Annotated in this window: 830 protein-coding genes, 10 tRNA genes, 3 rRNA genes, 4 pseudogenes and 1 riboswitch (2 of these 848 cut by a window edge); of the genes and pseudogenes, 398 read left to right on the top strand and 449 right to left on the bottom strand. The window is 64.0% G+C overall.

Translation table 11 applies throughout. The annotated features are described in order from the left end of the window. Positions 1 to 347, bottom strand: partial view of a CopD family protein gene (locus OUY36_RS04485; protein WP_014821457.1) — the 5' portion only. Its footprint begins 88 nt before the window's first position; 347 of the gene's 435 nt are visible here — the first part of the coding sequence; the start codon lies at positions 345 to 347; the stop codon falls past the left edge of the window. 116 nt (positions 348 to 463) lie between these two features. On the opposite strand from OUY36_RS04485, the gene radA reads away from it, so the two are divergent. Then, on the top strand, positions 464 to 1825 hold the full coding sequence (gene radA / locus OUY36_RS04480) for a DNA repair protein RadA (protein WP_063544254.1): 1362 nt from the start codon (positions 464 to 466) through the stop codon (positions 1823 to 1825). 5 nt (positions 1826 to 1830) lie between these two features. On the opposite strand, the gene OUY36_RS04475 is transcribed toward radA, so the two are convergent. The 3 genes from OUY36_RS04475 to glyA all read right to left on the bottom strand — a co-directional run bounded on the left by OUY36_RS04475 (position 1831) and on the right by glyA (position 4114). Next, positions 1831 to 2199, bottom strand: a complete 369-nt coding sequence (locus OUY36_RS04475; RefSeq protein ID WP_063544252.1) for a PilZ domain-containing protein — start codon at positions 2197 to 2199, stop codon at positions 1831 to 1833. 56 nt (positions 2200 to 2255) lie between these two features. Further along, positions 2256 to 2717 carry a methyltransferase family protein gene (locus OUY36_RS04470; RefSeq protein WP_063544250.1) on the bottom strand — a complete coding sequence of 154 codons (462 nt, stop codon included), beginning with the start codon at positions 2715 to 2717 and terminating at the stop codon, positions 2256 to 2258. Positions 2718 to 2860: 143 nt separating this feature from the next. Continuing rightward, positions 2861 to 4114: a serine hydroxymethyltransferase gene (gene glyA, locus OUY36_RS04465; RefSeq protein ID WP_267936947.1), complete on the bottom strand. Its 1254-nt coding sequence runs from the start codon at positions 4112 to 4114 to the stop codon at positions 2861 to 2863. A gap of 265 nt (positions 4115 to 4379) precedes the next feature. On the opposite strand from glyA, the gene ettA reads away from it, so the two are divergent. The 6 genes from ettA (at position 4380) to gdhA (ending at position 11559) form a co-directional block, all read left to right on the top strand. Further along, positions 4380 to 6047 (top strand): energy-dependent translational throttle protein EttA, encoded by a 1668-nt coding sequence (gene ettA, locus OUY36_RS04460; RefSeq protein ID WP_267936946.1) that lies wholly within the window; start codon positions 4380 to 4382, stop codon positions 6045 to 6047. A gap of 164 nt (positions 6048 to 6211) precedes the next feature. Next, a complete protein-coding gene (gene siaA, locus OUY36_RS04455; RefSeq protein WP_267936945.1) occupies positions 6212 to 8203 on the top strand; it encodes a biofilm regulation protein phosphatase SiaA in 1992 nt (663 codons plus the stop codon). A gap of 15 nt (positions 8204 to 8218) precedes the next feature. After that, complete coding sequence (gene siaB / locus OUY36_RS04450; protein WP_267936944.1) at positions 8219 to 8761, top strand: biofilm regulation protein kinase SiaB; 543 nt, start codon at positions 8219 to 8221, stop codon at positions 8759 to 8761. A gap of 17 nt (positions 8762 to 8778) precedes the next feature. After that, a complete protein-coding gene (gene siaC, locus OUY36_RS04445; protein ID WP_110778059.1) occupies positions 8779 to 9156 on the top strand; it encodes a biofilm regulation phosphoprotein SiaC in 378 nt (125 codons plus the stop codon). A gap of 12 nt (positions 9157 to 9168) precedes the next feature. Beyond that, on the top strand, positions 9169 to 9954 hold the full coding sequence (siaD, locus tag OUY36_RS04440; protein WP_267936943.1) for a biofilm regulation diguanylate cyclase SiaD: 786 nt from the start codon (positions 9169 to 9171) through the stop codon (positions 9952 to 9954). Between the two features lie 267 nt (positions 9955 to 10221). Continuing rightward, positions 10222 to 11559 carry an NADP-specific glutamate dehydrogenase gene (gdhA, locus tag OUY36_RS04435; RefSeq protein ID WP_063544239.1) on the top strand — a complete coding sequence of 446 codons (1338 nt, stop codon included), beginning with the start codon at positions 10222 to 10224 and terminating at the stop codon, positions 11557 to 11559. 98 nt (positions 11560 to 11657) lie between these two features. Here gdhA and OUY36_RS04430 read toward each other — a convergent pair whose 3' ends face one another. After that, on the bottom strand, positions 11658 to 12434 hold the full coding sequence (locus tag OUY36_RS04430) for a ferredoxin--NADP reductase (protein ID WP_200595746.1): 777 nt from the start codon (positions 12432 to 12434) through the stop codon (positions 11658 to 11660). A 96-nt stretch (positions 12435 to 12530) separates the two neighbouring features. Between OUY36_RS04430 and OUY36_RS04425 the strand changes: the two genes are divergently transcribed. Genes OUY36_RS04425 through OUY36_RS04415 form a run of 3 tightly spaced genes read left to right on the top strand, consistent with a single transcriptional unit; the run spans position 12531 to position 14493 of the window. Next, positions 12531 to 13658 carry a methyltransferase gene (locus OUY36_RS04425; RefSeq protein WP_267936942.1) on the top strand — a complete coding sequence of 376 codons (1128 nt, stop codon included), beginning with the start codon at positions 12531 to 12533 and terminating at the stop codon, positions 13656 to 13658. Continuing rightward, the gene (locus OUY36_RS04420; protein ID WP_079328904.1) at positions 13655 to 14032 is read left to right on the top strand and encodes a MerR family transcriptional regulator; all 378 of its coding nucleotides are present in this window, start codon (positions 13655 to 13657) and stop codon (positions 14030 to 14032) included. Before OUY36_RS04425 ends, OUY36_RS04420 begins: the two co-directional genes overlap by 4 nt. Before the next feature lie 56 nt (positions 14033 to 14088). Next, complete coding sequence (locus tag OUY36_RS04415; RefSeq protein ID WP_230725314.1) at positions 14089 to 14493, top strand: carboxymuconolactone decarboxylase family protein; 405 nt, start codon at positions 14089 to 14091, stop codon at positions 14491 to 14493. A gap of 35 nt (positions 14494 to 14528) precedes the next feature. Here the strand turns inward: OUY36_RS04415 and OUY36_RS04410 are convergent, their stop codons facing one another. Continuing rightward, positions 14529 to 15584 (bottom strand): serine hydrolase, encoded by a 1056-nt coding sequence (locus OUY36_RS04410; protein WP_267936941.1) that lies wholly within the window; start codon positions 15582 to 15584, stop codon positions 14529 to 14531. Further along, positions 15581 to 16660: a serine hydrolase gene (locus OUY36_RS04405; RefSeq protein ID WP_267936940.1), complete on the bottom strand. Its 1080-nt coding sequence runs from the start codon at positions 16658 to 16660 to the stop codon at positions 15581 to 15583. Before OUY36_RS04405 ends, OUY36_RS04410 begins: the two co-directional genes overlap by 4 nt. Positions 16661 to 16801: 141 nt before the next feature. Here OUY36_RS04405 and OUY36_RS04400 point away from each other — a divergent pair, with 141 nt between their 5' ends. Beyond that, complete coding sequence (locus tag OUY36_RS04400) at positions 16802 to 18040, top strand: acyltransferase family protein (RefSeq protein WP_267936939.1); 1239 nt, start codon at positions 16802 to 16804, stop codon at positions 18038 to 18040. A gap of 211 nt (positions 18041 to 18251) precedes the next feature. On the opposite strand, the gene OUY36_RS04395 is transcribed toward OUY36_RS04400, so the two are convergent. The 6 genes from OUY36_RS04395 to OUY36_RS04370 all read right to left on the bottom strand — a co-directional run bounded on the left by OUY36_RS04395 (position 18252) and on the right by OUY36_RS04370 (position 24278). Then, positions 18252 to 20453, bottom strand: a complete 2202-nt coding sequence (locus OUY36_RS04395; RefSeq protein ID WP_267936938.1) for a xanthine dehydrogenase family protein molybdopterin-binding subunit — start codon at positions 20451 to 20453, stop codon at positions 18252 to 18254. Continuing rightward, complete coding sequence (locus tag OUY36_RS04390; RefSeq protein ID WP_230725319.1) at positions 20450 to 21436, bottom strand: FAD binding domain-containing protein; 987 nt, start codon at positions 21434 to 21436, stop codon at positions 20450 to 20452. The genes OUY36_RS04395 and OUY36_RS04390 overlap by 4 nt, the downstream gene beginning before the upstream one ends. After that, complete coding sequence (locus OUY36_RS04385) at positions 21433 to 21945, bottom strand: (2Fe-2S)-binding protein (RefSeq protein ID WP_230725320.1); 513 nt, start codon at positions 21943 to 21945, stop codon at positions 21433 to 21435. Before OUY36_RS04385 ends, OUY36_RS04390 begins: the two co-directional genes overlap by 4 nt. Positions 21946 to 22069: 124 nt before the next feature. Next, on the bottom strand, positions 22070 to 22660 hold the full coding sequence (locus tag OUY36_RS04380; RefSeq protein ID WP_267938085.1) for a nucleotidyltransferase family protein: 591 nt from the start codon (positions 22658 to 22660) through the stop codon (positions 22070 to 22072). 7 nt (positions 22661 to 22667) lie between these two features. Further along, positions 22668 to 23642 carry an XdhC family protein gene (locus OUY36_RS04375; RefSeq protein ID WP_267936937.1) on the bottom strand — a complete coding sequence of 325 codons (975 nt, stop codon included), beginning with the start codon at positions 23640 to 23642 and terminating at the stop codon, positions 22668 to 22670. A 72-nt stretch (positions 23643 to 23714) separates the two neighbouring features. After that, complete coding sequence (locus tag OUY36_RS04370) at positions 23715 to 24278, bottom strand: DJ-1 family glyoxalase III (protein ID WP_267936936.1); 564 nt, start codon at positions 24276 to 24278, stop codon at positions 23715 to 23717. A 130-nt stretch (positions 24279 to 24408) separates the two neighbouring features. Here OUY36_RS04370 and OUY36_RS04365 point away from each other — a divergent pair, with 130 nt between their 5' ends. The 3 genes from OUY36_RS04365 to OUY36_RS04355 all read left to right on the top strand — a co-directional run bounded on the left by OUY36_RS04365 (position 24409) and on the right by OUY36_RS04355 (position 28393). Further along, positions 24409 to 25704 carry an NCS2 family permease gene (locus OUY36_RS04365; protein ID WP_063544223.1) on the top strand — a complete coding sequence of 432 codons (1296 nt, stop codon included), beginning with the start codon at positions 24409 to 24411 and terminating at the stop codon, positions 25702 to 25704. 121 nt (positions 25705 to 25825) lie between these two features. Then, positions 25826 to 26914, top strand: a complete 1089-nt coding sequence (gene trmA, locus OUY36_RS04360; protein WP_267936934.1) for a tRNA (uridine(54)-C5)-methyltransferase TrmA — start codon at positions 25826 to 25828, stop codon at positions 26912 to 26914. A gap of 72 nt (positions 26915 to 26986) precedes the next feature. Further along, on the top strand, positions 26987 to 28393 hold the full coding sequence (locus tag OUY36_RS04355; protein ID WP_267936933.1) for an MBL fold metallo-hydrolase: 1407 nt from the start codon (positions 26987 to 26989) through the stop codon (positions 28391 to 28393). Between the two features lie 98 nt (positions 28394 to 28491). Here the strand turns inward: OUY36_RS04355 and OUY36_RS04350 are convergent, their stop codons facing one another. Then, positions 28492 to 30048 (bottom strand): 2Fe-2S iron-sulfur cluster-binding protein, encoded by a 1557-nt coding sequence (locus tag OUY36_RS04350; protein WP_267936932.1) that lies wholly within the window; start codon positions 30046 to 30048, stop codon positions 28492 to 28494. 140 nt (positions 30049 to 30188) lie between these two features. Here OUY36_RS04350 and OUY36_RS04345 point away from each other — a divergent pair, with 140 nt between their 5' ends. Beyond that, a complete protein-coding gene (locus tag OUY36_RS04345; protein ID WP_267936931.1) occupies positions 30189 to 30593 on the top strand; it encodes a DUF1924 domain-containing protein in 405 nt (134 codons plus the stop codon). A 10-nt stretch (positions 30594 to 30603) separates the two neighbouring features. Further along, positions 30604 to 31128: a hypothetical protein gene (locus OUY36_RS04340; RefSeq protein WP_267936930.1), complete on the top strand. Its 525-nt coding sequence runs from the start codon at positions 30604 to 30606 to the stop codon at positions 31126 to 31128. A gap of 70 nt (positions 31129 to 31198) precedes the next feature. Here OUY36_RS04340 and OUY36_RS04335 read toward each other — a convergent pair whose 3' ends face one another. The 13 genes from OUY36_RS04335 to OUY36_RS04275 form a co-directional block, all read right to left on the bottom strand. Further along, positions 31199 to 33352, bottom strand: a complete 2154-nt coding sequence (locus OUY36_RS04335) for an LTA synthase family protein (RefSeq protein ID WP_267936929.1) — start codon at positions 33350 to 33352, stop codon at positions 31199 to 31201. Between the two features lie 28 nt (positions 33353 to 33380). Further along, positions 33381 to 33788: a diacylglycerol kinase gene (locus OUY36_RS04330; RefSeq protein ID WP_063544212.1), complete on the bottom strand. Its 408-nt coding sequence runs from the start codon at positions 33786 to 33788 to the stop codon at positions 33381 to 33383. A 511-nt stretch (positions 33789 to 34299) separates the two neighbouring features. Further along, a complete protein-coding gene (locus OUY36_RS04325) occupies positions 34300 to 35532 on the bottom strand; it encodes a molybdopterin molybdotransferase MoeA (RefSeq protein ID WP_267936928.1) in 1233 nt (410 codons plus the stop codon). Beyond that, complete coding sequence (gene moaB / locus OUY36_RS04320) at positions 35529 to 36074, bottom strand: molybdenum cofactor biosynthesis protein B (protein ID WP_267936927.1); 546 nt, start codon at positions 36072 to 36074, stop codon at positions 35529 to 35531. The genes OUY36_RS04325 and moaB overlap by 4 nt, the downstream gene beginning before the upstream one ends. A gap of 240 nt (positions 36075 to 36314) precedes the next feature. Next, complete coding sequence (gene moaA / locus OUY36_RS04315) at positions 36315 to 37304, bottom strand: GTP 3',8-cyclase MoaA (RefSeq protein ID WP_267936926.1); 990 nt, start codon at positions 37302 to 37304, stop codon at positions 36315 to 36317. Between the two features lie 108 nt (positions 37305 to 37412). Further along, entirely contained in the window at positions 37413 to 38369 is a 957-nt protein-coding gene (locus OUY36_RS04310) for a peptidylprolyl isomerase (protein WP_267936925.1), read from the bottom strand. Positions 38370 to 38450: 81 nt separating this feature from the next. After that, a complete protein-coding gene (gene narI, locus OUY36_RS04305) occupies positions 38451 to 39242 on the bottom strand; it encodes a respiratory nitrate reductase subunit gamma (protein ID WP_267936924.1) in 792 nt (263 codons plus the stop codon). After that, the gene (narJ, locus tag OUY36_RS04300) at positions 39235 to 39990 is read right to left on the bottom strand and encodes a nitrate reductase molybdenum cofactor assembly chaperone (RefSeq protein ID WP_267936923.1); all 756 of its coding nucleotides are present in this window, start codon (positions 39988 to 39990) and stop codon (positions 39235 to 39237) included. The genes narI and narJ overlap by 8 nt, the downstream gene beginning before the upstream one ends. Before the next feature lie 3 nt (positions 39991 to 39993). Beyond that, the gene (narH, locus tag OUY36_RS04295; protein ID WP_013981798.1) at positions 39994 to 41532 is read right to left on the bottom strand and encodes a nitrate reductase subunit beta; all 1539 of its coding nucleotides are present in this window, start codon (positions 41530 to 41532) and stop codon (positions 39994 to 39996) included. Positions 41533 to 41543: 11 nt separating this feature from the next. Beyond that, positions 41544 to 45299, bottom strand: a complete 3756-nt coding sequence (locus OUY36_RS04290) for a nitrate reductase subunit alpha (RefSeq protein ID WP_267936922.1) — start codon at positions 45297 to 45299, stop codon at positions 41544 to 41546. A gap of 105 nt (positions 45300 to 45404) precedes the next feature. Further along, positions 45405 to 46892: an MFS transporter gene (locus tag OUY36_RS04285; RefSeq protein ID WP_267936921.1), complete on the bottom strand. Its 1488-nt coding sequence runs from the start codon at positions 46890 to 46892 to the stop codon at positions 45405 to 45407. Between the two features lie 14 nt (positions 46893 to 46906). Then, entirely contained in the window at positions 46907 to 47365 is a 459-nt protein-coding gene (locus OUY36_RS04280) for a universal stress protein (protein ID WP_110778083.1), read from the bottom strand. A 15-nt stretch (positions 47366 to 47380) separates the two neighbouring features. Next, positions 47381 to 48982 carry a NarK/NasA family nitrate transporter gene (locus OUY36_RS04275; RefSeq protein WP_110778084.1) on the bottom strand — a complete coding sequence of 534 codons (1602 nt, stop codon included), beginning with the start codon at positions 48980 to 48982 and terminating at the stop codon, positions 47381 to 47383. A gap of 267 nt (positions 48983 to 49249) precedes the next feature. Here OUY36_RS04275 and OUY36_RS04270 point away from each other — a divergent pair, with 267 nt between their 5' ends. From OUY36_RS04270 to OUY36_RS04255, 4 genes are all read left to right on the top strand, one after another. Next, positions 49250 to 51226, top strand: coding sequence for a histidine kinase (locus OUY36_RS04270; protein ID WP_267936918.1), 1977 nt, complete (start codon positions 49250 to 49252; stop codon positions 51224 to 51226). Then, the gene (gene narL / locus OUY36_RS04265) at positions 51204 to 51812 is read left to right on the top strand and encodes a two-component system response regulator NarL (protein WP_230725413.1); all 609 of its coding nucleotides are present in this window, start codon (positions 51204 to 51206) and stop codon (positions 51810 to 51812) included. The genes OUY36_RS04270 and narL overlap by 23 nt, the downstream gene beginning before the upstream one ends. Before the next feature lie 162 nt (positions 51813 to 51974). Continuing rightward, complete coding sequence (locus tag OUY36_RS04260; RefSeq protein ID WP_200630132.1) at positions 51975 to 52760, top strand: type IV pili methyl-accepting chemotaxis transducer N-terminal domain-containing protein; 786 nt, start codon at positions 51975 to 51977, stop codon at positions 52758 to 52760. 98 nt (positions 52761 to 52858) lie between these two features. Continuing rightward, positions 52859 to 53554, top strand: a complete 696-nt coding sequence (locus OUY36_RS04255) for a Crp/Fnr family transcriptional regulator (RefSeq protein ID WP_267936916.1) — start codon at positions 52859 to 52861, stop codon at positions 53552 to 53554. Between the two features lie 6 nt (positions 53555 to 53560). Here OUY36_RS04255 and OUY36_RS04250 read toward each other — a convergent pair whose 3' ends face one another. After that, positions 53561 to 54100: a DUF4345 domain-containing protein gene (locus OUY36_RS04250; RefSeq protein ID WP_110778088.1), complete on the bottom strand. Its 540-nt coding sequence runs from the start codon at positions 54098 to 54100 to the stop codon at positions 53561 to 53563. 193 nt (positions 54101 to 54293) lie between these two features. Between OUY36_RS04250 and OUY36_RS04245 the strand changes: the two genes are divergently transcribed. Continuing rightward, positions 54294 to 54728, top strand: coding sequence for a DUF411 domain-containing protein (locus tag OUY36_RS04245; protein WP_125869424.1), 435 nt, complete (start codon positions 54294 to 54296; stop codon positions 54726 to 54728). Positions 54729 to 54855: 127 nt separating this feature from the next. Then, positions 54856 to 55710, top strand: coding sequence for a KPN_02809 family neutral zinc metallopeptidase (gene ypfJ, locus OUY36_RS04240; protein WP_267936914.1), 855 nt, complete (start codon positions 54856 to 54858; stop codon positions 55708 to 55710). A 208-nt stretch (positions 55711 to 55918) separates the two neighbouring features. Here ypfJ and OUY36_RS04235 read toward each other — a convergent pair whose 3' ends face one another. The 3 genes from OUY36_RS04235 to OUY36_RS04225 form a co-directional block, all read right to left on the bottom strand. Continuing rightward, positions 55919 to 56509: an HAD family hydrolase gene (locus OUY36_RS04235; RefSeq protein WP_152480846.1), complete on the bottom strand. Its 591-nt coding sequence runs from the start codon at positions 56507 to 56509 to the stop codon at positions 55919 to 55921. Continuing rightward, positions 56506 to 57375 (bottom strand): acyl-CoA thioesterase II, encoded by an 870-nt coding sequence (tesB, locus tag OUY36_RS04230; RefSeq protein ID WP_102840480.1) that lies wholly within the window; start codon positions 57373 to 57375, stop codon positions 56506 to 56508. The genes OUY36_RS04235 and tesB overlap by 4 nt, the downstream gene beginning before the upstream one ends. Before the next feature lie 77 nt (positions 57376 to 57452). After that, positions 57453 to 58007, bottom strand: coding sequence for a GNAT family N-acetyltransferase (locus OUY36_RS04225; protein WP_152480845.1), 555 nt, complete (start codon positions 58005 to 58007; stop codon positions 57453 to 57455). Positions 58008 to 58077: 70 nt separating this feature from the next. Between OUY36_RS04225 and OUY36_RS04220 the strand changes: the two genes are divergently transcribed. After that, positions 58078 to 58998: a histone deacetylase family protein gene (locus OUY36_RS04220; RefSeq protein WP_152480844.1), complete on the top strand. Its 921-nt coding sequence runs from the start codon at positions 58078 to 58080 to the stop codon at positions 58996 to 58998. A 52-nt stretch (positions 58999 to 59050) separates the two neighbouring features. Then, positions 59051 to 60301, top strand: coding sequence for a TIGR03862 family flavoprotein (locus tag OUY36_RS04215; RefSeq protein ID WP_267936910.1), 1251 nt, complete (start codon positions 59051 to 59053; stop codon positions 60299 to 60301). A 28-nt stretch (positions 60302 to 60329) separates the two neighbouring features. Here the strand turns inward: OUY36_RS04215 and adhP are convergent, their stop codons facing one another. Next, complete coding sequence (gene adhP, locus OUY36_RS04210) at positions 60330 to 61352, bottom strand: alcohol dehydrogenase AdhP (RefSeq protein ID WP_267936908.1); 1023 nt, start codon at positions 61350 to 61352, stop codon at positions 60330 to 60332. A 216-nt stretch (positions 61353 to 61568) separates the two neighbouring features. On the opposite strand from adhP, the gene OUY36_RS04205 reads away from it, so the two are divergent. Together OUY36_RS04205 and OUY36_RS04200 are read left to right on the top strand one after the other, a co-directional pair. Then, positions 61569 to 62408 (top strand): AraC family transcriptional regulator, encoded by an 840-nt coding sequence (locus OUY36_RS04205; RefSeq protein WP_267936906.1) that lies wholly within the window; start codon positions 61569 to 61571, stop codon positions 62406 to 62408. A 108-nt stretch (positions 62409 to 62516) separates the two neighbouring features. After that, complete coding sequence (locus tag OUY36_RS04200) at positions 62517 to 63104, top strand: LysE family translocator (RefSeq protein WP_267936904.1); 588 nt, start codon at positions 62517 to 62519, stop codon at positions 63102 to 63104. Positions 63105 to 63153: 49 nt separating this feature from the next. Here OUY36_RS04200 and OUY36_RS04195 read toward each other — a convergent pair whose 3' ends face one another. Next, positions 63154 to 64479: a DEAD/DEAH box helicase gene (locus OUY36_RS04195; protein ID WP_267936903.1), complete on the bottom strand. Its 1326-nt coding sequence runs from the start codon at positions 64477 to 64479 to the stop codon at positions 63154 to 63156. A gap of 210 nt (positions 64480 to 64689) precedes the next feature. Between OUY36_RS04195 and OUY36_RS04190 the strand changes: the two genes are divergently transcribed. Both OUY36_RS04190 and rimA read left to right on the top strand, forming a co-directional pair. Beyond that, positions 64690 to 66369 carry a cation:proton antiporter gene (locus OUY36_RS04190; RefSeq protein ID WP_267936901.1) on the top strand — a complete coding sequence of 560 codons (1680 nt, stop codon included), beginning with the start codon at positions 64690 to 64692 and terminating at the stop codon, positions 66367 to 66369. A gap of 92 nt (positions 66370 to 66461) precedes the next feature. Beyond that, positions 66462 to 67274 carry a S6 modification regulatory phosphodiesterase RimA gene (gene rimA, locus OUY36_RS04185; RefSeq protein ID WP_152480837.1) on the top strand — a complete coding sequence of 271 codons (813 nt, stop codon included), beginning with the start codon at positions 66462 to 66464 and terminating at the stop codon, positions 67272 to 67274. Between the two features lie 3 nt (positions 67275 to 67277). Here rimA and OUY36_RS04180 read toward each other — a convergent pair whose 3' ends face one another. The 10 genes from OUY36_RS04180 to OUY36_RS04135 all read right to left on the bottom strand — a co-directional run bounded on the left by OUY36_RS04180 (position 67278) and on the right by OUY36_RS04135 (position 82516). Further along, the gene (locus tag OUY36_RS04180) at positions 67278 to 67961 is read right to left on the bottom strand and encodes a type 1 glutamine amidotransferase domain-containing protein (protein ID WP_230725355.1); all 684 of its coding nucleotides are present in this window, start codon (positions 67959 to 67961) and stop codon (positions 67278 to 67280) included. Between the two features lie 121 nt (positions 67962 to 68082). Further along, positions 68083 to 69972, bottom strand: coding sequence for a methyl-accepting chemotaxis protein (locus OUY36_RS04175; RefSeq protein ID WP_152480835.1), 1890 nt, complete (start codon positions 69970 to 69972; stop codon positions 68083 to 68085). Positions 69973 to 70165: 193 nt separating this feature from the next. Next, positions 70166 to 71626 carry a sodium-dependent transporter gene (locus OUY36_RS04170; RefSeq protein WP_152480834.1) on the bottom strand — a complete coding sequence of 487 codons (1461 nt, stop codon included), beginning with the start codon at positions 71624 to 71626 and terminating at the stop codon, positions 70166 to 70168. Positions 71627 to 71707: 81 nt separating this feature from the next. Next, positions 71708 to 72367, bottom strand: a complete 660-nt coding sequence (maiA, locus tag OUY36_RS04165; protein ID WP_017244862.1) for a maleylacetoacetate isomerase — start codon at positions 72365 to 72367, stop codon at positions 71708 to 71710. Beyond that, positions 72357 to 73340: a fumarylacetoacetate hydrolase family protein gene (locus tag OUY36_RS04160; RefSeq protein ID WP_152480833.1), complete on the bottom strand. Its 984-nt coding sequence runs from the start codon at positions 73338 to 73340 to the stop codon at positions 72357 to 72359. The genes maiA and OUY36_RS04160 overlap by 11 nt, the downstream gene beginning before the upstream one ends. Continuing rightward, entirely contained in the window at positions 73340 to 74479 is a 1140-nt protein-coding gene (locus OUY36_RS04155) for a homogentisate 1,2-dioxygenase (RefSeq protein WP_152480832.1), read from the bottom strand. The genes OUY36_RS04160 and OUY36_RS04155 overlap by 1 nt, the downstream gene beginning before the upstream one ends. A 183-nt stretch (positions 74480 to 74662) precedes the next feature. Beyond that, entirely contained in the window at positions 74663 to 75748 is a 1086-nt protein-coding gene (hppD, locus tag OUY36_RS04150; protein WP_102840466.1) for a 4-hydroxyphenylpyruvate dioxygenase, read from the bottom strand. Positions 75749 to 76158: 410 nt separating this feature from the next. Beyond that, positions 76159 to 77568: a sodium-dependent transporter gene (locus OUY36_RS04145; protein ID WP_267936897.1), complete on the bottom strand. Its 1410-nt coding sequence runs from the start codon at positions 77566 to 77568 to the stop codon at positions 76159 to 76161. Positions 77569 to 77696: 128 nt separating this feature from the next. Beyond that, positions 77697 to 78791 carry a Glu/Leu/Phe/Val dehydrogenase dimerization domain-containing protein gene (locus OUY36_RS04140; RefSeq protein WP_152480830.1) on the bottom strand — a complete coding sequence of 365 codons (1095 nt, stop codon included), beginning with the start codon at positions 78789 to 78791 and terminating at the stop codon, positions 77697 to 77699. Between the two features lie 254 nt (positions 78792 to 79045). After that, entirely contained in the window at positions 79046 to 82516 is a 3471-nt protein-coding gene (locus tag OUY36_RS04135) for an indolepyruvate ferredoxin oxidoreductase family protein (RefSeq protein ID WP_267936895.1), read from the bottom strand. Between the two features lie 241 nt (positions 82517 to 82757). On the opposite strand from OUY36_RS04135, the gene OUY36_RS04130 reads away from it, so the two are divergent. After that, the gene (locus OUY36_RS04130) at positions 82758 to 83228 is read left to right on the top strand and encodes an Lrp/AsnC family transcriptional regulator (protein ID WP_125869407.1); all 471 of its coding nucleotides are present in this window, start codon (positions 82758 to 82760) and stop codon (positions 83226 to 83228) included. A gap of 238 nt (positions 83229 to 83466) precedes the next feature. On the opposite strand, the gene OUY36_RS04125 is transcribed toward OUY36_RS04130, so the two are convergent. Further along, positions 83467 to 83883 carry a DUF192 domain-containing protein gene (locus OUY36_RS04125; RefSeq protein ID WP_156244225.1) on the bottom strand — a complete coding sequence of 139 codons (417 nt, stop codon included), beginning with the start codon at positions 83881 to 83883 and terminating at the stop codon, positions 83467 to 83469. Between the two features lie 107 nt (positions 83884 to 83990). On the opposite strand from OUY36_RS04125, the gene OUY36_RS04120 reads away from it, so the two are divergent. The 5 genes from OUY36_RS04120 (at position 83991) to OUY36_RS04100 (ending at position 90460) form a co-directional block, all read left to right on the top strand. Further along, the gene (locus OUY36_RS04120) at positions 83991 to 85331 is read left to right on the top strand and encodes a short-chain fatty acid transporter (RefSeq protein WP_267936892.1); all 1341 of its coding nucleotides are present in this window, start codon (positions 83991 to 83993) and stop codon (positions 85329 to 85331) included. A 271-nt stretch (positions 85332 to 85602) separates the two neighbouring features. Next, complete coding sequence (locus tag OUY36_RS04115) at positions 85603 to 86994, top strand: GntP family permease (protein ID WP_267936890.1); 1392 nt, start codon at positions 85603 to 85605, stop codon at positions 86992 to 86994. A gap of 110 nt (positions 86995 to 87104) precedes the next feature. After that, positions 87105 to 87875 (top strand): 3-hydroxybutyrate dehydrogenase, encoded by a 771-nt coding sequence (locus OUY36_RS04110; RefSeq protein WP_003301975.1) that lies wholly within the window; start codon positions 87105 to 87107, stop codon positions 87873 to 87875. Positions 87876 to 87983: 108 nt separating this feature from the next. Beyond that, complete coding sequence (locus OUY36_RS04105; RefSeq protein ID WP_267936888.1) at positions 87984 to 89564, top strand: thymidine phosphorylase family protein; 1581 nt, start codon at positions 87984 to 87986, stop codon at positions 89562 to 89564. Further along, positions 89564 to 90460, top strand: coding sequence for a ribose-phosphate pyrophosphokinase (locus tag OUY36_RS04100; RefSeq protein ID WP_267936886.1), 897 nt, complete (start codon positions 89564 to 89566; stop codon positions 90458 to 90460). Before OUY36_RS04105 ends, OUY36_RS04100 begins: the two co-directional genes overlap by 1 nt. 314 nt (positions 90461 to 90774) lie before the next feature. Here OUY36_RS04100 and OUY36_RS04095 read toward each other — a convergent pair whose 3' ends face one another. The 3 genes from OUY36_RS04095 to OUY36_RS04085 form a co-directional block, all read right to left on the bottom strand. Next, the gene (locus tag OUY36_RS04095) at positions 90775 to 91554 is read right to left on the bottom strand and encodes a DNA-formamidopyrimidine glycosylase family protein (RefSeq protein WP_267936884.1); all 780 of its coding nucleotides are present in this window, start codon (positions 91552 to 91554) and stop codon (positions 90775 to 90777) included. 64 nt (positions 91555 to 91618) lie between these two features. After that, the gene (locus tag OUY36_RS04090) at positions 91619 to 92503 is read right to left on the bottom strand and encodes an RluA family pseudouridine synthase (RefSeq protein WP_267936882.1); all 885 of its coding nucleotides are present in this window, start codon (positions 92501 to 92503) and stop codon (positions 91619 to 91621) included. A 149-nt stretch (positions 92504 to 92652) separates the two neighbouring features. Further along, entirely contained in the window at positions 92653 to 92916 is a 264-nt protein-coding gene (locus OUY36_RS04085; RefSeq protein ID WP_063544136.1) for a PepSY domain-containing protein, read from the bottom strand. Positions 92917 to 93133: 217 nt separating this feature from the next. Between OUY36_RS04085 and OUY36_RS04080 the strand changes: the two genes are divergently transcribed. Further along, positions 93134 to 93913 carry a DUF899 domain-containing protein gene (locus OUY36_RS04080; RefSeq protein ID WP_267936880.1) on the top strand — a complete coding sequence of 260 codons (780 nt, stop codon included), beginning with the start codon at positions 93134 to 93136 and terminating at the stop codon, positions 93911 to 93913. Position 93914: 1 nt separating this feature from the next. Here OUY36_RS04080 and OUY36_RS04075 read toward each other — a convergent pair whose 3' ends face one another. Next, entirely contained in the window at positions 93915 to 94274 is a 360-nt protein-coding gene (locus OUY36_RS04075; protein ID WP_063544131.1) for a copper-binding protein, read from the bottom strand. A gap of 174 nt (positions 94275 to 94448) precedes the next feature. Between OUY36_RS04075 and OUY36_RS04070 the strand changes: the two genes are divergently transcribed. The 4 genes from OUY36_RS04070 to OUY36_RS04055 are packed head-to-tail and all read left to right on the top strand — an operon-like array spanning position 94449 to position 97050. Further along, entirely contained in the window at positions 94449 to 94757 is a 309-nt protein-coding gene (locus OUY36_RS04070; protein ID WP_063544129.1) for a PepSY domain-containing protein, read from the top strand. Positions 94758 to 94766: 9 nt separating this feature from the next. Next, the gene (locus tag OUY36_RS04065) at positions 94767 to 95072 is read left to right on the top strand and encodes a PepSY domain-containing protein (protein WP_267936876.1); all 306 of its coding nucleotides are present in this window, start codon (positions 94767 to 94769) and stop codon (positions 95070 to 95072) included. Beyond that, entirely contained in the window at positions 95072 to 95737 is a 666-nt protein-coding gene (locus OUY36_RS04060) for a response regulator transcription factor (RefSeq protein WP_267936873.1), read from the top strand. The genes OUY36_RS04065 and OUY36_RS04060 overlap by 1 nt, the downstream gene beginning before the upstream one ends. Further along, positions 95734 to 97050 (top strand): ATP-binding protein, encoded by a 1317-nt coding sequence (locus OUY36_RS04055; RefSeq protein ID WP_267936870.1) that lies wholly within the window; start codon positions 95734 to 95736, stop codon positions 97048 to 97050. The genes OUY36_RS04060 and OUY36_RS04055 overlap by 4 nt, the downstream gene beginning before the upstream one ends. A 6-nt stretch (positions 97051 to 97056) precedes the next feature. Here OUY36_RS04055 and OUY36_RS04050 read toward each other — a convergent pair whose 3' ends face one another. Beyond that, complete coding sequence (locus tag OUY36_RS04050) at positions 97057 to 97272, bottom strand: hypothetical protein (RefSeq protein ID WP_014595808.1); 216 nt, start codon at positions 97270 to 97272, stop codon at positions 97057 to 97059. Between the two features lie 315 nt (positions 97273 to 97587). On the opposite strand from OUY36_RS04050, the gene OUY36_RS04045 reads away from it, so the two are divergent. From OUY36_RS04045 to OUY36_RS04030, 4 genes are all read left to right on the top strand, one after another. Further along, positions 97588 to 98460: a helix-turn-helix transcriptional regulator gene (locus OUY36_RS04045; RefSeq protein WP_267932186.1), complete on the top strand. Its 873-nt coding sequence runs from the start codon at positions 97588 to 97590 to the stop codon at positions 98458 to 98460. Positions 98461 to 99357: 897 nt separating this feature from the next. Then, complete coding sequence (locus OUY36_RS04040) at positions 99358 to 100593, top strand: exonuclease SbcCD subunit D C-terminal domain-containing protein (protein WP_267936863.1); 1236 nt, start codon at positions 99358 to 99360, stop codon at positions 100591 to 100593. Beyond that, entirely contained in the window at positions 100590 to 104243 is a 3654-nt protein-coding gene (locus OUY36_RS04035) for an AAA family ATPase (protein WP_267936859.1), read from the top strand. Before OUY36_RS04040 ends, OUY36_RS04035 begins: the two co-directional genes overlap by 4 nt. A gap of 72 nt (positions 104244 to 104315) precedes the next feature. Continuing rightward, a riboswitch (cobalamin riboswitch) is annotated at positions 104316 to 104532 on the top strand. A 96-nt stretch (positions 104533 to 104628) separates the two neighbouring features. Next, positions 104629 to 106485, top strand: a complete 1857-nt coding sequence (locus tag OUY36_RS04030) for a TonB-dependent receptor domain-containing protein (protein WP_267936856.1) — start codon at positions 104629 to 104631, stop codon at positions 106483 to 106485. Positions 106486 to 106507: 22 nt separating this feature from the next. Here the strand turns inward: OUY36_RS04030 and OUY36_RS04025 are convergent, their stop codons facing one another. The 12 genes from OUY36_RS04025 to nrdR form a co-directional block, all read right to left on the bottom strand. After that, positions 106508 to 107308, bottom strand: a complete 801-nt coding sequence (locus OUY36_RS04025; protein WP_267936853.1) for a cobalamin-binding protein — start codon at positions 107306 to 107308, stop codon at positions 106508 to 106510. Further along, on the bottom strand, positions 107308 to 107715 hold the full coding sequence (locus tag OUY36_RS04020; RefSeq protein ID WP_267936850.1) for a hypothetical protein: 408 nt from the start codon (positions 107713 to 107715) through the stop codon (positions 107308 to 107310). The genes OUY36_RS04025 and OUY36_RS04020 overlap by 1 nt, the downstream gene beginning before the upstream one ends. After that, a complete protein-coding gene (ribA, locus tag OUY36_RS04015) occupies positions 107712 to 108329 on the bottom strand; it encodes a GTP cyclohydrolase II (RefSeq protein WP_063544111.1) in 618 nt (205 codons plus the stop codon). The genes OUY36_RS04020 and ribA overlap by 4 nt, the downstream gene beginning before the upstream one ends. Before the next feature lie 118 nt (positions 108330 to 108447). Beyond that, on the bottom strand, positions 108448 to 109095 hold the full coding sequence (locus OUY36_RS04010) for a retropepsin-like aspartic protease family protein (protein ID WP_095460581.1): 648 nt from the start codon (positions 109093 to 109095) through the stop codon (positions 108448 to 108450). A gap of 84 nt (positions 109096 to 109179) precedes the next feature. Then, positions 109180 to 109677 (bottom strand): phosphatidylglycerophosphatase A family protein, encoded by a 498-nt coding sequence (locus OUY36_RS04005; protein WP_102840442.1) that lies wholly within the window; start codon positions 109675 to 109677, stop codon positions 109180 to 109182. A gap of 51 nt (positions 109678 to 109728) precedes the next feature. Further along, a complete protein-coding gene (gene thiL, locus OUY36_RS04000) occupies positions 109729 to 110691 on the bottom strand; it encodes a thiamine-phosphate kinase (RefSeq protein WP_102840441.1) in 963 nt (320 codons plus the stop codon). A gap of 12 nt (positions 110692 to 110703) precedes the next feature. Continuing rightward, on the bottom strand, positions 110704 to 111189 hold the full coding sequence (gene nusB / locus OUY36_RS03995) for a transcription antitermination factor NusB (RefSeq protein WP_011912029.1): 486 nt from the start codon (positions 111187 to 111189) through the stop codon (positions 110704 to 110706). Next, the gene (gene ribH / locus OUY36_RS03990; RefSeq protein WP_011912028.1) at positions 111186 to 111662 is read right to left on the bottom strand and encodes a 6,7-dimethyl-8-ribityllumazine synthase; all 477 of its coding nucleotides are present in this window, start codon (positions 111660 to 111662) and stop codon (positions 111186 to 111188) included. The genes nusB and ribH overlap by 4 nt, the downstream gene beginning before the upstream one ends. 183 nt (positions 111663 to 111845) lie before the next feature. Further along, positions 111846 to 112925: a bifunctional 3,4-dihydroxy-2-butanone-4-phosphate synthase/GTP cyclohydrolase II gene (gene ribBA, locus OUY36_RS03985; RefSeq protein ID WP_011912027.1), complete on the bottom strand. Its 1080-nt coding sequence runs from the start codon at positions 112923 to 112925 to the stop codon at positions 111846 to 111848. Between the two features lie 11 nt (positions 112926 to 112936). Continuing rightward, positions 112937 to 113599 (bottom strand): riboflavin synthase, encoded by a 663-nt coding sequence (locus OUY36_RS03980; RefSeq protein ID WP_181119586.1) that lies wholly within the window; start codon positions 113597 to 113599, stop codon positions 112937 to 112939. Positions 113600 to 114136: 537 nt separating this feature from the next. Continuing rightward, positions 114137 to 115237 carry a bifunctional diaminohydroxyphosphoribosylaminopyrimidine deaminase/5-amino-6-(5-phosphoribosylamino)uracil reductase RibD gene (gene ribD / locus OUY36_RS03975; protein ID WP_267936837.1) on the bottom strand — a complete coding sequence of 367 codons (1101 nt, stop codon included), beginning with the start codon at positions 115235 to 115237 and terminating at the stop codon, positions 114137 to 114139. Next, positions 115234 to 115701, bottom strand: a complete 468-nt coding sequence (nrdR, locus tag OUY36_RS03970) for a transcriptional regulator NrdR (protein ID WP_003304016.1) — start codon at positions 115699 to 115701, stop codon at positions 115234 to 115236. The genes ribD and nrdR overlap by 4 nt, the downstream gene beginning before the upstream one ends. A gap of 113 nt (positions 115702 to 115814) precedes the next feature. On the opposite strand from nrdR, the gene OUY36_RS03965 reads away from it, so the two are divergent. From OUY36_RS03965 to thpR, 3 genes are read left to right on the top strand one after another with little or no spacing between them, the layout of a single operon-like run. Then, entirely contained in the window at positions 115815 to 116240 is a 426-nt protein-coding gene (locus tag OUY36_RS03965; RefSeq protein WP_267936833.1) for a YbaY family lipoprotein, read from the top strand. Further along, positions 116237 to 116890, top strand: a complete 654-nt coding sequence (locus OUY36_RS03960) for a class I SAM-dependent methyltransferase (RefSeq protein ID WP_267936831.1) — start codon at positions 116237 to 116239, stop codon at positions 116888 to 116890. The genes OUY36_RS03965 and OUY36_RS03960 overlap by 4 nt, the downstream gene beginning before the upstream one ends. A 15-nt stretch (positions 116891 to 116905) precedes the next feature. Beyond that, positions 116906 to 117427, top strand: coding sequence for an RNA 2',3'-cyclic phosphodiesterase (gene thpR / locus OUY36_RS03955; protein WP_125842092.1), 522 nt, complete (start codon positions 116906 to 116908; stop codon positions 117425 to 117427). A 19-nt stretch (positions 117428 to 117446) separates the two neighbouring features. On the opposite strand, the gene yedF is transcribed toward thpR, so the two are convergent. Next, positions 117447 to 117686: a sulfurtransferase-like selenium metabolism protein YedF gene (gene yedF / locus OUY36_RS03950; protein WP_013981735.1), complete on the bottom strand. Its 240-nt coding sequence runs from the start codon at positions 117684 to 117686 to the stop codon at positions 117447 to 117449. Then, positions 117655 to 118881 carry a selenium metabolism membrane protein YedE/FdhT gene (yedE, locus tag OUY36_RS03945; RefSeq protein WP_267936828.1) on the bottom strand — a complete coding sequence of 409 codons (1227 nt, stop codon included), beginning with the start codon at positions 118879 to 118881 and terminating at the stop codon, positions 117655 to 117657. The genes yedF and yedE overlap by 32 nt, the downstream gene beginning before the upstream one ends. A gap of 207 nt (positions 118882 to 119088) precedes the next feature. On the opposite strand from yedE, the gene trxA (OUY36_RS03940) reads away from it, so the two are divergent. After that, a complete protein-coding gene (gene trxA / locus OUY36_RS03940) occupies positions 119089 to 119958 on the top strand; it encodes a thioredoxin (protein ID WP_267936826.1) in 870 nt (289 codons plus the stop codon). Between the two features lie 27 nt (positions 119959 to 119985). On the opposite strand, the gene OUY36_RS03935 is transcribed toward trxA (OUY36_RS03940), so the two are convergent. After that, the gene (locus OUY36_RS03935) at positions 119986 to 120339 is read right to left on the bottom strand and encodes a hypothetical protein (RefSeq protein WP_267936824.1); all 354 of its coding nucleotides are present in this window, start codon (positions 120337 to 120339) and stop codon (positions 119986 to 119988) included. Positions 120340 to 120433: 94 nt separating this feature from the next. On the opposite strand from OUY36_RS03935, the gene OUY36_RS03930 reads away from it, so the two are divergent. From OUY36_RS03930 to OUY36_RS03915, 4 genes are read left to right on the top strand one after another with little or no spacing between them, the layout of a single operon-like run. Further along, a complete protein-coding gene (locus tag OUY36_RS03930; RefSeq protein ID WP_267936822.1) occupies positions 120434 to 121060 on the top strand; it encodes a DUF2796 domain-containing protein in 627 nt (208 codons plus the stop codon). A 17-nt stretch (positions 121061 to 121077) separates the two neighbouring features. Further along, entirely contained in the window at positions 121078 to 121785 is a 708-nt protein-coding gene (locus OUY36_RS03925; RefSeq protein ID WP_014595789.1) for an ABC transporter ATP-binding protein, read from the top strand. Positions 121786 to 121788: 3 nt separating this feature from the next. Then, the gene (locus OUY36_RS03920; protein WP_267936820.1) at positions 121789 to 123054 is read left to right on the top strand and encodes an ABC transporter permease; all 1266 of its coding nucleotides are present in this window, start codon (positions 121789 to 121791) and stop codon (positions 123052 to 123054) included. 8 nt (positions 123055 to 123062) lie between these two features. Next, positions 123063 to 123575, top strand: a complete 513-nt coding sequence (locus OUY36_RS03915; protein ID WP_013981728.1) for a DUF3299 domain-containing protein — start codon at positions 123063 to 123065, stop codon at positions 123573 to 123575. A gap of 43 nt (positions 123576 to 123618) precedes the next feature. Here the strand turns inward: OUY36_RS03915 and OUY36_RS03910 are convergent, their stop codons facing one another. Genes OUY36_RS03910 through OUY36_RS03885 form a run of 6 tightly spaced genes read right to left on the bottom strand, consistent with a single transcriptional unit; the run spans position 123619 to position 128516 of the window. After that, the gene (locus tag OUY36_RS03910; RefSeq protein ID WP_267936817.1) at positions 123619 to 124710 is read right to left on the bottom strand and encodes a tetratricopeptide repeat protein; all 1092 of its coding nucleotides are present in this window, start codon (positions 124708 to 124710) and stop codon (positions 123619 to 123621) included. A gap of 1 nt (position 124711) precedes the next feature. Then, complete coding sequence (locus OUY36_RS03905; RefSeq protein ID WP_267936815.1) at positions 124712 to 125425, bottom strand: energy transducer TonB; 714 nt, start codon at positions 125423 to 125425, stop codon at positions 124712 to 124714. Beyond that, the gene (locus OUY36_RS03900) at positions 125425 to 125838 is read right to left on the bottom strand and encodes an ExbD/TolR family protein (protein ID WP_102840429.1); all 414 of its coding nucleotides are present in this window, start codon (positions 125836 to 125838) and stop codon (positions 125425 to 125427) included. Before OUY36_RS03900 ends, OUY36_RS03905 begins: the two co-directional genes overlap by 1 nt. Positions 125839 to 125849: 11 nt before the next feature. Then, positions 125850 to 126395: a MotA/TolQ/ExbB proton channel family protein gene (locus tag OUY36_RS03895; RefSeq protein ID WP_011912010.1), complete on the bottom strand. Its 546-nt coding sequence runs from the start codon at positions 126393 to 126395 to the stop codon at positions 125850 to 125852. Beyond that, entirely contained in the window at positions 126388 to 127734 is a 1347-nt protein-coding gene (locus tag OUY36_RS03890; RefSeq protein WP_267936812.1) for a MotA/TolQ/ExbB proton channel family protein, read from the bottom strand. Before OUY36_RS03890 ends, OUY36_RS03895 begins: the two co-directional genes overlap by 8 nt. Then, positions 127731 to 128516, bottom strand: a complete 786-nt coding sequence (locus tag OUY36_RS03885; protein WP_156244172.1) for a DUF3450 domain-containing protein — start codon at positions 128514 to 128516, stop codon at positions 127731 to 127733. Before OUY36_RS03885 ends, OUY36_RS03890 begins: the two co-directional genes overlap by 4 nt. A 184-nt stretch (positions 128517 to 128700) precedes the next feature. Between OUY36_RS03885 and OUY36_RS03880 the strand changes: the two genes are divergently transcribed. Beyond that, complete coding sequence (locus OUY36_RS03880; RefSeq protein WP_267936809.1) at positions 128701 to 129375, top strand: OmpW family outer membrane protein; 675 nt, start codon at positions 128701 to 128703, stop codon at positions 129373 to 129375. A gap of 70 nt (positions 129376 to 129445) precedes the next feature. On the opposite strand, the gene OUY36_RS03875 is transcribed toward OUY36_RS03880, so the two are convergent. The 4 genes from OUY36_RS03875 to OUY36_RS03860 all read right to left on the bottom strand — a co-directional run bounded on the left by OUY36_RS03875 (position 129446) and on the right by OUY36_RS03860 (position 133285). Beyond that, complete coding sequence (locus OUY36_RS03875; RefSeq protein WP_267936807.1) at positions 129446 to 130375, bottom strand: NAD-dependent epimerase/dehydratase family protein; 930 nt, start codon at positions 130373 to 130375, stop codon at positions 129446 to 129448. Next, on the bottom strand, positions 130368 to 131252 hold the full coding sequence (locus tag OUY36_RS03870; protein ID WP_102840424.1) for a sugar nucleotide-binding protein: 885 nt from the start codon (positions 131250 to 131252) through the stop codon (positions 130368 to 130370). Before OUY36_RS03870 ends, OUY36_RS03875 begins: the two co-directional genes overlap by 8 nt. An 11-nt stretch (positions 131253 to 131263) precedes the next feature. Next, entirely contained in the window at positions 131264 to 131755 is a 492-nt protein-coding gene (locus OUY36_RS03865; protein ID WP_063544073.1) for a single-stranded DNA-binding protein, read from the bottom strand. A gap of 162 nt (positions 131756 to 131917) precedes the next feature. Continuing rightward, on the bottom strand, positions 131918 to 133285 hold the full coding sequence (locus OUY36_RS03860) for an MFS transporter (protein ID WP_267936804.1): 1368 nt from the start codon (positions 133283 to 133285) through the stop codon (positions 131918 to 131920). A 131-nt stretch (positions 133286 to 133416) separates the two neighbouring features. Between OUY36_RS03860 and uvrA the strand changes: the two genes are divergently transcribed. Further along, complete coding sequence (gene uvrA / locus OUY36_RS03855) at positions 133417 to 136254, top strand: excinuclease ABC subunit UvrA (protein WP_267936802.1); 2838 nt, start codon at positions 133417 to 133419, stop codon at positions 136252 to 136254. Between the two features lie 66 nt (positions 136255 to 136320). Here the strand turns inward: uvrA and OUY36_RS03850 are convergent, their stop codons facing one another. From OUY36_RS03850 to tyrS, 55 genes are all read right to left on the bottom strand, one after another. Further along, on the bottom strand, positions 136321 to 137778 hold the full coding sequence (locus tag OUY36_RS03850) for a catalase (protein ID WP_267936799.1): 1458 nt from the start codon (positions 137776 to 137778) through the stop codon (positions 136321 to 136323). 161 nt (positions 137779 to 137939) lie between these two features. Further along, the gene (rplQ, locus tag OUY36_RS03845; RefSeq protein WP_011912000.1) at positions 137940 to 138329 is read right to left on the bottom strand and encodes a 50S ribosomal protein L17; all 390 of its coding nucleotides are present in this window, start codon (positions 138327 to 138329) and stop codon (positions 137940 to 137942) included. 45 nt (positions 138330 to 138374) lie between these two features. After that, the gene (locus OUY36_RS03840; RefSeq protein WP_003293045.1) at positions 138375 to 139376 is read right to left on the bottom strand and encodes a DNA-directed RNA polymerase subunit alpha; all 1002 of its coding nucleotides are present in this window, start codon (positions 139374 to 139376) and stop codon (positions 138375 to 138377) included. Positions 139377 to 139398: 22 nt separating this feature from the next. Next, positions 139399 to 140019 carry a 30S ribosomal protein S4 gene (rpsD, locus tag OUY36_RS03835; RefSeq protein ID WP_011911999.1) on the bottom strand — a complete coding sequence of 207 codons (621 nt, stop codon included), beginning with the start codon at positions 140017 to 140019 and terminating at the stop codon, positions 139399 to 139401. Positions 140020 to 140036: 17 nt separating this feature from the next. Beyond that, the gene (rpsK, locus tag OUY36_RS03830; RefSeq protein ID WP_003281811.1) at positions 140037 to 140426 is read right to left on the bottom strand and encodes a 30S ribosomal protein S11; all 390 of its coding nucleotides are present in this window, start codon (positions 140424 to 140426) and stop codon (positions 140037 to 140039) included. Between the two features lie 30 nt (positions 140427 to 140456). After that, the gene (gene rpsM, locus OUY36_RS03825) at positions 140457 to 140813 is read right to left on the bottom strand and encodes a 30S ribosomal protein S13 (protein ID WP_003289190.1); all 357 of its coding nucleotides are present in this window, start codon (positions 140811 to 140813) and stop codon (positions 140457 to 140459) included. A 129-nt stretch (positions 140814 to 140942) separates the two neighbouring features. After that, a complete protein-coding gene (rpmJ, locus tag OUY36_RS03820) occupies positions 140943 to 141059 on the bottom strand; it encodes a 50S ribosomal protein L36 (RefSeq protein WP_043217073.1) in 117 nt (38 codons plus the stop codon). A 29-nt stretch (positions 141060 to 141088) separates the two neighbouring features. Next, positions 141089 to 142417, bottom strand: a complete 1329-nt coding sequence (gene secY, locus OUY36_RS03815) for a preprotein translocase subunit SecY (RefSeq protein WP_063544065.1) — start codon at positions 142415 to 142417, stop codon at positions 141089 to 141091. Beyond that, positions 142418 to 142852 (bottom strand): 50S ribosomal protein L15, encoded by a 435-nt coding sequence (gene rplO, locus OUY36_RS03810; protein WP_003293041.1) that lies wholly within the window; start codon positions 142850 to 142852, stop codon positions 142418 to 142420. Between the two features lie 2 nt (positions 142853 to 142854). Continuing rightward, complete coding sequence (gene rpmD / locus OUY36_RS03805; RefSeq protein ID WP_003289195.1) at positions 142855 to 143037, bottom strand: 50S ribosomal protein L30; 183 nt, start codon at positions 143035 to 143037, stop codon at positions 142855 to 142857. Positions 143038 to 143039: 2 nt separating this feature from the next. After that, the gene (rpsE, locus tag OUY36_RS03800) at positions 143040 to 143540 is read right to left on the bottom strand and encodes a 30S ribosomal protein S5 (protein WP_003293040.1); all 501 of its coding nucleotides are present in this window, start codon (positions 143538 to 143540) and stop codon (positions 143040 to 143042) included. A 3-nt stretch (positions 143541 to 143543) separates the two neighbouring features. Continuing rightward, positions 143544 to 143894 carry a 50S ribosomal protein L18 gene (rplR, locus tag OUY36_RS03795; RefSeq protein WP_003293038.1) on the bottom strand — a complete coding sequence of 117 codons (351 nt, stop codon included), beginning with the start codon at positions 143892 to 143894 and terminating at the stop codon, positions 143544 to 143546. 10 nt (positions 143895 to 143904) lie between these two features. Further along, positions 143905 to 144438: a 50S ribosomal protein L6 gene (rplF, locus tag OUY36_RS03790; RefSeq protein ID WP_063544063.1), complete on the bottom strand. Its 534-nt coding sequence runs from the start codon at positions 144436 to 144438 to the stop codon at positions 143905 to 143907. Between the two features lie 12 nt (positions 144439 to 144450). After that, the gene (gene rpsH / locus OUY36_RS03785) at positions 144451 to 144843 is read right to left on the bottom strand and encodes a 30S ribosomal protein S8 (protein ID WP_003293036.1); all 393 of its coding nucleotides are present in this window, start codon (positions 144841 to 144843) and stop codon (positions 144451 to 144453) included. Between the two features lie 179 nt (positions 144844 to 145022). Further along, the gene (gene rpsN / locus OUY36_RS03780; RefSeq protein WP_063544061.1) at positions 145023 to 145328 is read right to left on the bottom strand and encodes a 30S ribosomal protein S14; all 306 of its coding nucleotides are present in this window, start codon (positions 145326 to 145328) and stop codon (positions 145023 to 145025) included. Between the two features lie 13 nt (positions 145329 to 145341). Further along, the gene (gene rplE, locus OUY36_RS03775) at positions 145342 to 145881 is read right to left on the bottom strand and encodes a 50S ribosomal protein L5 (RefSeq protein ID WP_102840420.1); all 540 of its coding nucleotides are present in this window, start codon (positions 145879 to 145881) and stop codon (positions 145342 to 145344) included. 19 nt (positions 145882 to 145900) lie between these two features. Continuing rightward, positions 145901 to 146215: a 50S ribosomal protein L24 gene (rplX, locus tag OUY36_RS03770; protein ID WP_003304067.1), complete on the bottom strand. Its 315-nt coding sequence runs from the start codon at positions 146213 to 146215 to the stop codon at positions 145901 to 145903. A gap of 11 nt (positions 146216 to 146226) precedes the next feature. Next, positions 146227 to 146595 carry a 50S ribosomal protein L14 gene (gene rplN, locus OUY36_RS03765; RefSeq protein ID WP_003281831.1) on the bottom strand — a complete coding sequence of 123 codons (369 nt, stop codon included), beginning with the start codon at positions 146593 to 146595 and terminating at the stop codon, positions 146227 to 146229. Positions 146596 to 146618: 23 nt separating this feature from the next. Then, the gene (gene rpsQ / locus OUY36_RS03760) at positions 146619 to 146885 is read right to left on the bottom strand and encodes a 30S ribosomal protein S17 (RefSeq protein WP_003281832.1); all 267 of its coding nucleotides are present in this window, start codon (positions 146883 to 146885) and stop codon (positions 146619 to 146621) included. Between the two features lie 2 nt (positions 146886 to 146887). Then, positions 146888 to 147079 carry a 50S ribosomal protein L29 gene (rpmC, locus tag OUY36_RS03755; protein WP_003281834.1) on the bottom strand — a complete coding sequence of 64 codons (192 nt, stop codon included), beginning with the start codon at positions 147077 to 147079 and terminating at the stop codon, positions 146888 to 146890. Next, positions 147079 to 147492 carry a 50S ribosomal protein L16 gene (rplP, locus tag OUY36_RS03750; RefSeq protein ID WP_003281836.1) on the bottom strand — a complete coding sequence of 138 codons (414 nt, stop codon included), beginning with the start codon at positions 147490 to 147492 and terminating at the stop codon, positions 147079 to 147081. The genes rpmC and rplP overlap by 1 nt, the downstream gene beginning before the upstream one ends. A 12-nt stretch (positions 147493 to 147504) precedes the next feature. Continuing rightward, positions 147505 to 148191, bottom strand: coding sequence for a 30S ribosomal protein S3 (rpsC, locus tag OUY36_RS03745; RefSeq protein ID WP_003289210.1), 687 nt, complete (start codon positions 148189 to 148191; stop codon positions 147505 to 147507). A 13-nt stretch (positions 148192 to 148204) separates the two neighbouring features. Continuing rightward, positions 148205 to 148537, bottom strand: coding sequence for a 50S ribosomal protein L22 (gene rplV / locus OUY36_RS03740; RefSeq protein WP_003304070.1), 333 nt, complete (start codon positions 148535 to 148537; stop codon positions 148205 to 148207). Positions 148538 to 148550: 13 nt separating this feature from the next. Continuing rightward, entirely contained in the window at positions 148551 to 148826 is a 276-nt protein-coding gene (rpsS, locus tag OUY36_RS03735) for a 30S ribosomal protein S19 (RefSeq protein ID WP_003293029.1), read from the bottom strand. A gap of 16 nt (positions 148827 to 148842) precedes the next feature. Then, on the bottom strand, positions 148843 to 149664 hold the full coding sequence (rplB, locus tag OUY36_RS03730) for a 50S ribosomal protein L2 (protein ID WP_063544057.1): 822 nt from the start codon (positions 149662 to 149664) through the stop codon (positions 148843 to 148845). A gap of 14 nt (positions 149665 to 149678) precedes the next feature. Continuing rightward, positions 149679 to 149978: a 50S ribosomal protein L23 gene (gene rplW, locus OUY36_RS03725; protein WP_003281842.1), complete on the bottom strand. Its 300-nt coding sequence runs from the start codon at positions 149976 to 149978 to the stop codon at positions 149679 to 149681. Continuing rightward, positions 149975 to 150577 (bottom strand): 50S ribosomal protein L4, encoded by a 603-nt coding sequence (gene rplD, locus OUY36_RS03720; protein WP_049326038.1) that lies wholly within the window; start codon positions 150575 to 150577, stop codon positions 149975 to 149977. The genes rplW and rplD overlap by 4 nt, the downstream gene beginning before the upstream one ends. 12 nt (positions 150578 to 150589) lie before the next feature. Beyond that, complete coding sequence (rplC, locus tag OUY36_RS03715) at positions 150590 to 151225, bottom strand: 50S ribosomal protein L3 (RefSeq protein WP_063544055.1); 636 nt, start codon at positions 151223 to 151225, stop codon at positions 150590 to 150592. A gap of 82 nt (positions 151226 to 151307) precedes the next feature. Further along, on the bottom strand, positions 151308 to 151619 hold the full coding sequence (rpsJ, locus tag OUY36_RS03710) for a 30S ribosomal protein S10 (RefSeq protein ID WP_003186070.1): 312 nt from the start codon (positions 151617 to 151619) through the stop codon (positions 151308 to 151310). A 150-nt stretch (positions 151620 to 151769) separates the two neighbouring features. After that, positions 151770 to 152963: an elongation factor Tu gene (gene tuf / locus OUY36_RS03705; RefSeq protein WP_063544037.1), complete on the bottom strand. Its 1194-nt coding sequence runs from the start codon at positions 152961 to 152963 to the stop codon at positions 151770 to 151772. A 30-nt stretch (positions 152964 to 152993) separates the two neighbouring features. Continuing rightward, entirely contained in the window at positions 152994 to 155114 is a 2121-nt protein-coding gene (fusA, locus tag OUY36_RS03700; RefSeq protein WP_063544051.1) for an elongation factor G, read from the bottom strand. A 30-nt stretch (positions 155115 to 155144) separates the two neighbouring features. After that, on the bottom strand, positions 155145 to 155615 hold the full coding sequence (rpsG, locus tag OUY36_RS03695; protein WP_041110229.1) for a 30S ribosomal protein S7: 471 nt from the start codon (positions 155613 to 155615) through the stop codon (positions 155145 to 155147). A gap of 98 nt (positions 155616 to 155713) precedes the next feature. Continuing rightward, positions 155714 to 156085, bottom strand: a complete 372-nt coding sequence (gene rpsL, locus OUY36_RS03690; RefSeq protein WP_003280832.1) for a 30S ribosomal protein S12 — start codon at positions 156083 to 156085, stop codon at positions 155714 to 155716. Between the two features lie 140 nt (positions 156086 to 156225). Further along, a complete protein-coding gene (rpoC, locus tag OUY36_RS03685) occupies positions 156226 to 160425 on the bottom strand; it encodes a DNA-directed RNA polymerase subunit beta' (protein ID WP_102840419.1) in 4200 nt (1399 codons plus the stop codon). Between the two features lie 64 nt (positions 160426 to 160489). Beyond that, complete coding sequence (gene rpoB, locus OUY36_RS03680) at positions 160490 to 164560, bottom strand: DNA-directed RNA polymerase subunit beta (protein WP_161612701.1); 4071 nt, start codon at positions 164558 to 164560, stop codon at positions 160490 to 160492. A gap of 212 nt (positions 164561 to 164772) precedes the next feature. Further along, on the bottom strand, positions 164773 to 165141 hold the full coding sequence (gene rplL, locus OUY36_RS03675; RefSeq protein ID WP_063544045.1) for a 50S ribosomal protein L7/L12: 369 nt from the start codon (positions 165139 to 165141) through the stop codon (positions 164773 to 164775). Positions 165142 to 165221: 80 nt separating this feature from the next. Beyond that, positions 165222 to 165722, bottom strand: coding sequence for a 50S ribosomal protein L10 (gene rplJ, locus OUY36_RS03670; RefSeq protein WP_011911979.1), 501 nt, complete (start codon positions 165720 to 165722; stop codon positions 165222 to 165224). 208 nt (positions 165723 to 165930) lie between these two features. Continuing rightward, entirely contained in the window at positions 165931 to 166626 is a 696-nt protein-coding gene (rplA, locus tag OUY36_RS03665; RefSeq protein ID WP_063544043.1) for a 50S ribosomal protein L1, read from the bottom strand. Continuing rightward, the gene (rplK, locus tag OUY36_RS03660; RefSeq protein WP_063544041.1) at positions 166626 to 167057 is read right to left on the bottom strand and encodes a 50S ribosomal protein L11; all 432 of its coding nucleotides are present in this window, start codon (positions 167055 to 167057) and stop codon (positions 166626 to 166628) included. Before rplK ends, rplA begins: the two co-directional genes overlap by 1 nt. Positions 167058 to 167167: 110 nt before the next feature. Then, the gene (gene nusG / locus OUY36_RS03655; protein WP_011911976.1) at positions 167168 to 167701 is read right to left on the bottom strand and encodes a transcription termination/antitermination protein NusG; all 534 of its coding nucleotides are present in this window, start codon (positions 167699 to 167701) and stop codon (positions 167168 to 167170) included. Positions 167702 to 167710: 9 nt separating this feature from the next. After that, positions 167711 to 168079 carry a preprotein translocase subunit SecE gene (gene secE, locus OUY36_RS03650; protein WP_152480820.1) on the bottom strand — a complete coding sequence of 123 codons (369 nt, stop codon included), beginning with the start codon at positions 168077 to 168079 and terminating at the stop codon, positions 167711 to 167713. A gap of 42 nt (positions 168080 to 168121) precedes the next feature. Then, positions 168122 to 168197, bottom strand: a tRNA-Trp gene (locus OUY36_RS03645). 51 nt (positions 168198 to 168248) lie between these two features. Further along, on the bottom strand, positions 168249 to 169442 hold the full coding sequence (gene tuf / locus OUY36_RS03640) for an elongation factor Tu (protein ID WP_063544037.1): 1194 nt from the start codon (positions 169440 to 169442) through the stop codon (positions 168249 to 168251). Between the two features lie 84 nt (positions 169443 to 169526). Then, positions 169527 to 169602 (bottom strand) — tRNA-Thr (locus OUY36_RS03635). Positions 169603 to 169628: 26 nt separating this feature from the next. After that, a tRNA-Gly gene (locus tag OUY36_RS03630) sits at positions 169629 to 169702 on the bottom strand. Between the two features lie 25 nt (positions 169703 to 169727). Then, positions 169728 to 169812, bottom strand: a tRNA-Tyr gene (locus tag OUY36_RS03625). A gap of 141 nt (positions 169813 to 169953) precedes the next feature. Continuing rightward, a complete protein-coding gene (locus tag OUY36_RS03620; protein WP_063544035.1) occupies positions 169954 to 170625 on the bottom strand; it encodes an SPOR domain-containing protein in 672 nt (223 codons plus the stop codon). Positions 170626 to 170649: 24 nt separating this feature from the next. Beyond that, complete coding sequence (locus tag OUY36_RS03615; protein WP_063544033.1) at positions 170650 to 171390, bottom strand: pantothenate kinase; 741 nt, start codon at positions 171388 to 171390, stop codon at positions 170650 to 170652. Next, entirely contained in the window at positions 171387 to 172334 is a 948-nt protein-coding gene (gene birA, locus OUY36_RS03610) for a bifunctional biotin--[acetyl-CoA-carboxylase] ligase/biotin operon repressor BirA (RefSeq protein ID WP_063544031.1), read from the bottom strand. Before birA ends, OUY36_RS03615 begins: the two co-directional genes overlap by 4 nt. 120 nt (positions 172335 to 172454) lie before the next feature. Beyond that, positions 172455 to 172570 (bottom strand): 5S ribosomal RNA (gene rrf / locus OUY36_RS03605). Between the two features lie 134 nt (positions 172571 to 172704). Then, positions 172705 to 175595: ribosomal RNA gene (locus tag OUY36_RS03600) — 23S ribosomal RNA — on the bottom strand. Between the two features lie 255 nt (positions 175596 to 175850). Then, positions 175851 to 175926: transfer RNA gene (locus tag OUY36_RS03595), tRNA-Ala, on the bottom strand. Positions 175927 to 175932: 6 nt separating this feature from the next. Then, positions 175933 to 176009 (bottom strand) — tRNA-Ile (locus OUY36_RS03590). A gap of 91 nt (positions 176010 to 176100) precedes the next feature. Continuing rightward, positions 176101 to 177637 (bottom strand): 16S ribosomal RNA (locus OUY36_RS03585). Together the 16S, 23S and 5S rRNA genes with 2 tRNA genes alongside form the textbook arrangement of a ribosomal RNA operon. Positions 177638 to 178202: 565 nt before the next feature. Further along, the gene (gene tyrS / locus OUY36_RS03580; protein ID WP_063539682.1) at positions 178203 to 179402 is read right to left on the bottom strand and encodes a tyrosine--tRNA ligase; all 1200 of its coding nucleotides are present in this window, start codon (positions 179400 to 179402) and stop codon (positions 178203 to 178205) included. 169 nt (positions 179403 to 179571) lie between these two features. Between tyrS and OUY36_RS03575 the strand changes: the two genes are divergently transcribed. Both OUY36_RS03575 and OUY36_RS03570 read left to right on the top strand, forming a co-directional pair. Then, a complete protein-coding gene (locus tag OUY36_RS03575; RefSeq protein ID WP_081253718.1) occupies positions 179572 to 180984 on the top strand; it encodes a peptidoglycan DD-metalloendopeptidase family protein in 1413 nt (470 codons plus the stop codon). Positions 180985 to 180986: 2 nt separating this feature from the next. Continuing rightward, positions 180987 to 182078, top strand: a complete 1092-nt coding sequence (locus OUY36_RS03570) for an anhydro-N-acetylmuramic acid kinase (protein ID WP_063539681.1) — start codon at positions 180987 to 180989, stop codon at positions 182076 to 182078. A gap of 53 nt (positions 182079 to 182131) precedes the next feature. Here the strand turns inward: OUY36_RS03570 and erpA are convergent, their stop codons facing one another. Together erpA and argC are read right to left on the bottom strand one after the other, a co-directional pair. Then, complete coding sequence (gene erpA, locus OUY36_RS03565; protein WP_003296689.1) at positions 182132 to 182482, bottom strand: iron-sulfur cluster insertion protein ErpA; 351 nt, start codon at positions 182480 to 182482, stop codon at positions 182132 to 182134. A 110-nt stretch (positions 182483 to 182592) separates the two neighbouring features. Continuing rightward, positions 182593 to 183627, bottom strand: a complete 1035-nt coding sequence (gene argC, locus OUY36_RS03560; RefSeq protein ID WP_063539680.1) for an N-acetyl-gamma-glutamyl-phosphate reductase — start codon at positions 183625 to 183627, stop codon at positions 182593 to 182595. A 129-nt stretch (positions 183628 to 183756) separates the two neighbouring features. Here argC and hemJ point away from each other — a divergent pair, with 129 nt between their 5' ends. After that, on the top strand, positions 183757 to 184185 hold the full coding sequence (gene hemJ / locus OUY36_RS03555; RefSeq protein WP_063539679.1) for a protoporphyrinogen oxidase HemJ: 429 nt from the start codon (positions 183757 to 183759) through the stop codon (positions 184183 to 184185). Between the two features lie 110 nt (positions 184186 to 184295). Next, on the top strand, positions 184296 to 185234 hold the full coding sequence (locus OUY36_RS03550) for a DUF805 domain-containing protein (protein WP_063539678.1): 939 nt from the start codon (positions 184296 to 184298) through the stop codon (positions 185232 to 185234). Between the two features lie 13 nt (positions 185235 to 185247). Here the strand turns inward: OUY36_RS03550 and OUY36_RS03545 are convergent, their stop codons facing one another. Then, positions 185248 to 186723, bottom strand: a complete 1476-nt coding sequence (locus OUY36_RS03545) for an AAA family ATPase (RefSeq protein ID WP_063539677.1) — start codon at positions 186721 to 186723, stop codon at positions 185248 to 185250. A 78-nt stretch (positions 186724 to 186801) separates the two neighbouring features. On the opposite strand from OUY36_RS03545, the gene OUY36_RS03540 reads away from it, so the two are divergent. Both OUY36_RS03540 and coq7 read left to right on the top strand, forming a co-directional pair. Then, a complete protein-coding gene (locus OUY36_RS03540; protein ID WP_063539676.1) occupies positions 186802 to 187143 on the top strand; it encodes a histidine triad nucleotide-binding protein in 342 nt (113 codons plus the stop codon). Positions 187144 to 187205: 62 nt separating this feature from the next. Beyond that, positions 187206 to 187853, top strand: coding sequence for a 2-polyprenyl-3-methyl-6-methoxy-1,4-benzoquinone monooxygenase (gene coq7 / locus OUY36_RS03535; RefSeq protein WP_063539675.1), 648 nt, complete (start codon positions 187206 to 187208; stop codon positions 187851 to 187853). A gap of 77 nt (positions 187854 to 187930) precedes the next feature. On the opposite strand, the gene OUY36_RS03530 is transcribed toward coq7, so the two are convergent. Next, positions 187931 to 188353, bottom strand: a complete 423-nt coding sequence (locus tag OUY36_RS03530; protein WP_063539674.1) for an OsmC family protein — start codon at positions 188351 to 188353, stop codon at positions 187931 to 187933. A gap of 212 nt (positions 188354 to 188565) precedes the next feature. Here OUY36_RS03530 and crp point away from each other — a divergent pair, with 212 nt between their 5' ends. Continuing rightward, positions 188566 to 189210, top strand: a complete 645-nt coding sequence (gene crp, locus OUY36_RS03525; RefSeq protein WP_037037793.1) for a cAMP-activated global transcriptional regulator CRP — start codon at positions 188566 to 188568, stop codon at positions 189208 to 189210. Between the two features lie 47 nt (positions 189211 to 189257). Here crp and trpC read toward each other — a convergent pair whose 3' ends face one another. The 8 genes from trpC to gabT all read right to left on the bottom strand — a co-directional run bounded on the left by trpC (position 189258) and on the right by gabT (position 198749). Further along, entirely contained in the window at positions 189258 to 190094 is an 837-nt protein-coding gene (trpC, locus tag OUY36_RS03520; protein WP_156245577.1) for an indole-3-glycerol phosphate synthase TrpC, read from the bottom strand. Continuing rightward, positions 190091 to 191137: an anthranilate phosphoribosyltransferase gene (gene trpD / locus OUY36_RS03515; RefSeq protein WP_156245576.1), complete on the bottom strand. Its 1047-nt coding sequence runs from the start codon at positions 191135 to 191137 to the stop codon at positions 190091 to 190093. The genes trpC and trpD overlap by 4 nt, the downstream gene beginning before the upstream one ends. After that, positions 191137 to 191730, bottom strand: a complete 594-nt coding sequence (locus OUY36_RS03510; RefSeq protein ID WP_063539671.1) for an aminodeoxychorismate/anthranilate synthase component II — start codon at positions 191728 to 191730, stop codon at positions 191137 to 191139. The genes trpD and OUY36_RS03510 overlap by 1 nt, the downstream gene beginning before the upstream one ends. Before the next feature lie 303 nt (positions 191731 to 192033). Then, positions 192034 to 194187 carry a putative bifunctional diguanylate cyclase/phosphodiesterase gene (locus OUY36_RS03505; protein ID WP_267936784.1) on the bottom strand — a complete coding sequence of 718 codons (2154 nt, stop codon included), beginning with the start codon at positions 194185 to 194187 and terminating at the stop codon, positions 192034 to 192036. 146 nt (positions 194188 to 194333) lie between these two features. After that, positions 194334 to 195812, bottom strand: a complete 1479-nt coding sequence (gene trpE / locus OUY36_RS03500; protein ID WP_267936783.1) for an anthranilate synthase component I — start codon at positions 195810 to 195812, stop codon at positions 194334 to 194336. A 180-nt stretch (positions 195813 to 195992) separates the two neighbouring features. Beyond that, positions 195993 to 196694, bottom strand: a complete 702-nt coding sequence (locus tag OUY36_RS03495) for a phosphoglycolate phosphatase (RefSeq protein WP_152480819.1) — start codon at positions 196692 to 196694, stop codon at positions 195993 to 195995. Continuing rightward, the gene (gene rpe / locus OUY36_RS03490; protein ID WP_013981691.1) at positions 196691 to 197365 is read right to left on the bottom strand and encodes a ribulose-phosphate 3-epimerase; all 675 of its coding nucleotides are present in this window, start codon (positions 197363 to 197365) and stop codon (positions 196691 to 196693) included. The genes OUY36_RS03495 and rpe overlap by 4 nt, the downstream gene beginning before the upstream one ends. A gap of 103 nt (positions 197366 to 197468) precedes the next feature. Next, on the bottom strand, positions 197469 to 198749 hold the full coding sequence (gabT, locus tag OUY36_RS03485; RefSeq protein ID WP_063539667.1) for a 4-aminobutyrate--2-oxoglutarate transaminase: 1281 nt from the start codon (positions 198747 to 198749) through the stop codon (positions 197469 to 197471). Positions 198750 to 199003: 254 nt separating this feature from the next. Here gabT and OUY36_RS03480 point away from each other — a divergent pair, with 254 nt between their 5' ends. After that, positions 199004 to 200026, top strand: a complete 1023-nt coding sequence (locus OUY36_RS03480; RefSeq protein WP_267936782.1) for an alpha/beta hydrolase family protein — start codon at positions 199004 to 199006, stop codon at positions 200024 to 200026. A gap of 5 nt (positions 200027 to 200031) precedes the next feature. On the opposite strand, the gene OUY36_RS03475 is transcribed toward OUY36_RS03480, so the two are convergent. Genes OUY36_RS03475 through OUY36_RS03465 form a run of 3 tightly spaced genes read right to left on the bottom strand, consistent with a single transcriptional unit; the run spans position 200032 to position 202488 of the window. Next, a complete protein-coding gene (locus OUY36_RS03475; protein WP_125866311.1) occupies positions 200032 to 200799 on the bottom strand; it encodes a TerB family tellurite resistance protein in 768 nt (255 codons plus the stop codon). A gap of 1 nt (position 200800) precedes the next feature. Next, the gene (gene murU, locus OUY36_RS03470; protein WP_264884339.1) at positions 200801 to 201472 is read right to left on the bottom strand and encodes an N-acetylmuramate alpha-1-phosphate uridylyltransferase MurU; all 672 of its coding nucleotides are present in this window, start codon (positions 201470 to 201472) and stop codon (positions 200801 to 200803) included. Continuing rightward, positions 201469 to 202488, bottom strand: coding sequence for an aminoglycoside phosphotransferase family protein (locus tag OUY36_RS03465; protein ID WP_063539659.1), 1020 nt, complete (start codon positions 202486 to 202488; stop codon positions 201469 to 201471). Before OUY36_RS03465 ends, murU begins: the two co-directional genes overlap by 4 nt. A gap of 128 nt (positions 202489 to 202616) precedes the next feature. Between OUY36_RS03465 and OUY36_RS03460 the strand changes: the two genes are divergently transcribed. The 11 genes from OUY36_RS03460 (at position 202617) to OUY36_RS03410 (ending at position 216669) form a co-directional block, all read left to right on the top strand. After that, complete coding sequence (locus OUY36_RS03460; protein WP_267936781.1) at positions 202617 to 205406, top strand: LPS-assembly protein LptD; 2790 nt, start codon at positions 202617 to 202619, stop codon at positions 205404 to 205406. Continuing rightward, positions 205387 to 206694, top strand: coding sequence for a peptidylprolyl isomerase (locus tag OUY36_RS03455; protein WP_267936780.1), 1308 nt, complete (start codon positions 205387 to 205389; stop codon positions 206692 to 206694). Before OUY36_RS03460 ends, OUY36_RS03455 begins: the two co-directional genes overlap by 20 nt. A gap of 109 nt (positions 206695 to 206803) precedes the next feature. Next, positions 206804 to 207793 carry a 4-hydroxythreonine-4-phosphate dehydrogenase PdxA gene (gene pdxA / locus OUY36_RS03450; protein WP_267936779.1) on the top strand — a complete coding sequence of 330 codons (990 nt, stop codon included), beginning with the start codon at positions 206804 to 206806 and terminating at the stop codon, positions 207791 to 207793. A 137-nt stretch (positions 207794 to 207930) separates the two neighbouring features. Beyond that, on the top strand, positions 207931 to 208725 hold the full coding sequence (gene rsmA, locus OUY36_RS03445; protein ID WP_013981677.1) for a 16S rRNA (adenine(1518)-N(6)/adenine(1519)-N(6))-dimethyltransferase RsmA: 795 nt from the start codon (positions 207931 to 207933) through the stop codon (positions 208723 to 208725). Positions 208726 to 208758: 33 nt separating this feature from the next. Further along, the gene (gene apaG / locus OUY36_RS03440) at positions 208759 to 209142 is read left to right on the top strand and encodes a Co2+/Mg2+ efflux protein ApaG (RefSeq protein WP_267936777.1); all 384 of its coding nucleotides are present in this window, start codon (positions 208759 to 208761) and stop codon (positions 209140 to 209142) included. Next, positions 209139 to 209966, top strand: coding sequence for a symmetrical bis(5'-nucleosyl)-tetraphosphatase (locus OUY36_RS03435; protein WP_063539656.1), 828 nt, complete (start codon positions 209139 to 209141; stop codon positions 209964 to 209966). The genes apaG and OUY36_RS03435 overlap by 4 nt, the downstream gene beginning before the upstream one ends. Then, entirely contained in the window at positions 209963 to 210292 is a 330-nt protein-coding gene (gene glpE, locus OUY36_RS03430) for a thiosulfate sulfurtransferase GlpE (protein ID WP_102839618.1), read from the top strand. The genes OUY36_RS03435 and glpE overlap by 4 nt, the downstream gene beginning before the upstream one ends. A 271-nt stretch (positions 210293 to 210563) precedes the next feature. Further along, positions 210564 to 212486: a PrkA family serine protein kinase gene (locus OUY36_RS03425; protein WP_013981674.1), complete on the top strand. Its 1923-nt coding sequence runs from the start codon at positions 210564 to 210566 to the stop codon at positions 212484 to 212486. Between the two features lie 82 nt (positions 212487 to 212568). Beyond that, the gene (locus OUY36_RS03420; protein ID WP_063539654.1) at positions 212569 to 213840 is read left to right on the top strand and encodes a YeaH/YhbH family protein; all 1272 of its coding nucleotides are present in this window, start codon (positions 212569 to 212571) and stop codon (positions 213838 to 213840) included. 10 nt (positions 213841 to 213850) lie between these two features. After that, positions 213851 to 215398, top strand: coding sequence for a SpoVR family protein (locus OUY36_RS03415; RefSeq protein ID WP_019405650.1), 1548 nt, complete (start codon positions 213851 to 213853; stop codon positions 215396 to 215398). 95 nt (positions 215399 to 215493) lie between these two features. After that, a complete protein-coding gene (locus OUY36_RS03410; protein WP_152480810.1) occupies positions 215494 to 216669 on the top strand; it encodes a multifunctional CCA addition/repair protein in 1176 nt (391 codons plus the stop codon). On the opposite strand, the gene folK is transcribed toward OUY36_RS03410, so the two are convergent. Beyond that, on the bottom strand, positions 216670 to 217212 hold the full coding sequence (gene folK / locus OUY36_RS03405) for a 2-amino-4-hydroxy-6-hydroxymethyldihydropteridine diphosphokinase (protein WP_152480809.1): 543 nt from the start codon (positions 217210 to 217212) through the stop codon (positions 216670 to 216672). Continuing rightward, entirely contained in the window at positions 217203 to 217556 is a 354-nt protein-coding gene (gene folB, locus OUY36_RS03400; protein WP_125868817.1) for a dihydroneopterin aldolase, read from the bottom strand. The genes folK and folB overlap by 10 nt, the downstream gene beginning before the upstream one ends. 75 nt (positions 217557 to 217631) lie before the next feature. Here folB and plsY point away from each other — a divergent pair, with 75 nt between their 5' ends. Then, positions 217632 to 218201, top strand: a complete 570-nt coding sequence (gene plsY, locus OUY36_RS03395) for a glycerol-3-phosphate 1-O-acyltransferase PlsY (protein ID WP_063539649.1) — start codon at positions 217632 to 217634, stop codon at positions 218199 to 218201. Between the two features lie 11 nt (positions 218202 to 218212). On the opposite strand, the gene tsaD is transcribed toward plsY, so the two are convergent. Beyond that, complete coding sequence (tsaD, locus tag OUY36_RS03390; protein ID WP_152480808.1) at positions 218213 to 219238, bottom strand: tRNA (adenosine(37)-N6)-threonylcarbamoyltransferase complex transferase subunit TsaD; 1026 nt, start codon at positions 219236 to 219238, stop codon at positions 218213 to 218215. Between the two features lie 195 nt (positions 219239 to 219433). Here tsaD and rpsU point away from each other — a divergent pair, with 195 nt between their 5' ends. From rpsU to OUY36_RS03255, 27 genes are all read left to right on the top strand, one after another. Further along, positions 219434 to 219649, top strand: a complete 216-nt coding sequence (rpsU, locus tag OUY36_RS03385) for a 30S ribosomal protein S21 (protein WP_003290642.1) — start codon at positions 219434 to 219436, stop codon at positions 219647 to 219649. A 138-nt stretch (positions 219650 to 219787) separates the two neighbouring features. Beyond that, positions 219788 to 221740 (top strand): DNA primase, encoded by a 1953-nt coding sequence (dnaG, locus tag OUY36_RS03380; protein ID WP_152480807.1) that lies wholly within the window; start codon positions 219788 to 219790, stop codon positions 221738 to 221740. Positions 221741 to 221807: 67 nt separating this feature from the next. Then, positions 221808 to 223661 (top strand): RNA polymerase sigma factor RpoD, encoded by a 1854-nt coding sequence (gene rpoD / locus OUY36_RS03375; protein ID WP_063539646.1) that lies wholly within the window; start codon positions 221808 to 221810, stop codon positions 223659 to 223661. A gap of 109 nt (positions 223662 to 223770) precedes the next feature. Next, a tRNA-Ile gene (locus OUY36_RS03370) sits at positions 223771 to 223847 on the top strand. A gap of 232 nt (positions 223848 to 224079) precedes the next feature. After that, on the top strand, positions 224080 to 225870 hold the full coding sequence (locus tag OUY36_RS03365) for an SLC13 family permease (protein WP_063539645.1): 1791 nt from the start codon (positions 224080 to 224082) through the stop codon (positions 225868 to 225870). Between the two features lie 93 nt (positions 225871 to 225963). Then, complete coding sequence (locus OUY36_RS03360; RefSeq protein WP_267936775.1) at positions 225964 to 227241, top strand: bifunctional O-acetylhomoserine aminocarboxypropyltransferase/cysteine synthase; 1278 nt, start codon at positions 225964 to 225966, stop codon at positions 227239 to 227241. A gap of 69 nt (positions 227242 to 227310) precedes the next feature. Beyond that, entirely contained in the window at positions 227311 to 227748 is a 438-nt protein-coding gene (gene trxC / locus OUY36_RS03355; RefSeq protein ID WP_200595960.1) for a thioredoxin TrxC, read from the top strand. A 193-nt stretch (positions 227749 to 227941) separates the two neighbouring features. Next, positions 227942 to 228667 carry a beta-ketoacyl synthase chain length factor gene (locus OUY36_RS03350; RefSeq protein WP_267936774.1) on the top strand — a complete coding sequence of 242 codons (726 nt, stop codon included), beginning with the start codon at positions 227942 to 227944 and terminating at the stop codon, positions 228665 to 228667. Further along, positions 228643 to 229449 (top strand): lysophospholipid acyltransferase family protein, encoded by an 807-nt coding sequence (locus tag OUY36_RS03345; protein ID WP_230726049.1) that lies wholly within the window; start codon positions 228643 to 228645, stop codon positions 229447 to 229449. The genes OUY36_RS03350 and OUY36_RS03345 overlap by 25 nt, the downstream gene beginning before the upstream one ends. Continuing rightward, entirely contained in the window at positions 229430 to 229693 is a 264-nt protein-coding gene (locus OUY36_RS03340; protein ID WP_063539640.1) for a phosphopantetheine-binding protein, read from the top strand. Before OUY36_RS03345 ends, OUY36_RS03340 begins: the two co-directional genes overlap by 20 nt. Before the next feature lie 12 nt (positions 229694 to 229705). Beyond that, positions 229706 to 229963 (top strand): acyl carrier protein, encoded by a 258-nt coding sequence (locus OUY36_RS03335; RefSeq protein WP_003301004.1) that lies wholly within the window; start codon positions 229706 to 229708, stop codon positions 229961 to 229963. Between the two features lie 86 nt (positions 229964 to 230049). After that, positions 230050 to 230625 (top strand): hypothetical protein, encoded by a 576-nt coding sequence (locus OUY36_RS03330; RefSeq protein WP_267936773.1) that lies wholly within the window; start codon positions 230050 to 230052, stop codon positions 230623 to 230625. Continuing rightward, on the top strand, positions 230622 to 232130 hold the full coding sequence (locus OUY36_RS03325) for an AMP-binding protein (RefSeq protein WP_267936771.1): 1509 nt from the start codon (positions 230622 to 230624) through the stop codon (positions 232128 to 232130). The genes OUY36_RS03330 and OUY36_RS03325 overlap by 4 nt, the downstream gene beginning before the upstream one ends. A 56-nt stretch (positions 232131 to 232186) precedes the next feature. Then, positions 232187 to 232903, top strand: a complete 717-nt coding sequence (locus OUY36_RS03320; RefSeq protein WP_267936770.1) for a glycosyltransferase family 2 protein — start codon at positions 232187 to 232189, stop codon at positions 232901 to 232903. Next, on the top strand, positions 232900 to 233844 hold the full coding sequence (locus OUY36_RS03315) for an LpxL/LpxP family acyltransferase (protein ID WP_267936769.1): 945 nt from the start codon (positions 232900 to 232902) through the stop codon (positions 233842 to 233844). Before OUY36_RS03320 ends, OUY36_RS03315 begins: the two co-directional genes overlap by 4 nt. After that, complete coding sequence (locus tag OUY36_RS03310; RefSeq protein ID WP_267936768.1) at positions 233837 to 235369, top strand: HAL/PAL/TAL family ammonia-lyase; 1533 nt, start codon at positions 233837 to 233839, stop codon at positions 235367 to 235369. Before OUY36_RS03315 ends, OUY36_RS03310 begins: the two co-directional genes overlap by 8 nt. Continuing rightward, complete coding sequence (locus OUY36_RS03305; RefSeq protein WP_267936767.1) at positions 235362 to 235787, top strand: acyl-CoA thioesterase; 426 nt, start codon at positions 235362 to 235364, stop codon at positions 235785 to 235787. Before OUY36_RS03310 ends, OUY36_RS03305 begins: the two co-directional genes overlap by 8 nt. Next, a complete protein-coding gene (locus OUY36_RS03300; RefSeq protein ID WP_267936766.1) occupies positions 235784 to 236395 on the top strand; it encodes a LolA family protein in 612 nt (203 codons plus the stop codon). Before OUY36_RS03305 ends, OUY36_RS03300 begins: the two co-directional genes overlap by 4 nt. Continuing rightward, a complete protein-coding gene (locus OUY36_RS03295; protein ID WP_267936764.1) occupies positions 236385 to 238733 on the top strand; it encodes an MMPL family transporter in 2349 nt (782 codons plus the stop codon). The genes OUY36_RS03300 and OUY36_RS03295 overlap by 11 nt, the downstream gene beginning before the upstream one ends. Continuing rightward, a complete protein-coding gene (locus OUY36_RS03290) occupies positions 238720 to 239970 on the top strand; it encodes an NAD(P)/FAD-dependent oxidoreductase (protein WP_267936762.1) in 1251 nt (416 codons plus the stop codon). The genes OUY36_RS03295 and OUY36_RS03290 overlap by 14 nt, the downstream gene beginning before the upstream one ends. 10 nt (positions 239971 to 239980) lie before the next feature. Then, entirely contained in the window at positions 239981 to 240484 is a 504-nt protein-coding gene (locus OUY36_RS03285) for a DUF3261 domain-containing protein (RefSeq protein WP_267936760.1), read from the top strand. Then, on the top strand, positions 240484 to 241677 hold the full coding sequence (locus tag OUY36_RS03280) for a beta-ketoacyl-[acyl-carrier-protein] synthase family protein (protein WP_267936757.1): 1194 nt from the start codon (positions 240484 to 240486) through the stop codon (positions 241675 to 241677). The genes OUY36_RS03285 and OUY36_RS03280 overlap by 1 nt, the downstream gene beginning before the upstream one ends. After that, positions 241674 to 242126, top strand: coding sequence for an ApeP family dehydratase (locus OUY36_RS03275; RefSeq protein WP_019405670.1), 453 nt, complete (start codon positions 241674 to 241676; stop codon positions 242124 to 242126). The genes OUY36_RS03280 and OUY36_RS03275 overlap by 4 nt, the downstream gene beginning before the upstream one ends. Further along, positions 242123 to 242851: a 3-oxoacyl-ACP reductase FabG gene (gene fabG, locus OUY36_RS03270; protein WP_267936755.1), complete on the top strand. Its 729-nt coding sequence runs from the start codon at positions 242123 to 242125 to the stop codon at positions 242849 to 242851. The genes OUY36_RS03275 and fabG overlap by 4 nt, the downstream gene beginning before the upstream one ends. Beyond that, positions 242851 to 244083, top strand: coding sequence for a beta-ketoacyl-ACP synthase (locus OUY36_RS03265; RefSeq protein ID WP_200600424.1), 1233 nt, complete (start codon positions 242851 to 242853; stop codon positions 244081 to 244083). Before fabG ends, OUY36_RS03265 begins: the two co-directional genes overlap by 1 nt. A 30-nt stretch (positions 244084 to 244113) precedes the next feature. Further along, on the top strand, positions 244114 to 244554 hold the full coding sequence (locus OUY36_RS03260; protein ID WP_045159379.1) for a hypothetical protein: 441 nt from the start codon (positions 244114 to 244116) through the stop codon (positions 244552 to 244554). Positions 244555 to 244671: 117 nt separating this feature from the next. After that, a complete protein-coding gene (locus tag OUY36_RS03255; RefSeq protein WP_013981662.1) occupies positions 244672 to 244962 on the top strand; it encodes a hypothetical protein in 291 nt (96 codons plus the stop codon). 8 nt (positions 244963 to 244970) lie between these two features. Here the strand turns inward: OUY36_RS03255 and OUY36_RS03250 are convergent, their stop codons facing one another. Continuing rightward, positions 244971 to 245870 carry a LysR family transcriptional regulator gene (locus OUY36_RS03250; RefSeq protein WP_267936753.1) on the bottom strand — a complete coding sequence of 300 codons (900 nt, stop codon included), beginning with the start codon at positions 245868 to 245870 and terminating at the stop codon, positions 244971 to 244973. Between the two features lie 229 nt (positions 245871 to 246099). Between OUY36_RS03250 and OUY36_RS03245 the strand changes: the two genes are divergently transcribed. Then, positions 246100 to 247326, top strand: a complete 1227-nt coding sequence (locus tag OUY36_RS03245; protein ID WP_442807072.1) for an MFS transporter — start codon at positions 246100 to 246102, stop codon at positions 247324 to 247326. A 58-nt stretch (positions 247327 to 247384) separates the two neighbouring features. Here OUY36_RS03245 and hemE read toward each other — a convergent pair whose 3' ends face one another. The 11 genes from hemE to OUY36_RS03190 all read right to left on the bottom strand — a co-directional run bounded on the left by hemE (position 247385) and on the right by OUY36_RS03190 (position 262957). Next, positions 247385 to 248449 (bottom strand): uroporphyrinogen decarboxylase, encoded by a 1065-nt coding sequence (hemE, locus tag OUY36_RS03240; RefSeq protein WP_013981660.1) that lies wholly within the window; start codon positions 248447 to 248449, stop codon positions 247385 to 247387. 139 nt (positions 248450 to 248588) lie between these two features. Next, positions 248589 to 250007 carry an FAD-dependent oxidoreductase gene (locus OUY36_RS03235; RefSeq protein WP_063539621.1) on the bottom strand — a complete coding sequence of 473 codons (1419 nt, stop codon included), beginning with the start codon at positions 250005 to 250007 and terminating at the stop codon, positions 248589 to 248591. A gap of 107 nt (positions 250008 to 250114) precedes the next feature. After that, a complete protein-coding gene (gene gltB / locus OUY36_RS03230; protein ID WP_267936747.1) occupies positions 250115 to 254563 on the bottom strand; it encodes a glutamate synthase large subunit in 4449 nt (1482 codons plus the stop codon). A 177-nt stretch (positions 254564 to 254740) separates the two neighbouring features. After that, entirely contained in the window at positions 254741 to 256318 is a 1578-nt protein-coding gene (locus OUY36_RS03225) for an AAA family ATPase (protein WP_267936746.1), read from the bottom strand. A gap of 10 nt (positions 256319 to 256328) precedes the next feature. After that, the gene (gene aroB / locus OUY36_RS03220; RefSeq protein WP_161611795.1) at positions 256329 to 257432 is read right to left on the bottom strand and encodes a 3-dehydroquinate synthase; all 1104 of its coding nucleotides are present in this window, start codon (positions 257430 to 257432) and stop codon (positions 256329 to 256331) included. 22 nt (positions 257433 to 257454) lie between these two features. Next, positions 257455 to 258000 carry a shikimate kinase AroK gene (gene aroK, locus OUY36_RS03215; protein WP_161611796.1) on the bottom strand — a complete coding sequence of 182 codons (546 nt, stop codon included), beginning with the start codon at positions 257998 to 258000 and terminating at the stop codon, positions 257455 to 257457. Between the two features lie 5 nt (positions 258001 to 258005). Further along, positions 258006 to 260123 carry a type IV pilus secretin PilQ gene (gene pilQ / locus OUY36_RS03210; protein ID WP_156245536.1) on the bottom strand — a complete coding sequence of 706 codons (2118 nt, stop codon included), beginning with the start codon at positions 260121 to 260123 and terminating at the stop codon, positions 258006 to 258008. A gap of 53 nt (positions 260124 to 260176) precedes the next feature. Further along, the gene (pilP, locus tag OUY36_RS03205) at positions 260177 to 260704 is read right to left on the bottom strand and encodes a type 4a pilus biogenesis lipoprotein PilP (RefSeq protein WP_156245535.1); all 528 of its coding nucleotides are present in this window, start codon (positions 260702 to 260704) and stop codon (positions 260177 to 260179) included. Continuing rightward, positions 260701 to 261324 (bottom strand): type 4a pilus biogenesis protein PilO, encoded by a 624-nt coding sequence (gene pilO / locus OUY36_RS03200; protein ID WP_110778197.1) that lies wholly within the window; start codon positions 261322 to 261324, stop codon positions 260701 to 260703. Before pilO ends, pilP begins: the two co-directional genes overlap by 4 nt. Continuing rightward, positions 261321 to 261893 carry a PilN domain-containing protein gene (locus OUY36_RS03195; RefSeq protein ID WP_063539613.1) on the bottom strand — a complete coding sequence of 191 codons (573 nt, stop codon included), beginning with the start codon at positions 261891 to 261893 and terminating at the stop codon, positions 261321 to 261323. The genes pilO and OUY36_RS03195 overlap by 4 nt, the downstream gene beginning before the upstream one ends. Then, entirely contained in the window at positions 261893 to 262957 is a 1065-nt protein-coding gene (locus OUY36_RS03190; RefSeq protein WP_161611797.1) for a pilus assembly protein PilM, read from the bottom strand. The genes OUY36_RS03195 and OUY36_RS03190 overlap by 1 nt, the downstream gene beginning before the upstream one ends. Before the next feature lie 181 nt (positions 262958 to 263138). Here OUY36_RS03190 and OUY36_RS03185 point away from each other — a divergent pair, with 181 nt between their 5' ends. Next, positions 263139 to 265559 carry a penicillin-binding protein 1A gene (locus OUY36_RS03185; protein WP_267938270.1) on the top strand — a complete coding sequence of 807 codons (2421 nt, stop codon included), beginning with the start codon at positions 263139 to 263141 and terminating at the stop codon, positions 265557 to 265559. A gap of 67 nt (positions 265560 to 265626) precedes the next feature. Here OUY36_RS03185 and OUY36_RS03180 read toward each other — a convergent pair whose 3' ends face one another. From OUY36_RS03180 to rpmE, 3 genes are all read right to left on the bottom strand, one after another. Beyond that, on the bottom strand, positions 265627 to 266895 hold the full coding sequence (locus OUY36_RS03180) for a malic enzyme-like NAD(P)-binding protein (RefSeq protein WP_102839582.1): 1269 nt from the start codon (positions 266893 to 266895) through the stop codon (positions 265627 to 265629). 143 nt (positions 266896 to 267038) lie between these two features. Then, positions 267039 to 267833, bottom strand: a complete 795-nt coding sequence (locus tag OUY36_RS03175; protein ID WP_161611798.1) for a thermonuclease family protein — start codon at positions 267831 to 267833, stop codon at positions 267039 to 267041. Positions 267834 to 267853: 20 nt separating this feature from the next. Then, a complete protein-coding gene (gene rpmE / locus OUY36_RS03170) occupies positions 267854 to 268066 on the bottom strand; it encodes a 50S ribosomal protein L31 (RefSeq protein ID WP_003301052.1) in 213 nt (70 codons plus the stop codon). A gap of 196 nt (positions 268067 to 268262) precedes the next feature. Between rpmE and OUY36_RS03165 the strand changes: the two genes are divergently transcribed. The 3 genes from OUY36_RS03165 to OUY36_RS03155 all read left to right on the top strand — a co-directional run bounded on the left by OUY36_RS03165 (position 268263) and on the right by OUY36_RS03155 (position 273006). Beyond that, positions 268263 to 270485: a primosomal protein N' gene (locus OUY36_RS03165; RefSeq protein WP_161611799.1), complete on the top strand. Its 2223-nt coding sequence runs from the start codon at positions 268263 to 268265 to the stop codon at positions 270483 to 270485. A 115-nt stretch (positions 270486 to 270600) separates the two neighbouring features. After that, complete coding sequence (gene argS, locus OUY36_RS03160) at positions 270601 to 272340, top strand: arginine--tRNA ligase (protein WP_161611800.1); 1740 nt, start codon at positions 270601 to 270603, stop codon at positions 272338 to 272340. Continuing rightward, the gene (locus tag OUY36_RS03155) at positions 272341 to 273006 is read left to right on the top strand and encodes an SPOR domain-containing protein (RefSeq protein ID WP_161611801.1); all 666 of its coding nucleotides are present in this window, start codon (positions 272341 to 272343) and stop codon (positions 273004 to 273006) included. A 52-nt stretch (positions 273007 to 273058) separates the two neighbouring features. On the opposite strand, the gene OUY36_RS03150 is transcribed toward OUY36_RS03155, so the two are convergent. The 4 genes from OUY36_RS03150 to trxA (OUY36_RS03135) form a co-directional block, all read right to left on the bottom strand. Further along, positions 273059 to 274030: a CDP-6-deoxy-delta-3,4-glucoseen reductase gene (locus tag OUY36_RS03150; protein ID WP_063539606.1), complete on the bottom strand. Its 972-nt coding sequence runs from the start codon at positions 274028 to 274030 to the stop codon at positions 273059 to 273061. Positions 274031 to 274103: 73 nt separating this feature from the next. Next, positions 274104 to 275570 carry a 4-hydroxy-3-polyprenylbenzoate decarboxylase gene (ubiD, locus tag OUY36_RS03145; protein ID WP_161611802.1) on the bottom strand — a complete coding sequence of 489 codons (1467 nt, stop codon included), beginning with the start codon at positions 275568 to 275570 and terminating at the stop codon, positions 274104 to 274106. Between the two features lie 123 nt (positions 275571 to 275693). After that, positions 275694 to 276953: a transcription termination factor Rho gene (gene rho / locus OUY36_RS03140; RefSeq protein ID WP_003295563.1), complete on the bottom strand. Its 1260-nt coding sequence runs from the start codon at positions 276951 to 276953 to the stop codon at positions 275694 to 275696. A gap of 233 nt (positions 276954 to 277186) precedes the next feature. Next, positions 277187 to 277513, bottom strand: a complete 327-nt coding sequence (gene trxA / locus OUY36_RS03135; RefSeq protein ID WP_003283463.1) for a thioredoxin TrxA — start codon at positions 277511 to 277513, stop codon at positions 277187 to 277189. A 181-nt stretch (positions 277514 to 277694) separates the two neighbouring features. Here trxA (OUY36_RS03135) and ppx point away from each other — a divergent pair, with 181 nt between their 5' ends. Then, positions 277695 to 279197 carry an exopolyphosphatase gene (gene ppx / locus OUY36_RS03130; protein WP_110778205.1) on the top strand — a complete coding sequence of 501 codons (1503 nt, stop codon included), beginning with the start codon at positions 277695 to 277697 and terminating at the stop codon, positions 279195 to 279197. Positions 279198 to 279285: 88 nt separating this feature from the next. On the opposite strand, the gene ppk1 is transcribed toward ppx, so the two are convergent. Both ppk1 and hemB read right to left on the bottom strand, forming a co-directional pair. After that, positions 279286 to 281496 carry a polyphosphate kinase 1 gene (gene ppk1, locus OUY36_RS03125; protein ID WP_267936745.1) on the bottom strand — a complete coding sequence of 737 codons (2211 nt, stop codon included), beginning with the start codon at positions 281494 to 281496 and terminating at the stop codon, positions 279286 to 279288. A 20-nt stretch (positions 281497 to 281516) separates the two neighbouring features. Beyond that, positions 281517 to 282530 carry a porphobilinogen synthase gene (hemB, locus tag OUY36_RS03120; protein WP_267936743.1) on the bottom strand — a complete coding sequence of 338 codons (1014 nt, stop codon included), beginning with the start codon at positions 282528 to 282530 and terminating at the stop codon, positions 281517 to 281519. Positions 282531 to 282833: 303 nt separating this feature from the next. Here hemB and elbB point away from each other — a divergent pair, with 303 nt between their 5' ends. The 3 genes from elbB (at position 282834) to OUY36_RS03105 (ending at position 286355) form a co-directional block, all read left to right on the top strand. Continuing rightward, on the top strand, positions 282834 to 283499 hold the full coding sequence (gene elbB, locus OUY36_RS03115) for an isoprenoid biosynthesis glyoxalase ElbB (protein ID WP_011911772.1): 666 nt from the start codon (positions 282834 to 282836) through the stop codon (positions 283497 to 283499). Positions 283500 to 283643: 144 nt separating this feature from the next. Further along, complete coding sequence (locus OUY36_RS03110) at positions 283644 to 284111, top strand: thioesterase family protein (protein WP_013981640.1); 468 nt, start codon at positions 283644 to 283646, stop codon at positions 284109 to 284111. Between the two features lie 111 nt (positions 284112 to 284222). Then, on the top strand, positions 284223 to 286355 hold the full coding sequence (locus tag OUY36_RS03105) for a putative bifunctional diguanylate cyclase/phosphodiesterase (protein ID WP_267936742.1): 2133 nt from the start codon (positions 284223 to 284225) through the stop codon (positions 286353 to 286355). Here OUY36_RS03105 and OUY36_RS03100 read toward each other — a convergent pair. Genes OUY36_RS03100 through OUY36_RS03080 form a run of 5 tightly spaced genes read right to left on the bottom strand, consistent with a single transcriptional unit; the run spans position 286330 to position 290728 of the window. Further along, positions 286330 to 286785: a YaiI/YqxD family protein gene (locus OUY36_RS03100; protein WP_102839573.1), complete on the bottom strand. Its 456-nt coding sequence runs from the start codon at positions 286783 to 286785 to the stop codon at positions 286330 to 286332. The two genes, OUY36_RS03105 and OUY36_RS03100, sit on opposite strands and share 26 nt — an antisense overlap. A gap of 14 nt (positions 286786 to 286799) precedes the next feature. After that, positions 286800 to 287432 carry a LysE family transporter gene (locus tag OUY36_RS03095; protein ID WP_011911768.1) on the bottom strand — a complete coding sequence of 211 codons (633 nt, stop codon included), beginning with the start codon at positions 287430 to 287432 and terminating at the stop codon, positions 286800 to 286802. A gap of 42 nt (positions 287433 to 287474) precedes the next feature. Beyond that, positions 287475 to 288233: a TerC family protein gene (locus OUY36_RS03090; RefSeq protein ID WP_125868785.1), complete on the bottom strand. Its 759-nt coding sequence runs from the start codon at positions 288231 to 288233 to the stop codon at positions 287475 to 287477. Positions 288234 to 288236: 3 nt separating this feature from the next. Further along, complete coding sequence (locus OUY36_RS03085; protein ID WP_020306698.1) at positions 288237 to 288821, bottom strand: mechanosensitive ion channel domain-containing protein; 585 nt, start codon at positions 288819 to 288821, stop codon at positions 288237 to 288239. Next, on the bottom strand, positions 288818 to 290728 hold the full coding sequence (locus OUY36_RS03080) for an ATP-binding cassette domain-containing protein (protein ID WP_267936741.1): 1911 nt from the start codon (positions 290726 to 290728) through the stop codon (positions 288818 to 288820). The genes OUY36_RS03085 and OUY36_RS03080 overlap by 4 nt, the downstream gene beginning before the upstream one ends. Positions 290729 to 290796: 68 nt before the next feature. Here OUY36_RS03080 and OUY36_RS03075 point away from each other — a divergent pair, with 68 nt between their 5' ends. After that, complete coding sequence (locus tag OUY36_RS03075) at positions 290797 to 291273, top strand: TIGR02444 family protein (protein ID WP_230726093.1); 477 nt, start codon at positions 290797 to 290799, stop codon at positions 291271 to 291273. Here the strand turns inward: OUY36_RS03075 and OUY36_RS03070 are convergent. The 9 genes from OUY36_RS03070 to OUY36_RS03030 form a co-directional block, all read right to left on the bottom strand. Continuing rightward, on the bottom strand, positions 291249 to 292088 hold the full coding sequence (locus OUY36_RS03070; protein ID WP_267936740.1) for an AlgP family protein: 840 nt from the start codon (positions 292086 to 292088) through the stop codon (positions 291249 to 291251). The two genes, OUY36_RS03075 and OUY36_RS03070, sit on opposite strands and share 25 nt — an antisense overlap. Before the next feature lie 104 nt (positions 292089 to 292192). Next, the gene (locus OUY36_RS03065) at positions 292193 to 292660 is read right to left on the bottom strand and encodes an Rsd/AlgQ family anti-sigma factor (RefSeq protein WP_063539596.1); all 468 of its coding nucleotides are present in this window, start codon (positions 292658 to 292660) and stop codon (positions 292193 to 292195) included. Positions 292661 to 292912: 252 nt separating this feature from the next. Beyond that, complete coding sequence (locus tag OUY36_RS03060; protein WP_063539595.1) at positions 292913 to 293404, bottom strand: disulfide bond formation protein B; 492 nt, start codon at positions 293402 to 293404, stop codon at positions 292913 to 292915. Positions 293405 to 293523: 119 nt separating this feature from the next. Further along, positions 293524 to 294744 carry a heme biosynthesis HemY N-terminal domain-containing protein gene (locus OUY36_RS03055; RefSeq protein WP_102839567.1) on the bottom strand — a complete coding sequence of 407 codons (1221 nt, stop codon included), beginning with the start codon at positions 294742 to 294744 and terminating at the stop codon, positions 293524 to 293526. After that, positions 294741 to 295916 (bottom strand): uroporphyrinogen-III C-methyltransferase, encoded by a 1176-nt coding sequence (locus OUY36_RS03050; RefSeq protein WP_267936738.1) that lies wholly within the window; start codon positions 295914 to 295916, stop codon positions 294741 to 294743. The genes OUY36_RS03055 and OUY36_RS03050 overlap by 4 nt, the downstream gene beginning before the upstream one ends. A 16-nt stretch (positions 295917 to 295932) precedes the next feature. Further along, positions 295933 to 296703, bottom strand: coding sequence for a uroporphyrinogen-III synthase (locus OUY36_RS03045; RefSeq protein ID WP_267932032.1), 771 nt, complete (start codon positions 296701 to 296703; stop codon positions 295933 to 295935). Beyond that, the gene (hemC, locus tag OUY36_RS03040; protein ID WP_267932031.1) at positions 296700 to 297638 is read right to left on the bottom strand and encodes a hydroxymethylbilane synthase; all 939 of its coding nucleotides are present in this window, start codon (positions 297636 to 297638) and stop codon (positions 296700 to 296702) included. Before hemC ends, OUY36_RS03045 begins: the two co-directional genes overlap by 4 nt. A gap of 155 nt (positions 297639 to 297793) precedes the next feature. Next, positions 297794 to 298540, bottom strand: coding sequence for a LytR/AlgR family response regulator transcription factor (locus tag OUY36_RS03035; RefSeq protein ID WP_102839563.1), 747 nt, complete (start codon positions 298538 to 298540; stop codon positions 297794 to 297796). Further along, the gene (locus tag OUY36_RS03030) at positions 298537 to 299595 is read right to left on the bottom strand and encodes a sensor histidine kinase (RefSeq protein ID WP_267932030.1); all 1059 of its coding nucleotides are present in this window, start codon (positions 299593 to 299595) and stop codon (positions 298537 to 298539) included. Before OUY36_RS03030 ends, OUY36_RS03035 begins: the two co-directional genes overlap by 4 nt. A 207-nt stretch (positions 299596 to 299802) precedes the next feature. On the opposite strand from OUY36_RS03030, the gene argH reads away from it, so the two are divergent. The 7 genes from argH (at position 299803) to OUY36_RS02995 (ending at position 307480) form a co-directional block, all read left to right on the top strand. Next, entirely contained in the window at positions 299803 to 301197 is a 1395-nt protein-coding gene (gene argH, locus OUY36_RS03025) for an argininosuccinate lyase (RefSeq protein ID WP_267932029.1), read from the top strand. A 192-nt stretch (positions 301198 to 301389) separates the two neighbouring features. Next, positions 301390 to 301869 carry a GNAT family N-acetyltransferase gene (locus OUY36_RS03020; protein ID WP_267936734.1) on the top strand — a complete coding sequence of 160 codons (480 nt, stop codon included), beginning with the start codon at positions 301390 to 301392 and terminating at the stop codon, positions 301867 to 301869. 35 nt (positions 301870 to 301904) lie between these two features. After that, positions 301905 to 303053, top strand: a complete 1149-nt coding sequence (locus OUY36_RS03015) for an NnrS family protein (RefSeq protein WP_267938269.1) — start codon at positions 301905 to 301907, stop codon at positions 303051 to 303053. Positions 303054 to 303145: 92 nt separating this feature from the next. Then, a complete protein-coding gene (locus tag OUY36_RS03010) occupies positions 303146 to 303673 on the top strand; it encodes a hypothetical protein (RefSeq protein WP_200601110.1) in 528 nt (175 codons plus the stop codon). A 65-nt stretch (positions 303674 to 303738) separates the two neighbouring features. After that, positions 303739 to 304182, top strand: coding sequence for a hypothetical protein (locus OUY36_RS03005; protein WP_102839558.1), 444 nt, complete (start codon positions 303739 to 303741; stop codon positions 304180 to 304182). Positions 304183 to 304260: 78 nt separating this feature from the next. Beyond that, positions 304261 to 304506 carry a TIGR02647 family protein gene (locus OUY36_RS03000; RefSeq protein WP_063539585.1) on the top strand — a complete coding sequence of 82 codons (246 nt, stop codon included), beginning with the start codon at positions 304261 to 304263 and terminating at the stop codon, positions 304504 to 304506. Between the two features lie 151 nt (positions 304507 to 304657). Continuing rightward, positions 304658 to 307480, top strand: coding sequence for a class I adenylate cyclase (locus tag OUY36_RS02995; RefSeq protein WP_267936731.1), 2823 nt, complete (start codon positions 304658 to 304660; stop codon positions 307478 to 307480). 177 nt (positions 307481 to 307657) lie between these two features. Here the strand turns inward: OUY36_RS02995 and rnk are convergent, their stop codons facing one another. Both rnk and cyaY read right to left on the bottom strand, forming a co-directional pair. Next, positions 307658 to 308062, bottom strand: coding sequence for a nucleoside diphosphate kinase regulator (rnk, locus tag OUY36_RS02990; protein WP_020306712.1), 405 nt, complete (start codon positions 308060 to 308062; stop codon positions 307658 to 307660). 160 nt (positions 308063 to 308222) lie between these two features. After that, complete coding sequence (cyaY, locus tag OUY36_RS02985) at positions 308223 to 308555, bottom strand: iron donor protein CyaY (protein WP_020306713.1); 333 nt, start codon at positions 308553 to 308555, stop codon at positions 308223 to 308225. A gap of 188 nt (positions 308556 to 308743) precedes the next feature. Between cyaY and lptM the strand changes: the two genes are divergently transcribed. Genes lptM through OUY36_RS02955 form a run of 6 tightly spaced genes read left to right on the top strand, consistent with a single transcriptional unit; the run spans position 308744 to position 313335 of the window. Then, entirely contained in the window at positions 308744 to 308884 is a 141-nt protein-coding gene (gene lptM / locus OUY36_RS02980; RefSeq protein ID WP_003283423.1) for an LPS translocon maturation chaperone LptM, read from the top strand. A 12-nt stretch (positions 308885 to 308896) separates the two neighbouring features. Continuing rightward, complete coding sequence (gene lysA / locus OUY36_RS02975) at positions 308897 to 310144, top strand: diaminopimelate decarboxylase (RefSeq protein ID WP_267936728.1); 1248 nt, start codon at positions 308897 to 308899, stop codon at positions 310142 to 310144. A 10-nt stretch (positions 310145 to 310154) separates the two neighbouring features. Then, entirely contained in the window at positions 310155 to 310985 is an 831-nt protein-coding gene (gene dapF / locus OUY36_RS02970) for a diaminopimelate epimerase (RefSeq protein ID WP_267936726.1), read from the top strand. Further along, positions 310982 to 311674 (top strand): DUF484 family protein, encoded by a 693-nt coding sequence (locus tag OUY36_RS02965; protein ID WP_267936724.1) that lies wholly within the window; start codon positions 310982 to 310984, stop codon positions 311672 to 311674. The genes dapF and OUY36_RS02965 overlap by 4 nt, the downstream gene beginning before the upstream one ends. A 57-nt stretch (positions 311675 to 311731) precedes the next feature. Then, positions 311732 to 312637 (top strand): tyrosine recombinase XerC, encoded by a 906-nt coding sequence (gene xerC / locus OUY36_RS02960; protein ID WP_267932016.1) that lies wholly within the window; start codon positions 311732 to 311734, stop codon positions 312635 to 312637. After that, positions 312634 to 313335 carry an HAD family hydrolase gene (locus OUY36_RS02955; protein WP_230726110.1) on the top strand — a complete coding sequence of 234 codons (702 nt, stop codon included), beginning with the start codon at positions 312634 to 312636 and terminating at the stop codon, positions 313333 to 313335. The genes xerC and OUY36_RS02955 overlap by 4 nt, the downstream gene beginning before the upstream one ends. A gap of 70 nt (positions 313336 to 313405) precedes the next feature. Here OUY36_RS02955 and sutA read toward each other — a convergent pair whose 3' ends face one another. The 5 genes from sutA to glnK form a co-directional block, all read right to left on the bottom strand. After that, entirely contained in the window at positions 313406 to 313732 is a 327-nt protein-coding gene (gene sutA, locus OUY36_RS02950) for a transcriptional regulator SutA (protein ID WP_125868765.1), read from the bottom strand. Positions 313733 to 313810: 78 nt separating this feature from the next. Continuing rightward, a complete protein-coding gene (locus OUY36_RS02945) occupies positions 313811 to 314236 on the bottom strand; it encodes a secondary thiamine-phosphate synthase enzyme YjbQ (protein WP_230726111.1) in 426 nt (141 codons plus the stop codon). Positions 314237 to 314338: 102 nt separating this feature from the next. Beyond that, positions 314339 to 315589 (bottom strand): ammonium transporter, encoded by a 1251-nt coding sequence (locus OUY36_RS02940; RefSeq protein WP_063539578.1) that lies wholly within the window; start codon positions 315587 to 315589, stop codon positions 314339 to 314341. A 122-nt stretch (positions 315590 to 315711) separates the two neighbouring features. Next, positions 315712 to 317028 carry an ammonium transporter gene (locus tag OUY36_RS02935; RefSeq protein ID WP_267936720.1) on the bottom strand — a complete coding sequence of 439 codons (1317 nt, stop codon included), beginning with the start codon at positions 317026 to 317028 and terminating at the stop codon, positions 315712 to 315714. A 38-nt stretch (positions 317029 to 317066) separates the two neighbouring features. Then, positions 317067 to 317405, bottom strand: coding sequence for a P-II family nitrogen regulator (glnK, locus tag OUY36_RS02930; RefSeq protein WP_003096476.1), 339 nt, complete (start codon positions 317403 to 317405; stop codon positions 317067 to 317069). Positions 317406 to 317801: 396 nt separating this feature from the next. Between glnK and OUY36_RS02925 the strand changes: the two genes are divergently transcribed. From OUY36_RS02925 to OUY36_RS02915, 3 genes are all read left to right on the top strand, one after another. Next, positions 317802 to 318062, top strand: coding sequence for an accessory factor UbiK family protein (locus OUY36_RS02925; RefSeq protein WP_013981620.1), 261 nt, complete (start codon positions 317802 to 317804; stop codon positions 318060 to 318062). Positions 318063 to 318098: 36 nt separating this feature from the next. Continuing rightward, positions 318099 to 319595 carry a YifB family Mg chelatase-like AAA ATPase gene (locus OUY36_RS02920; RefSeq protein WP_267936717.1) on the top strand — a complete coding sequence of 499 codons (1497 nt, stop codon included), beginning with the start codon at positions 318099 to 318101 and terminating at the stop codon, positions 319593 to 319595. A 131-nt stretch (positions 319596 to 319726) separates the two neighbouring features. Then, positions 319727 to 321703, top strand: a complete 1977-nt coding sequence (locus tag OUY36_RS02915; protein ID WP_152480766.1) for a BCCT family transporter — start codon at positions 319727 to 319729, stop codon at positions 321701 to 321703. A gap of 30 nt (positions 321704 to 321733) precedes the next feature. Here the strand turns inward: OUY36_RS02915 and OUY36_RS02910 are convergent, their stop codons facing one another. Continuing rightward, complete coding sequence (locus OUY36_RS02910) at positions 321734 to 323371, bottom strand: putative bifunctional diguanylate cyclase/phosphodiesterase (RefSeq protein ID WP_267938266.1); 1638 nt, start codon at positions 323369 to 323371, stop codon at positions 321734 to 321736. Between the two features lie 243 nt (positions 323372 to 323614). On the opposite strand from OUY36_RS02910, the gene rep reads away from it, so the two are divergent. After that, positions 323615 to 325624 carry a DNA helicase Rep gene (gene rep / locus OUY36_RS02905; protein WP_102839547.1) on the top strand — a complete coding sequence of 670 codons (2010 nt, stop codon included), beginning with the start codon at positions 323615 to 323617 and terminating at the stop codon, positions 325622 to 325624. Positions 325625 to 325718: 94 nt separating this feature from the next. After that, positions 325719 to 326336: a PAQR family membrane homeostasis protein TrhA gene (gene trhA, locus OUY36_RS02900; RefSeq protein ID WP_267936713.1), complete on the top strand. Its 618-nt coding sequence runs from the start codon at positions 325719 to 325721 to the stop codon at positions 326334 to 326336. Here the strand turns inward: trhA and OUY36_RS02895 are convergent. The 5 genes from OUY36_RS02895 to gap form a co-directional block, all read right to left on the bottom strand. Next, positions 326324 to 327118, bottom strand: a complete 795-nt coding sequence (locus OUY36_RS02895) for an IclR family transcriptional regulator (protein WP_267936711.1) — start codon at positions 327116 to 327118, stop codon at positions 326324 to 326326. The two genes, trhA and OUY36_RS02895, sit on opposite strands and share 13 nt — an antisense overlap. A gap of 91 nt (positions 327119 to 327209) precedes the next feature. Continuing rightward, positions 327210 to 328712: a CoA-acylating methylmalonate-semialdehyde dehydrogenase gene (locus tag OUY36_RS02890; protein ID WP_156245516.1), complete on the bottom strand. Its 1503-nt coding sequence runs from the start codon at positions 328710 to 328712 to the stop codon at positions 327210 to 327212. 4 nt (positions 328713 to 328716) lie between these two features. Then, positions 328717 to 329883: an iron-containing alcohol dehydrogenase gene (locus OUY36_RS02885; protein ID WP_156245515.1), complete on the bottom strand. Its 1167-nt coding sequence runs from the start codon at positions 329881 to 329883 to the stop codon at positions 328717 to 328719. 157 nt (positions 329884 to 330040) lie between these two features. Then, entirely contained in the window at positions 330041 to 330628 is a 588-nt protein-coding gene (locus OUY36_RS02880; protein ID WP_267936707.1) for a cyclodeaminase/cyclohydrolase family protein, read from the bottom strand. Further along, positions 330625 to 331635: a type I glyceraldehyde-3-phosphate dehydrogenase gene (gene gap / locus OUY36_RS02875; RefSeq protein ID WP_267936705.1), complete on the bottom strand. Its 1011-nt coding sequence runs from the start codon at positions 331633 to 331635 to the stop codon at positions 330625 to 330627. The genes OUY36_RS02880 and gap overlap by 4 nt, the downstream gene beginning before the upstream one ends. 185 nt (positions 331636 to 331820) lie before the next feature. On the opposite strand from gap, the gene OUY36_RS02870 reads away from it, so the two are divergent. The 4 genes from OUY36_RS02870 to OUY36_RS02855 all read left to right on the top strand — a co-directional run bounded on the left by OUY36_RS02870 (position 331821) and on the right by OUY36_RS02855 (position 336281). Next, the gene (locus OUY36_RS02870; protein ID WP_267936703.1) at positions 331821 to 333356 is read left to right on the top strand and encodes an alpha-amylase family glycosyl hydrolase; all 1536 of its coding nucleotides are present in this window, start codon (positions 331821 to 331823) and stop codon (positions 333354 to 333356) included. 2 nt (positions 333357 to 333358) lie between these two features. Next, positions 333359 to 334978 (top strand): alpha-amylase family protein, encoded by a 1620-nt coding sequence (locus OUY36_RS02865; RefSeq protein ID WP_267936701.1) that lies wholly within the window; start codon positions 333359 to 333361, stop codon positions 334976 to 334978. Between the two features lie 9 nt (positions 334979 to 334987). After that, positions 334988 to 335572 (top strand): 3-keto-disaccharide hydrolase, encoded by a 585-nt coding sequence (locus OUY36_RS02860; protein WP_267936699.1) that lies wholly within the window; start codon positions 334988 to 334990, stop codon positions 335570 to 335572. Between the two features lie 136 nt (positions 335573 to 335708). Further along, the gene (locus OUY36_RS02855) at positions 335709 to 336281 is read left to right on the top strand and encodes a xanthine phosphoribosyltransferase (RefSeq protein ID WP_020306740.1); all 573 of its coding nucleotides are present in this window, start codon (positions 335709 to 335711) and stop codon (positions 336279 to 336281) included. A gap of 22 nt (positions 336282 to 336303) precedes the next feature. On the opposite strand, the gene OUY36_RS02850 is transcribed toward OUY36_RS02855, so the two are convergent. The 5 genes from OUY36_RS02850 to dadA form a co-directional block, all read right to left on the bottom strand. Next, positions 336304 to 336840: a cupin domain-containing protein gene (locus tag OUY36_RS02850; RefSeq protein WP_267936697.1), complete on the bottom strand. Its 537-nt coding sequence runs from the start codon at positions 336838 to 336840 to the stop codon at positions 336304 to 336306. Positions 336841 to 336972: 132 nt separating this feature from the next. Further along, entirely contained in the window at positions 336973 to 337398 is a 426-nt protein-coding gene (locus OUY36_RS02845; protein ID WP_020306742.1) for a c-type cytochrome, read from the bottom strand. 162 nt (positions 337399 to 337560) lie between these two features. Continuing rightward, positions 337561 to 338109, bottom strand: a complete 549-nt coding sequence (locus tag OUY36_RS02840) for a cupin domain-containing protein (RefSeq protein WP_020306743.1) — start codon at positions 338107 to 338109, stop codon at positions 337561 to 337563. A 119-nt stretch (positions 338110 to 338228) separates the two neighbouring features. Next, positions 338229 to 338603 carry a RidA family protein gene (locus tag OUY36_RS02835; RefSeq protein WP_020306744.1) on the bottom strand — a complete coding sequence of 125 codons (375 nt, stop codon included), beginning with the start codon at positions 338601 to 338603 and terminating at the stop codon, positions 338229 to 338231. After that, positions 338578 to 339876 (bottom strand): D-amino acid dehydrogenase, encoded by a 1299-nt coding sequence (dadA, locus tag OUY36_RS02830; RefSeq protein ID WP_267936694.1) that lies wholly within the window; start codon positions 339874 to 339876, stop codon positions 338578 to 338580. Before dadA ends, OUY36_RS02835 begins: the two co-directional genes overlap by 26 nt. 147 nt (positions 339877 to 340023) lie before the next feature. Between dadA and OUY36_RS02825 the strand changes: the two genes are divergently transcribed. The 4 genes from OUY36_RS02825 to OUY36_RS02810 all read left to right on the top strand — a co-directional run bounded on the left by OUY36_RS02825 (position 340024) and on the right by OUY36_RS02810 (position 344456). Then, complete coding sequence (locus OUY36_RS02825; RefSeq protein WP_020306746.1) at positions 340024 to 340512, top strand: Lrp/AsnC ligand binding domain-containing protein; 489 nt, start codon at positions 340024 to 340026, stop codon at positions 340510 to 340512. A 103-nt stretch (positions 340513 to 340615) separates the two neighbouring features. Continuing rightward, on the top strand, positions 340616 to 341950 hold the full coding sequence (locus OUY36_RS02820) for an NAD(P)/FAD-dependent oxidoreductase (protein WP_267936691.1): 1335 nt from the start codon (positions 340616 to 340618) through the stop codon (positions 341948 to 341950). 59 nt (positions 341951 to 342009) lie between these two features. Beyond that, positions 342010 to 343557, top strand: a complete 1548-nt coding sequence (locus tag OUY36_RS02815; protein ID WP_200630169.1) for a phospholipase D family protein — start codon at positions 342010 to 342012, stop codon at positions 343555 to 343557. A gap of 155 nt (positions 343558 to 343712) precedes the next feature. Continuing rightward, a complete protein-coding gene (locus tag OUY36_RS02810) occupies positions 343713 to 344456 on the top strand; it encodes a hypothetical protein (RefSeq protein WP_020306749.1) in 744 nt (247 codons plus the stop codon). 6 nt (positions 344457 to 344462) lie between these two features. Here the strand turns inward: OUY36_RS02810 and OUY36_RS02805 are convergent, their stop codons facing one another. The 3 genes from OUY36_RS02805 to OUY36_RS02795 form a co-directional block, all read right to left on the bottom strand. Beyond that, entirely contained in the window at positions 344463 to 344987 is a 525-nt protein-coding gene (locus tag OUY36_RS02805) for an Mpo1 family 2-hydroxy fatty acid dioxygenase (RefSeq protein ID WP_020306751.1), read from the bottom strand. 102 nt (positions 344988 to 345089) lie between these two features. Beyond that, positions 345090 to 346655, bottom strand: a complete 1566-nt coding sequence (locus OUY36_RS02800) for a methyl-accepting chemotaxis protein (protein ID WP_267936688.1) — start codon at positions 346653 to 346655, stop codon at positions 345090 to 345092. Between the two features lie 176 nt (positions 346656 to 346831). Beyond that, positions 346832 to 348349 carry a 3-hydroxyacyl-CoA dehydrogenase gene (locus OUY36_RS02795; RefSeq protein ID WP_267936686.1) on the bottom strand — a complete coding sequence of 506 codons (1518 nt, stop codon included), beginning with the start codon at positions 348347 to 348349 and terminating at the stop codon, positions 346832 to 346834. 115 nt (positions 348350 to 348464) lie between these two features. On the opposite strand from OUY36_RS02795, the gene OUY36_RS02790 reads away from it, so the two are divergent. After that, entirely contained in the window at positions 348465 to 348893 is a 429-nt protein-coding gene (locus OUY36_RS02790; RefSeq protein WP_110778247.1) for a PaaI family thioesterase, read from the top strand. Positions 348894 to 348896: 3 nt separating this feature from the next. Further along, positions 348897 to 350222 (top strand): hypothetical protein, encoded by a 1326-nt coding sequence (locus tag OUY36_RS02785; RefSeq protein WP_267936683.1) that lies wholly within the window; start codon positions 348897 to 348899, stop codon positions 350220 to 350222. 6 nt (positions 350223 to 350228) lie between these two features. On the opposite strand, the gene radC is transcribed toward OUY36_RS02785, so the two are convergent. Beyond that, entirely contained in the window at positions 350229 to 350903 is a 675-nt protein-coding gene (radC, locus tag OUY36_RS02780; protein WP_020306762.1) for a RadC family protein, read from the bottom strand. 137 nt (positions 350904 to 351040) lie between these two features. Between radC and coaBC the strand changes: the two genes are divergently transcribed. The 4 genes from coaBC to argB are packed head-to-tail and all read left to right on the top strand — an operon-like array spanning position 351041 to position 356239. Beyond that, positions 351041 to 352249, top strand: coding sequence for a bifunctional phosphopantothenoylcysteine decarboxylase/phosphopantothenate--cysteine ligase CoaBC (gene coaBC / locus OUY36_RS02775; protein WP_110778248.1), 1209 nt, complete (start codon positions 351041 to 351043; stop codon positions 352247 to 352249). Between the two features lies 1 nt (position 352250). Next, the gene (gene dut, locus OUY36_RS02770) at positions 352251 to 352706 is read left to right on the top strand and encodes a dUTP diphosphatase (protein ID WP_110778249.1); all 456 of its coding nucleotides are present in this window, start codon (positions 352251 to 352253) and stop codon (positions 352704 to 352706) included. Between the two features lie 44 nt (positions 352707 to 352750). Further along, positions 352751 to 355321 carry a phosphomannomutase/phosphoglucomutase gene (locus OUY36_RS21980; protein ID WP_110778250.1) on the top strand — a complete coding sequence of 857 codons (2571 nt, stop codon included), beginning with the start codon at positions 352751 to 352753 and terminating at the stop codon, positions 355319 to 355321. A 15-nt stretch (positions 355322 to 355336) separates the two neighbouring features. Then, positions 355337 to 356239 carry an acetylglutamate kinase gene (gene argB, locus OUY36_RS02760; RefSeq protein ID WP_110778251.1) on the top strand — a complete coding sequence of 301 codons (903 nt, stop codon included), beginning with the start codon at positions 355337 to 355339 and terminating at the stop codon, positions 356237 to 356239. 59 nt (positions 356240 to 356298) lie between these two features. Here the strand turns inward: argB and OUY36_RS02755 are convergent, their stop codons facing one another. The 3 genes from OUY36_RS02755 to pyrE form a co-directional block, all read right to left on the bottom strand. Beyond that, positions 356299 to 357774: a DUF3360 family protein gene (locus OUY36_RS02755; RefSeq protein ID WP_110778252.1), complete on the bottom strand. Its 1476-nt coding sequence runs from the start codon at positions 357772 to 357774 to the stop codon at positions 356299 to 356301. 203 nt (positions 357775 to 357977) lie between these two features. Continuing rightward, a complete protein-coding gene (locus OUY36_RS02750) occupies positions 357978 to 358544 on the bottom strand; it encodes a DUF4124 domain-containing protein (RefSeq protein ID WP_102839524.1) in 567 nt (188 codons plus the stop codon). 47 nt (positions 358545 to 358591) lie between these two features. After that, positions 358592 to 359233, bottom strand: a complete 642-nt coding sequence (gene pyrE / locus OUY36_RS02745; protein WP_063539548.1) for an orotate phosphoribosyltransferase — start codon at positions 359231 to 359233, stop codon at positions 358592 to 358594. An 85-nt stretch (positions 359234 to 359318) separates the two neighbouring features. Between pyrE and OUY36_RS02740 the strand changes: the two genes are divergently transcribed. Then, a complete protein-coding gene (locus OUY36_RS02740) occupies positions 359319 to 360098 on the top strand; it encodes an exodeoxyribonuclease III (RefSeq protein ID WP_102839522.1) in 780 nt (259 codons plus the stop codon). 76 nt (positions 360099 to 360174) lie between these two features. Here OUY36_RS02740 and OUY36_RS02735 read toward each other — a convergent pair whose 3' ends face one another. Both OUY36_RS02735 and rph read right to left on the bottom strand, forming a co-directional pair. Beyond that, positions 360175 to 360543, bottom strand: a complete 369-nt coding sequence (locus tag OUY36_RS02735) for a DUF4870 domain-containing protein (RefSeq protein WP_267936678.1) — start codon at positions 360541 to 360543, stop codon at positions 360175 to 360177. A 17-nt stretch (positions 360544 to 360560) separates the two neighbouring features. Further along, positions 360561 to 361283, bottom strand: coding sequence for a ribonuclease PH (rph, locus tag OUY36_RS02730; RefSeq protein WP_063539545.1), 723 nt, complete (start codon positions 361281 to 361283; stop codon positions 360561 to 360563). A gap of 148 nt (positions 361284 to 361431) precedes the next feature. Here rph and OUY36_RS02725 point away from each other — a divergent pair, with 148 nt between their 5' ends. From OUY36_RS02725 to OUY36_RS02705, 5 genes are all read left to right on the top strand, one after another. Next, positions 361432 to 362295, top strand: coding sequence for a YicC/YloC family endoribonuclease (locus tag OUY36_RS02725; RefSeq protein ID WP_267936676.1), 864 nt, complete (start codon positions 361432 to 361434; stop codon positions 362293 to 362295). Between the two features lie 57 nt (positions 362296 to 362352). Further along, positions 362353 to 362973, top strand: a complete 621-nt coding sequence (gmk, locus tag OUY36_RS02720) for a guanylate kinase (protein ID WP_063539543.1) — start codon at positions 362353 to 362355, stop codon at positions 362971 to 362973. Positions 362974 to 363069: 96 nt separating this feature from the next. Continuing rightward, positions 363070 to 363333, top strand: coding sequence for a DNA-directed RNA polymerase subunit omega (rpoZ, locus tag OUY36_RS02715; RefSeq protein ID WP_003295433.1), 264 nt, complete (start codon positions 363070 to 363072; stop codon positions 363331 to 363333). 57 nt (positions 363334 to 363390) lie between these two features. After that, on the top strand, positions 363391 to 365499 hold the full coding sequence (gene spoT, locus OUY36_RS02710; protein ID WP_267936673.1) for a bifunctional GTP diphosphokinase/guanosine-3',5'-bis pyrophosphate 3'-pyrophosphohydrolase: 2109 nt from the start codon (positions 363391 to 363393) through the stop codon (positions 365497 to 365499). A gap of 104 nt (positions 365500 to 365603) precedes the next feature. Further along, the gene (locus OUY36_RS02705) at positions 365604 to 365984 is read left to right on the top strand and encodes a RidA family protein (protein ID WP_267936670.1); all 381 of its coding nucleotides are present in this window, start codon (positions 365604 to 365606) and stop codon (positions 365982 to 365984) included. A gap of 41 nt (positions 365985 to 366025) precedes the next feature. Here the strand turns inward: OUY36_RS02705 and OUY36_RS02700 are convergent, their stop codons facing one another. From OUY36_RS02700 to OUY36_RS02690, 3 genes are all read right to left on the bottom strand, one after another. Further along, positions 366026 to 366586: an OmpA family protein gene (locus OUY36_RS02700; RefSeq protein ID WP_267936668.1), complete on the bottom strand. Its 561-nt coding sequence runs from the start codon at positions 366584 to 366586 to the stop codon at positions 366026 to 366028. Continuing rightward, positions 366583 to 367041, bottom strand: coding sequence for a FecR domain-containing protein (locus OUY36_RS02695; RefSeq protein ID WP_063539539.1), 459 nt, complete (start codon positions 367039 to 367041; stop codon positions 366583 to 366585). Before OUY36_RS02695 ends, OUY36_RS02700 begins: the two co-directional genes overlap by 4 nt. Positions 367042 to 367332: 291 nt before the next feature. Continuing rightward, on the bottom strand, positions 367333 to 368091 hold the full coding sequence (locus OUY36_RS02690) for a substrate-binding periplasmic protein (protein WP_267936666.1): 759 nt from the start codon (positions 368089 to 368091) through the stop codon (positions 367333 to 367335). Between the two features lie 491 nt (positions 368092 to 368582). Here OUY36_RS02690 and OUY36_RS02685 point away from each other — a divergent pair, with 491 nt between their 5' ends. Further along, complete coding sequence (locus tag OUY36_RS02685; protein ID WP_267936663.1) at positions 368583 to 370556, top strand: AAA family ATPase; 1974 nt, start codon at positions 368583 to 368585, stop codon at positions 370554 to 370556. A gap of 25 nt (positions 370557 to 370581) precedes the next feature. On the opposite strand, the gene OUY36_RS02680 is transcribed toward OUY36_RS02685, so the two are convergent. Further along, positions 370582 to 371661, bottom strand: a complete 1080-nt coding sequence (locus tag OUY36_RS02680; RefSeq protein WP_267936660.1) for a GlxA family transcriptional regulator — start codon at positions 371659 to 371661, stop codon at positions 370582 to 370584. Between the two features lie 111 nt (positions 371662 to 371772). Between OUY36_RS02680 and OUY36_RS02675 the strand changes: the two genes are divergently transcribed. Next, the gene (locus tag OUY36_RS02675) at positions 371773 to 373050 is read left to right on the top strand and encodes a tetratricopeptide repeat protein (protein WP_267936658.1); all 1278 of its coding nucleotides are present in this window, start codon (positions 371773 to 371775) and stop codon (positions 373048 to 373050) included. Positions 373051 to 373087: 37 nt separating this feature from the next. On the opposite strand, the gene OUY36_RS02670 is transcribed toward OUY36_RS02675, so the two are convergent. From OUY36_RS02670 to OUY36_RS02655, 4 genes are read right to left on the bottom strand one after another with little or no spacing between them, the layout of a single operon-like run. Then, positions 373088 to 373705: a TPM domain-containing protein gene (locus OUY36_RS02670; protein ID WP_267936656.1), complete on the bottom strand. Its 618-nt coding sequence runs from the start codon at positions 373703 to 373705 to the stop codon at positions 373088 to 373090. An 18-nt stretch (positions 373706 to 373723) separates the two neighbouring features. Then, a complete protein-coding gene (locus OUY36_RS02665) occupies positions 373724 to 374452 on the bottom strand; it encodes a TPM domain-containing protein (protein WP_267936654.1) in 729 nt (242 codons plus the stop codon). Next, positions 374449 to 375072 carry a LemA family protein gene (locus OUY36_RS02660; protein WP_172974153.1) on the bottom strand — a complete coding sequence of 208 codons (624 nt, stop codon included), beginning with the start codon at positions 375070 to 375072 and terminating at the stop codon, positions 374449 to 374451. The genes OUY36_RS02665 and OUY36_RS02660 overlap by 4 nt, the downstream gene beginning before the upstream one ends. A gap of 46 nt (positions 375073 to 375118) precedes the next feature. Then, positions 375119 to 376066, bottom strand: coding sequence for a LysR family transcriptional regulator (locus tag OUY36_RS02655; RefSeq protein WP_267936652.1), 948 nt, complete (start codon positions 376064 to 376066; stop codon positions 375119 to 375121). 101 nt (positions 376067 to 376167) lie between these two features. Between OUY36_RS02655 and OUY36_RS02650 the strand changes: the two genes are divergently transcribed. After that, positions 376168 to 377181 (top strand): zinc-binding alcohol dehydrogenase family protein, encoded by a 1014-nt coding sequence (locus OUY36_RS02650; RefSeq protein ID WP_267936649.1) that lies wholly within the window; start codon positions 376168 to 376170, stop codon positions 377179 to 377181. Positions 377182 to 377187: 6 nt separating this feature from the next. Here OUY36_RS02650 and OUY36_RS02645 read toward each other — a convergent pair whose 3' ends face one another. Both OUY36_RS02645 and OUY36_RS02640 read right to left on the bottom strand, forming a co-directional pair. Further along, entirely contained in the window at positions 377188 to 378411 is a 1224-nt protein-coding gene (locus OUY36_RS02645; RefSeq protein WP_267936647.1) for a CaiB/BaiF CoA transferase family protein, read from the bottom strand. 120 nt (positions 378412 to 378531) lie between these two features. Beyond that, a complete protein-coding gene (locus OUY36_RS02640) occupies positions 378532 to 379713 on the bottom strand; it encodes an acyl-CoA dehydrogenase (RefSeq protein ID WP_200290001.1) in 1182 nt (393 codons plus the stop codon). 175 nt (positions 379714 to 379888) lie between these two features. Here OUY36_RS02640 and OUY36_RS02635 point away from each other — a divergent pair, with 175 nt between their 5' ends. Continuing rightward, positions 379889 to 380794 (top strand): LysR family transcriptional regulator, encoded by a 906-nt coding sequence (locus OUY36_RS02635; protein ID WP_267936645.1) that lies wholly within the window; start codon positions 379889 to 379891, stop codon positions 380792 to 380794. Positions 380795 to 380845: 51 nt separating this feature from the next. On the opposite strand, the gene OUY36_RS02630 is transcribed toward OUY36_RS02635, so the two are convergent. From OUY36_RS02630 to glcD, 11 genes are all read right to left on the bottom strand, one after another. Beyond that, positions 380846 to 382012, bottom strand: coding sequence for a Fic family protein (locus OUY36_RS02630; RefSeq protein WP_125868732.1), 1167 nt, complete (start codon positions 382010 to 382012; stop codon positions 380846 to 380848). Positions 382013 to 382243: 231 nt separating this feature from the next. Continuing rightward, positions 382244 to 382618 (bottom strand): SCP2 sterol-binding domain-containing protein, encoded by a 375-nt coding sequence (locus OUY36_RS02625; RefSeq protein WP_125861157.1) that lies wholly within the window; start codon positions 382616 to 382618, stop codon positions 382244 to 382246. Between the two features lie 139 nt (positions 382619 to 382757). Beyond that, complete coding sequence (locus OUY36_RS02620) at positions 382758 to 383030, bottom strand: HU family DNA-binding protein (RefSeq protein WP_003283322.1); 273 nt, start codon at positions 383028 to 383030, stop codon at positions 382758 to 382760. A gap of 149 nt (positions 383031 to 383179) precedes the next feature. Beyond that, a complete protein-coding gene (locus OUY36_RS02615) occupies positions 383180 to 384364 on the bottom strand; it encodes an NAD(P)/FAD-dependent oxidoreductase (RefSeq protein WP_267936642.1) in 1185 nt (394 codons plus the stop codon). A 35-nt stretch (positions 384365 to 384399) separates the two neighbouring features. Further along, positions 384400 to 384567: a rubredoxin gene (rd, locus tag OUY36_RS02610; protein ID WP_014595645.1), complete on the bottom strand. Its 168-nt coding sequence runs from the start codon at positions 384565 to 384567 to the stop codon at positions 384400 to 384402. A 113-nt stretch (positions 384568 to 384680) separates the two neighbouring features. Continuing rightward, positions 384681 to 386384: an L-lactate permease gene (locus tag OUY36_RS02605; RefSeq protein ID WP_267936639.1), complete on the bottom strand. Its 1704-nt coding sequence runs from the start codon at positions 386382 to 386384 to the stop codon at positions 384681 to 384683. Positions 386385 to 386600: 216 nt separating this feature from the next. After that, complete coding sequence (locus OUY36_RS02600; RefSeq protein WP_267936637.1) at positions 386601 to 388781, bottom strand: malate synthase G; 2181 nt, start codon at positions 388779 to 388781, stop codon at positions 386601 to 386603. Positions 388782 to 388801: 20 nt separating this feature from the next. Beyond that, the gene (locus OUY36_RS02595) at positions 388802 to 389206 is read right to left on the bottom strand and encodes a heme-binding protein (RefSeq protein WP_095460860.1); all 405 of its coding nucleotides are present in this window, start codon (positions 389204 to 389206) and stop codon (positions 388802 to 388804) included. 156 nt (positions 389207 to 389362) lie between these two features. Continuing rightward, positions 389363 to 390580 carry a glycolate oxidase subunit GlcF gene (glcF, locus tag OUY36_RS02590; RefSeq protein ID WP_267936634.1) on the bottom strand — a complete coding sequence of 406 codons (1218 nt, stop codon included), beginning with the start codon at positions 390578 to 390580 and terminating at the stop codon, positions 389363 to 389365. A 6-nt stretch (positions 390581 to 390586) separates the two neighbouring features. After that, entirely contained in the window at positions 390587 to 391645 is a 1059-nt protein-coding gene (glcE, locus tag OUY36_RS02585; protein WP_267936632.1) for a glycolate oxidase subunit GlcE, read from the bottom strand. Then, complete coding sequence (gene glcD / locus OUY36_RS02580; RefSeq protein ID WP_063539522.1) at positions 391645 to 393144, bottom strand: glycolate oxidase subunit GlcD; 1500 nt, start codon at positions 393142 to 393144, stop codon at positions 391645 to 391647. Before glcD ends, glcE begins: the two co-directional genes overlap by 1 nt. Positions 393145 to 393377: 233 nt before the next feature. Between glcD and glcC the strand changes: the two genes are divergently transcribed. From glcC to OUY36_RS02550, 6 genes are all read left to right on the top strand, one after another. Further along, the gene (gene glcC / locus OUY36_RS02575; RefSeq protein WP_063539521.1) at positions 393378 to 394151 is read left to right on the top strand and encodes a transcriptional regulator GlcC; all 774 of its coding nucleotides are present in this window, start codon (positions 393378 to 393380) and stop codon (positions 394149 to 394151) included. Positions 394152 to 394258: 107 nt separating this feature from the next. Then, the gene (locus OUY36_RS02570) at positions 394259 to 394813 is read left to right on the top strand and encodes a chorismate--pyruvate lyase family protein (RefSeq protein WP_267936626.1); all 555 of its coding nucleotides are present in this window, start codon (positions 394259 to 394261) and stop codon (positions 394811 to 394813) included. Positions 394814 to 394854: 41 nt separating this feature from the next. Further along, positions 394855 to 395748: a 4-hydroxybenzoate octaprenyltransferase gene (gene ubiA / locus OUY36_RS02565; protein WP_267936624.1), complete on the top strand. Its 894-nt coding sequence runs from the start codon at positions 394855 to 394857 to the stop codon at positions 395746 to 395748. 118 nt (positions 395749 to 395866) lie between these two features. Beyond that, the gene (phoB, locus tag OUY36_RS02560) at positions 395867 to 396556 is read left to right on the top strand and encodes a phosphate regulon transcriptional regulator PhoB (RefSeq protein WP_063539518.1); all 690 of its coding nucleotides are present in this window, start codon (positions 395867 to 395869) and stop codon (positions 396554 to 396556) included. A gap of 65 nt (positions 396557 to 396621) precedes the next feature. Beyond that, the gene (gene phoR, locus OUY36_RS02555) at positions 396622 to 397923 is read left to right on the top strand and encodes a phosphate regulon sensor histidine kinase PhoR (protein ID WP_110778276.1); all 1302 of its coding nucleotides are present in this window, start codon (positions 396622 to 396624) and stop codon (positions 397921 to 397923) included. A 90-nt stretch (positions 397924 to 398013) separates the two neighbouring features. Beyond that, entirely contained in the window at positions 398014 to 399354 is a 1341-nt protein-coding gene (locus tag OUY36_RS02550) for a hemolysin family protein (RefSeq protein ID WP_063539516.1), read from the top strand. A 61-nt stretch (positions 399355 to 399415) separates the two neighbouring features. Here OUY36_RS02550 and OUY36_RS02545 read toward each other — a convergent pair whose 3' ends face one another. After that, positions 399416 to 400312, bottom strand: a complete 897-nt coding sequence (locus tag OUY36_RS02545; protein ID WP_063539515.1) for a peptidoglycan DD-metalloendopeptidase family protein — start codon at positions 400310 to 400312, stop codon at positions 399416 to 399418. A 145-nt stretch (positions 400313 to 400457) separates the two neighbouring features. Beyond that, positions 400458 to 401378: a response regulator gene (locus tag OUY36_RS02540; RefSeq protein WP_063539514.1), complete on the bottom strand. Its 921-nt coding sequence runs from the start codon at positions 401376 to 401378 to the stop codon at positions 400458 to 400460. Positions 401379 to 401555: 177 nt separating this feature from the next. Here OUY36_RS02540 and OUY36_RS02535 point away from each other — a divergent pair, with 177 nt between their 5' ends. The 6 genes from OUY36_RS02535 (at position 401556) to OUY36_RS02510 (ending at position 407322) form a co-directional block, all read left to right on the top strand. Next, positions 401556 to 402353 carry a universal stress protein gene (locus tag OUY36_RS02535; RefSeq protein ID WP_267936623.1) on the top strand — a complete coding sequence of 266 codons (798 nt, stop codon included), beginning with the start codon at positions 401556 to 401558 and terminating at the stop codon, positions 402351 to 402353. Positions 402354 to 402737: 384 nt separating this feature from the next. Further along, entirely contained in the window at positions 402738 to 403943 is a 1206-nt protein-coding gene (locus tag OUY36_RS02530; protein WP_267936621.1) for an ABC transporter substrate-binding protein, read from the top strand. A 2-nt stretch (positions 403944 to 403945) separates the two neighbouring features. After that, positions 403946 to 404752, top strand: a complete 807-nt coding sequence (locus OUY36_RS02525; protein ID WP_436785051.1) for an ABC transporter ATP-binding protein — start codon at positions 403946 to 403948, stop codon at positions 404750 to 404752. Further along, positions 404745 to 405449 carry an ABC transporter ATP-binding protein gene (locus tag OUY36_RS02520; RefSeq protein ID WP_125868716.1) on the top strand — a complete coding sequence of 235 codons (705 nt, stop codon included), beginning with the start codon at positions 404745 to 404747 and terminating at the stop codon, positions 405447 to 405449. The genes OUY36_RS02525 and OUY36_RS02520 overlap by 8 nt, the downstream gene beginning before the upstream one ends. Next, positions 405449 to 406336, top strand: a complete 888-nt coding sequence (locus OUY36_RS02515; RefSeq protein ID WP_013981555.1) for a branched-chain amino acid ABC transporter permease — start codon at positions 405449 to 405451, stop codon at positions 406334 to 406336. The genes OUY36_RS02520 and OUY36_RS02515 overlap by 1 nt, the downstream gene beginning before the upstream one ends. Next, positions 406336 to 407322, top strand: coding sequence for a branched-chain amino acid ABC transporter permease (locus OUY36_RS02510; protein WP_267936620.1), 987 nt, complete (start codon positions 406336 to 406338; stop codon positions 407320 to 407322). Before OUY36_RS02515 ends, OUY36_RS02510 begins: the two co-directional genes overlap by 1 nt. A gap of 27 nt (positions 407323 to 407349) precedes the next feature. On the opposite strand, the gene OUY36_RS02505 is transcribed toward OUY36_RS02510, so the two are convergent. From OUY36_RS02505 to OUY36_RS02490, 4 genes are all read right to left on the bottom strand, one after another. Beyond that, the gene (locus OUY36_RS02505; protein WP_038663969.1) at positions 407350 to 408123 is read right to left on the bottom strand and encodes a ParA family protein; all 774 of its coding nucleotides are present in this window, start codon (positions 408121 to 408123) and stop codon (positions 407350 to 407352) included. A gap of 87 nt (positions 408124 to 408210) precedes the next feature. Further along, positions 408211 to 409005: a thymidylate synthase gene (locus tag OUY36_RS02500; protein WP_267936617.1), complete on the bottom strand. Its 795-nt coding sequence runs from the start codon at positions 409003 to 409005 to the stop codon at positions 408211 to 408213. Positions 409006 to 409110: 105 nt separating this feature from the next. After that, on the bottom strand, positions 409111 to 409911 hold the full coding sequence (gene lgt, locus OUY36_RS02495) for a prolipoprotein diacylglyceryl transferase (protein ID WP_267936616.1): 801 nt from the start codon (positions 409909 to 409911) through the stop codon (positions 409111 to 409113). Between the two features lie 10 nt (positions 409912 to 409921). Then, positions 409922 to 410704 carry a sulfite exporter TauE/SafE family protein gene (locus OUY36_RS02490; protein WP_200596159.1) on the bottom strand — a complete coding sequence of 261 codons (783 nt, stop codon included), beginning with the start codon at positions 410702 to 410704 and terminating at the stop codon, positions 409922 to 409924. A 145-nt stretch (positions 410705 to 410849) separates the two neighbouring features. On the opposite strand from OUY36_RS02490, the gene OUY36_RS02485 reads away from it, so the two are divergent. Next, on the top strand, positions 410850 to 411605 hold the full coding sequence (locus OUY36_RS02485; protein WP_267936613.1) for an NRDE family protein: 756 nt from the start codon (positions 410850 to 410852) through the stop codon (positions 411603 to 411605). 6 nt (positions 411606 to 411611) lie between these two features. Here OUY36_RS02485 and ptsP read toward each other — a convergent pair whose 3' ends face one another. After that, the gene (ptsP, locus tag OUY36_RS02480; protein ID WP_063539504.1) at positions 411612 to 413885 is read right to left on the bottom strand and encodes a phosphoenolpyruvate--protein phosphotransferase; all 2274 of its coding nucleotides are present in this window, start codon (positions 413883 to 413885) and stop codon (positions 411612 to 411614) included. A 25-nt stretch (positions 413886 to 413910) separates the two neighbouring features. Beyond that, positions 413911 to 414390, bottom strand: coding sequence for an RNA pyrophosphohydrolase (locus OUY36_RS02475; protein WP_063539684.1), 480 nt, complete (start codon positions 414388 to 414390; stop codon positions 413911 to 413913). 184 nt (positions 414391 to 414574) lie between these two features. Between OUY36_RS02475 and OUY36_RS02470 the strand changes: the two genes are divergently transcribed. Further along, positions 414575 to 415228: an HAD family hydrolase gene (locus OUY36_RS02470; protein ID WP_102839487.1), complete on the top strand. Its 654-nt coding sequence runs from the start codon at positions 414575 to 414577 to the stop codon at positions 415226 to 415228. Positions 415229 to 415261: 33 nt separating this feature from the next. On the opposite strand, the gene OUY36_RS02465 is transcribed toward OUY36_RS02470, so the two are convergent. Beyond that, positions 415262 to 415690, bottom strand: coding sequence for a DUF2269 family protein (locus tag OUY36_RS02465; RefSeq protein ID WP_267936608.1), 429 nt, complete (start codon positions 415688 to 415690; stop codon positions 415262 to 415264). Between the two features lie 20 nt (positions 415691 to 415710). Then, positions 415711 to 417225 carry a threonine ammonia-lyase, biosynthetic gene (gene ilvA / locus OUY36_RS02460; RefSeq protein ID WP_267936606.1) on the bottom strand — a complete coding sequence of 505 codons (1515 nt, stop codon included), beginning with the start codon at positions 417223 to 417225 and terminating at the stop codon, positions 415711 to 415713. 164 nt (positions 417226 to 417389) lie between these two features. Here ilvA and rpiA point away from each other — a divergent pair, with 164 nt between their 5' ends. Next, positions 417390 to 418061, top strand: a complete 672-nt coding sequence (rpiA, locus tag OUY36_RS02455; RefSeq protein ID WP_267936604.1) for a ribose-5-phosphate isomerase RpiA — start codon at positions 417390 to 417392, stop codon at positions 418059 to 418061. A 99-nt stretch (positions 418062 to 418160) separates the two neighbouring features. Then, positions 418161 to 418508, top strand: a complete 348-nt coding sequence (locus OUY36_RS02450) for a YegP family protein (RefSeq protein ID WP_267936602.1) — start codon at positions 418161 to 418163, stop codon at positions 418506 to 418508. 34 nt (positions 418509 to 418542) lie between these two features. Here the strand turns inward: OUY36_RS02450 and OUY36_RS02445 are convergent. From OUY36_RS02445 to OUY36_RS02430, 4 genes and pseudogenes are all read right to left on the bottom strand, one after another. Further along, positions 418543 to 419436, bottom strand: a pseudogene (locus OUY36_RS02445) (SdiA-regulated domain-containing protein). A 78-nt stretch (positions 419437 to 419514) separates the two neighbouring features. Continuing rightward, entirely contained in the window at positions 419515 to 420411 is an 897-nt protein-coding gene (locus OUY36_RS02440) for an SdiA-regulated domain-containing protein (protein WP_200596175.1), read from the bottom strand. 96 nt (positions 420412 to 420507) lie between these two features. Beyond that, positions 420508 to 421173 (bottom strand): fumarylacetoacetate hydrolase family protein, encoded by a 666-nt coding sequence (locus OUY36_RS02435; RefSeq protein ID WP_267936600.1) that lies wholly within the window; start codon positions 421171 to 421173, stop codon positions 420508 to 420510. Between the two features lie 27 nt (positions 421174 to 421200). Next, positions 421201 to 422595, bottom strand: coding sequence for an FAD-binding oxidoreductase (locus OUY36_RS02430; RefSeq protein WP_267936599.1), 1395 nt, complete (start codon positions 422593 to 422595; stop codon positions 421201 to 421203). 199 nt (positions 422596 to 422794) lie between these two features. Between OUY36_RS02430 and serA the strand changes: the two genes are divergently transcribed. Continuing rightward, entirely contained in the window at positions 422795 to 424024 is a 1230-nt protein-coding gene (gene serA, locus OUY36_RS02425; protein WP_063539496.1) for a phosphoglycerate dehydrogenase, read from the top strand. 82 nt (positions 424025 to 424106) lie between these two features. Here serA and OUY36_RS02420 read toward each other — a convergent pair whose 3' ends face one another. From OUY36_RS02420 to OUY36_RS02405, 4 genes are all read right to left on the bottom strand, one after another. Beyond that, positions 424107 to 424403, bottom strand: coding sequence for a hypothetical protein (locus OUY36_RS02420; RefSeq protein ID WP_049340659.1), 297 nt, complete (start codon positions 424401 to 424403; stop codon positions 424107 to 424109). 150 nt (positions 424404 to 424553) lie between these two features. Then, positions 424554 to 424931: a hypothetical protein gene (locus OUY36_RS02415; protein WP_267936597.1), complete on the bottom strand. Its 378-nt coding sequence runs from the start codon at positions 424929 to 424931 to the stop codon at positions 424554 to 424556. 122 nt (positions 424932 to 425053) lie between these two features. Then, on the bottom strand, positions 425054 to 426124 hold the full coding sequence (locus OUY36_RS02410; protein WP_267936596.1) for an AI-2E family transporter: 1071 nt from the start codon (positions 426122 to 426124) through the stop codon (positions 425054 to 425056). Positions 426125 to 426177: 53 nt separating this feature from the next. Further along, positions 426178 to 427893, bottom strand: coding sequence for an OPT/YSL family transporter (locus OUY36_RS02405; protein ID WP_063539492.1), 1716 nt, complete (start codon positions 427891 to 427893; stop codon positions 426178 to 426180). Between the two features lie 262 nt (positions 427894 to 428155). Here OUY36_RS02405 and OUY36_RS02400 point away from each other — a divergent pair, with 262 nt between their 5' ends. The 8 genes from OUY36_RS02400 (at position 428156) to OUY36_RS02365 (ending at position 434179) form a co-directional block, all read left to right on the top strand. After that, positions 428156 to 428740, top strand: coding sequence for a helix-turn-helix transcriptional regulator (locus OUY36_RS02400; RefSeq protein WP_267938259.1), 585 nt, complete (start codon positions 428156 to 428158; stop codon positions 428738 to 428740). 200 nt (positions 428741 to 428940) lie between these two features. Continuing rightward, positions 428941 to 429423 carry a curli production assembly protein CsgB gene (locus OUY36_RS02395; RefSeq protein ID WP_267936595.1) on the top strand — a complete coding sequence of 161 codons (483 nt, stop codon included), beginning with the start codon at positions 428941 to 428943 and terminating at the stop codon, positions 429421 to 429423. A gap of 18 nt (positions 429424 to 429441) precedes the next feature. Then, a complete protein-coding gene (locus OUY36_RS02390; RefSeq protein WP_267936593.1) occupies positions 429442 to 430323 on the top strand; it encodes a hypothetical protein in 882 nt (293 codons plus the stop codon). Positions 430324 to 430368: 45 nt separating this feature from the next. Further along, on the top strand, positions 430369 to 430773 hold the full coding sequence (locus tag OUY36_RS02385; RefSeq protein WP_267936591.1) for a hypothetical protein: 405 nt from the start codon (positions 430369 to 430371) through the stop codon (positions 430771 to 430773). 136 nt (positions 430774 to 430909) lie between these two features. Beyond that, positions 430910 to 431515 (top strand): outer membrane beta-barrel protein, encoded by a 606-nt coding sequence (locus OUY36_RS02380; protein WP_125868694.1) that lies wholly within the window; start codon positions 430910 to 430912, stop codon positions 431513 to 431515. A gap of 72 nt (positions 431516 to 431587) precedes the next feature. Further along, positions 431588 to 432265, top strand: a complete 678-nt coding sequence (locus OUY36_RS02375) for a response regulator (RefSeq protein ID WP_102839471.1) — start codon at positions 431588 to 431590, stop codon at positions 432263 to 432265. Next, positions 432262 to 433659 (top strand): ATP-binding protein, encoded by a 1398-nt coding sequence (locus tag OUY36_RS02370; protein ID WP_267936590.1) that lies wholly within the window; start codon positions 432262 to 432264, stop codon positions 433657 to 433659. Before OUY36_RS02375 ends, OUY36_RS02370 begins: the two co-directional genes overlap by 4 nt. A 76-nt stretch (positions 433660 to 433735) precedes the next feature. Further along, the gene (locus OUY36_RS02365; RefSeq protein ID WP_266285179.1) at positions 433736 to 434179 is read left to right on the top strand and encodes a ketosteroid isomerase-related protein; all 444 of its coding nucleotides are present in this window, start codon (positions 433736 to 433738) and stop codon (positions 434177 to 434179) included. Here OUY36_RS02365 and OUY36_RS02360 read toward each other — a convergent pair whose 3' ends face one another. The 11 genes from OUY36_RS02360 to OUY36_RS02310 all read right to left on the bottom strand — a co-directional run bounded on the left by OUY36_RS02360 (position 434180) and on the right by OUY36_RS02310 (position 443206). After that, entirely contained in the window at positions 434180 to 435829 is a 1650-nt protein-coding gene (locus tag OUY36_RS02360) for a complex I subunit 5 family protein (protein ID WP_267936588.1), read from the bottom strand. Then, positions 435826 to 437322 (bottom strand): complex I subunit 5 family protein, encoded by a 1497-nt coding sequence (locus tag OUY36_RS02355; protein ID WP_267936587.1) that lies wholly within the window; start codon positions 437320 to 437322, stop codon positions 435826 to 435828. Before OUY36_RS02355 ends, OUY36_RS02360 begins: the two co-directional genes overlap by 4 nt. Further along, entirely contained in the window at positions 437319 to 438743 is a 1425-nt protein-coding gene (locus tag OUY36_RS02350) for a complex I subunit 5 family protein (protein ID WP_267936586.1), read from the bottom strand. The genes OUY36_RS02355 and OUY36_RS02350 overlap by 4 nt, the downstream gene beginning before the upstream one ends. Continuing rightward, positions 438740 to 439015 (bottom strand): NADH-quinone oxidoreductase subunit K, encoded by a 276-nt coding sequence (locus OUY36_RS02345; RefSeq protein WP_267936585.1) that lies wholly within the window; start codon positions 439013 to 439015, stop codon positions 438740 to 438742. Before OUY36_RS02345 ends, OUY36_RS02350 begins: the two co-directional genes overlap by 4 nt. Further along, positions 439012 to 439920 (bottom strand): Na(+)/H(+) antiporter subunit B, encoded by a 909-nt coding sequence (locus OUY36_RS02340; protein ID WP_267936584.1) that lies wholly within the window; start codon positions 439918 to 439920, stop codon positions 439012 to 439014. Before OUY36_RS02340 ends, OUY36_RS02345 begins: the two co-directional genes overlap by 4 nt. Beyond that, positions 439913 to 440206 (bottom strand): cation:proton antiporter, encoded by a 294-nt coding sequence (locus OUY36_RS02335; RefSeq protein ID WP_267936583.1) that lies wholly within the window; start codon positions 440204 to 440206, stop codon positions 439913 to 439915. Before OUY36_RS02335 ends, OUY36_RS02340 begins: the two co-directional genes overlap by 8 nt. Further along, positions 440199 to 440450, bottom strand: coding sequence for a monovalent cation/H+ antiporter complex subunit F (locus OUY36_RS02330; protein WP_267936582.1), 252 nt, complete (start codon positions 440448 to 440450; stop codon positions 440199 to 440201). The genes OUY36_RS02335 and OUY36_RS02330 overlap by 8 nt, the downstream gene beginning before the upstream one ends. Next, the gene (locus OUY36_RS02325) at positions 440450 to 440941 is read right to left on the bottom strand and encodes a Na+/H+ antiporter subunit E (RefSeq protein ID WP_208217320.1); all 492 of its coding nucleotides are present in this window, start codon (positions 440939 to 440941) and stop codon (positions 440450 to 440452) included. The genes OUY36_RS02330 and OUY36_RS02325 overlap by 1 nt, the downstream gene beginning before the upstream one ends. 404 nt (positions 440942 to 441345) lie before the next feature. Beyond that, entirely contained in the window at positions 441346 to 441774 is a 429-nt protein-coding gene (locus tag OUY36_RS02320) for a DUF2628 domain-containing protein (protein WP_267936581.1), read from the bottom strand. A 113-nt stretch (positions 441775 to 441887) separates the two neighbouring features. Beyond that, entirely contained in the window at positions 441888 to 442541 is a 654-nt protein-coding gene (locus OUY36_RS02315) for a dienelactone hydrolase family protein (RefSeq protein ID WP_267936579.1), read from the bottom strand. Then, positions 442538 to 443206, bottom strand: a complete 669-nt coding sequence (locus tag OUY36_RS02310) for a phosphoribosyltransferase (protein WP_267936578.1) — start codon at positions 443204 to 443206, stop codon at positions 442538 to 442540. The genes OUY36_RS02315 and OUY36_RS02310 overlap by 4 nt, the downstream gene beginning before the upstream one ends. Positions 443207 to 443409: 203 nt before the next feature. Between OUY36_RS02310 and OUY36_RS02305 the strand changes: the two genes are divergently transcribed. The 3 genes from OUY36_RS02305 (at position 443410) to OUY36_RS02295 (ending at position 447517) form a co-directional block, all read left to right on the top strand. After that, positions 443410 to 444495, top strand: coding sequence for an ABC transporter substrate-binding protein (locus tag OUY36_RS02305; RefSeq protein ID WP_267936577.1), 1086 nt, complete (start codon positions 443410 to 443412; stop codon positions 444493 to 444495). Then, a complete protein-coding gene (locus OUY36_RS02300; protein WP_267936576.1) occupies positions 444482 to 446854 on the top strand; it encodes a putative bifunctional diguanylate cyclase/phosphodiesterase in 2373 nt (790 codons plus the stop codon). The genes OUY36_RS02305 and OUY36_RS02300 overlap by 14 nt, the downstream gene beginning before the upstream one ends. A gap of 183 nt (positions 446855 to 447037) precedes the next feature. Further along, entirely contained in the window at positions 447038 to 447517 is a 480-nt protein-coding gene (locus tag OUY36_RS02295) for a BCAM0308 family protein (RefSeq protein WP_208217315.1), read from the top strand. 39 nt (positions 447518 to 447556) lie between these two features. Here the strand turns inward: OUY36_RS02295 and OUY36_RS02290 are convergent, their stop codons facing one another. From OUY36_RS02290 to OUY36_RS02260, 7 genes are all read right to left on the bottom strand, one after another. Then, the gene (locus OUY36_RS02290) at positions 447557 to 448384 is read right to left on the bottom strand and encodes an FAD/NAD(P)-binding protein (RefSeq protein WP_267936574.1); all 828 of its coding nucleotides are present in this window, start codon (positions 448382 to 448384) and stop codon (positions 447557 to 447559) included. Further along, positions 448381 to 449388 carry a 4Fe-4S dicluster domain-containing protein gene (locus OUY36_RS02285; protein ID WP_267936573.1) on the bottom strand — a complete coding sequence of 336 codons (1008 nt, stop codon included), beginning with the start codon at positions 449386 to 449388 and terminating at the stop codon, positions 448381 to 448383. Before OUY36_RS02285 ends, OUY36_RS02290 begins: the two co-directional genes overlap by 4 nt. Continuing rightward, positions 449375 to 451471, bottom strand: coding sequence for a formate dehydrogenase subunit alpha (gene fdhF, locus OUY36_RS02280; protein WP_267936572.1), 2097 nt, complete (start codon positions 451469 to 451471; stop codon positions 449375 to 449377). Before fdhF ends, OUY36_RS02285 begins: the two co-directional genes overlap by 14 nt. Before the next feature lie 201 nt (positions 451472 to 451672). After that, on the bottom strand, positions 451673 to 452353 hold the full coding sequence (locus OUY36_RS02275) for a DUF1028 domain-containing protein (protein WP_267936571.1): 681 nt from the start codon (positions 452351 to 452353) through the stop codon (positions 451673 to 451675). A gap of 173 nt (positions 452354 to 452526) precedes the next feature. Then, positions 452527 to 452985: a DUF1456 family protein gene (locus OUY36_RS02270; protein WP_267936570.1), complete on the bottom strand. Its 459-nt coding sequence runs from the start codon at positions 452983 to 452985 to the stop codon at positions 452527 to 452529. A gap of 63 nt (positions 452986 to 453048) precedes the next feature. Further along, positions 453049 to 454437, bottom strand: a complete 1389-nt coding sequence (locus tag OUY36_RS02265; protein WP_267936569.1) for a sigma-54-dependent transcriptional regulator — start codon at positions 454435 to 454437, stop codon at positions 453049 to 453051. Further along, complete coding sequence (locus OUY36_RS02260; RefSeq protein ID WP_267936567.1) at positions 454430 to 455911, bottom strand: sensor histidine kinase; 1482 nt, start codon at positions 455909 to 455911, stop codon at positions 454430 to 454432. The genes OUY36_RS02265 and OUY36_RS02260 overlap by 8 nt, the downstream gene beginning before the upstream one ends. 149 nt (positions 455912 to 456060) lie before the next feature. On the opposite strand from OUY36_RS02260, the gene OUY36_RS02255 reads away from it, so the two are divergent. Beyond that, a complete protein-coding gene (locus tag OUY36_RS02255; protein WP_267936565.1) occupies positions 456061 to 456450 on the top strand; it encodes a DUF4168 domain-containing protein in 390 nt (129 codons plus the stop codon). Positions 456451 to 456619: 169 nt separating this feature from the next. Here OUY36_RS02255 and OUY36_RS02250 read toward each other — a convergent pair whose 3' ends face one another. From OUY36_RS02250 to OUY36_RS02240, 3 genes are all read right to left on the bottom strand, one after another. After that, a complete protein-coding gene (locus tag OUY36_RS02250) occupies positions 456620 to 456937 on the bottom strand; it encodes a hypothetical protein (protein ID WP_073865882.1) in 318 nt (105 codons plus the stop codon). Positions 456938 to 456998: 61 nt separating this feature from the next. Next, a complete protein-coding gene (locus OUY36_RS02245; protein ID WP_063539464.1) occupies positions 456999 to 457361 on the bottom strand; it encodes a hypothetical protein in 363 nt (120 codons plus the stop codon). A gap of 144 nt (positions 457362 to 457505) precedes the next feature. Then, the gene (locus OUY36_RS02240; protein WP_267936564.1) at positions 457506 to 458402 is read right to left on the bottom strand and encodes an alpha/beta fold hydrolase; all 897 of its coding nucleotides are present in this window, start codon (positions 458400 to 458402) and stop codon (positions 457506 to 457508) included. A gap of 316 nt (positions 458403 to 458718) precedes the next feature. On the opposite strand from OUY36_RS02240, the gene OUY36_RS02235 reads away from it, so the two are divergent. Together OUY36_RS02235 and OUY36_RS02230 are read left to right on the top strand one after the other, a co-directional pair. Next, on the top strand, positions 458719 to 461508 hold the full coding sequence (locus OUY36_RS02235; RefSeq protein WP_267936563.1) for an AsmA family protein: 2790 nt from the start codon (positions 458719 to 458721) through the stop codon (positions 461506 to 461508). Positions 461509 to 461770: 262 nt separating this feature from the next. Continuing rightward, a complete protein-coding gene (locus tag OUY36_RS02230; RefSeq protein ID WP_267936562.1) occupies positions 461771 to 462217 on the top strand; it encodes a DUF2147 domain-containing protein in 447 nt (148 codons plus the stop codon). A 63-nt stretch (positions 462218 to 462280) separates the two neighbouring features. On the opposite strand, the gene OUY36_RS02225 is transcribed toward OUY36_RS02230, so the two are convergent. From OUY36_RS02225 to thiI, 3 genes are all read right to left on the bottom strand, one after another. Beyond that, on the bottom strand, positions 462281 to 463918 hold the full coding sequence (locus OUY36_RS02225) for a methyl-accepting chemotaxis protein (protein ID WP_267936561.1): 1638 nt from the start codon (positions 463916 to 463918) through the stop codon (positions 462281 to 462283). 337 nt (positions 463919 to 464255) lie between these two features. After that, positions 464256 to 466076 (bottom strand): translational GTPase TypA, encoded by a 1821-nt coding sequence (gene typA, locus OUY36_RS02220; RefSeq protein WP_063539459.1) that lies wholly within the window; start codon positions 466074 to 466076, stop codon positions 464256 to 464258. 166 nt (positions 466077 to 466242) lie between these two features. Continuing rightward, positions 466243 to 467697 carry a tRNA uracil 4-sulfurtransferase ThiI gene (thiI, locus tag OUY36_RS02215; RefSeq protein WP_267931909.1) on the bottom strand — a complete coding sequence of 485 codons (1455 nt, stop codon included), beginning with the start codon at positions 467695 to 467697 and terminating at the stop codon, positions 466243 to 466245. 340 nt (positions 467698 to 468037) lie between these two features. Between thiI and glnA the strand changes: the two genes are divergently transcribed. From glnA to ntrC, 5 genes are all read left to right on the top strand, one after another. Next, on the top strand, positions 468038 to 469444 hold the full coding sequence (gene glnA, locus OUY36_RS02210) for a glutamate--ammonia ligase (protein WP_003303004.1): 1407 nt from the start codon (positions 468038 to 468040) through the stop codon (positions 469442 to 469444). 165 nt (positions 469445 to 469609) lie between these two features. After that, positions 469610 to 470158, top strand: a complete 549-nt coding sequence (locus OUY36_RS02205) for a DUF4124 domain-containing protein (RefSeq protein WP_267936560.1) — start codon at positions 469610 to 469612, stop codon at positions 470156 to 470158. Continuing rightward, positions 470155 to 470781, top strand: coding sequence for a DUF4124 domain-containing protein (locus tag OUY36_RS02200; protein WP_267936559.1), 627 nt, complete (start codon positions 470155 to 470157; stop codon positions 470779 to 470781). The genes OUY36_RS02205 and OUY36_RS02200 overlap by 4 nt, the downstream gene beginning before the upstream one ends. Before the next feature lie 169 nt (positions 470782 to 470950). Continuing rightward, the gene (glnL, locus tag OUY36_RS02195; protein ID WP_017244102.1) at positions 470951 to 472033 is read left to right on the top strand and encodes a nitrogen regulation protein NR(II); all 1083 of its coding nucleotides are present in this window, start codon (positions 470951 to 470953) and stop codon (positions 472031 to 472033) included. Beyond that, positions 472030 to 473466 (top strand): nitrogen regulation protein NR(I), encoded by a 1437-nt coding sequence (gene ntrC / locus OUY36_RS02190; protein ID WP_013981495.1) that lies wholly within the window; start codon positions 472030 to 472032, stop codon positions 473464 to 473466. Before glnL ends, ntrC begins: the two co-directional genes overlap by 4 nt. Before the next feature lie 83 nt (positions 473467 to 473549). Here ntrC and OUY36_RS02185 read toward each other — a convergent pair whose 3' ends face one another. Beyond that, positions 473550 to 473996 carry a hypothetical protein gene (locus tag OUY36_RS02185; protein WP_161612357.1) on the bottom strand — a complete coding sequence of 149 codons (447 nt, stop codon included), beginning with the start codon at positions 473994 to 473996 and terminating at the stop codon, positions 473550 to 473552. Between OUY36_RS02185 and OUY36_RS02180 the strand changes: the two genes are divergently transcribed. The 5 genes from OUY36_RS02180 (at position 473995) to OUY36_RS02160 (ending at position 477121) form a co-directional block, all read left to right on the top strand. Continuing rightward, a complete protein-coding gene (locus OUY36_RS02180) occupies positions 473995 to 474477 on the top strand; it encodes a tRNA (cytidine(34)-2'-O)-methyltransferase (protein WP_161612358.1) in 483 nt (160 codons plus the stop codon). The two genes, OUY36_RS02185 and OUY36_RS02180, sit on opposite strands and share 2 nt — an antisense overlap. 13 nt (positions 474478 to 474490) lie before the next feature. Then, complete coding sequence (locus OUY36_RS02175; RefSeq protein ID WP_202634141.1) at positions 474491 to 474670, top strand: hypothetical protein; 180 nt, start codon at positions 474491 to 474493, stop codon at positions 474668 to 474670. A gap of 121 nt (positions 474671 to 474791) precedes the next feature. After that, complete coding sequence (hslV, locus tag OUY36_RS02170) at positions 474792 to 475328, top strand: ATP-dependent protease subunit HslV (RefSeq protein ID WP_014821912.1); 537 nt, start codon at positions 474792 to 474794, stop codon at positions 475326 to 475328. 27 nt (positions 475329 to 475355) lie between these two features. Next, positions 475356 to 476699, top strand: coding sequence for an ATP-dependent protease ATPase subunit HslU (gene hslU / locus OUY36_RS02165; RefSeq protein WP_161612359.1), 1344 nt, complete (start codon positions 475356 to 475358; stop codon positions 476697 to 476699). Between the two features lie 47 nt (positions 476700 to 476746). Continuing rightward, a complete protein-coding gene (locus tag OUY36_RS02160; protein ID WP_161612360.1) occupies positions 476747 to 477121 on the top strand; it encodes a gamma-butyrobetaine hydroxylase-like domain-containing protein in 375 nt (124 codons plus the stop codon). A gap of 137 nt (positions 477122 to 477258) precedes the next feature. Here the strand turns inward: OUY36_RS02160 and OUY36_RS02155 are convergent, their stop codons facing one another. After that, a complete protein-coding gene (locus OUY36_RS02155; protein ID WP_063539450.1) occupies positions 477259 to 477534 on the bottom strand; it encodes a polyhydroxyalkanoic acid system family protein in 276 nt (91 codons plus the stop codon). 212 nt (positions 477535 to 477746) lie between these two features. Between OUY36_RS02155 and coxB the strand changes: the two genes are divergently transcribed. The 15 genes from coxB to OUY36_RS02080 all read left to right on the top strand — a co-directional run bounded on the left by coxB (position 477747) and on the right by OUY36_RS02080 (position 490194). After that, positions 477747 to 478706 (top strand): cytochrome c oxidase subunit II, encoded by a 960-nt coding sequence (gene coxB, locus OUY36_RS02150; protein WP_237730226.1) that lies wholly within the window; start codon positions 477747 to 477749, stop codon positions 478704 to 478706. Further along, positions 478703 to 481234 (top strand): cytochrome c oxidase subunit I, encoded by a 2532-nt coding sequence (gene ctaD / locus OUY36_RS02145; RefSeq protein WP_267936555.1) that lies wholly within the window; start codon positions 478703 to 478705, stop codon positions 481232 to 481234. Before coxB ends, ctaD begins: the two co-directional genes overlap by 4 nt. Then, the gene (locus OUY36_RS02140; RefSeq protein WP_202634134.1) at positions 481231 to 481653 is read left to right on the top strand and encodes a hypothetical protein; all 423 of its coding nucleotides are present in this window, start codon (positions 481231 to 481233) and stop codon (positions 481651 to 481653) included. The genes ctaD and OUY36_RS02140 overlap by 4 nt, the downstream gene beginning before the upstream one ends. Continuing rightward, positions 481653 to 482285, top strand: coding sequence for a cytochrome c oxidase assembly protein (locus tag OUY36_RS02135; RefSeq protein WP_267936552.1), 633 nt, complete (start codon positions 481653 to 481655; stop codon positions 482283 to 482285). Before OUY36_RS02140 ends, OUY36_RS02135 begins: the two co-directional genes overlap by 1 nt. After that, the gene (locus tag OUY36_RS02130; protein WP_267936550.1) at positions 482269 to 483504 is read left to right on the top strand and encodes a c-type cytochrome; all 1236 of its coding nucleotides are present in this window, start codon (positions 482269 to 482271) and stop codon (positions 483502 to 483504) included. Before OUY36_RS02135 ends, OUY36_RS02130 begins: the two co-directional genes overlap by 17 nt. Before the next feature lie 82 nt (positions 483505 to 483586). Then, positions 483587 to 484357, top strand: a complete 771-nt coding sequence (ubiE, locus tag OUY36_RS02125; RefSeq protein ID WP_063541658.1) for a bifunctional demethylmenaquinone methyltransferase/2-methoxy-6-polyprenyl-1,4-benzoquinol methylase UbiE — start codon at positions 483587 to 483589, stop codon at positions 484355 to 484357. Continuing rightward, positions 484357 to 484980, top strand: coding sequence for a ubiquinone biosynthesis accessory factor UbiJ (locus OUY36_RS02120; protein WP_267936547.1), 624 nt, complete (start codon positions 484357 to 484359; stop codon positions 484978 to 484980). Before ubiE ends, OUY36_RS02120 begins: the two co-directional genes overlap by 1 nt. Next, on the top strand, positions 484977 to 486587 hold the full coding sequence (gene ubiB, locus OUY36_RS02115; RefSeq protein ID WP_063541654.1) for a ubiquinone biosynthesis regulatory protein kinase UbiB: 1611 nt from the start codon (positions 484977 to 484979) through the stop codon (positions 486585 to 486587). Before OUY36_RS02120 ends, ubiB begins: the two co-directional genes overlap by 4 nt. A 50-nt stretch (positions 486588 to 486637) precedes the next feature. Further along, entirely contained in the window at positions 486638 to 487033 is a 396-nt protein-coding gene (hisI, locus tag OUY36_RS02110; protein WP_063541652.1) for a phosphoribosyl-AMP cyclohydrolase, read from the top strand. Beyond that, positions 487026 to 487358 (top strand): phosphoribosyl-ATP diphosphatase, encoded by a 333-nt coding sequence (locus OUY36_RS02105; RefSeq protein ID WP_063541650.1) that lies wholly within the window; start codon positions 487026 to 487028, stop codon positions 487356 to 487358. The genes hisI and OUY36_RS02105 overlap by 8 nt, the downstream gene beginning before the upstream one ends. A 20-nt stretch (positions 487359 to 487378) precedes the next feature. Further along, the gene (gene tatA, locus OUY36_RS02100) at positions 487379 to 487612 is read left to right on the top strand and encodes a twin-arginine translocase TatA/TatE family subunit (protein ID WP_003303029.1); all 234 of its coding nucleotides are present in this window, start codon (positions 487379 to 487381) and stop codon (positions 487610 to 487612) included. 70 nt (positions 487613 to 487682) lie between these two features. Continuing rightward, on the top strand, positions 487683 to 488105 hold the full coding sequence (gene tatB, locus OUY36_RS02095; protein WP_230726220.1) for a Sec-independent protein translocase protein TatB: 423 nt from the start codon (positions 487683 to 487685) through the stop codon (positions 488103 to 488105). Next, positions 488102 to 488905, top strand: a complete 804-nt coding sequence (tatC, locus tag OUY36_RS02090) for a twin-arginine translocase subunit TatC (RefSeq protein WP_267936544.1) — start codon at positions 488102 to 488104, stop codon at positions 488903 to 488905. The genes tatB and tatC overlap by 4 nt, the downstream gene beginning before the upstream one ends. Further along, positions 488902 to 489609, top strand: coding sequence for a 16S rRNA (uracil(1498)-N(3))-methyltransferase (locus OUY36_RS02085; RefSeq protein ID WP_267936542.1), 708 nt, complete (start codon positions 488902 to 488904; stop codon positions 489607 to 489609). The genes tatC and OUY36_RS02085 overlap by 4 nt, the downstream gene beginning before the upstream one ends. A gap of 165 nt (positions 489610 to 489774) precedes the next feature. Continuing rightward, positions 489775 to 490194, top strand: a complete 420-nt coding sequence (locus tag OUY36_RS02080; protein WP_267936540.1) for a UPF0158 family protein — start codon at positions 489775 to 489777, stop codon at positions 490192 to 490194. A 3-nt stretch (positions 490195 to 490197) separates the two neighbouring features. On the opposite strand, the gene dtd is transcribed toward OUY36_RS02080, so the two are convergent. Next, positions 490198 to 490635 carry a D-aminoacyl-tRNA deacylase gene (gene dtd / locus OUY36_RS02075; protein ID WP_102839433.1) on the bottom strand — a complete coding sequence of 146 codons (438 nt, stop codon included), beginning with the start codon at positions 490633 to 490635 and terminating at the stop codon, positions 490198 to 490200. Further along, positions 490632 to 491606, bottom strand: coding sequence for a prolyl aminopeptidase (gene pip, locus OUY36_RS02070; RefSeq protein WP_063541638.1), 975 nt, complete (start codon positions 491604 to 491606; stop codon positions 490632 to 490634). Before pip ends, dtd begins: the two co-directional genes overlap by 4 nt. Before the next feature lie 78 nt (positions 491607 to 491684). Here pip and OUY36_RS02065 point away from each other — a divergent pair, with 78 nt between their 5' ends. After that, positions 491685 to 492110: a hypothetical protein gene (locus OUY36_RS02065; protein ID WP_267936537.1), complete on the top strand. Its 426-nt coding sequence runs from the start codon at positions 491685 to 491687 to the stop codon at positions 492108 to 492110. Between the two features lie 21 nt (positions 492111 to 492131). Here the strand turns inward: OUY36_RS02065 and OUY36_RS02060 are convergent, their stop codons facing one another. The 5 genes from OUY36_RS02060 to OUY36_RS02040 form a co-directional block, all read right to left on the bottom strand. Further along, positions 492132 to 492668, bottom strand: a complete 537-nt coding sequence (locus tag OUY36_RS02060) for a lipocalin family protein (protein ID WP_267936535.1) — start codon at positions 492666 to 492668, stop codon at positions 492132 to 492134. Positions 492669 to 492695: 27 nt separating this feature from the next. Beyond that, on the bottom strand, positions 492696 to 492950 hold the full coding sequence (bamE, locus tag OUY36_RS02055) for an outer membrane protein assembly factor BamE domain-containing protein (protein WP_063541632.1): 255 nt from the start codon (positions 492948 to 492950) through the stop codon (positions 492696 to 492698). Positions 492951 to 493022: 72 nt separating this feature from the next. Next, on the bottom strand, positions 493023 to 493625 hold the full coding sequence (locus OUY36_RS02050; RefSeq protein WP_267936532.1) for a DUF924 family protein: 603 nt from the start codon (positions 493623 to 493625) through the stop codon (positions 493023 to 493025). A gap of 3 nt (positions 493626 to 493628) precedes the next feature. Further along, the gene (locus tag OUY36_RS02045) at positions 493629 to 494639 is read right to left on the bottom strand and encodes a class 1 fructose-bisphosphatase (protein ID WP_063541628.1); all 1011 of its coding nucleotides are present in this window, start codon (positions 494637 to 494639) and stop codon (positions 493629 to 493631) included. A gap of 182 nt (positions 494640 to 494821) precedes the next feature. After that, complete coding sequence (locus OUY36_RS02040) at positions 494822 to 497272, bottom strand: glycogen/starch/alpha-glucan phosphorylase (RefSeq protein ID WP_208217292.1); 2451 nt, start codon at positions 497270 to 497272, stop codon at positions 494822 to 494824. A 204-nt stretch (positions 497273 to 497476) separates the two neighbouring features. Here OUY36_RS02040 and OUY36_RS02035 point away from each other — a divergent pair, with 204 nt between their 5' ends. After that, the gene (locus OUY36_RS02035; protein ID WP_020306829.1) at positions 497477 to 497878 is read left to right on the top strand and encodes a YkgJ family cysteine cluster protein; all 402 of its coding nucleotides are present in this window, start codon (positions 497477 to 497479) and stop codon (positions 497876 to 497878) included. 179 nt (positions 497879 to 498057) lie between these two features. Continuing rightward, on the top strand, positions 498058 to 498510 hold the full coding sequence (locus tag OUY36_RS02030) for a thioesterase domain-containing protein (protein WP_020306830.1): 453 nt from the start codon (positions 498058 to 498060) through the stop codon (positions 498508 to 498510). 59 nt (positions 498511 to 498569) lie between these two features. Here the strand turns inward: OUY36_RS02030 and cysQ are convergent, their stop codons facing one another. Both cysQ and nudE read right to left on the bottom strand, forming a co-directional pair. Then, positions 498570 to 499388 (bottom strand): 3'(2'),5'-bisphosphate nucleotidase CysQ, encoded by an 819-nt coding sequence (gene cysQ, locus OUY36_RS02025; protein ID WP_267936528.1) that lies wholly within the window; start codon positions 499386 to 499388, stop codon positions 498570 to 498572. Beyond that, complete coding sequence (nudE, locus tag OUY36_RS02020; RefSeq protein ID WP_110778352.1) at positions 499385 to 499951, bottom strand: ADP compounds hydrolase NudE; 567 nt, start codon at positions 499949 to 499951, stop codon at positions 499385 to 499387. Before nudE ends, cysQ begins: the two co-directional genes overlap by 4 nt. 115 nt (positions 499952 to 500066) lie before the next feature. Here nudE and yrfG point away from each other — a divergent pair, with 115 nt between their 5' ends. From yrfG to OUY36_RS02000, 4 genes are all read left to right on the top strand, one after another. After that, positions 500067 to 500747, top strand: coding sequence for a GMP/IMP nucleotidase (gene yrfG / locus OUY36_RS02015; protein ID WP_200596290.1), 681 nt, complete (start codon positions 500067 to 500069; stop codon positions 500745 to 500747). A 169-nt stretch (positions 500748 to 500916) separates the two neighbouring features. Beyond that, positions 500917 to 503478, top strand: a complete 2562-nt coding sequence (locus OUY36_RS02010; RefSeq protein ID WP_267936525.1) for a hybrid sensor histidine kinase/response regulator — start codon at positions 500917 to 500919, stop codon at positions 503476 to 503478. Positions 503479 to 503590: 112 nt separating this feature from the next. Next, on the top strand, positions 503591 to 504436 hold the full coding sequence (gene fdhD / locus OUY36_RS02005; protein WP_267936523.1) for a formate dehydrogenase accessory sulfurtransferase FdhD: 846 nt from the start codon (positions 503591 to 503593) through the stop codon (positions 504434 to 504436). A 171-nt stretch (positions 504437 to 504607) separates the two neighbouring features. Continuing rightward, entirely contained in the window at positions 504608 to 505069 is a 462-nt protein-coding gene (locus OUY36_RS02000) for a YMGG-like glycine zipper-containing protein (protein WP_102839423.1), read from the top strand. Between the two features lie 104 nt (positions 505070 to 505173). Here OUY36_RS02000 and OUY36_RS01995 read toward each other — a convergent pair whose 3' ends face one another. Genes OUY36_RS01995 through OUY36_RS01980 form a run of 4 tightly spaced genes read right to left on the bottom strand, consistent with a single transcriptional unit; the run spans position 505174 to position 509862 of the window. Next, a complete protein-coding gene (locus tag OUY36_RS01995) occupies positions 505174 to 505605 on the bottom strand; it encodes an acyl-CoA thioesterase (RefSeq protein WP_102839422.1) in 432 nt (143 codons plus the stop codon). A 37-nt stretch (positions 505606 to 505642) separates the two neighbouring features. Next, entirely contained in the window at positions 505643 to 506806 is a 1164-nt protein-coding gene (locus OUY36_RS01990; protein WP_267936520.1) for an iron-containing alcohol dehydrogenase, read from the bottom strand. Between the two features lie 24 nt (positions 506807 to 506830). Then, the gene (locus OUY36_RS01985; protein ID WP_156245413.1) at positions 506831 to 508621 is read right to left on the bottom strand and encodes an acyl-CoA dehydrogenase C-terminal domain-containing protein; all 1791 of its coding nucleotides are present in this window, start codon (positions 508619 to 508621) and stop codon (positions 506831 to 506833) included. 2 nt (positions 508622 to 508623) lie between these two features. Next, positions 508624 to 509862 carry a 3-hydroxyacyl-CoA dehydrogenase gene (locus tag OUY36_RS01980; protein WP_267936517.1) on the bottom strand — a complete coding sequence of 413 codons (1239 nt, stop codon included), beginning with the start codon at positions 509860 to 509862 and terminating at the stop codon, positions 508624 to 508626. A 100-nt stretch (positions 509863 to 509962) separates the two neighbouring features. Between OUY36_RS01980 and OUY36_RS01975 the strand changes: the two genes are divergently transcribed. From OUY36_RS01975 to OUY36_RS01945, 7 genes are all read left to right on the top strand, one after another. Beyond that, a complete protein-coding gene (locus OUY36_RS01975; RefSeq protein ID WP_063541666.1) occupies positions 509963 to 510862 on the top strand; it encodes a LysR family transcriptional regulator in 900 nt (299 codons plus the stop codon). 197 nt (positions 510863 to 511059) lie between these two features. Then, on the top strand, positions 511060 to 511908 hold the full coding sequence (locus OUY36_RS01970; protein ID WP_063541604.1) for an STAS domain-containing protein: 849 nt from the start codon (positions 511060 to 511062) through the stop codon (positions 511906 to 511908). Beyond that, positions 511908 to 512270 (top strand): STAS domain-containing protein, encoded by a 363-nt coding sequence (locus OUY36_RS01965; RefSeq protein WP_063541602.1) that lies wholly within the window; start codon positions 511908 to 511910, stop codon positions 512268 to 512270. Before OUY36_RS01970 ends, OUY36_RS01965 begins: the two co-directional genes overlap by 1 nt. Continuing rightward, positions 512267 to 512671 (top strand): ATP-binding protein, encoded by a 405-nt coding sequence (locus OUY36_RS01960; protein WP_015278624.1) that lies wholly within the window; start codon positions 512267 to 512269, stop codon positions 512669 to 512671. The genes OUY36_RS01965 and OUY36_RS01960 overlap by 4 nt, the downstream gene beginning before the upstream one ends. Further along, positions 512668 to 513678 (top strand): ATP-binding SpoIIE family protein phosphatase, encoded by a 1011-nt coding sequence (locus tag OUY36_RS01955; RefSeq protein ID WP_230726247.1) that lies wholly within the window; start codon positions 512668 to 512670, stop codon positions 513676 to 513678. The genes OUY36_RS01960 and OUY36_RS01955 overlap by 4 nt, the downstream gene beginning before the upstream one ends. Continuing rightward, positions 513671 to 514543, top strand: a complete 873-nt coding sequence (locus tag OUY36_RS01950) for a sensor histidine kinase (protein WP_267936513.1) — start codon at positions 513671 to 513673, stop codon at positions 514541 to 514543. The genes OUY36_RS01955 and OUY36_RS01950 overlap by 8 nt, the downstream gene beginning before the upstream one ends. Further along, a complete protein-coding gene (locus OUY36_RS01945) occupies positions 514533 to 516476 on the top strand; it encodes a response regulator (protein WP_267936511.1) in 1944 nt (647 codons plus the stop codon). Before OUY36_RS01950 ends, OUY36_RS01945 begins: the two co-directional genes overlap by 11 nt. 624 nt (positions 516477 to 517100) lie before the next feature. Here the strand turns inward: OUY36_RS01945 and OUY36_RS01940 are convergent. From OUY36_RS01940 to OUY36_RS01915, 6 genes are all read right to left on the bottom strand, one after another. Then, complete coding sequence (locus OUY36_RS01940) at positions 517101 to 518312, bottom strand: aldose 1-epimerase family protein (protein WP_267936509.1); 1212 nt, start codon at positions 518310 to 518312, stop codon at positions 517101 to 517103. Between the two features lie 130 nt (positions 518313 to 518442). Beyond that, on the bottom strand, positions 518443 to 519003 hold the full coding sequence (locus tag OUY36_RS01935; protein WP_208217283.1) for a fructose-2,6-bisphosphatase: 561 nt from the start codon (positions 519001 to 519003) through the stop codon (positions 518443 to 518445). Positions 519004 to 519113: 110 nt separating this feature from the next. Continuing rightward, positions 519114 to 519536, bottom strand: a complete 423-nt coding sequence (locus tag OUY36_RS01930; protein ID WP_017244747.1) for an HPF/RaiA family ribosome-associated protein — start codon at positions 519534 to 519536, stop codon at positions 519114 to 519116. Positions 519537 to 519662: 126 nt separating this feature from the next. Then, on the bottom strand, positions 519663 to 520238 hold the full coding sequence (locus tag OUY36_RS01925) for an Sbal_3080 family lipoprotein (RefSeq protein WP_267938257.1): 576 nt from the start codon (positions 520236 to 520238) through the stop codon (positions 519663 to 519665). Positions 520239 to 520279: 41 nt separating this feature from the next. Further along, on the bottom strand, positions 520280 to 521590 hold the full coding sequence (locus OUY36_RS01920; RefSeq protein WP_267936506.1) for an NTP/NDP exchange transporter: 1311 nt from the start codon (positions 521588 to 521590) through the stop codon (positions 520280 to 520282). A gap of 10 nt (positions 521591 to 521600) precedes the next feature. Continuing rightward, positions 521601 to 522518 (bottom strand): aldo/keto reductase, encoded by a 918-nt coding sequence (locus OUY36_RS01915; protein ID WP_267936504.1) that lies wholly within the window; start codon positions 522516 to 522518, stop codon positions 521601 to 521603. A gap of 231 nt (positions 522519 to 522749) precedes the next feature. Between OUY36_RS01915 and OUY36_RS01910 the strand changes: the two genes are divergently transcribed. Continuing rightward, the gene (locus tag OUY36_RS01910) at positions 522750 to 523388 is read left to right on the top strand and encodes a hypothetical protein (RefSeq protein ID WP_267936502.1); all 639 of its coding nucleotides are present in this window, start codon (positions 522750 to 522752) and stop codon (positions 523386 to 523388) included. 58 nt (positions 523389 to 523446) lie between these two features. On the opposite strand, the gene OUY36_RS01905 is transcribed toward OUY36_RS01910, so the two are convergent. Further along, positions 523447 to 525006 (bottom strand): ABC transporter substrate-binding protein, encoded by a 1560-nt coding sequence (locus OUY36_RS01905; protein WP_267936500.1) that lies wholly within the window; start codon positions 525004 to 525006, stop codon positions 523447 to 523449. Positions 525007 to 525367: 361 nt separating this feature from the next. Between OUY36_RS01905 and OUY36_RS01900 the strand changes: the two genes are divergently transcribed. Genes OUY36_RS01900 through OUY36_RS01885 form a run of 4 tightly spaced genes read left to right on the top strand, consistent with a single transcriptional unit; the run spans position 525368 to position 530369 of the window. Next, complete coding sequence (locus OUY36_RS01900; protein WP_125868639.1) at positions 525368 to 525673, top strand: PqqD family protein; 306 nt, start codon at positions 525368 to 525370, stop codon at positions 525671 to 525673. Continuing rightward, positions 525670 to 526743, top strand: coding sequence for a carbamoyl-phosphate-synthetase (locus OUY36_RS01895; RefSeq protein WP_125868638.1), 1074 nt, complete (start codon positions 525670 to 525672; stop codon positions 526741 to 526743). Before OUY36_RS01900 ends, OUY36_RS01895 begins: the two co-directional genes overlap by 4 nt. A gap of 6 nt (positions 526744 to 526749) precedes the next feature. Continuing rightward, positions 526750 to 528180, top strand: coding sequence for a hypothetical protein (locus OUY36_RS01890; RefSeq protein WP_267936496.1), 1431 nt, complete (start codon positions 526750 to 526752; stop codon positions 528178 to 528180). After that, positions 528180 to 530369 (top strand): urea transporter, encoded by a 2190-nt coding sequence (locus tag OUY36_RS01885; RefSeq protein ID WP_267936494.1) that lies wholly within the window; start codon positions 528180 to 528182, stop codon positions 530367 to 530369. The genes OUY36_RS01890 and OUY36_RS01885 overlap by 1 nt, the downstream gene beginning before the upstream one ends. A gap of 15 nt (positions 530370 to 530384) precedes the next feature. Here OUY36_RS01885 and OUY36_RS01880 read toward each other — a convergent pair whose 3' ends face one another. Continuing rightward, the gene (locus OUY36_RS01880; RefSeq protein ID WP_063541574.1) at positions 530385 to 531266 is read right to left on the bottom strand and encodes a dienelactone hydrolase family protein; all 882 of its coding nucleotides are present in this window, start codon (positions 531264 to 531266) and stop codon (positions 530385 to 530387) included. Between the two features lie 559 nt (positions 531267 to 531825). Between OUY36_RS01880 and OUY36_RS01875 the strand changes: the two genes are divergently transcribed. Then, positions 531826 to 533847, top strand: a complete 2022-nt coding sequence (locus OUY36_RS01875; protein ID WP_156245400.1) for a methyl-accepting chemotaxis protein — start codon at positions 531826 to 531828, stop codon at positions 533845 to 533847. On the opposite strand, the gene OUY36_RS01870 is transcribed toward OUY36_RS01875, so the two are convergent. The 4 genes from OUY36_RS01870 to hslO all read right to left on the bottom strand — a co-directional run bounded on the left by OUY36_RS01870 (position 533844) and on the right by hslO (position 539387). Then, positions 533844 to 535769, bottom strand: coding sequence for a RecQ family ATP-dependent DNA helicase (locus OUY36_RS01870; RefSeq protein ID WP_267936491.1), 1926 nt, complete (start codon positions 535767 to 535769; stop codon positions 533844 to 533846). The two genes, OUY36_RS01875 and OUY36_RS01870, sit on opposite strands and share 4 nt — an antisense overlap. Positions 535770 to 535968: 199 nt before the next feature. Then, complete coding sequence (locus OUY36_RS01865; RefSeq protein WP_267936489.1) at positions 535969 to 536571, bottom strand: nitroreductase family protein; 603 nt, start codon at positions 536569 to 536571, stop codon at positions 535969 to 535971. Positions 536572 to 536737: 166 nt separating this feature from the next. Continuing rightward, positions 536738 to 538282 carry a phosphoenolpyruvate carboxykinase gene (locus tag OUY36_RS01860; RefSeq protein ID WP_063541566.1) on the bottom strand — a complete coding sequence of 515 codons (1545 nt, stop codon included), beginning with the start codon at positions 538280 to 538282 and terminating at the stop codon, positions 536738 to 536740. A gap of 217 nt (positions 538283 to 538499) precedes the next feature. Further along, complete coding sequence (gene hslO / locus OUY36_RS01855) at positions 538500 to 539387, bottom strand: Hsp33 family molecular chaperone HslO (RefSeq protein ID WP_017244738.1); 888 nt, start codon at positions 539385 to 539387, stop codon at positions 538500 to 538502. Between the two features lie 193 nt (positions 539388 to 539580). On the opposite strand from hslO, the gene OUY36_RS01850 reads away from it, so the two are divergent. Beyond that, positions 539581 to 540372: a phosphatase PAP2 family protein gene (locus tag OUY36_RS01850; RefSeq protein WP_267936486.1), complete on the top strand. Its 792-nt coding sequence runs from the start codon at positions 539581 to 539583 to the stop codon at positions 540370 to 540372. Here OUY36_RS01850 and OUY36_RS01845 read toward each other — a convergent pair. Then, positions 540369 to 540767 carry an RNA-binding S4 domain-containing protein gene (locus tag OUY36_RS01845; RefSeq protein WP_110778377.1) on the bottom strand — a complete coding sequence of 133 codons (399 nt, stop codon included), beginning with the start codon at positions 540765 to 540767 and terminating at the stop codon, positions 540369 to 540371. The two genes, OUY36_RS01850 and OUY36_RS01845, sit on opposite strands and share 4 nt — an antisense overlap. Positions 540768 to 540868: 101 nt before the next feature. On the opposite strand from OUY36_RS01845, the gene rimB reads away from it, so the two are divergent. Next, a complete protein-coding gene (gene rimB / locus OUY36_RS01840; RefSeq protein WP_014821964.1) occupies positions 540869 to 541336 on the top strand; it encodes a retropepsin-like aspartic endopeptidase RimB in 468 nt (155 codons plus the stop codon). Further along, a complete protein-coding gene (rimK, locus tag OUY36_RS01835) occupies positions 541333 to 542238 on the top strand; it encodes a 30S ribosomal protein S6--L-glutamate ligase (protein WP_014821965.1) in 906 nt (301 codons plus the stop codon). Before rimB ends, rimK begins: the two co-directional genes overlap by 4 nt. A 22-nt stretch (positions 542239 to 542260) precedes the next feature. On the opposite strand, the gene OUY36_RS01830 is transcribed toward rimK, so the two are convergent. From OUY36_RS01830 to OUY36_RS01810, 5 genes are all read right to left on the bottom strand, one after another. Then, positions 542261 to 543592, bottom strand: a complete 1332-nt coding sequence (locus OUY36_RS01830; RefSeq protein WP_110778378.1) for an ATP-binding protein — start codon at positions 543590 to 543592, stop codon at positions 542261 to 542263. A 76-nt stretch (positions 543593 to 543668) separates the two neighbouring features. Further along, positions 543669 to 544403, bottom strand: coding sequence for an osmolarity response regulator transcription factor OmpR (ompR, locus tag OUY36_RS01825; RefSeq protein WP_014821967.1), 735 nt, complete (start codon positions 544401 to 544403; stop codon positions 543669 to 543671). Positions 544404 to 544495: 92 nt separating this feature from the next. Then, positions 544496 to 545845, bottom strand: a complete 1350-nt coding sequence (locus OUY36_RS01820) for an HlyD family type I secretion periplasmic adaptor subunit (RefSeq protein ID WP_267938255.1) — start codon at positions 545843 to 545845, stop codon at positions 544496 to 544498. Positions 545846 to 545852: 7 nt separating this feature from the next. After that, positions 545853 to 548021, bottom strand: a complete 2169-nt coding sequence (locus OUY36_RS01815; protein WP_267936481.1) for a type I secretion system permease/ATPase — start codon at positions 548019 to 548021, stop codon at positions 545853 to 545855. A gap of 21 nt (positions 548022 to 548042) precedes the next feature. Further along, the gene (locus OUY36_RS01810) at positions 548043 to 549392 is read right to left on the bottom strand and encodes a TolC family outer membrane protein (protein ID WP_110778381.1); all 1350 of its coding nucleotides are present in this window, start codon (positions 549390 to 549392) and stop codon (positions 548043 to 548045) included. A gap of 305 nt (positions 549393 to 549697) precedes the next feature. Here OUY36_RS01810 and OUY36_RS01805 point away from each other — a divergent pair, with 305 nt between their 5' ends. Together OUY36_RS01805 and OUY36_RS01800 are read left to right on the top strand one after the other, a co-directional pair. Further along, entirely contained in the window at positions 549698 to 559714 is a 10017-nt protein-coding gene (locus OUY36_RS01805; protein WP_267936479.1) for a retention module-containing protein, read from the top strand. A gap of 69 nt (positions 559715 to 559783) precedes the next feature. After that, on the top strand, positions 559784 to 560113 hold the full coding sequence (locus OUY36_RS01800; RefSeq protein WP_208217267.1) for a tryptophan synthase subunit beta: 330 nt from the start codon (positions 559784 to 559786) through the stop codon (positions 560111 to 560113). Here the strand turns inward: OUY36_RS01800 and OUY36_RS01795 are convergent. Next, entirely contained in the window at positions 560078 to 562060 is a 1983-nt protein-coding gene (locus OUY36_RS01795; protein ID WP_267936476.1) for an EAL domain-containing protein, read from the bottom strand. The genes OUY36_RS01800 and OUY36_RS01795 overlap by 36 nt on opposite strands. A 9-nt stretch (positions 562061 to 562069) precedes the next feature. Then, positions 562070 to 562765 (bottom strand): cysteine protease LapG, encoded by a 696-nt coding sequence (gene lapG / locus OUY36_RS01790; protein ID WP_267936473.1) that lies wholly within the window; start codon positions 562763 to 562765, stop codon positions 562070 to 562072. Positions 562766 to 563004: 239 nt separating this feature from the next. Here lapG and OUY36_RS01785 point away from each other — a divergent pair, with 239 nt between their 5' ends. From OUY36_RS01785 to gshA, 3 genes are all read left to right on the top strand, one after another. Then, entirely contained in the window at positions 563005 to 565317 is a 2313-nt protein-coding gene (locus OUY36_RS01785; RefSeq protein WP_267936471.1) for a Tex family protein, read from the top strand. 2 nt (positions 565318 to 565319) lie between these two features. Beyond that, complete coding sequence (locus tag OUY36_RS01780; protein WP_020306864.1) at positions 565320 to 565709, top strand: PaaI family thioesterase; 390 nt, start codon at positions 565320 to 565322, stop codon at positions 565707 to 565709. Positions 565710 to 565835: 126 nt separating this feature from the next. Continuing rightward, positions 565836 to 567413 carry a glutamate--cysteine ligase gene (gshA, locus tag OUY36_RS01775; protein ID WP_267936468.1) on the top strand — a complete coding sequence of 526 codons (1578 nt, stop codon included), beginning with the start codon at positions 565836 to 565838 and terminating at the stop codon, positions 567411 to 567413. A gap of 34 nt (positions 567414 to 567447) precedes the next feature. Here the strand turns inward: gshA and argA are convergent, their stop codons facing one another. The 4 genes from argA to OUY36_RS01755 all read right to left on the bottom strand — a co-directional run bounded on the left by argA (position 567448) and on the right by OUY36_RS01755 (position 572044). After that, the gene (argA, locus tag OUY36_RS01770; RefSeq protein ID WP_013981432.1) at positions 567448 to 568746 is read right to left on the bottom strand and encodes an amino-acid N-acetyltransferase; all 1299 of its coding nucleotides are present in this window, start codon (positions 568744 to 568746) and stop codon (positions 567448 to 567450) included. A 43-nt stretch (positions 568747 to 568789) separates the two neighbouring features. After that, the gene (gene argE / locus OUY36_RS01765) at positions 568790 to 569941 is read right to left on the bottom strand and encodes an acetylornithine deacetylase (protein WP_267936465.1); all 1152 of its coding nucleotides are present in this window, start codon (positions 569939 to 569941) and stop codon (positions 568790 to 568792) included. A gap of 118 nt (positions 569942 to 570059) precedes the next feature. Further along, a complete protein-coding gene (locus OUY36_RS01760) occupies positions 570060 to 571325 on the bottom strand; it encodes an inorganic phosphate transporter (protein ID WP_102839399.1) in 1266 nt (421 codons plus the stop codon). Between the two features lie 41 nt (positions 571326 to 571366). Continuing rightward, positions 571367 to 572044, bottom strand: coding sequence for a TIGR00153 family protein (locus OUY36_RS01755; protein ID WP_003296843.1), 678 nt, complete (start codon positions 572042 to 572044; stop codon positions 571367 to 571369). A 113-nt stretch (positions 572045 to 572157) separates the two neighbouring features. Here OUY36_RS01755 and OUY36_RS01750 point away from each other — a divergent pair, with 113 nt between their 5' ends. After that, complete coding sequence (locus tag OUY36_RS01750) at positions 572158 to 573522, top strand: CYTH domain-containing protein (RefSeq protein WP_267936461.1); 1365 nt, start codon at positions 572158 to 572160, stop codon at positions 573520 to 573522. Positions 573523 to 573620: 98 nt separating this feature from the next. Continuing rightward, entirely contained in the window at positions 573621 to 575405 is a 1785-nt protein-coding gene (locus OUY36_RS01745; protein WP_267936458.1) for a GspE/PulE family protein, read from the top strand. A gap of 194 nt (positions 575406 to 575599) precedes the next feature. On the opposite strand, the gene OUY36_RS01740 is transcribed toward OUY36_RS01745, so the two are convergent. After that, positions 575600 to 576313 carry a murein L,D-transpeptidase catalytic domain family protein gene (locus tag OUY36_RS01740; protein WP_267936455.1) on the bottom strand — a complete coding sequence of 238 codons (714 nt, stop codon included), beginning with the start codon at positions 576311 to 576313 and terminating at the stop codon, positions 575600 to 575602. Positions 576314 to 576537: 224 nt separating this feature from the next. On the opposite strand from OUY36_RS01740, the gene OUY36_RS01735 reads away from it, so the two are divergent. The 4 genes from OUY36_RS01735 (at position 576538) to OUY36_RS01720 (ending at position 583868) form a co-directional block, all read left to right on the top strand. Further along, positions 576538 to 578130 (top strand): L,D-transpeptidase family protein, encoded by a 1593-nt coding sequence (locus OUY36_RS01735; protein ID WP_267936452.1) that lies wholly within the window; start codon positions 576538 to 576540, stop codon positions 578128 to 578130. 185 nt (positions 578131 to 578315) lie between these two features. Continuing rightward, positions 578316 to 583025 (top strand): PAS domain S-box protein, encoded by a 4710-nt coding sequence (locus OUY36_RS01730; protein ID WP_267936450.1) that lies wholly within the window; start codon positions 578316 to 578318, stop codon positions 583023 to 583025. 67 nt (positions 583026 to 583092) lie between these two features. Continuing rightward, entirely contained in the window at positions 583093 to 583401 is a 309-nt protein-coding gene (locus OUY36_RS01725) for a DUF2388 domain-containing protein (RefSeq protein ID WP_267936447.1), read from the top strand. Positions 583402 to 583442: 41 nt separating this feature from the next. Continuing rightward, a complete protein-coding gene (locus OUY36_RS01720) occupies positions 583443 to 583868 on the top strand; it encodes an OsmC family protein (protein WP_063541536.1) in 426 nt (141 codons plus the stop codon). 81 nt (positions 583869 to 583949) lie between these two features. Here the strand turns inward: OUY36_RS01720 and OUY36_RS01715 are convergent, their stop codons facing one another. Beyond that, positions 583950 to 585056, bottom strand: coding sequence for a TRAP transporter substrate-binding protein (locus OUY36_RS01715; RefSeq protein ID WP_102839393.1), 1107 nt, complete (start codon positions 585054 to 585056; stop codon positions 583950 to 583952). Between the two features lie 294 nt (positions 585057 to 585350). Here OUY36_RS01715 and OUY36_RS01710 point away from each other — a divergent pair, with 294 nt between their 5' ends. From OUY36_RS01710 to OUY36_RS01690, 6 genes are all read left to right on the top strand, one after another. Continuing rightward, a complete protein-coding gene (locus OUY36_RS01710) occupies positions 585351 to 585902 on the top strand; it encodes a TRAP transporter small permease subunit (RefSeq protein WP_102839392.1) in 552 nt (183 codons plus the stop codon). After that, a complete protein-coding gene (locus tag OUY36_RS01705; protein ID WP_063541534.1) occupies positions 585895 to 587271 on the top strand; it encodes a TRAP transporter large permease in 1377 nt (458 codons plus the stop codon). The genes OUY36_RS01710 and OUY36_RS01705 overlap by 8 nt, the downstream gene beginning before the upstream one ends. Positions 587272 to 587361: 90 nt before the next feature. After that, positions 587362 to 588567: a methyltransferase gene (locus OUY36_RS01700; RefSeq protein WP_267936443.1), complete on the top strand. Its 1206-nt coding sequence runs from the start codon at positions 587362 to 587364 to the stop codon at positions 588565 to 588567. 97 nt (positions 588568 to 588664) lie between these two features. After that, positions 588665 to 588740: transfer RNA gene (locus OUY36_RS01695), tRNA-Thr, on the top strand. A gap of 276 nt (positions 588741 to 589016) precedes the next feature. Further along, on the top strand, positions 589017 to 589193 hold the full coding sequence (locus OUY36_RS22015) for a helix-turn-helix transcriptional regulator (RefSeq protein WP_436785042.1): 177 nt from the start codon (positions 589017 to 589019) through the stop codon (positions 589191 to 589193). A gap of 191 nt (positions 589194 to 589384) precedes the next feature. Beyond that, positions 589385 to 590908 carry a YfjI family protein gene (locus OUY36_RS01690; RefSeq protein ID WP_267936441.1) on the top strand — a complete coding sequence of 508 codons (1524 nt, stop codon included), beginning with the start codon at positions 589385 to 589387 and terminating at the stop codon, positions 590906 to 590908. A gap of 118 nt (positions 590909 to 591026) precedes the next feature. Here OUY36_RS01690 and OUY36_RS01685 read toward each other — a convergent pair whose 3' ends face one another. Both OUY36_RS01685 and OUY36_RS01680 read right to left on the bottom strand, forming a co-directional pair. Next, complete coding sequence (locus OUY36_RS01685) at positions 591027 to 594929, bottom strand: NACHT domain-containing protein (protein WP_267936439.1); 3903 nt, start codon at positions 594927 to 594929, stop codon at positions 591027 to 591029. Between the two features lie 363 nt (positions 594930 to 595292). Continuing rightward, positions 595293 to 595853, bottom strand: coding sequence for a recombinase family protein (locus OUY36_RS01680; RefSeq protein WP_267936436.1), 561 nt, complete (start codon positions 595851 to 595853; stop codon positions 595293 to 595295). 400 nt (positions 595854 to 596253) lie between these two features. Here OUY36_RS01680 and OUY36_RS01675 point away from each other — a divergent pair, with 400 nt between their 5' ends. The 6 genes from OUY36_RS01675 (at position 596254) to OUY36_RS01650 (ending at position 601039) form a co-directional block, all read left to right on the top strand. Beyond that, entirely contained in the window at positions 596254 to 597429 is a 1176-nt protein-coding gene (locus tag OUY36_RS01675; protein WP_267936433.1) for a hypothetical protein, read from the top strand. Positions 597430 to 597574: 145 nt separating this feature from the next. Next, a complete protein-coding gene (locus OUY36_RS01670; protein ID WP_267936431.1) occupies positions 597575 to 598150 on the top strand; it encodes a hypothetical protein in 576 nt (191 codons plus the stop codon). 114 nt (positions 598151 to 598264) lie between these two features. Next, a complete protein-coding gene (locus OUY36_RS01665) occupies positions 598265 to 599221 on the top strand; it encodes a hypothetical protein (protein ID WP_267936429.1) in 957 nt (318 codons plus the stop codon). A 71-nt stretch (positions 599222 to 599292) separates the two neighbouring features. Beyond that, a complete protein-coding gene (locus tag OUY36_RS01660) occupies positions 599293 to 599706 on the top strand; it encodes a hypothetical protein (protein WP_267936428.1) in 414 nt (137 codons plus the stop codon). A 454-nt stretch (positions 599707 to 600160) separates the two neighbouring features. Continuing rightward, complete coding sequence (locus OUY36_RS01655) at positions 600161 to 600448, top strand: SOS response-associated peptidase family protein (protein ID WP_326491926.1); 288 nt, start codon at positions 600161 to 600163, stop codon at positions 600446 to 600448. A 321-nt stretch (positions 600449 to 600769) separates the two neighbouring features. Next, positions 600770 to 601039, top strand: coding sequence for a hypothetical protein (locus OUY36_RS01650; protein ID WP_267936427.1), 270 nt, complete (start codon positions 600770 to 600772; stop codon positions 601037 to 601039). Between the two features lie 1967 nt (positions 601040 to 603006). Here OUY36_RS01650 and OUY36_RS01645 read toward each other — a convergent pair. After that, a complete protein-coding gene (locus tag OUY36_RS01645; RefSeq protein WP_267936426.1) occupies positions 603007 to 604407 on the bottom strand; it encodes a tyrosine-type recombinase/integrase in 1401 nt (466 codons plus the stop codon). 291 nt (positions 604408 to 604698) lie between these two features. After that, positions 604699 to 605910 carry an MFS transporter gene (locus OUY36_RS01640; protein WP_267938253.1) on the bottom strand — a complete coding sequence of 404 codons (1212 nt, stop codon included), beginning with the start codon at positions 605908 to 605910 and terminating at the stop codon, positions 604699 to 604701. Between the two features lie 95 nt (positions 605911 to 606005). On the opposite strand from OUY36_RS01640, the pseudogene OUY36_RS21975 reads away from it, so the two are divergent. Beyond that, positions 606006 to 606986, top strand: a pseudogene (locus OUY36_RS21975) (LysR family transcriptional regulator). Between the two features lie 73 nt (positions 606987 to 607059). Next, the gene (locus OUY36_RS01625; protein ID WP_045633896.1) at positions 607060 to 607482 is read left to right on the top strand and encodes a hypothetical protein; all 423 of its coding nucleotides are present in this window, start codon (positions 607060 to 607062) and stop codon (positions 607480 to 607482) included. A gap of 20 nt (positions 607483 to 607502) precedes the next feature. On the opposite strand, the gene OUY36_RS01620 is transcribed toward OUY36_RS01625, so the two are convergent. Further along, entirely contained in the window at positions 607503 to 608060 is a 558-nt protein-coding gene (locus OUY36_RS01620) for a nucleotidyltransferase family protein (RefSeq protein ID WP_200600742.1), read from the bottom strand. A 131-nt stretch (positions 608061 to 608191) separates the two neighbouring features. Between OUY36_RS01620 and OUY36_RS01615 the strand changes: the two genes are divergently transcribed. Next, positions 608192 to 608416, top strand: a complete 225-nt coding sequence (locus OUY36_RS01615) for a DUF2188 domain-containing protein (protein WP_003284021.1) — start codon at positions 608192 to 608194, stop codon at positions 608414 to 608416. Positions 608417 to 608448: 32 nt separating this feature from the next. On the opposite strand, the gene OUY36_RS01610 is transcribed toward OUY36_RS01615, so the two are convergent. Together OUY36_RS01610 and OUY36_RS01605 are read right to left on the bottom strand one after the other, a co-directional pair. Next, complete coding sequence (locus OUY36_RS01610; RefSeq protein WP_200600744.1) at positions 608449 to 609087, bottom strand: peroxiredoxin; 639 nt, start codon at positions 609085 to 609087, stop codon at positions 608449 to 608451. A gap of 47 nt (positions 609088 to 609134) precedes the next feature. After that, positions 609135 to 609710, bottom strand: coding sequence for an RBBP9/YdeN family alpha/beta hydrolase (locus tag OUY36_RS01605; protein WP_267936422.1), 576 nt, complete (start codon positions 609708 to 609710; stop codon positions 609135 to 609137). A gap of 257 nt (positions 609711 to 609967) precedes the next feature. Between OUY36_RS01605 and oscA the strand changes: the two genes are divergently transcribed. From oscA to OUY36_RS01575, 6 genes are all read left to right on the top strand, one after another. After that, entirely contained in the window at positions 609968 to 610147 is a 180-nt protein-coding gene (oscA, locus tag OUY36_RS01600) for a sulfur starvation response protein OscA (protein WP_063541206.1), read from the top strand. 264 nt (positions 610148 to 610411) lie between these two features. Then, positions 610412 to 611410 (top strand): sulfate ABC transporter substrate-binding protein, encoded by a 999-nt coding sequence (locus tag OUY36_RS01595; protein ID WP_200600748.1) that lies wholly within the window; start codon positions 610412 to 610414, stop codon positions 611408 to 611410. Between the two features lie 164 nt (positions 611411 to 611574). Further along, positions 611575 to 612393, top strand: a complete 819-nt coding sequence (cysT, locus tag OUY36_RS01590) for a sulfate ABC transporter permease subunit CysT (protein ID WP_138299906.1) — start codon at positions 611575 to 611577, stop codon at positions 612391 to 612393. A 10-nt stretch (positions 612394 to 612403) separates the two neighbouring features. Beyond that, complete coding sequence (cysW, locus tag OUY36_RS01585; RefSeq protein WP_267936421.1) at positions 612404 to 613279, top strand: sulfate ABC transporter permease subunit CysW; 876 nt, start codon at positions 612404 to 612406, stop codon at positions 613277 to 613279. Further along, the gene (locus OUY36_RS01580; protein WP_267936420.1) at positions 613276 to 614262 is read left to right on the top strand and encodes a sulfate/molybdate ABC transporter ATP-binding protein; all 987 of its coding nucleotides are present in this window, start codon (positions 613276 to 613278) and stop codon (positions 614260 to 614262) included. The genes cysW and OUY36_RS01580 overlap by 4 nt, the downstream gene beginning before the upstream one ends. 97 nt (positions 614263 to 614359) lie before the next feature. Then, entirely contained in the window at positions 614360 to 615349 is a 990-nt protein-coding gene (locus OUY36_RS01575; protein WP_267936418.1) for a 2-hydroxyacid dehydrogenase, read from the top strand. Here OUY36_RS01575 and OUY36_RS01570 read toward each other — a convergent pair. The 9 genes from OUY36_RS01570 to OUY36_RS01530 form a co-directional block, all read right to left on the bottom strand. Continuing rightward, a complete protein-coding gene (locus OUY36_RS01570) occupies positions 615339 to 616016 on the bottom strand; it encodes a uracil-DNA glycosylase family protein (RefSeq protein ID WP_267936416.1) in 678 nt (225 codons plus the stop codon). The genes OUY36_RS01575 and OUY36_RS01570 overlap by 11 nt on opposite strands. Positions 616017 to 616026: 10 nt before the next feature. After that, the gene (locus OUY36_RS01565; RefSeq protein ID WP_267936415.1) at positions 616027 to 616563 is read right to left on the bottom strand and encodes a DUF3299 domain-containing protein; all 537 of its coding nucleotides are present in this window, start codon (positions 616561 to 616563) and stop codon (positions 616027 to 616029) included. A gap of 53 nt (positions 616564 to 616616) precedes the next feature. Then, positions 616617 to 616868 (bottom strand): GlsB/YeaQ/YmgE family stress response membrane protein, encoded by a 252-nt coding sequence (locus OUY36_RS01560; protein ID WP_003297756.1) that lies wholly within the window; start codon positions 616866 to 616868, stop codon positions 616617 to 616619. 84 nt (positions 616869 to 616952) lie between these two features. Next, positions 616953 to 618038 carry a 5-(carboxyamino)imidazole ribonucleotide synthase gene (locus OUY36_RS01555; RefSeq protein ID WP_267936414.1) on the bottom strand — a complete coding sequence of 362 codons (1086 nt, stop codon included), beginning with the start codon at positions 618036 to 618038 and terminating at the stop codon, positions 616953 to 616955. A gap of 76 nt (positions 618039 to 618114) precedes the next feature. After that, positions 618115 to 618603, bottom strand: a complete 489-nt coding sequence (gene purE, locus OUY36_RS01550; protein ID WP_003297758.1) for a 5-(carboxyamino)imidazole ribonucleotide mutase — start codon at positions 618601 to 618603, stop codon at positions 618115 to 618117. 161 nt (positions 618604 to 618764) lie between these two features. Beyond that, on the bottom strand, positions 618765 to 621257 hold the full coding sequence (locus OUY36_RS01545; protein WP_267936412.1) for an ATP-binding protein: 2493 nt from the start codon (positions 621255 to 621257) through the stop codon (positions 618765 to 618767). Between the two features lie 110 nt (positions 621258 to 621367). Next, complete coding sequence (locus tag OUY36_RS01540; protein ID WP_267936411.1) at positions 621368 to 623293, bottom strand: bifunctional sugar phosphate isomerase/epimerase/4-hydroxyphenylpyruvate dioxygenase family protein; 1926 nt, start codon at positions 623291 to 623293, stop codon at positions 621368 to 621370. 67 nt (positions 623294 to 623360) lie between these two features. Continuing rightward, positions 623361 to 626096 (bottom strand): AMP-binding protein, encoded by a 2736-nt coding sequence (locus OUY36_RS01535; protein WP_442807017.1) that lies wholly within the window; start codon positions 626094 to 626096, stop codon positions 623361 to 623363. A 146-nt stretch (positions 626097 to 626242) separates the two neighbouring features. Beyond that, on the bottom strand, positions 626243 to 627175 hold the full coding sequence (locus tag OUY36_RS01530) for a LysR substrate-binding domain-containing protein (protein ID WP_152480670.1): 933 nt from the start codon (positions 627173 to 627175) through the stop codon (positions 626243 to 626245). Positions 627176 to 627337: 162 nt separating this feature from the next. Here OUY36_RS01530 and OUY36_RS01525 point away from each other — a divergent pair, with 162 nt between their 5' ends. Both OUY36_RS01525 and OUY36_RS01520 read left to right on the top strand, forming a co-directional pair. Next, complete coding sequence (locus tag OUY36_RS01525) at positions 627338 to 628762, top strand: aspartate ammonia-lyase (RefSeq protein ID WP_152480669.1); 1425 nt, start codon at positions 627338 to 627340, stop codon at positions 628760 to 628762. An 89-nt stretch (positions 628763 to 628851) separates the two neighbouring features. Next, positions 628852 to 630111, top strand: coding sequence for a dicarboxylate/amino acid:cation symporter (locus OUY36_RS01520; protein ID WP_267936409.1), 1260 nt, complete (start codon positions 628852 to 628854; stop codon positions 630109 to 630111). A gap of 11 nt (positions 630112 to 630122) precedes the next feature. Here OUY36_RS01520 and OUY36_RS01515 read toward each other — a convergent pair whose 3' ends face one another. Further along, entirely contained in the window at positions 630123 to 630941 is an 819-nt protein-coding gene (locus OUY36_RS01515) for a helix-turn-helix domain-containing protein (protein ID WP_152480667.1), read from the bottom strand. Between the two features lie 171 nt (positions 630942 to 631112). Here OUY36_RS01515 and OUY36_RS01510 point away from each other — a divergent pair, with 171 nt between their 5' ends. The 3 genes from OUY36_RS01510 (at position 631113) to OUY36_RS01500 (ending at position 634559) form a co-directional block, all read left to right on the top strand. Next, positions 631113 to 632534, top strand: a complete 1422-nt coding sequence (locus OUY36_RS01510) for an alanine/glycine:cation symporter family protein (protein ID WP_267931810.1) — start codon at positions 631113 to 631115, stop codon at positions 632532 to 632534. A 112-nt stretch (positions 632535 to 632646) separates the two neighbouring features. Further along, the gene (locus tag OUY36_RS01505; RefSeq protein WP_267936408.1) at positions 632647 to 633630 is read left to right on the top strand and encodes an asparaginase; all 984 of its coding nucleotides are present in this window, start codon (positions 632647 to 632649) and stop codon (positions 633628 to 633630) included. Positions 633631 to 633749: 119 nt separating this feature from the next. Continuing rightward, positions 633750 to 634559 (top strand): substrate-binding periplasmic protein, encoded by an 810-nt coding sequence (locus OUY36_RS01500; protein ID WP_267936406.1) that lies wholly within the window; start codon positions 633750 to 633752, stop codon positions 634557 to 634559. A 3-nt stretch (positions 634560 to 634562) separates the two neighbouring features. On the opposite strand, the gene OUY36_RS01495 is transcribed toward OUY36_RS01500, so the two are convergent. The 6 genes from OUY36_RS01495 to OUY36_RS01470 all read right to left on the bottom strand — a co-directional run bounded on the left by OUY36_RS01495 (position 634563) and on the right by OUY36_RS01470 (position 640952). Continuing rightward, entirely contained in the window at positions 634563 to 635261 is a 699-nt protein-coding gene (locus OUY36_RS01495; protein ID WP_102839317.1) for a carbonic anhydrase, read from the bottom strand. Positions 635262 to 635302: 41 nt separating this feature from the next. Then, entirely contained in the window at positions 635303 to 636211 is a 909-nt protein-coding gene (glsB, locus tag OUY36_RS01490; RefSeq protein ID WP_063541246.1) for a glutaminase B, read from the bottom strand. A gap of 65 nt (positions 636212 to 636276) precedes the next feature. Next, complete coding sequence (locus OUY36_RS01485; protein WP_011911435.1) at positions 636277 to 636579, bottom strand: P-II family nitrogen regulator; 303 nt, start codon at positions 636577 to 636579, stop codon at positions 636277 to 636279. Between the two features lies 1 nt (position 636580). Further along, positions 636581 to 637522: a sodium-dependent bicarbonate transport family permease gene (locus tag OUY36_RS01480; protein WP_011911434.1), complete on the bottom strand. Its 942-nt coding sequence runs from the start codon at positions 637520 to 637522 to the stop codon at positions 636581 to 636583. A gap of 189 nt (positions 637523 to 637711) precedes the next feature. Beyond that, on the bottom strand, positions 637712 to 639526 hold the full coding sequence (oadA, locus tag OUY36_RS01475; RefSeq protein ID WP_110778444.1) for a sodium-extruding oxaloacetate decarboxylase subunit alpha: 1815 nt from the start codon (positions 639524 to 639526) through the stop codon (positions 637712 to 637714). A 10-nt stretch (positions 639527 to 639536) separates the two neighbouring features. Beyond that, positions 639537 to 640952, bottom strand: a complete 1416-nt coding sequence (locus OUY36_RS01470) for an acetyl-CoA carboxylase biotin carboxylase subunit (protein WP_102839313.1) — start codon at positions 640950 to 640952, stop codon at positions 639537 to 639539. A gap of 238 nt (positions 640953 to 641190) precedes the next feature. Between OUY36_RS01470 and OUY36_RS01465 the strand changes: the two genes are divergently transcribed. Beyond that, entirely contained in the window at positions 641191 to 642150 is a 960-nt protein-coding gene (locus tag OUY36_RS01465) for a LysR family transcriptional regulator (protein ID WP_316958845.1), read from the top strand. Here the strand turns inward: OUY36_RS01465 and OUY36_RS01460 are convergent. Beyond that, positions 642095 to 642307, bottom strand: coding sequence for a PA3496 family putative envelope integrity protein (locus OUY36_RS01460; protein WP_003296781.1), 213 nt, complete (start codon positions 642305 to 642307; stop codon positions 642095 to 642097). The two genes, OUY36_RS01465 and OUY36_RS01460, sit on opposite strands and share 56 nt — an antisense overlap. A gap of 91 nt (positions 642308 to 642398) precedes the next feature. Continuing rightward, positions 642399 to 643265 (bottom strand): transcriptional regulator HexR, encoded by an 867-nt coding sequence (gene hexR / locus OUY36_RS01455; RefSeq protein WP_014595478.1) that lies wholly within the window; start codon positions 643263 to 643265, stop codon positions 642399 to 642401. Positions 643266 to 643406: 141 nt separating this feature from the next. On the opposite strand from hexR, the gene zwf reads away from it, so the two are divergent. The 8 genes from zwf to trhP all read left to right on the top strand — a co-directional run bounded on the left by zwf (position 643407) and on the right by trhP (position 652118). Continuing rightward, positions 643407 to 644849 (top strand): glucose-6-phosphate dehydrogenase, encoded by a 1443-nt coding sequence (gene zwf / locus OUY36_RS01450; RefSeq protein WP_063541227.1) that lies wholly within the window; start codon positions 643407 to 643409, stop codon positions 644847 to 644849. Positions 644850 to 645476: 627 nt separating this feature from the next. After that, positions 645477 to 645992, top strand: a complete 516-nt coding sequence (gene ectA / locus OUY36_RS01445; RefSeq protein ID WP_020307978.1) for a diaminobutyrate acetyltransferase — start codon at positions 645477 to 645479, stop codon at positions 645990 to 645992. Continuing rightward, positions 645989 to 647266 (top strand): diaminobutyrate--2-oxoglutarate transaminase, encoded by a 1278-nt coding sequence (gene ectB, locus OUY36_RS01440; protein WP_063541229.1) that lies wholly within the window; start codon positions 645989 to 645991, stop codon positions 647264 to 647266. The genes ectA and ectB overlap by 4 nt, the downstream gene beginning before the upstream one ends. Before the next feature lie 13 nt (positions 647267 to 647279). Beyond that, the gene (locus tag OUY36_RS01435; RefSeq protein WP_063541230.1) at positions 647280 to 647681 is read left to right on the top strand and encodes an ectoine synthase; all 402 of its coding nucleotides are present in this window, start codon (positions 647280 to 647282) and stop codon (positions 647679 to 647681) included. A gap of 67 nt (positions 647682 to 647748) precedes the next feature. Next, entirely contained in the window at positions 647749 to 648657 is a 909-nt protein-coding gene (gene thpD, locus OUY36_RS01430) for an ectoine hydroxylase (protein WP_063541231.1), read from the top strand. 154 nt (positions 648658 to 648811) lie between these two features. Continuing rightward, on the top strand, positions 648812 to 650242 hold the full coding sequence (locus tag OUY36_RS01425) for an aspartate kinase (RefSeq protein ID WP_267936403.1): 1431 nt from the start codon (positions 648812 to 648814) through the stop codon (positions 650240 to 650242). A gap of 166 nt (positions 650243 to 650408) precedes the next feature. Next, positions 650409 to 650627, top strand: a complete 219-nt coding sequence (locus OUY36_RS01420) for a YdcH family protein (RefSeq protein ID WP_161612124.1) — start codon at positions 650409 to 650411, stop codon at positions 650625 to 650627. 120 nt (positions 650628 to 650747) lie between these two features. After that, positions 650748 to 652118: a prephenate-dependent tRNA uridine(34) hydroxylase TrhP gene (trhP, locus tag OUY36_RS01415; RefSeq protein WP_267936402.1), complete on the top strand. Its 1371-nt coding sequence runs from the start codon at positions 650748 to 650750 to the stop codon at positions 652116 to 652118. A 34-nt stretch (positions 652119 to 652152) separates the two neighbouring features. Here trhP and OUY36_RS01410 read toward each other — a convergent pair whose 3' ends face one another. Continuing rightward, positions 652153 to 655005, bottom strand: a complete 2853-nt coding sequence (locus tag OUY36_RS01410; protein ID WP_208217232.1) for a bifunctional diguanylate cyclase/phosphodiesterase — start codon at positions 655003 to 655005, stop codon at positions 652153 to 652155. A gap of 249 nt (positions 655006 to 655254) precedes the next feature. On the opposite strand from OUY36_RS01410, the gene uvrD reads away from it, so the two are divergent. From uvrD to OUY36_RS01395, 3 genes are all read left to right on the top strand, one after another. Next, positions 655255 to 657444 (top strand): DNA helicase II, encoded by a 2190-nt coding sequence (gene uvrD, locus OUY36_RS01405; RefSeq protein WP_267936401.1) that lies wholly within the window; start codon positions 655255 to 655257, stop codon positions 657442 to 657444. Between the two features lie 73 nt (positions 657445 to 657517). Next, positions 657518 to 658621 carry a TRAP transporter substrate-binding protein gene (locus tag OUY36_RS01400; protein ID WP_267936400.1) on the top strand — a complete coding sequence of 368 codons (1104 nt, stop codon included), beginning with the start codon at positions 657518 to 657520 and terminating at the stop codon, positions 658619 to 658621. A 185-nt stretch (positions 658622 to 658806) separates the two neighbouring features. Beyond that, positions 658807 to 659649: a Tim44 domain-containing protein gene (locus OUY36_RS01395; RefSeq protein ID WP_152480654.1), complete on the top strand. Its 843-nt coding sequence runs from the start codon at positions 658807 to 658809 to the stop codon at positions 659647 to 659649. A gap of 131 nt (positions 659650 to 659780) precedes the next feature. On the opposite strand, the gene OUY36_RS01390 is transcribed toward OUY36_RS01395, so the two are convergent. Both OUY36_RS01390 and OUY36_RS01385 read right to left on the bottom strand, forming a co-directional pair. Next, entirely contained in the window at positions 659781 to 660731 is a 951-nt protein-coding gene (locus tag OUY36_RS01390) for an alpha/beta fold hydrolase (RefSeq protein ID WP_267936399.1), read from the bottom strand. A gap of 38 nt (positions 660732 to 660769) precedes the next feature. Further along, complete coding sequence (locus OUY36_RS01385) at positions 660770 to 661198, bottom strand: organic hydroperoxide resistance protein (RefSeq protein ID WP_011911415.1); 429 nt, start codon at positions 661196 to 661198, stop codon at positions 660770 to 660772. A gap of 119 nt (positions 661199 to 661317) precedes the next feature. On the opposite strand from OUY36_RS01385, the gene OUY36_RS01380 reads away from it, so the two are divergent. The 7 genes from OUY36_RS01380 (at position 661318) to selB (ending at position 671363) form a co-directional block, all read left to right on the top strand. After that, complete coding sequence (locus OUY36_RS01380; RefSeq protein ID WP_156244774.1) at positions 661318 to 662154, top strand: AraC family transcriptional regulator; 837 nt, start codon at positions 661318 to 661320, stop codon at positions 662152 to 662154. 151 nt (positions 662155 to 662305) lie between these two features. Then, positions 662306 to 665380, top strand: a complete 3075-nt coding sequence (gene fdnG, locus OUY36_RS01375) for a formate dehydrogenase-N subunit alpha (protein WP_267936398.1) — start codon at positions 662306 to 662308, stop codon at positions 665378 to 665380. Further along, the gene (gene fdxH / locus OUY36_RS01370) at positions 665380 to 666318 is read left to right on the top strand and encodes a formate dehydrogenase subunit beta (protein ID WP_110778457.1); all 939 of its coding nucleotides are present in this window, start codon (positions 665380 to 665382) and stop codon (positions 666316 to 666318) included. Before fdnG ends, fdxH begins: the two co-directional genes overlap by 1 nt. Before the next feature lie 57 nt (positions 666319 to 666375). Beyond that, entirely contained in the window at positions 666376 to 666999 is a 624-nt protein-coding gene (locus tag OUY36_RS01365; protein WP_110778458.1) for a formate dehydrogenase subunit gamma, read from the top strand. 127 nt (positions 667000 to 667126) lie between these two features. After that, positions 667127 to 668044 (top strand): formate dehydrogenase accessory protein FdhE, encoded by a 918-nt coding sequence (fdhE, locus tag OUY36_RS01360; protein WP_267936397.1) that lies wholly within the window; start codon positions 667127 to 667129, stop codon positions 668042 to 668044. Further along, a complete protein-coding gene (selA, locus tag OUY36_RS01355; protein WP_267936395.1) occupies positions 668041 to 669450 on the top strand; it encodes an L-seryl-tRNA(Sec) selenium transferase in 1410 nt (469 codons plus the stop codon). Before fdhE ends, selA begins: the two co-directional genes overlap by 4 nt. Further along, on the top strand, positions 669447 to 671363 hold the full coding sequence (gene selB, locus OUY36_RS01350) for a selenocysteine-specific translation elongation factor (protein WP_267936394.1): 1917 nt from the start codon (positions 669447 to 669449) through the stop codon (positions 671361 to 671363). Before selA ends, selB begins: the two co-directional genes overlap by 4 nt. A 237-nt stretch (positions 671364 to 671600) precedes the next feature. Here selB and OUY36_RS01345 read toward each other — a convergent pair whose 3' ends face one another. Next, positions 671601 to 673019 (bottom strand): P-loop ATPase, Sll1717 family, encoded by a 1419-nt coding sequence (locus OUY36_RS01345; protein ID WP_267936392.1) that lies wholly within the window; start codon positions 673017 to 673019, stop codon positions 671601 to 671603. A 43-nt stretch (positions 673020 to 673062) separates the two neighbouring features. Then, positions 673063 to 673614 (bottom strand): hypothetical protein, encoded by a 552-nt coding sequence (locus OUY36_RS01340; RefSeq protein WP_267936390.1) that lies wholly within the window; start codon positions 673612 to 673614, stop codon positions 673063 to 673065. 194 nt (positions 673615 to 673808) lie between these two features. On the opposite strand from OUY36_RS01340, the gene OUY36_RS01335 reads away from it, so the two are divergent. After that, positions 673809 to 673904 (top strand) — tRNA-Sec (locus OUY36_RS01335). Positions 673905 to 673963: 59 nt separating this feature from the next. On the opposite strand, the gene hdhA is transcribed toward OUY36_RS01335, so the two are convergent. Then, positions 673964 to 674731 (bottom strand): 7-alpha-hydroxysteroid dehydrogenase, encoded by a 768-nt coding sequence (gene hdhA, locus OUY36_RS01330; RefSeq protein WP_267936389.1) that lies wholly within the window; start codon positions 674729 to 674731, stop codon positions 673964 to 673966. Between the two features lie 311 nt (positions 674732 to 675042). On the opposite strand from hdhA, the gene OUY36_RS01325 reads away from it, so the two are divergent. Then, positions 675043 to 675360, top strand: a complete 318-nt coding sequence (locus tag OUY36_RS01325; protein WP_102839295.1) for a hypothetical protein — start codon at positions 675043 to 675045, stop codon at positions 675358 to 675360. 85 nt (positions 675361 to 675445) lie between these two features. Here the strand turns inward: OUY36_RS01325 and OUY36_RS01320 are convergent, their stop codons facing one another. Together OUY36_RS01320 and OUY36_RS01315 are read right to left on the bottom strand one after the other, a co-directional pair. Then, positions 675446 to 675910 (bottom strand): glycine cleavage system protein H, encoded by a 465-nt coding sequence (locus OUY36_RS01320; RefSeq protein WP_267936388.1) that lies wholly within the window; start codon positions 675908 to 675910, stop codon positions 675446 to 675448. Continuing rightward, entirely contained in the window at positions 675907 to 676281 is a 375-nt protein-coding gene (locus tag OUY36_RS01315) for a DsrE family protein (protein ID WP_125870899.1), read from the bottom strand. The genes OUY36_RS01320 and OUY36_RS01315 overlap by 4 nt, the downstream gene beginning before the upstream one ends. A gap of 155 nt (positions 676282 to 676436) precedes the next feature. On the opposite strand from OUY36_RS01315, the gene cfaB reads away from it, so the two are divergent. Continuing rightward, on the top strand, positions 676437 to 677618 hold the full coding sequence (gene cfaB, locus OUY36_RS01310; RefSeq protein WP_267936387.1) for a C17 cyclopropane fatty acid synthase CfaB: 1182 nt from the start codon (positions 676437 to 676439) through the stop codon (positions 677616 to 677618). A 31-nt stretch (positions 677619 to 677649) separates the two neighbouring features. On the opposite strand, the gene OUY36_RS01305 is transcribed toward cfaB, so the two are convergent. From OUY36_RS01305 to OUY36_RS01295, 3 genes are all read right to left on the bottom strand, one after another. Next, positions 677650 to 678501 carry a universal stress protein gene (locus tag OUY36_RS01305; RefSeq protein ID WP_267936386.1) on the bottom strand — a complete coding sequence of 284 codons (852 nt, stop codon included), beginning with the start codon at positions 678499 to 678501 and terminating at the stop codon, positions 677650 to 677652. Positions 678502 to 678515: 14 nt separating this feature from the next. Then, positions 678516 to 680003 carry a SulP family inorganic anion transporter gene (locus tag OUY36_RS01300; RefSeq protein ID WP_230726722.1) on the bottom strand — a complete coding sequence of 496 codons (1488 nt, stop codon included), beginning with the start codon at positions 680001 to 680003 and terminating at the stop codon, positions 678516 to 678518. A 295-nt stretch (positions 680004 to 680298) separates the two neighbouring features. Then, entirely contained in the window at positions 680299 to 681513 is a 1215-nt protein-coding gene (locus OUY36_RS01295; protein ID WP_267931788.1) for an HD-GYP domain-containing protein, read from the bottom strand. 199 nt (positions 681514 to 681712) lie between these two features. On the opposite strand from OUY36_RS01295, the gene OUY36_RS01290 reads away from it, so the two are divergent. Together OUY36_RS01290 and OUY36_RS01285 are read left to right on the top strand one after the other, a co-directional pair. Continuing rightward, positions 681713 to 683476, top strand: a complete 1764-nt coding sequence (locus OUY36_RS01290) for a sensor histidine kinase (protein WP_267931787.1) — start codon at positions 681713 to 681715, stop codon at positions 683474 to 683476. 31 nt (positions 683477 to 683507) lie between these two features. Then, positions 683508 to 684851, top strand: coding sequence for a sigma-54-dependent transcriptional regulator (locus OUY36_RS01285; protein ID WP_208217215.1), 1344 nt, complete (start codon positions 683508 to 683510; stop codon positions 684849 to 684851). Between the two features lie 213 nt (positions 684852 to 685064). On the opposite strand, the gene OUY36_RS01280 is transcribed toward OUY36_RS01285, so the two are convergent. The 3 genes from OUY36_RS01280 to OUY36_RS01270 all read right to left on the bottom strand — a co-directional run bounded on the left by OUY36_RS01280 (position 685065) and on the right by OUY36_RS01270 (position 687212). Then, positions 685065 to 686306, bottom strand: a complete 1242-nt coding sequence (locus OUY36_RS01280; RefSeq protein ID WP_230726725.1) for an RNA polymerase sigma factor — start codon at positions 686304 to 686306, stop codon at positions 685065 to 685067. A 2-nt stretch (positions 686307 to 686308) separates the two neighbouring features. Then, positions 686309 to 686665 (bottom strand): YciI family protein, encoded by a 357-nt coding sequence (locus OUY36_RS01275; RefSeq protein ID WP_102839286.1) that lies wholly within the window; start codon positions 686663 to 686665, stop codon positions 686309 to 686311. 85 nt (positions 686666 to 686750) lie between these two features. Beyond that, on the bottom strand, positions 686751 to 687212 hold the full coding sequence (locus OUY36_RS01270; protein WP_011911394.1) for a YybH family protein: 462 nt from the start codon (positions 687210 to 687212) through the stop codon (positions 686751 to 686753). Positions 687213 to 687507: 295 nt separating this feature from the next. On the opposite strand from OUY36_RS01270, the gene OUY36_RS01265 reads away from it, so the two are divergent. From OUY36_RS01265 to OUY36_RS01255, 3 genes are read left to right on the top strand one after another with little or no spacing between them, the layout of a single operon-like run. Continuing rightward, a complete protein-coding gene (locus OUY36_RS01265; protein ID WP_267931786.1) occupies positions 687508 to 689721 on the top strand; it encodes a TonB-dependent receptor in 2214 nt (737 codons plus the stop codon). Further along, positions 689721 to 690851, top strand: coding sequence for a PepSY-associated TM helix domain-containing protein (locus OUY36_RS01260; RefSeq protein WP_267931785.1), 1131 nt, complete (start codon positions 689721 to 689723; stop codon positions 690849 to 690851). The genes OUY36_RS01265 and OUY36_RS01260 overlap by 1 nt, the downstream gene beginning before the upstream one ends. Continuing rightward, complete coding sequence (locus tag OUY36_RS01255; RefSeq protein ID WP_267931784.1) at positions 690848 to 691063, top strand: hypothetical protein; 216 nt, start codon at positions 690848 to 690850, stop codon at positions 691061 to 691063. Before OUY36_RS01260 ends, OUY36_RS01255 begins: the two co-directional genes overlap by 4 nt. On the opposite strand, the gene OUY36_RS01250 is transcribed toward OUY36_RS01255, so the two are convergent. Continuing rightward, positions 691026 to 693815, bottom strand: a complete 2790-nt coding sequence (locus OUY36_RS01250) for a response regulator (RefSeq protein WP_267936383.1) — start codon at positions 693813 to 693815, stop codon at positions 691026 to 691028. The two genes, OUY36_RS01255 and OUY36_RS01250, sit on opposite strands and share 38 nt — an antisense overlap. Further along, positions 693812 to 694969 carry an acyl-CoA dehydrogenase family protein gene (locus OUY36_RS01245; RefSeq protein ID WP_267931782.1) on the bottom strand — a complete coding sequence of 386 codons (1158 nt, stop codon included), beginning with the start codon at positions 694967 to 694969 and terminating at the stop codon, positions 693812 to 693814. Before OUY36_RS01245 ends, OUY36_RS01250 begins: the two co-directional genes overlap by 4 nt. Positions 694970 to 695121: 152 nt before the next feature. Between OUY36_RS01245 and OUY36_RS01240 the strand changes: the two genes are divergently transcribed. After that, positions 695122 to 696285 carry a lactonase family protein gene (locus OUY36_RS01240; RefSeq protein ID WP_267931781.1) on the top strand — a complete coding sequence of 388 codons (1164 nt, stop codon included), beginning with the start codon at positions 695122 to 695124 and terminating at the stop codon, positions 696283 to 696285. Between the two features lie 10 nt (positions 696286 to 696295). Here the strand turns inward: OUY36_RS01240 and OUY36_RS01235 are convergent, their stop codons facing one another. Genes OUY36_RS01235 through flgB form a run of 12 tightly spaced genes read right to left on the bottom strand, consistent with a single transcriptional unit; the run spans position 696296 to position 706780 of the window. Beyond that, positions 696296 to 697333, bottom strand: a complete 1038-nt coding sequence (locus OUY36_RS01235) for a hypothetical protein (protein ID WP_267931780.1) — start codon at positions 697331 to 697333, stop codon at positions 696296 to 696298. Positions 697334 to 697347: 14 nt separating this feature from the next. Beyond that, on the bottom strand, positions 697348 to 698256 hold the full coding sequence (flgL, locus tag OUY36_RS01230; RefSeq protein ID WP_110778484.1) for a flagellar hook-associated protein FlgL: 909 nt from the start codon (positions 698254 to 698256) through the stop codon (positions 697348 to 697350). Between the two features lie 21 nt (positions 698257 to 698277). Then, positions 698278 to 699657, bottom strand: coding sequence for a flagellar hook-associated protein FlgK (flgK, locus tag OUY36_RS01225; RefSeq protein WP_102839278.1), 1380 nt, complete (start codon positions 699655 to 699657; stop codon positions 698278 to 698280). Then, positions 699654 to 700766 (bottom strand): lytic transglycosylase domain-containing protein, encoded by a 1113-nt coding sequence (locus tag OUY36_RS01220; protein ID WP_267931779.1) that lies wholly within the window; start codon positions 700764 to 700766, stop codon positions 699654 to 699656. The genes flgK and OUY36_RS01220 overlap by 4 nt, the downstream gene beginning before the upstream one ends. Positions 700767 to 700774: 8 nt before the next feature. Further along, positions 700775 to 701872 (bottom strand): flagellar basal body P-ring protein FlgI, encoded by a 1098-nt coding sequence (locus tag OUY36_RS01215; RefSeq protein ID WP_156244797.1) that lies wholly within the window; start codon positions 701870 to 701872, stop codon positions 700775 to 700777. A 15-nt stretch (positions 701873 to 701887) separates the two neighbouring features. Further along, a complete protein-coding gene (gene flgH, locus OUY36_RS01210) occupies positions 701888 to 702556 on the bottom strand; it encodes a flagellar basal body L-ring protein FlgH (protein WP_102839275.1) in 669 nt (222 codons plus the stop codon). Continuing rightward, complete coding sequence (gene flgG / locus OUY36_RS01205; RefSeq protein ID WP_102839274.1) at positions 702556 to 703341, bottom strand: flagellar basal-body rod protein FlgG; 786 nt, start codon at positions 703339 to 703341, stop codon at positions 702556 to 702558. Before flgG ends, flgH begins: the two co-directional genes overlap by 1 nt. A 14-nt stretch (positions 703342 to 703355) precedes the next feature. After that, the gene (gene flgF, locus OUY36_RS01200) at positions 703356 to 704084 is read right to left on the bottom strand and encodes a flagellar basal-body rod protein FlgF (protein ID WP_267936377.1); all 729 of its coding nucleotides are present in this window, start codon (positions 704082 to 704084) and stop codon (positions 703356 to 703358) included. A gap of 9 nt (positions 704085 to 704093) precedes the next feature. Beyond that, a complete protein-coding gene (gene flgE / locus OUY36_RS01195; protein ID WP_267936375.1) occupies positions 704094 to 705284 on the bottom strand; it encodes a flagellar hook protein FlgE in 1191 nt (396 codons plus the stop codon). A gap of 37 nt (positions 705285 to 705321) precedes the next feature. Then, entirely contained in the window at positions 705322 to 705987 is a 666-nt protein-coding gene (locus OUY36_RS01190; protein WP_267936373.1) for a flagellar hook capping FlgD N-terminal domain-containing protein, read from the bottom strand. Then, a complete protein-coding gene (gene flgC / locus OUY36_RS01185) occupies positions 705987 to 706415 on the bottom strand; it encodes a flagellar basal body rod protein FlgC (protein ID WP_014595442.1) in 429 nt (142 codons plus the stop codon). Before flgC ends, OUY36_RS01190 begins: the two co-directional genes overlap by 1 nt. After that, the gene (flgB, locus tag OUY36_RS01180) at positions 706415 to 706780 is read right to left on the bottom strand and encodes a flagellar basal body rod protein FlgB (RefSeq protein WP_230726742.1); all 366 of its coding nucleotides are present in this window, start codon (positions 706778 to 706780) and stop codon (positions 706415 to 706417) included. Before flgB ends, flgC begins: the two co-directional genes overlap by 1 nt. A gap of 197 nt (positions 706781 to 706977) precedes the next feature. On the opposite strand from flgB, the gene flgA reads away from it, so the two are divergent. From flgA to OUY36_RS01160, 4 genes are all read left to right on the top strand, one after another. Further along, the gene (gene flgA / locus OUY36_RS01175) at positions 706978 to 707673 is read left to right on the top strand and encodes a flagellar basal body P-ring formation chaperone FlgA (protein ID WP_267936369.1); all 696 of its coding nucleotides are present in this window, start codon (positions 706978 to 706980) and stop codon (positions 707671 to 707673) included. Between the two features lie 170 nt (positions 707674 to 707843). Beyond that, positions 707844 to 708722 (top strand): lateral flagellin LafA, encoded by an 879-nt coding sequence (lafA, locus tag OUY36_RS01170; RefSeq protein WP_267936368.1) that lies wholly within the window; start codon positions 707844 to 707846, stop codon positions 708720 to 708722. A gap of 374 nt (positions 708723 to 709096) precedes the next feature. Beyond that, the gene (locus tag OUY36_RS01165; RefSeq protein ID WP_267936367.1) at positions 709097 to 709951 is read left to right on the top strand and encodes a winged helix-turn-helix domain-containing protein; all 855 of its coding nucleotides are present in this window, start codon (positions 709097 to 709099) and stop codon (positions 709949 to 709951) included. Next, positions 709948 to 710430: a hypothetical protein gene (locus OUY36_RS01160; protein WP_267931770.1), complete on the top strand. Its 483-nt coding sequence runs from the start codon at positions 709948 to 709950 to the stop codon at positions 710428 to 710430. The genes OUY36_RS01165 and OUY36_RS01160 overlap by 4 nt, the downstream gene beginning before the upstream one ends. 36 nt (positions 710431 to 710466) lie before the next feature. Here OUY36_RS01160 and OUY36_RS01155 read toward each other — a convergent pair whose 3' ends face one another. From OUY36_RS01155 to OUY36_RS01075, 17 genes are all read right to left on the bottom strand, one after another. Continuing rightward, positions 710467 to 711402, bottom strand: coding sequence for an OmpA family protein (locus tag OUY36_RS01155; protein WP_267936366.1), 936 nt, complete (start codon positions 711400 to 711402; stop codon positions 710467 to 710469). After that, positions 711399 to 712271 carry a flagellar motor stator protein MotA gene (motA, locus tag OUY36_RS01150; RefSeq protein WP_110778498.1) on the bottom strand — a complete coding sequence of 291 codons (873 nt, stop codon included), beginning with the start codon at positions 712269 to 712271 and terminating at the stop codon, positions 711399 to 711401. The genes OUY36_RS01155 and motA overlap by 4 nt, the downstream gene beginning before the upstream one ends. A gap of 21 nt (positions 712272 to 712292) precedes the next feature. Beyond that, positions 712293 to 713027: a FliA/WhiG family RNA polymerase sigma factor gene (locus OUY36_RS01145; protein ID WP_102839265.1), complete on the bottom strand. Its 735-nt coding sequence runs from the start codon at positions 713025 to 713027 to the stop codon at positions 712293 to 712295. Positions 713028 to 713038: 11 nt separating this feature from the next. After that, positions 713039 to 713488, bottom strand: coding sequence for a flagellar basal body-associated FliL family protein (locus OUY36_RS01140; RefSeq protein WP_267931766.1), 450 nt, complete (start codon positions 713486 to 713488; stop codon positions 713039 to 713041). Positions 713489 to 713523: 35 nt separating this feature from the next. Next, positions 713524 to 714681 (bottom strand): flagellar hook-length control protein FliK, encoded by a 1158-nt coding sequence (locus OUY36_RS01135; RefSeq protein ID WP_267936365.1) that lies wholly within the window; start codon positions 714679 to 714681, stop codon positions 713524 to 713526. After that, positions 714678 to 715001, bottom strand: coding sequence for a hypothetical protein (locus tag OUY36_RS01130; protein WP_230726756.1), 324 nt, complete (start codon positions 714999 to 715001; stop codon positions 714678 to 714680). The genes OUY36_RS01135 and OUY36_RS01130 overlap by 4 nt, the downstream gene beginning before the upstream one ends. Then, a complete protein-coding gene (fliS, locus tag OUY36_RS01125; RefSeq protein ID WP_110778501.1) occupies positions 714985 to 715380 on the bottom strand; it encodes a flagellar export chaperone FliS in 396 nt (131 codons plus the stop codon). The genes OUY36_RS01130 and fliS overlap by 17 nt, the downstream gene beginning before the upstream one ends. Beyond that, entirely contained in the window at positions 715380 to 716645 is a 1266-nt protein-coding gene (gene fliD / locus OUY36_RS01120) for a flagellar filament capping protein FliD (protein ID WP_267931763.1), read from the bottom strand. Before fliD ends, fliS begins: the two co-directional genes overlap by 1 nt. Before the next feature lie 316 nt (positions 716646 to 716961). Next, positions 716962 to 717402: a flagellar protein FlgN gene (gene flgN / locus OUY36_RS01115; RefSeq protein ID WP_267931762.1), complete on the bottom strand. Its 441-nt coding sequence runs from the start codon at positions 717400 to 717402 to the stop codon at positions 716962 to 716964. Beyond that, positions 717399 to 717674, bottom strand: coding sequence for a flagellar biosynthesis anti-sigma factor FlgM (gene flgM / locus OUY36_RS01110; protein WP_200600841.1), 276 nt, complete (start codon positions 717672 to 717674; stop codon positions 717399 to 717401). The genes flgN and flgM overlap by 4 nt, the downstream gene beginning before the upstream one ends. A 146-nt stretch (positions 717675 to 717820) precedes the next feature. Further along, complete coding sequence (locus OUY36_RS01105; RefSeq protein ID WP_267936361.1) at positions 717821 to 718243, bottom strand: flagellar FliJ family protein; 423 nt, start codon at positions 718241 to 718243, stop codon at positions 717821 to 717823. After that, a complete protein-coding gene (fliI, locus tag OUY36_RS01100; protein WP_230726759.1) occupies positions 718240 to 719574 on the bottom strand; it encodes a flagellar protein export ATPase FliI in 1335 nt (444 codons plus the stop codon). The genes OUY36_RS01105 and fliI overlap by 4 nt, the downstream gene beginning before the upstream one ends. A gap of 3 nt (positions 719575 to 719577) precedes the next feature. After that, positions 719578 to 720276, bottom strand: a complete 699-nt coding sequence (fliH, locus tag OUY36_RS01095; RefSeq protein ID WP_230726760.1) for a flagellar assembly protein FliH — start codon at positions 720274 to 720276, stop codon at positions 719578 to 719580. A gap of 1 nt (position 720277) precedes the next feature. Next, entirely contained in the window at positions 720278 to 721345 is a 1068-nt protein-coding gene (locus OUY36_RS01090) for a FliG C-terminal domain-containing protein (protein ID WP_110778507.1), read from the bottom strand. Beyond that, positions 721317 to 722993: a flagellar basal-body MS-ring/collar protein FliF gene (gene fliF / locus OUY36_RS01085; protein WP_267936356.1), complete on the bottom strand. Its 1677-nt coding sequence runs from the start codon at positions 722991 to 722993 to the stop codon at positions 721317 to 721319. The genes OUY36_RS01090 and fliF overlap by 29 nt, the downstream gene beginning before the upstream one ends. Before the next feature lie 20 nt (positions 722994 to 723013). Beyond that, on the bottom strand, positions 723014 to 723334 hold the full coding sequence (gene fliE / locus OUY36_RS01080) for a flagellar hook-basal body complex protein FliE (protein ID WP_102839254.1): 321 nt from the start codon (positions 723332 to 723334) through the stop codon (positions 723014 to 723016). A 19-nt stretch (positions 723335 to 723353) separates the two neighbouring features. After that, positions 723354 to 724736 (bottom strand): sigma-54 interaction domain-containing protein, encoded by a 1383-nt coding sequence (locus OUY36_RS01075; protein WP_267938244.1) that lies wholly within the window; start codon positions 724734 to 724736, stop codon positions 723354 to 723356. Between the two features lie 434 nt (positions 724737 to 725170). Here OUY36_RS01075 and OUY36_RS01070 point away from each other — a divergent pair, with 434 nt between their 5' ends. From OUY36_RS01070 to flhA, 7 genes are all read left to right on the top strand, one after another. Next, positions 725171 to 726010 carry a FliM/FliN family flagellar motor C-terminal domain-containing protein gene (locus OUY36_RS01070; RefSeq protein WP_267931755.1) on the top strand — a complete coding sequence of 280 codons (840 nt, stop codon included), beginning with the start codon at positions 725171 to 725173 and terminating at the stop codon, positions 726008 to 726010. Then, on the top strand, positions 726007 to 726378 hold the full coding sequence (fliN, locus tag OUY36_RS01065) for a flagellar motor switch protein FliN (RefSeq protein ID WP_084902919.1): 372 nt from the start codon (positions 726007 to 726009) through the stop codon (positions 726376 to 726378). The genes OUY36_RS01070 and fliN overlap by 4 nt, the downstream gene beginning before the upstream one ends. Further along, complete coding sequence (fliP, locus tag OUY36_RS01060; protein ID WP_084902914.1) at positions 726375 to 727130, top strand: flagellar type III secretion system pore protein FliP; 756 nt, start codon at positions 726375 to 726377, stop codon at positions 727128 to 727130. Before fliN ends, fliP begins: the two co-directional genes overlap by 4 nt. A 992-nt stretch (positions 727131 to 728122) precedes the next feature. Then, on the top strand, positions 728123 to 728395 hold the full coding sequence (locus tag OUY36_RS01055; protein ID WP_014595416.1) for a flagellar biosynthetic protein FliQ: 273 nt from the start codon (positions 728123 to 728125) through the stop codon (positions 728393 to 728395). A gap of 21 nt (positions 728396 to 728416) precedes the next feature. Further along, positions 728417 to 729196 carry a flagellar biosynthetic protein FliR gene (gene fliR / locus OUY36_RS01050; RefSeq protein ID WP_267938241.1) on the top strand — a complete coding sequence of 260 codons (780 nt, stop codon included), beginning with the start codon at positions 728417 to 728419 and terminating at the stop codon, positions 729194 to 729196. Beyond that, positions 729189 to 730331 carry a flagellar type III secretion system protein FlhB gene (flhB, locus tag OUY36_RS01045; RefSeq protein WP_267936348.1) on the top strand — a complete coding sequence of 381 codons (1143 nt, stop codon included), beginning with the start codon at positions 729189 to 729191 and terminating at the stop codon, positions 730329 to 730331. The genes fliR and flhB overlap by 8 nt, the downstream gene beginning before the upstream one ends. Next, on the top strand, positions 730328 to 732424 hold the full coding sequence (gene flhA / locus OUY36_RS01040) for a flagellar biosynthesis protein FlhA (protein WP_267936344.1): 2097 nt from the start codon (positions 730328 to 730330) through the stop codon (positions 732422 to 732424). The genes flhB and flhA overlap by 4 nt, the downstream gene beginning before the upstream one ends. A gap of 5 nt (positions 732425 to 732429) precedes the next feature. Here the strand turns inward: flhA and OUY36_RS01035 are convergent, their stop codons facing one another. Both OUY36_RS01035 and OUY36_RS01030 read right to left on the bottom strand, forming a co-directional pair. Then, complete coding sequence (locus OUY36_RS01035) at positions 732430 to 732771, bottom strand: PilZ domain-containing protein (RefSeq protein WP_267936342.1); 342 nt, start codon at positions 732769 to 732771, stop codon at positions 732430 to 732432. A 112-nt stretch (positions 732772 to 732883) separates the two neighbouring features. Beyond that, positions 732884 to 733114 (bottom strand): hypothetical protein, encoded by a 231-nt coding sequence (locus OUY36_RS01030; protein ID WP_110778515.1) that lies wholly within the window; start codon positions 733112 to 733114, stop codon positions 732884 to 732886. 188 nt (positions 733115 to 733302) lie between these two features. Between OUY36_RS01030 and OUY36_RS01025 the strand changes: the two genes are divergently transcribed. Both OUY36_RS01025 and OUY36_RS01020 read left to right on the top strand, forming a co-directional pair. Then, on the top strand, positions 733303 to 734724 hold the full coding sequence (locus OUY36_RS01025; RefSeq protein WP_267936340.1) for an iron-containing redox enzyme family protein: 1422 nt from the start codon (positions 733303 to 733305) through the stop codon (positions 734722 to 734724). Positions 734725 to 734747: 23 nt separating this feature from the next. Further along, positions 734748 to 735695, top strand: coding sequence for a class I SAM-dependent methyltransferase (locus tag OUY36_RS01020; RefSeq protein WP_267936336.1), 948 nt, complete (start codon positions 734748 to 734750; stop codon positions 735693 to 735695). 71 nt (positions 735696 to 735766) lie between these two features. On the opposite strand, the gene OUY36_RS01015 is transcribed toward OUY36_RS01020, so the two are convergent. The 4 genes from OUY36_RS01015 to OUY36_RS01000 form a co-directional block, all read right to left on the bottom strand. Continuing rightward, positions 735767 to 736699 carry an AEC family transporter gene (locus tag OUY36_RS01015; RefSeq protein WP_267936333.1) on the bottom strand — a complete coding sequence of 311 codons (933 nt, stop codon included), beginning with the start codon at positions 736697 to 736699 and terminating at the stop codon, positions 735767 to 735769. A 124-nt stretch (positions 736700 to 736823) separates the two neighbouring features. Further along, positions 736824 to 737342, bottom strand: coding sequence for a transcriptional regulator (locus OUY36_RS01010; protein WP_267936331.1), 519 nt, complete (start codon positions 737340 to 737342; stop codon positions 736824 to 736826). 60 nt (positions 737343 to 737402) lie between these two features. After that, a complete protein-coding gene (locus OUY36_RS01005) occupies positions 737403 to 738575 on the bottom strand; it encodes a zinc-dependent alcohol dehydrogenase (RefSeq protein WP_267936328.1) in 1173 nt (390 codons plus the stop codon). Between the two features lie 236 nt (positions 738576 to 738811). Beyond that, positions 738812 to 739672 carry an NAD-dependent epimerase/dehydratase family protein gene (locus OUY36_RS01000; protein WP_267936324.1) on the bottom strand — a complete coding sequence of 287 codons (861 nt, stop codon included), beginning with the start codon at positions 739670 to 739672 and terminating at the stop codon, positions 738812 to 738814. 132 nt (positions 739673 to 739804) lie between these two features. Here OUY36_RS01000 and OUY36_RS00995 point away from each other — a divergent pair, with 132 nt between their 5' ends. The 3 genes from OUY36_RS00995 (at position 739805) to OUY36_RS00985 (ending at position 744281) form a co-directional block, all read left to right on the top strand. Further along, complete coding sequence (locus OUY36_RS00995; RefSeq protein ID WP_108241253.1) at positions 739805 to 740725, top strand: hydrogen peroxide-inducible genes activator; 921 nt, start codon at positions 739805 to 739807, stop codon at positions 740723 to 740725. Between the two features lie 4 nt (positions 740726 to 740729). Continuing rightward, entirely contained in the window at positions 740730 to 742802 is a 2073-nt protein-coding gene (gene recG / locus OUY36_RS00990; RefSeq protein ID WP_267936319.1) for an ATP-dependent DNA helicase RecG, read from the top strand. A gap of 75 nt (positions 742803 to 742877) precedes the next feature. After that, entirely contained in the window at positions 742878 to 744281 is a 1404-nt protein-coding gene (locus tag OUY36_RS00985; RefSeq protein WP_267936317.1) for an aminoacyl-tRNA deacylase and HDOD domain-containing protein, read from the top strand. A gap of 64 nt (positions 744282 to 744345) precedes the next feature. Here the strand turns inward: OUY36_RS00985 and OUY36_RS00980 are convergent, their stop codons facing one another. The 9 genes from OUY36_RS00980 to gspE all read right to left on the bottom strand — a co-directional run bounded on the left by OUY36_RS00980 (position 744346) and on the right by gspE (position 751978). Continuing rightward, positions 744346 to 744861, bottom strand: a complete 516-nt coding sequence (locus tag OUY36_RS00980) for a type II secretion system protein M (protein ID WP_267936315.1) — start codon at positions 744859 to 744861, stop codon at positions 744346 to 744348. After that, positions 744861 to 745991 (bottom strand): type II secretion system protein GspL, encoded by a 1131-nt coding sequence (gene gspL / locus OUY36_RS00975; RefSeq protein ID WP_267936312.1) that lies wholly within the window; start codon positions 745989 to 745991, stop codon positions 744861 to 744863. Before gspL ends, OUY36_RS00980 begins: the two co-directional genes overlap by 1 nt. Positions 745992 to 745994: 3 nt before the next feature. Further along, the gene (gspK, locus tag OUY36_RS00970) at positions 745995 to 746963 is read right to left on the bottom strand and encodes a type II secretion system minor pseudopilin GspK (protein WP_267936309.1); all 969 of its coding nucleotides are present in this window, start codon (positions 746961 to 746963) and stop codon (positions 745995 to 745997) included. Continuing rightward, complete coding sequence (gene gspJ, locus OUY36_RS00965) at positions 746960 to 747673, bottom strand: type II secretion system minor pseudopilin GspJ (RefSeq protein WP_267936306.1); 714 nt, start codon at positions 747671 to 747673, stop codon at positions 746960 to 746962. The genes gspK and gspJ overlap by 4 nt, the downstream gene beginning before the upstream one ends. Further along, complete coding sequence (gene gspI / locus OUY36_RS00960; protein WP_267936303.1) at positions 747670 to 748089, bottom strand: type II secretion system minor pseudopilin GspI; 420 nt, start codon at positions 748087 to 748089, stop codon at positions 747670 to 747672. Before gspI ends, gspJ begins: the two co-directional genes overlap by 4 nt. Continuing rightward, positions 748086 to 748655, bottom strand: coding sequence for a type II secretion system minor pseudopilin GspH (gene gspH / locus OUY36_RS00955; RefSeq protein WP_267936301.1), 570 nt, complete (start codon positions 748653 to 748655; stop codon positions 748086 to 748088). Before gspH ends, gspI begins: the two co-directional genes overlap by 4 nt. A gap of 3 nt (positions 748656 to 748658) precedes the next feature. After that, a complete protein-coding gene (gene gspG, locus OUY36_RS00950; RefSeq protein ID WP_003284145.1) occupies positions 748659 to 749093 on the bottom strand; it encodes a type II secretion system major pseudopilin GspG in 435 nt (144 codons plus the stop codon). 5 nt (positions 749094 to 749098) lie between these two features. Then, positions 749099 to 750313 carry a GspF family T2SS innner membrane protein variant XcpS gene (gene xcpS, locus OUY36_RS00945; RefSeq protein WP_013981326.1) on the bottom strand — a complete coding sequence of 405 codons (1215 nt, stop codon included), beginning with the start codon at positions 750311 to 750313 and terminating at the stop codon, positions 749099 to 749101. A 150-nt stretch (positions 750314 to 750463) separates the two neighbouring features. Next, positions 750464 to 751978 carry a type II secretion system ATPase GspE gene (gene gspE, locus OUY36_RS00940; RefSeq protein WP_267936296.1) on the bottom strand — a complete coding sequence of 505 codons (1515 nt, stop codon included), beginning with the start codon at positions 751976 to 751978 and terminating at the stop codon, positions 750464 to 750466. Positions 751979 to 752499: 521 nt separating this feature from the next. Here gspE and OUY36_RS00935 point away from each other — a divergent pair. From OUY36_RS00935 to OUY36_RS00925, 3 genes are read left to right on the top strand one after another with little or no spacing between them, the layout of a single operon-like run. Then, complete coding sequence (locus OUY36_RS00935) at positions 752500 to 753621, top strand: Re/Si-specific NAD(P)(+) transhydrogenase subunit alpha (protein ID WP_253748989.1); 1122 nt, start codon at positions 752500 to 752502, stop codon at positions 753619 to 753621. Positions 753622 to 753634: 13 nt separating this feature from the next. Beyond that, complete coding sequence (locus tag OUY36_RS00930; RefSeq protein ID WP_003284152.1) at positions 753635 to 753952, top strand: NAD(P) transhydrogenase subunit alpha; 318 nt, start codon at positions 753635 to 753637, stop codon at positions 753950 to 753952. Positions 753953 to 753955: 3 nt separating this feature from the next. Next, positions 753956 to 755392 (top strand): NAD(P)(+) transhydrogenase (Re/Si-specific) subunit beta, encoded by a 1437-nt coding sequence (locus OUY36_RS00925; RefSeq protein WP_156244833.1) that lies wholly within the window; start codon positions 753956 to 753958, stop codon positions 755390 to 755392. A gap of 71 nt (positions 755393 to 755463) precedes the next feature. Here OUY36_RS00925 and OUY36_RS00920 read toward each other — a convergent pair whose 3' ends face one another. Further along, positions 755464 to 756054: an NAD(P)H-dependent oxidoreductase gene (locus OUY36_RS00920; protein ID WP_230726849.1), complete on the bottom strand. Its 591-nt coding sequence runs from the start codon at positions 756052 to 756054 to the stop codon at positions 755464 to 755466. Between the two features lie 121 nt (positions 756055 to 756175). Then, positions 756176 to 757165 (bottom strand): bile acid:sodium symporter family protein, encoded by a 990-nt coding sequence (locus OUY36_RS00915; RefSeq protein ID WP_102839227.1) that lies wholly within the window; start codon positions 757163 to 757165, stop codon positions 756176 to 756178. Positions 757166 to 757252: 87 nt separating this feature from the next. Here OUY36_RS00915 and OUY36_RS00910 point away from each other — a divergent pair, with 87 nt between their 5' ends. The 6 genes from OUY36_RS00910 (at position 757253) to OUY36_RS00885 (ending at position 761565) form a co-directional block, all read left to right on the top strand. Then, positions 757253 to 758053 carry an AraC family transcriptional regulator gene (locus tag OUY36_RS00910; RefSeq protein WP_267936289.1) on the top strand — a complete coding sequence of 267 codons (801 nt, stop codon included), beginning with the start codon at positions 757253 to 757255 and terminating at the stop codon, positions 758051 to 758053. A 164-nt stretch (positions 758054 to 758217) separates the two neighbouring features. After that, positions 758218 to 758418, top strand: a complete 201-nt coding sequence (locus tag OUY36_RS00905) for a DUF1127 domain-containing protein (RefSeq protein ID WP_267936284.1) — start codon at positions 758218 to 758220, stop codon at positions 758416 to 758418. Positions 758419 to 758526: 108 nt separating this feature from the next. Continuing rightward, the gene (locus tag OUY36_RS00900; RefSeq protein WP_267936282.1) at positions 758527 to 758844 is read left to right on the top strand and encodes a DUF2388 domain-containing protein; all 318 of its coding nucleotides are present in this window, start codon (positions 758527 to 758529) and stop codon (positions 758842 to 758844) included. Between the two features lie 110 nt (positions 758845 to 758954). Then, positions 758955 to 759251 (top strand): DUF2388 domain-containing protein, encoded by a 297-nt coding sequence (locus OUY36_RS00895; RefSeq protein ID WP_267936279.1) that lies wholly within the window; start codon positions 758955 to 758957, stop codon positions 759249 to 759251. A 44-nt stretch (positions 759252 to 759295) separates the two neighbouring features. Then, the gene (locus OUY36_RS00890) at positions 759296 to 759616 is read left to right on the top strand and encodes a DUF2388 domain-containing protein (RefSeq protein WP_017245875.1); all 321 of its coding nucleotides are present in this window, start codon (positions 759296 to 759298) and stop codon (positions 759614 to 759616) included. Then, positions 759613 to 761565 (top strand): DUF7844 domain-containing protein, encoded by a 1953-nt coding sequence (locus OUY36_RS00885; RefSeq protein ID WP_267936277.1) that lies wholly within the window; start codon positions 759613 to 759615, stop codon positions 761563 to 761565. Before OUY36_RS00890 ends, OUY36_RS00885 begins: the two co-directional genes overlap by 4 nt. 501 nt (positions 761566 to 762066) lie before the next feature. On the opposite strand, the gene OUY36_RS00880 is transcribed toward OUY36_RS00885, so the two are convergent. The 6 genes from OUY36_RS00880 to polA all read right to left on the bottom strand — a co-directional run bounded on the left by OUY36_RS00880 (position 762067) and on the right by polA (position 773159). Continuing rightward, complete coding sequence (locus tag OUY36_RS00880) at positions 762067 to 762840, bottom strand: hypothetical protein (protein WP_267936274.1); 774 nt, start codon at positions 762838 to 762840, stop codon at positions 762067 to 762069. A 6-nt stretch (positions 762841 to 762846) separates the two neighbouring features. After that, complete coding sequence (locus OUY36_RS00875; protein ID WP_267936272.1) at positions 762847 to 766284, bottom strand: T6SS effector BTH_I2691 family protein; 3438 nt, start codon at positions 766282 to 766284, stop codon at positions 762847 to 762849. A 14-nt stretch (positions 766285 to 766298) separates the two neighbouring features. Further along, positions 766299 to 767147, bottom strand: coding sequence for a DUF4123 domain-containing protein (locus OUY36_RS00870; protein ID WP_267936270.1), 849 nt, complete (start codon positions 767145 to 767147; stop codon positions 766299 to 766301). Continuing rightward, positions 767144 to 769183, bottom strand: coding sequence for a type VI secretion system Vgr family protein (gene tssI, locus OUY36_RS00865; RefSeq protein ID WP_267936269.1), 2040 nt, complete (start codon positions 769181 to 769183; stop codon positions 767144 to 767146). Before tssI (OUY36_RS00865) ends, OUY36_RS00870 begins: the two co-directional genes overlap by 4 nt. 184 nt (positions 769184 to 769367) lie before the next feature. After that, positions 769368 to 769886 (bottom strand): Hcp family type VI secretion system effector, encoded by a 519-nt coding sequence (locus tag OUY36_RS00860; RefSeq protein WP_003286458.1) that lies wholly within the window; start codon positions 769884 to 769886, stop codon positions 769368 to 769370. Between the two features lie 528 nt (positions 769887 to 770414). Continuing rightward, positions 770415 to 773159: a DNA polymerase I gene (gene polA / locus OUY36_RS00855; RefSeq protein WP_267936267.1), complete on the bottom strand. Its 2745-nt coding sequence runs from the start codon at positions 773157 to 773159 to the stop codon at positions 770415 to 770417. Between the two features lie 76 nt (positions 773160 to 773235). Here polA and OUY36_RS00850 point away from each other — a divergent pair, with 76 nt between their 5' ends. The 6 genes from OUY36_RS00850 to ppnN all read left to right on the top strand — a co-directional run bounded on the left by OUY36_RS00850 (position 773236) and on the right by ppnN (position 778511). After that, entirely contained in the window at positions 773236 to 773520 is a 285-nt protein-coding gene (locus OUY36_RS00850) for a DUF2782 domain-containing protein (RefSeq protein WP_013981312.1), read from the top strand. A gap of 24 nt (positions 773521 to 773544) precedes the next feature. Continuing rightward, entirely contained in the window at positions 773545 to 774498 is a 954-nt protein-coding gene (locus OUY36_RS00845) for a homoserine kinase (protein WP_267936264.1), read from the top strand. 157 nt (positions 774499 to 774655) lie between these two features. Then, positions 774656 to 775282: a CDP-alcohol phosphatidyltransferase family protein gene (locus OUY36_RS00840; protein WP_063541777.1), complete on the top strand. Its 627-nt coding sequence runs from the start codon at positions 774656 to 774658 to the stop codon at positions 775280 to 775282. Positions 775283 to 775330: 48 nt separating this feature from the next. Then, positions 775331 to 775951, top strand: coding sequence for a lysophospholipid acyltransferase family protein (locus tag OUY36_RS00835; RefSeq protein WP_063541779.1), 621 nt, complete (start codon positions 775331 to 775333; stop codon positions 775949 to 775951). A 1-nt stretch (position 775952) separates the two neighbouring features. Continuing rightward, positions 775953 to 776882 (top strand): phosphatidate cytidylyltransferase, encoded by a 930-nt coding sequence (locus OUY36_RS00830; RefSeq protein ID WP_152480612.1) that lies wholly within the window; start codon positions 775953 to 775955, stop codon positions 776880 to 776882. A gap of 255 nt (positions 776883 to 777137) precedes the next feature. After that, complete coding sequence (ppnN, locus tag OUY36_RS00825; protein WP_063541783.1) at positions 777138 to 778511, top strand: nucleotide 5'-monophosphate nucleosidase PpnN; 1374 nt, start codon at positions 777138 to 777140, stop codon at positions 778509 to 778511. Between the two features lie 76 nt (positions 778512 to 778587). On the opposite strand, the gene OUY36_RS00820 is transcribed toward ppnN, so the two are convergent. The 5 genes from OUY36_RS00820 to OUY36_RS00800 form a co-directional block, all read right to left on the bottom strand. Continuing rightward, on the bottom strand, positions 778588 to 779295 hold the full coding sequence (locus OUY36_RS00820) for a TSCPD domain-containing protein (RefSeq protein WP_063541785.1): 708 nt from the start codon (positions 779293 to 779295) through the stop codon (positions 778588 to 778590). Positions 779296 to 779358: 63 nt separating this feature from the next. Next, a complete protein-coding gene (locus OUY36_RS00815) occupies positions 779359 to 781509 on the bottom strand; it encodes an adenosylcobalamin-dependent ribonucleoside-diphosphate reductase (protein ID WP_267936258.1) in 2151 nt (716 codons plus the stop codon). Between the two features lie 181 nt (positions 781510 to 781690). Further along, the gene (rpmG, locus tag OUY36_RS00810) at positions 781691 to 781846 is read right to left on the bottom strand and encodes a 50S ribosomal protein L33 (RefSeq protein ID WP_003284185.1); all 156 of its coding nucleotides are present in this window, start codon (positions 781844 to 781846) and stop codon (positions 781691 to 781693) included. A gap of 11 nt (positions 781847 to 781857) precedes the next feature. Continuing rightward, complete coding sequence (gene rpmB / locus OUY36_RS00805) at positions 781858 to 782094, bottom strand: 50S ribosomal protein L28 (RefSeq protein ID WP_102839211.1); 237 nt, start codon at positions 782092 to 782094, stop codon at positions 781858 to 781860. A gap of 296 nt (positions 782095 to 782390) precedes the next feature. Further along, positions 782391 to 784013, bottom strand: a complete 1623-nt coding sequence (locus tag OUY36_RS00800; RefSeq protein WP_267936254.1) for an AMP-binding protein — start codon at positions 784011 to 784013, stop codon at positions 782391 to 782393. A 170-nt stretch (positions 784014 to 784183) separates the two neighbouring features. On the opposite strand from OUY36_RS00800, the gene OUY36_RS00795 reads away from it, so the two are divergent. Next, on the top strand, positions 784184 to 784969 hold the full coding sequence (locus OUY36_RS00795) for an IclR family transcriptional regulator (RefSeq protein WP_003284189.1): 786 nt from the start codon (positions 784184 to 784186) through the stop codon (positions 784967 to 784969). A 3-nt stretch (positions 784970 to 784972) separates the two neighbouring features. Here OUY36_RS00795 and OUY36_RS00790 read toward each other — a convergent pair whose 3' ends face one another. After that, the gene (locus tag OUY36_RS00790) at positions 784973 to 785551 is read right to left on the bottom strand and encodes a TetR/AcrR family transcriptional regulator (RefSeq protein ID WP_003284191.1); all 579 of its coding nucleotides are present in this window, start codon (positions 785549 to 785551) and stop codon (positions 784973 to 784975) included. Between the two features lie 99 nt (positions 785552 to 785650). Between OUY36_RS00790 and OUY36_RS00785 the strand changes: the two genes are divergently transcribed. Together OUY36_RS00785 and OUY36_RS00780 are read left to right on the top strand one after the other, a co-directional pair. Continuing rightward, positions 785651 to 786535, top strand: coding sequence for an alpha/beta hydrolase family protein (locus OUY36_RS00785; RefSeq protein WP_267936249.1), 885 nt, complete (start codon positions 785651 to 785653; stop codon positions 786533 to 786535). A gap of 139 nt (positions 786536 to 786674) precedes the next feature. Beyond that, positions 786675 to 788033 (top strand): spinster family MFS transporter, encoded by a 1359-nt coding sequence (locus tag OUY36_RS00780; protein WP_267936247.1) that lies wholly within the window; start codon positions 786675 to 786677, stop codon positions 788031 to 788033. Between the two features lie 408 nt (positions 788034 to 788441). On the opposite strand, the gene OUY36_RS00775 is transcribed toward OUY36_RS00780, so the two are convergent. The 5 genes from OUY36_RS00775 to gabD all read right to left on the bottom strand — a co-directional run bounded on the left by OUY36_RS00775 (position 788442) and on the right by gabD (position 795978). Next, positions 788442 to 789584 carry an acyl-CoA dehydrogenase family protein gene (locus OUY36_RS00775; protein ID WP_267936243.1) on the bottom strand — a complete coding sequence of 381 codons (1143 nt, stop codon included), beginning with the start codon at positions 789582 to 789584 and terminating at the stop codon, positions 788442 to 788444. A gap of 12 nt (positions 789585 to 789596) precedes the next feature. Next, positions 789597 to 790793: an acyl-CoA dehydrogenase family protein gene (locus tag OUY36_RS00770; protein ID WP_267936241.1), complete on the bottom strand. Its 1197-nt coding sequence runs from the start codon at positions 790791 to 790793 to the stop codon at positions 789597 to 789599. 43 nt (positions 790794 to 790836) lie between these two features. Next, positions 790837 to 792942: a 3-hydroxyacyl-CoA dehydrogenase NAD-binding domain-containing protein gene (locus tag OUY36_RS00765; RefSeq protein ID WP_267936237.1), complete on the bottom strand. Its 2106-nt coding sequence runs from the start codon at positions 792940 to 792942 to the stop codon at positions 790837 to 790839. Between the two features lie 221 nt (positions 792943 to 793163). Next, entirely contained in the window at positions 793164 to 794372 is a 1209-nt protein-coding gene (locus OUY36_RS00760) for an HDOD domain-containing protein (protein WP_267936235.1), read from the bottom strand. Positions 794373 to 794529: 157 nt separating this feature from the next. Then, positions 794530 to 795978, bottom strand: a complete 1449-nt coding sequence (gabD, locus tag OUY36_RS00755; protein ID WP_267936233.1) for an NADP-dependent succinate-semialdehyde dehydrogenase — start codon at positions 795976 to 795978, stop codon at positions 794530 to 794532. Between the two features lie 319 nt (positions 795979 to 796297). Between gabD and OUY36_RS00750 the strand changes: the two genes are divergently transcribed. After that, positions 796298 to 796750: a c-type cytochrome gene (locus OUY36_RS00750; protein WP_110778551.1), complete on the top strand. Its 453-nt coding sequence runs from the start codon at positions 796298 to 796300 to the stop codon at positions 796748 to 796750. Between the two features lie 36 nt (positions 796751 to 796786). Here OUY36_RS00750 and OUY36_RS00745 read toward each other — a convergent pair whose 3' ends face one another. Then, a complete protein-coding gene (locus tag OUY36_RS00745) occupies positions 796787 to 797488 on the bottom strand; it encodes a cytochrome b/b6 domain-containing protein (protein ID WP_267936231.1) in 702 nt (233 codons plus the stop codon). Between the two features lie 264 nt (positions 797489 to 797752). On the opposite strand from OUY36_RS00745, the gene OUY36_RS00740 reads away from it, so the two are divergent. Beyond that, positions 797753 to 797829, top strand: a tRNA-Arg gene (locus tag OUY36_RS00740). A 292-nt stretch (positions 797830 to 798121) separates the two neighbouring features. On the opposite strand, the gene OUY36_RS00735 is transcribed toward OUY36_RS00740, so the two are convergent. Genes OUY36_RS00735 through OUY36_RS00725 form a run of 3 tightly spaced genes read right to left on the bottom strand, consistent with a single transcriptional unit; the run spans position 798122 to position 799804 of the window. Continuing rightward, the gene (locus tag OUY36_RS00735) at positions 798122 to 798406 is read right to left on the bottom strand and encodes a hypothetical protein (RefSeq protein WP_003282464.1); all 285 of its coding nucleotides are present in this window, start codon (positions 798404 to 798406) and stop codon (positions 798122 to 798124) included. 11 nt (positions 798407 to 798417) lie between these two features. Beyond that, the gene (locus OUY36_RS00730) at positions 798418 to 799578 is read right to left on the bottom strand and encodes an Arm DNA-binding domain-containing protein (protein ID WP_003282465.1); all 1161 of its coding nucleotides are present in this window, start codon (positions 799576 to 799578) and stop codon (positions 798418 to 798420) included. Then, positions 799571 to 799804, bottom strand: coding sequence for a hypothetical protein (locus OUY36_RS00725; protein WP_003282466.1), 234 nt, complete (start codon positions 799802 to 799804; stop codon positions 799571 to 799573). The genes OUY36_RS00730 and OUY36_RS00725 overlap by 8 nt, the downstream gene beginning before the upstream one ends. A gap of 205 nt (positions 799805 to 800009) precedes the next feature. Here OUY36_RS00725 and OUY36_RS00720 point away from each other — a divergent pair, with 205 nt between their 5' ends. Beyond that, positions 800010 to 800165, top strand: coding sequence for a helix-turn-helix domain-containing protein (locus tag OUY36_RS00720; protein WP_430703471.1), 156 nt, complete (start codon positions 800010 to 800012; stop codon positions 800163 to 800165). A gap of 17 nt (positions 800166 to 800182) precedes the next feature. On the opposite strand, the gene OUY36_RS00715 is transcribed toward OUY36_RS00720, so the two are convergent. The 3 genes from OUY36_RS00715 to OUY36_RS00705 form a co-directional block, all read right to left on the bottom strand. Beyond that, on the bottom strand, positions 800183 to 803242 hold the full coding sequence (locus OUY36_RS00715) for a hypothetical protein (RefSeq protein WP_175563952.1): 3060 nt from the start codon (positions 803240 to 803242) through the stop codon (positions 800183 to 800185). A gap of 68 nt (positions 803243 to 803310) precedes the next feature. Beyond that, on the bottom strand, positions 803311 to 805758 hold the full coding sequence (locus OUY36_RS00710; RefSeq protein WP_236095840.1) for a hypothetical protein: 2448 nt from the start codon (positions 805756 to 805758) through the stop codon (positions 803311 to 803313). Further along, positions 805755 to 806222: a hypothetical protein gene (locus tag OUY36_RS00705; protein ID WP_003291356.1), complete on the bottom strand. Its 468-nt coding sequence runs from the start codon at positions 806220 to 806222 to the stop codon at positions 805755 to 805757. Before OUY36_RS00705 ends, OUY36_RS00710 begins: the two co-directional genes overlap by 4 nt. Before the next feature lie 404 nt (positions 806223 to 806626). On the opposite strand from OUY36_RS00705, the gene OUY36_RS00700 reads away from it, so the two are divergent. After that, entirely contained in the window at positions 806627 to 807175 is a 549-nt protein-coding gene (locus OUY36_RS00700; protein WP_003291355.1) for a hypothetical protein, read from the top strand. A gap of 121 nt (positions 807176 to 807296) precedes the next feature. Here the strand turns inward: OUY36_RS00700 and OUY36_RS00695 are convergent, their stop codons facing one another. The 3 genes from OUY36_RS00695 to OUY36_RS00685 all read right to left on the bottom strand — a co-directional run bounded on the left by OUY36_RS00695 (position 807297) and on the right by OUY36_RS00685 (position 808506). Continuing rightward, on the bottom strand, positions 807297 to 807899 hold the full coding sequence (locus tag OUY36_RS00695) for a DUF6088 family protein (protein WP_124182246.1): 603 nt from the start codon (positions 807897 to 807899) through the stop codon (positions 807297 to 807299). A 2-nt stretch (positions 807900 to 807901) separates the two neighbouring features. Then, positions 807902 to 808165 (bottom strand): BPSL0761 family protein, encoded by a 264-nt coding sequence (locus OUY36_RS00690; RefSeq protein WP_003084177.1) that lies wholly within the window; start codon positions 808163 to 808165, stop codon positions 807902 to 807904. A gap of 158 nt (positions 808166 to 808323) precedes the next feature. Further along, positions 808324 to 808506: a hypothetical protein gene (locus OUY36_RS00685; RefSeq protein ID WP_124182247.1), complete on the bottom strand. Its 183-nt coding sequence runs from the start codon at positions 808504 to 808506 to the stop codon at positions 808324 to 808326. Positions 808507 to 808926: 420 nt separating this feature from the next. Here OUY36_RS00685 and OUY36_RS00680 point away from each other — a divergent pair, with 420 nt between their 5' ends. The 12 genes from OUY36_RS00680 (at position 808927) to OUY36_RS00625 (ending at position 822674) form a co-directional block, all read left to right on the top strand. Further along, positions 808927 to 809208: a hypothetical protein gene (locus OUY36_RS00680; protein WP_003084165.1), complete on the top strand. Its 282-nt coding sequence runs from the start codon at positions 808927 to 808929 to the stop codon at positions 809206 to 809208. After that, complete coding sequence (locus OUY36_RS00675; RefSeq protein WP_236095841.1) at positions 809147 to 809824, top strand: restriction endonuclease subunit S; 678 nt, start codon at positions 809147 to 809149, stop codon at positions 809822 to 809824. Before OUY36_RS00680 ends, OUY36_RS00675 begins: the two co-directional genes overlap by 62 nt. A 3-nt stretch (positions 809825 to 809827) precedes the next feature. Then, the gene (locus OUY36_RS00670; protein WP_124182248.1) at positions 809828 to 811351 is read left to right on the top strand and encodes a type I restriction-modification system subunit M; all 1524 of its coding nucleotides are present in this window, start codon (positions 809828 to 809830) and stop codon (positions 811349 to 811351) included. Continuing rightward, on the top strand, positions 811341 to 812549 hold the full coding sequence (locus OUY36_RS00665; RefSeq protein WP_161973003.1) for a restriction endonuclease subunit S: 1209 nt from the start codon (positions 811341 to 811343) through the stop codon (positions 812547 to 812549). Before OUY36_RS00670 ends, OUY36_RS00665 begins: the two co-directional genes overlap by 11 nt. Then, entirely contained in the window at positions 812549 to 812911 is a 363-nt protein-coding gene (locus tag OUY36_RS00660) for a haloacid dehalogenase-like hydrolase (RefSeq protein ID WP_236095842.1), read from the top strand. Before OUY36_RS00665 ends, OUY36_RS00660 begins: the two co-directional genes overlap by 1 nt. Next, the gene (locus OUY36_RS00655; RefSeq protein ID WP_236095843.1) at positions 812908 to 813384 is read left to right on the top strand and encodes a hypothetical protein; all 477 of its coding nucleotides are present in this window, start codon (positions 812908 to 812910) and stop codon (positions 813382 to 813384) included. Before OUY36_RS00660 ends, OUY36_RS00655 begins: the two co-directional genes overlap by 4 nt. 1 nt (position 813385) lies before the next feature. Further along, positions 813386 to 814390, top strand: a complete 1005-nt coding sequence (locus tag OUY36_RS00650) for a virulence RhuM family protein (RefSeq protein ID WP_124182256.1) — start codon at positions 813386 to 813388, stop codon at positions 814388 to 814390. Positions 814391 to 814426: 36 nt separating this feature from the next. Next, complete coding sequence (locus OUY36_RS00645; protein ID WP_124182250.1) at positions 814427 to 815521, top strand: PD-(D/E)XK nuclease family protein; 1095 nt, start codon at positions 814427 to 814429, stop codon at positions 815519 to 815521. A gap of 82 nt (positions 815522 to 815603) precedes the next feature. Next, the gene (locus OUY36_RS00640) at positions 815604 to 817139 is read left to right on the top strand and encodes an AAA family ATPase (RefSeq protein ID WP_124182251.1); all 1536 of its coding nucleotides are present in this window, start codon (positions 815604 to 815606) and stop codon (positions 817137 to 817139) included. Beyond that, positions 817130 to 818629 carry a VWA domain-containing protein gene (locus tag OUY36_RS00635; protein ID WP_124182252.1) on the top strand — a complete coding sequence of 500 codons (1500 nt, stop codon included), beginning with the start codon at positions 817130 to 817132 and terminating at the stop codon, positions 818627 to 818629. The genes OUY36_RS00640 and OUY36_RS00635 overlap by 10 nt, the downstream gene beginning before the upstream one ends. After that, positions 818626 to 821901: a type I restriction endonuclease subunit R gene (locus tag OUY36_RS00630; protein ID WP_033991400.1), complete on the top strand. Its 3276-nt coding sequence runs from the start codon at positions 818626 to 818628 to the stop codon at positions 821899 to 821901. The genes OUY36_RS00635 and OUY36_RS00630 overlap by 4 nt, the downstream gene beginning before the upstream one ends. Beyond that, entirely contained in the window at positions 821898 to 822674 is a 777-nt protein-coding gene (locus OUY36_RS00625) for a M48 family metallopeptidase (protein WP_052029286.1), read from the top strand. Before OUY36_RS00630 ends, OUY36_RS00625 begins: the two co-directional genes overlap by 4 nt. Before the next feature lie 329 nt (positions 822675 to 823003). On the opposite strand, the gene cadR is transcribed toward OUY36_RS00625, so the two are convergent. Next, positions 823004 to 823438, bottom strand: coding sequence for a Cd(II)/Pb(II)-responsive transcriptional regulator (gene cadR, locus OUY36_RS00620; RefSeq protein ID WP_008175821.1), 435 nt, complete (start codon positions 823436 to 823438; stop codon positions 823004 to 823006). A gap of 98 nt (positions 823439 to 823536) precedes the next feature. On the opposite strand from cadR, the gene OUY36_RS00615 reads away from it, so the two are divergent. The 5 genes and pseudogenes from OUY36_RS00615 to OUY36_RS00595 form a co-directional block, all read left to right on the top strand. After that, positions 823537 to 824433, top strand: a complete 897-nt coding sequence (locus tag OUY36_RS00615; protein WP_033991403.1) for a cation transporter — start codon at positions 823537 to 823539, stop codon at positions 824431 to 824433. Between the two features lie 142 nt (positions 824434 to 824575). Continuing rightward, positions 824576 to 825337, top strand: coding sequence for a ZIP family metal transporter (locus OUY36_RS00610; protein ID WP_009686175.1), 762 nt, complete (start codon positions 824576 to 824578; stop codon positions 825335 to 825337). Positions 825338 to 825631: 294 nt separating this feature from the next. Further along, on the top strand, positions 825632 to 827071 hold the full coding sequence (lnt, locus tag OUY36_RS00605; protein WP_009686176.1) for an apolipoprotein N-acyltransferase: 1440 nt from the start codon (positions 825632 to 825634) through the stop codon (positions 827069 to 827071). Positions 827072 to 827124: 53 nt separating this feature from the next. Beyond that, complete coding sequence (gene lspA / locus OUY36_RS00600; RefSeq protein ID WP_008930575.1) at positions 827125 to 827646, top strand: signal peptidase II; 522 nt, start codon at positions 827125 to 827127, stop codon at positions 827644 to 827646. A gap of 128 nt (positions 827647 to 827774) precedes the next feature. Beyond that, positions 827775 to 828585, top strand: a pseudogene (locus OUY36_RS00595) (ISL3 family transposase); the annotation flags it as partial. A 113-nt stretch (positions 828586 to 828698) separates the two neighbouring features. On the opposite strand, the gene OUY36_RS00590 reads toward OUY36_RS00595, so the two are convergent. Next, entirely contained in the window at positions 828699 to 829520 is an 822-nt protein-coding gene (locus OUY36_RS00590; RefSeq protein WP_124182254.1) for a hypothetical protein, read from the bottom strand. Positions 829521 to 829964: 444 nt separating this feature from the next. Here OUY36_RS00590 and OUY36_RS00585 point away from each other — a divergent pair, with 444 nt between their 5' ends. Further along, a complete protein-coding gene (locus tag OUY36_RS00585; RefSeq protein WP_003288355.1) occupies positions 829965 to 830195 on the top strand; it encodes a helix-turn-helix domain-containing protein in 231 nt (76 codons plus the stop codon). A 22-nt stretch (positions 830196 to 830217) separates the two neighbouring features. On the opposite strand, the gene OUY36_RS00580 is transcribed toward OUY36_RS00585, so the two are convergent. The 7 genes from OUY36_RS00580 to OUY36_RS00550 all read right to left on the bottom strand — a co-directional run bounded on the left by OUY36_RS00580 (position 830218) and on the right by OUY36_RS00550 (position 841497). Then, positions 830218 to 831204 (bottom strand): Wadjet anti-phage system protein JetD domain-containing protein, encoded by a 987-nt coding sequence (locus OUY36_RS00580; RefSeq protein WP_003288356.1) that lies wholly within the window; start codon positions 831202 to 831204, stop codon positions 830218 to 830220. Then, positions 831204 to 835625, bottom strand: a complete 4422-nt coding sequence (gene mukB, locus OUY36_RS00575) for a chromosome partition protein MukB (RefSeq protein WP_033991783.1) — start codon at positions 835623 to 835625, stop codon at positions 831204 to 831206. The genes OUY36_RS00580 and mukB overlap by 1 nt, the downstream gene beginning before the upstream one ends. Beyond that, positions 835622 to 836302, bottom strand: a complete 681-nt coding sequence (locus OUY36_RS00570) for a chromosome partition protein MukE (RefSeq protein ID WP_017679353.1) — start codon at positions 836300 to 836302, stop codon at positions 835622 to 835624. Before OUY36_RS00570 ends, mukB begins: the two co-directional genes overlap by 4 nt. Beyond that, positions 836299 to 837606, bottom strand: coding sequence for a condensin subunit F (locus tag OUY36_RS00565; RefSeq protein WP_003288359.1), 1308 nt, complete (start codon positions 837604 to 837606; stop codon positions 836299 to 836301). The genes OUY36_RS00570 and OUY36_RS00565 overlap by 4 nt, the downstream gene beginning before the upstream one ends. A gap of 57 nt (positions 837607 to 837663) precedes the next feature. Beyond that, complete coding sequence (locus tag OUY36_RS00560) at positions 837664 to 839943, bottom strand: AAA family ATPase (protein ID WP_003288360.1); 2280 nt, start codon at positions 839941 to 839943, stop codon at positions 837664 to 837666. A 595-nt stretch (positions 839944 to 840538) separates the two neighbouring features. Further along, the gene (locus OUY36_RS00555) at positions 840539 to 841030 is read right to left on the bottom strand and encodes an RES family NAD+ phosphorylase (RefSeq protein ID WP_017676524.1); all 492 of its coding nucleotides are present in this window, start codon (positions 841028 to 841030) and stop codon (positions 840539 to 840541) included. Continuing rightward, on the bottom strand, positions 841027 to 841497 hold the full coding sequence (locus OUY36_RS00550) for an antitoxin Xre/MbcA/ParS toxin-binding domain-containing protein (protein WP_003288362.1): 471 nt from the start codon (positions 841495 to 841497) through the stop codon (positions 841027 to 841029). Before OUY36_RS00550 ends, OUY36_RS00555 begins: the two co-directional genes overlap by 4 nt. 337 nt (positions 841498 to 841834) lie before the next feature. On the opposite strand from OUY36_RS00550, the gene OUY36_RS00545 reads away from it, so the two are divergent. From OUY36_RS00545 to OUY36_RS00435, 24 genes and pseudogenes are all read left to right on the top strand, one after another. After that, complete coding sequence (locus tag OUY36_RS00545) at positions 841835 to 842080, top strand: hypothetical protein (protein ID WP_017676523.1); 246 nt, start codon at positions 841835 to 841837, stop codon at positions 842078 to 842080. 644 nt (positions 842081 to 842724) lie between these two features. Beyond that, the gene (locus OUY36_RS00540) at positions 842725 to 842826 is read left to right on the top strand and encodes a type VI secretion protein (RefSeq protein WP_369806274.1); all 102 of its coding nucleotides are present in this window, start codon (positions 842725 to 842727) and stop codon (positions 842824 to 842826) included. A 20-nt stretch (positions 842827 to 842846) separates the two neighbouring features. After that, entirely contained in the window at positions 842847 to 844046 is a 1200-nt protein-coding gene (tagH, locus tag OUY36_RS00535) for a type VI secretion system-associated FHA domain protein TagH (protein WP_208217169.1), read from the top strand. 4 nt (positions 844047 to 844050) lie between these two features. Next, the gene (tssJ, locus tag OUY36_RS00530) at positions 844051 to 844533 is read left to right on the top strand and encodes a type VI secretion system lipoprotein TssJ (protein ID WP_267936212.1); all 483 of its coding nucleotides are present in this window, start codon (positions 844051 to 844053) and stop codon (positions 844531 to 844533) included. Positions 844534 to 844535: 2 nt separating this feature from the next. Continuing rightward, positions 844536 to 845867, top strand: a complete 1332-nt coding sequence (gene tssK, locus OUY36_RS00525; RefSeq protein ID WP_053527762.1) for a type VI secretion system baseplate subunit TssK — start codon at positions 844536 to 844538, stop codon at positions 845865 to 845867. Between the two features lie 5 nt (positions 845868 to 845872). Next, on the top strand, positions 845873 to 846754 hold the full coding sequence (gene icmH, locus OUY36_RS00520; protein WP_267936210.1) for a type IVB secretion system protein IcmH/DotU: 882 nt from the start codon (positions 845873 to 845875) through the stop codon (positions 846752 to 846754). Position 846755: 1 nt separating this feature from the next. Then, positions 846756 to 850295 (top strand): type VI secretion system membrane subunit TssM, encoded by a 3540-nt coding sequence (gene tssM / locus OUY36_RS00515; protein ID WP_267936209.1) that lies wholly within the window; start codon positions 846756 to 846758, stop codon positions 850293 to 850295. Further along, positions 850295 to 851026, top strand: coding sequence for a PP2C family protein-serine/threonine phosphatase (locus tag OUY36_RS00510; RefSeq protein WP_267931685.1), 732 nt, complete (start codon positions 850295 to 850297; stop codon positions 851024 to 851026). Before tssM ends, OUY36_RS00510 begins: the two co-directional genes overlap by 1 nt. Beyond that, entirely contained in the window at positions 851023 to 852000 is a 978-nt protein-coding gene (locus OUY36_RS00505) for a serine/threonine-protein kinase (RefSeq protein WP_156245624.1), read from the top strand. The genes OUY36_RS00510 and OUY36_RS00505 overlap by 4 nt, the downstream gene beginning before the upstream one ends. Before the next feature lie 21 nt (positions 852001 to 852021). Beyond that, positions 852022 to 854070 carry a type VI secretion system Vgr family protein gene (gene tssI / locus OUY36_RS00500; protein WP_267936207.1) on the top strand — a complete coding sequence of 683 codons (2049 nt, stop codon included), beginning with the start codon at positions 852022 to 852024 and terminating at the stop codon, positions 854068 to 854070. A 48-nt stretch (positions 854071 to 854118) separates the two neighbouring features. Then, a complete protein-coding gene (locus OUY36_RS00495) occupies positions 854119 to 856572 on the top strand; it encodes a hypothetical protein (RefSeq protein ID WP_267936206.1) in 2454 nt (817 codons plus the stop codon). Next, the gene (locus OUY36_RS00490) at positions 856559 to 857452 is read left to right on the top strand and encodes a tetratricopeptide repeat protein (RefSeq protein WP_156245627.1); all 894 of its coding nucleotides are present in this window, start codon (positions 856559 to 856561) and stop codon (positions 857450 to 857452) included. Before OUY36_RS00495 ends, OUY36_RS00490 begins: the two co-directional genes overlap by 14 nt. 154 nt (positions 857453 to 857606) lie before the next feature. Continuing rightward, a pseudogene (locus tag OUY36_RS00485) lies at positions 857607 to 858245 on the top strand (di-heme-cytochrome C peroxidase); the annotation flags it as partial. Positions 858246 to 858323: 78 nt separating this feature from the next. Next, positions 858324 to 859064, top strand: coding sequence for an XAC2610-related protein (locus OUY36_RS22010; protein ID WP_442807069.1), 741 nt, complete (start codon positions 858324 to 858326; stop codon positions 859062 to 859064). Positions 859065 to 859538: 474 nt separating this feature from the next. Continuing rightward, positions 859539 to 860159 carry a hypothetical protein gene (locus tag OUY36_RS00480; protein WP_267936204.1) on the top strand — a complete coding sequence of 207 codons (621 nt, stop codon included), beginning with the start codon at positions 859539 to 859541 and terminating at the stop codon, positions 860157 to 860159. A gap of 722 nt (positions 860160 to 860881) precedes the next feature. Continuing rightward, the gene (locus OUY36_RS00475; protein WP_267936203.1) at positions 860882 to 862753 is read left to right on the top strand and encodes a di-heme-cytochrome C peroxidase; all 1872 of its coding nucleotides are present in this window, start codon (positions 860882 to 860884) and stop codon (positions 862751 to 862753) included. Between the two features lie 20 nt (positions 862754 to 862773). After that, positions 862774 to 863910 (top strand): catalase family protein, encoded by a 1137-nt coding sequence (locus tag OUY36_RS00470; RefSeq protein ID WP_267936202.1) that lies wholly within the window; start codon positions 862774 to 862776, stop codon positions 863908 to 863910. Positions 863911 to 864054: 144 nt separating this feature from the next. Further along, positions 864055 to 865203: an ABC transporter permease gene (locus OUY36_RS00465; RefSeq protein WP_267936201.1), complete on the top strand. Its 1149-nt coding sequence runs from the start codon at positions 864055 to 864057 to the stop codon at positions 865201 to 865203. Then, a complete protein-coding gene (locus tag OUY36_RS00460; RefSeq protein ID WP_267936199.1) occupies positions 865200 to 865985 on the top strand; it encodes an ABC transporter ATP-binding protein in 786 nt (261 codons plus the stop codon). The genes OUY36_RS00465 and OUY36_RS00460 overlap by 4 nt, the downstream gene beginning before the upstream one ends. 1 nt (position 865986) lies before the next feature. After that, positions 865987 to 866925 carry an MlaD family protein gene (locus tag OUY36_RS00455; protein ID WP_063540337.1) on the top strand — a complete coding sequence of 313 codons (939 nt, stop codon included), beginning with the start codon at positions 865987 to 865989 and terminating at the stop codon, positions 866923 to 866925. Continuing rightward, positions 866922 to 867545: an ABC-type transport auxiliary lipoprotein family protein gene (locus OUY36_RS00450; RefSeq protein ID WP_267936198.1), complete on the top strand. Its 624-nt coding sequence runs from the start codon at positions 866922 to 866924 to the stop codon at positions 867543 to 867545. Before OUY36_RS00455 ends, OUY36_RS00450 begins: the two co-directional genes overlap by 4 nt. Before the next feature lie 118 nt (positions 867546 to 867663). Beyond that, positions 867664 to 868740 (top strand): HlyD family secretion protein, encoded by a 1077-nt coding sequence (locus OUY36_RS00445; RefSeq protein ID WP_156245632.1) that lies wholly within the window; start codon positions 867664 to 867666, stop codon positions 868738 to 868740. Next, complete coding sequence (rbbA, locus tag OUY36_RS00440; RefSeq protein ID WP_267936197.1) at positions 868737 to 871481, top strand: ribosome-associated ATPase/putative transporter RbbA; 2745 nt, start codon at positions 868737 to 868739, stop codon at positions 871479 to 871481. The genes OUY36_RS00445 and rbbA overlap by 4 nt, the downstream gene beginning before the upstream one ends. Before the next feature lies 1 nt (position 871482). After that, positions 871483 to 872610: an ABC transporter permease gene (locus OUY36_RS00435; protein ID WP_267936196.1), complete on the top strand. Its 1128-nt coding sequence runs from the start codon at positions 871483 to 871485 to the stop codon at positions 872608 to 872610. Here OUY36_RS00435 and OUY36_RS00430 read toward each other — a convergent pair. Further along, complete coding sequence (locus OUY36_RS00430; protein ID WP_081253729.1) at positions 872607 to 873551, bottom strand: sensor domain-containing diguanylate cyclase; 945 nt, start codon at positions 873549 to 873551, stop codon at positions 872607 to 872609. The genes OUY36_RS00435 and OUY36_RS00430 overlap by 4 nt on opposite strands. A gap of 277 nt (positions 873552 to 873828) precedes the next feature. Here OUY36_RS00430 and rfbB point away from each other — a divergent pair, with 277 nt between their 5' ends. From rfbB to dctM, 9 genes are all read left to right on the top strand, one after another. Then, on the top strand, positions 873829 to 874899 hold the full coding sequence (rfbB, locus tag OUY36_RS00425) for a dTDP-glucose 4,6-dehydratase (RefSeq protein WP_267936195.1): 1071 nt from the start codon (positions 873829 to 873831) through the stop codon (positions 874897 to 874899). Further along, positions 874896 to 875768: a glucose-1-phosphate thymidylyltransferase RfbA gene (gene rfbA, locus OUY36_RS00420; RefSeq protein ID WP_063540331.1), complete on the top strand. Its 873-nt coding sequence runs from the start codon at positions 874896 to 874898 to the stop codon at positions 875766 to 875768. Before rfbB ends, rfbA begins: the two co-directional genes overlap by 4 nt. Further along, the gene (gene rfbC, locus OUY36_RS00415) at positions 875765 to 876310 is read left to right on the top strand and encodes a dTDP-4-dehydrorhamnose 3,5-epimerase (protein ID WP_063540330.1); all 546 of its coding nucleotides are present in this window, start codon (positions 875765 to 875767) and stop codon (positions 876308 to 876310) included. The genes rfbA and rfbC overlap by 4 nt, the downstream gene beginning before the upstream one ends. Continuing rightward, complete coding sequence (gene rfbD, locus OUY36_RS00410; RefSeq protein WP_267936193.1) at positions 876307 to 877221, top strand: dTDP-4-dehydrorhamnose reductase; 915 nt, start codon at positions 876307 to 876309, stop codon at positions 877219 to 877221. Before rfbC ends, rfbD begins: the two co-directional genes overlap by 4 nt. 125 nt (positions 877222 to 877346) lie before the next feature. Next, positions 877347 to 879152, top strand: coding sequence for a sensor histidine kinase (locus OUY36_RS00405; protein ID WP_267936192.1), 1806 nt, complete (start codon positions 877347 to 877349; stop codon positions 879150 to 879152). Beyond that, positions 879149 to 880543, top strand: coding sequence for a sigma-54-dependent transcriptional regulator (locus tag OUY36_RS00400; protein WP_102839173.1), 1395 nt, complete (start codon positions 879149 to 879151; stop codon positions 880541 to 880543). Before OUY36_RS00405 ends, OUY36_RS00400 begins: the two co-directional genes overlap by 4 nt. 341 nt (positions 880544 to 880884) lie before the next feature. After that, the gene (dctP, locus tag OUY36_RS00395; protein ID WP_063540326.1) at positions 880885 to 881880 is read left to right on the top strand and encodes a C4-dicarboxylate TRAP substrate-binding protein DctP; all 996 of its coding nucleotides are present in this window, start codon (positions 880885 to 880887) and stop codon (positions 881878 to 881880) included. A gap of 263 nt (positions 881881 to 882143) precedes the next feature. Continuing rightward, a complete protein-coding gene (locus OUY36_RS00390; protein ID WP_063540325.1) occupies positions 882144 to 882770 on the top strand; it encodes a TRAP transporter small permease in 627 nt (208 codons plus the stop codon). Further along, positions 882770 to 884050 (top strand): C4-dicarboxylate TRAP transporter large permease protein DctM, encoded by a 1281-nt coding sequence (gene dctM / locus OUY36_RS00385; protein WP_156245639.1) that lies wholly within the window; start codon positions 882770 to 882772, stop codon positions 884048 to 884050. The genes OUY36_RS00390 and dctM overlap by 1 nt, the downstream gene beginning before the upstream one ends. Positions 884051 to 884125: 75 nt before the next feature. On the opposite strand, the gene OUY36_RS00380 is transcribed toward dctM, so the two are convergent. Then, positions 884126 to 884734 (bottom strand): 2OG-Fe(II) oxygenase, encoded by a 609-nt coding sequence (locus tag OUY36_RS00380; protein ID WP_063540323.1) that lies wholly within the window; start codon positions 884732 to 884734, stop codon positions 884126 to 884128. 153 nt (positions 884735 to 884887) lie between these two features. Between OUY36_RS00380 and OUY36_RS00375 the strand changes: the two genes are divergently transcribed. Next, positions 884888 to 885652 (top strand): hypothetical protein, encoded by a 765-nt coding sequence (locus tag OUY36_RS00375; RefSeq protein ID WP_267931668.1) that lies wholly within the window; start codon positions 884888 to 884890, stop codon positions 885650 to 885652. Between the two features lie 10 nt (positions 885653 to 885662). Here the strand turns inward: OUY36_RS00375 and OUY36_RS00370 are convergent, their stop codons facing one another. Further along, positions 885663 to 886601: an alpha/beta hydrolase gene (locus OUY36_RS00370; RefSeq protein WP_063540321.1), complete on the bottom strand. Its 939-nt coding sequence runs from the start codon at positions 886599 to 886601 to the stop codon at positions 885663 to 885665. A gap of 85 nt (positions 886602 to 886686) precedes the next feature. Here OUY36_RS00370 and OUY36_RS00365 point away from each other — a divergent pair, with 85 nt between their 5' ends. Beyond that, positions 886687 to 887256: a DUF6436 domain-containing protein gene (locus OUY36_RS00365; protein ID WP_267936186.1), complete on the top strand. Its 570-nt coding sequence runs from the start codon at positions 886687 to 886689 to the stop codon at positions 887254 to 887256. A 93-nt stretch (positions 887257 to 887349) separates the two neighbouring features. Here the strand turns inward: OUY36_RS00365 and OUY36_RS00360 are convergent, their stop codons facing one another. The 8 genes from OUY36_RS00360 to OUY36_RS00325 form a co-directional block, all read right to left on the bottom strand. After that, positions 887350 to 888252 carry an ABC transporter permease subunit gene (locus OUY36_RS00360; RefSeq protein ID WP_156245643.1) on the bottom strand — a complete coding sequence of 301 codons (903 nt, stop codon included), beginning with the start codon at positions 888250 to 888252 and terminating at the stop codon, positions 887350 to 887352. Further along, positions 888249 to 889145, bottom strand: coding sequence for an ABC transporter permease subunit (locus tag OUY36_RS00355; protein ID WP_267936180.1), 897 nt, complete (start codon positions 889143 to 889145; stop codon positions 888249 to 888251). Before OUY36_RS00355 ends, OUY36_RS00360 begins: the two co-directional genes overlap by 4 nt. Beyond that, the gene (potA, locus tag OUY36_RS00350; protein ID WP_063540317.1) at positions 889142 to 890293 is read right to left on the bottom strand and encodes a polyamine ABC transporter ATP-binding protein; all 1152 of its coding nucleotides are present in this window, start codon (positions 890291 to 890293) and stop codon (positions 889142 to 889144) included. Before potA ends, OUY36_RS00355 begins: the two co-directional genes overlap by 4 nt. A gap of 146 nt (positions 890294 to 890439) precedes the next feature. After that, positions 890440 to 891525, bottom strand: coding sequence for a polyamine ABC transporter substrate-binding protein (locus tag OUY36_RS00345; protein ID WP_267936178.1), 1086 nt, complete (start codon positions 891523 to 891525; stop codon positions 890440 to 890442). Between the two features lie 262 nt (positions 891526 to 891787). Further along, positions 891788 to 892885 carry an extracellular solute-binding protein gene (locus OUY36_RS00340; protein ID WP_156245644.1) on the bottom strand — a complete coding sequence of 366 codons (1098 nt, stop codon included), beginning with the start codon at positions 892883 to 892885 and terminating at the stop codon, positions 891788 to 891790. Positions 892886 to 893099: 214 nt separating this feature from the next. Beyond that, positions 893100 to 894458, bottom strand: coding sequence for an aspartate aminotransferase family protein (locus OUY36_RS00335; protein WP_267936174.1), 1359 nt, complete (start codon positions 894456 to 894458; stop codon positions 893100 to 893102). A gap of 84 nt (positions 894459 to 894542) precedes the next feature. Then, a complete protein-coding gene (locus OUY36_RS00330; RefSeq protein ID WP_063540313.1) occupies positions 894543 to 895901 on the bottom strand; it encodes a glutamine synthetase family protein in 1359 nt (452 codons plus the stop codon). A 42-nt stretch (positions 895902 to 895943) separates the two neighbouring features. Beyond that, positions 895944 to 896690: a gamma-glutamyl-gamma-aminobutyrate hydrolase family protein gene (locus OUY36_RS00325; protein ID WP_267931659.1), complete on the bottom strand. Its 747-nt coding sequence runs from the start codon at positions 896688 to 896690 to the stop codon at positions 895944 to 895946. Positions 896691 to 896930: 240 nt separating this feature from the next. Between OUY36_RS00325 and OUY36_RS00320 the strand changes: the two genes are divergently transcribed. The 5 genes from OUY36_RS00320 to OUY36_RS00300 all read left to right on the top strand — a co-directional run bounded on the left by OUY36_RS00320 (position 896931) and on the right by OUY36_RS00300 (position 901696). Continuing rightward, positions 896931 to 898304, top strand: coding sequence for a glutamine synthetase family protein (locus OUY36_RS00320; RefSeq protein WP_063540311.1), 1374 nt, complete (start codon positions 896931 to 896933; stop codon positions 898302 to 898304). Positions 898305 to 898378: 74 nt separating this feature from the next. Beyond that, positions 898379 to 899035 (top strand): TetR/AcrR family transcriptional regulator, encoded by a 657-nt coding sequence (locus tag OUY36_RS00315; RefSeq protein ID WP_267936166.1) that lies wholly within the window; start codon positions 898379 to 898381, stop codon positions 899033 to 899035. Positions 899036 to 899161: 126 nt separating this feature from the next. Continuing rightward, on the top strand, positions 899162 to 900043 hold the full coding sequence (gene aguB, locus OUY36_RS00310; RefSeq protein WP_218422070.1) for an N-carbamoylputrescine amidase: 882 nt from the start codon (positions 899162 to 899164) through the stop codon (positions 900041 to 900043). 94 nt (positions 900044 to 900137) lie between these two features. Continuing rightward, positions 900138 to 901244 carry an agmatine deiminase gene (gene aguA / locus OUY36_RS00305; protein ID WP_267936161.1) on the top strand — a complete coding sequence of 369 codons (1107 nt, stop codon included), beginning with the start codon at positions 900138 to 900140 and terminating at the stop codon, positions 901242 to 901244. A gap of 47 nt (positions 901245 to 901291) precedes the next feature. Beyond that, positions 901292 to 901696: a VOC family protein gene (locus OUY36_RS00300; protein ID WP_267936158.1), complete on the top strand. Its 405-nt coding sequence runs from the start codon at positions 901292 to 901294 to the stop codon at positions 901694 to 901696. Between the two features lie 8 nt (positions 901697 to 901704). On the opposite strand, the gene OUY36_RS00295 is transcribed toward OUY36_RS00300, so the two are convergent. Both OUY36_RS00295 and desA read right to left on the bottom strand, forming a co-directional pair. Continuing rightward, a complete protein-coding gene (locus tag OUY36_RS00295) occupies positions 901705 to 902703 on the bottom strand; it encodes a GGDEF domain-containing protein (RefSeq protein WP_102839157.1) in 999 nt (332 codons plus the stop codon). Between the two features lie 124 nt (positions 902704 to 902827). Further along, on the bottom strand, positions 902828 to 904018 hold the full coding sequence (gene desA, locus OUY36_RS00290) for a delta-9 fatty acid desaturase DesA (RefSeq protein WP_267938237.1): 1191 nt from the start codon (positions 904016 to 904018) through the stop codon (positions 902828 to 902830). A 308-nt stretch (positions 904019 to 904326) separates the two neighbouring features. Between desA and OUY36_RS00285 the strand changes: the two genes are divergently transcribed. From OUY36_RS00285 to OUY36_RS00260, 6 genes are all read left to right on the top strand, one after another. Beyond that, on the top strand, positions 904327 to 907275 hold the full coding sequence (locus OUY36_RS00285; RefSeq protein ID WP_267936156.1) for a PAS domain-containing sensor histidine kinase: 2949 nt from the start codon (positions 904327 to 904329) through the stop codon (positions 907273 to 907275). Positions 907276 to 907319: 44 nt separating this feature from the next. Next, positions 907320 to 907706 (top strand): response regulator, encoded by a 387-nt coding sequence (locus OUY36_RS00280; RefSeq protein WP_110778587.1) that lies wholly within the window; start codon positions 907320 to 907322, stop codon positions 907704 to 907706. Between the two features lie 75 nt (positions 907707 to 907781). After that, complete coding sequence (locus OUY36_RS00275; RefSeq protein ID WP_267936153.1) at positions 907782 to 910193, top strand: PAS domain S-box protein; 2412 nt, start codon at positions 907782 to 907784, stop codon at positions 910191 to 910193. Further along, positions 910193 to 910579: a response regulator gene (locus OUY36_RS00270; RefSeq protein WP_063540301.1), complete on the top strand. Its 387-nt coding sequence runs from the start codon at positions 910193 to 910195 to the stop codon at positions 910577 to 910579. The genes OUY36_RS00275 and OUY36_RS00270 overlap by 1 nt, the downstream gene beginning before the upstream one ends. Further along, on the top strand, positions 910572 to 912218 hold the full coding sequence (locus OUY36_RS00265; RefSeq protein ID WP_267936152.1) for a diguanylate cyclase: 1647 nt from the start codon (positions 910572 to 910574) through the stop codon (positions 912216 to 912218). Before OUY36_RS00270 ends, OUY36_RS00265 begins: the two co-directional genes overlap by 8 nt. Before the next feature lie 129 nt (positions 912219 to 912347). Next, a protein-coding gene (locus tag OUY36_RS00260; RefSeq protein WP_267936150.1) for an ATP-binding protein crosses the window boundary here: on the top strand, positions 912348 to 913999 show its 5' portion. It continues 1225 nt past the right edge of the window; only the first 1652 of its 2877 coding nucleotides appear in the window; its start codon is at positions 912348 to 912350; the stop codon falls past the right edge of the window.

Genomic DNA, 913999 nt, shown 5'->3' with positions numbered 1-913999 from the left:
TGCGGCAGGCGCTGCGCATCCAGCTTGGGAATCAGTGCCAGCCGCGCATGCACGCCGAGCAGCGCGGTAAATCCGAGCAGTACTAGCTTTGCTTGCACCAGATGCGCCATGGGCGACGAATCGAACCATTGCCCATGGGGCAGCCAGAGGCTGGCCAGCCAGAGCCCGCTGACGATCTGCACCAGCAGCGCAGGAATCCCGACGCGCTCGTAGAGTTGTTCGAACTGGCGTACCGGTTGCACATCGCGGCGACGCAGGGCACCCGGCAGAACACTGAACAGCAGTACCAGATGCCCGCCGACCCAGACGCTCGCTCCCAGTAGATGCAGAAACAACAGATGACGCATGGCACGCACTCCTGCTCGATTTGTTTACAGTCTGGCGGTTCCCGCGCCGCTTGTGGCTGATGGCAATCAAGTCAGCCGTTATCATGCGACACCCATTCCCCGACGCGGAGTTTCCCATGGCCAAGGCCAAGCGCATGTATGGCTGCACCGAATGCGGCTCGACCTTCCCCAAGTGGGCCGGCCAGTGCGGCGACTGTGGCGCCTGGAACACCCTGGTCGAAACCGTCATCGACGGCGCCGCGCCACCGTCCGGCCGCGCCGGCTGGGCCGGGGATCAGGCCAACATCAAGACCCTGGCCGAAGTCAGCGTCGAAGAAATGCCGCGCTTCTCCACCGCCTCCGGCGAGCTGGACCGCGTGCTCGGCGGCGGCCTGGTGGACGGCTCGGTGGTGCTGATCGGCGGCGACCCAGGCATCGGCAAGTCGACCATCCTGCTGCAAACCCTGTGCGCCATCGCCCAGCGCTTCCCGGCGCTGTATGTCACCGGCGAGGAATCCCAGCAGCAGGTGGCGATGCGCGCGCGCCGTCTGGACTTGCCGCAGGACAGGCTCAAGGTGATGACCGAAACCTGCATCGAGTCGATCATCGCCACCGCGCGGCTGGAAAAGCCCAAGGTGATGGTCATCGACTCGATCCAGACCATCTTCACCGAGCAGCTGCAATCGGCGCCCGGTGGCGTAGCCCAGGTGCGTGAGAGCGCGGCGTTGCTGGTGCGTTTCGCCAAACAGAGTGGCACGGCGATCTTCCTGGTCGGCCACGTCACCAAAGAAGGCGCGCTGGCCGGCCCGCGCGTGCTCGAGCACATGGTCGATACGGTGCTGTATTTCGAGGGCGAATCCGATGGCCGCCTGCGCCTGTTGCGCGCGGTGAAGAACCGCTTCGGCGCCGTCAACGAACTCGGCGTGTTCGGCATGACCGACAAGGGCCTGAAGGAAGTCACCAACCCCTCGGCGATCTTCCTCACCCGCGCCCAGGAGGCAGTGCCCGGCAGCGTGGTGATGGCCACCTGGGAAGGCACCCGGCCGATGCTGGTGGAAGTGCAAGCCCTGGTCGACACCAGCCACCTGGCCAACCCGCGCCGCGTGACCCTGGGTCTGGATCAAAACCGCCTGGCCATGCTGCTGGCCGTGCTGCACCGCCATGGCAGCATCCCGACCTATGACCAGGACGTGTTCATCAACGTAGTAGGCGGCGTGAAGGTGCTGGAGACCGCTGCGGACCTCGCCCTTATGGCTGCGGTGATATCCAGCCTGCGCAATCGCCCGCTGGACACCGACCTGCTGGTGTTCGGTGAGGTGGGCTTGTCGGGCGAGATCCGCCCGGTGCCGAGCGGCCAGGAACGCCTGAAGGAAGCCGCCAAGCACGGTTTCAAGCGCGCCATCGTGCCCAAGGGCAATGCCCCGAAGGAGGCCCCGCCCGGCCTGCAGATCATTGCCGTGACGCGCCTGGAGCAGGCCCTCGACGCGCTGTTCGAGTGAGCCGGCTAGGCGCCACCCAACGCTGCCAGCTCGCGCTCCAGCAGCGCTTCGTCACCAAGGTTGAGTTCGACCAGACGTCGCAAATGAGCGATCGAGTCGAGGTCGATGTGCTGGCAGACGAAGCCGATCAACTCGCCTTCCTCATGAGCCATGCTTACCTCCATGCGCACCTCGGCGTCGTCGGCAAGGCGCACCCGTGCCACGAAGGGTTGCTCGGCGTCAGCGCTCCAGTCGGCGGGACGACAAACCAGCAGCCCCTTCAGCGACAGGTCATGCAGCTCCACCGACCAGCAACGCTCACCCTGCACCAGTTCGGTGGCTGCGTCGAACTCGATGCGCTGAAAGCGCCGGCGCTCACTGGACGAATCACTCATGGCATTACTCCGCGAAGTCTGGGTTCACTATAGGACAGTACCAGCCGAAGCCGCCGTCACAACCAGCGGCGGACGCGCGCGCAGTAGGCCCGATAGTCATCGCCGAACAGCTGGATGAGCAGCCGCTCCTCATGCACGATGACGCCACGCTGCATGGTCACGATCACCGCAGGGAACAGCAGCCACGGCCACAGCGACGCCCATAGCAGCGCGATGCCGAGGTAAATGAGGCTGTCGGCCAGGTAGATCGGATTGCGCGAAAAGCGGAACGGCCCCTCCTCCAACAATTTCGCCGGCTTGCCGTAGGGATTGACCGTGGTCTTGCGCCAGAGCATCAACAAACCGGCCCAGAGCATCAGCAATACGCCGGCATCAATCAGCCCCCAACCGAGGTAATCCGTCCAGATATTCTTCGGTAGCGCGACGGGCAGCAGCGCCTCGAGCAACCAGGCAATTGCGAGAAACAGCAGATAGATGATTGGCGGAGGAAGGATCACGCCAGTGGCGTTTTTGAACATGCCAGAACTCCGATGAGCGGTGTGCGGAGTCTAGCGCGGCGCACGCCCGAAGCGACCGATCAGGATCAAGCCATCAGCGGTTGCCGGAGGCAGAAAGCAGAAAGCCCGCTTGCGCGGGCCTTCCGTTTGCAGCGCCTTGACGCTTAGTTGCCGTACACCGGGAACTTGGCGCAGACGGCTTCGACCTTGCCACGGACCGCTTCAATCACCGACTCGTCGCCCATGTTGTCGAGGATGTCGCAGATCCAGCCGGCCAGCTCGCGGCACTCGGTTTCGCCGAAACCACGAGTGGTGACCGCCGGAGTACCAATGCGCAGGCCGGAGGTGACGAACGGCGAACGCGGATCGTTCGGCACGCTGTTCTTGTTCACGGTGATGTGGGCGCGACCCAGGGCGGCGTCCGCGTCCTTACCGGTGATGTCCTGCTTGATCAGCGACAGCAGGAACAGGTGGTTCTGGGTGCCGCCGGAAACCACGTCGAAGCCGCGCTGGATGAACACTTCCGCCATGGCCTGGGCATTCTTCACCACCTGCTGCTGGTAGGCCTTGAACTCGGGCTGCAGGGCTTCCTTGAAGCACACCGCCTTGGCCGCGATGACATGCTCCAGCGGGCCGCCCTGGGCGCCCGGGAAGACCGCGGAGTTGAGCTTCTTCTCGATCTCCTCGTTCTTCTTGGCCAAGATCAGGCCGCCGCGCGGGCCGCGCAGGGTCTTGTGGGTGGTGGTGGTAACGACGTCGGCGAACGGTACCGGGTTCGGGTAAACGCCAGCAGCAACCAGACCGGCGACGTGCGCCATGTCGACGAAGAGATAGGCACCGACCTTGTCGGCGATCTCGCGGAAGCGGGCGAAGTCCAGCTTCTGCGAATAGGCGGAGAAGCCGGCGACGATCATCTTCGGCTTGTGCTCGACGGCCAGGCGCTCGACTTCGTTGTAGTCGATCAGGCCTTGATCGTTGATGCCGTACTGCACGGCGTTGTACAGCTTGCCGGAGGACGACACGGAAGCGCCGTGGGTCAGGTGGCCGCCGTGGGCCAGGCTCATGCCGAGGATGGTGTCACCGGCACTGAGCAGGGCGAGGTAAACCGCGGCGTTGGCCTGGGAGCCTGCGTGCGGCTGGACGTTGGCGTAGTCGGCGCCGAACAGCTCCTTGGCGCGATCGATGGCCAGCTGCTCGACCACGTCGACGTACTCGCAACCGCCGTAGTAGCGCTTGCCCGGGTAGCCTTCGGCGTACTTGTTGGTCAGCACCGAACCCTGGGCTTCCATCACCGCCGGGCTGGTGTAGTTCTCCGAGGCGATCAGCTCGATGTGGTCTTCCTGACGCTTGGCTTCCTGCTGCATGGCAGCGAAAAGCTCGGCGTCGTATTTGGCGAGGGTCAAATCACGGCTGAACATGGCAGTCCTCTGAGGTCAGCTGGCGGTTAAAAAGTGAGGCGCGGATTCTACCCCATCCACGCCGTTGCGGGTATGAGCGCTGGTCATGGTCAGCATGAACGCGAGCGCCCTACCGACCCGTGCAGGCCCCACCGACAGCACCGCCGCGGTTTGCCCTGACCGGCCCATTCGGGTAGCTTTGCGCCCTTTACATGCCACCCTTTTCTTCCCGGCCCTGGCGGCTTCGGGGCGGCATCCATCACCACTGTCACGGGCATCTGTTTCCATGGCTCAATACGTCTACACCATGCACCGGCTGAGCAAGGTCGTTCCGCCGAAGCGTGAGATCCTCAAGAACATTTCCCTGTCGTTCTTCCCCGGCGCCAAGATCGGCGTGCTCGGCCTGAACGGCGCCGGTAAGTCCACCCTGCTGCGCATCATGGCCGGCGTCGACACCGAGTTCGACGGCGAAGCCCGCGCCATGCCGGGCATCAATGTCGGCTACCTGCCGCAGGAGCCGCAGCTCGATCCCGAGAAGACCGTGCGCGAGATCGTCGAGGAAGCGGTCAGCGTGATCAAGGACGCCCAGACCCGTCTGGATGCCGTCTATGCCGCCTATGCCGAGCCAGACGCCGACTTCGACGCGCTGGCCGCCGAGCAGGCCAAGCTCGAGGCGATCCTGCAGGCCTCCGATGGCCACAACCTGGAGCGCCAGCTGGAAGTCGCCGCCGACGCACTGCGCCTGCCGCCGTGGGACGCCAAGGTCGGCCACCTGTCCGGTGGCGAGAAGCGCCGCGTCGCGCTGTGCCGCCTGCTGCTGTCGGCCCCCGACATGCTGTTGCTGGACGAACCGACCAACCACCTGGACGCCGACTCGGTGGCCTGGCTGGAGCATTTCCTCCACGATTTCCCCGGCACCGTGGTGGCGATCACCCACGACCGCTACTTCCTCGACAACGTCGCCGGCTGGATTCTCGAACTCGACCGCGGCCAGGGCATACCGTTCGAGGGCAACTACTCGCAGTGGCTGGAAGCCAAGGCCGCGCGCCTGGAGCAGGAAGCCAAACAGGAGTCGGCACACAAGAAGGCCATGAAGGCGGAACTGGAGTGGGTGCGCCAGGGCGCCAAGGCCCGCCAGTCCAAGTCCAAGGCCCGCCTGCAGCGCTTCGAGGAGATGCAGTCGCAGGAATTCCAGAAGCGCAGCGAGACCAACGAGATCTACATCCCGGCCGGCCAGCGCCTGGGCGACAAGGTCATCGAGCTGAAGAACGTGCGCAAGGGCTACGGCGATCGCGTACTGATCGACGACCTGTCCTTCAGCGTACCGAAGGGCGCCATCGTCGGCGTGATCGGCGGCAACGGCGCGGGCAAGTCCACGCTGTTCCGCATGCTGATGGGCAAGGAAACCCCGGATTCGGGCAGCATCGAGATCGGCGAAACCGTGCAGCTGGCCTGCGTTGACCAGAGCCGTGACGACCTGGACGGCGGCAAGACGGTCTGGGAAGCGGTTTCCGACGGCCTCGACCAGATCCGCATCGGCAACTACGAGGTACCGTCGCGCAGCTACGTCGGCCGCTTCAACTTCAAGGGCGCCGACCAGCAGAAGTTCGTCAAGGACCTCTCCGGCGGGGAGCGCGGTCGCCTGCACCTGGCGCTGACCCTCAAGCAGGGCGCCAACGTGCTGCTGCTCGACGAACCGTCCAACGACCTCGACGTCGAGACCCTGCGCTCGCTGGAAGAGGCGCTGCTGGACTTCCCCGGTTCGGCCATCGTGATCTCTCACGACCGCTGGTTCCTTGACCGGGTCGCCACCCACATCCTGTCCTACGAGGACGATGGCAGCGTGGTGTTCTTCGAAGGCAACTACACCGAGTACGAAGCCGATCGCAAGAAACGCCTCGGTGAAGCCGCCTCCCAGCCGCACCGCGTCAAGTACAAGAAGCTCGCGCAATAACGCTGTGGAAAACCCGAACGGAGCCTTATGGCTCCGTTCTTGCGTCATAAAGACGACGAACGAACTAGTAGCAAAGTGCCTTATGTCGGATAATTGCCGCCCTCTCTGACCCCGGCCGGCAATCATCTACCGCGCCACGACTTCGCGACAGGAAAGGAACTCGCATGGCAGCCTTGGGACTGCGCGGCAAATCACTGCTGGCCTTGTTGCTCAGCTGCCTGCTGGCCTTCGTGTTTGCCGGCTTCATCGGCCGCGAAGCGCTGCTCGGTGTGCAGCATCGCTTTGGCGAAGCCTATGCACGCAATGTCGTGCAACTCAACCGCGAGCGCCTGTTCGCGCCGGTCTCCCGTGAGCTGGCCCTGGCTCAACGGCTGGCGGCCTCGCAGCTGACCCTCGCCTGGCTGAGCGATGAGCGCGATCCAGCCAAGCGTGAGATCTTTTTCAAGGAAGCCGCCGGCTACCAGCAGGCACTCGGCGATCACGCCTACTTCGCCGCGTCGGCGCATAGCAACAGTTACTACTCCAACGGGCCCGACCAGCCACGCAGCGATGCGCCGCGCTATCAGATGAGTCCGGACAACCCGCGCGACGAGTGGTTCTACCTGACCCTGCAAAGCGATGCCCCTTACGCCATCAACGTCGATCGCTCGGTGGTGACCGGCGAGCTGAAGGTATGGTTCAACGTGCAGGTACGCGATGGCGAGCGCCGCCTGGGCCTGGTCGGCTCGGGTATCAGCCTGAAGGCCTTTCTCGATGACTTCATCGCCTCTGGCAAGGTAGGTGTCGAGTCGATGGTGCTCGATGCCTATGGCTCGATCCTGGTCCACCCGAACCAGAATCTGGTCACCCTGAATGCCGAAACCGCGCGCGGACGCTCCTTGTCGACGAGCATTCTCGGCCAGCTCGACGACCTGAGCGCGGCCTCGGCAGTGCGTCAGGCGATGGCGGAAAGCCGCGAAAACCCCGGCACAGTGACGACGTTGCGCGTCACTCTGGACGGCGCGCCCCGCTTGCTGGCGCTGAGCTGGATTCCTGAACTGCAGTGGTTCGTCGCCAGCGCCGTCGACCTGGGCACCGCGCAGGTGGTCGAGATCCGCCCGCTGCTGCCGGCCATCGGCCTGTTCCTGGTGCTGTTCCTGCTGCTGATCGGCGGCGGCGCCTGGCTGGTGGAAAAGCGCGTGCTCAAGCCACTGCGCCAGCTACGCCGCAGCGCCCAGGCGCTGGCGGCCGGGCAGTACGACGCGCCGCTGCCGCTGCATCGCCAGGACGAGATCGGCGAACTCAGTGCAGCCTTCGGCACCATGGCGCAACAGGTCCGCAGCCACACCAGCGAACTGGAGAAGCGCGTACGCGAGCGCACCCGTGACCTCGAGCAGGCCAATCGCGAGATGGCAGCAGCACACAAGAAGATCGACGACTCCATCGATTACGCCAGCCTGATCCAGCGCTCCATCCTGCCCAACCGCCAGTTGGTGACCGCCATGGGTGACCGCCATGCGGTGCTCTGGCGGCCGCGTGATGTTGTCGGCGGCGATTTCTACGTGTACCGCGCCGACGAGCAAGGCTGCTTGTTTGGCGTCGTCGACTGCGCCGGCCACGGCGTTCCCGGCGCACTGATGACCATGCTCGCCCATGCGGCCATCGACCAGGCGCTGGGCAGTAGTGGCCTGCAGGATCCGGCTGCGGCACTTTCACGCACCGATGCCATCGTGCGCAGCATGCTTCGTGACGAGAACGGCTCCCACGCCCTGGCCACGAACATGGATATCGGCCTGGCCTATGTCGATCTTCGCCAGCGCAAGGTGCATTATTCCGGCGCGAAGATTGCCTTGTACTACTGCGACGGCGCAGAGGTGCAGGAAATCAAGGCGGCCCGACGCTCCATCGGTGACAAGCGGGTCGGCGAATACCACAACACCTGCATCGACCTGCTGCCGGGACGCACCTTCTACATGACCACCGACGGATTTCTCGACCAGGCTGGCGGCGATCAGGGCTACGGCTTCGGCAACAGCCGCTTCGCCAGCATGATCCGCGAGCACGCGCAGCTGCCACTGGCCGAGCAGGGCGAGGCGTTCAGCCGTGCGCTGGCGCGCTACCAGGGCGATTTTCCGCAGCGCGACGACATCACGATGTTATGTTTCCGTTTCGATTGAGACAGGGAGTTGGCCATGGCCTCCATTGACATGTTCGCGATGCGCGAATCCTACAACCAGCAACAGATCATGCTGTGCTTCAACGGCCCCATCTCACGCAGTCTGATCGAAGAAATCGGCAACGCGCTGCGCAACTACATGAGCGAGGAGCAAGCGCACCCTTCCTCGGCCATGGATGTGTTCGCCGTATACATCGAGATGACCCAGAACATCCGTCATTACACCCGCGTGAAGAACTGGTCCGATCAGCAGGCCGGGGCCACCGTAGTGGTCGCCCGCGATGAGCAGGGCCGCTACGTCGTCTCGGCCGGCAACCTGATCGAAACCGCCGATGGCCAGGTACTGCTCGATGCCATCGCGGAACTGGCGAAGAAGGACAAAGCCGAACTGAAGGCTTTGTACAAGGAACAACTGCGCAAGCCGCGCGACGAGCACGTGGCGTCTGGCGCAGGGCTTGGCCTGATCGACATCGCCCGCAAGTCCAGCGAACCGCTCAACGCCTCGTTGCAGCCAGTCTCCGACGAACTGTCCTTCATCAGCCTGAGCGCCGTCATCTGAATCCCAAGAGCATCCCCATGAACGACTTTTCCATCCCCGGCAGCCAGTCCACCCCTGAAATCCAGTCCGACTGGGAAAAAGGCATCGTCTCGATGCGGGGCGATTCCTACCCTGAGAATTCCTACGAGCTGTTCCATCAGGTCTACGAGTGGATCGAGCGCTTTCTCGCCCAGGCCAGCCACCCACTCAGCCTCGAGCTGCGCCTGCTGTACCTCAACACCAGCAGCATCAAGGCGATGATGGACATCTTCGACCTGCTCGAAGCGGCCTTCCAGGACGGTCGCCAGGTGGCAGTCAACTGGTACTACGACATCCGCAACGAGCGTGTGGTCGAGCTGGCCGAAGAGTTCAAGGAAGACTGCACCTTCCCCTTTGCCATCCAGAGCCACGACTGACGGAAGGTCGATATGCGCGGGCCATCGCCGCTAGAACAGGAGATCGCCGGTCTCCTTGCCAATCCAGAGTTCGAAGGCCACCCACTGAAGGAGGCCCTCAGCCAGCTGTGGAGCGCCCATCACGATCTGCTCGGGCGCATCGAGCGCATCGCTCGCGTGTCGGATGGCTACCAGAGCATCGCCCGCGAACGCGAGCTGAGCCTGGCGGCGCGTTTCGACAAGCAGCTGCGCCAGCTGGAAAAGGTCGCGCGCATCTCTGACCGCTACCAAATGATGATGCAGGACCTCAACGCCTCGCTGCGTGAGGCCTCGACCCTGGACTCCCTCACCGGGATCGCCAACCGCCGCCTGCTCACCGAACGCTTGCGCGAGGAAAGCGAGCGCGCCAAGCTCTATGCGCGACCGCTGGCCGTGGTGATGCTGGATATCGATCGTTTCAAGGTGATCAACGACGAGTACGGCCATGAAGTCGGTGACCGGGTGCTGATCGAGGTGGTGCGGGTCATGGAGTCGGAAATACGCGAACATGATCTGTGCGGGCGCTGGGGCGGCGAAGAATTCCTCATCCTGATGCCCGAGTGCACGGCCGCGACCGCCCAAACGGTCATGCGCCGCCTGGGTGACAGCATCTCGTCTCTGGGCGTGCGGGTAAACGACGACCTGCTCGGCGTCACCGCCAGCATGGGCATCGCCGAACTGCATGCCGACGAAACCTACTCCAATACCATCAACCGCGCCGACCTGGCCCTGCTGCGCGCCAAGCGCAGTGGTCGCAACCGCTGCGAACTGGCGGACTAACTCCGCCAGCGCACAATAATGACGCACTCAATGCGCCATTTTGGCGCTAATTGATCCGGCTTCAGTTTCAGCTCTCCTGAAGCACCTTGAAACAACCGCCCCAGAGGCGCTCTGCGCGATACCTCACGCCAGCTGGCTTACCTATCTACGCACCACTGAAAGGCACAGCCGAGCAATAACGCACTTCCGCGGTGCAAATCAGGTTTGTTACAGTCGCCCGCCAAAATTATCAATGACTGCCAACAAGCGGTCGCCGAGGGCCTACTGATGATCGAAACCGTTGATGCCTTTCTCGCCCGACTGAAGCAACGCGACCCCCACCAACCCGAGTTCCACCAGGCGGTCGAAGAGGTGGTTCGCAGCCTCTGGCCGTTCCTCGAAGCCCACCCGCATTACATGCAGGCCGGCATCATCGAGCGCATGGTGGAGCCGGAGCGCGCCATCATCTTCCGCGTGCCGTGGGTCGACGATCAGGGCCGCGTTCAGGTCAACCGCGGTTTCCGCATCCAGATGAACAGCGCCATCGGCCCGTACAAAGGTGGTCTGCGCTTTCATCCCTCGGTCAATCTCGGCGTGCTCAAGTTCTTGGCCTTCGAGCAGGTCTTCAAGAACTCCCTCACCTCGCTGCCCATGGGCGGCGGCAAGGGCGGCTCGGACTTCAATCCCAAGGGCAAGAGCGACAACGAGGTCATGCGCTTCTGCCAGTCGTTCATGAGCGAGCTGTACCGCCACATCGGCGCCGACCTCGACGTGCCAGCCGGTGACATCGGCGTCGGCGGTCGCGAGATCGGCTTCCTCTTCGGCCAGTACAAGCGCCTGTCCAACCAGTTCACCTCCGTCCTGACCGGCAAGGGCCTGGCCTATGGCGGCAGCCTGATCCGCCCGGAAGCCACCGGCTACGGCTGCGTGTACTTCGCCGAGGAAATGCTCAAGAGCAGCCACAGCAGCTTCGACGGCAAGCGCGTGGCGATCTCCGGTTCCGGCAACGTCGCACAGTACGCGGCGCAGAAGGTCATGGAGCTGGGTGGACGGGTCGTCTCGCTGTCCGACTCGGGCGGCACGCTGCACTTCCCGGACGGCATGACTGCCGAGCAGTGGACCTACCTGATGGACCTGAAGAACGTTCGTCGCGGTCGCCTCGAGGAGATGGGCACGCAGTTCGGCGTGACCTACCTGGCCGATCAGCGTCCGTGGAACCTGCCGTGCGACATCGCCCTGCCCTGCGCCACGCAGAACGAACTGGATGGCGAAGACGCCCGCGCATTGCTGAAGAACGGCTGCATCTGCGTGGCCGAAGGCGCGAACATGCCGTCGACCCTGGAAGCCGTGGATCTGTTCCTCGAGGCCGGCATCCTCTATGCACCGGGCAAGGCATCCAATGCCGGCGGTGTGGCCTGTAGCGGCCTGGAGATGAGCCAGAACGCCATGCGCCTGCACTGGACCGCCGGTGAGGTGGATACCAAGCTGCACGGCATCATGCAGTCGATCCACCACGCCTGCGTCGCCCATGGCGAGGAAAACGGCCGGATCAACTACGTCAAAGGCGCCAACATCGCCGGCTTCGTCAAGGTCGCCGATGCCATGCTGGCCCAGGGCGTCGTGTAACGGCTGCGCCGACCGGCAAGCTTCGGCCAGAAAGACAAAGCCCCCGTCGGATCGTCCGGCGGGGGCTTTTGCTTTGCGGGGCTTCCCGCGGCAATCGACTACCAGTAGTTCTCCACTGCCACCTGCCCCGGCCTGCGGGTCATCGCCAGGTTCAGATCGCGGGCTTTCAGTACCGCACGGGTGTCCTCGATCATCTGCGGGTTGCCGCAGAGCATGATCCGCGAATGCTCCGGCGTCAGCTGCAGATCGGCGGCGCGCTCCAGTTCGCCGTTCTCGATCAGCGTGGTGATGCGCCCATGCAGCGCGCCGGGCACCCGTTCGCGCGTGACTACCGGCAGGTACAGCAGCTTCGTGCCCAGTCCTTCCAGGTAGTCGCGCTGCGGCAGTTCGGCGATCAGCCGCTGATAGGCCAGTTCACGGGCCTCGCGCACGCTGTAGACGAGAATGATGCGCTCGAAGCGCTGCCAGGCCTCGAAGTCCTGCAGGATCGACAGGAACGGCGCGATCCCGGTGCCGGTGGCCAGCAGCCAGAGGTCACGGCCATCGGGAAAGCGATCCAGCGTCAGGAAGCCGAAGGCCTGCTTGTCCACCAGCAACTCGTCGCCGACCTTGAGCCGGCTCAGCTCGCTGGTGAATTCGCCGTCCGGCACCACGATGGAGAAGAAATCGAGAAACTCATCATGCGGCGCCGAGACCATCGAATAGGCACGCCAGACGATACAGCCGCTGGGCTTGCGTACGCCGAGGCGGGCGAACTGCCCGGCGGTGAAGCGAAAGCCGGGATCACGGCTGGTACGCAGGGTGAACAGGTTGGGCGTCAGCGTCTGCACCTCGAGCAGGCGCTGGCGGGTGAACTTCTCTTCGCTGGCGGTCATACTTCGCTCCCTCCGAGCATCTGCCGGACCTGCCGCTCGCAGCGCCCGTGAATCGTTGATACTCCTTTCCGACGCAGATAAACACCGCCAGTTCTCATGCCTATTCTCGACACCCCGTACGCCAGCCTCGACCTGATCCGCCAACCGGAGCAGCCCAACGAGCCGTTGCAGGCCTTCGACGCCGCCGACGAATACCTGCTCGCCACGCTGCATGGACAGGGTTTGCCGGCGGCCGCGCGGGTGCTGATTCTCAACGACAGCTTCGGTGCGCTGGCCTGCTCGCTGGCCGCGCATGTCGAGGTGACCAGCAGCGGCGACTCGCATCTGGCGCACCTGGCCCTGCAGAAAAACCTGGCACGCAACGACCTGCCGGCCGACCGCGTGCGTTTCGTTCCCGCCAGCGAGGTCGCCCAAGGCCCGTTCGACCGGGTGCTGATTCGCGTACCGAAGACCCTTGCGCTGCTGGAAGAACAGCTGATCCGTCTGCACGACCAGCTGGCGCCCGGCGCGCAGGTGATCGCGGCGGCGATGATCAAGCACCTGCCGCGTGCCGCCGGCGATCTGCTGGAGCAGTACATCGGCCCGGTGCAGGCTTCGCTGGCGGTAAAGAAGGCCCGCCTGCTCAGCGCCACGCCGGTCGACAAGCCGGCGCCACAGTCGCCCTACCCGACCTGCTATCAGCTCGACCAGCCAAAACTGGAACTGCTCAACCACGCCAACCTGTTCTGTCGCGAGGGGCTCGACATCGGCACGCGCGCCTTTCTGCCGCATCTGCCCAAGGCGCTCGGCGCGCTGCGTGTCGCCGACCTCGGCTGCGGCAACGGCGTGCTCGGCATCGTCTATGCGCTGGGTAACCCGCAGGCGGAGCTGACCCTGGTGGACGAGAGCTACATGGCGGTGCAGTCGGCGCGCGAGAACTGGCAGGCGATCCTCGGCGAGCGCCCGGCCGATATCCGCGCCGGCGACGGCCTGGCCGAGCAGCCGCCGGCCTCGCTGGATCTGGTGCTGTGCAATCCGCCGTTCCACCAGCAGCAGGTGGTCGGCGATTTCCTCGCCTGGCGCATGTTCACCCAGGCCAAGGCGGCACTGACCAAGGGCGGTGAGCTGTGGATCGTTGGCAATCGCCACCTCGGCTATCACCTCAAGCTCAAACGTCTGTTCGGCAATGCCGAGCAGGTCGCCGCCACGCCGAAGTTCGTCGTTCTGCGGTCGATCAAGGCATGAACGAGGTGCCGGTCCGCCTGAGCATCCGGCAGTTCGCCGCACGTACCGGGCTGTCCGCCGACACGCTGCGCTATTACGAGAAGATCGGCCTGCTGCGACAGGTCGCTCGGGATGCCAGCGGTTTTCGCGTCTATGGCCCACGCGACCTGGAGTGGATCGGCTTCATCCTGCGCCTGAAAGACACCGGCATGGCGCTGGACGACATCATCCGCTATGCCGAACTGCGCGAATGCGGCGATACCACGCTGGCGGCGCGCCAGGCGCTGCTCGAAGAACATGCGGCGCGGCTGCAGGAACGCATCCAGCGCGACCATGATCATCTCGACGCGTTGCGCGCGAAGATCGCCCTGTATCGGCAGCAAACTTCCGCTTGACCTGGAGCTGACTCCAACCCGCAGGCTTTCCTCTGACCTATTGAGAGGAAAGCTCCATGTCTGCATCGACCCGCTACACAAACGGCCTGGCCAAGCTCGAAGAAATTGACGGCGAAGCCGGGCGCAAGGTCATCGACAGCCTGCAAGCCATCGCACCGGACCTGGCCCGCTACGTGATCGAGTTTCCCTTCGGCGACATCTATCAGCGCCCCGGCCTGGACCTCCCCCAGCGCGAGCTGGCGACCGTGGCGGCGCTCACCGCGCTCGGCCACTGCCAACCGCAGCTGGCGGTGCACGTTCACGGCGCGCTGAATGTCGGCTGCACGCCGGAGCAGATCGTCGAAGTGGTCATCCAGATGGCGGTTTATGCAGGCTTCCCGGCGGCACTCAATGGCATGCACACCGTCAAGGCGGTATTCGCCGAACGAGGTTTGCTGCCGACCGGCAACGCCAACGAATGACCAACCGCCGGGCTTGCCCTTGCTGCAGGCGCGGCTCAGTTCGGCGGCGCCTCGCTCAGCAGTGCCTTGCTGATCGCCTGGCCGACCTGTTCGAACAGGCTGCCGGCTTCCTTGCCCTCGTCCAGGCCTTCGGCGCAGGCCACCACGACGATCGCACGGTGCTCGTCCTGCGGCTCGATCACGCCCACATGGCAGGCGCGTTCCAGCTGCGTGCCGGTCTTCTGGATGAAGGGCACGTCCTCCGGTAGCCCGGCCTCGAGCCGGTAGTTGTCGTAGGAATCGAGCTTCATGAAGCCATACAGCAGATCGCGGCTCTCGGCCGACAGCAGTTCCCCGCGCACCAGTTTTTCCAGCATCGTGCCGTAGGCCACCAGGCTGCTGGAGTTGAGCTGGCGGGCGTAGTAGCGCTCGTAGGCCTGCTCCATGCTCGCCGCCTTCAATTCGTCCTGCTGCAGATTGAGCACCCGCGCCAGCGCATCGTAACGCGGCTTGCTGAACGGGGCTGAGGCCAGCTCCACCAGCTGCATGTTGTCCAGCCGGGCGGCATCAGGATGTACCTCGCCGTATACGTCGCGCCGCACCTGGGTAAAGCTGGTGATGGCCTCGAAGTCGCCGCCCATGCTCTTGCGGGTGCGCTGGTTGAGCGCATCCTCGCCGACCAGGCGGATCAGCATGTTGGCGGCCGTGTTGTCGCTTTCGATGAGCATTTCCTCGAGCAGGTCGCGCAGCGAGTAATCGACGCTGTTGTCCTGCCAGACCAGATCGCCGGAGCCGTCCACCTTGTCCTCCGCCTCCAGCGTCAGCCGCTGATCGAGGCGAAACTCGCCATCATCGACGCCCTGCAGCACGGCCAGAGCGATCGGCACCTTCACTGCCGAGCCCAGGTACCAGAAGCGCTCGGCGTCGTAGCGCAGCTCGGCGTCCTCGCCCAGATGCTTGATGTACACGCCGAGCTTGCCCGGCGACGCCTCGTCGACCCGACGCAGCTCCTGCTCCAGCCCATCCTTCCAGGTCGCCTCGGCCTGTTCGGTGCAGGCCGTCAAGCCGGCCAGTGGCACCAGCAGTGCGCCCAACGCCATCAATCTGCTCATCTTCGAATCAACCCCGCTGCGGCGACGGCCTCGCCGGTGCCACGCAATGCCCGCTCGGCCTGGGTGGTGGAGGCCACCCCGCGCACGCAGGCGACAATGATCAGGCGCTGGGACGTCGAGTTCGCCGCGCCTGGCTGGTCCACCAGCCCGGCATCGCAGATGCGCGCGCGCTGGGTGCCGGTCTTGTGAGCGAGCACGGTGCCGGACGGCAGGCCAGCCTTGATTCGCCGCGCGCCGGTCTCGACCCGGCGCATCACGCTCAGCAGGTACTCGGTGCTCGCCGGCCCCAGCGCGGTGCCGGCATCGAGTGCCGAGAGCAGATCGCCATAGGCCTTCAGCGTGCCGGAATTGAACGGCGTGGCGTAGTAACGCTCGTAAGCCTCGCCGAGGCTGATGGGCACCAGCGCGCTGCGCTCCACGCCGATCAGCCGCGGCAGCAAGGCCAGGCGGCCGGCGTCGTTCGGCTGCCGCTTGAGGGCGAGAAAATCCTTACCGGACAGCGTGCGCGCCGCCGGATGCAATTCGCCGTAGATCAGCCGTCGCACATCGGCCAGGGTGGTGATCGGCCCGAAGCCCTCCGGCACCAGCTCGCGGGTAACCGCATTGACCTGGTCGATGCCGACCAGCCTGATCAGCATGTCACTGGCGGTGTTGTCGCTGTGGATCAGCATCTGGTCCAGCAGATAGCGCACGCTCAGGGCCTTGCCCGGCGCATGGCGGTTGGTCGGGCCGGCACCGTCGACGTAGTCGCTGGCAAGCAGGGTCACCGGGCTGTCCAGCGTCAAATCGTCCTGCTCGACACGGCGCAGCACGGCGATGGCAATCGGCACCTTGACCGTCGAGGCCAGGTACCAGGCGTCTTCGCCGTGGTAGGAGACCGAGATGCCGGTCTGCATGTCCTTAACGTAGACGCCCAGTTGCCCCGGTGTCTGCCTGTCCACCTGGGCCAGACGCGCCAGTAACGGGCCGCTCCATTCGATGCTGTCCTGCGCGACGGCGCGCTGGGCAAGCGGCAATGTGATCAGCAGCAGACATAGAACGGCGAGCGGTGAACGTAGCGGGGCGGGCAACAACATGGGCCTCCGGATCGATGGTGCATTTCCCACCTATCCGACCACCGGCGCCGGCTGCCGTGCACCGCGTCCCGATTACCGGTGCGGCGCAACCGCTGGCGTCGATGCGAGTCCGATGACTATCAACCGACACAGGAGCGGGCTGTGGCGCGCACCGAACATTTCATCGGGCTGGAGTGGCTGCGCTTTCTGCTGGCCATCTACGTCGTGCTGTTCCATACCGTGCACGCCTACGTCGAAGACGAGCCGACCTGGCTCTCGGAGCTGGCCGGCGTCGGCTTCTTCGCCACCAGCAGCTTCTTCGTCCTCTCCGGCTTTCTGCTGGCGCACGTCTATTGCCGACAGGGCGAACTGCGCGAGCCGGCGCGGCATTTTCTCGGCAAACGCCTGGCCAACCTCTACCCGCTGCACCTGTTCTCGCTGCTGCTGACGGCCATCGTGCTGACCATCATCGCCAAGCTAGGCATTCCGCCGGACGACGCCAAGGCGAGCCTGCGCTATGTGGTCTACGACACCAACGAGGAGCTCAGCGGCGAGGCCCGCGACGCCCTCGAGTACTTCATGAACAACCGCGAGCTGGCGTTCAACTTCATTCTGCAGCTGCTGATGCTGCATGCCTGGAACCCGCTGTACCTGACGTTCAACCCGCCGCTGTGGTCGATCTCCACGCTGTTCTTCTTCTACCTGTGCTTCCCGCTGCTGGCACCGCGCCTGATGCGCCTGCGCCACAAGGGCTGGTGGCTGCTGGCAATCGCCGCGCTCTACCTGCTGCCGCCGCTGTGGGCGATCCAGCAGGATGCCTACGGCATCCCCGTCACCGGCATGCTGCACCGCATGCCGCTGCTGCGGCTGCCGGAATTTCTCGCCGGCATTCTGCTCTGCGGGCTGTTCCGCGAATGGCGAGCGGCCGACGGGCAACTCGGCATCGCAGCACGGCTGGCGCTGGGGGCCTTCGTGCTGGCGAGCTTTCTGGCCACGGTGTGGCTGCTCAAGGGCGAACGCTACTGGTACTTCCTGTTGCACAACGGCCTGCTGCTGCCGGCGCAACTGGCGCTGGTCTGGCTCTGCGCGCTGATCGCCACGCCACGCAGTGCCGCAGTGGTCGGCTGGTCACAGCGCCTGGGCGCGGCCTCGTTGCCGCTGTTCGTGCTGCATGTGCCGGTGTTCATCCTCTTCTCGCGCTCGGAGAAGCTGCTCGGGGCACTGTCGGCCGAATGCCTCGAGGACTGGACGGATTGCGTGGCTCAGGCGGGGGAACTGGCGCTGACGCCGGCCTTCTATCCGCTGTATCTGGGATTGTGCATCGTGGTGTGCGTGCTGGCGCAGGAGCGAGCGGTGGTGCCGGTGAGGCAGTTCCTGCTGAGGCGGGTATTGAAGGTTTGATGCAGGGGCGCGTGAAGTCGCATGCCCACGCGCGCCAGAACAAGCGAAGAAAGGATCACAACCGACAATCTACAGGCAACACGGACCCCAACCCCTCCGAACGCGTAGCGTCCAAACGGCGCGCCCACCACGGCGCTGCGTGGGGGCACGATCAGCGGCTCCAGCTGACGCAGCCGCTAGGCGGGCCGAAGCCCACCTAGCGCGCCGGCGACTACAGCAATTTATCCAGGGTAATCGGCAGGTCCCTAACCCGCTTGCCGGTCGCGTTGTAGATCGCATTGGCCACTGCCGCCGCCACGCCGACGATGCCGATCTCCCCTACTCCCTTCGACCCGAGATCGTTGACCACCTCGTCGTGCTCCTCGACGAAGATCACGTCGACCTCCGGAATGTCCGCGTTCACCGGGATGTGGTACTCGGCGAGGTTGTGGTTCATGTAGCGGCCGAGCCGGTGGTCGATCAGCGTCTCCTCGTGCAGCGCCTGGCCGATGCCCCAGACCACGCCGCCGACGATCTGGTTGCCGGCCGTCTTCGGATTGACGATACGGCCCGCGGCAATCGCACTGACCACGCGACTGACCTTGATGGTGCCAAGGTCCTCGTCGACGCGCACCTCGACGAACACCGCCGAATGGGTCGCGGTCGCCCAGGCGTCGCGCTTCTCGTCGGGCTTGACGCTGGCTTCGGCGTCCAGCGCCCCGCTGACCTGGACGATGTCGCGCAGCGCCACGGCATGTTCGCCGGTTTTCAGCCGCAGCTCGCCATCGACGAACTCCACCGCGTCCAGATTCGCCCCGGTAAAGGGCGAAGCCGGCGACTGCTGCACGGCATCCAGCAGCTTCTGCCGCAGGCCGGCGCAGGCGCGTTGCACCGCGCTACCGACCGAGGACACGGTGGCCGAACCGCCTTCCAGCGGCGCCTGCGGCAGGCTGGAGTCGCCGAGACGGAATTCCACTTCGCTCATCGGCAGGCCCATGGCGTCGGCGGCGATCTGGGTCATCGCGGTGTAGGTGCCGGTGCCGATGTCGGCGGTGGCGCTGGTTACCAGCAGCCTTCCGTCCGCGTCGAGACAGGCGCGAGCGGAGGCCGGCATCTGCATCGCCTCCCAGACACCGGTGGCCATGCCCATGCCGACCAGCTGATGGCCGTCGCGCAGACTGCGTGGCTGCGTCGGGCGCCGCGACCAGCCGAAACGCTCGGCGCCCTGCTGGTAGCAGGCACGCAGTTCCTTGCTGGAATAGCGCTTGCCCTCGTTACCGTTGGTCTCGGTGTAATTGCGCAGGCGCAGCTCCAGCGGATCGATACCGACTTCATAAGCCAGCTCGTCCATCGCGCACTCCAGCGCATAGACGCCAATGGTCGCCCCCGGGGCGCGCATGTCCAGCGGGGTATAGACGTCGAGCGGCGCCAGACGGTAGCCGAGGCGCACGTTGTCGCAGGCGTAGAGCATGCCGGACCACTCCACCTCGTGCTCGGTGAAGTCCTCGAAGCGCGAGGTCTGGCCGATGGCCCTGTGTTCGATGGCCTGCAGCCGCCCGTCACCATCGGCGGCGAGCTTGAGCTGCTGCACGGTGCGCGGGCGATAGCCGAAGGTGAACATCTGCTGGCGGGTCAGCTCGACGCGCACCGAGGCCTTCAGCTTGAGCGCGGCCATAACCGCCAGCGGCAACTGGTACTGCGGGCGCAGGCCGGAGCCGAAGGCACCGCCGACGAAGGGCGCGAGCACGCGAATCTTGCCCTCCATGTCGAACACCTGCTCCAGGTAGCGTTGGCAGTTCTGCACGCCCTGGGTCTTGTCGTGGATCAGCAGCTCCCCGCCCGGCTGGTACTGGACGATGGAAGCATGCGGTTCCATGGGGTTGTGGTGTTCCACCGGAGTCTCGTACTCACGGTCGATGCGATTTGCCGCCGCCGCGAACGCCGAGTCGAAATCACCACGCGGCTCGGGCAGCTCGGCAGGCGCATCGTGGGCCTGATCGCGCACGGCCTGCAGATCGGTCTGGTGCGCCTCGCCCTCGTATTCGACTCGCACCAGGCTCGCCGCATGGCGCGCCAGGGCCTGGGTCTCGGCCACCACCAGCGCCAGAGGCTGGCCGCTGTAGAGCACGCGGTCGTTGTACAGCGGGCGGAACGGCGAGCCGTCGGCTGCGTCGTCGTCCTCGTAGGGCTCGTCGTAGCTGGCCACCGGCGGGCGGTTCTGATGGGTAAGGACCAGTCGCACGCCGGGCAGCGCCTCGGCCGCGGCGGCATCGATGCGCGTGACTCGGCCACGGGCGATGCGGCTCGAGACCACCGCGCCGTAGAGCAGCCCCGGCACCTCGGCTTCGGCGGCATAGCAGGCCTTGCCGGTGACCTTGAGCGGGCCGTCGACACGGTCCAGCGGCTTGCCGAGTGGAGAGTTGGCGCTGTTCATCGGACGGTTCCTCCGGCGGCTTCGGTGAGCGCGCGCACGATGGCGCGATGGGCCAGGTCGATCTTGAAGGCATTGTCGGCAAGCGGTTGCGCACCTTGCAGCAGGCGATCGGCCGCCGCGGCGAACCTCGCCGGCTCGGCGCGCTGACCACTGAGCAGGTCTTCGGCCTCCTCCAGGCGCCAGGGTTTGTGCGCCACCCCCCCGAGCGCGATACGCCCGCGGCGGATGATGTTGCCATCCATCTCCAGCGCCGCCGCGACGGACACCAGGGCGAAGGCGTAGGACGCGCGGTCACGCACCTTGAGGTAGGCGCAGTGGCTGGCGAAGCCCTCCACCGGCAGTTCGATGGCGGTGATCAGCTCGCCCTCGGTGAGCACGTTGTCCAGCTGCGGCTGGTCGCCGGGCAGGCGGTGAAAGTCCACCAGGTCAATGCGCCGCTGGCCATGTGGCCCTTCGATATGCACCCGCGCGTCGAGCGCCGCCAGCGCGACGCACATGTCCGAGGGATGCACGGCGACGCACGCCTCGCTGGCACCGAGGATGGCGTGGATGCGGTTGCGCCCGTCGCGTGCGCCGCAGCCGGAGCCCGGCTCGCGCTTGTTGCACGGGGTGGCGGTGTCATAGAAGTAGTAGCAGCGGGTGCGCTGCAGCAGGTTACCGCCGGTGCTGGCCATGTTGCGCAGCTGCGGCGATGCGCCGGCAAGAATGGCCTTGCTCAGCAGCGGGTAGCGCTGCTCGATCTGCGGGTGCCAGGCCAGGTCGGCGTTGCTCACCAGCGCACCGATGCGCAGGCCACCCTCGGCGGTCTGTTCGATCTCGCGAAGCGGCAGGCCGTTGATGTCGATGAGCTGGCCCGGATGCAGCACGTTTTCCTTCATCAGGTCGAGCAGGTTGGTGCCACCGGCGATATAGCGGCTGTCCGGCCCGTGCAAGGCGATGGCCTGGTCGATACGTTCGGGGCGCTGGTAGCTGAACGGCGTCATTGCGCACCCTCCTGGCCACGTAGCGCCGGCAGCGCCTCTTCGATGGCGGCGAGGATGTTCGGATAGGCGCCGCAGCGGCAGAGGTTGCCGCTCATGTGTTCGCGGATCTCGTCGCGGCTGCTGGCGCGGTGCTCGGCCGCGAGCCCGGCCGCCGAGCAGATCTGCCCCGGCGTGCAATAACCACACTGGAAGGCATCGTGCTTGACGAAGGCGGCCTGCAGCGGGTGCAGCGCCTCGGTGCTGGCCATGCCCTCGATGGTGGTCAGACGCGCGCCGTCGTGCATCACCGCCAGGGTCAGGCAGCTGTTGATGCGCCGCCCGTCGAGCAGCACCGTGCAGGCGCCGCACTGGCCGTGATCGCAGCCTTTCTTGGTGCCGGTCAGGCCGAGCTGGTCGCGCAGCAGGTCGAGCAAGGTGGTCCAGGGTTGCACCTGGAGCTCACGGCGTTCGCCGTTCAGCTCCAGGCTGATGGTGCAGGTCTGGCCTGCAGCTGAAGAATGTTCGCTCATGGCGGCCTCACGGTTTGGGCATTGGTGTGCGCTGTCCGTGCGTCTTGGGGTACGACTGGCGTGGCGCCGAAATCGTTCAGCTCCCTCAGCGGGGTCCGGAGCATCGCCGTGCAGGCTTATCGGATCAGCACCGCCGGCGATCGTCCGGGTGGTCGATGTCCTGCAACACGCCGGGGTCGTCCACCTCCAGCTGCTGCACGGCATGCCGGGCGAACAGCGCCTGGGCACCGCGATCGCCATCGAGCTGCAGCAACCGTTCGCGATAAGCGCCACCAATCCCGCGCGGATGGCCTGGCCGCCCCTGATGGACAGGCACCACCAGATTGCCGTGGTCGATCGCCGCGACGATGGCCCGCAGGGTCGCTGGCTGGACATAGGGCATGTCGCCCAGCGCCACCAGCCAGCCGCGGGCCACCGGTGCATGGGCGACCGCCTGGGCCAGGCTATGACCGAGGCCACGGGTCTCCACCAGCAGCCGCTCGCAGTCCCCGGCATGGGCGCCAAGCCAGTCGTGCAGCGGACCATTGTCGGCGCGGGTCACCACCAGCAGCCGCTCGGCGACGCCGCGCAGGTTCGCCAGCGTGGCGGCGAGCACCGGCGGCGCCGGCGCATCGCTGAGGCTCGGCGCCAGCAGCTTGTCTGCCCCGCCTATGGCGCGGTAGCGGCTGCCCTGCCCGGCGGCGAGCACGATGGCGCAGACACCGGCACCAGGCACCCTGCGCTCAGGCACAGCGCTGCTGCGCCGACAGGCTCGGCGCCAGGGCGCCATTCTTCAGCGCCACCACCTCGGCCATCAGCGACAGGGCAATTTCCGCCGGCGTGCGGCTGCCGATGGGCAGCCCGATGGGGCCGTGCAGGCGCTGCACCTGGCGCTCGCCAAGGCCCAGCGAGAGCAGGCGCGCCTTGCGCTTCTCGCTATTGACCCGCGAGCCCAGGGCGCCGACGTAGAAGGCTTCGGACTGCAGCGCGGTGAGCAGCGCCATGTCGTCCAGCCGCGGGTCGTGGGTCAACGCGACGATGGCGGTGTGCGCATCCGGCTCGATGGCCAGCACGGCGTCGTCCGGCATGCCGGGCACGAAGCGCACGGCGGCCGGATTCCAGTCGTGGGCATAGCCTTCGCGTGGGTCACAGATCAGCACCTCGAAGCCGAGGCCGTGAGCCAGGTCGGCAACATAGCGCGACAGCTGCCCGGCGCCGATCATCAGCAGGCGCCAGGCCGGACCGAATGGCGCGCGTAGGGTATGCCCGTCGAACTGCAGCACAGCCTCACGCCCGGCGGGCTGCAGGACGACCGCGCCGCTGGCCATGTCCAGCCGGCGCAGCAGCCGCTCGTGTGCGGCACAGCGCGTCAGGAGCTCGTCGATCCAGCCGGCATCGCGCAACGGCTCCTGCAGCAGGCGCAGGGTGCCGCCGCAAGGCAGGCCGAAACGCGCGGATTCCTCCTTGCTCACGCCATAGGTGATCAGCTGGCAGGTCGACGGTGGCTCATCGGCCATGACCCGGGCGAGCAGGTCGTCCTCGACGCAGCCACCGGACACCGAGCCCTCGACGCGGCCGTCGCCGCGCAGCGCCAGCAGCGAGCCCACCGGGCGCGGCGCGCTGCCCCAGGTTTCGATCACCGTGTAGAGCACCACCGCGTGACCGTCACGCAACCAGTCGCGGGCACGCCGCAGCACTGCCAGATCGACACTGTCCATCGCTTTCCTCGGATTCAGCCAATTGCCGCCGGAGCTTCCGGCAATGCAAGCAGTGACCGATGGGCTGCGTGGTTAGTTCGTCGCCGGCACCAGCATGGCCTCGGCCACCTCGCGCCGCTTGCCTCGTCCGGCCAGGCGCTCCACCAGGATCAGGGCGAATTCCAGGGCGGTCGCCGGGCCCTGGCTGGTGATGCAGTTGCCGTCCACCACCACCGGCTGATCGAGGAAATGCGTGCCGGTGAGGTTGTCGCTCATGCCTGGGTAGCAGGTCACCTGGCGGCCCTTGAGCACGCCGTAGGGGTGCAGCGCCACCGCCGGCGCGGCGCAGATCGCCGCGTAGTCCAGTCCGGCGCGGGCCTGCTGGCGTACGCGCTCGGCCAGTGGCTCCAGCTCGCCGAGGGTCTTCGCGCCAGGCATGCCGCCGGGCAGCACGATGAGGTCGAAGTCTTGCGCCAGCACATCGAGCAGCATGGCGTCGGCAGTGATCCGGGTGCCGCGCGCACAGGTCAGCATGCGCCGTTCCTCGGCGCTGGCCACCACCACGTCGAACTCGGCGCGGCGCAGCACGTCGATCAGGGTGACGGTCTCCAGGTCTTCGGAACCGTCGGCGATCGGAATCAGGACACGTTTGCTCATGGCGTTCACCTGCTCAATGGAAATTCAACCGCGCTGCCGGCCGGTGTAAGATGCCCGGCTTTTGCGACGACAGGCCAGCCGCCCGCCAGAGGCGACGGCCCCACACTTAACCGGCACAAGAGGATCGACCATGCTGGAAAAGCTGTTTCAACTCAAGGCGCACAACACCACGCTGCGCACCGAGATCCTGGCCGGCATCACCACCTTCCTGACGATGGCCTACATCCTCTTCGTCAACCCGAGCATCCTCGCCGAGACCGGCATGGACCACGGCGCGGTGTTCGTCGCCACCTGCCTGGCGGCAGCCATCGGCTCGGCGATCATGGGCCTGGTCGCCAACTACCCGATCGCGCTGGCACCGGGCATGGGCCTGAACGCCTTCTTCACCTACACCGTGGTGCTGACCATGGGTTACACCTGGCAGACCGCGCTGGGTGCGGTGTTCCTCTCCGGCCTGATCTTCTTCGGCCTGTCGATCTTCAAGATCCGTGAGTGGATCATCCACAGCATTCCGCTGGCCCTGCGTGCCGGCATTGCCGCCGGTATCGGCCTGTTCCTGGCGATCATCGCCCTGAAGAACGCCGGCATCGTGGTGGACAACCCGGCCACCCTGGTCGGCCTTGGCGACCTCAGCGCCGGCGGCCCGCTGCTGGCGTGCCTGGGCTTCTTCCTGATCGCCGCGCTGGCCTACCGCAAGGTCACCGGTGCGGTGATGATCGGCATCCTGGTAGTCACCGGCCTGTCGATCCTGCTCGGCCTGTCGCAGCTCAACGGCGTGGTGTCGATGCCGCCGTCGCTGGCGCCGACCCTCATGCAGCTGGACATCATGGGTGCGCTGGACATCGGCCTGATCAGCGTGATCTTCGCCTTCCTCTTCGTCGACCTGTTCGACACCTCCGGCACCCTGATCGGCGTGGCGCAGAAAGCCGAGCTGCTGGACAAGGACGGCAAGATGCCGCGCCTGGGCCGCGCCCTGCTCGCCGACAGCACCGCCACCATGGCCGGCGCGGCGCTGGGTACCTCGACCACCACCAGCTACATCGAATCCGCCGCCGGTACCGCTGCCGGTGGCCGCACCGGCCTGACCGCCTGCGTGGTCGCCCTGCTGTTCCTGCTCAGCCTGTTCTTCGCCCCGCTGGCCGGCGCCGTGCCGGCCTATGCCACCGCCCCGGCGCTGCTGTTCGTCGCCGTACTGATGATGAGCAGCCTGGCCGGCATCGACTGGGACGACCTCACCGTCGCCGCGCCGGTGGCCATCGCCGCGCTGGCCATGCCGCTGACCTTCTCCATCGCCAACGGCATCGCCTTCGGCTTCATCGCCTGGACCGCCATCAAGCTGCTGGCCGGCCGCTGGCGCGAGCTGAGCCCGGCGATGTGGATTCTCTCGGCGCTATTCGTGGTCAAGCTGGGCTGGTTCGCTGGCTGACGCTCCGTAAGGGTGGATGGCGCTTTTTCATCCACCTTTCACCCGGCGACGGTGGATGGATGAGGCGTCAACTGCGCGCCCCGATCCACCCTACGATTTACCTTCCTATCCAAGAGTCTTCATGAGCGCTCCGCAATTCGATCCCGCCACTTATGCCGCCCAACTCGCCGAGAAAGCCGCCCGGCTGGAGGAGCTGCTGGCACCGTTCGATGCACCGGCAGCCGAGGTCTTCGACTCGCCGCGCGAGCATTACCGCCTGCGTGCCGAGTTCCGCCTGTGGCGCGAAGACGGCCAGCGCCATTACGCAATGTTCGAGCAGGGCGACAAGCACAAGGCGATCCTGATCGACGACTTCCCCATCGCCAGCCGCCGCATCAACGAGCTGATGCCACGACTCAAGGCCGCCTGGCAGGCCTCGGAAGTGCTCAGCTTCAAACTGTTCCAGGTGGAATTTCTCACCACCCTGAGCGGCGATGCGCTGATCACCCTCGCCTACCACCGCCCGCTGGACGAGGCCTGGCAGGCCGAAGCCGAGCAGCTCGCCGCCGACCTCGGCGTCAGCCTGGTTGGCCGTTCAAAGGGCAAGCGCATCGTCATCGGCCGCGATTACGTGGAAGAACAGCTGGTGGTCGCCGGACGCCGCTTCCGCTATCGCCAGCCGGAAGGCGCCTTCACCCAGCCCAACGGCGAGGTCTGCCAGAAGATGCTGAACTGGGCCTTCGAAGCGCTCGGCGAGCGCGACGACGACCTGCTGGAGCTGTACTGCGGCAACGGCAACTTCACCCTGCCGCTGGCCACCCGCGTGCGCCGCGTGCTGGCCACCGAGATCAGCAAGACCTCGGTCAACGCCGCGCTGGCCAACATCGAAGACAATGGCATCGACAACATCGAGCTGGTACGCCTCTCCGCCGAAGAACTGACCCAGGCCCTCAACGAGGTGCGCCCGTTCCGCCGCTTGGCCCATATCGACCTGAAGAGCTACCAGTTCGGCAGTATCTTCGTCGACCCGCCGCGCGCCGGCATGGACCCGGACACCTGCGAGCTGGCCCGCCGTTTCGAGCGCATCCTCTACATCTCCTGCAACCCGGAAACCCTGGCGCAGAACATCGCCCAGCTGGCCGACACCCATCGCATCGAGCGCTGCGCGCTGTTCGACCAGTTCCCCTACACGCACCATATGGAATCCGGGGTTCTGCTGGTCCGCAAATGATCGGCGAGTGAACGTCGGCAACCCGTCGACGTTCCACATCCGTAACCATTCAGCCGTTACGGAGGTGCAACCATGCTGGTGTTCGAGCCGATCTATACCGATGGCCTGGCGCAGATCTCCTACCTGGTGGGCGACAGCAAGGCCGCGATCGCTGCGGTGATCGACCCTCGCCGCGACGTCGATGTCTACCTCGACCTGGCCCGTGAGAAGGGCCTGCGCATCGCCTACGCCATCGAAACCCACATCCATGCCGACTTCGTCTCCGGCGCCCAGGCGCTGGCCGAACGCAGTGGTGCCAAGATCATCGGTGGCTGCTCGCCGGACTATGCCTTCGAGCTGCGCCAGGCGGCCGATGGCGAGGTGCTGGAGCTCGGCCAGGTCAGCCTGGAAATCATCTACTCGCCCGGCCACACGCCAGAACACATTTCGCTGCTGCTGCGCGACGGCCAGCAGGGCGACGAGCCGTTCGCGCTGTTCACCGGCGACACCCTGTTCAACCTCGACGTCGGCCGCCCCGACCTGCTCGGCGAAGACAGCACCAAACAGCTGGCCGCACAGCTCTATGCCACCCTCTTCACTCGCTACCTGCCGCTCGGTGAGCGCGTCGAGATCTATCCCTGCCACGGCGCGGGCTCGGCCTGCGGCAAATCCATCGGTGATCGCCGACGCTCCACGCTCGGCAACGAGCTGTTGTTCAACCCGGCGCTCAACCAGCGCCGCAGCGAAAGCGAATTCGTCGACTGGCTGCTGACCGGGATGCCCGAACCACCACGCCACTATGCGCGACTCAAGCGCTACAACGTGCGGCCGGCCACACGCATCCATGGGCCGGCGCTGCCGCCGCCACTGTCACCGGAGCGTTTCGCCGAGCGCATCGCCGACAAGGAAGCGGTGCAGCTGGTGGACTTGCGTTCGATACTCGCCTTTGGCGGCGGCCATGTGGATGGCGCACTGAACATCGCATTGCAAAACGAGTTCGTCAGCTGGGCCGGCTGGATGCTCGATGACCAGCGGCCGATCTACCTGATCGGCGAAGACAGCCAGCAGGTTCAGCAGGCCACGCTGCAGCTCTATCGCATCGGGCTGGATCGTGTGGAAGGCTACCTACGCAACGGCATGACCGACTGGCAGAACGCCGGCCTGCCGCTGGCGCGCGTCGAACAGTGGACGGTGCACGAACTGAACCGTCGTCGCGTGGATCCGCAGGTGCAGGTGCTCGACGTACGCTCCCCCGAGGAAGTCGCACAGGGCCGTGTGCCTGGTGCCGAGCACGCCTTCGTCGCCCACCTGCCCGACGGGCTGGGGCAGCTGGACCGCAGCAAGACCGTGGCGACGTACTGCGGCAGCGGCTACCGCGCCTCGATCGCCGCGAGCATCCTCAAGCGCGAAGGCTTCCGCGACGTGGTGAACATTCCCGGCTCGTGGATGGCCTGGCAGCGGCATGATCTGCCGGTGGAGAAAAGCCGCTCCGACGAGTAAGGCGATGTCCTCCAGGCGTGCCCGCTGCATAGCTCGGGCACGCTGATTCACGCTTGGCCGGTTCCGCGCAGAAGCCGGCCGCCCTCCTTCCGCGGCTGTCAGTACTCCACCGCCAGCCGCGCGCTGGTCGGCACCGCCTGGCAGGCTAGCGTCCAGCCCTGGCGGACCTGCTGGTCGCTGAGCACCTGATTGCTGCGCATGCTCACGCTGCCCTCCACCACCCGACAACGGCAGGCCGCACAGACACCGGAGCGGCAGGCGCTGGGCGGCTGCAGCCCGGCCTGCTCCATGGCGTCCAGCAGCACCTCGCCTTGCGGCACATCCAGCGCATGCCGGCGGCCGTCCAATGCCACCTGCAGGCGGCTGCGCAGCGGCTGGCGCGGTTCGCCGAGCGGCACTGCGGGAACGGGCGCATCGAATCGCTCGACATGAATGGAGTCGCTCTTCACGCCAAGCTCGGCCAGCGCCACCGAAGCACCGTCCATGAACGGCTGCGGCCCGCAGACGAACGCCTCGCCCTGCGGCCAGTCGGCGATCTTCGCGGCGATCGCCGGCCCACTGGGCACGCCCTGCTCGGCATCCAGCCAGATACGCAGCTGCAGGCGCTCGGGATGGCGTGCGGCAAGATCGGCCAGCTCCTCGGCGAAGATCAGCGAGGCGGCATCGCGGCTGGCATAGAACAGGAACACGCGCCCGCGGCCGAGCTCGAGCGCCGCCTCGAGGATCGCACGCAGCGGTGTGATACCGCTGCCGGCGCCCAGCAACAGCAGGTCGCCGTCCAGATCATCCGGCACCAGGCGGCCGGCTGGCGGCAACAGCTCGATACGCTGACCCACTTGCAGGTTATCCAGCAGCCAGTTCGAAGCTCGCCCGCCGGGCACGCGGCGCACGGTGATGCGCAGCACGCCGTCGCTGCCGAGCGGTTTCGACAGCGAATAGCAGCGCAGCAACGGCCGCTCAGCGCAGGGCACGCGCAGGGTGACGAACTGCCCCGGCTGCGCGGCGAAACGCTCGCGCAGTTCCGCCGGCACTTGCAGGCTGAACGAGCCGGTATCGGCCGTCTCGGCCCGGCGCGAGATCACCGTCAGCGCGGCGAATACCGGCGTTTCGGAAACCGCGACCGACACCGGCGCGGCCGGTTCGGCCGGCTGGCGCGGGCCGCGCAGCATCGCCCAGGCGGCAGTGCGACGGAACAGCAAGACATAGCCGATATGCAGCGCGACCAGGGTCAGCGCCAGATTGGCGAAGAACTCGTGCACCTCCTCGGCATCGCCCAGCCAGCCGACGAAATCGAGGTCGCTGGCCGCACCGAACAGGTCCGGACCAACACCCAGCAGCACCGCCAGTACATCGCCGTTGTCCACCATGCCCAGCCCGAGCAGGCTGGCCAGGGCAAGGCTGAGCAGCGTGCCAAAGGTCAGCCAACTACCGACCGTGGTCAGGCTCGGTTTGCGCGGCTGCTGCCTGGCTGGCAGCAGGCGCGGAAAACCGCGCGGACGCAGCGGCGCAATCAGCAGGCGCAGCACCAACAGGGCGACCAGGCCGTAGCCCAGCCAGACGTGCAGCAGCTCGGCATCGTCGCCACTGAGGTAGACGGCGACGAAGAATCCGGCGAGCAGCCAGTGAAACAGGCGAAAACGCTTGAAGGCAGCCACGATGGCATCCTCTGGATGGGAAGTGCCACTTTTGTAAACCCACCAGCTGAAGCGAAACTGAATGCCATCGAACTGCCATATTCAGCTTCGCGTAAGGCATCAGGCCTAGGCTGCGCTCATTCCTCACTGGAGCGTGCCCCATGAAAACCCATTGGATCGTCCTGGCCTGCTGCCTGAGCCTACCGGCGCTGGCCGAAACCGAGCACCCGCTGCTGGCTGGCTACGCCGCCCAGGTCCGTCAGCAGGACCCGGCCTTCGCCGGCTTTTCCGCCGAGCGCGGCGAGGCGCTGTACGTCGCCGAGGAGCAGCGCAACGGCAAAACCATGAGCTGCACCACCTGCCATACCGCCGACCCGCGCCAAGCGGGCAAGACACCCGCACACCGCAAGGTCGACCCGCTAGCACCCGTGGCCAACCCCGAGCGCTTCACCAACCTGAAGAAGGTCGAGAAGTGGTTCCGTCGCAACTGCGACGACGTCTTCGCCCGCGAATGCACCGCCCAGGAAAAGGGCGACTTCATCGCCTGGATCACTGGATTGAAGTAGGAGTACGGCCATGAAACCCATCGTTGCGCTATCTACCGTCGCCGGCCTGACCCTGGCACTGACCCTGGCCGGTTTCAGCTTGGCCGATGACGATCACCACGAACGCAAGGGCTACAAACGGCCCAAGCGCCTGGCCGTGCCGAGCGACGCGCCGCTGGTGTGGAAAGAAGAATGCGCTGCCTGCCACATGCTCTATTCCCCGGGCTTGCTGCCTGCCGATGCCTGGCGCGAGCAGATGCGCACTCTGAGTGATCACTACGGCAGCAACGCCTCGCTGGACCCAGCGCAGGAAAAGGAAATCCTCGACTTTCTGGTCCGTGCCTCGGCCGCCAACCGCCTGCCGGTGGAACCATCGTCGACCACTGGCGAGCCGCCGCGCATCAGCCAGACGCGATGGTTCGAACGCAAGCACGACGAAGTCAGCGATGCCAAGTTCGCCCGCGAATCGGTCGGTGGCCGCTTCAACTGCGTGGCCTGCCACCGCGATGCCGAGCGTGGCGACTTCGACGATGACCGGGTGAAGATTCCGCGCTGAGCGACGGCCCGTGCGCCCGCTTTACTCACGCCAGAACACCCGGGCCGAAGCCGCTGAACCACGCCGCAACTCACCCCTCACGCGGCTGACGAGCGCCCGGCGCCGGCAGCACAACCTGCTGCCCGCCGCCGGCACGCGCCAGTTTCTGCCCGGTCTCTAGCTCTTCCCGCTCGCGGTCGCCCGCGCTATTGGCCAGCAGACTGGCGGTGGCAACCTGCAGATAGGCCTGCAGCTGGCGCAGCATCGGCGCTGTGCTGGCGGCGTCCGCGACCCGCTCGGCCGAGGCGTCGGCACCGAGGCGGTAGCGGTACAGCCGCGGTTCGAGGTCCTTGGGCTGGACCAAAATCTGCTCGCCGCGAATCATCGCCACGGTCTGGTCGCTGCCCGAGGGCTTGATGATGCCGAAGCCGGGATCGCGCTCGTTCAGTGCCAGCAGGTCACGGCCCCAGCACTGATGGCGCACCTCGCCACCGAGGCGGCCCATGATGGTCGGCACCACGTCGACCTGGGTGCCGACCACTTCGCGACGGCTACCGAACTGTTCGGTGACGCCGGGGGCGATCAGCAGCAGCGGCACATGGAAGCGGAACAGGTCCATCTCGGTGAGCTGCTCCGGCGCGCCGAAGCCATGGTCGCCAACCACCACGAACAGGGTGTCCTTGTACCAGGGTCGGCGCTTGGCCTGCTCGAAGAAGCGGCCCAGCGCCCAGTCGGAGTAGCGCATGGCGGTCAGGTGCGCATCCTGCGAGCCATGACCGCTGACCGCCGGCACTGGCAGCGGGTCCGGTAGCGCGTAAGGCGTGTGGTTGGACAGCGTCTGCAGCAATGCATAGAAGGGTTCGCCCGGTGCCAGGGCGCCGAGCTCCTGCACCGCGCGGTCGAACATGTCCTGATCGGAGACGCCCCAGGTCGGATCGGCCACCACCGGGTCGATATAGTCGTTGCGGCCGACGAAGCGGGTCATGCCCTGGTTGCCGAAGAAGCCCAGCTGGTTGTCCCAGGCAAAATCGCCGTTGTAGACATAGACATCATTGAACGCCCGCGCGCTGAGTAGCTGCGGCAGCCCGGAGAAGCGGTTGCCGCCTTCCGGTGACTGCATCAGGTACTCGAAGCCCGGCAGGTTGGGAAAGCAGGCCATGCTGGCGAACATGCCCTGGTGGGTGTGGGTGCCGTTGGCGAAGAAGCGCTCGAACAGCAGGCCCTCAGCGGCCAGGCGATCGAAGTTGGGTGTGATGCCGTCGCTGCTGCCCAGCGCACCGACATAGCGGCCGGCAAAGCTCTCCATCAGGATCACCACCACGTTGCGCACCGGCAGCCGACCGGCCTCCGGCGCCCGATAGTCGCGGCGCACGGCGGCCAGCTCCGGGTCGGCCAGCCGGTCATTGCCGGTCAACAGCAGCTCGCGGGTCACCGCCAGCGCCTCGTCCTCAGGCAGCACGGCCTTCCAGGCATTGTCGCGATGATCGGAATAGCGGTTCTTCGCCGCCTCGTAGAGCGTCAGTGCCGGGTTCAGGCCGAGCTGGTTGATGAACACCGAGTCGGTGGTGAAGGCATCGCCCCAGCGTAGCGGCGGGCCCTGGCGCAGGGTGCCGCGAGCGGCGACCACGCTGATCAGGACCAGCGCGACCAGCGTCGCACCGCGCCAGTGCCAGCTCAGCTGCATAGGTGCTGCCGATCGTTTGGTCAGCAGCCCAGCGCGTGGCCGGCAACGGCGGTCGAGCCAACCGAACAGCAGCGACCAGAGCAGGGTCAGCCCACCCCAGACACTCAGTAGCTTCAGCACCGGAAAGCCATGCCAGAGCATGCTCAGCACCGTCGCCGGGTCCTCGGCGAGGTACTGGAAGACCAGGCCGTTCAGGCGCTGGTGGAATTCCTGGTAGAAGTTCAGCTCGACCATGCCGAGGAGGATCACCAAGCTGGCGCAGGCAGCCAGCCAGAGCCGCTGCAGTCTGCGCGCGGCCATCGCGCGGCGACTGAGCACCGCCAGCGACAGCGGCACGCAGATGTAGACCAGCAGGCGCAGGTCGAAGCGCAGGCCGTTGCCGAAGCCTTCCAGCAGGGTGGCCGGCGAGGCATCGCCGAGCAGCTCGCGGTTGTACAGCAACAATGCCAGACGCAGCAGGGTGAACAGCATCAGCAGTGCGAGCGCGCTGCCGGCCATGAACAGCAGGTGGTGGCGCAGGCCGGGCTGGCCGGCCTGGGCGCGAGCGGTTCCATCGGTCATGGGAAATTCCTGGGCAACGGGAAGGGACTCAGAGCAGGATCACCGCCCAGACCAGGGCGATCAGCGTCATGGTCAGCAGCTGGGCCGCGCTACCCATGTCCTTGGCGCGCTTGGACAGCGGGTGCAGCTCCAGCGAAATGCGGTCGACGGTGGCCTCGATGGCCGAATTGAGCAGCTCGACGATGGGCGCCAGCAGCACCACGGCAATCAGCACGGCGCGCTCGACGCGGCTGACGTCGAGCAGAAACGCCAGCGGGATCAGCAGCAGGTTGAGCACCACCACCTGGCGGAACGCCGCCTCGCCGACATAGGCGGCCCGGAGGCCGGCGAACGAATAGCCGCCGGCGAGCCACAGCCGCGTCAGTCCGCTGCGCCCCTTGAGCGCTGCGCCATCGGCCACCGCGCGGTCACGCTCGGATGAGAGCTCAGATGACATCGCAGCGCACCTCACTGGAGGTGGGATGAGCGGCCTGCTGGTCGTGCCACTGTCGGGGCCATCCATCCGGGCGCCGGTGGAGAGCCTCCAGCGCACGCCGGTAGCCGGATCTGCTCGAGAACTCCAGCTGGGTGGAGCTTGATGTGGTCATGGCGAGCCATTCCGGTCGGTAACGGAACGCCAAACTAGCGAGACGCGAATCAACGCCTCGTCAAAAGAATGTGAAGAAAAAGTGAAAAGCAGATTGCCCCGCCGCCTCCGAAGGCGGGTGCCTTAGGCGGTAGGTACAGGCTCGCTGGCTTTACATGTACCGATATCGATCGGCGACGCGGCTATCAGGGATCACGGCAGGACCACGCTCCCCCGTGTTTTATCAGCGAAGTGAAAACGCTGTCGGGTAATCGCCACTGCACCAGCCCGCTGTCGATGCAACGCGCTCGCGGCGTCACGGAGCAGCACCCAGGAATGAGAACGCCCGGTCGACTCATCATCGACCGGGCGTTCGCATGTCTCAGCCGAGCAGTTCGCTGAACGGCAGGTACTGCACCAGCTCGCCTTCGGCGAGGGTGCGCTGGCATTCGACGATGGCCAGGCCATCCGCCCAAGTCGCCGAGGTCAGCATGGCCGAGCCCTGGCGTGGGAACAGACGCACCTCGAGCCGGCCATCGACCGCTTCGAGCCGCGCGCGCAGGAACTGCTGCCGCACGTTGGCCTTGCGCCAGGCGAAACCGGCCGGCAGGCGCAGCGGCGTGACCTGCACCTGCGTGCAGCCCTGGGCGCGCAGCAGGAATGGCCGAGCCACCACCAGCGAGGTGACCAGCGCCGCCGCCGGGTTGCCGGGCAGGCCTATCCACGGCGTGCCGTTGACTTCGCCGAAGGCCAGCGGCTTGCCCGGCTGGATCGCCAGACGCCACAGGTGCAGCTCGCCCAATTCGCGAATCGCCTGCTTGAGATGATCCTCCTCGCCCACCGAAACACCGCCCGAGGTGATGATCAGGTCGAAGCGGCTCGCCGCATCGGCCAGCGCGTCGCGGCTGGCGCCCAGATCGTCGATCAGGATCGGGTAGTCGTGCACCTCGCAGCCGAGGCTCTGCAACACGCCGAGCAGGCTGTAGCGGTTGGAGTTGTAGATCTGCCCGGCGTCCAGCGGCTCGCCCGGCTCGCGCAGTTCGTTGCCGCTGGACAGCAGCGCCACGCGCAAACGCCGGTACACCTTCACCCGCGCCACGCCGAAGGTCGCCAGCAGGCCGAGCTCCTGCGGGCGCAGACGCTTGCCGGCGTCGATCAGACGCTCGCCAGCCGCGGTTTCCTCACCCAGGCAGCGCACGTTGTCACCGGCGTTCACCGCCGGCAGCCAGATGCGATCGCCTTCGATACGGCAGTTTTCCTGGGCCACCACGGCGTCCGCGCCCGGCGGCAACGGCGCGCCGGTGAAAATGCGCACCGCATGCCCGGCCGGCAATTGCTGACTGGCGGCGTCGCCGGCGGCGATGCGTCCGGCCAGTGGCAGCGCACCGCCCTCGGCCGGCAGATCGGCGGCGCGCAGAGCATAGCCGTCCATCGCGCTGTTGTCCCAGGGCGGCACCGGAAAGCTGGCATCCAGCGGCTCGGCGAGCACGCGACCGAGGGCATCGCGCAGCGCGACCTCTTCCACCGCGGGCGGCGTCGGCACCCGCGCCAGCAGCTCGGCGATGGCCTCGTCGACCGGCTTCAGCCCGCCGGTATCGCAGCCGCAGGCGCTCATGAGCGTGGCCCGCAGTTGTCCACCGCGGCCGCCTTCAGGTGCGGGACGAAGTTGCAGGGCTTGGTACGGCTGTCCAGCTGCTCGACGAGAATCTTGTTCCAGGCGGTGCGGCAGGCGTTGGTCGAACCCGGCATGCAGCAGACCAGCGTGCCGTTGCTCATCCCGGCCAGCGCGCGGGACTGCACGGTGGAGGTGCCGATCTCGCTCAGCGATACATGGCGGAACAGCTCGCCGAAGCCATCGACGTCCTTGTCCAGCAGCGGCTGTACGGCCTGCGGGGTGTTGTCACGGGCGGTGAAGCCGGTGCCGCCGGTGATCAGCACCACCTGCACGTTTTCGCTGGCGATCCAGCTGCACACACGAGCGCGGATCTGCCAGATGTCGTCCTTGACGATGGCCCGTTCGGCCAGCGTATGGCCTGCGCTCTGCAGGCCGTCGATCAGCGCCTGGCCGGAGGTGTCGGTGTCCAGGTTGCGGGTATCGCTCACCGTGAGCACGGCGATGTTCAGAGGCTGGAATTCGGTGTTGGACAGGTGAGCCATGGCTCGAAACTCCCTTGAAGATGTGTGCGCAGGCTGCACCGGCGCCGCGGGCCAGCCCATTCCCCGTTGGAGGTAGGCGCGCGACAGGCGGTGCCGGCAGGTCGACCAACGCGCATGGCGTTGGTCAGCGAGCCTTGCGACAAGCCCGACTGCAACGCAGCGGGGCATGGGTCAGACCGGCAGTGCCGGCCGATGGTAGCGAATAAAACGGTCGGCCCGCAGCCCGTTCGGCGCGGGCAGTCAACCGCCGCTGGCGTTCATGAAGCGCAATACCTGGACCTCGCCGCCGCTGGAGAATTCGTGGCGCAGCGGTTTGCGTTGCAGCGCGGCGTGAATGGCGTCGATCACCGGCTGGTCGCTGGTCGGGTGGCGGCGCAGCAGTGCACGCAGGTCGATGGAATGCTCGTGGCCCAGGCACAGCAGCAGGCGGCCTTCCACGGTCAGCCGCACGCGGTTGCAGGTGGCGCAGAAGTTGTGCGAATGCGGCGAGATGAAGCCGATGCGCGTCTGCGGATGCTCCGGCAGGCGCACATAGCGCGCCGGACCGCCGCTCTGCTCGGCCGAATCGATCAGCGCGTGACGCTCGGCGATCAGCGCCTTGACCTCGTCGCTGGAGCAGAAGCTCTCGCCGCGCGAACGGCCGACATCGCCCAGCGGCATTTCCTCGATGAAGCTCAGGTCCAGCCCGCCGGCGATGGCGAAGTCCACCAGGTCGGCGACTTCCTCTGCGTTGCGGCCCTTCATCACCACGGCATTGAGCTTGATCCGCTCGAAACCGGCGGCGCGCGCCGCATCGATGCCGTCGAGCACCTGCTGCAGCTGGCCGGTGCGGGTAATGGCGTGGAATTTCTCGGCGTCCAGGCTATCCAGGCTGATGTTCAGCCGCTTGACCCCGGCCCGTGCCAGCGGTGCGGCGAGCCTGACCAGCTGCGAGCCGTTGGTGGTCATCACCAGTTCACGCAGACCGGACAAGGCCGCGATGCGCTCGCAGAGACCGACGATGCCCTGGCGTACCAGCGGCTCGCCGCCGGTGAGGCGGATCTTCTTCACGCCCAGCCCGACGAAGATGCGCGCGATGCGCTCCAGCTCCTCCAGACCGAGCACCTGCTGGCGCGGCAGGAAGGTCATGTCCTCGGCCATGCAGTAGACGCAGCGGAAGTCGCAGCGGTCGGTGACCGACATGCGCAGGTAGTCGATCTGGCGGTTGTGGGCATCGCGTAGTTGAGTCATCGATAACACCTCTGAAGCCTCGTAGGGTGGATGACACTTTTTCATCCACCGTGGGCCCGCGCGGTGGGTGGTGAAACACCATCCACCCGGCGCAGGACCAAGCCGACGTCATTGCATCAGTGGCGTTTCCGCGCCCTGCAGGTGGATGCCCGCGATGTTCGCCGCCCCCACCAGGTTCTGCAGGTACTGGCTGACGCCGATCTGCCAGACACGCTGGTTGAGCTCGGCGCGAATCGTTCCGGCGACGATCTCGTAGGGCAATTGCTCGCCCTCGATACGCTGGTCGACGAACACCAGGTGGTAGCCATAGCGGCTTTCCAGCGGCTGCTGGCAGAGGCCGACCGGCAGACGGAACAGCTGGCGCTCGAACTCCGGCACGGTCTGGCCCTTGCTGATCTGCCCAAGCGCCCCGCCCTGCTCCTTGGACGGACAGGCCGAATGCTGCAACGCGAGCTCGGCGAAGCGTTGCGGCGCCGCCTGTAGTTGCTGCAACAGGCCCAGCGCCTGTTCCCGCGCCAAGCTGCGCGCTTCGGCGTCATCTGCCGGACAGGCCAGCAGGATGTGCCGCGCGGCCAGCAGCGGCGCGCTGAAGAAGCGCTGACGGTTGCCGTTGTAGTACTGCTGACAGGCCGCCTCGTCGGCCAGCGGCAGCGGCACTTCCTGTTCGATCAGCGTGCGGGTGGCCGCTTCTTCCTCGCTTTCACCGGATTCAGCACGCACCACCAGGCCGAGTTCGGCGATGCGCTGCTGCAACAGCTCGCGCACCACCAGTGCCTGGGTCGCCAGAAAGACCGCGTCGTCGCGGCTCTCGGCGGGGTGATACTGCAATTCCTGGGCGATGGCCTGGGGCGCGATCGCCACCCCGTTGACCCGCACCCGCGGCCACTCCTGCTCGCTGCTGGCGATCAGCAGCGGCTCGCCGGAGGCCTGCTCCTCGGCGGGCTGGTGTTCTTCTTCATGCGGCAGCTCCTCGAACAGAGGGGCCTCAGCCGGCACTTCGATTTCCGGGCGGGCGCCGCCACCGCAGCCGCCACCACCCGTGCTTCCACCACATCCACAACCCATGATGATTACCTCGATAAGACGCTTGAAGCTTCGATCCGATCGACCAGACCGGCTGACGCGTGGGGCGTCAGCCGGCAAGAGTCATACCGGGCTCTTGCTCTTTGCCGTGGCAGGCACGGCGGACGGCACGGCGGTTTCGCGTACCGGTGCTTCGTAGGTGCGCGGGCGCTGCGGACGCGGCATGGCCGGCTTGACGCCCTTCTGCCGGACGATCTGGTAGCGCCGGCCCAGGTACCACACCGGCGCGCTGACGATGTGCACCAGACGGGTGAAGGGGAACAGCACGAACAGGGTCATGCCGAGGAACACGTGCAGCTTGTAGATGACGCTGACCGAGTCGATGGCGCCTGCGGCCTTGACCGGCTGCAGGGTGACCAGGCTCTGCGCCCAGGTGCCCAGCAGCACCATCACCGAACCGTCCAGGTGGCCGGTGGAGGCGACGATGGTCAGCAGACCCAGCACCAGCTGCGCCAGCAGCACGAACAGGATCATCACGTCGCTGGTGTTGGAGGTGGCCCGCACACGCGCATCGGTCAGCCGGCGATGGATCAGCATCACCAGGCCGATCAGGCAGAGGATGCCGAAGAAGCCACCGGACACCATCGCCACGATCTGCTTCTGACCGCTGGTGATGAAGTGGTGATAAAGCGCCTCGGGCATCAGCAGGCCGACGAAGTGGCCGGCCAGGATGAAGATGATGCCGACGTGGAACAGGTTGCTCGCCAGGCGCATGCGGTTGTTCGACAGCATCTGGCTCGAGCCGGCCTTCCAGCTGTATTGCGACAGGTCGAAGCGCGCCCAGCTGCCGATCAGGCAGATGGCCAGGGCGATGTAGGGGTAGACCCCGAACAGCAGGAAATTGAAGTTAGACATTGCGCACCTCCTGGGCGAGCGCGGCGGCCTGCCCGTCATGCTTGAAATCGGTCCAGTGCAGCGGCACCGGGCTTTCCTCGCGAGCCTTGCCCGGCCCGCTCGGCATGGATGGGCAGCGATCCTGCTGCTCGGCCTGGAGGAAGTTGACCTGCTCCTCCTCCCAGATCTTGTCCAGGGCCTCCAGCGAGTCGTCGCGCTCTTCGGCGGCAACCTGCTCCTGCAGACCGGCCAGGGCTTCCTGCACCGGCTCGCCGGCGATCTGCAGCAGTGCGGTGAAGCACGCGGCATGCGGGCTCTCGCGTTCCTGCAGACGGGCCGCCAGCAGGGCCAGCAGATGGGCGACATCGGCCAGCCCCTCGCGGGCCTCGAGGTCTTCGCGGGTGGCGAGGTACTCGAGGTACAGCGGGATGTAATCCGGCAGCTCGCGTACACCGATGGCAAAACCGGCCTCGGTGTACTGCGCCATCAGGTCGACCATGGCCTGGCCGCGATCGCGGGACTCGCCATGCACGTGCTCGAACAGGAGCAGCGACAGCGCGCGTCCGCGGTCGAACAGGTCGGTGTAGCGCTCCTGCACGTCCATCAGGTCGCCTTCGGTCAGCTCGTCGAGCAGGCGGCGCAGCGCGATGCGCTGCTCCGGGCTGATCTCGCGAGCCGAGCCGATGGCCTGGGCCAGTTCGGCATGGCCGTCGCGCAGGTGCTGGTCGGGATAGTCCAGCAGCAGGGAAATCACTTTAAGGATGCGCATGGCTCAGTCCTCCCACAGCTGGACGGTCTTGATGATGTCGCGGCGGTTGGCTTTCCTGGCGCCGAACATGTTGGTGTCCGAGGCGCCCGAGCAGCCGCTGCCGAAGCTGAAGCCGCAACCGGAGCGCTCGGCGAAGGCATCGCTCATGGCCTCTTCGCGGTGCGCGGTCGGGATCACGTAGCGGTCCTCGTAGTTGGCGATGGCCAGGTAGCGGTACATGTCCTCCACCTGGGCCACCGACAGGCCGACGCTCTCCAGCACCTTGAGGTCCTGCACGCCATCGACCTGCTCGGCGCGCTTGTAGGCACGCATGGCGAGCATGCGCTTGAGCGCCAGCTTGACCGGCTCCTCGTCGCCTGCGGTGAGCAGGTTGGCCAGATAGCGCAGCGGGATGCGCAGGCTGTCGACGTCCGGCAGCACGCCGTCCATGCTGACGTGACCGGCGCTGGCGGCGTTCTGGATCGGCGACAGCGGCGGCACGTACCAGACCATAGGCAGCGTGCGGTATTCCGGGTGCAGCGGCAGGGCCAGCTTCCAGTCCACCGCCATCTTGTATACCGGCGACTTCTGCGCGGCTTCGATCACCGACATCGGAACGCCGTCGTTGAGCGCCTGCTCGATGACCTTCGGGTCGAACGGATCGAGGAAGATCTCCAGCTGCTTGGCGTACAGGTCCTGCTCGTTGACGGTGCTGGCCACTTCATGGATGCGGTCGGCGTCGTACAGCAGCACGCCGAGGTAGCGGATGCGGCCCACGCAGGTCTCGGCACAGACGGTCGGCATGCCGGCCTCGATGCGCGGGAAGCAGAAGATGCACTTCTCGGATTTGCCGCTCTTCCAGTTGAAGTAGATTTTCTTGTACGGGCAGCCGCTGATGCACATGCGCCAGCCGCGGCACTTCTCCTGGTCGATGAGGACGATGCCATCCTCCTCGCGCTTGTAGATCGCACCGCTCGGGCAGGACGCGGCGCAGGCCGGGTTAAGGCAGTGCTCGCACAGGCGCGGCAGGTACATCATGAAGGTATTTTCGTACTGGCCGTAGATGTCGGCCTGCACCTTGTCGAAGTTCTTGTCCTTGCGGCGCTTGGCGAACTCGGTACCGAGAATCTCCTCCCAGTTCGGGCCCCACTCGATCTTCTCCATGCGCTGACCGGAGATCAGCGAGCGCGGACGCGCCACCGGCTGATGCTCGGAGATCGGCGCGGTGTGCAGGTTCTGGTAGTCGAAGTCGAACGGCTCGTAGTAGTCGTCGATCGTCGGCAGGTCCGGGTTGGCGAAGATGTTCGCCAGCACGCGGAACTTGCCGCCGATTTTCGGGTTGATGGTGCCGTCGCCGTTGCGCACCCAGCCGCCCTTCCACTTGTCCTGGTTTTCCCACTCCTTCGGGTAGCCGATGCCGGGCTTGGTCTCGACGTTGTTGAACCAGGCGTATTCCATGCCTTCGCGGCTGGTCCAGACGTTCTTGCAGGTGATCGAGCAGGTGTGGCAGCCGATGCACTTGTCCAGGTTCAGGACCATGCCTACTTGTGAACGAATCTTCATGGCCTTATTCCTCAGATGTCTTGCGGCAGGGGTTGCGGCAGCTCATGCCCATTCGGGCCATCGAGCCAGTCGACCTTGTTCATCTTGCGCACTACGACGAACTCGTCGCGGTTGCAACCCACGGTGCCGTAGTAGTTGAAGCCGTACGCCTGCTGGGCGTAGCCGCCGATCATGTGGGTGGGCTTGAGCACCACGCGGGTCACCGAGTTGTGGTGGCCGCCGCGGGTCTTGGTGCTCTCGGCGCCCGGCACGTTCACGATGCGTTCCTGGGCGTGGTACATCATCACCATGCCTTCCATCACGCGCTGGCTGACCACCGCGCGGGCGGTCAGGGCGCCGTTGGCGTTGAAGCACTCGATCCAGTCGTTGTCCTCGATGCCGGCCTTCTTGGCGTCGATTTCGCTCATCCACACGATCGGGCCGCCACGGCTCAAGGTGAGCATGATCAGGTTGTCCGAGTAGGTGCTGTGGATGCCCCACTTCTGGTGCGGGGTGATCCAGTTCAGGACGATCTCGGGGTTGCCGTTGCTCTTCTTGCCCTTCACATAGTCGACGGTGCGGGTGTTGATCGGCGGCCGGTAGCTCATCAGCTGCTCGCCGAAGGCCTGCATCCAGGGGTGATCCTGGAAGAACTGCTGGCGTCCGGTGATGGTGCGCCACGGGATCAGCTCGTGAACGTTGGTGTAGCCGGCGTTGTACGACACATGCTCGTCTTCCAGACCCGACCAGGTCGGGCTGGAGATGATCTTGCGTGGCTGCGCCTGGATGTCACGGAAGCGGATCGCCTCGTGCTCCTTGGGCAGCGCCAGGTGGCTGTGATCGCGGCCGGTGAATTCCGACAGCGCGGCCCAGGCCTTCACGGCGACATGGCCATTGGTTTCCGGTGCCAGGCTGAGGATGACCTCGGCAGCATCGATGGCCGACTCGATCTGCGGACGCCCTTGGCTGACGCCCTCGTCGCGCACCTTGTAGTTCAGCTCGCCGAGGAAATCGACCTCGTGCTGGGTGTTCCAGTTGATGCCCTTGCCGCCGTTGCCGAGCTTGTCCAGCAGCGGGCCGAGGGAGGTGAACTTCTTGTAGGTGTTCGGGTAGTCGCGCTCGACCACCGCCATGTTCGGGCAGTTCTTGCCCGGCTGCGGATCGACGCCAGCGGTCTTCCAGTCGGTACCGCCGAACGGCTGCGCCAGTTCGCCGGGGCTGTCGTGCAGGAGCGGCACGGTGACCAGGTCCTTCTCCACGCCCAGCTGACCTTCGGCCATCTTCGAGAAGGCCTTGGCGATGCCCTTGTAGATCTCCCAGTCGGAACGCGCTTCCCAGGCCGGATCGATGGCTGCCGACAGCGGGTGGATGAAGGGGTGCATGTCCGAGGTGTTCATGTCGTCCTTCTCGTACCAGGTCGCGGTCGGCAGAACGATGTCGGAGTACACGCAGGTCGAGGACATGCGGAAGTCGAGGGTGGTGACCAGATCGAGCTTGCCGATGGCGCCCTCGTCCTGCCATTCGGCCTCGGTCGGCTTGAAGCCGTCGCGCTTGCCGAGGTCTTCGTTCATCACGCCGTTCTTGGTGCCCAGGAGGTACTTGAGCATGTACTCGTGGCCCTTGCCCGAACTGCCCAGGAGGTTGGAGCGCCAGACGAACATGTTGCGCGGGAAGTTATCCGGATTGTCCGGCTGTTCGCAGGCGAACTTCAGTGAGCCGTCCTTCAGCGACTGGGTGACGTAGTCGACCGGCGACATGCCGGCAGCTTCGGCGTCACGGCAGATCTGCAGCGGGTTGCGGTTGAGCTGCGGTGCGCTCGGCAGCCAGCCGGCGCGTTCGGCGCGGATGTTGTAGTCGAGCATGTGCTCGGGGAACTGAGACTTGTCGGCCAGCGGCGAGAGCACCTCGTGGATGCTCATCTTCTCGTGGCGCCACTGCGAGCTGTGGTTGTAGAAGAAGCTGGTGCCGTTCATCTGGCGCGGCGGACGGCTCCAGTCGAGGCCGAAGGCCAGCGGCAGCCAGCCGCACTGCGGACGCAGCTTCTCCTGACCCACGTAGTGCGCCCAGCCACCACCGGTCTGACCGACGCAACCGCACAACATCAGCATGTTGATCAGGCCGCGGTAGTTCATGTCCATGTGGTACCAGTGGTTCATCGCCGCACCGACGATGATCATCGACCGACCATGGGTCTTGTCGGCGTTGTCGGCGAATTCACGGGCGATCTGGATCGCCTTCTCGCGGGACACGCCAGTGATGACTTCTTGCCAGGCCGGGGTGCCGGGCACGCTGGCGTCGTCGTAGCTGGAAGCGACGTTGCCGCCACCCAGACCACGGTCGATACCAAGGTTGGCAGCCATCAGGTCGAACACGGTGGCGACCTTGGTGGTGCTGCCGTCGGCCAGGGTGATGGTGCGGACCGGCACGCGGCGCAGCTGGATGCTTTCGCCTTCGGCGTGCTGGAAGTGCTCGTGGAGAATGCCGCCAAAGTACGGGAAGGCGACCTCGGCCGTCTCGCCGCCATCGATCTGGGTCAGGGAGAGGTCGACATCACGACCGTCCTTGCCTTCGCGGGCTTCGATGTTCCACTTGCCCTTCTCACCCCAGCGGTAGCCGATCGAACCCAGCGGCGAAACCAGCTCGCCGGTGCTGCCGTCGACGGCGATGGTCTTCCACTCGGGATTGTTTTCCTGACCGAGGTTGTCGGCCAGGTCCGAGGCGCGCAGGAAGCGGTCGGCGATGTAGCTGCCGTCCTTCTCGTTCAGGCGCACCAGCACCGGCAGGTCGGTGTAGCGCTTGGCGTAGTCGCGGAAGTACTCGCTCGGCTTCTCGAGGTGGAATTCCTTGAAGATGACGTGGGCGAAGGCTTGCGCCAGCGCGGCGTCGGTGCCCTGCTTCGGGTTGAGCCAGAGGTCGGTGAGCTTGGCGACTTCGGCGTAGTCCGGGGTGATGGCGACGGTCTTGGTGCCCTTGTAGCGGACCTCGGTGAAGAAGTGAGCGTCCGGCGTACGGGTCTGCGGGACGTTGGAGCCCCAGGCGATGATGTAGTTGGAGTTGTACCAGTCGGCCGATTCCGGCACGTCGGTCTGCTCGCCCCAGATCTGCGGCGAGGCCGGCGGCAGGTCGCAGTACCAGTCGTAGAACGACAGGCACACGCCGCCGATCAGCGACAGGTAACGGCTACCAGCCGCGTAGGAAACCATGGACATGGCCGGGATCGGCGAGAAGCCGATGACGCGGTCCGGACCGTACTGCTTGACGGTGTAGACGTTGGCCGCGGCGATGATCTCGTTGACTTCGTCCCAGCTGGAACGGATGAAGCCGCCCATGCCGCGCTTGCTCTTGTAGGACTCGGCCTTGGCCTTGTCCTCGACGATGCTGGCCCAGGCGTCCACCGGGGTCATGTTGCGCCGCGCTTCACGCCAGAGTTTCAGCAGCGGCTTGCGCACCTTCGGGTACTTCAGGCGGTTGGCGCTGTAGATGTACCAGCTGTAGCTGGCACCGCGCGGGCAGCCGCGTGGCTCGTGGTTGGGCAGGTCGTTGCGGGTGCGCGGGTAGTCGGTCTGCTGGGTTTCCCAGGTGATCAGGCCGTTCTTCACGTAGATCTTCCAGGAGCAGGAACCGGTGCAGTTCACGCCGTGGGTCGAGCGCACGATCTTGTCGTACTGCCAGCGCGAGCGGTAGACGTTCTCCCAGTCGCGGGATTCGATACGGGTTTCGCCATGACCATCGGCGAACTCGCCTTGCTTCCTGTTGAAGAAGCGCAGTTGATCGAGCAAGTGGCTCATTGGTTTCTCTCCTCACTCCGGTTGCGAACCACTGGCCCGACCGGTCGGCTTATCAATCTCGGCTTGCGCCAGCCGGGGTGGCTGGCGCATTCGTTCGGTGAAATTTCAGGACGCGAGCTTCTGGCGGGCCTCCAGCTCGCGGTCGACGCTGGACACGTAGTACTCGTCGGAGAACGCGCCCTCGGGCTCCTTCAGCCAGAGCAGGCAGAGCCCAAAGCTGACGAAGGCACCGGCGGCGATCACCATGAAGAACTGCGAGGGGGTCACGAAGGTGTAGAGGGTCAGGTAGCAGACGGCGCCGACGTTGCCGTAGGCCCCGGCCATGCCGGAGATCTGCCCGGTGACGCGGCGCTTGATCGAGGGGATGATCCCGAAGGTCGCACCCTCGGCGCCCTGGACGAACATCGAGCAGGCCACGGTAATCGCGACAGCGACGATCAGCGGCCAGGCGGCGTTCATCAGCCCCATCAGGAAGAAGCCGACGGCGATGCCGAGCATGTAGGCGAGCATGACGAAGCGGCGGTTGCCGAAGCGGTCGGAGACCAGCCCGCCCATCGGCCGCGCCACCAGGTTCACGAAGGCGAAGGAGGCGGCGATGATGCCGGCGGTGGTCGGCGTCAGCCCCCAGGTCTGCTCGAAGAACATCGGCAGCATCGAGACCACCGCCAGCTCCGCGCCGAAGTTGGCGAAGTAGGTGGAGTTCAGCGCGGCCACGGTGTTGAAGGGGTACTTGTCGTCTTCCGGCACGCCCTTTTTCAGGATCGGCACGTTGACCCGCAGGATCTGCACGATCTGGAAGACCACCACCAGCGCGATCACCGCGTAGCTGATCAGCGCGCCGGTGGAACCCAGGTAGCCCAGCTTCTCGATGCGCCAGACCAGGATGCCGAGCACGCCGACCATAGGGATGGTCCAGATGATCAGCTTGATCATGTCGGCCCAGGTGCTGACTTCCAGCGCGCTGGCCTTGTGCGGCTTGCGGTGCACGGTGCCGGCCGGGCCGTCGGTAAGGGCGAACCAGTAGTACACCCCGTAGACGGCCATGATGATCGCCGAGCTGGCGATCGCCCAGCGCCAGCCTTCCGGACCGCCGAAGGCATGGATGGCGATGGCCGGCAGGCTCATGGCGGCGGCGGCGGAACCGAAGTTGCCCCAGCCGGCGTAGAAACCCTCGGCGAAACCGATGTCCTTGGGCTTGAACCACATGGCGGTCATGTGGATGCCGACCACGAAGCTGGCGCCGATGGAGCTGAGGATCAGCCGCGAGACCAGCAGCTGGGTGCGGCTGTCACCAAAGGCGAAGAACAGCGCCGGCGCGGCCATCACCACCAGCAGCACCGAAAACACCCGGCGCGGGCCCCAGTTGTCGAGCGCCATGCCGACCAGGATGCGCGCCGGAATGGTCAGCGCCACGTTGGCGATGGCGAACAGCTTGAGGTCTTCGGGCGTCAGCCAGTTCACGCTCTTCAGCATGCTCGAGGCCAGCGGCGCCATGCCGAACCAGACGAAGAAACAGATGTAGAAGGCGATCCAGGTCAGGTGCAGGGCCCGGATCTCGGGGCGCTTCCATTCGAACAGCGTAGAAACTCTCATGATGAGCTCCTCACTCAGGGACAGGCTTGGATCAGGACCGGGCAAGGCGCCCGGCGGGCCAGGAAGGCGCTGACGCTGCCGAAGGTCATGTAGTCGAGCTCGTCGACCAGCAGATTCAGCGAGCGGGAGATGAAGCCGCCGTCCGGTTCGTTGGAGTGCCGCGCGATGACCAGCAGGTCCGGCTTCTTGTGCTCGGCCGCCTTGAGGATCATCTTGCGGGCGTCGCCTTCGGCGAGGATCACGTCGACGTCCAGGCCGAAGGCGCTGACCTTGGCCGCAGCCTCCTGCAGGAAGGCCTGAAATTCGCGACGCTCGCGCTCGTACAGCTCGACCGCCGAGTCGCTGGTGTCGCGGGTTTCTTCCACCACGCCGATCAACATGATCAGCGGCTTGAGCGGGCCGAACATCTCGAGGGTGGCGTCCAGGGCTTTCCTGGCGTTACGCGAGTTGTCGTAGGCAATCATGATTTTCATGGCGGCTCTCCGGACTCAGGGGTTCTTCACATAGGCGTTGGGACGCAGGTAGAACCACCAGTTGAGGATCAGGCACAGCGCGTAGAACACCGCGAAGCCATACATCGCCACCTCGGGAGTACCAGCCTTGACCTGCTCGCCGATCACGATCGGAGCGACGAAGGAGCCGTAGGCGGCGACGGCGGAGGTCCAGCCGAGTACCGGGCCGGCCTTCTCGCGGTCGTAGATCACGCCGATGGTGCGGAAGGTCGAGCCGTTGCCGATGCCGCTGGCCGCGAACAGCACCAGGAACAGCACCAGGAAGAGGAAGAAGTACTCCTCCGGCTGGGGCGAAACGTAGGCCTGGTGCATCACGTAGCCGGCGGCGACCGAGGCGATGACCATGACCACCGAGATCACCTGGGTGACGATGGAGCCGCCGACCTTGTCGGAGATCCAGCCGCCCAGCGGACGGATCAGCGCGCCGATGAAGGGTCCGATCCAGGCGTAGGTCAGTGCGCTCGGTGCGTTGGGGTTGGCGATGCGAGTGACGGTGCCGTCGGCCGCCACATCGTTGACGAAGCCGAAAATCACCGTGATCGACAGCGGCAGTGCCATGGAGAAGCCGATGAACGAGCCGAAGGTCAGGATGTACAGCACGCTCATCGACCAGGTGTGCTTGTCACGGAAGATGGTGAACTGGCGCTTGATGTTCGGGCTGATGCTGCCCGGCAGCAGGCGCAGCATGCCCAGCGTCGCGCCGATGGTCAGCAGCATCACGCCCCACATGTTCAGCACACCAAGGCCGGTCGGCGCAGGCAGGTAGAGGTACAGGCCGATAGCGGCGGCGATGAAGGCCACCGCATAGAGGCCGAGGATCTTGCCGAAGGCATTCAGCGGGTAGCCCGGCGTCGGCGAGATGACCAGCAGGTTGTTCATGCCGAACCAGCCGGCGAAGGCCAGCGGCACAAGGAACAGCAGCCAGACCCAGCCGGCGTTCTGAATCCAGGTGTCGGTGCCGGCGGAGATCTTGCCGATCAGCGTGCCGCTGTCCTTGATCAGCTCCATCGGCGCGCCAGCCGCCGCACCGAACACGCCGGCAGTCATCACCAGCGGGATGAGGATCTGCATGGTGGTCACGCCGAAGTTACCCAGGCCCGCATTGAGGCCCAGCGCCAGACCCTGCTGGTTCTTCGGGAAGAACGTGCTGATGTTGCTCATCGAGCAGGCGAAGTTGCCGCCGCCGATGCCGGAGAGAAAGGCCAGCAGCTGGAATACCCACAGCGGGGTGTCCTGGCTCTGCAGGGCAATGCCGGCGCCGGCTGCGGGAATCATCAGCAGCGCGGTGGTGAGGAAGATGGTGTTGCGCCCACCCGCGATGCGGATCATGAACGACGCCGGAATGCGCAAGGTGGCGCCGGTGAGACCGGCGATGGCGGTCAGGGTGAACAGCTCGGCAGGCGCGAACGGAAAGCCGAGGTTGAGCATCTGCACCGTGACGATGCCCCACATCAGCCAGATGGCGAAGCCCATCAGCAGACTCGGGATGGAGATCCAGAGGTTGCGATTGGCGACCCGCTTGCCAGTGGTGTCCCAGAAGACCTGGTCCTCCACGTCCCACTTTTCGATATTGCTCATGGTCGATCCTCTTGGCGCCAGGGCCCCACTTGCAAACGAAGCGGGACCACGAATGGCTCGCACGCTAAGGGCGAGGGATCGATCCGAAGTTGACTCAGGTCAACACGCACCTGCTGGCATTTTGCTCAGCGGCACCTTTCTACCTCCGACGGGGTACTCCTGTTTTTCGAAAATTAATTCTTATATATCAGGTAGTTACTGAAAAACGCCGCAGGCGATGGAACGACCTTAATCGGCCCGGAATGCATTGGGAGTACATCCACGACCATGGCCAGCAGAAGCCGCTGCGCGCAGAATGCGGCATCACCGTCTGACGATCCGACCATGCCTCAACTCGACCGCGACCAGCTCTCCACCCGCCACTCCATCGTTTTCAATACGCTGGTGGCGTTCGTCGTGATCATCGGCTTTTCCCTGGTCAGCATGCTGGCCAGCCTCTATCTGGCCGATGCGCTGGAAGGCGATGCCGAGGCCATCAACCAGGCCGGCAGCCTGCGCATGCAGGCCTACCGGTTGTCGTTCACCGCGGAGCAGGGTCCGGAAGCGGCACTGGAGGCACGCATCGACAGCCTCGAACGGATCCTGCGCTCCGCCTCGCTGCGCTCGGCCCTGCATCGCCATGGCAACACCGAGCTGCCGGCCCTGCACGCCGGTGTGCTGCGACACTGGCAGGAACGCATGCGTCCGCTGCTCGACGCACAGCCGCCGCAGCTGGAGGACTATCGCCGGGAGGTACCGGAGTTCGTCAGCGAGCTGGACGTCTTCGTGCGCTCCCTGCAGGAAGCCTCCGAAGGCAAGCTTGGCGTCATCCGTGCCCTGCAGGCGGGGACGCTGTTCGTCATCGTGCTGATCGCCTTCGTGCTGATCTACGGCCTGCACAACAACCTGGCCACGCCGCTGCGCAGCCTGACCAAGCTGGCGCGCGACATCGGCAAGGGTGACTTCAGCGGCGAGGTACAGATCCCCGGCGAAACCGAGCTGAGCCTGCTGGCACGCACCCTCAACCAGATGAGCAAGGAGCTGGCCAGCCTCTATGCCGACATGGAGCAGAAGGTCGACGACAAGACCGCCGCCCTCACCCGCAGCAACGCCACGCTGCAGCTGCTGTTCAACAGCGCGCGCATGCTCTACAGCCAGCCGGACGATCCTTCGCAGATGATGGGCTCGCTGCTCGCCAAGATGCAGCAGATCCTCGGCACCGGGCCGATCTCGCTGTGCCTGAACCGCTCGGCCGAAGCCGGCAGCCATACCGCCATGACATCCCGCGATCTGCGCCCGCCGGAATACTGCAAGCTGCCGCAATGCGGGACCTGTCTGGTCAACCAGACCGGTCGCCTGCCCAGCGGCGAGGAGCTGATGTCCTTCGAATTGCGCTCTGGCCAGGATGACCTCGGCTCGCTGCGCGTCGCCCACCCGCCGGGCCAGCCACTGGAAGCCTGGCAGACCCTGCTGCTGACCACCCTCGCTGACCTCTTCGCTGCCTCCCTGAGCCTGGCGCAGCTGGGCCAGAAGCAGGCGCGCCTGGCGCTGATGGAGGAACGCGCGGTCATCGCCCGCGAGCTGCACGACTCGCTGGCCCAGGCGCTCTCGGCGCAGAAGCTGCAGTTGGCGCGGCTCAAGCGGCTGATGCTCAAAGACAGCAGTCCGGCCCAGCTGGACGACAGCGTGCAGCAGATCGACCAGGGGCTCAATGCAGCCTACCGCCAGCTGCGCGAGCTGCTCACCACCTTCCGTATCAAGGTCAACGAGCCGGGGCTGAAACCCGCCCTGCAGGCCACCATCGAGGAGTTCAGCGCCAACTCCGGGCTGCTGATCGAGCACGACTATCAGCTCGACCACTGCCCGCTGACGCCCAACGAGGAGGTGCATTGCCTGCAGATCATCCGCGAAGCCTTGAGCAACGTCGTCAAGCATGCCGAGGCCGAGCATTGCTGGCTGCGCCTGACCCAGGATGACAGCGGCACCATCCACGTCAGGATCGAGGACGATGGCATCGGCATTGAACCCGAAGGCCAACGCGCCGGGCACTATGGCCTGATCATCCTGCAGGAGCGTGCCAGCAGCCTGAACGGCAGGATCAGCATCGATCTGCGCCCCGGCGGTGGCACCCTCGTGCATCTGGCGTTTCCACCCGTCTATCGCAACATTCCCGTGAAACAGGAGCCTGTCACGCATGAACGAAGGAACTACCACACGAATCTTGCTGGTGGACGACCATCCCATGATGCGTCGGGGCCTACGTGACCTGCTGGACCTGGAAGACGACCTGGAAACGGTCGGCGAGGCAGGCAACGGCGAAGACGCCATCCGCCTGGCCCAGGAAGTGGAGCCGGACCTGATCCTGATGGACCTGAACATGCCGGGTATCGACGGCCTGGAGACCACTCGGCGCATGCGCGACGCGGATATCGACGCGCGGATCATCATGTTCACCGTTTCCGACGAACAGGGCCACGTGCTCGAGGCGCTGCGCAACGGCGCCGACGGCTACCTGCTCAAGGACATGGATGCCGAACAGTTGATCGAGCAGATCCGCATCGCCGCCACCGGGCGCATGGCCCTGAGCCCGGAGCTGACCCAGGTGCTCGCCGAAGCCATCCGGGTACGCCCCAAGCCCAGCGGGCAGGTGCAGTTCTCCAGCCTGACCAAGCGTGAGAAGGAAGTATTGCGGCAGATCGCCAAGGGCCAGAGCAACAAGATGATCGCCCGCAAGCTCGGCATCACCGAGGGCACGGTCAAGGTCCATGTGAAGAACCTGCTGCACAAGCTGGGCCTGCGCTCGCGGGTCGAAGCGGCGGTCTGGGTGCTGGAGAACGAAGCGAAGGGCTGATCGTGCCGACTGCGTTTCTGTGCGCTGTCACGCATCTCCTGATAACGCTCCCCAGCCCTTGACGATCATCAATGCCAACGCGGTGAAGCGCTCTATCGTCTCGTCCTCGTCGAACTGACCAGCCGGTCAGCATCGCGCCCGACCGGATGTAAGGAGCGCTCCATGTTCAAGATCCTGCTGCCCACTTCCCTGCTGCTCGGCCTGCTGGCCGCCAGCTCGCCCTGCCTGGCCGCCATCAGCGACGCCGAGGCGGTCAACCGCGCCGGCATGCAGCGCATGCTCAGCCAGCGCATCGCCAAGAATTACCTGATGATCGGCAGCGAAACCCGTGTCGACCTCGCCGCCAGCCAGCTCGACAGCAGCATCGCCAGCATCGAGGAAAACACCCAACTGCTGGATGAATACGCGCCCAGCGACGGCGTGCGCAAGGCGCTGCGGGAGGCCACCCAGACCTGGACCGAGTATCGCCAGCTCGCCCTGGGCCGGCCGGATCGCGAACAGTCGGCGGAACTGCTGCGCCTGGCCGAACGCTTCCTCGCCCAGAGCGAAACCCTGGTCCAGACCATCGAGCGGCACAGCGGCAGCCAGGCGGCGCAACTGGTCAACCGCAGCGGTCGCCAGCGCATGCTCAGCCAGCGCATCGCGATGCTTTACCTGGCGATGGCCTGGAAACTGCCGGATCCGCGCCTGCGCAGCGACTTCGATGCGGCGGTCAGCGAGTTCGAACGCGGCCAGGCGGAACTGCAGAAGGCGCCGCAGAACACCGAAGAGATCCGCCGTCAGCTCGAGCAGATCGACACCCAGTGGCGCTTCGCCCGGGCCGGGTTCAGCCTGGCGGATGACTCGCGCTTCGTGCCTACGGTGATCGTCACCACCAGCGATTCGCTGCTGCGCAAGATCGAGCAACTGACCCTCGACTACGAACGCCTGGCCGGTGGCGCACGCTGAGCACCGGCCGCCACCGGCTGCCTAGAAAGAGGTATGGCTTAGGGACAATGGGATAGAGGCATCTTGCAACCTAGCATGCCCACATCGAAAGGAAGGGGATGGCCATGCTGACAGGCTCCACCGTGCTCAACACATTGCGCCGTCATCATCTGTTCCGAGGCCTGAGCGAGACATCGCTGCACGCCATCGCCTCGCATACCACGGCCAAGCGCCTGCTCGCCGGATGCACGCTGTTCCACCAAGGCGATGCGGCCGAGCATTTCCATCTGCTGATCAGCGGTCAGGTCAAACTGCACCGGGTCACCAGCGATGGCCAGGAAAAGGTGATCGAGGTGATCCGGCCCGGCGAGGCCTTCGCCGAAACCATGCTGTTCGACAAGCTGCCCGAACATCCGCTGAGCGCCACCACACTCAAGGAGAGTCTGGTGCTCAACGTGCAGAACAGCCACTACCTGCGCCTGCTGGAGAATCAGCCGCAGCTGTGCATGCAGCTGCTCAGCAGTCTGAGCGCCCGGCTCAACCAGCGCCTGCATCAGATCGACAACCTGACCTCATCCAATGTCTGCCAGCGCGTGGTGCGCTATCTGTTCCAGGAGCTGCAGGCTGCGCACAGCGACGTCATCGATCTGGACCTGCCCAAGCGCCTGATCGCGTCGCAGCTCGGCATCCAGCCGGAAACCCTCTCGCGCATCCTGCACCGGCTGACCGACGCGGGCCTGATCGCCGTGCAGCGGCGGCGTATCGAAATACTCGACCAGCACAGCCTCTCGGCCTATCTGGAAGCGGCGGCCTGAACGGGCTCAGTCATCGGGACCGCCGCGCCGAAACGGCTGCGGCGCGACTTCACTGACGGCAGGTTCGACCGGCGGCGGGCCGTCACCGAGCTGAAACGGTTTCGGCGGTTCGCTGACCAGCCTGCGAGTGGCCGGCTCGATGCGCTCGGGTTCCGCCTCGGGACGTTCGCGGATGACCTGCCAGGCGACGCCTGCCAGAACCGCAGCCAGCACCCGGTAGATCAACGAGGCCAGGTCGAAGCCAACCAGTGCGCTGTCATCCAGCAAGAGCGAAACCAGCCTGCCGAGTACCAGCGCCGTCAGGGTCATCATCAGCATCATCAGCGCCGGCCGCGCCCGTTCGGGGGCACGCGCGGCCCAGATCAGGAAGGCCGCCAGGCCCAGCTGCAGACCACCGTAGTAGACCCGCATATGGCTGACAGAGGCCTCTTCCATCAACAGCATGCCGTTCAGGTTGGCCATCTCGTAGGGGCGCAACCAGTAGGCCAGGCTCAGGCAGGCCATCACCAGCGCCTGCGCGAGCAGAACGAAACGGGCAAAACGCATCGAAAACTCTCCTGATGGGTGCGACTCGCTCTTCCGGTTGGCATGGGACTGCCGCGCCGCCCTTTTGTTCTGCGCCCGAGCACACGGCCGGCGGTCCGAACACCACGCCGGCGGTGACAATTGCACACGACTCGCAGCTTGGGGATGGTCGCGAGCCGGCGTATTCTGGGCGCCTCGCTGATTGGAGATGCCCATGCGCCGCCTTCTGCTTCTACCCGTCCTGCTCGCCGGCTTCGCCCAGGCGGCCGACCCCATCGCCATCGACGTCTACCGCGACCCCAACTGCGGCTGCTGCAAGGCGTGGATCGAGCATCTGGAAGACAACGGCTTCGCCGTTGCCGATCATGTGGTCAACGACATGACCTCGGTGAAGATGGAACATGGGATTCCACACCGTCTCGGTTCCTGTCACACCGGCGTGATCGACGGCAAGTTCGTCGAAGGCCACGTACCGGCGGCCGACATCCTCAAGCTGCGCGCGCAACCCGACCTGATCGGTGCCGCCGTTCCGGGCATGCCGGTCGGCTCGCCCGGTATGGAGATGGGCGAGCGCAAGGACGCCTTTCAGGTGATCGGCGTCAGCAAGCAGGGCCAGGAGCGGGTGATCTCCGAGTACCCGGGCAACTGATAGCGCCGGCGCGACCCGAGCCCACACCCGCTGCAGCTTTTTTGCCCGCTCACGGGTCTGAGTGGAAGGCGTTGGCCGCTTCGCTGCGGCCGCGACGCTCCCATCCACCATTTCCGAGGGGCAACTCATGCGCTGGAAACGAGCCCGACGCAGCGACAACGTAGTGGACGCCAGGGGCCGCAGCGGCATGCGCCTGGGCGGCCTGGGTCTGGGCGGCATCGCCATCGTGGTGGTGATCGGCCTGCTCTCCGGCCAGGACCCGCTGCAGATCCTCGGCCAGCTGGCCAACCAGGGCGGGCCTGCAGTCTCCCAGCAAAGCCAGCGCCCGACCGGCGACGATCCACAGGTGGAATTCGTCCGCGCTGTGCTCGGCGACACTGAAGACACCTGGCGCGCGCTGTTCCAGCAGAACGGCGTGCAGTATCGCGACCCGACCCTGGTGCTGTTTCGCGGCGGCGTGAACTCGGCCTGCGGCTTCGCCAGTTCGGCGGTCGGCCCGTTCTATTGCCCCGGCGATCAGCAGGTCTACCTCGACCTGCAGTTCTTCGACGAGATGGCCCAGCGCTTTTCCGCTGCAGGCGACTTCGCCCAGGCCTATGTGATCGCCCATGAGGTCGGTCATCACGTGCAGACCCTGCTTGGCGTTTCCCGGCAGATGCAGACAGCCCGCCAGCGCGGTGCGCAGATGGAAGGCGACAACGGCCTGCTGGTGCGCCAGGAACTGCAGGCCGACTGCTATGCCGGCGTCTGGGCCTATCACGCGCAGCAACGCCACGACTGGCTGGAAGAAGGCGATCTGGAAGAAGCGCTGAACGCCGCCAACGCCATCGGTGATGACAACCTGCAGAAGCGCAGCCAGGGCCGCGTGGTGCCGGATGCCTTTACCCACGGTACCTCGGCGCAGCGGGTGCGCTGGTTCCGCGACGGCTTCGAACATGGCGATCCGGCGCGCTGCGACACCTTCAAGGCGGCACGGCTGTAGGCGCTTCCAGGCGTGCCCCTCGCCTGACGCAGTCAGGGTAGGGGCACGCCTGCGAGGATCGTTGCGATGACTGGTGGGCTGAAGCCCAACCTTCGATGACGTTCCAGCGCCGCTGCCCTCTCCGACACGACACCTGGCGCCCTGCGTAGGGTGGGCTTCAGCCCACCCCCAAGCCCCGTGTAAATAGCCGCGGTGCCGATGCCCGCTCTCAGCCCAGCATGCCGTGTAACGCACGACAATCAGGCGCGTACAGATCGGCCAGTTCCGGCCATTCGTTGTGCGGGACGTTGACCAGCACCCCGCGCGCGCCGGCGGCACGGGCGCATTCCAGGTCGAAGCGGTAATCGCCGACCATCAGCATCGCCTCCGGTGCCACGCCCCAGCGCTCGGCCAGCTGCAGCAGTCCGCCCGGATGCGGCTTGGGCGGCGCCTCGTCGCGACCGAGGATGTCTTCGGCGAGAAAGCAGTCACCCATGCCCACCGCCTGCAGAGTCACCAACGCCAGTTCATGGGCATTGCGGGTCAGCACGCCGAGGCGGCAGCCGCGCTCGCGCAGCGCATGCAGCAGCTCGCGGGCGCCTTCGGCTGGGCGTGCGGCATAGGCCAGTTCGCGTTCGTGCTCCAGCAGCCAGGCACGCTTGGCCGCCGCTTCGTCGGCCGGCAGCGCGGCGAGGTGATGGAGGATGTCGTCCTCCTCGGGAATCTCCAGGGCGCGGCGGATCGCAACGAAATCGTGCACGGCGATGGTCAGGGTGCCGTCCATGTCGAACACCCAGTGCCGTACCTCGGTGATCGTCACATCCAGTCCTCGCGCACGCGGATCAGGCCTTCCTGCGCCACCGAGGCGACCAGTTCGCCCTGTCGGTTGAAGATGCTGCCACGGGCGAAGCCGCGGGCATTGCCGGCCCAGGGGCTGTCGATGGAATAGAGCAGCCAATCATCCATCTTCACTTCACGGTGGAACCAGATGGCGTGATCGAGGCTGGCCAGCTGAATGAACTTGCTCCACGAGCTGACGCCGTGGGGCTGCAACGCGGTGCCGATAAAGCTGAAGTCCGAGGCGTAGGCGAGCAGGTACTTGTGCAGCGCCGGGCTGTCGGGCAGCGAGCCGTCGGCACGGAACCACAGGTGGCGCACCGGCTCGATCGGCTGCGGGTTGGCCGGATCGACCAGGGTGACCGGGCGGATCTCGATGGGCTTGGGTCGGCGCAGCTTCTCCATCACCCGCTCGGGCACCATCGGCGACAGCTTGTGCAGCAGCTCCCACTCGTTGGGCAGGTCGTCCGGCCCGACCACGTCAGGCATCGGCAACTGGTGCTCGTAGCCGCTCTCCTGGGCCTGGAACGAGGCGATGCCGGTGAAGATGGTCTGCCCTTTCTGGATCGCACTGACCCGCCGCGTGGTGAAGCTGCCGCCATCGCGCACGCGATCGACGTCGTACACCACCGGCTGGTGCGAGTCGCCGGGACGCAGGAAGTAACCGTGCAGCGAATGCACATGGCGCTCCGGTGTCACCGTCTGGCTGGCGGCGGAGATCACCTGGCCGAGCACCTGCCCGCCGAACAGCTGGGGAAAGCCGAGGTCCTGGCTGGCGCCGCGGAACAGGTTTTCCTCGATGCGTTCCAGGGTCAGCAGGTTGACCAGGGCGTCGAGTATCTGGGTCATTTCGGCATCCTTGATAAGGGCGGGCGGACAGGCGCGCCATGTTACGTATTTCGCTGACAACGCTCCAGCAACAGGGCTTATTTTCGCCAATCGTCCTGCTGCAGACGGTAAAGCAGCTGCTCGTGCAGCGGGTGCCCCGCGGCGAGATCCGGGTGGGCGAACGGCAGGGCCTGTTCGGCGCGCATGCCCAGCGCTTCCACCAGCTGCCTGGCCGGCTCGTTGATCCGCGCCAAGCAGGCGACCACCTCAGGCAATTCGAGGGTGACAAAGGCATGCTGCAGGACGGCCCGTGCCGCCTCAAGCACCAGGCCCTGGCCCCATTGTTCGCAGGCCACGCCCCAGCGCAATTCCACCGCAGGCTCTGGCAGCGACGGCGGCGCCCAGCCCAGCCCGCAGTAGCCGACGAACGCACCATTGTCCTTGCGCTCCAGCGCCCACAGGCCGAAGCCGTGGCGCAACAGATGCAGGCGGCTGCGCACCATCATCGCGGCACACTCGTCCCGCGTCAGAAGCGCCGGCTCGTAGCGCATGACCTCCGCATCGGCGCACAGCTGCGCCAACGCATCGAGATCGTCGTCGTGCCAGCTGCGCAGCCGCAGACGCGAGGTTTCGAGGGCGATTCGATCGACCATCCTTGCTCCTTGAGCGCGCCGACGGGCAGCCTGCATACTGCGGCGCACATCTGTCGAACGCGCGTGGTTCATGTCCCTTCCCCTGGTCTATCACGACGATTACAGCCCGCCGCTGCCGCCGGGCCATCGTTTTCCCATGGAGAAGTTTCGCTTGCTGCGTGACCACCTGGTCACCCTGGGTATGACCACGGACGCGGGCCTGTTGCGCCCGCAACTGTGCAGCAGCGATATCCTCACTCTGGCTCATGACGCCGATTATGTCGCGCGCTACTGCAGCGGCGAGATGGGCCGCGACGAGCTGCGCCGCCTTGGCCTGCCCTGGAGCCCGGAGCTGGCGCAGCGCACCGTGCGGGCGGTAGGCGGCTCGCTGCTGGCCGCCGAGCAGGCACTGCAGCATGGCCTGGCCTGCCACCTGGCCGGCGGCACGCACCATGCGCATCGCGATCACGCCTCCGGCTTCTGCATCTTCAACGATCTGGCGGTGATCGCGCTGTATCTGCTGGAGAGCGGACGTGTCGGCCGCGTGCTGATCTTCGACTGTGACGTGCACCAGGGCGACGGCACCGCGCGCATCCTGGAGAACGTGCCGGATGCGGTGACCGTCTCGCTGCACTGCGAGAAGAACTTCCCCACCCGCAAGGCCCATAGCGACTGGGATATTCCGCTGCCACCGGGCATGGGCGACGAGGCTTACCTCCAGGTCATGCACGACACCCTGAACTACCTGCTGCCGATCTATCAGCCGGATCTGGTGCTCTATGACGCCGGCGTCGACGTCCACCGCGACGACGCCCTGGGCCTGCTCTCGCTGACCGACGCCGGACTCGCCGCACGCGACAGCGCCGTGCTCGATCACTGCCTGGGCCGCGACATTCCCGTGGTCGGCCTGATCGGCGGCGGCTACGACAAGAACCGTGCTCTGCTCGCCCGCCGCCACGCGACCTTGCATGTCAGCGCCCACTCGGCCTGGCAGCGCCACGGGCTCGGCTGAGCCACCGTCAGCGGCTACAATACCCGCCCCGCTCGCCTGCCCGGTTGCCGCCATGCCCCAGCCCTCCTCTTTTCGCGTCGCCATCATCGGTGGTGGTCCGGCCGGCCTGATGGCCGCCGAGGTGCTCGGCCAGGCAGGCGTGAATGTCGACCTGTATGACGCCATGCCCTCGGTGGGGCGCAAGTTCCTGCTGGCCGGCGTCGGCGGCATGAACATCACCCACGCCGAGGACTACGCCGCATTCGTCAGCCGCTACGCCGAGCGCGCCGGCGACCTGCGCCCGCTGCTCGATGCCTTCTCCCCGGATGCGCTGCGCGAATGGATTCACGGGCTGGGCATCGACACCTTTGTCGGCAGTTCGGGCCGGGTGTTTCCCACCGACATGAAGGCCGCGCCCCTGCTGCGCGCCTGGCTCAAGCGCCTGCGCGAGAACGGTGTACGCATCCATACCCGCCAGCGCTGGCTGGGCTGGGACGCAGAGGGCGCGCTGCGCCTCGCCGGGCCGGAAGGCGAAAGCCTGATCGAGGCGGACGCCACCCTGCTCGCCCTCGGCGGTGGCAGCTGGGCGAGACTGGGCTCCGATGGCACCTGGGTGCCGTTGCTCGAGGCCCGCGGGATCACCATCGCACCGCTGCAGCCGGCCAACTGCGGCTTCGAAGTGGCCGGCTGGAGTGCGCATCTGCGGGAGAAATTCGCCGGCGCGCCGTTGAAGACGGTCAGCCTGGCGCTGCCCGGCGAAGCACCGCGCAAGGGTGAGTTCGTGCTCACCGCCGCGGGCATCGAGGGCAGCCTGGTCTACGCGCTCTCGGCGCCGATCCGCAACAGGATCAACCGTGACGGCGCCGCCACCGTGCTGCTCGACCTGCTGCCGGATCGCACCCTGACGCAGGTCGCCAGCGCCCTGGCCCGACCGCGGGGTTCGCAGTCCATGGCCAAGCATCTGCACCGCCAGCTGAAGCTCGATGGCGTCAAGGCGGCGCTGTTGCGCGAGCTGACCGATGCCGCCACCTTCCAGGACCCGCAGGCCCTGGCCGCCGCGATAAAGGCGCTGCCCATCCGCCTGGTCCGCCCGCGTCCGCTGGACGAGGCGATCAGCAGCGCCGGCGGCGTACCCTTCGAGGAACTGGACGAGGGTCTGATGCTGCGCCGGCTACCCGGCGTGTTCTGCGCTGGCGAAATGCTCGACTGGGAAGCGCCGACCGGTGGCTATCTGCTGACCGCCTGCTTTGCCAGCGGGCGCGCCGCGGCCGAAGGCATGCTGCGCTGGCTGCGTGCCAACGTGCCGGCAAACGCGCCACGCTGAGCGGTGCGCTGCCGGCCGCACGGCCCTGCTACATCTTCATCACGATACGGCCCTCGATGCGCCCGCCACGCATGTCGTCGAGGATCTGGTTGATGTTGTCCAGGTTGTCGGTATGGATGGTCGCCTTGACCAGCCCCTCGCCGGCGAAGTCCAGTGCCTCCTGCAGATCGGCGCGGGTGCCGACGATGGAGCCGGTGATGCTGATCGCCTTGAGCACCACGTCGAAGATCGGCGTCGGGAAATCTCCCGGTGGCAGGCCGACCAGCGCCACGGTACCGCGCCGCCGGGCCATGCCGATGGCCTGACCGAAGGCACTGTTGGATACCGCCGTCACCAGCACGCCATGCGCGCCGCCGATGTCGCGCTGCACCACTTCCACCGGATTCTCCTTGCGCGCATTGACGGTCAGGTCGGCGCCCAGGCGCTTGGCCAGTTCCAGCTTGGCGTCGTCCACATCCACCGCCACCACGTGCAGGCCCATGGCCTTGGCGTACTGCACCGCAACGTGGCCCAGACCGCCGATACCGGAGATCGCCACCCACTGGCCGGGCCGCGCTTCGGTGACCTTGAGGCCCTTGTAGACGGTGACCCCGGCACAGAGGATCGGCGCGATCTCGTCGAACTCGACGTTCTTCGGCAGGATGCCGACGTAGTTCGGGTCCGCCAGCACATATTCGGCATAGGCACCGTTGACCGAGTAGCCGGTGTTCTGCTGGCCTTCGCAGAGGGTTTCCCAGCCGGTCAGGCAGTGCTCGCAGCAGCCGCAGGCGGTGTACAGCCAGGGCACGCCGACCCGGTCCCCCTCCTTCACCCGTGTCACGCCGGCACCCACCGCGGCGACGTGGCCGACGCCTTCGTGGCCGGGGATGAATGGCAGTGTGGGCTTGACCGGCCAATCGCCCTCGGCTGCATGCAAGTCGGTGTGGCAAACGCCGGAGGCGGCGATCTTCACCAAGATCTGACCGGGGCCGGGCATCGGCACCTTGACTTCCTCGAGGCGCAGCGGCTCGCCGAAGGCGTGCACCACTGCCGCTTTCATGGTCTGGGTCATGGGCTTGCTCCTTGATTCGGGACGTTCGAGTCTGCGCCTGGCAGACCGGATCAAGCCTAGACCCAGATCAATTACAGCAGGCAGTCAGCGACCGTCCGTCGAGCGCATCGCGTCCGTCTGGCCGTGAACGGCGCTGCACGAATGTTCCAGACGGCCAGGCTGCAGCGGGCGATACTGAGCCGGGCCGCACCGCGACGCAGCATTCATGGAGCCATCATGGGTACCGATGACTGGATCGATCTGAAGAAGGATGCCGAAACCGGCATCGAGACGATCCGTGCGCATTTCGAAGGTCACGCCTACGACCCGCACTTCCATGACAGCTACCTGATCGGCTTCACCGAACAGGGCGTGCAGCAGTTTCACTGCCGCCGGACGCTGCACAGCAGCACGCCGGGGCAGGTGTTTCTGCTCGAACCCGGCGAGTTGCACGACGGCCATGCGCCGACAGCCGGCGGCTTCACCTACTCGATGCTCTACCTCGATCCGCACTGGATCGAACGCGAACTGCGCGCGCTGTTCGAGGACGCGCCCAGCCAGTGCCAGCCGGCGTTCGCCAAGACGCTGGAAAGCGAACCAGAGCTGGTAACGGTGATTGCCGACGCCTGCCAGGCCTTGCAAAGCCAGGACCTACGCATCGTTCGCCAGGCCGCGCTGGACGCGCTGCTGGGCACGCTGGCGCGGCACCTGTCATGGCGACCGCGGCTGACTGCCGACCCGCGCCTGCCGGCCGTGGCGCTGCGGGCGCGGGACTATCTGCATGCACACATGGATCAGGATCTCGGGCTGGACGATCTGGCACGGGCCACTGGTGTCGATCGCTTCAGGCTGTCGCGGGCGTTCAAGGCGACCTTCGGGCTGGCGCCGCATGCCTATCTGGTCCAGCTGCGCCTGGCCAAGGCCCGTCGCCTGCTCGCAGCCGGCCAGCCACCGGCGCTGGTGGCGATGAGCCTCGGTTTTGCCGACCAGAGCCACATGGGCCGCTGGTTCCGCCGCGCCTACGGGCTGACACCGGCGCACTACCGCAAACGCTGCTCGAATCTTCCAGACCACTGAGCCGACAGGCGCAAGTATTCGGTCGTCCGCCACCCCGGAGCCGAAAACCATGCCTCACCTCGCCGCCACTCCCGGAGCACTCGCCACGCACATCGCGGAGCAGCCGTCATGAGCCAGCTGCTGCCCTTCATGCTGTTCACCTTCGTCGCCTCGATCACGCCGGGGCCGACCAACATTCTGGTGCTGAGCAACAGCTCGCGCTTCGGCCTCGGCGCAGCCGTGCCGATCATTCTCGGCGCCTGCTCGGCGGCAGCCCTCATCGTACTGCTGGTGGGCCTGGGCGCCGGCGAATGGTTGCTGCGCCATCCGCAGTTGCAGCAGCTGATGAGCTGGCTCGGTCTGGCCTGGCTGTTCTACCTGGCCTGGCAGATCGCCCGCAGCCCGGTCGACCCGGTCGAGGCCGCCGCTGCGCCGCGCCGGCTCGGCGCGCTGGGCGCCGCCGGTCTGCAACTGGTCAATCCGAAGGTGTGGATGATGGCGCTGGCGGTGGTCGGCGTGTTCAGCGGCGCCGCCGCCGACGCGGGGCGTTACGCCATTCACGCCCTGCTGTTCTTTCTGATCGCCCTGCCCTGCCTGGCGGCCTGGGCCCTGCTCGGTGCCGGGGCGGCGAAGCTGCTGCACTCGGCCGCGCACCTGCGCCGGTTCAACTACGCCATGGCGCTGCTGCTGATGGTTTCGGCGCTGCTGAGTCTGTGACCTGCGTAACCAGTGGAAAGGCTGCGCCGTTTTCCACCTTACGGACGGCTCAGCGCTTCTTCGCTGGCTTGCTGCCGCCCAGGCTCGGTACCTTGCGGATCGGCCTGGCGTTGGGCTTTTCGTTCTCGTCGAACCAGTTGCCGAGGTGAATCTTGCCCTTGCCGCCACCGTCCTTGGGCTTTTTCGGTTTCTTCGGCTTCTTGATGATCTGCCCGCCGAGCGCCGTGGCCGGCACGCGATGGTCGGGTACGAAGCCCGGCTCGTCGTGGCGCGGCAACACCTGGTTGATCAGGGTTTCGATCGCCGCGAGCTGATCGACCTCATCGGCACTGACCAGCGAGATCGCCTCGCCACTGGCGCCGGCGCGGCCGGTACGGCCGATGCGGTGCACGTAGTCCTCGGCGACGGTCGGCAGGTCGAAGTTGACCACCTGCGGCAGGTCGTGGATGTCCAGCCCGCGCGCCGCCACGTCGGTGGCGACGAGAATCTGCACCTCGCCGGCCTTGAAGCGTTCCAGCGCGCGCAGACGCGACGCCTGCGGCTTGTCGCCGTGAATCGCGTCGCTGGCGATGCCCTGCGCTTGCAGCTCGTCCACCAGCTGATCGACGCCCTTGCGCGTCTTCACGAACACCAGCACCTGGCCCCAGCGCCGCTCCGCCAGCAGATGCAGGAACAGCTCGCTCTTGCGCTTCTTGTCCACCGGCACCAGCCACTGCTTGACCGTCTTCGCCGCCGCGTTGCGCGGGCTGACCTCGACCGACAGCGGGTCGCGCAGCAACTCGCGGGCCATCTGCCGGATCGCATCGGAGAAGGTCGCGGAAAACAGCAGGGTCTGGCGCTTCTTCGGCAGGGCCGAGAACAGCTGATCCAGCTCGTCGGCGAAACCGAGGTCGAGCATGCGATCGGCCTCGTCGAGCACCAGCGCCTGCAGCTGGGCGAAGCCCACGGCATTCTGCCGGTAGAGATCGAGCAGGCGACCGGGCGTCGCCACCAGCACGTCGATGCCCTTGCGCAGCGCCATCATCTGCGGATTGATACTGACCCCGCCGTACACCGCGTAAGTGCGCAGCGGCAGGTTCTGGCCGTAGACACGAAAGCTCTCGTGGACCTGCTCGGCCAGCTCGCGGGTCGGCACCAGCACCAGCGCGCGCACCGAATTGCTCGCCACCTTGGCACCTTCCATGGTCAGGCGCTGCAGCAACGGCAGGGCGAAACCGGCAGTCTTGCCGGTACCGGTCTGCGCCGCCGCCATCAGGTCGCGGCCCTTGAGCACGGCGGGGATGGCTTCGATCTGCACCGGCGTCGGCTTGCGATAGTCGAGGTTTTCCAGGGTCCGCAGCAGCGGATCGATCAGGCCCAGGGAGGCGAAGGTCATGGCAGGCTCGCAGCGCCGTTTCGGCGGGGTGAAAAAAGGGCGGATTCTAGCAGCAGGCCGGCCACCTCGGCGCACCAGCCGATTGCAGGCGGGCCAGGCGATGCCTTGCTGTCACAGTTTCATACGCTGCCGCGCTGGTAGCTGGCCAACGCCTGCCGCAGGATAGGCACAGCGCCGCGGCGCCGTCACATCAACCGCACGGAGACCCTGATGGAAGCGCTGCTCGCCCACGGCCCCTTCGCCGAATTCGCCCTGCTGCTGATCATCTCGGCAGCGGTCGGCACCATTGCCCTGAGCCTGCGCCAGCCGCTGCTGATCTCCTATATCGTGGTCGGCATCCTGCTTGGTCCGGCGCTGTTCGGCCCGGTCAACGCCGAGGATCAGATCCATCTGCTGGCCGAGGTCGGCGTCGCCGTGCTGCTCTTCGTGGTCGGCCTCAAGCTCGATCTCGCGCATATCCGCAATATCGGGCCGGTGGCGCTGGCCACAGGGCTGGGCCAGCTGACCTTCACCATCGTCTTCGGCTTCGCACTCACCCTGCTGATGGGCAAGAGCGCCATGGAAGCGCTCTACATCGCGGTTGCGTTGACCTTTTCCAGCACCATCATCATCGTCAAGCTGCTCTCGGACAAACACGAACTGGACTCGCTGCACGGGCGCATCGCCGTCGGTTTCCTGATCGTTCAGGACCTCGCCGTGGTGCTGGCGATGATGACCATGAGCGCCCTGCGCGGCGCCGGTGATGCCGACTGGCTCGACGTCTCCGGCTCGCTGCTGCTGCGTCTGGCGGCTGCGACGGTGCTGATGTATGTCTTGATGCGCTATGTGCTGCCAAGCCTGGTCAGCCGCATGGCGCGCTCACAGGAACTGCTGTTGATCTTCGCCATCGCCTGGGGCACCGGGCTGGCCGCGCTGGGCGAGTACAGCGGTTTCAGCAAGGAGGCAGGAGCCTTCGTCGCCGGATTTTCGCTGGCCTCGACGGCCTACCGCGAGGCGATGAACGCGCGCCTGACCGGCATCCGCGACTTCATGCTGCTATTTTTCTTCATCGATCTGGGCGGCAAGCTGGACTTTTCTACCCTCGGCAACGAGATCCTGCCGGCCATCGTGCTGGCGCTGTTCGTACTGATCGGCAACCCGCTGATCGTCATGGCGATCATGGGCTACATGGGTTATCGCAAGCGCACCGGCTTTCTCGCCGGGCTGACCGTGGCGCAGATCAGCGAGTTCTCCATCGTCTTCGTCGCCATGGGCATCACCCTTGGCCATGTCGGGCCGGAGGCGCTGGGCCTCACCACGCTGGTCGGCCTGGTGACGATCATGCTCTCGACCTACATGATCCTCTTCTCGCAGCCGCTCTATGAACGCTTGGCGCCCTGGCTCGGCCTGTTCGAGCGCAAGCGTCCCTACCGCGAACTGGAAGTGGAGGCCCAGGGCAGGCCGCAGGGCCATCCACGTATCATCGTCTTCGGCCTGGGCCGGTATGGCTCGCGTCTGCTGCAGCAGCTGGCCGCGGCACGACTGCCGGTGCTCGGCGTGGACTTCGATCCGGAAGCCGTGCGCACGCTGCGCCGCAGCAAGCTGCCGGTGCGTTTCGGCGATGGCGAGGACCCGAGTTTTCTCGAATCACTGCCGCTGCAGCATGCCGAATGGGTGGTCACCAGCTTTCCGCAGTGGGAATCCAACCGTGCCTTCCTGCACGCGCTCAAGCATGCTGGCTTCAAAGGGAAGATCGCTGGCGTGGTACGCGACGATCAGCATGGCAGGGCGCTGGATGCCGCGGGAGTCAACCGGGTACTCAATCCTTTCACCGATGCCGCGGACTTCGCCGCAGGGTGCCTGCTCGATGAATTGAGCCCTACGAGCAACCTAACCCCAAGCAAGCGGTAGACTGACCAACCGACTGTCGCCAACCGGACCAGTGCGCTGCAGTTAACGGCATCGCGGCCGCCAACCTGAGCCAGTCCGCAGAAGAGAGCGTTATGACTTTCAACAATCCAAGCGACAACCCCGACCCAGCTACCTACAGCTGCCACGACGCCAGCGCACACGGCGCCTGCCCCAGCTGCGCCAGTGGCGAACGCCTGGGCTTTCGCTTCAGCTACGCGTTCCAGCCGATCATCGATCTGCACGACCGGCAGATCTTCGCCCATGAGGCGCTGGTTCGCGGCCCGGATGGCGAGCCCGCACCGACCGTGCTGTCGCAGGTCACCGAGCAGAACCGCTTTCGCTTCGACCAGGCCGGCCGAGTCAAGGCAATCAAGACTGCCGCCAAGCTCGGCATGCAGAGCAAGCTGTCGATCAACTTCATGCCCAATGCGATCTACCGCCCCGAGCTGTGCATCCGCTCGACGCTGGAAGCGGCGCGCGCGCACGACTTTCCGGTCGAGCAGATCATCTTCGAGACCGTCGAAGGCGAGCGCGTCAACGATGGCAAGTGGCTGACCGAAGTCTTCCGCGAATACCAGCGCATCGGCTTTCTCACTGCCATCGACGACTTCGGTGCGGGCTTCGCCGGCCTCAACCTGCTGGCCGATTTCCAGCCGGACATCATCAAGCTGGACATGGACCTGATCCGCGGCATCGACCAGAGCCGCACGCGCCAGGCCATCGTCCGCGGCACCGTGTCGATGTGCGAGGAGCTGGGCATCAAGGTGATCGGCGAAGGCGTCGAGACCGCCGACGAATGCAGCGCGCTGTTCGATCTCGGCATCCATCTGATGCAGGGCTACCTGTTCAGCCGGCCGCTGTTCGAGGCCTGCGGTCAGGCGGAACAGCTCGCCTGGCCGCAGTGATGCCTAGCCCACGCGCAGCAGCTTGAGCAGCTCCTGCGCGGCCGCCTCGGATGACGCCGGATTCTGCCCCGTCACCAGCAGCCCATCGACCTGCACATAGGGTGTCCAGTCGGCGCCCTTGCTGTACTGCCCACCGCGCTCGCGCAGGCGGTCCTCGAGCAGGAACGGCACCACATCGGTCAACTCCACCCCCGCCTCCTCACCATTGGTAAAGCCGGTGACGCGCTTGCCCTTGACCAGATACTCGCCACCCTTGCCGCGCACCTCGGTCAACGCCGCCGGTGCATGGCAGACCGCGCCTATCGGCTTGTCTGACTTGACGAAGGACTCGAGCAGGGCGATGGACGTCGGGTTGGTCACCAGGTCCCACAGCGGACCATGGCCGCCGGGGTAGAACACCGCATCGAAATCCTCGGCCGAGACCTGATCCAGACGATAGGTGTTGGCCAGCAGCGTCTGCGCCTCGCCGTCCCCGTTGAAGCGCTCGGTGGCCTCGGTCTGGGCGTCGGGCTGGTCGCTCTTCGGGTCGAGCGGCGGCTCGCCACCCTCGGGCGAGGCGAGCACCACCTGCGCTCCGGCATCCTTGAAGACGTAGTACGGCGCGGCGAATTCCTCCAGCCAGAAGCCGGTCTTTTTGCCGGTGTCACCCAGCTGGTCGTGGGACGTGAGCACGATGAGAATTTTCATGGAGCCTCCTTGGTGAAGCGCGACGTGAACAGGTGAGACTGCCGTTCTGGGCGCATTGCTCCGCGGCCAAATCACATCCATGAAAAAGGGCGCCGCAGCGCCCTTCTAAACCCCGTTCAGGTCAGATACGGAAGCTGTCCACCAGCTGCTTCAGGCGGCGCGCCTGCTGATCCAGATCGCCGCAGGCGCGCAGGGTCGACTGCAGGTTCTCCACGCCTTGCTGGTTCAGCGTGTTGATCTCGGTGATGTCCATGTTCAGCGACTCGATCACCGCGGTCTGCTCTTCGGTGGCGGTGGCCACCGACTGGTTCATGCCGTCGATCTCGCCGATGCGCTGGGTCACCTCGCCGAGGCGCTCGCCGGCGCGGTCGGCGATGGAGACGCTGGATTCACTCTGCCGCTGGCTTTCGGTCATGGTCTGTACCGAAGCACCGGCGCCGACCTGCAGCTGTTCGATCATCTGCTGGATTTCCTGCGCCGAACTCTGCGTGCGGTGCGCCAGGTTGCGCACCTCGTCGGCGACCACGGCGAAGCCGCGGCCTGCCTCGCCGGCCCGCGCCGCCTCGATGGCTGCGTTCAGCGCGAGCAGGTTGGTCTGCTCGGAAATGCCCTTGATCACTTCGAGAATCTGGCCGATGTCCACAGTCTTGGCATTCAGGGCCTCGATCTGCGAACAGGAGGCGCTGATCTTCGCCGACAGCTCGCGCATGGCGGCGATGTTCTGCTCCACCACCTGGCGCCCGTCCTCGGCCTGATGCCGCGCGCCGCTGGCATGCTGCGAGGCATCCGCCGCGTTGCGGGCGATCTCCTGGGCGGCGGCGCCAAGTTCGTTGATTGCCGCCGCCACGCTGTTGGTGCGGCTGGCCTGCTCGTCGGAGTTGGCCATCGATGCGTTCGAAGCGCTGAGCACGCGTTGCGCCACTTCGTTGACCTGCAACGTGGCCGAGGACACCTCGCGGATCGATTCGTGAATACGCTCGACGAAGCGGTTGAAGGCGGTCGCCAGCTGACCGAACTCATCCTTGGACTGCACGTCCAGGCGGCGGGTCAGGTCGCCCTCGCCTTCGGCGATGTTTGCCATGGCGCGGCCCATGTCCCTGAGCGGACGCATCAGCACGCGCATCAGCATGCCCAGCAGCAGCAGGATAAAGGCCACTGCGGCAATGGTCGCAATCAGCGCGGTGGTGCGGAAGCTGGTCAGTGCGGCATAGGCCTTGTCACGATCCAGCGAAATGCCGACGTACCACTGCACCGAGGGCAGGCCCTTGACCGGACTGAAGCTGAGAATGCGGTTGGAGTCGTCAAGCCGTACCTCGACATAGCGGCTGTCGAGCGATGGCGTGTTCTGCGGGTAGATATCGCGTAACGACTTCATCACCCGCTGACTGTCCGGGTGCACCAGAACCTTGCCGTCACCGCTGACCAGGAAGGCATAGCCCATGCCGTTGAAGTCCAGGGCGTTGATGATATCCACCAGCACCTTGAGGCTGAGGTCACCACCGACCACGCCGAGCGCCTGACCGCCGGCCTGCGCCGGGGTCGCCGCGGTGATGATCAGCTCATTGGTGGCAGCGTCCTGGTAGGGCTCGGTCAGCGTCGTGCGGCCGGCGGCCACGGCATCCTTGTACCAGGGACGCTGGCGCGGGTCGTAGCCCGCCGGTAGCTCGAAGCGCGGATGCACGATGAACTCGCCATCGGCGCGGCCCAGGTAGCTGAAAGCGAAGGTCGAACTCAGCGCGGGCTGCTTGACCAGCGCCTCCACCTGCTCGCTGGCGCTGTCACGGGCGACACTCTGCGCCAGGCTTTCCAGCAGGACCAGCCGGCCAGACAGCCAGTTCTGAATGTTGTGCGCGGTGACCTCGCCCATCTCGTCGAGGTAGCTCTCGAGGTTGGCGCGGATGGCATTGCGCTGCAGGTAGTCGTTGTAGAGCGTGAAAAGCGCGAAGGTCGCGATCACCACCAGGGAGGCGGCCAGCAGGATCTTGTGACTGAATTTGAGGCTGTTGGTCATGGCAGCGAGTCCGGAACGGTTCGGGCAAGCGGGCATCCGTGTCCTCTGTGCCTCCCTGGCTGTCATCCTGAACTGTCGGCCTCGTCCAGCGGAACTTTACGGTCAGTTGACGACGATCAAGCGGGGGGCCGTCTTTCCGACCAGCGGCTTGCGTGGCACCCAACGGAGCACCACGCACGGCCTTGACGCGGCTTCAGCGACCGGCCAGCGCCGGCATTACCCGAGGGCGCAGCAGCTCACCCAGCACCGCCAGCGCACCGATCGCTCCGGCGATCCAGTACCAGCGCTGCAACGGGTCGAAGCCCAGCCAGCCAAGCGCATGCAGGAAGACCATGAGGATCAGCACCGGGCAGACGTAACGCACCATGAACAGCCACAACGCGTAGCCCAGCGGCGGCAGGTTCAGCTCGTCGCGCATGATCTCGCTGCGCAGCGCGTAGCCGGCCAGCAGCACGGTGAAGATCCCGCCCAGCGGCATCATCCAGCGCGAGGTCAGGTAATCCAGCCAGTCGAAGAAGTTCTTGCCCATCGGCGTCCAGCCCGACAGCAGGTTGAACGAGAGCATCGCCAGCAGGCTGATCACCAGCAGCACCACGCCGGAACCGATGGCCGCCTTCATCCGCGAAATGCCGTGCTTCTCGTTGAGGTAGGCGACGGTGGCCTCGATCATGGAGATCGCCGAGGTCAGCGCGGCGATCGACACCATGGCGAAGAACAGCACGCCGAAGGCGGTACCGAACGGCATCTGCTGGAAGGCCAGCGGCAGGCTCATGAAGATCAGGCCAGGGCCGGCGGTCGGGTCCATGCCATTGGCGAAGATGATCGGGAAGATCGCCAGGCCCGCCAGCAGCGCCACGCAGGTATCGGCGATGGCGACCATGAAGGTGGTGCGGGCGATGGACTGGTCATCCGGAATGTACGAGCCGTAGGTGAGGATCGCGCCGGACGCCAGGCTCAGGGTGAAGAAGGCGTGGCCGAGCGCGGCCAGCAACGCCTCGCCGGTGATCTTCGAGGTATCGAAGCTGAACAGGAAGGCGAAGCCCTGATCGAAGCCGCCGCTGGTCACCGCGTAGCCCACGAGGATCAGCAGCAGCACGGCCAGCCCCGGCATCATCCAGCGCACCGCATTCTCGATACCCTTCTGCACGCCCTTGGCGACGATCCACAGGGTCAGCAGCGCAACCAGCAGGCTCCAGCCTCCGAGTTCCCACGGGTTGGCGTTGTGCGCCTCGAACACGCCGCCGAGCGCCTCGACGCTGGTCGCGGCCAACGAGCCGTCGAGCATCTTCACCGTGTAGGCGAAGGCCCAGCCGGCGACCACGACATAGAAGCAGAGGATCAGGAAGCCGGCGGTCATGGCCATGCCGCCCACCGCCTTCCACAGCGGATTGCCGTTGTTCTCGCGGACTACCCGGCCGATGGCGTCGATCGGGCTGCCACGGCCGCGGCGGCCGATGGCGATTTCGCACATCATCACCGGCACGCCGATGGCGAGGATGCACAGCAGGTACATCAATACGAAGGCACCACCGCCGAACTCGCCGGTGATGTAGGGGAATTTCCAGATGTTGCCCAGGCCCACGGCCGAGCCGGTTGCCGCGAGGATGAAACCCCAGCGCGAGAGCCAGAGGTTCTTCGGTTTTTCACGAGTCATACGTCACCTGTTTGTTGTTATCTGTGACGGGATCGGGACCGTCGCGCAGGGCGCGGCGGCGTGCAAGGCGGATTCAGTCTTTCATTGAGCGTCGGGCTGCACCTCCGGCGCGGCCTGCTGGAAGGCCGGAAGCGTCTCGCAGCGTGCGACGATCTCGAGAATGCGTGGATACGCCGCGAGGTCACAGGCAAAACGGCGCGCATTGTATACCTGCGGCACCAGGCATGCCTCCAGATAACCTGGCCGATCGTTCAGGGAAAGCCTGCCCTCGAAACATTCCAGGCCAGCTTCCACGGCGGCGAGGCCCTGATCGACCCAGTGCCGGTACCAGGCGTTCTTCGCCTCGTCGTCGACGCCCAGTTCGGCACTGAGGTACTGCAGCACGCGCAGGTTGTTCAGCGGATGGATCTCGCAGGCGATGTGCATGGCCAGCGAGCGCACCTGGGCGCGCTCGACCGGATCGGCCGGCAACAGGGCCGGCACCGGAAACACCTCGTCGAGGTACTCCAGGATCGCCAGCGACTGGCTGATGCGCGCGCCGCCGTTGGCTTCATCGACCAGCAACGGCACCAGCTGCTGCGGGTTGAGGGCGCGGTAATCGGCCGCACGCTGCTGGCCGCCGTCCTTGACCAGATGCACCGGCACCTGCCGGTAGGCCAGACCCTTGAGGTTCAGCGCGATGCGCACCCGGTAGGCGGCACTGGAGCGCCAGTAGCCGTAGAGCGTCAGCTCAGTGCTCATAGCGCTCGACCTGCTGATCGATGGCGCCGAAGATGCTCTGCCCGGCGGCGTCGAACATCTCGATACGCACCCGGTCGCCGAACTTGAGGAACGGCGTCTTCGCCTCGCCGTGCTCGATGACCTCGAGCATGCGCTTCTCGGCCAGGCAGGACGAGCCGGCACTGCGATCGTAGTTCGACACCGTGCCCGAGCCGATGATGGTCCCGGCGCCCAGCGGACGGGTGCGCGCGGCGTGGGCGACCAGGGTCGGGAAGTTGAAGGTCATGTCGGTGCCGGCATCCGGCTGGCCGAACAGCTCACCGTTGATATGCGAGACCAGCGGCCGATGCACCTTGCCGTCGCGCCAGGTTTCGCCCAGCTCGTCCGGGGTCACCGCCACCGGAGAGAAGCTCGACGACGGCTTGCTCTGGTAGAAGCCGAAGCCCTTGGCCAGCTCGCCGGGGATCAGGTTGCGCAGCGAGACGTCGTTGACCAGCATCAGCAGCTGGATATGCGCGGCCGCCTCGGCCGGCGTCGCACCCATGGGCACGTCGTCGGTGATCACCGCCAGTTCGCCTTCCAGATCGATGCCCCAGGCCTCGTCGGCCAGTCGGATCGGGCTGTGCGGCGGGATAAAGGCATCGGCGCCGCCCTGGTACATCAGTGGATCGTGCCAGAAGGACTCCGGCATCTCGGCGCCGCGCGCCTTGCGCACCAACTCGACGTGATTGACGTAGGCGCTGCCGTCGGCCCAGTGATAGGCGCGCGGCAGCGGGCTGTGGCAGGCGGCCTGGTCGAAGGCGAAGGCGCCCTCCTCCAGCCCGTCGTTGAGGCGCTGGTAGACCGCTTCCAGCTTCGGCTTGCAGTACTGCCAGTCATCCAGCGCGGCCTGCAGCGTGGCGGCTACCTGCGGGACTTTCACCGCGAGGGCGAGATCACGGGAAACGACGACGAGTACGCCGTCGCGGCCCTGGTTGAGGGTTGCGAGTTTCATCAGGATTCCTTGCCCGGCGCACGCCAGGAGTTGACGTATTCGGGGACATCGACGGCGGCGGCGGCCTCGCCGACTTCCAGCGCGCGGCGGGTGTCGATCATCACCGCCACCTCGTCGGCGAAGGTCGCCGGGTCGGTGCTGGCCTTCTTCAGCGCCTTCGGGTGCGGCCCGTGGGGGAAGCCGCAGGGGTGGAAGGTCACCATGCCCTGCTCGATGTTGTCGCGGCTGAAGAAGTTGCCGCGGTGGTAGAACAGCACTTCGTCGTAGTCGTCGTTGTTGTGGAAGAACGGCACCTTCAGCGCACCCGGATCGGATTCCACCGGCCGCGGCGTGAAGGTGCAGACGACGAAACCGTTGGCGACGAAGGTGGTGTGCGCCGACGGCGGCAGGTGGTAGCGATGGCTCATCAGCGGGCGGATGTCACGCCAGTTGAGCCGTACCACGGTGTTGTCGCCGTGCCAGCCGACCACGTCCAGCGGGTTGTACGGGTAGGTCACGGTGGTGATCTGGTCGCGCCGCTTGATGCGGATCTGCCAGGGGTTCTCGTCCTGCTGCGCGCGGAAGGCGTCGTCCAGCCGCGGATGGTCGAGCACCGCGGCGTCGAAGATGGCATGCGGGCCGACCAGGCCTTTTTCCGGCAGCTGGTAGGCGCCGTCGGTGTTCTCGATCAAGAGCATGAACACCGGCTCTGTCGCCTCGATGCGCCAGGCGGTGCCACGCGGGATCATCAGGTAGTCGCCGTCGCGGAATTCCAGGTGGCCGAAGTCGCAGTAGAAATGCCCGGCGCCCTCATGGATGAACAGCAGTTCGTCACCGTCACCGTTGCGCACCAGGTGGCGCATGGCGCCGTTGGTCTTCCACAGGCGCAACTTGACGTCGGCATTGTGCAGCGCCAGCGGCGCCTGCAGCGGGCAGTCGCCTTCGCTGGGGATGTGATTGAAGTTGAAGGCGTGCGGGCGCAGCGGGCCTTCCCAGTCGATCCAGCCGGTCGGCGGATGCTTGTGATGCAGGTGCGAAGCCGGGCCGAAGAAGCCTTCGCGGCCCATTTCGCGCTCGTAGGTGCCCTGCGGAAAATCGCAGTGCGCCTGACGCGAATTCTCACCCTCGCGGATGGGGAAACTGATCCATTTGCGGCTCATGTGCCTCTCCTTCGTGATACCGCGTGATCTGAATGGCGCTGCGGTGGTTGCCGATGCGTAGGGTGGAAGACTGCGAAGCATCTTCCACGCGTCTGTGTCGGCCATGCGTCCGTGTCGGCCTACCGAAACGCGTGGATGTGCTTCGCGACATCCACCCTACGCAACCCCACCTCGGCTCTGGCCTTACTCGCCCGCCTTGATCACGCCACGACGCACCTGGTCTTCCTCGATGGATTCGAACAGCGCCTTGAAGTTGCCTTCGCCGAAGCCCTGGTTGCCCTTGCGCTGGATGATCTCGAAGAAGATCGGGCCGATGACCGTGTTGGTGAAAATCTGCAGGAGGATGCCGTCATCACCCGGCGCGCCGTCGATCAGCAGGTTCAGCTCGCGTAGCTGGTCGAGCGGCTCGCCGTGGCCGGCGACTCGGGTGTCGACCTTCTCGTAGTAGGTGTCCGGGGTGGTCATGAAGTCCACGCCGTTGGCGCGCAGGCGGCGCACGGTCTCGTAGATGTCGTCGGTGGACAGCGCGATGTGCTGGATGCCCTCGCCGTGGTACTCGCGGATGAATTCCTCGATCTGCGACTTGTCGTCGGCCGACTCGTTGATCGGGATGCGGATCTTGCCGCAGGGCGCGGTCATGGCACGGGAGAACAGGCCGGTCAGCTTGCCCTCGATGTCGAAGTAGCGAATCTCGCGGAAGTTGGCGATGCGCTCGTAGAAACCGGACCAGACGTCCATCTGCCCGCGCTTGACGTTGTGGGTCAGGTGGTCGATGCACATCAGGCCGACGGCATTGTCGTTCGGCGTGCGCCCTTCGATGTACTCGAAGTCGACGTCGTAGATGCTCTTGTCGCCATAGCGGTCGACGAGATACAGCAGCGAGCCACCGATGCCTTCGACGCAGGGGATGTTCAGCTCGCCGAAGTTGGCGTGGCTGCCGACCAGCTTGGCGCCCTGGGATTCGACGTAGGCGGCGGCCTGCGCGGCGTTCTTCACCCGGAAGGCCATGGCGCAGGCGCTCGGGCCGTGCTTCTCGCCGAACTCGCGCACATGCCCGGTGGGGCTGCCGTTGAGCACGATATTGATGTCGTGCTGCTGGAACAGCCAGACCTCCTTGGAGCGATGCTTGGCGGTTTCGGTAAAGCCCATCTGGGTGAACAGCGTGCGCAGCTGCTCGATGCCCTCGGCATTCGGCGCGGTGAATTCGACGAACTCGAAGCCGTCGGTGCCGATGGGGTTGTGCTGTTCGATCTTGTTCACGGCGTTCATATCGCCTCCTGATTATTGTTGTGAGGACTGCCGTTGCACGGCTTGGCTGGGCCCATCACACCCCAGGCCAGGGCGGCGAACAATGCTGTTTACGGGCACGGAAAGCGGCTGGCCCCAGCCCTGCTGTCAGGTTTTCCTTACAGCTCCTTTTTTGCTGAAAAGCCTGGCTCGGCGGCTTGCCAGGCGTAACGAAAAACTGACAGCCTGGTGCGACAAGCTGCCGCACATGTCATCCCGGGCTGGCGTCGCACATAAAAAAGGTGGGCCGAAGCCCACCCCATGAAGGCCTGCGTCGGCCTGCTATGGGATGGACCTGAGCCCACCAAAAGGGCTTCCTGAGAAGCCCGCAGCATGCTTGCGGGATGGGCTTCAGCCCACCTGCGCGTACTGCACGGACGAGCGTGATCGCGCTAGATCAAACCCATGAGGTTGAGGAACACCAGCACGATGGCCACCGGCGTGCCGTAGCGCAGCAGGTTCCACCAGGCTTGGAACAGCCCGGTGTTGCGAATGCCGATGGCCTCGCTGACCACGTGGCGCTGCAGCACCCAGCCGGTAAACAGCACCGTGCCCAGCCCGCCCAGCGGCATCAGCCAGTTGGTGGTCAGGTAGTCCAAGGTGTCGAAGAAAGTCTTGCCGAACAGCTGATAGTCCGCCCAGTGGTTGAACGAGAACACGCTGCCCAGGCTCAGCAGCCAGAGCACCAGGCCGCTGCCCAGCACGGCCTTGGTCCGGCTGATGCGGAAGCGCTCGGTGAGCCAGGCGATGCTCGGCTCTGAGAGCGAAATGGCCGACGTCAGCGCGGCGATCACCAGCATCACGAAGAACAGCCCGCCCACGACCTGCCCCAGCGGCATCTGGCCGAAGGCGATCGGCAGGGTGACGAAGATCAGTCCCGGCCCGGCCCCCGGTTCCAGCGCGTTGCCGAACACCAGCGGGAAGATCGCCAGGCCGGCCAGCAGCGCCACCGCGGTATCGGCCAGCGCCACCAGAATCGAGGTCTTGGCGATTGAGGTGCCTTCCGGCAGATAGGAGCCGTAGACCATCATCGCGCCGCAGCCCAGGCTCAGGGTGAAGAAGGCATGGCCAAGGGCGACCAGCACGCTCTGCGCGGTCAGCGCGGAAAAGTCCGGCACGAAGAGGAACTGCAGCGCCTGGGCGAACTCGCCTTCGATGGCGGCGTAGACCACCAGCACCAGCATCAGCACGAACAGCCCGGGCATCAGAAAGCGCAGCGATCGCTCCAGCCCGCTGCGCACGCCGAAGCCGACGATCAGCATGGTCGCCGCCAGCACCAGCGTGGCACAGACCACCAGGCGCAGCGGGTCCGCCAATAGCGCGCCGAACAGCGCACCACTGGCCTCCCCGCTGACCCCGGTGAAGCCGCCGCTGAACGTCGCCGGCACATAGGCCAGCGCCCAGCCAGCGACCACCAGATAGAAACTCAGGATGAGAAAGCCGGTCAGCCCGCCGAGCCAGCCCACCACGCGCCAGCGCGAACTGGCCCCGGCCTCGCGCGCCAGACGCGCCACGGCGCCATCGGGGTTCGCCCGGCCGCGACGGCCGATCATCACCTCGGTCATCAGCAGCGGAATGCCGATCAGGAGGATGCAGGCGAGATAGACCAGCACGAAGGCGCCGCCGCCGTTCTGCCCGGTCACGTAGGGGAATTTCCAGATATTGCCCAGGCCCACCGCGGAGCCGGTGGCGGCGAGGAAGAACACCCAGCGGGAGGACCACAGGCCTCGGCTGGCGTTGTCCTGGATGCGTGCGCGCGCGCCGGCGAAGGTGCCGGCCGCGAGGCTGGTTTTATCGGTCATTGCGGATTCCTGCTTGTTGTTTTTGTCAGGGATGGTGCGAACGAACGGAGCGGGCACGGCGCTGGCGATCAGAGCCCGCCGCCCCGCTCAGCGAAGGCCGGCGCGCTCGGGCGACCGGCCATGTGCCGTCATGAAGCCTGCCGCTGCAGCGTCGCGACCTGAGGCGCGCCGCCGGCCTGCAAACGCTCGAGCGCCAGGCGGTCGGCGATCACCGAGGTGCATTCGCCGCTGGCGGCGGCCCGCTCGAAAATCTCGCGCAGCGTGCCGGCGATGGCGTTCACATGGGCATCGATCTGCGCGGCGCTGCCGCCGTTGCGCTGGTAGTAGACGTCGATGATGCCGCCGGCGTTGATCGCGTAGTCCGGCGCGTAGAGCTGGTTGCGCCGCTGCAGTTCGACGCCGATCCCGGCGCTGGCCAGCTGGTTGTTGGCCGCACCGGCGATCACCGGGGCACGCAACACATCCAGGGTCTGCTCGTTGAGAATGCCGCCCATGGCGCAGGGCGCGAAGACGTCTACATCGAGACCGTAGATGTCCTGCGGGCGCACCACGTTGGCGCCCACCTCCTCCATTGCCTGCTTGACGTTGGCATCGAAGATGTCCGCCACCCACAGTTCGGCGCCAGCCGCTTTCAGGTGCCGCGCCAGCCCCAGGCCGACATGGCCGACGCCCTGGATCGCCACCTTCAGCCCGGTCAGCTCGTCGCGACCGAGGCGCTGGCGCACCGCTTCCTTGAGGCCGACGAAGACGCCGTAGGCGGTAGACGGCGACGGGTCGCCGCTGGCGACGCTGCCGTCGAGCAGGGTGCGCGGCGTGGCGCCGACCACATGGCGGGTGCGCTGGGCAAAGGCCTGCATTTCGGCATCGCCGGTGCCGGAGTCGGCGGCGGTGATGTAGCGCCCGCCGAGGCTGTCGACGAAGTCGCCCATGGCGTGCAGCAGCGCCTGGCTCTTGCCGGTATGCGGGTCGCCGATGATCACCGCCTTGCCGCCGCCGAGCTTGAGCCCGGCCAGCGAGGATTTCAGCGTCATCCCGCGCGACAGCCGCAGCACATCGCGCAGGGCCTCGTCGTCACTGGCATAGGGGAACATCCGGCAGCCACCCAGCGCCGGCCCGAGGCGCGTGTCGTGGATGGCGATGATGGCTTTCAGACCCGACGCCTGGTCATGGCAGAAGACCACCTGCTCGTGGCGGTCGAAGTCAGGATGAGCGAAGACGGACATTGGGTTACCTCGTTCTTGTTTGTCTGGTGGCCTGTCACGGACAGGGCCTGCTTGTTCGGTATCACCGGGCGATGGGCCCGGCGGGTTCATCTAGCCCTGGGCGAACAGGGTGACGGGCCGCTGCTGCGTGCCCTGCCGGTGGGCTGAAGCCCACCCTACGAGTGCCTCTTCGTCGCCGCGGGCGGTTCTGTAGGGTGGGCTTTAGCCCACCGAACAACGCTGCCCGACTCGACGAGCGCCCAGCGCCGGGGCGCTCAGGCCGCCGGCTGGAAAAGCCGTACGCTCTGCACCTCGTCGCCCTTGGCCAGCTGCTCGCGGAGCAACTTCTCCTGCTGGCGGGCCTTGGCGATGGAACGCTCCTTCACCGGGCCGTAGCCGCGGATCTGTTCCGGCAGCGCGGCGATGGCCACGGCGGTGCGGTAGTTGGTCGGCTTGAGCTGGGCCAGCAGCTCGTCCACGGTCTTCTCGTATTCGCTGATCAACTGGCGTTCGACGCGGCGGTCGTGGCCATAGCCGAACGGGTCCAGAGGCGTGCCACGCAGGAAGCGGAACTTGGCCAGCACACCGAACACATTGAGCATCCACGGCCCCAGCTCGCGCTTGCGCGGCTCGCCGGTAACCGTGTCACGCTTGGCCAGCCAGGCCGGAGCGAGGTGGAACTGCAGCTTGTAGTCGCCCTCGAACTGCGCCTCGAGCTGCTGGCGGAATTCCGGCTCGCTGAAGAGCCGCGCCACCTCGTACTCGTCCTTGTAGGCCAGGAGCTTGAAGTAGTAGCGGGCGACGGCCTTGGACAGCGCCAGATCGTCCGCCGTATCGGCATCGCGCACGCGCTCGACCAGCTGGCGATAGCGGCGCGCCAGCCCGGCGTTCTGGTAGCGGGTAAGGAAGTCCACGCGCCAGTCGACGATCTCTTCCAGGGTTTTACAGAGTGGTTCGGCGGCCTCGACTGGGCGCGCCAGCCCTTCCACCGCTTCGCGTTCGAGCACCGCACGGCGGCCCCAGCGGAAGGCCTGCAGATTCAGCTTGGCGGCAACGCCATTGAGTTCGATGGCCTTCTCGATGGCCTCGGCGCTGATCGGCAGCAGCCCCTGCTGATAGGCAAAGCCGAGCAGAAACAGGTTGGTCGCGATGCTGTCGCCCAAGAGCCGCGTGGCCAGGCGGGTGGCATCGACGAAGTGGGTCTTCTCGGCGCCGACCGCGTCGCTGATCGCCTGGCGCATGGCCGCGCCGGGCACCTGGGCGTCCGGGTTGCGAGTGAACTCGGCGGTGGCGGACTCGTGGCTGTTCACCACGGCATTGCTGATCTGCTCGTTGAGGCGGGTCAGCGATTCATCGCCCGCCGCGACGATCAGGTCGCAGCCCAGCAGCAGGTCGGCTTCACCGGCGGCAATACGCACCGCGTAGATGTCGCTCTGCTTAGCGGCGATGCGCACGTGAGTGGTCACCGGACCGAATTTCTGCGCCAGACCGGCCTGGTCGAGCACGGTGCAGCCCTTGCCTTCCAGGTGCGCGGCCATGCCGAGCAGCGCGCCAAGGGTGGTCACGCCGCTGCCACCAACGCCGGGGATCAGCACATTCCAAGGCCGCTCCAGCGACGGATGCTGCGGCTCGGGCAAGGCGGCCGCCTCGATACCGCCAGCCACCGCTTCGGGTTTGCGCAACCCGCCGCCATGCACGGTGACAAAGCTCGGGCAGAAGCCTTCGACGCAGGAGTAGTCCTTGTTGCAGGCGTTCTGGTCGATCTCGCGCTTGCGCCCCAGCTCGGTTTCCTTCGGCAGCACCGACAGGCAGTTGGACTTCTCGCCGCAGTCGCCGCAGCCCTCGCATACCGCAGCATTGATGAATACGCGCTTGGCCGGGTCTTCCAGCTTGCCGCGCTTGCGCCGGCGGCGCTTCTCGGTGGCGCAGGTCTGGTCGTAGATGATCACCGAGACGCCCTTGAATTCGCGCAGCTCGCGCTGCACGGCGTCCAGTTCGCGGCGATGGTGGAAAGTGGTGATCGGCGCGAAGCCGTCGCGGCTCGGGTACTTGTCCGGCTCGTCGCTGACCAGGGCGATGCGCCGGACGCCCTCGTCGGCGATCTGCCGGCTGAGCTGGTCGACGCGCAGTTCGCCGTCGATCGGCTGGCCGCCGGTCATGGCCACGGCATCGTTGTAGAGAATCTTGAAGGTGATGTTGACGCCGGCTGCCACCGCCGCACGCACCGCGAGGCTGCCGGAGTGGAAGTAGGTGCCGTCGCCGAGGTTCTGGAACATATGCGGGGTGTCGGTGAACGGCGCCTGGCCGATCCAATTGACGCCCTCGCCGCCCATCTGGGTAAAGGTCTCGGTGCGCCGGTCCATCCACTGCACCATGTAGTGACAGCCGATACCGGCCGAGGCGCGGCTGCCCTCGGGCACCTTGGTGGAGGTGTTGTGCGGGCAGCCGGAGCAGTAGTGCGGGGTGCGCACGGTGCTATAGCTGCGCGCGGCCAGGGCCTTTTCCTTGGCATCGAGGAAGGCCAGGCGGGTCTGGATGCTGTCGCTGGTGTAGATCGGCGCGAGGCGCTTGGCGATCACCCGGGCGATCATCGCCGGGGTCAGCTCGGAGAGGTTCGGCAGCAATGAATTGCCCTGCTCGTCGAACTCGCCGACCACCCGCGGACGCTTGCTCACGGGCCAGTTGTAAAGCTGCCCGGTGAGCTGGTCCTCGATGATGCTGCGCTTCTCCTCGACCACCAGAATCTCGTCCAGCCCCTGGGCGAACTCGTGCACCGAGACCGGCTCCAGCGGCCAGCTCATGCCGACCTTGAGCACCCGCAGGCCGACCGAGGCGCACAGCGCTTCGTCCAGACCCAGGTCATCCAGCGCCTGACGCACGTCGAGATAGGACTTGCCGGTGGTGATGATGCCAAGCCGCGGGTTCGGCGAATCGAGCATCACCCGGTTCAGGTTGTTGGCTCGGGCGAAGGCGCGCGCGGCGTAGATCTTGTACAGGTTCAGGCGCTTTTCCTGCGCCAGCGGCGGGTCCGGCCAGCGGATGTGCACGCCGTCCTCGGGCAGCTCGAAGTCTTCCGGGATGCGCGTCTGCACGCGCAGCGGGTCGACTTCCACCACGGCGGAGGAATCGACGTTCTCGGCAATGGTCTTCAGCGCCACCCAGCAACCGGAGTAGCGCGACAGCTCCCAGCCGATGATGCCGTAGTCGAGGATTTCCTGAACGTTGGCCGGGTTCAGCACCGGAATCGAGGCAGCGATGAAGGCATGCTCGCTCTGGTGCGGCAGCGTCGAGGATTTGCAGCCGTGATCGTCACCCGCCAGCAGCAGCACGCCGCCATGCGGGGAGACACCCGCCGCATTCGCATGCTTGAACACGTCGCCGGCACGGTCGACGCCCGGCCCCTTGCCGTACCACATGGCGAACACGCCGTCGTACCGGGCACCGGGGAACAGGTTGGCCTGCTGGCTGCCCCACACCGCGGTGGCGGCCAGCTCTTCGTTGACGCCCGGCTGGAAGTGGATGGCGTGTTGCTTGAGGTAGTCGCGGGCTTCCCAGAGGCTCTTGTCCAGCCCGCCCAGTGGCGAGCCGCGATAGCCGGAGATGAAGCCACCGGTGTTCAAACCACGGGCCTGATCACGCTGATGCTGCAGCATCGGCAAGCGGGTCAGCGCCTGGGTGCCGGTGAGGTACAGATGACCGGTAGCAAGCCGGTACTTGTCGTCCAGACGGATCTCGGCCAGAGACATGGGGCGCTCCTAATTTGTTGTTATCGGAGTCAGGGTGGCGTTGTTCGCTACCCGCCTGACGCAGTCATGGAGAAACCGCACGGTTGTTTCTCCACGCCGGCAATCGGCAGGGGATCACCCCACCGTCGCGTGTCGATTAACAGTCTGGCCGTGACGCGGAGAGATTTTCTTTCTACTTTTGCGGTAGAACAGCGGTTCTGTGCATGACCCATTCGCAAACAACAACAAAACAGGAACGACCATGCAGTCCACACCTCTGAGCAGCATCGATCGCAAGATCCTCCTGCTGCTGCAGCACAACGCCGATCTGTCCGCTGCGGAAATCGCCGAGAAGGTCGAGCTGTCGCAATCGCCCTGCTGGCGACGCATCCATCGCATGCAGGAGGAAGGGCTGATCGAGCGCAAGGTCGCCCTGCTCAACCCGAAGAAACTCGGGCTGAACATGACGGTGTTCGTCAACATCAAGCTCTCGGCCCACGGGCGCAGCAACCTCGACGAGTTCGAGCAGGCCGTGGTGGGTTACCCCGAGGTGCTGGAGTGCCACACCATGGCCGGTGAATCGGATTACCTGCTCAAGGTGGTGGCTCGGGACATCGACAGCTACGAGCGCTTCCTGCGCGACCAGCTCCTGCAGCGCCCCCACGTGCAGGAGGCGCACTCGCACATCGCCATGAGCGAGGTGAAGCGGACCACGGAGTTGCCGCTGGATTGAGGCTTCAGACCGGGTCCGCAGCAGGCGGTGGATAAGGCGGAGCCGTTATCCACCCGACGGGCGAAGCAGCCGCCACGAGGGAATGAAAGCGTAGGGTGGAAAACGGCCAGAGCCTTTTCCACGCGTCCATCAAGATCGCCTCCGACACCGTCCCAAGCATCCGCATGCGTCGGGCCTGGTTACGGTGGATAAGGCTTCGCCGGTATCCTCCCTACGCACCGACGCACCGCTTGGACTCCTATTCCTCCGGAATCCCTTCCAGCCGCGCACCCCGACCGATCCCCCGCTCAGCGAACCAGCCCTGATGCATTTCCAGGGCATAGCGTGCCGGCTTCTCGGAGCAGCGCACGTCCGTGCTCAGCGGTTCCAGATCGATCACATCGACGATCGCCCCGTCCTCATCGAGAAACGCCGCCGACAACGGCAACGGCGTGTCCTTCATCCATAGACAGTGCCGCCGCACCTCGTCGAAGCGAAACAGCATGCCGCTGTCCGCAGCGAGTTCGGTGCGCCCCATCAGGCCACGCTGACGCTGCAGGAAGGTATCCGCATATTCGGCCTGCACTTGATGCCCGCCAACCTCCAGTCGCAACGGCTCGGCGGGCTGGGCGGTGGTCGCGACGGCCATCAGCGATAGCAGCAACGCAATACGCATAAAGCAATCTCCTGAGACCGGGTACGGCGGAACAGCCAGCCCCGGCCGCACTCATAAGCGAAGCGCCGCCCGTCGCGGCCCATAACGACAACAAGGGAGAACCCCACGTGCTCAACAGAATAACCGCCGCCAGCGTCTACCTGGTGCAACGCTTCCTCCCCTCGCCTTTCGTCTTCGCCATCCTGCTCACGCTGATCGTGCTGATCGCCGCCATGCTCAGCACCGGTCAGGGCCTGCCGGCGATGGCGCAGCACTGGGGCAACGGCTTCTGGAACCTGCTGGCCTTCACCATGCAGATGTCGCTGATCCTGGTCACCGGCCATGCCCTGGCACGCGCGCCGGCAATCAATCGCCTGCTCGACCGCATGGCCCGCATCCCGCAGTCGCCGGGCCAGGCCATCATCCTGGTCACGCTGGTGGCGCTGGCCGGTTCCTGGATCAACTGGGGCTTCGGCCTGGTGATCGGCGCCGTGTTCGCCCGCGCGCTGGCGCGCCAGGTGCGCGGCGTCGACTACCCGCTGCTGGTGGCCTCGGCCTACTCCGGCTTCCTGATCTGGCACGGCGGCTTTTCCGGCTCGATCCCGCTGTCGCTGGCCAGCGGCGGGGCCGACCTGCAGAAGATGACCGGCGGCGCGCTGACCGAGGCCATCGGCGTCGGCCAGACGCTGTTCGCTTCCTACAACCTGATCATCATCGCCGTGCTGGTGGTGGGCCTGCCGCTGCTGAACTGGGCGATGCAGCCGAAGACGCCGAAAGTGGTCGACCCGGCGCTGCTGGAAGAGCCCCAGCCGAGCGACATCCCGCGGGAAACCGCTACCCAGCGCCTGGACGACAGCCGCATCCTCGGCCTGATCATGGTCGCGCTGTCGCTGCTGTTCTTCTACCGGCACTTCAGCGAGAACGGTCTGGCGCTGAGCCTGAACATCGTGATCTCGATCTTTCTCTTCGCCGGCCTGCTGATGCACGGCACGCCAGAACGCTACATGCGCGCCATCGAGGAGAGCATTCGCGGCATCGCCGGCATCGTCGTGCAGTTCCCCTTCTACGCCGGGATCATGGGCATGATGGTCGGCGCCAATGCGGCCGGCGTATCGCTCGGCCGCCAGGTCACCGACACCTTCGTCACCTGGTCGACGACCGAGAGCTTCCCGGTGCTGGCCTTTCTCAGCGCCGGACTGGTCAACGTCTTCGTGCCCTCCGGCGGCGGCCAGTGGGCGGTGCAGGGGCCGATCATGCTGCCGGCCGGCGCGGCGCTGGGCGTGGCGCCGGAAGTGACGGCCATGGCGATCGCCTGGGGCGATGCCTGGACCAACATGATCCAGCCGTTCTGGGCCCTGCCGCTGCTGGGCATCGCCGGGCTCGGTGCCCGCGACATCATGGGCTACTGCCTGCTCTGCCTGGTGTTCTCCGGTGTGGTGATCGCCGGCGGGCTCTATTTCCTGACCTGAGGCCGGAGCATTCCGGGCGGCGACGCTGTCCGGAATGCTGGACCGAACTGTCCAGCATGCAAGACACAAGCGCCGTCCAACGATCTGGACACTAAAGATAAAAACCATGCAAATCAGCGAGTTGCGTATCTGGCACGGAACTCGCTAAATCACCGTGCGGCCTGTCCGCAGCCGAAACAAGAAAAACAATGCGCCTGCCGTGCAGCAGCGAGTCCCCGAATGCCCTCGGCAGCGTTCGGTCGTGCCGCACGGGGCCAGGAGATCGTCCCCGATGAGCGTCATCATCGCCCTTGCTGCATTGGCCCTGCTGATGCTCGCCGCCTACCGCGGCTACAGTGTCATCCTCTTCGCCCCCATCGCCGCCATGGGCGCGGTGCTGCTCACCGACCCGTCCGCCGTGGCGCCGGCCTTCACCGGCATCTTCATGGAGAAGATGGTCGGCTTCATCAAGCTGTACTTCCCGGTGTTCCTGCTCGGTGCGGTGTTCGGCAAGCTGATCGAGATGTCGGGTTTTTCGCGCTCCATCGTCGCCGCGGCGATCCGCCTGCTCGGCACCAGCCAGGCCATGCTGGTGATCGTGCTGGTCTGCGCGCTGCTGACCTACGGCGGCGTGTCGCTGTTCGTCGTGGTGTTCGCGGTGTACCCGTTCGCTGCCGAGATGTTCCGCCAGAGCAACATGCCCAAGCGGCTGATCCCGGCGACCATCGCCCTCGGCGCGTTCACCTTCACCATGACGGCCATTCCAGGCACGCCGCAGATCCAGAACATCATCCCCACCACCTTCTTCAATACCAACACCTGGGCCGCACCCTGGCTCGGCCTGATCGGCACGGTCTTCGTGTTCGGCCTGGGCATGCTCTATCTCAAGTGGCAGCTCGGCAAGGCCATTGCCGCCGGCGAAGGCTATGGCACGAACCTGCGCAACGAGCCGGAGACGCCCGCCGACATCGCCCTGCCCAACCCCTGGCTGGCGCTATCGCCGCTGCTGCTGGTGCTGGTCGCCAACCTCCTGTTCACCCGCTGGATTCCCGAGTTCTACGGCACCAGCCACAGCCTGCAGCTGCCGGGCATGAGCGCCCCGCTGGTCACCGAGGTCGGCAAGCTCACCGCGATCTGGGCGGTGGAGGCCGCGCTGCTGCTGGGCATCGCCCTGGTACTGGCGACCAGTTTCGGCACCCTGCGCGGCAAGCTCGCCGAGGGCAGTCGCACGGCGGTCGGTGGTTCGCTGCTGGCGGCGATGAACACCGCGTCGGAATTCGGCTTCGGCGCGGTGATCGCCTCGCTGCCGGGCTTCATCGTGGTGGCCGATGCGCTGTCGGCGATTCCCAATCCGCTGATCAACGAAGCGATCACCGTCAACCTGCTCGCCGGCATCACCGGTTCGGCCTCCGGCGGCATGAGCATTGCCCTGGCGGCGATGGCCGACAGCTTCGTCGCCGCCGCCAACGCCGCGCAGATACCGCTGGAAGTGCTGCACCGGGTCGCCTCGATGGCCTCCGGCGGCCTCGACACGCTGCCGCACAACGGCGCGGTGATCACCCTGCTGGCGGTCACCGGGCTGACCCACCGCGAATCCTACAAGGACATCTTCGCCATCACCCTGATCGCCACGACCGCGGCCTTCTTCGTGATCGGCGTGTACTACGCTACCGGCATCGTCTGATCGCGGCGCTTCGCCGATATCGGCGAGCATCACGACATCTGCGATTGCCTTCCGACAACAAGAAAAACAAAGGCGCCGCCCCGTGCGGTCGCCACCAAGCGGGAGAAACCATGAACCTCACAGGCAAGACCGCACTGGTCACCGGCTCCACCAGCGGCATCGGGCTGGGCATTGCGCTGAAGCTGGCCGAGGCCGGCGCCGATCTGATCCTCAACGGCTTCGGCGATGCCTCGGCAGCGCTGGCGGAGGTCGGCAGACACGGCCGCAAGGTCGGGCACCACGGCGCGGACGTGTCCGATCCGGCACAGATCGCCGAGCTGTTCGCTTATGCCGAGCGCGACTTCGGCGGCGTCGACATTCTGGTCAACAACGCCGGCATCCAGCATGTCGCGCCGGTGGAGCAGTTTCCGGTGGAGCGCTGGGACGCCATCATCGCCATCAACCTGTCCTCGGCGTTCCACACCACACGCCTGGCCCTGCCCGGCATGCGCGAGCGCAACTGGGGACGGATCATCAACGTCGCCTCGGTGCACGGGCTGGTCGGCTCCGAGCAGAAGGCCGCCTACGTCGCCGCCAAGCACGGGCTGGTCGGGCTGACCAAGGTAGTGGCGCTGGAAACCGCCACCACGCCGATCACCTGCAATGCCATCTGCCCCGGCTGGGTGCTGACCCCGCTGGTGCAACAGCAGATCGACGAGCGCGCGCGGGAGAGTGGCGACGAGCAGCGCGCCCGCCACGACTTGCTGGCCGAGAAGCAACCGTCGCTGGATTTCGTCACCCCTGCCCAATTGGGCGCCATGGCGCTGTTTCTCTGCAGCGAAGCCGGCGATCAGGTACGCGGCGCGGCATGGAACATGGATGGTGGCTGGGCCGCACGCTAACCGTGGATTGACCTGCGGCAAAGCGCACGAGCAAAACGGGCGCGGCCGCTTGGCAAGCGCGCAGCGCTGGGGCTAGATAGCAACTACCCTCCCAGCGAAACCGCCCGCATGACCAGCATTTCCAGCGACACGCCGCTCAACGGCAAAGCCCCGGTGCACCTGGCGCTGCGCCGGGTCGCCATCGACACCTACCGCGAGAACGTCGCCTATCTGCACCGTGACTGCGCCGCCTGCCGCGCCGAAGGCTTCCAGGCGCTGGCCAAGGTGGAGGTACGCGTCAACGGCCGGCGCATCCTCGCCAGCCTCAACCTGGTGGACGACCCGAGCATCGTCGGCTGCGACGAGCTGGGCCTGTCCGAGGACGCCTTCGCCCAGCTCGGTGCCGAAGCCGGTGTACCGGCGGCGATCGCCCAGGCCGAGCCGGCCGCATCGATCCCGGCGCTGCACCGCAAGATCGCCGGCGAGCGCCTGAACCGCGATGACTTCCTGGCGATCATGCGCGACATCGCCGAGCACCGTTACTCGAAGATCGAGCTGACCGCCTTCGTGGTCGCCTGCAACCAGGGCGAACTGGACCGCGAGGAGGTGTTCTTCCTCACCGACGCGATGATCCGCGTCGGCCGTCGGCTCGACTGGCGCGAGCACCCGGTGGTGGACAAGCACTGCATCGGCGGCATCCCGGGCAACCGCACCTCGATGCTGGTGGTGCCCATCGTCGCCGCCCACGGCATGCTCTGCCCGAAAACCAGCTCGCGGGCCATCACCTCGCCGGCCGGCACCGCCGACACCATGGAAGTGCTGGCCAACGTCGAGCTGCCCTTCGAGCGCCTCTGCGAAATGGTCCGCGAGGAACGCGGCTGCCTGGCCTGGGGCGGCACCAGCGAGCTATCGCCTGCTGACGACGTGCTGATCGCCGTCGAGCGCCCGCTGTCGATCGACTCCCCCGGGCAGATGGTCGCTTCGATCCTGTCGAAGAAGATCGCCGCCGGCTCCACCCACCTGCTGCTGGACATCCCCATCGGCCCGACCGCCAAGGTGCGTTCGATGGCCGAGGCGCAGCGCCTGCGCAAGCTGTTCGAGTTCGTGGCCACGCGCCTGGGCCTGACCCTGGACGTGGTCATCACCGACGGTCGTCAGCCGATCGGCAATGGCATCGGCCCGGTACTGGAAGCGCGCGACGTGATGCAGGTGCTGCAGAACGACCCGGCGGCGCCGATCGACCTGCGTCAGAAGGCGCTGCGCCTGGCCGGACGCATGCTCGAGTTCGATCCCGATGTGCGCGGCGGCGACGGTTATGCCATCGCCCGTGACATCCTCGACTCCGGGCGGGCGCTGAAGAAGATGCGCTCGATCATCGCCGCCCAGGGCGGCAAGCCGTTCGATCACAACCATCCGCCGCTGGCACGGCTCAGCTTCGATGTGCTGGCCGACTGCGACGCGGTGGTCACCGGCATCGACAACCTGCAGCTGGCACGCATTGCCCGGCTGGCCGGCGCACCCAAGGTGCAGGGCGCCGGCGTGGACATCCTGCGCGAGCTCGGCGAACCGGTGCGGGCCGGCGACTGTCTGTATCGCGTTTACGCGGATTTTCCCGCCGACCTCGCCTTCGCCCGCCAGGCCACCGAACGCGCCAGCGGCGTCAGCCTCGGCAGCCCCGAGCAGGTCCCAACCGTATTCGTGGAGTTCTGATGCAAAGCCAGCTGCTGTATTTCGATGACGAGCGCGCCGCCGCCCTGCGCTTGGCCGAGGCCTCTGGCCTGCCCGCGGCGCAGGTCGAACGCCACCGCTTCCCCGATGACGAGCTGCGCCTGCGCCTGCCGCTGGCCGCGGGCGAAGCGATCGCCGAACAATTGGTGCTCTACCGCGGCCTCGACCACCCCAACGAAAAGCTGGTCGAGCTGCTGCTCGTGGCCGGCGAAGCGCGCCGCCTGGGCGCCAGGCGGCTGATCCTGGTCACGCCCTATCTGGCCTACATGCGCCAGGACATCGCCTTCAACCCGGGCGAGGTGGTCAGCCAGCGGGTGATCGGCCAGCTGCTGGCCGGCCAGTTCGACGCACTGATCACCGTCGACCCGCACCTGCACCGCGTCGCCACCCTGCAGGAGGCGGTGCCGCTGGCCGATGCCGTCACCCTCTGCGCTGCCCCGGCGCTGGCGCGACTGATCGCCGAACGGCATCCCGATGCGCTGCTGATCGGCCCGGATGCCGAGGCGCTGCAATGGATCGAGGCGGCCGCCGCCGAGCATGGTTTCGAGCATGGCGTGTGCAACAAGCTGCGCCATGGCGACCATCAAGTGGAGATTGCCTTGCCGGACCTGCAGTTCGCCGGGCGCCATGTGGTACTGCTCGATGACGTCGCCAGCTCCGGGCGCACCCTTGCCGAGGCCGCGCAGAAACTGCTGGCCGCCGGCGCCGCCTCGGTGGACGTGGCCGTGACCCACGCGCTGTTCGCCGGCGATGCGCTGCAGGTGATCCGCGCCGCCTGTGTCGGGCACGTCTGGAGCACCGACTGCATTGCCCACGAAAGCAACGCCGTGAGCATGGCGCCGCAGCTGGCCGAGGCGCTCAGGCCGCTGCTGCGTTGAAAACGTAGGGTGGAAAACGTGCGCAGCACTTTTCCACCTAGCCAGGCACCCGGTAGCGCCGGACCAACCGCGTGGACAAGGCTGCGCCGTTGTCCACCCTACGAGCTGAGCCGGTGGCCCGAAGCCTGACGGTGGGCTAAAGCCCACCCTACGCCAGTCCCGCCCTCAAAGCATCGCGATACGCCCAAGCCCCGTAGGGTGGGCTTCAGCCCACCACGCCACGGCCCCCACGCAATCGCCTCCCTTTCGCAGCCCCGGCCCACCCACTGGCACCCGTTCGGTGGGCTACAACCCACCCTACGCCTAAAGCCACCCTACCCCTCATCCACGCTCGGCTCATCAAGCGCCACCTGCGCTGAATCGCCGTAGCGCTTCTGGCAGCGCTCGCAGAAAAACGCCCGGCGCCGGCTGCGCCCCAGCTCTTTCGCCTTCATCAGCGGAATCCGGCAGCGCACGCAGCTGGTCTTGCCGTGTGCCAGCCAGTTGGCCTTGAGCACACCGGCCCGTTTCCAGTCGAGAAACTGGAAGCTGTAGGTGCGCGCCTCGCGCACCAGCTCGCGCAGCTTGGCCGGGGGCAGTTCGCCGATCAGCGACAGCGGATGCACGCGGATGCGATAGAGCACCTCGTTCTTGATGATGTTGCCGGAGCCGGCGAACAGCGTCTGGTCCAGCAACGCATCACAGGCCAGCAGGCGCGGGCGTTCGCGCAGGCGTTTGAGCGTGCCGCGCGGACTCCAGGCCGCACTCATCACATCCATGCTCCAGTCGTAGGCCGCATCCAGCGGCCCCTCGATCAACTGCACCGAACAGGCATAGAAATTCAGCTCGCCGTCGGCGAAGCCGAGGCTCAGACGCGGCGTGGAGTCCTTGCGCTCGTTGATGCGGTAGCTGCCGAACAGCAGCAGGTGGATGCGCACGGTGACATCCTCCAGCTCGATCAGCAGATGCTTGCCCCAGCTGCGGAATTCACGCACCACCTGGCCGGTCAGCCGTGCCTTGTCGACCTTGGCACTGCCTTCGGCGCGCTCGATGCGTTGACCTGTGAATGCCGCGACTTCCTCGCGGAGGATGACGATGGATGGACCTTCGGGCATGGATGCACCAGCTGATCTGCCTTTGTCGATCAGACTCGCCCGTGCGGCGAAGGTGCGTAGCGCGCTACCAGGCCAGCTGCAGCCTGCTCTCGAACTCGCGCGGTTCACCACTCAGCGGATCGCGGAAGCGCAAGCCGCGCGCCAGGAGCTTGAGCGGGCGGCTGTAATCGTCCTGGTCGCGCTGCTCGCGCGGCAGCAGCTGCGGGTAGAAGGGATCGTTGCAGATACCGGCGCCGAGGGTCGCCATATGCAGACGCAGCTGGTGCTTGCGCCCGGTGATCGGCGTCAGGGCGTAGCGCCAGAGGTGGTCGCGGCGCTCGAGCACCTCGATCAGCGTTTCGCTGTTCGGCTCGCCGTCGCCTTCGCGCATCAGGAAGAACGGCTCGCCCGGCACCATGCACAGCTGCCGGCGCAGGGGAAACTCGAGCCCGGGCAGCGCCGGGCAGATCGCCTCGTAACGCTTGGCGATCCGCCGCTCGCGGAACAACGCCTGGTAGGCGTCGCGGCTCCCGCGGTTGGCCGAGAACAGCACCAGCCCGGCGGTGAGGCGATCGATACGGTGAATCGGCACCAGATCGGCGTTACCCAGCCGTTTGCTGAGCCGCGCCAGCAGGGTTTCGTTGACGTATTCGCCAGCCGGCATCACCGAGAGAAAGTGCGGCTTGTCCGCCACCACCAGATGCTCGTCGACATGCAGGATGCGTTCTTCGAACGGCACCGGCGTCTCGTTGGGCACCTCGCGGAAATAGTGCACGCGCATGCCGACCCGGTACGGCCGGGCCGCGTCGATCGGCTGCATGTCGGCATCCAGCACCCGGCCGCGCGCCATGCGATCGAGCCAGGTGGCGCGATCGATTGCCGGAAAGCGCTCGCACAGGCAGTCGAGCACCGTAGGCCAGTCGCCTTGGGGCAGGTGCAGGGTGCTGGGGCGGGAATTGGCGGCGGACATCGGATCGGGTGCACAACGACAGGGGCGTCGATGATACCCGCTCTGCCGGCGGCTGCCTCCTCTGGGAAGCGCCGCGGCAAACGAGGGAGGAGTTCACGGCTGGAGCGGCAATGAACCCGGCGCGGTGTTTCGGCCGCGCGGCAGACGTATCAGTCTTCCCTGTCCTTGGTCACCTCGCCGGTGCGGCCGTCGATCTTGAACTCGTACTTCTTGCCGTCCTGCTTCATGCCCTCGCCTTCCCAACCGTCGTCATCGGCTTCGATGCCGTGCAGTTCGGTGTAGCCGGCGGCCTTGGCCTTCTCCACGGCTTGCTCAAGGGTGATCCAGTCGGCGCCGGGCTTGTCGGCAGCGAAAGCTGCACCGGAACCCAGGACGGCGACAGCGAACGCGGCGGTCAGTGTCTTGTTGTACATCTCGTTTTTCCTTCTGCGTACGGAATCGGATCGGGCCACGTGGATGGCCCCTGCCTGAATTACGAGCCCAGCGGTGGCCGCTAAGTTCAACCGCCGCGGTGTGCATTCGCCGGCTCGTTGTCGATTCCGGCAGGTGCCAGACGACTCCTGCACAGGGGCATCGCTGCGCGACGCGGGCCCCCTCCCACCCCCCGATATCCATGCACGAGGTTTTGCCATGACAACGCACAAGGTGGTATCCGACCAGGACTGGCTCGCCGCCCACAGCGCCCATCTACGCGAGGAGAAGCAGCTCACCCGCCAACGCGACGCACTATTCGAGAAGCGCCGGCAATTGCCCTGGCGGCGCATCACCCAGGACTACCGCTTTCACGACGCCGGCGGCACGGTTCGCCTGAGCGAGCTGTTCGAAGGCCGCAGCCAGCTGGTGGTCAAGCACTTCATGTTCGGCCCGGACTGGAGCGAGGGCTGCGTGGGCTGCTCCTTCGAGGCCGATCACATCGGCGGCGCGCTGCTGCACCTGCAGCACCATGACGTCAGCTTCGCCGCCATCTCCCGCGCACCGTTCGAACGGCTGGAGGCGTTCCGCCAGCGCATGGGCTGGCAGTTCCGCTGGCTGTCATCGGCCGGCAGCCCGTTCAACCGCGACTTTCACGTCTCCTTCGATGCCGAGGACATCGTCGAGGGCAAGGTCTTCTACAACTACGCGTGGCAGCCCTTCGTCTGCGAGGAGCTGTCGGGCTTCAGCGTCTTCTACCGGGACCCGCAGGGCGAGATCTTCCACACCTTTTCGGCCTTTGGTCGCGGCGCGGAAGAGCTGCTCGGCGCCTACGTGCTGCTGGACATGACGCCGAACGGCCGCAACGAGACCGGCCCGCGACACGACCTCACCGACTGGGTCCGCCTGCACGACCGTTACGACAGCGACGATCGGGTTGCGCCCACCGGCCGTTCGCAACCCGCCGCCGGCTGTTGCCACGAACAGATGCGCCGCTGAACTAGCGACGGCGGATGAAGACGATCCGCGGGTCCATCTCGCCGTCGGTGAAGCGAAACTCCACCGCATCGCCGACGGCCAGCCCGCCGAGCTGATGCCGAGTCACCTTGAACGGCATGATCATGGCCGGCCACTTCAGTGCCGGTACCGGACCATGGGCGATGGTCACGCTGCCCTGCTCCACATCGATGGCACGAATCTCGCCGGTGGCCTCGAAACTCGCCTCGGCTTCCAGGCTGTTGCCGGTCGAGACGTCATCCACCGCGGGAGGTGTGGTGGATGGCTTCAGCAGATCCTCGGCCATGACGACCACACCGGCTGTGCCAAGCACGGCCAGCAGCACGACGAAAACACTTTTCATGGGTATCCCCCTGAACGACCGCTGCAGATGAACGATGCCGCAAAGCTTAGCTGCCAGACGCCTGTCCGCCCTCGCTCGAACGGTGCATTCGTAGCCGGCGGATGACATTCAGTTTCATTTAAGCCAGCGCTCGTAACCTGTGAACCGTCGAAACCAACCACAGGAATCAACACCATGAAAACACTGACTACTCTGTTCACCGCCGCCACCCTCGCCCTGGGCGCCAACCTGGCGCTGGCCAAGGACATCGGTCCGGACGAAGCGCTCAAGCTGCGCGACGCCGGCACCATCCAGTCCTTCGAGAAGCTCAACGAAGCGGCCCTGGCCAAGCACCCCGGCGCCACCGTCGAGGAAACCGAGCTGGAAGAAGAGTACGGCCGCTACGTCTACCAGCTTGAATTGCGCGACGACAAAGGTGTGCAATGGGACGTCGAGCTCGACGCCAAAACCGGCGAAGTGCTGAAGGACCACCAGGACGACTAAAGGCCACCCATGCGTGCCCCTCTTCTTGTAACGCTGCCACTGGCTCTGCTGCTCGCCGCCGCCCCGGCGGTGAGCCGCGACCTGGATCAGGACGAAGCCCTGCGGCTGCGCCGCGAAGGCCTCATCATGCCGCTGGAAGCCTTGCTCCAGCGCGCCCTTGAACACCATCCGGGGGCCAGCCTGCTGGAAGCGGAGCTGGAAGAGGAAGACGGCTTCTACGTCTACGAAATCGAACTGCTCACCACCCAGGGCGTTGCCCGCGAGCTGGAATTCGATGCTCGCGACGGTCGCCTGATCAAGGATGAGGAAGACTGATGCGCCTGCTGCTGGTCGAAGACAGCGTGCCGCTGGCCGATGAACTGATCGCCAGTCTCAACCGCCAGGGCTACGCCACCGACTGGCTCGCCGATGGCCGAGACGCCGAATACCAGGGCGCCAGCGAGCCCTATGACCTGATCGTTCTCGACCTCGGTCTGCCGGGCAAACCGGGGCTCGAGGTGTTGCGTGCCTGGCGCGCCGCCGGGGTCGCCACCCCGGTACTGATCCTCACCGCGCGCGGCTCCTGGGCCGAGCGCATCGACGGCCTCAAGGCCGGTGCCGACGACTACCTGACCAAACCCTTTCATCCCGAGGAGCTGCTGCTGCGCATCCAGGCGCTGCTGCGCCGTGCCCACGGCCTGGCCAACCAGCCGCTGCTGCAGGCTGGCGGTCTGGAACTGGACGAATCGCGCCAGTGCTGCCGCAAGGACGGCAAGGACATCGAACTGACCGCTGGCGAGTTCCGCCTGCTGCGCTACTTCATGCTGCACCCCGGCCAGCTGCTGTCGAAGACCCAGCTCACCGAACACCTCTACGACGGTGAAACCGAGCGCGACTCCAACGTCATCGAGGTGCACATCAATCGGCTGCGCGGCAAGCTCGGCCGCGAATTGATCGAGACGCGCCGCGGCCAGGGCTATCGCTTCGGCGGCGCGGCGTGAAGTCGATCCAGCGCAGCCTCAGCCTGGCGCTGATCGCCACCCTGCTGCTGGTGGCGCTGGTGCTGGTGCAGACCAGCCTGTGGCTGTTCGAGTCAGGCCTCAGGCGCAGCCTGGAAACCGACCTGCGCGAGGAAACCGAGGGGCTGCTGATCGCTCTGGTGAAGGGGCCGAACGGCGACCAACTGGATGTGCAGCGCCTCAACCCACGTTATCAGCGGCCGTTTTCCGGTCACTACTTCAAGATCGAGCTGCCCGGCCGCACCTGGCGCTCACGCTCGCTGTGGGACGCCACGCCAGAATGGCCGGAACGCGCGGGCCTGGCGGACGAACTGCTCGACGGCCCGCAGGAACAGCGCCTGCTGGGTTACCGCGCCGAGTACCGCCGCGACGGACAGCCGATCGTCATCAGCGTGGCGCAGGACTACACGCCGATTCTCGACAGCTTCGCCCGCGTGCGGCTGAGCGGCCTGGGACTGGTCGGCTTCGCCCTGCTCGCCCTGCTGCTCTTGCAGCGCTACGCCATGGGCCTGGCGCTGCGCCCGCTGGAGCGTGCCCGGCAGCAGATCGCCCAGCTGCAGCAGGGCCAGCGCCAGCAACTGGATCAGCAGGCGCCGGTCGAACTGCAGCCGCTGGTGGAGCAAATCAATCATCTGCTCAGCCACACCGAGGAGACCCTGCAACGCTCACGGCACGCACTGGGCAACCTCGGCCATTCGCTGAAAACACCACTGGCGGTACTCGGCAGCCTGGTGCAGCGCGACGAACTCGCCGCCCACCCCGAACTGCAGGCCAGCCTGCAGGAGCAGCTGGAGCAGATCCAGCAACGGGTCAGCCGCGAGCTGGGTCGCGCGCGGCTGTCGGTCGACGTGCTGCCCGGTGCGCATTTCGACTGCGACGCCGAACTGCCGGCGCTGTTCGACACCCTGGCGATGATCCACCGCTCCGACCTCGAGCTGCGCTGGCACGCCCCGGCTGACTGCCGCCTGCCGCGTGATCGCGAGGACATGCTCGAGCTGCTGGGCAACCTGCTGGACAACGCCTGCAAATGGGCGAACAGCCGCGTCGAGCTGACCATCGAGCGATCGCGCGACGGCTTCGTGCTGCTGGTGGACGATGATGGGCCGGGCATTCCGGCCCAGCAACGGGAGATGGTCATCAACCGCGGCGTGCGGCTGGACGAGCGCGCAGAAGGCCACGGCCTGGGGCTGGGGATCGTCAGCGATATCCTGACGGCGTGGCGTGGCGAGTGGAGCCTGGAGGAAAGTCCGCTGGGCGGGCTTCGCGTGCGTATCGCACTGCCCGCGATGCGCTAAGCGGCGCTATTGCGGGCGGGCCAGTTCGTTGCGCATGTCTTCGAGGATGGTTTCCACCAGCAGCGTGTTCTGAACCTGGTGTCCGGCGACGATGCGCGTGGCGTGGGTGCCGTTGATCGGGTAGCCGACATGGACCTCCAGACGGCCATCCGCCTTCGGTTCGACACGGGTGCGGTATTGCGAAGTGAAGGTTTCGGCCAGGTGACGGGACAAAGTCTTCATGGAGCATCTCTACAGGTGAGCCTGTCACAAAGACCCTGTACCAGGCTCGGAGATTCCAGCCGTCCATCGGGAAGCGTTCAGCCTTCACCAAACTGCAACCTGTCTCAGCCCTTTCGTTCGCCGTCGGCGTACGCCAGCCAGGCCAGCAATGCCATCGCGACGAACGCCACGCCGGACCATGTCAGTGCAGCGATCAGCAGATTCATGTCGGTCACCCGTATCGAGTTGAAACACGCCTTGAATATATGTAGCGTTGCGCGACACGTCGACCCGCTCGACATAGGCATGTAAACCTTCGGTACAGGTGCAACGGCGATGAAAAGGAAGCAATCGATCAGTCAGATACGCTGGGACCTGGCGCTGCGCTACCGGTTGATCGAGACCATTGCCTGGTGGGAAGGCCGCCTGACCACGGGCCACCTGATGCAGAGCTTCGGCATCAGCCGCCAGCAGGCCTCGAAGGACATCAATACCTACCTGAACGAACATGCGCCGAAAAACCTGACATATGACCGCCACCTGAAGGGCTACAAGCCGAGCAAGACCTTCCAGCCGCTGTTCATCGACGGCAGCGCCAGCGCCTATCTGCACCTGCTCGACCAGAACCGCGTGCGCGCCCCGCATATCGAGGGCCTGGCGCTGGCCTATGCACATACGGAAGTGCTGCAGGTACCGGACCGCAGCATCCGCCCCGAGGTGCTGCGGCCGATCCTGCAGGCCTGCCGCGAGGGGCTGCGCCTGGAGAGCGAGTACGTCTCGCTGGCCAATCCGGAGGTGGAGATCCGCGTGATGGCGCCGCACACGCTGGTCTTCACCGGCATGCGCTGGCACGTGCGCGCCTACTGCGAGAAGAACCGCGAATACCGCGACTTCGTGCTCAGCCGCTTCCGCGGCGAACCGGACCTGATGGACGAAAGCGAACATACCCGCGAGCAGGACGAGGCGTGGAACACACCGGTGACCGTGCTGATCGAGCCGGATGCACGACTGAGCCCGGCGCAGAAGGCGATCATCGAGGTGGACTTCGGCATGGCCGACGGCCAACTGCCCGTCGAGACGCGCGGCGCCCTGGTGCAGTACGTGCTGCAGCGCTTCGGCATCGACCCGAACACCGTGCAGGCCAATGCGGCGGCGCAGCAGCTGCAAGTGGGGAATCTGCAGGCGTTGAAGGGGTGGTTGTACTCGTGAGGGTTAGGCGTAACGTGGCCACTTGCAGGAGCGAGCTTGCTCACGAACTGTTGCCGGCGCAGACCTATGCGTACGACGCCGCGCTTTCCTCGGCCCGACCTGTAGGTTGCGCCTTGCACGGCGCCTCGCTGGCTTTCGCTCCGCGCTCACTCTCGACTGGCCCGTCTGGCGGAAGCATTGGTTTCGCCCTGCTGGGCGACTCACTTTTTCCAAACGCCGGACGGCCGGCCCCAAAAAAAGTAAGCAAAAACGCTTGCCCCTGCATCCGGGTCTCGCTGCGCTCGACTTCCCTCACTCCATCCGCGCTCCGGGGACCGGCGTACAAGGGCCATCCTTGGCCCTTTATCGCGGGAACGCCTAGTTCTCTCGCGGCATCCATGCCGCTCGCTCCCCTCCGCGCGGATTCCGTTCGGCCTCCTGAAAGGGGCATTCGGTGGGGCCTGATAGCTTCTTCGTCAATAAACAAGCAACGCGTGCTTGTTCCGCTGTTTGCGAATTTTCAGGCGGCTCGGACTCGACTCCCCTTCAGGAGGCCGAGCGCAGGTGCTGCGCAGGGGGACGCGAGGCATGGACGCCGAGCGAGGAGCGAAGGGACAGGGACGTCCCTTCGCGACGGCCCCCGGAGCAGCGCCGGAGGGAGGGAAGTTTTGCGAAGCAAAACCCGGATGTCGGGGTGGCCTTCTTTTTGGTTACTTTTTCTTGGCCAAGCAAGAAAAAGTGATGCGCCGTGCAAGGCGCAACCTGTAGTCCGGGCCGAGGAAAGCGCGGCGCGCCCAACCTTCCGCCGAAGCCCACGACAGTCACGAGTTCCACAAGCCTTACATCCGACGCAACTGCCCGCCGCACAAACCAAGCCAGCGGCTCACCGCTGCGCCCGCACACAATGAGCCTGAGCCCATGCGCCTGATCCACACCTCCGACTGGCACCTCGGCCAGACCCTCCACGGCCAGGACCGCGACCACGAACACGCGCAGTTCCTCGCCTGGCTGCTCGACCAGCTGGTCGCCCACCGCGCCGACGCCCTGCTGATCGCCGGCGACGTGTTCGACACGGTCAACCCGCCACTCAAGGCCCAGGAGCGCCTCTACGACTTCATCGTCCGCGCCCACGAAAAGCTCCCGCAGCTGGACATCGTGATGATCGCCGGCAACCACGACTCGGGCGGGCGCATCGAGCTGCCGGCGCCGCTGATGAAGCGCCTCAATGCCCATGCCGTCGGCCGCATCAGCTGGGTCGCCGAGGGCCAGCTGGACCACCAGCGGCTGCTGGTGCCGCTGCACGACGCCGCTGGCAACACCGCCGCCTGGTGCCTCACCCTGCCCTTCCTGCGCCCGGCCGAGGTTACCGGAATGGCGCTGGGCGACGACTACATGGCCGGCATTCGTCAGGTGCATGAACGCCTCATCGCCGCCGCCGAGGCTGTGCGCCAGCCCGGCCAGGCGCTGGTTGCCATGAGCCATGCGCACATGGCCGGCGGCGCGGTGTCGGAGGAGTCCGAGCGCAATATCGTCATCGGCAATGCCGAGGCCCTGCCGGCCAGCCTGTTTCCCGAGTCCGTCGCCTACGTCGCCCTCGGCCACCTGCACAAGCCGCAGCAGGTCGCCGGGCAGGCACGCATCCGCTATAGCGGCTCGCCGCTGCCGCTGTCCTTCGCCGAGGTCAACTACCCCCATCAGGTGCTGCTGGTCGAACTCGACGGCGAGCAGCTGGCGCAGGCCGAAAGCCTGCCGGTGCCGCGCGCGGTGGAGATGATCCGCATCGGCCGCGCCCCGCTGGCCGAGGTGATCGCCGCGCTGGAGGCGCTGCCGCCCACCGGCCTGTTCGACGAACACCTGCCCTGGCTCGAGGTACGCGTACTGCTCGACGAACCGCTGCCGGACCTGCGCCAGCGCATCGAAACCGCGATAACCGGCAAGGCCTGCCGACTGGTGCGCATCGCCAGCGAATACGCCGGCAAGCGCGGCGAGACGGAATCGGAAGTGCTGCTCGGCCTCGACCAGATCACCCCGCAGGAACTGTTCGCCCGCGCCTGGGAAGAACAGTACGGCAACCCGGCGGATGAACAGGCGCTGGACGATTTCGCCACCTTGCTGCAACGCGTCGAGTTCGCCCATGCGGAGGATGACCGATGAAAATTCTCGCCATCCGCCTGAAAAACCTGGCCTCGCTGGCCGGCGAGCAGGTCATCGACTTCACCGCCGAACCGCTGGCCAGCGCCGGGCTGTTCGCCATCACCGGGCCCACCGGCGCTGGCAAGAGCACCATTCTCGACGCCCTGTGCCTGGCGCTGTTCGGCAGCACGCCGCGGCTGGACGGCGTGTCACCGCTGAACAAGGTCCCCGACGTGGAGGCCGAAATCGGCGGTGGCGACGAGCGCAACCTGCTGCGCCGCGGCTGCGGCAGCGGCTACGCCGAGGTCGATTTCGTCGGCGTCGACGGCCACCGCTACCGCGCACGCTGGGAGGTCAAGCGCGCCCGCGAGAAGATCGACGGCCGCCTGCAGGCCAGCAGCCAGAGCCTTACGGATCTCGACAGCGGCACGCTCCTGGCCAGCGGCAAGAAACGCGAATTCAAGGAATTGCTCGAAGCCCGCCTGGGGCTGACCCTGGCCCAGTTCACCCGCGCCGTGCTGCTGGCGCAAAGCGAGTTTTCCGCCTTCCTCAAGGCCGATGACAACGAGCGCGGCACCCTCCTGGAAAAGCTCACCGATACCGGCCTCTACAGCCGCCTCGGCCAGGCCGCCTTCGAAGCCGCCAAGGAGGCGAAGGAAGGCCTCGCCCGTCTGGAGCAGCAGGCCGGCGGCCTGCAGCCACTGGAGCCGGAGCAGCGTGACGAACTGGAGCGCGAACATCAGGCTCAGCTCGACGCGCTGAAAGCGCAGCAGCAGCAGCTCAAGGCGTTGGAAGCGCAGCGGCAATGGCTCAGCGAACTGCAGCGCCTGGAAAACGAGCGCGAAGCGGCATGCCAGCAACTGCAGGATGCCGAATACGAGCGCGAAAACCTCGCCGAGGCCCGGCGCATTCTCGACCTGTTCGAGCAACTGGCGCCGCAGCGCCATCGCTTCCTGCGCCTACAGGATCTCGGCCCGCTGCTGGACAAGGCCGCCGACAGCTTGGCGCGCCTGCAGCATGAGGAACAGGCCGTGCAGCAGCGCCTGGCCGAGCTGCAGAGCCAATGCAGCGCCGCCAGCGAGCAACTGCGTTCGGCCGAACAGGCGCGCCAGGACGCCGAACCGCGGCTGGCCCAGGCGCGCCGTGAAGAGGAACGCCTGCAGCATCTGAACGCCGACCTGACCACTATCCGCGAGGACAGCACCCGGGCCGATGCCGAGGTGACTGCGGGCGCAGCGACGCTCACGCAGCTCGCCGAGCGCCAGCAGCGCGCCGCGGCGGAACTCGCCGCGCTGAGCCAGCAACTGGGGCGCAGCGCCGCGCTGCAACCGCTGTGCAGCGCCTGGGACGGCTACCGCCCGCGTCTGCAACAGGCCGTGCAGCTGGCAGCACGGCTGCAGCAAGGTCAGGGCGAACTCCCGGCACTGGAAGCGCAGGCCAAGGCTGCCGAAACCCGGCAAAGCCTGGCCCGCGAGGCGCTGGACGCTCTACAGCATGAGCGCGGCAGCGAAGTCGGCCTGGCCGAACAGCTCGCCCAACTGCATGGGCAGTTGGACCAATGGCGCCAGGCCGAGCGCGAAACCGCGACCCTGCGCGAGCTTTGGTCTCAGCAACGCGGGCTCGAAACCAGCCGACGCGAACTGAGCGACGCCACCACCGGCCAGCAGGCGGAGCTGGACGGCCTGGTGCCGCTGGGCAAACAGGTCCGCGCCGAGCGCGACGCCGCCGAGCAGGCGCTGAACGTCACCCTCGCCTTGCTCGAACGCCAGCGCCTGGCGCGCAGCGCGAATGTCGAGGCGCTACGCGCCGCGCTGGTGCCGGGCGAGCCCTGCCCGGTCTGCGGCAGCCAGGAACATCCCTGGCATGCGGCCGATGCCATGCTCGCCGGCCTCGATCAGCAGGATGACCACGAGGCCGAACGCGCCCGCGAAGCGCTGCAGGCCCAGGACCAGCGCCTGCAGGAACTGCGCGACCGCCACGTCGCGCTGAACACCCAGTTGCGCCAGAGCCAGCAGCGTCAGAGCGAGGTCGAGGCGCAGCTGCAGACGCTGGCCCCGCGTCTGCACGCCCTGCCAGCGCATGCCGAACTGCTTCGCCAACCCGAAGGAACACGCGCGGACTGGCTGGAAGCCCAACTGGCGAACCTGAACCAGCAGATCGCCGATGCCAGCCGGCAGCAACAACAACTGCTCGGGTTGCAGCAGCGCAGCGAAACCCTGCAGCAAGCCTGGCAGGCCGCGCGCGAGGCCTGCGTCGAAGCGACCCAGCAGCTCGAGCGCCAGCGCGATGCCCTCGCCCGCGACGCCCAGCAGCTCGACGCAGAGCTGACGGCCTTCGCCGAGCTGCTACCGGCCGAGCGTCTGCAGCACTGGCGCGAAGATCCGGCGCAGACCTTTATGGAGCTGGACGCTGACATCGCCACGCGCCTGCAGCAACTGCAGGCGCAGACCGAGCTGGCCGATGAGCTGCGCCAGTGCGAGCAGCGCCGCAGCGACGAGCAGTTGCAACAACGCCATCGCCAGGAGAAACAGGCGAGCTGCCAGGCACGCCTGGCCGAACGCGAGAAGCTGCTGCTGGCCTGCCGGCAGGCACTGCAGACCAGCCTCGGCGAGCAGCCCAGCGCCAGCACCTGGCAGCAGCAACTGGACCTGGCCATCCAGACCGCGCGCCAGGCCCAGGTCGAAATCGAGCGCCAACTCAACGACGGCAGACTCGGCCTGACCCGCTTGCAGAGCGAACAGCAGAGCGGCCGCCAGCGCCACGCCGAACTGCAGCAGGAGCGCGACGCGCTGCAGGTCGAACTCGCCGCCTGGCGCAGCGCCCATCCGGCGCTGGACGACGCCACCCTCGCCCAGTTGCTGCAGATGGACGAGGCAATGCTGAGCGAGGCGCGCCAGCGCCTGCAGCAGAACGCCGAAACCCTGACTCGCTGTCGCGAGCGACTCGACGGCTGTCTCGCCCGACTGGCTAGCCATCAGCAGCAACAGACCGAGGCGCCTGAAGCCACGCAGCTGCAACAGGCACACGCCGAACAGCTGCAGCGCTGCGAACAGGCCGAGCAGCGCTGCGCCGAAACCCGCGCCGCGCTGCTCGACGACGACAAGCGCCGCCGCCAGAGCCACGCGCTGCTGGCACAGATCGACGAGGCGCGCGCCGAAATGCAGCGCTGGGGGCGTATCGCCGCGCTGATCGGCTCGAGCGACGGCGGCGCCTTCCGCAAGATCGCCCAGGCCTACAACCTCGACCTGCTGGTGCAGCACGCCAACGTGCAGCTGCGTCAGCTGGCCCGCCGTTATAGGCTCAAGCGCGGCGGAAGTCCGCTGGGCCTGCTGGTGATGGATACCGAGATGGGCGACGAGCTGCGCTCGGTGCATTCGCTGTCCGGCGGCGAGACCTTCCTCGTCTCGCTGGCCCTGGCACTGGGCCTGGCCTCGATGGCGTCGAGCAAGCTCAGGATCGAATCGCTGTTTATCGACGAGGGCTTCGGCAGCCTCGATCCCGAGTCGCTGCAGATCGCCATGGACGCGCTGGATTCGCTGCAGGCCCAGGGCCGCAAGGTGGCAGTGATCAGCCACGTGGCCGAGATGCACGAACGCATCCCGGTGCAGATTCAGGTGCAGCGCCAGGGCAACGGGCAGAGCGGGCTGAAGATCGTCGGCGGGCTGTCCTAGCGGTCGCCGGGCTGGCAGACCTTGCGGCCATTGGTCCGCTTGTGTTTCGCCAGCATCGGCCGTAAGGTTCGCGCGTTTTCTTATCCGCCCAGGTGTGCGCGACCAAAAGGTCGGCATTAAACGGGAAGCCGGTGCGCTCGAAGAGCAAGGCCGGCGCTGCCCCCGCAACGGTAATCGACCGTGATCCTCAGGGATCGCCGTCCGCTCGACAGCCACTGTGTTCCGACATGGGAAGGTGAGCGTGATGCGTGTCGAAAGCCCGGAGACCGGCCTGACGGATTCGACTGGTGTTGCGGAGGGCAGCACCGTCAAGCGCTGCTGCCCGTCATCCCGCGCTTGTTCCTGCCCTCCTCAAAAGTTTGCGATCTTTTGAGGAATTCCAAGAATGAAACTGTCCCGACTTGCCCTCGCCGTGGCGCTGCTGCCTGGCGTGCAGGTGTTTGCTGCCGATGCCGAGCAGGAACTGCCGAGCATGCTTATCACCTCGGCCCGCCAGGCCGAGCCCCGCGCCCAGGCCACTGCAGCCAATACCGTCTTCACTCGCGCCGATATCGAACGCCTGCAGGCACGCAACGTGCCCGAGCTGTTGCGTCGGGTCCCGGGCGTGCAGGTGAGCAGCGCCGGTGGCTTGCCATCGCTGTCGCTGCGCGGCACCGGAACCGCGCAAACACTGGTACTGGTCGACGGCCAACGCATTGCTTCAGCCACCAGCGGCTTCGCCCGTCTCGACTACCTGGCTATCGACAACATCGAGCGTGTCGAAGTGATCCGTGGGCCGCGCTCCTCGCTTTACGGCGCGGATGCCATTGGTGGCGTCATCCAGATCTTTACCCGTCGCGGCAAACCCGGAATAAATCCGGAAGTCCGCTTGGCCGCCGGCAGCGACCAGACCTTTCAGCGCAGCCTGAGCCTGGCAGCAGGAACGGAGCAGACTCGCGTCCACCTCGGCGCCAGCCTCGATGAGCGCGACGGCTTCGACATCACCCGCGACAATCGCGGCGCTGACCAAGACAACGATGGCCAGCGCAACAAGGCCCTGCACTTGAAGCTGGATCACCAGTTCGATGCGGACTGGAAAGCCGGCCTGAGTCTCAACGACCAGCGCGGCAAGAACGAGTATGACGATGCCTACGAGTTCGCCCCGGGCACGCCGCAGGACGAGTTTCGTGTCAGCAGCTACAGCGGTTATTTGGACGGCCAGCTAAGCGACGTCTGGAACAGCCGTCTGGAGCTGGGTCGCAGCTTCGATCGCAACCGCGCGGTCGGCTCCAACTACAACGACGGTCTGCTGGAGACCACCCGCCACTCTGCAGCCTGGATCAACCGTTTGCAGCTGAGCGAGCGCCAGCAGCTTAGCGCGGGCAGCGACTGGTACGAGGACCGCCTCGATGCCACCACCGCCTACCAGGAAGACAGCCGCGACAATCTCGCCTTTTTTGCTCAGCACAGCTTCCAGGGCGAACACTTCGGCACCGAACTGGGTCTGCGTCACGACGACAACCAGCAGTTTGGCAGCCACAACAGCTGGAACGCAGCCTTCAGCCTGCCGGTAGGTCAGTCGCAGCGCTGGATTCTGAGCTATGGCGAAGGCTTCCGCGCCCCGACGTTCACCGACCTCTACGCACCGCCCGCCTGGGGTCCCAATCCGGACCTGAAGCCGGAGACTTCGAAGACGTACGAATTGCAATGGCGCGGCGAATTCGAAGAGACCCAACTGGAAGCCTCCCTTTATCGCACCGATGTCGAAGACATGATTGCCTGGGGTGGAACCCGGATGGAAAACGTCAGCCAGGCACGGATCAACGGTTTCGAAGCCAGCGCGGCGCGTGAGCTGTTGGGCTGGCAGGCGAGCCTCGGCGTTAGCATCATCGATCCGCGCGACCGGGATAGCGGCCATACTCTGGCGCGACGGGCAAAGCGCACACTCAGCATCGACCTTGATCGTACGTTCGGCGCGCTTTCGGCTGGCGCCGGTTGGCACGTTTCCAGCGCCCGTTACGACACCATCGCAAACACCCGCGAGCTGTCCGGCTATGGGGTCTTCGACCTAAGAGCAGCCTGGCAGAGCCATCCCGAGTTGCGCTGGGAGGCGAAGGTCAACAATCTGTTCGATCGCGACTATGCACTGGCGACCTATAACCGCCCAGACGGAGCTAACTGGTGGGATCCGTCGCAGAATTACGGCTATCACGAGGCGGCGCGAACCCTGCTGTTCGCCGTCACCTGGACTCCATCACTGTAATCGCGTCTACCGGCGCGCCCGCTCAGGGCGCTGCCGCCATCACCTCGCAGAGCTTCCGGATCGCCCCCAGCATCTGGAAGCTCGGGCGCTCCAGGCCCTTGTCGGGCACTTCCAGCAATCGCCCGTTGCGCACGGCATCTAGCTGTGGCCAGGCCTGCCATTCGTCCAGCTGCGCCCCGCTACCGGCCAGGATGACTTCCGGGTCGCGGGCGAGCACCGCTTCGATGCTCACCTGCGGCGCGGCCAGGGTCAGGTCGGCGAAGACGTTGCGCCCGCCACACACCTCGATCGCTTCGCTGATGATCTGCTGCCCGCCGAGGGTATACAGCGGGCGGTTCCAGACCTGGTAGAACACCCGCAACGGCTGTTCACGGGCGTAGGCTGTGCGCAGCTCGGCGAGGCCGGCGCGAAACGCCTCGGCCAGGCGCTCGCCCTGCTCCGTGCGGCCGACCGCCTGGCCGATCACCCTGAATTGCTCGGCCAGCCCGTCGAGGCGAGTCTGCGCCACCACCAGCACGGGAACACCGAACTGCTGCAGCTGCTCGCGCTGGCTGCGCGGCACGCTGTCCGGCCAGAGCAGGACCAGATCGGGGCGCAGGCTGAGCAAGGTCTCCATCTCGACCTGGCCATAACGCCCCACCGATGGCATCTGAGCCAGGGCCGCAGGACGTTCGCCGCCGTCCAGCACACCGGCCAGGCGGTCTACGGCATCGAGTTCCAGCATGATTTCGCTGAGCGAGGGCGCCAGGCTTACTACCCGCTGCGCGGCCACCGCAGGCAAGGTGGCCAGCAGCGCCAGAGCGGCGAGCAAAAGGTGACGCATCAGTGAAGCTGCCGCGGAATACGGTAGAGCACCAGCAGCACCAGGCTGCCGAATACCAGCAACAGGCGGGCCACCGGTTCCATGCCCAGCAGCGCCCCGGCGGCGGCGAACCAGGCCGGCAGCGAGGCGATCAGCAGGCCGCGACGGCGGAGGCGACGCAAGCGTGCCCAGGCGTCGGCCTCCATAGGGCTTTCCAACGCCTGCTCGATGGCAATCAGTGCGTGCTTGAAGGCGGTGAAGGCCGGCAGGCTGAAGAACAGCGAGACCAGGCCGGCAGCGAAAAGAGGCAGGCCCCAGTCAATGCGCAGTGCCGGTGCACGGCCCAGCACCAGCACCGGCATCACCATCAGGAGGGTGTGCAGCCAGCCGTCACGCGCGAGCTGGCGGCGAACGGCGAGGCGGTTCACGACTGCTCGGCTTCGCCCTGGTGGATCTCGCCGAGCATGTGGCCGAGTTTGCCGGCCTTGGTGGCGAGGTACTTGCGGTTGTGCGGGTTGTGCGCGACCTGCAGCGGCTTGCGCTCGGCCACGCGGATGCCGAAGCCTTGCAGCGCCTTGACCTTGCGCGGGTTGTTGGTCATCAGCTTGATCTCGGCGATACCCAGGTGCTCGAGCATCGGCAGGCAGATGCCGTAGTCACGCATGTCCGGGGCGAAGCCCAGGCGCTCGTTGGCCTCGACGGTATCGGCGCCGGCGTCCTGCAGTTCGTAGGCGCGGATCTTGTTCAGCAGGCCGATGCCGCGTCCTTCCTGACGTAGATAGAGCAGCACGCCGCGACCTTCGTCGGCAATCGCGCGCAGCGCCGCTTCCAGCTGGAAGCCGCAGTCACAGCGCAGGCTGAACAGAGCATCGCCGGTCAGGCATTCGGAATGCAGACGCCCAAGCACCGGCTTGCCATCGGCCACGTCGCCGAGGGTCAGCGCGACATGTTCCTTGCCAGTGTCCTGGTCGAGAAAACCATGCATGGTGAACACGCCGAACGGTGTCGGCAGTTGGGAAGCGGCGACGAACACGACAGACACGGGCGGAAATCCCAGGCGGCAGAAAAGCGGACACTATAACACTAACCGGGGGCACATCTGGCTGAAGAGTTCGCCGTCGAGCGTGTCTATCGTGCCGTGCAGGCGGATCAGCCTGAACTCAGGAGGTCTTCGACTCCAGCACCAGCACGCCCTGCTCCTCGCGCCAGCTGACCCGACCGAGAAAGCTCATGCCGAGCAGCGCCTCGGTGGGTGAGCCGCCCTCGACGACGACGGCCTCGACGCCAAGCACTTCGATCGCGCCGACCTTGACGCTGTTCAGGTGCACGCGCCAGGCCTTGGCCGTGCCGCTGGCGGTGCTCACCACCATCGGCCGGCCGTTGACACGATAGTCGATGCCCAAGCGACGAGCCTGATGCTCGTTGATCGCCACCGAGGTGGCGCCGGTATCGACGAGGAACTGGATCGACTGGCCATTGATCGCACCGGCAATCCAGTAATGGCCGCCGGTGCCCTTGGCCACGCTCAGCTGGGTCTTGCTCGGCGCTGCATAGGCGCCGCTGTATTCACGGCTCAGGTTGTAGTGACGCTCGACGCCGTCGACCCGCAGCACCGCGCCGCTGGCATCGGCGCTGACCACCTGGACGCCACCCGGCCCGGTCTGCCCGACCCTGACCAGCTTGCGCTGGCCGTCGACGTTGACCACCGCAGCGCCCGGAAACAGCCCGACCACTTGCACCATGGAGGCGGCCTGCGCCAGCGCGGGCAGGAGCAACAGGCTGGCGAACAGAACGGAGACGCTACGCATGGCTATTTCTTCCTCGAAACCGGGCCCGGGGCGAACGCCGATCATCCTTCAATGGCCGACCGCCTGCAGCGACCGGACGCACAATCAAACCAACAGCGCCACCAGTCCCTGCATGACCGCCCAGGCGGCGACCCCGGCGAGGACATCGTCGAGCATGATGCCCACCCCACCATGAATATGCCGATCCACCCAGCTGATCGGCCAGGGCTTGGCGATATCCATCACGCGAAACACCACGAAGCCGAGCAGCAGCCAGTACCAGCCCTCCGGCACCAGCCAGAAGGTGATCCAGATGCCGACGAACTCATCCCAGACGATGCCTTCGTGGTCGTGCACGCCGAGTTCGCGCGCCACCTTGCCGCACAGCCAGACGCCGAACAGCATGGTCAAGCCGAGCATCAGCAGATAACCCCAGCCTGGCAGCAACTGCCACAGCGGCACGAACGGCAGCGCTACCAGCGAACCCCAGGTGCCCGGCGCCTTGGGCATCAGTCCGGAACCGAAGCCGAACGCCAGGTTGTGCCAGGGATCGGACCAGACCAGAGTTTGCGGCTTGGCCGCGACCGGCGAGGTATCAGTCAAAACAGCGTTCCTTCTCGGATTGATCGCGGGCTGAGCAGGCCCGCAACGCCCTCATGGATTGAAATGGTTGTAGCCGCGTTCGGACACGGCCACCTCGTTGCCCGCCGCGTCCAGCAGCTGCACCCCCTGCCCCGCCGTCACCCGGCCGATGACCTGCACCGGCCAGCCGGCAGCCTGCAGCGGCGCCAGTTCGGCAGGCGGCAGGGTGAAGGCCAGCAGGTAGTCGTCGCCGCCAGCCAGCGCGCAACGCAGCGCTTCGGCGTCGCCAGCGAAACGGCGCAGCGGCTCGGACAACGGCAGCCGATCACGCTCGATCTGCAAGGCCACGCCCGAAGCCTTGGCAATATGCCCACAATCAGCCAGCAGCCCGTCGGAGATATCCAGCGCCGCCGTGGCCTTGCCTCGTAGCACCTCGCCCAGGGCCAGCTGAGGCTGTGGCGACCAGTAGCGCGCCAGCAGGTGTTCGGCGACATCCGCATCGGCTTCCGCCTGACCAAGCACCAGGGGCAGCGCTCCGGCTGCTTCGCCCAGCACACCACCGACGCAGAGCAGATCACCGGTCTGCGCGCCGGCGCGGGTCAGCGCCTGCCCGGCCGGCACGCGGCCGAACACCGTTACCGTCAGGCACAGCGGGCCACGGGTGGTATCGCCGCCAATCAGACGCAGGCTGCAGTCGAGCGCCATGGCATCCAGTCCACGGGCGAACTCGGCGAGCCAGAGCGGATCGCCGCTCGGCAGGCTCAGGGCAAGGGTGAAGCCGATGGGTATGGCGCCCATGCCGGCCAGGTCGCTGGCGGCGACGGCCAAGGCGCGCTGGCCGAGCAGAAACGGATCGCAGGGATCAGGGAAATGCACGCCGGCGACCAGCGTGTCGGTGGATACCGCCAGCTGCTCACCAGTGGGAATCTTCAACAGGGCGCAATCATCGCCGATGCCGAGAACGACTTCGCCGCCGGCCCTGGCGCAAGCGGCGGCGGCGAAGTAGTGACGGATCAGCTCGAACTCACCCAGCAAGGCGAGCGGCCCTCAGCGCTTGTGGTTGCGCACTTCGGCGCTGCGCAGCGAGGGGGCCAGCTTGTCCAGCACGCCGTTGACGAACTTGTGTCCGTCGGTGGCGCCGTAGACCTTGGCCAGCTCGATGCCTTCGTTGATGACCACGCGGTACGGCACGTCGATGCGCTGCATCAGCTCGTAGGTCGACAGGCGCAGGATGGCCAGCTCCACCGGATCGAGCTCGTCCAGCGGACGGTCGAGATTCGGCGCAATGGCCTGGTCGACCTCGGTCTTCTTGCGCGCCACGCCGTTGAGCAGTTCGTGGAAGTAGGCACCGTCGACACCGCTGAAATCGTTGTCGACGCGGAACTGCGCCTCGATCTCGTTGAGGCTCTGACCGGCCATGTGCCACTGATACAACGCCTGCATCGCCAGGCTGCGCGCGACCCGGCGCGTGGCGATCTTGCCCTTGGCCTTGGGCTGCGGTGCGTCCTGGCTATCGTCGTGATTCAGGCTCACTTCGCCTCCAGCTGCGAAAGCAGGCTCACCATTTCCAGTGCGGAGAGTGCGGCTTCGGCGCCCTTGTTACCGGCCTTGGTGCCGGAACGCTCGATGGCCTGTTCGATGGAATCGACGGTCAGCACGCCAAAGGCAACCGGTACGCCGAACTCCATGGAGACCTGGGCCAGGCCCTTGGTGCACTCACCGGCGACGTATTCGAAGTGCGGCGTACCACCGCGGATGACCGCGCCAAGGGCGATGATGGCGTCGTATTCACCCTGCTGCGCGACCTTCTGCGCGACCAGCGGAATCTCGAAGGCACCCGGTGCACGGATGATGGTGATGTCGTTTTCGCTGACGCCGTGGCGAACCAGCGCGTCGACCGCGCCGCTGACCAGGCTCTCGACGACGAAGCTGTTGAAGCGGCCTACGACCAGGGCGTATTTGCCCTGCGGGGCGATGAAGGTTCCTTCGATGGTCTTCAGGGGCATGGTACAAATCTCGTATAGCGTTAAAGAGCTTATGGACAAAACAGGACAGCCCTACGGAGCAGCGCGTAGCGAGCGCAGGACAGACAAGGCGAAAGCAGGTGAGGCGGCGGAGTTTACCGAGGTAAATGAGCAAGCCTCGCCTGTTTTCAACGCAGTATGTCCAAGCGCAGTAGCGCGGCACCCTTACTCAGCGGGCAGGTATTCTACAACTTCCAGATCGAAGCCGGATATCGCGTTGAACTTCATCGGCGCGCTCATCAGGCGCATCTTGCGCACGCCCAGGTCACGCAGGATCTGCGAACCGGCGCCGACGGTGCTGTAGGTGGCCGGGGTCGGCGGCTGCTGACGGGTCAGCTGCGCCAGCAGCTGCGGGCCGGTCAGCGGATTGCCGAGCAGCAGCACCACGCCCTTGCCGGCCTTGGCCACCTCGCTCATCGCCGCGCGCAGGCTCCAGCGACCCGGCACGGTGACCAGCAGCAGATCACGCAGCGGCTCCATGTTGTGTACGCGCACCAGGGTCGGCTCTTCCGGGGAAATCTCACCGCGGGTCAGCGCCATGTGCACGGTGTCCTCGACGCCGTCGCGGTAGGTGACCAGGTTGAACTGGCCCAGCTCGGTTTCCAGCGGCTGCTCGGAAACCCGCTGCACGGTACGCTCGTGGATCATGCGGTAGTGGATCAGGTCGGCGATGGTGCCGATCTTCAGCCCGTGCTGCTCGGCGAACAGCTCGAGCTCCGGCCGGCGGGCCATGGTGCCGTCGTCGTTCATGATCTCGCAGATCACGCCGCTGGCCTCGAACCCGGCCATGCGCGCCAGGTCACAGGCAGCCTCGGTGTGGCCGGCACGCGCCAGCACGCCGCCCGGTTGCGCCATCAGCGGAAAGATGTGGCCAGGGCTGACGATGTCCTCGGCCTTGGCATTCTTCGCCACCGCGGCCTGCACGGTACGCGCGCGGTCGGCCGCGGAAATGCCGGTGGTCACCCCTTCGGCGGCCTCGATGGAAACGGTGAACTTGGTGCCGAAGCCCGAGCCGTTGCGCGGCGCCATCAGCGGCAGCTTGAGCAGCTCGCAGCGTTCGCGGGTCATGGGCATGCAGATCAGGCCGCGGGCGAAGCGCGCCATGAAATTGATGTGCTCGGCGGTCACGCACTCGGAGGCGACAATGATGTCGCCCTCGTTCTCGCGGTCCTCGTCATCCATGAGGATGACCATCTTGCCGGCGCGGATGTCTTCGATCAGTTCTTCAGCGGTATTGAGCGCCATCGGGCGTCTCCTCAATTCTTCAGGTAGCCGTGCTCGGCGAGAAAACCTTCGGTGAGCCCCGAGGCCTTGGGTTCGGCGGCCTTGTCGCCCATCATCAGGCGCTCCAGGTAACGCGCCAGCAGGTCGACCTCCAGGTTCACCTGCCGCCCGGGGCGGTAGTCGTCCATGATGGTTTCGCCGAGGGTGTGCGGCACGATGGTCAGCTCGAATTCGGCGCCGTTGAGCGCATTGACCGTGAGGCTGGTGCCATCCACGGTGATCGACCCCTTGAGCGCGATGTACTTGGCCAGCTCGCGCGGCGCGCGGATGCGGAACTGCACGGCGCGGGCATTATCTTCCCGTGCCACGACCTCGCCGACGCCATCGACGTGGCCGCTGACCAGATGGCCGCCGAGGCGGCTGGTGGGGGTCAGGGCCTTTTCCAGGTTGACCCGGCTGCCGGCCTTGAGATCGATGAAGGCGGTGCGCGCCAGGGTTTCGCGGCTGACGTCGGCCCAGAAGCCGTTGCCCGGCAGCTCAACCACCGTCAGGCAGACGCCGTTGACGGCGATGCTGTCGCCCAGCTTGACGTCGCCCAGATCCAGCTTGCCGGTTTCGACCAGCACGCGGACATCGCCGCCCTTGGGTGTGAGCGCACGGATGGTGCCGATGGCTTCGATTATTCCGGTGAACATGTGGCCTCCCGTGGAAGGCGGGTAAAACGCTGCATACGACGAACTCCTGTTTCTGAAAAACAGGGCGCTACGGATCGATAGGGATGCATGACGGGTGCACGGACGGCGCCCATCGGAATATCCCGCTCTCTCTCATCCGGACTATACCGTCGGCCCCGGAATCACACCGGGTCTGCTGACCTTGCCGAAGCAAGCGCTCGCGGGCTAGACGCGATTGAAAGCTACTGCGCGCAGAGCATGCTGCGTTGTGCTCCTCCTCGAAGTGCTCATTTACCAAGGCCTCGTTGCCCCCAGTAAAGCCCGCCTTCTCGTCGAATCACGCCTTGCCTGCTCAGCGCTCGCTACGCTTTCATCCTAGTAACTGCGCCATTACCGCCGGTGGGGAATCGCACCCCGCCCTGAGAACGTTGGGCCGTTTGCGGCCCGGCAGCGTTTTTAACACAAATAGCGACGCGGGGCAGCCCGTTATCGCCCGGTAGCAGCTATCTGAATGCAAGACGCAGCCTATCGGCGGACACCGCCGACACGGGTTGCCGATCAGTTGGCCGGGCGCGCCAGGATCTTCCAGTCCTCGCCCACCGCCCGGATGTCGACGATCTTCAACTCGCGCGCCTCGCTCATACGCTCGAGCGGAAGCTCCAGCAGCGGCCGCGCCGAGGAGCCGAGAAACTTGGCCGCCATGAACACCTGGTACTCGTCGATCAGGCCGAGGCTGGCGAACGCACCGACCAGCCGCGGTCCGGCCTCGACCAGCACCTCGTTGGCACCACGAGCAGCCAGCTCGCGCAGCAGCGCGCTCAGGTCGACCCGCTCCTGCCCCAGCACCAGCGCCTCGTGGCCGGCGCGACGATAGGTCTCCTCGCAGCCGGCGACCACCGTGACGACCAGCGCCGGACCAGCCTGAAAGAACGGCGCATCCAGCGGCACGCGCAGCCGGCCATCGACCAGCACCCGCAGCGGCGGGCGCTGCAGCGCTAGCGCAGTGGTTTCCGCGTCCAGCCCCAATTCGGCGCCGCGCACGGTCAGCCGCGCGGCATCCATCAGCACGGTGTCGGCGCCGGTCAGCACCACGCTGGAGCGGGCGCGCAGGCGCTGCACCTCGGCACGCGCCGCCGGGCCGGTGATCCACTGGCTCTCGCCGCTGGCCATCGCCGTGCGCCCGTCCAGGCTCATCGCCAGCTTGGCGCGCACGTATGGCAGACCGCTTTCCATGCGCTTGATAAAGCCCGCATTGAGTTCCCGCGCCTCGGTCTCCAGCACACCGCTGGCAACTTCGATACCGCCGCTGCGCAGCAGCTCCAGACCATTCCCGGCGACCTGCGGATTGGGGTCCTGCATGGCCGCCACCACGCGTCCGACCCCGGCCTTGACCAGCGCTTCGGCACAGGGCGGCGTGCGCCCGTAATGGCTGCAGGGTTCGAGGGTGACGTAGGCGGTGGCACCGCGGGCGCGCTCGCCGGCCTGGCGCAGCGCATGGACCTCGGCATGCGGCTCGCCGGCGCGTACGTGCCAGCCCTCACCGACCAGCTCGCCATCGGCGACGATGACGCAGCCGACCCGCGGGTTCGGATGGGTCGAATAAAGGCCCTTGCGCGCCAACTGCAGCGCCCGGGCCATCCAGGCGTGATCGGCCGTCATTCGGGCTTGGCCGGCTCGCGGGACAGCCGCTCGATTTCCTCGCGGAACTCGTTGAGGTCCTGGAAGCGGCGGTAGACCGAGGCAAAGCGGATATAGGCGACCTCGTCGAGCTTCTGCAGCTCGGCCATCACCAGCTCGCCGAGCACGCGCGACTTGATCTCGCGCTCGCCGGTGGCGCGCAGCTGATGCTTGATATGGGCGATCGCCGCTTCCAGGCGCTCGACGCTGACCGGACGTTTTTCCAGCGCACGCTGCATGCCGGCGCGCAGTTTCTGCTCGTCGAACGGCTGGCGACTGCCGTCGGACTTGATCAGTCGCGGCATCACCAGCTCGGCGGTTTCGAAGGTGGTGAAGCGCTCGCCACAGGCCAGGCACTCGCGGCGGCGGCGCACCTGATCGCCCTCGGCGACCAGGCGGGAATCGATGACCTTGGTGTCGTGGGCACCGCAGAAGGGACAATGCATGGGGCTGGAATCGGTCGTACGTCGGGACGGCCATGGTAGCGCATCCGACCGGCAAGACAAGGCGACGGCTTTGCTGCTATACAAGCCCGCAATCGCCGTTCAGGAGGCCGTCCGTGCCATCACGCTTTATCGTTCTGTCCGCCCTGCTGACGCTGCTCGCCGGCTGCGGCAGCCAACCCAGCGAACCACCGACGGCTCCCGTCGAGCTGAGCACCGCACCCCACTCCAAACTGCTCAACGAACTGAGCGGCAGCCTGATCGGCGCACCGGCCGGCAGCGACGTGGAGCTGGCGCTCTTGGAGGTCGACCGTCGCGACCAGCCCGACCGCCTGCTCAGCAACGTGCAGCTCAAGGGCCGCGACGGTGAGCTGCCGTTCATCCTCCAGTTCAACCCCGACGCCTTCCCGGCCGGCCAGCGCGTCGAGCTACGCGGCCGCGTCACGCGAGCCGGCCAGTTGATCATGCGCCTGCCGCCGCGCACCATATCGAGTGCCGCCAGCCAGGCGCTCGGCCCGCTGCAGCTGGTTCCGGCACCGTGAGCGCACCGGCGCAGCTGCAGGCCGCGCTGCACGAACTGCTGGGCGATGCCCGCCTGGTCGCCGAGACGCTGCCGGGCACCGAGCTGCGCCTCTGGCTGATCAATGCCGCCAACATGGATCGCGCCTTCAGCCCCGAGGAAACCCGGCGCATTCTCGACGAGCCACCCTATTGGTGTTTCTGCTGGGCCAGCGGGCTGGTCCTGGCCCGCTGGCTGGCCGAGCGCCCGGACTGGGTGCGCGGCAAGCGCGTGCTGGATTTCGGCGCGGGTTCCGGCGTAGCCGCCATCGCCGCGGCCAAGGCAGGAGCCGCCGAGGTGGTGGCCTGCGACCTGGACCCGCTGGCACTCGCCGCCTGCCGGGCGAACGCCGCGCTCAACGGTGTCGAGCTACGCTATTCGCAGGACTTCTTCGGCGAAGCGGATCGCTTCGATCTGATCCTCGTCGCCGATGTGCTCTACGACCGCGCCAACCTGCCGCTGCTGGACCAGTTTCTCAGCCGAGGCCGGGAAGCGCTGGTGGCCGACTCCCGCGTGCGGGACTTCGCCCATCCGCTGTACCGGCGCCTGGCCGTACTCGATGCGTGCACCTGGCCGGATCTGGCAGAGCCGGCGGAGTTTCGCCAGGTGAGCCTCTACCACGCGACGCGCTAGCCATACGGAGACACCATGAGCGAGGAAAGTCTGCGCCTGTTCTTCGCCCTGCCCTGCCCGCCCGAGCAGGCGACGGCCATCTGCGCCTGGCGTGACGGTCAGGCATTCGACGGGCGCCCGGTGGCCGAAGCCAATCTGCACATGACCCTGGCCTTTCTCGGTGCCCAGCCGAAAGAGCGGCTGGATGCGCTGCTGACCATGGCATCAGGCATCGAGGGGACGGCATTCGACCTCCGGCTGGACCGGCTCACCACCATCGGCAAGGGCTTCATCTGCCTGCAACCGAGCACGACGCCGCAGGCCCTGTCGAGGCTGGTCGCTACCCTTGCCGAGCATCTGGCCGCGCTAGGCGTGGTGCTCGACAGCCGGCCCTTCCTCCCGCACCTGACGCTGGCCCGCCAGGCCCGCAGCCGACCGAGCGGCGCCGCGCCGGGCTTCGCCTGGCACGCCGACCACTTCGGCCTCTATCTGTCGACGGCAACGCCGGGCGGCGTGCGCTACGACGCGCTGGGACGCTGGCCGCTGGCAGCGCCATAGCGACCGTCACATGGCCTGCTCAGCGCGGCACTTCGATGAGAAAGCGGAACAGCGGACCGTGCTGCTCCACCGCCAGGCAGTTGTAACCCTTGGCCGTGGCGTCCTCTGGAATGCCGTGCACCGACTGCGAACAGTCCGTCACCACTTCCAGCAACTGCCCAGGCTGCATGGTCGCCAGGGTTTCCAGCGTGGCGATGGCGTTGTACGGGCAGTGCTCGCCACGCAGATCAAGCGAGAGATTCGGTTTGGCCTGGCTCACGGGCAGGACTCCTTTTCGGTTGGAAACGACGTGCGTTGAGGTGCACCAGCAGCATGGCCACGGCCAGCCCGGCGAAGGTCAGCAGCAACCCGCTGGCCGGGCCGAAGCTCTCCAGCAGACTGATCTTCGGATAGGGCAGCGCCAGCGACGTGCCGAGCTCGTCCCAGTAGACCGCCACCAGCGTGCCGCCGATGACATTACCGACGCCGACCACCCAGAAGTGCACCTGCCCTTCCATGGCGCGATACATCCAGCCGGTTTCGCAGCCGCCGGCAACGACGATACCGATGCCGAACAGCACGCCGCCGAGAATCGCGTTCGGCCCCATCCAGAAAATCTTCGGGCTTGCCCCCAGCGCGATGGCACCGAACGTACCGACGCAGGCCACCGCCATGCCGAGCAGGATGCCGTAGGCCGCGCGGGTTCGGCCGGTGGTCCAGAGGTCGCGCGCGGCGCTGGTGAAGCAGATCTGCGCCCGCTCGATCAGCCCGCCGAACAACAAGCCGAACAGCACCGCCATGCCCAGCACCAGCGAGGTATCGAAGCGCCAGGCGGCGAATGCGATGGCCAGCACCGCCACCCCGGTGCCGAGGCGCGCCTGCAAAGAGGCCCGCCGCCGCGTGCCTTCCACGTCACCGAACAGCGAACTGGCCTGGCTACCGACCTTCAGCGGCGTGCGCAGCCAGGGCAGCAGGCAGATCTTCACGCCGATCCAGGCGCCGCCCACGGTGGCCAGCATGAAAGCCCAAGCATGCAGCGAGAACATTGGAATGCCGGTGAAGAAGGCCGCCAGGTTGCAGCCCATGGCCAGACGCGCACCGAAGCCAGCGATGATGCCGCCGATCAGGCCCTGCAGCAGGCGCCGTCTGCTGGTCGGCCAGCGCAGGCTGACGTTGTTTGCCCACAGCGCCGCACAGAGCGCGCCAAGCAGCATGCCGATAATCATCACGCCGTCGATGCGATCGAGCGGCGTACCGGACAGGCCGATCAGCTTGAAATAGCCCCACTCCTGCGGGCTATAGCCGAACCAGGAAATGATGTGCCCGCCCCAGCGGGTGAACTCGCCGGTGACGGCCCAGAAGGTCCCGGTGATGGCGAAGTAGTAGGCGGAGGCGACACCCAGCGCGACGAGCGCCGGCAGGGGCGACCAGAAGCGCACGAGATAGCGCTCCCGGAAATCGGAGAGAACGGACATGTGAAGCTCCTTATGACGCGCGACTGCAAACGCCGCACCGGTCTAGGAAAAGGGTTTCGCCTCGGCGAGGCGATCGCGATGCCGCGTCGTAGAGGCGGCGCAACCATAGACCAATGGCATCCATCGCGCGAGCTCTTGCTTCTCGCCGGCGGCGACCCCACTTACCATGCACAGCTTCCCAGTCACCCGTCGCCGACGAGAATTCCGATGAGCCAGACGCCCTATATCTTCGATGTCACCACCGCCAGTTTCGAACAGCTGGTGCTCGAGAACTCGTTCCACAAGCCGGTGCTGGTGGATTTCTGGGCCGAATGGTGCGCGCCATGCAAGGCGCTGATGCCCTTGCTGGCAAAGATCGCCGAGGAATACCAGGGCGAGCTGCTGCTGGCCAAGGTCAACTGCGACATCGAGCAGGAGGTCGTTGCCCGCTTCGGCATCCGCAGCCTACCCACCGTGGTGCTGTTCAAGGACGGCCAGCCGGTGGACGGTTTCGCCGGTGCGCAGCCGGAATCCGCGATTCGCGCCATGCTCGAGCCTCACGTACAGGCCCCGACAACGCCACAGGGCAATCTGCTGGAAAGCGCTGAGGCGGCCTTCGCCGAAGGCCGTTTTGCCGACGCCGAGGCGCAGCTGCAGCAGCTGCTCAGCGAGGACAACGAAAACGCCGCCGGCCTGATCCTGTACGCGCGCTGCCTGGCCGAACGCGGCGAGCTGGGCGAGGCGGAAACCGTGCTCAATGCCGTGAAGGGCGATGAGCACAAGCAGGCACTGGCCGGCGCGCGCGCGCAACTGACGTTCCTGCGTCAGGCCAATGACCTGCCCGATGCCGCCACGCTGAAGAGCCGCCTGGCGCAGAACGGCGAGGATGACGAGGCGGCGTACCAGCTGGCCGTCCAGCAGCTGGCGCGGCAGCAGTATGAAGCGGCGCTGGACGGGCTGCTCAGGCTGTTCGTGCGCAACCGAAGCTATGCCGACGGGCTGCCGCACAAGACCCTGCTGCAGGTCTTCGACCTGCTCGGCAACGACCATCCGCTGGTGACGCTGTATCGCCGCAAGCTCTATCAGGCGATCTACTGATCCCGGCCGCCGCTGGTGGCGAGCCCGTCAGGCGGGCTCGCCGATCCAGTGATAGCAGGCCGAATCGGCGCCATGCTCGACCCGTACCTCGTCGCAATGACGCAGCCGCACCAGCAACCGCTTGGCCAGCTGCGCGCTCCCGGTGATCGCCTCCAGCTCGGCGAACAACTGCGGCCCTTCCAGCTTCCCGGCACTGCGCAGGCATTCCCGGGCGCTGTGCCAGAGGGCATCGGCCGGCGGCGAAGCCGCCGTTGCAGGCCGCCCGACCGAGCTGATCTCGACGGCGCCCAGCCCACGCGCCAGGCCCGACCAGTCCTGTTCGCCCAGTTCGATTTCCAGATCGACCGGCCAGTCCCCTATGCGTCCGCGGATTCGGATCATGCTATCCCTCCTGAAATATGCGTTCATGCTCACATGCACGGACCGCGCTGGCCAGCCAAGCGGCAAAGTTGTTATAACGTAACAGACCTTGCCAATGGAGCTGACCATGCGCCACTTACTGCTCGCCGTACCCGTGCTTCTGTTGCCCCTGAGCTACAGCCAAGCACATGAAGATCATCATCACGAACATGAAGAAGCTGCCAGCCTCGGCGCCCACGAACATGGTGCGGCTCGCCTGAACGCCGCGCTGGATGGCAAGCGTCTTGAACTGGAGTTCATCAGCCCGGCCATGAACCTGGTCGGCTTCGAACACGCCCCCGCCACGCCAGCGGACGAAGCGAAGATCGCCGAGGCGCGGGCCCAACTCGAGCAACCGGCGACACTGTTCGGCCTGCCAAAGGCTGCCGCCTGCGTGGTGAGCGAACAGCAGCTGCATGGCGAACTGCTCGGCTCGGCCCATGCCGGTTACCAGCGCCGCGATCAGGACGAAGACCACCAGCACGAACACAGCCATGCCGCCGCAGCCGAACACGGCGGCCATAGCGATATCGAGGCGAGCTACCAGTTCGATTGCAGCGATCCGGGGGCACTACAGGCGCTGGATCTCAAGGGCCTGTTCGAACGTTTCCCCGGCACGGAGAAGATTCAGGTACAACTGATCGGCCCCAACGGCCAACAGGGCGCGGAACTGACCCCGGCGCGCACGCAGCTGCCTTTCTGAACCAGCACTGGACATCGATGACCGCTCCACTTCTCGCAATCGACAACCTCGGCTTCGCCTGGCCACGCCAGGCCGAGCTGCTGGACATCCCCTGCTTTCGCCTCGAACGCGGCGAGAGCCTGTTTCTCAAAGGCCCCTCGGGCAGCGGCAAGACCACCCTGCTCGGTCTGATCGGCGGCGTGCAGAAGGCCGCGCGCGGCAGCGTGCGCCTGCTCGACCGCGACCTCGGCAGCCTGTCGGCCGGCGCCCGTGATCGCTTCCGCGTAGATCACACCGGCTACATCTTTCAGCAGTTCAACCTGCTGCCCTTTCTCTCGGTACGCGAAAACGTCGGTCTGCCCTGCCACTTCTCGCGCCTGCGCGCCGAGCGTGCGCGCAAACGACATGGTAGTACCGACGCCGCCGCGGCCAGCCTGCTGGAGCACCTGGGGCTGGCACCGGAGCTGTTCGAGCGGCGGGCCGATGCGCTGTCCATCGGCCAGCAGCAGCGCGTGGCTGCCGCCCGAGCGCTGATCGGCCAGCCCGAGTTGGTCATCGCCGATGAACCGACCTCGGCACTGGATGCGGACAGTCGCGAAGCCTTCCTGCAATTGCTGTTTTCCGAGTGCCGGGCGGCGGGTGCCAGCCTGCTGTTCGTCAGCCATGATCAGAGCCTCGCACCGCTGTTCGACCGCAGCCTGTCGCTGGCCGATCTCAATCGCGCCGCACGCGCGCCGGAGTGCTGAGCGATGTATCTACTGCGCCTGGCCCTGGCGAGCCTGAACAATCGCCGCTTCACCGCCCTGCTGACCGTACTCGCCATCGCGCTGTCAGTGTGCCTGCTGCTCGCCGTCGAACGGGTACGCAGCGAAACCCGCGCCAGCTTCGCCAGCACCATCAGCGGCACCGATCTGGTGGTCGGCGCCCGCTCCGGCTCGGTGAATCTGCTGCTCTATTCGGTGTTTCGCATCGGTAACGCGACGAACAACATCCGCTGGGAAAGCTACCAGCACTTCGCCGAACACCCGCGTGTCGACTGGGCAATCCCGATTTCCCTCGGCGATTCCCATCGTGGTTATCGAGTGATGGGCACCAGCAGCGCTTATTTCGAGCATTACCGCTACGGCCGCAAGCAGCCGCTGCAGCTGGCCGAAGGCCGCGCCTTCGAAAGCGACCCGTTCGAGGTGGTACTGGGCGCCGAAGTGGCCAGCGCGCTGGGCTACCGGCTCGACGACAGTATCGTGCTGGCCCATGGCATCGCCCGGGTCAGCCTGGTGCAGCACGACGACAAGCCGTTCCGCGTGGTTGGCGTGCTGCAGCGCACCGGCACTCCTGTCGACCGCACCCTGCACATCAGCCTGGCCGGCATGGAAGCGCTGCACATCGACTGGCAGAACGGCGTGCCGGCGCGCGGCGCGGCGCGTATCGATGCGGATCAGGCGCGCGCGCTCGACCTGCAACCGCAGCAGATCACGGCGTTTCTGCTCGGCTTGAACAGCAAGATCGCCACCTTCACCCTGCAGCGGGAAATCAACCAGTACCGTGGCGAGCCGCTGCTGGCGATCCTGCCCGGCGTCGCGCTGCAGGAGCTGTGGAGCCTGATGGGCACAGCCGAGAAGGCGCTGTTCGTGGTGTCACTGTTCGTCGTGCTGACCGGGTTGATCGGCATGCTGACGGCGATCCTCACCAGCCTCAACGAACGTCGCCGGGAGATGGCGATCCTGCGCTCGGTGGGCGCCCGCCCCTGGCATATCGCCGCACTGTTGATCATCGAGGCCTTCGGTCTAGCGCTGGCGGGCACGCTGCTGGGGCTGGCCCTGTTGTATGCAGGGATCGCCATCGCCCAGGCGCCACTGCAGAGCCTGTACGGCCTGTATCTGCCGCTGGCCTGGCCGAGCGCCTATGAGTGGAGCCTGCTTGGCGCTATCCTGCTGGCCGCGCTGCTGATGGGCAGCGTGCCGGCCTGGCGGGCGTATCGCCAATCGCTTGTCGATGGCCTGTCGATCCGACTATGAGGAAGCCCATGCCACGCCTGCTGTTCGCCCTGCTCCTGGCCTGCGCGCTGCCCCTGCACGCGGCTGAAGTCCGTCTGCTGCAATGGTCGGAGCTGATTCCGGAAGGAGCCCCTCCGCCGCCACCGCCGCTGGCGATACATGACATGTCGCAGCTGGCCGATGCGCTCGCCGCCGAGGCCGGCCCGGCCGCGGCACAGCAGTCGCCGGCCGCGCCGGTGGTCGAGGCGCTCGATGGACAGATGGTGAAGTTGCCAGGCTATATCGTGCCGCTGGACATGACCGACGAAGGGCGCGTCATTGAGTTCCTGCTGGTGCCCTATTTCGGCGCCTGCATCCATGTGCCACCACCGCCGTCCAACCAGATCGTGCATGCCACCAGTGAACTGGGCGTGCGGGTAGAAGCGCTGTACGAGCCGTTCTGGATCGAAGGACCCATGCGCGTCGAGCATGCCAGCAGCGAGCTGGCGGAGGCCGGCTACCGCATGCAGGCGCAGAAGATCTATCCCTACGAGTTGCAGTGACCGCCATCCGGCAACGCGGTGGCGATTGCGCTTTTGCCGGCGGTCAGTGCGCGCTGGCGATCTGCTTCTCACGCTCGAAACTGAGTTCGCCTTCCGCCCACTCGCGCCACTCGCGCACGCGACGACGTTCGGCGCCGGCCCGCTCGGCATGCTTGAGCGCTTCGAGCCCGGCCTGCCAGCGGGCCTGTTCCAGTTCGAGCTGTGCGACATTCATCCAGAACTTGGCGCTGCCGGTCTGGGTCGCCAACTGCCGATAGATCTTGGCGGCTTCGGTACGCTCACGTGCCTGCCACCAGAGCATGCCCATGCGTTCCTGACGTTGCGCATTGCTCGGCAGCAAGCGCGAGGCAAGCATGCCTTCCAACAGCTTGGCGCCCTGCCAGGGCTGGCCGGCGGCGCTGGCCAGCGCGACCAGGTTGTCCAGCTCGGCCTCAGTGAAGCGCAGCCCCTTGGTGTGCGCCGCCCGTAGGGTAGCCAGCGCGCGATCCTCGGCACCGGCCAGCTGCTGAAGGCCGGCCAGCTGCCGCCAGGCCTTGACCTGATCGGGATGGCGCAGCAAGAGTTTCTGTTGCCAGCGTTCGGCGGCCTGATAGCGCTTGAGTTCGGCATTGCCGGCGACCAGGAACTGCAGCCAGGTGTCGCCGGCTTTCGGATTGGCCTGCACGTAACGCTCGGCCAGCGGCAGGGCCTTGGCATGCTGACCGAGCCCCTGATAGGCCTGCACCAGCATCTGCAGGATCTCCTCGTCGGCCTGATTGGCCGAGCCCAACAGGCTGACGACCTTGGCATAGCGGCCCTCGACCAGGTTCAGGCGTGCCAGGTTGAGGCGCTCGCCGGCCAGCAGTTGCTCGTCCAGCTTGCCGCTGGCCACGGCCTTGTCCAGCCACTCCAGCGCCTGCCGGTTGTTGCCTTCGGCCCAGGCCAGATAGCCTCGGCTGCGCCAGAGCAAAGCCTCTTCGTTGCTCCCCGGCTTGGCGCTCGCGCCGTCCAGCGCCTTGCGTGCAGCCGCATAGTCGCCCTTGCTCTGCGCAGTCTGCGCTCGCTCGAGCGCCATGAACACGGCCGGGTCGATGGTCTGGGCAGCCTGGACCGAAGCAGCGAGGGAAAGGGTCAGCACAAGCAGCAGACGAAGCATTTCAGCGTTCTCCTTGCAGGCGGAAGTGCAGGGTTTTGACGGCTTCTCGGGCTACCGGCGCGCCGTTCTCGGTGCGCGGGGCGAAACGCCAGCGGGCCGCGGCACGCCGGGCCTCGCGATCGAACACGTTGCGTGGTGACGCCTCCAGTACGCGGATGTTCTCCACCCGCCCCTGGGGATTGATGGTGAAGGCAAGCTTGATATGGCCCTCGATGCCCTGCTGTCGGGCGCGATAGGGGTATTCCGGGCGCACGTCGTTGAGCGGCATAACTTCCTGCTCGGGGCCACCCGGCTTGCCAGCCGCCTCGACCGCCGCGCTAGCCGGTGCCGGAGCGGCCGCAGGCGCGCTCTGCGCAGCGGTCAGGCCGGACAGGCTGGGCGCCGGCGCGGTCGCGACCGAAATGCCCGCATCGATGCTCGGCAGATCGAGGTCGAGCTTCGGCAGGTTGGCATCTGGCGTGGCCATGTTCGGTGTCGGTGGCGTCGGTGGTTGCGGCGTTTTCGGCTGCGGTGGTTGCGGCGCCTGCTGACGTGAACGTGTGGCAGTGTCCTCGTTGCGCCCATCCATGCGCACGAAATTGGCGATGGCCAGCGGGTCTTCCTGAATCTTGCTGCGCGGCGGGTTGACCATGCTCAGCATCAGGGCGAACAGCAGCAGCGCCACCACGCAGGCGGCGACGAAAGCCAGACTGAAACGGACCAGCCGCGGTTGCATCAGCGCGACCCCGTGCTGGCAGCCAGCGCCACGTCCTGCACGCCGGCCTGGCGCGCCTGGTCCATCACCTGTACCACGAGCCCGGTGCGGGCATCCTGGTCTGCCTGGACAACCACCGCGCCCTCGGGCTGATCCACCCGCAGCCGCTCGACATGAGCACGGACGCTGCGCACGTCCACCGCCTGCTTGTCGATCCAGACCTGGCCATCGGCGGTGACGGCGATAAGGATGTTGCCCTTGTCCTGGGTACTGGCCGTATCGGCCTGCGGGCGCTGGACCTCGACACCGGACTCCTTGATGAAGGAGCTGGTGACGATGAAGAAGATCAGCATGATGAAGACCACGTCGAGCATCGGCGTGAGATCGATGCCGGTGTCTTCTTCCTGCTGGTAATGGTGACGACGCATACGCATCCCGCTAATCCTCAATCGTGACGCAGCTGGTCGGCCAGCCGGTCGAGAGACTGGCGCGCGATTCGCTCGAGGCGCGCCAGACTGAACAATCCCGTGATGGCCAGCACCATGCCGGCCATGGTCGGCAGGGTCGCCTGCCAGACACCCGCAGCCATGCCGCGAGGGTTGCCGGTGCCGCTGAGCGCCAGCACATCGAAAACCGCGATCATGCCGCTCACCGTGCCGAGCAGGCCGAGCAGCGGATACATCGCAACCAGCGTCTTGCTCAACCGCAGCGGGCCGGACAATTGCTGCTGCGCCTGCGCCAGCCAGGCCAGGCGCACGGCGCGCTGCCAGCTGCCGGGTTCATCGGCCAGCTGTGCCCAGGCCTGCCGGCGCGACTCGACCCAATGCGGGAAGACCCGACGCATGAACCACAGGCGCTCGAACACCAGCGTCCAATACAGCACGCAGAGGCCTGCCAATGCCCACATCACCACCCCACCCGCGGTCATGAAGTCGAGCAGCGCGTGACCGCTGTCGACGACACTCAGCCAGTGAGCGCGCAGATCAGTCACGGCGTGGTGCTCCGGACAGATGCAGCGCGATCAGCCCCGCGCTCTGCTGCTCCAGCAGCTGGATCAGCGCCTTGCTGCGGCTGGCCAACAGGCTGTGCAGGAACAGCAGCGGGATCGCCACCACCAGGCCCAGCACCGTGGTCACCAGCGCCTGGGAAATGCCGTCGGCCATCAGCCGCGAATCGCCGCCACCACTCTGGGTGATGGCCTGGAAGGTGATGATCATGCCGGTCACGGTACCCAGCAGGCCGAGCAGCGGCGCCACGGCGGCGAGCAGCTTGAGCAGCGGTTGGCCGCGCTCCAGCGGCGGGGTTTCCTGCAGGATGGCTTCGTCCAGCTTGAGCTCCAGCGTCTCCAGGTCCGACAGCTGCGGCTTAGGCCCCAGTACGCCGATGATGCGGCCGAGCGGGTTGTCGTCGCGTGGATGATTGAGCTCGCGCATCTGGCTTCCAACCTTGCGGCCAATGCCGCCGAGATAGACCATGCGCCAGATCGCCAGCAGCAGGCCGATGGCGCCGAGCACCAGGATCACGCCACCGACCAGACCGCCCTGCTTGACGCGATCCCACAGGTCCGGCTGGCGCTGCAACTGCGCCAGCAGGGTGCCGCGGCTCGGATCGACCGGCAGCGTGGCCAGGGCATCGGAGCTATTCAGGTAATCCTCGATCAGGCCCTTGCCGGACGGCTGACGCGGCGGCACCAGCAGCTCCCCGGCATCGGCGTCATAGCGCAGGAAGGCGTCGCTGGTAAAGGTGGAGAAGCTGCCGACGCGCAGTACCGGCTGCTCGCTACGCGCACCATCGGTGCCCACCACCGGCAGCTGCACGCGCTCGACGCGGCCGCTGGCCGCCAGGTCTTCGAGCAAGGTCATCCAGAACGCATCGAGATCGTCGGCCGATGGCAGGGCGCGACTTTCGGCCAAGCTGCGTAGCTGCTCGAGGCGCTCGGGATATTGGGCATTGAGCAGGCTGTCCTGCCACTGACCGGCGATATCACCGGCGCTCTGCCGCACCACGCCGAACAGCTCACCGAGATGACCGACGCGCTGGGCCAGGAGCTTTTCCTGCTCGGCCAGCTCCGCTTCCTGGCGGTCGAATTCGGCCTTCAATCGCTCGGCCTCGGCCTTCTGCTCGGCCAGTGCGGCACGGGCACGGGAAAGCAGTTGCTGCTGCTCGCCACGGTCACGAACGAAGGCCTGCTCGCGAGCCTGCATGGCACTGACCTCAGCGGCGCGGTCGCTGCGGATGCGTTCGAGCAACTGGTCAGGGCTGAGCGGCTCCGCCGCATGCGAGGTGAGCGGCAGCAGCGCGACAAGGAACAGGGAAAACAGACGGCTCATTGCGCGGCCTCCTCGGCCAGGGTCTTCACGGGCAGTTGCAGATAGGCGGGCGCCTGCTGCTGGCGGGCAATGGCGATGGCCTGGGTCAGCGGCCGTCGTGCGCTGCCGTCGAGCACTTCCCAGCTGCGCGTCTGCGGGTTCCACCAGCCGCTCTCATGAGCATCGAGGGTTTGGTAATAGAGCATCACCCGGCCCAGGCGGAGAAACTCGACGCTACGCGAATCGCCATTGCCAGGCAGTTCGCCGCGCCAGGCTTCTAGCGTGCGGCCGTAGTCGCTTTCGATCTGATAGGCCTCGAGGATGCGCCGGTACTTTTCCGCCAGGCTGACATCGGCGCGCGGCAGCAGATCCTGCAGACCGGCCAGACGATCGGCGCGCTCCTCCGGCAGGAACGGCAGGTCGGCGGCAATGAACTCGCCGAGCACCTCGACCATGCGACTCATCTGCGGCGTCACCGCTTCCTGGGTGCGCTCGATGCTGTCCAGCTGGCGCTGAAAGCCCTCGAGCTCCTCGCGCTGTGCGGCCACCAAGTCGCGTAACTGACTGTTATAACCTTTCAATGCCTCAGCCTGCTGCAAAGCGCTGCGGTACTCGTTGAGCGCCTCGCGCGTGGCATCGTCAAGCTGGTTGATCCGCGCTTGCGAAGCCTTGGCTTCGGCAGACAGGCGCTCGCTCTCTTCGAGCGCAGCGTCGAGCGGAGCCGCGGAGAGCGACCCCGCATACAGGTGCAAGCAGCACGGCAGCACGGCAACCGCCAACAGGCGGGGGATGAAGGGAGGCATGAGGAGGTCCTTGCAGACGGTCGTTAACTCAAAAGAGAAACATTATCATCCAGCAATTGACGCAAAGCAACCCGGGCATTACGTCGCAGCTGGCGACGCGGCTTTCATTGAGCTGGATCAAAAAGCCCCGGCGCCCGCTCCCTAACATGGCGGCCAATCGCATTCCAACAAACGGAGCATCATCATGCGCAAGACCCTGTTCACTGCTTCCGCGCTGGCCCTGGCGCTGACCGCACCCCTCGCCCAGGCTTTCGAGGCCGGGGACATCATCGTTCGCGCTGGTGCTATCACTGTTGATCCGCGTGAAGATAGTGGCAACGTAAAAGTCGGCGGGGCGGGCGTGGATGGCACCGGCGCCACTTTGAACAGCGACACACAACTGGGCCTGAACTTTGCCTACATGGTGACCGACAAGGTGGGTATCGAGTTGCTTGCAGCAACCCCATTCACCCACGACGTAGGCACCAAGGGCCTGGGCGGCTTGAAGCTTGGCGAACTCAAGCACCTCCCGCCAACCCTCAGCGTAATCTACTATCCGCTGGAAAAAGCATCCGCCTTCCAACCCTATGTTGGTGCTGGCATTAACTACACTTGGTTCTTCGATGACAAATTGACCGGTGAAGCTGAGAACTCGGGTTTGCAGCTCCGCGGGCTGGACATGAAAGATTCGTGGGGTTTGGCCGCTCAGGTGGGCATGGATTACATGCTGACTGACAACCTAATGCTCAACGCTCAAGTCCGCTATATCGACATCGACACGACCGGCACAACCTACTCCGAAGCGGCAGATGCAAAAATCAAAGTCGACGTAGACGTCGATCCCTTCGTCTACATGGTCGGCCTCGGCTACAAGTTCTGACGCATCGGTCCAACCGAATCGCAGACAGACAAAAGGCGCCAATGGCGCCTTTTGTCTTTTCCGGTTTCGCTTACTTGCCCAACAAACGGGCCAGCCCTTGGCGCATGCTGGTGGGTGGCTCTGGCAAGCGGTAGCGCTGCACCAGCCGCGCATTGTTCGCCCGCGAATGACGAATGTCTCCCGAGCGCGCCGCCTGATAGCTCACCTCGGGCAGACCGCCCAGCACATCGCCAATGGCGTCGAGCAGCTGGTTCAACGACGTCGCCTTGTTGAGCCCCACGTTCACCGCCCCTTCCGGCGCATCCGGAGCTTCAAGTGCCTGCACCAGCACCTCGACCAGATCCCCTACATAGATGAAGTCCCGCGTCTGCTCCCCATCGCCGAACACCGCAATCGGCTGCCCCTTCTGCGCCCGCTCGGTAAAGATGCTGATCACCCCTGAATAGGGCGACGACGGATCCTGCCGAGGGCCGTAAACATTGAAGAAGCGGAACACCACCGGCTCCAGACCATGCTGGCGCCGATAGAAATCCAGGTAATGCTCGCTGGCCAGTTTGTCTGCAGCGTAAGGGGTCAGCGGCGCCTTCGCGGTATTTTCATCGATGGCCTGGCCTTCGCCATTGTTGCCATAGACCGCTGCGCTCGAGGCGAACAGCAGGCGCTTCACACCCGCTTCTCGCATCGCCTCGCAAAGATTCAAGGTGCCTATCAGGTTGCTCTGGTGGGTGCCGACCGGATCATCCACCGACGCCTGCACCGACGCGACAGCGGCCAGATGCACCACGGCCCGGCAGCCCTGTACCGCGCGACGAACACAGTCGACGTCGGCCACGTCGCCGACGATGAGTTCGAGCCGCTCATGCTGTTGCAGGTTCTCGCGTTTGCCGGTGGAAAGGTTATCCAGCACGCGGACGGCATAGCCGCGCGCCAGCAGGGCATCGACCAGATTGGAGCCGATGAAGCCGGCGCCGCCAGTGATCAGAATCGGGGCATCAGCCATGGCGGTAATAACGCTCCAGCAGGCTCGGCAGGCCGGTGCGCCAGGCACGCGGCTTGATGCCGAAAGTGGTGAATATCTTCTTGCAGGCCAACACACCGTGCTGCGGCTCAGCCGCGGCATCCGAACAGTCGGCGTGAGCGACCGGCGTCAGCTTGGCAGTCGTCACATCGCGATACCTGGCGGCCTCGCCCAGCAGCGCCTGCGCGACCAGCAGCGGCGTCGAGGCTTCGTGACCGCCGTAATGGTAGGTACCCCACAACGGCGCCTGGCAATCGAGCTGCTTGAGTACAGCGAGGATCACCCGCGCCGCGTCGTCCACCGGCGTCGGATTGCCACGGCGATCGTCCGCGAGCAGTATCGCTTCGCTCTGCTCCAGCCGTTGCAACACTCGCCCCAACACACCGTCACGACTGTCGTCGAGCAGCCAGCCGAAACGCAGCAGCACATGACGCGGGCACAACGCCCGCACGCTCTGCTCGATGCGCCAGAGCGCCTGGCCCCGGGCATCCAGCGGCGCGACTTCATCCTTCTCGCTGTAGGCAGTGGTGCGCGCACCATCGAATACGCGGTAACTCGACGGCTGCAGGAGAACGAAATCGTGGTGCTGGCACAGCTCGGCAAGCCGCTCCACAGCCCGCTCCTGGGCCGCGAGCGCCGGCTCGTTGGGCTGTCCGCTCTGGAACCAGTCGTAGTAGTAGGCGAGGTTGATGACGACATCCGGACGGTTGTCGTCGAGCAACTGGGTAAGACTGGCGGCATCCCAGCCCTGGGCGGGCGGGCGCGGCGCAAGAAAGCCGATGTCTTCCTCGGCGCCGAGGCGGATGAGCGCCTGACCCAGGGCATTGCCGCCGCCCAACAGCATCAGGCGCATTCGCATTCAGGAAGGACTCAGAAGGGGATGTCGTCGTCGAAGCTGTCATAGTCCGGCGCGGGCTGCTGCCGGGCAGCAGGCTGCTGCGGCTGGGCCTGCTGACGCGGGGCCTGCTGCGGCTCGCGCTGCGGGCGCGGCTGGCGTGGCGCATCGTCGGAATTGCCACCACGGCCGCCGAGCAACTGCATGGTGCCGTTCATGTCGACGACGATCTCGGTGGTATAGCGCTTGACGCCATCCTTCTCCCACTCGCGCGTCTGCAGGCGACCTTCGATGTAGCACTGCGAGCCCTTGCGCAGGTACTCGCCGGCAATCTCGGCGACCTTGCCGAACAGCACCACACGGTGCCACTCGGTACGCTCTTGCAGCTGACCGGTCTGCTTGTCTTTCCAGCTGTCGGTGGTTGCCAGCGTGATGTTGGTCACCGCATTGCCATTGGGCATGTAGCGGGTTTCCGGGTCGCCGCCGACATTGCCGATCAAGATGACTTTGTTCACCCCTCTGGCCATGGGTAACTCCTCTTGGAACATATGATTTAAATGGGCACCAGAGGCGATCCTGCCTCCAAAAACCCGATGACCGCGAATCTTACCTCAGCCACCCCTGACAACCAACCGACGCGCCCTCAAGTTGCGCCCCGGCATGCACTGCGGCGTCCTCTGCGCCAGCGTTCAGGCGACCAGGCGGTCGAGTGCGTCTCTATCCAGATACAGCGTATCGACCTTCACATAGGCCGCCGCCTCGTCAAGCACGATCAGCACATCGCTCACGCCAGGCACGTGCAGCAGGTCGGCCTCGAGCCGGGTGTTGCTCAGCGCGCCGGCCGAAAGCGGCAGGCGCAGGCTGGTGACATAGGGAGGCTCGCGCATGCTGAAGGCGATCACGAACCACAGCGCGCAGAGTGCCGCGCAGCCAGCAAATACCAGGGCCAGCCCGCCCTGCTGATAGAGCATCCCGCCTAGAACGCCGCCCACCCCGGCACCGAGAAACTGACTGGTGGAATAGACCCCCATGGCGGTGCCCTTGCCACCGGCAGGCGCTACCTTGCTGATTAGCGAAGGCAACGAGGCCTCCAGCAGATTGAAGGCCACGAAGAAGGCGACCATGCCTATCACCAGCATCCACAGGCCGTTGCCGAACCACCAGAAGAACAGCTCGCACAGCAGCAGCGCAGAGACGGCACCGAGCAACACGCGGCGCATCTGGCGCTTCTTCTCGCCATAGATGATGAAAGGGACCATGCCGAAGAAGCCGATCAACAACGCGGTGAGGTAGACCCACCAGTGCTCGTCCTTGGGCAGTGCCCCCTGCTCCACCAGCGCCAGCGGCAGCGCGACGAAACTCGCCATGAGGATCGCGTGTAATGCCAGGATGCTGAAGTCCAGGCGCAACAGATCCGGATGACGCAGCGTCACACCCAGCGCCTGCTTGGCAACGCCGGATTCGCGATGGCGGACATGCACCTGGGCCTTGGGCAGCAAGGTCACGATTACGCCACCGAGCACCGCCATCGCCGCCGTCACCCAGAACAACCCAGAAAGGCCGAAGGCGCGCGTCAGCAAGGGCCCGATGATCATCGCCACTGCAAAGGACAGGCCGATGCTCACCCCGATCAGCGCCATCGCCTTGGTTCGATGCTGCTCGCGGGTCAGGTCGGAGAGCAAGGCCATCACCGCGGCGGAGATCGCACCGGCGCCCTGCAGCACCCGTCCTGCGATTACACCCCAGATGCTGTCGGACATCGCCGCCAGCACCGCGCCGGCGGCGAAGATCGCCAGACCGAAATAGATGATCGGCAAGCGCCCGATGCGGTCGGACAGAATACCGAAGGGAATTTGCAGCAGCGCCTGGGTCAAACCATAGGCACCGATGGCCAATCCGATCAGGGTCGGCGTTGCGCCGTCCAGATCCATACCGTAGGTCGCCAGCACGGGCAAAACCATGAACATGCCGAGCATGCGGAAAGCGAACACCAGTGCCAGCCCGGAGGCTGCGCGAGTTTCGCTGGCGCTCATGCGCTCGCTGTAGGGGTCCTGCATGGAGGGTCTCGCTTGTATGAACCGGCGGCGATTCTAGCAGCCCTACCCTGTTCGGCACAGGCGCACGGTTTTGCCGCGGCTGTTACCCCGGCCGTATACTTTCGGGTTTTCGCCCGCCACGCGAGGCTGTTTTGGACAAGATTCTGATTCGTGGGGCCCGCACCCACAACTTGAAGAACATCGATCTCACCCTGCCACGCGACAAGCTGATCGTCATAACCGGCCTCTCCGGCTCCGGCAAGTCTTCGCTGGCGTTCGATACGCTTTATGCCGAAGGCCAGCGCCGCTACGTCGAATCGCTCTCGGCCTACGCCCGGCAGTTCCTCTCGATGATGGAAAAGCCTGATGTCGATACCATCGAAGGGCTCTCCCCAGCCATTTCCATCGAGCAGAAATCCACCTCGCACAACCCGCGCTCCACCGTCGGTACCATCACCGAGATCTACGACTACCTGCGCCTACTCTACGCACGGGTCGGCACGCCGCGTTGCCCGGACCATGATGCACCGCTGGAAGCGCAGACCGTCAGCCAGATGGTCGACCAGGTGCTGGCACTGCCCGAGGGCCGCAAGCTGATGCTGCTGGCTCCGGTCATCCGCGAGCGCAAAGGCGAGCACCTGGCGGTGTTCGATGAGCTGCGTGCCCAGGGCTTCGTCCGCGCCCGCGTCAACGGCCGCCTCTATGAGCTGGACGAACTGCCCAAGCTGGACAAGCAGAAGAAGCACTCCATCGATGTGGTGGTGGATCGTTTCAAGGTCCGTGGCGACCTGCAGCAGCGTCTGGCCGAATCCTTCGAGACGGCGCTCAAGCTAGCCGACGGCATCGCCTTGGTCGCGCCCATGGAAGAAGATGACGAAGGCGAGGAGATGATCTTCTCGGCGCGCTTCGCCTGCCCGATCTGCGGCCACTCCATCAGCGAACTGGAACCCAAGCTGTTCTCTTTCAACAATCCGGCAGGGGCCTGCCCGACCTGCGATGGCCTCGGCGTGAAGCAGTTCTTCGACGCCAAGCGCCTGGTCAACGGCGAGCTGACCCTGGCCGAGGGGGCGATCCGCGGCTGGGACCGGCGCAACGTCTATTACTTCCAGATGCTCGGCTCGCTGGCCTCGCATTACGGCTTCAGCCTGGACGAACCCTTCGACTCGCTGGCAGCTGACCACCAGAAGTACATTTTGCGTGGCAGTGGCCGTGAGAACGTCGAGTTCCGCTATCTCAACGACCGCGGCGACATCGTCAAACGTTCGCACCCGTTCGAAGGCATCATCCCCAACCTCGAGCGTCGCTACCGCGAGACCGAATCCAATTCCGTACGCGAGGAGCTGGCCAAATACCTCAGCACCCAGCCCTGCCCGGAATGCCGCGGCACGCGCTTGCGCCGCGAAGCCCGCCACGTATGGGTCGGCGACAAGACCCTGCCGGCAGTTACGGCCCTGCCCATCGGTGATGCCACCGATTATTTCGGCGGACTCTCGCTCAGCGGTCGTCGCGGCGAAATCGCCGACAAGATCCTCAAGGAGATCCGCGAGCGTCTGCAGTTCCTGGTCAACGTTGGCCTCGACTACCTGACCCTGGACCGCAGCGCGGACACGCTGTCCGGCGGCGAGGCCCAGCGCATCCGTCTGGCGAGCCAGATCGGCGCCGGCCTAGTCGGCGTGATGTACATCCTCGATGAGCCGTCGATCGGCCTGCACCAGCGCGACAATGAACGCCTGCTCGGTACCCTGCGCCACCTACGCGACATCGGCAATACGGTGATCGTGGTCGAGCACGACGAGGACGCCATCCGCCTTGCCGACTACGTAGTCGACATCGGGCCGGGTGCCGGCGTGCACGGCGGCCGCATCGTCGCCGAAGGTACGCCGGACGAGGTGATGGCGCACCCGAACTCGCTGACTGGCAAGTACCTGTCCGGCCGGGTGAAGATCAACTACCCGCCGGAGCGCACCCGTCGCGATTCGAAAAAGCTGCTCAAGCTAAAGGGCGCCCGTGGCAACAACCTGCGCAACGTCGACCTGGAGATTCCGGTTGGCCTGCTTACCTGCATCACCGGCGTGTCCGGCTCGGGCAAATCGACGCTGATCAACAACACACTGTTCCCGATCACCGCCACGGCACTCAATGGTGCGACCACGCTGGAGGTCGCACCCTACGATAGCTTCGATGGCCTGCAGCACCTGGACAAGGTCGTCGACATCGACCAGAGCCCCATCGGCCGCACACCGCGCTCCAACCCGGCGACCTACACCGGGCTGTTCACGCCGATTCGCGAGCTGTTCGCTGGCGTGCCGGAAGCCCGTTCGCGCGGTTACGGGCCAGGGCGTTTCTCCTTCAACGTCAAGGGTGGCCGCTGCGAAGCCTGCCAGGGCGACGGCGTGATCAAGGTGGAGATGCACTTCCTGCCGGATATCTACGTTCCCTGCGATGTGTGCAAGGGCAAGCGCTACAACCGTGAGACGCTGGAGGTGAAGTACAAGGGCAAGAGCATCACCGAGGTGCTGGACATGACCATCGAGGAAGCCCGCGAGTTCTTCGATCCGGTGCCGGCAGTGGCGCGCAAGCTGCAGACGCTGATGGACGTCGGACTGTCGTACATCAAGCTGGGACAGAGCGCGACCACGCTATCCGGCGGCGAGGCGCAGCGGGTCAAGCTGTCCCGCGAGCTGTCCAAGCGCGACACCGGCAAGACCCTGTACATCCTCGACGAACCCACCACCGGCCTGCATTTCGCCGACATCCAGCAACTGCTCGACGTGCTGCATCGCCTACGCGACCACGGCAACACCGTGGTGGTCATCGAGCACAACCTGGACGTGATCAAGACCGCCGACTGGCTGGTGGATCTCGGTCCTGAAGGCGGCTCCAAGGGCGGTCAGATCATCGCCAGCGGCACACCGGAAGAGGTCGCGGAAATGCCGCAGTCGCACACCGGGCATTTCCTCAAGTCGCTGCTGGAGCGCGACCGCCACTGACGAGCAGCCAAAAAAAAGCCGGCCTCTTACGAGGCCGGCTTCTAAACGCTCCACGCTCGATATGGCTTAGGCGACTTCGTTCGGATCGATGCCCAGCCCCCGGGCGACACCCGCTCCGTATGCCGGGTCGGCCTTGAAAAAGTGGCCCAGCTGACGCAACTGTACGTCACGCGAAACGCCCATCATCGCACCGACGATATTGCCGATCAGCAGGTTCTGCTGCTCGGCTGTCATCAGACGGAACAGAGCACCCGCCTGGCTGAAATAGTCCTCATCGGCCCTGTGGTCATACCGGTCAGCTGCGCCGGAGAGCGCAAGCGCCGGTTCGGCGTATTGCGCCGCCTGCTTGGGGGCATCGCTATAGCTGTTCGGCTCGTAGTTGGGCGCCGAACCACCGTTGCCATCAAAACGCATCGCGCCATCACGCTGATAGTTGTGCACTGGGCAACGCGGTGCATTAACCGGAAGCTGCTGATGGTTGGTGCCGACGCGGTAACGATGGGCATCGGCGTAAGCGAATACCCGCCCCTGTAGCATGCGATCCGGCGACAGGCCGACACCCGGGACGACGTTGCTCGGGGCAAAGGCAGCCTGTTCGACCTCGGCGAAATAGTTCTGCGGATTGCGATTCAGCTCGACTACACCCACTTCAATCAGCGGAAAGTCCTTCTGCGACCAGACCTTGGTGACGTCGAACGGATTCTCGGCACGGTTGGCAGCCTCCGCCTCGCTCATCACCTGGATGCAGAGCTTCCACCTGGGGTACTCGCCCCGCTCGATCGCGTGGAAAAGATCGCGCTGCGCATAATCGGGATCGCTGCCGGCAAGGCGTGCCGCCTCGCTCGGATGCAGGTTTTTGATCCCTTGCATGCTCTTGAAATGGAACTTCACCCAGTGCCGCTCGCCTTCACCGTTGACCAGGCTGAAGGTGTGGCTGCCGAAGCCGTGCATGAACCGATAACCATTCGGGATGCCGCGATCGGAAAACAGGATGGTGACCTGATGCAACGCCTCGGGTGAGTGCGACCAGAAGTCCCACATCATCTGCGGGCTCTTCAGATTGGTCCATGGGTCACGCTTTTGCGTATGGATGAAATCCGGAAATTTCAGCGGATCGCGGATGAAGAAGACCGGCGTGTTGTTGCCCACCACGTCCCAATTGCCTTCCTCGGTATAGAACTTCACCGCGAAGCCGCGAGGATCACGCTCGGTATCCGCCGAACCGCGCTCACCCCCTACCGTGGAAAAGCGCAGGAACAGGGACGTTTGCTTGCCAACGGACTCGAACAGCTTGGCGCGGGTGAGGTGAGCTATGTCTGCGGTCACGGTAAACGTGCCATAGGCGCCGGAGCCCTTGGCGTGCACACGACGCTCCGGAATGACTTCGCGGTTGAAATGGGCGAGCTTTTCGACCAGGTGGAAGTCATCCAGCAACAAAGGGCCACGAGGCCCGGCTGAACGAGAATTCTGATTGTCGGCAACGGGGGCGCCACCAGCGGTGGTGAGGGTCTTGCCTTGGCTCATTCTGTATCTCCTTGTACATACCGGTGAAGTCGGCTTGAGGAGAATTCTAACGAGACGCCACTAAAGAACTAATTTATTAAACGAACCAACCTGATAGAGCAGAAAAATCGTTCAGACAATAAAAAACCGGGCCTAGGCCCGGTTCTTCATACAGCGGCCGATTACTCGGCTGCGGCTTCGACCTCACCAGCGACCGGACGGTCAACCAGCTCGACGTAAGCCATAGGTGCGTTGTCCCCTGCGCGGAAACCGCACTTGAGGATGCGCAGATAGCCGCCCTGACGGGTGGCGTAGCGCTTGCCCAGATCGTTGAACAGCTTGCCTACAGCAGCTTTCGAACGGGTACGGTCGAAAGCCAGGCGGCGGTTGGCAACGCTGTCTTCCTTGGCCAGGGTGATCAGCGGCTCGGCAACGCGACGCAGTTCCTTAGCCTTGGGCAGGGTGGTCTTGATCAGTTCGTGCTCGAACAGCGACACCGCCATGTTCTGGAACATGGCCTTGCGGTGGGCGCTGGTGCGGCTCAGATGACGGCCACTTTTACGATGACGCATGATTGAAATTCCTTACCAAACGTTCAGTTCGGTTACTGGGGGCGATCAGGCAGTGGCCTTATCGTCCTTCTTGAGACTTGCCGGCGGCCAGTTATCCAGGCGCATACCGAGGGACAAACCACGCGAAGCCAGAACGTCCTTGATCTCGGTCAGGGACTTCTTGCCCAGGTTCGGCGTTTTCAACAGCTCTACTTCGGTGCGCTGGATCAGATCACCAATGTAGTAGATGTTCTCTGCCTTGAGGCAGTTGGCCGAACGTACGGTCAGCTCCAGGTCATCAACCGGACGCAACAGGATCGGATCGATCTCGTCTTCCTGCTCGACAACCACTGGTTCGCTGTCGCCCTTCAGGTCGACGAACGCAGCCAGCTGCTGCTGCAGGATGGTCGCTGCACGACGAATCGCCTCTTCGGGATCCAGAGTGCCGTTGGTTTCCAGGTCAATGACCAGCTTGTCCAGGTTGGTGCGCTGCTCGACACGAGCATTCTCGACCACATAAGCCACGCGACGAACCGGGCTGAAGGTGGCGTCGAGCTGAAGACGACCGATGCTACGGCTTTCGTCCTCGTCGCTCTGACGCGCATCAGCAGGCTCGTAACCACGGCCGCGAGCGACCTTGAGCTTCATGTTGAGCGAGCCGTTGGCCGCCAGATTGGCGATCAGGTGATCGCCGTTGACGATTTCAACATCGTGATCCAGCTGGATATCGGCAGCGGTAACAGCGCCCGCGCCCTTCTTCACCAGGCTCAAGGTCACTTCATCACGGCCGTGCAGCTTGATGGCGATACCTTTGAGGTTGAGCAGGATTTCGATTACATCTTCCTGCACGCCCTCGATGGCGCTGTACTCGTGGAGCACACCGTCGATCTCAGCCTCGACCACAGCGCAGCCGGGCATGGAGGACAACAGAATACGACGCAGCGCGTTGCCCAGGGTGTGGCCAAAACCACGCTCGAGGGGCTCGAGAGTGATCTTGGCACGGGTCGGACTGACCACCTGCACATCGATATGGCGGGGGGTCAGGAACTCATTTACCGAACTCTGCATGGATACACCTATTTTCTAGCCCTTACTTGGAGTAGAGCTCGACAATCAGGTTTTCGTTGATGTCGGCGGACAGATCGCTGCGAGCCGGAACATTCTTGAAAACACCGGATTTCTTGTCGGCGTCTACTTCGACCCATTCAACGCGGCCGCGCTGTGCGCACAGTTCGAGGGCCTGGGCGATACGCAGCTGGTTACGGCACTTCTCGCGAACAGCAACCACGTCACCGGCTTTAACCTGGTAGGACGGGATGTTCACGGTCTGACCGTTGACTGTGATCGACTTGTGCGACACCAGCTGACGCGATTCGGCACGAGTGGAGCCGAAGCCCATACGGTACACGACGTTGTCCAGGCGGCATTCGAGCAGCTGCAGCAGGTTTTCGCCGGTAGCGCCCTTACGGCTGGCGGCTTCCTTGTAGTAACCGCTGAACTGACGCTCCAGAACACCGTAGATGCGGCGGACTTTCTGCTTCTCGCGCAGCTGAGTGCCGTAGTCGGACAGACGGCCACGACGCTGACCATGCACACCCGGCGGGGTTTCAATGTTGCACTTGGATTCGAGCGCGCGCGCACCACTCTTCAGGAAGAGATCAGTGCCTTCACGACGAGACAGTTTGCACTTGGGACCAATATAACGAGCCATTCTTTACTGTCTCCTGATTACACGCGGCGCTTCTTCGGCGGACGGCACCCGTTATGCGGGATCGGCGTCACGTCGGTGATGCTGGCGATTTTATAGCCGCAGGCGTTCAGAGCACGCACAGCGGATTCGCGACCCGGACCTGGGCCCTTGACGTTGACGTCGAGGTTCTTCAGACCGTACTCCAGAGCAGCCTGGCCAGCGCGCTCGGCGGCGATCTGAGCAGCGAACGGAGTGGACTTACGCGAGCCGCGGAAGCCCGAACCACCGGAGGTAGCCCAGGACAGCGCATTGCCCTGACGATCAGTGATGGTCACGATGGTGTTATTGAAAGACGCGTGGATGTGGGCGATGCCATCAACCACTGTCTTTTTGACTTTTTTACGAGGACGAGCAGCAGGTTTTGCCATGACTAGATTCCTGTCGATTCGCTAACGCGATTACTTGCGGATCGGCTTGCGCGGGCCCTTACGGGTACGTGCGTTGGTCTTGGTGCGCTGACCGCGAACCGGCAGACCACGACGATGACGCAGGCCGCGATAGCAACCCAGGTCCATCAAGCGCTTGATTTTCATGTTGACTTCGCGACGCAGGTCGCCTTCAACGATGAACTTGCCGACTTCGCCACGCAGCAGTTCGACCTGCTCGTCGGAAAGATCCTTGATCTTTGCTGCCGGATTCACACCGGTAGCAGCGCAGATTTCCTGCGCACGGGTGCGACCAACACCGTAGATGTAGGTCAGCGAGATAACAGTGTGCTTGTTATCCGGAATGTTGACGCCTGCAATACGGGCCATTCAGTGAAACTCCAATTGACAGCTACCTACGCCCCGGAAGCCAAGAAAAGGGCGCGAGATATTAACGCTGTAATAACAAATATTCAACCCGGCAGCGCACTAGCTGCCGGGTTCTCACGCTTTACACAATCAGCCTTGGCGCTGCTTGTGACGCGGTTCTGCGCTGCAGATCACGCGCACGACACCGTCGCGACGAATGACCTTGCAGTTGCGGCACAGCTTTTTAACCGATGCACGAACTTTCATCACCAACTCCTAGAACCTTACGAGCAACCTCAGCGGAGCATGCCGCTGCCGTAGCCCTTCAGGTTGGCTTTCTTCATCAGGGAATCGTACTGGTGCGACATGAGGTGCGATTGCACTTGGGACATGAAGTCCATGACAACCACAACCACGATCAGCAACGAGGTCCCACCGAGGTAGAACGGCACATTCGCTGCAACCACGAGAAACTGCGGCAACAGGCATACAGCCGTCATGTACAGGGCGCCGAACATGGTCAAGCGAGTCAGCACGCCATCGATATAACGGGCCGACTGCTCACCAGGACGAATCCCGGGAATAAACGCACCGGACTTCTTCAGATTCTCAGCAACATCCTTCGGGTTGAACATCAACGCCGTATAGAAGAAGCAGAAGAATATGATGCCAGCACTGAACAGCAGGATATTCAACGGCTGCCCTGGGGCAATCGCCTGCGAGATGTCAGCCAACCAGCCCATGCTCTCGGATTGACCGAACCACTGACCAAGCGAGGCAGGGAACAACAGGATGCTGCTAGCGAAGATGGCCGGGATAACCCCCGCCATGTTCACCTTCAACGGCAAATGGCTGGTCTGCGCAGCGAAAACCTTACGACCTTGCTGCCGCTTGGCGTAGTGCACGGCGATACGCCGCTGGCCACGCTCGATGAAGACCACGAAACCGATGATTGCAACAGCCAGGAGGCCAACAGCAAGCAGCGCAATGATGTTGATGTCGCCCTGACGAGCAGACTCGAAGGACTGGCCAAGCGCGCCCGGCAACCCCGCGACGATACCAGCGAAGATCAGCATCGAGATGCCGTTACCAACGCCTCGCTCGGTGATCTGCTCACCCAGCCACATCATGAACATCGCACCAGACACGAAGGTTGTGATGGCGACGAAGTAGAAGCCGAAATCGTTGCTGAACGCGACACCCTGACCGGCCAGACCGACGGACATGCCGACGGCCTGAACAATCGCGAGCACCAGCGTGCCGTAACGGGTGTACTGGCTGATCTTGCGACGCCCGGCCTCACCTTCTTTCTTCAACTGCTCCAGCTGCGGACTGACAGCGGTCATGAGCTGCATGATGATCGAGGCCGAAATGTACGGCATGATCCCCAATGCAAAGATGCTCATGCGCTCCAGCGCGCCGCCGGAAAACATGTTGAACAAGCTAAGGATGGTCCCCTCGTTCTGACGGAATAGTTCGGCCAGTCGATCGGGATTGATCCCGGGAACAGGGATGTGTGCGCCAATCCGGTAGACGATGATCGCCATGAACAGAAAGCGCAGACGAGCCCATAGTTCGGACAGACCACCATTACTCAGCGCGGAGAGAGCACCTTGCTTAGCCATTTATTCCTCGAACTTGCCGCCAGCTGCTTCGATAGCCGCACGCGCACCCTTGGTGGCTGCGATACCCTTGAGCGTCACCGCACGACCAACCTCGCCGGACAGCATGATTTTCACGCGCTGTACGTTCTGGTTGATGACGTTGGCGTCTTTCAGGCTCTGCACGGTAACGACATCACCCTCGACCTTTGCCAACTCGGAAGTACGCACTTCCGCGCGATCCATAGCCTTCAGCGAGACGAAGCCGAACTTCGGCAGACGGCGGTGCAACGGCTGCTGACCACCCTCGAAACCGGGAGCAATCTTGCCACCGGAACGGGAAGTCTGACCCTTGTGACCACGGCCACCGGTCTTACCGAGACCGCTACCGATACCACGACCGGGACGCAGCTTTTCGCGACGGGCACCCGGCGCGGAACGCAGATCGTTCAATTGCATGATTAGCCCTCCACACGGAGAAGGTAGTAGGCCTTGTTGATCATGCCACGGTTCTCAGGGGTATCCTGAACCTCAACGGTATGACCAATGCGACGCAGGCCCAAGCCCTTGACGCACGCCTTGTGATTGGCCAGACGGCCGTTCACGCTTTTGACCAGCGTGACTTTGACAGTAGCGTTAGCCATGGTTAGAGAATCTCCTCGACGCTCTTGCCACGCTTGGCTGCCACGGATTCGGGCGACTGCATGGCCTTCAGGCCCTTGAAGGTGGCATGCACAACGTTCACCGGATTGGTGGAGCCGTAGCACTTGGCCAGAACGTTCTGAACACCAGCAACTTCCAGCAGCGCACGCATGGCGCCACCGGCAATCACACCAGTACCTTCGGAGGCTGGCTGCATGTATACCTTGGAAGCACCATGCGCAGCCTTCGTTGGGTACTGCAGGGTAGTGCCATTCAGGTCGACCTGGATCATATTGCGGCGAGCCGCCTCCATGGCCTTCTGGATGGCAGCCGGCACTTCGCGGGACTTGCCACGACCGAAGCCAACACGACCCTTTCCGTCACCAACGACAGTCAGAGCGGTGAAGGTGAAGATACGGCCACCCTTTACGGTTTTTGCGACGCGGTTAACTTGAACCAGCTTCTCGATGTAGCCTTCGTCGCGCTTTTGCTCGTTATTTGCCATAACTTAGAACTCCAGCCCGCCTTCACGAGCAGCATCGGCCAGTGCCTTGACACGACCGTGGTACTTGAAGCCAGAACGGTCGAATGCAACCTGCGTTACACCAGCGGCTTTTGCACGCTCGGCAACCAGCTCGCCAACTTTCTTGGCCGCGTCGACATTGCCAGTGGCGCCATCACGCAATGCTTTGTCCAAGGTAGAGGCGCTGGCCAGAACCTTGCTGCCGTCGGCCGAAATGACCTGGGCGTAGATGTGCTGCGAAGAGCGATAGACGCACAGACGCACGGCTTCGAGCTCGTGCATTTTCAGGCGTGCTTTGCGAGCGCGACGCAGTCGAGTAACTTTTTTGTCGGTCATTTGCTATGCCCTACTTCTTCTTGGCTTCTTTACGACGGACAACCTCATCCGCGTAACGAACGCCCTTGCCCTTATAAGGTTCAGGGCGACGGAAATCGCGAATCTCCGCGGCGACCTGACCAACCAGTTGCTTGTCGACACCCTTGATCAGGATTTCGGTCTGGTTCGGGGTTTCGGCGACCACACCTTCCGGCAACGCATAGTCGATCGGATGGGAGAAACCGAGCGCGAGGTTCAGCACCTGACCCTTGGCTTGCGCCTTGTAACCCACACCAACCAGCTGAAGCTTACGCTCGAAGCCCTGGCTGACGCCGATCACCATGTTGTTGACCAGCGCACGAGTGGTACCAGCCATAGCGCGAGTCTGCTGATCACCATTACGACCGGCAAAGCGCAGCTCGCCGGATTCCTGGATCACTTCCACAGACGGATGAACATTCAGTTCGAGAGCGCCTTTTGCGCCCTTCACCGAAAGCTGCTGACCGGACATCTTGATTTCGACGCCAGCGGGCAGCTTGACGGGGTTCTTAGCAACGCGAGACATGCTTATCCCCCCTTAGAACACAGTGCAAAGCACTTCGCCGCCAACACCAGCAGCGCGAGCAGCACGATCAGTCATCACACCCTTGTTGGTGGAGACGATCGACACACCCAGGCCACCGCGTACTTTCGGCAACTGGTCAACGGACTTGTACTGGCGCAGGCCAGGACGACTTACGCGCTTGAGTTCTTCGATGACCGGACGACCTTCGAAGTACTTCAGCTCGATGGACAGCTGCGGCTTGGCATCACCGCTGACCTGGTATCCCGCGATATAGCCTTCACCCTGAAGAACATTGGCTACAGCCACCTTCAGCGTGGAAGACGGCATGCTTACGACGGACTTCTCGGCCATCTGGGCATTACGGATACGAGTTAGCATGTCCGCTAACGGGTCCTGCATACTCATGGGCTCTTAGCTCCTAAAACAAAAAAATAAGCCTTGACGGCTCGTGTCGCCAATGGACAAACCCGGCAAAGTGCGAGGCTCAGGCGAGCCGGACATTCTAGAGAGTCGCCATAAGCGAATCAAGCCCCACAGGGGGCTTGATCGAAAAACAAACAGGACCCGAAGGTCCTGTTGTTTTGTTACCAGCTGGCCTTGACCAGGCCCGGCACGTCACCGCGCATCGCGGCCTGACGCAGCATGTTGCGCGCGAGACCGAACTTGCGATAGACGCCGTGCGGACGACCAGTCAGACGGCAACGGTTGCGCAGGCGCGAAGCGCTGGCGTCACGAGGCTGCTTCTGCAGTGCGACCTGAGCTTCCCAGCGCGCTTCCGGAGAGGACTCCGGGTTAGCGATGATTGCCTTCAGTGCCGCACGCTTCTGGGCGAACTTGGCGACCGTTTGCTGACGCTTCAGCTCACGGTTCTTCATGCTTTGCTTAGCCATGTGCCTACTCCAATCAGTTACGGAACGGGAAGTTGAAGGCACGCAGCAAAGCGCGACCTTCTTCATCCGTCCGGGCAGTGGTGGTCAGAGTGATGTCCAGACCACGCAGGGCATCGATCTTGTCGTAATCGATCTCCGGGAAGATGATCTGCTCTTTCACGCCCATGCTGTAGTTGCCACGTCCATCAAAGGACTTGGCGTTCAGGCCGCGGAAATCACGTACGCGCGGCAGGGAAATGGAGAGCAGACGATCCAGGAACTCGTACATACGCTCACGACGCAGCGTCACCTTGACACCGATCGGCCAGCCTTCGCGGACCTTGAAGCCAGCGATGGACTTGCGAGCATGAGTGACCACGACCTTCTGGCCGGTAATCTTTTCCAGGTCAGCGACAGCGTTGTCGATGATCTTCTTGTCACCGATCGCCTCGCCAATACCCATGTTGAGGGTGATCTTGGTAATGCGCGGAACTTCCATCACGTTCTTAAGCTGAAGCTCTTCCTTCAGCTTGGGCGCGATTTCCTTCCGATAAACTTCTTTTAGTCGTGCCATGGTTATCTACCTAGCAGTCTCAAGCGTCAACCGGCTTCTGGGTCGACTTGAAGACACGAATTTTCTTGCCTTCTTCAACCTTGAAGCCAACACGGTCTGCCTTGTTGGTTTCGCCGTTGAAAATGGCGACGTTAGAGACGTGCAAAGGCGCCTCTTTCTCGACGATACCGCCCTGAACGCCGGACATCGGGTTCGGCTTGGTATGGCGCTTGACGAGGTTGATCCCACCGACGACCAGACGGTCGTCAGCGAGCACCTTGAGCACCTTACCGCGCTTGCCCTTGTCTTTGCCGGCGATGACGATGATCTCGTCGTTGCGACGAATCTTTTGCATGCGGCTACTCCTTACAGCACTTCAGGGGCGAGCGAGACGATCTTCATGAACTTCTCTGTACGAAGCTCACGCGTCACCGGCCCAAAGATACGGGTGCCGATAGGCTCTTGCTTGTTGTTCAACAGAACAGCAGCGTTGCCATCGAAGCGGATGATAGAACCATCGGGACGACGGACACCATGGCGGGTACGAACCACAACAGCGGTCATAACCTGGCCTTTCTTGACCTTGCCACGAGGAATCGCTTCCTTGACGGTAACCTTGATAATGTCGCCGATGCCGGCGTAACGGCGGTGCGAACCGCCGAGCACCTTGATACACATGACGCGACGAGCGCCACTGTTATCAGCCACATCGAGCATGGATTGAGTCTGAATCATATAATTTCTCCGACCCCTAGCCCTTAGACTTCGACGGCACGTTCAACGACGTCAACCAGCATCCAGGTCTTGGTCTTGGCCAGCGGACGAGTCTCGCGGATGGTGACCTTGTCGCCGATACGGCACTGGTTGGTTTCGTCGTGGGCGTGCAGTTTGGTCGAACGCTTCACGTATTTGCCGTAGATCGGGTGCTTCACGCGACGCTCGATCAGTACGGTGATGGTCTTGTCCATCTTGTCGCTGACGACGCGGCCGGTCAGCGTGCGGACGGTTTTCTGAGCTTCAGCCATGATCACTTACCTGCCTGCTGGTTGAGCACAGTCTTGACACGAGCGATGTCGCGCTTGACTTGCGAGAGCAGGTGAGACTGCCCCAACTGGCCAGTCGCTTTCTGCATACGCAGATTGAACTGGTCCCGCAGCAGCTCGAGCAGTTGCTCGTTCAGCTGCTCAACGGATTTTTCACGAAGTTCATTCGCTTTCATCACATCACCGTCCGCTTAACAAAGGAGGTGGCGAGCGGCAGCTTTGCAGCGGCCAGGGCGAAAGCCTCACGCGCCAGCTCTTCGGAAACACCCTCGATCTCGTAAAGCACCTTGCCCGGCTGAATCTGGGCTACCCAGTACTCGACGCTACCCTTACCTTTACCCATACGAACTTCGAGGGGCTTCTTGGTAACGGGCTTGTCGGGGAACACGCGGATCCAGATCTTACCGCCACGCTTGACGTGACGAGTCAGCGCACGACGTGCAGCCTCGATCTGACGCGCGGTCAGACGACCACGAGAAACAGACTTCAGCGCGAACTCGCCGAAGCTGACCTTGCTACCGCGCTGAGCCAGACCACGGTTGTGGCCGGTCATCTGCTTGCGGAATTTTGTACGCTTGGGTTGCAACATTTGGCGTACCCCTTACTTAGCAGCTTTTTTACGAGGAGCAGGCGCTTGAGGCTTGAGCTCTTCATGGCGACCACCAATCACTTCGCCTTTGAAGATCCACACCTTGACACCAATCACACCGTAGGTGGTGTGCGCTTCGTAAGTGTTGTAATCGATATCGGCACGCAGGGTGTGCAGCGGCACACGACCTTCGCGATACCACTCGGTACGGGCAATTTCAGCCCCACCCAGACGACCACTGACCTGGATCTTGATGCCCTTGGCACCAATGCGCATGGCGTTCTGTACGGCGCGCTTCATGGCGCGACGGAACATCACGCGACGCTCCAGCTGCTGAGCTACGCTCTGTGCAACCAGCATTGCGTCGAGCTCCGGCTTGCGGATCTCTTCGATATTGATGTGCACCGGCACACCCATTTGCTTGGTCAGGTCCTGACGCAGCTTCTCAACATCTTCACCTTTCTTGCCGATCACGATGCCGGGACGAGCGGTGTGGATGGTGATGCGTGCGGTTTGAGCCGGGCGATGGATATCGATACGGCTTACGGACGCGCTTTTTAGTTTGTCTTGGAGGTACTCACGCACGTTCAGATCTGCAAGCAGATAGTCTGCATACGTGCGGCCGTCTGCGTACCAGACGGAGGTGTGCTCCTTGACGATTCCCAGGCGAATGCCAGTGGGATGTACTTTCTGACCCATCTGATCGACTCCGTTACTTGTCCGCAACCTTGACAGTGATATGGCAAGACCGCTTGACGATGCGATCAGCGCGGCCCTTGGCACGCGGCATGATGCGCTTAAGCGAACGCCCCTCGTTGACGAAGACGGTGGAGACTTTCAGATCATCCACATCGGCGCCTTCGTTGTGCTCGGCGTTGGCAACGGCCGACTCCAGCACTTTCTTCATGATCTCGGCGGCTTTCTTGCTACTGAAAGCCAGGAGGTTGAGCGCGTCGCCCACCTTCTTCCCGCGGATCTGGTCGGCGACCAGGCGGGCTTTCTGGGCGGAGATGCGAGCGCCCGACAACTTAGCGGCTACTTCCATCTTTCCTTACCCCTTAGCGCTTGCCTTTCTTGTCCGCGACGTGCCCGCGATAAGTGCGGGTAGCAGCGAACTCGCCGAGTTTGTGGCCGACCATGTCTTCGGACACAAGGACCGGGACATGTTGACGACCGTTATGTACAGCGATGGTCAGACCGACCATTTGCGGCAGGATCATCGAACGGCGCGACCAGGTCTTGACTGGCTTGCGATCGTTCTTTTCCACCGCCGCTTCGACCTTCTTCAGTAGGTGAAGATCGATAAAAGGACCTTTTTTCAGAGAACGCGGCACTGTCGTATCCCTCTAGTTACTTGCGACGACGGACGATCATGTTATCGGTGCGCTTGTTAGTGCGGGTCTTCGCGCCCTTAGTCGGGAAGCCCCATGGCGACACCGGATGACGACCACCGGAGGTACGACCTTCACCACCACCGTGCGGGTGATCGACAGGGTTCATCGCGACACCACGAACGGTCGGACGAATACCCTTCCAGCGCTTGGCACCAGCTTTACCCAGCGAACGCAGGCTATGCTCGGAGTTCGAGACCTCGCCCAGGGTCGCACGGCACTCGGCCAGCACTTTGCGCATCTCGCCAGAACGCAGACGCAGCGTCACGTAGGAACCCTCGCGAGCGACCAGCTGAGCCGAAGCACCAGCTGAACGAGCGATCTGAGCGCCCTTGCCCGGCTTGAGCTCGACACCGTGAACGGTAGAACCCAGCGGGATGTTACGCAGCGGCAGGCTGTTACCAGCCTTGATCGGAGCATTGATGCCCGAGACCAGCTGATCGCCGGCGCTCACGCCTTTCGGCGCGATGATGTAGCGACGCTCACCGTCGGCATACTTCAGCAGCGCGATGTGCGCAGTACGGTTCGGATCGTATTCGATGCGCTCGACGATGGCCGGAATGCCATCCTTGTTGCGACGAAAATCGACCAGACGATAGTGCTGCTTATGACCACCACCAATGTGGCGGGTGGTGATACGACCGTTGTTGTTACGGCCGCCAGACTTCGACTTCTTCTCGAGCAGCGGTGCGTACGGAGCGCCTTTGTGCAGCTCCTGATTGACCACCTTGACCACAAAACGGCGGCCCGCGGAAGTCGGTTTGCATTTAACGATTGCCATGATGCACCCCTTCCTTACTCAGCACTGCCGGAGAAATCGAGATCCTGGCCTGGCTGAAGAGCGATGTACGCCTTCTTCCAGTCGTTGCGCTTGCCCAGACCGCGAGCGGTGCGCTTGGTCTTACCCTGTACATTCAGGGTGTTGACCGCGGCAACCTTCACGTCGAACAGGCTCTCAACAGCCTTCTTGATTTCCAGCTTGGTTGCGTCGGTCGCAACCTTGAAAACGAATTGCTTCTTGCTGTCAGCCAGCACGGTAGCCTTCTCAGAGACGTGCGGACCAAGCAGGACTTTGAATACGCGTTCCTGGTTCATCCCAGCAGCTCCTCGAATTTCTTCACAGCCGACACGGTGATCAACACCTTGTCATAGGCGATCAGGCTGACCGGATCGGAACCCTGAACGTCACGTACGTCGACATGCGGCAGATTGCGCGCAGCGAGGTACAGGTTCTGATCGACAGCATCGGAAACGATCAGCACGTCGCTCAGACCCATGCCATTGAGCTTGCTAGCAAGCGCCTTGGTCTTCGGGGCCTCGACGGCGAAATCTTCTACGACAACCAGACGCTCGGAGCGGACAAGCTCAGCAAGGATGGAACGCAGTGCAGCGCGATACATCTTCTTGTTCAGCTTCTGCTCGTGGTTCTGAGGTCGAGCAGCGAAAGTCACACCACCGCCACGCCAGATCGGACCACGAGTGGTACCGGCGCGCGCGCGACCGGTGCCCTTCTGGCGCCACGGACGCTTGCCACCACCGGACACGTCGGAGCGGGTTTTCTGCTGCTTGCTACCCTGACGACCGCCAGCCATGTAGGCGACGACAGCCTGATGCACCAGCGTCTCGTTGAACTCACCACCAAAGGTGCGATCGGAGACTTCGATGGCCTGTGCGCCATTTACATTCAATTGCATGTGAACTCCCCCTTAACCGCGAGCCTTGGCGGCCGGACGCACGAACACGTCACCACCGGTGGCGCCGGGCACTGCGCCCTTAACCAACAGCAGGTTACGCTCGGCATCGACGCGCACGATTTCCAGAGACTGCACGGTTACGCGCTCGGCGCCCATGTGCCCGGACATCTTCTTGCCCTTGAATACACGACCTGGAGTCTGGCACTGACCGATAGAGCCCGGGACGCGGTGGGATACGGAGTTACCGTGGGTATTGTCCTGACCACGGAAGTTCCAGCGCTTGATGGTACCGGCAAAGCCTTTACCCTTGGACTGACCGGTGACATCCACCAGCTGCCCTGCCTGGAAAATCTCGGCATTGATCTGATCACCAACCTGGAACTCCTCGCCATCTAGGCGGAATTCCCAGACGCCACGACCAGCAGCAACGTTCGCCTTGGCGAAGTGACCGGCCTGAGCCTTGGTGACACGGGACGCGCGACGCTCACCGACAGTGACCTGCACTGCACGATAGCCATCGCTCTCTTCATTTTTGAACTGAGTGACGCGATTCGGCTCGATCTCGATGACCGTAACCGGAATAGAGACACCATCCTCGGTGAAAACGCGGGTCATGCCGCATTTACGACCGACTACACCAATAGTCATTTTGAAACCTCTTGAGTGTACGGGGCTTTCACCCGCTATGGCCGCCCATTTCAGAGCGTTACACGACTAAAACTCTCAGGTCTTAGCCGAGGCTGATCTGCACTTCCACACCAGCCGCAAGATCGAGCTTCATCAGCGCATCGACGGTTTTGTCGGTCGGCTGAACGATGTCCAGCACACGCTTGTGGGTTCGGATTTCATACTGATCGCGCGCGTCTTTATTGACGTGCGGAGAAACCAGCACAGTGAACCGCTCTTTGCGGGTTGGCAGCGGAATCGGACCACGCACCTGAGCACCAGTACGTTTCGCGGTTTCCACGATTTCCTGGGTTGATTGATCGATCAGGCGATGGTCAAAAGCCTTCAACCGAATACGGATTTGTTGGTTTTGCATTTTGACCTCAGACTCCAAGTAGCCACCCTACCAGGCGCAATACCCCCGGTAAAAGGAGGCGCAATTGTACGGATGCGCCCATAGGGTGTCAATAAATGATCAATAATAGAAAAGGGCCCCCGAGGGAGCCCTTTTCATCATCGTCAAATATTACTCGACGATCTTGGCAACCACGCCGGCACCAACGGTACGACCACCTTCGCGAATTGCGAAGCGCAGGCCGTCTTCCATGGCGATCGGCTTGATCAGGGTAACAACCATTTTCACGTTGTCGCCCGGCATCACCATCTCAACGCCTTCCGGCAGTTCGCACGAACCGGTCACGTCAGTGGTACGGAAGTAGAACTGCGGACGATAGCCCTTGAAGAACGGGGTGTGACGACCACCTTCTTCCTTGGACAGCACGTACACTTCAGCTTCGAACTTGGTGTGCGGCTTGATGGTGCCCGGCTTGGCCAGTACCTGACCACGCTCGACGTCATCACGCTTGGTGCCACGCAGCAGCACGCCGCAGTTCTCGCCAGCACGACCTTCGTCCAGCAGCTTGCGGAACATTTCCACGCCGGTACAGGTGGTCTTGGTGGTCGGACGCAGACCGACGATCTCGATCTCTTCCTGGACCTTGACGATACCGCGCTCAACACGACCAGTTACAACGGTACCGCGACCGGAGATCGAGAACACGTCTTCGATCGGCATCAGGAACGGCTTGTCGATCGCGCGAACCGGCTCAGGGATGTAGGTATCCAGAGTCTCGACCAGCTTCTTGACCGCAGTGGTGCCCAGCTCGTTGTCGTCTTCACCGTTCAGCGCCATCAGCGCAGAACCGATGATGATCGGAGTGTCGTCACCCGGGAAGTCGTAGGTGGACAGCAGGTCGCGAACTTCCATCTCGACCAGCTCGAGCAGCTCGGCGTCGTCGACCATGTCAGCCTTGTTCAGGAACACGACGATGTACGGAACACCTACCTGACGGGACAGCAGGATGTGCTCGCGGGTCTGCGGCATGGGGCCGTCAGCAGCCGAGCAAACCAGGATCGCACCGTCCATCTGAGCAGCACCGGTGATCATGTTCTTCACATAGTCAGCGTGGCCCGGGCAGTCAACGTGCGCGTAGTGACGGACATTGGAGTCGTACTCTACGTGAGCGGTGTTGATGGTGATACCGCGAGCCTTCTCTTCCGGCGCGCTATCGATCTTGTCGAAGTCGACACGAGCGGAGCCGAAAACCTCGGAGCACACGCGAGTCAGAGCAGCAGTCAGAGTGGTCTTGCCATGGTCGACGTGACCAATGGTGCCGACGTTGACGTGCGGTTTGTTACGTTCGAATTTTTCCTTAGCCACGACAGTAAACCTCTTACTTAAAGGGCTGAATCAACCTTGTTTTTTAACGAGCGTTTCGACGATGTTCGCCGGAGCCTCAGCGTATTTGGAGAATTCCATGGAGTAGCTCGCGCGACCCTGAGACATGGAACGAACGTCGGTCGCATAACCGAACATCTCTCCGAGCGGAACCTCGGCACGGATAACCTTGCCGGAGACCGAGTCTTCCATACCCTGGATCAGACCACGACGACGGTTCAGGTCACCCATCACATCGCCCATGTAGTCTTCAGGGGTCACCACCTCGACCTTCATGATCGGCTCGAGCACCTTGCCGCCACCCTTCTGGGCCAGCTGCTTGGTAGCCATGGAAGCCGCCACCTTGAACGCCATCTCGTTAGAGTCGACGTCATGGTAGGAACCATCGAACACGGTCGCCTTCAGGCCGATCAGCGGATAACCGGCGACTACGCCGTTCTTCATCTGCTCTTCGATACCCTTCTGGATCGCCGGGATGTATTCCTTCGGAACCACACCACCAACGACTTCGTTGGTGAACACCAGACCTTCGGTGATGTTGCCCTTGTCATCCACGTCCGGAGTCGAGAAGCGAATCCAGCAGTGACCGAACTGACCGCGACCACCGGACTGACGAACGAACTTGCCTTCGATCTCGACATTGTCCTTGGTGATGGTTTCGCGGTAGGAAACCTGCGGCTTGCCGATGTTGGCCTCGACGTTGAACTCGCGCTTCATGCGGTCAACGAGGATGTCCAGGTGCAGCTCGCCCATACCGGAGATGATGGTCTGGCCGGTTTCCTCATCGGTCTTGACGCGGAACGACGGGTCTTCCTGGGCCAGCTTGCCCAGCGCGATACCCATCTTCTCCTGGTCAGCCTTGGTCTTCGGCTCGACGGCAACCGAAATAACCGGCTCCGGGAAGTCCATGCGCTCGAGGATGATCGGCTTCTCGATCGAGCAGAGGGTGTCACCGGTGGTGACGTCCTTCATACCAATCAGAGCGGCGATGTCACCAGCGCGGCATTCCTTGATCTCTTCACGCTGGTTGGCGTGCATCTGCACCATCCGACCTACGCGCTCCTTCTTACCCTTGACCGAGTTCATTACCGAGTCGCCAGAGGCGAGAACACCGGAATAAACGCGGGTAAAGGTCAGCGTACCAACGAACGGGTCGGTCGCGATCTTGAAGGCCAGCGCAGAGAACGGCTCGTCATCACTTGCATGACGCTCGTCAACCTGCTCCTCGTTATCCGGGTTGACACCCTGGATAGCCGGAATCTCGGTCGGCGCAGGCAGGAACTCGATCACGGCATCGAGAACCAGCGGCACACCCTTGTTCTTGAAGGAGGAACCGCAGACTGCAGGAACAATTTCGCAGGCGATGGTGCGCTGACGCAGACCGGCCTTGATCTCGTCGACGGACAGTTCGCCCTCTTCGAGATACTTGTTCATCAGCTCTTCGTTGGCCTCGGCCGCCGCCTCGACCATGTTGGAGCGATACTCTTCAGCCATGGCCTGCAGCTCCGCAGGAATCTCTTCCTCGCGGTAGGTCGTTCCCTTGTCGTCATCGTTCCAGTAGATGGCCTTCATCTTGATCAGATCGATCTGACCTTCGAAGTTCTCTTCGGAACCGATAGCAAGCTGAACCGGCACCGGGGTGTGACCCAGACGCTGCTTGATCTGACCGACGACGCGCAGGAAGTTGGCGCCCTGACGGTCCATCTTGTTGACGTAGACGATACGCGGAACGCCGTACTTGTTGGCCTGACGCCATACGGTTTCGGACTGCGGCTCGACACCGGAGGTACCGCAGAACACGACGACAGCACCGTCGAGAACACGCAGGGAGCGCTCCACTTCGATGGTGAAGTCAACGTGGCCGGGGGTATCGATGACGTTCACGCGATAGTTGTCGTACTGACCGCGCGAACCCTGCCAGAAGGTCGTCACAGCTGCAGAGGTGATGGTGATACCACGCTCCTGCTCCTGCACCATCCAGTCGGTGGTCGCCGCACCGTCATGCACTTCACCCATCTTGTGGCTGAGGCCGGTGTAAAACAGAATCCGCTCCGTGGTGGTAGTCTTGCCCGCGTCGACGTGAGCACAGATACCGATGTTACGGTAACGGTTGATAGGGGTAGTACGGGCCACAATAAGGTCCTCGTAAAAGTTGCGCTTGATTTAGAAGCGATAGTGCGAGAAGGCCTTGTTGGCTTCAGCCATACGGTGCACGTCTTCGCGCTTCTTGACCGCAGCGCCTTTACCTTCAAAAGCATCCAGCAGCTCGCCAGCAAGGCGCAGCGCCATGGATTTTTCGCCACGCTTGCGCGCAGCATCTACCAGCCAGCGCATGGCCAGCGCGTTACGACGGGAAGGACGAACTTCGACCGGAACCTGGTAGGTAGCACCGCCTACACGGCGGGACTTGACTTCGACCAGCGGAGCGATGGCATCGAGTGCTTTTTCGAAGACTTCCAGGGGATCGCTGTTCTTGCGCTCCTTCACCTTGTCCAAGGCACCATAAACGATACGCTCGGCAACGGCCTTCTTGCCGCTCTCCATTACGTGGTTCATGAACTTGGCCAGGATCAGACTTCCGTATTTCGGATCGTCCAGGATCTCGCGCTTGGCTGCTACACGACGTCTTGGCATTGATAAGCCCTCAAACGGTCTTCAGGTTAGCTCGGAACGGTAACGCTCAGGTTACGCCCGACCTTACTCTTATCGACTCAGATAAATAGAAATACTGCTTACTTCGGACGCTTGGCGCCGTACTTGGAACGACCCTGCTTACGGTCCTTCACGCCGGAGGTATCCAGCGAACCGCGCACGGTGTGGTAACGCACACCCGGAAGGTCCTTTACACGACCGCCACGGATCAGCACTACGCTGTGCTCTTGCAGGTTATGACCCTCACCACCGATATAGGAGGCGACTTCATAGCCATTGGTCAGACGAACACGGCACACCTTACGCAGTGCGGAGTTCGGTTTCTTCGGCGTGGTGGTGTACACACGGGTGCACACGCCACGACGCTGCGGGCAGTTTTGCAGCGCAGGGACGTCGCTCTTCTCGACGACCCGCTTGCGCGGCTGACGTACCAGCTGGTTGATAGTTGCCATCTACTAGCTCCACTGTTGTCTTTCGACACAAACGAAAATGGCAGGGCACGAAGCCCCGCCAATTTAGGGGTACGAGAGTCTAAAGAGCTTCTCGCCCACCGTCAAGGCAGGCCCCGGCTTGCGACCGGGGCCTGGCACTCTCAATTGCCGCTGGAGTTCAGCGCTTCAGTCAGCGCCGCTTCGACTTCATCGGCACTCACGCGAACCGGCTTCTCGGCATCACGCTTGCGCTTGCGCTCGCTGTGATAGGCCAGACCGGTACCGGCCGGAATCAGACGACCCACGACCACGTTTTCCTTCAGCCCGCGCAGGTAGTCGCGCTTGCCGGTGACGGCGGCCTCGGTCAGCACGCGGGTGGTCTCCTGGAAGGAGGCCGCGGAAATGAACGACTCCGTCGACAGCGAGGCTTTGGTGATACCCAGCAGGACGCGCACGTACTTGGCGACGAACTTGTCCTCTTCGCTCAGGCGCTCGTTTTCTTCCAGCACCTGGGTCAGCTCCATCTGGTCACCCTTGATGAAGCTGGAATCTCCCGACTCGGTGATCTCGACCTTGCGCAGCATCTGCCGCAGGATCGTCTCGATGTGCTTGTCGTTGATCTTCACGCCCTGCAGGCGGTAGACGTCCTGGATCTCGTTGACGATGTAGCGTGCCAGCGCACTGACGCCCAGCAGACGCAGGATGTCGTGCGGGTTGCTCGGACCGTCGGAGATTACTTCACCCTTGTTCACCTGTTCGCCTTCGAAGACGTTGAGGTGACGCCACTTCGGAATCAGCTCCTCGTACGGATCACTGCCGTCGGTCGGAGTGATGACCAGACGACGCTTGCCCTTGGTTTCCTTGCCGAAGGAAATCGTACCGCTGATTTCCGCCAGGATGGACGGCTCCTTCGGACGACGCGCTTCGAACAGGTCGGCAACGCGCGGCAGACCACCGGTAATGTCGCGGGTTTTCGAGGTTTCCTGCGGGATACGTGCGATGACGTCACCCACGTTGATCTCGGCACCGTCAGCCACACCGACCAGCGCGTTAGCCGGCAGGAAGTACTGAGCCGGTACGTCGGTACCCGGCAGCAGCAGTTCCTTGCCACTGGCATCGACCATCTTGATGGCCGGACGAATGTCCTTGCCAGAGGCCGGACGATCCTTCGGATCCATCACCTCGATGTTGGTCAGACCGGTCAGCTCGTCGGTCTGGCGCTTGATGGTGATATTCTCCTCCATACCGACGAAGGTCACGATACCCTTCATCTCGGTCACGATCGGGTGAGTGTGCGGATCCCATTTGGCAACCACGGCGCCAGCATCGACCTTGTCGCCTTCCTTCACGGAAATCACAGCACCGTACGGCAGCTTGTAACGCTCGCGCTCACGACCGAAGTCGTCCGCCACAGCCAGCTCACCGGAACGGGACACCGCTACCAGCGCGCCGTCGGCACGCTCTACGTGCTTCAGGTTGTGCAGGCGGATGGTACCGCCATTCTTCACCAGTACGTTGTCGACGGCCGAGGTACGGCTCGCCGCACCACCGATGTGGAAGGTACGCATGGTCAGTTGGGTGCCCGGCTCACCGATCGACTGCGCGGCGATGACACCGACAGCCTCACCGATGTTGACCTGATGCCCGCGGGCCAGATCGCGCCCGTAGCACTTGGCGCAGATGCCGTAACGGGTTTCACACGAGATAGGCGAACGCACGATCACTTCGTCGATGCTGTTCAGCTCGATGAAGTCGACCCACTGCTCGTCAATCAACGTACCCGCCGGGACCAGCACGTCATCAGTGCCCGGCTTGAGCACGTCACGTGCAATCACACGACCCAGTACGCGCTCACCGAGCGGCTCGACCACATCGCCACCTTCGATGTGCGGAGTCATGTGCAGCCCCTGCTCGGTGCCGCAATCGATCTCGGTAACTACCAGATCCTGCGCGACGTCGACCAGACGACGCGTCAGGTAACCGGAGTTCGCGGTTTTCAGTGCGGTATCCGCCAGACCCTTACGAGCACCGTGCGTGGAGATGAAGTACTGCAGTACGTTCAGACCCTCACGGAAGTTCGCGGTGATCGGCGTCTCGATGATGGAGCCGTCCGGCTTGGCCATCAGACCGCGCATACCGGCGAGCTGACGGATCTGGGCCGCGGAGCCCCGCGCACCCGAGTCGGCCATCATGTACATCGAGTTGAACGAATCCTGCTCGGCTTCGTTGCCTTCACGGTCGATGACCTTCTCTTTCGAGAGGTTGGCCATCATCGCCTTGGACACTTCGTCGTTGGCCTTGGACCAGAGGTCGATCACCTTGTTGTACTTCTCGCCCTGGGTAACCAGGCCGGAGGCGTACTGCGATTCGATTTCCTTCACTTCTTCGGTCGCCGCATCGATGATGCGCGCCTTCTCGTCCGGGATGACGAAATCGTTCACGCCGATCGAAACACCGGAGATGGTCGAGTAGGCGAAACCGGTATACATCAGCTGGTCGGCAAAGATGACGGTGTCCTTCAGACCAACGGTGCGGTAGCACAGGTTGATCAGCTTGGAGATCGCCTTCTTCTTCATCGGCTGGTTGACGACGTCGAACGACATGCCTTCCGGTACGATCTGGAACAGCAGCGCGCGGCCGACGGTGGTGTCGACGATGCGGGTGTTCTTGGTGATGCTGCCGTCGCGATCCTTGATGGTCTCGTTGATACGCACCTTGACCCGGGCGTGCAGCGAGGCCTCGCCGGCGCGGAACACGCGGTCGACTTCCTGCAGGTCGGCGAACACACGACCTTCGCCCTTGGCATTGATGGCTTCACGGGTCATGTAGTACAGACCCAGAACCACGTCCTGCGACGGAACGATGATCGGCTCGCCGTTGGCTGGCGAGAGGATGTTGTTGGTCGACATCATCAGCGCGCGCGCTTCCAACTGGGCTTCCAGCGTCAGCGGCACGTGCACGGCCATCTGGTCACCGTCGAAGTCGGCGTTGTACGCGGCACAGACCAGCGGGTGCAGCTGGATCGCCTTGCCTTCGATCAGTACCGGCTCGAACGCCTGGATACCCAGACGGTGCAGCGTCGGCGCGCGGTTGAGCAGCACGGGATGCTCGCGAATCACTTCGGCGAGAACGTCCCAGACTTCCGGCAGCTCGCGCTCGACCATCTTCTTGGCCGCCTTGATGGTGGTGGCCATGCCGCGCATTTCCAGCTTGCCGAAGATGAACGGCTTGAACAGCTCGAGGGCCATCTTCTTCGGCAGACCGCACTGGTGCAGACGCAGGGTCGGGCCTACGGTGATCACGGAACGACCGGAGTAGTCCACGCGCTTGCCGAGCAGGTTCTGACGGAAACGGCCCTGCTTACCCTTGATCATGTCGGCCAGGGACTTCAGCGGGCGCTTGTTCGAACCGGTGATGGCGCGGCCGCGGCGGCCGTTGTCCAGCAGCGCATCGACCGCTTCCTGCAGCATGCGCTTTTCGTTGCGCACGATGATGTCCGGCGCCGACAGGTCGAGCAGGCGCTTCAGACGGTTGTTGCGGTTGATCACGCGGCGATAAAGATCATTCAGATCCGAAGTCGCGAAACGACCGCCATCCAGCGGGACCAGCGGACGCAGATCCGGCGGCAGCACCGGCAGCACGGTCAGGATCATCCACTCCGGCAGGTTGCCCGAGCCATGGAAAGCCTCCATCAGCTTCAGACGCTTGGAGAGCTTCTTGATCTTGGTTTCCGAGTTGGTCTGCGGAATTTCTTCGCGCAGACGGCCGATCTCGTGCTCCAGGTCGATCTGGATCAGCAGCTCGCGCACAGCTTCGGCGCCCATGCGGGCATCGAAGTCGTCACCGAACTCTTCCAGCGCCTCGAAGTACTGCTCGTCGTTCAGCAGCTGGCCTTTTTCCAGGGTGGTCATGCCCGGATCGATCACCACGTAGCTCTCGAAATAGAGCACGCGCTCGATATCACGCAGGGTCATGTCCAGCAGCAGGCCGATACGGGACGGCAGCGACTTCAGGAACCAGATGTGGGCGACCGGCGAAGCCAGCTCGATGTGCGCCATGCGTTCGCGACGGACCTTGGCCAGCGCGACTTCCACACCACACTTCTCGCAGATCACGCCACGGTGCTTGAGGCGCTTGTACTTGCCGCACAGGCACTCGTAGTCCTTGACCGGGCCAAAGATCTTGGCGCAGAAAAGGCCGTCGCGCTCAGGTTTGAACGTACGGTAGTTGATGGTCTCCGGCTTCTTCACTTCACCGAAGGACCACGAACGGATCATCTCGGGCGACGCCAGGGCAATCTTGATGGCATCGAACTCTTCGATTTGACCCTGGTTTTTCAACAGATTCAGCAAGTCTTTCAAGGCCTTTCCTCCTCACGGACCTGCGGCAGCCGGCTATCGCCGGTGCCGCACAGGCGGTGCGTGGTTATTCGGTTTCCAGATCGATATCGATACCGAGCGAGCGGATCTCTTTGATCAGCACGTTGAAGGATTCCGGCATGCCGGCCTCCATACGGTGATCGCCGTCCACGATGTTCTTGTACATCTTGGTCCGCCCGTTCACGTCGTCCGACTTGACCGTGAGCATTTCCTGCAGGGTGTACGCGGCGCCGTAGGCTTCCAGCGCCCAGACCTCCATCTCCCCGAAGCGCTGACCACCGAACTGCGCCTTACCACCCAGCGGCTGCTGGGTAACCAGGCTGTACGAACCGGTGGAACGCGCGTGCATCTTGTCGTCGACCAGGTGGTTCAGCTTCAGCATGTACATGTAGCCGACCGTGGTGGTGCGCTCGAACTTGTTGCCGGTACGTCCGTCGAACAGCTGCATCTGACCGCTTTCCGGCAGATCGGCCAGCTTCAGCATGGCCTTGATCTCGCGCTCCTTGGCACCATCGAATACCGGGGTGGCCATGGGAACGCCCTTGCGCAGGTTGTTCGCCAGGTCCAGCACTTCCTGATCGCTCAGGTCGTCCAGGCTTTCCTGGCGACCACCGATCTCGTTGTAGATCTCATGCAGGAACTTGCGCAGCTCGGCGACCTTGCGCTGCTCTTCGAGCATCAGGTTGATCTTCTCGCCCAGGCCCTTGGCCGCGAGGCCCAGGTGGGTTTCGAGGATCTGACCGACGTTCATACGCGACGGTACACCCAGCGGGTTCAGGACGATGTCCACTGGCGTGCCGTTGGCATCGTGCGGCATGTCTTCGACCGGCATGATCACCGAGACCACACCCTTGTTACCGTGACGGCCGGCCATCTTGTCGCCCGGCTGGATGCGGCGCTTGATCGCCAGGTAGACCTTGACGATCTTCAGCACGCCCGGCGCGAGGTCGTCGCCCTGCTGCAGCTTGCGCTTCTTGTCCTCGAACTTGTCGTCGAGCAGCTGGCGGCGATCGGAGAGGTAGGCCTGCGCCTTCTCCAACTGCTCGTTCAGCGCGTCTTCGGCCATGCGCAGCTTGAACCACTGGCCATGCTCGAGCCCATCAAGAATCTCGTCGGTGATCACGACACCTTTCTTCAGGCCGGCGCCGCCCTCGGCAGTCGCACCGACCAACGCCGAGCGCAGGCGCTCGAACGTGGCGCCTTCGACGATACGGAACTCTTCGTTGAGATCCTTGCGGATCTCGTCGAGCTGCATCTTCTCGATGGCCAGCGCACGGGAGTCGCGCTCGACGCCGTCGCGGATGAACACCTGCACATCGATGACGGTGCCCTTGGTGCCGGTCGGCACACGCAGGGAGGTGTCCTTCACGTCGGACGCTTTCTCACCGAAGATCGCGCGCAGCAGTTTCTCTTCCGGCGTCAGCTGGGTTTCGCCCTTCGGCGTCACCTTGCCGACCAGGATGTCGCCCGGACCGACTTCGGCACCGACGTAGACGATACCGGCCTCGTCCAGCTTGTTCAGCGCAGCCTCACCCACGTTCGGGATGTCCGCGGTGATCTCCTCTGGGCCGAGCTTGGTGTCGCGCGACACGCAGGTCAGTTCCTGGATATGGATAGTGGTGAAACGGTCTTCCTGAACCACACGCTCCGAGAGGAGGATGGAGTCCTCGAAGTTGTAGCCGTTCCACGGCATGAACGCGACGCGCATGTTCTGACCCAGTGCCAGCTCGCCCATGTCGGTGGACGGACCGTCGGCCATGATGTCGCCACGCGCCACCACGTCACCCTTGCGCACCAGCGGACGCTGGTTGATGCAGGTGTTCTGGTTGGAGCGGGTGTACTTGGTCAGGTTATAGATGTCGACACCCGCTTCGCCGGTCTCGACCTCATCGTCACGCACGCGCACCACGATACGGCTGGCATCGACCGAGTCGATCACGCCGCCGCGACGAGCGACCACGCAGACGCCTGAGTCGCGTGCCACGTTGCGCTCCATGCCGGTACCTACCAGCGGTTTGTCCGAACGCAGGGTCGGCACGGCCTGACGCTGCATGTTGGAACCCATCAGCGCGCGGTTGGCGTCGTCGTGCTCGAGGAACGGAATCAGCGAGGCAGCGACGGAGACGACCTGCTTCGGCGAAACGTCCATCAGGGTCACGTCTTCCGGAGCCTTGACGGTGAATTCGTTCAGATGACGCACAGCCACCAGCTCGTCGACCAGCTTGCGACCTTCCAGCTTGGCGCTGGCCTGGGCGATCACGTGGTCGGCTTCTTCGATCGCCGAAAGGAACACGATTTCGTCGGTGACTTCGCCGTCCTTGACCACACGGTACGGACTTTCGAGGAAGCCATACTGGTTGGTGCGAGCATAGGCAGCCAGGGAGTTGATCAGACCGATGTTCGGACCTTCAGGGGTTTCGATCGGGCAGACGCGGCCGTAGTGAGTCGGGTGCACGTCACGCACCTCGAAGCCGGCACGCTCACGGGTCAGACCGCCTGGGCCGAGTGCGGAGACGCGGCGCTTGTGGGTGATCTCCGAAAGCGGGTTGTTCTGGTCCATGAACTGCGAGAGCTGGCTGGAACCGAAGAACTCCTTCACCGCCGCCGCAACCGGCTTGGCATTGATCAGGTCCTGCGGCATCAGGCCTTCGCTTTCGGCCATCGACAGACGCTCTTTGACCGCACGCTCGACGCGCACCAGGCCAACGCGGAACTGGTTCTCGGCCATTTCGCCAACACAGCGCACGCGACGGTTACCCAGGTGGTCGATGTCATCGACGATGCCCTTGCCGTTGCGGATGTCGACCAGGGTCTTCAGAACCGCGACGATGTCCTCACGGCTCAGTACGCCGGAGCCCTCGATCTCGGTGCGACCGATACGGCGGTTGAACTTCATCCGGCCGACAGCCGACAGATCGTAGCGCTCAGCAGCGAAGAACAGGTTGTTGAACAGCGTCTCGGCGGCGTCCTTGGTTGGCGGCTCGCCCGGGCGCATCATGCGGTAGATCTCGACCAGCGCTTCGAGCTGATTGGTGGTCGAATCGATCTTCAGCGTGTCGGAAATAAACGGACCGCAATCGATGTCGTTGGTGTACAGCGTCTCGAACCGCACGACCTGCGCCTTGACGATCTTCGCCATGACGTCGACGGTCAGCTCGGTGTTGCACTCGGCGATGATCTCACCAGTGGCAGGATGTACGATCGCCTTGGCGACGGTACGACCCAAAACGTAGTCCATCGGCATCTCGAGCTCTTTGATGCCGGACTTGTCGAGCTGGTTGATATGGCGAGCGGTGATACGACGGCCCTGTTCGACGATGACCTTGCCGCTGTCATCCTTGATGTCGAAGGTCGCGATCTCACCGCGCAGACGCTGCGGCACCAGCTCCAATGCGAGGGTTTCGCCCTTCACATGGAAGATGTTGGTGTCATAGAAGGCGTCCAGGATCTCTTCGGTGCTGTAGTTCAGCGCGCGCAGAAGTACCGACGCGGGCAGCTTGCGGCGACGGTCGATACGGACGAAGACGGCATCCTTCGGATCGAACTCGAAGTCCAGCCAGGAGCCGCGGTAAGGAATGATGCGCGCGGAGTACAGCAGCTTGCCGGAGCTGTGGGTCTTGCCGCGGTCATGATCGAAGAACACGCCCGGCGAACGATGCAGCTGGGAAACGATGACGCGTTCGGTACCGTTGATGATGAAGGTACCGTTCTCGGTCATGAGGGGGATTTCCCCCATGTAGACTTCCTGCTCCTTGATGTCCTTGATGGCCTTGTTCGACGACTCTTTGTCGAAAATGATCAGGCGCACCTTGACGCGCAGCGGAACGGCGAAGGTCACGCCGCGCAGGACACATTCCTTGACATCGAAAGCCGGCTCGCCCAGGCGATAGCCGACGTACTCCAGCGCTGCATTGCCGGAATAGCTGATAATCGGGAAAACGGATTTGAAGGCTGCATGCAAGCCAATGTCGCGGAACTGATCTTTGGTCGCTCCCGCCTGCAGGAATTCGCGATACGAATCCAGCTGGATGGCCAAAAGATACGGCACGTCCATCACGTGCGGTAACTTGCTAAAGTCCTTGCGGATACGTTTTTTCTCAGTGTATGAGTAAGCCATCAGCGTTCCCCAGCTTGGTCACCTGCTTGTTGGCTTCTCCCGACGGGAGCAGCCAGAAAATCTTGCGAACCCCTTGGTTCGCGCCACCTGTAAGTGGCTTCCGCGGAAGAGCCAGAATGGCTGGCTTTCCATAACGGAAAAAGGCCGGTGGCAAGAGCCACCAGCCATCAGCCTGTCGCGAGTCGCTCGGGCTGTAGACGCAAGGTCGTCGCTTACTTGAGCTCGACTTTGGCGCCAGCTTCTTCCAGAGCCTTCTTGGCAGCTTCGGCTTCTTCCTTCGAAACGCCTTCCTTGACCACGCCCGGGGCGCCGTCAACGACAGCCTTGGCTTCTTTCAAGCCCAGACCGGTCAGCTCGCGAACCGCCTTGATCACGTTCACTTTCTTGTCGCCGGCTTCGGCCAGGACGATGGTGAACTCGGTCTGCTCTTCGACAGCAGCGGCAGCCGGGCCAGCAGCAGCAACAGTGGCAGCAGCAGCGGTAACACCGAAGGTTTCTTCCATCGCCTTGATCAGCTCGACGATTTCCATAACGGATTTCTGGCCGATCGCTTCGATGATTTGCTCGTTAGTCAGAGACATGACTATCTATTCCTGTATTGGGGTGACAGCTTACGCAGCCATCAAATTAAACATGTGATTTTGAAAGTGCTTACGCCGCCTCAGGCAGCAGCAGCTTCTTTCTGGTCGCGAATAGCTGCCAGGGTGCGAGCGAGCTTGCTGGTGGCGCCTTGAATAACGCTCATCAGCTGTGCGATGCCCTCTTCGCGGGTCGGCAGGCTTGCCAGCACGTCGATCTGGTTTGCTGCGAGGAACTTGCCCTCGAACGCAGCTGCCTTGATCTCGAACTTGTCCTGACCCTTGGCGAACTCCTTGAAGATACGAGCAGCAGCGCCCGGATGTTCGTTGGAGAACGCAATCAGGGTCGGGCCTTTGAACACGTCGTTGAGCACGTCAAACTGAGTGCCTTCAACAGCGCGCTTGAGCAGGGTGTTACGCACGACTTTCACGTACACACCAGCCGCTCTGGCCTCTTTACGGAGTCCGGTCATTGCGCCGACGGTCACGCCACGGGCATCAGCCACGACAGCGGACAGACCGGCTTTGGCAGCCTCGTTGACTTCAGCGACGATGGCCTTCTTGTCTTCGAGTTTAATTGCCACGGGTTTACTCCTGGTTTTTACCGATACGTCAGGCCGGAGCCCGACGGCGTTTTGGTGTCTGATTCGGTACGAATCGGGAGCACCATCTGCGTAGGCTTAAGAGATCACTCTCCGGGTTTAAGGCTTGCGCCACCTACGGTCTTGGATAGCCCCCGCCAGGCAGGGACCCCAATATTGCAAGCCGCCCCATCATGGAGGCAGCCAGGCTTTACGCTTCCAGCGAAGACTGATCGATGACCAGCCCTGGCCCCATAGTGGTGCTCAGGGTCACACGCTTGACGTAGATACCTTTGGAAGTGGATGGCTTCAGGCGCTTGAGATCCGACAGCAGCGCTTCGACGTTCTGCTTCAGCTGGCCAGCCTCAAAGCCAACCTTACCCACCGAGGTGTGGATAATGCCGTTCTTGTCGGTACGGAAACGCACCTGACCAGCCTTGGCATTCTTGACAGCGGTAGCCACGTCAGGGGTAACGGTGCCAACTTTCGGGTTAGGCATCAGTCCACGCGGACCGAGAATCTGGCCCAGCTGACCAACAACGCGCATGGCATCCGGCGAAGCGATCACCACGTCATAGTTCAGATCACCGCCTTTCATCTCTGCAGCCAGTTCGTCCATGCCGACCCGATCAGCGCCTGCAGCCAGCGCAGCCTCAGCAGCCGGGCCCTGGGTGAAAACTGCGACACGAACAGTCTTACCGGTGCCATTCGGCAGAACGGTTGCACCACGCACGACCTGGTCGGATTTACGCGGATCGACACCGAGATTGATCGCAATGTCGAACGACTCGGTGAACTTGACCGCGGATACCTCAGCCAACAGCTTGGCCGCATCCTCGAACGCGTACTGCTTGCCAGCTTCGATCTTCTCGGCGATAGCCTTCTGGCGCTTGGTCAACTTAGCCATTACACACCCTCCACGTTCAGGCCCATGCTGCGCGCCGAACCTGCGATGGTTCGAACAGCAGCTTCCATTTCAGCAGCGGTAAGATCAGCCTGCTTGGTCTTGGCGATCTCTTCCAGCTGGGCACGAGTGACAGTGCCAACCTTCTGGGTGTTAGGACGAGCCGAGCCACTGGTGATGCCGGCGGCCTTCTTCAGCAGCACAGCTGCCGGAGTGCTCTTGGTTTCAAAAGTAAAACTGCGGTCACTGTATACAGTAATGATCACAGGGGTCGGCAGACCGGGCTCCTGGCCCTGAGTCTTGGCATTGAAAGCCTTGCAGAACTCCATGATATTCACACCATGCTGACCCAGGGCAGGACCAACGGGCGGCGACGGATTAGCCTGACCGGCCTTCACCTGAAGCTTGATGTAAGCTTGAATCTTCTTAGCCATATTTACTCCGTTACGGGTTTTAGCGCCTTACGGCTCCCCTTTGCTCATTTATCCCGATGACGACAAAACCCCGCAGCCTGAAACTGCGGGGTGTGGGATGCTTCGTCCAGTTAAACCTTCTCGACCTGACTGAACTCCAACTCTACCGGCGTAGAGCGACCGAAAATGAGGACCGCGACCTGAATCCGGCTCTTCTCGTAATTGACCTCTTCGACAACGCCATTGAAGTCGGCGAACGGGCCATCAGCTACGCGAACCACTTCACCTGGCTCGAAGAGCGTTTTCGGCTTAGGCTTATCACTACCATCGGCCACGCGACGAAGAATAGCCTCGGCCTCTTTATCCGTGATGGGCGCCGGCTTGTCTGCCGTACCACCAATAAAGCCCATCACACGAGGAGTATCCTTGACGAGGTGCCAAGTACCCTCGTTCATCTCCATCTGGACCAAAACGTAACCCGGGAAGAACTTGCGCTCACTCTTGCGCTTCTGCCCGTTACGCATCTCCACGACCTCTTCGGTCGGAACCAGAATCTCGCCGAACTCATCTTCCATGCCAGCAAGCTTGACGCGCTCGATCAAGGAGCGCATGACGTGCTTCTCGTAACCCGAGTAAGCATGCACAACGTACCAACGCTTAGCCACGAGACACCCTTAGCCAACAACCATGGAGACCAACCAGCCGAGCAGAGAATCGAGCCCCCACAGCAGCAACGCCATCACCAACACCACCACGACAACGATCATCGTGGTCTGGGTAGTTTCCTGACGGGTCGGCCAAACGACCTTGCGAATTTCGCCGCGCGCCTCTTTCAGCAGCACAGCAAACGAGCGCCCTTTTGAGGTCTGGAAGGCGACAAACGCCGCAACAGCACCCACTGCAAGCACCGCAAGGACACGATAAAGAACGGGCTCAGCGGAGTAGTATTGATTACCAACCACGGCAACCACGACCAAAGCAGCCACAACAAACCACTTCACCAGATCGAAGCGCGTGTCATTGGCTTCAGCTTTGATATTCATCTGCTAGAACCTTGTAAAGACTGCCAAATTCGCTATTGAAAATGGCAGGCCAGGAGGGAATCGAACCCCCAACCTGCGGTTTTGGAGACCGCCGCTCTGCCAATTGAGCTACTGGCCTAGAAAGAGTCAGGCCGACTATTATGCCGACCTGCTTCAAACAGATCAATCGTTATTCGACGATCTTGGCAACCACGCCGGCACCAACGGTACGACCACCTTCGCGAATTGCGAAGCGCAGGCCGTCTTCCATGGCGATCGGCTTGATCAGGGTAACAACCATTTTCACGTTGTCGCCCGGCATCACCATCTCAACGCCTTCCGGCAGCTCGCACGAACCGGTCACGTCAGTGGTACGGAAGTAGAACTGCGGACGATAGCCCTTGAAGAACGGGGTGTGACGACCACCTTCTTCCTTGGACAGCACGTACACCTCAGCCTCGAACTTGGTGTGCGGCTTGATGGTGCCCGGCTTGGCCAGTACCTGACCACGCTCGACGTCATCACGCTTGGTGCCACGCAGCAGGACGCCGCAGTTCTCACCAGCACGACCTTCGTCCAGCAGCTTGCGGAACATTTCCACGCCGGTGCAGGTGGTCTTGGTGGTCGGACGCAGACCGACGATCTCGATCTCTTCCTGGACCTTGACGATACCGCGCTCAACACGACCAGTTACAACAGTACCGCGACCGGAGATCGAGAACACGTCTTCGATCGGCATCAGGAACGGCTTGTCGATCGCGCGAACCGGCTCAGGGATGTAGGTATCCAGAGTCTCGACCAGCTTCTTGACCGCAGTGGTGCCCAGCTCGTTGTCGTCTTCACCGTTCAGCGCCATCAGCGCAGAACCGATGATGATCGGAGTGTCGTCACCCGGGAAGTCGTAGGTGGACAGCAGGTCGCGAACTTCCATCTCGACCAGCTCGAGCAGCTCGGCATCGTCGACCATGTCAGCCTTGTTCAGGAACACGACGATGTACGGAACACCTACCTGACGGGACAGCAGGATGTGCTCGCGGGTCTGCGGCATGGGGCCATCAGCAGCCGAGCAAACCAGGATCGCACCGTCCATCTGGGCAGCACCGGTGATCATGTTCTTCACATAGTCAGCGTGACCCGGGCAGTCAACGTGCGCGTAGTGACGGACATTGGAGTCGTACTCTACGTGAGCGGTGTTGATGGTGATACCGCGAGCCTTCTCTTCCGGCGCGCTATCGATCTTGTCGAAGTCGACACGAGCGGAGCCGAAAACCTCGGAGCACACGCGAGTCAGAGCAGCAGTCAGAGTGGTCTTGCCATGGTCGACGTGACCAATGGTGCCGACGTTGACGTGCGGTTTGTTACGTTCGAACTTTTCTTTAGCCATCGAGACCGTCTCCCATCGTTGAATTGAGCTAGTCACGCCACCATTAAAACAAAGGCAGATATTTACATATCTGCCTTTGAGGTTTGGAGCTCATGAGCGGATTTGAACCGCTGACCTCACCCTTACCAAGGGTGTGCTCTACCAACTGAGCTACATGAGCGAAACATATACCGCAAACATCGAAGCTGGAGCGGGTAGCGGGAATCGAACCCGCATCATCAGCTTGGAAGGCTGAGGTTCTACCACTAAACTATACCCGCGAACGCCGAAGCTTACGCTTGAATCTGGTGGAGGGGGAAGGATTCGAACCTTCGAAGTCTATGACGTCAGATTTACAGTCTGATCCCTTTGGCCGCTCGGGAACCCCTCCAAAGTGAGGCGGCATTTTCATCATCCGCCACCAAGCTGTCAAGCATTTTCTCATATAAATCTTGAGCTTAGCTTCATCGACAGCCGCTTCGCGAAGAAACCAATCAACCCTAGCTGCGAAGCGGGCGCCATTCTATGCAAACTATTCGGAAGTTGCAACGCCTGTGCAGGACATCTGCCGATGCTGCAGTTCTGGCATGTCGTTTTTCAAGCCTCGCAAGATGGCATCGTCCAGCTGATTACGACTAGCGACTGCGACGCGCACCCAGTACTTGCGGTGCATACGCGGTAACTCACGAACCAGCGCCGCATAGCCAACCTCGCGCAAACGAGCAACCACCCCTTCTGCAGAGTCTTTTCGCGAGAAGATTCCAAGCGAAATACCATTCGACAGGTCGCCTACCGTAATGATGTAGCTGTCAATATTGCGGCTTTGCAGTTCACGCAACTGGCGTAGCGAGGCCTGCCTGGACGCAAGCGGGGGCAGATAGACCCAGTAATCCACGCCGGTAGCTGCGTCGACCTGCTGAACCTCGGACTGCACATCCAGACTCAGCAGACGCTGCTCTAAAGACTCTGCTTGCTGCTCTTCGTCGAACCCACCAAGGAACAGACATCCATCATCATTGGCCGCTGATGATGAACTGGCTCGCCGCTGGGGTACTGAGGACTCACTGAGCAAAGTGATGTTCTGCTGAAGCCGGCTGTAAGAATCGAGAGGCGCGACCTCTTTAACTCGAACCGGAGCCTCGTATTGGTGCTGAACCCAGAAAAAAACATTCAACAGCACCAAAAGAAGAAATAACCAACGCATGCAACCTTCAACCTTATAGAAGCGTTAGGGGCAAGCGATTGCCAGCCCCCGAAAAACGAGATCCGGTATGCGCTGGACCTGGCCGATATCCTTGATCAGGCCCGCATCACCCCCAGTGGCATAAACGTTGAAGGCCGCTCCAAAACGATCGCCTGCCTGACGAATTTGTGTAGACACAAAACTGTGGAGCATCGATAGACAGCCTCGCTCCACCGCCTCTACGGTGGTTCGCCCGGGCTCTAGAGCGCAGGATGCAGCAGGCGCCTCATCCATGGAGTAACGTATGCGCTGCGTATGAGCATGTAACTGACTCCTAAGCAGGGAAATTCCTGGACAGATAAAACCACCAAGATGGACACCCTGTGCATCCACCAGATCAGCAGTCACCGCCGTCCCCAGATCAAGCACGAGCATGGCGTCACGCTTGAGCTGAAAAGCGCCGACCATAGCCAGCCAGCGATCCATTCCAAGCCGCTCATACTCAAGATAGCCATTGATTACGCCGCCCAACTCTCTAGCAGGGGCAGCGCTCTGAACGTGAACAGACAGAGCGTCGGAGATGCGCGCACAGATCTCCGTGGTCTCTTGGTCGCTGCGTACGCTGACCAACCTAGCTCTCAAGATACGCAAGTGAACCAGACTGCCAAGCTCCCCCAATAAGCCAGCCGCACAGCTCGAGGCTCCCTGCGCCGCAACGACGCCGGAACAAGAGTCCAAGACGCGCCATTTTATCAAGCTGTTACCGCAGTCCAGCTCAAGAATCATTGATCCAACCTCAAGCTTAGTTCCCCGCCGCTGAATGAACGCTCGACACCGTCAATCATCAGTCTGAGCCCACCCTGGTGATCCACTCCCAGCACCGTTCCCGAAAACTCTTGCGTCCCAGTGCTAAGCGTACATCTGCGATGCTGCCAAATATGGCTCGCCTCCCACTCATCTCTCAGGCCGGAGAACCCAGTGCTAGCGTGCTGATCGAGATATGTTTTCAGCTGGCCGGCAAGCGTAAGCGCCAGTTCATTTCGATCAACCATCCCGATCCACTCGTTGAGGGATGTCCAAGGTTGGTCGATCCCCTCGGCTTCATGCATGTTAACGTTGATGCCAATGCCAGCCACTACATGGCATTGATCCGCGGGATCGCCAGTCAGCTCCAACAGAATCCCCGAGATTTTGCGTCCATCCACGTATACGTCGTTTGGCCACTTCAGCCCTGCTTGAGGCAACCCCATTTGGCGCAACGTCTGCATAACAGCCAATCCGACCACAAGACTCATGCCGGACAGCTGTCTAGCACCACCGTGTACCTCTAGCGCCACACTGCAGTACAGGTTCTGCCCAAACGGACTTACCCATTGTCGCCCTCGCCGCCCTCGCCCTGCAGACTGAGCTTCTGCAAGCACAAGCAGCGGGGCCTGACCGGAGGCTAGAAGCCTCAGAGCTACCGCGTTCGTAGAGTCGATCGTGTCAAACAGGTGTAAGGCCCAGCCCATAGCTCTCATCCGCGGGACGAGCTTATCTTCATCGAGCAAAGACAAAGGTTCGGCCAGACGGTAACCCCGGCCGGGAACCTTATAAAGGAGGAGCGCCGTTTCACTTTGAACGCGCTGGAGGTGCTTCCAGACAGCGCTACGACTTACACCCAAAGCCTCGCCCAGCTCCCGCCCAGAATGGAACCGTCCATCTTGGAGCAACTTCAACAGCTTATTCATGCCACCCCCGTAAACGAGGCCCGAATAATAGCGACACAAGGAATGCCTGCCTACAAAGCTTTCATCAGCGCAAAAGCAAACCCCCGGCCCGCGTATGCGGGTCGGGGGTTTGGGATAGGAGCTTGACGATGACCTACTCTCACATGGGGAGACCCCACACTACCATCGGCGATGCGTCGTTTCACTGCTGAGTTCGGGATGGGATCAGGTGGTTCCAACGCTCTATGGTCGTCAAGCAATTCGGTTGCTGCCTCGGGGTTTAGCCGCTGCAGCGAATTGGGTATGTGATCGAATCGGTATTGCGTGTTCGTGCAGATTTTCGGTCTGTATGTCGACTTACCGTCTAACAGCCAAATTGTTTGGGTGTTATATGGTCAAGCCTCACGGGCAATTAGTATTGGTTAGCTCAACGCCTCACAGCGCTTACACACCCAACCTATCAACGTCGTAGTCTTCGACGGCCCTTCAGGGGGCTCAAGGCTCCAGTGAGATCTCATCTTGAGGCAAGTTTCCCGCTTAGATGCTTTCAGCGGTTATCTCTTCCGAACATAGCTACCCGGCAATGCCACTGGCGTGACAACCGGAACACCAGAGGTTCGTCCACTCCGGTCCTCTCGTACTAGGAGCAGCCCCTCTCAAATCTCAAACGTCCACGGCAGATAGGGACCGAACTGTCTCACGACGTTCTAAACCCAGCTCGCGTACCACTTTAAATGGCGAACAGCCATACCCTTGGGACCGGCTTCAGCCCCAGGATGTGATGAGCCGACATCGAGGTGCCAAACACCGCCGTCGATATGAACTCTTGGGCGGTATCAGCCTGTTATCCCCGGAGTACCTTTTATCCGTTGAGCGATGGCCCTTCCATACAGAACCACCGGATCACTAAGACCTACTTTCGTACCTGCTCGACGTGTCTGTCTCGCAGTCAAGCGCGCTTTTGCCTTTATACTCTGCGACCGATTTCCGACCGGTCTGAGCGCACCTTCGTACTCCTCCGTTACTCTTTAGGAGGAGACCGCCCCAGTCAAACTACCCACCATACACTGTCCTCGATCCGGATAACGGACCAGAGTTAGAACCTCAAGGTTGCCAGGGTGGTATTTCAAGGATGGCTCCACGCGAACTGGCGTCCACGCTTCAAAGCCTCCCACCTATCCTACACAAGCAAGCTCAAAGTCCAGTGCAAAGCTATAGTAAAGGTTCACGGGGTCTTTCCGTCTAGCCGCGGATACACTGCATCTTCACAGCGATTTCAATTTCACTGAGTCTCGGGTGGAGACAGCGCCGCCATCGTTACGCCATTCGTGCAGGTCGGAACTTACCCGACAAGGAATTTCGCTACCTTAGGACCGTTATAGTTACGGCCGCCGTTTACCGGGGCTTCGATCAAGAGCTTCGCTTGCGCTAACCCCATCAATTAACCTTCCGGCACCGGGCAGGCGTCACACCCTATACGTCCACTTTCGTGTTTGCAGAGTGCTGTGTTTTTAATAAACAGTCGCAGCGGCCTGGTATCTTCGACCGGCATGGGCTTACTGAGCAAGTCATTCACCCTCACCGGCGCACCTTCTCCCGAAGTTACGGTGCCATTTTGCCTAGTTCCTTCACCCGAGTTCTCTCAAGCGCCTTGGTATTCTCTACCCAACCACCTGTGTCGGTTTGGGGTACGGTTCCTAGTTACCTGAAGCTTAGAGGCTTTTCCTGGAAGCATGGCATCAACCACTTCGCTTTCTAAAAGAAAGCTCGTCATCAGCTCTCGGCATTAAGATCCCGGATTTACCTAAGATCTCTGCCTACCACCTTAAACAAGGACAACCAACGCCTTGCTGGCCTAGCCTTCTCCGTCCCCCCATCGCAGTAACTAGAAGTACGGGAATATTAACCCGTTTCCCATCGACTACGCTCTTCAGCCTCGCCTTAGGGACCGACTCACCCTGCGTCGATTAACGTTGCGCAGGAACCCTTGGTCTTTCGGCGTGCGAGTTTTTCACTCGCATTGTCGTTACTCATGTCAGCATTCGCACTTCTGATACCTCCAGCGAGCTTCTCAACTCACCTTCACAGGCTTACAGAACGCTCCTCTACCGCTCATCTTGCGATGAACCCGTAGCTTCGGTACCTGGTTTGAGCCCCGTTACATCTTCCGCGCAGGCCGACTCGACTAGTGAGCTATTACGCTTTCTTTAAAGGATGGCTGCTTCTAAGCCAACCTCCTAGCTGTCTAAGCCTTCCCACATCGTTTCCCACTTAACCAGGATTTTGGGACCTTAGCTGACGGTCTGGGTTGTTTCCCTTTTCACGACGGACGTTAGCACCCGCCGTGTGTCTCCCGTGCTGACACTTGCTGGTATTCGGAGTTTGCATCGGTTTGGTAAGTCGGGATGACCCCCTAGCCGAAACAGTGCTCTACCCCCAGCAGTGATACACGAGGCGCTACCTAAATAGCTTTCGAGGAGAACCAGCTATCTCCGAGCTTGATTAGCCTTTCACTCCGATCCACAGGTCATCCGCTAACTTTTCAACGGTAGTCGGTTCGGTCCTCCAGTCAGTGTTACCTAACCTTCAACCTGCCCATGGATAGATCGCCCGGTTTCGGGTCTATTCCCAGCGACTAGACGCCCTATTAAGACTCGCTTTCGCTACGCCTCCCCTATTCGGTTAAGCTCGCCACTGAAAATAAGTCGCTGACCCATTATACAAAAGGTACGCAGTCACCTAACAAAGTAGGCTCCCACTGCTTGTACGCATACGGTTTCAGGTTCTATTTCACTCCCCTCTCCGGGGTTCTTTTCGCCTTTCCCTCACGGTACTGGTTCACTATCGGTCAGTCAGTAGTATTTAGCCTTGGAGGATGGTCCCCCCATGTTCAGACAAAGTTTCTCGTGCTCCGTCCTACTCGATTTCACTTCTAAGATCCTTTCGCGTACAGGGCTATCACCCACTATGGCCGCACTTTCCAGAGCGTTCCGCTAAAATCAAAGAAGCTTAAGGGCTAGTCCCCGTTCGCTCGCCACTACTAAGGGAATCTCGGTTGATTTCTTTTCCTCAGGGTACTTAGATGTTTCAGTTCCCCTGGTTCGCCTCACACACCTATGTATTCAGTGTGTGATAACCATCTTATGATGGCTGGGTTCCCCCATTCAGAGATCTCCGGATCAAAGTCTGTTTGCCGACTCCCCGAAGCTTTTCGCAGGCTACCACGTCTTTCATCGCCTCTGACTGCCAAGGCATCCACCGTATGCGCTTCTTCACTTGACCATATAACCCCAAGCAATCTGGTTACTGTCTATAACGTGAAGACGACATTCGCCGAAAATTTGCATAGAGAACACGCAAATTTTACCTTGACGCGACATGCTGCCAGTGAAAGCAACACATCGGTCTACTTCTATCACATACCCAAATTTTTAAAGAACAGTTCTGGCGCAAAGTCCAGAAATCAATGCTCAACCCAGGCGATCAACAACCGTCCTGGTAAACACTCATTTCTGAGCTTTCGGCGACTAGAGTTAATGGTGGAGCCAAGCGGGATCGAACCGCTGACCTCCTGCGTGCAAAGCAGGCGCTCTCCCAGCTGAGCTATGGCCCCTTCGATTGGTGGGTCTGGGCAGATTCGAACTGCCGACCTCACCCTTATCAGGGGTGCGCTCTAACCAACTGAGCTACAGACCCAATCGTTACTCTCGGGTCTAAACCCAATCGCCTTTCGCAAGTGAATCAAGCAATTCGTGTGGGAGCTTATGACGAAGCCGGTGTCTTCGATTAAGGAGGTGATCCAGCCGCAGGTTCCCCTACGGCTACCTTGTTACGACTTCACCCCAGTCATGAATCACTCCGTGGTAACCGTCCCCCCGAAGGTTAGACTAGCTACTTCTGGAGCAACCCACTCCCATGGTGTGACGGGCGGTGTGTACAAGGCCCGGGAACGTATTCACCGTGACATTCTGATTCACGATTACTAGCGATTCCGACTTCACGCAGTCGAGTTGCAGACTGCGATCCGGACTACGATCGGTTTTATGGGATTAGCTCCACCTCGCGGCTTGGCAACCCTTTGTACCGACCATTGTAGCACGTGTGTAGCCCAGGCCGTAAGGGCCATGATGACTTGACGTCATCCCCACCTTCCTCCGGTTTGTCACCGGCAGTCTCCTTAGAGTGCCCACCTTAACGTGCTGGTAACTAAGGACAAGGGTTGCGCTCGTTACGGGACTTAACCCAACATCTCACGACACGAGCTGACGACAGCCATGCAGCACCTGTGTCAGAGTTCCCGAAGGCACCAATCCATCTCTGGAAAGTTCTCTGCATGTCAAGGCCTGGTAAGGTTCTTCGCGTTGCTTCGAATTAAACCACATGCTCCACCGCTTGTGCGGGCCCCCGTCAATTCATTTGAGTTTTAACCTTGCGGCCGTACTCCCCAGGCGGTCGACTTAATGCGTTAGCTGCGCCACTAAGATCTCAAGGATCCCAACGGCTAGTCGACATCGTTTACGGCGTGGACTACCAGGGTATCTAATCCTGTTTGCTCCCCACGCTTTCGCACCTCAGTGTCAGTATTAGCCCAGGTGGTCGCCTTCGCCACTGGTGTTCCTTCCTATATCTACGCATTTCACCGCTACACAGGAAATTCCACCACCCTCTGCCATACTCTAGCTCGCCAGTTTTGGATGCAGTTCCCAGGTTGAGCCCGGGGCTTTCACATCCAACTTAACGAACCACCTACGCGCGCTTTACGCCCAGTAATTCCGATTAACGCTTGCACCCTTCGTATTACCGCGGCTGCTGGCACGAAGTTAGCCGGTGCTTATTCTGTCGGTAACGTCAAAACAGCAAGGTATTAACTTACTGCCCTTCCTCCCAACTTAAAGTGCTTTACAATCCGAAGACCTTCTTCACACACGCGGCATGGCTGGATCAGGCTTTCGCCCATTGTCCAATATTCCCCACTGCTGCCTCCCGTAGGAGTCTGGACCGTGTCTCAGTTCCAGTGTGACTGATCATCCTCTCAGACCAGTTACGGATCGTCGCCTTGGTGAGCCTTTACCTCACCAACTAGCTAATCCGACCTAGGCTCATCTGATAGCGTGAGGTCCGAAGATCCCCCACTTTCTCCCGTAGGACGTATGCGGTATTAGCGTTCCTTTCGAAACGTTGTCCCCCACTACCAGGCAGATTCCTAGGCATTACTCACCCGTCCGCCGCTGAATCATGGAGCAAGCTCCAATCATCCGCTCGACTTGCATGTGTTAGGCCTGCCGCCAGCGTTCAATCTGAGCCATGATCAAACTCTTCAGTTCAATACTGCTTGGGTTTTGAGAAAACCCTAAACTTGGCTCAGCAATCGCAAATCTCTTTACTAGAAAGAGTAACTCTCGAATAAACGAGTGTTGCTTTGTGATGCTGATAATCTTGCGACTACCAGTCTTACATTCACAAGCACCCACACGAATTGCTTGATTCAGTTGTTAAAGAGCGTTTCGATCAAGCCTTTCGTCTCAACCGAGGCCGCGCATTCTACAGCAGCCTTTCTTACTGTCAAGCTGTTTTTCGAAAATTTCTTTTCTACTCAACCGCTTGCCGCCTCGATCAATCTGCATCTCTCGTCAGCGGGAGGCGAATCATACAGCGATCAAAACCGCTGTCAACCACCTCTTTCAACCGCTTTCGATCGACCCGACCGAAGTCGCCAACAGGACTCAACCACCACCCTGTCAGCGCGGCGCATTCTACTCGAATCCGCCACCGACGCAACCCCTTTATTTAGCTAACCTTTTGATTTACAAGAGGTTTTGCTTGAGGACTGCGCCGGAAGTGGTGCGCATTATAGGGGCCTGAAAACGGGCGTCAACCGTTTATTTCGTTTTATTCGGACTTGAGCGAAACACGAGCAAAGGACTTCTTTCCAGCCTGGCAGACATGCGCCACTCCACGCCTGAACATGAAGTCACGATCCACGACCTGCCCGTCGACGCGCACGCCACCAGAGCCGAGCAGATCGCGCGCCATGGCGGCGTTCTTAACAAGCCCAGCCTTATTAAGAACAGCGGCAATCGGCATGTCTATCTCCGAAACCAACTCAATCTCGGGCAAGTCCTCTGGCAGCTCGCCATCCTTCATTCTATTACCTGCCGAGCGATGAGCCGTCGCAGCCGCTTCGTCGCCATGAAAACGCGCCACAATCTCTTCCGCCAGCTTGATCTTGATGTCGCGCGGATTGGCTCCACGCTCAACGTCAGAGCGGAACTCGGCGATCTCCTCCTCCGAGCGGAAGCTAAGCAATTCGAAATACCGCCACATGAGCGAATCAGGAATCGACACTAGCTTGCTATACATCACACCGGGAGCCTCCTGGATCCCAACGTAATTCCCGAGCGATTTGGACATCTTCTTGACGCCATCCAAACCTTCCAACAGCGGCATAGTCACTACACACTGGGATGGCTGCCCGTACGCCCGCTGCAGCTCACGCCCCATGAGCAGGTTAAATTTCTGGTCTGTCCCGCCGAGCTCGATATCAGCTTTGAGCGCGACTGAGTCATAGCCCTGAACCAGCGGATAGAGAAACTCGTGGATGGCAATCGGCTGATTGGTCGAGTACCGCTTGCTGAAGTCGTCGCGCTCGAGCATGCGCGCGACGGTGTACTGGGAAGCCAGGCGTATGAAGTCCGCAGGTGACAGCTTATCCATCCACGTGGAGTTGAAAGCCACTTCTGTTCTTGCTGGATCCAGAATCTTGAAGACTTGAGCCTTATAGGTCTCGGCATTCTCCAGCACCTGGTCGCGCGTCAGCGGCGGCCTCGTGGCACTTTTGCCACTTGGGTCACCAATCATCCCGGTGAAATCACCTATAAGGAAGACTACCTGATGCCCCAGGTCTTGGAGCTGACGCATCTTGTTGATCAGTACCGTGTGACCGAGGTGAAGATCGGGAGCCGTCGGATCGAATCCAGCCTTGACGCGTAGCGGCTCGCCTCGCTCGAGCTTAGCGATCAGCTCAGACTCGACGAGCACCTCATCAGCGCCTCTCTTGATCACCGATAGCTGCTCTTGAACCGACTTCATGGCAATGCCCCGTACCATTTATTAAAGGGCGACAACCTTACAATATCGCAGGCCGTTTACAAACCACGGACCCAGACCGACCGGCAGGTCACCCGCCGCAAGGGTTGCTTCATCATGGCTTTGCTTATATTTTAGACAGTTATTTCCCGTTCAAAATGCCAGACGCCGAATGATGCCTTCCAAATCGAAAGCTCCTAACTACCCCAAGAGCCATCTTCTGGCTGCCAGTGGTGTAGCTGCGTTGTTGAGCCTGGCTCTGCTCGTGTTCCCTTCACGCGAGGTAGAAGCGAAGAAGACCTTCATCGACCTGAAACTGGAATCTTCTTTAGAACATTCCATCGGGGAGCAAGAAACGAATCTCCCGAACACGGACCATTCCCCTTTCGCACAAACACCGGCGCAAGGGTCGTCACACGAATCCAAGCAAGGCGGCGAGCCAGGCGAACTGAACGCCCAAGTCGTTGAACCCCTAGTGGATCCTCTCGAAAAAACCGTCGTGGTAGCCAATGGGGATACGCTATCGACGGTATTCGCCAAAGTTGGTCTATCGCCGGCAGCTATGCATGCCGTGCTCTCAAGCAGCCAGGAAGCCAAGCAGTTTTCACGACTGAGAATCGGCCAGACGCTTGAGTTCAAGCTGACGGAGCAAGGCGACCTTGCGAGCCTGCGAAGCAAGCTCAACAGCCTGGAGACCCTTGCTCTAGAGAAACGTGCCGACGGGTATGCCTTCAAGAAGGAGCAGATAAAGCCTGAAGTCGGTACGGTCTATGCTCGCGGCGAGATTGATAGCAGCCTGTTCCTAGCGGCGAGGCGTGCCGGTCTGAGTCACAATTTGACCATGGACCTGGCCAACGTGTTCGGCTACGACATCGACTTCGCACTCGACATTCGCAAGGGCGACAGTTTCGAAGTACTTTACGAAGAGAAAACCGTGGACGGTGAACGCGTCGGAACGGGCAATATTCTTGCCGCGCGCTTCACCAACCGAGGCAAAACCTACTCGGCGGTCCGTTACACCAACAAGGATGGCGCGACCAGTTATTACAATGCTGACGGGACCAGCATGCGAAAGGCGTTCATTCGAACTCCGGTCGACTTCGCCAGGATCAGCTCCCGATTCTCCAATGGCCGCAAGCATCCGATTCTGAACAAAATCCGCGCCCACAAAGGCGTCGATTACGCCGCACCACGCGGAACCCCGATCAAGAGCGCCGGCGATGGCAAGGTACTGCTTGCCGGACGCAAAGGGGGATACGGAAACACGGTGATCATTCAGCACGGCCAACGCTATCGTACGCTCTACGCTCACATGCAAGGATTCGCCAAGGGCGTGCGCAATGGATCAAGTGTCAAGCAGGGGCAGATCATCGGCTACATCGGCACCACCGGTCTTTCTACCGGTCCGCACCTGCATTACGAGTTTCAGGTAGACGGCGTCCATGTAGATCCGCTGGGCCTGAAGCTGCCCATGGCTGACCCGATCGCCAAGAATGAGAAGCAGCGTTTCATGCAGCTGAGCCAGCCACTCATGGCTCGCATGGACGAAGAGAAGGCAACCATGCTGGCCCTTAACCAGGAGTAAACATGCCCCTGTATCTGGGCGTGATGTCTGGTACCAGTCTGGATGGGCTGGATGTCGCACTGGTCGAGCAAAGCGGCCACACGCGACTGCTCGCCACACGCTTCGTGCCCATGCCAGCATCGCTTCGCCAGGAACTTCTTGCCCTGTGCTCGCCTGGGCAAGACGAATTGGCGCGCTGCGCCATCGCCGAGCAGCATTGGGTGCAGCTGGCAGCAGAAGCAATTCTCAATTTGCTGGGCGAACAGCGGTTATCACCGCAAGCGATACGCGCCATCGGGAGCCACGGACAGACCATTAGGCACGAGCCGCGTCGAGGTTTCACGATACAGATTGGCAATCCTGCGCTACTGGCTGAGCTGACCGGCATCAATGTCGTTGCCGACTTTCGCCGGCGTGATGTTGCTGCAGGCGGCCAGGGCGCACCTCTGGTGCCAGCCTTTCATGAGGCCGTCTTTGGAGGCAGCAGCAAGGCTCGCGCAGTGCTGAACATCGGTGGCTTCAGCAACCTAAGCCTCTTGTCCCCAGGCCAACCCTCTTACGGTTTCGATTGCGGCCCCGGAAATGTCTTGATGGACGCCTGGGTATGGCGCCACATGGCGCAACCGTTCGATCGTAATGGCGACTGGGCGGCGCAGGGTACGGTGGTGCAACCATTGCTGGACGCCATGCTCGCTGAAGAGTTCTTCACGACGAAGGGCCCCAAGAGCACCGGACGCGAACTATTCAATCCTGCCTGGCTTGATGAACACCTCGCTCGTTATGAAGCCATGCGCCCTGAAGACGTCCAGGCAACCTTGCTGGAGCTCACGGCCAGTAGCATCTGCGACTCACTTATGGCAGCACAACCCGACACGGAAGAACTACTGGTTTGCGGCGGGGGCGCGCACAACCAAGCATTGATGCATCGCTTGCAAGCGCTGCTCCCGCGCAGCCAAGTGCTCAGCACACAGAGCCACGGCGTTCCGCCGGACTGGGTGGAAGCGATGGCGTTCGCCTGGCTGGCCCATTGTTGTTTGGAAGGAATACCTGCAAATCGCCCGCGAGTGACCGGTGCACGCGGAAACCGAATCCTCGGCGCAATCTACCCGGCTTGAGCCCAAACGAAAACGCCGTGCATAGCACGGCGTTTTCCTTGCAGCACCAGCACTCAGATCGAGAAGGACTGGCCACATCCGCAGGTAGTAGTCGCATTCGGGTTCTTTATAACGAAACGAGAACCTTCCAACCCCTCCTGGTAATCGACTTCCGCACCAGCCAGGTATTGGTAGCTCATGGGATCTACCACCAAACTCACGCCCTCTCGCTCGATCACGGTGTCGTCATCGGCGATGTCCTCGTCAAACGTGAAGCCATACTGGAAACCCGAGCAGCCCCCTCCGGTAACGAAGACACGCAGCTTCAAGCGCGGATTGCCTTCCTCGTCGACGAGGCTCTTCACCTTGCTCGCAGCCCCCTGACTGAACTGGATGGCGGTGGGCGTGAAGGATTCGACACTCATGGGGTTCTCCTGGCGTAAAACGCCCTACTGCGTTGACGGTGCATTATCGGCTTTCCCGACAAAACCGGTCAACTATTCGACATGCCCAGTCGGTCGGGCACGACACGTCATCAGGGTAACAAGGCTACATTGCCAAGGCCCGTACGCTCGTCCAGGCCAAACAGGATATTCATGTTCTGTACGGCCTGACCCGAAGCGCCCTTCACCAGATTGTCGATCACCGACAGCACAACCGCCAAGTCGCCGTCCTGAGGGCGATGCACAGCAATCCGGCAAACATTCGCCCCACGCACACTGCGCGTCTCGGGGTGGCTCCCGGCAGGCATTACGTCGACAAAGGGTTCATTGGCATAACGCTGCTCATACAGCTTCTGCAGATCGACCGATGCGTCAGTTACCGTTGCGTATAGCGTGGCGTGAATACCGCGAATCATCGGCGTCAGATGCGGGACAAAGGTGAGTCCGACATCAGCATTGGCGGCCCGACGCAGGCCTTGGCTGATCTCAGGAAGATGCCGGTGACCTTTCACCCCATAGGCCATCATGCTTTCGCCTGCCTCGGCGAACAAGGAGCCGATCTTCGCCGCACGGCCGGCACCGCTGACACCCGACTTACAGTCTGCAATCAAACGCGACGCGTCGGCCAGCCCTTGCTCGAGCAGAGGAATGAAACCAAGTTGCGTAGCCGTGGGATAACAACCAGGAACGGCAATGAGCCGTGCGCTCTTTATCTGCTCCCGGTTGACCTCCGGCAAACCGTACACCGCCTCAGGTAGCAGCTCGGGCGCCCCGTGAGGCTGGCCGTACCATTTGGCCCATTCGTCTGCATCCTGCAATCGGAAATCAGCAGAGAGGTCAATGACACGGGTGCCGGCTGCCAGAAGCTCGCCGGCAAGCGCGTGCGCCACACCATGCGGCGTAGCAAAAAACACGACATCACAGTCGCCCAGCGTGGTCGTGTCGGGAACGCTGAAAGCAAGGCCATCATAGTGGCCTCGCAGGTTCGGATACATGTCAGTCACCTTGACGCCATTCTCTGAGCGAGAAGTGATGACTGCCACTTCGGCTTGGGGATGCTGGGCGAGCAGGCGAAGCAACTCCACGCCTGTATAGCCTGTGCCGCCAACGATACCGACCTTGATCATGCCCTGCCCTCAACTGGATCCAGAAAGAACGCGATGATAAAGCTGCTTTGGTTTCGGGCCAACCGCCGGGATGACGGGCCTTTCCCCAGCCTCTAATATCGACGCACCTGTCCTTGAAGGATTCAATCGATGCTTTACCTCTGGCTCAAAGCGCTGCACATCATTGCGGTAGTCTGTTGGTTCGCCGGCTTATTCTACCTGCCCCGGCTATTCGTCTATCACGCAATGAGCGAAGACCAGCCTAGTCGGGAGCGTTTCAAGGTGATGGAACGCAAGCTGTATCGCGGCATCATGCTGCCATCGATGATCGCGACCCTTGGTTTAGGGATATGGATGATCGTGCTCAACCCTAGCCTGTTCAGTACCGGCGGCTGGCTGCATGCCAAACTAGCATTGGTGGCGCTCCTGATCGGCTATCACCACATCTGCGGCGCCCAACTCAAGCGCTTCGCCCGTGACGAGAACATGCGCGGTCATGTGTTCTATCGCTGGTTCAACGAAGTGCCAGTCCTGTTCCTTGTCGCCATCGTCATTCTGGTCGTAGTCAGGCCGTTCTGATCTCCCGAAAAGAATCTGTTATCCGGCGCAGGGTCCTGATTGAACCACCTTGCCCAGGCGAGAACAGCGCTCTACTGTTCTCGCCAACAAGGTCGTGACATGGATGCCGCATGCAAGAAGCTCAGTACAGAATCGTTTTCAAAGGCGAGCTTGAATCCGGGATGAATCAGCAGACCGTCAAGGAAAACCTGGCGGCGTTGTTCAAAACCGACACCGGCAAGATCGACAAGCTTTTCGGCGGGGAGGCCACGGTCCTCAAGCGCCGACTCACCAGGACGGAGGCGGATAAGTACCTTGCCGCACTGCAGCGTGCCGGGGCAAAGGCCCACAAGGCTCAGGAGCAGCCCGCCCGAGAGCTCAGCCTGGTGCAGATGCACGAGGATACCGCTAACCCGACTGACCAGGCCGTAGTCGGGACCATGGCATGCCCGAAGTGCGGCCATGTGCAGGAGCGAGCCTCCATCTGCCAGGCGTGCGGCATTGTTTTCGATAAGTATCTGGCTCGCCAGTCGTTACTACAGCAGAACATGCCCTCTGCTGCCGCGCCCCCGAACTCGCCCTATGCGCCGCCAGCTGCCGACGTTGATGAAACCCTGCCGCTGCACGGCGAACTCAAACCCCTTTCGGTGTCAGGGCGGATCGGACGCCTGCGCTATCTCGCGTGGTCGATGGTCATCATGTTCGCCGGAGCGGGGCTGTTCGGGCTCGCGGCCATCATCATGGCCATGTCACCTACCGCCGGCCTGGTTTGCATGGCTCTGGCAGGCGTTGCGATCGCGGTCGTCAGCGTGCTGATCGGCGTACAGCGTCTGCATGATTTTGGCTGGTCCGGCTGGTTGATTCTGCTGAACCTGGTGCCTGTAATAGGCAGCCTCTTTCCCTTCGCCATGCTACTGGTGCCAGGCACCAAGGAAGCCAATCGATATGGGTCGCCGCCTCCCCCTAACAGTCGCGCCGTGAAGTTACTCGCCGCGCTGTGGCTGGTACTGATCCTTGTCGGTGTAGCAGCGCTACCGACGCTGCTGAGCCTGTCCCGCGAAATAGGCTGAAGGCCCACGTAGCTTAGTCGGCGCACACTGTCCGTCCGCTCGCCCAGTGGCGTAGCGCCGCGAGCTCTTCGGCCATGACAACCGATAGCGGCGAGGTGGTGCGGATGCAATCGAGCAACATGGCCTGATCGACCTGTCGCTGTTGTGCCTGGGCCGCGTAGACCGCACTCACGACCACCTGCTCAATCTCGGCACCAGAGAAACCATCGCTGGCTTCGGCCAGCGATGCAAGCTCCAATGTGTCGGGTGCCAGCTCGCGCCGTTCGAGATGGATGCGAAATATGTCGATGCGCGTGGCTGCATCCGGCAAGTCGACGAAGAACAGTTCGTCAAAGCGCCCCTTTCGCAGCAGTTCGGGGGGCAGCCGCTTGATCGCATTGGCAGTGGCGACCAGGAAGACCGGCGCAGCGCGCTCAGCCATCCAGGTCAATAGCGTGCCCAGCACTCGCTGGCTTACCCCGCCATCCATATCTCCGACCGCCAACCCTTTTTCGATCTCATCCATCCATAGCACGCACGGCGCCATCTGTTCGGCCAGCGCGAGTGCTTCCCGCAAATTCCGCTCGGTTTCCCCGAAATACTTGTTGTACAGGCAGGCAAAATCCAGGCGCAGCAGTGGCAGCCCCCACAGCCCCGCTACGGCCTTGGCGGCCAGGCTCTTGCCGCCACCCTGGACGCCGACGAGCATGACGCCGCGCGGGCGGTCGTCGGTCTCGGACAAGAAGGCCGCCTGGCGCGCCGCCAGCCAGCGCTTGAAGTTCCCCAGCCCGCCGACTTCCGCGAAACGGGCCGTCTCGTGTTCGAAGCCCAGCACACCGTCCAGATCCAGCAGCTGGAACTTGCTGCGATTGAGCTCCGGAAGATCTTCCTGAGTAATGGCGCCGTCATCGCAGATCAGATTCCGCGCCAGTGCGCGCGCCTCGGCATGGCTCAGACCTCGTAGGTTCTTCACGACCTGCTGCAACGTACGGTTATCCGTACGCACCCGCGCGCCACGGTTGCGTTCGCTCCAGCGGGTCGCTTCCTCGCGGACGATGGCCAGCAGCTCCTCCTCGACAGGCAGGGACAGGCTGAAGCGAGACGAGTAACGCTGTACCTCCGGCGGAAGCTTGAGCGCATGGGATACCAGCACGACCGTAGGCGCCGAGGACGACTCCTTCATCGCGATGTCCTTGAGCAGGCGGACCAGGACAGGATCATCGAGATAGGGGTGCAGATCGCAGAACACGTAAAGATTGGCGAGTGGATCATGCTTCACCAGTTCCAGTGCGCTTGCGGGCTTGCGGCTGTCTTCTCCGCCGTGCAGCTCCCCACCAAACGCCAGGTGCCGCAGTCCTTCGGTGGCAGCCCAGACATACAGGCCCACACCGCGCCGAACGGCAAGCCCGGTCAAAGTCTCGAGCACTCTCCGCTCATCCCATGACTCGACCAGCACCAGCTTGACCCGCGACTCCAGGACCAGGCCCAGATCATGAATATCGTTTCTCACGCCATCTCCCTGCGCAGGCTCACTCCGGCCTGGATGCCCTGATACACTGTGCGACCGATCTCTCCTCGGAGAACCGTCATGGATTGTCTTTTTTGCAAGATCGTGGTCGGGGAAATTCCCGCGCGCAAGCTCTACGAAGACGATCAGATTATCGCCTTCCACGATATCGCCGCTCAGGCACCAGTACACTTTCTGCTGATTCCGAAGAAGCACATCGCTACGCTGCACGACCTAGACGCGGAGACGGACAACGCGCTGGCAGGGCATATGCTTTTCACCGCCCAGCGACTGGCTAGTGAGCAAGGGTGTCAGGACGGCTTTCGGGTGGTCGTCAATTGCAACGATCTGGGTGGCCAGACGGTCCATCACATCCATATGCACGTGTTGGGAAAACGTCAGATGCATTGGCCGCCGGGCTGACGGCCACACTGATAAAGTTATCGATAACCTCGTTATCGGCCTCACCTCTCCAGGAGGGAACCATGTCCAGCCAACGTCACTACTCCCCAGCCGACCGCCTCTTGATGCAGGCCGACGCCGCGCTCCGTACCTTGCTACCGTTTAGCGGGCAGCCATCGAGGCCTTCTCCGGCCGTGCTGAAGAACGACAGCGAACTCACCGAGAGCGAAACACGGCACGTCGCCGGACTGATGCGCATCAACCATACCGGCGAAGTCTGCGCCCAGGCGCTGTATCAGGGACAGGCGCTGACGGCGCGGTTGCCGCAGGTACGTCAGGCAATGGAACAGGCCGCGGACGAGGAAATCGATCACCTGGCCTGGTGTGAACAACGGATACGGCAACTGGGCAGTCATACCAGCGTGCTCAACCCACTGTTCTACGGGCTGTCCTTCGGGATCGGCGCGTCCGCCGGGCTGATCAGCGATCGCATCAGCCTCGGCTTCGTCGCCGCCACCGAAGATCAGGTCTGCAAGCATCTGGACGAGCACCTTGGCCAACTGCCGGCGGGGGACGACAAGTCGCGGGCCATTCTCGAACAGATGCGCGAGGACGAAGCGCAGCACTCGACGGCAGCCATCGAGGCTGGCGGTCTGCGGTTTCCAGCCCCGATCAAGTTCGGCATGAGCCTGATGTCCAAGGTCATGACCAAAGCCACTTATCGAATCTGACCGGACCAGCCAGGTCCATGGAACTCACGAGACCTGGCTCGGCAATAAAGCCAACCGTACGGGCCGGTGCTAACGGCTCATCCCAGCTCGACGATTTCGTATGAGTGGCTGATCTCCACACCTGCACGACCGAGCATGATGGATGCCGAGCAGTATTTCTCGGCCGATAGCTCAACCGCCCGCTTGACGTGCGCCTCCTTCAAACCGCGTCCCTTGACGACGAAGCGCAAATGGATGCGCGTGAATACCTTCGGATCCTCCGACGCCCGCTCGGCTTCCACGAAGGCTTCACAACTTTCCACCGCCTGGCGGGACTTCTTGAGGATGCTGACCACATCGAAGTTGCTGCAACCGCCAAGGCCCAGCAGCAACATCTCCATCGGTCGCACCCCGAGATTGCGACCACCGCTCTCGGGCGGTCCGTCCATCACAACGACATGGCCGCTGCCAGACTCACCGAGAAACATGGCGCCATCGACCCATTGAATGCGCGCTTTCATCGTCAGCTCCATAAAAAACAGGGCAAATAGCTTACCATGGCCCTCAGGATCGGCCGCGACGGGGCACGCGACTAAAGGTGCGTTGACCCTCTCGTTTCGATTGTCGCAACTTGTTGCCGGCGCACCTGCGTCTGTTAAGCTGGCGACAGCTGAATGACAGCGACTTATAACAATAATCAGCCTTTATTAAGTACTTATCCGGGACCCACAGCATGGTAGCTATCACTCTTACGCCCAAGATAAAGAATATCGACAAGTTGCTCGCGCACTGCCATAGACGGCGGTACACGGCAAAAAGCACCATCATCTATGCTGGCGACCGTTGTGAGTCGCTATTTTTCATCGTCAAAGGCTCGGTCACCATTCTCATCGAGGACGATGACGGCCGCGAGATGATCATCGCGTACCTGAACGCTGGCGATTTCTTCGGAGAGATGGGGCTTTTCGAGAAAGAAGGTGCAGAAAAAGAACGCAGCGCCTGGGTTCGCGCGAAGACCGAATGCGAAGTGGCTGAACTGAGCTATGCGAAGTTCCGCGAGCTGACCCAGCAAGACCCGGATATCCTCTACGCACTCGGCAGCCAGATGGCCGAGCGTCTACGCAATACCACGCGCAAGGTGGGCGATTTGGCATTCCTCGATGTCACCGGCCGTGTCGCGCGCACGCTGCTCGATCTGTGCAAACAGCCGGACGCGATGACTCATCCCGACGGCATGCAGATCAAGATTACCCGCCAGGAAATCGGCCGAATCGTTGGTTGTTCCCGGGAAATGGTCGGGCGAGTGCTCAAGAGTCTGGAGTCGCAAGGTCTTGTCTATGTGAAAGGCAAGACCATGGTGGTGTTCGGCACCCGCTGACCGAGGCCACAGCGCCTGCCTGCGCAACGCAGGCAGGCAGGCAGGCGTCATTCCGGATCGGCAGGTGCGGCACGCGCCCGCACGCGATCAGGGAAGAACAGGCGCTGCAGTTCACTCCCAGGCTGTTCGGCACGCATGAAGGCCTCACCGACCAGAAACGCGTAGACCTGATTGATTTCCATCAGCTCGACATCCGCACGATTGAGAATGCCGCTCTCGGTAATCACCAGGCGGTCCTTCGGTACCCGCGGCAACAGATCCAGCGTGGTTTCGAGGCTGACCTCGAAGGTATGCAGGTTTCGGTTGTTGATGCCCACCAGCGGAGTATCCAGGTGCAACGCTCGCTCCAGTTCATCGCCGTCGTGCACTTCCACCAGCACATCCAGCCCCTGCTCCTTGGCGACCGCCGCCAGCTCATGCATGCGTGCGTCGTCCAATGCCGCAACGATCAACAGAATGCAGTCGGCCCCGAGTGCACGCGCCTCGACCACCTGATAGGGGTCGACCATGAAGTCCTTGCGGATTACCGGCAGCGAACAGGCCGCACGAGCCTGCTGCAGATAACTGTCTGCGCCCTGGAAGAAATCGACGTCGGTCAGCACGGAAAGGCAGGTGGCACCGCCTGCCTCATAGCTAGCGGCGATGTCGGCCGGCAGGAATGGCTCTCGAATCACACCCTTGCTCGGTGACGCCTTTTTCACTTCGGCGATCACCGCAGCCTCCTTGCTGCGAACACGCTGCTCCAACGCTGCGGCAAACCCGCGCACCGGATCGGCCAGTTTCGCACGCTGCTCGAGATCGCTCAGCCCAACCTGTCGGCTGCGTTCAGCAACCTCCTCGAACTTCCGCGCAATGATCTTTTCCAGCACGGTCGGCACGCTCATTTCTTGTTCTCCTGCTTGAACACTGCGGTGAAGGACACCAGCTCCTCCAGCTTGTCGCGCGCCAGCCCGGTACTAAGCGCATCGTGTGCCATCTCCACGCCTTGCTTGAGGCTGGTTGCCAGATCTGCGGCATAGAGTGCGGCGCCAGCGTTGAGCACGATCATGTCGGCGGCCTTCTGCCCGCTCTCGCTCTGCCGGCGTCCCAGCGCATCGCGGATCAAGGTCAGCGAGCCTTGGGCGTCTTCGACGTTGAGGCCGATGAGGCTCTGGCTCTTGATGCCGAAATCCTCCGGCTGAACGTCGTATTCGTGAATCTGGCCATCCTTCAGTTCGGCCACATGAGTGGGCGCAGCCAGGCTGATCTCGTCCAGGCCGTCCTGCGCATGCACGACCAGGACATGCTTGCTGCCCAAGCGCAGCAGCACCTCGGCCATCGGTCGGCACAGCGCCTTGCTGAATACCCCGAGCACCTGATGGCGCACACCGGCCGGATTGGCCATTGGCCCGAGGATATTGAACAGGGTACGCAAACCCAGCTCGCGCCGCGGCCCAGCGGCGTGCTTCATCGCGCCATGGTGGGCCGGCGCAAACATGAAGCCGACACCGACGGTATCGACGCTGCGTGCCACTTGCTCCGGGGTGAGGTCGAGATATACCCCAGCCGCCTCGAGCAGATCGGCGCTGCCACTCTTGCCGGATACGGCGCGGTTGCCGTGCTTGGCCACCTTGCCGCCCGCTGCAGCGACAACGAAGGAAGCCGCCGTCGAGACGTTGAAGATATTCATCCCATCGCCGCCAGTGCCACAGGTGTCGACCAGCTTTTCCGTCGCGAAACGCACTGGCTCGGCCAGCTCGCGCATCACCTGCACCGCACCGACAATCTCGTCGATCGTCTCGCTCTTCATGCGCATGCCCATGAGGAAGGCGCCGATCTGCGCGTCAGTGCACTGCCCCGTCATGATCTGGCGCATCACTGCCTGCATTTCCTCGGTGGTCAGGTCCAGCTGACCGACGATGCGGTTGAGGGCTTCCTTGATATCCATCAGCGCATGCCTCCGGTCTGCTTCAGAAAGTTGGCGAACAGTTCATGCCCCTGTTCAGTGAGGATCGACTCCGGATGGAACTGCACACCTTCGACGTTCATCGTCCGATGCCGCAGCCCCATGATCTCGTCCACCGCCCCATCGTCCAGCTGTGTCCATGCGGTGACTTCCAGGCAGTCCGGAAGGGTTTCACGCTTGACCACCAGCGAGTGATAGCGGGTGACGTTGAGTGGGTTGTTCAGGCCGGCGAAGACGCCCTGGTCATGGTGGAACACCGGGCTGGTCTTGCCATGCATGGCCTGGCGAGCGCGAACCACGTCGCCGCCGAACGCCTGACCGATGCTCTGGTGTCCAAGGCAGACCCCGAGAATCGGCAACTTACCGGCGAAGTGGCGGATCAGTTCCAGCGATACGCCGGCTTCATTGGGTGTACAGGGGCCCGGCGATACGACGATGCGCTCGGGCTTCAAGGCTTCGATCTCGGCCACGCTAAGTTCGTCGTTGCGTACCACCTTCACCTCGGCACCTAGCTCGCCCAGGTATTGCACGACGTTGTAGGTAAAGGAATCGTAGTTATCCAGCATTAGCAGCATTTGCGTCACCCTAAGGCTTGAGACTGATCCAGCGCCCGCCGCGAGCTTCGGACATCGCGGTAGCGACACGGGAGCGCTCGAAGAGCAGGCGTGAATGGCTATTTCGGCACGGAGCCAACGATGGGGATCAGGCGCGCCAACGCCACCGGGCATTGGCCTTGAACAGGCGCATCAGGAGAATACTGCTGAATATCACGGAAAGGCCTCGCAGGGCGGTCAGCGCAAGGTAGCCCATGCCAGGCCACGTTTTCAACGGACTATACCAGAGCGATACCCGACAGCCATCGACAAGCGATGGCGAACCTAGCTACTCAGGGAGGCAATCGCGTCAGGCAGCTGTGCTGCGCGAACCGGCCGCGCATACAGGAATCCCTGGGCCTGGCGACAGCCGAGCCGGCGCAACTCGGCCGCAGTTTCCGCATTTTCCACCCCTTCGGCCAGCGTATTGAGCCCCAGCGACTCGGACATCTGGATGATCGCGGCGACAATGGCATGGCCATCCTCGGTCGCCAGGTCACTGACGAAGGAGCGATCGATTTTCAGCGTATCCACCGACAGGCAGCGAAGGTACGCCAGGCAGGAATAGCCGGTGCCGAAGTCATCGATCGCCAGCTTCACACCCAGGCCCTTGAGCCTTGCCAAGGTAGCCATCACCTGCTCGGTATTTTCGACCAGGCTGGATTCGGTCAGCTCCAGCTCGAGGGCCGCCGCAGGCAGGCCGCTCTGCTCCAGCGCAGCGGCTACGGTGTCCACCAGCGATCCCTGGTGCAGCTGGACCGCCGCGACATTCACCGCGACCTGCGGAACATCGAGCCCTTCGGCGCGCCAGCGGGCAGCCTGCAGACAGGCTTCCAGAATGATCCACTTGCCGAGATCGACGATCAGGCCGCTCTGCTCCGCCGCCGGGATGAACCGCCCCGGCGACAGTAGCCCCCACTGCGGGTGCTGCCAGCGAACCAGCGCCTCCGCACCGACCACCTTGCCGCTGCCGAGATCAAGCTGCAGCTGATACTCAAGCAGCAACTCCTGCCGCTCGATCGCCAAGCGCAGCCCGTTGATCAGCAAGAGCCGGCCGCGCACCTCCGTATCGAGCTCAGGATTGTAGTAACACCAGGTGCGACGGCCGGCTTCCTTGGCCTTGTACATGGCCATTTCCGCATTGCGCAGCAGGCAGGTGAAATCCATTCCGTCGTCAGGCCCGACCGCGACCCCGACCGAGATCGAGACCACCATCTGCTGCTTCTGGATCATGAAGGGTTCGCCCAACCTCTCCAGCACATGCTGAACCACTGCGGAAGCACCATCGGCCTCCCTCGGGTCCGCCAGCAGCACGACGAACTCGTCGCCACCTGCACGAGCCAGCACGGCACTGTCGGGCAGTACCGCCCGCAGTCGGGAGCCGGTGATACACAGCAACTCATCGCCAAACGCGCGCCCAAAGGAGTCGTTCACCATCTTGAAGTGGTCGATGTCGATGTAGAGCACCGCCACGGCCCCCTTCAGGCTATGGGCCGCTGCGATCGCCTGGCGTGTACGCTCTTCCAGCAGACTGAGGTTGGGCAGTCCCGTCAGGCTGTCGAAATAGGTGACGTAATCGGCACGCTGCTGTGCCGCCACCCGCTCGTTCATTTCAATGGCCAGACGCTGGTACGGGGCGCGCACGCTGGAAACGAACACCACCTGGTAGATGAAGCAGTAGGACACGATCTTGTAAGCATGTCCGAGCAGACTGTAGAAGCTGTTCACGCTGGTGTAGGCGGTGAAACACAGCTCGGCGAGGATCGAGATCAGCGTCGCGGCCAGCAAACCGTCGAAATAGGCTGCGTCGCTTTCTGCACGGTTACGCCAGAACAGCCAGGCGGCCAGCGCGAACAACGCGATCAACAGCCATTCCATGCTGACCTTGAAAGCAGTCAACCCCTGACCTTCGATGAAGGTACGCGGCCACAGCTGCGGCTGGAAAAGCTGCAGATAGCCCACCAGGGCCACCAGGCCCAGTGCCGATACGAGCAGCACATAGCGTGGCAGGGTCACGCACAGGCGGCAGGCTATGACCAAGAGCGTCAGCGCGAGCACGAAGCGGGACACCAGCCAGAACGCGATCGCCTTCTCCGGTGACGCAGGCGTCACCCAGAGAGGCATGCCTTGGTAGGAAAGCGTGTGCGCCATATCGAGCAGCGCGATGGCGAGAAACGAACAGGCCAGCAGTGGGTTGGACAGATGCACCGGTTGCTGACTGTGCCAAGCCACGGCAAACACCAGAATCGCCACGGTGATGGCGAAGGTTTCCATGACGATATGCAGGGGCAACGGAAACCAAACCGGACTACCTCTGAAATCCAGCAGGCTCGAGAGCAGGTAGACCAGCACCAGCAGCCCGGTGAGCGCGACGGTCAGCACTGAAGCCCATAACTGACGCGGTGGATTGGCAGAACCGGAGCTGGGAGTCAGGGGCATCGGCAGGTCGAAGATGATGGAAGTTGGCAGCCAGGCGCTCTAGCCCGGCGTTCACCGACTATAGGCATAGCCAACTGCCATTACCATACAAAGCACGCGGACTTTAGTCGCATTTCACCGGATAAGTGAATCGCGCCGCGTCCGGGTCAGTCGCTACCCTTCTCCGCCAACGCCACTGCGCGGAACATGGCGCGGCGCTTGTTCAGCGTCTCTTCCCACTCCAGCGCCGGCTGCGAGTCGGCGACGATGCCGGCACCGGCCTGTACATGCAGCTCGCCATCCTTGATCACAGCGGTGCGGATGGCGATGGCGGTGTCCATGTTGCCGTTCCACGCCAGGTAGCCCACCGCGCCGCCATAGACGCCACGTCTGACCGGCTCCAACTCGTCGATGATCTCCATGGCACGGATCTTCGGTGCACCGGAGAGCGTGCCCGCCGGGAGGATCGCGCGCAGCGCATCCATCGCCGACAGCGGCGCCTTGAGCTGGCCGGTGACGTTGGAAACGATGTGCATGACGTTGGAGTAGCGCTCGATGACCATCTGCTCGGTGACTTTCACCGAGCCGGTTTCGGCGACCCGCCCGACATCGTTGCGACCCAGGTCGATCAGCATCAGGTGCTCGGCCAGTTCCTTGGTGTCGGACAGCAGGTCCTGCTCCAGCGCCAGGTCGGCCTCCTCGCTGGCGCCGCGCGGACGGGTGCCGGCGATCGGTCGCACGGTAACCAGGCCGTCCTCGACGCGCACCAGCACTTCCGGTGACGAGCCCACCACATGGAAGTCGCCGAAGTTGAAGAAGTACATATAGGGCGTCGGGTTGAAGCAGCGCAACGCGCGGTAGAGATCGATCGGCGCAGCCCTGAACGGGATCGACATGCGCTGGGAAATCACCACCTGCATGCAGTCACCAGCCAGGATGTAGTCCTTGATGCGGCAAACCGCCTGCTCGAAATCCTCGCGGCTGAAGCTCGAGCGGAACGCCGGCTCCGCGCCGGGCCCGGCCTCGAAGTCCAGCCCCAGGCGCGGCACGACCGGCTGGCGCAAGCGCTGGCGCAGCTGTGCCAAGTAGGCCTGGCCCTGCGCGTAGGCGTCCTCGGCGGCCGGGTCGGCAAGCACGATGCAGTGCAGCTTGCCGGCGAGGTTATCGAATACCACCACCGCGTCGGAGACCATCAGCAGGATATCCGGCGTACCCAGCGGGTCAGGGTTGGGACAGTTGCCGAGCTTACGCTCGACGTAGCGCACACTGTCGTAGCCGAAATAGCCCACCAGTCCGCCATTGAAGCGCGGCAGCCCTTCGACCGGCGCAACCCGGTAGCGCTGCTTGAAGGCCTCGACGAAGGCCAGCGGGTCCTCGACCTCCAGGCTTTCCGTCTCGATCCCATCGACGGTCACCCGCACCTGATAGCCGTGAACGCGCAGCACGGTGCGGCAAGGCAGTCCGATGATCGAGTATCGCCCCCACTTCTCACCGCCCTGGACGGATTCGAGCAGATAGGAGTTCGGCGCATCGGCCAGTTTCAGGTAGAGCGACAGCGGGGTGTCGAAGTCGGCGAGCGTCTCGAACGACAGGGGGATGCGGTTGTGGCCTTCGTCGGCCAAACGCAGGAATTCTTCGCGGGTCATGTCAGCCTCGTGGTCTGAGGAGGATTCGATCGAACAACGGCAAACGCACCGGCCGGGCCGGCAGGAAGAGTCAGGCGCGCCAGCGCCAACGGGCCAGGGCCTTGATGACGTTCACCCATTGTTTGCGGCTAATCACCACGAGTTTGTCTCTTGAGGCGGGGCAAAAAGAGTCCGGCCACACTAGCGCAGCCCCGAATTCGAAGCAACCAGCAGGCGTAGGTCGTCGAGCACCAGATCCGGGCGTTCTTCTTCGATAGGCCGGCCATGGTTGTAGCCGTAGCTCAGCCCGACGCAGGGCACACCGGCGGCCTGCGCGGCCCGCACGTCATTGCGCGAATCACCGATGAACAGCGACTCGGCGGGCGTCGCGCCGACCTTGTCCATCACCCAGAAGAGCGCCGCCGGATCGGGCTTCTGCTGCGGCAGCGTATCGCCTCCAACCAGCCAGCCGAAGTAACCACCCAGACCCTTCTCCTCCAGCAGCGGCGCGACGAACTGTGCCGGCTTGTTGGTGATGACCGCCAGTGCCACCTCGTGCGCGGCCAGCCAATCCAGGCACTCACGCACGCCAGGGTAGACGGTGGTCAAGGCATGGCTGCCGGCATAGGCCTGCATGAACAGCGCCAACGCGGCATCGGTCTCGTCCTCATCGACACCGGCATGCTCGTAGCTACCGGCCAGGGCGCGGCGCACCAGCACTCGCGAACCGTTGCCGACCCAGTCGCGCACGCGGGCCACACCGGCCGGCGGGCGACCGAGCAGCATCAGCATCTTGTCCACCGCGGCGGCCAAGTCCGGTACCGAGTCCATCAGGGTGCCGTCCAGATCGAACATCACCAGCCGCGGCAGCGTGCCGTCGAACAGTTGCTCCAGGCGAGTCATGGGCGGGCCAGCGCCAGCTCGGCGCGCATCTGGTCGATCACCGCCTTGTAGTCCGGCTGGTTGAAGATGGCCGAGCCGGCGACGAAGGTGTCGGCGCCTGCTGCGGCGATCTCGCGGATGTTCTTCGGATTGACGCCGCCATCGATCTCCAGGCGAATCTCGCGCCCGCTGGCGTCGATCAGGGCGCGCGCCTCGCGCAGCTTGTCCAGCGTGCCGGGAATGAACTTCTGCCCGCCGAAGCCAGGGTTGACGCTCATCAGCAGGACCATGTCGACCTTGTCCATGACGTACTTGAGCACGTCCAGCGGTGTCGCCGGGTTGAACACCAGGCCGGCCTTGGCGCCGCCGTCCTTGATCAGCTGCAGCGAACGGTCGATGTGCTCCGAGGCTTCCGGGTGGAAGGTGATGTAAGTCGCGCCGGCCTCGAGGAAGTCGCCGATCATGCGATCCACCGGCTTGACCATCAGGTGCACGTCGATGGGCGCGGTGACGCCATGCTTGCGCAGCGCCGAGCAGACCATCGGGCCGATGGTCAGGTTTGGCACGTAGTGGTTGTCCATCACGTCGAAATGGACGATGTCGGCGCCGGCGGCCAGCACGTTGTCCACTTCCTCGCCCAGGCGGGCGAAATTGGCGGAAAGAATCGAAGGGGCGATGGCGAACGGCTGCATGACGACCTCGGGTAGCACGGCAAGATGCCGCGCATTGTACCCGAGGGGTCAGGGTTGCGGCGCGCCTGACATCCGCTCACGAATGCCGGCGCGCCAGGTCGGATCAGGTCAGCTCATCGAAGCACTCGCCGAGGATGGCCAGGCCGCGCTCGAGCAGCTCGTCCTCGACGGTCAGCGGCACCAGCACCCGCAGCACGTTGTAGTAGGTACCGCAGGACAGCAGGATCAATCCCTTCTCCCGCGCCCGGGCGACGATCTGCGACGTCAGCGCCGCGGCCGGTCGCGCCAGGTCGCCATCCTCGAACAGCTCGATGGCGATCATCGCGCCGAGGCCGCGCACCTCGCCGATCTCCTTGTGCTTGGCCTGGATCGCCTTGAGGCCGGCGGTGAGCTTCTCCGCCACCGCCTTGCAGCGGTCGAGCAAATGCTCCTCCTCGAAGATTTCCATGACCGCCAGCGCCGCCGCGCAGGACAGCGGGTTGCCGGCATAGGTGCCGCCCAGCCCGCCGGGCGCGATGGCATCCATGATCTCGGCCTTGCCGCACACGCCGGCGATCGGGAAGCCGCCGCCGACCGACTTGGCGAAGGTGGTCAGGTCGGCGACCACGCCCATCTGCTCCATGGCGAAGAAGGTGCCGGTGCGCCCGGCGCCGGTCTGCACCTCGTCGGCGATCAGCAGGATGCCGTGCTCGTCGCAGAGCGCGCGCAGGCGGGCCATGAAATCCTTCGGCGCGACATTGAAGCCGCCCTCGCCCTGCACCGGTTCGACGATGATCGCGGCGATGTCGCGCGGCTCGGCGTCATTCTTGAAGATGCGCTCGATGCTCGCGATCGAGTCATCGACGCTGACACCATGAATCGCGCAGGGATACTGCGCACGGAAGATCCCGCCGGGCATCAGGCCCATGCCGGCGGAGTACGGGGCGACCTTGCCGGTCAGGCCGAGGGTCATCATGGTGCGGCCGTGATAGGCGCCGGTGAAGGCAATCACGCCGGCACGGCCGGTGGCGGCGCGGGCGATCTTCACCGCGTTCTCCACGGCCTCGGAGCCGGTGGTGACCAGCAGGGTCTTCTTGGCGAAATCACCCGGCACCCGCGCGTTGATCTTCTCGCACAGCTCGACGTACGGCTCGTAGGCCAGCACCTGGAAGCAGGTGTGGGTGAGCTTGTGCAGCTGGTCTTCCACCGCCTTGACGATCTTCGGATGCAGGTGGCCGGTATTCAGCACGGCGATGCCGCCGGCGAAATCGATGAACTCGCGGCCCTCCACATCCACCACGCTGCTGTTCTTCGCGTGGTCGGCAAAGATCGGGTGGATCTGGCCGACGCCACGGGGAACGGCGGCGACACGGCGTTGCATCAGGGATTCGTTGGTCTTGCTCATAAGCTCCTCGGTAGCCGCTCATCGTCGGCACGGGTCGGAAAGAACGCCAGGAAGCGGGCGCGGCAGCATACGATGATCGACTGCCGCACCATCCGGAGCGTTCGGATTACAGTAAAACTCCGTGCATTATTTTGCACGCTTGATTTGGGCCAACCTCTTGGCCAGCACGACAGATCGACGCTCATATAATGGCCGTGCGTGCCGACATGTCTCATACCGAGCACTCACCAGCACCTTTACCCAAGGAGATAACCATGCGTCGCCTGCCCGCACTCGTGCTTCTGCTCAACGCAGCGCTCGCCGGCGGCATGCCATCCGCTGCCCTGGCGCAGGAGCCGGAAAGCGTAGAGCAAGTGCCGACGGACGAGCCGGCAGCCCGCGAGCGTCCGGCGCCGCAGACACGGGGCGATGCCTTGGCTGCCGGACTGCAGCGGCAGCTCGAAAGGACAGCGCAGATCGAGCTGGGTAGTGACGACAGCTTTATTGCCCTCTGGCAGCCGGCCAACACTCCAAAGGCCCGTGGCGTGCTCGTCATCGTGCCAAGCGAAGGCGAAACCGCCGATTGGCCGCGGGCAATCGGCCCGCTACGGCGCGGCCTTCCCGAGCACGGCTGGCATACCCTGAGCCTGACGCCCACGGACTCGACGTTGAGCCCTGGCCCGCGCCCGCCAGCGACCGAAGCCCCAACTGCGGAAGAAAAGCCCGACACGGAGAAAGGCGCCGAGCCTGACGCTAGCGATGCCCAAACCGCGATGCAGACGACTTCGGCAGGCTACTTGCCCGAGCAGACCGCAGCCACGGACAACGACGACTCGACGCCGCCACAAGCCGAGCAGGACACCCCGCCGCCAACGGATGCCGAGCGCATGCTGGCGCGCCTGGATGCGGCCATCGAGCATGCGCGCACACTGCAGGCGCCTATGATCGTTCTGCTCGGCCATGGCACCGGCGCCTACTGGGCAAGCCAGTATCTGGCGCAGCGTCAGCCAAAGGATGTCGGGCAGGTCGTGGTGATCGATCCGCGCGCGCCGTTGCAGGCGGAACAGCCGCTGGAGAGCCTAGTCGCGGCGTTGCCAGTGGGCATCGGCGACTTCTATACCGGTACCCGTGCAGCGGCGAAACAGCAGGCGCTGCAACGACGTAATGCGGCGCGTCGTGCCGGGCATCCGGATTATCGACAGGTCGCCCTGCCGAACCTGGGTGGCGGTCGCGACGCCGATCAGGAGCAGCTGGTGCGCCGGGTGCGCGGCTGGCTCGAGCGCAAGCCGGTGCGCTGACCGGCTCAGCGAAAACCGCGGCGCTCGCGGATCAGTGCATAGGCGCTGTGCAGCTCGCGGGTGCGCTCGGTCGCTTCGCGAACTTGCGCCGGGCTCGCTCCCGCGCCAGCCTGCTTGTCCGGGTGATGCTTGCTCAGCAGGCGGCGATAGGCCCGTTTGATCAGCTGCGGGTCGCTGTCTTGGCGCACACCCAGTAGCTGCAAGGCCTGCTCGTAGGCTCCGCCGCGCCCGGCCGGCGCCTCGTTGCGCCGCGCCGCGCCCTGATCGAGCGCCGCCACCTCGGCAGCATTCCAACCCAGCCACTTGCCCCAGAGCAGCACCAGTTCATGCTCACGTGCGCCCATGCTTCCCTGGGCTCGGGCCATGCGCCAACAGGCCTGGATCAGGCGCCGCCCCTCCTCACGCTGCCCACGTAGCCGCTGCAGGGTCACGCGCAAGCCGTCGCCGCTGGCCTTGCCGCGATTGAACGCGGCGATGGCCCGCTGCTGCCCCGACGCATCGAGGCCCTGGCGGCGCATCTCCTCGCGTGCCGCCTGGATATGCGCAGGACTGACCCGCCCGCCACTTTTGGCCAGGCGCCCGAGCAGAAAGAACAGCAGCTCATTGCCCTTCAGCGCCGATTTGCCAGCCAGGCGCTCACGCAAGCTGGCCCATGAATCTAGGCCCAGGCGACGATCGACTACCTGCCCCAGCAGACCACCGAGCAGCGCACCAGGGATGCTGGCGAGCAACCAACCGATCAACAGCCCCAACAGGGTGATGGGCCAGAACATCTCAGCGCCGCGCCTCGAGTATCCGCTCGACATCCGCCAGCCGCTCGTGCGTACCCACGTCCACCCAGGCTCCACCGAAACGCTCGCCGCTCACTCGCTCAGCAACCATGGCACGCCGCAGCAGGGGCGCGAGCTTGAACGCACCCGCCTGACAGCCCTCGAACAAGGCCGGATGCAGCACCGAGATGCCGCTGTAGGTCAGCGCCTCGCCCTCCCCTTCGGCTGTCGCGACACGCTCGGCGGCTAAGAGGAAATCGCCGCCGGGGTTGTGAGGCGGATTGTCGACCAGCACCAGGTGGGCCAGCCCATCGAGCGGTTTGCGTAGCCGGGCGAAATCGTAGTCGGTCCAGATATCGCCGTTGACCACCAGGAATGGCTCATCGCCAAGCAGGCCCAGAGCCCGGTGGATTCCGCCGCCGGTCTCCAGCGGCTCGCCTTCGGCCGAATAGCGGATCGCCACGCCGAAGCGGCTGCCATCGCCGAGATAGTCCTCGATCTGCTGGCCGAGCCAGGCATGGTTGATGACGAGTTCGACGAAGCCGGCAGCCGCCAGCGCGCGAACGTGATACTCGATCAGGGGCACGCCGGCGGCGCGCACCAGCGGCTTGGGCGTGTGCAGGGTCAAGGGACGCAGGCGCTCGCCCTTGCCTGCGGCGAGGATCATGGCCTTCATGCCTGCGGCGCCTTTGACAGCTCGGCGATCAGCTGCCGCAACTCGCCCAGCTCCGGCCGCCGCACCAGCACGGCCTCGATATAGGCGAAGAAACGCGGCACATCGGCGAGATAACGGGGCTTGCCGTCGCGATGGCAGATTCGGGCGAAGATGCCGATCACCTTGAGGTGACGTTGCACCCCCATCAGATCGCTGGCGCGCAGGAATTCCTCGAACGACTCGGGCAGCGCCACGCCCGCCGCACGGGCACGGCCCCAATAGGCTTCCAGCCACGCCCGTACCTGCGGCTCGGGCCAGCTGAGGAAGGCGTCCTTGAACAGCGAGGTGATGTCGTAGCTGACCGGGCCGAGCACCGCATCCTGAAAGTCCAGGACGCCAGGGTTGGGCTCACTGATCATCAGGTTGCGCGGCATGTAGTCGCGATGCACCAGAACCCGTGGTTGCGCCAGGGCCGAGTCGATCAGCAGCCGGCAGATGCGCGCCCACGCGCCCTGCTGCGCTTCGCTGAGCGCATGGCCCAGGTGGCGCTGCACGTACCATTCGGGGAACAGCTGCAGCTCACGCCGCAGCAAGGTCTCGTCATAGGCCGGCATCGACTGCGCGACCGGCTGCAGCTGGAACTTGAGCAGCGCCTCGATGGCATCGTCGAACAGCTGATCGGCGTTACCCGCGTCGATCACGTCCAGATAGGTCTGGCGTCCGAGGTCGGTCAGCAGCAGGAAGCCGCGATCCAGATCGGCCGCCAGCACCTGCGGTACATGCACACCGGCTTCGTCCAGCATCTGCGCCACCTTGACGAAGGGACGGCAGTCTTCCTGGGGTGCCGGCGCGTCCATCACGATCAGGCTGCGCTCGCCGCCTTGCCAGCGGAAGTAACGACGAAAACTGGCATCGCTGCTCGCCGCGGTGAGCTCCGCGGTCGGTACTTCGCCCCAGCCGCAACGGGCAAAGAGTTCCGGTAGTTGCTGGTCCAGCCAGGCGCTGAGGTCCAGCAGACGTTGATCTTGATGCGGCATCCAGGGGTCTCCACGGCGCTAGCCGATAGGCGGGTCATGCTTTATTATCCTGCATCTTTCTCAGCCCATCGAGAGGCGTGCGGCCCAGCCGGCCGATGGCTCGCCGCAAGCACGGACCAAAAAACAAGATGGCAGTCAAATACCCCGCGTTTCGTAAAAAATTCCCTCTATTGGTTACTGGCGGTCTGCTTGCATTGCAACCGGTAGCTGTTCCTTTTGTCATCGCCGCCGAACAGTTCGCCTGCCAGCCGGACGCATCCGGTGGCTGGAACTGTGCCTCCAACGCAGCCAGCCCCGCACTGCCACCGCGCCCGACCCATAGCGGCAGCGCCGTGAGCACGACGGGGACAGCCAAGTCAGCCACTGCCAAGACGCAAGAGCCGACCGCCACGACCAAGCTGGTCACCGAGAGCAAGGGCCGCGCGCTGGCCTCGCGCAGCGCCGACTATAGCCATCTGGACTGGGTGCCACGCGATCAGCTGACGCCTGCTCAGCTCGCCGAAACCGGCCCGTACTGCGCAGGCACCTATGTCGAGCCGGACCGCCCAGGCAAGTTCGACACCACGCCGATGAGCGAAGCGCCCACCTACGTGTCGGCCAAGGCCACCCGCTACGAGCAGGAGCAGGAGATCGCCACCCTCGCTGGCGATGTGGTCCTGCGCCAGGGCAGCATTCAGGTCGAGGCGGACGAAGCCAGCCTGCACCAGTTGGAGAACCGCGGTGAGCTGACCGGCAACGTGCGCTTTCGCGACCGCGATGCACTGCTGGTCGGCGACCGCGCCGAGATATTCCTCGACAGCGGCGAAGCCAAGGTGGAGAACGCCGAATACGTGGTGCACTCCGGCAAGGTCCGCGGCAGCGCGCAGTACGCCAAGCGCGAGGAAACCGCAATCATCCGCCTGAAGGACGGCACCTACACCAGCTGCGAGCCGGGCGAGAACAGCTGGCACCTGAAGGGCAACAACGTCACCCTGAACCCGGCTACCGGCTTCGGTTCGGCCACCAACGTGACGCTGCGGGTCAAGGATATTCCGGTGTTCTACACCCCTTATATCCACTTCCCCATCGATGATCGTCGCCAGTCCGGCTTTCTCGCACCGAGCATCGGCTCGTCCAGCGACAACGGCTTCTCGCTGCAGACGCCCTATTACTTCAACTTGGCGCCGAATTTCGACGTCACGTTGTATCCGCATCTGATGACCGACCGCGGCCTGCTGATGGAAGGCGAGTTCCGCTACCTGACGCGCAGCAGCGAGGGCCAGTTCGGCGCCGCCTACCTGGACGACAGCAACGACGACCGCAAGCTGCAGTCCGAGTACGAGGACCAGCGCTGGATGTACAGCTGGCAAAACCGTACTGGTCTGGATTCGCGCTGGCTCGCCGAGGTGGACTACACCGATATCAGCGATCCTTACTACTTCCAGGATCTGGATACCAACCTCAACATCGACCAACCTGATCATCTCGATCAGCGCGGCACACTCTCCTACCGCGGCGACACCTATACCGCGCGCTTGAACATGCACGCCTATGAGCGTGCCACAGTGGCCGACATCACGCCGTACGAGCGCCTGCCGCAGCTGACCCTGGACGGACGCCTGCCCTTCCAGCCGGGCGGCTTGAACTTCGCCTACAAGACCGAGTTCGTCAGCTTCCAACGCAGCCTGCGCAGCGGCAACTACATCAATGAGGATGGGGGTGAAGAAACTTGGTACGACGAGAACCTAAGAGGTCTCAACCGCGCGGAAGGCGAACGCCTTCACTTAGAGCCCGGAGTTAGCCTACCCCTGAACTGGTCGTGGGGCTTCATCAAGCCTTCGCTGAAATACGCATATACCAAGTACGACGTGACGCTCGACAACAAGGGCAAGTTTGGTGATGGCGGCGTTGGAGCGAACTTTAACGACACACCCGACCGCAGCGTGCCGATCCTGAGTGTCGACAGCGGCCTGTACTTCGACCGCGACACCCAGTGGTTCGGCCAGGACTATCGCCAGACCCTCGAGCCGCGCCTGTTCTATCTCTATGTTCCGAAGGAAGATCAGGACGATATTCCGGTTTTCGATACCGGTGAGAGCAGCTTCAGCTATTCCTCGCTATGGCGCGAGAACCGCTTCTCCGGTAATGATCGGATCGGCGATGCCAATCAGGTTTCGCTCGGTGTCACCAGCCGCTGGGTCGAGCCCAATGGCTTCGAGCGCCAGCGCTTCAGCATCGGTCAGAGCTATTACTTCCGGGACCGCGAAGTCCAGTTGCCTGGCATGACCGTTGCGGACCGCGCCGATGCCAGGGCAGACGTGTCGCCCTACGCACTGGAGTATATGTATCGCTACAACCGCGACTGGCGCTTCACCTCAACCTTCAATTGGGATCCGGATGCTGGCCAAACACGTTCGGGCAGCGCCATGTGGCATTACCAGCCGGAAGACAACCCAGGCAAGATCGTCAACCTCGGCTATCGCTACCGCAACGACACAGTACGTTTCGACCAGGCGACCGGCGAATGGAGATATGGCGGGGATTATGGCAACGAATTGCTTGAGAACGGCGATCCGAATCCGGAGTACATCAAGGACTACTACAAGATCAACCAGCACGACTTCTCGGTCATCTGGCCGGTGGTCCCGCAATGGAGCGTCATTGCCCGCTGGCAGCATGACTACAGCCGCAGCCGCACACTGGAAGCCTTCGGTGGCTTCGAGTACGACAGCTGCTGCTGGAAGCTGCGCCTGATCAATCGCTACTGGATCGACTACGACGAGACCAGCCTCAACCCCGAACGCAACGACGAGCCCGACCGCGGCATTTTCCTGCAGATCGTCCTCAAGGGACTCGGCGGCGTAGTCGGCAATGCGACCGAAACTTTCCTCGACGAAGGCATCCAAGGCTACCGTGAACGTGAAGACCAAGCTTTCTGAAGTACTGCGCCCGCTCGCGCTCGGCGCACTGCTGCTGAGCGGTGCAACCCTCGCGCCTGCGGCCCTCGCCCAGGTTCAACCACTGGATCGCGTGGTGGCGATCGTCGATAACGACGTCATCATGCAAAGCCAACTGGATCAGCGCATGCGCGAAGTCCAGCAGACCATCGAGAAGCGCGGCGCCGATGCGCCGCCGACCGACGTCCTGCAACAGCAGGTGCTTGAGCGCCTGATCACCGAGAACCTGCAGCTGCAGATCGGCGAGCGCTCAGGCATCCGCATCTCCGACGAAGAACTCAACCAGGCCATGGGCACCATCGCCCAGCGCAACAACATGTCACTGGAGCAGTTCCGCGAGGCGCTGACCCGTGATGGTCTGAGCCTGGAAACCGCCCGCGAGCAGATCCGCCGCGAGATGATCATCAGCCGCGTGCGCCAGCGCCGCGTCGCCGAACGCATCCAGGTGTCCAACCAGGAAGTGCAGAACTTCCTCGCCTCGGACCTCGGCAAGCTGCAGCTGTCCGAGGAATACCACCTCGCCAACATCTTGATTCCGGTTCCGGAATCTGCTGATGCCGCCACCATCCAGGCAGCCGAACGCACTGCCATGGATACCTATCAGCAGCTGCAGCAGGGCGCCGACTTCGCTCGCCTGGCCGTATCCCACTCGGCCAGCGAGAACGCTCTCGAGGGCGGCGACATGGGCTGGCGCAAAGCGGCTCAGCTGCCACCGCCGTTCGATACTGCGGTTCAGGAGCTGGCGGTCGGCGAAGTGACCCAACCGGTGCGCACGCCGCCAGGCTTCATCATGGTCAAGCTGCTGGACAAGCGTGGTGGCGAAACCCAGGTACGCGACGAAGTGCATGTCCGCCACATCCTGATCAAGCCGAGCGCGATCCGTAGCGAAGAAGAAGCACGCCTGCTGGTACAGCGCCTGCGTGATCGCATCGAGGCTGGCGAGGATTTCGCCGAGCTGGCCAAGAGCTTCTCCGAAGACCCGGGCTCGGCGCTCAACGGCGGCGACCTGAACTGGATCGACCCGGCTTCTCTGGTGCCCGAGTTCCGTGAAGTCATGGCCAACACCCCCAGTGGCGAGCTGTCCCAGGCTTTCAAGTCGCCCTATGGTTGGCACATCCTCGAGGTGCTCGGCCGCCGCGCCACCGATGCCAGCGAGCAGTTCCGCGAGCAACAGGCGCTGAGCCTGCTGCGCAACCGCAAGTACGATGAAGAGCTGCAGGCCTGGCTGCGCCAGATCCGTGACGAGGCCTACGTCGAGGTCAAGCTCTAAGCTGCACGCTGTAACTACACGCAACAGCAATGCGGGGTGATGGCCGAAGGGTCGCCACCCCGTTTTCATTTCCGGCGGATCACCGCCCGATGCCTAGCGGAGAATCTCGATGCCCACGTCCCGCCCTTTCGTTCTGACGCCCGGCGAACCGGCCGGCATCGGCCCGGATCTGTGCCTGTTGCTGGCACGCCAGGCGCAACCGCGGCCACTGGTGGCCATCGCCAGCCGCGCGCTGCTGGCCCAGCGCGCCGAACAGCTGGGGCTGAGCATCGAACTGCGCGATGCCGGACCGCAGAACTGGCCAGGCCACCCCGCGCCTGCCAACTGTCTGTACGTATGGGACACACCGCTCGCCACCACAGTGACGGCCGGCCAGCTCGACCCGCGCAATGCCCACTACGTGCTGGAGACGTTGACCCGCGCCGGACGCGGCTGTCTGGACGGCAGTTTCGCCGGCATGATCACCGCCCCGGTGCACAAGGGCGTGATCAACGAAGCCGGCATCCCCTTCTCCGGACACACCGAATTTCTCGCCGAGCTGACCCACACCGAACAGGTGGTAATGATGCTCGCCACCCGCGGCCTGCGTGTGGCGCTGGTGACCACCCACCTGCCGCTCAGGGACGTCGCCGATGCGATCACCGCCGAGCGTCTGCAGCGGGTCACGCGCATCCTGCACGCGGACCTGGTGGGCAAGTTCGGCATCGCTCGGCCGCGCATCCTGGTCTGCGGCCTGAACCCCCACGCCGGCGAAGGCGGCCATCTGGGCCGCGAGGAAATCGAAATCATCGAGCCGGCGCTGGCGGGTCTGCGCAAGGAAGGCATCGAGCTGATCGGCCCCCTTCCCGCCGACACGCTGTTCACCCCCAAGCACCTCGAACACTGCGATGCGGTGCTGGCGATGTATCACGATCAGGGCCTGCCGGTGCTCAAGTACAAGGGTTTCGGGGCAGCGGTCAACGTTACCCTCGGTCTGCCGATCGTACGCACCTCCGTAGACCACGGTACCGCGCTGGACCTGGCCGGAACGGGCCGTGTCGATATCGGCAGCCTGCAGGTCGCTCTGGAAACGGCCTATCAGATGTCAGGCGCCGCTTAGGCGAGACGGAAATCGCCCACGGCATCCGCTTTGCAATGGGTGCCGGCCCGGCGACTCAGCTGGTAAGCTTCGCACCTTTCATTTTTCGCTTTACGCTCTTGCTTGACGCTTGCGGCTTGAAGCCTGGAGCTGCCTTCATGTCCGACTACCAACACCGCGCGCGCAAACGCTTCGGCCAGAACTTCCTGCACGACGCCGGCGTGATCCACCGCATTCTGCGGGCGATCCACGCCAAGCCGGGTGAGCGACTGGTGGAGATCGGTCCCGGGCAGGGTGCCCTCACCGAAGGGCTGCTCGACAGCGGCGCCCAGCTGGATGTCGTCGAGCTCGACCTGGACCTGATCCCCATCCTGCAGGCCAAGTTCGCCGGGCGCGAGAACTTCAACCTGAACCAGGGCGACGCCCTGAAGTTCGACTTCAGCCGGCTCAGCCAGGAGCCGGCCAGCCTGCGCATCGTCGGCAACCTGCCCTACAACATCTCGACCCCGCTGATCTTCCACCTGCTCGAACACGCCCAGCTGATCCGTGACATGCACTTCATGCTGCAGAAGGAAGTGGTCGAGCGGCTGGCCGCGCAGCCCGGCGGCGGTGACTGGGGGCGGCTGTCGATCATGGTGCAGTATCACTGCCGGGTGGAGCATCTGTTCAATGTCGGCCCGGGAGCGTTCAACCCGGCGCCGAAAGTCGACTCGGCGATCGTGCGCCTGGTACCACACGAAACCCTGCCGCATCCGGCGCGCGATCACCGCCAGCTGGAGCGCGTCGTGCGCGAGGCGTTCAATCAACGGCGCAAGACCCTGCGCAACACCCTCAAGGGCCTGCTGGATGCCGAAGCCATCGAGGCAGCGGGCGTAGATGGCAGTCTGCGCCCCGAACAGCTGGACCTGGCGGCCTTTGTCCGCCTTTCCGATCAACTGACCGAGCGCAGCTAGGGGTCAGCCCCTCTGCCGACCAGCGAGCCGTCCATGCCCGAAGAACAACGCTACCGCATCGACGTCAGCGTCACGCCCCGCTATCTGGCCGAGCAATCCGAGCCGGAACAAAACCGCTACGCCTTTGCCTACACCGTAACTATCGAGAATAAAGGCGAGGTGGCGGCGCGGCTGCTGTCGCGACACTGGATCATCACCGACGGCGACGGCCAGGTGCAGGAAGTGCGTGGCGCAGGCGTCGTCGGCGAGCAGCCGCTGATTGCGCCTGGCGAGCACCACGTCTACACCAGTGGAACGCTGTTGCCGACCTGTGTCGGCAGCATGCAGGGCAGTTATCGGATGCTGGCCGAGGACGGGCACAGTTTCGATGCGGTCATTCCACCGTTCCGCCTGGCCGTACCCGGAGCATTGCATTGACGACCTATGCCGTTGGTGACCTGCAAGGTTGCCTGGAGCCCCTGAAGTGCCTGCTGGAGCGCGTCGACTTCAGTCCGTCGCGCGACTGCCTGTGGCTGGCCGGTGATCTGGTCAACCGTGGCCCGCAATCGCTGGAAGCGCTGCGCTTCGTGCGCGATCTTGAGTCCTCGGCGATCACCGTGCTGGGCAACCACGACCTGCATCTGCTGGCGGTGGCGCACAACATCGAGCGCATGCGCAAATCCGATACCCTGCAGGCGATCCTCGACGCACCGGATCGCGCAGACCTGATCGACTGGCTGCGCCAGCAGAAGCTCATTCATTATGATGCCGAGCGGCACACCGCCATGGTGCATGCCGGCATCCCGCCGCAATGGTCGCTGGAAAAGGCCCTGCGTCGCGCCGCCGAGGTCGAGCAGGCGCTGCAGGACGACGCCCTGCTGCTGCCCTTTCTCGATGGCATGTACGGTAACCAGCCGGCGAAGTGGAACAAGGAGCTGCACGGCGTCCCGCGCCTGCGCCTGATCACCAATTACTTCACCCGCATGCGCTTCTGCAAGGCGGACGGCACCCTTGAACTGGATGCCAAGGAAGGCGCCGACAGCGCACCCGCCGGCTACGCGCCCTGGTTCAGCCACAGCAATCGCAAGACACGCAACGTCAAGCTGATCTTCGGCCACTGGGCGGCGCTGGAAGGCCAGTGCGACGAGCCGAACGTTTTCGCGCTGGATACTGGCTGCGTCTGGGGCAACGCCATGACGCTGATGAACCTCGACAGTGGCGAGATACATCGCTGCGAATGTGAACACGGTAAACCCGCATGACAGACTTCAAACGCATCCCGCCGGAACAAGCCCAGACCATGCGCAGCAATGGCGCGGTGATCGTGGATATTCGCGACCCGCAGAGCTATGCCAATGGTCACATCAGTGGCTCACTGCATCTGGACAACCATTCGCTGCCGGACTTCATCGCCGCAGCCGATCTCGATCACCCGCTGATCGTCACCTGCTATCACGGCCATTCCAGCCAGAGCGCCGCGGCCTATCTGGTCAATCAGGGTTTTTCTGACGTCTACAGCCTCGACGGCGGTTTCGAACTCTGGCGGCATACCTACCCGGCCGATGTCGCGCGCGACGAACAAGCGTAAAAATTTATTTCCCTCCGATCGCCCGCCATCCGCGGGCTAGGCGCTATCAGCAGCCGAACGGCAGCGCGGAAATCCCCTCTCCGCCCTTGATCTTGCCGAATCCGAACTATCCTTGACTTCAGGCCATCCAAATAAACGAAGCCGGGAAACGGCTGACGGAATTCAGGGTTTCGACCATTAGGTGTTCGGGGGAACTCCACTGGCCGCCACTTCGGCCGGGCTCCAGAGTGCCTGATGACGCGCCTATTCGTGCATCGATCGAGGTGAAGTCATGAGCATTTTCAGCCACTTCCAACAACGTTTCGAAGCGACCCGCCAGGAAGAATATTCGCTCCAGGAGTACCTTGATCTCTGCAAGGCGGATCCAAGGACCTATGCCAGTGCAGCCGAGCGTCTGCTGATGGCGATCGGCGAGCCCGAGCTGGTGGACACGTCGACCGACCCTCGGCTGTCGCGCATCTTCTCCAACAAGGTGATCCGCCGTTATCCGGCCTTCGAGGATTTCCATGGCATGGAGGAATGCATCGACCAGATCGTGTCCTACTTCCGCCACGCCGCACAGGGCCTGGAGGAGAAGAAGCAGATCCTCTATCTCCTCGGCCCGGTGGGCGGCGGCAAGTCGTCGCTGGCCGAAAAGCTCAAGCAGCTGATGGAGCGGGTGCCCTTCTACGCGATCAAGGGCTCACCTGTCTTCGAGTCGCCGCTGGGGCTGTTCAACCCGGTGGAGGACGCGCAAATCCTCGAAGAGGACTACGGCATTCCGCCACGCTACCTGAACTCGATCATGTCGCCTTGGGCCACCAAGCGCCTGCAGGAATTCGGCGGCGACATTTCCAAGTTCCGCGTGGTCAAGCTCTATCCGTCGATCCTTAACCAGATCGCCGTGGCCAAGACCGAGCCAGGTGACGAGAACAACCAGGACATCTCTTCGCTGGTGGGCAAGGTGGATATCCGCAAGCTCGAGGAATTCCCGCAGAACGATGCCGACGCCTACAGCTACTCGGGCGCGCTGTGCCGGGCCAACCAGGGCCTTATGGAATTCGTCGAGATGTTCAAGGCGCCGATCAAGGTCTTGCACCCGCTGCTGACCGCGACTCAGGAGGGCAACTACAACAGCACCGAGGGCCTGGGCGCGATTCCCTACAGCGGCATCCTGCTGGCGCACTCGAACGAGTCGGAGTGGCACAGCTTCCGCAACAACAAGAACAACGAGGCCTTCATCGACCGCATCTACATCGTCAAGGTGCCGTACTGCCTGCGCGTGTCGGACGAGATCAAGATCTACGACAAGCTGCTGGCCAACAGCTCGCTGTCCAGGGCCCATTGCGCGCCGGACACGCTGAAGATGCTGGCGCAGTTCTCGGTGCTGTCGCGCCTGAAGGAGCCGGAGAACTCCAACATCTATTCGAAGATGCGCGTCTACGATGGCGAGAACCTCAAGGACACCGATCCCAAGGCCAAGTCGATCCAGGAATACCGTGATGCCGCCGGCGTCGACGAGGGCATGAACGGGCTTTCCACCCGTTTCGCCTTCAAGATTCTTTCCAAGGTGTTCAACTTCGACCCGCACGAGATCGCCGCCAACCCGGTGCACCTGCTCTACGTGCTGGAGCAGCAGATCGAGCAGGAACAGTTCCCCGCCGAGGTGCGCGAGCGCTACCTGCGCTTCATCAAGGAATACCTGGCGCCGCGCTACATCGAGTTCATCGGCAAAGAGATCCAGACCGCCTACCTCGAGTCCTACAGCGAGTACGGGCAGAACATCTTCGATCGCTACGTGCTGTACGCCGACTTCTGGATCCAGGATCAGGAATACCGCGATCCGGAGACCGGCGAAATCCTCAACCGCGTGGCGCTCAACGAGGAGCTGGAGAAGATCGAGAAGCCGGCCGGCATCAGCAACCCGAAGGATTTCCGCAACGAGATCGTCAACTTCGTGCTGCGCGCCCGTGCCAACAACAACGGCAAGAATCCGTCGTGGCTGTCCTACGAGAAGCTGCGCGTGGTGATCGAGAAGAAAATGTTCTCCAACACCGAGGACCTGCTGCCAGTCATCAGCTTCAACGCCAAGGCCAGCAAGGAAGACCAGAAGAAGCACAACGATTTCGTCGTGCGCATGGTCGAGCGCGGCTATACCGAGAAGCAGGTTCGCCTGCTCTCCGAGTGGTATCTGCGGGTGCGTAAATCGCAGTAAGCGGCTGGAAGCCTGAAGCCGGGAACGGAACGCTCCGCTTTCGGCTTCGGGTCTATGCTTTTCAGCCTAGCCCGGAGGGCCTATGAGCTACGTGATCGACCGTCGCCTGAATGGCAAGAACAAGAGCACGGTGAACCGCCAGCGCTTCCTGCAGCGGTACCGTGGGCATATCAAGAAAGCGGTAGAGGAAGCCGTTGGCCGCCGTTCCATCACCGACATGGAACATGGCGAACAGATCAGCATTCCCGGACGCGACATCGACGAGCCGGTGCTCCACCACGGCCGCGGCGGACGCCAGACCATCGTCCACCCTGGCAACAAGGAGTTCGTCGCCGGCGAACGCATCCCGCGCCCGCAGGGCGGCGGAGGCGGACAAGGCGCTGGCCAGGCCAGCAACAGCGGCGAAGGCATGGACGACTTCGTCTTCCAGATCACCCAGGAGGAGTTTCTCGACTTCATGTTCGAGGACCTGGAACTGCCCAACCTGGTCAAGCGTCACCTCACCGGCACGGATACCTTCAAGACGGTGCGCGCCGGCATCGCCAACGAGGGCAACCCCTCGCGCATCAACATTGTCCGCACCCTGCGCTCGGCGCACGCCCGCCGCATCGCGCTGTCGGGCAGCAGCCGTGCCCAGCTAAGGGCGCTGAAGGCGGAGCTGGAGCGGCTACGCCTGGAGGAGCCACACAACTTCGGCGACATCAAGGCAGCCGAAGAAGAGATCGAGCGGCTCAAGGCGCGCATCAACCGCGTGCCGTTCCTGGACACCTTCGACCTCAAGTACAACCTGCTGGTCAAGCATCCCAACCCCAGCTCCAAGGCGGTGATGTTCTGCCTGATGGACGTTTCCGGTTCGATGACCCAGTCCACCAAGGACATCGCCAAGCGCTTCTTCATCCTGTTGTACCTGTTCCTCAAGCGGAACTACGACAAGATCGACGTGGTGTTCATTCGCCACCACACCAGCGCCAAGGAAGTGGACGAGGAAGAGTTCTTCTACTCCCGCGAAACCGGGGGCACCATCGTTTCCAGCGCGCTGAAGATGATGCAGGAGATCATGGCCGAGCGTTATCCGGCCAACGAATGGAACATCTACGCCGCGCAAGCCTCCGACGGCGACAACTGGAACGACGATTCGCCGCTGTGCCGTGACATCCTGATCAACCAGATCATGCCGTTCGTACAGTACTTCACCTACGTCGAAATCACCCCGCGCGAACACCAGGCGCTCTGGTACGAGTACAACCAGGTGGCAGAAGCCTTTTCCGACGCGTTCGCCCAACAGCAGTTGGTCAGCGCCGGAGACATCTATCCAGTGTTCCGCGAACTCTTCCAGCGGCGCATGACCAGCTGAGGTGTGCAGCATGAAGCGACAGCCCATTTCCACCGGCTCGGAATGGACCTTCGACCTGATTCGGCAATACGACCGCGAGATCGGCCGCATTGCCGAGCGCTACGCGCTGGACACCTATCCGAACCAGATCGAGGTGATCACCGCTGAGCAGATGATGGACGCCTATGCCTCGGTGGGCATGCCGCTGGGCTATCACCACTGGTCCTACGGCAAGCAGTTCCTGCATACCGAAAAGCACTACAAGCGCGGTCAGATGGGCCTCGCCTACGAGATCGTGATCAACTCCGACCCCTGCATCGCCTACCTCATGGAAGAGAACACCATGTGCATGCAGGCGCTGGTGATCGCCCATGCGAGCTACGGCCATAACAGCTTCTTCAAGGGCAACTACCTGTTCCGCACCTGGACCGACGCCAGCTCGATCATCGACTACCTGGTGTTCGCCAAGCAGTACATCATGCAATGCGAGGAACGCCACGGCATCGATGCGGTGGAAGACCTGCTCGACTCTTGCCACGCGCTGATGAACTACGGCGTCGACCGTTACAAGCGCCCCTACCCCATCTCGGCAGAGGAAGAACGGCGGCGGCAGAAGGACCGCGAGGAACATCTGCAGCGGCAGATCAACGATCTCTGGCGGACCATTCCCAAAGGCGCCGACAAGGGCGACGGGCAGGCCGGGAACCAGCGCTTTCCGGCCGAACCGCAGGAGAACATTCTCTATTTCATCGAGAAGCACGCGCCGCTGCTGGAACCCTGGCAGCGGGAGATCGTTCGCATCGTTCGCAAGATCGCACAGTACTTCTACCCGCAGCGCCAGACCCAGGTGATGAACGAAGGCTGGGCCACCTTCTGGCACTACACCCTGCTCAATGACCTCTACGATGAAGGGCTGGTCACCGACGGCTTCATGATGGAGTTCCTGCAGTCGCACACCAGCGTCATCTACCAGCCCGGCTTCGACAGCCCCTACTACAGCGGCATCAACCCTTACACCCTGGGCTTCGCCATGTATCAGGACATCCGCCGGATCTGCGAGAACCCGACCGAGGAGGACAAGCGCTGGTTCCCGGACATCGCCGGCAGCGACTGGCTGACCACGGTGAAATTCGCCATGAACAACTTCAAGGACGAGAGCTTCATCCTGCAATTCCTCTCGCCCAAGGTGATCCGCGACCTGAAGCTGTTCAGCATCCTCGACGACGACCGCAAGGACGAGCTGCTGGTCCCGGCCATCCACGACGAAAGTGGCTACCACACCATTCGCGAACTGCTCGCAGCGCAGTACAACCTCGGCAACCGCGAGCCCAACGTGCAGGTGTGGAATGTCGATCGCCGTGGCGACCGCTCGCTGACCCTGCGTCACATGCAGCATGACCGCAAGCCGCTGGGCGCATCCACCGACGAGGTACTCAAGCATCTGCACCGGCTGTGGGGGTTCGACGTGCATCTGCAATCGATGCAGGACGACAAGCTGGTCAACACCCATCACATGCCGCCGCGCGCCAGCAACGAGACGGAAACCGACAGCCGCTTCCCCGGCATGAACTTCGCCTGACCGACGCCGCGGGCACTGCCCGCGGCGCCTTCCTCAGCACCAATCTGTGGCCGTACGGCCGATATCCTTTATCCTCCGCGCCTACGGAGGTGGTTATGCAGATCTACAAAGTCGGCGGCGCGGTGCGTGATCGCCTGTTGGGGCGTGCGGTCAGTGAAGTGGACTGGGTGGTGGTCGGCGCCACTCCAGAGGAAATGCAGGCCCAGGGCTTCCGCGCGGTGGGCGCAGACTTTCCGGTGTTCCTGCATCCGCAGAGTGGCGAGGAGTACGCCCTGGCGCGTACCGAGCGCAAGAGCGGCCGCGGTTATGGCGGCTTTACCTTCCATGCCAGCCCCGAGGTCACCCTCGAGGAGGATCTGCAGCGACGCGACCTCACCATCAATGCCATTGCCGAAGACGAGCAGGGGCGATTGATCGACCCCTACGGTGGCCAGCGCGATCTACAGGCCCGACTGTTGCGCCACGTGTCGCCGGCCTTCGCCGAAGACCCGCTGCGCGTGCTGCGCGTGGCGCGCTTCGCCGCACGTTATGCCGAGCTCGGCTTCCGTATCGCCGACGAAACCCTTGAGCTGATGCGTCAGCTGGCGCGCTCCGGCGAGCTGTCGGCACTCACCGCCGAACGCAGCTGGAAGGAGATCTCCCGCGCCTTGATGGAGCCGCGCCCGGATGTCTTCATTCAGGTACTGAAGGCCTGTCATGCCCTGCCGGAGCTGTTCCCCGAACTGGCTGCCAGTTTCGAGGAGCAAGGCGCACATGGCGAAAAACTGCTCGGCGCACTGAGGCGCTGCGCGAAGCACGCCCAGCCATTGCCGGTACGCTGGGCGTGCCTGCTGCTCGGCTGCGCAGGCCCAACCGCTAGCCAGGAGGAGCGTCTCCACGCCATCGCCACGCTGAACCAGCGCTGCAAGGCGCCGCGGGATTGCCAGGAACTGGCGATGCTGCTCGGCCGCTACCATCAGGACGCGCTCGATGCGCGAGCCCTGCCCGCCGATGCCTTGCTCGACATGCTGCAGCACTTCGATATCTATCGCCGCCCGGAACGCTTCGAGCACTTCATCGCGGCCTGCGAAATGACAGCTTCGGCAGACGATGCGGCGCAACCCTTACCCCAAGCCGACTACCTGCGGGCGGCGGCAAAGGCGGCTCGTGACGTCGCGGCCAAACCGCTGCTGGAACAGGGCCATCAGGGCGCCGAGCTGGGCAAGGCGCTCGCCGCCGCTCGACTCGAGGCGCTGCGGCTGCATTGCCAGCGGAACGCGAGTATTGGTTAGTCACCTACCCAGCTGCGGATGGGCGCGGATCAGCTCGTGCGGGGTGAGCTCCGCGCCGCGCCAGTGAAAGGGCACCGGCCAGAGCTGCTGGTCGATCGTCGAGCGCGCCCACAGCTCGGCGAAGCTGGCATCCGCGGCCGGGTGCCGCACGGCCGGAGCCAGCAGCGCGAGCGGCCAGAGCACGAAGGCGTTCTTGAGAATCTCCGCACGCGGCAGCAGCAGACCGTGGAAGTTGCCGACCAGCTCGCCATAGAGCAGCACGTCGATATCCAGCGGTAGCCCCTTGCGATCCGGCGCGTAACGCCCGTTGTCGGCCTCGATGAACTTGAGCCGACGGTCCAGTTCGGTCAGCGGTAGCTCGGTCTTGCCGGCGACCACCAGGTTGTAGAAGTTGTCGCCCTTGTAGCCCACCGCCAGACTCTCGAACACCGGCGAGCAACGCATGTCCACCAACAACTCGGCCAGCGCATCGAGGCCGGCATGCAGGTGAGGCTCACGCCGGACATTGCTGCCCAGGCCGAGCAGCACGGGAGTCAGCGACATCCGCGTTCGATCTCCACGCCCAGCGCGCGGGCCCGCGCATTGACGCCAGGCTTGGTGACCCGCAGGCGCAGCCAGAGAATGCCGAACTCGCTCATCAGACGCTGCGCCAGGCGCTCGGCGAAGGTCTCTACCAACTCGAAGCGCGCCTCGGCAGCGAACAGGTCGATGGCCGCAGCGACCTTGGCGTAGTCCAGGGCCTTGTCCAGCTCATCGTTCTCGGCGGCAGGACGGATGTCCCAACCCAGCGTCAGGTCCAACTGCAAGCACTGCCGGATGCCGCGCTCCCAATCATAGGCGCCGATCACCGTATCCACTTCCAGGCCTTCGATGAAGACTGTATCCACGCAACGTTCTCCTGCGGCACGACAAGCTCGAAACGCGCCGTTAGACTCAGGGACTCCCTGCCCCGGATGGATTCCATGTTCTGGCTGCTGACCTTGCTCGCGTACCTGATCGGTTCGCTGTCATTCGCCATACTGCTCAGCCGCTTGGCCGGGATACCCGACCCGCGCGCCGGTGGCTCCGGCAATCCCGGCGCCACCAATATGCTTCGTCTGGCCGGCAAGCGCCTGGCGATCTGCACGCTGTTCGGCGATCTGCTCAAGGGCCTGCTGCCCGTCCTGCTGGCCGCCTCGCTGGACATGAGCGTTCAGCAGCAGGCCTGGATCGGTCTGGCGGCGGTCTGCGGCCATCTCTATCCGTTGTACTTCCGTTTTCGCGGCGGCAAGGGCGTAGCGACCGCCGCTGGCGCCCTGCTTGCGCTCTACCCGCCGGCCGCATTGCTGGCCATCGGCGCCTGGCTGCTGGTATTCCGCCTGACCCGCACCAGCTCGCTGGCAGCCCTGATCGCCCTGCCGCTCTGCCTGCCGCTGCTGGCCTGGCAACAGCCCGGTGCGTTGCTGCCGATGAGCCTGCTGGCAACGCTGATTGTCTGGCGTCACCGCAGCAATGTGCGCGATCTGTTCGCTGGCCGGGAACGGCACTTCTAGGTCGATGCGGTTCAGATCGCCGGCAACGTCTCCATCGACCAGCGTGGCTGCACGGCGATCGCCGGCCCATCATGCTGGCCCGCCAGCAGGCGTTGACAGCCAGCGTAGGCGATCATCGCGCCGTTGTCGGTACAGAAACGTGGCCGTGCGTAGAACACCTGCCCCTTGAGTTCGGCAAGCATCGCTTCCAGCGCCTGACGCAGCGACTGGTTGGCACTGACCCCTCCGGCGATGACCAGCGATTTCAGCCCGGTCTGCTTCAGCGCCCGTCGGCATTTGATGGTCAGCGTCTCCACCACCGCCTGCTGGAAGGCCAGCGCGATGTCGCAGCGGGTCTGCTCGCTGTCGTCACCGGCATCGCGGCACTGCTGCCAGGTATTGAGTGTGAAGGTCTTCAACCCGCTGAAGCTGAAATCCAGCCCCGGCCGATCAGTCATCGGGCGCGGAAAGACGAAGCGCCCCGGTGTGCCCTGCTCGGCCAGCCGTGCGATCTCCGGCCCGCCCGGGTAGCGCAGGCCCATGAGTTTGGCGGTCTTGTCGAACGCCTCGCCCGCGGCATCGTCCACCGACTCGCCGAGCAGCTCGTAGCGGCCGATGCCATCCACACGCACCAGCTGCGTATGCCCGCCAGACACCAGCAAGGCGACGAACGGAAACGCCGGAGGCTGCGCTTCGAGCATCGGCGCCAGTAGATGGCCTTCCATATGATGCACGCCGACCGCCGGTACCCCCCAGGCCAGCGCCAGCGCCTGAGCGCAGGACGCACCGACCAGCAGGGCACCGACCAGGCCCGGGCCGGCCGTGTAGGCCACCGCGTCGATCTGCCCCGCCTCGCGGCCGGCCTCGGCCAGCACCTGACGGATCAGCGGCAGCATGCGTTTCACGTGATCACGGGAAGCCAGCTCCGGCACCACGCCCCCGTAGACGCGATGCAGGTCGATCTGGCTGAATAGCGCGTCGGCCAGCAGGCCCTGTTCGCTGTCGTAAAGCGCGACACCAGTCTCGTCGCAGGACGTTTCTAACCCCAGCACCAGCATGGGTTCAATCTTCCGGAAGGCGAATGAAGCCGTGCATATTAATCGTCGGGCCGGTCGACCGACCAGCGCTTTTCGATCAGGGGCTTTGCATTCCACCATTGGAGCGGGTAACATCCGCAACCCTTAAAACCAGCGTGCTTGCGAGTCATTGCCGAAGCGCGTTGCCACCGGTAATCAAGTGAAGGTAAGTCCTGGATGCCCGCTGTCAAAGTTAAAGAGAATGAACCCTTCGACGTAGCACTGCGTCGCTTCAAGCGCTCCTGCGAAAAAGCCGGCGTTCTGGCCGAAGTCCGTTCGCGCGAGTTCTACGAGAAGCCGACTGCCGAGCGCAAGCGCAAGGCTGCTGCCGCAGTCAAGCGTCACGCCAAGAAAGTGCAGCGCGAGCAGCGCCGTAGCGTCCGCCTGTACTGATCCAGTACAGCTGACGTCGCATCAAACCCGGCTTCGGCCGGGTTTTGCATTGCATGCAGACTCCGCTTCGCCAGCCGGCGAAAGGCCGGAGTTTTTTCATTTCCGGCGCATGCTTTGCGAGCGTAATCTGATACCCCTATGGCCGGACTGATCCCCCAATCCTTCATCGATGACCTGCTCAACCGCTCCGACATCGTCGAGGTGGTCGGTTCGCGCATCCAGCTGAAGAAGACCGGCAAGAACTACAGCGCCCTCTGCCCTTTCCACAAGGAAAAGACGCCGTCCTTCAGCGTCAGCCCGGACAAACAGTTCTACTACTGCTTTGGCTGCGGCGCCGGCGGCAACGCCCTCGGCTTCGTCATGGACCACGACCAGCTGGACTTCCCCCAGGCGGTCGAGGAGCTGGCAAAGCGCGCCGGCATGGAAGTCCCCCGCGAGGACAGCGGGCGCAAGCATAAGCCCCGTCAGCCGGTCGATTCGCCGCTCTATCCGCTGCTCGCCGCCGCCGCCGACTATTACCGTCAGGCGCTGAAGAGTCACCCGACGCGCAAGGCCGCGGTGGAATACCTCAAGGGCCGCGGACTGTCCGGCGTCATCGCCCGCGACTTCGGCCTGGGCTTCGCGCCGCCCGGCTGGGACAACCTGATGAAGCATCTCGGCGGCGATGCCCTGCAGCAGAAGGCGCTGATCGATGCAGGCCTGCTGATCGAGAACGCCGAGAACGGCAAGCGCTACGACCGCTTTCGCGACCGCGTGATGTTCCCCATCCGCGACAGCCGCGGCCGGGTGATCGCCTTTGGCGGCCGGGTGCTGGGCGACGACAAGCCCAAATATCTCAACTCGCCGGAGACCCCGGTATTCCACAAGGGCCAGGAGCTCTACGGCCTCTACGAAGCGCGCCAGGCCAACCGCGATCTCGACGAGATCATGGTGGTCGAGGGCTACATGGACGTCATCGCCCTGGCCCAGCAAGGTCTGCGCAACGCCGTCGCCACCCTGGGCACCGCCACCAGCGAGGAACACCTCAAGCGCCTGTTTCGCATCGTTCCCAGCGTGCTGTTCTGCTTCGACGGCGACGCCGCCGGCCGCAAGGCCGCCTGGCGCGCACTGGAGGCAACATTGCCGAACCTGCAGGACGGGCGCCGCGCACGCTTCCTGTTCCTGCCGGACGGCGAAGATCCGGACACCCTGGTCCGCACCGAGGGCACCGACGCCTTTCGCGCCCGCATCCAGCAGCACTCGCAGCCACTGGCCGACTACTTCTTCCAGCAACTGAGCGAAGAAGCCGATCCACGCTCTCTGGAAGGCAAGGCTCACCTGGCCACGCTCGCCGCACCGCTCATCGAAAAGATTCCAGGCAACAACTTGCGCGCGCTGATGCGCCAGCGCCTCGCCGAGATCACTGGACTGAACGGCGAAGCACTGCAGCACATGGCCGCTGCGCCCGTAGCCGCACCCAGCAGCACGCCGACCTACGACGACTACACCTACTACGACGCCAGCCCGGCCTACGGCGAGCCCGACCACTTCGAGCCACCGGAACCGGTGCAGCCGCAACCGCGCAGCGGCAAGCCCGGCAAGAAAGAGTGGAAAAAGGACTGGAAAAAAAACGGCCAGGGTCCAGACTTAATGCCACGCGGGCCGCGCACGCCCGCCACGGTCGAGCCCCCGGCACTGACCACCCTGCGCACCCTGCTGCACCATCCGGAGCTGGCGCAGAAGGTGGAAGACGTCAGTCATTTTGCCGCAGAAGACGATACCTACGCCCAACTGCTAGTGGCGCTGCTCGGCACCCTGCAGAAAAACCCAAGGCTGCGCAGCCTGCAGCTGATCGCCCGCTGGCACGGCACGGATCAGGGTCGACTTTTACGCGCACTGGCAGAGAAAGAATGGCTGATCTCTGCCGATAACCTTGAACAGCAGTTTTTCGACACCATTAATAGCCTTGCCGCCAGACAGCGGGAACGGCGCCTCGAAAACCTGCTGCGCAAGGCTCGCCAAGGTGAACTCAGCGCAGAGGAAAAAGACCAACTGCGTAACCTATTGAGCCGCAACGCAATACCCGCTACACCGACCTCAACTGGCGCGTGAGGTCCTAGCTCGGCTATAATGCTCAGCTTGTTTTCAGCCCGCCAGAACCTTCAGTGGATAGGGTTATATGTCCGGAAAAGCGCAACAGCAGTCCCGCCTCAAAGAGTTGATCCAGCGTGGCCGTGAGCAGGGTTACCTGACTTACGCCGAGGTCAACGACCACCTGCCGGAGGATATTTCCGATCCGGAACAGGTGGAAGACATCATTCGCATGATCAACGACATGGGCATCAACGTATTCGAGACCGCTCCGGATGCCGATGCCCTGTTGTTGGCCGAAGCCGATACCGATGAAGCTGCCGCCGAAGAGGCCGCCGCTGCACTCGCCGCGGTCGAGACCGACATCGGCCGCACCACCGACCCAGTGCGCATGTACATGCGCGAAATGGGCACCGTCGAACTGCTGACCCGCGAAGGCGAAATCGAAATCGCCAAACGCATCGAGGAAGGCATTCGCGAAGTCATGAGCGCGATCGCCCACTTCCCCGGCACCGTCGACAGCATTCTCGCTGACTACGAGCGCGTGACGAACGAAGGCGGCCGCCTGTCCGACATCCTCAGCGGCTACATCGACCCCGACGACGACGGCGCCGCCGCGCCTCAGGAAGTCGAGCCGCAGACGCCGCAGTCCACCAGCAAGCCGGTGGACGATGACAAGGACGACGAGGACGAAGAAGAGTCCGAGAGCGAAGAAGAAGAAGGCGACGGCGGGCCCGATCCGGAAGTCGCGCGCCTACGCTTCGGCGCGGTCGCCGAACAGCTTGAAAAAGCCAACAAGGCCCTCAAGAAGCATGGCCGCGCCAGCCAGCAGGCTACCGAGGAACTCGAAGCCCTCGCCATCCTGTTCATGCCGATCAAGCTCGTGCCCAAGCAGTACGATGCCCTGGTCGAGCGCGTGCGTGACGCACTGAGCCAGATCCGCGCCCAGGAGCGAGCCATCATGCAGCTGTGCGTGCGTGATGCCCGCATGCCACGCGCCGACTTCCTGCGCCAGTTCCCGAACAACGAGACCAATCTCGACTGGGCCGAGCAACTGGCTGCCGGCAAGAGCAAGTACGCCGAGGCCATCGGCAACCGCAAGGAAGACATCCAGCGCTGCCAGCAGAAGCTGATCGAGCTGGAACAGCAGTGCGAGCTCGCCATCGCCGACATCAAGGACATCAACCGTCGCATGTCCATTGGCGAGGCCAAGGCCCGTCGGGCGAAGAAGGAGATGGTCGAGGCCAACCTGCGCCTGGTGATCTCCATCGCCAAGAAGTACACCAACCGCGGCCTGCAATTCCTCGACCTGATCCAGGAAGGCAACATCGGCCTGATGAAGGCGGTGGACAAGTTCGAATACCGCCGCGGCTACAAGTTCTCGACCTACGCCACCTGGTGGATTCGCCAGGCGATCACTCGCTCCATTGCCGACCAGGCGCGGACCATCCGCATCCCGGTGCACATGATCGAGACGATCAACAAGCTCAACCGCATCTCCCGCCAGATGCTGCAGGAAATGGGCCGCGAGCCCACGCCCGAGGAGCTTGGCGAGCGCATGGAAATGCCCGAGGACAAGATCCGCAAGGTACTGAAGATCGCCAAGGAGCCGATCTCCATGGAAACGCCGATCGGTGACGACGAAGACTCGCACCTGGGCGATTTCATCGAAGATTCGGCCATGCAGTCGCCGATCGACGTGGCCACCGTGGAAAGCCTCAAGGAAGCCACCCGCGAAGTGCTCTCCGGCCTCACCGCCCGCGAAGCCAAGGTGCTGCGCATGCGCTTCGGCATCGACATGAACACCGACCACACCCTCGAGGAAGTCGGCAAGCAGTTCGACGTCACTCGCGAGCGGATTCGTCAGATAGAGGCCAAGGCGCTGCGCAAGCTGCGCCACCCGACGCGAAGCGAGCACCTGCGCTCCTTCCTCGACGAGTAAATCCAACCCCCGGCATGCCGGGGGTTGTTTTTTGTCCTCCTCACCGTCTTGCGGCCCGCTTCGATTGGCGCCGCCGCAATACCGCCGGTATAATCCGCCGGCCTTCTGGGGGCCTATAGCTCAGTTGGTTAGAGCAGAGGACTCATAATCCTTTGGTCCACGGTTCGAGTCCGTGTGGGCCCACCACCTTCAAAGCCGCGCACCGCGCGGCTTTTTCGTTTATCCCTTTTATTGATGACGCGATTCGCGGAGACCTTCGTTCCGGCTCTTCGCTTACCAGCCGTGTTGACCGCAGACTAATAACCAGATCGCATATAAACAGCAGGAAAGGTTTCTGGACTCTCTAAGCTGACGTCTCTATCTTGCGCCGCGGGCTCGTTGTTTCGACGCGCCGCAGTTGCCATCCTTAAGGACGTCCATGCTCCCAGAATCGCTGCCGCTGTTGTTCGTCTGCGCCCTGCTGATCTGGCTACTGGTGGCGTTCGTTCGGGAAACCTGGAGCCCGGATATCGTCGTCGCGATCGCCGTGGCCGTCCTGCTGGCGACGCAGCTACTGACGCCGGGCGAAGTGCTGAGCGTGCTATCCAACTCGGCGCCGGTGACGATCGCCTGCATGTTCATCATTTCTGCTGCGCTGGAACGCACCGGCTGCATCGACGCACTGGGCACCTGGCTCGGCGACCTGGTCGGCACCAGTCCCACACGGGTGCTGTTCGGGCTGACCATTACCGCACTGGTGATTTCCGCTTGCCTGAACAATACCCCGGTGGTCGCGATCCTCACGCCGGTCGCGATTTCGCTGGCCAAGCGCGCCGGCACCACACCGTCCAAGCTGCTAATCCCACTGTCCTACGCGACCATCCTTGGCGGCACGCTGACAATGATCGGCACCTCGACAAACATCCTCGTCGATGGCGTCGCGCGCAAGGCCGGTCTCGCGCCCTTCGGCATGTTCGAGATCACCGCAGCCGGGCTGATCATGGCTGCAGCCGGCATGGCCTATCTGCTGACTATCGGCAAGCATCTGCTGCCGGAACGCGACACGCTGTCCAAGCTGCTCGGCCCACGCCTGGATCGCAACTTCATGACCGAGCTGCGTGTGCCGCTCAACTCGCCGGTGATCGGCAAGACCATCGCCGAGGCCAACCTCAACGGCGGCAGCGGCCTGCAGGTTCTGCAGGTGAACCGCAATGCGCAGCTGTTCAGCCGCCCGGAGCATGACTTCACCCTGACCGCCGGCGACCTGTTGATGATCCATGGCCAGGTCAAGGATGTAGTGGAACTGCGCGAAAGTGGCCACCTGACCTTCAATCGCGGTGATGCCTTCGAAACCATCAGCAGTGAGGATGTGATCCTCGCCGAGGCCATCGTCGGTCGCGGTTCGCGCTACAGCCACCGCCCGATGCGCGACCTCGACCTGTCGGCGCGCTACGGCATCAACGTACTGGCCGTGCACCGCCAGGACGAAAACATCCAGGGCAACTTCGATGACTTTCAGCTGCAGTTCGGCGACGTGATGCTGGTCGAAGGCAGCCCGGCGCAGATCAAGCGCTTTGCCGACAACGGCGAACTGATCAGCCTGAATGCGGTGCAGGAGCGCGCATTCCGCCGTGACAAGGCTCCGATCGCCATCATCGCGACACTCGCCGTGATGCTGCTGGCGGCTTTCGGCGTGATGCCGATCGAAGGGCTGGCGATCATTGGTGCCGCTGCCGTACTGGCGACGCGCTGCCTGGACGTAGAGGATGCCTACAAGGCGGTCGACTGGAAGATTCTCAGCCTGATCTTCGGCATGCTGGCCATCAGCATCGCCATGGACAAGGTGGGTCTGGTGCAGCTGATCGTTCAGAACGTCGCCACGCTCACGCCCTGGGCCGGCCCGCTGTTCATGCTTTCGTTCATCTACCTGCTGACCTCGCTGCTCACCGAGATGCTGTCGAATAACGCGGTGGCGGTGCTGATAACCCCGATCGCCATCGGTCTCGCGCAGCATCTGGGCGTCGATCCGCGGGCGTTCGTGGTCGCCGTGATGTTCGCCGCCAGCGCCAGCTTCGCCACCCCGATCGGCTACCAGACCAACACCTTCGTCTACAACGCCGGCGGCTATCGCTTTACCGACTTCCTCAAGGTGGGCATACCGCTGAACCTGCTGCTCTGGGTCGTGGCCACGTTGGTCATCCCGCTATTCTGGCCGCTCACGCCGCTCTGACGACAAGGCTTGCGCTGGGTCATTGACCGGCCAGGCGTTCAGTTTCATGCTCTCGGGCCTTTGCCCCCGACGAACAAGAACAAGGAGCGCGCCATGAAACTGGAAACCCTCGCCATTCATGCAGGCTATAGCCCGGACCCGACCACCCGGGCCGTGGCGGTACCGATCTACCAGACCACCTCTTACGCGTTCGATGACACTCAGCACGGCGCCGACCTGTTCGATCTGAAGGTGCCGGGCAACATCTATACGCGCATCATGAATCCCACCACCGACGTGCTCGAGCAGCGGGTAGCGGCACTAGAGGGCGGCGTGGCCGCACTGGCCGTAGCCTCGGGGATGGCAGCGATCACCTACGCCATTCAGACCATCACCGAGGTCGGCGACAACATCGTCTCGGTAGCCAAGCTCTACGGCGGCACCTACAACCTGTTCGCCCACACCCTGCCGCGCCAGGGCATCGAGGTGCGCTTCGCCGCCCACGACGACATCGCGGCCCTGGAAGCGCTGATCGACGAGCGTACCAAGGCGGTGTTCTGCGAATCCATTGGCAACCCGGCCGGCAACGTGATCGACCTCGTCGCCCTGGCCGAAGCCGCGCACCGCCACGGCGTGCCGCTGATCGTCGACAACACCGTCGCCACACCCATGCTGTGCCGGCCCATCGAGCACGGCGCGGATATCGTCGTGCATTCGCTGACCAAGTACATGGGCGGCCATGGCACCAGCATCGGCGGTATCGTCGTCGACTCCGGCAAATTCCCTTGGGCGCAGTACAAGGAACGTTTCGCGCTGCTGAACACGCCGGACGTGTCCTACCACGGCGTCACCTACACCGAGGCCTTTGGCCCTGCCGCCTTCATCGGCCGCTGCCGCGTTGTGCCGCTGCGCAACATGGGCGCGGCGATTTCACCGTTCAACTCGTTCCTGATCCTGCAGGGGCTGGAAACCCTCGCCCTGCGTATGGAGCGCCACTGCGAAAACGCACTCAAGGTCGCCGAATTTCTCCAATCCCACCCACAGGTGGCATGGGTCAAGTACGCCGGCCTGCCGGATCATCCCGAACACGAACTGGCACGCCGCTACATGGGCGGCACGCCGGCCTCGATCCTCTGCTTCGGCATCGAAGGCGGCATGGAGGCCGGCGCACGGTTCATCGATGCACTCAAGCTGGTGGTGCGCCTGGTCAACATCGGCGATGCCAAGTCCCTGGCCTGCCATCCGGCGAGTACCACGCACCGCCAGCTGAATGCCGACGAACTGGCCCGCGCCGGCGTGTCGCAGGACCTGATCCGGCTGTCGATCGGTATCGAGCACATCGACGACATCCTCGCCGACCTGGCCCAGGCACTGGCCGCATCCAAGGGTTGAGACGGCGCGCAGCTTGATATCCGCCAGCGAGGCTCCACATTATCGGCATATCGCCGAGGGAGCCTCGCCATGACCGATTCGCTGATCGTCCCCTGCGCACATTGCGCCAGCCTCAACCGCATTCCATCCGATCGCGTACATGACGCGCCACGCTGCGGGCGCTGCAAGTCCGAGGCGCTGCCGGACCAACCCTTCGACCTGCAACAGGGCCAGTTCGCCAACCAGATCAAGGGTGACCTGCCGCTACTGGTGGATGTCTGGGCCAGCTGGTGCGGCCCCTGCCGCAGCTTTGCCCCGACCTTCGCCCAGGCCGCGCGCCAGCTGCAGGGCCGCTGCCGCCTGGCCAAGCTCGACAGCGAAGCCAACGCACAACTGTCGACGCAGCTCGGCATCCGCTCCATTCCGAGCCTGATCCTCTTTCGCGAAGGCCGCGAAGTCGCGCGCCAGAGCGGTGCCATGCCGCTGCCACAACTGCTGGCCTGGCTGGCACAGCAGGGCGTGCGCTGACGGCATAAACGTCAGGCGACAACCAGAACATCGCCAAGTTCCGTCCACAATTGCGACCTCCCATCAGGATATGTGTCGCAATGTTTGCCTAGCCATCATGGCACTTGGATAATGCCCGCACTTTTCGAGCGGCACTTCCAATGCAAGTAACACACGGACGTCTATGCGCTGGCCCCACGAGAGCCGCGCAGGCATGAGCGCAATACGCTTCGACATCGACCAATGGCAGGCCTGGGCCCCGGGCTGTGCCTGCCATGCCGACTGGTCGCGCTGGGCATTGGCCAGCGTCTGGCCGGACGCTCCAGACGCGCAGCCGGACGTATCCATTCTGCCCGCCATGCAGCGTCGACGCTTGAGCCGGCTGGCGCGCATGGTCTTTGCCGTCGCCGCCCCCCTGGTCGAAGACCAGCCGCCGATGCCGCTGGTGTATGCCTCGCGACACGGTGAAACCACCCGCAACTTCGCCCTGCTCAGCGACCTGGCCGAGCAGCAACCGCTTTCGCCGACCCAGTTCAGCCTGTCGGTGCACAACGCCATCATCGGCCTCTGGTCGATCTTTCAGGGCGACCCCAGCGAAATGACGGCCCTCGCCGCGGAAGGCGACGGGCTCGAGCACGCGTTCCTCGAAGCCGCGCTGCTGTTGAACGAAGGTGCGCCGGCCGTTCTGCTGGTGATCGCCGAGGAAACGCCGCCAGACGCCTATCGACCCTGGATTGATGATGTCCAGATACCCTACGCGCTGGCGCTGCGACTGACCGCCGGAGACACCTGGCAACTGCAACTGCAATCGGCCGACGAGCCCGCCGTGACAGCATCCGCACCACATGCGCTGGAGCTGATCCGGGCATTGCTCGATGGCCGCTCCCAACTCACGCATCAATGGAAGACGCGCAGATGGAACTGGCAGCGGACGCGCTGAAGCGGCCCAATGTGCCGTGGCTGTGGCGCCTGATTGCCACCGGGCTGTCGTTCGCCTTGTTCGGCATCGGCGGGCTGTGCCTGCGCATACTGGTCTTCCCGCTACTCGCGCTGCTGCCTGGCGACGCCATCACCCGACGCAGCCGTGCACGGCAAACGGTCAGCCGGCTGTTCTGGCTGTTCGTACAGTTCATGTACCGCAGCGGCGTGCTGACCTATGAGGTCGAAGGTGCCGAGCGCCTCGGTCGCCCGGGCCAGCTGATCATCGCCAATCATCCTTCGCTGATCGATGTGGTGGTGCTGATCGCACTGATCCGCGACGCCAACTGCGTGGTCAAGCAGAGCCTGTGGGACAACCCGTTCACCCGTGGGCCGATCCGCGCCGCGCAGTACATCAGCAACAACGGCAGCGCCGAGATGCTCGACGAAGCGGCCGAAGCCCTGCAGCAGGGCCAGACGCTGATCATCTTTCCCGAGGGCACCCGCACCACGCCCGGCCAGCCGCCGCAGTTTCACCGCGGCGCAGCGGCCATCGCCCTGCGCGGCGCGCGGCTGGTGACGCCAGTGGTGATCAGCGTGACACCGACCACCCTGACCAAGGCCGAGCCCTGGTACCGCATCCCCTCGCGGCGCTTCCACTTTCATCTGCGCGTGGGCGACGACATCGACCCGCAGGCATTCGCCGCCCTGGGCGCCGCCCCGATCGCCTCGCGCCGCCTCAACGACCATCTGCACCGACACTTTATAAAGGAGCTCGCACTCGATGAGCCAACTGACGCTTGAAATCAAGCAACTGATCATCGACGCCCTGGGTCTGGAAGACCTCGGCCCGGACGACATCGACGCCGACCAGCCGCTGTTCGGCGAAGGGCTCGGCCTGGATTCGGTGGACGCCTTGGAACTGGGTCTGGCGATCCAGAAGCGCTTCGGCATCAAGATCGACGCCGACGCCAAGGACACCCGCAAGCATTTCGCCAGCGTCGACAGCCTGGCAGCCTTCGTCAGCGCCAGTCGCGCCATCGCCTGAGGAATATCTGCCGTGAACAGCCGTAACGAGATTTTCCAGACCCTGCGCGACGCCCTGGTGGAACTGTTCGAACTCGAACCCGAGCGCATTACCCTCGAAGCCAACCTCTATCAGGACCTGGAGATCGACAGCATCGACGCCGTCGACCTGATCGACCACATCAAGCGCCAGACCGGCAAGAAGATTGCCGCCGAGGAGTTCAAGGCCGTGCGCACCGTGGGCGATGTCGTCGAAGCGGTTTATCGACTGACCAACGCGGAAACTGCCTGACAGACAAGACAACTGCGCCGGTGCGGCGCAGGGACTGACTGGGCCGCACATGCAGCGCGCCCCAAGGCACTTTGCGGAACCGACCGATGCTCTCACGTTCACCCAGGATGCCAGCCGGCACCGCCCGGCTGGCGGGGCTCGCCCTGTTGTTCGCCGGGCTGGCCTACCCCTTCGCCGTCTACTTCGGCATTGAACACCTGTCGCCACGCGCCTTCGCCGCGCTGCTCGGGGCGCTCTGGCTCGCCCGTCTGCTGAGCGCCGGCCGCTCAGCCAGCCGCTGGACCGCCGCTGTGGCGCTGCTGTTCTGCCTGCTGCTGGCGCTGCTCGACGACAGCACGCTGCTGCGCTGGTATCCGGTGCTGATCAATGTCGCCATGCTCGTACTGTTCGCCGGCAGCCTGTTCAGCGGGATGCCGGTCATCGAGCGCCTGGCGCGACTGCAGGAGCCCGAGCTGCCGGCCTCCGGCGTGCGTTATACACGGCAGGTGACCAAGGCCTGGGTAGCCTTCTTCATCCTGAACGGCACGATCGCCGGCGCACTGACGCTGTGGGCGCCGCTGAGCTGGTGGACGCTGTACAACGGCCTGATCGCCTATGTGCTGATCGGCCTGCTGTTCGCCGGCGAATGGCTGGTTCGCCAGTACGTGAAGGATCGCGCATGAGCTGGCTTCCTCTTACCGAACTGCTGCTCGAGGTCGATCCGCGGTCAGTGACCAACCAACCGCCACTGTCACTCGAACAACTGCAGCAGCAGGCACTGCGACTGGCCGGCGGGCTTCGACAGCGCGGGGTGAGAAACCTCGCTGTACATCTGGAAGACGCGGTACAACTGGCGATCGCCCTGCTCGGCGCCTGGCGTGCCGGCGCGCGGATCCTACTGCCAGCCGACCTGCAACCCGCGAGCCGCGCGCGGCTGAGGCCGCACGTGGAGCTCTGGCTGACCGATCAGCCTGGCGACTGCAGCCTGACGGACCTCCTGGCTGCGCCACTCGCCCCTGCAGAGCTCGATCCCGAGCTGCTCGGCCTGACGCTCTGCACCTCCGGCTCCAGCGGCGAGCCCAAGCTCATCGACAAGCACCTGTACCAGCTGGCCAACGAAGTCGAAGCGCTGGAAGCGCTGTGGGGTGCCGACCTCGGCGATGCGGCAGTGATCGGCAGCGTCGCCACGCAGCACATCTATGGACTGCTGTTTCGGCTGCTCTGGCCGCTTTGTGCCGGCCGACCATTGCTGCGTCGTGCATTGCCGTTCGCCGAAGATATGCAACTGGCCAGCCGCGCGCAGCCGACGTTCTGCTGGGTGGCCAGCCCCGCCCTGCTCAAGCGCATGGGCGACAACCTCGATTGGCCGGCGCTGCGCCAGGTGCGCCGAGTGTTCTCCTCCGGCGGGCCGCTGCCGGCCGAGGCCGCGCAAGTGCTCCAGCAGCGTCTCGGTCAGTGGCCAACGGAAATCTATGGCAGCTCCGAAACCGGCGGCATCGCCTGGCGCCAGGGCGGCGAACGCTGGCAGCCACTGCCGGGTATCGAACTCGATCAAGACGAACAGGGTGCGCTGAGTGTGGCATCGCCCTGGCTTGGACACGGACATGTGGAGCAGACCGCCGATGGCGCCGACCTGCACGCCGATGGCCGCTTCACCCTGCGCGGCCGGCTGGATCGCATCGTCAAGCTGGAGGAGAAGCGCATTTCGCTGCCGATGCTGGAGAGCGCACTCATCGAGCACCCTTACATTAGCGAGGCTCGGCTCGGCGTCATTCAGGACAATCGCGCCTATCTCGGTGCGCTGGTGGCGCTGAGCGAGGCCGGTACTTTCGCCCTGCGCAATCAGGGCCGCCGCACCGTTACCCAGACGCTGCGCCAACATCTCAGCGCCCACTGCGAGGCGCTGGCGCTGCCGCGACGCTGGCGACTGGTTCGCCAACTGCCGAGCAATTCCCAGGGCAAACTGCCTCAAGCCGAGGTGGATACGCTGCTGCAGGCGCCACGCCCGCGCGAACCGGAACGCCTGCAGCAGCAATGGCAGGACGATCACTGGCAGATTGACCTGCAAGTGCCGCTGGACCTGGCGCACTTCAGCGGCCATTTTCCACGTACGCCGGTGCTGCCCGGCGTTGTCCAGATCGAGTGGGCAATGGGTCTCGCGCGCGAACTGATACAGCGGCGACTGTAACCGCGGTAGTCACCCCTCCCGCACAGCCGGAGGAAGATTGGTTCAAGCCCTGCGCGGTGATCCCGGTCTACAACCACGAGCGCAGCCTGCCCGCTGTGGTTGCCGCGCTGCGTGCGGCGGATCTGCCCTGCGTGCTGGTGGACGACGGTTCCTCCCCGACCGCAGCGGCAGTCATCGACAAGCTGGCCGAGCAGACCGGCGTCTTCCTGCTCCGCCATCCGCACAACCAGGGCAAGGGCGGCGCGGTGATCAGTGGCCTGCGCGAGGCCCGGCGACTGGGCTTCAGCCATGCGCTGCAGGTCGACGCCGACGGCCAGCACGACCTGTCCGGTGTCGAGCTGTTCCTCGACCGCGCCAGCCAGGCGCCGGACGCGGTGATCTGCGGCTATCCGCGATACGACGCCAGCGTGCCCAAGGGGCGCCTGTATGCCCGCTACCTGACCCATGTCTGGGTCTGGATCAACACCCTGTCGCTGGCGATCCGCGACTCCATGTGCGGCTTCCGTGTCTACCCGCTGGAGCCGACTTTGGCATTGCTCGACCGCGTGCGCCTGGGCCGGCGCATGGATTTCGACACCGAGATCCTGGTGCGCCTGCACTGGCAGCAGCAGCCGATGGTCTGGCTGCCGACGCGGGTGCATTACCCGGCCGATGGCGTCTCGCACTTCCGCCTCTGGCTGGACAATGCACTGATCTCCGCCATGCATGCCCGGCTGTTCTGCGGCATGCTGCTGCGCGCGCCAAAACTGCTCGCCCGGCGCCTGCAGCGATGAGCGAAGCCCCGATGCCCTCGCACTGGGTGGCGCAGCGCGAGCGCGGCAGTTTCGCGCTGATGCGCCTGACCGCCTGGGCGGTACGGGTACTTGGTCGGCGCACCATGGCGCCGCTGCTGTATCTGATCGTGCTGTATTTCTATCTGTTCGGCCGCAGCGCCCGTGACAGCGCGCGCCAGTATCAGGGCTACCTGGCGCGCTGGAGCGGTCGCGCCGAACTGCAGCCGAGCGCACGCTCGGTCTATCGCCAGTTCATGAGTTTCGCCGAAGCGCTGCTGGACAAGCTGGATGTCTGGAGCGGGCGCGTCGGGCGGGAACGCCTGGTGATCCACGACCCGGCGGACCTGCACGCCAGCCTCGCCGGGCCGCGCGGTCAGCTGCTGGTCGGCTCGCACCTGGGCAATCTGGAGATCTGCCGGGCCCTGGCGGAGATCGGCGGCGAAGTACGGATGAACGTGCTGGTGCACACCCGTCACGCCGAGCGGTTCAATCGCCTGCTGGACCAGTCCGGCGCCGACAACCTGCGCCTGATCCAGGTCAGCGAACTGGACCCGGCAACCATGCTGCAGCTGTCCCAGCGCCTGGAGCGTGGCGAATGGCTGGCCATTGCCGGTGATCGGGTGCCGCTGCATGGCGGGCGCACCGCCATCGCGGACTTCCTCGGTCAGCCGGCAGCCTTTCCCCAGGGGCCCTGGCTGCTTGCCGGCCTGCTGGAATGCCCGGTGAATCTACTGTTCTGTCTCAAGCAGGACGAGCGCTTCCATGTGCATCTCGAGCCCTTCGCCGAACGCATCCGCTGGCGCCGCGCCGACCGCGACGCGGTGATCGCGCAGGCAGTGCAGCGCTACGCCGACCGCCTCGCCGCGCGCTGCCTGGAGGCGCCGCTGCAATGGTTCAACTTCTATCCCTTCTGGAACACACAGGACCCGCGTCGTGACTGAGCCCGTGATCTTTGGCGAAAACCTTCTGCGCATCGAGGACGTGCTGGCCGTGGCGCAGCGCCGTGCGCCGGCACGGCTGCAGGCGGACGAGCCCTTTCGCAGCCGCATCACCCGCGGCGCGCAGTTTCTCGACACCCTGCTGGACCGCGAAGGCGTGATCTACGGCGTTACCACCGGCTATGGCGATTCCTGCGTGGTGGCGGTGCCGCTGCATCAGGTCGAAGCGCTACCGCAGCACCTGTTCACCTTTCATGGCTGCGGGCTGGGCAAGTTGCTGGACGCCGAAGCCACCCGCGCCGTGCTCGCCGCGCGCCTGCGTTCGCTGACCCATGGCATGTCCGGTGTACGCATCGAGCTGCTGGAACGCATGCAGGCATTTCTCGAACACGATGTGCTGCCGCTGATTCCTGAAGAAGGCTCGGTCGGCGCCAGCGGTGACCTGACCCCGCTGTCCTATGTCGCTGCAGCGCTGGCCGGCGAGCGCGAGGTGCTGTATCGCGGCGAGCGCCGCAGCGCCGCCGAAGTGCATCGCCAGCTCGGCTGGACACCCTTGACCCTGCGCCCCAAGGAGGCGCTGGCGTTGATGAACGGCACCGCGGTGATGACCGGCCTCGCCTGCCTGGCCTACGCCCGCGCCGACTACCTGCTGCAGCTGGCGACCCGCATCACCGCACTGAACGTGATCGCCCTGCAGGGCAACCCGGAGCACTTCGACGAGCGCCTGTTCGCCGCCAAGCCGCATCCTGGGCAGGCTCAGGTCGCCGCCTGGATTCGCCAGGATCTGGCCATCGATGCGCCCGCTGCGCCGCTGCATCGATTGCAGGACCGCTACTCCATCCGTTGCGCGCCCCATGTGCTCGGCGTGCTGGCCGACAGCCTGGTCCTGCTGCGCCAGTTCATCGAGACCGAACTGAACAGCGCCAACGACAACCCGATCATCGATGCCGATAACGAGCGCGTGCTGCACGGCGGGCATTTCTATGGCGGGCATATCGCCTTTGCCATGGACAGCCTGAAGAACCTGGTGGCCAACGTCGCCGATCTGCTCGACCGCCAGCTCGCCCTGCTGGTCGACACGCGCTACAACCACGGCCTGCCGAGCAACCTCTCCGGCGCGCCGGCCGCCACGGCGATGATCAACCACGGCTTCAAGGCGGTGCAGATCGGCGCCAGCGCCTGGACCGCCGAAGCGCTGAAGAACAGCATGCCGGCCAGCGTCTTCTCGCGCTCCACCGAATGCCACAACCAGGACAAGGTGAGCATGGGCACCATCGCCGCCCGCGACGCGCTGCGCAGCCTGGAGCTGAGCGAGCAGGTCGCCGCGGCCACGCTGCTCGCCGCCCAGCAGGGCGTCTGGCTGCGCCAGCGCCAGGAAGACGCGCGCCCGCTGCCCGCACCACTGGCGGCCATGCACAGCGAACTGGCGGCGACCTTCCCCCCGCTGATCGAAGACCGCGCGCTGGAAGGCGAACTGCGCCTGTGCCTCGCACAGATCCGCAACCGCCACTGGAGGCTTTATGCGTAAGGACGGCGTAGTGCAGGCCGAGGTCGAGATGCTCGTGCCGTTCTTCGATGTCGACTCCATGGACGTGGTCTGGCACGGCCACTACGTCAAGTACTTCGAGGTCGCCCGCTGCGCGCTGCTCGAACGCATCGGCCACAACTACCAGCAGATGCGCGACGCCGGCTATGCCTGGCCGATCATCGATGTGCAGCTGCGCTACATGCGCGGCGCCCGCTTCAACCAGCGCATCGTGGTGCGCGCCGACCTGGTGGAATGGGAGAACCGCCTGAAGATCAACTACCTGATCCGCGATGCCGAAACCGGCGAGCGCATGACCCGCGGCAGCACCGTGCAGGTCGCCGTGGAGATCGCCAGCCGCGAGATGCTGCTGGCCTCGCCACGAGTGTTCGTCGACGCGGTGGAGCGCGCGCTGGCATGATCCCGACCATCAAGAAATGGCTGGCCGCCGCCGTCCTGCTGATGGTCACTACCATCGCCACGGCGCAGCCCTTTGACCTGCCACAGCTCGCCGAACAACTGAGCGGGCCGGCCGTGGTACGTGGCGACTTCATTCAGGAAAAGCACCTGCGTGCCTTGCCGCAGCCCCTGACCAGCCAGGGCCGGTTCGTGCTCGCCCGCGACCATGGCCTGCTCTGGCTGTTGCAGCAGCCGATCCGCCAGGACTATCGCATCACCCCCCAGGGCATCGCGCGGCGCGGCGAGCAGGGCTGGCAGGCGGTCGACCCGCAGGGCGGTTCGGCCCGGCAGAACCAGCTGTTCCTCGCCGTGCTGAGCGGCGACACCCAGGCCCTGCAGCGCGACTTCGACCTGCAGCTGAAAGGCGACCCCGACGCGTGGCGTCTGCAGCTGACCCCTCGCGGCGCGCTGCTCAAGCAGATCTTCGCCGACATCGAGATCCAAGGCGGTGAGACGGTGACGCGGATCGAGCTGCACGAGACCCAGGGCGATCGCACACTGATCCGTCTGCTCGACAGCCAGACCGACCTCGCCCTCACGGCCCGCGAGCAACGCGATCTTGCCGACTGAGCGCCTGCAGCCCCGCCGCTGGCCGGCCGCGCTGTTCTGCCTGGCGCTGCTCGGCCTGCTGGCGCTGAGCGCCTGGCAATGGCGCGACGGCCCGCCGCTGAGTGCCAACCTGCTGCAGCTCCTGCCCGACGCGAGTCACGACGCGCTCGAAGGGCTGGCGACCGAGCGCATGCAGGAGCCGCTCAAGCGCGACCTGATGCTGCTGATCCGGCATGACGACGAGCGTGAAACCTGGCGCCTGACTGAAAGCCTGGCAGCCGAACTGCGTGGCAGTGGCCTGTTCGCCCAGGTGCGCGAGCGGGTACAGCCCGATCTGCCGGCGGTCGCGCGCCAGCTGCGCGAGCAGTCCCTCGGATTGCTTGGCGATACCGAGCGCCAGCAGCTCATCGAACATCCCGCGCGGTTCGTCCAGCAGCGCATCGAGCGCCTCTACGACCCCTTCGCCGCCAGCCCGCTGCCGCTCGAACAGGACTGGTTCGGCATCGCCGGCCTGGCCCTGCAACGGTTGCCGCAGCTGGGCAACGTTCGCGCCGAGAGCGACGGCAGCCTGGTCGCCGAACATGCCGGTCAGCGCTGGCGGGTGATACACGCGCGGGCGCAAGGAGATGCCTTCGACGAGGATTCGCCGCAGCAGATGGCAACCCTCGTCGAACGGGCTCGTTACGACATCGAAGCGGCGGGGGGCGAGCTGCTGAGTGCCGGCGGCGTGCTGCATGCTGCCCATGGCCAGCGCTCGGCCCGCGCCGAGGCGAGCCTGATCGGCAGCCTGTCGCTGGGTGCCACCCTGCTGCTGTTGCTCTGGCTATTCCGCACGCCGCGCATCCTCCTCGCCGCCTTGCCGGTGCTGGTCGGCGCGCTGTCGGGGGCGGCCGCCTGCATCGCGCTGTTCGGCCAGATGCACGTACTGACCCTGGTGCTCGGCGCCAGCTTGATCGGCGTCAGCCTGGACTTCCCGCTGCACTACCTCTCCAAGAGCTGGACCCTGCAGCCCTGGCACGGCCGGCGCGCGCTTGGTCTGATCCTGCCGGGACTGGCGCTGGCCCTGCTAACCAACCTGATCGGTTATCTCGCGCTGGCCTTCACGCCTTTCCCGGCACTGACCCAGGTGGCAGTGTTTTCTGCAGCCGGCTTGCTCGGCGCCTTTCTCTGCACCACCTGCCTGCTGCCTGTGCTGTTCAGCGGCTATCTGACCCCTTGGCCGCGCCCGCTGGGCTGGGCGCAGCGCTGGCTGCAGCTGAGGCAGGCGTTACTGGCGCGCATCGCCACGCCCTGGCTGCTGGCCGGCCTGGGGCTGTTTTGTCTCGGCGGCGTGTTGCAGCTTTCGTTCAAGGACGATCTGCGCCAGTGGGTCAACCGCGCGCCGGCACTGCAGCAGCAAGCCGAGCGTATCGCTGCGATCACCGGTTTCCAGCCCACCAGTCAATATTTCCTCGTGCGCGCGGAAAATGCCGACGCCCTGCTCGAGCGTCAGGCGCAGCTGAGCCGCCGCCTCGACGCTCTGCAGACCGACCAGCGGCTGGTTGGCTACCTAGCCCTGAGCCAGCTGGTCGCACCGACTACCGAACAGAACCGCCTGCGCGCCGCCCTGCCGCACCTGCTTGCAGCCAGCCAGCCGCTCGCCGTCCTGGGTGCCGCGACGAGCAACCTGCAGGCCGAGATCGAGCGCCTGCAGGCACAGCCAGCGGTGACCATCGAGGCGGCGCTGGCAGGCCCGTTGGGCGAGCCCTGGCGCGCGCTCTGGCTCGGCGCGCAGAACGACGGCGTCGCTGGGCTGATCAGCCTGCAGGGCCTGCGCGACGGAGTCGCCCTGGAACACATCGCTGAAGACGTGCCCGGCACGACACTGGTCGATCAGCCGGCCCGCCTCAACCAGCTGTTTGCCGAGACCAAGCTTCAGGCCGGCGAACTCAAGCTGCTCGCCAGCCTGCTGATCTTTGCCCTGCTCTGCTTTCCCTTCGGCCCGGGCGGCGCCCTGCGTTGCCTGGCCGTGCCCCTGCTGGCCTCCCTGGCGAGCCTGGCCAGTCTCGGCTGGCTCGGTCAGCCGCTGACGCTGTTCGGCCTGTTCGGCCTGCTGCTGGTCACGGCGATCGGCGTGGATTACGCCATTCTGATGCGCGAGCAGATTGGCGGCGCCGCGGTCAGCCTGGTCGGCACCCTGCTGGCGGCCACCACCACCTGGCTGTCGTTCGGCCTGCTGGCGGTGTCCAGCACGCCGGCGGTGAGCAACTTCGGCCTCACCGTCAGCCTCGGCCTGGCATTCAGTTTTTTCCTGGCCCCCTGGGCCATCCATCAGCAAGACACACCACCACAGGCAGGGAGGCCGTATGGCGCCGCTTGAGACGCAACACCGTGAAGTCGTGATCATCGGAGCCGGCCCTTCCGGCGCAATCGCTGGCGCGCTGCTCAAGCGCAAGGGCCACGACGTGCTGATCGTCGAACGCCAGCGCTTCCCGCGCTTCTCCATCGGCGAAAGCCTGCTTTCGCACTGCCTGGACTTCATCGAGGAAGCCGGGATGCTCGAGGCGGTGCGCGCGGCGGGCTTCCAGACCAAGCACGGCGCGGCCTTCGGCTGGGGGGAGCGCTATACGGATTTCGACTTCCGCGACAAATTCACTGCCGGCCACGGCAGCACCTATCAGGTCCAGCGTGCCGACTTCGACAAGCTGCTGGCCGACCAGGCCGAGCTGCAGGGTGTGGAGATTCGCTACGAGGAGGAAGTCACCGCGGTGGACTTCACCGGCGAACGACCCTGGCTGCAGATTCGCCGGGCCGATGGCAGCGAGTACCGCGTCGATGCCGCCTTCGTGCTCGATGCCAGCGGCTACGGCCGTGTGCTGCCGCAACTGCTGGATCTGGAAGCGCCATCGGGCTTCCCGGTGCGCCGGGCGATCTTCACCCATATCGAGGACCGTATCGACGATCCACGCTTCGACCGCGAGAAGATCCTTATCACCACCCATCCCGAGCTGCGCGATGTCTGGTACTGGACCATCCCGTTCAGCAATGGCCGCTGTTCGCTGGGTGTGGTCGCCAGTGCCGAGCGCTACGAAGGCCGGCCGGTCAATCTCGATGCCTGCCTGCGCGAATTCGTCCAGGAGGCACCGAACCTCAGGCGCATCCTCGCGAATGCCGAATGGGACACCCCGGCACGCCTGATCGGCGGCTACTCGGCCAACGTCAAGAGTCTGCACGGTCCGGGCTTCGCCCTGCTGGGCAACGCCGCCGAGTTTCTCGACCCGGTGTTTTCCTCCGGCGTGACCATTGCCATGCGCTCGGCACACATGGCCGCGGCCGTGCTGCATCGCCAGCTGAGCGGCGAAACGGTGGACTGGGAGACCGAGTTCGCCGCGCCGCTCAAGCGCGGCGTCGATACCTTCCGGACCTACGTGGAGGGTTGGTACGATTGCAGCTTCCAGGACGTGATCTACTACGAACACGCCCAGCCGGAGATCCGCCGGATGATCAGCTCGATCCTCGCCGGCTATGCCTGGGACGAAAAGAACCCCTATGTCGCCGAACCCAAACGCCGCCTGCGCGTACTGGCCGAACTCTGCTCGGCGGGTGCCGGTGTCTGAGCGGCTTGAAATGAGGCGGCTGCTGCTCGGCCTGTGCTTCGTGTTGCTGGCGGGCTGCGCCGCGCGCGCACCGCTGCCGGCGACCACGCCGGCACTGGAGGTGCCACTGCAGCTGCATGTTCAGCGCCGGGGCAGCAAGCCGGCCGACTGGTTGCTGGTGATCCAGCGCGAAGGGGCGTCGCTGCGCTGGTCGCTGCTCGACCCGCTGGGCATTCCACTGGCGCGACAGCAGTTGCGCGGCGGCGCCTGGCAGGCTGATGGGCTGCTTCGACCCAATCCGGAGGCGCGCGAACTGTTCGCCGCCCTGCTGTTCGCCCTGACCGACCGCGACCAGCTGGCCGCGCTGTATGGCGCCGCGGCCGAACAGCCAGGTGCTGGCGAGCGCCGGCTGCGCCAGGGCGACGACCTGCGCTGGCAGGTCCGCTATCGCGCGGCACAGCGCTTCGAACTCGACGTGGCGCCAGGGCTGACCTATCGTGTCGCCCCCTTGCCCGACTCGCCCGGAAGCCAATGATGACCGCCTACCTCGACGCCCTTGGCGTGATCTGCGCGCTCGGCAGTGGCAAGACCGAGGTGGCAGGGCGGCTGTTCGCCGGCGATGTCTCGGGCATGCAGGTCCACCCGCTGCCTGTGGCCGGCCGTCGACTGCCGGTAGGCGCGGTCCGCTCAGCGTTGCCGGCAATGCCTGATGACGATCCGCGCCATGCCACCCGCAACAACCAGCTGCTGCTGGCCGCTGCACTGGAGATCGAAGGCGATATTCGCCAGGCCATCGCCCGTTACGGCCGGCATCGCATCGGTGTGGTCCTGGGCACCAGTACCACCGGCATCCAGGAAGCCGCACAGGGTATTGCCGGCCTGCTGCACGACGGCGCCTTTCCACCCGGCTACCACTATGCGCACCAGGAGCTGGCAGCACCGGCGAGTTTTCTCGGTGAATGGCTGCAACTGGGCGGCCCCTGCTATGCCATCTCCACCGCCTGCACCTCCAGTGCACGCGCCCTGCTAAGCGCCAAACGCCTGCTCGACGCCGGCATCTGCGACGCAGTGCTGTGCGGCGGTGTCGACAGCCTGAGCGACCTGACCCTGCAAGGCTTCACCGCGCTGGAAGCCACCAGCGAGTCGCTGTGCAATCCCTTCTCGCGCAACCGCAACGGCATCAACATCGGCGAGGCGGCGGCGCTGTTTCTGATGACCCGCGAGCCCGCTGATGGCGCCATCGCCCTGCTTGGCGGCGGCGCCAGTTCCGACGCCTACCATATATCCGCCCCCGAACCGGAAGGCCGCGGCGCGCTTGCCGCCATGCGCCAGGCGCTGGCCACTGCCGGCTGCACACCGGAAGAGGTCGATTACCTCAACCTGCACGGCACAGCCACCGCGCACAACGACGCCATGGAAAGCCAGGCCGTTTCCACGCTGTTTCCTCAGGGTGTCGCCTGTTCTTCGAGCAAGCCGCTGACCGGCCATACCCTCGGCGCCGCTGGCGCGCTGGAGGCGGCGTTCTGCTGGCTTGCGCTATCGCGCTTCAACGCCGACCAGCAGTTGCCACCGCATCGCTGGGACGGCCAGCCGGATCCGGAGCTGCCACCGCTGCGCCTGGTGACCGCCGAACTGCGAATGGGTAGAACCTCGCCGCGCCGAATGATGAGCAACTCCTTCGCCTTCGGTGGCAACAATATCAGCCTGATCCTGGGAGACGCGCCGTGATCGACTGGCCCCTCGCCGAACTGCTACCCCACGCTGGCGACATGATCCTGCTCGACGCTGTCGAGCGCTTCGATGAAGACAGCGTGGAGACTCACCTGCAGGTACGCGCCGACGGCCTGCTCAGCGCCGCCGACGGCAGTCTGCCTGCCTGGGTCGGCGTCGAGATCATGGCGCAAAGCGTCGCGGCCTTCGCCGGCTGCCATGCGCGTCAGGCCGGTCAGCCGGTGGAGCTGGGCTTTCTGCTCGGCACCCGTAGCTACCAGTGCAATGTCGAAACCTTCCCGGTCGGCGCCCGGCTGCGCGTCCGTGCCACTCGTTCGCTGCAGGACGACAACGGCATGGGCGTGTTCGAATGTCATCTCGACGGCCCCGGCATCCATGCCGAGGCCCGTCTGAACGTGTTCCGCCCGCCCGAAGTGGCGAGTTACCTACAAGAGTCTGCCCCATGAGTGAAACCGTCCTCGTCACCGGCTCCAGCCGAGGCATTGGCCGCGCCATCGCGCTGCGCCTGGCCCGCGCCGGCCATGACATCGTGCTGCACTGCCGCTCGCGCCGCGACCAGGCCGAAGCGGTCCAGGCCGAGATACAGACGATGGGTCGCAGCTCGCGCATCCTGCAGTTCGACATCGCCGACCGCGCCGCCTGCCGGCGCGAGCTGGAAGCCGATGTCGAAGCGCATGGCGCCTACTACGGCGTCGTCTGCAACGCCGGTCTGACTCGCGACGGTGCCTTCCCGGCCCTGAGCGACGATGACTGGGACCAGGTACTGCGTACCAACCTGGACGGTTTCTACAATGTGCTGCAGCCGCTAACCATGCCGATGATTCGCCGCCGCCAGCCGGGGCGCATCGTCTGCATCACCTCCGTATCCGGCCTGATCGGCAACCGCGGCCAGGTCAACTACAGCGCGTCCAAGGCTGGCGTCATCGGTGCGGCGAAGGCGTTGGCGGTGGAGCTGGGCAAGCGCAGGATCACCGTCAACTGCGTTGCCCCCGGACTGATCGATACCGAGATGCTCGACGCCGAACTGCCCATCGAAGAAATGCTGAAGATGGTTCCGGCACAGCGCATGGGCACCCCGGAAGAGGTCGCCGGTGCGGTGAATTTCCTGATGTCCGCCGAGGCGGCGTATATCACCCGGCAGGTGATCGCCGTCAACGGAGGGCTGTGCTGATGAACAGCAGACGCGTGGTGGTCACCGGCATGGCCGGCATCACCTCCCTGGGCAGCGACTGGACGAGCATCGAAGCCAATTTCAGTGCCAACCGCAGCGGCATCCGCCGCATGGCCGAGTGGGACCGCTTCACGGAGCTCAACACCCGCCTGGCCGGCCCGGTGGACGACTTCAGCGTGCCGCCGCACTGGACGCGCAAGCAGCTGCGCAGCATGGGCCGCGTGTCACGACTGTCGGTGCTGGCCGCCGAACGCGCGCTCGCCGACGCTGGTCTTTTAGAAGACGCCTCGATACGCGACGGCCGCATGGGTGTCGCCTGCGGTTCGTCCACCGGCAGCACCGAGGAGATCAAGGCGTTCGGCAACATGCTGCTGAACTCGGTGGCCGACGGGCTGAATGCCAACTCCTACATCCGCATGATGCCGCACACCACCGCGGCCAATATCAGCATCTTCTTCGGCCTCACCGGCCGGGTGATCCCCACCTCCAGCGCCTGCACCAGCGGCAGCCAGGGCATCGGTTACGCCTACGAGGCGATCAAGTTCGGCCGTCTGCCACTGATGCTTGCCGGCGGCGCCGAGGAGCTCTGCGCCACCGAGGCCATGGTCTTCGATGCGCTCTATGCCACCAGCTTGAAGAACGACGCACCGCATACTTCGCCGCGCCCCTACGACAGCGGCCGTGATGGCCTGGTGATCGGCGAAGGCGCCGGCATGCTGGTGCTCGAGGAACTTGAGCATGCACTGGCCCGCGGCGCGACGATTCACGCCGAGCTGGTCGGCTTCGGCAGCAACGCCGATGGCCAACATGCCACCAAGCCGGAACAGCTGACCATGCGCCGCGCCATGGAACTGGCCCTGGAAGATGCCGGGCTCGCACCGGCGGCCATCGGCTACGTGAATGGCCACGGCACTGCGACCGAACAGGGCGACATCGCCGAAACCCAGGCGACCCAGGCGCTGTTCGGCAGCAGCATGCCGATCAGCTCGCAGAAGTCTTTTCTCGGCCACACCCTCGGCGCATGTGGCGCTCTGGAGTCCTGGTTCAGCATCGAGATGATGAACCGCGACCGCTATATCCACACGCTCAACCTGGATTCGGTCGACCCGCGCTGCGGCGAGCTCGACTATCTGCAGGGTGCGCCGCGCGCCATGCAGCACGAGTACGTGATGAACAACAATTTCGCCTTTGGCGGGATCAACACCTCGCTGATCTTCCGTCGCTGGGCCTGAGTTTCACCCACAACCGCAAGGAAAACGCCGATGAAAACAACCGCATGGATAGGCACAGCGCTGACGCTTCTGGTGCTGCCCGGCATCAGCCAGGCCCGTGACACCACTCACTACCTGCCCTTCGATGCCGTGGTTGCCGAAGCGACCCAGGCCGGTCGACTGGATGGCAGCGTCAAGTTCTACCTGGCCGGCAAGACGCCGGGTAATGCCACGGTCGTGCGCAGCGGCGTTACCACCAGCAAGAAGACCAATGCGTTCAACAAGACCGACGAAGGCGCCTGCAGCTGGGCGCTGCAATCGGCGCTGATCGCCATGCAGCAGGCCGCCAAGGCCGCCGGTGCCAATGCGGTGGTGAACATCGCCAGCAACTACAAGCATGTCGAATACAAGGACAGTCAGAAGTACGAGTGCCACGCTGGCGCCATCATGGCCGGCGTTGCCCTCAAGGGCGATCTGGCCAACGTCAAGTAAGCATCCCTGCCGATGCGCTGGCCAAGGCATCGGCCCTACCGCGGCCGACCGTCTGCTGGAACGTTTGCCGTTGCCGTCGAGTCCACTGAACATCAGTGACCTCCACGGGAGCGCCTCATGTTCGGCAAGTCTTCGCACACCTTCGAAATCAACTACATCTACCAGAACGACCCGCGCGCCGAGACCTATGACGCCGACGTCGACAGCCTGTCCCAGGGCGAGGCGGCGCGGCACCTCATCCAGCTGCACAATGCCGATGCCGAGAACAGCCTGGTGATGCCGAAGGCCGATGCCGACGAGGCGCAGCTGCTGGAGCAGGCCGAAGTCATGGGCATCACCGACATCCGCGTGACCCGCGTGCACAAGCACGAGAAGGGCGATACACCCGGCCACTACAAGCAGCCCTGAGCGAACGCCTAGCGCTGCGCGGAGGCCTCGCGCGTTACCAGTTCCATGAAGGCCTGCGCCAACGGCGACTGCTCCTGCCGGCGTTTGACCAGCCAGACGGCGGTGGTCGCATCCTTGTCCTGCAGGGTGCGGAAGCGCACGCCGTCGATGCGGATGCGCTGGAACGACGCCGGCAACACCGACACTCCCAGCCCGGCGGCGACCAGGCCGATGATGGTCAGCGCCTCGTTCGCCTCCTGGGCAATGCGCGGATTGAAGCCCGCACGGCGCGCCAGGCTGAGCAACTGGTCGTACAGCCCCGTACCGTAGCTGCGCGGGAAGAACACCAAGGGCTCCTCGGCCAGATCGGCCAGTGTCAGCCCCTCATCCCCGGCATCTGCCAACCGGTGTCCCGCATGCATCAGCGCCACCAGCGGCTCACTGAACAGCTCGACGGTCTGCAGGCCCGCCGGCAACGCGAACGGGCGAATCATGCCCACTTGCAGCGTCTCGTCCTGGACGGCATCGACCACCTGCTTGCTGGTCATCTCCTGCAAATCCAGATGCACCGCAGGAAAGGTGCGGCGAAAGGCCAGAATCGCCCGCGGCAGGATCGAGGTGAACGGCGCCGATGAGGTGAACCCCACCTTGAGCTCGCCGATCTCGCCCTGTTCGGCGCGCCTGGCCACGTCTACCGACTTGTCGACCTGCGCGAGCGTGCGCCGCGTTTCCTCGAGAAACAGCCGGCCCGCGTCGGTCAGCGCCACGCGCCGGTTGGTCCGATCGAACAGCCTTACGCCGAGTTCCTGTTCCAGCGCCTGGATCTGCTGGCTCAACGGCGGCTGTGAAATGCGCAGCTGTTCGGCGGCGCGACCGAAGTGCAGTTCCTCGGCGACCGCCACGAAGTAGCGAAGATGACGCAGCTCCATGAGGGCTCCTTATGAGTCGCAAAACATATCATTCAGGTCGAATAATATATTGGATAGCTTAAACAAAGCTTCCTATCATTTCTCCCATAAACCCAAACAACAGCAATCGCGCCCGTCGATCGAAAAAGCGATCACAGGCGTAACGGGCCGCTTTTGGCCGGAAAAAGCGAATCGGACAGAGGTCTTCATCGTGAGCAGTACGCACGACGCCAGCGACGCGTCAGCAGAGATACCGGCGCCTGGCGCGCCCATCAGCCATACAGAGAAAGGCACCCCGCGCTTCGCGCGCACCGCCCTGGCGCTGTTCGCCGGCGGCTTCGCCACCTTCGCCCTGCTCTACTGCGTGCAGCCGATGATGCCCATGCTGTCGCAGGCATTCGGCATCAACGCAGCGCAGAGCAGCCTGATCCTTTCGCTCTCGACGCTGACCCTGGCCGTCGGCCTGCTGATCACCGGGCCGATCTCCGATGCCATCGGCCGCAAGCAGGTGCTGGTCGCCTCCCTGCTCGCTGCCGCGGTGTTCACCGTCGGTAGTGCGCTGGCGCCCAGCTGGCATGGCGTTCTGCTGATGCGCGCACTGGTCGGCCTGGCGCTCAGCGGCGTGGCTGCAGTGGCCATGACCTACCTGAGCGAGGAGATCCATCCCCACCATCTGGGCCTGGCAATGGGGCTGTACATCGGCGGCAACGCCATCGGCGGCATGAGCGGACGCTTGCTGAGCGGCGTGCTGGTGGACTACCTGTCTTGGCATAGCGTGCTGGGACTGATGGGCGGGCTGGCGCTGCTGGCGGCCCTGCTGCTCTGGCGCTTTCTACCGGAATCGCGGCACTTCCGTCCGCGACCGCTGCGCCCGCAGGGATTGCTGCAGGGCTACCGCCTGCACTTCCGCGATGCCGGCCTGCCCTGGCTGTTCCTGCAGGGCTTTCTGCTGATGGGCAGTTTCGTCACGCTGTACAACTACATCGGCTATCGATTGATTGCCGACCCGTTCCACCTCAGCCAGACCATGATCGGTCTGCTGGCGGTGCTCTACCTGTCGGGCATCTATAGCTCGGCTCAAGTCGGCGCGCTGGCCGATCGCTTCGGCCGGCGCCGGGTGTTCTGGCTGGTGATCGCCCTGATGCTGGCGGGCGTGGGCCTGACCCTGTTCGACCGGCTACCGCTGGTGCTGCTGGGCATGCTGCTGTTCACCTTCGGCTTCTTCGGCGCCCACTCGGTCGCCAGCAGCTGGATTGGCCGCCGTGCCCGGCAGGCGCGCGGCCAGGCCTCCTCGCTCTATCTGTTCAGTTACTACCTGGGCTCCAGCATCGCCGGCACGCTGGGTGGAGTTTTCTGGCACGCTGCCGGCTGGGACGGCGTAGGTCTGTTCATCGCCTCGCTGCTGCTGATCGCCTTCGCCGTGGCGCTGCACCTGGCGCGCCTGCGTCCGCTGCCGGAGCCGCAGGCGGCGCACTGAACCCGCAATGCAAAACGCCCCGCTGATGCGGGGCGTTTCGTTTCGAGCCGGTGAAAAGTCAGGCGTGGTATTGCGCGGACAGTTCGTGCACCGACTCGATGAAGGCGCCGGCATGGGCTGGATCGACTTCCGGCGTGATGCCGTGGCCCAGGTTGAACACGTGGCCATTGCCATGACCGAAGCTGGCCAGGATACGCGCGACCTCGGCGCGGATGGCGTCGGGCTTGGCATAGAGCACGCTCGGGTCCATGTTGCCCTGCAGTGCCACCTTGTCGCCGACGCGGCGGCGCGCCTCGCCGATGTCGCAGGTCCAGTCCAGCCCCAGCGCTTCGGCACCGGCGTCGGCCATGGACTCCAGCCACAGCCCGCCACCCTTGGTGAACAGGATCACCGGCACGCGGCGGCCGTCATGTTCACGGATCAGACCGTCTACGATTTTGCGCATATAGGCCAGGGAGAACTCCTGATAGGCCGCGGCCGACAGGCTGCCACCCCAGGAATCGAAGATCTGCACCGCCTGGGCGCCGGCCAGGATCTGGCCGTTGAGATAGCTGGTGACCGACTGGGCCAGCTTGTCCAGCAGCGCGTGCATCGCCTGCGGGTTTTCGTAGAGCATCGCCTTGGATTTGCGGAAGTCCTTCGAGGAGCCGCCCTCGACCATGTAGGTCGCCAGGGTCCACGGGCTGCCGGAGAAACCGATCAGCGGTACGCGGCCGTTGAGTTCACGGCGAATGGTGCGCACCGCGTCCATCACGTATCCCAGATCCTTCTCCGGATCGGGAATCGGTAGCGCCTCGATGTCCGCCGCACTGCTCACCACCTTCTTGAAGCGCGGACCTTCGCCGGTCTCGAAGTACAGGCCGAGCCCCATGGCGTCCGGCACGGTGAGGATATCGGAGAACAGGATCGCAGCATCCAGCGGATAGCGATCCAGCGGCTGCAGAGTCACCTCGCAGGCGAGCTCCGGATTCATGCACAGGCTCATGAAGTCACCGGCCTTGGCGCGGCTGGCCCGGTATTCGGGCAGATAACGGCCGGCCTGGCGCATCATCCACACCGGGGTGACGTCGACAGGCTGCTTGAGCAGGGCACGAAGGAAGCGGTCGTTCTTCAAGGCAGTCATGGCAGGGTTCCAGCGAAAAAGTGCCGTGCATTGTCGCAAAGCGGAAAAAAAAAGGCACGGCGAGCGCCGTGCCATTTGCCTGTGGGCTTGATTCAAATCAGGCCGTTCCGAGCGCCTGTCGGCGCCCGGCCAACAGCGATCAGACGCCCAGATAATCCATGATGCCTTCGGCAGCCTGGCGCCCTTCGTAGATCGCGGTCACCACCAGATCGGAGCCGCGGACCATATCGCCGCCGGCGAAGATCTTCGGGTTGCTGGTCTGGTGCTTGAACTGACCCTGCTCGGGGGCGACGACGCGGCCCTGGTTGTCCAGTTGGATACCCTGGCCCTCGAACCACGGTGCCGGGCTCGGCCGGAAACCGAAGGCAATGACCACTGCATCGGCCGGCAGCACCTGCTCGGAGCCTGGGATCGGCTCGGGGCTGCGGCGGCCACGGGCATCCGGCGCGCCGAGACGGGTCTCGACCACCTTCACACCTTCGACCTTGCCTTCGCCGACGATGGCGATGGGCTGGCGATTGAAGAGGAACTTCACGCCCTCTTCCTTGGCGTTCTTCACTTCACGGCGCGAACCCGGCATGTTTGCCGCATCACGACGATAGGCACAGGTCACGCTCTTGGCGCCCTGGCGGATGGAGGTGCGGTTGCAGTCCATCGCGGTATCACCACCACCCAGAACCACGACCTTCTTGCCCTTCATGTCGATGAAGTCCTCGGCGGACTTTTCGAAGCCGAGGTTGCGGTTGACGTTGGCGATGAGGAAATCCAGCGCGTCGTACACGCCCGGCAGATCCTCGCCAGGGAAGCCGCCCTTCATGTAGGTGTAGGTGCCCATACCCATGAACACCGCATCGTAATCGGCCAGCAGCTGGTCGATGGTGATGTCCTTGCCCACCTCGGTGTTCAGGCGGAACTCGATGCCCATGCCGCTGAAGATCTCGCGGCGGCGGCTGAGCACGGTTTTTTCCAGCTTGAACTCGGGAATGCCGAAGGTCAGCAGGCCACCGATCTCCGGATTCTTGTCGAATACCACCGGGGTCACACCGTTGCGCACGAGGATATCCGCGCAACCGAGGCCTGCCGGGCCGGCACCGATGATGGCGACCTTCTTGCCGGTCGGCTTGACCTTGGACATGTCCGGCCGCCAGCCCATGGCGAAGGCGGTATCGGCGATGTATTTCTCTACCGAGCCGATGGTCACCGCGCCGAAACCGTCATTCAGGGTACAGGCACCTTCGCAGAGGCGGTCCTGCGGGCAGACGCGGCCGCAGACTTCCGGCAGGGTGTTGGTCTGATGAGCCAGCTCGGCAGCGGCGAGGATGTTGCCCTCGGAGACCAGCTTGAGCCAGTTGGGAATGTAGTTGTGGACCGGGCACTTCCACTCGCAATAGGGGTTGCCACAGCCCAGGCAGCGGTGGGCCTGTTCGCAGGCCTGCTGCGGCTTGAAGGGTTCGTAGATCTCGACGAACTCCTTCTTGCGCTGGCGCAGCAGCTTCTTCTTCGGATCCTTGCGCCCGACCTCGATGAACTGGAAGTCGTTATTCAGACGTTCAGTCATTTCATAACCTCTCAACAGCGGCCGTAGACGATACATACGGCTGCAAGACAATCAGGGTGAGCAGCGGCCCCAGCCAAGGCGGGGCCGCTGCCTGAAGCGGCTTCTTGTTATTGCGGGTTGGCCCGGGTGCTCGACAGCAGCGAAGCCAGGTTGGCCGCCTTGGGCTTGACCAGCCAGAACCGACGCAGGTAGTCGTCTAGATTATCCAGCAGTTCAGCCCCCCACTCACTTGCGGTTTCCGCAACGTACTCGCGCAGCACGTCCTGCAGGTGGCTGCGATGGGCTTCCATCGCCTCGCCGGTAATGCGCTGCAGGTTGACCAGTTCGTTGTTCACGCGATCGACGAAGCTGTTGTCCATGTCCAGCACATAGGCGAAACCGCCGGTCATGCCCGAACCGAAATTGTGTCCGGTCTTGCCGAGCACGCAGACGAAGCCGCCGGTCATGTACTCGCAGCAATGGTCGCCGGTACCCTCGACGACGGCATGGGCGCCGGAGTTGCGCACCGCGAAACGCTCACCCGCGGTGCCGGCAGCGAACAGCTTGCCGCCGGTGGCGCCGTACAGGCAGGTGTTGCCGATGATCGCCGAATCCTGCGACCGATAGCTGGCGCCCTGCGGCGGGGTGACCACCAGCTTGCCGCCGGTCATACCCTTGCCGACGTAATCGTTGGCGTCGCCCTCCAGGTACAGGTTGAGGCCGCCGGCGTTCCACACTCCGAAGCTCTGACCGGCTGTGCCCTTGAAGCGGAAGGTGATCGGCGCGCCCGCCATGCCCTGGTTGCCATGCTGACGGGCGATCTCGCCGGAGACGCGGGCACCGATGGAACGGTCGCAGTTGCAAATTTCCAGCTCGAACTCGCCACCGCTCTTGGCGTCGATGGCGCCCTTGGCCAGCTTGACCATCTCCTCGGCCAGCAGACCCTGGTCGAACGGCGGGTTCTTCTCCACCTCGCAGAACTGCGGTTTGTCGGCGGCAATGTTGCTGCCGCCTAGCAGCGGGGTCAGGTCGAGGTTGTTCTGCTTGGCGGTGTCGCCCGGCAGCACCTCGAGCAGATCGGTACGGCCGATCAACTCGCCGAGGCTGCGCACGCCCAGCTTGGCCAGCCACTCGCGGGTTTCCTCCGCGACGAACTGGAAGAAGTTGACCACCATGTCGACGGTGCCGATGAAGTGATCCTTGCGCAGCTGCTCGTTCTGCGTGGCAACACCAGTGGCGCAGTTGTTCAGGTGGCAGATGCGCAGGTACTTGCAGCCCAGCGCGATCATCGGTGCGGTACCGAAGCCGAAACTTTCGGCGCCGAGGATCGCGGCCTTGATCACGTCAAGGCCGGTTTTCAGGCCGCCATCGGTTTGCACCCGGACCTTGCCGCGCAGGTCGTTGCCGCGCAGGGTCTGGTGGGTTTCGGCCAGGCCGAGCTCCCACGGCGAGCCGGCATAGCGGATGGACGTCAGTGGCGAAGCGCCGGTGCCGCCGTCGTAGCCGGAAATGGTGATCAGGTCGGCGTAGGCCTTGGCCACGCCGGCAGCGATGGTGCCGACGCCCGGCTCGGCCACCAGCTTGACCGACACCAGCGCCTGCGGATTGACCTGCTTGAGGTCGAAGATCAGCTGCGCCAGGTCCTCGATGGAGTAGATGTCGTGGTGCGGCGGCGGCGAGATCAGCGTCACGCCCGGCACGGCATAGCGCAGTCGGGCGATCAGGCCGTTGACCTTGCCACCGGGCAGCTGACCGCCTTCACCTGGCTTGGCGCCCTGGGCGACCTTGATCTGCAGCACTTCGGCGTTGACCAGGTACTCCGGCGTGACACCGAAGCGACCGGTTGCGACCTGCTTGATCTTCGAGCTGCGCTCGGTGCCGTAGCGGGCTGGATCTTCACCGCCTTCGCCGGAGTTCGAGCGCGCGCCGATGCGGTTCATCGCCGCGGCGATGGCCTCGTGCGCTTCCGGCGACAGGGCACCGAGCGAGATACCGGCGGAGTCGAAACGCTTGAGGATCGCTTCCAGCGGCTCGACCTCCTCCAGCGCCAGCGGCTGCTCGGCCACCTTTACCTTGAGCAGGTCACGCAGCATGGCCACGGGACGCTGATCGACCAGTGCGGTGTATTCCTTGAAGCGGCTGTAGTCACCGCTCTGCACGGCCACTTGCAGCGCGCTGACCACATCGGGGTTGTAGGCGTGGTACTCACCGCCGTAGACGAACTTCAGCAGGCCGCCCTGCTGGATCGGCTTGCGATTGCTCCAGGCTTCGGCGGCCAGCGCCTTCTGCTCGGCCTCGAGATCCTCGAAGCGCGCGCCCTTGATACGACTGGCGACGCCACGGAAGCTGAGTTCCACGACTTCGTCGGACAGACCCACGGCTTCGAACAGCTGCGCACCACGGTAGGAGGCGATGGTAGAGATGCCCATCTTGGAGATGATCTTCATCAGCCCTTTGGAGATGCCCTTGCGATAGTGCTTGAACACCTCATACAGATCGCCCAGCACCTCGCCGGTGCGGATCAGGTCGCCCAGCACCTCGAAGGCAAGGAACGGGTAGACCGCAGTCGCGCCGAAGCCGATCAGCACGGCGAAGTGATGCGGATCTCGCGCAGTGGCGGTTTCCACCAGAATGTTGCAGCTGCAGCGCAGGCCGGTTTCCACCAGACGGTGGTGAACCGCACCCACGGCCAGCGAAGCATGAACCGGCAGTTTGCCTGGTGCGATATGACGATCGCTGAGGACCAGCAGCACCTTGCCACCACGTACGGCTTCCTCGGCCTGATCGGCAATATTGCGAATCGCCGCCTCGAGGCCGATGGTTTCGTCGTAGTTCAGGTCGATGACCAGACGTTCGAAACCCGGACGCTCCAGGTTCATGATCGTGCGCCACTTCGCTGGCGAGATCACCGGGGTAGTCAGGATCGCGCGGTTGGCGTGATCGGCGGTTTCCTCGAAGACATTGCGCTCGGCACCCAGACAGGTTTCCAGCGACATCACGATGGCTTCGCGCAGCGGGTCGATCGGCGGGTTGGTGACTTGGGCGAACTGCTGGCGGAAGTAGTCGTAGGGCGACCGTACGCGGCGCGACAGAACTGCCATGGGTGTATCGTCGCCCATCGAGCCGACCGCTTCCTGGCCCTGCTCGGCCAGCGGACGCAGCACCTGATCACGCTCCTCGAAGGTGACCTGGTACATCTTCATGTACTGCTTGAGCTGGTCAGCGTCGTAGAAGGCCGAACCGTGATCGTTGTCATCGAGGGTCGACTGGATGCGCAGCGCGTTCTGCCGCAGCCACTTCTTGTAGGGCTGCTGCGCCTTCAGGTGGTTGTCGATGTCGTCGGTGTGCAGCACCTTGCCGGTGTGGGTGTCCACCGCGAGGATCTGCCCCGGGCCGACACGGCCCTTGGCCAGGACGTCCTCGGGCTTGTAATCCCACACGCCGACTTCCGAGGCGAGGGTGATGTAGCCATTCTTGGTGGTCACCCAACGCGCCGGGCGCAGGCCGTTACGGTCGAGCAGACAGACCGCGTGGCGTCCGTCGGTCAACACCACGCCAGCCGGGCCGTCCCAGGGCTCCATGTGCATGGAGTTAAATTCGTAGAAGGCGCGCAGATCGGGGTCCATGGTCTCGACGTTCTGCCACGCCGGCGGAATGATCATGCGCAGGCCACGGAACAGATCCATTCCGCCGGTGACCAAGAGTTCGAGCATGTTGTCCATGCTCGAGGAGTCAGAGCCGGTGCGGTTGATCAACGGCGACAGGCTTTCGAGATCCGGCAGCAATTCGTTGGCGAACTTCAGACGGCGCGCCTGGGCCCAGTTGCGGTTACCGGTGATGGTGTTGATTTCACCGTTGTGCGCCAGGAAGCGGAACGGCTGAGCCAGCCGCCACTGCGGCATGGTGTTGGTGGAGAAACGCTGGTGGAACACGCAGATCGCGGTCGCGAGGCGCTCGTCACCCAGGTCCGGGTAGAACTGGGCCAGGTCGGCCGGCATCATCAGGCCTTTGTAGATGATGTCTTTGTCGGAGAGACTGCATACATAGAAGGCGCTGTCGTCAGCCAGCGCCACTTCCGCGCGGCGCCGGGCGAAGAACAGCTTGATGCCGAAATCACGCTCAGCGATACCGTCTCCGGCAACGAACACCTGCTCGATGCGCGGCAGACGCTCGAGCGCGAGTTGGCCCAGGACACCGGTATCGACCGGCACCTCGCGCCAGCCGACCAGCGTCAGGCCCTGGGCGACGATCTCCTCGCTCAAGCGAGTCCGTGCGTGGTCGGCCTTGGCTGCGTCCTGATCGAGGAACACCATGCCGACGGCATATTGCGCGGGCAACTCGACATTGAAGTGCTCCAGTGCCTTCGCGCGCAGAAAGGCATCTGGCTTCTGCATCAGCAGACCGCAACCGTCGCCGGTCTTGCCATCGGCATTGATGCCGCCGCGGTGCGTCATACAGGTCAGGGACTGGATGGCAGTCTTTAGCAGGTGATGGCTAGCCTCGCCCTGCATGTGGGCAATCAGACCGAAGCCGCAGTTATCCTTGAACTCTTCAGGACGAAACAGACCTGCTCTCATAGGCACTCCACCAGCTAAATACGTTGTAAATCAACCCCTTATTGACGGCGCAGCAAATCACCCCGTCATTCACGTGGGCAAAAGGGGGAGCAGTTTACAAAGCCAGCTAGAGCGACACAATTTATTTTTGCAAGCCCCAAAACAGTGCATTGCGCACTTTTTTGGGGCATTTTTACGCTATTGGCCGATTTCTTTTTGCACGCTGCCAAATGTACGCACCCAAGGCTTGCCGGATTGCAGCGACGCAGGCAGTGATTTGACCGCCGTTAGCGCCGCGGCGCGACTGTTGAAACTGCCATAGGTCACAACATAGAGCGGCTTGCCGTCATGCTGCTTGACGAAATAGCGATAGCCACTTCCTTGCTGCCGGACAATTGCCTGCGCATTTTTCTCGGCACGTGTGCCGAGAATCTGGACCAGGTGGTTGCTCGCAGGCTGGCTCGCATACCAGCTACCGTGCCCCGACACGGGCGGTGAAGCCTCAGCGGTGATGCCTGGCTTGGCTGCAGCAGCGCTCTGTCGCGCAGCGACCGGGTCTGGCGTAGTCGCCGGTGCCGGCGCCGGCGCCGCGGATGCGACCGACGAAGCCTGCTCCGATATTTGCGGAGCGGGAGCGGGAGCGGGGGCAGGCGCTACGGGAGAGGTAGCGTTTACCGGCTCCGAATCATCAGAGTCGGACATCGCGACGCCACTCTCGTCTTCCCCGCCCGCTGCGGCCGCCAGAGGCTCTCGAATCACAGGCTGCGCATCATTACCCAACGGCAACGACAACGGACGCTCGCTGCCATCGAACTCGATAGCAGCCTGCCCGTCCTGCCCGGCTGGCTCCTGACCAGCATCAGCCGTGGCCGCGGTATCGAGCGGTAGCTGAGTCACCTCCGGCGCGACTGACTGCCGAACGTCCTGCCCGCGCAGCAACAGGAAAGCCACCGCAACGAGCAGAACAACCGCAAGGGCGGCCAGTACGTGCTTGCGCGGCAGGGCGAAGCCAATGCCGCCGGCCTTGTGGCGCCCGCGGCTGCCCTGCATCGCGGCAAGGAGTTCATCACGGGCGATCTGGTTGATCGAGCCAGGCCAGCCGCCTGATTCATCGTGGATGCGCGCGATCTGCTCTTGGCTGAGACACTCGATGCCGCTACCCGCGCCCTCGAGCCGCAACGCCAGGTACTCGCGCGTCTCGTCTTCCTCGTATGGCTGCAAGGCAATGACATGGTAGCGCTCGTCGCCCTCGCTCAGGGCCTCGAGACGTCCGGCAAGGGCTGTTTCGCCAAATAGAAAAACGTGAGGGCGGGCTTCGGGAACTCCCGCAGCAAGGCGCAGCAGCGTCTCGATCGCCGCTGCAGTGAGGCGTTCCGCGTCGTCTACCAGCAGATAGACTTCCTGCCCTGTGAGGGCCAGCTGGACGACCTGCGCCATCACACCCTCAAAGTCAGCCTCGCGACTGTTCAGCGCCTGCGCGATCTGCGCGATCAACGCCGTGGAATCGGTAGTGTCCTGCGGCGTGATAACGACACTCTGGACCGCTTGCTTGTTGCTGCTGGCCACCAAGGCCTGCCGGAGCAATGTCTTGCCGCTGCCTTCGGGCCCCGTCACCAACAGCAGCAGCTGACTGTAGCGCGCGAGGTGATGCAACTGCCCCAGCACTGGCTTACGCTGCGCGGGAAAGAACTTGAAACCCGGAACACGCGCCGCGAAGGGGTCATGGCTGAACCCATAGTGGCTCAGATAGGCATCGTCGGCCGACAAACTGGTCATGGAAATTTTCTTACGCTCCCATCTGTTCCGTCATTGCGCCGTAGTTGGCGTTCAAGGTCGCCTCCAGTACATCGCGAGGGAAGTCGCCAGTCACCACGGCTTCTCCCATTCCACGCAGCAGGACCAGACGCAGCTTGCCGTCCAGGACCTTCTTGTCGACCGCCATGTGCTGCAGAAAGTCGCCTGGCTGCATTTCGGCAGGGGGGGACACGGGCAGAGCCGCGCGCTGCAGCAAGCGTATAGCGCGATCACGCTCCGCCTGCTGAATCCAACCAAGCCGAGAAGACATCTCAAGGGCCATGACGGTTCCCGCAGCTACCGCCTCACCATGCAGCCAGACGCCATAACCCATGTGGGTCTCGATAGCATGGCCGAAGGTGTGCCCCAGGTTGAGGATGGCCCGCACGCCGGACTCGCGCTCGTCGGCATTGACCACCCGCGCCTTCGCCGCGCACGAACGATGGATCGCTTCGGTCAAAGCGACCGGGTCGAGAGCCCGCAGCCGGTCGACATTCAATTCGAGCCAGCCGATAAACTCTTCATCGCAGATCAACCCGTACTTGATGACCTCCGCCAGCCCGGCCGACAGCTCACGGGATGGCAGAGTGGCGAGTGTCGAAGTATCGATGATCACCGCTCGAGGCTGGTAGAAGGCACCGATCATGTTCTTGCCCAGCGGGTGATTGATACCGGTTTTGCCGCCGACCGAAGAGTCCACCTGGGACAGCAGGGTTGTCGGCACCTGGATAAAATCGACCCCACGTTGATAGCTTGCCGCGGCATATCCAGCCATGTCGCCAATGACCCCACCACCTAACGCGATGATCATGGTGTTGCGGTCATGACGCGCCTCGAGGAGCGCATCGAAAATCAGCTGAAGCGTCTGCCAGTTTTTGTGCTTCTCGCCATCAGGCAGAATTATGGAAGTAACAGCGTACCCGGAGAGCGCTTGTCTGAGCCGCTCGAGATACAGCGGCGCGACCGTCTCGTTGGTAACGATGGCAACCTGGCGCCCGCGAATCTTTTCCTCGAAGAGATCGCGGCGGTCGACCAACCGCTCGCCGATGTGGATGGGATAGCTACGCTCACCGAGATCGACCTGAAGAGTCCGCATGACACCCCCGAAATAAAGGGGCTTAGGATAACGCAGATTCGTCGCGGCTTTCACCGGACGCAAGCGACGCGAGACGATCGAGAATTTCCATCACCACCAAACGCGGCGGCCGCTCATCGGTCTCGATGATGACGTCCGCAATCGATCGATACAACGGATCACGAACTGCCATCAGGTTGGCAAGCACACCGCGCGGATCAGCAGCCTGCAGGAGTGGACGATTACGATCCCGGGCGGTGCGCTCGAGTTGCTGATCGACCGAAGTGCAGAGGTAGACCACCCGCCCGCCAGCACGAAGCGCCTTGCGATTGTCTTCACGCAGCACGGCGCCCCCGCCGGTGGCGAGCACCACGCCGTCGAGCCGGCAAAGATCAGCTATCACCGCATGCTCGCGCTCACGGAAGCCACCCTCGCCTTCGACATCGAATATGAGCGGAATACTGGCGCCGGTACGCTGTTCGATCTCCTTGTCGGAGTCCCTGAACGGCAGACGCAGCTCTTTGGCAAGCAAACGCCCGATGGTGCTTTTCCCAGCTCCCATCGGGCCCACGAGAATGAGGTTTTGCATTAACTTCAGCGACTGGCTTGAATCGCCTGATTATTCATGATCCTCGGCGTGATGAACACAAGCAGTTCAGACTTTCGATCCTGCACCAGATCACGACGGAACAGGCGACCCAAGAACGGGAGATCCCCTAGGAACGGCACCTTGTCCACTGACTTGCTCTGCGTATTGGAGAAAACGCCACCGATTACGATCGTCTCACCATCAGTTACCAGAACCTTTGCGTTAACCTCATTCTTGCGAATGGCCGGTACTCCGGTAGTCGCTGCCTGAGAGAAGTCTGGCTCATCCTTAGTGACCTTGACCTCCATGATGATGCGATTATCCGGTGTGATCTGCGGAGTCACTTCCAGCGAGAGAGCTGCCTCCTTGAACGACGTGCTCGTTGCACCACTGGAGCTCGCCTCCTGATAAGGAACTTCGGAGCCCTTGAGGATCTTTGCAGTTTCTTTGTCTGCGGTGACTACCTTAGGCTGCGAGACAACCTCGCCATTACCGGTTTTCTCCATGGCAGACAGCTGTAGATCTAAAATTGCATTATTCGTAACGAAGCCTAAGCCAAATCCAGACGTTGCTCCCACTGCGCCCATATCGACGAAAGGGGTGTTAAGCGGGGTTTCCCGAATGCCGGGAAACCTTCCGACCTGTCCTTCTTCTCCATCCTCTACGCCAAGATCGCCGTCTTTACCCCAAACGTTCCATTTATCTCCCGACCATAAGTTGCCGCCCCAACGAACACCAAGGCTCTTATCGTAGTCGACGTTTGCCTCAACTATGCGCGCCTCAATCATTACCTGCCGAACCGGAATATCCAGTTGAGCCACGATACGACGCAACTCATCGAGACGCTCCTGAGTCTGGTAGGCAATGATATTGTTGGTGCGGTCATCAACCGCAATAGACCCCCGCTCTTCCGCCATCCCGCCATTATCCGTTACCGACTGAAATAGCCTGGCGATGTCAGCGGCCTTGGCATAGTTAACCTGCACCACCTCACGGCGAAGCGGAGCCAGTTCGGCAATCTGCCGCTGAGACTCAAGCTCCTGACGTTCACGTGCGGCAATTTCGTCGGCAGGAGCCACCAGCAGCACGTTACCGACCTGGCGCTTGTCCAACCCCTTGGTCTTAAGCACCAAGTCCAGAGCCTGATCCCACGGCACGTTCTGCAGACGCAGCGTGATATTGCCGCTAACGGTATCGCTTGCGACCAGATTTAGATCCGTGAAATCAGCGATTAGCTGCAATACCGAGCGAACGTCGATGTCTTGGAAATTAAGCGACAGCTTCTCGCCAGAATAAGCAAATCGATCAGCCTTACGCTTTTCCGCTTCGTCTTCCGTAAGAGGTTTTACGCTGATAGTCAGCTTGTTGTCGGTCTGGTAGGCCAAATAGTCATATCGCCCGGTCGGCTCGATTGCGATGCTCGCACCACCTGCCTGAGAAGCGGAATCAACGAACCTGACAGGCGTAGCGAAGTCTTGGACATCCAGGCGCACACGCAGCGATTCCGGCAACTGAGCCTTGGCGAAATTTACGCGAATTTTTCCGCCCTGCTCCTCAATGGTCGAGCTGATTGATGGATCGGATAGCGTAATAATCACATTACCGGCTCCATCATCGCCACGCCGAAAGTCAATGTTGTCAATGGCCCTACCAACAGCCACCACCTTCGCGGGAGCCGTCGTAACAGATGGCTGCGCCACTGCGCTCGGCTGCGCTGAGACCGCTGCTGGGCCACTCGCGCCGGCATGTTCGCCCAGTACGACGAACAGATTCTTGCCATCCACTCGAGTGGAATAGGGCACCAGCGAAGTGAGGTTCACGATCAACCGAGTACGTCCTTGCGCCTCAACGACCGTAACGCTACGCGCATTACCAACCCCGAGCTCACGATTCTTCGCCCCCAGGTTGTTCGATACACCCGGCAGATCCAGGGCAATACGAGCAGGCTGCTCAAGGGTGTAACCACGCGGCGGCGCAACGGGCTCGTCGAAAGCCAGCTTGAGTTCGACTCGATCGCCCGGCAGAGCGGCCACATCCAAGGCATTGAGATTGGCTGCCAGTACAGCCGGCGAGACGAACGCCACAAGCACTGAAATGCCGAGACGCGAGAGAGTACTGTTCATAAATTGCTTCCGTTGTGCAGACCGGTAAAGGTTTTCCATGCTTGTGCCCCGCGCTAGGTGCGCTCTTTCAAGGTCAGACTGCGCGGGCGCTCCAGCCACCCACCCTCTCCATCCGGAACGATTTCCACTACATCCACCGCCGCTTCGCTGATCTCGACGATGCGGCCATGGTTACGGCCGAGATAGTCACCAATCCTGACGCGATGAACACCGTCCCCGCCCCGGATCAGCGCATAACGCCCCTGCCCGTTGGAGAGAGTGCCGACCATGGTGAAATTTTCGATATTGAACCCTTCGAGGAACTGCTTGACGCGCGACTCATCAGGCTGGATATCTTTGGAACCTTTTTGCCGCTGCGCCAAATCCAACTTGACGGGCGGCTGGAATGGATGCCGCAGCGCGGCCGCGCTGTATGTAAAAGCCTCATAGGGGATGAACGCCGGCAGCGGCTCAATCGTTCCCTTCGGCTTTGCCCGAACCTCATCCATGAACGACTGCAGGTCGCTGAAATCCGAACCGCTACCACAACCCCCCAACATCGCCAGGCTTAAGCCCAGCGCAACGAGTTGCACGCCCCTCATTTCTGCAACCCCTTGTCGTTGTACCGATAAGTCTTCGCGACGATGCTCATCCGCAGCTTGGACGCCGAGTCGTCTTTTTCTGGCTTTATTTCAAAGTCGTGCAACGTAACGATTCGCGGCAGACTGGAAACCCCACTCACGAAGGTAGCCAGATCGTGGTAACCACCGATCACCTTTATGTTTATCGGAAGCTCGATATAGAACTGCTGCGCCACTTCCGGTTGCAACTTGATTTCCTCAAACTCCAAACCACTGCCCAGACCAGTCCGAGTTATATCCTCCAACAGCCCTGGAACTTCCGTATCACTCGGCAGCTGCCTCAGCAGAGCACCGAATGATGTTTCCATTTCTGCCATCTGCTCCTTATAGGCTTCGAGGTTGGCCGCCTGAAATGCCTTGCTGGAGAACTGTTGCTTTAGGGTCGTTTCCTGAGCCTGTTGCTGCTCCAACTGCACCTGCATATCCTGCAAATGAAGGTAATAACCCAGAGCCAGCACCACGGCGAGCAGAATGACGCCCGTAATGAACTTGACCGGCGCGGGCCACGAGCCGAGGTTATTCAGATCCAGGTCGGCGACATCAATCTTACGAAGACTCTGCAACGAATCAGCCAGACTCATGGCTTCGCTCCTTCCGTAGAGACGGCTGGCTGGGTCTGCTGTACCGTCAGCTGAAAGACGTTTTCCTGATCAACCGCACCAGCCGTTACCGCCTTGACTTCATTCAGGTTGGGTGATTCAAGCCAGTCCGACCCATCAAGATTACGCATGAGATTGGAAACCCGATTATTCGATTCAGCAGCCCCGACGATCGCAATGTTCTTGCCGGTCATTTTTAACGAAGTGAAATAGACTCCATCTGGCAGCGTGCGTACCAGCTGATCGAATACGCGACCAATGATCGGGCGATTTCCCTGTAGGTCCTGAATGATCTTCATACGCTCCAGCAATTGCTGACGACGTTCCTTGAGTTCTTTGATCTCCTTGATTCGCGCATCCAGCACGGCAATTTCTTTTTTTATGAATTCGTTGCGCGCACTCTGTTGCTCGATCGCACCCTGAAGATAGCGATCACCAAGAAAAACAAGGCCAGCCGCAACGACCAGCACACCGAAAAGAGAGGCAAGGAAACGCTGCTTGCGTTCTTCACGCAATTGTTCGCGCCAAGGCAGAAGGTTGATCTGCGCCATCAGTCGAAACTCCTTAGCGCCAACCCACACGCAATCATCAGCGAGGGCGCATCACTGGCCAGCGCGCCCGCGTTGACCTTGCTACTCAAAGCCATATCGGCAAACGGATTGGCAACTAGAGTCTGGGTGCCGATCTTCTGCTGAATGAGATGATCAAGCCCCGGGATGGAAGCCGTTCCACCAGCAAGCAGAATGCAATCGACATCATGAAACTGCCCAGCAGCGAAGAAGAACTGCAGCGAGCGTGAGACCTGCTGAACGACCGCTTCTTTGAACGGAAGCAAAACCTCACTGTCGTAGTCATCAGGAAGCCCTCCCTGCTTTTTAGCGAGGCCAGCCTCCTCTTGTGACAGCCCATAACGGCGTTGGATTTCCTCCGTCAGCTGCCGCCCCCCGAACAATTGCTCACGACTGTATATGGTGCGTCCGTTATGCAGGACGCTCAGAGTCGTCATCGTTGCGCCGATATCCACGACAGCGACGGTCAGTTCACCATGCGCGCTCCCCAACTGCGGCGCCAGAAGGTCATAGGAGCGCTCGAGCGCATAGGCCTCGACATCAACGACCTTCGCGGAGAGCCCGGCCAGAGCCAGTGCCGCCTCGCGCACTTCGACGTTTTCCTTGCGACAGGCAGCGAGCAGAACCTCGACGCGACCGGGCGCACGCGGCGCGGGGCCCTGGACCTCGAAGTCGATCGCCACCTCTTCCAACGGATAGGGAATATATTGGTCGGCTTCGATCTTCAGCTGGTTTTCCAGCTCTTCGTCGGACAGCCCGGCGTCCATCTCGATCGTCTTGGTAATCACCGCTGAGCCGGAGACGGCTACCACGGCTGACTTGCAGCCGGTCTTAGCCTTTGCGACCACGCGCTGCAGAGCCTGGCCAACGCCCTCCAGTTCAGCGATGTTCTTTTCGACCACGGCATTTGGTGGGAGCGGCTCAACCGCGTAAGCCTCAACCCGGTAGCGGTTCCCCGATCGACTTAATTCGAGAAGCTTGACTGAGGTCGAACTGATATCGATCCCAAGCAGCGTGTTCGCTTTCTTAGTGAAGAGCCCTAGCACGACCGATTTCCTATCTTTATCCGCAACTTACGGATTAATTATGTTTATCCACATTAAATAACAGGCTTGACAGAAGCGCAAATGGCTACCCGGCAAAAAAAGCGCATATAATGTGAACGGTTTTCCTCTTTCAGCATCGCCACCTTCCCCCTCCCAAAATTCCCGGATTCCCAGAACCCCGATGCGTCTTTTGAAATTTCTTGCCTGGTCGTGCTTCGCAGTCTTCTGCGCACTGCTGCTGAGCATCAGCGGTGCGTTTCTCTACCTCAATCCCAACCTTCCCTCGGTTGAATCCTTGCGCAGCATACAGCTGCAGATTCCACTGCGGGTTTACAGCGCCGACGAAAAGCTGATCGCCGAGTTTGGCGAGATGCGCCGATCGCCTATCCGCTTCGAGGAAATCCCAGAGGACTTCATCCACGCCCTACTCGCTGCCGAGGACGATAATTTCGCCAATCATTATGGCGTCGACATAACCGGCCTGATGCGCGCTGCCACGCAATTATTGAAAAGTGGACAGATCCAGACAGGCGGCAGCACCATCACCATGCAGGTCGCCAAGAACTATTTCTTAACCAGCGAACGTAGCTTTTCACGCAAAATCAACGAGATTCTGCTGGCCCTGCAGATCGAGCGCGAACTGAGCAAGAACGAGATCCTCGAGCTGTACGTCAACAAGATCTACCTGGGCAACCGCGCCTACGGCATAGAGGCCGCCTCTCAGGTCTATTACGGCAAGTCGATCTCCGAGCTGAGCGTCGCCCAGCTGGCAATGATCGCCGGCCTACCCAAAGCTCCGTCAGCCTTCAATCCATTGGTCAATCCGGCTCGCAGCAAGGAGCGACGCGACTGGATTCTCGGAAGGATGCACAAGCTTGGTTCGTTAGATGAAACGAGCTATCGGCAGGCACTGGCCGAACCTGAGACCGCTCGGTACCACGGCGCGGCCCCCGAACTCGATGCTGCCTATATAGCGGAAATGGCCCGCGCCGAGATGGTCGGACGCTATGGCAGCGCTGCTTATACCGACGGCTTCCGGGTGCATACCACAGTCTCCAGCGAAAGACAGATAGCAGCCAACATCGCACTCGATAGCGGGCTTATCGAATATGACCAGCGACACGGCTACCGCGGCCCGGAGGCACACCTGGGTGAGCTCCCGCGCGAGTCTTGGATGCAGGAGCTGCGCAAGCACAGGAGTCTTTCCGGACTGCACCCGGCCGTTGTCACGCAAGTGGAGAACAGCGGCATCCTGGTTCTCACTCGCGACGGCAACGAGCATCCGGTCGCCTGGGAGAGCATGAAATGGGCGCGCCCGTTTCTCGGAACGAACAGCATGGGTCCGCGACCACAACGCCCTGCGGACGTTGTGAAAATCGGGGATGTCGTGCGTGTTCGCTGGCAGGACGACTCGGCATTGTTCAGCCAGGTCCCGCAAGCACAAGCCGCGCTGGTGTCACTCGACCCGCAGGACGGCTCGATCGAAGCCCTGGCAGGTGGATTCTCGTTCGGACAGAGCAACTACAATCGAGCCATCCAGGCCAAACGGCAACCCGGCTCGAGCTTCAAGCCCTTCATCTACAGCGCCGCTCTGGATGCCGGCTACACCGCAGCAAGTCTCGTCAACGACTCGCCGATCGTATTCGTCGAGGAGGGGATGGATCGGATTTGGCGACCCAAGAACGACAACAACACGTTCCTCGGCCCGATTCGCATGCGCGAGGCACTCTATAAATCCAGAAACCTGGTATCGATTCGGCTGCTGCAGACCCTCGGCGTTGGCCATACGATCGACTACATCAGCCGCTTCGGCTTCGACCCGCAAGATCTACCACGCAACCTGTCACTTGCCTTGGGGACCGCTACCTTGACCCCGATGGAGATTGCGACCGGCTGGACCACTTTCGCCAATGGTGGTTACAAGATAGAGCCGTACCTGATCCAGCGAATCGAGGATCGCGAGGGCAAACTGCTCTTCGAAGCAAACCCGGCGCGTGTACCGCAGCATGAATCGCAGGATCATGGTGTGGAGGTCAGTGCAGCGCCGGAACACGAGCTCTCGGCCGATGAGCAGACTGATGACCAGCCTCGCTTCGCCGAGCGGGTCCTCGATGAACGCACCGCGTACATCATGACCAGCATGCTGCAGGACGTCATCAAGCGGGGCACTGGCCGACGTGCGCTGGCCATGGGGCGCGACGACATCGCCGGCAAGACCGGCACCACCAACGACTCGATCGACAGCTGGTTCTCTGGTTACAACGCCGACATCGTCACGACCGTCTGGGCAGGCTTCGATCAGCCGCAGAGCCTGGGGCGCAATGAATACGGCGGCACGGTCGCCCTGCCGATCTGGATGACCTACATGAGCGCCGTGCTCAAGGACATGCCCGAGCATCCGCCCGCCGAACCGGACGGCTTGCTGAAGTTGCGTGTCGATCCGGTCAGCGGCCGCGCCGCAGCGCCAGGCACCCCTGACGCCTATTTCGAAGTATTCAAGAGCGAGGACTCGCCGCCGCCGATGGGCGAGTTCGAGTCGGGCTATCAGGCTCCTGGCAGCCCTCTACCTGCTGACGAGGCGGCTCCGCTGGATCTGTTCTAAGCACAGTCCCCAGTCTACTGCAGGCACAAAAAACCCCGCCAAGGCGGGGTTTTTTGTGTTCTCGCTGTCAACCGTTGAAGACGTCGTTCACCGACTTCAGCGGATAGTGCGACGGGTAAGGCAGCGTAGCCACTCCACTTTCGATCGCAGCCTTGGCTACAGCGTCCGAAACCAGAGTGATCAGGCGCGGGTCCATAGGCTTCGGAATGATGTACTCGCGGCCGAACTCCAGGCTGTCCACACCATAGGCAGCGGCGACTTCGGCCGGCACCGGCAGCTTGGCCAGATCACGAAGGGCCAGCGCGGCGGCGATCTTCATCTCTTCGTTGATGCGCTTGGCGCGAACGTCCAAGGCGCCACGGAAGATGAACGGGAAGCCCAGCACGTTGTTGACCTGATTCGGATAGTCGGAACGGCCGGTCGCCATGATCACGTCGGAACGCGTCGCATGCGCCAGCTCAGGACTGATTTCCGGATCAGGGTTGGAGCAAGCGAACACGACCGGATTGGCCGCCATGCGCTTGAGACCTTCCGGGCTCAGCAGGTTGGCACCCGACAGACCGACGAAGACGTCAGCACCATCCAGCGCGTCATCCAGGGTGCGCTTGTCGGTTTCGTGGGCGAATACGGCCTTGTACTGATTGAGATCGTCGCGACCGGCATGGATCACGCCCTTGCGATCGATCATGAAGATGTTCTCGATCTTCGCACCCATGCTGACCAGCAGCTTCATGCAGGAGGTCGCGGCAGCGCCAGCACCGAGGCAGACGATCTTCGCCTGTTCCAGGGTCTTGCCGGCGATTTCCAGTGCGTTCAGCATACCTGCCGCAGTGACGATCGCCGTGCCGTGCTGGTCGTCATGGAAGACCGGAATGTCGCACTGCTCGATCAGCGCGCGCTCGATCTCGAAACACTCCGGTGCCTTGATGTCTTCGAGGTTGATGCCACCAAAGGTGATCGAGATGCGCTTGACGGTATCAATGAAGGCCTGCGGGCTCTCGGCATCGACCTCGATGTCGAATACGTCGACACCGGCGAAGCGCTTGAACAACACACCCTTGCCTTCCATCACCGGCTTGGAAGCCAGCGGACCGAGATTACCCAGACCGAGAATAGCGGTGCCATCGGAGATAACCGCCACCAGGTTGCCCTTGCCGGTGTAGCGGTAAGCCAGCTCCGCATCGCGAGCAATCTCGCGAACCGGCTCAGCGACGCCTGGGCTATAGGCCAGAGACAGGTCACGAGCAGTGGCGGTGGGCTTGGTGAGCTCGACGCTCAACTTCCCCGGACGGGGCTGGGCATGGTATTCGAGCGCGGCAGTTTTCAGGTCAGTCATGTGGCATTTCCGCTTATTTTACTGGGACAGACAGGCGGTCGAGCATACGCCAAGAACGAGCGCGCTCACAAGCCAGCGCGCGGCGCAGGCTGTCAAGCCCAGGCAAGTACGACTTTTCGGGTAGACCGGAGCTGACTGCCCAGTCAGTGAGGCAGCCCGAGCATCGCCGGATGGGTCACCCGCAACATCCAGCGAGCCTGTCCTTTTCCGGCCCGCCCGCGACGATCCACCAGCCAGCCTCTGGGTTCGAGCGTCTTGCCAGCGAGCAGGGATAACTCAGGCAGATCGAAAGCATCGAATGCCTGTGGCGGAATGTGCACCACCACCGGGCCATCCATTTCCAGCCAATAGCCGCCGCGATTGTGCTCGACGCGCCCGACTAGGCCCTGCAACAAGGCGAATCCACCTTGCCTCACCGCGCGGGTCGAGCCCGGCGTCAGCTTGCGCCAGATACCCAGGCGGGATTGCCGCGCCAGCCGCTCGGCCCGTAGATGACAAGCCACCAGCGCCGTATTGGGGGCGATCGCCACCATCAAGCCAAGGCCCTCGGCCAGCAAGGCCGATTCCAGATTGCGGCCCTGCTCGTCATAGGCGTGGGCCAGGGTACGACCATAGCGATCTTTTGACTCGCGCCCAGGGACCAGCCCCACCCGTCCGTTGCTGGCCTCGACGAGCGCGCGCAGCCGACGCTGTGCCGCCACGGCGAAGGGCTCGGCCTTGCGACCGTCACGCCCAAGCTCCGGCGCATTGATGCCGATCAGGCGCACGCTTCGGCCATCGACCAGACGCAGCGTATCGCCATCGATCACCTTCGCCACGCCCACCCGCGGCAGTGCCCCAGGCGAGGGACAGAACGCGAGCGCCGGGAGGCTGCAGATGACGGAAACGAAAAAGGCGCCCACGAGGGACGCCTTTTTCATGTGCTCGGAAAACCTCATCGGATTCCCGCCGTGCCGGCTTACTTGGCGCCGAACACACCGAAACGCTGCTTGAAGCGATCGATACGGCCGCCGGTATCCAGCACCTTCTGCTTGCCGGTATAGAACGGGTGGCACTCGGAGCACACGTCGATGTTCAGGTTCTTGCCCAGCGTGGAGCGGGTCTTGATGACGTTGCCACAGCTGCAGGTGGCTTCGATTTCGACGTAGTTCGGATGGATATCGGCTTTCATGGTGAATCCTCTAGGATTGCGTGCCGCCACCCGACCCTATGTCGAGTACCGCACGAAGTAGGGCGCGAATCATACCAGAGCACAAAGCTGATGCAAGCGCAGGCGACCGACGTTCCGGCGCCTCCGGACGCGCTATCGGACGGCGCCGAGCGCCGCGATCGTTTACCATCGGCGCTCATTATCAAGGGATCACCGCGTGCCCTCCTGCATCCTCCGCCTGGCGCTGCCTTCGCCGCTGCGCCGCCTGTTCGACTACCTGCCACCACATGGCGTAGCTCCCGACTCGCTGCAGCCGGGCATGCGCCTGCGCGTGCCGTTCGGCCGGCGCGAGGTCATCGGTGCGCTGGTGGAGCTGAGCGACCAGAGCGAAGTGCCTCTGGAAAAACTCAAGCCTGCGCTCGAGCTGCTGGATAGCAAGCCGCCACTGCCGCTCCCCCTGTTCAAGCTCTGCCTGTGGACCGCTCAGTATTACCAGCACAGCCTCGGAGACACCCTGAGCTGGGCATTGCCGGTGCTGTTGCGCCAGGGCGAACCGGCCGAAGCGCGCCTGGAACGCTACTGGCGCCTGGTAGAAGGTGCCAGCCCGGACGATCCGCGACTGGCCCGCGCCCCGCGTCAGCGCGAAGCCCTGAAGATCATCGCGCAGCATGCCCACGGCCTGCCCCGCGCCCTTATCGGCAAGCTGCAGCTGAACAAGGACAGCCTCGACCTACTGCTGGAGAAGGGCCTGGTAAGGGTCGAGCCGCGCCGCAGCAGCCCAGCGCGACAGCACAGTGGTAGCTGGCTGCTGCAGGCCGAGCTGACGCTGAATGCGCAACAACGCGCCGCCTTCGAAGCAGTCAGCGCCGGTCTCGGCAGCTTTCGGGCCTTTCTGCTGGCCGGCGTCACCGGCAGCGGCAAGACCGAAGTCTATCTGCAGCTGATCCATCGCGTGCTCGCAGCCGGCAAGCAGGCCCTGGTGCTGATCCCGGAGATCAACCTCGGCCCACAGACACTGGCCCGCTTCGAGCAGCGTTTCAATGCGCGGATCGCGCTGCTGCACTCCAACATCAACGATCGCGAGCGGCTCGATGCCTGGCTGGCGGCCCGCGATGGTGAGGCGGACATCATCATCGGCACCCGCTCGGCCCTGTTCACGCCGATGAAGAATCCCGGCCTGATCATCATCGACGAGGAACATGACGCCTCCTATAAACAGCAGGAAGGCCTGCGCTATCACGCCCGCGATCTCGCGCTGGTCCGTGCCCGCCAGGAAAACCTGCCGATCGTGCTCGGCTCGGCAACGCCCTCGCTGGAGAGCCTGCACAACGCCCACAGCGGCCGCTACGCGCTGCTCAAGCTGAGCCAGCGCGCCGGCAATGCCCAGCAGCCGCGTTTCCTGCGGTTGGACGTAAAGAGTCGCCCCCTGGACGCTGGCATATCCGGCCCGCTGCAACAGGCCATCGGCCAGACGCTCGCAGCCGGCCAGCAAGTACTGGTCTATCTCAACCGCCGTGGCTTCGCCCCGACTTTGCTTTGCCACGACTGCGGCTGGCTCAGCCAGTGCCCGCGCTGCGATGCACGCATGACCCTACACCAACGGCACAACGAACTGCGCTGCCACCACTGCGGGCACGTCGAGCGGCCGCCGCGCAACTGCCCCGACTGCGGCAAGGTAGACCTGCGTCCGGTCGGCGCCGGGACCGAGCGCGCCGAAGAGCGGCTCGGCGTCCTGTTCCCCGATTACCCGGTGCTGCGCATCGACCGCGACAGCACCGCGCGCAAGGGCGCGATGGAAAAGATGTTCACCACCATCAACCGTGGCGAGCCCTGCCTGTTGGTCGGCACCCAGATGCTCGCCAAGGGGCACCATTTTCCGCGCGTCACGCTGGTGGCGATTCTCGACGCCGACGGCGGGCTGTTTTCTGCCGATTTTCGCGCCAGCGAGCGGATGGCCCAGTTGATCGTGCAGGTCGCTGGGCGCGCCGGACGCGCGGAGGAACCGGGCAAGGTGATCATCCAGACGCACCTGGCCGACCACCCGCTGCTGGTGCAGCTGACCGACCAGGGCTATTTCGCCTTCGCCGAGCAGGCGCTGTCCGAACGTCGCGCCGCCGGCCTGCCGCCCTTCAGCCATCTGGCATTGCTGCGCGCCGAAGCGCAGAAGCCCGGCCAGGCCGAGGCCTTCCTCGACGAAGCCTGCACGCTGGCGGAGCAGACGCTCGGGCAGCTGCAGCTCAGCGGCATCGAGCTGCTCGGTCCGGTGCCGGCGCCGATGGAGCGTCGCGCCGGGCGCTACCGGGCGCAGCTGCTGCTGCAGGGCAACGCCCGCGCGGCCCTGCATCGCCTGATGGATGCCTGGGTGCCACTGCTCGAGCAGCTGCCCGGCGGACGCGCCGTGCGCTGGAGCCTGGATGTCGACCCGATCGATCTGTTCTGATTGTGCCTTCGGAAAGCATGACTTTCCGGCGGCGCGAACCGCACGGCTTGAAGCCACACCCATCACGCCCCGATAATGCCGGGTTTTCGCGCACTTCCTGCGGACCGAGCCGACCATGAAAGACAGCATTCGCCACCTGATCCAGCAAGCCCTTGTTCGCCTGACCAGCGAGGGCGTGCTGCCGGAGGGACTGACGCCCGCGATCCAGGTGGAAAACACCAAGGACAAGAGTCACGGCGACTTCGCCAGCAACATCGCCATGATGCTGGCCAAGCCAGCCGGCATGAAGCCGCGCGACCTGGCCGAGAAGCTCATCGCCGCACTGCCGCAGGACGCGCAGATCAGCAAGGTCGAGATTGCCGGCCCGGGCTTTCTCAACTTCTTCCAGAACAGCGACGCCCTGGCCCAGCGCCTCGAAGCTGCGCTGGCCGATGCGCAACTTGCGGTGCACAAGGCGAGCGTTAAGCAGCGTGTGGTGATCGACCTGTCCTCGCCGAACCTGGCCAAGGAGATGCACGTCGGCCACCTGCGCTCGACCATCATCGGCGATGCGGTTGGCCGGGTGCTGGAGTTCCTCGGCGACGAGGTGATCCGGCAGAACCACGTTGGCGACTGGGGTACCCAGTTCGGCATGCTGCTGGCCTATCTCGAAGAGAAGCCGGCCGCCGCGGAAAGCGAGCTAGCCGATCTCGAGCAGTTCTACCGCGCCGCCAAGCAGCGCTTCGACGAGTCACCCGAGTTCGCCAATCGCGCCCGTGAACTGGTGGTCAAACTGCAGGCGGGCGATGACCAGTGCCTGAGCCTGTGGACGCGCTTCAACGATATCTCGCTGTCGCACTGCCAGAAGATCTATGACCGTCTCAACGTCAAGCTGACCCCGGCTGACGTCAAGGGCGAAAGCGCCTACAACGCCGACCTGGCGGACATCGTCGAGGCCCTGCGCGAGAAGGGCCTGCTGACCGAAGATAATGGCGCCCAGTGCGTCTTCCTCGATGAATTCAAGAATGCCGAAGGCAACCCGCTGCCGGTGATCGTGCAGAAGGCCGGCGGAGGCTATCTCTACGCCACCACTGACCTGGCCGCCATGCGCTATCGCAGCCAGCAGCTGCACGCCGACCGCGTGTTATATTTCGTCGACCAGCGCCAGGCCCTGCATTTCCAGATGGCCTTCGAAGTGGCCCGCCGAGCAGGCTTCGTCCATGAAGGCATGCAGCTCGAGCACATGGGCTTCGGCACCATGAACGGCGCCGACGGCCGCCCGTTCAAGACCCGCGATGGCGGCACGGTCAAGCTGATCGACCTGCTCGACGAAGCCGAGCAGCGCGCCTATGCCCTGGTCAAGGGCAAGAACCCGGATCTCGACGAAGCCGAGCTGCGCCAGATCGCCCGCGCGGTGGGCATCAGCGCGGTCAAGTACGCCGACCTGTCCAAGCATCGCACCAGCGACTATCGCTTCAACTTCGAACTGATGCTGAGCTTCGAAGGCAACACCGCACCCTACCTGCTCTATGCCTACACCCGCGTGGCCAGCGTGTTCCGCAAGCTGGGCAAGGGTATCGACGAGATCAGCGGGCAGATCGAACTGGACGCCGAGCAGGAGCTCGCCTTGGCCGCCAGGCTCGCCCAGTTCGGCGAAGTGCTGAACAGCGTCGGCGAGAAAGGCGAACCGCACCTGCTGTGCGCTTACCTCTACGACCTGGCCGGGTTGTTCTCCAGTTTCTACGAGCACTGCCCGATTCTCAGCGCCGAACAGGATGCGCAAAAGCAGAGCCGCCTGCGTCTGGCCGCCCTGACCGGCCGCACCCTCAAGCAGGGCCTGGAACTGCTCGGCCTGGAACCACTGGAGCGCATGTAAGTGGCAGCAAGGAAGAAAGCCGCGCCCAAACGAGGCGCCAGCCGTTATCAGGCGCCGGCCAAGCAGCCCGTGCCTGGCTGGATCTGGCTGGTCTGCGGTCTGGTCATCGGCGGCTTCATCATGTTCCTGATGAGCCTCGAGCCGGGCGGCGAGGAGGTCAAACGCAACAAGGACGCGCCCAAGACTGCGATCAAGGAGCAACCCAAGCGTGCGCCCGCCAACGAGCAGCCACCCAAGCCGAAGTACGATTTCTATACCTTACTGCCCGAATCCGAAGTGATTCTGCCGCCGGAAACCAAACAGCCTGAACCGCCGACTGCGCCGGTCACAGCCGAAGAAGCGGCGAAGATCGACGAGGCACGCGCCCAGGCCGCGCTCAACGGCCAGGTGCCACCGCCACCACCGACCGTCGCCAAGGCACCGGTGACGCAGTTCTTCCTGCAGGCCGGCTCGTTCCGCCAACAGGCAGAGGCCGACCGGGTGCGCGCGCAGATCATCCTGCTCGGCCAGGATGTGCGGGTGGAAAGCGTCAAGGTTCGCGACGAGCCCTGGTACCGTGTGCTGGTCGGCCCGTTCAGCAGCCGCGAACAACTCAATGCAGCGCAGAAGACCCTTGGAGCAAGCGGCTACAAGAACCTGCTGTTACAGCAACGACAGACGCGCTAAATGAAAACGCCGGGCATGACCCGGCGTTTTCAATTGAACCGAGAAACCCTGCTCAGCTTTCCCGCGGCGCGTAGGCGAAGACATCGGCGCGCATCTGATGCGGGTCCATTCCCGCCTCTACCAGCGCATCCAGAGTGCCGTAAACCATCGAGGGCGAGCCGCTGGCATAGATATGCAGCGGCTTGAGATCGCTGAAGTCTTCGCGAATCGCCTCGTGCAACATCCCGCAGCGCCCTTCCCAGCCGCAGACATCGCTGACCACACGGTGCAGATGCAGGTTGCTCATGCTCTGCCACTCCTCCCAGTGCGGCAGTCGATAGAAGTCTTCCGGTCGCCGCACCCCCCAGTACAGATGCACCGGATGCTGAAAACCAGCAGCGCGGCAGTACTCGATCAGGCTGTGCATCTGCGCCATGCCAGTGCCGGCGGCGATCAGTACCAGCGGACCCTCCGGCAGTTCGGCCAGGTGCGTGTCGCCGAAGGGCATCTGGATCCGAGCGAAGCCCTGGCGACGCAGGAAGGCCAACAACTCGATAGCGGATTCCTCGCGAGCCAACACGTGCAGCTCCAGCTCGCGGCCACTGCCCGGCGCCGAGGCCAGCGAAAAAGCCGACCACTCGCCATCCTCGCGCTGCAGCAACAGATACTGACCGGCGTGATAACGCGGCTGACGCCCGGCCGGCAGGCGCAGGCGCAGGCGCACCACGTCACCACCCACCTCTTCGTAGTCACTGAGCTGGCAGCTCAGCTCGCGCACCGGTAGTTCGCCGGGCGCCAGCACGCCATCCCAGAGCAACACACAGTCTTCCAGCGGCTCGGCCAGGCAGGCCAGCAGCTCGCCGTGGTCGCGCACCTCGCCGTCCTGGCGCACGCGGCCCTCGACCAGCAGCGAGGCACAGATATGGCAATTGCCATTGCGGCAGCTCTGCGGGCATTCGTAGCCCAGCCGCTTGGCTGCATCGAGTAGGCGTTCGCCGGGGCGCACATCGAGCACGGCGCCGGAGGGCTGCAAGGTCACTTTCATCTGCACGTCTTTTCTGTGAACGGGAGAACCCGTCAAGGCTTCGGGCAGGCTCGGGCCCGCCTCTTCGGTTATGTCAGTCGATACCCAGCTGCGACCAGAGTTCATCGACCCGCTGCTTGACGGCCGGGTCCTGAACGATGGCCCGCCCCCATTCGCGGTTGGTTTCGCCCGGCCACTTGTGCGTCGCATCCAGGCCCATCTTCGAGCCCAGCCCGGAGATCGGCGATGCAAAATCCAGGTAGTCGATCGGCGTGTTGTCGATCATCACCGTGTCGCGCTTGGGGTCCATGCGCGTGGTAATGGCCCAGATCACGTCGTTCCAGTCGCGGGCATTGATATCCTCGTCGGTGACGATGACGAACTTGGTGTACATGAACTGGCGCAGGAACGACCAGACACCAAGCATCACTCGCTTGGCGTGGCCAGGATACTGCTTCTTCATGGTCACCACCGCCATGCGGTAGGAACAACCTTCGGGCGGCAGATAGAAGTCGACGATCTCCGGGAACTGCTTCTGCAGGATCGGCACGAACACCTCGTTCAGTGCCACACCGAGAATCGCCGGCTCATCCGGCGGACGTCCGGTGTAGGTGCTGTGGTAGATCGGATTCTTGCGGTGGGTGATGCGCTCGACGGTGAACACCGGGAAGCGATCCACCTCGTTGTAGTAGCCGGTGTGATCGCCGTAGGGTCCTTCGTCGGCCATCTCACCCGGATGGATATGTCCCTCGAGGACGATCTCGGCGTACGCCGGCACCTGCAGCTCGGAGCCGACCGCCTTGACCAGCTCGGTGCGCGAGCCGCGCAGCAGGCCGGCAAAGGCATATTCGGACAGCGTATCGGGTACCGGCGTGACCGCGCCGAGAATGGTCGCAGGATCGGCACCCAGCGCCACCGCCACCGGGTACGGCCGATCCGGGTACTTCTCGCACCACTCGCGGAAATCCAGCGCACCGCCACGGTGGCTCAACCAGCGCATGATGACCTTGTTGCGGCCGATGACCTGCTGCCGGTAGATGCCGAGGTTCTGCCGTTCCTTGTTCGGGCCCTTAGTGATAGTCAGGCCCCAGGTGATCAGCGGCGCGGCGTCACCCGGCCAGCAATGCTGCACCGGAATCTTCGCCAGGTCGACGTCGTCACCTTCGAGGATCACTTCCTGGCAGGGCGCGTCCTTGAGTACCTTGGGCGCCATGCTGATGACCTTCTTGTAGATCGGCAGCTTGCTCCAGGCGTCCTTCAGGCCCTTCGGCGGCTCCGGCTCCTTGAGAAAGGCCAGTAGCTTGCCGATCTCGCGCAGCTCGGAGACATCCTCGGCGCCCATGCCCAGTGCCACCCGCCCCGGCGTGCCGAACAGATTGCCGAGCACCGGCATGTCGAAACCGGTCGGATTTTCGAAGAGCAACGCCGGACCTTGCTTACGCAAGGTGCGGTCGCAGATTTCGGTCATTTCCAGCACGGGGGAGACGGCAGCCGTGACGCGCTTGAGCTCACCGCGTTTTTCCAGGCCGCTGATAAAGTCGCGCAGATCGCGATACTGCATGCTTGAGCCTCGCATGGGCCGGCAGGGTCGGGGCGCAAAGTTTAGCGCCGGCATCGGGTTTTCCAAAATCTGCAGACAGACAAAGGCCGGGTTTCCCCGGCCTTGTTGGCAACGACGAGTCGCTTACTTGCGCTTCATGGACATGAAGAATTCGTCGTTGGTCTTGGTGTCCTTGAGCTTGTCGAGGAGGAACTCGATGGCGGCGATCTCGTCCATCGGGTGAAGCAGCTTGCGCAGGATCCAGATGCGCTGCAGCTCGTCCTCGGCGGTCAGCAACTCCTCGCGGCGGGTGCCGGAGCGGTTGATGTTGATAGCCGGGAACACACGCTTCTCGGCGATGCGGCGATCCAGCTGCAGTTCGAGGTTGCCGGTGCCCTTGAATTCCTCGTAGATCACCTCGTCCATCTTCGAGCCGGTTTCCACCAGCGCGGTGGCGAGGATGGTCAGCGAGCCGCCCTCCTCGATGTTGCGCGCGGCGCCGAAGAAGCGCTTGGGCTTCTCCAGGGCGTGGGCGTCGACACCACCGGTCAGCACCTTGCCGGAGCTCGGGATCACGGTGTTGTAGGCGCGCGCCAGACGAGTGATGGAGTCGAGCAGGATGACTACGTCCTTCTTGTGCTCGACCAGGCGCTTGGCCTTCTCGATCACCATCTCGGCGACCTGCACGTGGCGGGTCGGCGGCTCGTCGAAGGTGGAGGCAACCACTTCGCCGCGCACGGTGCGCTGCATCTCGGTCACTTCTTCCGGGCGCTCGTCGATCAGCAGAACGATCAGGTGGCACTCGGGGTTGTTGCGGGTGATGTTGCTGGCGATGTTCTGCAGCATGATCGTCTTGCCCGCCTTCGGCGGTGCGACGATCAGGCCACGCTGGCCCTTGCCGATCGGTGCGCAGAGGTCGATTACGCGGCCGGTGAGGTCTTCGGTGGAACCGTTGCCGGCTTCCATCTTCAGGCGCTGGTTGGCGAACAGCGGGGTCAGGTTCTCGAAGAGGATCTTGTTCTTCGCGTTCTCCGGTCGATCGTAGTTGATCGAGTCGACCTTGAGCAGGGCGAAGTAACGCTCGCCTTCCTTGGGCGGGCGGATCTTGCCGATGATGGTGTCACCGGTGCGCAGATTGAAGCGGCGGATCTGGCTGGGCGACACATAGATGTCGTCCGGGCCGGCCAGATAGGAAGAATCCGCGGAGCGCAGGAAGCCGAAACCGTCCTGGAGAATCTCCAGCACGCCATCACCGGAGATTTCCTCGCCGCTTTTCGCGTGCTTTTTCAGCAGGGAGAAAATCACGTCCTGCTTGCGCGAACGGGCCATGTTGTCGATGCCCATCTGTTCGGCCATTTCCAGCAGTTCGGTGATGGGCTTTTGCTTGAGTTCGGTCAGATTCATAGAAAGAGATCAGGAAGGATGTAGAAAGCGATTAGCTTGAGAAGCCGCGCAGCAGGAGACGAACGAGGCTCGTTGTGCTTTATGAGGCTGAAGTGCGTCGGCGACGGCATGCAGAGGGCGACGGAAGAAAGCGTCGCGAGGCCGAATTTAGCACCGTGCAGGCGAAGCGTCCACCCTGCCGAAGAAAAAAGCCCCCGCAAGTGCGAGGGCTTTGGAGGCGATCTTCGTCGTACTCAGATATTGCTGTCGAGGAAGGCAGCCAATTGCGACTTGGACAGTGCACCGACCTTGGTCGCTTCGACGTTACCGTTCTTGAACAGCATCAGCGTCGGGATACCGCGCACGCCGTACTTCGGCGGAGTTTCCTGATTCTCGTCGATGTTCAACTTGCAGACCTTCAGGCGGCCTTCGTAATCCTTGGCGATCTCGTCGAGTACCGGCGCGATCATCTTGCACGGGCCGCACCACTCAGCCCAGTAGTCGACCAGCACGGGACCGTCGGCCTGGAGGACGTCCTGCTCGAAACTGCTGTCGCTGACATTGTTGATGTATTCGCTCATGGATTTTCTCCAGGGTCGGACAGAAAGGTCGCCATCATAGCCCTACTGCGGACGGATCGAAAGCCGCAGACCCGCCAGCGGGCTACGAGCAGCCGATCAGAGGCTCTGCTGCAGCGAAGACTGCGTTGGCGGATCGGGGCGATCATGTCAGGATGTCGGGGTTTTGCATCGAGACTGCCCAATGCGCCAGAACACCGCCGAGACCTTTCCCATGATCGCTGCCCTGGATCTGGGCTCGAACAGTTTTCACATGGTGCTCGCGCGCACCAGCAATGGCGAAATGCGCATCCTTGAACGTCTCGGAGAAAAGGTCCAGCTGGCCGCCGGGATCGACGAAAACCGCTTGCTCGACGAAGCCGCCATGCAGCGCGGACTCGACTGCCTGCGGCGCTTTGCCCAGCTGGTCAATCATCTGCCGCAGGGCGCCGTACGCATCGTCGGCACCAACGCGCTGCGTGAGGCGCGCAATCGCGCCACCTTCATCCGCCGCGCCGAAGAGATCATCAACCATCAGGTGGAAGTCATCTCCGGCCGCGAAGAGGCGCGCCTGATCTATCTGGGCGTGTCGCACACCATCCCGAGCGGTTCGGGCCGGCGGCTGGTAGCCGATATCGGCGGTGGCAGTACCGAGTTCATCATCGGCGAAGGCTTCGAATCGCAGCTGCGCGAAAGCCTGCAGATGGGCTGCGTGAGCTACACCCAGCGTTTCTTCCGTGACGGCAAGATCACCCCGGCACGCTACGCTCAGGCCTACACCGCGGCGCGGGTCGAGCTGATGGGCATCGAGCATGGCCTGCGCCGGCTCGGCTGGCAGGAGTCGATCGGCGCATCCGGCACCATCCGCGCCGTCGGGCTGGCGATCAAGAGCGGCGGCATGGGCAACGGTGAGGCCAACGTCGAAGGTATCGGCTGGCTCAAGCGCAAGCTGTTCAAGCTCGGCGAGGTGGACAAGATCGATATCGACGGCGTCAAGCCCGATCGCCGCGGCGTGTTTCCCGCTGGCCTGGCGATTCTCGAGGCGATCTTCGATGCTCTGGAGATCAGCAGCATGACCCATTCCGAGGGTGCCCTGCGCGAAGGGGTGCTCTATGACCTGCTGGGCCGCCATCACGACGAGGACATTCGTGATCGCTCGCTGAGCTTCCTGATGGAGCGTTATCACGTCGACATGGAGCAGGCCGCACGGGTCGAGGCCAAGGCGCTGGAGGCTTTCGATCAGGTGGCCGAAGCCTGGAACCTCGATCAGGACTGGCACCGCGAGCTGCTCGCCTGGGCAGCACGGGTGCACGAAGTGGGCCTGGACATCGCCCACTACCACTACCACAAGCACGGCGCCTACCTGATCGAGCACTCCGATCTACCCGGTTTCTCGCGCCAGGACCAGCTGATGCTGGCGCTACTGGTGCGCGGCCACCGGCGCAACATCCCACAGGACAAGTTCGGCGAACTCGGTGCCGACGCCGACGCCCTGGTGCGCCTGTGCATCCTGCTGCGCTTCGCGATCCTGTTTCATCATATCCGCGGCGCGAACGCGGTCTCCGATGTGCAGCTCAAGCCGGCCGAGCGCAGTCTCGAGCTGATCTTCCCGCCCGACTGGCTGAACGCCAACCCGCTGACCCGCGCCGACTTCGAGGCGGAAGCCGCCTGGCTCGCACGGGTGGGTTACGAACTGCGCATGAAATGAAACAAGGGCCCGCAGGGGCCCTTGTCGATTCAGGTGTGTCGCACCAACCGGGCCGGTACCGGTGCCGTGCCTGGAACGAGCGGCGACCTCAGCGCGTCCCGACCTGCGGCCCGGTGAGGCGATCGAGCAAGGTGCTCTGCACGTTGCGCGCGTTCTGGTTGCCGGTCGGGCTGTTGCGCACGTAGCTGCCGTCAGGCTGCAGGATCCAGCTCTGGGTGTTGTCGCTGAGGAAGCCCTCCAGCTCCTTCTTCACCCGCGTCACCAGCTTCTTGCCCTCGACCGGGAAGCAGGTTTCCACCCGCCGATCGAGATTGCGCTCCATCCAGTCCGCACTGGAGAGATAGAGCTTCTCGTCGCCATCGTTCTGGAAATAGAACACCCGGCTGTGCTCGAGAAAGCGGCCGATGATCGAGCGCACATGGATGTTGTGCGACACCCCGGCGATGCCCGGCCGCAGGCAGCACATGCCGCGCACGATGAGATCGACACGCACGCCGGTCTGGCTGGCCTTGTACAGCGCCTTGATCATCTTCGGGTCGGTCAGCGCGTTGATCTTCAGGATGATGTGCGCCGGCTTGCCTTCGGCGGCGTGCTGGGTTTCCTGGGCGATCAGGTCGAGCAGCGTCTTCTTCAGCGTGAACGGCGCATGCAGCAGCTTCTTCATGCGCATGGTCTTGCCCATGCCGATCAGCTGGCTGAACAGCTTGGAGACGTCCTCGCAGAGCGCATCGTCCGAGGTCAGCAGGCTGTAGTCCGTGTACAGCCGCGCGTTGGCGGCGTGGTAGTTGCCGGTGCCCAGGTGCGCGTAACGGCACAGTTCGCCGTTCTCGCGGCGCAGGATCAGCATCATCTTGGCGTGGGTCTTGTAGCCGACCACGCCGTAGATCACCACCGCACCGGCCTGTTGCAGACGGCTCGCCAGCTGCAGGTTGGATTCCTCGTCGAAGCGGGCGCGCAGTTCGATCACCGCGGTGACCTCCTTGCCGCTGCGCGCCGCATCCACCAGCGCATCGACGATCTCGGAGTTGGCCCCGGAGCGGTACAGCGTCTGCTTGATCGCCAGCACGCAGGGGTCCTTGGCCGCCTCGCGCAGCAGGTCGACCACCGGCGTGAAGGACTCGAAGGGGTGCAGCAGCAGGATGTCCTGCTTGTTGATCACACTGAAGATCTTGTCGCTGTTCTGCAGAAGCTTCGGAATCGACGGGGTGAACGGGCTGTATTGCAGCTCCGGGTGGCTGTCCAGGCCGGTGATACTGAACAGTCGGGTCAGGTTGACCGGGCCGTTGACCCGGTACATTTCGTTCTCGCCGAGGCTGAATTGCTTGAGCAGGAAGTCCGCCAGGTGTTGCGGACAGGTATCGGCCACCTCGAGACGCACGGCATCACCGTAACGACGGGAGATCAGCTCGCCACGCAGCGCGCGGGCCAGGTCCTCGACGTCCTCGGTGTCCACCGAGAGGTCGGCGTTACGAGTCAGACGGAACTGGTAGCAGCCCTTGACCCGCATGCCATGGAACAGATCGTCGGCGTGCGCGTGGATCATCGAGGAGAGGAAGACGAAGTTGTCGCCCGCACCGCCGACCGACTCCGGCACGCGGATCACCCGCGGCAACAGACGTGGCGCCGGAATGATCGCCAGACCGGAGTCACGACCGAAGGCATCGACACCTTCGAGCTCGACGATGAAGTTCAGGCTCTTGTTCACCAGCAGCGGAAACGGGTGGGTCGGATCGAGCCCGATCGGCGTGACGATCGGTGCGATCTCGTCACGGAAGTAGCGGCGCACCCATGCCTTGAGCTTGGCCGTCCAGTGCCGGCGGCGAATGAAACGGATCTGGTGTTCGGCCAGCGCCGGCAGCAGCACGTCGTTTAGGATCGCGTACTGGCGGTCGACCTGCTCATGCACCAGCTCGGAAATGCGCGCCAGCGCCTGATGCGGCTGCAGACCATCGGCGCCGGCCTGCTCGCGGGCGAAGGTGACGCGCTTCTTCAACCCGGCAACGCGAATCTCGAAGAACTCGTCGAGGTTGCTGGAGAAGATCAGCAGGAACTTCAGCCGCTCCAGTAGCGGATAGGACTCGTCCAGCGCCTGTTCCAGCACGCGGATATTGAACTGCAGCTGGGAAAGCTCGCGGTGGATATACAGTGCGCTGTCATCCAGATTGGTCACCGGCGCAACCGGCGTCTCTTCGATCGCCTCCGCCGGCGCAGGCACCGCCACCTCGGGCGCGGCCGGTTCCAGCATCTCGCTGACCACGGCGTCCTGCAGATCCTTTTCGCTGAGTCCCTGGTTGATCATCGCTTTGCCTCGAAAAGAGCTCACTGGCCCCGTTTTAATTGTTGTGCCGCCTGCTTGGCGAAGTAAGTGAGGATGCCATCGGCCCCGGCGCGCTTGAAGCCGACCAAAGACTCAAGAATGACGGCCTCGCTCAGCCAGCCGTTCTGGATGGCAGCCATGTGCATGGCGTACTCGCCGCTGACCTGATAGACGAAGGTCGGCGCCTTGAAAGCCTCCTTTACCCGCCAGACGATGTCCAGGTACGGCAGGCCGGGCTTGACCATGACCATGTCGGCGCCTTCGGCCAGGTCCGCGCCCACCTCGTGAAGTGCCTCGTCGCCGTTGGCCGGGTCCATCTGGTAGGTGTTCTTGTTGCTCTTGCCGAGATTCGCCGCTGAACCCACTGCATCGCGGAACGGGCCGTAGTAGGCACTGGCGTACTTGGCCGAATAGGCCATGATGCGCACGTTGTGGTGCTCGGCCACTTCCAGCGCCTCGCGGATCGCCTGGATGCGTCCATCCATCATGTCCGACGGCGCGACCACTTGAGCACCGGCCTCGGCATGGGAGAGCGCCTGCTTGACCAGCGCATCGACGGTGACGTCGTTCTGTACGTAGCCGTTGTCGTCGAGGATGCCGTCCTGGCCGTGAGTGGTGAACGGATCGAGGGCGACGTCGGTGATGATGCCCAGCTCCGGGAAGCGCGCACGCAACGCACGGGTTGCGCGCTGGGCGATGCCGTCGGGGTTCCAGGCTTCGGCGGCGTCCAGGGATTTCTTCTCCAGCGGCGTCACCGGGAACAGCGCCAGCGCCGGGATGCCCAGCGCCACCAGTTCCTCGGCCTCCTCGAGCAGCAGGTCGATGGACAGCCGCTCGACGCCGGGCATCGACGGCACGGCTTCGCGACGGTTCTCGCCATCGAGCACGAACACCGGGAGGATCAGGTCATCGACCGTCAGCACGTTCTCGCGCACCAGACGGCGGGAAAACTCGTCGCGACGGTTGCGGCGCAGGCGGGTGGCGGGGAACAGGCGGCTGGCATGAACGAAACTCACAACGGACTCCTGGCCCGCAGAACGGGCGAATATGACGTTTATAGGCCTGAAGCATGACGAAATGATGACAGCGCCATGCCGTCGGGCCTGCGAAATCGCCCCATTGTCGCCAGCCCCGCTAATGTCTGCCAGTGCTTTGATCAGCCGCAAAGCACCGAGCCAGACCCGCGGCAATGAACACCGGGCGGTCCGGCGAATCCAAGTCAGCAGGCAGGGCTTACCTGGAACCGTCCCAGGTATTAGCATCGAGTGCATCCGCAGCGCCCACCCCAGGGCCGTTGAAAACTGACCAGGAGTATCGCTATGAACAAGAAAGTCGCCGTGATCCTATCCGGCTGTGGCGTCTACGACGGCTCGGAGATCTATGAGAGCGTCATCACCCTGCTGCGCCTGGACCAGCGCGGCGTCAAGGTGCAGTGCTTCGCGCCGAACATTGCGCAGATGCACGTGATCAACCACCTGACTGGCGAGGAAATGCCGGAATCGCGCAACGTACTGACCGAATCGGCGCGCCTGGCCCGCGGAGAGATCAAGGATTTGCGCGAGGCACGCGCCGAGGATTTCGACGCGCTGATCATGCCTGGCGGCTTCGGTGCCGCGAAGAACCTCTCCACCTTCGCCACCGAGGGCGCGAACAGCAAGGCGCTGCCGGACGTGGTGGCGCTGGTCAAGGCCTTCGCCGAGGCGCGCAAGCCGGTCGGCATGATGTGCATCGCGCCGACCATGGCCGCGGAGATCTTCGGCGCCGGCGTGATCTGCACCCTCGGCAGCGACGACGCCGACGCCGCCAAGGCCGTCGGCCAGATGGGTGCCAGCCACCAGGCCTGCGAGGTCAGCGACATCGTGGTGGACAAGCAGCACCGCCTGGTCACTACCCCGGCCTACATGCTGGCGCAGTCCATCAGCGAAGCGGCGTCCGGCATCTACAAGCTGGTCGACCGAGTGCTGGAGATGACCACCGAGGACTGATTCTTCGAGCAGGCTGCAAATCCCGGGGCAACCCGGGATTTTTTTGCGCGAAAGTCGCCAAAGCCGCGGGTGCTCTTGCCGTCGGCCTGTTCAGCCCGGACGTCCTCGGGCAGTTTGGTCCGACCCTCTTCAGGAATGCCGACCATGAACCATGACGATGCGCTGCTCGCCGAGCAGGCCCAGGCGGTACGCCAGATGTTCGAGCGCATCCCCTTTAACCAGGCCCTGGGCATCGAGCTCGATGAGATCTCCACCTCGCGGGTGGTGATGCACCTGCCAATGAAGCCCGAGCTGGTCGGCAACTTCGTCCATGGCATCCTCCACGGCGGCGTGATCGCCTCGCTGCTCGACGTCGCCGGTGGCGCCATGGCGATGCTGGGCGCCTTCGACAAGCATCGTCACCTGACCATGCAGGAGCGCGCCGCCCGCCTGTCCCGCCTCGGCACCATCGACCTGCGCATCGACTATCTGCGCCCCGGCCGCGGTACGCGCTTCACTGCCAGCGCGACCCTGCTGCGCTCGGGCAACAAGGTCGCGGTGGTGCGTTCGGAGCTGCACAACGAATCGGACACGCTGATCGCCGTGGGCACCGGCACTTATCTTTGCGGCTGAACGGCCGATAGGAGATTGGCGGCCGGGGTGCGCTCTCGTACACTCTGCCGAACATGGCCATGAGCCATCATCTCCACGAGGCAGGACGCCCGCCAGTTCGAGTGCCGCCGCGTGTCCAGACTGCTGTTTTCCGACCTGCCCGCCGACCAGGTTGCCCTGCTCGGGCATAGCCACGACCCGCTGCTGGTCGTGCTCTCCTATTTGATCGCCAGCGCCGCGGCCTTCACCGCCCTGGCCCTGGCCAAGCGGGTCAGCCGCAGCAGCAGCCCGCGCGGGCGCGAGCTATGGCGCTGGGTCGGCGCCTTCGCCCTGGGCGGCGGAATCTGGTCGATGCATTTCATCGGCATGCTGGCCTTCCGCGCGCCGCTGGACATTCGCTACGAGCACGGCATCACCGCCCTTTCGCTACTGATCGCCGTGGCGGTGTCCTACGTGGTGATGCGCGTGCTTGGCCGCGATCGGTTGAGCGTGGCGCAGTACGTCCTGGCCGGGACCGCGGCCGGCATCGGCATTGCGGCGATGCATTACACCGGGATGGCCGCGATCCGATCGCTGGCCACGCTGTACTACGCGCCGCTGGCCTTCGCCGCCTCGGTGCTGATCGCCATCGGCGCCTCCATCTCCGCATTGGTACTGGGCTTCCACTTCAGCAGCAGCCAGAGCCGCCATCAGCGTTGGCAACGCCTGCTCTGCAGCCTGGTGATGGGCGCGGCAATCGTCTCCATGCACTACACCGGGATGCACGCGCTGACCCTGGCAGTCCCCGCCGGTCTCGTGGAGCACGCCGCGCCATTCGGCAGCCACACCGGCCAGGGCGCCCTGGCCTCGGCGATCGGCCTGGTGGCCCTGCTGGTGATCGTCACCGGCATCGCCGCGAGCTGGGCCGAACAGCGCTTCAGCGAGCAGCGCCAGGCGCTCGATCTGGCCGAGCACCAGCTCAATGCGATGACCCACTATGACCCGCTGACCAACCTGTTCAACGGCCGCGCCTTCACCGAGATGGTCACCCAGGTGCTGGCCGTGCGCGCGGAACGCCAGGCGCTGGCCGTACTGGTGGTGGACCTGGACAGCTTCAAGCGCATCAACGACAGCCTCGGCCACCGCAGCGGCGACCTGGCGCTGCAGCAGACGGCGCAGCGCATTCGCGCGGTGCTCGGTCAGCACGACATGCTGGCGCGCTTCTCCGGCGACGAGTTCTGCGTGCTAACCCTGGGCGCATGGGAGCACGCCCAGGCACTGGCCAACCGGATCCTCGAGCAGCTGCGCCCGCCGTTCGTTCTCGGCGACACCCAGCTGCGCCTTACGGCCAGCATCGGCATCAGTCAGTACCCGGAGGATGGCCTCAACTTCGATGCCCTGTTCCGCCACGCCGGCCTGGCCGTCGGGCAGTGCAAGGCCAGCGGCCGCAACCGCAGCCTGCGCTTCAATCCGGCACTGGAACTGCGCGCCCAAGAGGACCTGTCGCTGGAGCAGGACCTGCGCCGCGCGCTGAACGAGAACCTGCTCAGCGTGCACTACCAGCCCATCGTCGACGGCCGCAGCGGGCGTCCGGTGAGTCTCGAAGCATTGGTGCGCTGGCAGCATCCGCAGCAGGGATTCATCAGTCCGGAGCGCTTCGTCGGGCTGGCCGAGCAGCACGGTTTCGTCGCCGAGCTGGACACCTGGGTGGCGCGCCGTGCCTGCGCCGACCTGGCCGTGCTGTTGGGCGAAGGTCACGATCTGCGCATGGCGGTCAATTGCTCGGCGCTCAACCTGTCCAACCCGCAGATGCCCGCGGTGGTTGCTCGGATTCTCGAACGCACAGGGCTGGAGCCGGCGCGACTGACCGTGGAAGTCACCGAGAACGCCCTGATGAACAGCCTCGGCGCGGCGATCCGCGCGCTGGATGCGGTGCGCGAGCTGGGCGTGAAGGTTTCGATCGATGATTTCGGCAGCGGCTATTCCTCGCTGGCCTACCTGCGTCAGCTGCCGGTCGATACGCTCAAGGTCGACCGCGCCTTCGTTCGGGAAATTGCCGAGCAGGCCAACGACCGCGCCATCACCGCAGCGATCATCGCCATGGCGCACAAGCTGGGTTTGAAGGTGGTGGCCGAAGGGGTGGAAGAGGCAGTGCAGCTCGACTATCTGCGCGAGAACGGCTGCGACTTCATCCAGGGTTACTACTACAGCCGGCCGCTGCCGTTACCGGCGCTGCGCGACTGGCTGGCCGCGCGGCCGCTCACTGTGGCCGGGACAATCGCGTGAGCAGCCGGTCCAGCGCATTGGCGAACGCCTGTCGGTCACGCTCGCCGTAAGCCGCCTGGCCGCCACCCACCTGCCCCTGATCGCGCAGATCGGTGAACAGGTTGCGCACTGCCAGGCGCTCGCCCATGTTGCGCTCGTCGAACTCGCGCCCGCGCGGGTCGAGCGCGGCGACCCCCTTCTTCACCAGCCGGTCGGCCAGTGGCACGTCGCTGCAGATCACCAGGTCACCGGGCTCGGCATGCTCGACCAGATAGTCGTCCGCGGCATCCGGCCCGCTCGGCACGACAATCAGACGCACGCAGGCGAACGCCGGCTTGACCTGGCTCTGCCCGGCGACCAGCAGCACCTCGAACTTGCGTTTGAGGGCGAACTTGATCACCTGATCCTTGGCCGCGCGTGGGCAGGCGTCGGCGTCGATCCACACACGCATCGGTCCTGCCGCACTCATGCCGCGGCGCGCCGGACAGTCGCCAGCAGGGCCGCTGCCCCGGCGAACATGGTGGCAAAGCTGCGGTTGACCAGGCGCTGCTGGCGCGGCGTGCGCAGCAGGCGCAACACCTTGGCGGCAAGCCCGGTGTAGCCGGCCATGACCACCAGATCCACCACCACCATGGTCGCGGCCATCTCGCTGTACTGCAGCAGCAGCGGCCGCTGCGGATCGAGGAACTGCGGCAGCACGGCGAGAATGAAGACGATCGCCTTGGGGTTGCTGGCATTGACCAGGAAGCCACGCAAGACCAGGCTCAGCGGCCGGCCGATGGGCCGCGGTGCGGCTGAATCGTCCAGCGCTTCTGGTTGTGCCTGCCACTGCTTCCAGGCCAGCCAGAGCAGGTAGCAGACGCCGAACCACTTGATCAGGCCGAACGCCAGTTCCGAGGTCGCCAGTACCGCGCCGACACCGGCGGCGACCACGGCGATCTGCAGCACCAGCGCCAGCTGCAGACCGATGGCGTTCCAGTAGCCGCGCCAGAAGCCGTACTGCAAGCCGCAGGACATCGAAGCGATGGCCCCGGCCCCCGGCGACAGGCTGATCACCCAACAGGCGACGAAAAAGGCAAGCCAGGTTTCCAGCGTCATGGTCAGTCTCCCTTGGTCGAGCGCGCGAACTTAGCGCGATGGTCAGTCCGGCATGTCCTTGCCCAGTTTCACCGGTTCCTTCAGCTTGCGCTTCATGGCCTTGCGCATGCGGATGTTCAGCGCTTCGACGCCCAGCGAGAAGGCCATGGCGAAGTAGACGTAGCCCTTGGGCACATGCACATCGAAGGCTTCGGCAATGAGTAGCGTACCGACGACGATGAGGAACGACAGGGCGAGAATCTTAAGCGTCGGATGCTTGTCGATGAAGTCGCTGATGGTACCCGCTGCCAGCATCATGACCAGCACGGCGATGACGATCGCGGCGACCATCACCGGAACGTTCTGCACCAGACCCACCGCGGTGATTACCGAGTCCAGCGAGAAAATGATATCGATCACCGCGATTTGCAGGATGACCCCGAGGAACCCGGCCTTCACCCCGCTGCCAGCAGCCTGGTCCTCTTCCTCACCCTCGACGCTGTGCCAGATCTCCATGGTGCTCTTGAACAGGAGGAACAGGCCACCGAAGAACAGGATCAGGTCGCGCCCGGAAACACCCTCCCCAAGCACCGTGAACAGGTCGTTGGTCAGGCGCATCACCCAGGCGATGGACAGCAACAGCAGGATCCGCGTGCCCATGGCCAGTGCCAGGCCGAAGAAGCGCGCCTTGGGCTGCTGCGCCTTGGGCAGGCGGCTGACCAGAATCGAGATGAAGATGATGTTGTCGATGCCCAGGACGATCTCCAGGGCAGTCAGGGTCAGAAAGGCGACCCATATTTCAGGGTTGCTGAGCCATTCCATAGGTTACTTCTCTGGGGTGGGAGGGTTGATCAGCTGCATGTCGCCGCCGCGCCAGCGGCGCACGGCTTTCTGGAAGAACAGGCTGTTGGGCACCTGGACGATGGCGCCAGTCCCGGCTTCGGCCACTTCCTCGAGGGTCGTGTAGAGCAGATTGATGTCGATGACGCGTCCCTTGACGATCGGCTTGTCGAACGCCTCGACGATCTCCACCACGTCGCCCAGGCGGAACGGCCCGACGGTGAGGATCAGCACGGCACAGAGCAGGTTGGACAGCACGCTCCAGATCGCGAAGAAGGCGATTGCCGCGACCGCGACGAAACCGGAAATAGCGGTCCACAGCACCGTGGCGGACACGCCGAAGCGCTCCAGCACCATGATCAAAGCACCGCCGATGATGAACCAGCGGATACCTCCGCGCACCGGGATCAGCAACTCCGGCGGCAGCGGATAGCGCGACGACAGCCGGGTCAGTCCGCGCACGACCAGGCGCTGCAGCACGTACGCCACCAACAGGATCAGCAGCACCTGCAGACCCAGCATCCACTGCAGGCGCCACTCCTCGATCAGGGCCAGCCAGGTTTCGTTCACGCGCTGGCCTCCAGTTGCGCCTGCAGGGCTTCCAGGGTTTCCAGTGCTTCCAGCCAGGCCTCTTCCAGCTCGCCTTCGCGAACCTTGAGCTCGGCCTGCTGGGCCAACAGCTCTCGCAGTTCGTCCTTGCGCGCCACCTCATAGAGCGCACTGTCGCCGAGCCGCGCTTCCAGTGCGGCCAGCTTTTCGTGCACGCCAGCCAGGTCCTTCTCCAGCTTGTCGGCCTGGCGCTTGTGCGGCGCCAGCTGCTGACGCAGCGCAGCCGCCGCCTGGCGCTGGGCGCGCTTGTCGGTCTTGTCCACGGCAGGCTCGCCGCTCGCTATGGGTTGCTGGCGCGCCCGGTAGTCCACCAGCCAGCGCGCGTAGTCCTCGAGATCGCCGTCGAAGTCCTGCACTCGGCCATCGGCCACCAGCAGGAATTCGTCGGTCGTGCTCTTGAGCAGATGGCGGTCGTGCGACACCACCAGCACCGCTCCCTCGAAGTCCTGCAGCGCCAGGGTCAGCGCCAGGCGCATCTCCAGATCCAGATGGTTGGTCGGCTCGTCGAGCAGCAGCAGGTTGGGCTTGCCCCAGGCGATCACCGCCAGCGCCAGGCGCGCCTTCTCGCCACCGGAGAAGTTCAACACCGGCTCGTCGCAACGATCGCCGCGGAAATCGAAGCCGCCGAGGAAATCGCGCAGGGTCTGCTCGCGCTCGTTGGCGGCGATGCGCTGCAGGTGCAGCAGCGGGCTGGCCTTGGGGTCGAGCGAATCGAGCTGATGCTGGGCGAAGTAGCCGACCACCAGGTTCTCGCCGCGCTGCAGGCGGCCGCCGAGGGGCGATAGCTCGCCGGACAGCGTCTTGATCAGGGTCGACTTGCCGGCACCGTTGGGACCCAGCAGGCCGATCCGCGCGCCAGGCACTAGCTGCAGCTTGACCTTGTCCAGGACCAGCTTGTCGCCATAGCCGAGGCGGCCCTCGGCCAGATCCAGCAACGGACTGGAGACCTTGTCCGCTTCCCGGAAACGAAAGTCGAATGGCGAATCCACATGCGCCGGGGCCAGTTCCTCCAGCCGCTCCAACGCCTTGATCCGGCTCTGCGCCTGGCGTGCCTTGGTTGCCTTGGCCTTGAAGCGGCGGATGAAGCTTTCCATGTGCGCACGCTGCGCCTGCTGTTTCTCGTAAGCCTGCTGCTGCTGCGCCAGACGCTCGGCGCGGGTGCGTTCGAACGCCGAGTAGCCGCCGCGGTAGAGGGTCAGCTTGCGCTGCTCCAGGTGGATGACGTGGTCGACCACCGCGTCGAGAAAGTCGCGGTCGTGAGAGATCAGCAGCAGCGTGCCGGGATAGCCCTTGAGCCAGTCCTCGAGCCAGAGGATCGCATCCAGGTCGAGGTGGTTGGTCGGCTCGTCCAGCAGCAGCAGGTCCGACGGACACATCAGCGCCTGCGCCAGATTCAGACGCATGCGCCAGCCACCGGAAAAGCTACCGACCGGCAGCGCCATCTGTTCATTGGAAAAGCCCAACCCGGCGAGCAGCTTGCGCGCCCGTGCATCGGCGCTGTAACCGTCGGCATTGTCCAGCTCGCTGTGCAGGCGCGCCAGGGCGTTGCCGTCATGAGCCTGCTCGGCAGCAGCCAGGTCGCGCTGGATGCGACGCAACTCGATGTCGCCGTCGAGCACGTAATCCACCGCCAGGCGGTCGAGGGTATCGATCTCCTGGCGCATGTGCGCGATGCGCCAATCCGGCGGCAGCTGGCAGTCGCCACCATCGGGCACCAGCTCGCCACGCAGCAGGGCGAAGAGTGTGGATTTGCCGGCACCGTTGGCACCGACCAGGCCGGCCTTCTGGCCGGGATGCAGGGTCAGCTCGGCGCCTTCCAGCAAACGCTGAGGGCCACGCTGTAGAGTGAGGTTCTGAAGTCGGATCATAATGGCGGCGAGTTTATCAGTTCGCCTGGAGAGCCAGCCGGGCGGCCGAAAAAAAAGGCGTATCACTTATGCTCAACCCTGATCTCTGGACCTTCGCCCTGCACTGCTACGCACGAGAGGGGGTCGAGAGCGCCTGCCTGGAACTGCAAAGTCAGGGGGCGGATGTCTGTGTGCTGATCTGCGCGGCCTGGCTGGAGGTACGCGGAGTGGCATGCAGTCCGGAGCGGATGCGTGCGCTGGAAGAAGTCGCCGCACCCTGGCGACACAGGGTGGTGGAGCCACTGCGCGAACTGCGCCAGGCATGGCGCTCGCCGGCAGAACAGGACGAAGCCTTGCGAGAACTGCGCGAAGCGCTCAAGACGCTCGAACTGCAAGCGGAGCGCAGCCTGCTGGAGCGGCTGCAGACGGCGAGCTGCGAATGGAGCGAAAGCGCTGGTGCCGACCGGTGGTTGAGCGCTCTTGGGCCGAAAGGTAGTAGCCACGTTGCGCTGGAAACCCTGCGCAACGCGGCTTATCAGACTCAGCTGGAGCTGGCAGCTTTCTGAGTCGCGGTGCGCTTGGCTGCAGGCTTGCGAGCAGCAGGCTTTTTCGCCGCGGGCTTGGCTGCCGTGGGCTTGGCCGCTGCCTCAGCCGCAACGGGCGCAGCCTTGTTGGCGGATTGCGCGGCAGCAGCGGGTCTGGCCACAGTGGCCGAGCGCGCGCGGGCTGGAGCCTTGGCCGTTGCAGGGCGCGTAGCCGCAGGCTTGGCCGCGGCAGTGCCGGCCGAGGTCTTCGCGGCTGTCTTGGTCGGAGCTTTTGCCGGAGCCTTGACTGGCGCTTTAGCAGCCGGCGTCACCGCTGTTTTGGTCGCCGGAGCTTTGGCAGATGCGGCCGCCGGCTTGGCTGCAGCCGGGGCGACCTTGCTGGCAGGCTTGCGCGCAGCCGGACGGGAGGGTGCGGCGGGCTTGACAGCAGTCGCAGACTGGCTGCGCAAGGCCTTGTCAGCATCATCGGCAACCTTGCGGATACCCTGGGCCAGCTTCAGGCTCTGCTCAGCATCGCGCTTGAGATCGGCCAGGTAGGTCAGGGTTTCGCTCTGCCGGCTCTGCAGCAATGCGAGGGACTCTTCCAACTCGCCTAGCCGGGAGCGCGCCTTGACCTGTGCCTTGGCCTTGCCCGCATTGCCGGCGTCGTCCAGCTTGGCACGGACCTTGGTCAGCTTGTCCTGAGCCTTGCCTCGCTGCTTCTGCAGCTTGGCAAGCGTGCTTTCGGCATCCTTGATCGCCCGAGCGCAGGCCTGGTCAAGGTGGTCAATCAGACTGAGGGAAAGCTGCTGCAGCAAATGCAGCGGGGTGGTAACCGACTTCTTCTTCGCGGGCATGGAGGCGCCTCCTGGCAGGAACGGTGCCCCCATACTAGACGGCCGGCTCTAGCGCCGCCAGCGCCCGCCGAGCGGCTCCGGCCGGCAGCGCCATGGCCACCATCTCATGCGGTAGTGGCGTCTGCCTGTTTGTGCGCGTTATGCAGGACTTCGATCAGGCAGTCTTCCAGCTCGAAGCGCTCATGCAGCAGCTGGCCCAGCTGCTTGAGCTCGTCGGCCAAGCCTGGGCTACCCAGGCAATCGCCCTTCTCGCAACGATCATTGAAGCCCAACGCAACCTTGGTGATGGTCTCGATACGCGGGTAGATCTGCTTGGCCAACTCGATCGCGCGGGCATCGCCGAACGCTTCGGCCTCGGCGAGCAGTTGTTCGTAGATTTCGAAGTGGCCGGCCGAGACGTAGTCGACCAGGTATTCGCAGAACCGCTGCAGGGCCTGTCGAGCGGTCGCGTCGCGATCGGTATGCAGCTCGTGATAGGCGTTGATCAGTGCATGGCGCTCGTGCAGCCAGCGATCGATCAGCAGATGTACACCACCCCAGCGTTCCTGGGCATTGCGACAGCTCTCGAGCATGATGTCCTCACTTCCCTAATCGATGATGCTTTTACGCCATTCCGAGACGTTTTTCTGTCTTTCGGTATCGGCCCTGGGTGAGTGGCGGCAGCGGATGGCGAAAATCCGTCACCGCAGGAGCAGACTATGCCGCGCTGCTCGATGCATCAAGCGAAAAGCCGACGAATCTCACAAGCGCATCAAACCACTGCACGTCCATGAGAAGACCCTGCTAGCGCAGCGGGAGTTCGACGGTAAGAAGGAAAGTTTTGCTCAGTCGCGGCGCAATAGCTGCGCAAGACAGACAATGGCCATGCCGATGAAGGCCAGTAGACTCCACTCGGGAATGCTCAGCCCCAGCATAGTCCAGCTCACTTCGGCACACTCCGCGGTGCCGTGCAGCACCAGACGGGCGATTTCCTGGAAGGGCAACGCTTCCATCATGTATTCCAGGCTCGGCAGGCAGCTCGGCAACTGATCGGCCGGCACACTCTGCAACCAGATCTGGCGAATGGCAGTGGCGCTGCCGAACAGTACGAACAACAAGCCGACACCAGCGTAAACGCGCCGCCCGGTCTTGGCCGGTCCGTGAATCGCAGCCACCAGGCAGGTCAGGCCAAAGGCGATCACGCAGATGCGCTGGACAATGCACAGTGGGCACGGCGCCAGGCCCATTACGTGTTCCATGTAGAGCGCAACGACGATCAGCAGCGCGCTTCCGATAAAGGCGAGAAGGAACAGGGAACGTGGGCTGGCCAGACGCATGGTGGCTCCGCTTACAAGGGAAAGTCCGCTACGGTAGTGGAAACCTGGACAGCCTTACAAGCGGCGAGAAAGACCCGCGCAAGCGTCAAGCCCGGCACATGGCGGACCTGACGAGCCGGTCACAGAGTCGCGGGCAGATTGCGGTCGAGCAAACCGACTCCCTGCTGGAACAGGCGATTGCTGCTTTCGGTATCGCCCAGTTGCGCCAGGAGACGCGCCAGCTCGGCGCAGGTTTCCGGGCGGTGGTCGAAGCGTAGGCTCGCCTCGAAATAGTCGCGCGCCTTGCCCCATAGTTCGTTGCGCAGGCTGAGCCGTCCCAGCGCAAGCAGCAGCACGGGGTTTTGCGGGTGATCCTTGAGCCAGCCTTCGGCATGCGCCAGTTGGCGCGCCGGATCACGACCGAGTACGCGGCCGTAGCGTTCCACCAGTCGATCGTCGTACTGTCGTTTGATCGCCGCGTAGAGAACCTCCTCGGCTTTCCCCTGGGCACCGAGGCGAGCAAGCCCGTCGGCGTAGGCGCGCACCACCAGTGGCTCCCCTCGCAGCGCGCTGGGGACGGTCTGCCAACGCTGGTTCAGCGCCTCGATGCTCGCCTCGGGAGCCAGCTCGGACGGCTGCCCGGCCTGTTCAACCGCCGCCGTCCAGGCCAGCACTTCCAGCTCGCTGAGCTTCGCCGCTGGCAGCACGCGATGCTTGCGCAGCTCCGGCAGCAGCCGACACAGCGCTGCCCAGTCCTCGAGCTGGACATAGAGCTGTTGCAGCAGCGTCAGTACATAGGGATGTCGCGGATGGTCGTTCTGCAGCTCGCTGAGCGAGGCGCGCGCCTCGACATACTGGCCGCGAGCAATCTGCAGCTGCGCCTGGGTCAGGCCGATCGCCAAGGCCGCCTCGGGTTCACGCTCGCGAGCCTTCTGCAGCAGCTCATCGCTCTGGGCATACTCGCCCAGCTCGTTGGCCGCCCGCGCTGCCCCCAGATAATGCACCAACGGCTGGCGATCCTTCTCGGCGGCCAGTTGCAGGTGATTGAGCGCCGGCGCCCATTGGCCTTCGGCAAGCTCGCGCAGGCCGCTGCGGGACGCCTTCTCCACGCGGCGTTCGCGATGGCGACGCGACCATGGGTTGACCAGCGCACCGGAGATTTGCAACAGCCCCAGCAGCCAGTGCACCACAACGGCCACCAGCCACAGGCTTGCGACCAGGGCAAGGAAGACCCAGAAGCTCGACTCGTAGCGGAACTGATCATATGTGATCAGCACGTAGCCAGCGCTCTGGCTGATCGCCCAGCCGAGGAATCCGGCAACGGCAAGCAGCAGAATGAGTAGCAACGCCAGTCTTTTCATGTGCGCTGGGCCTCCTGCTCGGCGTCCTGCGTCTCGGGCTGGGCGGGCGCTTCGCCTGTATCGCCCGCGTCGCGGCGTTCACGCTTCTGTACGTAGGCCTGCAGCGCCTCCAGCGCCGGCGCAAGATCGGGCAGGGTCACCTCCACCTCGCGCTGCGAAAGCTCTTCGAGACGCTTGCGCAGACCGCGAGCCTGGCCATTGTCTTCACTGAAGTGATCCTTGAGTACCGAGCTGGCCTGCTCCAGTGACTGCCGGTAGACCTCGGCATTGCCATTGAGCACCGCCCACTGGGCCTGCTCGATAGCCAGCGAAAGGGCCAGGCGCACCTGGCCCAGGGTCTGCCCGACAAGCAGCGGCTTGACGTCGGCACCGGCGTCGAAGTCCACCCGCACGTAGCGCGTCAGCTCGTTCAGCCAGCGTTGCCAGCGGCTGTCCTGGGCGCTTTCCGGCTGTGCCTCGCCATTGACGAACTCCGGTGCCAGTGCGCTGAGCTGAGCGGTCTGCCCACGCAAGGCGCCGAGTTGCAGGAACAACCCGGTGCGATCGAGCTCCGGCAGGCTTCGCAGGCCTTCGAGCCCTTCCAGCAGTTTCTGCCGCGTGCTGTAGGCAGCGGGATCGTCCTGCTTCTGCAGGATCAGATCGGCTTCGTGAACCAGCATTTCGGCGCTTTTCACGTCCTGCATGGCCGACAGCTGCAGCATCGCCATGCGCAACAGGTGTTCAGCTTCGGCCAGGCGCCACTCCTCGCGGCTCGCGCCGAGCACCTGCTCAACCCGCCCGGAAAGGCGCTGCTGATCGCTCTGTAACGTCGCCAGCATACGCCGCCGCTCCTCCAGCTCACTGGCCGACGGCAACTGCTCCAGACGACCAAGGCGTGCCGCCATCTGGCGCTCGCGCTCGGCCAGCTGACGCATCTGTTCGGCGGTGCCCTGCATGGCTTCGAGTCGCTGGCCTTCCTGAGCGCCGAGCTGCTGCAATTGCCAGACGCCGTAACCAGCGAGCGCCACGCCACCCAGCCCGACCAGCAGCGCCACGGTTGCCAGGGACTTGGCGCCGCCACTGGCGACAGGCTTGGACGGGGCAGTCTTGGACGACTTGGCGGGCTCGACGGCTGGAGTCGGCTCACTGGCGGGGGGTTGCAGCGGTTCTTTCTTGGAATCTGCTTCGCTCACGTTTCCATCCTTTGCATCAGGAAGCGACCACCGCGGTTTCCCGCAAGGCCGCCAGCAAGGCCGCAGCTCCTGCGCCGCGGCAATCCACAATTCGTTTGGCGCCCAACTGTCGAGCCATCTCCGCCACCCGCGGGCTGGGTACGAACAAGGGTAGCTCAGACAATTCGGGCCAGGTATCGGCTGCCAGCTCATGCAGCGACAGCAGACCCTGCCCACTGCTGACCACCAGGCCGTTGAGCCGTTCCGAGCGGAGCGTGGCGGCAAGTGTTCCCATGGGGTAATCGGGCAGGTAGCGCCGGTACAGTTCGAGGATATCCACCTGCACCCCGCGCGCACGCAATGTCTCGGCGAGAAACTCGCGGCCACCCTCGCCACGCAGGATCAGCACCTTCGGATCGGGCCGGGCCAGCGCGTGTTCCAACTGCGGCAGCGCCAGCAGCGCCTCGCTGTCGTCACCCCGCTCGGGCCAGCTGACATCCACCCCATAGGCTTCGAGGATTGCCCCGGTGGCGGCACCAACGCTGAACCAGGCTTGACCGAACGGGGGCTGCGGCCAATAGCGGTCGAGCAGCTCCAGGCCCAGCCGGGCAGCCGGTTTGCTGACCACGATGACGGCGCAATAGCGATCCAGCTCGAGGATCGCCGCACGCTGCTCGGCCGTTTCCGGCAACGGCTCGATCGCCAGCAGCGGCAGACTGGCGCTGTGCACACCGGCTTCGGCGAGTGTTGCCGCCAGCGCCTCGCACTCTTCGGCCGGCCGGGTCAGCAGCAGGCGCCAGCCAGTCACGCGTGACCAGCCTCGCCATAGACCGCCTTGAGGATCTGCTCGGCACCCTGGGCCAGCAGCTCCTCGGCGACCTGCACGCCCAACACCTCGGCTTCGGCGGCAGGTGCTCGGCCTTCGGCGCGCAGCAGCACAGTACCGTCCGGCTGGCCGACCAATCCGCGCAACCACAGCTGCTCGCCTTCGAGCACCGCGTAACAGGCGATCGGCACCTGGCAGCCGCCGTTCAGGCGCTTGTTCAGCGCGCGCTCGGCGACCACGCGAGTAGCGGTCGGTGCGTGGTTCAGGCACTCCAGCAGTGCATGCAGTTCGCTGTCGGTGGTACGGCATTCGATGCCAACCGCGCCCTGACCGCCGGCCGGCAAGCTCTCGTCGACGCCGATGCTGGACCGGATGCGCTCACCGAAGCCAAGGCGGATCAGCCCGGCGGCAGCGAGGATGATGGCGTCGTACTCACCTGCATCGAGCTTGGCCAGTCGGGTGTTGACGTTGCCGCGCAGGAACTGGATTTTCAGGTCCGGCCGCCGCGCCAGCAGCTGGGCCTGGCGACGCAGCGACGAGGTGCCGACCACGCTGCCGGGCGGCAGCGCATCGAGGTCGTCGAAGTGATTGGAGACAAAGGCATCACGCGGATCTTCACGCTCGCAGATGCAGTACAGGCCCAGCCCTTCGGGAAATTCCATCGGCACGTCCTTCATGGAGTGCACGGCGATGTCCGCTTCGTTCTCCATCAGTGCCGTTTCCAGTTCCTTGACGAACAGACCCTTGCCGCCAATCTTCGCCAGCGGTGCGTCGAGCAGCTTGTCGCCGCGGCTGACCATCGGCACCAGGCTGACCTTGAGCCCCGGGTGCGACGCCTCCAGGCGCGCCTTGACGTATTCGGCCTGCCACAGGGCCAGGGCACTCTTGCGGGTGGCGATGCGAATTTCGCGAGACATGGACAATTCCAGAACAGTGAATTGCCGGCGATGATAACAGGCCGGACAACCAGCCTGGGTTGGCCGGAATCAAGTAAAGCGCGCTGTCATGCCACCACGCCGGAGCCCGCCAGCCGTATCAGCTGACGGTCACCAACGCAGCGAGCCGTGCTGGCTCAGAGGTTCTGCATCAGCTTGCGCACGCCGGCCACATGACGCCGACTCACAGTCAGCGCCTCGCCGTCGAGCCCCTTGAGGAACAGCTGGAAGTGGCCGAGCGGCGTGCGTTGCAGACGCTCGATCCGATCGCGGAACACCAGCGCGTTGCGATGGATGCGCACGAAGCGCTCGCCGAACTCGTCTTCCAGCGATTTCAAAGGCTCGTCCAGCAGCACCTCGCCACCAACGTGGCGCAGGGTGACGTACTTGTGGTCGGCGATGAAGTAGATCACCTGATCCAGCGGAATCAGCTCGATGCCCTTGCGGGTGCGCGCGCTGATGTGGCTGCGCGGCCCGGCACCGGACACCGCAGCAGGACGGGTCAAGGCAGCGAGCTGAACGCGATTGGGCCGCTCGGCCTTCTTCAGCGCCTCGGACAGGTGCTCCGGGCGCACCGGCTTGACCAGATAGCCAACCGCGCTGACCTGGAAGGCATCCAGGGCGAATTCATCATGGGCAGTACAGAAAATCACCGCTGGCGGCGCATCCGTCTCGCAAAGCTTGGCTGCAACCTGCAGACCATCGAGCCCGGGCATGCGGATATCCAGCAGCACGATATCAGGGCGCAGTTCCTCGATCAGCGTCAGTGCTTCTTCGCCATTGCTGGCAGCAGGCTCGAGGACACGATAGCCGTCGAGGTCACCTACCAGTCGGCTGAGGCGCTCGCGGGCTAGAGGTTCGTCATCGACAATCAGGACATTCATATAGATCTGGCTTCCTGCGTTTGTCTCGCACATGGATAGCGTAGACATGTGTAATGGCGGCCTTCACGGCGCTCCACGCTGAGACTCGCTAGCGGACCGAAAAGTGCCGCTAATCGTGCGTCGATGTTCTGCAAACCCTGCCGCGTACCCCGTGAAGCCTGCGCTTGAGCGGTTTCGTCGAACGGGTTGCTGACCACCAACTGAAACACACCATCGACATATTCAGCGGCTACGCTGACCAACCCGCCGTCGATACGTGGCTGAATGCCATAGACCAGCGCATTCTCCAGCAGCGGCTGCAGCGTCAGCTGCGGAATCGGCAGGTCGTCCGGCACGCTGTCGACCCGCCAGTCCATCTGCAGCCGGTCGCCCAAGCGGTACTGTTCGATCGACAGGTAGCGGCGCGACAGCTCCATTTCGTCACGCCAGGCCACCAGCGTGCCCGGCCGCGCCAGGCTGGCGCGAAACAGGTCGGACAGGTCCAGCACCGCCTGCTCGGCCTTGGCCGGATCGCTGGCCACCAGCGCGGCAATGCTGTTGAGGCTGTTGAACAGGAAGTGCGGACGAATGCGCGCCTGCAGCGATTCGATCCGCGCCCGCAGCTCGGCCTGCTCCTGGCGCCGCCACTGGCTCTGCAGATAGAAATAGCGTAGCAGCAGACCCGACATGATCAGGCTGATCAGCGCGTGGCGCAGGTAGAGATTGACCTCGCCGTCGCGCGAGAGCGGGCCGCCGAGCTGGTAGATGTCCGCCACGGCGGTGCAGGCCAGGGTCAGCCCGACCACCAGCGCGCAGCACGCCAGCCCGGCCAACGCCGCGCGGAGCCGCGCCAACAGCGGACGCAGCAGGCACATGGTGCCGGCGGACAGCAGCACGATCCACTGCACGAACAACGAGGTCAGCGCCAGGCGCATCCAGTCGAATCCCGGCTGCATCGGCTCGGCCAGCACCAGCACGAATACCAGCAGTTCGGCGAGCAGGACGAGGCCGAGCAAGGCCTCGGGCTGGCACAGCTCGGGAACGAAGAAATCATCGGATACGGCAGTGGTTTTCACTCGGATCAGCCTGTGGATCGACCTGCCGGGAGTTTCCTTGCACGCCTCGGTGAGGGCAAGCCAAGCACCCGCCGGCCGAGGCGAAATCGTGCGGATTTGCCAGCCAGCTCACCCTTCCCACGGCTGCGTCCGGTGTGCCCGCCCGCAGCGCCATCCCTGTTATCATCGCCGCCTTTCCTCAGCCTTCGGATTTCAGCGAGCGCATTCATGAGCACCGACAAGACCAATCAGTCCTGGGGCGGCCGTTTCAGCGAGCCCGTCGACGCCTTCGTCGCCCGATTCACCGCCTCCGTCGAGTTCGACAAGCGCCTCTACCGCCACGACATCATGGGCTCCATCGCCCACGCCACCATGCTGGAAAAAGCCGGCGTGCTAAGCGCCGATGAGCGCGAGCAGATCATCACCAACCTCAAGGACATCCAGAGCGAGATCGAGGCCGGCACCTTCGACTGGCGCGTCGACCTGGAAGACGTGCACATGAACATCGAGGCGCGCCTGACCGACCGCATCGGCATCGTCGGCAAGAAGCTGCACACCGGCCGGTCGCGCAACGACCAGGTCGCCACCGACATCCGCCTGTGGCTGCGTGACGAAATCGACCTGATCCTCGGCGAAATCACCCGTCTGCAGCAGGGTCTGCTGGGTCTCGCCGAAGCCGAAGCCGACACCATCATGCCCGGTTTCACCCACCTGCAGACCGCCCAGCCGGTGACCTTCGGCCACCATCTGCTGGCCTGGTTCGAGATGCTCAGCCGCGACTACGAACGCCTGGTCGACTGCCGCAAGCGCACCAACCGCATGCCGCTGGGTTCGGCTGCACTGGCCGGTACCACCTATCCGATCCAGCGGGAAATCACCTGCGAATTGCTGGGTTTCGAAGCGATCTCCGGCAACTCGCTGGATGGCGTTTCCGATCGCGACTTCGCCATCGAATTCTGCGCCGCCGCCTCGCTGGCGATGATGCACCTGTCGCGCTTCTCCGAGGAGCTGGTGCTCTGGACCAGCGCGCAGTTCCAGTTCATTGACCTGCCCGATCGCTTCTGCACCGGCAGCTCGATCATGCCGCAGAAGAAGAACCCGGACGTGCCCGAGCTGGTGCGCGGCAAGACCGGCCGCGTATTTGGCGCGCTGGCCGGCCTGCTGGTGCTGATGAAGGGCCAGCCGCTGGCCTACAACAAGGACAACCAGGAAGACAAGGAACCGCTGTTCGACGCCGCCGACACCCTGCGCGACAGCCTGCGCGCCTTTGCCGACATGGTCCCGGCGATCAAGCCCAAGCGCGAAATCATGCGCGAGGCGGCGTTGCGCGGCTTCTCCACCGCCACGGATCTGGCCGACTACCTGGTGCGCAAGGGCCTGCCCTTCCGCGACTGCCACGAGATCGTCGGCCATGCGGTGAAGTACGGCGTACAGACCGGCAAGGACCTGGCCGAGATGAGCCTCGACGAGCTGCGCCAGTTCAGCGATCAGATCACTGACGACGTGTTCGCCGTGCTGACCCTGGAAGGCTCGGTCAACGCCCGTGACCATATCGGCGGTACGGCGCCTAATCAGGTGCGCGCCGCGGTCAAGCGCGGCCAGGCGCTGCTCGCGTCCCGCTGACCGGAGTCGGCCGACCGCTTGCGGTCGGCTATTCAGCGTGCGGCAGAGCCGGGTTGTCGCGCCGTCTGGCCCTGCAGCTCGGTGGCCGCCGCCGGGCCAATGTGCGGTTCAAGCGGCAGGCGATCACCATCCTCACAAGCCCGCCAACTGGCGCAACAATGCGCTCACCCTCTCCCGTTCAGGAAGATTGAGATGTCCCTCGACATTCGCCCCGCGGTTCGCGAAGACGCCGCACTGATCCTGCGCTTCATCACCGATCTGGCCATCTATGAAAAGGCCGAGCACGAGGTCAAGACCGACGTCGCCGGCATCGAGAACAGCCTGTTCGCCGACGGCAGCAGCGCCCATGGTTTGATCTGCGAGCTGGACGGCGAGCCGATCGGCTACGCGGTGTACTTCTTCAACTACTCGACCTGGCTGGGCAAGCACGGCCTGTATCTGGAAGACCTGTACGTCACCCCGCAGCAGCGCGGCATCGGCGCCGGCAAGGCACTGCTGCGGCATCTGGCCCAACTGGCGGTGGCACGCGACTGCGGGCGCTTCGAGTGGTCGGTGCTGGACTGGAATCAGCCGGCCATCGACTTCTACGAATCCATCGGTGCCCGGCCGCAGAACGAGTGGATCGGCTACCGCCTGACCGGCGACGCACTGTCAGAGTTCGCGGCGGGTTGAGCGATCGTTCGAACTCGTCTGCGTCAGCCGCTGCGCTGTCGCCGCACAAGGCGCGCCTGCCGTTTGCCAACGCCTGGTTCTTCCCGGCTGCCGCGCTCTACGCGGCGCTGATCCTGCCGTATTCGGTACTGGCGCTACTTGGTCTGCTTCCCGCGATGCCCGGGCTCGCCACATCCGCCGGTCACGCCCACGAGATGCTCTTCGGCTTTGCACTCGCGGTGATCGCCGGCTACCTGCTCGGCCCACAGCCACTGCGCTTTACCCTTGCGCTACTCGGCTGCTGGGCATTGGCGCGCCTCGGTTTCCTGCTTTGGCCAGGTTCGTGGCTGGCACTGGCCAGCGCCGGCGTCTTTGCTGCCGGACTTGCCTGGAATGTGTTGCCGCGCTTTCTCGGCGCCGCGAAAAAATGGCGCAACCAGACGGTTGCCCCGGTGGTTGCCGGACTTGGCCTGCTCAGCGCCATCGCCAGCGGCAGCTTTGCAGCTGGCTTCGACCGGCTCATGCTGGAGGAGGCGCTGCTACTGGTCGCCATCCTGATGTTCTTCATGGGCGGACGAATCATCGCGCCAGCCATTGCCGGTAACGCGCAGAGCCAGGGCTGGCGACTGGATGCGCGAGTGCAGCCGCATACCGAAGGCGCCGTGCTGATCCTGCTCGGCATCGCCCTGCTGCTGAATCTCCTGCCCTGGCCGCTCACCCGGCAACTGACCGGCGCCGTACTGGTCGCCGCCGCCCTGCTCACGGCCATCCGCCTGCTGCGCTGGCAACCCTGGCGCTGCGCACGCTCGGACCTCCTGACCCTGCTGCTCGGCTATGCCTGGCTCGCCATTGGCCTGCTATTGCTTGGCCTGGGAACGCTGCTACCGACGCTACCACTGAACGCAACGCTGCACGCTTTGACCGTCGGCGCGCTGAGCAGCCTGACTTTCACGGTGATGGCCCGCACCCGGCTGATCTACCGTTTCCGCGATCCCGCGGCGCAGCCTTGGATACAGCCGGTGGCGCTGCTGATCAGCCTGGCGGCGCTGGCACGGGTGCTGCCCGCCCTATTGAATCAGCCTCAGCAGGGCTGGCTACTGCTCGCCGCCGGCTGCTGGTCGCTGGCCTTTCTGGCGCTGACCCTGCTGCTCTGGCGTTGTCGCGAGGCACACGCGGACAGCCATCGCGGTGAAGCTGGCCGCTGAGTCATCGACCGGAACTCTCGCGCATTAAGCTTGACCTACATGCAACCGCCGGCGACTCCCCCATGTCCGCCGCCGCATTCGCCGAGGCCTGCATGACCGACCTGCGCACCCTGCTGCTGAACCAGGACACCCAGGGCGCCGAGCTTTTCGACTCGCCCAAGGAGCGCCTGATGTTCTACCGCTCCGAAATCCATTTCGAATCCTCCCTGCTGGCCGAGCGCACCAGCGCCTACCTGTCGTCGCAATCGTTCCTGATGATTGCCTTCGCCTCGTCGATGGCCAACAGTAACCCTGAGTGGGGCGAGCTGTTCCGTCTGGTGGTGCCGGCGATTCTCTCGGTGCTCGGCCTCATCACGTCGCTGCACGCGATGCCCGGCATCAAGTCCAATTTCGACGTCATCGAGCGCTGGCATCAGAAACAGTCCGAACTGCTGCAGCTCGAAGGCCGCGTCGGCATGCTGCCGAACAACGAATCGGCGCTGTTCGGCGAAGGCAGCAGCCCGGTCGGCGGGCCTCGCTACAAGCGCACCCTGCTGTTTTCACTGCGCACGCCGATCATCTTCTCGCTGGTCTGGAGCGCATTCGGCCTGCTCTGCCTGGCCCTGAGCCTGATGGACTGACGCGCCGCGGCATTGCTTCACGGGGCAGCCGGTGCTTAGCTGGATGCATCCGTATGGAGAAACCCATGTCCGATCCAGACCGCCCCCGCTATCGCGTCGATGCCGATCGCCAGGCCGCTCAGCGCCGGGTACGCTACGTCGAAACCAACCGCCCGGATGACGGCAGCTGCACGATATGCCAGCTGGACGCAGAAAATCCGGCCCCGCTCGACGAGATACCTGCCATGGCGCAAGACACACCCAGCAACGATGAAGATGAAGCGTTCGCCGAAGAGACCCTGATCCAGGCGATCGAGAACCAGCTTGAAGCCGGTGAGCCCGCGGCCACCCAGGCCACGCTGAACAAGCTGACGCTGGTCGGCTACGAGCGCGACGAATGCCTGCAGATGATGGCGCTGGTCCTCGCCCACGAGATCCGCGCGATGCTCAGCGAAGACCGCCCTTTCGACGGTGCCGCCTACGAGGCCATGCTGCGCAAGCTGCCGGAACTGCCGCAGGCATCCGAATAGGACCTGGATCAAGGCAGGGTCGCCGCCAGCATCTACACTCAGCGGACAGGGCATGAGCCCACCACCCGAGGAGCGAGCATGTCGTACACCCCTGAGTTGGTCGCCGAACTGGAAGTGCTTTGCCAGTTCAATCTGGAAAACCTGCAGGAAGGGCTGAAAGTGCATCACGATGCCAGCCCGTCCACCATCGCCGCTTTCGGCCGCCTCCACGCCAAGGGACTGATCACCCAGAACGATGGTGGCTACCTCACCAGCCTTGGCCGCGATGCCGCTGAACAGGCGCAGACCCTGCTTACCATCCTCTCGGAAACCGCCACGGCCTGACACCGCATTGCCGTTCCGCTTCGCCAGCCCAGGGTACGGATGATGCCGGCCCTGGCCGTTGGTCGCTCACAGCTGGCAAGCTTGCGCCCCGCCTCAAGCCGCACGCCAAGTGGCCGATGAACAGGGGTTAGCCTCGCCTGCACGAACCACCATGACCCGCACCCAGCACATCCACCCGATTCTCGAAGACGGCATCGACCGCAAGGTGCTGGCCACGCTGCGGGCGCGCTTTCTGGCCATCAACAGCGCACGTCTGGAGCGCGCCGCCCAGGCCATGTCGACCCGACAGCAGCAGGTACTCAAGCTGCTGCCGCTGTTGTTTCACGTCAACCATCCGATACTGCCCGGCTACGTCTCGGCAAGCACTCCCGCCGGGCTGGCCCATTTCGAGCCGGATGCCGAGCAACTGGCCGAAGCCCAGCGCCTGAGCCGCTCGTTCGCCTACAAACCGGTGCGCGGCAAGACACTCCAACCCATCCTTGGCCTGTTCCTGATGGGTAGCCTGGGCACCGTCGCGCAGGATGAGCACAGCGATCTGGACGTTTGGGTCTGCCACGATCCGGAGCTGACGACGCAGCAGATCGAGGAACTGCATCGCAAGTGCGAGCTGCTACGCAGCTGGGCCGCGAGCCAGGGCAGCGAGGCGCACTTCTTTCTGGTCGACCCGCAGCGCTTCACCCAGGGCCAGCGCGAAGCCAAGCTGACTTCCGATGACTGCGGCACCACCCAGCATTACCTGTTGCTCGACGAGTTCTACCGCACCGCGCTCTGGCTCGGTGGCCGCACACCACTCTGGTGGCTGGTGCCGGATTACGAAGAGCATCGCTACGCCGAATACGTCGCGACGCTGCTGGCCAAGCGCTTCGTGCGCGCCGACGAAGTGCTCGATCTCGGCCACCTTGGCCAGGTGCCGCCAGGGGAGTTCGTCGGTGCCGGTCTCTGGCAGCTGTACAAGGCCATCGACGCGCCCTACAAGTCGCTGTTCAAGCTTCTGCTGGTCGAGGTCTATGCCAGTCAGTACCCACAATTGCGCTGCCTGGCGCTGGATTTCAAGCAAGCCATCTATCAGGGTCGCCTCGACGCGCTGGACGAACTCGACCCCTACATCGCTGCCTACCAGGCCATCGAACGCTACCTCAGTGAGCGCGGCGACCGTGAGCGCCTGGAGCTGGCCCGACGCTGCCTGTACCTGAAGATCAACCGACCACTGAGCCGGCCACCGGTCAACCGCAGCAAGAGCTGGCAGCGCATCCTGCTGGAACGTTTTACCCGTGACTGGCGTTGGGACGAAAAACAGTTCTCCCTGCTCGACAACCGCAGCCGCTGGAAGGTCCGGCAGGTCAGCCAGGAACGCCGCGCGCTGGTCAACGAGCTGACCTATGGCTACCGCTTTCTCAGTGAGTTCACCCGTCGCCTGCAGGCGACCAGCGCGCTCACCAGCCGCGACCTCGGCGTACTGGGGCGCCGCCTGTACGCCGCCATCGAGCGCAAGGCCGGCAAGGTGGAGGTGATCAACCTCGGCATATCGCCCGACATGAGCGAAGACAGCCTGACGCTCGTCCACGGCTACGATGCCGCAGGCGATGCCCATTGGTCGCTCTACCAGGGGCAGCTCACGGCACCGGAGCTGTCCAATTACGCCCCGCTCAAGCGCGCGCGCGAACTCGTCGCGCTGCTCGCCTGGTGTCATCGCAACGGTGTCGTCGATGCCAGTACCCACCTGTCGCTGTTTCCCGGCGACAGCGGCCTGAGCGAGGCAGAGCTGTTCGCGCTGTTCAGCGACCTGCGCCGCGTACTGCCCCTGCCCCTGCAGCCGGTCAGCGAGGAAGCGCTGCTCGCCGCCTGCCGCCCCAGCCGCGTACTGCTGCTGGTCAATGTTGGGCTGGATCCGATGCAGCTTGCACCGGAGCAGCCGACGATCGCCGAACAGGCCATCCAGAATGCAGCACCGGAAAACCTCGTGCTGAGCATCGATCAGATCACCCTCAACAGCTGGAACGAGCTGATGGTGACCCGCTACGAGGGACCGACAGCCCTGCCACAATGCCTGCGCGACTATGTCGAGCAGACGACACGCGAGACGGAGCCGCAGCTGCAGGTATTCTGCTTCGCCCGCAACCGCGGCCAGGCCATCGGCCGGCGCGTCGAAGAAATATTCCACGATGCGTGCGCCAGCCTCGCCGCCGCCCCGGCTGCCCGCTATCTGCTGCAGGTCCGTCAGCATTTCCACGTGCTGCAGCGTGACCACGACAGCCTGCGCGTGAGCAGCCTGAACGACCGCGACGCGCTGGTTGAACATCTCGCCGAGGCGCACCACGCCTACAGCCCGCTGCAGCTCGATCGCAAGGCGCTGGAGGGTGAGGAACTGGCGCTGATGCTGGCCCAAGGCCGCCCGGGCTGCCTGCAGGTGTTCTACCGTAGCCTGGGCGAAACGGCGGAGCTGAGCGTACTCGACGAATGCAACGCGCTCTGGCAGCAGACGTTGCCTTATCGCGACGAGCGTTCGCTGCTCAAGCCATTGCTGCGCTTTCTCGAATCGATGCTCTATCGGCGCAGGGCGCAGCAGACCGCCACCATGGCGGAGACCACCGATCCGGCAATCCTGATCTACCGCATCCGCCCCGCCAGCACCACGCAACCAGCGCAGCTGGAACGCCGGCCGCTGCCGCAAGGAGAGATCAACGATCCGTTCTATGACGTGCAAGCCATCGTCGATGCGAGCGAGAACGGCCGCTCCCAGGTCACGCTGTACTGCAACCAGCAGGAGTTTTCCGGCCTGGAGTACGGTACAGACCTGTTCGCCGCCGTGGCGCGCACGATCCTCGCGCACCGCCGCGCGGGCGAACGCTACCCCTGTTACATCACCGATCTTGACCTCTCCGGTTTGCACGGAAGCGGCCGTAGCCAGACGGTGCAATACCTGCGTTACAAGTCGCGGCTGGAGGCGGCACTGAACGCGGTGTTGGAACAATAGAGGGAAACTGGCGGGGGCCTCAGCGAACGTCGCGGCGCGAGGTTCTGGCCCGACGAACCAGCAGCAGGGTGCAGTGCTATCGAACGGTTGCTGCTTCAAGAGAGGCAGAGCTGCCGGAAGCTGTTACCAGCCCGGGCGCAGCGGCGGCCGGGCTGATCATTTCGCAAGCGCTGCCCGTCAGAACGGATCGCCGGCCGCTTCGGGCTGATATTCGATGGCCAGCAGGGTGAGCTTGATCATCTTGCCGCCGGGGGCCGGCCAGTCGATGTGCTGGCCGACGCTCATGCCCAGCAGCGCAGTGCCGACAGGAGCGAGCACCGATACGGTGCCTTCCTTGCCGGCATCGTGTGGGTAGACCAGCGTCAGGTGGTAGTCCTTACCACTGCCTTCATCGCGGCAATGCACACGCGAGTTCATGGTCACGACACCGGCAGGCATCTCGCTGCGTTCCACGATCTGCGCCCGCGACAGTTCCTGCTCGAGCGCTTCGGCGGCCGGACCGTAGTCGTCCAGACTGTCGAGCAGCCGCTCGAGGCGCTGCAGATCGAGTTTGGTAAGGATGATCGGCGGTGCACTGGTCATGGGTTCTGGCAAGCTCCTGCGAAAAATAAAACACGAAAAAAGCAAAACCCCGCCCGAAGGCGGGGTTTTGTTGACCTGCGAGAGACACTATCACAGCAGCCCGAATAAGCAAGGCCCCTGCCGACAACCCCCGGAATACGGGGCCTGCGCGGCGCTGGCGTCACAAATCCTCGAACTCCAGCGACTCGCCGCCCTGCTCCAGCGTGACCCGCGAAAGCAACTCACCGAGCCGCTCGCCACTGGCATCGCACAACCACAACTGGCTGCCCTCGTCATAGTCGAAATGAAAGCCACCGGAGCGCGCCGCCACCCACAGCTGGCGCAGCGCAGGCTGACGACTGAGGATCAGCTGGCTGCCATTGTCGAAGCGAACGGTCAGCACACCACCGGAGTTTTCCAGATCGACATCCAGGTTAGTGTCGTCGAATACGTCCTCGACGCTCTCCTGTACGGCATCGACCAGATCGTGATAACGGGCTTCACTCAGGCTCATGCAAGACATCCTCGAATTGTTCTGCGCGCGACGAGGCCGCGCTCAACGGCGGCGAGCTTAGCAGGCCCCGCCCGGATCAAGCGAGCCGGCGGCCAGCAACGCCGCCGTGTGACGTGCTGCTCGCATAGGCAATCTGCCGGGTGCTGGGTATACTCCGGCGATTAGATTTTTCAAGGATTCCAGCCCCCATGAAGCGCCTTCTGCTTCCCTTCATCGCCCTTGCCGTCTTCGCCGCCGCGCTCAGCGGTTGTGGCCAGAAAGGTCCGCTGTACCTGCCGGATGACGAGCAGACCGTCAAAGAACGTTCCAAAGACCGTTTCGAACTCTAAAGGAGGCTGTTCATGGAGGCCTTCTCGTACCGCGACGGTCAACTCTTCGCGGAAGGCGTGGCACTGCCCGCACTCGCGCAACGCTTCGGCACCCCGACCTACGTCTATTCCCGCGCCCACATCGAAGCCCAGTACCGGGCCTATGCCGATGCGCTGGATGGCATGCCGCACCTGGTCTGCTTCGCCGTCAAAGCCAATTCCAACCTGGGCGTGCTGAACGTGCTGGCGCGTCTCGGCGCCGGCTTCGACATCGTTTCGCGCGGGGAACTCGAGCGCGTACTGGCGGCCGGTGGCGAGCCGGGTCGCATCGTCTTCTCCGGCGTCGGCAAGACCCGCGACGACATGCGCCGCGCGCTGGAAGTCGGCGTGCACTGCTTCAACGTCGAATCCACCGACGAACTGGAGCGCCTGCAGCACGTTGCCGCCGAGCTGGGCATGAAGGCGCCGGTGTCGCTGCGGGTCAATCCGGACGTGGATGCCGGTACCCATCCATATATCTCCACCGGTCTGAAAGAGAACAAGTTCGGCATCGATATCGACAACGCCGAGGCGGTCTACGCCCGGGCCGCCGAGCTGCCGAACCTGGACGTGGTCGGCGTCGACTGCCACATCGGTTCGCAGCTGACCAGCCTGCCGCCCTTCCTCGATGCCCTCGACCGCCTGCTGGCGCTGGTCGATCGGCTCGCCACCCGCGGCATCCAGATCCGTCACCTCGACCTCGGTGGCGGGCTTGGCGTACGTTATCGCGACGAGCAGCCGCCGCTGGCCGGCGACTACATCCAGGCCGTGCGCCAGCGCATCGAAGGCCGCGGGCTGGCACTGGTGTTCGAGCCGGGCCGTTCCATCGTCGCCAACGCCGGCGTGCTGCTGACCCGCGTGGAATATCTCAAGCACACCGCGCACAAGGACTTTGCCATCGTCGATGCGGCGATGAACGACCTGATCCGCCCAGCGCTGTACCAGGCCTGGATGAACGTGGTCGCGGTGCAACCGCACGAAGGCGATACCCGTCGCTACGACATCGTCGGGCCGATCTGCGAGACCGGCGATTTCCTCGCCAAGGATCGCGAGCTGGCGCTGGTCGAAGGCGATCTGCTGGCGGTGTGTTCGGCCGGCGCCTACGGCTTTGTCATGAGCTCCAACTACAACACCCGCGGCCGCGCCGCCGAGGTGCTGGTGGATGGTGACCAGGCCTTCGAAGTGCGCCGTCGCGAGAGCGTTCAGGAGCTGTACGCCGGCGAAAGCCTGCTGCCCACTTGAGGCCAAGATCATGCTTCTGCGCTTTACCAAGATGCACGGTCTGGGCAACGATTTCATGGTCATCGACCTGGTCAGCCAGCACGCGCACATCCAGCCCAAGCACGCCAAGCAGTGGGGCGACCGCCACACCGGTGTCGGCTTCGATCAGCTGCTGATCGTCGAGCCGCCGCAGAATCCGGACGTGGATTTTCGCTATCGCATCTTCAATTCCGACGGTTCGGAAGTGGAGCAGTGCGGCAACGGCGCGCGCTGCTTCGCCCGCTTCGTGGTCGACAAGCGCCTGACCGTCAAGCGCAAGATCAAGGTCGAAACCAAGGGCGGCATCATCGAGCTGGATATCCGCCCCGATGGGCAGATCCGCGTCGACATGGGCCCGCCGCGACTGGTGCCGGCCGAAATTCCGTTCCAGGCCGAGCAGGAAGCGCTGAGCTATCCGCTCGACGTCGATGGCCAGCGCGTAGAGCTGGCCGCCGTATCCATGGGCAACCCCCATGCGGTGCTGCGCGTCGACAGCGTCGAGCAGGCGCCGGTGCATGAGCTGGGGCCGAAGATCGAACATCACCCGCGCTTTCCGCAGCGGGTCAATGTCGGCTTCCTGCAGGTGATCGACCGCCGCCATGCGCGGCTGCGCGTCTGGGAACGCGGCGCCGGCGAGACCCAGGCCTGCGGCACCGGTGCCTGCGCGGCTGCGGTCGCGGCGATTCGCCAGGGCTGGATGGACTCGCCGGTGCAGATCGAGCTGCCGGGTGGCCGTCTGTCCATCGAATGGGCAGGTCCGGGGCAGCCGGTTATGATGACCGGCCCCGCCGTTCGTGTATTTGAAGGACAGGTTCGCCTATGACCGACCAGACTCAGGGCAGCACCCCGCTACCCGACGCCGAAGCCGTCGCCGCCTACCTGCGCGCCCATCCGGAATTCTTCGTCGATCACGACGAGCTGATCCCCGAGCTGCGCATTCCCCATCAGCCGGGCACCGCGGTGTCGCTGGTGGAGCGCCAGGTCAAGCTGCTGCGCGAGCGCAACATCGAGATGCGCCATCGACTGTCGCAGTTGATGGACGTCGCGCGTGACAACGACCGCCTGTTCGACAAGACCCGCCGCCTGGTGCTCGACCTGCTCGACGCCGGTAGCCTGGAAGAAGTGGTCAGCGCGGTGGAAGACAGCCTGCGCCACGAGTTCCAGGTGCCCTACGTCAGCCTCATCCTGTTCAGCGACGCGGCACTGCCGGTGGGCCGCTGCGTCAGCACCGGCGAGGCGCAGCAGAGCATCGGCGGCCTGCTCGACGGCGGCAAGACCATCTGCGGCGTGCTGCGTCCGCACGAGCTGAGCTTCCTTTTCGGCGAAGATGGCGGCAGCGTCGGCTCCGCCGCGGTGGTCAGCCTGAACAATCAGCAGGGCGTGCTGGCCATCGGCAGCCCGGACCCGCAGCACTACAAGAGCTCGCTGGGCACGCTGTTTCTCGGCTATATCGCCGAAGTGTTGACCCGGGTGCTGCCGCGCTTCGGCACCCCTCTGCGTTCGGTACGCTGACGCTTGTAGCTGCGGCAACGCATCGGCGCGGCCGTACGTGCATATGTGGAGCCCAGTGTGACGCTTGAAACTGCCCTTGATGCCTACTTCGAACATCTGCGCAGCGCCCGGCAGCTCTCGGCCCACTCGCTGGAGGGCTACCGGCGCGACCTGAACAAGCTGCTGGCGTACTGCGAACGCGAGCAGATCCTCGATTGGTCCGCCCTGCAGAGCCGGCACCTTCGCCAGCTGGTGGGCGAACTGCATCGCCAGGGTCAATCCAGCCGCAGCCTCGCACGCCTCCTGTCATCGGTACGCGGGCTGTATCGCTACCTCAATCAGGAGCGACTCTGCGAACACGACCCGGCCACCGGGCTGTCCGCACCGAAAGGCGAACGCCGGCTGCCGCGCCTGCTGGATACCGATCGCGCCATGCAGCTGCTCGATGGCGGCGTCGAGGACGATTTCATCGCGCGGCGCGATCAGGCGATGCTGGAGCTGTTCTATTCCTCCGGCCTGCGCCTGTCCGAGCTGGTCGGCTTGAATCTTGAGCAGCTGGACCTGCCCGCAGGGCTGGTACGCGTGCTCGGCAAAGGCAACAAGGCACGTGAGCTGCCGGTCGGAAGCAAGGCCCGCGAGGCGCTGCAGGCCTGGCTGCCCCTACGGGCGCTGGCCAACCCAAGCGACAGCGCAGTATTCATCGGCCAACAGGGCCGGCGTCTCGGCGCCCGTGCGGTGCAGATGCGGGTGCGCCAGGCAGGGGTGCGCGAACTTGGCCAGCACTTGCATCCGCACATGCTGCGTCACAGCTTCGCCAGCCACATGCTGGAGTCTTCTCAGGATCTGCGCTCGGTCCAGGAGTTGCTCGGCCACGCCGACATCGGCACCACGCAGATCTATACCCACCTGGACTTTCAGCACCTGGCCAAGGTCTATGACCAGGCGCATCCGCGCGCCAAGCGCAAGCAGGATTCCGACACATGAGCATTCGCCTGATCACTTTCGACCTGGACGACACGTTCTGGGAAACCAAACCGGCCATCCAGAGCGCGGAAACCGTGCTGCGCGACTGGCTGGCCAAGCACGCGCCGCGCCTGGGCGAGTTTCCCGTCGAGGCGCTGGGTGCGATCCGGCGCATGCTGGTCGAGCGTGAGCCGACGCTGCGTCATCGTGTCAGCGAACTGCGCCGGCGCATCCTGCAGCACGCGCTGGGTGATGCAGGCTACCCTCGTGAGGAAGCGGACGAACTGGCCGAGCGGGCTTTTCAGGTGTTTCTCGATGCGCGCCACGAGGTCGAGATTTTCCCGGACGTGCAGCCCACGCTGGAGTTTCTGGCCAATCACTACACCCTTGGCGTGATCACCAACGGCAACGCCGACGTGCGCCGTCTGGGCCTGGCCGACTATTTCCAGTTCACCCTCTGTGCCGAGGATCTCGGCATCGGCAAGCCCGACCCGCACCCGTTCCGACAAGCCCTGCGGCTGGGCGGCGCCCTCCCCGAGCAGGCGGTACATATCGGCGATCATGCCGAGGACGACATCGCCGGAGCACAACAGGCGGGACTGCGCGCGGTCTGGTTCAATCCCGGACAAATCGCCTGGACGCAGGATTACCAGCCCGACGCGCAGATCCGCAGCCTCGCCGAGCTGCCCAAGCTGCTGCTCGACTGGCGCGGCAACTGAGCCAGAGACAAGCTGCTGCTGAATACGAACAAGCCCGCACATGGCGGGCTTGTTCGTATGTAAATGGTGCTCAGATGGGACGGCTGCCGTACTTGCTGTCCGGCTTCTTCGGCGGGTCGGCGACTACGTTGGGCTCGACTTCCTGAACGCGACCACCACGTGCCAGGAACTCCTCCATGGCCCGTGCCAGCGCCTCACGCTCCTTCTGCTTGGCTTCCAGACTCGGCAACTCGTCAGGCTCGGCAGCCTTGGCCTTTTTCTTGGCCGGCGTGGCGCGCTCGCTGTCGGTGCCTTCGTCGTCGAGGTTGTCGTCGCCGTCGTCGGCCGCGTTCAGCTCCTCGCCTTCCTCCTCGTCGCTCACGTCCAGATCGTCTTGTTCTAGTTCTTCGTCGCTCATGTTCTACCTCATGGCTTTGCCAAAGCGGAGTAAGTTATAGCCCAGCGATGCGGAATGACCGACACCGCCAAAAAAAATTCAACTTGCCGTCCCGTGCAGCGTTGCGACTATCAGCCGCGCGCCACCCTGGTCGCGGTGTTCCCCGAGATAGATGCCCTGCCAGGTCCCCAGCGCCAAGCGCCCCGTGCTCACTGGCAGGCTCAGTTGGCAACCGAGCAGGCTGGCCTTGAAGTGCGCCGGCAGATCGTCCGGCCCTTCGTAGTCATGCTCGTAACCCTCTTCGCCCTGCGGCACCAGACGATTGAAGAAGCGTTCGAAGTCGCGCCGTACCGCCGCATCGGCATTCTCGTTGATCGTCAGCGAGGCCGAGGTATGCCGCAGCCACAGGTGTAACAGACCGACCTGGCATCGACGCAGTTCCGGCAGCGCGCCGAGCACCTCGTCGGTGATCAGATGAAAACCGCGCGGCCGGGCGCGAAGGGTGATCAGGGTCTGTTGCCACATGTTCGAAGACTCATGTTCAACGACGGGTCGCGCGCATTCTAGCGTGGCGCCGAAAAAAACAAAGGGCGCCAAAAGGCGCCCTTGTCATGACCCTTTGAGTCGTTACTGACGTGTGAACTCCGGATAGGCTTCCAGACCGCATTCGACCACGTCCACGCCCTCGTACTCTTCTTCCTCGCTGACGCGCAGGCCCATCACCGCCTTGATGATGCCCCAGACGATCAAGCTGGCGATGAACACCCAGAGGAAGATCGAGACCAGACCCAGCAGCTGGGCACCGAAGGTGGCATCGGCGTTGGTCAGCGGTACGGCCAGCAGGCCCCACATGCCGGCAACACCGTGCACGGAGATGGCACCGACCGGGTCATCGAGCTTGAGCTTGTCCAGCGCGAGAATGCTGAACACCACCAGCACGCCGCCCACGCCACCGATCAGCGTCGCCTGCAGGGCGCTCGGGGTCAGCGGCTCGGCGGTGATCGCCACCAGACCGGCCAGCGCACCGTTGAGCACCATGGTCAGGTCGGATTTGCCGAACAGCAGGCGCGCAGTGATCAGCGCGGCGATGAGGCCGCCAGCGGCGCCCATGTTGGTGTTGACGAAGACCTGGGCAACCGCGTTGGCATCTTCGATGGTGCTCATTTTCAGCTGCGAGCCACCGTTGAAGCCGAACCAGCCCATCCACAGGATGAAGGCGCCGAGGGTCGCCAGCGGCAGGTTGGCACCGGGAATGGCGTTGATCTGGCCGTTCGGGCCGTACTTGCCCTTGCGTGGACCAAGCAGCAGGACACCGGCCAGCGCCGCGGCCGCACCGGCCATGTGCACGATGCCGGAGCCGGCGAAGTCGAGGAAGCCGGCGGCATCCAGGAAACCACCGCCCCACTTCCAGAAGCCCTGAACCGGATAGATGAAGCCGGTCATCACCACCGCGAAGGCGATGAACGCCCACAGCTTCATACGCTCGGCCACCGCACCGGAAACCACCGACATACAGGTCGCGGCGAACACGATCTGGAAGAAGAAGTCGGCACGCGCGGAGTAGTAAGGCGCGTCCTCACCACCGGCGGCGACCACATCGACCGCATGCTCGTCACCGATCAGGAAGCCCAGGCTCGGCAGGATGCCGCCTTCCGGGCTGGAGTACATGATGTAGTAGCCGACCAGCAGGTACATGATCGACGCCAGCGCGTAGAGCACGATGTTCTTGGTGAGGATCTCAGCGGTGTTCTTGGCCCGGACCAGACCGGCTTCGAGCATGGCGAAACCCGCCGCCATCCACATCACCAGCGCTCCGCAGATCACGAAGTAGAAGGTATCGAGTCCGTACTGGACGGGTATCAATGCAGTGCTATCCATGTGTCACCTCTTGCTGTCGCGCTTTGTGCGCTGTTCGGTCCGCTGGCCACCGCATGCTGCATCGATGGCCAGCGCCGCTTTTCGGATTGGCCCCGGGTTGGCTCCGGGGCGCTCTGAATGGCTTACAGGTTGTAGCCGCGCTCGTTGTGCAGGCTGAGGTCGAGGCCGACGGTCTCCTGCTCCTCGTTGACCCGCAGCCCCATCACCAGATCGATCGCCTTGAGGATCAGGTAGGTGACGATGCCGGTGTACACCAAGGTGAACAGCACGCCCTTGAACTGAATCCACAGCTGCAGGCCGATGTTCTCCACCTCGCCGAAGCCACCCAGCATGGGCGCGGCGAAGATGCCGGTGAGCAGCGCACCGACGATGCCGCCCACGCCGTGCACACCGAAGGCGTCCAGCGAATCGTCGTAGCCGAGCTTGCGTTTCAGGCTGGTGGCGCAGAAGAAGCAGACCACACCCGAGACCAGACCGATGATCAGCGCGCCCATCGGGCCGACGGTGCCGGCAGCCGGCGTGATGGCGACCAGACCGGCGACCACGCCCGAGGCGATGCCCAGCGCGCTGGGTTTGCCGTGCCCGATCCACTCGGCGAACATCCAGCCCAGCGCCGCGGCTGCAGTAGCGATCTGGGTTACCAGCATGGCCATGCCGGCGGTGCCGTTGGCGGCCACGGCGGAGCCGGCGTTGAAGCCGAACCAGCCGATCCACAGCATCGCCGCGCCGACCAGGGTCAGCCCCAGGTTGTGCGGTGCCATCGGCGTGGTCGGGAAGCCCTTGCGCTTGCCCAGCACTAGGCAGGCGACCAGACCAGCGATGCCGGCGTTGATGTGCACCACGGTGCCACCGGCGAAATCCAGCACGCCCCAGTCCCACATCAGGCCACCGTCACCGCCCCAGACCATATGCGCGATCGGCGCATAGACCAAGGTGAACCAGACGCCCATGAACACCAGCATCGCCGAGAACTTCATGCGCTCGGCGAAGGCGCCGACGATGAGCGCCGGGGTGATGATGGCGAAGGTCATCTGGAAGGTGATGAAGACGCTTTCCGGGAACGCGCCGATCAGGCTGTCAGGCGTCAGGCCGCTGAGGAAGGCACGATCCAGACCGCCGACGAAGGAATTGAAGTTGGTGACGCCCGCTTCCATACCGGTGGTATCGAACGCGAGGCTGTAGCCATAGACCATCCAGAGGATGCTCATCAGGCCGGTGATGGCGAAGCACTGCATCATCACCGAGAGGATGTTCTTCGAGCGGACCATGCCGCCGTAGAACAGCGCCAGCCCGGGGATGGTCATGAACAGCACCAGCGCAGTGGCCGTAAGCATCCATGCCGTATCGCCTGAATCCAGCGTCGCCTCCTGCGCCAAGGCGATGCCTGGGCTTATCAGAGACAAAAGGGCTCCTAGCCCTGCGAATCTTCGCAGAGTCATGGTTTTACTCCTGGGGCGTGGGGGTTCGGAGGTGCTGCTTAAATCGCGTCGGTATCGGTTTCGCCGGTACGGATGCGGATAGCCTGTTCCAGGTTGACCACGAAGATCTTGCCGTCACCGATCTTGCCGGTGTTGGCCGCCTTGGTGATGGCCTCGATGACGCGATCGAGCTGATCGTCGGCGATGGCCACGTCGATCTTTACCTTCGGCAGGAAGTCGACGACGTATTCGGCACCGCGATACAGCTCGGTGTGGCCCTTCTGACGACCGAAGCCTTTGACTTCGGTCACGGTGATGCCCTGTACGCCAATTTCCGACAGCGACTCGCGCACGTCGTCCAGCTTGAACGGCTTGATGATGGCAGTGACTAGTTTCATGAAAACTTCTCCCGTTTAGGTGGACTTGCCCCAGAAGTACGAACCCGGCTCAAGTCTAAGCTCAGTGTCTGGCTGTTGTAACGCTCCGGCTTCAGCCGGGCCGCGGACCGACACCACCAATCTCTCCGACGAAGCGTCGCGAATCGCTCATGCACCGCAACGAACCGGTGCGTGCGTCAACGGGAGCAAAGCAGAATCAATGCCAGCTTTGCGCAAGCCGCTTGCTACGCGGGTTCAGCCGCAAACGAAGCGGCCCGACGGACGGTTCCGCCTGATGAACGCACAGAAATGGTGCGCAGCTGCACCAGGCTCTGCTCATTTTTTGTGCGCCACCTGCAAGAAAGGCAGAAAAATCACCGTGCTACACTGCGCCCCGTTCAACGACAGGTGTTTTCAATGTTGCCGCCAAAAGCTTTCCTAGATGCCATCGGCTCCCAGGCCTCGCGCCTGTTCAACGGCGAGACGCCGCTGCCGCGTGGCGAGTTCGAAGCCCAGCTCAAGGGTGTGGTGCAGGGCGCACTGAACAAGCTCGACGTGGTCAGCCGCGACGAATTCGACAGCCAGATGGTGGTGCTCGCCCGCACCCGCGCACGCCTGGAGGCGCTCGAAGCCAAGGTTGCCGAACTGGAAGAAAAGCTCACGCCGCCCGCGTCCTGACAGACCGGGCCGCGACACGATCAAAGGAGTGATCGCATGTCCCTGGCCATCGTTCATAGCCGCGCGCAGATCGGCGTCGAAGCGCCGGCGGTGACCGTCGAAGCCCATCTGGCCAACGGTCTGCCGGCGCTGACCCTGGTCGGCCTGCCGGAAACCGCGGTCAAGGAAAGCAAGGATCGCGTGCGCAGCGCCATCCTCAGCTCCGGCTTCGATTTTCCCGCACGACGCATCACCCTCAACCTCGCCCCCGCCGACCTGCCCAAGGACGGTGGCCGCTTCGACCTGTCCATTGCCCTGGGCATCCTTGCCGCCAGCGGCCAGCTGCCCAACGAGCGGCTGGACAAACTGGAGTGCCTGGGCGAGTTGGCCCTGTCCGGCGCCTTGCGCCCGGTGCAGGGTGTGCTGCCGGCCGCCCTTGCCGCACGTGCCGCCGACCGTGCGCTGCTGGTGCCGCGGGCCAACGCCGAGGAAGCCAGCCTCGCCTCGGGCCTCACCGTCTATGCCGCCGAACACTTGCTCGAGGTCGCCGCGCACTTCAACGGCGTCACGCCACTCGAGCCCTATGTTGCCCAGGGCCTGCTGCGGCAGGTCCAGCCTTACCCTGACCTGGCCGACGTGCAGGGCCAGCAGGCGGCCAAGCGCGGCCTGCTGATCGCCGCGGCCGGTGCGCACAACCTGCTGTTTTCCGGGCCACCCGGTACCGGCAAGACGCTGCTGGCCAGCCGCCTGCCCGGCCTGTTGCCGCCGCTGGACGAACAGGAGGCACTGGAAGTCGCCGCCATCCATTCGGTGGCCAGCCACAGCCCTCTGGAGCATTGGCCGCAACGCCCATTCCGCCAGCCCCATCACAGTGCATCAGGGCCGGCGCTGGTCGGTGGCGGCAGCCGCCCGCAGCCGGGTGAAATCACCCTGGCGCATCAGGGTGTGCTGTTTCTCGACGAACTGCCGGAGTTCGATCGCAAGGTACTCGAGGTCCTGCGCGAGCCGCTGGAATCCGGCCATATCGTCATCGCCCGGGCCCGCGACAAGGTGCGTTTTCCGGCGCGCTTTCAGCTCGTCGCGGCAATGAATCCCTGCCCCTGTGGCTACCTGGGCGACCCCAACGGACGCTGCCGCTGCACGCCGGAGCAGATCCAGCGCTACCGCAACAAGCTCTCCGGGCCGCTGCTCGACCGCATCGACCTGCACCTGACCGTGGCGCGCGAAGCAACCGCCCTCAACGCACCGCCGCAGACCGGCCAGAGCAGCGCAGTACTGGCCGCGCAGGTCGCCCAGGCACGGCAGCGGCAACTCGCCCGTCAGGGCTGCGCCAACGCCTTTCTCGATCTGGCCGGCCTGCGCCAGCACTGCCAGCTGACCACCGAGGACCAGGCCTGGCTGGAACGCGCCTGCGAACGCCTGGCGCTGTCGTTGCGCGCCGCGCACCGCCTGCTCAAGGTGGCGCGCACCCTCGCCGATATGGAACAGGCCGAGCGAATCAGCCGTCAGCACCTTGCCGAAGCGCTGCAGTACCGGCCCGGCAGTCAAGCCTGAACCTACTCTAGCCCGGGCTTCGTTGCGCATCGATCGGCTGCGGACAACCAGCATCCTTTGCGGTCTGTGTTAAGTTGGATGGCTTTCGCCACAGGCGGCCACTCCCCAGACACAACCCGAAGGAGCGCAGCATGGAGGCAAAACAGCCCTCGTCCTCTCACCTCAACGCCCCGGTCTTCTACGGCTCGGCGGTCATCATCCTGGCGCTGGTTATCTACAGCGTCGCCTTCCAGAGCCACGCGCAAACGCTATTCGGCGATACTCAGGCCTGGATCATCGCCAACGTCAGCTGGCTCTACATCCTCGCTGTCGCACTCATCCTGCTGATGGTGGTGCTGCTGGCTTTCAGTCGTTACGGCGACATCAAGCTCGGCCCGGATCACAGTGAGCCGGACTACAGCGCCCTGACCTGGTTCGCCATGCTGTTCTCGGCCGGCATGGGCATCGGCCTGATGTTCTTCGGTGTGGCCGAACCGGTGATGCATTTCCTTTCGCCGCCGACGGGCGAAGGCGGCACGGTCCTCGCCGCTCGCGACGCCATGAAGATCACCTTCTTCCACTGGGGCCTGCATGCCTGGTCGATCTACGCCATCGTGGCGATGATCCTGGCCTACTTCGCCTACCGCCACGGCCTGCCACTGACCCTGCGCTCGGCGCTCTACCCGCTGATCGGCGAACGCATCCACGGACCGATCGGGCACGCCGTGGACATCTTCGCCATCATCGGCACGGTGCTCGGCGTCGCCACCTCGCTGGGCCTGGGCGTCACCCAGATCAACACCGGACTCAACCACCTGTACGGATTGCCGATATCGGTGCCGGTGCAGATCGGCCTGATCGTCGCCACTACACTGCTGGCGACGATTTCAGTGGTAACCGGCCTGGACAAGGGTGTGCGCCGGCTGTCGGAGCTGAACCTTTCGCTGGCCGCGCTGCTGATGCTGCTGGTGCTGGTCGCCGGGCCGACGGTGTTCATCCTGCAGACCTTCGTGCAGAACACCGGCAGCTACCTGTCGGACATCGTCGACAAGACCTTCAACCTCTACGCCTACGAACCGAACGACTGGATCGGCGGCTGGACGCTGTTCTACTGGGGCTGGTGGCTGGCCTGGTCGCCCTTCGTCGGCCTGTTCATCGCGCGCATCTCGCGCGGCCGGACGATCCGCGAGTTCGTCACCGGCGTGCTGCTGGTGCCGACCGCCTTCACCCTGCTGTGGATGACCGTGTTCGGTGATACCGCCATCCACATGATTCTCTGGGAACACGTGAGCAGTCTCGGCGAGGCCATCGAGCAGGACAGTTCGCTGGCGCTGTTCGCCTTCCTCGAGCACTTCCCTTTCTCGGCCTTCATCTCGCTGATCGCGATCATCATGGTGGTGGTGTTCTTCGTCACCTCGGCCGACTCCGGCGCACTGGTGGTGGACATGCTCGCCTCCGGTGGCAAGCAGGGCACGCCGGTCTGGCAGCGCATCTTCTGGGCCGCCTCAATGGGCGGCGTGGCCATCGCGCTGTTGCTGGCCGACGGTCTGACCGCACTGCAAACGGCGACCATCGCCAGCGCCCTGCCCTTCACCGTCGCCCTGCTCTGCTCGATGTGGGGCCTGCTCAAGGCGCTTCGCCTGGACGCCACCAAGCAGGGCCTGCGTTACCAGGCGCTGAGCATCTCGCCGAGTGCTGCGCCGACCGCCGGCGGCTGGCAACGGCGGCTGCGCACGCTGATGCTGTTTCCGCGGCGCGCCCATGTGGTGCGCTTCATCGCCGAAGTGGTGCGCCCGGCCTACGAGGCCATCGCCGAGGAGATGCGCAAGCAGGGCTACGAGGTCGAGATCAGCGAAGGTGAGGACCGCCGCCTGCGCTTCGAGATCGCCCACGAAGGTGAACCGGACTTCATCTACGAGGTGCGCCCACGCGCCTACGCCATGCCCAGCTTCGTGGTGACCACCAGCGAGGACGACGAGCGTGAAGACCGCAAGTACTTCCGTGCCGAGGTGCATCTCAAGGAAGGCGGGCAGGATTACGACGTGATGGGCTGGAGCCGTGAGGACGTGATCGGCGACATCCTCGGCCAGTACGAGAAGCACATGCACTTCCTGCACATGGTCCGCTGAGGCGGACCGGGTTCCGCCGAGCGCTTCGGCTCAGTGCGTCAGGCCCGCAGCCTGGCGCTCGGCGTTCATGAAGCTCATCAGCTCGGCCAGCGGCAACGGCTGGCTGACCAGATAGCCCTGCACCTGCTGCGCACCAAACTGGCGCAGCAGCTCCAGTTGCTCAGCGGTTTCGACCCCCTCGGCGACCACTTGCAGCCCCAGTTCGCGGGCCAGGCCGATCATTGCCCGTACCAGCTGCATCTTCTCGGGGCGCGCGATCATCCCGGCGACGAAACTCTTGTCGACCTTCAGCAGGGTGATCGGCAGGCTGGACAGATGCACGAAAGACGAGAAACCGGTGCCGAAGTCATCCAGCGAGAAGCGCACGCCCAGCTGACCGAGTGCGACCATGGCACTGCGGACCTGCTCGCTGCGGCGCATCACGGCGGTTTCGGTGAGCTCGAACTCCAGCCAGTGTGGATCGATGGCGCGCTCGTCGATCAGCCGCGTCAGCGTCGGCAATAGCTGGCTATCCTGGAATTGCCGGAACGACAGGTTGACCGCCATGTGCAGCGAGTCCGCACCCTGCTCGTGCAGGCTCTGCAGGTCGCGCAGGGCGCGGGCGATGACCCAGTAGCCGAGCGGCACGATCAGTCCACTCTCCTCGGCCATGGGAATGAAGGCATCCGGCGCCAGCAGGCCGCGCTCGGGATGCAGCCAGCGCACCAGTGCCTCAAGCCCGACGACGCGGCCACTGTCCAGGCACAGGCGTGGCTGGTAGTGCAGCTCCAGCTCGCCGCGGCGCAACGCCCGGCGCAGTTCACCCTCCTGATCGGCCAGGCTGCGCGCGCTGCGGCTGACGTGCTCGTCGTACAGGCACCAAGTGCAGCCCTGGCTCGCCTTGGCCTGCCGCATGGCCAGCTGCGCGTGCCAGAGCAGCGCGTCGGCCGACGTCCCGGCAGTGGCTCGCGCCAGCCCGAGGCTACATCCGAGCATCAGGCTCTCGCCGTCCACCCAGTAGGGCTCGGCCAGTGCCTCGACGATGCGATCAGCAATCGCGTCGGCGCGGCCGCTGTCGTCGCGGGTATCGAGCAGCAGCGCGAACTCGTCGCCACCCAGCCGGGCCAGCACGTCGCCCGCCTCCAGCTGCGCCTTGAGCCGGGCGACCACCTGCAGGATCAGGCGATCCCCGGCCTCGTGACCGAGGGCGTCGTTGACATGGCGGAAATTGTCCAGATCCAGATAGCCGAGCTCGAGCCCCTGGCCACTGTGCTCGCTCAGGGCATCGAGTAGCTGCGCCTGAAAGCCCTGGCGATTGGCGATGCCGGTGTGCGGGTCGCGCACCGCAAGCTTCTGAAGGGTGCCCTGCAGGTTGCAGCGTTCACGAACGTAGCGCAGGCAACGGCGCAGCACCTCGGCGCTGAGCTGGTCGACCACCAGCCAGTCGACCGCGCCTTCAGGGGGTTCTTCCGGCTCCTCGTCGAGCAGCAGGATCAGCGGCCAGGGGAAGCGCCCGGGCGCCGGCCGGCATTGCGGCGTTGCCAGAACCAGGCAGGGCGATTCGAGCTGCTTGCTGACGGTCTGCCAGTCCGACGCCACGATCAGCTGTTCGGCGTGGGCCGAACCCTTCAGGCAGGCGCGCAGCCGCACCGCCCAGTCGGGCCGGTGCGCCAACAGCAACAGTGGCATGGGTTGGGCGGGCGCTGGCAAGCGGCCTCCGGACTCTAGAGCTAGTTGAAGACACCAATGGTCTCCGATCTCACCATTCCCTGTGCGACCACCCAGCATCCTGCCGCGCGACAAGACTAATCGATTCTTGCCGATAGCCAAGCCCCGAGCGCGACGATCGGCGTTTTATTGCCGCCGTAACGCGCCTGCATGACCCTTTCGGCCTGTTAAACTCGCGCCCCCGTTTCGAACGACCTGAACGACATGTCCCGACTCAACCCTCGGCAGCAGGAAGCCGTGAACTACGTCGGCGGCCCCCTGCTGGTGCTCGCCGGTGCCGGCTCCGGCAAGACCAGCGTGATCACCCGCAAGATCGCCTATCTCGTACAGCAATGCGGCATCCAGGCCCGCCACATCGTCGCCATGACCTTCACCAACAAGGCCGCGCGCGAGATGAAGGAGCGCGTCGGCACGCTGCTCAAGGGCAGCGAGGCGCGCGGGCTGACCGTGTCCACCTTCCACAACCTGGGCATGAACATCATCCGCAAGGAATACGCGCGCCTGGGCTACAAGCCCGGTTTCTCGATCTTCGATGACGGCGACATCAAGGCGCTGCTCACCGACATCATGCAGAAGGAGTATTCCGGCGACGACGGTGCCGACGAGATCAAGAACCTGATCGACAGCTGGAAGAACGACCTGATCCTGCCCGACGAGGCCCTGGCCAACGCCCGCGGGCCGAAGGAGCAGACCGCCGCCATCGTCTACCTGCACTACCAGCGCACGCTCAAGGCGTACAACGCGGTGGATTTCAACGACCTGATCCTGCTGCCGGTAAAGCTCTTCCAGGAGCACGCCGACATTCTGGAAAAATGGCAGAACCGCATCCGCTACCTGCTAGTGGACGAATACCAGGACACCAACGCCAGCCAGTACCTGCTGGTCAAATTGCTGGTGGGCATGCGCAACCAGTTCACCGTGGTCGGCGACGACGACCAGTCGATCTATGCCTGGCGTGGCGCGCGTCCGGAAAACCTGATGCTGCTGAAGGAGGATTACCCGTCGCTGAAGGTGGTGATGCTGGAGCAAAACTACCGCTCCACCAGCCGCATCTTGAAGTGCGCCAACATCCTCATCGCCAACAACCCGCACGTGTTCGAGAAGCAGCTGTGGTCGGAGATGGGCCATGGCGACGAGATCCGAGTGATCCGCACGCGCAACGAGGATGCCGAGTGCGAGCGCGTGGCGCTGGAGATCCTCACCGAGCACCTGCGTACCCAGCGTCCCTACAGCGACTTCGCCATCCTCTACCGCGGCAACTACCAGGCCAAGCTGATGGAGCTGAAACTGCAGCACCACCAGATTCCCTATCGCCTGTCCGGCGGCACCAGCTTCTTCGCCCGCCAGGAGGTGAAGGACCTGATGAGCTACTTCCGCCTCCTGGTCAACCCGGACGACGACAACGCCTTCCTGCGGGTGATCAACGTGCCGCGCCGCGAGATCGGCTCCACCACCTTGGAAAAGCTCGGCAACTACGCCAGCGAGCGCGGCATCTCGATGTACGCCGCGTCCGACGAGATCGGCCTCGGCGCGCATCTCGACAGCCGTTACGCCGAGCGCCTGGCGCGCTTCAAGCACTGGATGGACAACGTGCGCCAGCAGTGCGTGGTCAACGACCCGATCGCCGCCATCCGCAGCATGGTGATGGACATCGACTACGAGAACTGGCTCAGGCAGAACGCCTCCAGCGACAAGGTGGCCGACGCGCGCATGGGCAACGTCTGGTTCCTCGTCGACGCGCTGAAGAGCACGCTGGAGAAAGACGAAGACGGCGACATGACCATCGAGGACGCCATCGGCAAGCTGGTGCTGCGCGACATGCTCGAGCGCCAGCAGGAAGAGGAAGAAGGCGCCGAGGGCGTGCAGATGATGACCATGCACGCCTCCAAGGGCCTGGAATTTCCCTCGGTGTACATCATCGGCTTCGAGGAAGAAATCCTGCCGCACCGCTCCAGCATCGAGGCCGACACCATCGAGGAAGAGCGGCGCCTGGCCTACGTCGGCATCACCCGCGCCAAGCGCAACCTGGCACTGACCTTTGCCGCCAAACGCAAGCAGTACGGCGAGGTGATCGACTGCACGCCGAGCCGCTTCCTCGACGAACTGCCGCCCGAAGACCTGGTCTGGGAAGGCGGGGAAGAGGCGCCGGTCGAGGTGAAAGCGGCGCGCGGCAACGACGCGCTGGCGGCGATGCGGGCGATGCTCAAGCGCTGACGGCTCGCTGCGCCGATCTTTTTTTCGCGGCCGGTTTGAATCCCGTAACCCGGCCGCGGCATGCTGGTGGCGTCGCGGTTACGGGAGGGTCCGGATGTATCACGGTGAACGCTTCAATGCCTGGACGCACCTGGTCGGGGCGCTGCTGGCTTGCCTCGGCGCAATCTGGCTGCTGGTGCTCGCCGCGCTCGACGGCTCGCCGGCAAAGATCGTCAGCGTGGCGATCTACGGCCTGAGCCTGATCCTGCTCTACAGCATCTCGACGCTCTACCACAGCCTGCGCGGGCGGGCGAAGGTGGTCATGCGCAAGCTCGACCACCTGTCGATCTACCTCTTGATCGCCGGCAGCTACACGCCGTTCTGTCTGGTCACCCTCGCTGGCGCCTGGGGCTGGACGCTGTTCGGCATCGTCTGGGGTCTCGCGGTGATCGGCATGCTGCAAGAGATCAAGCCGCGCTCCGAAGCTCGGGTGCTGTCACTGGTGATCTACGCGGTGATGGGCTGGGTCGTGCTGGTGGCGGTCAAGCCGCTGTTCGCCGCCCTGGGCGGCGCCGGTTTCAGCTGGTTGCTGGCCGGCGGCATCTGCTACACGGTGGGCGTCGTCTTCTTCGTTTTCGACGACCGCTTCCGGCACTGGCACGGCATCTGGCACATCTTCGTGATGGTCGGCAGCCTGCTGCACTTCATCGCCATTCTGTTCTACGTGCTCTGATCGGCCTCCAGCGCCGCCGCGCTGCCGAGCACCGCCTCCAGTTCGCGTGCAGCGGCACGCAGCCGTGGCACGAATGCCAGCAGCTGCGCCATCGAACAGCGGATCACCGGCGCGTGGCTGAACAGGCAGGCGAGCAGCTCGCCGTCGGATGCTCGTACCGGCACCGCACAGGCGACCATGCCGTCGATGAACTCCTCGCAGTCGGTGCCCAGCTGCTCTTCCCGCACCCGCGCCAGGTCGTCACGCAGCGCGCTGAGGTCGGTCAGGGTGTTGCGCGCCATCCGTTGCAGCGGCAGGCGCGGCAGCACCCGTTCCAGTTGCTCCGGCGGCAGCGAGGCCAGATAGAGCTTGCCGCTGGCGGTGCACCAGAGCGGCGTGTGGCTGCCGATCGGCAGGTTGATCTGCAGCGGCCAGTTGGTCTGCACCCGATCGAAATAGAGCATGTCCAGCCCGTCCGGGATGGCCAGCCCGCAGGTCTCGCCGATGGCCTCGGAGAGCTGGCGCAGGATTGCCTGGCGCAGCGCCTTGTGCCGGCTGCTGCGCAGGGTGTTCAACGCCGCGACATGCAGGCGCTCGCCCGGCAGCAGCCCGCCACGCAGACCGAACTGCAGGAAGCCTTCCTTTTCCAGCGTCTGCACCAGCCGGTGCGCGCTGGCCTTGGGGATGTCCAGGCGCTCGGCCAGCGCGGTCGGGCTGAGCGGCTCCTTCGCCGCCGCCACCGCTTCGATGATTTCCAGCACGCGGGTGATGGAAGAGCCTTTCTCGCGGGGAGTGCTGCGCATCGTCTGCCTTGTCGTTCGATGAAGATGGACGCCCCACAGGGCGCCCGGGAGTGTAGCGACCGGCACCGCCAGTGCAACGGTACCGCGCGGGTCACTTCATGGTCGGCATGGCGAAGTCGGCGCCGGCACGGATACCGGTGGGCCAGCGCCGGGTCACGGTTTTCATCCGGGTGAAGAAACGCACCCCATCCGGGCCGTGCATGTTCAGCGGGCCGAACACCGAGCGCTTCCAGCCGCCGAAGCAGTGGAAGGCCATCGGCACCGGAATCGGCACGTTGACGCCAACCATGCCGACCTTGACGTTCTCCTCGAACTGCCGCGCGGTGTCGCCGTCACGGGTGAAGATCGAGGTGCCGTTGCCGAACTCGTGGTCGTTGATCAGTTGCAGCGCCTCGTCGAACGACGCAACCCGCACCACGGCCAGCACCGGACCGAAGATTTCCTCGCGGTAGATGCGCATGTCTGGCGTGACCCGATCGAACAGCGTCGGGCCGACATAGAAGCCGTTCTCGTGGCCCTCGACCTTGATGCTGCGACCGTCGCAGACCAGCGTTGCGCCCTCTTCCACGCCCAGATCGATGTAGCCGTTGACCTTCTGCTGGTGCTCGCGGGTCACCAGCGGACCCATGTGCGGCTCGGGCTCGACGCCCAGGCCCGGGCCGGTGCGCATCTGGCTGATTTCGCCTTTGAGCATCTCGACCAGCTTGTCAGCCACCTCGTCGCCGACGCACACCGCCACCGAGATCGCCATGCAGCGCTCGCCGGCCGAGCCGTAGGCTGCGCCCATCAGCGAGCTGACCACCTGCTGCGGATCGGCGTCGGGCATCACCACCATATGGTTCTTCGCTCCGCCCAGCGCCTGGCAGCGCTTGCCGTGGGCCGAGGCGGTGGCATAGATGTATTCGGCGATCGGTGTCGAGCCGACGAAGCTGACCGATTGCACCCGCTCATCGGTGAGCAGCACGTCCACCGCTTCCTTGTCGCCGTTGACGATGTTCAGCACACCAGCCGGCAGCCCCGCCTCGGCCAGCAGTTCGCCGATCAGCATCGTCGCGCTGGGGTCCTTTTCCGAGGGCTTCAAGACGAAGGTGTTACCGCAGGCGATGGCCACCGGCAGCATCCACAGCGGCACCATGGCCGGGAAGTTGAACGGGGTGATCCCGGCGCAGACACCCAGCGGCTGCATCAGCGAGTTCGAATCGATGTCGCGGCCGACGTTGGAAGAAAACTCGCCTTTGAGCAGATGCGGGATGCCGCAGGCGAACTCCACCACTTCCAGCCCGCGGGTGACTTCGCCCTGAGCGTCGGAAAACACCTTGCCGTGCTCGCTGGTGATCAAGCGGGCGACGTCGTCGCGGCGGCGCTCGAGCAGTTCCTTGAAGCGGAACATGACCCTCGCGCGCACCAGCGGCGGCGTCTTCGACCAGCCGTCGAAGGCGGCCTGGGCAGCGGCGATAGCCTCGCGGGTCTCGTCCGCCGAGGACAGCGAGACATACAGGCGCGGCTCGCCGGTGGCCGGGTTGTAGACGGTGGCATGGCGCTCGGAGCGGCCGGCGACGGCCTCGTTGTTGATCAGGTTGCCGAGGGTCTGCATGGCTTCACTCCTGGTTCCAGACGGTTTCGTAGAGGTCGATGATTTCCGCTTCGGTGGGCACGCGCGGGTTGTTGCCTGGCGAGCCGGAGGCCAGCGCCTGACGCGCCATGGTCGCGCGCAACTCGAAGAAGCGTTCGCGGGCGATGCCGAACTGCTCCGGGCTCGGCACCTTCAGTTCCTGATTGATCGCCCGCAGCTCGGCAAGCAGCTTGTCGTTCGCCACCTCGACGCTGTCGGTCTGTGCAGCGACGCCCATGGCCTGCGCGCAGTCGGCGTAGCGCTCCGGCGCAGCGGGAATCGAGAAGGCGGTGATGGCCGGCAGCAGCATGGCGTTGGACAGCCCGTGCGGCACATGAAAGAAGGCACCGATCGGCCGGCTCATGCCATGCACCAGCGCCACCGAGGCGTTGGAGAAGGCGATCCCGGCCAGGGTCGCGCCGAGCATCATGGCCTCGCGGGCGGCGCGGTTGCCCGGCTGGTGGAAGGCTGCACGCAGGTTCGGCGCCAGCAGGCGCATGGCTTCCAGCGCCTGAGAGTCGCTGTAGAGGCTGGCCTTGCGGCTGACATAGGCCTCGATGGCGTGGGTCAGCGCGTCGATGCCGGTGTCGGCGGTGACCCGCGGCGGCAGCGAGAGGGTCAGTTCGTAGTCGATCAGCGCGGCGATGGGCATGAAGCCGAGGCCCGCGCAGAGCATTTTCTCGTCGCTGGTCTCGTCGGTGATGATGGTGAAACGCGTCGCCTCCGAGCCGGTACCGGCGGTGGTGGGGATGGCGATGAGCGGCAGGCCGGCTTCGCTGACATCGCGCGGGAAGCGGTAGTCGCGCATCTCGCCGCCGAATTTGCCGAGGATGCCGATGGCCTTGGCCGAATCGATCGGGCTGCCACCGCCGAGGGCGACGATGGAATCGAAATCACCCTGGCGGACCATCTCCACGCCGGCACGAATGGAGGCAGCGGTGGGTTCGGGCAGGGTATCGGCGAAGCACTGGCTGGCGATGCCGGCCTCTTCCAGCTGGCCGGCGATGCGCGCGACATAGCCGAGCTCGACCATCATGCGGTCGGTGACGATCAGCGGGCGACTGCAGCCAAGTTCCTGCAACACGCGGGCGAGTTGCCCGCTGGCGCCAGCGCCGACTTCCATCAGACGCGGCAGGACGATGCGGTGGCTCATGAGCATTCTCCGAGGTGGGCCGCCTGAGACATGGAGGCTTCTTATTATGAGACTTTATGTCTCACTATCGAGTCTGGAGAGTAGAAAGCGAATGGGTAGACGTCAACAAAAAACGAGACCGATGGTCTCGTTTTATTCTTTGCCTAGACACTTTCGATCAAGCAGAACCCCGCCGATAGCGCTCCGCTGCTGCGGCCAGTCGCTCAGCGCGTGCCTGTACCTGCGCGCGGGTCTCCGAATTGCCCAGCCCCTGCAGGTCGACGTCGACGTTGAGCAGCACGGCATCGACACAGGCGACCAGCAACAGGACGGCAGCCTCGACGTCGCACCGTAGCGCGGGTTCGACCAGCGGCACGGCACGCTCGGCTATGCCCAGCGCCTCGACACAGGCATGGGCTGTGGCCAGCGGCACGGCACACGCCTGGCGCGCCGCCGAGGACGCCAAGCGATCATCGTGCTGATCCTTGAGCACCTCGCGGAACACCGCCACATCGTCGTCGGCAAAGGCACCTGGACGGCCGAGCAGTGCCCGCGCCTCGTCGAGCAACGCGCTGCAGCGGTCATCGTCGCGCTGCCTCGCCGAGACCCGCAGCGCCTTGACGATCAACGCTACGGCGAGGTCCGCGGTCACCGCCGCGACCGCGCCGCAGCCGGGCAGGGCGCGCTCGGCCACGGCATTGCGAAACTGCGCGAGGGGCAGTTGCCAGAGCCCCTGCCCCACACCAGGTCGGCCGGTGTCGGTCATCCGGCGTTGGCGCCTTGCCAGTGCAGCAGCACATCGAGCATGCGGTTGGAGAAGCCCCACTCGTTGTCGTACCAGGCCATCACCTTGACCAGTTCACCCTGCACGCGGGTCTGGCTGAGGTCGGCGACGCAGGAGGCGGGATAGCCGTTGAAGTCGCAGGACACCAGCGCCTCGTCGTTGCACTCCATCACACCGGCCGACAGCTTCTGCGCACCGTCGCGCAGGATCTGGTTGATCGCCTCGACGCTTGCCGGCGCGTTCTCGGCGATGAAGGTCAGGTCCACCAGCGAGACGTTCGGCGTCGGCACACGCACCGACAACCCATCCAGCCGCCCGGCCAGTTCCGGAAGCACCAGGCCGATGGCCTTGGCCGCACCGGTGGTGGACGGAATCATCGACAGCCCGGCGGCGCGGGCTCGATAAAGGTCCTTATGCGCCTTGTCCAGCAGGTTCTGGTCGTTGGTGTAGGAGTGCACGGTGTTGAGCAGCCCCTGGCGGATGCCGACCGCCTCGTGCAACACCTTGGCCAGCGGTGCCAGGCAATTGGTGGTGCACGAGGCGTTGGAGATCACCCGCTGGTCGGCCAGCAGCTGATGGTTCACGCCGTAGACCACGGTCAGGTCGCCGCCATCCAGCGGATGCGAGGCGAACACCCGGCCGGCACCGGCCTGCAGGTGCTGCTCGATGGCCGCGCGCTGCTTGAACTTGCCGGTGCACTCGAGCACCACATCGACGCCCAGCTCCTTCCACGGCAGCTGGGTGGCGTCGCGTTCGGCCAGCAGGCGAATGGACTGACCGCGCACCACCATCGAGTCGCCCTCGAGCGTCACCGGCTCGGGAAAACGACCGAAGGTCGAGTCGAAACGGGTCAGGTGCACCAGCGTGTTGTGTTCGCTGAGGTCGTTGATGGCGACCACCTGCAGCTGATTCTGCAGTCCGCGCTCGAACAGCGCGCGCACCACCGCGCGACCGATACGCCCATACCCATTGATGGCAATACGCAGCATGGCAAATCTCCTCGGAGGGGTTGAAAGTCAGTCGTTAGCTTAGGCGCAGTATCCACCCTTGCGTTCTCCATGAGCCGACCCGGATCAAGAGAAGTGGCGAACCCGTGCCCCGCTTGCCAGTCGTATGGCTGACAAGGCGGCGCCCCGTGGCTGCCGCACCTCAGACGAATCAGGGGGTACGCAGCATGAGCGAGACGACCCGAATGCCGTGGTGGAAGGGCGCGACCGTTTATCAGATCTACCCGCGATCCTTCGCCGACAGCAACGGCGACGGCATCGGCGACCTCGGGGGTGTGCTGCGCCACCTCGACTACCTCAAGCGGCTGGGTGTCGATGTGCTGTGGCTGTCGCCGATCTTCCGCTCGCCAATGGCCGACGCCGGCTACGACATCAGCGACTACTGCGACATCGACCCGCTGTTCGGCTCGCTGGCCGACATCGACCGGCTGATCGCAGAAGCCCACGCCCGCGATATCCGCGTGCTGCTGGACTTCGTGCCCAATCACACCTCGGACGAGCATCCCTGGTTCGTCGAGTCACGCAGCTCGCGGGACAACCCCAAGCGCGACTGGTACATCTGGCGCGACCAGCCGAACAACTGGCGCGCCGCGCTGGGTGCCGGCAGCGCCTGGACCTGGGACGAACACACCCAGCAGTACTACCTGCACCTGTTCCTGGCCAAGCAGCCGGACCTGAACTGGCGCAACCCCGAGGTGGTCGCGGCCATGCACGACGTGCTGCGCTTCTGGCTCGATCGCGGCATCGATGGTTTTCGCATCGACGTCATTCACTGCACCGGCAAGGACGAAAGCTTCACCGACGACCCGCGTTGCCAGGCCGGCCAGCCGCTGTCGGACTTCAACGACCAGCCCTATAGCCATGAAGTACTGCGCGGCCTGCGCCGGCTGGTCGACAGCTATCCCGGCGACCGCATGCTGGTCGGCGAGGTGAACATCCGCTCCACCGAACGTGTGCTGCAGTACTACGGCGCCGGCGACGAGCTGCACCTGGCCTTCAACTTCAACCCGCTCGATGCGCCCTGGGACCCGGTGCTGTTTCGCACCTGCATCCGCGAGGTACAGCACTGGCTGCAACCCGCCGGCGCCTGGCCGACCTGGGTGCTGTCGAACCACGACAACGTGCGCCAGCGCAGCCGTTACCAGGGCTCGGAGCGCGCCGCCCGGGCTGCCGCGGTACTGCTGCTGACGTTGCGCGGCACGCCGTTCATCTACCAGGGGGAGGAACTGGGGCTGGAGGATGCGCTGATCACGGCCGAAACCCGTGTCGATCCGGGTGGCCGCGATGGCTGCCGGGCACCGATTCCCTGGCAGGCCGAACCACCCCACGGCTGGGATGGCGCCAAGCCCTGGCTGCCCTTTCCACCCGAAGCGGACGAGCTGGCGGCGGAGCGGCAGACCGGCGCGGCGAACTCGATGTTCGCGCTCTACCAGCGCCTGCTAGCCGCGCGCAAGGCCAGCCCGGCATTACATCACGGCGACTTCGAAGAACTGCGCTCGCATCCCGAAGTACTGGCCTACCGCCGACAGCAGGGCGAGGACTGCCGGCTGGTCTGCATCAACTTCGCCGATCACGAACATGTCTTCGCGCAGACCGGGCACTGGCGGGTGGAGATCGCCAGTGATGGCATTGGCGAAGGCGAACCCTTCACTGGCACCCTGATGGCCGGGCAGGCATTGGTCCTGCATCCGGCGGAGAGCTGAGCATGCGCCCACTCTGGTATCGCAACGCGGTGATCTATCAGGTCGACCCGGCCCTGTTCCGCGACAGCAACGGCGACGGCTGCGGCGACCTGCGCGGCATCACCGAACGGCTGGACTACATCCGCGGCCTGGGTGCCACCGCGGTGTGGATCATGCCCTGCTACGCTTCGCCGTTCCGCGATGCCGGCTACGACGTCACCGACCACCTGCAGATCGCCCCGCGTTTCGGCGACCTGGCCGACATGGTCGCGCTGCTGGAAAAAGCCGAGGAGCTGGGCCTGCACGTGATCGTCGAACTGCTGGTGCAGCACACCTCCAGCGAGCACAAGTGGTTCCAGGAGGCGCGCCGCGACCGCAACTCGCCGTACCGCGACTATTACATCTGGGCCGACGAGCCGGACGACTCCATCGAGCCGATCTTTCCCACCGTCGAGGACAGCGTCTGGACCTGGGACGAGGAAGCCGGCCAGTACTATCGCCACCTGTTCTACAAGCACGAACCCGATCTGGACCTGACCAACCCGCGGGTGATTCACGAGATCGAGCGGATCATGTCGTTCTGGCTGCGCCTGGGCGTATCCGGCTTTCGCATCGACGCCGCGGTGCACATGGTGCGCCAGGCCGGCGGCGGCGACCTGAAAAAGGGCTACTGGCTGCTCGAGCACATGCGCGACTTCGTCACCATGCGCCGCCCTGAAACCGTGCTGCTCGGGGAGATCGACACCGACCCGGAGAAGTACATCGAGTACTTCGGTGACGAGGCCGACCGCGTCACCCTGCTGCTGGATTTCTGGACCAACAACCATTTCTTCCTCGCGCTGGCTCGGCAAACGGCCGAGCCGCTGGTCCGCGCCCTGAACAGCCAGCCGCTGCCACCGAGCCATTCGCAGTACGCGCTGTGGATTCGCAACCATGACGAGCTGAGCCTGGATCGGCTGGAGGAGGATGAGCGCACCGAGGTCATGGACACCTTCGCCCCCGATCCGAAGATGCGCGCCTACAACCGCGGCATCCGCCGAAGGCTCGCGCCCATGCTCGAGGGCGATGAGCGCCGGATAGCAGCGACCCACGCCCTGCTCTTCTCCTTGCCCGGCACACCGATCATCCGTTACGGCGAGGAGATCGGCATGGGCGACGACATGGAGCGCCCCGAACGCGAGGCCGTGCGCACGCCGATGCAGTGGTCCAACGAGCCCAACGCCGGTTTTTCCTGCACCACCGGCGAGCTGGCTGCGCCTTTGATCGATGAAGGCCCGTTCACCTACGAGAAGATCAACGTGTTCGCCCAGACCCTGCGCAGCGACTCGCTGATGGCGCGCACCGGCAACATGGTCCGCACCCGCATCGGCCTGCGCGAGATCGGCATCGGCGAGCGCCAGACCGTCGAGATCGACGATCCGGCGGTGTTCGCCATCCGCCACGACAACGGCTCCACCGTGCTCATGCTGGTCAATCTCGCCGACCGGGAAACCACGGTCGAGATCACCGACGACGATCTGCAGGACATGGTCGACGTGCTCGCCGACTGCGACTACGACCAGCCGGAAGGCACACCGCTGCAGGTTCGCCTCGGGCCGTACGGCTACCGCTGGCTGCGGCGCAAGCAGCAACTGTTCGGATAGGAGCGACCCATGATTCTCGACGCAACGCAGTGGCGTGCCTGGCACGGCGATGACTTTCCCGAGGGCAGCTGGTACCGCGACGCGGAGCAGCTGTGCGCCATCGTCGGCGCGCCGCGGATCGACCTGATCTCCCGCGAGCGTTACGCCGACTTCATCCTGCGCTTCGAATACGCATTGCCGGTCGGCGGCAATTCCGGGGTGTTCTACCGCGTCGACGAGGCTGCCGAACTCGCCTGGCACAGCGGGCCGGAAATGCAGCTGCTGGACGACGCCGTGCATCCCGACGGCGCCGAGCCGACTACCCGCAACGGCGCGCTTTATGGACTGCTGGCCACTCAGCAGGAGACGCCGATCGAACCGGGCAGCTTCATGGACGGCGCGTTGCTGGTGCGCGGCATGGAGGTCGAACACTGGCTGGACAACCGCATGGTGCTGGGTTATCGCCTGGACGACCCGGCACTGCGCACATTGATCGGCGCCAGCAAGTTCGCCGACAAGCCCCTGTATGCACCGGCCGGCGCCGGCCATATCGTGCTGCAGCACCACGGCGAGGCCGTGCGCTTTCGCCGCCTGTCGATCGAACCGCTCAGCTGAACGTCGCCCTTGGATCGGCGCGGCGAATTGAGCGAGAATGCGCGGCTTTTCCAGGCTGCGAAACGCAGTGACGGCAGAAGCGCCAACGCGCCGAGCGTCAGGCAAGCCGCGGCCGCCCACGCTTGAGGTAGCGTTCGTGGAACAGCTGAAAGAGAAGATTCGCAGTCAGGGCATCGTGCTTTCCGACCGGGTGTTGAAGGTCGACGCGTTCCTCAACCACCAGATCGATCCAGTACTGATGCAGGCCATCGGTCGTGAATTCGCCCGTCGCTTCCGCGATGACGGCATCACCAAGATCGTCACCATCGAGGCCTCGGGCATCGCGCCGGCGGTAATGGCCGGCCTGGAGCTGGGCGTGCCGGTGATCTTCGCCCGCAAGCATCAATCGCTGACCCTGCAGGACAACCTGCTCACGGCGACCGTCTATTCGTTCACCAAGCAGGTGGAAAGCACCATCGCCGTGTCGACACAGCATCTCTCGCCGAACGACCGCGTGCTGATCATCGATGACTTCCTGGCCAACGGCAAAGCCGCCAAGGGCCTGATCTCGATCATCAATCAGGCCGGGGCCAGCATCGCCGGCCTCGGTATCGTCATCGAGAAGTCCTTCCAGACAGGGCGCAAGGAACTGGAAGAAGCCGGCTACCGCGTCGAGTCACTGGCCCGGGTCGCCTCGCTGGCCGATGGCGCGGTGCAGTTCATCGACTGAACGCGATCTGCGCATGCACCGTTCATGAGGCGACCGGCGCGGCCTTCCCGCGCCACAGCGTCACCAGCGCACCCTGCGTGCCGGCCAGCGGATCGCTGACGGGCACGCCGACGCGGGCAATGCGCGCCTTCGAGGCGTCATGACTGGCCGTATCGGGGCGCTGCATGTCGTACTGCTGATCCACCGGATAGCCGGCCACCACCTGAAAATCCTCGCTGGCCTCCAGTGCGCAATGCCCGGTGCCGGCCGGCAGCACCAGCGCATCGCCGGCACGCAGTTCGACTTCCTCGCCATGCTCCCCACCGAGCATCAGCCGTGCCCAGCCGCTGGCCACGCCGAGCACTTCGTGGGCAGTGGAATGGTAATGGTGGTAGTCGTAAACCGTCCCGCGCCAGGACGACGGCCAGAGATGGCTGTCGAACAACCGCTCGAACGCCTCTGCCGGACTTGGCCCTGCCAAGGGCAGCTGACGATAGATCAGCACCGGGTGCGGGCTGTTGGGCGTGCGCCCGTCACTGGTAAGCTGCAACTGTTCGGGATGCGGCGCGGTACTGGGCATGCGGGCCTCCTTCTCGGGTCGATGAATCGGCCAGGCGGCCGTATCAGTTTTGACTCGAGACGCTCGCGCTTTGCTCCCGCCAGAAACGACAAAGCCGCCCGGAGGCGGCTTTGCTGATGACGCGGCGCTCGATCAGAGGCCGGACATGTGCTGGATGGCGGCCTTCAGCTCGTCATCGGAGCAGTCGCCACAGGTGCCTTTCGGCGGCATGGCGTTGATACCGCTGATGGCGTGCTTGAGCAGGCCGTCCAGACCACCGGCGGCATCGGCACGGGCCGACCAGGCGGCGGTATCGCCAGTCTTCGGCGCGTTCAGCAGGCCAGAGCCATGGCAGGCAGTGCAGAACTTGCCGTACACATCGGAACCGCTACGGGCGGCACCACCAGCGGCGACGGCAGCGCCGGCACCAGCGGCTGCGCATTCTTCACCTTGGATACATACTTCGCCCACCGGCTTGAGGCGCTCGGCGATTGCTTCGTCGGTCGCAGCCTGAGCGCTCATTGCCCACAGGGCCAATACGGCAGTCTGTGCTACCAGGATCTTCTTAATCAGGTTCACCTTACACCCTCATTGTGGCTAGACACGCCCGCGGCCACGGTATCGCGAGCGGCGGTCAGTATAACGGCAAGCCATGCCGGCCGAAACAATACGAAAGGCCCGAGGATTCCCAGCGACGCTTTGTCGCATCGCAACTTTCGGACGAACCTAGGCCGGTAGTGGTTAAAAGTTGGCCGGTGTCGTCGCGCTGATCAACCGCGCCGGCGCGTCGAACGGATTGCGAAAACGATGCGGCTTGGCGCTCTCGAAGTAGTAGCTGTCGCCGCTCTCCAGCACGTAGACCTGACCATTCACGGTCAATTCGAGACGCCCTTCGACCAGCATGCCGGCCTCTTCGCCCTGATGCGAGAGCATGTCCATTCCGGTGTCGGAGCCGGGCGGATAGGTCTCGTCGAGAAAGGCGATGGCACGTCCCGGGTGCGCCTTGCCCACCAGCTTCATGCTCACCGCCCCGTCCGAGATATCGATCAGCTCGCCAGCCTTGTAGACCACCTGGGTATCGCTGTCCTGATCGAAGTCGGGCGAGAAAAACTCCACCAGCGACATCGGGATGCCGCCCAGTACCTTTTTCAACGAGCTGATCGACGGGCTGACGCTGTTCTTCTCGATCATGGAAATGGTGCTGTTGGTCACGCCTGCGCGCTTGGCGAGTTCACGCTGGGACAGGCCCTTGAGCTTACGGATGGTTTGCAGTCGAACGCCGACGTCCAATACGGGAGCCCCCTTTCAAGAGCGAAGCGATGAGGGGGCTTATGATGGCAACGGCGTTCAAAATTTACAACACTGCTTCCGGCCGAGCCGGCGCACGGTTCACGCGGCCCTCCCAGGCCTCAGAGTACCGGGCCGGCGAGATCGGGCATGGCCGCGACAACGGTGATCTCGACCCGTACATCCGGTGAATACATCAGTGCCTGAACGGTCGTCCGTGCCGGTGCCGTTCCAGGGGCGACCCATGCATCCCACACCTCGTTCATGCCGGCATAGTCGCCAGCGATGTCCTTCAAATGGATGGTCGCCGACAGCAGACGGGCCTTGCTGGTGCCCGCCTCGTCCAGCAGACGCTCGATGCTGGCAAGCGTTTCGCGGGTCTGCTGGCGGATGTCTCCGGTCAGGTCATCGGCCAGTTGCCCGGACAAATAGACCGCGCCGTTATGGATCACCGCCTCGCTGTAGCGCGTCTCAGTGTGCAGCCGCCGGATGGGCATGTTTGTGATTCTCCTTGTGCTTGCCGTAACGGAAGATATCCAGCCCCTCGGTGCTGATCTGCGGACGCTTGGAGGCGAGCAGATCGGCGAGCACCCGGCCGGAGCCGCAGGCCATGGTCCAGCCCAGCGTGCCGTGACCGGTGTTGAGGAACAGGTTGCGATAGGGGGTCGCGCCGATGATCGGTGTGCCATCGGGCGTGGCCGGTCGCAGGCCGGTCCAGAATACCGCTTCGCTCGGATCGCCGCCCAGCGGGAACAGATCGCCCACCACCATTTCCAGAGTCTCGCGGCGGCGCGGGTTGAGCGACAGGTCGTGCCCGGCGATCTCCGCCATGCCGCCGACGCGGATACGCTGATCGAAGCGGGTGATGGCGACCTTGTAGGTCTCGTCGAGCACGGTGGACTGCGGCGCCATGGCCGGATCGCTGATCGGCACGGTCAGCGAATAGCCCTTGAGCGGGTAGACCGGCGCGCGGATGCCCAGCGGCTTGAGCATCTGCGGGCTGTAGCTGCCCAGCGCCAGCACGTAGCGATCGGCGACTTCCAGCTTGCCGTCGATCCACACCCCGGCGATCCGGTCGCCGGCATGCTCCAGACGCTGGATGTTCTGCTCGAAACGGAACTCGACGCCCAACTCTCGAGCCATCTCCGCCAGGCGGGTGGTGAATAGCTGGCAGTCGCCGGTCTGGTCGTTGGGCAGGCGCAGGGCGCCGCTGAGCTTGTCCGCTACCTTGGCCAGGGCCGGTTCGACCCGGGCAATACCGGCGCGATCGAGCAGCTCGTAGGGCACGCCGGAGCGCTCCAGCACGGCAATGTCCTTGGCCGCGGCATCGAGCTGGGCCTGGGTGCGGAACAGCTGCGTGGTGCCGAGCTGCCGCCCTTCATAGGCGATACCGGTTTCGGCACGCAGCTCGTCGAGGCAATCACGGCTGTATTCGGACAGCCGCACCATGCGCTCCTTGTTCACCGCATAACGTGCAGCGGTGCAGTTGCGCAGCATCTGCGTCATCCACAGATACTGGTCGACGTCACCGGTGAGCTTGATGGCCAGCGGTGCATGGCGCTGCAGCAGCCACTTCATTGCCTTCAGCGGTACACCCGGCGCAGCCCAGGGAGAGGCATAACCTGGCGAAACCTGGCCGGCGTTGGCGAAACTGGTTTCCATCGCCACGGCCGGTTGCCGATCGACCACCACCACCTCGAAACCGGCCCGCGCCAGATAGTAGGCGCTGGCGGTGCCGACGACTCCGCTACCCAGTACCAGTACACGCATTGCAGCCTCCCGCCCGTTGGAACGGACTTTTCCGGATTCACTATTGATTCGGAGTATAGGAAGGCCTGAGCAGTGTTATTCACCATATAAAAAGCTATCTTTGGCCATTATTCACGCCAGCGAAGCTTTATTTGGAGGGTTTATCCCTTGAGAACGCGCCACCAGAGCCGCCGCGAACTGGACAAGATCGACCGCCATATCCTGCGCATCCTGCAGGCCGAAGGACGCCTGCCGTTCACCGAGCTGGGCGAGCGCGTCGGCCTGTCCACCACGCCCTGCACCGAGCGCGTCCGGCGCCTTGAGCGCGAGGGCATCATCATGGGCTATTCGGCGCGGCTGAATCCGCAACATCTGAAGGCGGGGCTACTGGTGTTCGTCGAGATCAGCCTGGCGTACAAGTCCGGCGACATCTTCGAGGAGTTCCGTCGCGCCGTGCTCAAGCTGCCGCACGTGCTCGAATGCCACCTGGTTTCCGGCGACTTCGATTACCTGGTCAAGGCACGGATTTCGGAGATGGCTTCCTACCGCAAGCTGCTCGGCGACATCCTGCTGAAGCTGCCTCACGTACGCGAATCGAAGAGCTATATCGTGATGGAGGAGATCAAGGAGTCCCTCGACCTGCCGGTCCCGGACTAGAGCCGCTGACAACACATTTCATAACGCCGCGACGGGCCTTGTACGCCGCCGTCGGTCCGAGCCGCCTTTGCTCCGGGATACCGCTCCGGTCTACCCTAGAAAAATGCAGACTCTTCATGACACTTCAGTGAACCACCGTGCATCCGCTTCGAACACCAGCGACCATGCACCCTCCTACTATGCCGCGAGCGTCAACCGCGAGCTGACCCTTGAGCCGCTGCAGGGCGAACAGCGGGCCGACGTGTGCATCGTCGGTGGTGGCTTCTCCGGCCTCAATACCGCCATCGAACTGGCCGAACGCGGGCTCAGCGTCATCCTCCTGGAAGCGCACCGCATTGGCTGGGGTGCCAGTGGCCGCAACGGCGGCCAGCTGATCCGCGGCGTCGGCCATGATGTCGAGCAGTTCAGCAAGATTATCGGCGAAGAGGGTGTCGACGAGCTCAAGCGCATGGGCTTCGAGGCGGTGGATATCGTTCGCCAGCGCATCGAGCGCTACGCCATCGATTGCGATCTGACCTGGGGCTACTGCGACCTGGCAACCAAGCCGCGTCACCTCAAGGGCTTCGACGAAGACTATTCCGACCTGCTGCGCCTGGGCTATCCGCATCAGTTGCAGCGCGTTTCGCGGCCGAACCTGGCCACCGTGGTCGGCTCGCAGCGCTATCTCGGCGGGCTGCTGGACATGGGTTCCGGGCACCTGCACCCGCTCAATCTGGCGCTTGGCGAGGCGGCCGCGGCGCAGTCGTTGGGCGTGCGGCTGTTCGAACAGTCGGCAGTCGAGCGCATCGAGTACGGCCAGCAGATCAAGGTGCATACCGCGCAGGGCGTGGTGCACGCGGACAATCTGGTGCTGGCCTGCAACGCCTACCTCAAAGGACTGCAGCCGAAGCTCGCCGGCAAGGTGCTGCCGGCCGGTAGCTACATCATTGCCACCGAACGCCTGCCCGAACCGTTGCGCCGTGAGTTGCTGCCGCAGAACACGGCCGTCTGCGATCAGCGCGTGGCGCTCGACTACTTCCGCCTCTCCGCCGATGGCCGGCTGCTGTTCGGCGGCGCCTGCCACTACTCTGGCCGCGACCCGAAAGACATCGCGGCTTACATGCAGCCGAAGATGCTCGAAGTGTTCCCGCAGCTGATCGGCATCGGCATCGACTACCAGTGGGGCGGCATGATCGGCATCGGCGCCAATCGCCTGCCACAGATCGGTCGCCTGCCGGAGCAGCCCAACGTGTTCTATGCCCAGGCCTATTCCGGGCACGGGCTGAACGCCACTCACCTGGCCGGTCGGCTGCTGGCCGAGGCCATTGCCACCCAGGAAAGCCAGGGCTTCGACCTGTTCGCCAAGGTGCCGCATCCGACCTTCCCTGGTGGCCGGGCGCTGCGCTCGCCGCTGCTGGCGCTCGGCATGCTCTGGTACAGACTGAAGGACCGCTTCTGAATTTTCCGACGAAGCGCAGCGTCCAAGCATGAATGAATGGATGCAGACCCGGAGTCACCTTGCGCGCCTATCTGACGCTGTTGCTGCTTGTGCTGCTGGCCGGTTGTGCCAGCCATCCTGCGCCATCCGAGTCCTATGCGGTCGCCGCCGACGCCTCACCGCTCGGCCGTAGGATCCAGCAACTCGCCGCCGACCATCCTGACGGCCACTCGGGCTTTCGCCTGCTCCCCGAGAGCACCGAGGCGTTCACCGCCCGCAGCGAGATGATCCGCGCGGCCCAGCTCAGCCTGGACGTGCAGTACTACATCGTCCATGACGGCCTGACCACGCGGGCGCTGATCGACGAACTGCTGCAGGCTGCCGATCGCGGCGTGCGCGTGCGCTTGCTGCTGGACGACACCACCAGCGACGGACATGACTACCGGATCGCGACGCTCGCGGCGCACCCCAACATCCAGGTCCGAGTGTTCAATCCGCTGCATATCGGCCGCAGCAACGCCGTCACCCGCACCCTGGGACGGCTGCTGCACCTGTCTCTACAGCACAGGCGCATGCACAACAAGCTGATGCTGGTCGACAGCAGCCTGGCGATCGTCGGCGGACGCAACCTTGGCGACGAGTACTTCGAGGCGGACCAGGCGATGAATTTCACCGACATCGACCTGCTCGGTGCCGGCCCGGTAGCCGAACAGCTGGCGCGGAGCTTCGATGAATACTGGAACAACCAGCTCAGCGTGCCCATCCAGCGCTTTCTCTGGTCGCAGCCCAAGGCCAGCCGCCTGGACAAGGCGCGGCAGGAGCTGCGTGACTACCTGCAACAGGCACGACAGGACAACAGCAAGCAGTACCAGCGGCTGATGCAGTACAAGCAGCGTCCGCAACTGCAACAGTGGCTGGAGGAACTGATCTGGGCGCCCGGCGAAGCCATGTGGGACGCGCCGGAAAAACTGCTGGCCGAGGGCGTGCCTGCTGCCTCCTTGCTGCTGACCGCCCAGCTGGCTCCCTCCATGCAGGCGGTCAGCCACGAGCTGACGCTGGTCTCCGCCTATTTCGTGCCGACCGACAGCGGCGTCGACTACCTGGCCGACCGGGCCGATGCCGGCGTCGTCGTTCGCGTCCTGACCAATTCGCTGGAAGCCACCGACGTTCCGGCGGTGCATGGCGGCTACGCGCCCTACCGCGAGCGGATGCTGGAGCTCGGGGTCCGCCTGTTCGAACTGCGCCGGCAGCCGGAGCAGGAACCGTCCTACAGCTTTCTCGGCGAATCGGAGTCGAGCCTGCACAGCAAGGCGGCGGTGTTCGATCAGGAAAAAGTCTTCATCGGCTCGCTCAATTTCGACCCGCGCTCGATCCTGTGGAACAGCGAAGTCGGCATTCTCGTGGAAAGCCCCGAGCTGGCCCGCGAGGTGCATCGCCTGACGCTGGAAGGCATGTCGCCGGCGGTGAGCTACGAGGTTCGCCTGGAGGAGCGCGGTGGACAGCGGCAGCTGGTCTGGATCGCGGAAGACGGTGGCCGACTGCGCGTCATCGAAAAAGAGCCAGGCGGCCTGTGGCGACGTTTCAACGCCTGGTTCTCCAACGTGATCGGCCTGGAAAAAATGCTCTAGGTTCGCCGCTCGCCGCTGCGCGATAGCGACGCAAATGACTACAAAGCGCTACAAATCATTCTTTGGGGTGATACCACTTGGCCAGCGCTCCGTTAGGCTCAATTCGCGGCTGCCAGCACGCAACGCTTCTATAAAAATAAGAAAGGAGCACAACAATGGAACGTTTCACCCGCCTCTGGCTATTGCTGATACTTGCGATGCTGCCCGGTTTCACCGAGGCGGCGCCAAGCGAACCTGCCACTGCCCTGCAGAACATGCAGATCCATGCCAACCGCGCCACCAGCAGCCTGCTGCTCTACCGTGGCGAAGGCTTCCAGAAGGCCCATCTGTTACGCCTGGAGGACGACATCCGGGCGCTGAATGCGGCCATGCTCGAAGTGCCCAACCCCACCAGCGCGCTGCGCGAAGGTCATCAGGAGTTGCTCGCGCGTTTGCGTGAGGGAGCGGGCTTCGGCTACGAGGAAGACGATATGCCCTGGGGCTGGCCACTGCAGATGAGCAAGGCCCTGCGCGATTTTCTCACCGCGGTTCGCGCGCAACAGGGCGCCGATGCTCGAGCGGAATTGCCGGCCAAGGTCGAGTACCTCGCGGTGCAGTACCTCAGCCGTGCCTACATAGGTTCCTTCGAGATTGCCCGCGAGCAGCCGGATACCTACCTGGGTCAGGATGAACGCCAGCTGGTGCCGGCCATCGATACACAGCTGGCCGAACTGGACGGCAAGCGTGATCCGACGCTGGCGAAGCTCAAAACGCGCTGGGATTTTCTCAAGGTGGCACTGGAGGACATGAACAGCGCCAGCAACAACTTCAGCACCGCCTCGGGCCGCCCCTTCGCGCCGATCACGGTCGACCGCCACGCGCGCAGCCTCAGCGACCAGTGGATGGCCGCACGGCCCTGACGCGCTTCAGCTACGCGCGGTCGACTCGCGCAGACGCACCGGGCCGACGCGCGCCTCGATGGCGAGGCGCAGCGGCTCGCGCAAACCGAGCATGAAACCGAGTTCCGCCGCAACGAACAGCGGGCCGATGATCAGGCCGGTCAGGTCATCGACGAAGGCCGGCTTGCTCCCCTCGAAATAGTGCCCGACGAACTGAATGATCCAGCCGAGCACGAACATCCCCACGCCCGCGCTCAACCAGAGCGGCGTGCCGGCGCTGGCCAGGCGCGCGCCCAACCACAGGCAGACCAGCAGCACCGCGCTCATAAGCAGGCCATAGCGCCAGTCGAGACGAAGATAGAAGACCGCAGCGGCAAGCGATACCAATGCTGCCGGACTGAGCCAAAAGCCGCCCCACTCGATGGCGGGACGCGAAAGAAGTACGGCCACGGCGAGCACGATCAGCGGGATGCCGATGAAATGGCTGAGCAGATTGCGCGGGTCACGGTGGTAGGCGGCGTATTGCGCCAGGTGATCGGTCAGGCTTTTCATGGTGCTGTCCCAGGCAACGGCGGTCCGCCAAGCTTAGCCGCTGCCTGCGGAGCCGGCCCGGCCAGACGCACGGCTATAGCGCCAAGCTGCAGGACCGAAAGGTTATTCCTCGGGCCGATAGCCCAGGCGTATCCCGCCCCAGTGGCGCCCGCCGACCATGATCGGCACCGACAGATCATGCATCAGCTCACCGGTATCACGACTGTAGGTCTGCAGCAGCACGCGGCGCTGATGGCTACCGCAGCGTCCACCGGTGCGATCGTTGAACAGGCGCTTGCTGCGACTCTTCACCCGGTCGATCTCAGGATTGCCCACCGGCGGCTGGCTGAACGCCCGATTATGGGTCGGCACATAACCTTCCGGAGTCGTGGCGATGGCGTAGACCAGTGACTGATGCCGCCCTAGCAACGGCTCCTGAATGGCCGGCAAGACCTCATCAGCGTAACGGTCGAAGCGCGTCTGGTACTTCACCGGATCGGTATTGGGCAACGCCCGGTAGTTGCGATCGAAGAGGTCTTCGAGGCTGATCCGCCCGGCCTGGACGTCGGCCTCGAAGCGCGCGGCGATGGCCGCTGCGCCTTCGCGGGCCAGGTCATAGATCGCCTGGTGGTAATCGTCCAGCTGCACCTCGGCCAACTGCTCGCTGGCGCTCTCGGCCTGGGCGACCAACCGTTCGGCGGCCTGCTCGAGCTGGCGGGTCTGCTTCTCGCTGTCCAGCGCATCGGCGCGCAGCTGGTCGAGGGCGACGAACTGCCCGGTAAGCCGCTGATGGTTGTCGGCGGTACCGGTGGTGATCTGCTCCACCTGTGATTCGACGCTACCGGCCAGTTCGGCGATGCCGCTGAGCTGTTCGCCGGTCGTGGCGATCTGTTCGGCCGCAACGTCCAGCTCGCTGCCCTGCCGCTGGATGTAACTGACCACCGCTTCGCTCTGCTCACGAATGTCGGTCACCATGCGCCCGACCTCCTCGGTGGCGCTGGATGTGCGCGCCGCCAGGCTGCGAACCTCGTCGGCGACCACGGCGAAGCCACGACCTGCCTCGCCGGCGCGGGCGGCCTCGATGGCGGCATTGAGCGCAAGCAGATTGGTCTGACTGGCGATGGACTGAATCACATCGGTGATCCGACGGATCTCTTCGGTGCGCGCGGACAGGCCATCGATCAGCTCACGGCTGGCATGGGTCTGCGCGCTGAGCTGCTGCATACGCTCGATGGCGCGCTGCAGCTCGGCCTGACCGGCATCGCTGCGCTGGCGCACCGACTGCGCCGCGTCCAGCGTATGACGCGCGCGTTCGGCGCTGTCCTGCTCGGTGGAGGCGATGGCTTGGGCACCATTGGCGATCTCGCTCACCGCCTGTAACTGCGACTGTAGCCGGCTGGCCAGTTGCTCGGCGCTATAGGCCACCTGTGCGGCGGACAGCGCGTTGTGGCAGGTATTGCGCGACAGGTTCTTGCTCAACTTGGTGAATCTCTGGGAAGCATCCCCCTCGGCCGGCGTGCCATCCTGCGCAGCCCGCCCGAGCAGGAACCACGGCAGGAGCGCCGCGAGCAAGAGCAGGACCGCCGTGACCAGCATGGGCGGCGCTAGCCAGTGATGCGCGAACAGCAGTCCGATGATCAGCGCGGCGTGCAACACGATGGCCTGGGGATGGCGTTTGGCAGGGCTCATAGCGGCCTCTTGTTCTTGTCGGGGCGATCCGACGTTGTACCCATACGCTCCGCTAAAGAACAGTAGTGCCTTAGTAGCAACGTGCCGTTATCGGAGGCTCACTCCCGATTTAACGGCCGCTTCGCACTAAACTGAAGGCACCACGCCTGCCACCGGTCAGCATCGCCGGTCTCGGATCACCCCGGCCGATCGGCCGCCGCGAGAGGCAGCGCCAGCTGCACGCGTCGGCGCAACCAGGGGCTCGGCCGGTAGCGCGCCTCGCCGCCATAGCAGAGCTGCATCGCCTCGAGAATGGCGAGGATGCGCGCCGCACCGTAGTGCTCGGCAAACCCCAGCGGCCCCTTCGGGTAGCCCAGCGCCAGGGTAATCGCCCGATCAAGCGTATGCGGATCGGCGATGCCCTTCTGGGCGATCTCGCAGCCCAGGTTGACGATGCTGGCCACGACGCGCTGGCTGACGAACCCCGGCGAATCGTTGATCACCTCCACCGGCACGCCGTCGCCGCCCAGCGCCTGCCGCGCCTGGGCTTCCAGCGCGGGGTCGAGCGCCGGCGTACGCATCAGCACGCGCCGCCGTTCGTGATCGCAGAACAGGTCGTAGGCGATGCAACGCGCCGCCGGCAAACCCAGACGCGCGATCATCGAGCTGGCGTCCTCACCCAACGGCGTGATCAGGCAGATGGCCCGTTCCGACGGCGTCTCGCCCGACTCCAGCTGCGCACCCGTCTGGCCCAGCAAGGCTGCCAGCCAACCGCGCAGCTCGGCGTCCTGGCTGTCCAGCCAGAACGGGCGGTCCACCGAGACTGGCTCGAGGGCCGGCTCCGGCGTTCGCATCTGCTGGCCATTGTCGTAGCGGTAATAGCCCTGGCCGCTCTTGCGCCCGAGCAGACCAGCGGCGACCCGCTGCGCTGCCTGGTAGGACGGCGTATAGCGCGGGTCCTGGTAGAACTGCTGGTACACCGACTCCATCACGGCGTGAGAGATGTCCAGGCCAGTGAGGTCGAACAGCTCGAACGGCCCCATGCGAAAGCCCGGGCCGTCGCGCAGGATGCGGTCGATCTGCTCGGCATCAGCGATGCCCTCGGCGAGGATGCGCTGCGCCTCAGTGCTGTAGGCGCGACCGGCATGGTTGACCAGAAAACCGGGCGTATCCGGCGTGATCGCAGGGAAATGCCCGGCCTCTTCGGCCAGCTTGACCAGCCGCTCGATCACCTGCGGATCGCTGCGCTCGCCGCGTACCACTTCCACCAGCTTCATCAACGGCACCGGGTTGAAGAAGTGAAAACCCGCTACCCGCTGCGGGCGGCGGCAGGCCGCGGCGATCCGCGTGACCGACAGCGACGAGGTATTGGTCGCCAGCACCGCGTCCTCGGCGACCAGCGCCTCCAGCTCGACGAACAGCGCCTGCTTGGCCTCGAGGTTCTCGACGATGGCCTCGATCAGCAGGTCGCAACCGGCCAGCTCCTGCAACGTCGACGCCGGCCGCATCCGCGCCAGGGCGGCATCGAGTTCTTCGGCGCTCAGGCGGCCCTTGGCCAGACTGCGCTCCAGCAGCTCGCGATTGAAACGCAGCGCCTCGGCGACCGACTCGCCTCGCGCGTCGTAGAGCCACACCTGCTTGCCAGCGCTGGCAAACAGCTGAGCGATGCCCCGCCCCATGGCGCCGGCACCGATGATTCCGATACGGTCGAACATCCCAAGCCCCTCCTCACACGCCGCACATTCCGCAATGCGGAATAACATTCCGCCAGATTGACCAGCAGGCTAAAGACTGCCACTCTGCGGCGCAACCTCCTACCGATACGCCCTTATGTCCGAGCATTCACGCCAGCAGGTCGAAGCCTCCATAACCGGCTTCTTTCAGGATCTCGGCTGCCGCCTGACCGAGTACGGCCCCGAGCGGGTGGTGATCGAACTGCTGCTGCAGCCACGCCACCTGAACAACGCCGGCAACCTGCACGGCGGCGTCAGCGCAACCCTGCTCGACGTGGCGATGGGCCTGTGCGGCACCTGGACCGAGCAGGCGGACCAGCGCCGCGTGGCGACCACTCTGTCGATGAACGTCAATTTCAGCGCACCGGCGCCAGCCGGCAGCCGCATCCGCGCGGTGGCACGCTGCCGGTCCTCCGGGCACAAGGTATTCATGGCCAGCTGCGACCTGCTGGACGAGGAAGATCGCCTGCTGGCCTTCGGTGAAGGCGTCTACCAGCGCGGCAAGCTGCGCAGCGAGCTGCCCTGACCGATGCTCGCCCTGCTGCCCCTAGCGCTCGCCTGCGAGCTGTTCGCGCTGGTCTCCCGCCTGCAATGGCCGAGTGTGATCAGCGGCGCCCTGCTGATGCTGTTCTTCGTCTGGCATTGGCGCTCGCTGATGCCCTACCCGCGCCGGTTGGGGCTGGTCACGCTCGCTCTGCTCGCCTACTGGCTGTTGCTCGACACACCCAGCTGGGAGCAGGCGCAGCGCATGCTGGCCGCCGCCTATTACGGCGCATTCATTGGCGCGCTGGGGCTCGCGCACTGCGCAGTCAAGCGGCTGCCACAACTGGGCGAGCTGCACCGCTTGCTGCTGCGACAACCGCGCCGACGCCTCTACCCGAGCTATCTGCTGAGCACTTTCGCCATCAGCTCGGTGCTGAGCTTCGGCATGCTCAACCTGGTCTGCGGCTCGCTGGAACGTCATCTGGACGGCCGCGGCTACAGTCCGGCACAGCGGCGCGAGGGCGCCCGCGGGGTGATGGTCACGGCACTGCGTGGCTTCGCCCTGGTGCCCTTGCTGGCACCCACCAGCGTTGCCGTGGCGATTCTCACCCGCGAGCTGCCAGGGCTCAGCTGGAGCGCACTGCTGCCGTTCGGGCTGCTCTGTGCGGCAATCCTGCTGGTGGTCGGCTGGACGATGGACAATCACCGGTTGCAGCAACTGCAAGCGGACGGCGAACTGCCGCCCGCTCCGGCCGGAGAGCTGCGCGGGCTGCTGTACGGCAGCCTCTTGGGCATCGCGCTGATCGCTCTACTGGCCAGCCTGACCTGGCTGTCGGCGACCCAGGCAGCGATGCTGCTGGTGCCGCTCGCCGTGGTCGGCCTGCTGATGCGCCAGGGCGGCTCGCCAACCGCCGTCTATGGCGAGGTACGCGACACTCTCGCAGGAATGCGTAACGAGACCTTCATCTTCGCCTGCTCCGCCTTGCTGGGCGGGCTGACCGCCATCCTGATTCCGGTCGAGCGCCTGGCTGGCCATTTCAGCAGTACGCCGCTGGCGCTGTTCGGCCTCGGCGCCATCGGCATGCTCGCCATCATCGCGCTGGCGCTGCTGGGTGTCGCCCCGATCATCTCGCTGAGCCTGTGCGCCGCCCTGCTGGCCCAGCTGGCGGGCCACGGCGTCACGGTGATGCAGCCGGCGGTGGCGCTGCTGGTGGGCTTTTCTCTGGCGATGCTGCTATCGCCCTATGGGCCGTCGGCGCTGATGCTGGCGCGCCACGCGGGGATCTCCCCGTGGCGCATCGCCTTCGGCTGGAACGGCCGCTTCGTCCTGCTGGTGCTCGGCCCGCTGCTGCTGGTGCCGCTGCTGGCGTAGCGCCGCTCACATCCAGCCATATTCGGCCATCGACAGCGGCTCGCCGTCACCGACGATGAAATGATCGAGCACCCGCACGTCGATCAGCGCCAGGGCGTCTTTCAGCCGCTGGGTCAGCTGACGGTCGGCCTGGCTCGGCTCGGCTACACCGGACGGGTGATTGTGGGTGAGGATCACCGCCGCCGCATTCTGCGCCAGGGCGCGCTTGACCACCTGCCGCGGGTAGACGCTGGCACCGTCGATGGTGCCGTGGAACAGCACCTCGAACGCCAGGACCCGGTGCTTGGAGTCGAGAAACAGACAGCCGAACAGCTCATGCGGCTCGTGACGCAGGCGCGCCTTGAGGTAATCGCGTACCGCCTGCGGCGACTCCAGTGCCGAGTCGCGGCGCAGCCGTTCGGCCAGGTGCCGGCGCCCCATCTCCAGCACGGCCTGCAACTGGGCGAACTTGGCCGGCCCCAGACCCAGGTGCGCACTGAACGGCTCGAGATCAGCCTCCAGCAGTGCACGCAGGCTGCCGAACTCGGCGAGCAAGTGGCGCGCCAAATCCACCGCGCTCTTGCCGGCGACGCCGGTACGCAGAAATATCGCCAGCAATTCGGCATCGGAAAGCGCCGCAGCGCCCTGTTCGAGAAGCTTCTCCCGCGGCCGCTCCGCCGCCGGCCAGTCACGTATGCTCATGTCATCTCCCTGTCGAGCAGGCCCACTTTTCCGTTGTGGGCGCTGTGCTATCTTAGCCCGTCATTTTTCCGGGGTACCGGGCGACTTCTGACCTGGTTCTCACTCCGGACATCCCTACCAGATAACAAGGCAGGCCTATGCAGCGGCTGTATCGTAAACGCATCGTCCTGGGCGTCGGCGGCGGCATCGCCGCCTACAAGAGCGCCGAACTGGTCCGTCGCCTGCGCGATCATGGCGCCGAAGTTCGGGTGGTGATGACCCAGGGCGGGCGCGAGTTCATCACCCCCCTCACCCTGCAGGCGCTTTCCGGCCATCCGGTCCACCTGGACCTGCTCGACCCGGCGGCCGAAGCCGCAATGGGCCATATCGAACTGGCCCGCTGGGCTGACCTGGTACTGATCGCGCCGGCGACTGCCGACCTCATGGCGCGTCTGGCCCAGGGCGTCGCCGATGACCTGCTGACCACCCTGGTGCTGGCGACCAATGCCCCGGTCGCCCTGGCACCGGCCATGAACCAGGCCATGTGGGCCGACCCCGCTACCCAGGCCAATTGCGAGCTGCTGCTGGCTCGCGGCATTCGCCTGTTCGGTCCCGGCTCCGGCAGCCAGGCCTGCGGCGACATCGGCATGGGCCGGATGCTCGAAGCCGAGGAGCTGGCCCGCGCCGCCGCCGACTGCTTCGAGACCGGCCTGCTGACCGGCAAGCATCTGCTCATCACCGCCGGTCCCACCCAGGAAAACATCGACCCGGTGCGCTACATCACCAACCACAGCTCCGGGAAGATGGGCTTCGCCCTCGCCGAGGCCGCCGCCGAAGCCGGCGCGCGGGTCACCCTGGTGACCGGCCCGGTGTTCCTGCCCACGCCCGATCGCGTGCAGCGCATCGACGTGGTCAGCGCCCGCGACATGCTCGCGGCCTGCGAAGCGGCGATGCCCTGCGACATCCTCATCGCCGCAGCCGCGGTAGCCGACTACCGCCCGGAAGTGGTGGCGCCGCATAAATTGAAGAAAGACCCCAGCACCGGCGACGGTCTGCTGCTGCAGATGGTGCGTAATCCGGACATCCTCGCCACCCTCGCCGGCCGCGCGGATCGCCCGTTCTGCATCGGCTTCGCCGCGGAAACCGAGAACCTGCTGGAATACGCCGCTCGCAAGCTACGCGACAAGAACCTCGACCTGATCGTCGCCAACGACGTGGCCAACCCCAGCATCGGCTTCAACAGCGAAGACAACGCGGTCAGCGTGATCGACCGCCAACAGCACGAAACCCGTTTCGGCCAGGCCAGCAAGGGGCATATCGCCCGTGCGCTGGTGGCCTTCATCGCCGAGCGCTACAAAGAGTCCTGACATGCACGCACTCCAAGCCAAGATCCTCGACCCGCGCCTCGGTCGGGACTTCCCACTGCCTGAATACGCCACACCCGGCTCGGCCGGTCTCGACCTGCGCGCCATGCTGCAGCAGGACACTGTTCTGGAACCCGGCCAGACCCTGCTGATTCCCACCGGCCTGGCCATCCACATCGCCGACCCGACCCTGGCCGCGCTGATCCTGCCGCGCTCGGGCCTCGGCCACAAACATGGCATCGTGCTCGGCAACCTGGTCGGGCTGATCGACTCGGACTACCAGGGTGAGCTGATGGTGTCCTGCTGGAACCGCGGCCAGAGCGCCTTCAGCATCGCCGTCGGTGAGCGCATCGCACAGCTGATGCTGGTGCCAGTTGTACAGGCACGCTTCGAGCTGGTCGACAACTTCGACAGCAGTGATCGCGGCGCCGGCGGATTCGGCCATTCCGGCAGCCACTGAGCCACTGCACACCGCTTACCTTTCAGGATGATTCGAGGAGCTCCATGGCACTCTTCAAGCGCACCGCCAAGGATTCAGGCGTTCTGAACCCGGCCGAGACCCGCAGCAAGCGCGGCGGTTTCACCCTCAAGCCATTACTGGGTGGCCTCGCAGCCAGCCTGATCGGACTCGGCGCGGCCGCCGCGCTGATCTGGTTCGGCCTGCAGGCCGCCCAGCAGCAGCAACAGACCCAGCTTGCCGACGCCTGGAGCCAGAGCCAGGCCAGCGCATTGCAGCAGGCGCTGCGGCAGCTGCGTGCCGATACCCAGAAAACGGTGGAACAGCAACGCCTGGTGGACGTCGTCCGTGCTGACACCGAGCTCAGACGCGAAGCCGAACGGCGCCTACTGGAGTTGCCCGGCGTGGTCGACGCGCACCTCAATCCGCGCGGCAGGGTAGTGCCGGACACCAGCCGCCCGGGCCCGCTGAACTTCGCTGCGCTCGATCTGCTGCAGCGGGTCGAAGCAGGCCAGTCGGCCGCTCCTGAAGCCTACAAGGTCGACAACCGCTGGTTGCTCTACAGTGCGATTGCGCTGCGCGCCGAGGGCGAGCAGGCGATTCGCGGCACGCTGCTGCTGGTCAGCGACCTCCAGCATCTGCTCGCGACACTCCCGGCGCTGCCCGACGACGCTGGCCAGCTGCGGCTGACCCAGCAGTTCTCCGGCGCACCCGAACAGCTGCTGCTGCAGCGCGGCACCGCGGCGGACAGTGCTTCGGCACTGACCCTCGCCAGTGGCAACGCCAACTGGAAGCTGACCTACCTGCCCGGCGCTATCGATCAGCCGACCCTCATGCCGCTGCTCCTGCTTGCAGCCGCCCTGGCGGCGCTGGCCGGCATGCTGATCGGCCTGCAACTGGTACTCGGCAGCCAGCAGCGCAAGCTGCGCCAGGACGTGCTGCAGATCAGCCGGCTGCTACAGGAACTCTCCACCGGCAAGACCATCCAATTACCGGCCTTGAGCCTGCCGGTACTCGACGCACTGGCAAGGAACATGGTCCGACTGCCCATCCGCCCCGCCGGATCGGCCCCGACTCAGGCACCTGCCGCGGCCCCCGCCGTTCGGCCCGCCAAACCTACCGAGTACGTCGCTCCGCCCTTGCCGGAGACCGATATTCTCGACATCGATATTCTCGACGAGGACCAGGACATCTTCGGCCTCGACACCAAGGAGCGAGAAACCGCAATGAGCAGCGCCAAAGCCCCGAATTTGCCCGCCAGTATCTTCCGCGCCTACGACATCCGTGGTGTTGTCGGCGACAGCCTGACCACCGAAACCGCCTACTGGATCGGCCGCGCCATCGGGTCCGAGAGCCTCGCCAAGGGTGAGCCCAATGTTTCTGTCGGCCGCGACGGTCGCCTGTCCGGCCCGGAGCTGGTCCAGCACCTGATCCAGGGCCTGCTCGACAGCGGCTGCGATGTCAGCGATATCGGCATGGTGCCGACCCCGGTGCTCTACTACGCGGCCAACATTCTCGCCGGCAAGTCCGGGGTGATGCTCACCGGCAGTCACAACCCGCCGGACTACAACGGCTTCAAGATCGTCATCGCCGGCGACACCCTGGCCAACGAGCAGATTCAGGTATTGCGCAAACGGATCGAGAGCAACGACCTGTCCAGCGGTGTCGGCAAGGTCGAACAGGTCGATGTGCTGGAGCGCTATTTCCAGCAGATCCGCGGCGACATCGCCATGGCCCGGCCGATGAAGGTGGTGGTCGACTGCGGCAACGGGGTTGCCGGCGTCATTGCGCCCCAGCTGATCGAGGCCCTGGGCTGCAAGGTGATCCCGCTGTACTGCGAGGTAGACGGCAACTTCCCCAATCACCATCCCGATCCGGGCAAGCCGGAAAACCTGGTCGACCTGATCGCCAAGGTGAAATCCGAGAAGGCCGACCTGGGCCTGGCGTTCGACGGCGACGGCGACCGCGTCGGCGTGGTGACCAACGCCGGCACCATGATCTATCCGGATCGCCTGCTGATGCTGTTCGCCAAGGATGTGGTCTCGCGCAACCCCGGCGCCGACATCATCTTCGACGTCAAATGCACCCGCCGCCTGACCCCGCTGATCAGCGGCTATGGCGGCCGCCCGGTGATGTGGAAGACCGGCCATTCGCTGATCAAGAAGAAGATGAAGGAATCCGGCGCGCTGCTGGCCGGCGAGATGAGCGGCCACATCTTCTTCAAGGAACGCTGGTTCGGCTTCGACGACGGCATCTACAGTGCTGCACGCCTGCTGGAAATCCTCAGTCAGGACAAGCGTGACGCCGAACAGGTGTTCGCCGCCTTCCCCGGCGATATCTCGACGCCGGAGATCAACATCACGGTGACAGAGGAAAGCAAATTCACCATCATGGACGCCCTGCAACGTGACGCTCAGTGGGGCGAAGCCAACCTGATCACCCTCGACGGTGTACGGGTCGACTATCCCAAGGGCTGGGGCCTGATCCGCGCCTCGAACACCACACCGGTTCTGGTGCTGCGCTTCGAGGCCGACAGCGAGGAAGAACTCGGCCGTATTCAGGACGTCTTCCGCGCACAGCTGCTCAACGTTGCACCCGACCTCAAACTGCCGTTCTGATTTGCGGAGCCCTGCATGACCCTCAGCCGTGAAGCTGCCACCCAATTCGCCAAGGTACTGTCCGAGGCGCTGCCCTACATCCGCCGCTTCGTCGGCAAGACGCTGGTCATCAAGTACGGCGGCAACGCGATGGAGAGCGAGGAGCTGAAGACCGGCTTCGCCCGCGACATCGTGCTGATGAAGGCAGTAGGCATCAACCCGGTGGTGGTGCACGGCGGTGGTCCGCAGATCGGCGATCTGCTCAAGCGCCTGAACATCGAAAGCCACTTCATCGACGGCATGCGGGTCACCGACAGCCAGACCATGGATGTGGTGGAGATGGTCCTCGGCGGCCAGGTCAACAAGAGCATCGTCAGCCTGATCAACCAGCATGGCGGTAGCGCCATCGGCCTGACCGGGAAGGATGCCGGCCTGATCCGCGCCAAAAAGCTCAAGGCCACCCGCCAGACGCCGGAGATGACCAAGCCGGAAATCATCGACATCGGCCATGTCGGCGAGGTCACCGGGGTCAATGCCGAGCTGCTGGAGATGCTGGTGCAGGGCAACTTCATCCCGGTCATCGCGCCGATCGGCGTAGGCGAGCACGGCGAGTCGTACAACATCAACGCCGACCTGGTTGCCGGCAAGGTGGCCGAGGCGCTGAAGGCTGAGAAGCTGATGCTGCTGACCAACATCGCCGGCCTGATGGACAAGCAGGGCAACGTGCTGACCGGCCTGTCCACCGCCCAGGTCGACGCACTGATCGCCGATGGCACCATCTACGGCGGCATGCTGCCGAAGATCCGCTGTGCACTGGAGGCGGTGCAGGGGGGCGTCAACAGCGCCCACATCATCGACGGCCGGGTGCCCAATGCGGTGCTGCTGGAAATCTTCACCGACGTCGGCGTCGGCACGCTGATCACCAACAATCAGCACTGACATTCGCGTAGCGAAAAAAAGGGGAGCCGAGGCTCCCCTTTTTCATGCGCTCTCGAACTTCAGAGGTCGATACGGAACGACTCGAACATTGCTGGAATGCCGGGGAACATGCCAATACCCAACATCACCGCGCACAGCACGATGAACACGATCGACGGGATGACCCAGCGATGCAGGTGGCTCAGTGACTGACCGCGCTCCTTGTCACCGATCAGCCCGAGATTATCCAGCAGCACCGTCAGCGACCAGCCGAACACCGGATTGACCAGGGCCGAGGAGAAGATGACGATGGCCGCCGACTGTGAGGTCTTGCCCTCGCGGGTCATCTGCATGCCCGCCTCCAATAGTGGCAGGAACACCCCGACCATCAGCGCCACACTGAGCACCGGCGGCCAGATGGCCAGATCCATCGGATAGCCCCACAGCGCCGCGATGACGCAGAGCAGGCCTGTGAGCAGCGCACCCGCGGGGATCGGACGCTTGGCGATGGCCGCCGGGACCATGAAAGTGCCCCAGGATGAAGCCAGGTTACCGCCACCCAGGGAGGTGCCGACGATCTGCCGCGCCGCGGCGACGCACATGGTGTCGTCGATGTTCATCAGCACCTTCTTCGCCTTGGGCGGATAGTTGAGCTGTTGGAACACGCGATGCCCGAGGAAGTCCGGCGACCACATGGCCACCGCCAGCACGGCGAAGGGCGCGACGGCGATGAAATGGTGCAGATCCGGTAGACCGATCTGCCAGCCGGTAGTCTCACCCCACCAGTACATTGGATTTAGGTTGGGCACACCCGGCTCAGTGGTGAATTCGAACGGCGCGCCCAATGCCAAGGCGATCACCGCGGCCAACGCCGAACCCAGCGGAATCGCCAGCCAGCGCATGCGGATGTGTTCGAGATAGGCGTACATGACGATGGTGGCGAACACCACGACAAAGGCGATGTAGCCCATATCGAAGCTGTCGGCCCAGCCGAACAGCTTCTTGATCTGCGAGGTGATGCCGATGAAGCCCAGGTAGAGCAGCAGACCACCGCAGACACCGTCACTGGTCAGACGCGCCAGCAGACTGCCCCCCTTGAACACGCCGAGGGTAAAACCGAGCACACCGACCATGATCCCCAGCGCCATCGGATGCCCGCCCGAGGCAACGATCAGCGGGATCAGCGGAATCAGCGGCCCGTGAGTGCCAGCCAGGTTGGCGGTTGGGTTGAGGAACCCCGAGAACAGCACCACGAAGAGCAACGCAGCAATCAGCATCTCGTAACGCGCGTTCTCGATCACGAACTCGCTGGACAGCCCCATCGGCCCGGCAAAAGCCGCAACGACCGCCGCCACCATGACGATCTTGCCGATGGTGGCCGCCATGGCCGGCACCCAATCCTCGTACTCGAAGCGATAGTCGCGAAACGGCAGGTTTATGCCCCAGCGTTTCGGCGCCATGATCTCCAGTTCGTGTTCCAGATATTCAGCGCGAGTCGCGAAATTTCCCTTCGGCTTGTGGAGCTCCTGATAACTGCGTAGGTTCCTATCATTCATGCTAGTCAGCCATACCGAAAATTTTGCGCAACGGTACAGATTGACCTCAAACAACTCACCACGACCTTGAAACTATTGAGTTAGAGGGGTCCTTTATGATAATAAGCAAGCTACGCATCGGTAAGCGAAAGTAGCTAATAGCCATTGGCGCAGGCAGATCGCTTTCAGCTAGAACTTTCGGGATGGAGCGCGAGTCGACGCGCTTACGGGTTCTGCCCAAGCAGCTCGGCGATGCGCTGCCGATCCTGAGCGAAGTTGACCTCCGCCTCGGCACGCGTTTTCTCGAAACGCGCAAGATCGCGCAGCAGGCTCTGCTCTTCCTTCTCGAGGTTTTCTATCTGTGCCAGCAGGTTCTCCGGGACCTTGCGCCCCGCCCGCTCGTGGTTCGCCGCCTGCTTGCGTAGACTCGCGTGCTGACTGCGGATCGACTGCAGATTGCCCTGGGACAAGCCGATTACACTGTCGAGCTCAGCCAGTTTGCGCGCCTCGGCACGCTCCACATCCTCCACGCTCGCATAGAGCCGCAGCAGCTGCGCGTCGGACGCATCGCGCGCCTTCTTTGCCTGCAGCCGGGCGAACTCCTCCGCGCTCGGGGCTGGAGGCACTTCGCGAACTACGCGACCCTGCTCATTGAGCACCTGATAACCACGCGAGATATGCTGCGGCGGCACGCCATGGCGATCGAGCACGACCACACCCCGCTCATCGACGTAACGATATAGCTCGGCAGCCGGAAGCAATGCGGGAGACATGAACCCCAACAGAAGCATCGTTCGAGCGGCTACCAATCTATGCATGGCGGACTACCTATCCTGGGTCAGATTCCATACTGCTCGCGATAAGCCTGCACCGCAGGCAGGTACTGTTTCAGCTGAGCGTCGTCGGCCAGATATTCCAGCACCTGCTCCAGGGACACAATACTGATCACCGGCATTCGATAATCACGTTCCACTTCCTGAATCGCGGACAGCTGCCCCTGCCCTCTTTCCTGGCGATTCAGGGCGATGAGCACCCCTGCTGCCTCGGCGTTCTGCGCCTGGATGATCTGCATGACTTCACGGATGGCGGTGCCGGCGGTGATCACATCGTCAACGATCAGTACGCGCCCGGCCAACGGGGCGCCGACCAAGGTGCCGCCCTCGCCGTGATCCTTGGCTTCCTTGCGGTTGAAGCACCACGGCAGGTCACGCTGATGCTGCTCGGCCAAGGCGATGGCGGTCGCGGCGCCGAGTGGAATGCCTTTGTAAGCCGGACCGAAAATGACATCGAAATCCAGACCGCTCTGCATCACGGCCGAGGCATAGAAGCGTCCGAGCTGGGCGAGCGCACCGCCACTGTTGAACAAACCGGCATTGAAGAAGTAAGGGCTGGTACGTCCCGACTTGAGAGTGAACTCACCGAAACGCAGTACGCCGCGCTCGATGGCGAAGCGGATGAATTCGCGCTGGTACGCCTGCATGAAGAAATTTCCCGGAAAACCACTGTTTTAGCTAATTGCGAAGAGCTTGGGTTATCATACACGCACGTGTTTTTAGGGGCCATTTATGCGGATCATCAGCGTCAACGTGAATGGCATTCAAGCGGCGGCGCAGCGGGGATTGCTCAGCTGGCTGCAGGCGCAGAATGCCGATGTCATCTGCCTGCAGGATACCCGCGCCTCTGCCTTGGAACTCGACGACCCGGCCTATCAGCTGGACGGTTATTTCCTCTACGCCTGCGATGCCGAGATTCCGGAACAGGGCGGCGTGGCGCTTTATTCCAGATTGCAGCCAAAAGCAGTGATCACCGGACTGGGCTTCGAAACCGTGGACCGCTACGGCCGTTACCTGCAGGCCGACTTCGACAAGGTCAGCATTGCCAGCCTGCTGGTGCCGTCCGGTCAGGGTGGCGACGCCAATTTGAATCACAAGCTCAAGTTCATGGATGATTTTGCCCGCTATCTGGACAAGCAGCGCCGCAAGCGTCGTGAGTACATCTATTGCGGCTCGCTGTACGTCGCGCATCAGAAGATCGATGTGAAGAACTGGCGCGACTGCCAACAGGATCCGGGTTTCCTCGCGCCCGAACGTGCCTGGCTCGATGAAATCTTCGGCAACATGGGCTACGTCGACGCCTTGCGCGAAGTGAATCGCGAAGGCGATCTGTTCAGCTGGTGGCCGGACACGGAGCAAGCGGAGATGCTCAACCTCGGCTGGCGCTTTGACTATCAGATCCTGACCTCGGGCCTTCGCCGCTTCGTCCGCAGCGCACGCTTGCCACGTCAGCCACGCTTCTCCCAGCACGCACCGCTGATCGCCGATTACGACTGGACGCTCAGCCTGTAAGCTCGAGACTCGCAAGGGCGACCGGCGCGGAGATTGCCGATCGCCGCTCAGCGGTCAACCGAAGATCGAAGCCGGCCTATTTGACGAGTCGCCAGCAGAACGGATAACGGTAGGGCTTGCCCTCGTTGGCGCGGACGCCGGCGATCACCACCAGCACCAGCGCCACGACGCTCACCAGCACCATCAGCGGGAAGCCGATGAGGATCCAGGCCAGCACGCCGCAGATCATCATCGCAATGCTGAAGGTCAGTTGAAAATTCAACGCCTCCTTGCCCTGCTGGTCGACGTAGGGATCCATGTCCTTCTTCAACTGCCAGACGATCAGCGGGCCAAGCACGTTGCCGATCATCGGCGCCAGGAACCAGAAGAACGCCGAATAGTGACAGAACATTGCCCACTGGCGCGCTTCGCGACTGGGCAACGGCACGAGATCCTGATCGCTCATTCCGCGCTACCTCTTTCTCAGTCCGCCAGCGCCGCGCGCTGCAGGTCGAACAACTGGCGCATGCCATCGTGGGCCAGTGCGAGCATGGCATTGAGCTCATCGGCATGGAACGGCGCACCCTCGGCAGTACCCTGAACCTCGATGAAACCGCCGGCATCGGTCATCACCACATTCAGGTCGGTCTCGGCGGCAGAGTCTTCCAGGTAATCCAAATCCAGCACGGGCGCACCCTGGTAGATACCGACCGAAACGGCTGCGATCATCTGCTTGACCGGATCGCCACCCTTCAGACCACCACGCTTTTTCAGGACCTTCAGGGCGTCGATCAGCGCGACCATGCCGCCAGTGATCGAGGCTGTGCGCGTACCGCCATCGGCCTGAATCACGTCGCAGTCGATGAACAGTGTGTTCTCGCCCAGCTTGCTCATGTCCAGCGCGGCCCGCAGCGAGCGTCCGATCAGACGCTGGATTTCCAGCGTGCGTCCACCCTGCTTGCCCCGTGCGGCTTCGCGTTGGTTCCGCTCACCGGTCGAACGCGGCAGCATGCCGTACTCGGCAGTCAACCATCCCTGGCCCTGGCCCTTGAGGAAGCGCGGCACGCCGGCCTCGATGCTCGCCGTGCAGATCACCTTGGTATCGCCAAACTCGACCAGCACCGAGCCCTCTGCATGCTTGGTGTAGTTACGGGTGATGCGGATCGAGCGCAGCTGATCGGCGGCACGGCCACTGGGTCGCTTCATGGATAGGTCCTGCTAGATAAAGAATGTGAGCGGCATTATAGAGCCCCTGGCCGGGAAAGGGTCGCAACCGTCCGGCCGTCACTGCAGCGATGGCCGGTTTCCATTACAATCCTCCGCCTTTCGCAGTCCGCATCCGAGAGGTTATCCGATGGTCCACAGCATGACGGCCTTTGCCCGCAGCGAGCAGGCCGGCACCCATGGCACCCTCAGCTGGGAAATCCGCTCGGTCAATCACCGTTATCTGGAACCACACCTGCGCCTGCCTGAGGCGTTCCGCGATCTTGAAGGTCAGGTGCGCGATGCGCTGCGCAAGGGCCTCTCGCGCGGCAAAGTGGAGTGCACGCTGCGCTTCGCCGAGGAAAGCCAGCGCAGCAGCCTGCAGGTCGACCAGGAGCGCGCCAGCCAGTTGATCGCCGCCGCCGAAAGCGTTGCCGCCCTGATTCGCCAGCCCGCCGCCATCGATCCGCTGCGGGTGCTCGGCTGGCCGGGCGTGCTGGTCGCCGATGCGGCCGACCCGCAAGCACTCAACCAGAGCGCACTGGAGCTGTTCCACAAGGCTCTGGAGCAGCTCAAGGAAGGCCGTCGGCGCGAGGGCACGGAGCTCGCCAAGCTGCTCGAGGAGCGCCTGGACAGCATCCTCGCGGAAGTCGCCACGCTGCGTGAGCAAGTGCCGCAGATGCTCGCCGCCCAGCGCCAGAAGATCCTCGACCGTTTCAACGAGATGGCTGCCGAGCTGGATCCGCAACGCCTCGAGCAGGAGATGGTCCTGCTCGCACAGAAGAGTGACGTGGCCGAAGAACTCGACCGCCTGAGCACCCACGTCGGCGAAGTTCAGCGCGTGCTCAAGGCCGGTGGCGCCGCCGGGCGCCGCCTTGATTTCCTCATGCAGGAACTCAACCGCGAGGCCAACACCCTCGGTTCGAAAGCCTTCGACCCGCGCAGCACCCAGGCGGCGGTGAACCTCAAGGTTCTGATCGAGCAGATGCGCGAACAGGTGCAGAACATCGAATAACTCCAGCTGCCTAGCGGCTGGTCTACTTTTGTCCAACAGGCTTTCCAGGATCCCGTCATGTCCGCCACCACCGGTACGCTTTACATCGTGTCCGCGCCTTCCGGGGCCGGCAAGACCAGCCTGGTCAAGGCCCTGGTCGACGCACAACCGCAGGTGCGGGTGTCGGTTTCGCACACGACTCGCGCCATGCGCCCGGGCGAGGTCGACGGCGTGAACTACCACTTCGTCAGCCGCGAGGATTTTCTCGAGCGCCTGGAGCGCGACGAGTTCCTCGAACATGCCGAAGTGTTCGGCAACCTCTACGGCACCTCGCAGCGCTGGCTGGAGCAGACCCTGGCCGAGGGCTTCGACCTGATCCTGGAAATCGACTGGCAGGGCGCCCAGCAGGTGCGCCGGCTGATGCCGCAAGCCAAGTCGATCTTCATCCTCCCGCCGACCCAGGAAGCTCTGCGCCAGCGCCTCAACAACCGCGGCCAGGACAGCGACGAGATCATCGAGAAGCGCATGCGCGAAGCGGTCAGCGAGATGAGCCATTACGTCGAGTACGACTACCTGGTGATCAATGACGACTTCGCCCACGCGCTGGTCGACCTACAGTCGATCTTCCGCGCCAACCAGCTCAAGCAGCAATCCCAGCAGCAGCGTCACGCACGACTGCTCAGCGAGCTGCTGGCCTGAGAAACAGCGCTTCCATTAAGGCTGGTGATTTTTTAGACTAATCCGTCCGCTCGCCCATCCGGGCATGCTCTACCGTTACTGATCACGAGGAACACCATGGCCCGCGTTACCGTTGAAGACTGCCTGGACAACGTTGATAACCGCTTCGAGCTGGTCATGCTTGCCACCAAGCGCGCGCGTCAACTGGCAACCGGCGGCAAGGAGCCGAAAGTGGCCTGGGAGAACGACAAGCCGACCGTTGTCGCGCTACGCGAAATCGCTTCCGGCCTGGTCGATTACGATGTCATCGCACAGGACGAAATCGTTGATGACGAACCGCTCTTCACCCAGTACGAGGAAGAGCCGAACGAGGCCATCTGAATAAATGCCAGGTCGAAGTCGAGCCGATCACATCGCCCGCCGGCAAGGAGCACTACCTTGCCAGCCATAGACGCACTCGCGGATCGCCTGTCGACCTATCTCGGCCCGGACCAGGTCAACCTGGTTCGCCGAGCCTATTTCTATGCCGAGCAGGCCCACGACGGGCAGCGCCGGCGCAGCGGTGAAGCCTACGTCACCCACCCCCTCGCGGTAGCCAACATCCTCGCCGACATGCACATGGACCATCAGAGCCTGATGGCCGCGATGCTGCACGACGTCATCGAGGACACCGGCATTCCCAAGGAAGCCCTGGTCGCCCAGTTCGGCGAAACCGTGGCCGAGCTCGTCGATGGGGTCAGCAAGCTGACCCAGATGAACTTCGAGACGAAAGCCGAGGCCCAGGCCGAGAACTTCCAGAAGATGGCCATGGCCATGGCCCGCGACATCCGCGTGATCCTGGTCAAGCTCGCCGACCGTCTACACAACATGCGCACCCTGGAAGTGCTGGCCGGCGAAAAGCGTCGACGCATCGCCAAGGAAACCCTGGAAATCTACGCACCGATCGCCAATCGCCTCGGTATGCACACGATGCGCGTGGAGTTCGAGGATCTCGGCTTCAAGGCCATGCACCCGATGCGTTCGGAGCGCATCCGCGCCGCCGTACGCCGTGCCCGCGGCAACCGCAACGAGATCGTCGAGAAGATCGAACAGTCGTTGATCCACTGCCTCGAGCGCGAAGGCCTGGAAGGCGACGTACTGGGCCGCGAGAAGCACCTGTACAGCATCTACAAGAAGATGCGCGGCAAGCGGAAAGCCTTCCACGAGATCATGGATGTCTACGCCTTCCGCATCGTGGTGGACAAGGTCGATACCTGCTATCGCGTGCTCGGCGCCGTGCACAGCCTGTACAAGCCACTGCCGGGCCGTTTCAAGGACTACATCGCGATTCCCAAGGCCAACGGCTACCAGTCGCTGCACACCACCCTGTTCGGCATGCACGGCGTGCCCATCGAAATCCAGATCCGCACCCGCGAGATGGAAGAGATGGCCAACAACGGCATCGCCGCACACTGGCTGTACAAATCCCCCGAGGACGAGGTGCCCAAGGGTACCCATGCTCGCGCCCGTCAGTGGGTCAAGGGGGTACTGGAACTGCAGCAGCGTGCCGGCAACTCGCTGGAATTCATCGAGAGCGTGAAGATCGACCTGTTCCCCGACGAGGTCTACGTCTTCACCCCCAAGGGCCGCATCATGGAGATGCCCAAGGGTTCCACAGCCGTCGACTTCGCCTACGCGGTGCACACCGATGTCGGCAACACCTGCATCGCCTGCCGCGTCAACCGTCGCCTGGCACCGCTGTCGCAGCCGCTGGAAAGCGGCTCGACGGTGGAGATCGTCACCGCGCCGGGTGCACGGCCGAATCCCGCGTGGCTGAATTTCGTCGTCACCGGCAAGGCGCGCACGCACATTCGCCATGCGCTCAAGCTGCAGCGCCGCTCGGAGTCCATCAACCTCGGCGAGCGGCTGCTGAGCAAGGCCCTCAGCGGTTTCGAGACGAGCCTCGACAAGATCAGCCCCGAGCGTATCCAGCAGGTGCTTGCCGAGTATCAAATGGAATACGTCGAGGACCTGCTGGAAGACATCGGCCTGGGCAACCGCATGGCCTACGTCATCGCCCGCCGCCTGATTGCCCGGGACGACGAGCAGGCACCGGCCCTCGAAGGGCCGCTGGCGATCCGAGGTACCGAAGGGCTGGTACTCAACTACGCCAAGTGCTGCACGCCGATTCCCGGCGACCCAATCGTCGGTCACCTGTCGGCCGGCAAGGGCATGGTGGTGCACCTGGAAACCTGCCGGAACATCGCCGACGTCCGGCACAATCCGGACAAGTGCATCCAGCTGTCCTGGTCCAAGGACGTCACGGGCGAGTTCAACGTCGAGCTGCGCGTCGAGCTGGAGCACCAGCGCGGCCTGATCGCCCTGCTCGCCGGCAGCGTCAATGCCGCCGACGGCAACATCGAGAAGATCGGCATGGACGAGCGCGACGGCCGCATCAGCGTGGTCCAGCTGGTGGTCAGCGTGCATGACCGCGTGCATCTGGCCCGCGTGATCAAGAAACTGCGCACCATCAAGGGCGTGACGCGCATCACCCGCGTCAAGGCCTGACCTCCCCCGTCGACTCCGACCTGTCTGCATCACGCCGCGGCTGGCCGCTGCCGGCGTCAGCCATTATGCTGGCTACCCGTTGCCCAATTCGCAGAGGAGTTTCCATGAGCAAGACCGTGATCAACACCGACAAGGCCCCGGCCGCCATCGGCACCTACTCCCAGGCCATCAGAACCGGCAACACCGTCTACCTGTCCGGACAGATCCCGCTGGATCCCAAGACCATGGAGCTGGTGGAGGGTTTCGAGGCGCAGGCCGTGCAGGTGTTCGAGAACCTCAAGGCCGTCGCCGAGGCCGCAGGCGGCTCGCTGAAGGACATCGTCAAGCTCAACATCTTCCTCACCGACCTCGGCAATTTCGCCACCGTCAACGAGGTGATGAGCCGTTACTGCCAGCAGCCGTACCCGGCGCGCGCAGCCATCGGCGTCGCCGCGCTGCCGAAAGGCGCGCAGGTCGAAATGGACGCGATCCTGGTCATCGACTGATCCGCTGCAGCCGGCGCGGCCCTGTGCCGCGCCGCTGCTCATCAGCGCACCAGCACCTCGACCCGCCGATTGCGCGGCTCGGCGGTGGCATCCGGTGTCACAACCAGCAGATTCCCCTCGCCGTGGGACTTAACCCGCAACTCCATGGCCTCCAGCCCCCGCGCGCTCAGTAGTTCGGCGACAGCCTGGGCGCGGCGCAGGCCGACCTGCTCGTTCGTGGCCCGATGCCCCAGCGTATCGGTATGGCCGATCACCGTGACCACCGGGTAATCGCGGCGCAGCGCCGCCTGCAATACCTCGTCCACGACCTGCATGGCGGCACCGTCCAGCCCCGAGGCTCCTGACTGAATGACGAAACGCTCCGGCAGGGCCGGCTGCGCGGACAAGGCTTCGCCGAAATCACGGCCGCGGCGCATGTCGCTGACCACAAACGCTGGACCAGTCCCGGCAATCGTCATGCCCTGGCCCGGCGCCTCGAGCAGGCGCTGCCCCTCGTCACCCAGCACCACACCACCCGGCACCCCGTCGGCCAGCATGACGTACGAGTGCTGCGCGCAACCAGCAAGCGTCAGCAGCGCCATGAGCAGAGCGTGCCGCTTCATTCGTTCACCTTCATCAGCAGCTGGCCTCCATGCACCCGTACAAGCCCCTGTGGGGTATCGATGGCCACCGCGTCGGGATCGAGCCGCGCCATGTCGCCGGCAATCAGATTCAGCGATCCCCGAGCGAGCATGGCACGCAGTTGGAGGTCGCCAGCGGCTGGAGCGAAGCGGAACTCATCAAGCGTGAATTCGCTATGCGGGCCGAACGACAACACGCTGCCATCGTCGAGGATCACACCAAGCCTACCCGTGGCGCCGGTACTCAATGCCACCCCGGGCACGATCGCCTGACCGACCTTGGCCGCGTTGGTATAGCCGCGGCTGCTGACATACGCAGGACCTTCCACCCGCGCCACATGCCCGACCGGTTCGGGCAGCTTTTCGGCAAAGGCAGGCGCAATCAAGGCTGCAGCGGCCAGATAGAGGGCACGCTGCATGTTGTTGAAGCAAATCATCGAATTCTCGAATCGTCAGGAATGCGGTTGGAGCGATCCCGCTCCACTGAGCTAAGGCAGTCCAAACCGGCAAAAAATCCCCTGCCGTTTCGTTTTCCGGTGATTTACTGGTGGAGCTGGGCCAGGCGGATGGCATCTGCGAGTCAGCGCCAACCAGCTCTCGCTGCGGCGGCCCGCGCAGCCGAAGGCCGCACAGGCACGGCTCGTTCATGTTTCGATTCGAGAGGCAGATCGGGCCGCGCAAACAACCTTGGGGACGATCACCCGCCCCCCTGGCGGCATGGAACGCCATCAGTTCAGGTAACGCTGCCCTGCCTGTTGCAGCAACCCCTCCTGTTTCATTTGGTCGAGTGTTCGCTGCAGTTTCTCGACGACCGCATCCGGCGTTTCCTTGTTCAGCGCCAGGTAGAGATCGACCCTGCTCAGTGTCAGCGCCACGACCAGCGGGCCGACGCCAGCCTGCTTCGCCTCGTATTCGCCGGAGGGGTTGGTGGTCGCCCACAGATCGAACTGGCCGGCCTTCAGCTTGGCCGGCGTATCGATCAGCGAACTCTGCACCTCGATGCCGCGGTTGATCAGGTACTGACTGCCCACGCTGCCATCCTTCGAGCCGATTCGATACTGCCTGGCATCTTCCAGGCTAGAGACCTGAACCTGGCTTTCCGGGGTCTTGAGCAGCACGATCTGGATCTCGCTGAGCGGACCGACCCACTTGTACTTGGGCTCGCGCTCGGGGGTACGACTGAGGGAGAACACGGCGAAGCCTGGGGTCTTCTCGGCCAGTTTTTGCAGGCGGCTCCACGGGAAACGCAGCGTCATCGCGTAGGGCACGTCCGCGCGCTTGAACAGGGCGGCCACCACGTCGGCGTCGATGCCGCTGATCGCATCCTCCTTGGCGAAATTCTTGCCATCGTCGGCCATGCTGAAGGGTGGAAAGTTTTGCGTGAGCAGGTTGATCATTTCCCCGTCGGCACTGGCCGAGGCAAATGGCAGGAGGGCAATCAGCGCGCCCAGGAAAGCGCAGCGAAAATATTTCTTGTTGGTCGGCATGTTGAGATCTCGGGTCGATCGGACATCGTTATGCCGCACCGGCATCGGTGCCGGGCGGCTGTCGGCAAGTTCTTATTGCGCCCGGCTCGTGACAAGCGACCGCGCGGCGATGAACCCTAACAGCGCCTGGCAGGACACTCTCTGCGTCGGATCACTTACGTGCGTGCTGCCCTCCGATGGTGGCTCCACAACGCAGGGGCAAATGCAGAGCCACGGCATTTGGCGCTAGTTTTCGTTCCCCTGGCGGCTGGTCATTCGTCGAAAACCTGCGAGCCGTTCGTCGCGTAGCCACCCCCATGGTGGCACTTGCCGTATTCTCGCCGGCTATCGGAGTCTGCGGACCCGAGACACAGTCGGGCATATAAATCGCATCCAACGCATCCGAACTGTGGCGCGCCATGCAAATGGCGCCGCGGGGCTTCCCGCAAAACTGTGGTCCGCCCGCGGGCGGTGGTTTGTCGAAACGTCGGGGCTACCCGACTGGATGTGAAATGAAAACACCTCGTCTGCTACAAGGTCGTCGCGGCCCTGTACTCGCCATTTTTCTGCTCCTGCTGATCGCCGCTTGCATTACCTATTGGCAGCTGCAGCCCAGCTCTCCGTCGACGCCAGCCACTGGCGCGGCGGCGAGCATGCTCGAAGCCCTGCAGGACTCCACCGATCCCTGGCAGGCCAATCGCCGCGACCTCTCGGTGCTGGTGAATGACCTGCGTGGCGCCAACATCGCCAGCGCCGCGCTGGGTAAGGACGCGGTGTACGTCAGCCTGCACGACGGCCTACGTTACTGGGTGCCGGATCAGTCCGGTCGCGTCGCCGGGCTGCTGCTCGAGCAGTACGCGAAGGGCAGCGGCGAACTGTTCCCGTTGGCCATGTTCCAGACCGACGCGGAAAAGCCGTTCTACACCTACCTGCTGCCGTACTCGCCAATTGCCCTGCTGCTGCTCGGCGCGACAATCTTCTTCGCCATGAAGACGCGCAGCTTCGAGGTCCAGCGCAAGGGCAGCGGCGTGACCTTCGCCGATGTGATCGGTGCCGCGGAGGCCAAGCAGGCCCTCAGCGACGTCACCGCCTACCTGCGCGATCCGGCCGCCTACGCACGCCTTGGCGCGCGCCCACCCAAGGGTGTGCTACTGACCGGCGAGCCCGGTACGGGAAAGACTCAGCTGGCCAAGGCACTGGCCAGCGAATCGAATGCCAGCTTTATCCAGGTCACCGGCAGCGATTTCTCCTCGATGTATTTCGGCGTCGGCATCCAGAAGGTCAAGGCGCTGTTCCGTACCGCACGCAAACAGGCGCCGTGCATCATCTTCATCGACGAGATCGATGGCATCGGCAAGCGCGCCGAACAGCAGCGTTCCAGCGATGCCGAGAGCAACCGCATCATCAACCAGTTCCTTGCCGAGATGGACGGCTTCGACGGCGCCAGCGGCGTGCTGGTGCTGGGCGCCACCAACTTCCCCAATTCACTCGATCCGGCGCTGGTGCGCGAAGGCCGCTTCGACCGCTCCATCGCCGTCGGCCTGCCCGGCCTCGATGACCGTGAGGCGCTGTTCCGCCTGTACGCCGGCAAGATCAGCGCGGCGACCGATCTGGACTTCCCGCAGCTGGCGCGCAATACCGTAGGCCTCACGCCAGCTGCGATTGCCTATATCGTCAACCATGCGGCGCTGCTGGCGGCACGCGCGGGCGCCAAACAGGTCGACATGGCGCACTTCGTCGATGCGGTGGAAACCTGCCGCATCGGCGAGCAGCCTTCCGGCGTGACGCCGATGTCCGCCACCGACCGCAAGCGCATCGCCGTGCACGAAGCCGGCCACGCGCTGGTGGCCGCGGCGCTGAATGTCGGTCGGGTGGAGAAGGTCACCATCCTGCCGCGCGGCCAGGCGCTGGGCGTGACCCTGGTGACGCCGGTGGAAGACAAGCGGCTGCACATGTATTCCGAACTGCGCAATCGCATCCAGATGCTGCTGGCCGGCCGTGGTGCCGAGCAGCTGTATTTCCACGAGGTATCCTCCGGTGCCGGGCAGGACCTGCAGGAAGCCTCGAAGATCGCCCTTTCCATGGTCGGCGCCCTCGGCATGGGGCCGCGTGGCTCGCTGCTGAGCCTGCAGGCCGTGCGCGACGCGCACCTGGACAGCGATCCGCGCGAAGCGCTGGAAGCGGCCGATGAACTACTGCAGCAGCTCAACCAGGAATGCCTGGCTCTGCTGCAACGGTTGAAACCGGCGCTCGACCACATCACCGAACGCCTGCTCGCGGTGGAAACCGTGCCAGGGGAAGAGGTGCTGGCGGCCATCGAACGGTTGCCCGTGCAACATCACGAAGCCAGCGTCAGCTCGATCATCGGCCATGCGCTGAATAGCATCGACCGCGTCGCGGCCAGCGCCATGGACAGCACCAACAGCTTCGAACTGCCGCCGGTGGTATCAAACGAGCCGGATGACGACGGCCCGACCCGGCTCTGAGCCGGACATACCCGGCGCCAGCTGCTCAGTGCAATGCCGGCGCCCGCTCCTCCTGCAAGGTGGCGATGCCGGCCAGGCGCCGCGACAGCACGCCGAAGCGTCGCCGGTACTGCGCCGGCGTGAGGCCGACCTTGCGCCGAAACAGCCGACCGAAGAAACCGGCGTCCTGATAACCGACCTCCCAGGCAATCGCCTCCACCGACAGCTCGCCGCTCTCCAGCAATTGCTTGGCCTCTTCCAGACGCAGGGTGTGGATGTAGTTCAGCGGCGTCAACCCGGTGGCCAGGGCGAAGCGGCGCTGGAAGGTCCGCTCCGGCAGGCCGCTGATGCGCACCATGGCACTCACCGGCGCCTCCTCCTCGTAATGCTGTGCGGCCCATTCCTGGCAGCGGGCGATGATCGGATCGGCCAGCTGACCGGTGCGCATCATCGCCGCGTAGGCCAACGGGCTGGTGGCGTCCCAGTCGAACAGGTTCAGCCGCGCCACCTCCATCGCCTCGCGCGCACCGACGAACCGGGCGATGAGAAACAGCCCCAGCGCATGCCAGCTGCTGCCACTGCCGGACATCACCAGGCGCTGGCCGACACCGGTGCTGACCAATGCCTTGTCCGGATGCCAGTGCACGTCCGGGTATTCGCGACGCAGGCAATCGCAGTAGCCCCAGTGCGAAGTCCCTTCGCAGCCGGCCAGCAACCCGGTACGCGCCAGCAGCATGGCTCCTGAGCAGGCCGCCGCCAGCGTCGCGCCAGCCGCATAGCGCTCGCACAGCCACTGCGCCTCGGGCGCGTAGCGATCATCGAGCGGCTCCCAGGGTCTGACCGCCAGGTTGCTGACGATCACCACATCGGTCGGCGGTGCATCGTCCAGACTGGAATGAGGGTGGACCGGGATATCGTTGTAGACCCGCAGCGAGCGTCCGTCGCGGCTGACGATCAGCGGCAGGAAGGGCGAAGCCACGTCGGCGCGGTGCAGCAATTGCTGCCAGTCGCGACGGGCACCCAGCAGCAGATCGTAGAGGCCGAACAGCGTCGAGGCCGTACTGTCCGGCGTCGCCAGCAGAGCGACGGTCAATGGCGGACGTTCGGCGATCTCTGAGCGGGCCATGGCGGAAATAGCCGGTTTGTTTCCAGGATGACTGGGGTCTAACGCAGACGTAACCCCGAGTATGGGCGCGTTGGCCGACGCCAACGAACCGGACTCATGGAGCATAGAACAATGAAAGACGCACACGGGTACCAACTGACCGGCTGCAACAGCGAGGCGCAGGCCCTGCTCGATCAGGCGCTCGCCCAGTTCCGCTGCCTGCACGCCGACTCGCTGGCGACCACCGAAGCCACACTGCAGGCCTCGCCGGAACTGGTCATGGGCCATGTCTTGCACGCCTGGCTCTACCTGCTCGGTACCGAGGCGGCCGCCCTGCCGGTGGCCCGCGCCTCGTACGAGCGCGCCCTGGAGCTGCCGCACAATGACCGCGAAGCCCGCCACCTCAAAGCGCTGGGGCAGCTGCTGGATGGCCGCTGGCACGCCGCCGGACGCGTGCTGGAAGACCTCAGCATCGACTATCCCCACGACATGCTGTCGCTGCAGGCCGGACAGCAGATCGACTTTTTCACCGGCGATGCACGCATGCTGCGCGACCGCATTGCCCGCGTGCTGCCGGACTGGTCGCTGGAACTGCCTGGCTACCATGCGCTGCTCGGCCTGTACGCGTTCGGACTGGAAGAATGCGGAGACTATCGGCTCGCCGAGCGCTATGGCCGTGAAGCGATCGCGCTTCAACCCGACGACGCCTGGGCGCAGCATGCGGTCGCGCATGTGCTGGAGATGCAGGGGCGGCGCGAGGAAGGCATCGCCTGGATGCTCGGCAATCCGGCCTGGCAGCAGGACAGCATGCTGGCGGTGCACAACTGGTGGCACCTGGCGTTGCACCACATCGAGCTCGGCGATTGCGGCGCGGCCCTGGACCTGTTCGACGGCCCGGTGAATGGCCATCAGAGCACCCTGACGCTGGAGCTGATCGACGCCAGCGCACTGCTCTGGCGGCTGCAACTGCGCGGCGTGGATGTCGGCGAACGCTGGACGGGCGTGGCCGAGCGCTGGGCTGCGATGGCGGCAGACGGCAACTATGCCTTCAACGACTTCCATGCTGCGATGGCTTTCGCCTGCGCCGGCCGCGACGACCTGCTGGACCTGTTGCGCGAAGCCCAGCGACGAGCCTGCGCGCGGGACGACGACAACGCACGCTTCACCGGCCAGATCGGCGCTCCGGGCGTCGAGGCGGTGGTGGCCTTCGTCGAGGGCGACAACGGGCGGTGCGTGGAGCTGCTGCGCTCGATCCGCAATCAGGCGCAGCGTTTCGGCGGCAGTCATGCACAGCGCGACCTGGTCGACCAGACACTGATCGCCGCGGCCGAGCGCGGTGGTCAGCAGCGCCTTGCGCGCGCCCTGCAGCGCGAGCGCCAGCTACTTGCCGAACAACGGCGCATGCAGTGAAAGGACGGCGCCCACGGGCGCCATCGCTGCTGGAGCCTTAAGGCAGCACCACCAGCCGGTTGGGCAGTTCGTTGCGTTCGTGGGTCTTCGGCACGTGCTGCGCCAGCAGCGAACCACTGGCCTCGATGCAGCCGAGGAAGCCTTCGAGCACCTGGCCCTGCTTCACCCGCTCGGTGAAGCAGGCGACGACAGACTCCCAGGCGGCATTGTCGATGCGGCTGGAGATGCCGCGATCGACCAGAATCTCCACATAGCGCTCTGCTTCGGAGACGAAGATCAACACTCCGGTGTCGCCTTCAGTGTGATGCAGATTGAGTTCGATGAACTGCCGCCGCGCCAGGTTGCAGGCGCGCCAGTTGCGCACCGAACGCGGGATTAGATGGCTGGTCAGCGCCGGCATGCGGAACAGCACCGCGAGCACGATAAAGGTCGCCCACTGCACCAGCAGCAGCTGCCAGGCGCTCAGCCAGCCACTGAAGAACAGCAGCGCGCCGGGTAGCAGCAGCGCGATCAGGCCGGCCCACAGCAGCGGGATGTAGTGGTAGTCGTCGGCCTGCGCGGCCAGCACCGTGACCAGCTCGGCATCGGTGCTGCGCTCGACGCGCTCGATCGCTTCGGCTACCTGTTGCAGTTCGCTTTCGCTCAGTAAGGTCATCGTCTATCCATCATTGATTTACCAGCCGCCGGAAGCGCCACCGCCTCCGAAACCGCCGCCGCCCCCACCGAAGCCACCACCGCCGCCCCGCCCCATACCACCAAGCAAGGCGCCCAGCAGCAAGGCACGACGACCGCCACCGCGGCCACCGCGCCCGCCGCCGATGACGAAAATTGCTACCAGCATGAGGAAGAAACCGAGAATCCCGAGGCCACCCGGTTGTTCCTGCGCCATCGGCATCACCGGCCGCAGCTCGGCCGGCAATGGGTCGCCGCCAAGCACGGTGATGATCGCCTCTGCACCCTCGGTGATGCCGGCGGTGAAGTCGCCGCGCTGGAACGCCGGCGCGATGATCCGGTTGATGATGACCGAGGACTGCGCATCGGTGAGCCGACCTTCCAGGCCGTAGCCGACTTCGATGCGAATCTTGCGATCATCGCGAGCGACGATCAGCAGCGCACCGTTATCCTCGCCCTCTTGGCCGATGCCCCAGGTACGGCCGAGCTCCAGACCGAATTCCTCGATGCTGCGCCCGCCCAGGTCCGGAACCGTAACAACGACAACCTGCTCACCGGTCGCCTGCTCGTGGCCGGCCAGCATGCTGGCCAGCCGCGCCTCGGCCTGGGTGTCGAGCAGCTCGGCACGATCGACCACGCGGCCGGTCAGCTCCGGGACCTCGACTTCCTGGGCGACGAGGTTACCGGCCCAGAGCAGCAGGATCAGCAGTAGCGAAAACCTGGAGGTCATTGAAACTGCACTTGTGGCGCTTGCTCGGCATTCTCGGCGGTAGCCTCGAAGTTCTCGCGAATCGGCATGTCGCTGTACATCAGCGTGTGCCAGATGCGGCCAGGGAAGGTGCGGATCTCGGTGTTATAGCGCTCTACCGCCGCGATGAAATCACGCCGGGCCACCGCAATGCGGTTCTCGGTGCCTTCGAGCTGCGATTGCAGGGCGAGGAAGTTCTGATTGGATTTGAGCTCCGGATAGCGCTCGGATACCGCCATCAGCCGGCTCAGGGCGCCGGTCAGCTGATTCTGCGCCTGTTGGAACTGCTGCAGCTTCTGCGGATCATCCAGGGTGCTGGCATCGACCTGAATCGACGTGGCCTTGGCCCGCGCTTCCACCACCGCGGTGAGGGTTTCCTGCTCCTGACGAGCGAAGCCCTTGACCGTTTCAACCAGGTTGGGAATCAGGTCGGCACGGCGCTGGTACTGGTTCTCCACCTGCGACCAGGCGGATTTCACCTGCTCGTCGTAACGCGGAATGTTGTTGATGCCGCAGCCGGCCAGCAGCCAGGACATGAGGACGACAACCGCCAGTTGCCAGGTGTTTCGAAAACGCTGCGTCTGCATGATGCGCTTGTCCATTCTGTTAACCAGTACGCAGATAAGAATAGCCAAGGGCCATAAGAGTTCAGGCCGACGATGAAACTCCCTCCGCCGCACGCTGCGCCCACGGTGCCCGCGTCAGCAGGGCTGCACAACGCGCCTGCAGATGCTCGTGGAGCAACCGTACCGGCTTGCTCAGCTGGGCCCGGTGGGCGCAGAGCAGGCCCAGTGGCGCCGCTTCGCCGAGGCACTCCGGCAACAGCACCCGCAGGCGACCGGCCGTCACGTCATCGGCGATGTCCAGCCACGACTTGTAGGCCAGCCCGAGGCCGGCCAGGGCCCAGCGTCGCACCACATCGGCATCGTCGCTGACCCGATCACCGCTGACCTGCACGGTGCGCCCCCGGCGGCCCTCCTGAAAGCACCAGCGGTCGTGCACGCGTCCGGCGAGCATGAAGCGCAGGCAGTTGTGCCCGGCCAGTTCGTCAAGCTGCTGCGGCGCGCCGTGGCGCTGCAGGTAGGCCGGCGCAGCACACAGCACCCGGCGATTGCCAGCCGCCACCGGCAGCGCCACCAGGCTCGAATCCTGCGGCTCGCCGTAACGCAGGACCAGGTCCACCGGCTGCCGGTACAGGTCGGTCAACCCGTCGCCCAGCAGCAGGCGCAGCTGCAACTGCGGATGGCGCGCCTGGAATTCGTCGAGCCAGGGCAGCAGGACGTTGCGACCGAAGTCCGATGGCGCCGACAGCTGCAGCACGCCGCTGATCGCCTCGCGCCCTCCAGCGAGCGTCTGGGCGCCCTCGTGCAGGCTGGCCAGAGCCGCCCGGGCATGCAGCAGATACGCCTCACCCTCGGCAGTCAGCCGCAGGCTGCGGGTGGAGCGCGCGAACAGTCGCGCCCCCAGGCTCGCCTCCAGGCGCTTCAAGGCCGCACTGGCCACCGCCGGCGACACGTCGAGCCCGCGCGCGGCCGCGGAAAGGCTACCGCTGTCGGCGGTGCGAACGAACAGCTGGAGGTCGTCGATACGCAACATTTTCAAAATCCTGTTGAAAGAGCCTCGCTTATCACCCCGTTTTTCCGCCGAGTCAAATAGCTGAGCATGCCCTCCCAACCGAATCCATACGGAGCAACAGCATGAAAGCGGTCGCCTACTTCGAATCCCTCGCCATCGACGATCCCCGCGCGCTGCAGGATGTGGAACTGCCCGAGCCGGTACCCGGCCCGCGCGATCTGCTGGTGGAGGTGCGCGCCATTTCGGTCAACCCGGTGGATACCAAGGTACGCCGCAACACCCAGCCCGAGGCCGGTCAGCCGAAGGTGCTGGGCTGGGACGTCGCCGGTGTGGTCGTCGGGGTGGGCAGCGAAGTCAGCCTGTTCAAGGTCGGCGACGAGGTGTTCTACGCCGGCTCCATCGCCCGCGCCGGCGGCAACAGCGAACGCCATCTGGTGGACGAGCGCATCGTCGGGCGCAAGCCGCGGAGCCTGAGCTTCGCCGAGGCCGCCGCACTGCCGCTGACCGCCATCACCGCCTGGGAGCTGCTGTTCGAACGCCTGCAACTGGTGGAAGGCCAGGGCGCCGGGCAGCAGTTGCTGATCGTCGGTGCCGCCGGCGGCGTCGGTTCGATCATGCTGCAGCTGGCCCGTCAGCTCACCGAGGTCAGCGTGATCGCCACCGCCTCGCGTCCGGAAACCCAGGCCTGGGCCCGCGAACTCGGCGCCCATCATGTCATCGACCATAGCCAGCCGCTGCACGCCGAGCTGCAGCGCGCCGGTTTCGCCAGCGTCAGCCATGTCGCCAGCCTGACCCAGACCGATCAGCATTTCGACCAGCTGGTCGAGGCACTGACGCCCCAGGGCCGCCTGGCGCTGATCGACGATCCGGCCCAGCCGCTGGACGTGATGAAGCTCAAGCGCAAGAGCCTGTCGCTGCACTGGGAGCTGATGTTCACCCGCTCGCTGTTCGAGACGCCGGACATGATCGAGCAGCACCACCTGCTGCAGCGCGTCAGCCAGCTGGTCGATCAGGGCGTGCTGCGCACCACCCTCGGCGAGCACTTCGGCACCATCAACGCGGCCAACCTGCGCCGCGCCCATGCCCTGCTGGAAAGCGGCAAGGCCCGCGGCAAGATCGTGCTGGAAGGTTTCTGACAGCTTTTAGATAACCCCGGCCTGGCGCAGGTCGGCGATCTGCTCGTCGTTCATGCCCAGCAGGCGCTGCAACAGCGCCTCGCTGTGCTCGCCGAGCAACGGCGGCGGGTCGCGGTATTCCACTGGCGAGGCGGACAGCCGCAGCGGGCTGGCCACCTGCGGCACGCGGCCGGCCAGCGGGTGCGGCATCTCGACGTTCAGCCCGCGATGCTGCACCTGCGGGTCGGCGAACACCTGCGCCAGGTCGTTGATCGGCCCGCAGGGCACGCCGGCCTGCTCCAGCGCACTGACCCATTCGGCCGTGGTGCGGAACACCGTGACCTGGCGGATCAGCGGAATCAGTTCGGCGCGATGGGCAACCCGCGCGCGATTGGTGGCGAAGCGGGCATCGGCCGCCCACTCGGGACGCCCGGCCACCTCGCAGAACTTGCGGAACTGACCGTCGTTGCCGACGGTGAGGATGATGTCGCCGTCGGCAGTGGGGAAATCCTGATAGGGCACGATGTTCGGATGGGCATTGCCCATGCGCCTGGGCGCCACGCCGGTGGTGAGGTAGTTGAGCGCCTGGTTGCCGAGGCAGGCGACCTGCACGTCGAGCAGTGCCGTGTCGATATGCTGGCCCTCGCCGCTGCGTTCGCGATGTGCCAGCGCAGCGAGCACGCCAACGCTGGCGTACAGGCCGGTGAGAATATCGGTCAGCGCCACGCCGACCTTCACCGGCCCGGCACCCTCCTCCGCATCGCTGCGCCCGGTCAGGCTCATCAGCCCGCCGAGGCCCTGGATCATGAAGTCGTAGCCGGCGCGTGTGGCGTAGGGCCCGTCCTGGCCGAAACCGGTGATCGAGCAGTAGATCAGCTGCGGATTGATCGCCTTCAGGCTTTCGTAATCCAGCCCGTAGGCGGCCAGCCCGCCGACCTTGAAGTTCTCCAGCAGCACATCGCACTGCGCCACCAGCTCGCGGATGATGCGTTGGCCCTCGGGCCGGGTGAAGTCGACGGTCAGCGACTGCTTGTTGCGGTTGGCGGTCAGGTAATAGGCGGCCTCAGAGGTGTTCTCGCCGTGCTGATCCTGGAGATAGGGCGGGCCCCAGTGGCGGGTATCGTCGCCCGTGCCGGGGCGCTCGACCTTGATCACCTCGGCGCCGAGGTCGCCGAGAATCTGCCCGCACCAGGGCCCGGCAAGTACGCGTGACAGATCGAGAACGCGGATATGGGACAGGGCGCCGGGCATGGGCGAAACCTCGAAGCTCAAGTGAACGTAGGGTGGATCGGGGCGCGTAGCTGACGCTTCACCCATCCACCGTGCGTGGCCAACGGTGGATGAAAAGAGCGTCATCCACCCTACGAACCGTCAGAAGAACGCCTGAATGCCGGTCTGCGCGCGGCCGAGGATCAGCGCATGCACGTCATGGGTGCCCTCGTAGGTGTTCACCACCTCCAGGTTGACCAGGTGCCGGGCCACACCGAACTCGTCGCTGATGCCATTGCCGCCCATCATGTCGCGCGCCATGCGCGCCACATCCAGCGCCTTGCCGCAGCTGTTGCGCTTCATGATCGAGGTGATTTCCACCGCGGCGGTGCCCTCGTCCTTCATGCGGCCGAGGCGCAGGCAACCCTGCAGGGCCAGGGTGATCTCGGTCTGCATGTCGGCCAGCTTCTTCTGGATCAGCTGATTGGCGGCCAGCGGGCGACCAAACTGCTGGCGGTCGAGCACGTACTGGCGCGCGGTGTGCCAGCAGAACTCGGCGGCGCCGAGTGCGCCCCAGCTGATGCCGTAGCGGGCACTGTTCAGGCAGGTGAATGGCCCCTTCAGCCCGCGCACGTCGGGGAAGGCGTTCTCTTCCGGGCAGAACACGTTGTCCATGACGATCTCGCCGGTGATCGAGGCGCGCAGGCCAACCTTGCCGTGGATCGTCGGGGCGGACAGCCCTTCCCAGCCTTTTTCCAGCACGAAACCGCGAATCTCGCCGGCGTCATCCTTGGCCCAGACCACGAAGACATCGGCGATCGGGCTGTTGGTGATCCACATCTTGCTGCCGGACAGGCGATAGCCGCCGTCGACCTTTTTCGCCCGCGTGACCATCGAACCGGGGTCAGAGCCGTGGTTCGGTTCGGTGAGGCCGAAGCAGCCGATGTATTCGCCGCTGGCCAGCTTGGGCAGGTACTTCTGCCTGGTCGCCTCGTTGCCGAACTCATGGATCGGCACCATCACCAGCGAGGACTGCACGCTCATCATCGAGCGGTAGCCCGAATCGATACGCTCCACTTCACGGGCGATCAGGCCGTAGCACACGTAGTTCAGCCCGCTGCCGCCGTAGGCTTCGGGGATGGTCGCGCCGAGCAGGCCGGTCTCGCCCATCTCGCGGAAGATCGCCGGGTCGGTGCGCTCATGGCGGAAGGCTTCCAGCACTCGCGGCGCCAGCTTGTCGGCGGCGAACTGCGCGGCGCTGTCACGCACCATGCGCTCTTCTTCGGTCAGCTGCTGGTCGAGCAGCAGCGGGTCGATCCAGTTGAAGCTTGCTTTGCCGGCCATTCGGGAGGCTCCTCTTGTTGTCTTCGGCACCGCGGGCGCGCGGGCGGGATGGGCTGATCCTAGGCGCCGCAACGGTGCGTCGCAAACGAGGATTTCGCACCGAGCTGTGCGTTTCGCTCACTCCGAGATAAGCTTTGGTCCGATTATCAGGCTCATCACGTGAGGTCTTTGCATAATGCGCCGCAAGATTCCCAGCACCGCCGCGCTGATCGCCTTCGAGGCCGCCGCCCGCCACGAGAGCTTCACCCGCGCAGCCGACGAGCTGGCGCTGACCCAGAGCGCCATCTGCCGGCAGATCGGCGGGCTGGAGGAATTCCTCGGCCTGGCGCTGTTCCGCCGTTCGCGGCGCGGCGTGAAGCTGACCGCCGCCGGCCAATCCTACGCCCGTCGCATCGCCGCGCAGCTGGACGCGGTGGAGCGCGACACGCTGTCGGTGATGGGCCAGCAGGGCGCCATGAGCCTGGAGCTGGCCGTGGTGCCGACCTTCGGCACCCAGTGGCTGGTGCCGCGCCTCAGGCATTTCCAGGCGCTGCACCCGGAGATCACGGTGAACCTGACCAACCGCACCCGGCCCTTTCTCTTTGCCGATACCGAGTTCGATGCTGCCATCTACTTCGGCGATGCCGACTGGTCCGGTACCGAGGCGCACTACCTGATGCCCGAGGACCTGCAGCCAGTCTGCAGCCCCGCCCTGCTGCGCGACGCTCAGCCGTTCACGACCCAGGCCCTGAGCGAGCTGCCGCTGCTGCAGCAGACCACCCGGCCCTATGCCTGGCGCCAGTGGTTCGATTCGTTGGGGCTGAAAGTCGCCCGCGACATGACCGGCCCGCGGCTGGAGCTGTTCTCCATGCTGGCGCAGGCGGCCGAGCATGGCATGGGAGTAGCGCTGATCCCGCCGTTCCTGATCCAGCGGGAACTGGCCGAGGGGCGGCTGGTGCTGGCACATCCGCACGCCTATCGCAGCGAGACGCGGGCGTATTACCTGATGATTCCCGAGCGCAAGGTGGAGTCGGCTGGGCTGGTCGCGTTCCGGGACTGGTTGAAGGAGCAGGCGAGAGTTTGGGAGGGGGCAAGCTCCTAACGAACTCATTGCCGCCCCAAGAGAATCAGGCAGCTCTTAATGGGCAGCCACTTATGGCCGTGCCGCCACGACAGGCTCAGGAATAAAGCCTTCGGCCGTCAACGTACGAATGACGCCCCGAAGCAGGTAGTTGTTCGTGAAGCCCAGGGTGTACTGACGGGAGTTGGGCTGAATCGGGACCAGCATTCGTCTGTCAACCAACTTCTTGATTTGATAGGTCCGTTGCGGCCCGTTCAGGTCAGGCATCGCATCCGCTAGGTCTCCAGACTTCGCCACTCCGCTGTCAGTGTCCAGAAGTCGACGAAGAATTGAGTGCTCCTGGCCGGTGATGTGTTCTCTCTCACGAGAGAAGGCGAGTGCCGGCTGCAGGATTCTGGCTTTAAGGTAGCCATAGTCACACAGCCGATCGAGCTTGCTCAGCTCTGTGAGGATGCCCTGGAGTACATAGATGCACCACCGTTCCAGACCTAGCTGTGTACCGCGATCAGCCTCGCCCAGCATCTCGTAGTAACGCTCACGATCATTGCAGAACACTGCAGTGGGGTTCAGCAGTCGACCGCCGGCGGAGACATCGAATCCGTACTTGATGAGCATCAGGTACGTCAACAAACGAACCACCCGGCCATTGCCATTGGCAAACGGGTGAATCCATCCGAATCGGTGGTGCGCGAGCGCCACTTTCATAAGGTGATACTTCTGCGGATCGTGAGCATTTATGAACGCCACCAACTCATCCATGTACCCAGCAACTTGCACGGCGTCCGGCGGAAGGTGCTTCGATTGCGCAATGCGAACCTGGGTCGTCCTGAACTGACCGGGATTCCGGTCTCCCTCTCTGTCGAGCCCCCCTACGGTAATGGCGTGCAATTCTCGAATGAGATGGAGGCTGACGTCGTCTCCTTCCTTGAAATGTTGCTCGATAAAGCTCATAGCTCTCTCGATGTTGGAGATTTCGCGCAGTTGATCGGTAGCCGTGTCATCTCCCTCCATCTTGCTTTCAACGTAATCAGCGAGAGTTGTGTGGTTGCCTTCAATGCGGGCAGACCCAAGGCTTTCCAAGATGTGGAAAACATTCTTGAGTTGGAAGAAAAGGCTTGCTGGAGTCGTACCCGCCAGCCTGTAGCGGCGTAGGTGCTCCAGCTCATTCAGGACATCGACAAGTGGTGAGTCGAAGGCTGGATTGAGGAGGGCCAAGTCGTGATGAGTGAAATCCGGCATGTTGAAAATCTCCAACCCGCTCGACAATTAAGTCGACACAATGCCACGCAAAGCCGCAAAAATACTAGCCAAGGCCGAGATTCAACCCCACACCACAAGTCAACTCATGCATTCAGCAAACTTAAATTTGAGTTACGGCCAAGTCAAAGCTGATCCGCTCAGGCATGGACGCCTTACGCGGTTTTCCACCCTACGGTTCTTGGCCGGACATGAGAAGGTGACGCGACAGAGTCACTTCTTCTTACGAGGCTTCAGGTACTTCATCAGCCCCTGAAACCACATCACCAGCGCCGGGTTCCCCTGGATCTGGATGTCCTTGTTCTGAATCCCCTGCATGAACGCCAGCTGCTTGTTCTTCGCCGTCATCGTGGCGAAGCCATAGGCGGCATCCTTGAAGCCGAGGGAAAACGCCGGCTCAGTCGCCGGGCCGCGCTTGCTGGTGACGCGCTGGTCCTTGACCACGAAATGCCGGGCGACCTTGCCGTCCAGGGTGTGCAGCTGGAAGCTCAGGTCCTTGTCGCCCAGCTGCTGCTGGAACTCGGGATTGGTGCGGCTGGCCTTGGCCATCAGGCGGCCCAGCATCCAAAGCAGAAAGCGGAATTTCATGGTGATGTTCCGACCGGTACGAGAAAAGGCCGCATTGTAGTGGCTTGGTCGGCTGGGGGAAGGTTGGGTACGGATGGGTCCGGGGCGGACCGGATGGTCAGGTTTACCCGGAGCCCGTCGGCTCCGGGTGGGCGCGGCGTCAGTTGACGGCGTCTTTGAGCATCTTGCCCGGTTTGAACGCGACGGTGTTGCTGGCCTTGATGGTCACCGGTTGCCCGGTCTGCGGATTTTTTCCGGTGCGGGCGCCGCGATGGCGCTGAACGAAGGTGCCGAAACCGACCAGGGTGACGCTGTCCTTGCGGTTCAGCGCATTGGTGATTTCATCCAGCACGGCGTTGAGTACGCGATTGGCCTGGTCCTTGGATAGATCAGCCTTCTCGGCAATGGCTGCGGCGAGTTCCGGTTTACGCATTGGGAGCCTCTGAGACGTTTTTGTTGTTGTGTCCGTACTGTTCACAAGAACAGCGCTAAAGGCGCTGCGACAGCTCTAGGCTGGGGCAGACCCAAGGAGAATGGCACGGCGCTAGCACCTGCGCCAGTCCCTGTAGGCGGCTCGCCAGCTCAGCCGGGAGACTTTAGCGACAGAATTTGCGGTAGTTCCGCCAATACCGGCGGCAGCTGCTTGTTCAGCGCCAGCCGCTCCTGCACCGCGGCGCCGGTCAGCGCATAGCCGAGCAACCGCCCGGAAGGCCCGAGATAGAGCGCTTTTACATCATTACCCTGGGCCTCTACGGTCCACTCCCCTGCGCTACCGGCAGCGGGCAGCGAGACCACCACTGGGCACGCCGGGGTCTTCACGGTGACCGGCATGGGGCCATAACTGACAAAGGTAGGATTGCCAAACAGCGTTTTAGCCAGGGCGCGGGCGCCGGCCATCAGCGGCATCACGTAGAGCAGGTTCAGCCCCTCGACTTCGGCGCAGTCGCCGAGGGCGTAGACGTGTTCCGCCGACGTCTTGAGCAGGCGATCGACGACGATGCCGCGCTTGACCTCGAGCCCCGCCTCGGCGGCCAGCTCGGTACGTGGGCGCAGGCCGACGGCACTGACCACCAGATCGCAGGCCAGCCGACCGCCATCGGAGAGCTGCGCCTGCAGGCCATCGTCACTGCGTTCGAGGCGCTGCAGCGTTGCCCCCAGGTGAAAACGCGCGCCGATGCCCTCCAGGCCGCGCCGAACCGCCTCGGCGGCCTGCAGCGGCAGCAGGCCGGGCATGACCTGCTCGCTGGGGGCAACCAGATCGACCTCGTGGCCGCCCTGCAGCAGGTCGTTGGCGAACTCGCAGCCAATCAGCCCGGCGCCGAGTATCAGCACGCGGCGCTTGCCGGCGACGGCGGCGCGGAAGCGGCCGTAATCGTGCAGGTCGTTGATCGGATAGACCGCATCCGCCGCATCGCCCTCCACCGGTACACGGATCGTCTGCGCGCCCCAGGCCAGTACCAGATCCCGGTACGGCACCGGCTCGTTGCCGATCCAGACGCGGCGGTGCGCCGGGTCCAGACGGGTGACGCGGGTATGCGTGCGAATCTCCGCGTTCAGCTGTTCGGCCATGGCCCCGGCGGTGGCCATGCCCAGGCTGTCGGCGTCCTTGTTGGCGGCGAAACCGGTGGACAGCAGCGGTTTGGAATAGGAACGACCGTCGTCCGCGGTGATCAGCAACAGTGGCGTCTGCGAGTCCAGCTTGCGGAACTCGCGCGCCAGGTTGTAGCCGGCCAGGCCGGTGCCGATGATGACTACGGGTGCGCTCACGTCATGTCCTCGTTTGATGGGTTGGCGAAACGGGATCAGCCGATGGCGATCATTTCGAAATCGAGCTTGCCGACGCCGCAGTCGGGGCAGACCCAGTCTTCCGGCACGTCTTCCCAGGCCGTCCCGGGGGCGATGCCCTCTTCCGGTACGCCCAGCGCTTCGTCATAGATGTAGCCGCACACCACACATTGCCATTTCTTCATGATCAACCTCGACGGTTATCGACTGCGACGCACGCTATACCAGAACGATGCGCCGTACCAACTGCACAAATGAAAACGGGCGGCCTGGGCCGCCCGTCACGCTACCGCCAGGCTCAGCCTGCGCCACCCACCAGCGGGTCGCCGATGCCCATCACGTAGAAACCGATCAGGCCGATGCTGCCAGCCAGGATGAGGTAGTACAGCGTCGGCAGCATGGTCTTGCGCAGGGTGACCCCTTCGCGACCGAGCAGGCCGACGGTGGCCGAGGCCGCTACCACGTTGTGGATGGCGATCATGTTGCCCGCCGCGGCGCCCACCGACTGCAGCGCCACCATCAGCGCACCGGAGAGGCCGAGCAGCCCCGCGGTGTTGAACTGGAACTGCGACAGCATCAGGTTCGACACGGTGTTGGAACCGGCGATGAAGGCCCCCAGTGCACCGACCGCCGGGGCGAAGAACGGATAGACCGAGCCCACGCTGTTGGCCACCAGCTGCGCCATGGCCACCGGCATGGACACCAGGTCCGAGCCGTTGACGCCGGAGTTGATGAGGATCCGCACCATGGGGATGGTGAAGATCAGCACGAAGCCCGCGCCGAGCAGCGTCTTGCTCGACTCCGACACCGCTGCCACCAGCTCGCCGGCACGCATGCGGTGCAGGAAGAAGGTGACGATCACCACCATGCAGAGAATCCCGCCCGGCAGGTACAGCGGCTCGAGGGTACCGGACACGCCGGTCTCACCGAGGATGTCCTTCCAGCCGAAGCTCAGCGACATCAGCGCCGCCTTGACTTCCGGGAATACCCGCGAGGCCACCAGCAACGCGGCCAGGATCAGGTACGGCGCCCAGGCCATCGGCACGGAAATCGGCGTCTTGCCGGCGACGTCCTCGATCTTCATCTCGATCTTGCCCATCCACTCGGATGGCCACTCGCTCGCCGGAGCGAAATCCCAGCTGTCCTTCGGCAGTAGGAAACCGGCCTTGGCCGCGGGCACGACGATGGCCAGACCGACCAGCGCACCGATCATCGACGGGAATTCCGGCCCGAGGAACACACCGGCCGCGGCATACGGAATGACGAAGGCCAGGCCGGTGAACACCGCGAACGGTGCGATTGCCAGGCCCTCGGTCCAGGATTTGTTGCGGCCGAAGTAACGGGTCATGATGCTGACCATGATCAGCGGCATGAGAATCCCGCACAGCGCGTGGATGATCGCCACCCGCGAGAAGATCAGATGGAAGAACACATCCCAGTTACTGCCCACCACCGCCAGCTGCTCGCTGATGCCGGTCTTGTCCAGGCCGGCACCGACACCGACCAGGATCGGCGTGCCCACCGCACCGAAGGATACCGGTGTGGACTGCACCATCATCCCCATCACAACCGCCGCCAGCGCCGGGAAGCCCAGTGCCACCATCAGCGGTGCCGCCACCGCCGCCGGCGTACCGAAGCCCGAGGCCCCCTCGATGAAGCAGCCGAACAGCCAGGCGACGATCAGCACCTGGACGCGACGGTCAGGGCTGATGTTGGAGAAGCCACGCCGAATCGAACTGATCCCCCCGGAATGTTTCAGCGTGTTGAGCAGCAGGATCGCACCAAAGATGATCCAGAGGATCGCCGCGGTGAGAATCAGGCCCTGGAAGGTCGAGGCGATGACCCGGTTGAGGGTCATGTCCCAGGCCAGCAGGCCGATCAGCGCGGTGAGGACGAAAACCAGCGGCATGGCGTACTTGGCCGGCCAGCGAAAGCCGATCAGCAGCACACCCGCCAGCACCAGCGGCACGAAGGCCAGTATGGACAGTAGTGTTTGACTCATTTGTTGGGTCCCTGCGTTTTTTGTTGTGAACCGCTTCTATTGTGTCCGGGCATGCCCGGTGCTTCGCATGAAGCGCCCCCACGCGGTGCGCTTCCCGACGGCCCGGCCGAAACCGTGCCGCCCATGCTCGAAAGCCCCGGGCGCCGTAGGGCGCCTGGGGCTCCTGTCCTCACCGCGGCTACCGGATCTCCGGGAGCACGCGGTTCCCCCTGCTCATCAGCCTTGGGCGGCCTTGTAACGCTGGCGCCACTGGTGCAGCAGCGGCTCGGTGTAGCCGGACGGCTGCTCGCGGCCCTTGAACACCAGATCCGACGCCGCCTGGAACGCGATCGACTGAGTGTAGTCAGCGGACATGGCGCGATAGAGCGGATCGCCAGCGTTCTGCTGGTCGACCACCTTGGCCATGCGCTCCAGGGTTTCCTGCACCTGCTCGCGGCTCACCACACCGTGGTGCAGCCAGTTGGCGATGTGCTGGCTGGAGATGCGCAGGGTGGCGCGGTCCTCCATCAGGCCGACGTTGTGGATGTCCGGCACCTTGGAGCAACCGACGCCCTGCTCGACCCAACGCACCACGTAACCGAGGATGCCCTGGCAGTTGTTGTCCAGCTCCTGCTGCTTTTCGTCGGCGCTCCACTTGTCTTCGGCGACCACCGGGATGGTCAGCAGATCGTTGAGCAGCTGCTCGCGCTCGGCGGCCAGGTCGACCTTTTCCAGCTCGCTCTGCACCGCCTGCACGTCGATCTGGTGGTAGTGCAGCGCATGCAGGGTGGCACCGGTCGGCGACGGCACCCAGGCGGTGTTGGCGCCGGACTTCGGATGGCCGATCTTCTGCTCGAGCATGGCCGCCATCAGGTCCGGCATGGCCCACATGCCCTTGCCGATCTGCGCCTTGCCGCGCAGGCCGCAGGCCAGGCCGACCAGCACGTTGTTGCGCTCGTAGGACTGGATCCACGGGGTGGACTTCATGTCGCCCTTGCGCAGCACCGGGCCGGCTTCCATGCAGGTGTGCATCTCGTCACCGGTACGGTCGAGGAAGCCGGTGTTGATGAACGCGACGCGGTGCTTGGCCGCGGCGATGCAGGCCTTGAGGTTGGCGCTGGTGCGGCGCTCCTCGTCCATGATGCCCATCTTCAGGGTGTAGCGCGGCACGCCGATCAGGTCTTCGACACGAGCGAACAGCTCGTCGGCGAAAGCGACTTCCTTCGGCCCGTGCATCTTCGGCTTGACGATGTAGAAGCTGCCGGTGCGCGAGTTGCCCTTGCGCTTCAAGTCATGCTTGGCGATCAGGCTGGTAAACACGCCATCCATGATGCCTTCCGGGATCTCGCGGCCGTCTTCCAGCAGGATTGCCGGGTTGGTCATCAGGTGACCGACGTTACGGATGAACAGCAGCGAGCGGCCGTGCAGTTTCAGCTCGCCGCCATTGGGCGCGCTGTATTCGCGGTCCGGGTTGAGGCGGCGGACGAAGCTCGAGCTGCCCTTGGCCACTTCCTCGCTGAGGGTGCCCTGCACGATGCCCAGCCAGTTGCGGTAGGCCAGCACCTTGTCGTCGGCATCCACCGCGGCGACCGAGTCTTCGCAGTCGAGAATGGTGGAAACCGCGGACTCGACCAGCAGGTCCTTCACGCCGGCGGCATCGGTCTGGCCGATCGGGCTGTTCGGATCGATCTGGATTTCGACGTGCAGGCCGTTGTTCTTCAGCAGCACGGCCTTGGGCTCGACCGCTTCGCCCTGGAAGCCGACGAATTTCTCCGGCTGCTTGAGGCCGGTGACGCTGCCGTTCTCCAGGGTGACCTTGAGCTGGCCATCCTGCACGCGGTAGGCGGTGGCGTCGGCATGGCTGCCTTCGGCCAGCGGCGCGGCCTGGTCGAGGAAGTTGCGTGCGTAGGCGATGACCTTGGCGCCACGGACTTCGTTGTAGCCCGGGCCCTTCTGTGCGCCGCCCTCTTCGGAGATGGCGTCGGTGCCGTAGAGCGCGTCATACAGCGAGCCCCAGCGGGCGTTGGCCGCGTTCAGCGCATAGCGCGCGTTCATGATCGGCACCACCAGCTGCGGACCGGCCTGGGTGGCGATCTCGCTGTCGACGTTGGCGGTCTCGATCTTCACCTCGCCCGGCACCGGCAGCAGGTAGCCGATGGATTCGAGGAAGGCGCGGTAGGCGGCCATGTCCTTGATCGGGCCCGGGTTGGCCTTGTGCCAGGCGTCCAGCTCAAGCTGCATGCGGTCGCGCTCGGCGAGCAGCTCGCGGTTCTTCGGCGCCAGGTCATGGACCAGGGCGTCCAGGCCCTGCCAGAAGGCGGCGGCTTCGATACCGGTGCCCGGCAGGACTTCGTCTTCGATGAAACGCTGCAGATTGGCCGCGACTTGCAGGCGGCCCAGGGTTACACGCTCGGTCATCTGTCGTTCTCCTTGTCTGTTCAGTTGGCCAGGGCGGCGACGCCGGCCTTGGCGATCTGGGCGTCCTGCGCGGCGGTCACACCGGATACGCCGACCGAACCGATGACCTGGCCGTCGACCACTACCGGCACGCCACCCTCCAGCGAGCAGACCACCGGCGCGGAGAGGAAGGCACTGCGGCCGTTGTTGACCATGTCTTCATAGCCCTTGGTTTCGCGGCGACCGAGAGCCGAGCTGCGAGCCTTCTCGGTGGCGATGTAGGAGGCGATCGGCGCGCAGCCGTCCAGACGCTCCAGCGCCAGCGGATGGCCGCCGTCGTCGGCGACGACGATGGTCACGGCCCAGCCGTTGGCCTGCGCTTCGGCACGGGCGGCGGCGAGGATGGTGGCGACTTCGGTCTGGCTCAGTACGGCTTTGCTTTTCATCTCGATTCTCCTGTTCTCATGTTCCAGATGTTCGTGCGTGGCGTTACGTGACGCTCGCGATCCAGTCCCCGCAGGGTGGGCTGAAGCCCACCGAAGGTGCCCCAGCTGCATGCTGGTGGGCTGAAGCCCAACCCTACGGCCGAGGCTCACCTACGGTTACTGCATCGATTCCTCGACCACTTCGATCCAGTGCTTGACCGGCGTGCGGCCGGCGCCATCGAGGTGGGTCTGGCAACCGATGTTTGCGGTGACGATCACTTCCGGCTTGCCGCTCTCCAGCGCGTTGAGCTTGTTGTCGCGCAGCTGGTGGGAAATCTCCGGCTGGGTGATCGAATAGCTGCCGGCCGAGCCGCAGCACAGGTGCGCATCGGGCACCGCAGTGAGCTGGTAGCCCAGACGGGTGAGCACGTCTTCGACAGCGCCGCCGAGCTTCTGTGCGTGCTGCAGGGTGCACGGGCAATGGAAGGCCATGCGCTTGTCGGCGCGCACGTCGAGCTTTTCCAGCTCGGCGCTGCGCAGCACCTCGACCAGGTCCTTGGCCAGCTCGCTGACCCGTGCGGCCTTGGCCGCGTAGGCCGGGTCGTCCTTGAGCAGATGGCCGTATTCCTTGACGAAGGCGCCGCAGCCGCTGGCGGTCTGCACGATGGCTTCGGCACCCGCCTCGATGGCCGGCCACCAGGCGTCGATATTGCGCCGCGCACGGTCCAGACCGGCATCCTGCGCGTTGAGGTGGTAATCCACCGCGCCACAGCAGCCGGCTTCGCGTGCCGGGCTGACGCTGATGCCCAGGCGGTCGAGCACGCGCGCGGCGGCGGCGTTGGTATTCGGCGACAGGCTCGGCTGCACGCAGCCTTCGAGCATCAGCACGCGACGCTGGTGCATGACCTGCGGGCGCGGTTTGGCCGGGCGAATCTCGCGCGGCAGGTGGTCCTTCAGCGAGGCCGGCATCAGCGGCTTGAGCGCATTGCCGGTACCGAGCAGCGCCTTGAACAGCGCCGGACGCGGGATCACCGTGCGCAGACCGCCGCGCACCAGGCGCTCGCCCAACGGGCGCTGGACCTGGCGCTCGATGAAGTCACGGCCGATGTCCAGCAGGTTGTGGTACTTCACCCCGGACGGGCAGGTGGTCTCGCAGTTGCGGCAGGTCAGGCAGCGATCCAGGTGCAGCTGGGTGCTCTCGGTCACCTCGCCGCCCTCGAACATCTGCTTCATCAGGTAGATGCGCCCGCGCGGGCCATCCAGCTCGTCACCGAGCAGCTGGTAGGTCGGGCAGGTGGCATTGCAGAAACCGCAGTGCACGCAGGAGCGCAGGATGCTTTCGGCTTCCTCGGCGCGCGGCAGTTGCTTGGCGGCTTCGCTCAGATTCGTTTGCATACGTCGTCAGACCTCGGAATACATGCGGCCGGGGTTGAAGATCCCCTGCGGGTCCAGCGCGGCCTTGAGCTGGCGGTGGTAGCGCAACAGCGGCGCCGACAGCGGTTGGAACGGCTCGGCGGCACCGGCGGTAAAACAGGTGGCATGGCCGCCGACTTCGGCAGCGATGGCGCGGATGCTTGCGACGTCGGCCTCGGACTTCAGCCAGCGCTGGGCGCCGGCCCAGTCGACCAGCTGCTCGCCCGGCAACGCCACGGCTGGCGTGTTGTTCGGCAGCGACAGGCGCCACAGCGGGCGCGAGTCGGCGAAGAAGGACAGGCGCTGTTCGCGCAGCTCGTTCCAGTAGCCGGGGTCGAGGTCCTCGCCACCGATGCGTTCGCGCGCGGCGTTGACCGACCCTTCGCCACCTTCCAGGCGCAGATACAGCGCCTGACCGTCATGGCTGGCGGCACTGATCGGTACCGGCTGCTGGCCCCACTCGGCGAGCTTGAGCAGCGCGCGTTCGAGATCGATCTCCAGACGCAGGCTGGTGCACAAGCGTGGCTTGGGCAGCACCTTGAGCGAGACTTCGGTGAGCACGCCGAGGCAGCCGAAGCTGCCGGCCATCAGGCGCGACAGGTCGTAGCCGGCGACGTTCTTCATCACCTCGCCGCCGAAACGCAGGTGCTTGCCCTGGCCGGTGATGACCCGCGAGCCGAGCACGAAATCGCGCACCGAACCGCTCCACGGGCGACGCGGCCCGGACAGTCCGGCGGCGATCATGCCGCCAACGGTGGCGCCTTCGCCAAAGTGCGGCGGCTCGCAAGGCAACATTTGCCCGGCCTCGTCCAGCGTCGCCTCGAGTTCGGCGAGCGGCGTACCGGCACGCGCTGTCACTACCAGCTCGGTGGGGTCGTAGCTGACAATGCCGCGGTGCTCGCGCACGTCGAGCAGCTGACCCTCGACCGCACGGCCGAGGAAGGCCTTGCTGCCGCTGCCCTGGATGCGCAGCGGCGTGTTGGCGGCGAGTGCCTGGTTGACCTGGTCCAGCAACTGCGCGCTGGCGTCGTTGGCAATTACGGACATCAGAAACGCTCCAGTTCAGGGAAAGGCAGCTGGCCGTTGTGGATGTGCATGCGGCCGAATTCGGCGCAGCGATGCAGGGTCGGGATGTTCTTGCCCGGATTGAGCAGACCGCTGGGGTCGAACGCCGCCTTCACCGCGTGGAACAGCGTCAGCTCATCGGCGTTGAACTGCGAACACATCTGGTTGATCTTCTCGCGGCCGACACCGTGCTCGCCGGTGATGCTGCCGCCGACCTCGACGCAGAGTTCGAGGATCTTGCCGCCCAGTTCCTCGGCGCGCTCCAGCTCACCGGGCTGGTTGGCATCGAACAGGATCAGCGGGTGCATGTTGCCGTCGCCGGCGTGGAACACGTTGGCCACGCGCAGGCCGAACTGCTCGGACAGGTCGGAAATGCCCTTGAGCACGCCCGGCAGTTCGCGCCGCGGAATGGTGCCGTCCATGCAGTAGTAGTCCGGCGAGATGCGCCCGACCGCCGGGAAGGCGTTCTTGCGCCCGGCCCAGAAGCGCACGCGCTCGGCTTCGTCCTTGGCCAGGCGCACTTCGGTGGCACCGGCCAGCTTGAGTACTTCGCTGACGCGCGCGCAGTCGTCGTGCACGTCGGCTTCCACGCCATCCAGTTCGCAGAGCAGGATCGCTTCGGCATCCACCGGGTAGCCGGCGTGGATGAAGTCCTCGGCGGCGCGGATCGACAGGTTGTCCATCATCTCCAAGCCGCCGGGGATGATGCCGGCGGCGATGATGTCACCCACCGCACGCCCGGCCTTTTCCACCGAGTCAAACGCGGCGAGCAGCACCTTGGCCACCTGCGGCTTGGGCAGCAGCTTGACGGTCACCTCGGTGACGATGCCGAGCATGCCCTCGGAGCCGGTGAACAGCGCCAAGAGGTCGAAGCCCGGTGAATCCAGGGCATCGGAGCCGAGCGTCATGCGCTCGCCCTCGACAGTGAGAATCTCTACCTTGAGCAGGTTGTGCACGGTCAGGCCGTACTTCAGGCAGTGCACGCCACCGGCGTTCTCGGCGACGTTGCCGCCGATCGAGCAGGCGATCTGCGACGAGGGGTCCGGCGCGTAGTACAGCTCATAGGGTGCGGCGGCCTGGGAAATCGCCAGGTTACGCACGCCGGGCTGCACGCGGGCGAAACGACCGGCCGGATCGACTTCGAGTATCTTGTTGAAGCGCGCCATGACCAGCAGGATGCCCTGCTCCAGCGGCAGCGCACCTCCGGACAGCCCGGTGCCGGCGCCGCGGGCGACCACCGGCACGCCACGCTGGTGGCAGAGCTTGAGCAGTCTTTCGACCTGCTCGACCCGCTCGGGCAGCACCACCAGCAGCGGCGCGGTGCGGTAGGCGGACAAGCCGTCGCACTCGTAGGGCTTGAGGTCTTCGCTGCGGTGAAGAATGTCCAGATCGGGCAGCTGCGCCTGCAGCTCGGCCAGCAAGGCGGCCTTGTCGACCTTGGGCAACGCACCATCGACGCGTTCGTCGTAGAGAATGTTCATGGCAGGTTCCGCTTTCGTGGGTCACCGTCAGCACGGGCAGCTGCGGTGCAATGACGCATCTTTAGCGCCGATGGGTCTTGGCCGTCCATGCTCGCGACAACTGGTCCTACCAGTTTTTTGTAGTCAGCCAGGGAAAAGCACTACCTGGTGGCCGTCTATCCCTCGCGATTAGGCGCTTCCTGCCATCAGGGGTAAACTTCGCACCAACTGGTCCTACCAGCTGGAGAACTGGCATGTCGAACGAACCCAACAATGATCGCCGTCAAGTCGCCGACGTGGTTGCCGAACGCATCGAGCGACTGATCGTCGACGGCGTGCTCAAGGTCGGCCAGGCGCTGCCCTCCGAGCGGCGCCTGTGCGAAAAGCTCGGCATCTCGCGCTCGGCGCTGCGCGAGGGCCTGCGCGTATTGCGCGGGCGCGGCATCATCGAGACCTCCCAGGGCCGCGGATCCTTCGTCGCCGAACTGTCCGGCAACCACGACGCCAGCCCGCTGATGCACCTGTTCAACTCGCAACCGCGCACCCTCTACGACTTGCTGGAAGTGCGTGCGCTGCTCGAAGGCGAGTCGGCGCGATTGGCGGCCTTGCGCGGCACCGACGCGGATTTCGTCCTGCTGCGCCGGCGCTACGAGGAAATGCTCGCCGCGCATGCCGATGGCGAGGGCGCCGACCCGCGCGAACATGCGCGCCTGGACCATGCGTTTCACCTGGCCATCTGCGAGGCCTCGCACAACCCGGTGCTGGTGCACACGTTGCAGTCGCTGACCGACCTGATGCTCAGCACCGTATTCGCCTCGGTGAACAACCTCTATCACCGCCCGGCGCAGAAACGGCAGATAGACCGCCAGCACTCGCGGCTCTACCACGCGGTGATCGAACGCCTGCCGGAACAGGCACAGCGCGCCGCGCGCGACCATATCCACGGCATTCGCGACAATCTCAAGGAGATCGAGCAGGAGGAACAGCGCCTGGTGCGCGCCACCATGCGCCTGGAAGGCTGGACCTGAAATCCTGTAGGGCCTGCCGCAAGGGCCTACAAGCGACGCGAAGGCCGCATTGTCGCGCGCAGCCTGCAGCGGCCAGGGCGCGTGCTAGACTCGCCGCTCTTTTCGCTATGCCCGAACGCGCCGTGTCCGAATTCCTAGACTGGCTGAGTGCCGATCAGTTGCCCGCCCCCCCCGCTCCCGCCCTGCACGACTGGCTGTACGTCGACAAGGGCTCGCTGACCCGCCGCCTGACCGAGCTGGCCGATGGCGCCTTCAGCGTGATCCCGTTGCACCAGGCCTGGCAGCCGCTGCGCGCCGACGAATGCCTGGCGCTCGGCGTTCCGGCAGCGAGCGAGGGATGGGTACGCGAGGTCTACCTGTGCGGGCATGAGCAACCCTGGGTCTTCGCCCGCAGCGTCGCCCCCCGCGCCCAGCTGGAAGCCGCCGGACTGGACCTGCAAAGCCTGGGCAATCGCTCCCTCGGCGAGCTGCTGTTCAGCGACCCCGCCTTCGCCCGCGGGCAACTCGAAGCCTGCCATTACCCGCCGCAATGGCTGCCACAGGCGCAGCGTGTCGACGGTCTCTGGGCACGGCGCTCGTGCTTCCGCCAGAATCGACTCGGCGTGCTGGTCGCCGAGGTGTTCCTGCCCGCGCTGTGGCAGGCCGCCGCCGTCACGCCCTGAGCGAACCGCTGCATGTCCCCCTTCGCCAAGGAGAGCCGCTGATGTATTCGAAGTTGCTGCAATCGTGCAATCGCCTGCACCCGCGTGCCTGGGATTTCATCCAGCTGATGCGTCTGGACCGGCCCATCGGCACTTACCTGCTGCTCTGGCCGACGCTGTGGGCGCTGTGGATCGCCGCCGAAGGCGTGCCGAGTGCGAAGAACCTGTTCATTTTCATCACCGGCGTGATCCTCATGCGCGCCGCCGGCTGCGTGGTCAACGACTTCGCCGACCGCAAATTCGACGGTCATGTGCAACGCACCCAGACGCGCCCCATGGCCACCGGCAAGATCAGCTCGCGCGAGGCCTGGACGCTGTTCGCCATCCTGGTGGGGCTGAGTTTCGTGCTGGTGCTGCTGACCAACGCGACCACCGTCTACCTGTCCTTCGGCGCGCTGGCGCTGGCCGCCTGCTACCCGTTCATGAAGCGCTACACCTTCTACCCGCAGGTGGTGCTCGGCGCGGCCTTCTCCTGGGGCATGCCGATGGCCTTCACCGCCGAGACCGGCAATCTGCCGCCGGAAGCCTGGCTGCTGTTCATCGCCAACCTGCTATGGACAGTGGCCTACGATACCTACTACGCCATGGCCGACCGCGAGGACGACCTGAAGATCGGCATCAAGTCCACCGCCATCCTCTTCGGCGAAGCCGACCGCATCATTATCGTCACCCTGCAGGGCCTGGCGCTGTTCTGCCTGATCCTCGCCGGGGTGCGCTTCGAGCTCGGTCAGTGGTTTCACCTGGGGCTGGTGATCGCCGCTGGCTGCTTCGCCTGGGAGTACTGGAAGACCGCCTCGCGCAAGCCGCAGGCCTGCTTCAAGGCGTTCCTGCACAATCACTGGGCGGGGCTGGCGATTCTCGCGGGTATCGTGGTGGATTACGCGACGAAAGCTTGAGCAAAACGCCAGCATTGAGGGGCGATCGCTCTTGCACGGGTTGCCGTCTGTCTGTCACATGCCTGCAATAATTCCGTTATCTAATGCCGGACGACAAGAACGGACCCGAGGCTTGACCATGAATGGCAAGAGCATACTGATCGTCGATGACGAGGCGCCGATCCGGGAGATGATCGTCGTCGCCCTGGAAATGGCCGGCTACGATTGCCTCGAAGCGGAAAACACCCAGCAGGCCCACGCCCTGATCATCGATCGCAAGCCCGACCTGATCCTGCTCGACTGGATGCTGCCCGGCACTTCGGGTATCGAACTGGCCCGCCGGCTCAAGCGCGACGAGCTGACCGCCGACACGCCGATCATCATGCTCACCGCCAAGGGTGAAGAGGACAACAAGATCCAGGGCCTGGAAGTCGGCGCCGACGACTACATCACCAAGCCGTTCTCCCCGCGCGAACTGGTGGCCCGGCTGAAGGCCGTACTGCGCCGCGCAGCGCCCGTAGACAGCGAGTCGCCCATCGAGATCGGCGGCCTGTTGCTCGATCCAGTCAGTCACCGCGTCACCATCGACGGCAAACCGGCCGAAATGGGCCCCACCGAATACCGTCTGCTGCAGTTCTTCATGACCCACCAGGAACGCGCCTACACCCGCAGCCAGCTACTCGATCAGGTCTGGGGCGGCAATGTCTATGTCGAGGAGCGCACCGTCGACGTGCACATCCGCCGCCTGCGCAAGGCCCTCGGCGAGGCCTACGAGAACCTGGTGCAGACGGTGCGCGGCACCGGCTATCGTTTCTCCAGCAAGAGCTGAGTGCGCCGGGTAACCATGCGTTCCGGCCCACACACCATTATCGCCACCAGCGGGGAGTGCATCGGTTGAATCAGGACTGGCAAGGAGCCCTCGTGCGTCGCCTGCTGCTTCTGCTGGGCGGCTGCCTGCTGCTGGGCCTGATCACCGGCGAGTACGCCTGGGCACTGGTCATCGGCCTGAGCGGCTACCTGGCCTGGACGCTGCGCCAGCTGTTGCGCCTGCAGCGCTGGCTGCGGCGCAGCGACCCCGACGAACCGCCGCCGGATTCGGCCGGGATCTGGGGTGACGTGTTCGACAACCTCTACCAGTTGCAGCGCCGCGACCTGCGCCTGCGCGGCCAGCTGCAGAGCATCATCGATCGCGTGCAGGGCTCGACCGCAGCGCTGAAGGACGCGGTCATCATGCTCGACAGCGACGGCAACCTGGAGTGGTGGAACCTCGCCGCCAACCGGCTGCTGGGCCTGAAGAAGCCGCAGGACTCCGGCCATCCCATCACCAATCTGGTGCGTCATCCGGCGTTCAAGGAGTACTTCGACAGCGGCAGCTACGATCAGCCCCTCGAACTGGCCTCGCCGGTGGATGACCGCATCCGCCTGCAGTTCAACATCACCCGCTACGGCAACCGCGAGCACCTGTTGCTGGTCCGTGATGTCACCCGACTGCATCAGCTGGAGCAGATGCGCAAGGACTTCGTCGCCAACGTCTCACACGAGCTGCGCACGCCCCTGACGGTAATCGCCGGCTACCTGGAAACCATGCTGGAGAGTGCCGAGGCGGTGAGTCCGCGCTGGCTGCGCGCGCTGCAGCAGATGAACCAGCAGGCGGGCCGCATGCAGCACCTGCTCAACGACCTGCTGTTGCTGGCGCGCCTGGAAGCCAGCAGCCGACCCGCCGACAGCCAGCCGGTGGCGGTGGCGCTGCTGCTGCAGTCGATCGTCAGCGATGCGCGGGCGCTGTCGGGTGCGCGCGGCCACCTGATCAGCCTGGACGCAGCCCCGGAGCTGCAGCTCAAAGGTAGCGAGACCGAACTGCGCAGTGCCTTCTCCAACCTGGTATTCAACGCCGTGAAATATACGCCCGACGGCGGCACCATTCATGTTCGCTGGTGGAGCGACGAGGCCGGCGCGCACCTGAGCGTCGAGGACAGCGGTATCGGCATCGAGCAAAAGCACCTGCCGCGCCTGACCGAACGCTTCTACCGCGTCGATTCCAGTCGCGCCAGCAGCACCGGCGGAACGGGTCTGGGCCTGGCCATCGTCAAGCACGTGCTGTTACGTCATCAGGGACGCCTGGATATCACCAGCATTCCCGGTCGGGGCAGCTGCTTCTCCTGTCACTTCCCGCATGGGCAGGCGGTGGTTCGCTAAGCCTCGCCGCCACGGAAAGTCTCGCTCGGGCGCTTGAAAAGCCGACGCGCCGCCTCCATCCTGTCGCGACATTGGCTACCAGACCCCTTCATGGACCCTTCCCCCAGTTACGCCGCCTCGTCCTATTTCGCCGACTTCGGCCTGATTCTCTTCGCCCTGTTCCTGGTGCTGCTCAACGGTTTCTTCGTCGCCGCCGAGTTCGCCATGGTCAAACTGCGCGCCACCAAGGTGGAAGCGATCGCCAACCGCCATGGCTGGCGCGGACACATCCTGCGCACCGTGCACCAGCAGCTGGACGCCTACCTGTCGGCCTGCCAGCTGGGCATCACCCTGGCTTCGCTGGGCCTGGGCTGGGTCGGTGAGCCGGCCTTCGCCCACCTGCTCGAACCACTGCTGGCGAGCATCGGCATCGAATCGCAGGCGCTGGTGCATGGCGTTGCCTTCTTCGCCGCGTTCTTCATCATTTCCTATCTGCACATCGTCATCGGCGAGCTGGCGCCGAAGTCCTGGGCGATCCGCAAGCCGGAACTGCTGTCGCTCTGGACGGCCGCGCCGCTGTACGCGTTCTACTGGCTGATGTATCCGGCGATCTATCTGCTCAACGCCAGCGCCAATGCCATCCTGCGCATCGCCGGCCAAGGCGAGCCGGGCATGCACCACGACCATCACTACAGCCGCGAAGAGCTCAAGCTGATCCTGCACTCCAACCGCGCCCGCGACCCTGGCAATCAGCAGATCCAGGTCCTGGCCTCGGCGGTGGAGCTGAGCGAGCTGGAGGTGGTCGACTGGGCCAACTCTCGCGAGGACCTGCTGCAGCTCGACCACGACGCACCGCTGGCCGATATCCTCGAGATCATCCGCCGCCACAAATACAGCCGTTACCCGGTCTACGACAGCGAGCAGGGCGACTATGTCGGCCTGCTGCACATCAAGGACCTGCTGCTGGCACTGGCGGCCGACGAACGCCTGGCCGAGCACTTCTGCCTGGACGAGCTGCTGCGCCCACTGGAGCGGGTGTCCAAGCACATGCCGCTGGCCAGCCTGCTGGAGCAGTTCCGCCAGGGCGGCGCGCATTTCGTGCTGGTCGAGGAAGGCGACCACAAGGTGATCGGCTTCCTGACCATGGAAGACGTACTGGAAGTGCTGGTCGGCGATATCCAGGACGAGCACCGCAAGACCGAGCGTGGCGTGCTCGCCTACCAGCCCGGCAAGCTGCTGGTGCGCGGCGACACCCCTTTGTTCAAGCTGGAACGCCTGCTTGACATCGACCTCGACCACATCGAGGCCGAGACCCTGGCAGGGCTGGTCTACGAAACGCTCAAGCGCGTTCCCGACGAGGACGAAGTGCTGCAGGTCGAAGGCCTGCAGATCGTCATCAAGAAGATGCGCGGGCCGAAGATCGTGCTGGCCAAGGTGCTCAAGCAGGCCTGAGCCGGGCAATCGACCTGGGCGCCGGACGTGCCTCGGCGGCTACGGCCGGCGGCAGCACGCCTCACTCACCGCCGACTGCGAAGTTCGGCAGGCTGTTGACCGGCTGGGAGAAGTCGAACGGGATCGATTCGATTGCCAGCCCGACGTTGCGCTGTACCACGAAGTGCAGGTGCGGGCCGGTGCTGTTGCCGGTGTTGCCGGAACGTGCGATGCGGGTGCCAGTCTCGACCCGCTGGCCTTCGCGCACAGCCACCGAGCCTTTCATCAGGTGCAGATAGACGCCCATGGTGCCGTCGTCATGCATGATGCGCACGAAGTTACCGGCCGGGTTGTTGCCGCGGCCGCTCTGCTGGTTTTCGATCTTCACCACCATGCCGCCCCGCGCAGCGACGATCGGCGTGCCCTCGGGCATGGCGATGTCGACCGCGTAGCGCCCCTTGGGGGTGAAATGGCTGTACTGGCCGTTGGCGCCTTGGGTCAGGCGGAACGGACCGCCGCGCCAGGGCAGCGGATACTTGTAGGGCTTGGGTAACAGGCGCGGATCGCCCAGCGCATGGCGAAGCTTGGGCGTGTACCTGAGCGGCTTGCTGGCATCGCGCGGGGCGAGGGTGGCCAGGCGAATCTGGCTGCGCGGTGGCAACACCCAGCGGATCGGCTTGGCCGGAGCGCCGACGGCGTTCTCGACGTTGTCCAGCTTGAGTTCGATATCCACCGGCGCGAACAGGTCGTTGCGCACCAGCAGGGTCTCGCCCGCCGCGTGCTTGCGGGTTTCCAGTTTCACCTGGGTATCGAGCTTTTCCACCATGCGGTCGCTGAAGACGAAGACCTGCGCACCAGGCGCGGCCTGGTCGCTGTAGGTCACGACCCCATTGGCGTCGGTGTATTTGTAGATGGTCAGGGCCAGCGCCGGCGTAGCCAGCAGCGGCAGCCCGAGCAACAAGAGAATGCGCCCCAGCATAACGGCAGTTTCTAGTGGTTATAGTGTTGGAGCGGGAACTCTAGCAGCGGCGAGTGGCCTGTGCGAGCCACCGACCGTCGGGGTGTGATGGCGGTCAGTTTGTCTGCGCGACCAGGCGCCGAACGGTCGCCTGGCTGGGGGTGAATCAGGCGCCGGGGACGAAGTGCCGCTGCGCCGTGCCGCGAGCGATCAGCCGCGACAGGTAGTCGAGTTTCTGCGGGTCGCGGTCGACGAAGCGGAACGACAACTGCAACCAGTCGCTGTCCGGCTTCGGCTCGAACGCCGCAACGGCGTGTAGATAACCGTTTAGGCGAGCGATCTCGCCGCCCTCACCCTGTTCCAGATCGAGCACGGCACTTTCCAGCACCTGCGGCAGCTGTTCGCCGCGTTTGACTACCAGCAGTGCCTCTTTGAGGCTCAGCGCCTTGATCACGCAGGCGACACTGCCATTGGCCAGTCGTAGCTGGCCCTGCCCACGCCCGGAAGCCGGTGCGGCGGGCGCACTGCGCGGCACCGGCGCAGCGGGCTGCACCAGTGGCGCGGGGTTTGCCTCCGCAGTCGGAGTCGGTGGCGCGGAGGGCCGCACCACCTCGGCTTTGCCACCGGTCAGCGCAGTCAGCGAGTCGTTGGCGACGCCAGTGGACAGGATTCGTGTCGGTGCGCTGGCAGCCAGGGCATCCAGCTTGCCGGCACGCCCGAGGGCCTTGCGCACCTTGCTGGTCAGCTGTTCGTTGGAAAAGGGTTTGCCGATGAAGTCCGAAACGCCGGCCTGAATGGCCTGCACAACGTTCTCCTTGTCGCCACGGCTGGTCACCATGATGAACGGCGTGGTCTTCAGCGAATCCTGCGCACGGCACCAGCTCAGCAGTTCCAGACCGGACATCTCCGGCATTTCCCAATCGCAGAGAATCAGGTCGAAACGCTCGCGGCTGAGCATCTGCTGAGCCTTGCGTCCGTTTACCGCGTCCTCGGTGCGAATACCGGGAAAGTGGCTGCGAAGCGCCTTCTTCACCAGATCGCGGATAAAGGGTGCGTCATCCACTACCAGCACACTGACCTTGCTCATCCATCTCTCCTGCGCGAATGCCGGCAAGCATAGCCGCCTGGCGGGGTCGACAAAAGCGCTAGAGGCCATGAGCTGTGAAGTTGTTGCGCCCGATCAAGCCCGCGCAGCGCGCCACGAGGGGACAGCCGGTTGCCGGCGCGGCATACTGGCCGCTTTCGCCAGCTTCGCGAGGCCGTCATGGTTCAGCACATTCTCGTCGCCCACGATCTCAGCCCGGACGCCGACCTGGCACTGCAGCGGGGCGCGCAACTGGCGCGACAGAGCGGCGCGCGGATCAGCCTGCTGCACGTGCTCGACGAACGCGACCCAGGCTGCGATGAACAGGCGGCCCGCGCCCTGCTCGGGAGCCGCCTGCAACAGAACGGGCTGAGCGATGTTGAACCCTGGCTGCGCCGCGGCCACCCCGCCGAAGAGATCCTGACCCAGGCCCAGGGGCTGGAAGCGGACCTGCTGGTGCTGGGACGACACCACCGCGAGTCGGCACAGGGCTTCATCGGCACGACACTGGAACGCGTACTGCTCGACGCTCCGGCACCGCTGCTACTGGCAACTATCCCCGGCGACATCGCCTACAAGCGAGCAGTGGCCGCGCTGGATTTCTCCCGCTGCGCCACCCGCGCCATGCACTGCGCCTGGGAGTTGCTGGGCGAAGGTGCCGAGCTGCACGCCCTGCATATCGACGAGATGGCCGAAGTACACGGCCCCGATTACGAAGGGCTGTCGCTGCAGCAGGAGCTGTTCGACCAGCTGATCGAAGATATCCAGCCGCAGCTGCCGGATACCGGCGCGTTGCTGAGCTACAGCCTGCATCAGGGCGAGCGCAACAACTGCATGGATGCGGCCCTGCGCGACCTGCAACCGCAGCTGCTGGCCCTTGGCAGCCACAGCCGCGGAGAACTGAGCAGCGCCCTGCTCGGCAGCCTCGCCCGACAGTTCATCGACAACCCGCCCTGCGACATCCTCATCGCGCGCTGAGGCGCGCCCTTATCCGCCTGCGCTCGATGGCGCAGGCACTGCATTGCCGCTCGACATACCACCGCCAGGTTGCGTCCCTGCAAACCCCTGCTACGTTTAGAGCCAGAACAACAATAAGAAGAAGACGCCCATGTGCCTCGCTTCGACTCGTTTCTGGTCCCGCTGTCCAGCTCCCATCTCTACGACTTTCCACGACGACGTGCTGCCCCGCACGCGCCTGCGCTCGGCGTGCGCGCATCAATGCCAGGCCGCGGCATTCAGCCAGCCGGCGACCCACGACGTTGTGCGCCTGACCGCCTGCCCAGCTTTCCCCTAACCCGCCCATACGGACCGCTTCGCATGGGGCGAGCCCGTATGCCGAGCAAACCGTGCAAGGAGATACGCATGAAGCTTTCAGCAATCGCAGCGGCAACCCTGACGGCAGTGGCCGCCGTACCCGCGTCGGCCGAGATTTCCGACGGCAAGGTAAAGATCGGCATCCTCAACGACCAGTCCGGCGTGTATGCCGATTTCGGCGGCAAGTGGTCGTTCGAGGCGGCAAAGATGGCGGCCGAAGACTTCGGCGGCAAGGTGCTCGACGCCCCCATCGAGATCGTCACCGCCGATCACCAGAACAAGCCGGACATCGCCTCCAACATCTCGCGGCAGTGGTACGACCGCGAGCAGGTCGACGCGATCATGGAGCTGACCACCTCCTCGGTGGCGCTGGCGGTACAGGGCATTTCCAAGAGCAAGAAGAAGATCAATCTGGTGACCGGCGCCGCCACCACCGAACTGACCGGCAAGCAGTGCTCGCCCTACGGCTTCCACTGGGCCTACGACACCCACGCGTTGGCGGTCGGCACCGGCGGCGCGCTGGTTTCCCAGGGCGGCGACAGCTGGTATTTCCTCACCGCCGACTACGCCTTCGGCTACTCGCTGGAAGAGCAGACCTCCAAGTTCGTCAAATCCAAGGGCGGCGAGATCAAGGGCTCGGTGCGCCATCCGCTGGCAACAACCGACTACTCGTCGTTCCTGCTTCAGGCCCAAGCCTCGGGCGCCAAGGTCATCGGCCTGGCCAACGCTGGACTGGACACCGCCAACAGCATCAAGCAGGCCGCCGAGTTCGGCATCGTCGCCAGCGGCCAGCGCCTCGCCGCGCTGCTCTTCACCCTCGCCGAAGTGCACGGCCTGGGCCTCAATGCCGCCCAGGGCCTGACCCTGACCGAGAGTTTCTACTGGGATCGCGACGACAAATCCCGCGAGTTCGGCGAACGCTTTTTCAAGCGCACCGGGCGCATGCCGAACATGGTCCACGCCGGCACCTACTCCGGCGTCATGCAGTACCTCAAGGCAATCGAGAAGGCCGGGACCGACGCCACCGAGCCAGTGGCCAAGGCCATGCACGAGATGCCGGTGGATGATGTCTTCGCGCGCAACGCCAAGGTCGGCGCCAACGGCCGGCTGATCAGCGACGTCTATCTGATGGAGGTGAAGAAGCCCGAAGAGAGCAAGCGCGAGTGGGACTACTACAAGGTCCTGGCGACCGTGCCGGGCAATGAGGCCTATATCGATCCGGCCGAGAGTGGCTGCGATCTGGTCGGGCAGTGAGCATGGCGGCAGCGCAAGGCCTGGACGCCGGCGGTTCGACCGCCGGCACAGCCACGGACTCGCCGGTGATGCTCTCTGCCCGCGGCCTGCGCAAGGAGTTCGGCGGCTTCGTCGCGGTGAACAATGTCGATCTGGACGTGCGCCATGCCCGGGTGCACGCGCTGATCGGCCCCAACGGCGCGGGCAAGACCACGGTGTTCAACCTGCTGACCAAGTTCCTGCAGCCCACCAGCGGAACCATCCGCCTGCTCGACCATGACATCACCCGCACCGACCCGGCCAAGGTGGCACGCATGGGGCTGGTGCGCTCGTTCCAGATCTCGGCGGTATTCCCGCACCTCTCCGTGTTGGACAACGTGCGCGTCGCGTTACAGCGGCCGGGCGGGCTGGCCACGCAGTTCTGGCTGCCGATGCGCTCGCTCAATCGCCTCAACGAGCACGCCATGCAGTTGATCGAATCGGTCGGCCTGGCCGACAAGCGCAACGAGCTGGCGGCTGATCTCTCCTACGGGCGTAAGCGCGTGCTGGAGATCGCCACCACCCTGGCGCTTGAGCCCAAGGTACTGCTGCTGGACGAGCCCATGGCCGGCATGGGCCACGAAGACGTACACGTGGTGGCCGAGATCATCCGCGAGGTCGCCACCCAGCGCGCGGTGCTGATGGTCGAGCACAACCTCAAGGTGGTCGCCGACCTCTGCCATCAGGTGACCGTGTTGCAGCGCGGCGAAATCCTGACCTCCGGCGACTACCGCACGGTCAGCCAGGACGAGCGCGTGCGCGTGGCCTACATGGGGACCGACGATGACTGAACCCTTGCTCAGCGTGCGCGACCTCAACGCCTGGTATGGCGAAAGCCATGCCCTGCACGGCATCGACCTCGACGTGCAGCAAGGCGAGACAGTGACCCTGCTCGGCCGTAACGGCGTCGGCAAGACCACCGCGCTGCGCGCGATCGTCGGTATTATCCGCCAGCGCAGCGGCAGCATTCGCTTCGACGGCAAGGACATGCTGCGCGTGCCGCTGCACCGCACCGCCCGCCACGGCATGGGCTATGTACCGGAAGAACGCGGCATCTTTTCCACGCTGACGGTGGAGGAGAACCTCACCCTGCCGCCGGTGATCGCCAAGGGTGGCATGACCCTGGCCGAGATCTACCAGCTGTTCCCCAACCTCGAGGAACGCCGCAAGAGCCCCGGCACCAAGCTCTCCGGCGGCGAGCAGCAGATGCTGGCCATGGCGCGCATCCTGCGCACCGGCGCCAAGCTGCTGCTGCTCGACGAACCCACCGAAGGCCTGGCGCCGGTGATCATCCAGCGCATCGGCGAGGTGCTGCAGACACTCAAGCAGCGCGGAATGACCATCCTGCTGGTGGAGCAGAACTTCCGCTTCGCCAGCAAGGTGGCCGACCGCTTCTACGTGGTCGACCACGGCAAGGTCATCGATACCTTCGACGTCGCCGATCTGCCCGGCCGCATGACCATGCTCAACGAAGCCCTGGGGGTCTGATGACGACGATTTTCGATGTACCGATCCAGGCCTTCCTCGGGCAATTGCTGATCGGCCTGATCAACGGCTCGTTCTACGCCATGCTCAGCCTGGGCCTGGCGATCATCTTCGGCATGCTGAAGATCATCAACTTCGCCCACGGCGCGCAGTACATGATCGGCGCCTTCGCCGGCTATCTGTTGCTGGCGACCCTCGGCATCGGCTACTGGCCGGCGCTGATCCTCGCACCGATCATCGTCGGCCTGTGCAGCGCGGTAATCGAACGCCTCGCGCTGTCGCGGCTGTACAACCTCGACCACCTCTACAGCCTGCTCTTCACCTTTGGCCTGGCGCTCGCCCTGGAGGGCGCGTTCCGCTACTTCTACGGCTCCTCCGGACAGCCCTACGCCGTACCCAAAGAACTGGCCGGTGGCTACAACCTGGGCTTCATGTTCCTGCCCAAGTACCGCGCCTGGGTGGTCCTGGCTTCCCTGGTGATCTGCATCGCCAGCTGGCTGCTAATCGAGAAGACCAAGCTCGGCGCCTACCTGCGTGCCGCCACCGAGAACCCAACGCTGGTGCGCACCTTCGGCATCAACGTGCCGCTGCTCCTGACCTTCACCTATGGCATGGGCGCGGCGTTGGCCGGACTGGCCGGCATGCTCGCCGCGCCAATCTATCAGGTCAGCCCGCTGATGGGTTCGAACCTGATCATCGTGGTGTTCGCCGTGGTCGTGGTCGGCGGCATGGGCTCGATTCTCGGCGCCATCATCACCGGATACATGCTGGGCATTCTCGAGGGGCTGACCAAGGTGTTCTATCCGGAGGCTTCCAACATCGTGATCTTCGTGATCATGGCGATCGTGCTGCTGGTGCGTCCGGCCGGCCTGATGGGGAGGGACGCCTGATGAACAGCCAGGTGAACGTCACGCCGACCACCAAACGCCCGTTGCTGCGCCTGGAGACCGTGCTGATCCTGATCGGCGTGGTCGCGCTGGCACTGGCACCGTTCTACTTCTACCCGATCTTCCTGATGAAGGTGCTGTGCTTCGCCCTCTTCGCCTGCGCCTTCAACCTGTTGCTCGGCTACACCGGCATCCTCTCCTTCGGCCATGCGGCGTTCTTCGGCGGCGCGGCGTATTTCACCGCCCATGCGGTCAAGGAATGGGGATTGCCGCCGGAGCTGGGTATTCTCGTCGGCGTTGCCGGCGCGGCGTTTCTCGGGCTGATCATCGGCTTTCTGGCGATCCGCCGGCAGGGCATTTACTCGACGATGATCACCCTGGCGCTGTCGCAGATGTTCTTTTTCTTCTGCCTGCAGGCACCCTTCACCCATGGCGAGGACGGCATTCAGAACGTTCCGCGCGGGCACCTGTTCGGCTTCATCGATCTGCAGGAGCCGCTGTACATGTACTTCTTCGTGCTCTCGGTGTTTCTCGCCGGGATGCTGCTGATCTGGCGCGTGATCAACTCGCCGTACGGCATGATCCTGCGCTCGATCCGCGAGAACGAGAACCGCGCCATTTCCCTGGGCTATTCGGTGTCGCGCTACAAGCTCGGCGCCTTCGTCATGTCCGCCGCCTTGGCCGGGCTGGCCGGCGGTCTGAAGGCGCTGGTGTTCCAATTCGCCACGCTCACCGACGTCAGCTGGCAGATGTCCGGCGAGGTGGTGTTGATGACCCTGCTCGGCGGCATCGGTACGCTGGTCGGGCCGATCTTCGGCGCCGCACTGGTGACCACCCTGGGCAACTACTTCGCCACCTCGGAGCTGCCGGTCACGCTGGTCACCGGGATCATCTTCATGGTCTGCGTACTGGTGTTCCGCCGCGGCATGATCGGCGAGCTCTATGCCTCACGGCTGGGCAAGAAGCTGGAGCGGCGCGCCGACGACTAGAGCCGCCAGGCGCAGCCCGGAGGCGACTCAGCCGTTCGCTTCGAGCAGGTCATGCAGTTCGACGAACTGCTGGCTCAGCTTGTGCCGAGGATCCAGATAGACCAGCGGCATGCAGGCCTGGTGCGACTCGCGCATCTTTACCGAACTCATCAGGTTGACCGGCAGCACCGGCAACCCCTCGCTCAACAGCTCATCGATCATTTGCTGCGGCAGCGCGGCACGCGGCTGGAACTGATTGACCACGATGCCCTCGACCTCGAGCGCTTCGTTATGGTCGTCCTTCATGTCTTCGATCTCGTCCAGCAGGCTGTACAGCGCCTGACGGGAAAAGCTGTCGCAGTCGAAGGGGATCAGGCAGCGGTCGGCAGCGATCAGTGCCGACACGGTGTAGAAGTTCAGCGCCGGTGGGGTGTCGAGGTAGATGCGGTCGTAGTCCTCGGCGAGGCCATCGAGCAGCTTTCGCAGCTTGTTGATCTTGTGCTTGGCCTCAAGCTTGGGCTGCAGGTCGGCCAGTTCGGCCGTGGCGCTGATCAGATGCAGGTTGTCGAACGCCGTTTCGAGGATCGGCGGACGCGCCTTCTTGCCAGCCGTACCGCCAGCGAGGATCTGCTTGAAGAAGTCGGCGATACCAGTGGGAATGTCATCGCCGGTCAGCCCGGTCAGGTAATGCGTGGAGTTGGCCTGGGCGTCCAGGTCCACCAGCAGTGTGCGGTAGCCCTGCGATGCGCTGACCGCAGCCAGATTGCAGGCGATGCTCGACTTGCCGACACCGCCCTTCTGATTGAACACGACCCTGCGCATGACCCGCCTCCCAAGAAACCCTGAGCGGTCGAGTCTATACGGCAAATGTGACAGCCGGGTTACCCACGACGGCAAACCCGACCAAAGTCAGACCGCGACGGGCGCCTTGATGTGCGGGTGCGCCTCGTAGCCGACCAGCTCGAAGTCCTCGAAGCGGAAGGCGAACAGGTCCTTCACCTCCGGATTGAGCTTCATGGTCGGCAGCGGCAGCGGCTCACGGGTCAGCTGCAGGTCGGCCTGATCCAGATGATTGGCGTACAGGTGGCAGTCGCCGCCACTCCAGATGAACTCGCCCGGCTCAAGGTCGCAGACCTGCGCCACCATCAGCGTCAACAGCGCGTAGCTGGAGATGTTGAACGGCACGCCGAGGAAGATATCGGCCGAGCGCTGGTACAGCTGGCAGCTGAGCTTGCCGTCCGCGACGTAGAACTGGAACAGCGCGTGGCACGGCGGCAGCGCCATCTGCTCGACCAGCGCCGGGTTCCAGGCCGAAACGATCAGCCGGCGCGAATCCGGGTTCTTGCGAATCATCGCCAGCAGGTTCGAAATCTGGTCGATGGACTCACCATTCGGCGCCGGCCAGGAGCGCCACTGGTAGCCGTACACCGGGCCCAGCTCGCCGTTCTCGTCGGCCCATTCGTCCCAGATCGAGACACCGTTTTCCTTCAGATAGCGGATATTGGTGTCGCCCTGAAGGAACCACAGCAGCTCGTGGATGATGGACTTGAGGTGGCACTTCTTGGTGGTCACCAGCGGGAAGCCTTCGGCCAGGTCGAAGCGCATCTGGTAGCCGAACACGCTGTAGGTGCCGGTGCCGGTACGGTCGCTCTTGAAGGTGCCGTGTTCGCGCACGTGGCGCATCAGGTCGAGGTACTGTTTCATCGATTGACTCGAAGCAGGCGCCGAAGCGCGGTGAAAAGGCTGCGCGAATAGTAAAAGGCCTGCGCCCTGCTTGTCGCCCTCATGGCGACAGGCAGGGCAACGGATTCAGGCCGGCGCCCGGCCGGCGTCGCGCCGGTAGGCCCAGGCGATCATCCCGGCGCCGAGCAGCACCATCGGCACGCAGAGCAGCTGGCCCATGGTCAGCCAGCCGAACGCCAGGTAGCCCAGCTGCGCATCCGGCACGCGGACGAACTCGACGATGAAGCGGAAGACGCCGTAGCACACCGCGAACAGTCCGGACACCGCCATGGTCGGCCGCGGCTTGCGCGAGTACAGCCAGAGGATGACGAACAGCGCGACGCCCTCCAGGGCGAACTGATAGAGCTGCGACGGGTGCCGCGCCAGTTGCTGCGGGTCGGTCGGGAAGACCATCGCCCAGGGCACATCGGTGGCCTTGCCCCACAGCTCGGCGTTGATGAAGTTGCCGATTCGTCCGGCGCCCAGACCGATCGGCACGAACGGCGCGATGAAGTCCATCAGCTCGAAGAAGCTCTTGCCGTTGCGCCGGGCGAAGATCCAGCTGCACAGCAGCACGCCGATCAGGCCGCCGTGGAAGGACATGCCGCCCTTCCACACCTGCAGGATCAGGCTCGGCTGGTTGATGTAGGCGGCCAGGTCATAGAACAGCACATAACCCAGACGGCCACCGACGATCACCCCCATGGCCACCCAGAACACCAGGTCGGAGAGCTTGTCCTTCGGCCACTCGGGTGCGAAGCGCTGCACCCGCAGCGAAGCCAGCCACCAGGCGCCGCCGATGCCGATCAGGTACATCAGGCCGTACCAGTGAATCTGCAAGGGGCCGATGGATATCGCCACCGGATCGATCTGCGGATAGGGCAGCATCGGTTACTCCTCAAACCAGAAAGTTGATGCCGACGCTCAGCAGCAGCAGAGCGAACAGCCGTTTCAGAACCTTGGCCGACAGCCGGTGCGCCAGCTTCGCACCCAGTCTGGCGAAGAACATGCTGGTTGCCGCGATGCCGAGCATCGCCGGCAGGTAGACGAAGCCCAGGCTCCACTGCGGGAGGTGCGCCTCGTGCCAGCCCACGAGCATGAAACTCAAGGCCCCGGCGACGGCAATCGGCAGCCCGCAGGCCGCGGAAGTCGCCACCGCCTGCTGCATCGGCACGCTGCGCCAGGTCAGGTACGGCACCGATAAAGAGCCGCCACCAATGCCGAAGATCGCCGAAGCCCAGCCGATCACCACGCCCACCAGCGACAGTTCCGGTCGTCCCGGCACCTGGCCGGTGGCCTTGGGACGCAGGTCGAAGCCCATCTGCACCGCCATCGCCAGGGCGAACACGCCGATGATTTTCTGCAGCATCGGCCCCTGGATCGCCGCCGCGGTCAGGCTGCCCAGCGCCGCGCCGAGCAGGATGCCGAAGGTCATCCAGAGCACCATCGACCAGCGCACCGCGCCCAGGCGATGGTGGGTGAGAATCGAATTGACCGAGGTGAAGACGATGGTCGCCAGCGAGGTTCCGACCGCCAGGTGCGTGAGAATGTCCTGGGAAAAGCCCTGCGCACTGAAGCTGAACACCAGCACTGGCACGATGATCAGCCCGCCACCTACGCCGAACAGACCGGCCAGCACCCCAGCGAAGCCGCCCAGCAGCAGATACAGCAGAAACTCCATGCGCCCCGTCCCGGCGAAACAAAGCGGCATGGTAGCGAAAATGCCCGGCCGGCGCTTGCCCGCCGACGCGCTGACGCCGGCTGCCCATGGCCCTTTCGGCCGCCGCGCCTGTACCCTTGCAGGTCTGCAACCGCGAAGGTGTCCCATGTGCCTGATCGTTTTCGCCTGGCGCCCCGACCACGCCCAGCCGCTGGTGGTGGCCGCCAACCGCGACGAATTCCACGCCCGCCCGAGCCTGCCGCTGGGCTGCTGGGAAGACGCACCCTGGATCATCGGCGGACGTGACCTGCAGGCTGGCGGCACCTGGATGGGCGTCACCGCTCGCGGCCGCTTCGCCGCGCTGACCAATATCCGCGCGCCCGGCCAGGCGATCGGCCCACGTTCGCGCGGCGAGCTGCCGGAACAGTACCTGCGCGGAGACTTGCCGCCAGCCGACTACCTGGCCGAGCTGGCCGAGCGCCGCGGCGACTATGCCGGATTCAACCTGCTGGTCGGCGATCGGCAGACGCTGTGGCATCTGAATTCCCATGATGGTCAGCCACAGGCGTTGCAGGCCGGCGTCTACGGTCTGTCCAACGCCGGGCTGGATACGCCCTGGCCCAAGCTCAGAAAGGCCCGTGCGGCACTGGCCGACGCCCTCGATCAACCGGAGCCGGAACGCCTGCTGGCACTGCTCGCCGATGCTGAGCCGGCCGCCGAGCATGAGCTGCCACAGACCGGGGTGCCGCTGGAATGGGAACGGCGGCTGTCGAGCGTCTTCATCGCCAGCGCCGAATACGGCACCCGTGCCAGCACCGCGCTGATTCGCCACGCCGACGGTTCGCTGGATATCGTGGAGCGGAGTTTCGGCCCGGACGGCCCGTTAAACGAGGTGCGCTACCGCCAGCCGCCGCGCGACTGACGGCTGTCAGACCGCGGCAGAGGGGTTGATCAGTTTGCTCAGGCCGAGGTTACGCAAGGTCAGCTGGATCGTGCTCTGGATGACCTGCGGGCTGTCCAGCAGCATGACTCGCGCCAGCAGTTGCTGAGCGGTGTCCATGCTGACCTGGCGCAGCAGCCACTTGACCTTGGGCAGGTTGGTGGCGTTCATCGACAGGCTGTCGAAGCCCATCGCCAGCAGCAGCATGGCCGCCGCCGGATCGCCGGCCATCTCGCCACAGATGCTCACCGGCTTGCCCTCGCCATGGGCTTCCTTGACCACTCGCTGCAGCGCTTCGAGCACTGCAGGATGCAGGTAGTCGTAGAGGTCGGCGACCCGTGGATTGTTGCGGTCCACCGCCAGCAGGTACTGGGTCAGGTCATTGGAGCCGACCGAGATGAAGTCCACCATGCGCGCCAGCTCGCGCGTCAGATAGACCGCCGCCGGCACCTCGATCATGACGCCCACCGGCGGCATGATCACGTCCAGCCCTTCGTCGCGCACCTCGCACCAGGCGCGGTGGATCAGGTGCAGCGCCTCTTCCAGCTCGCGGATGCCGGAGATCATGGGCAGCAGGATGCGCAGGTTGTTCAGCCCGGCGCTGGCCTTGAGCATGGCACGGGTCTGCAGCAGGAAGATTTCGGGATGGTCGAGGGTGACGCGAATGCCGCGCCAGCCGAGGAACGGATTCTCTTCCTTGATCGGGAAGTACGGCAGGCACTTGTCGCCGCCGATATCGAGGCTGCGCATGGTCACCGGCAGCGGGTGGAAGGCCTCCAGCTGCTCGCGGTAGATCGCCATCTGCTCCTTCTCGCTGGGGAAGCGCTCCTTGATCATGAACGGGACTTCGGTGCGATACAGCCCGACGCCTTCCGCACCACGCTCCTGGGCGCGCACCACATCGGCGAGCAGGCCGGTATTGACCCACAGCGGAATGCGGTGGCCATCGGTGGTCTCGCAGGGCAGCTCACGCAGTACGTCGAGGCCTTCGGAGAGCTGGCGCTCCTGCTCGGCGAGCACCTCGTACTGCTCGCGCAGCACCTTGCCGGGGTTGGTGATGATCTCGCCACGGTAACCGTCGACGATCAGCTCGATGCCATCGACCTTGGAGTACGGCAGGTCGACCGCGCCCATCACCGTGGGAATGCCCATGGCGCGGGCAAGGATGGCGACGTGGGAGTTGCTCGAACCGAGCACGGACACCATGCCCACCAGCTTGCCCTCGGGCACTTCGCCGAGCATCGCCGGCGACAGTTCCTCACTGACCAGGATGGTCTTGTCGGGATAGGTCAAAGTCTGCTGGCGGGCTTCCTGCAAGTAGGAAAGCAGGCGCCGGCCGATATCCTTGACGTCCGAGGCACGCTCGCGCAGGTAGGCATCGTCCATCATCTCGAAACGCCGGACGTGCTCGGTGACCACCTGGCGCAGCGCGCCCTGGGCCCACTGGCCGGTGCGGATGACCTTGGTCACCTCGCCACCGAGGGCGGAGTCGTCGAGCATCATCAGGTAGACGTCGAACAGCGCGCGCTCTTCCTTGCGCATCTGCGTGGCGAGCTTTTCCGACAGGTTGCGCATGTCGGCGCGCACCGCTTCCAGCGCCGCCTCGAACAACGTCAGCTCGGCCTCGATGTTGTCGATGTGCTTGTCTGGCACCACGTCCAGATCGGCCGGCGGCAGCACCACCAGGGCGGTGCCCACCGCGGCGCCCGGGGCGCCGGGAATGCCGATGAAGCGAGTTTCCTGGATGCCCTTGCCCTGGCGGCCGAGGCCGCGGATCGAACCGGTGGCCTCGGCATGGGCGATAACCCCGGCGAGCTGCGCGCTCATGGTCACCAGAAAGGCTTCCTCACCCTCGTCGAACTGGCGGCGTTCCTTCTGCTGGATGACCAGTACGCCCATCACCCGCCGGTGGTGGATGATCGGCGCGCCGAGAAAGGAGGCATAGCGTTCCTCGCCGGTTTCGGCGAAGTAGCGATAGCGTGGGTGTTCGGAGGCGTGTTCGAGGTTGAGCGGCTCTTCGCGGGTGCCGACCAGGCCGACCAGGCCTTCGTTGGGCGCCATGCTGACCTTGCCGATGGCGCGCTTGTTGAGGCCTTCGGTGGCCATCAGGACGAAGCGTTCGGTTTCCGGATCGAGCAGATAGACCGAGCAGACCTGGCTGCCCATGGCCTCCCTGACTCTCAGCACGATGATGCCCAATGCCGCCTTGAGGTCCTTGGCGGCATTCACTTCCTGGACAATCTTGCGCAGCGTGCCGAGCATGCTCAGAGGCTTTCTCCCCGATTTTTCAGTCCCGCACCGGCAACCGCGGCGCGAGTTCTTTGAGTGCGCGACGATAGACTTCGCGCTTGAAGGTGACCACCTGCCCCAGCGGATACCAGTAACTGACCCAGCGCCAGCCATCGAACTCCGGCTTGCCGGTCAGGTCCATGCGCACACGCTCTTCGGCGCTGGTCAGGCGCAGCAGGAACCACTTCTGTTTCTGGCCGATGCACAGCGGTTGGCTGTGGGTTCGCACCAGGCGTTGCGGCAGACGATAGCGCAACCAGCCACGGGTGCAGGCGAGGATATTCACATCCTGCTCTTCCAGGCCGATCTCTTCGTTGAGTTCGCGATACAGGGCCTCTTCCGGCGTCTCCCGGGCGTTGATGCCACCCTGCGGGAACTGCCAGGCGTCCTGATTGATTCGCCGGGCCCACAGCACCTGACCGACATCATTGGTCAGGATGATGCCGACATTAGGGCGAAAACCATCGGAATCGATCACGGCATACAACCTCGCAGACGCATGTCGCGGCATTGTTCCACAAAACTGCGACGAGCCGAAAGCGCGGCAAGGCGCCATTCGGCATGCGCCTCCGGGCACGCCAGGCGGCCGGTCGAAGCTGCGTCGAGGGCGCTCTACCGTTATGCTTGGCGCTGCCCTGACTCCATCTTCGAGGAACTCTTCCGTGCGCCTGGCTCTATTCGATCTCGACAACACCCTGCTGGCCGGTGACAGCGACCACGCCTGGGGCGAATACCTCTGCCAGCGCGGCATCGTCGACGCCAGCCACTACCGTGCGCGCAACGATGCCTTCTATCAGGACTACCTCGCCGGCAATCTCGACGTGCATGCGTACCAGAACTTCTGCCAGGAACTGCTCGGCCGCAGCGAAATGTCGCAGCTGCAGGCGTGGCACGAGGAGTTCATGCGCGACCACATCGAACCCATCGTGTTGAGCAAGGGCGAGGCGCTGGTCCGTCAGCACCTGGATGCCGGCGACAAGGTGGTGATCATCACCGCGACCAACCGTTTCATCACCGGTCCGATCGCCGCCCGGCTGGGGGTCGACACCCTGCTGGCGACCGAGTGTGAGATGCGCGACGGCCGCTATACCGGACGGCTGACTGACATCCCCTGCTTCCAGGAAGGCAAGGTCCAGCGCATCGAGCGCTGGCTGGCCGAGACCGAACAGACCCTGGAAGACAGCTACTTCTACAGCGATTCGCGCAACGACCTGCCGCTGCTGCAACGGGTGACGCATCCGGTGGCGGTGGACCCGGATCCGGTCCTGCGCCAGATTGCCACCGAGCGTGGCTGGCGGATCATCTCGCTGCGCTGAACCCGCTCAGCAGCGATGCCCGGGCCGGTCAAGTCAGACCGGCTTGGCACCCATCAGTGCGGTGATGGCGATCAGCACCAGCAGCACCAGCACGCCGTAGATGCCGGCATTGCGTGCGGCGGTGGCGTTGCCCGGTGCGTGCCAGGCGGCGAGGCGGCCGGCCAGCAGCGGCACCAGCGCTACCAGCACGACGAACAGCACGGAGCTGGCCAGCAGCCATAGCTGCCCCAGCGGCCATCCGGCCAGATGTGTCATCCACCATCCGGTCAGCGGCAACGACAGGCCGATCACCGCCAACAGCGGCAGGGACAGCCGGCGGGTGCGCTGCAGCTTGCGTTGCAGTACGGTCTGGTCGCCGCCGCGGGCAGCCTTCCATAGCATCAGCAGGTGCACGATCACACCCAGCAGCAACAGCACTGCGGTGGCGCCATGCACGATGCGGAGGGTCAGGTAGTGTTCCATTGGCTTTCCTTTATCTGCGCTCAGCCGAGAAACAGCTTGTAGGCGGGGTTGTCGCTTTCATCCCAGTAGCGGTAGCCGATCTTGTCCAGTGCCGCCGGCAGCAGATGGCGGTCTTCGACCGGCACCTGCAGGCCGGCGACCACCCGGCCATCGGCCGCGCCGTGGTTGCGGTAGTGGAACATCGAGATGTTCCAGCGCCCGCCCAGCTTGTTGAGGAAGTTGAACAGCGCGCCGGGCCGTTCCGGGAACTCGAAACGCAGCACCATCTCGTCGCTGACCCCGGCCGCGTGCCCGCCGACCATGTGCCGGGTGTGCAGCTTGGCCAGCTCGTTGTCGGTCAGATCGAGCACCGGGAAGCCCTTGTCGCGCAGGCCCTGCACCAGCGCCGCACGCGGGTCGTTCTCCGGATGGGTCTGCACGCCGACGAAGATGTGCGCCTCGCGGTCGGTGTGGTAGCGGTAGTTGAACTCGGTGATCTGGCGCTTGCCGATCGCCTCGCAAAAGGCCTTGAAGCTGCCGGGCTGCTCGGGAATGGTCACGGCGATGATCGCTTCGCGCTTCTCGCCCAGTTCGGCGCGCTCGGCGACATGGCGCAGGCGGTCGAAATTGACGTTGGCCCCCGAGTCGATGCCCACCAGCACCTGACCGCTGACGCCGTCGCGCTCGACGTACTTCTTGATCCCGGCCACGGCCAGGGCACCGGCCGGCTCGGTGATCGAGCGGGTGTCGTCGTAGATGTCCTTGATCGCCGCGCAGATCTCGTCGGTGCTGACGGTGATCACCTCATCGACGTAATGCTTGCAGACATCGAAGGTGTGCTGGCCGATCTGCGCCACGGCCACGCCGTCGGCGAACAGCCCGACCTGCTCCAGCACCACGCGCTCGCCGGCAGCCATTGCGGCCTGCAGACAATTGGAGTCGTCCGGCTCGACGCCGATCACCTTGGTCTCTGGGTAGAGATACTTCACGTAGGCGGCGATGCCAGCCACCAGGCCGCCGCCGCCCACCGGAACGAAGATCGCGTCGATCGGCCCCTGGTGCTGACGCAGAATCTCCATCGCCACGGTGCCCTGACCGGCGATCACATCGGGATCGTCGTAGGGGTGGATATAGACGTAGCCTTTCTCTTCTACCAGCTTCAGCGAGTAGGCCAGCGCCTCGGGGAAGGCATCGCCATGCAGCACCACCTTGCCGCCGCGGGCACGTACGCCCTGGACCTTCAGCTCCGGCGTGGTGCGCGGCATGACGATGGTGGCCTTTATCCCCAGCTGCTTGGCCGCCAGCGCAACGCCCTGGGCGTGATTGCCAGCCGATGCCGTGACCACGCCACGCGCCAGCTCCTCGGCGGACAGCTGCGCCAGCTTGTTGTAGGCGCCGCGGACCTTGAAGGAGAACACCGGCTGCAGATCCTCGCGCTTGAGCAGGATCTGGTTGCCGATTCGCTCGGAAAGCTGGCGGGCGGGCTGCAGCGGGGTTTCGATGGCGACGTCGTAGACGCGGGAAGTGAGGATCTTCTTGACGTAATGTTCGAGCATTCTGGCTGTCTTGGCAGGCATTGCGAGGGAACGAGGAGTCTACCCCCCGCACGCCCCCGGCGACCACCGGCAATCCACGACGGCTTCGGCATCCGCAGCAGACAAGACCCGCCGCCGGCAGAGGGCTATAATCCGAGCCCGTCCTTCCCGCCCGGATTCCCGCCATGACCCAGGATCAGCTCAAGCAGGCCGTCGCCCAGGCCGCCGTCGACCATATCGTCCCGCACCTCAGCGATCGCAGCATCATTGGCGTGGGCACCGGCTCCACCGCCAACTTCTTCATCGACCTGCTGGCCAAGCACAAGGGCTTCTTCGACGGCGCCGTGGCCAGCTCCGAAGCCACCGCCGAGCGCCTGAAGCAGCACGGCATCCCGGTCTACGACCTGAATTCGGTGAGCGAACTGGAGTTCTATGTCGACGGCGCCGACGAGGCGAACAAGCACCTCGAGCTGATCAAGGGCGGTGGCGCCGCCCTGACCCGCGAGAAGATCGTCGCCGCGGTAGCCAAGACCTTCATCTGCATTGCCGATGGCAGCAAGCTGGTCGAGCAGCTGGGCGCCTTCCCGCTGCCAGTGGAAGTCATCCCTATGGCGCGCAGTCATGTCGCCCGCGAGCTGGTAAAGCTCGGCGGCGACCCGGTCTACCGCGACGGCGTGGTCACCGACAACGGCAATGTCATCCTCGACGTGCACAACCTGATGATCGGCTTCGCACCGGAACTGGAAGGCAAGATCAACAACATCGTCGGCGTGGTATGCAACGGCCTGTTCGCCATGCGCCCGGCGGATCTGCTGCTGCTCGGCACCAAGGACGGCGTGCAGACACACAAGCGCTGATCCGCCGCGGCGAAGCGCGACGGCGCGATGCCGAACTGGCGACTACGCTTTAGGTGCGCTGCGACGAGTCCGCCGCAGCTCATCACAGGAGGTGTCGCCATGTCCGGCAAATTCCAGTTGAAGAAATCCAGCAACGGCCAGTTCCATTTCAATCTTCTGGCCGGCAACGGTCAGGTCATCCTGTCCAGCGAGCAGTACAAGGCCCATGCCTCGGCGCTCAACGGCATCGATTCGGTACGCAAGAACGCGGTGCGTGAAGGTGCGTTCGAGGTCAAGGAGTCGAGCAACGGCAAGTACTTTTTCGTGCTCAGGGCAACCAACGGGCAGGTCATCGGCCAGAGTCAGATGTACGCCAGCCTGCACAGTGCCGAGCAGGGTTGCGACTCGGTACTACGCCACGCACCGAATGCCGCCCTGCAGGACGAAAGCGCTTCGGCGGTCGGCTGACCTGCCGCTGGACCAGGTGGCCGGCGAGGCCTAGTCACCTGGTCTTGCGAAACAGGTAGAACAGGTTCGGCTCGCTGACCAGATACAGCGTGCCGTCCGGCCCCATGGCAATGCCCTCGGCCTGCGGCACGTCGTGTTCGAGGCCGTGCCTGCCGGCGCGTAGCGAAAGGCTGCTGAGCGGCTGGCCATCACCATCCAACTCGATCACCAGCCGCGACTCGTCGGACAGCGCCAGCAGATGTCCGGTCTGCTCGTCGTATTGCAGGCTGGAGAGGTCGCCGGACGAACAGCCTGCTTAATGTTCACCGATATGCACCGACGGGCTCGGTTCGCGGTACGGAAAGCCGGAGATCTCGTAGATACGTACCGGATCGCGCTCCTTGGCGACGAACAGGCGCTTGCCGGCCGTGTCGTAGGCCAGGCCTTCGAAGCCCTTGTTACCGTTGAGATCGATGCCCAACGAAAGCTGTTGCGCCTGCTCGGCGTCGATGACGCTGGTCTGCTCGTTTACCTCGACGCGCAGCAGCCGCTGCCTGCGTTCATCGCTGATCACGTAAACGCCTTCGGAAATGTACTCGATGGCCTCCGGATCGCCGAAGCCGACCAGGGGAATCGCGCGTAGCAGATCGCCTTCCAGGCTGAGCTCCAGCCAGTGCGGATTGCCGTTGGTGACGGCGATCAGGCTGTTGCGATCCGGATCGAACGTCAGCGCCGAGAGGTCATCGTCGATACCGGCGACCACCTTGCCCTGGATCGCGACCCGGTAGTCCGGCAGCCACAACGAGGCGCTGCCGCTCTGCTCGCCCTGCTGCCACTGAGTGAAGTGGAACCAGCCGCGCTCGAACAGCCGGTAATGAACGCCGGCGGCAACCGCCAGCAACAGGGCGACGCCTAGCAGCGCAGCCAGAAGGAACTTCAACGCACGCATGACCACCCACTTTCTTCTAGTTCTGGAATCGCGATTGTGGCGCGCCCGGCTTACACCAGGCTTAACCGGCGCAGCGATTCAGCGCTTGCGGCTGAATACGTAGAAGTGGTTGGGCTCACCGACCACATAGATGTTGCCCTCGCCATCCATCGCCACGCCTTCTGCCTGCTCGATGCCCTGCACCAGGCCGTTGAGCCCGCCGAACAGGCTGATGAAGCTGCGCGGAGTGCCTTGCAGATCGAGTTCCACCAGCAGTCGCGACTCGTCGGAGAGCAGCAGCGTATGACCGCTGCGCGGATCGATGGTGACGGAGGAAATGTCACGCACCAGCAGCGGTTGGCTGGACAGTGCCTGCAGTGCGCCGGGAGCGCCGTCCTCACCCGGAAATGGCAGCTCGAACAGGCCCTGCGGGTCACGTTCCTTGGCCAGCAGCAGGCGTTGCGTACGCGGATTCCAGGCCAGCCCCTCGAAGCCCTTGTTGCCGGCGTCGGTGAAGCCAAGGTCGTAACTGGCCAAGTCGTCCAGCTCCAGGGTTTCCACGCCCGGCTGCAGATGGAACACCGCCACCAGCCGGCGACGCTCGTCGACGATCGCCAGACGGCCATCGCTCAGCGCTTCCACCGCTTCCGGGTCGGCGAAGCCACTCAGCGCGACCCGGCGTAGCACCACGCCAGCAGGGCTGAACTCGACCAGCTGCTCACCGGTGACCGTGAACAGCGTGCCGCTCAGCGGATTCCAGGTCAGCCCCGAGGTTTCCTCGTCTTCCAGCCCAGCCAGCGTCGTCTCCAGCGCCAATTCGTAGTCCGGCAGCCAGATGCCGGCAGCACGCTGTTCGGCAGTGACCGAACGCTCGCCCCAGTACAGCCTCAGCTGGTCATCCCAGTGCAGCAGGCGACCGGCGACGAGCAGCGCGACGAACAGCAGCAACAGGACGACAGCCACGAGCAGGCGCCAACGGGAATAACGAACGGGCATGAAAAGCGTTCCAGCGGAGGGTGCCGGATTACAACACGAGAACGGTTCGCAAAAAAGCGGCAAACGCGGCGGGTGAATCCCGCCGCGCCGATGGGATCAGAGCACGCGGCTCTCGAAGCGGGACAGGCCGACCAGCTCCAGCACCAGCTCATCGCCCTGTTTGAGCGGGCCGACGCCGGCCGGCGTGCCGGTCAGTACTACATCGCCCGGTTGCAGGCTGAAATGCCCGGCAATGTGCTGCAGCAGCGGCAGGATGGCATTGAGCATCTGGCTGCTGTTGCCGTCCTGGCGGACTTCGCCGTTGATGCTCAGACGGATGCCGATGTCGCCCAGATCCTCGACCGCGTCACCCGGCACGAACGGCGCCAGCACGCAGGCACCGTCGAAACTCTTGGCGATCTCCCATGGGTGGCCCTTTTCCTTGAGCCTGGCCTGCACGTCGCGCAGGGTCAGGTCCAGCGCCGGGGCGAAGCCGGAAATGGCATCGCGCACCTCTTCCTCGTTCGGCTTGCGCGACAGCGGCTTGCCGATCAGCACGGCGATTTCCGCCTCGTAGTGCACGGCGCCGCGATCGCTGGGGATGCTGAAGCCGCCTTCCAGCGGCACGCTGCAGCTGCCGGCCTTGATGAACAGCAGCGGCTCGGTCGGCACCGGGTTGTTCAGTTCCTTGGCGTGCTCGGCATAGTTGCGGCCGATGCAGACCACCTTGCCCAGCGGGTAGTGGATCGGCGTGCCGTCGGTGTAGTGGTGCTGGTAGCTCATCGAGGACTCCTTGGGTCGGTGGGCCACTCAGGCCGCGAAGATCTTGCCGGGGTTCATGATGCCGTTCGGATCGAACACCGCCTTCACCGCTTTCATGTATTCGATTTCGGCCGGCGAGCGGCTGTACTCGAGATAGTCGCGCTTGGTCATGCCGACGCCGTGTTCGGCGGAGATCGAGCCGTTGTACTTCTGCACGGTCTCGAATACCCACTTGTTCACCGTCGCGCACTTGCCGAAGAACTCGTCCTTGTCCATGGCATCGGGCTTGAGGATATTCAGGTGCAGGTTGCCATCGCCGATATGGCCGAACCAGACGATCTCGAAATCCGGGTAATGCTCGCCGACGATGGCGTCGATTTCCTTGAGGAAGGCCGGCACCTTGGCGATGGTCACCGAGATGTCGTTCTTGTACGGCGTCCAGTGGCTGATGGTCTCGGAGATGTACTCGCGCAGCTTCCACAGATTCTGCAGCTGCTGCTCGCTCTGGCTCATCACGCCATCGAGCACCCAGCCCTGCTCGACGCAATGCTCGAAGGTCGCCAGTGCCTGGTCGGCACGCTCGTCGGTGGTGGCCTCGAATTCCAGCAGTGCATAGAACGGGCAGTCGGTTTCGAACGGCGCCGGCACGTCGCCGCGACCGAGCACCTTGGCCAGCGCCTTGTCGGAGAAGAACTCGAAGGCAGTGAGGTCCAGTTTGTCCTGGAAGGCGTGCAGCACCGGCATGATCGACTCGAAATCCGGGGTGCCCAGCACCAGCGCGGTGAGGTTGGTCGGCTGGCGCTCCAGGCGCATGGTCGCCTCGACGACGAAGCCCAGCGTGCCCTCGGCGCCGATGAACAGCTGGCGCAGGTCGTAGCCGGTGGCGTTCTTGATCAGGTCCTTGTTCAGCTCCAGCAGATCGCCCTTGCCGGTCACGACCTTCATGCCGGCGACCCAGTTGCGGGTCATGCCGTAGCGGATCACCTTGATGCCACCGGCGTTGGTGCCAATGTTGCCGCCGATCTGGCTGGAGCCGGCGGAGGCGAAGTCCACCGGGTAGTACAGGCCCTTGTCCTCGGCGAACTGCTGCAGCTGCGCGGTGACCACGCCGGGCTGGCAGACGGCGGTGCGATCCATCTCGTTGAATTCGAGAATCTGGTTCATATAGTCGAAGGACACCACCACCTCGCCATTGGCCGCCACTGCCGCTGCGGACAGCCCGGTGCGACCGCCCGAGGGCACCAGCGCGACCTTGCGCTCATTGGCCCAGCGCACGATGGCCTGGACCTGCTCGATGCTCTTGGGAAAGACGATGGCCGAGGGTGCCGGAGCGAAATGCTTGGTCCAGTCCTTGCCGTAGGCATTCAGCGAATCGGCGTCGGTCAGCACTTTGCCGGGCTCGACCAGGGTTTTCAGCTCATCGATCAGGGCGGGGTCGGTCATCACGGGAACTCTCATACGATTCATGGTCACCCTGAGCACGCTTCAGCACAGGGGTGGGGGTGTTTCGAGGGGCTCGTATGCTAGCATACGCACCCCTTTGAAACGTGCCTCGGCAGACTCCCGACACCGCTAATGACGGGTCGGCCAGCCTTCGCTGGACACTTCAGTCCTATCCTTCGGCCTTAAGGTTTTAATACAGATGAGCCAGACCTCTCTCGACAAGAGCAAGATCAAGTTCCTTCTTCTCGAAGGCGTGCACCAGAACGCTGTCGACACCCTGAAGGCGGCCGGCTATACCAACATCGAGTACCTCAAGACCGCGCTGTCCGGCGATGAGCTGAAGGAAAAGATCGCCGACGCCCATTTCATCGGCATCCGCTCGCGCACCCAGCTCACCGAGGAAGTCTTCGACGCGGCCAAGAAACTGATCGCCGTCGGCTGCTTCTGCATCGGCACCAACCAGGTCGATCTCAACGCCGCTCGCGAGCGCGGCATCGCGGTATTCAACGCGCCCTACTCCAATACCCGTTCGGTAGCCGAACTGGTGCTGGCCGAGGCTATCCTGCTGCTGCGCGGCATTCCCGAGAAGAACGCCTCCTGCCATCGCGGCGGCTGGATCAAGTCGGCGGCCAACTCCTTCGAGATCCGCGGCAAGAAGCTCGGCATCATCGGCTACGGCTCCATCGGTACGCAGCTGTCGGTACTGGCCGAAGCGCTGGGTATGCAGGTCTTCTTCTATGACGTGGTGACCAAGCTGCCGCTGGGCAACGCCACCCAGATCGGCTCGCTGTACGAGCTGCTGGGCATGTGTGACATCGTCTCGCTGCACGTTCCGGAGCTGCCGTCCACCCAGTGGATGATCGGCGAGAAGGAAATCCGCGCCATGAAGAAGGGCGGCATCCTGATCAACGCTGCCCGCGGCACCGTGGTCGAGCTGGATCACCTGGCCGCCGCGATCAAGGACGAGCACCTGATCGGCGCCGCCATCGACGTGTTCCCGGTCGAGCCCAGGTCCAACGACGAGGAGTTCGAAAGCCCGCTGCGCGGCCTGGATCGCGTGATCCTGACCCCTCACATCGGTGGCTCGACTGCCGAAGCACAGGCCAACATCGGCCTGGAAGTCGCCGAGAAGCTGGTCAAGTACAGCGACAACGGCACCTCGGTGTCCTCGGTCAACTTCCCGGAAGTCGCCCTGCCGTCGCACCCGGGCAAGCACCGCCTGCTGCACATCCACCAGAACATTCCGGGCGTGATGAGCGAGATCAACAAGGTCTTCGCCGACAACGGCATCAACATCTGCGGCCAGTTCCTGCAGACCAACGAGAAGGTCGGTTACGTCGTCATCGACGTGGACAAGGAATACTCCGACCTGGCGCTGGAGAAGCTGCAGCACGTCAACGGCACCATCCGCAGCCGCGTGCTGTTCTGATTCGCTGACGTGGTGCACTGAAAGGGAGGCTTCGGCCTCCCTTTTTCGTTGCTGCGACTTCCGTCCGGCGCACCGCGACGGACTAGCTGCGCAGCGCACGCGGGGCCGCGGCATCCACATCGGTGCCGGGCTGCTCGTCCGCCGGATCGAGCCGGGGTGGAACATCGGTTTCGATCGGCGCCTGACGCGGCTGCAGCACGGGAGTTTGATCGCGCTGGGGTCCCTGCCTCGGCTGCTCCACGGAATCGTCACGCGGCGCGCTGTTGTCCAGCGGGTGCTGGCGCGCCTTGTCCGGCTGGGTGGGGCCGGTGCCATCGGCCATGGCGCCGGCAGCGAACGCCAGCGAAAGCAGCAGCATGCCGTCACGCAGAATGCTCATCGTCGCACCTCCGAGCGTCTCTATAACGCTTTCGGCATGCCCACACCGCCAAGGTTTCAGCGGCGCCGCGACTGTCGGTCGGGCGGTCGCAGGCCTGACACAAAACGACCCGGCAAGGGAGCGCCTTGCCAGGTCGTCGTATTGCCGGGATCAGTAGGCGCCGCGTGCACCGCCCTCGCCGCCGGTACCAGTGGTGCCCGGCGCTCCGGTCGCACCATCCGCGCCGGCATCGGCGCCAGTGCCATGATCACTGCCGGTGGTGGTTGACGGGCGGTCCGCCGAGCCCGGCATCTCGGTGGTGCCAGTACCGGTGCCCATGCCGGAGCCCGTTCCGCTGCCGTCCATCGTGCCAGTACCGTTATTCATACCGCCGGTGCCAGTGCCAGTGCCAGTGCCGCCCATGGTGCCGTGCTGCTGGCTGCCACGCTCCATCGAGTCATGGCTGCCGGTGCCGGTGTTGTCAGCCGCGAAAGCCGCGCCGGAAAGCACACCGGCCAAGGTGAATGCCGCGATCTTGTGCATGTTCATGATTCGTCTCCTGCCATCGTTCTGTGGGGTACACAGATTCCGGCAGCAGCGCCGGCCAGGGGTTTCCTCGGCCGCCTTTACAAAACATGACCTCCCCGCCAGGCGGCAGCGCAGAGCGGTCGCTAGGAGGAACCGTTGGTCAGCTGCTCGCGGTCACCGAGCAGATCCTCGACATACAGCATGCGTATCAGCACCATGCCGACCGCCGCCAGCGGCGTCGCTAGCAGCAACCCCAAGGTGCCGGCAAGCAGGCCGAACAGCAGCTGCACGCCGATGGTCAGTGCCGGCGGCACCGAGACGATGCGCTGCTGCATCCAGGGCGTGAACACATAGCTTTCCAGCGCCTGGACGAACAGGTAGAGCGCGGCAACATAGAGCACCGTGCGGCCGCCCTCCAGCGAGGCCAGCAGCAGTGCCGGAATCACCGCCAGCACCGGACCGATGTTGGGAATGAACGAGAGCAGCCCGGCGATCAGCCCGAGCACCAGGGCCAGTTCGATGCCCAGCAGCCAGAGACCGAGGGTGGTCAGCACGCCGATCAACAGCATCTCCAGCAGCTTGGCCAGCAGCCAGGCGCGCAGCGTCGCCCCGCTCTCGTCGAGCACCTCGGCGGCGCGCGAGCGATAGCTCAGTGGCACCAGCTTGAGCAGGCCGCAGACATAGATCGGCGGGTTGATGGCGAGGCAAACACCGATGGCGAAGGCAATCACGAAGCTGCTCAGCGCCCCGGCCACCGAGCCCATCACCTTGCTCACCACACTGAAGGCGCTGGAGCCGTCGGGCAGGGAGTCCTCGATGCGTTCGCGCTGCTGCAATAACTCGTTGGTCCAGGGCAGTTGCTGCGCTCGCTCACGCAGCCGCTCGACGGCCTCCGGCAGTGAATCGGACAGCGCATCGGCCTGCTCGGCAATACTCGGCGCCACCAGCCAGCCTGCACCTCCCAGGCCGAGCAGCGTGACGACAAAGAACAGGCCCATGGACGTCTTGTAGGACAGCGGCGTGCGGCAGCCCAGCCATTGGCTCACGCCATGGATCAGCACACCGAAGAGAATGGATGCGAACAGCAGCAGCAGAAAATCGAACGCCAGCCAGGCGACGATGCACAGCAGTACCACGGTCGCGAGCACGGCCGCCTGAACCATGGCGCGGTTGGCGACCTGCTTGTTGTCGTCTGCTGACGTTGGTTCGGACATACCTCTCCCCTTGCTGGCTACAAGGGGTACGACAGGCTGTGCGGCAGAATGATTCAGCGCAGCAACTGCCAGAGCGATGCACCGACGCCCGCCATGCTTTCGCCCGCCACCAGCCCCGCGGCAGCAACGATCACGAAACGCTCGCCGAGGCTGCGCCAGCGCGAGACGAAACACCAGGCCAGCACGGCGCCAAAGGTCATCATCAGCGAGATCGACGCCGGGATGATGAAAGCCAGACCGAGTGCCGCGGAGCTGGGCAGCCAATGCACACGACGCTCCGGCAGCAAGGCTTCCAGAGCCCCGAGCGTCACGCCACAGAGCGCACCGACCAGCATCGCCCAGCGCACGTCGAGCGGCAGTGCGCCGAGCCCACCGGTCAGTGCCTCGGCCACGGCCTTCCAGGTAGCGACCGCCGGCGCGGGCCATTCCGGCGTGATCAGCATGCTCTGCGGATCGGGGATCAACAGCTGATAGGCCAGCACCCCGACCACACTGCCGAGCAGGATGCCCAGACACTGCGCCACGGCCTGACGGCCAGGTGCCGCGCCGATGGCGTGCCCGACCTTGAAGTCGTTGAGCAGATCGGTGCACTGCCCGGCGGCGCCGCCGGCGGTATTGGCGCTCATCAGGTTCACCGGCACCTGGCCGGGGGCGAACACACCAAAACCCAGCTGCGACAGCTGGCCGATGGCACCGATCGGCGGAATGCCGGTGGCGCCGACCACCCGAGCCGCGACCGTCGCCAGCAGCAACGCCAGCGGAATCGACAGCAGCGCCAGGCCGGGATGAATGCCGAACAGGCCTATCTGCAGCATCACCACCAGCGCCACCGCAAGCCCGAGGCCGACAGCCGGCCACAGCGCCACTCGCGGCAGGCGCCAGTCGCCGCGTTCCGCCGCGGCGCGCGAGCGCAGCAGGCGTACGCCTAGAGAAGTCAGGGTGGCACAGACCATCAGGCTGACGCCGGGCCACAGCAACCATTCGATCAGTACCGCGAACTGCGGGCCGTCGGCCGCCGCCGGCAACCGCACCAGGCCCTCGGCCAGCAGCCAGGGAGCCAACAGCCCCCACGCCAGCAGGGCGCCGAGCAGCAACGAGAGCCCAACGCGCAAACCGATGATGCCGCCGAAGCCGACCAGCAACAGCGACGGCTCGAACGTGAAGGTCAGCCGCTCCAGATGCGTCGAGGGCGCCCAGCGCGGCAGCATCCAGACAAAGGTATCCATCAGCTTGACCGCTGCCGACAACAGTGCCGCACCGCCCAGCACCCACAATCGGCGTCCGGCCTCGGCCCCATGGCTGAAAATCTGTTGCAGCGTCGCCAGTGTCGCCATGCCCTCGGGAAAGCGCAGGCCCGCGCTGACGATCAGCGACGGCCGCAGGTACCAGGCCACCCATACGCCGAGAAAGCTCACCGAGAACACCCAGGCCATCAGCGCCGGGCTGCCCAGCTGCTGGCCAGTGAGCAGCGTGTACGCCGGAATCGGTGCCACCAGTCCGCCGGAGATGATCGAGGCGCAGGACGAGGCCGTGGTCTGGGTGATATTGCTCTCCAGCAGCGTCCAGCGTGGCCGGCCGAAGGTCGACGCAACGCTCTGCCAGAAGGCGAAGCCAACCAGCAGCGCGATGACCGACATATTGAACGACCAGCCGATCTTGAGCCCCGAATAGACGTTCGATGGCGTCAGCAGTGCGCCAAGCAGCAACCCTGTCAGCAGGGCACGAGCCGTGAGTTCGCGAGATGAAACGGCAACGGGGATGTCAGTCATGCAGCTACCTTAGCAGCCGTTCCGTGCAAAAACGCGCGACGCTCCTGGCCACGCGTCCCTCGCTCGGCCAGGTTGCGCACCTGCTGGCCGGATAGTGCCCGTTCGCCATCGCTCGGCTGAACTTCGCTGCAAGGTGCTGGTCGTTTAGTAGCTTTTTAAACGATTACGCCCGACTGACTAGGTACCGAACATGGACGCGGATCTTACGCGGGGCAACACCTCCCCAACCGTCACGCTGTTAACCGGCAATGAACTGCTCGGCTTGTTCTTCCGCCACTTCCTCGGCGAGCAGGCCCAGGTCGAAGTGGCCCTGGCCAGCCTGGAATCACCGGAGAATCGCGGCGCCGACCTGTTTCTTGTCGATGCCGGCCACAGCGAAGCCGAACAGATTTCCAGCCTCATCGATCAGCTCGACGAGCACACCCCCATCGCGCTGGTGAACATCGTGCCAGAGCAGGCCGAACAGCTGGTCGAGAAGCATCCAGTGATCCGTGGAGTGTTCTACAGCCACGCGACACGCGAGCACCTGCTCGAAGGCATCCGCGTGCTGCTGCAGGGCGGCGACTGGCTGCCACGCATTCTCACCGAGCGCCTGCTTGGCCAATGGCGGCGCATGCGCCAGCTTGCCGAAAGCAAGTCCAGCCTGACCCTTCGCGAGCGCGAGATTCTCACGCTCGCCGGCAAGGGCCTGTCCAACGCCGAGATCGCCGAGCAGCTGTGCTTGAGCCCTCACACGATCAAGAGTCATATTCACAACCTGCTGCGCAAGATCGGCGCCTCCAACCGCGCCGAAGCCGCCTATCTGCTGCGCAGCCGTCTGGACTGGGACAAGTCCTGCAGCGCCTGAACGTCGGAGTCCCGGTAGCGCCGCGGCGACGGACGGCCTACCGGGTGTGAGTGCGGACCAAGCGCTCAAGCACGGCGTGCGCAGTGCCAGGCATTAATCCTTGGCTGCCATCGCGCGCCGCGTCTTTACATCGTTCGATGGATGTTCAGCCTCGCCCGCTGCGTTAAAGAATCGCGCCCACTGTCATCAGGTACACGCCCATGTCCCGTTGCATCCCAGCCCCTGCCAAGCGCCTGATCGCCATCGCCGCCGGCCTGATCTGCTCACCGCTGATGGCAGCCGACCTGCTGGATAACGGTGACCTCGCACCTGGAGGCATCGCCGGGCCTGCCACTGCCATCCAGCTGACCGACGCGCGGGCGGCCTACATCCAGCAGATTGGCCAAAGCAATCTCGCCGAGCTGTCCCAGAACGGACAGGCATTGAATGCATGGGTGCTACAGCAAGGCGGCGACCAGGAAGCGTTCATCCTGCAGAACGGCGACAACCTGCTGGCGACCATCGAGCAGGTCGGCCAGGGCAACTACGCCGCCATCCGCCAGTCCGGCAGCGACAACCAGGCCAGCATCAGCCAATACGGCGCGTACAACGACGCGCGCATCGAACAGAGCGGCAACGGCCTGCGCAGCGCGGTGACGCAATACGGCGTCGGTCAACAGATCAATATCGTGCAGGGCCGCTGAAAGGCCACGGAGAACCAGATGATCAAGCCCGCGGCAATCGCCACCCTGCTCGCCTTCAGCACGTCACAGGCGCTGGCAGAGAACAGCATCGAACTCGAGCAGCGCGGAACCGACAACGTCGCCGAGTTGCAGCAGACCGGCCTGGTCGAATCCAGCGCGATCGAGGTCAGCCAGGACGGCAACCTGAATGTCGCCGCGATCACCCAGGTCGGCGATGCCTACTTCAAGGTGGCCAACCTCCAGCAGGTCGGTAATGCCAACGTCGCCACCCTCGAGCAGACCGGGCGCACCAGTACACTGAACGCCAGCAGCATCGGCAACCGCAACCGGATCAGCGCCAGCCAGACTAGCTTCGTCACGGCGCAGGTCGAGCAGCGTGGCGACGACAACGTGCTGACCTTTCGCCAGGAAGGCTATTACGAAGGCTCGCGGCTGAACGTCTCGCAGGATGGCACAGGCAACCTGGCGGATATCTACCAGGGCGACGGCAACCGCATGAACCTCGTCCAGTCGGGCGGCTACAACGTGGCCGAGATCCGGCAGAACGACTATCACAACGAGCTGGATTTCAGCCAGAACGGTACGAGCAACCGGCTCACGGTCGATCAGAACGGTTTCGGCGGCCGCATCAGCGGTTCATCCACGGGTAGCGGCAACAGCGTCGATATCGCGCAAAGCTTCATGTCCAACAACGCCTCGGTCATCCAGAACGGCAACGACAACCTGGCGAGCATCGAGCAGGGCAACTTCGGCCACCAGGCCAGCATCACCCAGCTGGGCAATGCCAACGAGGCGCGGATCACCCAGAGCATGCCGGTGCAGGACTACACGCGCCTGCCGGCCAGCGCGACGATCATCCAGAACGGCAGCGGCAATACCGCGAGCATCGTTCAGCAGTAATGCCGCAATCGAGCCGAGGATCGGCTCTCAACGGAAGCAAAACGGATGCTGACCATGACCCTCTTCACCTGGCTGCTCGCAGCCACTCCCTCACCGACCGGCGCACCCGTCGCGGCCGACCTAGGGCTGCAACCGCTCGAGGACAACCGCGTGGCCCTCTCGCTGTGTTTCAAGGGCAGCGGACAACGGGTTCGCTTCCGCCTGAAGGTCCGCTCCAGCGGCAGCGCCGGGACCTCGCAAAGCACCCAGAGCGGCACGCTCATCGCTGACGCAACATCCCAGTGCCCGGTACGCAACCGCCTGGGTATCGCTGCAGACACCGAGGTCGAAGCCGAACTGCAGTGGTGGATCGACGATGCCGAGCAGACCCCACTGCTGCGCCGCTATCCGGGCAGCACGGGCGATACCGATGAGCGCGAGGAGCCGGATCAGCCGCAGCAGATCGCCTGAAACCAGCCCTGGGCGACCGGCGGCACGGCGCGTCCGATCCGTTCAGCGCAGGTTCAGGCAGGGTTCAGTTGGCGTTCAGTGACATCCGTTCAGGCTAGGGGCCGTCAGTTTCCCACTGCCTGAAACGGAGTCACCGATGAACAAACTCAGCACCCTCGCCCTGGCCACATCCCTTGGCATCTTCAGCTTCGGCGCCCATGCCGCGGAGAACTTCGCCGGTCTCACCTGGGGTAAAACCACCGTCAACACCGATCGTTCCAGCGCCTTGAAGCAGAACATGGGCGGCGAGAACCGCTTCGATGACACCATCAGGAACAGCGGCACCTGGGGTGTTCGCGCCGGTCAGATGACCGACGAAGGCCGCTACTACATGACCTACGAGAACGTCTCGGACGATTACGGCAGCACCTTCAAGCTGCGCCAGCAGAACCTTATCGGCAGCTACGACCTGTTCGTCCCGCTGGGCGACACCACCCGCCTGTTTGGCGGTGCCAGCGCCGGCCTGACCAAGCTGGAGAACGAGTCCAGGGGCTACAGCCGCGACAGCGACATCGGCTACCTGGTCGGCCTGCAGGCCGGTATCCTGCAGAAGCTCGGCGACAACACCTCGGTGGAGGCCGGTTACCGCTACCTGCGCAGCAACGCCGGAACCGAAGTCTCCGAGCGAGGCGTCGGCAAGCTGGGCTCGATCGACCTGCACAGCAGCAAGCAGGCCTATCTGGGTCTGAACTATCACTTCTGATGGCGTTTACGCTGACAGAACGTTGAACGACGGCCGGGCATTGCCCGGCCGTTTGCACAGGGAGCACAAGACATGAAGGTGCTGGTGGTGGAAGACGAGGCGCTGCTGCGCCACCACTTGCAGACGCGGCTCGGTGAAAGCGGGCATATCGTCGATGCCGTGCCGGACGCCGAAGAAGCGCTGTATCAGACCCACGAATTCAACCACGATCTGGCCGTCATCGATCTCGGCCTGCCGGGTATCAGCGGGCTGGACCTGATCCACCAGCTGCGCAGCCGTGGCAAGACCTTTCCCATCCTGATCCTCACCGCCCGCGGCAACTGGCAGGACAAGGTCGAGGGCCTGGCCGCCGGCGCCGACGACTATGTGGTCAAGCCGTTCCAGTTCGAGGAACTGGAAGCCCGGCTGAACGCGCTGCTGCGCCGCTCCAGCGGTTTCACCCAGGCCACCATCGAAGCCGGCCCGCTGCTGCTCGACCTAAACCGCAAACAGGCCACGGCCAACGGCGAGCCGCTGGCGCTGACCGCCTATGAATACCGCATCCTCGAATACCTGATGCGCCACCAGCAGCAGGTGGTGGCCAAGGAACGGCTGATGGAGCAGCTCTACAGCGGCGACGAGGAGCGCGACCCGAACGTGATCGAAGTGCTGGTCGGACGGCTGCGGCGCAAGCTCGAAGCGCAGTGTGCGATGAAGCCAATCGAAACCGTGCGCGGCCTCGGCTATCTGTTCACCGAGCGCTGTCGATGAGTCGACGCCGGCGCCGGCTGCAGGCGCGCATACGAACCCGTCTGGGCGGTGCGATGTCGCTGCGTCTGCGTCTGATGCTCGGCGCCGCAAGCCTGGCCGCGCTGTTCATGCTGGTCCTGCTGCCGGTTTTGCAGGGCGCTTTCAGCCTGACCTTCGAGCGGGTCATCGAGCAGCGCCTGGCGGCCGATGCCAATACGCTGATCACCGCCGCCCAGGTCGAGGAGAACCGGCTGCAGATGCCCGAGCGGCTGCCGGACGAGGAGTTCAACCTGCCGGATGCGCGATTGCTCGGTTTCATCTACGACCGCCGCGGCGAGCTGGTCTGGCGTTCCCGCTCGGCCGCCGACGAGCGCATCGACTACCGCCCGCGCTATGAGGGCGGCACCACCGAGTTCCTGCGCGTGCGCGACGAAGCCGGAACGGAATACTTCGCCTACGACGTCGAGCTGCACCTGGCCGGCAGCCGCGACAATGCGTTCAGCTTCGTCACCATGCAGCCGACCAGCGAATATCTCAGCCTGTTCGAGGAGTTTCGCCGGCAGCTCTACCTGTGGCTGGGCAGTGGCCTGCTGGTGCTGCTGGCCCTGCTCTGGCTCGGCCTGACCTGGGGCTTTCGCACCCTCAAGCGGGTCAGCGCCGAGCTCGACCAGGTCGAGGCCGGGCAGCGCGAGCGCCTGAGCGACGACCACCCGCGCGAACTGCTGCGCCTGACCCGCTCGCTGAACCGCCTGCTGGACAGCGAACGGCGACAGCGCGAGCAGTACCGCAACTCCCTGGGCGACCTGGCGCACAGCCTGAAGACGCCGCTCAGCGTGCTGCAGGGTGTCGGCGAGACCCTCGCCGCGCAGACGCAGAGCCGCGAACAGGCCCAGGTGATGCAGGCGCAGATCGAACGCATGAGTCAGCAGATCGGCTATCAGCTGCAGCGCGCCAGCCTCGGCAAGAGCGGCCTGGTGCGCCACCGGGTCGAGCTCAGGCCATTGCTCGACAGCCTGTGCAGCACGCTGGACAAGGTCTACCGCGACAAACACGTGCAGGTCGACATGCAGCTCGCCGAGCCATGCCAGGTGCCGATCGAACAAGGCGCGCTGATGGAGCTGCTCGGCAATTTGCTGGAGAACGCCTACCGGCTCTGTCTCCGGCAGATCCGCATCAGCGCACGCACGCATGACGGCGACCTGCTGCTCGGCATCGAGGACGACGGCCCCGGCGTGCCGGTGGACCAGCGCGCGCGCATCATCCGCCGTGGCGAACGCCTCGACGCCCAGCATTCCGGCCAGGGCATCGGCCTGGCGGTGGTCAAGGACATCCTCGACAGCTACGGCGGCGAACTCAGCCTGGGCGAGTCGGCGCTCGGTGGCGCGGCTTTTCGCATCCGGCTGCAGGCCGACTGACCGAACGGCACTCCCGCACGGCCCCGACCGCTGCTAGAGTTCGCTGCCGAGCTATCTGCAGCCCAATGGAGGGCGCATGTCACTGGATGACCGCAAGAAACTCGTCCGTCAGCACATCGACCTGACTTGGAACCGCGGGCACCTGGCGCTCGCCGAGCATCTGCACAGCAAGGATTTCCTCTACAAGAGCTCCTTTATCGGTCGCCCGCTGGGCAGTGTCGAATTTCTCGACATGGTCCGGCAGATCCGCCAGGCCATGCCGGAGCTGGAAGTGGTGGTCGAGGAATGTCTCGCCGAAGGCAACCGGGTGGTGACCTGGAGCACGCTGATCGGCACCATCGCGCAGCCGGCGTTCGGCTATCCGCCCAGCGACAAGGTGCTGAGCATCTCCGCCATGGCCTTCTGGACCATCACCCCGACGCAGCAGGTGCAGGAGATCTGCACCATGTTCGACATGGAAAGCTTCCGCGCCCAGCTCGGCCTGGAGACCCGGCCGTTCGCCGAAAAGGCGCTGCCCTGATCACCACAGCCAGCCCAACCAGAGCAGCAGCACCAGCAGCCAGGCACTGATCGCCAGGGCGCCGCGCTCCCATAGCCGGTTCCAGCGTCGCTCCCGCCTGCGCCAGCGCCCACGATCGAGCCGCACGCCGGGTTCGGGCAGCGGTGGCTGGCGCAGGAGACGCGTCAGGTATGACGATGCGCAGAGTGCGGGGTTGGGCAAACGCGCAAGGCTGGACGGCACCTGCCAGCGCCGAAACAGCGCCCACCCGGTGAGACCCAACGCCAGCAGCAACGGCCATAGCGCCGCCCACAAACCCGCCGGATACAAGCCTGCCAGCAGCGGATCGCGCAGCGCCGGCCACAACCACGGCAGCGCCACCGTGACCAGGCTGAGCAGTGCCCAGGGCAGCCACTGCCCCAGCGGCGCGCGCGTGCTGACGTGCTGCTGGTCGCGCCACATCAGCCAGAGTGCGCGCCAGAGCAGCAGTGCGGTGGCGAAGCTGGCCAGCGTCAGCCAAGGCGCCCAGGCGGCGAAGGCGCTGTCGTGCCAGGCTTCCTTGAGCAGGTACTTCACCGCTGCACCACAGGTGAGCGGCGCCCCCATGATCGCCAGCGCCGGCAGGACCAGCAATAACCAACCGAGGCGTGGCAGGCGCCCCTCGTGAACCATCCCAGCGGCGAGAAACAGCGCCCCCTTGGCCAGCCCGTGATGCACGCCAAACAGCACCAGCAGCGTGAGCAGCGCGGGGGACGGCGCCTCCGCGCGCCAGGCCAGCGCCAGGATCATCAGCAGCCAGCCCATCTGGCTCACCGATGACCAGGCCAGCACCGCCTTGGACTTAGCGGCGCGCAGTCCCAGCGCAGCGGCATAGAACGCGCCGAACAGGCCGACCACGAGTAACGGCGTGCTCCAGGCCGTCAGCGTTGGATCGGCCGCCGGCACACAGCGCCAGACGCCGAGGATGCCGGCCTTGAGCATCGCCCCGGAGAGCACCGCGCTGGCCGGTGCCGGCGCCTCGGGATGGGCCAGCGGCAGCCAGACGTGCAGCGGCCAGAAACCGGCCTTCAGCCCGAGCCCGAGCACCAGCAGGGCCAGGGTCAGGTGGTCGATCGGCTGCGCCTGCCAGCTGGCGAAGTCGAAGGCCAGCGCGGCGCCGTGGCTGCGCAGCAGCAGCCCGGCAAGCAGCAGCATTTCGCCGCCGATCGCCAGTTGCAGATACAGACGCCCGGCGCGCCGTGGCCCCGGTCCGCCGTGGTGCACGATCAGCCCGTAGGCAGCCAGGCTCATGGCACTGAAGCCGAGATAGAAGCTCAGCGCATCGGTGGCAATGATCAGCAGCAGGTTGCCGGCCAGTGCCAGCTGCCAGAAGGCCCAGAAGCGCAGCCGTCCCACCCCATGGGCCAGGCTGCTGCTGGCGAAAACCGCGGCGCAGCCCCAGAGCACGGCGGAAAAGCCCAGCCAGGCGCGAGTCAGCGCATCGTCGGCGCCCCAGCGCACGCCTTCCCAGAGCCAGGGGAGCTCCAGTGACGGCGGTGGTTGCAGCGTCGCCAGCAGCGCCGGCAGACAACTCAGCCAGAGCCAGGGCAGGCAGCGTTCGCGCAGCCAGGGCAGCAACGCGCCGCCGAGCAGCGGGGCGAAGGGCACCAGCAGCCAGAGCCAGGCGTTCATATGGCGAACTCCCGCTCGACGATCAGCTGGCTCCAGCCCAGCGGGCTGAGCGCCGTCGCCGCCAGCAACCCGACCAGCAGCGACAGCAACGCGGTGAGCAATGGCGGAAGCAGCAGCATCCAGTGGGTCTCGAAGCACTCGTCGGCCCAGCGGTTCTGGTGCCAGTCGGCGGGCTCGGCGAACCAGCCGCGCCAGAGCAGCGGCAGGAAGTAGGCGGCGTTGAGCAACGCGGAGCCGAGCAACACCAGCAGCACCCAGTCCTGTCCGACCTGCAGTGCGCCGAGCCCCAGCGTCCATTTGCTGATGAAGCCGGCGATCGGCGGTATGCCGATCATGCCCAGCGCGCCCACCGAGAACGCCGTCATGGTCCAGGGCATGCGCCGGCCGACGCCATCCATCTCGCGGATGCGATGAATGCCCAGGGTCTCGGCGAAGTTGCCCGCGCAGTAGAACAGCGTGACCTTCATCAGCCCCTGATGCACCAGGTGCACCAGGCCGCCCACCGCGGCGATCGGCCCGAGCAGCGCCACCCCCAGCGTGACGTAGGACACCTGACTGATGGTCGAGTAGGCCAGGCGCTTCTTCAGTTCCTGCTGCTGCATGGCACGCAGCGAGCCGTAGAGAATGGTCGCGGCCGCCAGCCAGAGCAGCGGCGTGGTGAGGTCCAGGCGCAGCAGCGCCTCGGCGCCGAACACGTCGTAGACCACCCGCACGATGCCGAAGGCGCCCGCCTTCACCACCGCCACCGCATGCAACAGCGCGCTGACCGGCGCCGGCGCGACCATCGCCTGCGGTAGCCAGCCATGCAGCGGGATAAGCGCGGCCTTCACGCCGAGGCCGAAGATCAGCAGGGCGAAGGCCACGCGCAGCGTCAGGTCGTGCTCCTCGACCTGTTCCAGCAGGTAGCCGGCGGCCTGGAAATCCGGCGTACCGGCGATGCTGTGCAGCAGCGCCACACCCATCAGTACAAGGCTGCCGCCAGCGACCGTGTAGGCCAGATAAATGCGCCCGGCGGCCAGCGACTCCGGCGTGCCGCGATGCACCACCAATGGGAAGGTGGCGAGGGTCAGCAGCTCGTAGAACAGCAGGAAGCTGACCAGGTTGCCGGCCAAGGCCAGGCCGACGGTGGCGCTGACACACAGGCTGAAGTAGCCGAAGAAGCGCGAGCGCAGCGGCGAGTTTTCCAGATAGCCGATGGCGTAGACGGTGGTCACCGCCCATAGCAGCGAAGACAGCGCGACGAACAGCAGCGACAGCGCATCGGCCTGCAGCACCAGCGGCGCGCCCGGCAGCAGCGGCACGCTGAAACGGTACTCGCTGCCCTGGCTGACGCCGTAGAGCATGCTCGCGACCAGCACCAGCTTGAGCGTCACGCCGAGCAGGTTGAGGCTCACCCGCAGGCGCTGCTGTTCCTCGCGCAGCGCGAAGATCACGAGGCCCGGCAGCAGCGAACTGAGCACGATGCCCAGCGGCAACAGCTCACGCCAGCTCATCGCCCGAGCCCTCCGAGCCAGAGCAGCAGCGGCTCGCTGATCAGCGCCAGCCCCCAGACCAGCAGCGCCGGCAGCAGGGCCAGCCACTGCGCCAGGCGATCGGCATGAATGCTCGGCGGGTTCGGCCGGGCGCGGTCGAAGCCATGGGCGACGACGCGGAACACGTAGGCGGCCGACATCAGCGTGCCGAACAGCACGCCCAGCGCCCAGGGCCAGTGCTGCGGCCGCTCGAACAGTGGCTGCAGCAGCAGCCACTTGGCCAGGAAGCCGCCGCTGGGTGGCAGCCCGACCAGACTGCCGCCGGCCACGGCGAAGGCGGCCAGGGCGATCGGCACGTTCTGGCTGGCGCCCTTCATGCCGTTGACCCGCTTGCTGCCGAGGATGGTCTGCAACTCGCCGGCGGCGAGAAACATCGACACCTTGGCCAGCCCATGGGCCAGCACGAACAGCCACAGCGCCGCATGCAGACGCGGCTCGTCGAGGTGCAGCAGCAAGCCGAGCGCCAGCAGCGCATAACCCAGCTGGGCGACCGTCGAGTAGGCCACCAGGGTCTTCAGCCGTGGCGCGCGCAGTGCCGACCAGCCGCCAGCAACCAGCGCCAGCACGCCCGCACTGCCGAACAGCAGGCCGGCATCGTGACTGAAGGGTGCCGGCGCGATCTCGCTCCAGATCAGCCAGAGGATGTACAGCGGGCCCTTGACCACCAGCGCCGAGAGCAGCGCGCTGACCGCGGTCGGCGCCGCGGCGTGGGCTGGCGGCAACCACAGGTGCAGCGGCCAGAGTGCGGCCTTGAGCATCAGCCCAACGCTCATCAGCAGCAGCGCCAGATGGGTCGCGCCGTCGGCTTCGGTCAAGCGCGCCAGCAGGGCCAGATCGAGCAGCCCGTAGCGCCCGTAGATCAGCGCCACGCCAAGCAGGTAGGCCAGCGAGCCGGCCAGCGACAGCAGCAAGTAGTTCAGCGCCGGTTTCCACGCCTTGCGCCCGGCCAGCGACACCAGCGCCACGGCCACCAGGCTGAGCAGTTCCAGGGTCACGTAGAGGTTGAACAGATCGGCCGACAGCCACAGCGCCGCCAGTGCCGCGTGCAGCAGGCAGGACAATGGCCAGTAGTCCGCCTTGCCGGTGGCATGGGTGATGCGCGCGGCATACAGCGCCACCAGCAGGTGCAGCCCGGCGGTGAATACCAGCAGTAGCGCGGCCAGGGGCGTCAGGCGAAAACGAATCGCCAGCCCCGCCTCCCAGCCGCCGATGAACAGGCTGCGTTCGCCATGGTCGAGCACCACCTGCAGCGCCATGATCGCCGCCAGGAGCGCGCCGAGGCTCAGCGCGATCACCCAGCGGCCGCCGCGTGCCGGGCGCAGCAGGATCAGCAGCAACGCGCCGGCCAGGGGCAGCAGCAGGCTGACCAGCGCGGCGCTCATCGCTTGGCCTCCGACGCCAGCGCGCTGCTCAGGCGCAGCGCCAGCGCGGTGGCACTGACGGCGACCACCAGCCCGGTGACCACCAGCGCAACCAGCAGCGGATCGCTCGGGTCGTCACGCGCCGCCAGGGCGATCATCACCAGGAACACACCACTGCCCATCAGGTTGATGGCGATGATCCTCCGCAGTGCATGACGCAGCGTCAGCAGGCCGTGCAGACCGAGCAGCCAGAGGGCGAAACCGATGGCGATCCAGAACAGCGTGGCGCTCATGACTGCGGCTCCGGATCGTCGCCGATCACCAGCAGGCTCAGGCTGGCGGCGATGGACAGCGTCGCCGCGGCCTCGATGAAGACGATCAGCGGCTTGGCCCAGCCGACCGGGTAGTGCAGCCAGCCATCACCGAACCAGGCGCAGGCGGCGGCCACGCCGACGAACAGCAGCAGCCCGATCAGCACCAGCAGGCGCAGCGGCCAGAAACTCCAGTACAGCGCCGGCAGCGCACCCGCCAGGCGCAGCAGGACGATGCCGGAAGCCAGCAGCGCGCCAGCCTGGAATGCGCCACCCGGCGAGGCCGCACCGCGCCAGAGCACATAGCCACCGGCGAGCACCAGCAGCGGCGCGAGGGTGCGGCCCCAGGCGCGCAACAATGGCCAGGGCTCGCTCAGCTGCGGCTGCAGCGTGCCGAGCTGGCGCGCGCCAAGCAACGCCAGTAGCAGCACTGCCAGTTCCAGCAAGGTGTCCCAGGCACGGAAGTTCAGCAGCACCGCCGTCACCGGATGCTCGACGCCGCTCTGCGCCAGCTCGGCATCGATCTGCGTCGGCACGCTCGGCTGCAATTCGGCCAGCGGCGCCAGCTGCGGCAACACCATGAGCAGCAGCGGCAGCAACACCGCCACCGCGGCCAGACGCCGGCGGCGCGACAGCTGCGGCTCGCTGCCGGCCCGCGGCTGGCGCGCCAGCGCGGCGAACAGCAGCACACCGGTCAGCCCGGCACCGATCGCGGCTTCGGCCAGCGCCAGGTCGGCGGCTCCCAGCCGCGCCCAGACCAACGCCAGCACCAGCCCGAAGGCGATGAACAGCAGCACGCCGGCATACAGCTGGCGCACATGCAGCGCGCCGCCGGCCAGGCCGAGCAACAACAGGCCGAGCACTGCGTCGAGCAGCCAGTCAGTCATCCTCGCCCTCCTCGCCGGCCTGGCGCGCCAGCAACTGGCAGGCGGTGGCGCCGGAGGCCAGCACCAGCAGCCAGATCAGCAGCATCTGCGCCACTTCCAGCAGACTGGTCGCACGCAGCGCGAGCCCGGCGACCACCAGGCCGAGGCCGAGGGTATCGGCCTTGGTCAGCGCATGCAGCCGACTCAGGGTATCGGGAAAGCGCAGCAGGCCGACGCTGCCGGCAAAGAAGAACATCAGGCCGCCGGCCAAGAGCAGCCAGCTGAAGACACTCAGCAGCTCATTCATGGCGACAACGCCGCAACAGTTGCACCAGCGCGGCGCTGACGATCGCCGCCAGCAGTGCCAGCACCAGCGCCGCATCGCGCAGCGCCGGAGCGCCCTGCCACTGCGCCAGCACCAGCAACAGCGCGGTGCCAGTGGTGCCGAACAGCTGCACGGCGAGCAACCTGTCGACCCGGCCGGGTCCGAGCAGCACGCGCCAAAGCCCGACCAACAAGGTCAGCAGCAGGAGCGCCGCGAAGACCGCCATCACGACGCATCCCCTGCAGCGAGCAGCTGATCGAGGCGCTGTTCCAGCTCATCGACGGCGGCCTGCCAGGGCTGGCGCTCGTCCAGCACGTGCACCCACATCCGTTCGCCCTCGATGCGTGAAGCCAGTGTGCCGGGCAGCAGGCCAACCATCGCCGACAGCAGCAGGCGCACCCGCGGCGAACGGCTGCTGAAGGCGTAGGGATGCCACGCCGGCTGCAGTGGGCAGCTGGGTCGCAGGGCACGAAGGGCCACGTCCCAGCCACCCAGCAACATGTGCTTGAGAAACAGCCCGATAAACGCCGGCAGCGCAGCCAGCCGGATAGTCAGCGGCCGCAACCCAAGCCAGAGGCTCAGGGCGACCGCCAGCGCCACCGTGGGCGCACCCAGCAACCAACCCTGCCCGGCGGCGAACAGGGCCCAGAGCGCGGCGTAGATCAGCAACCAGAAGAGCGCGTCGGCAGCTCCGCGACGCAGTGCGGCGTGGCTCATCCCATTCTCCTTGGCATTCCGATCTTTGTAACAAGTCGAGGCCAAGAGTTCGCCGCTGTCCATATTCCGCGGCGAAATGCGTTGTATCAGCAAATTGCCGCTCGGCTTGGCGCTTCGCCGCGAGACCGACGGGACGACCAGAACAGGCACGGTGCCTGGCCCCGATACCGCAGGCTGAACGCCCGGTACGACGAGCACCCATGAGGGCATTGAAGGACAGCGATGCCGCTGGCATACCGCATGCCGGGAACCCCGGGTGCGTGCAATCGCGGTGATGCTGGTCGGCCAGGGCACTAGGTGCTGAGTCAGCTGCCGCTTCTGGTGTTACAACCGCTAACCGTCAATTTGGTCGGCGTAGCGGCGCTGCGGCCCTCGCCCGCCGACCTGGTGTCGCGACGGCGAAGCTACAGCCAGCCGTTGTCGCCCAGTACCTGACTCTTGTAGAAATCGAGATTGGCACGCATGGCGAACACGCCAGCGACACCATAGGAAAGGAAGCGCGCGAACTCGCCATAGCCCAACGCATCAAGCCCCATGATGATCAGGCTGGCCGCGATCAGTGCCAGCAACGTATAGCTAACCGCCCGACGCCACATGCCCTTGGCCAGGTAGTACAGCGGCCCGAACAAAAAGGCGAGGATGTTGAACGCCATGGCTTTGCGCCGCTCGGCGGCAGGCAGACTCTTGAATGCTGGCAGGCGTGGCCCTCCAGCCTGGGCAATGGCAATGAAACGCCGTTTCCAGGCGTCGGAAACGGGCAATGCATCGATCCGGTGCGTCTCATCGGCGGCCAGCGTGGCAGCCGGTGGTGCGTAAGGATTGTGGATACTCATGAAACCTCCTTGTTGTCGAGCGCCCTATCATCGCGGCCGCCGTCGATCCTCGCCAATCGACGTGCCAGCAGCGTGCTGCACCGCATGTTTCTCGCGGTCTGCAGGCGCCGCGCTCAGCGCAGATAGCGCACGAACCAGTCGCCGGCCAGCTGGGCAACCTCTTCCAGCGTGCCGTGCTCCTCGAACAGGTGGCTGGCACCGGGCACCACCACCAGTTGATGTTCGCATTGCAAACGTGCCGCGGCGGCGCGGTTGAGTTCCAGCACCTCCAGATCGCGGCTGCCGACGATGAACAGCGAAGCGGCGTGGACTCGTGCCAGCGACGGCTCGGCCAGATCGACACGGCCGCCGCGCGAGACCACCGCCGCGATGTCCGCCGGGCGTGACGCCGCGGTGGTAAGCGCCGCGGCGGCACCGGTGCTGGCGCCAAACAGGCCGATGCGCAGTTCGCGCAACTGCGCATCGCTGCTCAACTGGTCGACCACGCCAGTCAGGCGCTGGCTGAGCAGCGGAATGTCGAAGCGCAGCTGGCGGGTGATCTCGTCGATGGGTTGTTCGTGCTTGGTCAGCAGGTCGAACAGCAAGGTGCCCAGGCCCAACTCGTTGAAGCGCCGCGCCACGCTCTGGTTGCGTGGGCTGTGCCGGCTGCTGCCGCTGCCGTGGACGAACACCACCAGCCCGGCGGCATGCGGCGGCAGACAGACGTCGCCGTGCAGGCGGGCCTTGCCGAGGGTGAAGCGCATCGGTGTCGATGAAGGCTGGCTCATGCCGGCTGCCCTCCTCTGCTCCAGGCGCGCTGCAGCAGATCGACCACCAGCTGATCCGGGGTCTGGTCGAAATTCCGATACCAGCGGCCGATGGCGTAGAGGTCGTGGGGCATGTGCAGACAGACGACACGGTCGGCCAGCGGCTCCAGCTGCGCGACGCTCTCCGGCGCCGCCACCGGCACCGCCACGGTGATGCTCGCCGGCTCCAGCTGGCGCACCGCCTTCACCGCGGCGCGCATGGTGGCGCCGGTGGCCAACCCGTCGTCCACCAGGATCACCGCGCGTCCCGCGACTGCTGGGCGCGGACGGTCGCCGCGATAGGCCTGTTCGCGGCGCTGCAGCTCGTGGCTCTCCTGGGCGATGGTGCCGTCGATCTCGGCCTTGGAGACGTGCACGTAGCGCACGATGTCCTCGTTCATCACCCGCACACCGCCACTGGCAATGGCGCCCATGGCCAGCTCGCGATTGCCCGGCGTGCCGAGCTTGCGCACGACCAGGATGTCCAGCTCCAGGCCGAGGCGCTGCGCCACTTCGAAGGCCACCGGCACACCGCCGCGCGGCAGCGCCAGCACCAGGGCATCGGTCCAGCCGTCCTCCTGCGCGAGCCGCTCGGCCAATGCCTCGCCTGCATATATTCGATCAGGGAAAGGGATCTTCAGGGTCATGGCCGGTTCCTCGCTACGCTGCCGATTGCAATGGAGTCTGGCTCAAGAATGGGAGGTCCGTGGGCCGCTGCGACAAACAACGCGGTCGCCACTGATCGGTGCGGGCACGAAAGGCATTGCCGTCACATGTCTGGCGCCATTAAAGTGCCATTATTGCGCCGTGCCGCTCCGGCGGCGCGACCTCTGCCAGCGGAAGGATCCCCATGCCGAACAACAAGAAACCCCGGGTTGCCTGGTGCGCACGCAGCGTGCTGCTGATGGCCGTGAGCCTGCTGTTTCCCTCCACCTCGCTGCAGGCGGCACAGAGCCTGACGCTGCTGACCTGGGAGGAATTCCTTGGCGAGGCGGTGATCGAGCGCTGGCAGGCCGAGACCGGCGTGGAAATCCGGCAGATCTACTTCGACAGTGGCGACAAGCGCGATGAAGTGCTGGCCAAGACCGACCACCAGGTCGATGTCGCCCTGACCGAGCTGATCAGTTCCTCCCGTTTCGGCGCGCGCGGGCTGCTGCAACCGCTGGACCAGGCCACGCTGCCAGGGCTGCGCCACATCCCGCAACGCTGGCGTGACAGTTGCGGCCCGCACAGCGTGCCGTATCTCTGGGGCACGCTCGGCATCGCCTACCGCAGTGACCGCGTCGAACGCACGCCCCGCTCCTGGGCAGACCTGCTGCAGCCGGCTCGGGCGAACGAGCCACACATCATCATGATGGAAGACCACGAGGACATCCTTGCCAGCCCGCTGATCCTCCAGCAACGCTCGATCAACACCGCGGACAACGACGAGCTGAAGGCCGCGTTCGAGCTGCTCATGGCCCAGGCGCCGGCCGTGCTCACCTACGAATACGTGATCACTTCCCTGCGCAGCCAGCGCTATCTGGACCAGGCGGACATGGCCCTGGCCTACAGCGGTGACCAGCAGGTCCTCAACGAGGTCGAGGGCATCGACGGCGAACCCTGGCGCTACGTGGTACCGGAAGAAGGCACGCTGCTGTGGGTGGACTGCCTATCGGTGCCGACCAGCACCCCGAACAAGGCCCTGGCGTATCGCTTCCTGGAGTTTCTCCTGCGACCGGAAATCGCCGCGCTGAACGCCGCCGAGCTGGGTGTGGCGACCCCCAATGCCGCAGCACGGGCGCTGCTGCCGGCAGAGGTACGCCAGGACCCGAGCATCTACCCACCGGAGCCGGTGCTCGAGCGCAGCCAGGTCTACGAACCGCGCCCGCTGCAGGCCACGCAGACGCGGCGACGCATCATCAGCGCGCTGATAAACGCCCATGACGCTCGGTAAGCGCGCCCTGCTGGTGATCTTTCCGGTCATTCTGATCATCCAGCTGGTTGCCGCGACCGCCGCCTACCTGACCCAGCGGTCCGCACTGCTGGATCTGGAACAGGCCCGCCTGGCGCAGCAGCTGTCCGCGCTGAAATCGGCCTATCTGGACTACGAGGCCTTCAACCGCAGCGTGCTCTACTCGATCATGGAAAGCGAGGCGCTGCTGGCATTCCTGCGCGAGGCGGATACCGCCTTTCGCAACGACACCCTCGGGCTGAGCATCCAGCAGGCCATCCGCTCGCTGTCGACCGCCAAGCTGTCCTTCGCCTCGGTCGCCATCGTTCAGCCGGACGGCGAGCCGGCCTACTACTTCGAAAGCAGCCTGTCGCCGTTCGCCAGCATGAACGTGATCCAGCAGCAGGTGGTTCGGCAGGCAAAGCAGGGGCTGGAGCCCGCCGCAATGGTCTACGTCGAGCAGGCCGAGGGCGGCCCGCTTCTGCTGCAGACCGATTTCATCCTGCCCGCATCCGGCAGCCGGCCATTGCCCAGCCAGCGTGGCGAAGCCTTCGCCCTGCAGCTGGCGGTGCGTCCGGAGGCCTTCATCGCGCTGAAACAGGCACTTGAACACGAATACCGCGCGCAGCTGGAGATTGCCGCCGAACTGGCTCCGATCCAGCCGGAGCTGTCCGCCGACGTGCTGCTGTCGCGCTCGCTGTATGCACGCCTCACCCCGGCCCCGGAATACCTCGCCGAGCGTCTGCAAACGCTGCGCCTGGCATTCCTCGCCGGTGGCGCGCTGGTGTGCGTGGTTTCCATCGGCCTGTTGCTGCTGTTGATCCGCCGCTACGTCACCGCCCCCATCAGCCAGCTCGACGACCAGCTCACCGACCTGCTGCTGTGCAAGCGCGCCGCACTCGACGAACCCACCGTCGGCGGCGAAATTGGCCGCCTGACGCTGAACATGAAGACGCTGCACGATCACAACACCGCCGCGCTGCGCCGTATCCAGGAGATCTCCTGGACCGACAGCCTGACCCAGACCAGCAATCGCGCGCATTTCGGCATGCTCGCCAACGCCATGTACGAACGCTGCCTGCACAGCGACAAGCGTCTGGCGCTGCTGTTCATCGACCTGGACAACTTCAAGCAGGTCAACGATCAGCACGGCCACGATGCCGGCGACACGCTGCTGCGGATTTTTGCCCAGCGCGCCCAGGGCGTGCTGGAGGCGCACCGGCTGCGCCATCCGCAGACGGAAACGGCCCTGGCCCGCCTGTCAGGCGACGAGTTCGCCATCCTGCTGCTGACCGAGCCCGGCGCTGCAGATCTGGAAGAGCTGTGCGAGGCACTGCTGGGGCTGTGTCGTGGCGGCTTCCGCCTCGAGGATCGGCTCTACCCGGTGGGACTGAGCATCGGCACCGCCCGCTACCCGGACGACGCGGATTCCATCACCCAGCTGCTGACCCGTGCCGATACCGCGATGTATCAGGCCAAGGCCGAAGGCAAGAACGCGGTGGTGGCCTTCAGTGGCGAACTCGCACAACGCAACGAGCGCATCCGCCTGATCGAAGAGCAGCTGCGCGCGCTCGACGGCGACAACCAGCTGCGCCTGGTCTATATGCCGGCGCTCGACCGCGAAGGTGCGGTGGTCAGCTGCGAAGTGCTGCTGCGCTGGCATTCGCCGATCCTCGGCACCGTCTCGCCAGCGGAGTTCATCCCCATCGCCGAGCGTGCCGGGCTGTTCCCGAAGATCGACAGCTGGGTGATCGACCATGCACTGGCCGAGTACCCCGAGCTGGTCCGCCTGTTCGGCGAGGGTGTCATTCTGGCGATCAACGTGTCCTCGGCCCAGCTGGTGGACGATCGCATCTGCCGCTATCTGGTCGAGCGCGCCGCCCACCACGGCATCGAGCCGGGCAGGATTGAAATCGAGCTGACCGAAACCTATGCCGCCGAGCTGAGCAAGGACACCATGGCGGTGGTCAAGGGCATGCGCCAGGCGGGTTTCCGCGTGGCGATCGACGACTTCGGCGTCGGCTACACCTCGTTCCAGCAGCTGCTGCAGTACCCGGCGGACACCATCAAGCTGGACATGGTGATCGTCGACAGCCTCACCCGCCCGGACATGCAGCAGAGCCTCGCGGCGCTCATCGCCTTCTGCCATGCGCAGGGCAAACGGGTGAACGCCGAGGGCGTGGACAACATGGAAAAGCAGTCGGCCCTGCTCGAGGCCGGCTGCGACCTGTTCCAGGGCTACCTGCTCTCGCCGCCACGTTCGCTGTCGGCGCTGGAAGACTGGATGGCCGTGCGCCGGCGCGCACTGGCGCCGCTGCGCCTGGAACAGCTGACGCCACGCGAGGTGTCGCAGCCCTGTTGAGCGAGCCCTGTCGGCGCACGCCCAGCCACAGCTGATGCTTGCCCGGTCGGGCATCCATACCGGCGCCACCGGCTGGGCGCGACAAATCATCGCAACCGGCAATCGCCACCCATGGACAGCGGACGAGCGCGCCGGGCTGATCTACGCTGCAAAGGCACCCTCCCAATCATCGAGGCCTTCGCCATGGACAATACGCGCGACAAGCTTCTGCAACCCGAACACCATGACCCCTATCTCAAGGCCTGGCACCAGCGCGGCGACACCGTCTGCCCGCAATGCGGCGCCGCCTACCAGGCCGGGCGTTGGACCTGGCACGGCCTGGTCGACGCCGCCAACGCGCAGGAAGCGCTGTGCCCGGCCTGCCAACGCATTGCCGAGAACGTCCCGGCCGGCACCATCAGTCTGCTCGGCGCCTTCGTCAAGACGCACGCCGACGAGCTCTGCGGGCTGATCCGCAACACCGAGGAAAAAGAGAAGAGCGAACATCCCCTCGAGCGCCTGATGGCCATCAGCGACGAACCCGATGGATTGCGCGTGACCACCACCGGCCTGCATCTGGCGCAGCGCATCGGCCACGCGCTGGAAGCCGCCTACGATGGCGAATTGAAGATCCGCTACGAAGGCGAAGAGTATTACGTGGACGTGCACTGGCGGCGCGACTGAAACTGGCGGGTCGCGGCGACGCTCTGCCACCCGGCCCGCTCAGCAGGGCTGCGGCGGCAGGCAGCCGGCGGCGACCTGACCGCTGGCCGCCAGCAGGCGCAGGTACTCGTCGTAGCGATAGGTCGGCCCATCGACGCAGGCGTAGCTGCTGCCGATGTAGCAGTGCCCGCACAACCCCACCCCGCAATGCATGCGCCGCTCCAGCGACAGCCAGATCCGCCTGGCGGGCAGGCCACGATCGACGCAGCGCCGCGCCACCGCCAGCATCAGCGCCTCCGGCCCACAGCAAAGCACCTGCGCGGGCGCCTCACCACGGCTCAGCGCCTGCTCTAGCGCATCCAGTGGATTGCCCTGCGGCCGGCCGTCATCGCCATGGTCCAGCGTCTCGATCAGCGTCAGCCGCTGGCGCCAGCGCGCGCGTTCGCGCGCCAGCACCTGATAGGCACGGCTGCGTGCGGCGTAGATCAGCTGCAGCTCGCCGGCGGCGCTGTCGATCACTCCGGCCAGCGGCGCCAGCCCGCAACCGCCGGCCACCAGCAGCAACCGCTCGCCCGGCGCAGGGCGTGGCCAGCCGTGGCCGAACGGCCCGCGATAGCCGAGCACGGCGCCCGGCGCGAGGGCGAACAGCGCGGCGGTGAGTGTGCCGGTCTGGCGGATCAGCGCGCTGAAGCGCCCTTCGGCATCCGGCGGGCTGACATAGGTGAAGGCCGCCTCGCCGACGCCGGGCACGGCGAGCATGAAGAACTGCCCCGGCTGCACTACCGGCTCGTCGGCCAGCGGCTCGACGGCGAAGCTGAAATGCCGCGCCGCCTCGCCATCGTCGTAACAGTCGAGCAGGCGCATGCTCCGTGGCGTCAGGTCGATCATGGCTGGCCGATCCTCTTCATCACCTGGTGCACGCCGATGCCGCCGGGGCACACCGCGTCGCAGCGCCCGCAACCGACGCAACCGTCGCGGCCGAAGCGCTGGCGGAAGTCGTCGCCGAACTTGTGGTACCAGAAGCGCTGCACGCGCTGCCCGGGGGTCGCGCTGGGGTTATGACCGCTGGCCTCCTGCTGGAAGCCCTGGTACAGGCAGGAGTCCCAGACCCGCTCCTGCACACTGGCGCCTGCGGGCTCGGTCTGTACGAAGGGGGCGAAGCAGGAACAGGTCGGGCACACCGAGGTGCAGCCGGAACAGCCCAGGCAGCGCAGGCCGAGCGCTTCCCAGGCCTGGCTGTCCACCGTTTCGCCATTGAGCGCCGCGCAACCAAGGGCGATCTCGGCCTGCTCGCCCTGCTCGGCGGCCACCTGCAGTGCCTGGGCGTCGCGCTGTTGTGCCCAGTCTGCCGGTGCACGAGCCAGCACCAGCCCGGCCAGCGCCTGCTGCCCACGCTCGGAGGCGACGAGCAGCAGCCAACGCCGTCCCAGCGGACAAAGGATCAGGTCGGCGGTATGCGCGCGCACCTCCGGCCCGCTGTCCATCATGGCGCAGAAGCCGTGCTGGCAGCTCTGCGCGCAATCGAGGCCGACCAGCAGGGTCGCGGCGCGGCGCGCCTGATAGTGAGGATCGGCGGCGAAGAAGCGGGCCTGGTAGACCACCGCGGTGAGGTCGCAGGCGGCCAGGCCGAACAGCACCTGCGGCTGCACCTCGGGCAGCAGCGGGATGAACTGGCCGCTTTCGTAGCGGAACAGCGCCTCGCGCTCGGCGAAGAAGAACGCCTTGGCGGAAAACAGCGGCGGTTCTTGCGGCACCACGAAGGGCTGCGACGGATCGTCCAGCGCCTGCCAGCGCAACGCGCCCTGCCCATCCGGCTGCGGCTGGTAGAGCTGCCGCTCGCGGGCCAGATGCGCGCGCAGCCGCTCGGGGCTGTCCAGCTCATAGGCCTGCATGGTCGGCCTCCAACGGGCGTTCGAGTTCGATGCGCGGCGCCTGGCCGGGCGCCAGCGGGGTCAGCGCCACCGCGCAGGCCTTGAGTTCCGGCATGTGGCTGATCGGGTCCTGGGCGCTGTTGGTCAGACGGTTACAGGGCGCCTCGCGGAAATGATAAGGCATGGCGACGGTGCCCGGCGGTACGTCATCGGTGAGCTGCGCGCGGGTTTCCAGCTGGCCGCGACGCGACGCCACGCGCACGCCCTGCGCCTCGGCCAGGCCCAGTCGCGCGGCATCCTGCGGGTGGATGAACAGCAGCCCGGCGGGAATCTCCCGCTCCAGCAGCGGCGACTTGCGAGTCATCGCCCCGCCACCGTAGTGAAAGTGCAGGCGCTGAGTGGTGAAGCAGAACGGATAGTCGGCATCCGGACATTCATCCGGCTCGACCTGCGAAACCGGAATCAGCTGCGCGTGACCACGCGGGAAGCACTGTTGGTGGAGGATCGCGGTACCGTCCGGGTGCGCCGCATCGCACGGCCACTGCAGCCCGCCGGTCCGCGCCAGGCGCGCGTGGCTGATGCCGCTGAAAATCGGCGACAGCGCGGCCATCTCGGCGAACACCTCGTCCGCGCTGGCCCAGCGCATGCCTTCATAGCCCATACGCTCGGCCAGCGCGGCGAGGATCTGCCAGTCCGCCCGCGCCTGCCCGGGCGGCTCGATGGCCTTGCGCAGCAGCTGCATGCGCCGCTCGCAATTGCTGAAGGTGCCGTCCTTCTCGGCGAAGGCGGCCGCCGGCAGCACCACGTCGGCGAAGCGCGCGGTCTCGCTCAGGGTCAGCTCGACCACCACCAGGAAGTCCAGCGCACGCAGCGCGCGGGCCAGCTTGTGCTGGTCCGGATCGGTGACCACCAGTTCCTCGCCGAGCACCATCAGCGCGTGGAACTCGCCGCGCAGCGCCGCCTCGCTCATGCCCAGCGAGGTCAGCCCCGGTGCCGGCGGCTGCACCACGCCCCAAGCGCGGGCGAATTTCTTCCGCACCGCGCCGTCGCTGACCTTCTGGTAACCGGGATAGACGTCCGGCAGGCAGCCCATGTCGCAGGCGCCCTGCACGTTGTTCTGTCCGCGCAGCGGATTGACGCCGGTACCGGGCCGGCCGAGCTGGCCGCAAACCAGCGCCAGGTTGGCCACCGCAATGACGTTGTGGGTGCCGCTCTGGAACTGGGTGATGCCCATGCCGTAGGCGATGAAGGCGCGCCGCGCCTGGCTGTAGGCGCGCGCCAGCTCGATCAGCGCCAGCACCGGCACGCCGGTCTGCACGCTGGTACGTTCCGGGGTCAGCTCGCGCACATGGGCTCGCAGCGCCGCCTCGTTGTCGCAGCGGCGGGCGAGGAACTCGCGGTCCTCCCAGCCGTTGGCGAAGATGATGTGCAGCAACCCGTTGAGCAGCGCGATGTTGCTGCCCACGCGCAACTGCACGTGCTGGTCGGCCAGCCGCGCCAGGCGCGTGCGCCGCGGGTCGACGACGATCAGCCGGGCGCCGCGGGCCTGCGCTCTGAGCATGCGCGCACCAATCATCGCGTGGTTCTCGGTGACGTCGGCGCCGATCACCAGAATCAGCTCGGCCTCGTCGATGTCGGCGATGGAATTGGTCATCGCCCCGGAGCCCAGGGTGCGACTCAGCCCCGCCACCGAAGGGCTGTGGCAGATGCGCGCGCAATGATCGATGTTGGCCGTGCCGAGCACCGCGCGGGCGAACTTCTGCGCGGCGTAGTTATCCTCGTTGGTCGCGTGGGCGCAGCTGATCACCCCGACCCCGGCCGGCCCGGCGACCTCCAACGCGGCGCGGAACTCGCTGACGATCAGATCCAGCGCCTCGTCCCAGCCCGCTTCGCGGAACCGCCCGTGTTCCTTGATCAGCGGGGTACGCAGGCGGTTGCCGGCATCGATGGCAAACCCGCTGGCCCAGCCCTTGGCACACAGCTGCCCGGCGCTGACCGGGTGGCCCGGCTGCGGCTCGACGCCCACCACGCGGCCGTCCTCGACGCGCAGGCCGAGGCCGCAGCCAACGCCACAGAAGGTGCAGATGCTCGGAATCACATGCATGGATGCCTCCCGCGTTCGACGCCGCGCCAGCCTCGGACCTCGATACGCTGAGAACAGTTTAGGCGCTGAACGAGTAACGAACCCTGCAGACGCGATAAATGCGCGTGACTGACCGAAACCCGCGGCGACTCGCTCAGGTCAGCGGCGAGCTCAACCGCTCGTTAGATGTAGGCGCCTGCAGCCCTGCGTTCTCCCGGGCAGCTAGATGGTTTCTTCGCCAGCCGCGCCTGCGGGATTGGCGCGCGTCGGCATGGCGAGGATTTCCGGGACCACCTGGCGGGCGAACACATCGTGCAGCCGGCGCAGCTCGGCGAACGGATCACAATGGTGGTCGACACGGATGTCCCACAGCGGATACGCCTCCTGATCGACCACATACACCGTCGCCGAGGACTCGCCATGGCGGTCGCCACCTTCAGCATCGCCGGCTTCCAGCGCCGCCATCAGGCGTTCCACCAGCGGCCGATCGGCACTGCCGACATACGCCTGGCACGCCGCCTCCAGCACCTCGCGGCCCTTGAGCCGGTTGCCCTGCACGCAGAACTGCTCGCCGGCGATGGAGCCAGCCCAGGGCAGGCAGCGCTCGCCGGTCCAGCAGGCGGTGCGCCCGCTGTTGTCGATGACCGCGCACTGGCGCAGCTCCATGCAGGGGTCGGTGCGCCGCAGCCGCTCGAGGACCTCAGCGGCCGGGCTGAATTCGCGCAAGAAGCACAGGCCGTCGATGCCGAGGTATGGGTTGATCTGCGCCTGCGTCGCCACCGCCCCGACATGCGCTGCAGCGTGGGTCAGCAGCTTGCCGACGGCCGGCATGGCGGTGGCGGTGGCGGCAGCGACGCCGAACTGCCCGGTGCGCGGGCAGCGGGCGACGATGGAAAAGGTCATGGGCGGGCTCCCTGGATTCGTCAGGGGTTAGGCCCGAGCCGAGCGGCAAACGTTCATGCAACGCGTGCCGGCCGGAGCTGCTCAGCGCAAGCGATCCGAACGCGACGCTCAGGGCTCCCTCGCCACAGCGTCCATGCCGACTGCGCAAGCACTGCAGGCCCGCCTCAGCGAGCTCAGCCCTGGCGCAGCGATAGCCCCTTGAGGAAGTTGCGCAGCAGCTGGTCACCGCAGGGCCGGTAGTTGCTGTGTCCCGGCTTGCGGAACAGCGCGCCGAGCTCGGATTTCGACAGCTGCAGGTCTGCGGCCCGCAGGATCGCCTGCAGGTCTTCGTCGCGCAGCTCGAAAGCCACCCGCAGTTTCTTCAGGATCTGGTTATTGCTCACCGGCAGTTCCAGCGGCGGCGCCGGGCGGCTCTCGTCCTTGCCGCGTTTGAAGTAGATCAAGCCGTCGAGAAAACGCGCCATGGCCTCGTCCGGGCATTCCTGATAGCCGTCCTCGTCCTCGCGGCTGAGCCAGGCGCGAACCTCGACCTCGTCCACCGTGCAGCCACCCAGGGCGGCAATTTCGGCCATTTGTACGTCACTGGCCTTGAGGGTGTAGCGCAGGCTGCGCAGGACGTCGTTGTTGAGCATGGTCGCTCCTCACTGAGAAAAGGCCGGCAGTGTGCGCTTTCGGGCGCCCTGCGGCGAGCCCGATCAACCGTCCTCGCGCTCGCCGAGGCGCCGGTACAGGGTGCGCCGGCCGATGCCCAGCAGGGCCGCCGCGCGGCGCTTATTGCCGTCCACCAGCTTGAGCACGTGTTCGATATAGCGCAGCTCCAGCTCCTCCAGGGTCGGCAGCAGCGGGCCATCGCTGAGCTGAGCGAGCAGTTCGGCGCCGGCACTGCGCGCCTTGTCATCACGATAGTCGGCGATGCGGCTGGGCAGGTGCTCCAGCTCGATGCTGCGTCCGTGGCAGAAGGTCACCGCACGCTCGATGGCGTTCTGCAGCTCGCGCACGTTGCCGGGGAACGGATAGCGCCGCAGTTGCGCCAGTGCCGCCGGCGCGATGCCGCGTACCGGCCGCCCACTGCGCGCGGCGAAGTGGGCGACGAAACCGGCAGCCAACAGTTCGAGATCCTCTTCGCGATCACGCAGCGGCGGCACCTGCAGGATGAAGGTTTCCAGACGGAAGAACAGGTCCTCGCGGAAGGCCTCGCGCCCCGCCTCGGTTTCCAGCGGGCGGTTGCTGGCGGCGATGATGCGCACGTCCACGCTCAGCTCACGCTCGGCACCCACCGGGCGGATCGTGCCTTCCTGCAGCACGCGCAGGAGCTTGGCCTGCAGCGGCAGCGGCATCTCGCCGATCTCGTCGAGAAACAGCGTGCCACCGTCGGCCTGCTGGAACAGTCCCTTGTGCGCGCGGTTGGCGCCGGTGAAAGCACCGGCGACATGGCCGAAGAATTCGCTTTCCAGCAATTCGGCCGGCAGCCCCGCGCAGTTGATCGCGAGGAACGGCCCCTTGGCACGCTCGCTTTCCGCATGCACGGCACGGGCGACCAGTTCCTTGCCGGTGCCGCTCTCGCCGATCACCAGCACCGGCCCCTCGGCCCGGGCGAGCTGACGGATCTGGTCGAACACGCCACGCATCACCCGGCTGCGCCCGAGCATGCCGTGGAAGCGGTCGTCGCTGAGCAGCTGCTGGAAACGCCGCACCTCGTCGCGCAGGCGGCGTGTCTCCAGCGCGCGGGCCACCGCCAGGGCGAAATGCTCGAGGTCCAGCGGCTTGGTAAGGAACTCGTCGGCGCCCTCCTTGAGCGCCGCCACCGCCTGCTGGATGCTGCCGAACGCGGTGATCACCAGAAACGCCGGCGCCGCCTGCATCGTCCTGACCCGTCGCAGCAGCGCCATGCCATCGGCACCGGGCAGGCGCAGATCGCTGACCACCAGCGCCGGCTCCCAGCTTTCCAGCGAGCCGACCGCCTCCTCCGCGCTGGCCAGCGCGCGCACCTGCAGGCCGCGATCTTCCAGCTCCTCGACCAGCAACTGGCGCAGGCTGTCGTCGTCCTCGACCAGCAGGACCCGCTCCTGCGTCACTTCAGTCATGCTCGACCTCCTCGTCGATCAATGGCAATGCGATACGGAAGGCTGCGCCCGGCAGGTCGCCGTCGACCAGTTCGATACGTCCGCCACACTCGCCCACCACACCATGGGCCACTGCCAGCCCCAGTCCGCTGCCCTCGCCCACCGGCTTGGTGGTGAAGAACGGCTCGAACAGCGCCGCGCGGTTCGACTCGGCAATGCCGGGGCCGTCGTCCTCGACCTGCAACATCAGTTCGGCGCCATCGCGCCACCAGCGCAGCCGCACCAATCCGCCAGGGCTGGCCTGGGCGGCATTGCGCAGCAGATTGGTCAGCGCCTGCTCGAAACGCGGCGGGTCGACCCGGCAGTACAGCGTTTGCGCCGGTGCCTGCAGCTCCAGCCGTACCTGCAGCGCGGCCAGCTCATCGGCCACCGCCGCGGCTGCCGAATGCGCCAGCACCTCGGCAGGCACCTTGCGCAGCGGCGAGCCGGCGGCGCGGCCGAAATCCAGCAGCTGGCGGACAATGGCACTGAGCCGGGCCACCTGCTGGCGAATCTGCAACAGCGCACGGCGATGGGTTTCGCCCAGCTCATCGTCGCGCAACACGCGCTGCGCCTTGCCGTCGATCACACTCAGCGGGCTGCCCAGCTCATGCGCGACACCAGCCGCCAGCCGCCCCACTGCCGCCAGTTGCTGACTCTGGCGCAGGCGCGCCTGCAACTGCTCCTCGCGGGCCTGCTGCTCGGCCACCTGGCGCTCGGCGGCGGCGATGCTGTCGAGCATCTGGTTCAGCGCGCCGGAGAGCACGACGATCTCCTGCGGACCGCTGCGCGGTGCACGATGCTCGCGCTCGCCGGCCGCGACGCGCTCCATGCTGCGCGCCAGCTGCTGCAAATGCTTGCCCACCGCGGAGCGATGGCCGAGCAGGATCACCACCAGCGCCACCCCGGCGAGCAAGCCGCCGAGGCCCGCGGCGATCAGGCGCAGGCGGCGGATGTCCTGCTCGAAATCGCCCCAGCGCCGGGTCACCTGCAGCAGGCCATTGATCTGCCCGCCACTTTCTTCCAGCGGAACGAAGTAGGAATACACCGGGCGGCCATTGATGCGCTGATAGGTGCCGGTCCGCTCGCCACCGGCGGTGAGCTGCTGGATCGCCGACTCATCCTGATCCGGTTCCACCGCGCCGGCATAAGCCGCGAGCTTGCCGTCACGGTCGTAGACATAGGCGCCATACACACGACCGACGCCAAGCACCGATTCCAGCACCTGCTGCAGGGTGCGCTCGTGGTTCTTCTCCAGGCTGGCGCTGAGCGGCAGGCGCACCGCCCGCGCGACCAGCTCGACCTCGGCCTGCAGGCGCCGTTCGCTGTTGCGCTCGACTGTCCAGAGCACCACCGAACTGAAGCCGAACATGATCGCCATGAGCGGCACGATGACCTTGAGCAACAGCGCGCCACGCAGGCTCGCCGGGCGCTGCCAGATTGATACATGTGTCATTCCGGCACAGTACAGGAGGGCTTCCGCTGCAGCCAGCGCGCTCCGATGAAACGAGCAATTACTTATAGATCAAACAGTTACGTTCTAACGGGGCATCTGGCACGGCTGCTGCACTGTTGAAGGCGTCTTTAACCGAAGCAGGAATGAACATGACCCAGCACAACGCTCGTCTCGCCTTCGCCGGACTCTTCTCGCTGTTCCTCGGCCTGGCCGCCCCCCTTGCATCGGCGCAATCAGCCAACCCCGCCCCCACGGCGCAGCCGGCGGCCGGTGCACAGGCCCAGCAGTTCGGTGAGAAAAAACTGGAAAGCTTCGCCGAGTCGCTCGGCGAGATCATGGAGATCCGCGAGGAATTCACCGGCAAGCTGCAGCAGACCGAAGACGCCGACAAGGCCCGCGATCTTCAGCAGCAGGCCAACGAAAAGATGCTCGGCGTGATCGAGGAAAACGACATCAGCATCGACGAGTACAACGCCATCAACCAAGCCGTGCAGACCGACCCGGAGCTGCGCAACCGTGTGATCGCGATGATGAAGTGAAGCGTTGCTGTAGCGCTGCGTTAAGGCACGTTACGCGACGGGAAATGCCCCGCTCAGCAATGCGAGCGGGGCTATCTCGCTTCATGTGGCCCGAGCGCGAGCCCCAGCTTCGCGCTCGGCATGCAACGGGTAGCGGCGGCATACGACGCAGCACCCCTTTGACGAACGGTTACTCAAGCTCGCCTGGTGTAGCTGACTGGTGAGGCGGGTCTGCGGTCACCGTATCCTGTTCGGTGCGATGCAGATTTCGATTAGGTACCGATTCGCTGTCCGACAAACCTTCAACCGGCCGACCGTCCTCCGTGACGATCTGCCCCTGCTCGTTTCGATGTGTTTCGAGCTTCTCCTGAGGGGTCGGAATACCCATCTGACTTGCCCGCGAGCCGGTGTCATCACGAGGGGTACCTGCCGGCCATTGTGCGGCCGCATACGGTACGGATAGAAAAAGCGTGGCCATCGAAATGGAAGCAAGCAAGTATCTGTTCATGGTGTTCTCCTCTTCCCCTAGGCGGCGAGCCCAGCTCAGGGCGGTGAAAGCTTCTGCCAGGTCAATTACTCGCTGCGCCTACTGGCTTGCAGACGAGCATGGCAATCGGGCCGCCCGCGGAGTATTTACCGGGCACTTGCATGACGACCTCTTCGTTCGGGCTGATCGAAGCAGCGGGTGTAGCCGTCATGGCCGTTTCCTCAGGCAGAGCATGGAATTGGCAGGAAGCGATCTCCGCGCTGCGGTTGGTCACCTTGATCGCCGGTACACCACGCAGATCGACCTGTTCAGAGGATGCCGAAGGCACGCCAAGTTCCTCGATCTCCATATTCATGCCATTCAGACGAGTCACGACCATCGGGTCGTCGGCTAGAGCTGGGAGAGCAGACGCGAGGACAGCGAACGCCAAAATTGGTCTTTTCATCCGGGTTCTCCATTGAGTCTTACCATGTGAGAACGGTCAGGCACCAAGGAGTTCGCTGGCCCGTCAGGTCACGGCGGGCCCGCAATAATTCGCGCCACCTCTCCCCCCCTCGGCTTGCAGATGCTCGGGCACGATGTCGTCTTTTCAACTGCCACCCTCTACAGCAGCAAGACGCGCACGAAAGTCGAAGTAGTGTTCGAGCACCCGCTCCGGCGCCTCGACTTGCGGGTAGTGGCCGATGCCCTCCAGCAGCACGGTGTCGGGCGTCGGAATCAGCTCGCGGTAGCGGGTCACCATGTGTGCACCCGAGATCGGATCGGCGGCGCCGTCGATCACCCGCAACGGCACATTGCAGCGCTGCATGGCCGTCACCCAGCGCTCGCGTTGCCTGACCCGCTCGGGCATGTAGCCGATCAGCCGGTGCATCACCGCCGGTCCGTCGCTCTCGGCGATCAGTCGCCAGTAATCGTCCAGCTCGGCGTCGTTCGGCTGCGTCTGCGCACCGAACACCCGGCCGAAGGTCGCCCCGAGCGTACGCCGCGAGAACAGCCTGCCCAGCAGGAAGCCGAACGGGCCGAGCAGCAGCTTCTGCACCCGCACCGGATGATGGGTTTCCGGGAACAGCCCGCCATTGAGGAACACGCAGCTGGCCAGCGCGATGCGCCCTTCGCAATGCCGCGCCAGCAGCTCCTGAGCCACGCTGTCGCCATAGTCATGCGCCAGCACATGGATCGCACCGCCGATACCCAGCTCCGCCAGCAGTGCCTGCTGCAGGTCGGCCTGCTCGATCAGGTTGTAGGCATGCCCACGCGGCTTGGCCGAATAGCCGAAGCCGAGCATGTCGCAGGCAACCAGCCGATAGCGCGCCGCAAGCGGCTGCCAGACCTTGTGCCAATCCCAGCTGGCGGTGGGAAAAACATGGATCAGCAGCAGCGGCTCGCCTTCGCCAGCCGTCCAGTAGCGGATGCGCTTGCTGCCAAAATCGAACTCGCGAGCGCTGGCGCGCCAGCTATCCAGTGCCATGCCGTCGGTGCTACTCATTCGTTCTTCTTGTTTTCGTGGAGACGAAGCCAGTCTAGCGGGCTGCTACGGCATGACGACTTGCCGCGCCGGCCAGCTTGGTGGCCCGGCGAGTCAGCCGGGCGCTGCTATCCCGCCCTGTCCTTCGCCTTCGACGGTGTAGACGGTGCCCTTGCAGAGGCGCTGGGACGCTCGCCAAGCTGGGGCAGCGAGTAACCGCGTCAGGGTCCGTTCGGCCGCCGGTAACCGCAGCGGCCGACCTCTCCCCGCTTATCGGGGTCGCACATAGGACACCCATCGATATCCATCCCATACGGCTTGCCGGAAGGAGGAACAGGTGTCCAGAGCGACCCCATGGCTGCTGGCCGGCCTTGCCGGCATTCTCGTTCTGCTGGGCGGTCTTGCCCTGCTGGCCGAGTCACCCTGGGCCCGGCAACTGATCGAGCGTCAGCTGAGCCAGCGCCTGGACGGGCGCGCGGTGTCCATCGGCGAATTCGACATCGAATGGGGTTTGCCGCTGGGCGTGCAGCTTCGCGACCTGCGCATCGCCAACGCCGACTGGGCATCGGACGCACCGCTGCTGACGCTCGACGCGTTGCGTGCCCGGCTGGGCGTCGGTGCCCTGTTGACCGGTGACGTACAGCTGCGGTCGCTCCAGGTGGTTCAACCTCAAGTCCACCTCGCCCGCCAAGCCGATGGCCAAACGAACTGGGCCGCGCTGCTGGGCGACGGCCCGGAGCAAGGTTCGCTGCCGTTCAGCCCCGATCCCTTGCGCATCCGCGACGGCGAGATCCATTACCGCGATGCCCAGCTCGACCTTCAGCTTGACCTGTCGGTGGCGACGCCTCCCAGTGACGAAGGTCCGCGTCAGCTGAACGTGGAAGGTTCCGGCCAATTCCGCGGCCGTCCCGTCAGCCTGACGCTCGTCGGTGACCCACCAGCGCGGGCGCTGGCGGCCGACGCCGCTTATCCCCTTTCGCTGAACGCCCAGGTCGGCGCCCTGCAACTGCAGTTCGAGGGACAGAGTGCCTCGCTACCCAGCCTTGAGCAGCTGCAGGGCCGGTTGACGGCCTCTGCATCGGACGCCATGGCCTTCAATGCGCTGCCGATCAACCTACTGCCGTTCAGGCTGCAGGCGAGCACCCGGCGCGACGGCTCGCAGTGGGCGTTGAGCGACATCGACCTGCGTACCAACGGCAGTCATCTGACCGGTGCGGCGAGCGTGCAGGCCGGTTCCGAGCCAAGGGTGGCCATCCGCCTCGAAGGCGACCAGCTGGACCTCGACCGCTGGGGCCTGATGCCTCGTCCGACCCGCACGGGCGAGCGCCGCCCCATGGCAGCCGATCGCCTGTTGGGCAATGCCAGCGGCCTGCTCGAACGGCTGGGTGACTACCGCGGCGAGCTGTCGCTGCAGCTCGATACGCTGAGCTATGCGGATAACACGCTGCAGGACGTGACCATCGAGGCACAGCTGGACGACCAGCACCTTGAACTGGCGCAGCTGCATGTCGAGCAAGGGCAAGGCGCTGTCTCGTTGCAGGGTGGCTTCGATTGGGCGGACGCCGGGCTGTCCGGCGCGCTCGATGCGCAGCTGGACCAGTTCGATCTCGGCCAAGCACTTGCCGCGTTCGGCCAACCCGGGCTTGGCGTGCTGGATGGCGAAATCCACCTGCGCCTGGCGCCAGACGCCGCCTCGATCGAGAACACCCAACTGCGGTACAAGGCACCGGAACAGGACCTGCGCGTGCAGCTAGGCGCCGCCTCGACCGCAGCGGGGCTGGCGTTGCACGGCACGGCCTGGCACAACCAGGTCCCGGTACAGTTCGAGCTGCAGCTGGGCGCGCTACCCCAACTCTTTCGCGAAGCCACCTGGCCGGTCGAAGGCGTGCTCCGCTCGGGCGACGCGCGCCTCACGCTCGACGGCCATGTAACCGACCCGCTGCAGCTGGACGCCGCCGTGCTGCAGGTGTCGCTCGAAGGCCAGCAGCTGGACCGTCTCGACACCTTGACCGGCCTCGACCTGCCCGCACTGGGCGATTACCGACTCGACGGCGAGTTGCGTTGGGAAGATCAGCAGCTGCGGCTTCTCGGGCTTGACGCCCGCTGGGGTGAAAGCGACCTCAGCGGCGATGTGCGGCTCAGCCTGGCCGGACGTCCGATGCTCTGGGCCAACCTGCATGCCGATACGCTGCGTTGGCGCGACCTGCGCCCGACCACCGAGCGTGCGCGCGACAAGCGCCAGCTGTTCTCGGACCGGTCGCTGAAACTCAAGGCCCTGCAGGGCCGCGATGCCATCGTGCGTTTCAGCGCGGACAACCTCGTGGTTCGCGATGTCCCCCTCAATGCCGTGACGCTCAAAGCGATACTCGACGAAGGCGTTCTGGAAATCGAACCGCTGCGCCTGGAACTCGCCGGCGGCACGGCACATGGCACCGTGCGGCTGAATACGCGCGTGCCACGTCCCAGCGGCACGGCGCGCCTGTCACTGACCGGCGCGCGCTTTTCTCCGCTGTTGCGCAGCGCAGACTTTCCCAGTGTTGCGCAGGATTCGGCTGCCGTTATCGGTGGCCAGCTGCGATTGGCCGTCAGCGGGCAGTCCGCGGCGGAGATGGCGGCCGGCGCCGACGGCCGCCTGGAGCTAGCCATGTCGGGCGGCCAGTTGGACAAGGTCGCGATCGAGCTACTCGGGCTCGACGCGGGCGAAGCCTCGATCGCGGCGCTCATCAACGACGCACCCACCGACATGAGCTGCGGCTACCTGCGTTTCGACGCCGACGCCGGCATCGCCCATCTGGAACGGTTCTTCGTCAGCACCCAAGACAGCAACCTGACCGGGGGCGGCCAGATCGACCTTGCCACCGAGCGGTTGAAACTGGCATTCGACGCCCACGCCAAAGACTTCAGCCTGCTATCGGGTCAGGCGCCGATCCAACTGCATGGCACCCTGCGTGATCCGCAAGTGGAAGTGATCACCGACACGCTGGTCGCCCGCGGGCTCGCCAGCGTTCTGGGCGCCATCGTCGCGCCGCCGCTGGCGATTCTGCCGTGGCTCGAACCCGGTTTCGGCGAAGGTTCGGGCATGGGCTGCGACAAGGCGCTGAAGCAATTCGAACGGACCGGGACCTAGCCGTGCGCGCGTTGGAACACCGGACCAGCCCCGTTGCGCTGTACCCGGCAGAGGGTTGAGCAAGCTGCTCGACTCGCCGTCTAGCGGCAACATGCCCAATCGAGACTGCAACATCGGTTCCGCCAGCCACGCCGAATCCAGCGGAAACAGGACGAGCGAGACGGCGTATGTGACGAGAACCGACCGGTCAGGCGGTCCGGGGCAACGGGGCGCAATTGCCGGTGGTAGAGTCGGCGGCGCCCTTCTGATCACTGGAGAAACCATGCGTCCACTGTTCAATGCCCTGTTGCTGGCCCTGCCGCTCTCGCTCTCCTCGTTCGCCTCAGCCGCCGAATCGCCTGCCGGGCGCTGGCAGACCATCGACGACGAGACCGGCAAGCCCAAGTCCATCGTCGAGATCCAGCAGGCCGCCGATGGCACGCTGACCGGCAAGGTGGCGCAGATTCTGCAATCGGAGCACGGGCCGAACCCGCTCTGCAGCGAGTGTGAAGGCGAGCGCAAGGATCAGCCCATCACCGGCATGACCATCCTCTGGGACCTCAAGCCGGACGGCGAGCAGGTCTGGAGCGACGGCACCATCCTCGACCCGGCCAAGGGCAAGACCTATCGCTCCAAGGCCCGCCTGCTGGATGGCGGCGACAAGCTGGAAGTGCGCGGTTACATCGGCATCGAGGCGCTGGGCCGCAGCCAGACCTGGGTTCGCCAGTAAGCCTGACCGCGTACAACACCCAGATATTTTGCCAGGGGCTATTCGTCCGTGCGGCGCACGGGGTCAACCGCGGAAGTAGTTGACCTTGCGATTCAGCTCCTCGGCCAGCATGGTCAGGTCCTGACTGGAGGACGCCACCTGGTTCGATGCCGCTGAGCTGGCGACGGTCGAATCATGAATGCGCGTGACGCTCTGGTTGACCTCTTCGGCCACCGCGCTCTGCTCCTCGGAAGCCGTCGCGATCTGCGCGTTCATCTCGTTGATCGAACCCACTTCCTGGCGAATCTTGGTCAGCGCGTTTTCCGCCTGCAGCGTCTGTTCGACGGTCTGCTGTGCCAACTGCTTGCTCGACTGCATCACCTCCACCGCCCTGCCGGCGCCGGCCTGCAGCGAGGTGATCATCTCGCTGATTTCGCTCGACGACAGCTGCGTACGGTTGGCCAGCGAGCGCACCTCGTCGGCCACCACTGCGAAGCCGCGACCATGTTCGCCGGCGCGCGCCGCCTCGATGGCGGCGTTGAGCGCGAGCAGATTGGTCTGCTCGGCGATGGCGCTGATGACCTGCAGGATCTTCTCGATATCGCCGCTTTGCGCCGAGACCTGGTTGACGGTTTCAGTCGCGCTTTCCAGCACCTTGGCCAGGTTATGGATGGAAACGGCCGTCTCGCCGACGATTCGCGTACCGGTCTCGACCTGCTCGTCGGCGCTCTTTGCCGCAGCGGCGGCACGGGCGGCGAAGCTCGCCACCTCGTTCACCGTCGTGGCCATCTGGTTGATCGCCGTGGCGACCTGTTCGGCCTCGGCCGACTGGTGCTGGATCTGCTGGTTGCTGTTCGCCGAGGAGGTACGCAGTTCACCCGAGGCGACGCCGACGCCATCGGCGGCAGCGCGCACCTCGGCAATGATCGCGGTGAGGCGGCTGGCCATCTTCGCGGTCGCCCCCATGACGCTGTCCGGGTACGGGGTGGCGATTACCTGACCGAGATCGCCATTGGCCAGATTGCCGATCACGCGGGCCACCTCGTCCGGCTCGGCACCGAGGGTGGAACGCAGCTTGCGGATGATCACCACGGCAATGGCCACGCCCAGCAGAACCGCCACGCCGGTCACCGCGACGATGAGCGCGAGGAAGCCGCTGGCGGTCTCGCGGACCACGGTCACGTCCTGATTGATGCTCGATTCCTGGTGATCGATGAATGCGTTGATCAGCCGCAGCCATTCGGTATACGACCCGGCGACGTTTTCCAGGAGAAAGTCGTAGGCGCGCTCCGAGCCCTCGCTGAAGCGCAGTTCGACCACCTGCTGGGTCAGCGCATTGGTCTTCGCCTCGATGGCCTCGATCTGCAGCATCAACTGCTTTTCCACGGCATCGGCGGAGGGTTGCGCGAGCATCGTCTTCATCGGCGCCGCCGAGTCGGCGTACAGCTGAGCCAGCCGCTCGATCTCCGCCACCTGCTCACGGGCAAACGCGGGATCGGCCGCACTGACGGCGTCGCGCACGGCGATCGCACGGTCGTGCACGCTGCCGCGAAAGTTGATCGCATAGCGCTGCTTGAGGCCGGCCTGCGAGCTGATCTGGCTCATGCTGCGGTCGATGATGTCGACTTTGAGCGCACTGACCACGGCGACCACCACCATCAGCGCCAGGATCACCAGAAACCCCAGGCCCAGGCGCATGGATACCGACATCTGCTTGTTCATCGAACTCTCCTTGCGAGGCTGCGCGGCAGCCCATCAGCCAGTCGTTGGTGCTTCGAGCGATACACGAAGCGATGCAAAACTTGTACAGGATAATGTCACTATGACACTACCTGTACAAGTTTTTATCGACGGAATGTCGAGCGAAAGCGGGCTGAATCTGGGCATGCCTGCCGGCAAGGTGTGCTCTCGCAGGCTCAAGGGCGAGGCTTGTAGAAGCCTTGTAGAACTTTCGCAGGCCGCTCGCTGCGCGCTCGGCACGCCTGAGCAGGTCGGGCTGGCAATCAGCAGACAGCAAAAAGGCGCCCGAAGGCGCCTTTCTGTTGTCTCGCAACGGGTGTTAGACCTTGGCGCGCTCGTAGCGCTTGCGGTCGTTCTCGTTGAGCATCTTCTTGCGCAGGCGGATCGATTTCGGCGTCACTTCCACCAGCTCGTCGTCGGCGATGAACTCCAGCGCCTGCTCGAGAGTGAACTTGATCGGCGGAACCAGGGCGATGACCTCGTCCTTGCCGGAAGCGCGCATGTTGTCGAGCTTCTTGCCCTTGGTGGGGTTGATCACCAGGTCGTTGTCACGGCTGTTGATGCCGCACAGCTGGCCTTCGTAGATGTCCTGGCCGGGTTCGAGGAACAGCTTGCCGCGGGCCTGCAGGGTTTCCAGCGAGTAGGTCAGCGCGGTACCGGTGGCCATGGAGACCAGCACGCCGTTCTGGCGGTTGGTGACTTCGCCGGCCTTGATCGGGCCGTAGTGGCTGAAGGTCGAGGTCAGGATGCCGGTGCCCGAGGTCAGGGTCAGGAAGTTGTTGCGGAAGCCGATCAGTCCGCGCGCCGGGATGGTGTACTCCAGGCGGATGCGGCCCTTGCCATCGGGAATCATGTTGGTCAGATCGCCCTTGCGCAGGCCCATCTGCTCCATCACCGGCCCCTGGTGCTGCTCTTCGATGTCGATGGTGACGTTCTCGTAAGGCTCCTGCTTCTCGCCGGCCTCGTTCTCGATGATCACCACTTCCGGGCGGCCGACGGCCAGCTCGAAGCCTTCACGGCGCATGGTTTCGATCAGTACCGACAGGTGCAGTTCGCCGCGGCCGGAGACCTTGAACTTCTCCGGGCTGTCGCCCTGCTCGACGCGCAGCGCCACGTTGTGCAGCAGCTCCTTGTCCAGACGGTCCTTGATGTTGCGGCTGGTGACGAACTTGCCTTCCTTGCCGGCGAACGGCGAGTCGTTGACCTGGAAGGTCATGGAAACGGTCGGCTGGTCGACGGTCAGCGGCGGCAGCGCCTCGACGGCGCTCTGGTCGCAGAGGGTGTCGGAGATGTACAGCTCGTCCATGCCGGACACGCAGACGATGTCGCCGGCGGTGGCTTCGGCCACCTCAACCCGCTGCAGGCCGGAGTGGCCCATGATCTTCAGAACACGGCCGTTGCGCTTCTTGCCGTCGGCGCCAATGGCAGTCACCGGGGTGTTGGTCTTCACGGTGCCGCGAGCGATGCGGCCGATACCGATGACGCCAAGGAAGCTGTTGTAGTCCAGCTGCGAGATCTGCATCTGGAACGGGCCGTCGACGTCCACCTTGGGCGCCGGAACGTGGTCGATGATGGCCTGGAACAGGGCATCCATGTTGTCGTCCATGTTCTCGTGGTCCATGCCGGCGATGCCGTTCAGGGCGCTGGCGTAGACGATCGGGAAGTCCAGCTGCTCGTCGCTGGCACCGAGGTTATCGAACAGGTCGAAGATCTGGTCGATGACCCAGTCCGGACGCGCGCCCGGGCGGTCGATCTTGTTCACCACGACGATCGGACGCAGGCCGGCCTTGAACGCCTTCTGGGTCACGAAGCGGGTCTGCGGCATGGGACCGTCCTGGGCGTCGACCACCAGCAGCACGGAGTCGACCATGCTCATGACGCGCTCGACCTCACCGCCGAAGTCGGCGTGGCCGGGGGTGTCGACGATGTTGATGTTGTAGCCGTTCCACTTCAGCGCGGTGTTCTTGGCCAGGATGGTGATGCCGCGTTCCTTTTCCTGGTCGTTGGAGTCCATCACGCGCTCGTTTTCCGCTTCTTTGCGGTCGAGGGTGCCGGACAGGCGCAGCAGCTTGTCGACGAGGGTGGTCTTGCCATGGTCGACGTGGGCGATGATGGCGATGTTGCGAAGATTCTCGATCACTGATTCGTTTCTCTGTAGATAGCTTCGAGCTCGGGCTTGAAGCTGGGAATTGTCCGGACGACGTCAGGCTGTCCGAGTTGTAACGACTGGGCCTTGCGATCAGCAGCGGTCGGGAGGGCGGTGGCGAATGCTGCCACCCAACAGCCCCGGCTGTTTCACCGATGCGTCAGGCCGGACGATAGACGCGAACATTCACATGCCCCTCGCTCAGCAGATGGTGAGCATGCAGGCGGCTCATGACACCTTTGTCGCAATACAGCAGGTACTGGCGGTTTTCATCCAGCTCCTTGAAACGGTTGTTCAGCGCGTAGAACGGCAAGGTCTGAACTTCGATGCCGGACAGTTCGAGGGGTTCGTCCTCGGCGGCGTCGGGGTGACGAATGTCGAGGATGACCTGGCCGGCCGTCGCCTCGCTGACCTCCTCGACCTTGATGTCTTCGCCCAACTCATCGATCACCCGGTCGATCGGTACCTGGCGGGCACTGGCCAGAGCGCGCTCGAGGATGGCCATGTCGAACTGCTTTTCCTCGTGCTCGACGCGATAGCGCTTGGCGCGGGTGGTCGGGTTCTTCGAGATCACGCCGCAGTATTCGGGCATGTTCTTGGCGAACTCGGCGGTGCCGATCTCGAAGGCGGTGTCGATGATGTCCTGCTTGTGGCTGGCGATCAGCGGGCGCAGCACCAGCATGTCGGTGGCCGAATCGATCACCGAGAGGTTCGGCAGGGTCTGGCTGGAGACCTGGGAAATCGCCTCGCCGGTGACCAGTGCGTCGATGTGCAGGCGCTCGGCGATCTCGGTAGAGGCGCGCAGCATCATGCGCTTCAACACCACGCCCATCTGGCTGTTGTCGACCTTCTGCAGGATCTCGCCGACCACTTCCTCGAACGGCACGCTGATGAACAGCACGCGGTGCGAGCTGCCGTACTTCTTCCATAGATAGTGGGCCACTTCCATCACGCCCAGCTCATGGGCGCGGCCGCCGAGGTTGAAGAAGCAGAAATGGGTCATCAGGCCGCGACGCATCATCTGGTAGGCGGCAACGGTGGAGTCGAACCCCCCGGACATCAGCACCAGGGTCTGTTCCAGCGCACCCAGCGGATAGCCGCCAATGCCGTCGTGCTGCTCGTGGACGACGAACAGGCGCTGGTCGCGAATTTCCATGCGCACTTCGACTTCCGGCGCCTTCAGCGAAATGCCGGAGGCGCCGCACTGCTGGCGCAGCTGGCTGCCGACATGCCGTTCGACGTCCATGGAGCTGAACGGGTGCTTGCCGGCGCGCTTGCAGCGCACCGCGAAGATCTTGCCCGGCAGGCGCTCGGCGTAGTGTGCCTTGCACTTGGCGACGATGTCGTCGAGATCGCCCAGCGGATACTCGTGCACCTCCAGGCAATGGGCGATGCCGGGCGTGCAGCGCAGGCGCTCGATCATCTCGCGCAGCGGCTTCGATTCGCTGAGCGCGGTTTCCACCTCAATGTTGTCCCACACGCCTTCGACCCGCACCTCGGGGTCGAGCTCGCGCAGCACGGTGCGGATGTTCTTCGCCAACTGGCGAATGAAGCCCTTGCGCACCGGCGGGCTCTTGATGGTGATTTCGGGGAAAACCTTGACGATCAGCTTCATGGAAACAGCGCGGGTGCCGGTGTGGCTGGAAAAGAGGGGCGCGGAGTATAGCGGAAACTGCTCAAGTTTTAATCGGTTTCTTTGAGTCGCGCCCGTACGCACCAAAAAGATGCGTAACCGAGACCGCTCGCACCATTAGCGCGCACGTTTTCGTGCAGGAAGCTAGGATTTAGCACGCCCCATCGCCACGGCAGCGCAGTGGCGGGCCTGCAGTTCCAAGACGGAGCACTGGCATGCAATTTGCTCCCTTGTGAGGCAGGTCGCCTTGGCGGAACATCGCCGCCCGGCTTCACCCTGATTCGGAAGCTCACTGTCACGCTTCCACCACTTGGAGAACACCATGTCGAAGTCGCTTCAACTGATCAAAGATTACGATGTGAAGTGGATTGATCTGCGCTTCACCGATACCAAAGGCAAGCAGCACCACGTCACCGTCCCGGCTCGTGATGCCCAGGATGAAGACTTCTTCGAGCACGGCAAGATGTTCGACGGTTCGTCCATCCATGGCTGGAAAGGCATCGAAGCCTCCGACATGATCCTGATGCCGGTCGACGAGACCGCTGTGCTCGATCCGTTCACCGAAGAGCCGACCCTGATCCTGGTCTGCGACATCGTCGAGCCGAGCACCATGCAGGGCTACGACCGCGATCCGCGCTCCATCGCCAAGCGCGCCGAGGAGTTCCTCAAGTCCACCGGCATCGGTGACACCGTATTCGTCGGCCCGGAGCCGGAGTTCTTCATCTTCGACCAGGTCAAGTTCAAGTCGGACATCTCCGGCTCGATGTTCAAGATCTACTCCGAGCAGGGCTCCTGGATGACCGACCAGGACGTCGAAGGCGGCAACAAGGGCCACCGCCCGGCCGTCAAGGGCGGTTATTTCCCGGTTCCGCCGTGCGACCACGACCACGAAATCCGTACCGCCATGTGCAACGCCATGGAAGAGATGGGCCTGGTCGTCGAAGTACACCACCACGAAGTGGCCACTGCCGGTCAGAACGAAATCGGCGTGAAGTTCAACACCCTGGTCGCCAAGGCTGACGAAGTTCAGACCCTGAAGTACTGCGTACACAACGTCGCCGACGCCTACGGCAAGACCGCGACCTTCATGCCGAAGCCGCTGTATGGCGACAACGGTTCAGGCATGCACGTGCACATGTCGATCTCCAAGGACGGCAAGAACACCTTCGCTGGCGAAGGCTATGCCGGTCTGTCCGAGACCGCGCTGTACTTCATCGGCGGCATCATCAAGCACGGCAAGGCGCTGAACGGCTTCACCAACCCGTCGACCAACTCCTACAAGCGTCTGGTCCCGGGCTTCGAAGCACCGGTCATGCTGGCCTACTCGGCCCGCAACCGTTCCGCCTCGATCCGTATTCCGTACGTGTCCAGCCCGAAAGCCCGTCGTATCGAAGCGCGCTTCCCGGACCCGGCTGCCAACCCGTACCTGTGCTTCGCTGCACTGCTGATGGCTGGCCTGGATGGCATCCAGAACAAGATCCACCCTGGCGATGCGGCCGACAAGAACCTGTACGATCTGCCGCCGGAAGAAGGCAAGCTGATCCCGCAGGTCTGCGGCAGCCTGAAGGAAGCCCTGGAAGAGCTGGACAAGGGCCGTGCGTTCCTGACCAAGGGCGGCGTGTTCTCCGACGAGTTCATCGATGCCTACATCGAGCTGAAGTCCGAGGAAGAGATCAAGGTGCGCACCTTCGTGCACCCGCTGGAATACGACCTGTACTACAGCGTCTGATCCAGTTCGCGTGACAGGAAGGCCACCCTCGGGTGGCCTTCTTCGTTTCTGCCCGGCGACTGCGATCCATGCAGCTTGTCACGCCTCGCAAATCGCAGCGATCGTGCTTGCCTGAAGGCCGTTGCAGTGCAAGGCTTCGACGGTCCACCTCCTGCGGAGCCTCCCATGCGTAGCGCCCTGTTCAGCCTGCTGTTCATCCTCAGCGTCCCGGCCTTCGCCGAGATCTACAAGTACACCGACGAGCAAGGCAACACGGTGTTCACCAACCAACCGCCGGAAGGCGTGCAGGCCGATACGGTGGATCTGCCACCGGCCAATACCGTCAATATCCGCACGCCCGAGCCGCCACCGCCATTGCCAGACAGTCAGCAGACGCAGCAGGCGCCCTACCAGACGTTGCAGGTAGCCGGCATTCCCGATGACGAGGCGCTGCGCGCCAACAACGGCAGCTTCGTCGTCAGCGCTGTGCTGGAGCCACCACTGCAACCCGGCCACAGCCTGCGCTTCGTACTGGACGGCATCCCTCAGGCCGCCGCCAGCGCGGCCACGTCCCTGCAACTGAACAATGTCGAACGCGGCGAACACCGGCTGCACGTCGAGATATTGAGCGGCGAGCGGGTCATTCAGCGCAGCCAGCCGGAGCGGTTCACGGTGCAGCGTGTGCATACCTCGAGCCCGGCGTTGCGGCCGAAGCCGGCGAGGCCCGCGCCTTGAGAATCGTTCGCCAGGCAGCTGCCATCCTGCTGCTCGCCAGTGCGCTGCCAGCTCTCGCCGGCGTCTATTCCTACATAGATGCGGAGGGCAATCGGGTCTTTACCGATCGCCCGGCCGGCCAGATGGCGGAGGAGGTACGGCTAAAGCCATCGAACAGCATGCCTGCGCCACCCGTGCAGGCCGCACCGACCGCCGGGCCAGCGGTGAAAGCAACACCCGTCGACTATCGGCTGCACATCATCAGTCCGACCGAGGACGAGGCGATCCGCAACAACGCGGGCACGATCAACGTAACCCTGCAAGCCGAGCCTGCGCTGCAACCCGGGCACGCTTATCAGGTGCTGCTCGACGGACAGCCGTTCGGTGCGCCAGCCGCGCAGGCGGAATTCGAACTGAGCAATGTCGATCGCGGCACACACCAGCTGGCGGTGGCGGTGATCGATGAGCAGGAACGCGAACTGCAACGCAGTGCGATCCGGTCCTTTCACCTGCTTCGCACCTCTCTGGCCCAGCGACGCATGGTCAACCCGTGCAAGAAGGCCGATTACGGCGTGCGCCCGGAATGCCCGCTTAAGGACAAACCGGTAGAAAAACGCGACATTCCCTTCGTGCCCTTTCTATGATCATTGAGTGCACCTGTTTGGTGCGCCCAATGAACGAGCCGATCGCTCGTCACCAAATTGGGTCACCGGACAGCCCGTAGGGCTGCAGCATCAGGCCGATCCGCGCCGCAATGGCGCGCTTGGTTTGGTTCTTGCATTTCCTGCATGAACCTCCGGATGCAGACCAGTCATGATCAACGAAGCCCTGCAACGCCTGCTGATCGAGAACCTGACCACCGCGACGCTGCTGCTCAACTCGCGCTTGCGCCTGGAGTACATGAACCCGGCGGCCGAAATGCTGCTGGCCGTCAGCGGTCAGCGCAGCCATGGGCAATTCATCAGCGAACTGTTCACCGAATCGCCGGAAGCCTTGGCGGCATTGCGCCAGGCTGTGGAAGAAGCCCACCCGTTCACCAAGCGCGAAGCCACCCTGACCTCCGCCACCGGCCAGTCGCTGACCGTCGACTACGCCGTGACCCCGGTACTGACGCGCCAGGAGACCATGCTGTTACTGGAAGTGCTGCCGCGCGACCGGTTGCTGCGCATCACCAAGGAAGAGGCCCAGCTGTCCAAGCAGGAAACCACCAAGATGCTGGTGCGCGGCCTGGCCCACGAGATCAAGAATCCGCTGGGTGGCATCCGCGGCGCGGCACAGCTGCTGGCCCGCGAGCTGCCGGAAGAACATCTGAAGGACTACACAGAGGTCATCATCGAGGAGGCCGACCGTCTGCGTAATCTGGTCGACCGCATGCTGGGCTCGAACAAGCTGCCGTCGCTGGCGATGACCAATATCCACGAAGTGCTCGAACATGTGGCCAGCCTGATCGAGGCCGAATGCCAGGGAAGCATCATTTTGGTGCGCGACTACGACCCGAGCATTCCGGAGGTCCTGATGGACCGCGAACAGATGATCCAGGCCGTGCTCAATATCATGCGCAACGCCATGCAGGCGCTGGCCGGGCAGAACGAACTGGGCCTCGGCCGCCTCACCCTGCGCACCCGCACGCTGCGCCAGTTCACCATCGGCCATATCCGCCATCGCCTGGTGGCGCGCATCGAGATCATCGACAACGGCCCGGGCATCCCCGCCGAACTGCAGAACACGCTCTTCTACCCGATGGTCAGCGGTCGCCCGGACGGAACCGGGCTGGGCCTGGCCATCACCCAGAACATCATCAGTCAGCACCAGGGTCTGATCGAATGCGAGAGCCATCCTGGCCATACCGTGTTCTCGATCTTCCTACCGCTGGAACAAGGAGCCACATCAGCATGAGCCGAAGCGAAAACGTCTGGATCGTCGACGACGACCGCTCCATCCGCTGGGTCCTGGAAAAGGCCCTGCAACAGGAAGGCATGGCCACGCAGAGCTTCGACAGCGCTGACAGCGTGCTGGCCCGCCTCGCCCGCCAGCAGCCGGATGTGATCATCTCCGACATCCGCATGCCCGGCCTCAGCGGCCTGGACATGCTCTCGCAGATCCGCGAGCAGTACCCGCGCCTGCCGGTGATCATCATGACCGCGCACTCCGACCTGGATAGCGCGGTGGCTTCCTACCAGGGCGGCGCCTTCGAGTACCTGCCCAAGCCGTTCGACGTCGACGACGCCGTGTCGCTGGTCAAGCGCGCCAACCAGCACGCCCAGGAACAGCAGAACCAGCAGCAGCCGGCCAATCGTCATCACACGCCGGAGATCATCGGCGAGGCACCGGCGATGCAGGAGGTGTTCCGCGCCATCGGTCGCCTCAGCCATTCCAACATCACCGTGCTGATCAATGGCGAGTCGGGTACCGGCAAGGAGCTGGTGGCCCACGCGCTGCACCGCCACAGCCCGCGCTCGGCCTCGCCGTTCATCGCGCTGAACATGGCGGCGATCCCCAAGGATCTGATGGAATCCGAGCTGTTCGGTCACGAGAAAGGTGCCTTCACCGGTGCGGCCAACCAGCGCCGCGGCCGCTTCGAGCAGGCCGACGGCGGCACCCTGTTCCTCGACGAGATCGGCGACATGCCGGCCGACACCCAGACCCGTCTGTTACGCGTACTGGCCGATGGCGAGTTCTACCGGGTCGGCGGCCACACGCCGGTGCGGGTCGACGTGCGCATCATTGCCGCCACGCACCAGGACCTGGAAACCCTGGTGCAGGCCGGCAAGTTTCGCGAAGACCTGTTCCACCGGCTGAACGTCATCCGCATCCACATTCCGCGCCTGTCCGATCGCCGCGAGGACATCCCGGCACTCGCCGAGCACTTCCTCGCCAGCGCCGCGCAGGAACTGTCGGTGGAGACCAAGGTGCTCAAGCCGGAAACCAAGGAATACCTGCAGCACCTGCCCTGGCCGGGCAACGTGCGCCAGCTGGAGAACACCTGCCGCTGGATCACGGTCATGGCGTCCGGGCGCGAAGTACATGTCGACGACCTGCCGCCGGAGCTGCTCAACCAGCAGGCCGAGGCGCAGCCGGCGCACAACTGGGAACAGGCGCTGCGCAACTGGTCCGATCAGGCCCTGGCGCGCGGCCAGAGCAACCTGCTCGACGAGGCCGTACCGGCCTTCGAGCGCATCATGATCGAGACTGCGCTCAAGCACACCGCCGGTCGCCGCCGCGACGCCGCGCTGCTGCTCGGCTGGGGTCGCAACACCCTGACACGCAAGATCAAGGAGCTGGGCATGCGCGTCGATGGCAGCGATGACGACGACGGCGACGACAGCTGATCAGACGCTGATCCGATCTGCGACTTAGAACCCCGCCACTGGCGGGGTTCTTCTTTCTGACGCACCAGCCATGTGCGAATCCGTCATGGCCGCCAGGGCGACACGCTGACCTGCACCTGCCAGCCGCCGTCGCCGCGCGCGCCCTGCCACTGCCCCTGCAGCCGCCGCGCCGCCACCAGATGCAACAGCAGGCCCTTCTCGGTCTGTTGCACGCGCCAGGCCACCGGCATGCCGTCGATCTGCAGCTGCCCGGACTGCGGCTCGCCCTCGGCCTGGAACAACAGGGCGAACGCCCCTTCGAGGTGCTCGTCATACACCTCGGGCTCGCGGTCGAACTGCAGCGAAAGGCCTTGCGGCTGCACCTGCACCAGTTCTAGTTGCACCGGCCCCGGCGCGGTGAGCCGGCCGATCATCAGCCCGATCAGCAGACCGATCAGCACCAGCGAGCCGAAAAAGCGCCGCCGCAGCCGCGGCATCGGGTCCTGCTCCCCGGTAGAATGCCGCCGATCCTCAACCTCGGTGCTGCGCATGTTTCACGTGATCCTGTTCCAACCGGAAATACCGCCCAATACCGGCAACATTATCAGGCTCTGCGCCAATACCGGCTGCTACCTGCACCTGATCGAGCCGCTGGGTTACGAGCTGGACGATAAACGCCTGCGCCGCGCCGGCCTGGATTATCACGAATACGCCACGCTGGAGCGCCACGCCGATCTGCCGAGCTGCCTCGCGCGGATCGGCATCGACGCCGCCAACCCGGACGGCCCACGGCTGTTCGCCTTCACCACCAAGGGCTCGCAGCCCTTTCACGAGGTCCGCTACCGGCGCGGCGACGCGCTGCTGTTCGGCCCCGAAAGCCGCGGCCTGCCGCTAGAGATCCGCGATGCCCTGCCCAACGAGCAGCGCCTGCGCCTGCCGATGCGCCCCGACAGCCGCAGCCTGAACCTGTCGAACACCGTGGCCGTCGCGGTGTACGAGGCCTGGCGTCAGCACGGTTTCGCCATGGAGTGAATCGCACCGCCTGGTGACTAAGCGCCGTGAACATTCCGGCCTCGGCCCCGTCGTAAACGGACAAGCTGGCAAGGTGCCGGCGGCCAAGTCGATTCCGGTCAGGTTACGCAAGATGATCGCCGCCGAGGTCGCCGGCAACGTGCCGCGCCAGCCCCGTCACCCGCAACGCAGCGAACAGCCCCGGCCTGACTGAGCGCCTCGCGCGGAACCGCGATTGCAGGTGAACCTCGCCGACAGCTGTTGAAAAGCCGGCAGCAGTCCCCCATATCAACCGCATTCGGGCATTCATCGCCCCGCAGTGTGGAGATTTTCCCTTGACCACCATCGTTTCAGTGCGCCGCAACGGCAAAGTCGTCATGGGCGGCGACGGCCAGGTTTCCCTCGGCAATACCGTCATGAAAGGCAACGCCAAGAAGGTCCGCCGTCTCTATCACGGCCAGGTCCTGGCCGGCTTCGCCGGCGCCACCGCCGATGCCTTCACTCTCTTCGAGCGTTTCGAAGGCCAGCTGGAAAAGCACCAGGGCCATCTGGTGCGCGCCGCCGTCGAGCTGGCCAAGGACTGGCGTACCGACCGCTCCCTGAGCCGCCTGGAAGCCATGCTCGCCGTGGCCAACAAGGACGCCTCGCTGATCATCACCGGCAACGGCGATGTGGTGCAGCCCGAAGACGATCTGATCGCCATGGGCTCCGGCGGCGGCTTCGCCCAGGCCGCGGCCAAGGCCCTGCTGCTCAAGGCCGGCGCCGACATGTCGGCCCAGGAAATCGCCGAGACCGCGCTGAACATCGCTGGCAGCATCTGCGTGTTCACCAATCAGAACCTGACCATCGAGGAGCTCGACAGCGCGATCTGATCGCCTGTCGTTCCGGAGTACCGCACCATGTCCATGACGCCCCGCGAGATCGTCCACGAACTCAACCGCCACATCATCGGCCAGGACGACGCCAAGCGCGCCGTGGCCATCGCCCTGCGCAACCGCTGGCGGCGCATGCAGCTGCCGGCCGAGCTGCGCCAGGAAGTCACGCCGAAGAACATCCTGATGATCGGCCCCACCGGCGTCGGCAAGACCGAGATCGCGCGCCGCCTGGCCAAGCTGGCCAACGCACCATTCCTGAAGGTGGAAGCGACCAAGTTCACCGAGGTCGGCTATGTCGGCCGTGACGTCGAGTCGATCATCCGCGACCTGGCCGACGCGGCGCTGAAGATGCTGCGCGAGCAGGAGGTGCACAAGATGCGCCACCGTGCCGAAGACGCCGCCGAAGAACGCATCCTCGATGCGCTGCTGCCGCCGGCACGGCCGGTGGGCTTCTCCGAGGAGCCGGTGCAGAGCGGCGATTCCAACACCCGTCAGCTGTTCCGCAAGCGCCTGCGCGAAGGCCAGCTGGACGACAAGGAAATCGACATCGAGGTCGCCGAGAGCCCGGCCGGGGTGGAAATCATGGCCCCGCCCGGCATGGAGGAGATGACCAACCAGCTGCAGAACCTCTTCGCCAACATGGGCAAGGGCAAGAAGAAGAGCCGCAAGCTGAAGATCAAGGAAGCCTTCAAGCTCATTCGCGACGAGGAAGCCGCGCGCCTGGTCAACGAAGAAGACCTCAAGGCCCGTGCCCTGGAGGCGGTGGAGCAGAACGGCATCGTTTTCATCGACGAGATCGACAAGGTCGCCAAGCGCGGCAACACCGGCGGCGCCGACGTTTCCCGCGAGGGTGTGCAGCGTGATCTGCTGCCGCTGATCGAGGGCAGCACGGTCAATACCAAGCTGGGCATGGTCAAGACCGACCATATCCTCTTCATCGCCTCCGGCGCCTTCCACCTCTCCAAGCCCAGCGACCTGGTGCCGGAACTGCAGGGTCGCCTGCCGATCCGCGTAGAACTCAAAGCGCTGTCACCTGAAGACTTCGAGCGCATCCTCACCGAGCCGCATGCGGCGCTCACCGAGCAGTACCGCGAGCTGCTGAAAACCGAAGGGCTGCACATCGAGTTTCTCGAGGACGGCATCAAACGCATCGCCGAGATCGCCTGGCAGGTCAACGAGAAGACCGAGAACATCGGCGCCCGTCGCCTGCACACCTTGCTCGAGCGGCTGTTGGAAGAGGTCTCCTTCAGCGCCGCCGACCTGGCCGGCAAGCAGCAGGGCGAGCCGATCCGCATCGACGCTGCCTATGTCAACGAGCACCTCGGCGAGCTGGCGCAGGACGAAGACCTGTCGCGCTATATCCTCTGACCGTAGCGGCCGTGGCAATCGCCACGGCCGATTTTCCGGAGCGTCGCATGCGCATCCCCACCACGATCAAGCTGCACAAGGCGTCCAGGACGCTGGAACTGGAATACGGCGCCGATGAGCGCTACCTGCTGCCGGCCGAATTCCTGCGCGTGCACTCGCCGTCGGCGGAAGTGCAGGGCCACGGCAATCCGGTGCTGCAGACCGGCAAGCTGAATGTCGCGCTGGAGCAGATCGAGCCGGCCGGTCAGTATGCGTTGAAGCTGACCTTCAGCGATGGCCACGACAGCGGCCTCTACACCTGGGACTACCTCGAGCGCCTGGCGCTGAATCAGCAGGCGCTGTGGGAGGACTATGTCGCGGCACTGGCGGCCGCCGGAAAATCCCGCGACCCCGATGAGTCGGTGGTCAAGCTGATGCTCTGAAAGGAAACCGTAGGGTGGATCACGCTTAGTCGATCCACCGAACAGCGTCGATGCTCCGCGGCCGTGGATGTAAAAATCGACAGCAACCCTACGTCCCGCGCACCTTATTGCGACCGACAGGCCTCAGGCCAGCTGCCTCAGGCCAGCGCCTTGTCCAGTGCCCGCTCGATCTGGCCCTGGATACTGCTGCCCATGGCCGAGAGCAGCAGACCGAGGTTGAGCAGCACTTTGACGCTGTCCTCGTAGACTTCGATCCGCCCGTCCGCACCGCTGCGCCTGACCGCCAGCACATCGCCCTGCCATTGGCAGCTCACGCCGAACTCGCGGGCCAATCGCGCGGCCAGTTCGTCGGCCTTTTCACGCGCGGCCTCGCGGCCGAGATTGTGGGAACGTTCGACGATGATCTGGGCCATGACGACTCTTTGCGGCGAAAAAGGCTGCGCACTATAGCAGTTTGCTGCCATTCCTCACGGCCTCGAAGGGCCGCACAGGGGATTCTGTAGCCAAATTTTTCCGGCGCCCCGCTGTCCCAAACCGCAGGTCATCAAGGAGTGAGGAGATGCGCGCACCCTTTCGGTCCTGGCGCAGGCCGTGGCTCCCGGGCACATGCCGAGGCGGCCCGATCATGGCCGCCCTCGGCCTGTGCAGCGCCTGCGGCGGTCCACAGTCGAGCCTGCGCCCCGCCGGGATCGAAGCTGCTCGCGTGGCCGAACTGTTCTGGTGGATGACCGGCATCGGCCTGCTGATCTGGGCCTTGGTGATCGGCCTCGCCCTATATGTCACCCGCCTGCGCCCGGCCGAGCACAACGTGCGGGCCTCGCGCTGGCTGATCATCGGCGGCGGTGCGGTCTTTCCCACCCTGGTGCTCGGCGCCTTGCTGACCTACAGCCTGTCGCTGATGTCCGAACTGCGCCCTGCCGGGGGCGAGCCCGCCGCACGCATCGAGGTCGCGGGCGAGCAGTGGTGGTGGCGGGTGCGCTACCTGACGGCGAACGGCGAGGCGGTCGAACTGGCCAACGAAATCCGCCTGCCGGTGGGCGAGCGGGCGCTTTTTCGCCTGAGCAGCCCGGACGTAATCCACTCGTTCTGGATTCCCGCGCTCGGCGGCAAGCTCGACATGATTCCGGGACGGGTCAACGAACTGATCCTCGAGCCGACCGAAACCGGCGTGTACCGCGGCGCCTGCGCCGAATACTGCGGCACCTCCCATGCACTGATGAACTTCCAGGTGGTGGTGATGGAGCCGCAGGCCTACGCCGCCTGGCTGGCCCACCAGGCGGCACCCGCGGCCCCGCCACGCAGCGCCGTCGCCGAGCGCGGCCAACGCGCCTTCCTGACCAACGGCTGCGGCGCCTGCCACGCGATTCGCGGCACGCCGGCCGATGGCCGAGTCGGGCCGGACCTCACCCATGTCGGCAGCCGCCTGGGTCTGGGCGCAGACGTGCTGCCCAACACGCCCGAGGCCTTCGTCCGCTGGATCGGTCACACCGACCGGGTGAAGCCGAACGTGAAGATGCCGGCCTTCGGCATGCTTCCTGAAGACGAACTGGCCGCGCTGGCCACCTACCTGAGCGAACTCGAATGACGGACAGCGCAACGGACTCACAGGACCCGGCCGACCTCGAGCTCCAGCGCGCCCAGGAAGAGCGCCTGCGCAAACCCTGGGCGGCGCCCAAGGGCTGGCGCTACTGGTCGGCGGTCAACAACACCGAGGTGGGCCTGTGGTACACCGCCACCGCCTTCATCTTCTTCCTCTTCGCCGGGGTGCTGGCGCTGTTGATCCGCACCCAGCTGGCGGTGCCGGACAACGATTTCCTCTCGGCCGACACCTACAACCAGGTCTTCACCCTGCACGGCTCGGTGATGATGTTCCTGTTCGGCGTGCCGATCTTCGAGGCCTTCTCGATCCTGGTCCTGCCGCAGATGCTCGGCGCGCGCGATTTGCCCTTCCCGCGCCTGTCGGCCTACGGTTTCTGGTGCTACGTGATCGGCGGCACCTTCGTCTGCGGTTCGATTTTCTTTGGCGTGGCGCCACAGGGCGGCTGGTTCATGTATCCGCCGCTGACCACCACCCACACAGAGGGCATCAGTGCCGACATCTGGCTGCTCGGACTGTCGTTCATCGAGATTGCCTCGCTGGCCGCGGCGGTCGAGCTGATCGTCGGCGTACTCAAGACCCGCCCGCCGGGCATGCGCATCAACCTGATTCCGCTGTACGCCTGGTACATCCTGGTGGTGGCGGTGATGATCCTGTTCGCCTTCCCGCCGCTTATCGCCGGCGACCTGCTGTTCGAGATGGAGCGGGCCTTCGACTGGCCGTTCTTCGACCCGGAGCGTGGTGGGGATCCGCTGCTCTGGCAGCACCTGTTCTGGATCTTCGGCCACCCCGAGGTCTACATCATTTTCCTACCGGCCATCGCCCTGGTGGCGATGATTGTCCCGACCGCCGCGCAGCGACCCATCGTCGGCTACGGCTGGATCGTGCTGGCGGCGGTGGGCACCGGCTTCATCAGCTTCGGCCTGTGGGTGCATCACATGTTCACCACCGGCCTGCCGGGCATCTCGCTGGCGTTCTTCTCCGCCGCGTCCGAGGCGGTGGCGATTCCAACCGGCGTGCAGATCTTCTGCTTCCTGGCCACCGCGCTGGCCGGGCGTTTCGTCAAGTCGACGCCGATGCTGTTCGTCGCCGGCGCCCTGGCGATCTTCGTGCTCGGAGGGCTGACCGGGGTAATGGTGGCCATCGCCCCCTTCGACTTCCAGGCCCACGACACCTACTTCATCGTCGCCCACCTGCACTACGTGCTGATCGGCGGCATGCTGTTCCCGGTCGCCGCCGGCCTGTACTACTTCTACCCGCTCACCTGCGGCAAACAGATGTCGGAGAAGAGCGGCCGGTGGGCGTTCTGGCTGATGTTCATCGGTTTCAACGTGGCCTTCCTGCCGATGCACTTCACCGGTCTGCTGGGGATGCCCAGGCGGGTCTTCACCTACCCGGCCGGCATGGGCCTCGACGTGCTCAACCTGATCTCCACGGTCGGCGCCTACGTGTTCGCCGCCGGCGTGCTGATCCTGCTGTTCGAGGTGGTGCGGCCAAAGAAGCGGGTGCCCTACTCGGCGCGCAACCCCTGGAACGCCGGCACTCTGGAGTGGCTGGCGAAGATGCCCGGCGAGTCCTGGGGCGTGCGCTCGATCCCCATCATCCGGGGACGCTATCCGCTCTGGGACCAGCCTGGCCTGATGGCCGACGTCGATGCCGGACGCTTCTATCTGGCCGACGCCGAGGAGGGCAAGCGCGAGACCCTGATCACCAGCACCATCGATGGCAAGCCGCTGCAATGCCTGCGCGTGCCGGGCCCCACCTTTCGCACGATCTGGGCGGCGATCTTCACCGGCGGCGCGTTCATCTTCGCCACCTATCACATGTACAAGACGGCGATCGTCTGTGCGGTGCTCGCCGGCGCCGCCATCCTGGCCTGGCTGTGGACCGGCACGGCGCTGATTCCCGAAAAGCCAAAGAAGGACGTCGGCCTCGGGCTGACCCTGCCGCTCTACGCCTCCGGCCCTAAGTCGGTGGGCTGGTGGGCGATGTTCATCACCATGGTCGGCGACATGAGCGCCTTCGCCAGCCTGGTGTTCGGCTATTTCTTCTTCTGGACCATCCATGCCGACTTTCCGCCGGAGCCGTCGATCGGTCCCGGCGTGGTCTGGCCGGTGACAGCGGCCCTTCTCTGCCTGGCCTCCTGGGGCCTGACCCTCCTGGCGCGCCGCAACAACCGCCTCGACCGGCAGCTCGGTTTCTACCTGCCGCTGGGTCTGGCGGCCCTGCTCACCGTCGCCACAGGTGCCGCACTCTTCGCCGGCCCGTATGTCACCGGGCTGGACCCGACCAGCCATGTCTACCCGGCCACCGTCTGGGTGCTGGTGCTGTGGTCGCTGCTGCACCTGGGCGTCGCACTGATCATGCAGCTGTACTGCATCGCCCGCCGCCTGGCCGGACGCATGACCGCCGAGCATGACATCGACATGCAGAACGTCACCCTCTACTGGCACTTCATGGCGATCACCGTAACCGTGACGGTGGCGGTGATCGCCGGATTCCCGAGGATCGCATGAGCACAGGCAACGACGATCAGCCGGATGAAGAACTCGAGGCGCCGCCGGCGCGCTGGGGCAGCCTGTGGCTGCTGACCTTCGGCCCGGGCCTGTGGGCGGTGCACTTTTTGCTGTCCTACGTCACCGTCGCCGTGTGGTGCGCCAAGGTGGGCCGCGCCGGCGCGCTGGGCGATGCGCGTCTGCTGGTCGGCCTCTATACCCTGCTGGCGCTGCTTGGCATCGCCCTGACCGCCTGGCGCGGCTATCGCCAGCACCGCCTCGGCAACGGCGACCCCGACGCCAGCGCGCCGCACGACTACGACACCCCCGCCGATCGCCACCGCTTCCTCGGCTATTCGACGCTGCTGCTCTGCGGCCTGAGCTTCGTCGCGACGCTGTACGTGGCGCTGACGGTGGTCTTCATCGGGAACTGCCGCTGATGCGCCGCCTCGCCCTGGTTCTCGGCCTGCTGACGCTGGCGGCGGCCTGGCTCGGGCCGCTGCCGGCACTGGCCGAACACACCTTCGCCGCACACATGGGCATGCATGTGCTGGTGGTGGCGGTCGCCGCCCCACTGCTGGCGCTCGGTGTCGCCGGCGGCCCGCTGGACCCGGCGCGCCGCCGGCCGGCCCTGTTCGCCCCGGCACTGGCCTCGCTGGTCGAAATGCTGGTGGTCTGGGCCTGGCACGCGCCGGCCCTGCACCATGCCGCGCGCCACAGCACGGCGCTGCTGGTGCTGGAGCAGGGCAGCTATCTCGCCGTCGGTCTGCTGCTCTGGCTGTCCGCCTTCGGCGGCACCCGGCAGCAGCGGCGCGAACGGGCCCCGGCGGGCATCGCCGGCCTTCTACTGACCTCGATGCACATGACCCTGCTCGGCGTGCTGCTGGCCCTGGCCGGCCGTCCGCTGTACCTGCACGCCGGACCACCCGCCTTCGACCTGTCGCCGCTTCAGGACCAGCACCTGGGCGGGGTGATCATGCTGGTGTTCGGCGGCATCAGCTATCTGCTCGGAGGCCTGCTCCTGCTGGCGGGCCTGCTGCGAAAGGAGTCCGATCTTGCTTCAGCGCGCTAGACACGCCTTCGGCCTGCTCCTCGCGCCCCTGCGCCGGGCGCTGCACTACGCCACCTGCGGTTCCCGGCGGCGCGGCCTGGCCGGCCTGGCACTGCTCGCCGCGCTGGGTGCCGGTGGCGGTTTCCTCTATGCCTGGTCGGGATTGGTGTCGATCGCCGCCAGTTCCGGGCACTGGCCGGTGACCGCCTGGTTCCTGCACTTCTCCATGCGCAGCGCCGTGCGCACCCAGTCGCTGGGGATCAAGGTACCGCCGCTGGACGATGCGAAGCTGATCCTCAAGGGCGCCGGCCATTTCGAGAACGGCTGCTCGCCCTGCCATGGCGCACCGGGACAGCCGCGCGCGTTGATTGCCCGGCAGATGGTGCCCGAGCCCCCGGAACTGGCGCCGAGAATGTCCAGATGGGAACCGGAGGAGCTGTTCTGGATCGTCAGGAACGGTATCAAGTTCTCCGCCATGCCGGCCTGGCCGGCACCGGGGCGCGAGGACGAAGTATGGGCGGTGGTAGCCTTCCTCAGGCAACTGCCGAAACTCGATGCCGAAGGCTACCGCGAACTGGCCTACGGCCCCGGCGCCCTGGCCATCGACGGCGGCCCGCCCGACCATCTGCGCCCGCTTTCCGAACCACTGGGCCCGGTACTGGCCAACTGCGTCCGCTGTCACGGGAAAGACGGCAACGGCCGTGGCGAGGGCGCCTTTCCCAGGCTGGCCGGACAGAACGAGGCCTACCTGCTGGCCAGCCTGCGCGCCTATGCCGCAGGAGAGCGCCATAGCGGAATCATGCAGCCGATCGCCGCCGGCCTCGACGAGGACAGCATGCGCCGGCTGGCCAGCCATTACGCGGCCCTGCCCGGATCCGGCAGCCGGGCCCCGGTCGAGAAGTCAGAGGTTCTGCGGCGCGGCCAGGCCACGGCCATGCAGGGCCATTACGAGCAGGGAACTCCCTCCTGCGCCGACTGCCACGGCCCCGACAGGACCGAGCGCAACCCGCTCTACCCCGAGATAGCCGGGCAGTACTCCGACTATCTGGCCCTGCAGCTCGAGCTGTTCAAATCGGGTACCCGTGGCGGCACCGCCTATGCCCACATCATGCATAGCGCGGCCAGGCGCTTGACCGCCGAGCAGATCCTCGAGGTCGCCGATTTCTATGCCTCCCTGAAGCCGCAGGCGGACGCCGACGAGGCAACGACGTCCGCGGGCAACCCGCCGCAAGCGCGGTAGGGTCTGTTGCGCGACCCGGATGCAGCCGGCGCGGCCTTTTGGGTTTAGAATGCCCGGCACCGTTTTTCCGCCGGACAGAGCCATGACCGACCCTCGCAAAGCGCATGACGCAGAACCGACCACCCATTTCGGCTACAAGAACGTGCCGGAAAGCCAGAAGGCGCAGAAGGTGGCCGAGGTGTTCCACTCCGTGGCCGCCAAGTACGACCTGATGAACGACCTGATGTCGGGCGGCGTGCATCGCCTGTGGAAGCGCTTCACCATCGAGCTGTCCGGCGCCCGCCACGGCAATCGCATCCTCGACATCGCCGGTGGCACCGGTGACCTGACCCGCCAGTTCTCGCGCATCGTCGGCCCCACCGGCGAAGTGGTGCTGGCCGATATCAATGCCTCGATGCTCAAGGTCGGCCGCGACAAGCTGCTGGACAAGGGTGTGGCCGGCAATGTCAGGTTCGTCCAGGCCGATGCCGAGAAGCTGCCCTTCCCGGATAACTATTTCGACGTGGTCACCATTGCCTTCGGCCTGCGCAACGTCACCCACAAGGAAGACGCCATCGCCTCGATGCTGCGCGTGCTGAAGCCGGGCGGCCGCCTGCTGGTACTGGAATTCTCCAAGCCGACCAACCAGCTGTTTTCCAAGGCCTACGACGCCTACTCGTTCAGCCTGCTGCCGATGATGGGCAAGCTGATCACCAACGACGCCGACAGCTATCGCTACCTGGCCGAGTCGATCCGCATGCACCCGGATCAGGAAACGCTCAAAGGCATGATGGAGACCGCCGGTTTCGAGCGCGTCAGCTATCACAACATGACCGGCGGCATCGTCGCCCTGCACCGCGGCATCAAACCCTGATGTTGCGCGCTGCCCTGCTGGCTGGTGCCGAGCGTGGCGTCAATCGCGTCCTGCGCCTGGACCCCACGGCATTGCCACGACTGGCACGCCTGAGCGGCCGGATCATCGAGATCGACTGCACGGCGCCGGCCTGGCGGCTGTTCATCCTTGCCGACGACGAAGGCCTGCGCCTGGCCAGCAACTGGGGCGCGGATGCCGATTGTCGCCTGCGCGCGCCTGCGAGCAGCCTGCTACGCCTGGCCGTCAGCCGCAACAAGACCGCCGTGCTGCATGGTCCCGAGGTCGAGATCGACGGCGACAGCGGCCTGCTGATGAACCTCGCCGAAGTGCTGCAGGATCTGGAACTGGACTGGGAATATGAAATTTCCCGCTGGCTCGGCCCGGTCGGCGCACAGCTGCTCGGCTCCAGCCTGCGCAGCCCGGTGAACTGGGTACGCGACAGCGCCGACTCGCTGCGTCAGGACCTTGCCGACTACCTCAGCGAGGAATCGCGGGTGCTGGTCGGCCAGGCCGAAGCCCAGGCGCGTTTCGACGAGCTGGATGACATGAAACTTGCCCTCGACCGACTCGAAGCGCGCATCGAGCGCCTCGCCCTCAACCTGAATCCAGATCGCCCCGAATGAAGCTGTTCGCCGCCGCCCGCCGCCTGTTTCGTATCCTGCTGGTGGTGATCCGCTACCGCCTCGATGACATCATTCTCGACCTGCCGATGCCCTGGTGGCTGCGCGCCACCAGCTACCTACTGCCCTGGCGCTGGATTCCGCGACGCCACAGCGAGCTGTCGCGCGGTGCGCGTCTGCGCCTGGCACTGGAGGGCCTGGGGCCGATCTTCATCAAGTTCGGGCAGATCCTCTCCACCCGCCGCGACCTGCTGCCGCCGGATATCGCTGAAGAGCTGGCGATGCTGCAGGACCGCGTGCCACCCTTCGATTCAGCCGTCGCCACGGCACTCATCGAGCGCCAGCTGGGTGCGCCGGTAGGGGAAATCTTCGCCCGTTTCGACAGCAAGCCGCTGGCCTCCGCGTCGGTGGCGCAGGTGCATGCGGCCAAGCTGCGCACCGGCGAGGAAGTGGTGGTCAAGGTGGTGCGGCCGAATCTGCGGCCGATCATCAGCCAGGATCTGGCCTGGCTGTTCATGCTGGCCAATAGCGCCGAGCGCATCTCCATCGACGCTCGTCGCCTGCACCTGGTGGAAGTGGTCGACGACTACGCCAAGACCATCTACGACGAGCTCGACCTGCTGCGCGAAGCGGCCAACGCCAGCCAGCTCAAGCGCAACTTCGAGGGCTCGGCGCTGCTGTACGTGCCGCAGGTGTACTGGGACTACTGCCGCCCGCAGGTGCTGGTGATGGAACGCATCTACGGCGTGCCGGTGACCGACATGGCCGGGCTGGCGCGGCAGAACACCGACATGCGCCAGCTGGCCGAGCGCGGCGTGGAGATCTTCTTCACCCAGGTGTTCCGCGACAGCTTCTTCCACGCCGACATGCACCCCGGCAACATCTTCGTCAGCACCCACCAGCCCTGGAGTCCGCAGTACATCGCGGTGGACTTCGGCATCGTCGGCAGCCTGACGCCCGAGGACCAGGACTACCTGGCGCGCAACCTCATGGCCTTCTTCAAGCGCGACTACCGCAAGGTGGCGCAGCTGCACATCGACTCGGGCTGGGTGCCGGCCGAGACCAAGGTCAACGAATTCGAGGCGGCGATCCGCACCGTCTGCGAGCCGATCTTCGAGAAGCCGCTGAAGGACATCTCCTTCGGCCAGCTGCTGGTGCGCCTGTTCCAGGTGGCACGGCGCTTCAACATGGAGGTGCAGCCACAGCTGGTATTGCTGCAGAAGACCCTGCTCAACATCGAAGGCCTCGGCCGCGAGCTTTACCCGGATCTCGATCTCTGGAGCACTGGCCAGCCGTATCTCGAGCGCTGGATGCGCGAGCGCATGAGCCCCAAGCAGCTGATCAAGAACGTGCACGCGCAGATCGAACAGTTGCCGCACCTGGCCAACATGACCCGCGAGCTGCTCGAGCGCATGGCGCACCCGCATGCGAACAACCCACCGCCGCCCTGGCGCGAGCGTCATCGAGGCTGGCCGCTGCGGCTGATCGGTGCGGTATTGCTCGGCAGCGGCGCGACTCTGGCAGCCAGCGCCGACAGCCTGACCGCCTTAACCGCCTGGCCGGCGTGGGTGATGCTGGTGGCCGGCATCTTCATCGTGGTGCGCCGATAGCCATCGCCGGTGCAGGCTGGCACACTTGGTCGCAATGAGCGGAGAAATCGATGAACTGGCTGGATGAGATCAACTGGAACGCCGATGGCCTTGTCCCGGCGATAGCCCAGGACTACAGGACCGGCCGCGTGCTGATGATGGCCTGGATGAATCGCGAGGCGCTGCAGCTGACGGCGCAGGAGAACCGAGCCATCTACTGGTCACGCTCGCGCGGCAAACTGTGGCGCAAAGGCGAGGAGTCCGGGCACGTGCAGCAGCTGCACGAGCTGCGCCTAGACTGTGACGCCGACGTGATCATCCTGATGGTCGAGCAGATCGGCGGCATCGCCTGTCACACCGGGCGCGAAAGCTGCTTCTACCGCGTGTTCGAAAACGGCGCCTGGAAGGTCGTCGAGCCGGTTCTCAAGGACCCGCACGCCATCTACGCGGAGCACAAGCATGAGTGACACCCTCACCCGCCTGGCCGAAGTGCTGGAGGCTCGCAAGGGCGCGGCGCCGGACAGTTCGTACGTGGCCAGCCTGTACCACAAGGGCCTGAACAAGATTCTCGAGAAGGTTGGTGAGGAGTCGGTGGAAACCATCCTCGCCGCCAAGGACGCCGCCGCCAGTGGCGACAGCAGCGACCTGATCTACGAAACCGCCGACCTCTGGTTCCACAGCATGGTCATGCTCGCCGCCCTCGGCCAGCATCCCCAGGCCGTTCTGGATGAGCTGGACCGGCGCTTCGGTCTCTCCGGGCACGCGGAAAAAGCCGCGCGTCCGCAAACCTGATTCACATCGGAGATATCACCATGGGTTTTGGCGGCATCAGCGTCTGGCAACTACTGATCATCCTGCTCATCGTCATCATGCTGTTCGGCACCAAGCGCCTCAAGGGCCTGGGCTCCGATCTCGGTGATGCGATCAAGGGCTTCCGCAAGTCCATGGGCACCGACGAGGAGAAGCCCGGCGTCGAGGACAAGCAGAACCAGACCATTGACGCACAGGCGCGCAAGGTCGAAGAACCGACCAAGAAAGACCAGTGATACGTTCCATGCGGCCGAGCGGCGACCTTCGCTGCCCGGCCGCTCTCCCTATTGATGTGAGCACGTCCTGATGTTCGATATCGGTTTCACCGAACTGCTGCTGGTCGGCCTGGTGGCGCTGCTGGTGCTCGGCCCGGAACGCCTGCCCGGTGCGGTGCGCACCACCGGCCTGTGGGTCGGTCGGCTGAAGCGCAGCTTCAGCAACATCAAGGCCGAGGTGGAGCGCGAGATCGGTGCCGACGAGATCCGCCGGCAGCTGCACAACGAGCGCATCCTCGACCTGGAGCGGGAGATGAAGCAGAGCATCATGCCGCCGTCGCCCTCCAGCAGTCCGACCGTCACAACCCCGCCGACGTCCGCAGACGGCGCCGGCCAGGCCGCGAGCACAGCAAGCAGTAGTTCCAGCGATACGCTGACGCCCGCTGCGAACCCACCCGCCCCTGGCACCGAGACCGCTCAGCCCCTTCGCTCCGACAGACCATCCGAACCATGAGCAAGTCTTCCATCGACGACCAGGAAATGCCGCTGGTCGCGCACCTGACCGAGCTGCGCAAGCGCCTGCTGCGTTGCGTGGTCGCCATCGCCCTGCTCTTCGCCGGGCTGTTCTACTTCTCGCAACAGATCTACGCGCTGGTCGCCGCGCCGCTGCGGGCCTACCTGCCCGAAGGCGCGACGATGATCGCCACTGGCGTCGCCTCGCCGTTCCTGACGCCGTTCAAGCTGACGCTGATGGTCGCGCTGTTCCTCTCGATGCCGATCATCCTGCATCAGATCTGGGGTTTCATCGCCCCCGGTCTGTACAAGCACGAGAAGCGCATCGCCGTGCCGCTGCTGGTGTCGAGCATCTTCCTGTTCTACGCCGGCATGGCCTTCGCCTATTTCGTCGTGTTCCCGATCATGTTCGGCTTCTTCGCCAGCGTGACGCCCGAGGGCGTGTCGATGATGACCGACATCGGCCAGTACCTGGACTTCGTCCTCACCCTGTTCTTCGCCTTCGGCGTGGCCTTCGAGATTCCGGTGGCGACCTTCCTGCTCATCTGGGTCGGCATCGTCGATGTGGAAACCCTGCGCAAGAGCCGCCCGTATGTGATCGTCGGCTGCTTCGCCATTGGCATGGTGCTGACGCCACCGGATGTGTTTTCGCAGACCCTGCTGGCCGTGCCCATGTGGCTGCTGTTCGAAGCCGGCGTGATTTGCGGCAGCATGGTCAAGAAGCGTGAGGAGCCCTTCCGCGGCGACGCCGAGGACGACGAAGCGGAAGCCAGCGACCAGCCGCCCGCGCCGCGCCCGTGAACCTGTTGCTGCTCGAACCGGCCGACTTCATCGCCGGTGACCGGGTCCTGCTGCGCGACCGCCGCCTGACCCACATGCGCGAGGTACATCGTGCCGAGGCTGGCGAGCACCTGAAGGTTGGCCTGGTTGGCGGCAATATCGGCAGCGGCCAGTTGCTGCGCCTGGACGCCACCGAGGCCGAGCTGCAGGTGAGCTTCGATCAACCACCACCGGCCAAGCTGCCGGTGACCCTGCTGCTGGCGCTGCCACGACCCAAGATGCTGCGCCGGGTGCTGCAGACCGTCGCCGCCATGGGTGTACCAAAACTGGTCCTGCTCAACAGCTACCGTGTGGAAAAGAGCTTCTGGCAGACGCCCTTCCTCGAACCGTCCGCCATTCGCGAGCAGTTGATCCTCGGCCTCGAACAGGCGCGCGATACCGTGCCGCCCGAGGTCGTCATCGAAAAGCGCTTCAAGCCTTTCGTCGAAGACCGCCTGCCGCAGCTGGCGGCAGGCACCTGCGGCCTGGTCGGCCACCCTGGTGATTTCCCGCCCTGCCCTCGCGCGCTCAGCGAGCCAGTCACCCTGGCGATCGGTCCGGAAGGCGGCTGGATTCCGTATGAGGTGGACAAGCTCGCCGCCGCCGGCCTGCAGCCGGTGCAGCTGGGTGATCGCATCCTGCGTGTGGAGACGGCGGTCACCGCATTGCTGGCACGGCTGTTCTGACCCAGGGATCGTTTCGATCGAAAGCGACCGGTGCCAGCTGCACGCCGATGAACGTAACGCACCCACCCGGTACGAGGGAGTCAGAGATTGGGACTGCTCACGCCTCGGCGCGCCTGCGCCGCGGCCTCGACATTCCAACGAATCCCTAAAAGAGCCGTTCTTGCCATGCGACCACTGACCATCGACATGCACCGTCTGGAATATGCTCTGGACGGACGCGACATCGCCGAGTACTACCTGGATCTGGAAAGCGGCGAAATCCGCGCGATCTTTCCCGGTGATCCTCCTCCCGGGGCCATGGAGAAGTATGACGTCAAGGAGGACCGCTACCTGCACATCGAACCGCTGGACCTCGCGCAATCGATCACCATGCGTGAGGCCTTCCTGTTCACCCAGCACGATCCCATCGCCCATGCGGTGCTCAGCAATGCGCTCAAGGGGCGCAAGCCGCTACGCACCTTCGATTTCAAGCTGGAGGACTTCCCCGAGGTCAGGGAGGCCTGGCTGCGCTACCAGACCGTACAGCTACGCGAATACGCTATTACTTGGTTGCGCGACAACGATCTGGAACCGATGCGCCACTGAAACTCAGCTTTCGAGGAGAAAGGTCACCGGGCCGTCGTTGACCAGATGTACCTGCATCTCCGCGCCGAAGCGCCCACAGGCAACCAGGGGATGCTGGTCGCGCGCCTGCGCCAGCAGATAGTCGTACAGCGCCTCGCCTTGCGCAGGTGGCGCCGCGCTGGAAAAACTCGGGCGCAGGCCGCTGCGGGTGTCGGCGGCCAAGGTGAACTGCGAAACCAGCAGCAGGCCGCCGCCGATGTCCTTCAGCGACCGGTTCATCTTGCCCTGCTCGTCGCTGAACACCCGGTAGTTGAGCAGCTTGTGCAGCAGCTTGTCGGCGCGCGCCTGATCGTCTTCGCGCTCGACACCGACCAGCACCAGCAAACCCTGATCGATGGCACCGACTACCTCGCCAGCCACCTCGACCCGCGCCTGGCGAACCCGCTGGATCAGCCCCTTCATTCGGCATCCGCCGGCGGCAGGTCGAGCAGGCGGTGGGCGATCTCACCGGTGGCACGGACCAGCGCATCGGTGATACCGACTTCCGCCGCCGAGTGCCCGGCATCGCGGATGATCTGCAGCTCGCTGTTGGGCCAGGCCTGGTGCAGTGCCCAGGCGTTGTCCAGCGGGCAGATCGCATCGTAGCGGCCATGCACGATGATGCCCGGCAGGTGGGCGATCTTCGGCATGTCGCGTAGCAGCTGATCGGGTTCGAGGAAGGCGTGGTTGACGAAGTAATGGCACTCGATGCGCGCCATCGACAGCGCCCGGTGCGGATCGGCGAAGCGCTCGACGACGTTGGAGTTGGGTCGCAGCGTCGCTGTGCGGCCCTCCCAGCACGACCAGGACTTGGCCGCGTGCATCTGGGCGATCTGATCGCTGCCGGTAAGGCGACGATAGAAGGCTGACATCAGATCATCGCGCTCCTCGGGCGGAATCGGCGCGAGGAAATCCTGCCAGTAATCGGGGAACAACCGGCTGGCGCCTTCCTGATAGAACCAGGACAGGTCCTCGGGCCGGCAGAGGAAGATGCCGCGCAGGATCAGCGCGTGCACGTGTTCGGGGAAGGCCTGGGCATAGGCCAGCGACAGCGTCGAGCCCCAGGAGCCACCGAACAGCACCCACTTGTCGATACCCAGATGCTCGCGGATGCGCTGAATGTCGGCGATCAGGTGTGCGGTGGTGTTGTTCTCCAGGCTGGCATGCGGTGTCGAGCGACCACAACCGCGTTGGTCGAAGGTGATGATGCGGTACAGGGTCGGATCGAAGAAGCGCCGGCTGATGGCATCGCAGCCACCGCCAGGGCCGCCATGGACGAACAGCACCGGCAGGCCGTCCGGCGATCCACTCTCGTCGACATAGAGCACATGCGGTTCTTCCACCGCCAGCTCGTGCCGGGCGTAGGGTTTGATCTCCGGATACAAGGGCTGCATGGCACACTCCTGATCTGCGGCGGGCCGGCCGGCCCGCATGACGTTTGCGGCATCATAGCGAGGTTCGGGGAGTTGAGCATGTCAGCATGGAAAATAGCGGCGCTGGCGGTACTGCTGGCACTTGTCGGCTGCGGACGGGACGATCCGCAGGCGGCGCTGCAGCGCGCGGCAGAACAGCTGCAGACGAGCCTGGAGAGCAAGCAGACCGGGGAGCTGATGGCGCTGCTGCACGCCGATTTCCAGGCCCAGCGGCAGTACGATCAGGAATGGGCGCTGCGCACGGCGACGCTGATGTTCCTGCGCCACCGCAACGTCCGGGTGATCGTCCTGAGCCAGCGCAGCTGGATCGATGCGACTTACCCGGACCGCGGCTATACCGAAGCGCAGGTTGCGCTGACCGGCGCCGAGGCGCTGTTGCCGCAGCAGGCCGGGCACTATCAGGTCAGGCTGGAATGGCGACAGGAGAACGGCAACTGGCAGCTGGCGCGCCTGAAATGGCAGTGAGCGGCGCCGAGCGCTGAACGCTCATCGGCGCCAGATCAGCCCGGAGGTGTCGTAGCCCCTGCGTTCGGCCTCGCTGAGCAGGCGCTCCCGCGTAGCCTGGTCGACCTCGGCGTCGCGCGCCAGCAGCCAGAGGTACTTGCGGTCGGGGCTGCCGACCAGCGCGGTGTTGTAGCCCTCGTCGAGGTAGAGCACCCAGTAGTGTCCCTTGGTCAGATCGGGGAACAGCCGGCTGAACCAGTTATCGAAGCGCACCCATAGTCGATCGGTACGCCCGGCCTCCTGCGGTACCGCCTCACCCTTGGCTTCCTGCCATTCGCCATCTTCCGTCTCGCAGCGATTGGTCACCGCGACATGGCCGTCGTCCTTCAATTGGTAGTGCGCTTCGGAGCGCAGGCAGTCACGCTGAAAGTACATCGGCAAACGTGCCAGCTCGTACCAGGTGCCCTGGTAGCGCTCGAGATTCACCTCGCCCACGGTTTCCGGCGGCCGTTCGCGCCCGCCTCCCACACAGCCACTCAACAGCATCATCAAGCACAGCAGGGCGACACTTGCACGCATCGGATCTCTCCAGGGTTGCATCAGTGGTTATTGCAGCCCCTTGCCGGAAAACATCATCACCTTGTCGCCGGCGAACTGGACGCTGATGAAGCGGTTCTTCTCACCCCAGGTACAACTGGACATGCCCAGCGCGCCGGCGCATTCCGAAGGCTTGCCGAGCAGCTTCTCCACCTCCACCCGCTCCATGCCGGGCTTGAGCTTGGCGAAGTTCTCCTGGGTGATCGGGCTGCAGGCGGCCAGCAGAGCCGTGCAGACAATCAGCAATGGGGTACGCAATGACATATCGAGCTCCTTGCTTCTTTTTAAGTTCAGCATTGCCGAGCGATGTTTCTGCAGCGCTACGACGGCGGCACGCTAGAACGACGAACCCGGCTGCTGCAGGAATGATCGTTCGGCGTCGCTGCTGTCACGTCCGAGAATGGCGTTGCGATGCGGGAAACGGCCGAAGCGGGAAATGACGTCCCGATGGCGTTCGGCATAGTCGAGAAAGCCGGCGAACAGCACCTGCTCGTGTTCGGCAGCGATGTCGCGCAGGGCCGTGAAGTGCGCCACCGCCAGATCCTGCACCGCCAGGTTCTCCGCGTGTTCCAGCACGAGATAGATGAATACCCGCTGGATCGGCGAGAGCAGCATGTCGCCGCCATGGGCCAGACCATCGCGGACCAGCTGCTGTGCGCGCTCATCGCCGGCGAAGGCCCGCGGGGTGTCGCGGTGGATCATGCGTGGCAGCTGGTCGAGCAGCAGTACCAAGGCCAGCCAGCCTTCGGGCAATTCGGCCCAGTCCTGCAGCTCTCCGTTCAACGCCTGTTCGACCAGTGCGCCGAAGCGTTCGCAGGCCTCGGCATCCTGCTCTGGACGGTAACCGAACCAGAGGCGCTGCTTCTCAGCCGCGATCTCGCTTGCGCTGGTGCCCTGGCCGAACCACCAGTGGAGCAACTCCTGCCAGGACGCCTGCACCGGTCAGCCCTGGTGATAGCCGGTGACGCGCTCGACTTCTTCCTTCGAGCCGAGGAACACCGGCACGCGCTGGTGCAGGGAATCCGGCTGGATCTCGAGGATGCGCTGGGAACCGGTGGTGGCGGCACCGCCGGCCTGTTCGATGATCATCGACATCGGGTTGGCCTCGTACATCAGGCGCAACTTGCCAGCCTTGTCCGGCTCGCGGGCGTCGCGCGGGTACATGAAGATGCCGCCGCGGGTGAGGATACGGTGCACGTCGGCGACCATCGAGGCGATCCAGCGCATGTTGTAGTTCTTGCCCAGCGGGCCTTCCTTGCCGGCTAGCAGCTCGCTGACGTAGCGCTTGACCGGTTCTTCCCAATGGCGCTGGTTGGACATGTTGATGGCGAACTCGGCGGTGCTCTGCGGCACGCTGAGGTTCTCATGGGTGAGCACGAAGCTGCCCAGCTCGCGGTCGAGGGTAAAGCCCATGACGCCATGGCCGAGGGTCAGTACCAGCATGGTCTGCGGGCCGTAGATGGCATAACCGGCGGCGACCTGTTTGGTGCCCGGCTGCAGGAAGGCTTCCTCGCCGAGAGCGTCGTTCTGGCTGAAGCAGGCATCCGGGCAGCGCAGCACGGAGAATATGGTGCCGACCGAGACGTTCACGTCGATGTTGCTGGAGCCGTCCAGCGGGTCGAAGACCAGCAGATAGGCGCCCTTCGGGTACTTGCCGGGAATCTGGTAGGCGTTGTCCATTTCCTCGGACGCCATGCCGGCCAGGTGGCCGCCCCACTCGTTGGCTTCCAGCAGGATTTCGTTGGAGAGCACGTCGAGCTTCTTCTGCACTTCGCCCTGCACGTTCTCGCTACCGGCACTGCCCAGCACGCCGCCCAGCGCGCCCTTGGAGACCTGGTGGCTGATCGCCTTGCACGCACGCGCCACGACCTCGATGAGAAAGCGCAGATCCGCCGGGGTGTTGTTGCTGCGAGTCTGCTCGATGAGGAAGCGACTGAGGGTTACGCGTGACATGGAAATGGCTCCGGAGGAAGGATAAACCCGCGCAGTTTAGCAGGCCGTAGGAAAACTAACTCCCCTCAGACCGGTTCGCCCCCCGCAGAGTTCAGCGCAGCGGCGAGCAGATTGCCAGCACGAGCGCAGCGCCCCACAGGTTCCGGCTGCCCGCCAGCGACAAAGCGCCGGCGGGCCTGCCGCTACATCACTTTCCATATCTCCCGGGCGTACTCGCGGATGGTGCGATCGGACGAGAACCAGCCCGTACGCGCGGTATTGAGCACCGAGGAACGCCACCAGCGGGCCGGGTCGCGCCAGCGCTCCTCGACCTCCAGCTGGGCCTGCCAGTAGGCCTCGAAATCGGCGCAGACCATGAAGGTATCGTGCCAGCTGATACCATCAACAAGGCCGGTATAGCGCCCGGCGTCACCCGGCGAGAAGGCACCGCCGCGAATGGCCGAAAGCACCTCGGCCAGCCGCGGCGAAGCGGCGATGATGGCCTCGGCGTTATATTCGTTGGCCTGCTTGCGCACGTTCACTTCCTGCGCGGTGAGCCCGAAGATGAACATGTGCTCCAGGCCGATCTGCTCGCTCATCTCCACGTTGGCGCCGTCGAGGGTGCCGATGGTCAGCGCACCATTGAGGGCAAACTTCATGTTGCTGGTGCCGGAAGCCTCGAGCCCGGCGGTGGAAATCTGCTCGGACAGGTCCGCCGCGGGAATGATGTCCTCGGCCAGGCTGACGTTGTAATTGGGCAGGAACACCACCTTGAGCAGCCCACGCACGGTCGGGTCGGCGTTGATGGTGTTGGCGATGTCGTTGGTCAGCTTGATGATCAGCTTGGCCTGGTGATAGCTGGCGGCCGCCTTGCCGGCGAAGATCTTCACCCGCGGCACCCAGTTGCCGCCCGGATCGGAGCGAATGGCCTGGTACAGCGCCACGGTGTGCAGCAGGTTGAGCAGCTGGCGCTTGTACTCGTGGATGCGTTTGACATGCACGTCGAACAGCGCGTTCGGATCGACACTGATGCCCAGCCGCTCCTGGATAACATTGGCCAGATGCCGCTTGTTGGCCAGCCGCTGTTCGGCAAAGCGCTGGCGGAAGCCGGCCTGGTCGGCATAGGGCTCGAGTTCACGCAGGCGCGTTTCCGGCGCATCGAGCACCTCCTCGCCCAGGTGCTCGACCAGCAGCCGGGTCAGCTGCGGATTGGCCTGGTACAGCCAGCGGCGGAAGGTGATGCCATTGGTCTTGCTGTTGATCCGCTGCGGGTAGAGCCGATGCAGGTCGGTGAACACGGTCTTGCGCATCAGCTGCGTATGCAGACCGGACACGCCGTTGGTGCTGTGCGAACCGAGGAAGGCCAGGTTGCCCATGCGCACCCGCCGACCGTGCTCCTCCTCGATCAGCGACACCGAGCGCAGCAGCTCGGCGTCGTGGATGCCGCGCTCGCGCAGGTTGTCCAGGTGGTAGGCATTGATCAGGTAGATGATCTGCATGTGCCGTGGCAGCAGGCGTTCCATCAGCCCCACCGGCCAGGTCTCCAGCGCCTCGGGCAGCAGGGTGTGGTTGGTGTAGGACAGGGTGGCGGTAGTCAGCCGCCAGGCATGCCGCCATTCGTAGCTGTGTACGTCGACAAGCAGCCGCATCAGCTCGGCCACGGCAATCGCCGGATGGGTGTCGTTGAGCTGGATCGATGTGTAGTCGGGCAGGCTGTCCAGCGAGCCGCGCTGCTTGAGATGGCGGCGCAGCAGATCCTGCAGCGAGGCGGCAACGAAGAAGTACTCCTGGCGCAGACGCAGCTCCTGACCGGCCTCGGTGCTGTCGGCCGGATAGAGCACCCGCGAGATGCTCTCGGCGCGGGCCTCTTCCGCCGCGGCGCCGATGTGGTCACCAGCATTGAAGCGCGCCAGGTGGAAGTCCGCTTCCGGCCGCGCGCGCCACAGGCGCAGCGTATTCACCCCGGCACCGCGCCAGCCGACGATGGGCGTGTCGTAGGCGATCGCCCGCACACCCTCGGCCCAGTGCCAGAAATGCTGGACCTCGCCCTGCTCGTTGGTGGTCGCCGTGACGCTGCCGCCGAAGCCGATCAGGTACTTGACCTCTGAGCGCTCGAACTCCCAGGGGTTGCCGAAATCCAGCCAGGTCTCGGTTTGCTCGTGCTGCCAGCCGTCGACGATCGCCTGGCGAAACAGGCCGTGGTCATAGCGAATGCCATAGCCATGGGAGACCACCCCGAGGGTCGCCATGCTCTCCATGAAACAGGCTGCGAGCCGCCCCAGGCCGCCGTTGCCGAGCGCCGCGTCAGGCTCCAGCAGGCGGATGCGATCGATGTCCACATCCAGCCCGGCCAGCGCCTCGCGCGCCACCTCGAACAGGCCCAAGTTGCTCAGGCTGTCGACCAGCAGACGACCGATCAGGAACTCCAGCGAAAGGTAGTAGACCCGCTTCTGCCCGCCGGTATAGGCCTCGCGCGTGCAGTCCATCCAGCGATCAATGGTGCTGTCGCGGGTGGCAAGGGCGACCGCATGGAACCAGTCATAGTCGGAAGCGTTCTCCGGATCCTTGCCCACCGAGTAGGTGAGCTTGCGCAAAACCCGCTCGCGAAAAGCGGCGACTTCTTCGGCGGTGACAGTGGCTGATTCCTGCGTCATGGACAGACCTCGGTTAGCGAAGACACACAAGAGGGACTCACGGCAGCCGCGCCCGTTCACCTCTGATTCGGCGTTTCCGAAAAGGGTTACAGGTTTCCTTTACATCTGCGCTACCGCCTGTCCGGTGGCCAGCGCCGGAAGGCACTGGTAATTAACGCGCGAGCCGTTATGATCCGCGCGCCCAACCGCACCGAAAGACCTCCCGTGAAGACAAGACTGATCGCCTCCGCCGACCCGGAACGCCTGGAAACCTGGGTGCGCTACAGCGCCGGCCTGTGCCGCGACTGCCATGCGACCTGCTGCACCCTGCCGGTGGAGGTGCGCATCGATGACCTGATCCGCCTGGAGCTGGTGGACGCCTTCGAGCGCGACGAGCCGGCGAAGAACATCGCCAAGCGCCTGAGCAAGGCCGGCATCGTCGAGCACTTCAATCACAAGCACGAGATCTTCACGCTGACGCGCCTGACCAATGGCGACTGCCTCTATCTGGACCGCAAGACGCGTCTGTGCACGGTCTATGCCAAGCGTCCGGATACCTGCCGCAACCACCCGCGCATCGGGCCGCGCCCCGGTTACTGCGCCTATCGCAGCAAGACCAACGGCTAGCGGCGCACCAGCGAACGTCACTGCCAACCGCCACGGCACCGGCCCGGGGCACGCAGGGCCGGGCGCACAGCGGATCTGGCGGCCCTGGACTAATGCCTGAACGGACTGGCCAAAGCGTGACTCAGGAGTCATGCTTGGCGTCTGTCTGTATCTTCGCAACGTTTAGGAATCTACCCGGCATGAGCCGCGATAGCCGCTACCTGGAAGCCATCCTCCATCACGACATTCCGCTGACCCGCTCGCTGGGGCTGCGTGTCGAGCGCTGGGAAAACCACGAGCTGCGCCTGCAGGTGCCGCTGCAGCCGAATATCAATCACAAGAGCAGCATGTTCGGCGGCAGTCTCTACTGCGCTGCCGTGCTGGCGGGCTGGGGCTGGCTGCATCTGCGCCTGCGCGAAGCCGGTATCGAGGACGGGCACATCGTCATCCACGAAGGCAAGATCGAATATCCCCTGCCGGTGGTCGACGACGCCATGGCCATCTGCTCGGCCCCGAGTCCCGAGGCCTGGGAGCGTTTCGAGGCGATCTATCGTCGGCGCGGGCGCTCGCGCCTGGAACTGCACAGCCGCATCCTCGCCGCCGACGGTCGCGATGCCGTGCGCTTCACCGGGCAGTTCGTACTGCACAAGTGATCGGCTGCGCCAGGGCGGCGCAGCATATACCCTGTCGATCGCGCGCCCGGCTCGCACGATCAGTCGCGGCCGGCCAGCTCGAACAGCATCTCGCGCCAATCGACGCCGACCGGCAGTGCCAGGAACGACGGATTCAGATAGCTTTCCCGCGCCTCGTAGCGCAACGGCGCACCTCCCACCTCCAGCACTTCGCCACCGGCGCCTTCCAGCACGCCCTGTGCCGCTGCGGTGTCCCATTGCGAGGTTGGCGCCAGCCTTGGATAGCAATCGGCTGAGCCTTCGGCGAGCAGGCAGAACTTCAGCGAGCTGCCGACATTGGCCAACGCCAGCTCCCCGAAGCGCTCGCGCATGCTGTTCAGCAGCTGCTCCTGCGCCGGGCTGCTGTGCCGCCGACTGGCGACGACGGTGAAGGCCCCCGTGGGGTGCTGGCGCACGCGCAAGGGCTGCGCCGCGCCATCGGGCTCACTGCGCCAGGCGCCGAAATCCTTGCCGCCGTAGTAGCAGCGCCCGGATGCCGGAATGCCGACCACGCCGAAGCGCACCTCGCCCTGTTCGATCAGCGCCACATTGACGGTGAATTCCGCGCTGCCGGCGATGAACTCCTTGGTGCCGTCCAGCGGGTCGACCAACCACCAGCGCGTCCAGCCGGCACGCTCGGCCAGCGGCACCTCGCAGTCCTCCTCGGAGAGCACCGGGATGCTGCCGTCGAGCGCCTTGAGACCATTGAGCAACACATGATGTGCCGCCATGTCCGCCGCCGTCACCGGTGACTGGTCGGCCTTGGCCTGTACCTCCAGCTCGCTGCGCCAGTGCGGCAGGATCGCCTCACCGGCCTGGCGCACCAGATCGATCACCGCCGAAAGATAAGGATGACTCATTGGCCGAACTCCCCGCGCTGGGTCAGCAGATCACGCGCCAGATAGAGCGCCGCCAGTGCGCGGCCTTCGCTGAACTGTGGATGCTGTACCAGGCTGGACAGCTCGTGCAGGCTGACCTTGTCGAGCCGCATCGGCTCGGGTTCGTCGCCTGGCAGCCGTTCTGGATAGAGATCGCGGGCCAGCACGACCTGGATCTTCTGGCTCATGTAGCCGGGTGACAGCGACAGTTCGGTGAGCAGCTCCAGGCGCCGGGCGCCGAAGCCGGCCTCCTCCTTCAACTCGCGGTTGGCCGCCTCCAGCACGTCCTCGCCCGGCTCGATCAGCCCCTTGGGCAGCGACAGCTCGTAGCTGTCGGTCCCGCCGCAATACTCTTCGACCAGCAGCGCGTTCTCGGCGTCGGCCAGCGCCACGATCATCACCGCGCCATAGCCGCTGCCCTTTCCGACCAGGCGCTCGTAAGTACGCTCCACGCCGTTGGAAAAGCGCAATTGCAATTCCTCGACGCGGAACAGGCGGCTGCTGGCAACGATTTCACGAGCTAGCACGGTGGGTTTCTGGCGCATGGGAAACTCCTGGAAACGCGAGCGGCTATCATAACCCGTGTTCCCGCGCTGGCCGCGAATGCTTTGCGACCAGCTGAACGCCCTGTTCGTCCCCTTCGCCGACCCGAGCCCGCCCATGACCGCCACCCTGCCCTGGCCCGACATCGACACCGTCCTGCTCGACATGGACGGCACTCTGCTGGATCTTCACTTCGACAATCACTTCTGGCTCGAGCTCTTGCCGCAACGCTACGCCGACCTGCACGGCATCAGCCGCGCCATGGCCGAGCTGGAGCTGGCGCCGCTGTTCAACGAACACGTCGGCAAGCTCACCTGGTATTGCCTGGACTACTGGTCGCGCGAGCTGAATCTGCCGATCCGCGAGATGAAACGCGAGATCGCCGAGCTGATCGCCCTCCGGCCCAGCGCCGACGAGTTTCTCGCCGCGCTGCGCCAGGCCGGCAAGCGCGTGGTGCTGATCACCAACGCCCACCGCGACTCGTTGTCGCTGAAGCTGGAAAAAATCGAACTGGCGCCCTGGTTCGACCGCCTGATCAGCTCCCACGACTATGGCTACCCGAAAGAGGAAGCGCAGTTCTGGTATGCGCTGCGCCAGGATCTGGAGTTCGACCCGTCACGTGCCCTGTTCATCGACGATAGCCTGCCGATCTTGCGCAGTGCCCGGCGTTTCGGCATCGCCCATCTGCTCGCGGTGCGCGAGCCGGACAGTCGCCGCGCGCCGAAGGATACCGAGGAGTTCGCCGCCGTCGAGGATTATCGCGACCTGGCAAGCAGCCTGACCGGCCCGCTGGCGTGACGGCTGGCTCTGCCGTGGGTCGGCCAGAAGCCTTACACTACGCAACAATTGCCGCCGGCAGAACCGACTCAGGATGGGTTAGGGCCGAGCAACATCGAAACAGCGAACGCCGGTCGTCGAGACCCGGCATTCGCGGTTCAAAAGCCACGGATGATCGATAGGAAGTGACATGGCAGCAGTAGGCGCCGAGTTCTGGCCCCACAGTCAAAGCGAGATGAGCGAGCGCATTCGCCGGCATGCCTGGAAAGAAAGCGTGCTCGGCCCGCTCGATAGCTGGCCGCAGACGCTGCGGTTGCTGCTCGACACCATCCTCGAAGCGCCGCTGCCCATGTGCATCCTCTGGGGCGACCAGGCGCTGCAGTTGTACAACGACGCCCATGCCCGGCTTATCGGCGACCGCCACCCGGCCGAACTGGGCATGCCGGCCTGCCGGCGCTGGGGCGCGACCTGGGAGCTGCTCGCCCCGGCATGCGACAGAGCCCGGCGCGGCGAGCCGCGAACGCTGCGCAACCAGCAGCTGGCGGTCGAGCGCGACGGCCAGCGGGTCGAGGCCTGGTTCGACCTGGCACTGAGCCCGATACGCAACGAGCCGCACGGCATTGGCGGATTGCTGCTGTGCCTGAGCGAAACCAGCGAACGCGTGCGCACCGAAACCCGGCTGTCGCAGACCGCCCTGCACTACAAGCTCAGTGCCGAAGTACACCGGATCAGCGAGCACCGCCTGCAGCTGGCGCTGGAGGCCAGTGACCTGGTCGGGATCTGGGATTGGGACATCCGTAGCGGTGGCATTCCGGACCATGCCGAGTTGCTGCGCATTGCGCCGGTCGAGCGCTCGGGACCGACCGGGCTGCGTCATCAGGCATTCTTCGATCACGTTCATCCGGACGACATACCGCACCTGCAGGCCGCGCTGTCGCGATGTATCGACGGCCGCGAAGAACTCGAGGTGCGCTATCGCCTGCGCAGCGCCGACGGCACCGTGCGCTGGGCCCTCGCGCGCGGTCGGCGGCATTGCGACGAGCATGGCCAACCGCAACGCTTTCCCGGCGCGGTAATGGACATCACTCGGCAACAGGCCAGCGAGGACGCACTGCGCCAGAGCGAAGCCGAGCTGAAGATGATCACCGACGCCCTCCCGGTGCTGATCGGCTATATCGACGAGGACGAGCGCTTCCGCTTCAACAATCGCTATTACACCGAGTGGTTCGGCCACCCACTGAGCTGGCTGCGCGGCAGAGCTGTGCGTGAAGTGCTCGGTGAGAAAGCCTATGCCGAGCGACGTGACTGCATTCATGCCGCGCTGGCCGGCCAGCACGTGACCTTCGAGGCCTCCAGCCCGCATCGCGATGGGCAGCCGCGACGAATGCTGGTGCACTATCTGCCGCGTCGAGACAGCCAGGGCAAGGTGCTAGGTTTTTTCGTCATGGCGCTGGATGTCACCGAACGATGGCGCGCCGAGCAGGCCCTGCGCGAACTGAACGAGACCCTGGAAAGCCGCATCCAGGAGCGCACCCAGGCACTGGCCGAAGTCTATGAGCGGTTGCTCAAGGAAATGGCCAGCCGCGAACAGGCTCAGGAAGCGCTGCGTCAGGCGCAGAAGATGGAAGCGGTCGGCCAGCTGACCGGCGGCATCGCCCACGACTTCAACAACATGCTGACCGGGATCATCGGCGGCCTCGACCTGATCCAGCGCTATATCCAGTCCGGCCGCCATGATGAAACCCAGCGTTTCATCGACGCCGCGGTGACCTCGGCCAACCGCGCCGCGGCACTGACCCATCGTCTGCTGGCCTTCGCGCGTCGGCAGCCGCTGAATCTCAAGTGCGTCGAACTCAACCAGCTGATCGAGTCGATGCACGATCTGCTGAGCCGCACCCTGGGCAGCCATATCCGCATCAGCAACCAGCTGCAAGCCGGTCTGTGGCCGGTCTCGAGTGACGAGAACCAGCTGGAAAGCGCGCTGCTCAACCTGGTCATCAATGCCCGCGACGCGATGCCCGACGGCGGCTCCCTGCTGCTCGAGACGCGCAACGTCGAGCTTCGACAGCAGAGCGAGGTAGGTGAACTGGCGCCGGGACGCTACGTCATCCTGAGCCTGACCGACAGCGGCTGCGGCATGAGCGCCAAGGTCCTGGCCAGCGTCTTCGAGCCTTTCTTCACCACCAAGCCGATCGGCCAGGGCACCGGGTTGGGCCTGTCCATGGTCTACGGCTTCACCCGCCAGGCAGGCGGGCACGTTCAGATCGCCAGCGAACCGGGCAAGGGAACCCAGGTGAGCCTCTATCTGCCGGTCTTCGATAGCCAGCCCGAGGCGATACCGCTGACCAGCGAGGTGCATGGCCCGCTGCGCGCTCGGCAGGGCGAGACGGTGCTGGTGGTTGAAGACGATCCCGCCGTGCGTCTGCTGGTTCTCGACGTGTTGCAGATGCTCGGCTACCAGGCCTTGGAAGCGGCGGATGGCAACGCCGCGGTGCGCATCCTGGAAAACACGCCCGACATCGACCTGCTGGTGACCGATGTCGGCCTGCCGGGAATGAACGGGCGCCAACTGGCGGATATCGCACGGCAGCAACGCGCCGGCCTGCCGGTCCTGTTCATGACCGGTTATGCCAGGCAGGCGGCCAGTTCGGACTTCCTCGAACCAGGAATGGACATGATCAGCAAGCCCTTCAACCTGGACGCGCTGGCCAAGCGCGTGCGCGACATGCTGGCGAAGGCCGACCAACGGTGAATCGTCTTCGGCCGGGCGGGGTCATAACCCTACCGGCTGCCGGCAACCTGATCGGCGCTCGCAGCGCAGTTGCCCGACCCCGGCCCTGAAACCGACCCTTACGAGCCTGCCGATGAACGCGCCTTCCCGTCTGCCCGCCGGTATCGCAACGGCTACGCCAACGCCCAGCGGTGCCAGCCAGCGCTATCACTATCAGCCGATCGACGAGGCCGAACGGTGCATCGTCGACCTCGCCGAGGAATGCGCGCTGGCGATCGCCTATAACGGGCTCAATCAGGCCGTGATGATGATTTCCCCGGCGGACCTCGAGGATTTCGTCGTCGGCTTCAGCCTGGCGAACGGCATCGTCGAGTCGCCGAACGACATCTACGACATTCATCTGCACGGCCAGGGCAGCGCCCGGCGGGCGGAAGTCGAGATATCCAGCCGCAGCTTCTGGCAACTCAAGCGGCAGCGCCGCCAGCTCCCCGGCAACAGCAGTTGCGGCCTGTGTGGCGTCGAAGCGTTGGAACAGGCCCTGCCGCAGCTGCCGATCATGCCTCCAGCGGCGCTGCCGCCTGCACACTGGCTGCACGACCTGCGCGAGCGCATCTCCGCTTATCAGCCGCTGGGACGCGACTGCGGCGCGGTACATGCTGCCCTGTTCATGGACAACCAGGGGACGATACGTCTGGGGCGTGAAGATATCGGTCGGCACAACGCGCTGGACAAGCTGATCGGTGCCATGGCGCGCGACGGATTGGAGGTTGCCGGCGGCCTGGCTATCGTCACCAGTCGCTGCAGCCTGGAGCTGGTGCACAAGGTTCAGCGCGCAGGCATCCCGACCCTGGTCAGCCTGTCCTCCCCCACTGGTCTCGCGACACGCTGGGCGCAGCGACACAACCTGAACCTGATTCATCTGCCGCATCGCAGCCCGCCGCGCGTCTACAGCCCGGCGGCAAGCGCCGACCGCAACTGAGTTGCGGACGCCGCACAAGCGACTTAAGACCTCCGCCCGCAAAGCAAGTTCCGACCGAAAATCAAAGAGTTAGCAAACAGGAACTGCTTCACGCATTTCATCGGAAAGCCCTTGCCGGAAGCGAAGCGGCACGTGAGGATCGCGGCGCAATTCCACATACGGGATCACACCATGAAGTACGCCTCGATTTTCCTGTTGTCCACCAGCCTGCTCAGCGCAGCCGCCTTTGCCGGCAGCAACACCGAAGCCGCCGTTGGCGGTGCCCTCGGTGGCGCGCTCGGTTCCGTGGTGGGTGAGCATCTGGGTGGCTCGACTGGCGCGACCATCGGCGCCGGCGTCGGCGGTGCGGCAGGTGGCATGGTCGGCGCCGACAAGCGCAGCCGCACCGAAGCGGCTATCGGTGGTGGCCTGGGCGCGGCCGGCGGCAACGTCATCGGCCAGCAGGTCGGCGGCAGCACCGGCGGTCTGATCGGCGCAGCCGTCGGCGGCGGTGCCGGTGGCGCAATCGGCAACGCCTACGGAGACGATGATGACGACCGCTACCGAGGTGATCGCCGTTACCGCGACCGCCACTACTACGGCCCGCCCGGCAAGGCCAAGGGGCATTACAAGCATCGTCACAAACACCATTGATGCCTGCGCAGGCCGCCGGCCTGCTGCTGCATCCCTCGAGAACGCCCGGATTCGCCCTGCCGAGTCCGGGCGTTCTCGTTTCTCTGGCTCGATGAATCCAGCCGCTACGCCAGAGCCTCCAGCGCCGCGCGCAGGCGCGGCGGGATCGCCGTCGGCCGGTTGCTCGCCCGCTCGACGAAGACATGCACGAAGCGGCCCGCCGCGCTGGCCTCCTGCTCGCCCTCGCGGAAGATCGCCAGCTCGTACTGCACCGACGAGTTGCCCAGCTTGGCCACCCGCAGGCCCACCTCGATCAGGTCCGGATAGGCGATCGAGGCGAAGTAGTCGCAAGCCGAACTGACCACGAAGCCGACGATGTCGCCATCCTGGATATCCAGCCCGCCCTGCTGGATCAGATAGTTGTTCACCGCCGTGTCGAAAAACCCGTAATAGACGACGTTGTTCACATGACCGTAGATGTCATTGTCGTGCCAGCGCGTGGTGATGGGCTGAAAGTGCTTGTAGTCGCGGCGCAGGTGTTTGGGTTGCTCGGGCATGGTCGTTCTCGCGGTACGCAATGAGAGGAAGGCTGGCTCAGTAGGCAGCCTGATAGATCGCCAGCGCATCGGCCTCGCTGACCTCGCGCGGATTGTTGACCAGCAGCCGCTGCTGCAGCATCGCCTCCTTCGCCAGCTGCGGCAGCATGTCCTCCGGCACGCCAGCGTCGCGCAGGCGGGTCGGCAAGCCGAGGCGGGCGCTCATCTGCTCGAACTCCTCGATCAGCTGCTCGGCGTAGGTGGACGGATCATCCGTGCGCAGGCGCTCGCCGAGAATGATCGGCGCCAGTTCGCCATAGTGCGTGGCCGCCGCGCTGACGTTGAAGCGCAGCACCTGCGGCAGCACCAGGGCGTTCGACAGCCCGTGCGGAATGTGGAAATTGCCTCCCAGCGGATAGGCCAGCGCGTGCACGGCGGCGACCGGCGCATTGGCGAACGCCTGCCCGGCCAGGCAGGCGCCCAGCAGCATGGCCTGGCGCGCCTCGCGGTTGCTGCCGTTGTGCACCGCCTCGTCCAGATTGGCCGCCAAGAGGCGCAGCGCCTCGCGGGCCAGCAGGTCGGACATGGGGTTCTTCTTCAGCGCGCTGGTGTAGGCCTCGATGGCATGCACCATGGCGTCGATACCCGTGGCCGCGGTCACCGCCGGTGGCAAGCCGAGGGTGAGGTCGGCGTCGAGCAGCGCCAGGTCCGGCAGCAGCAGGGGTGAGACCACGCCCATCTTGGTCGTCTCACCGGTGGTGATGATGGCGATCTGCGTGACTTCCGAACCGGTGCCGGCGGTGGTCGGCACCTGGATCAACGGCAGGCGCAGGCCGCGGGCATTGCCGACGCCATAGATGTCCTGCAGCGATTGCGCGCAATCAGGATGGGCCAGCAATGCCACCAGCTTGGCCACATCCATCGAGCTGCCGCCGCCGAAGCCGATCACCAGATCGGCACCGCACGCTTTCGCCTGCTCGACTGCAGCCATCACGATGTTTTCCGGCGGATCGGCAACGACCTGATCGTAAACCGCGACCTGCAGCCCTTCCGTCTCGAAGCCCGGCAGGACTTCGTCGAGCAGGCCGAAACGGGTGATGCCCGGGTCGGTCACGACCAGCACCGAGCGCGCCCCACGCTCCTTGCAGAGGCTGGCCAGCCGGCGCGACGAGCCAGGCTCGCAGATCAATTGAGCGGTTGTGGCAAAGCTGAACGGATGCATCGGTGCCTCCTGTGATCGATTAGCTCAAAACGCGAAGTCGCTTTCCGGCAGCGCCATCAGACAATCCGCGCCACCCTGAATGGCTTCCCGATGCGCACTCGCCCGCGGTAACACACGGCGCAGATAGAAATCCGCACTGGCCAGCTTGGCCTGATAGAAAGCCTCCTCACCAGCGCCCTGCTCCAGCGCATCCTGTGCACGCGCCGCGGCCTGCAGCCAGAGACCGGCCAACAAGACATAGGCCGAGTACTGCAGGAAATCCACCGACACCGCGCCGACCTCCTGGGGATCGCGACCGGTGGCAGCAATGATCTCGGCCGTCAGCTCGCGCCATTCGCCGATGCGTGCCTGCACCTTGCTGGCCAGTTCGTGCAGCGCCGGGCGATCGATCTGCTGGTCGCAAATCTCGCTGAATTCCGCCTGCAGCGCCGACAGTTCCGCGCCGCCGTCACCGAGCAGCTTGCGACGGATGTAATCCAGCGCCTGAATGCCGTTGGTGCCCTCGTAGAGCTGGGTGATGCGGCTGTCGCGCATCAGCTGTTCCATGCCCCATTCTCGGATATAGCCGTGGCCGCCATAGACCTGCACGCCGAGGCTCGCCACCTCCTGACCCATATCGGTGAAGAACGCCTTGACGATGGGGATCAGCAGCGCAGCGCGCTTGCTCGCCGCCTTGCGGTAGCTCGGCTCGGGATGGCCATGCTCGAGGTCCAGCTGGCGGGCGCAGTAGGCCGCCAGCATGCGGCTGCCTTCGACCAGCGTCTTTTGCGTCAGCAGCATGCGGCGCACGTCGGGGTGCACGATGATCGGGTCGGCTGGCCTGTCAGGATGCTGCGCGCCGGCCAACCCACGAGACTGCAAGCGCTCACGGGCATAGGCCAGCGAGCCCTGATACGCCTGTTCGGCAATACCAAGTCCCTGCAAGCCGACCTGGAAACGCGCGTCGTTCATCATGGTGAACATGCACGCCAGGCCCTGGTTGGGCTCGCCGACGATCCAGCCGGTGGCGCCGTCGAAGTTCATCACGCAGGTCGCCGCGCCCTTGATGCCCATCTTGTGCTCGATGGCGCCGCAGGACAGCGCATTGCGCGCCCCCGGCGTGCCGTTGGCATTGGCGATGAACTTGGGCACCAGCAGCAGGCTGATGCCCTTCACCCCGGCCGGCGCATCCGGCAGGCGCGCCAGCACCAGATGCACGATGTTCTCGCTCATGTCGTGCTCGCCGCCGGAGATGAAGATCTTGCTGCCACTGACCTTGTAGCTGCCGTCCGCCTGCGGTTCGGCCTTGGTGCGCAGCAGGGCGAGGTCGGTGCCGGCCTGTGGCTCGGTCAGGCACATGGTGCCGCTCCAACTGCCGCTGACCAGCTTCTCCAGATAGGCGTTCTTCAGTTCATCGCTGCCGTGCTTGTACAGCGCCAGCACCGCGCCCTCGGTCAGGCCCGAGTAGATGCGAAAGGACAGCGACGCGCCCATCAGCATCTCGTGGAAGTTGCATGCCACCAGCTGTGGGAAGCCCTGGCCGCCGTATTCGGTCGGCCCGGTCATGCTCGCCCAGCCGTTGTCGACGTACTGCTTGTAGGCCTCGACGAAGCCCTGCGGCGTGCGCACTTCGCCGTTTTCCAGGGTCACGCCCTCTTCGTCGCTGTTGCGATTGAGCGGCGCGATCTCGCCGCCGGTGTAGCGCGCAGCTTCTTCCAGCACACCGTCGATCAGCTCGCGGTCCAGGCCGTTGCCGAGCAATTCGCAATGGCCGGTGGCGTCGAACAGCTCGTGCAGTACGAAGCGCATGTCACGCAGGGGGGCCTTGTATTCCATGCTCAAGCCTCCTTCTTGTAGTCGGCGAAGCGCCCGCCAATAGCGGCCAGGCTGTCGATCAGCTCGGCCGGCTGCCAGTGCTCGCCGTGGCGCTCGGCCAATGCGTTCAGACGATCACGAATGGCCGGCAGACCCTGACGGTCGGCCCAGGTCATCGGCCCACCGACTTCGGCCGGGAAGCCGTAACCGTAGAGATAGACGGTGTCGATATCGGCGCTGGACTCGGCCATGCCCTCCTCGAGAATCTTGGCGCCCTCATTGACTAGCGCCAGCAGGCAGCGCTCGAGAACCTCCTCCGGGCCGATCTCGCGGCGCTCATAGCCGAGGCGCTCGGACTCGCGCTGCACCAGCGCATCCACTTCCGGGTCGTGCTCGGCCTGGCGGCTGCCCTCGGCGTAGCGGTAGTAGCCCATGCGCGACTTCTGGCCGAAGCGGCCCAGTTCGCAGAGACGGTTATCCACCTGCACCTCGGCCTCGTCCTGGCCCTTGCCGGCCAGCTCGCGGGCGCGCCATTCCAGGTCGATGCCCACCACGTCATACATGCGGAACGGGCCCATGGCGAAGCCGAAGCCCTGCAGCGCGGCGTCCACCTGATGCGGATACGCACCTTCGAGCAGCATCATCCGCGCCTCGCGCACGTAGGTGGCGAGCATGCGGTTGCCGATGAAGCCCGAGCAGTTGCCGGCGATCACGCTGACCTTGCCCATGCGCTTGCCGAGGGCCGTGGCAGCCTCGAGCACTGCTGGCGCAGTCTTAGCCCCGCGGACGATTTCCAGCAGCTTCATGATGTGCGCCGGGCTGAAGAAGTGCAGGCCTACTACCTGCTCCGGGCGCTTGGTGACCGCGGCGATGGCATCGATATCCAGCGCCGAGGTGTTGCTGGCGAGGATGCCGGTCGGTTTCACGATGCCGTCCAGCTCGCGGAAGATCTTCTGCTTGAGTTCGAGGTTCTCGTAGACCGCCTCGATCACCAGATCCACGTCGGCCAGCGCCGGGTAATCCGCCGCCTTGGCGATGCGGGCCCGGCGCGCCGCCGCTTCGGCCTCGTCGATCCGCCCCTGACGCACATTGTGTGCGTAGGTGTCAGCCACCACGCCCAGCGCCTGCTCGAGCATCTCGGGATTGTTGTCCAGCCACAGCACCTGCACACCGGCATTGGCCAGGCTCATGACGATGCCGCGGCCCATGGTGCCGGCACCAATCACGGCGGCGGTCTGGATATCGAAGCGGGATTGGCTCATGTGAACGGTCCTCGTCGCAGGCGGAAAAAGTGGAGACCAACCATAGACGATGACGCTACTATTTTTGAAATTTAGTCTTGTGATGTTTCGGATTCATCAAGTGAATATCTACAACTTCGACCTCAATCTGCTTCGCGTGCTCGACGCCCTGCTGCGCGAGCGCAACGTCTCCCGAGCCGCCGAGCGCCTGTCCCTCAGCCAGCCGGCGGTGAGCAATGCACTGGGTCGCCTGCGCGAACTGCTCGACGACCCGCTGCTGGTGCGCGTCGGCCGGGCCATGCAACCGACGCCGCGAGCCCTGGCGCTGGAGGCGCCAATCCGTCATGCGCTGCAGCAGATCGAACACAGCCTGATCGCCGGCGAGGCCTTCGATCCGGCGTGCAGCCAGCAGCGTTTTCGCATCGCCGTGACCGACTACGTCGAATTGATCTGCATGCCGGCACTGATGCGGCGCCTGGCCGAGCGGGCGCCGGGCATTCGGCTGGCGATCCAGCACCTGACACCCAGCCTGCCCACCGAGGCGCTGGACAATGGCGAAGTCGACTTGGTGCTGGGACGCTTCCTCGACGTGCCATCGCGCTTCCATGTGCGCCACTGGGCCAGCGAAACGCTGCAGGTGGCGGTGCGCCGGGATCATCCACTGGTGACGGACGGCCTCGACCTGCAAGCCTTCCTGCGCCTGCGCCATCTCTGGGTGCATGGCGGCCAGACCCGCGGCATGGTCGACCAGTGGCTGGAGGGCCAAGGCCTAGCCCGCGAGGTCGTCTACACCACGCCGAACTACCTGCAAGCCGCCCATATCGTCGCCAGCAGCGACCTCGCGGCGGTGCTGCCGACGCAGCTGGCCCGCCATTTCGCCGACCTGCTGCCGCTGCGACTGTTCGACCTGCCGTTCGAGCTCGGCCCCTTCGAGCTGGACATCGTCAGCGTGGCGCAACGGCAGAATGATGCGGCGCTGCAATGGCTGATCGAACAGATCGACGGCGTAGCGCCAGGCTAAGCGGCGAATCACGCGCGACGATTCGTGCACCCCTGTCCTATGCCTATTTGCTAGTATTCCCCAGCGTTTTCGTCGGGTTTCCACCCCAAACGCAGATGACTGAGCCGCGTTCGCGGAACATCGCCGCACAGCGGACATCTATTCCTGTTACGCGCCATGGTGAACATGGACGACCAAGCAAATCTGGAGCTACACCTATGGCGGCCCTGCTGCAACGTACCCTGGACACCATCACCCGCAACCAAGCCGAGCTGCTGAGCAGCTGGAAATCCGATCTGCAGAGCCTTGGCGGCTACCACAACGTCAAGCCGGAAGAGCTGACCCAGCAGACCATCGACCTGATCCGCCAACTCATCAGCGCAACGGCGGACGGCTCTGCCGACGTCAACGGCCCGACCTGGGACGGCATGCGCCTTTATCTGGAAAAGCTGTCGCGCAGCCGTGCGCTGCTGGGAATGGATTCGCAGCAGACCGCCGGCTTCCTCTTCGCCATCAAGCGTCCGCTGATGACCCTGCTGCAGAGCGAATATGCCAATGAACCGGCGGTGTTCGCCGAGCAACTGTGGGCCGTGTCCGAGCTGATCGACAGCCTGGGTCTATACACCGTGCGCACCTTCCAGAAATCCCGCGAAGAGGTGATCAAGCGCCAGCAGGAAGAGCTGCTGGAGCTGTCGACCCCGGTGGTCAAGCTGTGGGACGGCGTACTTGCCCTGCCGATGATCGGCACCCTCGACTCACAGCGCACACAGGTCGTGATGGAATCGCTGCTGCAACGCATCGTCGACACCGGTTCGGAAATCGCCATCATCGACATCACCGGCGTGCCCACCGTCGACACCCTCGTCGCCCAGCACCTGCTGAAGACGGTCACCGCCATCCGTCTGATGGGCGCCGACTGCATCATCAGCGGCGTACGTCCGCAGATCGCGCAGACCATCGTCCACCTCGGGCTCGACCTGCAGGGCATCGTCACCAAGGCCAGCCTGGCCGACGCCCTCGCCCTGGCCCTGCGCCGCTCCGGTCTCACCGTCACCAGGACTGCCTGATGGACCGAATCCCTATTTTGCGGATGGGCGAGTTCCTGCTCGTCACCATCCAGGTCGACATGCATGACCAGCTGGCCCTGACCCTGCAGGACGACCTGGCCGAGCGCATCAGCGCAACTTCGGCAAAGGCCGTGCTGATCGACATCTCCGCGCTGGACATGGTCGACTCCTTCATCGGCCGCATGATCGCCAATATCTCCGGCCTGTCGCGAATCATGGATGCCGAAACCGTGGTGGTGGGCATGCAGCCCGCCGTGGCCATCACCCTGGTCGAGCTTGGTCTCGAACTGCCCGGCGTGAGCACCGCGCTGAATGTCGAGCGTGGCATGCAGTTGCTGCGCGCCCGCGTGGCTGCGCAATGATCGTGCGCAGCAGCGGCAGCCAGCCGGTGCGCCTCGAACAGGATGTCGTGCTGGCCCGGCAGACCGTGCGCAAGCTGACCCAGGAATGTGCCATGCGCCTGATCGACCAGACCAAGCTGGTCACTGCGGTCAGCGAGCTGGCGCGCAACACCGTGGTCTACGGCGGCGGTGGCGACATGGACTGGCAGCTGATCGAGGACGGCACGCGGGTCGGCGTACGCCTGACCTTCCGCGACGAAGGGCCGGGCATCGCCGACATCAAGCTGGCCATGACCGACGGCTGGACGTCCGGCAGCGGACTCGGCCTGGGGCTGACCGGCGCCAAGCGGCTGGTGGACGAGTTCGAACTCGACAGCACGGTCGGCGTGGGCACCCGAATCACCATCACGCGGTGGACATGAACGTTCCGGGCAGCGTCACTCAGGTCCTGCTGATCGAAGACAACAGCCAGATCGGCCATGCCCGTCGGGTCGCCCAGCGGCTGGCCGAACAGCAGGGCTTCGATGTCACCGATGCAGGACGCGTCGCCTTGCTCGCGACCGAACTGGCTAGCAACCTGCTCAAGCACGCCGGGTGCGGCGAGCTGCACCTGCGTATCGTGCATGGACGAGAAGGGCACGGGGTCGAGATCATTGCGGTCGACCGCGGCCCCGGCTTCGAACTCGACCAATGCCTGACCGACGGCTTTTCCACCCACGGCACCCAGGGCATCGGGCTCGGCGCGCTGGCGCGTCAGGCCCAGGTCTTCGACGTCTACTCCGACGCGCGCGGCTCGGTGGTGCTGGCACAGCTGTTTCCCCGCGGCGTGCAACCGCCGCCGTGGTGTTACGGCGTCAGCCAGCATCCCTACCCGGGTGAAACCACCTGCGGCGATGCCTGGCAGCTGGCCTTCGATGGACAGCGTTGCAGTGCCCTGCTCATCGATGGCATCGGCCATGGCGAGCTTGCTCAGCAGGCCGCCGAGGCAGGCGCCTTGGCCTTTGCCGAAACCCCGCTGGATTCGCCGTTCACGCTGTTCAGCCACATGCACCAGGCAATGATCGGCACCCGCGGTGGCGCCGCGGCCATCGCGCATTTCGACGGCGAGCGGCAGACGCTGAATTTCGCCGGGGTTGGCAATATCGGCGCCAGCCTGATCGCTAGCGGCGGCTCGCGTGGCCTGGCCTCGCACCCAGGCATCGTCGGTGTGCGCTTTCGCAAGGCGCACGTCTTCGACTACCCGTTGGGCGAGGCGCGACTACTGGTGCTCTTCAGCGATGGTCTGCAAACCCGCTGGAATCTGCGCGACTATCCAGGGCTGGTTCATCGACACCCAGCCATCATCGCCGCACTGCTGCATCGGGACTTCTGTCGCGGCCGCGACGACGTGACCGTGCTGGCACTCAATCTGGAGGCTCCTCGTGGCTGATCCGACATCCCCCGGGTCCGGCGACGCCGGCCTCATCGAGCACCTGCGCCGCGATAACGAGTCGCTGCGCGCCGAGCTCGAAGAAACCAATCAAGGTGTCCTGGCGCTGTATGCCGAGCTGGACACCCAGGCCGAGCAACTACGCCAGGCCTCGGACCTGAAAAGCCGCTTTCTGTCGTACATGAGTCACGAGTTCCGCACGCCGCTGGGCTCGATTCTCAGCATCACGCGCCTGCTCAGCGACGAACTGGACGGCCCGTTGAGCCCGGAACAGCACAAGCAGGTACGTTTCGTCAGCTCGGCGGCCAATGAGCTGAGCGAAATGGTCGATGACCTGCTCGATCTGGCGAAGATCGAAGCAGGCCGTGTCAGCATTTCCCCGGCCTGGTTCGACATGCTCGACCTGTTCTCCGCGCTGCGCGGCATGTTCCGGCCGATCGTCGAAGGCTCTCAGGTGGATCTCATCTTCGAAGAGCCGCAGGGGCTGCCGCGCTTCTACACCGACGACAAGAAGCTCGCGCAGATCCTGCGCAACTTCATTTCCAACGCGCTGAAGTTCACCCCGCACGGCGAGGTCCGGGTCTCGGCACGGATGGAAAATCCGCAGCAGGTACGGTTCGCCGTTACCGATACCGGCATCGGCATCGCCGCCGAGCTGCATGATCGCCTGTTCGAGGACTTCTCCCAGGTCGATTCGCCGCTGCAGAAGCGCCTGCGTGGCACGGGTCTGGGGCTTGCCCTGTGCAAGCGCTTCGCCGCCTTGCTCGGCGGGCGGGTCGGGCTGGAGAGCGAACCGGGCAAGGGCTCGGAGTTCTACGTGATCATCCCGTTCAGCATCGAGGCGGAGGGAAGCGATGGAGCGTGAAAGCCGCCTGTTGATCGTCGATGACAACGCCACTACGCGTTACGCGATGCGTCGGGTCCTGGAGCGCCACGGCTATCAGGTGCTGGAGGCCGGCACCGGTAGCGAAGGGCTGGCGCTGCTCGCCAGCGCCATGCCGGATGCCCTGGTGCTCGACGTCAACCTGCCGGACATGAGCGGTTTCGACATCGCGCGTCAGCTGCGCGCCGATCCGAATACCGCACTGCTGCCGCTGATTCACGTGTCCGCGGCATCCATCGAGACCGGCGACATCATCACCGGTCTCGACGCCGGCGGCGACGCCTACCTGATCCACCCGGTCGACCCGGATGTGCTGCTGGCGACCTTGCGCACGCTGCTGCGCGTGCGCGACACCGAGCGCGCCCTGCGCGATAGCGAGGCGCGCTTCCGCGAGATATTCATTCACGTCGCGGCGCCCATCGCGGTACTCGACGCCCAGCTGCAGCTGCACGAATGCAACCATGCCTTCGAGCGCCTGATCGGCACCTGTTCAGCTCCGCTGGCCGACTGCGTCCTCCCCGGTCAGGACGCCGTGCTGGACGAGCTGCGCACCCAGCTACAGGCCGGCAACCGCTGGCGCACGTCCCTGGCGATGCGCGTCAACGGCGAAACGCGGGAGACCGAATGGCAGATCTCGCCCTATCGCACTCAGGGGCTGGGCCTGGTGTTCGTCGAGGACGTCACCGAGCAGCGCCACCGTGAGCGCGCCCAGCGGCAGGAGATCGCGACCACCACCAGCCAGCTGGCCCATGAGGTGGCCGAGCGCGCGCGTACCGAAGAGCAGCTGCTGCAGGCGCAGAAGATGGATGCCCTGGGCAAGCTGACCGGTGGCATCGCCCACGACTTCAACAACCTGCTCACCGGCATCATCACCGGCATCGAGCTGATGAAACAGCGCATCATCGAAGGCCGCGGCGACAGCGTGCTGCGCTTCGCCGACGCCGCACTGAGTTCGGCGCGCAGTGCCGCGTCGCTCACCAATCGTCTGCTGGCGTTCGCCCGCAAGCAGCCGCTGGACGCCCGCGCGCTGGACATCAACGAGCGCATCCGCTCGCTGGAGGATTTGTTGCGGCGCACCATCGGCGAGCGCATCACCCTGAGCTTCGACTTCACCGAGGGGCCGGCCGTGGCGCGGGTGGATGTCAGCCAGTTCGAGAGCTCGCTGCTCAACCTGGTGATCAATGCCCGCGACGCCCTGCCCGAAGGCGGCCACATCGGCATTCGGACCTTTTCCACCGACGCCAGCCAGCACCCTGAGCTGGCCGCCGGCCGTTACATCGGCCTGTGCGTCAGCGACGATGGCACGGGCATCGATCCCGCCGTGCTGGACAAGGTGTTCGATCCCTTCTTCACCACCAAACCCCAGGGCCGCGGTACCGGTCTGGGGCTGTCGAGCATCTATGGTTTCGCCCTGCAGTCGGGCGGCGATGCGCACATTCGCAGCACCCTGGGCGTCGGTACGGACGTGACGCTGCTGCTGCCGGCCGCCGACGGCGAAACGAGTCTGGCACCCAGCGCGGCGCCGGATGATTCGGCGCGTCTGGCCGGCCATGAGCACGTGCTGGTGGTGGAAGACATGCCCAGCGTGCGCATGCTGATCGCCGAGACGCTCATCGAGGCGGGTTATCGCTGTAGCCAGGCCGGCGATGTGGAAACCGCCCAGGCACTGCTGGAGGCCGATCCGTCCATCGATCTGCTGCTGACCGACGTCGGCCTGCCGCGCCTGTCCGGGCAGCAGCTGGCCGAGAGGGTGCGGCGCTCGCGGCCAACGCTACCGGTGGTGCTGATGACCGGTTATGCGGAAAAAGCATCCAGTCGCGAGGGCTTCGTCGATGAACGCATGGAGCTGGTACTCAAGCCGTTCAAAGCCGCGGACCTGCTGGTCAAGATCCGCAGCCTGCTCGACGAGGCCTGATTTTGTCGAGCGCCATCCCGAGCCGCTGAAAAAGCACCACGCTGCGTGCTGATGGCGCGTTTTGCGCAGGCAACAAAAAACCCGCCGTAGCGGGTTTTTTCTGACCATTCCGAATCCTTCCGGTTGCCGTCCTGGCGATGGTCGATCCTCCTTGATCCTGAGCGCGTCCTGCGCTTCAGAGACGGGCAAAGATTAAGCTGCGCCGTGGCGCAGACAAAGCGCCAATGGCTGAGCTGCGTGTAAGCCTTTCGCTATGGCGAGCGCTGCAGTCGATGCAGCGCGGAAAAGCAAAAACCCGCCGAGGCGGGTTTTTCTGACCGTTCCGAATTCCCTTCGAGTGCCGTCCTGGCGATGGTCGATCTTCCTGATCCTGAGCGCTTCCTGCGCTTCAGAGTGGGTGTAGATTATTAATTACATGCCGTGATCGGCAAAAGGGTCGAACGCCGCCGCCTCTTGTAAGCCTTTTGCTATAGCGGCAAAAAGCGGAAACTTTCAGACCCCAGCCGCGACTCGCAGTCGCCCTGCAAGGCCCGGCATAGAGCCCTCATAGCAGGTGACGCAGCGGATCGACGATGCATCGTGGCGACAATCTGCAGCACTCGCAACACGTCGCCAGCAGCCGTATTAGTCCCTGGTCAGGTCAACCAGCGGCTCGTCACGAATTTCAGTCTCGCGACCGGCCTGTACCGCTTCAATCCGTTTGCGCGCGGCGTCGACCGCGGCGCTATCGGCCAGCAGCTCATAACTCACGCGAAAGTGCTTCTGCTCGCCCGGCTCGATCTTCGGCACCAGCCCCAACGGCCGTTGATAGCGGCGGTTGTAGGAAAAGCTGGTACCCGGTTCGAGGCCGGTCACGTAGCCCTGCTTCTCGGTATCGGTGTTCTTCCACAGCGAGAACACCGGCAGTTCGGCGGTATTGAAGCCGACACTGACGCCGAGATTGCCGGCGCGGTTGTGCAGCATGGTCAGGGTCCGACCCTGTTCGTCCGCATAGGGCACCACGTTGAACACCGTCTCGTCGTAGTCCCTGGTCGGACCACGGTAGCGCTGCCAGTCGCCCAGCTCCTTCGCCGCGCGGGGATTGAACGGTGAGACCTGCTTGACCGGCGCCACGAAGCGCGCGCCCTCCTCCAGCAGCGGCGTGCCGAAATTGGTGTGATACAGCACCTGGTATTCCTTTGCGTAGTCGCCCTGATTGGTCAGCGTGTCGTGCAACGAGAATCCGCTGCGACCGGGCTCGGTGCTGAGCTCGGTGAGGATGGCGAAGTCGAGTTTCTTGAAGGCCTTCTCCTGCAGCTCGCCACGCAGGCGAATGGCATAGGGCGGCTTCTCGTCGATCTGCAGCACCACCCGCGAGGCCGGAATGTTCGCCGCACGACCATGCAGCGTGAGCAGTTCGCCGTTGTCCTCGCCGGGGTGGCCGACCCACTCGAAGCCGCAACGGGTGACCAGTTCGTTGAAACCTTCGAGCCAGCCCAGACCGCCGCGCCCGTTGAGCTCGATAAAGGCCGGGTTGACCACTTCATCCACCGGCGAATCCCAGCCCAGGCGGACCTTGCCGGCCACCGCTTCCAGCACGTTCATGCCGCGTGTGGGTACAACGGTCATGCGCATGCTGCCGTTGTCGATCTCGATCAGGCTGACGCCTTCCTGCCGGCCGCCATGCAAGGTACGCATGCTGACCGAGAATGGCTTCGGCGCGTCGATGCCCAGCTCTTCGCTGGTGATGCGCCAGTTCTTCGCCGGCTTGTCGTGGTCGATCAGCACCTGTTCCCAGGCCATGGCAGGGGTGGCCAGGCAGATGCCCAGGCCGAGGAGAAGCTGCAAACGGGTCATTGGGGTTCCCTTTGTTGTTATGACTCCTGCTCAAGGTAGCTGAAACGTTTCATCTAGCAAACCAAAGCGGTTGCCAAATGACCGAAGGCAGGTGGAACACGTGTATGGGAAGGTGTGATCGGAGCTGGCGTTAGCCTCTGCTGTAGCGACTCGGCTGCCAGTAGCCGCTGAGCAGCGGCAGCGCGGGACCACGCCAGCCGCGCTGTCGAAGTTGCCGGGCGATCAGCGCATTCATGATCTTGTGCCCCATCAGCAGCACGCTTTCATTGGCCTCGGCCAGTTCGATCAAACGCTCTGCTGCTGCGCTGGCACGCCTGATGGACTCGCGGATGTGCTCGGTATGGCTGGCAAAGCCGAGAAACCAGGCGGTGCGAAACACCAGGCGCCAGAAGCGCGACGGCAACAGCGGCAGGCCCCAGTCCGGATAAGGCAGGTGCGCCTCGGCGAACAGCGGATCGGGCCGTTCACAGCAGTCGCATCCCAGATGCGAGCGCGATTCGATGCAACGCTGCAAGGAGCTGCAGACCACGATGCCAACCGAGCCTGCCAGCGCGACCAGACTGTCCGGGCGTTCGGCGGCGACGACCTCCGCCGCGTTGTAGCGCTCGACCCAGGTCTTCATGCCGACCGGCGTGCTCCAGCGCGCTGCGCCGTGATCGGGTCTACCGTGCCGCACGAGGATGATCTGCATCTGACTACCGGATACACGGGGCCGGCCGCCAAGGCGCAGGGCAGCAGCAGGGGGATAGAAAGAGAATGAAGCTGGTGCAAACGCCCCGGCGCGCAGCCGGGGCGACAGGATCACTTGTCGAGCTCGTCCTGCTTTTCCAAGAACTCCTCTTCGAGCATCGCATCCTTGACGGCCTGTGGCGACTCGTCACGCAGGGGGTCATTCAATTCACCGCCAGACAGGACCCGACTGTCCAGCTTGCCCATCAGATGCTCGAGGGCATGGTGCATCTTCTCGGCGGCACCATCGACCGCCAGCTGCATCGACTCGGCCTTGTGCGTTACGGAAACCGCCTGATGGCCTTTCGGCCGCGCCTCGATCTGGCAGCGCTTGTCGTCGGCGCCGGCCTTCTGCGCGTTCTCGTCGCTGATATGCACCTCGATGCGGGTGAGGAAATCGTCAAACCGTTCCAGGCGATCCTCCACGGTCGTGCCGACCCACTCGTGCAGCTCTACGCTGCCGGGAATGTGGTTGCTATTGACCTGAACATGCATACGACTGCTCCTGATAATTGACGGGTCTACGAAGATTCGAGGGGCCGGCCTCTTCGAAGGTTCAGGTGCTTCGTCCGGTTGCGAGCCCAAGCGGGTCGGCTGGCTGCTGGCTACGATGTGCTTCAGTCATTCCTGCATCAGCTCGCGGTAGCGCTGCTGGTATTGATCGTATGGAAGGTTCTCGCGCATAAGCAGCTCGAGCTGATGCTGACGATAGGCGTCTTTGCTCAGCGGTGCGTCGAGCATTTTCTCTGCAACGGCCCCGAGACCATGGGCGCCGTTGGGAAAGAGTTGATCGGTCAGTTCGGCGATCTTGTCTTCGGCACTGATGAACTTGTCTGGCCGGCCGCCGCCCCAGCGAGCGTCATACTCCGCCTGGCCAACCTGGCGACCGTTCTCGTAGACGCGAATATCGGCATAGCTCATATAAAGCAGCAGATCCCAGCGCCAGGTTCCTGTATAGGTCGTGGCGAGAGCGCAACGAGAGGGGCTACTGCCTGCGGCGAGCTGGCGAGTCTTGAAACCCTTGTCTCGAAGCAGTTGTTGATAGGTGGTGTTGAAGCCGGAGCGCAGCCCGACAGCAGGTATCGTGCAGATCTCGGGCGAGAGCTCAGCCGAAAGGCTGGCGGGGGTTACGGTCTGCTTGATACTGCAGCCGGTCATGAAGAGCGTGGCGAGAAGTACGGGCAGCGCTGTGCGCATGTTGACGTCCTTGTCCGGATTAGAAAGACGGCATTGTGCCATCACAACGACGATCTAGTCGCTTCCTTGCCCTGATCCGCACGGTCAGCCCGACCACCGAGCAGCCAACCCAGCACACCCCAGACAGCCGCACACATGGCGCCCATCAGCCCCACCAGCCAGGCGCCCTGACCGAGGCTGTCGAGCAGGCTCTTGGCCCAGCCGCTCAGGGCATCGCCGCCACGATAGACCACGGTATCGATGAAGTTCTTCGCCTTGTACTTGCTCTCGGCATCCAGCGGCGCGAAGAGCATCTCGCGGCCCGGGCGGACAAAGGCGTATTCGCCGACGCGGCGGACGATCATCACAGCGGCCAGCACGGCAAAGGTCGGCGCCAGCGCGAGGCCGATGAACCCGAGGCAGACCAGCGCCGGCACCGCTGCCAGCAGAATCCGCACGCCGAGCCGCTGCGCGATGCGCCCTGTGATGAAAAGCTGCGACAGCAAGGCACCCGCCTGCACCACGAGATCAATGGCACCGAACACCCGTACCTGCTCGGCACGATCAGGGAACAGCTCGGCGACCAACCGTGCCTGCTCGAAGTAAAGAAAAGTGCTGGCCGTGGTCAGCAGCAGCACGAACACCGCGACGCCCAGCAGATAACGCGACCCCAGTACCCGCGTCAGGCCACTGAATGGATTGCCCGCTACCGGTCGCCGTGGACTTTCGGCGTGTTCGGCGCCGGGGCGGCCGGCACCAAGCAGTTCACGCCAAGCCATCAGGTAATGCTTGATGGCCACCGCGGTGGCCAGCAGCAGCGCTGCCAACAGCATCAAACCAAACTGTCCTAACACGCCCACCAGCAATGCACTGAGCGCCGGGCCGACCAGCCCGCCCACGCTGGCACCCGCGGCGATGAAGGCGAACAGCCGGCGCGCCTGAGGCGCATCGAACACATCGGCCATCAGGCTCCAGGCCACCGAGACCACGAACAGGTTGTAGACCGAGATCCACACGTAGAACACCCGCGCCAGCCAGATGCTGTCTTCGAGCAGGAAGAACAACCCGGCGAACACGAGCAGATTGACGCAGAAGAAGCCGTACACCCAGTCGATGTAATGGACGCGCGCCACCCGCGAGTTGAGCCAGGCGAACAGCGGCACCGCCACCAGCATGGCGATGAAGGTCGCGGTAAACAGCCACTGCAGGTTCTCGACGCCGCCCTGAATGCCCATCGACTCGCGGATCGGGCGCAGCATGAAATAGCCGGCGAACAGGCAAAAGAACAGGCCGAAGCCGGCCAGCGCCGCGCGGAGTTCGCCGGGGCGGGCATTGATCAGCGCGGCGAGGCGCGCAGCCGGAGCGACGGGCATTTGGCCCGGCTCAGCGGAAGGCGTCGACGATCATCTGCCGCTGTCGCGCATCGGGCAGACGGCCCTGGCCGGCAAGCAGGTTGTCGGCCATGTAGCGCGGGTTAGAAGTCGCCGGTATGACCGCGGTCACCGCCGGCTCGGCGAGGATGAACTTGAGCAGCAGCTGCGCCCAGGAGCTGGCATCGATCTCCTCCGCCCAGGCCGGCAGCGGCTTGCCCTTGACCCTGGACAGCAGGTTGCCACGGGTAAACGGCCGGTTGATCAGCGTGGCGATGCCGTTGTCGGCGCAATACGGCAGCAGCTGCTTCTCGGCGTTGCGCTCGCCCACCGAATAATTGAATTGGACGAAGTCCACCTGCTCCTGCTTCAGGGTGTCCAGCAGGCGATCGTGGGCCGATTCCAGATAGTGCGTTACGCCGATGTAGCGCACCCGCCCCTCCTGCTTGAGTTCACGCAGCAGGCCGAGCTGGGTGCGGGTGTCCTGCAGGTTGTGCACCTGGATCAGGTCGATGACCTCGGTCTGCAGGGCCTCGAAGCTCGCCTCGATCTGCGCCAGGCCGCGCTCGCGGCCGGTCGAAGACACCTTACTGGCGAGAAACACCTGGCCGCGCTGGCCCAGGCGCTCGACCAGCTCACCGACGACGCGCTCGGCATTGCCATAGCTCGGCGCGGTGTCGATCAGCGAGCCACCACCCTCGACCAGCACCCGCAGCACCTCGAGCAGGCGATCCATGCGCGGATCGTCAAGGCTGACATTGTGCGTGATCGAGGTGCCGAGGCCGATCACGGGCAGCATCTCGCCGGTTGACGGGATCGCGCGGCGCTGCACCTGCTGCGCCGCGAGGCCCAGCCGCGGCAGCCACGCGCCGAGGCCAGCGGCCGCCATACAGATCGTGGACGCTCGCAACAGCTGACGACGGCGATACATGGGCTTTCCTCCTGCAGAGCGATTGGCTTCTACACATGGCAAGGAGGGCAAGTATGGCTCCGGCTGCGGCAACCGCAGGCGGGCACGACGGACGACAGGTTCCGATTGCGGCCGAGCGCGGCTGTTTCGGACAATCGGCAGCTGCCACAACCGCTGCTTGAGCCTGATCAGTGAGCGTTGCTGTCAATGAGCCATAGTGTCTGGTATCCACGGCTCTAGCGGACGACGAACATGGCTGAGCTCAGCGCCTCTTTGAAACAGGCCAAGCGGTACGGGCTGACACTGGCCCTGTTGCTCGTAGCCGCGCACGGCCAGGCGGCCGCCGCGCCGCCAGCCTGCACCGGGGCGGACTATTACTTTCCCCCCGGCAGCTTCCCGCGACACTACCCGGCGTCCGACGAAGAGCGCAGACGCTGGTATGCCGAGCCCCTGGCGCGCCTGGGGGAACCCTCGCTGTCCTGCGGTCATTCGCCCGATCTACAAAGCTACCGCCTGCTCTGGCTGAACGGCCTGGCCCATCCGGTGACGATCCGCATCACCCGCAGCGGTGGCGCGGTCATGCTGCATGCCTTTCAGCTGTCCGGTTGGGGCAGGTCCGACCCAGGCAAGCTTGCCGCCTATTCGCACAGGCGCCTGGCCGAAGCCGACTGGAACAGGCTGCAGGCAGCCTTGGCGGCCGCCGACTTCTGGCGTCTGCCGACCTCGGGCAATCTCTACGGCATACATGGCGGACAATGGGTCATCGAGGGCAACGACCAGGGTCGTTACCATCTCGTCGATCGCTGGAGTCCTTCCAGCGGCACCTATCGCACCCTTGGCGATCTGTTCTTCGAACTGGCCGACTGGGCGCGCCCCTACCCGAATCAGTGACGCCGCAAAATGCAGAAGGCCCGCCGAGGGCGGGCCTTCAAGGGCAGGAGCCGGAACGTCACTCCTCGCTGCGTGACACGCCCCAGTAGAACTGCATCGGCGCGGTGATTCCCTGCAGGTCGCTGCGGAACGCGACCGGTTCGAAGAACTGCCCCAGCACGCCGAAGGCCCCGATATCCCACAGGCGCTGTTGGATGCGCTCGGCAAGCGCCACCTTCTGCGCCCCGTCCGCCCTCGCCGCCGCGGCACGCAACTGCTCCAGTTCGGCATCTTCCGCCCAGCCATACCAACCGCTCTGCGGGTCGCCGGAGAACGCAATGGACGAGGTATCGCTGAGGTCGACGGCGTTCCACCAGGTGTGGAAGATGCTCCAGCCGCCATCGGCCACCGAATCGCGCCGCTCACGCTGCTCGAGAAGGGTCGCCCAGTCCATGTCGCGTACCTGCACGGTCATGCCCAATTCCTTGAGCAACTCCACGGTCACCTGGGTGAAGGCCGCCATGACCGGGGTATCGGTCGGATTCAGCACAACCACCGGCGTGCCGTCGTAACCGGCGTCCTTGAGTGCCTGCCTGGCGGCCTGCAGGTCGCCCCGTTTCATGATCTCGCTACCGGCCTCGTTGGCCAGCGGCGTGCCACAGGGGAAAACCGAGTAACAGTTGCGCCAGTAGCGGGCATCGCCCAGCGCAGCGGACATGTAGGCATCCTGCTGCATGGCCATCAGCACGGCACGGCGCACACCCGGATTGTTGAATGGCGCCTGCTGATGGTTGAAGCGCGCCATGGCGACATTACCCAGCGGATCGGTGGAGGCGACGGTGATATCGGCGTTGCCCTCCATCAGCGAAATCAGTTGCGTGGAAGGCGATTCGACATAATCGACCTTGCCGTCGATGAGCTTCTGCACAGCCTCCTGCTGCGACGGGTAATAGCGCCATTCGACCACCTCCACGCCCGGGATCTTCGCCCCGGCCGCCTGTGACTGCACATCGTGGCGCGGCTTGTAGTTCGGGTTGCGCACATAGACCACCTTGTCGGCGGTGGTGCGCTCAGGCTTGTAGATGAACGGACCGGAGCCGACTGCCTCGGTAATCGGGCTGAACGCATCGGCCTGCGCCAGACGCTTGGGCATCATGAACGGCACGTTCACCGAAACCTTCGCCAGGGTGCGGATGATGCTCACGTCCGCCTCCCTCAGCACGATGGTGAAGCGCTGCGCGTCATCGACGCTGATGCTGCTGATGTTCTGGAACAACTGCTGCCCGGCACCGTCGCGCTTGCCCCAGCGCTGCAGCGAGGCAACGCAGTCCTCGGCCGTCACCGGCTGGCCGTCGTGCCATTGCAACCCTTCGCGCAGCTGAAAATGCCAGGTCTTCAGGTCGCTGGAGGACGTCCATTTCTCGACCATTTGCGGGCGCTGGCGCAGCTCTTCATCCAGCGCGAACAGCGTGTCATAGACCATGTAGCCGTGGCTGCGCGTCACGTAGGCAGTGCTGGTGACCGGGTCCAGGGTCGTCAGCCGCGCGTGCGAGGCAATCACCAGCTTGTCCGCACAGCCCGCAAGAAGCAGTGCAGCAGCCATGGCCGATAGCGTGAAAAGCATCTTCTTCTGGTACATCGCCGACCTCCTCCGGTCTCGACACAAACCTGTCTTCGCTGATCCGGGCTCGTGCAGAGGCTCGACGCTGTCGTCACGGGCTCGACGGGAATGCCCTGCCTGCGTACCTGCACCTGCGGCCGTCAAAAGACGCAGCAGCGGAACACGGCAGATTCACCCAGCTCATTCACTTTGAGATTAGTCCTTGTGCATTAGCTCGTCCGCTTCAAGTGATGGCCTTTTGACCCCAATCAATCGCCGATGAAAAAAAATCCGGACTGCATCCGGACATGACTATGATCAATAAGGGAAGGCAAAAGGCTACTACCGTGAAAGGCGCCTAACCCGCAGTTTCGCAGTACACACGGGGGTTTGAAGTGCCATGCCGAAGCCGTCTTTTCCAAGCAGCAAGGACCCCGGTTCGCTTGATCGACGCCTGCAGTTCTACGGCGACGAGTTCGTTTTCGATTCCGTCTCCGGCATGTTCTATAGGATTAATCCCAGTGCCTGTTTCATGCTGAAATCCCTCGCCGCCGGCACGCCCGTCGCGGACCTGCCAGCGAGACTTCAGGCACGCTATGAGCTGGACAGCGCAACAGCCAGCCGGGACGTTCAGCTCTTCCTCAACAGCCTGACGGCGCTGGAGCCGCTTGGCCGCCTGTTCGACCCAGCGAGGGGCGCGCCATGATCAATGTCGCCATCACTGGCCTGCATCGCGGTAATAATCCACAGCCCGGCGCAGCGGTAGCCGCCAGCCTGCGCCGTCGTTTCCCCAAGCTGCGTATCGTCGGTCTGTCCTACGACCCGCTGGAAAGCGGCCTGTACTGCCATGACGGGGGCCGACCGGACGTCGCCTACCTGATGCCCTTTCCCGGAGCGGGCGCCAAGGCGACCCTGGACAGGCTGGACGAGATACTGCAAACCGAACCGATCGATTTCCTGATCCCCTGCCTGGATTCGGAGCTGGACAACTACATCCAGCTGCAACCGGAACTCAAGGCGCGCGGCATCGGCTGCCTGCTGCCGAGCCAGCAGACGCTGGACGAGCGCGCCAAGGCCAACCTGGATACTTTCTGCGCACGGCTCGATGTACCGACGCCGCGAACCCTGATGGCCAACGACCCGGACACCCTGGCTGCACTGGCCTTGCAGCTGGGCTATCCGGTCTACGTCAAGGGTCGCTTCTACGAGGCCCATCTGGCGACGACGCCGAAGGAGCTGTACGAAGCCTTCAACAGCATCGCCAGCGTCTGGGGCACACCAGTGCTGGTGCAGGAACTGGTGGTCGGTGAGGAGTACGACATCCTCGGTTTGGGCGACGGAGAAGGCGGCCTGCTGGCGGCCTGCTCGATCCGCAAGATGCTGCGCACTTCGGCCGGCAAGGGTTTCGCCGGCGTGGTGGTAGCCGACCCCGAGCTCGACGAACTGGTCGCCCGCGTGATCGGCGCGCTGCGCTGGCCGGGACCCTTCGAACTCGAGTTCATCAAGGTGCCGGGCAAGCGCCATGCCCTGTTCGAAATGAACCCGCGCTTCCCCGCCTGGGTGGATTTTCCCTCCCAGCTGGGCTGCAACATGCCCGCGCGCCTGCTCGAGCAGCTCATCGGGCTGGACGTCACCCCACTGCAAAACTGCACCGCGGGGCAGATGTTCATCCGCCACAGCATCGATCTGGTAACCGATATCGCCGAGGTGGCGCAAATGACCATCAGCGGCCAGCGCGTCTGCATCGCAGACGAGTGCACGATAACCTCGAGGTGATTCGACGTGACTCAGGACTACAGCCAACCGCTCATCAGCAACGAGCTGGGCAGCAACAGCCCATATGCGGCGGCCGAGCGCAACAGCTTCGCCCGCGGCGTTCACGCGCCGACACTGTTCGAGATCGACGGCAATCCGATCCCGGCGCTGGTGGCCGACTTCGGTTCGCCGCTGTTCGTCTTCTCCGAGCATGCGCTACGCACCAAGGCGCGCCATGCCCGTGAGGCATTTCGCCGTCGTTACCCGAAAACCAGCTTCGCCTGGTCGCTGAAGACCAACCACCTGCAGGCCGTCTGCCAGATCCTGCACCAGGAAGGCTGGATCGCCGAAGTGGTTTCGGATTTCGAGTACGAGAAGGCCCGCTACCTGGGCTTTGCCGGGCCGGACATCGTCTTCAACGGGCCGTACAAACCGCGCGCCATCCTCCGCCGCGCCATCGACGAAGGAGCATTACTGCACATCGACAACTGGGACGAGCTGAGCCTGATCGAGGAGCTGACCCGCGACCGCAGCAAGCCGCTCGACGTGGGCATACGCGTGTGGCTCGACGCGGGCATTCGGCCGGTCTGGTCCAAGTTCGGTTTCGCCCTGGCCAATGGAGAAGCGGAGCGCGCCGCCGAGCGCATCGTGAAGAACCCCAGGTTGCGTCTGCATACGCTGCACACGCACATCGGCACCTACATTCTGGAGCCCTCGGCCTACCGCACCGCGACGCAGAAGCTGCTGGCGTTGCGCGACACCATCCAGCGCAAGCACGGCCACCTGCTCAACTGCCTCGACCTGGGCGGTGGCTTTCCGTCCAACAGCCTGCTGCATGGCATGACCGGCCCGGCCGAGCAGATCGTGCCACCGATCGAAGCCTATGCCGACGCCATCACCGAGGTGCTCAACCGTCTGCCGGAAAAGAAGCGGCCGCTCCTGCGACTGGAAACCGGACGTCATCTGGTCGACGAGGCTGGCTACCTGCTGACCAGCGTGGTGGCGGTGAAGGGCATCCATCGCCAACGTGCGGAAAACGAAGGCCTGTCCGCCCGTGATTACAAGGAACAACTGATCGCTGGCGAGGACAGCAAGGTCAACTACATCGTCGATGCCGGGATCAACCTGCTCTACACAAGCGCCTGGTACCGCTTCGAGGTGCGGCCCTCGCGCCTGGTCAACGAACCGCCCATGCCCTCGCGCATCTATGGCTCGCTGTGCATGGCGATCGATGTGATTCGCGACCATATCGACCTGCCGCCACTGGAGGTGGGTGATGTGCTCAGCGTGCACCCGGTGGGCGCTTACAACCTCAGTCAGTCGATGCAGTTCATCGCCTATCGACCGGCCGTCGTGCTGATCACCGAAAGCGGTGTACCCGAACTGATCCGCGCCGCGGAAACCCTGGAAGAGGTACAGCGGCTCGAACGGCTACCGGCCAGCCTGGTTGAACGCTGATGGACGCGCCGAACCTCGGAGCGGCCACCAGCGATGGCTCTGCGCATGCTGTCCACCGCTTCTCGACGCCGCTCGTCTCGATCCTCGGACCGGCACTCGGCGGCGCCTTTCTGATTCCGCATCCCTGGATCGGTGCACTGCTTTGGCTGGGCCTGTTCGAGAATCTGCGCTTCGCCGCCTTCGCCCTGTTCGGCACCGTGCTGGCCGAGGGCATCCTGCGGCTGTTCCAGATTCGCGACCATTCCCCGGCCGAGGGCAATCTCAAAGCCAACGCCCTGCTCGCGGCAATCGCCGCGGCATGGCTGACGGAGTATTCAGGCCTCGCCGTCGAGGCCCAGATTCTCGTGGTGGCCTGCACCGTCAGCGCCACCACGATCCTGGCGACAGCCACCTTGCGTCCGCTTTTGCGAGCCGGGCTGCCGCCGCTGGTGGTCAGCTACTGCATGGTCTCCGTGTTCCTGTTCGCGATCTTTCCGCACTGGACGCTTTCGGCCATGGCGTCGATGCAATGGTGGCCGGTGCCGGAGACGCTCCAGCAGTGGCTGGTGACCTACTTCCGCACCCTCGGCGCCCTGCTGTTCTCCCCCACTCTGGGGATCGGCATGATCATCGCGCTGGCCGTTCTGCTCTGGTCCCGGCTTGCCTTCTTCGCCGGTACGCTGGGCTGGATCGCCGGAATCGTCACTGCCGTCCAGCTGAACCAGCTGGGCGTTGTCTTCTATTGGATGCCGACGGCCTACAACTCGTTTCTGGCGGGTGCAGCCCTCGGCGCGATCTTTCTGGTTCCCAGCCGCATCAGCCTGCCCCTGGCAGCACTAGGTGGCGCCTCGGCAGCGCTGCTGGCCGCGGGCTTTCAGCATCTTTCGCCCTATACCGCGATCGGTTATCTGCCGCTCGCCTCGGCGCTGACGATCTGGGTCGCGCTAAGCGCGCTGGGTATGACCGAAAACTTTCTCGTGCGCCGCAACCGAACCATGGAGCTGTCGCCAGAAGCCGCATGGCAGCGGTTGGACTACTGGTCACGGCGCAGCGGCAGCGGCCCGTTCCTGATCGTGCCGCTGTGCGGCAAGTCACGCATCGCGCAGGGTGAAGACGGCCTGCTCAGCCATGTCGGCCCCTGGCGCCATGCCCTGGATTTCCAGCCTGCCGCTTCCACCGAACCTGGGCCCTTCGACGGTATGGTCATGGCTCCGGGATCGGGCTATGTCGAGCGTATCCACGACGGGGTCAGCGACAACCCTGCAGGCATCTGCAACTATGCAGATAACTGGGGAAACTACGTAATGATCCGCCTCGACCAAGGCGGCTGGGCGCTACTGGCGCATCTGCAACAGGGCTCGATCCTGGTCAGCCCCGGCGCACGGGTGGAGGTCGGCGCATTCATCGCGCGCATCGGCAACTCCGGACGCTCACCGACACCTCACGTGCACCTGCAATGCCAGGCAGAAGCCTATCCGAGCGCACCGACGATCGCCTTTCGGCTGGCCAACTTCCTCACGGCGCCGGACATCACGCAGCCATTCCAGCACTGGCATGCGACCGCGATGCCCTCACAAGGCACGCTGCTCTCGCCGGCACCGGCCAACCCCAACGTGCAGGCACTGCTGGCCAGCGCAGCCCCGGGCATCGCAGTCTGGAGCATCGAAACGGAAGGACAGCTGCCAAAGGGAATCCTCGGGCGTCAGGGCGACACCGAGCGGATCAACGTGACTCTCGACGCCGCCGGCCAGCACCTGCTGCGTGGCGAGCGTGGGGGGCAGATGACCGTGCAACTGGCTCCCGACGCCTGGCGCATCAGCGAGGTGCAGCAAGATTGCACGGCCTTGCTCTGGCTGCTGGCGCTGGCGGCACCATCGATACCCTATGCAGCGGCGCCAGGAATGAAGTGGGACGACCTCGCCCCGCTGCTGGCGTCGCGCATGCGCAGTGGGCTGCCACGGTTTCTCGCGCCCTATCGCTCCAAGCCCTTCGTGCGGGTCCGCTGCCATTGCACCGCGGCACCGGACAATGAAGGGCATGGCCTGGCCGTTGTCAGCGAGCCGAGCGGTTCGCTGCCCTGGCTGCCAACCCGGCTGTCATGCCGCCTGGACCGTCTCTGCGGGCCGGTATTCCTGCAGGCGGATTTTCCTCATGGCCGGATCACCTACACGCTGATCTCGTTCGAGCCGGGCCTGCCGTTCGATCGCTGAGCTCCCGCCAGCGCCTCAGTTGGCCAGTGCCACGTTTCGCCCATTGCGCGCAGCACGTGCCAGCTGCTGCTCCTGCGTCAGGTTGCCAAGCAGAAACCGCAGCATCCGGTCCCGGCTGTCCAGGGTCGCGGCCGGGTCACCCCCGATCAGCTTGCCTTGGAAGCTCTGCGGTGGCAGGCGCAGGTCGAACGAATGCGCCGCATCGGGGTAGACCTTCACCTCCAGCGGTGCCCCCTCGCCACGCACGCCCTGGCATTCGCTCGCCGGCACCCAGTTGTCGCGCCCGCCCGCGAGGATCAGCAGGGGCGCACTCAGCGATACTCGTGAACGCCCCAGCTCACCGCACCAGGGGTAATAGGCCACGACGCCGCGGAAAGCGGCCTCGCCGTTGCCATAACGCTGCGGGGCGGATTCCTTGGCAGCACGGATCGCCACGGCGCCGCCATTGCTCTGCCCCATAAGAAAAATATTGTCCGCCGCGACGAAGTCCTGACCGGCCAGATAGCGCATCGCATCGAAGGCATCGCTGGTGCGATAGGACAGTGCCCGATACAGGGCCGGGTTGTTCGAACAGAGTTTGCCTCCGCCGTACTGACGCGGGCCGAAGCTGTCCAGGTTGAGCACGACGAAGCCACTGTCGCGCAGAAATTCGGCATGCGTGCGCAACCCATCGCGCACGGCTGGCTGCCAACCGCCGCAGCCATGCATCAACACGATGGCCGGGAAGGGACCGCTGCCTTCGGGGCGATACAGTTCGGCATTGAGCAGCAGCGAGCGTGCGGTATGCGGATCGGATGCCTGCAACTGCACGGTTCGGCTGCTGGCCTGGGAAGCGATGGGCAACAGGAAGAGAGCGGCGCACAAGGCAAGGCACCGCAGGATGCGCTTGTCGTTCATATTCGGCAAACCTGAAGATAAAAAATCAATAAGTTACAAGAGATATTTAAATAAACACTTTAAATATAAATAACAGCTATCACTAACTCACCCAATAAAGAAAAGGGCAATTATAACCAGATCCGCTGAAACCTATTAGATAGAACCAACCTCGTTATTTCAGGAAGTCGGCCACAAATCGAATAACTTTAATTCTCTTAGTTATTGAGCCGCTTATAACCAAATAGGCATCCGTGCATGCAACGACCGGCAGAATCACCTGCGACAGCAGCCCATGCCGTTTGATCGTTGGTAATAAAGGACAACAACATCTGCACTCTCAGACATAACGAGATGGCCTTTCGACGAAGAAGCTGAGCGATATATCAGTACTTTCGTACAACAACTATCGAGGCATGGTCAGCGCTGGTGGCAGTCGCTACGTTCACGGCATCAGGCGAGACGCCGAACGGTGCTCAAGCGCTGACTCTGGCTGTCGATATCCAAGCTTAGAAGTTCAGCATCACGGCGCATTTCCAAGCTGCCCGATGCCAGCAGCCCCAACATGAGAGTAACGACCATGTCCCTGTTCTCCCGCTTCAAGGCCGGTGCCGGCTCTTCCTCTGGTGTCTGCAGCCTGCACGTTAGTGCCCGGCAGTTAGCCGAAGCGCTGGCCGGACTTCGCTTCGAGCCGACCTATGTAGCGGGATTCGTGTCGCCTCATGTGGACATCGACACGGTGGCCCGGCAACTGCGCCAGCGATTCCCGCATGCGGCGATGAGCCTGTGCAGCACCGCTGGCGAGCTTTCCAGCCAGAACCGCCAACTCTATTGCGCCACGAGCGGCCAGTGGGATGGCGTCGTCCTGCAACTGTTCGATGCGAGCGTCATTGCAGCGGCCGAGGTGGTGCATGTGCCGCTGGCCAGCGAAGACATCCGCAGCGGCGGCCAGCGCCTGCCGATGGCCGAACGTATCGCCCGCCTGACTGCCTCGATCAAGCGTTTGCAGGTGACGATGAAGATCGACTACCGCGACACCCTGGCCAACATCTTCTTCGACGGTCTGTCCGCTTCGGAGTCGTTCTTCATGGAGGCCCTGTACGAGTCCGGGCGCTTCCCCTGCCTGTTCGTCGGTGGCTCGGCGGGCGGCAAGCTGGATTTCCAGCGCACACAACTCCACGACGGCCAGCGCAGCTACCAGAACCATGCGCTGATCGTCTTCCTCAAGTGCGCGCGAGACGTACGCTTCGGCGTGTTCAAGAGCCAGAACTTCGAGCCGACGCCGCTCAGCCTGAGCGTGCTCAGCGCCTCCCTGGAGGATCGCTACATCAGCCAGGTGGTCGACGCTCGTGGCAACATTCGCAGCATGGTCCAGGCGCTCTGTGAAGCACTCAAATGCGCGCCGCAGGAGTTGGAGCAGCGACTCGCCGATTATTCCTTCGCCATCCGCGTCGGCGAGGAGGTGTTTGTCCGCTCGATCTCGCAGATCGACTTCGCCAACGAGCGCGTGCATCTGTTCTGCGACGTGGCGCCGGGCGAAGAGCTGATCATGGTCAAGCGCACCCCGCTGGCCGAAACCACGCGCCGCGATTATCAGCAGTTCATGCGCAACAAGCCCGGCAAGCCGATCGTGGGCATCCTCAACGACTGCATCCTGCGCCGGCTGAACAACGAACGAGCGCTCGGCAGCATGGACCCGGTGTTCGATGACGTGCCGGTGGCCGGTTATTCGACCTTCGGCGAGATCCTCGGCCTCAATCTCAACCAGACACTGACGGCGGTGTTCTTCTTCCGCACCAACGGCAAGGACGAGTTCCACGATGAGTACACCGACAACTTCATCGCCTACCACGGTGAATTCAAGGCGTTCTTCCTGCGCCGGCAGATCAAGAAACTCACCGGCCTGAGCCAGGTGGTGGTCAAGCAGATCGAGCAGTTCAAGCGCCAGGACTACAGTAGCGCGGTGGACATCAACGGTCTGGACGAGCATATCCGGCCGGTGTTCCGCGGCCTCGCCGACCTCGGTCAGGTGCTCTCGCAGGCCGACGAGGAACGCCGCTCGATGTCCGAACAGCTGAGTCAGTGCGCCACTGAACTGCACGGGTCAATGGACGACCTGACCCTGAACATCAACCAGCAGGGTACCGTCATCGAACAGGCCGGCAGCTCGGTCAAGCAGATGGTTCACCAGGCCGACGAGGTGGTCAGCAGCGCCCGCGACCTGGCACAGTCCAGCCAGCGCATCCAGTCGGTGGTGCAGACCATCCAGCAGATCGCCGGGCAGACCAACCTACTGGCGCTCAATGCGGCGATCGAGGCGGCGCGCGCCGGCGATATGGGGCGAGGTTTCGCGGTGGTGGCCGACGAGGTGCGCAAGCTGGCCGAAATCACCGGCAAGAATGCGGAGGAGATCGGCACCGACATCGATCGCCTGGCCAGCGAGATTCGCGCGGTGGCGCAGCATATCGAGACCCAGTCGGCCGGTGTCGGCTCGCTCACCGGGCTGCTCGATGCGCTAGAAAACTCAAGCAACCTCACCGCCGGCACGTCACGCCAGACCAAGGGCGTCGCCGACCGGCTGATCGGCCTGACCGCGCGCTAACCTTCCAAGCGCGCGCGGACCTCGGCGTAGGGGTAGGCCTCCAGCGAGGCGAAACCGGGGAGCTGGCGCGCCTTGAGCTTGGTGAACAGCGGCACGCTGACGCCGCAGAGAAAGCGCGTCAGGCACTCGGCACTGGGCGCACCGCCCTTGAGCTGCCGGTAGCGCTGACTGAACTCTGCGCAGCGCGCGGACAGGTCGATCTGCTCCAGTGGCGCCAGTGCCGGCGGTTCCGGCAGGCGCGCCACCTGACCGCGGCAGACCGAGCAATGCCCGCAGCGCTGCGGCGCCTGGCGATCACCGAAATAGGCCGCCAGCCGCTGGCTCAGGCATTCGCGCGACTCAAACAGCGCCAGCATGTTGTCGATGCGAGTGATCTCGCTGGCTTCGTGCTGCTTGAAATAGGCGTGCAGCTCGCCGCTCAATGCCTCGGCATCGAAGCACGCGTCGAGCAGCGCGTAGACCTCGGTCATCTGCTTGCTCTCCAGCTCGATCCAGCCCTTCTCCTGGAAATATTCCAGCGCTTTGACCACCCGGGCGCGGTCGGCGCCGTGCTGCCCATAAAGCGCGTCGAAATCCAGCGTGCACCAGGTCCGCGCCCGCGCCGAGGTATGCACGATGGCCTCGACGAACTGTCGCCGCTCGCCTTCGAACTTCGCCACCAGCACCTCGGGCTCGAGCAGATACTTGAAGCGGTATTCGGCGAAGTAGGCAAAACGCGGGGCGATGATGCCGCGTAGCTCCAGCTGCACCAGCAGGGTTTTCAGCGGCAGCTGGCGGATGTTGCTCTGCTCCGACAGCTGGTTGAGCATCAACTCCCATTGCCCGCCGGCGCCGGCCTGCAGCAGCTCGTCGAGCACGCAGCGGATGCCCTCGCGTTCCGGCGTATCGCCGTAGACGAAGTTCTGCAACACGCTGAGGCTGTCGCGATTGGCCAGCACCAGGCAATCGGACGGCTTCCCGTCGCGCCCGGCCCGGCCGATCTCCTGGCTGTAGTTCTCCACCGACTTGGGCAGGTCGTAGTGCACCACGTTGCGGATATCGGCCTTGTCGATGCCCATGCCGAACGCGATGGTGGCGACGATGCAGTTCAGCTCGCCGGCCATGAAGCGGCGCTGGATCGACTCACGCATCTCGTGAGCCATGCCGGCGTGATAAGCGCTGGCAGGAAAACCGCGCTGCGCTAGGTGCTCGGCAACCTGCTCGGCGGTCTTCTGCTGGGTGACGTACACGATGGTCGGCTGCCCGGCCCTGTCCGACAGCCATTCCACCAGCCGGCGCTGCTTGTGCAAGCCGCTGACCGGCTCCACCAGCAGATTGAGATTGGGCCGGTAGAAGCCGGTGGTCACCACGTCGTCCGTGGCGATCGAGAACTTGGCCTGCATGTCGGCGATCACCGGCGGCGTCGCCGTGGCAGTCAGCAGCAGTACCTGGGGAATGTTGAACTGGCGCTGGTAGTCGGGAAGCTTGAGGTAATCCGGGCGGAAGTTGTGCCCCCATTCGGAGATGCAGTGCGCCTCGTCAACCACCAGCAGCGAGATCGGCACCTGGCTGATGAAATTCCGGAAACGCTCGTTCTTCAATCGCTCCACCGAGATCATCAGGATCTTCAGTTCGCCGGACTTGGCCCGCGCCATGGTTTCGCTGGCCTGCTCGCGGCTTTGGGCCGAGTCGATGCTGCCGGCGGCGATGCCATGCCGCTGCAGAAAGGCCAGCTGATCCTGCATCAACGCCAGCAACGGCGAGACCACCAGGGTGAGATGTGGCAGCAGCAGCGCCGGTAGCTGATAGCACAGCGACTTGCCCGACCCCGTGGGAAAGATCGCGGCCGCCGAGCGGCCGGCCACCACGGCGCGAACGGCCCGTTCCTGGCCGGGACGAAAGCCGTCGTAGCCGAATGTCTGTTCGAGCGTCTGTTCGATCATGCTGAGTCACTCCCTTGACTGGAGGCCGGAGGGTAGCAAAAGGAGGGAGACGGTACTGCAAAGCGGCTGACATGTGCGGCCGGTCGTCGGAGCGCGTGGCCATCAGCCCAGCGATGGCCTTGGGCGGGCCGGATGAGGCTTTGAAGAGGGCAAAGCGGGCCCAGCGGAAGGACGCATTGCGCGCCCTTCGCCAGAAGACTCAGAAGCGATCGCGGATGACCACCTCATCGAACGGCAACTTGCCGACGCGCGGCTTCGGCTCGGCGGCGCGCTTGCCCACCGCGACCATCAGCGCGATGACATGGTTGTCCGGCAGGTTGATCAGCTTGCCGACCGCCTCGAAATCGAAGCCATCCATGGGGCAGGAATCCAGGCCCTTGGCGCGAGCGGCGAGCATTAGCGTCTGCGCCATCAGACCGCAGCTGCGCATGGCCTCGTCACGCTGGACCTGCGGCTTGCCACGGTAGTAGGCATCGATGGCACCGGCCATGTAATCCTGCACCTCGCTCGGTGCACCGTCCCAGACGCGACGAACATTCCTTTCCCAGCTGTCGACTTGCGCGCAGATCACCACCAGCATCGAGGCGTCGGTCATCTGTGCCTGATTCCAACCCACCTCGCGGATCTGCGCGCGCAGCGCTGGGTCGCTGACCTCGACGAAGCGCACATGCTGCAGATTGAAGGCAGAGGGCGCCAGCAGCGCCAGCTGCAGCAGCTCGTCCTTTTCTTCACGGCTCAGCTGAAAGCTCGGGTCGTACGCCTTGACGGCGCGACGGGTGCGGATGGCTTCTTCGGTATTCATGGCGCACGGTTCCTCGTAATGAACAGTCGCGCCATGCTAAGGGCGCCGACCAATCGAATCCATGTGTCTTGACCGATAAGAATCATCGAAGCCTTTGATCTAACTCACCACCCGGCTCAAACGAAAAAGCCGCCCGGAGGCGGCTTTCGATCACGCGGCAGGCAGCTTAGAGCTGCGGGCCGGCGTTGCGGATGGCGTCGGAGACGTCGAACTTCTTGAAGTTCTCGATGAACTTGCCAGCCAGTTCCTTCGCGGCCTGGTCGTAGGCGCTCTTGTCGGCCCAGGTGTTGCGCGGGTTGAGCAGCTGGGTATCGACGCCGGCAACGGCCTTCGGCACGTCCAGATTGATGATCGGCAGGTGCTCGGTCTCGGCACCTACCAGTGCACCGCTCTGGATCGCAGCGATCACCGCACGGGTGGTCGGGATGTTGAAGCGCTTGCCAACGCCGTAGCCACCGCCGGTCCAGCCGGTGTTGACCAGATAGACCTTGGAGCCGAAGCCGTTGATGCGCTTGATCAGCAGCTCGGCATATTCACCGGCCGGACGCGGGAAGAACGGCGCACCGAAGCAGGTGGAGAAGGTCGACTTGATGCCGCTACCCGAACCCATTTCGGTGGAACCGACCAGCGCGGTGTAGCCGGACAGGAAGTGGTAGGCAGCCTGCTCGTTGTTCAGGATCGACACGGGCGGCAGTACGCCGGTCAGGTCGCAGGTCAAGAAGATCACCGCGTTCGGCTCGCCACCGAGATTCTTCTCGGAACGCTTCTCGACATGCTGCAGCGGGTAGGCGGCGCGGCTGTTCTGGGTCAGGCTGGCGTCGGCGTAGTCAGGCAGACGGGTACGTTCGTCGAGGACCACGTTCTCCAGTACAGCGCCGAACTTGATGGCCTTCCAGATTACCGGCTCGTTCTTCTCGGACAGGTCGATGCACTTGGCGTAGCAGCCACCCTCGATGTTGAACACGCGACCAACGCCCCAGCCGTGCTCGTCGTCACCGATCAGGTAACGGCTCTCGTCGGCCGACAGGGTGGTCTTGCCGGTGCCGGACAGACCGAAGAACAGGGTGGTGTCGCCGTCTTCGCCAATGTTGGCAGCGCAGTGCATCGGCAGCACGTCGACGTCCGGCAGCAGGAAGTTCTGCACGGAGAACATGGCCTTCTTCATCTCACCGGCGTACTGCATGCCAGCGATCAGGACCTTTTTCTCGGCGAAGTTGATGATCACGCAGCCGTCGGAGTTGGTGCCGTCACGCTCGGGTACGCACTGGAAGAAAGGTGCGTTGAGGATGCGCCATTCGCTCAGACCGGCCTGGTTGAACTGCTCGGGAGTGATGAACAGGCAACGGCCGAACAGGTTGTGCCAGGCGGTTTCGGTGGTCATCTTGACCGGCAGGTAGTGCTCGGGATCGGCACCGACATGGACATGGGAGACGAAGCTGTCACGCTCGCCGAGGTAGGCTTCGACGCGGTTCCACAACGCCTCGAAGTTGCCGGCCGGGAACGGGCGGTTGATCGGGCCCCAGGCGATCTTCTGCTGGGTGCTCGGCTCTTCGACGATGAAGCGGTCAGCCGGAGAACGACCCGTGCGGTGCCCGGTCTTCACCACCAGAGAGCCATTGGCGGACAGTTCGCCCTCTCCGCGCTTGACGGCTTCTTCAATCAGTTGAGCGGTGCTGATGTCGGTGTACACGGCGTTGGTGGCTTGCGTCATGAGTGTTCCCGTCGGCCCTGGGCCGATTCCTCCATGCTGTTGTAGCCCGCCGAACAGCGAACTACATCGAAAAAAGTGCGCGCGATTATGCCAGATAATGCGCCGCGCTGGGTATGAGGCCGTGATGGCCAAATAGTTCACTGTCGGCGCGAGGCCGCCGGCATCACCGGGCAGCCCCGCGGAACCTTGATGCAGACGCGTTGCGCGTCAGGCCGATTCAGTGGCGGGTATCAGACGGCGCCTCGCTGCCGCCGCCGGCGAACAGCTGGGCCACGTCCGCGGCGTCATAGGTGTATTTCTCGTTGCAGAACTGGCAATCGATGCTGACCGTTCCGCCCTGCTCAGCCACCAGTTGCAGGGCGTCTTCCTCGCCCAGGCTGACCAGAGCACGGGCGGAGCGCTCGCGCGAGCAGCTGCAGCGGAAGCGGATCGGCAGCGCATCGAACAGGCGCAGCTGCTCCTGGTGGTAAAGCCGATGCAGCAGCGTCTCGCTGTCCAGCCCCAGTAGCTCCTCGGCGGTCAGCGTGTCGGCCAGAGTGCGCAGGTGCTCCCAGCTGGCGTCACGCTCCTCTGGATCCTTGAGCCGATCGGCCGGCAGCTGCTGCAGCAGCAGACCGCAGGCACGACGACTGTCAGCATTGAGCCAGAAACGCGTCGGCAGCTGCTCGGAAGCGGCGAAGTAATCGGTCAGGCAGGCTGCCAGGTTGACTCCCTCCAGCCCGACGATGCCTTGATAACGCTGGCCGTTGGCCGGGTCGATGGTGATCGCCAGCATGCCTTCGGGCATCAGCTCGCCCAGCGTTGCACCTGGCTGAATCTGCTCGGCGTGATAGCGGGCGATACCACGCACTTCGCGCGCGCTGGAACACTCGACCATCAACAGCGGCACGGCACCGCTGGAGCGGGCCTGGAGGATCAGCAGCCCGTCGAACTTGAGCGTGCCGACCAGCAGCGCGGCCGCCGCCAGCAGCTCGCCGAGCAACTGGGCCACAGGTTCTGGATAGGCGTGCTTGGCGAGCACGTGCTGGTAGCTTTCCTCGAGCGTGGCGATCTCGCCGCGAACATCGGAATCATCGAAGAGAAAACGCTGGGTTTGATCGGGCATAGCCGGAAAGCTCGCAGGTACGGCGGAGGGAGCGGCAATTTTAGGCGCAAAGCCGGCCCTTACCAAGGGCGGGCGCCAGACGGAGTGCCGGACAGCCGAAAGCTGAACGCTGGCTGAACGGCTCGCAGGTAGTCAGGACAGGCGTAACGGCAGGCCCTAGCATCGCGCGCAATCGCAACTCCAGGGAAGACCCATGCCCGTGACCACGCCCCAGGCGCGCTGGCGCCCGCTGTCTTTGTTCATCACTCACCTGCTCGCCGGCCTGTTGCTGCTCAGCTGGCTCTGGCCCACCAGCCGCCCGCTCTGGAATGCCATCGACCACGCGACCTTCCAGCTACTCAACGGCTCGCTGGGCCAGCAGGCCTGGTGGGACTGGCTGTGGGCACTGGCCAGCATTCGCGTGTTCGACATCCTCGTCGGCGCCCTACTGCTGACTCTGCTGATCCGCCGCGACTGGCTGTTCGCGCAGCACCAGCTGCGCCCGGCGCTGTTCACTTTCGTCGCGCTGCTGCTGGTGCTATTGGTGATTCGCGTGCTGGTGACCAAGCTGGCCGGACACTTCGGCTGGCAACACGCCAGTCCCTCGCTCGAGATCGCTGGCGCCTATCATCTGAGCGACCACTTCCCGCTGCTCGAGCAAATATTCGAACTCAAGGATCGTTCCAGCCGCAGCTTCCCCGGAGATCACGCCTCGGTGCTGCTGATCTGGGGACTGTTCATGGCGCTGTTCGCCCGTGGCGGCCGCCTGGCAATGGTGCTCGGCATCACCTTGCTGTTCATGCTGCCGCGGTTGGTAGCCGGCGCCCATTGGCTCAGCGATGACTTCGTCGGCGGGCTGCTGATCGCTTTGCTGGCCATCGGCTGGGGCTACTTCACACCACTGGGCGCGCATATCGCTGCACTGTTGCAGTGGCTGGCTCGTGCGCCCATGCAGCTGGCCGCCAGGCTGCCGTTGCTGCGCCAGCTGGCCGTGCTGCGCGGCTAATCCGGCTTGAAGTCACGCAGCAGCTGGATCTGCCGACGCTGCTTCTTGCTCGGCCGGCCGTCGGTCTGCATGCCGAGGGCACCTGCCTTGCGCTGGGCTGCCGCTTCCTCGCGAGCGGCCAGACTCTGCGGCGTCTCTTCATAGAGCGTTTGCGCCTCGGGTGCGCCGCGGCGCACCGCCGACAGCGCGCGGATAACCACCGTACGCGCGTCGAAGCCAACGCGAATCACCAGCTCATCGCCGATCTTCGGTTCCTTGCTCGGCTTGCAACGCTCGCCGCGACAGTGCACCTTGCCACCTTCGATGGCCGCCTTGGCCAACGCGCGGGTCTTGAAGAAGCGCGCGGCCCACAGCCACTTGTCCAGGCGCACCTTGTCGTCGTCTTTTTCAGCCATCGTCCAGCTCTAACTCCTACACATCGTTCTAGGGTGTTACAGACGGATGCAGTTGTCATGCACCCCAACTAGAATGCCGGCAAATTCTTCGGACACGCCCATTGAAGAGACTCGACCCCCACACCGTGATCGGACTGCGTGAATGGATCGCCCTGCCGGATCTCGGCGTGGTGGGCCTGCGTGCCAAGGTCGATACCGGGGCCAGCACCTCGGCGCTGCACGCCACCGACATCAGCGAATTCGAACGCGATGGGCAACGCTGGGTTCGCTTCACCGCGCACCTGGGCACGCTGGTGCAGCGGCGCCATCGCTGCGAGGCGCCACTGGTCACGCGCAAGCTGATCAAGAGCTCCAACGGCCAGGTGCAGACGCGTTACGTGGTGCGCACCCTGCTCGCGCTGGGCAGCCATGTCTGGCCGGTGGAGTTCACCCTGACCTGCCGCAAGACCATGCGCTACCGCCTGCTGCTCGGCTCCAAGGCACTGGTCGACGGTCAATGGCTGATCGATCCGTCGCGAACCTATATCCAGGACAAACCCCAGATCCTCACTTCTTCCGGTGCTCAATGAAAATCGCCGTGCTGTCGCGCAATCCGCGTCTGTATTCCACCCGTCGCCTGGTCGAAGCCGGCGAGCAGCGTGGCCATGAAGTGGTGGTGATCGATACGCTGCGCGCGTACATGAACATCGCCAGCCACAAGCCGCAGATCCACTACCGCGGCAAGCCGCTGGAGGGCTTCGACGCGGTGATCCCGCGCATCGGCGCCTCGGTGACCTTTTATGGCTGCGCCGTGCTGCGCCAGTTCGAGATGCAGGGGGTGTTCCCGCTCAACGAGTCGGTGGCCATCGCCCGCTCGCGCGACAAGCTGCGCGCCCTGCAGCTGCTCTCACGTCGCGGCGTCGGCCTGCCGGTGACCGGCTTCGCCCACTCGCCGGACGACATTCCCGATCTGATCCAGATGGTCAATGGCGCCCCGCTGGTGATCAAGGTGCTGGAAGGCACCCAGGGCATCGGCGTGGTGCTCTGCGAAACCGAGAAGGCGGCCGAATCGGTGATCGAGGCCTTCATGGGGCTCAAGCAGGACATCATGGTGCAGGAGTACATCAAGGAAGCCGGCGGCGCCGATATCCGCTGCTTCGTGGTCGGCGACAAGGTCATCGCCGCGATGAAGCGCCAGGCCAAGCCAGGAGAATTCCGCTCCAACCTGCACCGCGGCGGCTCCGCCAGCCTGATCAAGATCACCCCGGAAGAGCGCATGACCGCCATCCGCGCCGCCAAGGTGATGGGCCTCAACGTCGCCGGCGTCGACATCCTGCGCTCTAACCACGGTCCGCTGGTGATGGAGGTGAACTCTTCGCCGGGCCTGGCCGGGATCGAGGAAACCACCGGCAAGGACGTCGCCGGGCTGATCATCCAGTACCTGGAAAAGAACGGCGGCCCGCACCTGACTCGCACCAAGGGCAAGGGCTGATCCGTCCACGCGGCGAGCCGGTTTACTCGGCCGGCTTGCCCTGCACCGCGTCGCGCGGCAACAACAGCCCCAAGGGTAGGCTGACGCGTGCCTCCAGGCCACCGCCCTCGCGATTACGCAGCTCGACGATGCCACCGTGCTGCGAGGCGATACGCTTGACGATGGCCAGGCCCAGCCCGGCGCCCTGCCCACCACGGGCGCGATCGCCGCGGATAAAGGGGTTGAACAGGCCTTCCAGCTCGGCCGGATCAATTCCCGGCCCGCGGTCGAGCACGCTGAGCACCACATAGGGCGCATGCTGGTCGCCGGAGACATAGGCCGCCACCTCGACCCCGTCACCGCCATAACGCAGCGCATTTTCGATCAGGTTGACCAAGAGGCGCTTGACCGACACCCGGCGCAAGGCGAACGGCGGCATCGGTTCAACACATAGACGCACGATTTCCTGCTGCTGGTTGTAGGGCGCCACCACTTCGCGGATCAGCTCGCCGAGGTCGGTGGTCTCCACCGGCTCGTCGCTGCCGTCGCGGACGAAAGCGAGGAACTGATCGAGGATCGCATTCATGTCCTCGACATCACGAATCATGTCGTCAGTCAGCTCGTCATCGCTGCTCATCAGCTCCAGCGACAGGCGCAGGCGCGTCAATGGCGTGCGCAGATCATGGGAAACCCCGGCCAGCATCAGTTCGCGCTCACGGCCAGCCTGCTCGACGTCCTCGGCCATCTGGTTGAAGGCGCGATACACCTCGGTCATCTCGCTCGGTGTGTCGCCGATCGGCAGGCGCACGCGCCGGCCCTTGCCGATCTGCCGCGCGGCGAAGACCAGCCGCTTGAGCGGCAGGTTGAGCTGACTGACGAAGATCCACGCCGCGCCGGTGGACAGCAGGCCGATACCGAGGAACCAGCCGAGCACGCTCCAGATGCGCTGACCACGCAGCGGATAGGCATACAGCGGCACCTGCACCCAGTCCGGCCCCAACGCAGGCGCGCGCACCCAGATCGCCGTGGACGGCTGGATACGCACGCGCACCTCGGTATCGTCGCCCAGCTCGTCGCGCATCTGCCGCTGGAAGATCTCGGTGTAGGGCCAGTGGTATTCGCTGCGCGGCACGTTCTGCTCGGCCACCAGTTGCAGACCGGCGGCACGGCCGATGCGGTCGCGGTCCTCGAGGTCGGCGGCCCAGTAGGCACGCAGGGTCAACGCCGCGCCGTGGCTGTACTGACGGTCCACCAGTACATCCTCGTTGGTCATCAGATAGACCAGCGTCAGGACCTTGGAGAACAGCACCACGATCAGCACCATCCACAGGGTGCGGGCGAAGAAGCTTTGCGGGAACCAGAGCGGAGTCTTCATGAAAAAGCGGCGGCACGCCTCGGGCTGCGGGTAACGAGGCTATCGCGCCCGCAGCCGGTGGCACGCCGTGATCGACTCACTTGTTGCCGTCCGGCACGAATACGTAACCCACACCCCAGACGGTCTGGATGTAGCGCGGCTTGGACGGGTCCGGCTCGATCAGCCGGCGCAGGCGGGAAATCTGCACGTCGATGGAGCGCTCCAGCGCATCCCACTCGCGGCCGCGGGCGAGGTTCATCAGCTTGTCCCGGGTCAGCGGCTCGCGGGCGTGCTGCACCAGCGCCTTGAGCACGGCGAACTCACCGGTGGTGAGCATGTGCACTTCGTTGCCTTTCTTCAGCTCACGCGTGGCCAGCGACAGCTCGTACTCGCCGAAGGTGACGGTCTCGTCCTCACTGGCCGGAGCGCCCGGCACCTGTGGCGCCTGCCGGCGCAGCACCGCACGGATGCGCGCGAGCAGCTCGCGAGGGTTGAACGGCTTGGCCAGGTAGTCGTCGGCGCCCTGCTCCAGGCCCTGGATGCGGCTGGCCTCGTCGCCCTTGGCGGTGAGCATGATGATCGGAATCTGGTTGTTGCCCTCGCGCAGCCGGCGGCACGCGGAAAGCCCGTCCTCGCCCGGCATCATCAGATCGAGCACCACCAGCTGGAACAGCTCGCGGCTGAGCAAACGGTCCATCTGCTCGGTGTTTTCCACGGTACGGACGCGGTAGCCCTGCTCGTCGAGAAAACGCTCGAGCAGACGTCGCAGACGGGCATCGTCATCGACGATGAGGATTTTTTCGCCTTCGCTGGCTGGCGCAGTGCTGCTCATGGAAACTCCCAGATGGTCGACGGCGCATTATTGCGCAGTGTGGATCGGCCCTACTGACAGCCATTGTTAGCAGATTTTTCCTTCGCCACCACCTAGCGCTCGCGAAGTGCCTCGGCCTTGGCGCGGATGATCGGCTTGAGCAGATAGCTCAGCACGCTCTTGTGGCCGGTGATGATGTCTACCGAAGCCATCATGCCGGGGATGATCAGCAAGGGTTTCTCATCGCTGCCCAGGTGACTCTTGTCGGTGCGCAGATGGATAAGGAAGAAGCTGTTGCCATCCTCGTCGGTGATGCTGTCGGCGCTGATGTGTTCCAGCTCCGCCTTCAAGCCGCCATAGACGGTGAAGTCGTAGGCGCTGAACTTGACCATCGCCTCCTGCCCCGGATGCAGGAAAGCGATGTCCTGCGGGCGAACCTTGGCCTCGACCAGCAATGTATCGTCGAGCGGGACGATTTCGACGATGTCGCTGCCTGGCTGGATGACGCCGCCAATGGTGCTGACGAGCATCTGCTGGACAACGCCGCGAACCGGGGAGGTGACGAGCGTACGGCGCACCCGGTCTTCCAGTGCCTTGCCGGTGGACTTCAGCTTCGACAGCTCGGTGCGCGCCTCATTGAGCTGAGTCAGGGCCTCGCTGCGGAAACGCCCGCGCGTCTCACCGATCTTGCTTTCGATCTCCTTGATCGCCGCATGGGCGCGAGGCAACGCCAGGGTGGTGGCATCGAGTTGCCCGCGACTTTCCACCTCAGCCCGCTTGAGCCGAAGCACTTCCACCGGTGAGATGGCGCCGCTTGAGACGAGCGGCTCGGACATCGCGATTTCCTTGCGCAACAGGGCCAGGCTGCTGCGGAACTGCTCCTGCTTGGAGCTCATCTCGCGCACTTCCTGACGACGCTGGGCGAGCTGCTCTTCCAACCCGCCGATTTCAGCGCGCAGCTGGTCGCGGCGACTCTCGAACAAGGCGCGCTCGCTGTCGGCGAGGTTGGGGGCATCACGCAGCACATTCTCGGGCATCGCCAGGTCGCGCCCCTCAACCTCGGCCGACAGGCGCTCCACTCGCGCTGCCAGCGCCAGGCGGTCAGCTTCGGTTTCACCCACGTTGGAGGCGAAACGCGTGTCGTCCAGACGCAGCAGCGGATCGCCGGCCTCGACGATCTGTCCCTCGCGAACGAACAGCTCGGCGACGATGCCGCCCTCCAGGTTCTGGATCTTCTGCAGGCGTGACGAGGGAATGGCCTTGCCTTCACCCCGGGTGACTTCATCGACGATGGCGAAATGCGCCCAGAGCACCAGGAACAGCACGAACGCGACCAGTCCCCATATCGTCAGGCGCACCAGTCGCGGTGCATCCTCGATGAGCGCCTTGCGCACCTCCGGCAGCGGCTCGCCACGCGAGCCGAACACCGAGCCGAAGCCACCGCGCGCCTGGCTCGGGCGGATCGAATTCTTAGCTGACACGGATCTGCCCCTTCTTCAACGCCTCGAGGATCGCCGCCTTGGGTCCATCGGCGACGATCTGGCCGCGGTCGACGATCACCAGCCGATCGACCAGGCTCAACATCGAGGTGCGGTGGGTTACCAACAGCAAGGTCTTGTCGGCAACAACCCCCGCCAGCTGCTGTTTCAAGCGTTCCTCGCTGGTGTTGTCCAACGAACTGGTCGGCTCGTCGAGCAGCAGGATCGGCGGATCGAGCAACAAGGCGCGCGCCAGCGCCACGCACTGGCGCTGGCCGCCGGAAAGGTTCTGGCCGCGCTCGCCCACCTGCAGCTCGTAGCCTTTGGAATGCAGGCGGGCAAATTCATGCACGCCTGCCAATTCGGCCACTTTCAGCACCCGGTCGTCTTCGACATAGCGCGCGCCCATCAGCAGGTTGTCGCGCAGCGTGCCGGAAAACAGCTGGATATCCTGCGCCACATAGCCGATATTGTTGCGCACGTCGCTCACATCCAGCTGCCGCAGGTCGATGCCGTCGACCAGCAGGCTGCCGGCATCGGGCTGATGCAGGCCGACGATCAGCTTGGCCAGCGAGCTCTTGCCGGAGCCACTGCGCCCAATGATGCCCACCTTCTCCCCTGGACGAATGACCAGACTGATCTGCCGCAGGGCGGCGTCCTTTTGTTCCGGGTAGTTGAAATCCACGCCGCGGAACTCGATCGCACCCTGCAGGTTTTCCCGCTTCAACGGCCGCTCGCCACTCTGCCGCTCCTGTGGCAACGCCATCATGTCGTTCACCGAGCGCACCGTGACCTTGGCCTGCTGATAGCGGGTAAGCAGACCCGCCACCTGACCGAGCGGTGCCAGGGCGCGACCGCTGAGCATGTAGCAGGCAATCAGCCCCCCCATGCTCAGCTGGCCGTCGATGATCTGATACACGCCAAGCACGATCATCACCACACCAGCGAACTGCTGCAGCGCCATCGTCGAATTGAGCGCCAGGCTCGACAGCATGCGCGCACGCAACTCAAGCCGGCTCAGACTGCCAATGGTCTGCTCCCAAAGATGCTGGCGCTCGCTTTCTGCGTTGTTGACCTTCACCGCATCGAGGCCTGCCAACGTTTCGATCAGGCTCGACTGGCGCTCTGCCGAAAGCGCCATGGTGCGCTCCAGAGTGTCGGCCAGGGGCCGTTGCAGCGCGAAGCTGAGTGCTGCAACCAGCGGGAAAGCCAATAGCGGCACCCACGCCAGATGCCCGCCGATCAGCGCAATCACGGCAATGATCAGCAAGGTGAATGGCAGATCGATCAGACTCGCCAGCGTCAGCGAAGCGAGAAACTCGCGCAGTGACTGGAATTCGTGGATGTGCTGGGCGAAGGTCCCGACGCGCGCCGGGCGGTGGCGCATCAGCATGCCTGCCACCCGCTCGAACAGCGTGGCGGAAATGATCAGATCGGTTTTCTTGCCGGCCAGATCCAGACACAGCCCGCGCAACGTCTTGAGCAGCAGATCGAACACGAACGCACCGCTGATGCCGATGGCCAGCACCCAGAGCGTCGCCTCTGCCTGGTTCGGTACCACACGGTCGTAGACGTTCATGACGAACAGCGGCGTAACCAGACCAATGAGACTGATCACGAAACTGGCGGCAACTGCGTCGATATACAGCCAGCGCGAACGCTTCAGCGTGTCGCGAAACCAGTGAGTCGTTCGCGGAATGAGTTCACCGCGATCCAGATCGAAGCGGTGTTGCGGCTGAGCGAAGAAGGCCTGCCCGGTGTAGTCCTCCTCGAGGATTTCACGCGCGACATCCAGCTCCCCACCCTCGGACTCGCTGGGCATCACCCGCGCCCGCCCGTCGGGCTGCCAGCCCAGCAGCAATGCGCACCGCCCGTCATGCAACAGCAACAGTGCGGGCAGCGCGAGAGCGGATATCTGACTCAGCTCACGCCGCAGCCAACGACCGCGCAGACCCGCCCGGGCTGCCGCACGCGGCAACAGCTCGGGGGTCAGTCGATGATCGGCGAGTGGCAAACCGGCGCTCAGCGTCGCCCGGCTGGCTGGCTTCTGGTGGAAGGCGCAGAGCGACAGCAGGCCATCCAGCAGCGGATCGTCATGACTCGAGCGCGGGTCGAAGCGCAAGGCCGGCTCGGGCGTTACAGCATCCTGAGAGTGCATCATGGGACCCGACGGGCCGCCCTCTTAATTCATCGCGGGCAACTGGACCTGAGCGCGCACGTCATCCATCGGCACGGCGGCCAGGGGCGCCACGACCCCCTGGTTGCGCAACAGAGAGCCGCTGACCGCCTGGATGCGGTAATGGCTCAAAGCCTCACTAAAGCGCACGTCTTCGAGACGGCGCGCAGCGGTGAACAGCTCGTTCTCGCTGTCGAGCAAATCCAGCAACGTACGTTCACCGAGGGTGAACTGCTGCTGGTAGGAATCGCGCACACGGCTGCTGCGATCGACGTATTCCTGAGCAATCGGAAGCTGCTGGCGTGCGTTGTTCAGCGCGTTCCAGGCCAGCCCCATCTCCTCGCTGAGCAGACGCAGCGCGTTGTTGCGAATATCCATGGCCTGCCCGACCTGGTTGGCGCGAGCGCGTAGATCAGCACTGTTGCTGCCGCCCGCGAACAGGTTGTAGCGCATGCGCACCATGGCCTGCCATTCGTTCTCGTGCCCGTTCACGCCGTCGATGTCGTTATTGGCGCCACTCGCGAGCTCCAGCGCAAAGCGCGGGTAGAACTCGGACTTGGCTGCCTGCACCTGCGCCTCGGCGGCGTTCACGTCCGCCTGTGCCGAACGCAGCTGCGGGTTTTCCATCAGCATCTTTTCACGGGCCTGCTCAAGGCTCTGCGCCAGATCCACCGCAGCCAGCGTCGGCCGGCTCAAGTCGGTCGGCATCTGCCCCACCAGCGCGAGGTAGTTGACCTGGCTATCGGCAAGGTTGGTCTGTTCTGTAATCAGGTTGTTGCGCGCCTGAGCCAAGCGAGCCTCGGCCTGGTCGAGGTCAGCCATCCGCCCGACGCCCTGGCGGCTGCGAAGACTGATCTGATCGAAGATTCGCTCGTGGCTGCGCAGATTTTCCTCGGCCAGACGCACTAGCGCCTCACGGCGCAGAACGTCCAGGTACACCTGCGCCACTTCCAATGCGGTGCGCTCCGCACTGCCCAGTAACTCATAGGCCCGTGCATTGACCGTAGCGCGCTGGCGCTTCACTTCGCTGGAGGTGGCGAAACCGTCGAATAGCATCTGCTGGGCCGTCAGGCTTGCCTCACCGCGGCTCAGCGTACGATAACCGTGCTCATCACCCTGACGGGTACTGACACTGTCAGTGCCCTCTCGCCCATAACCCGCCACCAGATCCACTCGAGGCAAATAGCCACCCTTGGCGGAACGCAGCTGCTCCTCGGCCGCCATACGAGCGTGAACGCCGGCGCTGATTTCCGGGTGGGTATCGAGCGCGCTGCGCATTGCCTCCTGCAAAGACTGGGCATGAGCGGCGGCCGAGACGGCGAAAAACAGGGGAAGCACCAGGGCGAAAGGCTTCATGAAGACGAGTTCCGAAAGATTGGGCGAGTGGCCAGGCCGACGCGACAACAGAGTGCAAAACGAACCCATACGGGTGCGAAATACCACTACTGCCAGAGCGTTTTCGGCTTAATGAAAAGACGCGCCTGATATCACAGTGACATCAGCGTGTGCATTGTTTAACATCACGCTATCAAGGGTCAATAGATTGACCTTCCGCTCGTCGAATTTTTCTAGCGTCAAAAATATAACGTATATCATCCACCGCTCGGCGGCACTCTATCAGCCCCCAAGCCGGTCTACATCTACCATTCGGAGCAAAGAGCATGAGCTCTAACTACGTCGTCGTGAAAAGCGTTATCGGCCAAGCGTTTGCGATATCGGCGGACGGCGTTCGCCGCGCTTTGTTTGAAGGTGACCGGCTATTCAGCGGTGAGCAGGTGCTGACCGAGGCAGGCAGCGCCGTAACGCTGGAGCTACCGAATGGCGAGATGATCAGCCTGGGCGAATCGGCATCCTGGCAAGCTGGCGAGCTGGCTGACACGGGCTATTCCGAGTCGATCTCGGAGCTTGAGCAAGCAATCGCCGACGGCTTCGACCCCACCACTGATCTGGAAGCGACCGCTGCCGGTCCTGGCGCGGGCGGCGGGGCCGGCGGCTCCGGTGGCGGCCATACAGCTATCGTGCTGGACGAGACAGGTGAACAGGTGCAAGCCACCACCGGCTTCAGCACCGATGGCCTTGCCTCTGTAGCACTCGCTACCGAGGAAGACAGCGCCGCGCCGACCAGTTCTTTCGTCGACACCACCGCACCGGCCGCTCCAAACGTTTCCCTGCAGCTCGACAGCGCTGACCCGAACGACCGCATCACCAACAACGGCGCTCTGAACATCAGCGGCACCGAAGCCGGTGCGACCGTCGAGTACAGCATCGACGGCGGCAAGACCTGGACCTCGACCTTCACCCCGGTCGAAGGCAGCAACACCGTTTCCGTGCGCCAGACCGACGTCGCTGGCAACACTTCCGGCGCCACCACGGTCAGCTTCGTGCTCGACACCCAGGTCGCCGCACCGAGCGTTTCGCTCACTAGCGATACAGGTGCCAGCGGCTCGGACAGCATCACTAACTCCGGCGCCCTGACCATTGGCGGCACCGAGGCCGGTGCGACCGTCGAGTACAGCACCGACGGCGGCCAGACCTGGTCCTCGTCCTTCACTCCGGTCGAAGGCAGCAACACCGTATCCGTACGCCAGACCGATGTGGCCGGTAATACTTCGGGCGCCACCACTGTCAGCTTCGTGCTCGACACTCAGGTCGCTGCGCCGACCGTTTCGCTGCAGGCCGATACCGGCACAAGCGGCTCGGACAGCATCACCAACTCCGGTGCCCTGACCGTCGGCGGTACCGAAACCGGCGCCACCATCGAGTACAGCGCCGATGGCGGCCAAACCTGGACCGACAGCTTCTCGGCCGTCGAAGGCAACAACACCGTCTCCGTCCGCCAGACCGACGTGGCCGGCAACATCTCCAGCGCCACCACCGTCAGCTTCGTGCTCGACACTCAGGTCGCTGCGCCGACCGTTTCGCTGACTAACGACACGGGCACAAGCGGCTCGGACAGCATCACTAACTCCGGCGCCCTGGCCATCGGCGGCACCGAAGCTGGTGCGACCGTCGAGTACAGCACCGATGGCGGTAACACCTGGACCGACAGCTTCTCGGCCGCCGAAGGCAGCAACACCGTCTCCGTGCGTCAGACCGATGTGGCCGGCAACACTTCCGCTGCGACCACCGTCAGCTTCGTGCTGGATACCCAGGTCGCCGCGCCGGCCGTTTCGCTGACTAACGACACGGGTGCCAGCGGCTCGGACAGCATCACCAACTCCGGTGCCCTGACCGTTGGCGGCACCGAAGCCGGTGCGACCATCGAATACAGCACAGACGGCGGCAACACCTGGACCTCGACCTTCACCCCGATCGATGGCAGCAACACCGTATCCGTCCGCCAGACCGATGTGGCCGGTAATACATCGGGCGCCACCACCGTCAGCTTCGTGCTCGACACCCAGGTCGCCGCACCGAGCGTTTCGCTGACTAACGACACGGGTGCCAGCGGCTCGGACAGCATCACTAACTCCGGCGCCCTGACCATTGGCGGCACCGAGGCCGGTGCGACCGTCGAGTACAGCACCGATGGCGGCCAAACCTGGACCGACAGCTTCTCGGCCGTCGAAGGCAACAACACCGTCTCCGTCCGCCAGACCGATGTGGCCGGCAACACGTCGGGCGCCACCACCGTCAGCTTCGTTCTGGATACTCAGGTCGCTGCACCGACCGTTTCGCTGCAGGCCGATACCGGCACAAGCGGCTCGGACAGCATCACTAACTCCGGCGCCCTGACCATTGGCGGCACCGAGGCCGGTGCGACCGTCGAGTACAGCACCGATGGCGGCCAAACCTGGACCGACAGCTTCTCGGCCGTCGAAGGCAACAACACCGTCTCCGTCCGCCAGACCGATGTGGCCGGCAACACGTCGGGCGCCACCACCGTCAGCTTCGTTCTGGATACTCAGGTCGCTGCACCGACCGTTTCGCTGCAGGCCGATACCGGCACAAGCGGCTCGGACAGCATCACCAACTCCGGTGCCCTGACCGTTGGCGGCACCGAAGCCGGTGCAACCATCGAGTACAGCACCGATGGCGGCCAAACCTGGACCGACAGCTTCTCGGCCGTCGAAGGCAACAACACCGTCTCCGTCCGCCAGACCGATGTGGCCGGCAACATCTCCGGCGCCACCACCGTCAGCTTCGTGCTCGACACTCAGGTCGCTGCGCCGACCGTTTCGCTGCAGGCCGATACCGGCACAAGCGGCTCGGACAGCATCACTAACTCCGGTGCCCTGACCGTTGGCGGTACCGAAACCGGTGCAACCGTCGAGTACAGCACCGACGGCGGCCAGACCTGGACTTCGTCCTTCACTCCGGTCGAAGGCAGTAACACCGTATCCGTCCGCCAGACCGACGTGGCCAGCAACACTTCCGCTGCGTCCACCGTCAGCTTCGTTCTCGATACTCAGGTCGCTGCACCAACCTTGTCGTTGACTAGCGACACGGGAGTAAGCAGCTCGGATCTCATTACCAACTCGGGCGCTCTGACCATCGGCGGCACCGAAGCCGGTGCGACCGTCGAGTACAGCATCGACGGCGGCCAGACCTGGACCTCGACCTTCACCCCGGTCGAAGGCAACAACACCGTCTCCGTGCGCCAGACCGATGTGGCCGGCAATACTTCCGCTGCGTCCACCGTCAGCTTCGTTCTGGATACTCAGGTCGCTGCACCGACCGTTTCGCTGACTAACGACACGGGTGCAAGCGGCTCGGACAGCATCACCAACTCGGGCGCCCTGACCATCGGCGGCACCGAGGCCGGTGCGACCGTTGAGTACAGCACCGATGGCGGCCAGACCTGGACCTCGACCTTCACCCCGGTCGAAGGCAGCAACACCGTATCCGTCCGCCAGACCGACGTGGCCGGCAACACCTCTGGTGCGACCACCGTCAGCTTCGTGCTGGATACCCAGGTCGCCGCGCCGGCCGTTTCGCTGACTAACGACACGGGTGCCAGCGGCTCGGACAGCATCACCAACTCCGGTGCCCTAACCGTTGGCGGCACCGAAGCCGGTGCGACCATCGAATACAGCACAGACGGCGGCAACACCTGGACCTCGACCTTCACCCCGATCGAAGGCAGCAACACCGTATCCGTCCGCCAGACCGACGTGGCCGGCAACACCTCTGGTGCGACTACCGTCAGCTTCGTGCTCGACACTCAGGTCGCCGCACCTAGCGTTTCGCTGACTAGCGACACGGGTGCAAGCGGCTCGGACAGCATCACCAACTCCGACGCCCTGACCATCGGCGGCACCGAAGCCGGTGCGACCGTCGAGTACAGCATCGACGGCGGCCAGACCTGGACCTCGACCTTCACCCCGGTCGAGGGCAGCAACACCGTTTCCGTGCGTCAGACCGATGTGGCCGGTAATACCTCCGGCGCGACTACCGTCAGCTTCGTGCTCGACACGCAGGCACCAGCGGTTCCGGCCGGCCAGCAATTCACCTATGACGAGAACCAGCCCGCTAATGCTCTGATCGGCAGCGTCAGCGCGCAGGACGCCGTGGGCGTGGTTGCCTTCCGCTTCGCCGATAGCGGCAACGAAATGAGCGCTGACGGCTATTTCCACATCGACGCCCAAGGCCGCATCACGCTTACCCCGGCAGGCGCCGCGGCCGGCGTCAATGACTTCGAACAGGCACCCAATAGCCACGGCTACACCATCGAAGCCATAGACGCCGCGGGCAATGTCTCCGCCGCCAACGTCACGCTGTCCGAAGCCAACCGCAATGACAACGCGCCGCAGGCCGTTAACGACTCGCTGCAGGCCGTTGAAGACACACCTGTTACGTTCCTGGCGGAGCAGCTGCTGGGCAACGACAGCGATCTGGACGGCAATGGCTTGACCATCGCGAGCGTCACCAGCGGCGCAGGCGGCACCGCCGTGCTCAACGCCGACGGCTCCGTGACTTTCACGCCGAATGCCAACTTCAATGGCACCGCTGATTTCAGCTATACCGTCAGCGATGGCACCCAGATTTCCGCGCCGGCCACCGTGACGGTCGAGGTGTCAGCCGTCAATGACGCGCCTGTCGCCGGCGCCTCGCTGGGGCAAGGCATCGAGGACAGCGGCGTGGTTGAAGGCCAGCTGGTTGCAAGCGACGTGGATGCCGGCGACAGCCTGACCTTCGGCCTCGACGGAACCGCTCCGGCGGGCTTTACCCTGGCCAACGACGGCAGTTGGACGCTGGACACCAGCGATGCGGCCTACCAGTACCTGGCCAAAGACCAGACGCTGACCCTGCAGGTACCCTTTACCGTTACCGACGCAAGCGGCATCAGCAGCAGCGACAACCTCACGCTGGTCATCACCGGTACCAACGACTTGCCGGTAGCCCAGGCGGCCAGCGCCAGTGCCATCGAGGGAGCGACCACATCCGTTGGCGCGGTAAGCGCGGCTACAGATGGTTCGGCGATCGTGCTGACCGTCACCACCACCAGCGCGGGGGAAGCCGTCAGCTTCGACTGGCAGTTCGCGACCTCGGACTACATGCCCTTCAACGACTTCGCTTTCGTGCAGGTCAACGGCCAGCCTGTTCAAGTACTGAGCAACGTCGCCAGCGTCGGCGATTACGGTAACTCGGGCACCCAGACGTTCAGTTACCAGTTCGCTGCGCCCGGCACCTATACGCTGGTTCTTGGTGTCGCCGATGCGGGCGACAGCGGCATCGGCTCCACCCTGTCGCTGAGCAACATGTCAGCCAATGCGGCATTGAGCCTCAGCGCAGGTGCGGTGACCTCAACGGCCAATGGCTGGACCCTGACCACCAATGGCGCCAGCAACGCTGACCTGGCTGGCCTGCTGCAAGTGGGTACCGTCACCGGCCAACTGGTCGCCAGTGATGTCGATCAGGGCGCGACCTTGACCTTCAGCGTGAGCGGGACCGCCCCGGCAGGCTTCAGCCTCTCCAGCGACGGCCGCTGGACCTTCGACGCGACAAACAGCGCCTACGACTCGTTGGCGGAGGGCGCGACCCAGGATCTGGTCATCCCCTACCAGGTGACCGACGAACACGGCGGCGTAGCCGATAGCACGCTGACCATCACCATCACCGGCACCAACGACGCCGCCGTGATCAGCGGTGATGTTGCCCAGTCCGCCGCCGAGACCGATACCCCGCTGACCCTCAACGGCACCCTGACCAGCACCGATGTCGATAACGCCGACAACAGCTTCACCGCGGCCAGTCTCGTCGGGACCAACGGCACCCTGACCCTGGCGGCCAACGGTCAGTGGATCTTTGTCGCCAACAGCGCCTTCAACGAGCTGAACGTCGGCGAGCAGGTGCAGGAAACCTTCACCGTCACCAGCATCGACGGCACCGAGCAGGACGTCACCGTCATCATCACCGGCACCAACGATGCCGCCGTGATCAGCGGTGATGTCGCCCAGTCCGCCGCCGAGACCGATACCCCGCTGACCCTCAACGGCACCCTGACCAGCACCGATGTCGATAACGCCGACAACAGCTTCACCGCGGCCAGTCTCGTCGGGACCAACGGCACCCTGACCCTGGCGGCCAACGGTCAGTGGATCTTTGTCGCCAACAGCGCCTTCAACGAGCTGAACGTCGGCGAGCAGGTGCAGGAAACCTTCACTGTCACCAGCATCGACGGCACCGAGCAGGACGTCACCGTCACCATCATCGGCACCAACGATGCCGCCGTGATCAGCGGTGATGTCGCTCAGTCCGCCGCTGAGAACGATACCCCGCTGACCCTCAACGGCACCCTGACCAGCACCGATGTCGATAACGCCGACAACAGCTTCACCGCGGCCAGTCTCGTCGGGACCAACGGCACCCTGACCTTGGCGGCCAACGGTCAGTGGGCCTTCGTCGCCAACAGCGCCTTCAACGAGCTGAACGTTGGCGAGCAGGTGCAGGAAACCTTCACCGTCACCAGCATCGACGGCACCGAGCAGGACGTCACCGTCACCATCACCGGTACCAATGATGCGCCCATCGCTGTATCGGACGGTCTCAACGCGACTGAAAACACGCCGGTCACCTATGCGGCGAGCCAGTTGCTGGCCAACGACAGTGACGTCGATAACGCCAATCTCACCATCGCCAGCGTTACCAGCGGCACCGGCGGTACTGCCGTGCTCAATGCGGATGGCTCAGTCACCTTCACACCAGACGCCAACTTCAATGGCGTCGCGAGCTTCAGCTATACCGTCAGCGACGGTGTGCAGAGTTCCGCAGCAGCCAGCGTGACGGTCAACGTCGCCGCGGTGAATGATGCGCCGACCGGGACCGACGGTACCGTCAGCCTGGTCGAGGATGGCACCGTTCAGTTCAGCGCAGCGAACTTCGGCTTCAACGACCCGGATGCAGGCGACAGCCTGCAGGCGATACGCATCGATAGCCTGCCAGACGCCGGCGCTCTGCAACTGAACGGTACGGCGGTCACCGCTGGACAGGTCATTGCGGCAATCGACCTAGACAAGCTGACCTACACGCCCGGACAGGACGGTGCCGGCAGTCAGTACGCAACATTGACTTTCTCGGTGAGCGACCAGAGCGGTCTGTTCTCTGCCGTACCCAACACCCTGACCTTCGACGTCGCGCCAGTCGCCGACACGCCGGACGTCAGCATTACCGTGGGTGCCGCCAGCACGACCACCACCAGCATCACCAGCGCCAACGTGAACCTCAGCGGGCAGGGCTACACCGTCACCGCGCTGAACGGTGATGGCAGCACCGGCAGCATTTCGCACAACAGCAGCCCGGTCGGCTTCGGTGTACAGGGAAACAGCTCTAACGGCAGCGCAAATGAGCTCGGCGGTGCGGAACGCCTGATCGTGGCATTCGAAGCCCCTGTTGCCAGCGCAACCGTTCAGCTGGCTTGGCTGAATTCGAGCGAAAACGCCGCCTACACGCTTTACGACAGCAATAACGTCGTCATCGGAGGCGGCACCATCTCCGGCGGCAGCGACGGAATCGACCCAGGCATTGCACTGACGAGCACCAACGGCAGCGCGATCAGCCGTATCGAGTTCAGTGCACCGGGCGCCGGGGATGACTTCCTGATCCATTCGATCACCTTTGCCAGCAGCACCAGCTATCCGCTTACCATCACCGCCGCACCGACTGACATCGATTACTCCGAGTCGATCAGCAGCATCACCCTGGAGCTGCCTGCCGGTGCCACGCTGTCGGTGGGCTCGGCCAACCCCGACGGCACTTGGTCCGTGCCGCTGGCCAGTGATGGCACCTACAGCGTATCGGTGGACGCGACCACCCACGCGGTAACCCTCAGCGGCCTGACGATGAACCTGCCCGGCAGCCCGACGGGCAGCCTGGAAATTACTGCAACCGCGGTCGCCCAGGACGGCAGCAGTACCGCCTCGGCGAGCACGCACATCACCATTGGCGATACCACTGCACCGGAAACGGCAGACGTGACAGTCGGTGCTGACGAGGACACCAGCGCTGTAACGGTCACACTGAGCGCAACCGATGCTGGCAGCAGCATCGCCAACTTCACCGTCACCAGCCTGCCGACCCACGGCACACTCAGCTACAACGGCCAGGCGGTTGCCATAGGCCAGACCATCCCGGCCGAAAACAACCAGGCCACGATCAGCTTCGTGCCGGACGCCAACTGGAACGGCAGCACCGCCTTCCAGTACCGCGCCAGTGACGCAGCAGGCAACCTGGATCAGAGCCCCGCAACGGTGTCGATCCAGGTGAGCGCGGTCAACGATGCGCCGGTCAACCAGCTGCCGAGCGGCTACACCATGGCCGAAGACGGATCGCTCAAGCTGAGCGGGCTGGCAGTGTCCGATGTCGACGCCGCCAGTGGCTCGATTACGGTCACGCTGGCCGTCCAACAGGGGGTGCTGGAGGCTGCGTCCAGCGCCGGTGTCAGCGTGAGCGGCTCGGGCGGCAGCACGCTGGTGCTGACCGGCAGCCTGGCAGACATCAACGCCTACCTGGCCGAGCCGGCTACACAGCCGACGTTCATCCCTGAGCACGACGCCAGCGGTACGGTCACGCTGACCATGACCAGCAACGACAACGGCAATATGGGCAGCGGCGGCGCACTGAGCGACACCGATACGACCGCCATTCAGGTCACGCCTGTGGCCGACGCCATTCCTGCGGAACTTGCATCCGTTGTGGTGGGGCAAGTCAGCGTGAACACCCTAAGTTTTGATAATTCCAGTAGCTTCACCGGACTGAACGGCGCCAGCAGCTACACCTTCGCCAATGGCATCCAGATGCAAGCCGCGGCCGGACAGAACTTCTACTACTCCGGCGGCAGCTACCTCGGCGTACAAAGCGGTAGCAAAGACTCTTGGCGTATCGAAGGAAACGATTCCATCACCTTCAGCTTCCCTGTCGGCATGCGCAATGCCGGACTGACATTGAAGAACGCGGCGGACGATACCGTACTGGTCAAGAGCGATTTGGCGTTAGCCGATGTGCCCAGTTCAGGCACGCTTACCGGCTTCGTCGGCACCAGCCTAATCGCCGTCACCCCCTCGTCCAATACCGTGACAATCGAGCTCCGGCTGTACAACAGCGCGGGCGAGCTGGTCAGCAAGACAGACGGAGAGGTCGCGAGCGGCGGAAGCTGGTCCATTAACTACAGCTACAGCGGCACCTACACACGTGCTGAACTTGTGGCCTATATCGACGGTGACCTATTCAACCAGGGCGGCAACGACAGCGACTTCACGTACGCAGTCAATGCCGACATGCTCACCTTATCCATCGCACAAGACCCAAGCGATAAGTTCTCCGAAGCGAAGAAGAGCGATGGCTTTCAGATCGATTCCTTCGCCGTCAGCCCGAACGCGGACTCGCTGACCAGCTACAACTATCCGATCGATGTTCATGCGCAGGTCGTGGACAAAGTAGGCGTGGCGGAAACCATCTCCGCGATGACGTTGAGTGACCTGCCGAGCGATGCCAGCCTCGGCTTGAAACTGGAGAACGGCACTTACGTCGAGATCGCAGCGGACGCCAACGGTGTATTCGACATCAGCGATTACGTATCGCTGCTGTCGGCGTCCACCGCGGCTCCGACCGTCCACTTGCAAATGACGACCAGCACGCAGCTTGGGGCTGATTACGCACCGACCCTGACACTCGTGATCAATGACCAGGGCAGCTCGGCAATCACAGTCATCGGCGGCTCGGCCAGCTCCACGCACAGTGGCGCAGCGGGAGACGATTACCTCAGCGGCGGCGCGGGCGATGACCTGCTCTACGGATTGCAGGGCAACGACACGCTGGATGGTGGCACCGGTAACGACCTGTTGGTCGGCGGTGCCGGCGACGACATCCTGATCGGCGGGCTGGGCGACGACCAGCTCACCGGCGGAAGCGGAGCTGACACCTTCATGTGGAAAGCCGGAGACCTGGGCAAAGACAGCATCCTCGACTTCAATGCCAGCGAAGGAGACCGCATCGACCTGCGCGATCTACTCCAGGGCGAAAACGACGGCAACCTCCTCAGCTATCTGCGAGTGGACACCACCACGTCCACCTTGCAGATCAGCACCGCCGGCGTCCTGAATGACACCGGCAGCAATGCCGACGTCACCATCAAGCTGGAAAACGGCGGCGCCGCGGTCGATCTGTCTTCGTATGGTTCGAATCCTACGGACATCATCAATTCGCTGGTTGCCGACCATATCGTCAAGGTCGATCACTGAAGGTGACGCACGGATACCCGCCGCGAGCCGCTGGCGGGTATCGTCGCTACTCCCATACGAGGATGCCGAGTGTTCTATATCACGCGTGATTCCAGCGGACGGCTGCTGCGGGTCGAGCCGTCGCCCTTCGACGACATGACCGGCGAACTGCCGGACGACGACAGCGAAGTGCGCGCCTGGCTTGCCGCTCAGGACAGCCTTGCCCACTTGCGCCAGAGCGATCTGGAGATGGTGCGGGTACTGGAGGACTTGATCCACGCCCTGATCGACAAGGGCGTGCTGCGGATCACCGACCTTCCGGATTCGGCTCAGGCCAAGCTGGCAGGGCGGAGCCGGGCGCGCAATGCGCTCGGCTCGACTCGCTTACTGGTCGACGATGACGACACCGGCGTGATCTGATCGGCTGGTGCTGTCCTGCAACGGCGCCGGATTGCCCAGCAGCCGGCCCTGGCCACCTTCGAAGCCCAGCGCTCGGAGAGTCATCCACGCCCCTTCTGTCTCCACCTGTTCGGCGATCAACGGCAGATCGATGCTGTGCGCGGCACGCTGCATGGCCTGGATGAACAGATGCTTGTCCTCTTCGGTATCGACGCCGCGCAGGTAGCTGCCATCGACTTTCAGATAGCCCAGCCCCAGGCGGGCCAGGTTGCCGATCATGCTGAAACGCCCACCGAAGTGCTGAATGCCCAATCCGAATCCCAGCTGGCGCAGGCGGCGGGCCAGCTGTTCGAGGCTTGCCTGGTCCGGTAACTGGGCTTCGTCCAGTTCGATTGTCAGCAGACCGGCCACGTCGCCATGGCGCGCCAGCAACTCGAACACGTCCTCGCGCGAGACCGGATCTGCCAGCGTGCTGCCACAGAGGCTGATCGCCAACGGCGAGTGGTGAACTTCGAGCGTCTCCAACGTCTGACGCAGCATCGCCAGATCGAGGCGTGCCGTCCAACCGAAGCGCTCCAGCCAGGGGAGGAAGCGTGCCGCCGGAACCACATCGCCCTGCTGGTCCACCAGCCGGGCCAGTACCTTGCTGTGGATGAGTCGCTGCGGTTCGAGGGCGCTCATCACAGGCTGGAAGTACAACTGGAGCAAGCCGTTCTCCAGAGCACCATCGAGCAACCGGTACCAGTCCTGGTGCTGTTCGGCGACCGGCACCTGAACGCCAGGTTCATAGCAGGCCCAGGCCTGGCGCGACTGGCTCGCAGCCTGCGCCAGTGCCTCATCGAGAGCGGCATAGAGCGCCGGGACACTATGCTCTTGCGAGAACGCCGTCAGGCCGATATGGGCCACCGGCAGCACATCGGCGAGTCCGGTTTGCTGCAGTGACGCCAATGCATGCTCGATCTGTTCGGCCAGGCGTACCGCTTCGAGCCGATCAAGCCCTACCGCGAGCAATGCAAACTCGCCACCGCGCGTGCGCCCGATCAGGAAGCGATCGCCAGTGACCTGGCGCAGCTGCTCTGCCACCGCGCGCAGCAGCTCATCCGTGCGTGCACCGCCGAGACGCTGATTGAGTCCGGTGAGGTCATTGATACGCAGCAGGAACATATAGCCGCTACCGGCCAGGTCCTCTCCGCTCAGTCGAGCCTGCAGCTGCATGTCGAAATGCCGGCGATTGCTCAAGCCGGTCAGGCCGTCATGATAGGCCTCGTCACGCAGGCGCTCGCTGCGCCGCGCCTCTTCATCGAACAGCGCCTTGAGCTTCTCCACCATGAGGTTCATGGCCAGCACCACGCGCCGCAGCTCCGGGGTTTCCGGCAGCTGCGGCACGCTGAGGAACTCACGCCGTGTAATGGCCTGGGACTGCTCGACCATATCGTCGAGCGGGCGCAGCTGACGCCGTAATAGCGCCGCACCTAGCAATGCGCTGACCACGCCGCAGAGCACCAGCCAGCCAAACATGCCGAGGGTGCTCTGCCACAGGCGCGAAACGGCGAACATCGGATGGCTGACCACCTCTACCCGGGCGGCCTGCTGCCAGCCCCGGCTGACGATCGCCTCACCGCCCTCTGGCTGCAGATCGATCAGGCTGACGAACCATTGCGGCGCACTGCCGGCGTCCGGCTCGGCCTGCCGCTCGAGCATCGGCTGGCCGGTTTCCAGCTCGATCACACGGATCGACTGGTAATAACCACTATCGAACAGCGAGCTGACCACCAGCTCGACCATGGCCGGGTCGTCGATATTGGCGGTCAGCGACAAACCCAGCGCCGTGGCCGCATCCTGCGCGTGTGAACGCAGCTGGTTGGCGTACTGATCACGCGAACTTTCCAGGCTGACCACGAAGCTGCCGGTGAACGCGGCGAGCAGAAACAGGCAGATCGCCAGCAACAGCTGTTTGAACAGAGACATGTGAAACTCCTACGATCCGGACCCGGCCGGAAAACCTTCCGCTTGCATCTTTTTCAGCAAATCCTGCCAGCGCGACAGCTTCTTGCTGTCACTGACCTGCTTGTCGCCACTTCGCCCTGGCAGCCACAGCCCTTCGCCGTTGAACGCATAAACGGGAACCAGATCGTTGCGCTGCGTCGCCGGCAGAATGCCGCCGACCAGATTGTCCAGAACCAAGGGCACCGCACCCGGCTGCTCGTAATAAGTCAGGACCATATGCGCCTGATTGAGCCGGACGGCCTTGACGTAGGTGATACGCAGCTTGTCGGCCGAAACACCGAGACGGCGCAGGGTCACGTACTTGGCGATTGCAAAGTCTTCACAGTCGCCACCCCCGACGCGCAAGGCTTCGACCGGGGTGGCCCAATAATCGGTCTGTCGCCAGAGCCTGACGTCATCTTCAAAGCGCAGCTGGTGATTGAAGAAGTTGTTCACCGCACGCAGTTTGTCGTGCTCGGCTGCCGATCCCTGCTCGCCCAACAGTTGCTGCCACGCCAGCACGCGCTCTCGTCCTTCGCCCAGCGAGCCATAGCGTTTCTCAGCCAGATCCAGAATGCGCTGGAAATCCCAGTCGTCCGCCACGGCCCAGACGAGTTGAGCCAGGCCCAGCGCGCCGAGCAGAGCGATGACGTAGCGAAAGGGGGCAAGCCGCATCTGGCCAAACATGACTACAACTCTTGACGGCGGGCGGAATGGTGTTCGGCCGCCACTGATGGCTCAGTGCCACTGTAAAGCTGGATGGTGGCGGCAGGACCGGTAAAACACAAGCGCCACACCCACTCACGCGACAGCTGGCGGGGCGAGTCCGAAGGATACCTCTCTTGAGCGACCGAATCAGGCCCTCGGCAGTTATACTTGCCCGCTTTTCTGGCCGGCCGGCCGTCATTCCGCCCGCAGGACACCACATGGACAGCATCAATTCCCGTATCGCCAACGAGCTGGGCGTACGCCCGCAACAGGTCGCCGCCGCCGTGGCGCTGCTCGACGAAGGCTCCACCGTTCCCTTCATCGCCCGCTATCGCAAGGAAGTCACCGGCAGCCTCGACGATACCCAGCTGCGTAACCTGGAAGAGCGCCTGCGCTACCTGCGCGAGCTGGACGAGCGGCGCGTCTCGATCCTCGCCAGCATCGAGGAACAGGGCAAGCTGACCCCCGAGCTCAAGCGCGAGATCGACCTCGCCGACACCAAGACCCGCCTCGAAGACCTCTACCTGCCCTACAAGCAGAAGCGCCGCACCAAGGGCCAGATCGCCCTGGAAGCCGGTCTCGGCGAGCTGGCCGATGCGTTGTTCGGCAATCCCGAGTTGAATCCTGAAAGCGAAGCCACCCCTTTTATCGACGCTGAGAAGGGCTTCGCCGATGTGAAGGCCGTGCTCGAAGGCGCCAAGTACATCCTCATGGAGCGCTTCGCCGAGGACGCCGACCTGCTGGCCAAGCTGCGGGACTTCCTCAAGCACAACGCCACCCTCAGTGCTCGCGTCGTACCAGGCAAGGAAACCGAAGGTGCCAAGTTCAGCGACTACTTCGAACATGACGAGGTGCTGAAGAACACGCCCTCGCACCGGGCACTGGCGATCTTCCGCGGACGCAACGAGGGCATCCTCAGCGTCAGCCTCAAGGTCGGCGACGAGACCCCGGGCAGCATGCACCCGGGCGAAGGCATGATCGGCGAGCGCTTCGGCATCGCCAACCAGGGCCGCGCCGCCGACAAGTGGCTGGCCGAAGTGGTGCGCTGGACCTGGAAGGTCAAGCTCTACACCAGCCTGGAAACCGACCTGCTCGGCGAGCTGCGCGACAAGGCCGAAGACGAGGCGATCTCGGTGTTCGCCCGTAACCTGCATGACCTGCTGCTGGCTGCGCCGGCCGGCCCGCGCGCGACCCTGGCGCTGGACCCGGGCCTGCGCACCGGCTGCAAGGTCGCAGTGGTCGACGCCACCGGCAAGCTGCTGGAAACCGCCACCGTCTACCCGCACGCCCCGCGCAACGACTGGGACGGCACCCTGGCAATCCTCGCCAAGCTGTGCGCCAAGCATGCCGTCGACCTGATCGCCATCGGCAACGGCACCGCCAGCCGCGAGACCGACAAGCTGGCGGGCGAGCTGATCAAGAAGGTACCGGGTCTCAAGCTCACCAAGATCATGGTCAGCGAAGCCGGCGCCTCGGTGTATTCGGCCTCGGAGCTCGCCGCCCGCGAATTCCCGGATCTGGACGTCTCCCTGCGCGGTGCCGTCTCCATCGCCCGCCGCCTGCAGGACCCGCTGGCCGAGCTGGTGAAGATCGACCCGAAGTCCATCGGCGTCGGCCAGTACCAGCACGACGTGTCCCAGCTCAAGCTGGCGCGTTCGCTGGATGCCGTGGTCGAGGACTGCGTGAACGCCGTCGGCGTCGACGTCAACACCGCTTCCGCCGCGCTGCTGGCACGCATCTCCGGCCTCAACGCGACGCTGGCGCAGAACATCGTGCAGTTCCGCGATGCCAACGGTGCGTTCAAGTCCCGCAGCGAGCTGAAAAAGGTCCCGCGGCTGGGCGAGAAGACCTTCGAACAGGCCGCCGGCTTTCTCCGCGTGATGAACGGCGACAACCCGCTGGACGCCTCGGCGGTGCACCCGGAAACCTATCCGCTGGTCAAGCGCATCGCCGCCGACACCGGTCGCGATATCCGCTCGCTGATCGGCGACTCGGCGTTTCTCAAGCGCCTGGACCCCAAGCAGTTCACCGACGAGACCTTCGGCCTGCCGACCGTCACCGACATCCTCAGTGAACTGGACAAGCCGGGTCGCGACCCGCGCCCCGAGTTCAAGACCGCTGAATTCCAGGACGGCGTGGAGAAGCTCAGCGATCTGGAGCCGGGCATGGTGCTCGAAGGCGTGGTGACCAACGTCACCAACTTCGGTGCCTTCGTCGACATCGGCGTGCACCAGGACGGTCTGGTGCACATCAGCGCGCTGTCGGAGAAGTTCGTCAAGGACCCGTACGAGGTGGTCAAGGCCGGCGACATCGTAAAGGTCAAGGTCATGGAAGTGGACATCCCGCGCAACCGTGTCGGCCTGTCCATGCGCATGAGCGACACGCCCGGCGAGAAGACCGACGGCCCGCGCGGCGGCAAGCCACGCGGCAACGCGCCGCGCAGCGAGCGTCATGCCAGGGAAGACAAGCCGGCACCAGCCAATGCCGCCATGGCCGCGCTGTTCGCCAACGCCAAGCAGCTGAGGAAGTAGGCATGAGCATTCAAGTCGAGGCGGTGGGTAACTCCAGCGCCTTCGGCCGCCTGCTCGGCCTGGAGATTCACCAGGTCGGAAATGGCGAGGCCGTGCTCAGCCTGTCCATGCACGACGGCCTGCGCAATCTGCACGGCAAGCTGCACGGCGGCGCGCTGTTTTCGCTGATCGACACCGCCATGGGCCAGGCCAGCCACAGCCTGGGCGATGGCTCGCCGAACAGCGTCACGCTCGAATGCAAGGTCAACTACATCCGCCCGGTGACCGATGGCGAGCTGCGTTGTCGCGCCTGGGTAGTACACGGTGGCCGGCGCACCCAGGTGCTGGAAGCCGAGGTCCATCAGGGCGACAAGCTGATCGCCAAGGCCCAGGCGACCTTCGCCTGCCTCTAACGGCCTGTGCCACCAGCCGCTCGCGGAGTCGGCACGCCTGGCCTGTGGTCGAAGCAACGCTGCCTCTTGTGAAGCGGCGTTTCCATCCCCATATTGGGGCGACTGTCGCGTGAAGGAATCCACAAGTTGAGCGCTCTTCTCACCCACCGCCTGGCATTGCTGGCCGAGGCTCCCCACCTGCCGCTGCTCAACCAATGCCTGCACGGAATCGAGCGCGAATGCCTGCGCGTCGATGCCCACGGCCATCTGGCCATGACGCCGCACCCCATTGCGCTGGGCTCGGCGCTGACCCACCCGCAGATCACCACCGATTATTCCGAGGCGCTGCTGGAGTTCATCACCGGCACCGACCAGGACCCTCGCAATACCCTGGCCGAGCTCGAGGCGATCCATCGCTTCACCTACGCCAAGCTCGGTGATGAATACCTGTGGAGCCCGTCGATGCCCTGTCCGCTGCCGAGCGAAGCGGACATCCCCATCGCCGAATACGGCAGTTCTAACATCGGGCGGCTCAAGCATGTCTATCGCCAGGGCCTGGCGCTGCGCTACGGCAAGACCATGCAGTGCATCGCCGGCATCCACTACAACTTCTCGCTGCCCGAGGCGCTGTGGCCAGTGCTGCAGGCCGATGATGGCGATACCCGCTCGGTCCAGGACTACCGCTCCGCGCGCTACATCGGGCTGATCCGCAATTTCCGCCGTTACAGCTGGCTGCTGATGTATCTGTTCGGTGCCTCGCCGGCGCTGGACGCCGGCTTCCTGCGCGGGCGCCCGCATCAGCTCGAAGCGCTCGACGCCGACACCCTGTACCTGCCTTACGCCACCAGCCTGCGCATGAGCGATCTGGGCTATCAGAACAACGCCCAGGCCGGCCTCACGCCCTGCTACGACGACCTGTCGAGTTATACCGAGAGTCTGTTCCGCGCAGTCTCCACGCCGTATGCCCCCTACGAGGCGATGGGCATCAAGGACGCCGCCGGCAACTGGCAGCAGCTCAACACCAACGTGCTGCAGATCGAGAACGAGTACTACTCGAACATCCGCCCCAAGCGCGTCACCGCCACCGGCGAACGCCCGCTGCAGGCCCTGCGCGCCCGCGGTATTCAGTACATCGAAGTGCGCTGCCTGGACATCAACCCGTTCCTGCCGCTGGGCATCGACCTCGCCGAATCACGCTTCCTCGACGCCTTCCTGCTGTTCTGCGCGCTGGCCGACAGCCCTTGCCTGGCCGATGGCGAGTGCGGCGCGGCCACCGACAACTTCCTCAAGGTGGTCAAGGAGGGTCGACGCCCCGGGTTGCAGCTGCAGCGCTGCGGCGAGGCCGTGCCGCTCGGCGAATGGGCCGGGCAGCTGCTCGACGAGATCGCCGAAGTCGCCGCCCTGCTCGACCGCAGCCATGGCGACAGCCGGCATGCCGAAGCACTGGCCGAACAGCGCGCCAAGGTCGCCGACAGCAGCCTGACGCCCTCGGCGCGCGTGCTCGAGCAGTTGCGCACGAACGGCGAGAGTTTCAGCCAGTTCGCCATGCGCCAGACGCTTGCCCATGCCGACTACTTCCGCAGCCATGTGCCAAGCGCCGATGAACTGCAGCAGTTCGAAACGGCGGCGCGGCAGTCGCTGGAGCGCCAGGCGGCGATGGAAGTCGCCGACACGCTGGACTTCGACAGCTTCGTCGCCGATTACCAGCGCAGCCTAAGCCTCTAAGCAACCTGGCGGGTGCTGCGCCCGCCAGCAGGCTTCAGAGCGGCTTTTCGAAAATCTTCGAATTCCGCTGGAAGTTGTACAGCGAAGCCCGTGCGGCCGGCAGACGATCGACGCTGATGGGCTCGAAGCCGCGCTCCTGGAACCAGTGCGCGGTACGCGTGGTGAGCACGATCAGCTTCTTCAGCCCCAGCGCCCGGGCACGTTCCTCGATGCGTTCGAGCAACTCGTCGCCGCGCCCGCCATGACGGTATTCGGGATTGACCGCCAGGCAGGCCAGCTCGCCGGCATCCGAGTCGGCGATCGGATAGAGCGCCGCGCAGGCGATGATCAACCCGTCGCGCTCGACGATGCTGAACTGCTCGACCTCGCGTTCCAGCACCTCGCGTGAGCGCCGCACCAGAATGCCCTGCTCCTCCAGCGGCGTGATCAGGTCGATCAGCCCGCCGACATCCTCGATGGTCGCCTCGCGCAGCTGCTCGAACTGCTCCTGGGTCACCAGCGTGCCCGCACCGTCGCGGGTGAACAGTTCGTTGAGCAGCGCACCGTCGTCGACATAGCTGACCACGTGGCTGCGCCGCACGCCGCCGCGACAGGCCTGCGCCGCTGCATCCAGCAGCTCGGCCTGGTACTGGCTGCCGAGGCGCTCGACATAGGCCGGAATCTGCTGCGGACGCAGCTCACGCACCAGCTTGCCGCTTTCGTCCAGCAGGCCGGTCTCGGCGCCGTAGAGCACCAGTTTGTCGGCCTGCAGATCGATGGCAGCGCGGGTGGCGACGTCCTCGCAGGCCAGGTTGAAGATCTCTCCGGTGGGGGAGTAGCCCAGCGGCGAGAGCAGCACGATGGTGCGCTCGTCCAGCAGCCGGCCGATGCCCTTGCGATCGATGCGCCGCACCTCGCCGGTGTGGTGCAGGTCGACGCCGTCGAGCACGCCGATCGGCCTTGCGGTGACGAAGTTGCCGCTGGCCACCCGCAGGCGTGCACCCTGCATGGGCGAAGCGGCCTTGTCCATGGACAGCCGCGCCTCCAGGGCGATGCGCAGCTGGCCGACGGCATCGATCACGCATTCCATGGTCGGACCGTCGGTGATGCGCAGGTCGCGGTGGAAGCGCGGCGTGATACCGCGCGCCGCCAGCCGCGCCTCGATCTGCGGGCGCGAACCGAACACCAGCACCAGACGCACGCCAAGGCTGTGCAGCAGCACCAGGTCGTGGACGATATTGGCGAAGTTGGCATGCTCCACGCCGTCGCCCGGCAGCATGACGACGAAGGTGCGGTCACGGTGCGAGTTGATGTAGGGCGAGGAATCGCGGAGCCAGGTGACGTAGTCGTGCATGAATGAGCCTTCGTGGCGGTCCTTTCGGTTGGGGCGGGGTGGATCAGGCCTGCGGCTGCAGGCAGTAGTGCTCGATCATCCGACGCAGCAGCTGCACGGTCGGTTCGATGCGCTCGAGCTGCAGGTACTCGTCGGGCTGGTGCGCGCAGGCGATGTCACCGGGGCCGAGCACCAGGGTCTCGCAGCCGAGCTGCTGAAGATAAGGCGCTTCGGTGGCAAACGCCACCGCCTCGGCGCGGTGCCCGGTGAGGCGCTCGGCCAGGCGCACCAGCTCGCTTTCGGCCGGCTGTTCGAAGGGCGGCACCGCCGGAAACAGCGGCGCCAGGTCGATCTTCACCTGGTGCTGCTCGGCCAGCGGCTGCAGGCGCTGGCGAATGATCCCGCGCAGCTGCTGCGGGTCCATGCCCGGCAGCGGGCGCAGGTCGAATTCCAGCGCGCATTGCCCGCAGATGCGGTTGGGGTTGTCGCCGCCGTGGATACAGCCGAAGTTGAGGGTCGGCTTGGGCACGTCGAACAGCGGATTGTCGTACTCGGCCTGCCACTGCCGACGCAGCGTCATCATCTCGCCGATCACGCCGTGCATGGCTTCCAGCGCGCTGTGGCCGTAGGCGGGGTTGGAGGAATGCCCGCTCTGCCCGAGGATGTCGATGCGCTCCATCATGATGCCCTTGTGCAGACGCACCGGCCGCAGCCCCGTGGGCTCGCCGATCAGCGCCGCGCGCCCGAGCGGCCGGCCGGCTGCGGCCAGGGCGCGGGCACCGGACATCGAGCTTTCTTCGTCGCAGGTGGCGAGGATCAGCAGCGGACGACGGAACGGCTGCTCCAGCAAAGGCTGCACCGCCTCGATGATCAGCGCGAAGAAGCCCTTCATGTCGCAACTGCCGAGCCCGTACCAGCGGTCATCAGCCTCGCGAAGGCGCAGCGGATCGGCCGTCCACAGTTCACCATCGAACGGCACGGTGTCGCTGTGTCCGGCCAGCACCAGGCCACCGGGACCGCTGCCGTAGCTGGCCAGCAGATTGAATTTGCCGGGCGCGACCTCCGGCGTCTCGCAGGCGAAGCCCAGCTCGCCGAGCCAGGCGGCCAGCAGCTCGATCACCGGACGGTTGCTCTGATCCCAGCCAGGCTGCGTGCAACTGACGGAGGGCGCGGCAATGAGCGCGGCGAACTGCTCCTTGAGCGAAGGAATGGGCACCGGTGACCTCCCGTGATGCGATCGGAACGAAGGTGCAGTGAAGCACGAAACGCGCGACGGCGGGACCCGCAAACGAAAACGCCCCGCCGAGGCGGGGCGTCGATCGCGTCGGCTCGACTCAGGTGAAGATGAACTTGAGCACGGTGAAAAAGACGATCGCGAGGAAGGCACCGGCCGGTAGAGTGATCAGCCAGGACATGAAGATCGAACCGACCACGCCCAGGTTCAGCGCACCGATACCGCGGGCGATACCGATGCCAAGCACGGCACCCACCAGCGTATGGGTGGTGGAAACCGGCAGGCCGATGGCCGAGGCACCGACCACGGTGGTCGCGGTGGCCAGTTCGGCGGCGAAGCCGCGGCTCGGGGTCAGCTCGGTGATTTCCTTGCCAATGGTGGCGATCACCTTGTAACCGTAGGTGGCCAGACCGATGACGATACCGAGCGCACCCAGCAGCAGCACCCAGCCCGGCACCGCGGACTTGGCGGCGACGTCGGCAGCACCACCGGACTCGATCACACCGACGATGGCGGCCAGCGGACCGACGGCGTTGGCCACGTCGTTGGCGCCGTGGGCGAAGGCCATCGAACAGGCGGTAAAGATCATCAATACGGCGAAGACCTTCTCCACGCTGGCGAAGTGGAAGGTCTTGTCCGCCTCCACGTCCAGCTTGATGCGGCTGAGCAGCGCCACGCCGAGCAGCGCTACCAGCAGGCCGATGCCGAAGGCGATGACCACACCCTGCTGGCTGCTCAGGTGCAGGCCAACATGTTTGAGGCCTTTGGTCACCGTCATCAAGGCGACCATGAAGCCGGTCAGGAACATGTACAGCGGGACGAACCGTTTGGCGTTCTCGAAGGGATGATCGGTGTTGATGATCAGTTTCTGCACGCTCATGAACAGACCGAAGGCCACGATCCCTGAAAGCATTGGCGTGACCACCCAGCTGGCGACGATCGGCCCGATGGCCTCCCAGTGCACCGCATCGGTGGATACGCCGACGGCCGCGAAGCCGATGACCGCGCCGATGATCGAATGCGTGGTGGAGACCGGCCAGCCCTTCATCGTCGCGATCATCAGCCAGGTACCGGCCGCCAGCAGCGCCGACATCATGCCCAGCACCATCAGATCGGGCGGGATGACCTCGGCATCGACGATGCCGTTTTTGATCGTCTCGGTAACCTCGCCACCGGCCAGGTAGGCGCCGCAGAACTCGAAGATCATCGCCACGATGATCGCCTGCTTGATGGTCAGCGCACGGGAACCGACCGAAGTGCCCATGGCGTTGGCGACATCGTTGGCGCCGACGCCCCAGGCCATGAAGAAACCGAATGCGCAGGCGAGAATCAGGAGTACGAAGCCGTAATCCGCAATAAGAGACATAAGGAAAACTACCTGTTGAACCCAGAAAGGACGCTGGCGCCTTAGCGCGCCAGCAATTGTTCCAGACGGTTGCCGACGCGCTCGGCGCGGTCGGCTACATCACCGATCCATTCGATGATCTTGTAGAGGAAGATCACGTCGACTGCTGGCAGGTCCTTTTCCAGATGAAACAGTGCACGGCGTACCGTGATCTGCATGCGGTCGGTTTCGCGCTCGATCTCCTCGAGCTCCTCGACCATTTTTTCGACGAGTGTGGCTTCACGGCCGCTGAAGCCGGTTTCCAGCAGCGAATCCAGTTCCTTCAGCGCCTTCAGCGCCTGGGCGCTGGCGTCGACGCTGCGTTGCACGTAGGCCAGCATCTGCGGCTGCAGCGCCTGCGGGATGGTCATGCAGCGGCCCAGCATCAGACCGGCGATGTCCTTGGCGCGGTTGGCGATCTTGTCCTGTACACTCAGCAGGTCCAGCAGGTCGGAGCGCGGCACCGGCAGGAACAGGCTCTTGGGCAGGTGCTGGCGTACGCTCTTCTTCAGTTTGTCGGCCTCGTTTTCCAGCTGCGACATCTGCTGCTGGATCTGCTCGACCTTCTCCCAGTCTTCGGCCATCACCGCCTGGAACAGCGGCACCAGGTTCGCTGCACATTCGTGCGACTTGGCCATATGCTGCTGCATCGGGCCGATTGGCGAACGTCCGAACAAGCTGACGAAAGGATTGACTGGCATAGGGTATGGCCCCGGCTTGAAAGAGGCGGCAAGTATACGGACAGGCCATCACGCCTGCTACCGTGCGTCATCAGACTGCAACATCAACACATCATAGGCACCCAGTCGGCACCATGCAGAAAGAAACCGAAATCAAGCTACGCGCCAGCCGCGAAACCCTGCTCGCCCTGCGCGAACATCCGCTGCTGAAAAAGCGCAACAAGAGTGGCTGGTCGCGCCATGAACTGTTCAACCAGTATTACGACACCCCGGACCGCGCACTCGCTCAGGCCCGGGTCGCGTTGCGCCTGCGCCGCGACGGCGAGCAATTCATCCAGACCCTGAAAAGCCGCGGCCAGAGCGTCGCCGGTCTGTCCGAACGCAACGAGTGGGACTGGTACCTGGACAAGGCCAAGCTCGACGTGAAGAAGCTCGGCGACGACTGCTGGCCGGCCAGCCTCGCCGAACTCGACAAGAAGACCCTCAAGCCGATCTTCACCACCGACTTCGTTCGCGAGAAGGCCGAGATCGCCTGGGGCCGCGGCAAGACCAGGGTCGTCATCGAGGCCGCGCTGGATTTGGGACAGGTCAAGGCCGGCAAGCAGTCCGAGGAAATCTGCGAGCTGGAACTGGAACTGCGCCAGGGCGAGCCCGAAGCGCTGCTGGAACTGGCCGCCGAACTGGCCGCCGACCTGCCGCTGATGCCCTGCGACATCAGCAAGGCCGAACGCGGCTACCGCCTGTACGACGCCGATGGCTACAGCCTGCAGCTGCCGGCACCCGAACTGGCGGCGAGCATGCCGCTGGACGATGCCGTCGTCGCGCTTGGCTGGCAGCTGCTCGGCAATAGCCAGCGACTGGCCGAGCAGTACCGCTTCAATGGCCGCTGGAAACTGCTGGGCGAATGGCTGCAGCAGCTCGTCGAACTGCGTGCCCTGCTCGGCAGCCTCGGCCAGGCCGCCCCGCGTGCCAGCAGCCGAGAACTGCGCGAACTGCTCGACACACTGATCCAGGACTGGCGCCCACGGGTCGAAGCCGGTCAGGACGATGAAGGGGGGCGCAAGGCCGCGCCGGCGCAGTTCACCGACGAGCTGGGCCGGACCCGCTGGGGCCTGCTGTCGCTGAAAGCCTCGCTGTGGCTGCTGCAACGCCGCTGGACCGAAGGCCGCAACGCCCGTGGGGATCGCCAGGGCGCGGCCGAGCTGGGCAAATGGCTGCCACACCTGCTGGCCGAAGAAGCCAAGGCCCTGCAATTGCCGCGCTACCAGCAGCAACCCGAAGACCTGGCCGAGCAGAGCCCGCGCATGGAGCGAATGCTGGTCTGGCTGCACCTGGCGCGCGGCGTGCTGGAGCTACCGGAAACCGACCGTCTCTACGGCGAACTGGCCAAGCTCCACGAAATGGCCCGTCAGCCGCTGGACGAAGCAGCGCGCGAGCAACGCGTCGAGCAGGCCCATCGGGTCTGGACGCTCAAGGCCTGGAAGCTGCTGGAAAAATAACGGCATCAACGCTGCGCAAAGTTGAACCCCGGCAGCAGACAGCGTCGGGGGTTTAACGGCAAGCTTGTTGTTTTGCGCCGCCACGTCGAAGGAACTCCATGTCCGTGCTGAACTCGCCCACTCAGGACCGCCCTCTCGATCTAGCCGACCTGTTGCGCGAACTGGTCACCCAGGGCCGAGTCGCCCAGGACAGCGCCGAGCAATGCCTGACGGTGCGCCGTAGCGCGGTGGCCAACCAGCAGCATCCGCTGGAATTTCTCGCCGCGCAGCAGCTTGACGATCTGCGCCGGCCGGGCAAGAAGCTCGACCTGGAGACGCTGACCGTCTGGCTCGCCGAGCACGCCGGCCAGCCGTACCTGCGGATCGACCCACTGAAGATCGACGTAGCCGCCATCACCCCGCTGATGTCATACGCCTTCGCCCAGCGCCACAGCATTCTTGCCGTAGCGGTGGACGCCAGCGCCGTGACCATCGCCAGCAGCCAGCCGTTCGTACACGGCTGGGAAGCCAACCTGACCCACGTGCTCAAGCGCCCGATCAAGCGCGTGGTGGCGAACCCGGCGGACATCCAGCGCTTCACCGTGGAGTTCTACCGCCTGGCCAAGTCGGTCAGCGGCGCCAGTGGCAGCGAGCAGAAGATCAGTGGCGTCGGCAACTTCGAGCAGCTGCTCAACCTCGGTGCCAGCGATCAGGAACCGGACGCCAACGACTCGCATATCGTCAACATCGTCGACTGGCTGTTCCAGTACGCCTTCCAGCAGCGCGCCAGCGACATCCACATCGAGCCGCGCCGCGAGCAGGGCACGGTGCGTTTCCGAATCGACGGTGTGTTGCACAACGTCTATCAGTTCCCGCCGCAGGTAGCGATGGCGGTGGTCAGCCGGCTCAAGACGCTGGGGCGGATGAACGTCGCGGAAAAGCGCAAACCGCAGGACGGCCGGGTCAAGACCAAGACCCCGGACGGCGGCGAAGTGGAGCTGCGCCTGTCGACCCTGCCGACCGCCTTCGGCGAGAAGATGGTGATGCGCATCTTCGATCCCGAGGTGCTGCTCAAGGGCTTCGACCAATTGGGTTTTTCCGCCGACGACCTGCGCCGCTGGCAGAGCATGACGGGCCAGCCCAACGGCATCATCCTGGTCACCGGGCCGACCGGTTCGGGCAAGACCACCACGCTCTACACCACGCTCAAGCAGCTGGCGACGCCGGAAGTGAACGTCTGCACCATCGAAGACCCGATCGAGATGATCGAGGGCGCCTTCAACCAGATGCAGGTGCAGCACAACATCGACCTGACCTTCGCCAGCGGCGTACGCGCGCTGATGCGCCAGGACCCGGACATCATCATGGTCGGCGAGATTCGCGACCTGGAAACCGCGGAGATGGCGATCCAGGCCGCACTGACCGGCCACCTGGTGCTCTCCACCCTGCACACCAACGATGCCCCCAGCGCGATCACCCGCCTGCTGGAACTGGGCGTGCCGCACTACCTGCTCAAGGCGACACTGCTTGGCGTCATGGCCCAGCGTCTGGTGCGCACGCTGTGCCCGCATTGCAAGGCGCCGGTGCAGCTGGATGCCGATGACTGGAGCGCGCTGACCCGGCCCTGGAATGCCCCTTTACCGACCACCGCGCAACGGGCGGTCGGTTGCCTGGAATGTCGCGATACAGGCTTCCGCGGCCGGGCTGGGGTTTACGAGATCATGCTGCTGAACGACGCGATCAGACCGCTGATCACCGCCGACACCGATATCGTCGCCCTGCGCCGCCAGGCCTTCAAGGACGGCATGCGCAGCCTGCGTCTGTCTGGCGCGCAGAAGATCGCCGCCGGGCTGACGACCATGGAAGAAGTGCTGCGGGTAACGCCGCAGAGCGAGCAGAAATAGCCGGCGGCTCAAGGCGTTCGTAGGGTGGATGTCGCTTTTTACATCCATCGCGACTCCGGCCAGTGGATCGGTGAAGCGTGGTCCACCCTGCACCAGCTGGGGCAGCGGCCTGGCCGCGAATAGCTCGCGCCCAATCAGCATCAGCGGCCGAAACCACCGATGGGCCTGCCTTACACCTGAGGCTGAACGACGATTCAGCCATCCGCCCTTGCAGCGAGAATGCTCGCCACCTGATTGGGCTTGCAGTTGAGGTAGGCCGAGGACTGCAACCACTGCTGGTCCGGGTACCAGGAAAACATGAACTGGCCGCCCTTGAGACTATCGACCACCATCCGTGCCACCTCCGGCCGAACCGCCGGGCAGCCCTGGCTGCGGCCGATGCGACCCTGGGTGGCGATCCAGGACGGATTCACGTAGGCGGCCGGGTGAATGACAATAGCGCGTTCACGGGCGCGATCATTGATACCTGGTTCCAGGCCATCCATGCGCAGCGAGTAGCCGTGCTTGCCACTGTAGCTCTCGGCAGTGCGGAACAGGCCGATGCTGGACTGGTGGCTGCCGACCTTGTTGGAGAAGCGGGTGGCATCGTTGTCGCCAGATTTCTGCCCATGCGCGACCAGATCCTCGAGCAGCAACCGCTCCTGCTCCAGGTCGAAGATCCACAGCCGCTTTTCGCTCGACGGTCGCGAGAAGTCGATCACCGCCAGGCGCTGGGCCGCAGCGGCACCATTGTTCACGGCGCACTGCATGGCCGCGACCGCATGAGTCAGGACCTGCCGGTCCAGCTTGGGGGCCAGCCGGGCCAGGCTGTCGACCATCGGCTGATAGGTGGCGGTGGCCGCCCAGACAGGCACAGCGAAAACGAAAAGACCCGCCGCCAGGCAGGCACGTCGAAGAATGGACATCATGAACGACAAACCTCATCGGCCACGGCCTGACGACTTCCTGTCTGGCCGGTGCCTCATGCCCGCGGCGCATGGCAGCAGCGGAGCAATTAAGCCGGGCGGGACGAACGAGCCCCAACTTCCCGGCACGATATGTTCTTATGGACCGAACGGCTGAACAGCGAAGCCGGCGCCGTGGCCCCACGGGGCGCAGTCTAGCAGCCACCGCAACGGCTTGGAGCGAGACCTTGGTTAAAAAATTTGCATCCCGTCTGACCCTGTGGCTATGCCTGGCCCCCTGGCTGGCCTTTGCCGTTCCGCCCGCTCCCGCGCAGACACCCTTGTCCGCCGCCTTGCAAGCGCTGCCGCACGGTTGCCCGACGCTGCCGGCGGAGCTGCCTGACGGCGCCCTGCAACGCCTCCGGCAGTTCTACCAGGCAACCGGCGAGCGCCCGGTCTGGACGTCCTACCCCATGCTCGACGAACTGCTGCGCCAGCTTGCGATGCTGGCCGATGACGGCCTCGATCCGGCGCAGTACCAGCCCGAACGGGTCCGCCATGAACTACAGCGCAGCAGCACCGCTCCATGGGCTCGAGAATGCGCCGACATCCTGGCCAGCCATGCCTACCTCGAAGCGCTGCATCATCTATCGCATGGTCGCCTGCTTCAGGCCGAGGTCGAACCCCTCTGGCGCAGCCCGCAGCTGCCCGAGCGCGACGATGGCGAACGGTTGCTGCAGATCGCTGTGCAGGGCCTGGCCGATCTGCCCGAGGCGTTCGATCGTGCCCGCCCTGAGCTGGCGCTCTATCGTGACCTGCGGGCGGCCTATGCCGATCTACGCCAGCGTCCGCTGCCGGCATGGCGAGCCGTGCCGACAGGACCGACCCTGCGCCCGGGAATGACCGACCCGCGGGTACCCCTGCTACGCGAGCTGCTGCTGGCCGGCTCAGCCACGGAGTCGGCCCTGGACCGGCACTACGACGGCGAGCTGGTGCAGGCGGTCAAGCGGTTCCAGACCCAGCACGGCCTGGAAGACGACGGCGTGGTCGGTTCCGCGACCCTGACCGAACTGAACGTCAGTCCGGCCAGCCGTCTGGATCAGCTGCGCATCAACCTGGAGCGCCTGCGCTGGGTCAGCCGCGATCTGGAAGCGCAGTCGCTGCTGGTGGATATCGCCGGGGCCCGGCTGATTTACTTTCGCGCCAGTTGCCCGTTCTGGCAGACGCGTACCCAGGTCGGCCGGCAGGCGCGGCAGACGCCGCCGCTGAAATCGCAGATCACGCGCCTGACGCTCAACCCCACCTGGACGGTTCCACCGACCATCCTCAAGCAGGATAAATTGCCCCTGATCCGTCAGGACCCGGGGTACCTGGCACGCAACCAGATGCGTGTGCTAGACGCCAAGGGCAACAGCCTGGACCCGCAGCACGTCGACTGGAACAACCCGCGCGGCATTCTGCTGCGCCAGGATGCCGGGCCGGCCAACCCGCTCGGGCAGGTGGCAATCCGTTTCGACAATCCCTACTCGGTCTACTTGCACGACACGCCAAGCCAGCCATTGTTCGACCGCGCCGCTCGCGCCTTCAGCTCCGGCTGCGTGCGCGTCGAGTCGGCCTTGCAACTGGTCGATCTGTTGCTGGAAGACCACGAGCGCCCCGAAGTCGCCACTCTGCTGCAATCGGGCAAGACTTACGAATACCGTCTGGCCCGCCCGACGCCGATCCTGATGGCCTATTGGACGGCCGACACCGATGTCGACGGTCGCCCCCGCTATCGACCGGATATCTATCACCGCGACGCCGCACTGCTCGCCGCGCTGAACGCCGCCAGCAACCGTTGATCGGCCGCAGCCCGATCACGTCGGGAAATGCACTCCATTCGTCGGGGACTTTGTCCGTTGCAGCCTGAACCAAGCAGGCTCGGCGTAGTCTTTTGCTGACCGCTCGGCAACCGAATCGATGCCGAGTGTTTCACCATGGGATTCGCCTGAATTACTCAGTGCAATGGATAGCCGAGCAGGACATTTTGAACGCCGACCACAGTGCCCCCGCCGCGACCTGGAATGAAGCCGAGCGGTTGACCGCCTTGGCCCGCTATCGCGTATTCGACGGCACGCCCAACACGGAACTTGATGAGCTGGCAGCGCTGGCCGCAGAGCTGTTCGCCTGCCCGGCGGCAGCGATCCACCTGATCGATCAGCACCAGCAGCATTGCATAGCCGCGTTCTCCATCGAACAACAGCCGCAGGAGCGCGCTTGTTCGGTGTCGGCGCAGGCTATCGAGCAGGCAGATCCGCTATTCGTTCGACGGGCGGACGAGCTCCGCGCCCCTGTCCGAATGCCCCGCCTCGTCGACGGCCAGCACGCCGACTTCTGCGCCGCCGCCGTACTGCGTGACGCGGACGAACTGCCGCTGGGCACGCTGTCTATCTATGACCGCCAACCACGCGAGCTCAGCGCACGCCAGCGGGCCCAGCTAGAGGCATTGGCACGCCAGGCCATGGCGTTGCTGGAACTGCGGCGCATAAGCAACGAACAGGCGCGTAGCCGGCAGATCATCGACAGCGCGCAGAATTACGCCATCGCCGCCACCGACCTGCGCGGCCTCGTCACCAGCTGGAACAGCGGCGCGCAACAGCTGCTCGGCTGGTCGGAGGACGAGGTTTGCGGCCGTCATGTCGAACTCATGTTTACCGAGCAGGATCGCGCCGCCAATGCCCCCGAGCAGGAAATGCGCATCGCTCTGGAGCAGGGCCGTGCGCTCGACGAGCGCTGGTACCAGCGCAAGGATGGCGCACAGTTCTGGGCCAGCGGCATCCTCACGCCGTTGCTGGAGGATGGACAGCCGCTGGGTTTCGTCAAGATCCTGCGCGACCTGACCGAATCGCGGATGCGACAGGCTGCGGCCCGCGAAACCGAAGAACGCTATCGCACCCTCGTCGACCTCAGTCCGCAGGTGATCTGGCAGTGCGATGCAGAGGGCAGCCTGAGCTTCTGCAACAGCTACTGGACCGACTTTACCGGCCTCGCAATCGAGCAATCGCACGGTGACGGCTGGCTGCAGGCGGTCACCGAACCCGATCGCCAGCGTGTCGCCGAGCAATGGCGGGCCGCGCTGCGTCGGGAGCTGCCGTTCAAGCTTGAGCTGCCGCTGCGCGATGGCGACGGCAGTCAGCGCTGGTTCCAGGCGAGCGCAGCGCCGGTCTACGACGCCGGCGGCAAACTGGTGCACTGGGTTTGCGTCGCCCAGGATGTCGATGCCCGGCGGCGGCTGGAGATGCAGCGCCTGGAAAGCGAAGCCTTCACCCGGCTGCTGCTGGACTCGGCCAACGAAGGCTTCTACTCCATCGATCGCAGCGGCGCGGTCACGCTGTGCAATGATGCCTTCCTCAACCTGCTCGGCTTCACCAGCCGCGAAGAAGTGCTCGGCAGGCAGCTGCACCAGCTGATTCATCACAGCCACCCGGACGGTACCCCCTACCCGGTGCAGGACTGCCCCATCCAGCACACCGCCACGACCGGCGAGCCGCGGCATGTCGAACACGAGCTGTTCTTCCGTGTCGATGGCAGCAGCCTGCCGGTGGAATACCGCGTCGCACCGATCTACCGCGACGGCGAGCTGCAGGGCGCCATCTGCACCTTCAGCGACATCAGCGAACGCACCCAGCACCAGGCCTTGCAGGCGTTCCTGCTGGAGCTGAGCGACTGCCTGCAGGCCAGCAGCGAGCGTGTCGACGTCTGCTGCGTGCTTGACGAACGCCTGGCGAAACTCATGCGTTGCGACTGCATCGCCTGGGGCTGGCTGGAGAACGCACGGCTCTCCGTGCAGGCGCAATGGCCGGCCCCTGGCGCAACGAGCAGCACCAGCCAGCATGACCTGGCTGCAGCTGCCACCGAACTGAGCGAGCGGCTGGCTCGCGACAGCATCGTTGTGTTCGACCCGGACCACGCGCCGAGCGAGCCCTTGCGTCGCAGCCTGGCCGCCGACGCCCTGCTGCTGACCGAATTGCCAGGAGCCGAGCCCGGTAACCAGCAGGCAGTGCTGCTGTTCATTCGCAGCCAGCCGAACCACTGGAGCGCGGACGATATCGCGCTCACTCGTGAGGTGCTCGAGCGCATTCGTCGCGCCGCCGAGCGCGCCTGTGCGAACAAGGCGCTGCGCGAAGCCGAACAGCGCATCAGCCTGGCCAACGAGATCGCATCGACCGGCGTCTGGGAATACCGCGACAGCCAGCACTCGCTGCACTGGGATGCGCAGCTCAAGGCGATGGCCGGACTGTCCCCCGATGAACCGGGACTGGACGTGCAGGAGATTCTCGCCCGCGTGCATCCGGATGATCGGGGCAAGCTGTTCAAGGCACTGAGCGATACGCTCAAGGGTGAGGGCGACGGCGAGTTCCAGCTCGACTACCGGATGTTCGACACCCGTATCAACAGCTTCATCTGGCTGGCCAACCGCGGACGCCGGCTGGTCGATGGCGACGGCGAAGTGCGCATTCTCGGCACCGCTCGCAACATCACTGCCGAGCGCAGCGCCGCCGAGCGCATGCAGCGCATGAACGAGATGCTCGAGCAGCAGATCCGCGACCGCCAACAGGCCGAACAGCGGCAGACGGCGCTGATCGAACTGGGCGACTTGCTGCGCGAACAGCACGACAGCCAGACCATCGCGCATGCGGCGGTCAGCGTGATCGGCAGGACCATCGGCATATCCCGCGTGCTGTTCGCCAGCGTCGAGCTCTCCAGCCAGAGCGCCACCATCGAGCGCTACTGGAGCGACGGCAGCTCCGACAGCAGCAGCGAGACGGTTTATTTCGCCGATTACGGCGACTTCTTCTACGACCTGCAGGAAAACGAGCTGGTGGTGATCGAGGATGTGCTGCACGACGCCCGCACCGCCAGTCACGCGGAAAATTTCGCCGAAAGCCTGATCCGCAGCATCGTCTGCGTGCCACTGTTCGAGCAGGGCCGTCTGGCTGCAGTGATGATGCTGCTCGAAGACCAACCGCGGGCCTGGCTGGACGACGACATCTCGTTCATTCGCGAGGTCGCCGACCGCGCCTGGTCCGCCGACGAACGCATGCGCGCCGAGCGCGCCCTGCGCGAGAGCGAGGAGCAGTTCCGCACCCTGGCTGACAACATGAGCCAGTTCGCCTGGATGGCCGACCCGAACGGCCGCATCTACTGGTACAACAAACGCTGGTACGACTATACCGGCACCACCCAGGAAGCCATGCGCGCCCTGGGCTGGCGTGCGGTTAATCACCCGGACCATCACGAGCGGGTCAGCGCCTCGATGAAGCGTGCCTTCGCCATCGGCTCGATCTGGGAGGAAACCTTTCCGCTGCGCGGCAAGGATGGCAAGTATCGCTGGTTTCTCTCGCGCGCCCTGCCTATTCGCGACGACTTCGGCCAGGTTACCCACTGGTTTGGCACCAATACCGACGTTACCGCTCAGGTCGCCGCCGAGGAGGCGCTACGCGAGCTCAACGACAGCCTGGAGCGACGCGTGGCCGAGCGCACCCGAGAACTGGCGGCGATCAACAGCCGGCTGCATATCGAGATGGCCGAGCGCGAACGCGCCGAGGAAGCACTGCGGCATGCACAGAAAATGGAAGCCATCGGCCAGCTCACCGGTGGCCTGGCGCACGACTTCAACAACATGCTCACCGGCGTGCTTGGCGCCCTGGACCTGATTCAGCGCCGCGTCGCCAACGGCAGCACCAGCGATCTGGACCGCTATATCGATGCCGCCACCACCTCCGCCAACCGTGCCGCGGCGCTGACCCATCGCCTGCTCGCCTTCGCCAGGCGCCAGTCGCTGGATCCCAAGCCCGTCGACGTGAACCTGCTGGTGGTGTCGATGGAGGATATGCTGCGCCGTACGATGGGCGAGCACATCCAGCTGGAGGTCGAGCTGCAGGCCGACGCCTGGCAGGCCTACACCGACGGCCATCAGCTGGAAAACGCCCTGCTCAACCTGGTGATCAATGCGCGCGACGCCATGCCCAACGGCGGTCGGCTCGGCGTGCACACGCAGAACCTGCATATCCAACAACGCCAGCCAGATGCCCCCGAACCGGGCGACTACGTCGTGCTGAGCGTCACCGACAACGGCGCCGGCATGTCTGCCAAGACCATTGCCAAGGCGTTCGACCCGTTCTTCACCACCAAGCCGATCGGCCAGGGCACGGGGCTGGGGCTGTCGATGGTCTACGGCTTCGCCAAGCAGACCGGGGGCCATGTCAGCATCGACAGTACGCTGGGCCAGGGCACCCGGGTCACGCTTTACCTGCCGCGCAATCAGGCCGCACGGAACCCCCAGCACCAGCCGGAACAGCCTGCCGAGACGCCCAGTGCGCAGCACGGCGAAACGGTACTGGTCGTCGAGGACGAGGCCGCGGTGCGCATGCTGGTGGTCGAAGTGCTGCAGGAGCTGGGCTATCAGGTGCTGGAGGCGTTCGACTCGGCCAGTGCACTGCCTTACCTGGACGGCGACCAGCGTCTCGACCTGCTGGTCAGCGACTTCGGCCTGCCGGGCCTCAACGGCCGACAACTGGTGGAACGCGCGCGCCAGGGCCGCCCCGATCTGAAGGTCCTGTTCATCACTGGCTACGTGCCGGACGATGAGATGCGCAACGACTTCCTCGGACCCGGCATGGACATCCTCACCAAGCCGTTCAGCATCGACATCCTCGCCGCTCGCATCCGCCGCCTGATCGACGGTCGCGACTGAGCGCAACCGGAACTCCGATCGGCGTCGCGCACTCTCAGGAGGGACGACAGCACAGAGGTTTCCGCTCATGCGCAAGATTCGACTCGCGGTGCTTACCCTCGCCCTGGCACCCCTGGGCACGGCCATGGCCGATGGCCTGGTGCGCGACATCCTTTCCTCCGGCGCGACCACCGCGTCCACCTACCTGACCTTCAAGGACAACAAGCTCGTCGTTCCGGCGCGCGAGGATGCCGGCAGCTTCGTCGCCAGCAATGGCGAGATCCGCGGCCCGTACCTGGAGGCCGCACTGCAGCAGATGCGTCGCGAGCAGCCCGACCTGCAAGCCAGCGACATGGAGCTGGCAACTGCCATCCTGGCGGCCGAACAGCCGCACTGAGCGGCGTGCCAAACCCGCAACCCATATCCGGAGGACAGTTCATGAAGAAGAGCGCTTCGGCCGTCTGGCAAGGCGGCCTGAAAGACGGCAAGGGCACCATCAGCACCCAGAGTGGCGCGCTGAAGGACAACCCCTACGGCTTCAATACCCGCTTCGAGGACACGCCCGGGACCAATCCGGAGGAGCTGATCGGCGCGGCCCACGCCGGCTGCTTCTCAATGGCCTTGTCGATGATGCTCGGCCAGGCCGGCCTCACCGCCGAACGCATCGAGACCCACGCCGAGGTGACGCTGGACAAGGACGGTGAAGGCTTCAGCATCACCGCCATCGACCTGACCCTCAAGGCACGCATTCCGGGTGCGAACGACGCTCAGTTCCAGCAGATCGCCAACCAGGCCAAGGAAGGTTGCCCGGTGTCCAAGGTGCTCAACGCACGCATCAGCCTGAACGCAACGCTGGAAGGCTGATCGCTCCTCCGCGCGCGAAGCTCGGGCGAAAAAAAACGCCACACCGTTGCCGGTGTGGCGTTTTCGCATCCGGGGTATCTATCAGCCGCGGATGTTGTAGATGTCCTTCTCGTTCAGCTCGGCGTACTCGTACAACCGCTTGAGATAGGCACTCTGCTGTTCCCACACCTTGGCCGCCACCGGGTCGGCGTTAGCGGAGGCATCGACCACCTCGGCGGCAACTTCCTTCAGGCGAGCCAGCACGTCGTCCGGCAGGCGGCGGACTTCCACGCCCTGCTCGCGCAGCTGCTCCATGGCTTCCATGTTCTTGGCGTTGTAGTCGTCGAGCATGTCGCCGTTAACCGCACGGGCAGCGGCCCGGACGATGGCCTTGAGGTCATCCGGCAGGGTTTCCCAGGCCTTCAGGTTGACGTCCAGCTCGAAGGTGACGTTCGGCTCCTGCCAACCCGGGGTGTAGTAGTACTTGGATGCCTTGTGCAGGCCCAGCGCCAGGTCGTTGTACGGGCCGATCCACTCGGTGGCGTCGATGGCACCGGTCTGCAGAGCGGTGAAGATCTCGCCGGCTGGCATGTTGACCACGGTACCGCCCATCTTGGTCAGCACTTCGCCACCCAGGCCCGGGGTGCGCATCTTCAGGCCCTTGAAGTCGTCGACCGAGTTGATTTCCTTGTTGAACCAGCCGGCAGTCTGTACGCCGGTGGCGCCGCAAGCCATCGGCAGCACGCCGAACGGCTTGTAGACTTCTTCCCACAGTTCCATGCCGCCGCCGCGATGCAGCCAGGCGTTCATTTCCTGCGCGTTCGGGCCAAACGGCAGCGCACAGAAGAACTGCGCCGCCGGCACCTTGCCTTTCCAGTAATAGGGAGCGCCATGGCCCATCTCGGCCGTGCCGCGCGACACCGCATCGAAAACTTCCAGAGCGGGAACCAGCTCACCGGCGGCGTACACCTTGACGGTCAGTCGACCGTTGCTCATCTCGTTGACCAGCTTGGCGAAGTTCTCCGCGCCGACGCCTACGCCCGGGAAGTTCTTCGGCCAGGAGGTGACCATCTTCCAGTTGAATGTCTGCTGTTCGCTGGCCTGCGTGCTTTCGCCTGCGGCCGGCTTTTCACTCTTGTCGTTGCAGCCGGCCAGTGCGGTGGCCGCCAGGCCTACGCCAGCGGCGGTGAGAATGTCACGACGTTTCATGAGGTTACTCCTTGTTATTTGTTCTTATTGCGCAACGGCAAGGCTACGCTTTTTTGCCGGATCGCCTTGCGCCTTTCGTTCCGTTTCGAGCGCCTGAGTCAGGCTGAGCGCTGGCTCGCACGGCGAAACCTGCGCCGGAAATGCATACGCCACTTCGGGCTCGACTAACATTAGAGCCTCCGGCGCCTCAAGCCTAGCGCATAAGCTAAAAGTCGTAGGCCGATTGCTGCAACGCGCCAGTGCTGCAAGAATCGACCCTCCCGCCAACCTTGCGTCTACTAAGAAGGACTACCAATGTCCCAGAGCCCCCCGCCCCTGCTGCGCGTGGCTGGCCTCATCGATGCGTTCAACATGCGCCTCGGCCAGCTATGTGCCTGGATCACCCTGTTTCTCGTCATTGGCACCGCCATCGTGGTGGTACTGCGCTATGGCTTCGGCATCGGCGCAATCGCCCTGCAGGAAGCGGTGATGTACGGCCATGCGTTGGTGTTCATGGGCGCCGCCGCCTGGACCCTGCAACGCAACGGCCACGTCCGCGTCGACATCTTCTATCAGAAATTCAGCAGCCGCCGGCAGACCGCCGTCGATGGCCTCGGCCATCTGCTGTTCCTGCTGCCGGTGTGCCTGTTTCTCGGCTGGAACAGCTGGGATTACGTCAGCAGTTCCTGGGCGACCTACGAGGGCTCCAACGAGTCCGGCGGGCTCAAGTTCGTCTACCTGCAGAAGAGCATCATTCTGCTCCTGGTCGCCAGCCTCGCCCTGCAGGGCATCTCCGATCTGATCAAGGCCGGCTACCGCCTGGCCGGTCGCCTGCCTGAAGCAGAGCAGGAGGTGAAGCATGGGTGAGATCATGGCCATCCTGCTGTTCATCAGCATCTGCTTCGCCCTGATGTCGGGTTACCCGGTCGCCTTCACCCTTGGTGGCATGGCACTGCTGTTCGCCGGCATCGGCGTGGTCACCGGCTCGTTCGACGTGGGTTACCTGCACGCGTTACCGAACCGCATCTTCGGCATCATGAACAACCAGACGATGCTGGCCGTGCCGCTGTTCGTCTTCATGGGCGTGATGCTGGAGAAATCGCGCGTTGCCGAAGATCTGCTGGAATCGATGTCGCGACTGTTCGGCACCCTGCGTGGCGGCCTAGCGATATCGGTCTGCGTGGTCGGCGCGCTGCTCGCCGCGAGCACCGGCATCGTCGGTGCCACCGTGGTCACCATGGGCCTGCTGGCGCTGCCGACCATGCTGCGTCGCGGCTACGACCCGGCCATCGCTACCGGCACCCTCGCCGCCACCGGCACCCTCGGCCAGATCATTCCGCCTTCGATCATCTTGGTTCTGCTCGGCGACGTGATGTCCAGCGCCTTCCAGCAGGCACAGCTGAAGATGGGCATCTTCTCGCCAAAGACCGTTTCGGTCGGTGACCTGTTCGTCGGCGCGCTGATTCCCGGCCTCGTGCTGGTCGGCATGTACATCCTCTACCTCATCGCCGTGGCGATCTTCCAGCCGAAGAAGCTGCCCGCCTTGCCGCAGGAAGAACTGGGGCCGATCGAATGGGGCAAGCTGATCGGTGCGCTGCTGCCACCGCTGGCGCTGATCACCGCCGTGCTCGGCTCGATTCTGGCGGGCTATGCCACCCCGACCGAGGCCGCGGCGATCGGTGCACTGGGCGCGACCTTCCTGTCGATTGCCAAGGGCCAGCTGAATTTCGCCCAGCTCAAGCAGGTCGCCTTCGGCACCACAGAGATCACCTCGATGGTGTTCCTGATCCTCATCGGCGCCTCGCTGTTCTCCCTGGTGTTCCGCGGCTTCGGTGGTGAAGCGTTGATCGAGGACGCCCTACACTCGCTGCCCGGCGGCGTGCTCGGCGCCTTCCTGGTGGTAATGCTGGTCATCTTCCTGCTCGGCTTCATCCTCGACTTCATCGAGATCATCTTCGTGGTCGTGCCCATCGTCGGCCCGATCCTGCTCGCCATGGGCCTGGATCCGGTCTGGCTCGGCGTGATGTTCGCCATCAACTTGCAGACGTCGTTCCTCACCCCGCCGTTTGGCTTCTCGCTGTTCTACCTGCGCGGTGTCACACCCCGCAGCGTACCGACCAGCGTGATGTACAAGGGCGTGCTGCCGTTCATCGCGATCCAGATCGGCATGCTGGTAGTGGCCTACATGTGGCCAGGAATCGTTACCTGGCTGCCGGAACAGGTCTACGGCCAGTAATTGCGACCACAACGCCCGTCCTCGACGGGCGTTGTGCTTTATGGCGGGCGCTCCCGCTACAATCGGCGCCTGTCATAGCCCGCCCCGCCAATGTCCGCCGCCCCCAACCTGCTCGAGCGCTTCCAGGCGCTGGACCGCTTCCTCACTGCGCACCAGTCGCTCTGGCGGCCGCGGCCGTTCGTCTGCCAAACGCTGCCATGGGAAGCCGAGCACCCCGAACTGGCCGCCTGGCTGCGAAGCCGCTCGCTGGCCGATGCCGAGGCCGTACACAACCAGCCAACGACACTCGGCGCACCCGCGCCTTTTGCTGAACTGGCGGACCTCGCCGACCGACTGAGCCACCTCGACGCGCTTCCCGCCGGCGAATCGCCAACCATGGACCATCGCCACGCCGTCGACGTGCCGGGCCGCAAGGCCCTGCAGATCCAGGCCTTCGGCGCCCGCCTACGGTTCGCCGAAGCGCCGACGCACTGGCTGGACTGGTGTGCCGGCAAGGGCCATCTCGGTCGCTATCTCGCCCGCAATGGCGCCGCGCTGACCTGCCTGGAATGGGATGAAACGCTGGTGCAGGCAGGTGCGCATATGAGCGAGCGGCTCGGCATCCCGGCCCGGCACCGCTGCCAGGACGTGCTCGCAACTGATGCCGGCGAGCAGCTACAGGCCACGCACACCCCCGTCGCGCTGCACGCCTGCGGTGATCTGCATGTACGCCTGCTGCGCCTGAGCGTTGCCAAGGGCTGTCGCCAGCTCGCGATCGCCCCCTGCTGTTACAACCGCACCCAGGACGAAATCTACGTGCCGCTCTCCGAAGCCGGCCGGGCCACGGCGCTGCAACTCAGCCGCGACGACCTCGGCTTGCCGCTGAGCGAGACGGTCACCGCCGGCGCGCGCGAACGGCGCAATCGCGACCAGTCGATGGCCTGGCGGCTGGGCTTCGATCTGCTGCAGCGGCGCCTGCGCCAGCAGGACGACTATCTGCCGATGCCCTCGCTGCCGAGCGCCTGGCTGAAGAAGGACTTCGCCGACTACTGCCGCGACCTGGCCGCGCTCAAGCAACTGCCCGACCCGGGAGAACAGGACTGGGCCGCACTGGAGCGGGCCGGCTGGCAACGCCTCGCCGAGGTACGCAATCTCGAACTGGTACGCGGCCTGTTCCGCCGCCCGCTGGAACTCTGGCTACTGCTCGACCGCGTCCTGCTGCTGGAGGAGCACGGCTACCGCGTGCGCCTCGGCACCTTCTGCCCCAGCGAACTGACGCCGCGCAACATCCTCCTGCTGGCCGAGCGCTACCGATAACGCGCAAATGTGAAGCGGCCTGAATAAGCCGGCGCAAGTGACCGTCAGCTAACGGTTTACTCGCCGCCCGCAATGGATATAATGGCGACCCTCACTTGCCGGTATAGCTCAGCTGGTAGAGCAACTGACTTGTAATCAGTAGGTCCCGGGTTCGACTCCTGGTGCCGGCACCATATAGATCAACGACTTAGGCTCACCGCAAGGTGGGCCTTTTTCGTTTCTGCTCAACACTTTGCTCAACACTCTCCGATGACTGCTTTGAATTGGCCATCACAAGGATGGCGCCTAGGGCCCAAAAGCGCATCGGTCTAACGTCGCAGCCGTTAACCCGATACCGTCAAAAGTGGTTACCCGTCAAAACTTAAACCTACAACAAAGTGGTCGAATTAGCGCCCAAATCGATTTCACGAAACGGCACAGTGTTTCCAGACAACCGAGGAGCACAAGCCATGCAACACCCTCCCTTCCTGACCAACGCTGAACTATGTCAGCTACTGCGCTGCAGCCAAACCACCCTTTGGCGCCTGCGCCGAGATATCACCGGCTTCCCCCAGCCATGTCGCTTGGGTCGACGGCTGCTATGGAACCGCGAGCAGGTTGAGCAAGCTGTAAGCCTCATCCGCTGAGCGCCTATCTGCCGGTTAGCCCGCATATCCGTTAACGCTGCATCAGGACGATGATTGCGGCATGGGTGACGGTAGCCGCCAACCAGCTCGGAAAGCTTTGCTGGCCAACACGCGCGACTGATTCGCTGACACTAGTGTTGCTACCAGCCCCCAAAAAACTATGACCTGCGCCTGCACCAGGAGGTCATCGCATGACCGCTGCCTTTTTGACCGAATCGACAACTTTCCCAACACCAGTACCGCTTCAGCCTGCTCTGGAAACCGCGTTGCGCTACCCCATCGAGGCGCTCGGCGACCTGCTAGGTGGCGCAGTCGCCGCCATCATCGAAGCCGTACAGGTTCCCGACGCGCTTGCCGCACAATCTGTACTCGCTGCCTCTGCGATGTCAGCCCAGGCACACGCCAACGTCCAGCGCGCCGGACAACGTATTCCGCTTTCCCTATTTGCCTTGACGGTTGCGGAGTCGGGCGACCGAAAAAGCGCAGCAGACCGCCTAGCACTAAGTGCCCACCATGATCGGCAACGCCAATTGCTGGACAGTTATAAAACAGAGAAAAAGGACTATCGCGACAACCGTGACGCCTACCAGCGCTGTCGCGAACTGATACTGGATAAGACCAAGGGCATACCTGAGGCTGTGGCTGGCGAACTGGCCAAACTGGAAGAGCCGGCACCGCCGCCGTTGCCCTTTATCCTTGCCGAGGAGCCGACTCTGGAGGGTCTGCAAAAGTCTTTACTGCACGGCCACCCTTCCCAAGGGTTATTCAGCGATGAGGGTGGGCAATTCTTCGGTGGGCATGCAAGCCGGCCCGAGAACCTGCTCAAGACCGCTGCTGGATTATCCAAGCTATGGGATGGTGCAACTATCGCCCGAACTCGCGCGGCAGAGGGCGAAAGCGCTGCCCGTAGCGGTTGCCGACTGAGCCTACACATGATGATTCAGCCAATAGTCGCGCAAGAGGTGCTATCCAGCCCAGTGTTGCAAGGACAAGGCTTTCTCGCGCGCTTCCTAGTGGCTTGGCCCCAGTCACTTGCAGGCACTCGCTTCTACCGCAACTCAGAGCCGGAGAAAGATTCTCGCCTGGTGCGCTATTGGCAGTGCATGGCCAACCTGCTATCGCTCTCGCTACCGATTGACCATGCCGGCCAACTGTCGCCACCAGCCCTCCCCTTGGAGCATGGAGCCCTCGCTGCATGGATCGCCACCCACGACGAAATCGAAGCCGAACTCGGCAAGGGCGGCGACCTACAAGAGATCAAGCCAACCGCAGCCAAAGGCGCGGAAAATGTGCTGCGCATCGCTGGCGTGCTGGCCATCATCGAGGAGACAGCCGCTATAACCCAACCAATCGTTGAGCGTGCTGCAACCCTGGTGCGCTGGTATTTAGCCGAGGCGCTGCGGTTGTGCAGCCCAGCCAAGGCGGAACCTCACCTGATACAGGCGCAACGCTTGTTCGACTGGTTATGCGCCAAGGGCTGGATTGCCTTCGAGGCGCGCGCTTTGCAGCGGGAAGGGCCACGCTTCGCCCGCCAAAGCGCAGCCCTACGTGACAAGCTGCTGGCCGTATTGGTAAAGCATCACTACCTCCTGAGCAGCGACGGCAGACAGTTCCGTATCAACCCAATGGCGACAGCGGCGACACTGGCGACTACACCCGAGGTGCAAAGAGGAAGGACTGGCGACGTGATTGCGACACCTGGCGACAGACTCTAACGATCGGAAGTTGTCGCCATCTGTCGCAAGCCTGTCGCTACGCGTTACACCCGCAACCTATCAGCCATGTCGCCGCTGTCGCCGCTGTCGCCGCGGCGAAGGCCAGGAGGATCGCAGCTCAACTCCGCGCTAGATCGAGTACGAAAACCGCAACGCGTCCTTCACATGCCGATTTGCTCGTGCCGATGAGCATATGCCTAAGCTCTTCCGCTGACCGTGGCTGCGTTGCCCCTCGGCCAAGACTCTTAAGTTTCTTACTCGGCTTCTTCTGGTCGCCAAACCAGAGGACAAGATAGATGCCTCGTCCCTCCGCTCTCCAATCACGAGTGTAGAGACCGTCTAGCTGTACATCTGCACCCTTCCAGAGCTCTGCATGCCACTGCCCCTTCACCTCGATTGGCATCCGCAGTGCACCTACTGAGCAAGCGATATCGACCTCCTTGTCGGCGGCAACATGAGCCTCTGGATCGAACGTGATCCCTGTATGTCCTTGGCGAAGCAGGCCGAGTAGATGATCCCTACAGCGCTCCTCCTCGAATGGCAGACCGTTGTCGTCATAGAAGCCGCGCCATGATTCGGCGTCGTCGCTCTTGATCTTCGCTTGGGCGATCAACAGCTCCTCAAGCACGAGCGCTTGCAGATCTGCGGCTGATACAGGAGGGAGATTACGGGCAATTGCACCAATCGCTTCAAGCCTGGGAGGGGTATAAGCAGCTTCAACACCAATGCGTGCTTGTTCGGCAAAAACAATCCTGATCGATTCGGAGTAGCTGTCAGTGGCCGCATTCATCAAGCGTCTCAACGCAGCGACAGCGCCCTCGCTGGCGTCGTTACCCAGACGGCGAATGAGATGGACTATATGCTCACTAGCATTCCAAGGATTTGTATCACCGCAAGAGGTCATATTAGGACGGTCTTTCATCGGCCAAAGCAGGCGGAAAGTCTTGATGATCCATTCAAGTTGCTCAGCACTAAGTGGAATGTTGGCACCTTCGTTGAAGCGCCCTCCAGCTCGGTGCCGTATATGCCAAAGCAACTCTGGTTCGATCGGCAACGTCTCAAGCCGCGTTACAGTCTGCTCAAAATCAACGATCAGCCCAACTGCATCCCAAGTTCGCCGCCGCTCGTCGTCGGTGAGCCCTGTACGATCGGCCGCGGCACGCCGTAATGTTTCGAATCGTCCTGAGCGGAGTACCCGATCGATCAATTCTGTTTCTGGGCCGGCCGGAACATCTGGAAAACGCACAAGCCAATCAGCAGCTAAGTCAGTGGCAAGCTCAGAATGAGCTTCGTCTCTCAAAAGTGCGTAGAGGCCGTCTACAGATTCTCGCCGCGCCTGAAATTGAGGCTCATGGTAAAGCCGCATCGCTTCCGCCCAGATACCGCGAGCCTGAACAGCGGCCTCGATTGCCTCTCTGAGCCCGACGATTCCTGCGTGATCTTCGATACAGCTATGGCGTAGTTCGAACAGACCCGCCATCAAGCGCTCATCCGCCAGATCGTCAAACCCTACGCCTTTTCGCATGCGCTCGGCGAGCGCGGCAATCAAGATATACCCATCTTGGTAGCTCTTACCTTGCGCAAGGCTCGCCGCAATGTCCCGCGCTGTGAGTGTCGGAGGATCGACCCTTAAAAAAGCTTCGAATCCCATATGCGCGGCGATGCCGATATCATTTCCAAGCCATTGCGAGACGCGCTCATGGGCGGGCACTTCTGGTCCCACGTCATAAAAAAAATTGAGATAGACTTTGGCGGGAACAATGATTGTGCCGTACTCCCCTGCACGCATCCGATCAATACGAACCGCATAGTATTTACGGTGCTTAGCGTGCGCAGCAGCTTGCTCCTCTAGTCGGACGCGCTCTTGTTCAGCCTGCTTGATCTGCCATTCGGGTACAACGGGCGTGGCAAGCTTGTCGATCCACTCTAATTGATCAGGGCGATTCGCCGCGAAGGGTCTCGCTGCCATACGAGCATCGGCACCTAGCTCGTCGCTATGCTGAGTGAGCTGAATAACATCACGCCAACGTTCGTCGTCTTGATCGAGAGGATCCAGCGCTTCAAGTAACGCGACTACATCCGCGGCAGTCGGCCAGAGCGCGGGCAGCCGCTCCTTCAACCGCCAAGCTAGCTCCCAAGGACTGTGCTGGCTGGGCAGCTCAAGCAGTACTTGCCGCTGTATGGATCGGCGAAGGCGATCATCGCTCCGAATGAGGACATCTAGCTGCTGACGAGACTCTCGGCGATACCCAACATCGAAATCGTATGGCTCTAACCAAGCCCAAAGCCTCTCAGGGCTAACACCACCAGCTGCAACAGCACGAGCTGCTAGGTGATACGCAAAGCCTGTTAGCGTGTCATTGCCGATGCGTTCGTACCGGTCACCAAGCGCCTGCATCCTTACAGCCAATTGATCAAGCACGCCGGCGATCCTGTGCTCCGGAAGGTATCTTTCCAGCCCCATCAAGACACCAACCGTACGACCGTCATTTCGGGCGTAATTAACCACGAGATCGACCAGCAGAGTGTCGTCGAGCCGTTCATAGCCGACCTCGTGTGCCAATTCGATGGCCAATCGAGTCGAAAGCTCGTCGCCGAAGTCGTGTAAGGCACGAAGGAGGGCTGGCCAGTCGCTGTTGCAATCGAGGCCGGCAATCGCTTCTCCGGCCGCTCTTCGGACCGCGAAAAATTCTTGTGGCTCAAGGACTATTCTCAGCAGATCGTCCTCCAGCGCTAAAGCGGTTCTTTGTCCGCTGATAGCCTCAAGCACAAGGAGCCGTAAGCGGAACGGTGTCTGCCGCTCGGTGATCAGCCTCTGTATTTCGTCTATTAGCTCGGCCCGTACGATGCCGCGCAACGAGTAAGGGCCCCAATCGCAAAAGCGAGGATTTTTAGCTGCTAGCAGCTCCAGCGCACTGATTAGTGAGCGAGCCTGATCGACCGTAAGATCGTCTGCATCTCCATATTCGATCACACCCATCGGATCAGCAGCGATCACCGCATGGGCAAGCGCAGGATCCCGGGCAAGCCATGCGTGGATACCGCGTAGACTTGCCGGTACGAGTCCATAGCAGTGAAACAGCGAGAAAAGACGCCTACGTTTGTGCGGGGTGTCTGCGTGCTTCGCAAGCCATCGAGCACCAAGGTATTCACCAAGACGCCGATGCGTATAGCTGAATCGGTCGGCACCATCAGCCTTAAACAGCCGTGTGCCAAGCATAGCTTTTATGTGTGCCCCGCCTGGAAGACAAACAGCATCCGCGAGCTGTAACTCCCCTTCGGCTGTGTTAGCTGCAGATGATCGGACGATGGTCTCAGAGCCTGTTAGAATCAAGCCGGCAAACGCCGCGCCAACGGCGTCAAGCCCTGTCTCTTGAGCGAGTTGATCATCGGCCTTTGCATCCCGATGCTCGACCCGCAAAATCTCTATCGCGCGGCCATAAAGTTCGCTACGCGTCTCAGGCAGCTTCCCCGTCCCTGCTACTTGAGCGATAAGTTCAAGAGTCTGCGGATTACCGAGCAATCCCTCCAGCCCACGTGATACAAAATGCTCCACTACTACATTGGCTAACTCTGGCCCGAGCGTAGCGCTTAGGAACGTAGCGGCATCATCCTCACTTAAAGGCTGGAGATGCAGCTCGAGGGGAGCGTCCTGATACTGTTCGCGAATAGCCTCGCATCCGGTGGCGCTGCGCCAATCTGCTACACGGCACGAAAGAACAAATCGGGGGTAGCTCAGTTTGCCGAGCTGACGTAGCACAAGATCGACGGCATCGCCGTCCTTATGTGTGCTCACCTCATCAAGCGCATCAATCACTAAAATCTCGGCTTCGCCAAGCAATGTTCTTGGCTCATGACGATTGATGAGCTGACGAGCCTTGCACAGTGCATAACCCGGAAAGCTTGCAAGCCATTCGAGCAAATGAGACTTCCCCATCCCGGCCTCACCGAGAATTACCAGCGGCTCGGTGCGCGCATGCAGGGCGCTTTGTGTCAGCTCGGTTCGGCTACCGTCGGACATGTACCAAAGTTTGCGTTCGACGCTTCTACGCAAGATCAAGTCTGAGTTTTTCACCATTCTTGAAGAGCCCATCCGCAGTCCGCTTACCAATCCAAAGGCTATGTGTATAGCGCCCTAAGCACTAGATGCCGGGCTTACCGCCATCTCTAACTTTGAAAGAGCTAACTTGCCGCGCAAACAAACGCGGGTGTAGATAGTGGCACTAACTTGAGCAAGATCGAAGCTATGGGCGCGACAAGACTACAAGCCGTGCTCGAACGCGCCCAACACAAAGGCAGTCTCGCTTGGTACGACACCAAGTGCTGGGCCCAAGCTCTTCTCTGGATGGGAGGCTTTTCCCTACCAAGGATAGGGTTGTACTCGCTACGCCGGAGCCCGCAGATACTCATAGAGTGTGGCCCGGCTGATGCCGAACTCGCGAGCCAGCGCGGCTTTCGGTTCGCGCGCTTCAACACGACGCCGTAGCTCTTCGAGCCGGCTGTCACTCAGCGCTTTTTTCCTCCCTCGATAGACTCCGCGCTGTTTCGCCAGGGAAATACCCTCGCGTTGGCGCTCACGAATCAAAGCACGCTCGAATTCCGCGAACGCCCCCATGACTGAAAGCAGTAGGTTGGACATTGGCGAATCCTCCCCGGTGAACGCCAGCGATTCCTTCACGAACTCGATGCGCACTCCCCGCCCGGTGAGCTGATGCACCATGCGCCGCAAGTCATCGAGATTACGAGCCAGGCGATCCATGCTGTGCACGACCAACGTGTCACCCTCGCGCACGTAACTGAGCAACGCTTCGAGCTGCGGTCGCTGTGTGTCCTTGCCGGAGGCTTTGTCGATGAACACCTTGCTCACCTGAACGCCTTCGAGTTGCCGATCAGGGTTCTGGTCGAGCGTACTAACCCGTATGTAGCCGATCCGTTGTCCGTGCATATTGCCTTCCCAGCGAAATGTGTATGACTGAGATTTTATAAGCAGCCGGACAGATGCCAAATTACTGGAAAATCGACCCTATCCAGACAGTTTCGGACGGGGGTTTGGGGTGTCTGGTTAGGGTATACGTCAAGCAGTCACTGAGTTGCGGCTATCGGCCAGGAGCGGACGCTCACAGGTTGGAGCGGTTAATCGATACCCGACCATAGACACACCCCTTAACGATTACGTAGCCTCGGAAGAGGTCTTGTCGCGTCCGCTCCATGATTCATTGCCACGTTTCAGACGTTCAACTTAATGGGATCAAGGGGTTACGCAGGGGCAGGGAACGTTATGCGACATAAGTGGCGTAATCAATTTCGCCACCTTTGTCGCCTACTTATAGTCGGACGATAAAAACGTGAATCTGCCAGATAATCTCGAGCGTGTCAGAGCCGCAGCCGAAAGCGCCATTGCGCCGATCCGCCCCACCGGAGAATCGACAGAAGCCCCGCAGAATCTTCTTTTTTCCGCACAACGCACTGATGCTGGCCGCAAGCTTCCTCCGTATTACCTTGTATATTTTCTATTGGTCGATCTCCTAAAATTTAAAAATCTTGGCCAGTTCGAAAAGCTGGCTTGGTCTGTCCCCATAGATTACAAAGGGAAGGCTTATCTCATCGAACATAGAAAGATGGGACTTGGTATCTTTGTAGATAATCCACAGGCACACGAGACAGAAGCAGCAGAGATCGCAGCACGTATTCAAAAGGCCACAAAGGCGGCACGCCCGTACTTCGAGTGGCGTGCAGAGAGCGCTGTCAATGGCTCTAAACTCAATGTTAATAACCATACTGGTGAACTTTACCAGCGCTTTCAGTACTTTCTGGGGGAATATAAAAAAATAGTTGGCGAGATTCAAAGAGAGGAAGAGCGCAGGAAAAAACTTTCACTTGAGGAGCGTATTTCAAGTTGGAATGGTTACTTTTCAGAACCATATACACTCACAGAAAAATCCGCTTGGCTAGCGAGCTCGGTTATCGATGCATTTTTCAGTTTCACCGAGCATGTATTTATTCATCTCGCAATCCTCCAAGGAAAAATTGGCACAGGGAGCGAGGTTGCATCTCTTGCCAGCACTGACTGGGCCAATAAATTCAAAGCCATCTTTGACCTTCAGGAGCCTACTTCAAAGCGTTTCTACGACGATCTTACTGAGATAAGAAGACAGCATCGAAACTTTGTTGCGCATGGGTCGTTCGGAAAACAAGGAGAGGCCTTTACCTTTCACTCTGGAGCGGGAGCTGCTCCTGTGCTTTTACCTCATATGCGGGGATCGCGAAAATTTTCCCTTACAGGCCCGAGCACAGTGAAAGACCCTGCGGCCATTCAAGTCATACTGAATTTTATGGAGTATCTGTGGAGTGATGCGCGTGAGCCGGCAAGAATCTACCTTCAACGAACCAACTTACCGGCTATTTTGACAATGGCGGCCGATGGAACATACGCCAGAGCAATGCAATCATGTGAAGAAATGGAAAGCTTAGCGGAGTACCTAGTTGCCCAGTGGTGTCAATCTGCGGATATGGATTGGTGACTGTGAATTGCCGCCCAACATCTGGTTCAAATCGCTCGCTTCGCTCACTGGGACGGGCTAAAGCCCGCCCCCTTAACAAATGTTAGGTTTCTTTGGTGAATACAGCTTATTGGCACCATGCATAGTCAAACGTTTAGAGGTTGAAATGCCTAGCCACGCTTTTGGGTATGACTATAAAACAGAGTCGCTTGAGCAAGAAAGACTCAGGCAAGAAAATTCAACGGAAAACTGGATTTACATTGGAACTGATATCCATCGCCCCAAAATAGCCAAAATTGGCTTAACTACTAGCCTACTGGGAACAAGGGCAAGTGGAAGCCAAAATCCTTTCTATACCCTCTTCTGTGCTTTCAAAATAAAAGACGAGGTAGACGCTAAAAAAGTGTCTTTAATAGAAGGTTCAGTAAAGGATTTTTTGAGCGGCCTATACGACTGTATACCACATGAAACCTCTGGCAGACTTTCTGAATGGTTTTATGTAACCCCAATGGAGATGAGAGAGCGTGTTTACGACTTTCTCTATGAGAAATTTAGTTGGGAAATGCATTGCTATCATTGTAATATTCGCGATGTCGGCGTGATTTACTCTTGGGAGAATTCTAAATTAATTGGCGGTTCTTCACGCACTCCCTATCAGGCAAAAGATTTAAGCTCACCGCCGGTCGATCCCAATTGCTATATGCCAGGCGGCTGTGGTGAAGATTGTGATTGCTGGGATTAAGCATAATTAGGTTACAATGAAACCTAACAGCGCATGTTGCCGGACTGGCTGTCCGCTGCGCTCCAAATCAGCCGCAAACGCGGGCGTTAGGCATTCACTACAAAGGATGGCCTCGTGGATCGAGAAATCGCACTCATCAGTACTTTTGGGATGCTGGAGAATGGGTTCCGTGAGGACCATCTAAAGTTGGCGTTCTTGTGGTACGACGAAGTGATGTTCGAAGTGCTTAGGATGGATGATGAAGAAACTGAGATGTCACGAATTGTTCGCCTTGACGAGCTCTCGAGGAGCGACGTTCACGCGATAACGGATATTATCGTTCCTCTTACGCGACGCGTCTCCAAAGATCTGCGAGCAGAGATCACTAAGTTTGATATGCGTGGTTACCCAAGGTGGGGAAAGGAAGAAAATTTCACATATCCGAATCCAGCGACGCCGGAGGAATATGCGCATAACCAATTACTTAGAAAAATAAGTAGAGAATGGGGCGGAATCCCAGATGATGGCGTGGAGCATGCTGAGGGTCGCGCTCGCGTTGCAGTAGATGCCATTAAATTATGGAAAGATGTAAGCCATGAAATACCTTGCATTCTTCAGGCAAATGATGATGAAAAGGCGGCCATGAAAGCCGTATGCTTATTCGAGGCACCACCAAGCTCAAATGTTAGTTCGTTCAAACTGTTTGAGGCGAGCGTTCCATCACTAAAGAGTGTTCCATGGAGCGAGATTGTTGCGATAAAGCGCAAAGGAAATTACGACAAATTAAGAAGAGCCATGACTGAGGTGCTGGCTTCATCCGGGGCAAATCTGGCTGTGGCTCAAGAAAAGCTCTATCAAGCAGAAGCTAAAGCTTCCGAAGAGATCATTGAGCGATACAGGCCAAGCGTTAAGTCGGTTATTGCTGAAGCCCTGTGGTCAAATATTCCAAACATTCCCTTTGTAAATCCAGTTGGCGTTTACTTTGGGGTAAGGAATGTGGCAAAAGAGAGAGAAAAGGCAAAGAATTATGATTGGTACTACATGCTCCGTGACGTGAGATCGGCTGCGAATGAAGGCATGGTGGATGCATAACCATTTGATGTAGACGCGACGGCCCTGACGGGCCACGGCGTGAGCTTATATGTAATGCACCAGAGGTAAAATTGGATACTGAACTGAAAATAATGAAAGCAATTCACTCTGGCTTTCTTAAGGCGCAAGGAACAGAAACCGCTGCAGGCTACTGCCATGTAATCAGCGTCCTTGTAATGAGACGCTTAAACAGCGTAAATTTCCTTAACCAGCCATGGCTGCTCTGCCTAGGAAAGCATATAAAAGGAAATATTGAAACTGAACACTATTGGCTTGAAGGAACCAGCAGAGGCGGCAATGAATACTGCTTCATAGATATAACTGCAGACCAGTTCGGGCGTGATATTCCGTTTATATCAAAATCCCGCCCAAGATCATACAACCTAGAAACCTGCAATCAGGATGAACTAAGCTTTATCTTGGAAGCTTCGGCTATAAATAGCTGGTCTGGACTTGTAGATCAAATAGTAAAAGATCATGCATAGTGCTGGCTGCATAACCATGCATATATTTACTCTCCCCACAAGCAGTGAGGTAAGCTGTCTTCGATCCTGTAGTCAGCGCGGCTGCATACGTATATCCGGCCTTGTTATGGGCATTGCCCTGGCCATTCTGTAGCTCGCGCAGCGGGGGCCAAGCATTCGAGCGATCCCATGATCATGATTGTATCGGCCTTGTTCCGCTGCAGGACTCGCCTGTTCGACAGTCCCGCTTATCACCTCAATCACTAGAAACCTACCTCTGATAGCTCCCCGCTGTCAGATGGGCCCTGTACTTGTAGGCAATTCCCGCTGAAACGTTCCAGGTTGTTCGCTAGTGCCACGGCAGCCTTGTTGTGGCCGATGCGCTCGGCGATTTGCGGCGCCCAGCATTGCAGTTAGAAAAAAGCAGCCCTACTACATCCGCCGCAAGGATGGTGAGCCGCTATGGTTTGCCGCATTGGCGCAGGTGGACCGCACCGGTAGGACCGATCGCGAAGGCGATGGCTTCGTCATCATCACAGCCAACAGCGATCAGGGAATGGTGGACATCCATGACCGCCGGCCTGTCGTGCTTGAAGCGGATCTGGCTAGGGAATGGATTGAGCCGGACCTGCCGCTTGAGCGAGCCGAAGAGATCGTGAGACACCTAGCTTTACCGGCGGAAGTGTTCGAATGGTTTCCGGTCAACCGTGTCGTGGGCAACGTCCGCAACGAAGGCCGCTCGCTAATAGAGCCAACCAGCTAAATTCATCGCCCTTCCGTCAGCAGCTCCTCTCGAAGAAACTGGGCCCCGTCCGGCGCCTCGATGACCAACCTGAAGCTGCTCCAAGTGGAGCCCTCGAACACGCGACGAATGCCGGGATCTACCCCCCATAACGAGCCACGATAGCGCTTGGTGCGTTTTTGGGGCTTTGAGCACCCGGGTCGCCACCACCCACCTGAAAGGCTCACAGCGGCGCTCTGCGCCTTCTCAGGGCGATAGCTCTCAGCCACAGACAGGGACCTGCAACCTCTGCTGCTCAAACGTGATGCGATTCATAAGGCAATGCTCAACGGGATGATAGCCATGGACGTGCCGCTCGAGCGGCTGAGCCGCGCCCACGAAATAGCAAGTACCCAGCTTGAACCTCAGCCCGCCCGAGGAGTACTTCTTGCTCAACAGGCAAGCCTCATTTCCCTGGATGGCGTAGCCGCAAATATCACCCCAGCGGAAACTCACTCCGCCGCATTCAAGGCCAACGTCTGTGACTTGCAGGATTTGCTGTATCCGGAGGCCGCCAATCGCAAGCGCGAAAAACCTCCCGTTCGGAAGAATCGCGGGGAAGAACCGTCCTAGGCCAATTTCTCGAAAATTCAATTCTCGCTCTCGCTTCTCACGCATCCACCAAGACGGTCGGCCAAAAACCGTTACGTCTTAAACGCGCTACGGTCGCGCACAGGCCCCATTCAGCAGGCCACCACTACGGCACAGTGAACCATTCAGCTCGCGCACTCGCTTCACTAACATCCGCTACGCGACACAAATTCCCAACTTTTTGCGAAAATCTCATCTCGTAATAGATTTATACGGAATGAGGTCCACTTTTTTTTCGTTGTTTAGAACGGTCGAGTATTAGAACGCGAAGCTTAGAACAGGGCTCAAACCCTCATGGTTGCTGGGTTCTGCCCGTTCTAAGCTTCGCGAAAAGCAGGTCCGCGTCCTAAGCTTGGCGCCGCCCGTTCTAAACAACCCGTTCTAACACTCGCCGGGAAGCTTAGAACGGGGCTCAAACCCGCATGGTTGCTAGCTTCTGCCGTTCTAAGCTTCGCGAAAAACAGGTCTGCGTTCTAAGCTTCGCGCCGCCCGTTCTAAACAACCCGTTCTAACACTCGCCGGGAAGCTTAGAACGGGGCTCAAACCCGCATGGTTGCTAGCTTCTGCCGTTCTAAGCTTCGCGAAAAACAGGTCTGCGTTCTAAGCTTCGCGCCGCCCGTTCTAAACAACCCGTTCTAACACTCGCCGGGAAGCATGGAACCGTCTCAAACCCGCATCGCCAATCATCGCGCTCACACGAAGTCGACGATGTCGCCCCAGCGAAAACTCACACCCCCGCCTATCAACCCAGCGTCGGTAACCTCAAAAATCTCTTGGACCGTGCTCGCCGCGCCTGCGCAAAGAACCTGCCATTCGGAAGAATCGTGGCCAGAACTCGCCGGGCCGCATCTCTTTGACTTCCAAGTATCCCCCACCTGGCGAGCGCCCAGACCGCCATTATCGCCGCGTACCGACACCCACGAGCACGCTCGGGAGACAGAGCCGCGATCCCAAACTGCCCAATTCGTCCCTGGCATCGCCAACAACCGCTACGCGACACAGATACCCACACACCTCACACTCCATCCACTCGTAATAGATTTATACGGCATGAGCCCCTGATTTTCATCGTAGGTGGAAAGTGAAAATGACACGTTTCACGAGGGTGGAAAGTCGCTGGAGGCCCCGCCGTTTCTGGCTTTAACAGTTTCCACACTCGCCGAAACAGGCGCTCACTTTCCACCCTCAGCAATGAATGTGGAAAGTGCGGCTTTCCACTGTGGAAGGTCAGAGTGGAAAGTCGCTGTAAGCCTCGTCGTTGCTGGCTTTCATAGTTTCTAACTCCGTAGAAACTGGTGCTCACTATCCACCCTCGCCCCCGAGCGGTGAAAGTCAGTCCTTTCCACAGTGGAAAGAGAAGTGGAAAGTAGCGTTTTCTACGGTGGAAATTGAAGGTAGCAGTGGCTGCCGTTGCGGGGCTGTTGCCGGTTCGCGTCCACTGCGGCAACAACACCTGTTCTGTTTTTTAGTGGATGGCTTCTGTTGTCGTTAGACATCCGCTATGGCAACGCGGCTATTTTCCACCGCATGGGGTGTTATGTCGTCGGAATGGCCGCTTCGCTGACCTCAGAGTGGACATGAGGTGGTAGCTAGGGTTTTCCGTATCCGGGGCTATCGTGCAGACATCGAACAACCGAAAAGGATCGAAGCATGGAAACGACTTCAACCTTGCTAAAGGCAATTGCCGTTGTGCTTTTTTGCGTAACGGCCGCGGCTCTAGGCTTGGCTCTACTACTACATCCCAATGTTCTGATAAGCAGAAGGGACAGCAGCTGGAGATTGGCTTTCCCCCGCCAATTCGCCATCCCCAGCCACCGGCAATGCTTCGGCTAAATATTACTCTTGGAACCATGATCCGCTTGCAGCGGTTACACAGAACGCGGGACATAGGCGGGTCTCCTTTTACTTGATGGAGAAATGCTATCAAGCACTGAACCGAACCCAAGTCCCTATGCGGGGTTATCCAACATTGCGTCTAGATAGGCTGCCCATTTGCCTAGGTCCTCGCGCTTTTCTTTCAGATAGCTGTAACGGTCATAGTGCTTTGCTTGAACTCCGCTCCGGCCATGAGAAAGCAGCCATGCCCTTCGCTGCTCATCAACACCAAGCATCGCCAAATGAGTCTCGATGGTCGCTCGCATCGTGCGCCAAGTGAAGGTGCGAGTCAGGCCCTGTGCCGACAACACAGAGCCAAGCTCGGAAAAAATCTTCTGTACTGTATGCGCGGATACTTTCCGCACACCGTCAAGCGAAAACGGACCCGCGCCAGTCCGAGGCGTCAGTAACGGCGCTAGTACCTCTTCGACCCTTCCAGATATGGGCAAAAGATGATCCCTAGGAGGCGTTCCTTTGCCTCCCTTGTAATCGACCAAGCGGAGAACCGTGCCGTGCTCAGGATCTTCTGACAAGTCAGCCCAAGTTGCGCGCAATAACATCTGCACACGTTGCCCTGCCAGATAAATCATCGCGTTAGCTATTGGCTGACGGCGCCCTGGCAGCGCAGCGACAGCACGAAGCACTTGTCTCAGTTCGTCGCCGTTCAACGACTCCGTGTTTGCACGCTCCGCACCCTCAATCGTAGGGAGATCGGCAACTGGGTTGTATCTGAGCCCGAATAGGACCGCATCGCCTGCTCTCAAGGGATTCAGATCGTGCTTCAAGCCAAACGAAAACGCAGCACGCAAATAAGCCCGAAGACGATTAGCGGCGGTTAGCTTGCCATTCGTTGCGCTCGCCTGTGTTTTTCGTCGCCCACGCCCTTTGGATGCGGGCTTCCGATTAATGCAATGGCGCAGGATCTGCGAAATATCTTCTGGCTGGATCTCTTTCGCCTTGGTGCCGGCTAGATCCGGGAATGCATTGATTACATCAAGCTCTAGGGCACCCATTACTCCTCGGGCGCTTGTCTTGCCACGTCGCTCCATATCCGCTACGTAAGCCAGCAAAAGCTGTTCAAAAGACCCTTGGCGAGCGGCTTGGCTTTCGATCCGTTGCTGCTCGGCCTTCAACCGCTGAACATGATTCTCGTAGGCATCAAGCGTGGGGAAATCACGAGCTGCGGCAGCAACTCGTTCTGCCTCCTGGCGCCAGTAGGCTAGGCGCTGAATTTGACCGTCAGCAGACAGCTTTCCAAACTGACCGAGTTTCTTGCGCTCCTGCCTGCCACCCCGGCGTACCGCCAGATAAACCTCAATTTCCCCGCTGGGGCGCCGCTCCAGAAACATCGAACCGGACCCGCGCGCACCGAGCTGTTCGGAGACGGTACGTGTAGGAGTGGCCACCCCATCTTTTAAGATCACACCCGTAGTTGCCCATCTTTTTGTCTGAGCATCGGTTAGTTTGTGCCCCACGAAAGCGCGCTCCTGTTCTATTCAGGTCAACACTTTGCTCAACACTTCGATGCAAATCAATGAAATAATCGGAACGTACCTGAAAGGCAACATCGTCCTAAGTTATTGATTTATATAGACTGTGAAACTTCATGAAAGCCCCTGAAATTTCAAAATCAAGGACTTGTAATCAGTAGGTCCCGGGTTCGACTCCTGGTGCCGGCACCACGATTTAAAGGCTCGCAGAAATGCGGGCCTTTTTCGTTTTCGGCTGAGCGAGCAATGCTCGCTGCCAATACAGCCGAGCGCCTTTCAAGGTGATGCCCGTCGTACAAGGCGCGCCGCCAGCGCGCCGCTGGATGCCAGAGTTGCCAGCACGACCACGCCATTCCAGCCCCATTGCCCAAGCGCCAGGCTGCCCAGTCCCGCGCCCGTCGCCATCCCGACGAACACACCCGTGAACAGCACGGCATTCAAGCGACTGCGCGCGGGCGGGTCGATGCCGTAGACGATGGTTTGGTGGGCGACCAGGGTCGCCTGAATGCCGAAGTCGAAGCCGATGGCGGCCACCACGATCAGACCCAACTGGGCTTGCGGTGGCACCACACCGACCAACCCGAGGGCCGCGAAGGATACGGTGGTCAGGGCCGCACCGAGGCGTGTCACGCGCTCTGGTCCGCGGCGATCGGCCAGGCGCCCGGCCAAGGGTGCGGCGAGTGCGCCAGCGGCACCTGCCAGGCCAAATGCGCCGGCCGCAGCGCTACCGAGCCCGAAATCGGCATGCAGCATGACGGCAAGCGTCGACCAGAACGCACTGAAGGCAACGGACAACAGGCCCTGGGAAACGGCCGCGCGGCGCAGGGGCGGATGTAACGACCAGAGTTTGAGCATGGAGCCGAGCAAGGCGCCGTAGCCCAGCGACGTGGTCGGTGAGAACCGCGGCAACCCGCGCCAGGCGGCGAGCCCGATCAAGGCAATCGAGCCGGCCGCCAGCGCATAAACGGCACGCCAGCCGAATTGCTCGGCGATGAGGCCGCTCATCACCCGCGAGAGCAGAATGCCCAGCAGCAGACCTGTCATGACCGTGCCCACGACCCTGCCGCGCTGCGTCTCGGGCGCCAAGGTGGCAGCTGCTGGAACGATGTCCTGCGCCAGCGTCGCGGCAAGGCCGATCACCAGGCTCGCGGCGAGCAAGGTACCGACGCCAGGCGCGATGCTGCCGAGCAGCAGAGCCAGCATGAGCATCAGCGCCTTCGCCAGAATGATCCCGCGGCGGTCATAACGGTCACCCAGCGGCGCCAGAAGCAGAATGCCGAGCGCATAGCCAAGCTGCGTCAGCATCGGAACCATGCCGACAGCGCCTTCGCTGGCCTGGATCTCCGCACCGAGCACACCGAGGATCGGCTGGCTGTAATAGAGCGTTGCAACGCTGAAGCCGGCGCCCGATGCCAGCAGCAGAACAAGCCCAGGCGAGAGCAGACCCGAGCTGTTGACGAGCGTCGGGGATGAATATGAGGAAGTCATGAGAAGGTCCCGGTCCGAACAATTTGGGTCATTCTCCAGACGCATGCTCGAGCGCTGTAGTAGCCTCATCTGCAAATCCGTTATACGAGATACGTATGAACGACTACTCGACGGCTGGTATCGATCGCATCGATCTCTTGCGCACGTTCATCAGAATCGTCGACGCCGGCAGCCTCTCGGCGGCGGCGGCGCAACTTGGCACCACCCAACCCACGGTCAGCCGCCGGCTGCAGGCGCTGGAGCGGTCGCTCGGCCTGCAACTGCTCAATCGCTCGACCCATCGCATGCAGCTCACCGGTGATGGTGAGCGTTGCTACGGTTTCGCCCGTCAAGTCCTCGAAAGCTGGGGCGAGATGGAAGCCGAGCTGCTCGGCGCGCGTGACGACCCGCGCGGCACGCTTCGGGTGCAGGTCCCGCACGCCTTTGGCCAGGACCAGTTGGTCGCTCCACTCGGCAAATACCTGTCGCGCTAGCCGAACGTGAGCGTCGAATGGGTGCTGCATGATCGCTCGCCCAACTTCACGGCCGAGGGAATCGATTGCGCCATCCAGGTAGGCGTCATCGAGGACCCGTCCGTGGTTGCTATCCGCCTCGGCGAAGTCCCGCGCATTGTGGTGACCCATCCGGCACTGGTTGGCGAGGGCCCGCTGCCAAGCACCACCGAGCAACTCCAGCGCCTGCCCTGGCTGGCCCTGCGGACCTACTACACCGACGAGGTCGTGCTGACCTGCCAGGCGGACGGGCGCTTGCATCGCTTCGCGATCCAGCCACGCATGAGTACCGACAGCCTCTACGCCCTGCGCAGTGCGGCGCTGGCAGGGCTTGGCGCGTGCGTCAGCTCCGCCTGGGTGGTTGCGCAGGACATCGAAGCAGGCCGGCTGGTCCAGCTCGTGCCGCAATGGCGAGCCGCTCCCCTGCCCGTCTACCTCATCTACCCGCATGCGGGCAGCTATCCCGCCAAGCTGCGCCTGTTCGCCGAGATCATCCGTACGGACATGCCCAACCTCGTCGGCATGACCCATACAGGCACCAACGCGCCGCAACCTGCCGCCATCGCCGGACGGCCTGTTCCCTGAGTGTCTGTCACCTGCATTGCCAGGGTGGCCTGAGCGTGTAGAATCCCGCGCCCCAAAATCAGGAGACAGAACGTTGGTGATTCATTACTCCGCCTCCAATGGCAATGTCGCATGTGGGCGCACGGGATCGAGTCTGAACAGTTCGGCGGACGCCACTCAGGTTTCCTGCAAGCTGTGCCTGCGCAGCGTGGAAAAGGCGGTAAGCGAGCCTGTACGCAAGACACCGAGCCTCGCCGAACTGCGGGCTGCCGCAAAGGCGGCGAAGACAGTGGCGGTTGCACCCGCGGCGGTCGCGACGACTGCAACCACTGCGGCGGTGAAGCCGGCGAGCACGCGCACACCCGCAGCGGCAATCAAGGCCGCTCCGACTGCGCCCGACGCGGCAGCGAAGCCGGTTGCCGTTCAGTCCGTGCGTGCCGAATGGCACAAGCGCCTCGAGCAGCTGCCGGGACGCAACCGCCAGCCACGTGGCGTCGCGCGGCAGGCCTTCATCTAGAACGTCAAGCGTCGCGGCGCTCAGCCTTGCACGATGCGCAGGTCCGGCCAGGTTTCGGACCAGCGCTTCGCGGCCAGGCGATCGAGATAGACCTGCCGTTTACGGCCACGAAAGGCCGCGGTGGGACGGACGATCAGCGCGAAAAGGTCGTCCAGACCCAGGGGGGCGGCGACCTCGATCTCGCCTTCCTCGCTCAGCCTGACCCCGATGGCCGTGGCCGTTTCCGGCCAATGGCACATCGCGTCTGCTGCGGTCCTATAGGGCCGATCGCCATTGTGCAGATGCATGCGCGCCTGGTTCTTCACCGACCATTCGAGCGAGGCGTCGGCACGCCGCAATGTCGCTTCGATCTCGGCGTCCACTGCCGCGTCGCAGCGAGCCTGGTCGAACCAGATGACGTCGATGTCCGCCTGCAAGGCGCTGCGGCCACGCCGATGCAGGTGATCCCATACCGCGCTGCGCACGAATCCGGCGGCCACCCAGCAATCCGGCAAGCCGAGCGCCCTGACGTGGACAAGGCAGCGCATGCGCAGCGGATCGGCGGCGATGACGGCGCGCAACTGGGCGTGTGTCGGCATGAGTTCGGTCCTGGCGGCTGGAAGCGGCCAGGCTAGCAGGTGGCACACGACGGCGCTGCCGGTGCCCCGTCTTACCGAACCCCTGTTCTGTCCAGCACTCTAAACCGCAACCCACAGCGGAGGACTCATGCATGGACAACTACCACATCAATGTCACCGATTCGGGCTGGGAACTGCGCAAGCAAGGGGCGACCCGCGCCTCGAAGACCGCTGCCACCAAGGACGAGATGCTGCAGGTCACCGCGGCCTTTCTCGAAGGCAGGACGGCTTCGGTAAAGATCCACAAGAAGGACGGCACCATCCAGGAAGAGCGCACCTACCCGCGCAGTGCCGACCCGCGTCGCAGCGAGGGCTGACCAAGACTTAACCGCCCAGCCGGGATCCTGTCTCAGCGATTGGGCTGCGGCGTCAGGCGCAGGTACGGCTTGACCGCCCGATAGCCCTTGGGAAAGCGCTGCTTGATCTCCTCCTCGTCCTTGAGCGAGGGCACGATCACCACTTCGTCGCCGTCCTGCCAGTTGGCCGGGGTCGCGACCTTGTGGTCGTCGGTCAGCTGCAACGAATCGATCACCCGCAGGATCTCGTGGAAGTTGCGCCCGGTGCTCGCCGGGTAGGTGATGGTCAGACGCACCTTCTTGTTCGGGTCGATGACGAACAATGAGCGCACCGTCAGGGTGTCGTTGGCGTTGGGATGAATCAGGTCGTACAGCTCGGAGACCTTGCGGTCGGCATCAGCCAGGATCGGGAAGTTGACGCGGGTGTTCTGCGTCTCGTTGATGTCGTCGATCCACTTTATGTGCGAATCCACCGGGTCCACGGACAGGGCGATGGCCTTGACGTTGCGCTTGGCGAACTCGTCCTTCAGCTTGGCGGTGAAGCCCAGTTCGGTGGTGCACACCGGGGTGAAGTCGGCCGGGTGCGAGAACAGCACACCCCAGCTGTCACCCAGCCACTCGTGGAAGCGGATGCGGCCTTCGCTGGAATCCTGTTCGAAATCGGGGGCGATGTCGCCGAGGCGGATGCTCATCTTCGTTCTCCTTTCTTGCGTGGGTTGCGGCATTGGTTGATAGCGATTCAGGCGCGCCGTTGCGCCTGTCGCTCGATCCGGCTCTGCAAGCGGTACAGGCTGGCGAAGCCCTGCTCCCAGCGCCGATGTCCAGAGGCCACGTTGATATGCCCGGCACCGGCCAGGATCGTGGTCTCGCTGCCCCAGGCGTGGCCCATCTCGACGGCATGCGCGGCACTGGCAGCAGTGTCGTTGTCCGAGCCGATCAGCAGGCTGGCGAATGGCAAAGGCTGGCGAGGGATCGGGGCGAAGTTGCTCAAGGGTTCCGGGCAGCCGCTGCGTTCGACATCCGCGGGGGCCACCAGCAGGGCGCCGCGCACCCGTTGCAGCAGCTGCGCAGGCGCCTGAGCCGCCCAGTGCGCAACCGTGATGCAGCCCAGGCTGTGCGCCACCAGAATGACCGGTTCGGCATGGGCGGAAATGCTGCGCTGCAGCTCGGCGACCCAGTCTTCACGACGCGGCAGGAGCCAGTCCTGCTGCTCTACTCGGGCGCTGCCCGGCAGGGTGCGTTGCCAATGGCTCTGCCAGTGCTCATCGGGCGAGCCGTGCCAGCCCGGCACGATCAGATATCGGATGCTGCGCATATTCGGCGCCTCCTGTGATTCATGACGGCCAGTCTAGACAGCAGATCGAACAACTTAAAAAGAATAACGAATTCTTTATTTATTCTTTTTCAGCCTATCTGACCGCCTGATAAAGAGTCGTCTTCTTATTCCATACCGATCTATAAATGTTCTTAAACAATATTTTTAAGAATATTTCGCCCGCACCTATGATCCGCTCACGCCTTGCTGGCTACGGCCGTTCCGGTCGTCACGAAAGGCTTTCACGGAGAACAGCAATGACCGCGACCATTCGCAACCTCGAGGGGCAGGACGAAGCCAGCATCCTGCGCGAGATCCACAGTGCCCTGAGCGGCCTCAAGTTCGGCTCGGTTGAAATCACCGTGCACAACGGCCAGGTCGTGCAGATCGAGCGCAAGGAGAAGTTCCGCCTGCAGCCGACCGGCAAGCACGCCTGACCCCACTACCCCATCCATCAGCCCGACTGGACCACCGGAGGGCGTGACCATGAGAAGAGCCACAGCATGAACACGCACCGGTACTGCAGCTGTCGTCCGCGAATGCGGAGCTAATCGAGTCACTGAAAACCACCTGACACAGCTAGACCAGGTTGCAACCCGCCAGGCTGCTTCTGCCTCGCCCTGCCTGTCTTCCAGCGTGATTTCAGCGACCGCCCCTGAAGCGCCAACACCTACCAAATTAGTTTGTTCAGGAGCTGCACCATGTCCATTCGTCGCTTCGCCCTCGCCGCCCTGGCGAGCGCGCTGATCGCCGGTCCTGCACTGGCCGCCGATACCCTGCTCAACGTGTCCTACGATCCGACGCGCGAGCTCTATGTGGAATTCAACGACGCCTTCAACAAGCACTGGCAGGCCCAGGGCCATGAGCCGATCAAGATCCAGCAGTCCCATGGCGGCTCCGGCAAGCAGGCCCGCGCGGTGATCGACGGCCTGCGCGCCGATGTGGTGACCCTGGCACTGGCGGGCGATATCGACGAGCTGCATCGCCTCGGCAAACTGATCCCCGAGGACTGGCAGACGCGCCTGCCGGATGCCAGCACGCCCTATACCTCGACCATCGTGTTCCTGGTGCGCAAGGGCAATCCGAAGGGCATCAAGGACTGGAACGACCTGGTCAAGCCGGGCGTCGAGGTGATCACGCCGAACCCGAAGACCTCCGGCGGCGCACGCTGGAATTTCCTCGCCGCCTGGGCCTATGCCCAGCAGAAATTCGGCGACGAGCAGCAGGCCCAGGCCTTTGTTGAGAAGCTCTACAAGAATGTACCGGTGCTCGATACCGGCGCCCGCGGCTCGACCGTCACCTTCGTCAACAACGGCATCGGCGACGTGCTGCTGGCCTGGGAGAACGAGGCCTTTCTGGCCCTGAAGGAACAGGGCGGTGAAGATTTCGAGATCATCGCGCCTTCGCTGTCGATCCTTGCCGAGCCACCGGTGGCAGTGGTGGACAAGAACGTCGAGCGCAAGGGCACGCGGGCGCTAGCCGAAGCCTATTTGAACTACCTGTACAGCGAGGAAGGCCAGCGCATCGCGGCGAAGAACTTCTACCGGCCACGCAACGAGGCCGTGGCGGCCGAATTCAAGGATCAGTTCCCGGCACTGAAGCTGGTCACCATCGACGGGGACTTTGGTGGCTGGAAGGCCGCACAACCGAAGTTCTTCGATGATGGCGGGATCTTCGATCAGATCTATCAGGCGCAGTAAGCGGAAATTCGTAGGGTGGATGGCCGAAGCCATCCACGCGCCCGGGGCCCTGGCCCGCATACGGCAGGCTCGGGCGTGAGGCGCGTGGAAAAGCGCTTCGCGCGTTTTCCACCCTACGGTCTTCCGTTTTTCGGCCATTACGCCAAACCGACCGAGCCTCGAACATGTCTAGCCGATCTACCTCCGTCATACCCGGCTTCGGGCTGACGCTGGGCTACACCCTGGTGTACCTCAGCCTGTTGGTGCTGATTCCCCTGGGTGCGCTGTTTCTCAAGACCACCGAACTCTCGTGGGCGCAGTTCATCGCCATCGTCAGCGCGCCGCGCGTGCTGGCGGCGCTCAAGCTGAGCTTTGGCACCGCCTTCGCGGCCGCCGTGCTCAATGGTGTGATCGGCACGCTGCTGGCCTGGGTGCTGGTGCGCTATCGCTTCCCCGGCCGCAAGATCATCGAGGCAATGATCGACCTGCCCTTCGCCCTGCCGACCGCGGTGGCAGGCATTGCCCTCACCGCGCTGTACGCGCCGAACGGACCGATCGGCCAGTTCGCTACCGACCTGGGCTTCAAGATCGCCTACAGTCCGCTGGGCATCACCTTGGCACTGACCTTCGTAACCCTGCCCTTCGTGGTGCGCACCCTCCAGCCGGTGCTCGCCGATATCCCGCGTGAAGTGGAAGAAGCCGCGGCCTGCCTCGGCGCGCGTCCGCTGCAGATCGTTCGCCATGTGCTGCTGCCGGCGCTGCTGCCCGCCTGGCTGACCGGCTTCGCCCTGGCCTTTGCCCGCGGCGTCGGCGAGTACGGCTCGGTGATCTTCATCGCCGGCAACATGCCGATGAAGACCGAGATCCTGCCGCTGCTGATCATGGTCAAGCTGGACCAGTACGACTACGCCGGCGCCACGGCCATCGGCGTGCTGATGCTGGTGGTGTCTTTCATCCTGCTGCTGGCGATCAACCTGCTGCAGCGCCGCATTGCCCACGGCTGAGGAGGCCTGCATGACTACCGCTTCCCTGCCCGTGTCGGCGAATGCCCGCGCCGCCACTACCCGTCGCGGCAAGCAAACGGCCCGCCGCCTGTTGATCGGCGCGGCCTGGCTGACCTTCGTGCTGTTCCTTCTGCTGCCGCTGTTGATCGTTCTCGGCGAAGCCTTCAAGCAAGGGGTCGGCACCTTCTTCACGGCGATCCTCGAGCCCGATGCCCTGGCCGCGCTCAAGCTCACCCTGCTTGCCGTGGGCATCTCGGTGCCGCTCAATCTGGTGTTCGGCGTCGCCGCCGCCTGGTGCGTGAGCAAGTACGAGTTCCGCGGCAAGAGCCTGCTGGTGACCCTGATCGACCTGCCGTTCTCGGTCTCCCCGGTCATTGCCGGCCTGATCTACGTGCTCTTGTTCGGCGCCCAGGGCTATTTCGGCGAGTGGCTGAGTGATCGTGATATCCAGATCGTCTTCGCCGTGCCGGGCATCGTCCTGGCGACGCTGTTCGTCACCGTGCCCTTCGTCGCCCGCGAGCTGATCCCGCTGATGCAGGAGCAGGGCAGTACCGAAGAGGAAGCCGCGCGCCTGCTCGGCGCCAACGGCTGGCAGATGTTCTGGCACATCACCCTGCCGAACATCAAATGGAGCCTGATCTACGGCGTGGTGCTCTGCACCGCGCGGGCGATGGGCGAGTTCGGCGCGGTGTCGGTGGTCTCCGGGCATATCCGCGGGCTGACCAACACCCTGCCGCTGCACGTCGAGATTCTCTACAACGAATACAACCACGTCGCCGCGTTCAGCGTGGCCAGCCTGCTGCTGGCCCTGGCGCTGGTGATCCTGCTGCTCAAGCAGTGGAGCGAATCGCGCATCGCGCGCCTGAAAACCGGAGCACAGCCATGAGTATCGAAGTCCGTGACGTCAACAAGCGCTTCGGCCAGTTCCAGGCGCTGCAGGCGATCGACCTGCACATCCAGAGCGGCGAACTGGTCGCCCTGCTCGGCCCGTCCGGCTGCGGCAAGACCAGCCTGCTGCGCATCATCGCCGGGCTGGAAACGCCGGACAGCGGCAGCATCGTGTTCCATGGCGAGGATGTCTCCAGCCGCGATGTGCGCGACCGCAACGTCGGCTTCGTCTTCCAGCACTACGCACTGTTCCGCCACATGACGGTGTTCGACAACGTGGCCTTCGGCCTGCGCATGAAGCCGAAGAAGCAGCGCCCGAGCGAAGCGGTGATCGCCGCCAAGGTGCACGAGTTACTGAATCTGGTGCAGCTGGACTGGCTCGCGGACCGTTACCCCGAACAGCTCTCCGGTGGCCAGCGCCAGCGCATTGCCCTGGCCCGCGCGCTGGCAGTGGAGCCCAAGGTGTTGCTGCTCGATGAGCCATTCGGCGCGCTGGACGCCAAGGTGCGCAAGGAACTGCGCCGCTGGCTGGCGCGGCTGCACGAGGACGTGCACCTGACCTCCGTGTTCGTCACCCACGACCAGGAGGAGGCGATGGAGGTCGCCGATCGCATCGTGGTGATGAACAAGGGTGTGATCGAGCAGATCGGCACGCCGGCGGAGGTGTATGCCAACCCCGCCAGCGAGTTCGTCTACCACTTCCTCGGCGACGCCAATCGCCTGCAGCTGGACGAACAGCGCAGCGTGCTGTTCCGCCCGCATGAGGTTTCCCTGAGCCGTGAAGCGGTGGCCGAGCACCTGGCCGGCGAGGTGCGCGACATCCGCCCGCTCGGCGCGCTGACCCGCGTCACGCTGAACGTCGCAGGGCAAGCCGAGCCGATCGAAGCGGAGGTCGGCAACGATCACGCCAGCCTGGTGGGCGTGCAACGCGGCAGCACGCTGTACTTCCAGCCCAAGGGGCAGGCACTGCACGCAGGCTGATGCGTGCCGCCGGTCATATCGGGCGACAGAAGCGACTTGGCCGCGGCGGGCAACTGTCGCACCCTGTCGGCAAGTCGCCCGTTATCGCGAGGCTCCCATGCGCATCACCCTGTTCAGCAGCAAGCCCTATGACCGTGACAGCTTCCAGGCTGCCAACCACGCCCATGGCTTCGAGCTGCACTTTCTCGAGACCCGCCTGGACCCTGACACCGCGGCCCTGGCGACGGGCGCCGAAGTGGTCTGCCCGTTCGTCAACGACGTGCTCTCCGCCCCCGTGCTGGAGCAGCTCGCGGCCGGTGGCACGCGGCTGATCGCACTGCGCTCGGCCGGTTACAACCACGTCGATCTGCCCTGCGCCAGGCGTCTCGGTCTGCCGGTGGTGCGGGTGCCGGCCTACTCGCCGCATGCCGTGGCCGAGCACACCGTGGCACTGATCCTGGCGCTCAACCGCCGCCTGCCGCGTGCCTACAACCGCACCCGTGAAGGCAACTTCTCGCTGCAGGGGCTGACCGGCTTCGATCTGGTCGGCAAGCGCGTCGGCGTGGTCGGCAGTGGGCAGATCGGCGCGGTGTTCGCGCGGATCATGCAGGGCTTCGGCTGCGAGGTGCAGCTCTATGACCCCTACCCCAACCCGGAGCTGGAACGCCTCGGCATGCGTTACGTGGCGATCGACGAGCTGCTGGCCGGCTGCGATATCGTCAGCCTGCACTGCCCGCTCACCGAAGAGACCCGTCACCTGATCAACCAGCAGAGCCTGGCGACCATGAAACCGCACGCCATGCTGATCAACACCGGTCGCGGCGCGCTGATCGACACGCCGGCGCTGATCGGCGCGCTGAAGAGCGGCCAGCTCGGCTATCTGGGGCTGGATGTCTACGAGGAAGAAGCCGGGCTGTTCTTCGAGGATCACTCCGGCCTGCCGCTGCAGGACGATGTGCTGGCGCGGCTGCTGTCGTTCCCCAACGTGATCGTCACCGCCCACCAGGCCTTCCTCACCGAGGAGGCGCTGGCAGCCATCGCCGGCACCACCCTGGGCAACGTCGCTGCCTGGCAGGCCGGGCAGCTCGCCAATCAGGTCAGCGACTAGCGTCGAGCTGGCGCAGGCGCGCTTCCAGCAACTCGGGGAAGCGTTTGAACCAGGTCTGGTTCAGCGGCGAGGGATGCGGCAGCGGGTGCAGGGTGAAGGTTCGTGCATGGCCTTGCGCGTCCCGCAGATCGATATCGAGGTTGGCCGTAAAGCGATCCTCACGCTGCCAGAACGCCTCCAGGCGTTGGCGCGCCTCGCGCGGCTGGCCGATGGCGAACCAGAGAAAGGCCTCGCGACCGAGCGTGACGATATGCCGGCCATGCCAGCTGTCGATCAGCAACTGGCGCATCAGCGGCTGGAAGCGGCGCTTCACCGTCATGGACCAGGCCTTGTTGCCGATGGGCTTGTACGGCACGGTGTTGATCCAGAAGTAGTGCCGGCCCAGCGCCCGTCCCGCCTCGAAGTCCGGCATCTCAGCGCCATGCAGGTGGCGATAGAGCACGCGCCGGACGATCTGCCCGCCGGACCCAATGAAGGGTTCGCCATGACGCACTTCCTCACGGCCCGGGTCGCGGCCGAAGAAGCAGAGCGGTGCATCGGTGTCGCCAAGCCCGATTATGGGCTCCAGCGGATCACGTTCGAATGCCTGGTAGACCGGCAGATCGATGCCTTCGGTGTGCGCAGCCAGCTCACGTAGCGCCTGGCGGAGTTCGGTGGGCAGCGCCATGATCTGCGGCTCAGAGGTCGCTTTCGTCGACCAGCTCGACCGCCGCCGCTTCCAGCACATAGGCGGCATCGGCCAGGTCGTTGCTGACCGGCTCGATCTGCAGGCGGCCGTCGACCCACAGCGGCGCGTAGATGTCCTCCAGGGTGATGCCCTTGGGGTAACGCACCAGCACGATCTGGTTCGGCGGCGGCGGCGGCACGTGGATGCAGGCACCGGGATAAGGAACGAGGAAAAACTCGGTGCTGCGTCCGCGGGCGTCGCTTTCCAGCGGCACCGGGTAACCGCCGAGGCGGATCTCGCGGCCGTTCAGCTCGGCGACGGTCTTGGCCGAATACATCACCGCCGGCAGTCCGGCCTCCTGCTTGAGCCCGCCCTGATCGCTGAAGCCCAGGTCCTCGGGCGTTGCATGGTCGATCTCCGGCATCTCCTCCAGCGCCTGGCGATCCTCGGGCGGCATCAGTTCCAGCCAGTCGAGTTCCGATGGCGCGGCATGAACGGTGGCAACGAGGGCGAGACAGCAGAACAGCGAGGCGAGAGATGAACGCATGAGGTCACTACGTGAAAAGGGAACGGGGCCGCAGGGCGCGGCCCCGCGGCGGGTCAGTGCTTGCGGCTGGTGACCATGCCGTAGATCACCAGCAGGATGATCGCACCGACCACGGCGCCAATAAAGCCTGCGCCCTCGCCGGCCTGGTACAGGCCGAGCGCCTGGCCGCCGTAGGTCGCCAGCAGCGAGCCGCCGATACCCAGCAGGATGGTCATGATCCAGCCCATGCTGTCGTCGCCAGGTTTCAGGAAGCGCGCGATGAGGCCGACGATCAGGCCGATGATGATGGTGCCGATAATGCCCATGGTTGTGCTCCTCAGGTCCGAAAGGTGGGTAACCAATGGACCCGAGGGGGCTACCGCCGTTCGCCGGCGCCGGACGGCCGGCCGTCAGGAATGCGGGATCAGCGTCTCTACTGCGGTGATCTGGCGGTCCAGGGTAGCGCGATCGGGGCAGCGCAGCGTGGCGTGGCCAACCTTGCGTCCGGCCTTGAAGGCCTTGCCATAGTGATGCAGATGGCAATCCTCGATGGCGATGACCTTGTCCACCGGCGGCACTTCACCAATGAAGTTGAGCATGGCGCTCTCGCCCAGCTTGGCGGTCGAGCCCAGCGGCAGGCCGGCGACGGCACGCAGGTGGTTCTCGAACTGGCTGCACTCGGCGCCTTCGATGGTCCAGTGACCGGAATTGTGCACGCGCGGGGCGATCTCGTTGGCCTTCAGCCCGCCGTCCACCTCGAAGAACTCAAAGGCCAGCACGCCGACGTAGTCGAGCTTCGCGAGCACGCGACCGACATAGTCCTCGGCCAGCGCCTGCAACGGATGGTTGCTGCTGGCCACCGACAACCGCAGGATGCCGCTCTCGTGGCTGTTGTGCACCAGCGGGTAGAAGCAGGTTTCGCCATCGCGGCCACGCACGGCGATCAGCGAGACTTCGCCGGTGAACGGTACGAAGCCCTCAAGGATGCACGGCACGCTGCCCAGCTCGGCAAACGCACCGGCGACATCGGCCGGCTTGCGCAGCAGCTTCTGGCCCTTGCCGTCATAACCCAGGGTGCGGGTCTTGAGCACCGCAGGCAGGCCGATGCCGGCTACCGCAGCGTCGAGATCGGCCTGGGACTGGATGTCGGCGAACTCCGGGGTGGGAATGCCGAGGTCCTTGAACATGGATTTCTCGAACCAGCGGTCGCGGGCGATGCGCAGCGATTCGGCGCTCGGGTAGACCGGCACGAACTGCGAGAGGAAGGCCACCGTCTCGGCCGGCACGCTCTCGAATTCGAAGGTGACCAGGTCCACTTCGTCGGCCAGCCGGCGCAGGTGATCCTTGTCGTCGTAGTCGGCGCGGATGTGCTCGCCGAGGGCCTGGGCGCAGGCATCCGGCGCGGGGTCGAGGAAGGCGAAACTCATGCCCAGCGGAGTGCCCGCCAGGGCCAGCATGCGGCCCAGCTGGCCGCCACCGATCACACCAATTTTCATATCAACGGCCCTTCACTAAGGCGGCAGATCCAGCGCGCGATGGGCGCAGCACTGGGAAGCAAAGTTTAGTTCCGGCTCAACCGCGCGGGTCCGGATTATCGAGCACCGTCTGGGTCTGCTCGTCGCGGAATTTCTTCAGCGCCTGGTGATACTCCGGAAACTCGTGGCCGAGGATGCTCGCCGAGAGCAGCGCGGCATTGATCGCACCGGCCTTGCCGATGGCCAGGGTGGCGACCGGCACGCCGGCTGGCATCTGCACGATGGACAGCAGCGAATCGACCCCGGAGAGCATCGACGACTGCACCGGCACGCCGAGCACCGGCAGGTGGGTCTTGGCGGCGCACATGCCCGGCAAGTGGGCGGCACCGCCGGCACCGGCGATGATCACGCGCAGGCCGCGCGCTTCAGCCTGTTCGGCGTACTGGAAGAGCAGATCCGGGGTGCGGTGGGCGGACACCACCGTCACTTCATGGGGAATGCCCAGCTTTTCCAGCATCTCGGCGGTGTGGCTCAGGGTGGACCAGTCGGACTTGGAGCCCATGATCACGCCTACCAGTGCGCTCATCGTCGTGCCTCTCGTCTGGCGCCCGCGGGCGCGTCAATAACAACAAACCACGCAAAAAAGCGTGGCCTGGATGGGCGCGAACCGGCCAGAACCGCCCGCGCGCGAAAGCCGCGCAGTATAGCGCAAGGCATGACTGGCCAGTACCCCGGACGGTCGACCGGTTACCGCGCTGGGTGCGGCACGAGCCGCGGCAGCTCGATCCAGAAGCGGCTGCCCACACCCGGCTCGCTGTGCAGGCCCATCTGGCCGTTCATCAGGCGGGCGAACTCCAGACACAGCGACAGGCCGATACCGGTGCCCTGGATCATGCTGTTCTCCCGCCCGAGCCGCTGGAAAGGCTCGAACACCTGCCCCTGCTGCGCCGGGTCGATACCCAGCCCGGTATCCTCGACCAGCAGGCGAACCAGCGTCGGGGTAGTTTCCGCGCGCAAGGCGATGCGGCCCTCGGGAATGTTGTATTTCATCGCGTTGGACAGCAGGTTGAGCACCACCTGACGCAGGCGCCGCGGCTCGGCCAGCACCTGCAGGTCCTCGTCGGGCAACGATAGCTCGAGCTGCAGGCCCCGCTGCTGCACCTCCAGCGAAACCAGTTCGGCGCATTCGCGCATCAGGCCGCAGACATCGACGGCCTGCAGTTCCAGCTGAGGCGCTTCCTGCTGCAGGCTCGACCATTCGAGAATCTCGCCCAGCAGCTGGTTAAGATGGCGGCTGGCCAACAGGATCTCGTCGAGGTACTCGGCCGCCTCGGCCTGGCTTTCGTCATCGCAGTCCATCCGCATCAACTGGGCGAAGCCGAGGATGGCGTTGAGCGGCGTGCGCAGCTCATGGCTGATGCCCGACAGCAGCCGGCCCTTGGCTTCGCTCGCGGCCTGGGCCTGCACGGTGGCGGCGCGCAGCTCCTCCTCGACCCGCTTGAGCGCATCGATGTCGACGTGGGTACCGGCCAGCACCCGCGCCGCACCAGTATCCGGGTCGTGCTCGAGAACCCGCCCGCGGCTGAGCAGCCAGTGGTATTCGCCAAGCGCGTCGGCGAAGCGGTACTTGGCCTCGTAACGCGACTGCAGGCCCAGCTTGATGCGCTCGATCTGGACCAGCGCCTGCGGCAGGTCGTCAGGATGGATGCGCTGGCGGAACTGGCTGTCCGGCAACTCCGCGGACGGCAGCCCGAAGCGCGCCACCAGGTTGCCGCGCACGCGCAGCGATTGGTTGACCATGTCGTATTCCCAGAGGCTTTCGGTGGCGCTTTCCAGCACCAGCTCCAGGCGTCGCTGGGTGTCGCCGCGTTGAACCTCGCTGGTTGCCAGGCGGTTGCCGAGCTCCAGCGTCTGGCGCGACATATCGTCAAGTTCGCGGATATCGGCGTGCACCGCAGCCGGTCGCCAGCGGCCGCGGCCGATCTCCTTCATCATCTGCGAGATACCGGCGATGGGATCGCGCAATGCCTGGCTGAGCTGGCGCGCGCGCAGCCACATCACCGCGTAGAAGCCGATGTAGAACAGCAGCAGCCCGGCGATCAGCAGATAGCCGATCTGCCGGTAGCGGCTGGCCAGCGCATTGGTCTGGCGAAACACCGCGGCCTCGTCCACCACCGTCAGCAGGTGCCAGCCGGTCTGCGCCACGGTAGTCCAAGCCACCAGCTGCGGCCTGCCGCCGAGCATCACCTGCTGTACGCCACGGTCGGAGCCAGATATCGCCGCAGCCAGCTCGGCGGTTTCGCGGCGGCGATCGAGGCGGAAGTCCTCGGGCTTGAACATCTCGCTGCGGATCGCATCCAGGTAGGAGTGTTCGGTCAGCTCAGCCAGGCCGAAATCCTCTTCGCCGGGCTCCGGCAGCGCCATGATCGACAGGTCGTCGCTGACCAGCATGGCGTAGCCGCCCCAGGGCACCTGCAACTGGCCGATCTGTTCGAGGATGCCGCTGACGGTGATGTCGATGCCGACCACGCCTTGGAGGAAATCATCGCGATAGACCGGCGCGATCGCCGACATCATCCAGCCATGCCCGGCCGGATCGAGGTAGACGTCGGTCCAGACCACGCCGCGCCCCGGGTTGTGCTCGGCGTCGGCCAGGTAATAGAAGTTGTACTTGGGGATGTCCATGTCCGCCGGGTACTGGTCGAGGGTGAAGAACCACGGATAGATGTGGTTGAAGCTGTCCCAGCTGTTGAAGTAGAGGCTGGCGACCAGCGGGTTGCGCGCCTCGATCTCCTTCATCAGCGGTTCCAGCTGCCGCAAGCGCGCGATCTTCTCCAGATCGTGGCGCTCGGCCGGCGTGGCGTTGGAGTAGAAGACCGCGGCGCCACCGTTGTTCTCAGGGCTGTAGCGCACCCCGTCGCCACTCAGCGCCAGCTCCGGCGGCGCGACCGGCGCATCGGCCAGCAGGGCCTGTGCGGTGAGGTTGCGATAAAGCTCGGTGAGCGAGGCGACCTGTTCCAGCTGCTCGCTGATCAGCCGCGACTCGAGGCTGGCCGACGCTTGCAGGTCGTTCAGCGCAGTCTCGCGCAGGTGCTCGATCTGGGCGTCGCGGATCGCGCTGTTGGTCAGCAGGTAGATAGCAATCAGCCCCGCCTCCACCAACACCAGTGGAATCAGCGCACTGCGAACGAAAGCCCGCCAGATCCATTGACGCAGGCCGATTGGTTTTGGGGTGGGCACGACAGGGCTCCAGCGGCCGCACGAAACAGGCAATCCGCAAGGGGGCGGGCCGCTCGCGATCATAGCATCGCTGCCGCAGCCACAAGCTAGGGCCTTTGGCTAATGAACCATCAGCCGGCACTGGCCATGACACGCGCGGCCGGGGCTGCGCGGCGGCATTGCTTGGCCATGGCGGCCAGGCGTACCGCCACGTTGGCCGTTCCGTAACCGGCGTAGTCGTTGCAGCGCTGCAGGATCTCGAAGAAGAAACGCCCCTCGAACGGCTCGGTGTAGACGTGGAACAGTTCGCCGCCGTCGGCATCGCGGTCGTACAGCACGTTGTAGCGGGCGAGCTCGGCGAGCGAAGCGTCGTCGAAATCGAAGCGCGCGGCCAGATCATCGTAGTAGTTGCGCGGAATCTTCAGCAGCGGCACTCCGGCCGCCTGCGCCCGTGCGACCTCGGCGAAGATGTCGTCGCAGGCGAATGCCACATGGTGCACGCCGGCGCCGCGGTAGCTGGACAGCGTTTGACCGATTACGGTGTGGCGGTCCTGCGAGGTGTTCAGCGGCAGCCGCACCCGCCCGCAGGGACTGCGCATGGCGCGGCACTTCATCAGGCCGTAGGGATCGGGCAGGACCAGCTCGTCGTCCGCCTCGAAGTCGAACAGACTGCGGTAGAACAGCACCCAGCTGGCCAAACTCTCGGCCGGCAGTGCGGTGGCCATGTGATCGATGCGCTGCAGGCCAGTGCCTGCTGACGCGACGGCGTGCAGGCGGAAGTCGATGTCGTAGTTGCTCTGCCCCGGCGCGCCGGACTCGAGCAGATAGATCAGGCTGCCGTCCGGCGCACGCACGGCCGGAATCTGCCGCTCGTTCGGCCCGATCAGCCCGCGGTAGGGCTGCCCGCCGAAGGCGCAGGCGCGCGCCAGGGCCGAGGCCTCGTCGTCGATCTTCAATGCCATGGCACAGACCGATGGGCCGTGCGCCTCGAAATAGTTGTGGGCGAACGAGTACGGCTCGGCATTGAGCACGATGTTTATCTCACCCTGGCGATACAGCTGCACCGCCTTAGAGCGATGCTGGCCGACGTGGGCGAAGCCCAGCCGCTGCAGCCAATCGCCCAGCCGCGCCGCGTGCGGCTCGTCGACCGCGAATTCGAGAAAGTCGATGCCCTCGTAGCGCGGCGCCGGCGGTGGTGTGAACAGTGCCTGGGCGGCCGGCGCGGGCCTGGCGGTAGCGTTCAAGCGCTGGCCGGTCAGTTCCTCCAGGTGCAACAGGGCGCGCAGGCCATCGGCAGCCACACCACGCGGCGGCGCGGCGCGAAAGCCGTCGTTGAACACTTCCAGCGACAGGGGACCGCCGTAGCCGGCCTTCAGTACGGGCGCAAGGAAACCCGCCAGATCGAATTCGCCCTGGCCGGGGAAACAGCGGAAATGCCGGCTCCACTCCAGCACATCCATGCTCAGCAGCGGCGCATCGGCCAGTTGCACGAAAAAGATTCGTTCACCCGGAATATCGACGATTGCGTTGGGATCGTCGCGCAGGGCGAGGGTGTGGAAGCTGTCGAGGATGACGCCCAGCGCCGGATGGTCGACCTGCTGCACCAGCGTCCAGACATCGCGCCAGGTCTTCACGTGACGGCCCCAGGCCAGGGCCTCGTAACCGACCCGCAGGCCACGCGCACCGGCGTGGTCGGCGATGAGGGTGAGGTCGCCGAGCAAGGTCTCGCGGTCGCCCAACGCATCTGCCTGCACATTGCTGCACAGCAGCATCAGCTCGGCGCCGAGTTCCTGCATCAGGTCGAACTTGCGCTCGGCGCGATCGAGGTTGCGCTGCAGACGCTCGCGCGGACAGCCCTCGAAGTCGCGAAACGGCTGGAACAGGGTGATCTCGAGCCCCAGGTCCTCGCAGCGTCGACGAATGTCCTGCGGGCTGCCGGAGTGATAGAGCAGGTCATTCTCGAACAGCTCGATGCCGTCGAAGCCGGCGGCGGCCACGGCTTCCAGTTTCTCCGGCAAGGTACCGCTCAGGGACACGGTGGCGATCGAGCGTTTCATGCGGTTACTCCTGTTACCGAGGGACGCGGGAAGCTGTGCGGCAGCAGCGGGTTCGACACGTGCATGATCAGGGCACCAGGCCATCGCGCTCACCCGGCTCGGTCAGCGGCAACATCAAGCCACTCTGACCAGGCATCGCCGCAGCCGAATCCTCCAGCAACGCGCGCAGTGGCGTGGCGATGGAGGCGGTGTAGTCCTTGACGCAGCGGTGATGGCCGCCGAGTACGTCGTAACTCTCGAAGCTGGTGCCCATGTCGCGCCAAGCCCGGCTGGTGTAGTCGGCCGAGAAGTACACCACCGGCGCGTCGATGCGTTCGGGCAGGCAACGCGCCATCACCAGCGAGTAGTGCAGAAAGCGCACTCGCACCTCGCGATCACGCGCTGTGGGTGGCGTCGGCACATGGCCGGCCAGGCGCTGGCGCACCATGCGCACGCTGCGCCGCGAGATTTTCCAGACCAGGTTGGCGATGCGCTTGGGATAGGGCCACTTGCTGGTCTCCCCGAAGCGACTGAGGGCCTCGTAGGCGCGGGCCAGGTGCATGTCCGGCAGCACGCGGTCGAGGCTGCGCAGAATGGCGCGCGACCAGGGCCGAACATTGGCGGTGGGCGGATCAATCAGCGCCACGATCTCCACCTCATGGCCCGCCTCGATCAGCAAGCGGGCAGCCTCGAAGGCCACCAGTGCGCCATTGCAGTAGCCGCCGATGCGATACGGCCCCTGCGCCTGACGCTCGAGGATCAGCGGCAGGCGCTCACGCGCCATCTGTTGCACCGACGCCGGTATCGGCTCGTTGGCCATGCCATGGGGGGCGATGGCGGTCAGCGGCTGCTGCGGGCCGAGCAGCCGAGCCAGGCGCCGGATGTAGTAGCCGCCGTGGGCGAAATCGCCGTGGAACCAGAACAGCGCCGTGCGCCCCGGCTGGGCGTTGAAATCGATGACCGGAATGACGTGGTTGGCAAGGTTCTCCAGCCGCGCCGCCAGCTCGCGGGCGGTTTCGGCCTCGATCAGCAGTGATTCGGGAATCACCCGACCGAGCATCTGCTCCAGTTCGGTGAGCATTTCGGTAGCCAGCAGCGAATCACCGCCGCTGTCGAGAAAGTTATCCTCCGGGCCGACCGCCTCGGTCTTCAGCAGGCGCCGCCAGATGGCCAGCACGTCCTGCTCCAGCTGCGAAGCCGCGACCGCGCCGGTCGACAGGCGGGCACGCTCGTTGCGCTGCTGGACGTAGGCGTCAGCCAGGCGATGGCGCAGCACCTTGCCGGTCAGCCCGCGCGGCAAGGCCTCGATGATCTGCACACGTCGCGGCACCTTGAAGTAGACCAGCTCGTCACGCAGAAAACGCTGCAGCTCGGCGCCCGTCACCTCCATTGCCGGACGCAGTACCACGGCCGCTGCGACATCCTGGCCGAGGCGCTGATGGGGTACGCCGAACGCCGCGGCTTCCGCCACGGCCGGGTGGCGCAGCAGCGCGGCATCGACTTCCGAAAGGCTGACCTTCTCGCCACCGCGGTTGATCACCTCGCGCAGACGCCCGTGCAGGTGCAGGAAGCCTTCTTCATCGAGGCTGCCGATGTCGCCGGTGTGGAACCAGCCGTCGCGCAGCACCTCGCGGTTGAGCGCCTCGTCGCCGAGGTAGCCAGGCATCACCGTGGCGCCACGCACGCGGATCTCGCCGCGCTCGCCAGGGGCGACCGGCTGGCCGTCCTCGCCGACGATGCTCAGGGTCTCCGGCCAGGGTCGCCCGACCGTGCCGGCCTTGCGCGCGTCCGGGGTGTTGGCGGCGATCTGCGCGGCCTCGCTGGAGCCGTAGTGCTCCAGCAGCGGGAAGCCCAGGGTGCGATCGAAGCTGTCGATGATCTCCTGCCCCAGCGGGGCGCCGCCGGATGAGGCGAAGCGCAGCCGTTGTGTGCTCAGCCCTTCGGGGTGCGCACGGGCTGCCTCGAGAATCGCCAGGTGCAGTGCCGGACCGGCGGAATACCAGCTGGGGCGCAGGCTTGCGAACCACTCGTGCAGGTCCACCACCGCCGGGCTGAGCGGAAAGGCGACGCTGCCGCCGGTGAGCAGCGGCGTGAGGATGGTGACCTTCAACCCGTGGGAGTAATAGGGCGCTGACACGCACAGGCAACGATCGCCGGCATCCAGGCCGAACCAGCGCTGCCACTTGCGTGCAGCGGTCAGCATGTTGCGATGGGTAAAGGGAATCAGCTTGGGCAGCGCCGTGGTGCCGGAGCTGCGCAGGATGAACGCCGGGGCGTCTGGCTCGGGCAGCTCGTCCGGCGCCGGCTGCGCCGCAACCGGCATCGCAAGGCGCAGTGCCGGGCTGCCATCTTCCGCCGCTTCGGCACTGATCAGCATGAGTCCGTGGCGCTCGGCGGCTGCACGGCCCTGCTGGTCGCCATCGCTGCCGATCAGCAGGGCATCGAGCGGCAGCTGCTGGAGAAACTGGTCCAGCTCGGCCGGTCCGAGGCGCGGATCGAGCGGTACGGCAACCGCGGAACAGGCGATGGCAATGATCGCGACCGCCGCCTGTGGCGCTTCCGGCAGCAATACACCGATCCGCGCGTCGCGGCCGAAACCGGCCAGGCGCAACTGGCGATGGGTCCGCTCGATCATCTGCTGCAGGCCGCGATGGTCCAGCGGCGCGAAGCGGGTCGAAAGCACCGCTGCTCCATCGGGCGAGGCTTGCGCGATGCGGGTCAGCGCGGCATGCAGGGTGACGGGCGCGATGCTGGCGGTCGCCGGGGCGGGCATAACGAAGCCCGCATGCATATCGGGGACGGTGGCGTCGGAGTCGTGGTTCACGGCTGTCTGTCCTTGGCTAGAGTCCGGCCTGGCCATGGTCGGATTGCTCAGCTAAGACAGCAGTACGAGAAAAAGTTGCCCGGCGCCACGCAACAAAATGTGTGCAGTTCGCCGCTTGATGCGCTCATTTGCCTGCGCAGAGTGCCCTAACCGGCGGCCTCGTCCGCCGCTCGCTGCGCGTCAACCGTGCGGTTTTCCAAGCGCCGCCAGAGCAGGCGCACCGCACCCTTGCGCATCAGCGAACAGCGGTACAGGCGGATTTCCAGCGGCACCCGCCACTGCTCACCGCCGCAGATCGCCAGCTCGCCGCGCTCGAGCTCCGGCTCCACGCTCAGCCGCGGCACCCAGGCGATCCCCAGCCCCTGCAGCGCCATGCTCTTCAGGCTGTCGGCCATGGCCGTCTCGTAGACGGTGGTCGAACGCAGCGCGCGCTGGCGCAGCAGCAGGTTCACCGAACGGCCGAGAAAGGCGCCGGCGCTATAGGCCAGCAACGGCACGGTCTGGCCGCTGTCGACGTTGTACAGCGGCACGCCGTCGGCGCCGACTGCACAGACCGGCAGCATCTCGGTACGGCCCAGGTGCAGCGAAGGGAACAGCTCCGGGTCGAGCTGCAGCGCGGCATCCGGATCGTAGTAGGCGAGGATCAGGTCGCAGCCGCCTTCGCGCAGCACATGCACCGCCTCGCCGACGTTGGTGGCGATCAGCCGGGTCGCCAGGTTCAGTCCATCGTTGCGCAGGCCGGCGATCCACGCCGGGAAGAAGCCCAGCGCCAGCGAGTGCGCCGCGGAAATCTGCAGCACCTCGCCCTGCTGGCCCTCGACATGGTGCAGATGACGCACCACCTCGCCGAGCTGCTCGACCATGTTGCGTGCGCTGACCAGAAACAGCTGGCCTGCCTCCGTCAGTTCGATGGGTGTGCGTGAACGGTTGATCAGCTGCAGGCCCAGAGCCTCTTCCAGCGAACGGATGCGCCGACTGAACGCCGGCTGCGTGACGAAGCGGCGCTGCGCCGCCTGGGAGAAGCTGCGAGTCGCCGCGAGGGCGACGAAATCGTCCAGCCACTTGGTTTCCAGATTCATGTGAAAGGACCCTCATACGATGGCGACGAGCGGGAAGTCACACCAACATTATGCCGTTTCGGCATGAGCCAGCCATCAACGGCATTGGCCTCGAACAGGCCGCAGACCTTACTTTAGGCGCACTGCAGCACTGACTGCGTCTATCCGAGCCACGTTACCATCATGTCCGAAGTTGCATCATCGCGAATCGAAAAAGACCTGCTTGGCACCCTCCCCGTTCCTTCCGACGCCTACTACGGCATCCAGACCCTGCGCGCCTTGCACAACTTCCGCCTCTCCGGCGTGGCGTTGTCGCATTACCCCAAACTGATCGTTGCCCTGGCGATGGTCAAGCAGGCCGCCGCAGACGCCAACCGCGAGCTGGGCTACTTGCCCGAAGCCAAGCACGTGGCGATCAGCCAGGGCTGCGCACGACTGATTCGCGGCGAATTCCACGAGCAGTTCGTGGTGGACATGATCCAGGGCGGCGCCGGTACCTCGACCAACATGAACGCCAACGAGGTGATCGCCAACCTCGGTCTTGAGGCCATGGGCCACGCCAAGGGCGAGTACCAGCATCTGCACCCGAACAACGACGTGAACATGGCGCAGTCGACCAACGACGCCTATCCCACCGCGATTCGCCTGGGCCTCCTGCTCGGCCACGACACCCTGCTGGCCAGCCTGGACAGCCTCTGCGAAGCGTTGACCGGCAAGGGTCACGCCTTCGCCCATGTGCTGAAGATGGGCCGCACCCAGCTGCAGGACGCGGTGCCGATGACCCTCGGCCAGGAATTCCACGCCTTCGCCACCACCCTCGGCGAGGATCTGCAGCACCTGCGCCGCTTCGCCCCGGAGCTGCTGCTGGAAGTGAACCTCGGCGGCACCGCCATCGGCACCGGCATCAATGCCGACCCGCGCTACCAGGCCATCGCCGTGCAGCGCCTGGCCGAGATCAGCGGCCAGCCGCTGCGCCAGGCCGCCGACCTGATCGAGGCCACCTCGGACATGGGTTCGTTCGTGCTGTTTTCCGGCATGCTCAAGCGCCTGGCGGTGAAGCTGTCGAAGATCTGCAACGACCTGCGCCTGCTCTCCAGCGGCCCGCGCACCGGCTTCAACGAGATCAACCTGCCGCCGCGCCAGCCGGGCAGCTCGATCATGCCGGGCAAGGTCAACCCGGTGATCCCGGAAGCGGTCAACCAGGTCGCCTTCGAAGTGATCGGCAACGACCTGGCGCTGACCATGGCCGCCGAGGGCGGGCAGCTGCAGCTCAACGTCATGGAACCGTTGATCGCCTACAAGCTGTTCGATTCGATCCGCCTGCTGCAGCGCGCCATGGACATGCTGCGCGAGCACTGCATCGAAGGCATCACCGCCAACGAAGATCGCTGCCGCGAGCTGATGGAAAGCTCCATCGGCCTGATCACCGCGCTAAACCCCTACATCGGCTACGACAACAGCACCCGCCTGGCCCGTGAGGCCCTGCTCGGCGGCCGCAGCGTGCTGGAGCTGGTACGCGAGGAACGGCTACTGGACGAGGCCATGCTGGCCGAGATCCTGCGCCCTGAAAACATGATCGCGCCACGCCTGGCCCCGCTGGCGGTGTGATCGCTCCCTGCGCCCGGCATATAGCCGGGCGCTTGCTTTACGGGCCGCCAGCCCGGCCCGTTCGCACAATAAAAACAACAGGAAGACCCATGACTCAGAGTACGACCCTCTCCGCTCCCCTGCGCCTGCTCGTCCGCCTGCCGCTCTGGCAGCAGATCCTCATCGGCCTGGCCCTCGGCGTCGCCGCCGGCATGGCCTTCGGCGCGGATGCGCAGCTGCTGGCCCCCGTCGGCACGCTGTTTCTCAACGCGATCAAGATGCTCATCGTGCCGCTGGTGTTCGTTTCGCTGGTGGCTGGCATCACCTCGATGCAGGACAGCGCCAAGCTCGGGCGCATCAGCCTCAAGACCATCGCCATCTATCTGGTGACCACCGCCTTCGCGGTGAGCATCGGCCTGCTGTTCGGCGCGCTGTTCAGCCCCGGCGAAGGGATGAACATGGTCGCCAGCGGCACCCAGGAGGCCAAGCAGGCGCCTTCGCTGGTGTCGATCTTGATCGGCCTGGTGCCGTCCAACCCGGTCACCGCCTTTGCCGAAGGCAACATCCTGCAGATCATCGTTTTCGCCATCGCTCTGGGTGTGAGCATCAACCTGATCGGCGAGCGCGGCGCGCCGGCGGTGCGCCTGTTCGATGCGCTGGCCGAGACCTTCTACAAGCTCACCGACCTGGTGATGCGCGTCGCGCCGATCGGCGTCTTCGCCCTGACCGCCGGCGTGGTCGGCAGCCATGGCGCCGAAGTGCTGCTGCCGCTGGCGGGCGTGATCGGCGTGATCTACCTGGCCAGCATCGCTCATGTGCTGCTGGTCTACGGCGGGCTGCTCGGCCTGCTGGGGCGGCTCAATCCGCTGCGCTTCTTCCAGGGTATCGCCCCGGCGCTGGCAGTGGCGTTCAGTACGTCCAGCAGCTCCGGCACCCTGCCGGTGTCCATCGAATGCGCCCGCAAGAACCTCGGCGTATCCGAGGGCGTCGCAGGGTTCGTGCTACCGGTGGGCGCGACGATCAACATGGACGGCACGGCGATCTACCAGGGCGTGCTCGCACTGTTCATCGCCCAGGCCTTTGGCATCGACCTCAGCGCCGGGCAGTACGCGATGATCATCCTCACCGCGACGCTGGCCTCCATCGGCACCGCCGGCATTCCCGGCGCCGGGCTGATCATGCTCGGCCTGGTGCTCACCGCCGCCGGCCTACCACTGGAAGGCGTGGCGCTGATCGCCGGAATCGACCGTATTCTCGACATGGCACGCACCACGGTGAACGTCGCCGGCGACCTGATGACCACCACGCTGGTCGGTCGCAGCGAGGCGGAACTCGACCGCGCGGTGTACGACAGCAGCACCAAGGAGTGAAGGCGCGCCGGCTAGTCGATCTGGAACAGCCCCGCCTCCACGCGCGGCGTCGCCAGGCGCTCGCGAATCTCCGGATCGATGCGTGGGTCGTCCGGGCTGTAGAGCATCACCTGGCGATAGGCGCTGACCCGGTTGATCTCGCGGCCCAGGTATTCCCACACCACCGAGGTGCAGGCCGGGGTGCGACGGTCGCCGGAGGAAACGCCGGTCTTCAGGCCGTTGAGGCGGGTGATGCGGCTCTTGAAGCTGGGAATGAGGATGGTCTGGCTCATCTCGTTGAGCGTCAGCGATTCGTAATCGATCAGGAACAGGCGGTCCTGCAGGCCGAAGGCGGCGCCCAGATAGCGACAGCGCACCCAGTCCTCGGCCTGACCGAGGGTGGGGCTGGCGCGTTCCTGGCGCTCCTGGCGCTCGAACAGGTACAGGCCGTTTTCCTCGCGCAGGTGTACCAGAGAGATCAGCACGCTGCCCGGCACCGACATGCAGTTGGCGTATTCGAAGTAGTAGCCGCAATAACGCGACAGGCTGGTGGTCTGGTCGCGCAACGGCTGCAGCAGGGCCAACAACGGATCGGTCCGCGGCAGCGCCTGGGCTTCCGGATGGCGGGCGCCGACCAGCCGGGCGAACTGTTCGGGCGGCATTTCCAGCTCGTAGCCCTCGACGCCGAAGAAGTCGCCAATGCGCTTGAGATTGAACGGCGTCGGCCGGCTCTGCCCACCCAGGTACTTGTTGAACTGGGCGCGGTTGATGGCGAGCTTGCGACACACCTCGGCGATGGAACGGTAATGGCTGCACAGCAGCTTGAGATTTTCAGCGAGGTGAGAGGTCACAGGAGTTGGCCCCAGTCTGACGCGAGTGTCGCAAGTCTAGCATCAACTCGCGCCACATCGCGGCCAGCCGCGAAATTGCTCCACGAGCCACGCTGTTGAAACATCCCCCGCTTGCACGGCGCAGCGGCGCGCGCCGGACACCCTAACAACGACAACAAGGTGAACATCGCCATGCTCGACCTTCTCAACGACCTTATCTGGAGCAAACTGCTGATCGTCATGCTGATCGGCTTGGGCTTGCTCTTCACCATCCGTTCCGGCTTCGTCCAGTTCCGCTATTTCGGCAACATGTTCAGCATCTTCGGCCACGCCTTCGAGCGTCAGCCGGGACAGCTCTCCTCCTTCCAGGCGCTGATGCTCTCGGTCGCCGGCCGGGTCGGTGCAGGCAACATCGCCGGCGTCTCGGTGGCGATCATGCTCGGCGGCCCGGGCGCGATCTTCTGGATGTGGGTGGTGGCCCTGGTGGGCATGGCGACCAGCTACTTCGAGTGCTCGCTGGCCCAGCTGTACAAGCGCCGCGAGCCCGACGGCACCTACCGCGGCGGCCCGGCCTTCTACATCCAGCACGGCCTGGGTCAGCGCTGGCTGGGTATCGTCGTCTCGATCCTGCTGCTGATGACCTTCGGCTTCGGCTTCAACGCCGTGCAGTCCTTCACCGTCGCCAGCTCGCTGCATGACACCTTCGGCGTGCCCACCGTGGCCAGCGGCATCGCCCTGACCCTGGTGATCGGCGGCATCATCTTCGGCGGCATCCGCCGTATCGCCAAATGGGCCGACGTGCTGGTGCCGGTCATGGCCTTCTCCTATCTGGCCATGGCGCTGTTCGTCATCGGCAGCAACATCGGCTCGGTGCCGGAGACCTTCGGCCTGATCTTCCGCAGCGCCTTCGGCCTCGAGCAGGCCTTTGCCGGCGGCATCGGCGCGGCCATTCTGATGGGCGTCAAGCGCGGCCTGTTCTCCAACGAGGCGGGCCTGGGCAGTGCACCGAACGTCGCCGCGGTGGCCGAGGTCAAGCACCCGGTGGCGCAGGGCATCGTGCAGTCGCTGTCGGTGTTCATCGACACCATCATCCTGTGCAGCTGCACCGCGCTGATCATCCTGCTCTCCGGCGTCTACGAGCCGGGCATGGACCAGGCCGGCGTGGTACTGACCCAGACCGCCGTCGCTGCCGTCGTCGGCGAGTGGGGCCGGGTGTTCGTCAGCGTCGCGCTGCTGCTGTTCGTGTTCACCACGCTGATCTACAACTACTACCTGGGCGAGAACGCGCTGGGCTTCTTCACCGAGAAGCGCACCCCGGTGGTGATCTACCGCGTGCTGGTGATCATCCTCGTGCTCTGGGGGTCGGTGCAGGACCTGGGCACCGTGTTCGCCTTCGCCGACGTCACCATGGGCCTGCTGGCCATCGCCAACCTGATCGCCGTGGCCCTGCTGTTCAAGGTCGGCCTGCGCCTGATGCGCGACTATGACCGACAGGTCCGCGCCGGCATCGAGCAACCGGTGCTCGATCCGAAGGACTTCGCCGACCTGGACCTCGACCCGGCCGTCTGGCAGGCCAACGCGCCAGCCACGACGAATGCCTCCTCGCGCCACTGACAGCGCGACGCGACAGGCCGGACACCCGCCGCTCCGTTAACATGCGGCGGCGGGTGCCAGCCCTACCCGCCTTATTTTTTTCGACGGCTGCGCCGACGAGCGAGGAGCGCGCGTGAACCCATCTATTCAACGTCTGCTGGTGCTCTACACCGGCGGCACCATCGGCATGCAGCAAAGCGCCGCCGGACTGCTGCCAGCCTCCGGCTTCGAGGCCCGCATGCGCGAACAGCAGGCGCACGAGGCCGGGCCGCTGCCAGACTGGACCTTCCGCGAACTGCAGCCGCTGCTGGACAGCGCCAACATGCAGCCGCGCCACTGGCTGCAGATGGCCGAAAGCATCCGCAGCGCGGTGAAGGTAGACGGCTGCGACGCGGTCCTGCTGCTGCATGGCACCGATACCCTGGCCTACAGTGCCGCCGCGCTGTCCTTCCTGCTGCTCGACCTGCCGGTACCGGTGCTGCTCACCGGTGCCATGCTGCCGGCCGGCAGCGAGGGCAGTGACGCCTGGCCCAATCTGTTCGGCGCCATGCGCGCCCTGCAGGCCGGGCAGGTGCAAGGTGTGCAGCTGTACTTCAACGGTGCGCTGCTGCACGGTGCGCGGGTCAGCAAGCTGCGCAGCGACGCCTTCGATGCCTTCGCCGAAGCGCCGCGCCAGCGCCTGGCAGCGGTCACAACCGAGCGAGCGCCGGCATTGCTGCCGCAGCGCTCTGCGCAGGTCATGGTGCTGCCGCTGTATCCCGGTGTCGGCGCGGCCCATGTCCAGGCGCTGGTGGCCAGCGGTGCCCAGGCGCTGCTGCTGGAATGCTACGGCAGCGGCACCGGGCCGGCCGACGACGTCGATTTCATCGCGGCGCTGCGCCAGGCGCACCGCCAGGGCGTGGTGCTGGCGGCAATCAGCCAGTGCTCGGGCGGCCATGTGGATTTCGGCGTCTATGCCGCCGGCAGCGCGCTGCGTGATGCCGGACTGGTCTCCGGCGGCGGCATGACCCGCGAAGCGGCGCTGGGCAAGCTGTTCGCCCTGCTCGCCGCCGGCCTCGATCAGGCCCAGGTAGAACACTGGTTCGGCCGCGATCTGTGCGGCGAAATGGCCGGCTGAACAGCCAGAAAATGCGCGCTGCCCCGCACGGCAGGCGCAGCTGGCTGGCAGTGTGCCCGCCGCACCACTACCCTTGCTTACGCCGACAACAACAAGAAAAGCGTCAAGGAGCCGATGCCATGGCCAGATCCGGTACCACCGGGGCGCTGTTCGCCCTGCTCATCGGTGCAGCATTCGCCGCCCAGGCCGAACTGCCCGCCAATTACGAAATCACCCTGCAAACCGACAGCTTCCCGCCCTTCAACATGGGCCCCAACAGCAAGACCTTCGCCCGCGGTGACAACATCGAAGGCATCGGCACCGATACGGTGCGCGACATCTTCCGCCGCGCCGGCATCGCCTACAACCTGACCCTGCGCGGCCCCTGGAGCCGACTCTACGAGCAGACCCAGCAGCAGCCCGCCCATGGTCTGTTCTCGGTGGCGCGCACGCCGCAGAACGCCGGTCAGTTCAAGTGGGTCGGGCCGCTGGCGCACCACGACAGCGTGCTGCTGGCGCCCGCCGGCAGTGGCCTGAGGTTCGACAGTCTTGCCCAGGCCCGAGGCTATCGGGTCGGCGCACATAGCGCCGGTAGCGTCAGCCTGTATCTGGAGAGCCAGAGACTGGACATCAGCAACAGCCTCAACGATGCCGAGAACCTGCGTAAATTGATGACCGGGCGGATCGACCTGTGGGCGGCGGCCGATCCGGTGTGGCGCTATCACGCCCGGCAGCAGGGCATCGATGAGAGCCAGCTGCAGGTCGTGCTGAGCTATCGCAGCGAACCGCTGTACCTGGCGCTGAGCCCCGACACCCCGGACGAGGTCATAGGCCGCCTGCAGAAGGCCCTGGACGAGGTGATCGCCGTGGGCTATGCCGGTTGCAGCAAGACACCGGACCTGTGCTACCTGATCCAGCACCGCAGCAAGGCACTGGCCGGCAACCGCTGAACCTCAGCTCGCGCGGTAGCGCGGCCGCGGCGTGGCCATCGGCAGGGGTCCGTCGCCGATCACCCGCCACTCGCCGCGCTCGGCATCGTATGCGCGGATCTCGCTGGTTTCGATGTCGTACAGCCAGCCATGGATGAAAAGCTCGCCACTGGCCAGCCGTGCGGCAACCGACGGGTGCGTGCGCAGGTGGTCGAGCTGCGCCACGACATTCTCCTGGGTGAGGATGCCGAGGGTGTTGTGGTCGGCGCAGCCGCAGTTCTGCTCGACGACGATCTTCGCCACCTCGGCATGGCGCAGCCAGCCCTTAACCGTGGGCATGCGTTTCAGCTCGGCTGGATTGAGCACCGCCTTCATCGCCCCGCAGTCGGAATGACCGCAGACGATGATGTGCTGCACGCCGAGGGCCATGACGGCGAATTCGATGGCGGTCGAGACACCGCCGTTCATCTGCCCATAGGGCGGTACCACGTTGCCGACGTTACGCGTGACGAACAGATCGCCCGGTGAGCTCTGGGTGATCAGCTCGGGAATGATCCGGGAATCGGCGCAGGTGATGAACATGGCCCTTGGCGTCTGCTCATGGGCCAGCTTCTTGAACAGCTCGCGCTGCTCGGGATACACCTCTTCGCGAAAGCGCCGCACGCCGGTGACGATCTGTTCAAGGGCCTCCTCCGCGGTTTCACTTCTCCTGTCGTCACTCATGTCGCTTCTCTCCAATGGTTATAGGTGATGGGCCGCTGCCGTCAGAAGACGGACCAGCCGATGCGCTGCGAGAGCGCCTCGAGTGCGGCCATGCCGATCAGCGAATTGCCGGCGGCGTTGAGTTCCGGGGACCAGACGCAGACGCTGAAGCGCCCGGGCACCACCGCGACGATGCCGCCGCCGACGCCGCTCTTGCCGGGCAGACCGACCCGGTAGGCGAAGTTGCCGGCCTCATCGTAGAGGCCACTGGTGGCCATGATGGCGTTGACCTGCTTGGTCTGGCGCGGCGAGAGCACGGCCTCGCCGCCCTGCGGACAGATGCCGTCGCGGGCGAGGAAGCCGAACGCTCGGGCCAGGTCGACGCAGGTCATGCGCAGCGCGCAATGATGGAAATAGCTGCGCAGCACCGCCTCGACGTCGTTATGGAAGTTGCCGAATGCCTGCATCAGGTAGGCCATGGCGGCGTTGCGTGCGCGATGCTGGTATTCGGACTCGGCGACCTTGGTGTCCGAGACGATCAGCGGATTGCCCGACAGGTGCCGGACGAAGTCGCGCATTGACAGCTCCGGAGTAGCGAAGCGTGACTGGTTGACGTCGCAGATCACCAGCGCGCCGGCGTTGATGAACGGGTTGCGCGGGCGGCCGCGCTCGAATTCCAGTTGCACCAGCGAGTTGAACGGCTGCCCGGACGGCTCGTGACCGAGGCGCTCCCACAGCGACTCGCCGCGATGGCCGATGGCCTGCACCAGGCTGAACACCTTGGAGATGCTCTGGATCGAAAACGGCGTCCGCGCATCGCCGGCCTCGAACAATTCGCCCTCGGCGCTGCACACGGCAATCCCCAGCTGATCGGCTGGCACGTCGGCCAGCGCCGGAATGTAGTCGGCCACACGGCCGCGCCCGAGCAGCGGGCGTACTTCGTCGAGAATCTCCTGCAGCAGGGCGTGCATCGGCAGCTCCGTCGGTTCCTGGTCGAAGATGGACGCCCGCCGGCCAGGCGGCATCACAGCGCGGATCAGAACTTCTCCGGGCGCAGCACTTCCACCTCGCTGAGGTAGCAGACCATGGCGAAATTCGCGTAGTAGCGCGCCTGCAGGTGCTCGGCGATGCGCTCGGCGACGTCGCGACTGCAGATCACTTCCAGGCGGATGTTGCCATCGGTTTCCCAGCCGGCGCTGCGGACGCCGCGACTGCCGCTGCCGCGGGCATCGGACAGCGTCCAGCCCGGAGCGCCGAGGGTTTTCAGGTCGGCCTCCAGCTTGTGTTCCAGAGCCGCCTCGCAGATCACGGTCAGCAGTGTTCGGTTGTGCGCGTTCATCTCAGAACCCCCAGGCGATCAGCCGCTCGGCCAGGGCCAGATAGAGCGGAATACCGATCAGGATGTTGAACGGAAAGGTGATGCCCAGCGACGCGGTCAGCGACAGCGACGGATTCGCCTCCGGCACCGCCAGACGCATCGCCGCCGGCACCGCGATGTAGGACGCACTCGCCGCCAGCGTGGCGAGCATCGCCGTGCCGCCCAGCGAAAGCCCCATGAAGCGCGCCAGCAGTGCACCGATCAGCGCACCGATCAGCGGCATGACCAACGCGAAGGCAGCCAGCTTGGCACCGTAGCGTTTGAGCGAGCCGAGCTGCCCGGAGGCGATCAGGCCCATTTCCAGCAGGAAGAACGCCAGTACCGGTTTGAACATGCTGGTGTACAAGGGTTCGAGGGGTTTGATCGCCTCCTTGCCGGCGATCGCACCGATCAGCAGGCCACCGAGCAGCAGCATGATGCTCTTGCCGAGGAATATCTCGCGCCCCAGCTCCTTCCAGTCGGTGTCCTTCGACACACCCTTGGCCAGCAGGATGCCCACCAGGATCGCCGGGATCTCGAGGATCGCCACGAACAGCGGCATGTAGCTTTCGAAGAACACCTCGCGCGCCGCCAGGTACGCCACCACCACGGCGAAGGTACCGGCACTCACCGAACCGTAGTGCGCCGCCACCGCCGCGGCGTTGACCCGGTCGAAGCGCAGGCCGCGCAGCAGGCCGAACGCCAGGATCGGCAGCAGCACACCCAGCGCCAGCACCAGCAGCGACTGGCCAAGCAACGCGGCACTGGCCTGCTCGGCCAGCTCCACCCCACCATGCAGACCGATCGCCAGCAAGAGCACGATCGACAGCGTCTCGTAGAGCGCTGGTGGCAACTTCAACTCGCTCTTCACCAGCCCGGCGAACAGGCCGAAGACGAAGAACAGCACTACCGGGTCGATACCCATCTAGATTCTCCACAGCTCGGAAATTGAACCGCTCCCTGGCATCCACAGGCTCGAAAAAAAGGAGCCGCTGGGGCTCCCAAAGGGGACACATTGCCAGCGTGCTACGTTCCGCCGCCCGCTACAGCGCGCGGGCAGGCGGATCGAAACGACGCTGGCGTGGCGCGATCGGCTCGCCACGCCACCCTTCACTCAGCCCTCGATCTCTATCAAGACTTCTCCCGGGTTCACCCGGTCACCTTTGGCGACGTGAACGGCCTTAACGGTGCCGGCGATCGGTGCCTGGATCTCGGTCTCCATCTTCATCGCCTCGCTGACCAGCACCGTCTGCCCGGCCTTCACCGCATCGCCGACGGCGACCAGCACGTCGACCACGTTGCCCGGCATGGTGGTGCTGACGTCGCCCGGCGCGCTGGCCTGCTTGCGCCCGCTGCCGCCACCGCCGACGAAGGCATTAAGCGGCTCGAACACCACTTCCTCCGGCATGCCGTCGATGGACAGGTAGAAGTGCCGCTTGCCCTCGCCCTTGACGCCGACACCGGTGATGTCGACACGGTAGCTCTCGCCGTGGACATCGATGACGAACTCGGTCGGCGTACCTTCGACGCTGGCCGCTGCGACATTGCCATCGGGAATCGGCAGCAGCACTTCCGGCTGCAACGTGCCTGCTTCGCGCTCCTCGAGGAACTTGCGGCCGATGTCCGGGAACATGGCGAAGGTCAGCACGTCTTCTTCGCTCTTGGCCAGTCCGCCGATGTCCTTGCGCAGCTTGTCCAGCTCCGGTGCCAGCAGGTCGGCCGGGCGGCACTCGATGACCTCCTCGCTACCGATGGCCATGAAGCGCAGGCGCTCGCACACCGGTGCCGGCGCCTGACCGTAGCGGCCCTGCAGGTAGAGCTTCACCTCGTTGGTGATGGTCTTGTAGCGCTCCCCGGCGAGCACATTGAAGAACGCCTGGGTGCCGACGATCTGCGAGGTTGGGGTCACCAGCGGAGGGTAGCCGAGGTCCTTGCGCACCTTGGGGATCTCCGCCAGCACTTCATCCATACGGTGCAGCGCGCCCTGCTCCTTGAGCTGGTTCGCTAGGTTGGAGATCATCCCGCCAGGCACCTGGTTCACCTGCACACGGGTGTCGACGCCGGTGAATTCGCTTTCGAACTGGTGGTACTTCTTGCGCACGGCGTAGAAGTACAGACCGATCTCCTGCAGCAGCTCCAGGTCGAGGCCGGTGTCGTATGGCGTGCCGCGCAGCGCGGCGACCATGGACTCGGTGCCCGGATGGCTGGTGCCCCAGGCCATACTGGAGATGGCGGTGTCGATGCGATCGGCGCCATTCTCCACGGCCTTGAGCTGGCACATGCTGGCGACGCCAGCGGTGTCGTGGGAGTGGATCACCACATCCAGCTCGGGCAGTGCGGCCTTCAGCGCCTTGACCAGTTCGCCCGTGGCATAAGGGGTCAGCAGGCCGGCCATGTCCTTGATGGCGATGGAGTCGACGCCCATGGCCGCCATCTGCCGCGCCTGCTCGACGAACGCCTCGGTGGTGTGCACCGGGCTGGTGGTGTAGGCGATGGTGCCCTGGGCGTGCTTGCCGCTCTTCTTCACCGCACGGATGGCGGTTTCCAGGTTCCGCACGTCGTTCATCGCATCGAAGATGCGGAACACGTCGATGCCGTTCTCTGCCGCCTTGGCGACGAATGCCTCGACCACATCGTCGCTGTAGTGGCGGTAGCCGAGCAGGTTCTGCCCGCGCAGCAGCATCTGCAGGCGGGTATTGGGCAGCGCCGCCTTGAGCTGACGCAGACGCTCCCAGGGATCTTCCTTGAGGAAGCGCACGCAGGCATCGAAGGTGGCGCCGCCCCAGACTTCCAGCGACCAGTAGCCGACGCGGTCGAGCTTGTCGCAGATCGGCAGCATGTCTTCGGTGCGCATGCGGGTGGCCAGCAGCGACTGATGGGCGTCACGCAGGATGGTGTCGGTGACGGAGATTTTCTTCTGGACGGTCATGGTGCGTTCCTCACAGGCCTGCGTGGGCGGCAATGGCGGCGGCGATGGCCAGGGCCAGTTCGCCCGGCTTGCGTTTGATCGAGTAGTTCAGCAGTTCCGGATGGTTGTCGACGAAGCTGGTGTTGAACTGGCCGCTGCGGAAATCCGGGTTGGCGAGAATCTGCTGGTAGTAGGTGGCGGTGGTCTTCACGCCCTGCACGCGCATGTCGTCCAGTGCACGCGACCCCCGGGCCAGCGCCTCTTCCCAGGTCAGCGCCCAGACCACCAGCTTCAGGCACATGGAGTCGTAGTACGGTGGAATGGTGTAACCGGTGTAGATCGCCGTGTCGGTGCGCACGCCGGGGCCACCGGGCGCGTAGTAGCGGGTGATCTTGCCGAAGCAGGGCAGGAAGTTGTTGCGCGGGTCTTCGGCGTTGATGCGGAACTGCAGGGAAAAGCCGCGATGCTGGATGTCCTCCTGCTTGACCGATAGCGGCTGGCCGGAGGCGATGCGGATCTGCTCACGAACGATATCGATGCCGGTGATTTCCTCGGTGATGGTGTGCTCCACCTGCACTCGGGTGTTCATCTCCATGAAGTACACCTCGCCATCGGCGAGCAGGAATTCCACGGTACCGGCGTTCTCGTAGCCCACCGCCTTGGCCGCGCGCACGGCCAGGTCGCCTATATAGGCGCGCTGCTCGGGGGTAAGCTGCGGGCTCGGCGCGATCTCGATGAGCTTCTGGTTGCGCCGCTGGATCGAGCAGTCGCGCTCGAACAGGTGCACGGTGTTGCCGAAACTGTCGGCCAGTACCTGCGCCTCGATGTGCTTGGGTTCGACGATGCACTTTTCCAGGAACACCTCGGCGCTGCCGAAGGCCTTGGTCGCCTCGGAAATCACCCGTGGATAGGCCGATTCCAGCTCCGCACGCGAATTGCAGCGACGAATGCCGCGGCCGCCACCGCCGGAGGTGGCCTTGAGCATCACCGGGTAACCGATGCGCTCGGCTTCGCGCAGCGCCTCGGCGAGGTCCTTGACGTTGCCTTCGGTGCCCGGCGTGACCGGCACGCCGGCCTTGATCATGCTGCGCCGGGCTTCGGTCTTGTCGCCCATGCGACGAATCACCTCGGCGCTGGGACCGACGAACTTGATTCCACGTTCGGCGCAGATATCCGCCAGTTCCGCATTCTCGGAAAGGAAACCATAGCCCGGATGCAAGGCATCGCAGCCGGTTTCCACCGCCAGATTCACCAGCTTGCGCGGGTTCAGGTAGCCGGCCAGCGGGTCCTCGCCGATGAAATAGGCCTCGTCGGCGCGCTTGACGTGCAGCGCATGGCGGTCGGCTTCGGAGAACACCGCCACCGAGCGAACGCCCATTTCGGCACAGGCGCGGACGATGCGTACCGCGATTTCCCCGCGGTTGGCGATCAGCAGCTTCTTGATCACGCTGTCTTCCCTCGGATCGTTGAGCAGGCGACCCGCGAGCGGGTCATGATCACTCGCATTTGCAACGAGTCATTTCACCCTACGCCCGTCCGGGCGATTACTGAAAATGAATAATTGTTTTCCTGAGGATAAGTATTTACTTATATACACCTGCTGTGCGCCTGCTTTCTGACCGAACAGGCAGAAAATTCGCGCACTGACTCGCCGACCATAAAATGAGCGAAACAACGAGAAAACGATGCGAAAATCATTGATGCGCATGACATTGCGCCAGCTTCAGGTGTTTCGCGCGGTCTGTGAGACGCTTTCCTACAGCCGTGCCGCTGAGGAAATGGCGCTGACCCAGCCAGCAGTGAGCCTGCAGATCCGCCAGCTGGAAGAATTGGTCGGCCAGCCGCTGTTCGAGTACGTCGGCAAGAAGCTCTACCTGACCGATGCCGCCGAAGCGCTGCAGCGCGCCAGCACCGATATCTTCGGCCGGCTCGACAGCCTCGACATGCAGCTGTCCGACCTGCTGGGCTCGCTACAGGGGCAGCTGAACCTAGCCGTGGAATCCAGCGCCAAGTACATCACGCCGCACCTGTTCGCCGCCTTCAAGCGGCTGCATCCGGAGGTCAACCTGCAGCTGGTGGTGGTCAATCACGCTCAGGCGGTCAAACGCCTGTCGGTCAGCCGTGACGACCTGCTGATCATGTCTCAGGTGCCCACCGACATGGACCTGGAGTTCATGCCGTTCCTCAACAACCCGATCATTGCCGTGGCCCCGCCTGAGCATCCGCTGTGCCATGCGGCCACGCTGTCGCTGCAGGATCTGACCAGCTATCCGCTGCTGACGCGCGAACCCGGCTCCGGCACACGCAGGGCCGCAGAAGATTACCTGCGACAGAAACGCGCCCACTTCACCCAGACCATCCAGGTCGCCTCGCTGGATGCACTGCGTGAATGCGTGGTGGCCGGCCTGGGGCTGGCGCTGCTGCCGCGCCATGCGGTGCATCTGGAGCTGGCCTGCGGACTGCTGCGTGAGCTGCCAGTGCAGGAACTGCCGCTGCAACGCAGCTGGTGCGTGGTTCACCCGCGCGGTAAACGCCTGAGCCCGGTGGCCCAGGCGTTCTTCGCCTTCCTACGTGAAGAGCGTGCGCAGATCAGTGCGCTGGCGGAGCGCTTCGCCGGCTCGCCGATGACTCCAGCAGCGAGCTGAGCACCAACGCATCGGCATAGTCGTTCAGTTCGGCATGCAGCTGACGCTGCTCGGTGTAGCTTTCGATGGCACGACGAAAGCGCATGCGGCGCTCGTCCTGCTGCTTGCGTCGGGCCTTGCTGTCGAGTGGGGTGCTGACGTCGGTTTGCCGGAGCATGAGCGGTCTCCCAGAACAGGTAACGGGAGACCAGCATCGGCGCTGTGAGTGACAGGATGAAGTCAGCGTGATGACGCGGCGATGAAGACGCTCAGTCCTCGTGGGCCTTGACCGTCTTCGGCGACAGCCGAAGGCTGCGCAGGCTGCGCTTCACACTCTTGAGATGGTTGACCAGGCTCGGCCCACGGGCCATGGCCACACCCATGGCCAACACATCGATCACGACGAGGTGAGCGATACGCGAGGTCAGCGGAGTGTAGATCTCGGTGTCTTCCTGCACGTCGATCGCCAGATTGATGGTGGCCAGCTCGGCCAGGGGTGTCTGGCTCGGGCACAGGGTGATCAGCGTCGCGCCGGATTCACGCACGACGTTGGCGGTGATCAGCAGATCCTTGGAGCGACCGGACTGGGAAATGCAGATCGCCACGTCGGTCGGCTTGAGCGTCACCGCCGACATCGCCTGCATGTGCGGATCGGAATAGGCCGCGGCCGAAAGCAGCAGGCGGAAGAACTTGTGCTGGGCATCGGTGGCCACTGCGCCGGAGGCGCCGAAACCGTAGAACTCCACCCGCTCGGCCTTGGCCATGGCGGTGATGGCGCGCTGCAAGGCATCCGGGTCGAGCCGCTCACGCACCTCCATCAGGGTGTGCAGCGTGGTGTCGAAGATCTTCAGCGCGAAGTCAGCCACCGAATCGTTCTCGCTGATGGCGAACTGGCCGAAACTGGCGCCGGCGGCCAGGCTCTGCGCCAGCTTGAGCTTGAGGTCCTGGAAGCCGAGGCAGCCGATGGCCCGACAGAAACGCACGATGGTCGGCTCGCTGACGCCGACGGTGTGCGCCAGATCGGCCATGGAACTGTGCATCACCGAGGCCGGATCGAGCAGGACATGGTCGGCCACCTTCAACTCCGACTTCCGTAGCAGACTTCTCGACTGGGCGATGTGTTGCAGCAGATTCACGTGGCGGGCTCGCTATGCTCACGACTGAGGGCTCGTTCGGGCGCGACAGGCACCGCTCGGCCATCAGCGGGTTGTAGTGGGGCGGTAGTTATACTACAAGCCTCGCCATGACGCCCATTTTTTGCCCCTGGGAGAGATTCGATGTCGATTTCCTGTGACATGCTCGTGTTCGGCGGGACCGGTGACCTGACGCTGCACAAGCTGCTGCCGGCGCTGTATCACCTGCATCGCGACGGCCGCCTGCATGCCGACGTGCGCATTCTCGCCCTGGCGCGCAAGAAGCTCGACCGCGACGGCTACCTGGCCCTCGCCGAGCGCCATTGCCGCGCCCAGGTCGCGCGCAGCGACTTCAACCCCGAGACCTGGCAAGCCTTCGCCCAGCGCCTCGACTATTTCGCCATGGACGCCTCCCAGCGCAGCGAATACGCGCGTCTGGCCCAGTATCTCGGCCGGGCCGATGGCCGCGTGCGGGTCTACTACCTGGCCACCGCGCCGGATCTGTTCGAGCCCATCGCCGCCAACCTGGAAAGTGCCGGGCTGGCCGGTGACGATGCGCGCATCGTGCTGGAAAAACCCATCGGCCATTCGCTGGATTCGGCACTGGAAATCAACGAGGCGATCGGCTCGGTATTCCCCGAAGCGCGCATCTACCGGATCGACCATTATCTGGGCAAGGAAACGGTGCAGAACCTCATGGCGCTGCGCTTCGCCAACGCGCTGTTCGAGCCGATCTGGCGCGCCGGGCATATCGATCACGTGCAGATCACCGTGGCCGAAACCCTCGGCGTGGAAAACCGCGGCGGCTACTACGACAACGCCGGCGCCATGCGCGACATGCTGCAGAACCACCTCCTGCAGCTGCTCTGCCTGGTGGCGATGGAGGCGCCGGTGCGTTTCGACGCCAAGCACATCCGCGGCGAGAAGGTGAAGGTGCTCGAAGCGCTCAAGCCGATCACCGGCAACGACGTGCTGGACAAGACCGTACGCGGCCAGTACGGCGCCGGGCGCATCGGCGGCCACGACGTGCCGGCCTACTACTTCGAGCCGAACATCGACAACGACAGCGACACCGAAACCTTCGTCGCGGTGAAGGCCGAGATCGACAACTGGCGCTGGGCCGGCGTGCCCTTCTACCTGCGCACCGGCAAGCGCATGGCGCGCAAGCGCTCGGAAATCATCATCACTTTCAAGCAGGTGCCGCACCTGCTGTTCGCCAAGGGCGAGGTCAACCGCCTGATCATCAGCTTGCAGCCGGAGGAGAGCATCAGCCTGCAGCTGATGGCCAAGGCACCCGGCAAGGGCATGCAGCTCGAGCCGGTGGAACTGGACCTCAACCTGGCCCATGCCTTCAGCAGCACCCGCCGCTGGGAGGCCTACGAGCGTCTGCTGCTGGATGTCATCGAAGGCGATTCGACGCTGTTCATGCGCCGTGACGAGGTGGAAGCGGCCTGGAACTGGGTCGACCCGATCCTGCGCGGCTGGAGCAGCTACTACCGCAAACCACGGCCTTACGCCGCCGGCGAGGATGGCCCGGAGCAGGCGCACCAGTTCATCGAGCGCCAGGGCCATCGCTGGTGGCAATGAGGCGCCCAGAAGAACTAATCCGAACTTCGCCGCAGCCGCCGAATAACGCGTGATAGAGCGGATCGGCGGAGTTTTCACAATCGACGAATACGGCCATCTGAACTAGTGCAATCAACTAACCCAGAGCAGACCATGATTCGCCTACATATTCCGGTCATATCAGCGACATATAATCAGCGAGCCGCCCCTTATATTCCGCGCCTTCTCGGCTAGTTCAACCAGCGCGTCCACAGGGCACACTCCGCGACCGTCGCAGATCAATCGGCCTTTCGCCGCCTGCGCCAAATCCGGACACCGTAGATCACAGCAAAAGCTAGCAACTGCAAGGCCTGCAGCCGACAGAATGAGGATTCAGGCGAACTTGTGCGGCAGGCCTACGTCCAACTTCCCGAGCCACTCCGCAAACTTCCACGCAGTTCGTCTATTGCTCGACAGTTGTCGAGACCGAAACAGACTGAAACATCCGCGGCGTCAGCGCAGGAACAACGCGGGCTCTGGCGATATATAGGCGTCGCCACACTTCGCATATCGGGAAACATGGGTTGAGAAACTTTCCAAGATATGCCTACCCTAAAAAGGAATTCAATCAACAACCCCAAAGGCATTGTTTTGAGTTTCCCCACCGTAATGCTCCGTCGCCCAACCGACGGCGACGGTTACAACCTGCATCAGCTGGTGGCGCGCTGCCAGCCCCTCGATACCAATTCGGTCTACTGCAACCTGCTGCAGTGTTCCGACTTCGCTGACACCGCCATCGCCGCAGAGAACGCCCAGGGCGAGCTGGTCGGTTTCATTTCGGGTTATCGCCCCCCTTCGCGGCCGGACACATTGTTCGTCTGGCAGGTCGCCGTCGACGGTTCGATGCGCGGCCAGGGGCTGGCCCTGCGCATGCTGCTGGCGCTGACCGAACGGGTCGCCCGTGAGCACGGCGTGCGCTACATGGAAACCACCATCTCCCCGGACAACGCGGCGTCCCAGGCGCTGTTCAAGCGGGCCTTCGACAAGCTGGGTGCCGACTGCACCACGCGCACGCTGTTCTCGCGCGCCGAGCATTTCGCCGGACAGCACGAGGACGAGGTGCTCTACCGCGCTGGCCCGTTCACCGTTTCCCATCTAGAAGAAGAGCTCAAGGAGCACGCATGAAAACTTTCGAACTGAACGAATCCAAGGTTCGCAGCTACTGCCGTTCCTTCCCCGTGGTCTTCAATCAGGCCCAGGGCGCCGAACTGGTCACTCAGGACGGCAAGCGCTACATCGACTTCCTCGCCGGTGCCGGCACGCTCAACTACGGGCACAACCACCCGGTGCTCAAGCAGGCGCTGCTCGACTACATCGAGAGCGACGGCATCACCCACGGCCTGGACATGTACACCGCGGCCAAGGAGCGTTTCCTCGAAACCTTCAACCGCCTGATCCTGGAGCCGCGCGGCATGGGTGACTACCGCATGCAGTTCACCGGCCCGACCGGCACCAACGCGGTCGAGGCGGCGATGAAGCTGGCGCGCAAGGTCACCGGGCGCAACAACATCATCAGCTTCACCAACGGCTTCCACGGCTGCAGCATCGGCGCGCTGGCCGCGACTGGCAACCAGCATCACCGCGGCGGCTCCGGCATCAGCCTGACCGACGTCAGCCGCATGCCGTATGCCAACTATTTCGGCGACAAGACCAACACCATCGGCATGATGGATAAGCTGCTCTCCGACCCGTCCAGCGGTATCGACAAGCCGGCCGCGGTGATCGTTGAGGTGGTCCAGGGCGAAGGCGGTCTGAACACCGCATCGGCCGAGTGGATGCGCAAGCTCGAGAAGCTCTGCCGCAAGCACGAGATGCTGCTGATCGTCGACGACATCCAGGCCGGCTGCGGCCGCACCGGCACCTTCTTCAGCTTCGAGGAGATGGGCATCCAGCCGGATATCGTCACGCTGTCCAAGTCGCTGTCCGGCTACGGCCTGCCGTTCGCCATGGTGCTGCTGCGCCAGGAGCTGGACCAGTGGAAGCCGGGCGAACACAACGGCACCTTCCGCGGCAACAACCACGCCTTCGTCACCGCCGCCGCGGCCGTCGAGCACTTCTGGCAGAACGACGAGTTCGCCAACAGCGTGAAGGCCAAGGGCAAGCGCATCGCCGACGGCATGCAGCGCATCATCCGCCGTCACGGCCCGGATTCACTGTTCCTCAAGGGCCGCGGAATGATGCTCGGCATCAGCTGCCCGGATGGCGACATCGCTTCGGCCGTCTGCCGTCACGCCTTCGACAACGGCCTGGTGGTCGAGACCAGCGGCGCCCACAGCGAAGTGGTCAAGTGTCTCTGCCCGCTGATCATCAGCGAAGAGCAGATCGACCGTGCGCTTTCCATTCTCGACAAGGCGTTTGCCGCCGTGATGGGTGAGCAGACCGCCAACCAGGCTTCCTGAGGAGGACCCGCAGATGATCGTGAGAAAACTCGCCGACTGCGAGCAGACCGACCGCAAGGTCCACAGCAAGACCGGCACCTGGGACAGCACACGCATGCTGCTCAAGGACGACAACATGGGCTTCTCGTTCCATATCACCACCATCTACGCCGGCACCGAGACGCACATCCACTACCAGAACCACCTGGAGTCGGTGTACTGCATGAGCGGCAACGGTGAGGTCGAGACCATCGCCGACGGCAAGATCTACAAGATCGAACCCGGCACGCTGTACATCCTCGACAAGCACGACGAGCACCTGCTGCGTGGCGGAAGCGAGGACATGAAGATGGCCTGCGTCTTCAACCCGCCGCTCAACGGCAAGGAAGTGCATGACGAGAGCGGCGTCTATCCGCTGGAGGCCGAAACCGTCTGATACCGGTTTACCGGGGCGGCCACCGCGCCGCCCCACCATCACCAGAAAGGAGGTAAGCGTGAACCCTATGCAAGCCGACCTGTATCCCTCGCGCCAGGAAGACCAGCCCAGCTGGCAAGAACGCCTGGATCCGGTCGTCTACCGCAGCGACCTGGAGAATGCGCCGATAGCGGCGGAGCTGATCGAACGTTTCGAACGCGACGGCTACCTGGTCATCCCCAATCTGTTCAGCGCCGATGAAGTCGCGGTATTCCGTGCCGAACTCGAGCGCATGCGCCAGGACCCGGCCGTCGCCGGCTCCGGCAAGACCATCAAGGAACCCGACAGCGGCGCCGTCCGCTCGGTGTTCGACATTCACAGCGACAACCACCTGTTCGCCCGTGTAGCAGCCGACGAACGAACTGCCGGCATCGCCCGCTTCATCCTCGGCGGTGATCTGTACGTGCATCAATCGCGGATGAACTTCAAGCCCGGCTTCACCGGCAAGGAGTTCTACTGGCACTCGGACTTCGAGACCTGGCACGTAGAGGACGGCATGCCGCGCATGCGCTGCCTGTCCTGCTCGATCCTGTTGACCGACAACGAGCCGCACAACGGCCCGCTGATGCTCATGCCCGGCTCGCACAAGCACTACGTGCGCTGCGTCGGCGCCACACCGGAGAACCACTACGAGAAATCCCTGCGCAAGCAGGAATTCGGCGTGCCCGACCAGAACAGCCTGAGCGAGCTGGCGAGCCGCTTCGGCATCGACTGCGCCACCGGCCCGGCCGGCAGTGTGGTGTTCTTCGATTGCAACACCATGCATGGCTCCAACGGCAACATCACACCCAGCGCGCGGAGCAATCTGTTCTACGTCTACAACCACGTGGATAATGCCGTGCAGCCGCCGTTCTGCGAGCAGAAACCCCGCCCGGCCTTCGTCGCCGAGCGTGAGAACTTCAAGCCGCTGGACATTCAGCCGCAACAGTATCTCTGAGGCGATCGGGCGCGTCTGATGACGGGCCCGATCCCCCGGCTCGGCCGATCGCTTATTGGCCCAGGGATGAACTCACTTCCAGCTCGTTGATCGACAGGTGCGCCAGCCGCGCCGGGCCCGTCAACGGCCTGCCAGATTCGGACGCAATAAAAAGATGCATACCGTAGAAAAGATCGGCGGCACGTCGATGAGCCGCTTCGAGGAAGTCCTCGACAATATCTTCATCGGCCGCCGGGAAGGCGCAGCGCTGTACCAGCGCATCTTCGTCGTCTCGGCCTACAGCGGCATGACCAACCTGCTGCTGGAACACAAGAAAACCGGCGAACCCGGCGTCTATCAGCGCTTCGCCGACGCCCAGAGCGAGGGCGCGTGGCGCGAGGCGCTGGAGCACATGCGCCAGCGCATGCTGAGCAAGAACGCCGAGCTGTTCAGCTCCGAGTACGAGCTGCACGCCGCCAACCAGTTCATCAACTCGCGCATCGACGATGCCAGCGAGTGCATGCACAGCCTGCAGAAGCTCTGCGCCTACGGGCACTTCCAGCTCTCCGAACACCTGATGAAGGTGCGCGAGATGCTCGCCTCCCTCGGTGAAGCGCACAGCGCCTTCAACTCGGTGCTGGCGCTCAAGCAGCGCGGCGTCAACGCGCGCCTGGCCGACCTCACCGGCTGGCAGCAGGAAGCGCCGCTGCCGTTCGAGGAGATGATCGCCAGCCACTTCGCCGGTTTCGACCTGAACCGTGAATTGGTGGTCGCCACTGGCTATACGCATTGCGCCGAAGGCCTGATGAACACCTACGACCGCGGCTACAGCGAGATCACCTTCGCCCAGATCGCCGCCGCCACCGGTGCCCACGAGGCGATCATCCACAAGGAATTCCACCTCTCCTCCGCCGACCCGAACCTGGTCGGTGCCGACAAGGTGGTGACCATCGGTCGCACCAACTACGACGTCGCCGACCAGCTGTCGAACCTCGGCATGGAGGCGATCCATCCGCGCGCGGCCAAGACCCTGCGCCGTGCCGGCGTCGAGCTGCGCATCAAGAATGCCTTCGAGCCCGAGCACGGCGGTACGCTGATCAGCCAGGATTACAAGTCCGAGAAGCCCTGCGTGGAGATCATCGCCGGGCGCAAGGACGTCTTCGGCATCGAGGTGTTCGATCAGGACATGCTCGGCGACATCAGCCACGACATGGAAATCAGCAAGCTGCTCAAGCAGCTCAAGCTCTATGTGGTGAACAAGGATTCCGACGCCAATAGCATCACCTACTACACCTCCGGCTCGCGCAAGCTGATCACCCGCGCCGCGCGGCTGATCGAGGAGAAGTATCCGGCCGCCGAGGTCACCGTACATAACCTGGCGATCGTCTCGGCGATCGGTTCGGACCTAAAGGTCAAAGGCATCCTGGCCAAGACCGTGGCCGCGCTGGCCGAGGCAGGTATCAGCATCCAGGCGATCCACCAGTCGATCCGCCAGGTGGAGATGCAGTGCGTGGTCAACGAGGAAGACTACGACGCCGCCATCGCCGCGCTGCACCGCGCGCTGATCGAGCCGGAGAATCACGGCGACGTGATTGCCGCGGCCTGATCCAGGTGCAGGACCGAAACGCCGGGCTCGTCCCGGCGTTTTGCTGTCTGGACGCATGACACCGATCAATACCGCCGGCACCGCGCAGGATGACTATGGAGACAAGAGGCCGGTCACGGCTTACGCCTGACCGGCTCACCCGCTCATCCACAACGCAGGAATTGCCATGTTTCCCGAGTACCGCGACCTGATCACCCGTCTCAAGGCGGAAAACAAGACCTTTGCCCGTCTGTTCGACGAGCACAACGAGCTCGACCAGCACGTAAAGAACATCGAAGCGCGCATCGTGCCGGGTACCGACAGCGAGGTGGAGAATCTGAAGAAGCAGAAGCTGCAGCTCAAGGACCGTCTCTACGAGATGCTCAAGGAAGCATCCGCGGCCTGAGGGCCCGGCGCCCTGCCCCGCGGGGCGCCGTCACGCTCTGCAACCATCGAAGACGACGCGCAATCGCCGGGCAAGCGCAGTAAAATGCCGCGCTTTCGATACCCCTGCGAGTTCCGCGCCATGAGCACCCCCAACCGCACCGAGCTGCTGTCGCCTGCCGGCACGCTGAAATCCATGCGCTACGCCTTCGCCTACGGCGCCGATGCGGTGTATGCCGGGCAGCCGCGCTACAGCCTGCGCGTGCGCAACAACGAGTTCGACCACGCCAACCTCAAGCTCGGCATCGACGAGGCGCACGCGCTGGGCAAGCAGTTCTACGTGGTGGTCAACATCGCCCCGCACAACGCCAAGCTGAAGACCTTCATCAAGGATCTGGAGCCGGTGGTGGCGATGGGACCGGATGCGCTGATCATGTCCGATCCCGGTCTGATCATGCTGGTGCGCCAGCACTTCCCGCAGCAGACCATCCACCTTTCGGTGCAGGCCAACGCGGTGAACTGGGCGACGGTGAAGTTCTGGGAAAGCCAGGGCGTCAGCCGCGTGATCCTGTCCCGCGAGCTGTCGCTGGAGGAGATCGGCGAAATCCGCGAACAGGTGCCGGGCATGGAGCTGGAGGTCTTCGTCCACGGCGCGCTGTGCATGGCCTATTCCGGCCGCTGCCTGCTGTCCGGCTACATCAACAAGCGCGACCCCAATCAGGGCACCTGCACCAACGCCTGCCGCTGGGAATACAAGACCCACGAGGCGAAGGAGGATGAGCTGGGCAACTCGGTTCATCTCTACGAGCCCATCGCCGTACAGCCGGTCACGGCGCAGGACGACCCGACCCTGGGCGTCGGGGCCCCCACCGACAAGGTATTCCTGCTCGAGGACGTCTCGCGTCCTGGCGAGTTCATGGAGGCCACCGAGGACGAGCACGGCACCTACATCATGAACTCCAAGGACCTGCGCGCCGTGCAGCACGTCGAGCGTCTGGTGCAGATGGGCGTGCATTCGCTGAAGATCGAAGGCCGTACCAAGAGCCACTACTACGTGGCGCGCACCGCGCAGGTCTACCGCAAGGCCATCGACGACGCCCTCGCCGGCCGGCCGTTCGACAGGTCGTTGATGGACACCCTCGAATCGCTGGCCCACCGCGGCTACACCGAGGGCTTCCTGCGCCGTCACGTGCACGACGAATACCAGAACTACGAACGCGGCTTCTCGCTCTCCGAGCGCCAGCAGTTCGTTGGCGAACTGACCGGCGAGCGGCGCAACGGGCTGGCCGAGGTGAGGGTGAAGAACCGCTTCGCGGTGGGCGATCGGCTGGAGCTGATGACGCCGCAGGGCAATCTCAACCTGCGTCTTGAGCGGCTGGAGGACAAGCGCGGCGAAGCCATCGAGGTAGCGCCGGGCGACGGCCATACGGTGTACCTGCCGGTACCGGAAGACGTCGATCTGCGCTACGCCCTGCTGATGCGCGAACTGGACGGCAGCACCACGCGCGGTTGAGCGCGGAGCTGGCGTCGCATCGCGACGCCGCAGCTTAACGCAGCAGCTCGGCGAACTGCTCGGCCGGCACCGGCGGGCTGAGCAGGTAACCCTGGATTTCGTCGCACTGGTTGGCCTTGAGGAAATCCATCTGCGCCTGGGTTTCCACGCCCTCGGCCACCACCTTGCGCTCCAGGCTGTGGACCATGGCGATGATCGCCCGGGTAATCGCCGCATCCTGGCTGGAATGCTCCAGCTCACTGATGAACGAGCGGTCGATCTTCACGTAATCCACCGGGAAGCGCTTGAGGTAGCTCAGCGACGAGAAGCCGGTGCCAAAATCGTCGATCGCCAGTCGCACGCCCAGCGCGCGCAGCTGCTCGCTGATGCTGATGGCGTTGTCGATGTCGTCCAGCAACTGGCTTTCGGTCAGTTCCAGCTCCAACATGGTCGCTGGCAGGCCGGTTTCCTCCAGCACCTGGCGCACCAGGCTGACGAAGTTACCCTGGCGCAACTGCTTGACCGAGAGGTTCACCGAGATGCGGATCTCGGCCAGCCCCTGCTGCTGCCATTGGCGCGCCTGGCGACAGGCCTCGCGCAAGACGAACTCACCGAGCGGAATGATCAAACCGGTCTCTTCCGCCAGCGGGATGAAGTGCGCCGGCGCGACCAGTCCGCGCTCGGGGTGACGCCAGCGCACCAGCGCTTCGGCAGCATCCAGGGCATCGTTGGCCAGCGTCAGACGAGGCTGATAGAACACTTCCAGCTGGCCGGAATCCAGCGCCTTGCGCAGCTGGTTCTCCAGCTGCAGGTACTGCATGCTCGACGCCTGCGGACGGTCGGTGAAGAACTGCAGCGTGTTGCCGCCCAGGTGCTTGGCCTGCTGCATGGCCATGTTCGCCTGGCGCAGCAGCACTTCCGCATCACGGCTGTTGTCCGGCATCAGACTGACGCCGATCGAGGCGCTGATGACCAGCTCCTGCTCGTCGATGATCACTGGTTTGCGGATGCGCTGCAGCAACCGGCTGCCCAGATGCGCGAGGCTGCTGAGACTGCCGTAGGCGTCGATCAGCACGACGAACTCGTCGCCGGACAGCCGCGCGATGGTGTCGGCCTCGCTCAGGGTCTGGGTAATCCGTCGCGACATCTCGCGCAGCAGCGCGTCGGCGGCCTCATGGCCCAGGCTTTCGTTGAGCAGCTTGAAGCGGTCCAGATCGATGTAGAGCACCGCCATGTTGCGGCCATTGCGGCGCACCCGCTGGCAGGCCTCGTGCAGACGCTCCTTGAGCAGGCCGCGGTTGGCCAGTCCGGTGAGGTCGTCGTAATGGGTCAGGTAGCGCAGGCGCTCCTCGATCTTGCGCCGCACGCTGAGGTCGGAGATGAAGGCCACCACATGGGTGACGCTGTCGTTGGCATCGCGCACCTCGCGCAACTGCACCCACTGCGGGTAGACCTCACCGCTCTTGCGGGTCTCGATCAGCTCGCCCTGCCAGTGACCGTGCAGTTCCAGCGCTTCGCGCATGGTCTGGTACTGCCGCTGGCTCTCCTGCGAGCCGGCGATTCGCGCCACGCTGTGACCGATCAGCTCCTCGCGGCTGTAGCCGGACAGCGCGCAGCAGGCGTCGTTGACCGCCAGCACTCGGTAGTGATCGTTCATGATCACCATGCCTTCGCTAGCCGCCTCGAACACCGTCGCTGCCAGGCGCTGCTGCTCGGCCTGGCTGCGCAGCTCGCTGATGTCACGACGGGTACCGATCATGCGCAGCGCTCGCCCACCGGCATCGCGCTGGATCACCCGTCCGCGGTCTTCGAGCCAGATTTCGCTGCCATCAGCGCGCAACGCACGGTATTCGACGGCAAACTGCTCGGTTTCGCCCTTCAGGTGCGCGATCAGGATGGCGCGCACGCCCTCCAGATCCTTGGGATGGATGTCCGGCAGTGGCGAGCCATCCTCATCGTGGCGGTGCTGCCGGCCGATGCCGAAGACCACTTCCAGACGGGAATGGTGAACATGGTTGTTCTGCAGATCCCAGTCCCACAGCCCGAGGCCACTGGCGTCCAGCGCCAGATTCAGCCGCGTCTCGCTTTCGCCCAGTTCTTCGGCGAGCTGCGCGAGTTCCGCGGTGCGCTCGGCGACGCGCTGCTCGAGGCCATCGTAGGCACTGCGCAGCTGCTTTTCGGCATGGCGGCGTTGCTCCACCTCCGAGGCCAGACGTCGATTGAGCTGGTCGGCTTCGCGGCCGGCGGTTTCCAGCCGCTCGATCAGCTGCTGCTTGTGCAGCCGCTGTTCGAGCCCGTCGTTCACCAGCCGGCTGATCTGCCAGCCGATCAGGCAGAGGGTCGCCAGCACGATCATCGCCAGCAGCCCCCAACCCTGCTGCAGCGGATGACCGCTGGTCATCAACAGCAAACCTGTCGGCAGCAGGCTGGGCACGGCGAAACAGAAGAAAGCAGGAAGGCAGACGCCATAGGCGACGCTGGCGGCGACGACGACCGAACCGATCAGACCGTACAGCAGCGCCTGCGTGGCGAAAGCATCGGCGGGTATCAGCGCGACCATTGCATAGCTCAGGCTGACCGCACATATGCTGCTGCCGAGAAAGAACCGCCAGCGCCAGTGCGCATCGGCCTGCCCCTCGGGGCTCGCCTTGCCGAACGCCATGACCTGCTGCAGCCACAGCAGGCCCAGCGCGAGCATCCAGCCAATCCAGCCGCCGAGTTCGATGCCGCCGTTGTCCTCCCACAGCACCACGCCGCAGATCAGCGTCGAGAGCAACAGCAACAGCGCCGGGACACGCGACCCCAGATAGAGCAAACGCGTGCGTTCGGCAATGTGGTCGGAGGGCGCCATCCCGTCTGCAACAGCGGTCGCAGCCCCCGGGAAGGCGGTTCGAATGGAATCGGTCATGTCTGTTGTTCTAGTAATAACTGCACCCGAATCAGGCTCTCTCGGAACCAAAACACGGCCGATAATGGCACGTTGCTAGTCTCGCGTCATACATGCTGCGTCGGAAATTGGTCTGTGGGCCATGCTCACCGACCAACGGAGTTCCGGCATAACCCATAAGGCGAAGCAGGCTCCCGCCGCGATGCATGGCGCTCGGCCAAACGGACCACAGGGCGAGCGCAGCGCAGGCATTTCCAATAGAATGCCGCGATGCATGACGATCTCTCCCTTCTCCTGAATTCCCTCAACGATGCTCAGCGCCAGGCCGTGGCCGCGCCGCTGGGCCGGCAATTGGTGCTGGCCGGCGCCGGCTCGGGCAAGACCCGTGTACTGGTGCACCGCATCGCCTGGCTGCACCAGGTCGAGCGCGCATCATTGCACTCGATCCTTTCGGTGACCTTTACCAACAAGGCTGCCGCCGAAATGCGCCAGCGCATCGAGCAGCTGCTGCACGTGAACCCGCAGGGCATGTGGGTCGGCACCTTCCACGGCCTGGCCCATCGCCTGCTGCGTGCGCACTGGCGCGAGGCGAAGCTGGCGGAGAATTTCCAGATTCTCGATTCCGACGACCAGCAGCGCCTGGTCAAGCGGGTGATCCGCGAGCTCGGCCTCGACGAGCAGCGCTGGCCGGCGCGCCAGGCACAGTGGTGGATCAATGCGCAGAAGGACGAAGGGCTGCGCCCACGCAACATCCAGGCCGGCGGTGATCTGTTCCTCGCCACCCAGCTGAAGATCTACGAAGCCTATGAAGAGGCCTGCGCCCGCGCTGGCGTCATCGACTTCTCCGAGCTGCTGCTACGTGCGCTGGATCTGTGGCGCGACCACCCCGGCCTGCTCGAGCACTACCAGCGGCGCTTCCGCCATGTGCTGGTGGACGAGTTCCAGGACACCAACGCCGTCCAGTACGCCTGGCTGCGATTGCTGGCCAAGGGCGGCGAGAGCCTGATGGTGGTCGGCGACGACGACCAGTCGATCTACGGCTGGCGCGGCGCGCGCATCGAGAACCTGCACCAGTTCAGCGCCGACTTCCCGGATGCCGAAACCATCCGCCTGGAACAGAACTACCGCTCCACTGCCTGCATCCTAAAGGCCGCCAACGCGCTGATCGCCAACAATCAGGGTCGCCTCGGCAAGGAGCTCTGGACCTCCGGCTGCGAGGGCGAGCCGATCAGCCTGTACGCTGCGTTCAACGAGCACGACGAAGCGCGTTACGTGGTCGAAAGCATCGAGAAGGCCATCCGCGACGGCATGTGCCGCAGCGAGATCGCCATCCTCTACCGCTCCAACGCCCAGTCGCGGGTACTGGAAGAGGCGCTGCTGCGCGAGAAGATCCCCTACCGCATCTACGGCGGCCAGCGCTTCTTCGAGCGCGCCGAGATCAAGAACGCCATGGCCTACCTGCGCCTGATCCAGACCCGCGACAACGACGCGGCGCTGGAACGGGTGATCAACGTGCCGGCCCGCGGCATCGGCGAGAAGACCGTTGAATGCCTGCGCCAGCTGGCGCGTGAGCAGGGCCTGTCGATGTGGGCCGCGCTGCACCAGGCGGTCGGCACCAAGGCGGTGTCCGGGCGCGCCGCCAGCGCGCTGAACGGCTTCGTCGAGCTGGTCGACACCCTGGCGCTGAAGGTCGAGAAACTGCCGCTGCACAGCATGGCGCAGCTGGTCATCGAGGAATCCGGGCTACTCGCCTACCACCGCGACGAAAAGGGCGAGAAGGCCCAGGCGCGGGTGGAAAACCTCGAGGAACTGGTCTCCGCCGCCCGCGCCTTCGACAACTACAGCGAAGAGGACGACGACATCCAGTCGCCGCTGGCCGCCTTCCTCGACCACGCCTCGCTGGAGGCCGGCGAGCAGCAGGCCGGCGATCACGAGGACAGCGTGCAGCTGATGACCCTGCACAGCGCCAAGGGTCTGGAGTTCCCGCTGGTGTTCCTGGTCGGCATGGAAGAAGGCCTGTTCCCGCACAAGATGAGCCTGGAGGAATCCGGCCGCCTGGAAGAGGAACGCCGCCTGGCCTACGTCGGCATCACCCGCGCCATGCAGCAGCTGGTGATCACCTACGCCGAAACACGCCGGCTGTACGGCAGCGAGACCTACAACAAGGTCTCGCGCTTCGTCCGCGAGATTCCGCCGGCGCTGGTGCAGGAAGTGCGGCTGAGCAACACGGTGACGCGCTCGTTCAGCGGCAAGAGCATGAGCGGCTCGTCGCTGTTCGACGGCGCCGGCGTGCCGGAAACACCGTTCAACCTCGGCCAGCGCGTGCGCCATTCGCTGTTCGGCGAAGGCACCATCCTCAACTTCGAAGGCGCCGGCGCCCAGGCGCGGGTGCAGGTGAATTTCGAGGACGAGGGCAGCAAATGGCTGATGCTCAGCTACGCGAAACTTGAAGCCCTGTGAGGTTGACGCTAACGTCAACCCGCCATACCAACCAGCCACTCTTATAAGAAGAATCTTCCAAGGATACCGACCCATGAAACGCCGCCATCTGTTCGGTGCTGCCGCTGCCTTGCTTGCCACCCTCGGCCTTGCCGGTTGCAACGACGACAAGAAAGTCGAAACCACCGGCCAGCAGGCCGCCAGCGAACCCGCCAAAACCTACACCTGGAAGATGGTCACCGCCTGGCCGAAGAACTACCCGGGCCTGGGCACCGCCGCCGAACGCCTGGCCGAGCGGGTCAAGGTGATGAGCGACGGTCGCCTGACCATCAAGGTCTACGCCGCCGGCGAACTGGTCCCGGCGCTGGAAGTGTTCGATGCCGTCTCCCGCGGCACCGCCGAACTGGGCCACGGCGCTGCCTACTACTGGAAAGGCAAGGTGCCCACCGCGCAGTTCTTCACCTCCGTGCCGTTCGGCCTGTCGGCCATCGAGATGAACGCCTGGCTGAGCAAGGGCGAAGGCCAGAAGTTCTGGGAAGAGGCCTATGCCCCCTTCGGCGTGAAGCCGATGGTGGTCGGCAACACCGGCATGCAGATGGGCGGCTGGTACAACAAGGAAATCAATTCGCTGGACGACCTCAAGGGGCTGAAGATCCGCATGCCGGGCCTCGGCGGCGAAGTGCTGACACGTCTCGGCGCGACCACCGTCAACCTGCCCGGCGGCGAGGTGTTCACCGCGCTGCAGACCGGCGCCATCGACGCCACCGACTGGGTCAGCCCGTACAACGACCTGGCCTTCGGCTTGCACAAGGCCGCGAAGTATTACTACTACCCCGGCTGGCAGGAGCCGCAGGCGGTGCTCGAACTGCTGGTCAACCAGAAGGCACTCGACACCCTGCCCGAGGATCTGCAGGCGATCCTCACCGAGGCGACCCGCGCGGCCAGCCGCGACATGATGGACGACTACGTCTACAACAACGCCCTGGCGCTGGATCAGCTCAAGCAGCAGGGCGTCGAGCTCAAGCGCTTCCCCGACGAAGTGCTCGGCGCCATGCAGGAGCAGTCGGAGCTGGTGCTCGGCGAGCTGGCCGCGCAGAGCGAGCTGAACGGGCGCATCTGGGCGTCGATGAAAGCCTTCCAGGCGCAGGTCAAGCCGATGCACGAGATCTCCGAGAAGGAACTGTATAACTGGCGTTGACCTGCCGTGCGCGCGGAGCCACCGGGCTCCGCGCGCCGATCAGGGCCAGCCGACTCTTGGTCAGCCTGGCCGGACGCGACCAACGGTCGCAAGCAAAAGCTCGTAACATACTGCCCCTCGCCAACCCTTGCCCAGCTCGGCAGGATGGCGCGCGTACCTCCACTTAATTCAAGCGGGAACACTCAATGCAACGTGTGCTTAGCATTTTCATGGCGCTGTGTATCAGCCTGACCTTCGCGCTGGACGCCCACGCCAAGCGCTTCGGTGGCGGCAAGAGCTTCGGCTCGGCACCGAGCCACCAGACCCGCCAGGCGCCCCAGCAAACCCAGGCCGCACCGAATCAGGCTGGCCGTCAGACGCCCGCTGCCGCCAGCGGCGCCTCGCGCTGGCTCGGCCCGCTGGCCGGTCTGGCCGCCGGCGGCCTGCTCGCCTCGATGTTCATGGGCGATGGCTTCGAAGGCATCCAGTTCATGGATATCCTGATCTTCGGCCTGATCGCCTTCCTGCTGTTCCGCTTCCTTGCCGCCCGTCGTCGCCAGCAGCAACCGGCCATGGCCGGCCACGCGCCGATGCAGCGCGAGATGCCGCAGCAGCCCGCGACCTCTATTTTCGGTGGCAGCGCCGCCCCGGTCGCCGCCGCTCCGGTGATCAACGCCCCGGCCTGGTTCAACGAGCAGAGCTTCGTCGCTGCGGCCCGCGAGCACTTCCTCTCGCTGCAGCAGCACTGGGACGCCAACGAGATGGACAAGATCGCCGAGTTCGTCACCCCGCAGCTGCTGGGCTTCCTCAAGCAGGAGCGCGCCGAGATCGGTGATGCCTATCAGTCGACCTACATCGACGATCTGCAGATCCAGCTCGACGGCGTCGACGACAACGCCGAGAAGACCACCGCCACCCTGACCTTCAGCGGCGTGGCCAAGACTTCGCGCTTCGACCAGGGCGAGCCCTTCAGCGAAAGCTGGCGCATGGAGCGTGTGCAGGGCGAGAACCAGCCCTGGCTGGTCGCCGGTATCCGTCAGAACGCCTGATCGGCGTCGTGTAGAGAATCCGGTCTGCCCTAACGCCGTCTGCAAAACAAACCCCGCCATCCGGCGGGGTTTGTCGTTTCTGAGCGGCAAGCGGCGCGATGCTCCGAGCCGCTCGACGAGGCTGCTGCACATCACTTCTTGAGGAACGCTAGCAGATCGTTGTTGAAGCGCTCCTTGTGGGTGTCGGTCAGGCCATGCGGCGCACCGGGGTAGACGATCAGCTGCGCGCCCTCGATCAGCGCGGCGGATGCCTTGCCCGAGCTGTCCAGCGGCACGATCTGATCATCGTCACCGTGGATCACCAGCGTCGGCACATCGAACTTCTTCAGATCCTCGCGGAAATCGGTGGCCGAGAAAGCGGCGATGGAGTCGTAGGTGTTCTTGTGCCCGGCCTGCATGCCCTGGGCCCGCCAGTTGTCGATCAATCCCTGGGATACCTTGGCGCCCGGGCGGTTGAAGCCGTAGAACGGGCCGGAAGCCAGGTCCAGATACAGCTGCGCGCGGTCTTCCAGCGAAGCCTTGCGGATGCCGTCGAACACTTCCAGCGGCAGGCCACCCGGGTTATCTGCGGTCTTCAGCATCATCGGCGGCACGGCGCTGACCAGCACAGCCTTTTTCACCCGCTCGGTGCCGTGGCGACCGATGTAGCGCGCCACCTCGCCGCCACCGGTGGAGAAGCCGACCAGGGTCACGTCCTGCAGGTCCAGCGCCTCGATCACCGCGGCCAGATCGTCGGCGTAGTGGTCCATGTCGTTGCCTTCCCAGGGCTGACTGGAACGGCCATGGCCGCGACGGTCATGAGCAACCACTCGATAGCCCTGCGAAGCGAGGAACATCATCTGCGATTCCCAGCTGTCGGAACTCAGCGGCCAGCCGTGGCTGAAGGTAACCACCGGGCCATCCTTCGGGCCCCAGTCCTTGTAGTAGAGCTGCACGCCATCGGCGGTGGTGATGGTGCTGGCGGTCTGCGCGGCGACTACGCTGCTGCCGGGCTTCACCGGTTGTGCGGCCTCGGCGGCGAAGGCGGGTTGCAGCGCGATGGCCAACAGCGAGAAGGCGAAGGTGCGAGTGATCGAGTTCATGGTGTGGGTCTCCTGTTCGTAGATAAAGTGGTCTGGATTCAGTCAGCGAGGATCAGCGTGACGTCGATGTTTCCGCGGGTGGCGTTGGAGTAGGGGCAGACCACGTGGGCCTGCTCGACCAGCGCCTGCAGCACGTCGCGGGCGATGCCGGGGGCGCTGATGGTCAGCTCGGCCTCGATGCCGAAGCCGGTGGGAATCTGGCCGATGCCGACCTTGCCGGTGATGCGGGTATCGGCCGGCAGGGCGACCTTCTGCTTGCCGGCGACGAACTTCAGGGCACCGAGAAAGCAGGCCGAATATCCGGCGGCGAACAGCTGCTCGGGGTTGGTCCCGGCACCACCGGCGCCGCCCAGCTCACGCGGCGTGGACAGCTGCACGTCGAGCGCCTGGTCGGACGATGTGGCGCGACCTTCGCGGCCGCCGGTGGCGGTGGCAGTAGCGGTGTAGAGGATCTTCTCGATGGACATGGCGGTGACTCCTGTTTTCTGAAGTTGCCGGAGCGGTGTTGTCCGGTAAGCGCTATTCTGCTCACCAGAAAAAACTGTTGGTGACGTAAAGTCCGGAAAACTTGATCAGGAGTACTTACATGTCCGATCGCCTCGCTGCCTTGATGACGCACTTCCCGATGCACGCCCAGGTGTTCAATGCCGGGCCGCTGTGTGGCATCAACACGCTGCAGAGCGATGGCGTGCACGGGCAGTTGCACCTGATACGCCGCGGCGAGGTGGAAGTCCGCTATGGGCGCGAGGTGCTGCAGGTCTCGCAACCGAGCCTGCTGCTGTTTCCGCGGCCGCTGACGCACCGTTTCATCACCGCGCCGGGCTGCGAGGTGGACATGGTCTGCGCCAACCTGGCGTTCGAGGGCGGCAGTGCCAACCCGATTGCCTCGGCGCTGGCCGATCTGGTCTGCCTGCCGCTGGATGGGGTCATGGGTGCCGAGCCGGTGCTCTCGCTGCTGTTCGAGGAGGCCTTCGAACAGCGCTGCGGGCGCATGGCGCTGATCGAGCGTCTGGTGGAAGTGGTGATGATCCAGATCCTGCGTCAGCTGATGGAAAGCGACGAGGTCAGCGGCGGGTTGCTCTCCGGCCTCGCCCATCCGCGTTTGCGCAACGCGCTGGTGGCGATGCACGAAGCGCCGGCGCAGGACTGGACGCTCGAAGAGCTCGCCCGCGTTGCCGGGATGTCGCGCAGCGTGTTCGCCACCAGCTTCCGCGAAACGCTCGGGCAGACGCCCGGCCAGTACCTGCAGGGCTGGCGCGTGCGTCTGGCACAGAAGGCGCTGCAGCGAGGGCGACCGCTGAAGGTGATCGCCACCGAGGTCGGCTACGGCAGCGAAGCGGCGCTGTCACGTGCATTCAAAGCGCAAGCCGGGCAGTCGCCACGGGAATGGAAGAACCAGCTCGCCATGCCGGCCGGCGCCTGAGTGCCCAGCCGGTCCATCCTCGACACCCTTGCGATTACGGGCACAAGCGAAGCGCAGCATTAATCCTTCACTTGTTGAAAGCTTGGCTAAGCTGCTAAAGCAGACGCCGGCAAAGTATCGGCGTTCCAGCCTGATGAGAAGGAGAACACCGATGGACATGAACCGTCGACAGTTCTTCAAGGTCTGCGGTGTGGGCCTTGGGGCGTCGAGCATGGCGGCATTGGGCATGGCCCCACCGACGGCATATGCCGAGTCGATCCGGCATTTCAAACTGACCAACACCCGTGAAACCCGAAACACCTGCCCCTACTGCTCCGTCGGCTGCGGGCTGATCCTCTACAGCCAGGGCAGCGGCGGCAAGAACGTCGCGCAGAACATCATCCACATCGAAGGCGACTCCGATCACCCGGTCAACCGCGGCACGCTCTGCCCGAAAGGCGCCGGCCTGCTGGACTTCGTCCACAGCCCCAACCGCCTGACCCATCCGGAAGTCCGCGAAGCGGGCAGCAACGAGTGGAAGCGCATCGAGTGGAGCGATGCCCTCGACCGTATCGCCCGGCTGATGAAGGACGACCGCGACGCCAACTTCATCGAGCGCAACGATAAGGGCCAGACGGTCAACCGCTGGCTGAGCACCGGTTTCCTCGCCGCCTCGGCGTCCTCCAACGAGGCCGGCTACATCACCCACAAGGTGGTGCGTTCACTGGGCATTCTGGGGTTCGATAACCAGGCGCGTGTCTGACACGGCCCGACGGTGGCAAGTCTTGCCCCGACGTTTGGCCGCGGCGCCATGACCAATCACTGGAGCGATATCCAGAACGCCGACCTGGTCCTGATCATGGGCGGCAACGCCGCCGAAGCGCACCCGTGCGGCTTCAAATGGGTCACCGAAGCCAAGGCGCGCAACAAGGCGCGGCTGGTGGTGGTCGATCCACGCTTCACCCGCTCGGCCTCGGTCGCGGACCTGTATGCGCCGATCCGTACCGGTACCGACATCGCCTTCCTCGGCGGGCTGATCAGCTACCTGCTGGAGAACGACAAGATCCAGCATGAATACGTGGTCAACTACACCGATGTCGCGTTCATCGTGAAGGAAGGATTCGGCTTCGAGGACGGCCTGTTCAACGGCTATGACGCCGAGAAGCGCAGCTACCCGGACAAATCCACCTGGAGCTACGAGCTGGACGAGGACGGCTTCGCCCGCGTCGACAAGAGCCTCACTCACCCGCGCTGCGTCTACAACCTGCTCAAGCAACACTACAGCCGCTACACCCCGGAGGTGGTCAGCAACATCTGTGGTACACCGCAGGACAGGATGCTCCAGGTCTGGGAAACCATCGCCGAGACCTCCGCACCGGGCAAGGCCATGACCATCATGTACGCCCTGGGCTGGACCCAGCACTCGGTCGGCTCGCAGATGATCCGTACCGGCGCCATGGTGCAACTGCTGCTCGGCAACATCGGCATGCCTGGTGGCGGCATGAACGCCCTGCGCGGGCATTCCAACATCCAGGGCCTGACCGACCTGGGCCTGCTGTCCAACCTGTTGCCTGGCTACCTGACCCTGCCGCTGGAGGCCGAGCAGGACTACAACGCCTATATCGCCAAGCGCACCGCCAAGCCGCTGCGCCCAGGGCAGCTGTCCTACTGGCAGCACTACGAGAAGTTCCACGTCAGCCTGATGAAAGCCTGGTATGGCAAGAGCGCCACGGCGGAGAACAACTGGGGCTACGACTGGCTGCCGAAGCTGGATATTCCTGGGTACGACGTGCTCAAGGTGTTCGATATGATGTACCAGGGGCAGGTCAACGGCTATTTCTGCCAGGGCTTCAACCCCATCGCCTCGTTCCCCAACAAGGCCAAGGTCAGCGCAGCGCTGGCCAAGCTCAAGTACCTGGTGGTCATGGACCCACTGGCCACCGAGACCTCGGAGTTCTGGCGCAACGCCGGCGAATACAACGACGTCGACACCGCCAGCATCCAGACCACCGTGTTCCGCCTGCCGACCACCTGCTTCGCCGAGGAGGATGGCTCGCTGGTGAACAGCGGGCGCTGGCTGCAGTGGCACTGGAAGGCAGCCGAGCCGCCAGGCCAGGCGAAGACCGACGTGGTGATCATGGGCGGGCTGTTCCACCGGCTGCGTGAGCTGTATCGCAAGGAAGGCGGCGCCTACGCCGAGCCACTGCTGAACATCGACTGGTCCTACCGCCAGCCCGAGGAGCCCTCCGCCGAGGAGATCGCAAAGGAGTACAACGGCAAGGCGCTGGGCGATGTGCTCGATCCGCAGAGCGGCGCGCTGCTGGCCAAGGCCGGCGAACAGTTGCCCGGCTTCGGCCTGCTGCGCGCCGATGGCAGCACGTCGTGTGGCTGCTGGATCTTCAGCGGCGCCTGGACCCAGGCCGGCAACCAGATGGCCCGGCGTGACAACGCCGATCCCTACGGCATGGGCCAGACCCTTGGTTGGGCCTGGTCCTGGCCGGCCAACCGGCGAATTCTCTACAACCGTGCCTCGGCCGATCCTGCGGGCAACCCGTGGGACCCGCAGAAGAAGCGCCTGGTCTGGTGGGATGGCAGCAAATGGGGCGGCACCGACGTGCCGGACTTCAAGGTCGACTCGCCGCCCGAAGCCGGCATGAGCCCGTTCATCATGAACCCCGAAGGGGTGGCGCGGCTGTTCGCCGTGGACAAGATGAACGAGGGGCCATTCCCCGAGCACTACGAGCCGTTCGAGACGCCGATCGGGCGCAACCCGCTGCATCCGGACAACCGCCAGGCGACCAGCAACCCCGCCGCGCGGGTGTTCAAGAACGACATGGAGTTGTTCGGCACGGCGGAGGAATTCCCCTATGCGGCGACCACCTACCGGCTCACCGAGCACTTCCACTTCTGGACCAAGCACTGCCGGCTCAACGCGATCACCCAGCCCGAGCAGTTCGTCGAGATCGGTGAGGTGCTGGCCAACGAGCTCGGCATCAAGGCCGGCGAGCGGGTCAAGGTGTCGTCCAACCGCGGCTACATCAAGGCGGTGGCGGTGGTGACCAAGCGCATCAAGCCGCTGACGGTGGACGGCAAGACCGTGCATCAGGTCGGCATTCCGCTGCACTGGGGTTTCTCCGGCGTGGCGCGCAACGGTTACCTGACCAACACGCTGACGCCGTTCGTCGGTGACGCCAACACCCAGACGCCGGAGTTCAAGTCGTTCCTGGTCAACGTGGAGAAGGCATGATGGCTACTCAAGACGTGTTTGCCCGCTCCGCCACGACCACCGAGCGGCCGTCGATCCGCGAGGTCGGCGAAGTGGCGAAACTGATCGACACCTCCAAGTGCATCGGCTGCAAGGCCTGCCAGGTCGCCTGTTCGGAATGGAACGAGCTGCGCGACGAAGTCGGCACCAGCCACGGGACCTACGACAACCCGATCGACCTCACCGCCGAATCCTGGACGGTGATGAAGTTCGCCGAGTACGAGAACCCTGGCAGCGGCAACCTCGAATGGCTGATTCGCAAGGACGGCTGCATGCACTGCGCCGACCCGGGCTGCCTCAAGGCCTGCCCGGCACCGGGGGCGATCGTGAAGTACGCCAACGGCATCGTCGACTTCAACCAGGACCACTGCATCGGCTGCGGCTACTGCATCACCGGTTGCCCGTTCGACATCCCGCGCATCTCCGAGAAGGACAAGAAAGCCTACAAATGCACGCTCTGTTCCGACCGCGTGTCAGTTGGGCTGGAGCCGGCCTGCGTGAAGACCTGCCCCACCGGCGCCATCGTCTTCGGCAGCAAGGAGGACATGAAGGAGCATGCCGCCGGGCGCATCGCCGACCTCAAGGAACGCGGTTTCGACCAGGCCGGCCTGTACGACCCCGATGGTGTCGGCGGGACGCACGTGATGTACGTGCTGCACCATGCCGATCAGCCCTCGTTGTACAACGACCTGCCGGACGAGCCCACCATCAGCCCGCTGGTCGGCCTGTGGAAGGGCGTGACCAAGCCCCTCGCCCTGCTGGGCATGGGCGCGGCGGTGCTGGCCGGCTTCTTCCACTACACGCGGGTCGGCCCGATTCGCGTCGAGGAGGAGGACGACAAGGCCGAGCTCAGCGAGCCCGTAGTGCATCAGGTCGATCCTTCGGTGCATGTGGTCGATCCCAAGGAGCCGCGACCCTGACCGCGCGGCCCCGCTCGTGGGGCCGCCTTCGGTGTCCGCTCGCTCAAGGAGTCAACGATGAACAACAACGAGATCGAACGCTACAACCCCTCGCAACGGACCAACCACTGGATCGTCGCGATTCTCTTCGTGCTCGCCGCGCTGTCCGGCCTGGCACTGTTCCATCCGGCGCTGTTCGGCCTCTCCGGGCTGTTCGGCGGCGGCACCTGGACGCGCATCCTGCACCCCTTCATCGGGGTCGCGATGTTCGTCTTCTTCCTCTGGCTGGCGATCCGCTTCGCCGGGCACAACCGCATCGAGGCGCGCGACCGCCAGTGGCTCAGGCAGATCAACGACGTGGTGCACAACCGCGAGGAAAAGCTGCCGGAAGTCGGCCGCTACAACGCCGGGCAGAAGGTGCTGTTCTGGGTGCTGATCCTCAGCATGCTGGTGCTGCTGCTCAGCGGCATCGTCATCTGGCGCGAGTACTTCAGCAGCTTCTTCGGCATCGCCTCGCTGCGCTGGGCCAGCCTGCTGCATGCGGCCGCCGCCTTCGTGCTGATCGTCAGCATCATCGTGCACATCTACGCCGCCATCTGGATCAAGGGCTCCATGGGCGCGATGCTCTACGGCACCGTCAGCCGGGCCTGGGCGCGCAAGCACCATCCGGCCTGGTACCGGGAGATCAGCCAGCGCAAGTAAACCTCGCCACAGCGCGACGAAGGTTCCCGCAACCGCGGGAATCTTCGTCCGTGCATGCCATCGAAAGCCGAGCGATAACCGCTGACGGACTATGCTGTTCGGCATATCACAAGAAAAGGAGTCCTGCGTGTCAGGCACCATTCTCGAACCCGGGCAGATCGAAGCCGCTGCCAGCAAACCACCCTTCACCAACCTGCCACCACGCGATCTGTTCGCCCTGCGCAGCGAGCGTCTGACCAAGCTCGCCGAAGATCATCCGCTGGCCGACTACCTGCGCCTGCTCGCCGGCGTATGCCAGGCACAGCAGCAGGTGCTGGACAACCCGCCTGCCAGCGCACCGCTCGACCCTGCGCGCACCCGCGAATGCTTCAAGCACGCCATGCCGCCACTGGCCGCCGACACCCTGGTGCGCGAAGGGGCGTGGCTGCCGCTGCTCGATGCCTGGCTGGATGCCTTCGCGGTGCCGGACAACCTTTCGGTCATCGCTGCCATCGACCAGCTGCGCCGCGCCGACAGCGGCCAGCGCAAGGCCTGGGCCGTGGCGCTGGTCAGTGGCCAGTACGACAGCCTGCCGCCGGCGCTGGTGCCCTTTCTCGGCGCCGCGCTGCAACTGGCCTGGACCCACTGGCTGCTCCAGCTCGAGCTCTCCGACCTGCGCGAACGCGAAGACCAGACCCTCTGCCCCTGCTGCGGCGCACCGCCCATGGCCGGGGTGATTCGCCACCGCGGGCAGCTCAACGGCCTGCGCTACCTGGTCTGCTCCCTGTGCGCCTGCGAATGGCACTACGTGCGCCTGAAATGCAGCCACTGCCGCAGCACCAAGAAGCTCGACTACCTGCACTTCGAAGGCTCGCCCAACGGCATCAAGGCCGAGGCCTGCCCCGAATGCAACGGCTACCTCAAGCAGCTCTATCTGGAGCTGGCACCGGATGGCGAAAGCCTGTCCGCCGACCTGGCGACGCTGGACCTCGACCTGCTGCTGGCCGACCAGGGCTACAACCGCCAGGCACCCAACCTGCTGCTGGCACCGGGGAGCGAGGCATGAGCAGCAGCCATCTGCCCTCGGTGGACAAGCTGCTGCGCGATCCGGCCTGCCAGCCACTGCAGCAGCGCTATGGTCGCCAGGCGCTGCTGGCGACGCTGCGCGACCTGCTCGACGAACTGCGCGAACCGGCTCGCCGTGGCCAGCTGGCCGCGCTGGAACTGTCCGAAGCGGTGCTCGCCGGGCGCGCCGGCGAACGCCTGGCCAGCCAGCACAAGAGTCGCGTGCGCCGAGTGTTCAACCTCACCGGCACAGTGCTGCACACCAACCTCGGTCGCGCCCTGTTGCCGGATGAAGCCATCGAGGCGATCACCCTTGCGGCGCGCTACCCGCTCAACCTGGAATTCGATCTCGCCACCGGCAAGCGCGGCGATCGCGACGACCTCATCGAAGGACTGATCCGCGAGCTGACCGGCGCCGAGGCGGTCACCGTGGTGAACAACAACGCCGCCGCCGTGCTGCTGGCCTTGAACAGCCTCGGCGCACGCAAGGAAGGCATCATCTCCCGTGGCGAGCTGATCGAGATCGGCGGCGCCTTCCGCATCCCGGACATCATGGCCCGCGCCGGCGTGAAGCTGCATGAAGTCGGTACCACCAACCGCACCCACGCCAAGGATTACGAAGCGGCCATCAACCCGCGCTCAGGGCTGTTGATGCGCGTGCATACCAGCAACTACAGCGTGCAGGGTTTCACTGCCAGCGTCGCCACCGCCGAGCTGGCGCGCATCGCCCATGCCCACGATCTGCCGTTGCTGGAAGATCTGGGCAGCGGCAGCCTGCTCGACCTCTCGCGCTGGGGCCTGCCCAAGGAGCCGACGGTGCAGGAAGCGCTGCGCGACGGCGCCGACATCGTCACCTTCAGCGGCGACAAGCTGCTCGGCGGCCCGCAGGCCGGGCTGATCGTCGGCAGCAAGGCGCTGATCCAGAAGATCAAGAAGAACCCGCTCAAGCGCGCCCTGCGTGTCGACAAGCTGACCCTTGCCGCGCTGGAAGCGGTGCTCAACCTCTATCGCGACCCCGACCGCCTGGCCGAACGCCTCACCAGCCTGCGCCTGCTCAGCCGCCCGCAGGTGGAGATCCGCACCCAGGCTGAACGCATCGCCCCGGCGCTGGCCGCCGTGCTCGGCGAAACCTGGCAAGTCGCAGTAACCGATGCCCTGGGCATGATCGGCAGCGGCGCGCAGCCGGTGGCCCGTCTGCCCAGCGCCGCCCTGTGCATCCGTCCGCAGCAGCCCAAGCGCCTGCGCGGCCGCAGTCTGCGCCAGCTTGAAGAAGCGCTGCGCTGCCTGCCGATTCCGGTCCTCGGGCGCATCGACGATGACGCCCTCTGGCTCGACCTGCGCCAACTGGACGACGAGCCGGCCTTCCTCCAGCAACTGGCGCACCTGCAAGAGGAGCTGGCCCGTTGATCGTCGGGACCGCCGGCCATATCGACCATGGCAAGACCGCACTGCTCCACGCCCTCACCGGGCAACAGGGCGACCGCCGTCGCGAGGAGCGCGAGCGTGGCATCACCATCGACCTCGGCTACCTCTACGCCGACCTCGGCGAAGGCAGCCTCACCGGTTTTATCGACGTGCCGGGCCACGAGCGCTTCGTGCACAACATGCTGGCCGGCGCCAGCGGCATCGACTGCGTGCTGCTGGTGGTGGCTGCCGATGACGGCGTGATGCCGCAAACCCGTGAACACCTGGCCATTGTCGAGTTGCTCGGCATCCGCCGGGCACTGGTGGCGCTGACCAAGATCGATCGCGTCGAGCCGGCGCGCATCGCCGAAGTCCAGCAGCAGATCGAAACTCTGCTGGCCGCCGGAGCACTGGCCGGAGCGCAGATCTTTCCGGTTTCCAGCATCCGCGGCGATGGCATCGACGCCCTGCGCGCCGCGCTGATCGACGAAGCCGCGCGCACCGCCGCCCGCAGCGACAGCGGCCACTTCCGCCTGGCCATCGACCGCGCCTTCAGCGTCACCGGCGCAGGCGTGGTGGTCACCGGCACCGCCTTTGCCGGGCGCGTGCGAATCGGCGACGAACTGCTGCTCGGCCCCGCCGGCAAACGCGTGCGCGTCCGCGGCCTGCACGCGCAGAACCGCGAAGCGGACGAAGCCCATGCCGGCCAGCGCGTGGCCCTGAATCTTGCCGGCGAGCGGCTGGCCGTGGAGCAGATCCATCGCGGCGACTGGCTGCTGCACCCACTGCTGCACGCACCGACCCAACGTATCGACGTCGACTTCCAGCTGCTGCCCAGTGAAGCCCATGAACTCAAGCACTGGACGCCCGTGCACGTGCACCTCGGCGCCCAGGACGTCACCGCACGCGTCGCCCTGCTCGAAGGCACGAGCCTGGCGCCGGGCGAACACGCCTTCGCCCAGCTACTGCTCAACGCACCGAGCCACGCGGTACATGGCGACCGCATCGTCCTGCGCGACCAGTCCGCCCAGCGCACCCTTGGCGGTGGCCGCGTGCTCGACCCGTACGCACCAGCGCGTAATCGCCGCCGCGCCGCACGGCTGGAGCAACTTCGCGCCCTCAACCAGCCGAGCCTGGAGCAGGCATTGCCGCCACTGCTCGCCAGCGCCACCAATGGCATCGACCCGCAAGGCCTGGAACGCCAGTTCAACCGCCCGCGCGAAGGCTGGCAGCTCCCGCACGGCGTATTGGAGATCAGCACACGGCTAGGCCCACGACTGTTCGACCAGGCCCGCTGGCGCGAACTCGAGACCGCGCTGCTCGACGCACTCCAGCGTTTTCACGAAGAACAACCCGACGAACTTGGCCCCGACCGCGACCGCCTGCGTCGCTACGCCCTGCCGCAGCTGGAGCGGCCGGTGTTCATCGCCCTGCTGGAACAGGCACTGGCCGCCGGCCGCATCGAAACCAGCGGCCCGTGGCTGCACCGCCCCGATCACCGGGTGCGCCTGAGCGATGCGGAAGAAGATTTGAAAGCGCGCCTGTGGCCATTGCTCGAAGCCGGCCATTTCGACCCACCCTGGGTCCGCGACCTGGCCCGCGACCTCGGCGTCGACGAAATGCAGATGCGCAACCTGCTACGCAAGCTCGCCCGTCTCGGCCTGCTGCAACAGGTGGTGAAAGATTTGTTCTACCCCGAGTTCACCATTCGCCAACTCGCGGGGCATGTACTGCAACTGGAAGCGCAAAGCGGCGTGATCCGCGCCGCCGCCTTCCGCGACCACATCCAGCTCGGCCGCAAACGCAGCATCCAGCTGCTCGAACACTTCGACCGCATCGGCCTCACCCGCCGCTTCGGCAACGAACGCAAAGTCCGCCAGGACAGCGCCTTGGCGATCCAGTCAGCCCTGGGGTAGGCTGGTCGCCGCTTCCTTTCCCACATCAAGACCAGATAAGGAAGGCAATCGCACCCGGTGGTGCGGCCGGGCTTCAAATCCTGTTCTAGTCCTTATTATCAATGGTCTGTATTGGCATATTCTGGTCAGACAGTCGACGCTCGTTCGGCTCTTTTGGTCTTTATTGGGCAGTGCCTGACTACGTTTTCGACACTTTTTCGACACTTCGCTGCTGACCTGAATACTAGGGACAGAAAGCTAGCTTGCCCTCGTCTCGCGAATACTAAGACCTCTATAGAGGCTTTGATGTATATAAACGGACCCTGTCGCCGGCAAGAGCAGGTCGGGGTCTTCACATCTATATCTCGCAGTGCCTGCGTTGCCTAGCCGGACGCCGATGATAGACGCATCAAATAGCTTTTTCAGAAGCTCCCGAGCGCCGTGCCTGCTACATATTTCTGGGATCTTGCTTTCAAGTGTCGCGATAAAATCGTCGATTGAGTCGTAGCGATGTTGTGTTTGACGCAGTGCTTCAAGCACTTCTGAAAAATCAGCAAATACTCGCCTATATTCTTGTTTCAAATCCTCCACCTTCCAAGTACTGTATCTTTCCTCAGCCTCTCGGATAACGTCCTTGGATATTTCGGTGTCTTCACGAGAGCATCTTCTTTGGCATTCCTGAAGAAACTGAATAACTTCGCGCGGCCGTAAAAACGTACGCTTAACAATATAATTAAACGGCGAAATACTTCCTCGCATATCCCCCTTTTCAAAGATGGCTTCTACTGTGACGTCATTTGGCAGTCTCGCATTAACCATTTCTTTCAATTCATCTGGGGACCAGACTATTTCATCCTCAACTGACCTGTGCTTATCTTTATCATCAAAGTGCAAAACTTGGTATATATCTGAACGAAGGAAAGTTAATACCCGGAGACCAGTCCCGTCCGGCTCTGAGTATTTGTCATTAATCTCTTTCGTTGCTTTGAGAAGACCGACAAGAAGGCTCTTGGAAATATCTGAACCGTCCCATGAGTCGTCGAGCCTATCTGTCGCAACGATGACGCCGTGAGTTTTACAGGCCTTGGATGTTACATCTAGCAATTGGTCAATAATTTCTGGCGTTAGATTTTGCTCTTGTTTTTCTCGTTCAAAACCCACTCCAAAACCAAAGGCCTCTATATTGAATGAGGAAAGCCCTTTCAGAAGCCTTCTGGCGGTGCTTGTAGGGGTGGGAGCCTCCGCTCCAAAATTGCTAGATAAAAACTTTTCGATCTTTTTTATTGCTTCCAGCTCGACATCATCAAATGAGCTTTTATCGATCTCAAGAATAGCTGAAGCAGCATCAATAGCAATTGTAAACTTCCAAGCATTAGTGTGTGCCTGCTCGGGAAGTAATCCTTGCTCAGTATATTCACGCAGCGCACCCCACGCGTACTGATCGGGAGTCATGAGGCTAACACGCGTTTTCTTTCCATAGCGCTCAGCAATCAATCTTGGTAGCTGAGTGAACATTGATGACTTGCCAGCTCCCTTTCTTCCGATAACGTGCGCGCTCTTTAAATCCAGCACGTCGTTAACCTTGTTTGTTTTAATAAAATACTCTGCCAACTTACGATCCGCTTCGGCATCTACAGTTCCGAAGCTAATAGACTTTACATTTATTTTCCCACCCACAAAAAACCTCCTTTTTTAATCGATTTCGACCTTAAGCCATCCATCAATTACGAATATTCAAATTAACACTGGCCTTGCAGTTTCTGCGCTGAATACTTCCTTCCCGACCAGGGCAAAAGTCGCTGATCCGTCGCTCTTTGCCTACAACTACAATTTCTTTTTGTCGGGTTGGGATCGCTACGGCCGGCTCCGGGATAACCCGAGTAGCTGGAACGATATTGGTCACGCCCTGGGGAACGTAGTTTTTGTCGTTGAATACGGTTTGCTTTGGCGGCGGTACTGCCGAGCTAGCTTGAGGTTGAGTCGATTGCGGCTGAGGCGTTGCACCTCTCGCGGCCACTTCCTCTACTACCCTGTCCCAATCCTTGGTCGCTGCCGGCTCTGCTCGCGTGATCTCGGCTACGGGGGCTGGCTTGGGTTGGATGCGTTTATCGACGATGCCCTGGGCGGTGCCTTTGAGGAATGCCGAACTCACCATCTGTAGCGCGGCCAGCATGATCGCGGTGCCGATCAGCCCTGGTATCAGCCATGCTACGGCTCCCTTGCGCGGGCGCCTTCTGATGTAGTCCGGGGCGTCGTTCCATTCAGCCTTCATATCTCCCTCTCCCTGTCCTTCGGGCGTACCAGCGCCTAGTCACTTCCTTGGTGATCGGTTGGCCTGTGTGTGACCGGCCTCACAGCTTGCCGATGCTGCCATTAATCGGTGCAGACGTGTTAGCTTTCGTCCTGCCTGCGTAACGGTGGCGCCAGTGCCTATGGGGAATTACCACGTTGCCTGGCAATCGTGATGGAAGGCAATCGCACCCGGTGGTGCGGCCGGGCTTCAACCCCGGTTGGGGGCGGCAGCCGCTCCCGGGTGAGTTCGACTCTCACTGCCTTCCGCCAATTTCTCTTCTGAAGGCCCCGGTAGGGCTTGATGATGGCCGGCCCGCCTCCGGGAGTATTCAGCCCAGCTCCTGCACCCCACCGCCGGAGACCGTGAGGATCTGGCCGCTGATCCAGGCCGCCGCAGGTGAACAGAGGAACAGCGCCGCATTGGCCATATCCTGTGGGTCACCCAAACGCTGAAGGGGCGTATGCGCCAGCATTTGGCGTTCGATGTCCTTGGTGAGCACGCCTTTAAGCGCATGGGTGAGCGTTGCGCCTGGGGCGATGCCGTTAACGCGGATACCGCGCGGCCCCAGGTCGAAGGCGATGTTGCGGATCAGGTGGTTGGCCGCGGCTTTGGAGGAACCGTAGGAGGCCATGTGCTGGTTGCGGTTCTCGCCGGCCATCGAGGTGATCGCCAGCATCGCTCCGCCACCGGCCTGCTCCATATGCGGAGCCGCCAGCTGCGCCAGGCGAAACAGAGAAAACACGTTCAGCTCGTAGGCTCGACGGAAATCTGCCATCGGCATGTCGAAGGCCTTCGGGCCGCCGCCACCGGCGTTGCTGACGAGCAAGGTGAGCTTGCCGAAGTCGTCCACGCAGTGCTCGACCAGTTGCTCGAGCTGGGTCTCATCGGTGACATCGCAGGCGCAGGCGGCGGCCTGACCACCGACAGCGACGATCTCAGCACGCACCCCTTCGGCAGCTGCTAACGACAAATCGCTGACCAACACTGCCGCACCTGCGGCGGCAAACGTTTGCGCGATCGCCTGGCCGATCCCCGCACCGGCACCGGTAACGACCGCAACCTGACCATCAAGACGAAAATCTTCGGGGCGATACATGGCAGCCTCCTCGGGTAGAGGGAGTATGGGCGGTCACCTGCAGGGCTTTCCTAAAAAGCTACGTGTCCTTTGTCCGGCGACCCTGCTTCGCCGAAGCATAGCGCGCGCGTCGTTCAGCTGAATCAATGTCCGACACCTGGCTCTCACAGCCTTTCGCCAACTGCCCCGCCTCTCCTGCCGTACTCCTGCCCCGCCAGCCCCGGTTCGGAACGCGACAGTCTGACCTAGCGACCGATATCAAAACGCTATCGCCATATCGTGCGAAGCGCGTCACAATCGCGGCTTTTCTTTCCAGGGACAGGAGAGACGTTTTGAGTGACCGGATCGATGAGCGTCGTGCATTGCATGCGCTACGGGACCATATCGATTGTCTGCTGGCTGCTGGCGCATCCCTTGTGGGGCGCGATCCGGTGCAGCTGAATTTTCAGGGCAGGACGCTGATCGTTCAGCACGGCATGCTGCTCAACGAGAACGGCCATCAGGATCTGATCGAGACGCTGGCCGAGCTGGAGTGGGCGAACAAGCGCACCCGCGATCTGGCGATCGATATCTGCATTCGGCAGCTGGACCACGCGATCAAGCAAAGCTGTGACAAGGTGCTGGACAGTTCGACGCCGGACAAATCCTGAGCGCCTATCGCGGCGCAATCGAATCGCACCTCGGCATCTTGTTGGGATGTGGGTCGAAGCCCAGGCTACCGCACCTCCCGCACCGTTACTTCCACTGCAGCGCCTGCACATGGGCGTTGGCCGGGTCGAAGTTGTCCAGGCGCATGCGTTCGACAATGGCGGCTTCGGCTGCCTTGCCCAGCGGGAACTCCCCGCGCACGGTGGCCCAGCCCTCCGGCGTCAGCCGGACCATCCAGCCATCGCCGTAGCAGTCCTGATTGATCAGCGCCGGTCGCTCGAGTAGCGCTTCGTTCACTGCCAGCAGCTCGCCGGCCAACGGGCTACGCGCCGAGGACGCAGCCTTGGCGAACTCGACCACGCCGAAGCTGCGCTCACGCTCGATGCGGGCGCCGACGCGCTTGGGGGTGAAGGCGAAGATCTCGCCATAGAGCGCGCAACCGTAAGCGGTCAGGCCAAGGGTGACGCTGCCGTCGGCCTCTTCGCGCAACCACAGGCTGTGCTCCGGGGCGTAGCGCAGCGAGTCGGGGAACTCCAGGCCGTGCAGATTCATAGGGTCAGCACCCGTTCGTATTCGAGGATCATCTGCGCCAGCTCGCCGCCACTGGAGATTTCATCCAGCTCGGCGATCAGTGCCGTGGGGTCGAGCTGGACACCGGGCTGGCGACACATCAGCAGCCGCGCGCCGGCCTGCTTGGCGTTGCGGATGAAATGCAGCAAGGGCTCGCCGCCATCCACTGCGCGCAGCGTTTCGGCCACTTCACGGCGCGCCAGCTGCACGCCCTCGCCCGTTAGGTAGAGCGTCACCTCGGCATCCATGCAGGCGAGCAGCGTGGCGATGTGAAACGGTGCGGCGCAGCGCGCCGGAGTGCTGGGGCCGCTGGCGACCAGAATCAGTACGCGCCGGGGACTCGGTTCGCTCATCAAGCATCTCCTTGCGGACGCGCTCGCAACTGCGCGCGAAGCGGCGCATTTGCGCTCATATCCGGCTATAGCAGGAAACTATCATGACCATAGCCTACAGTTTGGAACTCATGGTCTAGCATTTTTTGAACAATGCACAGATAGGAGATCTAAGCATGCTGGCGACATTGCTACCGGCCCTGAAAGACCTCGGCCTGCCGCTGAAGCTGCAGTTGTGGGACGGCAAAGAGATGGATATCGGCCCCGCCCCCTCTGTCACGCTGGTCATAAAAGACCCCAACCTCGTCACACAACTGGCGCGCCCCAGCCTGGATGTGCTCGGCGCAGCCTATGTCGAGGGGCATATCGACCTGCTAGGACCGGTGGAGGAGGTCATCTACATCGGCGACGTAATCAGTCGCGCACTGTCCGTGGATGACTTCGCAACGCCCACGCGCGAGGCGCATGACAAGGCCACCGATGCCGAAGCCATTTCCTATCACTACGACCTGTCGAACGACTTCTACCGGCTCTGGCTGGACCGCGACATGGTCTATTCCTGCGCGTACTTCGAGACTGGTGAGGAGGATATCGATCAGGCGCAGCAGGCCAAGCTGCGGCTGATCTGCCGTAAGCTGCGGCTCAAGCCGGGCGATCGCCTGCTCGACGTGGGCTGCGGCTGGGGCGGGCTGGCGCGCTTCGCCGCCCGCGAGTTCGGCGCCGAGGTTTTCGGCATCACCCTCAGCCGCGAGCAACTGGCGCTGGCCCGCGAGCGGGTGGCAGCCGAGGGACTGCAGGACCGCATGCAGCTGGAGCTGATGGACTACCGTGACCTGCCGCAGGACGGCCGTTTCGACAAGGTGGTGAGCGTCGGCATGTTCGAGCACGTCGGCCATGCCAACCTGCCGCTGTACTGCCAGCGGCTGTTCGGCGCGGTCCGGCCTGGCGGTCTCGTGCTCAACCATGGCATCACCTCGCGCCACCTGGACGGCCGCCCGGTGGCCCATGGCGCCGGCGAGTTCATCGATCGCTACGTGTTTCCCCACGGCGAGCTGCCGCATCTGGTGGGCATCAGCAGCTGCATCAGCGAGGCGGGGCTGGAAATCGTCGATGTCGAAAGCCTGCGCCTGCATTACGCGCGCACGCTGCAGCTGTGGAGCGAACGGCTGGAAGCGCGGCTGGCGGAGGCCCAGGCGCTGGTGCCGGAGCGGGCGCTGCGCATCTGGCGACTGTACCTGGCAGGTTGTTCCTATGGCTTTCGCCGCGACTGGATCGACCTGCATCAGATTCTCGCCACCAAACCGTTGCCCGATGGCGGCCACGAACTGCCCTGGACGCGTGCCGACCTTTACCGCTGAGCGCCGCTGTTCGGCGGCGCGAGGCGCTTGATCAGCGCAGCAACAGCAGCGGCGTGCGGGTCGTGCGGATCATGCTGGTGGTGGTGCTGCCAACGAAGAACTGGCGAATGCGCGAGTGGCCGTAGGCGCCCATCACCAGCAGGTCGATACCGTGCTCGGCCTGATAGGCATGCAGGGTCGGCTCGACTTCGCCGGCGCGGATGGCGGTGTGTACCTCGAGGCCGCCAGCGGCCAGCGCATCGCGCGCAGCGTTCAGCTGCGTCAGCACCGCGTCGTCTTCGTTGCCGACCATCACCAGATGGATCGGTAGGCCCTTGAACAGCGGGCTGGCAGCCAGCATCTCGACCCCCTTGAGTGTCGTGGCGCTGCCATCGAAGGCGAGCATCAGGCTGCGCGGCGGCGTGAACTGACCGACGGTGACCAGAATCGGCCGATGCATGGTGCGGATCACGCTCTCCAGCTGGCTGCCGATGTGCTGGATGTCGTCGCCGCTGTCTTCACCCTGGCGGCCGATCACCAGTAGCCGAGTGTCGTTCTGCAGGTCACGCAGGGTCTCGACCAGATCGCCGTGACGCTGACGGCACTCGGGCTGGGCGACACCCGCGGAAAGCGCCCGCTGGCGCGCCGCATCGAGCATCATGCGGCCCTCCTCCAGCGCCAGCTTGGCGCGTTTCTCGTCCAGGGTGGCCAGTTCTTGCAGAAGGAATTCACGGCTGCCGAGGCCGATGATGCCGCTCAGGTCGCCCGACACCGGGAACTGCCGGCGATCCAGCACGTGCAGCAATCTCAGCGGCGCGCCCAGCCGTTGACTGGCCCAGGCGGCACAATCGCAGACCGCGGCCGCTTGCGGGGAGCCGTCGATACAGGCCATTACGTGGGTCATTGTCGTTCTCCTGGTCAGTGGCTCATCAGCTTGTCGATGGCGTCGGGTTTGTCGTGCACGCCGAAGCGGTCGACGATGGTCGCGCTGGCTTCATTGAGACCCAGCACCTCGACCTCGGTGCCCTCGCGGCGGAACTTGAGCACCACCTTGTCCAGCGCCGAGACCGCGGTGATGTCCCAGAAATGCGCCCGCGACAGGTCGATGGTCACCCGGCTCAGCGCTTCCTTGAAGTCGAAGGCAGCCGTGAACTTGTCGGCCGAGCTGAAGAACACCTGGCCGACCACCTGATAGCGACGGCCGCTGCCGTCGGCATCCAGCGCCGAGTCGATGCTCAGGTAGTGTCCCACCTTGTTGGCGAAGAACATCGCCGCGAGCAGTACGCCGGCCAGTACACCGTAGGCCAGGTTGTGGGTGAAGACCACCACCACCACGGTGACCACCATGACGATGTTGGTCGAGAGCGGGTAGTGCTTGAGGTTGCGCACGGAATCCCAGCTGAAGGTGCCGATCGAAACCATGATCATCACCGCCACCAGCGCGGCCATGGGAATCTGGCCGACCCAATCGCTCAGGAACACCACCATCAGCAACAGCACCACGCCGGCGACGAGCGTCGACAGGCGGGTGCGGCCGCCTGATTTCACGTTGATCACCGACTGGCCGATCATCGCGCAGCCGGCCATGCCGCCGAACAGACCGGAAACGATGTTGGCCACGCCCTGCCCTTTGCACTCCCGGTTCTTGTCGCTGCTGGTATCGGTCAGCTCGTCGACGATGGTCGCGGTCATCAGCGACTCCAGCAGGCCGACTACGGCCAGCGCTGCCGAGTACGGGAAGATGATCGCCAGGGTTTCGAGGTTGAGCGGCACTTCCGGCCAGAGGAAGACCGGCAGGGTATCGGGCAGCTCGCCCATGTCACCGACGGTGCGGATATCCAGGCCAAAGTACATCGCCACGGCGGTCATGCTGAGGATGCATACCAGCGGCGACGGGATGACCTTGCCGAGCTTCGGCACATAGGGGAACAGGTAGATGATGCCCAGACCCGCGGCGGTCATGGCGTAGACGTGCCAGGTGACGCCTGTCAGCTCGGGCAGCTGGGCCATGAAGATCAGGATGGCCAGCGCATTGACGAAGCCGGTGACCACCGAGCGCGAGACGAAGCGCATCAGCGAGCCGAGACGCAGGTAGCCGGCGCCGATCTGCAACAGGCCGCAGAGCAGCGTCGCTGCCAGCAGGTACTGCAGGCCGTGCTCGCGCACCAGGGTCACCATCAGCAGCGCCATGGCGCCGGTGGCGGCGGAGATCATCCCGGGGCGCCCACCGACGAAGGCGATCACCACCGCGATACAGAACGAGGCATACAGGCCGACCCGCGGATCGACCCCGGCGATGATGGAGAAAGCGATGGCTTCGGGAATCAGCGCCAGGGCGACGACGAGACCGGACAGCAGATCGCCACGGAGATTGGAGAACCAGTTTTGTTTGATCGTTTGCAACATCGGACTATCCAGAGCAAAAGCACCACCATGCAGACCATGGGCGGTCGGCAGCGATACAAGGCGAGATTTTTTGGTTTGAATGGTTCAGCTGTCGCTGGGCAATACGCGCGGACAGCAGCGTACGACTACCCCATGACAGGCAGTCGCAGGATGACGCGAGGGGGGCACAGCGCTATGGCGGACCAGGCAGCCAGGTCATGGGCAATACGGGCTCTGTTGCTGAGCGACTCGCCGGGCGAGTCGCGTTCGGGGGGCGACATTCTAGTCGCATCGCCCCCAGTTTACGACCGTCAATCTAGCTCCAGAGCGCATCGAGGTTGCTGAAGCCCCAGGCGGCGGGGTCCTCGCGGCCGACGATGCGGTCGTTGCACTGCGGGCTGGAGAGGTCCAGCTCCACCGGCACGATCGGTGCGCGGGTACGGGTTGAATAGAACAGTTTCAGGCGCGGCGCTGTCAGCTGTTGCGCATTGTGCTCGATGACCACGCCGAGCCGCCCCGACTGCAGCCGCACCAGCGAGCCCAGCGGGTAGATGCCCACCGTGCGCACGAAGGCATGCAGGATCTGGGTATCGAAGTGCCCTTGCCACTGCGCCATGCGCGCCAGCGAGCCGGAAGCGTCCCAGGCGGTTTTGTACGGGCGATTCGAGGTGATGGCGTCATACACGTCGCAGATGGCACCCATGCGCGCCAGCCGGCTGATCTGTTCACCGGCCAGCCGATGCGGATAGCCGGTGCCGTCCATCTTCTCGTGATGATGCAGGCAGACATCCAGAACCGCCTCGGACACGGCCGCTCCCGCACCGAGCAGAATCGCGTGACCACGCTCCGGGTGGCTGCGCATGACGGCGTATTCATCGTCGCTGAGCTTGCCCGGCTTGTTCAGCACATCCAGCGGCATGGCCATCTTGCCGATGTCATGCAACAACCCGGCAAAGCCGGCTTCCTGGACTTCCTGTTCGCTCAGGCCCAGCTGCCGGCCCAGCGCGACCATCAGCGCGCAGACCGCCACCGAGTGCATGTAGGTGTACTCGTCCTTGGTCTTCAGCCGTGCCAGGCTGAGCAGTGCCGAACCGTTGCGCGCCAGCGATGCGGAAATCTGCTCGACCAGCGGCAGGCACTGCTGCGGGTCGACGGCCTTGCCCAGCCGCGCCTCGTTGAACAGCGAGGCCACCTGCTGCTTGGAGCGTTTGAGCACCTGCGCGGCGCGCTGCATTTCTTCCTGAACGCTGCATTGCTGGGCCGATTGTGCGGCAGGCCGAGGCGTTATCGGCATGGCGTCGGAGACCAGCTGGGGAGCCTCGGCGGCCGGGGGCGTTGCCGTTTCGACATCGACGCCCTTGCCCGTATCGATCCACAGCGCCTTGACGCCGCTGCTGCGCAGCGCCTGCAGGTCGGCGGGGTCGGTGAGCAGGAACTTGCTGCGCCAGAAGGAATGATCGAACCAGCTGCCGTCCAGCCCATGGACGTACATACCGAAGCGGAGTTGGCTGACAAGGATTTTTCTGAGCAAGACGGACCTCGACTGGAGCGGCTGGCCGTTCCGTACTAGCGATCGCTGCTGAGCTGACGGTAACGCCCGCAGTATAACAATGATGGCACTATGCCTCTATTGGGATGAATCAAGACTTTGGTGCTATCCCGAGGCTCGCCAATGCGCCACCGCTGCCGACTATCGCTTACCATCGACGCGTCCCTTCGCGAGCCAAGCCATGCCTGCCCTTGCCAACCGCTTCCGTGTCAGCCTGATCGTGGCGCTGATTCTCGTCGGCCTGCTGCTCAGCATGTATTGGGCCGGGCGGTTGGCCGAGCAGCGCGCCTGGGCCGAGCGCGGACAGGAATCGCAGGGGCAGCTGGAACTGTATGCCCAGGCGATTCATACCCAGGTCGAGCGCTTCCGCTCAGTGCCGGCGCTGCTGGCGCTGGACAGCGACATCCAGGCGCTGCTCGCCGACCCGGGCAATCGCCAGTTGCGTAGACAGCTCAACCAGCGCCTGGAGCAGCAGAATCATGCCGCCGGCTCTTCGGTGCTCTACCTGCTGGACCGCAACGGCGAGACCATCGCCGCCAGCAACTGGCGCGACTGGAGCAGCTTCGTTGGCAACAACTATGCCTTTCGCCCTTACTTCCGCGATGCCGTGGCCAATGGCAGCGGGCGCTACTTCGCGGTCGGCGTCACCACCGGCATTCCCGGCTACTTCCTCTCCAGTTCGGTGAAGAACACCGCCGGCGAGCTGCTCGGCGTACTGGTGGTCAAGCTCGAACTGGAGGACATGCAGCGCGACTGGGTCGGCCAGCCCGGCATCCTGCTGATCGCCGATTCGCTGGACATCGTCATCCTCACCAACCGCCCGGCCTGGCGCTTTCGCTACCTGAGCCCGCTAAGCGACGAGGAGCGCAGCCGGCTGGTGGATGTGCGCCGCTATGCCGAGCAGACCCTGCAACCCTTGCCGAGCAGCCAGGTGCAGCAACTCGGCGAAGGCAGCGAGCGACGCCTGGTGGACGGCCCGGATGGCCGCCGCGAGTACCTTTGGCAGCGTCTGGCATTGCCCGAGGAAGACTGGACGCTGCACCTCTTGCACGACCCGCAGATGGTGGTGGCCAGCGTGCGCAGCTACCGCCTGGCCGCGGCCGGCGTGTGGATGACCCTGGCGTTCCTGCTGCTCTACCTGGCACAGCGGCGCAAGACCCACCGTGTCGAGCTGCGCAGCCGCAGCGAACTGGAGCGCCTGGTACAGGAGCGCACCCGCGAGCTGCACACCGCCCAGGACGAGCTGGTGCATGCCGCGCGCATGGCCGCGCTGGGGCAGATGTCCGCAGCGCTGGCCCACGAGATCAACCAGCCGCTGACCGCGCTGCGCATGCAACTGGCCAGCCTGCGCCTGCTGCTCGACAGTGGCCGCGAGGGAGAGGTGCGCGAGGGGCTCGGGCATGTCGAAGGCCTGCTGGAGCGCATGGCCGCGCTGACCAGCCACCTGAAGACCTTCGCCCGCAAAAGCCCGGCCGGACTGCAGCAGCACCTGGCGCTGGTCGATGTGCTGGAGCAGGCGCTGCAACTGCTCTCGCCGCGCATCCGCAGCGAGCAGGTCGAGGTGTTCCGCCAGGTGCCGGCCGAGGCCAGGGTGAATGGCGATGCGATCCGCCTCGAGCAGGTGCTGATCAACCTGCTGCACAACGCGCTGGATGCCATGGCCGAGCGACCGCAGCGGCGCCTGCGCATCCTCTGCGAGCGCGCCGGTGACGCCTGGCAGCTCAGCGTTGCCGACAACGGCGGCGGCATCCCCGGCGAGCAGCTGGATCAAGTGTTCGAGCCCTTCTTCACCACCAAACCGGTGGGCCAGGGGCTCGGTCTGGGCCTGGCGGTCTCCTACGGCATCGTGCGCGACATGGGCGGCACCCTCGAAGTCAGCAATGACGAGCAGGGCGCGGTGTTCACCCTGACGCTGCCGGCTGCCGAAGCACGCGCCGCCGAGTAAACTGCCGCGACGCGACCGCGAGGAGCAGGCAATGAGCGGGCAGGTAATCTTCATCGACGACGAGGCGGCGATCCGTCAGGCCGTGCAGCAGTGGCTGGAGCTTTCCGGCTTTCAGGTGCGTACCTTCTCCCGCGCCCGCGAGGCGCTGACGGCGCTGGATCGCGACTTTCCCGGCGTGCTGATCAGCGACGTGCGCATGCCCGATCTCGACGGCCTCGGCCTGCTCGAACAGCTGGTAGCGCTGGACGCCGACCTGCCGGTGATCATGGTCACCGGGCACGGCGATGTGCCCATGGCGGTGCAGGCGCTGCGCCAGGGCGCCTACGACTTCATCGAAAAACCCTTCACCCCGGAACGCCTGCTCGACAGCGTACGCCGCGCCATGGACAAGCGCCGGCTGGTCTGCGAGAACCGCCAGCTGCGCGAGCAGTTCGCCCGCAAGGGACGTATCGAATCGCAGCTGCTTGGCGTATCACGGGCGATGGTCAATCTGCGCCGGCAGGTGCTGGAGCTGGCCGGTACCGACGTCAACGTGCTGATCCGGGGCGAGACCGGCAGCGGCAAGGAACAGGTCGCGCGCTGCCTGCATGACTTCAGCCCGCGCGCCGGTGGACCGTTCGTGGCGCTGAACTGCGCGGCGATCCCAGAGACCATTTTCGAAAGCGAGCTGTTCGGCCACGAGAGCGGAGCCTTCACCGGTGCCCAGGGCAAGCGCATCGGCCGCATCGAGCATGCCGCCGGCGGCACGCTGTTCCTCGACGAGATCGAAAGCATGCCGCTGGCGCAGCAGGTCAAGCTGCTGCGCGTGCTGCAGGAAAAGACCCTGGAACGGCTCGGCTCCAACCGCAGCATCGAGGTCGACCTGCGGGTGATCAGCGCGGCCAAGCCGGACCTGCTGGAAGAGGTGCGCGGCGGACGCTTCCGCGAGGACCTGCTGTACCGGCTGAACGTCGCCGAACTGCACATCCCGCCATTGCGCGAGCGCCGTGAGGACATTCCGCTGCTGTTCGAACACTTCGCCAGCCAGGCCGCCCAGCGCCACGGTCGCGCCGCGCCACCGATGACGCCCGGCGAGCTGACGCAGCTGCTCGCCCACGACTGGCCAGGCAACGTACGCGAACTGATCAACGCCGCCGAACGCCACGCCCTCGGCCTCAGCGCACCGGCCCCGGCGAGCAGTGGCGGGCAGTCACTGGCCGAGCAGATGGAAGCCTTCGAGGCGCAGTGCCTGCACAACGCCCTGCAGCAGTGCAAAGGCAATATCGCCGAGGTCATGACTCAGCTGCAGCTGCCACGACGCACCCTCAACGAGAAGATGCAGCGCCACGGGCTGAGCCGCAGCGACTATCTGCCGGCTGGTAGTTGCGACAACTGATCATGGCGCCCCTCTCGTCGCCGCAGCGCGACGCCGCTCCGTAGGGTGGGCTTTAGCCCACCATCGCGCTACGACGTAGCATGGCGCGACACGGTAAGCATCGCGCTGGCGCAAGCGGTGGGCTGAAGCCCACCCTACGCCAGAATGTCAGCTGCGGATGGCAGCCTCGCTGGGCGTTGAGCGCTTGCATCCGCAAGCGTCGAACCCGTCGAGTCAACTGTCCAGCCCATCCAGCTGCCTCTGCAGAAAACGTCGCTCCGGCTCCAGCTGCACCAGTCGCAAGGCTCTGCGGTACGCTTCGCGAGCCTCGTCGGGGCGCGCCAGTTGGCGCAGCAGATCGGCGCGGGCGGCATGGCTGAGGTGATAGTCCTGCAGTTCCCCCTGCGCCAGCAGCTCGTCCACCAGCAATAAGCCCGCCTCGGCACCGTCGCGCATGGCCACGGCCACCGCGCGGTTCAGCCTCACCACAGGTGACGGGCTGAGCTGCAGCAACACGTCGTAGAGCCGAACGATCTGCGCCCAGTCGGTCTGCGCGGCACTCGGCGCCTCGGCATGCACGGCAACGATGGCCGCCTGCAATGCGTAGGGGCCAAAGGCGCGCGTGCTCAGGGCACGCTGCACCAGCAGCGCACCTTCGGCGATCTGCTGCCGATCCCACAGGCTGCGATCCTGCTCATCCAGCCGCACCAGTTCACCGGAAGCATCGCTGCGCGCGGCGCGCCGGGCATCGTGCAGCAGCATCAGCGCCAGCAGCCCGGCCACCTCCACATCGGGCAGCAGTTCGTAGAGCAGGCGGCCCAGGCGGATGGCCTCGACACAAAGATCGGCGCGGGTCAGCGCCGCCCCGGCGGATGCCGAATACCCTTCGTTGAACACCAGGTAGATCACCCGCAGCACGCTCTCCAGGCGCATCGGCAGTTCGGCGCGCTCGGGCACCCGATAGGGCAGCTGGGCATCGCGGATCTTCGCCTTGGCCCGCACGATGCGCTGGGCGATGGTGGCCGGCGGCGCCAGAAAGGCCCGGGCGATTTCCTCGGTGGTCAGATCGCAGACCTCGCGCAGGGTCAGCGCCACGCGACCATCCGCCGGCAGGGCCGGATGGCAGCAGGTGAAGATCAGCCGCAGACGATCGTCTTCCATCTCGTCCACCTCCGCTGCCTCGGTTGCATCTTCCAGCTGTTCGGCCAGCAGCCGCAGCGTGGCATCGAAGCGCGCCCGCCGGCGCAGGGCATCGATGGCCTTGAAACGACCGGTGGATACCAGCCAGGCACGCGGGTTGTCCGGAACGCCGTCGCGCGGCCACTGCTGCAGGGCGGCGGCGAAGGCGTCTTGCAGAGCTTCCTCGGCACGATCGAAATCGCCCAGCAGACGAATCAGCGTGGCCAGGACCCGACGCGATTCGCGGCGATAGAACGTCTCGACCTGCGCCGCCGCAAAGGCTCCGGTGAGCGGCATGCTCAGCGCTGCGGCAGCTGGCGCAAGGGCCGAACCTCGACACAACCGAGGCTGGCCGGCGGGATCTTCGCCGCGATGGCCTCGGCCTCCTGCTGGTCCGCCGCCTCGATCAGGTAGAAGCCGGCGAGCTGCTCGCGGGTTTCGGCGAAGGGCCCATCGACCACCGAGGTGATGCCATCACGCACGCGCACGGTGCGTGCGGTACGCACCGACTGCAGCGGTTCGCCGGCGAGCATATGACCGCTGGCGCGCAGCTCCTCGCCGCAGCTCAGGCAGCGCGCGACCAGCGCCTGCCACTGTTCATCGGTCAGCGCATCCACACGCTGCTCGTCGTAATAGATCAGGCACAGGTATTTCATGCACAAGCTCCGGCTGCCAGGGACGCAGAAAAGCTAGCAGCCGGGAGCGAAGCCTGCCTGAACGAACGACGAAGCTGCGCAGCGCTCAACCGACCTGCTGCGTCGCCGAAGGGGTCGACGACATGCATACCTGGCCGGTTTCCATGTCGAAGGGCATCGAGAAGTGCTCGTGAATCACTTTCCATTCGCCGTCGCGCCGCGCCCAGACCCGCGTGCCGCGCATCCACGCCGTCTGCATCTCGCCTTCGGCGTTCGGCCCGCCGCAATGGGTGAGCATGCGGCTACAGGCCAGCTCGCCGCCGACGTCCACATGCAGCTCGTGAGTCTCGAAGAAGCCTTCGCCCTGGCAGAACTCGAAGCAGCGCTGCCAGTGCGCGCGGTACTCGGCCACGCCCTTGAACTGCAGCGCGCCCACTGCATCGAAGGCGACCACGTCCGGCGCGTACTGCGCCATGATCCGGTCGAGATCCTTGGCACCGATGGCCTGCTCGAAGGCGTCGTGCAGCTGGCGAATGGCGGTTTCGTCCTGGCGGGTTGTGTTGTTCATGTCCGTCTCCTGTCTTCTGGTTGAGCGGGGGTTCAGCCAGTAGTCGTCCGGCGTGTTCATGAATCGACAGGCAGGGCGAAACTTTTTTTTTGCAGAAGAAGGGAGCGCGACGGACCGCGTGCCAGAGCGCTTGGTACCGCCACCACGCCACCGCGCCGCGACACCGCTAGGCGGAATACAGTTGCGAATTGTTATCTTTTATTTACGATAGTGGCTCTCAGATGGCACAGGCTCTCATTGTCCGCCGAGCCGTCCCCCTTCACCCCTCACAGTTCAACGTCCGGTCAGGTCCGCCATGCCCACGCTTCGCTTCCCGCGTAAAACCGCACTGCTGCCCGTTTGCCTTGCCGCCAGCTTCGCTGGCTCACCGCTCATGGCCCAGGAACCACTCGAAGAGCAGGCTCAGGGCACTGCCACCGAGCCGGTCGAACTGCAATCGGTGGAGATCACCGCCAGCGCCGACGCCTCGGCCGACGGTCTGACCCAACCCTACGCTGGCGAACAGGTCGCCCGCGGTGGGCGCGTGGGTATTCTCGGCAACCGCGACTACATGGAAACGCCGTTCACCTCGACGTCCTACACCTCGCAGCTGATCCAGGATCAGCAGGCGCGCAGCGTGTCCGACGTGCTGCAGAACGACCCCTCGGTGCGCGTCGCCCGCGGCTTCGGCAACTTCCAGGAGGTGTATGTCGTACGCGGCTTCCCGGTGTACTCCGACGACATTTCCTACAACGGCCTCTATGGCCTGCTGCCGCGCCAGTACGTGGCCGCCGAGTTCATCGAGCGCGTGGAAGTGTTCCGCGGCGCCAATACCTTCCTCAATGGCGCCGCCCCGGGCGGCAGCGGCATTGGCGGCGCGATCAACATCCTGCCCAAGCGCGCGCCGAACGAGCCGCTAACGCGCCTGACCGTCGGCGCCGAAAACGGTGGCCAGGCCATGACCCACGCCGATATCGCCCGTCGTTTCGGCGAAGAGGAGCGCTTCGGCGTACGCCTGAACGCCGCCAAGCGCGCCGGCGAGACCACCGTCGAAGACGAGGACCGCACCCTCGACATGTTCGCCCTCGGCCTCGACTATCAGGGCGACAACTTCCGCCTGTCCGGTGACATCGGTCACCAGTACCACTTCATCGACCAGCCACGGCCGAACGTCACCCCCAGCGGCGGAGTGCCCAGTGCACCGGATGCCGATGACAATTTCGCCCAATCCTGGACCTACTCGAAGGAAAAACAGACCTTCGTTACCTTCCGTGCCGAATACGACTTCTCGGACGCCGTGACCGGCTGGCTGGCGGCCGGCGTGCGTGAAGGCGAGGAGCAGAACCGGTTGGCCAATCCGACCGCTGATGCGTCGGGCGCGACCTCTGCCTATCGCTTCGACAACATCCGCGAAGAAGAGGTATTCACCAGCGAAGTGGGTGTTCGGGCGCGCACCTTTACCGGCCCGGTTTCGCATGAACTGGTGATGTCGGCGGCAATGTTCGATATCGAGGCCCGCAATGCCTATGCATTTTCCAGCTTCTCAGGTTTCGCAGGCGATCTTCACAATCCCTACGATACAGCCATGCCCGCGGCCGATTTCTTCGTCGGTGGCTCGATGTCCGATCCTCATGTGACCGAGCGCACCCATACGCAGAGCCTCGCGTTCGCCGACACGCTGGGCTTCATGGATGACCGCCTGCTGGTCACCCTCGGCGCGCGCCGCCAGGGCATCGAAGCCAAAACCTACGACTACAACAGCGGCAATCGCCTGTCTTCTTACAACCGTTACAAGAACAGCCCGGTCGCGGGCGTGGTGTATCAGCTGACCGATGAGGTGTCTGTATACGCCAACTACATCGAAGGGCTGGTCAAGGGCGATATTGCACCGGCTATCAGCGGCGGCGTGGCGATCAGCAATCCTGGCGACGCTCTGGAACCGTACGTATCGGAACAGACAGAGGTCGGCATCAAGTACGACGGTGGCAACCTCGGCGGCAGCCTGGCGTTGTTCAGCACCGAGCGGCCATTCAGTACCGTCGAGAACTCGGTGTTTACCGACGGCGGCGAACAGCGCAACCGCGGCATCGAGCTGTCGGTGTTCGGCGAGCCGACCTACGGCGTGCGGTTGCTTGGCGGTCTGACGCTGCTCGATGCCGAGCTGACCAGCACCCAGGATGGCGTCAACGAAGGTAATCGTGCGATCGGTGTTCCACGCACCCAAGCCAACGTGGGCGGCGAATGGGATGTACCGGGCCTGGACGGACTGACCCTGACCAGCCGGGTGATCTATACCGGTCGCCAGTACGCCGATGCGGCTAACGACCTGGAAGTCCCGTCCTGGACTCGCTTCGATCTTGGCGCCCGCTATCGCATGGTCATCGAAGATCGCGACGTGACCCTGCGCGCGCGATTGGATAACGTCACCGGCCGCGACTACTGGGCTTCAGCCGGTGGCTACACCGATCGGGGCTACCTCGTCCTCGGCGCCCCGCGCACGCTTTCGGTCAGCGCCACGGTCGACTTCTGATGCAGGCAGTCACCCTGCGGCGGTGGGGCTGGGTCCACAAGTGGTCCAGCCTCGTCTCTACGCTGTTCATCCTGATGCTGTGCCTGACCGGCCTGCCGCTGATCTTCTCCCACGAGATCGATCACCTCACCGGCAACGAGATCGAGGCGCCGGCGATGCCCGAGGGCACGCCGCGCGCTGCGGTCGACCGGGTTGCAGCCGAAGCTGTGAAGGCCTACCCCGGTCTGGTGCCGCTGTACTTCTTCGCCGAGGAAGACGCGCCGGACGTCTGGTACGTCAAGCTCGATACCCGCGTCGACACCGACGAGAGCGAGTCGACGCTGATCCTCTCCGACGCCCGCACGGCCGAGGTGCTCGGCGCGCCGAACTTCGACGAAGGCTTCATGAGCGTCATGTACCGCCTGCACGTGGACCTCTACGCGGGGCTCGCCGGCAAGCTGTTTCTCGGTTTCATGGGCCTGCTGCTGATGGTGGCGATCGTCTCCGGCGTGGTGCTCTACGCGCCCTTCATGCGCAAGCTGCGCTTCGGCGAGGTGCGCCAGGAACGCACCGCGCGCACCCGCTGGCTGGACCTGCACAACCTGCTCGGCATCGTCACCCTGGTGTGGGCCCTCGCGGTGGGCTTCACCGGGGTGATCAATACCTGGGCGGACCTGATCTTCCAGGCCTGGCAGGCCGAACAGGTCGCCGCACTGCAAGCCGGTGAGCCCCGCGTGCTGCTCGCGGCGGACGCCAGCGAGGCGCCCGCTGCCGACGGCTCGCTGCAGACCGCCGTCGACCGCGTGTTGGCCGCCGCACCCGGCATGGCGGTGTCGATGATTGCCTACCCCGGCACCCTGCGCGCCACGCCGGAGCATGTCGCGGTGATCCTGCGCGGCGACACGCCACTGACCTCGCGCCTGACCCAGGCGCTGCTGGTCGATCCGGCCAATGGCGAGGTACTGGAAGCCGGCGCGCGGCCCTGGTACGTCACCGCGCTGCAACTGTCCGAACCGCTGCATTTCGGCGATTACGGCGGTCTGCCGCTGAAGGTCCTCTGGGCGCTGCTGGATATCCTCACCATCGTCGTACTGGGCAGCGGGCTGTACCTGTGGCTCAAGCGCGGTGCGACGGCGGAGGTGCGGGCATGATGCGCATCTGGCTTTGGCCGCTGGTGGTCGCCGTGGCGTCCATCATCGGACTGGTCGCCGGCCTGGTCTCCGAAGGCGCTGGCGACTGGCTGAGCTGGCTGGCCCTCACCGCACCGGTGGTGATCGGCGTGCACGGTCTGTGTCGCTACCGTGGCCGACCCCGGTCGCGCCTGCTCACATCTGCAGAACCTCGGCAAGCTGGTCGAAGCTGAACGGTTTGGGCAAAGAGCGGGACGGCAGAGCGCTGTCGATGCGGCCCTCGCCGGAGACGAACACCAGCTTCAGCCACGGCTGGGTTTCCAGGGCCTCGGCCGCGAAGTCGGGGCCTGAGCGCCCGGGCAGGTTGACGTCCAGCAACAGCTGGTCGAAGCGCTGCTCGTGCAATGCCTGCGCCGCCTGCTCGGCATTCGGGTAACCCCGGGCGCGGTAACCCAGCTCCTCGACCATCTCGCAGGCCAGCGCCAGCAGCTGTGGCTGGTCCTCGACCACCATCACCCAGCGTTGTGCGGGGGCCTGGCCGTCGCCGCGCTGCGTACTCAGCAGCTGACGCACCTTGCGTGCCAGGTCTTCCTGCCGATACGGCTTGCTCAGCAGCTCCACGCCGGGGTCCAGGCGCCCGCCATGCACGACGGCATTGCGCGTGTAGCCGGAGGTGAACAACACCGCGATGTCCGGCTGCAGGACACGCGCCTGCCGCGCCAGCTCGGTGCTGCGCAGCGGGCCGGGCATGACCACGTCGGTGAACAGCAGATCGATGCCGATGCCGCTCTGCAGGATGCTCAGCGCGCTCTGCGCATCATTGGCACGCAACACCGAATAGCCGAGCCCGCTGAGCAGTTCGATCACGGTGGCCTGCACCGGCAGGTCGTCCTCCACCACCAGGATGGTTTCGCTGCCGCCCACCACCGGGCCGACGATGTCCGGCAACGCCTGCACCTCGGGCTGCTCGGTGCGCGGCAGGTAGAGCTTGACCGTGGTGCCGCTACCCTGCTCGCTGTAGAGGCGGATATGCCCGCTGCTCTGCTTGGCGAAGCCGTAGGCCATGCTCAGCCCCAGGCCGGTGCCGTGGCCTTCGGGCTTGGTGGTGAAGAAGGGCTCGAAGGCCTGCTCGATGATCTCTGCCGGCATGCCGACGCCGGTGTCAGACACCGCCAGCAGCACGTACTGACCCGGTGCCACGTCGGCCTGGGTGGCGGCGTAATGCTCATCGAGCATGGCGTTGCCCAGTTCCAGGGTCAGCTTGCCGCCCTCGGGCATGGCATCGCGGGCGTTGATCGCGAGGTTGAGCACCACCTGCTCGAGCTGGTGCGGATCGACCATGGTGGTCCACAGGCCGCCAGCGACCACGGTTTCGATCTCGATGTGTTCGCCGATGGCCTGGCGCAGCAATTCGTCGAGGTCGCGCAGCAGCCGGCCAAGATTGGTCGGTTGCGGTCGCAACGGCTGGCGGCGGGCGAAGGCCAGCAGCTGCCGGGCCAGCTTGGCGCCGCGCTCGACGGCCGAACTGGCGGCATCGACGCGCTTGGCCGCGGCACGGTTGTCCTCGGCCAGCGGTTGCAGCAACTGCAGATTGCCGGCGATGACCTGCAGCACATTGTTGAAATCGTGGGCCACACCGCCGGTGAGCTTGCCGATGGCCTCGAGCTTCTGCGACTGGTACAGCGCCTGCCGGCTCAGCTCCAGCTCGCGGGTGCGCTCCTCGACCAGCTCCTGCAGGCGCTCGCTGGTGCGCTGCAGCTCCTGCTGCGCCAGCACCTGGGCGGTGACGTCATGGCCCTGGCAAAAGATGCCGCTGACCTGCTCGTCCTCGCTGAATACCGGCTGGAAGATGAAATTCACGTAGCGCCGCTCGGCCTTGCCGCCGGGCTGCGGGCGCACGCGCACGGCGAGGTGGCGGCCGAGGTAGGGGCGCCCGGTGACATAGACCTGCTGCAGCAGGTCGGACAGCGCACGGCTCTCCAGCTGCGGAAAGGCCTTGTAGGCAGGCAGGCCGAGCAGCTCACGGGCGCCGACCAGCTCATGGAAGGCGCGATTGGCGATCTTCAGCTCGTGCTGCGGCCCTTCGGTGATGGCAATGAAGCCCGGCGCCTGGTCGAACAGCCGCTGCAGGTGTGCGCGCTCCTCGACGAGTCGGCGCCCGTACAGCTCGCTGGCGCGCCGCTCGGCGACCAGCGCCGAGACGTCACGCAACGTCAGGGCCGACCCCACCACCGCGCCATCGGTCGCACAGACCGCCGCCACGACGACCTCCAGCACGCGCCCCTGGGTCGATTCCTCGAACTGCAACGTCTGGGTCGAGTCGCAATCCAGCGCCTGCGCCAGTGCCTGCGCCAGGTCGGCGTTCCAGAACGGCAGCCCGCTCACCGCCTGTCCGAGCACCTCGGTCTGCGTCAGGTCGAACAGCTCGGCCGCGCCGGCGCTCCAGTAGAGCACCGCGCCGGCCCGGTCGAGCCCGACGATGGCATCGCGCGCCGCATCGATGAAGTGATGCAGATAGAGTTCTGCCGTCGGCTGCGGACGCCTGCTCGATTGGCTGCTGCTGACCGTGGCATTGGCCCGCGCCAGGGTGGTCCGCAGGCGCGCCCGGCGGCGCACGCTCGCCAGCGCCTGATCGAGCCGCTGACACAACGTGTCGCTGTCGAGCGCGACGATCGACCAGTACGGCCCCAACAGAGGCGCCGGACCGAGTTCGCGGTGCAGCCGCTCGACGTGCGCGTCCTCGCTGAGAAACAGCAGCTGCGCGGCCCGCCAGCGGCTGCGCAGCTGCCGGGCGAGGGCGATTACGCGCGGCAAGCCGGGCGCCAGCAGCACCAGCGCCGGCTGATCCTCCCCGAGCGAAGGGGCGCTGCCGTCGAGACAGCGCAGCTGCAGATCCTGCTCCGCTGCCCAGCTGCCGATCCGCTCGCGCAAGCGGCCGTCGCCGGCATCGAGCAGCATGACCTGATCGAGCAGCAGCTCGTTCATAGCAACGGCAGCCCCAGCAGGCTGCGCCCGGTCCACAGCTTCAGCAGACCGGTGGTGGGCGTCATGACGTGGCCGGCGCGGGCGTCGCGCAGCAGCCGGGAGACGCGGCTGCTGTCGCGGTAGGCCGCCCCGCCGCAAATGCTCATCGCCTCGTTGGCCAGGCGTACCGCCGTCTCCGCCGCTTCGGTCTTGCACGCCAGGATGTACGGCAGCGCCTCGGGGTGCGCGGCATCGCCACGGCGTGCGGCCTCACGCACCAGCGCGCGGGTTTTCACCAGATCGGTCCAGAGTTCGCCATAGCGGACCTGCAGCGTCTCCACGTCGCGCAGGGACTCGCCGGAATGACTGTAGCGACGCGAGTGCAGGTGCAGGCCCGCCTCGTCCAGCGCAGCCTGGGCGATGCCCAGGTAGGTGCCGGCCATGGCCATGAGGAAGAACGGCGCCACCACTTCGAACACGTACCAGACCTGATCGCCCGGCTCGCCGAGCAGGTTGCGCGCCGGCACCCGCACTTGTTCCAGGCGCAGCGGCCGGGACGAGTTGCCGCGCATGCCGAAGCCGTCCCAGGCGTCGAGCCAGTGCATGCCGGCGCCGTCCTTGTCGACGATCAGGCAGCTGAAATCGCCGGCTTCGGCGTCCGCCGCCACGGTGGAAACCACGTAGGAATCGGCATGCCCGCCGTTGGTGACGAACTGCTTGGTGCCGTCGATGACGAACTCGTCGCCGTCGGCATCCAGGCGGGTTTCCGGCAGGTAGAAATGCGCGCCGGTGCCCTGCTCGGACAGTGCCAGGGTGGTGATATGCCGCCCCGCGGCGATCTCCCGCAGATAGTGCTCGCGCTGATGCTCGGTGGCTTTGGCGGCGATCACCGCAGTGGCCACGCAATGCATGCCGTAGCACAGCGCCGACGATGGGCAGGCCCGCGCGATGCTTTCGGTGAGCACGCAAAGCCCCAGCAGCCCCTGCCCGCGGCCGCCCAGCTCGACCGGCACCTGCAGGCCGAGCAGGCCGGCTTCGGCGAGCCCCTGCATGGAGTCGGCGGGCCAGCGGCATTCGGCGTCGACCTCGGCCGCCAGCGGGGCGATGCGACTCTCGGCCAGATCGGTGGCGATGCTCTGCAATTCGACTAGCTGAACGGGGAGCAAATGGTCCATGAGACGTCCTGGATTCTGGAAAGGCCGGCATCCACCCGGGTGCATATCAGACCCTGGTGGTCAGGTATTGTTCGCGCCACCGCACGGCGGGAGCATCACGCCACGACGGCGGTCATAGTCGCATGACTTCATCGGCAAAAGGCAAACGGCCCATGCGCCTCCGACTCGCACTGGCTCTGCTGGCCGGCGCACTACTGACCCAGGGCGCCCAGGCCGGGAACGACGACATGCATATTCTGATCGGCAGCTACACGCACGACAGCGACAGCCCAGGCATCCTGCGCCTGCGCTTCGATCCCAAGACCGGGCAGATCGACCCGAAGCCGGTGCAAAGCCTCACCAGCGACAATCCCTCCTGGCTGGTGCTGGATGACAAGCGCGACCGGCTTTACGCCACCCATGAGAACGGCCCGGCCCATGCCGACCCGGTCGGCCGCGTCGGCGCCTGGCAGCGCGACGCCAAGGGCGACTACCAGCCCATCGGCCAGGCCATCACCCTCGGCGACGAACCCACCCATGCCAGCCTCAGTCACGACGGTCGCTACCTGTTCGTCAGCAACTACGGTTCGCGCCCCAACCCCGGCGGCAGCCTGGCGGTCCTGCCGCTGGCCGAGGATGGCCGGCCCTTGCCGGTCACGCAGATCACCGCGCACCAGGCCAGCGGTGTGCATCCCGAACGCCAGCGCTCGGCCCATGTGCATTCGGCGGTGCCCAGTCCGGACGGCACACGCCTTCTGGTCAGCGACCTGGGCGCCGACCGGGTGTTCGTCTACCGCTACGACCCGAGGCATGCCGAACGCCCGCTGCGGCCGGATGAGCCGGCCAGCATCGAGCTGCCCGCGGGCAGCGGCCCGCGCCATCTGGTGTTCCACCCCAATGGCAAACACGCCTATCTCGCCCTGGAGCTGAGCGCCCAGGTGGCGGGCTTCGACTACACCGACGGCACCCTGACCCGCCGGCAGCTGCTGGACCTCAAAGAGGCCGATAGCGAAGTGCGTCATTCACCCGGCGCGATCCACACATCGGCCGATGGCCGCTTCCTCTATGTCAGCGACCGCGGCGACTACAACCACATCATCGCCTTCGCCATCGAAGCCGACGGCACGCTGCGCGAAATCCAGCGCCGCCCGAGCGAAGGTCGCGAACCACGGGAATTCGCCATCACGCCGGACGGGCGTTTCATGCTGATCGCCAATCAGCTGAGCGACAGCCTGGTGCTGCTGCGCCGCGACCCGGACAGTGGCCTGCTGGGCGAAACGCTGCAGACCCTGACGCTCGGACGGCCGTCGGATATCAAGCTGCTCGCGCCGAACTGAAGCGCGCCGCTCAGGACAGCAGGCTGACCACCGCGAAGCGGCTGATGCTGGCTTGCGCCACCACTGTCTGGGTGACGGCGGCATAGCTGGACGGGCTGCGCTGCATCAGGTTGAACACCGAGTGGGAAAAATCACTGGCCCACTGCTGCTCGTCGGCATCGGCCTGGCGCGCGAGAAACTCGCGGATCTCACGCTGGCGCTGACCCAGCTGCTCGCGCAGCGCACTGACCTTTTCCAGCCCCGCCACCACGGTATCGAGCATGCGCCGCAGTTCGCGCAGCGAGTCCAGCGATGGCTCCTCGGGAAACTTCAGCAGCTGATCTTCCTCGCTCTGCACGCGCTGGTAACGACCTTTGGCGAACAGCTTGTCCTCGCCCTGCACCGCCAGCTGATCCTTGAGCTGCTGCCAGTCGCTCTCGCGGGCGGAAAAGCGCAACCGGCCGCTGTCGTCGAGCTCGGCACGAATGCCGGACTGGCCCAGGCTGCCATTGAAGCGGCGCAGGATCTGCTCGTCGCTCATGTCATCGTCGAGCACCACCGCCACCGGTTCGGCCAGCTGGCGGCCGCCGCTGAACAACAGCGTTTCGCGGCCGGACTGGCGGATCGCTTCGAGGGAATGGAGCCCCTGCAGGCTGAAACGGCTGCGCACCGGCTCGCTCAGGCGCAGCTTGAGTGTGGCATCCAGCGAGTTGGCCGAACGCTTGCTGCGTTCACGCAGCAGCTGCTCCACGTCCTGCAGGGCATGGCGGATGCTATCCGCTCCAGAACCTGAGGTCGGCGAGCTGATCTCGCGGCTGAGGCTGAGCTTGAGCTGGGAAAGGCGGCCATGAAGGTCGTTCAGGTAGCTTTCCGCCGACTGCATCGAGGACAGCTGCTGGTTGAGCTGCAGGCTGAAGCTGGTGCTCTTCTTGCTCGCCACCTCGGCATGCGCGGCATCGGCCAGCACCGATGTCCGTTGCGTCGCCGCCGGGGTTTCCGGCAGCAGCGTCTGGCGACGCTCCTGGGGGTTGATCGCGGAAACAGCCGGTAGCGGCTTGCCAATCTTCATCGGGCTTCCTCGCCTCAGAGCATGCCGAACAGGGTCAGGCCGTTGATCTTCATGTAGGTTTTCTGGGTGGCCTGCAACGACAGCTGGTAGTTGTTCAGGTCGATGCTGGCGCCGGCGTAATCCAGTCGCGACAGTTCGCCATCGATCTTCTGGTTCACCAGCGAGACGTCCTCGTTGCTGCTGCCGAGCAGGGTCAGGGTGTTCTGCCGCCCGCCCAGATCGGTGACCGCGCCGAGCAGCCTGCCGTGGGTGGCGTCGAGGCTGTCCATGCTCGCGGCGATCTGCGCGCGGACGGCCGGGTCGCTCGAATCCAGCGCCGGGTCCTTGAGCGTCTGCACCAGGCTGCGCAGCTCGTTGAGCATGCCGACGCCGGCGCCGAATATCTGCGCAGCTGTGACGTTCTCTTCCACCAGCACGCCGTTGGCCACCGCGGCCTGGCGATGCTGGTCGTTACCCTGCATGACGTAGACACCGCCAACCAGGGCGATCGCCGGCTGGTTGGAGCGGGTGCCGGAGAACAGGTAGCGGCCCTCCTCGTCGCGCACGTTGGCGAAGCTGAGCACGGTGCCTTCGAGAGTTTCCAGCTCGTTGGCGATGGCCGACAGGTCCTCGTCGGTGTTGCTGCCGTTGGCCGCCCACAGCAACAGGTCACGGATGCTCAGCATGCTGTCGGAAGCCGCCTTGAGATTGGCTTCCTGCTTGGACAGGTTGCCGGAGACGTTGGCGATGTTGGTGCGGTACTGCGTCAGGCTGGCTTCCTCGCGCTGGATGCGCAGCACGCGGACCGCCGAGATCGGGTCGTCGGATGGCACCAGCATGCGCTCGCCGCTGGCCATCTGTTGCATCAGCTTGCCGAGTTTCTCGGAGCTGTTGTTCAGCGAACCGTGCATGGTGGCGGTGATCTGGGCGTTGGAAATGCGCATGGTGTTTTCTCGTCAGTCGGCTCAGAACATTGCCAGTACGGCGTTGAACAGGTCGTTGGAGGTGCTGATGACCTTCATGTTGGCCTGATAGGCCTGCTCGTAGGCCATCAGGTTGACCGCCTCCTCGTCCAGGTTCACCGCGCTGACACTGTCGCGCTGGGCCTGGGCCTGCTCGGCGACGACGGTAGCAGCGGCGAGGTCGGCCTGGTTCTGCCGGCTGGCACTGCCGACGCGGCCGACCAGGCCGGCGTAGGCATCGTTGAGGGGGACATCGCTGCCGGCCACGTTGACCTTGGCCGACTTGAGCTCCAGCAGCGCCAGCAGGTTCTCGTTGTTGCCGACCTCGCCCGTGCCGCTCTGCCCGGCGGAGGAGAAGGCCAGCTGTTCCGGAGCCAGCGCCGTCACCGCAAGCATGCCGCTGGTGCTGCCGGGGGTGTAGACGAACAGCGGCTGGCCGGGATCGCCATTCAGGTCGAAGCCGCCGGCCAGGGTGTCGTTGACGCTCTGCGCCAGGGCCGCAGCCATGTCGTGCAGGTCGTCCTGGGCCGGCCGCAGCGCGCCGTACTCCATGTCGTAGAGCGCGCCGAGCGAGCCGCCGAGGCCATCCTGTACCAGCGGGAAGGTGGTCTTGGCGAACACCAGGGCCAGCTCCTGTTCGCCGGCCAGGTTCTGCTCGACCGTCAGTTGCCCCGCGCTGCCACCGGCGACCAGCGGCTGACCGTTGGCCAGGGACACGGTCAGCGTGCCGTCGGCGACCTCCTGCACACGGATGCCGGCGTACTGGCTGAGGTCCTTGATCAGGTTCTCGCGGTAGTCGCGCAGCGTGGCGGTATCGCGCCCGGCCGACTCCATCTTGAGGATTTCCACGTTCAGCTCGGCGATGTTGTCGGACAGCCCGTTGATCTCGGCGACCATTGCCACGCGCTGACCCTGCAGGGCGTTGAGCTGGGTGCCGATGTTGCTGTTCAGGCCGTTGAAGCGCTGCGCCAGCTGTTTGGCCTCACCGATGATCTGCTGACGCAGGGGAATGGATTCCGGCGTGGAGCTGGCCTCGCTGAGCGCGGCGAAGAAATTGTCCAGGCCGACGCTGACGCTGGAGCCTTCGCTGTGGATCAGGCCTTCCAGCGCCGAAAGGTACTGCTGGCTGGTGCCGTAGTAGTTCTTGTCGGTGCTGGCGCGCCAGAGCTGCTGGTTCTGGAAATCGTTGGACAGCCGGCGAATGCTGCTGACCTGCACGCCACCGCCGATGCTGGTGGCGGTCTGCCCGCCGACCGAATGCAGTTCCGGGCCGAGGCGGCTGAAGCCGGGCGTGTTGACGTTGGCGATATTCTGCCCGGTCGCGGTTAGGGCGATCTGCGAGGCGCGGACGCCGCTGTAGCCAATCTGACTCAAGACACTCACGACAGCACTTCCTTCGAATCGATGCGGATCGGTTGGGCGAACGCCACGGAGAGATGGCGCGCGACGACCGGTGGTTGTCTATCCAAGGCGACTGCCGCGGGCGGCTCATTAAGCGCAACGGATGCCGGCTGTTGCGTGCCGATGCGCTTGCCCTCCAGCGTGGCCAGCATTTGCCCGCGGGACAGTCGCTCGGCGGTGTCCAGGCTGGCCTGCGCCGCCGGCGACCGGCCGGCCGACTGTAGCGCGGCCTGCGGCTCGCGCGACTGGCTGTTGGCGGCCTGCAGGTCCTTGAGAATGTTGCGCGTGTAGTCGCGGGTTTCCTGGTAGGGAATCTTCTGGATCCAGTTCGCCGCATCGATCTCGCCGCGGCGCGGATCGCCATGCTGCTTCAACCACTCGTCGACCTTGCCGGGGCCGGCGTTGTAGGCGGCCAGCGCCAGCGCCTCATGGCCGTCGTAGCGCTCGAGCATCTTGTTCAGGTAGGCGCTGCCGAGGCGCTTGTTGTACTCGGCATCGCGGGTCAGGCGCGCCTCGTCGAATGGCAGGCCGAGTTCGGCGGCCATGTCGCGGGCGGTGCCGGGCATCAGCTGCATCAGCCCGCGAGCGCCCTTGGGCGAGACGGCGGCGACGTTGCCGCTGGACTCGTGCTTGATAACGCTGTCGACCAGCGCACGAAAGCCGGCCTTGCCCGCCGACCAGGCGCTGTCCAGCGCTTCGACGCCGCGCTGCCAGGTGCCGCGCAGGGCATGCTGGCCGCCCTGCCCGACACTGGCCAGGCCGAGTGCCGCCGGTGCCGGCGCGGTGCCGTCGCGGCCGCCGGAGAGCTGCTGCACCAGCATGTCGGCGATCCCGGTCTGGCGCTTGCCGGCCAGGGTTTCAGCCAGCACTTCGTCGTAGAAGTCGCGCATGGTATCCAGCTCGCGGCTGCGCATCGGGTTGCCGGCCGAGAGCACGTCGCCGGCCTTGCGCATCTGCTTGAGGATCTGCTGCAGGAACATGGCCTCGAACTGCTCGGAAACCATTTCCAGCTGCTGGCGGCGCGCGGCGCTGGGGCCGTCGCTGCGCGCACGCATGGCATTGAGGTGGTGCGGTAGGGAAACGATGCTCATGGCCAGCCTTACATCACGATCAATTCGGCGTTCAGTGCGCCGGCGCGTTCCAGCGACTGGAGAATGCTCATCACGTCATCCGGGGTCGCGCCCAGGCTGTTGATGGTGCTGATGATGCTTTCCAGGCTGGCGCCTTCCGGCCACTTGAACATGGCCTTGCGGTCCTGCTCGACGGCCACGTCGGACTGCGGTGTAACCACGGTGTCGCCACCGGCGAACGCGTTCGGCTGGCTGACTTGCGGCCGCTCGCTGATGGTCACCGTGAGCGAGCCATGGGCCACCGCCGCGGCCTTTACCCGCACGCCTTCGCCGACCACCACGGTGCCGGTGCGGCTGTTGAACACGACCTTCGGCCGCACACGACCTTCTTCGACGTCCAGGCGTTCGAGCATGGCCATGAAGCTCATGCGCTGGGTGCTGGTGACCGGCGCACGAATCGAAATCTTGGTGGCATTGAGCGCGGTGGCGGTGCCCTTGCCGAAGTAGGCATCGACCGCATCGACCACCCGAGTGACGGTCTGGAAGCTCGGCTGGCGCACGTTGAGCATCACGTCCGGGCGCTCGGTGAAGTCGGTGGGAATCATCCGTTCCACCGTCGCGCCGTTGGGGATCAGGCCGCTGTTGGAGGTGTTGATCGCCACCTTCGAGCCGCTGGCACCCTCGGCATTCACCCCGCCGACCACCAGCGCGCCCTGGGCCACGGCGTAGATTTCACCGTCGACGCCCTGCAGCGGGGTCATCAGTAGCTGGCCGCCGCGCAGGCTCTTGGCATCACCCAGCGAGGACACGGTGACGTCGATGCTCTGCCCCGGGCTGTAGGACGGCGGCAGCGTGGCGGTAACGGTCACCGCAGCGACGTTCTTCAGCTTCGGGTCGACGTTCGGCGGCAGGTTCACGCCGAACTGCTTGATCATGTTGGCCACCGACTGGCTGGTGAACTTCACCTGGTTCTTGTCACCGGTGCCATCCAGGCCGACCACCAGACCGTAGCCGATCAGCTGGTTGCCACGGATGCCTTCGATATCCACCAGATCCATCAGCGGCACGGCCTGCACCGGCAATTGCCAGCACAGCGCGACGGCGGCGAGAAACAGCTTCACACGCATCGGGAAAACTTCCACTTAGAGGGGGAACAGCGGGTGGGCGAAGAAGCGCGTCAGCCAGCCGGCGGAATTGCTGTCGTTGAGCACGCCACGGCCGGCGTAGGAGATGCGCGCGTTGGCGACGTTCTGCGAGGACACCTGGTTGAAACGGTTGATGTCGTCCATGCGCACCAGGCCGGCGAGACGGATGTACTCGTCGCCCTGATTCAGCCGCAGCGCCTTCTCGCCTTTGACCAGCAGCGTGCCGTTGGGCAGCACGCGGTGCACGGTGACCGCGATCGAGCCGCGCAGGGTGTTCTGCTGCGAACTCTTGGCCGAGCCGCTGAAGTCGCGCTCGGCCGAGGCCGAGGTCTCGACGTCCGGGTAGGTCTTGCCGAGCACGGTGGGCACGCCGACGCCGACGCTGGACTGCTTGCCGAAGCTGGTGCCGGCGCTCTTGCTCGACTGGGTCGATTCGTCCAGCACGATGGTGAGGATGTCGCCGATCCGCACCGCGCGCTTGTCGCTCACCAGCGAGCCACCGTAGCCGGAGCGGAACAGACCGCCGCCAGTGGTCGGTGGCAGGCTGTAGTCGAGTTCCAGCGGCTCGTACTCGCTGGAATCCTCGTCCGGCAGCATCTCGTCGAAACTGGCGCAGCCGCCGAGCAGTAGCGCGGCGAGCAGAAGGGCGATCGGCTTCATCGGCATCACACGGTCTGGTTGAGGAACTGCTGCATGCCGCTGGCGGCATCGAGAACCTTGGCGTTGGCCTCGTAGGCGCGCTGGATGGCGATCATCGCCACCATGGCCTCTACGACCTGCACGTTGGAGCCTTCCAGCACGCCCTGCTTGAGCTGGCCGAGGCCTTCCTCGCCCGGCACGCCTTCCACCGGCTCGCCGCTGGCGACGGTTTCGCGATAGAGGTTGCCACCCAGCGCTTCCAGCCCGCCGGGATTGGTGAAGTTGACCAGGGTGATCTGCCCCAGCTCGGAGGGCAGGGTGTCGCCGGCCAGCACCGCAGTGACGATGCCGTCGCTGCCGACGGTGAAGCCGGTGCTGCCTTCGGGCACTTCGATCGCCGGGTTCAGCGGCAGGCCCTGGGCGTTGACCATCATGCCTTCGGCATTGAGCTGAAACTGACCGTTCTCGGTGTAGAAGATGTCGCCGTTGGGCGCCTCGACCTGGAAGAAGCCGCGGCCGACGATGGCCAGGTCCATCGGCTGACCGGTGGTCTGTATGCTGCCCTCGGTGAACACCTTCTGCGTGCCGGCGACGCGCACGCCGCTGCCCAGCTGGATGCCGGACGGCACGGTGTTGATCTCGTCGGCCTGCGCGCCCGGCTGTTTCTCGATGACGTAGAACAGGTCCTCGAAGACCGCGCGGTCGCTTTTGAAGCCGTTGGTGTTGACGTTGGCCAGGTTGTTGGCAACGGTGGACATGGCCTTGTCCTGGGCGGCCAGGCCGGTCTTGCTGACCCAAAGTGCGGAATTCATGCGTTTTCTCCCGATCAGCTGCCGCGGATCATTCGGTTGCCGGCGTCGGAAAGGTCCTCGGCGGCTTTCATCATCTTCACCTGGGTTTCGAACAGGCGGTTCAGGCTCATGGTCGAGGCCAGCTCGTCGATCGCCGAGACGTTGCTCGACTCGAGAAAGCCGCTGGCCAGCCGCACGTCCTCGCTGGGCTGCGCCGGCTCGCCGTCGCGGGTCACCAGCAGGCCGGCCTGGTTCTTCATCAGATTGGCCGCCGGCACGTCCACCAGACGGATGCGGTCGACCTCGGCCATCATCCAGTCGCCGGGGGCCATGATCGACACGGTGCCGTCATTGCCGATCTCCAGGCGGTCGTGCTCGGGCAGGACGATGGGGCCGCCCTCGCCGAGTACCGCACGACCGTTGAGTGTCAGGCGCCCTTCGGCGTCCACCTGCATGCTGCCCTGGCGGGTGTAGGCCTCGCCCTCGCCATCCTGCAGCACGATCAGGCCGTTGCCCTTGACCGCGAAGTCCAGCTCGCGACCGGTGGCCATCATCGGTCCGGCCGCCAGGCTGACGCCGTTGTTCTCGATCAGCGCCATGTGCCGGCTGTCGTAACCGTAGCCTTCCACCGCCACGGCCTGGGCGCGTTCGAGGTCGGCGCGAAAGCCGGGCGTGTTGACGTTGGCCAGGTTGTTCGAGCGCACCTGCAGCGACATCATCGTGCGGCTGGCGGCCGTCATCGCGGTGTATCCCAAGCGATCCATGGGTCAGCCTCAGATAGCGTTGAACAGGGCCTGGGTCAGGTCCTTGTTGGTAGAGATGACCTGGGTGTTGGCCTGGTAGTTACGCTGGCCTTCCATCAGGCCTACCAGCTGCTGGGTGAGGTCGACGTTGGAGCTTTCCAGCGCGCCGGAAGCCAGGGTGCCGTACTGGCCGACGCCCGGGGCGCCGAGCATCGCCGCGCCGGAGGCGGCGGTCTCGGTCCACGCAGTGCCGCTGATGTTCTTCAGGCCTTCGGCGTTGACGAAGCTGGCCAGTACCACCTGGCCCTGCAACATGCGCTCACCATTGGAGTAGCTGGCGTAGACCTTGCCGTCCTTCTCCACGCTCATGCCGGTCTGCTCGCCTGCCGCGTAACCGGTGGCGCGATTGGTGGTGACGCTGAATTCCGAGCCGTACTGGCTGGTGCCGCTGTAGTCGAGCTGGATGGCCAGGGGTGCCACGCCACCGGTCAGCGGAGCGGCCAGGGCGACGCTGCCGATCGGCGCGGCGAGCACGCCGGCGCTGTCGAAGGTGAGTGCCTGCGGGGCGCCAGCGAGGGCGGTACCGTCGACGTAGTAATGCGCATTCCAGCTGTTGTCGCCGGTCTTGACGAAGTACTGGGTCAGGGTATGTTCCTTGCCCTGGGAGTCGTACAGCTTGGTGGTGTAGGTGGAGTTGTAGCTGTCCGCCGCCAGCGGGTCGAAGGCCACGGTCGGGACTTCCTGATTGGCGTCCAGGTTGGCGACGAAGCTCAGCGCATCGGTGGCGCGGGCCGGGATGCCGCCGGAACGCAGCTGCAGGTCACCGACGATGCCGGTCTGCAGATTGCCGGTGGCATCGGCCGGATAGCCCTGCAGGCGCTGACCGAGGCTGTTGGTGATGTAGCTGTCCTTGTCGGTGCCGAAGATGCCGGCGCGGGTGTAGCCGACGTCGCCATTGCTGGCGCGGGTGACGAAGAAGCCGCCGCCGGAGATCGCCAGGTCCAGGGTGCGATTGGTGGTGGTCAGCGCGCCGCCTTGGCTGATGCTCTGGGTGGTGCCGATCACTTCCACGCCCATGGCCTGGGTCTCAGCATAGAGGCTGCCGAAATCGGTGCGCGAGGACTTGAAGCCGACGGTGCCGGAGTTGGCGATGTTGTTGCCGATGGTGTTCAGTTGTTCGTTGACGGCGGACAGGCCGGTCAGGGCGATATTGAAGCTCATGATTGCGTCTCGACTCTGCTGGATGGAGGTTCGGGCGTCAGGCGTTGCCGGCGCCGAACTCGAGAATGTTGTAGAACGGCACCGAGCCGACGCCGTCGATCTGCAGCACCGGGCCTTCGGGGCTGACGCGCACGTTGCCGACCAGACCGGCGACTTCCACCTGCGGGTACTCGCCGTTATCCGACTCGATCACCACGCTGTACTGCCCGGCTGGCAGGCCGAGGTGCTGCGGGTCGATGTCGAACGGCACCTGGCCGGGCGCACGGGCGCCGAGCTCGATGGTGGTCTTCTGGCCGTTGGAATCGGTCAGCACCAGCGCCGTGCGGTTGGAGGCGTGCGCCAGGGTGAACTGCCCCTGCAGCGGCTGGCCGTCGAGCTGCAGGGTTTCGGTCGCCACCCGCACCTGCTGGCCGACCAAGCCGGCGGCGGTCAGGGTCTGCAGGTTGTCCATCAGCACCAGGTTGTTCTGCGCCAGGCTGGTCATGTTCTCCATGCTCTTGACCTGGGACATCGCCGAGAACTGGTTGAGAAACTCGGTGCTGTCGACCGGCTTGGTCGGGTCCTGATACTTGATCTGCGCGACCATCAGGCTGATGAAGTTGTTCTCCATCGTGGTGGCGTCGCTGACGTTCACCGCGCGCTTGACCTGATCGATGCTGTTGCCGGCCAGGCTGGCGTCCAGTGCGGAATTGACGCTACTCATCAGACTTCTCCCAGGCGCAGCAGGCTCTGCTGCATGCTCTTGACACGGTTGAGCACCTCGACACCGGTCTCGAAGCTGCGGGTGGCCGACATCATGTCGGTCATCTCCTCGATCTCGTTGATGTCGGGGTAGTAGACGTAGCCTTCGCCGTCGGCCAGCGGATTGCCCGGCTCATAGCGGCGCTTGGGCTCAGCGCCGGAGGTGACCACGTCGAGCACCTGAACATGGGCGCCGCCCAGGCCGACGCCGCGGGTCAGCGAGTTGTTCTCGTACACCGCGGCGAACATCGGTTTGCGCGCCTGGTAGACGTCCGCCGGGTTGGCGGCCGCCGAATCGGTGTTGGCCAGGTTGCTGGCCACGGTGTTGAGCCGCACGGTCTGCGCGTTCATCGACGAACCGGCGATGCGGTAGATGGAATCGAATGACATCAGCGGCCCTCGATGGCCTGCTTCAGACCACGGAATTTCATGGTGATGAAGGTCAGGCTGGTCTGGAAATCCATGGAATTGCGCGAGAACTGCGCCTGCTCGACCGACAGCTCGACAGTGTTGCCATCCTGCGAAGCCTGGGTCGGTACGCGATAGAGCATGCGCGGATCGTTGCCGGCGATGCTCAGGCGCGACGAGGCACCATCGTCCAGGCGCTGCATCTCGGCGCCGAAGTCGATGTCGCGGGCCTGAAAGCCCGGGGTGTCCTCGTTGGCCAGGTTCGCGGCGAGAATCTCGCTGCGCTGCATGCGCAAGCCCAGCGCGCGTTCGTGAACGCCGAGTGCGTCTTCAATCCGTATACTCATTCGCCGATACCCTTGAAGCATGAGCGGTGTGTTCGATCGAATGAGCGTCTGCAGCATTCGTGCCGCGCCGCGCAAAAGCAGGTAACTCTTTGTTTTTTATAGAAGAAATCCCAAGCGCAAAGCACTCGACGGGCCTTCATCTTCCGCTTGGGAGACGCTCGCGCAGGCCAGGCGGAAAAGTTGCTTCCGCCTCGACGGTGCTGCTCCTGCTGCTCATGCCGTTGCTTGCCTTCGGGCAGAACGGCAGCGACCGGCAGATCATCGAGGCGGTCGATCGACACCTGAACGAACGACTGCAGCGTGAAGCCAAGCGCCAGGGCTGGCAGGGCGCACGCCTGACGCACGACACCAGCCTGCCGGCCAGCGCCGCGCGGCTGCCCCGCTGCGACCAGCCGCTGCAGGTTCGCGCCGCGGGCAGCAGCCCATCGCTGCTAGAGCGTCAACGGCTGGCCGTGCGCTGCCCAGGTGAGAACGGCTGGACCCTGGAGCTCACCAGCCAGGCCGGCGTGTGGCTGCCGACAGTGCATGCCCAGGGCATCATCGAGCGCGGCCAGACCATTGCCGGCTCCCACCTCCGACTCGAGCCGATCGACATCGCGCGGGCCCAGCGTGGCTACTTCCATCGTCTGGAAGAGGTGCAGGGCATGGCCGCCAAGCGGCGCATCCGCGCCGGGCAGACACTCACCCCATCACTTCTGGCACAACCGCTGGCGGTCAAACGCGGCCAGCCGGTGAAGATCATCGCCAGCAACGACGGCATAGAAGCCTCCACCAGTGGCGAGGCGCTGGCGGACGGACAGCCGGGCGAGGTAATTCGCGTGCGCAACGTACGCAGCGGCAAGGTGATCGACGCTCAGGTGGTGGAGGAAGGCGTAGTAAGCAGTACGTTCTAACCGGCGCGCGCTCGGTGAAATGCGCCGTGTGAGGGCGTGGGAAATTGCCCGGAGGGCAAGTAGAAATTTTTGGCGCCAGGATTTAATCCTTCGTGCAGGGCTGTCGCCTTACCCCTTCAGCAGGCAGTCAAGCCAGCTCCTACAGCCCACTTAGCACGAAGGAATTCATCATGGCCCTGTCCATCCATACCAACTACTCCTCGCTGGTTACTCAGACCAACCTCGGCAAGACCAACAATGCCCTGGGCACCAATCAGCAGCGCCTGGGCACCGGCCTGCGCATCAACAGCGCCGCCGACGACGCCGCCGGTCTGCAGATCGCCACCCGCCTGAACGCCCAGAGCCGCGGCATGGGCGTAGCCATGCGCAACACCAACGACGCCGTTTCCCTGCTGCAGACCGCCGAAGGCGCGTTCAGCGAAATGACCGACATCGTCCAGCGCATGAAAGACCTGGCTACCCAGGCCGCGAACGACACCAACAGCGTTGACGACCGCAAGTCGCTGTCCGCCGAGTTCAATGAGCTGGGCAAGGAGCTGAACAACATCGTCAGCAATACCAAGTACGCAGGCGAGAAACTGTTCGGTGTCGACGGCACGTCTGGTAAGTTCGGTGCAGGTCCGATGGTTTTTCAGATCGGCGCGAGCGCTGCTGAAACTCTGTCGCTCAACGCCGTCACCCAGCTTGGCGCCGCCACCACTGCTTTGACCAATCTCAACACTCAATTCACCACTCCGGGTACGGCCGATGCCAAGCTGGAAACCCAAACCGGCGCCAACGGCGCTATCACTCTGGCGGAAACTGCACTGAACAAGATTGGTGAGATGCGCGCCACCCTCGGCGCCAACATCAACCGCCTGAACCACACCAACAACAACCTGGCCAACATGAAGGACAACACCGAGATGGCCAAGGGCCGCATCATGGATGCCGACTTCGCCGCCGAATCGGCCACCATGACCAAGAACAGCATGCTGCTGCAGTCCGGCATTTCCATGCTCAAGCAAGCCGGCCAGATGCCGGGCATGGTCATGGGCCTGCTGGGCTGATGACTGCCGGGTTGGCCCGCGCGGGCCAACCTGCTCCGCTACAAATGAAAAACGCCCCGACTGGTTCGGGGCGTTTTTTTTGCGTGTCGAACACACTGCAGTCGTCCATCCGACCAATGGACAGGCACCGCATCAGCCATGCCGATACACTTCTCGTCCCGCCCCGAGCCCAGCAATGGTGCGCCCTGCACGCTCTCCGACCTGACCAACGAGTCGCGGAAACATCGCTGTGATGTCATATAGCTATCATGCATGACAGCTATAAGCCTGATTAGTTCCCTTGTAAGTTCAAAAAAACGGCGCCAATATACTGCCGACCAGTTCACGGTACTCCTTTGTCCTAGATCACAGTCACCGCACCTTTTTCCGAGCCTATGACCTCATCTCCGCCCAGACAGGCCACCGACGGCATCGCCTGCCCGCTTCTGCGAAGCGGACGCGAAGGATGCCTGTCTCGCTTCGACCGCACGCTCTACCAGCTCAGCCTGACCCTCGGCGACGAGGTGGACCGGGTCGATCTCGGCTTCTCCGGCAGCCGCGTTCTGGAACGCCTGCTGCACACCCCTGGGGAAGTGGTTTCACGCGAAGAACTGCTGCGCTATGCCTGGCAAGACCGGGTCGTCGGCCAAGGCAGCCTCAACCAGCAGATCTACACCCTGCGTCAGGTGCTGCATGACAGCGCCAGTCAGATCATTCAGACGTTGCCGAGGCGGGGCTACCTGTTCAACCCGAACTACCTGATCGATGCCGAGGACAGGCCAGCTGCGCAACCCGCCGAGACGCCGGTCGCAGCGAGCGAGCCGACGGCGATGCCGGACGTGGTTGCGCAGATCACTGCAGCCAAGCTGCACGGCAGGCGTTCGCCATGGCTCGCCCCCACCGTATTGAGCACCACCGCAGTGATACTGCTCGGCGTCCTCGCTTTGGGCTATCGCTTCATCCAGGCACCCAAGAGCGCCCTGACCCACAGCCACTCCATCGGCCAGCTGGAAGTGCTGTACGTGGAAAAGAGCCAACAGATGCTCGAACGCATGGTGCAAGAGACCCGCCGACTAGTGACCAGCCTGGCCGGCCTCAACACGCATCCGAGCCGCCTCATCGTCAACATGTCGCCCGGATTCTACGAGCTGCGCTGTCTGCGCAACGATGGTCATGTGAACTGGCTGAAGATCCACCGCAGCCAGGTCAATGTCGTCTCCAACGAAACACTGCAAGGATGTCTGCGATGAGTATTCACTCCGAGACCGGCATAGCGAGCAAGCGCATGCTACGCGTGATGGTGCCCACTGCCCTGGCACTCTGGGCGTTCGTCGCGATGGGCACCACCACCAACTACAGCACCAGCCTGGACGGGCGCTACGCCTCCAGCGGGCAGGTCCTGCTCAGCAACGGCCAGTTGGTGCAGGTCAGCCAGAGCATGGTGTTCAGGGATGGCCGCTTCTATTCGATGACACGCAACAGCCCGACCATCGTCGAGGCGTCGGGCCGAGTGGAAACCGATTTTCTCGGGCGCGCCCAGCTGGTGGTGGAGGAAGGCGATATCAACGGCCTGCCGGCGACCAGCGGGCTCGACGACGAACTGCTGTTCAACCTCTTCTATGGCAAGCACAAGGGTGCTCGCATCACCCTCGAACAGGTCGGCGCCTGCCTCTACGGCGTCGAAACCCAGCAGGTCTACTGCGCCGAACAGGCCGTGGCGCAGCGCTGAGGGCCAACGCCCGGCCAGCGTGCGGCCCGCCAGCGCTCAGCTTTCCTCGCTGGGCTCCCCGCTGTATTGCGCACCGCTCTCGGAGAAACGCACCTTGCCGTAGCTGTCGCCGAACAGCTCCTTGTACAGCGTCTCCGCCGAATCGGTCAGCAAGAGAATCTCCACCCGCCGGTTGGCACCGTCTTCCGGTGCCTCGGGGCGCAGCGGCATGACATCCGCCTGGGCCGTCACCTGCAGCACCGAGCGCGCCGGCAGGCCGGCCGACACCAGTACATTGCGCGCACGTAAGGCACGGTCCCCGGACAGGTTCCAGTTGTCATAGCCCGACTGCAGCCGATAAGGCGTGGCGTCGGTGTGACCGCTGATGATCAGCTTGTTCTCGACCTTGCCGAGCACCCCAGCCAGAACGCCAAGCAACTTGGCGAAGTGCGGGTTGAGCACCGCGCTGCCGCGCTGGAACATGAAGCGCTGCTGGTCATCCTTGATCAGGATGCGCAGGCCCTGGGGCACCACGTCCACTTCCAGATTGGCCAGCGCGTCGACCTGCCCGGCGACCTCCTGCATCAACGCCGCCAGCGCCTGCAACTCGGCGGTCGAGGCATAGCGGCGGGTGCCGTCGGTGGGCGTCTCGCCGTCCCGGCTTGCCGTCTCATCATGCCGAGGCGACGGTTCGTCCGGCGCCGGGAGCAGCGGCACACCATCGAGTTCCAGCGGCGAGGTGCTGGTGCCGTCGAAGATGCCGGCACCGCCATCGACCAGCGGATTACTTTCCTGATCGCCCGAGGCCGGGTTGGTCAGGTTCATCTGCGGCTGGATGATCCACAGCACCATGAACAGCGCCATCATGGCCAGAGTGAAGTCGGCGAAAGCCACCTTCCAGGCGCCGCCGTGCTCGTCGCCGTGGCCCTTCTTGCTTCGGCGCTTGATGATGATCTCGCGTTCGCCGGCCTTGCCCTTGTCTCGGCTCTTCATGCCGCGTCCCTTTCTTCCTCGTACTGGTTGACCCAGACCTCGAGCTGACGGAAGGCCGGCTTGACGTCCTGTTCAATCAGCTTGCGTCCGGCATCGACCGCCAGCAGCGTCGGCTTGCCGGCCAGATGCGCGACCAGGGTGGTGCGCACGCATTCAAGCGCCGACAGCTCGGTCTTGATCCGCTGGCCCATAGCGTTGGACAGCGGCTCCATCAGGCAGTAGCAGAAGAAGATGCCGAGAAAGGTACCCACCAGCGCCGCAGCGACGTGGGCGCCGATCTCGGCGACGCTGCCGCCGATGCTGCCCATGGTGATGATGATGCCCATGATCGCGGCAAGGATACCGAAGCCCGGCATCGCCTCGCCGATCTTGAACAGCGAGCGCGACGGCTGCATCAACGCGTGTTCCATCGCCTCCAGCTCCTGCTCGAGGAAGCCCTCGAGTTCGTGGGCGCTGATTTTGCCCATGGCCATCAGGCGGAAGTTGTCGGCGATGAACGCCATCAGGTTCTTTTCCTGCAGGATCAGCGGGTAGCGCACGAACAGGTCGCTCTGCTCCGGCTCCTCGATGTGCGAATCGAGCACCTTGAGACCGCCCACGTCGACCATCTCCAGCAGCTCATAGAGCAGCATCAGCAACTGGCGCTGGAACTCCTCGCCACGACGCTGGTAGGCGAACACGCCCTTGATCTGGTGCAGCATCTCGATCAGCACCTCCTTCGGATTGCCGACCACCAGGCTGCCGATCGCGGCGCCAAGGATGATCACCACTTCCGCCGGCTGCCAGAGCACCCGCATGTCGCCGTTGGCCATGGCGTAGCCACCGAGGACGCAACCGATGATGATGAACGCACCTAATACTTTCTGCATGACGTTACTGACTTCTCTCGGTTAAGGGTCCACCGACCCCAGAAAGCGACAGGCCTTGCCGATCGCCTGCTTGCTCAACTGACAGACCCTGGCGTCGCTGACTTCCAGCACCAGGGCGATTTCCTTGAGGCTCAACTCGTGCTGGTAGTACAGCGTCAGCACCAGCCGCTCGCGCTCGTCCAGCCGCGCCAGCGCCTGCTCCAGCAGGCGCTCCTTGAGCAGCCGTTCCTCGAACAGCTCGGCGGCATCGGGGAAATGCTCGTGGCCGCTCTGCAGCAGTTCGTCGAGGCTCTCGATGGCCTCCGACGAATCGGCCCAGAGGAAGGCCTGGTAGTCCTTTTCATCCAGCCCGGTGAACGCCTTGATCTCCTCGTCGCTCGGCGTGTGGCCGAGCTGGCGGGTGAGCTCGCGGATCGCGTCGCGCACCTTGTGCGCCTGCTGACGGACCTGCCGAGGCCGCCAGTCCTGACGGCGCAGCTCGTCGAGGATGGCACCGCGGATGCGCAGCGCGGCGAAGCGACCGAACTGCTCGTCCGGTTCGCCGTAGCGACGCAGGCCTTCGAGCAGCCCGATCATGCCGATCTGCTCCATGTCTTCGCGGTCGAGCACCTGGTTCGCCTGCAGCGACAACTGGCGCACGATGCGCTTGACCAGCGGCAGGTACTGCATCATCCAGCGCTGCTCGTCGGCCGGCGCGAACAGCGCGTGGCCGGCCGGGCTGGCGGTGTAGCAGTCGACGGGGCAGGTGGCGTTCATGGCGCGGGCCTTTATTGAACGATCAGCTTGTTGACCAGCACATGGTGGAACGGCACCACCGCCTTCTTGCTGGCGAAGTCGGCGAACAACGCCTCTTCCAGGCGCGTCTGCAGCTCGCCGATGGGCATCGCGCGCAGCTCGGCGAATTCCAGCCCGGACAGGTAGCTGACCACCGAGTTGCGCACCAGCGGTTCGATCTGCTCGAAGTTCTTCGGCTCATCCGAAGCTTCGGCCTGCAGCGCCAGGTCGAGCACGAAATAGCGCTCGCGACCGTCCCCCCGCAGGCTGACGATGACCTTGGGCACGGCATAGAACTCGTACTGCACCGGCTCGATGGTTTCGGCCACCACTTCACCGCCGGCCATGCCCGGCTTGAGTAGCCAGTAGGCGGCACCGACGCCACCGGCCACGGTGACGACATTGAGCAGCAGCATCAGAAGAACGAGACGGGGCGTCGACATAACCAATTCGGATCCTGTAGTTGAAAGTGAGCCGGTCAGACCGTGACCAGCACATCGTTGGCAAGCCCGGCCGAGCGCCCGCTGCGCTCCGGCAGCGCGGTGGCAGCTGCGGCAAGCACCTGCTCCTCGTCACGGCTTTGCCGAGGCTGACCCTGGCGGTCCCGGCCGCTATCGGCACCAACCTGCACGTTGACCTGCACGAAATGCTGCGCGACCAGTTCCTGCCGCAGCCGGTCGCTGGTCTGCTGCAGCAGGCGCGCGACATCGGCGTGGGCGGCGCTGAGCTGGACCGTGAGGCGTCCGGATTCATGGCTGAGGTGGATTTCCAGACTGCCCAGCTCCGGCGGATCGAGGCGGATGCTGGCGCTCTGCTGACGCTGCTGCAGCTGCACCTCGACGTGCTCGCGCAGCGCATGCAGCATCTGCTCGCCCCACTTGGCCTCCGGCGCCTGCAACCTGAGTAGGCGCTCGGCGCCTTGCAGCGACGGGCTGGCGGGTCGCTCGCCGGTGAGCAGCGGCGCCTCGCCTACTTCGGCCGGCGCAGCGGGCTCGAGCGGTGCCAGCTGTTCGGTCGGCAGCTGCGCGTCGAGCAACGACGCGCTCGCTGTCGGCGCTGTCCACGCCGCGGCGGTCTCTAAGCCTGGCCGCAGCACCGGCGCCGGCTGACGCTCAGCGGAAGCCGCGCCCTGGCGCTCGCCGACCGTCACAACCGGCCATGGCAGCGGTTGGCCATGCTGCTGCCGTTCGACGAAGCCCTCGACCTGCGCAACGGCCTGCTCGGTTGCCGCAGCAGCGACCGGCTCGGCCGGCAGGGGCCAGGCCAGCGGCTGGGCAGTGCCCGCCTCGCGTGCCTGCACCACCACCTGCTGCTGACCGAGCATGCCCTGCAACCACTGCTCGGCAGCGGTTTCCTCGAGCGGCTCGCTGTCGGTGCGCTCGGCCTCGGAGCCGGCCGGCGGCGCCACTGGCGATGGCAGCGGCTCAGGCGGCGGCGCGGTCTGTTGCAGCGTCTGCTCCGGATCGGCGCTGGCCGCACGCAGCAGACGCTCGCGGAAGCCGGACGCGATCGGCGCAGCCGACCCGGTAGGCACCGCGCCCCGAGCGCTCATCGAGGCCGGGCGGGGTAGCGTGCCGGTCAGTTCGGACCCGCTTGCAGCGTCTCCGGCAATGCGCTGTGCAGGCAACTGAATCACCGGCCATCTCCTGCGGCGAACATGTCGATACGTTGGTACGCCGCACGCCCTTCGGCGTACTCCAGGTGATTCACCAGCAGCAGGCGCAAGCGCTCACATTCCTCGGCACAGGCTTCCAGCGCCTTTCCGTGCAGCGTTCGGAGCTGCGCCCTGGCCGCCTGCACGGCCGGGTCGGCCGCAGGGTCGCGCGGCAACTGCTCGAGGCACTGCCGAATCGCCCCATCCACCTCGCCGACGGCACGCCAGTCACCGCTAGCCAGGGCAGCGGTGAGCTGGGCATGCAGCGCCTGCAGGCGCTGCGCATCACTTGCGTGCGGCACTGATGCCCTCCCAGCCTTCGCGCAGGACGCCCACCAGCTTCACCACTTCGTCCAGCCCATCGAGCGACAACGTCACGCTGACGTCCGAAAGGCGGTAGATGCAGTACTCGTACAGCCTGGCCAGGCTTTGCACGACCTCACCGCCGCCCTCCTCGTCCAGCGCACCGTTGAGGCCGTTGAGGATGTTCATGCATTTTTCCAGCGAGGCGCCTTTCTGCTGATAACGCTTGTGCTCGATATGCCCACGGGCGCGCGCCAGCTCGTCGAGCAGGCCGTCCATCAGCACCAGCACCAGTTCGTAGGGCGAAGCGGAAGCGGCGCGCGCTTCCAGGTCCACCGAGCGATAGCTGTCGTAACTGTCGTTGGGGAGGTAGGTCATCAGAACATTCCGGAGGTCTGCTCCATGCTCTGCATGGTCTGCATCATGGAGGTGAACTGCTTCAGATAGCGGGAGTAGTAGGTGTCGTAGCGCTGCTGCAGGTTCTCGAACTGCTCGTCGATGCGCCGCAGGTTCAGGTCCAGCGTGTCCATGCGGTTCTTCAGCATGCCGTTGGTGCTGCTGGTGTAGCTGGCGACCGTCTTGTCGATGCTGTCGAGCAGGTTGTCCTTGCCGGTGAACAGCGCCTCGAAGGCGGCCGGATCCTTCGCCACCGCCGCCTCGAAGCGGCTGGCGTCGATGGTCAGCTTGCCGTTGCGGTCGGCGCTGATGCCGAAATCGATCAGGCTGCTGCCGCCGAAATCGGTGCGCAGCAAGCCGTTGAGGCGACTCTCGATGGAACGGATGCTGGAATCACCAGCCAATGCACCACGGGCGCTGCTGTCGCTGCCGCTGGCAGTCAGCGAATCGAAGCTGGTCATCAGCGCGTTGAACGCATCGATGAAACTCTGTGCCTTGCCCTTGGTGGCACTCTGGTCCTGGCCGACAGTCAGCGTAAGCGCCGAGTCGCTGGCGGTGTGTACCTTGTTCACGGAGAGGCTGACGCCGTCGATGACGTTGTCGAAGCTGTTGCTCGAGCTGGTCAGCAGGATGCCACCGCTGCCGAACGAGCCGCCCATGCGGATCTGTGCATCGGCCGCCGTGGACAGCGTGGTGGTCGTGGCCGTGGTGCCCGCGAGCGACACCGCGAAGGCATTGGCGGCGCCACTTTCGGCACTGGTCATCACCAGGCTGACTTCGCCATTGCTGCGCACGAGCGTTGCCTGTACGCCGAGATCCGCGGCATTGATCGCCTTGGCTGCATCGTCGAGCGTGGCGTAATCGGCCAGCGCAAAATCCTGCCCTTCGAGGGTCAGGGTTCCGCTCAGGCTGCCGTCGACCAGCCCCTGCACGGCGACCTGCTGCTTGCTGGCCAGCTGTTCGACATAGAACTGGTAGCTGCCGGGCTGGGCCTGGGTGCCAACCGTCGCACTGGCATAGCCGTCCTGGCTGAACGAGGCACTGTTGACCAGCATCGTGGCGTTGCCGGTCTTCAGGCCGGACATGGCTGACTTGAACGTGGTCAGGGATGTACGCAACTTGCTCAGCGCGTCACGCTGGGTCTTGTAGTTGCTTTCATTGCGATTGAGCCGGTCCAGCGAAGACTGAACTTCGTAGGTCGCCAGCTGCGTCGCCATCTGCTTTACGTAATCTGAATCTATCGCCATTGCCGATCCCCTTCCTGTGCTCTCTAGAGCAAGTTGAGTGCCAATACACAAATCGTTGATTTAAAAGCACTTTTGCGCGATTGGCGCAGAAGAAGCACTTCCGCTCGACGGCCGCGACAGGAAACGGGGAAATGCCGCTTCCGCCTCGCCCGGACGGCGAAACCTCTCAGAACAAAGGCGACGAAGAAGGGGGGGCGACTTAAGCCGGCCGGCGAAACAACACGCAGCCCAGGACTGGAGCGAGCTGCTCAGGCTGCGGAGATCGAGTAACGGGACGGTCGTGGTCGTGCCGGGGGGGCCGGACGCGATGGCAGAGTCAGTACGGCTGCGGCTGGTACAGCCGCGCATCGTGGCTGCCGGCCAGCAGCTGGCCGAGGATTTCGTGGTGCATGGCGAGCAGTTTGCCGTTGCGCTCGTTGATCTGCTGGCACTGGCTGGCCAGCGCGCCGAGCTTTTGCCAGAGCGTGCGCAGGCGCGTCGCCTGATCGTCGGGATAGCAGCCGAGCAGCCGCTGCATGCCTTCGGCATCGGCCTGCAGACGGAAGGCGCCGAGCACCTTGGCCCGGCGCTGGGCGCGCAGGGCGAGGGTTTCGACGCGCGTGGTGATCTGCAGATTGAGGCGATCGATTTCCGGGCTGTCGCGCTCGAGCAGGAACGCGTAGAGCGCCTGCATCAGGTCGCGCAGGGCCAGGTAGTCATCGCCATCCTGCTGCAGGTCGTCAGCGACGACCGCGAGCAGCTTGTCACGCTGGTTCACGCATCGCTTCCGCGGTGATAGGCGAGCATGCTGCCGGCCAGCGCGGCGGAATCGGTGGAGATCTCGCCGCGCTGCAGCGCCTGCTTGATCGCCGCAACGCGGTCCAGGTCGATGTCCGGCATGGCGCGCAGGGCGTCGTGCATCTGCTCCAGCGGCAGGCTTTCCGGCTGGCGCACGGCGGCTTCCGGCGTCGGGCGCGCGGTGGGCTGGCGGGTGGAGCTGGCCTCGGTGGCCGGTGTCAGGGCGGGCTTGAAGTGCCGGCTGATTTCCATGATTTCTTTCCAACTCGGTGGTTACAGCCAAACAGGCGACCGCTCGGGCACGAAACTTAAATGCCTGTTCACAGCCCGGGCGCGGCTAGTCTACCGACCGCCGCGAGCCGCCTCCACGCCCGCCGCGGCAGGCCGATGGAAGGCGCTCAATGGCTGGCACGCCAGTGGGCCTGGGCGGCCAGCCCGTCCTGGATCTTCTGCTCCTGCTGGGCGAGCAGCTGCTGCCATTGCTGCAGCTTGCCCTCGATCACATGCTCGACCACCTTCTCGCTGCGCATGGCCTGCAGGAGCTCGCGCTGGATGCGCTCCAGCGCCTGCTCGGCCACCGCCAGCTCGCAACGCTGCAGCTCCACCATCTTGTACAGGGTGGCCTTGTAGCGCTGCTGGTTGTCGCGCTGCAGCGGTGTGCTCATCGGCACGGAAAACCCACACAGGCGGCTCAGGCCGGTGATGTTGTTGCGGTAGCGCTGGCAGAGGTTCTGCTGGTACTGCACGCGGCCGAGCATCTGCCGCACCCGGTGGCTGCGCAGGCTGGCCAGGCGGCCGAGGGTCTCGATCTGCTGTTTCATCGCGGTTTCCCGAGGATGTTCTGCAAGGTGGCGACGCTGGTTTCCAGCTCGGCGGCTTCGCCGACGTCCTGGCGCAGAAAGCGTTCGATGGTCGGCGCCAGCTGCACCGCGCGATCGGTCTTGATGTCCGCGCCGGGCGTGTAGCCGCCAAGCGGGATCAGCTCCTTGATCTTCTCGAAGGTGCTGTAGCACTCCTTGAGCTGGCGTGCCGCGCCCAGGTGCGCCGGCTGGCCGACCTGGCTCATGCAGCGGCTGACCGAGGCGCAGACGTCGATGGCCGGGTAATGTCCGGCTTCGGCCAGGCGTCGCGAGAGCACGATGTGGCCGTCGAGAATCGCCCGCGCGCAGTCGACGATGGGGTCCTGCTGGTCATCGCCTTCGGCCAGAACCGTATAGATGGCGCTCAGGCTGCCATTGTCGCTGGCGCCATTGCCGGCGCTTTCCACCAGCTCCGGCAGCATGCCGAACACCGACGGCGGATAACCCTTGGTCGCCGGTGGCTCGCCGAGGGCCAGAGCGATCTCGCGCTGGGCCATGGCGTAGCGAGTCAGCGAATCCACCAGCAGCAGCACGTCATGGCCCTGGTCGCGGAAATAGGCGGCGATGCTGTGGCAGAGCTCGGTGGCCTTGAGGCGCATCAGCGGCGATTCGTTGGCCGGTGCGACCACCACCACGGCCTTCTTCAGGCCCTCTTCGCCCAGCGAATGCAGAATGAATTCCTGCACCTCACGGCCACGCTCGCCGATCAGCCCGACCACCACCACATCGGCCTTGGTCTGCCGGGTGATCATGCCGAGCAGCACGCTCTTGCCCACGCCGGAGCCGGCGAACAGGCCGACGCGCTGGCCCTTGCCGAGGGTCAGGGTGGCGTTGATGGCGCGTACGCCGACATCCAGCGCTTCACTGACCGGCTTGCGCTTGAGCGGATTGACCGAGGGCAGTTCGGCCGGCAGCGGGTCGCGTCCGCCAAGCTTGCCCAGCTCGTCCAGCGGCTCGCCGAGGCCGTTGAGTACGCGACCGAGCCAGGATTCGTCGATATGCAGCTTGGCCTCGTCCGGCGCCGGGAACACCCGCGAGCCGGCGGTCAGGCCGACCGGCTTCTTGAACGGCATCAGGTAGGTGATATCGCGGTTGAAGCCGACCACCTGCGCTTCCAGCATGCTGCCGTCGCCCTGCTCGACATAGCAGCGCTGGCCGGTCATGCGCTGGCAGCCAAGGCTCTCCAGCAGCATCCCGGAGACCCGCACCAGCCGCCCGCTGACCTTGGCCAGCTGCACCTTGTCCAGCGAGCGCAGGGCCTCGTCGAGGCGGAAGCTGTCGCGCAGGGCCATGCCTCAGCCCTGCGCCGTGATGTGTTCGGCGAGAGTTTCCATGCACGAGTCCAGCCGCTGCTGGCAGCCGATGTCGGCTTCGGCCTGGGCGGTGAGCACGCGGCATTCGCCGAGCGCGAGCTTCTCGTCCGGTACCAGGCGCCAGGCGGCGGCGCGTTCCGGCGCCAGCTCGCGGATGCGCGCGCACTCTTCCGGGTTGAGATGGATGCGCACGTCTTCCTGATCACCCGGCATGGCGCTCAGCGCTTCCTCGGCGAGGGTCAGCAGTTGCGTCGGATGCAGCGTCAGCTCGCAACGGATCACCTGGCGTGCGACCTTCTGCACCAGCTCCAGCAGTTCCTCGCGGCGCGCCTGCTCGTATTCGCTACGAAAGCGTTCGAACGACTCGATCAGCCGGTCCAGCGGCCGGCCGGCTTCGTCGAATGCGCGCTGGCCCTGCAGCCGGCCGTCTTCCAGACCCAGCGCCTTGCCGTCCTCGACGCCACGCTGGAAACCTTCGCGGTGCCCGGCCTCGCGGCCCTGCTCCAGCCCTTCGCGATAGCCCTTGTCGATGCCTTCCTGGAAACCATCGGCCACCGCCCGCTGCAGGGCTGCCGGGTCGCCGGCCAGACTCTCCGCCGCCGGGCCTTGTGGCTTCACCCGCGGCGGAAAGCGGAACGGACGCCAGCTGCGGTCGGCGCCCTTGATCACCTTGACCGTCATCTCATTCCACCGTCTGTTCGCGGAACAGCTGAACCTGCAGTTCGCCATCGGCGGACATCTCGCGCACCACGGCCATGATGTCCTTGCGCACCTGCTCGACACGGCTCAGCGGCACCGGGCCCTGACGCCGGTTGATCGACTCCATCTGCTGCGCCTGGCGCTTGGGCATGGCGCCCTGGATGGCCTTGACCAGCTCCGGCTCGGCGCCCTTGAGCGCGACCACCCACTCGTCCAGCGGGATGACTTCCAGCAGGGTCTGCAGCACGTCCTGGTTCTGCCGCGAGAGGATGAAGAAGTCATACATCTCGTCCTCGATCTTACCGACCAGCTCCTCGTTGTGCGCGCGCAGCAGCTCGAACATCTGGTCGCGGTTGCCCTTGAAGCGGTTCATGATGTCCGCCGCCTGCTTCACGCCACGCACCTGCGAACCCTGGGTGCTGAGCACCTTGAGGCTGCGGTCGATCAGCTGCTCCAGCTCGGCGATCACGTCGCTGTTGACCTCCGAGAGGTTGGCGATGCGGTAGAGCAGCTCGTCCTGGCGCTCGGCCGGCATGCACTCGAGCACCTCGGTGGCCATGCCCGGCGGCAGGAAGGCAAGGAACACCGCCTGCATCTGCGCATGCTCCTTGGCGATCAGCGCGGCGAACTGCTTGGGATCGAGCCACTCCATCTTGGCCATCTTGGCGCGGATCTCCTCGCCGTAGATGGAATCGAGCAGCGAACGGGTGATGTCGCCGCCCAGCGCCTTGCCGAGCATGCCGGCCAGGTAGGAACGCGAGGCGCCCTTGATACTGCTCTGCTCCTTGTAGTCGTCGAAGAAGCGACTGATCACGTCGGAGACCATCGGCTGCTTGACGTTGGACAGCCGCGCCATGGCCTGGCTGATGCTGATGATTTCCTCGCGGGAGAAGTTGCGCAGGATGCCGGCGGAAATCTCGTCACCCATGCTCAGCATGAGGATCGCCGCCTGATCCAGCGAACTGACCGAGCGCAGCTGCACCGGCCGCGCCTTGATCTCGCGGGACGACGCCTGGCCGTCTTCAGCCGGCTGGGTTGAGGTCTCTTTCATTGCGCCCTATCCAATGCTTGATAACTTCCGAGACCCGCTCGGGGTCGTTCTTGGCGAGCATCTGCAGGTGCTCGATCTGCAGCTCCAGGCCCGAGCCCGGCGCCGGCAGGCGGATTTCCGAAAGCGGGTTGAGCTCACCGAAGACGTGTGGCCCGCCAGGTTCGCGCGGGCTGGCCAGTGCCGGCCGGTTGTCGCCCTCCAGCGCGGCCGGTGCACTCGGCTCGACCAGGCTGCCTTCCAGCCCGTCGCCCTGCGGCAGCGCAGCGACGCTGCGCTGGGTCAGGTTGCGTACCGCCGGGCGCACCACGATCAGCAGCAACAGCAGGGCGATCAGCCCGGCCACGCCGATCTTGGCTAGCGCATGGACGTGGCTGTTCTCCCACCAGGGCAGGACGTCATCGATCTGCTCCACGGCAGCGAACGGCAACACGCTGAGACTGAGCAAGTCACCGCGCGCCTGCTGGAAGCCGACCGCGCTGCGTACCATCGCTTCCAGCTCGGCGCGGGCCTCGTCGGTCCAGCCACCCTCCGGCGCGGCCGCGGCATTGAGCACCACCGCCACGCTCTGCTGGCGCAGGGCGAAGCCGGCATGCTTGACGTGCACCACGCTCTGGTCGTAATCCAGCTGGCGGGTCGACTCCTCGCGCAGCGAGGTGGCGCCCTTGGTTTCCGCCTTGGCCGGCGCAGGTTCCTCGCCCGCCTTCGGCGGCGCCACCGGGCGGTTGGCCAGCGAACCGGGAATGCCCAGCGCCAGCTGATCCAGCGCGCTCTCGTTGCGCAGCACCTCGTTGCGCAGGCGCGGCGTGTCGCCGTAGGACTGGAAGGTCTCTTCCTTCTGGCTGAAGTCGATATCGGCGGCAACGCTGATGCGGTAATTGCCCAGACCCAGCACCGGAGCCAGCACCTGCTCGATATTGGCCACCGCCTTCTGCTGGTAATCCTCCACCGCCTGCCAGTTCTGCGCCGGCCCGCCGCCGACGTTGAGCCCGCGCGAAAGCAGCGCGCCATACTGGTCCACCACGCCGACATCTTCGGGCTTGAGATTGGGCACACTGTTGGCGACCAGATTGATGATGGCGCCGACCTGATCATGGCTGAGCGTATAGCCCGGCTCCAGCTGCAGCATCACCGACGCCTTGCTCGGTGCGCGTTTACTGACCACGAAGGAGCTGTTCTCCTCCTGCGCCAGATGCACCCGCGCCTGCTGCACGCCCTTGAGCGCCATCACCGTGCGCGCCAGTTCGCCTTCCAGGCTGCGCTTGAGGCGCACGTCCTGGACGAACTGGCTGGTGCCGAGCGGCTCTTCCTTGTCGAACAGTTCGTAGCCAGCCGGCTGCGCGACCTTCACGCCCTTGGCGTTGAGCAACAGGCGCGCCCGCGCCAGCTGATCCTCGCGCACCAGGATCTGGCCGCTCTGCGGATGGATACGGTACTGCAGCGCCTCGCCGTCGAGCACCTGCATCACCTCGGCAGCGGGAAACGACTCGCCGGCGCCGTGCAGCGGGCGGAACGAGCCGTTGTCGCGCCACAGGTAGAAGGCCACGGCCACCGCCAGCGCGGCGGCGATCACCGCCATGCCGGCCAGCGTCACACGCGGATCGAGTTGCAGCCCGCCTTCGGGCCACCGGGATTTGAGTTTCTGCAGCACGTCTTAGCTCTCTGGGCCGATCAAAGCGGCATTCGCATGACGTCGTCGAACGCCGTGGTCAGTTTGTTGCGCACCTGCAGCAGCGCCGAGAACGACACGCTGGCCTTCTGGCTGTCGATCATCGCGCCGACCAGATCGTCGCTCTTGCCACTGTCCACCGCGGCGACTGCCGCACTGGCCTGGTGCTGCTGGGCATCGACCGAGCGCATCGCCGCCATGAACAGACCGCCAGCGTCGGCCGCCGGCTGGCTCGCCGGCTTGATTGCCGGGCTCCCGGCGACCTCGGCCAGCTGTTGCATGCGGCTCAGCAGATCCTGCTGTACCTGGTTGATGGAACTCATGGTCGTGCTCCCCGATGATTCAGAAATTCAGCTCGATGCCCTGCTCGCGCATGGCATTGAGGCGGTAGCGCAGCGCGCGCGAGGTCATGCCCAGGCTGGCGGCGGCCTTGGCTTTGTGGCCGTCGAAGCGGCGGATGGTGTCGATCACGTGCTGGTATTCGGCCCACTTGCCGCTGGCGCGCAGCGCCGCCTTGCCGTTCTCCGCGGCGAGCGCCAGCGGCCGCTCGCTGCGTGCCGGCATGCCTGCCGGCACCGCCAGGCCGAGATCCTGCGGCTGGATGAACAGTCCGTTGCGCAGCACCAGCGCGCGCTGCACGGTGTTTTCCAGTTCGCGGGCGTTGCCCGGCCAGTCGTGCTGCAGCAGCGCGCGGCAGGCGTCCTCGGTGAGCAGCTCGTCGTGGGCTTCCTGCGGCGCGTACTTGCTGATGAAGCGGCGCGCCAGCGGCAACACGTCTTCCTTGCGCTCGCGCAGCGGGCTGATATGCAGCGGCAGCACGTCGAGGCGGAACATCAGGTCGGCGCGGAAGCGGCCCTCGGCCACCTCCTGCTGCAGGTCGCGGTTGGTCGCGGCGATGATGCGCACGTTCAGCTCGATCTCGCGGCGTCCGCCGAGGCGCTCCACCCGCTGTTCCTGCAGCACGCGCAACAGCTTGGCCTGCAGTCCCAGCGGCAGTTCGCCGATCTCGTCGAGCAGCAGGGTGCCGCCATTGGCCAACTCGAACTTGCCGGGCTGGGCGCTCACCGCACCGGTGAAGGCGCCCTTCTCGTGGCCGAAGAGAATGGATTCGAGCATCTGCTCGGGGATCGCCGCGCAGTTCACCGCGACGAAGGGCGCGTCCGGGCTGGCGGAAAAGCGATGGATGTAGCGCGCCATCAGCTCCTTGCCGGTGCCGGTCTCGCCGGTGATGAGGATCGGCGCACGGGTCGGCGACACGCGCTGGGCCATGGCCAGCAGGCGGCGACCGGCCTGGGAGCAGGAAACGAAGCTTTCCTGAGCGGCCTCGGCACAGACCTGGCGGCGCAGCAACGCGCCCAGCTGGGTCTCGCTGAACGGCGACAGCAAGTAATCGACGCAACCCAGTTCCAGCAAAGTAGCCGCCTTTTCCTGGTCGGCGTACTCGACTACCGGAATCAGGCAGATATTACGGGCGCGCTGCAGCAGTGTTTGCACCTGCGCGTAAAGCGAACGGGCCGGCAAACTTCCGACCACGATAAATGCCAGAGAAAGTTGCTCGAGCTCGCGCTTGCCAAGTTCCGTCAAATCTTCGTAACGGGCAACTTCGCAGCCCTGTCGGCGCAATCCCGCCTGAAGAAAATTACCAGCCGCCGCTTGCGTACCGCCAATGACGGCGACCTTTTTCAGCGGCAATTCATCGAATAGCTCGTCGCATGAGTAGTTCATTGCCTGACCGATACTTTTCAATGTGACCCACCTTGCCTTCCCGGCACCACTGCAATGACACGAAGCGGCCCAGCGGAATGCGAAAGAAAAAATCTGTTTAATTTTTCGGAACTACCTGCCGCTTTTGGCTTCTGACTCGCAATCGACTCAGCGCACTTTTCGTCGGTACTCCGAACGAGTGCGCGCACGCTATCAGGGCTTTGCGCCATTCACAGAATCAGATCCGCTTAATTGAAATCAACCGATGCCAGATGAGCTCAAAAGAGGTCATTTGATATCTCTTGATTTAACCCTCTCACGCGCCCATGCCTAGGATGGCGGCACGCTAGAGCCGTGCCCGGAAAAACACCCGCGCCAGCCAGCCCACTTGTCTGCACCAATGGCCAGCGGCATCACCGCCGTGTTCACCGACCTCAGGACATACAGTTCACAACATGACTGGCAATGCAAAAGTCCACCATGGCGTGCCCGCCCAAAGCCTGACTGTATTGAAACCGCAGAAGCTGGGACGGCATCACCACAAGATTCCGCAGTACATCAAGGAAAGTACCAACAAGAATCCGCGGCTGATCGGCGATTATTTCCTGCGCAATTACCGCATCAATCTCGAACTGAACCGCATCGATGTTCAGGAAGAGCGCAGCGAAGAGCCGGACTGCATCTATCGCTCGGCCATGGGCAAAGTGGGTTTTTCCATCGACCGTGCATTATTGACCGAGGCACTTGAGTGCTATTACGGCGGCACCGTCATTGCCAGCCAGGACACGCCGCCGATCAGCACGTCGGAACAGCGCATGCGCAATCGGCTGGGCATGGATATCACCGATATATTCGCCCGCTCGATATTGTCCGGCGAGACGTTCGGCAAACTCGACAGTTACCGCAACGATTATGAAGAGACCAGCTGGGAGTATGTGGCCGAGTACGAGTACGTCAGCCATATCACCGGCAGCCGCTCCTCGATCTACATCTATCTGGACACCGAGCTGGTCGATGAACTGACCAGCCGCCTGGCCGGCCCGCCTGCGCCGCGCCAGCCCGGCAACCCCCTCGATCACATCAAGCACCTGCCGGTACGCCTCGATTGCGTGGTGGCCGCGGCACAGATGCCACTGGCCCAGGTGCTCGCGCTGCAGCTCGACGACATCCTCATGCTGCGCCCGCTGGACCGTTACGAAGTGCGCATCAACCAGCAGAAGCTCTATCGCGGCACCATCTTCGAAGAGGATGGCGCCCTGTTTCTCACTTCACTTGAAAGCGTGAACCCCCAATGAACGGCCATCTTTCCGACAACGAATTCGAAAGTCTCATCAACGAAGGCGACCTCAGCCTGGATGCGGTCGACGAGCCCGCTGCACCGGCCCCGGCGGCCGCGCCGGCGCCGCGCCAGGACCTGAGCTTCTTCGGCAAGATTCCGGTGAACGTCACCCTGGAAGTCGCTTCTGCGGAAATTTCCCTCAAGGAGCTGATGGAGTGCGACACCAGCAGCGTGATCGTGCTCGACAAGCTGGCCGGCGAGCCGCTGGACGTAAAGGTCAACGGCACCCTGTTCGCCAAGGCCGAGGTGGTGGTGATGAACGGCAACTACGGCCTGCGCATCGTCGAACTGTCCGGCACCAGCCTGGACGCCTTCACGCCATGAACCTGCGTCGCGGCCTGAGCCTGCTCGGCCTGCTGCTGATCGGGCTGATGCCCCTGGCAGCCCAGGCCGCCGGCGGCGAGATCACCCTGTTCAACCTGAACGATACCGAGAATGGCCAGGAGTTCTCGGTAAAGCTGCAGATCCTCATCCTCATGACCCTGCTCGGCTTCCTGCCGGCGATGCTGATGATGATGACCTGCTTTACCCGCTTCATCATCGTGCTGGCCATCCTGCGCCAGGCCATCGGCCTGCAGCAGAGCCCGCCGAACCAGGTGCTGATCGGCATCGCGCTGATCGTCACCCTGCTGGTGATGCGCCCGGTCTGGCAGGAAATCCACAGCCAGGCCTACGAGCCGTTCCAGAACGACGAGATCACCCTGGAACAGGCGCTGGATTCGGCCAAGGGCAGCCTGGCCGGTTTCATGCTGGCGCAGACCAACAAAAACTCCCTGGAAACCATGGTGGCGCTGGCCGGCGAACAGCTGCCGGAGGACCTCGACGAGCTGGATTTCTCGCTGCTGCTGCCGGCGTTCGTGCTGAGCGAGCTGAAGACCGCATTCCAGCTGGGCTTCATGATCTTCGTGCCGTTCCTGGTGATCGACCTGGTGGTGGCCAGCGTGCTGATGGCGATGGGCATGATGATGCTCTCGCCGATGATGATTTCGTTGCCGTTCAAGCTGATGGTGTTTGTGCTGGTTGACGGCTGGGCGCTGTTGATGGGGACGTTGACCACCAGTATTCAGCCGTTTTAGGTGATGGGGATGAAGGCGTTGGCCGTGCGGTGGGGTTTGGAGAATGGGGAGGCAGGGCACCTTTGCCGCGAAGTGTTTGGGCTTGCCGCTCTCCAAGTACAGCCCATTGGCGCAGTTGGCCGACGCATTGGTTTCGCCCTGCTGGGCGAGTTCCTTTTGGCAGTCGCCCGGATGGCCGGCCCCCCAAAAGGAACCAAAAAGTCTTGCCCCTCCATCCGGGTCTCGCTTCGCGAGACTTCCCTCATTCCATCCCCGCTCCGGGGGCCGGCGTACAAGGGCCATCCATGGCCCTTTATCGCGGGGACGCCCAGTCCTCTCGCGGCATCCATGCCGCTCGCTCCCCTCCGCGCGGATTCCATTCAGCCTCCTGAAAGGGGCGTTCGGCGTCGTCTGGCAGGCCCTGCAATGGAAAAGCGGGAAACGGCGTCGAGCCAAGGTCGATTGACCAATGGCCGTGGAGAATTCGTAGGGTGGAAAACTGCGAAGCATTTTCCACCGCAATCGACGCAGCGATTGGTCTCGAACGTTGCGCGCAAAAATCGGTGGGTAAGCTTCGCGTTACCCACCCTACGCTCCGAAAGAGGCGTTCGCTGTCGCCTGCCAAGTCCTGCGCGTAGTAACCAGCGAAACGCTTTGGATCTATCGCTGCTTGAAAAACTCCAGGCAACTCGGTCCGGATTCCCCTTCAGGAGGCCGAGCACAGGCGTTGCGCAGGGGGGCTCGAGGCATGGATGCCGAGAGAGCCGTGAAGGGACATGGATGTCCCTTCGCGACGACCCCCGGAGCAATGCCGGAGCGAGGGGAGTTTTGCGAAGCAAAACCCGGATGCAGGGGTGGCCTTCTTTTTGGTTACTTTTTCTTGGCCACACAAGAAAAAGTGACGCGCCGTGCAAGGCGCAACCTGTAGGTGGCGCCGAGGAAAGCGCCACGCCCCCATATCTGCGGCCGAGCCAATATGGCTCTTACAAAACGCCCCGCGTGATGGTGCCCCAATGCTAACCCCCGACACCGCCGTCCATATCGTCTCCAACGCCATCCACGTGATCGTCCTGGTGGTCTGCGTGCTGATCGTCCCGAGCCTGCTCGGCGGCCTCTTGATCAGCATTTTCCAGGCCGCCACCCAGATCAACGAACAGATGCTGAGCTTTCTCCCGCGTCTACTGATCACGCTCGGCATGCTGGTGTTCGCCGGGCACTGGATCCTGCGCACGCTGAGCGATCTGTTCATCGAAACCTTCCAGCAGGCGGGTCGCCTGGTCGGCTGAATCATGCCCAACGATCCCCTCATGCACGCCGGCCAATACCTGCAATCGCTGCTCGCCTACTGGTGGCCGTTCTGCCGGATCATGGCCGTGTTCAGCCTGGCGCCGATGTTCAGTCACAAGGCGATCAGCGTGCGTGTGCGCATCCTCCTGGCGCTGGCGCTGACTCTGGTGCTGGGCGCGGCTCTGCCGACACCGCCGGTACTCGATCCGCTGTCGCTCGCCGGCATTCTCGCGGCCATCGAGCAGATCGCCATGGGCCTGCTGCTGGGTCTGGCGCTGCTGCTGGTGTTCACCGTGTTCACCCTGATCGGCGATATCGTCTCGACCCAGCTCGGCCTGTCCATGGCGGTGTTCAACGACCCCATGAACGGCGTGTCCTCGGCGTCGATCATCTACCAGCTGTACTTCATCCTGCTGGCGCTGCTGTTCTTCGCCATCGACGGGCATCTGGTCACGGTGAGCATCATCTACCAGAGCTTCGTCTACTGGCCGATCGGCAGCGGGCTGTTCTACGACGGTCTGCAGACCATCGCCTGGTCGATGGCCTGGGTGCTTTCGGCAGCTCTGCTGATCGCTCTGCCGATCGTCTTCTGCATGACCCTGGTGCAGTTCTGCTTCGGTCTGCTCAACCGCATCTCGCCGGCGATGAACCTCTTCTCGCTGGGCTTTCCCATGGCGATCCTCGCCGGGCTGTCGCTGATCTACCTGACCCTGCCGAACCTGGCCGAGGCCTACCTGCACCTGACCCGCGACCTCTTGGACAAGATCGGCGTCCTGCTCCGGAGCGGCGGCCATGTCTGAGCAGAACAGCAGCCAGGAAAAGACCGAAGAGGCCTCCGAGCAGAAACTCAAGAAGAGTCGCCAGGATGGCCAGGTCACCCGCTCCAAGGACGTCGCCACCACCGTTTCGCTGCTCGCCACGCTGCTGGTGCTCAAGCTCAGCGCCGGGTTCTTTCTCGACGGCATGCAGCAGAGCTTCAGCTACTCCTACATCGACTTCCGGCAGAGCGAGATCGGCGTCGATGACCTGCAGCTGATCCTCACCCACAACCTGCTGGTGTTCATCAGCGTGCTTCTGCCGCTGCTGCTGACGCCGATCCTGGTGATCGCCTTTGCCCTGGTGCCGGGCGGATGGGTGTTCGCCTCGAAGAACTTCGCGCCCAAGTTCAGCAAGCTCAACCCCATCACCGGGCTGGGGCGGATGGTCGGTGCGCAGAACTGGAGCGAACTGGCCAAGTCGCTGCTGAAGATCTCCGCGCTGCTCGGCATCGCCGCCTGGCAGCTGTATTACGCCGCACCACGCCTGATCGCGCTGCAGCGCACCGACATCTTCAGCGCCATCGGCGGCGCCTTCTCGCTGACCTTCGACCTGGCGCTCTCGCTGCTGCTGGTGTTCGTGCTGTACTCCTTCATCGACATCCCGCTGCAGCGCTTCTTCTTCCTCAAGAAAATGCGCATGACCAAGCAGGAGCGCAAGGAAGAGCACAAGAACCAGGAAGGCCGCCCCGAGGTGAAGGCGCGCATCAAGCAGCTGCAGCGTGCGCTGGCGCAGCGGCAGATCGCCAAGGTGATCAAGGATGCCGACGTGGTGATCGTCAACCCGACCCACTATGCCGTGGCGCTCAAGTACGACCCGAAAAAGGCCGAGACGCCCTTCGTCATCGCCCGCGGCGTCGACGAGATGGCGCTGTACATCCGCAAGATGGCCCAGGCCAACGCGCGTGAAGTGGTCGAGCTGCCGCCATTGGCCCGCGCCATCTACTACAGCACCCAGGTCAACCAGCAGATTCCGGCACCGCTCTACACCGCGGTGGCCCATGTGCTGACCTACATCCTCCAGCTCAAGGCCTGGAAACAGGGCCGCCGGCAAGGCAAGCCGGCGCTGGCCAGCAATATCCACATCCCCGAAGAACTGTTCAACCGAGCACGCTCATGAACCTGATGCAGAAACTCACGCCCACCTTCCGCAGCGGTCGAATCGGCATTCCGCTGATCATCCTGTCGATCCTGGCGATGATCATCCTGCCGCTGCCACCGCAGCTGCTGGACATCCTGTTCACCTTCAACATCGCCATGGCGGTGCTGGTGCTGCTGGTCAGCGTGTCGTCGAAGAGCCCCCTGGATTTCTCGCTGTTCCCCACGGTGATCCTGATCACCACGCTGATGCGCCTGACCCTCAACGTCGCCTCGACGCGGGTGGTGCTGCTCGAAGGCCATACCGGCACCGGCGCGGCGGGCAAGGTGATCGAGGCCTTCGGCGAGGTGGTGATCGGCGGCAACTTCATCGTCGGCCTGGTGGTGTTCGTGATCCTGATGATCATCAACTTCATCGTCATCACCAAAGGCGGCGAGCGCATCTCCGAGGTGACCGCGCGCTTCACCCTGGATGCGCTGCCGGGCAAGCAGATGGCCATCGATGCCGACCTCAATGCCGGCCTCGTCACCCAGGAAGAAGCCAAGGCGCGGCGCCAGGAAGTGGCCAAGGAAGCCGACTTCTACGGGGCCATGGACGGCGCCTCGAAGTTCGTCCGCGGCGATGCCATCGCCGGCATCCTGATCCTGCTGATCAACCTCTTCGGCGGTTTCGCCATCGGCGTGTTCGTCCATGATCTGGGCGCCGGCGATGCCTTCAAGCAGTACGCCCTGCTCACCATCGGTGACGGCCTGGTGGCGCAGATTCCGGCGCTGCTGTTGTCCACCGCGGCAGCGATCATCGTCACCCGCATCAACGAATCCAGCGACATTACTAGCCAGGTGCAGCGCCAGCTGCTGGCCAACCCGGCCTCGCTGTACACCGTGGCCGGCATCCTCTTCGTGCTCGGCCTGGTGCCAGGCATGCCGCACCTGGCGTTCATCGGCTTCGCCGCGCTGATCGGCTTCATCGCCTGGCGCGTCTCGCTGCAGCAGCCACCGGCCGAGGGTGCCGATCTCAAGGAGATCCAGCAGCTCGGCCAGGCGATGGACAAGGAAAAGGCCCAGTCGCTGGCCTGGGAAGACATTCCGCTGGTCGAGCGGCTGTCGGTATCGCTCGGCTACAAACTGGTCGGACTGGTCAACGAAGCCTCCGGCGCGCCCCTGACCGCGCGGGTACGCGGCGTGCGCCAGACACTGTCCGAGCACCTGGGATTTCTCCTGCCGGAAGTGCAGATCCGCGACAGCCTGCGTCTGAAGGCCTCGCAGTACGACATCTACATCAACGGCGAGAAGATCGATGGCGCCGAGCTGCACGCCGACCGCCTGATGGCGATCCCGTCGCCGGAGCTGTACGGCGAGATCGACGGCATCCTCGGCACTGACCCGGCCTATCGCATGCAGGTGGTGTGGATTCAGCCGGGCGACAAGTCCCGCGCGCTGAACCTCGGCTATCAGGTGATCGATTGCGCCAGCGTCATCGCCACTCACCTGAACAAGGTGATCCGCGAGCATCTGCCGGACCTGTTCAAGCACGACGACGTCGAGCACCTGATGCAACGCCTGACGCTGCAGGCGCCGAAACTCGCCGAAAGCCTGAAGGGCGCGCTGAGCTATACCCAGCAGATGCGCGTGTACCGTCAGCTGCTGCAGGAGGAGGTGCCGCTGCGCGACATCGAGACCATCGCCAGCACCCTGCTCGAATGCAGCGAGACCACCAAGGACGCGGTGCTGCTGGCCGCCGATGTGCGCTTCGCATTGCGCCGCAGCATCGTTTCGATGGTCGCTGGCGACCGCCGCGAGCTGGGCGTGTTCGTGCTGGAGAACGCTTTGGAGAACACCCTGCTCAACGCCCTGGCCATCGCCCAGCAGGCCGGGCCGGTCAGCCTAGACAACATCCCGGTGGAGCCGAGCCTGCTCAATCAGCTGCAGAACAGCATGCCGGTGGTGAAGGAAAAGCTGCGCAAGGACGGCCATCCGCCGATCCTCACCGTGATGCCGCAGCTGCGCCCGCTACTGGCGCGCTATGCACGGGTGTTCAGCCCGGGGCTGCATGTGCTGTCGCAGAACGAGATTCCCGACCGGGTCGGGGTGAACATCCTCGGCACGCTGGGCTGACGCCGTCAGTAAAGCTTGCGTCGGCGCGGCGCCTGCTGCGCCACCATGGCGGTGAACTCGGGCGACGGCCGGTCGAGGGCGAAGCCCATTTCGAAACTGTTGCGCCGCGAGTCCTTGCGCGACCATTGGCAGATCACCACCACCTCGATCTGCCGCACCCGCTCGCCGTGCTCCGGCACGTGCAGCACCATCTCGTAGCAGCCGCCGACCGCCAGCGGCTGGCTGGCGACCAGGCGCAGGCCGCCGAGCGAGAGATCGGCGACATAGCCCATCGGTTCACCGTTCAGGCGGTTGCTGACCTGGATGCTGCTGATGTGGCGAAAGCTGAAGCGGCTGTGTTGGCGCATGTCCGTTGCTCGGCTGATGGCAGTGATAGAGCCAGCAGGCGACCCAACGTCCGTCGGAGTTAAGTCGCCGCCATCGGCCGCGCGCCGGACACCCCGCAAAACGTGACCCGTATCACCCGCGCCCTCGCTCCGGGTCGCTATTCGACGAATCGTGCAACGCTTCCTCGTCGCTCACCTCCTCGGCCAGTCCCGGCGGCACGTTGTAGGCGCCGCCCGGGACGTCGCTCTCATCGCCGCCAGCAATCTCACCCTGGGTCGAGGTGGTTTCGGGGTTCTGTTCGTGGGCATCACCGCTCTGGTCGATGGACTCGATGCTCTCGCGGCCCGGTTCGTTCTCGCTCATACGCACTCCTCGTTCGCTGTCGAAACCCCGGCCGATCCGGGGTGCCTGGTAAGTGTAGAAAGAGCCGCGCGCTCGGAAGTTGCAGCGTTAGTCCGGCTTTCTGGACCAATGGCCACTCGGCGGGGCAGCTGAACTAAACCAGCAGCCCGGCAGCCAAAACTCAACTGGAACGGCCATAGAACAGAATCATGCAACTGACGTCCCGCAGCCTGCCGAGCACCCCTGCCATCAACCCGGAGCCGGAACAGCCGTCACGGGCGCTGTACTTCGCCCTCGTCCGCGAGGTCGACGACCAGGCGCGGGAGAATGCCGCCGATTACCTACGCACCCAGCTCGAAGCGGCCGCCGCCCTGCCCTGCGACCTGCCGGCGGACCCCGCCGGTCTGGACGCCTGGGTGCTGCAGCGCACCGAAGCGGTAGGCCGTCAGTACCAGGCCTACCTGGAACAGCGCCGGGCCGGCGGGCCGCGCCGCTATTTCCCGAGCAAGGCCCATGCGCTGCACTTTCTGCGTGGCGTGGCGCCGACCAAGCTGGTGGACGGTGCCTGGCTCTACGGCCTGCTGCAGCGGTGGGACGATGCGCGTTTCACCGCGCTGATCCAGACCTACCTGGAGGAGCTCGGCGACGGGCTGCCGGAGAAGAACCACGTGGTGCTCTACCGCAAGCTGCTGGCGAGTCAGGGTTGCGACGACTGGCAGGAGCTGGACGACGAACACTTCGTCCAGGGTGCCATCCAGCTGGCGCTGGCCGAGCACGCCGAGCAGTTCCTGCCGGAAATCATCGGCTTCAATCTCGGTTACGAGCAGCTGCCACTGCACCTGCTGATCACCTCCTATGAGCTGACCGAACTGGGCATCGACCCCTACTACTTCACCCTGCACGTCACCGTCGACAACGCCGACAACGGCCACGCGAAGAAAGCCGTGCAAGGTCTGCTGGATGCCTGGCCGCAGGTGGGCGACAGCGCCGAGTTCTATCGCCGCGTGCGCGATGGCTATCGCCTCAACGACCTGGGCGCCAGCACCGTCTCGGTGATCGGCAACTTCGACCTCGGCCGCGAGGTGCAGCGCATCTTCGAGAAGAAGGCCGCGGTCGGTCAGTTCGTCCACTCCGACTACTGCCGCTTCGAAGGGCGCACGGTCAACCAGTGGCTCGGCGAAGATGTCGAGCAGTTCCTCGCCGTGCTGGACAAGCGCGGCTGGATCAAGCGCGGCCACGACCCGCAGGAAAGTCGCTTCTGGCAACTGATCGTCGGCGAACAGGCGCCCATGTTCGGAGTATTCAGCGCCTACGAGCAGCAGATGATCCATGACTGGATCGCCGACGACTGGCAGGCCGATGGCAAGCGCAGCCCGCGCGGTGCGTTGTTGCAGCGCCAGGCGCTGTTCAACGGGCGCCGCGCCGCCTCGGCGCCGGCCATGCCGCAACCCGCCGAACACGTCAGTGGCAACGATTTCGATGAGGAGCTGCAGCTGCTCGAACAGCAGGTCGCCCGCCTGCCCGACCGCGCTGCCCGCATGCGCCTGCTGCTGCCGCTGCTGGCGCCGCAACGCCATCACAGCGCCGCCGGCCTGCTGGCCACGCGGCTGTTCAACGGCCTGTTCAACTGAAAGGATCGATCAAGGAAAGCACCATGACCATGGACACTGCGCAGGACCGCGCATTGCTGCATCTGGGCCAGGCCCTGCGCGATCGCGGCTATCACTTCATCACGCCCACCCCGCTGACCCACGAACGGGTCAACCAGCGGCCGGAGAATGCGCTGGCCGACGACCTGCACGGGGTGTTCGGCTGGAGCCGGCCCTTCCAGCACGAACTGCTGCCGGGCCCGCTGTTCAGCCTGATGGACCAGGCGCAGGTACTGGAAGCCTGCGGTTCGCGCTGGCGCTCGAAGGTGCGGCTGTCGAGCCTCGACGGCCAGCTGTTCCTGCACTCGGCATTTCCCACCAGCGCCAGCGACGCAGTGTTCTTCGGCCCGGATACCTACCGTTTCGCCAACGCCATCCGCTGCCATCTGAACCAGCACACCGGGATGATCCGCCGCGCCGTGGACATCGGCTGCGGCTCCGGCGCCGGGGCGATTCTCACCGCGCTGGCGCGGCCGCAGGCCGAGGTACTGGCGGTGGACATCAACCCCGAGGCGCTGCGCCTGACGCACATCAACGCGGCGCTGGCCGGTGCCGACAACCTGCGCGCCCTGCACAGCGACCTGCTGAGCGCGGTGGACGGCGAGTTCGACCTGATCCTGGCCAACCCGCCTTACCTAATCGACGCCGACCAGCGCGCCTATCGCCACGGCGGCGGACCATTGGGCGCCGGGTTGTCGCTGGCGATCCTCGATGCGGCGCTGCAGCGACTAGCGCCGGGCGGCACGCTGCTGCTGTATACCGGCGTGGCAATGCTGGACAACCAGGACCCCTTCCTCGCCGAGGTGCGCCGGCGCCTGCAAGGCGGCGCCTTCAGCTGGACCTATCGCGAAGTGGACCCGGACGTGTTCGGCGAGGAGCTGCTCGGCGGCGCCTACATCAAATGCGACCGCATCGCCGCCGTGGTGCTGGAAGTGACGCGACCAGCGAGCTGACCGTAGGGAAAGGGGTGCGTAGGGTGGATAACGCCGCAGGCTTATCCACGCGCCAGATGAACCTGCGCAGTTCAGACCGGCAACAGCACCAGGATTAGCGACAGGGTCAGCAGCGAGCCGAGCGTCGAGTACAGCACCACCCGCGACACCCGCGAGCCTTCGCGGCCGTAGAACTCGGCGAGCATGTACGGTCCGGTACCGGTCGGTAGCGCACTCAGCAGCAGCGCCGAATAGGCCCACAGGGTCGGCAGCTCGAACACCTGAAACGCCAGATACCAGGTGATCAGCGGCTGTACCACCAGCTTCAACCCCACCAGCGGCCACACGCCCTGCACCCGACCGGCCGGCTGTGGCTGGGCGAGGAACAGGCCCAGCGAGACCAGCGCACAGGGCGCCGCCGCTGCGCCCAGCAGGTCGAGCAGGGTGGCCAGCGGCACCGGCAGCGTTGCACCACTGGCTGCCCACAGCGCGCCGAGCATGGGCGCGATTACCAGCGGGTTGCGCACCAGCGCCCAGCTCACCTTGCCCAGCGTGCGCAGCAGGTCCTGACCCGCGTGCAGCCCGGTCTCGACACAGGCCAGGGCGATGGCGAACAGCACGCAAACGACGATGATCGAGGCGACCATCGCCGGCTGCAGTGCCTCGTCGCCGAGCACCAGCATGCACAGCGGAATCCCGACATAGCCGGTATTGGCATACGACGCACCCAACGCATCCAGGCTGGCATCGACCAGCGGCTGCTTCTGCAGCAGGCGATACGCAAGGGTGAAGGCAAACACACCGAGGCAGCCGATGGCGAAGGCGGCGATAAAACCCGGCTGCCAGAGCTGCTCCCAGGTGGAGGTGGCGACCACGCTGAACAGCAGTGCCGGCAGGCCCAGCCAGACCACGAAACGGTTGAGTTCCGAAGCGCCGGTCGGCCCCATGCGACCGGTCCGACGGCACAGGTAGCCGAGCAGGATCAGCGCGAAGACGGGCAGGACAACATTGATGACCGAGGACATGGGCTCTCATCTGCAAACGGAAGCGTCGCTGAGCCCAGCGGGCGGACGACCGGAACGGCCGGCCACCTTAACAAAAACTGCGTCGAACCGAGACCGTACGGCGCCCCGGTTCGACGCGAGGGACTCAGTGCAGCGAGGGCGAGTAGCCGTTGGGCTCGGCGCGCGCCGCGGCAAACTGCGCCTCGACGCTGCCGCGAGCCTGCTGCGTGCCTGTGGGGAAACCGCTGCGATCGCTGTAGTCCCACTCGACCGCTGGCACCCGTTCGGCATCCAGACCCTTGGCGCAGCTCAGGTCCAGTGCGGTGATGCCGGCCACCGCCCCGGCGGCGATGGCCGCGTTGGCCGGCTCGTTGCCGTGTTCGACACTCCAGCCGAGACCGGCCAGATCCAGCGCGTCACCGCCGATGCGGCCATAGATCCAGGGCTTGGGATTATCGGTCAGCAGGATGCCGACCCCGGTGGCGATCTCGCGCAGCCCGCAGGCACGAATCACCGTTTCACTGCCGGACATGCCGATGCAGCGCGCCACCTGCCGCGGCGCCACCAGCTGGACGACGCCCAGGCCGATACTGAACCAGCCCAGTCCCCGCGCCAGCGAGCGCGCCGAATGGTTGGGCCGGGTGACTTGACGTGGAATGCTCATAAAGACTCCTCGCTCGATAAGTGGCTCGGCCGATCCCTACCGTAGGGATCGGCGACCGGTTCATGGCTTGAGGACCACCTTGATGCAGCCGTCATGCTTGTCGCGGAAGGTCTTGTACATCTCCGGGCCCTGCTCGAGGCCGACGCTGTGGGTGATGACGAAGCTCGGATCGATCTGCCCCTCCTGGATGCGCTTGAGCAGGTCGTCGGTCCAGCGGTTGACGTGGGTCTGGCCCATGCGGAAGGTCAGGCCCTTGTTCATCGCGGCACCGAACGGAATCTTGTCGATCAGCCCGCCATAGACGCCGGGAATCGAGATGATCCCGGCCGGGCGGCAGACGTAGATCATCTCGCGCAGCACGTGCGGCCGGTCGCTCTCGAGCATCAGCGCCTGCTTGGCGCGGTCGTACATCGAATCGATCGAACGCGCCGCGTGCGCCTCCATGCCCACCGAGTCGATGCACTTCTCCGGACCCTTGCCGCGGGTCAGCTCCTTGAGCCTTTCGAGCACGCTTTCCTCGTCGAAGTTGATGGTGATGGCACCGCCGGCGCGGGCCATGGACAGCCGCTCGGGTACGTTGTCGATGCAGATGACCTGCTCGGCGCCCATCATGATCGCGCTGCGGATGGCGAACTGGCCGACCGGGCCGGCGCCCCATACCGCCACCGTGTCGGTGGGCTGGATATCGCACTGCGCCGCGGCCTGCCAGCCGGTGGGCAGGATGTCGCCGAGAAACAGCACCTGCTCGTCGGTCAGGCCGTTGGGGATCACCACCGGGCCGACATCGGCGTAGGGCACGCGCACATACTCGGCCTGGCCGCCGGGATAGCCGCCGGTTAGATGGGTATAGCCATAGAGCCCGGCCGTGGTATGGCCGAACACCTTGTCGGCGATGTCCTTGTTGCGGTTGGTACGCTCGCAGACCGAGAAATTGCCGCGCCGACACTGGTCGCATTCGCCGCAGACGATGGTGAACGGCACCACCACGCGGTCGCCGACCTTGAGCTTCTTGTTGGCCGAGCCGACCTCCATCACCTCGCCCATGAACTCGTGGCCCATGATGTCGCCGTGCTGCATGCCGGGCATGAAGCCGTCGTACAGGTGCAGGTCGGAGCCGCAAATGGCGCAGGAACTGACCTTGATGATGGCGTCGCGCGGGTCCTCGATGGAGGGATCGGGGATGTGGTTGTCGCAGCGGATGTCGTGCTTGCCGTGCCAGCGGAGGGCTCTCATGGGACATTCTCCTGATCGGGTGTGCGGAAACGCCGCCTGGTCAGGGCACGGTGAAAACGATGGTTCCGTTCTCACATGGCCTGTGAATGTTCCTTTGCTGCCTCTGTCGCTCCTCTGCGGCCGGTGCGGCGTGCTGTCAGGATTTAGTAAGCAGCGCCGGACGAGAGTTGCCCGCTGGCCGACGGGCTGCATGCCCGCCACGCCGCAGCGGGCGGTGAGCGCAACGGCATCCGTCCCTAGTGGCGGTCGCGCCCGAGCGCGGCGTAGCCGTCACGGTAGCTGGCGAACCGCGGCTTCCAGCCTAGGGCTCGGGCCCGAGCGTTGCTGCAGCGCTTGCTGCCGGCACGGCGGGTCATGCTCTGCTCGGCCCAGTGGGTGACGCCCAGCCGCTCGCGCAGCCAGTCGACCACCTCGTGCAGCGGCGCCGGGTCATCGTCGACACCCAGGTAACAGGGCTGCAGCGCAGCACCACTGGCGTCGCTCTGCAGCAGGAAAGCCAACAGGGCAGCGGCATCGTCACGGTGAATGCGGTTGCTGTACTGCGGCGGGTCGCGCTCGACCCGCAGGCCGGCGCGCACCTGGTTCTGCAACCAGGGCCGGCTCGGGTCGTACAGGCCGCCCATGCGCACACAGGTGGCCGGCAGACCGCACCCCAGCGCCAGCTGCTCGGCCTCGAGCATCACCCGCCCGGTGAAGCCGGTCGGCTCGGTGGGCGAATCCTCGTCGATCCACTCGCCGTCGCGCTGGGCATAGACGCCGGTACTCGACACGAACAGCAGGCGGCGTGGCTGCTGGTTGCGCTGCCGCAGCCAGTCGAGCACGTTGCGCAGCCCTTCGACGTAGGCCTGGCGATAGCCAGCTTCGTCGTGCTCGCTGGCCGACGCGGCATAGACCAGATAGTCCAGCGTGCCGTTGGGCCAGCAGCGCGGACAGCTCGCTTCGGAAAGGTCCCCGCTGACCGGCAGGATCGGCACCGGCAGCTCGGCGGCGTTGCGCCGCAGGCCGTATACCGTCCAGCCGGCACGGCTCAGTTGCAGACCGAGACGACTGCCGACGTCGCCGCAACCTGCGATCAGTACGCTCAGGCGCTTGCCCATCTTCTGCTCCCTCAGTGAGTACCCGAACGCGGGCTGTATGCACTGAAGTGTACCGGCTTTCGCATGCGTGCCACCGGTTGGTTATGGGCAGCGCAAAGGCTATGCTTGCTGGCACTCTGATGGATGCTGACTATGACTCTGACCGAACTGCGCTACATCGTCACCCTCGCCCAGGAACAGCACTTCGGCCGCGCCGCCGAGCGCTGCCACGTCAGCCAGCCGACCCTTTCGGTCGGCGTGAAGAAGCTTGAGGACGAGCTGGGTGTGCTGATCTTCGAGCGCACCAAGAGCGCGGTGCGCCTGACGCCCGTGGGCGAAGGCATCGTCACCCAGGCGCAGAAAGTGCTGGAGCAGGCGCAGAGCATTCGCGAGCTGGCCCAGGTCGGCAAGAACCAGCTGGCCGCACCGCTCAAGGTCGGTGCGATCTACACTGTCGGCCCCTACATGTTCCCGCACCTGATCCCGCAGCTGCACCGCGTGGCGCCGGACATGCCGCTGTATATCGAAGAGAATTTCACCCACGTCCTGCGCGACAAGCTGCGCACCGGCGAGCTGGACGCGATCATCATCGCCTTGCCGTTCCAGGAAGCCGACGTGCTGACCAAGCCGCTGTATGACGAGCCGTTCTACGTGCTGATGCCGGCCGATCACCCGTGGACCGCCAAGGAAACCATCGACGCCGACATGCTCAACGACAAGTCGCTGCTGCTGCTCGGCGAGGGCCATTGTTTCCGCGATCAGGTACTCGAAGCCTGCCCGACCACCCGCAAGGGCGAGGCGGCCAGCCACACCACGGTCGAATCCAGTTCGCTGGAAACCATCCGCCACATGGTCGCCTCGGGCCTGGGCGTGTCGATCCTGCCGCTGTCGGCAGTCGAGAGCCACCACTACTCCCCCGGCGTGCTGGAAACCCGCCCACTGACGCCGCCGGTGCCATTCCGCACCGTGGCGATCGCCTGGCGCGCCAGCTTCCCGCGGCCCAAAGCCATCGAGATCCTCGCCGACTCGATCCGCCTGTGTTCGGTAGGCAAGCCGCCGTCGGCGAAAGCCTGAGGCCATGAGCGAACTGGCGACCGTTCCGGTCACCGCACTCAAGGGCGTTGGCGCCGCACTGGCCGAGAAGCTCGCCAGGGTCGGCCTGGAAACCCTGCACGACGTGCTCTTCCACCTGCCGCTGCGCTACCAGGACCGCACCCGCGTGGTGCCCATCGGCGCGCTACGCCCGGGTCAGGACGCGGTGATCGAAGGCGTGGTGACCGGCGCCGATATCGTCATGGGCCGCCGCCGCAGCCTGCTGGTGCGCCTGCAGGACGGTAGCGGCACGCTGAGCCTGCGTTTCTACCACTTCAGCCAGGCGCAGAAGGAAGCCATGAAGCGCGGCACCCAGCTGCGCTGCTACGGCGAGGCCCGTCCCGGGGCCTCCGGTCTGGAGATCTACCACCCCGAGTACCGCGCACTGACCGGCGAGCCGGCGCCGGTGGAACAGACCCTGACGCCGATCTACCCGACCACCGAGGGCCTGACCCAGCAGCGCTTGCGCAGCCTCAGCGAGCAGGCGCTGAGCCGACTCGGCCCACACAGCCTGCCGGACTGGCTACCGGCGGAGCTGGCTCGCGAGTACCGCCTCGGCCCGCTGGATCAGGCCCTGCGCTACCTGCACCGGCCGCCGCCGGACGCCGATCTGGAAGAACTCGCCGAGGGCCGCCACTGGGCGCAGCACCGCCTGGCCTTCGAGGAACTGCTGACCCATCAGCTGTCGCTGCAGCGCCTGCGCGAGCGGGTACGCGCCCAGCAGGCGCCACAGCTGCCACCGGCCAAGACCTTGCCACAGCGCTTTCTCGCCAACCTCGGCTTCAGCCCCACCGGCGCGCAGCAGCGCGTCGGCGCCGAGATCGCCTATGACCTGGCCCAGCACGAGCCGATGCTGCGCCTGGTGCAGGGCGACGTCGGCGCCGGCAAGACCGTGGTCGCCGCCCTCGCCGCCCTGCAGGCACTGGAAGCCGGTTACCAGGTGGCGCTGATGGCGCCGACGGAAATCCTCGCCGAGCAGCACTTTCTCAACTTCAGCAAGTGGCTCGAACCGCTCGGCATCGAGGTCGCCTGGCTGGCCGGCAAGCTCAAGGGCAAGGCCCGCGCCGCGGCGCTGGAGCAAATCGCCGGCGGCTGCCCGATGGTGGTCGGCACCCATGCGCTATTCCAGGACGAGGTGGTGTTCAAGCGCCTGGCCTTGGTGATCATCGACGAGCAGCACCGCTTCGGCGTGCAGCAGCGCCTGGCCCTGCGGCAGAAGGGCATCGACGGCCGGCTCTGCCCGCATCAGCTGATCATGACCGCCACGCCTATTCCGCGCACCCTGGCGATGAGCGCCTACGCCGACCTTGATACCTCGATCCTCGACGAACTGCCGCCGGGGCGCACGCCGGTGAACACGCTGGTGATCGCCGACAGCCGGCGCCTGGAGGTGATCGAGCGGGTGCGCATCGCCTGCAACGAGGGCCGCCAGGCGTACTGGGTGTGCACCCTGATCGAGGAATCCGAGGAGCTCACCTGCCAGGCCGCGGAAACCACCTTCGAGGATCTATCCGCTGCCCTCGTGGGCCTGCGCGTCGGGCTGATTCACGGCCGCATGAAGCCGGCCGAGAAGGCCGCGGTGATGGAGCAGTTCAAGCGCGGCGAGCTACAACTGCTGGTCGCCACCACCGTCATCGAAGTGGGCGTCGACGTGCCCAACGCCAGCCTGATGATCATCGAAAACCCGGAGCGCCTGGGCCTGGCCCAGCTGCATCAGCTGCGCGGGCGGGTCGGCCGTGGCAGTGCGGCAAGTCATTGCGTGCTGCTGTACCATCCGCCGCTGTCGCAGCTCGGCCGCGAGCGGCTGGCGATCATGCGCGAAACCTGCGACGGCTTCCTGATTGCCGAAAAGGATCTGGAACTGCGCGGCCCCGGCGAGATGCTCGGCACGCGCCAGACCGGCCTCCTGCAGTTCAAGGTCGCCGATTTGATGCGCGACGCCGAGCTGTTACCAGCGGTGCGTGATGCCGCGCAGGAACTGCTGGCGCACTGGCCGCAGCACGTCAGTCCGCTGCTCGAGCGCTGGCTGCGTCACGGCCAGGAATACGGTCAGGTATGACAACCATCCGTCGCCGCAGCGTCCGCGCCTGACGGCTTCGCTATACTCCGGCAGGTCACCACCACGGGTCCGCTCATGAATACTGCTGTCGACACCGAAAGCTGCTCCGAACCGCCCATTCTGATCACCAAGCTGTTGAAAGACCTCGGTGTGAGTTACCAGATCCAGCGCGATCGCCCCAACTTTCCTGCCGCGCAACGGGTTCAGGCGGTCCTCCTGGATGACGCCATCGGCGCGATGCTGGTGCTGTTCCCGCAAGACCATCTGCTCGATCTGGCACGCCTGGCCGAACTCACCGGTCGGGAACTCGCTGCGGTCAAACCAGAGCGGCTGGCGCGCATGCTCGCCAAACACGAGCTGAGCCGCTTGCCCGGCGTACCCTCGCTGACCAGCTCGCCCTGCCTGTACGAAGAGCGCCTGCTGCAGCAACCAAGGCTGCTGTTGGAGTCCGGCCAGCTCGGCATGCTGGTGGAGGTCAGCAGCAGCGATTTCAAGCGCATGCTGAGCAAGGCCAGCGCCGGCAACTTCGCCGTGCCGCTGAGCGGCATCCGGCCGAACCTCGACCGCCCGGACGACGACCGTGCGGAGATCAGCCAGGCGGTGCAGAGCTTCACCGCGCGGCGCATCCAGAAGCGCCTGGAAGAGACCATCGAGATCCCGCCGCTGTCGCATACGGCGCAGAAGATCATCAAGTTGCGCGTCAACCCCGATGCGACCGTCGACGATATCACCGGTGTGGTGGAGACCGACCCGGCGCTGGCGGCGCAGGTCATCAGCTGGGCCGCGTCACCCTATTACGCCGCACCCGGACGCATCCGCTCGGTGGAAGATGCCATCGTCCGCGTGCTGGGCTTCGACCTGGTGATCAACCTCGCCCTCGGCCTGGCGCTGGGCAAGACCCTCAGCCTGCCGAAGGACCAACCGCAGGACGCCACGCCCTACTGGCAACAGGCGATCTACACCGCCGCAGTGATCGAGGGGCTGACCCGCGCCATTCCCCGCGAACAACGCCCGGAGCCGGGCCTGAGCTACCTGGCCGGGCTGCTGCACAACTTCGGCTACCTGGTCCTGGCGCACGTCTTCCCGCCGCATTTCTCGCTGATCTGCCGGCATCTGGAAGCCAACCCGCACCTGTCGCACAGCCATGTCGAGCAGCATCTGCTGGGCATCACCCGCGAGCAGATCGGCGCCTGGCTGATGCGTCTGTGGGGCATGCCCGAGGAACTCGCGGCCGCCCTGCGCTTCCAGAACGACCCCGGCTACGACGGCGATGATGCGGCCTATCCGAACCTGGTCTGTCTGGCGGTACGCATGCTGCGCAATCGCGGCATAGGCAGCGGGCCGGATACGCAAATCCCCCAGCAACTGTTCGACAGCCTCGGCATCAGCCGCGAGCGAGCCGACGACGCGGTGGCCAAGGTGCTCGCCGCGGAAGCCGCACTGCGGGCACTGGCCATGCAGTTCAATTCGCCACACTGACGCCTGTCGGCGCTGCCGGGTTGCGCGTATAGCCGCCAGCCCGACGGCACGCGGCCGCTGCGTCTCAACTACCGGCGCGAAAGGTCACCCGGGCGTTGACCAGACCATCTCCGGCACGCTCCAGGCTGACCTCGACAACGCTGACGCCTTGTCCCTGCAGCGTATCGAACCAGCGCAAGAGCAGCGCATAGGACGCGCCGGGCAGGCTCACCTGCAGGCCGCCATCGCTGCTGTTGTCGAAACTTTCGATCCGCAGATTGCCCTGCTGCGCGCTCTCGGTGATTACACCCTGCAACTGCTCCGGCGCCAGCTCGACCTGATTGCTGCGCTCCATCTGCCGCGCCAGCTCGGTGTTCTGCTCCATGTAGGCATGTAGCTCGCGCTGCGCCTGATAGTAGTCGCGCGCCTCGGCAGCCTGACGCTGGGCCGGCAGCCACAGCCAGAGGTAGAACATTACGGCGAAAAGAAAGGCGCCGAGCAGGCTCAACGAGGTGCGTTCACGCGGTGCCAGACGTTGCCAGCGCTGCCACAGCGGCGAGTCGGCGAGGCGCACGGCCAGCTGTTGTTTGAGATTCATCATCAGCCTCCGATCACAACGCGAGCACTGACGCCGTCGCCTTCGCGGCTGGCCGAGCCCAGCTGTACGCTCTGACCGGTTTCATCCAGGCGCCGGCGCAGGGTCTCCAGCGTCGGGAAGTCCATGGCCTGCACCTGCAACGCCAGGTCGCCACGGTCCTGGTTGTAATCGAGCTGGCCGATGGTCACCGGAATGCCGTCCTCCAGGGCCGCGGCGGCATGATCGAGCAGGCGCAGAAAGCCGGCCTGCCCTCCGCTGCCGCGCGCCAGGTGATCATCGAACTGTGCACGCATGTTGACGATGCGGGTGTCCTCGGGAAACAGCTCGCGGTACAGCGCCAGGCTGGCCTCGGCGTAGGCATCGCCCTGGCGCTGGAAGTACCAGGCCTGGCCCAGATTGAAGCCCAGTTGCAGCAGCAGGATCAGCCCGGCCACGGCGAACAGCGGTTTCCAGTAGCCGAGGCCGGTGTTGCCGACTTCCACGGCGAAGTCGCCCTGGGAGAGGTTGATCGCCGCCGCGCGCTGCGCGGCGAGAAACGCATAGGGGTCGTCCAGCTGCCGGTAGTCGTCCAGCGCCAACGGGGGCTCGGCGGCGCTGCCCTGGGCGTGCCAGGGGGGCGCACAGAACGCGGCGAGTTGCGGCCAGTCCGCGGCGGTGAAGGCCAGCCGGGTTTCGCCCTCGCCGCCAAGCAGGCCGCGCTCGCCGATGAACAGCAACTGCGTCGCCTCGCGCGGCAACAGGTCGGCGTCGACATGGATCGCCACAATCAACAGCCCGCGTTCGCGCAGCTGCTCCAGCCAGCCGGCCAGCAGCTGACGGCGGATCGCCACGACCCGCTGGCGGCCATCGGTCAGCGTCTCGCCCACGGCCAGGTGCAGGTCATCGACGTTCTCGGCCAACAGTTCCTCGGCGGCATAGGCCAGCGCCTGCTGCATCCAGCGCGCCTTGCGTGTCGGCAGGCTGATGGCGAAGAAGCTGCAGACCTCCGTCGGCAGGATCAGGCTGATGGCGCCGGCCGCGCTGCAGTCGCCCAGCGCTTGCCAGCGCCCGGGCTCGTCCTTGGGCAGCCAGTACACGCGGGTCTCGGCGTCGAGCCGGGCCGGGCTATCGGCGGGCAGAAACAGGCAATCCATGGTCTAGCGTTCTCCGTCGGATGGGAGGGTCTGCCGGGCAGGCTGACCGAGATTTCGCGCGAGCACACGGACGCTGCCGTCCTGCTCGCGTTGCAACAGGCTGACCAGCGCCAGCCGGCGATCGCCCAGGCGCACTTCGCTGGTGGCCTGGAAGAATTGACTGCCAACCGCCAGCGCAGTGCCCTGCAGCGTAGTGCCGGCCAGCGCCGGCTGCGCGAGAAACGCCGCGCTGTTGCGAAACGGCACGGCGCGGCGCAGCTCGACCAGCGACTCGGCCGCGCCGAGGCTGAGGTTGTCGCTGAGGCTGGAAAGCACCATCGCGCTGGCCGTGTTGACGTTCAACGGCACGTTCGGCGGCAGCGCGACGACGTAGGGTGCCAGGCGCTGGAAATCCTCTTCGCGCATGTCCAGCAGCAAGCGTAGTTCGGACAGGTCGTGGAGCCGGCGACCGGCGCTGCGATAGGGTGTATCGAGGCCGAGATAGACGTTGTCTTCGGCACCCAGCTCACCGCTCGGCTGCTGGTCGGGATCGATCCAGTCGAGCAGGCGCTCGGCATAGGGCGCGCTGATCTGCAGACGCAGCAGCAGCCGGCGGAATTGCTCGACCGCGGCGGGGTTGGGCTGCTGGTCGCGCAGCAGGTCGTTGAGGTTGAAGCGTCCGGCGAGATCCTCGATGCGCACGAGGATCTCGCCTTGATCGATCTCGAACGCCGGCAGCGGCTGGGCCCAGGGTTCGAGCAGATGATCGATCGCGGCGGCGCCAGGCTCGCCGCCCTTCAGGTCGCGGGCCAGTATCGCCTGCGCCAGCGCTTCGCCGCCCAGCGCGTAGTGCCAGGCCTGGCGTGCCTGCAGCTGGTTGCTGCTGGCACGAATGCTCAGCTGCTGGCGCGCCACCATTGCCGCGCTGACCACGGTGACGATGGCCACCACCAGCAGCACGGTGATCAGTGCCACGCCGCGCTGACGACTCATTGCGGCAGCTCTCCTTCGAACGGTTCGGGCACGCCCTCGGCGCCGGGCAGCCCCTGCTGCATCGTCTGTTCGGCGGCATCGGGCAGGCGCAGCAGACGGGTGATGCGGCCGTAGCGGGCGTGCTCGATATTCAATTCCAGGGCGATCGGCAGGCGTTCGGCGGCGTTCTCCGGGCTACCGCGGCCGAAATCGAACGGCGGCCACTCTTCGTGCCACACGGTGTCCTCGTCGAGGTAGCGCAGCTGCAGGCCCTGGACATTGTCCAGCACGCGTTGCACGCGCGGCTCGCTGTCGATGTCGCGGTCGAGCACCACCCAGTAGACGCGCTCGAGGTTATCGCCGGCCAGACGCCAGCGCACCCGCTGCAGATTGGCGCGCCGCAGCCCGGTGGGATTGCGCCAGCCGGCGCGGGTCAACTCCAGCACTGGCGCGCCATCCTCACCACCCAACTGGCCGATAAAGGCGTTGCGTTCGTCGCCGAAACCGTCGCGAATCGGCCGCCCGACCACCTGCTGCAGGTCGCGTTCGAATGCCCACACCGCGCGGCTCAGCTCGCGCAATTGCAGTTCCTGCGCACGCACCGCTTCGTCGCTCTGCAGCACCGCTTCGAGCATGCGATAGGTGCCGAGGCCCAGCAGCGCGAACAGAGCGATGGCGATCAGCAGTTCGAGCAGGGTGAAACCGGCGCTGGTATGCGCGTGAGCGTTCATTGGCGCGCGGCTCCCGGGCCGACACCGATGAAGCCGGTGAGGCTGGTGACCGCGCGCTCGGGTAGCGGGTCGCTGCGGCCACGCGATGTCTGCAGCGCCACCCAGACGGTCACCCGCAGCAGGCCCGGATCGGCGCTGGCCTCGATTTCACTGAGGGTCTGCCACTGGCGGCCGCCGTATTCCAGCGCCTGGGTTTCGCGGCCGATGGCAGGCGGGGTCTGCTGCAACTGCAGTTCGCTGATGCGGTTATCGGCGATCCAGCCGGCCAGGGTCAGTTCTTCCAGGCGTCCGGCATTGCTCAGGCTGCGCCCGGCCGCGGTGAGCACCACCGCCGAAACGCTGGCGAAGATCGCCAGCGCCACCAGCACTTCCAGCAGGGTGAAACCGCGGCCGGCCCTGGCCAGAGATGCTCTCATCGCCTGTCTCCGAGCGGCTCGGCCTCGGGCAGGCGGAAGCCGTCGCTGGCGATCAACCAGGCGTCGCCGCCCGACTTGCGCTCGGACAGACGCAGGCTAAACGGCGACAACTCGCCACTGGAGAGAATCAGCAACTGCGGCTCCAACCGGGGCGTGCGGCGTGCGGATCGCTCGCCTTCGCCGGACAACCCGGCGCGATCATCTTCGCGCCGGATCGGAGCCAGCAGTTCCAGCGGCGTGCCGTCCAGTTCCAGGTCCAGGCGCATCCATTCCGGCACCTTGTGCACCTTGCGCCGCTCGACGTCCAGCCAGCGTGTGGCTGCCTCGTCGTAACGCAGCACTCGATAACCCTCGCTGTTGACCAGCAGGCCGTATTCGCGACTGTCGAGCACCGCCTCGTCGCTGAGCACGCCGATCAGCGCCGCCAGCCGCCGCGCCTCGTCACGCAGCTCGCGCGAGGTGCTCGAGCCTCCGACGCTGAGCACCGCCACGCTGACCAGAATGCCCAGCAGGACGATCACCACCAGCAGTTCGATCAGCGTGAAGGCGCGGGCGCGTTGCCGCATCGATTACAGGTCCCAGTTACCGATGTCGGCGTTCAGATCGCTGCCGCCGGGCTTGCCGTCGGCGCCGAAGGAATAGAGGTCGAATTGGCCCTGGGTGCCCGGCGACAGGTACTGGTAGTCGTTGCCCCATGGATCCTTGGGCAGGCGCTTAAGGTAGCCGTCGCGGTTCCAGTTCTTCGGTTGCGGGTTGCCGGAAGGCTTCTTCACCAGCGCATCCAGGCCCTGCTGGGTGCTCGGATAGGCGAAATTGTCCAGCTTGTACATGTCCAGCGCCGCGGCGATCGCCTTGATATCGCCCTTGGCCACGGTGACCTTGGCCTGGTCCGGGCGGCTCATCACCTGCGGCACCACCAGTGCGGCGAGGATGCCGAGGATGACCACCACCACCATGATCTCGATGAGGGTGAAGCCCCCTTGCGTACGTCGTTGCAACTTCATTGTCGTTACCCCACCAGTTGGTTGAGAGAGAGGATCGGCATCAGGATGGCCAGCACGATGACCAGCACCACCGCCCCCATGAACACCAGCATGAACGGTTCGAACAGGCCGACCAGCAGAGACACCTGGGCGGCAAGGTCGTTCTCCTGATTGCGCGCGGTTCGCGCCAGCATCTGATCCAGTTCACCGGATTTCTCCCCGCTGGCGATCATGTGCAGCATCATCGGCGGGAATTCCCCGGTGGCATCCAGAGCACGGGTCAGGCTGCTGCCTTCGCGCACCTTCTGCGCCGCCTCGACAACCCGCTCGCGGATGCGCAGGTTGGCGATCACCGCGGCGGCGATGGACAGCGCCTCCACCAGCGGCACGCCGCTGCGTGTCAGGATCGCCAGAGTGGAGGCGAAGCGCGCCGTGTTGGTCGCCCGGCTCAGCCGACCGATCAGCGGTATCCGCAGGATGAACGCATGCCAGCGCAGGCGCAGCGCCGGGTCGCGCAGGGCCGCACGCATGGCCAGGAACGCGCCGACGAGGCCGAGCACGATCAGCCAGCCCCAGTTCTTCACCACGTCGCTGGTGGCGATCAGCCCGCGGGTCAGCGCCGGCAGTTCTTGCCCGGTGTTGACGAAGACCTTGACCACGTCCGGCACCACGTAGCCGAGCAGCAGCACGACGATGGCCAGCGAGGCGACCATCAGGATTACCGGATAGAGCAGCGCCAGCTGTATCTTCTGCCGCGACTGCTGACGCTGGTCGGTGTAGTCGGCCAGCTGGTCGAGCACCAGCCCGAGATGGCCGGCGTGCTCCCCGGCCGCCACGGTGGCGCGGTAAAGCTCGGGAAAGGCCGACGGATATTCGCGCAGCGCCGCGGCCAGGCTGTGGCCTTCCATCACCCGCGCGCGCACCGCCAGCAGCATCGACTTGATCTTCGCCGAGGTGGACTGCGCGGCCGCCGCGCGCAGGGCTTCCTCGATCGGCAGCGCGGCCTGCACCAGCGTCGCCAGCTGCCGGGTGACCAATGCCAGATCACGCGCCGACAGGCCGCGGCCGAAACTGAAGCCGCCACGGCTGACGTCTTCCTTGGACTTGGCCTGCTTCACCTCCAGCGGCGCCCACTGCTTCTCGCGCAGCAACTGCCGCGCCTGACGCGGGCTGTCGGCCTCGATCAGGCCCTTCTGCTCACGGCCACGGGGGTCGAGGGCGAGGTATTCGAAGGCAGCCATCAGGCGGTCTCCAACAGCGGCGATCCGCGGTCGAGAGCGCCTCTACACAGATACCGCACAGCCGAGGGAGCGGCCGCGAATGGCGCCACCATGCGACGTCGGTCAGGCTGCGGATGCCTCTGCAGGCGCGTCGGAATCAACCTCATCCCCTCACTCCTCACGCGTCACCCTCAGCACTTCCTCGATGGTGGTCACCCCCTCGCGCACCTTGCGCAGCCCGTCCTCGCGGATGCTCGGGCCCAGCTCACGGGCATGGCGCAGCATGTCCTGCTCGCTGGCGCGGGTGTGCACCATGGTGCGCAGGGTGTCGTCGAACAGCACCAGCTCATAGATGCCGGTACGCCCGCGGTAGCCGAGGCCACGGCATTGCTCGCAGCCTTCGGCGTGGTACAGCGTCGGCGCCTCGGCCGGACTGACGCCGAGCAGCTCGCACTCGGCGGCATCGGCGATGTAGGCGCGTTTGCAGTCATTACACAGCACCCGCACGAGGCGCTGGGCCAGCACGCCGAGCAACGACGAGGAGATCAGAAACGGCTCGACGCCCATGTCCACCAGGCGCGTGACGGCGCCAATGGCGCTGTTGGTGTGCAGCGTGGAGAGCACCAGGTGACCGGTGAGCGAGGCCTGCACGGCCATGTCGGCGGTTTCCTGGTCGCGGATCTCGCCGACCATCACCACGTCCGGATCCTGACGCAGGATGGCGCGCAGGCCGCGGGCGAAGGTCATGTCGACCTTGGTGTTGACCTGGGTCTGGCCGATGCCTTCGAGGTGGTACTCGATGGGATCCTCGACGGTGAGGATGTTGCGCGTACGGTCGTTGAGGGTCGTCAGCGCGGCATAGAGTGTGGTGGTCTTGCCCGAACCGGTGGGGCCGGTAACCAGGATGATGCCGTGGGGCTTCTTCACCGCCTGCTCCAGCTGGCGGCGGTCCTGCTCGTTCATCCCCAGGTGGCGCAGGGTCAGGCGCCCGGCCTGCTTGTCCAGCAGGCGCAGTACCACCCGCTCGCCATTGGCCGAGGGCAGCGTGGAAACGCGGATATCGACCTCGCGACCGCCGACCCGCAGCGAGATACGCCCATCCTGCGGGATGCGCTTCTCGGCGATGTCCAGCTTGGCCATGACCTTGATCCGCGACACCAGCAGCGCCGCCAGCTCGCGCTTGGGCTGCACCACTTCGCGGAGGATGCCGTCGACGCGAAAGCGGATCACCAGCCGCTTCTCGAAGGTTTCGATATGGATATCCGAGGCGTTCTCGGCAATCGCCTCGCCGAGGATGGCGTTGATCAGGCGAATGATCGGCGCATCGTCCTCCTGCTCCAACAGGTCCTCGGTTTCCTGGATCTGGTCGGCCAGGCTGGCCAGGTCGAGGTCATTGCCCAACCCCTCGACCATCAGCATCGCCGCGGAAGAGTCGTGCTGGTAGGCCGCGCCGAGCGCCTGATCGAAATCCGCCTGCGGCAGCCACTGCATCGGCAAGCGCATACCAACGACCCGCTGCGCCTCCTGTACCGCGGTCAGCGCGGCGCCCTCGCGCAGGCCGAGGTGCAGCTCGCCGCCACGCTCCAGCAGGATCACACCGTGCCGGCGCGCAAAGGCGAACGGCAGGCGGCGCTGGGCCGGCTGCTCGAGCAGCGTGGTGACTTCGTTTACATCGAGTTCGGGCATCGTCCAGCTCCACCAGCGACACGCAGCGACCCGACGTCACTGCGTTCGAAACACTCCAATCGGGTCCAACCAGCCTAGTTGGACTACAAGGATTGAATGACATTTCAACGTGCGCGCGTTTTTCCCGCATATCGACTTAACCCGACACCAAGGTCGGAGATGGTTGGCACCGCTGACGAATACCCCGTCAATGGCGCGTCATTCATGATGCGGCCGTGTCGTGTGCCTGGCGCGGACGAATTGGTCGTACGCAGAGCCAAACAGGACGCAATCTGCAGCGAAGCACGGAAAACAGGCAGTCATCCTGCGACCGGCGCGTCAAATACAATCGTTTGATTGAAACAGTTGTTTGATTTTTTCAAGGCTTGCAGAATGCCGCGCCGGGCGATCCGTTTTTGTGCATCGCCCGGCTGGCTTCACCTGTTCCACACCCCGTTCGCCAGAGCAGCGAGCGGGTGAAAAGCACGTCGGTGCGCGGTTCGCCGCAGTACCGGTCATGATCACGCAGGAGAACAACAACAATGCACATCGGTGTTCCTCTCGAAACCCACTCCGGGGAGACGCGCGTCGCCGCGACCCCGGAAACCGTCAAGAAACTGATCGGCCAAGGGCACCGGGTGACGCTGCAAAGCGGCGCCGGGTTGCTTTCCAGCGTGCCGGACAGCGCCTATGAAGCGGTCGGCGCAACCATCGGCGATGCGGCCGCGGCCTTTGCCGCCGAGCTGGTGCTGAAGGTCAATGCGCCGGACGAGGCCGAACTGGCGCAGATGCAGTCCGGCAGCGTGCTGCTGGGCATGCTCAACCCGTTCGACAATGACGGCATCGCGCGCATGGCTGCCCGCGGTATCACCGCCTTCGCCCTGGAGGCCGCGCCGCGTACGTCCCGTGCACAGAGCCTGGACGTGCTCTCGTCGCAGGCCAACATCGCCGGCTACAAGGCGGTGCTGGTCGGCGCCCATCACTACCCGCGCTTCATGCCGATGCTGATGACTGCCGCCGGTACGGTGAAGGCCGCGCGCGTGCTGATCCTCGGCGCCGGTGTCGCCGGGCTGCAGGCCATCGCCACGGCCAAGCGCCTGGGTGCGGTGGTCGAGGCTTCGGACGTGCGTCCGGCGGTGAAGGAGCAGATCGAATCGCTCGGCGCCAAGTTCGTCGACGTGCCGCTGGAGACCGACGAGGAGCGCGAATGCGCCGAAGGCGTCGGCGGCTATGCGCGGCCGATGCCGGCCTCGTGGATGGCGCGTCAGGCGCAGGCGGTGCACGAGCGTGCGCTGCAGTCGGACATCGTCATCACCACCGCGCTGATCCCGGGCCGCAAGGCGCCGACGCTGCTGCAGGAAGCCACCGTCGAGCAGATGAAGCCCGGCTCGGTGATCGTCGACCTGGCGGCCGGGCATGGCGGTAACTGCCCACTGACCGAGATCGACCAGGTGGTGGTGCGCCACGGCGTGACCATCGTCGGCCACGCCAACCTGGCGACGCTGGTGCCGGCCGATGCCTCGGCGCTGTACGCCCGCAACCTGCTGGATTTCCTCAAGCTGGTCATCGACAAGGACGGCCAGTTCCAGCTCAACCTCGAAGACGACATCGTCGCCGCGTGCCTGATGTGCCGCGACGGCCAGGTCGTGCGGACCAACGGTTAAGGGAGACGCGAACATGGATCTGATTTCGGACGGCATCTACAACCTGATCATCTTCGTGCTGGCGATCTACGTCGGCTACCACGTGGTCTGGAACGTCACCCCAGCCCTGCACACGCCGCTGATGGCGGTCACCAACGCGATCTCGGCAATCGTCATCGTCGGCGCCATGCTGGCCGCCGCGCTCACCGTTACCCCGCTGGGCAAGGCCATGGGCACGCTCGCCGTGGCGCTGGCCGCGGTCAACGTGTTCGGGGGCTTCCTGGTCACCCGTCGCATGCTGGAAATGTTCAAGAAGAAGGACCGCAGCGCGGCCAAGGCGGAGGGCAAGTAAGCCATGAGCATGAACCTGATCACCCTGCTCTATCTGGTCGCCTCGGTGTGCTTCATCCAGGCGCTGAAGGGCCTCTCCCACCCCACCACCTCACGCCGCGGCAACCTGTTCGGCATGATCGGCATGGGTATCGCGGTGCTCACCACCGTGGGCCTGATCTTCAAGCTCGGCAGCGAGCTGGCCACCGCCGGCATCGGCTACGTGATCGTCGGTCTGCTGATCGGCGGCAGCGTCGGCACCGTCATGGCCAAGCGCGTCGAAATGACCAAGATGCCCGAACTGGTCGCCTTCATGCACAGCATGATCGGCCTGGCCGCGGTGTTCATCGCGATTGCCGCGGTGGTCGAACCGCAGTCGCTGGGCATCGTCGAGCACATGGGCTACGCCATTCCGGTGGGCAACCGCCTGGAGCTGTTCCTCGGTGCGGCCATCGGCGCCATCACCTTCTCCGGTTCGGTGATCGCCTTCGGCAAGCTGTCCGGCAAGTACAAGTTCCGCCTGTTCCAAGGCGCTCCGGTGGTGTTCAAGGGCCAGCACATGGTCAACCTGGCCGTGGGCCTGGCGATCGTCGGCCTGGGCCTGGTCTACACCTTCACCGGCAACCTGACCGCCTTCGCCATCCTGGTGGCACTGGCCTTCGTCATCGGCGTGCTGATCATCATCCCCATCGGCGGTGCCGACATGCCGGTGGTGGTGTCGATGCTCAACTCGTATTCGGGCTGGGCGGCCGCCGGTATCGGCTTCTCGCTGAACAACTCGATGCTGATCATCGCCGGCTCGCTGGTGGGCTCGAGCGGCGCGATCCTCTCGTACATCATGTGCAAGGCGATGAACCGCTCGTTCTTCAACGTCATCCTCGGCGGCTTCGGTGCCGACGCCGATGCCGGCGGCCCGGCGGGCGCGCAGCAGGAGCGCAACGTGAAGTCCGGCTCGGCCGACGACGCCGCCTTCCTGCTGACCAACGCCGACACCGTGATCATCGTGCCCGGCTACGGCCTGGCGGTGGCCCGCGCGCAGCACGCGCTGATGGAACTGGCCGAGAAGCTGACGCACATGGGCGTGACCGTGAAGTACGCGATCCACCCGGTCGCCGGGCGCATGCCGGGGCACATGAACGTGCTGCTGGCCGAAGCCGAGGTGCCCTACGAGCAGGTGTTCGAGATGGAGGACATCAACTCCGAGTTCGGCCAGGCCGACGTGGTGCTGGTGCTCGGCGCCAACGACGTGGTCAACCCGGCGGCGAAAAACGATCCGAAGTCGCCGATCGCCGGCATGCCGATCCTCGAGGCGTACAAGGCCAAGACAGTCATCGTCAACAAGCGCTCCATGGCCAGCGGCTATGCCGGTCTGGACAACGAGCTGTTCTACATGGACAAGACCATGATGGTCTTCGGCGACGCCAAGAAGGTCGTCGAGGACATGGTCAAGGCCGTGGAATGATCGCCTCGCGCTGAAACGAAAAACCCCTCCCGGCCCGCGCCGCGAGGGGTTTTTCTTTGCCTGTTCGAAGGTCAGACGCTGAAGCCGAATACCTCGCCCAGGTGCCGGCGATAGCGTTCGACATCCGCCTCGACCTGCGGCCGCTTCATCACATCGACGCAGAGGAAGGTCGGCAAGCCCTGCATGCCGAGAAACTCGTTGGCCTTGTGGAACGGCAGGTAGACCGCATCCACGCCCTTGCCGGCAAAGAAATCGCTGGGGTCGTCGAAGGCCTGCTGCGGCGCGTTCCAGGTGGCGGAAATCATGTAGCGTTTGCTCTGCAGCAGACCGCCGCTGCCGTACTTCTGCGAAGCATCGGAGCGGGTGCGGCCGTCATTGGCGTAGAGGCTGCCGTGGCCGGCGGTGAACACCTCGTCGAGGTATTTCTTCACCGTCCAGGGTGCGCCCATCCACCAGCCGGGCATCTGATAGATCAGCGCATCGGCCCAGAGAATCTTCTCGACTTCCTGCTGCACATCGTAGCCGGCGTCGATCTCGGTGGTGCGGACCTCGAAGCCGGCCGCCGTCAGGGTTTCGATGGCTGCCTGATGCAGCGTGGCGTTGTACTGGCCGGCGGAATGGGCGAAGGCCTTGCCGCCGTTGAGTAGCAGAATCTTCTTCATGGAAATGCCTCAGCAACAGAATGGCGCGCAGCTTAGCCACCCCCGCGCACCGCTCCCAGACCGTAACGGGCAAATGATCTTTGCGTTGCAGTCACGAATCCGTCGCTGATTGGGCTTAGCGTCAGCCAGCTTTTGCCACCGCAGTTGTTTCTGGTCGCGACGCATAACGCTGCGCCAGTACCGCGCACACCATCAGCTGAATCTGGTGGAACAGCATCAGCGGCAGGATCAGCGTACCCAGCGCACCGCCGGCGAACAGCACCTGCGCCATGGGTATGCCGGTGGCCAGGCTCTTCTTCGACCCGGCGAAGAGAATGGTGATGCGGTCCTCCAGATCGAAGCCCAGCCAGCGCGCCACCAGCCAGGTGATCAGCAGGGCCAGCGCCAGCAGCAGACAGCAGGCCAGCACCAGCCCCAGCAGCTGCGGCAGCGGCACCTGCTGCCAGATTCCCTCGACCACCGCGTGGCTGAAGGCGGTGTAGACCACCAGCAGGATCGAGCTCTGGTCGACGTTCTTCAGCCAGCCCTTGTTGCGCGCCACCCAGTCGCCAATCCAGCGCCGCGCGATCTGCCCGGCAATGAACGGCAGCAGCAGCTGCACGACGATCTTGCCGATGGCATCCAGCGTCGAGCCGCCTTCGCCCTGGGCGCCCATCAGCAGCAGCACCAGCAGCGGCGTAAGGAAGATGCCAATCAGGCTCGAAGCCGCCGCGCTGCACACCGCCGCCGGGATATTGCCGCGCGCCAGCGATGTGAAGGCGATCGCCGACTGCACCGTGGCAGGCAAGGCGCAGAGGTAGAGCATGCCCAGATACAGCTCGGCGCCGATCATCGGCGTCAGCAGCGGGCGCAGCGCCAGGCCGAGCAGCGGGAACAGCACGAAGGTGCAGCTGAACACCAGCAGATGCAGGCGCCAATGCCCCATGCCAGCGAGGATCGCACTGCCCGACAGCTTGGCGCCGTGCATGAAGAACAGCAGGCCGATGGCCAGATTGGTGATCCACTCGAATACCGCCACGCCCTGCCCCCGCGCTGGCAACAGCGTGGCGATGGCCACCGCACCGAGCAGGGCCAGAGTGAAGTTGTCCGGTAACAGGCGAGGTCTGGCCATGGGCGCTCCTGATTGTGTGGCTTGCGGCAGGTTGCCAGCGAGTCTACTGTCGCCCTGGATATCCGACTAACGCCATAAGCCAGACAAATGTCGAGAAAAGGACAAAGCGGCATCGTGCAACGCAGCATCCCAGCGATGGATGCACTGCCGCGCCCGCTCTTCGCCCGCAGCGAATCCCTGCCCGAACGGACCACCACGCCGCGCCACAGCCATCCGTGGGCACAGCTGTCCTACGCCATCAGCGGCGTGCTGCGCGTGCATACCGAGCGCGGGCGCTTTCTCGCTCCGCCGCAGCGCGCCATCCTGATTCCGCCGGGCCTGCGGCATGAGGTAATCAGTTCGCCGCAAACCGAGATGCGCAGCCTGTACATCGACCAGCACGCCTTGGCCTGGGCGCCCGAGCATTGCCAGGTGCTCGCGGTCAGCCCGCTGCTGCGCGAGCTGATCCGCGCCTTTGGCGCACTGCCGGCGGAGTACGACGAGCAAGGTGCCGAAGGCCGTCTGGCAGCGGTGCTGCTGGACCAGCTGCGGGCGGCGCCGGCAATCGGCTATTCGCTGCCCTGGCCCGGGGATACCCGGCTGCGTCGGCTGTGCGAAGCGCTCTACGAGCAGCCCGACCTTTCACTCAGCCTGAAACAATGGAGCGAGCGCCTCAAGGTCTCGGAGAAAACCCTGACCCGCCAGTTCCAGCGCGACACCGGCCTCAACTTCCGCGGCTGGCGCCAGCGTCTGCGCCTGCTCAGCGCGCTCCCTCTGCTGGAGCAGGGCCAGCCGGTTACCGACGTCGCGCTGGCCTGCGGCTACGACTCCACCTCGGCGTTCATCGCCGCGTTCGGTCAACAGTTCGGCACCACACCAGGCGCTCTGGCACGCGCACCGGACCGATAAGCAGCGCAGCGAAAACAGTTGGCGCATTCACGACCAATACAGTTGCAGCCATTCTGGAACTGCACCGGCACAATCGAGAATCCCTGTGGCTGTTGCGCTTGCCTGACGCGCGCGATCCTGTTCTCCCATAACCCGCACCCGGTCACTCCGGGAAGGAGCGCAGCATGGACCGCACGCTATCTCGTCCTTATTTCGCCACCCGCGCCCGACGCAACTGGCTACAGCTGCTGCAAGTATTGCAGCGCTGGCAACGCAACTACCGTACCCGCCAGCAACTGGCGCAGCTCGACGACCGCCAGCTGGCGGATGTCGGCATCAGCCATAGCGAGCGCTCGGCAGAGCTGGACAAGCCGTTCTGGCGCTGAGGCATTCCGCGCCCACCAATTCAAGCCTATGCTGCCTGCTACAAGGCCGTAGCGACGGGAACGTCGTCCCCATGGCGCGGTCTAGAGCCTCACCACTGGAGATCTGCCATGTCCCGAATCCTGCTTCCCATCTTCGCTGCCGGCTTGCTGCTGAGCGGCGCCGCCTCCGCGGCCAGCTTCACCGCTACCACCGACATGGTGGTCGGCGGCCTGATCAACACCGTCGATGCCACCTCGGACCTGACCTCGTCGCTGCGCGACGACAAGCTGGTGCTCGATGCCCGCGACGATGCGGCACGTTTCGTTGCCAGCCAGGGCGATCTGCGCGGCGCCCATCTCGAAGCGGCGCTGCGCCACATTCGTAGCCAGCAGCCAGAACTGGGCGCCAGCGACCTGCAATTGGCTCAGGCGATTCTGGCGCTCTGATGCATGCGGCAGCATAAGCGCTGCTGCAACCTGCGGAAGCAACCGAGCGCTGGCTCTGCAGTCGGCGTTTCGCTAGCCTTGGCGCCGTTTTTCCCGGCAACAGGTTCCGCATGCGTTCGTATTCAATCGTTCTCTTATTTCTTGGCTTCACCGCTGGCACCGCCCAGGCTTTCGATGTCACCACCGCAGGTGTCGTGCAGACCAGCTATGTCAGCAGCCAGCTGACCAGCGCTCCCTTCGACAACAAGCTGATTGCCGAGGCCCGCGAAGACGCGGCCGGTTTCGTCGCCAGCGAAGGTCAGCTCACCGCAGTTCGCCTGCAGGCAGCCATGGCGCGGCTGCGCCAGGAGCACCCGGAGCTTGCCGCCAGCGACCTGGAACTGGCCGAAGCCATCCTCGTCCAATAACCGCACCGGCCTGCCGGTGCCTCGACCCGAGAGAGATTCCATCGATGAACAAGCTATTGCTCGCCGCCCCGCTAGCGCTGGCCGTCGCCGCGGGCACAGCCCAGGCGCAGACCCTCGTCGCCACCAGTAACATCGTCGTGCGTGCCCTGGACCGCAGCATCAACTTCACCTCCGACGTGACCAGCCGCATCAGTGACATGAAGGTCGTCGTCGAGGCGCGTGAAGACGCCGCCAGCTTCGTCGCCAGCGCCGGCGAGATCCGCGGTGCCCATCTGGAAGCCGCGATCGGCACCCTGCGCAGCGAGTTCCCCGCAGCGCGCAACGCCAGCGACCTGCAACTAGCCGAAGCCATCCTCGCGCTGTGACCCGCCTCGGCGCCTGGCTGCTGGCGAGCGGCCTGAGCCTGGCCAGCATCGCGGCCCATGCCGAGCTGCGCCTGGTGCTTGATTCACGCACGCTGGACGCCGAGCAACGCGCCGCCAGCCAGGCGCTGCTGGACGAAGCCATGGCCGCACTGCCCCCGCGCCTGGTGCAGAGCCTCGATCGCGAGGTGCGCGTGCAATGGCGAGACAACCTGCCGGAACAGGCTTATGGCCGCGCCGGCGGCAAGCGCCTGGAACTCAACCGCCGCCTGCTGCCGGCGCTCACCGACGGCAGCGCTGCCGAGGAAAAGACCAATCGACCCCACGGCACGGTGCGCCGCGAGCTGCTCGCCACCGTCATTCATGAAGTGGCGCATCTCTATGACCGTGCTCGCCTGTGGTCGCCGGATCAGCACCTGTTGCAGGGCCAGTGCCGTCAACGCGCCAGCAATCTCGGGCAGGTCGGCCTGCCGGACGACTGCCGCGGACAGACCGACCGCCGCTTCACCCTCAGCGACGACCCGCGCCTGCTCGATCTGGCCGGCTGGCCGCAACGGGTCGGCAAGCGCGGCCTGCGCGAACAGGACAACGCGCAGCTAGCGCGCAGTCCCGATCCGTACGAGCTGACCAGCCCGCTGGAATTCGTCGCGGTGAACCTCGAATACTTCCTGCTCGACCCCAGCTACGCCTGCCGTCGCCCGTCTCTGCACCGCTACTTCAACGAACACTTTGGCTGGGCGCCGGAATCCGCCGATTGCGCACCGGGCTACCCCTTCCTCAACGCCGGCCGCGAGTTCGGCCGCACGCCCCTGCTGAGCCTCGATCCGTCACGTGTCTACGAGGTCGACTACCTGTTTGCCGAAGCCAACGATGCCTGGGTCAGCCGCTGGGGCCACAGCATGCTGCGCCTGGTGATCTGCGCGCCCGACCGCGAGCCCGGTCCGGATTGCCGGCTGGATCTGGATCACCACCTTGTGTTGTCCTTCCGCGCCTTCGTCGATGACGTGCAGCTCTCCAGCTGGGACGGCCTCACCGGCGTGTACCCCTCGCGGCTGTTCATTCTGCCGCTGGGCCAGGTGATCGACGAATACACCAAAGTGGAGCTGCGCGGGCTGGCCTCGGTGCCCTTGAAACTGCACCCCGAAGAGATTCGCCAGCTGGTCGAGCGCAGCGCCGAACTGCACTGGAGCTACGACGGCGACTACTACTTCCTGTCCAACAACTGCGCGGTGGAAACCCTGAAACTGCTGCGCAGCGGCACGGCGCGCAGCGATCTGGTCGCACTGGACAGCATCATGCCTAACGGGCTGCTGGAAGTGCTGATCTACCGCGGCCTGGCCGACGCCAGCGTGCTCGACGATCCGCGTGAAGCGCTGCGCCTGGGCTATCGCTTCGATTCCTACCGCGATCGCTACCAGGCCATGTTCGCGATCCTCAAGGAGCGCCTCGGTCTGCCGCAGGACAGCGTCGAACAGTGGCTGGAACTCGACGCCATCGAGCGCCAGCAGTGGATCGACCGCGCCGACCTGCGCGCCGCTGCCGCGCTGCTGCTGGTCGAACAGGCCGCCCTGCGCCGTCAACTGCTGCTCGCCCAGGATGAATTGAAGAACCGCTACCTCGGCGGCCGCGGCCGCGACGCCAGCCTGAATAGGGCTGACGGCGCGCTGCAGGAAATCCTCGCCAGCAGCGGCTACCTCAGCCGCCCGGCCGAACTGCTCGACGGCGACGGCTACGGCCTGCCCCAAACCCGCGAATGGACCCGCCTGGAACGCGAAAGCGAACAACGCCAACTGCGGCTGAATCAGCTGAGCGAAGAGCTGGACCAGGAAGTGCGGGTGCTGTTGGGCGATGAGCGGCGGGCGGAACTCGAAGCGATCGAAGTGAACCTGGCGCAGATAGGCGAGCGACTGCGCGGGTTGCATAAGGCGGGGGGTGGGTTGGAGTTGCCGTGAGAAGTGACTTTTCGGTAGCAACCCGATTAGCCAAGGCAGTTCTCGCACCCAGGGAGTTATTGAGTGCTTCGTGAAAAAAGCAAAAACAGCCTTTTATTCCGAAGCTTAGAATTGCAGCACTGAAACGTTCTCTTCTTTTAGTAGGAGCTCTTTCAGCCGTTCTCGGATGAGATTGGCGTGTTTCTCAAAGTTGCGTTTGTCCGAGAAAATATAGAACGGCCAATCCACATATTCATTTGAGTGCGGGCTAACCCAAGGTGCCTCAATGCAAATAATTGTCTTAGGTCGGTCCAAAGTGATATTTTTGAACTCGCTCCATTGATACTCATACGCATGGTAGCTTGTGTGTATTTCTTGGAATTGCTTTGAGTTAGCTAAGCCTAGAGCAAGCCCATTCCACCAGGCCCGACGAGCGCTACCCAAAAGGCCGATGGGTCAAGTGCGACAATAAATAGGTGCTTTGTAAAAATGGCGCCATATCGGTATTGGATCCTATTGATTTTAAAACTGCAAGACCTCTATTTTTTCGCGTGTGTGAGGGGTGCCTGTATTTTTTGAAAGTATGATTTCAGCAGTGGTTTCAAAAATTTTTTTGTGACAGAAAATATATGTCCACCATGGTAGTTTCTTGTTGATGTTCTCGTTAAGCCACTCGTATTCCAGGCTGATCAGGTGACGTGATTTGTCTATGTAGATATGTTTTATTTCAACCCAGGTAAATACATTGTGTCTGTAGAGGGTGTGCATTTCTTGGAATTGCTTTGAATTAGCTAGACCTAGATAAAGCAAGCCCATGCCACCAGGCCCGACGAGCGCTACCCAAAAGACCGATGGGTCAAGTGCAACAACGAATATAACGGCGATAGCGGCGGTAACTGTCAGCCATTTCAAAGCGGTCATCCAGCCTTTACTTGGTGCTTTCCACTCGCAGACTTCTATGCCTGTTTCGGTCAGGCGATAAGCAAATTTTGTTTTTTGATGAGTTGTGCCATATAGAGCTAAAAAGAAAACAGAAAGAAATATTGCGCTCCAGGACAGTTTTTCAATCAAAGGAGAGCTATCATTCTTGAAAAACATCAAATAGCAGGCACCTAAGGCTATGCTCATCATGAACCAAAACATGCCATTGGCAACTGTTGTGTTATAAGGCCTTGCCTTGATTTCCCATTCCAACAGTGCGTTTTGATTGGCGCACTTCCAGTTGTGGTGCTCTGGAAGTTTGATGGGCTGGTTCCAAGGAAGAGCCTGGATAAATCTGTTCAAGATACTGCTCATAAGCAATCATTCACTCGTATGTGGCACCTGCAAGGAGAGCAAGCGGGTGCTTTGTGAAGAGAGCACCATATCGCTATTGGGTTCCTTGCTGAACGCATCGCTTTTCAGATCCGCCTCGGAAGACGAGATGCCTATATCCACGCGGAACATGTAGCCCTGGCCGTTGGCGTTTTCCAGAATCTGCTCCGGGTAGCGAACTTCCAGTTCCAGCAAGGGGGGGCGCTGGTAAGCAATCCAGGTTTGCCAGAGGCGGTACTGTGTACCCTCGGGGTAGAGGGTGTCACCAGGCAGTGGCCCGTTGGGGCGCTGTGCGGGGGGCTGACCAAATTGTTCGATGGGCGCCCAGTGGCCTTCGAGGAACTGGTCATAGAACTTGTCTGCCATGCCTTGCATCAGGCTATCGGAGAACCAGCCGCTGTCTACCATGGCCGGTTGCAGTTTTACTGCTGTTCCCTCCAGCTTGGAAGGTAGCAAGAGCTGTAGCCAGAACCCGGTATAGATACGCGGGCCGCGCCCGTAGTAAGGCAAGGTGGAGGCGCGAGCCGCCAGGCTGGGGCGCAGGCTGATTTCCATCAGTGTGCGCAGTTCCTTCTTGTGATCTTCGTCACTGTGCGTCCACTCAGGAGATTTGCCCCAACTGCTGCGATACAGCCAGAGCCGCAGACCTTCACGTTTGTATTGGTTGGCGACCATGCTGGCGATCAGGTAGATCACGCCAAGTAACGCGATGATGATGGTCACCGGATTGGACATGACCCAGGCAAAACCGAACCAAAAACCCAACGCACTGCCAACGAGCTGGACGCCTGCGACAGCTGACATAAGACCTAGAGTGACCTGCTTCGTACGCAGTGCGTAGGTTTCTCCAGCACTTGTGGCCTTATCGATATCTTTGGAAACCTGCCAAGCTTCTACCCCCGCAGCGATAGCGCCGAATGCGGCCATCCCCATGGTGCGTAAAACGAGCTGCCGAGCCAGCAACGAGGCTTCAACTTCGCCCGTTTTAAGCCAAGCCCTTACACCTGCTTTTGCAAGTTGAGTGGTATTCCGGCCAATTGTTTTTTCAAGCTTGGCCCATTTGTTCCACGCCGGCACCGTCCAGAGCGCCATCAGTGCGTTGGCGGTATAGGCGGCATTGGCGCCGACCGTGCGCAGCTCATCCTCACTGAAAATGCCGTCATTGCGTGCTTTGTCCAGGCTATTGATGAAATTCCAGATATTCAGCCCTGCAACCAGCACAGGCAAGCTGCCGCCGAGCTCTTGGTTTATCCACTGACGGCTGCGGGCTGCATAGCCAGCCGAATTTTTTGCTTTGAGCTGCAACTGATCGAGCAGTTCTGATTGGCCCAGTGTCGCGAGCCACATGTTCACTTGGCGGGTTTGTACCTTGGTTATCTTGGATTCGGTGACGACACTACCGATTACCTCGTTAGGCCTTTGCAGGTTCAGTGTCTCGCGCTTTTGTTCCAGGCCGAGCAACTGTATGCGCGCCGAGCGTTTGTCGGGGCCTTTACCGGGTAGAGAAAGAGTACGCTGCAGGCCCTTGATGTTCTTCTCGAGCTGGGCAACCTGCATTTGCCATTTACGGTTCTTCTTCGCGAACTCGGGATCAAGAATCAAGCGGGTTTGCGTGGATATTTCCGTGGACACCAAAACCTGGGTGACGCTGAAGGCGAAGATTCGAACCGTGGGTACGAATTTCTCGCTCAAGGCAGGTAGCAAAACAAAAGCCATCAGGTTCCAGCTGTCCTTGGCTTTTTGCCCCACTACGTTGCGCAGGGTCTCGAAGGCACGCTTGCCTGGCTCGGAAAGGCTCTTGTACAGGTTGCTAGCCTGTACGCTCGGCAGGTCGAGTACCGATTTCACCTCGTTGGCTCGGCTGACTTCGCTGGTGGTGTCGGAGAGCCCGCCGTGGGCCTGGCCGCTACCGTCGCTCTGCCGTCCCAGATTGTCGATGGTGCCGTAGGTGGTGAAGTTCGTAGAGATCTGCTCAATCAGCGTGGAAAGCTCCGTGCTGAAATTGAACAGCGCCAGGCCTGCCAGCGTGGAGGGGTTGCCGTATTGCTTGCAAAGCCATTGCTGACCCGTGTCGCTCGCGCCCAACTGTTCATATAGATTGGCCATGGTGTCCAGCAGATCTGTCGATTGCTGCGGGTGGCAGGGGTCATAGAAAACCTCTTCTGCTTTCGGGCTGAGGTTTTTAAGCCAGGCGAGCAGGTCGCTTTCGCTGCGTTGGATGTGGGCATTGAGCCGATCTTTTTCGTTGGCTCGCTGCTGGAGGTAAGTCCAGACATCATCGAAGCGAACATCCTCGCGCCAGATCTTTTTCTGCTGCCATTCTTTTACCAGTGCGTGCCATTCCGGCCCCGACGGTGAGGTGCCCCAGTTTGTGCGGAACTGCTTTTGGGCCTGCTGTACTTGAAGGGATTTGAGTGTCAGGGTCGCGTCACTGCCGCTGTGATTGAGTAGCTGCGCTTCGCTATCGAGCAGGCTATGGGCATCCTTGATGAAAGCTTGTTTGCGGCTCGGGTTGGCTGATACCGACTTGGGGATAAAAGGATCTAGGTTGACACCGCAAAGGAGTTGAATGTTCTCGGCGCTATTGAGCTTGTTGGCATGCTGTTTTTCTGCTGCTGCCAGTTCCAGCCAGCGGCCCTGCAGATTCATGGCCAGGTCGTCGACGATGGCCATAGGGTCGTCCAGGGCAACGAAGAGGGCGCTGTCCTGATCGGGTACGCTGCCGAGTATGAGGGCCTGGTCGATCGGCTGTTTGCAGGGGCGGGACGTATCGTCCTTGTTCGCCGCTACCAGGCAGCTCTTGAAGGTTGGGACTTCTCCTCCTGCCAGGATATCGGCGACCGCGCTGCCTATGTCACGGATAGGTGCGGCATGTGCTGCCTGCATCTGGGTGCAGTATTGCGGCAGGTTGAGCGCGCGCATCCAGCGCTTCTGCTCCTGGCGGTTGCTGCGCATTTTTTCGCACAGTCGCCATGTCCACTGCACGGGGGAGTAGGCGAGGAGCAGGCGGCTGCGTTTCGGGTATAGCAGGTAGGGTTTGCTGTCACCGGGGTTGTTTCGCTCATCCTTGCCCAGTTGGGCATTACTCCATTGATGACGGATGAATTGGTGGCCCTTGACCTGATACTCATGAAGCGTGCGGTCCGTTTCATCCCACACGTACAGCCAGCCATCGCGAAGTTGGCGCAGGGTGTAGCTGCGCGTCTTGAGCTTCGGTAGCTGACCGGCATTCCAGCCGTTGGGTAACGGGTTTGGGCCCTGGGCGCTGCCACGAGCCGGTGACTCGTCTATCGCATAGCGAACGGGGTGGATGGCAACTTCACCCGCTTTCAGCGGGCACTGACCATTCGCAGTGGCCGGCTTGTTTTCAAAGGCCTGGTTGCGCTTGGCTTGTTGCAAGGTTTTGTCGGACGTTGTCGTGCTCATGGAGATCCGTTCCTTTAGCCGGCAAGGCAGTCTTCATCCAGGGCCTGGATAAGTTGTTCTGGCGCTAGTTTCTGGGCGTCTGGTGTCCTGGCTAGCCAGGCCTGGTAGGGGCTGTCGGGGCGCATAGCGAAGTCGTTGCCCCAGCAGGCGCAGCGCTCGAGCCAGATCGCAATGCTCCGCTCGTTGACCAGCCCCCAAGCCTCGGCGTCGAATAGGCGTTGTTCCAGCCATTGGCCTCGTTCCTGTTCGCCAAGCCCTGTGAGAGCTTTTGGGTAATCTGCGACCATCCAGTCGTATAGCCTTTCCTTGAAGCTGCGCCGATAGGCCTGTTCAAGCGCCTGAACCTGATCATCGGCGAGATGGTTGAGCTTGCCTTCCAATCTGGGGCTGTTTGGTTTTGGGCGATAGGACTGCCATTCGACTGCCTGCGAGGGGGCCCAACTGGGCGGGTTCAAGGGTACTAGCCATTCGCTTATGGGTCCCAGGAGGCTTTGATAAGCGGATGGGGGGTAGCTGCTTAGCCAGTAAGCGGTCACCAGTGGATCAGCGAAGCGAAAGAGGCTGTAGCTACCCAGATTGTCCGTGATAGTGATGAGCTGGCTCAGGTGGTCGGCGACATCGTTCAGCGTTGCCGAACTTTGTAGTTTGCTGGCCTGACGCTGAAGAGAGGGGCTGCTTCGCCATTCACTCAGTAAGGATGCATGGCTGTCCAGCCCAACTAGAATTGGACCGAGTTCTTTGACGCCATCCCAGCGGGTGCCGTTGTAGAGAGGAATAACATCAATAGAGTCGCCTGCCCCATAAAGCCATTGCAGAGCGTCCTGACGAAGCACTCCATCCACGAGCAGGAAGTCGCGACTCATGCTTCGGCTTCCTGGTTCGCGCTCTCGCAGATTTCGCACCGTGGCGTCGCTCGTAACAGCGCCTGCCGCTGAGCAGGTTCCAGCAGCACGCCCGCCTTATCCGTATCCGCAGCCTTTACCTTCCCCGGCAATATCGGCGCCGCGCCCGATCCCTTTCCCGGACTTCCACCCGAGTTCATCCTGATCAAAGGCCCGACCATGGTGATGCCGCTGGCATCGAGCTTGATAAAGCTGCCACCAGCCTTGAAGGTCAGCTCGCTGCCGGCTTCGAGCACGACCTTGAGGCCGCTGGAAAGGTGGATTTCATTGCCCGCCTCGATGAATTGCCCGGTGCCGATCTTCAGGTGTTGGCTGTTACCCACGGTGAGGTGGTCGTTGGCGCGGATTTCTGTCTTGCGGTCGGCGTGGGTGGTGCGGTGTTCTTCGGCGCGGAATTCGCTGTAGCTGTTGGCTTCCACCGTGTCGTGGCGTTCGTGGCCGACGCGGATCTTCTGGTCGTGCTCGACGTTCTCGTCCCAGTCGCGCTGGGCGTGGACGTAGATCTGCTCGGCGCCCTTGCGGTCTTCGATGCGCAGTTCGTTGTAGCCACCACCGCCGGGTGAGCTCAGCGTTTTGAACAGCGTGCGGGTCTTGTTGGCTGGCAGGTCGTAGGGGACCTGATGCTCCTTGTGGTATAGGCAGCCGGTCACCAGCGGCTGGTCGGGATCGCCTTCGAGGAAGGTCACCAGCACTTCCATGCCGACCCGCGGGATGGCGATGCCGCCGTAGCGGTCGCCAGCCCAGCTGGAGGAGACGCGCAGCCAGCAGCTGGTCTTGTCATCGGCCTGGCCTTCACGGTCCCAGTGGAACTGGACCTTCACCCGTCCGTACTCGTCGCAGTGGATCTCTTCGCCGGCAGGGCCCGTGACCACGGCGGTCTGGCTGCCGAGCACCTTCGGTTTCGGATGATTCAGTGGCGGGCGAAAGGGGATGTCCCAGGGCGTGGCGCTGAAGTGGTTGCGGTAGCCCTGGATGAAGCCGTCGCCGCTATCGACATGGCTGGTGACCGACTCCTCCAGCACCTGTGGCTGCTTACCTTCATGCAGCACTTCGGTCAGCAGCCAGAGCTGGTTCCAGTCGCTGCGCGGATGTTCGCCGAGCGGGAGGAAATGTCCGCTCACCAGCCTCGGCTGGTCGCTGTCGCCGTCGGCCAGTTCGTAGTCGTGGCGGTGGCGCTCCAGGGCGCGTTGCGACAGGTGCTTGCCGCGGGCGCGCTCGGTGAAGCGGCCGGGGTAATCGTAGTCTTCGAGATCCGGTTGGAAGTCGCTGTGGAACGCGGCTTCCATGGACAGGCGCGGCTTTTCAAAGTCGTAGTCGCGGCGCGTGACCCGGCTGGTACGGGTTTCCAGACGCAGGCCGAAGCGCTTGATCACTGGCTGGTCGGCGACCAGACCGCTGTCCTGCTGATAGGCGGTGGCAGCGAGCTTCGGGAAGACCGTCTGGTCATCGCCGAAGACCAGCACATGACCGGCTGTGCTGTGCTGGAAGTGATAATGGATGCCCTCTTCCTCGCACAGGCGCTGGACGAAGCGCAGGTCGGTTTCGTCGTACTGCACGCAGTACTCGCGCGGCGGGTAGACCACCGGGCCAAGCCCGAAGCGGTAGGCATCGGCCTGGATGCCGTGTTCCTCGAGCACCTGGGCGACGATCTGCGGCACGCTGAGGTGCTGGAAGATGCGCTGGTTGGTGCGATGGGCGAGGTAGGCCAGCTGCGGCACCAGCATGAGGCGGTAGCGGGTCAGGCGCTTGCCGGATTCACCTTGGGCGGCCTGATGTACCAGCCCATGGATGCCGCTGCCATCCGGCGCGAAGGCGAGGAAGGCCGGGCGATGCAGCAGGCGTTCCAGGTCCAGATCAGGGCGCTCGCTGACCAGTTCCAGGTCGAAGTGATAGGGCTGGCTGATGGCCTCGCGGCCTTGGAATTCGAGCACCTTGAATTCGTGCTCGACGCCTTCGAGGGAAAGCGTGAAGTGGGCCTGGTTGGCTGGGGCGAACATCCATGTTCCTCCTGTTCAGTCCATGTATCAGCGCATGGGCGCTTGCGGAGCCCCGTTTAACACAGGCCGTCCGCTCTAGAATGCGTGGTTCGCGCATTCCGGAGCGACGTTGACGGAATCTGTTCAGTGCTTCGCAAAAAAGCGTTCGGCCAGGCGAGCCTGGCCGAAGCGGGACCGCGGCGAATCAGCCGGCGATCGGGGTGCGCCAGTCGTCGGAGCCGGAGGTGCCGGATACCTCGTGGGTCCAGACGATCTTGCGATAGGTGAAGTACACGTCTTCCAGATGGGTGAAGTGGGACATGTTCGGGTCCTGGCAGTTGGGCATGCGCGACTGCACGTCGACGATCACCGCATCTTCCAGTTCGATGGTGAAGTAGTGTTCCTGAGTACCGGTGGACGAGGTGCGATACCACTCCAGACGGCACTTGTTCAGGCGCTCGCCGGAAGTCAGGGCGTTGAAGATCAACGGCGACGACTTGTCGAACACTTTGGTGATCATCAGAGGCTTGTGCACACGCTGGCCAGTCGGCTGACCGGACTGCGGGTCACGCGGGATGATGACCTGATGCTGGAAGGCCTGCACCAGGATCTGGTCCTCATGGCCTTCCTGGAAGATGTTGCCAACCGAGTCCTCGGTGAAGGTGCCGGCAGTGATCAGGCCTTGCTTGGTGCCTTCGAGGGACAGATACGCGGGTGTTGGCATGGGTGCTCTCCTTGTCTGAAATGAGTGCCGGATGGCCATTTCGTAACAACAAGCACCGTGCCAAAAAGAAAAACTCCTTATTTATCAAATAGATAACAGAATCCCTTTACGCAGCCCGAATGGCAGAAGTGATGCTCAGCACAAAAAGCTGTGCAACTTTCTGCGCAGCCAAGGCAGCAACTTGCGCAACGCTACCCAAATCCCGGCAGATCGCGCTGCGAACAGCTTACTCACAAGGTTATCCACAGAGCGCCTGCGCAAGAACCTGCGCAGCACCACTACTGCTGGCGTAGCGTCTTGCCACTTTTCTCCAGGCAAAAAAAACCTCGAACTTCATTGGGGGAGGGGGAAGTTCGAGGTCGAATCCGGACCGCTAGGGCGGGGTCCAGAGATCTGCCAACACTTAACACAACAAGGAGCATCGAAGGGCTTTTACACCCTTCGCATGCTCTGACCGGATGGTTGCGTCGTAAGTTCAACGCGGACGAAAAAAATTTCGTCGACTACCGACATTTTTCGGCAGCCCGGTCAGTGCGCCTCGTCCCAGTTGTTGCCAACCCCCGCCTCGACCAGCAGCGGCACGTCCAGCTGGGCGGCCCCGCTCATCAGCGGGCAGATGGCTTCGCGGACCTGCTCGACCAGGTCTTCGCGCACTTCCAGCACCAGTTCATCGTGGACCTGCAGGATCACCCGGGCATCCAGCCCGCTGTCCTGCAGCCAACCGTCCACGGCGATCATGGCGCGCTTGATGATGTCCGCCGCGGTGCCCTGCATCGGCGCGTTGATCGCGGTGCGCTCGGCGCCCTTGCGCATGGCGCCGTTCTTCGAATTGATCTCCGGCAGGTACAGCCGCCGACCGAACAGCGTCTCGACATAGCCCTGCTCGGCGGCCTGGGTGCGGGTGCGTTCCATGTAGGCGAGCACGCCGGGGTAGCGGGCGAAATAGCGGTCGATGTACTCCTGCGCCTCCTTGCGGCCGACGTCGATCTGCTTGGCCAGGCCGAAGGCGCTCATGCCGTAGATCAGGCCGAAGTTGATGGCCTTGGCGCTGCGGCGCTGGTCGTTGCTGACCTGCTCCAGCGGTACGCCGAACACCTCGGCGGCCGTGGCGCGGTGCACGTCCAGGTCGTTCTGGAACGCGTGCAAGAGGCCGGCATCCTGCGCCAGGTGGGCCATGATGCGCAGCTCGATCTGCGAGTAGTCCGCCGCCAGCAGCTTGTAGCCCGGCGCTGCGACGAAGGCCTGGCGAATGCGCCGCCCCTCGGCGGTGCGGATCGGGATGTTCTGCAGGTTCGGGTCGCTGGAGGACAGCCGGCCGGTGGCGGTCACCGCCTGGTGGTAGCTGGTGTGGATGCGTCCGGTGCGCGGGTTGATCTGCTGCGGCAGCTTGTCGGTGTAGGTGCCCTTGAGCTTGCTCAGGCTGCGGTGCTGCATGATCACCTTGGGCAGCGGGTAATCCTGCTCAGCCAGTTCGGCCAGCACGCTTTCGGCGGTGGACGGCTGGCCACCGGCGGTCTTGGAGATCACCGGGCAGCCGAGCTTGTCGTAGAGGATTGCGCAGAGCTGCTTGGGCGAGCCGAGGTTGAACTCCTCGCCAGCGATGTCGAACGCCTCGCGTTCCAGCTGCACCAGCTTGTCGCCCAGCTCGACGCTCTGCTGGCCAAGCAACTGTGCATCGACCAGGGCGCCGTTGCGCTCGATGCGCGCCAGCACCGGCACCAGCGGCATCTCGATCTCGGTCAGCACCCTGAGCAGCGATGGCGTCTGCTCCAGCTTGCCGAGTAGGGTCTGGTGCAGGCGCAGGGTGACGTCGGCGTCCTCGGCGGCGTACGGGCCGGCCTGTTCGATGGCGATCTGGTCGAAGGTCAGCTGCTTGGCGCCCTTGCCGGCAATGTCCTCGAAGCGGATGGTGCCGCGACCGAGGTACTTGAGCGCCAGGCTGTCCATGTCGTGACGGGTGGCTGTGGCGTCCAGCACGTAGGATTCGAGCATGGTGTCGAACGTCATGCCGCGCATCTCGATGCCGTAGTGCATCAACACGTTCATGTCGTACTTGCCGTGCTGGCAGATCTTGGTCTTGGCCGGATCTTCCAGCAGCGGTTTGAGCGCACCGAGCACGGCATCCAGCTCGAGCTGCTGCGGCACGCCCATGTAGGAATGGCGCAGCGGCACGTAAGCCGCCTGGCCCGCTTCGACGGCAAAGGACACGCCGACCAGCTCGGCGCGCTGCGAATCGAGGCTGGTGGTTTCGGTATCGAAGGCAAAGCATTCGGCCGCCTTCAGACGCGCCAGCCAGCGCTCGAAATCGGCCTGCTCCAGCAGGGTCTCGTACTGGGCCTCGGCCTGGATCGAGCAGCCTTCTGGCTGCACCTCGCAGTTCTCCCCAGCCGCCTTGGCCTCGCGCAGCAGCTCGTCCAGCCACTGCTTGAATTCCAGCTCGCGATAAAGGGCGATCAGCGCCTCACGGTGCGGTTCCCCGGGCATCAGGTCACCGACCTGGACGTCCAGCGGCACGTCGATCTTGATCGTCGCCAGCTCGTAGGACATGAAGGCCGCATCGCGATGCTCCTCCAGCTTGGAGCCCAGTGACTTGGCACCGCGAATCGGCAGCCCGGCAACCTGATCGAGGTTCTCGTAGAGCCCCTTGAGCCCGCCCGGGATGCCGTTGAGCAGGCCACACGCCGTCTTCTCGCCCACTCCTGGCACGCCAGGAATGTTGTCGACCTTGTCGCCCATCAGCGCGAGGAAGTCGATGATCAGTTCCGGGCCGACGCCGAACTTGTTCTTCACGCCCTCGATGTCATAGACGCTGCCGGTCATGGTGTTGACCAGCGTGACATGCGGGCAGACCAGCTGGGCCATGTCCTTGTCGCCGGTGGAGATCACCACATCACGGCCCAGCGCCGCGCATTGCCGCGCCAGGGTGCCGATGACATCGTCGGCCTCGACCCCTTCCACGCACAGCAGCGGCAGCCCCAGTGCACGGACACTGGCATGCAGTGGCTCGACCTGCGAGCGCAGGTCATCCGGCATCGGCGGGCGGTGCGACTTGTAATTCTCGAACAGCGCGTCGCGGAAGGTCGGACCCTTGGCATCGAAAACCACGGCGAACGGGCTGTCCGGATATTGTTTGCGCAGGCTCAGCAACATGTTCAGCACGCCCTTGACCGCGCCGGTCGGCTTGCCAGTAGAGGTGGTCAGCGGAGGCAGGGCATGGAAGGCGCGATAGAGGTAGGACGAACCGTCCACCAGGACGAGGGGGGCTTGGCTCATGAGCGGAATCAACCTTTTCGGCGGGCCCGGAGCTAGAATGCCAAGGACCACTTATCGACAAAGGGACAAGGTTACCATGCGCGCTCTCAAACACCTGATGCTGGCCAGCCTGCTGGCATGCGCCCCTCTGGCCGGCTTCGCCCAGGAGTCGGTCGAAGGTGAGCCGGACGTAACCATCCGTCAGGAAGGCGATCGCACCGTCGAGGAATATCGCGTCAACGGCTTCCTCTACGCCGTGAAAGTCACGCCCAAGCACGGCAAGCCCTACTTCCTGGTGCGGGCGGACGGCAACGACGGCAACTTCGTACGCTCCGACCAGCCGGACATGCTGATCCCCGCGTGGAAGATCTTCAGCTGGTAATCCAGACATCCGCCGGAGGACAACATGTCGGTATTCACGCCCCTGCAACGCGATGAACTGGAGGCCTTTCTGGCGCCCTACCGGCTTGGCCGGCTGCGCGACTTCCAGGGCATCGCCGCAGGCAGCGAGAACAGCAACTTCTTCATCAGCCTGGAGCAGGGCGAATACGTCCTGACCTTGGTCGAGCGCGGCCCGCGCCAGGACCTGCCGTTCTTCATCGAACTGCTCGACGTGCTGCACCGCGCCGGCCTGCCGGTGCCCTATGCGCTGCGCACCGAACAGGGCGAGGCGCTGCGCGAGCTGGCGGAGAAGCCCGCGCTGCTGCAGCCGCGACTGCCCGGCAAGCACGTGGTCGAGCCCAACCCGCACCATTGCGCCGAAGTCGGTCGGCTGCTGGCGCGTCTGCATCTGGCCACCCGCGAACACATCCTTGAACGCGCCAGCGACCGCGGCCTGGACTGGATGCAGGAACAGGGGCCGAGCCTGGCGCTGAGCCTGTCCGAGGACCAGCTGCCGCTTTTGCGCGACGGCCTGGCGGAGATCGCCGAGCTGCGCCCGAAACTCCTCGCCCTGCCACGCGCCAACCTGCACGCCGACCTGTTCCGCGACAACGTGCTGTTCGAAGGCAGCCACCTGACCGGCGTGATCGACTTCTACAACGCCTGCTCCGGGCCGATGCTCTACGACCTGGCGATTGCCGTGAACGACTGGTGCTCGCACCCCAACGGCGAGATCGACGGTGAACGCAGCGAGCCGCTGCTGGCAGCCTACTCCGCGCTGCGCCGCTTCACGCCGGCCGAAGCCGAGCTCTGGCAGCCGATGCTGCGCGTGGCCTGCGTGCGTTTCTGGCTGTCGCGGCTGATCGCGGCGCAGCGTCACGAAGGCAAGACGGACGTGCAGGTGAAAGATCCCGGCGAATTTCATCGGCTGCTGAAAGCACGCCAGCATCCCTCCAGCGCGCTGCCTTTTGCCTTCTAGGCCGCCGGTACCGCGCGGCGAAAGCGTTCAACACCTCGCAAATTTTCCAGCGCAACTTGCGACAGCGCAGGCTTTACCCCAAAGTGCCGGGCGCACAGGATGCGCGCCGGCCTGAGCCGAAATGCGCGACGCCCCCATCATCGAAAGGAATCGATGCATGCCCTCCATCTACCAGCTCAAACCCCGTTTTCAGGCACTACTGCGCCCGCTGGTCCAGCGCCTCCATGACAGCGGCATCACGGCCAATCAGGTCACGCTGGCAGCGCTGGTCGTGTCGCTGGCAGTCGCAGCGGCGGTCGCGCTGCTGATCGAGCATCTCTGGGTCTTTCTGCTGATCCCACTGTGGATGCTGCTGCGCATGGCACTGAACGCCATCGACGGCATGCTGGCGCGGGAATTCGGCCAGCAATCGAAGCTCGGCGCCTACCTCAACGAACTCTGCGATGTGGCCGCCGATGCGGCGCTCTATCTGCCGCTCGCGCTGGTGGCCGGCGTCTGGCCTGCTGCCGTGGTACTGGTGGTGGTGCTCGCAGCGCTCACCGAGTACGCCGGGGTGCTCGGCCCGATGGTGGGCGCATCACGGCGTTACGATGGCCCGATGGGCAAGAGCGACCGGGCCTTCGCCTTCGGCGTGCTGGCCACCGGCGTCGCCCTGGGCCTGTTGCCAGCCGCCTGGATCAACGGCTTGTTGCTGCTGATCGCCGGGCTGTCGATCCTCACGCTGAGCAACCGGGTCAGACAAGGCCTGGCGGAAACCGCATCGGCGCCCGCCGAAGCGGACTGAGCCGCGCCCCGCACCAATAACTTTCTGCCCGACACCGAGGAACATCCCATGCTCGGCGCCCTGCTCGCCTTCGCGATCACTTCCGTTGCACGCCTGCTGACCGGTACGCGCAGCCTCTGGATCGGCTGCGCGCCGCTCAACAGGCAACGCATCTACTTCGCCAACCACAGCAGCCACGGTGATTTCGTGCTGCTCTGGGCATCGCTGCCGCCTGACCTGCGGCGCAGGACCCGCCCCGTCGCCGGCGCCGATTACTGGCAGAGCAGCGCATTGCGCCGCTTCGTCATCCATCGTCTGTTCAATGGCGTGCTGGTGGATCGCGAGCGCAGCGGCCCGCAGTCGAATCCGCTGCAACCGATGCTCGACGCCCTGGCCGCCGGCGATTCACTGATCCTCTTCCCCGAGGGCACGCGCAATCTGGAAGAAGGCCTGCTGCCCTTCAAGAGCGGGCTGTATCGCCTGGGCCTGGCGTGTCCGGACGTGGAGTTGGTGCCAGTGTGGATCGCCAACCTCAATCGGGTGATGCCCAAGGGCCGCAGCTTGCCGCTGCCCCTGCTGTGCAGCGTCAGCTTCGGCGCGCCCATGAGCATCGAAAAGGACGAGGACAAGGACGCGTTTCTGCAGCGCGCTCGCCTGGCTCTGCTAGAACTGGCCCCAAAGGAAGACTGACATGGATCGCAATACCCTGCTGCTGTTCGCCGGTATCGGCGCCCTGCTCGCCCTGGCCTCGCTGATCGGCTTTGTCCTCAAGCGCCGCAGCGGCGGCGAGAGCCCGGTGATCGACAACCTCAATGCGCGCATCAATGCCTGGTGGGTGATGGTTGCGCTGATCGGCATCGCCTTCTGGCTTGGCCACACGGCCGTGGTGATCCTCTTCTACCTGGTGTCGTTCTTCGCGTTGCGCGAATTCATGACGCTGACGCCGACACGCAGCAGCGACTATCCGGCGCTGGTCGCGGCGTTCTATCTGGTGCTGCCGCTGCAATATCTGTTGGTGGCGGTCGGCTGGTACGGCCTGTTCGCCATCTTCATTCCGGTCTACGTGTTCCTGTTGCTGCCCATCCTGGCGTCGCTGGGTGGCGACACCACGCGCTTTCTCGAACGCGCCTCGAAGGTGCAATGGGGCCTGATGATCGCAGTCTTCTGCGTTTCCCACGTCCCTGCCCTGCTCACCCTGGAAATTGCCGACTACGAAGGTCGCAACCTGTTGCTGATTGCCTGGCTGATCATCGTCGTGCAGCTCTCCGACGTGTTGCAGTACGTCTGCGGCAAGTTGGCGGGCAAGCGCAAGATTGCCCCGCGCCTGTCGCCGTCCAAAACCGTCGAAGGCTTCGTTGGCGGGATATTCCTCGCGACGCTGATCGGCGCGGCGCTGTTCTGGATCACCCCGTTTGCCTGGTGGCAGGCGGCCCTCATGGCTCTGCTGCTGAACCTGCTGGGCTTCTTCGGCGGCCTGGTGATGTCGGCGATCAAGCGCGACCGTGGCGTCAAGGACTGGGGGCACATGATCGAGGGCCATGGCGGCATGCTCGACCGGCTGGATTCGGTCTGCTTCGCCGCGCCGATCTTCTTCCACCTGGTGCGCTACGGCTGGACCTGAGCTACTACGAACGACGCACAGCAGGGCGAACCGCCGCCCACCGGGAAGGTCGAACCAGGACCACGGACCAGCGGGCGGCGCTGCTGCTCGCACGGTGAACGCGGATCGCCACCGCTGCCATGTCCTCGCGTTAAGATGTCGTCACATACGCTGTCGCCAGCACGCTGGGCCAACCCCTGCTGCCGGCGATCACGCAGCCGCCGTTTCGATGCATCAGCTCCTCGATGGCGTGGCCATCGCATTCAGGAACCATCAATGACCCAACCCCTCGTAATCAATGCCTCGGTGAGCCCCAAAGGCAGTCTGGAAACGCTTTCCCAGCGCGAAGTGCAGCAACTGAGCGAAGTCGGCTCCGGCAGTACCCACAAGCTGTTCCGCCAGTGCGCGCTGGCCATCCTCAACACCGGCACCCGCATCGATAACGCCAAGACCATCCTCGAGGCGTACGAAGACTTCGAGGTGCGCATCCTGCAACAGGACCGCGGCGTGCGCCTGGAGCTGTTCAACGCACCGGCCGATGCCTTCGTCGACGGCGAGATGATCGCCAGCACCCGCGAGATGCTGTTCAGCGCCCTGCGCGACATCGTCTATACCGAAAGCGAACTGAGCAACGCACGCATCGATCTGGACAGCTCGCAAGGCATCACCGACTACGTGTTCCACCTGCTGCGCAACGCCCGCACGCTGCGCCCAGGCGTCGAGCCGAGCATGGTGGTGTGCTGGGGCGGTCACTCGATCAGTACCGAGGAGTACAAGTACAGCAAGCGCGTCGGACACGAGCTGGGCCTGCGCAGCCTGGATGTCTGTACCGGCTGCGGCCCCGGCGTGATGAAGGGGCCGATGAAGGGCGCCACCATCGGCCACGCCAAGCAGCGCCGCGTTGGCAGCCGCTACCTGGGCCTGACCGAGCCGGGCATCATCGCCGCCGAGGCGCCAAACCCGATCGTCAACGAGCTGGTGATCCTGCCGGACATTGAGAAGCGCCTGGAGGCATTCGTGCGGGTCGGCCACGGCATCATCATCTTCCCCGGCGGCGTCGGTACCGCCGAGGAATTCCTCTACCTGCTCGGTATCCTGCTGCATCCGGACAATCGCGACGTGCCCTTCCCGGTGATTCTCACCGGACCGAGCGATGCGGCGGACTACCTGCAACAGCTGCATGACTTCGTTGGCGCCACCCTCGGTGAGGAAGCGCAGAAGCGCTACCAGATCATTTTCAACGACCCCGCCGAAGTGGCGCGGCAGATGACCGAAGGCCTGCGCGAAGTACGACGCTTCCGCCGCGAGCGCAATGATGCGTTCCATTTCAACTGGCTGCTGAAGATCGAGGAAGGCTTCCAACGACCCTTCGACCCCACCCACGAGGCGATGGCCAACCTGCCGCTGCGCCGCGACCTGCCGGCCCATGAGCTGGCCGCGAATCTGCGCCGGGCCTTCTCCGGGATCGTCGCCGGCAACGTCAAGGACAAGGGTATCCGCCGCATCGAGCAATACGGCCGTTACGAGATCCACGGCGACGCGTCGATCATGCAGCCGCTGGACAAGCTGTTGCAGGCCTTCGTCGAGCAGCACCGCATGAAGCTGCCGGGAGGCGTGCCGTACACGCCCTGCTATCGCGTGGTGACCTGAGCGCGCTTCGCCTCGCACCAACGAAAAAGGCCCGCGGCATCAGCCCGGGCCTTTTTTCATCCGATCGCGTGAGCGGTCAGCCACATTTGGAGTTGCCGCAGTTCAGGCAGGTGGCGCAGCCATCCATCTGCACCACGGCCTGGGTGTTGCACTTGTTGCACAGCTGCGCGCCGGCCGGAAAGCCTTCACCCGGCTCGACCGCCACCGCGCCCTGGCTGGCCTCGTAGGCGGCGCGCTTCTCGGCCAGGTACTTGAGCTGGGTTTCGTCCAGCGCATGGCCTTCGAGCATGCCGATGGCGATCAGATGGCGCTCCAGCACCGCACCGATCTCGGCCACGATCGACGGCATGTAGACGCCGCCCTTCTTCAGGTAGCCGCCACGCGGGTCGAACACCGCCTTGAGCTCCTCGACGAGAAAGGTGCAGTCGCCGCCTTTGCGGAACACCGCGGACATGATCCGGGTGAGCGCGACGATCCACTGGAAGTGGTCCATGTTCTTGGAATTGATGAAGATCTCGAACGGGCGGCGCTGCTCATGCGGCGTGCCGGCGTTGAGCACGATGTCGTTCACGGTGACGTACAGCGCATGTTCGAACAGCGGCGACTTGATCTTGTAGGTCATGCCGATCAGGGTTTCCGGGCGCTGCAGGCTCTCGTCCATCTCCACCACGTTGACGGCCTTGCTCGCCGTGCCGTCGCTAGCGCTGGCCGCAGTCGCGGGGCGCTCGAGGGTCTCGTCGACGACCTTGAAGCCCTTGATGCGCTGGGTGATCTTTACGGTCATTGTGCAATCTCTCCTGCCGGGCGGCGCTCGCGGCCCGGCGTCCAAACGGTTGGCGGGCCGGCTTCAGTACTTGCCGTAGTAGCCTTCTTTGAGGGCGTCGAACAGGTTGGCGGCGGTGTTCACCTCGCCGTCATATTCGACCTCCTGGTTGCCCTTGAGCTCGACCACGCTGCCGTCCTCCAGAGTGAAGCGGTACAGGGTCTTTTCCAGGTCGGCTTCCTTGACCAGCACGCCCTGGAAGGCTGCCGGGTTGAAGCGGAAGGTGGTGCAGCCCTTGAGGCCCTGGCGCCAGGCGTAGCGGTAGATGTCCTTGAACGCTTCGAACGGGTAGTCGGTTGGCACGTTGGCGGTCTTGGAGATCGACGAGTCGACCCATTTCTGCGCGGCGGCCTGGATGTCGACGTGCTGGGTCGGGCTGACGTCATCGGCGGTGATGAAATAGTCCGGCAGCTTCTCGCCCGGCTCGTCGGATCCCGGCTTGGCGCGCTCATTGATCAGCGTGCGATAGGCCAGCAGCTCGTAGCTGAACACCTCGATCTTCTCCTTGGCCTTGCGGCCCGGGCGGATCAGGTTGCGTGAGTAGTGATGGGCGAAACTTGGCTCGATGCCGTTGGAGGCGTTGTTGGCCAGGCTCAGGCTGATGGTGCCGGTGGGCGCGATGGAGCTGTGATGGGTGAAGCGCGCGCCCTGCTCGGCCAGCGCCTCGATCAGATCGGGCGCGTATTCAGCGATCTTCTGCATGTAGCGCGAGTACTTGGCATGCAGCACGCGACCGGCGATCTGGTCGCCGACCTTGTAGCCGTCCTTGGACATCTCCGGACGCTTGCGCAGCATCTCGGCGGTAACGTCGAAGGTCTGGCTCAGCAACGGTGCCGCGCCCTTCTCCTTGGACAGCTCCAGCGCCTGCTCCCAGCCGACCAGCGCCATCTCACGGGCGACTTCCTCGGTGAACACGCAGGCTTCCGGGCTGCCATAGCGCAGCTTGAGCAGCGTCAGCGTCGAGCCGAGGCCGAGGAAACCCATGCCGTGACGGCGCTTGCTCTCGATCTCGTGACGCTGCTGTTCCAGCGGCAGGCCGTTGATCTCGACCACGTTGTCGAGCATGCGGGTGAAGACGCGCACCACCTCGCGGTACTTGTCCCAGTCGAAGCGCGCTTCGGCGCCGAAGGGATCGATGACGAAGTGGGTCAGGTTGATCGAGCCCAGCAGGCACGACCCGTACGGCGGCAGCGGCTGCTCCCCACAGGGGTTGGTTGCGCGGATAGCCTCGCACCACCAGTTGTTGTTCAGCTGGTTGACCCGGTCGATGAGGATGAAGCCCGGCTCGGCGTAGTCATAGGTGGAGACCATGATCATGTCCCACAGATGCCGCGCCTTGACCCGCCCGTAGATCTTGCAGGCCACCAGGCCATCGTCGCGCACGATGTAGCCGTCGTGCACCGGCCACTCGCGCCAGACCACCTGGGCATCGTCGGCCAGATCCAGCTCGGCGGCTTCCTTGGCATGCACCGGGAAGATCAGCGGCCATTCGCCGTCGGCCTCGACGGTCTGCATGAACTCGTCGGTGATCAGCAGGCTCAGGTTGAACTGACGCAGGCGGCCGTCCTCGCGCTTGGCGCGGATGAACTCGCGCACGTCCGGATGGCCGACATCGAAGGTGCCCATCTGCGCGCCGCGGCGGCCGCCGGCCGAACTCACGGTGAAGCACATCTTGTCGAAGATATCCATGAACGACAGCGGGCCGCTGGTGTGCGCGCCGGCGCCGGAAACGAACGAGCCGCGCGGACGCAGGGTGCTGAACTCGTAGCCGATGCCGCAGCCGGCCTTGAGCGTCAGCCCGGCCTCGTGGACCTTGCCGAGGATGTCATCCATCGAGTCGGTGATCGAGCCGGAAACGGTGCAGTTGATGGTCGAGGTGGCCGGCTTGTAGTCCTGCGCGCCGGCGTTGGAAATGATCCGCCCGGCCGGGATGGCGCCATTGCGCAGCGCCCAGAGGAAGCGCTCGTACCAGTGCTCGCGCTGCTTGGCCGGTTCGACGTCGGCCAGGGCACGGGCGACTCGCTGCCAGGTGTCATCGACGCTCTGGTCGATGGGCGTGCCGTCCTTGCTGCTCAGGCGGTATTTCTGCGACCAGATGTCCTCGGAAGCCGCCTGCAGGGCGATGCTGGAAGTGCTCTTGCTGTCTGCCGCGATGGGCCCGTCCGTCTTCGCCATGCGCTGCGCATCCTCGTGCCGAAAGTGGGAGAAAAGGAAAGCTCGTACGATAGCGAATTTCCGTGGGGAGCATATGACTCTTGTCAAATTACCCGGAGCGCTGACGAACGATGCGCGATGTCCGGCCCAGAAACGAAAAAACCCGCCGAATGGCGGGTTTTTCCTTCAAGGGGCCGATCAATTACTTGATCTTGGCTTCCTTGTAGATCACGTGCTTGCGAACGACCGGATCGAATTTCTTGATTTCGATCTTGTCGGGGGTGGTGCGCTTGTTCTTGTCGGTGGTGTAGAAGTGGCCGGTACCGGCGCTGGACACCAAACGGATCAGGTCACGCATGATTGCTCTCCTTAAACCTTTTCGCCGCGGGCGCGCAGCTCGGCCAGAACGACGTCGATGCCACGCTTGTCGATGATGCGCATGCCTTTGGCACTCAGGCGCAGACGCACGAAGCGGTTCTCAGACTCGACCCAGAAGCGATGATGCTGCAGGTTCGGCAGGAAACGACGACGGGTTTTGTTGTTTGCGTGGGAAATGTTGTTCCCGGTTACCGGACCCTTACCGGTAACTTGACAGACTCTCGACATGCCTCAGCCCTCTAAAACCACATGCCCAACCCGGCATGGGTTGGCCGCTTGAATTCACTTGTCAGTTCGGCGCTCAGCGCCACGATTCATGGGGGTCTTACCGGCCACGCTGCGAGCGAAGATACCGGGCCCCTAGAAAAGAGCGCTGCTTTATATCAGAAAGCCCCCTGAGCAACAAGCGCGGATTGTTTTTTCCGCCCGGCTGCGCTGGGCTCTCGACGCCCGTCGACAGGCTTGTGGGGCGCTTGCTGCAACAGCCCCCGCTCGTCGCCTCGCTACATATATATAGGCAGCGATCAGCTCGCCGCTGTCCGCGCCTCGTCACGCAGCTGGCGGCGCAGCAGCTTGCCCACCGCCGTCTTCGGCAGCTCATCGCGGATCTCGATGGCGCTCGGCAGCTTGTAACCGGTCAGGAACTGGCGGCAGTGCGCGAGCAGGGTCTGATCATCGGTCGCCTCCCGCAGGCTGACGAAGACCTTCACCGCCTCGCCCTTGCGTGCATCCGGAATGCCCACCGCCACGCATTCACGTACCGACGGGTGCTGCATCAGCACATCCTCGATCTCGTTGGGGAACACGTTGAAGCCGGACACCAGGATCATGTCCTTTTTGCGATCGACGATCTTCACGAAACCCTCTACATCCAGCAGCGCGATGTCGCCGGTCTTGAGCCAGCCGTCCGCGGTGATTACCTTGGCCGTCTCCTCCGGCCGCTGCCAGTAGCCCTGCATCACCTGCGGGCCACGCAGCCAGAGCTCGCCCGGCGTCTCCGCCGGTACGTCGTTGCCGTCGTCGTCCACGGTGCGCAGCTCGGTGTCGATCAGCGCCTGGCCGATGTAGCCCTCGCGGTAGGGGCTCAGCTGAGTACCGGTCGCCACAACCGGCGAGGCCTCGGTCAGGCCGAAACCTTCGCGGATCGGCGCTCCGGTCAGTGCCTGCCAGCGACGCCCGACCTCACTGTTGAGCGGCGCGCCGCCAGACGTCGCCCACTTCAGATGGGAGAAATCGATGCTGCAAAACTCTGGGTGATTCATCAGCCCGACGAACAGCGTGTTGATGCCGCTGAGCAGACTGAACGGATAGCGCTGCATGGCACCGATGGTTTCGTCCAGGTTGCGTCCGTCCCGGATGAACACCGTGTGCAGGCCCATACCCACCGAACTCAGGCAGTTCGTGGCAAAGGCCATGATGTGATACAGCGGCAGCGGCGCGATGCGCACGTCCTTTTCCGGCTCCAGCAGGCCCGGCTTGTCGAACAGCTCGATGGTCTGCAGCACGTTGGCCAGCAGATTACGGTGACTGAGCATCGCGCCCTTGGATACACCGGTGGTGCCGCCGGTGTATTGCAGCAGCGCCAGCCGGTCGAACCCGGCGACGCAGTCCAGCGCCGGGCTCTGTTCGCCCAGCCGCAGCGCCTGCATGAAGCGCTCTGTTCCCGGCTCCTGGCTGTCATAGACCGGCGCCTGCAGATCCTCGACGCTGGTGAGGATGATCCGTTCCAGTGAGGTGTCGGCCTGTACCGCCCGCACCAGCGGCAACAGCCGATCGAGCACCAGGATCGCCCTGGCACCGGAGTCGCGGAACTGATGGCGCGCCTCGGCGGCGGTGTACTGCGGATTGGTATTGACGATCACCAGCCCTGCCTTGAGTGCGCCAAACACGGCGATGGGATATTGCAACGAGTTGGGCAGCTGCAGCGCCAGCCGGTCGCCGGGTTGCAGTCCAGCGTGATGCCGCAGATAGCGTGCGAACGCGTCGGCAAGGCTGCCCAGCTCGGCGTAGGTAAGGTGGTCGTCGCCACAGGAAAATGCCGTGCGTTGCGGGTGCTTGGCGCAGGCCAGGGTCAAGAGGTCATGGACGTTCTGGTAGCCGCCACGGGCCAGTTCGGCAGCCACGTAGCCTTGCACGGAAGCGGACATCGACATACTCCAAAAATGAATTATTGTTTTACTGTGCGAAACTAGATGTCGAATCCGATACTAGACGATCGATTTTCACCTCGCAATGATCGCCATTGGCCGCACTGCTCGCGATCGGGCGATCTGCTATCGTTCGCCCCCGCTGCCCACTAGCCAGAAAGACCGAGACCATGAGCGACGACATCGAAGACACCGGCACACCCAAGGATCGCAAGTTCGTCGAGGCCCTCGCCCGCGGGCTGGACGTGCTGCGTGCCTTCACCCATGGCTCGGTGGTGATGGGCAACCAGGACATCGCACGCATCACCGGGTTGCCCAAGCCCACGGTGTCGCGCATGACCTACACGCTGACCAAGCTCGGCTACCTCAGCTATTCGCAGCAGCTGGAGAAATACCAGCTCGACTCCGGCGTGCTGGCGCTCGGCTACGCCTACGTCTCCAACCTGCGGGTGCGCCAACTGGCCAAGCCGTACATGGACGAATTCGCCCGCCGCACCAACACCACCGTGGGCCTGACCTGCCGCGACCGGCTGTCGATGATCTACGTGGAAAACTGCCGCCCGGCCGAGGTCACCACCCTGCGCATGGACGCCGGCGTGCGCCTGCCGCTGGCCACCACCGCCGCCGGGCGCGCCTTTCTCGCCGCTACTCCGGAGAAGGAGCGTGAGCATCTGATGGCCGCGCTGGCCGCCAAGTATGGGGATGGCTGGGCGGCGATCCGCGACTCGCTGCAGGCGTCGTTCGAGGAATTCGCCCGTCACGGCTTCTGCCTGTCACTGGGTGACTGGGACCGCAACGTGATGGCCGCCGGTGTGCCGCTGCACCTGGCCGACGGCAGCATCATGGCACTCACCTGCGGTGCGCCGTCATTCCAGCTCAGCGAGGACACCCTGAAGAACTCGCTGGCCCACCAGCTGGAAATGCTCGCCCGCGATATCGAGAGCCTCGGCGTCTGATCGTCAGGCCCTGACGCTGGCCCAGGCGATGTCCGCGAGCAGCTCGCGGCAGTCGGCCAGCGCGGTACGGGAGCGTCCCGCCAGCCAGTTACGCGCCATGTCGTGGCAGGGGCCGATCACCACTGCCAGGAAGCAGTCGCCCGGCATCCGGCGGAACGCCCCGCTTTCGCGATGCCGCCGCAGAATCGCTCCGACCCGCTCACCGTGGGCGCGATTGACCTCGCGCAGCCGTTCGCCCATCTCCCCGGCCTCGACCCGCCCGCGGTTGTGCAGGACGAAACGCGCCCAGTCCGGATTGGCCACCACCCAGTCGATATAGCTGGTGACGAATAGCCGGACGCAGGCCTCGGCATCCAGCGTCTCGATCAGCCCGGCTTCGAGCAACGCGGCATACTCGCCGATGCCTTCCAGATACAGCGCGGCGATGATCCGCTCGCGATTGCCGAAGTGGTGGTAGAGGCTGCCGATGCTGGCGCCGGAGCGATCACGAATCATCTCGATGGTGGTCGCCTCGACACCGAACTCGGTGAAACAGGCGAGTGCGGCCTGAAGGATTTCCTGCTTGCGGCTACTACGGGCCATCCGGCCTCCAATTTGACTAGAATATTTTTCTAGAATTATCTTCTACCCTTCGTATACTGCACCGATTGCAGCAATCGCAGAAGCGCGGAGAACAACAAGATGGCGACGATACAGGTTGAAGAACGCTCCATCGACAACGGCAACGGCCATGCCTTGTCCAGCCACTGGTATCAGCCGAGCAGCCCGCCATGCGGCGTCGTGCTGATCGCACCGGCGATGGGCGTGCCGCAGCGCTTCTACACCGACTTCGCCAACTGGCTGGCCGGGCAGGGCTACCTGGCGGTGACCTTCGATTATCTGGGCATGGGACGCTCGCGGCGGGTGCCGCTCCGCCAGTTGAACGTCGACATCCTCGACTGGGCGCGCCACGACTGTAGCGCGGTGCTCGCCGCGGCGGCCGAAACCGCCGGAGAGCTGCCGCTGTACTGGATTGGCCACAGTGTCGGCGCGCAGATCCTGCCGCTGGTCAACGGCCACGAGCGCCTGACCCGCATCGTCACCATCGCCGCCGGCAGCGGCTACTGGCGCGAAAACAGCCCGCAGATCCGCAACAAGGCCTGGCTGCTCTGGCATGGCCTGGCGCCCGTGCTGACCGCGGTGGCCGGCTACTTCCCGGGCGGTCGCATCGGGGCGGTCGGCGACCTGCCCGCCGGGGTGATTCGCCAGTGGCGGCGCTGGTGCCTGCATCCGGAGTATCTGGTCGGTGTCGAGGGCGAGTCCATGCGCCAGGCCTTCGCAGCCGTGCGCACGCCCCTGACTTCGCTGTCCTTCAGCGACGACGAAATGATGTCGGCGCGCAACACCGAATCCCTGCATGGCTTCTACAGCTCGGCACCAAAAACCATGCAGCGCATCGCGCCCGCGGAAATTGGCGCCACGCGGATCGGCCACTTCGGCTTCTTCCGTCGCGGTTTCGCCGACAGCCTCTGGACGCCCCGCTTGTTGCCAGAGCTGATGCCGGGTCAACAACAAACGGTGGCGTGACTCCTAACTATCGGTTTCGCAGAGCGGAACACTGCTAGCATATTTCGAAACATATGCGAGGGTTATTCCGCTTGCCGGATCGGCGATCTCCGACAAGAGTGAGGATGGGCTGCAGCCCTCTCGCTAATCGGAGCTTGCCATGCACAACAACAATAACGGCTACCCCTCGAGCACCCGCGCCTGGATGACGGTCGCGATCCTGATGCTCGCCTACGTGCTGTCCTTCGTCGATCGGCAGATCCTCAACCTGCTGGTCGAACCGATCCGCCGCGACCTGGATATCACCGACACCCACATGAGCCTGCTCATGGGCTTCTCCTTCGCGGTGTTCTACACCATCTGCGGCGTGCCCATCGGGCGCCTGGCCGACCGTAAGAGCCGCCGTGGCATCATCGCCATCGGTGTGCTGGTTTGGAGCCTGATGACTGCGCTGTGCGGCACGGCGCGCACCTTCTGGCAGTTCCTCGTGTTCCGCATCGGCGTCGGTGTCGGCGAGGCGGCGCTGTCGCCCTCGGCCTACTCGCTGATCGCCGACAGCTTTCCGCCGAAGCTGCGCGGCACCGCGATGAGCGTCTATTCGATGGGCATCTACATCGGCTCAGGCCTGGCCTTTCTGCTCGGCGGACTGGTGGTCAAGTTCGCCTCGGCACAGGGCGATGTGGAGCTGCCGGTGCTCGGCATGGTCCGCCCCTGGCAGCTGATCTTCCTCGTACTCGGTGCAGCCGGCGTGCTGTTCACCGCCGTGCTCTTGCTGATCCGCGAGCCATCGCGCAAAGGCGTCGGCGCCGGTGTCGAGGTGCCACTCAGCGAGGTGGCCGGCTATATCCGCCAGAACCGCCGCACCGTGCTCTGCCACAACTTCGGCTTCGCCTGCCTGGCCTTCGCCGCCTACGGCAGCTCGGCGTGGATTCCGACGTTCTTCATCCGCACCTACGGCTGGCCGGCAAGCGACGTCGGCGTGCTCTACGGCTCGGTGGTGGCAGTGGCCGGCTCGATCGGCATCATCGCCGGCGGGCGGCTGTCGGACCTGCTGCACCGCCGCGGTTATCGCGACGCACCGCTGCGCGTCGGCATCATCTCCGCCGCGCTGACTCTGCCGCTCAATCTCGCCTACCTGGCCGGCACCGGCGAACTGGCGCTGGCGCTGATCGCCCTGCACGTCTTCACCATCGCCATGCCCTTCGGCGTGGGCCCGGCGGCGATCCAGGAGATCATGCCCAACTCCATGCGCGGCCAGGCATCGGCGGTGTACCTGTTCGTCATCACCATGGTCGGCCTCGGCATCGGCCCGACCGCCGTGGCGCTGGGCACCGACTTCGTCTTCGGCGATGACAACGCCCTGCGCTACTCGCTGCTGATCGTCACCGGCGTTGCGCTGGTCGGCGCGATAGTCCTGCTCGGCATGGGACTCAAGCACTACCGTGGCAGCCTGGATCGCTTGCAGGAATGGAAGCCGCAGGGCGTAGCGCCAGCCGAGGCAGAGGCGAAGCCGGTCTGATCGGACGCGGGACGCCAGGCGTGGGGTGGTCGCGCCTCACCGAACCACCAAAACACGGGTACCGACCCAACCGCGTGGATGTGAAAAGCGACATCCACCCTACGAACTGCCACCGGTGTGAACGACCACTTCGCGAGCGTGCCGGCCATGGCACGCCCCGAGTGGCACGCAACGGCGGAAGAGGCTTCGCCGTCTTCCACCCTACGAGTTGCCACCTTGCGCGCCGCGCCGTAGGGTGGGCTTCAGCCCACCGTTGGGTTGCTGGCGCGAGCTGAAGCGGAACGCCGCGCTACAGAAGTGAAGACGATGCCTCCGCCACACCTGCCCGCAGTCGGCTGAGCACCTGACCCTATCTCTGCAAAGCAAAACCGGGCCACAGGGGCCCGGTCGTGTGTCGCGATTGGCGCGTTACACCACCTGCATCAACTTGGCGTAGGCCTTCAAATGATGGTCATCGTCACCGAACTGGTGGGGGATCATCACCAGCCGCTTGGCGTGGTGGGCAAGGTTGTATTCCCAGGTCATACCGATGCCGCCGTGCAGCTGGATGGCTTCCTCGGCCACCTTGCGTGCGGCGCGGGCGCAGATGTATTTGGCGGCAGCGATGATGCGGCTGCGCTCGTCGTTGTCTTCGCCATCGGCAAAGGTCGCGGCGAGGATCGCCATGCTGGTGGCCTGCTCCAGCTCGGTCTGCATGTCCACCATGCGGTGCTGCAGGACCTGGAACTTGCCGATCGGCACGCCGAACTGCTTGCGCGTCTTCAGGTAGTCGAGGGTCAGCTTGCAGGCCTCATCCATGCTGCCGAGGGCATCGGCGCACTGCGCGGCGATGGCGCGGCCCTGCTGGTAGCGCAGCGCCGGAAGCCCGTTGCCGATTTCGCCGAGCACGGCGTCAGCGCCGACCTGCACGTTGTCGAGGAACAAGTCGCAGCCCTTGCGCCCGTCGATGGTCGGGTAGACGCGACGGCTGACGCCCTGAGCGTTCGGATCGATAAGGAACAGGCTGATGCCCGTTTCATCGCGACTGTCTCCGGATGTGCGCGCCGACACGATGATCTGTCCGGCGCTGTGCCCACCGATGACCACGGCCTTGCGGCCGTTCAGACGATAGCCGCCGTCGACCGCCTCGGCCTTGGTCTGTACATCGTTGAGGTTGTAGTGACTCTGCGGCTCGTCGAAAGCCACCGCCAGTTGCAGCGAACCGGCGGCGACCTGTGGCAGCAGATCCTCTTTCTGCGCATCGGAACCGAGCTGGTCGATCAGGCCACCGGCGAAGACCACCGATTGCAGATACGGCTCCAGCGTCAGACCGCGACCCAGCTCGGTCATGACCAGCATGGTTTCCACGCCGCCGCCGCCAAAGCCGCCGATGTCCTCGGAGAACGGCACGGCGGTCAGGCCCAGCTCACCCAGCTGCGACCAGAACTCGGCGGAAAAGCCCAGTTCCGACTCGCTGAATTTCTCGCGCTGTTCGAACGGGTAGGCGTCGCGCACCAGGCGCGCCGCGGTGTCTTGCAGCATTTGCTGCTCTTCGGTCAGTTTGAAGTCCATTGCGGTGCCCCCTTACAGCTCGAGAATCATCTTCGAGACGATGTTCTTCTGGATTTCGTTGGAGCCGCCGAAGATCGACAGCTTGCGCATGTTGAAGTAGTCGCCGGCCAGCGATGCGCTGTAGTCGGCGTGCAAGAGCTCACCTTCGTAGTCCAGCTGCATCTCCTCCTCGAGGAACGGCAACGCGTAGGGGCCGATGACCTTGCGCAAGAGGTGAGTGATCGCCTGACGGATCTCGGTGCCCTTGACCTTGAGGATGGAGGACTCCGCGCCGGGTACGCCGCCCTCCTTCGCCGCCGCGAGGATGCGCAGGGTGCTCATCTCGATGGCCATCAGCTGCATCTCGACCTCGGCGACCTGAGCGCGGAACAGCGGGTCTTCGAGCATCGGCTTGCCGTCGCAGACTTCCTTCATGGCGATGCGCTTGAGATGCGCCAGCACCGCCTTGGACGAGCCGATGCCGGCCAGGCCCGTGCGCTCGTGGGTCAAGAGGTACTTGGCGCAGGTCCAGCCCTGGTTTTCCTCGCCGACGAGGTTTTCCACCGGCACGCGGACGTTGTCGAAGAAGACTTCGTTGACTTCGTGGTCGCCGTCCAGGGTGATGATCGGCCGCACACTGATGCCCGGGCTCTTCATGTCGATCAGCAGGAAGCTGATGCCGCGCTGCTGCTGGGCCTCGGGGTCGGTGCGCACCAGGCAGAAGATCATGTTGGCGTGCTGGCCGAGGGTGGTCCAGGTCTTCTGGCCGTTGACCACGTAATGGTCGCCGTCACGCACGGCGCGGGTCTTCAGGCTGGCCAGGTCGGAACCAGCACCGGGCTCGGAATAGCCCTGGCACCACCAGTCCTCACCGGAGAGGATGCGCGGCAGGTAGTGGTCGATCTGCTGCTGGGTGCCGAACTTGATGATCACCGGGGCGACCATGTTGACGCCGAAGGGCACGGTACGTGGCGCGCCGAAGGCCGAACACTCTTCGTCGAAGATGTGCTTTTCCACCGGGCCCCAGGTGGTGCCGCCCAGCTCCACCGGCCAGCCCGGCGCATACCAGCCGCGCTTGACCAGGATCTGCTGCCAGCGCTGGTGATCTTCCTTGGACATGTGCTTGCCGAGCTTGACCTTGGCGGCGATATCCGCCGGCAGCTCGCTTTTCAGGAAGGCGCGTACTTCGTCGCGGAAGGCGAGCTCTTCGGCCGTGTAGTTGACGTTCATGGGAAGGTCCTCATGCTGCGTTCGGTTTGCAGGCGGGCGACACTCATTGCCCGGCCTGCCATTCGGTGAAGGTGCGGCCTTCGGCGGCCAGTTTTTCCAGCAGCGGCGCCGGCTTCCACCAGTCGCCACAACGCGCGTGCAGTTCTTTTACTCGCGCCAGCACCCGGTCCAGGCCGACGCTGTCGGCATAGAACATCGGCCCGCCGCGGAAGGCCGGGAAGCCGTAGCCGTTCAGGTAGATGACGTCGATGTCACTGGAGCGCTGAGCGATGCCCTCTTCGAGAATCTTCGCGCCCTCGTTGACCAGCGCGAAGATGCAGCGCTCGACGATGTACTGCTCGTCCAGCGTCTGCCGCTCGATGCCTTTCTCTTGCGATGCTGCTTCCAGCATGGGCGCAAGGTCGGGGTTCTCCTGCGCGGTGCGGTTGCCGGGCTCGTAGCGGTAGTAGCCGGCGCCGGTCTTCTGCCCGAGCATGCCGGCGGCGCAGAGCTTGTCCGAGACGGTGGGGAAATCCAGGTGCGCCGGCAACGTCGCGCGCTGGCGCTTGCGGATCGCCTGGCCGATGTCGAGACCGGACAGATCGCGCATGGCGAACGGTCCCATGGCCATGCCGAAGTTGCGCAGCGCACCATCGACCTGCTGCGGCGTGGCACCTTCCTCCAGGAGGAATTCCGCCTCGCGGCCGTACTGGAAGACCATGCGGTTGCCGACGAAGCCGTCGCAAACGCCGACCACCACCGAGACCTTCTTCAGCTGCTTGCCGATCGCCATGGCGGTGGCGAGCACTTCATTGCTGGTCTTCTCGCCGCGCACCACTTCCAGCAGGCGCATGACGTTGGCTGGGCTGAAGAAATGCAGGCCGACCACGTCCTCGGGACGTTTGGTGAAGGCGGCGATGGCATTCAGGTCCAGCGACGAGGTGTTGGAGGCGAGAATCGCACCCGGCTTGCACACGGCGTCCAGTTGCTCGAAGACCTGCTGCTTGACACCCATCTCCTCGAACACCGCCTCGACCACCACGTCGGCATCGGCCAGGGCGGCGTAGTCGGTGACGCCCATGATCAGCGCGAGGCGCTGCTCCATCGCCTCCTCGGTCAGGCTGCCGCGCTTGACGCTCGCCGCGTAGGTGTCACGGGCGCGCTGCAGGCCGCGTTGCAGGGCTTGCTCATTGATTTCCAGCAGCTTCACCGGCACCCCGGCATTGGCGAAGCTCAGCGCGATACCGACACCCATGGTGCCGCCGCCGATCACCGCAGCCGTGTTGACCGAGCGAGGTTTCACGGCTGCCGACAGATCGTTGATCTTGCCAGCCTGGCGTTCGGCGAAGAACGAATGAACCAGAGCATCACGCTGAGGCGAGTTCAGGCATTCGGCAAACAGCTCACGCTCGCGCTTGAGGCCCTCGGCCAACGGCAGCTTCGTCGCCGCCTCGACCGCCGCGATGCAACGCAGCGGCGAGAACAGTCCAGGCATGCGCTTGGCCACTTCGGCGTGCTTGGCGCGGATCAGCGCCTCGTTGTCGGCGCCCTCAAGGCCTCGGGTCTGCTCGCCAGTGCGTCGCGGTGCGCGGCCTTCATCGACCATACGACGGGCATAGGCCAGGCCAGCGTTCACCAGATCACCCTCGAACAGCTCGTCGACGATGCTGTGCTCGACCGCCTCTGCAGCACTGATCGGCGTGCCGCTGACGATCATCTCCAGCGCCTTCTCGACGCCGGCCAGACGCGGTAGCCGCTGGGTGCCGCCGGCGCCCGGCAACAAACCCAGCTTCACTTCCGGCAGGCCGAGCTTGGCGTCCTTGCGCGCGATCCGGTAATGACAGCCCAACGCGACTTCCAGCCCGCCGCCGAGCGCGGTGCCATGAATGACGGCGACGCTCGGCTTGCTGCAGCCTTCGATGATCTCGATCACCTCGGGCAGGCTCGGCGCCTGCGGCGGCTTGCCGAATTCCTTGATGTCAGCGCCGGCGATAAAGGTGTTGCCGTCGCACACCAGCGCCACGGCGCGCACCTGCTGGTCCGCTTCGGCACGCTGAAAGGCCTTCAGCAGCCCCTCGCGCACCGACTGGCCGAGAGCGTTGACCGGTGGATTGTTGACCGTGATCAGCGCGATATCGCCCTGAACTTCGAGCCGTACGACATCTGTCATGACTGGCCTCCGCTGTGTGAAATGCTGATTGGAATTGTAATTTCACGGAATCATGTTTCGCACTGCAGAATAAATGACTCATTTCCGCGTGTCGATAGCACCACACGGCCGGGCATTCGAGCGAAAAGAAGGCGCAGAGCCGCGCCAGACAAGGGATGGTGCGCGACCCAGGGGTGATCGGTCGCGGCTATCAATACAGGGAATGTCGGATCAGAAGCAGGCTAGCCCGCGACGGCATGGCGAGGCGCGCGCGCCAGCAGATTAGGATCGATGCGCAGCAGGCGCACCGTTCGCTCGCCGGCCAGACTGGCCGGCTCGGCATCGGCGGGCAGTTCGATCAGCAGCCGCGTCAGGTTGAGTACCAGCGCTTCGCGGCGCAGGACACCGGCACCCAGCGCGTAGTAGGCGCTGATCACCTGGCGCAGCTCCAGCGGCAGCGCCCACTGTGCCCGCAGTGCCGAGCCGAAGCCGGCCGCGCGCTCACGCAGGCAGCGTTGCAGATCCGCTTCATCCAGCGCGCCGCCACTGTCGAGCCATTCCTGCAGGCTGCGCAGCAGCGCCAGCTCGCCGATGTTCTGCAGTAGCCCGGCGCTGAAACAGAGCTCGACATCCAGCTTCAGCTGGCGCGCCAGCCAGCTCGCCAGCCGTGCCGTGCGCAGCGCCTGATGACCGAGCTGGCCGGCAAGCTCGGCGAGGCGAGGCTCGGGCAACCGCGCGTTGTGTTGCAGGGCCAGCTCGGTCACCAATTGCAGACTGCGCGCCGCACCGAGCTGACGTCTCGCCTGCGCCAGGCCAAGGCAGGGCGCCGCCGGCTGCGCCGCGCCATTGCTGGCGACGCTGATCAGCCGGGCCGTGACCTGCGGATCGCGGGTCAGTAGCTCTTCGAGCTCGGCAAAATCCTGATCACCGCCTTGCAGGCGCTGCAGGGCGACCAGCACCGCCTCCTGCAGCGGCGCGCCGCGGTTATGCGGGCGCATGCGCTCGAGAAAACTCTCCACAGTGTCTGCCACTGCAGGCGTCGTTACCCCGGCACGTCCGGCCGAGCGCGGCAGCAACCTGTCCAGCCGCTGGCGCAGGTCATCGAGATCGTAGGGTTTGCCTAGGTACGCGGCGGGCGCCAAAGGCAGCACGGTGCGGACGCTGGCGGTATCGGTACGCGCGCTGATCAGCACGCAGGGCAGGCGCTGGGTCGGGCCGTGACGACGCAGTTCACGCAACAGCTGGCGACCATCGAGACCTTCCAGCTCACCATCGATGATCAACAGGCTGGGCACCTGACGCTTGCACAGCTCCAGCGCGGCATGCCCGTCCGCCGCGGGTTGCACACGCATACCGGGGCGCAGTTCGCGCACCAGCTGACAAAGCTGGTCCGCGCGCCAGGGCTCGTTGTAGGCAACCAGAACGAAGGAAACTTGGGCAGAGAGGCTCACTGCACGACTCGCTGGAGATGTCACCACAGCCTAGCGACGGGGTAAGTCGATGGCGACAGATCCTCGAGACGAGAATCGCGCCAATGGGGGCGCGATTCTGCACGGCCTGATGGCATACAGCCAGCCTCTGACCCTGAGGCTAGCTGTCGCAGGTCGCTCAGATACCCATGCAGAGATACTTGATCTCCAGGTAGTCCTCAATGCCGTACTTGGAGCCCTCGCGGCCAAGGCCCGAGGATTTCACACCGCCGAACGGCGCCACTTCGGTGGAGATCAGTCCGGTGTTGATGCCGACCATGCCGTACTCCAACGCCTCGGCGACGCGGAACACCCGACCAAGATCGCGGGCATAGAAGTAGGAGGCCAGGCCGAACTCGGTGTCGTTGGCCTTGGCGATCGCCTCGGCCTCGTCCTTGAAGCGGAACAGCGGCGCCAGCGGGCCGAAGGTTTCTTCCTTGGCCACCTTGGCACTGTCCGGCACGTCCACCAGCACGGTGGGCTCGAAATAGCTGCCACCCATTGCATGAGCTTGACCGCCTGCCACCAGTCGCGCACCTTGGGCGACGGCATCCTCGATATGCTCGCGGACCTTGCTGGCGGCACGATCATCGATCAGCGGGCCGATGTCGGTGCCCTCTTCCAGGCCATTGCCGACCCGCAGCTTGGCCACCGCCGCCTGGAATTTCTCGGCAAAGGCGTCATACACGCCGTCCTGCACATAGATGCGGTTGACGCATACACAGGTCTGCCCGGCGTTGCGGTACTTGGACTGCATGGCGCCCTTCACCGCCTCGTCCAGGTCGGCATCATCGAAGACGATAAATGGCGCGTTGCCGCCCAGCTCCAGAGACACCTTCTTGATCCCCGGCGCGCACTGCTCCATCAGCTTGGCGCCCACTTCGGTGGAGCCGGTGAAGGAGATCTTGCGGACCTTGGGGTTGGCGGTCAGCTCGTTGCCGATGTCGCCGGCCGAGCCGGTCACGACGCTGAGCACGCCCTTGGGAATTCCGGCGCGCTCGGCCAGCTCGACCATCGCCAGCGCCGAGAACGGCGTCTGCGATGCCGGCTTGATCACCATGGTGCAGCCAGCCGCCAGCGCCGGGCCGGCCTTGCGGGTGATCATCGCCGCCGGGAAATTCCACGGGGTGATCGCCGCGGTCACGCCGATCGGCTGCTTGATGACGAGGATGCGCTTGTCCTTCTGGTGACCGGGGATGGTGTCGCCGTAGATGCGCTTGGCTTCCTCGGCGAACCACTCGATGAAGGACGCCGCATAGGCGATCTCGCCCTTGGCTTCGGCCAACGGCTTGCCCTGCTCCAGCGTCATCAGCCGACCCAGGTCGTCCTGATTCTCCATCAGCAGCTCGAACCAGCGACGCAGCTTCTGCGAGCGCTCCTTGGCGGTCAGATCACGCCAGGCCGGCAGCGCCCGCTCGGCGGCATCGATGGCGCGGCGGGTTTCGGCGGCGCCCATCTTCGGCACCGTACCGAGAATCTCGCCGGTGGCCGGGTTGTTCACGCTGATGGTCTGGTCACTGTCGGCATCCAGCCAGGCGCCATCGATATAGGCCTGCTGGCGGAACAGCGCGGTGTCTTTGAGTTGCATGGCAGTCTCCTCGGGCATCGTAGCGGCAGGCCCGCTGCGGAAAATTCGGCGAACGCGACGATCATCTGAACCGTCCTTCGCCGCCCGGTTCCAGCCGTCGCATCGCACTGCGAACGGCCATGCTAGGACCGCAGCCGGCCGGCCGGCAAGCTCATGACACATGACGTTGTCGCGCCATTGACCAGCCTGATGAACGAAGGCGGGCGAGGCTGTCACGTCTTGTTACCCAAACCCCACTACTGGCCGGGGTATAGTTGCGCGCGAGCGGCGCCAGCCGCCGACAACCAAGGATCGATAAGGAGTTACCGTGAAAGCACTGATGACAGGCGCCGTAGCCGCCGTCCTGCTGGCCAGCACTGCCGCCCAGGCGCAGATGAAACCGGAAGAAATGGTCGAAACCCGCCAGGCCGGCTATCAGTTCATGTCGTGGAACATGGGCAAGATCAAGGCCCAGGTAGTCGACGGCAAGGAGCCCTACGACCAGGCCAAGGTGGCCGCCGCCGCCAATGCTATCGCCGCCATCGCCAACTCCGGCATGGGCAGCCTGTACAGCCCGGATACCACCACCGAGCAACTGGGCAAGGCCACCCGCCTGAAGCCTGAGTTCTTCCAGAACCTCGACGAAGCCGGGCAGATTGGCCGCAAGTTCACCGCCGCCGCCAACCAGCTTGCCAAGGTTGCCGCAGAAGGCGATCAGGCCGCGATCAAGAAGGCCTTCGGCGATGTCGGCGGCAGCTGCAAGTCCTGCCACGACAAGTTCCGCGCCGACTGACTGTCCAAGCCAGCCGTCACCTGCCGGTCGGCTGGCTTACCAGTCCAGGCTTGGCGCTACCGCCGCCGGCTCAGGCTTCAGCCAGTCCCCCACCGCCTGCACACCCCATACGCAAGCCGCACCCAGCGCGATCGCCAGAACCGCGGTGGGCAGCGCGCCGCCCCGCGCGTCCTGCTGCGTCGGATGCTCGCGCTCTGCCCGTCCCGCGATCATCGCCCGCACCAGTGGCCGGCGCATCACCAGCGTGTAATAGAGGATGGCCGCAAGGTGCATGCCGATCAGCACCAGCAGCAGCCACTTCGCCTGCCGATGCAGGCCGCTCAGCGCGCTGCCGGTTTCGCTGCTGACCAGCACATAGAGCGGGCCCTGGAAAGCGATGTCGTCGGTCGCCATCAGCCCGCTGGCAACCTGGAAGCTCACCAGCAGCAGCATGGCCAGTACCGAGAACGCGCCAAGCGGGTTGTGCCCGGCTTCGCGCCAGTTGCCCTGCAGATAGTCCTTCACACCGAACGTCGCGGCGAAGATGCGCGGCCAGCGGGCATACGTCGAACCGACGAAGCCCCAAATCAGGCGGAACACCAGCAGTCCCAGCACCAGCAGGCCGAGCCGGCCATGCCAGAGCATCAGGTTGCCGCCGATCCAGCCCGTGACGATGGCCGCGATCACCGCCCCGGCGAACAACCAGTGAAACAGCCGCAGCGGCGCGTCCCAGAGTTTGATATGGCCCGACATCCCCATCCCCTCGCCATCCGAACAACCACGGCCCCCGGCCGCGACACGCAAGGGTATCAGCCGAGCCCGCCGCAGGCAGCTGCGAAAAAGCCGCACCCAGGCGTATCCACCCGGCCGCACCAGCATGGACGCCCGTCAACGACATGCGTATGATTGCGCCCCGCAACGCATCCGTAGCTCAGCTGGATAGAGTACTGCCCTCCGAAGGCAGTGATCATCGAGTTGAGAAGGGTGCAGGCTAGTGGTCAAATAGTTCGCCGCAACACATACGCACCTGTAGCTCAGCTGGATAGAGTATTGCCCTCCGAAGGCAAGGGTCGTGGGTTCGAATCCCGCCAGGTGCGCCATATCCTCTTGATTCAATGGCCTTTTTCTAAGGCTTCGCCGCTTCCGCTGCTGAATCGGCGCCCTCCAGCAAAATTCCCTTGATGCCAGCTCTCAGGCTGCGATGAGCACTGCCCTCAGTGTCATCTAGCGGCGGCTTTTCAGGCTGTGCCAATTCTGTGCCCAAAGCGTGCCGCACGGTGAGATGGCATGCCGGTTACTTCGCAGAGATTGAGTATTAGCCACAATCAGGCACAACTCCCAACCCATCTGAAAGCACCTAAGCAGAAGGGGCCTTTCGGCCCCTTCGTTACTTTAGTTGTTGAGCATGCTCTCCAGCTTTTCGATCAGGAAGTCCAGCGGGCTGCGCCCCTCCAACCGTTTCTCGAAGACCTCATTACGGTGATAGGCGACCCAGGTATCGAGCGCCTGGCGGTTGTTCTTCTCGTAGCCGGAGCCAAGGATGCAGACCAGTTCATTGCCGTTGGGGCTCTCGAGGTAGTGGCTCATGGCAGAAGCCAAATGCTTCAAGTACTGGTGTTCACGAGCTTCCATCGCCGGATGCAGGTACGTGACGTTGCTGCGGTTGATCAATTTCATGTGAGTACTCCTCAGTCCTTCAAATTGGCTTGGATCAGATTGTCGAAGGCGCTTCCGTCACGTCGGGTCAAGTTAGGCACGTAGCGCGAGTAGACGCGGAACAGCATCTCTGTAGTTGTGTGGCCCATCTGCCGGGCAATCCACTCCGGGTTTTCGCCTGCAGCCAGCCAAAGGGTCGCAGCCGTATGGCGGGTCTGGTAAGGGCGTCGCTGGCGCAGCCCCAGATGACGCAGCAGCGGAAACCAAACCCTGTTGTTGATGTTGCGGTACGAAAAAGGCGTACCTTCCCGAGAACAGAAGACGAACTGACCACTCCCCGTCTTCTTCTGCTGATCGAGCAGGGCCTTGTACACCGGGCCAGACATGTCGATTTCGCGTTGCGAGCCGTCATTCTTCGTGTAGTCGAGCCGGCCACCGACCCAAGTTTCGCGGATAAGGATTTGCCGCCTCTGAAAGTCGACGAATTTCCACTGCAGGCCGTCGACTTCTCCCGTGCGCATCCCGGTGAAGAAGCGCACCGTGTAGTAGTTGCGGAAGTCCTCGCGCACGGCACCGAGAATCTGCAGCACTTCATCCAGAGTGAACGGCTCCACATCGGTCTTGGGAACCTTCAGCGATTTGATGTTGAGGTACGGTGAAGTAAACTCAAACCGGTCAGCCGCCTCACTAAGGATCATGCGCAATGGCGTCATGATGTGGTTGATTCGCGTCGCTGACAGAGCCTGCCCCTTCAGCCCGGGAACTTTGCCGAGTGCCGAGCGGAAGGACAGGATTTCTGCCTTGGTGATGGCGCTGACTTCTTGTCTGCCGAATGTTGGTAGCAGGTATTTATCAAGGGTCTGACGTACCGTCGTTGTATGTGTGTCGCGCCACTCCACACGCTTTTCGTCGAACCAGCGTTCGGCGAAGTCCCTAAATGGTGGAGTCTTCAATATCGCGCAGCCAGCCCGCAGTCTTGCGAACTCCTGAACCTTGCTGCTTTGCGGAAAGTAAGTGGCATAGTCGAAGCTTCCCAGCGTGATTTCTGCCTCAATACGCTCAAGGATTTTCTCCAGCTTTTTTCGATTGGCCGGCGTATCAGGCAACGTGGTTTGCTCACGGCAGCGTTTGTCCAGATAAGTGAAGTCGAAGAACAACTTCTCGTTGTCGGCACGGGCACGAATCTTACCCATGGCAAATGCCTCCGCCGGCCATAGGTATCAAACTGGAGGTGCGGGAATGCTTCTGCATGTCCTTTTCGATGGCCTCCCAAATGAACAGGATCTTTCGACCACCAAACGGGCGGAAGTAATGGATGCCTTCGAGCAGTACCGAGTCCTTCAGGCGGTTACGGATGGTGCGCACGTCGTACTTCATACGCGTGGCCAGCTCCTCGGTGGTCAGATAGGTGTGAGACATAGCAATGCCCTCTCTGCTAAATTGAACGACAGCGGATTCTTATGAGCTCCTGATAGCTCATAATGATCTCCTAAAGATCAATATAACGCTCATTTTGGGCTTTGCAAGTACAAAATGATCTCTAGAAGATCATTTTTTGGAGATTGAGATGGTCAAGTGCCATTTATCTCGCCTACTCGGTGAGCGGAAATTGAAGATAAGTGACGTGGTTAGGGACACGGGGATCAACCGCGGAACCCTCACGCGGCTCTATCACGAGACCGCGCAACGGGTGGAGCTCAAGGACCTGGAGACGATCTGCCAGTACCTGAACTGTGAGGTGGGTGAGTTGCTGGAACTGCAGGATGATCCGGAGGGCTGAATGCCCTCCGGACTTGGTCAGGCACGGAAATGCCAGTCGATGGAAGCCATCAGCATCAGGTAGCGCAGGGCTGCGCCGGAGTGATGGTTCTGCTTAGCCTCACCCTTCAGTTCAAGTTTCGCCCTGATGCCCAAATGTGGATTCGCTACATCGCTATTCTCTGGCGCGTGCTGACTGAACGGCCGACGAGTGTTTCCGAATTGCTGACGCCAGTAAGACTTGGCAGCCTTGGGTTTGCTGATGTCGTACACGATCAGCTCGATAGATCGAGCGTGAATACCTATGGCAGTCAGCAGCCACAAATAGTCCTGAGCATGTTCCTCGTCACGATCACGCTGGAATCGCAGGGTGGTTTCCGTCGTCCAGCAGCGCTCAACAAAATCATCAATCACGCGTTGGGCACGTTCGCTGTCGGGGCCTTCGAGCAGGTCGTAGAGGCGCTGCGCATACTCGGCCACAGCCTCACGCCCACCATGCTTTGGAGGCGAGGGCAACAGCGACAGATACGACGAACCTTCTGCATACAGAGCAGGTTGCAGCCTGTGTTTAGGGCTTGCGCTGCTTGCTCCCGGTCGCTGTTGCATATCGCGGATACAGCGTGCCCGCTCAAGCATCATTTCACGCGCCTCGGCAGAAAACTCGACCCAGTCGAGATTGACCGCTCGACCTGTCTGCTCGGCATATGAGGCATACGCCAGCATCGACTCGATAGCCAGAATTCGCCCAATCGCCCAGTTCTGCGCCACCTGTTCAGCCTGGCCTCGACTCGCCTTCTTCCGAGCACGCTTACGCTCCTTCAGGGGTCTAATGCGACCGATGATGTTGAGTAGCACGCCGCACTCAGCTGAAATGCCTTCACGGGGCTCAGTGCTCATGGTGGGTTGGCTTACTTCGGCTATCGTGGCGACGTTTGCGGCGTTGAATATCCAGTTCTGGGGATTCCACTGCCACATCATTGCCATGATCTGAGGCAGGCTATGGACGTAGTGCAACAGTGTGGTTTTTGGGCTGCCGTGCCCGAGGATGGCACTGACAATATGGACGATTCGCCGGGTGGGGCCCTCTACAGGCAACATCGCCTTACGCAACCTGAGGTCACCTCTGAGCCAGCGAGTGGTAAGGGGCAGATCTTTGAAAATCAGCTCTGGTGATAGCGCATTCTGCGCACCCATCAACTTGAGCAAAAACCACGTAGCGCAGGAATGGCGCAGGTGATGGTAATGCAGGAACTCGGAACCCGTGACTGCTCGCATGCAGTCATGTAGAGCTGGGAACAGGCAGCTCTCGCTGACCCACTGAGTTCTCAGCTGTGGGATGCAGAACAGGAATTCCGACGTTGAATTTTGGCTTTCTTCCTGCTGCCGCTCTCGATACCAGTCGATCAGCAACGTGAGCTCATCGGGCTCAAGCAGCTCACGCAGCGGCAAACTCCGAACCGCATTCTGGGTTTTCAACCCACGCTGTGCATGGGGGCGAATGAGCAGGTCAACGGGCAGCTCTATTCTGGCCTGTTCATCTTTAGATAGCCTGCGCATATGCGATTGCCGAGCTTGAATATGCGCGCACTCCGCTGCTGAAAATTCGGGCAGATGCAAATCACGTAGGCGAAGCTTTAGAGCCTCGTTACGCCGCAATCCCAACCGGAACCCCAAGATCAACAAAAGCCTCGCAGCCGTCACCAGACGTGGCGTTCGCAGCTCAAGCCCGCATGTGCCGAGCGCCTGCATAACCAATTTGTACTGCTCCTCGCTGATAATGCGAGCATCCACCCTGGTCACACCTTTGCCGATGCCTAGGATTGAGTAGGGGCTGATTGTCGGGTAGTTGTAACGACGCTGCAGAAACGTGTGAAACTCCTGGACTGCATTGGCCAGGGTGCGCCGTTTGCTATCTGTGGCCTGAGCATCCAGTGCGGATTCATACACAAGTTCCAGCGCATCAATTTCGAGCTCGAAGATGCTTATGCCATCTAACCGAGAGGAAAGTGCTGCGCCTAGTACTTGGGTATATCGCTTTATCGTGCTTCGCCCAATACTGTGGCCGTATGCGGAGGCGCCACCCAGCATGTAGGCAAGCCAACCCTGGATTAGGCCGGGAAGTTCTCCATGAGACTCCGCTTGTAAAGGGCTCTCTATGGGCAGGTTGTCCCGGATCCGATCGCGCAGTTCCTCCAGCCATGCGGGTGGGTCAGGGTTATCCTCAGTTACATCCGAAACAGATTCATCGTCATAAGTCCCCGCAGGGTCCTCGAGATCATCTAGGCCGAGAATATTGCCCCAGGATGAGGGGCGCAGTGACTGCGAGACAAAACCCTTGCGGCAGGCAAAATTCACCAGCACCTGCGGCAGCCGCAACTGCATTTGCATCCTTAGAAAATCAAACAGGTCGCTGGGATTCTCTGGATGATACTGTTCAGGTACCTCAACCTTCTTCAGGAATGCACAGACACAGCGCATGTGCCAATTTCTACGCTTTAGTTTGCCGGTGCTTTTTTGAACATCATCCACGCAGCGTATCAACAGAGCCAGCGTTGCCGGATCAGGGAACCACTGCCGAAATTCAGCGACGGCATTGCCGCGGATCGATAGCGGCAGACGTATCTCGGGAATTCCCGCTACCCAATCGATGCTGTCTGGCGTCGTGCTGAGCATGGCATTCAGCTGAGCCACATCGAGCAATCCGCCGTTGTAGGCCGCACTCATTAGTAGCAGACCAATGCGCTCATCCGTGCTGAGCGCATCGATATCCAGTTTCAGACCCTGCTGCAGGGCGTGAATCAGTTGGCAGCTGCGTTGAATTCGCTCAGCCGTGTAGACGTCAGGATTGATCGGGTTTGCTGCACGCCTGACGGCAATGGCTATTCGTGCCAGCGGAAATCCTGGGATTTGGTCCCGGACTCGCTGAGTGATGCTGCGCAGTACGTTGCGCAACGTGTGATTTGTGCCGAGCTGTGCCTCCAGTTCACGGACGTGCGTCGTCGAGATCCCGGATATGGCGCATTCACCCAACAGCCATTTGCCGAACGCCGTCCCGGACTTCTCGGCAATCGATTTCAGAAGCGCCCGCATCTCGGGCATCCATTCCGGCTCATGAGGCCGAGCCGACCAGATAACACTGCCCTGTTGATCGTTTAGACGGGGCAGATTCATTCTGTCACCCACTGGCTGCTTAGAGCCGACCAGCCAAGCTCCCTGAGTAGTGGGGTAATCCACTCATCTAGAACCTTGGCGTATACCGCAGGGCAGAACGTCGAATAGGCGTCCTGAGGCTCCTCACCCCTGAGCCAGTGCCCCATGAACGCAGCCAGCGCTTCTGAAGGACAGCCCCGCTCCGTGAGTTCCGTGCGGATGAATTTCCGGTGGGCATTGACCCGATGCGTGGTGTAACCAGATACCAGCCCCATCTGGTCGTAGATATTGCCCGGGGTAATCTCAGCCCGGCGCACTCCAGCCTGGCTAATCTGCAGGAAAAATCCCCGCGACCACTGATGATCCTCCTCATCCTGTGGCAGATAACCAATCAATTGTCGGCTGATAGACGCGCAATGCGCGAAGTAGCTTGTTATTTGCCGCCTCAACATCGGCGGCATGCAAATCAGCCGACTCATATGACGATCGTCAGAGTCCTTGTCTGACAGCGCACCCATGCCCAACACAGAATCAAACTCGTCGATGAGCATCAGAGGGTTGCGGATTGCCCTACAGGACGTGACCAACATAAACATCTGCACTGTCCAGAGGGTGAAACAGTTGTGCCAAGCGACCATCTCGCTGAGACGCCCGTTCGCTTTCCTTCTCAAGACCCTGGCCATTGCACTGATATTGCTCGCAATGGTTGCAGGCAGCAGGCAATGAGTTGCACCCACCCCACCCTGTTGGTCTGGATTTAGGTCGACATATTCATATGCGAGACCAGCACAGGCATAAACCTGCGTCAGCACTCTTACCAGTGAGGTGGTGTAAATTTTGCGAAGGTGACAGGCATCGAGCTGCAGGTAATAGCGCGGGGTTTGCGCCGAGGGGATTTCAACGCCAGACAGCATGGATGCTGCTGCTACATCCTGAGTATCAGCGACTATCTGGTGGAACAAATAACTGCGCAATTTGGCTCGCGTATAGCGTCGATCCCCCCCACCCAATTCCAGCAGCAGTGCCCTGATCTCGGCGTCCAGCTGCTCAGTTTGATAAGTGAATACCTGGTTGGCTGAGTGAGGAAATGTCCTGATCAGTTGTTTTACCAACTGGGCACTACCAGCTAGATCGGGCAATAGAATTCGCAGCAACGATGGTCGGACACCAGAAGAGGCCTGCCAACGATCATCGCCAGCCAAATCTGGGCGCTTAACTACCATACTGAACTGCGCCGAATCCCCTAGGATCAATGCCAGACCATCGGCGTCATCTTTCTCGTCATCAACGATGGATAACTGGATAATCTGCGTCGTCGACTGCCCCAGCCACAGACTGATATGCAGAGCAACAATCGCCTCCATTCGGAGCTGGATCGGAGTTGGGTCTTTTGTGTAGGAAAGCTCTTGCAGATACGAGTGGAATAGGTCGCTGGCACCAAACAATAAATTCCGCAACTCCATCAGCGTGAGCTGGTTATATGAAAATGGCAGGAACTGTCGGCTACGGACAATATGCGCCTCGACATTTTGTTGGCCTAGCAGATCGGCAACATATGGCCGTTCACAGCCCTCATCGTCCAGTACCCAAATTTCGGTTGCTGGACTCATTTCTCCGGGCGCCAGATCACCCCCAGCAGTATCGGTATGCCCAACGATGACGTCGTAATGACCTGGTAACTGATCAGGATCATCGGGATCCCCCAGCACAAAACCTCGAGTATCCTCACTGATGTAGTGGTTCAGCTCAGGCACACTCTGCTTTTTACGCTTGCCTCTATGACCGCCTCCGCCACCACCCACGCGTGGCAACTCGCCGTTGCAGTAACGAACAAATCTGGCGATAGCAGCAAAACTATCGGAATTCTCTGACCTTGACTTACTAGGTAAAAAACCTCTGCAACTCGCCACGAACTCCTCAGTACTCCCCCAAATATTTAGTTCGGAAGCGATTGAGACGGTTTGCAGCTTGCATAGATTGCCGATGGCCTTGTAAACATCATAGCGCTGGTCTAGCAAGCGATTAGTAGCGGTTTTCTGAGATGCGACGAGCAACTGTGCAAGAAGTCGCTCATAGTTCTGTTTGTTTTCGTGGTCTCTGAATATGTGCAGGAACGTGGCGTATGGAAATCCGAATGTTTTTACGCCTTTATGTAGAACAGGATTGTTCGCCGACCCTTTATTTCCTAGCCAAAATTGCTCGCCTAGACGTTCTCGGACATTTGGTTGGCGGGATAGGGAAATGAGCCATCTGCAGGCCTCATGCAAAACGACGTCATCAGCGCTATCAAGACCAATGGGCAGGCCAACACTGCATGCGCGGAGCACTCGTAGGAGCTGATCAATCGCACGTGGCAAGTCAATGAGCTCAGGATGAGCACCAAGCAGATTGAGGATTTCGCCGATAACTCGAGGTGACTGCCCCTGCTCCGAGGCGAGGTTAAGCAGAATTTCACGCTTGCTCATTTCTCACCCCCACAGCCCTTAAGCGGTTTTACTCCGACCAGCCGAGATAGATGGGCGTGGCTGCGATATTCGTGAGGCCACTGCTCCGCTGCAGATTCAATATGCGCATATAAATCGCGTACCTGCTGTGGCGTAATCTGAGCCAGGGCAGGCGCAACTAGGCGCTCAATCAGCACGAGTTGGTAGGCGCAATCCTTGATTCGCCCCCTCGACCATTCAATGCACTGCACCGGCGTTTCTGGATCCATATATGTTTTTAGCCATCGATACAGCGTCGTCTGGCCGATACAGAGCGCATCCGGCCTACTGACGACCAACGGGTAGAGCATATTGATGCGCACGGCCATAGCCTTGGGGATCAGTGCCTCATCTGGAACCCCTACAGGAGCTAGATCCAGATCTCGCTCAATACGAGAAAATTCGGGATGCACTCCTTGGATGTCGCGTAATTTGATCGTCAACATGACGCCTCTCTCTAGTGATATGACTACTAGACAATGCGAGGCGCGAGCCCCCGATTAAGGGGAGAGAATTGGACTGTGACGAAATTTTTTGTTCGCTAATTGACGTGGTGACTGACCTCTTTGCCAACGGCCGCTTTTGCTAATTCCGCGCATGCGCGGAAAATCGCCGAACACACTGCAACGATGCCATCAAAGAAAGCACTGAAATTTCCGCGCATGCGCGGGTTTAGCTAGCAAATGGGCTTCGCTGAACCCGTAATCAGAAGGGCGCCGTACACGCCGAAGAAATGGAGCGATATCAAATCCCGACTGCATCAACCTGAAAATCAGGGGTAGTCCGACCGCACTCTGAATACGAGGTCAGGCAAAACTGTCTGGCTACATCTCGTTTTAGGAGCACGCATATGGGTGATTGGAAGGCATGCATCGGAAAGATGAGCGACCGCGAAGTAGCGCGGCGCTTTGGCCTTGGAGCGAGCAGTGTCCGGCGCTACCGCCACTCAATTGGCATTCCTGAGTTTCACCCAGAAGACATTGAGCTGCCGACTGAGCTGATTGAGCAACTCGCTACAAGGACGAACTATCAACTGGCACAAGAATTCGGAGTTTCCATCAAGCGCATCAAGCGAAAGCGAGGTGAGCTGAGAATCCAGGAGCCCAAGACTGCCCGCGAACGCTTCAAACCCCTTGAGGACATCTGGACCAATGAAGCCATTGCCATGCTCGGGCAGATGCCAGATATGGAGGTCGCTGATCGTCTGGATATCAGTAACTTTCCAGTCAAAAAGAAACGCCACGAGCTTGGAATACAGGCATACAAACGTCCGTTACCAGAAATAACACCTGAAATTGCATCTGCGTTTGGTGTCGTTTCCGACGCCGAGCTTGCACGCCAGCTGGGTGTATCAGTGAATTACATCCGCAAAGCGCGGATCAAGGCGAGCCAGCAATAAGGCGCAGACTCGCTTCAAAGCAGATAACACGGGCAGTCAGATCAGATGGCTGACTGCCAACTAACCACGAAGTCAGGCTTTAAACCGCGCACGGACGGCCTCACCACCTGATGCACAGGGCTCATTCAGCTAGCGCCACGCGCATCCATTTGGGCATATTGCAGTTCCACAAGGTGGCCAGCTCTCCGGGGTGGAGTGCTGCTTTAATCGCATCGATGCACTCCTGAGTAGCGCCATCTTTACCGAGATAGTAGAGGGCACTGATAGCTACTCCAACCCTGGTTCCTGCGCACTGCATGACCATCGGAGCGGCATGCACGAGCCTGATCTCGGCCTTCTCTATAAACAGAGATCGACTGGGGCCGCTGGTGTAATAGATAGGCATGACCGGCATCTGTGTGCTTAGCCCGAATCGCCTCACTGCATCAGCACCGTGAATCTGCAGTTTCCAACGGCTCTGCCTGGCAATCACACTCAGCAAGTCCCAAGGCCCAGGACGACGAACCCGGCCGGTGTATTGGCTGGTTTTCGGCCGCATGTAGATGCCACGGTACACTCGCACAAGCTCACCGCGGAGAACCAGTTGGGCGACTGCCTTGGAGATGGCCGAGCTCGAACCAAGCTCTGCAAGACACCTGATGCTGAAAGGCCTCCCCCTGCGCAGACGCTTGACACGCTGCGTGACGAGGTGAGATACCGACTGTTCAGAGTGGGAGCGGGGCATCGCTATTGTGTCGAATCCAGCGAAGAGCAGAGCAGTGGCTGGTGGAAGGCGATCACTCGTTGTCGGTATTCGTCTTCAAGCGCTTCGTTTACCAGGCATTCCTCAAGGCGTCCCAGCGAGAAAACCTGGGCCGTAGAGGGATAGTGCCTGAGCAGGCTTTTCGCATAGCTGCGGATATCCTGCGGTAACCCCGTATGACGAGATAGCTCACGCAGAAACTCCTCGGTTTTGATGATGGCGCGGGTTCTTTCATAAGGAAGGGTCATTCTCGCTATCTCCTGATCATGAACTCAAAGACCCGGGCTGCTGACTTGCCAGCGCCCGCCACCTAGCGCGCAGTTAGGGTGCAATGCCAACCAGTGTTTGCCGAGCAGAAAGCTGCAAAGCCTGCAGTCTTGGGAGATCCCATGCAGACCAATCCGGGTCAGTGTGCACGATCATGGCCGCGCTCCGGCTTGGCCTCCTGCCGCTCCATCCACTTGGCCAAGCCCCATATCGTGGTTCCCAGCGCCAGCAGCAGCCAAAGCAACCATTGCGGTACTTGATATTGGGCGCTTAGCAAGAGACCTGCACCACCGCAAAGCATCACCACGAAAAACCATCTCATCAGCGTCCGCTCCCGATTACTTACGAGGCACACGGTAACTCGATGTTCCGCTGCGCTAACGCAGATGCCGCAAATTTCGTCAGATCCCAGACTGGGAAATGAGGACGACACGCTTGCGGGTATGAAGGCGCTGCTTTCCGGGCCCTGAGTCAGCTCGCCGTGGATGACGGGAGTCGGGCCGCACGCTAACGGCTAGGTCAGATGAGGCGCCGGCAAGAGCAGAAAGAAGAGGGCGTACCACTGAATCAAGCACGACTCCATAGAGCTCCTACTGCATAAAAATAATTGACAGCAACAGCAAGCTAGGCGATATTGATCTCGCCATCATCTCAGTACGAGCTGTACGGAGAGAAAAATGAGGTGCGGCAGGTTGCAGCCTGCCGCGATTGCAATAACTGACCCGTTAGGAGAGCTAAAGCTATGAAACTGTACCAAATCGCCTATGACCTGCGTAAGCAGCGTAACTACCAAGGCCTGTATGACCGCATCAAAGCCTATGGCACTTGGTGCCATGCCCTGGAGTCCACCTGGATCATCGCCACGCAACAGTCTGCAGCCCAGGTTAGAGATAACCTCCGGTCCGCAATGGACGCTGACGACGGCCTGCTGGTGACCCGGCTGCAGGGAGACGCCGCCTGGTTTGGGCTGGACGCCGAAAAAACTCAGTGGCTACAAAATCAGTATCAGCGCTGCGAAGCCTGATGAACGCCTGCGCCAAGGATGGCGCTTCTACCCAGAGTTACTTATGCCAAACCCGTCATTCAAATTGAGCGATGTGGCCGATGTCCGTTCCGGATACACCTTCCGAGGCGCGTTGGAGCATGACCCTGCTGGTGATATCCGTGTTCTGCAGATCAAGGATCTGCGTCAAAGCTCGGCCATTGAGCCGGACACGCTAACGGCCGTCAGCTGGGATGCGCGCACCTCACCTCCGCTGCTCCAATCAGGCGACATCGCGGTGATCGCCCGTGGCGATAACAACAAGGCTGCTCTCTTCACAGGGCAGCAACCGGTTGTTGCCACCAGCCAGTTCTTTATTGTCAGCACAAAAAAACAGGACGTCTTACCCGAATACCTGTGCTGGCTCATCAATCTGCCTCAAAGCCAGCGAAGCCTTGAGCGCAGCGGCAGTGCGATTCAGGCCATCAGCAAAGCTTCCTTGATGGACATGAAGATTCCCCTTCCGCCACTCGCCACTCAGCAGAAGCTGATTGCTCTGCAAGCGCTATGGGACGAAGAGGATGAGCTGATCGCACGCCTGCAAACCAACAGAGAGCAAATGCTGCAAGGCATTTACCAGCACCTAGTTAAGGATTGATCCATGACCGACAAAGTAAACCAGGACGACATCAACAAGGCGCTGTGGGCTGCCTGCGATACCTTCCGCGGCACCATCAGTGCGGACACCTATAAAGATTTCATCCTCACCATGCTGTTCCTCAAGTACATCAGCGATGTCTGGCAGGACCACTACGATAGCTACAGGATGGAATACGGCGATGAGCCGGAACTGATCGAGGAGATGCTCAAGAACGAGCGCTTCGTGTTGCCGCGTAATGCCAGCTTCTATGCCCTTTACGATCGGCGTCATGAGCCGGGCAATGGCGAGCGCATCGATCAGGCACTGCATGCTATCGAGGAAGCTAACGGCACCAAGCTCAAGGATGCCGGCAAGAGCGTATTCCAGGACATCTCCTTCAACACCGACAAGCTGGGCGAGGAGAAGCAGAAGAACACCATCCTGCGCCACCTGCTCGAAGACTTCGCCCGTGAAGAGCTCGACCTCAAACCATCCCGCGTCGGCAGCCTGGACGTGATCGGCAACGCCTACGAGTACCTGATCAAAAACTTCGCCGCCAGCGGCGGGCAGAAAGCTGGTGAGTTCTACACCCCACCGGAAGTTTCCGAGCTGATCGCCGAGCTGCTCGACCCGCAGCCGGGCGACAGCATCTGCGACCCGGCCTGCGGCTCGGCCTCGCTGCTGATGAAGTGCGGGCGCAAGGTGCGTGAGCATCACAACAGCAAGCAATACGCCCTCTATGGCCAGGAGGCGATCGGCTCAACCTGGTCGCTGGCTAAGATGAACATGTTTCTCCACGGCGAGGACAACCACAAGATTGAGTGGGGTGACACCCTGCGCAATCCCAAGCTGCTCGACACCAACGGGCAATTGCTGAAGTTCGATGTCGTCACTGCCAACCCGCCGTTCTCGCTGGACAAGTGGGGCCATGACGAAGCTGAGCATGATCAGTTCGGACGATTCAAGCGCGGCATTCCGCCGAAAACCAAGGGCGACTTCGCCTTTATCCTGCACATGATCGAAACCCTGAAAACCAAGACAGGACGCATGGCGGTGATCGTGCCTCACGGCGTGCTGTTCCGCGGCTCCAGCGAGGGCAAGATCCGCCAGCAATTAATCGAGGAGAACCTGCTGGATGCCGTGATTGGCCTGCCGGAGAAGCTCTTCTACGGCACCGGCATTCCCGCCGCGATTCTGGTTTTCAGCAAAGCCAAGACCGATGAAAACGTACTGTTTATCGACGCCAGCCGCGACTTCAAGTCCGGTAAAAACCAGAACGTTCTGGGTGAAGAGCAGATCAACAATATCCTGATCACCTACCGCCACCGCATCAATTCGGAAAAATATAGCCATCGCGCAAGCCTGCAGGAAATTCGCGACAACGATTACAACCTGAATATCCCGCGCTATGTGGATACATTCGAGGAAGAAGAACAGATCGATCTGCTAGCCATGCGCGCCGAGCGCAAACAGCTCAAAGCGCAACTAGCTAAATTGGAAGAGCAGATGGATGGGTATCTGCAGGAGTTGGGTTATGGTGCCTGAAGGCTGGAAACAGGTTCACCTTGGGAGTCTAATGACTTTCAAAAACGGCCTAAACACAGAGAAAGAGCAGTATGGGGATGGACATAAATTCGTCAACGTTATGGATATTCTCAGAAGCAACATACTTACAGAAGACAAAATAATTGGGCGAGTTAAAGTCTCAGAAAGAGAACTGAATGATTACCGACTTGAATTTGGCGACATTTTATTCAATAGAACCTCGGAAACGTTCGATGAGATCGCAACTGCAGCTGTGTATATGGATAATGCCACTGCGACATTTGGCGGATTTGTAATTAGAGGGCGACCAGACAAAAATTTTCTATCTGCTGAATTTTCAACACAAGCATTCCTGGCCGATAGCTATAGATCCCAAGTAGTAAAACTAGGTCAAGGTGCTGTTCGAGCAAATATAGGCCAGAAAGAACTTTCAAAAGTCAAAATCCTTCTACCCCCGCTTTCAGAACAAAAGAAAATTGCCAAAATCCTTGCTACTTGGGATCAAGCCATCGCAATCACTGAGCAGTCGTTAGAAAATAGCCAACAGCAGAAAAAGGCGCTGATGCAGTGGCTTTTGACCGGCAAAAAACGCCTGCCCGGCTTCGACAGTCAGTGGAGAAAACTGCCACTAACTAGCTGCCTGCTAGGCTCCAATCTACGCAACTCAAGCCTTACTCAGGGCGCTGACAGAATCATGTCGGTCAATAAGATTGAGGGAATGATTCCGATGCGCGCAGAGACCATTGGCAAATCCATCGATCGTTATAAAGTTGTTAAAACCGGCTGGTTTGCCTACAACCCGATGCGTATCAATGTCGGATCAATTTGCCGCTGGTCGGGAGATAGCGATTGCCTTGTAAGCCCCGACTATGTGGTATTCAGTTGCAATGAAGAGTTGCTGCTCGGCTCGTACTTTGATCATTTTCGGCAAGCGGAACCATGGGCGAACTACATGCGCAATGCTGGTAACGGTAGCGTTCGCGTGCGGATATACCTTAATGATTTGAGCTTGCTAAAAATACCTCTGCCTACTCTTGGAGAGCAGGCAAAAATCGCTGTAGTGCTCACCACTGCCGAGCAAGAAATTAAAACCCTAAAAAGAAAACTCGCTTGTTTTAAGCAAGAGAAAAAGGCTCTGATGCAACAGCTGCTTACCGGCGAGCGCCGTGTGAATCTAGATGAACTGGAGGTAGCTTGATGGCCAAGAAGCACGTCCCCTTCGTGATCGCCTATGACTTCGACGGCACCCTGTCCCCCGGCAATATGCAGGAGTACGACTTTGTGCCAGCACTGGGCATCAAGCCTGCCGATTTTTGGCGCGAGGCCAAGGCGATGGCCCAGGAGCAGCAGGTGGACGAAATTTTGGCCTATATGCGGTTAATGATCGAGCGTGCGAACACCGCCAAGGTCTCGGTGCGTAAAAAGAACTTTGCCGATTTCGGCGCACATATCCAGCTATTTCCGGGTGTCCAGGACTGGTTCAAACGCATCACCGAATATGGTCGGACCAAAGGCGTCAAGGTCGAGCACTTCATCATCTCGTCGGGCTGCGCGAGATGATCGAGGGCACCCCGATCAACAAGTACTTCACTCGCGTCTATGCCTCGGGTTTTATGTACGACCATAACGATGTCGCGCACTGGCCAGCCTTGGCAGTGAACTACACCACCAAGACCCAGTATCTGTTCCGCATCAACAAGGGCAGTCTGGATGTGCACGATAACTCGGTAATCAACAAATTCGTCGAGCCCGCCGAGCGACCTGTACCGTTCAGCAATATGGTGTTTATCGGCGACGGCGAAACCGACATCCCCTCCATGCGTCTGGTCAAGAACCAGGGTGGCCACTCGATTGCTGTCTACGGCAAGGGTAAGCGCGGCGCCCGTGATAAGGCGCTCAAGCTGGTCGAGGAAGGCCGAACCAATCTGGCCACCACCGCCGACTACACCAATGGTTCGGCTATCGACCGCGCTGTGAAGGCGATGATCGACAAGGTGGTAGCAGACCGCACCATTGCGGAGGCTAATGGCTGATATGGCAAGTGGCGACCTGATTCTCTACAGCACGGACGATGGTCTGGCGCAGTTCACCCTGCGCGAAATGGATGGTCAGGTCTGGCTGACGCAACTGGAAATGGCCGAGCTGTACCAGACCACCAAACAGAATATCGGCAAGCATATCCAGGCCATCATCGCTGATGGGGAGCTGGCTGAAGGGGCAGTTGTAAACCAGAAGTTTACTACTGCCGCCGATGGCAAAGACTACCTGACCCACCTCTACGCTCTGCCGATGATCATCGCTGTGGGCTACCGGGTGCGCTCAACGCGTGGCACCCAGTTTCGTCAGTGGGCCACCCGCACTCTGAGTGAGTACCTGCAGAAGGGCTTCGTGATGGACGATGCCCGATTGAAGGAGCCCCGCTGGGACTACTTCGATGAGCTGCTCAAGCGCATCCGTGACATACGGGCCTCGGAGAAGCGCTTCTACCAAAAGGTACGTGATCTCTTCTCCCTGGCCGAGGATTACCGCGCCAATGAGCAGGACACCGCCCGCTTGTTTGCCGAAGTGCAGAACAAGCTGTTCTTCGCCGTTACCGGCCACACCGCCGCCGAACTGATCGTGCAGCGCGCCGATGCCAGCGCACCCAATATGAACCTGCTTAGTTTCAAGGGCGACCGGGTACGCAAGGCCGATGTTGTGGTGGCCAAGAACTACCTGAATGCCGAGGAACTAGACCAGCTCAATCGCTTGGTCGGCATGTTCCTCGACTTCGCTGAGCTACGCGCCGAGCAGCGTAAGCACTTGATGCTCGCCGATTGGCGGCAATACATCGACAGCTTTATGGCCTTCAACGAGCAACCGCTGCTACGCACTGCCGGCAGCATCAGCCACGAGCAGATGAAGCAGGTGGCACATGAGCGTTATGAGACGTTTGACCAACACCGCCGCAGCGCCGAGGCTTTGGCCGCCGATGCTCAAGAGCTGGCAGAGCTCGAACGTCTGGAAAAGCGCCTGAGTGCAAAGAAGAAATCCAAGTGACCGGATTGCCCGCTCACTCGATCAGGGAGTTACACCATGGATTTGGAACAACTGCGCGCACTGCTGGCGAAGGCCGAGCGCTTTTATCAGCCTGAGCGAGAGCCGAGCATTTTTGCCTTGGGTGGGCGCGGCTATTACGAAAACCCCACCACGGATTTGCTGGCGTTCTTCCTCAATCCAGCGCAGGTGCATGGACTGGAAGAGTGCTTCCTCACTGCGCTGCTGAATTGCCTGCCCAATACCTCAATGCTGACGCCTAGTTTGCGAGCGGCGCCCCAGCGCGAGGTGGTCACCCATAACAGCAACCGTATCGACCTGGTGCTCCCCGGTGATGGATGGGATCTGCTCTTGGAAAACAAGATTTTCCACGGACAAGTGAACCCCTTTGCCGACTATGAAGCCTTCGCTCAGCGCAAACTCAATGACGGTGAGCGCCCGCTGGTTTATGCCGTGCTCTCACCATCAGGCAAAAGCGTGCGGGTCGCATGGCATGGCTTGAGTTATGCGAAATTTATTGACGCTGCACGTCAGCAACTGGCTCAGCGCATGATGACTCATCCTGTAGATAAGTGGCAGGTGTTTGCCCGCGACTTCCTGCTGCATCTGGAAAACATCACTGTGGAGAAGGCCATGGACGCCAAAGCCGTCAACTTTGTTATCGAGCACCTACATCAAATCAACAAGCTGACACGCCTCAAGGACCAGGTCATTGATGCCCTCGACGCTAAGGTGCTCGACAAGCTCGATGCCGAGGTGCCCGGCTATGCGCGTTATACCCGGCGGCACAATTGGAAGAATGGCCCCGCACTGCGTTATGCCTCTGACAACTGGAAAACGTGGTCCGACGTTGTGCTCTACCTGAGCGGTGCGAACAGCACGATGAAGCCATCGGTACGGGTATACCTGTGTGATGTTGATGAGACGCTGCAAGAGCAGGGCCGAAAGCTCTTCACGGGTAACGAAACCAAGGTATGGAGTGAGGGGAAGAACAACAGCATCTTGGGTTTTAGCTGGGTGCTGGATCACTTTGATGAAGAGGAAGTGCTTGGCCTGATCGTTGAGAAAATGAAGCTGCTGATGACTTTCGAAAACGGAATACGTGCGCAAGTCGGTCAGCACACTGAGGCTTAATTACATTGTCTGTCAGATTACCTGGCGGCTTTTGACCATGTGGTAGCCATGAGGGCTGCCGAGTGATTGCAAGGAGTTGGGTGTGGGTTTGCAAAAGCGTATCGGGGGTTTGGTCGCCAGCGTAAGCGCGGGCATGTTTGAGCGTGAAGAGATCATCGCGGTATCTCTGCTAGGAGCACTCTGCGGACAGAATACTTTTCTGTACGGGCCGCCCGGCACGGCCAAGAGTTTGATATCTCGCCGTATAGCCTGCGCCTTTGAGCAGCCGACCTATTTCGAGTACCTGATGAACCGCTTCAGCACACCTGAAGAGGTTTTCGGGCCTGTGTCCATCAAGGCGCTGAAAGAAGATCAGTACATTCGCAAAACAGATAATTACCTGCCCAAGGCCGAGTTCGCCTTCCTCGATGAAATCTGGAAATCCAGCCCCGCTATTTTGAATACCCTGCTGACGTTGATTAACGAGCATGTGTTCCGTAATGGCGAAGCCATTGAGAAAGCCCCACTCAAGGCTCTGATTGCTGCGTCCAACGAAACGCCAGATGCCAATCAAGGCCTGGAAGCCTTGTACGACCGCTTTATTGTGAGGCTGATGGTGGGGCCCATTCGTGAAGCCCAGCACTTCGATCAGCTACTTAATAGCAAACCGACCGAAGCCAAAATCGACACCCCCTCGGCTCTACAGGTTAAGTCCAGCGAATGGACTGAATGGATGGCGCAATCGCATCAGGTCAAGCTGTCTGCAGAGACACTAACCATCATTCACTTGATTCGCGAGCAACTGGAGCAGCAATACGAAACGCTCAAGGTTTATGTCTCCGACCGGCGCTGGCAGCGTGCTGCTATGCTTATGAAGGCAGCAGCCTTCTTTAATGACCGCAAGGAGACCAACCACAGTGACGCCTTGCTGCTGCAGCACTGCCTATGGACGCATGAAGAGAATCGTCAGGCTGTCTGGGATATCGTTGCGGAGGCGGTACAGGCCTGTGGGTTTGATAGTGGTATAGATTTGGCTGCACTGGATAAAGAGAAAGACGCACTAGACAAGGAGATAAAGAAGGAGCTTTTCCATTCTGCTGATATTTACAAAACGGTAAAGCTCTCCAACAAGGATTTCTTTCAATGCAAAGGCACCTTCAAGCCTAAAAACAGCTACTACAGCAACTACGAAAAAGCATTTGAGATATTCATCGCAAAAGATAGACTCAAGACAAAAGACGAGTTCCACCCGCTAGACAACAAAGGCAATGAACAAAAAAGTGTTAAGTGCAAATTTGACGGACAAGGAACCTGTCAGATCATCTTATCTAACGGCCACGTGGATTACCTGAGCATTAAGTTCACACCTGAAGTTCTTTTTCACAAAGGCGACAGAAAGGAAGATATTAACATACGATTAATCACCTCCCTTTCCTCTTCGGTGAGTGAAATTCGCGAGAAGCTCTCTTTCACTCTGAAAAAAGTAGAGAAAAAATTTAAAGCCTACGAGACTAAGCTGAGCTCGCCTTTTGTGCCGGCAGATAAGATTTCTCTAGCAATTTCCGGAATAGCACTACAAATCGAAGGTTTGCAACTTCGTATCAAAGACTGCGAGCGGCTGGAAGAATTATGCCGCTAGATCTACTGGCTAGTGCTGCCAAGGATGTTAGCGATAATGCTCAGCGTATCTTCGCGTCGCTATTAAGAGACTCTGATTCGATTGCAGGTCACATAGCAGAGAGGATTCGGCTGTGGCAACTGGCCTCGGCTGAAGAGCTGAAAGCTGAGTTCCCCTTTGCGCTATATGAGCAGCAGCTCTCGAACTGGCAAACCCGGAACCAGTCTCCCCCTGTTTCTAGTGCAGAACTGGCAGCAGCTGTTGCGGAGTATGTTGCGCTCTGTCGTGTAGCCAAACTGCCGGACAATCAATCTTTTTGGCAGCGTGAGCTAGCAGCGGTGACGGCCTCTCCAACAGTTAACAAAAAACGTAAGGCCGATAGCACCGTAAGTGCCCGCCTTTTACGAGATGAATGGCAAAAGGCGCTAGATAAAGCGCGGGTCGAGTGGGAGCTTGAGCGCATATCCATGCTGCGCCGGCAGTTCATGGAGGAGCTCGAGGTATTTCTGCAGTTACTGCAACAGCTTCAACAGCAGTTGGAAATTCTGGGGTTGGACCCAGGTATATTACTTGACCTGTCCAAAGGAAATTTCTCTGCACAAGAGATCGAGCGCTTTAAGCGGTGGGCTAACTACTTGGCCAATGATCCGGGTGTTCGGTCGCTATGTGATTTGCTAGGCAAGCTGCGCCAGCTGGAGTTGTCAGAGCGCATTGAGCGGGCTCAGGTGCGTTATTCGCAAGACATCGAGTTACCGGATATCAATTCGCGGGAAGAGATCATCGGCATTCGCTTGGGGCGTGATATCGAGCATATGCTGCCGAGTGAGTTGGCGCTTTTGGCTGATCCCGAAACGTCCATTCTTTTCGACCTCAAGTACGTCGAGTCACGGCTGATGTGTTTTGACATGCAGGGCATTCAGCGCGTGCAGCAACATCACCAAAAGGAAGAGCTGCGTAGCGTTGAAGAGGCAGCTAAACAAGGGCCAATGGTGATCTGTGTCGACACCAGCGGCTCTATGAGCGGTATGCCTGAGACGGTTGCCAAAGCCGTGGCGCTCTTCATTGCAGGCAAGGCCAGGCAGCAAAAGCGAGCATGCTATTTGATTAATTTTTCCACCGGCATCGAGACGCTGGATCTTGGCGACGACTTTGGCATGGAGGCGTTGATCAAGTTTCTAGGCATGTCCTTTCACGGCGGAACGGATGCGATCCCGGCATTGGATCATGCGTTGGGTGTGATGAAAAGCGAAGCCTATGAACGAGCAGACCTGTTGATGATTTCAGACTTCATCATGGCTAGCTTGCCAGAGCATTTACGCCAGCAAATTGAGCAGCAGCGTACTCATGGCAACCGCTTCTATTCCCTGGTCGTAGGCGATTGCTTTATGACTCAGCGTTTAACCAGCCTTTTTGATCATGAATGGGTCTATGACCCACACAGCAGCCAGATTCATGAGCTGATTGGTTTTCAGCGAAAACTGGATGGCCGCCCGGAGAATCACAGCGCATGACACCAACACCGAAATTTCAGGAGGAGTACAGCGCAAAGCTTCCTGCTCTGGCGCTGCTATGCAACCTCGGCTGGGAATTCATGTCACCCGAGCACGCTCTGGCTGCGCGGGCCGGTAAGAGCGATGAAGTGGTGCTGCGTGATGTGCTGCGTGAGCAGCTGAGTAAGCGGCGCTTCCTGTTTGGAGGCGGTGAGTACCCGCTTTCCGCAAAAGCTATCGACAACCTGATCAGTGAAGTGTGCAGCCCTGCACTCAATGAAGGATTGATGGCTGCAAACGAACGGCTCTATAACCATCTGCTGTATGGCATCTCGGTGACGGAGTTCGTGGATGGTAAAAAGGCCAGCCCAACCGTGGCGCTGATCGACTGGCACAATCCAGCCAACAACAGTTTTATCTTCACTGAAGAATTTCGCGTGCTCCGCAGCGGCGGTGTGGAAGCGCGCAGGCCGGATATCGTTTGCTTCGTCAATGGCATTCCTCTGGTCGTAATCGAGGCCAAGCGCCCGGATGGCAATGCACAAAAAGGCCCGACAATCGACGAAGGCGTTTCGCAAAGCCTGCGCAACCAGCGCCATGACGAAATTCCCAAACTGTTCGCCTATAGCCAGCTACTGCTGTCGATCAATGGCAGCGATGGGCGCTATGCCACCTGCGGCACGCCAGCTAAGTTCTGGGCGGCCTGGCGCGAAGAGGATATCTCTACCTCTGAGTTGTACACGCTAAAGAATCGCCAACTGACTGGTGTGCAGAAGGCGGCAATTTTCAGCCATCGCCCAGCGGCTGATCTGCACTGGTACGAAAACCTGATCGCTGGCGGCGAGCTCGCACTGACAGGCCAAGATCAGTTGCTCATTAGCCTATTGTCCCCAGCCAGGCTGCTGGAGATGACTCGTTTCTTCACCTTGTTCGACAAGAAGGCCGGCAAGATCGTCGCGCGTTACCAACAGGTTTTCGGCATCAAACGGCTGATTGAACGGATCAATCAGAAACGCAAAGACGGCGGTCGTGAAGGTGGTGTCATCTGGCATACAACCGGCTCGGGCAAATCATTCACCATGGTTTTTCTGAGCAAGGCGCTGATCCTGCATGACTCTCTCAAGCAGTGCCGCATTGTGGTGGTCACCGACCGGGTTGACCTGGAAAGCCAGCTGAGCAAAACGTTTGCCTCGGGCGGCGAACTGGCTGGCAAGAAGGATCGCGAGGCTGCCATGGCCACTTCCGGCACGCGCTTGGCTGAGCAAATCGGTAAGGGCAACGAGCGCATCATTTTCTCGCTGATCCAGAAGTTCAACAGCGCTACCAAGCTGCCACAGTGCGTGAACACCAGTGCCGACATCATCGTGCTTATCGATGAGGGTCATCGTAGCCAAGGCGGTGAAAACCATATCCGCATGAAGCAGGCGCTGCCCAATGCGGCCTTTGTCGCGTTTACCGGCACACCGCTGCTCAAGGACGATAAGACGACGAACAAGTTTGGCCCCATCGTGCATGCCTACACCATGCAGCGCGCAGTGGAGGATCAGGCTGTGACACCGTTGCTCTATGAAGAGCGGATACCTGATCTGGATGTAAATGCGCGCGCCATCGACAGTTGGTTTGAGCGAATCACTGAAGGGCTAAACGAGCAGCAGAAAGCCGACCTCAAGCGCAAGTTCGCCAAGAAGGGGCAAATCTATAGCGCGGATGACCGTATTCGCCTGATAGCTCTAGATATTGCTAACCACTTCGTGAAGAACATCGACGAGGGGCTAAAGGGTCAATTGGCCTGCGACAGCAAGGCCTCGGCAATCAAATACAAGCAGTACCTGGATGAGGCAGGCTTGTTCGAGAGCGCCGTTGTGATGAGCCCGCCGGATAGCCGTGAGGGCAACACCGATGTGGATGAGGCGGCCTCTCCCGAGGTAACCCAGTGGTGGAAGAAAAACGTCGGCAGCACGGATGAGCAGACCTACACCAAGCAATTGATCGAGCGATTCGACAAGGATGACTCACTCAAGCTCCTGATTGTGGTGGACAAGCTGCTGACGGGATTCGATGAGCCGAAAAACACCGTGCTCTACATCGACAAGCCACTTAAGGAGCACAACCTGATCCAGGCGATTGCTCGGGTAAACCGTCTGCATCCACTAAAGAAGTTTGGCTTGCTGATCGACTACAGGGGCATCCTTTCCGAGCTGGATACCACGATCCAAAAGTATCAGGATCTGGCCTCGCGCACCCAGGGCGGCTATGACATCAATGACATCGCTGGCCTCTACAACCAGATGAGCAGCGAGTACAAACGGCTACCCCAGCTGCATAAGAACCTCTGGGCGATATTCTCCGATGTGAAAAACAAAGGTGACATCGAACAGCTGCGCCAAGTACTGGTGCCTAGGATGCAAGAGCGCGATGGTGAGCTGGTTGATGTGAATCTCAAGGTACGCGACGACTTCTATGAAGCGCTGACCGAGTTCGCTACCTGCCTAAAGGTCGCTTTGCAGTCAGCATCCTTCTTCGAGGACACCAGCTTTAGCGATGCCGACAGAGCTCACTACAAGGAAACTCTTAAACAGTTCTCCAGTCTGCGCCAACTCGCCAAACAAGATGCCGGTGAAACGGTGAACTACGACCAGTATGCCGAGCAGGTACGCAAGCTGCTGGATAAGCATGTGGTAGGCGTCGAGGTGAAAGACCCCGTTGGGGTTTATGAAGTCGGCAAGATGGGGCAGCAAAAGCCTGAACAGTGGAGCGAGGAAAAGACGCGCAACGAAACAGACATCATCAAGACCCGTGTCAGCAAGATGATTGAGCAGGAGTTGCGTGATGACCCCTACGCCCAAGAGGCGTTCTCCAAACTGCTGCGCCAGGCCATCGAAGAGGCGGCAAAGCTATTTGACCACCCGCTCAAGCAATACCTGCTATTCCACGAATTTGAGCAGAAGGTGCAGGCCCGCAAGCTCGATGAGCTGCCAGATGCTTTTGCAGGTAACCGGCATGCCCAGGCGTACTTCGGCATTTTCAAGAAGAGCCTTCCTGAGGCCTTGATTTCAGCTGATGAACATGCACAGGAGCACTGGGTAAAACTGGCTTTCAGCCTGGATGAAATGGTCACGACCTCAGTGGCTGAGCACTCAATCAACCCACAAAATATCGAAAGCGATATTCGTAAGAAGCTACTGCCGCTGCTCTTCAAGGAGTGCAAAGCTGTGGGCGCTGGTATGGATCAGGCGAAGGCCATGGTTGAGTGGGTGGTGCAAATCACGCGAGTAGGCTTGTCCGGCTTATGAGTGTGCCTATCGTCATGAGCGCTCCACCTGCCCCCGCAGTGTTGAGCTGGCTGAGCTTTCACTATGCCGATGAGTTGATACAGGTTGAAAGGGCGCGAAGGGCCCGCGATGTTTCACGCATTCTGATCAAGGTCGATCCAGACTGCCGCGTGCGCGTCAGTGCGCCGGATGGGGCCAGCGATGAACAGGTATTGGCCGCGCTGAAACGACGCAGTCGCTGGATCTATGAGCAGCTTCGTGAGTTCCGTGCTCAGCTAACGCACGTTCGCCCGCGGCAGTACATCAGCGGGGAAAGCCACTACTACTTAGGCAAGCAGTATGTGCTCAAGGTGATTGAGGCGCCTGATGAGCTACAGCAGGTGCGTTTGTTGCGGGGCAAGCTTGAGGTTTCTGTTCGGGTCAAGTCGGCAGACAAGATCCGAGAACTCCTTTACGCCTGGTACAAAGCTCGCGCCCGAGAGGTGTTTGATCGACGTCTAGATGCTGTCTTGCAACAAGCCCTTTGGGTTGCAGCCAAGCCGCCACTGCGCATCCTAAGCATGCAAACACAGTGGGGCAGTTGTTCACCTGCGGGCCGTATCACGCTCAACCCCCACTTGGTTAAAGCATCCCGCGAGTGCATCGACTATGTGATCTTGCATGAGCTTTGTCACATCGCCGAACACAACCACAGTGAGCGTTTCTACCGGCTTATGCAGCAGGTCATGCCGCAATGGGAAAAGACTAAAAAACGACTGGACGGTATGGCGGCTGCCTTGCTGAACGGCGGCTGAGCATCGTTTGATTAGCGCGCGCTTGCCAAAACGCTTGATAGCCAAGGATTAGCTGCCTTGTTTTGACTGTTCCACCAGCAGCGTGAAATCGAAAACGCTGGGCCCCGCAGAAAAGCTCGGGTATCCGGATTTTTTGGTTGATTGGCTCATATCATGATGACGGAACCAACCATCAGCTCAGCGGATTACCTGGTTGATGACGACTCTTCTTCACGGCCCCTGCAAGTTTGCAGCAACGCCCAGGTTCGCATGCCGAGATACGCAGTGAGGCTTCGCGATCAACACACCATGCATTCACAATGTCACTGCAAGGTCCGGCATGTCTCTGCTCAGTCCTTACGGCCTGAGCTAGCCCTATACAGCTGTTGTTTGCTCTCCTCGCTGATCCCCGTCAGGATGCCGCAGGCATTGATCTCCCGACCCTCGTTGCAACTCGCCCTCAGTGAAACGAGTTGTTGCTCAAGCGCTTGCAGAGCAGTTATCTGCGACCGCACATGAGAGATGTGGTCATCGAGCATGGCGTTGACGGCGGTACAGGGCTGGCGAGGGTCGTCCTGATAGCTCTGTAGCTCGCGAATCTCTGTCAGTGACAGGTCCAGAATTCGGCAGCGGCGGATAAAGGCAAGCCACTCGCCATGCTTCTCGGTATAGACACGGTAACCATTCTCCTGCCGTTCTGGCGGCGGCAACAGGCCCTGCTGCTCATAGAAGCGGATCGTCTGCGTGTCGATACCCGCTATCTGGGCTAACTGACCAATGCGCATCAGGCTTACTCCTCAACGGATCATCTGTCCCATTGACCTTATAGTAGCTATATAGTTTTTAATACTAGCAATCTATGTTGGTTAACTGGAGCCGTATCGTGAGTAAAGCCTGTGGTGGCCCATGTAGCTGCGATGCAACGCCTGCAGCGGATACCGATATGCCGGTCTCCTCCAAAGCGTCAGGGGAATGGGTCAGCGTGTATGCTGTGCCGAAGATGGATTGTCCCTCAGAAGAACGGATGATCCGCTTGGCGCTGAACGGCTTTGATGAGATTCGAACGCTGTCCTTCGACTTGTCGAACCGCCGATTGGAGGTCGTGCATGACGGCGAGGCTGAGCCCATTACCGCGAAACTGGCGACCTTGGGGCTAGGCGCCTCTCTTCAGGAAACCGTCATTGCCGACCCAGAGACGATCAAGGCCGCTGAGAGCTCGGCAGTCTCTGCTACGCAGGAGTCAGGCACTCTGCGCGTGTTGCTCGGTATCAATGCGATCATGTTCGTGGTGGAAATGACTGCTGGCCTGATCGCCCAGTCTACCGGCCTGATCGCTGATTCCCTGGATATGTTTGCCGATGCAGCCGTCTATGGCCTGGCTCTCTATGCCGTAGGGCGCAGTGCGAAAATGCAGGTACGTGCCGCGCATCTGGCAGGGGTACTGCAACTGATTTTGGCTATCGGCGTACTCGTCGAGGTGGTGCGACGCTTTGTTTTCGGTAGTGAGCCTGAATCGCTGATGATGATGGCGATCGCCTTCGTCGCGTTGATCGCCAATACCGGTTGCCTGCTGTTGATATCCAAGCACCGCGAAGGCGGCGCGCATATGAAGGCAAGCTGGATATTCTCGGCCAATGATGTGGTGATCAACATGGGCGTCATCGCCGCCGGTGCCTTGGTCGCCTGGACGGGGTCCAGCTACCCTGACCTGATTATCGGTACCATCGTGGGCCTGATCGTCCTCAACGGCGCTCGGCGCATCCTGGCGCTCAAGGGGTGAGGCTGCACGGTACGCAGCTATCGATGCCTGGGACACTTGATCGAAGTGGCTGTACAAGCGCGCTAGGCCTGAACGACAGCATATAGCGCGAAGGCTCGGAGCCAGCAAGGTAGCGTATCTAGGAATCAACCAAGGAAGGAAGATGATGGATAGTATCTGGCTGGTACTCGGCCTGGCGCTGTTGCCCGCCTTAGGCAATTTTAGTGGTGGGCTCGCTGCGGAGGCCTCCCGAACTACCGGGCGCCGTCTCAATTACGCCCTTCACGGCGCTGCCGGCCTCGTCATTGCGGTGGTGGCGGTTGAAATCATGCCGCGCGTGCTAGAGAACCTCTCAGCCTGGGTAATCGCCCTCGCTTTCGCGCTGGGCGGCATTGCTTACGTAGGTATCGAGAAGCTCGTTGAGAGTCTCCAGAAGCGACAAGGCCAGCAGGGAGAAGGCGGTCAGACGAGTGTCTGGATGATCTATATCGCCGTATCCATCGACCTGTTCAGCGATGGCCTCCTGATCGGGGCGGGGTCGGCGGTCTCACCGTCGGTCGCGATAATCCTGGCGGCGGGTCAGGTTCTCGCCGATGTTCCTGAGGGCTTTGCGACGATCGCCACCATGAAAGATAAAGGAATCCCTCGTAGCAAGCGGATACTGCTCTCTGCTTCCTTCGCGATTCCTGTGCTCTCGGCAGCCGTCTTTGCTTACTTCGTACTCAGGAACCAGCCGGAGGCATTTAAGCTAGCGGCACTGACGTTCACGGCAGGCCTTCTCACGGTCGCTGCCATCGAAGATATGGTCTCCGAGGCTCACGAGAGCGGTGACGATACGCACATCTCACCGCTGGCTTTCATAGGCGGCTTCGTCCTGTTCGTTCTGGTATCAGCGGGCTTGGAAGGGGTGGTATCGCAAAGCTAACGTACTGCTCCCCAACACAGCCACTGTCGTGCTGGCCGAATACGAAGCAGCTCCCAGCTTACGGCGCACCTAGTCGAGTCCAGAAACATTCACTTTGCCACCCTGGCCAGCCGGCCGAATGAATTGACGCAGCTTGATTAAGCGGAGCAAGAAAGCATGAGCCACAGGGTTGATCCTGGATTCGGAGGCGAGAGAGCATTGGGTGATAAGTGCGCGCTACCCTCTAGCCTATACACGGGCGTGCGCTATAAGCCGCTTCTGACAGGGGGGATGGCTCTACTTGCTGGAGGCGCCATGCCGCTTGCCTTTGCCCCTGTGGGCTGGGCATGGCTTGCGGTGATCGCTCTGGCAACATTTTTTGTCCTGACCGCGCAGTCTTCAAGGCGTCAGGCGCTGTGGTCGGCCTACCTCTTTGGCCTTGGCTACTTCGGCGTGGGTGTCTCCTGGGTCTTTATCAGCATTAGCCAGTACGGCAATGGCCCCGTGGTGGCGGTGTTAGTCACGGCGGCCTTTGTCTCGCTGCTCGCCCTCTTTCCATGGGGCGTCGCGTACCTCGTGCGCTGCCTGCGCCCTGAGATGGATGCAATGGCACTCTGGCTAGGGCTACCTGCGGCATGGGTGCTGAGTGAATGGATGCGCACCTGGTTCTTGACCGGCTTTCCCTGGCTCTTCATTGGCTACAGCCAGACCGACACCACACTTGCCACTATCGCTCCCGTCTTTGGCGTGCTTGGCGTGAGTTTACTGGTGGCACTTCTCGCTGGCGGGCTTGCCTGGGTTGTCCAGGGGCCAAGCCTGCGCCGTGCTGCGGTAGTCGGTGCCGTGTTAGTCGCTACCCTCGCCGGCTTGCAACTGCTGGATCGTGAATGGACGCAGCCAGCCGCTGACCCGATCGATGTCGTCCTCTTGCAAGGAAACATCGCGCAAGACAAGAAATGGGACCCGAGATACCGGGACATCACACTTGAGCGCTATCAGGCGCTTACCGCGCAGCATCTCGGAGCCGATATCGTGATCTGGCCAGAAGCGGCAATCCCGATGTGGCATGACCAGGCCAAAGCATATCTTGCTGAGCTTGAGGCGTTAGCCGATCAGGCAGGCACATCGTTAATGATTGGCGTCCCGGTACGCGAGGCGGAGGGCCGTACCTACAACGCCGTGGTAAGCCTCTCCGATCCCTCAGGCTTCTACTACAAACGCCACCTGGTGCCCTTCGGTGAATATGTTCCGTTTCGGGATCTTTTGGGGTCGGCCCTCGACGTGCTCGGGGCGCCCATGTCCGACTTCACACCGGGACGGGAAGCGCACGTCCTGAATGCAGCAGGGGTGCCGGTAGGGGCACTCATCTGCTACGAGGCGGTCTTTGGTGCCGAAGTCACTGAGCTTCTGCCCGAAGCGCAGTTACTGGTGAATGTCAGCAACGATGCCTGGTTCGGCAGCTCGCTCGGCCCCCTCCAGCATTTCCAGATGGCACGCATGCGTGCCATCGAAACCGGACGTGACCTTCTTCGAGCCACGAACACCGGTATCACAGCAGCCATCAATCATGAGGGCAAAGTGCTCAAGCGTGCTCCGCAGTTCGAAGTGGCCACCCTCAGCGCCGAAGTGACACCGCGAACTGGCGCGCCCCCTTATGTGCGCTGGCGGGATTGGCCTGTCCTTGGCCTGACCGCACTCGGACTCGGCCTGCTCCTGCTCCGTCGAATTCGTCGGCATCATCGGTTGGGTACATGACGCTTGTTATTTAGCAGCGAGCAAATTCTAGATTGGGTCAGGAGGAAGGGGATATGTCTACTTATGGCAGTCGGCTCGCAGAGAAAGCCCACGAGCCGGGAAAGGCGATGCGCTGGCTGTGGCTCTCGCTCCTGTTACTGTTTGTCGATCAGGCGAGCAAGTACCTTGCCAGCACCATGCTAGCGCATGGTGAAAGCGTGCCTGCCGCACCCTTCTTCAATTGGGTCCACCGCCACAATACGGGGGCGGCCTTCAGCTTTCTCGCGGATGTCGGCGGTTGGCAGCAGCCGCTTTTCATCGGACTGGCCCTGGTTATCTCGATATTACTGGTGTACTGGCTTTGGCGTTCACCACGCGTACTGAGTTATCGGCTCGCCCTCAGTGCGATCCTCGGCGGCGCGTTGGGCAATGTCGCAGATCGCTTGCGGTTAGGCTACGTAGAGGATTTTCTCGATTTTCACTATGCCCAGTGGCACTGGCCATCGTTCAACCTAGCGGACGTATGGATCTTCCTCGGTGTCGCCCTCTTTATTTGGGCGGAAATACGACATCAACCAGGCAGCCGCCGCCGCTGAATCGCCTAGCGTCTTCGCTATCGCATGCTTGACTTCCGGAATAGGCGCGTCCTGGGCCTTGATAAGGCGGCACGCCTTCATGAGCCAGCTGTACGTTCCTGATGCACGACTGCTGCCAAGGGCTCTGCTGCATCCTAACCAATCTGGAAGAGCGCACCCTGCTGGACCTGCTACCCGGTCGTCAGCAAGAGAGGGTGACAAGACGCCTCATGAGCATGGCCAACCGCCACCAGGTCGAGATCGTCAGCATGGACATGTGGAAGCCCTACCGCCGCGCCTTCCAGACGGTGCTGCCACAGGCCCGTATCGTGGTCGATAAGTTCCACGTCGTGCGCATGGCCAACGAGGCCTTAGAGAAGATCCGCAAAGGCCTAAGGAAGGAGTTGAAGCCCAATCAGCGCCGGACCCTCAAAGGTGACCGGAAAATCCTGCTGAAGCGCGCTCACGACGTTTCAGACCGCGAACGGCTCATCATGGAGACCTGGACAGGAGCATTCCCCCCAGCTCTTGGCGGCTTACGAGCACAAGGAGCGCTTCTACCATATCTGGGACTGTACCAATCGGCGTGGTGCCGAACAGGCTCTCGCCACCTGGATTGACAACATCCCTCAGGGGCAGAAGGAGGTTTGGAAGGATCTCGTCAGCGCCGTCAGTGGCTGGCGTGAAGAGATGCTGACCTACTTTGAGACCGACATCCCGATCACCAACGCTTTCACGTAGTCGATAAACCGCCTAGCCAAGGACAAAAACCGTGATGGCCGGGGCTATTCGTTCGAGGTAATGCGAGCCCGGATGCTCTATACCACCAAGCACAAGAAGAAGGCGCCACAAGTCAAGGAATCCCCGTTTCTGGGCAGAGCCACCATGACCTACAACATGGGACTCCCCGAGCCTGAGAAGAACTTCGGTGTCGATCTATCAACCTTCTGGAAGGACTAAGGGTTGGATGGGGCTGGAAGGCCCATCAACCACTTAATCCGGATACCCAAAAGCTCAGAGGGTACCCCTGTCCAGCGTAAAGCTGGGCAGGGGAATCTATCCGGGTAAAGGTTTTACGGGTTGCCTGCCATCTGGCGGGCATAATAACGATCGCTGAGGTCTTTATTAGGATCAGCCTTGAGCCAGCGCTCGGGCTTGGTGCAGTCCATGCAGGTCAGTGTTTTCTTGTCAGGGCTAAGACTATACAGGTGGGCCTTGGGGCCAGTTCCAATCTTCAGCCCAGCTTCCGAAACTTCGAACCCAGGAACCTCGTGCCCCAAACGATCCATGGTCTCAAATTTGAACGACCAGCTTTTGATCTGGCTTTTGCGCCAGATGGTCATGATGGTCAAAGGGTCTTGTTTCGTTGTGCGCTGATAGACCCAATCGCCTTCATAGGGAGTTAGCTTCGGAGCTTCTAGATCCCGCATCCCCTGCTGCAAGGCTTTCTCCTGTATTTTGGCAAGCTCGGCATTTAATTGCTCCTCGTCCCTCCCGGCCTGATCTTTGAGCATCTGGTCTACGTCATAAGGCCCTTTGGGGTCATATTTCCAAACCGTATCGTCCTTGATGCGAAGAATCTTGCAGTTGAGGCAGTCAAGGCTTTGCTCGTCCACATTACGCTTCATGGCCAAGCGTTCGGAACTATTTACGTCGTCAAGAAGAAGCTTTCCATCTTTGACAGAGACGGTCATTTTGACAAGCGGCTTGATGCGGCCAGTACCTAGCTCCTGCCCAATGAGCTCAGCTTCATTGCCATGGATATTAAGGACTAGCTCAACTTTGCTATTCGACGGATTCTTAGCGCGATAGCTGCCTGTGAAATCCTCGCCCCCGCAACCGACGAGGAGAGTGCCAGCAACGACTGTTGCCGCTAGTTTAATTATGAAACGCATATCATCTTTCCAGTAAGTTTGTCTTGTAATGCCCGTATTGAGGCGCGATCCATTTGCGGAAGGAAATGGGTGAAGACCTTTTGGTCACGCTACTTCTGGCCCTATCGCTACAACCAGGGCTTGTAAGTGTTGGGGCATTGGTTTGGGACGGACTACTTTCTGAGCGGCAGGGCATCGTAAAAATGCTGCTCTCGGACTCAATGAGCATTCCTTGCTGATGGTTCGATCCGCTTACGTGATTGGCGGATGCAAAGCGCGCACTCCTTGCGAATAAGGTAAAGCCGACCCACCATGCCAAGCGCTACCATGTAAACGAGAGTCGGCCTGCGAGGCGACCGATGATGGCTTCAGGTTACGAAGCGGTGTTTTAGCAAATTCACAGTATATTGTGAAGACCACAGATGGCTCGACCCAGATAGTCCTCCCTTTTAAGGGAGGGCTTCCGTGGAGGTCGGATTGGCGTTCGGTAAAGTCTTGCGCAGGCGGCGTGTCGCAGCAGGATTTACCCAGGAACAATTGGCCCATGAGGCAGAATTGCAGCGTAATTACGTCAGCCTGATGGAGCGGGGCGTCAACCAGCCAACCATTACCACCTTGCTCAAGCTAGCCATCCCTCTGGGCTGCACAGCAGCAGAAATCGTCGACGAGGTAGAACAACTCGTTGCACACTCCTGAGCACCGGTGTCCTCTGAGCCCCTCAGTTGACGAGTGGTTGAACGATCGACTCAAGCGCACTTCTCATCCTAGAGTCGACCACCAAAGGCTCCTGCTCCAACCAAAGACCTTTGTCCACGAGATCATGCACCAGCTTGGGCGCATGACGAAGATCAAGCCCAGCAGGCCATGGCTTTTTCAACTTCCTAGGCTCAACGCACTCGGTCCAGAAGGATGGAACGAACCAGCACAGATCCGACCGAAGCTCTCGTAGTTTCAGGAAGATTCGTACGCCGTTCGGGTCGAGATCACCAAAGTGAACGACAGGAACCTCGGGCTGCACCTGAGCGAGTAGATGCACAACAGTGGCTATGTCCCAGCCAGGGACATGAGCCAAAAGCCATCCGTCCAGCATCGGCAGGTCACGCCAAGCGCCAGAGTTTTCCACCAGCAAGACCGCTCGCAAGGGACCTTCCAAGATGAGGCCATCCAGGAAGGCCCGCTCCGGGATCGGTGCTTCACCAAGAATACGGGCAAGCTTCCACAGATCCAGGACACCCTGCTCGGTCTGTGCCACCAATCCACGCGGTGGTCGCAAGCGTAACAATCCGTCGTGGGTCGCTTCGGTGCCGGCAAGCGCGGCTTGCCGGCGCGGCGTGAGCACCGCTTTGGAGTGGGGCGCGGTTAGCGCGGCTGCAGTCCGGCGATTGAGACGTCCTGGCAGCGCCGGAAGCCGCCCTGCGCGGCGCGAATCTTCCAAGCGAGCCCAACCATCAGGCGTAGGAGAAAACCCACCCGCTGTAAGTGCCGCCAGAGCTTCCTGCCAGTCCGGCCATACCCGCTCAAGCAGCGCAACGAGTTCAGTGCGGCGAGCCTCTACCAAGGCAATCTGATCACGCCGGCCGGTCGAGCGGATCCAGGATAGCTCTGCCAGAGTGTCATACGCTTTCACCTGTGAGGCGCGGCGCTTGAGCGTCCCCTGCACCAGCAACTCGAGCAGAGCGATGCGCTGCTGCGGCGTCTGCCACATTAGCCTACGCTCCTGGTGCGACGACCGAACACCAGAACTTCCTCGCGCCCCTCGGGCGTCACCTGGCGCACCAAGCGATAAGTCGTATTGCCTTCGGCACGTGCCACTTCGGGGGCCGCGATCATCAACTGCAGATCCAGTGTCTGACACAAATCGAACAGGACGCCGAGATTGTCCGGCGACAGACGGTTGGCTTCGTCCAGGAACAGGAAACGCAGCGAACCGTGAGCGCGCTTACCGCGCAGCAAGGTTGCATCGCGTTCCCACTCGGTGAGAACCACCATCATCAACGCAGCACCGACACCGATCGCCTCGCCGGTCGACAAACGTGTCGGGTTGGCGACTTCCCACTCGGTGCCGGACTTGCGACGGATCTCCACCTGCAGATGCACGTATTCCCGATAATCGAGCAGACGCTGCCCTGCTGAGCGCCCACCGCCGTAGCGACGAAAGATTTCGTCGAGCGCCTCCTCGATCGGCATGTCCGCCTGGAACAGCAGCTCCTGGGCCGCACCTTCACGCAGGGCGCGAAGGATCTGCTCCATACGTTCGACAGCCTGCATGCGCACACGGATGCCCTGAATGCTGCCGAAGCTGACCTTTTCTAGATTCTTGGTCAAGCGAGTGACTTGGCCACGCGCCTTGCGGATCTGTACGTCAATGCCTCGTGCTACGTCTTCGCTAGCTCCACGCAGGTCGCTTTCCTGACGGGCGAGACGCTCTTCGAGGTCAGACAGTTGGTCGCGCAGCCGGATGAGCGCCTCGCGCGGGTCATCGACCTCGGCCACCTGTGCCGGCAGGCGGCGGCGCAGCCAGTCGCGCACAGCCAGCCAAAGCGTCAGGATGGCATCAGCGAAGGCGGCATCGGAGGTATCGCGCAGCTGTTGCAGTTCGGTCAGCAAGACCTCCCCGCCGCGCGCACTACCCAGGCGTTCCAGTAGGACACCTCGGCGTATCTTGGCTTCCTGGACAAAATTAATGTGGCCACGGATGTCGGCAAACTCTTCAGGGGTTCTGGTCAGCAACTCGCCCACCAGACCATCGCGCATCGCCCAGTCAAGTAGGTCATCCCAGCGCTTACGTGCCGGCTCGGCCTCACGGCGTTCGATAGCGAGTTTGTCGTCGGCAGATTGCAGATCCTGCTGGGCGTTCTGTAAGCCATGTTCCTGGTTGCCCTTAGCCGTCAGCAACTCATCGCGCCGCGTCCCATGGGTACGCAGTTCTTGTTCCAACCGCATCACCTCGGCACTAGCAGCCGACAGGGCATCCTCGGTGGGAGCGGGTATGCCGAGGGAATCGAAATGTTCAGCGGCGGATTCATGTTCCTGTCTTGCGTTGTCGTACTGGCTTTGCGCTGCAAGAAAGCGCTTGCTCGCTTCCTCATACTGGGCTTCCGCGTGGGTGACCTTGTTTTCGCAATCTTGTTGCAGCGTTTCGGCTTCGCTCAGTTGCTCTTGCAGCGCCGGAACCAGTTCTTGCGAGTCTTCGAGCCGACCTGGAGCTTCCTCCCAGGACAACGCTTCGGCGTTGTCGCACAGATATTCGAGTGCTTCGATCCCTGCATCGAGCTGCTGGCGCCGCCTCTCCAAGGCATTGGAGTGAAGCGTCAGGTTTTCTATATCCGGGTCCGACAACGGAAGCTGGCGCAAGTCACCAAGCCCGTGCTCCACACGTAGGACATCTTCCTGGTTGGCGGCGATCCAGCTTCTGGCCTCGACTGCTTGCGATGCTTTTTCGCTGAGGACTTGCACGCGCTCGCCATGATCGGGGGGATCGAGCAGCATCGCCTCGGCCAGCAACGAACGCAGTCTGCCAATACGCGGCTGCAGTGTCTGTGCCGCTGTAGCATTGCGATCAGCCGTTTCGCGCTGCTGCTCGATCTGTTCATCGACCAAGGTGATCGCCTGCTGCGCCTCGGTGATGGCACTTGCAGGATCCCCCGCCAGCCAAACCTCCAGCCCAGCAAGTAGAGCATCGCCATCGGCCTGCAGCCGCTCCAGCGTGCGCCGTGCACCCCTCATCGCATTCAGCTCGGAGGCTTTCTCTTCGGCCTGCGCCTGCAGGTCGGCTGCCCTTTTCTCGCGCGCCCGCCGCCCTATGCGCGGCTTGGTGGGAATACGGGACAAGCGGAGAGCGATACCGTCTTGGATAGCAAGATCGCCTTCGCCGGCAATCGTGGTGTCGGAGGATTCTGCCAAGCGATAGAGGTCGGCATCACGCGGCACCAGTAGCACGTCAGCTAGTTCCTCTGGCCGGTCCACAGCCGCAAGAGCTGCTGCTGTGAGATCGTTGACGACCAATGCCTGCACCAAGGCCCCAAGCCGGGCTTCCAGCACCGCAGCCTCCTCAATCGCCACTTCTTCGTAACTACCGGCCAGTAGTTCGGCACCGAGCCTGTCCTTGAGCTGCAACAACGCAGGAGAGAACGGGCCTCCGGCCGCCAGTAAATCGCGCGCTTCGCGGATCAGTCGCTCCTGCGCTTGCTGTGCCTGCTGTTCGGCCCGGCCTGCCTCGGCGTACTGCTTGCCTAAGAGAGCACGGGCTTCATCCAGGTTGCCCCGATCCTCTACTCGTATACCGAGGTGTTCGGACAAGCGCATAGCGCATTCCGTCAGCTTCCGCCATTGCGGCTCGCGTGCCAGCAACTGCTGATATTGTTGCTGGAGCTCCTCGCGCCGGCGTCGTAGCCCGGCAAGTTCGCCATTAGCCGTCCGTTGCGCCTGCTCGTGTGCGGATCGTTCGGCTTCAGTATTGGTGAGCAAAGCGTTGACGACTTGCGTGGCGGGCGCCTGGGTCAAGACCACACCTAACTCGCTCGCCTGTGCGTGCACCCGAGCCTGCCGGACCTGCAACTGTTGCGCTTCGGCCAGTTCACGTTCGATGCTGGGAACCTGATCAGCAAGTACGCTCAGTTGCCGGTGAAGACGCAACGCTTCAGTAGCCGCATCGTACGCAGCGATGATTTCGACATCCCGTCCCGCGAGCCGCCGCACAGCCGCTATGAGCTGCGCATGCCGCTTACGATGCTCCAGCGCATCGGACAGGCGTGTCCTGGCTTCACGACGCTCCTGATCGATGGACTCGAGTGTGTTACGTGCCGATGCGAGGTGATCGACGAACTGCGCCGGGAGCAAAGGGGCAACTTGCAAAGTCATCTCGGCTTCCCGCAGTCGTCGGGTTACTTGGCGATAGGCAGCGGCCCTGCGATGCAGTTCCTCTATGCCCCGCTGCAGGTCGGCGAGACCCTCAGCGGCGCGTTTGTAACCCTCCTGGGCACGCTTGAGTTCCTCGCGGTTGCGGATTCGCAACGTTTCAGCCTCGCTTCGCAGCCTGCCCGCTTCCTGTGCTTCGCGCTCGGTCTCCGCGAGACGGATAACACTCTGTTGCAGGGTGCACAATGCCGCCAAGGCATCCTTCAGCTTGGAGTGCCAATTGCGTGCGGCTTCGAGCACTCGATCCAGTTCGCCCTTGTGAGCATTGAGCTCATCCAACTCGGCCAGAGTCGCGTCGAGTGCTCCGCGCGCAACTTCCTGCGCCTGGAAGGCCTGATCACGCGTGCTCTGAGCCTCGCTCACCCGGCGTGCCAACTCGTCGGCACGTTCGCGAGTAGCGAGGAAGGCCGCGCCGAACATGGCCTGGCCGGCTTCGAAGATACTGCCGATTTCTTGCTCCAGGCGGCGCGATTCTTGCACTTCTACCCGCGTGCGCCGGCAGGAATCCAGGTTTGATCGCATCCTCTGCAAGGTATCAGCGAGGCCACTTTGCTCCCTGAGCAGGAACGAGCGTAGCTCCGAAGTGAGCACCCTTGAGATGCCGCCGGTCATGCTGGTACGCAACATATCGTTAAACTTATTGCGCTCCTCGTCGGTACCAAGGCGCAGTGGCATGACTCCCTGGTCGAATAGCGCGGCGAAGTACTCCCGGGCGGAGGGATAAGATTGTAATCGCCCACCGAGCCGCGCCGCGTTGTCGCGCAACTCCTGCAACTCCGGCACAGACTCGACGCCCCCCTGTGCAACCAGCAGCAGATCTTGCAATCGGATCGCAGGGTCGAGGCCCCAGACAATAAATGGGGTAGGCTCCACGGAGGGTTCACCTTTGCGTTCCAGATGCACCCCAGCCAGCAGCCTCTGTGCACCTGCAAGGGCAAAATCTACCACCACGTAGGAAGGGCGTCCGGGATCACCTAGACGTCCCCAAATACCCTTGTCGCCGCCAGTCGCTCCAGTCTCGCCGAGATTGGTGAAGCGCAGGCGGGACATATCGGGCAACAGAGCGACATAGGCGGCAATCATCACCGTGGTCTTGCCGGCACCGTTGCTGCCTTCCAGCGCAGTGACATGCCGATCGAGTAGATAACGCTCGTAGAAGACACCTTTCCAATTGACCAGGGCTAAAGCATCGGCACGCGTTCGACTCATGACAACATTTCCTCCCCCTCCGCGTCGCCGCTATCGTCATCCATGTCGTTAGCATCACCCAGTAATACCTCTCCACGCGCAACCAGCCGCTCTAGGGCGTCGCTGGGATCTGTGAGCCCGCGAACTGGCTCGGCAAAGCGCATGAGTGCCGGACGCAGGCGCAATCTGGCCGCATCAACCACATCGATGAAACCCAGCTCAGCTAACTTACGCAGCGCCTCGTCCGCTTTCCCTCGCACAGTTTCAGCGGCAATGCGTTCGTCATACTTGCGTCTACGCGGATTTAGCGTACGCACTAGCACATCGGTGCCCAGTAATCCGGACAGCCGCTGCAATAGCGCTTCACGTGTCGCCATGCCGCCATGCTGCAAAGTCACGGGATCGAGATACATCAGCGCCAGCACCTGCCCGATAAGCATTTCGCCGACGGATAGCTGACGTCGCCCCAGCCGCTCGCCGCTGGGCAGCAAATAGAAATAGCCATCGCTCTGCTGGATCAGCTCACAACCGAAACGCCGATAAAAAGGTTCGAGCAGCGCCTGTGCCTCCACCAGGTAATCATAGGGGCAGCCATCATCTCGACCGATATGGCGTCCACGTCGCAGCATCAGATCCACCTCGGGGAATCGCTCGTCGACAATCACCTCTTCCAGAGAATCGAATACGGCATCGCTCACTCCACTTTCCTCCGGCCCTGGACAGTCCATTCCTCGACTTCGAGCTGTTCGCCCACTTCTAGCCATAGCCGCTCGCGGCTTGAACGCAATCGGGCTAGCCTTGCAGCTGCGTCAGCGATGCGACCCGCAGCCACGTATTGGCTATCGTCGGTCAGCGTGGCGAGTACCTGCACCGTTAGCCCCGCCAAGGTATCTACGCCCTCGTCGAGCGCCCGACTCACCAACACTTCGATATCTGCCAGCGCATTTTCAGCTTCCACCCAGGCTGGTTCGGCCTCACGATCAGTCTTTGGCCTGGCCACCACCGGACGCTCGACGCGTGCTTCAAGTGTACGTAGCAGGCAGATAGAGCCTGCATGCGCAGCTAGTAGATGGAAAGGCCTGTTTCCCCACTCCGCAATCTGATCGCGCAAGCGCTGGCTCAGCGCCCGATCAGGATCCAGTCTGACCACGTCGCGCAGGTAGCGGTGTACATACTGGTAGTATTCGGACCATGCCTTTTGGCGTGCACCGCCCCAGGCTCCGATCCGGTCTACATGTTCGATGACCCGCTGTGCGGCTCCCTCGGCTTCGACATTTTCTGCTGAAACGGCCAGCGCCTGGATGTCCTGGAGCAACGCAACGAAATGGTGTGTGTCTCGCAGCAGGATTTCATTGAGCTCGCGCAATGTGTGGGTCGTTGCGTCGAGCAGGCTCTGGCATCGATCGATTGCGCTAAACCAGTCGTTCGACAGCAGGCTAGCGATTTCCGCCTGGATTTCCTCCTGCTGGGCATCAAGCCCCCGCTGCCGACGTTCGATACCCGCCACCATGTCACCGACCGTGATCCTCAGGGGGGCGACCACGCGCTGACGCCAATCCTCATCGTTATGGGCCTTCCTGGCTGTCGCCAGGATGTCGGCAAGTTGAGCGCGCAAGGTACCGGTCAGTAGGCTGAGGCTTTCCCGAGTCAGGGCCTCGTCCGCCAGAAAGTATTCGATAACCGCAGCAGCAAGTCGTGTCAGCGCATACTCGCCCGCCCGAACGATGCCGGCGCCATCAACTCGGGCCAGCATGCGCTGCTCGCGTAATCGTTGAATGGCGTGCGTCGCGCGCTTGCGCGGATTTTCGGCAGCGGGTTCGACGACATCGCAGACCTGTTCAAACAGGTCGATCAGCAGATCTTCCTCGAACGACGCAAGCCCAGCCTTGTCCGCTCGCAGGTACAGACCTGCGAGAAAGCAGACATCCGCTGTTTTCAGGTCAAGATTGACCTGATCCCGTACCAGCGAGGCGATAAGGCGATTCGGATCGGATGCTGTCATAAGCGCTGAGTAGGCTTCTCTGCTACGCAGTATGAATGTATCCAAGCCTCATATTGTTCAGGCATGGACGGCCCCCTGTGCATCGGCCTGCTGTTCCTGAGTTTTGGCCGCGATCTCAGAATCGTCTGAGTATGCTTCTCGCATCATCATCTTGTAGTGAGCCAAATGCCCGGATTTGACGAAGATCGCCTTGAAGATATTCAGGTAGCTTTCCACCATTGCATCGTCGACAGCGACATACAGGTCATCGTGTGCGAAGTGGGAACCATCGTTGACCCATGAAAAAAGCGATCGGCATATGACCTTCTCACGCCCCTCGAACAGGTTGCAGATGTCGTCGGTATCGGTTCCACCGAGGATCTTGAAGTAGTTTTCAAGAATGCGTCTGAGGGTGTTCTGGATTGAAAGGTTGGATCGGTCGGCCCGTCGTACCTCCGCCCACAGCATTTCGTATGAGGTGACTATCGGGTTGCTTGTGTGGGCCTCTACTCTTGAAGAGTGGTGGGATTTTCGGACGACCCAGAAGGTTTCCTCGCTGCGCATCGCGTTTCTATCAGTGCGCCGGGCGTTGAAGCTCACTTCCTTGTGGAAGTAGACGTTATGGGTCAGTACGAAAACCTGTTTGATGTGACCGGTTCCTTGGCGCACCTCATCGAACAGCGCCTTGATCAGGCTGCTAACGATGAAGAGGATGTCGCTATCCAGACTCGACACAGGATCGTCGAAGACCACTATACGGTCAGTCGTCACGCCGCTTTCCGAATCGCTGCCTTTGAGCAGATGGTAAAAATAGAGGAAGGTGACGAAGGTACGTTCGCCTTCGCTCAAGGTTTCCTTCGCATCCATACCATCCGGTCGCCGCAGCACATAGGCGGTACCGCTATCTGCCTTGGCTAGGGAGAAACCATGAAAACCGAACGAGGCTAGCAAGGTATTTATTGCATCGATGGTCGGCTGGATGCTGGTGGTCGCACGCTCCAGCTCAGCTATTTCTTTCTCCACCTGACGCCGGTCTGCTTCCGCCGCTTCGATCTTTCCGTTCAAGGCAGTGATCGCGCCCACCAACCCTCGCTTCTTCGTCGAGTAATCCTGCAATGCGGGCGCCAGCTCGATGGCGACGATGTGTTTCCACACCTGGCTTGCCAATTGCTGCTTTTCTTTGCCCAGATTAGCTACCGTAGCGTTGTGTGACTCGATCTGCTCGTTGGCAAGCGCCAGTGCCTGGGAGATCGCGCCCAGAGCGTCAGCCAGAGGTTCCAGTGCAATGAGCTGGCTTGGCTCGCGTTGCTTATCGGCAAGATGCTGACGATTGAGGGCAATCCGAGAAGCCAGCAGCGCCACTTCTGTCTTCAGTGTTTCCGCATCGAGGAATCGGGAAGGCGCATTAAGGATCTCGGACAATTGCGCCAAAAGGTGATCGGCCGCCGCGGCATAGGTCTTAGCCAGTTCATCAATGGCACGACTGTCATCCAGAAACGTTTCGTCGAAATAGGCCTCCAGACTGGCCGCGAACGAGGCTTCTGTGGCTTGCTGGCAGAAAGGGCAGACTCCTGTCGCCTCATCGAAGTAAGCCCGGCCCTGCCGCACCCAATCGCTGTTGCCCAGCGCCTTGATCATTGCCGCGATATCGACATCTTCCCGGCCCAGAACGCGCTTGCTCAGGATCGGATTCGATTCGTGGGACAACAGCGCATCGAACGAAGGCAATACGACGCGGGGCTCCAACATAGGTGAGGGGCCAAAAATGGTCTTGGCTTTCTCCTGGAGATCGGCCAACGAAACCAATGCTGCAGAATTCCCAGCATGCTCCTGCAGCACACGGACCTTGAAGTTCTCGGCATTGTTGCGTACGCCCTGGAATGCCAAAGCGAATGCACTATCGTGCTTTTTTTTCTGGGCCCAGCATGTCTCCTGAAACCAAGCCTCGAGATCGGCGAGTTCTTTGCGTTTTCCTCCCAGACCATCCAGCCCTTCTAGAGTCTCCCTCAGACTGCTGATGCGTCCACTACAGCTACCGGACTCCTGTTTGAGTGCCGCGATCTTGGCAACGTTCTCGACGTTCTTTTCACCGAGGGTGAAGATGCCTTTGAGCTCTGCGGAAGGGCCGAAATTACGTGCAACGAAGTCGCGGTTGTAGACCATAGCCTGAAGGGGCACGCCGCTCTTCCAGCCAACATGGCAACTCGGATAACGAGTGGGGTTGTCGATCACCCTGGAAATTGTGGTTTTGCCACACCCATTGGCACCGTAGATAAAGTTGAACTTCGTCAGCCCATCAAGCGCTTGTACCTCTTGTCCATACGAAGCCACCCCCACTATCCGTATTGACTCAATCATTCGCCTCTCTCCCTAGGCAATCGGTGCCAATCTCTGGCCGGCTATTCGTTATATAGCTTGCAATGTCATTCGAATAGAGTGAGTGAAAGACTAGACCAGTCGAGGTCTAGTGATCTATTCCGGAGGCGCACGCTGGATATGGGCGATTTGGCGGAGAGTTCTGTCGTCACGAGGGTGTATTTGGCTAGTTCGGCGGAGGTGCCCCAGTGAGCGCTTGTGGCGGGTCAGTGGTTTTTGCAGGACTGCCACCGACATTTTGCGGTAGACGAGTGCAGCCACGGTGGCTACGGAGCGAAGTCTCGATGACCTATCAATGAACTGCCGGTGGATTAGCTGAATGCGGCATAGGGATATTAAATTCCCCCGGTGGTATTGCGGGATTTTCAGCTCAATAGGGGCGGTGTTAGCTAATAGGCCTGGGGCGAGTTCAATTGTCAGAAGCTGCGGCTAGAGATGAGTTGTAAATCAGGGGGACAGGTAGGGCCTTTTGTTCTGGCTGGTACACGTCCTGGTACTACGGCTACGTGAAGAGCTGTCACGCAATCTAAAGGCGTTCACCTGAAAGACACTGCTGGCTCAGCCAGCGCAAAGCGGCTCAGACCTTAACGAGGCGCGTATCCAGGCCGAAGCGTTCTTGGCTGATCATTCGATACCTGCCCTCGGCCAGCTCGCGACTGACAAGCAAGTTCCAAGAGTGGCGAGTGACGGCGGATGGGATCAGTACGAACGGATGCTCGGCCAGCAGGGCGTCTGCAAATTTCTGCTGGTTAGGTGAAGCGGATGCACTCGTCAGCCAGATAGGATTGGGAACATCTTCAGGCTGTACGACCTTGATAAGGCTTTGATCGAGCACCTCGAAGCATGTGAGCACATGCGCAACCGTATCCAACGCATCGAAGCCGACATGCGCCGCCACCTCCAAGATGGCGGTTGAGGGATCTGCCGATGCGTATACAACGTTTCGCCCCGGAACGTTCCAGCGGCCACCCAGCTTGTGGGCACCAATGCCACTGTCCCAGGTGTCCTTGTAGAGCTCACGGTCGAGGCGCCATGCGTACCATGAGCCAGACCAGGGTAATGGGTTCACTGATAGACCCCGTACTCAATGCGCTCTAGATAGTCCTCGACTGCCTGAAACCCCACTGGGTTGTCGATAACGTCCAGCGGCACGTCACCGTCCAGATACTTGCAAGGGCGCCCTAGCCATTCTTCGGCCAGCTTTTGGGTGCCGAATACATTGATCGCGTGCTCCAGCACCTTCGCGTACTGGAAGGCCACGGCGCTCTGTTGGGAGTTGAGGTGTGCTGGTTGCTTGCTGCCCTGGCGCTGAATCGTCCTGATGGACTTGCCCACAATGCGACTCATGATCTTCTTCGTCGAATACAGATCAGAAATCGCAAGCATGTCTTGCACGTCTTTCAGGTTGAAGCCTTTGACCGTGAGCCTGTAGACCATGACCGGACTGAGCTGGTCAGAGTCACTTTGGAAAAGGTATTCCGTTGGCCTACGGGCGGCGGGTGCTGCCTTGCGGGTGCGAGTGTCGGCGGAAACCATAACGTATTCCTCCAGATGCGACATATGGCATTATTGTAGCGTCATTTGGCGCGTCATGCGGCAGGTAAGTGCCTCTGGTATCGCTCTGTTCGTGGTCTGAATCGATTGTGCGCATTCCTGACGCCCCATTCCGGGTGCTCGTTCCCGACTTGCGCAGTTGAGCTGCTCGGGTGAGTTTTCGTCCACCGACAGCAATGGCTGGGATAGACGCGTTCGTTACCTTTCTCGAGCCTGCTCGCTCTTTGCTATGCTGCCGGTCTACGCCGCGGGATTTAGTTGGCAGCAGCCTGCCGCCTCCCCTTGCGGACACCTCATCCAACCGTCTTTTGGAGTCGCGATGAAACATCATGTAGTGATCGAAGACTGGGAAGGCGATGGTGCCATTCGCCTGCCCCACGACGTTCTGCAGGAAATGGGAGTCGATGTTGGAAGCACGCTCTACCTGCTCGAGGAGTATGTAGGCACCACCCGTTGCCTGGTACTCAGTAAGACTCCACGCATTCCTGATCGCGTTGATGAGCTGGTTGGCCACTGGGAGTCCTTCGGCAAGATCGCAAGCGACTTGGGCTCCAAGGATGGATGAGCTGCTTCCAGCTCCCGAGGATTACTCCGCCGCATGGCGGCTGACCTCAACAAGTTCCAGCGGCAGGACGAAGCCCGGCGAGCTAGTGGTCAAAAACCGAGAATCCAGATTTCGTGTTTTGTGCCTTAGGTAACCGCCCTTAGGTAGCGTCAAGAGCCATAAACTGTAGACAACGACACAGGGCAAAGCCTCGATTTCACGGCACTTAGAGACGTTCAAGAGCATTACTAGTCAACCAAGATTCCTGTACCGTATTGGCCTCCGAAGGGGGGTCGTGGGTTCGAATCCCGCCGGATGCGCCATACAGATGGTCGTTTCGAGTCCCACTCGAAGCACTCCGAAAAAGCCCGCTCGCTGCGGGCTTTTGCGTTTCTGCAGGTCCGTCAGCGATCAGCAGATCGCCTGCCAGCATTGCCGGACCGATGCAAGCCAAACCCGCCGCGCGGCGACGCCGAACCGCCCCAATCTGACCTCACGCTCGTTTTAGACGCATCCGCCGGGCTTTCTGTGAACCGGTTCACCGAGCCTGCGGGACAACTGAACTTCAATGCCCCGCTCAGGTCGCGCCATGCGCACCTTGCCCCCACACACGACTTCAAGGAGGAAATCGCGTGCCCGTGCGCTATTACGCCCTCGTTTCGCTCATCGCCGCCGCGCTGCTCGCTGGTTGCACCGGCAACTACAAATTCGACGATGACCACTATCGCCCGCTGGGTGATCCGCAAGCCTTGAATCGCGGCCAGTAACCGCAAGGAGCGACACGACCATGGAACTGGTCTTCGATATGGTGGGCGCCCAGCAATTCGTGCCCGGGCTGCTGACCACCAAAACCTTCAAGCAGGCCGGCGGTGTGATCGGCCGCGCAGAGGGCTGCGATTGGGTGATCCCCGACCGCAAGCGCGTCCTCTCCGGACGTCACGCAGTGATCAGCTACCGCGACGGCGCCTTCTTTCTCACCGATACCAGCAGCAACGGCATCCAGCTCAAGGACAGCGGCGCCAGCCTGGTCAAGGGCCAGCCGCAGCGCATCGAGCATGGCAGCGTCTACTGCCTGGGCGATTTCGAGATCCGCGCCCGGCTGATCCAGGACCCGGCGCTGTTCGAAGGTGACATCGGTCGTCCGCAGCCGGCCGGCAGCATCATCCCCGACGATGCCTTCCTCGACCTCGATCCGCTGGTCGCAATGGAACAGCAAGAGCGCGTCTATGCCGAGGTCGACGACCTCGACCTCGCTCTGGTAGCGCCACAGCGCCAGGCGCAGCAGCAGCGCGACTATGCGCGCATCGACATGGAAAGCCTGCCGTTGCCGGAGCTGGTCATGCCGCAGGCAGCACCGCAAGCCAAGCGCGAAGCCGAGCCCGAACGACTGCCACAGGGATTCTGGGCGCGTTTCGGCGAGGCGCTGGGCATCGATCTCGACGATCTCGACGAGGACCAGCGCCAGGCCTTGGCGCTGAATGCCGCCCGTCTGCTCAAGCAGAGCGTCGGCGGCCTGCAGCAGAGCCTGCGCACCCGCAGCGAGCTGAAGAACGAGCTGCGCCTGGCGCTGACCACCGTGCAGAGCGCCGGCAACAACCCGCTCAAGCATAGCGCTGATACGGGTGAGGCCCTGAGCGCCCTGCTGCTCGGTGGCAAGCCAGGCCAACTCTCGGCCGAACAGGCCATCGGTCGCGCCTTCCGCGACCTGCAGGCGCATCAGGTGGCACTGCTGGCGGCCAGTCGCGCGGCGGTGCAGGCGATGTTCGAGCAGCTGGCACCAGAGCAGCTGGCGCTGCGTTTCGAACGCGAAGGCCGCAAACCGCTGATCGCTACTGCTGGCAGTCGCTGGCGCGCCTATCGGCGGCTGCATCACAGCCTCGGCCAGGATGCCGACTGGAGCGAGCGACTGTTCGCCCGCGACTTCGCCAAGACCTATGAGGAGCAGGTGCGCCTGATCGCCACGCTCGATTCAACCCATCAAGGATGATCCCATGCCTCGTCGCATCACCCTGGCCATGCTGGCCTCGCTGCTCGTGCTGGGCGGCTGCTCAGCGCTGTCGCCGTACTCCAAGCTGACCAAACTCGACCTCGAACTGCACGGCAGCGACCGCCTCAACCCCGATCTCAACGGCCGGCCGTCGCCGATCGTGCTGCGCCTGCTGGAGCTCAAGCATCCGGTGGCGTTCGAGAATGGCGACTTCTTCGCCCTCTACCAGCGGCCCAAGGAAGCCCTGGCGCCAGACCTGGTGACCTCCGAGGAACTGGAACTGCGTCCCGGCGAAAGCCGTGAGCTGAAGCTCTCGGTGCAGGACGGCAGCCGCTACGTCGGCGTGCTGGCCGCCTACCGCGACCTGCCGGAAGCCAGCTGGCGCTACGTCATCGCGCTGCCGCCGCAAGAGCGCACCCGCATCGCCCTGAGCCTGGACGAGCGCGGCATCGCGCTGTTCGACCCGCTCGCCGAAGAAGGACAGTAAGCATGAGCCTGCATAAGGTTGTCTGGCAGGAAGGCATGCTGCTGCGTCCGCAGCACTTCCAGCAGAGCGATCGCTATTACGATCACCAACTCAAGGCGCGCACCCAGAAGCTGAGCAGCTATGCCTGGGGATTCTTCAATTTGGAGATCGACCGCCAGTTTCTCAACATGGGCAAGCTGGTGCTCAGCCAGGCCAGCGGCATCCTACCCGACGGCACGCTGTTCGAGCTGGGCAGCGAGCGCGAGCCACTGGCGCTGGACATTCCGCCGAACACCGGCAGTACACCGGTATACCTTGCGCTGCCGCTGGTCACCGGCAACCACATCGAAACCCGCCGGCCCGAGCAGAAGGACGTGCTGGCGCGCTATACCGCCCACGAACTTGACGTCGCCGACTCCAATGCCGGCGACAGCAGCACCAGCCAGGTCAGCACCGGCCTGCCGGATTTCCGCCTGCTACTGGGCGAGCAGCAGAGCGATCAGGCCTACGTGAAGCTGCAGCTGTGCGAGGTGCTGGACACCACGCCGGACGGGGTCATCAGCCTCGACGCGGAATTCATCCCCACCTACGTCAACTTCCAGGCTTCCGGCTATCTGCTGTCCTGCCTGAAGGAAGTGATCAGCATGCTCGCCCACCGCGGCGATACCCTCGCCGAGCGCATCAGCGCCACCGGCAAGGTCGGTGGCGCCGAGGTCGGCGACTTCATGATGCTGCAGCTGATCAACCGTCACGAGCCGGTGCTGCGCCACTACCTGGGCGTGGAGCAGGTGCACCCGGAGCAGATCTATCGCGACCTGCTCGGCCTGCTCGGTGAGCTGGCGACCTTCTCCAGCGAGAGCAAGCGCCCGCGCCTGGACGGTCGTTACCAGCACAGCGACCAGGGCGCGAGCTTCCGCAAGCTGATGGACGCGATCCGCCAGGTGCTGTCGATGGTGCTCGAGCAGCACGCCATCGAGCTGCTACTGCAGCAGCGTCAGTACGGCATCCAGGTATCGCCGCTGCATGACCACAAGCTGCTCGGCACGGCGTCCTTCGTGCTCGCCGCCAGCGCCCAGTGCGATTCGGAAACCCTGCGCACGCGGCTGCCGGCCCACCTGAAGATCGGCCCGGTGGAGCGCATCCGCCAGCTGGTCAACCTGCATCTGCCGGGCATCCGCCTCAAGCCGCTGCCGGTGGCGCCGCGGCAGATCCCCTTCCACGCCGGCAAGACCTATTTCGCCTTGGAGCTCAGCGCCGAGGACCAGGCGCAGCTGGAGCGTTCCGGCGGCTTTGCCTTCCATGTGTCCGGTGACTTCGCCGGGCTCGAACTGAAATTCTGGGCGGTCAGGGACTGAGCGACATGATCAAGGAAATGGATTACGGACAGGACGACCGCACGGTCATCGTCAATCGAGCGGGAGAGGCCCCGGCGCAGAGCCCGCTGACCGACTTCGACAGCCCGCCGCGCTTCGAGCAGCTGGAGGAGCGGATGATCTACGCCGCGCGCCTGCGCCCGGCGGAAACCTTCAACATCAGCCTCAATCCGCTGGTGGCCGCCGCCTCGCCGCTGCTGTCGGAAGTGGTGCGCTTCAAGCACAGCCTGGAAAGCGAAGACCTGCAGGCCCTGCACAGCCAGTTGAGCAGCGCGATCAAGCTGTTCGAGCATCGCGCGCTGCACGACGGCGCCGAAAGCAGCCAGGTGATGGCGGCGCGCTACGTGCTCTGCACCGTGCTCGACGAGGCCGTGGTGACCACGCCCTGGGGCAACGAGAGCGAATGGTCGCAGATGAGCCTGCTGTCCTCCTTCCACAACGAGACCTTCGGCGGAGAGAAATTCTTCCAGCTGCTCGAGCGGCTGACGCGCAACCCGGTCAAGCACCTGCCGATGCTTGAGCTGATGTACCTCTGCCTGTCCCTTGGCTTCGAGGGCAAGTACCGCGTGCTGCCGCGCGGCATGCTCGAGCTGGAAGCGGTACGCGACAGCCTCTACCGGCAGATCCGGCAGATGCGCGGGGACATCCCGCGCGAGCTGTCGCCGCATTGGGAGGGCCTCAAGGACACCCGCCGGCGCCTGGTGCGCATCGTGCCCTGGTGGATGGTGGCGCTGTTCACCCTGGTCTGCCTCGGGGTGATCTACGGCGGCTTCGCCTGGGTCCTCGGCGAACAGCGCGAGGCCGTGCTGCAACCCTATCGAGTGCTGGACATGGATGCCGGCGGTTCCACCTTTTCAGGGATGAAATGAGATGAAGACGTTCTTTGGCAAGCTCGGCGCCGTGCTGCGCCGGACCTGGGTCTGGAGCCTGCTGCTGGTCTTGCTGCTGGCGGTTGTGGTGTGGTTCGTCGGGCCGCTGCTGGCGGTCGACGACTACCGCTTCTGGGAATCCTCGACCGCCCGCCTGTTGAGCATCAGCGTGCTGTTTCTCGGCTGGGGCCTGGCCATGGTCTTCGCCAGCTGGCGCGCCAGCGCGCGCAAGAAGCGCGACGCCGAGGATCAGGACGTTCAGGAACAACTGCGCCGCGACGGCCTGATCGGCGAAGAGCAACAGGAGTTGCGCCATCGCTTCAAGCAGGCGCTGCGTACCCTGAAGACCTCCAGCCTCTATCGCGGGCGCAGCGAGAAATGGCGCAGCGAGCTGCCCTGGTACCTGCTGATCGGCCCACAGGGTAGCGGCAAGACCAGCCTGCTGGATTTCTCCGGGCTGGATTTCCCGCTCAACCGCAGCGAACAGCAGCGCCTGACCAAGGATGTCTCCGGCACCCGCTTTGCCGACTGGTACTTCGCCGATCATGCCGTGCTGATCGACACCGCCGGCCGCTATCTGACCCAGCCCGACGCTGCCGTCGACGGCAGCGCCTGGGACACCCTGCTCGGTCTGCTGCGCAGGCGTCGTGCCCGTCCGCTCAACGGCGTTCTGATCAACCTGCCCGTGGACCAGCTGCAGGGCGGCAGTGAACTGGAGCTGGAGAACCTTGCTCGCCAGACCCGTCAGCGCCTGCACGAGATCCATCAGCGTCTGAGCGTGGACGTGCCGGTCTACCTGGTGCTGAGCAAGGCCGATCGGATTCTCGGTTTCGACGAGTTCTTCGAGCAGCTGTCGCGGGAGGAAAGCGACCAGGTGCTCGGCGCGAGTTTCCGCAAGGAACAGAATGGCAGCGACGCGCAGGTTGTGCGCCAGGAGTTCGAGGAACTGCTGCGCCGGCTGAACAGCCAGGTGATCCTGCGCATGCATCAGGAGCGCGATACCCAGCGCCGTGGCCGCATCCTCGACTTCCCCCATCAGCTGGGGCAGATCGGCGAGCATCTGAGCCTGTTCATCGAACTGGCCTTCGCCGGCAACCGTTACCAGCGTGCCAGCCAGCTGCGCGGCTTCTACCTGACCAGCGCGCCGCAACTGCGCGAAGGTCTCGACCCGCTCACCACCGGCATCGGTCGTCAGCTCGGCCTGGCCAGCAGTGCACTGCCAACCTTCCGCAGCGGTCGTGCACGCTTCATCAATCAGCTGCTCAGCCGGGTGATCTTTCCGGAAGCCGAACTGGCGGGCCTCGACCAACGCGAGGTGCGCCGCATCGACTGGGGCCAGCGTGCCCTCTATGCTGGCGCCTTCGGCTGCCTGCTGCTGATCGGCGGCGCCTGGGCGCTGAACTTCTCGGGCAACCATGAGCGCCTGGAACAACTGCGCGGCATCGCCCAGCAACTCGGCAGCGAGCGCAAGTCCATCGAGGCGGGAGACGAGGCGCTACGTACGCTCAAGGCTCTGGACGCGAGCTATGCGGCGACCGAGGTGTTTCCGCCGAAAGACGAGGTGTCCTGGCTGCGCCGAGGCGGCCTGTATCAGGGCGAGGCGGTCGACCCGACGCTGCACGAGGCCTATCGCCGCGATCTGGAGAAACTGCTGCTGCCACGTGTCGGCCGGCAGCTGGAAGCGCAGATTCGCGCCAACCTGAACGACCGCGAGCAACTGCTCGGCAGCCTGCGCGCCTATCTCATGCTGAACCTGGCCGAACGCCGTGATGCGGCGTTTCTCAAGGACTGGCTGGCGGCCGACTGGTCGCTGCGCCATCCGGGCAATGCCGTGGCGCAGCAGGGGCTCAACACGCACTTTGCGCGCCTGCTGGAGGAATCCTTCGCGCCGTATCAGCTGAACGAAAAACTGGTGGCCAAGGCCCGCGCCCAGTTGCGCAGCGAATCGCTGGCGGCAGTGGTGTACCGCATGCTGCGCGATCAGGCGCGCAACTTTCCCGACTATCGTCTGAACACGCAGCTCGGTCCGCAGGCGTCGCTGTTCGTCGGCGGCGACTATGCGATTCCCGGCTTCTACACCCAGCGCGGCTATCACAAGCTGTTCGTCGCTCAGGGCGCCGATCTGGTCAGTGAGATCCTGCGCGACAACTGGGTGCTGGGCGAAGGCGACAGCCTCAGCGCCAAGGATCTCGGCCGCCTGCTGACGGAAATGGAGCAGCTGTATTTCCGCGACTACGCCGTGCACTGGAGCGAAGCGATCGCCCAGCTGAACATCCTGCCGGCCGCCAGTGCGGCGCAGGGTGCCGCACAGCTCGCCGGGCTCACCGCCGCCAACTCGCCGCTGCTGCAACTGCTGCTGGAAATACGCGAGAACACCCGCTTCGCCCGTGTGACCGAAGCGACCGCCGAGGCCGGCGAGCTGGCCGAAGCGGCGCAAGGCGCCGGTGGCAAGCTCGGCAAGGCGGCCAAACTGGCCACTGCCGCGGCGGAGCAGGCCCAGGCTGCGCTCCTGAAGAACATACCCGACACTGCACGCAAGACCCTGGAGCGCCGCTTCGCGCCGTTGCACCAGCTGCTGGACGAAAACGGCGCAGCCGGCCCCGAGTTGAGCGCCAGTCTGCAGGCCCTCGACGCCCTGCAATCGCAGCTGGCCTCGCTGGCCCATGCCAGCGCACCGGAACAGGCCGCCTTCGAGATGGCCAAGGCACGCATGGGCGGTCAGCGCGACGCCATCAACCAGCTGCGCAACAGCGCTGCACGGCTGCCGCAGCCGCTGGGCAAATGGCTGGGTCTGCTGGCCGAGGACAGCTGGTCGCTGGTACTCAGCGATGCCTACCACTACCTCAACCAGCGCTATCGCAACGAGCTCTATGCCAGCTATCGCGGTGCCCTGCGCGAGCGCTATCCGTTCAGCGCCCATAGCGCCAGCGACGTCGCCCTCGCCGATTTCCGCGAGTTCTTCAAGGCCCAGGGCCTGGCGGACAGCTTCTTCGAGCGCTACCTCAGGCCTTTCGTCAGCGGCAGCGCCGGCCAGTACCAGCTGCGCCGAGTCGATGGCCGCGGCCTGCCGCTGTCCGAGCAGTTCCTTGCACAGATGAGCCGGGCGCAGACCATTCGCCGCAGCTTCTTCGCCGAGAACCCCAACGAGCCGCTGATCCTGTTCAAGCTCGAACCGTACTCGCTGGATTCGAGCCTCGGCCGGGCCGACTTCCGCTTCGGCAATCAGCAGATGGAATATCGCCACGGGCCCATCGTGCAGACCGCGTTCCGCTGGCCGGCTGAAGCCGACGACGGACGCACCAGCCTGGTGGTGGAGGAACTCGGCGGCCGTCGCGTGGGTATCGAGAAGAACACCGGGCCCTGGTCGCTGTTCCGCCTGATCGACCTGATGCAGGTGGATTACCACAGCGGGCGCGACGTGCTTATGCTCAAGGCCGATCTCGGCGGTCTGCGCGCCAACTATCTGCTGCATGCGCAGCGCTCGCCGAATCCGTTCGACCTCGCGCTGTTGCGCGGCTTCAAGCTGCCGGCGACGCTGTGATGAGCGCAACCGCGTGCAGCTGGCGCAGCGCCGCGCGCACCGACACCGGCAAGGTGCGGGCGCGCAACGAGGACGCCTTTCTCGACCTGCCACAGGCCGGGCTGTGGGCCGTGGCCGACGGCATGGGCGGGCACCAGAACGGCGCCCTGGCCAGCCGCCTGATCATCGAGCAGCTGGCCGAGCTTTCCGGCGGCGGCGATCTGCCGGAGCGGCTGCGGGCGTTGCGGCGCTGTCTGCATGAGCTGAATCGCCGCCTCAGCCAGGAACTGACGGTCACCGCCGAGCGCCCCGATCCGGTGATCGGCAGTACCGTGGTCGCCCTGCTCATGGAAGGTGACCGCGCCGCCTGCATATGGGCCGGCGATAGCCGCTGCTACTTGTGGCGCGGCGGCCGGCTGTATCAGCTGTCCCGCGACCACTCGCTGTTGCAGCAACTGATCGACGAGCAGCAGCTCAGCCCCGAGCTCGCCGCCAAACACCCGGCCGCTAATGCGCTGACCCGCGCCATCGGCGCCAGCGAAAAGCTGGAACTGGATATCCTCGAATTCGCCGTATTCCCGGGCGACACCCTGCTGCTGTGCAGCGATGGGCTTTACCAGAGCATGTCCGCCGACGCGCTTGGTGCAGCCCTCAGCCTGCCGTCCACGCAGTTGGCGTTAGAGCGGCTGTTTCGCCAGGCGCTCAAGGGCCCGGCGCGGGACAACCTCAGCGCCGTGGTGATCCGCCGATGAACGTACCGCAACTGCAGGCCAGCGACCTCACCTACTTTGCCTTGGCACCCACCGCGGGCACGCCAATGCCGGTGGAACCGAGGCCGCCTGCCGGGGAGCTGCCGGATGTGCTCGGCGGCCGCTACCGGATCGAGCGCCTGCTCGGCGTCGGCGGCATGGGTGCGGTCTATCGCGCGCGTGACCTGCTGCGCGAACAGTTCGGCGATCCGGACCCTTACGTGGCGCTGAAGACCCTCAGTGAAGACTTCGCCGAATACCCCGACGCCAGCGCGCTGCTCTACAGCGAATACGCATTGACCACGCGCCTCAGCCACCGCCATGTGGTGCGCCTGTACAACTTCGATATCGACCCGGCGAGCCAGCGCGCCTTCATCACCCTGGAGCTGCTGAAGGGACCGACCCTCGACCAGCTGCTGTGCGAGCGCCCGCAGGGCATGCCCTGGAGCGAACTGCAGGGCATCGCGTTGCCGCTGCTGGAAGCGCTGAGCTACTCCCACAGCCTGGGCGTGCTGCATGGCGATCTGAAACCAAGCAACGTGATGCTCGCCGATGACGGCCTGCGCCTGTTCGACTATGGCCTCGGCCAGCCGCTGGAAGGCCTGCTACCCGGTCTGCCGCGCCTGTGCCGCACGCGCTTCGCCGCCTGGACGCCGCGCTATGCGGCACTCGAGCTGCTCGACGGGGGCGAGCTGACCGCCAGCGCCGACATCTATGCGCTGGCCTGCGTGCTCTACGAACTGGCCAGCGGCAGCCATCCGTTTCGCCGGCTCAGCGCTCGCCAGGCGAAGGCGATGGAACTGGACCGTACCCTGCAATGCCCGCCGCAACTGCCCGCGCACTGCTGGCCGGCACTGCGTCTGGCACTGGCATTCGACGAAGCACAGCGCAGCATCGATGCAGCGGGCCTGTTGCGCGCCTTCAGTCGCCCCGTACCGAGCCGCTGGCAGCGCTGGTTCGGCCACTCCCATGGATGACATCAGGACAAGGAAAGCCCAATGTTCAACGCGGCCAACGAAACCCACTTCAGCCTGACCCTGGAAGACGTCGAACACGACTTCAAGCTGCTCGAGTTCCGGGGCCGCGAGGCCATCAGCCAGCCCTATCGCTTCGACCTGGAGCTGGTCAGCGAGCGCCCCGATCTGGATTTGCAGGCACTGTTGCATAAACCCGCCTTTCTCGCCTTCGACCCGGCTGGCAAAGGTATTCATGGCCTGGTCCACCGCATCGCCCAGGGCGAATCCGGCCAACGCCTGACTCGCTACCGCCTCACGCTCGTGCCGCAGCTGGCCTATCTTGCGCACAGGACCAACCAGCGCATCTTCCAGCACTTGAGCGTGCCGCAGATCGTCGCTCAGGTACTCGAGGAACACGGCATTCAGGCCGATGCCTACCGCTTCCAGCTCGGCCCGGTGGTCTACCCGCCGCGCGAGTATTGCGTGCAGTACGACGAGACCGACCTGCACTTCGTCCAGCGCCTGTGCGAGGAAGAGGGCATTCATTACCACTTCGAGCACAGCACGGCCGGCCATGTGCTGGTCTTCGGCGACGACCAGACCAGCTTCGCCAGGCTCGGCCAGCCGACCGCCTATCTGCAGGACAATGGCATGACCGCCGACGAGCCAGTGATCAAGCGCTTCGCCGTGCGCATCGCGACCCGCACCAGTCGCGTCAGTCGCCGTGATTACGACTTCGAACAACCCAGGCTGCGGATGGAAGCGGCCTACCGCGGCGAGCCGGCGGCGAACGCCATGCCGCAGCCCGACCTGGAAGACTACGACTACCCCGGCCGCTTCACCGAGCGCGCCCGCGGCAAGCACCTGTCGCAACGCGCACTGGAACGGCATCGCCACGACTATCGCCTGGCCGAAGGTGATAGCGATCAAACAGGACTGGTCAGCGGCCATCTGCTGGAGATCTCCGACCACCCGCGCCGGGAATGGAACAACCTCTGGTTGCTCACCGAGGTGCTGCACGAAGGCAAGCAGCCGCAGGTGTTGGAAGAGTCGATCACCAGTCATGTCGATAACGGTGACGGTTTCGTCCAAGGCTACCGTAACCGCTTCAGCGCCACGCCCTGGGATATCCCTTTCCGTCCGGCCCTTCGCCATCCGAAGCCCAAGGTGCTCGGCAGCCAGACCGCCGTGGTCACCGGCCCCGCCGGCGAAGAAATCCACTGCGACGAGTACGGCCGCGTAAAAGTCCAGTTCCACTGGGATCGCGAAGGCCTGGCCGACGACAAGACCAGCTGCTGGCTGCGCGTCTCCTCCAGCTGGGCTGGCGACCGCTACGGCGGCATCGCGATTCCGCGGGTCGGCATGGAAGTGCTGGTGACCTTCCTCGAAGGCGATCCCGACCAACCGCTGGTGACCGGCTGCCTGTACCACAAGGAGCATCAGGTCCCCTACGACCTGCCGGCCAACAAGACCCGCACGGTGTTCAAGACCCTGAGCAGTCCGGGCGGTGGCGGCTACAACGAACTACGCATCGAAGACCGCAAGGGTGCCGAACAGATCTACATCCACGCCCAGCGCGACTGGGACGAGAACATCGAGCACGACCAGAAGATCCGCGTCGGCCACGAGCGCCACGACACGGTGGAAGCCAACAGCTACAGCGAATTCCGCGCCGAGGAACACCTGACCGTTGCCGGCGACCGCAAGGTGGAAGTCAAACCCGACGACCATCTCACCGTCGGCCAGACCCAGCACATCAAGCTCGGCACCGCTCAGCTGACCAAGGCCGGCCGCGAGATCCACCTCAAGGCCGGGCAGAAGATGGTCATCGAAGCCGGCGTCGAACTGACCCTCAAGGCCGGCGGCAGCTTCATCAAGCTCGACCCGGGTGGCATCACCGTCTCCGGCCCGCTGGCGCGAATCAACGCCGGCGGCGCGCCGGGCAAGGGCTCGGGGGTCAAGATCAAGCCACCGGTACTGCCAGGGGTCGCGGATAGCGACAAGGCCGGGAGCTTGTTGGAGCAGGCACTGCCGAGCGAGGCGGACAGCCTGCTCCGCAAACGCAAGCGCTCGCTCAATTTCTCGGGCTAAGAACAGTGCCGGCTGCGCAGCCGGATCGAACGCAAGGAAGCATCGAACATGGCCGAACACAAGCCGATCAATTGGGCTTACCCGTTTCCCAGCAAGGACACCAGCCACAACCCGCTGCAACTGCTTACACATATGGCCCAGGCCAAAGGCGGGTTCTACCCCACCGGCGAAAACGGCTTATGGCATGGCGGCGTGCACTTCGACGAAGGCACGGCCGCTGCATTCGACCAGTCGAGCGTGCGCTGTATCGCCGACGGAGAGGTGATCGCCTACCGTATCGATGAACGCTACCCGGTCAGCGAATTCACCGACCACATTCCCATGGTCAAACGAGCACCCTTTTCCACGGGGTTCGTTCTGGTCAGACACAGCCTGCAGCCGCCGCCTCTGAAGAACGCTGACGGCAGCATCGTCGAAGCGCAAACCCCTCCAAGCCTCACTCTCTACAGCCTGTACATGCACCTGCTGGATTGGGCGGGCTACCAGGCACGAGCGGACCTTCCGCGCCCCGCCTTCTGGGAAACCAAACGCTATACCGTGAATACGCAGCACGATGGCCTGAGCGTTCGCGCAGGCCCGAGCAAGCACACCACCAAGCTGTCGGAGCTATCCAAGGGTGCCGAGATCACCATCGGCGAGACGGAAGGCGAGTTCAGCAAGCTGGTCAGCCTGATCAGCGGGACGGCACAACCCGCCCTATCAGCCGACGACGAGGGGCAACTGCCCGGCTATGTATCCACCAGCTTGCTCAAACCGCACAGCGAGCCAGCGGAATACGGCAAGGTCATCGTTCTCGACAGCGGGTTGCCGATCAAGGCAGGTGACCTTATTGGCCATCCCGGCCTGTACCAGAACCACGACAGCGCCGCTCAGCACATGGTCCATGTCGAACTGTTCAGCTGCGACGATGTGCCCGCATTCATCGCCCGGAGCTGCGCCTGGGCCAGCCGCTTGCCGGACGACCAGAAAACCCTGCTCAAGGTCTACAAAGGTGCGAGCAAACTGATCACCCATCGGGACGATATCAATGCCGAGAACCCGCCCAAGTTGGACGACGATGGCACGCAGATCGGCGTCGACCTGATCATTCCGCAGTCCTTGCTGGATGGGCTCCCCACTTCGAGAAAAATCCAGACCAAGGATGGCGCGGACAACACCATGTACTGGTGGCGGCTGGACGGCCTGTTCGCCGACGTTGACGGCAACCCCATCGACGGCTGGCTCGCCGAGCAGGAGCTGATCACTACTCGTCATAGCCCGTGGGAGTGGGAAGGCTTCCAGTGCATCGAGGAAACCGGAACGCCCGTCGAAAAGCTCGCCTACGCCTTCAATGCCAGAGGCCTGCTGAGCTCGGACGAACAGCACAACTATCGGGCGCAGATCAGCAAGGCAGATGGCGGTCCCATCTTGGCGCTGGCCCGACTGCATGACATCGTCGACACCGATAAGGACGGTGTGCTGACCAGCAAGGAAATCCGTACCGCGCTAGCCAAGCCATGGCAGGCGCAGGCCCTCGGTCAGTTGATCATCCGCTATGAAAGCGAGTGGCACTGGAACAAGAGTAAGTGGGATGAGCTTGATCCGTTGCTAGAGGAAGATGCTGGAAAGCCGAATCTAATTTGGCAGACTGAAAAGCAGCGGATCAAGACGCTGAGCTGGTGGGCTGTTGTTGCGGAAGCGTTAGATTTTAGCCCGACCGGGAATGTTTGGCATATTCAGCCTTACTCGCTGCCGCTTATCTTCAACGGCAAGCCCAAAGATCTGATTACTTTAGAAATGCTAAAAACAGCAAATTCTCAAATCAGCGATGAATATGCCAAAGCCATACTTCCCAACCTCAACAAATACGCATTGCTATACAACATAAACACGCCACTGCTTATTGCGCATTTCCTAAGCCAAGTAGGCCATGAAAGCGGCTTCAAAGTGAGATCCGAGAACCTAAGTTACTCTGCCAAGCGCATGCGAGAAGTATTTGGCTGCCGGAACAATATACGCGGTTACGATACGAGCACGGACGACTGCAAGATATTTCCTAGGCTTAGGCCAAAGCTATGGACCGAGCCCGCCAAATATGAAAGAAACCCAGAAAACCTAGGCAGCTATGTTTATTCTGGCCGAAACGGAAACGGTGATGAAGAAAGCCGTGATGGATATAAATATCGTGGCCGTGGGATAATTCAGCTTACCGGCAAAAACAATTACATCGCCTACACTCGCATACATAATGAAAAAAATGAGCAAGACCACCAAGACTTTGTAAAAAATCCAGATCTGGTTACCAGCAATCTTCAATATGGTATTGAATCCGCCTTCGTCTGGTGGGAAATCAATAATTTGAACAGAAGAATTCTTAACTCTTATAATGCAAGAACCGAGAGAAATATTACCGATCACGTCGCGGACGTTTCTGCAATCGTTAACGGCGGAACAATCGGACTACCCGAACGCGTCCGACTCTTCAAGTCGCTCCGTGGACTTCTGAACAATGAACCTACTTAAATCATTACTTATTTCGATCCTCCTAGTTAATATTTCTGTTGCCGAAGACCTGACCCAGCACCTATCTCTCAGATTTTTTGGAAGCAATGAAATACAGTTTTCTTATAGCGTCACCGACGGAGATGAAAAGGCCCTAACGGCAGCGTTAATCCTAGAGGGAGAGCACCGGGTATTTCTTCCTGCGCAATGTGACCCGGAGGGCGGACAACCTTCGCTTAGTAGCGCCTATTCTCTCGCGCTACCCGACGGGACTGCTGCATTAGTTATTACCTGCTCTTATGATCTAAACCACAGCGGTTTAGGAATCAAAGGAACGCAATATGTCAGTTACGTATTTAAAGAGCTTGCTGGCTCAATCGTAAGGGCGGAGGCTCTTGAACGGCTTATCTCTGGTTACGAGGGGACCGCAGAGCAGGAAGAAAAACAATATTTTTTTTATAGGAAAAGCGAACTGTCCAAGCGTAAATTGAAAGATGGAAAAATTGATTCTGTAGAACTTATCCATAAGGTAGTTCTCGACAGACTGGAAGATCACGACTATGGAGCAATCAGAGCTTATGCTTCCGATAAAAACATCGAAATAACAGTCAGTAAGCCACCGGTTAACAAATCCGAAATCCCGATCTATAACGATATCGGTTACGCGCTAGCTGAAGCGCGTGATTTCGACTTAGCGCTTGAAGTGCTTCTAAACGTTGAACACATTGCACCTGAACGCACCGTCCTTATGCTGAACATTGCTGATAGCTTTTGGGGAAAAGGGCTCCAAGAAAAGGCGAAACATTACTACGCGAAGTATGCTTCAAAAATGAAAAAATCCGGAAGGGATAAACTAATACCCTCCAGAGTAACCGCACGATTGTCGACCGCAGCACAGTGATACAGAGATGTCTATGTGACTGCCATAGCTTTCGAACAAAGCGATCTACGGTTAGCTAGTTTTTGGCCATCAAAACCGAGCAACCGGCACATTGCTATCACCCATCAAACCTGCCATAAACGCACTTTCGCCATGACGCTACAAGGAAGTACCGATGCGATTGCTGCGACGCACCCTGCTTGGGCTGGTGTTGCTGGCCCTGCTTGCGGCCGGGGTTGGTTTGTATTTCGTGGCCTATCCGAACCTGCCGGACTATCAGCCTCCGGCTCGACTTAACTACCTCGATCAATGGAGCGAGGCGGACCGGCAGACCTATTACTACACGCCGCAAGGCACCCAGGTTAAGGGGCTGGAGTACGACTGGTTCCGTGCGCTGGAACTGCCCTTCAGCCGGGAAAAGTTCGCCACGCCCGACTACCTCGCCCGCTTCGGCTTTCTGGTCGATCCCGCGCAACAAGCCACCGCGCTGAACCCCGGCAACCTGCCGGTCGGCTTTGCCCGCCACGAGGATGATGAGACCGGTCGCGCCTATCTGGATGTGACCTGCGCGGCCTGCCACACCGGCGAGTTGCGCTACGGGGGTCAGGCCATTCGTATCGACGGTGGCGCCGCGATGCATTCGCTGGCCTCCACCGTACCGGCCCTGCGCGGTGGCGCCTTTGGCCAGGCGCTCGGCATGAGCCTGGCCTTCACTTATTACAACCCGCTCAAGTTCCGTCGCTTCGCCGAGCAGGTGCTGGGCGAGCGTTACGAGCAGGACCGCGCCCAGCTGCGCCACGACTTCAAGCAGGTGCATGTATGTCATGCTGAAAGTGCATCTATAACAGAGATAATAGCCTATGAAGGCACGGTCGCTGGAAGCGGAATTTTTATGACGCTATCGGAAACTGACGGCGATATCGTAGGAGATTACCATTATAAAAAATATGGCACAGCCATACCGCTGCGAGGCTCAATTGAAAACAGCCACATAACATTGATAGAGGAGTCCACCTTAGGCGAGGCAAAGATAAATGCCGAGCTTGACAATCAATTAATGATAGGCACTTGGAAAGGTAACGGGATTAGCCACAGTATTCATGCCAGCGCCCTCAGCAAAAGCTACACAAATTTAATTAACGGAATAGACATTTCCAAAAATCACCAAAACACTAATATAACAATTAGATTTATAGACGGCAGAACCCAAAATCTTGAAGTAGAGACCCTAACGGATACCACATCGATCGTTTTCGAGGACTACAATTTCGACGGCTTCCCTGATTTGAGAGTACTCGAGAGCAGCACTGGTTCCAATACAACTTACATTGCATGGACTTACGAGCCAAGTAAAAAAGTATTTGAATACTCTGAGGAAATGTCAATGCTGTCGAGCCCTAAGGTCCTGCATAGCGAAAGGGCGATACTATCCTTATCTCGAGATGGCTGTTGTCGTTACATCGCCTCAAAATCAGTGGACCACGAAAAGCACTCTGCCGAATTCGAGTATGAGAAGCTTACAGGGGTTGAACGCGTAACTGATTTAAAAACAAATACAACCACAACTAGATCAATAAGCCAGAAATACTTCGAACGAAAATATCTTAATCCCATTGGAGCTAACGGCTTATAGGCACTCCATCTTCAAAAAAAGCAGAACAAGGATTGGTGGACGGAGAACATAACGATCAAACCTCTAGCTCTTCAATTGATTGCGGGGACCACCTGTAGCCCGCTGTCGCTAAGCATGCACACGGCGCGCCAGGTAATGACTGAAGCTTCAAGACCAACCCGTCGGTGCTGCTGATCAAATGATGAGTATCAACCTTACGATCCGCCCGCACTCTACAAGCCGATTTCATTTTCGTAAGCCAACCGGATAAAGCAGCCAAGCCCGAACACTCTGTGCCAATATTATTTGGGGTATGAAAGATGGGATTTTTACCGGCAAAAAGCTAAGCGACTATATTAGCTCTGCTGGGGTAGATTATGTAGAGGCTCGTAGAATAATCAACGGTTCTGATCAGCAGCAACTTATAGCCGGCTACGCAAGAAAGTTTGAATCCATCCTAAGAAAAACGTCCTCGCCAAAGGAAATCTTCGCTCCATGAAACACGGACGGTTTTTAGCTCTACTTATCTCACTAACGCTGACCACTAGCGCACACGCAAGCGCTTACTCCATTTCATCCAACGATGACGGGGAGGCGGAAATCTATACGGCAGACATGGACGCGGGCACTCTGACGATCAAGCAGGGAACGGAAACGAAAACTATCACCGACATTGTTGGCTACGCAGGGCAGACAGCCAGAACGTTGGTGCGCTTCAATGGCGGACCCGCACTGACCTATGAGAGCTCTGGATCGAATACACATTTCGAAATCTTTTATGCCCTAAAAGTCAAAGATAATATCCCTCTTATCGACTGCATATACAGCAATATTCGCAACGGGCAGAATGGTGCCTCCATTCGAAAAGCTGTTTGCAACCTTAACAAAATACTATCGAGCAATTACCAGGATACAGCTTTCCGTTACACAGACGCCTGGATTGAGGAATCTAACAAAGTGTCCCTAAAATCTGTTATGGCCGAGCCTGCTGAAGTTGCTGTAACACCCCTCGGCAAGCTAGGCAATGTGCTTGTTGCGCTTCGCTACGACTCGATCGAAGATCTAATTTCTGCTACTCCGAAAACCATAGCGTCAGCAGCCGGGAAACTTATGTAGTGAACACCGGTAACGCTTATTTGGTGTATGACGTCGATGGAGTTACAGCATCAGCACTGGATGTGGAAACGGACCCTGCCGCACTCATTGAAGCGCCTGACAGCTACAGAGCTATTGCAAGCTATTAAGAAAAACTAAACTCTCTCACCGCCTGAGGCACCCCGCCCAATATGATGCTTAGAATTATACACGCCAGCATCTATACCATGATCGTGGCACTTACTGCTCCAGTTACAGCAGCAATGGAACGTCTACCACCATTTTTTTACTGCAAATCGGAATCCGATAGAACCCTAGAGCTATACAAACAGAACAATACGATCAGCTATAAATTTGGGCATCCGGGCCGCACACCCGACCTTGAATTAAATAGACTGATAGATGAGGTTTACATATCAATAGGTAACGCGACCGGCAGCGAACTGAGTAACTCTGTCACGTTCACCAATGGCGCCTATTCGTATACGGTTACATCCAGAATTAACAGAGTGGCTGATGTCCAAATACCCGAGCACGGCATATTAGTTAAGAAAAATTCTAACTACTTAACTTATATCCCATGCATTTCAGCCTCCGTGAAGGGAAGTTTGCTTGACATTGAATAACTGTCCGAGCACGCATTCACCCTTATCTGTCACCGCAAAAGCGGCGACATCTTATTGCCATCACCCCACAACCCTGCCATAAACGCGCATTCGCCATGACGCTACAAGGATGTACCGATGCGATTGCTGCGCCGAGCCCTGGGGGCTGTCTTGTTGTTGGCTGTGCTGGCCGCGGCCGTTGGGCTGTATTTCGTGGCCTACCCGAACCTTCCGGAGTACGAAGCGCCCGAAGCGCTGCATTATCTGGAGCAGTGGGACGCCACGCAGCGACAGACCTACTACTACACGCCGCAGGGCACTCAGGTTAAGGGGCTGGAGTACGACTGGTTCCGTGCGCTGGAACAGCCCTTCAGCCGGGACAAATTCGCCACGCCCGACTACCTTGCCCGCTTCGGCTTTCTGGTCGATCCCGCGCAACAAGCCACCGCGTTGAACCCCGGCAACCTGCCGGTCGGCTTTGCCCGCCACGAGGATGATGAGACCGGTCGCGCCTATCTGGATGTGACCTGCGCGGCCTGCCACACCGGCGAGTTGCGCTACGGGGGTCAGGCCATTCGTATCGACGGTGGCGCGGCGATGCATTCGCTGGCCTCCACCGTACCGACCCTGCGCGGTGGCGCCTTTGGCCAGGCGCTCGGCATGAGCATGGCCTTCACCTATTACAACCCGCTCAAGTTCCGTCGCTTCGCCGAGCAGGTGCTGGGCGAGCGTTACGAGCAGGACCGCGCGCAGCTGCGCCACGACTTCAAGCAGGTGCTCGACCGTCTGCTCGGCACCGCCTACAACGACTGGCGCCGAGGGCTCTACCCCACCGAAGAAGGCTTCGGCCGTACCGATGCGTTCGGCCGCATCGCCAACAGCGTGTTCGGCGATGCCATCGATCCGGCGAATTACCGCGTGGCCAACGCGCCGGTGAGCTACCCGCATCTGTGGGATATCTGGAAGTTCGACTGGGTGCAGTGGAACGGCTCGGCCATGCAGCCAATGGCACGCAATATCGGCGAGGCGCTGGGTGTTGGCGCCACGCTGCGGCTGCTGCACGAGAACGGCCAGCCCATCGCCGAAGCCGAGCGCTACGCATCGGGCGTTCGCGTACGCGACCTGCACAGGCTGGAAACCACGCTCATGCAGCTGGCCCCGCCTCGCTGGCCCGAAGACGTGCTGGGCGCGATCGATCTAGAGCAGGCCAGCCTCGGTCGCGCGCTGTACAAGGAAAACTGTGCGCATTGCCACGACGCCAGGCCCAAGCCGGTCGACAAGCGTTTCGCTGCCGAACGCGACCCCGAGTGGCGCATGAAGGTGATCCCCACCTCCTTCGTCGGTACCGATCCGACCACGGCCGACAATATCGCCGACCATCGCTTCGACCTGACCCGCCTGGGCTGGACCCAGGATGAGCTGGATCGTCTGGACGTCCAGCTGTATGGCGCGCCATCCGGCCCGCTCGATCTTGCCAGCCTGTCCAGCGCCAAGGGGCTGGCCTATATCACCGCCTACGTCGAGGAGCGCGCCTACCGTGACGCCGGCATCGGCGAGACCGAGCGTTCGGAATTCGACGGCTTCGGCCTGCCGATCGGCGTGCAGGAACTGCGCGGCTACAAGGCACGCCCGCTGGACGGCATCTGGGCGACTCCGCCCTTCCTGCATAACGGCTCGGTACCCACCCTGTTCCAGCTGCTGTCACCGGTGGCCGAACGGCAGAAGCGGTTCTGGGTCGGTAGCCGCGAATACGATCCGCAGCACCTGGGCATTCGCACCGAGCGCTTCGACGGCGGCTTTCTACTGAATACCGCGGTCACCGGCAACAGCAACCGCGGCCACGAATTCCGCGCCGGCTGCCGCGGCAATGGCGTGATCGGCCGGGCATTGGCGCCGCATGAGCGCTGGGCGCTGGTCGAGTACCTCAAGGTGCTCGGCGACCCCCGCTTCGAGCCGCGCCTCGAGGAACTGCCGGCGCGCGCCCACAACCCCGGCCCACGCTGCCCCTGACCCGTACAAGGATCTGCCACATGCTGACAAGACTCTGGCTCTGGATCGGCCGCCTGCTGGGCCGGCTGCTGCTTGCCGTCACTGCTATCGGCCTGGCCGGCTGGGCGATTGCCGCCGTGCACTTTCACCTCACCCATCGTGGCCCCGTCTCCAGCGAAGAGGTCATCGCGCCGACTGAAGCGGCCGACACCCAGGCGATCATCGCCGACGCCATCGCCGTGGTCGAACAGCACAGCGAGAACACCCGCGTGCTGCGCGACGCCCATGCCAAGGCCCACGGCTGCGTGCGCGCCGAAGTCAGCGTGCGCACCGACCTGGAGCCCACACTGCGCCAGGGCGTTTTCAGCGAGCCGGGCAAGACCTGGCAGGCCTGGGTGCGGCTGTCCAACGGCAACGCCTACCCGCAGTTCGATCGCATTCGGGACGCCCGCGGCATGGCAATCAAGCTACTCGACGTGCCAGGGGAAAAGCTCACGCGTGACCCGCGCCATGCCGGCGAGCAGGACTTCGTGATGTTCAACCACCCGGTGTTCTTCGTCCGTGACGTTGCCGAATACCGCAGCAACTTCGCCGCTCAGGCGCAGGGCAAGAAGGCGCTGGCGTTCTTCCCCAGCATTGATCCGCGCAGCTGGGAGCTGCGCCACCTGTTCATCGCGCTGCAGACCCTGGCGCCGGCACCGGAAAGCCCGGTCGCGACCACTTACAGCTCCGTGGCGCCATACAAGCTCGGCCCGCACAACATCAAGTACCGGGTCGTCCCGACGCCGGAAAACTGCCCGACCTACCAACTGCCCGAGCAGAACCGCGACCTGCCTAACTTCCTGCGCAGTGCGCTCTACCAGCAGCTGTCCCTCGACCGCGCACCCGCCTGCTTCGCCCTGCAGGTGCAGCGGCAGAACGCCGAGCACTACATGCCCATCGAGGACACCAGCATCGAGTGGGACGAAGCCATCGCGCCATTCGAGACGGTCGCCGACATCCGCCTGCCGCCGCAGGACTTCGACAGCCCCGAGCAGAACCTCGCCTGCGACAACCTCAGCTTCAACCCCTGGCATGCACTGCCGGAGCATCGCCCCATCGGCGGCATCAACCGGCTGCGCAAGGCGGTGTACGAGGCGATCAGCAGCTACCGGCTCGAGCGTAACGGCGCACTTTGACGCCGCCGTGGTGGTCCATGAATCAGCAGCCGACGCGCGCCGCCTGTTGCCGACCACGGGCCACCCGGTCCTGTCTTGCCGGGCGGAGCCCTGCTAGCATCAATCAGGACTCCATCGCCCGACATAGGCACCCGTTTGCAGAAGATGAGCGCCACCCTGTCCTCGTCTCCCGGTTCGGTGACCCTCGATCAAGGGGCTTCACCATTGCGGGCGCGCATCGTCGGTGACTGGACCCTCGCCCATTACGCAGCACTGCGTCGAGAGGTGCAGCGGCTCAACGCGCGGATCGACGAGCGCAGCCAGATCGAGCTGAGCGGGCTCGGTGCGCTGGATACGGCGGGCGCCGGCCTGCTGGTGGAGCTGCTCGGGGCCGAGCGGATCGCCGCCATCGAAGCCTGGGCGCCGCAGCTACCGGCCGAACGCCTGGCGCTGCTGCGCACCGTCGCCACCGCCCTAGATCAACCGGATGCCGCCGAGCCGCCGCACGGCTATGCCTTCGGCGACGTGCTGGCACATATCGGCGGCGCCGTCACGGCGCTGTGGAAGCAGCAGCGCGCGCTGCTCGGCTTCATTGGCCTGACCCTGCAGACGCTGCTGCTGACCCTGCCAAGACCTCGGCGCTGGCGACTGACCTCACTGGCCGTGCATATCGAGCAGACCGGGCTGGACGCGGTGCCGATCGTCGCACTGCTGACCTTTCTGGTCGGCGCGGTGGTGGCCTTTCTTGGCGCGACCGTGCTCGCCGACTTCGGCGCGACCATCTACACCGTCAACCTGGTGGGCTTTTCCTTTCTGCGCGAATTCGGCGTGCTGCTGGCGGCGATCCTGCTCGCCGGACGCAGCGCCAGCGCCTTCGCCGCGCAGATCGGCTCGATGAAATCCAACGAGGAGGTCGACGCCATCCGCACCCTCGGCCTGAGCCCGATCGAGCTGCTGGTGCTGCCGCGCGTGCTGGCGATGCTGATCACCCTGCCGATCCTGACCTTCGTCGGCATGCTCAGCGGCATCGCCGGCGGGCTGGTGGTCTGCGTGCTGGCGCTGGACATCTCGCCGACGATGTTCTTCACCATCATGGCGCGCGACATCGCCGTCAGCCATTTTCTGGTCGGGCTGGGCAAGGCGCCGATATTCGCCTTCGTCATCGCGGTGATTGGCTGCCTGGAAGGCTTCAAGGTCAGCGGCAGCGCGCAGTCGGTGGGCGAGCACACCACCTCCAGCGTGGTCCAGGCGATCTTCATGGTGATCCTGCTGGATGCCATCGCCGCGCTGTTCTTCATGGAGATGGGCTGGTGACGAGCAACGACGCGCTGATCCAGGTACGCGGACTGGTCAACCGCTTCGGCAGCCAGTCCGTGCACGACGGCCTCGACCTGGACATCCGCCGCGGCGAGATTCTCGGGGTGGTCGGCGGTTCGGGCACCGGCAAGTCGGTGCTACTGCGCAGCATCGTCGGCCTGCGCCGACCCAATGAAGGCAGCGTCAGCGTGTTCGGCGAAAACCTGCTGGAACTGTCGGCCGAGCGCCGCTCGCAGGTGGAACGACGTTTTGGCGTACTGTTTCAGCGCGGCGCGCTGTTCACCTCGCTGAATCTGCAGGAGAACGTCGCGCTGCCGCTGATCGAGCACGCCGGGCTCGAGCGCCGCGACGCCGAACACCTGGCGCGGCTGAAGCTGGCACTGGCTGGGCTCCCGGCGGATGCTGCCTGCAAGTACCCCGACGAGCTCTCCGGGGGCATGGTCAAGCGCGCCGCCCTGGCCCGCGCGCTGGCGCTGGACCCGGAGGTGCTGTTCCTCGACGAGCCCACCGCCGGCCTCGACCCCATCGGCGCGGCAGCCTTCGACCAGCTGATCCTGACCCTGCGCGACGCGCTGGGCCTCAGCGTGTTTCTGGTAACCCACGATCTGGATACGCTCTACACCATCTGCGACCGGGTGGCCGTGCTGTCACGCAAGCGCGTGCTGGTGGCCGATCGCCTGGAGGTGGTGGAAGCCACCGACGACGCCTGGATTCGTGACTACTTCCACGGCCCGCGCGGCCGGGCGGCGCATCAGGCCGCCGACTTGTTGGAGAGCTGAAATGGAAACCCGCGCCCACCACGTAATGATCGGCCTGTTCACCGTCCTGGCAGTCGGCGGCGCGCTGCTGTTCGCCCTCTGGCTGGGCAAGTCGAGCATGGACCGCGAATACAACTATTACGAGATCAGCTTCAATCGCGCGGTCAGCGGGCTGTCCAACGGCAGTTCGGTGGAGTACAGCGGCATCAAGGTTGGAGATGTCGAGGCGCTGTGGCTGGAGCCGGACGATCCGCGCAAGGTGCGCGCGCGCATCCGCGTGTATGCCGGCACGCCGATCAAGCAGGACACCCGAGCGCGTCTGGCGCTGGCCAACATCACCGGCAGCATGATCATCCAGCTGCACAGCGGCACGCCGCAGAGCCCGCCTCTGGAAGGCAAGCGTGGCGAGCCGCCACTGATCATCGCCGACCCCTCGCCGCTGAGCGCGCTCTTGGAGAACGGCGAAGACCTGATGACCAACATCAACAATCTGCTGCGTAGCGCCAACCTGATGCTCTCCGAGGACAACGCCGAGCGCATCGGCCGCACCCTGGCCAATCTCGAACAGGCCACCAGCGTGCTGGCCGAACAGCGTGGCGATCTCAGCGAAGCGCTGACCCAGCTCAGCCAACTGGGCCAACAGACCAACACCGCGCTGGCGGAGATCACCCGGCTGACGCAGAACGCCAATGGCCTGATCGATGACGAAGGGCGCCAGCTGCTGAGCAGCGCCGGCGAATCCATGGCCGCGCTGGAGCGCGCCACGTCGCGCCTGGACGAGCTGCTGTCGAGCAACCAGGGCGCATTGAACAACGGCCTGCAGGGCTTCAGCGACCTGGGCCCGGCGATCAACGAGCTGCGCGGCACCCTCGGAGCCCTGCGCCGCGTCACCCAGCGCCTCGAAGACAATCCCAGCGGCTTCCTGCTCGGCCGCGAGAAGATCCAGGAGTTCACCCCATGAGCCGCCTTGCGCTGTTCCGCCCCCTTGCCCTCGCAAGCCTGCTCGGTACGCTCGCGGCCTGCACCCTGCTGCCCGATGCCGAACCGATCCGCGTGTACCTGCTGCCCACCGCCGAGTCGCCGGCGGTCCCGCAAGGCGAGCGACTGCAGCAGGCACTGCGCATCCACACCCCGCATGCCAGCCGCATCCTTGCCGGACCGCGCATCGCCGTGGTGCCGGATGGCAACCAGATCAGCAGCTACCAGGGCGCGCGCTGGAGCGATGCCGCGCCGACCCTGCTGCGCGACCGGCTGATCGAACAGTTCCGCCAGAGCGGACCGGTGGCGGTGAGCAACGAGAACAGCAACCTGTTCGCCGAGCTGGAGCTGTTCAGCGAACTGCGCGCGTTCCAGAGCGAGTACGTCGATGGCCAGCCGCAGGTGCTGGTCAGGCTGGATGCTCAGCTGGCGACGGCACCGGAGCAGCGCATCCTTGCCAGCCGCCGCTTCGAGGTCCGCCAGCCCAGCGCCAGCCCGCAGCTGGAAAGCGTGGTGGCAGCCTTCGGCGAGGCCAGCGACGAGCTGAGCCGCCAGCTGCAACGCTGGACAATTGAGGTAGCAAAAAGCCATTCCGCGCAGTGAAGTCCGGCGAAACGGTCATATAAACGCGTTAAACAGCAGTTTTATTGACTCAGGCTAAGCGCGGCCCGCCGGGGCATCGCTTAGCATGCAGACCAGTGCTTCACGATAAGGAACGCCCATGAAAGCGCCAGCCCAGAAAAAACTTCGCCGGGTGCTGTTCGCGCTCGCCGCGCTGGTCGTCGTCGGCCTGCTGGTATGGTCGGAACTGCGTCCCGACGGCCTGGGCGACGGCTTCGCCAGCGGCAATGGGCGCATCGAGGCCACCGAGATCGACGTTGCAACCAAGCTCGGTGGGCGCATCCGCGAGATTAGCGTCGACGAAGGCGACTTCGTCCAGCCCGGCCAGGTCATCGCACGGATGGACACCGAGGTACTGGAGGCCCAGCTCAACCAGGCCCGTGCCCAGGTGCGCCAAGCGGAAAATGCCATCCTCACCGCCCAGGCGCTGGTCACCCAGCGCGAGAGCGAGAAGGCCACCGCCGAGGCCGTGGTGCTGCAGCGCCGTGCCGAGCTGACCGCCGCGCAGAAGCGCCACCAACGCACCAAGACGCTGGTCGACCGCAACGCCATGCCGCGCCAGCAGCTGGACGACGATCTCGCCGCCATGCAGAGCGCTCAGGCCGCGCTGGCTGCCTCCCGCGCCCAGGTATTGTCCGCCGACGCCGGTATCGCCGCCGCCAGGTCGCAGGTGATCGAGGCACAGTCGGCGCTGGAGGCAGCACAGTCCAGCGTCGTGCGACTTCAGGCGGACATCAGCGACAGCGAGCTGAAGACCGACCGCGTGGCCCGCGTGCAGTACCGTGTCGCGCAGCCGGGTGAGGTGCTCGGCGCCGGCGGCAAGCTGCTCAATCTGGTCGACCTGGCCGACGTCTACATGACCTTCTTCCTGCCCGAGCGCCAGGCCGGCCGTGTCGCCATGGGTTCGGAGGCACGGCTGGTGATCGATGCCGCACCGCAGTACGTGATTCCGGCCAAGATCACCTACGTCGCCAGCGTCGCGCAGTTCACGCCGAAGACGGTGGAAACCGAAAGCGAGCGCGAGAAGCTGATGTTCCGGGTCAAGGCGCGGATCGACCCCGAGCTGCTGAAGAAGCACATGGAACAGGTCAAGACCGGTCTGCCGGGCGTCGCCTACCTCAAGCTGGACGCCGACGCCGAATGGCCGGCGCACCTGCAGATCAATGTCGGCCAATGAACCAGTCCCCTGCCCCGGTCGCCGAGATCAGCGGCGTCAGCCTGCAGTACGGCAAGACCTGCGCGCTGGATGACCTCAGCCTGAGCCTGCCGGCACGCTGCATGGTTGGCCTGATCGGCCCGGACGGCGTCGGCAAGTCCAGCCTGCTGGCGCTGATCGCCGGTGCGCGCAAGCTGCAGCAGGGCCGCGTGCAGGTGCTCGACGGCGACATGAACGATGCCGGCCACCGCCGCGCGGTCTGCCCGCGCATCGCCTACATGCCCCAGGGGCTGGGCAAGAACCTCTACCCGACGCTGACGGTATTCGAGAATCTCGAGTTCTTCGGCCGGCTGTTCGGTCAGGACGCCGAAGAGCGCCACTGGCGCATCGCCGAGCTGACCCGCAGCACCGGCCTGGCGCCCTTTGTCGAGCGCCCGGCGGGCAAGCTCTCCGGCGGCATGAAGCAGAAGCTCGGCCTCTGCTGCGCGCTGATCCACGACCCCGACCTGCTGATCCTCGACGAACCCACCACCGGCGTCGACCCGCTGTCGCGTGCGCAGTTCTGGGAGCTGATCGAGCGCATCCGTGGCGAGCGCCCGCAGATGAGCGTGCTGGTGGCCACCGCCTACATGGACGAGGCGCAGCGCTTCGACCATCTGGTGGCGATGGACGCCGGCCAGGTGCTGGCCACCGGCACGCCGGCCGAACTCCTCGCGCGCACCGGCAGCGACACCCTGGAGCAGGCCTTCATCCGCCTGCTGCCGGAAGCCAAGCGCAGCCAGCACCGCGAGCTGATCATCCCGCCGCAGCCGCCGAGCGACAGCATCGCCATCGAGGCCCACGGGCTGACCATGCGCTTCGGCGATTTCGTTGCGGTGGACCGGGTCAATTTCCGCATCGCCCGCGGCGAAATCTTTGGTTTTCTCGGCTCCAACGGCTGCGGCAAGACCACCACCATGAAGATGCTCACCGGCCTATTGCCTGCCAGCGAGGGCGAGGCGCTGCTGTTTGGCAAGCCGGTGGACCCGCACGACATGCAGACCCGCCAGCGCGTCGGCTACATGTCCCAGGCCTTCTCGCTGTACAGCGAGCTGAGCGTGCGGCAGAACCTCGACCTGCACGCGCGGCTGTTCCACCTGCCGGCCGAACGGCGCGACGCGCGGGTGCAGGAGATGCTCGATCGCTTCGACCTCAGCAGCGATGCCGAGAGCCTGCCCAGCAGCCTGCCGCTGGGCGTGCGCCAGCGCCTGTCGCTGGCAGTGGCGGTGATCCACAACCCGGAGATCCTGATCCTCGACGAACCCACCTCGGGCGTCGACCCGATCGCCCGAGACGGCTTCTGGGAACTCCTGGTGCAGCTGTCGCGCGAGGACGGCGTGACCATCTTCATCTCCACCCACTTCATGAACGAGGCGCTGCGCTGCGACCGCATCTCGCTGATGCACGCCGGGCGAGTGCTCGACAGCGACACGCCGCAGGCGCTGATGGCCAAGCGCGGGCTGCCGACGCTGGAACAGACCTTTATCGCCTATCTGGAGGAAGCCGCCGCGGCCAATGCCGCCGAGCAGCCGGCCGCCGCGACGCCGGCCAGCACGCGCGGTCCGCTCGAGGCATCCGGCGACAGCAGCCGTCAGGCCCGCTTCAGCCTGCGTCGTCTGCTCAGCTACACCCGCCGCGAGGCCATGGAGCTGCGCCGCGACCCGATCCGCGCGACGCTGGCAATGCTCGGCAGCGTGCTGCTGATGTTCATCATGGGTTACGGGGTCAGCTTCGACGTGGAGAACCTGACCTACGCCGTGCTCGACCGCGACCAGACCACCACCAGCCAGCACTACCTGCTGAACATGGCCGGCTCGCGCTACTTCATCGAGAAGGCGCCACTGGCCAACCATGCCGAGCTCGATCAGCGCATGCGCAGCGGTGACATCAGCCTGGCGGTGGAGATTCCGCCGAACTTCGGCCGCGACCTCAAGCGCGGCGCCATACCGCAGGTGGCCTTCTGGATCGATGGCGCCATGCCCATGCGCGCCGACACCATCAAGGGCTATGTGCAGGGCATCCATCTGAACTACCTGCAGCAGCTGGCCCGCGAGGCCGGCGTCGACGGCCAGCTCACGCCAGCGGACGTCGCCATCCGCTACCGCTACAACCCGGACGTGCAGAGCCTGCCGGCCATGGCCCCGGCGATGATCCCGCTGCTCCTGATGATGATCCCGGCGATGCTCACCGCCCTCGGCGTGGTGCGCGAAAAGGAACTGGGCTCGATCACCAACTTCTACGTCACCCCGACCACCCGCCTGGAATTCCTGCTCGGCAAGCAGCTGCCCTACATCGCGCTGGGCATGTTCAACTTCGCCACCCTGGCGCTGCTGGCGGTGTTCGTCTTCGGTATTCCGATCAAGGGCAGCATCCTCACCCTCTGCCTCGGCGCGCTGCTCTACGTGGCCTGCGCCACCGGCCTGGGCCTGCTGATGTCGGCGATTTTCAACAGCCAGATCGCGGCAATCTTCGGCACCACCATCGTCACCCTGCTGCCGGCGATCCAGTTCTCCGGGCTGATTCACCCGGTCTCGGCGATGGAGGGTGCCGGCGCCTTCGTCGGCAAGCTCTACCCCACCAGCCACTTCCTGATCATCAGCCGCGGGGTGTTCTCCAAGGCCCTCGGAATGGCCGAGTTGTACCCCTATTTCATTCCCATGCTGCTGGCCATTCCGCTGCTGACCCTGCTCAGCGTCGCCGGCCTGCGCAAGCAGGAGAAATGACATGGGTGGCCTGCGACGCAAGCTCGGCAACATCTTCGAGCTCGGCCTCAAGGAGCTGCGCAGCCTCTACCGCGACCCGGCGATGCTGGTGCTGATCATCTATTCGTTCACCGTGGCGATCTACGAAGGCGCCACGGCGATCCCCGAGGCGCCGCACCGCGCCAGCATCGCAGTGGTCGACGAGGACCGCTCGCAGGCGTCGCTGCGCATCATCAACGCCTTTCAGCTGCCCTACTTCATCGAGCCGAAGGCCATCAGCCATCAGGAGATGGACAGCGGCATGGACGACGGCCTCTACACCTTTACCCTGAACATCCCGCCACGTTTCCAGCAGGACCTGCTTGCCGGCCGCCAGCCGACCATCCAGCTCAACGTCGATGCCACCCAGGTCAGCCAGGCGTTCACCGGCGCCGGGCACATCCAGCAGATCATCGCCAGCGAGACCGCCGAATTCGTCCGCCGCTACCGCAGCGAAGACGCGTTGCCGGTCGAAGCGGTGGTACGCACCGCGTTCAACCCCAACCTCAGCCGCGCCTGGTTCGGCGCGGTGAATGAGGTGATCAACCAGATCACCATGCTGGCGATCATCCTCACCGGCGCGGCGCTGATCCGCGAGCGCGAGCACGGCACCATCGAGCACCTGCTGGTGATGCCGGTAACACCGTTCGAGATCATGGTCGGCAAGGTCTGGGCGATGGGTCTGGTGGTGCTGGCGGCAGCGGCGTTCGCCCTGCGCTTCGTCGTCGAGGGCTGGCTCGATATCCCGATCCAGGGCTCGCTGTGGCTGTTCGCCGGCGGTGCGGCGCTGCACCTGTTCGCCGCCACCTCGATGGGCATCTTCTTCGGCACGGTGGCGCGCTCCATGCCGCAGCTGGGCCTGCTGGTGATCCTCACGCTGATCCCGCTGCAGATCCTCTCCGGCGGGGTGACGCCGCGCGAGAGCATGCCGGAGTTGGTGCAAAGCATCATGCTGGTGGCGCCGACCACGCATTTCGTCGAACTGGCTCAGGCGATCCTGTTCCGCAATGCCGGCACGGCCATCGTCTGGCCGCAGCTACTGGCGCTGATGGTGATCGGCACGGTGTTCTTCATCGGTGCGCTGGCGCGCTTGCGCAAGTCGCTGCGCTAGCCCGATCGGCCCTGCACGACCCGGTTGCGACCGCCGCGCTTGGCGCGGAACAGCGCCAGGTCGGCTTCGCTTAGCATGGCATCCAGGGTGCTGGAACCGTCCCGGCAAGCGCTGACGCCGAAGCTCGCGGTACAACGAACCGTGCGCTCGCCATCAGCCACGGCCACCGCCGCGATCGCCAGGCGCAGACGCTCGGCGATCGCCAGCCCCTGGTCCCGCTCGGTATCGGCGAGGATCAGCGCGAACTCCTCGCCGCCCAGGCGACCCAGCACATCCGCCGGACGCACCAGAGGACGCAACGCCGCGGCAATGGCTCGCAGCAGCTGATCGCCCGCAGCATGCCCGCAGGTGTCGTTGACCTGCTTGAAGTGATCGATATCGAACATGACCACCGCCATCGGCCGCGGCCGACGGTTGTGTACAAAGGCCCGCTCGCCCAGTTCGAAGAATGCCCGGCGATTGTTCAGGCCGGTCAATTCGTCGGTGCGCGCCAGGGTTTCGGCGCGCGACACCGCGAGGTGCAGCTGCTGCTCCATGCGCTTGCGCTCGGTAATGTCGGTGGCGATTTCCAGGCGGACCAAACGACCGTCAGTCCAGGGGATCGCCTGGTCCCGGCACTGGTACCACCGGCCATTGGCCGTGTTCTGGAATTCCCACACATGCACACCAGCAGGTCGCCCGTCGGGGTCGACCAGCTGTGCGTTGCTGCAGAACCGGCAGGGACCCTGCTGCTCCGCCTGCAGCAGCTGCCAGCAGGCCTTGCCCTGGTACTGACCCCAGATGGCGCGCCCGTACTCGTTGAGATACAGCAGCTCGTAGGTCTGCATGTCGGCCACGTAGACCAGCGCATCGAGCCGGTCGAGGATACTGGCGATACCGCCAATCGGCTGGTCGGCTGCGTTCGCATCGATGCCTGCACCTGGCACAGGGTTAGGGGGCATGGGGGGACTCTCCTCTGCACAGCGGTACGGCATCAATACCTTGCGCGCCGATCGCACGCGCACACAAGCCGCCCCTCGCGGCCTGCCCGATCCTCAACCCGGCGCCCTGGCGCGCCGGCTGCCGGGCATCGTGCCAGTACCCTATGATGCACGCGGATAACCAAACGGTCACCCGGCGCCCCACCATACCCGGGAATTTTTGCATCGACGGCCGGTCTATCGTGCCGACATGCTAAGAGCCTGACGCTCGACAGCGCGCCAAGGAAGCCCCATCACTATGCGCATTCTCGTTACTGGCGGTGCCGGATTCATCGGTTCCGCACTGATCCGTCACCTCATTCTCGATACCGAGCACAGCGTGCTCAACCTGGACAAACTGACCTATGCCGGCAACCTCGAGTCGCTGGCCAGCGTGGACGACAACCCGCGCTATCAGTTCCTCCAGGCCGACATCGCCGATCGTGAGCGGGTCAGCGAGGCGCTGCTGGAGTTCCAGCCGGACGCCATCATGCATCTGGCCGCCGAGTCCCACGTCGACCGCTCCATCGATGGCCCGGCCGAGTTCATCCAGACCAACATCGTTGGCACCTATCAGCTGCTGGAGGCCGCCCGCGCCTACTGGCAGAGCCTGCCGGCCGAGCGCCGTGCGGCGTTCCGTTTCCACCACATCTCCACCGACGAGGTCTACGGCGACCTGCACGGCGTCGCCGACCTGTTCACCGAGACCACGCCCTACGCGCCCAGCTCGCCTTATTCGGCCAGCAAGGCCTCGTCGGACCATCTGGTTCGCGCCTGGCAGCGTACCTACGGCCTGCCGGTGCTGATCACCAACTGCTCGAACAACTACGGGCCGTTCCACTTTCCCGAGAAGCTGATCCCGCTGGTGATCCTCAATGCGCTGGATGGCAAGCCGCTGCCGGTCTACGGCGACGGCTCGCAGATCCGCGACTGGCTGTTCGTCGAGGATCACGCCCGCGCGTTGTTCAAGGTGGTCAGCGAAGGTGTGGTCGGCGAGACCTACAACATCGGCGGCCACAACGAGCAGAAGAACATCGAGGTGGTGCGCGGCATCTGCGCGCTGCTGGAGGAGCTGGCGCCGAACAAGCCCGCCGGCCTGGCCCGTTATGAAGACCTGATCACCTTCGTCAAGGATCGCCCGGGCCACGACCTGCGCTACGCCATCGACGCCAGCAAGATCGAGCGCGAGCTCGGCTGGGTGCCGCAGGAAACCTTCCAGAGCGGCCTGCGCAAGACCGTGCAGTGGTACCTGAACAACCTCGAATGGTGCCGTCGCGTCCAGGACGGCAGCTATCAACGCGAGCGCCTCGGCGCCCTGGAGAACGCATGAAAGGAATCATCCTCGCCGGAGGCTCCGGCACTCGTCTGCATCCCATCACCCTTGGCGTATCCAAGCAGCTGCTGCCGATCTACGACAAGCCGATGGCCTACTACCCGATCTCGGTGCTGATGCTTGCCGGCATCCGCGACATCCTGGTCATTTCCACGCCGCAGGATCTGCCGCAGTACCAGAACCTGCTGGGCGACGGCAGCCAGTTCGGCGTCAATTTCAGCTATGCCGAGCAGCCTTCGCCGGACGGCCTGGCGCAGGCCTTCCTGATCGGTGAAGAATTCATCGGCGATGATTCGGTGTGCCTGATCCTCGGCGACAACATCTTCCACGGCCAGCACTTCACCGAGAAGCTGCAACGCGCCGCGCGTCAGGAGAAGGGCGCCACGGTGTTCGGCTACTGGGTCAAGGACCCGGAGCGCTTCGGCGTGATCGACTTCGACGCGGACGGCAAGGCGCTGTCCATCGAGGAGAAGCCGAAAAAGCCCAAGTCCAGCTACGCAGTGACCGGCCTGTACTTCTACGACAACGACGTGATCGAGATCGCCAAGTCGATCAAGCCCTCGCCGCGCGGCGAGCTGGAGATCACCGACGTCAACATGGCCTACCTCGAGCGCGGCGACCTCAATGTCGAGCGCTTCGGCCGCGGCTTCGCCTGGCTCGACACCGGTACCCACGACAGCCTGCTGGAAGCCTCGCAGTACGTGCAGACCATCGAGCACCGCCAGGGCCTGAAGGTGGCCTGCCTGGAGGAAATCGCCTATCAGAACAAGTGGATCGACCGCGAGCAGCTGCTGCGTCGCGCCGATGCGCTGGGCAAGACCGGCTACGGCCAGTACCTGTTCAAGCTGGCGGGTGAAGACGCATGAAGGTCGTCGAAACCAGCATTCCCGACGTACTGATCATCGAGCCCAAGGTCTTCGGCGACGAACGCGGTTTCTTCTACGAAAGCTTCAACGCGGCCGCTTTCGAGGCGGCCACGGGGCTCAAGCGCCAGTTCGTCCAGGACAACCACTCCAAGTCCCAGCGCGGCGTGCTGCGCGGGCTGCACTACCAGATCCAGCAGCCGCAGGGAAAACTGGTGCGGGTGGTGGCCGGCGAGGTGTTTGATGTCGCCGTCGACCTGCGCAAGAGTTCGCCGAGCTTCGGCCGCTGGTTCGGCACCCACCTGAGCGCGCAGAACCAGCGGCAACTGTGGATTCCCGAAGGCTTCGCACACGGCTTCGTGGTGCTCAGCGAGAGCGCTGAATTCCTCTACAAGACCACCGACTACTATGCGCCGGAGCACGAGCGCAGCCTGCTGTGGAACGACCCGGCGCTCGGCATTCAATGGCCGATCGACGAGGCGCCACAATTGTCCGCCAAGGACCAGGCCGGCAAGCTGCTACGCGATGCGGAGCTGTTTCCATGAAAATCCTGATCACCGGCAGCACGGGGCAGCTCGCCCGCGAATTGCAAGTGGAACTGGCAGGCACCGGCAAGCTGCTCGCCCTCGGGCACAAAGCACTGGATCTCGCCGTACCCGAACAGATTCGTGAGCAGGTGCGCCTGTTGCGGCCGGACCTGATCATCAACGCGGCGGCCTATACCGCCGTTGACCCCGCGGAAAGCCACCGCGAGCAGGCCTTCGCGGTCAACGCCCGCGGCCCGCAGGTGCTCGCTGAAGAAGCCGCGCGGCTCGGTGTGCCGCTGATCCATTACTCCACCGACTACGTGTTCGACGGGCGCAAGGCCGAACCCTACGATGAAACCGACCTGCCACAGCCGCTCAATGTCTATGGCGCCAGCAAGCTGGCCGGCGAACAGGCGATCCAGGCCGTCGGCGGCGAACACCTGATCCTGCGCACCAGCTGGGTCTACTCCCTGCATGGCAAGAATTTCCTGCTGACCATGCAGCGCCTGCTGCAGGAGCGCGATGCGCTGTCGGTGGTCAGCGACGAGATCGGCGCGCCGACCTGGGCCGCGACCATCGCCCGCGTCACCGCCGAGCTGGTGCGCAAGCGCAACGCCGGGCAGGCCGGGCCGAGCGGGTTGTATCACCTCAGCGCCAGCGGCGAGGCCTCCTGGTACGGCTTCGCCTGCAGCATCGCCGAGCGGTTGCGGCAAGAGGGACGCCTGCGTGCCGAGATCACCCCGATCCTGTCCAGGAACTACCCGACCGCGGCACAGCGTCCGCTTAATTCGCGGCTCAACTGTGCGCGGCTGCGGCAGGATTGGGGAGTCACCCTCCCCGACTGGGAAACCGCTCTGCACGAGTGCCTCAACCGGGCCCGCGGCTTCGACAGCGAAGAGGCCCCGCAGCCCGTCGCCGCGGGGCGCTGATCCAGCGGGTCACCGCGCCGCTTGGCCACGCCGCAGTCAGGCGTTTTTTCCGCCGCCTCGACCACCGACGCTGAACGCCGGCACGCTCTGCGTGCATAATGCGCCGGACCCTCAGGCGCCCACGCATGACCGCACCGCTCCCTCCCCGCCGCCCACGCTGGCGCAATCTCGCCCTGCTGGCCTTGCTGCTGGCGCCCTTGCTGTGGCCGTTGCAACAGCTCGCCGAGCGCTATTACCGCAACGAACTGACCGAACAGAACCGCCAGACCCTGGACCTGTACGTCGCCAACCTGCTCGGCACGCTGAATCGCTACGAGGTGCTGCCGCGCATCCTCGGCGATCTGCCCGCTCTGCGCGCCGTGCTGCAAGAGGATTCGCCACAGGTGCGCGACAACGCCAATCGCCTGCTCAAGCGCCTGCGCAAGCAGACCGGTGCCGACGTCATCTACCTGATGGCGACCGACGGCAACACCCTGGCCGCCTCCAACTGGGATGAGGAAGACAGCTTCGTCGACCGCAACTTCGCCTTCCGCCCCTACTTCCGCCAAGCCTTGGATGGACACCTAGGGCGCTTCTTCGGCCTCGGCACGACGTCCGGCAAGCGTGGCTACTACTTTGGCGCAGCGGTGCGCGACGGTGATCAGGTGCTCGGCGTGCTGGTGGTCAAGGTCGACCTAGATCACACCGAGACACTCTGGGGCAGCACGCCGGAGCAATTGCTGGTGACCGACAACTTCGGCGTGGTGATCCTCACCTCGCGACCGGAGTGGCGGTTCCGCGCCACCCGCGGGCTGGGCGTCGAGGAGCGCGAGCAGATCGCCTTCGATCAGCCCTATCCGACCCTGTATCCGCAGGACCTGACACTGGACATCGACGCCTGGCTGATCCAGAGCCGCGAGCTCAAGGAGACCGGTTGGACGGTGCGTATTCTCGCGCCGGTGAACCTGGTCGAACGCCCGGTGCGCACCGTCGTCGCCATCGGCGCCGCCACACTGCTGGCGCTGCTGCTCTGGCTCGGCCTGCTGATGCAGCGCCGCCGGCACTTCCTCGAACGGCTGGCGCTGGACAGCCAGGCACGTCAGCAGCTCGAGCAGCGGGTGCAGGAGCGCACCCGCGATCTGGAGGCGCTGAACAGCCGGCTCAAGGTCGAGGTGCTCGAGCGCGAGCAGGCCCAGCAGGAACTGGTGCGCGCCCAGGACGAGCTGTTGCAGGCCGGCAAGCTGTCGGCGCTGGGCACCATGTCGGCGAGCATCAGCCACGAACTCAACCAGCCGTTGGCGGCCATTCGCAGCTACGCCGACAACGCCGGCGTGCTGCTCGAGCACGGCCGCACCAGCGAGGCAAGTGACAACCTCCGGCTGATCAGCGAACTGACCGCGCGCATGGCCTCGATCATCGCCCACCTGCGCGCCTTTGCCCGCCGCGACCAGCACGCGCCGGAACGGGTGGCGCTGCAGCCGGCGCTGGACGATGCCCTCGCCCTGCTCGCCAAACGCCGCCAGGCCATGGGTGTCGAGCTGATCCGCGATCTGCCGGAGGCAACCCTCTGGGTGCAGGCCGGCGAAACGCGGCTGCGGCAGATTCTCGCCAACCTGCTGGCCAACGCCCTCGACGCCCTGGCCGAACGCCCGCAACCACGGCGTATCTGGCTGCGCGCCGAACGCGAAGGCGACGGCGTGCTGCTGAGCCTGCGCGACAATGGCCCAGGCTTCTCTGCCGAGGCATTGCAGCGCGCCCGAGAGCCCTTTTTCACCACCAAGACCAGCGCTCAGGGCCTGGGCCTCGGCCTGGCGATCTGCGATACCCTGATCCGCGCCCTGGGCGGAGAGCTGCGCATGAGCAACCATCCCGAGGGCGGCGCGCAGCTCGGCCTGTTCCTGCGTAGCGCCGAACCCGGCGTGGCCTTTCCCAGCGAGGACCATCTCCAATGAGCAGCGACACCCCGATCAGTGCCCAGGCCCAGGTGGTGCTGATCGACGACGATCCGCATCTGCGCCAGGCGCTGAGCCAGACCCTCGACCTGGCCGGGCTCGAGGTGGTCAGCCTGGGCGATGCTCGCGGCCTGGCTGCACGCCTGCCGGCGGACTGGCAGGGGGTGGTGGTCAGTGACATCCGCATGCCTGGAATTGACGGGCTGGAGCTGCTGCAACAGCTGCGCGCACGCGACAACGAGCTGCCGGTGATCCTCATCACCGGGCACGGTGACATCCAGCTGGCGGTGCAGGCCATGCGCGCCGGCGCCTACGACTTCCTGGAAAAGCCTTTCCCCAGCGAAGCGCTGCTGGACAGCGTGCGCCGCGCCCTGGCGTTGCGCCAGCTGGTGCTGGACAACCGCTCCCTGCGTCTGGCCCTGGCCGACCGCCAACAGCTGTCGGCGCGCCTGCTCGGCCAGTCCCGGGCGATGCTGCGCCTGCGCGAGCAGATCGGCGCACTGGCCGGCACCCAGGCTGATGTCCTGATTCTTGGCGAGACCGGCGCCGGCAAGGAGGTGGTGGCGCGTGCGCTGCACGACCTGTCGAACCGGCGAAACGGCCCCTTCGTCGCGATCAACGCCGGCGCCCTGGCCGAATCGGTGGTGGAGAGCGAGCTGTTCGGCCACGAGCCCGGCGCCTTCACCGGCGCGCAGAAGCGCCGGATCGGCAAGTTCGAGTTCGCCAATGGCGGCACGCTGTTCCTCGACGAGATCGAGAGCATGAGCCTCGATGTGCAGGTCAAGCTGCTGCGCCTGCTGCAGGAGCGGGTGGTCGAGCGGCTCGGCGGCAACCAGTCGATCGCTCTGGACATCCGCGTCATCGCCGCGACCAAGGAAGACCTGCGCGTGGCCGCTGACCAGGGCCGCTTTCGCGCCGACCTGTACTACCGGCTCAATGTCGCGCCGTTGCGTATCCCTTCGCTGCGCGAACGCAGCGAAGACATCCTCCTGCTGTTTCAGCATTTCGCCGAAGCCGCCGCCCAGCGCCATGGCCTGCCGATCCGCGAGCTGCAGCCGGAGCAGCGTGCCGTGCTGCTGCAACACGCCTGGCCGGGCAACGTACGCGAACTGCAGAACACCGCCGAGCGCTTCGCCCTCGGGCTGGGGCTGGGGCTGGACGTGCCGGGCAGTGAGCCAGCGACCAGCCTCGCCAGCGGCGGCAGCCTCGGCGAGCAGGTCGATGCCTTCGAGCGCGCGTTGATCGCCGCCGAGTTGAATCGTCCGCATGGCTCGCTGCGCAGCGTCGCCGAAGCCCTCGGTCTGCCGCGCAAGACGCTGCACGACAAACTGCGCAAGCATGGCCTGAGCTTCGCCGACGCTGGCGGAAGCTCGCCCGATGACAACGACTAGATGGCGGAAAACCGCCATCCAACCTGCCTTTCAACGGTTCCGCTTTGCTCCCCTGCATCGCCTTCGACGCTTCACGGCCGCCGCTGGAATCGTGAAAAGGTGCGACCTAGACGCGCTTGTCGATAATCCGACATACAAAGTTCAACCATCGGCTGGGTAAACTTCCGGCGCACAGGAGGTACTGCTGCTTCTGGCACAGGCATTGCTCCTGCAACCCAACGAACTGAATGGAACGAGTCGCAACCGGCCATCGCCCTGCGCATTTGCCGCCTAGACTTGCCCTGCCGGTTCCTGCCGGAGACGCCCCGTGGCGCTCCATCCACAACAAGAGGAAACATCCAATGTTCAAACTGACTGCCAAGGCGCTGGCATGCGCCCTGTCGCTGAGCATCGCTGGTCTGGCCCACGCGGCTGACCCGATCACCATCAAGTTCTCGCATGTGGTCGCCGAAAATACGCCGAAAGGCCAGGGCGCCCTGATGTTCAAGAAACTGGTGGAAGAGCGTCTGCCGGGCAAGGTCGAGGTGCAGGTTTACCCGAACTCCTCGCTGTTCGGTGATGGCAAGGAAATGGAAGCCCTGCTGCTGGGCGACGTTCAGCTGATCGCCCCGTCGCTGGCCAAGTTCGAACACTACTCCAAGGGCGTTCAGGTCTATGACCTGCCGTTCCTGTTCGATGACATCGCGGCAGTCGACCGCTTCCAGAAGAGCGAGGCCGGCCAGAGCCTGCTGCGTTCCATGGAAGACAAGAACATCACCGGCCTGGGCTACTGGCACAACGGCATGAAGCAGCTGTCGGCCAACAAGGAACTGCGTGAGCCGAAAGACGCACGCGGCCTGAAGTTCCGCGTACAAGCGTCGGCCGTGCTGGACGAGCAGTTCAAGGCGCTGCGTGCCAACCCGCGCAAGATGAGCTTCGCCGAGGTGTACCAGGGCCTGCAGACCGGCGTGGTCAACGGTGCCGAGAACCCCTACTCGAACATCTACTCGCAGAAGATGCACGAAGTTCAGAAGCACATCACCGAGTCCGACCATGGCCTGCTGGACTACATGCTGATCACCAACACCAAGTTCTGGAACGGCCTGCCTGCCGATGTGCGTGGCGAGCTGGAAAAGATCGTGGAAGAAGTCACTGTTGAGGTGAACAAGCAGGCCGACGACCTGAACCAGAAGGCCAAGGCTGACATTCTGGCCGCCGGCACCACCGAGATTCTTGTGCTGACTCCGGAAGAGCGTGCCAAGTGGCGCGAAGCCATGAAGCCGGTGTGGAAGAAGTTCGAAGGCGAAATCGGTGCTGACCTGATCAAGGCCGCCGAAGCTGCCAACCAGGCTAAGTAAGCCTTTGCCGAGGGGCGGGCTCCCGCCCCTTTGCTGCACTACTCAGCGATACCGACAGCTCAGTGAAAAAACACAGCAGCTGAAGAAGATGAGGCCCGCACCAAGGGCTGACAGGCATGGCCGAGGCGATCCCGGGCCGCGCCGCTTCGACAGTCACAACAAGAGTTTTTCATTGCTCTGTCCCCCAGCCTGCCCTGGCTGGTTCACGGCGCACCTCCGTGCTGCCTTCGATACAACAAGCAGTCCATCGGGAGATGTCATCCATGAACGCCCTCTGGCGCGTCTGGGACCACTTCGAGGAAGGTTTCATCGCCTTTCTGTTGGCCGCCATGACACTGGTGACCTTCGTTTACGTGATCCTCAACAACCTCTACACCCTTTTCTACGACCTGGGCGACCGCTTCGAGGGAAGCGCCGACTTCTGGTTCGCCATCGGTGATTTCATCATCGGGCTGGCCCAGTCCATGACCTGGAGCACCGCGCTGACCAAGGCGCTGTTCGCCTGGCTGATCTTCTCCGGCCTCGCCTATGGCGTGCGCACCGCCGGCCACATCGGCGTCGATGCGCTGGTCAAGCTGGCACCGCGGCATATCCAGCGTGTCATCGGCATCATCGCCTGCCTGTTCTGCCTGGGTTACGCCGGCCTGCTGACCGTGGCCAGCTTCGAGTGGATCCAGACCCTGTTCATCGCCAACATCGGCGCCGAAGACCTGGGCCATATCGGCATCAAGCAGTGGCACATCGGCATGATCGTGCCGTTCGGCTTCGCCATGGTGTTCATCCGTTTCGCCGAAATCTTCGTACGTATCCTGCGCAACGAGCAGACCGGCCTCGGCCTCGCCGATGAAGCGGCCGATGCGTTGAAGCATGGCGAAGAGGAGCCCAAGTAATGACCATCCTGTTCCTGTTCGTAGCCCTCTTCGTGCTGATGTTCATCGGCGTGCCGGTGGCCGTGTCCCTCGGCCTGGCTGGCTCGCTGACCATCATGATCTTCAGCCAGGACTCGGTGCGCTCGCTGGCGATCAAGCTGTTCGAGACCTCCGAGCACTACACCCTGCTGGCAATCCCGTTCTTCCTGCTGGCCGGCGCCTTCATGACCACCGGCGGGGTGGCCCGTCGCCTGATCGACTTCGCCAACGCCTGCGTCGGCCACATCCGTGGCGGTCTGGCGATCGGTGCGGTGCTGGCGTGCATGCTGTTCGCCGCGCTATCCGGCTCGTCGCCGGCCACCGTGGCCGCGGTCGGCTCCATTGCCATCGCCGGCATGGTGCGCTCCGGTTACCCGCAAGCCTTCGGCGCCGGCATCGTCTGTAACGCCGGTACCCTGGGCATCCTGATTCCGCCGTCGGTGGTCATGGTGGTCTATGCCGCCGCCACCGAAACCTCGGTGGGCAAGCTGTTCATGGCCGGCGTCGTCCCGGGCATCCTGCTCGGCGGCGCGCTGATGCTGGCGATCTACATCATCGCGGTGAAGAAGAACCTGCCGGCACTGCCGCGCGCCAGCTTCCGCGAGTGGCTGTCCGCCGCACGCAAGGCGGTCTGGGGCCTGCTACTGATGGTGATCATCCTCGGCGGCATCTACTCGGGCATGTTCACGCCCACCGAAGCGGCAGCGGTCGCGGCGGTGTATTCGGCCTTCGTCGCGCTGTTCGTCTACAAGGACCTGACCTGGCGCGAGTGCCCGAAGGTGCTGCTGGAGTCCGGCAAGCTGAGCATCATGCTGATGTTCATCATCGCCAACGCCATGCTCTTCGCCCACGTACTGACCACCGAGCAGATTCCGCAGGCGATCACCGCCTGGGTGATCGAAGCCGGGCTGCAGCCGTGGATGTTCCTGCTGGTGGTGAACATCGTGCTGCTGGTCGCCGGGGCCTTCATGGAGCCGTCGGCGATCATCCTGATCCTGGCGCCGATCCTGTTCCCGATCGCCGTTCAGCTGGGCATCGACCCGATCCACCTCGGCATCATCATGGTGGTGAACATGGAGATCGGATTGATCACGCCACCGGTGGGCTTGAATCTGTTCGTCGCCTCGGCGGTGACCGGCATGCCGGTGACCCAGGTGATCCGCGCGGTACTGCCATGGCTGGCACTGATGCTGAGCTTCCTGGTGATCATCACCTACGTGCCGTCGATTTCCCTGGGGCTACCGAACATGCTCGGCATGTAGCACGAAGCACTGACTTCCCTTTAGCCCGGCCTGTGCCGGGCTTTTTTTGTCCGCGCGAATGCCGATACGGGCTCGTCAGAGCGCCAGCACATCCGCCGGTCGCCGGCGGAACCAGCCAGTCAGCGAAAGGCGGTCGGCCTGGGTCACCAGCACTTCATGGGGAAAATCGCCGGAAAGGAACACCACCAGATTGCCGGCCAGCGGTGGCACGTCCAGCTGCGAGCCGTCGGCCAGGTGCATCCGCAGTTCGCCAGCGTGGGCGGGTTGCCAATCCGGATTCAAATACAGCACGGCGGTGACCGATCGGCTGTCGTCATCGCGAAAGCGGTCCAGGTGGGTCTGGTAGAAGGCGCCCGGCGGGTAGAAGGCGAAATGGCACTCGAACTCCTCGAGCCCGAGGAAGAGCTCGCGGTTGAGCTGCTGGCGCAGGCCGTCCATCAGCTCGAGGTAGTCGTCGCAGACCGCCGACTGGCCTGGCTCCAGCCACTGGATATGGTCGCTGCGAATGCCTTCGCGCACCGCCTGCGCCTCGCCGCGGCCGACCGCGGCGGGCGCCAGCGCGCCCTCGGCCTCGCGCCTGCGGCACTCGTCGGCCAGCTTGTGGGTCACATCACTGGGAAGGAAAGAACTCTGCAGCGACCAGCCGCGCTCGGCGAGATCGTCGATGATCGAAGAGAACTGCAAGGAAGTGACTCCGAAGGGATACCGCAGGAGTCTAGGGTCTGTTGAGACTCCACCACAAGCTGCCTCGCTGTGCCAATCACAGCCACATTCGCGCGCCTCGACAAGCGGCTGTCGGGGCACGGAAAATGAACCGCCCGCCAGACAGGAGTTTCCATGCGCGCCCTCTTGACCTGTGTCTTGCTGACTTTCAGCCTCGCCAGCTTCGCCGACACCTATGAAGAACTTTACGAGACCGCCGGCTGGACCGAACAGCGGGCCAATTTCTCCGATGCGCTGACCGCCGCGCAGCAGCGCTACAAGGACACATTGCCGCCCGCGGTATTCCAGACCCTGGTGACCAACAGCAACCGCCGCTTCGCCTCGCACGCCATCGACCAGCGCGCGCAGCAGGCGCTGCGCGAGCACTTGGCCGAGCCGCAACCGGCGCTGGAGTTCTTCCAGTCGACCCTGGGTCGCAAGATCGTTTCAGCAGAAGTGCTTGCCGCTCGCCGCGAACAGCTGGCTCAGCACGCTTCAGGCCTGCCGCGGATGGAAGCCGGCAGCAACCGGCAGCTGCTGATCCGCCATCTGGCGCAGGCGCTGCCGGCCAGCGAAGCGGGTGCCGAAGTCAGCTTGGCGCTGGCCGGTGTCGCCGCCGACAGCCTCAGTCAGATGATTCCCGGGCTGCTCGGCGGCAACCAGGCGCAGAGTCTACTGAGCAGCCAGCGCCAGCGGATGATCGAGCAGATCGAGGGCGACCTGGATAACACGCTGCTGTATGTCTACCGCGATCTGTCCGATGCCGAGCTCGAGCAATACCTCGAGTTCGCCCGCTCCGATGACGGCAAGGCGTACTACCAGGCCGCGCTGCAGGCCCTGCGTGCCGGCCTCGCCGTGGGCATGAGCGGCACCGAGCTGGAGCCGCAACAGGGCCTCTGACCGGCCGGCGTCAGCCGAGACGCTCGCGGAGAAAATCGAAATAGGCGCGACGTATCTCCTCGCGCTCGTTCACCAGATGATGCCGCGCATCGGGCAGGCGCAGGATTTGCGCAGCGGCGAACTTGCTTTCGAGTATCGGCAGGTTATGTCGCCAGTCCACCGTCATGTCGGCCTCGCCCTGCACGATCAGCGGCGCATGCGCGCTGTCGGCGGCGCCTTCTATGCGCGGAATCCAGCGCGACAGCGCACCAACCCAGGCGGTGGGCAGAATATCGGCCTGCAGCGGATCGCGCGTCTGGACGAACTCGAGGAAGGCCGGGTCGCCGGAGTTGTCGCTGAACGAGCGACGAATCTGCCGCACGAACGGCCGCAGCAGCTCATAGCTCAAGCGCGAGCGCAACCAGGCCCTTGGCCGTACCAGCGGCGCGAGGAGGATGGTCCGCCCGAGGTCCGGGTTCTCCGCTTGGTGTAACAGGTGGTCCAGGGCAATGGCGCCGCCGGTGCTCTGGCCAAGCAGATGCCAGGGCCGCGGCAGATCGAGTTGACGAGCCTGCTCGAACAGACCGGCCAGCACCGCCTGGTATTCGTCGAACTCGTTGATGCTGGCGACGGGCCCGCTGGACAGGCCGTGGCCTGGCAGGTCGCAGGCCAGCACGGCGAAGCCCATCTCCAGCCCCCAATCGACCACATGCCGATACAGACCCATGTGGTCATAGTAGCCATGCAGGATCAGTAGGCTGGCGTGCGGCTGTTCCGGCCACCAGGCCTGCGCGACGACATCGTAGTCGTGCACGCGAAAGCGCCCCAGGCGGCGCTGAATGGACTGACGATGGGGCAGATCGAGGCCGTAGTAGGCCTGATAGTGAAGGGTCTCGGCGCTCGCCTCGACGGCTTCGGACAGAGCCGGCAGGCTGTTGCGCAGACGCTCGGGCTGGATACGCGCGGACATGGACATTCTTCGATTGCGTTGAGCTGGGATATTCAGCTCTGCATCGCCGCATGGCAAGCTTGCGCACCTTGTCCGGGGTTCCGTCATGACTAGTCGCCGCAAGTATCTGATCGCCGCGTTGATCGCCCTGCTGTGGGCAGGTGCCATGCTGGCTGCGTTCTGGTGGTTCGAGGCGCGCTACCTGCGCACCTTCGAGGGCGAGCGCGCCGAGCTGTTCTCGGGTGATGCGCTGCAGCTGCCCGCCGCCCTGCAAGGACCCGGCCCGGTCCGCTTCGTGCACTTCTGGGATCCCGGCTGCCCGTGCAATGTCGGCAACCAGCAGCATCTGCAGGAGCTGCTCGAGCGCTTCGCCGATCAGCCGGTCGCCTTCTACGAGGTGCGCAAGCCCGGCAGCCAGGGCCGCCTGCCGCAACCACTGGCCTCGCTGAAAGCGCTGGAGGGGCTCATCGGTGCCGAACAGCTGCCGGCCAGCCCCGCGGTGGGCATCTGGGACCAGCATGGTGAGCTCGTCTATATCGGGCCCTACAGCGAGGGGGCGGTGTGCAGTTCGGACAACAGCTTCGTCGAACCGATCGTCGAAGCGGTGCTCGCGGGGCGCAAGGTGCGCGCGACCCACTCCCTGGCGGTGGCCTGCTTCTGTGACTGGCAGGGTTGAGGCTTAGCGGCAGTGTAGGTACGCCGGTGATGGCTTCCTAGGCGCCACGAAAAAGGGCGCATCGCTGCGCCCTTTTTCGCTTCCCGGGAACGCTCAGCTATGCGCCGATGGCGGTACCAGCACCTTGCGGCTGTCGATCACCTGACGCCAGGTTGGATTGCCAGCGGTTTCATCCATCGCCTGCTGCATCGCGCGGATGCGGCGCTTCTCGGCACGCCGGGTGAGATACCAGGCAAGGAAGGTGGCCAGCGACACGCTGAGCAGGATCAGACTGGCCACCGCGTTGATCTCCGGCTTCACCCCCAGGCGCACGGCGGAGAAGATCTCCATCGGCAGGGTGGTCGAGCCGGGGCCGGAGACGAAGCTTGCCAGCACCAGATCGTCCAGCGACAGGGCGAAGGACAGCATGCCGCCTGCGGCCAGCGACGGTGCGATCATCGGCATGGTGATCAGGAAGAACACCTTCCACGGCCGCGCACCGAGGTCCATCGCCGCTTCCTCGATGGACAGGTCGAGCTCGCGCAGGCGCGCCATCACCACCACCGCAACGTAGGCCGAGCAGAACGTGGTGTGAGCGATCCAGATGGTCACCAGCCCGCGCTGCGCCGGCCAGCCGACCAGTTGCGCCATGGCCACGAACAGCAGCAGCAGGGACAGACCGGTGATCACCTCGGGCATCACCAGCGGCGCGGTGACCAGGCCACCGAACAGCGTACGACCGCGGAATACCGGGATACGCGTGAGCACGAAGGCGGCCATGGTGCCGAGCGCCACCGCGGCAATCGCGGTGTAGGCCGCGACCTCCAGCGAGCGCATCACCGCGCCCATCAGCTGGGAGTTGTCGAGCAGGCCGGCGTACCACTTCAGCGACCAGCCACCCCACACCGTCACCAGCCGCGAGGCGTTGAACGAGTAGATGACCAGGATGACCATCGGCAGGTAGATGAACAGCAGCCCGAGCACCAGGATCAGGTTGGAAAAGCTCCAGCGCCTCATAGCTTGCCCTCCAGTTCCTTGGCTTGGTTCCGGTTGAACAGGATGATCGGTACCAGCAGGATCGCCAGCATCACTACCGCCAGTGCCGAGGCCACCGGCCAGTCGCGGTTATTGAAGAACTCCTGCCACAGCACCTTGCCGATCATCAGCGTCTCCGGACCGCCGAGCAGCTCGGGGATGACGAACTCACCCACCACCGGAATGAATACCAGCATGCAGCCGGCGATGATGCCGTTCTTCGACAGCGGTACGGTGATCTTCCAGAAGCTGGTGAGGTTGCGCGCGCCGAGGTCGGAAGCTGCCTCGAGCAGGCTCGGGTCGTGCTTCACCAGGTTGGCGTAGAGCGGCAGGATCATGAACGGCAGGTAGGAATAGACCACGCCGATGTACACCGCCGTATCGGTGTTGAGAATCTGCAGCGGCGCATCAATCAGGCCGAGCCCCTGCAACAGTCCGTTGAGTATGCCGTTGCTGCTGAGGATGCCCATCCAGGCATAGACGCGAATCAGGATGGCGGTCCAGGTCGGCATCATGATCAGCAGCAGCAGGACCGTCTGCAGGTCCTTTCGCGCACGGGCAATGGCATAGGCCATCGGATAGCCGATCAGCAGGCAGAGCAGCGTGCTGAAGAAGGCGATCCGCAGCGAGCCCAGGTAGGCCGCCAGATACAGCTCGTCTTCGCTGAGGAAGATGTAGTTGCCCAGGTTGATCAGCACCTGCAGCTGCTGGTCGGCATAGGCGAAGATGTCGGTGTACGGCGGAATGGCCACATCCGCTTCGGCAAAGCTGATCTTCAGCACGATGGCAAAGGGCAGCAGGAAGAACAGCATCAGCCACAGGAAGGGCACGCCGATGACCAGTCGGCGCCCGGTGTTCAGGGGCGAGCGCTTCATGCCTGCAACACCACGCCGCTGTCATCCCACCAGTAGACGTACACCTCTTCCTCCCAGGTCGGCAGCTTCACGTGGCGCTCGGCGTTGGCCATGAAGGCCTGCAGCACTCCGCCGGACGGCAGCTTGATGTAGTACACCGAGTGGCCGCCGAGGTAGGCGATGTCGTGCACGACGCCCTTGGCCCAGTTGTAGCCCGGGCGCTCCAGTTCCGGCAGTTCGGTGCCGATCAGCAGCTTTTCCGGGCGGATCGCGTAGGTGATCTGCTTGTCCTGGGCGCGGGTACTGATCCCGTGGCCGACGTAGATCGGGTTCTCCAGACCGGGCGAGGCGATGATGGCGTGGTCACCCATGTCCTCGACCAGCTCGCCGTCGAACAGGTTGACGTTGCCGATGAACTCGCAGACCAGACGGCTCGCCGGCGTTTCGTAGATATCCATCGGGCTGCCGACCTGGGCAATCCAGCCCAGATGCATGATGGCGATGCGCTCGGCCATGGTCATGGCCTCTTCCTGGTCGTGGGTGACCATCACGCAGGTCACGCCGACACGCTCGATGATCTGCACCAGTTCCAGCTGCATCTGCGAGCGCAGCTTCTTGTCCAGCGCACCCATGGGTTCGTCGAGCAGCAGCAGCTTGGGGCGCTTGGCCAGCGAACGGGCCAGGGCGACGCGCTGGCGCTGGCCACCGGACAGCTGGTGCGGCTTGCGCTTGGCATACTGGGTCATCTGCACCAGGCCGAGCATCTCCTTCACCCGCGCTTCGACTTCTTCCTTCGGCAGGCCATCCTGCTTCAGGCCGAAGGCGATGTTCTGCTCCACCGTCATGTGCGGGAACAGCGCGTAGGACTGGAACATCATGTTGATCGGCCGCTCGTAGGGCGGCATGTCGGTGATGTCCTGTCCGTCGAGAAAGATACGCCCCTCGGTGGGCCGCTCGAAGCCGGCGAGCATGCGCAGCAGCGTCGACTTGCCCGAACCCGAGCCGCCGAGGAGGGCGAAGATCTCGCCCTGGTGGATGCTCAGCGAGACATCATCGACCGCCACCGTTTCGTCGAACTTCTTGGTGACGCGGTCGATCTTCAGCAGCACCTGCTTGTTCTTGCTCTCGCCACTGAGGGCTTTCTTGTAGGCGCTGGAGGCAACGGCCATGCGCGAACTCCCGAAATGAAAATGGTTGGCCCGGCCATTGCCGGAAATCTAATGATCGTTGCAGCGGGCACGCCTGCTGGCACACCCCGGCAGAGCGGGCTGCGCTTGGCCAAGGCGGGCCGGGCCAAGCGCAGCCGCTCCGGAGCTCACTTGCCGGATTTCACCTTGGTCCAGGTGCGCGTCATCAGCCGCTGAACCTTTGGCGGCAGCTCGGCCGAAACGTAAAGCCGGTCGAGCGTTTCCTGCGGCGGATACACCGACGCGTCCTGCCGCACCTCCTGATCCATCAGCTCGCCCGCCTTGAGGTTGGGATTGGCGTAACCGACATAGTCGCTCACCGCGGCAATCACCTCGGGACGCAGCAGGTAGTTGATGAAGGCGTGGGCTTCGTCGACGTTACTGGCATCGGCAGGGATGGCCAGCATGTCGAACCAGAGGTTGCCGCCTTCCTTGGGAATGGCGTAGGCGATCTCGATGCCCTTGCCGGCTTCCTCGGCACGGGCGGCGGCCTGGAACACATCACCGGAGAACCCGGCGGCGACGCAGATATTGCCATTGGCGAGATCGGAAATGTACTTCGACGAGTGGAAATAGCGCACATGCGGCCGCACGGCCAGCAGTTTCTCCTCAGCCATCTGGTAGTCCGCGGCATTCTCGCTGTTGGGGTCCAGGCCCAGGTAGTTGAGCATGGCCGGGATCATCTCATCGGCCGAATCAAGGAAGGCGATGCCGCAGCTGGCCAGTTTCGCAGCGTTCTCCGGCTCGAAGATCACCGCCCAGGAGTCGATCTTGTCCACGCCGAGCGCCGCCTTGACCTTCTCGACGTTGTAGCCGATGCCGTTGGTGCCCCACAGATAAGGCGCCGCGTAGGCGTTGCCGGGGTCGTTCTTCTGCAGCTGCTTGAGCAGGGCCGGATCGAGGTTTTCCCAGTTCGGCAGCTTGGACTTGTCCAGCTTCTGGAAGGCGCCGGCGCGGATCTGCTTGCCGAGGAAATGGTTGGAGGGCACCACCACGTCGTAACCGCTGCGGCCGGCGAGCAGCTTGCCTTCCAGGGTTTCGTTGGAGTCGAAGACATCGTAGACGGGCTTGATCCCCGTCTCCCTCTCGAACTCTTCCAGCGTCGTTTCGCCGATGTAATCCGACCAGTTGTAGACATGTACGGTGGCAGCCTGGGCGGCTGTCGCTCCGGCTACCGCGGCGGCGACGATCAGCGACTTGAGGGTCGAGCGCATGGGATGAGTCCTCTTGTTACAGGCCGCGCATGTCCCGGCGGGAAAGGCCGGCCTATTTATTGGAAAAACCTCTGGAAATCAACAGATTTGGTGCAACTGCCACTGCAGTTTCAGGGCAGGTGGAGACGAGGGCAGATGACGTGGCTGCAAAGGCTTCAAGCATTCCGTGTCCTCGTGCTGGTGTTCCAAGCGCGGATTGCCCCGGCGCCCGGATCGGGTGCATGCACCGGCCGGCATCGCCCGGCCGGTGTACGCAGTCGCCTCAGCGACCCGACTTGATCTTGGTCCAGCTGCGCGTCATGGCACGCTGGGTCTTCGGATCCAGATCGGGGAAGGTGTACAGCTTCTTCAGCACGTCCTGGCTCGGGTAGATGCCCGGGTCGGTGCGGATCGCCTCATCCAGCAGCGGGGTAGCCGCGGCGTTGCCGTTGGGGAACTGCACGTAGTTGGTGATGGAGGCCATCACTTCGGGCTTCATCAGGTAGTTGAGGAAGACGTGGGCACTCTCGACGTTCTTCGCGTCGGCCGGCACCGCCAGCATGTCGAAGAAGCTGCCGGCACCTTCCTTCGGAATCTTGTAGCTGACGTTGACCCCGTTGGCCGCTTCCTCGGCGCGCGACTTGCCCTGGTAGATGTCGCCGGAGTAGCCGATCGCCACGCAGATGTTGCCGTTGGCGAGGTCGGAGATGTACTTGGAGGAGTGGAAATAGGCCACATGCGGACGGATCTGCATGAACAGCTCCTCGGCCTTCTTCAGTTCGTCGGCCTTGCCGCTGTCCGGGGCATAGCCCAGATAGTGCAGCGCGGCCGGCAGCATTTCGGTCGGCGAGTCGAGGAAGGCGACGCCGCAGGACTTCAGCTTCTCGATGTTCTCCGGCTTGAACACCAGGTCCCAGGAATCCACCGGGGCATTGTCGCCCAGCGCGGCCTTGACCTTGTCGACGTTGTAGCCGATGCCGATGGTGCCCCACATGTAGGGGATCGAGTACTGATTGCCCGGGTCACTCGGTTCCAGCGCCTTGAGCAGATCCTTGTCGAGGTTTTCCCAGTTCGGCAGCTTGGACTTGTCCAGCTTCTGGAACACGCCGGCCTTGATCTGCTTGGCCAGGAAGGGGTTGGAGGGCACTACCACGTCGTAACCGGAGCTGCCGGCCAGCAGCTTGGCTTCCAGCACCTCATTGCTGTCGAAGACGTCGTAGACCACCTTGATGCCGGTTTCCTTGGTGAAGTTCTCCAGGGTGTCTTCGGCGATGTAGTCGGACCAGTTGTAGACGTGCAGCACCTTTTCCTCGGCCTGCGCAGCTCCGGCTAGGGTGCCGGCCAGCGTCATGGCAAGTAGGGTCTTGGCGAAGGGATTCATCCGTGCAGCTCCTGTTGTCATCGTTAGTAGGGGCAGTGGAACAGGCCATGAACAGCGTGGCGGCCTGGGTGTGCCGGCATCGACACACCCCGTGGTAGGTCTGGCTTCCAGCACGCGCGCAGTCTGGCAAGGTCAGGCCCTTTTTTTCAACAAGCCGAGCGCAATCGGCGGTGCGAAGGGCGCCTCTGGCCCAGCCTCCACCGGCTGCCGCGAATCAACCGCGCACGTCCTTGGCCGTCGCATCCAGACACAGCCGTACCTTGCCGATCAGCTCGTCGATCTGCTCCTCGCTGATCACCAGCGGCGGCGAGATGATCATGGTGTCGCCGACCGCACGCATCACCAGGCCGTTGCGGAAGCAGTGCTCGCGACAGCGCATGCCCACATCGGCATCGGCGAAACGTTCGCGGGTCTTCTTGTTTTTCACCAGTTCCAGCGCGCCGAGCAGACCGGCACCACGGGCTTCGCCCACCAGCGGATGCTCGACCAGTTCCTGCCAGCGAGACTGCAAATAGGGTGCCGTCTTCGTCTTGACCCGCTCGACGATCTTCTCCTCGCGCAGGATGCGGATGTTCTCCAGCGCCACAGCGGCGGCCACCGGGTGCCCCGAATAGGTGAAGCCGTGATAGAACTCGCCGCCCTCGTTGAGCGTCTGCACCACTTCGTCACGCACGATGACGCCGCCCATGGGGATGTAGCCGGAGGTCAGGCCCTTGGCGATCGGCATCAGGTCGGGCGTGAGGCCGTAGTAGTCGCTGCCGAACCATTCGCCGGTCCGGCCGAAGCCGCAGATGACCTCGTCGGCCACCAGCAGGATGTCGTGGCGCGCAAGGATTTCCTTGATTCGGGGCCAGTAGCTGTCCGGCGGGATAATCACGCCGCCGGCGCCCTGAATCGGCTCGGCGATGAAAGCGGCGACCTTGTCCTCGCCAACTTCGAGAATCTTCTGCTCCAGCTGGTCGGCGATGCGCAGGCCGAACTCCTCCGGGCTCATGTCGCCGCCCTCGCCGTACCAGTAGGGCTGGTCGATGTGCTCGATGCCGGGGATAGGAAAATCGCCCTGCTCGTGCATCGCCTTCATCCCGCCCAGGCTGGTACCGGCAACCGTGGAACCGTGATAGCCGTTCCAGCGGCCGATGATCACCTTCTTCTCCGGCCGGCCCTTGATTGCCCAGTAATGGCGCACCATGCGCAGCACGGTGTCGTTGGCCTCGGACCCCGAGCCGGTGAAGAACACATGATTCATGCCGGCCGGGGCGATGTCGGCGATCGCCTTGGCCAGCGCCACGGCGGGCGGGTGGGCGGTCTGGAAGAACAGGTTGTAGTACGGCAGCTCGCGCATCTGGCGGGTCGCGGCCTCGACCAGTTCCTCACGGCCGTAGCCGAGATTGACGCACCACAGCCCGGCCATCGCATCAAGGATCTTGTGCCCTTCGCTGTCCCACAGGTACACACCCTCGCCGCGGGTGATGATGCGCGTGCCCTTGGCGTTCAGCGCCTTGTAGTCGGTGAACGGCGGCAGGTGATGGTCGCGGCTCAGCGCTTGCCAGTGCAGGGTTTGCGAATCGCTCATCAGTCACCTCTCGTTAAAGTTCGTGCATGGTCGGTGAACGCCAAAATCGCATCCACCCTGCGGCCGGCTCCGGCGGAAGCGGCCTTACACCGACAGCATCAGGAATTCCCGCTCCCAGGAGCTGATCACGCGGTGGTAGTTCTCCTGCTCGGCGCGTTTGACCGCGACGTAGCCGGTGATGAATTTCGGGCTCAGGTATTTCTCCAGTTCGCGGCAGGTTTCCATCCGCTCCAGCGCCGCTTCCAGCGTCAGCGGCAGGCGCAGATTGCGGCGCTCGTAGCCGCGGCCCTTGACCGGCTGGCTCGGTGGCAGCTGCTCGACCATGCCGATGTAGCCGCACAGCAGGCTAGCGGCGATGGCCAGGTAGGGGTTGGCGTCGGCGCCTGCGAGGCGGTTCTCGACGCGGCGGTTCTGCGGGTCGGAATCCGGCACGCGCAGGCCCACGGTGCGGTTCTCCTCGCCCCATTCGACGTTCACCGGCGCCGAGGTATCGGGCAGGAAGCGGCGGAACGAATTGACGTTCGGCGCGAACATCGGCAGCAGCTCGGGGATGTACTTCTGCAGGCCGCCGACGTGGTGCAGGAACAGCTGGCTCATGGAGCCGTCTTCATTGGAGAAGATATTGCGCCCGGTGTTGAGGTCGATGACGCTCTGGTGCAGGTGCATCGCGCTGCCCGGCTCGCCGGTCATCGGCTTGGCCATGAAGGTGGCGGCGACGTTGTGCTTGAGCGCTGCCTCGCGCATGGTGCGCTTGAATACCAGGATCTGGTCGGCCAGGTGCAGCGCCTCGCCATGACGGAAGTTGATCTCCATCTGCGCGGTGCCTTCCTCGTGAATCAGGGTGTCCAGATCCAGGCCCTGCGCCTCGCACCAGTCGTACATGTCCTCGAACAGCGGGTCGAACTCGTTGGCGGCATCGATGGAGAACGACTGGCGGCCGGTTTCCTGGCGACCGGAACGACCGATCGGCGGCTGGAACGGCAGGTCCGGGTCCTCGCAGCGCTTGGTCAGGTAGAACTCCATCTCCGGCGCGACGATGGGCTGCCAGCCGCGATCGGCATACATCTTCAGCACACGCTTGAGGATGTTGCGCGGCGACAGCTCGATAGGGTTGCCCATCTTGTCGTAGGTGTCGTGGATCACCTGGGCGGTGGGCTCGATCGCCCAGGGCACGAGGAACACCGCGTTCGGATCGGGCCGGCAAAACATGTCGATGTCCGCCGGGTCGAGCAGCTCGTAGTAGATGTCATCCTCGACGTAATCGCCGGTCACAGTCTGCAGCAGCACGCTTTCCGGCAGGCGCATGCCCTTCTCGTCGAGAAACTTGTTGGTCGGTGAAATCTTGCCGCGAGCGATCCCGGTCAGGTCGCTGATCAGGCACTCTACTTCGGTGATCTTGCGTTCTTTCAGCCAGCCGGTGAGCTGGTCGAGCTTGATACTCATGTTGACCTCGGGTTGCTGGGAAGTGGCCGTACGGGGTCGGCCTCAGCGTTGTCGTGCACGTGCCTGGCAGGCTTCGGCGAAGCCCTGGAACAATGCCAGATAGTGCGGGTGCGAGTGGACCTGCCATTCCGGATGCCATTGCACGCCGAGGGCGAAGTTCGGCGCGGCTTCCACGGAAAATGCCTCAATCAGCCCGTCGGGGGCCAGCGCCTCGATGCGCAGGCCGGCACCGAGGCGCTCGACACCCTGTCCGTGTACCGAATTGACCTGTATCTGCGGCGGCAGGCCGAGGCGCTCGAGCAGCCCGCCCGGCTGCACATGCAAGGCATGGCTGAGACCATACTGCACATCCAGCGGATCCTCGGCACGCTCGCGATGATCCTGATAGGGGCCGGCTTCGTGCACTTTCTGGTGCAGGGTGCCGCCAAAGGCCACGTTCATCTCCTGAAAGCCCCGGCAGATGCCGAACACCGGAATGCCGGCCTCGACCGCCGCTCGGATCAGCGGCAGGGTGAGGCGGTCGCGAAACGGATCATGATGAGTGCCCGGTTCGCTCGCTGGCCCACCATAGTGATGTGGTTCGACGTTGGACGGCGAGCCGGTGAACAGCAGGCCGTCGAAGTTTTCCAGCAGGGTCGCGGGATCGATCAGCTCGTCCAGTGCCGGGATCACCAGTGGCAGTCCGGCAATCGCCGCGGCACGCAGGTACTTGTCGCCGGCTATATGAAAGCTGTGGTGGCCGAGCTGCTTGGTGCAGGCCGATACGCCGATCAGAGGCTTGCGCGACATGGGATACTCGTCGTTCGAATGGGGCATACCGGAGAGTAGTCTTGTTCATTTTTATAGACAATAGCCCGAACTTCGGCCGCGTGCGCTGCGCTCGTCACAGCGCAAGGATGCCCCAAAAAAGGCCCAGCATGGGCATTCATGGGGCGCCAGCCGGCTACTATTGACAGTGATCAGGCTTTTCGATTGACTCCCAGACAAGCATCTGATGATTGAAATTTTTAACAATTAAGGTAATTCATCATGGCCCCGCCGCGTGCCGTTCAGCTCAACGAAGCTAACGCATTTCTCAAGGAACACCCGGAGGTGCAGTACGTCGATCTGCTGATCACCGACATGAATGGAGTCGTGCGCGGCAAGCGCATCGAGCGCGCCAGCCTGCACAAGGTCTACGAGAAGGGCATCAACCTCCCCGCTTCGCTGTTCGCCCTCGACATCAACGGCATCACCGTGGAAAGCACCGGTCTGGGCATGGACATCGGCGACTCCGACCGCACCTGCTTCCCGATTCCCAACACGCTGTGCAAGGAACCCTGGCAGAAGCGCCCCACCGCGCAGCTGCTGATGACCATGCACGAGCGTGACGGCGACCCCTTCTTCGCCGACCCGCGCGAGGTGCTGCGCCAGGTGGTGAGCAAGTTCGACGAATTGGGCCTGACCATCTGCGCCGCGTTCGAACTGGAGTTCTATCTGATCGATCAGGAAAACATCAACGGCCGGCCGCAGCCGCCGCGCTCGCCGATTTCCGGCAAGCGCCCGCACTCGACCCAGGTCTATCTGATCGACGATCTCGACGAGTACGTCGACTGCCTGCAGGACATCCTCGAAGGCGCCAAGGAGCAGGGCATCCCGGCCGACGCCATCGTCAAGGAAAGCGCCCCGGCGCAGTTCGAGGTCAACCTGCATCACGTCGCCGACCCGATCAAGGCCTGCGACTACGCGGTGCTGCTAAAGCGGCTGATCAAGAACATCGCCTACGACCACGAGATGGACACCACCTTCATGGCCAAGCCCTATCCGGGCCAGGCCGGCAATGGTCTGCATGTGCACATCTCGCTGCTCGACAAGAATGGCAACAACATCTTCGCCACCGAGAACCCGCTGGACAGTCAACCGCTGCGCCACGCCATCGGTGGCCTGCAGCAGACCATGGCCGCCTCGATGGCCTTCCTCTGCCCGAACGTGAATTCCTATCGCCGTTTCGGCGCGCAGTTCTATGTGCCCAACGCGCCCTGCTGGGGCATGGACAACCGCACCGTGGCGCTACGCGTGCCGACCGACAGCCCCGACGCGGTACGCATCGAACATCGGGTCGCCGGTGCCGACGCCAACCCCTACCTGCTGCTTGCCGGCATCCTCGCCGGGGTGCACCACGGCCTGACCAACAAGATCGAGCCGGATGACCCCATTGAGGGCAACTCCTATGAGCAGGTCGAGCAGAGCCTGCCGACCAACCTGCGCGACGCCCTGCGCGAGCTGGACGACAGCGAGATCATGGCGCGCTACATCAGCCCCGATTACATCGACATCTTCGTCGCCTGCAAGGAGAGCGAGCTGGCCGAGTTCGAGCATTCGATCTCGGACCTGGAGTACAACTGGTATCTGCATACCGTCTAGCCGCAGGCCCGTGTGCTGCGGGGCGACCGCCACGGCGGTTTGCATCCGCCGCCGGGCTGGCTTCAAATAGGCCGATGACCAAGCCCAGCCCCGCGACCACCAGTCGCCGCCCACGCGCCAGCAGCCAGGCGCGCATTCGCCAGATCCTCGCCAGCGCCCGTGAACTGCTCGCCGGGCAGGGTGCCGCGACGTTGTCGGTGTATGCTGTCGCCGAGCATGCGGGCATTCCGCCTTCCTCCGTCTATCACTTCTTCTCCGGCGTGCCGGCACTGCTCGCGGCGCTGACGGCGGATGTGCACGCGACGTTCAGAGCGAGTCTCGAACAGCCCATCGATCACCACAGCCTGACCAGCTGGCGCGACCTGTCGCGGCTGATCGAACAGCGCATGCTCAGGGTCTACGAGCAGGACAGCGCCGCCCGCCAGCTGATCCTGGCGCAACACGGTCTCGGTGAAGTCACCCAGACCGACCAGCGCCTGGATCTGGAACTCGGCCAGGCCATGCAGGCGGTGTTCGAGCGGCATTTCGCCCTGCCTCCGCTGCCGCAGGACATCGATGTATTCGCCTTGGCCGTGGAACTCGGCGACCGCGTCTATGCTCGATCCATACAGCTGTACGGCAGCCTGACGCCACGCATGGCCGAGGAAGGCATGCGGGTGTTCGATGCCTATCTCGGCCTGTATCTGCCGCCGTGCCTGCCGAAGCGAGAATCGCCGAGCTTTAATCGATAGATATCGATAAACGGTGTTCCTAAACGGTCGCAAATACATTCAGATCACTATCAATCCGGATAACTATCGAATAAATTTGCGCCTTCGATAGCCGCCGCCCTTTCAACCGCAGCCGCGAGGTGCTCCATGTCCCGAGTCGTTACCGTAGCCGCCACTCAGATGGCCTGTTCCTGGGATCGCCAGGCCAACATCGCCAATGCCGACAGGCTGGTGCGCGAGGCCGCCGCCAAGGGCGCGCAGATCATCCTGATCCAGGAGCTGTTCGAGACCCCGTACTTCTGCCAGAAACCCAATCCGCAATACCTGCAGCTGGCCACACCGGTGGAACAGAACCCGGCGATCCAGCATTTCCAGAAGCTCGCCGCCGAACTGCAGGTGGTGCTGCCGATCAGCTTCTTCGAGCTGGCCGGGCGGGCACGCTTCAATTCCATCGCCATCATCGATGCCGACGGCAAGCTGCTCGGCGTCTACCGCAAGAGCCACATCCCGGACGGCCCCGGCTACCACGAGAAGTACTACTTCAACCCGGGCGACACCGGCTTCAAGGTGTGGAACACCCGCTACGCCAGGATCGGCGTGGCCATCTGCTGGGACCAGTGGTTCCCCGAGACCGCACGCAGCATGGCGCTGATGGGCGCCGAACTGCTGTTCTACCCGACCGCCATCGGCAGCGAGCCGCACGATGCGAGCATCACCTCGCGCGACCACTGGCAGCGCGTGCAACAGGGCCATGCCGGCGCCAACCTGATGCCGCTGATCGCCAGCAACCGCATCGGCCGCGAGGAGCAGGACGGCTACGACATCACCTTCTACGGCTCCTCGTTCATCGCCGACCAGTTCGGCGCCAAGGTCGAGGAACTGGACGAAACCAGCGAGGGCGTGCTGGTGCACAGCTTCGACCTCGACCAGCTGGAGCACATCCGCAGCGCCTGGGGCGTGTTCCGCGATCGCCGGCCGAACCTGTACGGCTCGATCAAGACCCTCGACGGTTCGCTGCCGTCGGAATGAACGTAGGGTGGAGAACCGCATAGCGTTTTCCACCAGGGACGCCACGTGGTGGAAAAGGCCTGCCGCCGTTTTCCACCCTACCAGGACCTCAGCCATGACCACCCTCAGTTCCACGCCCCGCCAAGACGGCTACTACATGCCCGCCGAATGGGCGCCGCACAGCCAGACCTGGATGGTCTGGCCGCAGCGCCCGGACAACTGGCGGGACAACGCGGGACCGGCGCAGGCGGCGTTCACCGCCGTCGCCAAGGCGATCGCCCGTTTCGAGCCGGTGACCGTTTGCGCCAGCGCCGAGCAATACCTGGCGGCGCGCGCCGCGCTGGATGACCCGCGCATTCGCGTGGTGGAAATCAGCAGCGACGACGCCTGGGTGCGTGACACCGGACCGACCTTCGTCATCGACGACAACGGCGGTCTGCGCGGCGTCGACTGGACCTTCAACGCCTGGGGCGGCGAAGACGGCGGGCTCTACGCCGACTGGCAGCGCGACGACGAGGTGGCGCGCAAGATCCTCGAGATCGAGTACTGCGATCGCTATCGCACCGAAGGTTTCGTGCTCGAGGGCGGCTCGATCCATGTCGACGGCGAAGGCACGCTGATCACCACCGAGGAATGCCTGCTCAACCGCAACCGCAATCCGCAGCTGTCCCGCGAGCAGATCGAGGCGGTGCTACGCGAGCACCTGGCGGTCGACCGCATCATCTGGCTGCCGCACGGCCTCTACAACGACGAGACCGACGGCCACGTCGACAACTTCTGCTGCTTCGTCCGTCCGGGCGAAGTGCTGCTGGCCTGGACCGACGACGCCAACGACCCGAACTACGTACGCTGCCAGGCCGCCCTGGCGGTGTTGCAGCGCGCACGCGACGCCAAGGGCCGCGCGCTGACCGTGCACAGGATGCCGATCCCCGGCCCGCTGCATGCGTCGGCCGCCGAGTGCGCCGGTGTCGAGGCACTGGATGGCAGCCAGCCGCGCGACCCGTCGATCCGCCTGGCCGGCAGCTACGTGAACTTCCTGATCGTCAACGGCGGCATCATCGCGCCGGCCTTCGGCGATCCGCTGGATGGCGAAGCCGAGCGCATCCTCACTGAGGTATTCCCCGAGCACGAAGTGGTCATGGTCCCGGGTCGGGAGATTCTTCTGGGCGGCGGCAACATCCACTGCATCACCCAGCAGCAACCGGCGCCCTTCGTGCGCTAACGGCAGAACGGCGCGCCTGGGCCATGGCGCCAGGCAGGGAGGGTCCGATGGACTTTCTGGTCAACCTGGACGTCGACGACCTGGAGCGGGGCGTGGATTTCTACGGCTCGCTGTTCGGCCTGCAGGTCGGGCGCAGACTGGGCGGGTACGCGGTGGAACTGCTCGGCGGCCCTGCGGCCATCTACCTGTTGCAAAAGAACGCCGGCAGCGCAGCGACGCCGGACGGCAGCCAGCAGCGCCACTACGGGCGGCACTGGACGCCGGTGCATCTGGATTTCGTCGTCGACGATATCGAATCCGTCACGGCAAAGGCGATCGCCCAGGGTGCGCGGCTGGAACAGCCGATCACGACCGAAAGCTGGGGCAGCCTGGCGTTGCTGGCCGACCCTTTCGGCCACGGCTTCTGCCTGATCCAGTTTCTCGGTCGCGGTTATGACGAGCGGTTCGACTAACGGCCGCGTCAGCCGACGATCACCTGGTTCTTGCCGAGGCGCTTGGCGGTGTACATCGCCGCATCGGCGCGGGCGAATACCGCGCTTAGCTCGGGGTCGCTGGCCTTCAGGTAAGTCAGACCCAGGCTGGCGGTGACGCGGAAACGCTCGCCATTCTCGGCAGTGAACACCACCCGCTCGATCTCGCGTTGCAGGCGCTCGGCGATCTGCTCGGCCAGGTCCGGCTGGCAGCCGGGCAGCAAGGCGGCGAACTCCTCACCGCCGATACGGCCGAAAAGGTCGCTCTGGCGCAGGACCGAAGCGCCACAGCGAGCGACCTTCTGCAGCACCTGATCGCCCATCTGGTGGCCGTGGGTATCGTTGATGCGCTTGAAGTCGTCGATGTCCAGCAGCAGGAACGCCAGCGGCGAGGCGAACTGCCGGGCACGCTCGAACTCGGTTCGCGCGCACTCGAAGAAGTGCCGGCGGTTGCTGCTCTGGGTCAGCACGTCGGTGGTCGCCAGACGCTGCAGTTCGCCTTCGAGCTGCTTCTTCTCGGTGATGTCCTCGGCGATGCCGACGATGATCGGGCCGTGGCCATGCTCGGCGCGGCGGCCAAGGAAACACTTGTCGCTCAGCCAGCGCAGCTGACCGTCGCCGCGGATGATGCGGTACTCGCGGGTCTCCACTGCACCCTCATCGAGCACGGCAAGCATCGACTTCTGCGCATACTCGACATCGTCCGGGTAGATCGCGTTGCGCCACTCACCGTAGTCGGCCAGCAGCAGCGCTGGCGAGCGGCCGAAGATGCGCTCGTAGGCCGGGCTGACATAGATCATCCGCTGCGCCTGCCAGTCGAATGCCCAGAGCACCGCGTTGACGCCGCCCAGCAGCGTGCTGAACAACTGCTCTCGCTCGCCCAGACGTTCCGCCTCCGCGCGCGCGTGCATCAACGCCAGCAGCGTCTGCGCATCACTACCCGGCAGCATGCTCATTCTCGAATCACCCTGGTTGCTCGCCAGCTGCATAGCCTTCTTCCTGAAACGACCGCCACCCAGGTGGCGGTACTGCAAAGTAAGAGTGCTGTTCAGAGAGCTTGCAGCAGGCAAAGTTCCGGGCGCCGCTACGCCCCGGGCTTGAGCCGATCGAAGGTCATGCTGGGACGACAGATGGCCGCAGCGAATAGGTCCGCAGGTGCTCGGCGAACTCACGCAGCGACTGGATGCCGCTGGCCTCGGCTTCCTGTACCCATTGCTTGATGGCCGCCAGCATGTCGTGCCCGTTGGCACTGGTCCGCGTCCAGATCTGCTGCAGCGCCAGACGCTTCTCGTAGATCACCTTGAGCGCCTGGCTCTGCTCCAGCATGACCTCGATATGTGCCTGCTGCTCCTGCTGCAGCAGGCTCGGTTCGCGTGCCAGCAGGCGCTTGGCGCGGCGCAGCCGGTGGCGCAGCGAGGCGTCGGCGCGGGACAGCTCCTGACGAACCAGCGGCACGATCACCAGCCGGCGATACTGCGCCATGATCTGGAAGCGGTTGTTGAGGATCGCCATGGCGCTGTCCATGTCCAGATGCCGCTTGCCCTCGACGCGATGGGCGATGGGTGCGGTACGGTTGACCTTGGCCAGACCGAGCATGCTGAACAGACGGATCCAGGCCCAGCCCATGTCGAACTCCCACTTGCGCACCGAGAGCTTGGCCGAGTTCGGGTAGGTGTGGTGGTTGTTGTGCAGCTCTTCGCCGCCGATGAGGATGCCCCAGGGTACGAGATTGGTCGCGGCATCACGGCATTCGAAGTTGCGGTAGCCGACCGCGTGACCCAGACCGTTGACCACACCGGCGGCCCAGAACGGGATCCAGATCATCTGCACCGCCCACACCGTCAGGCCGAGGGCGCCGAACAGGGCCAGGTCGATGGCCAGCATCAGCACGATGCCGAGGTTGGGGAAGCGCGAGTAGAGGTTGCGCTCGATCCAGTCGTCCGGACAGTTCTTGCCGTAGATGCGCAGGGTCTCCCCGTTCTTCGCCTCGGCCATGTACAGCTCGGCGCCCTTGCGCACGACGGTCAGCAGCCCCTTGTGCACCGGGCTGTGGGGATCGTCCGGGGTTTCGCATTTGGCGTGGTGCTTGCGGTGAATGGCGGTCCACTCGCGGGTGTTCATCGCCGTGGTCAGCCACAGCCAGAAACGGAAGAAGTGCTTGAGCGCCGGGTGCAGCTCCAGCGAGCGGTGGGCCGAGTAGCGATGCAGGTAGACCGTGACGCTGACGATGGTGACGTGAGTCAGCAGCAGCGTGGTCGCGATGAGTTGCCAGACCGAAAGGTCGAGTAAACCGGTGTGCCACATGGTAACGGGGTGCCTCATGGATAACGGTGCGCCGACGAGACCTTCGTCCGCGTACACCTTGTCAGCAGCCTAACACCCCGCCAATGCGAGTCCAGAGGCGACCTGACCGACCATCCGAAACCTGATGTCTTTTTGATCACATTCCATTTCAATCGCTACGCCTGTGCGTCGATCACGTCGGTGGCCGGAAGGCCGAGCTATCGGCTCTGATGGCATAGAGCTATCATTGTTTTTTTGCCTGGAAAGTTGCGGCTCATGCAAATGTCGTACGTCGCGCGCAGCACCGCACACGATCAGCTCGCACAGCCATGACGAACACCGGTGTATCCCCCCGCTGGATCTTCGCGCTGGGCAGTCTGCTGCTGGTGCTGCTGTTCGGTGGCCTGGCGTTGAACGACTACCGTGCACGCGATGCCGCCTGGTTGCTCGAAGTCGACACGCATGGCGAACTGCAGAGCCTCGCACTGCAGAGCGCACAGCTGAACCAGCGACGCCAGGCCGACATGGTCGCCACCGCGTTGGCCGGCAATGCCGAGGTACTGCGCCAGGTGCGCCTGATCGACAGCGCCCTGCGCAACGGTCTGGCGCTCGATGACGCCCGTGTCGAACGGCTGCGTCAGCGGCTGCGATCGGCGCTGGCGCCGGCCTGGAGTTCGATGCAGCGGCATCAGGCCATGCAGCTGCAGGTGTTCTGGGGCGAGGCCGGGGTCACCCTGCTGCGCATGCAGCGACCCGAGCACTTCGCCGATCCGCGCGCGGCGCAGCGGCCGATGCTGCAACGGGCCTTGCGCGACGGCATCGTCCAGACCGGGCTGGAGGTCGACGCACTCGGCGCCAGCACCCGCGCAATCATCCCCCTGCGCGCCCTGGATGGGCCGAACAGCTCGGTGATCGGCGCGCTGGAAGTCGGCTACAGCGTCTTGCCGGAACTGCCGGCGCTGAGCGACCAGCTGGCGGCGGGACTGGCGCTGGTGGTCAATCGACAGGTGTTGCAGAACGCCGGCGCGGATGTGCCCAGCGGGGTCCAGCTGGGCAAGGGCAGCGACTGGCTGCTGATCGAGCACTCGGCCACGCAGATCCTGCCTTGGGCGCAACAGGGCCTGCTGCCCGAGCCGGAAAGCGGCATGGCCTTGCGCCTGCTCATGGCCGACGGGCGCACCTTCATGCTCAACCAGATCCCGCTGCAGAGCGAGCCCCAGGGGCAGCCGGTGGCGGCGAGCCTGGTCTGGCGCGACATCAGCGCCATGCAGGAGGAGCACCTGCAGGCCGAGCAACGCCTGCTGATCAAATGGAGCCTCGCCTGGGCCATCGCCGAGGTGCTGCTGCTGATGCTGGCCGTGCTGTTGCAGCGGCGCTTCAGTGCGCAGCGGCAGCACCAGTTCGTACAGCAGCAACAGGCGCGGCGGCGGCAGCGGCTGCTGGTGCGCGCGCAGAAGATCGCCAGCCTGCTACCGGGCCTGGTGTTTCAGCTCAAGCGCTTCGCCAGCGGTCGCTACGCCTTTCTCTATGTCAGCGAGGGCGCGCGCGAACTCTACGGCATGGACCCGCAGCGGCTGTTCGAGGACCCGTCACGAGCGCTGGCCCATGTTCATCCCCAGGATCTGCCGCGCCTGAAGGCTGCCCTGCTGCGCCTGGCGATACGCGCGGGCACCGGCTCGGTCGAGTTCCGCATTCAGCATCCGCAGCGCGGCCTGATCTGGGCCGAGGGCCGCGCGACGGCCGAACGCCTGCCGGACGGTACCGTCCTGTGGCACGGCTTCGTCACCGAAATCACCGAGCTGATGGAGGCCACCCGCGCGCTGCAGAAGAGCGAAAGCCGCTTTCGCGCCATGGTCGGCAACCTGCCCGGGGTGGTTTACCGCTGCCGTAACGATGGCCGCCGCCGCATGAGCTACCTCAGCGAGGGCATCGAGCGCCTGACCGGCTATCCGGCCAGCGATTTCGTCGGCGATCGCGTGCGCAGCTACGCCAGCCTGATTCATCCGGACGACTTGCCGCTGGCGCAACAGCACGCCGAGCAGGACACCTTCGAGGGCGTCTACCGGCTGCTCAATGCCGAAGGCCGGACCGTCTACGTCCGCGAGAAGGCCCGCGTCCTGCGCGAGCGCGACGACCCGCTCGGGTGGTGCGACGGCTTCATCTGGGACGTAACCGATCAGGCCCTGGCCCGCGAAGAGATGGAGCAGCGCGAACGCTACCTGAGCATGCTGATCGACAACGTGATCGACGCCATCATCATCATCGACGCGCGCGGCATCATCGAGACCTTCAACCACGCCGCCGAGCAGATCTTCGGCTACAGCAGTGCCGAGGTGATCGGTCGCAACCTGTCGATGCTCATGCCCGAACCGGACCGCTCCGCTCATGACGGCTACCTGGAGCATTACGCCCGCCGCGGCACCTCGCGCGCACTGGAACAGAACCGCGAGCTCACCGCCCTGCGCCGCACCGGCGAGACCTTCACCATCGAGCTGCGCGTCTCGCAGATCAGCCACCACGGCGAATGCAAATTCATCGGCCTGGTCCGCGACATCACCGAACGCAAACGCATCGAGCGGATGAAGAGCGAGCTGGTGTCCATCGTCAGCCACGAACTGCGCACACCGCTGACCTCCATTTCCGGCGCGCTCGGCCTGATCGTCGGCGGCGCGCTGGGTGAGACAGCGCCGAACATGCGTCAGATGCTCAGCATCGCCCATCAGAACAGCCTGCGCCTGGGCCGCCTGGTGGACGATCTGCTGGACATGGACAAACTGGTCGCCGGCAAGATGACCCTTGACCTGCGCGCCCTCGCAGTGCCGGCGCAGCTGCAGCAGGCTATCGCCGCCAACCAGGGCTACGCCGCCAAGCACGACGTCACCCTGGTCCTGCAGCAGGCGCCCGACGTAGAACTGGTGGCAGACGACGACCGGTTGCAGCAGGTACTGGCCAACCTCATCTCCAATGCGGTCAAATTCTCGCCGCCGGGCGGCAGCGTCTCGCTCGGCAGCGAGTGCCGCGGCGCCTGGGTGCGAATCTGGGTGCGCGACCAGGGCCCGGGCATCGCCCCCGAATTCCACACGCGGATCTTCCAGAAATTCTCCCAGGCCGACTCTTCCGACAGCCGTCAGAAGGACGGTACCGGCCTTGGCCTGGCCATCAGCAAGGAGCTGATCGAACACATGCACGGCCGGATCGGCTTCGATTCCGAGCCGGGCGAAGGCGCCTGTTTCTGGTGCGAACTGCCGATCGCACCGGCGATGCAAGATCAACCCTGATGCTTCCGTGAGCGCGGACGCGTACGCAATCTTCTGGAGGCACAATGGCCGAGCTCAGGCGCATCCTGCACATCGAAGACGATCCGTCGATCCAGGCGGTGACCAAACTGGCGCTGGAAGCCATCGGCGGCTACGAGGTGCTGTCCTGCTCCTCCGGTGCCCAGGCGCTGGAGGAAGTCGAAGCCTTCGCCCCCGACTTCATCCTGCTTGACGTGATGATGCCCGGCATGGACGGCCCGCAGACGCTGCTCAGGCTGCGCGAGCGAATCGACCTGGAGCGGATTCCGGTAACATTCATGACCGCCAAGGTGCAGCCGAGCGAGATCGAACACCTGCGCAAGCTCGGCGCCCGCGATGTGATCGTCAAGCCCTTCGACCCGATGCTGCTGGCCGAGCAGATTCGCAGCATCTGGCTTACTGGCCGATACTAGTCGGACTGCCCAAACCGGCGTCGTGACCTGTTGTCCGACCTGGTGCCACTCACCGAATCCGCAAGGCCCTCGACGATGGAGTCACCGCAAGCAAGCCCGGCGCCGACGCCATCCACCACGCAACCGCGGGAACTGTCGCGCCTGGCGGCGCTGCTGCGCTACGAGATCCTTGATACCCCCGAGGACAGCGCATTCGACGATTTCACCCAGCTGGCCGCGCAGCTGTGCGACGCGCCCATCGCGCTGATCTCGCTGGTCGACGACCGCCGCCAGTGGTTCAAGAGCCGCGTCGGCCTGGACGTCAGCGAAACCCCGCGAGAGATCTCGTTCTGCACCCATACCATCCTCGGCGAGGAAATCTTCGAGGTCGAGGACGCGCTGCAGGATCCGCGCTTCCGCGACAATCCGCTGGTGGTCGACGGCCCGCAGATCCGCTTCTATGCCGGCACGCCGCTGACATCGCCGGACGGCTACAACCTCGGCACGCTGTGTGTCATCGATCGCCAGCCGCGGCGGCTCAATTCCGAGCAGCGGGCCATTCTCGAGCGGCTCGGGCGCCAGGTGATCCGCCTCTTCGAGCAGCACCTGCTGGCCCACCGCCACGCCGAACAGGCAGCGCTGCAGCAGGCCATCCTCGACAGTGCATCGAGCGCGGTGCTGGTCACTCGCAGCGACGGCGTGGTGACCAGCGTCAACCCGACTGCCGAGCGCCTGCTCGGTTACAGCGAGCAGGCGCTGCGTGGCCACCCGCTGACCGCGGCGCTGTTCCGCCCCGAGGACCTGCAACGCCGGGCGGCACTGCTGACCAGCGAGCTGCAGCTGCCGATCGAGCCTGGTTTCGGCGTGCTCACCGCGCCGCTGCACCGCGGTCGCCGCGAGATGTCGCAGTGGCGCCTGCGCCACCGCAATGGCAGCACGGTGCCGGTGCTGCTGGGTGTCACCGCGATCCACGATGAGCAGGAGCAGCTGCGCGGCTATCTGGTCAACGCCTACGACCTCGCCTATCAGGAACAGCTGCAACTACGTCTGCAGCAGATCGCCGCGCAGGTTCCAGGCATGCTCTTCCAGTTCCACTGGCAGGCCGACGGGCCATCCTGCTTCCCCTATGTCAGTGAAGGCGTCGAGCAGGTCTACGGGCTCAGTCCGGCGCAGCTGGCCAGCAGCTTCGCGCCGATCGTGGCGCGGGTCCACGGCGGCGACCGCAGCGCCCTGCTCACCAGCATTCGCCGGGCGGCCAGAGAGCTGGCGCCCTGGCACAGCGAGCACCGTGTCGAGCACCCTCGCAAGGGGCTGCTCTGGGTCGAGGCGCGGGCCACCCCGCTGCGCCAGGTGGACGGCTCGGTGCTCTGGCACGGCTTCGTCAGTGACATCACCGCACGCAAGGCCGAGCAGCTGGAACTCGACAAGCAGCAGGAGATGAACCGGCGCCTGCTCGAGGCGCTGAGCGAGGCCGTGATCGCCTGCGACGCCGAGGGCAACCTCACCCTGTTCAACGAGAAGGCCAAGCAGTGGCATGGCGCCGATGCCGAGCCGGGCTCGCCGGACGAATGGGCGGCGCGCTACCAGCTGTACCGCGCCGACGGCGTCACGCGGCTGCAGCCCGACGAAATTCCGCTGCGCCGCGCGCTGGGTGGCGAGCACGTCGTCGACCACGAGATGGTGCTGCTGAGCGGCGGCGCACCGCGGCATGTGCTGTCCAACGCCGATCCGTTGTACACCTCCGATGGCCGGCCGCTGGGCGCGGTCGCCGTGCTGCACGACATCACCGAACGCAAACGCATCGAGCAGTTGCAGCGCGAGTTCATTTCCACCGTCAGCCACGAGCTACGCACGCCGCTGACCTCGATAAGCGGTGCGCTGGCGCTGATATGCTCGAACGTCATGGGCGAGGTGCCCGAGCAGATGCAAGAGCTGCTCCAGATCGCCCAGCAGAACAGCCTGCGCCTGAGCGCCCTGATCGACGATCTGCTGGACATGGACAAGCTGCACGCCGGCAAGATGCGCTTCGAGCTGCTCGAACAGCCCTTGCGGCCGCAACTCGAAACGGCCCTGCAGAGCAACCGCAGCTATGCCGAACGCCATGGCGTGCAGTTGCAACTCGGCGAGTGCCCGCAGGTCCAGGTTCGGGTCGATGCCATGCGTCTGCAGCAGGTGCTCAGCAACCTGCTGTCCAACGCCGCCAAGTTTTCGCCGCCCGGCGAACACGTCGAGCTGTCGGCCCGGCTCCGTGACGGGCAGGTACGCGTCAGCGTCCGAGACCGGGGGCCGGGAATTTCCACCGATTTCCGCGAACGGGTATTTCAGAAATTCGCCCAGGCCGATTCCTCCGACAGCCGCCAGCAGGGTGGCACCGGGCTCGGGCTGGCCATCAGCAAGGAGCTGATGGAGCGCATGGGTGGCCGCATCGGTTTCGAATCCGAGCTCGGCCATGGCGCCTGCTTCTGGTTCGAACTGCCGATTGCTGACCAGGCCAAGGAGAGTCCGTGATGAAACAGCTCAAGCGCATCCTGCATGTCGAAGATGTCCCTTCGATTCAGGTGGTTACCCGCATCGCCCTGGAAAAGCTCGGCGGCTTCGAAGTGCTCAGCTGTCCGTCCGGCCAGGCCGCCCTCGAGCAGGTGCGGGACTTCGCACCGGACCTGATCCTGCTCGACGTGATGTTGCCCAACATGGACGGAATCGAGCTGGTGCGACAGCTCGGCCAGCTGCTGGATCTGCAGCAGACGCCGGTGGTATTCCTCACCGGCCATCTGCAGCCCGAACGATCGCAGGAGTTGCGCCAGCTCGGCGTGCGCCAGGTCCTGAGCAAGCCGTTCGACCCGCTGCAACTGGCCGCTCAGTTGCAGCAGATCTGGGAGGCCGAGCATGGATGACCGGGCGCGCCAGGCGCTGCAGCAGCAGCTCGCCCAGCTCGAGCAGCAGTTCGCCGAGCGACTGCAGGCCGACCTCGCCGAACTTGCCGAACTTGCCGAACAGGCGCAGGAGCTGCAGGCCAATCGCGCCACTGGCCAGCGGCGACAAGTGCTGCTCGGCATCCGCGAGCGCCTGCACCGCCTGGCAGGCGCGGCGGGCACCTTTGGTTTCGCCAAGCTGGGTGAGCGCGCCAGACAGCTGGAACAGCGCGCCGATCGCTGGCTGGAGTCGGCCAAGCCCGGCAGCCGCGCCGCGGACGCCCTCGCGCGCGCGCTGCTGCAGCTGAGCAACGAGACGCCCGGGCAGGAGCGCGAAGGCGCTGCAGAGCTGCCAGAGCACCACGAAGAGCCGGCCCCCGGCTGCCGCATCTACCTGCTCAAGCCCGACCCGGTCGCCGCCGACAACATGGCGCGGACGCTGCGCAACTTCGGCTATCTGGTCAGTCTGTCGGAGGATTTCGCAGCGTTGCAGGAGGCTGTGGCCAACGAACTGCCGGATGCGCTGATCGTCGCCGTGAAACACGACAGCGAACTCGAGGCGCTCGCAGCCCTGCAGCAGAGTCTGGAGAATCCGCTGCCGCTGTTGGTCATCCACGACCGCGCCGATTTCGCCAGCCAGCTGGCGGCGGTGCGCGCCGGAGCCCAGGGCTTCTTCACCCGCCCGCTGGACATCACCCAGCTGGAAAACAGCCTGGAGCGCTGCCTCGATCGGCAGCAGGGCGAGCCCTTTCGGGTGCTGATCGTCGACGACGACGCCGATCTGGCCGCGCGCTACAGCCTGGTGCTGCGCAACGCGCAGATGCAGGTCAAGACCCTCACCGAGCCGACCCGGGTGCTGGAGACCATGCACAGCTTCAATCCCGAGGTGCTGCTGCTGGACATCAACATGCCGGACTGCTCGGGGCCGGAGCTGGCGCAGATGATCCGCCTGCACGATGAATGGCTGCGGGTGACGATCATCTATCTGTCAGCCGAAACCGATTCCCATCGGCAAATGGCAGCGCTGCTCAAGGCCGGCGACGATTTCATCACCAAACCGGTCAGCGATACCGCGCTGGTGGCGGCGGTGTATTCACACGCCCAGCGCGCACGCTCGCTGAGCACCGCACTGGCACGCGACAGCCTGACCGGCCTGCTCAAGCACGCCGACATCAAGGAACAGCTGGCGCTGGAGGTTCAACGGGCGACACGCAGCGGCAAGCCGGCCAGCGTGGTGATGCTCGATCTGGACCACTTCAAGCAGGTCAATGACAACTATGGCCACGCCGCTGGTGACAACGTGATTCGCGCCCTGGCCAACCTGCTGCGCCAGCGCCTGCGGCGCATCGACAGCCTGGGCCGCTACGGTGGCGAGGAATTTGTTGCGGTATTGCCCGAATGTTCGGCACAGCAGGCGGGGCGCATCTTCGACGAGATACGCGAACGCTTCGCCGCCTTGAGCTTCAATGCCGGCGACAGCCATGAGTTCGGCGTCACCTTCAGCGCCGGTATCTGCGAAACCGACGGTCATGGTTCAGGCGCACTGCTCGAGCGTGCCGACCAGGCGCTCTACGCCGCCAAGCACAGCGGCCGCAACCAGATTCGGCTCGCCGGCAACTGAACCGCGGCCACCGCGCCGCGAACCGCTCGCAATAGCACGGGTCTCATGTCAGAGCGCTCATTCCTGCACCCGCGTCCAGGCAGGTGATGACCAGGCGCGTCTGTCGTTTCCGCATGGAAGGAGTCCGGTTTGCCCGCAAGACTCGCGATCGGTTGGCATTCAATCGCTTTTGTCGCTGCATTCGTGCTCTTGGCCGCTCTGGGCTGGCAAGGCAAGCGCACGCAGGAAGCGCTGTTGCAGACCAATCGCGCGGTCAGTGAGAGCCTGGAAGTCATCACCTCCGTTCAGGCCATTCTCTCCTCGTTGCAGGATATCGAGTCCGGCGCACGGGGCTTCATCCTCACCGGTGAGTCGCTCTACCTCGAGCCCTATGAGCGCGCCCTGCGCCAGCTGGAGCGCCACCGCAGCAACCTGGAACGACAGGTCGAGCATCACGCCTATCCCGACCAACGCTGGTTTCGCACACTCGATGCCACCATCGCCGAGCGCCTGCAGGTCGCCGCGAGCAACATTCAAGCGCGACGTGACGCTGGCCTGCAGGTCGCCGCGGATCGCCTGCGCACCAGCGGCGGGCAGTTGCTCATGGACCGCCTGCGCGGGTTGCTCAACGCGGTCGAGCAGCAGGAGCGCCGTCATCTGGTCAATGCCAGCGAAGCCATGGCTCGAACCAGCGCCAGGGCGCAGCGGCTGGCGTTGATCGGTACATTACTCGTGGTCGGATTATTCCTGGCGGCGTTCTGGGCGGTGCAGCGCAACCTGCGGATTCGCCACTCTCTCGCTCAATCGGCACGGGCCGGTGAGGCGCGACTCGGTGCGCTGCTGCAAGCGGTCCCGGACCATCTGTACGCCATCGATCAACAGCGACAAGTGTCGAGTCTGACGAGCGAAACCGGCCAGCGCGCACCGGCGCCCGAAGCCATCGAGCCATTGCTGCTCGATCTCCTGGAACATCACGACGAATCCGGCTTGCGGCAGAAAACCTGGTGCGAGGTGCAGACCCAGCGCACCTTCGAGGTTCGCCTGATGCCCACCGGCCTGGGGGACCATCTGGCGATCGCACGGGATGTCAGCGAACTGCAGCGCAGCCGCGACAGCTTGCACGACCAGCAGATGTTCCTGCGCCGAGTGGTCGATACCGACGACAACCTGATCTTCGTCCGTGACGTGCAGGGCCGCTTCCTGCTCTGCAATACCGCGCTGGCTTCGCTGCTCGGCGCCCGTCCGCAGGACATCGAACAGCGCCGCGCGGACGCGCTGCCGTCCTCGCAGCTGCTGCAGCCACTGCTTTCGGGTGACGAGGAGCTCGCCGAGCTGGCGACCGGCAGCAGCGAGCTGCGCACCACCGAGGTCGCGCTGACCGACGCCCATGGGACGGAGCGCTGGTATCAGGTGGTCAAGCGGCCGCTGCGCATCTCGCCACGCACCTGCCATGTGGTGACGGTGGCCGTGGATATCTCGCTGCGCCGGCGCATGGAGCAGATGAAGACCGAGTTCATCTCCACCGTCAGCCACGAGCTGCGTACGCCGCTGACCGCCATCCGCGGCGCGCTCGGCATGCTGATCGGCGGCATCGGCGGGCAGATCAGCGACGAGGCCCGCCCGCTGCTCGGCATCGCGCACAAGAACAGCGAACGGCTGGTGCGCCTGATCAACGACATTCTCGACATCGAGAAGCTCGAAGCCGGCCGCCTGGCCTTCAACTTCGGTCGCCACGACGTGCGCGCGCTGGTGCTGCAGGCGCTGTCGGACATCACGCCATACGGCCAGGACTACGGCGTCAG

Origin of the sequence: Stutzerimonas sp. R40042 (genome assembly GCF_026642215.1) — a bacterium.
GTDB lineage: Bacteria > Pseudomonadota > Gammaproteobacteria > Pseudomonadales > Pseudomonadaceae > Stutzerimonas > Stutzerimonas frequens.
Note: the sequence above shows the minus strand (reverse complement) of the source record. Positions and strands in the feature narration are given on the sequence as shown.

What these genes read in the sequence shown, in the direction of transcription:
- radA (WP_063544254.1), top strand. Translation starts at nt 464, where the DNA reads ATGGCCAAGGCCAAGCGCATGTATGGCTGCACCGAATGCGGCTCGACC.
- OUY36_RS04475 (WP_063544252.1), bottom strand. Translation starts at nt 2,199, where the DNA reads ATGAGTGATTCGTCCAGTGAGCGCCGGCGCTTTCAGCGCATCGAGTTC.
- OUY36_RS04470 (WP_063544250.1), bottom strand. Translation starts at nt 2,717, where the DNA reads ATGTTCAAAAACGCCACTGGCGTGATCCTTCCTCCGCCAATCATCTAT.
- glyA (WP_267936947.1), bottom strand. Translation starts at nt 4,114, where the DNA reads ATGTTCAGCCGTGATTTGACCCTCGCCAAATACGACGCCGAGCTTTTC.
- ettA (WP_267936946.1), top strand. Translation starts at nt 4,380, where the DNA reads ATGGCTCAATACGTCTACACCATGCACCGGCTGAGCAAGGTCGTTCCG.
- siaA (WP_267936945.1), top strand. Translation starts at nt 6,212, where the DNA reads ATGGCAGCCTTGGGACTGCGCGGCAAATCACTGCTGGCCTTGTTGCTC.
- siaB (WP_267936944.1), top strand. Translation starts at nt 8,219, where the DNA reads ATGGCCTCCATTGACATGTTCGCGATGCGCGAATCCTACAACCAGCAA.
- siaC (WP_110778059.1), top strand. Translation starts at nt 8,779, where the DNA reads ATGAACGACTTTTCCATCCCCGGCAGCCAGTCCACCCCTGAAATCCAG.
- siaD (WP_267936943.1), top strand. Translation starts at nt 9,169, where the DNA reads ATGCGCGGGCCATCGCCGCTAGAACAGGAGATCGCCGGTCTCCTTGCC.
- gdhA (WP_063544239.1), top strand. Translation starts at nt 10,222, where the DNA reads ATGATCGAAACCGTTGATGCCTTTCTCGCCCGACTGAAGCAACGCGAC.
- OUY36_RS04430 (WP_200595746.1), bottom strand. Translation starts at nt 12,434, where the DNA reads ATGACCGCCAGCGAAGAGAAGTTCACCCGCCAGCGCCTGCTCGAGGTG.
- OUY36_RS04425 (WP_267936942.1), top strand. Translation starts at nt 12,531, where the DNA reads ATGCCTATTCTCGACACCCCGTACGCCAGCCTCGACCTGATCCGCCAA.
- OUY36_RS04420 (WP_079328904.1), top strand. Translation starts at nt 13,655, where the DNA reads ATGAACGAGGTGCCGGTCCGCCTGAGCATCCGGCAGTTCGCCGCACGT.
- OUY36_RS04415 (WP_230725314.1), top strand. Translation starts at nt 14,089, where the DNA reads ATGTCTGCATCGACCCGCTACACAAACGGCCTGGCCAAGCTCGAAGAA.
- OUY36_RS04410 (WP_267936941.1), bottom strand. Translation starts at nt 15,584, where the DNA reads ATGAGCAGATTGATGGCGTTGGGCGCACTGCTGGTGCCACTGGCCGGC.
- OUY36_RS04405 (WP_267936940.1), bottom strand. Translation starts at nt 16,660, where the DNA reads ATGTTGTTGCCCGCCCCGCTACGTTCACCGCTCGCCGTTCTATGTCTG.
- OUY36_RS04395 (WP_267936938.1), bottom strand. Translation starts at nt 20,453, where the DNA reads ATGAACAGCGCCAACTCTCCACTCGGCAAGCCGCTGGACCGTGTCGAC.
- OUY36_RS04390 (WP_230725319.1), bottom strand. Translation starts at nt 21,436, where the DNA reads ATGACGCCGTTCAGCTACCAGCGCCCCGAACGTATCGACCAGGCCATC.
- OUY36_RS04385 (WP_230725320.1), bottom strand. Translation starts at nt 21,945, where the DNA reads ATGAGCGAACATTCTTCAGCTGCAGGCCAGACCTGCACCATCAGCCTG.
- OUY36_RS04375 (WP_267936937.1), bottom strand. Translation starts at nt 23,642, where the DNA reads ATGGACAGTGTCGATCTGGCAGTGCTGCGGCGTGCCCGCGACTGGTTG.
- OUY36_RS04370 (WP_267936936.1), bottom strand. Translation starts at nt 24,278, where the DNA reads ATGAGCAAACGTGTCCTGATTCCGATCGCCGACGGTTCCGAAGACCTG.
- OUY36_RS04365 (WP_063544223.1), top strand. Translation starts at nt 24,409, where the DNA reads ATGCTGGAAAAGCTGTTTCAACTCAAGGCGCACAACACCACGCTGCGC.
- trmA (WP_267936934.1), top strand. Translation starts at nt 25,826, where the DNA reads ATGAGCGCTCCGCAATTCGATCCCGCCACTTATGCCGCCCAACTCGCC.
- OUY36_RS04355 (WP_267936933.1), top strand. Translation starts at nt 26,987, where the DNA reads ATGCTGGTGTTCGAGCCGATCTATACCGATGGCCTGGCGCAGATCTCC.
- OUY36_RS04345 (WP_267936931.1), top strand. Translation starts at nt 30,189, where the DNA reads ATGAAAACCCATTGGATCGTCCTGGCCTGCTGCCTGAGCCTACCGGCG.
- OUY36_RS04340 (WP_267936930.1), top strand. Translation starts at nt 30,604, where the DNA reads ATGAAACCCATCGTTGCGCTATCTACCGTCGCCGGCCTGACCCTGGCA.
- OUY36_RS04335 (WP_267936929.1), bottom strand. Translation starts at nt 33,352, where the DNA reads ATGACCGATGGAACCGCTCGCGCCCAGGCCGGCCAGCCCGGCCTGCGC.
- OUY36_RS04330 (WP_063544212.1), bottom strand. Translation starts at nt 33,788, where the DNA reads ATGTCATCTGAGCTCTCATCCGAGCGTGACCGCGCGGTGGCCGATGGC.
- OUY36_RS04325 (WP_267936928.1), bottom strand. Translation starts at nt 35,532, where the DNA reads ATGAGCGCCTGCGGCTGCGATACCGGCGGGCTGAAGCCGGTCGACGAG.
- moaB (WP_267936927.1), bottom strand. Translation starts at nt 36,074, where the DNA reads ATGGCTCACCTGTCCAACACCGAATTCCAGCCTCTGAACATCGCCGTG.
- moaA (WP_267936926.1), bottom strand. Translation starts at nt 37,304, where the DNA reads ATGACTCAACTACGCGATGCCCACAACCGCCAGATCGACTACCTGCGC.
- OUY36_RS04310 (WP_267936925.1), bottom strand. Translation starts at nt 38,369, where the DNA reads ATGGGTTGTGGATGTGGTGGAAGCACGGGTGGTGGCGGCTGCGGTGGC.
- narI (WP_267936924.1), bottom strand. Translation starts at nt 39,242, where the DNA reads ATGTCTAACTTCAATTTCCTGCTGTTCGGGGTCTACCCCTACATCGCC.
- narJ (WP_267936923.1), bottom strand. Translation starts at nt 39,990, where the DNA reads ATGCGCATCCTTAAAGTGATTTCCCTGCTGCTGGACTATCCCGACCAG.
- narH (WP_013981798.1), bottom strand. Translation starts at nt 41,532, where the DNA reads ATGAAGATTCGTTCACAAGTAGGCATGGTCCTGAACCTGGACAAGTGC.
- OUY36_RS04290 (WP_267936922.1), bottom strand. Translation starts at nt 45,299, where the DNA reads ATGAGCCACTTGCTCGATCAACTGCGCTTCTTCAACAGGAAGCAAGGC.
- OUY36_RS04285 (WP_267936921.1), bottom strand. Translation starts at nt 46,892, where the DNA reads ATGAGAGTTTCTACGCTGTTCGAATGGAAGCGCCCCGAGATCCGGGCC.
- OUY36_RS04280 (WP_110778083.1), bottom strand. Translation starts at nt 47,365, where the DNA reads ATGAAAATCATGATTGCCTACGACAACTCGCGTAACGCCAGGAAAGCC.
- OUY36_RS04275 (WP_110778084.1), bottom strand. Translation starts at nt 48,982, where the DNA reads ATGAGCAATATCGAAAAGTGGGACGTGGAGGACCAGGTCTTCTGGGAC.
- OUY36_RS04270 (WP_267936918.1), top strand. Translation starts at nt 49,250, where the DNA reads ATGGCCAGCAGAAGCCGCTGCGCGCAGAATGCGGCATCACCGTCTGAC.
- narL (WP_230725413.1), top strand. Translation starts at nt 51,204, where the DNA reads ATGATGCGTCGGGGCCTACGTGACCTGCTGGACCTGGAAGACGACCTG.
- OUY36_RS04260 (WP_200630132.1), top strand. Translation starts at nt 51,975, where the DNA reads ATGTTCAAGATCCTGCTGCCCACTTCCCTGCTGCTCGGCCTGCTGGCC.
- OUY36_RS04255 (WP_267936916.1), top strand. Translation starts at nt 52,859, where the DNA reads ATGGCCATGCTGACAGGCTCCACCGTGCTCAACACATTGCGCCGTCAT.
- OUY36_RS04250 (WP_110778088.1), bottom strand. Translation starts at nt 54,100, where the DNA reads ATGCGTTTTGCCCGTTTCGTTCTGCTCGCGCAGGCGCTGGTGATGGCC.
- OUY36_RS04245 (WP_125869424.1), top strand. Translation starts at nt 54,294, where the DNA reads ATGCGCCGCCTTCTGCTTCTACCCGTCCTGCTCGCCGGCTTCGCCCAG.
- ypfJ (WP_267936914.1), top strand. Translation starts at nt 54,856, where the DNA reads ATGCGCTGGAAACGAGCCCGACGCAGCGACAACGTAGTGGACGCCAGG.
- tesB (WP_102840480.1), bottom strand. Translation starts at nt 57,375, where the DNA reads ATGACCCAGATACTCGACGCCCTGGTCAACCTGCTGACCCTGGAACGC.
- OUY36_RS04225 (WP_152480845.1), bottom strand. Translation starts at nt 58,007, where the DNA reads ATGGTCGATCGAATCGCCCTCGAAACCTCGCGTCTGCGGCTGCGCAGC.
- OUY36_RS04220 (WP_152480844.1), top strand. Translation starts at nt 58,078, where the DNA reads ATGTCCCTTCCCCTGGTCTATCACGACGATTACAGCCCGCCGCTGCCG.
- OUY36_RS04215 (WP_267936910.1), top strand. Translation starts at nt 59,051, where the DNA reads ATGCCCCAGCCCTCCTCTTTTCGCGTCGCCATCATCGGTGGTGGTCCG.
- adhP (WP_267936908.1), bottom strand. Translation starts at nt 61,352, where the DNA reads ATGACCCAGACCATGAAAGCGGCAGTGGTGCACGCCTTCGGCGAGCCG.
- OUY36_RS04205 (WP_267936906.1), top strand. Translation starts at nt 61,569, where the DNA reads ATGGGTACCGATGACTGGATCGATCTGAAGAAGGATGCCGAAACCGGC.
- OUY36_RS04200 (WP_267936904.1), top strand. Translation starts at nt 62,517, where the DNA reads ATGAGCCAGCTGCTGCCCTTCATGCTGTTCACCTTCGTCGCCTCGATC.
- OUY36_RS04195 (WP_267936903.1), bottom strand. Translation starts at nt 64,479, where the DNA reads ATGACCTTCGCCTCCCTGGGCCTGATCGATCCGCTGCTGCGGACCCTG.
- OUY36_RS04190 (WP_267936901.1), top strand. Translation starts at nt 64,690, where the DNA reads ATGGAAGCGCTGCTCGCCCACGGCCCCTTCGCCGAATTCGCCCTGCTG.
- rimA (WP_152480837.1), top strand. Translation starts at nt 66,462, where the DNA reads ATGACTTTCAACAATCCAAGCGACAACCCCGACCCAGCTACCTACAGC.
- OUY36_RS04180 (WP_230725355.1), bottom strand. Translation starts at nt 67,961, where the DNA reads ATGAAAATTCTCATCGTGCTCACGTCCCACGACCAGCTGGGTGACACC.
- OUY36_RS04175 (WP_152480835.1), bottom strand. Translation starts at nt 69,972, where the DNA reads ATGACCAACAGCCTCAAATTCAGTCACAAGATCCTGCTGGCCGCCTCC.
- OUY36_RS04170 (WP_152480834.1), bottom strand. Translation starts at nt 71,626, where the DNA reads ATGACTCGTGAAAAACCGAAGAACCTCTGGCTCTCGCGCTGGGGTTTC.
- maiA (WP_017244862.1), bottom strand. Translation starts at nt 72,367, where the DNA reads ATGAGCACTGAGCTGACGCTCTACGGCTACTGGCGCTCCAGTGCCGCC.
- OUY36_RS04160 (WP_152480833.1), bottom strand. Translation starts at nt 73,340, where the DNA reads ATGAAACTCGCAACCCTCAACCAGGGCCGCGACGGCGTACTCGTCGTC.
- OUY36_RS04155 (WP_152480832.1), bottom strand. Translation starts at nt 74,479, where the DNA reads ATGAGCCGCAAATGGATCAGTTTCCCCATCCGCGAGGGTGAGAATTCG.
- hppD (WP_102840466.1), bottom strand. Translation starts at nt 75,748, where the DNA reads ATGAACGCCGTGAACAAGATCGAACAGCACAACCCCATCGGCACCGAC.
- OUY36_RS04145 (WP_267936897.1), bottom strand. Translation starts at nt 77,568, where the DNA reads ATGACCGATAAAACCAGCCTCGCGGCCGGCACCTTCGCCGGCGCGCGC.
- OUY36_RS04140 (WP_152480830.1), bottom strand. Translation starts at nt 78,791, where the DNA reads ATGTCCGTCTTCGCTCATCCTGACTTCGACCGCCACGAGCAGGTGGTC.
- OUY36_RS04135 (WP_267936895.1), bottom strand. Translation starts at nt 82,516, where the DNA reads ATGTCTCTGGCCGAGATCCGTCTGGACGACAAGTACCGGCTTGCTACC.
- OUY36_RS04130 (WP_125869407.1), top strand. Translation starts at nt 82,758, where the DNA reads ATGCAGTCCACACCTCTGAGCAGCATCGATCGCAAGATCCTCCTGCTG.
- OUY36_RS04125 (WP_156244225.1), bottom strand. Translation starts at nt 83,883, where the DNA reads ATGCGTATTGCGTTGCTGCTATCGCTGATGGCCGTCGCGACCACCGCC.
- OUY36_RS04115 (WP_267936890.1), top strand. Translation starts at nt 85,603, where the DNA reads ATGAGCGTCATCATCGCCCTTGCTGCATTGGCCCTGCTGATGCTCGCC.
- OUY36_RS04110 (WP_003301975.1), top strand. Translation starts at nt 87,105, where the DNA reads ATGAACCTCACAGGCAAGACCGCACTGGTCACCGGCTCCACCAGCGGC.
- OUY36_RS04105 (WP_267936888.1), top strand. Translation starts at nt 87,984, where the DNA reads ATGACCAGCATTTCCAGCGACACGCCGCTCAACGGCAAAGCCCCGGTG.
- OUY36_RS04100 (WP_267936886.1), top strand. Translation starts at nt 89,564, where the DNA reads ATGCAAAGCCAGCTGCTGTATTTCGATGACGAGCGCGCCGCCGCCCTG.
- OUY36_RS04095 (WP_267936884.1), bottom strand. Translation starts at nt 91,554, where the DNA reads ATGCCCGAAGGTCCATCCATCGTCATCCTCCGCGAGGAAGTCGCGGCA.
- OUY36_RS04090 (WP_267936882.1), bottom strand. Translation starts at nt 92,503, where the DNA reads ATGTCCGCCGCCAATTCCCGCCCCAGCACCCTGCACCTGCCCCAAGGC.
- OUY36_RS04085 (WP_063544136.1), bottom strand. Translation starts at nt 92,916, where the DNA reads ATGTACAACAAGACACTGACCGCCGCGTTCGCTGTCGCCGTCCTGGGT.
- OUY36_RS04080 (WP_267936880.1), top strand. Translation starts at nt 93,134, where the DNA reads ATGACAACGCACAAGGTGGTATCCGACCAGGACTGGCTCGCCGCCCAC.
- OUY36_RS04075 (WP_063544131.1), bottom strand. Translation starts at nt 94,274, where the DNA reads ATGAAAAGTGTTTTCGTCGTGCTGCTGGCCGTGCTTGGCACAGCCGGT.
- OUY36_RS04070 (WP_063544129.1), top strand. Translation starts at nt 94,449, where the DNA reads ATGAAAACACTGACTACTCTGTTCACCGCCGCCACCCTCGCCCTGGGC.
- OUY36_RS04065 (WP_267936876.1), top strand. Translation starts at nt 94,767, where the DNA reads ATGCGTGCCCCTCTTCTTGTAACGCTGCCACTGGCTCTGCTGCTCGCC.
- OUY36_RS04060 (WP_267936873.1), top strand. Translation starts at nt 95,072, where the DNA reads ATGCGCCTGCTGCTGGTCGAAGACAGCGTGCCGCTGGCCGATGAACTG.
- OUY36_RS04050 (WP_014595808.1), bottom strand. Translation starts at nt 97,272, where the DNA reads ATGAAGACTTTGTCCCGTCACCTGGCCGAAACCTTCACTTCGCAATAC.
- OUY36_RS04045 (WP_267932186.1), top strand. Translation starts at nt 97,588, where the DNA reads ATGAAAAGGAAGCAATCGATCAGTCAGATACGCTGGGACCTGGCGCTG.
- OUY36_RS04040 (WP_267936863.1), top strand. Translation starts at nt 99,358, where the DNA reads ATGCGCCTGATCCACACCTCCGACTGGCACCTCGGCCAGACCCTCCAC.
- OUY36_RS04035 (WP_267936859.1), top strand. Translation starts at nt 100,590, where the DNA reads ATGAAAATTCTCGCCATCCGCCTGAAAAACCTGGCCTCGCTGGCCGGC.
- OUY36_RS04030 (WP_267936856.1), top strand. Translation starts at nt 104,629, where the DNA reads ATGAAACTGTCCCGACTTGCCCTCGCCGTGGCGCTGCTGCCTGGCGTG.
- OUY36_RS04025 (WP_267936853.1), bottom strand. Translation starts at nt 107,308, where the DNA reads ATGCGTCACCTTTTGCTCGCCGCTCTGGCGCTGCTGGCCACCTTGCCT.
- OUY36_RS04010 (WP_095460581.1), bottom strand. Translation starts at nt 109,095, where the DNA reads ATGCGTAGCGTCTCCGTTCTGTTCGCCAGCCTGTTGCTCCTGCCCGCG.
- ribH (WP_011912028.1), bottom strand. Translation starts at nt 111,662, where the DNA reads ATGCCCCTGAAGACCATCGAAGGAACCTTCATCGCCCCGCAGGGCAAA.
- ribBA (WP_011912027.1), bottom strand. Translation starts at nt 112,925, where the DNA reads ATGGCGCTCAATACCGCTGAAGAACTGATCGAAGACATCCGCGCCGGC.
- OUY36_RS03980 (WP_181119586.1), bottom strand. Translation starts at nt 113,599, where the DNA reads ATGTTCACCGGAATAATCGAAGCCATCGGCACCATCCGTGCGCTCACA.
- ribD (WP_267936837.1), bottom strand. Translation starts at nt 115,237, where the DNA reads ATGACGGCCGATCACGCCTGGATGGCCCGGGCGCTGCAGTTGGCGCGC.
- nrdR (WP_003304016.1), bottom strand. Translation starts at nt 115,701, where the DNA reads ATGCATTGTCCCTTCTGCGGTGCCCACGACACCAAGGTCATCGATTCC.
- thpR (WP_125842092.1), top strand. Translation starts at nt 116,906, where the DNA reads ATGAGCGAGGAAAGTCTGCGCCTGTTCTTCGCCCTGCCCTGCCCGCCC.
- yedE (WP_267936828.1), bottom strand. Translation starts at nt 118,881, where the DNA reads ATGTCCGTTCTCTCCGATTTCCGGGAGCGCTATCTCGTGCGCTTCTGG.
- trxA (WP_267936826.1), top strand. Translation starts at nt 119,089, where the DNA reads ATGAGCCAGACGCCCTATATCTTCGATGTCACCACCGCCAGTTTCGAA.
- OUY36_RS03935 (WP_267936824.1), bottom strand. Translation starts at nt 120,339, where the DNA reads ATGATCCGAATCCGCGGACGCATAGGGGACTGGCCGGTCGATCTGGAA.
- OUY36_RS03930 (WP_267936822.1), top strand. Translation starts at nt 120,434, where the DNA reads ATGGAGCTGACCATGCGCCACTTACTGCTCGCCGTACCCGTGCTTCTG.
- OUY36_RS03925 (WP_014595789.1), top strand. Translation starts at nt 121,078, where the DNA reads ATGACCGCTCCACTTCTCGCAATCGACAACCTCGGCTTCGCCTGGCCA.
- OUY36_RS03920 (WP_267936820.1), top strand. Translation starts at nt 121,789, where the DNA reads ATGTATCTACTGCGCCTGGCCCTGGCGAGCCTGAACAATCGCCGCTTC.
- OUY36_RS03915 (WP_013981728.1), top strand. Translation starts at nt 123,063, where the DNA reads ATGCCACGCCTGCTGTTCGCCCTGCTCCTGGCCTGCGCGCTGCCCCTG.
- OUY36_RS03910 (WP_267936817.1), bottom strand. Translation starts at nt 124,710, where the DNA reads ATGCTTCGTCTGCTGCTTGTGCTGACCCTTTCCCTCGCTGCTTCGGTC.
- OUY36_RS03905 (WP_267936815.1), bottom strand. Translation starts at nt 125,425, where the DNA reads ATGCAACCGCGGCTGGTCCGTTTCAGTCTGGCTTTCGTCGCCGCCTGC.
- OUY36_RS03900 (WP_102840429.1), bottom strand. Translation starts at nt 125,838, where the DNA reads ATGCGTATGCGTCGTCACCATTACCAGCAGGAAGAAGACACCGGCATC.
- OUY36_RS03890 (WP_267936812.1), bottom strand. Translation starts at nt 127,734, where the DNA reads ATGAGCCGTCTGTTTTCCCTGTTCCTTGTCGCGCTGCTGCCGCTCACC.
- OUY36_RS03885 (WP_156244172.1), bottom strand. Translation starts at nt 128,516, where the DNA reads ATGCCTCCCTTCATCCCCCGCCTGTTGGCGGTTGCCGTGCTGCCGTGC.
- OUY36_RS03880 (WP_267936809.1), top strand. Translation starts at nt 128,701, where the DNA reads ATGCGCAAGACCCTGTTCACTGCTTCCGCGCTGGCCCTGGCGCTGACC.
- OUY36_RS03875 (WP_267936807.1), bottom strand. Translation starts at nt 130,375, where the DNA reads ATGGCTGATGCCCCGATTCTGATCACTGGCGGCGCCGGCTTCATCGGC.
- OUY36_RS03870 (WP_102840424.1), bottom strand. Translation starts at nt 131,252, where the DNA reads ATGCGAATGCGCCTGATGCTGTTGGGCGGCGGCAATGCCCTGGGTCAG.
- OUY36_RS03865 (WP_063544073.1), bottom strand. Translation starts at nt 131,755, where the DNA reads ATGGCCAGAGGGGTGAACAAAGTCATCTTGATCGGCAATGTCGGCGGC.
- OUY36_RS03860 (WP_267936804.1), bottom strand. Translation starts at nt 133,285, where the DNA reads ATGCAGGACCCCTACAGCGAGCGCATGAGCGCCAGCGAAACTCGCGCA.
- OUY36_RS03850 (WP_267936799.1), bottom strand. Translation starts at nt 137,778, where the DNA reads ATGAGCCAAGGCAAGACCCTCACCACCGCTGGTGGCGCCCCCGTTGCC.
- rplQ (WP_011912000.1), bottom strand. Translation starts at nt 138,329, where the DNA reads ATGCGTCATCGTAAAAGTGGCCGTCATCTGAGCCGCACCAGCGCCCAC.
- OUY36_RS03840 (WP_003293045.1), bottom strand. Translation starts at nt 139,376, where the DNA reads ATGCAGAGTTCGGTAAATGAGTTCCTGACCCCCCGCCATATCGATGTG.
- rpsD (WP_011911999.1), bottom strand. Translation starts at nt 140,019, where the DNA reads ATGGCTCGTTATATTGGTCCCAAGTGCAAACTGTCTCGTCGTGAAGGC.
- rpsK (WP_003281811.1), bottom strand. Translation starts at nt 140,426, where the DNA reads ATGGCAAAACCTGCTGCTCGTCCTCGTAAAAAAGTCAAAAAGACAGTG.
- rpsM (WP_003289190.1), bottom strand. Translation starts at nt 140,813, where the DNA reads ATGGCCCGTATTGCAGGCGTCAACATTCCGGATAACAAGCACACTGTT.
- rpmJ (WP_043217073.1), bottom strand. Translation starts at nt 141,059, where the DNA reads ATGAAAGTTCGTGCATCGGTTAAAAAGCTGTGCCGCAACTGCAAGGTC.
- secY (WP_063544065.1), bottom strand. Translation starts at nt 142,417, where the DNA reads ATGGCTAAGCAAGGTGCTCTCTCCGCGCTGAGTAATGGTGGTCTGTCC.
- rplO (WP_003293041.1), bottom strand. Translation starts at nt 142,852, where the DNA reads ATGCAATTGAACGATCTGCGTTCCGCGCCGGGTGCCCGTCGCGAAAAG.
- rpmD (WP_003289195.1), bottom strand. Translation starts at nt 143,037, where the DNA reads ATGGCTAACGCTACTGTCAAAGTCACGCTGGTCAAAAGCGTGAACGGC.
- rpsE (WP_003293040.1), bottom strand. Translation starts at nt 143,540, where the DNA reads ATGGCAAATAACGAGCAAAAGCGCGACGAAGGCTACATCGAGAAGCTG.
- rplR (WP_003293038.1), bottom strand. Translation starts at nt 143,894, where the DNA reads ATGACCGACAAAAAAGTTACTCGACTGCGTCGCGCTCGCAAAGCACGC.
- rplF (WP_063544063.1), bottom strand. Translation starts at nt 144,438, where the DNA reads ATGTCTCGCGTTGCTAAGAACCCCGTCAAGCTGCCCGCTGGCGTCGAA.
- rpsH (WP_003293036.1), bottom strand. Translation starts at nt 144,843, where the DNA reads ATGAGTATGCAGGACCCGTTAGCGGACATGCTAACTCGTATCCGTAAT.
- rpsN (WP_063544061.1), bottom strand. Translation starts at nt 145,328, where the DNA reads ATGGCTAAGCAAAGCATGAAGAACCGTGAGCTGAAGCGTCAGCAAACG.
- rplE (WP_102840420.1), bottom strand. Translation starts at nt 145,881, where the DNA reads ATGGCACGACTAAAAGAAGTTTATCGGAAGGAAATCGCGCCCAAGCTG.
- rplX (WP_003304067.1), bottom strand. Translation starts at nt 146,215, where the DNA reads ATGCAAAAGATTCGTCGCAACGACGAGATCATCGTCATCGCCGGCAAA.
- rplN (WP_003281831.1), bottom strand. Translation starts at nt 146,595, where the DNA reads ATGATTCAGACTCAATCCATGCTCGATGTGGCTGATAACAGTGGCGCT.
- rpsQ (WP_003281832.1), bottom strand. Translation starts at nt 146,885, where the DNA reads ATGGCTGAAGCTCAGAAAACCGTCCGCACGCTGACCGGCCGCGTCGTC.
- rpmC (WP_003281834.1), bottom strand. Translation starts at nt 147,079, where the DNA reads ATGAAAGCGAATGAACTTCGTGAAAAATCCGTTGAGCAGCTGAACGAG.
- rplP (WP_003281836.1), bottom strand. Translation starts at nt 147,492, where the DNA reads ATGTTGCAACCCAAGCGTACAAAATTCCGCAAGCAGATGACCGGCCAC.
- rpsC (WP_003289210.1), bottom strand. Translation starts at nt 148,191, where the DNA reads ATGGGTCAGAAAGTACATCCCACTGGCATTCGCCTGGGAATCGTCAAG.
- rplV (WP_003304070.1), bottom strand. Translation starts at nt 148,537, where the DNA reads ATGGAAGTAGCCGCTAAGTTGTCGGGCGCTCGCATCTCCGCCCAGAAA.
- rplB (WP_063544057.1), bottom strand. Translation starts at nt 149,664, where the DNA reads ATGGCAATCGTTAAATGCAAACCGACTTCCGCGGGCCGCCGTTTTGTG.
- rplW (WP_003281842.1), bottom strand. Translation starts at nt 149,978, where the DNA reads ATGAACCAGGAACGCGTATTCAAAGTCCTGCTTGGTCCGCACGTCTCT.
- rplD (WP_049326038.1), bottom strand. Translation starts at nt 150,577, where the DNA reads ATGCAATTGAATGTAAATGGCGCACAGGCCATCGAAGTCTCCGATCGC.
- rplC (WP_063544055.1), bottom strand. Translation starts at nt 151,225, where the DNA reads ATGACTATTGGTGTAGTCGGTCGTAAATGCGGCATGACCCGCGTTTTC.
- rpsJ (WP_003186070.1), bottom strand. Translation starts at nt 151,619, where the DNA reads ATGCAAAACCAACAAATCCGTATTCGGTTGAAGGCTTTTGACCATCGC.
- rpsG (WP_041110229.1), bottom strand. Translation starts at nt 155,615, where the DNA reads ATGCCAAGACGTCGTGTAGCAGCCAAGCGCGAGATCCTGGACGATCCG.
- rpsL (WP_003280832.1), bottom strand. Translation starts at nt 156,085, where the DNA reads ATGGCAACTATCAACCAGCTGGTACGTCAGCCGCGCAAGCGGGTCGTC.
- rpoB (WP_161612701.1), bottom strand. Translation starts at nt 164,560, where the DNA reads ATGGCTTACTCATACACTGAGAAAAAACGTATCCGCAAGGACTTTAGC.
- rplL (WP_063544045.1), bottom strand. Translation starts at nt 165,141, where the DNA reads ATGTCTCTGACTAACGAGCAAATCATCGAAGCGATCGGCCAGAAATCC.
- rplA (WP_063544043.1), bottom strand. Translation starts at nt 166,626, where the DNA reads ATGGCTAAGTTGACCAAGCGCCAGAAGGCTATCGCCGAGAAGATCGAA.
- rplK (WP_063544041.1), bottom strand. Translation starts at nt 167,057, where the DNA reads ATGGCTAAGAAGATTCAAGCTTACATCAAGCTTCAGGTGAAGGCCGGT.
- secE (WP_152480820.1), bottom strand. Translation starts at nt 168,079, where the DNA reads ATGAATATCAAAGCTGAAGCCAATGACACGCGCTTCGATCTGGTGAAG.
- tuf (WP_063544037.1), bottom strand. Translation starts at nt 169,442, where the DNA reads ATGGCTAAAGAAAAGTTCGAACGTAACAAACCGCACGTCAACGTCGGC.
- OUY36_RS03620 (WP_063544035.1), bottom strand. Translation starts at nt 170,625, where the DNA reads ATGCGTTGGTTATTTCTTCTTTTGGTGCTGTTGAATGTTTTTTTCTGG.
- OUY36_RS03615 (WP_063544033.1), bottom strand. Translation starts at nt 171,390, where the DNA reads ATGATTCTTGAGCTGGACTGCGGTAACAGCTTGATAAAATGGCGCGTC.
- birA (WP_063544031.1), bottom strand. Translation starts at nt 172,334, where the DNA reads ATGAATAAGCTGTTGAAGTTGCTCCAAGATGGACGGTTCCATTCTGGG.
- tyrS (WP_063539682.1), bottom strand. Translation starts at nt 179,402, where the DNA reads ATGAAGTCGGTTCAAGAGCAGCTATCGGTGATCAAGAGAGGCGCTGAT.
- OUY36_RS03575 (WP_081253718.1), top strand. Translation starts at nt 179,572, where the DNA reads ATGATGCCTTCCAAATCGAAAGCTCCTAACTACCCCAAGAGCCATCTT.
- OUY36_RS03570 (WP_063539681.1), top strand. Translation starts at nt 180,987, where the DNA reads ATGCCCCTGTATCTGGGCGTGATGTCTGGTACCAGTCTGGATGGGCTG.
- erpA (WP_003296689.1), bottom strand. Translation starts at nt 182,482, where the DNA reads ATGAGTGTCGAATCCTTCACGCCCACCGCCATCCAGTTCAGTCAGGGG.
- argC (WP_063539680.1), bottom strand. Translation starts at nt 183,627, where the DNA reads ATGATCAAGGTCGGTATCGTTGGCGGCACAGGCTATACAGGCGTGGAG.
- hemJ (WP_063539679.1), top strand. Translation starts at nt 183,757, where the DNA reads ATGCTTTACCTCTGGCTCAAAGCGCTGCACATCATTGCGGTAGTCTGT.
- OUY36_RS03550 (WP_063539678.1), top strand. Translation starts at nt 184,296, where the DNA reads ATGCAAGAAGCTCAGTACAGAATCGTTTTCAAAGGCGAGCTTGAATCC.
- OUY36_RS03540 (WP_063539676.1), top strand. Translation starts at nt 186,802, where the DNA reads ATGGATTGTCTTTTTTGCAAGATCGTGGTCGGGGAAATTCCCGCGCGC.
- coq7 (WP_063539675.1), top strand. Translation starts at nt 187,206, where the DNA reads ATGTCCAGCCAACGTCACTACTCCCCAGCCGACCGCCTCTTGATGCAG.
- OUY36_RS03530 (WP_063539674.1), bottom strand. Translation starts at nt 188,353, where the DNA reads ATGAAAGCGCGCATTCAATGGGTCGATGGCGCCATGTTTCTCGGTGAG.
- crp (WP_037037793.1), top strand. Translation starts at nt 188,566, where the DNA reads ATGGTAGCTATCACTCTTACGCCCAAGATAAAGAATATCGACAAGTTG.
- trpC (WP_156245577.1), bottom strand. Translation starts at nt 190,094, where the DNA reads ATGAGCGTGCCGACCGTGCTGGAAAAGATCATTGCGCGGAAGTTCGAG.
- trpD (WP_156245576.1), bottom strand. Translation starts at nt 191,137, where the DNA reads ATGGATATCAAGGAAGCCCTCAACCGCATCGTCGGTCAGCTGGACCTG.
- OUY36_RS03510 (WP_063539671.1), bottom strand. Translation starts at nt 191,730, where the DNA reads ATGCTGCTAATGCTGGATAACTACGATTCCTTTACCTACAACGTCGTG.
- OUY36_RS03505 (WP_267936784.1), bottom strand. Translation starts at nt 194,187, where the DNA reads ATGCCCCTGACTCCCAGCTCCGGTTCTGCCAATCCACCGCGTCAGTTA.
- trpE (WP_267936783.1), bottom strand. Translation starts at nt 195,812, where the DNA reads ATGACCCGCGAAGAATTCCTGCGTTTGGCCGACGAAGGCCACAACCGC.
- OUY36_RS03495 (WP_152480819.1), bottom strand. Translation starts at nt 196,694, where the DNA reads ATGACTCGCCTGGAGCAACTGTTCGACGGCACGCTGCCGCGGCTGGTG.
- rpe (WP_013981691.1), bottom strand. Translation starts at nt 197,365, where the DNA reads ATGCAGCCGTTCGCCATCGCCCCTTCGATTCTTTCCGCCAATTTCGCC.
- gabT (WP_063539667.1), bottom strand. Translation starts at nt 198,749, where the DNA reads ATGAGCAAGACCAACGAATCCCTGATGCAACGCCGTGTCGCCGCCGTT.
- OUY36_RS03480 (WP_267936782.1), top strand. Translation starts at nt 199,004, where the DNA reads ATGCGTCGCCTGCCCGCACTCGTGCTTCTGCTCAACGCAGCGCTCGCC.
- OUY36_RS03475 (WP_125866311.1), bottom strand. Translation starts at nt 200,799, where the DNA reads ATGTTCTGGCCCATCACCCTGTTGGGGCTGTTGATCGGTTGGTTGCTC.
- murU (WP_264884339.1), bottom strand. Translation starts at nt 201,472, where the DNA reads ATGAAGGCCATGATCCTCGCCGCAGGCAAGGGCGAGCGCCTGCGTCCC.
- OUY36_RS03465 (WP_063539659.1), bottom strand. Translation starts at nt 202,488, where the DNA reads ATGCCGCATCAAGATCAACGTCTGCTGGACCTCAGCGCCTGGCTGGAC.
- OUY36_RS03460 (WP_267936781.1), top strand. Translation starts at nt 202,617, where the DNA reads ATGGCAGTCAAATACCCCGCGTTTCGTAAAAAATTCCCTCTATTGGTT.
- pdxA (WP_267936779.1), top strand. Translation starts at nt 206,804, where the DNA reads ATGCCCACGTCCCGCCCTTTCGTTCTGACGCCCGGCGAACCGGCCGGC.
- rsmA (WP_013981677.1), top strand. Translation starts at nt 207,931, where the DNA reads ATGTCCGACTACCAACACCGCGCGCGCAAACGCTTCGGCCAGAACTTC.
- apaG (WP_267936777.1), top strand. Translation starts at nt 208,759, where the DNA reads ATGCCCGAAGAACAACGCTACCGCATCGACGTCAGCGTCACGCCCCGC.
- glpE (WP_102839618.1), top strand. Translation starts at nt 209,963, where the DNA reads ATGACAGACTTCAAACGCATCCCGCCGGAACAAGCCCAGACCATGCGC.
- OUY36_RS03425 (WP_013981674.1), top strand. Translation starts at nt 210,564, where the DNA reads ATGAGCATTTTCAGCCACTTCCAACAACGTTTCGAAGCGACCCGCCAG.
- OUY36_RS03420 (WP_063539654.1), top strand. Translation starts at nt 212,569, where the DNA reads ATGAGCTACGTGATCGACCGTCGCCTGAATGGCAAGAACAAGAGCACG.
- OUY36_RS03415 (WP_019405650.1), top strand. Translation starts at nt 213,851, where the DNA reads ATGAAGCGACAGCCCATTTCCACCGGCTCGGAATGGACCTTCGACCTG.
- OUY36_RS03410 (WP_152480810.1), top strand. Translation starts at nt 215,494, where the DNA reads ATGCAGATCTACAAAGTCGGCGGCGCGGTGCGTGATCGCCTGTTGGGG.
- folK (WP_152480809.1), bottom strand. Translation starts at nt 217,212, where the DNA reads ATGTCGCTGACTCCCGTGCTGCTCGGCCTGGGCAGCAATGTCCGGCGT.
- plsY (WP_063539649.1), top strand. Translation starts at nt 217,632, where the DNA reads ATGTTCTGGCTGCTGACCTTGCTCGCGTACCTGATCGGTTCGCTGTCA.
- tsaD (WP_152480808.1), bottom strand. Translation starts at nt 219,238, where the DNA reads ATGCTGGTGCTGGGGTTAGAAACGTCCTGCGACGAGACTGGTGTCGCG.
- rpsU (WP_003290642.1), top strand. Translation starts at nt 219,434, where the DNA reads ATGCCCGCTGTCAAAGTTAAAGAGAATGAACCCTTCGACGTAGCACTG.
- dnaG (WP_152480807.1), top strand. Translation starts at nt 219,788, where the DNA reads ATGGCCGGACTGATCCCCCAATCCTTCATCGATGACCTGCTCAACCGC.
- rpoD (WP_063539646.1), top strand. Translation starts at nt 221,808, where the DNA reads ATGTCCGGAAAAGCGCAACAGCAGTCCCGCCTCAAAGAGTTGATCCAG.
- OUY36_RS03365 (WP_063539645.1), top strand. Translation starts at nt 224,080, where the DNA reads ATGCTCCCAGAATCGCTGCCGCTGTTGTTCGTCTGCGCCCTGCTGATC.
- OUY36_RS03360 (WP_267936775.1), top strand. Translation starts at nt 225,964, where the DNA reads ATGAAACTGGAAACCCTCGCCATTCATGCAGGCTATAGCCCGGACCCG.
- trxC (WP_200595960.1), top strand. Translation starts at nt 227,311, where the DNA reads ATGACCGATTCGCTGATCGTCCCCTGCGCACATTGCGCCAGCCTCAAC.
- OUY36_RS03350 (WP_267936774.1), top strand. Translation starts at nt 227,942, where the DNA reads ATGAGCGCAATACGCTTCGACATCGACCAATGGCAGGCCTGGGCCCCG.
- OUY36_RS03345 (WP_230726049.1), top strand. Translation starts at nt 228,643, where the DNA reads ATGGAACTGGCAGCGGACGCGCTGAAGCGGCCCAATGTGCCGTGGCTG.
- OUY36_RS03340 (WP_063539640.1), top strand. Translation starts at nt 229,430, where the DNA reads ATGAGCCAACTGACGCTTGAAATCAAGCAACTGATCATCGACGCCCTG.
- OUY36_RS03330 (WP_267936773.1), top strand. Translation starts at nt 230,050, where the DNA reads ATGCTCTCACGTTCACCCAGGATGCCAGCCGGCACCGCCCGGCTGGCG.
- OUY36_RS03325 (WP_267936771.1), top strand. Translation starts at nt 230,622, where the DNA reads ATGAGCTGGCTTCCTCTTACCGAACTGCTGCTCGAGGTCGATCCGCGG.
- OUY36_RS03315 (WP_267936769.1), top strand. Translation starts at nt 232,900, where the DNA reads ATGAGCGAAGCCCCGATGCCCTCGCACTGGGTGGCGCAGCGCGAGCGC.
- OUY36_RS03305 (WP_267936767.1), top strand. Translation starts at nt 235,362, where the DNA reads ATGCGTAAGGACGGCGTAGTGCAGGCCGAGGTCGAGATGCTCGTGCCG.
- OUY36_RS03300 (WP_267936766.1), top strand. Translation starts at nt 235,784, where the DNA reads ATGATCCCGACCATCAAGAAATGGCTGGCCGCCGCCGTCCTGCTGATG.
- OUY36_RS03290 (WP_267936762.1), top strand. Translation starts at nt 238,720, where the DNA reads ATGGCGCCGCTTGAGACGCAACACCGTGAAGTCGTGATCATCGGAGCC.
- OUY36_RS03285 (WP_267936760.1), top strand. Translation starts at nt 239,981, where the DNA reads ATGAGGCGGCTGCTGCTCGGCCTGTGCTTCGTGTTGCTGGCGGGCTGC.
- OUY36_RS03280 (WP_267936757.1), top strand. Translation starts at nt 240,484, where the DNA reads ATGACCGCCTACCTCGACGCCCTTGGCGTGATCTGCGCGCTCGGCAGT.
- fabG (WP_267936755.1), top strand. Translation starts at nt 242,123, where the DNA reads ATGAGTGAAACCGTCCTCGTCACCGGCTCCAGCCGAGGCATTGGCCGC.
- OUY36_RS03265 (WP_200600424.1), top strand. Translation starts at nt 242,851, where the DNA reads ATGAACAGCAGACGCGTGGTGGTCACCGGCATGGCCGGCATCACCTCC.
- OUY36_RS03260 (WP_045159379.1), top strand. Translation starts at nt 244,114, where the DNA reads ATGAAAACAACCGCATGGATAGGCACAGCGCTGACGCTTCTGGTGCTG.
- OUY36_RS03255 (WP_013981662.1), top strand. Translation starts at nt 244,672, where the DNA reads ATGTTCGGCAAGTCTTCGCACACCTTCGAAATCAACTACATCTACCAG.
- OUY36_RS03250 (WP_267936753.1), bottom strand. Translation starts at nt 245,870, where the DNA reads ATGGAGCTGCGTCATCTTCGCTACTTCGTGGCGGTCGCCGAGGAACTG.
- hemE (WP_013981660.1), bottom strand. Translation starts at nt 248,449, where the DNA reads ATGACTGCCTTGAAGAACGACCGCTTCCTTCGTGCCCTGCTCAAGCAG.
- OUY36_RS03235 (WP_063539621.1), bottom strand. Translation starts at nt 250,007, where the DNA reads ATGACTGAACGTCTGAATAACGACTTCCAGTTCATCGAGGTCGGGCGC.
- gltB (WP_267936747.1), bottom strand. Translation starts at nt 254,563, where the DNA reads ATGAGAGCAGGTCTGTTTCGTCCTGAAGAGTTCAAGGATAACTGCGGC.
- OUY36_RS03225 (WP_267936746.1), bottom strand. Translation starts at nt 256,318, where the DNA reads ATGACCAGTTTGTCGGCCGACGATGCCTATCTGAGCCACTATGGGTTC.
- aroB (WP_161611795.1), bottom strand. Translation starts at nt 257,432, where the DNA reads ATGCGGACTCTTCAGGTCGATCTCGGTGAGCGTAGCTATCCCATCCAC.
- aroK (WP_161611796.1), bottom strand. Translation starts at nt 258,000, where the DNA reads ATGCAAAACCTCATTCTCGTGGGCCCGATGGGAGCTGGGAAAAGCACC.
- pilQ (WP_156245536.1), bottom strand. Translation starts at nt 260,123, where the DNA reads ATGAACAGTACTCTCTCGCGTCTCGGCATTTCAGTGCTTGTGGCGTTC.
- pilP (WP_156245535.1), bottom strand. Translation starts at nt 260,704, where the DNA reads ATGAGGGGCGTGCAACTCGTTGCGCTGGGCTTAAGCCTGGCGATGTTG.
- pilO (WP_110778197.1), bottom strand. Translation starts at nt 261,324, where the DNA reads ATGAGTCTGGCTGATTCGTTGCAGAGTCTTCGTAAGATTGATGTCGCC.
- OUY36_RS03195 (WP_063539613.1), bottom strand. Translation starts at nt 261,893, where the DNA reads ATGGCGCAGATCAACCTTCTGCCTTGGCGCGAACAATTGCGTGAAGAA.
- OUY36_RS03185 (WP_267938270.1), top strand. Translation starts at nt 263,139, where the DNA reads ATGCGTCTTTTGAAATTTCTTGCCTGGTCGTGCTTCGCAGTCTTCTGC.
- OUY36_RS03180 (WP_102839582.1), bottom strand. Translation starts at nt 266,895, where the DNA reads ATGACTGACCTGAAAACTGCCGCGCTCGAATACCATGCCCAGCCCCGT.
- OUY36_RS03175 (WP_161611798.1), bottom strand. Translation starts at nt 267,833, where the DNA reads ATGAGGTTTTCCGAGCACATGAAAAAGGCGTCCCTCGTGGGCGCCTTT.
- rpmE (WP_003301052.1), bottom strand. Translation starts at nt 268,066, where the DNA reads ATGAAAGCCGATATCCATCCGAACTACGTCGAAATCGAAGCCACCTGC.
- argS (WP_161611800.1), top strand. Translation starts at nt 270,601, where the DNA reads ATGAAAGACAGCATTCGCCACCTGATCCAGCAAGCCCTTGTTCGCCTG.
- OUY36_RS03150 (WP_063539606.1), bottom strand. Translation starts at nt 274,030, where the DNA reads ATGAAAGTGACCTTGCAGCCCTCCGGCGCCGTGCTCGATGTGCGCCCC.
- ubiD (WP_161611802.1), bottom strand. Translation starts at nt 275,570, where the DNA reads ATGCAGTATCGCGATCTGCGCGACTTTATCAGCGGCCTGGAAAAACGC.
- rho (WP_003295563.1), bottom strand. Translation starts at nt 276,953, where the DNA reads ATGAATCTGACCGAACTCAAGCAAAAGCCCATCACCGAACTGCTGGAA.
- trxA (WP_003283463.1), bottom strand. Translation starts at nt 277,513, where the DNA reads ATGAGCGAATACATCAACAATGTCAGCGACAGCAGTTTCGAGCAGGAC.
- ppx (WP_110778205.1), top strand. Translation starts at nt 277,695, where the DNA reads ATGCGCCAGAACACCGCCGAGACCTTTCCCATGATCGCTGCCCTGGAT.
- ppk1 (WP_267936745.1), bottom strand. Translation starts at nt 281,496, where the DNA reads ATGATCAACCAGGGACTCAGCGAAAAGGATCTGCAGGACGCCGTGGTC.
- elbB (WP_011911772.1), top strand. Translation starts at nt 282,834, where the DNA reads ATGAACAAGAAAGTCGCCGTGATCCTATCCGGCTGTGGCGTCTACGAC.
- OUY36_RS03110 (WP_013981640.1), top strand. Translation starts at nt 283,644, where the DNA reads ATGAACCATGACGATGCGCTGCTCGCCGAGCAGGCCCAGGCGGTACGC.
- OUY36_RS03100 (WP_102839573.1), bottom strand. Translation starts at nt 286,785, where the DNA reads ATGCGTGTGTGGATCGACGCCGACGCCTGCCCACGCGCGGCCAAGGAT.
- OUY36_RS03095 (WP_011911768.1), bottom strand. Translation starts at nt 287,432, where the DNA reads ATGACGCTGGAAACCTGGCTTGCCTTTTTCGTCGCCTGTTGGGTGATC.
- OUY36_RS03090 (WP_125868785.1), bottom strand. Translation starts at nt 288,233, where the DNA reads ATGGAATGGCTCAGCAACCCTGAAATATGGGTCGCCTTTCTGACCCTG.
- OUY36_RS03080 (WP_267936741.1), bottom strand. Translation starts at nt 290,728, where the DNA reads ATGATCCGACTTCAGAACCTCACTCTACAGCGTGGCCCTCAGCGTTTG.
- OUY36_RS03075 (WP_230726093.1), top strand. Translation starts at nt 290,797, where the DNA reads ATGCTCAACCCTGATCTCTGGACCTTCGCCCTGCACTGCTACGCACGA.
- OUY36_RS03070 (WP_267936740.1), bottom strand. Translation starts at nt 292,088, where the DNA reads ATGCCCGCGAAGAAGAAGTCGGTTACCACCCCGCTGCATTTGCTGCAG.
- OUY36_RS03065 (WP_063539596.1), bottom strand. Translation starts at nt 292,660, where the DNA reads ATGCTCGAGAGCTGTCGCAATGCCCAGGAACGCTGGGGTGGTGTACAT.
- OUY36_RS03060 (WP_063539595.1), bottom strand. Translation starts at nt 293,404, where the DNA reads ATGCGTCTGGCCAGCCCACGTTCCCTGTTCCTTCTCGCCTTTATCGGA.
- OUY36_RS03055 (WP_102839567.1), bottom strand. Translation starts at nt 294,744, where the DNA reads ATGAAAAGACTGGCGTTGCTACTCATTCTGCTGCTTGCCGTTGCCGGA.
- hemC (WP_267932031.1), bottom strand. Translation starts at nt 297,638, where the DNA reads ATGTCTCGCGAAATTCGCATCGCCACCCGCAAGAGTGCCCTGGCCCTG.
- OUY36_RS03035 (WP_102839563.1), bottom strand. Translation starts at nt 298,540, where the DNA reads ATGAATGTCCTGATTGTCGATGACGAACCTCTAGCCCGCGAGCGCCTC.
- argH (WP_267932029.1), top strand. Translation starts at nt 299,803, where the DNA reads ATGAGCACCGACAAGACCAATCAGTCCTGGGGCGGCCGTTTCAGCGAG.
- OUY36_RS03020 (WP_267936734.1), top strand. Translation starts at nt 301,390, where the DNA reads ATGTCCCTCGACATTCGCCCCGCGGTTCGCGAAGACGCCGCACTGATC.
- OUY36_RS03010 (WP_200601110.1), top strand. Translation starts at nt 303,146, where the DNA reads ATGACCGACCTGCGCACCCTGCTGCTGAACCAGGACACCCAGGGCGCC.
- OUY36_RS03005 (WP_102839558.1), top strand. Translation starts at nt 303,739, where the DNA reads ATGTCCGATCCAGACCGCCCCCGCTATCGCGTCGATGCCGATCGCCAG.
- OUY36_RS03000 (WP_063539585.1), top strand. Translation starts at nt 304,261, where the DNA reads ATGTCGTACACCCCTGAGTTGGTCGCCGAACTGGAAGTGCTTTGCCAG.
- OUY36_RS02995 (WP_267936731.1), top strand. Translation starts at nt 304,658, where the DNA reads ATGACCCGCACCCAGCACATCCACCCGATTCTCGAAGACGGCATCGAC.
- rnk (WP_020306712.1), bottom strand. Translation starts at nt 308,062, where the DNA reads ATGACCAGTGCACCGCCGATCATCCTTACCAAACTCGATCTGCAGCGC.
- cyaY (WP_020306713.1), bottom strand. Translation starts at nt 308,555, where the DNA reads ATGAGCCTGAGTGAAGCCCGTTATCACGATCTGGTCGATGCCGTACAG.
- lptM (WP_003283423.1), top strand. Translation starts at nt 308,744, where the DNA reads ATGAAGCGCCTTCTGCTTCCCTTCATCGCCCTTGCCGTCTTCGCCGCC.
- lysA (WP_267936728.1), top strand. Translation starts at nt 308,897, where the DNA reads ATGGAGGCCTTCTCGTACCGCGACGGTCAACTCTTCGCGGAAGGCGTG.
- dapF (WP_267936726.1), top strand. Translation starts at nt 310,155, where the DNA reads ATGCTTCTGCGCTTTACCAAGATGCACGGTCTGGGCAACGATTTCATG.
- OUY36_RS02965 (WP_267936724.1), top strand. Translation starts at nt 310,982, where the DNA reads ATGACCGACCAGACTCAGGGCAGCACCCCGCTACCCGACGCCGAAGCC.
- OUY36_RS02955 (WP_230726110.1), top strand. Translation starts at nt 312,634, where the DNA reads ATGAGCATTCGCCTGATCACTTTCGACCTGGACGACACGTTCTGGGAA.
- sutA (WP_125868765.1), bottom strand. Translation starts at nt 313,732, where the DNA reads ATGAGCGACGAAGAACTAGAACAAGACGATCTGGACGTGAGCGACGAG.
- OUY36_RS02945 (WP_230726111.1), bottom strand. Translation starts at nt 314,236, where the DNA reads ATGTGGCAACAGACCCTGATCACCCTTCGCGCCCGGCCGCGCGGTTTT.
- OUY36_RS02940 (WP_063539578.1), bottom strand. Translation starts at nt 315,589, where the DNA reads ATGGATAGCACTGCATTGATACCCGTCCAGTACGGACTCGATACCTTC.
- OUY36_RS02935 (WP_267936720.1), bottom strand. Translation starts at nt 317,028, where the DNA reads ATGACTCTGCGAAGATTCGCAGGGCTAGGAGCCCTTTTGTCTCTGATA.
- glnK (WP_003096476.1), bottom strand. Translation starts at nt 317,405, where the DNA reads ATGAAACTAGTCACTGCCATCATCAAGCCGTTCAAGCTGGACGACGTG.
- OUY36_RS02925 (WP_013981620.1), top strand. Translation starts at nt 317,802, where the DNA reads ATGTTGCCGCCAAAAGCTTTCCTAGATGCCATCGGCTCCCAGGCCTCG.
- OUY36_RS02920 (WP_267936717.1), top strand. Translation starts at nt 318,099, where the DNA reads ATGTCCCTGGCCATCGTTCATAGCCGCGCGCAGATCGGCGTCGAAGCG.
- OUY36_RS02915 (WP_152480766.1), top strand. Translation starts at nt 319,727, where the DNA reads ATGGAGGCAAAACAGCCCTCGTCCTCTCACCTCAACGCCCCGGTCTTC.
- OUY36_RS02910 (WP_267938266.1), bottom strand. Translation starts at nt 323,371, where the DNA reads ATGCCACTGTTGCTGTTGGCGCACCGGCCCGACTGGGCGGTGCGGCTG.
- rep (WP_102839547.1), top strand. Translation starts at nt 323,615, where the DNA reads ATGTCCCGACTCAACCCTCGGCAGCAGGAAGCCGTGAACTACGTCGGC.
- trhA (WP_267936713.1), top strand. Translation starts at nt 325,719, where the DNA reads ATGTATCACGGTGAACGCTTCAATGCCTGGACGCACCTGGTCGGGGCG.
- OUY36_RS02895 (WP_267936711.1), bottom strand. Translation starts at nt 327,118, where the DNA reads ATGCGCAGCACTCCCCGCGAGAAAGGCTCTTCCATCACCCGCGTGCTG.
- OUY36_RS02890 (WP_156245516.1), bottom strand. Translation starts at nt 328,712, where the DNA reads ATGCAGACCCTCGGCAACCTGATCAACAACGAGGCCGTCGCCGGCCGC.
- OUY36_RS02885 (WP_156245515.1), bottom strand. Translation starts at nt 329,883, where the DNA reads ATGAGCCACCGCATCGTCCTGCCGCGTCTGATGGAAGTCGGCGCTGGC.
- OUY36_RS02880 (WP_267936707.1), bottom strand. Translation starts at nt 330,628, where the DNA reads ATGACCGACACCGGCCGACCTGGTGTGGGGCAGGGGCTCTGGCAACTG.
- gap (WP_267936705.1), bottom strand. Translation starts at nt 331,635, where the DNA reads ATGCTGCGTATTGCCATCAATGGGTATGGGCGTATCGGTCGCGCGGTG.
- OUY36_RS02870 (WP_267936703.1), top strand. Translation starts at nt 331,821, where the DNA reads ATGAGCGAGACGACCCGAATGCCGTGGTGGAAGGGCGCGACCGTTTAT.
- OUY36_RS02865 (WP_267936701.1), top strand. Translation starts at nt 333,359, where the DNA reads ATGCGCCCACTCTGGTATCGCAACGCGGTGATCTATCAGGTCGACCCG.
- OUY36_RS02860 (WP_267936699.1), top strand. Translation starts at nt 334,988, where the DNA reads ATGATTCTCGACGCAACGCAGTGGCGTGCCTGGCACGGCGATGACTTT.
- OUY36_RS02850 (WP_267936697.1), bottom strand. Translation starts at nt 336,840, where the DNA reads ATGCCCAGTACCGCGCCGCATCCCGAACAGTTGCAGCTTACCAGTGAC.
- OUY36_RS02835 (WP_020306744.1), bottom strand. Translation starts at nt 338,603, where the DNA reads ATGCCCATCCGGCGGCTGCACACTGAGACGCGCTACAGCGAGGCGGTG.
- dadA (WP_267936694.1), bottom strand. Translation starts at nt 339,876, where the DNA reads ATGCGTGTACTGGTACTGGGTAGCGGAGTCGTCGGCACCGCCAGCGCC.
- OUY36_RS02820 (WP_267936691.1), top strand. Translation starts at nt 340,616, where the DNA reads ATGCAGACTCTTCATGACACTTCAGTGAACCACCGTGCATCCGCTTCG.
- OUY36_RS02810 (WP_020306749.1), top strand. Translation starts at nt 343,713, where the DNA reads ATGGAACGTTTCACCCGCCTCTGGCTATTGCTGATACTTGCGATGCTG.
- OUY36_RS02805 (WP_020306751.1), bottom strand. Translation starts at nt 344,987, where the DNA reads ATGAAAAGCCTGACCGATCACCTGGCGCAATACGCCGCCTACCACCGT.
- OUY36_RS02800 (WP_267936688.1), bottom strand. Translation starts at nt 346,655, where the DNA reads ATGAGCCCTGCCAAACGCCATCCCCAGGCCATCGTGTTGCACGCCGCG.
- OUY36_RS02795 (WP_267936686.1), bottom strand. Translation starts at nt 348,349, where the DNA reads ATGTTCGACCGTATCGGAATCATCGGTGCCGGCGCCATGGGGCGGGGC.
- OUY36_RS02790 (WP_110778247.1), top strand. Translation starts at nt 348,465, where the DNA reads ATGTCCGAGCATTCACGCCAGCAGGTCGAAGCCTCCATAACCGGCTTC.
- OUY36_RS02785 (WP_267936683.1), top strand. Translation starts at nt 348,897, where the DNA reads ATGCTCGCCCTGCTGCCCCTAGCGCTCGCCTGCGAGCTGTTCGCGCTG.
- radC (WP_020306762.1), bottom strand. Translation starts at nt 350,903, where the DNA reads ATGAGCATACGTGACTGGCCGGCGGCGGAGCGGCCGCGGGAGAAGCTT.
- coaBC (WP_110778248.1), top strand. Translation starts at nt 351,041, where the DNA reads ATGCAGCGGCTGTATCGTAAACGCATCGTCCTGGGCGTCGGCGGCGGC.
- dut (WP_110778249.1), top strand. Translation starts at nt 352,251, where the DNA reads ATGCACGCACTCCAAGCCAAGATCCTCGACCCGCGCCTCGGTCGGGAC.
- OUY36_RS21980 (WP_110778250.1), top strand. Translation starts at nt 352,751, where the DNA reads ATGGCACTCTTCAAGCGCACCGCCAAGGATTCAGGCGTTCTGAACCCG.
- argB (WP_110778251.1), top strand. Translation starts at nt 355,337, where the DNA reads ATGACCCTCAGCCGTGAAGCTGCCACCCAATTCGCCAAGGTACTGTCC.
- OUY36_RS02755 (WP_110778252.1), bottom strand. Translation starts at nt 357,774, where the DNA reads ATGAATGATAGGAACCTACGCAGTTATCAGGAGCTCCACAAGCCGAAG.
- OUY36_RS02750 (WP_102839524.1), bottom strand. Translation starts at nt 358,544, where the DNA reads ATGCTTCTGTTGGGGTTCATGTCTCCCGCATTGCTTCCGGCTGCCGAG.
- pyrE (WP_063539548.1), bottom strand. Translation starts at nt 359,233, where the DNA reads ATGCAGGCGTACCAGCGCGAATTCATCCGCTTCGCCATCGAGCGCGGC.
- OUY36_RS02740 (WP_102839522.1), top strand. Translation starts at nt 359,319, where the DNA reads ATGCGGATCATCAGCGTCAACGTGAATGGCATTCAAGCGGCGGCGCAG.
- OUY36_RS02735 (WP_267936678.1), bottom strand. Translation starts at nt 360,543, where the DNA reads ATGAGCGATCAGGATCTCGTGCCGTTGCCCAGTCGCGAAGCGCGCCAG.
- rph (WP_063539545.1), bottom strand. Translation starts at nt 361,283, where the DNA reads ATGAAGCGACCCAGTGGCCGTGCCGCCGATCAGCTGCGCTCGATCCGC.
- OUY36_RS02725 (WP_267936676.1), top strand. Translation starts at nt 361,432, where the DNA reads ATGGTCCACAGCATGACGGCCTTTGCCCGCAGCGAGCAGGCCGGCACC.
- gmk (WP_063539543.1), top strand. Translation starts at nt 362,353, where the DNA reads ATGTCCGCCACCACCGGTACGCTTTACATCGTGTCCGCGCCTTCCGGG.
- rpoZ (WP_003295433.1), top strand. Translation starts at nt 363,070, where the DNA reads ATGGCCCGCGTTACCGTTGAAGACTGCCTGGACAACGTTGATAACCGC.
- OUY36_RS02705 (WP_267936670.1), top strand. Translation starts at nt 365,604, where the DNA reads ATGAGCAAGACCGTGATCAACACCGACAAGGCCCCGGCCGCCATCGGC.
- OUY36_RS02700 (WP_267936668.1), bottom strand. Translation starts at nt 366,586, where the DNA reads ATGAAGCGGCACGCTCTGCTCATGGCGCTGCTGACGCTTGCTGGTTGC.
- OUY36_RS02695 (WP_063539539.1), bottom strand. Translation starts at nt 367,041, where the DNA reads ATGATTTGCTTCAACAACATGCAGCGTGCCCTCTATCTGGCCGCTGCA.
- OUY36_RS02690 (WP_267936666.1), bottom strand. Translation starts at nt 368,091, where the DNA reads ATGCCGACCAACAAGAAATATTTTCGCTGCGCTTTCCTGGGCGCGCTG.
- OUY36_RS02685 (WP_267936663.1), top strand. Translation starts at nt 368,583, where the DNA reads ATGAAAACACCTCGTCTGCTACAAGGTCGTCGCGGCCCTGTACTCGCC.
- OUY36_RS02680 (WP_267936660.1), bottom strand. Translation starts at nt 371,661, where the DNA reads ATGGCCCGCTCAGAGATCGCCGAACGTCCGCCATTGACCGTCGCTCTG.
- OUY36_RS02675 (WP_267936658.1), top strand. Translation starts at nt 371,773, where the DNA reads ATGAAAGACGCACACGGGTACCAACTGACCGGCTGCAACAGCGAGGCG.
- OUY36_RS02670 (WP_267936656.1), bottom strand. Translation starts at nt 373,705, where the DNA reads ATGACCTTACTGAGCGAAAGCGAACTGCAACAGGTAGCCGAAGCGATC.
- OUY36_RS02665 (WP_267936654.1), bottom strand. Translation starts at nt 374,452, where the DNA reads ATGACCTCCAGGTTTTCGCTACTGCTGATCCTGCTGCTCTGGGCCGGT.
- OUY36_RS02660 (WP_172974153.1), bottom strand. Translation starts at nt 375,072, where the DNA reads ATGGACAAGCGCATCATGCAGACGCAGCGTTTTCGAAACACCTGGCAA.
- OUY36_RS02655 (WP_267936652.1), bottom strand. Translation starts at nt 376,066, where the DNA reads ATGTTGCGTATCGACGACCTCCAGCTGTTCGTTCGCACCGCCGACAGC.
- OUY36_RS02650 (WP_267936649.1), top strand. Translation starts at nt 376,168, where the DNA reads ATGAAAGCGGTCGCCTACTTCGAATCCCTCGCCATCGACGATCCCCGC.
- OUY36_RS02645 (WP_267936647.1), bottom strand. Translation starts at nt 378,411, where the DNA reads ATGCCCGGCGCCCTGTCCCATATCCGCGTTCTCGATCTGTCACGCGTA.
- OUY36_RS02640 (WP_200290001.1), bottom strand. Translation starts at nt 379,713, where the DNA reads ATGGCCGGCAAAGCAAGCTTCAACTGGATCGACCCGCTGCTGCTCGAC.
- OUY36_RS02635 (WP_267936645.1), top strand. Translation starts at nt 379,889, where the DNA reads ATGCGCCGCAAGATTCCCAGCACCGCCGCGCTGATCGCCTTCGAGGCC.
- OUY36_RS02630 (WP_125868732.1), bottom strand. Translation starts at nt 382,012, where the DNA reads ATGCCGGATTTCACTCATCACGACTTGGCCCTCCTCAATCCAGCCTTC.
- OUY36_RS02625 (WP_125861157.1), bottom strand. Translation starts at nt 382,618, where the DNA reads ATGAAATTCCGCTTTCTGCTTTGGATGCTGGGCCGCCTGATGGCCAAG.
- OUY36_RS02620 (WP_003283322.1), bottom strand. Translation starts at nt 383,030, where the DNA reads ATGCGTAAACCGGAACTCGCCGCAGCCATTGCCGAGAAGGCTGATCTA.
- rd (WP_014595645.1), bottom strand. Translation starts at nt 384,567, where the DNA reads ATGAAGAAATGGCAATGTGTGGTGTGCGGCTACATCTATGACGAAGCG.
- OUY36_RS02605 (WP_267936639.1), bottom strand. Translation starts at nt 386,384, where the DNA reads ATGAGTCAAACACTACTGTCCATACTGGCCTTCGTGCCGCTGGTGCTG.
- OUY36_RS02600 (WP_267936637.1), bottom strand. Translation starts at nt 388,781, where the DNA reads ATGACCGAGCGTGTAACCCTGGGCCGCCTGCAAGTCGCGGCCAATCTG.
- OUY36_RS02595 (WP_095460860.1), bottom strand. Translation starts at nt 389,206, where the DNA reads ATGAAAAGCAAAGCCGTACTGAGCCAGACCGAAGTCGCCACCATCCTC.
- glcF (WP_267936634.1), bottom strand. Translation starts at nt 390,580, where the DNA reads ATGCAAACGAATCTGAGCGAAGCCGCCAAGCAACTGCCGCGCGCCGAG.
- glcE (WP_267936632.1), bottom strand. Translation starts at nt 391,645, where the DNA reads ATGTCCGTAATTGCCAACGACGCCAGCGCGCAGTTGCTGGACCAGGTC.
- glcD (WP_063539522.1), bottom strand. Translation starts at nt 393,144, where the DNA reads ATGAACATTCTCTACGACGAACGCGTCGATGGTGCGTTGCCCAAGGTC.
- glcC (WP_063539521.1), top strand. Translation starts at nt 393,378, where the DNA reads ATGTCGAACGAACCCAACAATGATCGCCGTCAAGTCGCCGACGTGGTT.
- OUY36_RS02570 (WP_267936626.1), top strand. Translation starts at nt 394,259, where the DNA reads ATGCCCGAACGCGCCGTGTCCGAATTCCTAGACTGGCTGAGTGCCGAT.
- ubiA (WP_267936624.1), top strand. Translation starts at nt 394,855, where the DNA reads ATGTATTCGAAGTTGCTGCAATCGTGCAATCGCCTGCACCCGCGTGCC.
- phoB (WP_063539518.1), top strand. Translation starts at nt 395,867, where the DNA reads ATGAATGGCAAGAGCATACTGATCGTCGATGACGAGGCGCCGATCCGG.
- OUY36_RS02550 (WP_063539516.1), top strand. Translation starts at nt 398,014, where the DNA reads ATGGACCCTTCCCCCAGTTACGCCGCCTCGTCCTATTTCGCCGACTTC.
- OUY36_RS02545 (WP_063539515.1), bottom strand. Translation starts at nt 400,312, where the DNA reads ATGCTGGGGCGCATTCTCTTGTTGCTCGGGCTGCCGCTGCTGGCTACG.
- OUY36_RS02540 (WP_063539514.1), bottom strand. Translation starts at nt 401,378, where the DNA reads ATGAGCAAGGTCAGTGTGCTGGTAGTGGATGACGCACCCTTTATCCGC.
- OUY36_RS02535 (WP_267936623.1), top strand. Translation starts at nt 401,556, where the DNA reads ATGGTTCAGCACATTCTCGTCGCCCACGATCTCAGCCCGGACGCCGAC.
- OUY36_RS02530 (WP_267936621.1), top strand. Translation starts at nt 402,738, where the DNA reads ATGAAGCTTTCAGCAATCGCAGCGGCAACCCTGACGGCAGTGGCCGCC.
- OUY36_RS02525 (WP_436785051.1), top strand. Translation starts at nt 403,946, where the DNA reads ATGGCGGCAGCGCAAGGCCTGGACGCCGGCGGTTCGACCGCCGGCACA.
- OUY36_RS02520 (WP_125868716.1), top strand. Translation starts at nt 404,745, where the DNA reads ATGACTGAACCCTTGCTCAGCGTGCGCGACCTCAACGCCTGGTATGGC.
- OUY36_RS02515 (WP_013981555.1), top strand. Translation starts at nt 405,449, where the DNA reads ATGACGACGATTTTCGATGTACCGATCCAGGCCTTCCTCGGGCAATTG.
- OUY36_RS02510 (WP_267936620.1), top strand. Translation starts at nt 406,336, where the DNA reads ATGAACAGCCAGGTGAACGTCACGCCGACCACCAAACGCCCGTTGCTG.
- OUY36_RS02505 (WP_038663969.1), bottom strand. Translation starts at nt 408,123, where the DNA reads ATGCGCAGGGTCGTGTTCAATCAGAAGGGCGGTGTCGGCAAGTCGAGC.
- OUY36_RS02500 (WP_267936617.1), bottom strand. Translation starts at nt 409,005, where the DNA reads ATGAAACAGTACCTCGACCTGATGCGCCACGTGCGCGAACACGGCACC.
- lgt (WP_267936616.1), bottom strand. Translation starts at nt 409,911, where the DNA reads ATGCTGCCCTATCCGCAGATCGATCCGGTGGCGATATCCATCGGCCCC.
- OUY36_RS02490 (WP_200596159.1), bottom strand. Translation starts at nt 410,704, where the DNA reads ATGGAGTTTCTGCTGTATCTGCTGCTGGGCGGCTTCGCTGGGGTGCTG.
- OUY36_RS02485 (WP_267936613.1), top strand. Translation starts at nt 410,850, where the DNA reads ATGTGCCTGATCGTTTTCGCCTGGCGCCCCGACCACGCCCAGCCGCTG.
- ptsP (WP_063539504.1), bottom strand. Translation starts at nt 413,885, where the DNA reads ATGCTCGGCACGCTGCGCAAGATTGTCCAGGAAGTGAATGCCGCCAAG.
- OUY36_RS02465 (WP_267936608.1), bottom strand. Translation starts at nt 415,690, where the DNA reads ATGGAACACTACCTGACCCTCCGCATCGTGCATGGCGCCACCGCAGTG.
- ilvA (WP_267936606.1), bottom strand. Translation starts at nt 417,225, where the DNA reads ATGCTCGAACATTACGTCAAGAAGATCCTCACTTCCCGCGTCTACGAC.
- rpiA (WP_267936604.1), top strand. Translation starts at nt 417,390, where the DNA reads ATGACCCAGGATCAGCTCAAGCAGGCCGTCGCCCAGGCCGCCGTCGAC.
- OUY36_RS02450 (WP_267936602.1), top strand. Translation starts at nt 418,161, where the DNA reads ATGTCCGGCAAATTCCAGTTGAAGAAATCCAGCAACGGCCAGTTCCAT.
- OUY36_RS02440 (WP_200596175.1), bottom strand. Translation starts at nt 420,411, where the DNA reads ATGCCCGTTCGTTATTCCCGTTGGCGCCTGCTCGTGGCTGTCGTCCTG.
- OUY36_RS02435 (WP_267936600.1), bottom strand. Translation starts at nt 421,173, where the DNA reads ATGAGCTACCAGCACCACTACACCGACGGCACGCCGATCCACTACCCG.
- OUY36_RS02430 (WP_267936599.1), bottom strand. Translation starts at nt 422,595, where the DNA reads ATGACCGACCCCGCCCTGATCGATGAGCTGAAAACCCTGGTCGAGCCC.
- serA (WP_063539496.1), top strand. Translation starts at nt 422,795, where the DNA reads ATGAGCCAGACCTCTCTCGACAAGAGCAAGATCAAGTTCCTTCTTCTC.
- OUY36_RS02420 (WP_049340659.1), bottom strand. Translation starts at nt 424,403, where the DNA reads ATGAGCATTCTGCGTGACGGCATGCTGCTGCTTTCGCTGGCGTTCGCT.
- OUY36_RS02415 (WP_267936597.1), bottom strand. Translation starts at nt 424,931, where the DNA reads ATGAACATGCACAAGATCGCGGCATTCACCTTGGCCGGTGTGCTTTCC.
- OUY36_RS02410 (WP_267936596.1), bottom strand. Translation starts at nt 426,124, where the DNA reads ATGTCCGAACCAACGTCAGCAGACGACAACAAGCAGGTCGCCAACCGC.
- OUY36_RS02405 (WP_063539492.1), bottom strand. Translation starts at nt 427,893, where the DNA reads ATGACTGACATCCCCGTTGCCGTTTCATCTCGCGAACTCACGGCTCGT.
- OUY36_RS02395 (WP_267936595.1), top strand. Translation starts at nt 428,941, where the DNA reads ATGTCCCGTTGCATCCCAGCCCCTGCCAAGCGCCTGATCGCCATCGCC.
- OUY36_RS02390 (WP_267936593.1), top strand. Translation starts at nt 429,442, where the DNA reads ATGATCAAGCCCGCGGCAATCGCCACCCTGCTCGCCTTCAGCACGTCA.
- OUY36_RS02385 (WP_267936591.1), top strand. Translation starts at nt 430,369, where the DNA reads ATGCTGACCATGACCCTCTTCACCTGGCTGCTCGCAGCCACTCCCTCA.
- OUY36_RS02380 (WP_125868694.1), top strand. Translation starts at nt 430,910, where the DNA reads ATGAACAAACTCAGCACCCTCGCCCTGGCCACATCCCTTGGCATCTTC.
- OUY36_RS02375 (WP_102839471.1), top strand. Translation starts at nt 431,588, where the DNA reads ATGAAGGTGCTGGTGGTGGAAGACGAGGCGCTGCTGCGCCACCACTTG.
- OUY36_RS02370 (WP_267936590.1), top strand. Translation starts at nt 432,262, where the DNA reads ATGAGTCGACGCCGGCGCCGGCTGCAGGCGCGCATACGAACCCGTCTG.
- OUY36_RS02365 (WP_266285179.1), top strand. Translation starts at nt 433,736, where the DNA reads ATGTCACTGGATGACCGCAAGAAACTCGTCCGTCAGCACATCGACCTG.
- OUY36_RS02360 (WP_267936588.1), bottom strand. Translation starts at nt 435,829, where the DNA reads ATGAACGCCTGGCTCTGGCTGCTGGTGCCCTTCGCCCCGCTGCTCGGC.
- OUY36_RS02355 (WP_267936587.1), bottom strand. Translation starts at nt 437,322, where the DNA reads ATGAGCTGGCGTGAGCTGTTGCCGCTGGGCATCGTGCTCAGTTCGCTG.
- OUY36_RS02350 (WP_267936586.1), bottom strand. Translation starts at nt 438,743, where the DNA reads ATGAGCGCCGCGCTGGTCAGCCTGCTGCTGCCCCTGGCCGGCGCGTTG.
- OUY36_RS02345 (WP_267936585.1), bottom strand. Translation starts at nt 439,015, where the DNA reads ATGAGCGCCACGCTGTTCTGGATCGCCATCGGTTTCGCCCTCTGGCTG.
- OUY36_RS02340 (WP_267936584.1), bottom strand. Translation starts at nt 439,920, where the DNA reads ATGACTGACTGGCTGCTCGACGCAGTGCTCGGCCTGTTGTTGCTCGGC.
- OUY36_RS02335 (WP_267936583.1), bottom strand. Translation starts at nt 440,206, where the DNA reads ATGAATGAGCTGCTGAGTGTCTTCAGCTGGCTGCTCTTGGCCGGCGGC.
- OUY36_RS02330 (WP_267936582.1), bottom strand. Translation starts at nt 440,450, where the DNA reads ATGGCGGTCTTCGCGGCGCTCCTGCTGCTGACCTTGTTGGTCGGGCTT.
- OUY36_RS02325 (WP_208217320.1), bottom strand. Translation starts at nt 440,941, where the DNA reads ATGAGCCACGCCGCACTGCGTCGCGGAGCTGCCGACGCGCTCTTCTGG.
- OUY36_RS02320 (WP_267936581.1), bottom strand. Translation starts at nt 441,774, where the DNA reads ATGAGTATCCACAATCCTTACGCACCACCGGCTGCCACGCTGGCCGCC.
- OUY36_RS02315 (WP_267936579.1), bottom strand. Translation starts at nt 442,541, where the DNA reads ATGAGCCAGCCTTCATCGACACCGATGCGCTTCACCCTCGGCAAGGCC.
- OUY36_RS02310 (WP_267936578.1), bottom strand. Translation starts at nt 443,206, where the DNA reads ATGACCCTGAAGATCCCTTTCCCTGATCGAATATATGCAGGCGAGGCA.
- OUY36_RS02305 (WP_267936577.1), top strand. Translation starts at nt 443,410, where the DNA reads ATGCCGAACAACAAGAAACCCCGGGTTGCCTGGTGCGCACGCAGCGTG.
- OUY36_RS02300 (WP_267936576.1), top strand. Translation starts at nt 444,482, where the DNA reads ATGACGCTCGGTAAGCGCGCCCTGCTGGTGATCTTTCCGGTCATTCTG.
- OUY36_RS02295 (WP_208217315.1), top strand. Translation starts at nt 447,038, where the DNA reads ATGGACAATACGCGCGACAAGCTTCTGCAACCCGAACACCATGACCCC.
- OUY36_RS02290 (WP_267936574.1), bottom strand. Translation starts at nt 448,384, where the DNA reads ATGATCGACCTGACGCCACGGAGCATGCGCCTGCTCGACTGTTACGAC.
- OUY36_RS02285 (WP_267936573.1), bottom strand. Translation starts at nt 449,388, where the DNA reads ATGCAGGCCTATGAGCTGGACAGCCCCGAGCGGCTGCGCGCGCATCTG.
- fdhF (WP_267936572.1), bottom strand. Translation starts at nt 451,471, where the DNA reads ATGCATGTGATTCCGAGCATCTGCACCTTCTGTGGCGTTGGCTGCGGC.
- OUY36_RS02275 (WP_267936571.1), bottom strand. Translation starts at nt 452,353, where the DNA reads ATGACCTTTTCCATCGTCGCCCGCTGCCCGCGCACCGGGCAGTTCGGC.
- OUY36_RS02270 (WP_267936570.1), bottom strand. Translation starts at nt 452,985, where the DNA reads ATGCTCAACAACGACGTCCTGCGCAGCCTGCGCTACACCCTCAAGGCC.
- OUY36_RS02265 (WP_267936569.1), bottom strand. Translation starts at nt 454,437, where the DNA reads ATGACTGAAGTGACGCAGGAGCGGGTCCTGCTGGTCGAGGACGACGAC.
- OUY36_RS02260 (WP_267936567.1), bottom strand. Translation starts at nt 455,911, where the DNA reads ATGACACATGTATCAATCTGGCAGCGCCCGGCGAGCCTGCGTGGCGCG.
- OUY36_RS02255 (WP_267936565.1), top strand. Translation starts at nt 456,061, where the DNA reads ATGACCCAGCACAACGCTCGTCTCGCCTTCGCCGGACTCTTCTCGCTG.
- OUY36_RS02250 (WP_073865882.1), bottom strand. Translation starts at nt 456,937, where the DNA reads ATGAACAGATACTTGCTTGCTTCCATTTCGATGGCCACGCTTTTTCTA.
- OUY36_RS02245 (WP_063539464.1), bottom strand. Translation starts at nt 457,361, where the DNA reads ATGAAAAGACCAATTTTGGCGTTCGCTGTCCTCGCGTCTGCTCTCCCA.
- OUY36_RS02240 (WP_267936564.1), bottom strand. Translation starts at nt 458,402, where the DNA reads ATGAGTAGCACCGACGGCATGGCACTGGATAGCTGGCGCGCCAGCGCT.
- OUY36_RS02230 (WP_267936562.1), top strand. Translation starts at nt 461,771, where the DNA reads ATGCGTCCACTGTTCAATGCCCTGTTGCTGGCCCTGCCGCTCTCGCTC.
- OUY36_RS02225 (WP_267936561.1), bottom strand. Translation starts at nt 463,918, where the DNA reads ATGAACAAGCAGATGTCGGTATCCATGCGCCTGGGCCTGGGGTTTCTG.
- thiI (WP_267931909.1), bottom strand. Translation starts at nt 467,697, where the DNA reads ATGAAGCTGATCGTCAAGGTTTTCCCCGAAATCACCATCAAGAGCCCG.
- glnA (WP_003303004.1), top strand. Translation starts at nt 468,038, where the DNA reads ATGTCGAAGTCGCTTCAACTGATCAAAGATTACGATGTGAAGTGGATT.
- OUY36_RS02205 (WP_267936560.1), top strand. Translation starts at nt 469,610, where the DNA reads ATGCGTAGCGCCCTGTTCAGCCTGCTGTTCATCCTCAGCGTCCCGGCC.
- glnL (WP_017244102.1), top strand. Translation starts at nt 470,951, where the DNA reads ATGATCAACGAAGCCCTGCAACGCCTGCTGATCGAGAACCTGACCACC.
- ntrC (WP_013981495.1), top strand. Translation starts at nt 472,030, where the DNA reads ATGAGCCGAAGCGAAAACGTCTGGATCGTCGACGACGACCGCTCCATC.
- OUY36_RS02180 (WP_161612358.1), top strand. Translation starts at nt 473,995, where the DNA reads ATGTTTCACGTGATCCTGTTCCAACCGGAAATACCGCCCAATACCGGC.
- OUY36_RS02185 (WP_161612357.1), bottom strand. Translation starts at nt 473,996, where the DNA reads ATGCGCAGCACCGAGGTTGAGGATCGGCGGCATTCTACCGGGGAGCAG.
- hslU (WP_161612359.1), top strand. Translation starts at nt 475,356, where the DNA reads ATGTCCATGACGCCCCGCGAGATCGTCCACGAACTCAACCGCCACATC.
- OUY36_RS02160 (WP_161612360.1), top strand. Translation starts at nt 476,747, where the DNA reads ATGCGCATCCCCACCACGATCAAGCTGCACAAGGCGTCCAGGACGCTG.
- OUY36_RS02155 (WP_063539450.1), bottom strand. Translation starts at nt 477,534, where the DNA reads ATGGCCCAGATCATCGTCGAACGTTCCCACAATCTCGGCCGCGAGGCC.
- coxB (WP_237730226.1), top strand. Translation starts at nt 477,747, where the DNA reads ATGGCCGCCCTCGGCCTGTGCAGCGCCTGCGGCGGTCCACAGTCGAGC.
- ctaD (WP_267936555.1), top strand. Translation starts at nt 478,703, where the DNA reads ATGACGGACAGCGCAACGGACTCACAGGACCCGGCCGACCTCGAGCTC.
- OUY36_RS02140 (WP_202634134.1), top strand. Translation starts at nt 481,231, where the DNA reads ATGAGCACAGGCAACGACGATCAGCCGGATGAAGAACTCGAGGCGCCG.
- OUY36_RS02135 (WP_267936552.1), top strand. Translation starts at nt 481,653, where the DNA reads ATGCGCCGCCTCGCCCTGGTTCTCGGCCTGCTGACGCTGGCGGCGGCC.
- ubiE (WP_063541658.1), top strand. Translation starts at nt 483,587, where the DNA reads ATGACCGACCCTCGCAAAGCGCATGACGCAGAACCGACCACCCATTTC.
- OUY36_RS02120 (WP_267936547.1), top strand. Translation starts at nt 484,357, where the DNA reads ATGTTGCGCGCTGCCCTGCTGGCTGGTGCCGAGCGTGGCGTCAATCGC.
- ubiB (WP_063541654.1), top strand. Translation starts at nt 484,977, where the DNA reads ATGAAGCTGTTCGCCGCCGCCCGCCGCCTGTTTCGTATCCTGCTGGTG.
- hisI (WP_063541652.1), top strand. Translation starts at nt 486,638, where the DNA reads ATGAACTGGCTGGATGAGATCAACTGGAACGCCGATGGCCTTGTCCCG.
- OUY36_RS02105 (WP_063541650.1), top strand. Translation starts at nt 487,026, where the DNA reads ATGAGTGACACCCTCACCCGCCTGGCCGAAGTGCTGGAGGCTCGCAAG.
- tatA (WP_003303029.1), top strand. Translation starts at nt 487,379, where the DNA reads ATGGGTTTTGGCGGCATCAGCGTCTGGCAACTACTGATCATCCTGCTC.
- tatB (WP_230726220.1), top strand. Translation starts at nt 487,683, where the DNA reads ATGTTCGATATCGGTTTCACCGAACTGCTGCTGGTCGGCCTGGTGGCG.
- tatC (WP_267936544.1), top strand. Translation starts at nt 488,102, where the DNA reads ATGAGCAAGTCTTCCATCGACGACCAGGAAATGCCGCTGGTCGCGCAC.
- OUY36_RS02080 (WP_267936540.1), top strand. Translation starts at nt 489,775, where the DNA reads ATGCGACCACTGACCATCGACATGCACCGTCTGGAATATGCTCTGGAC.
- dtd (WP_102839433.1), bottom strand. Translation starts at nt 490,635, where the DNA reads ATGAAGGGGCTGATCCAGCGGGTTCGCCAGGCGCGGGTCGAGGTGGCT.
- pip (WP_063541638.1), bottom strand. Translation starts at nt 491,606, where the DNA reads ATGCAGCCCTTGTATCCGGAGATCAAACCCTACGCCCGGCACGAGCTG.
- OUY36_RS02065 (WP_267936537.1), top strand. Translation starts at nt 491,685, where the DNA reads ATGTCAGCATGGAAAATAGCGGCGCTGGCGGTACTGCTGGCACTTGTC.
- OUY36_RS02060 (WP_267936535.1), bottom strand. Translation starts at nt 492,668, where the DNA reads ATGCGTGCAAGTGTCGCCCTGCTGTGCTTGATGATGCTGTTGAGTGGC.
- bamE (WP_063541632.1), bottom strand. Translation starts at nt 492,950, where the DNA reads ATGTCATTGCGTACCCCATTGCTGATTGTCTGCACGGCTCTGCTGGCC.
- OUY36_RS02045 (WP_063541628.1), bottom strand. Translation starts at nt 494,639, where the DNA reads ATGTCACGCGTAACCCTCAGTCGCTTCCTCATCGAGCAGACTCGCAGC.
- OUY36_RS02040 (WP_208217292.1), bottom strand. Translation starts at nt 497,272, where the DNA reads ATGACGCAGGAATCAGCCACTGTCACCGCCGAAGAAGTCGCCGCTTTT.
- OUY36_RS02030 (WP_020306830.1), top strand. Translation starts at nt 498,058, where the DNA reads ATGAGCCGCGATAGCCGCTACCTGGAAGCCATCCTCCATCACGACATT.
- cysQ (WP_267936528.1), bottom strand. Translation starts at nt 499,388, where the DNA reads ATGAGTCATCCTTATCTTTCGGCGGTGATCGATCTGGTGCGCCAGGCC.
- nudE (WP_110778352.1), bottom strand. Translation starts at nt 499,951, where the DNA reads ATGCGCCAGAAACCCACCGTGCTAGCTCGTGAAATCGTTGCCAGCAGC.
- yrfG (WP_200596290.1), top strand. Translation starts at nt 500,067, where the DNA reads ATGACCGCCACCCTGCCCTGGCCCGACATCGACACCGTCCTGCTCGAC.
- OUY36_RS02010 (WP_267936525.1), top strand. Translation starts at nt 500,917, where the DNA reads ATGGCAGCAGTAGGCGCCGAGTTCTGGCCCCACAGTCAAAGCGAGATG.
- fdhD (WP_267936523.1), top strand. Translation starts at nt 503,591, where the DNA reads ATGAACGCGCCTTCCCGTCTGCCCGCCGGTATCGCAACGGCTACGCCA.
- OUY36_RS02000 (WP_102839423.1), top strand. Translation starts at nt 504,608, where the DNA reads ATGAAGTACGCCTCGATTTTCCTGTTGTCCACCAGCCTGCTCAGCGCA.
- OUY36_RS01995 (WP_102839422.1), bottom strand. Translation starts at nt 505,605, where the DNA reads ATGCCCGAGCAACCCAAACACCTGCGCCGCGACTACAAGCACTTTCAG.
- OUY36_RS01990 (WP_267936520.1), bottom strand. Translation starts at nt 506,806, where the DNA reads ATGCATCCGTTCAGCTTTGCCACAACCGCTCAATTGATCTGCGAGCCT.
- OUY36_RS01985 (WP_156245413.1), bottom strand. Translation starts at nt 508,621, where the DNA reads ATGGAATACAAGGCCCCCCTGCGTGACATGCGCTTCGTACTGCACGAG.
- OUY36_RS01980 (WP_267936517.1), bottom strand. Translation starts at nt 509,862, where the DNA reads ATGAGCCAATCCCGCTTCGATATCCAGACCGCCGCCGTGATTGGTGCC.
- OUY36_RS01970 (WP_063541604.1), top strand. Translation starts at nt 511,060, where the DNA reads ATGGCGGCCCTGCTGCAACGTACCCTGGACACCATCACCCGCAACCAA.
- OUY36_RS01965 (WP_063541602.1), top strand. Translation starts at nt 511,908, where the DNA reads ATGGACCGAATCCCTATTTTGCGGATGGGCGAGTTCCTGCTCGTCACC.
- OUY36_RS01960 (WP_015278624.1), top strand. Translation starts at nt 512,267, where the DNA reads ATGATCGTGCGCAGCAGCGGCAGCCAGCCGGTGCGCCTCGAACAGGAT.
- OUY36_RS01955 (WP_230726247.1), top strand. Translation starts at nt 512,668, where the DNA reads ATGAACGTTCCGGGCAGCGTCACTCAGGTCCTGCTGATCGAAGACAAC.
- OUY36_RS01945 (WP_267936511.1), top strand. Translation starts at nt 514,533, where the DNA reads ATGGAGCGTGAAAGCCGCCTGTTGATCGTCGATGACAACGCCACTACG.
- OUY36_RS01940 (WP_267936509.1), bottom strand. Translation starts at nt 518,312, where the DNA reads ATGACCCGTTTGCAGCTTCTCCTCGGCCTGGGCATCTGCCTGGCCACC.
- OUY36_RS01935 (WP_208217283.1), bottom strand. Translation starts at nt 519,003, where the DNA reads ATGCAGATCATCCTCGTGCGGCACGGTAGACCCGATCACGGCGCAGCG.
- OUY36_RS01930 (WP_017244747.1), bottom strand. Translation starts at nt 519,536, where the DNA reads ATGCATGTTCAGGTCAATAGCAACCACATTCCCGGCAGCGTAGAGCTG.
- OUY36_RS01925 (WP_267938257.1), bottom strand. Translation starts at nt 520,238, where the DNA reads ATGCGCACAGCGCTGCCCGTACTTCTCGCCACGCTCTTCATGACCGGC.
- OUY36_RS01920 (WP_267936506.1), bottom strand. Translation starts at nt 521,590, where the DNA reads ATGCCCGTCGCTCCGGCTGCGCGCCTCGCCGCGCTGATCAATGCCCGC.
- OUY36_RS01915 (WP_267936504.1), bottom strand. Translation starts at nt 522,518, where the DNA reads ATGTATCGCCGTCGTCAGCTGTTGCGAGCGTCCACGATCTGTATGGCG.
- OUY36_RS01910 (WP_267936502.1), top strand. Translation starts at nt 522,750, where the DNA reads ATGGCTGAGCTCAGCGCCTCTTTGAAACAGGCCAAGCGGTACGGGCTG.
- OUY36_RS01905 (WP_267936500.1), bottom strand. Translation starts at nt 525,006, where the DNA reads ATGTACCAGAAGAAGATGCTTTTCACGCTATCGGCCATGGCTGCTGCA.
- OUY36_RS01900 (WP_125868639.1), top strand. Translation starts at nt 525,368, where the DNA reads ATGCCGAAGCCGTCTTTTCCAAGCAGCAAGGACCCCGGTTCGCTTGAT.
- OUY36_RS01895 (WP_125868638.1), top strand. Translation starts at nt 525,670, where the DNA reads ATGATCAATGTCGCCATCACTGGCCTGCATCGCGGTAATAATCCACAG.
- OUY36_RS01885 (WP_267936494.1), top strand. Translation starts at nt 528,180, where the DNA reads ATGGACGCGCCGAACCTCGGAGCGGCCACCAGCGATGGCTCTGCGCAT.
- OUY36_RS01880 (WP_063541574.1), bottom strand. Translation starts at nt 531,266, where the DNA reads ATGAACGACAAGCGCATCCTGCGGTGCCTTGCCTTGTGCGCCGCTCTC.
- OUY36_RS01875 (WP_156245400.1), top strand. Translation starts at nt 531,826, where the DNA reads ATGTCCCTGTTCTCCCGCTTCAAGGCCGGTGCCGGCTCTTCCTCTGGT.
- OUY36_RS01870 (WP_267936491.1), bottom strand. Translation starts at nt 535,769, where the DNA reads ATGATCGAACAGACGCTCGAACAGACATTCGGCTACGACGGCTTTCGT.
- OUY36_RS01865 (WP_267936489.1), bottom strand. Translation starts at nt 536,571, where the DNA reads ATGAATACCGAAGAAGCCATCCGCACCCGTCGCGCCGTCAAGGCGTAC.
- OUY36_RS01860 (WP_063541566.1), bottom strand. Translation starts at nt 538,282, where the DNA reads ATGACGCAAGCCACCAACGCCGTGTACACCGACATCAGCACCGCTCAA.
- hslO (WP_017244738.1), bottom strand. Translation starts at nt 539,387, where the DNA reads ATGCCCGATCAAACCCAGCGTTTTCTCTTCGATGATTCCGATGTTCGC.
- OUY36_RS01850 (WP_267936486.1), top strand. Translation starts at nt 539,581, where the DNA reads ATGCCCGTGACCACGCCCCAGGCGCGCTGGCGCCCGCTGTCTTTGTTC.
- OUY36_RS01845 (WP_110778377.1), bottom strand. Translation starts at nt 540,767, where the DNA reads ATGGCTGAAAAAGACGACGACAAGGTGCGCCTGGACAAGTGGCTGTGG.
- rimK (WP_014821965.1), top strand. Translation starts at nt 541,333, where the DNA reads ATGAAAATCGCCGTGCTGTCGCGCAATCCGCGTCTGTATTCCACCCGT.
- OUY36_RS01830 (WP_110778378.1), bottom strand. Translation starts at nt 543,592, where the DNA reads ATGAAGACTCCGCTCTGGTTCCCGCAAAGCTTCTTCGCCCGCACCCTG.
- ompR (WP_014821967.1), bottom strand. Translation starts at nt 544,403, where the DNA reads ATGAGCAGCACTGCGCCAGCCAGCGAAGGCGAAAAAATCCTCATCGTC.
- OUY36_RS01815 (WP_267936481.1), bottom strand. Translation starts at nt 548,021, where the DNA reads ATGATGCACTCTCAGGATGCTGTAACGCCCGAGCCGGCCTTGCGCTTC.
- OUY36_RS01810 (WP_110778381.1), bottom strand. Translation starts at nt 549,392, where the DNA reads ATGAAGCCTTTCGCCCTGGTGCTTCCCCTGTTTTTCGCCGTCTCGGCC.
- OUY36_RS01805 (WP_267936479.1), top strand. Translation starts at nt 549,698, where the DNA reads ATGAGCTCTAACTACGTCGTCGTGAAAAGCGTTATCGGCCAAGCGTTT.
- OUY36_RS01795 (WP_267936476.1), bottom strand. Translation starts at nt 562,060, where the DNA reads ATGTCTCTGTTCAAACAGCTGTTGCTGGCGATCTGCCTGTTTCTGCTC.
- lapG (WP_267936473.1), bottom strand. Translation starts at nt 562,765, where the DNA reads ATGTTTGGCCAGATGCGGCTTGCCCCCTTTCGCTACGTCATCGCTCTG.
- OUY36_RS01785 (WP_267936471.1), top strand. Translation starts at nt 563,005, where the DNA reads ATGGACAGCATCAATTCCCGTATCGCCAACGAGCTGGGCGTACGCCCG.
- OUY36_RS01780 (WP_020306864.1), top strand. Translation starts at nt 565,320, where the DNA reads ATGAGCATTCAAGTCGAGGCGGTGGGTAACTCCAGCGCCTTCGGCCGC.
- argA (WP_013981432.1), bottom strand. Translation starts at nt 568,746, where the DNA reads ATGCACGACTACGTCACCTGGCTCCGCGATTCCTCGCCCTACATCAAC.
- OUY36_RS01760 (WP_102839399.1), bottom strand. Translation starts at nt 571,325, where the DNA reads ATGTCTCTTATTGCGGATTACGGCTTCGTACTCCTGATTCTCGCCTGC.
- OUY36_RS01755 (WP_003296843.1), bottom strand. Translation starts at nt 572,044, where the DNA reads ATGCCAGTCAATCCTTTCGTCAGCTTGTTCGGACGTTCGCCAATCGGC.
- OUY36_RS01750 (WP_267936461.1), top strand. Translation starts at nt 572,158, where the DNA reads ATGCAGAAAGAAACCGAAATCAAGCTACGCGCCAGCCGCGAAACCCTG.
- OUY36_RS01745 (WP_267936458.1), top strand. Translation starts at nt 573,621, where the DNA reads ATGTCCGTGCTGAACTCGCCCACTCAGGACCGCCCTCTCGATCTAGCC.
- OUY36_RS01740 (WP_267936455.1), bottom strand. Translation starts at nt 576,313, where the DNA reads ATGATGTCCATTCTTCGACGTGCCTGCCTGGCGGCGGGTCTTTTCGTT.
- OUY36_RS01725 (WP_267936447.1), top strand. Translation starts at nt 583,093, where the DNA reads ATGCGCAAGATTCGACTCGCGGTGCTTACCCTCGCCCTGGCACCCCTG.
- OUY36_RS01720 (WP_063541536.1), top strand. Translation starts at nt 583,443, where the DNA reads ATGAAGAAGAGCGCTTCGGCCGTCTGGCAAGGCGGCCTGAAAGACGGC.
- OUY36_RS01715 (WP_102839393.1), bottom strand. Translation starts at nt 585,056, where the DNA reads ATGAAACGTCGTGACATTCTCACCGCCGCTGGCGTAGGCCTGGCGGCC.
- OUY36_RS01710 (WP_102839392.1), top strand. Translation starts at nt 585,351, where the DNA reads ATGTCCCAGAGCCCCCCGCCCCTGCTGCGCGTGGCTGGCCTCATCGAT.
- OUY36_RS01705 (WP_063541534.1), top strand. Translation starts at nt 585,895, where the DNA reads ATGGGTGAGATCATGGCCATCCTGCTGTTCATCAGCATCTGCTTCGCC.
- OUY36_RS01700 (WP_267936443.1), top strand. Translation starts at nt 587,362, where the DNA reads ATGTCCGCCGCCCCCAACCTGCTCGAGCGCTTCCAGGCGCTGGACCGC.
- OUY36_RS22015 (WP_436785042.1), top strand. Translation starts at nt 589,017, where the DNA reads ATGCAACACCCTCCCTTCCTGACCAACGCTGAACTATGTCAGCTACTG.
- OUY36_RS01690 (WP_267936441.1), top strand. Translation starts at nt 589,385, where the DNA reads ATGACCGCTGCCTTTTTGACCGAATCGACAACTTTCCCAACACCAGTA.
- OUY36_RS01685 (WP_267936439.1), bottom strand. Translation starts at nt 594,929, where the DNA reads ATGTCCGACGGTAGCCGAACCGAGCTGACACAAAGCGCCCTGCATGCG.
- OUY36_RS01680 (WP_267936436.1), bottom strand. Translation starts at nt 595,853, where the DNA reads ATGCACGGACAACGGATCGGCTACATACGGGTTAGTACGCTCGACCAG.
- OUY36_RS01670 (WP_267936431.1), top strand. Translation starts at nt 597,575, where the DNA reads ATGCCTAGCCACGCTTTTGGGTATGACTATAAAACAGAGTCGCTTGAG.
- OUY36_RS01650 (WP_267936427.1), top strand. Translation starts at nt 600,770, where the DNA reads ATGGACGTGCCGCTCGAGCGGCTGAGCCGCGCCCACGAAATAGCAAGT.
- OUY36_RS01640 (WP_267938253.1), bottom strand. Translation starts at nt 605,910, where the DNA reads ATGACTTCCTCATATTCATCCCCGACGCTCGTCAACAGCTCGGGTCTG.
- OUY36_RS01620 (WP_200600742.1), bottom strand. Translation starts at nt 608,060, where the DNA reads ATGCCGACACACGCCCAGTTGCGCGCCGTCATCGCCGCCGATCCGCTG.
- OUY36_RS01615 (WP_003284021.1), top strand. Translation starts at nt 608,192, where the DNA reads ATGGACAACTACCACATCAATGTCACCGATTCGGGCTGGGAACTGCGC.
- OUY36_RS01610 (WP_200600744.1), bottom strand. Translation starts at nt 609,087, where the DNA reads ATGAGCATCCGCCTCGGCGACATCGCCCCCGATTTCGAACAGGATTCC.
- OUY36_RS01605 (WP_267936422.1), bottom strand. Translation starts at nt 609,710, where the DNA reads ATGCGCAGCATCCGATATCTGATCGTGCCGGGCTGGCACGGCTCGCCC.
- oscA (WP_063541206.1), top strand. Translation starts at nt 609,968, where the DNA reads ATGACCGCGACCATTCGCAACCTCGAGGGGCAGGACGAAGCCAGCATC.
- OUY36_RS01595 (WP_200600748.1), top strand. Translation starts at nt 610,412, where the DNA reads ATGTCCATTCGTCGCTTCGCCCTCGCCGCCCTGGCGAGCGCGCTGATC.
- cysT (WP_138299906.1), top strand. Translation starts at nt 611,575, where the DNA reads ATGTCTAGCCGATCTACCTCCGTCATACCCGGCTTCGGGCTGACGCTG.
- cysW (WP_267936421.1), top strand. Translation starts at nt 612,404, where the DNA reads ATGACTACCGCTTCCCTGCCCGTGTCGGCGAATGCCCGCGCCGCCACT.
- OUY36_RS01580 (WP_267936420.1), top strand. Translation starts at nt 613,276, where the DNA reads ATGAGTATCGAAGTCCGTGACGTCAACAAGCGCTTCGGCCAGTTCCAG.
- OUY36_RS01575 (WP_267936418.1), top strand. Translation starts at nt 614,360, where the DNA reads ATGCGCATCACCCTGTTCAGCAGCAAGCCCTATGACCGTGACAGCTTC.
- OUY36_RS01570 (WP_267936416.1), bottom strand. Translation starts at nt 616,016, where the DNA reads ATGGCGCTGCCCACCGAACTCCGCCAGGCGCTACGTGAGCTGGCTGCG.
- OUY36_RS01565 (WP_267936415.1), bottom strand. Translation starts at nt 616,563, where the DNA reads ATGCGTTCATCTCTCGCCTCGCTGTTCTGCTGTCTCGCCCTCGTTGCC.
- OUY36_RS01560 (WP_003297756.1), bottom strand. Translation starts at nt 616,868, where the DNA reads ATGGGCATTATCGGCACCATCATCATCGGCCTGATCGTCGGCCTCATC.
- OUY36_RS01555 (WP_267936414.1), bottom strand. Translation starts at nt 618,038, where the DNA reads ATGAAAATTGGTGTGATCGGTGGCGGCCAGCTGGGCCGCATGCTGGCC.
- purE (WP_003297758.1), bottom strand. Translation starts at nt 618,603, where the DNA reads ATGAGCGCACTGGTAGGCGTGATCATGGGCTCCAAGTCCGACTGGTCC.
- OUY36_RS01540 (WP_267936411.1), bottom strand. Translation starts at nt 623,293, where the DNA reads ATGAAACGCTCGATCGCCACCGTGTCCCTGAGCGGTACCTTGCCGGAG.
- OUY36_RS01530 (WP_152480670.1), bottom strand. Translation starts at nt 627,175, where the DNA reads ATGAATCTGGAAACCAAGTGGCTGGACGATTTCGTCGCCCTCGCGGCG.
- OUY36_RS01525 (WP_152480669.1), top strand. Translation starts at nt 627,338, where the DNA reads ATGTCCGAAGTTGCATCATCGCGAATCGAAAAAGACCTGCTTGGCACC.
- OUY36_RS01520 (WP_267936409.1), top strand. Translation starts at nt 628,852, where the DNA reads ATGACTCAGAGTACGACCCTCTCCGCTCCCCTGCGCCTGCTCGTCCGC.
- OUY36_RS01510 (WP_267931810.1), top strand. Translation starts at nt 631,113, where the DNA reads ATGCTCGACCTTCTCAACGACCTTATCTGGAGCAAACTGCTGATCGTC.
- OUY36_RS01500 (WP_267936406.1), top strand. Translation starts at nt 633,750, where the DNA reads ATGGCCAGATCCGGTACCACCGGGGCGCTGTTCGCCCTGCTCATCGGT.
- OUY36_RS01495 (WP_102839317.1), bottom strand. Translation starts at nt 635,261, where the DNA reads ATGAGTGACGACAGGAGAAGTGAAACCGCGGAGGAGGCCCTTGAACAG.
- glsB (WP_063541246.1), bottom strand. Translation starts at nt 636,211, where the DNA reads ATGCACGCCCTGCTGCAGGAGATTCTCGACGAAGTACGCCCGCTGCTC.
- OUY36_RS01485 (WP_011911435.1), bottom strand. Translation starts at nt 636,579, where the DNA reads ATGAACGCGCACAACCGAACACTGCTGACCGTGATCTGCGAGGCGGCT.
- OUY36_RS01480 (WP_011911434.1), bottom strand. Translation starts at nt 637,522, where the DNA reads ATGGGTATCGACCCGGTAGTGCTGTTCTTCGTCTTCGGCCTGTTCGCC.
- oadA (WP_110778444.1), bottom strand. Translation starts at nt 639,526, where the DNA reads ATGACCGTCCAGAAGAAAATCTCCGTCACCGACACCATCCTGCGTGAC.
- OUY36_RS01465 (WP_316958845.1), top strand. Translation starts at nt 641,191, where the DNA reads ATGCGAAAATCATTGATGCGCATGACATTGCGCCAGCTTCAGGTGTTT.
- OUY36_RS01460 (WP_003296781.1), bottom strand. Translation starts at nt 642,307, where the DNA reads ATGCTCCGGCAAACCGACGTCAGCACCCCACTCGACAGCAAGGCCCGA.
- zwf (WP_063541227.1), top strand. Translation starts at nt 643,407, where the DNA reads ATGTCGATTTCCTGTGACATGCTCGTGTTCGGCGGGACCGGTGACCTG.
- ectA (WP_020307978.1), top strand. Translation starts at nt 645,477, where the DNA reads ATGCTCCGTCGCCCAACCGACGGCGACGGTTACAACCTGCATCAGCTG.
- ectB (WP_063541229.1), top strand. Translation starts at nt 645,989, where the DNA reads ATGAAAACTTTCGAACTGAACGAATCCAAGGTTCGCAGCTACTGCCGT.
- OUY36_RS01435 (WP_063541230.1), top strand. Translation starts at nt 647,280, where the DNA reads ATGATCGTGAGAAAACTCGCCGACTGCGAGCAGACCGACCGCAAGGTC.
- thpD (WP_063541231.1), top strand. Translation starts at nt 647,749, where the DNA reads ATGCAAGCCGACCTGTATCCCTCGCGCCAGGAAGACCAGCCCAGCTGG.
- OUY36_RS01425 (WP_267936403.1), top strand. Translation starts at nt 648,812, where the DNA reads ATGCATACCGTAGAAAAGATCGGCGGCACGTCGATGAGCCGCTTCGAG.
- OUY36_RS01420 (WP_161612124.1), top strand. Translation starts at nt 650,409, where the DNA reads ATGTTTCCCGAGTACCGCGACCTGATCACCCGTCTCAAGGCGGAAAAC.
- trhP (WP_267936402.1), top strand. Translation starts at nt 650,748, where the DNA reads ATGAGCACCCCCAACCGCACCGAGCTGCTGTCGCCTGCCGGCACGCTG.
- OUY36_RS01410 (WP_208217232.1), bottom strand. Translation starts at nt 655,005, where the DNA reads ATGACCGATTCCATTCGAACCGCCTTCCCGGGGGCTGCGACCGCTGTT.
- uvrD (WP_267936401.1), top strand. Translation starts at nt 655,255, where the DNA reads ATGCATGACGATCTCTCCCTTCTCCTGAATTCCCTCAACGATGCTCAG.
- OUY36_RS01400 (WP_267936400.1), top strand. Translation starts at nt 657,518, where the DNA reads ATGAAACGCCGCCATCTGTTCGGTGCTGCCGCTGCCTTGCTTGCCACC.
- OUY36_RS01395 (WP_152480654.1), top strand. Translation starts at nt 658,807, where the DNA reads ATGCAACGTGTGCTTAGCATTTTCATGGCGCTGTGTATCAGCCTGACC.
- OUY36_RS01390 (WP_267936399.1), bottom strand. Translation starts at nt 660,731, where the DNA reads ATGAACTCGATCACTCGCACCTTCGCCTTCTCGCTGTTGGCCATCGCG.
- OUY36_RS01385 (WP_011911415.1), bottom strand. Translation starts at nt 661,198, where the DNA reads ATGTCCATCGAGAAGATCCTCTACACCGCTACTGCCACCGCCACCGGC.
- OUY36_RS01380 (WP_156244774.1), top strand. Translation starts at nt 661,318, where the DNA reads ATGTCCGATCGCCTCGCTGCCTTGATGACGCACTTCCCGATGCACGCC.
- fdxH (WP_110778457.1), top strand. Translation starts at nt 665,380, where the DNA reads ATGGCTACTCAAGACGTGTTTGCCCGCTCCGCCACGACCACCGAGCGG.
- OUY36_RS01365 (WP_110778458.1), top strand. Translation starts at nt 666,376, where the DNA reads ATGAACAACAACGAGATCGAACGCTACAACCCCTCGCAACGGACCAAC.
- selA (WP_267936395.1), top strand. Translation starts at nt 668,041, where the DNA reads ATGAGCAGCAGCCATCTGCCCTCGGTGGACAAGCTGCTGCGCGATCCG.
- OUY36_RS01340 (WP_267936390.1), bottom strand. Translation starts at nt 673,614, where the DNA reads ATGAAGGCTGAATGGAACGACGCCCCGGACTACATCAGAAGGCGCCCG.
- hdhA (WP_267936389.1), bottom strand. Translation starts at nt 674,731, where the DNA reads ATGTATCGCCCCGAAGATTTTCGTCTTGATGGTCAGGTTGCGGTCGTT.
- OUY36_RS01320 (WP_267936388.1), bottom strand. Translation starts at nt 675,910, where the DNA reads ATGAATCTGCACGGCCTGGAGTTCCCCGACTCGCTGCGCTACGCCCCG.
- OUY36_RS01315 (WP_125870899.1), bottom strand. Translation starts at nt 676,281, where the DNA reads ATGAGCGAACCGAGTCCCCGGCGCGTACTGATTCTGGTCGCCAGCGGC.
- cfaB (WP_267936387.1), top strand. Translation starts at nt 676,437, where the DNA reads ATGCTGGCGACATTGCTACCGGCCCTGAAAGACCTCGGCCTGCCGCTG.
- OUY36_RS01305 (WP_267936386.1), bottom strand. Translation starts at nt 678,501, where the DNA reads ATGACCCACGTAATGGCCTGTATCGACGGCTCCCCGCAAGCGGCCGCG.
- OUY36_RS01300 (WP_230726722.1), bottom strand. Translation starts at nt 680,003, where the DNA reads ATGTTGCAAACGATCAAACAAAACTGGTTCTCCAATCTCCGTGGCGAT.
- OUY36_RS01290 (WP_267931787.1), top strand. Translation starts at nt 681,713, where the DNA reads ATGCCTGCCCTTGCCAACCGCTTCCGTGTCAGCCTGATCGTGGCGCTG.
- OUY36_RS01285 (WP_208217215.1), top strand. Translation starts at nt 683,508, where the DNA reads ATGAGCGGGCAGGTAATCTTCATCGACGACGAGGCGGCGATCCGTCAG.
- OUY36_RS01280 (WP_230726725.1), bottom strand. Translation starts at nt 686,306, where the DNA reads ATGCCGCTCACCGGAGCCTTTGCGGCGGCGCAGGTCGAGACGTTCTAT.
- OUY36_RS01275 (WP_102839286.1), bottom strand. Translation starts at nt 686,665, where the DNA reads ATGAAATACCTGTGCCTGATCTATTACGACGAGCAGCGTGTGGATGCG.
- OUY36_RS01270 (WP_011911394.1), bottom strand. Translation starts at nt 687,212, where the DNA reads ATGAACAACACAACCCGCCAGGACGAAACCGCCATTCGCCAGCTGCAC.
- OUY36_RS01265 (WP_267931786.1), top strand. Translation starts at nt 687,508, where the DNA reads ATGCCCACGCTTCGCTTCCCGCGTAAAACCGCACTGCTGCCCGTTTGC.
- OUY36_RS01260 (WP_267931785.1), top strand. Translation starts at nt 689,721, where the DNA reads ATGCAGGCAGTCACCCTGCGGCGGTGGGGCTGGGTCCACAAGTGGTCC.
- OUY36_RS01255 (WP_267931784.1), top strand. Translation starts at nt 690,848, where the DNA reads ATGATGCGCATCTGGCTTTGGCCGCTGGTGGTCGCCGTGGCGTCCATC.
- OUY36_RS01250 (WP_267936383.1), bottom strand. Translation starts at nt 693,815, where the DNA reads ATGAACGAGCTGCTGCTCGATCAGGTCATGCTGCTCGATGCCGGCGAC.
- OUY36_RS01245 (WP_267931782.1), bottom strand. Translation starts at nt 694,969, where the DNA reads ATGGACCATTTGCTCCCCGTTCAGCTAGTCGAATTGCAGAGCATCGCC.
- OUY36_RS01240 (WP_267931781.1), top strand. Translation starts at nt 695,122, where the DNA reads ATGCGCCTCCGACTCGCACTGGCTCTGCTGGCCGGCGCACTACTGACC.
- OUY36_RS01235 (WP_267931780.1), bottom strand. Translation starts at nt 697,333, where the DNA reads ATGAAGATTGGCAAGCCGCTACCGGCTGTTTCCGCGATCAACCCCCAG.
- flgL (WP_110778484.1), bottom strand. Translation starts at nt 698,256, where the DNA reads ATGCGCATTTCCAACGCCCAGATCACCGCCACCATGCACGGTTCGCTG.
- OUY36_RS01220 (WP_267931779.1), bottom strand. Translation starts at nt 700,766, where the DNA reads ATGAGCATCGTTTCCCTACCGCACCACCTCAATGCCATGCGTGCGCGC.
- OUY36_RS01215 (WP_156244797.1), bottom strand. Translation starts at nt 701,872, where the DNA reads ATGCGTGTGAAGCTGTTTCTCGCCGCCGTCGCGCTGTGCTGGCAATTG.
- flgH (WP_102839275.1), bottom strand. Translation starts at nt 702,556, where the DNA reads ATGCCGATGAAGCCGATCGCCCTTCTGCTCGCCGCGCTACTGCTCGGC.
- flgG (WP_102839274.1), bottom strand. Translation starts at nt 703,341, where the DNA reads ATGAATTCCGCACTTTGGGTCAGCAAGACCGGCCTGGCCGCCCAGGAC.
- flgF (WP_267936377.1), bottom strand. Translation starts at nt 704,084, where the DNA reads ATGGATCGCTTGGGATACACCGCGATGACGGCCGCCAGCCGCACGATG.
- flgE (WP_267936375.1), bottom strand. Translation starts at nt 705,284, where the DNA reads ATGAGCTTCAATATCGCCCTGACCGGCCTGTCCGCCGTCAACGAACAA.
- OUY36_RS01190 (WP_267936373.1), bottom strand. Translation starts at nt 705,987, where the DNA reads ATGAGTAGCGTCAATTCCGCACTGGACGCCAGCCTGGCCGGCAACAGC.
- flgC (WP_014595442.1), bottom strand. Translation starts at nt 706,415, where the DNA reads ATGTCATTCGATTCCATCTACCGCATCGCCGGTTCGTCGATGAACGCG.
- flgB (WP_230726742.1), bottom strand. Translation starts at nt 706,780, where the DNA reads ATGAGTATACGGATTGAAGACGCACTCGGCGTTCACGAACGCGCGCTG.
- lafA (WP_267936368.1), top strand. Translation starts at nt 707,844, where the DNA reads ATGGCCCTGTCCATCCATACCAACTACTCCTCGCTGGTTACTCAGACC.
- OUY36_RS01165 (WP_267936367.1), top strand. Translation starts at nt 709,097, where the DNA reads ATGACCTCATCTCCGCCCAGACAGGCCACCGACGGCATCGCCTGCCCG.
- OUY36_RS01160 (WP_267931770.1), top strand. Translation starts at nt 709,948, where the DNA reads ATGAGTATTCACTCCGAGACCGGCATAGCGAGCAAGCGCATGCTACGC.
- OUY36_RS01155 (WP_267936366.1), bottom strand. Translation starts at nt 711,402, where the DNA reads ATGAAGAGCCGAGACAAGGGCAAGGCCGGCGAACGCGAGATCATCATC.
- motA (WP_110778498.1), bottom strand. Translation starts at nt 712,271, where the DNA reads ATGCAGAAAGTATTAGGTGCGTTCATCATCATCGGTTGCGTCCTCGGT.
- OUY36_RS01145 (WP_102839265.1), bottom strand. Translation starts at nt 713,027, where the DNA reads ATGAACGCCACCTGCCCCGTCGACTGCTACACCGCCAGCCCGGCCGGC.
- OUY36_RS01140 (WP_267931766.1), bottom strand. Translation starts at nt 713,488, where the DNA reads ATGTCGACGCCCCGTCTCGTTCTTCTGATGCTGCTGCTCAATGTCGTC.
- fliS (WP_110778501.1), bottom strand. Translation starts at nt 715,380, where the DNA reads ATGACCTACCTCCCCAACGACAGTTACGACAGCTATCGCTCGGTGGAC.
- fliD (WP_267931763.1), bottom strand. Translation starts at nt 716,645, where the DNA reads ATGGCGATAGATTCAGATTACGTAAAGCAGATGGCGACGCAGCTGGCG.
- flgM (WP_200600841.1), bottom strand. Translation starts at nt 717,674, where the DNA reads ATGGAAATCAGCCGGCACTTCAAGCCCGCCCTGACACCGGCCACCGAG.
- OUY36_RS01105 (WP_267936361.1), bottom strand. Translation starts at nt 718,243, where the DNA reads ATGAAACAGCAGATCGAGACCCTCGGCCGCCTGGCCAGCCTGCGCAGC.
- fliI (WP_230726759.1), bottom strand. Translation starts at nt 719,574, where the DNA reads ATGGCCCTGCGCGACAGCTTCCGCCTCGACGAGGCCCTGCGCTCGCTG.
- fliH (WP_230726760.1), bottom strand. Translation starts at nt 720,276, where the DNA reads ATGACGGTCAAGGTGATCAAGGGCGCCGACCGCAGCTGGCGTCCGTTC.
- OUY36_RS01090 (WP_110778507.1), bottom strand. Translation starts at nt 721,345, where the DNA reads ATGAAAGAGACCTCAACCCAGCCGGCTGAAGACGGCCAGGCGTCGTCC.
- fliE (WP_102839254.1), bottom strand. Translation starts at nt 723,334, where the DNA reads ATGAGTTCCATCAACCAGGTACAGCAGGATCTGCTGAGCCGCATGCAA.
- OUY36_RS01075 (WP_267938244.1), bottom strand. Translation starts at nt 724,736, where the DNA reads ATGAACTACTCATGCGACGAGCTATTCGATGAATTGCCGCTGAAAAAG.
- OUY36_RS01070 (WP_267931755.1), top strand. Translation starts at nt 725,171, where the DNA reads ATGACTGGCAATGCAAAAGTCCACCATGGCGTGCCCGCCCAAAGCCTG.
- fliN (WP_084902919.1), top strand. Translation starts at nt 726,007, where the DNA reads ATGAACGGCCATCTTTCCGACAACGAATTCGAAAGTCTCATCAACGAA.
- fliP (WP_084902914.1), top strand. Translation starts at nt 726,375, where the DNA reads ATGAACCTGCGTCGCGGCCTGAGCCTGCTCGGCCTGCTGCTGATCGGG.
- OUY36_RS01055 (WP_014595416.1), top strand. Translation starts at nt 728,123, where the DNA reads ATGCTAACCCCCGACACCGCCGTCCATATCGTCTCCAACGCCATCCAC.
- fliR (WP_267938241.1), top strand. Translation starts at nt 728,417, where the DNA reads ATGCACGCCGGCCAATACCTGCAATCGCTGCTCGCCTACTGGTGGCCG.
- flhB (WP_267936348.1), top strand. Translation starts at nt 729,189, where the DNA reads ATGTCTGAGCAGAACAGCAGCCAGGAAAAGACCGAAGAGGCCTCCGAG.
- flhA (WP_267936344.1), top strand. Translation starts at nt 730,328, where the DNA reads ATGAACCTGATGCAGAAACTCACGCCCACCTTCCGCAGCGGTCGAATC.
- OUY36_RS01035 (WP_267936342.1), bottom strand. Translation starts at nt 732,771, where the DNA reads ATGCGCCAACACAGCCGCTTCAGCTTTCGCCACATCAGCAGCATCCAG.
- OUY36_RS01030 (WP_110778515.1), bottom strand. Translation starts at nt 733,114, where the DNA reads ATGAGCGAGAACGAACCGGGCCGCGAGAGCATCGAGTCCATCGACCAG.
- OUY36_RS01025 (WP_267936340.1), top strand. Translation starts at nt 733,303, where the DNA reads ATGCAACTGACGTCCCGCAGCCTGCCGAGCACCCCTGCCATCAACCCG.
- OUY36_RS01020 (WP_267936336.1), top strand. Translation starts at nt 734,748, where the DNA reads ATGACCATGGACACTGCGCAGGACCGCGCATTGCTGCATCTGGGCCAG.
- OUY36_RS01015 (WP_267936333.1), bottom strand. Translation starts at nt 736,699, where the DNA reads ATGTCCTCGGTCATCAATGTTGTCCTGCCCGTCTTCGCGCTGATCCTG.
- OUY36_RS01010 (WP_267936331.1), bottom strand. Translation starts at nt 737,342, where the DNA reads ATGAGCATTCCACGTCAAGTCACCCGGCCCAACCATTCGGCGCGCTCG.
- OUY36_RS01005 (WP_267936328.1), bottom strand. Translation starts at nt 738,575, where the DNA reads ATGAGAGCCCTCCGCTGGCACGGCAAGCACGACATCCGCTGCGACAAC.
- OUY36_RS01000 (WP_267936324.1), bottom strand. Translation starts at nt 739,672, where the DNA reads ATGGGCAAGCGCCTGAGCGTACTGATCGCAGGTTGCGGCGACGTCGGC.
- OUY36_RS00995 (WP_108241253.1), top strand. Translation starts at nt 739,805, where the DNA reads ATGACTCTGACCGAACTGCGCTACATCGTCACCCTCGCCCAGGAACAG.
- recG (WP_267936319.1), top strand. Translation starts at nt 740,730, where the DNA reads ATGAGCGAACTGGCGACCGTTCCGGTCACCGCACTCAAGGGCGTTGGC.
- OUY36_RS00985 (WP_267936317.1), top strand. Translation starts at nt 742,878, where the DNA reads ATGAATACTGCTGTCGACACCGAAAGCTGCTCCGAACCGCCCATTCTG.
- OUY36_RS00980 (WP_267936315.1), bottom strand. Translation starts at nt 744,861, where the DNA reads ATGATGAATCTCAAACAACAGCTGGCCGTGCGCCTCGCCGACTCGCCG.
- gspL (WP_267936312.1), bottom strand. Translation starts at nt 745,991, where the DNA reads ATGGATTGCCTGTTTCTGCCCGCCGATAGCCCGGCCCGGCTCGACGCC.
- gspK (WP_267936309.1), bottom strand. Translation starts at nt 746,963, where the DNA reads ATGAGTCGTCAGCGCGGCGTGGCACTGATCACCGTGCTGCTGGTGGTG.
- gspJ (WP_267936306.1), bottom strand. Translation starts at nt 747,673, where the DNA reads ATGAACGCTCACGCGCATACCAGCGCCGGTTTCACCCTGCTCGAACTG.
- gspI (WP_267936303.1), bottom strand. Translation starts at nt 748,089, where the DNA reads ATGAGAGCATCTCTGGCCAGGGCCGGCCGCGGTTTCACCCTGCTGGAA.
- gspH (WP_267936301.1), bottom strand. Translation starts at nt 748,655, where the DNA reads ATGCGGCAACGCGCCCGCGCCTTCACGCTGATCGAACTGCTGGTGGTG.
- gspG (WP_003284145.1), bottom strand. Translation starts at nt 749,093, where the DNA reads ATGAAGTTGCAACGACGTACGCAAGGGGGCTTCACCCTCATCGAGATC.
- xcpS (WP_013981326.1), bottom strand. Translation starts at nt 750,313, where the DNA reads ATGGCTGCCTTCGAATACCTCGCCCTCGACCCCCGTGGCCGTGAGCAG.
- gspE (WP_267936296.1), bottom strand. Translation starts at nt 751,978, where the DNA reads ATGCCCGAACTCGATGTAAACGAAGTCACCACGCTGCTCGAGCAGCCG.
- OUY36_RS00935 (WP_253748989.1), top strand. Translation starts at nt 752,500, where the DNA reads ATGCACATCGGTGTTCCTCTCGAAACCCACTCCGGGGAGACGCGCGTC.
- OUY36_RS00930 (WP_003284152.1), top strand. Translation starts at nt 753,635, where the DNA reads ATGGATCTGATTTCGGACGGCATCTACAACCTGATCATCTTCGTGCTG.
- OUY36_RS00925 (WP_156244833.1), top strand. Translation starts at nt 753,956, where the DNA reads ATGAGCATGAACCTGATCACCCTGCTCTATCTGGTCGCCTCGGTGTGC.
- OUY36_RS00920 (WP_230726849.1), bottom strand. Translation starts at nt 756,054, where the DNA reads ATGAAGAAGATTCTGCTACTCAACGGCGGCAAGGCCTTCGCCCATTCC.
- OUY36_RS00915 (WP_102839227.1), bottom strand. Translation starts at nt 757,165, where the DNA reads ATGGCCAGACCTCGCCTGTTACCGGACAACTTCACTCTGGCCCTGCTC.
- OUY36_RS00910 (WP_267936289.1), top strand. Translation starts at nt 757,253, where the DNA reads ATGTCGAGAAAAGGACAAAGCGGCATCGTGCAACGCAGCATCCCAGCG.
- OUY36_RS00905 (WP_267936284.1), top strand. Translation starts at nt 758,218, where the DNA reads ATGGACCGCACGCTATCTCGTCCTTATTTCGCCACCCGCGCCCGACGC.
- OUY36_RS00900 (WP_267936282.1), top strand. Translation starts at nt 758,527, where the DNA reads ATGTCCCGAATCCTGCTTCCCATCTTCGCTGCCGGCTTGCTGCTGAGC.
- OUY36_RS00895 (WP_267936279.1), top strand. Translation starts at nt 758,955, where the DNA reads ATGCGTTCGTATTCAATCGTTCTCTTATTTCTTGGCTTCACCGCTGGC.
- OUY36_RS00890 (WP_017245875.1), top strand. Translation starts at nt 759,296, where the DNA reads ATGAACAAGCTATTGCTCGCCGCCCCGCTAGCGCTGGCCGTCGCCGCG.
- OUY36_RS00880 (WP_267936274.1), bottom strand. Translation starts at nt 762,840, where the DNA reads ATGAGCAGTATCTTGAACAGATTTATCCAGGCTCTTCCTTGGAACCAG.
- OUY36_RS00875 (WP_267936272.1), bottom strand. Translation starts at nt 766,284, where the DNA reads ATGAGCACGACAACGTCCGACAAAACCTTGCAACAAGCCAAGCGCAAC.
- OUY36_RS00870 (WP_267936270.1), bottom strand. Translation starts at nt 767,147, where the DNA reads ATGAGTCGCGACTTCCTGCTCGTGGATGGAGTGCTTCGTCAGGACGCT.
- tssI (WP_267936269.1), bottom strand. Translation starts at nt 769,183, where the DNA reads ATGTTCGCCCCAGCCAACCAGGCCCACTTCACGCTTTCCCTCGAAGGC.
- OUY36_RS00860 (WP_003286458.1), bottom strand. Translation starts at nt 769,886, where the DNA reads ATGCCAACACCCGCGTATCTGTCCCTCGAAGGCACCAAGCAAGGCCTG.
- polA (WP_267936267.1), bottom strand. Translation starts at nt 773,159, where the DNA reads ATGAGCCAAGCCCCCCTCGTCCTGGTGGACGGTTCGTCCTACCTCTAT.
- OUY36_RS00850 (WP_013981312.1), top strand. Translation starts at nt 773,236, where the DNA reads ATGCGCGCTCTCAAACACCTGATGCTGGCCAGCCTGCTGGCATGCGCC.
- OUY36_RS00845 (WP_267936264.1), top strand. Translation starts at nt 773,545, where the DNA reads ATGTCGGTATTCACGCCCCTGCAACGCGATGAACTGGAGGCCTTTCTG.
- OUY36_RS00840 (WP_063541777.1), top strand. Translation starts at nt 774,656, where the DNA reads ATGCCCTCCATCTACCAGCTCAAACCCCGTTTTCAGGCACTACTGCGC.
- OUY36_RS00835 (WP_063541779.1), top strand. Translation starts at nt 775,331, where the DNA reads ATGCTCGGCGCCCTGCTCGCCTTCGCGATCACTTCCGTTGCACGCCTG.
- OUY36_RS00830 (WP_152480612.1), top strand. Translation starts at nt 775,953, where the DNA reads ATGGATCGCAATACCCTGCTGCTGTTCGCCGGTATCGGCGCCCTGCTC.
- ppnN (WP_063541783.1), top strand. Translation starts at nt 777,138, where the DNA reads ATGACCCAACCCCTCGTAATCAATGCCTCGGTGAGCCCCAAAGGCAGT.
- OUY36_RS00820 (WP_063541785.1), bottom strand. Translation starts at nt 779,295, where the DNA reads ATGACCGTAAAGATCACCCAGCGCATCAAGGGCTTCAAGGTCGTCGAC.
- OUY36_RS00815 (WP_267936258.1), bottom strand. Translation starts at nt 781,509, where the DNA reads ATGGCGAAGACGGACGGGCCCATCGCGGCAGACAGCAAGAGCACTTCC.
- rpmG (WP_003284185.1), bottom strand. Translation starts at nt 781,846, where the DNA reads ATGCGTGACCTGATCCGTTTGGTGTCCAGCGCCGGTACCGGCCACTTC.
- rpmB (WP_102839211.1), bottom strand. Translation starts at nt 782,094, where the DNA reads ATGTCGAGAGTCTGTCAAGTTACCGGTAAGGGTCCGGTAACCGGGAAC.
- OUY36_RS00800 (WP_267936254.1), bottom strand. Translation starts at nt 784,013, where the DNA reads ATGTCCGCTTCCGTGCAAGGCTACGTGGCTGCCGAACTGGCCCGTGGC.
- OUY36_RS00795 (WP_003284189.1), top strand. Translation starts at nt 784,184, where the DNA reads ATGAGCGACGACATCGAAGACACCGGCACACCCAAGGATCGCAAGTTC.
- OUY36_RS00790 (WP_003284191.1), bottom strand. Translation starts at nt 785,551, where the DNA reads ATGGCCCGTAGTAGCCGCAAGCAGGAAATCCTTCAGGCCGCACTCGCC.
- OUY36_RS00785 (WP_267936249.1), top strand. Translation starts at nt 785,651, where the DNA reads ATGGCGACGATACAGGTTGAAGAACGCTCCATCGACAACGGCAACGGC.
- OUY36_RS00780 (WP_267936247.1), top strand. Translation starts at nt 786,675, where the DNA reads ATGCACAACAACAATAACGGCTACCCCTCGAGCACCCGCGCCTGGATG.
- OUY36_RS00775 (WP_267936243.1), bottom strand. Translation starts at nt 789,584, where the DNA reads ATGGACTTCAAACTGACCGAAGAGCAGCAAATGCTGCAAGACACCGCG.
- OUY36_RS00770 (WP_267936241.1), bottom strand. Translation starts at nt 790,793, where the DNA reads ATGAACGTCAACTACACGGCCGAAGAGCTCGCCTTCCGCGACGAAGTA.
- OUY36_RS00765 (WP_267936237.1), bottom strand. Translation starts at nt 792,942, where the DNA reads ATGACAGATGTCGTACGGCTCGAAGTTCAGGGCGATATCGCGCTGATC.
- gabD (WP_267936233.1), bottom strand. Translation starts at nt 795,978, where the DNA reads ATGCAACTCAAAGACACCGCGCTGTTCCGCCAGCAGGCCTATATCGAT.
- OUY36_RS00750 (WP_110778551.1), top strand. Translation starts at nt 796,298, where the DNA reads ATGACAGGCGCCGTAGCCGCCGTCCTGCTGGCCAGCACTGCCGCCCAG.
- OUY36_RS00745 (WP_267936231.1), bottom strand. Translation starts at nt 797,488, where the DNA reads ATGGGGATGTCGGGCCATATCAAACTCTGGGACGCGCCGCTGCGGCTG.
- OUY36_RS00735 (WP_003282464.1), bottom strand. Translation starts at nt 798,406, where the DNA reads ATGAAATTGATCAACCGCAGCAACGTCACGTACCTGCATCCGGCGATG.
- OUY36_RS00730 (WP_003282465.1), bottom strand. Translation starts at nt 799,578, where the DNA reads ATGGGTAAGATTCGTGCCCGTGCCGACAACGAGAAGTTGTTCTTCGAC.
- OUY36_RS00725 (WP_003282466.1), bottom strand. Translation starts at nt 799,804, where the DNA reads ATGTCTCACACCTATCTGACCACCGAGGAGCTGGCCACGCGTATGAAG.
- OUY36_RS00715 (WP_175563952.1), bottom strand. Translation starts at nt 803,242, where the DNA reads ATGCCCGAGATGCGGGCGCTTCTGAAATCGATTGCCGAGAAGTCCGGG.
- OUY36_RS00710 (WP_236095840.1), bottom strand. Translation starts at nt 805,758, where the DNA reads ATGAGCAAGCGTGAAATTCTGCTTAACCTCGCCTCGGAGCAGGGGCAG.
- OUY36_RS00705 (WP_003291356.1), bottom strand. Translation starts at nt 806,222, where the DNA reads ATGTTGACGATCAAATTACGCGACATCCAAGGAGTGCATCCCGAATTT.
- OUY36_RS00700 (WP_003291355.1), top strand. Translation starts at nt 806,627, where the DNA reads ATGGGTGATTGGAAGGCATGCATCGGAAAGATGAGCGACCGCGAAGTA.
- OUY36_RS00695 (WP_124182246.1), bottom strand. Translation starts at nt 807,899, where the DNA reads ATGCCCCGCTCCCACTCTGAACAGTCGGTATCTCACCTCGTCACGCAG.
- OUY36_RS00690 (WP_003084177.1), bottom strand. Translation starts at nt 808,165, where the DNA reads ATGACCCTTCCTTATGAAAGAACCCGCGCCATCATCAAAACCGAGGAG.
- OUY36_RS00685 (WP_124182247.1), bottom strand. Translation starts at nt 808,506, where the DNA reads ATGAGATGGTTTTTCGTGGTGATGCTTTGCGGTGGTGCAGGTCTCTTG.
- OUY36_RS00680 (WP_003084165.1), top strand. Translation starts at nt 808,927, where the DNA reads ATGAAACTGTACCAAATCGCCTATGACCTGCGTAAGCAGCGTAACTAC.
- OUY36_RS00670 (WP_124182248.1), top strand. Translation starts at nt 809,828, where the DNA reads ATGACCGACAAAGTAAACCAGGACGACATCAACAAGGCGCTGTGGGCT.
- OUY36_RS00665 (WP_161973003.1), top strand. Translation starts at nt 811,341, where the DNA reads ATGGTGCCTGAAGGCTGGAAACAGGTTCACCTTGGGAGTCTAATGACT.
- OUY36_RS00660 (WP_236095842.1), top strand. Translation starts at nt 812,549, where the DNA reads ATGGCCAAGAAGCACGTCCCCTTCGTGATCGCCTATGACTTCGACGGC.
- OUY36_RS00655 (WP_236095843.1), top strand. Translation starts at nt 812,908, where the DNA reads ATGATCGAGGGCACCCCGATCAACAAGTACTTCACTCGCGTCTATGCC.
- OUY36_RS00650 (WP_124182256.1), top strand. Translation starts at nt 813,386, where the DNA reads ATGGCAAGTGGCGACCTGATTCTCTACAGCACGGACGATGGTCTGGCG.
- OUY36_RS00645 (WP_124182250.1), top strand. Translation starts at nt 814,427, where the DNA reads ATGGATTTGGAACAACTGCGCGCACTGCTGGCGAAGGCCGAGCGCTTT.
- OUY36_RS00635 (WP_124182252.1), top strand. Translation starts at nt 817,130, where the DNA reads ATGCCGCTAGATCTACTGGCTAGTGCTGCCAAGGATGTTAGCGATAAT.
- OUY36_RS00630 (WP_033991400.1), top strand. Translation starts at nt 818,626, where the DNA reads ATGACACCAACACCGAAATTTCAGGAGGAGTACAGCGCAAAGCTTCCT.
- OUY36_RS00625 (WP_052029286.1), top strand. Translation starts at nt 821,898, where the DNA reads ATGAGTGTGCCTATCGTCATGAGCGCTCCACCTGCCCCCGCAGTGTTG.
- cadR (WP_008175821.1), bottom strand. Translation starts at nt 823,438, where the DNA reads ATGCGCATTGGTCAGTTAGCCCAGATAGCGGGTATCGACACGCAGACG.
- OUY36_RS00610 (WP_009686175.1), top strand. Translation starts at nt 824,576, where the DNA reads ATGATGGATAGTATCTGGCTGGTACTCGGCCTGGCGCTGTTGCCCGCC.
- lnt (WP_009686176.1), top strand. Translation starts at nt 825,632, where the DNA reads ATGCCGCTTGCCTTTGCCCCTGTGGGCTGGGCATGGCTTGCGGTGATC.
- lspA (WP_008930575.1), top strand. Translation starts at nt 827,125, where the DNA reads ATGTCTACTTATGGCAGTCGGCTCGCAGAGAAAGCCCACGAGCCGGGA.
- OUY36_RS00590 (WP_124182254.1), bottom strand. Translation starts at nt 829,520, where the DNA reads ATGCGTTTCATAATTAAACTAGCGGCAACAGTCGTTGCTGGCACTCTC.
- OUY36_RS00580 (WP_003288356.1), bottom strand. Translation starts at nt 831,204, where the DNA reads ATGTGGCAGACGCCGCAGCAGCGCATCGCTCTGCTCGAGTTGCTGGTG.
- mukB (WP_033991783.1), bottom strand. Translation starts at nt 835,625, where the DNA reads ATGAGTCGAACGCGTGCCGATGCTTTAGCCCTGGTCAATTGGAAAGGT.
- OUY36_RS00565 (WP_003288359.1), bottom strand. Translation starts at nt 837,606, where the DNA reads ATGACAGCATCCGATCCGAATCGCCTTATCGCCTCGCTGGTACGGGAT.
- OUY36_RS00560 (WP_003288360.1), bottom strand. Translation starts at nt 839,943, where the DNA reads ATGATTGAGTCAATACGGATAGTGGGGGTGGCTTCGTATGGACAAGAG.
- OUY36_RS00550 (WP_003288362.1), bottom strand. Translation starts at nt 841,497, where the DNA reads ATGGTTTCCGCCGACACTCGCACCCGCAAGGCAGCACCCGCCGCCCGT.
- OUY36_RS00545 (WP_017676523.1), top strand. Translation starts at nt 841,835, where the DNA reads ATGAAACATCATGTAGTGATCGAAGACTGGGAAGGCGATGGTGCCATT.
- tagH (WP_208217169.1), top strand. Translation starts at nt 842,847, where the DNA reads ATGGAACTGGTCTTCGATATGGTGGGCGCCCAGCAATTCGTGCCCGGG.
- tssJ (WP_267936212.1), top strand. Translation starts at nt 844,051, where the DNA reads ATGCCTCGTCGCATCACCCTGGCCATGCTGGCCTCGCTGCTCGTGCTG.
- tssK (WP_053527762.1), top strand. Translation starts at nt 844,536, where the DNA reads ATGAGCCTGCATAAGGTTGTCTGGCAGGAAGGCATGCTGCTGCGTCCG.
- icmH (WP_267936210.1), top strand. Translation starts at nt 845,873, where the DNA reads ATGATCAAGGAAATGGATTACGGACAGGACGACCGCACGGTCATCGTC.
- tssM (WP_267936209.1), top strand. Translation starts at nt 846,756, where the DNA reads ATGAAGACGTTCTTTGGCAAGCTCGGCGCCGTGCTGCGCCGGACCTGG.
- OUY36_RS00510 (WP_267931685.1), top strand. Translation starts at nt 850,295, where the DNA reads ATGAGCGCAACCGCGTGCAGCTGGCGCAGCGCCGCGCGCACCGACACC.
- OUY36_RS00505 (WP_156245624.1), top strand. Translation starts at nt 851,023, where the DNA reads ATGAACGTACCGCAACTGCAGGCCAGCGACCTCACCTACTTTGCCTTG.
- tssI (WP_267936207.1), top strand. Translation starts at nt 852,022, where the DNA reads ATGTTCAACGCGGCCAACGAAACCCACTTCAGCCTGACCCTGGAAGAC.
- OUY36_RS00495 (WP_267936206.1), top strand. Translation starts at nt 854,119, where the DNA reads ATGGCCGAACACAAGCCGATCAATTGGGCTTACCCGTTTCCCAGCAAG.
- OUY36_RS00490 (WP_156245627.1), top strand. Translation starts at nt 856,559, where the DNA reads ATGAACCTACTTAAATCATTACTTATTTCGATCCTCCTAGTTAATATT.
- OUY36_RS22010 (WP_442807069.1), top strand. Translation starts at nt 858,324, where the DNA reads ATGACGCTATCGGAAACTGACGGCGATATCGTAGGAGATTACCATTAT.
- OUY36_RS00480 (WP_267936204.1), top strand. Translation starts at nt 859,539, where the DNA reads ATGAAACACGGACGGTTTTTAGCTCTACTTATCTCACTAACGCTGACC.
- OUY36_RS00475 (WP_267936203.1), top strand. Translation starts at nt 860,882, where the DNA reads ATGCGATTGCTGCGCCGAGCCCTGGGGGCTGTCTTGTTGTTGGCTGTG.
- OUY36_RS00470 (WP_267936202.1), top strand. Translation starts at nt 862,774, where the DNA reads ATGCTGACAAGACTCTGGCTCTGGATCGGCCGCCTGCTGGGCCGGCTG.
- OUY36_RS00465 (WP_267936201.1), top strand. Translation starts at nt 864,055, where the DNA reads ATGAGCGCCACCCTGTCCTCGTCTCCCGGTTCGGTGACCCTCGATCAA.
- OUY36_RS00455 (WP_063540337.1), top strand. Translation starts at nt 865,987, where the DNA reads ATGGAAACCCGCGCCCACCACGTAATGATCGGCCTGTTCACCGTCCTG.
- OUY36_RS00450 (WP_267936198.1), top strand. Translation starts at nt 866,922, where the DNA reads ATGAGCCGCCTTGCGCTGTTCCGCCCCCTTGCCCTCGCAAGCCTGCTC.
- OUY36_RS00445 (WP_156245632.1), top strand. Translation starts at nt 867,664, where the DNA reads ATGAAAGCGCCAGCCCAGAAAAAACTTCGCCGGGTGCTGTTCGCGCTC.
- rbbA (WP_267936197.1), top strand. Translation starts at nt 868,737, where the DNA reads ATGAACCAGTCCCCTGCCCCGGTCGCCGAGATCAGCGGCGTCAGCCTG.
- OUY36_RS00435 (WP_267936196.1), top strand. Translation starts at nt 871,483, where the DNA reads ATGGGTGGCCTGCGACGCAAGCTCGGCAACATCTTCGAGCTCGGCCTC.
- OUY36_RS00430 (WP_081253729.1), bottom strand. Translation starts at nt 873,551, where the DNA reads ATGCCCCCTAACCCTGTGCCAGGTGCAGGCATCGATGCGAACGCAGCC.
- rfbB (WP_267936195.1), top strand. Translation starts at nt 873,829, where the DNA reads ATGCGCATTCTCGTTACTGGCGGTGCCGGATTCATCGGTTCCGCACTG.
- rfbA (WP_063540331.1), top strand. Translation starts at nt 874,896, where the DNA reads ATGAAAGGAATCATCCTCGCCGGAGGCTCCGGCACTCGTCTGCATCCC.
- rfbC (WP_063540330.1), top strand. Translation starts at nt 875,765, where the DNA reads ATGAAGGTCGTCGAAACCAGCATTCCCGACGTACTGATCATCGAGCCC.
- rfbD (WP_267936193.1), top strand. Translation starts at nt 876,307, where the DNA reads ATGAAAATCCTGATCACCGGCAGCACGGGGCAGCTCGCCCGCGAATTG.
- OUY36_RS00405 (WP_267936192.1), top strand. Translation starts at nt 877,347, where the DNA reads ATGACCGCACCGCTCCCTCCCCGCCGCCCACGCTGGCGCAATCTCGCC.
- OUY36_RS00400 (WP_102839173.1), top strand. Translation starts at nt 879,149, where the DNA reads ATGAGCAGCGACACCCCGATCAGTGCCCAGGCCCAGGTGGTGCTGATC.
- dctP (WP_063540326.1), top strand. Translation starts at nt 880,885, where the DNA reads ATGTTCAAACTGACTGCCAAGGCGCTGGCATGCGCCCTGTCGCTGAGC.
- OUY36_RS00390 (WP_063540325.1), top strand. Translation starts at nt 882,144, where the DNA reads ATGAACGCCCTCTGGCGCGTCTGGGACCACTTCGAGGAAGGTTTCATC.
- dctM (WP_156245639.1), top strand. Translation starts at nt 882,770, where the DNA reads ATGACCATCCTGTTCCTGTTCGTAGCCCTCTTCGTGCTGATGTTCATC.
- OUY36_RS00375 (WP_267931668.1), top strand. Translation starts at nt 884,888, where the DNA reads ATGCGCGCCCTCTTGACCTGTGTCTTGCTGACTTTCAGCCTCGCCAGC.
- OUY36_RS00370 (WP_063540321.1), bottom strand. Translation starts at nt 886,601, where the DNA reads ATGTCCGCGCGTATCCAGCCCGAGCGTCTGCGCAACAGCCTGCCGGCT.
- OUY36_RS00365 (WP_267936186.1), top strand. Translation starts at nt 886,687, where the DNA reads ATGACTAGTCGCCGCAAGTATCTGATCGCCGCGTTGATCGCCCTGCTG.
- OUY36_RS00360 (WP_156245643.1), bottom strand. Translation starts at nt 888,252, where the DNA reads ATGAGGCGCTGGAGCTTTTCCAACCTGATCCTGGTGCTCGGGCTGCTG.
- OUY36_RS00355 (WP_267936180.1), bottom strand. Translation starts at nt 889,145, where the DNA reads ATGAAGCGCTCGCCCCTGAACACCGGGCGCCGACTGGTCATCGGCGTG.
- potA (WP_063540317.1), bottom strand. Translation starts at nt 890,293, where the DNA reads ATGGCCGTTGCCTCCAGCGCCTACAAGAAAGCCCTCAGTGGCGAGAGC.
- OUY36_RS00345 (WP_267936178.1), bottom strand. Translation starts at nt 891,525, where the DNA reads ATGCGCTCGACCCTCAAGTCGCTGATCGTCGCCGCCGCGGTAGCCGGA.
- OUY36_RS00340 (WP_156245644.1), bottom strand. Translation starts at nt 892,885, where the DNA reads ATGAATCCCTTCGCCAAGACCCTACTTGCCATGACGCTGGCCGGCACC.
- OUY36_RS00335 (WP_267936174.1), bottom strand. Translation starts at nt 894,458, where the DNA reads ATGAGCGATTCGCAAACCCTGCACTGGCAAGCGCTGAGCCGCGACCAT.
- OUY36_RS00330 (WP_063540313.1), bottom strand. Translation starts at nt 895,901, where the DNA reads ATGAGTATCAAGCTCGACCAGCTCACCGGCTGGCTGAAAGAACGCAAG.
- OUY36_RS00325 (WP_267931659.1), bottom strand. Translation starts at nt 896,690, where the DNA reads ATGTCGCGCAAGCCTCTGATCGGCGTATCGGCCTGCACCAAGCAGCTC.
- OUY36_RS00320 (WP_063540311.1), top strand. Translation starts at nt 896,931, where the DNA reads ATGGCCCCGCCGCGTGCCGTTCAGCTCAACGAAGCTAACGCATTTCTC.
- OUY36_RS00315 (WP_267936166.1), top strand. Translation starts at nt 898,379, where the DNA reads ATGACCAAGCCCAGCCCCGCGACCACCAGTCGCCGCCCACGCGCCAGC.
- aguB (WP_218422070.1), top strand. Translation starts at nt 899,162, where the DNA reads ATGTCCCGAGTCGTTACCGTAGCCGCCACTCAGATGGCCTGTTCCTGG.
- aguA (WP_267936161.1), top strand. Translation starts at nt 900,138, where the DNA reads ATGACCACCCTCAGTTCCACGCCCCGCCAAGACGGCTACTACATGCCC.
- OUY36_RS00300 (WP_267936158.1), top strand. Translation starts at nt 901,292, where the DNA reads ATGGACTTTCTGGTCAACCTGGACGTCGACGACCTGGAGCGGGGCGTG.
- OUY36_RS00295 (WP_102839157.1), bottom strand. Translation starts at nt 902,703, where the DNA reads ATGCAGCTGGCGAGCAACCAGGGTGATTCGAGAATGAGCATGCTGCCG.
- desA (WP_267938237.1), bottom strand. Translation starts at nt 904,018, where the DNA reads ATGTGGCACACCGGTTTACTCGACCTTTCGGTCTGGCAACTCATCGCG.
- OUY36_RS00285 (WP_267936156.1), top strand. Translation starts at nt 904,327, where the DNA reads ATGACGAACACCGGTGTATCCCCCCGCTGGATCTTCGCGCTGGGCAGT.
- OUY36_RS00280 (WP_110778587.1), top strand. Translation starts at nt 907,320, where the DNA reads ATGGCCGAGCTCAGGCGCATCCTGCACATCGAAGACGATCCGTCGATC.
- OUY36_RS00275 (WP_267936153.1), top strand. Translation starts at nt 907,782, where the DNA reads ATGGAGTCACCGCAAGCAAGCCCGGCGCCGACGCCATCCACCACGCAA.
- OUY36_RS00270 (WP_063540301.1), top strand. Translation starts at nt 910,193, where the DNA reads ATGAAACAGCTCAAGCGCATCCTGCATGTCGAAGATGTCCCTTCGATT.
- OUY36_RS00265 (WP_267936152.1), top strand. Translation starts at nt 910,572, where the DNA reads ATGGATGACCGGGCGCGCCAGGCGCTGCAGCAGCAGCTCGCCCAGCTC.